Below are 922,746 nucleotides of genomic sequence, written 5' to 3'. Positions count from 1 at the left end.
GGCACGCCAACGGTCGGCGTTGCGCAGCACCGCACCGGTATTGAGTGCAGCACCGTCACTGAATTTCACGTTCTCACGGAGGGTGAAGGTGTAGGTGCGTCGGTCGTCGGAGATGTCCCATGAGGTAGCTAACGCCGGTTCGGGTTCGCCCGTATAATGGTTCGCCGCCACGAGCGGTTCCAGGACTTGGGAGGTGATACGGGTGGTGCTGGTAACCGGCGCCAAGGCCGGGTCGAGGGACACGGCCGGGGCGCCTTGGGCGAAACGGAAAACACGGTGTTCACCGTCCTGACCCCCGCTTCCTTTGCGCGAGTCGCAGGCTGCGAGCGTAAACCCACATGTGAGTAGGGCACCCAAGCGCAGTGCATCGCGGCGGCTGACCCGGGTTGGGGGTAGCGGTGCTGTGGGCATCGGGTGCGTCCTTTCGGGTATATGGGTTGGGGCGCCCGGTGCGGGCACTGCGGTACCGATAGATGTCTGCGGTGAGAAATTCTTTAGTCGGAACTTTCAGCATACCGCTTACAGGTTCGCCGTATAGAAGATTAACCGTGTGCTGCGTTGAATCCTCAGACAATCTTCAGGTTCGAAAGTGGCGGCAGATACATCCGTGGGCTGGTACTGCCAGAGGGAACCTCTCGGGGTGGGCAGTTCTTTAAAATATGTGGTTTGTGTTACCGGGCTGAAAATTATTGTCGCTATGTTCCTATTGTTTGATAGCACTATGCGCTGCGTTCAAGGAGCTCACGTAAAGAGCCTCCGACCATTGCGGACGGAGGCTCTGAATAAAGAATATGGTGCGCGAGGGGGGACTTGAACCCCCACGCCGTAAGGCACAGGAACCTAAATCCTGCGTGTCTGCCAATTTCACCACTCGCGCGTGATGCCAGTGCTAAACCAACGTATGCAAGTCTACACTAGCGGCAAAAGGGTTCACAAATAGCGTGAGCGGTGGCGCAGCGGGGCGCTTCCCCCCCCCCACAATAGGGGATGCTGGTGCTATTTGGGGTCAATGCCCATATCGCGCCGTAGTTTTGCTACGTGCCCGGTGGCTCGCACATTGTACTGGGCAATCTTAATGGTGCCCTGCTCATCAATGACGAAGGTTGAGCGAATAAGCCCTTCGTACACTTTCCCGTAGTTCTTCTTCTCGCCCCACGCGCCGTATGCTTCGGCCACGGCGTGGTCGGCGTCGGACAGCAGCGGGAAGGTGAGCTCTTCGTTCTGGGTAAATTTCTTGAGGGCGGGCAGCTTATCGGGTGAGACACCCAGCACCGTGTACCCGAGTGAGGAGAACGACGCCAGGTTATCCCGAAAGTCACATGCTTCTTTAGTGCACCCGGGGGTGGACGCCTTGGGGTAGAAGTAGAGGATGACGTTCTGCCCCCGATAGTCGCTGAGGGAGCGGGTGGTTCCATCCTGGTCTTGTAGTGTGAAGTCGGGTGCGGCGGTGCCGGGTTCCAAACGAGTGCTCACGGTGTGCCTTTCGGGTTATCGGGGCCAGAAGTGTCTTTACCACAAACCATCATGGCACGGCCTCAGGTGCGCCTCAAGATGAACGGGTCGAAGCTGTTTTCACTACTGCCCCCACACACCCCAGCTTTAGGGTGGCGAGTATCACCCCAACTGGATTTGCGAGGGTGAAGCAAGTGCCGTATAGTTTTTATCTGTCGCCAGCGGTGCTGGTGGATAAGTAAATAAGCGCCTCTAGCTCAATTGGCAGAGCAATTGACTCTTAATCAATGGGTTCTGGGTTCGAGTCCCAGGGGGCGCACACTATAGCGAGAACCCCGCCAATATCGGCGGGGTTCTCGCCTATTTTTACTCTGCACCCGCGCCCACGCAGCCAAGCGCGGTACCGGGTACATGCGGGTAACCTGCTAAAAAGGCGCACCCCCTAAGCCGTGGGGTGCGCCATGAACCGGTAGCCGCACAGGCCTAAAGCACAGGCCAGATAGTGGTCACGAACGTCCGGAAATCTTGCACATCCAGCGTCTGATCAATAGTGCCCGTACCAGCGTGCGTGGTAATCTCGGGCTTATCTAATAGCGTGAGCCTGAACCGGCTCCCATTAATAGACTCAAGCATAATAGTCAGATTGTCATTCGTCAGATGCGCATGCAGAGCGTTTGTGTTGTCGATGGTTGTTGCCGCACCTGCCGGGGTCACCTCAGGCATATGAATAGGTGCAATAATCACCTCATCCGGTGAATCCTGATAACCTACCAGAAAGCACTCTTGGTGATCCTCCTGAAGAGCCGCAATATCGGGGTTGCGGTAGGTCGCGGAACCGGTCGCATACACCAGGTTGTAGGCGCCGTAATTAATGATCTGATTATCAAAAGCAGGGTGCAGTACTCGGATTACTTGCTCTCCGGTTAGTCGTTGTGTGCCCTGCTGTTGATTGGCCTGCGCTACATCGGTGTCGGCCGTATTTTTCACATCGGTCATACCCCCAATTCTACCGGCAGGCGCGTTCTACGTCACCGTTTTATGTCACATAAATGCACTAATTTACTGGTGAAATACTCCGGTAGTGGCCGGCAGATAACACTTGCATCCCGTTCACAAGCCAACTTCTCAAAAAATACTGCAAAAAATTCGTTAAAACGGCACGGGAGATTTGACTCACGCACGCCAGCGCGCGAACATAGAAGGGTGCAAAAGCAACAGATGCAGCTGATTCTTAGCCTCGTAGTCGTCGCCTAGGGCGCCGCAGGACGAGGCTTTGATGCTGTCTACGTAAGCGCCCTTCGCTACCACCACCAGCGGAGGGTATTTTTTGTAGCTACGGAACCACCGGGGCGCACGCGCGAAAGGCACACCAGCTTATCGCACCTCACCTCAGATTACAGAGAACTGAAGAACCGATAAGAGGCATTAATATGACCACGGGATACTCGGCTAAGACCGCCCCTGAAACTTCGGCGGCGGGCGAAACACACACCACCGAGCGCATGACCGGCTCCCAGGCGATCATCCGCTCCCTTGAAATGCTTGGCGTCACCGACGTTTTTGGTTTGCCCGGCGGGGCAATCCTGCCCACCTATGACCCGCTCATGGATTCCTCCAAGATTAACCACATCCTGGTGCGCCACGAGCAAGGTGCAGGGCACGCCGCTCAAGGGTATGCGACCTCCACCGGCAAAGTAGGTGTGTGTATTGCAACCAGCGGGCCCGGTGCCACCAACCTGCTCACCCCCATCGCGGACGCAAACATGGACTCGGTGCCCATCGTCGCTATCACCGGGCAGGTGTCCACGAAGCTGCTCGGCACCGACGCCTTCCAAGAAGCAGACATTGTGGGCATGACCATGCCGATCACCAAGCACTCCTTCATGATCTCCGACCCGCAGGAAATCCCGCGGTGCATCGCCACCGCCTTCCATCTCGCCGCAACCGGACGCCCCGGCCCCGTGCTGGTAGACATCACCAAGGACGCGCAGGTGGGCATGATGGACTTCAGCTGGCCCCCGAAGATTGAGGTGCGCGGCTACACCCCCGTCACCCGCGGGCACTCCAAGCAGATCCGTGAAGCGGCTAAGCTCATTACCGAGTCCAAACGTCCCGTACTGTACGTGGGCGGCGGCGTGGTGCGTGCGGGCGCCTCCGAAGAGCTGGCTAAACTCGCAGAACTCACTGGCGCACCCGTAGTTACCACCCTCAACGCCCGCGGCGCCCTGCCCGACTCGAACCCCCAGAACTTGGGGATGCCTGGCATGCACGGCACCGTTCCCGCCGTGGCAGCCATGCAGAAGTCAGACTTGCTGATTACTCTCGGAGCCCGCTTCGACGACCGTGTGACCGGTAAAGTCGACTCGTTCGCCCCCGATGCGAAGGTCATCCACATTGACGTTGACCCGGCGGAGATCTCAAAAATCCGTTTCGCAAACGTGCCGATCGTGGGCGATTTGCGATATGTGCTGCCCGAACTGAACGAGCTGCTCGCCACCGAGTTCGCCCCGCACATGCCCTCACTGGCCGAATGGTGGGTTGAGCTGGACAAGATTAAGGCGGACTACCCGCTGGGGTACGTTAAAACAGATGACGGGCTGGGCTCACCCCAGTACGTGCTGGAACGCATCAGCGCCCTCACCGGCCCAGACGCATTCTACGTGGCTGGCGTGGGCCAGCACCAGATGTGGGGTGCGCACTTTGTGGGGCACGAGAACCCGCGTCACTTCCTCAGCTCCTCCGGTCTGGGCACTATGGGCTACTCCGTGCCCGCCGCAATGGGTGCACAGGTGGCAAACCCCAACTCCGTGGTGTGGGCGATTGACGGCGACGGCTGTTTCCAGATGACTAACCAGGAGCTGGCCACCTGCGCGCAGAACAATATCCCCATTAAGGTTGCGATCATTAATAACTCGTCCCTGGGTATGGTGCGCCAGTGGCAGACCCTCTTCTACGACGGCCGCTACTCCAACACGCACCTGCGTACCGGGCACGGCACCGACCGCATCCCCGATTTCGTGAAGCTCGGCGACGCGTACGGCTGTGCCACGTTCAGGTGCGAGCGTGACGAGGACGTGGACGAAACCATTAAGCAGGCGCTCGCGATTAACGACCGCCCCGTGGTGATTGATTTCACCGTTAGCCCGGATGCGATGGTGTGGCCGATGGTGCCCGCTGGCGTGTCGAATGATTTGATTCAGATTGCGAAGAACACCTCGCCCGATTTCGGTCGAGAAGAGGGGGAGAACTAATGAGCCTGCATACCCTTTCAGTACTGGTAGAAGACAAGCCCGGCGTGCTCTCACGCGTTTCTGGGCTGTTCTCCCGCCGCATGTTTAATATTGCCTCCCTCGCGGTGGGCCCCACGGAGGTTCCCAAGGTTTCACGCATCACGATTGTTGCGGATGGCGATTCTGAAACTCTGGAGCAGCTCACTAAACAGCTGAATAAGCTGATCCATGTTCTTAAAGTGGTGGAGCTGCCGCCGGAAACCTCAACACAGCGCGACCACATTATGGTGAAGGTTAAGGCGGACCCGGCGGTGCGTCTGCAGGTGGTTCAGGCCGCCGATCTTTTCCGTGCTTCGGTAATTGACGTCTCTACGGAGTCGGTAGTGATTGAGGCGACCGGTTCGGCTGAGAAGCTTAACGCCCTGCTGGATGTGCTCGAGCCCTACGGCATCCGTGAGATTGTGCGTGCTGGCACTATTGCGCTTTCTCGCGGGCCGCGGTCGATGAGCGAACGCATTTAGCGCCCTCTTTCGGCGGAAGAAGCCGCTGGCAACCGTGGGTGGAGCCACTATCGTTGGGTGCGGGTATGCGGTGCCGTGTGGTGCTGGTGCCCGCATCCTGAGAAGAGGCGTTTAAACCTTCTGCACGGTACCGCATCTAGTAAACTTATTCACTGAGCCCTTAGCGGGTAAACACCAAAATATTAGGAGAAGAAATGGCAGCAACCATTTTCTACAACGACGATGCAGATCTTTCCCTGGTCCAGGGCCGTACCGTCGCGATTATCGGTTACGGTTCGCAGGGTCACGCCCACGCATTGAACCTGCGTGATTCTGGCATGAAGGTTATTGTTGGTCTGGCTGAGGGCTCCAAGTCCCGCGCCAAGGCTGAGGCTGAAGGGCTGCGTGTGGCGACCGTTGCCGAGGCCGCCGCTGAGGCAGATGTCATTATGATTCTGACCCCGGATCAGGTGCAGGCTAAGGTCTACGCTGAGAGCATCGAACCTAACTTGAAGCCCGGCAATGCGCTGTTCTTTGCGCACGGTTTCAATATCCGCTTTGGCTACATTACCGCACCCGAGGGTGTGGATGTCGCTATGGTCGCCCCGAAGGGTCCGGGGCACACGGTTCGCCGCGAGTACGAGGCAGGCCGTGGTGTTCCCGCTCTTGTTGCCGTTGAGAAGGACGCCTCAGGTGAGGCTCTGGCATTGGCCCTGTCGTATGCTAAGGCGCTGGGTGCTACCCGTGCGGGCGTTATTAAGACCACTTTCACTGAAGAGACCGAGTCTGACCTGTTCGGTGAGCAGGCTGTGCTGTGCGGGTCTACCTCGCAGCTGGTGCAGTACGGTTTTGAGGTGCTGACTGAGGCAGGGTACCAGCCTGAGATCGCGTACTTTGAGGTGCTGCACGAGCTGAAGCTGATCGTGGATCTGATGATTGAAGGCGGTATTGCTAAGCAGCGCTGGTCGATTTCTGACACCGCCGAGTATGGTGACTATGTTTCTGGCCCGCGCGTGATTTCTCCCGAGGTGAAGGAGAACATGAAGGCTGTGCTGGCTGATATTCAGAGCGGCGCGTTCGCTAAGCGTTTCATGGACGACCAGGCTGCTGGTGCACCCGAGTTCAAGGCTCTGCGTGCTCAGGGCGAGTCGCACCCGATTGAGGCTACCGGCCGTAAGCTGCGTGAGCTGTTCTCGTGGAACACCGTGGATGATGACTACACCGAAGGTTCGGTGGCTCGCTAAGCGCTGAGCTAATAACGTTACAGGGGTGCCTGCCATTCATGGTGGGCACCCCTTTGTATGCGTTTGGTCTTTGAAGCGTTTATTGCAGCTCATGTAGTACCCTAAAGTTTTCTGCCAGCAGCTTGGCGGTTCGGAACTAGATAATGCTGTGCCTATCCTGATGAGGGGTATATCAGGTGAGGAAAAACGGGCAATGACGAAACCAATTGTGTGCTGGTTCAGGAAGGTGCTCTAATTAATGCGGAGAACACAGGCGGTGACGCCTGTAACCCCTAACTACCGTAGCTCAGAGCCATCGAAGGAGTTCCCATGAGCAGCACTGCCGAGAAAGCTATCGCCCTTATTAAACAGCTCAATGCTGAAAACCCGTTACCCGTTATTGAGGTTAAGGCATCTAAGGCTGCTGAGCCGCTGCCGGTGACCGTCTCAAAGTTCGGGGGAGTGCCGTATCTTCCTGTCGATGTGGAGGCACCCACCGACTCAGATGGGAACCCAATGGCCATGATCGCGCAGATTAACTGTGCTGAACTGCCTGAGAACCCCATTTACCCGCCTACCGGTATGGTGCAGTTCTGGATAGGGGGCGGTGACGATTGGGGATTAGGCGGCGAAAATGACCGCCGCGTTATCTATTACCCTCAGCTGGGTGAGGCGAACCCGGAAGCGACAGCAACTATGAATGACGATGAACATGATATTTGGCTGCCGGTGGAGCACGAATGCGCACTCGAATTTGTGGTGTTGGAGCATGAAATATTCTCCCCGTACAAGGATTCAGTGAACCACCCGCTGATTGAGAAGTGGAACCAGGCATACCCGGAACAGACCATTAAGTCTCTTTTTGACCTTGACAATTTTGAGGACGGCGATGTTCTAGAGGAAATTGAGAAGTTCACCGGTTCACGGGATTACTCGAAGATTGGCGGTTTACCAGACTTTGTGCAGGGCGACCCGCGTTACTACCATGAGAATGCTGAGGAGCGTGAGTGCACTGTGAACCTGCTGACGATGGACTCAGTCTGGGATGGCGAAGAATATTTGGTGATCTGGGGTGATGGCGGTACGGCGAACTGGCTGATTGCTCCCGACCGGTTGGCAGCCCGTGACTTCTCACAGGTCTTCTATGAGTGGTCATGCTGTTAGCGGCCTCTGTAAAAACACGGGCTAACCTCCTGGCACATTCTGGTGCCGAGCGCTGCCCCTAACCGGGGCTTGTCAGATGAGAAAAAGCGGGTAATGACGAAATCGGTTGTGTGTTGGCTCGGGAGAGTGCTCTCATTAAACCAGGGCGCAGGTGGAAACACCTGCACAACCCAGCAATGACCATAGATAGAACCGTTGAAGGAGAGCTTCCTGTGAGCGATATTGTTGAGAAAGCTGCTGCCCTTATTGAAGAGCTCTATGCCGAAAACTCATTACCTGCTATTGGGATTAAGCCCTCTGAGGCCGCTGAGCCGCTGCCGGTGACCGTCTCGAAGTTCGGGGGAGTGCCGTATCTGCCCGCTGGGGTGGAAGCACCCACCGACTCGGACGGGGTGCCGATGGGCATGATCGCGCAGATTAATTGTGCTGAGCTGCCCGAGAATCCCATTTATCCGCCCACCGGCATGGTGCAGTTCTGGGTGAGCACAAACTCAGGTTGGGGGATAGATAAGGAAGAGGACCACCGTGTGATCTACTATCCTCAGCTGGGTGAAGCGAATCCGGATGCGGTAGCGACCTGTGAGGACCGTGAGCGAGACTTCTGGTGGCCTATCAAACATGAATGTGCACTCGAATTTACGACACTTGGGCGGGAAATATTTGCCCCGAACGATTCGATAAATCACCCGCTGCTTGAGAAATGGAACCAGGCATACCCGGAACAGGCTATTACGAGTCTTTTTGACCTTGATGCATATGATGTGGAAGAAATTGAGGAATTTACTGGTTCAGGGGACTACTCAAGGCTTGGTGGGTTACCGCACTTCATGCAGGGCGATCCACGCCGCGAAGAGCCTGAACACTCTGATATCCGCAGGTGTACCGTGAACCTGTTAACGATGGATTCGTATGGGAACACGGTGCTCTGGGGCGATGTTGGTACAGCGAACTGGCTGATTGCCCCGGACCGGTTGGCAGCCCGTGACTTCTCGCAGGTCTTCTATGAGTGGTCATGCGGCTAGCGAGCCCAGCCTACAGTGCACTGCTGTAAACGCAGGCGGCCCCTTCGCACATGCTACGTGCTGAGCACCGTCACGGTGTACAGCGTGCAACATGTGCGAGGGGGTCTGCTGCTGCAGCTGGGGTTGTGTGTGGGTACATGACGGCGTGCTTGTCGCATTACTGTTTCGCCGCATCCAGCGCCAGAAACTGGGGTAAGATTAATAATTATGACTGCTACCCCGTACTACATCACTACAGCGATTTCATACCCCAACGGCAACCCCCACATTGGGCACGCCTATGAGACTATTGCCGCAGACGTTATGGCGCGTTTTAAACGGCTCGATGGGTTCGATGTGCGGTTTATGACCGGCACCGATGAGCACGGGCAGAAGATGCAGACCACCGCCGAGAAGCAGGGCGTAACCGCCAAGGAACTCGCCGACGAGAATTCCGCTCGTTTCAAGGCGATGAATGATGCCCTCGGTATTAGCTACGATCGCTTTATCCGCACCACAGACCCCGACCATTATGAGGCGTCGCAGGCGATCTGGAAGCGTATGGAAGAGAACGGAGATATTTACCTCGATAAATACGCCGGATGGTACTCCGTACGCGATGAAGCCTACTATGCTGAGGACGAGACAGAAGAACGTGACGGGCAGCGTTACGCTATTGCCACCGGAACGGAAGTCGAATGGACTGAGGAAGAGTCGTATTTCTTCCGCCTCTCAAAGTATGCCGATAAGCTGCTGGAGCTTTACGCAACCCAGGGCTACATTTACCCCGAGTCGCGCCGCAATGAGCTGACCTCGTTCGTCAAGGGCGGACTGAATGACCTCTCAATTTCGCGCACCACCTTCGACTGGGGCGTGCCCGTACCCGGTAATGATAAGCACGTTATGTACGTGTGGGTGGATGCGCTGACTAACTACCTGACTGGCCTGGGCTACCCGAACACTGAGGGGGAGCTTTTCACCAAATACTGGCCGGCAGACCTGCACCTGATTGGTAAGGACATTACCCGTTTCCACTCTATCTACTGGCCTGCGTTCCTCTGGTCTGCCGGTCTTGAGCTGCCCAAACGCGTATTTGGGCACGGGTTCCTGCTGGTTAATGGCGAGAAAATGTCGAAATCGGTGGGTAATGTGGTGGATCCTGCCGACCTAGTGGCGGCCTTCGGGCTGGACCAGGTTCGGTTCTTCCTAATGCGTGAGGTCTCATTCGGGCAGGACGGCTCGTATTCCGCCGAGGCGATTAAGAACCGTATTAATTCGGATTTGGCGAATAACCTGGGAAATTTGGCGCAGCGTTCGCTGTCGATGGTGGCGAAGAACTGTGACGGTAGGGTGCCTACCCCCGGCGAGTTTACCGAGGCTGATCGTAAGATTTTGGCTGATGCTGCCGCCCTGTATGAGCCGGTTCGCGCGGACTATGATGAGCAGGCATTCCACCGTGCCCTAGAGCGTATCTGGACGGTGCTTGCCGATACGAACGCCTATTTCGCGGAGCAGCAGCCGTGGGCTTTGCGTAAGAACGGTGAGCTGGAGCGCATGGGCACAGTGCTGTATGTGACCCTTGAGGTGGTGCGCCAGGTTGCTATCCTCATGCAGCCGGTGATGCCCGCCTCCATGGCGAAGCTGCTGGGTCTGCTGGGTGTTGCTGAAGGTGATGCGCGCCAGTTTACCGCGCTGGGTGATGCTCTGGTCGCCGGTGCTGAGCTTCCGGCCCCGTCGCCGGTGTTCCCCCGGTATGAGGAGCCGAAAGAGGCGTAACCGGTGCGTATCTTCATACGCTAAAAGTCCCGGAAGCAACGAATACCGTTGCCTCCGGGACTTTCTGTTGCTCGTAATGTTGGCGGGCTACTGCTGTGAGGGCAGGAAGAAGCCCCCGGCTCCAACCGACAAAAGCACCGGGGGCTTTTCCCCTTCCGGGGATCCTTATGAGGTTAGCGGGACCTTAATCCCTCCACTGGGGATTGCCGTGCCGACCGGAAGGCCGGGATGGCTGACGCCGCGAATGCGGCGAATAGGCCCACTACCAACACGAGTACCATGCCGGTAATTGGCAGGGCCGGTACCATTTCCATGGATTCACGCATGGACCGCACCAGTACTCGTGAAAGAACTAAACCAATGAGTACGCCTGAGACGATGCCCATCGCCAGCGCTCCGAGGGTAATCATGACGGCTTCGGTTGAGACCATGCGGCGCAGCTGCTTGCGGGACAGGCCCAGCGAGCGGAGCATCGCATTCTCACGGCGGCGCTCGTTCACCGACAGGGTCATAGTGTTTGCCACACCGATCACCGCAATAACGACTGCCAGTGCCAGCAGGATCAGGGACGCATTGAGCATAATACTCAGAGTCTGATCGTTACTCTTACGAATACTCAGTCCGCCCTGGAACTCGGTTCCGTCATTTGCCTTAGCAAGCTCGCTCTGCAGCTGGCTATTATCGGAGCTGGTGAGCGGGGTTTTTGCCCGCATGAGCACCATAGTTGCGGTACCGCGTGCCGCAAAGCTGCGTGCCAGGGCCGGGTTTTCCTTGGCAGCCTTCATGAGCGCTTCCTGTGCGGCGGGGTCTTCCGGCATAGCCTGTTCACTAGTGGCTGGCTGCGGGTTGGAGGCATCCTGCACCTTAGCACCAGTTGCCGGGTTCACCACGAAGAACGGCTCTTTGGTCTCTGCCTTAATGGGTTTGGCCTCGACCGTTCCCAGCGGCCCGGTGAGCTTCAGACGGGTGTTGTTATCGAACTTGCCCAAGTCCCAAATATCCTGGGGCACGAGCACCTCGTCGTCCTTCAGGTTAATGTTGGACTCGCCGGTGGATACCTTGTGCAGGTCATCATTGCTCAGGGACATCACATTGTCTTTGAGGTTAATGGAGTCTGCATTATCGGGCTTTGCGGTGTATTCGATCACGCCCGCAGCCGAGCCAACACTAACGGCTTCAACGTTTTTAAGGCCCTTAATCTTATCGGCCACATTCTTTGCCTTGGTCACGCTCGCACTGCTATTGGTCACGGAGGACTCACCGAACGGTGCGTACGCTGTTACCGGGTATAGCCTATCCAGCTCTTTGGCGATGGATGTGCTCAAAACCGAGTGGCCAGTTAGCACGATGCCAATCACCAGGGTTCCCACCAGCACGGCGCGCCCGGTTGAAACGGTGCGTTTAGGCGAGCGCAGGGAGTTCGCCAGTGCGAGTTTACCGGTCTGCCCGCGCAGTACCGATCCAATAATCCGAACGAGCGGCAGCAGGATCCACGGGGTGAGCAGGAATACCGCCAACGCGTAGAGGAGGCACGCCCACATGATGGTGGTAATGGCAGTGCCGCCGTTATTATCCTTCAGCGCGGCGGTGGTGAGAATACCGCCCACAATGGCGAGGACGACGCCGATAATTCCCCCAATGATGCTGGGCTTCTTCACGGCCTGCTCAGTATTTGCGCTCATGGCGCTAATGGGGGAGATGCGCAGGGCAGTACGGGCCGGGACGAGCGAGGCAAGCACGGTCACAACAGTGCACATGAGTACGCCCACAATAAACGCCATAGGGGAGAAATTCACGACGAATGTGCTATACATTGCGTTCAAAATCCCGCCGACTGCATACACCGCCGCCGAACCAATAATGGAGAAGAACAGACCAATCACCAGCGACTCCATAAGCAGCATTCGCACCAGTGAACCACCGCGGGCACCGAGGGTGCGCAGCAGGGCGAGCTCACGAGTCCGCTGGCCCACCAGCACCGCGAAGGTGTTCGAAATAACGAATGAGGAAACCAACAGAGCCAGGATTGCGAAGGCAACGAGGATAGTACCCAGAACGTCGAAGAGCGATGAGAACGTCTTCTTGAGGTGGTCCATCATCTGCGTATTAGAGAACACCTTGGGGGTGGTGTTCTTATCGCCGGTGTTCAGCTCTTTCTGCAGGGCATCGCGTGATTCCTGGGTATCGTTCTTGAGCTTAATGAAGGCCTGAGGCGCCATAGGTTTGGAGGGGTCTGAGACGATCCCGCCCTCTTCATCGGCAAGCTGACGTGCGATATCCGCAAGGCTGGTGCCTCCAATGTAAAGGTCATTGCTCATCTGCGATTCTGAGATACCGGTGCTGAAGGTAGCCGTGAGGGTATACTCGGTGTCTTTCGCGTTGTCCTTATCGGTAGCCGAGGTGACAACATTGGGCATGGTCACCTTATCACCGATTTTCAGATTGTGTTTCTCGGCGAAAGTCTTAGAAACCAGGAGCTCGGTGTCCTTAGAGGGGAGATTCCCCTCAATATTAAAGGGCGAAAGGTCTTTTGACGGTGGCGCAGAACCGTATGATACCTTCTCTTTATCGGCCCCGTAGGTACCAGAAAAAGTATACAGAATCCAGGATGAGCTAACCTCCGGGGATTCCTGAATCTTCTTAACCGTGTCATTGGACATCGGGAACTTAGCGGTGGGGTTCGCGCCTTGGCTCTCCACGCCCGCGGAAATCACCACGTTTTGGGAGTTAGCGTAGACATCGCCAATGGTCGCATCCAGCGTCGCCTGAAGCGAAGAAGTAAGCATCAGTACCGCCGAAATGAAGAACGACGAAATGGCAATACCAATACCCGTGAGAATATATTTCTTCTTGGAGGCGCGCAGGTTCGCCCGCGCCACCGTACTTAGTGTAGTAGTAGCCATTTTTACTTACCTTCCAACTGTCCCATGGCCTGCAGGACGGCGTCGTGGGTGGGGTTGAGCATCTCGCCAGCGATCATGCCGTCTTTGAGGAAGACCACGCGGTCTGCATACGAGGCGGCATGCGCATCGTGCGTGACCATGAGGATGGTCTGCTGGTGCTCAGTCGCAGCATCACGCAGCAGCCGCAAAACCTCAGACCCCGAGTTGGAGTCGAGGTTACCGGTCGGCTCGTCAGCAAATACGACCTCCGGGCGAGCCAGCAGAGCGCGCACAATGGCAACGCGCTGCTGCTGGCCGCCGGAGAGCTGTTCGGGGCGGTGATCCAGGCGGTTCTGCAGCCCCAAAGTCTGAACAAGATAGTCACGCCATACCGGGTCGGGTTTTTTGCCGGCTAGTCCCAGTGGCAGGTCGATGTTTTGCCCGGCGGTGAGGGTGGGTACGAGGTTAAAGGCCTGGAAGATGAAGCCTACGTGTTCGCGGCGGAATTCGGTGAGCTGGTTGTCTTTCTGACCGTATAGTTCGGTACCGCCGATACGGATAATAGTCTGGGGGTTACGGTCGGGCGCATCAAGGGTAGCGAGCGTCTGCATCAGCGTGGACTTGCCAGAGCCGGAAGGCCCCATAATGGCGGTGAACTTACCGTGCTCGAAGTCAACGCTCACATTGTTCAGCGCGTGAACGGTTGCTTCGCCCTTGCCGTAGGTTTTGAACAGGTTTCGTGTGGCTACCGCAGGAGTGCCTGCGGGGATGGTTGAAGTAGTCATGATTTAATTGTTTCAGGAATTGAAAGCGATATCCCCTGACATTTGTCATCCTTTGGGGTGAAGTTTTTGAAGGCCCCAAAAACGGTTCTCATACTTTCGGATGATATGCGGCCCTGACCAGGGTTTAAGGTGGCACGGTGGGGAACGGTGTGGTAAAAGTGGTAGATGTGCTGCATTTAAGCTGCATTCAAAGAGTATGAGGTAATGTATACCCTAAGTGGTGTATGTGATATATAGCACTGTGCCTAATAAAAGGAAAATAAAGATTTAATAACATGCCGCCGTGTAAGGATTATAGGCAGAATAGTACACCCTCAACACGTTTCGGCAGACAAACTGTATTAACTTTAGCGGGCACAATAAAAACACAGGGCGGGTTCCCCACACCGGGGAACCCGCCCTGTGACGGTTCAGAACCGACAGCGAATCAGCGGTTAGCTGCGCATCCCCTCTACGGGAGACATACGCGCTGAACGTATCGCCGGCAGCGCCGAGGCGACCAGTGCTGACAGCAAACCAACCAGCACCACAAAGGCCAGCCCCAAGAACGGCAGCTCAACCACAATCTCAGCGGAACTATTGGATGCCGTGAAAATAACCTTCGCCGCGAGCAGCCCAATCCCAATACCGCCTAAGATGCCCAGCAGCACCGCGCCTAGGGTAATGAGAATTGCCTCGGCCGAAATCATGCGGCGCAGCTGCTTGCGGGACAGGCCCAGCGAGCGGAGCATCGCGTTCTCACGGCGGCGCTCGTTCACCGACAGGGTCATAGTGTTCGCCACGCCAATCACAGCGATCACAATTGCCAGAGCCAACAGTGCCAGGGTGCAGCCCAGCAGAATAGTCAGTATCTGGTCAATCTGTTTCCGTGACTGCAAACCGCCCACAAAATCAACGCCGTCATTAGCTTTAGTCAGCTCATCCTGCAAAGCGGCGTTATCGGAGGACGACAGCGGAGAAGCCGCACGCACCAGAACCATCGTCTGGTTACCGCGCGCTACGGTTCCCAGCTCCTGCTGCCCGGCACCGTCCTGGCCCGGCTGCTGGGCACTCCCAGCGGATGCACCCGCAGCAGAGCCTTGAGCGCCTCCACCGGCAGGGGCGCTGGCACCCTCAGAACCGGCACCGGTAGCGCCGGGAGATGCGTCGCCCTCAGCCCCAGCGGTGGGTGCACCCTGTGCTCCATCGGCAGGAGCCTGGTGCTCACTACCCTGGGCGGGCTGCCCCTGTGCACCCTGCTGTTCCGGTGCGTTTGCAACAGCAATCGGTTTCGGGTCAGAGGCATCCTGCAGCTTGGCCCCGGTTGCCGTATTCACGATGAAGAGGGTCTGCTGGGTCTGCGACTTAATCGGTTTCAGCTCCACAGTCCCGCGCGGGCCGGTTGCCTTGAGCCGGGTTGAATCGTTATACGAGCTGGCCTCATAAATCTTGGTGGGAACCAGCACCGTATTATCGGCAAGCTGCTGCGAAGCCTCACCCGGAATGACCTTCCCCAGCTCGTCTTGGCTCAGCGCCACCAGGTTACTGGCGTGATCCACCGACTTGTCGGTATCCTTCACAGGGATCGTGTACTCCACGGCACCCGCAGCAGAGGCCACAGTTGCTGCTTCCACATTCTTCAAACCCCGCGCCTTATCGGCAACGCTGCGGGCTTTCTCCACGCCCTTGGCACCGGCCGATGAGCCATCACCGTATACGGCCATCGCTGAGATCGGGAAGGTCTTATCCATTGCCTTTGCCAGCGAGGCGTTCATGACGCTGTAACCGGTCAGCACGGTAGCGACCACCAGTGCACCCACCAGCACTGCACGGCCCGTTGAGACCGTACGTTTGGGGGAGCGCAGGGCGTTAGCGACCGCCAATTTACCGGTCTGGGTGCGGAACATTGTGCCCAGCCCCCGCACCAGCGGCAGCAGAATCCAGGGAGTGAGCAGGAAGATCGCCACACCGAGCAGCAGGGCAGCCAGCATCACCAGCAGCACAGCCTGTTCGGAGTCCTTCTTGTCGTTGGTCATCCCGATGGCAATACTGACCAGTACGGCACCGCCAATACCCACCAGCACGCCCGCGATCATCCCAATAATGCTGGGCTTTTTCACAGCCTGGGCGGTGGTCTCACCCATTGCACTAATGGGGGAGATGCGCAGGGCGGTGCGGGCCGGGGCCAGCGAAGCCAACACTGTGACGATGGTGCACAGCGCCACACCAGCGACGAACGCCATGGGGTCGTACGTGATCAGAATATTGTTAAACAACAGTGACAGCAGGCCCGCGACAGCATACACCGCCAACGCCCCGATCGCTGAGAATACAATACCCACCACAAGAGCCTCAACGATGAGCATGAGCACCAGTGATGAGCCGCGCGCACCCAGGGTACGCAGCAGGGCCAGTTCACGCACTCGCTGCCCAATCAGCACCGCGAACGTATTAGAAATGACGAAGGACGAGACCAGCAAGGCCAGTGCCGCGAAAGCGCCCAGGATCGTGCCAATAAGCGCGAACCCAGCCGAGATTTGGTCCTGTATCTTCTTCAGGTACTCTTTCCCGGTTGTTACCTTCGGCTCGGTATTTTTGTCCCCGGTGTTGAGCTTATTCTGCAGCTCAGTACGGGCAGCGGCCTGGTCATCACCCTTGAATTTCACGAACGCAATGGTAGCGCCTGGATACACGTACTCGGGTGCCCCGGCAGGCCTGTTCTTAAGGGCCTTGGTGGCGGCTTCCCCGTAGGTGGTGCCGCCAATAAAGACCGCATCATTTGAGCTGGCGCCCGAGAATCCGCCGTCGAACAGGCCGCTGACCGTGTACTCCTTAGTGTCGGTGGTGCTCGGATCGGAGGCGGAAGCCACAATATCCTGCGAGGTGACCTTATCACCGGTTTTCAGGTTGTGTTTTTGCGCGAAGATTTTAGAGAGCATAATCTCTGAATCATTCGCGGGCAACTTACCGTCAATGCTGAAGGGGAATGCGTCGGTGCTGGTGGGGGCCTGGTTGTAGTAGGCCGTGGTCTTATCAGCACCGAACTTACCCGAACCCTGGTAATCAATCCAGGCTGAGGCAACCGACGGGTCTTCCTGAATTTTCTTAATGGTCTCCTCATCCAGGTAAATGTTCGCGCTATTGTTAGACTGGTCGTTTGCCCCGGCAGAGATCACAATATTATCGGCCTTGGTCAGCACATCGCCGATTGAGGCGCTAACGGTGCCTTGCAGCGAGCTGATCAGCACAATCACGGCCGCAATGAAGAACGACGAAATGGCAATACCAAGACCCGTGAGAATATATTTGCCTTTGGACGCACGCAGGTTCGCGCGCGCCACTGTATTTAGATTACTAGACACTACTTACCCTCCAACTGCCCCATGGCCTGTAGGACGGCGTCGTGGGTGGGGTTGAGCATTTCGCCAGCGATCATGCCGTCTTTGAGGAAGACCACGCGGTCTGCGTACGAGGCGGCGTGCGCATCGTGCGTGACCATCAGAATTGTTTGTTTCTGTTCGGTGGCTGCATCCCGCAGAAGTTTAAGCACCTCAGTACCCGAGTTAGAGTCGAGGTTACCGGTCGGCTCATCCGCAAAAACCACCTCGGGCCGGGACAGTAGCGCACGCACAATCGCCACACGCTGCTGCTGACCACCCGAAAGCTGCTCGGGCCTGTGGTTCAGACGTTCGGCAAGACCCAGGGTTTTCACCAGGTAATCGCGCCATACCGGGTCGGGTTTTTTGCCGGCTAGTCCCAGTGGCAGGTCGATGTTTTGCCCGGCGGTGAGGGTGGGTACGAGGTTAAAGGCCTGGAAGATGAAGCCTACGTGTTCGCGGCGGAATTCGGTGAGCTGGTTGTCTTTCTGCCCGTACAGCTCGGTGCCGCCAATCTGGATGCTTGTTTCAGGGTTTCGATCCGGGGTGTCGAGGGTCGCTAAGGTTTGCATGAGCGTGGATTTACCTGAGCCGGAAGGCCCCATAATGGCGGTAAATTTACCGCGCTCAAAGTCAATGGTCACATTATTCAGGGCATGAACGGTTGCTTCGCCCCTACCGTAGGTTTTGAACAGGTTTCGTGTGGCTACCGCAGGTGCAGCTGCGGCAATAGTCGTAGTACTCATGCCCTCAATTGTTGCAGATGATACCCTCAAATACCTGTTATATCCCTCATCCTTTAGGATGATTTTTAGGGAAACACCGCAGTGGGGAGTCATGACGGGCTAAAAAGTAGCCTTACATGCGTTAGTGCTTTACATAGCAACTAATTTATTTACAAGGTAATAAATAATCCGTCATGTGTGCACCCGCCCAAGACATTATTTAGTCGGTCCGCAGCCCCTTAGTCGGTCCGCAGCCCCTCCACCGGGGAACGCCGCGAAACGCGCACCGCCGGGATAAACGAGCAGAGGATAGCCGCCACGAGAGAGGCGAGAAGCGTGAAACCGTACCCCACCCACGGTATGGTGTACACCAGCTCGTACTGCTCCGGAACCATTGCCCGGGCGCCTACGAAACCGATGATGGTACCGCCAGCAAGCCCAATGGTGACGGTCGCGAATGTAATCAGCACCGCTTCCATGATCACTACCGAACGCAGCTGTGTGCGCGAGAGCCCCAGCACCCGTAAGAGCGCGTTTTCATGTGCCCGCTCGTACCCTGAAAGCGCGATAGTGTTCGCTACCCCCAGCATTGAAATCAGCAGCGTGAGCGACAGCAGCGCCATATAAACATACACGGCATAATCCATGCTTTGGGTGAGAGCAGCGCGCGTGTCAACGGTGCCAAGCACGTAATACCCCTGATGCTTCGAGGCAATATGCTGCAGGTTTTCGCGTAGTTCTTTAGCTTTATTGCCGGTAAGCGGTTTGGTCTGCATGATCAGCTGGGAGCCGCCCCCAGTGCTTCCTTCAACCGTGCGGGGGTGCTCAAGGTCTTGTACTTTTGCGGCCGTTGCACGGGAGACATACGGGGAGTGGTTGTCAAGGTTTGACGGTACAGGTTTAAGCTTGATCTCCCCGGTGGGGCCAACAAACCGGAATTCGCCGGTTTCGCCAGCCCGGTAGGATTCCCAGTCCTGCCGGGAGAGCGCCACGGTGTCCCCATCCAGCAGATGAGAGTCAGCTCCGGGAAGTATCGTAGTAATATCTGCGGTATCAACCGCATACGTATTCGCCAGGGATGCGGCAGATTCTTCGGCGCGCAGACGCTGGTATTCCTGCTCGCTCATGCGGTTTTGAACGAACCTGTGGTACGGCTCAGTCTCCAGATAGTCGAACCCGCCAGCATACTCCACCAGAGAAACCGAGGATACATCCGTTAGGCTGCGCACCTGTTGGGCTGCTTCACGTGCCTGAAGCAGCGATGTCTCAGCGGCAGAAGGATTTGAGCCATTATGCTGCTGCTGCGGCTGTTGCTCGGCAGTATGTTGCGCATCGGATGGTGTAGTGTGTGTGGGCAGCGCAGAGGGCGCACCAAAATACAGGGACGCTGCCGCAGCCTTCTGCTGGTCAACGGTGTGCATCGCCATTGACTCCAGCGTGGCCCGACCAGAGAGCACAACACCCACCAGAACCGCCCCCACCAGCAGGGCACGCCCGGTCGCCACTGTACGTTTGGGGGAGCGCAACGCGTTCGCTCGGGCAATCTCACCCGTTAATGTGCGGGCAATAAGCGCCGCCCACCCGCGTACCAGCAGCGGTATAAACCGATAAGCAAGGAACACCAGCGCCACCAGCAGGCACGCTATCCCAAGTGCCGAGAATATGAACCGTTTCTGCCATCCTGTATCAGTAATGTCATCTACACCTAATGAATGGAACAACCCCCAGGCTACTAAGCCCGTAGCAAGCAGGAAAAACACGGTTCCTAGGATGGTCTGCACCCGACCACCGGCATGTACCGTGATCTTTGTGCCTTGCCGCAGACCCTGTACCGGAGAAATACGCATCGCCGTCACCGCTGGCAGAAGTGCCGCAATGAGCGTGGTGGTACAACATACGGCTAGGGTTATTGCCGCTGGCATGAGTGATGAGCTGAATACGAGCTTGGTAATAGCCTGCACAGTTGAGATGGTTATTGAGAAATGGGAGGAACGATCCAGCAGTAGGGTGCCCACCGCGAACAAGATATAGGCTAAGACAATACCAGCCAGTGAAGATACCACACCCATAATTGCCGCTTCCCCCAGCACCAGGGCAAGGAGCGAGCGTTTATTCATCCCCACTGTTCGCAGCAGTGACAGTTCGCGGGTGCGTTGAGCCATAAGCACATTCAGGGTATTAGAGATAACGAATGCGGAAACCAACACCGCCAGTATGGCGAAGCTGAGCATTGAGTCGGTCAACACCGCTAGAACTATATACTGGATTCCGCGCATAGCATCAGCATATTGGTGGGGAGTTATTACTGCGAGTGCGTGCCCACCGGGATTAGCCCAGCCGAACCCGTTCAGTCCCGTTGACTCGATCAAGTCCCGGAGACTAGACCCGGGTTTAAGCTTAATGGCTAAACCCTCAATGGTGTTTGAGGACGCTCCCGGCCGGGTTAGCGACAAACCGCCAGCGTATACAGAGATCATTTCGTCAGACTGCTGCATCGCTGGCTTAAACGTACCCACAATACGGTATTCACCCAGCGTATGGCGGGTTGTACTGTTGCCCCTGAGCGTATCACCAATATTTAGATGTAAATCAGCGGCTACATGCTCAGAGACCACCACTTCCCGTTCGTTAACTGGCATGCGGCCATTCACCGCGTAGGGGAACATATCGGTGCGAGTAGGAACCTCCCGGAGTACAAAATACTTATCAGTTGTTCCGGTGGCGATGTAGGATTCTTCCACCAGTTCCCAGGCGGCCTCAACATGGGGGTCATTCCTGACGCGCTGCACCTGCTCAGTGGTCAGAGTGTCTGAGCCGTTGTTGGGACTTGGCGACATTAACAATGTTTTCGGCACCACAACGGCATCACTGCGTGAGACCCTATCCTCATAGTGGGCATCAAAAGCGGCGTTGAATGACAGGCTCAGCAGAATTACCATGGCTAAGAAAAACGCCGAGATCCCCACAGCTACCCCCGTGAGCGCGTATTTACGCCATGAGGCGCGCGCATTTGCGCGAACCAGCGTCACTAACGGTGCCCTCATCGTTGCCTTTTTCGCCAATTTTCCCACTACTTTTATCGTCCAGCTTTACCGTTTCAGTCGTACACGCCCGCACCCACAACCGTGGGTCTCCCGCCTTTTAGCTCACGATCCCCGCCTCGTACGCCATGATGACCGCCTGCACACGATCCCGTGCGTCCAACTTATTCAACACATGCGACACATGCGTTTTAATAGTCGCCTCAGAAAGCACCAGCTCCCGACCGATCTCAGAGTTCGACAGGCCCTCAGCCACCAGTTTCAGCACCTCATACTCGCGCGGGGTCAGCTGCTCAATAAGCTCCTGATGCTGCAGCACCGGCTGCTCCTGCGGCGGCGCTTCGGCTGCAGCATTTTCCCTGGAGGTATCCAGTACCGGGATCATGTGCTTGAGCAGGCGGCGCGTGGCCGAAGGCGCGATCACCGCATCCCCCCGGTACACTGTGCGCACCGCCCCCAGCAGCTCCTCCGGCGGGGCGTCTTTGAGCAGAAACCCGCTCGCACCGGCCCGAACCGCCGAGTACACGTACTCATCCAAATCGAAGGTGGTCAGCATAATCACATGCGATTGGGGGGCGTGCATTTCAAGGATGCGCGTGGCCGCCTGCAGCCCGTCCAGTACCGGCATGCGCACATCCATCAGCACAATGTTCGGCGCGTGCCCCTGCTCCGCCAGGCGCGCATAACTATCCACAGCGGCGGCGCCGTCATCGGCTTCCATCACCACCTGCAAATCGGGTTGAGAATCTACAAGCATCTTCAGCCCGCCACGCACCAGCTGCTGATCATCAACCAGCATTACCGTAATCTTTTCATCCACTATTACGCTCCTTCACGAATAATTAACCAAAACCTACACTGACTAAATTTCCCGGTATGGCAGGTGCGCCCGCACCGTGTAACCGCCCTGAACGTCCGGGCCGTAGCTCAGCTCACCCTCATACATGTTCACGCGCTCCGCCATACCGCGCAGCCCGTTACCTGACCCCGGCACCGGAGAGAACTTACCCTGCGGGGCGCTATTGTGTGCACTAATGCCCAGCCCCGCCCTGTCCCAGGCCACCACCAGCTGCACCTGCTGCGCGTCACGGGCGTGCTTAAGGATGTTCGTCAGCGCCTCCTGCACCACCCGGTACGCTGCCAGCTCAGCCCCCTGCGGCAGGGTGCCTCGCGGCACCCCGCTAATACCCGAGAACTCGATTGGAACCCCCGAATCGCGTGTCTGCTCCACCAGCATCGGCACCTCACCCAGGCTGGGGGCGGGGGTGTACATGGTCACCTCGTCGGTGCGCAGTATTCCAAGCAGTGAACGCATCTGTGCAAGAGAACCACGCGCCGTTGTGGCGATCGTATCGAGTGTTTGCTCCGCAATTTTTTGAGATGTTTCCGGCTGTGAGCCATCTGCGTCGGTGGCTTCTTCGCTAGCCTGCCGTGCCGCCGCTGAGGCATACCGCGCCCCATCGGCCTGCGTAATAATACTGGAGAGTGAATGCGCCACAATATCGTGCATTTCCCGGGCAATACGGGTGCGTTCGTCCTGAGCCGCCAGCCGCCGCTCCTGCTGCTGCTCAAATTCCAGGCGCATGGCGCGCTCACGGATTTCGTCTTGCAGCAGCACACGCATACGCCGTGAAGCACCAAAAAACCAGAAGAACGAGAACGTGAGCCCGCAAAAGAAGAGGGCGAAGAGCGCTATGAAAGCTGCACCGGCGGCATTGAGCACCGGTTCATTCGGGCTGAGGCTATGAAGCAGTGCTATAAAACTACGGACTCCCACCAGGAATGAGATAACCCACCCGCCAATAAATGCGCGTGCTCGTCCCTTTTGGTTCCAATGTCGGCCGGTATGGTACGCGGCCAATAACACCGGCAGGTAGGAGTAAATAACGACGGTGGGGGCGAAAAGCGAAAGGAGCAGCGCCACCGTAAAAACATAGATGCTGCCGTAGGGGTTGCGGTACCGGTAGTACAGGCTGGTGGTAGTCACACCCGCAGTAATAAAGGCAACGCCCGCATCACGGTCAGCGGTTCCTAAACAGATCAGCAGGGTGAGCATCTGAATGCTCAGAACAGCCGCGGCATTACCCCACCGGTGGTGTTTGTCGAGGAAGTTATTAACGCGGCTAGTAAAGTCCATGGGTTAAGTTTATCGGTGGGTAGCTACTACTCAGGTATGAGAAGGCCATGTGCGCCAGCTGCATCATGATAAGTACTGGGGTTCTCAGGCTGCCCACACTGTGAGATTCGCGGGGTTGTGTGTGGGCGTGGTTCCGCACCAGCAGTAGGGTAGTAGCATGACTGAACAGCACCTCACCAACAGTATTGACCTCGCCGTAATCGCTGGCGACGGTATCGGCCCCGAAATTATTGCTCAGGCCCGGCGCGTACTTGACCGCGTATGCGAGCTCGATAGCATCGCCGTGACCTCAACCGACTACTCACTTGGGGCTGAGCACTGGCTAAAAACCGGTGAGACCCTGCCCGAGAGCACCATGGATGCGCTGAAAAAGCACGACGCTATTCTTTTTGGCGCTATTGGCGCCGACCCGCGCAGCGGTGATATCCCCTCGGGCCTAATTGAGCGTGAGATGCTTCTGAAACTACGGTTCGCGTTTGACCACTACATTAACCTGCGCCCCGCGCGGCTGTACCCGGGGGCGGTGTCGCCGCTGAGCAGCCCCGGCGAGATCGACTTCGTGGTGGTACGTGAAGGCACCGAAGGCCCCTATGCGGGTAACGGCGGTACCCTGCGTGAGGGCACGCAGGAACAGATAGCAACTGAAGTGTCGCTCAACACCGCCCACGGGGTCAGCCGCCTAATCCGGTACGCCTTCGAGCTGGCACAAGCCCGCCGCAAGAAGCTGACCCTCATCCACAAAACGAATGTGCTGGTGCATGCTGGCCGCCTGTACACCCGCCTTTTTGAGGAGATCGGGCGTGAATTCCCCGATGTGCAGACCGACTACCTGCACATTGATGCGGCAACAATTTTCATGACCACCGACCCCTCACGGTTCGACGTGATCGTAACCGATAACCTATTCGGTGACATCCTGACCGACCAAGCCGGTGCAGTAACCGGCGGTATCGGGTACGCCGCCTCCGGCAATATTAACGCGGTGGGGAAGTTCCCCTCAATGTTCGAGCCCGTGCACGGTTCAGCCCCCGATATTGCGGGGCAGAATAAGGCAAACCCGACCGCCACAATCCTCGCAGCGGCCCTGCTGCTGCGGCACCTGGGCTATGAGTCGACCGCCGTGCGCATTGAGGAAGCAGTCGAGGCCGACATGCGCGCCAATGGTGCCCGCACCCGCACCACCGTCGAGGTTGGTGACGACGTGCTGGGCTTTATCGGCTAACCACCACCAGTGAGCACCCGCACCCCAGCACGGGTGCGCGGTGCCCGGCAGCCCCGGCAGCAATATGCGTGGTGCCCCCATATCGGGTACCCTAAAACAGGGTGCGGCGAGCACACACGGTTTGCCCACCGCTGGCGTGGTCACGAACCACAGCATCCCCACGCGCCACCCGCGCAGTTTAACGATGCGCACCGCTCACCTTCATTCGCGGGCGGCACACTAAGTAATGAACTCTCACGGAAGAAGAACCTCGATGGCCATCGAATTCAGCCACGAAACGAACCAAAACCCCGCCAGCGACGCCCGCCGCGCCGAGATCCTAGCCGACCCCGGGTTTGGCGATTACTTCACCGACCACATGGTCAGCATCGACTGGAACGGTGACTATAAAACCGGCGGTGAATGGTCGAACGCGCGGGTGCACGCCTACGGTCCGCTCAGCTTAGATCCCGCCGCTGCGGTTTTTCACTATGGCCAGGAAATCTTCGAGGGTATTAAGGGTTACCGCCACGCGGACGGTTCGGTGTGGACATTCCGGCCCGAGAAGAACGCGGCGCGCCTGAACCGATCAGCGCATCGTATGGCGCTGCCTCAGCTGCCCGAAGAGACCTTCATCGAATCCCTAAAACAGCTGGTGCAGGCAGACGAAAAATGGGTTCCCAGCGGTGAGGGAGAAGCGTTCTATTTCCGTCCGTTTATGATTGCGACCGAGGCGTACCTGGGGGTTCGCCCTGCTCGTCACGTGGAGTATCACGTGATTGGGTCACCAGCCGGTAACTACTTCGGCACCCCCGAGCCAGTAGACATTTGGCTGTCCACAAAATACGCCCGCGCTGGTGAAGGCGGCACCGGCACCGCAAAATGCGGCGGTAACTATGCTGCCGCCATGATCGCCCAGCTTGAAGGTGAAGAAAACGGCTGCAAACAGGTGATCTTCAAAGACCCGCACCGCAACGATGCGCTCGAAGAGCTGGGCGGCATGAACGTATTCTTCATCTACGGCAAAGAGAACAAGCTGGTCACCCCCGAACTGACCGGAACAATCCTAGAAGGCGTTACTCGCTCCTCAATTCTGCAGCTGGCCAAAGACCGCGGAATGACCGTTGAGGAACGCCCCATCACCCTGAACGAGTGGCGTGACGGCGTGGCCTCCGGCGATATTACAGAGGTGTGCGCCTGCGGCACCGCAGCAGTTATCGCCCCCATCGGAAAGCTCAAAGCCGCTGATTTTGAGATTCCCGCAGCCTCCGAAGGGTTCGGTGAGATCTCCAAGAGCCTGCGTGAGGAACTCGTGGGTATTCAGACCGGCACGGTAGAAGACCGCCACGGCTGGATGACCCGCCTCGTCTAAAAAGCTCACCCCCGCACGTGGCTTTTCGACCGAAACGCACCTTATAGAGGCAGCCCCGGCCGGAAAGCCACGTTTCGCGCTTAAAATCCGTGCCGATTCCCTACCCGCCACCACCGCGCCGGGGTACACTTGAGACAAGCAGAAGGGAGGTTCTGAACCGGGTCACACCCGTGCAGGGCCTCCTTTTGCGCACTCAAAACCACACGGTGCGGGTGCGCGCCACCGATATATCAGGTTCAACCGAGGGAGACCCCATGCACAAGCTGGCCATTATTACCGCCGTAGCCCCCGACCGCGCCGACCACCTGCACGAAACCGCCCAATCCGTGGCCCAAACCCGCAACCACCTCAACATCCAGTGGATCGTGGTGTGGGACGGCGTGAGCACCCAACCCGTCGAACACGCAGACGCACAACTAACCACCGGCAAACTCTGCAGCGGCGCCTCCGTGGCCCGCAACACCGCACTCCCTACGGTCGAGGCCGAATACCTGCTCAAACTCGACGCCGACGACGTGCTCAACCCCGAAGGCGTGGCCGCCACCATCCACCAGCTTGAGAAAAACCCAGACGCCGGGTGGGCCGCCGCAAACATGCTCATCCACGGCACCGGCGAACGCACCGAACACTGGGCCAACACCCCAGAAACCTACCCCGAAGGCGCCCTCGCCGGGCTCTGGACCGTGCCCTTCCCGCTACACCCCGGCGCCGTCATCTACCACACCGACCGCGTACTCCAAGCCGCAGGCTGGCCCGCCCTCAACAGCGCCGAAAACCTGGGGCTGCTCCTGCACGTCGCAGAAGACACACAAGGGCTGCGGGTACCCGACGTACTCGTCTACCACCGCCAATGGGACGCCCAAGAAAGCCAACAAGAATACGCCCCCCAACGCGAAGAGCAAGCCCTCAAAACCATCCGCGCCACCATTAACGCCCGCCGCGGACGCACCGGCCGCGAACCCGTATACTTCCGTACCCGCTAAACCCCGCCGCAGACGCAGACAACCCGGCGGCTGACACCACCGCCGGGCTGGTACCCTAGAGGGTATGCGTATTGCACGATTTACCGTAGATGACGAACTACACTTCGGCCTCGTCGAAGGCGAAGAAGGCGCCGAAACCCTGCGCGTTCTCGCCGGTGACCCGTTCTACAACGGCATAGAACCAACCGGTGCAACCCACCGGCTAGATGATGTGCGCCTGCTCGCGCCCATCATCCCACGCTCAAAAGTAATCGGCGCTATCGCCAACTGGGCGGGCACACCGGCACCGGCCGCGCCACAGTTCTTCACCAAACCCAACACCACCGTGGTAGGCCCCGGCGACCCCGTCACCCTCCCTGACTACTCCGAAGCGGTCAGCCCCGAAGGTGAACTCGCCGTTGTCATCGGGCGCATCGCAAAATCCGTGCCGCTAGAACGCGTACCCGAAGTCGTGTTCGGCTACACCGTAGCCAACGACCTCACCGCCCGCGACGTCATGGACACCGACGCCCAATGGACACGCGCTAAAAGCTTCGACGGCTCAACCCCGCTCGGGCCCTGGATCGAAACCCAGCTCGACACCGACTCGCTGAACATCACCACCTGGGTAGACGGTGACACCCTCCAAGAAGGCAACACCTCCGAGATGCACTACAGCGTGGCTGAACTGGTCGCCGCCGCATCAGAAGTCTTCACCCTCTTACCGGGCGACATTATCCTCACCGGAACCCCCGCAGGAACCACCGTGCTGCACGAAGGCAACGAGGTCGAGGTGGAAGTTGAAGGCATCGGCGCGCTCGTCACCCGAATCCGCAGCTAACCCCCACCCGGCACCAGGTAAGCGGGTACCGAACAGCACCCCGCCCCGCCACCGAAACCTCTGACACATATATAGGAGAACAATAATGACCGAATACCGCGGCCCCGCGCTCGCAGACGCGAGCCAGACCCGCGTCCGTTTCTGCCCCTCACCGACCGGAACCCCGCATGTGGGCATGGTACGCACCGCCCTGTTCAACTGGGCGTACGCGCACCACACCGGCGGCAAACTGGTGTTCCGTATCGAAGACACCGACGCGGCCCGCGATTCGGAAGAGTCGTTCAACCAGGTGCTTGAGGGCCTGCACTGGCTGGGCATTGACTGGGACGAAGGGGTGGGCGTGGGCGGCCCCCACGAGCCGTACCGGCAGTCGCAGCGCATGGACCTGTACGCCGAGGTCATTCAAAAGCTCAAAGACGGCGGCTACATTTACGAAGATTTCTCAACCCCCGATGAGGTGCGTGAACGCCGTAAAGCTAAAGGTGAAGACCCGCAGTTAGGCTACGACAACTATGACCGCACCCTAACTGAGCAGCAGAAAGAGGCGTTCCGCGCCGAAGGCCGCCAGCCCGTGTGGCGCCTGCGCATGCCTGAGGAAGACATTACGTTTAACGACCTGGTGCGTGGTGAAATCACGTTCCGGGCCGGTTCGGTACCGGACTATGTGGTGGTGCGTGCAAACGGCAAGCCGCTGTACACTCTCGTGAACCCGGTGGATGATGCGCTCATGGGCATCACCCACGTGCTGCGCGGTGAAGACCTGCTCTCGTCAACCCCGCGCCAGATCGCCCTGTACCGTGCCCTCATTGATGTGGGTGTTACCGAGTTCATCCCCGAATTTGGGCACCTGCCCTATGTGATGGGGCAGGGTAATAAGAAGCTTTCAAAGCGTGACCCCGAATCGAACCTGTTTTTGCTGCGTGAGGCCGGGTTCATTAAAGAGGGCCTGCTGAATTACCTCTCGCTGCTGGGCTGGTCGCTCTCAGCAGACCAAGACGTGTTCACGGTGGACGAGCTGGTGCAGCACTTTGATGTGCACGATGTGGTGGGTAACCCGGCACGTTTCGACGTGAAAAAAGCCGAAGCCATTAACGGCGACCATATTCGCCGCCTGGATGCCGCCGATTTCCGGGACCGCCTGGTACCGTACCTGCAGGCGGCGGGTGTGCTGGGGGAGCAGCTGAGCGAACAGCAGGAGCAGGTGCTCACGCAGGCCGCCCCGCTGGTGCAGGAGCGCATGCAGCTTCTGGGCGAGGCACCTAAACTTCTGGCGTTCCTCTTCACCGCTGATGAAGATATTACGGTGGCTGATGATGCGCGTAAGCAGCTGAAAGAATCCGCCCCGCAGGTTCTTGCCGCCGCCACTGAGGCGCTCGAACCCATCACCGAGTGGGATTCTTCTCACATTGAGGCGGCGCTGCGTTCGGCGATCGTTGAGGGCCTGGACATCAAGCCACGCCTGGCATTCGGGCCTGTACGCATCGCAGTTTCAGGTGAGCGTATCTCCCCGCCGCTGTTCGAATCTATGCAGATTCTGGGGAAGGAATCATCGCTGAAGAGGCTGCGTAAACTAGCAGCCGATTTGGGGGAGTAGAATATTACTTAGCCCCTTTCTGAAAGTGCCGCCCGACCCGCCGCCTGCCACGCGCAGGGCGGGCCGGGCGGTTCTCTTATACCCCCGTGCACAACCGGTAAGTGGTGTGCGCACTATGGGCGCAGGGTGCGCACAGCTTATGCTTATAGCAGTGCAGGAACCGCTGAGAGGCTACGATGCTGGAGATTTTTAGCAGTAAAAAACGCGTGTGGCGTGCCGTCCGTAAAGGCACGGTGATGGCGTTCGCAAACGCATCGATCATTATGCTCATCGCAACCGTTGCCGACGTGCTGCGGTCTGTGTGGACTATTGTGGCGATTATGGTGGCAAGCCTGCTGGCGTATTTCGCCGCCTACCAAGAGGCACGTTTTGACGACGAACAAGACGCCTGGGAGGCGCGGCAGAAAGCCCATGCTGAAGCTACTGACACCAGCAGCACTGAGCTGGAGAAAGGACAATAAGGATGACCCGCAAAGATGTGGCGCTGGCACTGACGATTTCCGTTGCCGCCCTGCTGCTGTATGTGGGGGTAAAACAAGTGCTGGGCGGGCACTGGGACTGGGTGACGTTCGTGATCTGGGTGCTGGGTGCGCTGCTGTTCGGGTTCGGCATGGTGTACGCAAAATCGTTCCTAATGCGCCTGGTAGATGAGATGAACGAGGACGGCGTAGCCCCCGAAACGCAGCGTAAACGCCAGCCCTCCACCGGCGGTGAGGGCAGCACGAACAGCGACAGCAAACCAGAAACCGGGAAGACCACAAACGAACACCCAAACACGGACAGGAACGGTGCTTAAAGCAGCAGACAAAGGCACGGTATTCGTCGTGACCTGGAGTAACCGTTGGGCCTTGCGCACCCGCCCAGAACCGTAACCATCGCTGAGGCACAGCAGCACCCCGATGAGAAAAACCTCAGAAAAATATTGGCCATGCTCACCAGTGTTTATGCTTGTCAGAGCGTTCTATGGGATAGTTTTCCGGGTCCAGAGACGGAATTTCACGCCCGCCAGGCCCGTGAAGACTTGCAGGGTGCCCAACAGTTCGGTATAGTATTCTTCGTTGCGCGGTTGTAGCTCAGTTGGTAGAGCACCACCTTGCCAAGGTGGATGTCGCGAGTTCAAGTCTCGTCAACCGCTCCACCAAGCCCCCAAAGGTAAAACCTTCGGGGGCGCTTTTGTATTGTCGCTCGGTATTGCTGTGAGGTCTCGTGAGCACCTGGTGCTTACCGTAAATCTCGGGTTTCGCTCGCGGGGGTGTATGTGCAGGTCAGGGCCGTTTTTGTGGTCATATTTGTGGATATTGTAGACTGAAGATCAGTGGTTTAACCCTCGCGCTCGCGTAGCCTCTTGAGATGCCAGTATATTACTGGGGTTTGTGAGGGGCAGTCTCACCTGTGAGAACAGGTGACTTTCATTGAGGGGAGAACATTGTCAAACCTGTTTTTGATGGTGTAGTGGTCTCACCTGTGAGAACAGGTGACTTTCATTGAGGGTTCGAGCACCGCACAATCTGGCAAACCCTGGAATACCGGTCTCACCTGTGAGAACAGGTGACTTTCATTGAGGGGATCTTGGGACAGGCATCTGGCGAGAGTATTTCGACGGTCTCACCTGTGAGAACAGGTGACTTTCATTGAGGGGCAGGTGGAAGACCTGCTAGACCTGTCCGGCGGGAAGTCTCACCTGTGAGAACAGGTGACTTTCATTGAGGGAAAATGGCGCAGTACATCGGGGCAACCACAGAATGGCGTCTCACCTGTGAGAACAGGTGACTTTCATTGAGGGTGGTCTAGTGTCACAATTTGGGCAAGCACTGTGCGGGCGTCTCACCTGTGAGAACAGGTGACTTTCATTGAGGGATCGGCGTGATAGACGACGACCTCACCTCCGCCGTTTCTCCACCCATGAGAATGGGTGACTTTCATTGAGGGTCCCACGGCATCTCCATAGACACGCTCCAGTTCCTCGGGTCTCACCTGTGAGAACAGGTGACTTTCATTGAGGGTAATATTCCACCCGATTTCTGGGTTGCGCTCATGGAGTCTCACCCATGAGAATGGGTGACTTTCATTGAGGGACCTACGCCCAGACATACCCGGGGCTGCTTAACGAGCTCGTCTCACCTGTGAGAACAGGTGACTTTCATTGAGGGACTCCCCCGCCGGAGACAGGTGGCACTGGTGCTGAGTCTCACCTGTGAGAACAGGTGACTTTCATTGAGGGTCGGTGTAGCAGACGCCAGTCTCGGGGTCTGCCAGGGTCTCACCCATGAGAATGGGTGACTTTCATTGAGAGCAGCTAAAAGTTTTCGAGGCAACCAACTTTATGAGATTGAAGACACGTGACAGTCTGGGACTTATAGGCGAAAAGTACTGTTACTATGAAAAGCGGACGTTGAACGTTGGTTTGTATTAGGGCTTCAGCTCAGCCCCAACCATTGTTGTAAACGTTTGCTCCCAACATAGGATACGTTGGGAAAATTACCTTCTACCTCTGATATAGGTAGATGCCACAGAAATATCTAGAACAATAAAGTTCTATCGTCCGAAGGGGATAATGATGTCTGCACCTGAGAAAGTTGATATTAAATTTGAGGATCTGAAGAGGGCATGTGCTCCTGGTGGCGCCTCAACTCTAGTCTCGGTGACAGAGCTTAAACCTGCTGCCGGAGAGCACGCATCAGTTGCTCCAGCTAAGTTTGTTGAGGACTCTAAAAACTCTACTAAGCCGGTTTTCGCTTTTGAAACCCGATATATTGATGGTAAAGCTGCCCGGGTGGTACTCATTGATAGTAAGCAATCACAGCTGAACCGTGCTGAAGCTGCTATTATGCAAGATATCCGTGCAAACGCCCAACCATTAGCAAATATTCCGCGCATTGAGGTTAGTTATGATGCAGGGAACGTGTATGGGGGAGATGAAGAAGGCACACTTTCTTTCACAGACTTAGAACTTCCTCACCGTTTTGCTGACGGGCACATACGCTTTGGAACTATTGAAGGCGTTTTAGCGACAGAACACGAATCCTACCGTGCTCTTCGTAATGCTACTCCTGCTGACCTAAGCGCGATACTTAGTACTACACCTGCCTCAGCTCTTTTTGGTGCTTGGGATGCTCACCGTAAGGTTCGTCAGCTACGTCTTCGGAGTGCGCTCGTGGGTGAGATTATTGGCGTTCTCGCAGATCAAGAGCATGATGGTAAAGAACAAATATCTCATCGTGGTGGTGCCCGTATAGATCCCATAGCTATGGGAATTAAAGTGGGCAAAGTTGAAAGGAAACCATCCACAGATGGTCTTGGAGGGCTCCCGCCTAAGCTTGATAATGATAACTTGGGCGGGGTTTCTTGTAGCAAAGTAATTCGCTCATGGGTATTAAGCTTTGCTACTCTACGTCAGCTTCGTTTTGGCAACGATAATGAGAAAAATATCGTTGGACGGGCACTTCTTGCTGCACTTGGCCTCGTATCCATATCGCGAGCTGAGAATGAACTATACCTTCGTGCTAACTGTGATCTCGTGGAAGCAAATTATCCACTTGTTACATTAGATGCACGGTATGGGCATAAGCGTGATCTCAACCCTATTACGACTGGTGTGGCTGACGACATACTTACGGAAGCAATAACCGAGGCAAAAAAGCTGGGATTAGTTGATTGGAACGGTCAAATTCTTAAGGTATCTGGCAATGATGACCTTAAAGCTGCTGCATACGAAGAAGTAAAGAAGAAATAGAATGCAGGAACTTGGAATTATTGCTCGATTTCCTCTTGGAGTATATACAGGACATAAACAAGATGGTAGCGCAGATACTTTTCCTGAACCGGTCCGTCTACATGCTGCTTTAGTAAGTTCAGCAGCACAGGGCAGCCTTGCTGTTGCTAATGAAAAAGGAGAACTAGAACCTAGTAACGCTTCTCTTAAAGCCCTTAAATGGTTAGAGAAGAACCCGCCAGATGGAATTGAGATACCAGAGAGCCATCCAGTTCATAAAGGTTCTATTCGTTTTACGTATAGAAATATAACTAATACAACTAACATAACTGTAATTTCTCGTCCTAAGGAAGGGCAAATTTCTGATGGTACTGCACTAGGAGGAAATATAGGTTGGTATTGGAAACAAGTACCTGATGATATTGCCAATACGTTAGAGCAATTATGCGATGACGTACCCTACTTAGGTGAATCCACAAGTGTTACAGTTCTTGGATCAGGTGACGTTAGCCCAAACCTGATTCTTGATCTCCAAGGTAATCCTTTAGAAGCAGTTGGGACGATGCTGCGTATTCCTGCACCAGGGCGAACTGATGCCTTGATAGAGACCTATCGCGAGAATAAACTTGTAACGTACGAGTGCTTGACTCAAGTTATGTATTCAACTCCCGAGCCTGAATACCCTGAGGTTCCTTGGAGCCGAGTTGTCCTCCTTGAAATAGAAGGTGAAGAACTTTCCCCAGAAGAACATGTTGCTCTTTGTGTTGCTCTTCATCGCGCGATTATTGCCGGTATAGGGTATGGGGCCTCTAGCTTCTTCACCGGAAAATATCCTAGGGGAGCGGAGGTACCCGCTAACAGGCTTGCTTTCCACTATATTCCTGCGCACTATATTCAGCATTTAGGTATTAAAAATTCTGTGATAGCTATTATGATTCCGGAAAATACCTCACCGGAAGACCTAATACAGCTTGGTCGTAGTTTAAATGCTGTTCCGTATTTGTGGGGCCGTACTTTTGGTAAGCGTAAAGTATATTTTGGCGGACAAATAATTAATGCGCATGAATTCTGGCCTGCTGTTCAGCCTGGTTATAGGCGTCTTTGGAAGCCTCTCACCGCAATTGTGCCAGAAACCCGTCCCGTTAAAAAGAAAGATGGCGGCGCCCGTTGGACTTTGGCAGATTCTGGTTTGCTATCAATCGCATATGTTTGGCGGGATAAATTTAACACAACTGCCAGGGGCGAACAGCGCTACATTGAACTCCGTAACCAGGTGAAGAAGCAAAGCGACGCACAGGTTTATCATGCTCGAACTATACATACACGCCCTACAGCATATGTGCATAAAGTACCGCAGAACGTTATGCCTCAGCCTTGGCGCGGCGTGTTGTCTCTAGGGAATTTGGCTAATGAACGCACCATTATTGCGCTTGGACAATCGAGGCATCTTGGTGCAGGGCTTTTAGTTCCCTATGACGTGCCGGAAGAAGAATTTATCTATTTACAACAAGCATATAAGGAACGCAAAAATGACCAGTAATTTAGGGATTCAGTGCAGCGATTTTTCTGAATTCTTTGCGGCCCTTAATGGAGGCTATGCGCCCTTCACCTGGCAACAAGAGCTTGTAGCCCATATTGTTGAAACCGGTTCATGGCCTGATAGGATTGTGGCCCCCACAGGTGCAGGTAAATCATCTGTTGTAGACGTTCATCTTTTCGTGAATGCTTTATTTGCTTGTGGTACAGGTCCTCGTGTGCCTCGACGCTTAAACGTGGTGGTGGGTCGTCGCGCGTTGGTAGATAGCCAAGCTGACCGGGCACGGGAGATACTGCGTCAGATGACGATGATCCTTGACAAAGAGGAGCCTCTAACGTCTCGTGAGGAAATTATTTATCGTGTTGCTCAAGCCTTGTTATCGTTCCAAGTTCATGACGATGTACGTCCTTTTGAAATCGGGCATATTCGTGGTGAGCTGAGTAACCGTTCGCTTCCCGTTAATGAGATATCGGCGTGCGCTATTATCGCGGCTACTCCGGATATGTGGGGTTCTCGTTTATTATTCCGTGGGTACGGTAGTAGTAAGGGCGCACGTCCACGAGAAACCGCTATTGTATCTATGGATTCAGTTATGGTTCTTGATGAGGCTCATCTGAACCAGCAGCTTCTAGTAACGGCACGTCGAATTGCGCAGCTACAAAAATACGGGGCTGATGTAGGAGTACCCACGCTTCAAGTTGTTGAAACAACCGCAACACCGTCTGAACTTGAAGAAAACCAAAACCAAATCGGCGTTGACGTTTCACAACTGGATTCTCCTCATGATGCTGAACTTCTACAACGGGTAAACTCAGCCAAACGGTTGACTCGCATACCCCTTGATAAATGGAATGGTAAAGCTGAAAATGACGCTGTCATTAATAGTGCTGTTGATGAGGTACTAGGTCTTTGTAAGAAGCTGGAGCCTAATAACGCAGGACAAAGCGAAACTGTAGGGTGCATTGTTAACCATGTTGGGACTGCTGTTAAGGTTGCGGATAAGCTGAAGAAAGAGAATCTCAGCGTCAAACTTATTGTGGGGCGCATGCGACCGTTTGATATGAAAAAACTGCGGGATGACCATCCTAATCTGTTTACGTGCAAAGGGGATTCTTCTATTGACGTTGTTGTGGCTACTCAGACTCTTGAAGTCGGTATTGATCTAGACTTCTCCTCGCTTGTCACGGAACTTGCTCCTGCATCCTCCTTGGCACAACGTTTCGGGCGCGTTAACCGACTGGGTAAACGAAGTGACTCCCAGATAATTGTTTTAGAGCCTGAAAACCCTGACAAGATTAAAGATCCTGTTGTGTTACCTTATAAGGCCGAAGATTTGCGTAATGCTTATGACTGGCTGAATGATTTATCGGCTTTTAAGAGCGTAAACCCTGGAACCATGCTGACGTGCACTCCACCGGCAACGGCACCCCAGAGAATGCTGTACCAGCGCCCGGAACTAGCAGATACTCTTGAGTTTGCCCGCAGTTCTGAAACACCATATGCTGAACCCGATTTCGACCTGTGGCTGCACGACTCCTTAGAAGAGCAAGCCGAGCTGGGTGGTGTAGTTGTCCGTGAACATTTACCATTGAATGATTCCGAAGCGCTGGAGCTTCTTAAAGCTTTTCCACCGATGAATGAGGAAGTCTTTCCTGCCAATATCAAGATTCTTTCAGATATATATAAGGAACTTGTCGTAGGGAATGAAGAACGGATACAACAAGAGAAGGAAAACCCAGATATTTGGCGGAGAGCTTTTGTGTACCGAGCGGGTGAACTCGAAATTTGTTCTCCTGGTATGCGTCTTCGACCGGGCGATGTGCTCGTGATAGACAAAGGCATTGTCTTCACCACCCAGGATGTAGCCATGGAGTTAGGCAAAGCTCAAGATTCTGAAGCGCCATCTGCTGTTGTGTCAGAAGGAATTAAATTCTTTATTTTTGATAATGACATAGAGCATGATGAACATGGATTCTTCAAAAAGTTCTGCGGTTTAACTCCAGACGAAGCTACAGAACTTTGGCAGTCTGAAACAGGACAAACGGGAGAAGTTGTACTGTCTAGCTCTATACGCACTGACCCTCATGCGGGTGATGTAGTTGCATGGTATGCCGTGGTGCAAACAGATACTACGGATGATGACTCTGACGTTCGACAGGAATGGACTCCCTCACAAGGAGCTGTCTATCTGGAAGATCATCAGCATGATGTTGCTGAACGAACGAAAAAGCTCGCCGAATCTGTGGGACTTCGAGAAGAATTCACCCAGGATATTATCTTTGCAGCTGAGCACCATGATGATGGCAAAGCAGATTCCAGGTTCCAAACTATGCTGGGTGGAACACACTCTGATAAGCCACTTGCAAAAAGTGCGGTCCGAACCCGCCAAGAGATCTGGGTATCCCGCCAACGCAGCGGTATGCCTGCTGGATGGCGGCACGAACAGATGTCTGTTGCTCTGGTAGCGACCAGCCGAGCTTCGGGGGAACTGGAATGTTCAGATCTTGCATTGAGGATTATCGGGTGCAGCCACGGGCACGGTAGAAACTCGTTCCAACACACCGACCAAACACTCTTAGGGAAGAATACGAATCATCCCCAGCAAGAAATACTCTACCAGCAGGCGCATGAGCTTTTTCTAACTGGGCATTGGGACGAAATCATGGAAAACACTGATAGGGAATATGGCCCCTATGCTACCGCTTATCTAGAGGCGCTAGAACGTGCTGCGGATGCTCAAATTTCACGGGAAGGACACTGATGTCTACGATTACACTCGCGGGTGACTACACGTCAGCGCTCACCCATTTTGCCCAGTACGGTTTAGCCTCGTTGGCTGAACAGCACCATCCTCAAGGGGTAACTCTTGGATGGACTCGCGAAGCGGTGCCTAAAGCACAGATAACAGTTAAAGGCGCAGACGCACATACGCTCGCTGGCTATCTTCACGGGTTAGCAAATCAACTGAGTAAAATGGAGAGCTGGGTTCAGATATGCAATACGTATGGAGCAAAGAGTGTATCTCCATTTTCTCCACGGGTTAGTAAAATGTCATCTCCTTCAGATTGGAAGAGGCATCAAAAAATCCGGCAAGATATGATTGATAAACTCACTCAGGAAAAGGATTATCTTTCTCTTTGTTGGATTTCATCATTAGGAGAAGCTTCTTACTGGTTCTCTGAAAAAACAAGAAAAGACAAGAAGAACTATCAGGATTCAGGTGCTTCTCGCTGGGAGATGGCGGATCGCGGAAGTGGTAGGGAGTTCGTGCATTATCGACTTCGTCGCATGTGCGAAGAAGTAGCTACATGGCCCATTGAAATGATCACTAATGGGATTATTGGGATAGAGGTAAACGATACTATAGGAAAAAATGCACCCGATTCATGGACAGCAACCGGATTTACTACTCCTCGGCCGACTGATGTTAGTCTGGTTCTCTCTGCAATGATCGGAATGTCTTGGTTTCCAGTAGTACACAATGTAAATGGTTTAAGCGTTACTCCTGGAGCGTGGCCTTCTAATGATGTTGCTCCAGAGAATCTTGTGCTTCCCTTAAGTATCGAAAATATAAAACCAGCTAGACTACGGACTGTTCTTCGTAGTCGCGTATTCGCAGCTATTATAAATCACGTATGTTATGAAGAATCTGAAACAGGCATATCTGGTGATAAGGAAACCTTTAAAGCGTATGGGTCTAGGGAGCAGTTTAAAGCTCATGGCATGGAGGCAGTTGTAAGGTTCCCAGTTAAAACTGTGAGAACTAAATCAAATGCTTATAGATTTATTCAAGAAGGAGAGCCTGTACTACTATGATCTCCACAGACGAGAGCTATTTACCTATCTCCCTAGTAGCTCAAACAGTGTACTGTCCTCGCCGGGCATGGTTAGAAGCAAATGGCGAGACTACCGATACATCTCAAATGCAGCATGGGTATAGCGATTATTAAAGCGTTTGAACGTAGAATCAACACCGAGTTCAGGCACCCAATATTCGGTTACTCTGTTTCGTGGCGTCGCACTATTGAAATTCAGGCGCGGATGATTCTGGGCGTTCTTAATGGTAGCCATTCTGCATACACCGGAGTGAAAGTACGATGAGGCGTGATGACACGCGGCGTACTCTTATTGCGACATTCCGGATGATAAACGTCGTGGACGGATTGCGAAGCTGCTCTTAACCTATGGTGACCGGATACAATACAGTGTATTTATCGTTGATATTATTCCTTCAAAGCTTCTTCGGCTAAAGGACGAAATCGGGCAGCAGGTAGAGACCAGCGAAGATTCAGTACTGTTTTGTGATCTTGGTAGGCTCTCAGAACTTGGCGAAAAGCGTTTTAGCTATGTGGGGCAGTCGCGGGACACCACAGATAATGACGTGCTTATCCTCTAATATATGTATTATGGGCGCGAGCACCTGGTGCTTACCGTAAATCCCGGGTTTCGCTCGCGTGAGTGAAACACCTTGTCAGAGTCGTTTTGTGTCTGAATGATTGCCTCCGATAGACTGAATAACATGAGCGGTTGTCCCTACGCTCGCGAAAGTACCTGAGAGACCAGGAATTTACTGGAATTTTTTAGGTGCCGTCTCACCCATGAAAATGGGTGACTTTCATTGAGGGATCACCCGCAGCGAAGAAAGCGTGAGCCACCACGGCGTCTCACCCATGAAAAATGGGTGACTTTCATTGAGGGTTGTGGTCGTTCGGCGCTGTTAAGCCGTTATACCCTTCGTCTCACCCATGAGAATGGGTGACTTTCATTGAGGGATTCACGGGCATAAAGACTTTTTCAATACCGCCTGCGTCTCACCCATGAGAATGGGTGACTTTCATTGAGGGTGTTTTGCGCCCGTAGTATGGTTTGGTGGGCGCGGGGAGTCTCACCCATGAGAATGGGTGACTTTCATTGAGGGCAGACGATCAAGAAGTATGGTTACCAGGCTGGGTTGTCTCACCCATGAGAATGGGTGACTTTCATTGAGGGGACGGCGACAAGCGAGTAGACGCGCTAGGCGTCTCTGTCTCACCCATGAGAATGGGTGACTTTCAATGAGGGGAGTACCAGGATACGGTTTTGGCTGAGAAATTGGCGTCTCACCCATGAGAATGGGTGACTTTCAATGAGGGTCCGTTGTAGCGTCCCACTCCTTGCCACTGGTTTTATTAAAATATTTTGCGGATTCCGCCCTCAGCATGTGCTGTGCACCTGCGGGGAGGGGGGTCTATACTCTACAGTTAATAGAGAAGGCTCCTGATCGTTCCCTGCACCCGTAGGGTCTGCTAGAAAACGGCTTGCCTGCCCGAAATTTTTTTGGGTGGGTTGGCCGCTTTCTTTTATTTAATTTTCTTTTGCTGTGTTTTCTAACCGTCAGCTTCGCGTCTACCGTTTTTTCATGGGCTGCGGTGATAAAAGTAATTTTTTGTATATTTTCGGTATTCGGTTTGTAAAACCCTGGGAGTTCGCTAAAAATTATGGGTAGAGCATTATTGAGGATGCTTTTGGATGCGTGCCCTGTTTCTTCCGGTTAAGAGTGGTCTTCCCGGTGGTGCGCGGCGCGTTTTTTGTTTCGAAAGGAAACCAATGAACCTGACTCTCGCTTCCGGCAAGGTTACAAAGTCTTTCGTGGCTGGGGCCTTGGCCCTGAGTGTTTCTGGGGTTGCTGTTCCCGCATCGTTCGCTGCCCCTAGCACACCAGAATCGCAGAACGCACCTGCTGCCACGTCTCGCACCTTAGATGCGGCGGCAACTAAAGCTAAGATCACGCAGGGCCTACCGGGCCAGTTCCAGGTCTCGTATTCTAAGAAGAACCATAAGCTGTGGGTGGCGGGAACCGCTGACGGGGACATGCATGTCTCTACTCTCGCCCGCCTTGATGCTGACTCGTTGAAGGTTGAGGCCGTGGCCGAGCTGCCCATCATTAAGGGTGAGAGAGGCTACAATTTTGCGGCCGCTTACGGGGTGGAAGTTGATGATGTTGAGGGAACCGTGTGGGTTACGAACACCCGCGATAACTCCATTTCGGTGTACGACCAGGCCACGATGAAGCTTGTGTGGACTAACCACGGGCTTGATAAGAACGACGCGAACTGGATTGAGCACCCGCGTGAGGTGCGCATTGACCACGCCTCAGGGAAGGCGTTCGTGTCGGGCCGGTTCTATGTGTCGGCTATTGACCTGAAAACTAAGCAGGTTCAGAAGCTGCAGCTTGCGGGTGCCCCTGACGGCGGGGTGCGGTATGTGGGCATGAACATGCACGTCGATTCTCAGGATCACCTGTTGTATGTGCCGGAGCGCACCAGCGGCAAACTGTTTGTGGTAGACACGAACACCCTCAAAACTGTGCGCACCATTGATGTTCACGCAGATACTGAGGGCACTGAGGTTCGCCCTTCTGATGTTGTCATCGATAAGTCTTTGAACGAAATCTATGTTTCTTCCCAGGGCGTGAACGGTGTTAATTCGGGGGTGACCGTGTATGACTTCACCACCGGCGAGTACAAGAAAACGATTGTTTTCGGCACCCAGGCCCTGGCCATGGAGCATGATGAAGAGCGCGACCTGGTGTATGTGAGTGATTTCGGCACCGGCAAGGTTGGTGTGATTGACGGCGCCACCAGCAAAGTCATTGGTGAGGTCGCCATGAACGGTGCGAAAGCTAATGATTTGACCATGCTCAATAACGGCTCGATCGTGGCTGTAGACAAGCAGGATCTGCCAGGCACAGCCCGTGTGCCGTACGTGCTGAACGGTGCCACCGGTGAGGTGAAAACCTCGGATAAGACCACATCGAAAGCGAAGAAAGATAAGGACGGCAGCGAGATCCCCGCCGCCGAGTCAGAGATTCATCCGAACTCCATTATGAAGTTCAAGGCTGAGGTGAAAGCAGGGGATGAGGCGGTCGTGCAGATCACCCCGCAGCAGCGCGAATTTCAGGGGTACCCCACCGAGGCCACCCGCACCGTGAGCTACGCCAACCCGGTGATTGAGTTCCCCGACGGGAAGATCGACATCACCGCAGACTATAAGCTCCACATTAAAGGCAGCGGCTACGTGGGGGAGGGGGCAGCGAAGGGCGTGTACGTGTTCCTCGTCCCTGAGGGGACCTGGAAACCCGGGCAGAGCATTGATCGTGAGCAGGCCATGAACCTGTCAAAGAACGCCGTGTGGGTGCGCCCCGAGCAGCTGAAGGACGGCTCGTTTGAGATTGACCTGCCCATCCCCGCGAACACCCTAGAATACGGCAAGAAGTACACGGTCGGCACCATTGCTGCGCACGACTTGTCGGTGACTAACCGCAGCCTGGACTACTCCGCAATGTTTGAGATCACCAAGGACGGGCAGACCAGCTCTAGCGTGTCCGGCCCGAAGACTGAGCAGAACCAGGGCGGCGGGAGCACCCCGGCGCAGCCCGCCGAAGCTGCGGCTGTGACCGCGCCTTCACCCACCCCCGCCCCCACCGAGCCGGCATCTGCGCAACCCTCAGCAACGGGAGGCACCACCGGTGAGGCGAAGCCCGAGGCCACTCAGGAAAGCGTATCCGTGACCGTTGCTAACGGTAACCACCCCGGCGGTGACTCCGCACCCCAGGCGACCCGCGGCTCCACATCCCGCAGCCTGGCGAATACCGGCGCGACCGGCGTGATTATGCTGGCGGGTATGGGTGCTTTGGCTATTGTGGCCGGTGCGGTGGTGCTGGTTGCTCGCCGCCGCAGTAAATCCTAGCCGCCCCTGGTGCGCTAACCGGCAGGCTGCGTGAAAAACCGCAGGGGCACCCCGCACAACAGGGGGTGCCCCTTCCCGGTGGGTGATGCGTAAAAACCGCCGCAGTACGGTGCCTGAACGGGGAGAAAACCCCGGCGGGAGCCACCCCAAACACCACCCTGTGGAAGTGTCGCAAAACACTGATAGCTGATTTGGTGGTGGGGTACCCGAACTGTATAGTTATATCTGTTGCCGAAACACCCACGGCACATAACGAGAAGAAATTCTCACGGCCCCATCGTATAGCGGCCTAGTACTCCGCCCTCTCACGGCGGCAACACCGGTTCAAATCCGGTTGGGGTCACGCTAAAACTAAAGAATCCCCGGCTCTCAAAGGCCGGGGATTTTCTATTGCCACAGTACTAGGGCTACTTCAGAAGATGGGCGTACTTACGGCGGGCCGCCGCAACCTTCGGGCTGATCACCACAGAGCAGTACCCCTGGAACGGGTTCAGCTCGTAGTAGTCTTGGTGGTAGTCTTCCGCCTCCCAGAACGTCTCAAGAGGTTTTATTTCCGTCACTACCTGAGCATCGAAAAGAGCCTGCGCCCGCACCTTCGCCGCCTCAAAAACCTTCCGCTGCTGCTCGTCGGCATACAGCAGCACCGAACGGTACTGCGACCCGGTATCTGCCCCCTGACGATCCCAGCTTGTGGGGTCGTGGGAGGCGAAGAAAATATCCAGCACCGCGTCCTCACCGATCACGTTCTCCTCAAAATCAACGCGCACCACCTCGTGATGCCCCGTCGCCCCCGAACACACTGACCGGTAATCCGGGTTCGGCACGGTGCCGCCAGCGTAGCCGCACACGCTCGCGCTCACACCCTTAAACTGGCGGAACACCGCATCAATACACCAAAAACAGCCGCCGCCAACCACAAAACTACGCATCGTCCCGCTCCTTCACGAAAACCACTGTCTCACCTGACACCCCATTAAACGCCCCGCACCTTCCGAATATTCCCCGCCGGGTGCTCATGCCACAATAGAGACATGACTGAAACCACCACACCAAACCTAGCGCAGGTTGTTGCCGCCTTCCACGACCTCTACCCGCCGCAGCTGGCCGCCGGGTGGGACGCATCCGGGCTGGTCTGCGGGCGCACCGCCGCCCCCGTGAGGCACGTGCACTTCGCCGTTGATGCCCTCGCCGCCACCGCTGACGAAGCCGTAGAACACGGCGCGGGGCTGCTCATCACCCACCACCCGCTGCTGCTGCGCGGTGCGCAGTTCATCCCCGATACGGATTATAAAGGGCACGTGCTGCACACCCTCATCGAAGGACAATGCGGCCTGCTCGGGGCGCACACTAACGCCGATGCCGCCATTGCGGGCGTGAACGAGGCACTCTGCGACGCCCTGCACCTCACCGACCGCACTGCACTGGCCGAACCTCAAACTCAAGAACTTGGGGGAGAGGAACACCCCGTCGGAACCGGGCGCGTGGGCACACTGCCTGAACCGCTCACCCTGCGTGCCCTCTCCGAACGCTTAGCGGATGCGCTACCGGCAACCGCGGGCGGGCTGCGTATCGCCGGGCGCCCAGAGCAGCGTATTAGCCGTGTGGCACTGTGCGGCGGGGCGGGTGATTCCCTGTTCGAGGCGGTACGTTCCGTTGGGGCAGACGTGTACATTACCGCCGACTTGCGGCACCACCCCGCCAGCGAATTCCGTGAACAAGAGCTCGTGCGCGGCACCGGGTGCGCGCTGATTGACTGCTCCCACGCGGCCAGCGAATCGCTCTGGCTGCAGCGCGCCGGTGAGAGGCTGCAGGCGCTACTGGCCGAACGTGGCCACAGCATTACCTTCACCGTCTCATCACTGAACACCGACCCGTGGGACTTCACCGTATCCACCGGCAGCGCGGCGGGTTCAGCATCCACCCGGTAATTCGCCGTAAAACCCAAACACCTCAACCCACACAAACCCACATTGCGGTGGTCTATGGGGTATAAGGTGTGCGGCGTCTAGAAACGGGAAGGCCCCGGGAAACCCACCACGGGTCCCGGGGTCTTCCACCTTTAGCTGACTACCTCTGCAGGGAGAGAACAGCCGGTGCTATCGCGTCCTCGTAGCATTCGCGTACTGGTACAGGAACTGAGCAGCCTCAGCACGGCTCACTTGAGCGCGCGGGTTGAACTCCTTAGACTGCGCATCAAGCACCACGCCCTTTTGCTGCGCCCACACCATGTCGCGGTAGTAAATGTTGCTGCCAGCGCGCACATCGGTGAACGGTGAATACTTCGGGAGCGTCACGTTCGGCTTACCGGCGGCGCGATACATGAACGAGACAAGGGTCTGCCGGTTCACGCTATCATCCGCATGGAATGAGCCGTCCCCATAATCATTACCAATATTCTGCTGACGAGCCCACACAATCGCCTTATACCGCGGGTTGCTGGTGGAAATATCGCGGTAGGGTGACTGGGCTGGGAGCTGTATATCAGGGGAGCCAGCCATACGGTACAGCGCCTCCACCAGCTGTCCGCGCGTTACACGCTCTGACGGGGAGAAACGGCCATCACGGGCTTCCAGCACATTCTGATCCACCGCCCACGTGGCGCTCTGGTAGTAGCGTTGCGAGGACTCCATATCAACAAACCGGGACTTCTGCTTCCGAACCTCCTGCTGTGAGGTAACCGCAGGAACATCAATGGTGCGGCTAATCGCGCGGGACGGATCCTGCGACTTCACCGACACGGTAACTTCGTACTGTTTAGATGCACTTACCTGCGACCCGTTGACTCCCATTGCCACAATAGCGCCTGAACCATCACCGAACATTGCAGTCTGCAAATCCTGCTCCACCCGCTTCACCACGGTGCCGGTACCCTTTTCACGAAGCACCAGCTCGAAGGAATCGCCCTCATCTAACCGGAAATTTGTGGCCCACACCGATACTCGGTTGTATGACTTGGTGGTATTGATCGTCTCGCCGTTGTACTTGACCCTTGGCTGGGCATCCTTCACCGGCAGATTTGCCCGCGCAATCTCATTCACCTGGCCGTTATGTCGGTTGTACACAATGTAGGCGTAACGCTTCGAAGCATCAACCTTGAACCCCGAGTACTCCAGGGTGGACGTAAAACTGCTGGTGTTTTTACCGTCCTGCGCGGCAAAGGTAATGTCTTTGGAAGCGAGAGGCTCACCCTGAGGCTTCCCGTTCGCGTCCACCTCAACGATCTGCGCGTACGAGGTTGAACCTGCGGGAATATTTGAGAAGTTCAGCCCCTCAACTGTCAGGCTGGCCTGTTTATCCACAGGATTCAGCTGGTTATTGCGAATGGACAGGCGCTGCACCTCACCCGTGACAGTATTGAGCGGAACGCTCACACCCGTCATGGTGCCGTAAAAATACTCGGAGTACACATCCAGCTTAAAGGTGCCAATGCTGTACGGGCCTTTCGCCGGGTCTATAGCATTGCCGGGGACGTTGAGCTGAATTTCGAAGGAACCGTCAGCGTTAATCTTGTCTTTCGGAATTACAGTAGTGTAAAGGTTCGGAACGCGCCGCATCTTCTGCCGCGACCCTTCAACAAACATGGACCGCGGGCCGAATGCAATGGCGAGCGAACCGTCCTGTTCACGGTGCTGCTCGGTGAACCCGGTGCCGCGCACCGTAATGGTTCCGCCCTCAATCAGGTCAAGGTTTGGGGTATCAACGGTCAGCTTGGGGCCGCTGGCTGCGGGCTGCCCAGCGGCTTGTGCGGCGGCCGGAGTTTCGGCTGCTAATGCTGCCGGCGCTAGGGCGGCACCGAGCGGCAAGGCGAGAGCCCCGGCGAGAGTCAGAGCGCATGCGCGCTTGGGCAGGTTGTGCGGTGAGAATGAATTACCCATCAGATTACTCCACTCGTAAAGTAATTTATTGATACCTTCACGGTAGCAAAACGCCTAGTGGGAGTCGAGGAAAACCGCAAAATTACCCCGAAAAGCATTAACTGTAAAGTAAAGGTGTAGAAAAACTATTCATAGATTAATATTCATTAAATGGCTTATTCGCACTTTAGTGTCATTAAAAACAGATATGTATGTTTATATGCTTTAATTCTCTGTATATATATGTTTCATGCGTAAAGTATCTGGGGTGGTCTTAGTATTGTGCAGCACAGTCAAAGATCTATGACCCCCTACACATGCCCCATGGGCCACATTATTGGTGTGCAAACAGGGGAGTGGGACACAGAGGAGAAAATGTTGAATCCGCAGACGCCCCAGAAAACACGGCGCACAATCACAGTGCATTAATACAATGCAGAAAAGAACCCCCGCGCCGCACAATCAGAGGAGATGATGATTGCGCGGCGCGGGGGAGACTCAAGAGCCTGAACCGTTGATTACTTCTTACCGTAAATACGGTGGTAACGGTACAGGAAGGCCGCCATTGCGTCACGGGTAATGGCCTGGCCCGGGCGGTAAGTACGGTCGTCCCAGCCGCGGCTAATACCGCGATCGGCCAGCCAGCTGATCTCGGTGTAGAACAGGTTATCCCCGTTCACATCAACAAATGACGTGTGCCGCGGAGCGTAGAACCGGTAGTCCCTCGCCTGACGGTAGAAGAACGCCGCCATGGCCTCACGGCTGACCGAATCATTCGGGCGGAACGTACCGTCCGGGTAACCGGTAGTAATACCCTGCTGGTACATCCACACGATTTCCTTGTAGAACGGGTACGAGGCGTCCACATCCTTAAACGGAGACCGGTATGGCATCATCACACGGGGGCTGCCCGCCATGCGGTAGAAGAACGCCGCCATTGCACCGCGCTCAATATTATTCTGCGGGCGATAGGTATTATCAGGCCAACCGGTGGTGATCCCCGTGGAAGCAAGCCACTCAATCTCAGTGTAGAACTGATCCGTGGGGTACACATCCTTAAACCGCTGAGCTGGTTTGGGCGGCTCAGGCGCCGGAGGCTGCGGTTTTGGCTTCTCCGGTGTGGGCTTAGGGCTCGGCTTGGGCTGTTCCGGGGTAGGTGTCGGATCCGGTTTGGGCTTTTCGGGCGTAGGCGTTGGACTCGGCTTAGGCTGCTCCGGGGTAGGTGTCGGGTCCGGTTTGGGCTTTTCGGGCGTAGGTGTCGGGCTTGGCTTAGGATTCTCCGGGGTAGGTGTCGGACTCGGTGAAGGCTCGGGGGCCTTGGGAGAGGGTTCCGGGGTAGGAGCCGGCGTAGGTTTTGGACTCGGCTTAGGCTGCTCCGGAGTAGGAGTAGGCTGCGGAGTCGGCTTTTCCGGTGAGGGTGTCGGACTCGGCGAAGGCTCAGGGGCCTTGGGAGACGGTTCCGGGGTAGGAGCCGGCGTCGGGCTTGGGCTCGGCTTAGGCTGCTCCGGAGTAGGGGTTGGGCTGGGCTCAGGCGTTGGACTTGGTTTAGGCGACTCGGGCACCTTGAGCGTAATCTCGGTTGTAGTGTCCAATGAACGGTCGCTCTTGTTGAGCTCCGGCGACGCGAAAGAAACAATCAGGTACTTCTTCGAAGCATCCAATGTACCTGCGGCAATGTTGAGGGTCGCACGGAACTGCCCATCATGCACATCCTCAGCTGCAATACGAGTCATCGCAGCAACAGAATGCGTATCCGGGGTGTTGCCTTCCTGCCATTTCTCAGCCTCCACCACGGCAACATACACGCCGTTCTGGGCGGCAGCACCCACATAGCCGGAACCCGAAACGGTCACAGCACTATCCTGAGTGGGGTCAAGCTCACTCTTGTCAATGCTCAGCTTCGGATCAGCCACCGGCTGCGCGGGCTTGACAGCCACCGGGGAAAGCGCCACCAGTTTCACACCCTCATTCTCAGCTTTTGCGGCCACCACATACTTTTTCGACGCATCCAACAGCGAGCCGGGCACGGTGACAGAGGCGGCAAAGCCTCCATCGTGCAGATCGTTCGCATGCACCAGGGCCTCATTACCAACCGGACTACCGGTAGGCTGGCCCTGCTCATCAGCCTCGTACACGCCAACGCTCACGCCCTTAGCCGCACCTTGGCCGTGGAACCCGGTGCCGTTCACCAGCACTTCATTCGACTCTGCGTCCACCTTAAGCTCGGTGGCAGAGAGAGTGATCTTCGGGTCTGCCTGCTTCTGCGGCTCGGTTACCTTCACGGGGGCTGATGCCTGTAAAAGCCCCGCTTTCAGGGCGGTGCCCTCATCCTGTGCCGCACCCGTCGCACCGGTTGCTACCACGTACTCTGCGGCGGGGTCGAGTGTGTTCCCGGGGACATTAAGAACAGCGGTAAACGCACCATCCTGAATATCTGCACCCTTCACGAAGGCGGCTGCAGCCACAGCGGGGTCACGCTCATCAGCACTGTGAGCGGGGAATGCATCCTTACGCACCAGGTATACGTACACACCGTGCTGCGCCTGCTCACCGTAGAAGCCGGTACCCGAAACGGTCACCGAGGCGCCCTCATCCGATTTAATCTCATCGGTGCTTAAAGTGATCTGAGGGTTCGCCTGTTTTTCAGGTTCGGGGGCGGGCTGCTGTTCCGGCTGAGCGCTCACCAGGCGGTTCATCTGTACCACGGTGGTGAACTCTTGCGGATCCTCAGCAGTGCTCGGGAAAACAATATCCCCATTGGGCAGTGCCACAGCATTAAGTGAGCCGCGGTTTGTGTTTTTAGCGCTCACACCGGTCAGACTGATGCTTCGCTCAACGTTCATATCCTTATCGAGGATAACGATGCGGTTATTCACGGAATCCAGAACGCCAAGCTTATCGCCCACCGTAAATAGCTCACCAATGCTCTCCAGGCCCTTCGCGTGAATCGAGGTTTTGCCATTGAGCACAGTAAACTGCCCGTCGGCGTATGAGAGAACCTGGTATGAGGAATTATGCAGGTAGCTCCAACGGTATACGCGACCGTCGTCGGTGGTGGTTACGCGGCCGTATGAGACGCGCTCAGCAATAGCTGTGCCATCGTCAAAAACCTTCACCGCATCTTTGCTGAAATGGAGCAGATAACCGCGCTGTACCTCCCCCTGCTCATTTGAGATAGTCGTTCCCGAGTCATACACAAATGACCCGTCGGGTAGCGGGGCAAGCATGTTCGCCGTATGCGTGTATTGGGTGCCGTAATACTCCGAGGTATCGGCATCGGGCGCGTTGGCCAAAGCCGGATCTAGGGTTTTCGGGTCGGGCAGCGGCATGCTGCTGAGCAGCCCTGAGGAATCAACCGTAATGTAGTTTTTAGAGGTAAGCACACCCCAGGAGTGGGTGAACTTGTTGTACCCCATCGCCAGGGTTTCCTCTGCGGGGTCAAAGTTGAAACCAGAAACCGGTTGGGCGGGGCTCAGCTGCCCGTCCTCAGTAACGGTGTACCGTTCCAGCTGGTTGGTGTCTGTGGCAGCGATTAGGATTTCACCCGTCTCGGAATTAGCAGCAAAATGCGCGCCGCCCCCAGCCTGCAGCTGCCCGGTTGATACCGTCTGCATGGTTTCGGGGTTAATAATGGTGTAGGTTGAAGCCTCTTTGCCCAAAGCAGATGCGGCAGCGAGGTGAATAATATATTTACCAACTCGCGCACTCTGTGCAGGTGAGCTATCAATGGTCTTAGTAATAACGTTCTTATTAAAAAGATTGTAATCTGCGGCGGTCTTAGTGTTTTGATCAGTGGGTGCTAACCGGGCAGCTGGCTGAACGGGGGTTGCAAGGACGGGTGTGAGAGGCATAGCGACAGAGCTTACAAGAGCGATTGCGCAGATACCCTTCTTCAACCCCTTGCGGGAGTAAAAGGTAGACATGTGTGTATCCAATGCTAACGGTACATTGTTGCTAGAACATATTTAAGGTACCAAAATGCGGGGATGTTAAAAGACAAAAATAGCTAATATTTATGAATATTATGCACATCACTTATAGTGCGCTTGAAATAAAATTCAACTATTACTCTAGTGAAGTTAGGAATATATTCCTGGATATTGCAGATTCAATTTAATATTTATGTTTTCTGCATGTAATAGTTACCCGCTGCAGGATGGCGTGGGTGCAAAAGTCAGGTTGTTGACATACCCGGTATTTACACACCAGCCACCCCGTGAGGCAGCCCCATCCTTACGCCGCTGCGGGCAGTAATGGCACGGGGCCACCTCGGTTATCACTCGTTGGACGCTACAGCCTGTCGGCGGTATTACCCCTGATGCCTGTATCGGTAAATAAACGCGGCCATTGCATCACGGTGAATAGGCTCACCCGGGCGGTAAGTGCCATCAGACCAGCCTTTCGTAATACCCTTCGCTGCCAGCCAGGTAATCTCCCGGTAGAACATCGTGCCGGGGCGCACATCGTTAAACGGTGAGTTCACCGGAGCCGTATACGCCGGAGCACCAGCATAACGGTAGAAGAACGCCGCCATCGCATCACGATTCACCGGATCATGCGGACGGAACGTACCATCCCAATAACCGGTAGTAATACCCCTCTGATGCATCCACACAATCTCCTTATAGAACGGGAACGACGGATCCACATCCTTAAACGGAGACTCCTTCGGCACAGTAACCTCGGGAGAACCAGCCATACGGTAGAAATACGCAGCCATCGCAGCACGCTCAACATTCTGACCAGGACGGAACGTACCATCCGGGTAACCGGTAGTGATGTTCTGAGAACCCAACCACTGCACTTCGGAGTAGAACTGGTCGGTCGCAGGTACATCACTAAAGCGCTGCGGTTGAGGCTGAGGCTCCTGCGGTTTCTGAGGATCCTCAGATCGGGGCTGATTGGGGGTGCTCTTCACCAGGCGGTTAAGCCACAGGTTTGTGGATAACCCGTCATTTTTCTCAAGCATCGTGGGGTAAATAATATCCCCGTTCGGCAGCTCCAGGGCATTGGCGGAACCGGTCTTATCGGTCTTCTTCAGGCCCGTGAGCGGAAGTTCTTTTTCAACGGACAGATCTTTAGACAGCCACACGAGGCGGCCATTTGCCGCATCAACGGCCACAATTTTATCGCCTGCTGACAGGAGTGAGGCAAGCTCACCTATACCCTGCGGGGCCTTCGCGGTAGCACGCACTGTTCTGAACGACGAACCATCATATGCAAGCACCTGAACGGCACTCACCGCAGGAGCATAGTTATTCCACCGGTACACGTACCCGTCAGGGGTAGTCATTAGCCCGTTCATATACGCCTTAGCGGTGGCATCGTCCGTTGAACCTGCCGCCACCGAGAAGCCCTTGGTGCTCAGGTGCACCAGCTGTCCGCCCTGAACCTGCTTGTCCGCCGCATCGCGTATCACCTTATTGGGGGCGTACACGAACGAACCATCCGGTAAAGCAGCTAGGGTGCGGGTGTCACCGGTGAAAGTATCCCCGTAGTACTCGCTCACATCGTTCACTGCGGATATGGCGGTATCGTAGTCCTTGGGCGAGTCTGCCTTCTGGACAGTGACCGCACCGTTGGAATCGACACTTATAAAACGAGCCTGGGCGGAGCCGGTGACAGCAAGAACACCCCACGTTTTGGATGCCCCGTTATAGCCCAGTGCCATCACATTCTCACCCTTGGCGAGGCTCAGACCCGCAACGGCACCGCGAGATACAAGCTCACCCTGCTCATTCACGGCATACCGTTCTACCGTCCCTGCGCTCTCATGAGCGAAGATAATCTCACCGCTATCCGGGTTTGCGGCGAATCGGGCACTTTTACCCATCGGCAGGGTACCTGAGCTGACCTCACGAAGAGTATCGGCCTCCAGTACCGAGTAGCGGGCCTGCTCATCAGAACCGAAGCGGGCACCCGAAGCGTGGAACAGATACGAACCTACCCGCACAGTGTTCTGCGGGTCGGCAATATCGGCCCCAGAATCCCAGCTTTTCCCCAGGCGGTAGCCGCTTCCTGTAAACCCTTGGGCGCTTTTACCTGCATAGGAGAAAGTGAGCGCGTCAAGGCCCTCACCGTCACTATAGAAATTCGAGAAAGCATGGTTTCCTTCGGGGGTGAGGTTAGCTGCCACATTTGTCCAGGTGACCACGCCGTTATTTTCCTGCTGCTGCGCCGTCAACAGTGAGAGAGCGGCCACCGGGATCTCATGCGGGCCTTCCCACTGCCCGGAGGCGTAGTTTTTGGTGCGCACCGTCATGTACAGGGTGCCGCTGCCTTTAACCGCATCAAACTCAATGCGCGGGTTCGAGAGGGTAAGGTTCAGGGCGCACCCAGTTTCGGGGTTATTGCGGTCGGTACAGTGCGAAATGTAGTGGACTTTACCGAAGCCCTGCAGCGATACCTGATTACCATCATTGGAAACGACTGCATGATGTGCTGGGAACGAGAAAAGGTCTTTGGCGTTGTACGATGCGCCTTCACCCACCGCATAAGGTTCACCAATATAACTGCGGAATGATGCTTTGATCCCCCAGTTAATGGTGCCAGAAACGACGGCTGGGGTGTCATTTTGCGCGGGTGCCTGCCCGGCGGCGGGTAATGCGGCGGCCTGCGTATTGGGGGAGGGTGCAGAGAATGCAGGGGCTGAAGTAAACGTGAGTGAGCCAACTAGCGCCACCGCGCATACGCTCTTCTTCACACCTTTGCTAGAAGAAAAAGTAGACATGGGGTCCGTCCGATGTTAGTAGTGTGTTAGGACGTGCTTAGCTTACCAAAAAGCAACCCTATTCATGAAGGGAAGTATGTAATAGTTATGAGTATTACGGTGGGCTCTACAGGTATAGTGAGTGAATTTTTTTAGAGGAGTATTTTGGGGTAAAGTGCCTTATCGAACCGCATTTTATTGTTTTTATACTGCTATACAAGGGGAGCAGGTAATAAGAGGTGTGAGCGGGGCTTATTGGGTGGAACTGCGCCAAAAAAGTATTTAACGACACACTGTCTGCATATACTGCCTTGAGTGGGAGTAATTATGAATAAACACGTGAGGCCATGAGCGCACACGCCAAAAGCGAAGCACTGTCGAGAAACAGCGCAGCGTTACTGCCGTATCAGTACGGTGAGCGTGCCAGCCTTCCGCTCGGTTCCGGCCACCCACTCAACATCCCAATTTGCCTCCAAAGCCTCCACCAGCGCAGCGGCCCCATCGGCATCGGCCGTAAAATCACGCTCGGCCAGACCACTGCGCACCAGGTACCGGGCCAGCTCACCCCGGTAATGCTTCGCCATATGCGACACCACCTTACGGGTGCCATCGGCGCTCACCCTCTCAACGCGCACCGCTAAAGTCTGCGCGCCAGGGGTCACCCACGACTTCGCGTAAGCCGCCGAACGGCAGTCCAGCACCAGCTCACCTGCCACCACAGGCGCCAAAGCCGAGCTAAGCGCACCACGCCAAAAATTAGCCAGCTGCCCCAACTCACCCAGCTTCACACCCATGGAAAGGCGGTACGCAGGAATCGCATCCTCAGGACGCACCACACCCCATAGCGCAGACGAAATCAGAATAGTACGCTGCGCTAACTGCCGCTCGGCGGGGGAGAAACTGCCGTAGTCCAGCGCCTCAAACAGCACACCCGTGTATGTTTGAATTGCCGCGTGCGCAGGTTCATGAAGCAGACGCGTATTGCGCCGCACCTCAGCCTCTAAGGACGCCCCCACCTTCAGCTGCTCCAACGCCGTTTCCTGCGCCGAAACAGCAGCCAGCTGCTCCAGTACGGTCTCCCGCTCGCCCGTGAGTTCGGGAAACGACAGATCCGCAAACTGCACGGGAGCGTTCGTGGCCTCAGCGGCGGTTTTACCTTCAGACGGTGGCAGAAGAATCAGCATAATACCCAGTGTAAACCGTGCCGCCGCCGGTTTCGGTAGAATACTCTATGAGGCAGGATGCCCAGGCAATCGCGCGGCACGCACCGTTAGCTGGTGTGCGCTTCGAGGAAAGTCCGGGCTCCGCAGCACAGGATGGTGGATAACGTCCACTCGGGGTAACCCGCAGGCCAGTGCCACAGAAAGCAGACCGCCGTCCCAGCTTGGGGCGGTAAGGGTGAAACGGTGGTGTAAGAGACCACCAGTGGGTGCGGTGACGTGCCCAGCTTGGTAAACCCCATCCGGAGCAAGGTCAAACAGAACACGCCATGATAGGGTAGTGCGCCCGAACCACTGCGCCAGCTGCGCGCGGGGGTGCGTGTTCGGGTAGACTGCTTGAGGCTCACGGCAACGCGAGTCCTAGATAGATGATTGCCCCGGGCACCCGGTAGAACCAGGCGCCTATGACAGAACCCGGCTCATAGGGCATCCTGCCTCACCTCTAAACCCCGTGACAGCACCACACCCTAGTGACCGAAAGGATCGGGGTCCACGCCCGGCATCCAGCTATTGCCCTCCACGGTCCACCCCTCCTTTTTCACCACTTTTTTCATGCGGGAGGTCCACTTCTTATTCAGACGGTTCACGTACAGTTTGCCGTCCAAGTGGTCGGTCTCATGCTGCATGCACCGGGCAAACCAGCCGGTCGCTTCAAAGCGCAGCGGATTACCCTCGCCGTCGAACCCGGTGACCGTCACCCACTCGGCGCGTTTGAGCGGGAACCCGTACCCGGGGAATGAGAGGCACCCTTCTTCTTCAGTATCCGGGTCAGGATCTGCCCCAGAGATTTTCCCGAGAGTTAACACCGGGTTCACGACCACCCCGCGCGGCGGCACCCCATCCTCATTCTCCATCTGGTAGGTGAATAAACGCAGACCCACACCAATCTGCGGTGCGGCGAGCCCTACCCCGTGGGAGGCGTCCATTGTCTCGTACATGTCGGCGATGAGCTCTTTGAGCTGCTCATCGAACGCGGTGACAGGGGCAGCCGGGCGGTGAAGTACAGGGTTGCCGTGAATAACGATGGGGCGAACAGTCATACGGTGATACCTTTCGTAGTGTGGTGGTTGGGCGGGTTAATCCAGCAGATCGAAACCAATAGTATCGCGCAGCACCTCGTTCGTACCCCCAAAAATTGGGAGCAGACGTGCGGCAAGAAAAGCCTGCGCCACGGGATGCTCATTAATATAGGCGTAGCCGCCAAAAAGCTGCAGGCACGTATCGGTGATACGGCAGGCGTTCTCTGAGGCGAAAACTTTCACCTTTGCGGCTTCGGTAGCGCTTAAAGCGCCCGCATTAAACGCGTCAATGGCACGGCTCACGTACAGCTCGGTGGTCTCGGTGGCCATGAGCGCATCCACCAGTTTGAACCGGGTGTTCTGAAAATCAGCCACACGGGAGCCAAAAACCTGCCGTTCCTTCACATAAGAAACGGTTGCCTCAACGGTAGTTCGGGCAATCACGGCGGATGCGGCGGCAATTGCCAGGCGAGCCTGCGGCAGCTGCTCCTTCACGTACCGCAGCCCTTCCCCGAGCTCACCCACAAGGTTCTGGGCGGGGACCCGAACATTATCAAAAAATAATTCGGCAGTATCGGAGGCACGCAGCCCCAGCTTATCGAGCTGGTTGCCTGCCGTGTACCCCGAAGATTTCTCCACCATAAACAGCGAGAACGAGCCCGACCCGCCGCGGGTGCTGCCGGTTTCGGTACGGGCCAGCACAAGCGCCGCATCTGCCGAGATACCCGAACCAATAAATGTCTTCTGCCCATTAAGAATGAACTCGTCGCCCTCACGCACGGCTGTGGTGCGGCAGGCGCGCAGATCCGACCCGGCACCCGGCTCCGTAAAAGCACACGAGGTGACCAGCTCACCGGTGACCATCGCCGGAAGCCACTGCTGCTTCTGCTCCTTGGTACCGTATGCCAGAAGGTAAGGCAGTACCAAGTCCTGCTGCAGGTGCACGGCAAGAGCGAACCCGTGGCACCCTTTGGCCGCAAGTTCTTGGGTAAGCACCAGCTGGTAGTGGTAATCAGGCATACCCGCCCCGCCGTACTCTTCGGGCACTGCAAGGCCCAGCAGCCCGGCCTCCCCGGCGGCAGTCCAGACAGTACGCGGCATCATGTGCTCACGCTCCCACTGCGGGTAGTGGGCGGCCACTTCGCGAGTAATAAACTCGCGTGCCGCCTCACGGAAAAGCTCGTGGTCTTCGGTGAATTCGATCGTGGGTCGCATGGGGTCCTCGGGTGCTAGATGTAGGCTCGGGAGGGGATAGGATATAGCGAAGGGCCGTTACGGCTACTGCCATAACGACCCTTTCATTCGGGGTGATCGACGGGGGTTGAACCCGCGACCTCCTGGACCACAACCAGGCGCTCTGCCAACTGAGCTACGACCACCATGCTTGCTCGCAAGGGATACCTCGCGTTTGCAGCGAGTTCCACTTTACAGGAGTTTGAAACTCTTGTCCAAATTTATTCTCAGTGATACGCAGCACAGGTTTTGAGGCTAATTTGATGCGTTCAGCTCAGCCCTTTCCCTCTCAATATCACTCGCAATACGGGCCGCTGCTGTCGCATCCGGGCCATCCTGCACAAAAATTGTGCGGCGATAGTATTTCAACTCGTCAATAGAGTCCACAATATCGCCCAACGCCCGGTGGTTACCGGTCTTCGTTGGGGCACTGTAACGGGCAGCCGGGAACCACCGTGCGGCCAACTCCTTAATAGTGGAAACATCAATTACGCGGTAGTGCAGGTGCGCCATAAGCTCGGGCATATAACGTTCTAAAAAGCGCTTATCCATACCTACTGAGTTGCCGCCCAGCTGAGCCTTACCCGCCACCGGCACATACTTTTTCACGTATTTCAGTACCGCCTCCTGCGCGTGATCCATGCTCACCCCGTGCTCAATATCAGCTAACAGGCCCGAAGACTCGTGCATGGTGCGCACATAACTATTCATGTTTTCCAGAGCGCCCGCTGGTGCCTCAGGGCCGGGTTTAATAACCAGCTCAACCCCTTGCCCCAGAACATTCAGATCAGAATCTGTGACCAACACCCCCACCTCAATGAGCGCGTCATTGGCCACATCAAGGCCGGTCATTTCGCAGTCAATCCACACAATACGTTCACTTGAAATACTCACCCCTTAACTCTACCCCTTGCACTCCAGAACAGGGCGTATGCCCCGAGGCAGAACCCTAAATACCAGGTGGGAACAGTGCGCTGTACAGGGGAGTGCACGCCCGAAGAAGTATGCCTCATTTGGGTATCATGGAAACAGGTATGCCCACAACAGGAACGCGGAGGTGATTCATGTCGCGCACTAAGCGCACGCAGCGGGGTCGTCGCACCGAGTTAAGCGAGCACCAAACGCTCGAAACCCGGTTAGAGCACTACCGGCGCGAAGGCAAAGAACACCGGATGCGCACCCTCATTTGGGGTACCGTCGGGTCCATTATGATCATGCTCGGCTCCTATGGGTCCGGGTGGCTCGCCGATAGTTCAGACTTCTGGCGAAGCTCCATTATTAGGACCATCCGCTATGACCCTTCGTGGATTATTGCATGCGTGGTACTGGTGGCGGCAGGCGGCATGATTATGTGTCGCGAATGGCTGCGCATCTATCAGAAAGTTGGGACCGACGCCTCATCAAGACGATGGATCTACGCCGTCATCGCCTGCTGGAGCACCCCGCAGCTTTTTGCCTTCACGCTTTTTAGCCGTGATATGTTCTCCTACTACGGTCAGGGACAGGTGATCGCCAATGGCCTCGACCCGTATAAGCACGGCGTATCTGAGATCACCAACTTCTTCCAAAACGGAGCCGACCCCCTGTGGGCGCAGTCGCCCCCGCCGTATGGGCCCGTCTTCATTAAGATCGAACAGTTTATTGTTTGGGTGGCCGACGGTAATATTGACGCCGCCCTGTTTATGTTCCGTTTAGTCAGTGCACTGAGCTTTTTGGGCATTATGTACTATGCTGTGGGTCTTGCCGGCGAACATGGTTACAGCCGCACCCGCACGCTGTGGCAGGTGGGCGCGAACCCCCTGTTTATTGCTTCGTTCGTCTCAAGTGGACACAACGACTCAATGATGACTCTTTTCATGGTCGCCAGCCTGTACATTGCTAAACGGCACCGAACTTTTTGGGGCGGTATGGCCGCTGTGACCGTGTTGGCGTTAGGGGTTGCCGTGAAACCCCTCGCTCTTGTGGTGCTTCCTTTCGTTGGTTTGCTATGGGCTGGGGAATATGCCAGCTGGCCGCGCCGGTTTGTGTACTGGGCGTTATCGCTGATGGTGCTATTTACCGAGATGTGGCTCATGGGTGCGGTAACCGGGCTAGGCTTTGGGTGGGTGAGTGCGCTGTCAACCACCGCCGGGCAGTTTATCTGGTTTACCCCGCTGGGGCTCGTTATTGGGGCCGTCGTAACCGCGCCCGGTGTTTCGCCCGAGACCGCCGATCATTACAAGCATATTATTGAGTACATCGGTAAAGGGCTCGGTATGGCAGGGGCGATACTTTTTGCCTTCTTCGGGCGTGACCGCGAGATTGTGCGCCGTGCCGGCCTGGCTATTATTGTGATGCTGGTGCTGAGTCCCATGATCCAGCCCTGGTACCTGCTGTGGGCCCTGCCAATGATTGCCGCCACCGGTATTCGCACAAATTTTCAGCTCATGTGGTACTTCGCAACCACGGTGTTCTTTATGGCATTATCGGTGAGCGATCAGCTGGCAATATCCCCGTACCTGCTCGACTTCGATAAACACATGGCACAACTGATTGCCGGGCTGGTATGCCTCGGGTACGTGCTGTACCTGCTGCTGCTTGATCCCGGCACCCACGCCCTCACCCGTAACACCCTCATGCCTAAGATGCTTCTGGCTCATATTCCGCGATGGAGCATGCGCACCCGCATGAACCTCAAACGGGCAAAAGCCGAATACGCAGCGGCCAAACTATTACGGTCTGAACAGAAAAAGCAGCGTGTCGCCAAGACCCCCTCAGCATCGAAGCAGGCGCACAAAGCTGACGCTTCCAGAAGGCAGCAGGAAGGCCAAGCTGATACCTCCGTGCACAATAACAATTCGGGGGAGTAGCCCTCCGTAGGGTACTGCAGCTCAAAAGCCCGCAGCGCATTCCTTGAAGAATACGTGCCAGGCTTTTGCCGTAGTGAGCAGAATGCCGGTGTGACCGAGTGCGGCGTCACATAGTTCCCATTTCGGTGCTGTAACTGCTGATGCGTGTCTTAAAAATGTAGGGTTGCTCACGACAGGCGCCGTTTGGGGTGTAGTGTTCCTAACGTTTTCGTGTTTTATGCTGTGTTCTGAAAATTTAGGTGTAATCTATAAATATCACTTGGCACGATCGCCGTGTACGAGTGAACTAGGCTAAGTATCACTTGCCATGCGCCTCAGTAGCTCAGAGGATAGAGCAGGAGCCTTCTAATCTCTTGGTCGGGGGTTCGATTCCCTCCTGGGGTACACAACAGCGCCCGCTTGGTTCCACATATTTGTGCGGAACCAAGCGGGCTTTATTATTGCACAGGCACCAGTGTGCGGGTCACAAGCTGGGGCAGATCAGGGATGTGACCTGCCCCCGTCGGTTGGCAGGAGCATCACCCGATCACTTAACTGCGGCTTTTTGCTTGCCGGGGTTAGTGCTCTTGCACGAGTTGAGCACGTTCTCCATTGCCCTTTTCTCATCGGGGGTTACCCATAGCTTGTATTTAGCTTTCACGTGCACCTGCCGCGCAACATAGGTGCACCGATACGCTGTGTTGCCCGGCAGCCATTCTGAGGCGTCAGAATCAGACTTCTGCATATTTGCGGGGCCATCTGAGGCTACCAGGTTCTCGGGGTCATTAGCGAGCTCGCGGCGTTTTTGCTCATCAATGTCCTGCGCCCCGGTCTGCCACGCATCAGACAGCGCCACCACATGGTCAATTTGTACGGCGCTGGAGGTTTTCTTGCCGCGCTTAAAATCAATAGTTTTACCGGTGTACGGGTCAGCCAGTTTTCCGGTGATCACGGTGCAGGCGTGTGTTCCAGCCTTAAAACGAACATCCGTCAGGTCTCGGCGTAAAATATCGTCGCGCGTGTTGCACCCGTTTTTGTCCACGTCTTCCCAAGCGGCACCAAACTGCTCCCGGGAATACCCGTTCTTTGAGGCCCGTTCTTTAACGGGCAGGGAGGAGAGTTCCTTCTTAACGGTCGCTAAATCGGGGGCGAGCGCAGTGGTGGGATCGACCGCGTCGTAGGGGTTCTTGACCTCTTGCAGGGTTTCTGTTTTGACGTCTGGCTCGTCCTCTTCACCGGTGTTCGGTGATGAGGAAGCACTGGGGTTCGCCTCAAACAACCCGCCCGTACCGTGCCTGCCCACATAGATGACCGCAATAATCAGAAGAATAACCACGGCGATAGCGATCAGCGTATACAGCAGACGCCGCTTTTTGGGGTCCATGGTGGAGGGATGTAGTCCTTTGGGAAGGGTGGGTAGGCTCAACGGGGTTCTCCAGGGTGGGTGGTGGCGGGATCAATTGTGGGCGATGCTATAGCGCTCACGGCGTCGTCGGGTGCGTGCTTTTAACACGTGCACACGACGTTGCCGTATATAGCATAGGGGCTGGAGCACCGTAGCGGAAGCCGGGCGGTTGTCTGGTGAGTGCTTGGGGTTTATAGGGGATATGTCATAAAACTAAATATTATGCACGTAATGCGAATATTTTTTAAATATTATGGATAGTATTTCAAGAGATTGTCCACATATTCTAATTTTTCTGCAATCCTTCAGGAAAAAGATAGGAATATCCACACTGTTTGCGGTGCGCATTAGTTTTAGCGGTTTTTCTTTGCAACTCTAAGGGGACTTCTTACCCCACTATATTTAGGAGTTGCACTATGAGTGACATTGTGACAATCTGCGGGTTTGCGGCCACTCGCCCCGAGCTGCGGGCTCTACCCAGCGGGGTTCCGGTGGCAAGTTTCCGGGTGGCAAGTACGCCCCGCTGGTTCGACGCGGCTTCTGGGACATGGCAGCAGGGGCGTACAAACTGGTACACGGTGACAGCATTCCGCAGGCTGGCGAAGAATATCGCGGCCTCAATCGATAAAGGGCACCCGGTGCTGCTAACCGGCCGGTTGCAGATCAAACAGTTCACCCATAAAGACGGCAGCAGCGGTTCCTCCGCTGAAATCGACGCGCAGTCGATTGGGGTGGACCTGGGGTATGGCACATGCATATTCGAACGCGGTGTGGAACGGCGGGATCTTGCACCACAGAATCAGAATGAGCAGCATCCCGAACACGCCGAGCCCATTGCGAGGAACAGTATTGTGCGGATGCACCCTGAAACCGCGCCTGAAACCGAGGGTGACGGCCCCGCCCGCAATAATGCGGCATGCGATAACAACGACGGGTTGCACTGTGACAATGATGGGACCTTCGAACATGCAGATACGCGGACCCGTCCTGCTGCAGCCGGTACCGATTCTAAGGCGCAGGCTGCCGCGTAGAGGCCGGAACTGCTGAGACTATCGAGCGTGCCTCTTGTGCTGTAGGTGCCTTATCTTGCGTGTTGCTGGGGAATCTGCGATAATTCACAACTGTGTTCACGCTGGGCACGCCCCTGCCGCAGGGGGAAGAGCGACCGTAACAGCGTGAACCGTGGGGCACCAATCCTGCCCCACGCAGTGAGTACCCCTCCATGAATCTTATGGGTGGGCAACCGAGCCTATTTGACCTGCGGCAGGTGGCTCAGGAGATCTAATCAATGCAGACTCTCGACTTTATCGACAAGAAGTCCCTTCGTGACGACATTCCCGAGTTCGCCCCCGGCGACACTCTTAACGTTCACGTGAACATTGTTGAAGGTAAGAACCGCCGTGTGCAGGTTTTCAAGGGCTTCGTTGTTGGCCGCCAGGGCGCGGGTGTGCGCGAGACCTTCACCGTTCGCAAGATTTCGTTCGGTATTGGTGTTGAGCGTACCTTCCCGGTTCACTCTCCGGTGATCGAGAAGATTGAGGTTGTCAGCCGGGGCGATGTGCGCCGTGCAAAGCTGTACTACATGCGCAACCGTCACGGTAAAGCTGCTCGCATTCGCGAGAAGCGCGAGTTCTAATTCTTCTCTAGGGTTTAGAACCTGTGGATTCGGCCGAGAACTCGGCGGTTCCCAGCACCAGGCGTCACCTCAAACGGGGGTGGCGCCTGGTTGCTGTAGCCCTGGGCATAGCGGTGGTGACGTTATTGTGCGTTCGCACGTTTTTAGTGGACGTGTACTACATCCCGTCGGAATCAATGGAGCCCACATACACCCCAGGCGACCGGGTGCTTGTCTCCAAGCTGGAGGGAGCAGGTACGGTGCAACGCGGCGATGTGGTGGTTTTCGACGGTACGGGCTCGTTCGCACCGTATGAATCGGGCAGTAGCTTCTGGAAAGACCCGGCTAAAAGTATTGGGCAGTGGCTGGGGTTTGTCCCCACGGATACGGTGTACATTAAGCGCGTCATTGCGGTAGCAGGGGATCGTCTTTCATGCTGCTCCGATAACGGTAAACTAGTGTTGAACGGACAGGAACTGGATGAGCCATACCTGTACCCGCAGGATAGCCCTTCCGAGACGCGGTTTGATGTTGTTATACCGCACTCCAGGGTTTGGGTGATGGGGGATCATCGTTCGGCATCGGTCGATTCTCGCTCCCTGCTGGGAGCACCTGGTGGTGGCATGATTCACACCAATAAAATTATTGGTCGAACCGCCTGGCGTATTCATTTTTAGGTTTTATATATACACTATGGTTTCTTTGTAAACCATTTATTTTGTCTACCCGGTGTTTAACACCCTTTACAATGGCATGTGAACCATATGTCCTCTCAGAAAGGTCTTTGGCATGGCTGAACAGAATGAGCCTCAGGGAACGGACGCGGAGTACCAGCCGCGCACGCGCCGTGAGCGTCGTGAACTTGAGAAGCGGTCCCGTAAAGCCGTTCGCGCCCAGAACAGCGAGAACGCTGCTGACGCTACGGGTGCGCCCTCCGGCAGGCGTTTCGGCCGCCACGCCAAGTACTCCAGCGACGCTTCGGGAACTGAGTCTCAGCCAGCCAACGTAACGGGGGCATCAGGCAGCGCGCGTACCCAAGAGACGGAAACATCACAAGCGGCACAGTCAGGCTCGTCGCGGCGGTTCAGGTTCGGTCGCCATGCTGCCCCTGAACAGCCCGTTGAAGCGGACACCCCGCAGCCCCAGTCGGATCCAGAACCTCAGCAGCAGACCCCTGAAACTCAGGAAAAACCGCAACAACCCGTAGCGAACTTTTGGGATAACGTCAGCGCGCCCACTAAATCAAATGTTTTTACTGAGCGCAGCACCCACGCCTCAGACAGTGATGACGACTCCGCTAACACCGCTGAGCAGTCCGATGGTTCAACCCATGTAGCCACCTCCAAATGGCTCAATAGCCTCAAAAAGGCACAGGGCGCAGACTCTGCGCCGCAGACCGGCATTATTGAGACACAGCCCCTTAAACTCAAAAAAAGCTTCCTCAAAAACGGCTACCTGGGGTACAGCACTATGGGCGAAAACACGCCCCAGCAGAGCTCAGAAGCTCTCGACGCAGGCTACAGTGCCCCCAACGAGCCGCAGCAGGGTAACAACAGCAACGGGTCCGTCACCGAGCCCGCAGCAGATACAGACCCGGACCGCACCGTCAGCATTAACCCCGTGAAACGCAGCAGGCCCTCACGGAAACCTGTCTCCCGCGATACACGTTCTATTTCGCGCACCACGCGCCCCGCATCCCGCAATACGGCCCCGCAACAGACTCTTTACGAAAACCCCGTGCGGCCTAAGCACCTGGGGACGGGGGCATACTCCTCAGACGATTACGACTATGAGTATGAGGACGAGCGCAGCACCAAGAAGTCCAAGAAGAAAGACAAAAAGCCCGAACTAACCCTCAAACAGGCTCGCGAAGAAGGCCGGATGGGTGAGTGGGCATGGACCACATTCCGTGAATCGGCCATGGTGGTGGTGTACGCGTTGGTGATTGCGTTCATCATTAAAACGTTCCTGGTGCGCGGCTACTACATTCCCTCCGGGTCGATGGAGAACACCCTGCAGGTGAACGACCGGGTCTTTATCAACGCCGCCGGGTCATATTTCGGTAGCCCGAACCGTGGCGACGTGGTGGTGTTCAAAGACTCCCAAGGGTGGATCGACTCAGCCCAGAAGAAGAGCAACCCCATTAATGACGCCCTCACATTCGTGGGCATATTACCGGACACCTCCTCAAATTACCTCGTTAAACGCGTCATCGGTAAGCCCGGTGACCGTGTTGAAGGTGATGGGAAAGGCAAAATCAAGGTGAACGGTGTAGAAATCAGCGAGCCTTACCTGCACCCGGGCTCCAACCCGTCCGATGTGCCGTTCTCGGTCACTGTTCCCAACGACTCATACTTCGTGCTGGGTGATCACCGTGACCACTCCGCTGACTCGCGCTACCACATTGGGGATGGGCACGCATTCGTCAAACGCGGCGATATTCAGGGCAACGTGTTCGTTATCGCCTGGCCGATCAACCGCGTTGGCCTAATGACGAACCAGTCCGATGTTTTCAAATCAGTGCCCGAACCCTCCAAGTAGGGCAGCGGCATGACTGGCTCACAGGCACCGGCCGCCACTTTAGAGCACGAACATGACCTGTTCGCGGCCGGCTACCAGCTTGTGGCTGGGGTGGACGAAGTAGGCCGCGGCTCTCTTGCCGGTGTTCTCAGTGTTGGGGTGGCCGTTATTGGGGCCCAGGCGCAGCTGCAGGTGGCGGGGCTGATTGACTCCAAAGCCCTCTCACCTGCGCGCCGAGAAAAAATGGTGCCCGAGATCCGACGATGGTGCCTCAACGCCGTGGGGCACGTGAGTCCCGCAGAGATTGACGAACTGGGCATGACCCTTTCCCTGCGTTTAGCGGCACAGCGGGCACTCGCGCGCTTAGGGCGTGAGGGGACAACACCTGAAGTGGTGCTCCTGGACGGTAAACACGACTGGCTCAGTGTCCCCGCCCCCGACCTTTTCGGGCATCAGGATCCCGCGCACCAGCGGTACGAAGAGCTTCTGCAGCAGGCGTGGGGGCACAGAAATACGCCCTGGCAGGGGCCGGTTCACACCATTATTAAGGGAGATTACCGGTGCGCCTCCATTGCGGCCGCATCTGTATTAGCTAAAGTGGAACGAGACGGGTTGATGCGCGACCTTGCCGCCCGCTACCCGGAATACGGGTGGGAGAATAATAAAGGCTACGGGTCTGCGGCACACCGCGCCGCTATTAGTGAGCACGGGCCCAGCCCGCTGCACAGGCTCACGTGGGCGCTACCGGCAGACGAACAACAGGTACGGATGGCTTATCAACGGCGTCACGCCGAGAACGGGGTAAACGAGAATGAGCGCTGAAGAACTTGAAAACTACGAGACCGATGCGCAGCTGGCGCTATACCGGGAGTACCGCGACGTCATGTCGCTTTTCACCCACGCGGTTGATACTGACCGCCGTTTCTACCTGGCAAATCATGTTGAGGTCATTCCCCGGGTGAGCGATGGAACCGTCTACTTTGAGGTGCTCATGAGCGACGTGTGGGTGTGGGATGTGTTCCGCACCAACCGGTTTGTGAAGACCGTACGGGTTCTCTCAACGCACGACGTGAACGTGGAAGAACGCCTGCCGAACCAGGAATTTTCAATCCCCGATATGGGGGTGCGCACACTCTTTGACGCGGCAGAAAACACCGGTATGGTGAGCGAGGCTGAGAGCCAGCCAGAAAGTAACGCGCAGCCGCAGGACGCCTCCGATGCCCGGCGGCGCGGCCCCGAAACTGACGGGTAATATCACGACTCCAACGGGTACTAGGGGCACTCGAAAGCCCGCAGCATCTGCTGGCTTAAAAACATACTTTGAAAGTTTCGGGCAGACCGGGTGTCTGCCCGAAACTTTTATGCTCGCGTGAGGTGCCTGCAACGGGCCGCTCATAAAAACGTCACATTTCTTCACAATAAGAGTCTTAAACCACATTTTGAAGCACGAAATAGTATAAAACGCCTGTGGATACGACATCTGGCCCCGCACCGGGTGAGTTATCCACAGGCCCCGCTGTCTCTCTAGCGAATATCCGCGTACTTCAGGCACAGTACACGTACCCGCACGGTGCACAACACCGGGCGGGCCTGCCCCGGTACGCCAACGAAAAGAGAGACCATGACATCCCCAAAGAAACCCACCCGCGCCGCTGCCTGCACGCGCAGCCAGCCCAAGGCACACGCCGTAGGCCGCTGGGGCGAAGACCTTGCCGCGCGCATCCTCGAAACCAACGGGTACCGGCTGCTCGACCGGAATTGGCGTCTTCCCGCGGGCTACGAAGGGGAACGCGCCCACGGCGAGATCGACGCCATCGCTATCGACCCCGACGATGAACTGGTCTTCATAGAAATCAAAACCCGCACCGACAGCGGCTTCGGGCACCCCCTGGAAGCCATCGGTAAAGACAAGGCACGCCGCACCCGTGAGCTTGCCATCCTCTGGTGCCGCCAGCGCGAGACCCTGGACTTCGGGCACTTCCGCATTGACGCAGTCAGCATACTAGGAACCCCCGAACAGTTCACTTTTGAACACCTCAAGGGGGTGGCATGATGGGGTTCGCCCGTACCTACTCCGTGGCGCTTGTGGGGCTGCGGGGGCACATCGTCGAAGTAGAGGCGGACGTCTCCTCAGCCCTGCCGTCTTTCGTACTCCTTGGGCTGCCGGATACCGCGCTGAACGAATCAAAAGAGCGGGTGCGCTCAGCCGCCAAAAACTCCGGGATTGGGCTCACCCAACACCGACTCACCATTAACCTCACCCCCGCAACCCTGCCTAAGAAAGGCTCCGGGTTTGATGTGGCGATGGTGGTAGCGGCCCTGCAAGCCGAGAAAAAACTCAAACCCAGCGGTGACTGCGTTTTCCTTGGCGAAGTCGGGCTAGACGGGTCGATTCGGCCCATACCCGGCATACTGCCCGCTGTTAAAGCCGCAGCTGATGCCGGGCACTCTCGGGTAGTGGTACCCGCCCAGAATATGCACGAGGCAGCACTCATCCCCGGGATACAGGTCAGTGGGTTCAGGTGCCTCGCCGAAATATTTGTGGCCCTGGGCGCCTCAGCTGAGAACCTCAAATACCCGCCCGAGAGCGTGCGGGAGCAGCCCACCGCCGAAATCCCCGAACACGGTATCCCCTCAGATATGTCGGACGTTGCCGGGCAAGCCCAAGGGAGATTCGCCCTCGAAATCGCCGCCGCTGGAGGGCACCACCTGCTCTTTACGGGGCCACCCGGGTCTGGAAAGACCATGCTCGCAGAACGGCTGCCGAGCATCCTGCCGCCACTTGATGATGACGCAGCCATGGAAGTAACCGCCATCCGTTCTCTCACCGCAGGCGGCACACCGCTGCGCGAACTGGTACGCACCCCACCGTTTGAGGCACCACACCACAGCGCCTCCGCCCCGGCGATCCTTGGGGGAGGCAGCGGCATTCCCCGCCCCGGATGCGTCTCAAAAGCCCACCGCGGCGTGCTGTTCCTGGATGAGGCGCCGGAATTTAAACGCACCGTACTCGACTCGCTACGCCAGCCGCTAGAGAACGGTGAGATCGTGCTCGACCGTTCAGCGGCCTCAGCCACCTACCCGGCACGGTTTCAGCTGATACTTGCCGCGAACCCCTGCCCATGCGGTATGAACGTAGGAACCGGAACCGAGTGCACCTGCACCCCGCGTGAACGGCGAGGCTACTTCGGGAAACTCTCAGGCCCGCTGCTGGACCGCATTGACCTGAACCTGTCAGTACCCAAAGTCTCTTCAGCGGAACTGGCCAGCGGCGAGCGCGGTGAGGCGTCGGCCCTCATCAGGGAGCGAGTGATGACCGCCCGAGCCGCTCAACGCGAACGCCTGGGCCGTTTCGGGATGCGGGTGAACGCTGAAGCGAACGGGAAGATTCTGCGCGGTCCTCTGCGACTGGATGCCCCACTCACCCGAGAGCTTAACCGGGCAGTCGATCGGGGCGTGCTCACCGCCAGGGGCTACGACCGGGTGCTGCGTACCGCGTGGACACTGAGCGACCTTGACGGGACCGTCAGCCCCCAGCGTGAGCATATGGAGCTTGCACTGTTCCTGCGGCAGCAGGGCAGCGGGGCGATCTAGGGGCCCGGCAGGGCATAACGCAGGTCAGCAGTCAGATAGTTATTCTTCGGAAAGGACGAAAAATGCATAAAAATAACCGTGTGGTTCAGCAGGAAAACCGTGGCCACAGTACTAAGACGCAGCCCTCCACCGGTGTACCAGCACCGCAGGAACCAGCCCTGAACATTTTCGGTCTTGATACCACCGCCCTCACGCGCCTCTGCGCGCACCGGCGGAGGCTGCTCCAAGAACTGGGCGGGCGGCGCATCCCCGACGGGGCACAGGAGCCCCCCTGGCGCTGGGCGCTTCACCCGCAGGCTGAGGCCGAACCCCCGCAGCTCTTCGACCCGCACCTTCCCGCCGAAGCCCTTGAAACGCAGGGGATTGAGTACCTGCGCCTGTGCAGGGCGCTCATGATGCGTCTAGCGGAACCAGCCGATAACATTGTGGCGCAGGCGCTTACCGCCTTCGGCCCAGCCTTTACCGCCCATGTGCTCGCCAGCGGAGGCCGCATTCCGCATAGTGTGTGGGAAAACGGTGAACCCGACCCGGTACTGCATGCCATTCTGATGCAGCGTTCACCCGGGTACCGCCCGGGAGAACACGAAACAACCCGCGAAGAGCTTGAGAAAGCGCTCGCGGCCCGCAGCAAACGTTGGGCTCGGCGTGCTTTGAGCCCGCTGCGTGAATACGAACTGGCGCTTGCGTGCGGTGCGTGGCTGGCGATCCCTGAAGACGATGACTACCCTCGTTCTCTTGACGATTTGGGGCCTGCGGCCCCTTATGGCCTGTGGGGCAAGGGGGAGCGCAGTAAGCTGCGGGTGCTGGCGGATCATCATCACAGCAGTGTCGCCCTGGTGGGCTCACGGGACGCTACCCAGTATGGGCAGGCGGTTACCGCGCATCTGAGCTCTGAACTTGCCGAGCACGGGTGCACTATTATTTCGGGAGGCGCATACGGCGTTGATATTGCCGCGCACCGTGCAGCTTTGGGGGCTGGCACAGGGGAGCTGCCCACTGTTGCTCTCATGGCTGGTGGACTTGATCATTTTTATCCGGCGCAGAACACAGCCACCCTACAGGTGATTGCCCGCGACGCCCTGGTACTTAGCGAGGTTTCGATTGGCAACACCCCCACGCGGTGGCGGTTTTTGGAACGTAACCGGCTGATCGCGGCGTTAGCGGCGCACACTGTGGTTGCTGAGGCCCGGTGGCGTTCGGGCGCGCTCAACACGGCGCATCACGCCCTGGAAATAGGGCGGCAGGTGTGGGCTGTGCCGGGGCAGATTGACGCCCCGAACTCGGTGGGGTGTAACCGGCTCATAAGAGATGCCCACGCGCAGATCCTCACCGAAGCGCAAGACCTGCTTGAGGCCGGGGCCGGGTTCGACGCTGAACATGAAGACGCTGCCCAAGACGCTGGCGTGCAGTATCCGACAGATTCCCTCACTGAGGCACAGAACAGGCTGTGGGATTCGCTGGCGGTCACTGCCTACCGTACTGTGGACGATATTGCGGTGCGGGTTGGGTTGGATGCCCGCACGGTCATGCTGCAGTTGGGGGCACTCGACCGTTTGGGTCTTGCCCAGAGTAACGGGCAGGGGTGGCGGAAGGTACGCCTTAAAACCGCCGCATAACCTCCCTCTGGTGCGCGGCGGCTACAATGGGGAAAGCAGTGGGGCCAGCCGTTTTAGCCCCCTTCATAACGCACCATTGGGGGCGTTGTGTGGGTGAGAAGAAGTAAGGCCCCGCACCTAGTCGGCTAAACCATGAGGGGAGCATATGGACGGTAACCAGGGTTCACCAACCGGTCCCGACGCGCTTCGGGACAGCACCACCTTGCTTCTGGCCACCAGGCGCCTTCCTCACCTGCTCCAAACCCCCGGTGTTGCGCCCGGTTCGCCGGTGCCGGGTGCATCCGCCCCCACCCTTGAGGTGTACCGTCCCCATCTGCAACAGTTTGAACGCTACCTGCGCTATGAGAAGCACCGCTCTGAGCAGACCGTGCGCTCCTACATTTCCGATCTTGAAGGGTTTTTAGGGTTCGCTGCGCGGCGGGGCGTGAGCACGCTCGAAGCTATTGACATTACGCTGATCCGCGAATGGCTGGGAGCGATGCACCTGAGGCAGAACTCCAAAGCCACGGTGGCCCGGCGCGGCTCAACCCTGCGCACCTTCTTCACCTGGGCGCAGGATGAAGAACTGATTATTGATAACCCCACCCGCGGGATGAGCACCCCAAAACGTGACCGTCACCTGCCGTCCGTGCTGTCTCAGGCACAAATGAACCAGCTGCTGGACGAGCTGCAGCAGCGGCACCGCCAAAACCCCACTGATGCCCGCCTGCTGCGCCTGTGGGCTGTGGTTGAGGTGCTGTACGCCTCTGGGATGCGTATCTCGGAGCTGACGGGTCTTGACCTGCACAGTGTGGATCGAGCCAATAGGACGGTGCGGGTGCTTGGCAAAGGCAATAAGGAACGCATCGTGCCGCTGGGTGTTCCGGCAATGAAAGCACTCAATAGGTGGGTGGCGCACGGGCGGCCCCAGTGGATTCCTGAAGGGTCCCGTAATGTAACCGCCCTCTTCATTGGCCCGCGCGGGCGGCGCGCCAACCCCCGGCAGGTGCGTGAAGACCTCAGCCGGTTACTGCGCACCCTTGAGAATTCTGAAGCTTCCGGTGCGCACGTGCTGCGTCATTCCGCAGCAACGCACCTGGTTGATGGCGGCGCCGATATTCGCACCGTGCAGGAACTCTTGGGGCATTCCTCACTTGCCACCACACAGATCTACACTCACGTCTCCATGAAACGGCTGGCCGAAACCTACGCCCGGGCGCACCCCCGCGCCTGAGCTGCCTCGCATCACAAACCAGTCCCGCCCTTTAGACCCGGAGTCTAAAAATATGTGCTGCGGGTAAAATATTCTGCCGGAAAACCCCGTAAAACCATCCCGGAAGTTTATGCGCAGGCTGAACGCGCGGTAGCATAGTATGCGAACACTTACCCAGGCGCAGCATTACAAGGCGCCGCAGACTGATATGACACAAAGACAGAGAGGCGAGCGATGCGTGCACTCGTATGCCCCGGTCAGGGCTCCCAGAAGAAGAGCTTTTTGAGCCCCTGGCTCGAAATAGACGGGGTGCGTGAGCATCTGCAGCGGCTCTCTGACGCGGCGGGTATTGACCTGATCCACTACGGCACTGAAGCCGAAGAAGAAACCATTAAAGACACCGCCATTGCGCAGCCGCTCATTGTTGCTGCAGGTATTGTTACTGGGCGCAAAGTTCTGCAGAAGCTGGGGGAGTCCAAGCTCATTCTCGCCGGGCATTCCGTAGGTGAAATTACCGCCGCCGCGCTGGCGGGCGTGCTCACCGAAGAAGACGCCATGCGTTTTGTGCGGGTGCGAGCCACCGGCATGGCGCAGGCCGCCGCCGCATCACCCACCGGCATGGCCGCGGTGCTTGGTGGTGTTGAGCAGGATGTGCGGCAAGCTATTGATGAGGCTGCGCTGGTAGCCGCCAATTCTAACGGGGCGGGGCAGATCGTCGCTGCAGGCCCCCTTGAAGCTATTGAGGCATTCGCCGCCAACCCGCCCGCCCGAGCCCGTGTGATCCCGCTGAAAGTAGCAGGCGCATTCCACACCCAGGCGATGGCCCCCGCCGTGGAGCCGCTGGCCGCTTTCGCCGCAGAGCTGACCGTGAACGATCCCGCCTACGAGTTGCTGAGCAACCGTGACGGCGAGCGCATTAGCACGGGCCGGGAATTTGTAGATAGCCTTGTTTCGCAGGTCACCAGCCCCGTGCGCTGGGACCGGTGTATGAGCACGCTCATGGCCGCCGAGGTAGACAGTATTATTGAGGTGGCTCCCGCTGGCACCCTGGTGGGTCTTGCTAAACGGGCCATGCGCGGGGTACCGTCGGCAGCGGTGAACACCCCTGAAGATCTTGAAGCTGTTACCGTTTAGATTCCGGTTGCTACCACATAGGACGTGAAGGAAGACCTCTTTTGACTACTCTCAAACAGAACGAGATGAACCGTTACTCCCGCATCCTCGGCTACGGTGCCGCCCGCGGCGAGGTACTGGTGCACAATAACGACATTGTTGAGGCCATTAACTCTTCGGATGAGTGGATTACCCAGCGCACCGGTATCTCAACCCGTCACCGTGCGAGCGAGAACCAGTCTGTGGCGGATTTGGCGTTTGGCTCCGCACATGATGCGCTCGCCGCTGCGGGGGTTGAGGGCGCGGATATTGGTGCGGTGATTGTTTCAACCATCTCGCACCCCTACGCGACTCCTTCTTTGGCGACGTTGGTTGCGGAGGAGATCGGGTCAAAATGCCCCGCCTACGATATTTCGGCGGCGTGCGCCGGTTTCTGTTACGGGATCGCGCAGGCGGACGCGTTGGTGCGTTCGGGCGCGGCGCAGTATGTGCTGGTGATTGGTGTGGAGAAGCTGTCCGATTTTATTGATAATACCGAGCGCTCCATTTCGTTCCTGCTGGGTGACGGTGCGGGCGCGGCGGTTGTGGGTGTTTCGGATGAGCCGGGGATCGCCCCGACCGTGTGGGGCTCTGACGGGTCCCGGTGGGGAACCGTGGGGATGACTCACTCTTTGTTGGATATCCGTAACCGTGATTTTACGCAGAACCCCGTGGGTGAGGGCGAGAAGATTTGGCCCACGCTGCGCCAGGATGGGCCGTCGGTGTTCCGCTGGGCGGTGTGGGAGATGGCGAAGGTTGCCCAGCAGGCCCTTGAGGCTGCGGGTATTACCGCCGACGAGCTGGGGGCGCTTATCCCGCATCAGGCGAATGCGCGTATTATCGACCAGATGGCGAAGACCCTGAAGCTTCCCGAGAGCGTGGCTATCGCTCGAGATATTGCGGATGCAGGGAATACCTCTGCGGCGTCTGTGCCGTTGGCGGCGCACCGTCTGCTGCGGGAAAACCCTGAGCTGTCGGGTAAATTTGCTTTGCAGATCGGCTTTGGTGCCGGTTTGGCGTTTGCTGCTCAGGTGGTTGTCTTACCGTAGACTGTGCCGCTGTGAGGCTGGGCCGGAAACGGTGCGGTGAGGGCGGTGAACCTAAAACTTTCCGTGTTCTGGACGCCCCGTGTGCGGCGGCCAGGATTTTCGGGAAAACACCGGGTTTATCGTGTGCATTGAGCGCACAGACACGATAAACTCATGTAGTATGTGTGCGCCTGTTGGGCGTGCCAGGGAAAAGCGGTCTTGCAACCGTGTTGAACAATAAAGGAGCCCCTCAATGGCTAACAAAGAAGAGATCCTTGCTGGTCTGGCAGAAATCGTGAACGAAGAGACCGGCGTTGAGGTTGAGGACGTTCAGCTGGATAAGTCCTTTACCGAGGACTTGGACATCGACTCCATCTCAATGATGACTATCGTTGTGAACGCCGAGGAGAAGTTCGAGGTGACCATTCCGGACGAAGAGGTGAAGAACCTTAAGACCGTTGGTGACGCTGTCGAGTTTATCGAGAACGCCTCCTAAAACAGAAACTGCAGGCGATGGGCGCGGGCCGCACACGCACCGCGCCCATACGTTTATTTCTCTCACCCACCGATATACATGAAGAAAGTGTGAAGATGTCTCGAAAAGTGCTGGTGACCGGCCTCGGCGCGACCACCCCCATTGGCGGCGACGTCCCCACCACTTGGGCGAACGCCCTTAAAGGTGTTTCGGGTATTACGACGATCGACGAGCCCTGGGTTGAAGAATATGATCTTCCGGTCTACATTGCAGGCCGTGTGGCTGTTCCCGCGCAGGAGTCCGAGAGGCTGAGTAAGGTTGAGGCGAAACGCCTTGACCCTTCGGGGCAGCTCGCCCTCATTGCTGCACGTGAGGCGTGGGAAGACGCCGGGTTCTCCGGCCCTGACGCCGAATCTGCTAAGGAAACAGATCCTGTGCGCACCGGTGTTGCTTTCGGCACGGGTATCGGTGGCGTGTGGACTCTGCTGGATGCATGGGATACCCTGCGGGAGAAAGGGCCGCGTCGTGTGCTGCCGATGACCGTGCCGATGCTCATGCCTAACGGGAATGCTGCAGCGGTTTCCATGAGTTTGAAGGCTCGCGCGGCGGCGCAGACCGTGGTGTCGGCGTGTGCGTCGTCGACGGAGGCCATGGAGCTGGGCGTTGAGATGATCCGCACCGGCAAGGCCGACGTTGTGGTGGTGGGCGGCTCTGAGGCCGCTATTCACCCGCTGCCGATGGCAGCATTCGCTAAAATGCAGGCGCTTTCTTCCCGCAATGATGAGCCGCAGAAGGCATCCCGTCCTTACGATACAGACCGTGACGGGTTCGTCATGGGTGAGGGCGCGGCGGCAATGGTGCTGGAGTCACAGGAGCACGCTCAGGCGCGTGGCGCTCGGGTATATGCGGAATTGGCAGGTACCGGCGTCTCAGCTGACTCGTACCATATTACCGCCCCGGACCCGGATGCTTTGGGGGCTACGCGTGCCCTGCGGGAGGCTCTTGAGGATGGGCAGATCGACCCGCAGTCTGTGGTGCATATTAATGCGCACGCGACCTCAACACCGGCCGGTGACCTTCCCGAAGCCACGGCAATGCACGCGGCGTTTGGGGAGCATACGAAGAACATTGCGGTCTCGGCCACGAAGTCAATGACCGGGCATCTGCTGGGCGGAGCGGGCGCGCTGGAGGCAGTGCTGACTGTGCTGGCCCTGCACCACCGCAAGGCGCCCTGCACGATTAACCTGGAGAATAAGGATCCGCAGATCGACCTGGATGTGGTGACCGACGCCAGGGATCTTCCCTCGGGCGAGATCGTGGGCTTGTCGAATTCTTTCGGGTTTGGCGGACATAACGCTGTGGTGGCGTTCCGTTCGGTCGAAAACTAACCGGGGATAGTCCTGATGCGGACAGGTGGGCGCGGGCAGCCGTGTGCACCCGCCGAGAAGTTCTAACATCAGTGTGCCTCTGGTACGCGGAGATATTCTTACACTACGAATGTAATGGTGCGCGGTTTCCCTGCCGTTTGGCGGGGCAGCCGCGCACCTTGTTCTGTTGTTTGCGGTCTGTTGCCGCATTATATGGTAATAATCTTCGGGGAATGTCTGGTGCCGGGCGGGTGCGTGCTGGTAGGGTGAAGAACTACCATTGCACTGAAAAATTATCACCGCACTGAGAAATCACCATTGCGCTGAGAACGTCACAGCGCTGAGGAACCCCGACTGTAGTCGAGGGTACCCACCGGGTTCACCAGGTGATAGTGCCCGAACATGCTGAGGATAAACACCATGCCGCTGCCCACTGCCTCCTCCGAAGCATCCGCCCCCGCTGAATATTCGGGCGGGTTTGAGACTCCCGATGAGCACTCCACTGCCGCAGCATGCTCGTACCGTTCGGTGCGGGTGCACGCCCAGCAGGCCCAAGGGCTGCCCGGGCAGTATTTGGCCGCATACTCGGCAAAGACTCATAAGCTGTATGTGAGCAGCATCTTTAATTTCACCCCCGCCCACGGTTCGACCGTGGCCACTATCGCCCGCGTAAACCCGCAGACACTGCAGATTGAGGCGACCGCTAAAATGCCGGTCACCGAAGAGATCCGCACCGAACTTGCGGGGCAGTACCAGTTCCGGGGTGCCTTCGGTATTGATATTGATGATGAGCACGGCACCATCTGGGTGAGCGACGCCAGTTCCTATGCCGTGACCGTGTACCGCCAGGACGCCTTAGAGCAGGGCACCCTGCAACCAGTATGGACCAGCTACGACCCCGCGAAGGGGCTGTTTGAGCAGGATATTAAACACCCCCGTGAGGTGTATGTGGATGCGGCTAACGGCAAAGCGTTCGTGACTGGGATGGGCGGTTTCTGGGTGATTGACACCGCCACCTTTGAGGTTCAGAAAGTGGACCCGGCCCCGGGTGTACTCTCGCACCCGATGACAATCGATCGGGATACTCACAGCGGGAATCTCTACATGGGGGACTACTACCTGGATCAGGTGTATGAGGTAGACCCCACCAGCCATACGGTGGTGCGCACCCTACCCGTACCGGCGGGGGACGTTATGCATTTTGGGCGGGTAAAAGTGCACGGTGTGGTGACAGACCACGCCCTGAACGAAATATATGTGTCAACGCAGGGGTATGAGGGGAAGAACACCGGGGTGCACGTGCTGGATAAGACCACCGGCGAGCTGAAGCATTTTATCCGGTACGGGGTGACCCCCACCGATATGGTGATTGATGAGAAACGGCACCTGATCTACCTGGGGGATTTCGGGGCGGCCCACACCGCAGAACCCAGTGGTGGGACGGTTGCGGTGATTGATGCGTGCGCCGGTATCGTGGTCGGGCAGGTGCGGGTGGCCTCGGCAAAAATTAACCACCTGACCCTGCTGCCGGATGGCTCTGTGGTGGTGCTCGATAAGGCGGGTGATCATAGGGGCGTCACGGTCGATTTCCATATTGATGCGCTCACCGGCGAGTTCACCCCCTCATCCGTTGATACCCATTCGGGGGAACAGACCCGTATTGACGCTGATAGCCTCACAAAAATCTCGGTGCAGGATACCGGGACGAAACCCGGGACGGTGCGCTCTCACCGCGTGATACCCCTGGCGACGGGAACCAGCGGCGACGGCTCCACGGTGGGGATGCCCGCAGTGGTGGTACCCGGGCAGACCGTGGAAATTTCGGGGCTCGGCTGGGCTGCTGGCGAGAAACGCCACCCGGATCTGCCGCCCACCTACCCGGCCCTTAAAATCCCCGCCCAGCTGAGGGTGAAGGCTGACGGTGACATAGTGCGCGAGTTCCAAGCAAAACAGCTGGCCCTTGATACGTACTTCATCACCGATTTTCGGGTTCCTAAGACCTGGAAGCCCGGTCAGGAACACACCATCACCATCGAATCCGCCACCGAGCCGGTGCAGTCCGCCTCTGTCACAGTGCGCGTAGCCGAATATCCTCAGGAGCAGACGGTTCGCGAATGCGTTGCCTGCGAGCAGCCGGATACGCACCCCACCGTGACCCCGTTCGCAGGGTACCCGGCTGCGGGCGGGCACCGTGAGAATCCTCGCGTTCAGGTGTGCGATAATTGAGGCGTTCAATCGTGCTCCGGGGTCGGTGAAATTCCGAACCGGCGGTGATAGTCCGCGAACCGCACCTGCCGTGAGAAGGCATGGCGCGGCCGAACCGGTGAAATTCCGGTGCCGACAGTACAGTCTGGATGGTAGGCAGCACGAGCAAAAATAGTGGAGGACGCGCCCACACTCGCCGCCCGGCTCGGCGGCAGTGCCGTGCGTATCCGGTACCGTCGAGCAGTAAAGGCTCGGTTGGGGCATGTTTTTGTTCTCCCCGGGGCCGCCGCGATCTGCAGCTCGAAAGGGAGAAAATGGAATTTCTGCGGTGGCTCTTCGACGCACAGTTCCATGTGGGGAACCAGTCCCTGCTGGTGCGCGAAGTTCTCGGTAACGCGTTTGGCCTGGCATCGGCGCTGGGCGGGATGCGGCGTAAGGTGTGGGCGTGGCCGGTGGGTATTATCGGTAACCTGCTGCTATTCACCGTTTTTATGGGGGCGTTTTTTGGCAGCCCCAACCCCGTGAACATGCTGGGTCAGGCGGGACGGCAGCTCATGTTCATCACCGTATCGGTGTGGGGCTGGTACCGGTGGCGGCAAACCCGCGTAACAGAAGGTGCACACGCTCAAGGTACGGCGGTCATACCGCAGTGGGCCTCCGGGTGGGAACGGGCGGGACTAATCGCCGTAATGGCCGCAGGGACTGTGGGTCTCACCCCGGTATTTCGGGCAATGGGCTCGTATGAGCCGGTGTGGTCTGACGCCTGGATTTTTACCGGTTCGCTGCTGGCAACCTACGGTATGGCACGCGGCTGGGTTGAATTCTGGCTCATCTGGGTGGCTGTAGACCTGGTGGGTGTGCCGCTGTTGTGGGGCGCCGGGTATTACGCCACCTCGCTCATGTACGTGTTTTATGGGTGTTTCACCCTTGTCGGGTTTTTTGTGTGGTGGCGTACCCGCAACCGGGAAACACAGCGTACCCGTGTGCAAACGCAGTTCCCGGATATTACGGTCAAGGTGGAGGCGAGTAAATAATGGTTTCGGTAACGCACACTCCAGTGAATGATCTTGACTATTCCGCCGCGGAGTACGGGCATGTGGACGGCGTACCCTCCCCGTACACGTTCAGCATCCCGGATGGGCCCCTCACCGATGAGCAGGCGATGCGTTTGGCGTTAGACGCTGCACGGTGCGGTATTCGCGGGGCGAACCCGCTGGTGGGTGCGGTTATTACGGGCACGGACGGGCGGGTGCTGCACGTGGGCTGGCACCGCGGGGCAGGCACCCCTCACGCTGAAGCGGATGCACTGGCGCAGGCACGGGCGGCAGGTACCGATCTGAGGGGTGCAAGTATGTATGTGAGCCTTGAGCCGTGCAACCACACCGGGCGCACCGGGCCCTGTTCACACGCGATTGTGGCCGCAGGGGTGCGGCGTGTGCGCTACGCTTACCCCGATACTACCTCCGCCGCCGGGGGAGCGGCGCATCTGCGCAGTAACGGTGTGGATGCGCAGCTGATGGAAGGGTTTTCAGCTGACTCGTACCTGCTGAATGAGCGCTGGTTTATTGCCGCCGCCGAGCGCCGCCCGTTTATTACGGCTAAATCGGCTTCCACCCTGGATGGGTTTATTGCTGCCGCTGATGGCACCAGCAAGTGGATTACCGGCCCCGCCGCCCGCATTGATGGGCACCTGGTACGCCACCGTGCCGATGCGGTCATGATCGGGACCCGCACCGCCCTTACGGACGACCCTTCCTTGGATGCCCGCCGCAGCGACGGGAGCCGTTTTACGAAGCAGCCTCTGCGGGTGGTGATGGGCCGACGCGAAATCCCTGAATCCTACCGTATTCGCGGGCTTGCAGCAGAAGGCCCGTACGACCCGGACCCTGACCGGTTTTTGCAGGTGTTCACCCACGACCCGTTTGAACTGCTGAGCACCCTGTACGATCGCGGGGTGCGGCACCTTATGATTGAGGGCGGCCCCGGCATGGTGGGGTTATTCGCGGGTGAAGATCTGGTTGATGAGATGATCTGGTACCGCGCGCCCCTGCTGCTGGGGCACGGCAAGAGCGCCGTGTACCGTCTTAGTACCGGCACCCTGGCCAATGCCCCACGGCTGCACCTGGACGATCTGGGGATGTTCCCGGCTGTGCGGGTGCTGGGGGCAGATACCGCAACTCACCTGGTTCCGGTTCCGCGCGGCGACTACCAGAACCCCGGGGCCAGGCGGGTACTGGAACGGTGCACAGAGTGCTACGCCCCCGAGCCCCGCGAGGACGGGTGAGGGCTGCATCATAAGAGGGCGCATCCGCAGAGTGAAAAGTTAGCCGGAACGGGAATAAACCGGCGCGTGTGCGCCGTTAGAATGGATTGGGTGCCACTAGCTGGCGTGACGAGGAGAGAAATGTTTACAGGAATTATTGGTGCTTTAGGCACTGTAGAGTCGGTGACGCCGGTTCTGGACGCTCAGGGTAGAGATACTGGTGCCGCGCACATCACCATTAACGCTGGTGATATTGTTGCCGATCTGGGGCACGGCGGTTCGCTGGCCGTTAACGGTGTGTGCCTGACCGCCATTGACCTTCCCCACCTGAGCGAAGGGCAGTTTAGGGCCTACGCCATGGGTGAGACTCTGGCCCGCACCAACCTGGGGGCTCTCGTACCCGGTTCGCACGTGAACCTTGAACGGTGCATGCCCGCAGGCGGCCGTTTTGACGGGCACGTGGTACAGGGGCACGTTGATGGAACCGCAACCGTCGTCTCGGTGACGGATCATGATGCGTGGCGTACTGTCCGCTTCGCCGTGCCCGCCGAGTTCGCCCCATATTTGGTGCAGAAGGGGTCAATTACGGTCTCGGGTGTTTCGCTGACCGTCACCGCCGTCTCCGGCCCCGCCCAGAAGCAGCACTGGTTCGAAGTTGGGCTGATCCCCGAAACCCTCGCCGCCACTAACCTGGGGGAGCTCACCGTGGGGGACACCGTGAACCTGGAAACTGATGCACTAGCCAAGTATGTGGGACGCCTGCTGGCATTCGACACCCCGCAGGCGCGGGAGCACACCGCCGCGAACGGGCCCGGCCGGACACTCGATACGGTTCAGAGCGCAGTCGATGCGATTGCCGCCGGGGGCGCAGTAGTCGTGGTAGATGATGAGAGCCGCGAGAATGAGGGCGATATTATTTTTGCGGCCGAACACGCCACCGAGCAGCTGATGGGTTTCACCGTGCGGCACACCTCCGGGGTGATTTGCGCCCCGATGAGCGCCTCCCGCGCCGATAAGCTGAACCTGCCCCCGATGCTCGCCCATAATGAGGACCCGAAAGGTACCGCCTACACTGTCTCATGTGACGCGCGTATGGGGGTCAGCACCGGTATTAGCGCCGCCGACCGTGCCCGTACCGTCCGGGTACTGGCCGACCCGTCTGCAACCCCAACCGATATTACCCGTCCAGGACATATTTTCCCGCTCCGCGCGGTAGCAGGCGGTGTGGCCCAGCGCCCCGGGCATACCGAAGCAGCCGTGGAACTGTGCCGTGCCGCGGGGCTTTCGGGGGTGGGCGTTATCGCCGAGCTGGTGCACGATGACGGCTCAATGATGCGTTTCGACGCGCTGCGGGCTTTCGCTACCGAACACAGCCTGCCGATGGTCTCTATCGAAGATCTCATCGCCTACCTGAAGGAGGGCGCATGAGCCCAGAACCGAAACCTGCCGCTTCCACGGGGCAGGGCTGGGAGGGCCTGAACCTTCCCCCGGAGCAGGAGCAGACCGTTGCGGACGCCGCCGCATCCTACATCGCCTCACCCCTGGATACGGTACCGATGCCCAGCCCGCAGCTGATCGAAACCACCTATGAGGTGCCGGTTCCCACCCCGCACGGTGTATTTGGTGTACGCGCCTGGCTTTTCGCCGACGGCGCCGAACATATTACCGCCCGCGCCCTCAACGATGACGGAACCCCCACCCCGTTCACCGGCACAGGCACGGAGCCGCCAGCACCCGCAGTGCGCATCCACTCGGAGTGCGCCACCGGCGACATTTTTGGTTCGTACCGGTGCGATTGCGGTCCGCAGCTTGAAAACGGCCTGCGCATTATCGCCCAGCAGGGCGGCTGGCTCGTGTACACCCGCAACCATGAGGGGCGCGGCATTGGGCTGATCAATAAACTGCGGGCCTACCGGCTGCAGGACGCTGGCCTTGATACGGTAGACGCGAACCTGGCGCTTGGCCTGGACGCCGACATGCGCGACTATACGCAGGCATCAGTGATTTTGCAGGAGTTGGGCGCCGAACGTATCCGGCTGGTGTCAAATAACCCGGCTAAGGTTCAGGCGCTCGCCGAGCTGGGGGTTGAGGTTCTTGAGATGATACCCGATGAGGTGCCCGCCCGCGCCGAGAACACCCGGTATTTAGCGACTAAACGCGACCGGATGCGGCACCAACTGGTGGGCCCCAGGAATACACACCCCAACCACCCCCACAACCACTAATACCCTGAAAACACCAGAACTACACGTAGGTTCTGAAACAACCCGAAGGAGAACACCATGAGCGGCGCAGGCGCGGCAGATACCACCCTCACCCCCGAAGACTACCGAGGTTTTAAACTCGCTATTGTGGCAGCCAGCTGGCACACCCAGGTTATGGACGGGCTGCTGGACGGTGCCCGGCGGGCCGCAGCGGATGCCGGTGTAGAACCCACTATTGTGCGTGTTCCGGGCACATTCGAACTACCTGTGGCGGCCACCCGCCTGGCTGAGAAGTACGACGCGATTGTGGCGTTGGGGGTTGTGATCCGCGGCGGCACCCCGCACTTTGACTACGTGTGCCAGGGCGCTACCAGCGGCCTGACCGATGTGTCTGTGCTCACTGGCCGCCCTGTGGGGTTTGGTGTTCTCACCTGCGATAATGAGCAGCAGGCACTGGACCGCGCGGGCCTGCCCGGCTCCTCCGAGGACAAAGGGTATGAGGCCACAGCGGCGGCGCTGCAGACCGCCGCCACCCTGAAAAACCTCCCGTAAAGCTGCCCGCCCCGCCCCGGCGGAGCAGCTTTGGGGCGGGACTACACTGGATGTGTACACCACCGAATCAAAGAACTGAAGGAACACCCCATGCAGGATTTGGGTATTATTTCCCCCTCGCTTGACGAATTCCGTGCGTTAGCGGCGCAGCGGCGCGTCATCCCGGTGCGTCTTAAAGTGCTGGCGGATGCGCTCACCCCCATCGGCATTTACCGCTCACTTGCCCTTCAGGACGATGGCACAGCAGCCCCGGGCACGTTCCTGCTGGAATCGGCGAAGGTCACCGCCGAAGGGGAGTCCGCCGCCTGGGACAGGTACTCGTTTATTGGTGCCTCATCCCGCTCGACCCTCACCACCGTGGACGGGAAAGTGCACTGGCAGGGCGAAACCCCGGCCGGGGCGCCCACCGAGGGAGACCCGGTGGAGGCCATCGCCAAAACCCTGCATATGCTGCACACCGAGCCGCTGCCGGGGCTTCCTCCGCTGACATCGGGGCTGGTGGGGTACCTGGGGTGGGACGTGGTGCGCCGCTGGGAGCACCTGCCGTTCCCTCCCGCCGATGATGTGCACCTGCCGGAGTTCGCGCTGAACATGGTCTCTGATATGGCGATCCACGATAACACCGACGGAACGGTTCTGCTGGTAGCTAACGCCATTAATTTCAACGGCACTGACGATAACGTAGATGCCGCCTACGCCGATGCCCGCGCCCGGCTAAACCGCATGGTAGAGCGTCTTGCCCGCGGCGCATCCGATATGGTCTCAGTGCTTTCGGACGTTTCGCGGGTGGATGAGCGTGTCCGTCATGAGGTCAACGAAACCTGGTCTGAACAGGGGTACATGGACGCCATCGACAAGGCGAAGAAAAACATTGTTGACGGTGATGTCTTCCAGATCGTACCCTCACGCCGGTTCGAGGTCGCCACCAAAGCTAACCCCTTGGACGTGTACCGGATGCTGCGCCAGTCAAACCCGTCCCCGTACATGTACCTGTTTAATTTTGTGGACCCGGCAGGCACTCCGTTCCATATTGTAGGGTCCTCACCGGAGGCACTGGTGACCCTCAAGGACGGGAAAGCAACCACCCACCCGATCGCTGGTTCCCGACCGCGCGGGGCCACCCGGGAGCAGGATATTGCGCTCGCTCAGGAGCTGCTGGCGGATCAGAAGGAGCTTTCGGAGCACTTGATGCTGGTGGATTTGGCCCGTAATGACCTTTCCCGCATTGCTAAGCCTGGTACTGTGTCGGTGGATGAGTTTATGATCATTGAACGGTTCAGCCACATTATGCATATTTCTTCGACGGTGAGCGCCGACCTTGACCCGCAGTTCGGTGCCTATGATGTGCTGCGGGCGGCTTTCCCGGCGGGCACTTTATCGGGGGCGCCCAAGCCGCGTGCGTTGCAGCTGATTGATGAGTATGAGCCTACCCGGCGTGGCGTGTACGGTGGTGTGTGCGGGTATTTTGATTTTGCCGGGGATATGGATATGGCGATTGCGATCCGCACCGCTGTTCTTAAGGACGGTAAAGCCTATGTGCAGGCTGGCGCCGGTATTGTCATGGATTCTGTGCCCACTTCCGAAACGCAGGAGACCGTAAATAAGGCGGCGGCCCCGTTACGGGCTGTGCTGAGCGCCTCTGGTTTGGCGCCTTTGAACTCGCAGAACGCAACCTCTTAGGAGGCCCCAATGAGTGATGAACCCGACAGCGGGCGGGCAGACGGGCAAAACCCCCTCGAAAACACCGGTGCCCAAGAGTCGAGCATGGAACGTGAACCTGCCACACCGGATGCCATCGCCTCCGAACAGCAGGCTAAGGAGCGCAGCACCCGCCCGGGACTGGTGATGCTCTCCGGGCTGCTGGTGGCGGCCGCAGCGTTCGGTACCACTCTTCTCACGTGGGTGGATGCGCGAATCACCGGTGCTTTCGGTGAGCAGTCTTTAGCGGTTTCCGGCTCAAAAGCCGCTCCGGCGGTGAGCGCGCTTGCGTTGGTGGCGTCGGCGGCCCCGCTTGCTGGGCGTATCGCCCCGCGCCTGCTGCGGTATGTGGTGTACGGTGTTGCCGCAGCTGCGGGGGTTGGTATCGTCTTGAGTGTTATTGCGGTGACAAGTAACCCTGCCGCGGCTGTGGTGACAGAGACTAGCCGCCTAACAGGCACAATTTCTCCGGCAGGCGAGTATGCACTGAGCCTGTGGCCGTGGGTGTCGGCGGCGTGCGGTGCGCTGATTATCGTGGTCGCGCTGTGGGCTGCGTTCACCTCCCGCACCTGGGATGCTGGGCGCAGGTATGAGCGTTCAGCCGCGCGTAGTGTCCACACGGAGGACGGGCACATGGATGAGATGGACGCTTGGGATTCGCTCAGCAGGGGAGAGGACCCCACCACCCGGTGACCCGGTGTGCCCCCTGTTTTTCGTGTTTGGTGTCTTAAATTCAGCCTTAGCCCGCGATATGTCATAGAATCGTGTTAACAAGTGGCGGATTGTTCGGTGAGCATCCGCTGGCACACACTGAGGAGTTTTCGTGGCTGAAGAGAAAATTGTTATTGTTCCTGAACGCCCGTACGCTAACCACGGCAACACGGTTGCCGCGTGGGTTATGGTCGCCATTATGACAGTTGGTGTTCTGGTGGGTTCCATTGCTTACGACTTGGGCAGTCAACCGGTGGTTTTCGTCGGCGCGGGCATTATTGTGATTGGCCTGTTGGTTGGGTTTTTCCTGAAGCAGGCTGGCTATGGCCAGGGCGGGGCGAAGACGAAGAACACCGCGCGCCACTAGGGCTTGCTGGTAGAGGCGTTCCGCGAATGTGCGGGGCGCCTTTTCTCTACCTGCCACGAAGGGCACCTTTGCGGGCGAGTGAACTGAAGGAGTGAACCATGAGTACCAGTACCGTACTGGATGAGATTATTGTTGGCGTGCGTGAGGATTTAACGCAGCGTATGGAGCAGGTTCCGTTGGAGCGCGTGAAGGAGCTGGCTCTTGCAGCTGAGCCTGCCCGGGACGCGCTTGCGGCGTTACACGGTGATGGTGCGAAGGTGCGTATTATTTCTGAGGTGAAGCGTTCTTCCCCGTCGAAGGGTGCCCTGGGGGACATCCCGGATCCGGCGGTACTTGCGGCTAAATACCAGGCTGGTGGTGCGGCGGCTGTTTCTGTGTTGACTGAACAGCGTCGTTTTGGCGGCTCGTTGGCTGATTTGGATGCTGTGCGTGCTGCCGTGGATATCCCGGTGCTTCGTAAAGATTTTACAGTTGATGAGTACCAGATTTGGGAGGCCCGGGCGCATGGGGCGGATATGGTGCTACTTATTGTGGCGGCTTTACCGGAGAAGACTTTGCGGTATTTTTTGGAGTTAACGGAGCTGCTGGGGATGAACGCTCTTGTTGAGACACACACACCGGATGAGATTGAGACAGCCCAGCGGGTTGGTGCGAAGATTATGGGTATTAATGTGCGTAATCTAAAGACTCTTGAGGTGAATAATGAGCATTATGCGTCCTTGGCGGCTAATCTGCCGCAGAGCGTCATTAAGGTGGCGGAGTCTGGGGTGTCCGGTATTGAGGATGTGACAGGCTACGCTAATGCCGGGGCAGATGCGGTGCTCATCGGCGAGGCTTTGGTAAAGTCAGGCGACCCTGAGGCGGCGGTACGTGCGTTTTCGGCGGTGCCTCGTTCGCAGTAGCTTTATTGTGCGTTGAGTATGCTCAGCGGGTGGCGCCGGTTGTGTGGGCCGCCCCGTAGAATATTAAGGATGCGGGTGTTTTGTCTGCCCGCACCCCAGTAGAATCACCCCCAGGAAGGACAACAATGAGCGAAAACCTGGCAGAGACATTCCTTAAGGGCCGCACTCTTAAGGACGCACCCGGCCCTTATTTCGGACAATATGGTGGCCGGTGGATGCCTGAGTCTCTCATTGCTGCCATGGATGAGCTGGAACAGACTTTTAACGAGGCGAAAAATGACCCCGAGTTTATTGCGCAGTTTCAGCGTCTTTCTCGCGAGTATTCAAACCGGCCTTCACTGCTGACTGAGGTGCCGCGGTTTTCGGAGCACGCGGGGGCCCGAGTCTTCCTCAAGCGTGAGGATCTTAACCATACCGGGAGCCACAAGATCAATAATGTGATCGGGCAGGCGTTACTGGCTCAGCGGATGGGCAAAACCCGTTTGATCGCTGAGACCGGTGCGGGCCAGCACGGTGTAGCTACCGCAACTGCCGCTGCCTTGTTCGGCATGGAGTGCGTTGTGTACATGGGGGAGGAGGACACCGAGCGGCAGGCTTTGAACGTGGCTCGTATGCAGCTGCTGGGGGCGAAAGTTATTGCCGTACAGAACGGTTCTCGAACTCTTAAAGACGCTATTAATGAGGCGTTGCGTGACTGGGTCGCTAATGTTGAGAACACCCACTACCTGTTGGGTACGGCTGCGGGTGCGCACCCGTTCCCGGCGATGGTTCGGTTTTTCCATGACGCTATTGGCTCAGAGACGCGGGAGCAGGTTCAGGCTCTTACGGGACGCCTGCCCGATGGGGTGGCTGCCTGTGTGGGTGGCGGGTCGAACGCTATTGGTATTTTCCATGCCTTCCTTGACGATAGGGACGTTGAAATATACGGGTTTGAAGCTGGTGGTGATGGCGTCGAGACTGGGCGCCATGCGGCGACTATTACCTTGGGCCGCCCCGGTATGCTTCACGGCGCGGTAACGTATCTGATGCAGGACGAGGACGGGCAGACTATCGAATCTCATTCCATTTCGGCGGGGCTGGACTATCCGGGGGTCGGCCCGGAACATTCGTACCTTTCGGATATTGGCCGCGTGAGCTACCAGCCGGTGACCGATACTGAGGCCATGGAGGCGTTCCGCCTCTTGTGCCGCACTGAAGGAATTATCCCCGCTATCGAGTCTGCTCACGCGCTTGCTGGTGCGCTGCGTGTTTGCCAGCAGTGGGCGGCACAGGACCCTGCGGCCGCTCGGGAGAAGATTATGGTGGTGTGCCTGTCTGGCCGTGGTGATAAGGACATGGAGACTGCCCTGAAATGGTTCGACCTGGGGAAGGCCATCCCGTCTTCTACGTTAATGACTGGTAATAAAGAGGCCACCGCGCAGGGGGCTGCTGAGAACCTCAAGCAGGCAGAAAGCGAGAAAAACTAACTTATGAGCTACCAGGATGCACAGCCGCATGCCGCCACGTACTCCGTGCTTGACGGCGCTTTCCCGCCCGCTAACCCGGGGTCGGCATTAGCTGCCCGCCTGCGTGAATGCCAGCAGGCCGGTCGCGCCGCCCTAATCGGTTATTTACCAGCCGGGTTCCCCACTGTGGATGAGTCGGTTGCTGCCGCCATTGAGCTGGGTAATAATGGGGCGGATATTATTGAGCTTGGTGTGCCGTACTCTGACCCTGTCATGGACGGCCCGGTGATTCAGCAGGCTACAGGCACTGCTTTGGATAACGGGTTTAAGCTCACTCAGTTGTTTGATGCGGTGCGCCGTATTACTGAGGCAACTAACGCCGTTGTGGTGGTGATGACGTACTGGAACCCGGTGCTCGCGTATGGGGTGGATCGGTTTGCCAGTGATCTTGCTGCTGCCGGGGGTGCGGGGATTATTACCCCCGATCTGGTGCCGGATGAGGCTTCTGAGTGGTTTGAAGCGTCTGAGAAACACGGGCTGGATCGTATTTTCTTGGCGGCGCTGTCGTCGTCTCAAGAGCGTCTTAAGACTATTGCGAAGGCGTCTAGTGGTTTTGTGTATGCGGTGTCGGTGATGGGTGTCACGGGTGCCCGTGCCTCGGTCTCTGAGGCGGCTCGGTCGCTGGTGGATGATATTCGTGCCGCCGGTGCCAAGCATGCGTGTGTTGGGTTGGGGGTGTCTACCCGCGCCCATGTGGAGGAGATTGGTGCCTACGCGGATGGGGTGATTGTTGGTACCGCACTGGTGAAGGCGCTGCAGCAGGGCGGGCCTGAGGCTGTGGGGACTTTGACCCGTGAATTGGCAGGTCGTGCATAATGTTGAGTTTGGTGTCTTCAGCTGCCGTGTCGGCTGTTTCTAGTGTCCCATTGGCGTCTATCCCTTCTCCTGATGTTTCGTATATTCAGGTTGGGCCGTTGCGGATCCATTTTTATGCGCTGTGTATCCTCGCCGGGATTGCGGTGTGCCTGTGGCTTAGCGGCAGGCGGTGGGCGCAGATGGGGGGTACCCGTGAGCGTGTGTATGATGTGGCGATGTGGGCTATCCCTGCCGGTATTGTGGGTGCCCGAGCCTATCATGTGCTCATTACCGACCCGGGCAGCTATTTTGGCCCGAAGGCAAGTGGCGATCCGCTGGCCTTTTTAAAGATCTGGGAGGGCGGTATCGGTATTATGGGCGCGGTTTCTGTGGGCGCTCTGGGCGCCTGGTATGCGTGCCGCCGTTACCGTATGAATTTCGCGGCGTTTGCGGATGCTGTGGCGCCGGGTATTATTTTGGCGCAGGCGTTTGGTCGTTGGGGTAACTGGTTTAATCAGGAGCTTTTCGGTAAGCCTACGACTCTTCCGTGGGGTCTGCAGATTGATGCGAATAGCCCAAATTTCCCGAGCCAGTACCCGGCGGGTACGCTGTTCCACCCCACCTTCTTGTATGAGTCGCTATGGAATCTGCTGGGCGCGTTCTTGCTGATTTACCTGGGTAAGAAGGGCGTTTTGAAGCTGGGGCAGACCCTGTGGCTGTATGTTTTGTATTACGGTGTGGGCCGCTTGTTCATTGAGGCTTTCTTGCGTATTGATACTTCCGAGATGCTGCTGGGGCTGCGTATTCACGTGTGGACCGCCGGGTTGCTGGTGGTGCTGGGGGTGACCGGCTTTATTGTTGCGGGTGTGCGCGCCTCGGCGAAGGCTGCTGCTGGTGTGACGGATGGCCCTGTTGAGGAACGCGGGACAGCTGAGAACCCATCGGATGTACTCGAGACGGGTTCAAAGGATGCTGCGGAGGACAATGCGGCCTCGACAGGGGAGAAAGCTGACGATAAAAAGAAGGCTACGAAGAAAACCGAGAACACCAGTAATGTTTCTTCGGCGAAGGATATGTCGAAGGCTAAAGCTGCAAATAATTCTGCGGCTGAGACATCTGGCGAAGCTCAGGACCGCCCCTCCCAACCGAAAGAAGAGATAACAAACGATTCTGACGGATCGTAGCCTCACCACCAGCATGGAAAGGTGGGTACCCTGTGTGCTGCCGATAGTTTGAGATCTTCCCGAGGGACTGCGCTGTGCTTGCAGTAGGTGGCAGCACATAGTCTTCGGGGTTGTATGTTTCAGCTGTGGCGATGCAGGAGTGGCGGTGAAGTGTGGGTGAAGAGCTCAAAAGGGTAGTAGCTTATAAGCTTTTATCTGCTGACCGGGATACGGTGATTGATGGGCTTATGGAAATGGTCTTTGCCGTGGGTGATGTTACCTGGGTGTCTGAGCAGCTTTGCGAACAGGCTGACAGCGCCGATACCGGGGTGAGCTCACTAGCTATTACCTGCTTTGGGCATTTGGCGCAACTACATCAACAGGTGGGGGATACGTCCCGTATTTTCCAGCTGTTGAGAGATAAACATCGTTCCCCTGTACCAGATATCCGTGGGGCCGCCGAGGATGCAATGGAGGATATTAGCGTCTTTATGGGTATTGATCTTAGGAAGAAATAGTCCATAGGCTACTCCGGGTCATCAAAAGAGCCTATAAATGTGAGGTCATTGTAGAGAATCCCGGGGTTTTCTTCGGTAAATTTTGCGTTCACATAATAGTAGAGGGCGTTGCCGTGGGTTATCCCTTTGTTCTTTGCCGCTGCCACAATGCTGTTCAGCGTTTCCAGGGAATTTGTATCGACCTCATCTGCTAGCTCTTCCACGGGCAGAACTTCACCGTTGGTGGTTCTGTAGGCGACGAAAAAGTCAGTATCGATAAATGAGACCCCAAAATCTTTGAAAGCTGGGCATCCAGAACGTGAGTTTTCCAGGCCGTGGGTGTATGCACTAAATTCTTCTATCGTTTGATGGGATATCCCCAGCCACACAGATATTATTCCCTGAACGGTTGTATCAATCATTCTTGTGTCCTCCCTGTTAATGAGTAGCCATCAGAGCTTTCTAAAAAAGATATAAAGTACCGGATGAATAATCGAAAGATTTCACATGTGTTTTTAAATTTTCTTTCGAAGAATTATCGAGATGCACCACTAAATTATTGGGGTGATTTTTCCATATGGGTGAGTATTTCCAGCCGCAGGGTAAATAACCAAGATTTAACAGAGATATGAGATTTCTATTAAAATTAATAAGCATATTTTTGTGGAGTTTTGATACATAGAATTCTTGAAAACCTCTTACTAAAGCGGGCATTAAAATATAATCAGCAACATTTTCATTTATTTTGTAGGATATTAACCTATGGGTTAGATAAGTTTTATTTTCGTCAAATATATTCTTACCTTCTGCCGCTAGATCATTGATGATACTTCCATCCATAGAATGCATTTCAAGAAATTCAAGAATGTCATTAAAAACATCAATATCAATATTCGTCCAAGCATCAGCTTTCATGCGCCTGTATACCCGGTCTTTCTCTGTAATGAACTGGATATTAAAAGGTGATGATATGCTGCCACCATAATTTTGATGGTTTCCAATATTGTTTAACCAGTTATTAATCTGGAGTGTTTGTCTGAACTCTTGAGACACGATTTGTATGTCTAAATTCATGATTTTCCTATGGTTATTAGTGTATCCTGTTTGACAGCACCTTCTGGTTTATCTCATCCGGGAGTGTACTCTCAGAAGAAAATTATACTCTATCGGATCGCCTGGATTCGGGCAGGGCGCCAACCTATACTCGCTTGCTAATGTAGTTGATCGTCTGTATGAGGAGCTTTCAGGCGATCAATATCGAGGAGTAAAATATTTTATGTAAGTAAAAGCTCATTCTAAAAAGATTAATTTACTTAAGTTATTAATTTCTAACAAATTGAAGAGAATCCCTCAAATATTTTTGGCCAAGGCTTTGTGTTAAAACATTTTTGCAAGATTTCGGTAGTGTTGGTTAGATTATAAAAAACTTCGAAGAGGTCTTTTCCTAGAAGATATATATCTCCCACAAAATCAGTTGCATATATATCAAATTCATCAGCTAGATTTTCGCTATATATATCCCAAAATAAATAATATCCTGATTCGCTTCTAGCAAATGGCTCCATACGTTCCATTAAACTTAATAAATCATTTGGATAATAGCCGATGTATTCATCAATATTATTTATATACGTCGACCTAATGTTTTCACGTGCTTGTTGCCAGGAGTCATGAAACTTAGGGTTTGAAGGGATATAGATTAAGTAATTGTTCAATGCTCTACCCCAACCGAACTGGTCCACAAAAATTTGGTAAGAATAAGGAAAAGGTTTTCCATTTGCAAATCTAAATTCTTTCAAGTATTTTGAATCAGCAAATACTTGAGAATAATTGATTATTTCTAGATTATAACTCATAATTCTATTTTCCTATTTTATTGATTAAACTGAATATATTTTAGCATTGGTATTTAATATTTTGATGCATTCTATTTTCTATATCATATATTAATATAATACCTGTTTTATCCTAAGCGAGCATTTTACCTTGGAAGGCACTAAACTGTTGCCTTCATAAAAGGCTACTACTATTATATAAACCAGTACTCCTTCGTGATAACATGCTGACCCGAGAAGGGTATGAAGCTTTGGCACAGGTTTAAAGCCACATTAACGCTGAAGTCGAAAGTTAACAACAGATCTGATATGCCATGTGACAAAATCAGTATCCAGGGGGCGTTGCGCATAGTCTGTACATTATATGGTGGGGCACGAATAAAATAAAAGGAGCAGCATCAGTTGCGATACAGGTAAGAAAAGGAAAGCTGATATCAGCATGTAAATCGTGTGGTAAATTATTTAGATAAGCTAGGCATCATTGATGGTGTAGCATCCCAGGATTATTAAAAATATTTTAAATATTGAGGTGAAAATGAAACAACCATATGAAATAAATTCTGATTTTTTTAAAAAGATGATTTCTTCCGGTTGGTATCCGGAAAGGGACATTGTACTTGAAAAGCTGCCATCTCATATAGAGGACTTACCCAGCATGGTCAAGAAATTTTTACGAGAAATATGGTATATTTCATTAACTAAAGATTTTTACATGCAAGATAATTATAAAAGATATATATTTAGTAATGATATTTATACTTTTGGGGAAACAACCCAAAAATTAATAGATTATTCATCAGAAGAAGAAAGTTCATATTTTTGTACATATTTGACAAATAAGAAAATAAGAAATTTTGGTTTTAAGAGCGGTCGAGAAATTTTGATTGATGAATTAGGAGGAATTTATGAAATCCCTGACTCGGGGGATATCTATTATGTTGGAGGGAAATTTTATGAAGGACTCTATAATTTAATATTTACAAGAGGAACCTCTTATCTTATAAACGATACTGGCTCATTGTTTATAGAGAGTAAGGAAGGACTAATTTCAGCAAATATTAATATTGAAGATATTATATAAGGTTTAAAAGAAATAAATAATTATGAGCTATAAGAAAGTGTCTAAATCAAAAATTATTAATGCATATGATAAAATTAGAGAATTAAAATTAATTGAATCAATTCCGTACACAGAGTTAATTAAATTTTTGATTCTATTTACTGAGATAGAAATAGCTCCTCTTAGCAACGGAAATGACCCCAAAATAGATTTAGACTATGCTAAGAGATTTTTATCTGGAAAAATCACTGCCAAAAAATTACATACTCGTGAAAAGTATGCTTGGGCTAATTATGAAATATTGGAAGGTAAAGAAAAAAGTATTCAACGTATAACGGTAAGCTTTTTGTATCCAATGGTAGCAGAGAAAAGTCGTTTATTAGGAGATATATATGAGGAATTGTTTCTTTACCTTGAGCTGCTATATGAAATTGAGGATGTTTTGTGTGATAGGTTCATTGCCGCACTGGAAAACTTTATATCAAGTTCTTAATTAGACAAAATATTGGATGAAGGTAAAATAATTGAGTGGATTATCTCCTCGTGATAGGTGTGAAATCGGCATGGAAAATTTTGCTGAAAAAATGAAGTGACCATAGAATTTTCATGGGCAGATAGAAATTCTGGTAATCTCATGAAAAGAACAGAGGGACCAGGCGGTGAAATATTATAGTGAGGAAAAGTGTTAGATAAAATTAAAGTAAAAATCAAAAAAATTCAGAGTGGTAATTATGTCATTACTAAAAGATTTGAAAAGCTAATTTTCAATCCAATTATAAATAAAGAAGATATTCAACATTTTGAAGATATTAATGATATTGTCCTCCCTGAGGATTATAAAGAATTTATGCAAATCATTGGAAATGGAGGAGTTGGCCCTGGTTTAGGAATATTACCATTGGATAATGATAAAAGTATTATAGATCCAAGAATCTTGTCAGAAGAAGGAGAAGACAAAATTTTATTGTCTGAAAATTTTCCTTACTGTAAATCTTGGAACGATGATTCCTTTTATGATGCGTTAGAAATTAATGCTAATAATTTAGATGTCCTAAGTAGAAATTATTTTTCAACGAAACATATTAGTGGTTCAATTTGTTTCTGTGACTTAGGATGTGGTGAACTATTTTTGCTCGTCTTGACAGGACCAGAAGCTGGTAATGTTTGGTATGATGGGCGAGGTAATTATGGTGGAATTTTTCCATATTCATATAAAGAAAAGGAAAGAGTTAGTTTTTTAGAGTGGTATGATATTTGGCTTACTGAAATTCTAGATGAAGTTCCTATTGTAGAAAGAGATTTTTGATAACGAATATGAACCTGTGCTGTGTAGTAACTGCATCTTTCGTTAAAAATTTTTGATACCACAAAAAGCAAATAAAATACAGCTTAAAGTTTTTGGCGAATATTTTTACACAACATGCGTTCAGAATGACCAGCAAGCTGTGGAGATATAAAATATATTTATTTAACGTGTGGTGTAGTGTCATGTATGCTAACTGCACGCGCGCTTCTGTCTAATTACCCGCAAAAAAATAATAGACAACTACATGGAAGTGCAGACCAGATTATTATTGAAGTTAATTTAAGTCAAATTCAGGGAGATATTTATTGATTTAACTAGTAGTTGTTCCCGGTTAAAAGGTAATACAGTTAAAAATAGGGCATCTAAATCACAAGAAATATTAGTAACAGGTAGTATCCCCACAAGTGCAATTAAGAAAAGTAGATTAAGGGCATAATATGGAAGAAGATAAAATTCAAATATTTACTAAAAATTTTTTGAATGTTTCACATCAAGCAGAAACGCGAAAAGGTATAACAAACTATGATTGTGAGAATTTAATTGACTCACTACTTGAATTAAAAAAAGAATATTCTGGCGCGGATGCTTTACCTATTAGTTTAGTAAATATATTTATTGATATGACTTCTGTTCTTTTAACATGTGGAAATAGGCAACATGAAGTATACACTAATGAAGAACAAGCAAATAAAATTTTTCATTTAATGGATGCGCTACATGAAATTGCAATGGAAATGACTAGCTAAAACCTGCCTGGCCGGTGTTGCATTCTTCCACGGTTAAAATCCGCAAGCGCCACATCATACGCGCTGGCGATGTGTTCTATCTGAACAACATGCCCAAAGGAAAACTACCGCCCAAACCCCTGTATTTTCTGTAAGGTCGCTGCTGCTGCCGGTCGTCCGGTCAATCCGATATACGGGCTGAAGTTTTTGGAGAGTGAAACCGACTTTGCTTTTGAAGGCATCCTGCCGCCCTGACGGGTAGTAGCGGACGGTTCGGATGAAGACTGCATCATCTTCCTGCTGGTGGCGGTGGAAGACACCAACGGCAACCTGACCCACAGTACCGACCAGCGGACGGGAACGACCCACTTCGAGTACGACAAACTGGGCAGGGCCACCAAAGCGGGCAGCGAACTGTTCGCCTTTGACCTGCGCACAATATCTTTTCAGAGGAACCTCGAGGATAAAACCGGATTCGTTCGGGACGGCAGCCACCTACTGCAGGAAAATCACTCGGACGGCAGATATACCTACCTGAACAGCTATGAACCGCTTGCGCAAGTCCGCGATGGGCAACCGACGAAGGAGAAAGCTGATACCAAATCCACTACTTCCACTGTGAGCATATCGACATCCCGCGTGAGATGACCGATAAGGATGGCAATCTCTTGTGGTTTGGGGATTATTACGGTTGGGGCAAACTAAAGAGCGAAACCAAAGTAACGGATACCGTTTACTAGCCATTCCGGTTACAGAACAGTATGCCGACCGCGAGGCAGGACTGCATTACAACTTCTTCAGGTATTATGAACCTGATGCGGGTCGGTTTGTGAGTCAGGATCCGATTGGGTTGATAGGTGGAGGTAACTTATATCTATTTGCACTAAATGTTCATGGGTGGATTGATTCTTTGGGATGGAAAACTTGGGGTCAAGTATAAAGAAAAATCTGAAATGTTTTGATCAAGTCGTATATCATACAAATAGCAAGGAATTTGTGATAATTACTCAAAAGTTTTGCCCAAGAAAGTCTAACAAATATTATTTTATAATTACGAAAGCATGGGAATTATTAAATGAAAAAAACTAACCATAAAATTAATGTAATAAAGCGAATAAAGGATGCTGTAAATATCGTTGGTAATCAGCCCAACCAAAATCCTGATAGGGTATTTTTATATATTAAGCATGATATGCATAGTTTTGAAAATTCATTTGATGAAATTTTCAGTATTTCTGAATTGGAATCGGAGGATTTTTGTTTGATTTCGTCCAATTGTGAGATCACTTTACCCAACAGGGAAAAATTTTGTGGGATATCTTTCAAAAGTAACTCAAATAAGACATTAATTCTGCAAAAGATTAAAAATCATTTTGAGAAAAAAGGATATCAATATGGGGTTATTAGAAACAATAATTTAATCTTAAGCACAAATAATGTAATTAATTTAGATGACTGCTCTGCTATCCTTTATGACTATGATTAATATTCAAGGGATCTAACAACTGTAACAAAAGTTATATCGGTTGATGATGGAAAATCCACCTTTTTGTGAATCTTATTCTGTTGTCTTGAATTTCTTAGGAACGAAAATCTAATTTAACAGTTTTAGGAGCATGATAACGGCGAAACCTACCGCCTCGATTACGGTCCGACCGACAACCTGATTCAAGAAACCGGTTGGGACGGCAACCTGCTGTGGTTCGACAACTATACCGGTTAAAGGAACGTTAGATGGATTTAATCCAGCTGATGCTGGTAAACTTGCACCTAGTGGATGTTCTATTGTTGGTGAATATTGCACATATGAAGATCAGTCAACAGCCTCTGGCAAGAGAACTACAAAGAGCAAAGACACATTCAATAGTGACAATTTTTCTAGCCCAGATATTGAGGAGATTACTGCTGATGCTAAAGGAAAATTAGGATACTCAGGAACTCCTTCAGGGGCTTTTTAAAATACAGGCCCTTTGCTGGAATTTAATTATTGAAATAAGGGGTTCATTCAAAATAAATATGAGAATATGCAAAATCATGACACTGTTTATATTTTCCCAGGAGAAAATATAATGGCCAATTCTATTGATATTTATAAATATTCAGATCGAGAACTATTTATAGAGAAGGAATATTCAAAATCTTTATTCATTTCAATGAAAGAAATGGAGAATAAAGGATTTGATGTAGCAGAATACAACATATCTTGCAAGGTCGCTATTGATAACACAGAAAATAAATATTTTGTTTTTATCTATTATCCTAAAATATTATCTTCTAATCAAAGAGGAGGAAAAGGAATTATTCAAATCTATGTAAACTCTAAAACCAATGCTACAAAACTATTTTTCGCAAGATAGTAACCGTAAATTGGGTCGGGATCCAACAACTCCGCAAGGTTGTCTGAAACAAATTTCAGATGATTTCCCCTTTCAGACGCCCTCGTCCCGATAGGAGTTCCCATGTCGTCAATAAAATCGCCTGTAAAAGCAGCGACTTCAATGTTGTCTGTACCCTTCCCGATTTCTGCAGGGCGCCTCCTCCTGCTCCTTCCACAGTGCAAGCCCATACCCTTCTTCCTCCCGTTCTTTGCCAATCTGGGCGGTACAAAACCGTTGCTAAAGATGTACGTCTCAACCGCATGCCCGCCTTCATCTTCAAAGCCAGCAAGACCAACCGTATCACTGGTGACGAACCCGCCCTGCCTGGCCGCATGGGCGTATTTTCCCACACCGCCACCAAACTGGCTTGGCTGAGGGGCATTCTTCTTCAGATAAAGTCCGCAAGCGCCACATCGTGTGTATCGGCGACATGTTCCACATGAGCAACAAGCTCAAAGAAACAGAAAGTATACATCAGAAGCATACTCGCAAACTTCATTCGTTTATTTCAGAATCATTTAGGCGAGACCATGAACTAAATAAATTTTATAACAGGTTCAGAAAAGCTCATTGGAAACAAAAAGCAATAGAATATCTACAATCACAAGGAAGGCGCAAAAAATCCAAGGAAATTTTAAAATATCGCAAAGATTGTAAGGACAGGTAAATAAATTCTGATTATTTGATTGATTATACCAACTAAATTAAAAATTCAAAGTGATATCAATTTTATACATGGATTGATTTTTTATTTCTTAAAAGGATTGATAATATGGATGTATTAAATTTAGATCTGCCAGATTCATATAAACAATTTATGAATTCAAGAGATGAAATAGTTGATTTATATTATGAATTTAGCAGGAAAAAACCTAAAACTTTAAAAAAAGAATATGGTATTTGGTGTTCATTCATGCTAGAACAATATTCTTTCTCAGATAAAGTACCTAATTATAAAATTCTTTCCGATAACGAGCGTTATTTTAAAGATATTGAAGGATTTACAACAGGAATAAATATTGAGCTGGTCAAAAAATCATTTGCATTTGGATTAGCATCAAGTGAAGGTGGTATATTATTTTTTCATCCTGAGAATTTTAGTATTTGGGAAATCTATCCTGATTTATATATAAATTTTTTAGCAGACACATTTGATGAATTCATAACAAATGCTAAATTTTGCCGGAAATGGGATCATAAAAAATTGTAGTCTACACAGTGTAGAATACTTACTGCAGTTTTAGAATACCCACCTGTGAAAGGCTTGCAAGAAGCATGTATTTTCTTCATGCCATTGACTTAAGCCGTCTGAAAGATCTTTTCAGACAGCTTAAAAGTCTAGAGCCTATACAATCCGACTCTTCTAGTAGCAATCATCTAACCTGTTTCCGCTACTAGGGATGAATAAAGATGATGAGGAGCCTGTATTGTTCGAGAGTGAACAGATTTGGTTCAGCAAAGAGCCCGGCGGGTGCTTCTCTGATTAGTCGATAGTTCTGCGTTTTGCGCCTTTGGTGGTCGCAGAAGACGGAGAAAGCCGCCAACAAACCCACTACTTCCACTGCGACCAAATCGGCATCCCGCGCGAGATGACCGATAAGGACGGCAAGCTCTTGTGGTTCGGCAACTACACCGGCTGGGGTCGTCTGAAAGAGGAAACCAAGGTAACGGATAGTGCTTACCAACCGTTCCGCCTGCAAAACCAGTACGCCGACCGTGAAACGGGGCTGCATTACAATTTCTTCAGGTATTACGAGCCGGATGCGGGTCGGTTTGTGAATCAGGATCCGATTGGGTTAGAAGGTGGAAAAAATTTCTATTCTTATTCTAGTAATACTACTAAATGGATTGATATACTAGGATTATGTGTTAAAGAGGCTGAAAAAAATTAAATGAAACTATGGCTCCTCATAAAGGAAAGCGTAATGCCCCTTCTATTATGGTGGCTGCCTATACAGCGACAGGCCTCATTGAAGTCGCATCTAACGGAGATATACCAGGTAAAATTGCGCCAGAATTACAAGAGCTTGCAGATAGACATGGTGGGGTAGGAGCAAAAACTGAGTGTGGTAATACTATAGGTAGATGTGCAGAATTTAGAGCTGCTAATAAGCTACTTTTAGATAATCCTGATTTAAAATTAAAAGACATTAAATTTACTAAAGCTAAGCGCCCTAGAACTGGCCAAGCAAGACCATATTGTGATAACTGCGTCAATATATTTGGTGTAACAAATTAAACACTATTAACTATTAATTAGTATGATCAAAAAGGATTAAATCAATGATTATGTCAGAATTATTTATCGAGTCTCACGATTTAGATTGGTTCGCAATTAATGATAAAAATTTTATTGCTCATTTTGCAACTGGAGGCACTGATAAATTACCAAGCAAATTAAAGACATCTAAGTCATTATGGGAACAGCAATTTAACTTTTTTAATAATCTACCTGATATTGCGGAACCTGTATTTTGTGAGAATAATTTACCAATATTTGATAGCTTAAAAGAGAAAGAAGAATATTTAGAATCCTTTGCAGGTTACGCAAAAAAAGGGATTTTTAGTTATGATATAGATTTTGATAGTTTAGTGTATAAACTAATAGCATTTCCTAAAAACCCCACCAAGCTAAATGAATTGCCCATAGCGCATTATGGCAGAAATGATTTAACATTAATTAATCATAATTATGATTGTTCTTCAATAATTACTATCTAAAACAGCAAGTATAGATTGGTGCGAGCCCCAACCAAACCAAAAGGCCGTCTGAAACACAAATCCTTTCAGACGGCCTACTATGCTCTTTAACAATCTAATTTCTACCGACCGCTGCCGGCCGTCCGGTCAATCCGATACACGGGCTGAAGTTTTTGGAGGGTGAAACCGACTTTGCTTTTGAAGGCATTCTGCCGCTGGTCTGGAGCCGCAGCTATTATTCCGACCAAGACGGTACCGGCTGGCTCGGCGAGGGCTGGAGCGTGCCGGGTTGCCAGCGCATTATCCGCGATGCAGCGGGATTGGCCTATATCGACGATCAGGGCCGTCTGTTCCCGCTGCCGGAAGTCGATGAAGATGATGAGGAACCGGTATTGTTCGAGAGCGAACAGATTTGGTTCAGCAAAAATCCGGACGGGCATTATGTCATTGCTTCGCTGGACGGTTCGATAGCGCTGCGTTTTGCGCCTTTGGTGGTCGCAGAAGACGGTTCGGACGAAGACAGTACCCTCTTCCCACTGGTGGCGGTGGAAGACGCCAACGGCAACCATCAGCGTTTCGTTTATCACGTTGGCCGGTCTGCCGCAATACGTCATCGACGGCAACGGTCGGGTGTTCTCGCTGAACTTCGGCAATGTGGCGGACGAGCAATATCATTACGACGACAACAAACGAGTTGACCAAACGGGTGTTTGCTGACGACAACACCAATCTGATGGAACGCGACGGTTTGGGCCGTCTGCTCAGCCACACCGATGCGCTGGGGCAGCACACCGATACCACTACGAGGCCAAATAGAGTTAAAGTATATGATGCTGGAAAAATTATTGGTGCATCAGACGGTGTAGATACACCATACATACGAGCTGAATGTTCTCAGGGGGGGGGTAATACATAGATATCCAATTACAAAAAGAAGAACACTTGATGAGAATAGGGGCAAATTGAAATGGAACATGACATTGATTTTAAAGATGGCATTATTACTTATGAAAATTTATTTTGGCTATTTAATAACACTAATGAATTAATCTACAAACTTGAATTTGAGGAAAATTTATTACAAGTACAGTTCTTTAATGAAAAATATATTTTAGATGTTGGATGGTATTCCACTACCGGTAAAAATGGAAAATTCAAAGTTTACGTAATTAAAAATTATGATTGGGAAAATCCATTATTTACTAAATCTAATAAAAAAATTAGTGGTTTAATTGCCACTATAAAACAAGGAATCAAATGCATATATTCTCATGAGCATCTTCTCATTAACCGTAGCAAGCCGTAGCCCGCATGAAACCTCCAATCCCGACGTAGCGTGGGTGCGGTAATCATGCTGTTTCTGCTTCTCAGACGATCTCAATGCCGTCACCGACAACCGCCTGAAAACCTACAACGGCACGACCTATTACTACGACGGCCTCGGCAACCTGATCCACCGCGAACTGGCCGACGGCGAGGTGCAGAACTATTTCTACGATCTGCATGACCAACTGGTTAAGGCCGAAATCTTCAAAAAAGACGGCAGCCACCTCTTGCAGGAAATCCACTCAGACGGCAGGTATACCTATATCTACACCGAGCCCGACGGCTACGAGCCGTTGGCACAGGTACATAACTGGACCAACGAAGAAGGCGAAACCTATCAGGAAACCTGATATTTCCACTGCGACCACATCGGCATTCCGCGTGAGATGACCGATAAGGACGGCAATTTGCTGTGGTTCGGCAACTATACCGGCTGGGGTCGTCTGAAAGAGGAAACCAAGGTAAAGGATAGCGCATACCAACCCTTCCGCCTGCAAAACCAATATGCCGACCGTGAGACGGGGCTGCATTACAACTTCTTCAGGTACTACGACCCTGATGCGGGTCGGTTTGTGAATCAGGATCCGATTGGGTTGTGGGGTGGGGAGAATTTTTATCAGTTTGCAGAAAATGTTACCGGTTGGATTGATCCTTATGGCTTGGCACGTCAAAGAAAGGCACGTCAAATACAGAGGTGTTTATGTAAAGAAGAAATGGAAGCTATAAAAAAGGAAAAGGGGCTAGTACCTATAATAGACAAAAATGGAAAACGTTCAAGAAGACCTATTTAGGTAACAGATCTTTCTATTAAACCTGTTCCGTGGAATCCTAGCTCAGAAAATTACTTCGTTAAAATTACTCTTGATGATGAAGGAGCAAGGATATTAGATTCAGTTACCAATATTGAAGATGTTGACGGTAAAGAAACAGCTTGTCCTGGCGGAGTTTTAGTCAAATCCAACGAACAAGGGGCAAAGGGAATTGGGCGTAATTTAATAGATAAATTAAATGCGCACATTGTTAAAATAGAAACAGGAATGAGAAGGAGATAACGTGAAAATATCCAATATAATTTATATGTTTTTTTATATATATCAAAATCCTAGGTTAAATTTTGACAGGTATAGAAATAATCAAAACATAGAAGAGTATGGATATGTTCAAGATAATGGAGGAGCCTATCATTTATGTTTTCACATAAATGATTCAGGAGAGAAGCACTTTGTTCGAGATATTATCAAATTTATATCAACAAAAACAAAATTTTCTTCAGAATGCTTTAAACTTAATGATAACAATGAGGAGCACTTGTACAACATACTATCTTCATTAATAATGATTTTTTATATTGATACTCATAGCTTCCACAATAAAACAGTATTTGACAACAAAGCGCTCGCCTTGTACCAACTATCCGATACATGTAATTCCAACTTAAATAATAGAATTAGGCAAAGTTACATATTTTATTTGTTATATAACTCTCATTTGTACTATGAGTCAATTAGTAGTATAAAACTTCAAAACGGGGTTTTATGCTTTAAGCTTGGTAGAAACAATCTTATTCCGTTTGTAAAAATAATTTCATCGATGGAGCTTAAAAGAAAAGATGATAAAAAAATGAAGTTGTTATCAAGCATTAAATCTTTTTATATAGATTTAATAGATTTTTTAGAAGACGGATTAAAATTAGAAAATGTATTTTTTAATAGTTTGATAGATGATAGATATTTAAAATTTTGCCATTATAAAAACTTTATCTACCATAGTGAAAGTGATGTATACAAAAGAGTGAGGGTTGATAAAATATTTAATTTGTTACCCCTTGTGTTACAAGAGGGCAAGTTAACTGAAAATAAATTTGTTTCGTATATGATTTTATTTAATTACATGAACTTGATTTTTGAAAAGACGAGTGGAAAATTGCAAAAATATTTGAATGAAAATGAATGTAGTCATTTATTTATGCAGGAATTAGTTAATTATTTTGATTACTCTTTTGGATTTTATTCAAAAAGGAAAAGAATAAATATTAAAAAATATATTAAAACATTTACTATTGATCAATAAAGCAAGCCGTAGCCCGCATGAAACCTCCAATCCCGACGTAGGGTGCGTGCAGTACGCACGCACGCGGTTTCTGTTCAAACAGCCTCAGTCCCGACGCAGGGTGGGTATGTGCTGCCCACGCACCCCCTTCAGGCTACCTGAAAAAGTGCAGGCTGCTTTTCAATGCCACAAAACAGTTCAAAAGCAGCCTGCACATTCAAAGGCGGCAGACAAAGCAAGCCGTAGCCTGCACAAACCTTCAGCCTTCCGCACACAAGGTAAGCTCGCCAGCCGCTATGAACTCGATCCCCTGGGTCGTCTGAAAAGGCAAATCGCCACCCTCAACGACCTGGCCGAAGGCGGCAAAGGCAAAACCAAAGTCGCAGCGGGCTATGGCCAAACCGCCGTCAAACGCAGCTACGGCTACGACCGTACCGGCAACCTGACCCACAGTACCGACCAGCGGACGGGAACGACGCATTTCGAGCACGACAAACTGGGCAGGATTACCCAAGCAGGCAACGAACTGTTCGCCTTCGACCCTGCGCACAATATCCTTTCAGACGGTCGCTCCGCCGTCCCCGACAACCGCCTGAAAACTTACAACGGCACGACCTATTACTACGACGACCTCGGTAACCTGATCCACCGCGAACTGGCTGACGGCGAAGTGCAGAACTATTTCTACGATCTGCATGACCAACTGGTTAAGGCCGAAATCTTCAAAAAAGACGGCAGCAAAGAAACTTGGGCGTACACCTACGACGCCTTGGGCAGAAGGATAGGAAAAGGTCGTCTGAAAGACGGAGAAGTTTTAGGTAGCCTCGAAAACCAAACCCGCTTCGTTTGGGACGGCAGCCATCTGCTGCAAGAAGTCCAATTGGACGGCAGGTATACTTATATCTATACCGACCCGGATTCCTACGAACCATTGGCGCAAGTCCGCGAATGGACAACCGAAGACGGTGAAAAACGCCAACAAACCCACTACTTCCACTGCGACCAAATCGGTATCCCAAGAGAGATGACCGATAAAGACGGTAACCTCTTATGGTTCGGCAACTATACCGGCTGGGGTCGTCTAAAAGAGGAAACCAAGGTAACGGATAGCGCTTACCAACCCTTCCGCCTGCAAAACCAATATGCCGACCGTGAAACAGGGCTGCATTACAACTTCTTTAGGTATTATGAGCCGGAATGTGGAAGATTTATCAACCAAGATCCGATTGGGTTGGCTGGTGGTAGTAACCTCTATTGGGCTTTACAAAACAGTCAAATGTGGGCTGACCCATTAGGGGTAAGTTCTAAAAAATCGCCTGGAACATGTAATGATCCATGTGCAGGACAAGATCCTACCGGTGAAGCGGCTGGCTGGCAAGGAAGTGAGGACTATCCAGGTGTGGAGAATTGGAAAAATGTTGTCCTAGAAAAAGGGACAATATTGTTTACATTGTATCCACATGGGCCGGCAGGTATGGCTTCTGCCCCTGGGAATTATTTTGTTCGAGGATACGCTGTACGTTCTGCAAGAGGAAATGCCAGAGCATTTAACGATTCTGTACAGGTGAAACATAGTGGAAATGCTACTGCCGCACGTGACATGAGAAAACAATTACATATATTTGTAGTAGAAGAAGATATTTGCGTAGGAAAATCAAAAGCAAAAGCAAATAAAAAATATGGCGATGGGGGAGCAGCTCAATATTATATTCGAGATATGGATAAACCGAAATTAACAAGTACTGGCAAACTTCGATTTTTCAGGAGGTAAAATTACATATGAATCAAATTAAATTATTTATACAACAAAAAACATTGTCATCAATAATCTCTCCTTAAATTTTAATGATATTAAAGACATTAAAGAAAAAACTAAATTAATAAATTTTAAAAATATACAAGAAGGTATTTATTTATTTCAAGAAAATATTTATTACCTTGAAGAAGAAGGAAAAATATTTATTGACATATACAAAAAGGAAATTGATATCTTATTTAATGACTATTTTTATTTAACTAAAAACATCTTAGAATCAAAAATTATTCAAAATTTTCTTAATTTATATCCTCCTTTAAAATCATATTGTGTACTAAAAAGTGCTCCAGTACTCGAATTTAAAGGACCTGAATTAGCATGGAATTCCCTTTTGTTCATCTATGACTCCAAACAGGCGTCAATAAGGCTGAATATTTCATTCTAAAATACTACAGTAAAATAACAAGAAGTATTTATGAAACAACCATACGAAATACACTCAGATTTTTTAAGAAAATGATTGCTTCAGGCTGGTATGAGAATAGAGAAATTATTTTAGATTCTCTACCCCACCATTTAGATGAGTTACCTGATAATGTAAAAAAATTTCTAAAAGAAATATGGTATTTAACAATTAGCTATGACGCTTATTATCGTAGTAATGGACGCATCTTTCTATCTACGGTACTGCATAACTTTGGGGAAAATATAAATACCTTAGTTGACTATTCGATAGATGATAAGGATTATATTTTTTATCAAAAATCTATTGGCAAAAAATTAAGAAATTTCGGCTTTGCAGATAACCGAGAAATCCTTATTGATGAACTGGGAAGAATTTATTTTATTCCTAATTCTGGAGATTTATATTATTTGGGAGGTAAATTTTATGAGGGATTATATAATTTGATATTTAGAACTGGAAATTCATTTATCGTAGAGGAGGATGGGGAACTTTTTGTAGAATCAGAAGAAGGTATTTCACCAGGGAATATGAACATTAGAGATACTGAGTAAACATAGGCTTTCCCAAGCTCTAACGCCCCCGTAAGGTCGTCTGAAAAATTTTCAAACGACCCCACCCCCCCCCAACAGGAGCAAGCCGCCATGGCATTTAATAAAATCGCCTGTAAAAGCAGTGATTTCTATGTAATCTGTACCCTCCCCGATTTCTGCTGGGTGCCTCCTCCTGCTCCGCCTGTCACACCGCCCATTCCCTTCCCGCTCTTCGCCGATCTGGGCGGTGCCAAGACCGTTGCCAAAGACGTACGTCTCAACCGTAAGCCTGCCATTGTCTTTAAGGTCAGTAAAACCAACCGCACCACCGGTGACGAACTCTCCCTGCCCGGTCGCAAGGGCATACTTTCCCGTACCGCCATCAAACCTGCCTGGCCGATGATGCATTCTTCTTCGGTTAAAATCCGCAAGCGCCACATCATTCGTACCGGTGATATGTTCTATATGAACAACAAGCCCAAAGGAAAGCTGCTGCCCAACCCTGTATTTCCTGTAAGGCCGCTGCCGGTCGTCCGGTCAATCGATACACGGGCTGAAGTTTTTGGAGAGTGAAGCCGACTTTGCTTTTGAAGACATCCTGCCGCTGGTCTGGAGCCGCAGCTATTATTCCGACCAAGACGGTATTGGCTGGCTTGGCGAGGGTTGGAGTGTGTCGGGTTGCCAGCGCATTTATTCGTGATGCGGCGGGATTGGTCTATATTGACGATCAGGGCCGTTTGTTCCCGCTGCCGGAAGTCGGAAGATGATGAGGAACCGGTATTGTTCGAAAGCGAACAGATCTGGTTCAGCAAAAATCCGGACGAGCAGTCTGCCAAAATGCGGCTGCTGTCGGTGTCGCTGTTGGAGGGTTTGCCGGTCTTCGGCGAAACGGTCCGGGTCGGCAGTCCGCTGGTCCGCTACGAATGCAATAGCAGCGGCGACTTGGTCCGCGTCATCGGCCGCGACGGCACGGTCAAACGCAGCTTCGGTTATAAAAACAATCTGATGGTGTCGCACACGGAGGCGGCCGGATTGGTAGCGGAATACGAATACGACCATTACACTCCGACCGGCAAGGTGTTTCGCAACTGGACTTCGTTGGGCGAGGAATGGCGTTTTACCTATCACGACGGTTATACCGAGGTAACCGACGTGTTGGGCCGTACCGAGCAATATTATTACGATTACAACAACGAGTTGACCAAACGGGTGTTTGCCGACGGCAGCACCAATCTGATGGAATGCGACAAGCTACGCCGTGGTATCTATAAGACTCAGAGTAAATTTGTCATCCGTTACGAATTCGGCCTCTTTGTCGTCTGAAAAGCCGAGTAGGTTTATTGGAATTTGCACAGCTGTTCAGATTTTCAGATTATAGAACTAGTATTTTGATGAAGGGAACGGCTGCATTACGAACTGATGTGGTACTATGAGCTTTAAAATAGGTTGTTTGTAAATCAGGGCCCAATTGGGGTGCTGGGTGGGGAGAATCTTTATCAGTTTGATCCGAACTCTTTGAAATGGACTGATATGTGGGGTTATAATTCCTTTCCGAAGTTCAGCAAAAGTAAATTCTATATAATTTTACAAGGAGAAAAGGTGAGATTTGGAATTTTCAAAACTCGCAAATTAGAAGATTTAGCAAGAAAAGACGATGGTCAAAAACAATTAGGTAAGTATTTTTAGAGAGCGCAAGTTATGGAATACTATAAAATACTTAGTATTGTTCTAACAGATGATATTAGTTTCGAGGATATCACAAATAAAATTGCAATTGCATTTAATATCAAATTACAAACAGTGAATGATGATGGTAGATTGTTATCTGTAGGAGAAACTGAAAAATATAAAGTTATTGTTATAGATAGATATGATGATTTATCTGATTTATTGTGTGACGAGAACTACGTTTTAGATATAGATCTGCATCAAGAGATTTTTCAAGAGAAAGAAATCCTGGAAGAGGAAATAATTAGTATCCTAAAATGCAATAAAATTTCATGGGAGAGAGGAATATGGGCTCCATGGGCTCCAGGAGATATCACTAACGGTTATAGGGAAATTTTCCCAGAAAACTAAATCCAGTGAGCAATTAGGTTGGGCCAAGACCCAACCAAACTGTAAGGTCGTTTGAAAAACTTTCAGGTAGCCTTTGCTGTGCGTCAGTCAGCTACTTAACAACACTTGCCTAACGGATTAAAATTTAAACTCTTAATTACATAAACAATTGGAGAACTAATGGACCATATTGAACTGATCAACTTAATTAAAAACAACTGTAAAACAGCAGCGCAAGAAAAGTATATCGGCAGACTGGAAAAGAAATTTTCTATTAGATTAAAAAGAACACTTGGAACACTGGAAGATTTGTATTCTAGCCTATTGGTAAACAAACAACACCAACTCTTGATAGACACATTACCTTATTTCCGGACAATAAAATTTGAAGGAAATTACAATCACTGGTATTGCATAGAACATATTTTAGAAGATATTTATTTTGCCATCTTGGCAATGGGCGGAAATGAAGTATTGGAAAACCAGATATTCTGCCATTATAAAACGGTGTATGATTTTATAAATGAAGACGGAAGCAGTAATAGATACGCCATTGATCTTGAATGGAATAATTCTCACCAAGCTATTAATAAATTTAACGATGAAATCCGTTCTTGCGAAGAATATAAAGGTGTTCTATATGAAACTTCTATTAGGTCAAGTTTAGTCAGGAGAGTTGTTTCCATAATTCTTTTGTGCAAAATCAAATCTTTAGAGTTTGATGATTCGCTACTGGAATTAGCTAATGAGCAATTAGAAATATTGAACAATGCTAAATATAAAAGGTATATTTAATATATGTGCTTGTTTGTTTAGCGAGTAAGCTGGGTTGCCAAACCCAATAGTTCTTCAGGTAGCCTTACTTCCACCGTTCAGATTACCTGAAAGCATGGCACAGGTCTTGCGGGTGGGGAAGAGTCTTTATGGATATGCGCCGAAAGCGATGAGGTAAGCTGATATGTTTAGGGGTTGGTATATAGTGCTCCAAAAAATGGGTTCAGATCCAGCTGTAGCAGACAAAATAGAAGGCTATAGTAAACGTATTAAGTCCATGTAAAGGTATCAAGACGATGTTAGCTTTGGCTAGAGGGTAATTATGGAGAAATGAAGAAGAGAAGCAGAGCGAAAATCGCTCTACAGTAGTGCCATAACCCATGCGTCAGAAAAGTCAAAATGTGCATGTAAAATGAAATTTTTATACATACAAAATTTTTAATGCAAAAGTTATTTTATTAAATTACAAATAAAGAATTTAAAATGGAACCAATAATATTAAATAATATATCCGATGAAGTCTTTCTTGATGATATTAAAGAATTAACGCAAGAATTTCCTATCGAGTTTCCAAATTTATTTAAACAAATAAAAGACTATTTAAATGTAGATACACAAAATATTTATATTACAGATTTTGTTGAAGATGAAAATAATAGTGACTATTTCTATGGCTATTTCTTCGATATTTTAAGTAGGAAGATGTACAAATATTCATTTGAGAAAGATAAATCAAAAATTGAAGAAGTTAATATAAGCTCTTTAACATTAAAAGATACATTCAGCATTAAGGTATTACATTTATTGTAGCGGCTATTGGAAATTAGCAAATAGTAGCCTGCTCAGGTAGGGTATGTTCTCTACGCTCAGAAGGTTTCGGCTTTCATCCGTTTCAGGCTATCGGAAATATGCACTGTTTTTCGTTAAAGACTCCAAAAAGCCACCTGAAGAATATTCACACCACAAATCAGTATCCCTCCATGAAGTGGCCGATTGGAGCGGCAAATGAACAAATGCGATAATGGTGGTGGAACGCGATATTATAATCCCAGCAAGGCGTAAATTGACTTAATGCCAAGTAATATAATTAATATATAGAGAGATTTTATGAAGAATTATAATATATTTAAATTATGTGAAGAGCTGCAATCTATTCTAGATAAAGAAATAACAGCAGGGAATGTTATAACTGAGCTTTCACGCTGTACGAACTGGCCTCAGGAAGGAAGTATTTTTGTTTCATTAAAAAATAGACTAACTGCAGGTAAGAAAGTTTTAACAGATGATGTTTATTATTCTATTAATAATGATATTCATTATGGTTGGATTGATGAATGTGTATGCAAAATTCACCATAATTTATTGGTTGCAGGTAACTTAATTAAAAGTAAATATGAATGATTTATTTTAACCTTTATAAGGGAACTATTTTCCCGACTCATAGGTCAGCGTAATACATTAGAACTTTTCAATCGGGTGAACGATGTTCTTTAATCCCCAGTGCTAGGAAGAATAACAGTAGTTCTTCTCCAGTTTGTGGTGGGCAGTGACTTCCTTCGCAAGGTATGATAGATGGAAAATGGTTTATTGAGTCTTTTAGACTATGTTCGATTATGCTAAAAAGTTTCGTATATGGACAGTTTGATAAAATTTTATTATTAATTGAGTTTAGAAGAATCCAGGGTTTTATTTTCTGTAGGTATGGTTGATAAGAACCAGTTCCTCAAAATCAGTTGGCACAAACACGTTAACCGAAAATAGTGTAGAATCTTAAAATGTCGATATTAGAGCTCTGGGAGATGTAGTAATGAATGCTGATAATACTGTTAACGTTCAAATTTATTGGAGATCTCGAGAAGAAGGCGGTAGGAAGACGATTCCCCCTATTGGTCTTTTTTATCCTGTAAGTGAATTTGAAGATGGAGTTTTTCAAGAGAATTTTCCTAGGAGTATAGTCTTAGATATTTACGAGCACTTACCAAGTAAAAATATGAGTTATGCAAGAGCTCGGTTTCTTATAAGAAAAAATGACAAAATACCGCTGGGTACGAAATTTAAAATTTTTGATGGAGCGAGATGTATTGCGGATGTTATGTCAACTTTTTAAATAAACATGGGCTGGGGCTTGGAATAACAACACAATAAGGCCGTCAGCAATATAAACCCTTTTAGAGGTAAGGGCATGCACCCATAATGAATAACGGTTATCTTGCCAAAGTTTTGTTACTGAGGGGCGGGAGAAGGAATAGTGGATGCAGTAGGTTACACTGAAAAGGATGGGGACTGCACGATCCGATTCAGCAATGATGAGCTGCTGGTTATCTTTGACTGGATCGCCCAGTCTAACCAGCACGAAAATAATGAGTTGGATTCTGCCACGCAGCTAATATTTGAAGAATTTGAATGTTTACTGGAATCTATATTGGCAGAACCTTTTGATAATGACTATAGGCTACTCGTGCGAGCGGCGAAGTCAAGAATTATCCGGGAAGCACAGCGGGGATTTTAAATAGGCTCTACTCCATCGTGTAGGGCTTGAGGTTATTATCATTTCTGTATTTTTCCTCCCAGTCATAGTAGTCTTGTGGCTGATCCACTGTGTGGCCCTTGTGCCAGTACCCTTCGCCGTAGGCTAGTATCATAGCCCAGTGGTATTCTTCGTCGTGGCAGAGCATGCCCACAGAATGGTAGTTAATACCTGCGTCAGAGCATAGTGGGGCATTCTTTATCATGTCATATGCCAGTTCAGGGGTAAAGCCAAGGTAACGGGTTAGTATTCCGTGTATCGTGCACAGCCAAGTTTTTCTATGAAAAATAAGTTGATCTCCGGTTTCTGGATCGGTGAATACCATATTGTCATGAGCATCTTCAAACATGTGTTTTTCGTTTCAGTTTAAGTTTCTAATACTTTGCACAAGAGTACCCTAAACACATATAAAAATGGTAAATATTGTCATGTGGTTAGTGGAATAGTTCACTGTATTATAGAAAATTTGTTATGTGCGTTTTATGGTTAAAACTACATCTTATAGTGAGCTAAAACACTGGAGGTTCTCATGAAGGCAGTTGTTGTTCCTGAACACATTGATGGCTCAGTAGTCGTTACTGATGTTCCCGTACCCGAGGTGGGGTACGGCCAGGCACTCGTAAAGCTAGAGTATTCCGGCGTCTGTCACACCGACTTGCACGTTGCAGCTGGCGATTTTGGTAAGGTTCCGGGACGCATCTTGGGGCATGAAGGTATTGGTATTGTCACCGAAGTTGGTGAAGGCGTTGAATCTCTCAAGCCCGGCGATCGAGTCTCTATTGCCTGGTTCTTCCAAGGATGCGGGCACTGCGAATACTGCACCTCCGGCCGGGAGACGCTGTGCCGTACCGTCAAGAATGCGGGCTACACCGTGGACGGCGCCATGAGTGAGTATGCCCTCGTTACGGCGGACTATGCCGTGAAGGTCCCCGAAGGTTTGGATGCTGCACAGGCAAGCTCGATTACTTGCGCGGGCGTAACCACCTATAAGGCGACGAAGGAATCTCAGGTGCGGCCGGGACAGTGGTTGGTCGCCTACGGTGCTGGCGGGCTGGGCAACCTGGCGGTGCAGTACGCCAAGAAGGTTTTCGGCGCCAAGGTTATTGCCGTCGATATTAATGATGACAAGCTGAAGTTTGCCGCTGAAACCGGTGCCGACGTCACGATTAACGGTCGTGAGGTTGAGGATGTGCCAGCGAAGATTCGTGAGGTGACTGGCGGGGGAGCACAAGCCGCCGTAGTGACTGCGGTATCGAAGGTCGCTTTTAACCAGGCGGTTGAAAGCGTGCGTGCCGGGGGCAGCGTAGTAGCTGTGGGGCTTCCGCCCGAGAAGATGGAACTGTCTATCGCGAAGATTGTTCTTGATGGGATTCGCGTGCTCGGTTCGCTGGTTGGTACTCGCCAGGATCTTGCTGAGGCGTTCCAGTTCGGCGCCGATGGGCTCGTTGTTCCGCTGGTTCAGCTGCGTAAGGTTGAAGAGGCTCCGCAGGTATTCGAGGAGATGGGCGCAGGTAAGATTACCGGGCGTATGGTGCTCGATTTCGCAAGTATCTGGTAAATCCTCCTTACTAGAGAAAAGGGTGTTCCCCCTACCCACATGGGTAGGGGGAACACCCTTTCAGTTATGCATACCTAGCAGGTGGTTAGCGCATGCGGTACAAGAATGCTGCCATAGCTCCGCGGCTAACAGAATCGTACGGGCGGAAAGTGCCATCACCGTAACCTGCGGTGATCTTCCGGGACTCAAGCCAGATGATTTCGCGGTAGAAGGAGTTATTGGCGCGAACATCCTTAAACCCGGAACCGTGAACTGCCGGGATGGCGGGGCTGCCGCTGTAACGGTACAAGAATGCTGCAGTTGCTTCACGGCTGACGGCATCGTTCGGGCGGAAAGTACCATCACCGTAACCGGTGGTGATACCGCGCTGGTGCATCCACACGATTTCCTTATAGAAGGGATGGTTGGTGGGCACATCCGAGAAGGGGGACGTTTTCGGCAGGTTTACAGCGGGAGAGCCAGCCATCCGGTAGAAGTATGCTGCCATTGCGCCGCGTTCTACGCTTTGATCCGGGCGGAAAGTACCATCACCGTAACCGGTGGTGATATTCCGTGAAGCAAGCCACTCAATTTCAGTGTAGAAAGCCGCGTGAGTAGGAACATCGCTGAAACGGGTCTTTACTGCGGGCTTAGGAGCCGGTGCGGGCGTAGCCGGGTGCCATGAGCGGTTGGTTGCCTGCGGGTTGGAGGCTAAAGCCTTCAGATCATTGAAGGAACCAGGGAAGAAATTGGAGTCACCAACAAACGGGCCGTCGGCTGAGAACTGCCAAATATCGTAGGACTTCCACCCGTTGGGAGTGGGACCGGGAACATAGTTATAGTTCGCCAGGTGAAGCAGAGTCTTACCGAACTCGCCGGTTCCTACACACTGGCTCCACCAAGAGTTAGCGGTATAGACCATAGGGTAGCGTCCGGTGAGTGAGCGGTAGGTTTCGTTAAAATCACGAATCCAGTTAGTCAGCTGGGCAGGGCTCAGGTTGTAGCAGGTATTGCCATACTGGGAGTAGGGGTTGAACTCAATGTCGAGTAGACCAGGAAGGGTGCGGCCGTCATTGCTCCAGCCCCCACCATGGTTCACAAAGTAGCGAGCCTGGTCGGCACCTGAGGAGGTGCGGGGGTTGGCAAAGTGGTAGGCTCCGCGGATCATACCAACATCGGCTGATCCAACATACTGCTGTGCGAAGTAAGGGTTGGTGTAGTAGGTGCCCTCAGTTGCTTTGGTGTACGCAAAGCGTGCACCGCCGTTGTATGCTTCCTGCCAACGCACATTGCCTTGGTGAGAGGAGACATCCATACCGAGGGTGCCGCCGCTGGGCGTCCAGGTTGCTGCAGGGCCAACTCCTTTGGCACGCCCGTGCCCGCCCGGTGCCTCGGTAGCGCCTTCAGCTGGTAGGCCAAGACGTTTACGCTCACCAGCACCCATGGCGGTGTTCATGTCTTCGGTGGGCGGGGGAACATCCTCATAAGATATCGTGGCGGAGGGGTCAGTGACGGGTTCTTCAGCCGCGGCAGCTGGGGCGAAAGAACCTGCCAGCATGGAGAGAGCACCTAGCGAGACCAGGCATTTAGATAGTTTCTGATTCCGAGAGAAGAGGCTCATAGTATAAGTAACCTGCAATCTTCAAATAGACTTGTGTTTGAGTGTGAATAAACGTGAAGTTGAGTGACATCTACGCATTAGTGCTTTCGGGGTCTTTTAATGCCCCTGGATTATTTTGCATCTTTACTGAGAGCTCACAATAAAGATGCACCCTTGCACGCATCTCATTGTAGGGAAAGATTTTGTTAATTTTCAAGATAGATACTCAGTTAACGGGCCCCTTCAGGTAGGGGTAGAATTTGTTGGACTAAAGCCTTAAGGAACGAATACATAAAGGTAAGAGTATTCTAGTATCTGATTGAACATAACATAAAGTGTGTGCGATGGTTGAGGTGGTTAGTTGAAGCTAAAGGTTCATAGAGCGTTGTATAAAGATTGAATTTTTATGCTAATCCGTGCACGCATATTCTTCAACTGGAAAGTAATTTTTCTTCTAATTGGAGATGATTTGTGCCACAATCCCTTGCATCTTGAGTTGCCTTCTTCGATTTCTGTGGTGCTGACGCTTAGGTAAGGCCTTGACCGTCTCTTTAAGGAGGATGTGGATGTTCTGCAGGGAGTGAAGGCTGGGGGAGTGATTGGTTACTGGTACGGCTGACGCTCGTATAGGTCAGGCAAAAATACTCGCATACCTATGCAGGTTGTTATTACAGTATGTTCCTTAGGTGATCGAGGTGGGAAGAATAAAGATGTGGTGTATATCGAAAGGTAGTGTATAGGTATGCCCTTGTCTTCTTAGGGTTATTATTACGTATAAGGTGCAACCATTATCTGCTTTTTGCCACCCATAAAAATACCCATGAGATATGTCACGTTCAATGATTGATGGTGTTCTGTGGGATCGTGGGAGCGGTCCACGGCTTACAGAGACTACCTGCTAATCTATGCACATCTGTGAAGGTGCAGACCTGCTGCCCTTGCCCCTCTTAGTTACCTTCTTTGGTAAGGGGGCGTGTGCCTGTGTGCGGTATGGGTCTGAAGTCGCCACCTTATCCAGCGGGCTTGAGTGACACACTATGAGTGCAAGGTCTGTCTCGGTCTTTTTTCTGGCGGGGTGATCTGTAGTTTTGCTGCGAGGAATGTGGTTCTGGGGCCAGGTGGGAAATGCGTATGTGTAGGTGAGAATAATGTGTGTGTATTTTGAGAATAAAAAAGGAGGTGGGCCGCACACACAAGACCCACCTCCAGCTCTCCAAATACAGTTAACGCGGCCTCGCATCCGCTGTACTCGGAAACCTACGGTCGGAGGAGGAGAGAAAAACCTCCGACCGTGTATCTATTGCCCTCGTTGGTATGGGGCAAGTTTGTAGGGAAGTGCTCTTTGAATTAGATAAGCTTTGCTACTTCCTGTGCAAATGGCTCAAGGGATGCGCGGTTGGTGTAGTCTGCTCCCTCGGTACCATAGCAATCAAGCATCTGTTGGATGCCCTCATTTGGGTTGGGCTTAGCGGCAAGCCAGGCACGAACAGGGCCTTTGAGGGCTGCCTTATGGGTTAAGGATAGCTCTGACCATTTAATGCCGCCGCGTAAGTGAGCAACAGGCTGTCCTTCGGTGAGCTCAGCAGTGTAACTCTTGGCGACAGCTTTATTTAAGAGGTCCTTGGAATACTCACCAGTAAATGAAACGGTGAAAAAGGCGGTGCGTTTGCGCTTGGGCAGTAAGAGGGGAACAATCTTTTTGCGTAATGAGGGTGCTCCGGTCAGGAATCCACCGTAGTCACTCCCACCAATTACTACAACGTCAGCAGCTTCTGCCTGTTCGGGGGTTACCTTAGCGGCGGGAACCGTTTCGACCTCGGGTGCCTGAGGCAAAGCTCGTAGATCTTCAGCGAGCCATGTGGCGTACTGCTCTGTGTAGCCATAGACTGAGCCGTAGATAATAAGTGCGCGTGTGGTGGACACCGGCAACCTCCAGGGCAAATTTGCATAAAAGATACTAATTATTGATTCAAGTCTAGGGCAGGTGCCCCTAAATGTGAAATCACCTCAAGGGTGACTCTATTCACAATAGAAGACTTGTGGGTATTAACCCTCCAAAAATGGTTGACAACTATGAGACTATCACCCCTTTTCTCTCCCAATCTGCGGGCAAAAGTCCTATACTTGAAGGCAGGATATTCATAATACAGCACGTTGTGAACGTGCGGTTTTCTGTGGATACATGTGGGAGTTTCCCCGTGTGCTCCCGCACAAACAATGGGTCTTAGCCCTAAGGCCCGCGCCACAACTCACGAAGGTTAGGTACATGAGGCGAGCAAAAATCGTTGCAACAATCGGTCCCTCCATCTCCGCACCCGACAAAATCGCCGCGGCAATCAATGCGGGCATGAATGTGTCCCGTTTGAACATGAGCCACGGTGACCATGATGTTCACACCAACTCTTACAACACTATTCGCGAACAGTCCGCAAAGCTCGGTAAGGAAGTTGCAATTCTTGCCGATTTGCAGGGGCCGAAGATCCGCTTGGAGCGTTTTAAGAACGAGAAAGAAATCCTTGAGCCCGGTGCCGACTTCACCATTACCTCTGAAGAGGTAGAAGGTACTCAGGAAATCTGCGGTACCACTTATAAGGGGCTGCCCGGCGACGTGAAGCCTGGCGATAAACTATTGCTGGACGACGGCAAGATTCAGCTTGAAGCTGTTGAAGTTACCCCAACCCGTGTTCGTACCCGTGTTATCGTGGGTGGCCCGATCTCAAACAACAAGGGCATTAACTTGCCTGGTGCGGCTGTTTCGCTACCCGCGTTGACCGAGAAGGACGAAAATGACCTGCGTTTTGCACTGCGCTTAGGCGTAGACATTATTGCGCTTTCCTTCGTCCGGTCCGGCAAAGATGTTGAGCGTGTGCACGAGATCATGGAGGAAGAAGGGCTGCGCATCCCCGTGATCGCCAAGATCGAAAAGCCGCAGGCGGTGGAGAACCTGCAGGACATTATTGATAAGTTCGACGGCATTATGGTTGCACGCGGCGATCTGGGTGTTGAGCTGCCGTTCTCTGAAGTTCCGTTGGTGCAGAAGCAAGCTATTCAAATGGCTCGCCGCTGGGCTAAGCCTGTGATTGTAGCTACCCAGGTGCTTGAGTCGATGATTAGCAACCCAACCCCCACTCGCGCGGAGGTCTCTGACTGCGCCAACGCAATTCTTGACGGTGCTGATGCGGTCATGCTGTCCGGTGAGACCTCAGTGGGTAAGTACCCGATTATTACGATCTCAGCGATGGCCTCCATTATTAGTGATACCGAGAAGAAGGGCCTGTACCGTGTGCCCGAACTCGACCGTAAGCCGCGTACCCGCGGCGGCGCTATTACCCGGGCAGCAGTAAATATTGCTGAGCAGCTGGATGTTGATTACATCAGCACTTTCACCCAGTCGGGTGACTCCGCCCGCCGTTTGGCTCGTTTGCGTCCCAAGAAGCCTGTGCTTGCGTTTACCCCGAACCCGAAGGTCCGTGCCTTTATCTCGCTGCTGTGGGGTGTTGAAGCAGCCCACGCGCAGCTCACTGCTGATACTGATGGTATGACCAAGATTGTGGACGACTACCTAATGGAGCATAACTTGGCAGAGAAGGGCGACCTGATCGTCATGACTGCCGGTTCGCCTCCCGGTGTTGCTGGCTCGACCAATACGGTCAGGGTGCACCGCATCGGTGACCGTGACGAGACCGGGGCTAAGCTGCCAGAGGAACGTGAAGCAGTGCGTCCTTACGCCGACGAAGATCACGACTAATACTCGGGTAGGCCCAGATTCTCTAGGTTTTCGAGTTTATGAAAAGGTTGAGCCCCAAGGAAATTTCCTTGGGGCTCAACCTTTTCATGAAGGTAGCGGGTGATAATGTGCCCGCCAATAAAATCGGTGATTGTGATTCAGAGCTGATGAATCCCAGATGTGTGGGGTGCCCGAGGTGGGACTCGAACCCACACTCCGTAGAACCTGATTTTGAGTCAGGCGCGTCTGCCAATTCCGCCACTCGGGCGCACACGCAATGTGTACGGCATTGATTCTACATCATACGGCGCCGCAAAATCGAATTTAGGGGAAAACAACGCCCAACCGTGCTCTACCCTAAATTTCTGAATGAAACAAGTGTGTACTGTAGATGAAGAAATATGAACTGCTGTAGACTTGAGACGAGAAGAAATTGCAAAAGGAGAGAGTTTTGTCAGAGCAGACCACTCATGACCACGAGGGAGACGCAGACGCTCCGGCACGCACCGTTGTTGTTGCCGAAGACGAAGCGCTGATCCGTCTCGACATCGTGGAAATCCTACGGGAACGCGGTTACGAAGTTGTTGCTGAGACCGATAACGGGAAAACCGCCATTGAGCTCGCCCAAAAGCACCGGCCTAATCTGGTGCTCATGGACGTGAAGATGCCCATTATGGACGGCATTACCGCCGCCGAAGAGATCGGTAAGGAACAAATTGCCCCCGTAGTACTTTTAACCGCATTCAGCCAGAAGGAGCTGGTGGACCGCGCGGTTGAGGCTGGGGCCATGGCATATGTGGTAAAACCGTTCACTCCCAATGACCTGTTCCCTGCCATTGAAGTGGCTATTGCCAGGTACGAGCAAATTCGTGCCCTTGAAAAAGAAGTGGGCACTATCCGCGACCAGTTCGAAACCCGTAAACTAGTGGACCGCGCAAAGTCATTGCTCATTACCAAAATGAGCCTGACCGAACCTGAAGCATTCCGCTGGATTCAAAAAACTTCGATGGATCGTCGTCTTTCAATGCGCGAAGTTTCAGACACCATCATTAAGCAGTTGTCATAGGAACTATAGAGAGCTGTAGCAGAAGGTGTGTGCCCCCATAACGTAACGTTATGGGGGCACACACCTTAATCTTTTAACGTTTAGAGAAGGTTGCCTCATCATCATGTTTTAGCGGGGGAGCGGTTGGCGAGCTGGCCCATAGGGCCCCGACCGTCACAACTAACAGTGCTGGCCACCATAGGCCGCCCAGGTTGTATGCAGCAATAAAACAGACAATAACAGCCCCAATAAGAATAGGCATCGCAATGCGTTTGGCCCGTTTAATCTTGGGATACCGCTGATAATAAGGGGCGCGTGGCATGAGGCTCCTTTCCATGGATGGTACTTTAGCGGGCGGTGCGGGGGATGAGCATATTAGTGATGCGCGCCGAACATACGCCTCTGCCAGCCTCATCGGTAATTTCTATGGTGTGAACGCAGACGGTGCGTCCCAGCTTAACGGCGGTGCACACAGCGGTTACATATCCTGCAGTTGCTGGGCGCAGATGGGTTGCGTTAACATCCACCCCCACAGCCATGCGTTCTATACCCCCGTGCACTCCGGAGGCTAGGGAGCCAAGGGTTTCAGCAAGAACTACGGACGCCCCACCGTGCAGGAGCCCCGCAGGCTGAGTGTTTGGTGCGACGGGCATCGTGGCTACCGCACGTTCGGCGGATAACTCGCTCAGGCGAATACCCATAGCGGGGATAAGCCCGCCAAGACCATGCGGGAAAAGAGGATGTAATTTCTCAGGAACACCGTGCGCGGTCAGTTCCGCGATAACGGTGGGGGAAAGCTCAAGGCTGGAATCAGTCATGCCTATAAGTGTACCCCTGCCCCACCGCCCCTTGAGAAACCCGAATAAGAATACTACCGTTGGGTAAGAGACGCCTTCGACTAAAACTAATATGCCGGTTTCTAGTGCTACAGGGCCGGTATTGACCGGGAGACATGATGAACACCGTAGAACAGATTTTTGAGCTGTGGCACAGCTACGCTCAAGAACGGAACACAGAAGGGCTGCTGAGTCTCTACGCTGAAGATGCTGTGTTTGAAAGTCCGCTGGTTCCGGCAATCCTTGATGATGCCCGCAGCGGGGTGCTACACGGCAAAAAAGAGATTGAGCGGTTCCTGAGTGAAGGCACTCAACGCCGCCCCAACGAGCTGGTGAAATGGTACCGGACCGGTGAATACCTGACGGACGGCAGGATGCTCGTATGGGAATACCCGCGCGAAACCCCAGACGGTGAGCAGATCGATATTTTAGAGCTCATGATCATTGAGCAGGGCCTGATTGCCCAGCACCGTATCTATTGGGGCTGGAAAGGATGCCAGCACATTAGCGGGGCCCTTGCCAGCAGTGTGGCACGCGTCCGTCCATAATATAGGGGATGCGCCCACCGCCGTGTAGCAGGCGGTGGGCGCATCCTCTATAAGAATGAGTAGCCGGGCTGCGGCCGGTAGGCGCTAAGCCGATATAGACTCGGCTTTCTCAATATCTTCATCACGGATTTCGGAGTCGGGGTTAATGCCCATGAGCTTAGAAAACCGCTCGGTAAATGTTGCGATGGTCGCGTCCCCAGTCACGTTGGTAGCGGTGCCGAAGGAATCCTGCGCCAGGTACAGGGCGATCATGAGCGCAATCATTGACTCGTTAAAGCCCAGCATTGATTCCAGCAAGCCGATAGCGGTCATAACGCCACCGCCGGGTACGCCAGGGGCTGCCACCATCATAATGCCCAGCATCAGCACGACTGGGGTGACAGAGGCAAAACTTGGGTTCTGCCCCGTCATATATAGCACCGCCACAGCGCATGAGGTGATGGTAATCATCGACCCCGACAGGTGGATTGTGGCGCACAACGGGATAGCAAAATCAACCACTCGGGACGCAATACCAGCTTTTTTAGCGGAACGCACCGTAACAGGGATAGTAGCCGCCGAGGACTGGGTGCCGATTGCAGTGAAATACGCCGGGAGCATGGTTTTAAGCATCTTCGCCGGGTTGCGTTTAGAGACCGCACCGGCCGCCGTGTACTGAATACACAGGGTGAGCCAGTGCAGAATAATAACCATAAGGAACACCATGCCGAAAACTGACAGGATCTTCACCACCTGGCCTGCGAGGGTCATATTCGCAAACACCCCCACAATATGCACCGGCAGCAGGGGAATAATCACGTAGCCGAGCATTTTCTCGACGATCACCTGAAAATCTTCGAAAAGGTTCAGCATCGACCTGCTTTTGAGCGCTGTAATACCCAGACCGAGGATGAATGAAAGTATGAGGGCGCTCATCACACTCATAATGGGCTCAAGTTTAAACGTGACATATCCGCTGGAAAGCGCGTTCTCGGGGTTATCGAACGATTCAAGCTGCTGACCCTTGAGGAGAATCGGGTACAGGAAAAGGGCTGCGGTAAGCGCTAAGAACCCCGCGACAATACTTGACAGGTATGACAGGCCTACCGTCACCCCCAGCATCTTCCCTGCGCCCTGGGCCAAGGAACCAATACCCGGGACGATGAAACCGATAATGATGAGCGGGATAGCGAAACTCAAAAACGCACTAAAAATAGTGGAGAACGACACAAAAATTTGCACCACAACGTCGGTGGGAATGGAAATTTTCGCAGCGGAGTTAATGCCGCTAATAAGCCCTGGTGTGAGCGAACCGATGAGCACGCCGCCAAGGATGGCGATAACAATCCACGCCAGAAGCGGGATTTTCTGAAGCACTTTCATGATGTCCTCAAAGTTGTGAATCCGTGTGTTTATTTCTGGTTCCACGGCTATCGTGTAACTATAAGGCTTTATCGTAACCTGAGTACCGCCGCTTATTCCAGCAGCGCAACCACAAAACCGCGGCAATACACCATGCACAGGCTGCGGTGTGGGCGTTACGGGCGTGGAAGCTGCAAACAGTATGGGTGCAGCCTTGGAGCAGCTGCACAATAAACGTTTACCTCCATAATTTATGTGGCACGAAGCAACATTTAAAGCGCACGGAAACCCTTTTTGATAGGGTGAGAAAACTACCGCGAGAAAACCCGTCGCGCCCCAGCCAGTGCAGATGAAACGGAGAGAAACATGTCTAAAAACCCGCCCCCTAACGCTCCCCGTACCCTTGAGATAATCGCTGAACAGAACCAGGGATTGCCAGGGCAGTTCCTCGCCGCCTATTCACCGAAAACCCAGAAAATATATATCGCAGGAACCTTCAACGCCGCCTCACACCGCGGTTCCTGCGTGGCCACTATCGCCCGCGTTGACCCGCAGACCTTGGCCATTGAAGCAACCGCGCAGCTACCCGTCATTGATGAGGCACACCCTAACCTGATCGGTGAATACCAGTTGTGCGGCGCATTCGGCTTGAGCGTTGATGATACGCGTGGCACTATCTGGGTGACTGACCCGACCACCTCCTCCGTGGCCGTATACGACCGTGATACGTTCGCCCCTATTTGGAGCAGCTACCAGCCCGACGTATCGCTAGAACAACAGCCTGTGAATCACCCGCGTGAAGTGCTGGTGCTAGAGGACATCGGTAAAGCCGTAGTGACCGGCCCCGGCGGGTACTGGTTTATTGATACCGGAACCTACGCAATCACCGCCCACAACCCAGTACCTGGCTCCCTGCCGCACACCCTCACTGTTACCCGTGATACCCTTGGCGGGAATATCTACCTCAGCGACTACAACCTAGACAAAGTGTATGAGGTAAGCCCCGCTATTGGGGAGGCAGTACGCACCATTAATGTTCCTGCCGGAGAGACCTCCGACTTCTCACGCGTCAATACCCACGGGGTGGCAATCAATAACTCGCTCAACGAAATATATGTCTCAACTCAGGGTGAGAACGGCAAGAACTCCGGGGTTCAGGTGCTTGATAAAATCAGCGGCTCGTTTAAACAGTTCATCCCTTATGGGATAACTCCCACAGACATTATCGCGGACGAAACCCGGGACTTGGTGTACCTCACCGACTTCGGTCCCACCTCGGTGCACCCGGCAGATAGTGGCGGGGGAACGGTCGCTGTTATTGATGCGCGCACCAAAAGTGTGGTGGCTGAGGTGCACATTGCCTCGGGGAAAGCGAATCATCTCACCCTGCTGCCGGACGGCACGGTTATTGCACTTGATAAGGCCGGAACCCACAAAAACGTTGAGGTGGGGTTCCATATTGATCCGGTCACCGGTAAACACGTGAACTCCGCGATAGATGTGCACGCCAGCGGCACCACCCCCATTAATGCCGATTCCATCACCAAAATTACGGTGGCGCTAAACAACGCTGGCTAATACCGCAACTGTAGTCCGTGGGTGCGCCGAAACCGCGCGGGGTGTATTCCCTATACGTTAAGGCGCGCTCACCGTGGCGGCTCCTGAGTCGTATGACGTTGCAGAACACTTGCGATCACCACCGCCTCAACATCCATAGACCTCAACGGTAAACTAGAGTAGATGAGTACTTCTGATAAGACCCTCCTTCTGATTGATGGCCATTCCCTAGCCCTGCGCTCCTTCTTCGGTATCTACACGATGGCCGAGAAAACCGGGCAGCACGTCTTTGTGCGTAGCGATGGGCAGCATACTGAAGCTGTGCACGCCTTCCTCTCAACCTTGCTCAACATCATTAAGGACTACCGCCCCAGCCACATTGCGGTTGCCTTTGACCTGCCTGGTGGCACGTTCCGTACCGCAGAATACAGCGACTACAAGGGTGGTCGAACCGAGATCCCGCAGGCATTTGACGGGCAGATCGACCTGATTAAGAAGATGCTCACCGCCTTGCGTATCCCCGCGCTCACGCAGGAGAACTACGAGGCCGACGACATTGTCGCCACCCTTACCCGCCGCGGAACCGAAGAGAACTACCGAGTATTTATCCTCTCGGGCGACCGCGATATTTTTCAGCTGGTTACCGACAAAGTGACCCTGTTGTACCCCGTCACCACAGGCCCCTCCAAGGGTATCCAGCTGATGGATCCTGCTGCCGTAGAGAAAAAAACTAAAGTACCCCCACGCCTATACCCCGACCTTGCTGCGCTCACTGGTGAACAGGCCGATAACCTGCCCGGCGTTCCCGGCGTGGGGCCCGGGTTCGCTGCAAAATGGTTAACCGAATACGGCGACCTTGACGGGGTGATCGCCAACCAAGACAACATTAAAGGCAAAAAAGGGGAGGCCCTTCGCGAAAATATTGAGAACGTGCGCCGTAACCGTCGCCTCAACCAGTTGGTGGATGACCTCAACATACCGCTGGACCTGGGGGAAGACACCAGGTTCCTTCCCGACCTTGACGCGCTGGATTCCTTCTTCGATGAGGTTCAATTCCGCACCATCCGCAAACGCGCCCATGACACGTTAGGCCCGGTAGTGCGTGCTGCTGGGGCTGCCACGCGCACTGCAGCAGCAACCGCTGGGGGTGAGGTTGATGAATTCGGGCAGGGGACGCTCTTTGCCGTGCCGGGGCAGCAACCCGCCGCCCCGAAAACGTTACCTTCTGGGCCTGTCTTTGAGCCTATCGCAACGGATAAACCGGTCACCGCGCAAACCGCCGCGCAGCTTCGCCATTGGTGCACCCAGGCTGCTACCGAAGGCTACGGTGAAGGCCTTGATGTGCCTGAACGTCTTAAAGGCGCCGTAACCCTCCTGCCGGTTATTGATGTGCCTGTGGCCCGTGAAGGCGTGAAAACCACAAAAACTAAAATCCGCTCGGCCGAAGAGAATCCCGTGCTTCGGGGGTTAATCCTCACCGGCAAAAGCTCTTCCCTGTGGGTGGATACCGTCACTATCGGAGAAGAGCTCAATAGCGCACTCGCGGCGTGGCTCTCCGATAGGAACGCGCACAAAATCGTGATGGACTTAAAGATTCAGCGGAAGCTTCTGCACGAAAACGGGTACGAGTTAGAAGGTGCCGTGGAGGATCCCGCTCTTTCGTCGTACATGTGCGGGCATATCCCCGCTACTACACGCCGTCTTTTCGCGGAACGTATTGAAGACTTGGCGGAGAAATACCTGTGGATTCCCACGGAGGACTATGGTGAGCTCGTATTCTTGCCGGAGGACATTATGGGACCCGAAAACCTGCGTTATTTCACTCAGGTATCCCGGGTTATTCGTGAACTGGCGCGGCAGCTCCACTTTGAGATGGCGGAACAGGGGCAGTTGAAAATCTATGAGGATATTGAACTGCCGCTACTGTATGTGCTCGCCGATATGGAGCGTGCTGGCATTGCCGTCTCTGATGCCCTGCTTGAGGAGCTCAACGGAACATTCGCCTCGCGTGCGAGCGCCGCTGAAGAACAGGCGAAGGCCGTGGTGGGGTCACATATCGACGGCGAAGAGCTGAACTTGGCTTCGGTGAAACAGCTGCAGACTGTACTATTCGAGAAGCTGGGGTTGCCAAAGACCCGCAAAATAAAAACCGGGTACTCGACTGATTCAGAGTCAATGACTGACCTGCTGGGTAAGATCTCTCCCGAATCTGACGGGGCTCAGTTTTTAGTATCTTTGCAGGGGTACCGCGATAATGTGAAACTCAAACAGACCGTTGAGGGGCTACAGAAAGCGGCACGTATTGACGGCCGTGTGCACACCACCTTCCAGCAGGGGGCAGCATCCACGGGGCGTCTTTCTTCAACCGCGCCAAATCTGCAGAACATTCCGGTGCGTTCTGAGGCGGGGCGGCGCATCCGTGATGCGTTTATTGTGGCGCCTCATCCTATTGACGGTGTGGAGTATGAGGGGCTGCTAACCGCCGACTACTCGCAGATTGAGATGCGTATTATGGTGCATCTTGCAAAGGACGAGAAGCTTATTGCCGCTTACCAAGAAGGCGAAGACCTGCACCGTTTCGTGGGGTCTGAAGTGTTCGGTGTGGCTCCTGAGGACGTGACCTCGCAGATGCGCTCGAAGGTGAAGGCGATGTCGTACGGGCTGGCGTATGGGTTGTCTCGTTTCGGGCTGGCGAAGCAGCTGAACATTAGCTCTGATGAGGCGGGCCAGTTGCGCACGAACTACTTTAAACGGTTCGGGCGCGTGGGACGTTTCTTGCGCGGCGTGCTGAAACAGGCCCACGCTGACGGCTACACGCAGACTATTTTTGGCCGCCGCCGCCAGCTCCCTGATTTAGACTCGCCCAACCGCACCCGGCGTGAGGCGGCTGAACGGGCCGCGCTAAACGCCCCAATTCAGGGTACTGCAGCAGACATTATTAAAATCGCGATGATTAATATTCACCGACGCCTGCGCGACGAAAACCTGAAAACCCGTATGCTCTTGCAGGTGCACGACGAGATCATCCTTGAGGTTGCACGAGGGGAACGGGAAACTGCACAGCGTATCCTGGTGGAAGAGATGAGCGGTGCAGCGCAGCTGTCGGTTCCGTTGGATGTGCAGGTTGGCTGGGGTAAATCCTGGCAGGAAGCCGGGCATTAAGGAAGTCCTGGCTGCTGTCACGGCAGTACATTAGCTGGGGTAAAGTACGATGTGTGGCGGCTACACGCCGTTGCATTCGCCTTAGATGCGTGTTGTTCATTGACGACACGCCCGAGATTCGCATACACTAGTAATTGCGTGTATTGGCACTTCTGTGCGCCCTCACCACTGGTGGGGGCTTTACTAGACGGTTCACCGAATAGTCTGGTTATTACGGTATGCGCGGTAAGTATCCGTCAGACTCGACGCATCCTTCCGGGGCGAGCGCTTCACAGCGCATTACCGGAGGCCGAGGCATACCTGCCATGGTGGATGCGCCGACCTATAAGTAATCCAATTGGAGCCCTAACTATATGAGCACCAACATCCCTCAGGTCGCAATCAACGACATTGGCAACGAGGAAGAATTCCTCAAGGCAGTTGACGAGACCATCAAGTACTTCAACGATGGCGATCTCGTCTCCGGTCAGGTTGTTAAGGTTGATCACGATGAGGTTCTGCTCGACATCGGTTACAAGACCGAAGGCGTCATTCCCTCCCGCGAGCTCTCCATCAAGCATGACGTTGACCCCGGCGAAGTCGTAACCGTCGGCGACGAAATTGAGGCTCTCGTCCTCACCAAGGAGGACAAGGAAGGCCGCCTAATTCTCTCCAAGAAGCGTGCACAGTACGAGCGCGCATGGGGCGACATCGAAAAGATCAAGGAAAACGACGGTGTTGTCACCGGTACCGTCATTGAGGTTGTCAAGGGCGGCCTTATCCTCGACATTGGGCTGCGTGGCTTCCTGCCCGCGTCACTGGTTGAGATGCGACGCGTCCGTGACCTCGCACCCTACATTGGTCAGCAGCTTGAAGCGAAGATCATTGAGCTTGATAAGAACCGCAACAACGTGGTGCTCTCCCGCCGTGCATGGCTTGAGCAGACCCAGTCTGAGGTTCGCTCCACCTTCCTCAACCAGCTCGAAAAGGGCCAGGTGCGCGATGGTGTGGTTTCCTCTATCGTCAACTTCGGTGCTTTCGTGGATCTGGGCGGTGTGGACGGCCTGGTGCACGTCTCCGAGCTGTCCTGGAAGCACATCGACCACCCCTCCGAGGTTGTCGAGGTTGGCCAGAAGGTCACCGTCGAGGTGCTAGAGGTAGACCTGGATCGCGAGCGTGTCTCGCTGTCTCTGAAGGCCACCCAGGAAGACCCGTGGCAGGCATTCGCCCGTACCCATGCCCTGGGCCAGATCGTTCCCGGCAAGGTCACCAAGCTTGTTCCCTTCGGCGCGTTCGTCCGCGTGGAAGACGGCATCGAGGGTCTGGTTCACATCTCCGAGCTGGCTGTGCGCCACGTGGATTTGGCAGACCAGGTTGTCTCGGTTGGCGAAGAACTGTTCGTGAAGATCATCGACATCGACATGGACCGCCGCCGCATCTCGCTGTCCCTCAAGCAGGCTAATGAGGGTATTGACCCCAACGCCACCGAGTTCGACCCCGCACTGTACGGCATGGCCGCAGAGTACGACGAGAACGGCGAGTACAAGTACCCCGAGGGCTTCGACCCCGAGAAGGGCGAATGGCTCGAAGGTTACGAGGCGCAGCGCGAGGCATGGGAAGCTCAGTACGCCGAGGCCCAGGCTCGTTTCGAGGCACACAAGGTACAGGTCGCCAAGGCCCTGGAGGCTGACGCGGAAGCCGCTGCATCCGCACCGGTTGCTGCGGAGCCCGCACCGACTTCCTACTCCTCCGACGATAAGTCTTCGGCAGGCACCCTAGCTTCTGATGAGGCGCTGGCTGAGCTCCGTAAGAAGCTGACCGGCAACTAAGCCTAGTTTCACGCTCCTGTAACTGATTGAGCGCATAGGGGAGGGGCTTTCACCACACAGGTTGGTGGGAGCCCCTCCTTTGCTGCGTCTATGACGGACTGGATCGTTAATGGTTGGTCATGAGTGCCCAGATGCGTTCCACTTGGGTTTGTGTGTTTTCTGCGGAGCCGTCGTTGTCGATAATCCAAGTGGCAATGGCGGCGCGTTGGGTATCTGTGGCTTGGGCTGCGATACGGGCCCGCGCGTCTTCTTCAGCCATGCCCCGTGTCTCCATGAGGCGGGTGAGTCGCTTCTCCAGGCTGGTACGTACCACAATGACGCCGTCGAACTCTGCGGCACGGTTCGTCTCGGCTAGAAGCGGAATGTCGTCAATAATAATGCCTGAGAACCCGGGGGCACGCCGAGCCTGCTCCACCAAAGCATCCGCACGGGCGCGTACGGCCGGGTGCACAATATTGTTCAGGCGGGTGCGGGCGTCCTCATCGGAGAACACCAAAGCCGCTAAGGCTGAACGGTTGAGCGTGCCGTCCGGGTGCAGGATATCGGGGCCGAATTCTGCAACAACGGCATTGAGCGTATTTTCTGTAGGGCGCATGAGGTCTCGTGAGATAGCATCCGCATCAATGATGACCGCCCCCAGGCGGGCGAACATTGCGGCTACTGTGCTTTTGCCGCTGCCGATACCGCCGGTGATTGCGTACCGTCGAAGTGTTTTTTCTGTCATGCGACCGCCTAATAAAATAAAATAGGTAGGGTGAATAGTCCCCAGGATATTGCCGTTCAGACCCGTGCTAACCGGTATACCGTTCCGCACGGTACCGAAGAGTACGAGCATCTGCTTGAGATTAAGCGTAGCGAGTTTATTGGGCATATCAAACGGGTGAGTTCTCAAGATGAAGCCCGGGATTATATTGAGTCGCTGCGCAAAACCTACCATGATGCACGGCATGTGTGTTCGGCATTTGTGGTGGGTGCTGATAGGGATGTGCAGCGTTCTTCTGATGATGGTGAACCAGCTGGTACGGCGGGTATTCCAATGCTTCAGGCTCTTTTAGCGCGGCAGAGCCGACCGGATGGAACCACTGATCTTTCGGATACGGTGGCGGTGGTGGTGCGCTATTTCGGCGGTATTAAATTGGGCGCCTCAGGGCTGGTGCGTGCCTATACAGATGCGGTGGCACAGACTCTAGATGCGGCTAGCTTCGATTCGCGGGAGCGTGTGCGGGTGGGGGTTGTCGCGGCGTCTCATGCGGATGCGGGCCGTTTGGAGAATGAGATGAGGGCGTGTGGGCTGAACATTTTGGGTACTGACTATTTAGCGGATGGGGCTCAGATTTCTATGGGAGTATTTGACCGCACCGAGGATTTGGAGCGCGCCAACGAGCAGGTTGTGACGATAACTGCCGGGGCTGGGACGGTGCTCTGGGGAGATACCTGCTGGGTTGATATACCGTTTAATTAGTTCAAGCAACCTAGTATAAAAGTTATACCTAAATATTAAATCAGGGTGAGCATAGTATCTGGTGTGTGTTTGTGGTACGTTGAATACGGCGCGGCGTTACCTGCCGCGTTAAGTCAACCGAGAGCCGAGAGTTTTCTAGTGCGCTTTCCCAATTATGAACACAGCACACAAACCAATACCCCGCCAGAGGCTGACACCGCAACCGTTGAGCAGATTCTTGAGGCCTACAACAAAGGCAACCTGGATACACTGTTAAACGTTTTGGCGAGGCGCCCGCGTGAACTCGCTCAACAGCTGAACCGTATTTGCCGGGCTTTCCCCGCAGAGGTTGAGCGTGTCGCAGCGGTTCTTCAGCAGGTCGGGGATCAGCTGCCGGTAGAAACCTTGGTTCGTTTGCACAATCAGTATGCGAACGCCGCCCGTGGGGTGGGTGAGCGTTTATCCATGGACAACCTCCGAATGGTGCACCTGATTCAGACGCCCGTAATAACCCGCAGCCACGCTGCGCGCCTGCTGTTGGCTATTGAAATGTGCCTGGTGGGCAGGATGGACGGCTTCAGCGTTGAGATGCCTCCCCAAGACTATTGCCGCCCTATGGAGGCTGAGCCTGCACCCACCTCATGCAACCCCGCGCTGAACGGGGCGATTAACCCGTTTACACCAGCGTTGTGGGAGCCATTCCGGCTTGGCGGCAGCGATGAGGCAGTGGCGTTGAGCGCTACAGGCGTGCGGGAGGTTCCTGACGGTTATGAGCTTTCGGTGTTCCTGCTGGATGACGACTATGCCCGGGTGAAAACCATTGAACGGGGTGTTGAGGATACCTGTTTTTCCTGCTTCTGGGATGAGGAAGGCGTGGACTCGGAGAACGATATACGATGCGGTCTTACGCTTGGGTACCGTGTCGAAGAATACGCCGAGGTTAATGTGCACCGCGCTATGACCTTGGGCGTGCGGTACGTAGTGGTAACCGCGCGGGTGGGGGAGCGCTTCCCACAGCTTGGTAGTGCAGACAACCCAGGGAAAGCCCCGCAGGGCTCGCCCGTGCACCCTGACACACCACGCTTTACCTCACAGGTGGCTCCCGATATAAGGTCTTTGATGATAACCCCGGAGGCGACCATTCGCCCGGTGGATCATCGGGGTAATTTTCATGTGCTTGATGCGCCTGGCCGCACCGTGTGCGCTGTCCTGGATTTGTATAAGCAGCGCATTAGCACCCCTGCTGTAGGTATCCCTGAAGGGGCAGATGAGGATACCACCCTCACTGCTATTATGGGCGTGCTTAACGGGTACCTGCCCATGACCGTTCGGGAATTCATGCGGTTATCGGGTGCTGCTGTGCGCAAACCCGACTAGTTAGCCCAGAATATAAGGCGGGTGGGCCGCAAGGTACAGTAACCTTTTGGCGGCCCACCCTTTCGGATTCCGCTGTCCCTAAGATGCACACTGGAACGTCGCTGATAACGGCTAACGCTGTAGGGCAACCAACGTGTGGGTGAGTGGAGCAGTGAGAACGTGACGGAGACTATCTTCTGTCGTCAAATTTATATAATTTATGTCACTCTGCGAGAAATGGTATGGAGTGTGCGCCCGTGACGAACCAGTGCGTACTAAGGTGTGGGCGGTTATTAGAATGAATATATGAGTCTTGCGCAGGAAATTAACCGAGTCGTCGCCCCGTTTGAGGTTGTTAGCCAGTACAAACCTGCCGGGGATCAGCCTAAAGCCATTGCGGAGCTGACTGAGCGGGTGGAGAATGGCGAAAAAGATATTGTGCTCATGGGTGCCACCGGTACTGGTAAGTCTGCCACGGCGGCGTGGCTCATTGAGTCGGTGCAGCGTCCCACCCTGGTGATGGTTCAGAATAAGACTCTTGCCGCACAGTTGGCGAATGAGCTGCGTGAGCTGCTGCCGCATAATGCGGTCGAATATTTCGTTTCGTACTACGACTACTACCAGCCTGAGGCTTATGTGCCGCAGACAGATACGTTCATTGAAAAGGACTCCTCTATTAATGAGGAGGTGGAGCGTCTGCGTCACTCCGCTACGAACTCCCTGCTGACCCGCCGCGATGTTGTTGTGGTCTCAACCGTTTCGTGTATCTACGGTTTGGGTACTCCCGAGGAGTATGTGGAGCAGATGGTAACCCTCAAACGAGGGGATGAGATTGACCGGGATGACCTGCTGCGTCAGTTTGTGGCTATGCAGTACGCCCGTAATGATATGGACTTTCACCGCGGAACGTTCCGCGTTCGGGGAGACACCGTCGAGATTATTCCCATGTATGAGGAGCACGCTATTCGCATTGAGTTCTTCGGGGATGAGATTGAGGCAATCTACACTCTGCACCCACTCACAGGTGAGGTTATTCGAGAAGAAACCGAGATGTATGTTTTCCCGGCAAGCCATTATGTTGCCGGTGCCGAGCGTATGGCCCGGGCTATCGCTTCCATTGAAGATGAGCTTCAGGAGCGTTTGCAGGCCCTGGAATCTCAGGGGAAACTTTTGGAGGCTCAACGGCTACGCATGCGCACCACCTATGACCTTGAGATGATGGAGCAGATGGGGTTCTGCAACGGTATCGAGAACTATTCACGCCACATTGATGGACGCGCGGCCGGTAGCGCACCGCACTGTCTGCTGGATTATTTTCCGGATGATTTTTTGCTCATTATTGATGAGTCTCACGTGACGGTTCCTCAGATTGGGTCCATGTATGAGGGCGATATGTCGCGTAAACGCACCCTAGTGGAGCACGGTTTCAGGCTGCCGTCTGCGATGGATAACCGCCCGCTGAAGTGGGATGAGTTTTTGGAGCGCATTGGGCAGACCGTGTACCTGTCGGCAACCCCGGGTAAGTATGAGCTTTCGCAGGCTGACGGGTATGTGGAGCAGATTATTCGACCGACTGGCCTGGTGGATCCCGAGGTGGTGGTGAAACCCACGAAGGGTCAGATTGATGATTTGTTGGAGCAGATCCGTGAACGTACCGAACGCGATGAGCGCGTGCTGGTAACCACGTTAACGAAGCGTATGGCGGAGGACTTGACTGAGTACCTGGTGCAGCACGGGGTGAAGGTACAGTATTTGCATTCCGACGTGGATACGCTCAAACGCGTGGAGCTTCTGCGTGAGCTACGGCTGGGGACGTTCGATGTGCTGGTGGGTATTAACCTGCTCCGTGAGGGGCTGGACCTGCCGGAGGTGTCGCTGGTGGCGATCCTTGACGCAGATAAAGAGGGGTTCCTTCGCTCGACGACATCGTTGATTCAGACGATTGGGCGCGCGGCGCGTAACGTCTCGGGGCAGGTACATATGTACGCAGATAAGATGACGGATTCGATGCGCACTGCCATTGATGAAACGAATCGTCGCCGTGAGATTCAGCAGGCGTATAACCGTGAGCATGGTCTGGACCCGCAGCCTTTGCGGAAGAAGATTGCCGATATTACGGATGTGCTCGCCCGTGAAGAAGAAGATACTCGCGAACTGCTGCAGCTGCGTAAGGCGGGTAAGAGTGGTGCCCGCAGTGTTGAGAGCGGTAAGAAAGCCACGAAGGGTGGTGCGGGTGCCAAGATTGCAACGAGCACCCCGGAGTCAGATGCCCTCTTGGCAAAAGCTCAGGAGCGTGTACGTGCGGACGGCCTGGCGGCTGAGCCTGCAGAGGACCTGCTGGATCTGATTGAGCAGATGAATGAGCAGATGCGCCTTGCTGCCGAGAACTTGCAGTTTGAGCTGGCGGCACGTCTGCGTGATGAGCTGTCTGAGCTGAAGAAGGAGCTTCGTCAGATGCAGCAGGCGGGGCATGCCTAAGAAGGGCTTGCTTTACCAGTAAACCTATGCGGTAAAAATACCTCTGCTGATAGTTGAGAGTTTTATTTGGGGTTGGACTACGTGTAAACTTATCGAAGCGGTTGTATTTTTGCGCATATGCGTTGCCGCTTGTGGAGGGTTCAGCATTAGCCCTCTACATACTCAGCTCTCAGACACGCATTCACTCACAGACCTACGGAGGACTTATATGTCACATATCCCCGCGCGCACTTTTAACAGGCGTACTTTCGCTAAAGGTGTTGGCTGGGCGGCGCCTGCCGTCGTGGCTTCGGCAGCGGTACCAGCCTACGCCAGTTCGGTGTGCGAGACGAAACCTCCGCTGAAGTTCGATGAAAAGAATCGGTGGGTGTTTCAAAATACCGGTTCTGCGAATCTGTACTCTCGTGACGGGTTTAGGGCCATCACGTACCAGCAACAAGAGTTTTTCACATCTTTATCAACTGTGGATTACGATAAGTCCCGTACGGATAAACCTCAGATAGCTGTAGTGCGTGGCAGCTATGAGGCCTCCAGTACGGGGGACGCAGCCTTTAATCCGCGGTGCGGTAAGTACAGATTTAAAGTTGATCTGATATCGATGCGGGGTGCTGCCCCCACAGAGAACACCAGGTTATACCCTACTCTGGAGATTCGGCTCATTGGCCCTGACGGTCTTACTGTTCCCGGTACCGAACAGAAATTTACTACCGACCCGAAGTCCACAGAAGCGGGCGTGAAGATTCTGCCCGCCACAGGTACAACACAGCCGAGACCTCGGTACGTGACTGCTGCAACTCCAGTCACGTTTACCCCTAAAGCTGGCATGTACTATTTTGAAGCTAAGCTTACTGCGCCCGTTAACTATAGCCATGGAGCTGGTGTGCGTGATAGGAATATGCAGGCTGACGGGATTGGCGTCACTGCCCCAACCTTTGAATTTATTGGGCAGTAACCTTAGCGATTAATCACATAAACCAGGGCCAAAATAAGCGCATAAACATACGTAACTAGTGAGCAGACAGAACCCAGTTGAGCATACAGAAGCATTCGAGAATAAACCGCCGCACCCTCACGAAAGGCGTAGCGTGGGCGGTACCTGCTGTGCTAGCATCTGCCGCCGTACCTGCTTTCGCAGCGTCTCGGTGTCAAACAGCTGAAGGGCACGGGTTCGCCCGATCCAGCCGATGGGCTATCGCTAACCCCGCAACGGGGGCTTTAGCATCACCTGTATCTAATGGGCCAGCAGTCATTAACGGTAAAGAATACTGGATATCTCAGACAACGGCCCTGGGCGATGAGAAAGCGGTCATTACCCTCACGACAAGCTACCTTGCCAGTGATGACGGTGAAGGGGAGCTGAAACCGGGGTGTAAATACACTTTTAGGTACTTTGTAGTAGCCTCAGATACGAACCACGGTGGCCGTAAAGGGGACGTGAAGCTGGACATTCAGCTGCGTAACCCCAACGGGGTTCTGGTGCGTAATACCGGTCACTCGTACACAACAAAATCAGGTCAGAATACTAATAAAACAACGTCCGTGCCGTTTAATACCGAGGTTGCGGCCCGCGGGGTGAACTTCACCGCACGGGAGGGGCTGTACCATCTGGAGATTACGATAACGGTTGCAGCAGAGGGGAACCGGCGAGAGAAGGTTGCAGCTCGCGGTATCGGCATCACCTCACCTTATTTTGAGTTTTCTGGTTAACCTGCATCAAGCGTTGGGTCAGCTCGTTAGAGGGCGTTTTTCTGGTCGTATTTTTCTCGGGCGGCGAGTACTTCAGTCATATGGTCTTGGGCCCAGCGGCGTAGCGCATTCATGGGTGCGGTAAGGGTGGTGCCCAGGGGTGTGAGCGCGTAATCAACACGTGGCGGCATGGCGGCCGTTACTTTTCGCGTCACCAGACCATCCCGCTCCATAGAGCGCAAGGTCTGGGTGAGCACCTTGGGAGAGACACCTTGAATACGGTCTTTAAGCTCACTAAACCGCGCGGTGGGTTCTTCTGAAAGGGCCGCAACAATCATTGGGGTCCAGCGGTCGGTGAGATGCCGCATCACGGTTCGTGAAGGGCACGCGCTGGCGAGGATATTAGCGGGGGAGTCAGTGTGGGGCGTCTCTGTGTTGGTGCTCATCGTTCTATGCTCTCCTTATGTGTAGAGGGTGAAGTTTTGCCCGCGGTAGGCTGCGGAAGACACTTTAAAAACTCCCCAATAGTTACCTTGAGGTACTTAGTATCTAAAGAATACTATATATTGTGTTGGCGCAACACATGAACCGCCCACAGAAAGAACACCCTCGAACCTATAGGTATTCCGGGGAACACGAAAGGACATATGAATGAATATTGCAGTCATTGGTGCAACTGGGATGGTTGGTGAACGTACCGTAACCGAAGCCATCGCACGGGGCCACCAGGTGGAGGGCTACAGCCGTTCTGGTCAGGCCGTTGCGGGAGCAGAAGGGAAGGCTGTAGATCTGAGCAATACTGGAGAACTCGTTACTATCATCAATAGCCATGATGTAACCATTATTGCTGTCTCGGCAGGGCGCAGCGTATCAGCCGAGCCGGTCATCCAAGCACACAAGGCACTTATTGCAGCAAAACCCTCTGGCCGTTTGCTCATTGTAGGTGGTGCGGGTTCTCTCAAAGACGCCAAGGGACAGCGGTTCGTCAATAGCGCCGGATTCCCCGAAGAGTACAAGGCCGAGGCACTGGCCTTCTGCCAAATCCTTGACGAATACCGTGCATCTTCAGGACTAACGTGGACCATGCTCTCACCCGCATTCAATATTGCCCCCGGCAAGCGCACCGGCGCATACAATACTGCCCTTGACAACCCCGCAGGCGAAGCGATCAGCGCAGAAGACTTTGCGGTGGCCCTCATTGACGAAGCTGAAACCCCCAAGCACATTGGACGCCGTTTTACCGTCGCCAACTAGGAGCAAATCAGCCGGTAAACCTATACCAAGGAGCAAATGAAGAAGAAGCGGCGAACCTGTCGAGGTACTCACGCCGCCACGCAGAAACCCCTCGTTACCACCCGGAGGGTAACGAGGGGTTTCTGCGCCCAATATGGTTCTTACTGGTTGTGAACCTCAGCTAACATATTCTTCAAATGCCCCAGAATAGTCAGCGGGTCAGAGCCAAAACCATCATGGTGATGAGTCTTCGACGTCCACACATGGGTGTTACCCACCCACCGGGCGGTCTCCATGGAATTCTCATAATCCACATAAATATCCGGAGTATAAGCCGCCGCGACCACAGGAACCTCATTCCGGTGAAGCTGCTCATGATCGTAGAGACGACCCCAATCTTTCTTCTCCGCGAGCAGCTGCGCCACTTCAGCAAGCGGCCGCAGCGCCGGATCCTCCTCGTAGTACCAGGGGAAAATATGCTCGCCCGTGAAGAAAAGCGTCTCAGCATCAGGGGCAAATTCGGGGCGCTTAGCTGCAACGCGCGCCGCAGCCCAGTTCGTAGGCGCCGGAGAAGGTGAAACAGTGAAACCAGGTATACCCGGCAGATTACCGTCAGCCGGACCATCCGCGTAAATCGTTTCGTGCATAAGAGCGTACAGCGGGTTCGCCAAGAACGACACCTCACCGCTCATGCTCGATAGGAATTGGTCTGAAAGATGGTCATCCCCTTCAGCAAACGCAGTTTCCAGGAAATAGTGCAGTCCGCGTTCACGCCAGCGTCCACCCAGGTAATGCCCCGCCATCTGGAACCGGTGATCGGTGAGGCGCTCGCCGGTGGGCAGGAACTCCTCATGGGTACGCAAATGCTCGGCGATGCGGGTAGCCAACGCAGCATCTTCCGGGAACCAGCTGTAGTATTCCTTATTGCGTTCAGCCATGCGGTCGAAGGTGTGCTCATACACGTTATCGACAGTGGTGCGGATCGGGGCCAGGCCTGCGGTAATCCGCGAATCACGTAGGGACTGTGGCGCGAACGAAAGGTAGGAAAGAGTGAGGAACCCGCCGAAGGACTGTCCAACTGTAGACCAGCGCTTATCGGTTCGGTCAGCTAGAAGAACCTCACGCACGGCCTCGGCATCTGCAATGATGGAGTCCGCACGGAACAGCTCCACATACTCTGCCTGTAGCTGCGCGTCACCAACGGCGGTGATATTACGGGCAGATAGCGGGGAAGACATACCGGTACCGCGCTGATCCAGCAGGATGACACGGTGCGTTTTGGCTAGTTCAGCAATCCACCCGCCGATCGAACCGGTCTTTGGAGAACCGAACCCGGGCCCGCCCTGCAGGTACACAATATAGGGGCGTTTCTCAACGGGAAGAGTCAGCGTATCTGAGGTATTAATAACCTCACGTGCAAAAATCTTAATGCTCTGATCCGCAAACCGTGAAGAGAGAGCAGCATCTTTGCCACGAGAAAAAATAAGACCGTGGGTTAACGGTACCTCAAACCAGTGATCAATAATCTCGTGCTGATCGACCTTGGTGGTTGCGCCCTTACGGTACTGAACCTGGGGAAGCTTAGCGACGGCCAACGTTGAACCTTCTTTCTGTAGTGAATACACTGCTTTTAGTCTACCTCTCATTATCCCCAAAAACCGTACAGTGCAGGTGAAAAATAGGGACAATCTAAAGCGCGAGGAACACGCCTTAACCTCCTATGTTGGTAGCGTATTCCTCGCGCTCATAGGCTGCCTAGTCTTGTATCTCGCAGACGGTGGCGAACGATGTGCCATTCACCCGGCTACCGGCAACACCCGGTGAGGTTCCGGTAGCTATATATCCGCTATACACCCGTTGGTTGTCAAGATACGACCCTCCCGCACCGCCAGCCCCGGAGAACGCAGCTGAGCCCACGGGGGACCAGTAGTCTCCTGCCTGGTATTCGCCATTAACGTACGTGTATTCCCCAGCCCACCGCTGGTCGGTGGCGTAGCCAGCAGCGGTCGTTACCGAGCCTGAACCGCCGCCACCGTACCCTCCGCCGCCGCCGGTAATCGTGAAGGTTAGCGATTGGGTTTTATCGGTTGCTGTGAAGGTGTGCGTGAGTGAGCTGCCGTCGGTGGAAGTATTGGTAGGAATAGGGACAACGATACCGGGTTGGCAGTGCGATGCTGCAAGAGCAGGCACAGCAGTACTCGCGAGAACTACAGGTACAGCCCATGCTGTACCTTTGACCAGTCCTCGTCTAGAGATATTTCCCTTCATGAATGTTCTTTCTCCCTGTGGTTTAAATAATCTTCAAATGTGTTCGATATAAGCCGCTGTGCGGTATTCAGTAGTGTGCTGACGACACGCTGAAGTCTCAGCTAGTAAGTGAATAAATTTTCTGCAAGTAGAATAATACAACACTCTGTGTGAAAGGTAGGGGTGCTCAGAAGGTCTTGTTTTACTAAACGTGTAGTCTAGATATAGATGAATCTATATCTTGAGGGAGTGTATATACTTTCACTCAGGGGTGGGGTGGAAACTGTTGGTATGCAGTTGGCTTTAGGTGTTAAAAGAACAACCCCGCCGCGGGGTGACGACGGGGTTGGTGGCATTCAGGAAAGCTCGGATAAAATATCCGGTGTTCGCGTGCTTTCCTTGTGCTGATACCTAGTGTGCATCACAAAAAGATAATTTCCAACTCTCGTAAATCCCCTGAAAGATCTGTCAATTATGAATGTTTATCTTGAAGTATTCACGGGATTTTCTGGAAAAACAGGCATATTTTGTTTAACTGTTGAGTAAATATAAAGATATTTATATGACCTGCATAACACAGAAGGGTCTAATACTCGAAGAATATAGCACTATTTATGTGTTGCATATCACTAAAATTGAGGTGGTGAATGACTGTACAACGGTCATAAAACCGTTGGGAAAGCCCCGGCTATTCAACAAAAACCCAAGCATATGCCGAGTATATCCTCCGGCTACAGTTCAACCTGCACCAGGTTCATTACCGGAAAAACAGGGAAAGGGAGCATAAGAACCAAACCACCACCCAATGAGTCATGAGAAACACAAAAGAGCACGTCAGGAAGATGCGAGAGCGGATACATCCTTCCCTTTCATCACATGTTTAAAATTTTATTTACCTATAGTAAGACATGCAACAAATGCCTATTTAGGTACATTATTGCTAAATCTAGAATTCACCCACGCTCAAAATCTTCAAAACTGGGTAACCAGCATCATCGGAAGCAGCAAGATCCACCTCCGCCCGAATACCCCAGTCGAAGTTGTCCTCAGGATCAGCAAAGGTCTGCTGTACTTTCCATACACCAGGATGCTCCCGCACATTATCGTCAATCTGAACGAGCTTAGGGGAGCGGGCCTCAGCATCCGTATAAATATCGTCGTAAGCGTCAAAATAGTCGTCCATTGCATCCGCCCATGCGTCAGCATCCCATCCTGAAACCTCATCTAGCTCCCCAAGTATGCGATCTCGCTCATCAGCGAAAAGCTCCACACGGCGGAAGAGAGCATTGCGCACCATCACCCGGAACGCGCGTACATTCTTCGTGACGGCTGGGGGAGTATCATCTTCAAGCTCGGCGGCGGCACGATCAGCTGCCAAGGATGCAGCATCTTCGCCAGCGGCAAGTTTCTCCCACTCGTCCACCAGCGATGAGTCGGTTTGGCGCACTAGTTCGCCCAGCCACTCAATAATCTCTGCAAGATCATCGTTGACGGCTGACTCGGGTACCGTTTGCCGCAGCGCCTTATATGCATCCGAAAGGTAACGCAGCAACACACCCTCGCCACGTTCTAACGCATAGTACTGTACAAAGTCGTTGAAACCCATAGCGCGCTCGTACATATCACGCACCACAGATTTCGGGTGAGGTTCAAAGCGCGCCACCCAGGGGGCCGACTGCTGATACGTACTGTACGCCTGCTCGATCAACTCTGCGAGAGGCTGAGGGTAGGTTACCTGATCGAGCTCATACATACGCTCGTTATACTCCACACCGTCTGCCTTCAGCTGCGCTGAAAGCTCGTTCTTAGCCTTACGCTCCTGCGCGTATAACACCAGGTGCGGTGGCTCCAAAGTTGCCTCAATCAGTGAAAGAACATCCAACGCATAGCTGGAGGAATCGGGATCCAAAAGTTCAATAGCTGCCACTGCGAATGCCGAAAGCGGCTGATTCAACGCAAAGTTATCCTGCAAATCCTCGGTCAGCCGCAGGTATGAACCATGCTCATCCGGGGTATCTGTACGCTCAATAACCCCGCCAGTCAGCAGCTCCTTATAAATACCAACGGCTTTACGCAAAAGCTCCCGACGACGCTGCGGCGGCTCATGATTCTCCTGAAGAATGCGGTAGGCTGCGACCACCGGATTCTGCGGGCGCTGCATCAGGTTCAAAAGCATTGAGTGGGTGATATCGAACGAAGAGGTCAGCGGCTCAGGCTCTGCTGCGACCAGCTGATCGAAGGTCTTCTCCGACCACCCCACAAAACCTTCCGGCGCTTTCTTGCGCTTAGACGACAGTGACTGAATAATCTTCTTCGTATCGTCACCGAACTTCGCCTGCGCTTTGGCCAACAGGCGCGCATTTTCTATATCGTGTTCGGGCGCCTGCACCACCACGGTACCGGCGGTATCAAAACCAGCTCGACCGGCACGCCCCGCGATCTGGTGAAACTCACGTGCGCGCAGACGGCGGTTCTTCGACCCATCAAACTTCGACAAGGCCGTAATAAGTACAGTGCGAATAGGCACGTTAATGCCCACGCCCAAAGTATCGGTACCGCAAATCACCTTTAACAATCCAGCCTGCGCAAGCTGCTCCACAAGGCGACGATATTTAGGGAGCATTCCCGCATGGTGAATACCAATACCAGCCCGCACCAGTTTATTCAGCGCCTTGCCGAAACCCGGGCCGAACCTGAACTTCGCAATAAGCTGCGCGATCCGCTCTTTCTCCTCCTTCGAAGCAATAGCTACCGGCAGCAGCGCGTTTGCCTGCTCCAAGGCGGCCTTCTGGGAGAAATGAACAATGTAGACGGGGGTTTGCTTAGTCTGCACAAGCTCCTGAACCGCCTCCTGAATGGGGTCGGTCGAGTAGTAGAAATGAAGCGGAATTGGGCGCTCGCTACTGGCAACCAGCACACTTTCACGACCGGTGAGCGCCGTCATCTCTTCCTGGAAGCGTGTGGTGTCGCCCAGGGTTGCGCTCATGAGCAAGAATTGAGCTTGCGGAAGCTCCAAAAGCGGCAGCTGCCATGCCCAGCCGCGTTGCGGGTCAGAGTAGAAATGGAACTCGTCCATAATGACTTGGCAGACATCTGCGGCCTTGCCCTCGCGCAGAGTAATATTCGCCAGGATCTCGGCGGTACAGCAGATAATGGGGGCATCCGCATTAATAGCCGAATCCCCGGTAATCATGCCGACATTTTCGGCACCAAAAATCTCGATAAGATCAAAGAACTTCTCGGAAACAAGCGCTTTAATGGGTGCGGTGTAGTAGGAACGCTGACCAGTTGCCAAACCGGTAAAATGCGCCGCCACCGCCACTGTAGATTTACCCGACCCGGTGGGGGTTGCCAGCACCACGTTATGTCCCGCCGCAATTTCCAAGACTGCTTCATCTTGGGCTGGGTAAAGCGTCATGCCTCGGCTGGAGATCCACTCGGTGAACGCCTCATAGATTTCATCCGGGGTGAGCGGATTGCCGGTGTAGTCGCGCCGGTTGTAATCTCCGGGATTCTCCGCGAGTTTGGGGGAAAGGTATTCAAGAATGCTCATGGTGCTTCAATTTTACCGAGTTTAGGGGCAGAGAATTGGCAGAATCCGTCAAAATCAGCGATGCGCACAATATTGGTAGCTGTCGCAGCATACAAAGTAGATAGGCCACAGAAAACTTGGGCGTATGGTCAATCTACGCTAGCCGAAATCCGCCGACTGTTAGACTTGCGTATAGCGACGTGTGGTTATTTTCTTTTCCGACAAGGAGCACACAATATAGTGATGGACATATCCCTGAAGGATACAAAAATAACGGGATACTGGGCGACCGCAAGGGAAGATACTCTTGATGATTGCGTGTCAGAACTTCACCACTTTATGACCTCGTTTGAGTCATTGTACCCGGGTGGACATTGGCGTATTATGCGTGAAGCTCCTCAGCGGCTAGGGGCCAATGTTGAAAATTCTACTCCCGGACTGACTGATCTGCTATTGGGCCAGCTAGAGGGCGCAAAAACTCCAGATGCAGACGCCTCATTTGGGTACTACTTTAACCTTGAATATCTGGGGCCGCTCCCAATAATTGTCCAAGGATGCGTAGGAATACAAACCGACAATAAGAATTTTAAAAACTTTGTCCTGATCAAATTTTGGCGAGACCCCAAAGTACCAGAATCTTCACAGGGAGAACTCACTCTTGAATCCGGTCAACAGCTGCTTGAAACAATTATTCGTTGCTGGTCACCGCACTTAGCGACATGGACAACAACTGCCTGGTTACGTGCTGTACCGAAGAGAGAGGCGTACACACCCTCTCTAGGGTGGAAGACGTATTTCAGTGAACCGGCGGTATGCGAACTAATCAGCGACTTAGGCAACCCCCTGCATCAGGGAATACTCCTTGAAACCGCAACGGATATTCACGACGTAACCCCGGAAAAAATTGCGGCGTTAGCGCAAGAACTCGCTGACCGGGGAGTAGAGGATACGCTGTACCGTGGTGCATAGTAGGATACTGGCCCCGGCAGAAGATGCTAGCGGAACGGCTTGACCGTAGAAGTAGAGGGCACACGGATGAGTGTTTCGACTGCGCCATTATTGCTTAGCATAACTGCCGTGAGAAACCCTCCGCGATGCTCCACACCGGACTCCAGGGGACGGATTGCCTCAAAATCTAGGGGTGACATACCCTCCATGCGTTTCTCATGCCGGTGACCGAACCACTGCACAATATCGCGGCGAGCGCAGGCCGTATCCAGTTCGTCTGCGAACATCCGGTAATTCGTTTTGCCGTACAGCGCCCGCTCCGTATTATTCGTACCACGGCACAACACCTCGTCGGCGAGCAGCCCCGTCACATACCGGCCAGGTGCCGCCGTCACCGCATCCAGCACAGCGGGAATAACACCACCGTGGCTCACCCAATGCTCCCGGGCGCCCACGGTAAATGCGAAGAACGGCACCGAACGGTTAATAAGCTCTTCACGCACTGCTCGTTTGGTAATGCCAGCTTCTTCAAGCTGCCGCAGAGTCTCGATCGTGTCATCTGGTTTATCGTAATTAAAAGTACCTAATGAGGCACGCCGCACCGCGATCTCATGGTTACCCTGTACAATCACCACATTCTTGCGTTCAGGCAGCAGAGTGTTATACACCGTCACCGGGGTGGTGCCCCGGTCGAACAGATCACCCACAAATATCCAGAAATTGTGGGGGCTATCTAGCCCTCCCGGAACTTTGGCAATAAGCTCTTGAAGCTCATCACCTGCACCTTGAATATCGCCTACAAGGACAATGCGTTCATACTCTGAAAGGTCGTGCGGCGTTACGGTGAGTATCTGGACAATGTCGTGCATATTCACCCAGTCACGCATAATCTTACGGTCTGGTTTTTGTTCCCATACACAATCAAAGGCACTATTAGTATCCGTGGGGTTTGGGGAATTTTTATGGTGCGCATCTACTAGATGAACGGTGTAGTCGTAGGCCCTAGCCAGTCTGATGACACCTTTAACGTCTTTAGTGGTGAGTGTATCGGGGGAGTCGATAGTTGAGAGCCCCGTCAAATCTCCGCGCAGAAAAATTGTTTCACCCATCGTCATTTTTGATTCAATAGCACCGTAAATAGCCGTCATGGCGAGTTTGCGGGCACGATCGGTCAGCGTGGTTAGCCTGCCCTCGAAAGAAAAACCAACACTTCCATAGAGGGAACGGAAATCTCCCATGTCAATGATGTAAGAGCGCCAATCTAGTGTGGGGCTGGGAAAAATACTGTCTATAGCCTGGTGGCCGAAGATAACAAAAAGTCTGCGCATGTTCTAATCCTTTCATGCTGTTGGTAAGTGCAGTATCTGCTGTAAAGCGTAGAAACCCCGCACACTGTAGTGTAATATACAACACATATAGAATAAATATGTTACCATCTGTATTTACTGAATGTATACGGAGGGGACGGCAGATAGCGAATACGATAATGACAGAAACAGCGGAATCAGCAGAACAAAACACCACAGAAAAAACAGCACACACCCACACAGACGCAGAAAACACACCCCAGCATCCCGTAAAAGCCCCCGCCGCAGACGAGCTGAAAAACAGGGTGTCATTACGGGTAACCCCGCCAGGGTACCGCTACCCCTGGCACCGCTGGGTGATTCCCATGGTAGGCGAAACCACGGCGGGTGTGGGCGCCGTCCTTATACCCGTTATTGTGGGCGTTTTCATTAACCAGCAGATCGTTGGCAACACCGCAGTTGCATGGCCGCTTTTCTGGGTGGTTGTAGCATCTATCATGGTGATTGCAGCCAATGAGTACTTCGGGTGGGGCGCTTCCCTCAGATTTGGATCGGAACTCGACCGGGACTGGCGCACCTATGTGAATGGTCTGCTGGGGCGTTCCCTCGCGAAAGCAGACCCCGGTGAGATGGTCACCGTTATGACGAAAGACATCCGGCGCGTCACTAACCTCTTTTTCTCCGTGCCGCTCTTCGCCAACGCTATTATTGTTGCCGCAATGGGTGCGGTAATGCTGTGGCTCATTAGTCCGCTCACTGCCATTATTACCTTCGTCGGAACTTTCATCGTGGTTGGTGCGCTCATCCAGTACTCTAAATTCCTGGAGAACAGGGTGGGTGTATACCGCACTAAAGATGGAGAGAACTCATCCCGTGCCTCAGACATCGCCACCGGGTTACGCACTATCACCGGGTTAGGGGCCGAACAACAAATGCGGGCACGCTACCGTGAAGGTGCTAACGCAGTGTTCGACTCCCTCATGGCTTATGAACGTATCCGCCGCTGGATGTTTTTCGTACGCGTACTCCTCACCGGCATAGTCACCCTGCTTGGTGTGGGGTTCGCACTTACCGGCCATGTTGAAGAAGGACGCTGGGTGCCTGACGTGCACGCCGCATCCCTGGTGACTGTTGCCTCCATTATCTCCATGATGGGCGGCCCCATCTGGATCTCCCAAAACTTCATCACAGAATGGCGGTACGCAAAAATTGGTCTGGCAAAAATAGCTCGGCTTGAAGGGTATGCGGGTGTTCGAAAAGGTGTGCTGAAAAAACCGCGCACAGACACCGAAATGGAGGAACTACAGGCAGAGGCCAACGCCCACGAAAGCACCACCCGTGTGCGGGTGCGAGAAGTATCAGCGCAAGCAGCCAACCAGCACATCATCTACATTAACCCGCGTGCGCACAATATGACCGCCCAAGACTATGCGCAGGCGCTCACCGCAGCACTACGAACCGGCAATAGCGTAGAGACACCCACCCCGCACAACACTCAAACGGAAGAGCGTGTGCTTCTGAGTGAATCAAACCCCATGATCTTCGCCGGAACCCTGCAAGAGCACCTACGCCTAGGGACCGTGCCGCCCGCCACCGCAGAAGCCGCCCGTGCAAAAGACGAATTTTTGCTCAAGATCACCGATTCCCGGGAAATTGCGCACCGGTTAGGCGGGCTCGACCCCGACGACTACTATGCTGCCCGCATCACCAGTGAAGGGGCTAACCTCTCGGGCGGGCAGCGCCAACGTTTAGCACTAGCCCGTGCTCTCGCCCAAGACGCCCAGATTCTCGTACTCACCGAACCCCTCAACTCAGTTGATGAGCCCAGCCAACGCTACATCTACGACCATTTAGAGCAGCACGTGGGCCAACCGGGGCTGCTCGAAAAAATAGCAAAAATATACATCGTCTCAACCACCGCCGAAGTGGTGCGCCGTATTGAACGCGACGGGTACGTGGTTGTAGAAGACGATGGCACCATCAAACCTTCAAGCACCACCGACAAACCCAAGAAACAGGAGGTGAACCGTGGCTAAACTACCCACCGAACCGCCCGAAGCAGTAGCCCGCATGATGGGCGCATATATTATCCACCACAAGGGCAGGGCAGCTTTCACCTTCTGCATATACCTATTCGCCAGTGTGATGGGCGCGGTCGTGCCCCTGCAGATCGGGGCTGTAGTCGATGAGGTGGTCGCTGGGAAATACACGGAATACCCGTGGAAGCCGCTAATGATTATTTTCGCGGCAACCTTTGCGGAGGCAATACTAATCTGCATCGCCATGTACAGTGCATCCCGGCTAGGTGCGCTCGTCACCCGAGAAGCCAGCATCGACACTATTGACGCCGCCCTTGACCTTGACGCGCGCACCGTCGAAGAATCCGGCAGTGGCGATCTGCTCACCCGCGTAACCGACGATCTCTCCTCGGCCTCCAACGCGGTCAGCTTCGATCTACTCGAAATCCTGTTCGTGGTGCTCTACTTTGTTGTTTCAATGGCCTCACTCGCAACACTGAGCATACCCATGAGCCTTATTTTCCTTCCCATGATTGTGGGGCTCGCGGTGCTCATGCGCCACTACCTGCCGCGTATGGCGCAGAAAAACCAGGTCGTGCAAGAAAACACGAGTGAACTCAATAGTGTGCTCACCGAAAACGTGCGCGGTGCCGCCACCATCCGTGAACTCGGGGTGCACTCAAGCCGTGAGAAAGTCTTCGATGACGGGAACAGGCACCGGTTCGAGGCGACCCTCCAAATGCAGCGCCTACGCCAAAGGTTCTACGTACTTGATGCCCTCAACGCCTGGTTTCCCACCATTGTGTGCCTGCTGTGGGGCAGCTTCTGCGTCATGCAAGGCTGGGCCAGTTGGGGTGCGGTGGCCACCGCCTCCATTATGGTGTTTAGCCTGCGCGTTATGGCAGATATTCTGGGGCATCACACTAACAATATTCGTCTGATGCTGGTGAACATGGGGCGCGTCTTCGGCGTGGTCAACCTGGCGAAAGCACAACGCGAAAAACGCACCGCAGAACGCAACGCAGCCCGCGAGAAGCTGCGCTCCAACCCGAATGAGGCGCCCGTCGATACGCACCTTATTGAACGAGCCGAAGCCGCCGGGCACTTCTCGCACGCCATCGAATGCCGTGGGGTGTCGTACGGGTACTCCTCCCAGGCGTTTGTGCTGGAAAACATTAACGTCACCATCTCACGCGGGGAGTGCCTGGCGTTGGTGGGCCGCTCCGGGTCAGGAAAAACCACCCTGGCACGGCTGATCGGCGGCTCGCTCACCGCACGAGAGGGCACCATCAGGGTGCTCGGCAAGCCCGTAGGGAACGGTGATTTCCCCACTGATGCGCATGTGGATGGCCGTCCCCGTCTGCTTGTATGCACCCAAGAGGCCCACATCTTTTTCGGTACGGTCGCCGATAATTTCACCGCCGTAGCCCCAGAAGCCACCGAGCAGCAGATCGGCCACACCCTAGATGCGGTGGGTGCCCGCTGGTGGCGCACCCTCCCTAAGGGGTTGAACACGCAGATCAGCGGCGGCGATTTTGAGCTGACCCGTGACCAGGTGCAGCAGCTGGCGCTGGCACGCATCGTACTGGCAAACCCGCACGCGGTGATCCTTGATGAATCGACCACGCAGCTTGAGCTGGTGGATGCGACCGAATCTTTACGCGCGGTCTTAGCTGACCGTGCCGTACTGATTATTTCCCATGATGCGCGTATCGCCTCCCTCGCTGACCGTGCTGTGCTGCTGGAGGATGGGAAAATCACTGCCGAAGGCACCCCAACCGAGATTTTTGAGCTGACCTAGCGGCGCGACCAAACAATAAGGCCCACATATACCCTGCGCCCATATATTACGGTGCACCTGCGGCACCCCAGTAGTGGGTGTGTTAGAGTGAAGAAGCGATATGGGGTGCCCCGAACCCACCGGTATACACGATATGATGCCGTGGCGCGGGCTGAGAAATACCCATTGAACCTGCTCTAGTTAGAACTAGCGAAGGGATATCGAACCATGGCAGAGCAGCCTTAAATCTTATTTCTCAAACACCGAACAACCATTCTTTTATACTGTGGTGCGCCAGCAGCGATGCCGTGCCGCCCCAAGGAGACTATAGCTATGACGCTACTAGACACATCGATACCTCGTGTGCTTTCCATTGCCGGAACCGACCCCACAGGCGGTGCTGGAATCCAGGCTGACCTCAAATCTATTGCCGCAAGCGGCGGTTACGGTATGTGCGCCACAACCGCGCTTGTCGCACAGAACACACAGGGGGTTCGCAGCATTTTTGCTCCACCTACCAAATTTTTAGAGGAACAGCTCGCGACAGTTTTCGACGATGTGACTGTGGATGCCGTTAAAATCGGTATGCTCGGCGATGTCGAAACCATCACCACCGTCAAGACCTGGCTTGCAGAACATCCGGTACCAGTGGTGGTACTTGACCCGGTGATGGTTGCCTCCAGCGGTGACCGCCTGATTAGTCAAGACGCCGAGCAGGCACTGCGTGAATTGGTGGCGCAGGCAGATGTTATCACCCCGAATATCGCCGAACTCGCGGTGCTCTGTGAGAGCAACCCTGCCCAGACTTTGGAGGAGGCTCACAACCAGGCAGCCCAGCTTGCCGGGAGCACCGGCACGATCGTGATTGTTAAGGGCGGCCATTTGACGGGGGAGGACGCCGGAAACTCGGCTGTTTTCCCTGATGGAACTCATACACATGTGGCTGTTGCCCGCATTCAAACGAAGAACACCCACGGCACAGGGTGCTCGCTCTCATCAAGTCTTGCTACCCGCCTTGGACTTGCCCTTGTGAACGGCAATAATGAACTGAACGCGCGAGTACTCACGAATGCGCTGGCATGGAGCACCCGGTGGCTCAACGAAGCTATTATCGCGGGTGAGGCACTGCACGTGGGCAACGGGCAGGGCCACGGGCCGGTTGATCATCAGACACGCGCTCGCCGTTTGGAGCGTGCAGCCGATACGAAACCGTGGGAACACTTGTATGCTGCTGAAGAGCTTACAGGTGAGAACCCCAAAAACTTGGTGAAACCCGCGCAGCAGAAACCCCCAGAGCCGAAGGTAACTCCGGCGGGCCCGTGGACCGCCGCCCTGTGGGAAGCCACCGGTGATATTTGGCGAGACATTCTCGATTTGCCGTTTATTCGCGGGCTGGGCGACGGCACGCTTGACGAGGATTTATTCGGCTTCTACCTTGACCAGGATGCGCAGTATCTTGCCCAGTATTCTCGCGCCTTAGCTACTCTTTCGGCACGTGCCAGCTCATCGCAGGGACAGGTGCATTGGGCGGCGGGCGCTCAGGCGGCGATTGTTGAGGAATCGCTTCTGCACGATGAATGGTTGGCGGCGCATCCTGCTATTCCCGCGGAGCAGGGCGGTATTCGGCGCGGTGCACCTTCGGCAGTGACAATGGGGTACACGAACTTTTTACGTGCTACTGCCGCTGGCGAGGATTATGTGGTGGGCGCAGCTGCGGCGCTTCCATGCTACTGGCTGTACCTTGAGATCGGTTACCGGCTCTTGGGGAAAACCCACGAGGAACACCCGTATAATGCCTGGATTTCGGTGTATGGCGGCGAAGAGTTCGCTGCAGATGTGCGCCGCTGCGTGGCGGTTGTTGAGGAAGCATTCGAGCAGGCTTCCCCCAGTCAGCGTGTTGCTGCTGCCCAAGCGTATATGAGCGCATGTCTGTACGAGCGTGACTTCTTCGACCAAGCACACCGGGCGTTACGGTAATAGCTGAACCCCTGCAATACACCCGAAGAACATAAACATGTTGCCCACCCGGATTCTGCAGACCGGGTGGGCAACATGTTTATGTGAATAAAACCATGTATTTAAGCGGATTACATGTATTTTTATGTATTTTGAGGTATGCCCTGGTTGAGAGCTTGCACAGTTGCTGCAACATCTCCTAGCCACGTGTAATCTAGCTGGCGGGTATCCACATAGGGTTCCCCAAAGATTGAGGCAGGCTCAACGGTACCATGCTTAACAAGTGCATCTGTCAGCATGGTGACGAGGCGTATTTGTTCTTCCGTTGCATCTTCTTGGATAAAAACTTTGAGGTGTTCTTGAACTGCTTCAAGGCTCATTCCCATTATTGACCGCAGGAATAGCCCAAGGTTCGGGTGGGATTCATGCATCGTAAGAATGTCAGTAACTGTGAACTCACCGGATGCCACGAACGCGGCGTCTAGTTCTTGTTCGTCTTCTTCGGTGAGGGCATATCCGTCCCGAGCTTTTTGCACCACAGCCATGCCCATAAGTGTCCGCATACGGTGAGCTATTTTTGCTTCGAATTCTGTGGGATCCACAGTGCCGGTGGTATTAGTCTGAATCTGGGCTTCTACACTTTCGAATGTGGTGTCAGCAAAATCTGTGTAGAACACTTTTCGCTCGTGCTTAGGCAGCAGGTGAATAATGCCGCGTACGTCTTCACGGATAGCTTCAAGGCGCGCGAGGGACACTTGCTCGTTCCATGCCTCTGAGAGCACATAGTCAAGGTGCGCTTTCTGCTTTTCAATGGCGGGAACCCTGTCAATCAATTCGGTGAGCGCCACCGCAATATCGCGGATACGCTCTAGACGTTTAGCGGCCGCAGCACTATTTCCTTCGACCAGATCTAACTGTAGAGTACGTACCGTGAGGTCGAAAGTGCGTGCTTCAGGGCTACCATCACCAATGTTGCCGCCGAGCTCTGCAAGGGAGAGCACATGTGCCTGACTCTGCGCATCCAGCTTAGTTGACCACACGTTTTCACTACTGAGGGCCTGAACAGCGGTAAGGTGTTTACGAACGAACGGACTTTCAGTATTTAACGAGCAGACAAACCCGCGCAACTGCTGTACCACTGCGGACCGTAGCACCTGGTAGTCGGCTTCTGCCACCTGACTATTCCCGGGGGAGTCGAGAGCGGTTAATAACGCCAGCGTGGTTTCGAGGGTGCGGGCCGCCTGCGATTTTTGGATGGTTCCTTCGGTGGTGGCAAGCTCATTGTTGAAGAACTCAATGTTTCGGCAGCAGTCGAATACCAGGAAGTCTTGCTTATGTGCGCCGGGCCCGAATATATCGGGGCATAGGCGAGTTCCACGCCCGATCATCTGCCAGTATTTGGCGTACGAACGCACTGCTTTGAAGAACACTAGGTTCAATACCTCGGGCACATCGACACCGGTGTCTAGCATGTCTACGCTAATGGCTACCTGTGGCATTTTCTGCGGGTCTGAGAAATCATCAATTAGTGCCTGTGCACGTTCAGTGCTGTGCGTGATTACGCGCGCGAATGATCCTCCGTAGTGTGGGTAGAGTGCATCAAACCGGGCTTTTAGGTATTGGGCGTGGTTCTGGTTGTGAGCAAAAATAATCGTTTTGCCCAGTTTATTACCGTTTTCAACCCGGTGTCCGCGTGTCATGAGCTCGTTAATCACATGGTCTACGGTTTGCTGATTGAACAGGTAGGTGTTAAGTAGCTGGGGCTCAATGTGGGTGGGTTTTTCGTCTGTTTCTTCGTCCCAGTCGATGAGATCCCATTTTTCTTTTTCCTCATCGGTGAGGGAGTCGTAGCGGATCCCTTCGGTGAGGAACTCGGTACCTAGGTTAATACCTCGTGGCGGCACCAGGTACCCTTCAGCCACGGCGGTTTCGAGCGGGTAATGGTCGGTTGGTTCGCCTTTATTCAGCTCGAATAGGGCGTAAGTATCCCTGTCTACTTCATCTTTGGGGGTGGCGGTGAGTCCAACCACGAGTGAGTCGAAGTATTCGAAGATTTGCCGGTATTTGGCGTAGACAGAGCGGTGTGCCTCGTCCACAATAATTAGGTCAAAGAACCCGGGCGAAAATTTACGCTGGTCAATGAGGGACATGATAGTTGGGTAGGTGCACCCATACACGCGCCCACTGGCGTTTTTATCAGTGAGCAGGTTGACCACGCTCAGCTCGGTTTTGAATTGTCCACGGAATGCGTTCACTGCCTGGGTGACTAGGTAAATACGGTCAGCTAAAAATAGCGTGTTTTTAACCCACCCGGCATCTGAGAGCATTTTGACGATTGCCATGGAAGTGCGGGTTTTACCAGTTCCGGTTGCCATGACCAGCAGAGCACGACGGCGGTTTTCTTCATCAAAGGCGTTACCGACAGCTCTAACAGCACGAATCTGGTAGGGGCGGTCAACAAGGGCTTCGCTGATGGGAGCGTTTTTGAGGGACTTGGCGTTGCGGCGCGCGTGCATGCGCTCCAGGTCGTCGCGGGTGGGGAACGCCAGGATAGCACGCGGTGGGTAGCCGGGTTTGCCATTGGGGTTGTGCTCCCATTTGTCCCAGAGGGTGTGGTCTGCGCCGTTGGTGGTGATAATGACGGGGTACACCCCGTACTGAGCGTACAGGCCACGCGCATAGAGTTCGGCCTGGTATTGCCCTTCGCTCGGGTCTCGTTTAGTGCGTTTTGCTTCGATGACCGCCAACGGTTTACCGTCAACGCCCCAGAGCACATAGTCTGCGCTTCCTGTCCCGAGCGTGCCGTCTTTGCGGATGGGGATGTTGGGTACGGGCACTTCTCGCAGGTTTTTAGCGGCGATATCCCACCCTGCGACTTCAAGCTCATAGTCGATGAGTGCGGCGCGGGTTTGTGCCTCGTCGTAGTCACGGATGTCTGTGGAGGCGGTGCCCGTGAAGGTGTGTTTGAGCCGTTCTTCGAGCTGGGCTAGGCGTTCTTGTAGGGCCTTGTTCTCTGTGTCTTTTTGGGCGAGTTGAGCCTGATGGGTTTTGCGGGTTTCTTCAAGTTCTTCAGCGAGCTGGATGAGCTCTTTTGACGTTTTAGGTTTAGGCGCGGTGCCTTGTATGTGCGGCACCTTGGCGAGGTCGAATACGGTGCGGGGGTCAATGTTTATTTCGTGGGGGCAGTGGTAGCGCACCGCCCAGATGAGTAGATGGTGCAGATCTAGTACGGCTTGGGCGGCGGCCTGTGGGGTGATGCGTTTGCCGTGTGCGGCGTCGTTGCCGATTCGGCGGATTAGGTGCATCTTAGTGGTGAGAGCCGGTACGGTGATGAGACGCAAGAACTCGGGGTTGCGTAATCTGTCGTTGAGGGTTGCATCGACCTTACCGTAGGGTAGTGGGATACTACGTACCCGGTACAGATAGTCGATGAGCTGTTCTAGGGTGATGCGCGAGTAGATTGCGGCCATAGGCGCATCAATGCGCAGGGCGCTTTCTGCTTTGAGAGCGTTCTGGTGCACCTCTGGGATGCTGATAGTGAGGAAATCAAAGTTGCTCATCGGTGTGCATACCTCGCGTGCGGTGAGTTGATGATACGCTTCAAGTGTACAACCCTCAGGATGCTGATAAGTTTATTCTTGTCACCGACATTGAAGCTGGTATTACCTGATCAAGGGTTGTTACCTAGAGACTAGAGAGTCCTACCTTGGAGCAAACTAGATGGAAGTACCTTCTGATCTCAAAAAATGAGAACTTGCTGGAAACCGTAGTGGATTATGCTGTAGTGTGTAGAGTACAGAGGCCAACTCGTGATGGACAAAAGCTGGGTTCCCGAATGGGAGTAAGGCTGGTGCTGAGAATTTCCTTTGCTCCTGGGGTTGGTCTCTGTAAAATATTTAGGGAGAGTTGTATTTCGGGCATCTTGCCCCTCGCATGTGTGACGAAAAAACAGCTATCTACTCTGTAAGAACATATAGTGGTGAAAGAAAGAACCAAACACCAATCACACACAAAAACCATTAGTTTCTCACCATAGATCTGGGCTCACCATCATCCAAGTTATGTTTATTTAGCGGGAAATACCGCTGGCTTGGGTCTAACTCACTAAATTATTTGTGTCTTTGAACGGGACACCATTAACACTCACCGATCGTCGGTGTCACAACCCGGATAGGTTCCTGGATCTGAAGGATATGTTGGCGGATAAAGGCGATAATGGGCCAGTTCTAGTCAGCCCGGTATGAACCTCGCCGACTCTGCGAGGGAGGCCTCTAATAATGGATAACTCTCATAACCTTCAAGGATTACTAAATTTTTTCCTTAAGTTTTTCAATAAGGATATCTAAGTTTGGTTCATTTGTAACTATCTCTACGGCGCAGTCAACAGCTTTTTGTGAGTAATAGTACCTTGAATTTTCTAAAGGTCTTGATTCATCATAAGAAAACTCTTGATTATTTTTCATATCATGAAATTGGATAATTAATTGCCAGTGGTAACTGTTAAATCTACTGCCATGTCGATCCTTATAGACTAAAGATACACCATCTTTTGCAAGTTTATTATTTATGGCATCTATTGCCCTATTGTGCGTGTAAGGAAATTTATTGCGTGGGTGTACAACTTGATTTATTTTTTGGATTTTGCTATTTGAAGATCCGTCGATGGATACAGATATATCCGCCTGAGATTTTTTCTTCGTTATATAAAAATTTGTATTTAGTGATTGAGAATATTTTGCATTTCCTTCTGTGTTTTTCTCATAAAATGAGTTTATAGAATTATTTCTATTGATTATTTTCTCAACTGTTTCAGGGGGATATTTAACTCTGATTTCCTCCTCATTAAAATCCTGGCGTGGGGCAGATATAAGTAAAAAGTTGTCAGGAAGAAAATCTGATGTCCGCTCCTGGTGTAGTGTAAATAGCAAATTTGAATAATTATTCACGCATGCCTGAATTAATGATCCGTATATAAGTTCATACTCTTCAACGATAAAATGTGTGTTTGTATTTCTAAGGTCGATAATTTGATTTAGATTTTGAACGATTGGATCTTTTAAGTTTGAGAAAGAAAATCTAACGCATTGTTCGAGTGAAATAGTTCTATTTGGGTTATCTGTATAGAATATTTTCTTTCCATCATGTTTCTTTATTAAGTGGGATTTGAGCATAAGTTCCCATGCGTTGCAGAGAAAAATGGAACATGCTTCTGAGCGGTATTTAATTGTTGGTTTATTCATAAGCTCAATGGAAAGAAGAAATGCTTCTTTGGATTTTTCTAATAACCTTTTTGCGAGTTCTTTATCGTTTTCAGAATGAATTGCATATTTATTTTCTGGCATATTCGACTCCTTAATGGGTGAAGAGATTGGATTGCAGGAAGGAAAAAATATCTTGAGAGACTTTTAGATGTGCTCGGACTAAAGCTTTTTCAGATTCAACAGAATCAATTTTCTTAATGAGTTCATACTGTATCTTCAGGTCAGGTACAGGAATCATAAGATCACTTCCATATTGTTTGGCGTTGATATTGGGTTGAGCAACTGCTTTCTGTGCCCTTTTTACCCATGAATCATACTCAGAAGTTTGTGTATATCTATACACAAACTCCGGTATAGCTATTGAAGGATCTGGGTGATATTTAATGAGATAACCTGCATATACATAGTTGTTAGAATTATCTCTGTGAATGTAGGTCTTCCCAACCGTTGCACCTGAACGCGCGAATAGAAGGTCACCAGAGTTTACAAAGTATTTCTCCCAATCTGAAAAGGTACCTGAAGGCGATTTTGGTTTTTTAGAAAGCGAACCGTCGCTTAAGATATCTGTTATCCGGATGTAACGGGGTAAATCTACCTTGTAATCCTGACTTGGTACATTGGCACCATATCGACCTTTTGCTCCACAGATTTGGTCCAGAGTCATGTAAGTAAAATCTGTACTAGAAATAGTTTCTTGAAAAATAGCTATTGCGAGCTCGTCGAGGGCGGCGAGCTGGCGTTCACGTGCCTCTTGGATCGATTTTGCCTTATCTAGAATAGAAACAATACGCTTTTGCTCTTCTAACGGAGGAAGTGAAATTGAGATTTCTAGAAATTTATTTTCTCGCACACGGTTCTGCCCCGAAGAGCCAGAACTTGCTCGTTCTAAGGTCGGACCAAAATTGTTTGAAGTTAGTAGTTGAATAAGATACTTAGGTATAACCTGGGTTTCATCTACGTCAAAAAGTGGAAATTCGTTAGTTACAACTACGCCTTCAAGATCATGAGGAATTAACGCTATAGCTCCTTTGCGTGCCCAGATACGAGACAATACAAGTTGCCCCGTATGTCCGATGTACCCTGTAAAAGCTTTGGGGACCTTGCCATCTCCAATTTCACGTTGCAGAGCTCCTTTCCCATAAAGCCTAACTGAAATGAGTTTAGCTTGTAGAGGATCTTCCACAAAAATTTTTTCTTTACGCTGGGTAAGTACATCCCCCAGCTTCACCATACGTACGTTGTTCACTAGCTCAATAGCTCCTTTAGCTCTGCCATAGAAACACGAATCTGTTCATCCAGCTCCTCTAGCTCGGTAATAATTTCGGCGGGGGAGCGATACTCCACCTCTTCGTACTGTATCTCCTTGTACCGATTCAGCGACAGGTCATAACCTTGCTCCGCAATCTCGCTTTTCGGCACGCAGAATGACTGCTCGGTGCGGGCACGCTCACGCTCAGCCTTAGCCGTCTGCTTATTGTCCCCATGTAGTGCAGTCCACCGCTCCAAAACATCAGGAAGGTCATTTGCTTTTACTGGTGCACGCTTATCATCCAGGCTAAACCCGTCAGCCTGCACATCATAAAACCACACATCATCCGTGCCGCCCGAATTCGTTTTTGTGAAAAACAAAATCGCCGTAGAGACACCCGCATACGGCTTAAACACGCCCGACGGCAGGCTCACCACCGCATCCAGCTTCTGATCCTCAACCAGCATCTTCCGCAGCTTCTTATGCGCCGTCGACGAGCCAAACAGCACACCATCCGGCACAATCACCGCCGCCCGGCCACCCGGCTTAAGCAACCGCAAAAACAGCGCCAAAAACAACAACTCCGTCTTCTTCGTCTTCACCGTAGACTGCAAATCACGGGCCGTCTGCTCATAATCCAGAGACCCTGTAAACGGAGGATTAGCCAAAATCAACGAATACTTCTCAGACTCACCCGCCGCCCCTTCGGACAGCGAATCCCGGTACTCCACCAGCGGGTTCTTCACCCCGTGCATCAGCAGATTCATACTCGCAATACGCAGCATCGTCGAATCGAAATCAAAACCATGGAACATGTCACGGTGGTAGTGGTGTAACACCGCCGCATCCGTCAACTCCTGAGCAGAATGCTTACGCACATACTCATTTGCTGCCACCAAGAACCCAGCCGTACCACATGCCGGGTCACAAATCGTATCAGCCGCTGCAGGGGCCACCATATCAACCATCAGGTGAATAATATGGCGGGGCGTACGAAACTGCCCATTCGTCCCAGAGGCAGCAATCTTCGAAAGCATATACTCATAAATATCGCCATTCGTATCCCGATCATCCATCGGAATAGCAGAAAGCGGATCAACCACCTTCGCCAACAGCGCCGGGGTAGGAATCGTAAAACGAGCCTCGCGCATATGCTGGGTGTAGCTCGAAGACTCACCACCAAGGCGGGCCCCCAACCCCTTAATAAACGGGAACACCTCGTTTGCCACCGTCTCATACATAGTCATCGGAGACTCATTCTTAAAATTATGCCAACGCAGATGCTCCTCACTCGGCCGGAACACAGGGTCCTTGAGAGCATAATCAGGGTTAACTCTTCTCATAGCAGACACCTGCTCCTCCTGGCGTAACTGCTCATCATCGAGAAAACGCACGAATAGAAGGTAGGTGATCTGCTCCATCACCTCAAGCGGATTAGAAATACCACCCGACCAGAACGAATCCCAGATCCGGTCAATCTTGCTCTTAATATCTCCGGTAATCACAGAAACTAATTGTACCGCCACCCAAACCGAAACACCCCCGCCGTTGTTGCCACCGTGCTCAAACAATACCCCAGCCACATACTTGCCGTACCAGGCTTATTGTTTTGAGCCAACAAAAGAAGCCCCTTCGCCCGAATCAAACAGCGGAACATGTGTACACCGTTTGGATTCGGGGGAAGAGGCTTCTTTCCCCTCAATACCACAGGGGAGAGGCTGCTGCTAACCCTGCTGCAGGGTCTCCAGCACAGCTATCAGCTTCTTACCGTGCTCAACACCAATAGCATGAACAGCCTCAGTGTTACCCGGGTCGCTCGTGGTGCCGTAGCTAAACAGCGGCTCAAGCAGCTGCATACCAGTGAACGCCGCAGTGTTCGCGTAGTCGGCAAAGGCCGGGGGCAGCTCGCTCGGCAGCATGTTCTGGTAAATATCTTCAGCGGCGCCAGCGGTTGCCGAGAGCAGGAACTTCTTACCCTGCAAAGCGGTACCATCAGTGCCGTATGCAAAACCGTACTCGAACACGTCATCAATCCACTGCTTCAACAGTGAAGGCACCGAATACCAGAACACCGGGAACTGCAGCACCAGAACATCATGCTCCACTAGAGCCTTCTGCTCAGCTGCAATATCAAACTTGCCGTTCACACGAGTTTTATCCAACTCACGCACAGTCACAGCATCACCAAAACGCGCTTTAACTGCTTCAAGGGCTGTTTTGTTCGCGGTGGACTCTGGCAGGTTAGGGTGGCCCGAGACGATGAGGATCTTAGACATGTTCATTCCAATCTAGAGAGAAGTAAACAGAAGTAAAAAACTTCTGACGTTAAGCATAACCCGCAATAGTTACTTTTATATTGCTGCATCTACGCTCACAGTGGAACCACGCAAAAAGCCCGAGGCGGTTCGATCCACCCTATCAAGAAACAGGGCAGAAAACCACTTCGGGCTTCAACGGAATAACTGCAGAAAAGCTACTTCTTATCCGTAGAATTCTCGCCTGTGGCACCCTTTAAAGCGCCCATAAGCGGCCCCACAATATCCAGCGGAAGCGGGAATACCACCGTCGAGTTCTGGTCGGCGCCCAGCTCCAGCAGGGTCTGCAAATACCGCAGCTGCAAGGAGGCAGGCGAGGCGCTCAGAATATCGGATGCCTCCTTCAGCTGTGAGGATGCCTCAAGCTCACCGCGAGCCGAAATGATCTTTGCGCGGCGCTCACGCTCAGCCTCAGCCTCACGAGCCATTGCGCGCTGCATGGCCTCAGGAATCTCAATATCCTTGATCTCAACCAGCTCGACTTTAATGCCCCACGGGCGGGTGCGTGAATCAATAATGCTCTGCAAATCCGCGTTCAAATCATCGCGGTGCGCCAGCAGCGTATCAAGGTCTACGCGGCCCAGCAGCGAACGCAGCGTAGTCTGAGCAATCTGCGAGGTAGCAATCGGGTAATTCTCCACCTTCAGCACAGCATCTTTCGCGTCGACCACACGGAACAGCACCACAGCATTCACACGGGCCGGAACGTTATCTTTAGTGATAACCTCCTGCGGGGGAATAGTAAGAGTAATCACACGCATATCTACACGCTGCAACGAGTCAATCAGCGGGATCACCATATTAATACCGGGCTTCAGCTCAGAACGCAGATGGCCGAAACGGAACGAAATGCCGCGCTGATATTCAGGAATTACCCGAAGCGTGCGAATAATCAAAAACGCAAGAATCAGGATAATCGGGATAACGATCGAAAGAATAGTGAGAGAATCCATGGTGTCCTCTAAAAATTGTGTCTAACAAGGCCGCAGGAATGGCCCGCATAGGTGCTTTAGACAATGTGTTGAGTTGTTAATAATCGCAGGGTACAACCACCGGTGGGTGCACCCCAAACCTGTTTTAACCATACCGGCCACAATCACAGAACGTAAGGGCGCCCACTCCCATATGTTCAAGCTTTAGCCCGGAAATAAGAGGATGCGCTTCCCAGCCTGCGCGTCGCATGCAACAGCACGCACAGGCCGGGGTGCACATCCAGCCAACCTAACTATTTGCTTCTTCGAGGTTTTGCTCCTGAATAACCTCAGCCGTGGTCTTATGCAGACGCGGGGTAGAAGTTCCCTCGCCGCTCCAAGCTGGCCGATCAGGATCAATAGTTGATGACGGACGCACCGGCAGCTGGGCCGAAGCGATCATCTGCTTACGGGCGTCATCGGTGCGGCGTTTACGCTCATTGCCCACGCCGCCCCACTTCGCAGCGAACCGGTCAATCTTTGTAGCAACCGATTCGTCCGCGCTTGAACCCGGAATATGTTTCGGGTCGGCTGCGAAGTTCTCGGGTGAGCGGATGAGCTTAATCGCCAGCGGGTACGTCAACGACAGGCAGACTACCACCGCAGACAGCTCAATGAGCAGCTCAATGGGGGAGTGCCATCCGAAAGCAGCCGCAACCATAATGACCGGGCCGAATAATGCCACCGCAACCGCCAGACCACGGTGGAATTTCCCCGACTCCGAATACGGCCACTCATCAACCTCACGGGTGAGTTCACGCCCGTTCGATGAGACAGTGCAGGTGTCCTTAATGGGGCAGGTGTTGCATACGCTGGGCTTAGCCCGGTAGCGCATCACACGGTTATCCGTGTCAAACGCTACCGGCCACAGCCACTGGTCTTCCGGGCACAGCCAGGCGTCATTACTTTCGTGGTAGGTGAACCCGAACGTTCGGGACGCCACAAAACGCTGACTGGTGCGTTTCGCGAGGATATCGAAACCCCAGCCGACGGCGACCAGACCCAGCGCGTACACGCAGGCCAGCCACACCATCATCGAAACCCCGGCAAACTGTTCAGGCATCATCAGCCTCGGCGATCACTGCGGTAGGGGCTGGTCTGCTCGGGCAGCTCGTCGGCAGCTTTAGCGCCAGCGAACTCGGCGATACGAGCGTCATCAACCATCTCGTACAGCGGCGGCTCAGGCAGCTCAAGCACAGTCTCCTTATTCTTCGGTGCGAAGTAGGAGGTGATGCCCAGCCACGCCAGCTTAATCAGCGGCAGAATACCGGCCAGGAAAATCACATCGCCCGGCAAGCGCAGCCAGTCCATGATCAGGTTGGCATCGGACTGAATGTACGCCAGCGAACGAGCCTCATAGTAGCCCTGACCAACCGAGTGGTACAGCTGAGCCACGCCCAGCGGCAGCAGCGAAATGAACACCATCCAGATCAGGCCGATATTCAATGCCCAGAATGAGAACTTCACGCCCTTCTCAGGCCACTTGTTCTCGGGGATCAGGTACCGCAGCGCAAACACTGCGAAGGCCAGCGCCAGCATGCCGTACACGCCCATCATGGAGCCGTGTGCGTGGTTTGCGGTCAGCGCCGTACCGATCTCGAAGTACGAAACGATCGGCAGGTTGATCAGGAAGCCAAACACACCAGCACCCAGGAAGTTCCAGAAGCCCACGGCGATCAGGAACATCACAGCCCAACGGTGCGGGAACGGCTTGGTGCGGTTGGAGTACTGGCGAGCACCCAGCTGCATGAAGCCCCACGCCTCAACGGTCAGGAAGGTCAGCGGAATAACCTCTGCTGCTGAGAAGAACGCACCGAATGCCATCTGCTCAGACGGGGTACCCGCAAAGTAGGTGTGGTGCATGGTGCCGACCACACCACCAGCGGAGTAAAGCACGGCGTCCATCATGATGATGGAGATTGCGATACGCTCACGCACCACGCCCAACAGCACGAAGATGTAGGCGACCATCACAGTGGTGAAGAGTTCGAGGAAGTCCTCAACCCACAGGTGCACCACCCAGAAACGCCAGAACTCGGCGACCGAGAAATGGGTGCGCTGACCAGCGAGCATACCCACAGCGTAGAACATGGGGATTGCCAGGCCTGAGAAGAGGAACAGCCACGGCATGGAGGTCTTCTTCCCGGTCTTCAAACGCGAGCTGAGGGTACGCCACACGATCACAATCCAGATGAACATGCCTGCGGTGAGCAGAATCTGGAAGAAGCGCGGCAAATCAAGGTATTCCCACTGCTGCGAGAAGATCGAATTCTCAGGCACCCAACCCTTTTGCGAAAGCCACTCGTTCAGCAGCGAGCCGAGCACCACGAACACCACTGCCACGAACAGGATAACGGTCAGCAGCCCCTGTTTCTTCGGCTCTTTGCGGGTAATGAGCGGGGCGATGAAGATACCGCCTGCCAAGAACGCCGCAGCAGTCCAGAAGAGGGAGAGCTGCACGTGCCATGTTCGGGAGACGGTGTAGGGGATAAGCTGCCCCATATCAATCCCGAAGAAGCCTGTGAGCTCCACACGGTAGTGCTCGGTAAGAGCACCCACAAGAGCCTGCAGCAGGAACAGCACCAAAATAGTGATGAAGAACAGCCCGGCCGCCTTCTGTGAGGGGGTCAGGCGCACCTCGTCGGGCTGGCGGAAGTCCAGCACGGGTGCCTCCTCGCCATGCCAGCCGATGGTGCGGGACCAGCGGCCATAGATGGCGAACATTAGACCGGTACCGCCCACCAGTGCAATCAGCGACAGCGCCGACCAGACCATCAGGTCTGCGGTGGGTTTGTTATCTACATTGGCTTCTGCGGGCCAGTTATTGGTGTAAGTGTAATCCTGGTTGGGACGCTCAGCGGCTGAAGCCCACGCAGTCCAGCCAAAGAACGCTACAAGGTCGTGCAGTTCTTCTTCGCTCTTAATGGCGTTGGGGAACAAGCCCTGAGAAGTATTATCCTTGGTGAGCGTATCCCTATAGTGGTTGACCATCTGGTCAAACCCCTTGGTCTGCCCCGCCGTCCAGTTCAGAGTCTTGCTGGACTCGTCGTACTTATTTTCCTTGCGCCACTCGTTCTTAACGAGTTCACGGGGCTCTTGCTTACCCTCTTCCCTGTATTGTTTGACGGCAGCGTCCGTAGTCAGGCGCAGGTATTCCGCCGTGAAGTCCGGGCCGATGTATGCACCGTGGCCGAGAACCGATCCGTACTGCTGCAGGCCGCGGCTCTGGTAGAGCTCCTGACCGTGCTGAATCTGTTCCGCGGTGGCGATTACCTTGCCGTCGTTGCCGATGATTTTATCGGGCAGCGGCATGGAGAGCGCATAGGTGCGCATCGCCAGGATTGCCATAATGGTAAAGCCCAGGAGCATCACAAATGCAACGGCCTGTACCCAGCCTTTACCGGCGTAGGCACCGACCGCGTCCGTGCGGCGGGTGACCTTGGCGATCTCCTCGCGCGTTACGGGTTTCTTAGCCATATTGTATGTCTCCAGTGTGCGTATATTTTTGTGATTCGAGTGGGCTCGTTTGGAGAGGCTCGACAGGCGAGCACAACTAGTCCACCCGTTTTTATTCTTGCATTACAAATACTTATTTAGAAAATTTTAGTGACACTATGTCGAGAATGTGAAGTTAATTGCATAATAACCTTTAGAGATGCTGTGGGCTAAATTATTACGCTCATTAGGCAGTGTTGGACGCCCCTTGAAGTACACAGCCTGTAGGGCCCAGCCAACAGCTGACAAAGTTCTGTAGGGAGTCCCCAATATAGCCCCATTTTTCAATATAAACGTATCCGGCACAGGGTCCCCGTCGAAAACATGTCACTAAATGTCATAATAACCTCATGAACGTACTGAAAAGCTGCGGCACTGTGGAATAATGAGAAGGCAGGTAGGAGGCATCCCCTAGGAGTCACACATTTATGGTTTTCTACAAACTCAGCCAAAAAACCGTTACCGGGCTATTACGCTCGGTTTTTCGTGCACGAGTCACAGGCCTTGACCACTTCCCCAAAACCGGCCCCGTGATTGTTGCCTCCAACCACCTATCGTTCCTAGACTCCATCATTATTTCCGCAATGATGCCCCGCCGCGTGGCTTTCCTCGCCAAAGCCGAGTACGTTAATACCCCCGGTATCCGTGGTAAAGCCATGAAAGCATTCTTTGAGACCGTCGATATTATCCCGGTGAACCGGTCAGATCGTTCAAAATCCCTCAAAGCACTTGATATTGCGCTAGAGAAACTGAATGAAGGCAAAGTTTTCGGCATCTACCCCGAAGGCACACGCTCCCGTGACGGCTACCTCTACAGAGGAAAAATTGGTGTGGCCTGGCTGGCCCATATGACGGGTGCGCCCGTAGTCCCGGTAGGGCTGATCGGCACCGACCGGCTTCAGAAACCTGGGTCGAACATGGTGTACCCGCACCGGTTCACGATCCGCGTGGGTGAACCCATGTGGTTCGAAAAAACAGGGGAGCAGATGACCGGTAAACAACGCCGCCAAACCACCAACCAGATTATGGACGAAATCGCCCAACTTTCGGGGCAAGCACGAAAGGACGAATACAATGTTTCGCCCTCTGCTGAGCGTGACGGCGGGTAAGGTACCCTGCGCCAAAGGCGAGTAAACTTAACCGCGCATCCGCAAAACCCGGCGGATGCGCGGCTTAACGTTTAAGCAACAGGAGGCTATGTGGCAGACCCGCGTTCGTACCGCCCCGCATCGGGTGATATCCCCACCGAGCCGGGAGTGTACCGTTTTCGGGACGAACACGGCCGTGTAGTGTACGTGGGGAAAGCAAAAAATCTGCGTAACCGCCTCAATAGTTATTTCGCTGCCCCTGAACGCTTAGCCCCTAAAACCTACGCCATGGTGCACACCGCCACCAGCGTAGAGTGGACGGTAGTCGGCAGCGAACTGGAATCGCTGCAGCTTGAATACACCTGGATTAAGGAATATAAGCCACGTTTTAATATCGCCTTCCGTGACGATAAATCCTACCCCTACCTTGCGGTCACCATGCGCGATAAGTTCCCGCGTGCACAAGTAATGCGTGGCGACCGTAAAAAAGGCGTGCGGTACTTCGGACCCTACTCACAGGTGTGGGCAATCCGTGAGACGCTGGATGCGCTACTGCGGGTGTTCCCGGTGCGTACCTGCTCACCGGGAGTATTTAAACGTGCCGAAGCATCAGGGCGCCCCTGCCTGCTGGGATATATCGATAAATGCTCCGCACCCTGCGTAGGGCGCATTAGCCCTGAAGAGCACCGCAACCTAGCGGACGGGTTGTGCCGTTTCATGGCTGGTGGAGCCGAAAAATTTATTGCGGAGCTCACCACGGACATGAAAGATGCTGCAGCCAATATGGACTTTGAACGTGCAGCCGTACTGCGTGATGACATCGTGGCACTTACCAAAGCTTTTGAACGTAACGCGGTGGTTCTGAGCGACTCAACAGACGCGGACCTGTTCGCCTTCGTACAAGACGAACTGGAAGCGGCAGTGCAGGTGTTCTTCGTGCGTGGCGGGCGTATCCGCGGTCAACGCGGCTGGATCGTTGAAAAAGTAAACGACGGCAGCGAAGGTGAACTCATTGAACAGCTTCTCGTCCGGTTATATGGTGAAGCCGCCGCACATGTGGCGAGCGCATCCAGCACCCTGGCTGAAGAGACAGACGCGAACCGCCACGAGATTCCCCGCCAAATCCTGGTGCCGGTACTGCCGGATAATGCCGAGCAGCTGCGTGAGTGGCTTTCTGGTGTGCGCGGGGCGAAGGTAAGTATTGCGGTGCCGCAACGCGGCGATAAAGCCGAGCTGATGAAAACTGTTGCCGAGAACGCCCGCCACTCATTGGCTCTGCATAAGAGCCGCCGGGCTGGGGATATTACCACCCGTTCCGCTTCGCTCGTTGAGCTGCAGGAGGCTCTGGAACTTCCCGAACCGCTGATGCGCATTGAGTGCTACGACATTTCGCACGTGCAAGGAACGAACGTGGTGGCCTCTATGGTGGTGTTTGAGGATGGCCTGCCCGCTAAAAGTGCTTACCGTAAATTCTCGGTTAGTGGGGATGCCGCACGGGATGATACCGCCAGCATGTATGACGTAATAACTCGCCGTTTTAAGAGGTATCTCACCGAGCAGCAGCAGCGTGCGCAAGCAGGCCCGCAGCGTTCGGGAGAGGTAGCTTCAGATGCGCATGCGCAGGAGCCAGCGAAGTTCGCGTACCCCCCGAACCTGGTGTTGGTTGATGGCGGCCCGCCGCAGGTGGCGGCCGCCCAGGCTGCGCTGAGCGACTTAGGCGTGGTGGATGTGCACGTTGCCGGTATCGCTAAACGCTTGGAGGAACTGTGGCTGCCGGATGATGATTTTCCGGTGATTCTGCCGCGTAATTCTCAGGCGCTGTTTTTGGTGCAGCGTATCCGGGATGAGGCGCATCGGTTTGCGATTACGTTCCATCGTTCCAAACGCGGTAAGGCGATGGTTGCCTCCGCGTTGGATGCTGTGCCGGGGCTGGGCCCTGCTAAACGTGAAGCGCTTATTAAACACTTCGGGTCGTTAAAGAAGCTGAAGGCGGCCAGCGCCGATGAGCTGACGCAGGTGCAGGGGGTTGGGCCGTCGCTGGCTTCGAAGATTAGGGAGCATTTTGACGCGGAGGCTGCCGCCTCAGGATGATGCGGTGACCGTCTGATGCCTGTCTAGTATTATTGGATTACCAACTTACTCGCATCAAAGGGGAACGTAATATGAGCGTTGAGTTACAAGAGCAGAAACCGCAGATTTTGGTGATTACAGGTATATCTGGGGCGGGGCGCAGCACCGTAGCTAACGTACTTGAGGACGAGGGCTGGTATGTGATTGATAATATTCCGCCGCAGATGCTTGAATCGCTGGCGGAGCTAGTAACTCGTGACGGTGCTCGTGTGCCGAGGGTGGCTTTGGGTATTGATGTTCGCGCCCGCGCCCTGTTTGATGATCTCCCGGCTGCTATCGACACCCTTCGAAAATCCGATGTAGATTTTTCGATGCTTTTTTTGGATGCTAAAGACGAGACGATTGTGGCCCGGTATGAGGCGCAGCGTCGCCCGCACCCGTTGCAGGGGGAGGGGCGCGTCCTTGATGGTATTCGCGCGGAGCGCACCCTGTTCGAGGTGTTGCGAACAGCTTCCGATCATACGATTGACACAACCGGGATGAACGTTCACGAGCTGGCTCGTACAGTACGTGAAATGTTTGCTGAAGGCGCTGACAAAAAGCTGAATCTGAGCGTGATGAGTTTCGGATTCAAATACGGTGCACCCGCAGATGCGAACTATATGGCGGATATGCGGTTCATCCCGAACCCGCACTGGATTCCTGAGCTTCGCCCGCTCACCGGCCTAGACGCACCGGTACGCGACTATGTGCTGCAGAACACCGGTACGGAGGAGTTCATTAGCAGCTATCTTGCGGCTTTGCGCCCGGTGTTGGAGGGGTACCGCCGTGAAGGGAAATACTATGCGACTCTTGCGATTGGGTGCACAGGAGGTAAGCATCGGTCGGTTGCCGTGACTGAAGAGATAGCTCGAAGGCTCGGGGAACTGCCCGACGTAAACGTTAACGTACAGCATCGTGATAAGGGCCGCGAATAATGTCTGAAGGAACGAATACGCCCAGCCACTCTTCGGGTAGCAGCAAGAACGTTCCGAAACTACCGCCGCTTCCCACCCAGGCGTTGCGTCTGCTGAAGACTACCCGCCGGGTGCCTAAAGTGACGGCGCTTGGTGGCGGGCACGGATTGTACGGGTCGCTTTCTGCACTGCGGCACGTTACAACGGATGTGACAGCTATTGTGACGGTCGCCGATGACGGCGGGTCGTCAGGTCGGCTGCGGAATGAGATGGGTGTACTCCCGCCTGGGGATTTGCGTATGGCTCTTTCGGCACTGTGCGATGACACCGATTGGGGGCGTACATGGAGCGATGTGCTTCAGCACCGGTTCAGCGCCCCGGAGGGGCACACCGGTGAGTTCCCGTTAGACTATCACGCCCTCGGTAACCTGCTGATTGTTACGCTCTGGGAGTTGCTGGGCGACCCTGTGGCTGGCCTGGACTGGGTGGGCGCGCTTCTGAACGCGCGCGGCAGGGTGCTTCCGATGGCTTTGGAGCCGCTGGTGATTCAAGGTATTGTGCTTCGTGAGCACGGCGGAGCTTTTGAGCGGGTGCAGGTGCGCGGGCAGGTGAACCTGGCCCATGAGCCGCAGGTGCATAATATCGAGCTGGTTCCTGCCCAGGCGCGTGCCTGCCCTGAGGCGTTGGCCTCAATTGAGGAGGCAGACTGGGTGGTTCTTGGCCCCGGCTCGTGGCGTACTTCCGTGTTACCGCACCTGCTGCTGCGCGAACAGCGTGAGGCGTTAAGCACAACAAACGCTAAACGGTGCGTGGTCATGAACCTGGCGTTGGACGATAAAGAATCCAACGGTCTGGACGCATCCGCTCACCTGAAGCTACTGCAGCAGTACGCCCCCAATCTGCGCCTTGACGTGGTGATCGCTGACCCGAGCAATATGGGTGTGCAAAGCGAATTTGAGGACGCGGCCAGAGAGCTGGGCGCGAAGGTGCTGTGGGCGTCCGTGCGTTCAACCACAAACCCGAATGTGCACGACCCACTCAAGCTGGCTTCAGCGTACAATGATATGTTTGCTATGCGTTTATAAAACTTTAAGGACGCAGCTAAGACACACACGAAACACACATGCACACGAACGCGGCTATTTGCCGTGTCCCCCGCTTCGAGCGGGTTAGGGCATCGCCCTAATTCTGTTTTGTAAGGAGAGAACAATGGCTCTGACCGCCCTGGTGAAAGAAGAACTTGCCCAATACGAGGCGAGCAAGGCGTCGGTGCGTAAGGCCGAGGTTTCCACTATTTTGCGGTTCACCGGTGCCCTGCATATTGTGGCAGGCCGCATCGTTATTGAATCTGAGGTGGATACCGAGCAGACCGCGCAGCGTATGCAGCAGACTATTGCCGAGATTTACGGACATGAGTCGGAGCTGACGAGTGTTACCGGTGGGGGATTGCGCCGTGGCGGACGCTATATTGTTCGTGTTGACTCCGGGGGAGAGGCACTGGCCCGGCAGACCGGGCTGCTGGATTTGCGGGGCAGGCCGGTGCGTGGTTTACCCCCCGCTGTGGTGAACGGTTCACTGCAGGATGCTGAGGCCGTTATGCGCGGCGCATTCTTGGCGCACGGGTCGTTAACGGAGCCTGGCCGTTCATCCGCGATTGAGTTTACCTGCCCCGGCCCTGAGGCGGCGCTCGCGTTGGTGGGCGCGGCCCGGCGTCTTGATGTGATGGCGAAGGCCCGCGAGGTGCGTGGCGTGGACCGGGTGGTGGTGCGTGACGGCGAGACTATCGCCCATCTGCTGGAACGGATGGGTGCCTCGGAGTCGCTGCGTACGTGGCGTGAACAGCGCACCCGCAAGGAGGTGCGAGCCACGGCGAACCGGCTGGCAAATTTTGATGATGCAAACCTGCGCCGTTCCGCGCAGGCTGCTGTGGCTGCGGGCGCACGGGTGGAACGGGCTCTGCATATTTTGGGTGATGATGTTCCTGAACATCTGAGGTACGCCGGGCAGCTTCGGGTGGCTAATAAGCAGGCGTCGTTGGATGAGCTGGGCCGGTTAGCGGATCCGCCGTTGACGAAAGATGCTATTGCCGGGCGTATTCGCCGTTTGCTGGTGATGGCTGATAAACGTGCACAGGAACTGGGTATCCCCGGTACGGAGCTAAAAGAAGACATTCAGGGAGCAGAGGCCGCTAGGGGCGTCTCTTCTGCCGCCCCCACCGGAGCATAAAACACATGTTCGCACGCCGTGGTGCGCGTTTGCTTCCTGTTGCAATGGTGTTTTACGTGTGGTGTTTTACCCGTGGGATTGTGCCCTGATAACCCTAACGGTGATGAGGCTATGCAGACCTCTCGCACCCTCATTGTGTTTGTGTTGGAATGCAATTATCCCAACGTGGAGGGTAGGTATAATCCATATAAAACAACAGAAAACAATGGAAAAACAGTCTAAAAGTGACTTGATTCACTAAAAAATCCTACATGAACACACCCAAACACACACGAACTAAGGTATGATTATTACCAACATCAGGCGGTACGCAACCGCGCACCACAGAGCACGGTATGCTTTTGCCATAACCGACCACAAGTCCCGGTGAATGCTGCGGCCGCCGCCCAACGCACTGACAAGGAGAACTTCAGTGACTGTACGTGTAGCAATCAACGGCTTTGGTCGCATCGGCCGCACCTTCTTCCGCGCAGCACGCGAGGAAGGCGTAGGGTTCGAAATCGTCGCCATTAACGACCTTACCAACGTTGATACCCTAGCTCACCTGCTCAAATACGATTCGATCATGGGTCGTCTGGACGCAGAGGTGGAGGTCAAGGAAAATGCGCTGATAGTAGATGGCAAGGAAATCAAAATCCTGGCTGAGCGCAACCCTGCTGACCTTCCCTGGAAGGATCTCGGCGTTGATGTAGTGCTCGAATCCACCGGTTTCTTCACCGAGGGCTCCAAAGCGCAGGCGCATATTGACGCTGGCGCAAAGAAAGTTATTATTTCCGCCCCCGGTAAGAACATTGACGGCACCTTCGTGATGGGCGTGAACGACGACCAGTACGACCCCGCCACCCAGCATATTGTTTCGAACGCATCCTGCACCACCAACTGCTTGGCTCCGCTGGCGAAAGTCCTCAACGACTCCTTCGGCATCGAGCGTGGCCTGATGACCACCATCCACGCATACACCGCCGACCAGCGCCTGCAGGATGCTCCTCACTCCGACCTGCGCCGCGCCCGCGCAGCAGCCGTGAACATGGTTCCCACCTCCACCGGTGCGGCAGCCGCTGTTGGCATTGTGCTGCCTGAGCTCAAGGGTAAGCTGGACGGTTTCGCGGTGCGTGTTCCCACCATTACCGGTTCCATCACCGACCTGACCTTCACCACTAACCGCGAGGTCACCAAGGAAGAGGTTAATGCGGCTCTGAAGGCAGCAGCCGAGGGTCCGATGAAGGGCATCATTAAGTACAGCGAAGATCCGATCGTCTCGAAGGATATTGAGGGCGAAGGCATCTCCACCATTTTTGATGCACCGCTGACCAAGGTTATCGGCAACCAGGTGAAGGTTATCGCTTGGTACGACAACGAGTACGGCTACGTAGCACGCCTGGTGATGTTCACCAATAAGGTTGTGGCATCACTCTAATGCGTCCGCGTGTAAACGTATAGAGAGAACCCCGGATTCACCGCGTGATTGAGGCGGAGAACCGGGGTTTTCCCATAACAGCCGCTATTATTAAAAGTATCTAAAACCCATTATTAGGAGGATTATCCTATGGCTAAGGCACTGGCAGAACTGCTCGAAGAAGGCGTCGCAGGCCGCCACGTTCTCGTTCGCTCCGACTTGAACGTTCCCCTTAAAGATGGCGTGGTGACCGACGACGGTCGCGTGCGTGCTTCCCTGCCCGTTATCGAAAAGCTTGCTAAGGCCGGCGCTCGCGTGATCGTAACCGCGCACCTTGGACGCCCCAAGGGCCAGGTGGACCCGCAGTATTCCATCGCTCCTGCCGCTGCACGTTTAGCCGAGCTGGCTTCCGTACCCGTGCAGGTGGCTACCGATCTGGTGGGTGAAGATGCAAAGGCTAAATCAGCAGCCCTGAAAGACGGCGAAGTGCTGGTACTGGAAAATGTGCGTTATGATGCCCGCGAAACCTCGAAGGATGATGCAGAACGCGGCGCATTTGCCGATGAGCTAGTGGCACTGACTGGGCAGAACGGCGCATATGTTGATGATGCGTTCGGGGCGGTACACCGCAAGCACGCCTCCGTGTACGACGTAGCCAAGCGTCTGCCTGCCTACTTGGGCGATCTGGTGAAGAAAGAAGTGGACGTTCTGGCGAAAACTTTGAACAACCCCGAGCGTCCCTTCGTGGTCGTCATGGGTGGTGCGAAGGTTTCCGATAAGCTTGCTGTTATCGACAACCTTATCGGCAAGGCCGACGCTATTCTCATTGGCGGCGGCATGGGCTACACCTTCGCTTACGCGCAGGGATATAAGGTCGGTAAGTCGCTGCTGGAGAAAGACCAGGTAGAGACCGTGCGGCGCTACCTTGAGACCGCCCCTGCGCAGGGTACTGAGATCATAACTGCCGTAGACGTGGTGTGGGCCGATGATTTCTCAGCAGACGCTAAGACCGAGATCCGCCCCATTGAAGACCTGGAAGGTGGCGAGCTGGGCGCCGAGGGTGAGGGCCTGGATATTGGCCCGAAGAGCCGTGAACTGTTCGCGGAGAAGATTAAGGCAGCTAAAACCGTCTTCTGGAACGGCCCGGTGGGTGTATTCGAGATTGCCCCCTTCGCGGGTGGTACTGAGGCTGTTGCGAAGGCTCTTGCTGAATCGGATGCTTTCTCCATTATTGGTGGCGGGGACTCGGCATCGGCGATCCGCAACCTAGGGTTCGCTGACGAGCAGTTCGGGCACATTTCCACCGGCGGTGGAGCATCCCTCGAATACATTGAGGGTAAGACCCTGCCCGGTCTGGATGCACTGGGTGCCTAACCTTCTGCCCCTTGTCTAATATGCCCCGGCTTATTCGCGTAATAGCGAATGGGCCGGGGTTATCTATAGGGCTTAAACCTTCAACGGTTCACGGCGTGCATCTGGTAATAGGACAGTCCAGTAATGACCGCTAAGTGGTGGGTGGGAAGAAATACCGCAGTGGTATATTCGGCGGTGAAAATTCGCGATAAACCGTGTATTTACGCGCCAGAAGCACTAAAATAGAGAGTGAACTTTTCCGTAGCTATGCCCTCTTTGGGGATTGGAGCGAATATATGTCGCGTAAGCCGCTTATTGCTGGTAACTGGAAGATGAATCTGAACCATATTGAGGCCGTGACCCTAGTTCAGAAACTAGCCTGGACCCTTGACGACGCGAACTTTGACTTTGATAAGACTGAGGTGGCGGTTTTCCCGCCGTTCACCGACATTCGCTCCGTACAGTCTCTCATTGAGGGCGACAAGTTTAGGATCGAGTATGGTGGGCAGGATATTTCGGCTCACGACTCGGGCGCATACACCGGTGAAATCTCCGGGTCGTTCCTCGCCAAGCTCAACGCCGCATACGTGCTAGTGGGCCACTCTGAGCGCCGCACCTACCACGGTGAAACCGACGAGGTATGCGCTGCCAAAGTGCAGGCTGCGTACCGGCATGAAATCACCCCCGTACTGTGCGTGGGAGAGGGACTTGATATCCGCGAAGCCGGTAACCATGTGACCTACACCCTGGAACAGCTGCGTGGCTCGATTTCTGGTCTGACCGCCGAGCAGGCGAAGAGCCTTGTTATTGCCTATGAGCCGGTGTGGGCTATCGGTACCGGTAAGGTTGCCACCGCAGAAGACGCACAGGAAATGGCTGCCGCTATCCGCGCGGAGCTGACCAAGCTCTACTCGGCCGATGTTGCCAACCAGGTACGTGTGCTTTACGGTGGGTCGGTCAAGTCTTCCTCAGCTCCTTCGATTATGGAGCAGGCTGACGTTGATGGTGTGCTTGTTGGTGGGGCGTCGCTACAGGCCGATGAGTTTGCGGCTATTGCGCGGTTCGACGCTTAACACCTAAGACAATATCGCCGGTTATCCTCTGCATTCTGCGCGGCGGGGTAACCGGCGATTTTTTATGCCGCGCCGGGCAGTGTGGTATAGAAAACACGGGGAAGACCCCGATGATGTCGCAGAAACCTTAAAACGTGGGGTAGAATTCAAATATAAAGATTTCATAAAGAAAAGACTCATACATTCCTTCTTCTCGAAAAAATTTAATATCTAAAATCCCTTTAAAATATTATTTCGTATATTTTGAGGTATTTTCGTGTGCTTTGATTATCTACAATAATTTGGTTTTACAGATGATTTAGCATTTGTTATACTTTTTCTGGAATGTTTTGAGAAGGTGAGATATGAAGTCGCGCAAATATACGTCTGTTTTTATTGGTTCGTTAATTGTTTCATTAATATTGGTGGCTCTGGGTTTTGTCCCAGGTTACGGAGAAGTTTCTAAAAACTGGAGGGCACTGATCGGAACTGACTTCGGTTGGTTTTACCTCCTGCTTGTAACTCTTATCGTATTGGTCTGCGGGTTTTTTGTTTTAAGCCCCATGGGACAAATTAAACTTGGAGAGCCTGACTCAAAACCCGAGTATTCCACCGGTTCATGGATTGCCATGCTTTTCTCGGCTGGTATGGGCATTGGTCTAGTTTTCTATGGTGCTGCCGAGCCGCTTTCACACTTTGCTAACAAAACTCCCCATGCTGCGCCGGGGTCACAGCAAGCAATGGCGGATTCCTTTCAGTTTACGTTCTTCCACTGGGGTATTCACGCCTGGGCTGTGTACGGTATTGTTGCTATGGCTCTGGCATATTTCGGCTTCCGTAAAGAAGAGAAATATCTTCTTTCTGTCACCCTTAAGCCGCTTTTCGGTAAAAAAACCGATGGCTGGCTGGGATATATTATAGATATTGTTACTGTGGTGGCAACTGTTATTGGTGTGGCAACCACGCTTGGTTTCGGCGCTATTCAGATTAATGGTGGATTGAGCTACCTTACTGATAATGCCATTCCTAATAACATGGAAGTACGCACTGTTATTATCGTAGTAACCACTGCTCTCTTTGTGCTCTCAGCTCTTTCGGGACTGGGTAAAGGTATTAAAATCCTTTCAAATCTTAATATGATTCTGGCTATCGCACTTCTGGCGATTGCTATTGCGGTTGGGCCCACTGTCAAAATTTTTGACAATATGACGGAATCCGTCGGCCTGTACATGCAGAACTTTTTCGAGATGAGTTTCCGAACCGCCGCATTTAACGGTGACGAACGCGCCTGGATTGATACCTGGACCGTGTTCTACTGGGCATGGTGGATTTCCTGGTCACCCTTCGTGGGCCTCTTCATCGCCCGCATCTCCAAAGGCCGTTCAATACGTGAGTTTATTACTGTAGTACTTCTGATACCTACCGTCTTAAGCTTCATCTGGTTCTCCGTTTTCGGTACGATGGCTAATACGGTACAGCAGAACGGTCTGGAGAATCTGACGAAACTAGAGGATGAGCAGCTACTGTTCGGCACATTCAAACACTACCCGCTGGGCATGTTAATGTCGATCATCGCAATCATCCTGATCTTCACCTTCTTCATTACCTCGGCAGACTCAGCAACCTATGTGCTCTCAATGCTTTCCGAAGATGGGCGTCTTATCCCCACTAACGGAAAGAAAGTCGTGTGGGGCGTTATCGTCGCGGGTATTGCAACCGTGCTGCTGTACGCTGGCGGGCTAGACGCTCTGCGGAATACGCTGATTATTATTGCGTTACCGTTCGCCGTTGTGATTGCGTTAATCGTGGTGGCGCTAATAGTTGAGGTGTACCACGAGAAGGTACAGATGGGCTTGTCGATCTCGCCTGACCGCTACCCCGAAAAGGGACAGCCGTTCAAGTCGTACGAATCGTACGAAAGCGAAGACGAAGCTGAGAAGTCTATTGAGGATGAGGCGGATACATCTGCTCAGCAGGTAAAACAGGGGAAGAAAACCTCTGAACCTGCGAAGCAGGAATAACCTGCCTTTCGGCTGAGACGTAAAAACATAAAGAGCCCCTGCTCGCTCTGTATTTGACGGGATGTCGTGAAGCGTCCCAATGGTACAGATAGCGGGCAGGGGCTCTTAGCGCAGTAGGTGGGTTCTTGAAATGATCCGGTAATCATAATTATCTCCGCAAGGACAGCTCCACGGTCAAACCAGATACCATAAGCCTAGATAAGGTAGTGCTGCTTCCCCTGCACCCGCTGTTGCGCATCCATCCTATGAGGGAAAGCTGCTCGCGGGTAGCCAAAAAACGGGCGCTGTCCTAAATAACGAGCCGAACACTGGGTAGACTTAAGATCATGGATTCCCTTCTCGCGCCCATTATGATCACCCTCCTGTGCGTCATAGTGTTCATGATTATTCGCAACCGCAAAGTCCCCGCTCCCACTATGCCCGGAGAACCCGGTGCGAGCTACGACCCAACCACACACTATTACGACAGTAAACGTGACGATTTCCTTAACTGGCTTCACGCCCGCACCAGCTCCCCAGAAATCCCGGTGCAGGTGAAACTGCGGGACTGGGTAGACCAGGGATTCTACGCCGAAGACAGCGGCAACTACTGGGGCATCGCCCAGCAGTTCACCTATTACCTGCTAGAAGGCGGGTATGTGCGCGCCTACGACACCGAAGGGAAAGAACTGACCGCCCAGCGTGTGCTGATCGACCGGCCGGATACGCTGCAGCTGACCCCCAGCGAATATCAGCGCCGCACCGCCCGTTAAACTTTTCACCCCCGTACTGTTCAGCTATGCGCAGCATTAGGGGTGACCAATCCGCTAAGGTGGCGTATAGTTAATACGGTATGCCAAACGGCAGATACGAAAATTATTAGTAACCGCCAATCCCAACAGGAAGGTCCACTGTGGAGACCCTCATGACTGTACTCATGGTAATCATCGCGATTACCAGCGTTATTGCCGTGCTTTTGGTGCTCTTAAACCGCGGCCAGGGCGGCGGCCTCTCAGATATGTTCGGCGGCGGCATGACCAGCTCCCTCAACTCCTCAGGTATGGCATCGAAGAACCTGATCCGTCTGACCGTCACCGTCTCTATCATCTGGGTAGTAGCGATTGTGCTCTACGGATTGGCACTACGCTTTAACGGTCAAATCGTGTTCTAACGTCCTAAAGGTTTTTATCCTTAAGCCCCGGCAGGTGAACCAACCCCGCCGGGGCTTCTCCTATGCCCAACCGCGCTGCCCGTGCCTACAAACGGACAACCGCCGATTATAGTAAGAATGACGAAACCCTGCTTAAAATGTCAGGGCGTTCAGGCATAGTAGTATCGTAAAGCTTCTGCACCACCCCTCGGAGGAACCCTCATGGCATACGAACTGGACTACAACTATCTAGGAGCCTCAGCGCTGCTGGAACGTGACGGACACCCCGAACTGGCCCTAGCAACCAGCGGCGGCAGCACACCAGAAGGCGCAGCGGCACACCCTTACTTCTTCTCAGGATTCATGGAACGCCCCGACGTGATCGCAGCATCGTTGCTGGTGGTCGCGCGTGTGGCCCGCACCCGCTACTACACCCCGCCCGGCATGGTCGCCGCTATTTTGCGGGCCGCAGACCCGGTAGTGACCAGCACCCGTGAAGGTCTACGGTTTGAATCCTTTAGCGCCTGCTGCGGTGTCTATGCCCGACTTGACGTAGACTCCTCCGCCCTAGACGCCAGCCACAGCGCCGTGGGCGTGACGAATGTGGACGTGAATCCGCCGCTTCGCACCGCCTTAGCTTCCCTCCGGGCTGGCGAACCCCTCCACATGGATGTTGGTGATGAGGGGTTGCTGACCACCACCTTAGACGGTGAAGTAATGGAAGATAAAGTGCCCCTGCCGGTGCGCTGGCTCAAAGGGTTCGCCGAAACACAGATGCTCTCATCCCTGATGAAACCCACCCATTCTCTGGACGCGGCAGCAGCCCGCACCTTCATCCAGGGGCTGCCGCGCCAATCCGCCACGAAAAGCGTCATGTGGGCCACCCGGGCGGTGCGTTCACTGAGGCTGGCCACCCGAGCCACCGCCGGGTCGGTGTGCGTGGCAGGGCCGGAGCGGCTGCGGGTGCTTGAACCGCTCATCCGCTTCATGACCCGCCTGGAAGCATACAGCGAACCGGTCACCTCAGGTAACGCCCCGGTGGCGAGCGTGTGGGTGGCCCACTTGCCGGGTGCGCGCCTGAGCATCGGGTTAAGCCCCGAAAAATCACGCGGATTCTCGGGGGAAGGCTCTGTGCTGCAGGCGCTCTCAGACCCGTCAGTTGCTGAAAACGCGGATATGCTCAGCGTGCTTCTCTCCTTTGAGCCGCGTATTGAAGTGCCCGTCATGTCTGCACGCAGCGGGCTGAACGAGACGCAAGTACGCGACGCCCTCGCGTTACTGGCATCCTCCGGGCAGGTCGGTTTTGATGTGCAGGCGGGGGAGTACTTCCACCGGCCGCTGCCCGTGCAGGCGGATGCCCTGCAGGCTATGCATCCGCGGCTGGTGGGTGCGCAGAAACTGGTGGACTCCGGCGCGGTGCGGGATGACGAAGGCGGAACGTACCGTGTGCAGTCGCGGGACACGTTCTACACGGTAACCCCCGCCGAGAAAATCGAAGAATACCGGTGCACCTGCCCGTGGTGGGTGAAATACCGGGGCACCCGAGGCCCCTGCAAACATGTACTGGCGGTAAGCATTAAACGTCGTGGCGGGCTGAATTAGCCCGACACCGAACCGTATCCGCAAAAGTCGTGTTTTCCTTGCACACCTGAATACACAAATAGGTAATGATGGATGAGAAGAACTATCCGCAGCACATGAGCCTTGAAGAACGACGCGCCCGCCTGCGTGAACTCATGAAACGTGACGATGCCACCGTTGAGGAGTATCACGCTATCATAGGCGGGGCTACCGAAGAAGAGCGTGTGTCTCTGGCGAAAACTCTTAAACCCGCGCAGGTGGTGGACGTCAAAAACTATACCCCGCTCGCTGCTTATGTAGCGGGTGCTCTCATCCGCAAACCTGACGGGTTTACAGGGGCAGAACGACCTACCCAAAACGCCTCCGCTGCATTCCACCAACTCCTGTGGAATAACCGTAAGGGTGGACAACATCAGGATATTGGGAAATATTTTGTGCTGGGAGCATCCAAACGAAGCGAGGAGTGGATTCTAGCATTTGTGGAATCTATCGCCGAAAGCTGGGCGTACGGGGAGGAAAGCTGGCCTGTATCTCACCAACTGCTGCGGGAACGAAACATCATCTGCGAATCTCCGCAGTATCTTGGGCAGTTCATCAGGAATATTCCACCGGTACGTGAGGATTCAACCTACAATCGTGCGGCCGCTCTTAACTTCTTCAAAGACGACCCGCTGCTGCTGGAGCAAGAATTCTGGGCGCTTTTTCGTGTTGAAGGAACAATGCGCGACCACTACTGGACGCTGCTCGGGCCTACCGGCAGCATGCTCGCCCTCATGCGTCACATGCAGGACTTCTATGAGGGGTTCCGGGAAAGGGTGCTGGACGAATCGTTACAGTCGCTGACCCGTGATTTCTCGGCCGCAAACAGTAGGGTTTTTCACCAGATCTACCGGGGTATGGAACCCACCGAAGCAGAGAACCTGGAACGAGCCCACGCTCTTATGGCACTGTTGGGGTCTGCGCCCTCAACTACTGTGGGCTTGGCGCAAGAAATACTGACGCCTCTGGTGGTTTTGCTGAGCGGTGAACAGGCAGCCCAGCTGGTGGAGGCATCACAACCGGTGCTGTTCCGGACCGAGAAGAAAGTACTTCGCGCCCACCTGAAGCTGTTGAAGCTACTGGTCACACACCATCCCGAACTGGCCGGGAAGGTGAGCTTAACGGTGGGTGAGGCGGTCGAAACCATGCCTGTCGATGTGCAGGATACCGCCCGCAAACTTATACTCGCACACCATAGAAACAATAGTGAGGAGGTGAAGCACAAGCCGGGTCGAAGCATTAGTATTCCAGACATTACCCCGCACGATGGTGAACCAAGCGAATACTTTGCCACTTGCAAACCCCTCACAAGTGATACGGAATTCTTGGAAATCCTTATTGAGCATCTGGAAGGCAATACAGACGGGTTTGACTACCCGCCTCTGCTGTCTTACCTGCAGAAGAACCACACTATTGAGCTGGATAAGGCACAACGGCAGTACGTATACACCAAATACAAGACCCTCCTTGCTAACTCTGCGCTACGGTGCCTAACATATCTTGTTCTCAAGCCGTATCAGCAGGAAGACGGTTTAGACCTGCAGCACACGTACTTTCGGGGATACTACACATCTTCCTTTTACCAGAGGACTGTAACGGGGGAACTGGTTCGAACAGTTCGCACGGCACATAATTACCGTGGGCCGAAGGCTCTCCTTGCAGAGCAAATCGCCAGCCTAGACCCCGATGAAGAAAACCGCACACCATTGGTTGTGGTTCCTCTTCCCGCCCGGAAGGACATATCGTGGGCGCGATCCGAACAGAGGGTCTGCTGGGAGGAAAAAGACGCAACTCCTAAAACCCTCGAAACCCCGTTCGAGCAGGCGGCGCTTAACACCCACGGAACCGTCGAAGAGTATCTGGAACGCAGCGGAGACGGGGAATCCTGGAACATCTGGAATGACGAGGTGGTGCGGTGGTACGCGTGGCTGACCCAGAACAACCCGGATGTGTTGGCGGTACAGTTTCTCCCGCTTGCCTTCGGCGCCGTCTATCAGTCACAGCAGATAGGGCTGCCGAGTCTGCTGCAGGCTCTGGGGCATTCCCACCAAGTACTAAGGGCACCCTCGTACACGGTGATCGGGCAGGCTATGGGGGCTCAGCGTCGCGAGTACCGCACTATTGCTGCCGAAGCCATAGCGCTTCTAGCCGAACGGGGCATGCTGGATACTGCCGCGTTCTCGGCAGAACTGTCGTGGCTTCTTACGCAGAAGCACCTGATGACGAATCGTGCAGTTGAAACGCTCACAGATGCGGCATCCATTAGCCCGTTAACGGGGTGGCGCGTCCTGCAAATCCTTGCGGAGATACTGCCTGTGGCAGGTGAGGTTAATCGCGGTGGCTCCCTCGTGCAGCTAGCGGGTCAGCTAGCGGAGGAATACGGTGTGACCATTGAGATACCCGAGGTACTGCGGCCCAAAATGAAAGGCTCGACCGTGCTGGCGAAAAGTCTGCGTGTGCTTGATACATTGCAGCCGCATCCAACGGAGCTTGCGGAGCAGGCCCGAAACCAAGCGCGAGAGATTGTGACGAAGAACGGTGCGGGGCACGTCGAAAAACTTTAGACTGGGAAGAAAACCAGTAATCTATATCACCGATAGGGGTTTTAATGACCGCACAGCATCACACACAACCAGCTTTACCGGCACAGCCAACCTTACAGGAGCGTCGTGCCCACCTTCGGGAACTCATGAAACGTGACGACGCAACCGTTGAGGATTATCACACGGTGATTAGCGGGGCGACAGAGGAAGAACGCGCATCGTTGGCCAGGACGTTATCGCCCACGAAACTTGCGAAAGCCCGAGGGGAGAAAGCAGCTTTGGCCGCATATGCAGTAGGAGCTTTAACCTCGTCGGTTCCGCGTGCGGTGAGGCTTATAAGTGAACTTTTTTGTCCTCTTCGAGATGAGGATTTTAATATTATTCCCGAGCCGCCTATGCCTGCTACTGGGCAGCTCTGGGAATTTTTAACTCAAGGGGCGGTAGAACGATCCGATGAGTGGGTCCTGCACTTTGTTGAAGAATGTTCAGACGATTGGTACATAGATTCCTGGACACGCCTCAATAAACTTATGCGCGAACATTCGCTGACGAGCTTATCGCCAGGGTATCTTTGCATGATGATGAATGCCGTCCCACACGTGAGGGAAAAGTCTGCCAGACAGTATCGGAATATAGAACAGTTCTTCCGCAACGATCCTGTGCTGCTGGAACGAGAGTTTTGGGATGCTTTCACAGTTGAAAGGGTACTAGCACAGTCTAAGTGGGATCCCGCCTTACAGCCTGAATATCGAAGCCCATCGTTTTCGGCCCTCGCTCAGGTGATGTGCGAAACTTTTCCGGAGATTCGCCCCAGGTTCCTGGATGAAACGCTCAAAGGTCTTCTGCGAGACTACTCAGCCCACCACGTGCGGCATTTCTATAGGGCCCATGCTGCTCTGCAGCCAACGCCTCAAGAAATTAAGGAGCGTTTTGCGCTCTACCTTTCGGTGCTGGGAACGGCGTATAGCCCTGCTATCGCCATGGCGCAAGACCTGCTGGAGCAGGCAGTCTACGAGCTTTCCGACGCACAAGCACGTGAGGTTATTGAAGTTTCGGCAACAGTGCTGACGCGCACCGAAAAGAAAGTTTTGCGCGCCCAGATACGGCTTCTTTCTTCACTGCTTGAAGTCCACCCCGAATGCACTGAACAAGTAAGCCAGACAGTACAGGATGCCTTCAAGTCTATGCCCCTGGACCTTCAAGACGAGGCCCAGAAGCTCATCAATGATCCGGTGCGAGAAACACCCACGCACCAGGACGCAGCGGGGAGCATCACGGTACCGGATATCACCCCGAAGGATTGTGAACCGCAGGGGTGTTTGGCGCCTCGACCGCCTATCACTACGGACCGGGAACTCATGGAATGCTTGGCAGCAACCTTCCAGGGAGGCGATGGCACCGATATTCCGCGTATCCTGGAGTACTTGGAACATGCCGAGAGTCTGGACATAAACGATGCAGAGCGGCAGCTTCTCTGGGAAGCTCGTAACCTTCTCATAGAAAGCCCATCCAGTATTTATACCCTCTCCAGTCCCAATATCCCGTACCTTGCCATTGCGGCACTCATCAAAAGCGGGCAGATACAACACGCTGATATTGCTAAAATACCGATCATCCCCACCTGGTATACAGAACGTCTCTACCTAAATGATGAGCACGGAAACCCGGTGACAGTAGATGAACAGACGATTAAGGAGCATCAGTCTCGTCCCATTAATGTAAAAGCTACTGGGACAGAACTTCATCTCAATGAGCGCGGACCTCATATGCTGCTGATGGAGCAGCTGTTCTCCCTGATTTTTGCGGATCAAGACGCAGAAATCAACATAGTGACCGCGCCTTTTGCACCCCAGCGTGTAGCCCTTGAACGTACTACGGGTACAGTCCTCACCCAGTATTGGAAATCGCTATATATTGTTCGGATGCACAGCTTCCCTTTGCAATTCCCGCTGTGGGTTGGAACAGATACACCCGATGCTGCCGCACTCTCCGTTGAATCTGCCGCGTTTAACACCAACAGCACGCAAATCGAGTACATGCACCGTATGCTGGAATCAAAATACTATCCTTCGTACCGCACGGTCATGGGGTGGTACGGCTGGCTCATGCAGAACAACCCAGATATTTTCAGCGCACAGACCATGCCTATTCTTGTGGCAGCTATCCATGCCCATAATGCTTATGGTGCCGATGTCATCATGTGCATCCTGGGTGATACGCACCGAGCACTGGGCGCCGCCTCCTACAGTGCACTCGGGCTTGGGGCCAGCGCTAAAACTACCGAAGTGCGCGCCAACGCTGCGGAGGCGCTCGCCTCCCTGGCGGATCGGGGTATGGCCGATACCGCTTTATTCGCCGAAGAACTGTGTTGGCTGTTGAGCCAGCACCACGTGAAGGCTCAACGAATTGAGCAGACATTTAGGGACGCTGCATTGATTAGCCCTCTATCTGGGTGGCGAATTATGCAGGTACTAGAAGGCATATTGCCTGTCGTGGGCGAGGTATATCGTGGTGGCGCGCTGGTACAGCTCTTGGTACAGCTGGCGGGGGAGTACGGCGTGAGCGTCGAGGTTCCCGAGGTTTTACGGCCAAAAATGAAAGGCTCAACTGTGCTGGCCAAAAGTCTGTGTGCGCTTGAAAAGCTGCAGCCGCATCCAACCGAGCTTGCGGAGCAAGCCCGAGACCAAGCCCAAGAACTGCTGGACCAACACCGCTGCGTACAACCATAAGCGCAGAAACTGAGAGACTGCTATGACCCCGAAAATACCGCAACCTAGTCTTACGGAACGTCGCGCCCGCCTGCGGGAGCTACTGAAACGTGACGATGCCACCTTCCGGCAGTACCATGAAGTTCTCACCGGTGCCACCGAGGATGAGCGCAAGGGCCTTGCACGTACACTCTCCATTAAAAAGCTCATAGACCGCTACAGCCGTGAAGGAACGACCGAGCAGCGGCTTGTGTGCATCTACACGGCGGCTGCACTGGGCGGAACCTTCAAACACGTGGGTGTTGAGCTCTTAAACCTTATCGACAGGGGATTACCCGGCGAAGCGAACTGGAAGTTTTCAACCGCTGAATCGGTAAAATACCTTAGCCAACGCACAGAAGCCATGATGCTTGGACTCAGCGAGCGTGATAACACCTGGATAACCAGGTTCGTTAACGAGCGCGGCTATGGCAGGTTTGGTTACGACTCGCCCACACTCTGGGCGCAGATACATCAGCTTCTTCACAAACGCGGACTCACCAATACCACGCGCTCCTACCTCTGGGGGTTCGTGACGGCCGTTCCTGACATGCACATTGGATCATCCGAGAACCGGGAAGAGGTTATCTCCTTCTTCAAAAACAACCCCCAGACGCTAGAACACGAAATGTGGGCATGTTTCACAGATGAAGGGCTTCTTCGGAAAGACTGGTCAGGGCGTGAAAACGCAGACACGCTCGCTCTCTTCCACACGCTGCAGGAGAATTTTGACGGATTCCGTGACCGCCTGCTTACTGAATGTCTGAAGGCGATGCTCCGCGACTTTTCCGCCAAGAACACCAGTATCTTCCACCACATCTATCGGGGGATGAACCCCACCCCAGACGAGAACCTAGATAACATCACCCTGCTCACCTCAGTGCTCACCACCGTTCCCTCAACCTCCGTGGGATTGGCTCAAGAAATGTTGATGTCATGCGTCGACAAGCTGACCGAACCCCAGATTCATGACTTACTTAATGCCTCTCACACCGTGTTGCTTCGCACCGAGAAGAAAATACTCCGGGCGCAGATCGCACTCCTTAGCGCTATTGCTAAAACGCACCCAGAGCATACTCAACATGTGAGCGGTTTGATGAGGGAAACCGCAGAATCTCTCCCGCCTGATCTGCAGCCTGCAGCGCAAACACTCCTGTCTCCTGCTGAAGCCTCGACGGATAAAACTAGCGCACCGTCTCACTCAGAGCAAATAATGGGCAGCGTCATGATTCCCGAGAATCTGCCGCAACTTTTAGAGCAGCACGTTTCAACCCCACAGGTGCATATTTATACGAGTGATGCTGAGTTTATGGATGATCTTATTCCCTGTCTCCAAGGCACAGGTGACGGTTCGCAGCTCCCGCGGCTCATTGATTATTTAGCGCATAATCCTCGCATTACTCTTGATGCAGCCCAGCAGGACTTTCTGGCTGAACGATGCGTGAATTCCGGTATTCGCTCGGGTACTCATGCGTTAGGCAACTATCTGATGTACCGGGTGATTGCCCCGCACCGAAAACTTTTTAAAAAACTGCCGCAAGGGTTTACCGGGTACCGGCATGAATTCCATACCGATCCCCAGACTGGCGAAACCATCCAGCCCTACCAGGTTGAAAACACTGGGTCTCTGGGGCGTCAAAAACCTCGTATAGAGAAAACGACCACAAATTATCGTGGACCGGCGGGGCTCTGCCAAGAGCAGATTGACTGTTTAGAACATCCAGAAAACCTTGTATTTGAGCCTATACCTCACGCAGAAGAGAGCACTTGGACACGCCGCGTTGAGCCTCTCACATACCGCCCGCGGCCTCACAATATGTATGACCAAGCCTACGCGGAAGCCCCCAATGACAGCCTAATGATGTGGCTTATTGAAGATCACGAACTGCCGACCGCACAGATGCCTTTCGCGCAGGCGGCTCTGAACACGGCAGGTATTCCCGAAGAGTTTATGCACCGTGCTGTTCAGGCAATCGACGATTTTCACCGTACCCTCATGCAATGGTATGCGTGGCTTCTGCAGAATAACCCCAATACATTGGCGGCGCAGAGCATGCCGTTCGTCACTACAACAGGGTTCCAAAAACATGTGAAAGGGCTTGAGACCATACTGGATACCATCACCCACACACATCAGGTTCTGCAAGAACCCGCCTATTCCGTGTTGGGCTGGCTAACTGGTGCAGCAGCAGCTGAGCACAGGGCTCTCACCGCCGAATCTATTGCTGCTCTTGCGGGTCGCGGAATGCTCGATGCTTCTTTACTTGCGGATGAACTGACCTACCTGCTCCGAGGGGGATGGGTTAAACCGGCCCGGGCAGCCAGCTGTTTACAGGACGCTGCATCCATTAGCCCGTTGGCAGGGTGGCGTATTGTGCAGGTGCTAGAGAACATGTTGCCAGCTGTAAGCGATATTAATCGTGGTGGTTCCTTCGTGCAGCTCTTGGTGCAATTAGCGGGGGAGTATGGCGTGAGCGTCGAGATTCCTGAGGTTTTGCGGCCCAAAATGAAAGGCTCAACCGTGCTCGCGAAGAATCTGTGTGCGCTCGAAAAGCTACAGCCGCATCCGACCGAGCTTGCGGAAAAGGCGCGGCAGCATGCTCAGAATCTTCTAGATAAGCGTCTAGGCAGGGATATTACCGTGAAAAAGGAGGAGAGGAATGCAAACTAACCCCGTTATGACGCTTAATAAGCGGCGAGAAGCACTTAAAAAGCTGGCTAAAAATCCGGAAGCACCTCTCAAAGAATTTCATGCTCTTTTAGAGGACGCTACAGAGGATGAACGTGCCGTGCTGGCTAAAACTCTGCCTCCAGCCAAGGTTTTAGGGCGGGGGAACCGGGCTGTTTTGAGTCCTGTAGGCGGCTATCTTTTAGCAGCTTTGGGGACAAACCCTCGCAGGACACATAAGCGTTTCGTGGATTTATATACAGACAGTTCATGGGCGGCGCGCCGAAGCGACACTGACTCTTTCAATAACCCTCATGACGCTATCATGCGCGGTTTATACTTGGGGCTCTCCGGACGCAGCGATACGTGGATTCTGGATTATATAGCGGCAACCCCCGCTATGGAGGATAACGACGCCTACGGAATATGGCGCATACTACACACGCTCGTACGGGAACGGGACCTCCACTGTGAAACCCCTTCTTATTTATGGAGGGCCTTACGTACCATATTCCCAGAAGAAAACAGGGCTGAAGAACACCCGGAGATACCCGCCACCTACCAAGAGGCACTTGAGCATATCCGCCAGGATCCTCTCCTGATTGAACGGGAACTGTGGACCTGCTTCCGCGTTGGAACAGCACTAGGTGCGGCAGCAGATTTCAAGTTTTTAGATTATCTAGATTGTCACCTTGACGGGTTTCGCGACCGTTTTCTCACCGAATGTTTGCGCTCAATGCTCAGAGATTTTACGCCCAGGAAAACACGAGTCTTCCATATGCTTTACCGCGGCATGAAACCAACTACCGCGGAGAACCTGGCATGCATTCCGCTACTGACCGCTATTTTACAGACGCAGCTATCCACGTCGGTAGGCCTAGCACAAGAGATGCTTATCCCCATTGTGGAGCAACTTTCTACGGAACAGCTCGATGCCCTGTTAGACGCATCAGCAGCAGTACTCCTCCGTACTGAGAAGAAGCTGGTGAAGGCCCAGCTAAACATCCTACAACAGCTGATTAAACATCACCCTGAATACACGCACCGGGTGCACAGCATGATTGCTGGGGTCGAGCGAACTCTACCCTTGGAACTTCAAGAGCTAGCGCAAAACGTAGGATCTAAAGATAGTACGAAGCCTACCCGATGCGGTGTAAAGAAAATACTGGAGCCCCAGGAAGTACAGTCGGTAGAAGCACTACAGGCGCAGGAACCTATTCTGATACCAGATGTCAACCCACGCCCACGGGCTCCGGGGGAACTCTTCATGGCGGATGCCCCTATTTCCAGCGACACGGAACTTTTTGATGCGCTGGTTGCCATGGCGACCGGTACAGCCCCCGAGACGGAACTGGTGCGTGCTCTCGCATATCTTAACCAGACAGAAAGTATCCGCTTTAACGAGGCACAGATAAAATACCTTGAGTCCGTCAACCTGAATTGGGGACGGCATATCCACGAGTTTGAGACCGCAGGAGAGGATATAGCTTTTCTGATCCTAGCGATATACGTACGATGTGCAGGTACGCAGCCAATAGAATTGCCGCCAATTACGAAGGGTTACCGCGACTTTCTGTGGCTCTATAGGAACGGCCAGCCCATTATCACAAACAGTATGGAGTACCGCCCCTTAGGGGCGAAAACCAAGCAGGATCTTGTGGTCAACACTCGCGGGTTGACGGGCCTTTTACAAGAGCAACTTCTCTCACTGATTCCCTCCAGCGGATATGCTGAAAAAATTTATACAGAACCTTTTGAAACACGAAATCATGCCATGCGACGCACCACATGGTCGACGGGATTAACACAGTACGCAAAACAAAGAATTATCAACAGCGATAGCGAGATACCCTATAACAGGAAACTCCTTCTGTGGGAAGACCCAAACGATACTTCTGCCCCCAGTGACCTAGTCTTTGAAGATGCCGCTTTTAATACTGGCAGTGTGCGAGAAGATTACGGTCACCGCATCCATACGTCAAAACGTTATACCTATACCTCGCAGAAATACGCAGTCGGTTGGTATGCCTGGCTCATGCAGAATAATCTGGATTATGCGGCAGCGCAGATGATGCCTGCCCTGGTGACAGCCCTCTACACGCGCACCGTTTTCGGGCTGAACGCGCTCCTCTATGCTCTTGGCAGTACCCCGTGCCCTCTGGGTGCGCCTTCGTATAGCGCCTTGGGAATTGCGGCATCTGCGCTGGCACAAGACACCCGGGTTTTAACAGCTGAGTCTCTCGCCCACCTGGCAGAGCGCGGAATGCTAGATCCTGCACAATTTGCTGAAGAAGTAACGTGGCTTCTGCTACACCAGGATGTTCTGACTAACCGTGTACTCGGGACTCTTCAAGACGCCGCATCTATCAGCCCATTGGCGGGGTGGCGTATCGTGCAGGTGCTAGAGAACATGTTGCCAGCGGTGAGCGATATTAATCGTGGTGGTTCCTTCGTGCAGCTCTTGGTGCAATTAGCGGGGGAGTACGGTGCGAGTATTGAGGTTCCCGAGGCGCTGCGACCCAAAATGAGGGGGCAGACTGTGCTGGCGAAGAACCTGCGTGCGCTCGAAAAGCTACAGCCGCATCCGACCGAGCTTGCGGAAAAGGCGCGGCAGCACGCTATGGAGCTACTATAAGTACACCCAACTTTTTTTGGACAGCAATCACTAAAAAGGAATAGCCACCTATGACAGCCGCCGCTTCCACACTTGCGCAACGCCGCGCCACCCTCAAAAAGCTCATGGCAGACACCGACGCCACTTTCGACCAGTACCGGGGGATTATTAACGGGGCCACCGAGAAAGAACGGGCATCCCTGGCACGAACCCTGAACGCTGAAAAAGCCGCCGCATCAGATCTTCCAAAGAGCATAAAAGCCTACCTGGCGGCCGCTCTCACCGCAAAACCAGCACGTGCCGCACAACAACTGCATCAACTTACACGCCTCACCGAGGCGGGACGCATCGGTCAGCGGCGTGAAATACGTGACCACTTCATGTGGGGAACTGAAGAAAGAAGAGACGACTGGGTACTCGAATTTGCTGATCAATATGCATCTACCGGGGCGTCACTCCACGGGCAGTGGGAACTTAGCAACACAATCCTAAGAAACCGCGGCCTCAGCTGCTCCACTCCGCGGTACCTGGCAATGTTCCTCGCTAATATCCCACCGGTATATGACGACTCACCTAAGAACCACGCTGAAACCACCCAATTTTTCCGTACCAACCCACACTGCCTTGAACAGCAGTTCTGGGACGTTTTCACCGTCGAAGGGGTCCTGAGACAGTACCCATCCACATGGGCGCCCCGCACCCGCCGCGGTGAGCCTTCCTTCGGTGCCCTCACCCGTCTACTGAGCAAAGAATTCGAGGGTGTTCGCCCCCGGTGCCTTACCGAAACCCTCCAGGCTCTACTGCGAGACTTCGGCCCCGCCGACTCACGGTATTTTTATACAGCACACGAGGGGCTAACCCCCACAGACACCGAAATTATAGAACGACTACCCCTGTACACCGCCGTGCTTGCCAGCCCATACTCACCCGCAGTTGGGATGGCACAAACTATGCTGCGGCAGGTAGTGACAGCTCTCACCAGTGAGCAAGCAACCCAACTGGTGGATGCTTCTTCACCGGTACTTTTCCGTACCGAGAAAAAAGTGCTCCGCGCCCACCTGAGACTGCTGGCTCAGACCCTCACAACACACCCCGAGCTTGCGGAACGGGTAAGCCAAAAAGTGGCCGAGGTGGTACAGAACATGCCCGCAGACATTCAGGCGCAGGCACAGCAGCTAGTAGTCCTTCCCAGTCCACGCATGGTTCCACCGGCAGAACCCGCCGAACCGGCCCAGCTTGTGCGTATCCCCACCATAGTGCCGCAAAACTGCGCACCACAAGGGAACCTCACGCCCGGTTCCGTGCGCGATGACGAAGACTTCACGCAACGACTCATCCCTCTACTGGGCGGTGAAGGCCACGGCGCCAACATACCGCCCCTGCTGGAATACCTGGGTAAACACCCGCGAGTGCAGCTGAACGAAACACACCTGAAAATAGTGCGGGAACACAACTCCCAGTGGGTCATACCTCCCTGGGTGCAAAACATCTACCTCACCCACCTGATTCTGCGCGCCCACGACTCAGAAAGCTTCTCCAAACGCTTTGACGGGTACGTGAACTATTTGCTCCACAACCCCGAAACGGGGCAGCCCATGCTTCCCCACCGCGACTACGCGCCCTCCTGGGCAGAAACCTACGAACTGTACTGGGAGCTTACCCGCCACGACGAGCACCACGACAACTGCGGCGGCACCGCCACCCTCATAAACTACCGTGGCCCCGCCGCGCTTTTCCAAGAACAGCTTAACCGTGTGGGCGAACCCCACGAAACGCACTGGGCGCCCCTAGCAACCGAACCAATACCCGCTAAAACCTTCGACTGGTACCGGCACGTGGAAGCCCTTGAGGCACGCGCTCGCCCCAGCAACGAATCAGGGATCTATAAACATGCACCGCAGGACTCACTCATGATGTGGCTTGCCGCCGGGCAAGAGCTCAACCCGGAGGGAGAGACATTCGAAAACGCCGCAGTAAACGTTATGGGCCTGCTGGAAGAATTCACGCACCGCACCGACGATGCAGAAAACTACCCATTTACCGGTGCAATAATGCAGTGGTATACATGGTTAATGCAGCACAACCCGGATGTTCTGGCAGCCCAAGCGATGCCGCTGGCGCTGGCCGCATCCTACCAGAAAACCGTGTACGGGCTACCGGAAACACTCATATCTTTAGCGGATACACACCGGGTACTGGGAGCCCCATCCTACTCGGTACTGGGGTGGGCGCTCGGGGCGAAAACCCGCGAATACCGGGTGCAGGCAGCCGAAACCGTCGCCCAGCTTGCCGAGCGCGGCATGCTGGACACTCAACTTCTAGGTGAGGAACTGGCATACCTCCTCAAAAACCAGTGGGTGCCAACAAACCGTGTGGTGCAGGCATTGAAAGATACCGCCTCCATTAGCCCGCTGGCGGGGTGGCGTACCCTGCAGGTACTCGTAGAGGTTCTGCCGGTGGTAGGAAGAGTGAACCGCGGTGGTGTGCTCGTGCAGCTGCTGGCGGAGCTGGCGGGGGAGTACGGGGTAAGCGTCTCACTGCCCGAAAGTTTACGGCCAGCGCTGAAAGGTACAACCCTGCTGGCGAAAAACCTGCGGGCGCTTAGCGCACTTGATACACACCCCAGCGGGCTCGCTGAGCAGGCTAACCAGCAGGCGCTCGCCCTTATGACCGAAGGCGGAGCATAAAACAGCAGCCGCACCCTACACTAGTACTACTGCCATCGGCGGCTGCCGTTGAGGTGCCGCCGCCTCACCGATGAAAGAACCCCATGCAAGATTCGCAACAGAATACGTTCACCTCCGCTCAGTGCCTCACCCAGCTGGCGGTGCTGGTGGACTGTGACGCCCCAATGGAAGAACTGCAGAAGACCGTGGGCGGGGCTGATGAAGAAGAACGGGCTGTATTGGCGAAAGTTCTGGAACGTACTGAACTTCTGGATACCCACGGCGCACCCCGGCCCGGTGCGTTCTATATCTTGGGCGCGCTGGGTACTGCGGAGCAGGCCGCTTATATACTGCGCTGCACACTGTGGCATCTTGAGCATGAAAAGTTCTCAACAGCCCTTAGTTCCTTCACCACCGGTGCGCGGGAACGCCCCGATGAGTGGGTGCTGGGGTTTAGCAATAATCCGCTGACTATAAACTATTGGGACGCCATACGCCCTATCTTGCGGGAGCGTGGGCTCAAAAATACTTCCGTCTCTGCCCTGCTGGGTTTCCGAGAATCCATCCCCGTAGTCACTGGCGAATCCTCGCGGGGGCAGAAAGATGTTTTAGAGTTTTTCGCCCGGAACCCCGAGCTGCTAGAGCATGATTTCTGGGAGCTTTTCTGGGTGGACGGGCTGCTCTATGAGACATACGGGCACGGCCGAGGCGACACTGTGGCCCTGGTACGCCTGCTGACGAGCCACTATGCGGGGTTCCGTGACCGTGTTCTTGACGAGTGCCTGGCCGCTATGCGCCGTGATTTTCGCGAAACCCGTATTTTTTGGGTGCTCTACCGTGGGCTGGAGCCCACCACTGCCGAGAACCTGCGGCGCCTGCCACAGTTATTGGCCGTATTGGAGGCACCGCAGTCGGCTCTTATCAGTTTTGCTTTGGATACGTTGGCGGGAACAGTGCCAGCAATGAATACCGAGCAAGCCGCCTCATTGGTGGATGCGTCCCATGCGGTGCTGTACCGTACCGAGAAGAAGGTTCTTCGCGCCCAATTGCGTGTTTTGCGGAAAGTTGTAAAAACACACCCGGAATTTACGCAACAGGTGAGTGGGATAATGGCCGAGACCGTAGAAGCCCTGCCCCTGGATCTGCAGGATACGGCGCGTAAACTTATGACCCCCGATGATACGGTGCCCCCTGAACCCACTGGCCGTACCGTGAGTATCCCAGATATTATTCCGCAGGATCGTGCCCCCGGTGAAAACCTCACACCACTGCCCCCAATAGATAATGAGGCTGAGTTTCTAGATGTTCTCTTCGGCCAGCTGGAGGGGGAAGAACACGGCAAGAACCTGCAGCGGCTGCTCGTTTACCTCCATGAGCACCCGCGTGTTGAGCTGGATACGGCAACCCGTAAACGTATCCACACGCACAACAGGACACGGACCTCTGATACCCCTTCGGCCCAGGCGCTGTATCTGAGTTACCTGGTTCTGAAGCATCACCTCAACCAAAACGTACTGCAGCCCGGCACCTTCCCCGGTTATCGGGAGAATACTTATGCAAGTCCCTACGGGGTACTCCACCGGCAGTTGGTAGCCCTTGACACCGGCGCTGAGGCGCCTCTGCCGCCGGTTCCACTTCCCTCCGTTGAACGCATCTGGGAGAGGAACGTGGGCAAAAGCTACGGAACACCACAAGGCTGGTATGAGCTTTGCTATGAGGGCCTCGGCAGAGAGTTCATTACCTGGAACGCGGTTGGAGAAACCGAAGAAGACGCTGATTTGCCGCTTGAGCAGGCGGCTCGTCTGACACCCGCTAATATACGTCTTGCGGTTTCAGACCGTGCCCAGGATGCGTTGAGTAACCCGCAGCACCGTGCGGTAGTGCAATGGTACGCGTGGCTTATGCAGAATAACCCCGATATTTTAGCAGCCCACTACATGCCTTTAGCTATTGCCGCCTCACCGTATAAGAAGTCGTATGGGTTAGATACTGTGCTCGGTGCCCTTGCAGAAAGCTGGCGGGTGCTGACAGAACCATCCCACTCGCTGCTGGCCATTGCCTGTAATGCGGCCGGTCCCGATAACCGTGCGGCAGCAGCCGAGACCCTAGCGTGCCTTGCCGACCGGGGAATGCTGGACACCAATGCGTACGCAGCCGAGCTGCGCAGGTTACTGGAACGGAACAACCTCAAAGCGCCTCGCATAGCCCAAACCCTAGCAGATGCCGCCTCCATTAGCCCGCTGGCGGGGTGGCGTACCCTGCAGATACTCGTAGAGGTTCTGCCGGTGGTAGGAAGAGTGAACCGCGGTGGTGTGCTCGTGCAGCTATTGGTGCAGCTAGCCAAAGAATACGGGGTGAGCGTTACTATTCCGGATGAGCTGCTTCCCAAGATGAAAGGCTCAACGGTGCTGGCAAAAAACCTGCGAGTGTTGCATAAACTTACCGAGCACCCGAGTGATTTAGCAGCCCAAGCCGCCGAACAGGCCCAACAAGTAGCGGCCGGTAACGCCTGCTAATACCTAGGAGGCATAGCAGAATGCCGTTAGCGGCCTATACAGCACGAACACCCCGCCATATATGAGAAAGAAATACTATGACCACCTCAGAACATAAGACTCTCACACTCACCGAGCGCCGCACCCGCCTGAAGCAGCTGATCGCTGAGCACAAGCCGGTTGAGGAATACCAGAAAGTGCTTTCTGGGGCTACCGAGGAGGAACGCGCCTCACTAGTGCGTACCCTCTCGCCCACTAAATTGAAAGAACCCAAAAACCGGTTTACCCCGTTGGGGACGTACGCGGTTACTGCCCTCACTAAAAAACCTGCCCGAGCCGCGCAGCTTATTCTGCAACTGTGCTGGGATAACTATAAACACCGGGACGCCATCGCCCGGTACGCGGCCGCAGGCGCCTCCGAACGCCCTAACGACTGGGTGCTGGAATACGTGGCGGAAACCTGTTTCATGGATGAACTATGGCCTCTCAGTCAGACATTACTGCGGGAACGCGGGCTCATTTGTGAAGACGAAGAGTACCTGAAAGGATTCCAGGCCCGTATTCCCGCAGTGAACACTGCCTCGACCCACAACCACCAGGAAGCCCTGGAATTTTTTGCAGAAGATCCTGCCCGCTTTGAAGAGTTCTGGGCACTTTTCCGGGTGGAGGGCGCCATGCTAGAGGAATACACCTACGGATTTTTCCACCCCAACGGCAGTATGCTAGCCCTCACTAAACTGCTGAGCGACAACTACAGCGGGTTCCGTGACCGGGTTCTTACCGAATGCCTGCAGGCGATGCTCCGTGATTTCTCCCCGGCTAACACGCGGATATTCCACGCGCTTTACCGCGGGATGCACCCCACCGAAGCTGAGAACCTCAGCCGCTTCGGTACCCTTGTGTCCGTACTGGGCGCGTCCCCTTCAACCTCCGTGGGCCTAGCCCAAGACATGCTCACCCCACTTATCCCGCAGCTGGACCAGGAGCAGGCGGCGGAGCTCATGGACGCCTCTGCCACTGTGCTTTTGCGCACCGAGAAGAAAGTGCTTCGTGCCCAACTGCGGTTACTGACGAAACTGGTGAAAACCCGCCCCGAATGTGCAGCCCAAGTCAGTGCCCTCGTGGCGGCTGCCGCCAACACCCTGCCGTTAGATGTGCAAAGTACCGCCCGTAAACTCATAATTGATGAGCCTGTCACTGCCCCGAACACCCCCGACGCTGAGGGAGAGACGGGAAGCATTATTATTCCCGAGGCGGCCCCGCGTGACCGTGAACCGGGGCGGGAGGCGGAACCGCTTACCCCTATCGCGGATGACGCTGAATGCGTAGAGGTTCTTCTCAAAGTTTTGGAAGAAGAGACGCAAGAGACACAGCTGCCGCGCCTGCTCGCTTATATGGTGCAGAGCCGGAAAGCCAACCGAAGCATTGAGATGGATAAGGCCACTCAAGAACGCATATATAGCCACAATAAGAATTTGCGTTACTGGGATGCGGTGAAGGACGAGCTGCGGGCCAGCCTCAGCTACCTGGCTCTCAAATCCTACCGGTTAAAGCTCACCCACTGTGATTTTATGCAGAAGTATCGGGAAAACTATCTGTTCTCGCGCGCGAAGTCACGCGGGCCGCAGGTACTGTTGCAGGAGCAGTTCGCGTATGCCGATAAACCCTATAAAAAGGAACTGGAGCCTGTGGTCACAACCCCGCTTCCGGCCGCGCAGTGCGTGTGGGAACGCGTTGCGGTGGACTGGTCAAAGCGGCGGAACGTGTATGTTGCGGGCAGGATCGTAGAGGGCTTCCCCGGGTATGTTGGGTGGCGCAAACTGGGTGTTACCCGGCAGCCAAAAGACGCCTCGTTTGCTGAGGCAGCACTCACGGCCGTTGTGATTTCTGCCGACTACAGCGAGAATATGGACAAAGCTAGTACCTGCCGCTGGTACCGGCTGGTGGTGCAGTGGTGCGCATGGCTTCTATACAATAACCCGGATATTTTTGCGGCCCATATGATGCCTCTGATGACGGCGGCCTTATATGAGAAGAAAGTGTACGGGCTAGAAATTGTGCTCACCGCCCTTGCACAGAGCTGGCGTTCTCTTGGCGCACCCGCATACTGTGCACTGGGGTTCGCTACTGCCGCTAAAGACACCGGCTACCGCGCCCTCGCGGCGGAAACACTCGCCACTCTCGCAGACCGCGACATGTTTGATACCTACGCGTTTTCTGCTGAATTAATGCAGCTTTTAAAAGATAAATATGTGCCAGCAAACCGTGTTGTTGAGACTCTGCAGGATGCTGCTTCTATTAGCCCGTTGGTGGGGTGGCGTGTCTGTCAGGTGCTGCAGGGGCTGCTGCCGGTGGTGGGGGAGATTAATCGGGGTGGTGCGCTCGTGCAGTTACTTGCTCATTTGGCGGGGGAGTATGGTGTGAGTGTTGAAATTCCTGAGGTTTTGCGTCCGAAGATGAAGGGTTCGACTGTGTTGGCGAAGAATCTGCGGGCGTTGAGCGCGCTGGGTCCGTGTTCGACGGAGCTTGCCCGCCAAGCACAAGAACAGGCTAACAACACCAACCCTGCGTAACCGCAAGCGCCAGCACCGACACCATACCCCAGGAGATACCCCATGCCCCAGCCAATCACGCTCACTGAGCGCCGTGCCCGCCTCAAAACCATGCTTAAAAGCACCGGCCCCATTAATATGGAGGCCTACCGGGAGGCTATCCGCGGAGCCACCGAAGAGGAACGCGCCTCGTTGGCACGCACCGTACAACCCGCAAAAATACTTGGAAGTGAACGGGAAGCAGCCCAAGCCCCCGAAGCCCTTACCAGTTTAGGGTTCTACCTGCTGGGTGCTCTGACGAGCAGCCCCGCCACCGCAATCCGTACCTGGTGTACGGTGGGGTACATTTCGCGTACACGGTGCAGCGCCGATACCCACAGGGAACACCTGGGATGGTTCATAGCGGGCCTGACCGAGCGGAGCGACGAATGGGTTCTGCAGCTTGCCGCAGTGGAGCACGACCCGTGGACGGAAGCCCAAGACGCATGGGAACCGGTTCATACGGTGCTTCGGAACCGCCACCTCGTGAGTGAATCCCCAGCCTACCTGGAGCTTTTGACCCACATGATTCCGCCGATGCGCGCCAATGAGGAAGCATTCAAACGGTACAACCCCCACAAGCTAACAATTGAAAAGTTCTTCCGGTCAGACCCGCTTCTGCTGGAGCACGACTTTTGGGCACTTTTTAGAAGTGAAGGGCTGCTGCGCGGCCGGCTTGGTCAACGTGATGCCGCCATAGCTTTCATGCGGTATATGTGTGAGCGTTTTGAGGGCGTGCGTGAGCGTGCGCTGGAGGAAACTCTGCGGGCGCTACTGCGTGATTTTTCGGCTGCGAACAGCGCTATTTTCGGTCACCTTCACCGTGCTCTGCAGCCAAGCAGAGAAGAAATTTTGGGGCTTTTCCAGCTGTACGTATCGGTGCTGGGGGCAGCCCCCTCACCCAGTGTTTCACTGGCGCAAGATATGTTGAATACCGCAGTTGATAAGGCTTCCGGTGAACAGGCGCTAGCTGTGGTAGATGCATCGGCAGCCGTGCTATTTCGCACCGAGAAGAAGGTGCTGCGCGCCCAGCTGCGGTTACTGACGAAACTGGTGAAGGCCCACCCTGAGTGTGCTGCCCAGGTCAGCACCCTAGTGGCGGATGCCGTGGAGTCTATGCCGCTGGATGTGCAGCCGGGTGCCCGCAAGCTTATCGCCCCCGCAGCAGTATCTACAAGCACTGTTGAGGGGACAGACAAGGGTATAACGGATGCGGGTAAAACCGCCGCGAGTATACACATTCCCGATATAACACCACAGAAACAAGAACCCGTCGGGTTCTTCGCCCCGCGTGCGCCCATTACAAATGATCACGAGTTTCGGCACCTATTCTGTGACGGGTACGATGGTGCGGACATTCCCCGGATGCTCGCCTACCTCATGCAGCACCCGATGGTCGAACTAGGCCCTGAAGCCCTCGCGCCGCATCAACTCATGCAGGGGTTTAACACCGGACCACGTGATGCCGACCCGGGCGCATACATGAGGTACCTCACCATGCGGCCTCATCTTAAAGATGCGGACAACTATAAGGCTCCAGTGCTTAAGTTTCAGAAGTACGAGAAAACTAAACATCATCCTCTCTCATCTCGTCCAGCTGATGTGCTGGTGCAGCAGTTCAAATGGGTGCACGCACACCAGACGGAGCAGCAGCCGGTTGTTGAAGGCTCTCAAGAGCTGTGGCCATACCGTACGGAGCTTATTGCGCTTATTACCGAGCCGCTACCGGCTGAAAACTATGAATGGGCACGCAGCTGGGCGGTATTCCAACATATATCAGCCTGGATCTGGCTGGACGCGAAGAAAGTCCCCGGCGGCCGCCTACCGCAGTGGCGGCAAGTCTTCTACCCGCACGCTGCACCTGAAAAGTCCCCGTTTGCGTGGCGGGTGCTGAACGTGCACCGGGTGGCTGGCGAGTACCAGCGTCGCATAGAGGAGGCCCAGTACGGTACCGGCATGGAACTGGTTGTTCAATGGTATGCGTGGCTGACCCAGAACACCCCGGATGTGCTGGCTGCCCAGTTCGCGCCCGCATGTTTCGCGGTGGTGTATGAGACGCAATCGGCAGGTGCCGAGGTGCAGGTGCTGCGGGCTCTTGCGGATACGCACAGTGTGCTGGGCGCCCCATCGTACTGTGCAATAGCGGCGTGTGCCAGCGCGCGGCAGGAACAGGTTCGTGCCCATGCGGCCGAGTGCATCGCTGCCCTAGCGGGGCGCGGCATGCTGGATCCTGATGCGTTCTCAGCGGAGCTTTCGTGGCTGCTGAGTCACCAATATGTGCAGGCGCAGAGGTTAGTTCGCACCCTCACAGATGCCGCTTCCATTAGCCCGTTGGCGGGGTGGCGTGTCTGTCAGGTTTTGCAGGGGCTGCTGCCGGTGGTGGGGGAACTGAACCGGGGCGGTGCGCTCGTGCAGTTACTTGCTCAGTTGGCCCAGCAGTACGGAGCGGTCATTAATATCCCGGAGTGTTTGCAGCCAAAGATGAAAGGCTCCACTGTGCTGGCGAAGAATCTGCGGGCGTTGAGCGCGCTGAGTCCGCACCCGACGGAGCTTGCCCATCAAGCACAAGAACAAGCGCTCACAATACTAAAGAACAACCCGTCATAAAAACGCACGGAGAAACTATGCCCAGCAACAATATGCCGTCTTCTTTCGCTCAACGGCGCGCGCTCGTGAAAAAACTATTGGATAATAATGCACCCGTGGCAGAGTTCCGCCGCGCTTTAGCGGGAGCCGGAGAAGAGGAACGTGCAGCCCTGTACCGTGTTCTTTCGCCCACCCGGCTTATGGGCAAGGACTACACCTACCACCCGGTTGCGCTCTACGCTATTGGGGCGCTCACCGAAAAGCCCAGCCGGGCTGCCTCGCTGCTGCGGCAATTTAACCGGCATACCGGGTGGCAAGACAATATTGCGCAGCAGGCGGGGCGTTATTTTGAAATGGGGCTCAATGAGCGCCCTGATGCATGGGGGCTGGAATTTATTGACCAGTATGTGCAGCTTGCAGAAGGTAAAATATATTTCGAGATTGCGCACCGTTTTCTGCGTAGCCGCCAGCTGCGCTGCGTCAGTGTCGGGTACCTGTATGCGTATAAGAATTACGTTATACGAGATAACTCTGTATCATCCCGAGGATTTGCCCCGCTTCTTGACATATTTAATAATGATCCGCTGCTTTTAACACAGGAGTTTTGGGATCTTTTCAGCAACGGAGTGGGAGATGAATTTTATGTTGCCCCGGGGCGCCACCTAAAAACCATTGAGTTGCTGCTTTTTCTGCAGGAGCATTATGAGGGGTTTCGGGAGCGCGTGTTTGCGGAGTCTCTTAAAGGGCTGCTGGCCGCAGATACTAACCCCGACGCCACAACATACCGCTCCTTCTACTTGGGTATGCAGCCAAACGGGCAAGAAATCACAGAGCATGCCACCGAACTTATCGCGCTGCTGTGCTCTCAACCATCAACCGTAGTGGGGCTTGCCCAAAAGCAGCTGCTACCTATACTGGGGGAGCTGACCGATCACCAAGTGCATACACTGGTGGATGCCTCGCAGGCTGTTCTAATGCGTACCGAAAAGAAAATCCTGAAGAGCCAGCTGCGCATACTCGCTGAACTAGTGAAAGCCCGCCCGCACCTGTGCGAACAGATCACCCGCATCGTTGGGCAAGCAGCCAGTACCCTCCCTGTAGAGTTGAGGGACCAAGCCGGTCATATCACCGGGAAGCTCCTCAGCCATGCTGCGGATAACACGGATACGAACGCTCCCACAGCTCAACCCGGCAGTATTCCCGATGCGGTACCCCAGCACCGGGAACCAGATGATTTCTTTACCTCCCGGCCACCGATCGATAGCGCTGCGCAGGCGCAAGAAATACTTTTCGAGCTCCTCAACAATACCGGTGACGGGGCTGATATTCCGCGGTTATTAGCCTATATTGCAGAGTACCGCAATATTGACTTAGATAAAGCGCAGCAGGAATATCTGAAAAAATATCTCGAAAATAGTGACGGAAATACCTACAATAACCTCGAATACCTTGTAGGAATAATTCTTAAATTATGTGCCAAAGAGGGGGATAGTGTTGCCCCGCAAAAATTCCCAGGATACGAATATGACCGTCGCATCAGTAGTATTACTGGGGAATATTTAGAGGACGGACAATACTATTCCGACGAAGAATACTGGGATGCTGAGTGCACGGTAGAGATAAGGAATAGCCGCGGCCCGGTTGCCCTGCTGAGCGAACAAATATCGCGCATACTCACCCCCGACACCTGCGGCAGCGGCATCGTGTGTGAACCGCTGCCAGCGGTACAACGCACATGGCGGCGTATTACCGTGCCCCAGAAACCACTCAACGCCGACTTTGAACGGATCTACGGAAACTACTATGTGGCCTGGGCCGTTCACGAAGAACAGCCTGTTACCACCGAAACCCCGTTTGAGCAGGCCGCCCTGCTGGTCGATAGCGTCAGGGCAGAGTATGAGAGCCGGGACACTGAGCAGCGCGAACTGCCAGCGATGCGCGCCGTCATCCAGTGGTACGCGTGGCTAACTCAGAACAACCCAGATATATTCGCAGCCCATATGATGCCCGCCGTTAAAGGCGCCAAATTTGCGAAAGTCATACACGGTATGGAGCCTGCACTTGAAGCTTTCGAACACGCCCACCAGGTGCTGGGCGAGCCTTCATACTCGTTCCTAGCCTACGCCGCCTCCGCAGCTGAACGGCAGTACCGTTCCGCCACGGCACAGGCGCTTGCAGCCCTCGCGGACCGCGATATGCTTGACACCGGCATGTTTGCCGCAGAGCTGGGGTGGATGCTGCAGGGGGAGTACGTGATAGTTGGGAGGGTTATCGAGACCTTGCAGGATGCTGCTTCTATTAGCCCTCTGGCGGGGTGGCGTGTCTGTCAGGTTTTGCAGGGGCTGCTGCCGGTGGTGGGGGAGCTGAACCGGGGTGGTGCGCTCGTGCAGTTACTTGCTCAGTTGGCGGGGGAGTATGGTGTGAGTGTTGAGATTCCTGAGGTTTTGCGTCCGAAGATGAAGGGTTCGACTGTGTTGGCGAAGAATCTGCGGGCGTTGAGCGCGCTGAGTCCGTGCTCGACGGAGCTTGCCCGTCAAGCACAAGAACAAGCACTAGCTATATCTGACGAAGAATAGCCATTGAAAATTGACAATACTACATGTCGCGCATATATTGGAACCTGAAAATCACAGAGTGGACGATTCGTCTTCATCAACAGTGGCTGCTATGACAGCACCGCTGTACGGGATGTAGCGGGTTCGAATCCCGTAGAAGGCTCAATCGCGGATCATGCATTCTCTTACTTTCTCTTGCCTGGTTACGCAATTTCAGAGAATGCGCTTACCGCGAGCACTTTATTGATGACGGGTGGATATAATCCACCCGTCATTTTGTACCCCAACCACACACCGTCGGCAGGATCTCGGCTAGCCTCTAACGGGAATTATTAGAAAAGAGAAAAACGTGGCAACGCTGCACCAAGTCATTCTCCGCCGCACCGGGGTCTATATCCTGCCCGGTGAACCCGCCAACCGCTGGATCATAGAAACACCCACCATCACTGAAGGGCTGCGCCACCGTGTGCGGAGAATTCTGGGTCCGCGCATTGAAGAACTGACGGAGCTCGGGGTGGCTATTGCCCAAGATTCCCGTGCCGTACTGGCCACCATGAGCTACACAGAATTTGATGAGTTCACCGCCGACTGGAAACACCTGCGCGGCGCCCGGGGAGGGCGGGCCTTCCGCCGAGACTTTGATATGCGCCAACTTCACCTAAGCGACAGGCAACGCTACACGGAACAGATTCTGCACTATATCACCCGTTCCATCGCCACAGGTGACCTGTTGGATGCATTCGCCCCGCGTGAGGACCGAGAGTTCTACACCCCCATCTACGGGCATCTCAAGCACCCGCTACTTCCATACGACACTCAAGACCCCCGCCCCCGCACCACCTATAGACGCGGAGAACGCGACCAGAACCAGGTGATACTGCTGCGCGGGAACACGCCATGCGCAGCCTTAGCGCAGGAACTTTTTACCGCTATCGCCGCGCAGAACCAGGTGTACAGTGAGACCGACCGCGCCGATCTGCTCACCCTCGCCGATTACCTGCGTGCGTACCATAAGCTGCCCGCACTAGAACACGCGAGTGCGTACCGCGAGAACCTGGCGTTTCTCACAGTGCACATTGATCGTTGTTATGTTCAGCAGATGAGAACCCTCAACGAGGTGCTGCGTCTAGCTGTTGCCTTCAGCGGAGCAAACGGGAACGAGGCCGACCTCAGCCTGAGCACGCCCACCCGGCTACGCTTGCGCCGCAGCGAACGCACCCTCATTGCGCGCCTCATCAATAGACTGTGCGAACGTGACTATGCGGCCGCCCGCTACGACACCGCCAGTCGCTCCGAACAGTTCAAACGGCTGGCACGCACCATACACCCCGGTGACTACCCCTCACTTAAGCATTTACAGCGGTGGGCCGATGACCTGTACCGGGGGCGGATGCGCAGCTTCGAATCGGAGGTGGACGCCGCCTACCGCAGCAAAAACGCAGAACAGGTGGTGCGTCTGCTGAGCAGCAGGCCCGGGGTTTTTGCCCGGCAGCTCAGCCGGGCCTTCCGGGCGTTCCCGGATGAGGAACAGGTCATAGCGGACGGGTTCGCCCGTATAGCACCCCGTGTTGCGCTGCCTGTGCTGGTACAGCTGTACAACCTGTACACCAATCTGAGGCGGGGCAGCACACAGCACCGCCTAGTGATTGATAAGGCTGGCATGGGGACGGTAACCGACGCGAGCAGGCATACACGCACACAGGTGCAGCTCGGGTTGCAGGCTATTGAAAATGGTTTCGCAGCACGCCTTGAAAACACTAAAATATACACCCCCGACGGTATGGATATTTATACCCCCACCGGGGCGGGAAAACTCATCATGCCGCTAGGGAACCGGAACAGCAGCCAGTCCCTTGACGGGTTGTGCCGGTTCAGCCGTGTTCCGCTTCATGAGGGGGCACACAAGATTATTAGGCTATTCGTATACTGGGATTCGCCAGCGGATATAGACCTCTCACTGATGCTGTACGACGCGAAAGGTGAGCCGCTTGGTGGCGTCTGGTACGGGGACCAGCAGGTGGACGACTACGCCTACCACAGTGGAGACGTCACCGATGGAACCGGCGGCGCCTGGGAGTTCATCGACCTTAATATTGCTGAAGCTCTCGCTCAGAAGGTACGCTACGCTATCCCCACCGTGCACCTCTACGCCGGGTACGGAGGCACCCATGTACACGGGCCGCAAGAGTGTCCCTGCCAAAAACTATACCGGCAGGAGCGCACACTGGCGGATGTCAACGACCTATTCGTGGGGTTTACGATGGTGCCGCGAGCAGGAGCTGGCAAGGACGTGCACGAGGTCAGCCAGGTACGCACTAAATTTATGCTCACCAGTGCAGGCCGCGGGTCGCTGCCGCTCATCTTTGACCTGCGCGAACGCGTTGTAACCGTCACCGATGCAGGGCTGCGCGGCTACATTAATATTGTGGAGTCAGCCCGGACTGTGCAGGCGATGCTCGAAACATTCAGGCACCACAGACCCATGACCGTTGCCGACTACTTGGCGCTCACCTGGGCCAACGTAGTGGAAGCCCCCGATGAGGCAGATATCTGTCTAGAGCCGACAGTTGCTTCACTGAGCCAGCTGTACCTGCAGAACACCAGCCCGCAGTGACCTCACACGTTTTTCGCCCCGGTGGCAGCAGACAGAAAAGCCCCTCCGCCAAGCATCTGTGCAGCGCAACTGCCGACTGCACAATATGCTGGAGCGGAGGGGAACTCCACTTTTTGAGACACCGGCAAAGCCGCAGCTAAGCCAGCGACTCCTCAGTAGCAAAAATCAGGGTTTGTTTCTGCCCGCGGGCACCCACAGCGGGAGTTGCCAGTAACAGGTCGGCGGTTAGCTGCTCCGCAGGAATCTGCGCCCCCTGCAAAAGGCGAGTCGTCGCCTCCTGTTTATCGCCGCCGGTGATGAGGAAGAAAATATGGCGTGAACTATTAATCACCGGAAGGGTCACCGAAACCCGCTCGCTGGGGGGCTTGGGGGAGTCCTTCACCATCACCGTCACTGCTTTCGCACCATCCACCGGGTCTTCGGGCAGCCCCGTACCCAGCAGAACCTGCTGACGCCCCGGAAAGAGGGAAGCAATATGCCCATCCGGGCCCATCCCCAGCAGGGTCACATCAAACACCGGCACCGGCCAACTATCCGACCCAGACCCGCCGCCGCAACCGCAGCCCCCGCAGCCGCAGCCTCCGCCGGAAGGCTCAGAATCGGCAGCCCCACCGTGGCCGCCCACTAGCGGAAGCTCGGAGGCGCCCTCGGGCATTTCAACCCGCACCGGATCGGCTGAACCAGCGAATTTACGCATCTCGTAGGCGTAATGTTCGGCGGCAGCCTCCACATCAATCATCACGTCTGAAGGGCCTATCCGGTGTGCGTTCTCCACCGGGAAGCCGTAATCAGTGAGGTCAGCGAGCAGCGCCTCAATCGCCTGCCCATCGTTACGCTCGGCATCCCGCTCAGGCACAAACCGCTCATCCGAGAACCAGAAATGCACACGCGACCAGTCGATATCTTTCACGCGAGCAGAGGCCGCCCACGCCCGGAGCGTCGCAATACCCATGGTGCCGCCAGTGAGCGAAACATGCGCCACCGTACGTTCCGTGAGCACATGCTCCAGAATGTCAAAAATACGTCCCACGGCGTCAGCCGCCAACGCCTCACGGGTAGGATGAGCTACCAGAGTCGGGGTGCTCTCACCAATATTGTTAATCTTAGGCATCAAAAACCTCCGGGTATTCCCGCTCGTCAAGAAGCGGCTCAGAGTCACAGCGGGTGGGGTGCATCTCGATCGTGGGGAACGCCGACTTCAGCACTTCCCCGTATGTGTCATCAGGGTCAAGGCGACGCAGTTCCTCAGAAATGCACTCCGCCAGGGTGCGCACCGGCAGCGCAATCTGCTGCTGCGGGGCGTGCGGGGTTTCCAAGATCGCAATGCTCTTGCCCGGGCGGAACATCACAGTCTGCCCGTCCTCACGCTCAATGGCCACACGGTACAGGCCGCGCTCCGCCGCGCCAATAGTGGCCAAACTAACCTCGGCCTGCAGCTTCCAGCCCAGCCAGGCACCCAGCAGAACCACCGACGGGGACTTCTCAGAACCCCACACCACCACCCGTTTGACCGGGGAGTACGGCATCTGTTCCATGAGCGCCGCCAGCTGGGTGCGCCACAGCGTCAGGCGGGTCCACGCCAGGTCAGTATCCCCGGCCTGGTATACCTGCGACAGGTGGGTTAACACAGCCATCGGGTCATATGCGCGCGCGGAATCGGTAATGCGGCGCTGCGCAATCTTCCCAAGTGAATCCTCGGCCGGGTTATCGGGCACATAATGGGGCCACCACACCACAATCGGCGCGTCCGGCAGAAGCAGCCCGGAGATCAGCGCCTCCGTCGGTTTGGAGGCACTGCCCCAGCCGCGCAGAATAATGAGTTCTGAGGCGCCAGCCTCACCACCCACATGGATCTCGGCATCCAGCTGGTCGGGGTCGGTCTCACTGTGCGCGATGTGCACAATAATGCGGCTGGGGTGCTCATGGGAGGCACGAATCGCGGCATTCAGTGCCTCACGGGAATGTCCCTTCTCAGCCAGTACCACCAGAGTCAGCACACGGCCGCTGCTGAGGCTGCCGTTAGCCGCCAGCTGTTGGGAAAGTTCCTTGGAAATAGCAGAAACATTCGTGTGGTGCAGATGCGAAATCACGGGCGCCTCCAGGCACGGTTATCGCGTTCAAGCATCTGATGCGCCGAACGCGGGCCCCACGAACCGGACTCGTAAGGCTCAGGTTTAATCTTGTGCTCTTCCCAGTACTCCTCAAACGGGTCAAGGATCTTCCACGAAAGCTCAACCTCCTCATGGCGGGGGAACAGCGGCGGCTCACCCAAGAGCACATCCAGAATCAGGCGCTCATACGCCTCCGGCGACTCCTCAGTGAAAGAATGCCCGTACCCAAAGTCCATGTTCACGTCACGGATCTCCATCTGAGTGCCGGGAACCTTCGCCGCAAAACGTATGGTCATGCCCTCATTGGGCTGCACCCGGATCACGATTGCATTCTGGCCCGCAGGAACTTCCGTTTCCTTACCGAATAAGCGATCCGCTGACTTCTTAAACAGCACCGCAATCTCAGTCACGCGGCGCCCCAAGCGCTTACCGGCGCGCAGGTAGAACGGGGTGCCCGCCCAGCGGCGGTTATCAATACTGACCTTCAACGCCGCGAACGTCTCGGTACGGGAATCAGCCGGGATGTCCTTCTCATCAAAGAACCCGTTCACATGCTCGCCGCCCTGATACCCGGGAGCGTACTGGCCCAGCGCGTACGAATTCTCAAGGTCATCAACACGCACCGCCTCAAGCACCTTCGCCTTCTCAGCCCGCAGGTGCTTAGAGTCCAGACTCAGGGGCTCCTCCATGGCGGTCAGCGCAAGCAGCTGCAGCAGGTGATTCTGAATCACGTCGCGGGCTGCACCTACCCCGTCATAGTATCCCGCGCGGGAGCCGATACCAATATCTTCAGCCATCGTGATCTGCACATGATCCACGTAGTTAGCATTCCATACCGGCTCAAACATCTGGTTCGAAAACCGCATCGCCAAAATATTCTGCACCGTCTCTTTACCCAAATAATGGTCGATGCGGAACACTGAATCCGGCGGGAACACCCGCTCAACGATAGCGTTCAACTCACGGGCCGACTCAAGGTCATGCCCGAACGGCTTCTCCACCACCACACGCCGCCACCCAGTGCCAGCATGCGTTGTGCGCGCATCTTCCTCACGGCTGGCCAGCCCATGCTCGGCAAGCTTCGACAGCACCTGCTCGAAAGCCTTCGGGGGGATCGACAGGTAGAACGCGTGATTACCCTGGGCACCGCGCTCATCCAGCTCCGCCAGAGTGCCTTTGAGACGCTCATAAGCGGCATCATCATCGAACGCACCCTGCACAAAACGCATACCCTTCTGGAACTGGTTCCACACGTCTTCACGGAACGAAGTGCGCGCATGCGCCTGCACCGACTCCCGCACATAGGCACGGAAATCGTCGTCGCTCCACTCACGGCGGCCATACCCAACCAGCCCAAAACTGGGCGGAAGCAGGCCCCTGTTCATCAGATCGTAGACAGCAGGAAGCAGCTTCTTACGGGCGAGATCACCCGTGACGCCGAAGAAAACCAGGGCAGAAGGGCCCGCAATACGCGCCAAACGCCGGTCGCGTGAATCCCGCAGCGGGTTCGACTCGTGGCCGATAGTCACAATAAAAATCCTTTGGTTGCCTCTATGCTGGCGCAATACACCCCGCCTCAGAAATCACGGCGGGGTGCACGCACCATCAAGGTTTATGCCTTGCCAATTGTACCGTTCGGGAAAGCCCGCTGGCACCCCACACTGCCGCTATTTCGCGTTCTGAAGAGCACCGCGGACAGTGTCTAGTAGTTCCTCCCAAGAGGCATCAAACTTTGAAAGTCCCTCGGCCTCAAGCTTCTCAACCACCTCACGGTACGAAACACCGGCGCGCTCAATAGCATCCAGCACCTCGTTAGACTCCGCATACGAGGCACGTACCGTATCCCCAACAACCTCACCGTGATCCGCCACAGCGTTCAAGGTCGCCTCGGGCATAGTGTTCACAGTGTGCGGGGCCACCAGCCCAGTCACATACAGGGTGTCAGGCAGCGCAGGGTCCTTCACACCGGTCGAAGCCCACAGCGGACGCTGCACATTCGCACCCTTCCGCTCCAGACGCTTCCACCGTTCGGAGGAGAACATCTCCTCAAACACCTCATACGCCAGGCGAGCATTCGCCACCCCAGCCTTACCCTTGAGCGCCAGCGCCTCATCGGTGCCAATCGCGCTTAGCTGAGCATCCACCTCGGTATCAACCCGGGAGACAAAGAACGAAGCCACCGAGTGGATCTTCGACAGGTCCTTGCCGTTCTCCAAGGCTTCCTCAAGGCCGAGCATATAGGCGTTAATAACCTCACGGTACCGGGTCAGCGAGAAAATCAGGGTCACGTTCACGCTAATACCCGCCGCCAAGGTTTTCGCAATCGGCTCTAGGCCCTCAACGGTTGCGGGGATCTTAATCATGACGTTTTCACGGCTCACCCGCTCGTACAGCTCCCGAGCCATTTTCTTCGTACCCTCGGCATCGCGCGCCAAACGGGGGTCCACCTCAATCGATACACGGCCGTCAAAGCCCTGTGAGGCCTCAAAAATCGGTTTGAATACATCGCATGCGGCGCGCACATCATCGGTCGTGGCTGCGAACACGGCTTCTTCAACATCCGCACCGGATGCCGCCAAGTCGCTCATCTGCCCGGCGTACGCGGCCCCTTTCGAGAGCGCACCAGCGAAAATAGTGGGGTTAGTGGTCACACCCACCACGTTTTTGCTCTTTATCAGCTCAACAAGGTTGCCGCTGGTCAGGCGCTCGCGGGAGAGATCATCAAGCCAGATCGAAACGCCTGCGTCTGAGAGTTTCTGGGTGGATTCGCTCATTACAAATAACCTTCTATCTACAGTCTAAAAATCAGATAAGAAAATATGGGGTGCGGTTGTGGAGACACTACAACACGCACGCTGCTGAGGCGGCGGGGTATCTAGCCATTGGACGCCCCACCGCCGCAGCTCTAGGCATGGGGTTACTGGGCCGCCTTGATCGACTCCTGTGCCGCAGCCACGACGGCCTGGGGGGTAATACCAAACTCGCGGTACAGGGTCTTCGCATCAGCTGAAGCCCCAAAATGCTCGATTGATACAGCGCGCCCGGCCGACCCCAGAAGGTCGTGCCAGCTCATTGCAACACCGGCCTCAACCGATACGCGTGCCGCCACCGAAGAGGGCAGCACCGATTCGCGGTACTGTTCGCTCTGCTCATCAAACCATTCACGGCACGGCATCGACACCACCCGGGCGAAGACGCCCTGCTGGGCCAGCTGCTGGCGGGCCTCAATAGCAACCTCAACTTCTGAGCCGGTGGCAATAATAATAACGTCTGGGGTGCCCTCCGTATCTGCCATTACGTACCCGCCGCGTGCTGCACCTTCAGCGGAGGCGTACTTCTCTCCCTCACCGGGTACATCCTCACGCGTCCACACGGGCAGGTTCTGGCGGGAAAGCACCAGGCCGGCCGGGCGCTCTTGGCGCTCTAAGACAGTGCGCCATGCAACAGCGGTCTCGTTCGCGTCCGCCGGGCGAACAACATCAAACCCGGGGATGGCGCGAAGTGAGCTCAGGTGCTCAATGGGCTGGTGGGTGGGTCCGTCCTCGCCCACACCAATCGAGTCGTGGGTCCATACATACAGCGCCGGGATGCCCATCAGGGCGGACAGGCGAACCGCCGGGCGCTGGTAGTCGGAGAAAACGAAGAACGTGCCTGAGAACGCACGGGTGGGGGAGGAAAGCACAATACCGTTCACGATCGCTGCCGCTGCCTGCTCGCGAATACCGAAATGCAGCACACGCCCGTACGGGTTACCCGTCCAGTCGTCGGTGGTACGCGCTACCGGGTTAAAGGAATCTGCGCCGGTAATAGTAGTCAGGTTCGACCCCGCCAGATCCGCCGACCCGCCCCACAGCTCGGGGAAGGTCCCTGCAATGGCGTTAATGACTTTGCCGGATGCGGCACGGGTCGCGAGCGATGATCCTGCCTCGAAAACGGGGAAAGCTTCCCGGTAGTCTGCAGGAAGCTGGCCAGCGATCAGACGGTCGTACAGTTTCGCGGCCTCGGGGTTAGCCGCACGCCACGCGGCCATCTTCTGATCCCACGCCTCGTGCGCTTTAGCGCCACGCTCACGCAGGGCGCGGGTGTGATCCAGCACCTGCTGGTCAATGAAGAAGCTCTTGGCGGGGTCGAACCCTAAAAGCTCCTTCGTGGCGGCAACCTCTTCAGCCCCCAGCTTGGCGCCGTGAACCGCGCCGGTGTTCTGCTTATTCGGGGCCGGGTAACCAATAATAGTGCGCAGCTCAATGAACGAGGGCTTATCGGTCACGGCTTTTGCGCGCTCAATAGCGGCGTACAGTTCTGCGACGTCTTCAACATAGTTGCCGGTGCGCGTCCAATCTACGCTCTGAACATCCCAGCCGTATGAGGCGAACCGGGCGGGAACGTCTTCGGTGAAGGCGACATCAGTGTCTTCTTCGATGGAGATGTGGTTGCGATCCCACACCACAATTAGGCTGCCCAGCTGCTGATGCCCGGCGAGCGCACACGCTTCGGCGGTGACGCCTTCCTGCACATCCCCTTCGGAGGCAATGCAGAACACGTGATGGTCAAAGGGTGACTGCCCGGCTGGGGTCTTGGGGTCAAAAAGCCCACGCATGTAACGCTGAGCGTAGGCGAAACCAACGGCGGATGCCAGCCCCTGGCCGAGCGGACCGGTGGTGATCTCCACGCCCTTAGTGTGCTTGTATTCGGGGTGCCCGGGGGTTAGCGCACCCCAGGTACGCAGCGATTCGAGGTCGCCCATCTCAAGGCCGTACCCGCCGAGGAAGAGCTGGGTATAGAGGGTGAGGGAGGTGTGCCCGGGGGAGAGGATGAAACGGTCACGTCCCTGCCAGCGGTCGTCGCCTGGGTCTTGGTTCATGACTTTCTGGAAAAGTAGGTAGGCGACCGGTGCTAGGCTCATGGCGGTACCGGGATGCCCTGAGCCTACCTTTTCAACAGCGTCGGCGGCGAGTATGCGGGCGGTATCGACCGCACGCTGATCAACGTCGGTCCACTCCAGCTTCTCGTTTAGGTTTGGCACGTGATTTTCCCTTCATTATCTGTACGATGCGCGCCCGCGCAGTGTGCCGTGCGCGCCTCTGAACGGTATAACCCAATGACGCATGCGTTATTCCCGACCCCCATTGGTTGGGCTGCTGCCTGTGGTGGGCGGACCGGGAACGGGTGATGACGCGAGGCTACCAGCTTCATCTATAAGGATAGTCCACGATGAAGTCTCTCCAAGGTTATTGAAGCGGTGAATGGGAGAGAAACCGGGGCTGGAACGCTATCCGCTTAAAGTCATCCACGTTGTAAGCGGCTGAACACGGGCCTACAATATAGGTAGCCATGCCTGTAACTCCACCGTGTATGGGCGCCTCGGTCGGCGGTTTGTCCGCTGCTGGTTGCGCCTTGGGAAAGTCCCTAGCCACGCGGAATACGGGTGCACACACGCACACACCAAGGAGCCCACAGTGAAGGGTCATACTATTCAACAGGTGCGCGCCTGCGCGCCTGCTGCCCCTGCCGGGGATACAGTTGAGGGGCCCGTTGGCCTCAGGCGCAAAATAAAGGCGTATATTCACCTGACGAAACCTCAGGTGATTGAGCTGCTATTGGTCACCACGGCGCCAACGATGATGTTTGCTGCGCACGGTATGCCCAGTTTCTGGCTCATGATGAACACCCTGATTGGTGGTGCTATGGCGGCAGGGGCGTCGGGGGCATTTAACTGTTATATTGACCGCGATATTGACCGTAAGATGAAGCGCACCGAGAAGCGGCCTCTGGTGACTGGGGAGCTGAGCGACCGGGAAGCTATCGTGTTTGCCTGGGTGTTAGCAGTGGTTTCGGTGGCCTACCTGTGGTTTATGGTGAACCCGCTCTCGGGCGTGCTGGGTGTGGTCGCTATCCTGCTGTACGTGGTTTTCTACTCACTGTATTTGAAGAAGCGCACTACCCAGAATATTGTGTGGGGCGGTATCGCCGGGTGCATGCCGGTGTTTATTGCGTGGGCGGCCGTGAGGGAAACCATTGAGTGGCCAGCCCTGGTGCTGTTCACGGTAATTTTCTTGTGGACGCCGCCGCACTATTGGCCGTTATCCATGAAATATGCCGAGGACTATAAGGCGGCAGGGGTGCCGATGCTTGGGGCGATTGCCCCAGCGCATTCGGTCTCAGTCCAGGTGGTGCTGTACGGGTGGGCTATGGTGATCTGCTCGCTGCTGCTGGTTCCTGTAGGAGGCGCGGGCTGGGTGTATGGTCTTAGCGCCGCGGCGGTGGGTGCCTGGTTCCTGTACCAGTGCCATAAACTGCACCTGCTGGCTTTGGCCCAGAAGGCTACGAGCCGAACCGCGATGGTGGTGTTTCACGGCTCAATCACATATCTGACAATCCTGTTTATTGCGTTGGCAATCGACCCATTTGTGGGCGGCCCTATTATGGAGTCGTTTATTTTCTAGGTGCCCACATGCGCGTCTTATAGAGTTCGGGGCGTCCCTCACCGGGGTAATAGGTGAGGGACGCCCCTGACGTTTTACTGTGGTGAGGTGCGCTGCACCCTGCGGCTTAGCGCCAGTTCACGCGCTGTGCGTGAGGTGAGCGTCAGCTGCCGTTCAATGAGGGATATGGCGGCCCACGTAAACAGCCCAGAGCCGAGCATGTGGGCTTCCACTAAGAGGGCAGGCAGGCCGGTGTTGTACTGGATGTACCCGATGGTTCCCTGGCAGGCAATAACACCTGTCAGCACCGCAAGGGAGAACTTATACGCCTTAGGCAGAGCATATGCGCGTACTATCAGGTACAGGGTCATGAGGGATACCAGGTATACCCACACCGCCCAGGCGTGCAAACGGGCTATAACTATTGGATTGAAATCGTGGCGGTGGGTGCGTGGGTCTCCCGCATGCGGCCCTGTCCCGGTTACTACCGTACCCATAAACACAAGAAACACAACCAGCACCAAACCAAGCCACCCGAGCACCTGGACAGAAACACGGCCTTTTTCGCTGAACGCGCTGTCAAGGTTTTCGGCTGCAGCAGTGGCGGGCTTAAAGTAGCGGCGCACCCTATTAATCAGTACGGCGGCCAGGCCAATCATGACGGCGGAGGCCATGTAGTGGGCGGTCACCATCCACGGGTTTAGCCGCTGCCACACGGTAATACCGCCGATAACCGCCTGCAGGGGGATGCCCCAGAGCAGCAATAGCGTCAGGTTAAACAGGTCACTGTACCGCGAATTTTGGGTGCGCAGACCGGTAAAAAGTTTGGGAAGTACGGAGCGTACTGTAGCCTGCGGCAGGGCTAACCGTAGTACTGCAAAGAACGCGAGCACCGTAATGACCATGAGCACAAATGTGAGCATCCGGTTACCAAATTCGACGAAGCCGTGGATCCCCTGAGCCGGGGTGGTGGTCCATTGTTCGTCGGTACAGCGCGGCCACGTGTCGCACCCCAACCCCGAACCAGTAAGGCGTACCACGGCACCGGTGACGATCAGTAACAGGTTAGCCAGTGCGGTGCCCACCGCCGTGTACAGCACCCAGGGGGTGTATTCGGTGGGGGAGAGCTTATCTTTAAGCGTGGTAATCATGATGACCTTTTCCGACGGTGTGTGAGCGTCTGCATGCTGCAAGGGCACGGCCTGCTGAGAGCGGCAGGATACCTGTGGCGGGGTTGCGTAGTCCAGAATATCAGTGGCTAATCGGACCACTTAAATTTGCGGGAGGCAATGAACCCCACAATGAGTGCCCACCCCAGCAGCACTAGATGCGGCAGCGGCAGGAACACATCTTTCAGGTAGTCGCCACGCATGGCTTCACCAAGCGCCCCCGAAGGCAGCAGTGAAACAATAACGCGGTACACTTCGGGGAAACTGTCAATGGGGATCAGTACACCTCCGGCACCGGCAAGGATAACCCACGCAATGTTAACAATGGCGAGGGTCGCCTCCGCCCGCACGGTGCCAGCAATAAGCAGACCCAGGGCGGTGAACGCCGCAGCACCAAGCAGCAGCGTGCTCAACGAGCGGTACATCTGAAAAATATCGGGCCGCCAGCCGAGCCCGAAACCCACGATGCTCACAAGCACAAACTGGACGGCAAGCACCGTCAGAACCGCAATCACTTTGCCAATAATCAGGCCGTTGCGCCCCAGGGGGGTGGTGGAAAGAAATCTCAGCACACCGTACCGCCGGTCGAAACCGGTGGCGATACCCTGCCCCGAGAGCGCAGTCGAAATCACGCACAGCGCGAGCACCCCGGGAACAGCCACGTTCATGCGGGTCGTGCCCATACCCTCGGCGTAAGAATCAAGGAAGCTCGTGTAACGCAACGCAAAGAGCGCCATGACGGGGAAAGCAATATTAAGCATGAGCTGCTCGCCGTTTTTAAGCATGGCCAGCGTCTCATAACCGCCCTGAGCAAGCACACGCTGCACCCCGGATGCCGCGCGCGGTTCGGTGAACGTATCAGCCTCGGCGGGCGACTCGGAGGCGGGGCCGGTTGGTGCGGTCTGAGTCATCGAATATCACGTCCCGAAATGTCGAGGAATACGTCTTCTAGGGTTTTAGGTTCCATCTTCAAACTGATGGGCATTATATAGTGCGCAGTGAGCGCAGCTGTGAACGCCGAAAGGTGCTCCGGGGTGAGCGGCCCGCGTAACTCGTACTCACCCGGTGTCCCCGGCGTGTAGGGGGTGTGCTCAATAAGTTCCACGCCGCCGCGCAAACCTACCGGCAGCAGCTCTTCCCGGGCAGGAGTGTGCGCGTTGAGGGTGTAATGTAACCGTGCGGTGCCGTCCCCGGCGACCAGTTCGGGGACGGTACCCTCAAGAACGGTTTTGCCTTTTTCAATAATGTACACATAATCGGCAAGTTTCTGCGCGTCATCAATCAGGTGGGTGGTGAGAATAATTGCCACTCCGGCCTTTCGCTGCTCCCGGATAATATCAAACACTACGTTGCGGGACTGCGGGTCAAGCCCGGCCGAGGGCTCGTCCAGGAACAGTACGCTGGGACGCCCAATAAGTGCGGCAGCTAATGAGACCCGCTGCTTCTGCCCGCCGGAGAGACGGCGAATAGTGGTGCCGTTAAAAGATGCAATGCCGAGCCTTTCTACCAGCTCATCAACGGAGGCAGGATGAGTGTACATTTTCGCCACATGGTGCAGCAGCGGGATGGGCCGCATAGCGTTGGGAAGCCCACCATCTTGCAGCATAATACCAACGGCGGCACGTAACTCCGGTGAGGCGTGAAGAGGGTTCTCGCCAAGAAGTTTCACAGTTCCGCAGTCGGGGGCCAGAAGCCCTTGGGCACAGGCTAGGGTGGTGGTTTTCCCTGCCCCATTTGCCCCTAAGAGCACCGTCACCTCTTCGGGGTACACCTGCAGGCTCACCCCGTCTACGGCGCGGTGCATGCCACGCTCAGTGAGACGCTCGGGGTTTTTCTCACGGAAAGAACGCGAAGGTTTGAACTCTTTAACGAGGTCGGCGATTTCCAGCGCTGCCCCATCGCCATTACCGCGTGCAGTCTTGCCGGATACATCTTCTTTAGCCACCCCTCTATCTTAAGCCCTGAGAGAGACTATCTTAAGTCGAGCGCGTGCGTGTCGGTTCTGCGGCGAGGGCACTCCGTCTCAGCGGCGTGCGAATCCCTGACGCGGGCGCATTCTGGGGGTATATGAGCGTTGTCCAAGGCTGCATAGCGGTGGGCTAAGGGTGCAGGTGGGCGGGCGGGATTCTTTCCCCAAAAACACTGGTGTGTGTCATATATGCTTACCTTTCTACCCATTTAATGCACTAATTTATGCGAGAAGGAGCACCTTACTAGCCAGCCGGGAAGTAATTAGGACATACTTTAGTTGTGTATTCCGTGAACAAGACATCTGCGAAGGGGACAAGCTCCCCACATTCGAAGAAGTCGAGCTCCGGCGCACGCAAGGCAGAGGCTGAAGAACGTACCCGCGACCGAGTCCTCCGCGGGGTTCTCAACCACGGTCCCGTTTCTGCGGCTAATCTGGGTGAGCTTCTGAGTCTCACCCCAGCCGCTGTGCGTCGCCATCTCGACGCACTTGAGCAGGCCAACATGATCGAAGTTGCCCCGCTCAAACAGTATGGTGCGGGCGCAGGGCGCCCCGCCCGGCGCTACGTCATCGCCCCTCAAGGGCACGAGCGCCTAGGAAACGACTATCTACTCATTGCGCGAAACGCCCTCGAAATGCTGCGCGACACCGTCGGTGAAAGCGCACTTGAAGCATTCGCATCCGCCCGAGCCGCCGAAATGGAAGCCCGCTACCGCCCCGTGGTGGAAGCAGCTGGTGATGATGTTGCAGCCCGGGCTAAAGCGCTCGCCGAGGCTATGAGCCGTGACGGTTTCGTGGCGACCGCGCAGTTCACCGAACCGCCCGCCGGGCGGAAGGTGCCAGAACACTTCCTCGCCAGCATACAGCTGTGCCAGGGGCACTGCCCCGTACGTGATCTCGCCGAAGACTTTCAGGTCTTTTGCGAGCAAGAGACCTGGATTATTTCCGATCTTTTGGGTGTTGACGTACGGAGGCTTTCGACCATGGCAGGGGGAGCACACGTGTGCACCACACACGTTCCGCTTAACCGGGTTCCCGAGACGGCTGAGCCGGAGACATCCGCCGCGCCGCATCCCGAGGCCACGGAAAGCACACCCGATGCAGCGACCGCCGCATCCGACCCCGTGAAACGCTCCCGCTAAGGAGTCCAGTATCGGGGTGTGAGGATGCGCCTAGCGCGCTGAGCGAGAACCTCACACGAACACCGCGCCCACATGAATCACGGGTGGCGGGACAGAAATTTTATTCACCCATCGAAGAAAGGCCGTAATGACCGAGAAAGTTGAGCGCGAAGCCAACGACACCGTCATTTCAGAGATCCTGGAGATGAACCCCGAACTCGAAGGTATTGGTAACTACGAGTACGGCTGGGCAGACTCTGACGTGGCGGGTCAGGCGGCAAAGCGCGGCCTCGACGAGGCCGTTGTGCGCGATATTTCCATGAAAAAGAACGAACCCGAGTGGATGCTGAACATGCGTTTGAAGGCGCTGAAGTTCTTCGAACGCAAGCCCATGCCCACTTGGGGTGCTGACCTCTCAGAGATTGACTTCGACAATATTAAGTACTTTGTGCGCTCAACTGAAGGGCAGGCGGAGTCGTGGGAGGAGCTTCCCGAGGATATCCGCATCACCTATGAGCGTCTGGGCATTCCCGAGGCGGAACGTAACTCGCTGGTCGCTGGTGTGGCCGCACAGTACGAGTCTGAGGTTGTGTACCACCAGATCCGTGAAGATCTGGAAGCGCAGGGCGTGATCTTCGTCGATACCGACACCGGTTTGCGGGACTACCCGGAGCTTTTCAAAGAGTACTTCGGCTCGATCATCCCCATCGGCGATAATAAGTTCTCTGCTTTGAACACCGCCGTGTGGTCCGGCGGGTCGTTTGTGTACGTCCCCCCGGGGGTGCACGTGGAAATCCCGCTGCAGGCGTATTTCCGTATTAACACTGAGAACATGGGCCAGTTTGAGCGCACCCTCATTATCGCGGATGAGGGGTCCTATGTGCATTACATTGAGGGCTGTACCGCCCCCATCTACAAGTCTGACTCGCTGCACTCGGCGGTCGTTGAGATTGTGGTGAAGAAGAATGCACGCGTTCGCTACACCACCATCCAGAACTGGTCGAATAACGTGTACAACCTGGTGACTAAGCGCGCTGTCGCCCACGAGGGCGCCACCATGGAATGGGTGGATGGGAACATCGGCTCGAAGGTTACCCAGAAGTACCCCGCAGTGTATATGGTGGGGGAGCACGCTAAGGGCGAGACCCTGTCGATTGCCTTCGCGGGTGAAGGACAGCACCAGGACACCGGCTCTAAGATGGTGCATATTGCCCCGAATACCTCTTCAACGATTGTGTCGAAGTCGGTGGCACGTAACGGTGGGCGCAGCGCATACCGCGGCCTGGTGCAGGTACGTGAAGGCGCTAAACACTCCAAATCCTCGGTGGTCTGTGATGCCTTGCTGGTGGACACCGTCTCCCGTTCGGACACCTACCCTTATGTGGATGTGCGTGAGGACGATGTGACGATGGGCCACGAGGCGACCGTCTCCCGCGTCTCTGAGGAGCAGATGTTCTACCTCATGCAGCGCGGCCTAGCTGAGGACGAGGCAATGGCGATGATCGTGCGCGGCTTCGTTGAGCCGATCGCCCGTGAGCTGCCGATGGAGTACGCGCTCGAACTTAACCGCCTCATCGAACTTCAGATGGAAGGATCTGTGGGCTAATGCCGAACACCGAAGAAACCCTGGGCTATCACGCCCCGATCATCCCCGGCATGGACCAGGAAGGTGAGAAGCTCGCCAGCGAGCTTGTGCATGATGACACCATCCTGCGCGCCACCGAGGAGCACCACCAGGGGTCGAACCCCAATAACGTGCAGAAAACCCTTGATGCTTCCCGTGCTGAGCGCATGACCTCGTACAAGGTGGAGGACTTCAGCCCCCTCACCGGCCGTGAAGAGGACTGGCGTTTCACCCCGCTTAAGCGTTTAGGCGGGCTGCACACCGATTCCCTGGAACACTCCGCACCCGCGCCGAAAATTACCGCTCCCTCTGCGGTAGTGGTTGAGGAGGTGCAGCGTGAGGATGAGCGTATCGGTCTGGCAGGTGTACCTGAGGACCGTGTTGCTGCAAACGCCTGGAGCCACTTCAAAACCGCAACCGTAGTGACTATCCCTGCAGAGGCTGAGCTGAACGAGCAGGTTGAGATCGCTATTGTCGGCACCCACCGGGATCCTGCCGCGCAGCACCTGGTGATTGAGGCTAAACCGTTCTCAAAATCGGTTGTGGTGATTCGTCACACCGGTTCAGCGACCCTGGCTCAGAATATTGAGTTCTTGGTGGGCGACTCCGCGCAGCTGAGCGTCATCTGCGTGCAGCAGTGGGACGATGACGCTGTGCACGCTTCCGCACAGTACGCGAAGCTGGGCCGCGATTCACGGTTCAAACATGTGTGCATTTCCCTCGGCGGCGACCTGGTGCGCGTCACCCCCTCCACCAAGTTCACGCAGCCCGGGGCGGAAACCGAAATGTACGGCCTCTACTTTGTGGACGCTGGTCAGCATATCGAATCCCGCCTGTTCGTGGATCACTCCGTACCGAACTGTAAATCGCGTGTGACCTATAAGGGCGCGTTGCAAGGTAAGGGCGCACACTCCGTATGGGTGGGTGATGTCCTGATCGGTAAGGATGCGGAAGGCACCGACACTTACGAGCTGAACCGTAACCTGCTTCTTGAGGTCGGCCCCCGCGCAGACTCGGTGCCGAACCTTGAGATCGAGACCGGACGTATTGAGGGCGCGGGCCACGCGTCGACTACCGGTCAGTTGGATGATGAGCACCTGTGGTACCTGCAGGCGCGCGGTATTCCTGAGGCTGAGGCGCGCCGTCTGGTGGTGCGCGGCTTCCTCAACGAAGTGATCCAGCAGATCCGTGTGCCCGAACTTGAAGAGCAGCTCACCGATGCGCTCGAAGAAGAGCTCGCCCTCAGCAACAACTAAGCATCCCCCCACTAGGAGAAATAATGTCTACCCTTGAAATCAAGGACCTGCACGTCTCGGTCATCCTGGACGACGAAAACACTAAGCCCATCCTCAAGGGCGTGAACCTGACCATTAAATCCGGTGAGATTCACGCCATTATGGGTCCCAACGGCTCGGGCAAATCTACACTGGCTTCCACCATCGCGGGGCACCCGAAGTATCAGATTGACTCCGGCCAGATTCTGCTTGATGGTGAAGACATCACCGAGATGAGCGTGGATGAGCGTGCCCGCGCCGGCCTGTTCCTGGCGATGCAGTACCCGGTGGAAATTCCCGGTGTCACCATGTCCAACTTCCTGCGTTCGGCCAAGACTGCGGTGGACGGGAAAGCCCCGAACCTGCGCACCTGGACTAAGGACGTGAAAGCGGCCATGGAGCAGCTGAAGATTGACCCGACGTTCGTGTCCCGCAACGTGAACGAGGGCTTCTCCGGCGGTGAGAAGAAACGCCACGAAATTCTGCAGCTTGAACTGCTCAAGCCCAAGTTCGGCATCCTGGATGAGACCGACTCCGGCTTGGACGTGGACGCGTTGAAAGTTGTTTCTGAGGGCGTGAACCGTGCCCACGAGTCGAACGACATGGGCGTTATGCTCATCACCCACTACACCCGTATCCTGCGGTACATTAAGCCGCAGTTCGTGCATGTTTTTGTGGATGGGAAGATGGTCGACCAGGGCGGCCCCGAGCTGGCTGACCGTCTGGAAGAAGAAGGCTACGTAGCCTACACTGGCAAGAAGTAGTTTTTACCACTACCTCTCTTTCGAAAGAAGGTGCATCATGACTGAAACGGTGCAGGCACGCCCCTCCCAGGAGGACATCGAAGAGGCGCTCAAAGAAGTTATTGACCCGGAGCTCGGCGTGAACATCGTCGACCTTGGGCTGCTGTACGGTATGCGCTGGGACGATAACGGCACCCTCATCCTTGATTTGACGCTCACCACGGCTGCATGTCCGCTGCAGGACGTCATTGAGGAGCAGGTGCAGGCAAACCTCGATAACGTGGTCGCCGAGTGGCGCGTGAACTGGGTGTGGATGCCCCCGTGGGGTCCCGAACGGATTACTGAAGACGGGCGCGATATGATGCGCGCGCTCGGGTTCAATATCTAAAAGCCCACGTACAATCTGTGCACCAGATAACGTGAGCTTCTCCTTAAAACTAACGGCATCGCCCGATACTCTCACAGTAGAAGGCGATGCCGTTAGCTTATTAAACTATGGGATAGTTTGAGAGTGCTGCCTCATTATTCTCCGAGGCTGAGCAGGGTGAGGCTTTTCGCGTATTTTTTCGCTAGGCGCTCCCGGGTTTCCTCATCTAAGAGGGCGGTACGTTCCGGGTCAGTGTTATCGGCAATATCGGCGTGCTTCACCAACCGGGCAAGCTCATTTGCCCGTACCCGCGCTATGGACTGTTCTAAGGTCTCGCCCTTGCGTTTGGTGAGGGCATCCACCGCATCCACAATACTGACTGAGAAGTAGCGTGCTAAATAATCGAGTGTCACACCTGTGTCTTCAACTGTGTCGTGCAGAAGTGCCACAATCTGCGCCTCAACCCGCATATTCTCGGGGGCCAGCTTACGTACCGCAAACGCCACACGGCGCGGGTGGGTAATATAAGGACGCCCAATCTTATCGGTCTGCCCTGAGTGTGCCTGATCCGCGATGCTGTCGGCCAGGCGAATCATTTCCTTGAAGTAGTTATTCGTCATCATTGAACTCCTTCAATAGCGTTTTTTCTACTCTACGCCGCTTTGGGCAAATGCGCATCTTAAAATGCTCATCCCGCAGCGCAGCGCGACCCCGTAATACGTCGTAAACTGAGGTACAGCACACCCAAAACTATGGGCGAGTATACTGGGGCGGCGGCCTGCAATAATAAAGCAACGCTGCGACTGTTACGAGTAAAACTTCGGTAGGGTAGTGTCATGCCCGCACAACTGACGAAAGGCTCACTATGGCGGCAGGCATATACAAGAAGTTCGTTGAGCTTTTACCCTACCCGCTGCATCTCATAGAGAACCCTACCCGATCGCAGGATGTAATGGGCCCCTACCGCGAACTTCTCAGTGAAGGAGTCCGTGAAGGGTTCACACCCGTGATCCTAACTCTCACCGAGGCACTGCTAGAAGCAATGCGGATGAACCTTGCAGACTGGGCGGGCTGCTCCCAAGAACAGACAGACGCCTGCGCCCTTACCGCCTACACACAGCAGCTGGTTGAGAAGTACCGTTCGGCGCTGCGGGGCACCACCACGATGGATATAGCGCAGCAAGCTTTCACCGGTACTCACCCCGCCGCGGCTGCCGCGCTTTTTCAGGGGGCCGGTGGGGGACTAGCTGATTTCTACGATCACCCCGATTTCACGCTCCATAATGATGCCTCAGATAGTGAACCGGTTTTCCTCGCAGCCCACCAGGTTGAAGACGGCATGGCGCAGCCAGGTTCCTTAATCGTCATAGCAAAAATACCCGCCCAGCATCCCGCCGATATACCCGCCTACCTGCCTACCGGCGGCTGGAATAACTGCCCCAGCACCGATACCCAATTGGCTATCGCCCACTACTGGTACGAGAAATACGGGGCGTACATAGCAACGGTAGGAGGCGATAAAGAGCTGGAATTCAACGTCACCCGACCCAGTACCAACCCCGAAGCCACAAAACGGTTAGCGGCAGAACAGTATATTTTCTGCCCCGAACTAGTTGGGCCTATCTGCAGCAGTTTTGAGGAACTGGCACAGGGGATATACCGCAACCGTCAATGGTACTTTTGGTGGGAATAACCAGACGTGTAGCACAGGGCTGCAACATTCTGTAGGGTTTTAGTAGCAATAATCGTTATTGGAAGGAAAGAACAGTGCCTGAACAAACTCCCACTGAGGTATACGAACAATATACCCGCATCTTCCCCTACCCGCACGAGCGTATCACCGAAGGTACTTCGGCCGAGCAGATCATGGGCCGCTACTACACGCTGCTGGCTCAAGGGAAAGAACAGGGGTATGTGCCCGTATTTGTTCGCGTCACCGACACCTTGCTTGAAGACATTCTTTTCAAGCTTGCAGATGAGCATAACCTGCCGGACGAGCTGGACCTCATAACCCCAGATCACGCCCGAGCATACACCCACAATATGCTTGAGAAATACCGTGCCTCCCTCAAGGATTTATCTGTTGAAGAGCGTGGGAAGAAGGAAATTGCGGAAAACCTTGACCTGTTTCTTGAGGACGAAGAGGCCTTTTTCCGAAACATGGTGGAAACTTTCAAAGAACCCTCGTTCCTGCCTGACGGTATAGAGCACACTGAACAGCCGGTATTCGTTACCATCAACTCGTTTGAAGGCGGCGATAACATAACTGAAGGTGAGCTTCTGCTGGTTCAGGTTCCAACCGATAACCCTGCGGATATTCCCGCTTACCTGCCCTTTGGCGGGTGGAATGACTGCCCCGACACCGAAAGCCAGCTGGCATTCACTCATTACTGGTACCAAAAATACGGTGCGATACCCGGATTGCTGGACGGGCACGACACGCTGGAATTCTATGTTGAACGCCCCGTGACCGACCCTAATGAGGCAAAACAGCTGGCGGTTGAACAATTTGCGTTCTGCAGCGACGCCCCGACGCAGGTTTTTGACAGTTTTGAGACGCTAGCGACCGCTATCCACCACAGCAAACAGTGGTACTTCTGGTGGGACTAAGACCCCACCCAACGGTAGCTGCCATGAAAGCAGTTTCGGCGGGGCGGCCAGTACGAAAATATCGTATTTCGTGCCGATAGCCGCCCCGCACGGGGGCTTTGACGGCTGCGTGGAAGAGGACGACTAGAAAGCGCATTCACCCACCCACACGTAGGAACCTACAATAGTGCGCCCCACCCCTAACGCGTTACGGAGTGAGGGCGCATTGTGCGGGTGGATCGTCCCCCAAAGTGCGCTGCCTTGGTTTATGGCAGTGCTGTGACTGATGCTGTTCATGCCGTGCCACAGTACCGCATTCGCCAGTTTCTGCCCCAGGAACGGCGCATCCAGGCAGATCTCCTCAACACTGTACCCGTGCACGCCCTGTTCGCCGCGTGCCGCGAACGCCAGCACACCCGCCTGCGTCTCATCCACCAGCACCTGCCGTAAGAGGCCATCGGAGGCCGCATCGGCTAAAGACTGGGCGTCCTGTGGGGTGGCCCATTCCGGTAAACCTGGTTTAACCTCGGCAATATCCGCGTAAATACGCGTGCATAAGGCGGCGGCTTCCCCTGAGCTGATTGGGGCCAACTGTACCCGCGCCACATTTTTCGGTGCGGGGCGCTCAAGCAGCGTCTTCAGCTCACCAGAGACAAGGTGCACATCAAAAGCTGAGCCTTGCGCACCGGTCGTTTTCCGCAATTCAGACAGCAGATGATCCGTGCTGCCCGGAACGAAAAACCGCGCACATACAGGCCTGAATTGTGCATATTCGCTCAGCACTAGGCGTGTAAGGCGGGTGATACTGTGCGCATCGCACGGGATATTGGTGGCCACCACATCCACGAAAGGCCGTTCCAGATTTTGCCCCCGGTACCGGATACCCGTTAAGGCCTGGTACTCGTTTACCCCGGTATCGGTGGGGAGCTCAATGACTCGGTTAGCCCACGCCTGCGGGTCCTTAGGGGCCTCATATTCTAGGTTCGGGGCGACTGCGTCCCGGTACTGCTCACCGAACGTTAGGGAGGTACGCTCGTGAACCTCGGCGGCAAAATGCTCAGACCGCCTTGAACGTAGAAGGTCTGGTTCGGAGGTGGCGATGCTCCAAGCGCCCGGGATTAGCTCATCTATGGTAGTTTCTGACACCTTCCCAGCATACCCGTAGGCACACCGCAGAACAGAACCGGGCGAATAACCAGTTACTTAGCCAGCAGCGTACTAGAATTATGCGCCAAATAACTCCCAAAAATTAGGTTATTTAGAGAGGTTTGGGGTGGGACAAGGAGCGTATAAAGCCGCCCAAAAATACCCCAAATAGGCAGGACCTTGAAAACGGTGCCGAAACCCTAAAAACCGGGGTAGACTAGGGAGAACCAATCATCGGAGAAACCATGCCTGAGCCCTACGATCGTTTCATAGCTTTATATCCTTACCCCCACGAACGTATCCGACGCGGCGAACCGCACGAAGAGCTCAACCGGCGTTATCTTAACCGTTGCGAGAAAGGCCGTGAGGAGGGGTTCACCCCCGTTGTGGTGGCCCTCGACCAGACCCTACTTGGCACCATGCTCAACAACATTTCCGTGCGTACCGGAGTCCCCTCAGAATCTGTAACCGCCGAGCAGGTGCGGCAGCACGCGCACACCATTATTGAGGAGTACCACAGTGCGCTAGCTGGTGCTTCGGTTGAATCTCTCGCCCACGCAGCTTTTGAACGGCTCAGCCCCGACACGTTTAAGGGCAGCTACCATGAGCTGATTGAGGGGGAAGCGCTTATTATACCCGGCGAGTACGGTACGGAGGCTACCGCCGTGCAGCCCAAACCGCTGACCCTTATGAGCGCCTACATTAATGAGGAAGCAGACACCCAAAATAGTGACGCGGCGGGGGAACTCATACTTCTTGATATGCCGGTCACTGAACCAGCTGAGGCCTTAGCATACCTGCCCTTCGGGGGGTGGGTTGGGTGCCCTGATGCTGCTGACTTTATGGCGATCGCCCACTACTGGCAGGAGCGGGACGAAGCGGTACCGGCTGTAGTTGCCGCCCAATACACAGAGTTCTACACACCTGAACCCGTTAACACCACACTAGACGCCGCTATTTTGGCAGCAGAACAGTGCATGCTCAGCCCCGCCATGCTCACCGACGTATACCGTGGGTTCAGTAAGCTCTCTGAAAGCCTGTACGGCAGCCACAACTGGTACATTTGGTGGCGCTAAACACCTGGGACGTGCACGCCTCCTAGCAGGAGAGTTACTCATCTAACCCGCGTGCGGCAAGAGCATCACCGGTTTTTTGCGCATAATCAACGGTCTGCACGACGAGGGGAGTAATCAGCCGCCACGTGGATTTAGCCGGTAACCCGCGTGCGGCAGCGGCTTTTAGCAACGTTCCCCAACGGTCCATAATCGCCGGAATTGACCGTATCATAAGCCCAATTGCTAGACCCAGTCGTTCGGGCCGCACCCCCACAAACCGCAGGGGTGCGCAGAACGTTACAACCCCATCAATAAGTACTGGCAGCGGGGTACTGGTGAGGATAATCCGTGAAGCGAGCGTGGCCGCTAGGAGCGTGGCAAGCACATCCGCGCCAAGGTCCCACCCGCCCCACAGGGCATAGTAGAACGCCAGGAGTATGAGAAGCCACCGCATGGCGTACAGCATCCGCAGCAGCTCCATTGTTTTTATACCCGCACTGTAGGCCAGTATGAGGCACACCGCACATACCCCGAAGGCTACCTGCCACCCGGTGAGCGCAAGCAGGAACATAAAAGCTGCGAAAAGGCACGCCTTGAGCCACAGCGGTACCCGGTGCACCGGTGTTGCTAAAGGACGGTATGAACCGATGAGCGCGGCACCCGGGGAGAATTTAGCCTGAAAACTACCGCCGCGTTTGGGGCGTGTGCGTTTACTCATCGTCGCTTCCTAATGTATCAGCAGCACCTCCGCGGGTGTGTTCATGGGGGAAGCCGTGGGAGCACCAGTTACGGTATGTGCGCACGGTGTCTGCGGCGGCACCGTGCGCCATGAGCCGTCCTTCGTGAAGGATAATCGCCTCATCGCAGGCGGCAGCCAAGTCAAGGTCGTGGGTGCTAATCACCAGCATCTGGTTCAGCGTATTAAAGTGGCGCATGAGGTTCAGTCGATTCCGCAGGTCTAAAAGTGTTGTCGGCTCGTCAAGGAGCAGCACCCGCGGATCGGTGGCCAATACGCTGGTGAGCGCTACCAGCTGTTTTTCCCCGCCGGAGAGCGAGAACACGCTCTGGTCCTGCTTGTCCTCTATTCCGCGCTGTGTCAAAAGCTCGTGGGCTTTATGCAGTCGCTGCTTGCGGGTCAGGGTGGGGTTCCGGCGCAGGCTCAGCTCAATATCTTCACGCACGGTGGGCATAATAAGTTGCGCGGCGGGGTCCGAGAAGATCATACCCACCTGTTGCCGTGCTTTGTGCGGGTGGGCGAGCGCATCCACCCCATTGACCTCTACCGTTCCTTCTGAGGGGTGCACCAGCCCATTAAAGAGACCCAGAAATGTTGATTTTCCGCTCCCGTTAAGCCCTAACACCGCGGTGCGGGGTGCCTCAAGGCGCACTGTCACCGAGTCGAGGATGCGCTGGTTCCCACCGTCGGGGAGGTCAACGGTAACGGTTACCTGGTGTGTGCGAAGATAGCAGGGGGTATCTGTGGCTTCCTGCGGAGTCTCTGCTACGCGTCGTCGTGAGAAGAACACCGGTGTTACCTAGCTGTTTTGGCGGATGCGCGCCCAGCCAGTGCGGGGAACGCTCGGTGAACCGCCGCCGCCGCGAGAGCCGCTACGATCGCTTTGGCGGAATCAGGCAGCGCGAAAGATATGACGATACCAGCTGCTTTTTCGAAGGGCATGCGCCCGTTGAATATGAGACCGATGAGGCCACCGGTTGAAAGCGTCACGAACCCGATCATCGCTGCTGCCGCAAGTAGTATCACGGTAAGCGCCGGGTTGAGGCGGCGGCGCACTACCAGGTAGGCCACCACCCCGGCAGCGAGTGCCCCAAAAGGGTAGCCGATGAGGTATCCGCCGGTGGGGCCAGCTAGTGAGCCGAAGCCTGAGCCGCCCTGCGCAAAAATAGGCAGGCCCAGGCACCCCATAAGAACGTAGAGGCTGGTCGCTGCGAAGGCGCGGATCCCGCCTAGAACGAGGGCGGTCACGTAGATCGCTAGCGGGCCTAACGATAGTGGTACGGGTACGCCTGCGATCGGTATGGAAAGCGGCCCAAGTACCGCTATGAAAGCTGTGAAAACGGCTACTAGGGCAAGGTTACGGGCTGAGGATGGGCGGTACGGGGTGGCTGCAGACATGCGTTGGGGTCCTTAACACTTGGTGGATAGAAATTTATTTGAACACTGTTCAAATTATAGGGGTAGTACTAGAGCCTTCGTATATAGGCCTGTAAAAACATGTCATATAACGGTGCCTTATAGAGCCTAGTTCGTACTGAGCACCGTCGTACCGCCATGCGAGTCTGAAATAGCCCGCATGGTGCGCCATCGCGTAAACTTGAGAGGTTGCCGCCATGGTTGGCATCTGTCGCATACCCCACCCGAAAGATCCTGCATCGTGATTTCCGTACAGAACCTTGAACTTCGTGCTGGTGCCCGCCTGCTCATGGAAGAGGTCACTTTCCGTATTGATAAAGGCGATAAGATTGGGCTTGTAGGCCGCAACGGAGCCGGTAAAACCACTATGACTAAGGTGTTGGCCGGGCTTAATCTACCGGCGGATGGCACCATTACCCGTTCTGGTTCAATCGGCTACCTGCCGCAGGACCCCAAAGTGGATGATATGAGCCAGCTCGCCAAGGATCGTATTCTTTCGGCCCGGGCATTGGATGGTGTAGCGCGGAAGATGCGCCAGGCTCAAGATGATATGGCCAGCGAAGACCCGACGGTGCGCGCTAAAGGTATGCGCCGCTACGATAGGTTAGAAGCCGAGTTTATTGCTGGCGGCGGTTACGCGGCGGAGTCTGAGGCTGCGGTCATTACATCCAACCTTGACCTTCCCGAACGGGTACTTTCCCAACCCTTGTCGACCCTCTCGGGCGGGCAGCGCCGCCGCGTGGAGTTGGCTCGCATCCTCTTCTCAAACGCAGACACGATGTTACTTGATGAGCCCACCAACCACCTGGATGCTGATTCTATCCTGTGGCTGCGAGATTTTTTGAAAAATTTTTCGGGTGCTCTGCTGGTGATTAGCCACGACGTGGAGCTCATGGAACTGGTGGTAAACCGGGTGTTTTATCTTGACGCAAACCGGTGCGTGATTGACCAGTACAACATGGGGTGGAAAAACTATCTGATGCAGCGTGAGCAGGATGAACACCGCCGTAAACGCGAGCGCGCCAACGCCCAGAAGAAGGCGAACGCGCTTTTAGAACAGGCCAATAAGATGCGTGCGAAGGCCACAAAAGCGGTGGCTGCTCAGCAGATGATTAAGCGCGCGGAGCGTCTTATGCGTGGGGTTCAGGAAGAGCGTCAGGTCGATAAGGTTGCGGCAATTCGTTTCCCTGACCCCGCTCCCTGTGGTAAAACCCCGCTTTCTGCCCGGGGGCTGTCGAAATCCTATGGTTCGCTTGAGATTTTTACAGACGTTGATTTGGCCATTGACCGGGGTTCACGGGTGGTGGTGCTGGGACTCAACGGTGCGGGTAAGACTACCCTGTTGCGTATGCTGGCGGGTGCGACTCAGCCGGATACAGGTGAGGTGGTGTATGGTCACGGGGCGAAGCTGGGGTATTTCGCGCAGGAACATGAAATTCTTGAGGGTGAGCGCACTGTTTTTGAGAATATGAAATCTGCTGCGCCGGATCTGGATGATACGCGGGTGCGCACTATCCTTGGTTCGTTTCTTTTCTCAGGTGATGATGTTGATAAACCGGCCGGGGTGCTTTCGGGTGGGGAGAAGACCCGTCTGTCACTGGCTACACTGGTAGCTTCTAGCGCGAATGTGCTGCTGCTTGATGAGCCGACGAATAACCTTGACCCGGCTTCTCGGGAGGAGATCCTGAATGCTTTGAAAGCGTACACTGGTGCCATTGTGATGGTCTCGCATGATGAGGGGGCCGTTGAGGCGCTGAACCCCGAGCGGGTTTTGCTGCTGCCGGACGCGGTGGAAGATCTCTGGTCGAAGGACTATCAGGATTTAATTTCGTTGGCGTAGCACGCCGAAAACGGAACCACATTATACCCGCCCGCCCTGGTTTTCCACTGGGGTGGGCGGCATCTGTATATCGTGTGTGTCTCTGAAATACGGGGTGCACCACGGGGCGGGTATTGGTGCAGTTGAGCTGCGAAGAGGGGTTGCGTTTCTACGATTTAGTGTTGCTTTGGGCCCGTATCACCGTATTTTTGAGAGTTTTGCTATGGGGTTTGCCGGAGAGAGTATTGGTTTTGAGATATTGGCTGCGGTAGTGATGGAAAAAACCGCTTGCGATTGTGGGTTTTCCGTATAAAAATCCGTTGTATTGTCGTTATATTGCGGACAGTAATGTGGGTTTCTAGAAATATCGGTGTGTGCCTGCCTACATTTTGGGTTTTTGGCTGGAAAACCAATACTGCACGGGTCTACACTGGATGTGTTCCCGCTGATGCGAGGACGCAAAAGCAAAAGAAGGGGCTTGTCCTTGTAGGTCAAGCAAGCATATTGGGACAGGAGTCCTTGTGCTGACAAAAGGAGAACATATGCACAACACTGAGTACGAGAAGTACCCCACCTCCGGTGAAGAGAACGTCGAGGTCGACGTCCACTGGCCCATCCAGGACGCATAAGCCGGAGAAGCTATAAAGGATTCGACGCCCCGCCCATCGTTTTGATGAGGCGGGGCGCTCCTGTGTCTTCTTGTGTCTGTGCAACGTTCCCAAAGGTTATTGATGTATGCCCAGCCCGGCTGTCTGTAGGGGGTAGGGGATGAGGCCACCAAGTGCGGCCGCATACCAGCCGATATAGAGGGTCAGTAACAGCACCAATCCTTTTTCGCGGGCGCTGCCAGCATCACCCAGAAGCGGTAAGGCCATGTAGCCACTTTTCTTCCAAAGTGCCGAAGCAACCGGAGGTTTAAGGATGATGGGGTATAACGGCAGAATTCCTCTGGTGGTCAGGGCATCTCCTATGAGGTGTATGGTTGCCCCTACTGAAATAGCCCAGGGGAGTAGGCTGAGCGAGCCAGTGGTGTAAGCGGCGTACCCCAGGATAATGGCCCCAATCCAGCCGCCTGGTGCACCGAGAACACGCAGAGCTAACCCACCAGAGAACCCCGCAAGTATGAGCGAAACCCAGGGGACACCCTGGTAGGTGAGCTGAATACTGAAGTATGCGATAGCCCAGAAAGCGATGAGTCCTATCAGTGAATGGGTGCCTTTTCGATGCCCACCGCTTATAGCGCCCACCACGCGTGCAAGCCAGCGTGAAAGTGGCGGTATGGAGTTGGCGATACTGCCGTTGTGGTGATCAATATCGGGTAGCATACCCGCGCCAGCGCAGGCAAGAGTGGTAACGATCAGGGTGGGTGTATCGGGCACCTGCACCACACCGGTTTCAGCAAGTATGAGCCACCCGGCGGCCGCGCTCACGGTGTGCGAGTAACCCATCATAGGCGAAACCTCTTCGAAAATACTTTGCAAAAATCTTTTCTAAACAGGACTAACTATAGCAGGTTTTCGAAGTAAAATTCGATACAAATATATGCATGACTATCCGCGGCAGGAACGGTTAGAAAATACGTTTTACTAGGACAGTCAGCGCCGGGAATAAACGGAAAGAACATATAGCAGGGGAATGCTGCAGAGTGGCTGAGTATCTTCAGGCGGCATTGACGCAGACACCTCATACCCTACCTTGTTCGTCAATGAAAGAAATGGTGTTTACACCTTCCTGCGGGCCCTCGCAACACGCCGCCGGGTGTTGACCGGTTGGGCTTGCAGTTCTTACGAGAGCCCATTCAAAAACGCGTCTTCCTCTTCTTCATCGGTGGGCCGGGAACGTTTCCTTGCGGGCCTGGGGCGTACGATCGACTTCATATGCGAGGGCATATCATCAATCATCTCCATTTTGCGAAGCACCACAGCCTCGTCTTCCTCACCCACGTAGGTGCCGTCCTCGTTGTAGAACTGCCCGTAGTAACGTTCCAGCTCCGCCGCCACCTGCGCATCCAGCTCATCGTTGCGCACTTTTTGCCGTGCACTCCAGAAATACACCACATAGATCAGTACCGCGAAAGCGTACCACTGTAACGAGTAGGAAAGGTTTGGCCCATTATCTAACTCGGGCTGCGCTTTCTGCTGCGGGCGGCTGGCAGCGGCTGGGTTCTCAGCGTCAAGCAGCCCGTAGGCGCCAGCGCTAACTGGCTGTGAGGTGCGTTCGGCGATTTCCTTCAAATCAATAGAGGCCACCTGCCCCTGTGGTGCTTCTTTCCCTGTGGCAGATTCCCCATTATGCACGCGCGCAACAATACTCACCTGCCCCTGCGGCGGGGCGGGCACTTCCTCGCGCGGGGCCGCGGCATCCGATGAGCTGGCGGGTAACCAGCCGCGGTTTATCACAATCACCTGCCCGTCATCGGTGCGGAAAGGAACCAGCACCTCAAAACCGTTTTGCCCCTCATAGGGCCGGTTGCGGGCCAATAGGGTCTTCTCGGGAAGATACTGTCCACGCATCTGAACCGGATGCCATTGAGTATTAGGGTCGTAGTCTGTAAAGATCCGGGGCTTATCCTCCAGCCGGTAGGGGTCAGCATGGTAGTTCTGCACGATCAGAGAATTACGCCAGTCAAGAGCCTCCTTACGGCTCATCTGCCACCCCGCCAGGTACACGCACAGCACAGAAAACAGCACACACAGGATGAGAGCTAATATCCATTTGCTGGTGAGCAGAAAACGGTATGTGCGCATGAATCCTTCCGGGCGGTGATAGAACAGAAACAGAGTTAACAGTACAGTGCCGCTGAGCGGGTGTCAGCTACTGTGGAAACGGCAGGGTCTGCTTCCAGAACTGGCGTTCTTTAAGATAATTCTCTAACCATGCCGTATGCTCGTCGCAGGCAAGCCAGATTTTACGCCGCTGTGGGGTATGGATTTTTGGATTATTCCACAGGATCTGGTGGGTAGCCTCGGTAGTGCACCCTTTACGGGAACAGATATCCCCAGTGGGTGCTGCATCGCCTGAGAGCGAACCTAATAAGTCCACTGCTAGCCCCTCCTCACACTTTACTCTGCGACTAGGCCCGGTCAGGTCCAGCCGGGTGTGCCTGTAAATCAATGACCTCGGAGGTATTGTACGACGGCTTCCCAGAATCTTGTTCCTGCATGCTGGCGGTTAATGCCGGCTGGGGGACATTATGCTTGTAGGGAACGAAACCACTATTGCGGTTTTTAGCTTCCCCATTGGCGATTACAACAGCCGCCCACGGCAGCACCGCTGAACCGGCTACAAACGCCCACCGCATCCACCCGTCCACCAGTACCGCGCAGACAATACACACCACTCGCAGCGACATTTTAAAAATGTACTCGCGGGAGCGTTTATTAACCCGCTGCGAAAGCGGCTCATCCGCACCGGTGATACAGTATGCGTCATCTTGCTCCGCCTGATCTTCAGGGGTCTGTTCTAGTCGGTACCCGTGGTCGGCAAGGTCTTCAGCCGTCCAGTATTTTTCGGACACAGAATCCCTCCCCTTTAGCGCGTCGTGTGTGCTGTATCCATCTGTTGGTTGGGTGCGCCACACCCCGCTGCAACAGTTCGGTGCGGCCCTCAAAAGCCGCCATGTCTTCCAGTGTAGACCCCGTGGAACACTTTCAGCGTAGACCTGCAGAATATGAAGCGTTAAGAGTCCCGCCCGGCAAGCTGGGTATAAACGGCGTAAAATATTAGAAGACCAATAAGCCTACCTGTAGGGAAAATAATGAGCGAAACCACCCCCAAAACTGTTCTCGTGACCGGCGGTAACCGTGGCATCGGCTACGAAATCGCTAAAGAATTCAAAGCGGCGGGGCACAACGTATGCGTAACCTACCGTAGCGGGGACGCCCCCGAAGAGTTTTTTGCCGTCAAAGCCGACGTGCGTGACAGTTCAAGCATCACCGAGGCGTTTAAAACCATTGAGGAGCAGTTCGGCCCGGTGGAGGTTCTTATCGCCAACGCGGGTATCACCCGTGACACCCTGTTACTGCGCATGAAGGAAGAAGACTTTACCGACGTCATCGACACGAACCTCACCGGCTCCTTCCGGGTAGTTCAGCGCGCCATCAAGGGGATGCTTAAAATTAAGCGGGGGCGTATCATCCTGGTGTCTTCCGTGGTGGGCCTGTACGGTTCACCGGGGCAGGTGAACTACTCCTCCTCGAAGGCCGCACTGGTAGGAATGGCACGTTCCATCACCCGCGAGTTGGGCGGGCGTAATATCACTGCGAACGTGGTCGCCCCCGGATTTATTAATACCGCAATGACCGAGGTGCTGCCAGAAGAGACCAAACAGAACTACCTCGATACCATCCCCGCCAAGCGCTTCGCCGAACCGGAAGAAGTTGCGCGCGTGATTCGCTGGCTCGCATCCGATGAGGCAAACTACATCTCTGGTGCGGTTATCCCCGTGGATGGCGGCCTGGGAATGGGCCACTAGCACACCACACATCATTAACCACCGTTTTCGTTCAGCAAAGGACTCATAAGCTATGGCACAACTGACCGGCAAAACCGTTATCGTCACCGGCTCCTCCCGCGGGGTGGGTGCAGACACCGCACAGATTCTCGCAGCCGAAGGGGCGAACGTGGTGGTGAATTACCGCTCCAAAGCACCACGCGCCGCGAAGATCGTCACCTCCATTGAGGAAGCTGGCGGTAAAGCAATCGCCGTGCAGGCTGACGTCACCAATACCGCCGACTTGCAGAACCTGGTGCAGACGGCGGTAGACACCTACGGTTCCCTTGACTACCTGGTGCTTAACGCATCCGGCGGCATGGAGAGCGGCATGGGCGAAGACTACGCGATGCGCCTCAACCGTGACGCGCAGCTTGAACTGGCGCGCCTAGCAGCCCAGAAAATGCCTGCGGGCGGGCGTATCGTGTTTGTTACCAGCCACCAGGCACACTTCATCCGGGAAGTTCAGACCATGGCAGAATACCAGCCGGTCGCCGAGTCAAAACGGGCGGGGGAGGACGCCCTCGTCGCAGAAATCCCGGCACTTGCGCAGAAAGGCATCTCCCTCGTTATTGTCTCTGCCGACATGATTGAGGGCACCGTTACAGCGACCTTACTCAACCGTCTGCACCCCGGCGCCATTGAGGCCCGCCGCGAAACCGCTGGGAAGCTCTACACGGTTAACGAGTTCGCCCACGAGGTCGCCAAAATGGTCACCGCAGAGGTTGAGAGCGGCCATGTGGAACTTGTCGGCGGCGCACGCGGGTTCATCGACTAGCCGCACCACGCACCCGCCCAGTACCGTGTACGGGTGGAAGATACACCGGCCGGTTCGTGGCGGGGCCACCTGAGAGCATCCACACTATCTAGAAATTCACAGCAGAGAAGAAAACATGAGCACCGTACTTAATCTTCACAACGTTAACGTAGTACGCGGCGGGCGCAACATTCTTCGGGATGTTAGCTGGTCCGTGAACGAAGGCGAACGCTGGGTTGTCTTAGGCCCTAACGGGGCTGGTAAGTCTACCCTCTTATCGATTGCTGCAGCCCGGCTGCATCCCAGCGGCGGGGAGGTTGAGATCCTGGAGGAGACCCTCGGGGCGGTAGACGTCTTCGAATTACGCCCCCGTATTGGTATCTCCTCAGCGGCATCCGCCACGCAGATCCCCGGACACGAGAAAGTGTCCGACGTGGTGGTGACCGCCGCCTATGCTGTTTCGGGCCGGTGGAAAGAAGAATACGAGGCGATGGATGATGCCCGCGCTACCGAGCTGCTGGCTGATTGGGGTGTTGAAACGCTCGCTGAGCGCACTTTTGGTTCTCTCTCCGATGGTGAACGTAAACGTACCCTCATCGCCCGTGCCCTCATGACCGACCCGGAGCTGCTGCTGCTGGATGAGCCCGGGGCGGGTATGGACATTTCCGGCCGTGAGGACCTCGTGGAACGTCTGAGTGCGCTAGCTGCCGATCCTTACGCCCCGGCAACTGTGCTGATTACACACCACCTCGAAGAAATCCCCGCAGGGTTCACCCACGCTTTGCTGCTGCGTGAGGGGCAGCTGGTGGCTGCCGGGCCGATCGCGCAGACTATTACTGAGGAGAACCTGGCGCGCACCTACGGCATGGACCTGGCCTTAACCACTACCGCCACTGGGCGTTACAGCGCCTTTAAACACTAAATAGCAGCCCTGTCGCTGGGTGTTCCCGTCGTACGACGGGAACACCCAGCGACAGGTGCAGCATATGAAAAGCATGAGAAAGAAACAACTATCTGCAGCCGATATTGCAGCCCGAACAGAGCGGGTGCACGCTATTTCTTCCGTGGTTCCGTTGGAGCAGGCCCCCGAACAGGCTCTGCAGTACTACACCCACCTGACCGATGTGAGATTACGTTCGGTGCTGGAACCCCAGTGGGGTATTTATATTGCTGAGTCTTCCAAGGTAGTGCGTCGGGCGCTCGACGCAGGGCACCAGCCGCTCTCATTTCTAATGAGCGAAAAGTGGGCCGATGATCTTGCGGATGTGTTGCGGGCGCACCCCGAGGTTCCCGCCTATGTGGGCCCGGAGCAGGCGTTAGAGGGTGTCACTGGGTTTCATCTGCACCGCGGGGCGCTGGCGGTGATGGCCCGCCCCGCCCCGGTTCCTTTAGAGCAGCTGGTGGCTGAGGCCTTTCGGGTGGCTATCCTTGAGGACATTGTGGATCACACCAATGTCGGGGCTATTTTCCGTTCTGCTGCCGCCCTTAACGTGGATGCGGTACTCGTGAGCCCCCGCTGCGCTGACCCGCTGTACCGTCGTTCCATTCGTGTTTCAATGGGGACCGTTTTTCAGGTTCCCTGGGGGCGCTTAACCAGCTGGCCGGATGACCTTGAACTGTTGCACAGCATGGGGTATGAGACCGCCGCCCTAGCATTACACCATGATTCTCTCACCCTTGAGGAACTATCGAGCAGGCGCTACCCGAAACTGGCGCTTATTATGGGCACTGAAGGGCATGGGCTGTCGGCGCGGACTCTTGCTGCCGCGAAACACACGGTCATGATCCCCATGTCTCACGGGGTAGATTCGCTCAATGTGGCTGCCGCCTCGGCTGTAGCGTTCTGGGAGACCCGCCCGCGCTAGTGAGTGAAGCGATAAAAACCTGGGTGTGCGCACCCGTCTGAAAAGTGATACTCTTGATGCTGGTTGTGTGCGCATCAGCGCCCGAGAACAACCGTTTGATGCGCTCAAGCACATCATACCTACCCCATCCATATAAGGGCTGCTGGCAAAATCCAGTGGCAGAAGAAGGTAAAAATGAAGGCAGATATTCACCCGGAATACGGCCCGGTGTTGTTCCGAGACCTCGCATCCGGCAAGGTTTTCCTCACCCGTTCCACCATGACCTCCGCTAAGACTGAGAAGTGGGAAGACGGCAATGAGTACCCCATTGTAGAGGTCGAGATTTCCTCCGAATCTCACCCGTTCTACACCGGTAAGCAGCGCATCATGGACTCCGCAGGCCGCGTCGAGCGCTTCAACGCACGCTTCGCGAACTTCGGCAAGAAGTCCTCCTAAATTTTTCGTTGCACTAAATAATTTCTCATGCACCCCGTAGCCGCAGACGTCGCGGGTACGGGGTGTCTTTTCACACACACATCCCCACACTATGGGGCAGGCACATCAGCTATGCGCCCGAGCCGATGGAGGCACCTGCAGGCGCCATAAAATTTCAGCACATAAAGGAATATCATGAGCGGAACACTCACTCAGGCTCTTCGCACCACACCCAGGAAAAAATGGGTTAAACGCTCCCTTATAGCTTTGCTTATTATTATTCTGGCCCTACTCTTGGGGGTCGGGTTTTATGTCTGGAGCATCGGGCACACTTGGGATAGCCAGACTCAGAAGTTTGACTCGATCACTGACTCTCAGGACGGTCTTGATAACCTCAAGAAATCCCTTGGTGACCCCCCAGCAGCCCCCACCTTCACCGGGCCCGAAGGTAAGGACCCCAAATCTCTCGCCAGTGAGAAAGATCAGAATGGTGACGGCATCCTTGACACTGTTGAAGGCGGCAAAACCCGGGATATCGTTGATAGCCCCGGCACAGATATCCTGCTTCTAGGGAGCGATTCTCGTGCTGGCTCAGCCGATGCCGCGAAAGTCAGCGGACAGCGTGCCGATACTATTATGCTCATGCATATCCCCAAAGACGGTTCGGGGGTGTACCTGATCTCCATTATGCGTGATAGCTGGGTGAATATCCCCGGGTACGGCAGCGCAAAGGTGAACGCCGCCCTGAACTACGGTGGTATTGGGCTGCAGGTAGCTACCATTGAGCAGCTGCTGGGGATCAAAATCGACCATGTGGCTGAGATCGACTTCACCGGGTTCAAAGACCTGACCAACGCCGTCGGCGGGGTAGACGTTCAAGTACCCGTCGCCTTTAAAACCGGGGTGTGGTCGTACACCCCCGGCACCATGCACATGGACGGCAGTACGGCGCTGGCGTTCGTGCGTGAACGCTACTCTTTCGCTGCCGGTGACTACCAGCGTGTACGCAACCAGCGCGCCTACCTGCGGGGCCTGTACAACACCCTTAAAACTCAGGGGGCGCTGAGCAGTATCGGGAAGTTTAAGACGGTTGTAGATTCCCTCAGCGGCTACCTGACTGTTGATAAGGGCCTGGACTCCTCACAGGTCGCTAACCTGGCGGCCCCGGTGATTACGAACGGATCCACTGCAATGCACATGATGAGCCTACCCAACGCAGGGCCCGGGTGGTCTATGGATGGGCAGTCTATTGTTCTGGTGGATCAGAAAGCGAACGCCGATCTTACCCGTGCGCTGCAGAACGATATGATCACCGATTTCACCTCCGTATACGGTGAAGACTAGTCGCGCAGCGGAAGGCTAACGCTCGGCTGGTGCCTCAGTTACGGTATACGTGAAGGCCCCCATCCCCGGTAATATAACCTGGGGTGGGGGCCTTCATTCGCGTAGAACCGCGACGGGCTTTAGTGGCGCGCCGTATTAAGCGGTTTCTCCGGTTTCTCCTGCTGTTGTTGGGCCTCTTTCTGAGCCTCATAATCGGCGTATCGGATGACTGATGGGCTTACCGCCATCTGCCGCCCAACATACAGGGTGGCTAAGACCAGTACCGCCCCCAGCGCCATAATAATGAAGCCTACCACCAGGTATGAGAATGCCACGATCAAGCCGATTAACAGCGCAGCCAAACCGGTGACGCTCATAAGAGTCAGCAGGCGGCGGCGCTCGCCCCGTACGACGGCTTCGGTGCTGTCCTCCTGCAGCCCCTCAGCCCTGAGAGTTTCAGGAGCGGCGGTCTCAGCGGGGGCACCTCCACCGGTGAGCGCGCTCATGAATCCGCGTCGCTTCTTCGTTGTTGATTCCTCAATAGCGGAGCGGTTATTCTCACCCTCAGTGGCAACATATGCGTCAGGAACCTCATAGGCCACCCCTTCGGGGAGCAGCTCAGGAACATTATTTGGCAGGGTGCGGTACCATTCCGCCGGGATCTCGCTGGCTCGCAGTGCTTGAACCGTCAGTGAAAGCTCCAAGCTATTGCCACGGATAGTACCCCAGGCGCTTGTGAGGCGGTTACGGTCATAGGCGTACTTCACCACGGGAGCTAGCTGCGCGGACATTTGTGTGCTTAGCCGGCCCACCAACTTACGGTCGTGGAGTACCTCAACTGTGTCGATAAGACGCCCATCTGAGAGCTTCATCTGGTTCGCCTCAAGGGTCAGAATCACACGCCCTTCACCATTGGGGGGCAGGATACTGTGCAGGTACTCTGAATGGTCTTTCTCATCAAGAACTTTCATTGACTGCCCCTGCGGAAGCAGGGCCGCTCGTGCGGGGGCCTGGTTAATGGGGAAGAGCGAACCTGGTGCTGAAAGCGACAACACACCGTAGCTTTCGATGCGGGTGCCCTCACCGACACGGCGCGCAATAGCTGAGAGCTGCAGGTGAACTACCGGAACGTAACCTGAAGCAACTACTCGCGTTATTGGCTCCCAGTATGCGGCTGAATCCTTAACACTCATTCGGCCAACTTTGAGCTCGTCAATGTACACGGCGATACTCTTAGGCTCATAAGGATTATCTGGTTCTGGTACGAGGTGGGCCTCTCCGAACCAGATGCGCTCGCGGTCAATGTGGAGTTCTTCAAAGACTTGAAGGGTTTCGGCCTCGTAGTAGCCATCGGTAACAATCTCGACGCTTCCGCGGTCACCGAGGATGTAGTCGACCAAAGTAAACTCCTTATATTTATGTGGATACATTTATCGGGTGACAGATAATGCTTCTATTCTCTCATGTTTTTGAGACTGAGCCGAACAGAGGTACAGCAAAAACTGGCGATTCTCTGACCCAAAACTTTTTGCGGTTTTAACACCTGTGACGAGTCGTGGGCGCGGTACCTGGTATGCCGCGTAAACACCGGCAGTACGCAGGTGCCCGGCCCTTGTCCCGGTGGGGTGCGCTGGGCGCCTGCGTCTATGAGGTGAGCGAATACACAGGTGTTTAGTGTGTCGCGTTGAACTTCTGCGCGTTCAGGTTACGCCGGGTGAGGTCTTGGGCCTCAAGGATGAGGCGACGTAACGCTGAGGGTGCTTCGGGGTGCTCCTGCAGCCAGCGTTCGGCGAGGGCTACCGGGGCGGTGTTATCCACGTCTAATCCTGCGGCTGACCCGTGGCCGTAGGAGATGCGCGGGTAGAGCCCACGTACGATACGGGTGGCCATCCCAATGGACCGGGACTCCCAAATATCGCTCAGCGCCGCGAAGTAGCTCTCGAAGTATGGTTCACGCAACTCATCGGGGCCGAGCCGGAATCCGTTGGCGGTTGAGGAGAGGGCGTCGTTTGAGAGGGTGCTGTCTTCCATAACTGTACGGTATGCTTCTGCCTTGTGCTCGGCCTGCGGTAATGCCGCGAGCGCGTAAGCGTAACCATTGGCTGAGATGGAGGAGGGGTTGTAACCGGCAGCCTGCTCCAGCTCAGCGACGCTCACAAGGTTCCGTTCGGCGAGGGCACCAAGGGCAGCCCAGCCAAGGTTCTGGTCGTAGGGTATGCCTGTGGCCACTGCAATGTCTCCGGTGGTGTCTTCAAAGGCCCCGCGGGCGATGTCGCGGCATGTTTCTTCGCCTTGGGTGGCGACGCCGCTAACCGTGATGAGGGCGCGGAGCAGGATGAGCTGCGCATCCGAGCCGGGGGAGGCGGCTGCAAGGGCGGTGCTGAAGGCATCATGGAGTGCGTTGTAGAGGTTTTCCCGTTCTGTTTGGGAGGCATAGTTCGCTACCGCTGCTTGGGCGTGGGAGACCATGCTGCCAAGCAGGGAGGCGCTGGGCTCGAGGGACACGTTGCGCACTACTGCATCTACGAAGGTGCTGACTGGCAGGCGGGCATCACGCACATTCTCCCAGAGTGCGCCCCAGATCAGCCCGCGAGATAGCGTGGATTCGAGGGTGGATACACCAGCGATTGCAGCCTGCAGCCCATCGTCGTTAGTGAGCGCCACTTTTGCGTAGGTGTGGTCCTGGGCGTTGAGCATGAGCAGGTCGGCTTCACCCACCTGCTTTTTGTGCTCATCGGTGAGCTCAACCCGGTGTTCTGTGATGGGCTCATTGGGGTATTCCAGGGAGAGTACCCCTGTTGAGACCAGTCGGTTCTCATGCTGGCGGAAGGTCTCTAGTTTGACCACATGCGGGCGCCCCACCCCTGCGGGTATGCCTTCGGGGAGCTGCTGGGTGAGGTACAGGTCGGTGAGTTGTCCGTCGGGTCCGTAGACGCGGCGGGTTCCCAAAGTTGAGAGACCTGAGGTTTGCAGCCAGGCCCGTGACCACGCCTGCATATCCCTGCCGGATACTTCGTTGAGTACGGACAGGAAATCGTTGAGGGTGGTGTTCGCCCATTCGTGGCGTTTGAAGTACACGCGGGCTGCTTCGATGAAGGTTTCGAAGCCCACGTAGGCGACCAGCTGTTTGAGGGTGGAGGCCCCTTTGGCGTAGGTGATGCCGTCAAAGTTTTGGCTTGCCGCCTCAAGGTGCGCAATGTCGGCCACGATCGGGTGGGTGGTGGGCAGCTGGTCCTGCTGGTATGCCCATGCTTTGCGCTGGTTGGCGAAGGTGACCCAGGCGTCTTTGAACCCGTTGGCTTCGATAGCGCCGAGAGTGCCCATGAAATCGGCGAAGGATTCTTTGAGCCAGAGATCGTCCCACCATTTCATGGTGACTAGATCGCCGAACCACATGTGCGCCATCTCGTGGCAGATGGTGTTGGTGCGCCCCTCCAAGTCATCCTCGGTGGCACCAGAAACAAAAATGTAGTCTTCGGTGAAGGTCACCATACCCGGGTTTTCCATGGCGCCAATATTGTATTCGGGCACGAATGCCTGCTCATACTTGGGGTATGGGTAGGGGTAGTCGAAGAGGTCTTGGAAGAAGTCCAGCCCGTTTTTGGTGACCCGGAAAATATTGTCGTAGTCGAAATGCGGTTTGAGGGAGTATCGGCAGTAAGCAACCAACGGCACGTCTCCACTATTGACGGTGCTCTTGGGGCGGTAGGTGTCGGTTGCGGTGAAGTATTCTCCGGCAAGAATCGCGGTGATGTAGGTGGAGATACGTTCAGTGGGGGCAAAAACACGTTTGGTGATACCCGAATCGGTGGGGTCGGGTACTTCCGTTTCAAGCACCCCGTTAGAGCTGACCACCCATTCTTTGGGGGCGGTGACCCGGAAATTGAAGACAGCTTTCAGGTCGGGCTGCTCAAAGTTCGGGAAGACTCGGCGGCAGTCGGCGGGCTCGTACTGGGTATAGAGGTATACGCGCTGATCGGAGGGGTCGATGTAGCGGTGTAGGCCCTCCCCGGAGCGCGAGTAGTAGGAGCGCCCATGAATGGTGAGTTCGTTGTGTTTGGCCAGGTTCGGCAGTTTAATACGGGATCCGTCAATGACTTCGGCGAGGTTCAGGTGGGTGCCGTTGAGCCTGACTGAGTCAATGGAGTGGTGAATGTAATCGATGAATGTTTCGGCTCCAGCTTTGGCGTCAAACCGTACGGTGGTGACGGTGGGGTAGGATTCTCGGGTCTCGTCCTTGGCATGGGTGAGATCCAAATGCACGTGGTATGACTCTACGGTGAGTAGCTCTGAGCGGTGCGCGGCTTCTTCGCGGGTAAGGTTCTCATTCTTCATAGTCTCTATTCTAAGCTTCTGTGCGGCGAGGAAATGAGCGTGTCGAGACGGCGCGGTGCGGTACGGGTTAGAGTACGCCATAAACGGTGCGGGAAATTCGGGGCGGTCATGAAACCGCCCCACAACACCCCGCAAACAGTGGTGTATAACACGTCTATTTGATTTGCGCGGGTGCGGTAAAGCCCGTAAAGTATTACATGTTGCTGTGGGCGGCCACTCTGTGAAGGCCCACAAGTCACCTGCGCGGGTGGCGGAATAGGCAGACGCGCTAGCTTGAGGTGCTAGTCCTCGTATTAGAGGGTGGGGGTTCAAGTCCCCCCTCGCGCACCAAGACCTTGAATAGTTAAGGCAGAAAAGGGCCCCAGTAGTTACACTGGGGCCCTTTCTTATAGACCATGTTTTCATACCTGCTCACCTTATGCGCCTCACCCCCAATACATAACCCTAAGGCTAAACTGCATAGTTTGCGGCGGGAATCGTTGTCATGGATGCTTAAAAGTAGTTCTGACGAGAATCCAAAATTTCAGGCATATATCAGTTGCTAACCTGACAAAGAGAAACCACTAAAGATAGGGGTATTCCCGGTGAAAGCTTACGATATTACGTTTGATATTACGCCCCAGGACCCCACACGCACCTGGTCCTACGACCCCCAGAACAAAACACTAGTTGCCGATCAGGCGGCAGTGACCGAAGCAGGCTGGTTAGGCTCTCGCGGCCCAGGCATTAGTGACGAGCAGTGGCCGCGAAGCCCCCACACAGGGCTCCCCATGCAACACATCTTCACCCTGCACCTACCGGAACCATACCGCAGGCGCGGCCCCGAATACGTGGCGGTATCTTTCTTCGCGGGAGACTCGTGGGAAATCATCCAAGAAACACCCCCACTATTGCTGAAAGAACACAGCGACACCCCGCTCACAACGCAGCTGCGACAGTACCAGCCGCACCCAATGTTCCAAGAACTACACGACTCCTTAGGCGGTGTTTTTGGGCTCCTTTACCTAACCCGCGAAGAGTTCTCGGCCCGCAGCAACGGCCCCACCAACCCGTACCGGGAAGGTGAACAATTCATTATTCTTCCACCGCACCAGCGCACCCGGCTCTTCACCCAGTGGGGCGCCACCCACCCCATCCAAGCGCTCGGACTGGTATACCGCCCCGACCCGAATGCGGGAGTCCCGCCCGCCGATGACGGAATTAACGGATACGAAGACCCCTGGGACGAAGAAACCGGTGATTTTCGAAACTGGGCCGACCCGCTCTTCTCCAAATGCCACCTAGGCGGCACCGCCTTACCCGGACAGTCCCTACCGCCAAGGCTCAGCGCCTACTACCTGGAGATCACCGAGATGGGTGTTCTTGAATTCGGAGACTGCGGCAGTGCCCAAATCGATCTCGATAACAATGTTTTTGGCTGGGCCTGCGGCTAGAAGAACACCCCAAAAGCCTCCAATCTTCTGAAATCACACATCCCCGCACCTCCAGCCGCCCAACCTGCCGGAGGAAGCATCCGGTAGCGTAGAACTATGAACAGCAACCCACACCCTAACCTGAGCACACAATCCGCCGCACAAAAAACACCCGAAAAAACAGCACACCCCGGAAGTGAATTCCTCACTGCACTCACCGCCGAAACGGAACACCGTAAGGCAACAGCGCATCACAGCATCACCTCACGCCCCATTGACGAAGACTGCGGGTATGCGCACCTCAAACACGACATCGCCAAAGCTATTGCCGGGCGCAAAGAACAGCTCATACAACTGCTGCACGCCATCCACCAGAACCCCGAAACCGCCTACCAAGAACGGTACGCCTGCGCAGAGCTCACCCGAGCAGTACACGATGCTGGAATCGATGTGGAAACCCCCGTCTGCGGGCTGGACACCGCATTTGCCGCCACACTCCAATCCGCCAACTATGACCCCCGCAAACACCGCACCATCGCCATCCTCTCCGAATACGACGCCTTACCCGGTATCGGCCACGGCTGCGGACACAACGTGATCGCAGCTGCGGGCCTTGGCGCCTTTCTTGCGCTCGCCGACACCCTACAGAAAACCCCGGATGCGTTTAGCGGACGCATTATCTACCTGGGAACCCCCGCCGAGGAATCCGACGCCGGCAAAGAAAACATGGCACGTGCCGGAGCATTCGACACGGCGGATGCAGCCATTATGGTGCACCCGTATTTCATTGATGTAGCGGATCAGGCATGGCTAGGGCGACGTGAATGCCGCGTCACCTACTGCGGAATCAGCGCCCACGCCTCCTCCCACCCTTTTATGGGCCGCAACGCCCTAGACGCCGCAGCACTGGCCTACCAGGGGCTGGGGCTGTTACGCCAACAGCTGCCGGTCAGCGACCGCATCCACGCCATTATCGACAACGGGGGGCAGACCCCCAACCTCATCCCACAGACAGCAAGCCTGCACATTAATATCCGCTCCCGATACGCCCCCACCCTACGGGCACTCTCACACCGAATAGAAGACGTACTTCACGGTGCAGCACTCATGGCGGGCGTACAGGCCGATATCCACTGGGATTCCTCACCCATGACCATGCCAGTACGCTCCAACCAAACACTAGGGCAACGATGGGTACTGGCTCAACGCGAGATAGGGCGCAACCCATACCCGGCTGGAACCATCAGCGACACCCTAGCAGCATCCACCGACTTCGGGAACATTAGCCTGCGTCTACCAGGAATCCACCCGCTCATCCAGATAGCACCCGAAGGGACCGGCCTACACACCGCAGAATTCGCCGCCGCCGCACAATCACCCCGCGCCGAAGAAGCAGCACTTGACGGCGCCTACGGCCTAGCGGTGGTAGCACTTGATTTCCTCACAGATGATGCGCTCGCCGCTGACGTGCAGGCAGAATTTGAAAAGGCCGGGGGAGCGGTGCAGGTGCAAACATACTTCGACAGTTAAGAACCGTCACAAAACTGCCCTCACCTAACTCCACCCCACACAGGCGATCACCACAACACGCCAGCAGATTATCGCTTCTGTGACCTGCATGAAAAAGTCAATCCGCCCTTATATGGTTTTATGAGAGAAAAATCGGTTGTAGCACCATAAAGCCGCTACAAATCTCTAAAAAATCAAAAATAAAACCACACAAACCCTCAAAAATAGGGCATAATAGAACACAGGGAAACCCCCGCACTAACCCCTCACATCAACCGAGAGGAAAACCCATGAACGGCGAAACTCGACCCACCAAACTCGGCATCATCGGCGCAGGCGGCGTCGGTAGCGCAACCGCATACGCAGCCACCCTCCGCGGCTCAGCCAGCGAAATCGTGCTCTACGACATCGACGGCAAACGCGCCCACGCAGAAGCCCTCGACATCGCCCACGGCTCCATGTTCGCCCACGAAGCAAACATCATCGGCGGAAGCGAACTCGAAACCCTCAAAGACGCCGACATGATCATCATCACCGCCGGCGCACGCCAAGAACCCAACCAGCCCCGCATGGAACTCGCCGGAGCCAACGTCCGCATCCTCGAAAAACTCCTACCAGACCTCATGAGCGTCGCCCCCGGCGCCATCTACATGCTCGTCACCAACCCCTGCGACGTCCTCACCGTCGTCACCCAAAAAATCACCGGCCTACCCGCCAACCGAGTACTCTCCTCCGGCACCGTCCTCGACTCCTCCCGCCTACGCTGGCTCATCGCCGCCAAAGCAGGAGTATCCATTAAAAGCGTCCACGCCAACATCGTCGGCGAACACGGCGACTCCGAATTCCCCGTCTGGTCCGCCGCAAACATCGGCATGGTCCCCCTCACCGAATGGGAACACAACGGCCAGAAACTCTTCACCCAAGACGTACGCGACTCCCTCGCCCACGACGCAATGCGCGCCGCCTACAACGTCATCGCAGGCAAAGGCTCCACCAACTACGCCATCGGCGTCTCGGCCTCCCGCATCGCCGAAGCCTTCCTCCAAGGCCAAAACGCAGTACTACCCGTCTCCACCACCATGGCAGGAAAAATGTACGGCTTCAACAACGTCGCACTCTCCCTACCCTCCATCGTCAGCCGCGACGGCGTACAACGCGTCCTAGAAGTCCCCATGGACGACAACGAACACGCAAAACTACGCGCCTCCGCAGAAGCAATCCGAGCATCCCTCGACACCCTCGGACACTAACCACCCCATAACACCCCACTAGGCGCGCACCCACACCACAACGGGTGCGCGCCTGAACACACCACCCACACCACAACCCAAGACCAGTGGGATACAATAACACCATGAATAACAACCCCCACACCGAACTTGACCGCCTCATCACCGCACTCAAAAACCACCTTACCGCCGTCACCAACCGCAACGGCGAACACGACCCCGCCATCGACGAAGCCTACGTAGAAATCGCCAACGCCTTCGAAACCTACGAAAACGCCCTCTTCGAAGAACACAACGAAGTCACCCCCCTCGCCGTCTACGGAGATGACGACGACGAAGACCTCGAAGAACTCCTCACCAACGATGACAACACCTTCACCCCCGAAGACGACATCGACTACGAATAAACCCACAGTGAGCACCCCCAAAACCTACACCGACCACGCACTCATCCTCCGCACCCAAAACCTCGGCGAAGCAGACCGCATCATCATCATGCTCACCCGCAACAACGGCATCACCCACGCCGTTGCAAAATCAATCCGCAAACCCAACTCAAAATTCGGCGCCCGCCTCGAACCCTACATGCACGTAGCCCTCTCCCTCACCCAAGGGCGCAGCACACTCCGCACCATCACCCAAACCACCACACTCCACGCCTACACCGCCCCCATCATGGGCGACTACACCGCCTACACCACCGCAGCAGTCATCGCCGAAACCTGCGAAACCCTCACCACCAACACGCCCCCCGAAGAAACCCCACCCCACTACACCCTCACCCACGGTGCGCTCGCAGCCCTCGCCCACAAAAAACACCACCCGCACCACATCCTCGCACGCTACCTCACCCAAGCCATGCAACTAGCCGGATGGCCCCTCACCACCAACACCTGCATCCACTGCGGAACCCCAACCCCTACCAGCTACCACACCCCCCACGGCACACTCTGCCCCACCTGCGCCCACACCACCACAACACCCCTAACCCCACTCAACACCCAAGAAACCACCTACCTCAACGCCCTCACCACCGGCCACTGGGACACCATCGACAAAACCCCCACCCACACCACCCAAAAAATCCTCAACCTCATCCTCAACACCACCCAATACCACCTCGAAACCCCCCTCAAAACCCTCACCCACCTCGAAACCAAAACACCATAACCCCACACGGTACAATAACCCCAAGAAACCACACCCAACCTGAAAGACCCCAATGCCCATCAAACCCCCACCACACCCCACCGGAACAACCCCACCACCCATCCCCAAAAAATTCACCCCCCAACACGTCGCCATCGTCATGGACGGCAACGGACGCTGGGCCAACGAACGCGGACTCCCACGCAACGAAGGACACCGCGCAGGCGAAACCGCCCTACTCGACGTCGTCGCCGGAGCCATAGAAATGGGCATCCCCTACATCAGCGCCTACGCCTTCTCCACCGAAAACTGGAAACGCTCACCCAGCGAAGTCGCCTTCATCATGCGATTCTCCACCGAAGTCCTCAACCGCCAACTCGAAACCCTCAAATCCTGGGGAGTACGCATCCGCTGGGCAGGCCGCCGCCCCAAACTCTGGAAAAACGTCATCGAACAACTCGAACAATGCGAACGCGAAACCCGTAACAACACCATCTGCACCCTCACCATGTGCGTCAACTACGGCGGACGTGCCGAAATCGCAGACGCCGCCGCAGCCATCGCCCGCGACGTACAAGCAGGCACCCTCAAACCCAACGCCATCACCGAAAAAACCTTCCAAAAATACCTCGACGAACCAGACCTACCCGATGTAGACCTCTTCCTCCGCTCCTCCGGAGAACAACGCATCTCCAACTTCCTCCTCTGGCAAAGCGCCTACGCCGAAATGGTCTTCATGAACGTACTCTGGCCAGACGTAGACCGCCGCACCCTCTACAAAGCCGTCGAAGAATACGCCCACCGCGACCGCCGATACGGAGGCGCCACCGACAAAATACCCGCACAAACCACCAACTAACCACCCCAAGGAGCACACCATGCGACTCTACCCAACCTTCTTCAAACTCTTCTTCGCAAGCATGGACCCAGAAAAAGCCCACCACATCGGCCTCTGGGGCATCCAAACCCTCAAAAACACCGGCATCACCCGAGCCCTCAAACACTACCTCCAACCCCACCCCGACCTACAAACCACCGCCATGGGGCTCACCTTCCCCTCACCCTTCGGTATCGCCGCAGGCTTCGACAAAGGCGGCAAAGCTATCCCTGCGCTCGCTGCCCTCGGATTCGGTCATATTGAAATCGGAACCGTCACTGCACAAGCCCAACCTGGGAACCCTCAGCCCCGCCTCTTCCGCCTCATCGAAGATAAAGCCGTCATTAACCGCATGGGATTTAACAACGATGGCGCCGCAGCAGTAGGGCCCCGCGTCGCAGCTGCCCGTGCCGACCTCGAAACCGAATACCCCGCCCAAACCCGGCCCCTCATCGGTGTCAATATCGGCAAAACCAAAACCGTAGAACTCGATAACGCTATCGACGACTACCTCATCTCTACCCGTACCCTCGCGCCCCAAGCCGACTACCTTGCCGTCAACGTCAGTTCACCCAACACCCCAGGACTGCGTTCCCTCCAATCTATTGAGGCACTCCGTCCGCTCCTACAATCCGTACGGGAAGAAGCTGACCGTGTCTCACCCCACCGCCACATACCGCTCACCGTCAAAATCGCGCCCGACCTGGCAGACGAAGACATTATCGCAGTCGCCCAACTTGCTGAAGAACTACAACTTGACGGCATTATCGCCACCAACACCACCATCGCCCGCGATGGACTTGGCCTACGCAGCCCCAAAACCAAAATCACCACTATTGGCGCGGGCGGACTTTCCGGTGAACCGCTTAAAACCCGTTCCCTCGAAGTACTACGCCTGCTCAAACAGGAGCTTGGCGACACCATCACCATTATCTCTGTTGGCGGAGTCACCACCGCCCGCGACGTCCAAGACCGCCTTAATGCTGGCGCGGACCTCGTCCAAGGCTACACTGCTTTCCTCTACGAAGGCCCCCTCTGGGCAGCCCACATTAATCGCGGACTTCTCAAACTCCGCCGCAAAAACTCCTAAACTAATACACAAAAGGCTCCCGCCATCACCGGCGGGAGCCTCACATATCATCCAATAAAAACTCTAAAACTTCGGGTATTCACCATACTTGACCCGAGGCGCGGGCTGACGCAGACGACGGATCATGCTAACCCGCCCAAAAATATACGACACACTACCGCGCTGGGCCTCACCAAACTTACCTACCAAAATACCTTTCAGCTTGCGCCACAAAAACCACAGGTCCAACGCAAAAAGAAAAAGATAGCCATACATGATATACACTGTGGCCGTGTACACCTGCGGTGCGAAACTCAACTGTGTCCCCGCAAAAATAAGCCCAATCAGCAGGCACCCGCCCAGCACATATAACATATAGTCACCAACATTACGCCGAGCATCTACATAATCCCGTACAAACCGCCGCTGCCTGCCCTGATGCTGCGCCGGTAAATATTTCTCATACTTCTCATCACCAGTACGCAACGCATGAGCGTGCAACTTACGATCCTGTGCCCTCTGCTCTCGCTGAGCCTCCTTAGCGGCCTGACGATCACCACCAACAATAGGCTTACGGCGAGCAGCCTCACGCTCCTTACGCGACGGTGTAGGACGCCCCTTCGGAGCGGTGTAACCAGAATTCTTTGAAACCTGAGGTTCTGCCTCTTCAACCGGTTCAACAGCCTCAATAGGAGACTTCTCAACTTTACTTTTACGACCAAACACCCTACCAGAATATCGAAAATTCGGGCCCCTGCCGAATACTCCATAACCCGGCCTCCAAAAAATCAACAACACAAGCCCCACAGGCGTATGGTTAGAAACATGAACACTACAACCCATACCTTCCCTCACCGGGCAGCCCTCGAAACCGCGATCACCACACGATTCAACGAAACCCTCAACGAGCTCGCCAGCCTCGTTGCCATACCCTCCATCGCCTGGGAAGCATACGATTTATCCCAAGTACACCGCAGCGCCGAAGCCGTGCGTGAACTGGCGCTTGCCGCTGGGTTCGACGAAGCGCACGTTCTGAGCGCCACATATGACGATGAGACCGGTACACAACGTGAGGGGATGCCCGCAGTCATCGCTTCGAAACCAGCAGCGCCCGGATACCCAACGATTCTGTTATACGCTCACCATGATGTACAACCCACTGGGGAGCGTAAGCTGTGGCAGACAGACCCTTTCGCGGCAACCCGTAAAGGGGAGAGGCTATACGGACGCGGGGCTGCTGACGACAAAGCTGGGGTGCTGTTGCACCTAGCTGCATTCCGCGCCGTTCGTGAAGTTTTAGGAGAGCATTTTAAAGCAGGGGTGAAACTCTTCATTGAAGGGGAGGAAGAAGCAGGGTCCCCTTCTTTCACGTCTTTTATCAGCACCTATCGTGAGCAGCTCGCTGCAGACTATATTATCGTTGCCGATTCCGCGAACTGGCGTGCTGGAATCCCGGCGCTGACCACATCACTGCGGGGTGTCGCCAGCGGCGATATTGAAGTGCGCACGGGGAGCCATGCAGTACACTCCGGTATCTTCGGTGGCCCCTACCTTGACGCTCACACCGTTATGGCCCGTCTTATCGCTACGCTGCACACCGATGACGGTTCGGTAGCGGTGAATGGGCTAGTGCGCCTTAACGACTCTGCTTTAGAATACGCTGAAGAAGACTTCCGGGCCGATTCTGGGATTCTGGACAGTGTTTCTCTGGCTGGGCACGGGCCGATAACGTCGCGGCTGTGGCATCAGCCCGCGATCTCTGTAATTGGTATGGACATACCGTCTATCGCCGAATCCTCAAACACTCTCGCAGCACTCTCCCGGGCCCGGATCAGCACACGCCTTGCACCAGGGGATACTCCCGAGCATGCGCATCAGATGCTGGCGGAGCATCTGGCGGCGCACGCCCCCTTTGGTGCTGAAGTGAGCTACACTCCGGTGGATTCCGGATTACCATTTGCTGCAGACACCCAACAGGAAGGGGCAAAACTGGCTTTGGCGGCTATGCGCAGCGCTTGGGAAGAGGAGCCTGTACAGACTGGTATGGGCGGCTCTATCCCGTTTATCTCAGACCTAAAATCGGTATTCCCAGAGTCTCAGATTCTTATCACAGGAGTTGAAGACCCCGATACACGGGCACATAGCGCTAATGAATCGCTGTATATACCTGATTTCAAGCGCGGTATCCTTGCGGAAGCACTCATGATAAGCGAGTTATGCTCCGCTAAATAAGCCCGCAGATCGCTGTGAGCCTGGGGAGCGGGGAGCATTCTGTTGTTTTCCTCACCCTCCTCGGCGTTGGTGTTGACAATATTGGTATCCTGAGAGCGTATGCAATCTCACGCCCCCGGCGAACTTGGGATGCCCTATGTTGTCGGACGAAGGCAGCGGGCGTAACGTTATCCCTAAATATGCCTTATCTGGGCAGAGGAAAGGACAGGAAATGACTGAAGCTGTAGCAACTGAGCTTCCCACCCACGGCGTGAACCTCACCGAAGTCGCACAGAACAAGGTGCGTACGCTCCTAGAGCAGGAAGGCCGCACTGACTTGCGTCTGCGCATAGCTGTTCAGCCTGGTGGCTGCTCAGGCCTTATCTACCAGCTGTACTTTGACGAGCGTGTGCTCGACGGCGATGCCGTACGCGACTATGAGGGCGTGCAGGTTATCGTTGATAAAATGAGTGCTCCATACTTGGATGGCTCAACTATTGATTTTGAAGATACGATTGAGAAGCAGGGTTTTTCCATCGACAACCCGAACGCGGCTGGCTCATGTGCCTGTGGCGATTCGTTCCACTAGAACTCTGCTCGTATCGTGCTTAATTTTATAAAGTCATAATAGGTTCCCGTACCGAGTGTACGGGGGCCTATTGACGTTAAAATTCTGTAATTTTTCAGGAAACTCACAAATTCACTGACAGAGTGTCAGCGTATCGGGGAAAATCGCGGTAAGCTCTAAGAGACAAGTTTTTATGAAAACTGCCGAAATCCATCACCTGGTGGGCTTCGGCTTAGCACACACCGTAAGAACAGGAAGGGCCGTCTGTGAGTTCGCAGCATCGAACCGGCAGTCACACACCAAAGAGCCTCAGCCTTTTCGGGCTTGGGACTTCAATGGTGCTGCTTGTGACTGGTTGTTCAATGGATAGGGCATCTGTCGGTTGGCTGCCGGTAAAACCTGGCCAGCCGGCAACCGATAATGCCGAGAACCTTATGCATCTTTGGGTTGGGACCTGGGCAGCTGCTCTTGTCGTTGGCCTTATAACTTGGGGCCTGATGCTATGGTGTATCATCGCCTACCGCCGCCGGAAGAATGAAACCGGCTACCCGCGTCAGCTTAGTTATCATCTGCCGTTGGAGGTTTTCTACACCTTCGTCCCGGTTGTTTTGATCGTGAGTATGTTTACTTTCTCAGACCGGGTGGAGCGTCAGGTGACCGCACCCAAATCCGGTTCGGATCGCCAGGTAAGTGTTGAAGTCTACGGTAAACAGTGGGCGTGGGATTTCAACTATACCGATGCGAATGTGCATGTTACCGGTGTACAGGCACACCTGGACGGTAGTGAAGGCAAAGAGGCCGCTTTGCCCACCCTGTATTTGCCTGCTAATTCCAACGTTGATATCACTCTTAAATCCCGTGATGTTATTCACTCATTCTGGGTGCCTGCATTCCTTGAGAAGCGAGACACTATTCCTGGGATGACGAACCACATCTATATCACCACTAAGGAGCCTGGCGACTACAAGGGTAAGTGCGCTGAGCTTTGTGGTGAGTACCACTCTGAGATGCTTTTTAATGTGAAGGTTGTTTCCCGAGAGGACTACGATAAGTACATTGAGTCCTTGAAACAAAACCCGGAAAACCAGGGTGTTGTTGGTGACGAATACAACCGTAACCCCAACCAGAACGCGACTCCGCGTCCCGCAGACAAGTAAATGAGGTGAACCGTGACTACCCTCGAGTATTCAACTGAGAGTGCGACTACCGTTGCGCCGCGTGTGGTTCCGAAGTCCAAGGGGCGCATCTTCGTCAATTGGATTACCTCCACCGACCACAAGACCATCGGGTACATGTACCTGATTGCCGCCTTTATTTTCTTCTGCATGGGCGGCACCATGGCGTTGCTAATGCGCATTGAGCTTTTCGAACCTGGTATGCAGATTCTGCAGACCAAGGAACAGTTCAACCAGCTTTTCACAATGCACGGCACGCTGATGCTGCTCATGTTCGGCACCCCACTTTTTACTGGGTTGGCTAATGTGCTTATCCCACTGCAAATTGGCGCTCCGGATGTTGCGTTTCCGCGGCTGAATGCCTTGGCCTTCTGGTTCTTCCTGTTTGGCTCATTGGTTGCTATCGCGGGCTTTATTACCCCACAGGGTGCAGCGTCCTTCGGCTGGTTCGCGTATGTTCCGTTGAACAGCACCACTTACAGCCCATCTGTAGGCGGTGACCTATGGGTCTTTGGCCTGGCACTGCAAGGCTTTGGCACCATTATGGGTGCGGTGAACTTCATTACCACTATTGTGGCAATGCGCGCACCCGGCATGACCATGTGGCGCATGTCTGTGTTTACGTGGACAACGCTGATTACCTCCATCTTGATTATTATGATCTTCCCGCCGCTGGCCTCAGCGCTGTTCGCGCTTGGTATGGATCGCCGTTTTGGTGGCCATATCTTCGATCCCGAGAACGGGGGAGCGGTCCTCTGGCAGCACCTCTTCTGGTTCTTCGGGCACCCAGAAGTGTATGTGCTTGCCCTGCCGTTCTTTGGCGTGACCTCAGAGATTATTCCGGTGTTCTCCCGTAAGCCAATCTTTGGGTACAAGGGTCTGGTTACAGCAACGATCGCCATTGCGGGCCTGTCTGTGACTGTGTGGGCCCACCACATGTATGTGACCGGTGCGATTATGCTCCCGTTCTTCTCATTCATGACCATGATGATTGGTGTTCCAACCGGTGTGAAGTTTTTCAACTGGATTGGGACTATGTGGCAGGGGTCTATTACTTTCGAAACTCCGCTGCTGTGGATTTTCGGATTCTTGGTTACCTTCCTGTATGGCGGTCTCACCGGCATTATCCTTGCCACCCCGCCGTTGGATTTCCACATCTCCGACACTTACTTCGTGGTTGCACACTTCCACTACGTGATTTTTGGAACCATTGTTTTTGGTATGTTTGGTGCATTCTACTTCTGGTGGCCAAAATTCACTGGCAAGATGCTCAACGAACGGATCGGTAAGATTCACTTCTGGCTGGTATTCTTCGGGTTCCACGCGACCTTCTTGATTCAGCACTGGGTTGGCGTTGATGGTATGCCTCGTCGATACGCTGACTATCTGCCCGAAGACGGTTTCACCTGGATGAACCAGTTCTCAACTGTTGGATCCATGATTCTTGCCGTTTCAATGATTCCCTGGTTCTGGAATGTTTACATTACTGCTCGGTATGCTCCGAAAGTCGAGGTAGACGATCCCTGGGGATTCGGCGGATCTCTCGAATGGGCGACTTCTTGTCCTCCGCCCCGCCACAACTTTACTGCATTGCCTCGTATCCGTTCCGAACGCCCGGCTCTAGACCTACATCATCCCGAGCTTTCAACGAATCATGATGTTGCCGCTGCAGCTCTTGCAGCACAGAAGGGAGAGTAAACCGTGAAAGTTCTCGGGAAGGTCTTCCTGTACCTTGGTATATTCTTTATTCCTGTTGGAATTATTTATGGGTTTATGACCAATTTTGATGAGTGGGCCGGGTTTCCCGCGCTCCTCGTGACGGGGCTCATGTGCTTCTTCTTGGCTTTCTTCCTCATGTTTACTGAAAAGAAGCTAGGAAGCCAACCCATGGATAACTACACGGGTGAAATCGCTGAGAGTGCTGGTGAGTATGGGTTCTACTCACCGTGGTCGTGGTGGCCCTTCGCCATTGGTGTTGCCTGTATGTTTGTTGTGCTGGGTGCCGCCATTGCCTGGTGGGTTGTACTCATTGCCATCCCGTTTGCTGCAGCAGCAGTAATCGGCTGGGTCTACGAGTATAGCCGTGGTGACCACGCACACTAAATAATAACCGCGCGCCTTTTATACTGAAGGACTGCCGCAGCTTAGAACCCCCGGGTAGGCTCAGAGCTTTCTGAGCCTACCCGGGGGTTTTGTTTACCTGTTAACAGTGATGGATGCGCCTATTCTTTAAGAACCAATGCGGGCACGCTAAAGGATGTGGAGCTACGGGATCATGTAGAACCTCTGCAGAAGCCCGCAGCAGGTCATATAACGAAGCAGTAAGAAACGGCAAGGAGATTCCTTCCATCTCCTGAGAATGGCTTCAGAGAGTACCATCCTGGGTGTGTATTAGAAACTGGTTTCTAGGTCTTTTACGGAGACAATACGGCCCGCTGAGATATTCATTCTTGTATAAGGCTTTACAATAAACCCGCTGAGCCTTAATCCCACCCCTGCTATAAAAGGGGAGAGGATAAGCAAACATAGGGGTATACAAACGTGGGGTTCCTGCCCTTACAGCAGGAACCCCACGTTCGGTATGTGAACCGTACTTATTGGTTCAGTTCAGACTTAGGCGAGCTACCCTCCACCTCGCGTTCATTATGCTCATGGTGAGCACTTTCTAGCTCTTGCGGGGTAACCGGCAGAACTCGGTCGGTGAAGAAGAACTTAGAAAGACCACCACGTAGTTTCTCAACAGGGGTAACCTTACCCTTGGCATTCGGCTGAGCCGGTAGAACAGCGGGGGACTCGAAGCTCACCAGCTTGTACCGGCGGTACTCGTCCAGAGGCTTATGAACCTCAATAAACTCACCGTGAGGAAGCTGAACTACCTGGCCCGTCTCAATACCGTGCAGAACAAGTTCACGGTCCTTACGCTGCAACGAGAGGCAGATACGGCGAGTAATCTCAAATCCAAGCACCGGTCCCACAAAGAATAGGGCACGCAGAACGTACGCCACGTCATTGAGAGAAACATGGAAGTGAGTTGCGATCAGATCCGAGGAAGCCGCGATCATAAGCACCGAATAATAGATGATACCCGCAACACCAGCTGCGGTGCGGAATGGCGCGTTACGTGGGCGATCCAGGATATTGTGGACGCGGTCATCCTTCGTCACCCAACGCTCAATCCAAGGCCAAGTGAACAGGAAACCCATCAGCAGGCCCGCCAACGCAAACGGTAGAAGCACGTTCAGTACCCAGGTTCCTCCTGCCTGGATTTCCCACGGGAACGGCCACACACCGGGCCATAAACGTAATGCACCATCACCGAAACCAACATACCAGTCAGGCTGAGTACCCGCCTGCACCGGTGAGGGGTCATACGGTCCGTAGTTCCAGATAGCGTTAATGGTGAATGTTGAGGCCAAGAACGCAATAATGCCAAACACAATAAAGAAGAAACCACCGGCTTTAGCAGCGTAAACTGGGCCAACCGGGAAGCCAACAACATTATCATTAGTGCGGCCCGGACCCGGGTACTGGGTGTGCTTGTGGAGCACAACCATGAACATATGAATGCCCACGCACAACAGAAGGGTGGCGGGGATAATCATAATGTGCAGGGTGTAGAGGCGCCCAATAATATGCTCACCGGGGAACTCGCCACCGAAGAAGAAGAGCGATGCATAGGTGCCAATAAGCGGAATTGACTTCATAATGCCGTCAATAATGCGCAAACCGTTGCCAGAGAGCACATCATCCGGCAGGGAATAGCCGGTGAAGCCAGCCAAGATACCCACCACAAAAAGCACGCATCCCACAACCCAGTTCAGCTCGCGGGGGCGACGGAAAGCACCTGTGAAGAAAACACGGAGCATATGGATGCAGATGGCCAGCATGAACATGAGCGCTGCCCAGTGGTGGATCTGCCGTAGCAGTAGTCCGCCTCGCACATCAAAGGAAATGTCGAGGGTGGAGGCAAACGCCACCGACATTTCTGTACCCTTCATCGGAACATAGGAGCCATCATAGGTGACAGCAGCCGTGGAAGGATTAAACCAGAAAGTAAGAAAAGTGCCGGAGATAAGCAGAATGACGAGGCTGTATAGGGCAACCTCACCAAACATAAATGACCAGTGGTCGGGGAAGATTTTTCGACCAAATTCTTTCACAACGCCTGAGAGACCAACACGGGTATCTACGAAGTTAGCGATGCGCCCGGTACCGGTTTTAGCTTTATATTCGTAGCCGGTCTGAGTAGCAGACATTACTTCTGTCCCTCCTTCTCACGTTCGGTGCGCATCTGCTCAATTTGTGCGCCACGTTCCCAGTACGCGGGACCAACCGGCTCGTGGAAGTCGCTTTGGGCGACAAGGTAGCCGTTGCTGTCAACAGTAATGGGAAGCTGAGGAAGCGCATGCCCTGCAGGGCCGAAAACGACCTTGCATTCATCCGCAGCATCAAAAGTTGACTGGTGGCACGGGCACAACAGGTGGTGAGTGCGCTGCTCGTACAGGGCGATAGGGCAACCCACATGGGTGCACACCTTGGAGTAGGCGACGATACCATCCACATGCCAGTTTTTACGTTCCTCAGAGATTTTCATCTCCTGCGGGTCAAGACGCATGAGCAGAACCACTGCTTTTGCTTTCTCCTCCAGGTAGCCGTTTTCGTGGCTAAGCGAGGACAAAGTCTCGGGGAGCACATGGTACGCGGAACCGATGGTCACATCCGCTGCCTTAATGGGGGTTCCGGATGGGTCTCGAACCAACCGCACGCCCTTATCCCACATGGTGCGTTTGAGTACCGAAGGATCCGCAGGCCCTAGGTCACGGAAGAACGTCACGAAAGTTAACGGTGCCAGAATAACCGAACCAATGAGTGTGTTACGCAGAAGCGGGCGGCGTTTAATGCCAGATTCGTCTACGATCGTTTCAACAATTTCGGTGGCCTCAGCCCGATCCTCTTCAGGGCGCAGATCGTGACGTTCTTCGACAAGCTCATGGTCAGGCATGAGGGTACGGGCCCAATGGACCACACCAATACCAATACCAAACATTGCAAAGGCAATACCAAGACCTAGCAGCAGGTTCTGCAACTGCAATTTGCTGGTGGGCTCGGTGTTGTTAACATCGTAAAAATTACCTTCAGCTGATATGCCGAAGTATGCGACCCAAAAGAGCAAAGAGCCAAGCATCGATAGTACGAAGAGAAGGATGACTTGACGTTCTGCGCCTTTAGCACGCTTAGGGTCTACGTCTGTTAGACGTGGACGGTGAGGAGGCAGCCCCGGGTTGCGAAACTGCTCCTCTGATTCCTCTGAAGAGGTAACTACGGCTGAGCCTTGGGCTTTTGTGCCGTCACTATGGTTTCCCATTGTGTTGCCTCAAATCTTTTTCTGTACGAGTAGTGTGTGCGTACCTACGCTGAACGGGAAGTCAGCCAGATGACGAAGACGATTACAATACCTAAACCGACGGTCCAAATGAGCAGACCCTCAGAAACAGGGCCCAACGACCCAAGTTTCATGCCGCCGGGGGAGACGTTCTTCTCCTGGGCTTTTAGGTAGGTAATAACGTCTCGTTTTTCTTCCGGGGTAAGGTTTGCATCGTTGAAGACGGGCATGTTTTGCGGGCCGGTCTCCATGGCTTCATAGATGTGCTGCTCCTTCACGCCCATCAGGGTGGGGGCGAACTTACCGCGGGTTAGTGCCCCACCAGCGCCTGCTGCGTTGTGGCACATTGCGCAGTTGGCAAGAAAGACACGTGCCCCATTGGCAGCATCACCTTGGGTGGTATCAAGGTACGCTGTCTCGGGGATAGTTGGCCCAGCCCCAAGTGAAGCAACATATGCAGAGAGCTGCCTGGTCTGCTCCTCGTTGAACTGGCCTGGTTTAATCTGTGCCTGCGTGCCCTGCATCTGCATGGGCATACGACCGGTACCGACCTGGAAGTCAACAGCGGCCGCACCGACACCAATCAGCGAAGGACCATCGGCGGTACCTTCGGCGTTTGTGCCGTGGCAGGTTGCGCAGTTTGCCTGAAACAGTTTCTGTCCTGCTTCTACATCCTGTTGGGTGTATGCATGGTTTGACTCAGCCTTAGCCTGATTGGTGGCAGTGGCAACTGTATATAGACCACCAGTGAGGATGAGGGCTAAAGCCAGCAACACGACGGCTGCAAGCGGGTGACGCCGCTTTTGGGAAAGTGCCTTCACGTCGTTTTCCTTGTGTGTGCTAGATGGGGTAAGGACGGGGCGCTTGTCGCTACTTCACGAAGTAGACAACAAAGAAAAGAGCGATCCACACAACATCGACAAAGTGCCAGTAGTACGAGACCACAATGGCACTGGTCGCTTCGTAATGGCCGAAGCGTTTAGCGACGTAGGCGCGACCAATAATCAGGAGGAAAGCCACCAGACCGGCGGTCACGTGGAGAGCGTGGAAACCTGTGGTGATGTAGAAGGCAGAACCATATGCGCTGGATGCAATAGTGACGCCTTCGGATACCAAGGTTGCATATTCGTAAGCCTGCCCGGCCACGAAGATAGCGCCCATAATGAAGGTCAACACGAACCACTCGGCCATGCCCCATGCCTTGACATTTAACAAGGAACCAGTGCGGCGGGGCTTGAGCTGCTCTGCAGCAAAAACGCCCATTTGGCAGGCGACGGAGCTAAGCACAAGAATGATGGTGTTGATCAGTGCGAAAGTCACGTTCAGCTTGTGCACGTTATCTTCCCAAATATCTGGGCGTGACGCGCGGAGCGTGAAGTACATGGCAAAAAGACCAGCGAAGAACATCAGCTCAGAGGCGAGCCACACCACGGTGCCAATAGCCACCGTGTTGGGCCTGTTCAGAGCCGGATGTGCTGGTTTCTTGGGGTTAACGGTTACAGTTGTCACATAGACATTATGTCGCTAAAACCGGCTTGAAACCAAAGACATATGCCTTAAAACCCTAAATACGTTAAAAATTACCTAGAAAAACCCCATGAATTCGGGGATTTTGGCTTCCGCGACGACTCTGCAATTTTTGTAATGTTCCGGTTAGTTGTCAGGCGCCGGTGAATCTTTGGGTCGTGTAGGGCGGTAGGGACATGCACGAAACCTGTCGTTTTGTATGTAGGGCTTAGAATCGAGAGTATGAACGCTACTGTATCTGAGCCTTTGAGCTGGAAGCAGATCCTCAACCAGCTGATAAAAAACATTGACCTCACCGTGGACCAGATTGACTGGGCCATGAATCAGATAATGACCGGAGTAACCCCCGAACCGGTGTTAGCCTCTTTTCTGACGGCGCTGCATATGAAAGGGGAGACCCCCGCCGAATTAGGGGCTTTGGCGCGCGGTATGCTTGCCAAAGCCGAAAAGGTGAACATTGGCCCGGACGCTGTCGATATTGTTGGCACCGGGGGAGACCAGCAGAATACCGTAAACATCTCAACAATGGCAGCTCTCGTTATTGCTGGCACTGGAGCCACCGTGGTTAAGCATGGAAACCGTGCATCCACTTCTAAATCCGGTTCTGCTGATGTTTTGGAGGCCTTGGGAATCCGCCTTGATATGCCCATCGAGTCTGTTGCGGAATGCGCTCAGAAGACGGGTATTACGTTCCTTTTCGCTATGACTTTTCATCCGGCAATGCGTTTTGTGGGGCCAACCCGTCGTGCGCTGGGTATTCCTACTGCGTTTAACTACCTGGGACCAATGACAAATCCGGCTCGGGTGCGGTCCTCGGCTATTGGGGTTGCGCACCAGGAGATGGCCCCTAAGATAACCCAGGTTTTTGCTGACCGGGGGGATCACGCCATAATTTTCCGTGGTAATGATGGGTTGGATGAGTTAAGCATCGCCACATCCTCACAATTGTGGGAAGCCTCTGCAGGCGAACTTAAAGAATATACGTTCACCCCAAGCGACTATGGAGTGCGCCATGCCCCACTGGAGGCTTTACGGGGCGGGGACGCCCAATATAACGCCACAATTTTTCGGGCCATTCTTGCTGGAGAAGGTGGAAACGGGGGAGAGCTGGGTCCTATCCGTGATGCGGTACTGATTAATGCGGCGGCTGGTTTAACAGCCTACCGGGACTCCGATGAAGGCGCTTTCGACGAGCGCTATGCTCAGGCGCTTGCAGACGTACGGGAGTCCATTGACTCTGGTGCAGCTGACAGTGTCTTGAATCGATGGATCGATTTTAGTCGTGCAGCAGCGGAATAGAATAAGTAGCATATTCGTCAGCTAACTATCGTGAAGGTGCGAAAGACTTGCCGGTTTTTCACACCTTCACGTTAAGGTTGAATGTTTATGTTCAGGGGGAGTAGGGTTATTTCTTTTTTCGGGTATTTAGTTTAAGCACCAGAGCTGCGACCGCCCGCCAGGTGAAAAATAACACGCCCAAGGCGCAGATAGAGACAATGATAAAGCTAATCTGCGCAATCTCACCGGTAGCCACTGCCCGTAGGATATGGCCGACGGCAAGAGTTCCACACCAAGCACACAAGCCCTGAACCCACAGGTTTTTAGGACGCTTACCGGTCTTGAAAACAGACATAAAAATAAAGACAAACCATACACAGGCCACACCAATCAGAAAGGGTCGAGCGGCTTCAAAAACATGATCAAGGGAGTACCCATGATTCTTCACACCGATGAAGGCAAAGAGAATCACCACGACAAAATCTATGAGTGCAGAGACCGCAATAGGAACGCCCCGAGACGCCGTGGCATTCTTGAGAGTATCGCGGCTTAACTGAGGATCACGGGAGCGCATAAGGAACATCTTTCTAGGGAAGAAACTGGAAAATCCTGATGCATCGATTGTATCGGTTATGTTCTCGTGCAGGTGCTGAATTCGCAGTCATGTAAAGGCCAACATCTATAGAAGCGGAACCAGGATTTAATGGCGTTGGGTGAGTACGGTGTGTTCCACAGGCGCTAGGCAGGACGCACCGAGAAGGTCAAGAAGGCGTAGATATCAGCTTGATGGGGTAGTGAATTTTAGCTTTACTTTACATAATGTATATTATCGGTTTTATAGGAACCTTGGTATCAGCTGTAAATCATTGATTGGTGATATTGCTCATGGGATAATGCTTCCAGTGGGCTCCTAACCCAAAGCCCATCATTGAACCTGCAATGAGGAGGAAATCAATGCTTGACTGGTTCATAGCTACACCATGGGCTTTGTGGCTTGTGATAGCCATTTTGCTGGCGCTGATTGAAGTTCTCTCACTGGACTTAGTGTTCCTGATGTTCTCTGTTGCGGCATTGGTCACAAGTGCATCAACTCCCATTAACCAGACATTCATCGGCCAATGCATAGTTTTCTGCGTTGTTGGTGTGCTCTTGGTTTTTATACTCCGACCCCGTTTGCTGGCGCGGTTGAATAAAAATACTCCTGAAAACACTACTAATGTTGCTGCACTGTTAGGTCAGGAAGTTGAAGTTGTACAGGCTGTCACCGCTGATGGCGGATTGGTGCGCCTTGAAGGTGATATATGGAGTGCCCGTTCAACTCTAGGGACTATACCCGCCGGAGGCAAAGCGCGTGTTGTAGAGATTGACGGTGCTACCGCCATCGTTGGAACTATTCAGGAGCAGCCTCTACTCCCCTAGCTAACCCTATTTAATCACCGCCCCAAAATTCGATAATATATTCGAAAATTTGGATTTTGCTCTAAGGAGGAATATCTAGAGTGTTTAACATTCTAACCATTATTGGTATAGCACTGGTGATCTTTGTGGTCATCGCTTTAATACGAACTATCAGGGTGATCCCTCAGGCTCGTGCTGGTATCGTTGAGCGCTTGGGTAGGTACCACACTACTTTCCATCCTGGTTTACATATTGTGATCCCTTTCTTGGATCGGCTGCTGCCGCTAATCGATTTGCGTGAACAGGTTGTTTCATTCCCCGCACAGTCTGTGATTACCGAAGACAACCTCGTGGTTGGCATCGACACCGTGGTCTACTTCCAGGTGACCGATCCTAAAGCCGCGACCTACGAGATCACTAACTACATTCGTGCGGTAGATGAACTAACGAGCGCAACCCTGCGTAACGTGGTGGGTGGGCTAAACCTCGAACAGGCTCTCACCTCCCGCGATCAGATTAACACCGAGCTGCGTGGCGTTCTTGATTCAACCACTGGTCGCTGGGGCCTGCGTATCTCCCGCGTCGATATTAAAGAGATCCAGCCGCCGCACTCCATCCAAGACTCGATGGAGAAGCAGATGCGTGCAGAACGTGACCGTCGTGCCGCTATTCTTACTGCAGAAGGTAAGAAGCAGTCCGATATCCTCACGGCAGAGGGTGAATCTCGTGCCGCAATTCTGCGTGCAGAAGGTGAAAAACAAGCGCAGATTCTTCGTGCAGAAGGTGACGCACAGTCGACTGTGCTCAGGGCAGATGGTGAAGCTGACGCCGTGCGCAAGGTGTTCGAGGCTATTCACCAGTCGAACCCCAGCCAGCAGCTGCTGACATACCAGTACCTGCAGACGCTGCCTAAGCTGGCTGACGGGCAGGCCAATAAGCTCTGGTTTATTCCGACCGAGCTTGGTGATGCACTGCGCGGATTGGGTAATGCTTTCGGGACCCTGCCGGTATCTGATCTTAAGGACGCACCCGTAAATATCACCAAACCTAAGCATGCCGGTGATGATCTCAATGGTGGTTCCGGTTTCTAAAAAATAGCCGTTTAAAACGCCTATAGTGAACTGCAGGCGGGTGGAGACAAGATTTCCGATATAATGGATGTTTCAAACGTTCGAGGGAAACTCTCTCCCCCGCCTGACGTTACACACGGATGCCTATAAGCATCAAACCACACCGGCTATTGGAGGAATAAGTGAGCGATCGTAGCCTGCGCGGTATGCGCCTTGGCTCCCAGTCCATGGAAACCGAATCGAACGTACAGCCTGCACCTCGTCAGCGCGTTGAATACCGTACCGCCGACGGCGACCGGGTATTTGTGACCTTCGCGGCCGAAGCTGAAATCCCTCAGACTTGGACTGCTAAATCTGGTAAAGAAGCGTTCCTTGTAAATGGCGACAGTGGTTCCTCTGCCGAGGACGAGAAGCCGGTTCGTACTCATTGGGATATGCTCATGGAACGCCGTAGCATTGAAGAGCTGGAGAAAACCCTAGAAGACCGGCTGCAGTACTATCGGTCTCACTTCGCAATCTCGTAATAGTTTTTATAGGAATAGCTAAGGCGGTAACCCGCGTGTATGCGGGTTAGCGCCTTAGCTATTTAAGCTTGAAAGGACAGTTTCAAACTGCCTGTAATCCTATTCGATCATGTGCTCAACTTCCATAGGGATCTTTCCTTTAAAGAACGCTGGGCGAACACACCGCTGATATGTCATAACACACAGCCCCAGAATAAGTATTGCTACGCTCAAGCAGAAAACAAGCCCGACTCCCCCAATCTCGGAACCTGACCCGTATCCGGGATCCATCGAATCGTAGCTGGTTCGTGCGAAGAACACTAGAAGCATAATGCCGCCCAGCATCGGGAAAAGGAACTTATTCAAGAATTCCTTAATCCCTGAAGAAAACGAAACTTTACGGAAATACCATACGCATGCGAACGCCGTAATCCCGTAGTACAGGCATACCATGAGGCTCAGCGCAGAGATTGTATCCCACAGGACAGATGTAGAGATAAAACGCATAAGAACGTAAAACAGTGTAGCGATTAAACAGGAAGCAAGCGTTGCGTAGCTTGGGGACTGGAATTTAGGGCTAATATTCGCGAACTTGGGCCCCAGAGCCTTGTAATAGCCCATTGCCAGCAGCGTGCGGGCTGGCGACACAGCGGTTGATTGCAAAGAGGCAAGGGCAGAAATCAGCACTGCAAACGACATCATAATGCCAAGAGCCCCCAAGACAGGGCCGGAGAGAGCAGCAAAAATATTCTCCTGGTTGTCAGGGTTGCCCAGTCCCAGCCCCTCCGATGAGGTGCCTGCGAAAGCTAGGGTGCCGACTGAGATAAGCAAATAGAGAAGAACTACAGTCAAAATGGTTCCCACCGCGGCCTGCCCGCTGGTAGTGTGCTCCCCTTCTGTCTCCTCATTCATGGTGAGCACCGCGTCCCAGCCCCAGTAAATAAAGAACACAAGAGAAATACCGGATGAAAAAGCTGAGAAAGATTCAACTCCAAACGGGTTAAACCATTCGAAGGTTGGGGATAAATTAGCGAAACCTTCTCCAGTGATGGCCTTATAGAGGGCAACGATAGCAAAGATAGCGAGAACTACAAGCTGGAAAATAATAAATACGGTTTGGATTTTCTGGGTGGCATCTAGGCCGCGGTAGGTGATATAGCACCCGAAAGCCATAAATGCTAAGAAAGTTCCAATATTAATGAGGTTATTGCTGGATAGAGTAGCCAGATCAGGGTTTGAGAAAACCTGTGAAAGGGCTAGGTAGAAGAAATCAACAGCGATCCCTGCTAAATTCGAGAGAACCAAGATAGTAGCAGCAAGAAGCGCCCAGCCCCCAATCCATCCGACCCACGGGCCAAATGCTTTGGTGGTCCATGTGAAGGTGGTTCCTGCATCGGGCATAGCAGCATTGAGCTCTCGGTACCCGATGGCCACTAAAAGCATGGGGATGAAACCGATCAGGAAGATAGCAGGCATATGCTCACCTGCAACAGCCCCTACAGGCCCTAGTGCCCCGGACAAAGAATATGCTGGGGCAACCACAGAAATACCAATAATAATAGACCCAAAGAGAGAAACGGATCCGGAAGAAAGCCCCTTCTTATTGGCGGCGCTGGTATCTATAGCGCCATGAGGGTGCGCTGGTGCAGCGTCCTGAATATGGACCTGCCCGTGAGGATTAGACTGTTTATGAGACTGACTATTCTGAGTCAAGGTGCCTCTCCTTTCGGAGCTATCTCATCGCTAGATGGGTGTGTGCTCATAGCGACCTGCTCAATATGTGATTCATCTTATGGAGTTAAGATTATACTAGAAATTTTAAACTGTAAGTGACATCACTAGTGATTGTTTTATTTTATACATAAAATATGTGAGGCAAGATATCGCGGTAAATGATATGTAATCTGCAAACTAAATATTGGTATATGTGATGCAAAATAAATTAGGTATGGTAAAGCCCCGGCCGCGAGAAATACCGGGGCTTTACCAATAAACGTACTAGGCTACATCACGAATTCCTGCCACAAGGATATCCATAGCCTGTTCTAATAGCTCATCAGGCATCGCCAAAGGCGGTAGGAGTCGCACCACATTACCGTACGTGCCGCAGGTAAGAATCAGTACGCCATGATCCCGGCAATAAGCTGCCACGTCCTTAGCCGCCGTAGGGTGTGGGGCTTTAGAAATGGAATCAGCCACAAACTCTAAGGCCAGCATGGCACCACGGCCGCGGAAATCACCTACGATATCTAACTCCTCAACCAAAGGAGTCAGCTTTGCCGTCACAATTTCCTCAATACGTAGCGCGCGGGCATTCAAATCCCACTCCTGCATAGTTTCAATAGCGGCAAGAGCCGCAGCACATGACACCGGGTTTCCGCCGTAGGTGCCGCCCAAACCGCCCGGCTGAACCTTTTCAAAAAGCTCCGCACGGCCAGTTACTGCTGAAAGCGGCATACCACCAGCAATCCCTTTGGCGGTTGTTACCAGATCAGGTTCAACCCCCTCATACTCGCTGGCAAACCATTTGCCAGTACGACAGAAACCGGACTGAACCTCATCCGCGATGAACACGATGCCCTTCTCACGAGCCCACGAAACCAAGGCAGGCATGAACCCCTCCGCAGGTACGATGAAACCGCCTTCACCCTGAATCGGCTCTAACACAATAGCGGCAACATACTCTGAACCAATCTGCTTTTCGATCACATCAATCGTGCGCTGTGCCGCTTCTTTACCGTCCATTGTCGGCTCGTCACGGTACGGGTAGCTCATTGGGACACGGTAGATCTCCGGAGCGAACGGGCCAAACCCCTTCTTATAGGGGGCAGCTTTAGCTGTCAGCGCCATTGTCAGGTTGGTGCGCCCGTGGTATGCGTGGTCAAAAACCACCACAGCGTTACGGCCGGTGGCCGCACGGGCAATCTTGACAGCGTTCTCCACGGCCTCGGCGCCGGAATTAAAAAGTACAGAGCGCTTCTCAAAATTGCCAGGAGTTAACTCATTCAGCTTCTCGGCAACAGCCACATACCCCTCATACGGGGTCACCATAAAACAGGTGTGCGTGAAATGGGCAACCGCCTCCTGAACAGCCTGAACAACCTTCGGGGCTGAAGCGCCGACGCTTGTAACGGCAATACCGGAGCCCAGATCAGCCCAAGAATTACCATCTGCGTCAACGATAACGCCGCCATCTGCATCCACCGCATACACCGGCATACCCGAAGCCACCGAGGCCGGAACCGCCGCAGAACGGCGCTGTCCCAAGGCACGTGAAACAGGCCCGGGAAATTCACCTGTAAGTTTAATATCTTGCGGAAGACGATACATCTCTACCATGAGAACACCTTTCATAGGTGGCGCGCAGGAACATATTGCGCGCACTAATATTTATGGATGCAGCCAACCCTGCGGCGCAGGCGCTAATACGCCCGCACCGCTTCGGATTAACACGCTGAAGGGATAGAAGGCACCAGCACCCCGCCCGAAGGCGCAAGAGGCTGGTAAAAGGGTGGGTTTATGCGCTCAAATCGCTCATGACATGCTTCACACGGGTGTACTCCTCCACCGAATACAGCGAAAGATCCTTGCCATAGCCGGAGAACTTAAACCCACCATGAGGCATTTCAGCGGTCAGCAACACGTGCGTGTTAATCCATACGGCTCCGAAATCCAGGTCCCGGGACACACGCATTGCCGTACCATGGTTCGAAGTCCACACCGAAGAAGCCAGCGCATAATCCACATCATTCGCCAGATTAATAGCCTCCTGCTCAGTCGTAAACGGCTGAAGAGTGAGCACCGGGCCAAAAGTTTCCTCCTGCACGATGGCATCGTCCTGGTGTACACCGCTCAATACAGTGGGCTCAATAAAGAACCCGCGGGTGCCGCACTGCTTACCGCCCGTCTCGACCGTCACATGCTCAGGCAGGCCCTTGAGCTTACCCATCACAGTATTGAAATGGTTCACGTTATTTAACGGCCCATAGAAATTCTTCGAATCGTCCTCGTTGCCAGTGACCGTATCCCGAGCGGCAGCGACCAGAAGATCGCGGAACTGCTCATAAACGCTATCCTGAACCAGTACACGAGTGACAGCAGTACAATCCTGGCCAGCGTTAAAATACCCGAAATCAGCCAGCATACGGGCGGTGCGCGGCAAATCTGCATCCGCAAAAACAACCGCCGGGGCCTTACCACCCAGCTCAAGATGCGAACGCTTCAACCCAGCAGCCGCACCGGTAGCCACCGCCCGGCCTGCCCGCACCGACCCGGTGATAGACACCATCGCGGGGGCTGGATGATTAACCATCGCAGCGCCCGTAGCGCCAGTACCGAGCACAACATTAAAAACCCCAGCTGGGAAAATATCGGCGATAAGCTTCGCCAGCTCTAACGTAGACTCTGGGGTGGTATCCGAAGGCTTCAGCACCACCGTATTACCAGCGGCTAAGGCGGGGCCGATTTTCCACAGTGCCATCATCAACGGATAGTTCCAAGGGGTGACTTGGGCTACAACACCCACGGGTTCCCTCCGCACATACGACGTATGCCCCTCCATATACTCGGCAGCAGCCTTACCCTCTAAGGTGCGGGCTGCGCCAGCGAAGAAACGAACCTGGTTTGCCCCGGCCAGCACCTCCTCGTCCCGAATCATCTCACGCGGCTGGCCGGTATTACGATGCTGTGCTTCAACCAGGGCATCCGCGTTCTTTTCTAACGCGTCTGCAAGCTTCAGAAGCATTAGCTGACGATCGGCTGGAGTGGTATGTTTCCATGTCTTAAACGCCTCCTGCGCCGCCCGCATGGCTGCATCCACTTCATCCGCAGTAGAAACCGGGGCAAGAGCCACCGTCTCACCGGTGACCGGATAAACAACCTCCAGCTCCTCAGCCGAGGCCGAATCAACGAACTCGCCATTTATAAAATTCTTCAAGCGCTTCATAACGTCTCTCCTTCGGGTTGTTAGAGCAACCGCGCCTTAACGCGATAGCTTTTTGTGTGTGCCCGCCACACCAACCAGAGTGCGGCGAACCCTAAAAGAAATATGAGGTACTTGTGCCGATACGAAACTATCCCACGTACGGGTCCCTCACCCCAATGTACTGGGTATAGGTGTACTCAGCGATACCTTCGGCGGCACCTTCACGACCCAAACCGGAATGCTTCACCCCACCGAACGGGGCCGCAGCATTCGACATCACCCCCACGTTCAGCCCCATCATGCCGAACTCTAGACAGTCAGCCATCCGCAGGGCACGGGACGTATCACTTGTGAACACATAGGAAGCCAAACCATACTCGGTGCTATTCGCCAACTGCACCGCCTCCCGTTCGGTCGTAAACGTCAGCACAGGAGCTACCGGGCCAAAAATTTCCTCACGGATCACACGGGCATCCCGGGGAACATCCACCAGTACTGTAGGTGCATAGAAGTATCCCGAACCGTTTATAGTGTGTCCCCCCACCATCGCACGTGCGCCGCGTGCCAGCGCATCCTGCACAAGTTCAGATACAGAATCCACCGCTTTCTGCTCAATGAGCGGCCCGCACGTGGTATCTGAATCAAGACCGTTTCCTACCTTAAGAGCCCCAATTTTAGCGGCTAACCGGGCGGAGAATTCCTCAGCTACCGACTCATGCACCAAGAACCGGTTGGCGGCAGTGCACGCCTCCCCCATATTGCGCATCTTGGCACCCATAGCACCCTCAACGGCTTCAGCAATATTAGCGTCCTCAAAGACAATAAACGGTGCATTACCACCCAGCTCCATCGAAGTACGCAAAACATTCTGAGCTGCCGCAGCCAAAAGCGCCTTACCAACAGGGGTGGACCCGGTAAACGAGAGCTTACGCAGCCGCTGATCAGCCAACAAAGGCTCCGAAATAGCCGAAGCTGAGGCTGAAGGCACCACATTAAGCACCCCCGCGGGTAAACCGGCATCCAGCATAGTCTGTGCGAAATACTGGGACGTTAGCGGAGTAAGACGTGCAGGCTTAAGAACTATGGTGCACCCGGCAGCAATCGCTGCACCCGCCTTACGAGTAGCCATTGCCAACGGAAAATTCCACGGAGTGATCAGCAGGCACGGACCAACAGGTTTGCGGGCTACCAGGACGCGGTTCTTACCCTCTGGAGTGGGGTGGTATCGGCCATAATCACGTACAGCTTCCTCCGAGAACCAGCGCAAAAACTCGGCACCGTAGACAACCTCCCCGTGAGATTCCGCCAGAGGCTTACCCATCTCAAGGGTCATTAAGGTAGCGAAATCGTCGGCGCGTGCAATGACTAGCTCATATGCGCGGCGCAGAATCTCGGCGCGTTCACGTGGCGATGTAGCAGCCCACTGCTGCTGTACCGCACACGCGGCATCCAGAGCAGCAACCGCATCCTCACTCGTGGCCGAAGATACCGCGGCAAGTTTCTCTTCCGTTGCCGGGTTAATAACATCGAATACTTCATCCGATGAGCTGGGCCGCCACGAGCTGCCAATCAGCAAACCTGTAGGCACCTTCGCCACCAGTGCCTCAACATTTACGCTCATATATTCTCTCCTTTTAGCAATAAATGCGCTACCGAAATATAACAATGCCCTGCGGCTACTCAATGACCGGTATGGAACCCGTCCACGGCTGCTGCTGCGACCCTTTACGCCCTGGATGGTAATCGCGTGGGACAACCACCAGCGGGATAGGCAGCTTAGTCATAATCTTCGCGGTTGTAGAACTCAGGAACAACTCGCCGCGCTGAGCCAGTTTGGAAGAGCCCGCCATTAAAATAGCGTTCTCATCCCAGTGCACAGAATCCACTGCCTCCACGATCGTGGTCCCAGCGCCCACTGCGATACTTAGCTGCTGCGGGTTTTGCGGTGTAACGTTTGACTGTTCCACCAAATCTTCAATACTGGCCCGGTACAACTCGTCATCCGCTGTCCCGTTTTGCTCATACAACGAAACTAAACGCACCGGTAAACCCGTTCGATTCTGGGTGGCGATAGCCTCTTCCACGAGGTTAATCGAATCAATATCAGGAGAAATTGCACAATCAATCTGATTAATGACGTGATCCGCGCTGTAATCACGCGGCGCTAAGGCAACAGGCACACGGGAACGGTGTAAAAGCGCGTTCCCCACTGCCCCCAAAGAGTGCCATAACCAATTGCCGCTATTGCCGCCGCCCACAATAATCAGCCCTGCGTCAATAGCTCCGGCTAACTCCATAAGACCCGCAACCGCAGAATCAGCGCGACGCAAATGAAAACGCGCTTTCACATCGGTGGGCACCAAATATTGCGCCTCTTCCAGCCAACCCACCGCCTGCTCCTGAAGTAGGTCACCAAAGTTTGATTTGGGAGCTGCAAGGCGAGGGTTCTGCGGCTTAATAACGTACACAACGTTTAACTCGGCCCCCAAAGAGCGGGCTAAGACCGTGCCTAAATTCAACGCGGCACGACCACGCGCATCAGGAGAATACCCTACAACGTACTTCATATTTCCCATCCGTAAATTCAGTAGCTCTACTGGGCGCACCCTAGTATTCAGATGCACCCAGTAAAGCTACCCGTGTGTGCTCTTACGAGGTGACTATTTGAGCTTCGCATCCAGCGTGGCTGCGGTCTTCTCCCCCATCCGTACCGCACCATCTACATGCTGGTAGCCATCAGAAGCAATATCAGAGCATGACCAGTAAATCGGCCCAACCGGGGTGAGCTGATCAGCACCATACCGGTGCAAACCACCCAAATCGTAGCTAGCAGCATATGCCCCGCGGGTCCACTCCTCGGCGCCCCAGTCAGATTCGTAGTACACGATGGGGTTTTTCGTTTCCTCCCCCAGCATCTGAGCCATAGAATCAAGAATCCGAGCCTTACGCTCCTCAGCACTGATAGTGAACATTTTGTCGGCTGCCTCATCTGAGACGAAACCTACCAGCGTGCCGCGTGACTCTTCCTGGTCGGTCTGCGGGTCATAGTTGGTGTTATCGTAAATCTCCTGCACCAGGTTATTAGCGGCGAAACAGGTACCTGAAAGACCCTTATCACGCCAGAAAGGAGTGGGGTACACGGCGTGCACCTTAATAACAAGCCCCAGCGACTGGTGCTGATGCATCTGATGCTGACGGCGATCCAACGCAGGTACGAAATGAACACGGGAATACAGGTTCGGCGGAACCGCCACCACCACATATTTAGCACGCACGATAACGTTATCGGCAGGGGAAGCCACGCCGTCTTCCGAGAATGCCTCAGCCTCAACACGCACCGGGTACTCCCCCGGCTCCTGCCACCGCAGAACACGTGCCGGATGACCCAAGATAATATTCTCAGCTCCTACCTTCTGCGCAAGAGCCAAAGAGACGGATTGCATACCGCCCACCACACGCTTATCCAGAATAAAATCTTCATCAACAAGATTAGAGAACGACCCAGCCGAAGCTGCCATCAGCACCGCCTGCAGAGCCGAGAACGCGTGAGCCGGTTTGGTAAGCATGCCTCCGGCAATAAAAAGCCCAATATTATTGCAGGCTTCTTCGTCATCCGACTGCGTGCGGAGCCAATGGTGAAAACTGATGGTGTCAAGCTCACGGGCCTTGGGGTGGGCCCACGGCTGCTGCGCCCCAATCTCAGCGGCGAGCGCATCTAGTTTTTCAATGAGGCGCACCATTTCCTGTTGGGTTTTTTCGTTGGCGGGGAACATGTCTCCCGTGTAGCGGTGCATGGTGCCGTTGGGGTCGCGGTAGAGGTTTTCGCCATCACGGTAGCGGGAGAAGGTTTTGAGGCCTAGTTCGCTAATGAGGGAGATTAGGGCGGTCTGGTCGGGTGAGACCCATTGGCCGCCGATTTCCAGGAATGCGCCGTCGATGTGGTTGCTCCAGGTGCGGCCGCCTACACGTTCGCGTGCTTCAATGACGGCTACGGTGTGGCCTGCCTGTTGCAGGCGGTATGCGGCGGTTAGTCCGGAGGGGCCCGCGCCGATGATTGCGACGTCGCGGGTTAGTTCGGTCGTGGTTGCATCTTTGGGTATCACGGTTCTTACACCTTTCGCTTGGCGAATTCTAAAAACGAATTCTGTTCGTTTTAGTGTATCCCAGAACACAAATAAATTGAAGTTGGTGATTTCTTGGGGCGTAAAATCTGCGGGTTTTACCTGTGTGTTTCGGTTATTGGGAGGGTTTTTGAGATTAAAATTTATAGCGAAAGATATGTGGGGTGTAGTGTGAGTTTTTCTTCTTCGCGGCGTGTGGGGCGTCCGTCTTCTACGGTGTTGAGTGCTTCAAAGATCGCTCGTCAAGCTCGTCGGCTTCTTGCGCGGGATGGGAATTTTACGATGGGTGCGTTGGCTCGGGAGTTGAGAGTGGCGCCGTCGTCTCTTTATAACCATTTCCAGTCTCGTGATGAGGTTTTGGGGGCTGTTAGTGATGCGGTGGTTAGTGAAATTCGGGTGGATTCTTTGCGGGAGGCTATTGTGGTTCTTGCTGAGCGGGAGCTTACGGTGCAGGCGAAGACTGAGTTGTGGGTTTCTGCTTTTGGTGCCTGGGGTGTTTCTTATCGGGATGCTTTTAGTGAGAGCGCGGAGTTGGTGGCGGCTTTGGCGTTGACTCCGGTGGGGTGGGCTCCGCAGACTTTGCGGATGTATGAGCTGGTGTTGGAGGCGCTGGCGGCGTTTGGGTGTCCGCAGGAGCGGGCGCTGAGTGTGGTTGAGGCGTTGGAGGCGTTTCTTTTGGGGGCCGCTTTGGATGCGAATGCGCCTGATCACGTTTTTGATCCTGCTGTTGCTGGGGGCGATTATCCGCGTTTGCAGGAGGCGTATCGGATGTTGCGGGGTGGGGCTGTTGCCCCGGCGGAGGATGCTTTTGTGGTGGGTTTGGAGGCGATGTTGTATGGGTTGGCTCGGCGGGTGATTTCGTGAGGGTGTGGTGGTTCTTCTCCCCTGCTGGATGGTGTGTGGGGTGGGGAAACACGTAGGGTGCCCGGCCTGTGTGGTTTCGGGCACCCTGTTGAGGTGTGGGGCTTTATTTGCCGAATTTTTTCTTGAGTGTGTTTACTCGGTTTGTGAGGCCCCAGCTGGTGACTTTGCGCATTGAGTCGAAGATGATGTTGCCGGTCATTTTTGAGGCCCCGATTTCGCGTTCGACGAAGGTGATGGGTACTTCGACGATTTTGAGTCCGGCTTGTTCTGAACGCCAGGCGAGGTCAACTTGGAAGACGTAGCCTTTGGAGTCGATGCCGTCGAGGTTGAGCCGCTGGAGTGCTTCGCGGCGGTAGGCGCGGAAGCCTGCGGTGATGTCTTTGACTTTGGTGCCGAGGATCGTGCGGGTGTAGAGGTTTGCGCCGCGGGAGAGGATCTGGCGGTGGATGGGCCAGTTTTTGGTTTTGCCGCCGGGCACGTACCGGGATCCGATGGCTAGGTCTGCCCCGGCTTCTACGGCGCGCACGAGTGAGGGAAGCTGCTCAGGCTGGTGGGAGCAGTCGGCATCCATTTCGATGAGTATTTCGTAGCCTTCGGCGAGGCCCCAGTCGAATCCTGCGAGGTATGCGCCGCCGAGGCCGTCTTTGACGGTGCGGTGCAGTACGTGGATTTGGGGGTCTTTGGCTGCCATGTCGTCGGCGATTTGTCCGGTGCCGTCGGGACTGTTGTCGTCGACAACGAGGATATCGACTTCGGGGGCTGCCTTGCGCAGGCGCTCCACTACGACCGGAAGGTTTTCTTTTTCATTGTATGTGGGAATAACGGTGAGTACGCGCATAAATCTCCCTGAGTCCTTAAATGCGAGTGGGATTGTAAAAACTTTCTCCTAGAGGTCAAGTATACCGGTTGTGGTGTGGGGTGCTGTTATTGGGTGTTTGATGCGGGGGTTATTTTAGGTAAATTTTCAGTTTGCTCACATGTATTTCGGGGTGTTGGTGGGGCTGGGGCGGGTTTTATTGTTCCTGGGTGTAGAGGCGCTCTAGTGTGGGTAACGGTACGTCGAGGGCTGGCAGCAGCGGGATGCGGGCGCGGGGGTCGGTGCTCCATGAGGCTACGCGTGAGTCGGGGGCTTGTACCATGAGCTCGGTGACATTCCAGATGGCGAGGTTGGCGGGGGTGTCGGGGACGAGCTGACCGGCGAAGGGGTTAGCGTCGGCGAGCGCACGGTGGGGGCTGCGGGTGAGTGCGGCGAAGGCGGAGCGTGCGGAGATTCCGCGGGGGGCGGTGGCGAATATTTTGACTGCTTGCCAGCCTAGTGGCGCGTCGAGTGTGGGGTCTGAGCCGATGCTGATGGGGGTCCCGATGGTGTTTGCGTGGCGGGCGAGGTCTGCGTTCTCTGCGGTGGTTTGCAGGCCGAGGCTGATACGTGAGTTAGCGAGCGCCTGAAGTTCTTGGTCGTTGAGGGTTTCTTCGGGTGTGGTTTTTATGGTGTCGAGGCGTAGGGTGAGGTGCGGGTGGGTGCGGCGGATGGTTTGTGCGGTGGCTGCTGCTTGGGTGAGGTGGGAGTGTGCGTTGATGCAGAGCGTTAGCTGTGTTTGGGCTGCGGTGTCAGCGAGGTGTTGGGCTTCTGTTGGGGTGTTGGCGTGTAGGCCGGCGAGGGTTAGTGGGGTGCCGTTGAGGGTTTCGCGGGTGTGGGTGATGGTTTCTGTGAGGGCGTGTGGTGGGGTGTTGGTGAGGAGGATCCGCAGGTCGGCGGTGGTGTGGGTGCTGGTGAATTGTTGGGCTGCTTCGATGAGCGGCTGTAGGGTGTTGGGGTCGGTGGTGAGGGTGTGGGTGTGGTATCCGGCGTGGTGTGCGGTGGTGAGGTAGGTGAGGATTTCGGCGGTGGTTTTTCCTGTGACGGGTGCGAGGGCGCGGGTGAAGGTGGGGGTGACGAGTTGGCCGTTGAGGTCGATGGTTTCCATGGTGTTGTCGGTGATGGAGCGTGCCCCGGCGTCGGAGCCTGCCCAGCGGACGGTTCCGTGTTCGGTGAGTATGGCGGTGGCGTAGGGGTCTGCTGGGGTGTAGATGCTGCCGTTGAGGAGTACACGTATGGTCATGGTGTTTGTCCTTAGGGTTCGCTGGTGGGGTGGTTTAGGTTAGATGTCGAGGGCGATGACGCCGCGGCGGATGAGGATGATGGCTTTTTCGCAGCGAGCGCGTAAATCGGCGTTGATGCCGTTGATGTGGGTGATCTGGTCGAGGGAGTCGATGACTTGTTTTGCCCAGCGGACGAAGTCGCCTGCGGTGAGGTCAGTGTTTTCGAGGGCTTTGGAGAGGTGTGCGCCGCGTGCCCAGGCGTAGATGGGTTCTACGAGCCCGAAGTCACAGGCGGGTGTTTGGGTGAGTTTGTGTTCTTCTTCTGAGGCGTTTAGCCGTGCAAGTTCACGGTTTATGGTGGTGATGCTTTCGCGTAGGGAGGGGTGGGGGTAGCGGGGCAGGTGTTCGATGGTGTCGCGTTTTCCTTGGTAGGTGAGGGCGGCGATGGTTGCGGCGATGGCGGCGGGGTCGAGGGTGTTGAGGAATCCTGCTTCGAGGCAGAGGCAGGTGAGGAGGTCTTTGTCGCCGTAGATGCGCCGTAGGCTTTGGCCGGTGCTGGTGAGGGTGAGTTCACCGTCGGTGGCGCGGTTAACGTACCCGTAGCTGGTCAGTAGTTGTGCGATGCGGTTGAAGACGTGGGCGATGGTGTTGGTGCGGCGGGCTATTTGGCGGCGGAGCCCGTCGGTATCAGAGTTGAGTTTGTACCAGCGTTCGGCCCAGCGTGCGTGGGTTTCCCTCTCGGAGCACCCGTGGCAGGGGTGGTTGCGCATTTTGGTGCGTAGGGTTTCTAGCTGTTCTTGTAGCCCGTTGGGGCGTTCGGTGATGGTGCGGTGTTTGGTCTCGCGTGGGGGTTTGTGGTCGATGAGGGCTTGGCGCATGCGCGAGGCGGTGTCGCGGCGTTCTTTGGGGGTTTTGAGGGTGAGCCGTTTGGGGAGCTTGATGCGTGAGACGGGGTCTATAATACCTTCGAAGTCGCGGGGGGTTGCGGTGCGGGTGTGGGCGTCTTCGGTGAGTATTCCGATGCGGGGGTCGGTGTTGGATTCGGCGCGGGTGGTGACCACGGCGTATCCGCGCAGGCGCCCGGTGGGGATGTGGATGATGTCTCCGGGCAGTAGTTCTTGGATGCTCTGGTGCGCTTGGGTGCGGGCGTGGCGCTGGTTTGTTTTTTCTGCTTTCTTTTCGAGGGCGCTGATGTCTCGGCGTAATGCGAAGTATTCGGCGAAGTCGCCGAGGTGGCAGTGCATGGATTCGTGGTATCCGGCGAGGGCGTTTTCGTTTTTGCGTACGCGGGCTGCGACGCCGACGACGGATTTGTCGGCCTGGAATTGGGCGAAGGAGGATTCGAGGATTTTCCGGGTGCGTTCTGCCCCGTAGGCTGCGATGAGGTTTGCCGCCATGTTGTAGGTGGGCCGGAATGAGGAGTTCAGCGGGTAGGTGCGGGTGGAGGCGAGGGATGCGACGTGCGCTGCGGTGGTGTTGGGGCGCCAGGCGATGACGGCGTGGCCTTCAATGTCGATGCCGCGCCGGCCTGCGCGTCCGGTGAGCTGGGTGTATTCGCCGGGGGTGATATCTACGTGGGTTTCACCATTGTATTTGGTGAGTTTTTCGAGGATGACGGTGCGGGCGGGCATGTTAATGCCAAGGGCGAGGGTTTCGGTGGCGAAGACAAGTTTAATGAGGCCGGTGGTAAAAAGCGTTTCGACGGTTTCTTTGAAGAGCGGCAGCATCCCGGCGTGGTGTGCGGCGATGCCGCGAAGGAGCCCTTCTCGCCATTCATAGTAGCCGAGAGTGTTGAGGTCTCGGGTGTCAAGGTGCGCGGTGGCTTCGGCGATGTATGCGCGGATGGTTCGCTGCTGCTCGTCGGTGGTGAGCATCAGGTCGGCGTCGATGCACTGGGTGACGGCACCGTCGCACCCGGCGCGGGAGAAGATGAAGCAGATGGCCGGAAGGAGCCCTGCTTTATCGAGGGTGCGTACCATCTCCGGACGGGAAATACGGTGCGGGCGCAGGGGGTTGTCCTGTGCGGCGTGGGGTGTGCGGCTGCTGTTCTCGAACGTTTGGGCGGTGCTGTGGTGTTTGCGGGTGCGGCGGAACCGTTCACGTTTGCCGCCACGGCCTCGGTAACCCCGGTCAGCCCCGTAACCGGGCCGGAGCTGTTTGAGCTGCGGGTTCAGGCGCATCCCGGCGGGTGCGGTGTGTTCGTCGGCGTCTTTTCGGGGGCGTTTCGTGGCGCGGCGGGCACCCGATGCGCTCTTCTCCTCCGGGTCGGGGGTGAAAAGATCCACGATTTGGTTGCCGACCAGCATGTGCTGCCATAGAGGTACAGGCCGGTGCTCCGAGACGATGACGTCGGTGCCGCCGCGCACCGTATCGAGCCAAGCCCCGAACTCTTCGACGTTAGAGACGGTCGCGGAGAGGGAGATAACAGTGACGTGTTCGGGAAGGTGGATGATCGCCTCTTCCCAGACGGCGCCGCGGAACCGGTCGGCAAGGTAGTGCACCTCGTCCAGGATGACGTACCCGAGCCCCTCAAGGGTGGGCGAATCGGCGTAGAGCATATTGCGCAGCACCTCGGTGGTCATCACAAGGACGGGGGCCTCGGCGTTAATGCTCGTATCCCCGGTAAGTAACCCCACGGTCTCTTCACCGTACTCTCGCACAAAATCGTGGTACTTCTGGTTGCTGAGCGCCTTGATGGGGGTGGTGTAGAAAGCTTTGAGACGTTTGCGTAGCGCCAGGTAGATACCGAACTCCCCCACCACGGTTTTACCGGCACCGGTGGGGGCAGCCACCAGCACCGCCCGACCGGACTCTACACTGCGGCATGCGCTTTGCTGAAAATCATCCAGCGGGAACCCCAGGTTTTTCTCGAAGGCCGCCAGGGCGGTTTTTGCGTGGGCGGCGCGTTGTTGAGCCGCCTGGTACTGTGCGGCGTAGCTGGTGTTCTCGTTATTCGGCATGGTTCTATTCTACCGATACACCAACCCCTAAAAACCGGGTATCCGCTGGGGCGTATGTAAAGCCGGGGGTGGTAAAACCGGTGCAGTAAAGCCCCGGAAAACGTGCAGGTTATCCGGGGCTTTGTGCGCAATGGAGCGGGCTAGTTCTTCGCCTCATCCTTTTCGAAATGGCCCATCGCGGCGAGGTCTTCGGCACTGGTTGCGGTCTTGATTGATTCTTCGGTCATACCCTTGGCAAGTTTCGCCTCACGACGGTCGCGGCGCTTGTCATTAATGAGGCAGATGCCGATGGCGATGAAGAAGAACGCCAGCAGCGGTGCCATGAGGTAGAACATCATCATAATGTCGGTGCCTGGGGCGGTCATAGCGGCGATAACAGCCACGAGCACCACCACCCACCGCCAGGACTTCAGCACGGTTTTACCGCGGATCAGCCCAAGCATATTAATACCCACCAGGATCACGGGGATCACGAACGCTAAGGAGAAGAAGAACATGAACTTAACCACGAACGCGATGTAGTCGTTGGCGGCAATAATGTTTTCGGCCCGGCTGGGGGTGAACATGGTCAGCGCTCGCACAACCCCCGGCAGCGTCCACCAGGAGATCGCCACACCGCAGGCGAAAGCGAACAGCGAACCGGAAAGGAACCCGAACAGGTACTTTTTCTCTTTCGCGTGCAGCGCCGGCAGTAGGTACCGCAGCCCCTGGTACAGCCACACCGGGGAAGCCAGCACCAAACCAATGTACATGCCCACGCGCATGAGCTGATCGAACGGGGACGCGATGGTTGAGTAGTTCAGGGTGGCGTGGCGGCCTTGCTGCTCGTTGATTTCGATCAGCGGCTGGGAGATGGCGTTAATGAACGGCTGGTAAAGGAAAATAACCGATAATATTGCCGCGATAAGGGTGGCGATAGCTGCTTTAATGAGACGGTCCCGGAACTCACGCAGATGCTCCTTAAGTTCCATGCGCGCCTCGGGATTGCTTTTGCGGCTGCGCACATCCTGATCAGGCTTTGCCATCGTGTCCTCGCTACTTCAGATTTTCTGGCCTCTGTACGGGCACTACCGGTGCCCTGCACGTACAGCGTTGAGCATGTTCTACCTCATGTGGGGTGGCCGGTAACCCGGTGCGCCCCGAAACTACTTTAGATTACCACTAACCCGCACCCGTTAAACAGGGGTTTAACAAGTGCGGGCCGAACGGTTCTAAAGTTTTCAGCTACTTGGCGTCGGACTTACCGTTGTCCACAACCTCGGCGGTGACGGTTTCATCTTTCTTGCCTTCACCATCTTTTTTGGCTTCTTTACCGTCACTCTTCATACCCTCAACTTCAGACTTGAAGATACGCATCGACTGGCCTAGGCTACGCGCCATACCGGGCAGTTTCGGGGCGCCAAAAAGCAGGACAATGAGGAGGATAACAACGATAATGGTCGCCGGATGGCTAAAAATCTGACCCATAAGGTGTGAACCTTTCTGTGTTAGAGCAGGTCTCCGATATTTTGAGGTTGGCCGAGTCGATCTCGTCGGGAGACCCGTCGCTTGATCCGCTCAGACCTGCGTGTCTGTTTACCTTGTTCATAGTTATTGTATGCCGCAGATACCGGGGTGAAAATCCCCAAGGTTTGCTCGGCGGGTATTTTGCGGCGCACATTCGCCTCGGCGTCGTCAAAACTTTGTTCAATTGATTCGGCCCACGTGGTCACATCATCAAGGAGAGTAAACCCCCTCACGAGCGCCCTATACCCAAGAAACGCCAAAAACAGCAGGGCGGTAATACTCAGCGCACCCCACAGCAGAACCCAGAACCACCACGGCATGCTTAATATTATACAAGCTCGCGTGCAGAAAGAACGGCCTACGACTCAGCGTCCGGCGAACCTTCTTCAACCATCAGCACATCAATGCGGTCCAATAATTCGGCCCGTAACTGCTGGGGGCCCAGCAGCTCCAGGGCCCCGCCGCCGTCAATGACCGTATCAAGAATACGCCTCATACCCTGCTGCCGCTCCCCCGGAAAATAATGCACCCGATGAAATACTTTAGGGCTGTTCGGTTTAGCCGCATCAAGCGCAACAGCGTGCGAACTGACCCTCAGCAGACGGCGGCAGGCCTCCTTCACCGCAGAAGAACCGGGGCTGCCCAGCGCCTCCACCCGCACCCGCAAAAGAGCGAACGGGTTATCTTCATCGAACTGCTGGGCCCGACTCCACTGCTCCGGGGTGTGCGCGTGAGCAGGCGGGGTTCGCGGGTGCGCTGGGCCAGCATCCTCAAGATGCGTGATACTGCTGAGCCTAAAATTACGCCACGCATCCCGCTGCCCCACACGCCCGGCAGAAGTTCGGCAGAACGCATACAGGTAGAACTGGTTATACATGAACACCAGCCCATACGGGTCGATCACCCGCTCAAAATCCTGATCTCCGTACCGGATGCGTAACGCCCGGGACGATGCGAGCGCCTCCAGGATCTCGGTACGCCACGGTGCGTCCGGGCGGAAACTTAAAGCGCGGGAAAGCTCACCGGCGCGGTCACCATAACTGTTGGCGATAGTATCCCGTAACCTGCTCAGCTGTTCGCTGCGGCCCAGAATATGCTGTGCCGCATCCAGGCTGAACACTAACAAAGCAAGTTCCACGTCCGAGAAAGCAACCCCCGCGTACAGCTGGTGCCCCGCCTCCAACGGCAGGTACTCCACCAGGTGCGCGCCCTTGTGATTGGTCTGCGGGTCGTCAAAACCCCGCTCAAACGGTAAAGAATCCTCCGGTACGTGACGGTCGTAGTGCGCCTCAACCGCCCGGAACGCATCAAGAAGTTTCTTCGGTTTGCCGGTATCTACCGCCAGGGCGGCACCAATAGTTTTCAGGCTCTGCTCACCGGTGGCCTGCACACAGTGCAACGCCAAAAGCGCGTCAATCAGCTTATCTACCGCATCAGGCCTATCGCGGGTTGTGTTTTTCTTCCACCCGCTTGGGGTCTTAGCAGGGTGCTCATGCGCCTGCTGCAGCTCACGCAGGATACGCTGCTGCACCTGCCGAACCGTGCGCTGGTGCTCATTATCCTCCGCATGCGGTATACGCCAGCCGTTGCTGATGGCGTCGGTTGCGGTCTCAACTGTCCCGTAAGAAGGCACCGTAAACTGCTGCCCGGTGCGGGCGTCCTCAACGGTGAGGGTGCTGTTCTGCCACCGACCCAGCCGGTCAAGAGAATCAGCCATGCTGAACTGCGCAGGCGCCGCCGTGAACGCCTTCGGCCCGGTCTTAAGAACCGTTAAAGACCCCATGCGGGAGAGCCGGTATGTGAAACCCTGCTGCTGGGCTAGCGGCTGTGCCTTCGAGGAGTCAAAACCCACGAAATACCAGTTGCCGTAACGGTGCCCCACACCCCACACCGAGAGGGTGCTCTGACGCCGGGCACCACTGTAATTCTGGTAGGAGACTGAGACGTTTTTATGTTCGGCCAGTGCCGAAAAAATCTCTTCCAGGTACGGGTCATCCTGAAAACGGATGCGGGTCAGTGGCTCAGTGTGGGAGTGCAGCTTTTTAGCATGCTGCAGGTTCGGCACGCTCGCGGCCGCCTTCCGCAGGATGCGGCGGGCGCTGTCTTCCAGGTCCGTACCGTACCAGCCTTTGCATAGAGTATCGAGCACCCGGTAATCCTCAACGGTCATATCCCACCCGGTGAGCGGGTTCGGCCCCACCTGTAACCGGTACCCGCCGGTTTCTGTATTCACCAGCGGAATACCCGCATCACGCAGCGCCTTCTTCGCGCGCTCAAACTCCTGCTCCTGCGATGGGCTGAGCGCATCATCACGCCCCACCCTAATACCGAGCGCACCCAAAAATTCGGTGCGTGAAATACCGTAACGGGGGCTGCACGCCAGCAGATGGTACACCCTGAAGAGTTCTTCCATACCCACCATTCTACGGTTTCCGCCCGAATGGGCAGGGGCGAGCGCCTATAAAACGGCTACGTCCCGCCGAAGCCGGTTGGCTCAGGCAGGACGCAGCAGCGAAAACACCTTTACTTTTAGACGGACTGTGGTTAACGAACCTCTAATAGGTCAACCACGAAAATCAGGGACTCTCCCGGAGCGATAGCACTGCCGGCACCGCGATCACCATAGGCCATATCAGCCGGGATTTCGAGGCGCCGGCGGCCACCGGCCTTCATCCCGATCAGGCCCTCATCCCAGCCGCGGATCACCTGGCCCACACCCACCTGGAACGGCAGCGGCTCATTCCGGTTCCACGAGGCGTCAAACTCCTCACCGGTTGAGAACGCCACCCCCACATAGTGGGCGAGTACGCGGGAGCCGGGCACAACCTGCGCGCCGTGCCCCTCAATTAAATCCTTCACCACAAGCTCGGTGGGGGCCCCATTTTCGGGGAACTCGATTTCGGGCTTCTGCCGGTCGAGGTTACGCTGACCAAATGACATGTGTCTCCTTAGAATACTAATTTCAGTGATGTGAATGAGTGCGCGGGCCGCACACCCGCGACAGCGCGCCCTCAAAGCGCGGGTACCGCACAAAACTGCGGGCTACCTACTTGGTGGATGCGCTCTCACTAGGTTTCTGCTCGGTCGCAGCCGGGCTGGCAGAAGCGGAAGCTGAACCATCACCGGAGGGCGCCGGGGTCTGCGAAGGAGCCGCACCACCAGAAGGATTAGCGGAGGCGGAAGCCGCCTTCTCAGCTGCTTGCTTCTTCAAAGCGTCCGTCTGTTCCTTAGCTTTGACCGCCGAATGGTTAGTCTTAGCATCGATAATATCGATCACGAACACCAAGGCGCCCTTCGTATTTTCTGGTGCTTGCTCACCGTATGCAAGGTTGGCAGGGATGATAAGCTCCACACGGGAACCGACAGTCTTACCTACCAGTCCCTTCTGCCACCCCTGGATCACCTGCTGCAGAGGGAACCCGACCACCGGCTGTGTGGAATCAGCATTGTAGTGGTTTTCAAATTCCTTACCGTCCGACCAGCGCACACCCATGTACCTGGCGTATACGTTATCGGTCTCCTTAACCTTTTCGCCCGAGCCGACAATCAGATCCTTAGAGACTAGCTCCTTCGGCTCCTCACCCTTATCTTCCGGCAGCTTAATTTCAGCCTTACCGCTCTTCTCGTCCAGAGTAAACTTGGGAAGCTTCGGGTCTTCCGCCTCAGCCTTACCCGAGACAAGGTTGTTAATCTTCTGCTTCACGGTAATGACCTGAACATTGGTGGGAGTGCCCGGTGAGACAGTCTTAGCCGGAGCCCCCGGTGAAGGCTGAACGCGAGGATCCCGGTTAGAACTCATCATGAATGAGCCGCCGACCTTCAGCTTCTTAACTGTCTCATATGCCTCGGGGTCTTCTTCTTTCAACTGCTCATTAACCGTGATGTTGAAAGGGGCGGATGCGTAGGTGGTCTGTTCCCTGCCCTGTGCATCCTTTGAACTTCCATCAGTCCCATTGAACTGAGTGATTTCGACGAGAATATTATCGCCATCCTGGATAGCTTCACCGCTGCCTTCTTCGATGACACGTGACACGTTACGATCCACCGAAAAAGGCGTTGAAAAAGAGGCTGAAGGGGCTGCCGTGGCCCCATTCATATCGACCTGTACCTTATCAAGGGGATTATCGGCGTTATTAGTATTATTGCCACAGGCGCTCAGCAGTAAGCTCAGACACAACACAGACGCGGCCGCTGCTTTTTTATGATGCTTCAGCACGAAGGCTTCCTTTCGGTTGGTTGGTGATTTGAATCGACACTCAAAAACCCATGCTACCGCCACAAGGGGCGGAAGGTCACACGCAGTACGCTGTGAGTGATGAAACCACCATCTAAGGGGGCTGCACCCGGGCTCAAGAGCAAAAACTAGATTAACGGCGGTGCGGGCGGTTCGGGGTGTTTATGCCCCAGCATAGCGACCACCTCATCCACCTGTTCACTGTGTGTTTGGAACGGATCTTTACACACCACAGTATGCTGCGGGTAGGCGTTTAACCGCATGTGCACCCAGTCCACCGTGAACTGCTCCCCTGCTGCCTTTGCCGCCTTAACGAACTGCGAACGCAACCGGGCGCGAGTCGCTGGAGGCTCATCAATTGCATGTTCGGCGGCTCCGGCAGGTAACACAGTTTTTACCGCCTGACGGCGCACCAACGCATGGTACACCCCACGATCCGGGTCAATATCATGGTACGCCAAATCCAGCTGGCGTATGCGTGCGCTCGCGTAACTGGTCTCTTGCCCCGCAGCCTGCACCCGGGAAATATAGGCGTCTAACAGTTTCTTCTTAATAGCCCAGTCAATCTCGGTATCAATACTGCTGTAGTCGCCGCTGTGCACCGCATCCAGGGTACGCTGCCACAAATCGAGGGCGTAACCCACGTGCTGATGATGCTCCCCATGCCAGTCCACGTACTTGCGGGCGGCATCCAGGTAGTGGCGCTGCACACTCAAGGCCGTATACCGCTGCCCGTCAGCAGTCTCAAATGCGGCGGACCCGCTCATATCGTGGCTAACAGCACGCAACGCCTGAGGCACTGAAACAATATTCAGGCTGGTCAGCGGGAAACGATCTTCCAGCATGCGCAGCACCAGATCCGTACTCACAATCTTGAGCAGCACGGTCGGCTCAGCCATATTTGAGTCCCCATTAATCACGTGCATCCGCCGGTATTTTGAGGCATCCGCGTGCGGCTCATCACGAGTATTAATCAGTGGACGCACCCGCGAGGTGGAGGTGCTGGCCGCCTCCCAAATATGGTCCGCCCGCTGAGAGAACGAAAACGAGGGCACACCGGTCGCTGAAGCCGGGTCAGTCGAACCAGACACCGGCCCGCCTTTCGGATGGGTTTTACCGGCGCCCACCAGAATCTGACGCGTAACTAAAAACGGCACCAGCTGCTCAATAAGCGTGGGGAACGCCAGTTTACGGCTAATCAGGTAGTTCTCGTGACTGCCGTAGGAATTACCCGCAGAGTCCACATTATTTTTCAACAGGTAGAACGACCCTTCAAGCGGCGTCCCGTGTGCCCCTTCGGTGCGCAGACGCTGCTGGGCCTGCCGCGCTAAACGCGCCAACAGCAGCTCACCGGCCCGCTCCTGCGCTAACAGCTCCTCAATACTGGCGCACTCGGCGCTGGCGTACTCGGGGTGCGAGCCCACATCCAGGTACAGGCGACCACCATTTGGCAGGAATACGTTTGTGGAGCGCCACTCATCCAGCACCGGCTTAAACAAAGCCGCTGCCGCCTCCTCATTACTAAGCCTGCCAAGGCCCTTGGGCACGTAGCTAAGACCAAACTCGGTTTCAATACCAACGATGCGTTGCTGCACTACTCTTCTTCCTCACCGGCACTACTACGGTGCGGGGCGCTTCAGCTATTACCGCGCCCCCGCGTCCTACTGGCCGCCCTTTTGCACAAAACCGGTCACAAAATCTTCGGCGTTTTCAGCCAGCAGCCCATCAATCTCGTCCAGCAGGTCATCGACCTCGCTCACATCCTGCACCGCCGAATGGGAAGCCAGCGTCAGCTCCTGCTCCTGGGCCTGCTCCTGCCCCAGCGGCTCCGAGGCACTCATACGTTCACGTGACATAATCAACTCTCTCCTTCACCTAAAAGCGGCGGCCTTGCTGAACCGCCGCCAACGAACGGGTTTATGAGGCGGCAGTACCGCGCGCCAATAACTGTAACAGCTCATCCGAATGCCGCGCCCGCTCCAGCAGCGGCTCAACCTCCGAACGGTTATAGCGGGTCGGCTCAGGCATCACCAGCCGGGTCAGCTCCCGCGAGTACTTACCCCGGCACGCAACCGTATCCCAGTTCATACTGATCACCTCATCCGGCCAGCGGCTCATGAGAGTGCCGCGTAAATAGGCGCGGGTCTGCTCCGGTGGGGTACGCCCCGCCCGCGCAATACGCTCCGGAGTGAACAGGGTGCGCATACGCCCGCGCGCAACCAGCCGATGGTACAGCCCGCGCTGAGGGTCAATATCAGCGTACTGCAAATCGAGCGCCTTCAGCTTGGGGTCGCTGTAGGCAACACCTTTAGCCACATAGCCGCGCACCAGCGCATACTTCGCCACCCAATCCAGGCGGTCGGCAAGCTCCATCGGGTCCCGTCCCAGCGCATCCAGCACCTGCCCCCACAGGGTAAGGATCTGCCGGGTCGGCTCATCCACACCGTCGGGGTTGCTCTCTTCATGAGCCAGCGCAGCCTTCAGGTAAGTGCGCTGCACCTCCAAGGCTGTGGCGGTTGCAGCACCACCGGGATACTGCGCCACAGGAAGCTGCGCGCTGAGGGTCATATCGTGACTGACCGTGTGCATCGCCGCCACCGGGTCGGTGAGCTGGATGCACGGTACCCGCCCCGACTCGATCAGGTTTAACACCAGCGCCGCAGTACCGAACTTCAGCAGGTTCGAGTAGTGAGAAAGGTTAGCATCAGCCGGGATAACATGCAGACGCCGGTACCTCTCAGAATCGGCGTGCGGCTCGTCACGGGTATTAATAATAGGCCGCCGGATAGTGGTCTCAAGCCCCACGGTGCGTTCAAAAAAGTCGGCGCGGGAACTAATCTGAAAACCCGGTTTCTCACCATTGACGCCAATACCCACACGCCCGGCACCCGTGAAAATTATGCGGGTTGCAAAAAACGGCAGAAGCCCCTGAGCCACCTCATCAAAAGGCACCGTACGATCCACCAGGTAATTCTCGTGGGCACCGTACGACTGGCCCTTAGAATCAGTGTTATTTTTATACAGCTTCACGGCGGGCAGACGATCCTCGGCGTGGCGGGCGATCTCAGCAAGAGCCTCATACGCGATAGCATCACCTGCCGCGTCGTAGAGCACCGCCTGGGCGGGTGTGAGCGTCTCCGGGGACGAATACTCGGGGTGCGCATGATCCACATAAAGACGTGCCCCATTGGGCAGGATCGTGTTCATCGTAACCCGGTCCCAGTCCAGCCGCTCCGGGTAGCCGCCACGGCCGTGAATCATCTGCTGATCCCCATCAATACCGGCCTCACGCAGCGCCTCTAAAGCAATATCTTCGCTGGTGAGCTCACGGCGGGTATGGGTCAGCTGCGACACATGTGCCTGCGCCTCGCTCATCGTTCCCCCCAGCGCATCGGTGAGCGGGGACTCAGACTCCGCAGACCATAGGGCCCGCTGCGCTTGGGCCGCACGGGACTCAACCTCTCCCCGCAGCGCAGCCTCCCGGGCAGCCACCAGCTTAGAGTAGGTGTTTACCACCATTGCCGACAGGATGGTGGGGTTCGTCCCGGGCGCGGCGGGGGCAATCACCCCATATTCGGTTTCCGCACCCATCACGCGGGACACCCCATACCGTGGTGTACGCATCTGACTGCTACTCCTTCAACTCGTCAGGGACAGCACGGGCAGCGGTGTGGGCCGGCTCCACCGAAACAATCCGCCCGCGCGCCCCGGCCATGGCGAGCGCATCCTCAATATCCGGCAGCGGAGGCAACTCCACCTGATCTTCGAACTCGGCGCGTACCGCCTCCAGCAGGTGACGGGTGCCGATACCTCCAGTGATTTCTCCCACTGCGGGGGGCACACCGGGGGCTGTGATGAGGGTGTCCAGCTGCTCTTTAATGGCTTGTTTTTTGGCGCGGTCCACAATATTGCGGATGACCGCGCCCGACGCGAAATCCCCGCGGTACAGCGTGTGCCCCGTCACTGCTGCCCCCGATTTGGCGTGTGCTGAGTCTACGCGGGCTATGGCGTAGGCGTTGGCGGGGGTACGCGAGTACAGCTGCTGCACGGCTGCCGAAATCATCGCCTGAACCGCGGCGTCCACCGATCCGTGGCGGTCCACTTCGGCGGTATCAAACGGCAGGTCGTCGGTGAGGTACAGCGCAAAAATTTCGGCTGCCCCAGCGGCGTCCGGGCGGTTAATACGGATTTTTAGGTCTAGGCGGCCCGGGCGCATCACGGCCGCATCAATGAGGTCTTCACGGTTGGTTGCACCAATAACAATTACGTTTTTGAGTGATTCCACACCATCAATTTCGGCAAGCAGCTGCGGCACGATTGTGGTCTCAATATCGGAGGAGCGGCCGGTGCCGCGCGTACGGAAGAGGGACTCCATCTCGTCGAAGAACACCACCACGGGGTGCCCTGCCTGCGCTTTTTCGCGGGCCGCAGTAAAAATATCCCGGATCTGCCGTTCGGTTTCGCCCACGAACTTATCGAGAAGTTCAGGGCCTTTAATATTGAGGAAGTACCCGCGCGTATTAGCCTCGGGGTTTAGCGCGGCGGCGCGTTCGGCCAGCGCGTGCGCTACTGCCTTAGCGATCATGGTTTTACCGTTGCCGGGCGGGCCGTACAGCAGGATACCTTTGGGCGGCGCCAGATGGTAGCGTTCAAAAATTTCGGGGTGCAAATAGGGCAGCTCAACCGCATCACGGATCTGCTCCAGCTGGGTGGTGAGGCCACCAATCTGTGCGTACGAGATGTCCGGAATTTCTTCAAGTACCAGCTCTTGGGAGCGTGATGCCGGTACTTTCGCGGTGATCATGCGGGTGCGGGTATCGAGTGTCACAGCATCCCCGGTTCGCAGCGTTTCAGAGGCTAGGGCGCCGCCGATGCGCGCCACCTGCTGTGCCCCGGAAGCGGTATCAATGAGCACCTTAGCGTCGGTGAGCACCTCACGCACCGTCACCACATCACCGTAGCCCTCATAGCCGAGTGAGAGTACCGCCTCGGACTGCTCGTTCAGCAGCACGGTCATGCCCGGGGCCAGGTCGCTGCGTTCAAGCAGCGGTGATATGGGGACACGCACCAGCCGACCCCCAGCCTGCACATCCAGGTAGTCTTCGGTCTCTGCCGGGGTTTTACCGTCCGCCAGCTGCGTGTAGGTGGTGCGGCCGGTACCTACCGCAAGAATAAGCGCCGAATTCAGCGGCGGCATCACCTGCTGGGCAAGGGAAACCCGCAGCCGCTCAATTTCGGCTTTGGCGCGGGTGAGCGCCTCCACCAGTTTGCGGTTTTTCTCCCCGGCGCTGCGGATGTTCCTCTCCATATTGGTGCGGGTGCTTTCGGCGGCGCTGAGCCGCCTGAGCAGCGCATCATACTCTTGGGGGCTGACAGCCCGCGCTGAGGGCATGGGCCCGGGTGCAGCACCGGGGGTTTGAGCATAGGACGCGGAATAGTGCGGCGCCGGGCTGGGCTGCTGGCCTTGCGTTTCCGTGTGCTGTGCAGGTTCTGAACCGCTCATCAATCCTCGCTCCCCGTAAGAAAACCAGTAAAAACCACTACACCACACGTGCTGCGTGGTGGGGTACCCGCCGTGCAGGGCGTGTGCTGACCGTTTATTCGTCCCCGCCTTGGCGGCTTTCCTCAACCGCGATCTGGTGCGCGGCGGCCGCATTCTGCGCCAGGTTTTTTGCGTCCCGCACGGCGCGGCGAACCTTCTTATCGGTCACCTCACGCTCCCCCACGTTCATGGGAATCCACGCGTCCATGTCCGCATCCGAAAAATCGCTCTTTGAGGCACGGCGTTTCGGTGCCAGCCGGGCCGACCCATCCGCTAGGCGGCGGGCAACCACCAAAAACGCGGTGTGCGCCACCATCCGGTGATCCGGGCGGACCGCCAGCCCTTCCACATGCCAGCCGCGCACCATCGTCTCATCGCATTCCGGCTCGGTAAACCGCCCATCTAGGCGCAGCCCCTCCACCAGGCGGGACATCTGGGTAACAGTAGCCACGTAGCAGACCAGCACCCCGCCGGGGGCAAGCGCCTGAGCAACCGCATCCAGGCATTCCCAGGGGGCGAGCATATCAAGCACCACCCGGTCCACACTACCGGGCTGCTCAGCTTCAGGCAGCGTATCCTGCAGATCCCCGATGCTTAGCGCCCAGGCCGGGTGCGGCCCGCCGAACATGGTCTCAATATTCGCCTGGGCAACCTCAGCAAATTCTGCGCGGCGCTCAAAAGAGTGCACGCGGCCGTAATCTCCTACAGCCCGCAACAGCGCAATGGACAGCGCCCCCGAACCTACCCCGGCCTCGACCACGCGGGCGCCCGGGAAAATATCGCCCTTGACAATAATCTGTGCCGCGTCCTTCGGGTACACCACGGCGGCACCGCGCGGCATGGACAGCACAAAATCCTTGTACAGCGGCCGCAGCGCCTGGTACTGCACCCCGTGCGTGTTGGTGACGACCGTGCCTTCGGGGGCGCCAATCAAATCGTCATGTTTCAAAAAGCCACGGTGCGAATGGTACTCGCCGCCCTCGGCGAGGGTGATGGTGGTGATGCGGCCGCGCTCATCAGTGATTTGAACGCGCTCGCCGGGGCGGAACGGGCCACGTCGGTTAACGGCGCCGGTGGGGGTGCTCATGGGGTGTGTGTCTCCTGGTGACGATGTAAATACCAGCACCTATTCTACCGGGAGCTACTGTGAGTGACCATCAGCGCCGCCGGAGGTGTCTTCGGTGAGGGTGCCCAGGAACTCCTCAATATCGTTGGCCAGCTCTTCCCCAGAGACCGACTGTAGGGATTCGTCCACGCGCTGTTCGTATTCGCGCACAATCTCAACTTTCTCGAAGTCATCAGCCATCTCATCTGCAAGTTCCTGCTCCCACGAGTCTGCTTTGGCTTGCAGCTCGGTGTACTCTTCCGAATCGACGGTAATGCCCAGAATCTTCTCCAGGGCCTTAATCATATCGACGACAGCGCGCGGGTTCTGCGCCTCGGCTGAGAGGTACCCGGGGATACCCACCCGCAGGGTGAGGGAACGCCCCAGCCCCGCCTGCTGGGCCTGGTTAGCCAGTATAGTCGTTGGGGATACCGGGCCGGTGTGCATCTCAACACCGATGCCGGGCACCGCGGTTAGCTGCTCGTCGTAGCTGGTGAGGGTCAGCGGGTAGCGGCGGGTATGCGGAACCTGCGCCTCGTTGGTCTCAACGAAAACGGCGTGCTGAATGCCTTGCTTGAGCACGTACCGGAAGAACTTGTCCGTAAATTTTTTCAGGTGCAGCGTGGGTGAGGGGCCGGTGACAATCAGCAGGCGTAGTTTCTGCTCGGGTACTTCGATGCTGTTAAAAAATAGTTTTGGGAATACCAGCTGACTGGCAGATTCCCCATCCGAGTATAGGTGCGCGGGCGCAAGGGTATAGTCGAAGAACGGGTCCATATCGATACCTGGCAGTTCCTCGCACGGGTCGAAGGCGCGGTGGATAATGTCAAGGGCGTCTTCGCCGTTACCTGCCGGGTCGATTCGTGAACGCATGCCCACCAGCATGATGGTGGTGTAGTCGCCACTGGTGGAGGCAGCATTAAAGAAACTGCGAATACCTCGCGGGCGCTCAGTATTTTCTTTTGTGAATGTCTCAAAGACTCGGGCGGGCGGGAAGTTGTGCTGACCCATAGATTGCTCTTTTCGGTATCGGTGAATACGGTAGTACCGCTCATTGTATACCGGCCATCCACCGTGGCATGGACCCGGCGGTCATCCGAGCTAAATTATGAAGATGAGCCGGTGCCAGCCCTGACGAAACAAGACGCTTGCGGGGAGCCTAGATAGTCCGATGCGGGTGCTGAACCTGCACCGGGTAGCATTCGGCTGGTAGGGTGCAGAAAATCCCCCGCCGGTAAGGAACCGACGGGGGATTAACTCACTTCACAAAAGACACGCCCAATACGGGCGGTTTTGCTTAGAAAGCCTTGTTTACCAGCTTGGCAAGACCGGACTTCTTGTTAGCAGCGTTCTTCTTGTGCAGAACGCCCTTCGAAGCAGCCTTATCCAGCTTACGGCTCACAAAGCGCAGGGCCTCTTCAGCGGCTTCTTTGTTCTGTGCCTCAACCGCTTCCTTAACCTTGCGGGTTGCGGTCTTCAGCTCAGACTTAATGGCGTTATTACGCAGGCGAGCCTTCTCGTTGGTGAGGATACGCTTCTTCTGGGACTTAATATTAGCCACGGTTAAACTTTCTGTTTGTCTTATTGGTCGGTGAGGGCGACGCTGACCGATCATTGACTGAGCGGCGTGGGGATGCCTATGGCAACCGGCCAGCAGTGCCCGATGACCATCGGACACTCAACCACATATCATAGCAGATAAACTGCGCTTCCGGCGGCGCGGGTTGGGCACCCGCACCCCTCTGCGCCGGAGCCTAACCGTTACGGCGGGTATACGCATCCTGAATCTGCTTGAACGTACCCTGAGGCATAATCGCACCCTCACGGCGCATCTGCTCCGGGCGCACCCGAATCACCCGGTTCAGCTTCACCTCGGAGGGGCGGCCCTGCGCATCCCAGGGGCCCGTACCAATATCAAGATAGTCACGGTCGGCGTGCTCACGGTTATTGTGGTCCTTGCTGGTCATCATAAGCGCCAGCAGGTACTGCCCGTCACGGCCCACCAAAACCACCGGGCGGTCTTTACCCTGGGAGTGGTCCTCTTCGAAAGGAACCCAGGTCCACACAATTTCTCCGGGGTCGGCGTCCCCATCCAGTGAGGGCGTGTACTCAAAATCGATGGCGCCACGGTAATCACCGGGGTAATCCGACCCAGAAGAAGCGGAACCCCCAGCTGGTTCGGGGCGTGCGGGTGAGTCCTGCTTCTGCGCCGTATCTTTGGCGGGGCGTTTCTTCGCAACGGTGGCCGGGCTTGGCGCCTGCGAACGCCCGGCGTCGTCACTGGTGGTGTGATTGGAGGCGGGCTGATCGGCAGCGGACTGCTGCTTATTCCCGGAAGCATTCTCAAAGGCATCGGTTGCGGCCTTCCGCAAAAACGGTAGGGCGGCATAAAACATTTTCTTCAAAGTTTCGCGCATCCAACCATTATGCCGCACCCGCCCGGGTGCCTTCACCCGGCCCTACCTGCCGCCGGGCATGGCGATGCTCAGAACGGCACGCTCTATCGCGTACACCGGGTCCTGCCCTTCACCTTTGAGCTGCGCATCTGCTTCAGCGAGCATCCGCACAATATGCGCCAGCTGGGCGGGGCTGAACCGCCGGGCGTCACGGATCGCCTGCTCAGCCTGCCAGGGGGCCATTCCCAGCTGCTGCGCCAGCTCAGTGGAGCTTGCCCGCGCCCCGTGTGCGCGCGAAATATTACGCACCCGCATCGCTAAGGCGCCCAGCATGGGGATAGGTTCGGTACCGGTAGAGAGCGAATGACGCAGCAGGCGCATCGCCTCGGGAGCGTTACCCGCGATCGCCGCATCCGCCACCCTGAACGCGGTCACCTCGGTGCGCCCACTATAGTAGCGGTTCACCGCGTCTTCGGTAATATCCCCGGGGATATCAGCAATCAGCTGGGCGCATGCGGAGGCCAGTTCGGCGGTATCGGCTGCGGCAGCAGCGAGCAGGGTAACCGCCGCCGGTGCGATGCGCCGCTTTGCCGAGGAAAACTCGCTGTGAATGAACTCTGTTTTCTCCCGGTCGGTTTTTAGCGGTTTGCAGTTCACCAGCGTGAAATGAGTGCGCACCGTATCGATCAGCTTCTTACCGCGGTTCCCTCCCGAGTGGTGCATAACCAGCATAATCCCGGGTTCGGGGGCGCTAAGGTAAGCGAGTGCGTCGGTGAGAAAATCGTCGTTCATGGCCCCTAATGCCTCAACCTCAATGAGCTTGGTGGAGCCAAACAGTGAGGGGCTTGCCTGAATCGTCAGGTCCCCGCGCGTGTAGGAGGAGGCGTTCATCCGCACTATTTCAAGATCGGGGTGGGCGCTGCCGTACAAACCCCGCAGGCGCTGCCTGGCGCGGGACGCAAAGTATTCTTCGGCCCCGTACAGGAGCACAGCGGGTGCCGGTTCAACGGTGCGCCACGCGTTATCGAGTGCGCCGCCTCGGCCGCGCCGCCCATTTGCCCGCTGTGCCATAGTGTCCTTTCCGTGGTGCGCGGTGGGCGCACGGTAGTGTCTGAATCTGGCGGTTATCCCACACGGTGCGGCGGGATAAAACCGTGCTTTACCCATCATACCGGGGCGGGGTTCGGCGGGCGATGCGGGTGGGGCTTTTCAGCCCCGGTGGAAGGGGCCGAGGAGGCGCGGGTTGGGCAGAAGCCTCCAGGTGAGCGTGTGCCCGTATCAGCCGGGTGCTGTTTTGCGGGGTGCGCACTCCATCCTGTACCGAGCGTTCGTTCGGTATTCTAGTATTTTCTCTCGCCCACTGCCCGTGGTGGCTCCGGCGGTACTGCCACGCATCACCCGCCCAGAACAACACACTCACCCCAAGAACCGCCGCAGACGCCACCGCTACGGCTGCAGCGGAGGCCTCAACCTGCCACGGGTTCCCCGGGGCTTTGGCAAAGAACGTACTGACCCGTTCAATCAGCCCCGCTGGTAGGGCCGCCACCGTCAGGGACGCATCCGCAAGCGGGGTGAACCCCGCCGCCCACGCCCCAAACGCCGCCAAACCGGCGAACATGGTCAGCGGCACCAACGGAGCAGCTAATAGGTTCGCAGCCACCCCGTACAGGGGCACATTGCCGCTCATCCCCACAATAAGCGGGGCGCACCACAGGGAGGCGCTGGTAGCCGCAGCCATCAGCTCCGCCAAAGTATGCGGCAGCACAGCCGATAGCAGCCGCGTGAGGGAAGGGGCCACAAGAACCAGGGATGCGGTGGCCACCGCCGACAGCGCAAACCCCATATCAAGCGCAAGCGAAGGCGAGAACACCAGACACAGAAGCAGCGCCGTCGTCAAGGCACTCAGCGTATTACGCCCCGTGCCGCGAATGAGCGCCAGCGCACCAAGCGCACCCATCGTCAGTGACCGCACCACCGACCCCTCAAACCCCAGCAGCATAGTGTACGCCGCGACCGCCCCGGCGCCCGCAAACACAAGGGAACGACGCGGCAACCTCAGCAGCAGCCCCACGCGGTAACCGAGCAGAAACATAATGGCAATATTCGCCCCCGACACCGCCGTAAGATGGCTAAGCCCGCTAAGTTTATAGTTCTCCCGCGTGGTTTTAGGCATTGCCGAATCATCGCCGTAGGCCATCCCCAAGGTGAGTGCGGCGGGCTCAGCACCAATACGGGCCACAGCGTGCTCCCGCAATGTGGTGCGCAGAATCGCGGTGTTTGAGGGGTTCACCACCTCCCCCGGAGCATACACATACGCCTCTTTAAGGTAGGCGGCAGCTCCCCTGTTTTCGACCGTTCCAATTACCGTTACTCGTGTCCCCGGGGTGGGGGTGATCTTCCCAGATCCGGCGGCAGAACGGGTATTTTTCCGTGCCGCAGCCTGATACAGGCGCACCGTCTCCCCTAAGGGCACCACCTCGTGACCCAGCTGCGCGGTCTCTGCCTTGAGCAGGATGAGGGAAGTACGGGCATCAGCCGCCCGCACCTCAGAAACCATGCCGGTAATACGTACAGAAGCCCCCTGAACTTGACGCAACGTAGAACGGTCCGTATCAATCCCGCGTGCTGTCAGCAGAACCGACTGCGCCACCAGCATCAACGCGATAAGGCACAGATGCGCTACCGCCTGCGGAGCTGCACCCCGCACCCACACACCCATAAACACAACGTAAGGCCGGGCCGAACGCCACACCCGCCGCACCCCCGTCGGCTGCACCCTAGAATAACCCGGGCGTTCTGCCACACTAATGCCGATACCTTCGGGAAGATAAAGCGCCCCAACCGCAACCGCCAAAGCCACAATGCACAGCACCGCGGCCACCTTAACCGCCTCAAAAGTGCCGCCCAATAAAGCAAAAGCCGTAAACACCCACAGGGCGGCCACCGCCGGGATAAGACGCGCATCCAACCGAATCAGCGCACTCACCGACCGGTCGTGGCGCCGACGGTGCCCGGTACGGTAGCTCTCCCACCCCCGGCGGACTCTCCCCCTCAGCGGCCCCGCCGCAGAAGACCCAACGGTATTCCTCACGCCCCGGCGTGCCATTACACCGTCACCAGCGGACGAAGCGAAGTCATCATCGCCGGACCAATACCGGGCACAGCGTCCAGCTCGTCCACGCTCTTGAACCCGCCGTGCTCATCACGCCACGCAATAATCCGGGCAGCCAAAGCCGGGCCAATACGCGGAAGAGTCTGCAACTGCTCGGCGGTGGCCGTATTCAGGTTCACCTGCCCGCCCGAGGCCGCACTTGCCGAACCCTTAGCCCCAGCGGAGGCACTCGCAGACGCCCCACCAGCAGCCGGTTTAGACGCGCCCTGACTAGCCCCAGCCGTACCAGAACCACCGGCACCCCCGTTTGCGGGCGCCTGCGGAATTTCCTCGCCCTCCTTCGGAATATACAGCTGCACCCCGTCGGAGAGGGAACCCGCCAGGTTCACCCGGTTTAAATCTGCCTCACCGGTGGCCCCACCGGCGGCGGTGAGCGCATCAACAGCCCGCGCATCCGCAGGGAGCGTATGCACCCCCGGAGCCTTCACCGCACCGGCCACATGCACCCGGATCGTACCTTTACTCGGCTCAGGGTTCGGTGCCGCACTCCCCTGCGCCGTATGGGAGGGTTCAGTCGAAGCGGATGCACTGCGCTGCGGGGCGGGCTGGGACTGCTCCACCCCACCGTGCGGAGCCGTCGGCTCAGAGGCCTCCGACGCCCTCGGCGCGGCCCCCATCTGAAAAATAGCCCACACCGTGATCACGCACGCCACCACCCCCAACGCAATAAGAGCTTTGGGGCTAACATAGCTGCGGATCGACCGGTTACCCCTTGGGGCGTACTCTTCCCACTCGTCCGGGAAATAGTCACGGCGCGTAATCAGCCCGGAGGGGTCTTGACCCCTATAGGGCTCTTCCGGTTCTCCTCGTACAGAAACCCGGCGGGGACGTGAGTACTCCTCCAAATAATCCGGGTACTCATCAAGGCTCCGGGCGTAGGTGGTGCGGTAGCCGCCGGGTTCTTCACGAGCTAACTCCTCACCTTCATCCTCAGGCGGCGTTGTGGCGTGGGGATCGGGGGCGTCGTGCAGCGCCTTGTAGCGTGCTGTTTCAGCCGGTGGGGTGCTGCGCTCGCGGATGCGGTCAAGGTAGTGGGCGGCCGCGTCCCGCTGCTTGTCTTCTGGCTCAGGCTCCGGGGACAGCTCTTGCGGCTCTTCCACTTCGGGGCCCGCAGCGCGTGGGATGAGCTGTTCCCGGTTGAGGGCGAGGGTTGGATCGTCGTCCTGTTCCGTTGGGGTGCCATCACCGGGTGCAGCCGCATTGGGGCGGGGTGTTTTCTGCTCACGGTACGCTGTGCCCGGGGCGGTTTCGGGCGGGATGTTCGTCTCACCGTCAGGGTGTGCTGTGGTGTGGTTAGGCTCGTTCATGTGCCCAGGTTACTGCTTTATAAGGCATTAAAATTAGGCAAATAGTAAATATGTGGATAAAAACCTGATTTTAGTTATCAAAAATAGTTATTCACATCTGAAAGCTGCACTTATACACAGCCAAGAACCGCGCACACCCTGAATATGACGGTTTATGACCCTACGAACCGGTAATGGGCTTAGTACACGATTGCCGCTAGAGCACCCGGGCCTGAATGCGCGGCCAACACGGGCGGCAGGGGGCTAAGAGCGGCATCCAAAGCGTACGCACCCAAGGATTCTTGCAGGGTTTTAGCTTCTGTAAGGTTGCCCATATGGTGCAGTGCCACCACGTGACCGGTTGGCCGCACGCCGTGTTTCGCCGCCGCATCCGCAGGCGGTTTTTTCACTGAGCGGTGTTTTGCGCAGGCTTCACGAATAATCTGCGTGAGACGTTCTTTCGCACGTGTTGCGGTGCGGGGCCGCTCAACATAGGTCAGTTTTCCATCTGCAACCGTACCAATGGGCTTAATCTGGAACATCTGCCCGACCATCGCTAAGGCGGGCGAGACACGGCCCCCGCGGCGGAGCGCATCAAGGGTGGGAATGTAGAAATAAATATCGGTTGCGGCGCATATGCTGGTGACTATTTCGGCGAGCTCCTCAGGGGTGTCGCAGGTATCGGCCACTTTGTGGGCGTGCAGTGCCGCGTGCCCGTAGGCCCCAGCAATAGTGCGGGAGTCGAGCACGGTCACTCGCGCTTTAGAAAGCTGCGCACCTACCCGAGCGGCTTCAACGGTTCCAGAGAGCTCTCCTGAAAGGTGTATCGACAGAATATGCTCGTACCCTTCGTCAACGAGGGCGTCGTAGGTATCGGCAAAAACACCGGGTGCGGGGCCGGAGGTATTGACCGTGTTCCCCAGAACATGCGCCATGAGGATGGCTTCGTCCATCTCTTCGGGGCCCAGGCCAGTCACATCGCGGGTGTTTGTCTCGGTTCGGGGCCCCCGGATTCCTGCGCGCACGGTTGCTTCTTGGATGGCTACCGGCATGGGTACCACGGCAAAGCCGCCGCGTTTTTGCCGCTCCTTAAGATTTTCAGGGGTAATGGCGGCGGCTGAGTCTGTCACAATGGCGATGCGTCCCATAGAGCACCCTCCTGAATCTTGAAAATGCGGTGTTTTCTGCGCTGACCGACTTTCTCATCATAGCTAAAAAGACACGGCTAAAAAGAACGGTGCCGCCGGAAGAAAACACTTTTCGGGTTTTCTTCCGGCGGCACCGCATTAACGTTCTGAAAACGCTAGATGACGATATTCACCAGCTTAGGGGCTCGCACAATCACCTTACGGATTTCGGAGCCTTCCACCAGCTTCGCGATGGTCTCATCCTCCAAGGCTTGTTTTTCAAGCTCAGCCTCAGAAATATCCTTGGATACCTCAAGGCGTGCCTTCACTTTACCCTTGATCTGCACGATTGCGGTGACGGTATCATCCACCAGCAGGGACTCGTCCACCTGCGGGAAACCTGCGGTCAGTACCGGGTTATCGTGCCCCAGGGCGTGCCACATGTCCTCGGCGGTGTACGGCGCGAAGAGCGACAGCAAAATCGCAATAGTCTCGGCGGCTTCGCGCACGGTGGGGTCTGCTCCCCCGGGGCCCGAATCGATAGCCTTACGGGTAGCGTTCACCAGCTCCATAGTCTTGGCGACCACTACGTTGAACTTGCCCGCATCAAGAAGCTGCTTCACATCGTGTACGGTACGCGCCACCAGCTTGTGCAGGTTCGCATCGCCGGATGCCGCATCCACACCAGGTTCGGAGGTAACGTCTTGAGCAACACGCCATGCGCGCGCCAAGAACTTCTGCGAACCGGCGGGCGAAACATCCGCCCAGTCCACATCATCTTCGGGCGGGGATGCGAAGATCATGGTGGTGCGCACCGCATCCACACCGAACTGATCAAGCTGCTCACCCAGGTTTACACCGTTGCCGAGCGATTTCGACATGGCCTTACCGCCGTTGAGAACCTGCCCCTGATTCATAAGGGCTTTGAACGGCTCGCCGTGCTCAATCAGCCCCAGATCGCGAATAACCTTGGTAAAGAAACGCGCATACAGAAGGTGCAGAATCGCGTGTTCCACACCGCCCACGTACATATCAACCGCGCCCCACTCCCTGATCGCCTGCGGGTCGAAGGGGCCGTCAGCGTAGCGGGGTGAAACATAGCGCAGGAAGTACCAGGAGGAATCCACGAAGGTATCCATGGTGTCGGAATCGCGGCGGGCGCTCTTACCGCACTTCGGGCAGGGAACCATAGCCCAGTCATCGGCGGCAGCAAGGGGTGACTGTCCCTTGGGTGCCAGCTGTTCACCGCGCAGATTATCCGGCAGCAGAACCGGCAGCTGTTCCTCAGGAACCAGTACTTCGCCGCAGTCTTCACAGTGAATCACGGGAATAGGCGTGCCCCAGAAACGCTGGCGCGAGAGCAACCAGTCTCGCAGGCGGTAAATAACTTTACCTTCGCCGGTTCCGGCGGCCTCAACCAGCTCGGTGGCCTTCGCAATAGCTTCTGCCTTGGGAAGGCCGGTCAGCTCACCAGAATTAATGAGCACCCCATCGCCCGCAGTGGCGATACCCGACTCGGCAGGGTCTTCCGCGCCCTCAACATCGAGCACCGTCACGATCGGCAGGTCAAATTTCTTGGCAAAGTCAAGGTCGCGCTGATCGTGCGCGGGCACCGCCATAATAGCACCGGTACCGTAATCGGCAAGTACGTAATCGGAGGCCCACACCGGCAGTTTCGCACCGTTTAGCGGGTTAATTGCGTAACGCCCGGTGAACATGCCGGTCTTCTCACGCTCAGATGACTGGCGGTCAATATCGCTGAGCGCCTTAATCTGCTCGCGGTAGTCTTCTAGCGCCTGTGCCTGTTCGGGGGCCACAATCTGCTCGGCGAAGGCAGAGTCGGCGGCAACAACAATAAAGGTTGAACCGTAGAGGGTATCCGGTCGGGTGGTGAAGACCGTGAAGGATTCGGTGGGCTGCGCCTCGGTAGCCTCAATTTCGAAACGAACCTCGGCACCTTCGGAACGCCCAATCCAGTTGCGCTGCATCAGCAGCACACGCTCGGGCCATTTGCCCTCAAGCTGCTCCATATCGTCAAGAAGCTGCTGGGCGTAGTCGGTGATCTTGAAGTACCACTGGTTCAGCGATTTTTTGGTGACCGTGGTGCCGCATCGTTCGCAGGCACCGTTAACCACCTGCTCGTTTGCGAGCACGGTCTGGTCTTTGGGGCACCAGTTCACCATCGAGTCTTTGCGGTACGCCAGGCCTTTCTTATAGAACTGCTCGAAAAGCCATTGGGTCCACTTGTAGTATTCGGGGTCTGAGGTGTGCAGGCGGCGGTTCCAGTCCACGGCGATAGCGTAGCGTTTGAAGGATTCTGCCTGCGTGTCAATATTCTTGTAGGTCCACTCTTTCGGGTGGGTGCCGTTCTTAATGGCAGCGTTTTCTGCGGGCAGGCCGAAGGAGTCCCAGCCGATGGGGTGCAGAACGTCGTAGCCGCATTGCTTGTAGTAGCGGGCGTTCATGTCTCCAATGGCGAATGCCTCTGCGTGGCCCATGTGCAGGTCGCCTGAGGGGTACGGGAACATGTCTAGCACGTAGCGGCGGCCTTTGGGGGCGTTGCCGGTGGGCTTGTACACGCCTGTTTTCTCCCAGTAGGGGCGCCATTTTGCTTCCTGCGCCCGGAAGTCGTACGCGTTTTCGGTGCGTTCGGTCTCTACCTCAGCAGACACTGCGATTCCTTCGTGTGTTGGTTCCGTACTGTGCTGGCGCTCTGCACTCGGCGGGTTCGCGGGGGATCGTCCGGGCTGGCACCAACCTAACCCGTCTATTTTAGCGTGAACCGAGAAACGTTTCTTTATATGTGCCGCTCCGTCTCGGTTTTCAGAAGATGGGCGCGGGCGGTGGCGGGGTTTTCGTGTTATTCAGCACATACACAGCTACATCCCGTAGGATGAAGGGTATTCCTGTTTTCTTTCGGCCGGAAGGTTTTTCTGTGACTACTCCCGCGACTGTGCTTGAAGGTGTGCCTGGCCCCCTGATTCCCGGCACCTGCCATGAGGCTGTTTTGGCGGGGGTCCGCACCCGCTACTGGCAGTACGGGCTGGGTATGAATACGGGTGTTTTTTATTCGAAGGATTTTCCGAAGGTTCTGATGGTGCACGGGTTCCGGGGGGATCATCATGGGCTTGAGATTATTGCGAACCGATTGTTGGCGCTCATGCCTGGGGCGGATGTTATTAGCCCGGATTTGCCGGGTTTTGGCCGCTCTGATGAGCTGAGCGGGCAGGTGAGTATTGAGAGCTATGTGCAGTGGCTTCACGCTTTGATTGAGCGGGTTGCCTCTAGGCAGAAGGTTCTTCTGGTGGGCCATTCGTTCGGGTCGATTGTGGCTGCCGCCTATGCGGCTGCGCACCCTGAGACGCTGGACAGGCTGTGCCTGATTAACCCTATTAGTGAACCAGCCCTTGAGGGGAAGCATCAGGCTGGCCCCGCGTTGGCGTCGTTCTACTACTGGGTGGGTGCGTCTTTGCCGGAGCGGATGGGCTATGCACTGCTGCGGTCGCAACTGATTACGCGCGCTACCAGTGAGGTGATGATGCGTTCGAAAGACCCGCTGATGCGCCGGTTCATTAATGGGCAGCATGCGGCGTATTTTGGGTCTTTTGCGTCCCGGAGAGGTGTGCTTGAGGCGTACCGGGTGTCGATTTCGAAGACTGCGGCGCAGTATGCCCCGCAGATTAGGGTGCCGGTGCAGATGCTGGTGGCTGAGGATGATGACCTTGGCACAGTGGAGACGGCGGACGCCATGTTTGAGGCTCTTGAGGGCCGCTCGCAGTCCCCAGGCCAGCGTTTTGATTTGATCCCTGAGGTTGGGCACCTAATTCATTATGAGACTCCCACCCTGGCGGCACGGCTGATCGCCGATTTTGTGCGTGAAGAGTTTTAGCCGCTAACTGCACCGCCCCGTTATTGACTGCCTGAAGGAGGCTCCTTCTGTGAAGCTTATGGTTGACGCCCGGTATACGCGCATTGGTTTTCATGATGGTATTAGCCGGTACACTGCCTCGCTGCTGGGGGCGTTAAAGGAGCTGATGGATTCCAGTACCCCTGAGGTTGCCGATGTGCAGCTGGTAATGGTGATTAGTGACGAACGCCAACTGCAGATGCTGCCTGATCTGCCGCATGTAAAGATTTGTTCACCGACCGGCCCCCTGGAACCAACTGCGGCGCTTCAGCTGAATAAGTATAAGCCGGATGTGGTATTTTCGCCCATGCAGACGATCGGGTCTGTGGGGCGTAAGTTCAAGCTGGTGCTGACCCTGCATGACCTGATTTATTACGACCACCCGACCCCTCCGGGGTTTTTGCCTGCGCCGGTGCGGGCGGGGTGGCGGCTGTTCCATAAGAGCTACACACCGCAGCGTATGCTGCTGAACCGGGCCGATGCCGTGGTGACGGTTTCGGAGTCTACGGCACGGCTGATTCGTGAGCACCGACTGACGGAGAAGCCGCTGCACGTGGTGCCGAACGCCCCGCAGCCGGGGTCGGTGGTGAGCGAGGACGAGGCTCTGCGCCGTGCAAAGTCACGGGCTGAGGGCGCGAGCAGGCACCTGGTGTATATGGGATCGTTCATGCCGTATAAGAATGTGGAGACTCTGCTGTACGCCATGCGTGAGCTGCCGGGGTACACGCTGCATCTGCTGTCGAAGATGCCGGATGCGCGCCGCGCCGAGCTTGAAGAGCAGGGGCTGCTCTCTCCCCTGGCGGCAGGCTCGAACGTGGTGGTGCACAACGGGGTCTCTGATGAGGAGTATGCGGAACTGTTAGAGTCTGCGCACGCACTGGTGACAGCTTCACGAGCCGAGGGGTACGGCCTGCCCGTGGTGGAGGCGCAGGCGGCGGGCTGCCCCGCCGTGATTAGCGATATCGATATTTTCCGCGAGATCGCCCCACACGCCGTTTTCGCTCCTGTCACCGAAGACCCGCAAGCAGATGCCCGCGTCTGGGCTGAGGCAATCCGCTCCCTCGAAGACAACGCAGTACGTGACCGCGTGATCCTCGAAGGACTACAAGATGCTTCACATTATTCCTGGCGCGACTCGGCATTGAAGCTGGTGAGAATTGTGAGGGGACTATAAACTAAAAATTAATTTGTAGATTACCTTAGAGGGTTATTCATTTGGGGTGGTTTTATAGCCAGAAAAACAATCCCCGGACCACGGAAAATACTCTCTGATACGAGGTGAGAGGTCTGTGGAACACAGCAAGGAGTAACCGCCAGCATATGAAGTGCACCATACGCTCGATGATGAGGCGGTGGTGGTTGATCTGACGGCTCAGGTGCCTGTCGTCTTTACAACGTCGGACGGAGCTGGCTGCTGCCCTCAACGGTCGGCTTTGTTTTAGGACGCGTCCTGAAAGCCGCACTCAAGAAAAAACATAAGGCTTAAATCACAAAACGAAGGTCGTCTGAAAGATTTCAGACGACCTTTTTATATTCAATTCAGGAAACATCAATGAAGTCGCAGACGGTAATCGGTTTACGCGAAAATCGTTTGCTGTGAGTTTAGATAGGGCAGGGCATGATAAATGGTCCTTCTGCTTTTTGTATTTTTAATCAGAAACCACAAAATCCACTGTATTCGCTTCGCTGTAATCGGGGATTTCCAGTTTGTTGATCATACGGTGTATCACATCATTCGGCACGGAATGTTCGCGGTTACGGTTTTGCGACAGCAATTGCGTGTAAGGCACTTCCAAATAAATCAGGTGTACCCGCGCGCCGTAGTCGGCGAACATAGGCAGCCACTTGCTGCGCAGGTCGCGGTTGAGGTTGGTGGCGTTGAAGACAAATGACGTGCGGGCGCGCAGGTATTCTTTTGCCTGCTCTTTACCCAAGCGCACGGCTTCTGCGCTGTGTTTCGGGTTGGCGGGGTCGAGTTTGTGCTCGCGGCGGATGTCGTCCAGCGACAGCATGGGCAGATGGGCAAGGTGTTGCCTGATGTAACTGTCTTTGCCGCTGCCTGCTATGGCGCACATGACGTATACGTCAAAGGTTCGGTCGTCAAACGGCTGGTAATCGGGCATGTCTCTGCGGCCGTTGAGATAGAGATAGCGGCCGTAATCGCTGGCGAAATTACGCGCTTTGCCCCAGCAGCTGTTTTCTTCGCACAGCTCGCGGAACAAGTCGATGCGCAGCAGGATATCCTGTTGGTCGCGGCAGATGCGACCTAGAACGTCGGCTTTGGCAAGCATAGCGAGGTGAGCGGTATTGACCTGCAAAGAAGCGGCGATGACGGCGCGTTCCGGACTCGGTTTGTCGATTGCCCACAGAGGCAGTCCATGCAGACGCACGAGTTTGGCTATCGCTTCGCGCACGGCAAACGGCGTGGCAAGTTCGGTGTAAAGCAGGGCGCGGGCAGTGTATTCACCTTTTTTGGCATGGTTAGGCGACACAATCCGCTCTTTGCCGTCTTGGATCTCGCGTTTGGTGGTGCTGCGTTTTTCTACATCATGCAGCATGGCGGCGGTAAACAAGATATGTTGCTCCTGCTCGCTGAGCGCTTGGAATTCGGGCAGTTGCAGCAGGGCTTCGCATACCATTTTAGTATGGACGAATACATCGCCTTCTGCGTGCCATTCAGGATCCTGCGGCACGTTTTTCATATCGGCAAACCAACTGAAGCGATGCTCCAAGGCTTGCCAGTCGGGAAGTTTGCCGGGTGTGTAATGGGGGAATGTCCACATGGTAGTCTTTCTTATTATTGGATGACTTGACTTCAGGTCGTCTGAAAACAATGCTTGGGCAATGATGTCTGGTATCAAATTACTCAAATACGAACTGTTCGAAATCTGGATACATGCAAACTGTGATTTGTTCACGACCATGTTTTTGCGCAAGTGCTTGCATTTCCTTTTGTATGGCTGCTTTTTCATGACCGATACCCAAATTTTCGATGTGCTGGTTTTCGATAATCGGGATATAGATATCCAAATTCGGCTGCGTAGCATTTTGCACAGCAAACTCTCGAATAGAGTGGCTGTACGCTACTTCGCTAAAATCAGTTAGGTTTTTACACGAAGCAATCTTCACTCTGCGTAAATGTTTTAAGCCAGCCACTTTGGGAAAACGGGTAATGCCGTTAAGGGTTTCCACGAACAAAAACTGTAACCCCTGCATCTGGGATACAAAGTCCAAGTTTTCCAGTTTGGGTAGCCTCCACAATTGTAGATATTTCAATTTGAGCAGTTGCGCGGCAGCATCTATGTTTTCAAAGCTACATAGTTGCAGAGTGAGAAATTGGAGATTTTTCAACCCGTTTATGAAGTCAATGTGCTGTGGCTTGGAAATGCTGCGTAGCGTAAGTTTTTCCAGCGCGCTCAGGCTAGAAACAGCTTTGTCTAGATTTTTTTCCAAGTTGAGTAGTGAAAGCGTTTCCAAATGCTGAAAGCTGGTTAAAACGCTTAAATCTGATTTGGCGGATTTTGTTTTGGAACACAAATACAGTTCTTGCAGTTTTGGATTCACGCCGTTTAGGAAATTCAGGTTGCCGAAGCCGTTGTCGGCACTCAGTACCAAACTTTTCAGGCTTTGAAATTCTGCCAGTTTTTCCAAATTGCGGATGATGCTGTTGTTACCGCCGACTTCAATTGAAAGGTTTTCTAAGTCAGTAAAACTGGCAATCCAATCTACATCGAAATTTGAATACGCATAAAAGCGTAGATGGATGGACGGATGGTGTTGTAGCACTTCTTCCCATAGAACAGGGAAAATCGTCTGTAAATTTGCACCTTCGCTAAATTGAATACGATCCAGTTCATGGACTTTGTTTTTGTACTGGTGCAAATCTTGGAGAAATTCGGCAAAGTTGCTGTTGATTTCCCAAAACTTCGGGAGACCATAGATATATCCGCCCATGCTTTCCTTTCTTTTTATTTAAGTTATCGAATTATAATATTTTTCATTTAAATACGGGTTTCAGGCCGTCTGAAACTGCCAGCTTTGCCAATGGTATTTATCATAATCGATAAGACGGGCGGGCTTCCAAGTTTTTGTCCAATGCACATCGGTTTTAACGTGTTTGGCGCGAACAAGTTTAAAGAGATTGTCAAACTCGTTGGACTGTACGGGCAGGTTACCGTTGTTGGTGGCAAAATCAGCGGCGTTGCGGATGACGAAGCCTTCGCTGCATGCTTCGCCTGTTTTCGGGTCGTAGCCGCCGAGTTTGCCTGCGGTTTGCACGCTGTCTGTCCATGTTGCACCTAAATTGGCGAGCAGCCATTGCTCCAAAGCGGTGTCTTCGTCGGTGTATTTTTGGGTGAAGTCGGCAAGCGGATGCACGATGGGAAGTTCGGGGACTGTGGGGAAGTCGAACAGCTGGGCATAGAATTTGACTTCTTCCCACGACAGCCAATGTCCGCCGCGGCGGACGGCAAACAGGTAAAAATAGCTTTCCAACTGCGAATAGGCGATGGAGTGGATGCCGTACATGTTTTCGCCGAAAAGTTCGAGGTCACCCAAGTCGTCTTTGATGTGCTGCCAGCGTTGCAGCAGCGGTTTGTCCCACGGATGTTGGGTGGGGGCGGCATGGCTGCGGGCATAAAGACCGTGGGCGGCGAAGCAGTTGTTTTGCCCGTCCAGCTTTTCGGTCAATACCAATTGCGGCAGAGTAGCGAAATGCGTGAGGTAGCCGCGAGGCATAAAGCGGTCGTCTGAAGTTGTGCCCAAGCTGATGGGTGCGTGCAGGCTGCGGGCGTATTTTTGTGGTTCGGTATTCGCTATCATGATTTGTCCTTGAAATTTATTTTTTTAAGTTTTTCGGATGGTTTCTGCGGCTGATTATATTTTTCTACTGTATCGCTTTGTTTAGACACCAAAAGTTGATCAATCTAAAGCCGACGATGGTTTCGTAGTTTTCCGAATTGGGAAACTCTTCGAGGTCCAGCGCGCGTTACGTCGGCGAGCGGTGTGGCGCCGTCCACCAGCTACGTATCTTCGGTATGGCACCTTCTTCGAGAAAAACTCATATATGTATGAAATATTTCTATAACTTTTAGAGTAAAGTAAATGGCAGCTAGAATGAAGCTTAGTGATTAGACAACATCCAAACCATCACAGCGGACCTGAACCGCCCCGACACGCTTGAGTGCCGAGAGCGCCGCACGCACGGAACGCAGTTCATGGGTAACCTGCGGCGCCTGTGCATAGGTGAAGAAGAGAATAGCGCGCCAGTCCCCAGGTACTGCATCCTCGGCCCCTGACGGTGAAGACTCAGATATATCGCCCTCTCCCCCGCTCTCAACACCGGCATGCACAGACTGGTACGCGAAGAAATCTTCATCCAGCGGCACAGGCCCGGTCACGCGTACACCTTCTGGCAGGTTCAGCTCCGTCAGGAACGCCTGCACATCATCCTCAGCGCCCGTAATAGCCGCCGTGCGCACCGCCGGGGGCAGCCCAATTTGTGACCGCTCATCCAGCTCAAACCGGGCGAACCCAGCAGGGTCCCACCGCACCAGCGCCTGCTCCACCGGCGAGGGTGACGCCGTTGTCACCACAACCCCGCCCTGCGCCGCAGAACGCACCAGCGCCGCCGCATTAAACCAGCGCCGCAACGCGGCCTCTGGGGCGCGCAAAGAATCAAAACGCAGCATCGCATCCGCATCCAGCAGCAGCGCCGCAGCGTAACCGCCCTTAGCAACCGGCTCAGCCCCGGGGGTGGCCACCACCAGCGCAGGCTCAGCCCCCACAAAGGCACGCACATGATCCCCCGCCGAAGAAACCACCGGAACGTTCGGGAACGCCCGCCCCAGCTCCTCCGCTGTGCGCAGCGCACCCACAGCACCAGAACGCCACCGTTCACAACCGCACTCCGTGCACCGCCACTGCTGCGCCAGGTGCCCGCACCAGGTGCATCCCGGCACCGCCGAACCATGCGAAAGCGCCAGCGGGCCACGGCACACCGTGCACCTGGCAGGCATACGGCACCACTGGCACGAAAACGACGGCACATACCCAGCGCGTGCAACCTGCACCAGCACCGGGCCACGCTGCAACGCCTTACGAGCCTCAATAAACGCCAACTGCGGAATACGCGCCACCGCCGCCAACGGGTCACGCGCCAGCTGGTACTCATCCCCCGTCGAATGCACCCGCGGCGAAAACTCACGCACCACTTGCCGCGGCGCCACCAGGTGAGACGCCCAGCGGGTACGCACCAGCCGCGCCGCCTCGCTACTGACGGCATACCCCGCGAACAGGGCCGCCGCCCCCGCAGCCTGCGCCCGCAGCAGCAGCACATCACGCGCATGGCAGTACGGGGCGCGGCGCTCCACCAGTGAGGAATCCCCATCATCCCAACACACCACCAGCCCCAGGTGAGCCACCGGCGCATACGCAGCCGCGCGTGTACCAATCACAATAGGAACCAGCCCCAGCCGTGCCTTCACATAGGCGTGATACCTGCTGTGCGGCCCCTCCCCAGAGCTTAGCCGTGTAAACAAACTCGCCGGGGCGCGCTCACTCAGCGCCGCCTCAAGACGGTCAAGGCTTTTCTGATCGGGCACCACCGCAATAGCGCCACGGCCACCCGCCGCGCACGCCACCAGTGCAACCGCCAACAAATCAGCCCAATCATTCTCAGGATGCGCCGGCAGCACACTCAACACCGCGCGTGCTGGCTCCCCATCCGCCAGATCGGCCATAAACTCCGGGCCGTTCTCGTAGTCGTCAAAAGCCGACGTATCACACAGCCCGGGCGGATCCGCAGTAAACGGGGCGAACCCGCCCAGCAGAAACGCACGTACCGCCTCAATCTGGGCAGCATCGGCGCTACCCGTCGTCTCGGGTGTGTTGGGAGCTTCTTCAGCACCATCTGCATAATTATTCGTATCCGGGGCGTTCTCCGCCGCAGGGTCACCATTGCCCAAACCGGCCAGCTCAGAGAACCCCGGCAGGTGCCCCTCATAACGTTTATCCAGTGCGGCAATACGCGGCGCCACCGCCAACCGAAGCACATTCGCCACCGTTGAAGCGTACCGGTCAGCCAGCGCCTCAGCCAGCTCAAAAACCTCGGGCGCAACCACCGGAACCCGCGAAAGTACCGCTAGTAGGGGCAACAGGCGCTGTGGATAATCTGTAGATTCGGCACGTTCCGTAATAAAGCCGCTCACCCGCTGCCCATTAAAATGCACACGCACCCGCGCACCCGGCACCGCATCCTCACTCATCTTCTCAGGCACCCGGTAATCAAACACCCTATCAAGATGCGGCAACGTACTATCAACCCGCACCCGCGCCACCGGGAACGGCACACCACTAGCCGCAAGAGCCTCATGAGGGTCCTGCGGCGGCTGGGGGGCAGAAGCATACAGGGCATCAGCAATGGCAGGAAATCCCTGCAACAGATCAGGCTGCTGCAGGGATTGCTGCTCACGCGCACCAGAAGTGGCGTTTAACCGCTCGTCAGCGGGGTACGGCATTACGAGGCTGACACCGCCGAACGTAGAGCCTCAACACGGTCAAGACGCTCCCACGTGAACTCCGGTTCGGTGCGCCCAAAATGGCCGTGCGCGGCGGTCTTCTTATAGATGGGGCGGCGCAGATCAAGGTCATTAATAATAGCCAGCGGCCGCAAATCAAAGACCTCACGAATAGCTTTCTCAATCTTCGCCGGATCAACCTTCTCAGTGCCGAACGTCTCAACGTACAGGCCCACCGGGGATGCCTGGCCAATAGCGTACGCCACCTGAACCTCAGCCCGATCCGCCAGCCCGGCCGCAACCACGTTCTTCGCCACCCAGCGCATGGCGTACGCCGCCGAGCGGTCCACCTTCGACGGGTCCTTCCCTGAGAAAGCGCCGCCGCCGTGCCGCGCCGAACCGCCGTAGGTATCAACAATAATCTTACGGCCGGTCAAACCTGCATCCCCCACGGGGCCGCCCTGCACAAAACGGCCCGCCGGGTTAATAATGAACTTCGTGTTCGAGGTATCAAGTTCCAGCCCGGAGAGCACCGGCAAAATCACCTGGTTCTTCACATCAGCCGCCAAATCGGCAAGATCATAGTCAGCTGTGTGCTGTGTAGAGACCACAATCGTATCCACCGAAACCGGGGTGTTATTGCTGTCATACCCCAGTGTTACCTGGGTTTTGCCGTCGGGTCGCAGATTCACCAGGGTGCCGTTCTTACGCACCTTTGTCAGCTTCTCAGAGAGCCGATGCGCCAGCCACACCGGGGCGGGCATGAACACGTTCGTCTCGTTCGATGCATACCCAAACATGATGCCCTGATCTCCCGCACCCTGCCGGTCATAGTCATCAACGGCCACACCGGTACGGGCCTCAAGCGACTCATACACGCCCGCATTAATATCGGGTGACTGCTCGCCGATCGACACCGAGACGCCGCAGAACTCACCATCAAAACCACGGGTTGAAGAGTCATAACCAATACCCAAGATTGTTTCACGCACAATCGCTGGAATCTCAACGTAACTAGAAGTGGTTACCTCACCGGCAACATGAACCTGACCGGTTGTCACCATTGTCTCAACGGCAACGTTCGCCACCGGGTCCTGGGCAATAATGCCGTCAAGAATAGCATCTGAAATCTGGTCACAAATCTTATCTGGGTGGCCCTCAGTCACCGACTCACTGGTGAACAGGCGCAAATGGGAATTAGTGCTCATGGTCTTTACTCTACTCTGTTTCTCAGGCACGAGGAGTGCACGGGGCCGTTATGAAGTCTTGTCACAAATATTACGGACTGTGACGCTCAACCGCGCACAGAAGCTCATAAATATGTTGCAAGGGTGGTGAGGATACCCCGTGATACTTCCTCCTTAGACCCCGAAAAAACGGGGGCTTCATCAGTGAGGGAAGAAATCAGCGTCACAGTGTTCTCATCAGTTCCGAACCCCTGACTGATACCCACCGTGTTCACCGCCAAAAAATCGCAGCCTTTACGGGTAAGCTTCTCACGCCCCAGCTCAAGCGGGGTTTTATCTGGTGAACCGGTTTCGGCGGCAAACCCAACAATCAGGCGCGGCCCGTTCCCCAGCTGCTGGCGGCGCTGAACCACCTCACGCAGAATATCCGGGTTACGCACCAGGCGAATCACCGGGTTATCGTCGGGGTCAGCAGTTTTCTTAATCTTGTACTCAGCGTAATCCGCCGGGCGAAAATCGGCCACCGCCGCGGACATCACCAGCGCATCCGCGCCGGAGATTGACTCCAGCACCGCCCACTGCAGGTCGGCGGCACTCACCACACGGGTCAGCTCAACACCGTCGGGGGCGGGCACCTCAAGGTTCGCACCAATCAGGTGCACCGAAGCGCCCATATCGCGGGCAGCCTGCGCCAACGCTACGCCCTGTTTACCGGTTGAACGGTTCCCCAAAAAACGTACCGGGTCCAGTGCCTCACGGGTGCCCCCGGCGGTAATAACGATGCGTTTACCCGCCAGAAGCCCAGGCTCAGGTTCTATGCTTGGCGCAGATAAACTGTCAGAGTCTTCCGTTGAACCAGCGTGCACCGGGTGCGTTGGTGCGTACCCCGGAGTTTGCGAAGGATGCTCCTTCCCTTTTGGGAACTCTGCAATCACACGCTGTGCCGCCTCAAAGATATCTTCAGGCTCCGGTAGGCGCCCCACACCAGAATCTGGCCCCGTTAAACGGCCCACGGCAGGCTCAATCAGGTGATACCCGTACCCACGCAGAATACGCACATTCTCCCGGGTGGCCGGATGCTCCCACATCTGCGTGTGCATTGCCGGGGCAAGAATCACCGGGGCATGCGTGGTCAGCACCGTAGCAGACAGCAAATCATCAGCCCGCCCAGAAGCTAACCGCGCCAATAAATCGGCGGTTGCCGGGGCAATAACCACCGCATCCGCAAGCTCAGCCTGGCGCACATGATTCACCTGCGGAACCTGCTCAAAGACGCTCGTATGCACAGGGTTGCCGCTGAGCGCCTCAAGGGTTGGTTTACCCACAAACTCAAGGGCGGTATTGGTGGGCATAGCAATTACTTCGTGCCCGGCTTTACCGAAAAGACGAAGGAGCATCGCCGCCTTATACGCGGCGATGCCCCCTCCAATACCAACGATAATGCGCATGGTATTAAATAAAATCCTTACTCAGCGGAGTCGTCGAGAACAACCTCTTCAATCGCAATGACTTCTTCGGTGCCCGCAGGAATGTACTCTTCCTCAACGGCGGCGCTCATGAAGTCAGCCTCATCAATACCGAGCATAGCTGCCGAGAAGTCCTCGTGTACCAGCTGGCCGTTCTCATCAAAACGACCGTCGGGGATGTGCTCAGCAACAATCTGATCGCTCATAATCTCACGCATGGCAACCGACAGGGCCTTATCATTCGGTTCGGAATCAACCAGCGGGCCAACATGCTCACCGGTGTTCTCCTGCAGGTTTGCGTAGTATGCATTAATCTGGCGGGCACGGCGGGCACCGAAAATCACCAGGCCGTACTTAGACTCCGCCTTCTCAATCAGCGCATCGGCGCTGGGGTTCACAATACCCTCAGGCGCGGTGCCATCGACGAAGTTGTAGTCCTCTTTGGTTTCGTTTGCCACAGAAACTCCAATATATGTTGTGTTCTTCTTCAGTGCCGACACCCATGTGATGCGGGTTCAGCCAAAACTAAAGAACTATTCTACCCTGTCACAACCCAAAAATCACGTACAGGCTGTACCTGGCACGGTTAGCTTGAGCACGCCACGGCAGCAGGTACACCCACTCTATCAGAGCAGCAGATGGGCTACTGTGCGGGCTCGGCCCCAATGAGCTGGGCAATTTCATGTGCCGCCCGCTCAACCGTATCGTTTACCACGGTCACATCAAACTCGCTCTCGGCGGCAAGCTCAACTTTTGCGGTCTCAAGACGGCGCTGCTGCTCCTGCTCTGACTCGGTGCCGCGCCCCGTCAAGCGGGACACCAGCTCCTCCCAGCTTGGCGGCGCTAGGAAAACCAGCTGCGCCTGCGGCATAGACTTACGAATCTGACGTGCACCCTGCAGGTCAATCTCAAGAATCACCGGGCGGCCAGCATCCAACGCCTGCTGCACTTTAGCGCGGGGGGTGCCGTATTTATTTTTACCGTGCACCACCGCGTACTCCAGCATTTGCCCCTCATCAATCATGCGGTCAAACTCATCCATAGAGACGAAGTAGTAGTGCACGCCCTCCTCTTCGCCCGGCCGCGGTTCCCGTGTGGTTGCCGATACAGAGAACCACACCTGCGGGTAGTGTTCACGAATGTACTGGCATACGGTGCCTTTACCCACAGCGGTGGGTCCGGCCAAGACGGTAAGAGTAGGCTTAGCGGTCATTAGTTATCCTTTTTGACCCGTCGAGCGCGGTCAAAGTAGCGTGTGTGACGATTAAAATACTCAACCATTTTACGCCGCTGGTGCACGCCTAAACCACCTAGGCGGCGTGTTGGTGCAATCTCTAGTTCAGAAATAATCTTTGTAGCCCGCACGGCCCCAATACCGGGTAGCGCACGAAGCATCTGCCCCACCGGCATTTTAGCCAGGGCAGGGTCAGTGTCGATCATGTCAAGAACCTGACGTACGGTAAGTTCACGATTAGTAAGTGCTTGCTTAATTTCTTGACGGTGTGTACGAGCTAAGAGTGCTTTCTCACGCGCGTCTGCGCGCGCCTGCTCGGTTAACGGAGATAGCGGCACGAAGGGCTCCCATCTGCGGAAGAAGTAATATCTATGCCTATAAGTTAGCACGCCGGAACGACTCATTTTTACCAAAACGTTATTTTAGGGATTACGGTTTATAAAGATTTGGTGTAGTTTTGGCGGAAATACGCGGAAAAATCAGTGCAGAAAAAATATTTATAAATCTTTGAAATAGTTGGTCACAGAAACTCCACGCCAGAAAAACGGCCTGTTTGGGCCTTTCGAGTGTGCCATAGTTCACATACTTTAGTAGGTGGAGGGCCTCACACTGCACAACTACTCACTCCATCCACTAATCACACTAACAAACGCCTGCGAGCGCGGGGCAGCGCCACGCCGCACCAGCGACAGGTTCGGGTACCTCAACCTCCACAAAAACCCGACGAGAGTACCGTTCCGCGATGTTCCAAAGATTAAAACCCTGGTACGGATAGAACCAATCAAGAAGCTTCAAGTTAACCGCGCAGATAGCGCGAGTATAAATAAAAACATACTGTGGAATCGAAGCTGCCGAAGGCCGCTTCACGATAGCTTAAAGACTATAAAAGTGGCGGTTTCCACTATCTCTATACCGGAAGGCTTCATCGATTGAAACTATAGAGAATGTATTACTTTTGTTGAATATGCCAAAGGTTCTTATTTTACGGGTGAATAAACAGAGTGAAATATTGAATATTTATGAGGTTTTGAGCTGAGGATTAAGATTGTTTCCCCATATCAGAGTGTTATAGTTTCTTGAACACTATCTGAATAATTTTTCAAAATAAAAGCGCCCCGATACAGTTGGTGCCCGGTGTTCTAAAACCACCGGGCACCAACCGTATATGAGGGCAGCTGTCTATCCGCGCGCTGCCACAAGATCCGCACGAGCCATTTGCGCTGCCTGTGCCAGATCGGCAACCTGTGGGCCTGCTGAGAGCACCCCACGGCTGGAATTCACCAATACCTGGGATTCAACACCCGCAAACACCCGGTACAGGTCTTTAGCACTCGCGCCCTGGGCACCGTACCCCGGCGAAAGAATAGGGCCGTTAAAGGCGCTCAAATCTATCGCCAAATCGTGGAGGGCCTCCCCCACGGTAGCGCCCACCACCAGGCCGCACGAGCCCATACGTTCCCATGTCTGCGCGGTATTTTCAGCGGTGGCTGCGGCAATAATCTGCTTCGCTACAGCACCGGTATCTTCCGTCTTACCCACATGCTGCACGCTCTTACCCTCAGGGTTCGAGGTCAGCGCCAGCACAAAAGTTCCGCGCTGGTTCGCGGCTGCTGCATCCAGTGCGGGGCGAAGCGACTCAAACCCCAAATAAGGGCTTAAAGTGACCGAATCCGTACCCAACGGTGAGCAGGTGCTAAGCCAGGCATCCGCGTAGGCTTTCATGGTCGAGCCGATATCGCCGCGTTTTGCATCCGCCACGATCAGAACCCGGTCTTCGGCGGCGCGAGCAAAAAGCTCTTCCAACACAGCCAAGCCCGCAGAGCCGTGACGCTCAAACAAGGCAACCTGGGGTTTAAGCGCTGCGGCGTAGGGGGCGCATCCCTCATAGACAGCCGTGGTGAAGGTACGCAGAGACTCTGCAGAATCTTCCAAACCCCACGCCTGCAGCAGGTCCGGGTGCGGGTCAATGCCCACACACAGCGGGCCGCGCTCATCCATCGCAGCGGCAAGACGATCGCCGAATGGGATCATGAGAGCTCCCCCTCACGCACCTGATTGCTGTCTTCCTGCTCGCCAGAGCTAGCGGTGTGCAGGTACTCGTTATGCTCCTGCAAGCTAATAATCCCCCAACTGTGCTCACGCAGCGCGGTAATAGCCTGAACAGCAGCCGCGAACTCCGAAATCGTGGTCATCACGGGGCATCCTACACTGACCGCTGCCGCACGGATCTCGTAGCCGTCACTGCGAGCCGCACCACCGGCGGGCGTATTCAAAATCAGATCGATTTCACCATTGCGCACCATATCAACAATTGAATGCTGACCGTTTGCCTCCGCAAATTTGGAAGCAACCGTAGAGTTCACGCCATTGCGGCGAAGCACATCTGCGGTGCCACCGGTCGAGACAATCTCAAAGCCCAGCTGTTCCAGCATCTTGGCGTAAATAATCACATTGCGCTTATCGTGGTTAGCCACCGACACGAAAACTTTACCCTCGGTCGGCAGTGGCGAACCCGCACCCGCCTGGGCCTTCGCGAAGGCGGTATCGTAATGGGTATCAAGACCCATAACCTCGCCGGTCGAGCGCATTTCTGGGCTGAGCAGAGAATCAACCACCACACCCTCAGGGGTGCGGAAGCGGCTAAACGGCAGAACCGCAGCCTTAACCGCGATTGCGGTGTTCTGTGGCAAAGACGCACCATCCATGCTATTCGGCAGATGTCCCTCCGCTTTCAGCTCGGCAATGCTCTTCCCTAAACCGATCATCACGGCCGCCTTCGCCAACTGCACGCCGGTCGCCTTCGAAACAAATGGAACGGTGCGGGAAGCACGCGGGTTCGCCTCAATCACGAACAGATTCTCAGAGACGTAGGCAAACTGAATATTAATCAGGCCCCGCACACCGGTGCCGCGCGCAATAGCCTCAGTTGCTTCCTTAACCTTGGCGATCACATCGGGACCCAAAGTAATTGGCGGCAAAGTGCAGGAAGAATCGCCGGAGTGAATGCCAGCCTCCTCAATATGCTCCATGACACCGCCCAAGTAGAGCTCGGTGCCGTCAAAGAGCGCATCCACATCAATCTCGATAGCGTCTTCCAGGAACTTATCGATGAGTGCGGGCTGAGAGGGAGAAACCTCGGTCGCGTTTTCAAGGTAGCGTGCAAGGTTCGCTTCATCATAGACGATCTCCATGCCGCGCCCGCCCAGCACATAGGAGGGACGAACCAGCACCGGGTACCCAATCTCGTCGGCAACACGTTTGGCGCCCTCGAAGGTGTATGCGGTGCCGTTCTTTGGCGAAATCAGGCCGCCTTCCTCCAGCACGCGCGCGAACTCACCGCGGTCCTCAGCCAGGTCAATAGCCTCGGGAGTAGTGCCCAAAATCGGGACCCCGGCATCTTTGAGGGCCTTCGCAAGCTTCAGCGGGGTCTGGCCGCCCAGCTGCACAAAAACACCCAACAAACCGCCCGTGCGGCGCTCTGATTCAACAATTTCGAGCACATCCTCCAACGTCAGCGGCTCAAAATACAAGCGAGTCGAAACATCGTAGTCAGTCGAAACGGTCTCCGGGTTACAGTTCACCATCACCGTCTCGTACCCCAGCGAACGCAGCACCAGTGAAGCGTGCACGCAGGAATAATCGAACTCAATACCCTGGCCGATACGGTTCGGCCCCGACCCCAGAATCATAATAGAGGGGGTCTCGTGGTCTGCGACCTCATCCTCAGCATCATAGCTGGAGTAATGGTACGGGGTAAATGCCTCAAACTCGGCGGCACAAGTATCAACGGTTTTGAACACAGGGCGAATACCCAAAGCGTGGCGCACACCGCGCACAACGTCCTCAGAAGAACCGATAATCTCTGCGATTTGCGGGTCGGAAAAGCCGTGGCGCTTTGCCAACTGCAGGATTTCAGGGTCAAGGTGGTCACGGTGCTCGCGCACCAACTGAGCCACCTCATTCAGCAGAACCAGCTGATCCAAGAACCACGGGTCAATCTTCGTTGCCTCAAACAGCTGCTCAACCGTGGCACCGGCCAAAAGCGCCTGCTGCACCTGGTAGATGCGCTCGGTGGTGGGTACCTTAGTCTTCTCGATCAGCTCGGCAAGCTCCTCTTCGGTCCTCTCCACCGCAGTGAACGAGAAAGAGGACCCCTTCTGCTCCAGCGAGCGCATGGCTTTCTGAAGTGCTTCGGTGAAGTTACGGCCCAGCGCCATTGCCTCACCCACAGATTTCATGGTGGTGGTGAGGGTTGGATCAGCGGCGGGGAACTTCTCGAACGCGAAACGCGGCACCTTAACGACCACATAGTCGAGGGTCGGCTCGAAGGACGCAGGTGTCTTCTGGGTAATATCGTTCGGAATCTCATCCAGGGTGTAGCCCAGCGAGAGTTTAGTTGCGATCTTAGCGATCGGGAACCCGGTTGCTTTGGAAGCAAGCGCTGAGGAGCGTGAAACACGCGGGTTCATTTCGATCACGATAATGCGCCCGGTCTTGGGGTCTACGGCGAACTGGATATTGCAGCCGCCGGTATCAACCCCGACTTCGCGGATCACGTTAATGGCGATGTCACGCAGTTTCTGGTATTCGCGGTCGGTGAGGGTGAGGGCGGGTGCTACGGTGATGGAGTCGCCGGTGTGCACGCCGACCGGGTCGAAGTTTTCGATGGAACACACGACCACGACGTTGTCATTCTTGTCGCGCATCATTTCAAGTTCGTATTCTTTCCACCCGAGAATGGATTCTTCGAGCAGCACCTCGGAGGTAGGCGAATACTGGATGCCCGCGCCAGCGATGCGGTGCAGGTCTTCTTCGTTGTAGGCCATACCGGAGCCGAGCCCGCCCATGGTGAAGGAGGGGCGCACAACCATGGGGTAGCCCAGCTCTTGAGCTGCTTCTAGCGCTTCTTCCATGGAGTGCACAATAATGGAGCGGGCCGATTCGCCGCCTGCGCGTTCAACGACGCCTTTGAACGCTTCGCGGTCTTCGCCAAGGTTAATGGCGGCAATATTCGCGCCGATAAGTTCTACCCCGTATTTTTTGAGGATGCCCCGCTCATCCAGTGAGATGGCTGCGTTGAGTGCGGTCTGTCCGCCCAGGGTGGGCAGGATCGCGTCGGGGCGTTCTTTATCGATAATTTTTTCGATGACCTCGGGGGTGATCGGCTCAATGTAGGTGGCGTCGGCAAACTCGGGGTCGGTCATGATGGTGGCGGGGTTGGAGTTCACGAGGATGACGCGCACCCCTTCTTCCTGAAGCACCCGCAGAGCTTGGGTGCCGGAGTAGTCGAACTCTGCCGCCTGGCCGATGACGATCGGGCCGGAGCCGATGACGAGAACGCTGTTAAGGTCGGTACGACGTGGCATTTAGGCTTCCTTTGCGGTCTGGTGTTCGGTGGCGGTCATGAGCTCAATGAAGCGGTCGAAAAGGTAGGCGGCATCGTGCGGGCCTGCTGCCGCTTCCGGGTGGTATTGGACGGAGAACGCGGGGATGTCGAGGCAGCGGATGCCTTCTACTACGTTGTCGTTGAGGCCAACATGGGACACTTCTACGCGCCCAAATTCTTCAACGGGGGCTTGGACCGGCCCGTCAAGGGGCGCATCGACGGCGAACCCGTGGTTTTGTGCGGTGATTTCAACTTTCCCGGTGGTTTTGTCCATGACGGGCTGGTTAATGCCGCGGTGCCCGAAGGGCAGCTTGTAGGTGCCGAACCCGAGGGCGCGTCCCAGAAGCTGGTTGCCGAAGCAGATGCCAAAGAATGGGGTGCCTTTACGCAGAACCTCCCTGAGCAGTTCTACTTGTTCGTCGGCGGTTGCGGGGTCGCCGGGGCCGTTGGAGAAGAACACACCTTGGGGGTTGTGGGCGTAAATGTCGTTCAGGGTGGCATTGGCGGGCAGCACGTGCACACGCACACCGCGTTCTGCGAAACGCTGGGGTGTCATGGCTTTAATGCCTAAGTCGAGGGCGACAATTGAGGCGATGGGCGGGGCGAACCATCCGTGCTCGTGCGGTTCGATTGTGTAGGCTTTGTCGATGGTGACCGAGTCGGCTAGTTTACGGCCAGCCATGGGTTCGGATGCGCGTACTTCGCTGAGGAGTTCTTCGTCGGGTCGGTTGGCTTGGCGTCCTGAGAAGACTCCGGCGCGCATTGACCCGTGTGAGCGGAGGCGGCGGGTGAGGGCGCGGGTGTCGATCCCCTGGATGCCAACGATACCCTGTTCGATGAGTTCTTCTTCGAGGGTGCGTTCGGAGCGCCAGTTGGAGGCAACACGTGCGGCGTCGCGCACCACGTACCCGGCGACCCAGATTTTGCGGGATTCGGCGTCGGTGGTGTTCACTCCGGTGTTGCCGATGTGCGGGGCGGTTTGTGCCACGATTTGGCCCGCGTAGGAGGGGTCGGTGAGGGTTTCTTGGTAGCCGGTCATGCCGGTGGAGAATACTGCCTCGCCGAGAGATGCGCCGGTTGCCCCGTACCCGTACCCTCGGTAGATGGTGCCGTCTTCCAGGACGAGCAGGGCGCGGCCTGTGCGTAACGCGCCGGAGCGTGTCGATACTGTCATGCTCTTCTTCCTCTTATTCTCGTGGACTCCCCCGCTGGTTCTGCACTGGCGCCACAGGGGAATATTTATTCTTTTGACTGTATATGTGTGTGGTGGGTGAACGCGGACCCTTACAAAACACTATCCTTAGCGGCTGACCAGCCCGCCAACGTATCAACGGCTTCCGGGGCGATCCCGCGCAGCCGTGCAAGTGCCTCTGCCTTCTGGCTGGCGTAGCGGGTGCGGAACCCGGTTTGCACGCGGTGCCCATCAAGCGTCCACCCAATCAGCAGCAGCCCGTCACGCTCAACCACTTTGCCCGCAATACCCTGGCCAGTAGTAATCACCGCAAGTTTCTTCGCGGGAATCCACAGGTCTTTAGCACCATTGCGGGTGAAAATAATGCCGTCCGAGTAGATCAGGAGCGTGGATTTTGTTTTGAACCCCAGCTGGTCAAATCCCACACGGTTCAGTGCGTCACCGAACATCGTAGTGCTCACATACTCCCCCTCGAACGCCGCATCGGCTTCAAGCCCGTCGTAGCGTTCGGGGACGTCTTTGAGCGAACCGAACATTGTGGACTGCCGCTTGAGCCGGGATTTCCAGCCGCGCCAAATACCGAAGAAACACAGCGCCACCACGGCAACGCAGATAAGGGTGGGAATCAGTTTTTCCACGGTTCTTCTTTCTTCTCGGTGTACTGTGGTGGTTTTGCCCCGAATATAGTGGAACGTTCAAACCTACCGGCGCGGGCTTGCAAGCTCGCCGTTCAAAACGGTCGGATGCCCCGCATAGAAGGTTGCGCGCACGGCACCGGGAACCTCCATCCCGCGATACGGGTTGTTCTTGCCCTTCGTAGCCTGCTCCTCAGGCTTAATCACACGGGTAGCCTTCGGATCAACCAACACGATATTTGCTGGTTCACCTTCGGCAAGCGGACGGCCCTGCTCAGCATCCAGGCTGCCAATTTTCGCCGGAGTTTCACTCATAATCCGTGCCACATCGGCCCAGGTAATATGCCCCGGCTCCACAAGGGTCATCTGAATAATCGAGAGAGCCTGCTCAAGACCGGTCATACCATTTGCAGCACACGCCCACTCGCATTCTTTGCTTTCTGCCGGATGCGGTGCGTGGTCGGTACCAATAACATCAATAATGCCGTCGGCAACAGCCTGACGCAGAGCAAGCACATCCTCTTCGGTGCGTAATGGCGGGTTCACCTTAAAAATCGGGTCGTAGGTGCGCGCCTTTTCATCGGTCAGAATCAGGTGGTGCGGGGTAACCTCGGCGGTTACCTGCACGCCGCGAGACTTAGCCCAGCGCACAACCTCGACCGAGCCTTTAGTTGAGAGGTGGCAAATATGCAGACGCGAGTTCAAATGCTCAGCCAGCAGAACATCGCGGGCGATAATAGCTTCTTCCGCCACAGCGGGCCAGCCGGTAAGCCCCAGATCGGCGGAAACCTTGCCCTCGTTCATCTGAGCGCCCTCAGTGAGGCGGGGCTCCTGCGCGTGCTGGGCGATCACACCGTCAAAAGTCTTTACATATTCAAGGGCGCGGCGCATAATCGCCGGATCGTAAACGCACATGCCGTCATCCGAGAACACACGAACCTTCGCCTCAGAGGTCGCCATAGAACCAATGTCTGAGAGGAATTCGCCTTTCAGCCCAACGGTCACTGAGCCGATGGGCTGCACACGGCACCAACCGGACTCTTTACCCAGACGGTCAACCTGCTCAACTACGGCTGCGGTATCTGCAACGGGAAGCGAGTTCGCCATCGCAAAAACAGCCGTGTAGCCGCCTAAAGCCGCCGCGCGAGTACCGGTCTCAACGGTTTCAGAAGCCTCATATCCGGGCTGGCGCAGGTGAGTATGAATATCGACCAGACCCGGAAGTGCAATCTGACCGGAGGCATCAACGACCTGAGCGTCTGCGGCCTCTAAATCCTGGCCGATACGTGCAATTTTGCCGTCCTCAATCAGGATATCGGCAACGCGCTCACCCAGTAGGGAGGCGCCTTTAATAAGGTACGTGCTCATGTATATTCCTTCTTTCGGATAGCGTTAAGATTCGTCGCCGGAGTATAGTTTCTCGCTTGACCCGTCGGTCAAGAGCAGGTACAGCACCGCCATGCGAACCGCCACGCCGTTACTGACCTGGCGCAGCACCCAAGCGTTCTGAGAATCAGCGGCTTCGGCGCACAGCTCCAGCCCGCGGTTCATGGGGCCGGGATGCAGAATTGCGACTTCCTGAGGCTGCGCCAGCAGATTCTCGAAACGTTCTTTGGTGAGTCCCCACAGGGCGGTATATTCCTCTGCTGAGGGAAAATAGGCGGCGTTCATACGCTCTTTTTGGATGCGCAGCATCATCACCGCGTCAGGTTTTGTAGCGATTGCGTCATCGAAATCGTGGAAAACCTCAAGTCCCCAATCCTGCTTCCACCGCTCGGTATGCACCGGCAGCAGCGTGGGTGGAGCCACGAAAGCGACATCGGCCCCCAGGTTTTTCAGCAGCCACAGGTTCGACCGCGCCACCCGAGAGTGCAGAATATCCCCCACAATCAGCACGCGCATACCGCTTAAATCGGTTCCTCGCGGCGAGTCCAGACCATCACGCTGGGCCTTGAACTGGCGCAGCGAAACCGCATCCAAAAGAGCCTGCGTTGGATGCGCATGCGTACCGTCCCCCGCGTTCAGCACGGGAATATCGGTCCACCCGGCCTCGGCAAGACGCTGCGGAGCACCCGAGGCTGAATGACGAATCACGAAGGCATCCGCACTAATCGCTTTGAGAGTCTGAGCAGTGTCTTTGAGAGATTCTCCCTTAGAAACCGATGAACCACGCGCCGCAAAATTGGTAATATCGGCGCCCAGACGTTTCTCGGCGGATTCGAAGGACAGCCTGGTACGTGTTGAGTCTTCAAAGAAAAGATTGACTACAGTCTTACCGGCGAGCACATTGAGCTTCCGGTTTTCTGCCTTAACCTGTGCCATATAGTCAGCAACATCGAGAATTTCGATGGCCTGAGTTCGTGTGAGATCGCGGGTGTCAAGCAGGTGTTTCATGAAAGCTGTCCTTCCAGCTGAATAATATCGACGCGGTCTGTGGCGTGATCCGTTTCTTCAAGCACCACGCGAACCTTCTCTGCGGCACTGGTTGGAAGGTTCTTCCCCACGTGGTCGGCGCGAATTGGGAGCTGCCGATGTCCGCGATCCACCAACACGGCAAGACGCACCAGGGCCGGACGCCCGTATTCGTTAAGAGCATCCAAAGCGGCCCGGACGGTGCGACCGGAGTACAAAACATCATCAACAAGAACCACATGTTTGCCGTCAAGACCACCCGCCGGGATCAGGGACTCCCCCGCGCTGCGGTTTTCGTATTCCTCATCGGTGAGGTCATCACGGTACGGGGTAATATCAAGGGCGCCCAAGCCATCTTCGAGATCAAAATTTGAGTCATTGGCCTGGATACGCTGCGCCAGGCGCTGTGCCAAGGGGTAGCCGCGAGAGCGAATACCTATAAGCACCAGGTGATCGGTGCCTTTATTGGACTCAAGAATTTCAAAAGCAATACGTGTCAGAGCGCGACGGATCTCATCGTCGTTAAGGATAGTACGCCCAACATTGGACGCATTATGCGCGCTACTGCCAGCGGGTACACCTGTCCCGTTCATAGCCGACTCCTTCCCCGCCTCACGGGACGGATTTAAAGGTTTCTTGCCTCAGTACAGCCTACCACACTCCCACCGCCCGATTAGGTTCTTCTGCCGGGCACACCGCAGCTAACCGATACCGGCTCTGCATAGACAACCTCAGGGTATTTAGTAAGCTGTAAATGCATTCCTTGACGAAAGGCACCCCGTGGATAGTCTCCTAGAACCGCTGTTTGCTGCCATCTTTAAAGCTCTCGCGGTGGTGGCACGCATGATTATCAGCGTGATCCTTGAAGTATTCGTCGAATTCCTTCTAGAGCTTCTTATTAAGGCACCCATTAGATGGGTAGCCAGCCGCTTCCACAAACGACGTAACCGGCGCAGAACCCGCGCTCTCACCGCACTGTACACCCCCTCCGCGACGGAAAGCATTCAACAAACAATTACCAAAGTGCAGCGTGACTCATACCTTTCGGTACTAGCGGCAATCCTGCTGGGCGTCCTCACCATCCTGTGCATCCTACTGTGGATCGCATCAGATTACACGATTTTCCTCATGGTTTTCTGGGGCGTCCTGGTGCTGCTAACGGCGTGGGCCATCTGGTACTACCGCCGGTCCTACGTGAGCTTTGACCTGTATGAATTTACCTATTCCGAGCTTGGTGACGGCATAAAAACCACCCTCTACGCAGCAATAGACTCATACGTTTTCACCTACGACGGTTTTGCGAGCACCCTAAAAATTACCACCATTAATGATGAAACATTCTGCCTCAATCCCGCGGTGCAAGACTGCCGGTATCTGTGCTCCATGCTGGCGGTGCGCGTCCAGACCGGTCGCTGGGTGAACCCCACCGCAGAACGTGACGCGGCGACGGTGCTGCACATGATGCGTTCCAATGACTGGCTAGAATTCATGCTCCGGGTGGAGCAGGCGAAAAACCTGGCACGCACCAACCTGGAGGTCATGCACCGCACCCAGAACATGAGCCGTGAAGAAGCAGCTGCCGAAGCTGAAACAGCAAAGGCGACCCTTGGGTTCACGGGTAAATAAATGAGGTTCTGATGGCTGAAAACTCTAAGTTTTCAGCCATCAGAACCTCAGCGAGTCAAGAGTTACGCCAGTAAGGTTGGTTTGACCCTGCGCAGCTTATCAAGCAGGCCGTTCACAAACTTCGGCGAATCATTTGTTGAGAGCACACGCGCCAAACCGGTCGCCTCAGAAATAGCCACCGCATCGGGAATATCATCATTAAACAGCAGCTCCCAGGCGCCAATCAGAAGCACCACCCGGTCAGTTGCGGGCATACGCTCCAGCGACCAGTCCCGAGCATACGTGTTCAGATACTCGTTCAGCTCTTCACGCCTATCACGCACCCCGCGCACAATCTGCTCAGAGTACGACGAAATCTGCGCTGCGGTGTGCAGGCGGCGGCGTTGCAGAACCTCCACCGGGTCCTCCCCACGCTGATCCGCCTCAAACAGAGATTCGACGGCGCGCAGCCGGGCTTTCGTACGGGAATTCATTAGTCGTTCACACGGCCAAGATAGTCGCCGGTGCGCGTATCAACCTTGATCTTGGTGCCGGTCTCAAGGAACAGAGGAACCTGGATTTCGTAGCCGGTCTCAACCGTGGCAGGCTTCGTGCCACCGGTGGAACGGTCACCCTGCAAACCCGGCTCCGTGTAGGTAATCTCAAGCACCACCGAAGCGGGAAGCTCAATGTACAGCGGGTTTCCCTCGTTCATGGCGATAGTAGCGGTCTGGGACTCCAACATGTAGTTCGCGGCATCCCCCACCACTGTGGCGGGCACATTAATCTGGTCGTACGTCTTCATGTCCATGAACACGTAGTCCTCACCATCCTGGTACAGGTACTGGTAGTCGGAACGGTCCACGGTAGCGGTCTCAATCTTAGCGCCAGCGTTAAAGGTGCGGTCAACGACCTTGCCGGAGGTAATATTACGGAGCTTAGTGCGAACGAACGCACCGCCCTTACCGGGCTTCACATGCTGGAACTCAACAACGGACCACAGGTTACCGTCGATCTTTAGGACTGCGCCGTTCTTAATGTCAGTGGTAGTAGCCAAAAGGGGCTCTCCTTCATGTCGTCGACACCCACACGGGAGTTCCCGCCCGGGCGCTAAATTATCAATGAGCAAAATATACCGCCATCCAGTCTACACCAGATATGCCCACTGCGGCGTTATTCGGCGATCTCCTGGTACGTCATGTACAGAATCGACTCGTCAGGAACCTCATACACTCGCGGCCTTGCCAGTCCCTCCAACACAATAAACCGCAGGATCGCCCCACGCGACTTCTTATCACGCCGCATCGTATCCAACAGATCCTTCCACCGGTCCCCACGGTACGAAACCGGCAAATCCAGTGACGTGAGAATACTGCGGGTACGGTCCACGAGGGCCTCATCCGCGTACCCGGCCGCAAGCGACAGCTCCGCCGCGAATACCATACCCACCGCAACCGCTGCGCCGTGACGCCACTGGTACCGTTCTGCATGCTCAACCGCGTGTCCCAGCGTATGCCCATAGTTGAGTATTTCTCGCCGACCAGATTCACGTAGATCCTCAGAAACAACCTCGGCTTTCACCCGGATTGCGCGCTCTATCAGTTCCCGCACTACCGCAGACTGTGAATCACGGATCTTCTCAGGGTTACCCTCAATAATGTCGAGAATCTGCGGGTCAGCGATAAAACCGCATTTCACCACCTCAGCCATGCCTGTGAGCAGCTCATGCTCAGGTAGGGTCCGTAACGTCCCAATCTCACACAGCACAGCGGCCGGCGGCCAAAAAGCGCCCACCAGGTTCTTACCTTCGGCAGTGTTAATGCCTGTTTTCCCGCCCACGGCCGCATCCACCATGCCCAGCAGCGTGGTCGGAATATGAATCACCCGCACACCCCGTAGCCAGGTTGCCGCCACGAACCCGGCAACATCGGTAATAGCCCCGCCGCCCACCGAAATAATCGCATCGGTACGCGTAAAATCGTTCTGCCCTAAAACTTGCCAGCAGAACGCCGCCACCTGGTGGTGTTTTGCCTCCTCAGCATCCGGAATTTCGGCGCTAAACGACTGGTACCCGACCTTCCGCAGATCCTCCATCACAAGCTCCCCGGTGGAACGCAGCGCCCGGGGGTGAATCACCAGGATTTTCTTCGCCTGATTTCCCAGAATCTCCGGGATTTTGCTCAGCAGATTGTGCCCCACCAGCACGTCATAGTTCTCGCGGGGTGCGTTGCCGGTCACCGAAATGTAGGTGATATCTTGCCCGCCTGAAGCTCCGAAAGCAGCAGTTTTAGCCTCGGTCATGTTTAAGGTTTTCCTTTCGAGATGCAAGAACAAAACTCTGGATTTCTGCCGCCATCACCCCAATAGGCCGAGCGCCGCGCGCATCAAGCGTGTACGTCGCCAACGACTCATAGCGTTCCCGGCGGTGCTCAAAAATCTCGCTCCACCGCTGCACGGGGTTAGGCTGTAGCAGCGGGCGGGTTTTTGAACCGGTAATGCGCGGCTCAACGGTTGGGGCGTCTACCAGAATATACACCACGTTCTGCCCGCGCAGCAGCTGCGCCACGGCATCGGTCATGGGTGCCCCACCGCCTAAAGAAAATACGGTATTACGGTATGCCGGGGAGGTGAGAACCTCCTCAATAACCTTCACCTCTAGCTCACGGAAATGTGCCTCACCGAAAATCTCGAAAATCTCAGAGACCTCCCCGTAACGCTCCACAATCAGCTGGTCGGCATCTAAAAATTCGTATCCGTAAAACCGCGCCAGGTGCGTGCCAATATAGGTTTTCCCGGCAGCCATAGGCCCAATGAGCACAATCGGCCTGGTCATTTCAGCGAAACTTTCCTGCATTTCGCGCACCTGCTGAGGGTGGATCATCCCGTCGGTGTCTTTATGCTCCGCACCGGGATTTTCGTGTACCTGTTCCTCGGAAAGAGCCGGTTGTGCGCTGTTCACGGCTGGTTCCGGTTTCTGCCGAGAAGCCGCAGCAACACGCGCCGCAATAGCCGCGAACGAAGGAGCGGTCTTGGGTGTCTGCGCAACAGTGGGGGGTGTCTTAGCGGATGCCACCCCAGTTTCCTGGGCGGGAGCGTTCTCAGCTGAGGTTTTTTCCTCACCGCCAGCGGGTGAAGAGTCTGCCGGGTTCTCTGCGGCCCGAGAGAAGCCACGGTCTAGCCAGGAACCCGGCCGGGGCACGGCGGATGGGGCTTCTTCCTGCACCTGCTGAACCTGGTGGTGCGGCTCAGGAGGCTGCGGCTGCTTCTGTGTTGCCGCCGCAATACGCGCTAACGGGCTGGAAGGAATAACCCGCGCCGTGGCAGAAGATGCGGCAGAGCCCCCCGCGAAGCCACTCTTCGCGGGGGTGTTCTGCTCGCGCCCAGACACGGCTATGCGTCCCATCCGGCCACATTAGACTCCCACGCCAATGACTCGGGAATGGCAGCCAAATAAGCGTCCATATTGCGGCGGGTTTCGCCCATGGAGTCGCCGCCGAACTTCTCAAGTGCCGCCTGTGCCAGCACAAGTGCAACCATTGCCTCAGCAACCACCCCCGCAGCGGGCACGGCACACACATCTGAACGCTGATGATGCGCTGTCGCAGGCTCGCCTGTGGAGGTGTCGATAGTCTTGAGGGCCTTCGGTACGGTTGCGATCGGTTTCATAGCCGCACGAACCCGCAGCAGATCGCCAATGCTCATACCGCCCTCAATGCCGCCGGCCCGGTTCGTATCCCGCTTCACCCCGTGCTCCCCCACCGAGATCTCATCGTGGGCAGCAGTACCGGGGCGGTCGGCGGTTGCAAAACCATCGCCCACCTCAACACCTTTAATCGCCTGAATACCCATGAGAGCAGCAGCAAGACGCGCATCCAAACGACGATCCCAGTGCACATACGACCCTAACCCGGGAGGCATACCGTACGCGAGTACCTCAACCACACCGCCGAGAGTCTCACCATCCTTATGCGCCTCATCAACACGCGCCACCATGGCCTGCGATGTTGTGGCATCAAAACAACGAAGCGGGTCAGCATCAAGACTCTGCACATTGTTTGGGGTGGGAACAGGCGCCCCGTTGGGGGCGTGCACGCCGCCAACAGCGACAGTATGCGAGACCAGCTCAACCCCCAACGCTTTAAGCACCTGCGCCGCCACAACCCCCAACGCCACGCGGGCTGCGGTCTCCCGTGCCGAGGCGCGCTCAAGCACCGGGCGGGCCTCAGCAAAGCTGTATTTCTGCATGCCCGTAAAATCTGCGTGCCCAGGACGGGGGCGGGTGAGCGCCGCATTACGTGCCCGCCCCTCAATGAGGGCCGGATCCACCGGGTCTGAGCTCATCACATCAACCCACTTAGGCCACTCGGTATTGGCGATTTCAAGGGCGATCGGGCCGCCCTGAGTCACCCCGTGGCGCACCCCACCGAGGATACGCACCTTATCTTCCTCAAATTTCATGCGGGCACCACGCCCGTAACCAAGGCGGCGGCGAGCTAACGCGTCACGCACCATCTCGCTCGTCAGTTCAACACCGGCAGGAACGCCCTCAATAATGCCGACGAGCGCCTCACCATGAGATTCTCCGGCGGTGAGCCAGCGCAGAGCCATAAGGTTTACCTCTTTTCAATCACCCGCACCGGTGTGTTGAGGTGCGCGGCATAACTATTAGTGCTTTAAGTGTATAAAGTCGAACGGGTATTAGACGAATGTCTGCGGCAGATGTTCACGCGGGGCAAGCCCCACGGCGGCGCACATGGCGTTCAGCATCCCAAGTTTCTCCGTATCGTCTGGGGTGCGCCGTGTGAAAATAAGAACCTGCTCCACAGCCTGGTAGAGAAGCATCTCCAAACCGGAAACCACCGTGCCACCGCGTTTTTCCCACTCGCTGGCAAGCAGTGAAGGCCACGGGTCGTAGGCAACATCAAGCAGGAGGGAACCCGCAGCAAGCTTTCCCATATTCTGCGCCCACGCATCTGCCGCGCGTGCGGGTAAAGTCGAGATGACGGGGTTATAAGCCGACACCGCAGCCGGGAGCTGCGCCAAAGGCTGAGGGGTCACCTGAACCCCCAGGCGGTCGGCTACCGCGTGTACATCGGCGAGTTTATGCAAAGAACGCGCATACAGATCCACACCACCGTACCCCAGCCGGTGCAGAGCTGTTAGCGCCGAAATGGCCGTCGCTCCCCCACCCACAACAGCGGGCCGCTCACGTTGTGGCGCGGGGTCAAGCCCAGCCTGAAGCAGAGCATTCACAATACCAGCCACATCAGTGTTATGCCCAATGACTTTCAACCCGTTGATGTACACCGTATTCACCGCCCCGGTGATACGCGCCAGCTCCGTCAGCTCGTCACAGTACTCAATCACGGCAGTTTTGAGCGGCATTGTCACCGACAGCCCAGCAATGTAAGGAGCCTCGGGCGTGCCAGCGGGGTGATTGACCTCAGCAAAAATCCCGGGAAGGTCCTCACGGACGGTGTCCTGGCGCTGATACTCAAGGTCATCATCACCCACATAGCGGTAAGCCGCACGGTGCAGGGCGGGTGAGAGAGAATGCCCAATAGGGTGCCCCAACACGTAGGCTCGACGCGCGTAAGGGGCTTCCCGGTACGGTTCTTGCTTCACGTAAACTGCGCCTCTCCACGTTCTCCCGCCTGAACACCCCTGATGGACTGCGCGGGGTGCACCTCCATTTTAGTGGAAGACAAGCCCGTTTCTATAGCTGGGACACAACAACCACAGGGCAGCAAAAAGCGGGTGCCGCCTCCACCGCAGTGGAAACAGCACCCGCCGCAGGCCCAAAAGCGGGGCCTTCAGAACCTAGCTACAGCGGCCCTTATGGTTCGAGCACCACTGGTCGTACTCTTCAACGTACCGCTGGTGTTCCTCATAGGTCTTCGAGTACTTCGTCTCACCCGAGTCAAGGTCCACCGTCACCCAGTAGTAGTACGGGTTCTTCTCGGGGCTTGCGGTTGCCCGAATAGACGCCAAAGTCGGCGAATCAATCGGACCGGCAGGAAGACCCTGATGCGCGTACGTGTTGTACTTATTGCCCTTATCGGCCTTCTGCTCCTCCGTCAGGTGGTATGAGCGGATACCCAGCCCGTAGGTGACCGTCGCATCCGACTGGATCAGCCCACTCGTCTCCCCATCCGTGTGGCTCAGACGGTTCTCGATAATACCAGCAACCGCGTTGTAGTCCTTCGGCTGAGCCTCCAGCTCCACGATGGAAGCCTTCGTCAGAACCTCAAAGGCACGCTTATCGGTGGTGACACCCACAGATTTCAAGTCTTCCTTAGTCTTATCGACCATGGCCTGAATCATCTTCTTAGTGTCCGTTCCCTTCGGGAAGCGGTACTCACCCGGGTGCAGCCAGCCTTCAATCGAGGGGAAATTACTGGGCACGCCGTACTGCTCGTAGTTCTTTACAGCTTCTTCAAGCTCACTACGATTTAGCTCACCCTGCTTAGCAATGATGTCCAGGGTCTCCCCCACACGTTTACCCTGCGGCACAGCAAAGTAGATAACATTGCTGGTGGCACCAATCAGCGTGGATACAACAGCCGAGCTGCTCATCTCTTTCTGCAGGTCGTACCGGCCCGGCACCAGGAACTTACCCTTGCTTTCAGACTGGTACACTTCCACAAACTTATCAGCGTCAGCGATAATGCCCTGCTGCTGAAGAGACTCGGCAATCTGCTGCGGGGTTTCGCCCTGTTCAATAACGAACGTGACAGCGGTGCCGTTTCCGTCACCAGCGAAGTCACGTTTTTTAAACGGATCCAAACGGGCGATAAGCAGCGACGACAGAACAATTACCGTCACCAAGAAAATGATCGTTGCGACCCCCATGATGGCGGTGCGGCGGCGCTTACGAGCCTTCAGCTCCTCAACGCTCACCACTTCCTGCTCCAGGGTGATGCCCCGAATACCGGCGCGTGCCTCCTCGTAGCTTGGGGACAGCAGATCTCTTAAGCCCGTTTTGCGGGGCTGTTTATTCTTAGGTGTGCGGTTTACCCGCTTTTTCGAATCTTCGGTCACTGAAGGGTCTCCGTTTCGTTGACGGGCTTACCGTCTAAGGGGCATTCCTCAGAGTGGGCTTCTTCGTAGGCTGGACTGCTCAGTTTATACCCGGCTATAGCATACCCTGACTTCAGAGTGTCTAAGCAATACTGCAAAATGTTGACCGCAGCAGCCTGATCCACTATAGCCTTGAAATCACGGGACGAAACGCCTGCCTCATGCAACGAGCGCTGCGCGCTCACCGTGGTTAGCCTCTCATCAACCAGCCATATATTTATATGTTCCTTGCCCTCTGCATCAAGTTCAGACCGCAAATTTTCTGCATATTCTTTCGCCATAACAGTTGATGCGGACTCGCCACCGCGCATGGTTTTGGGCAGTCCAACAAAAATCTCAACTACATCATTAACCTCCGCGAGTTTACGCAATACGCGACGATCAGAATTCTTTTTATGATCTCGGCGGAGCGTCTTGAGTGGGGTGGCAAGAATACCATCCGGGTCGCTCAGGGCGGTGCCGACACGGGCATTGCCCACATCGACACCCATCCGCACTCCTGGCTGAAAACCGCTCATCTGAATCTATGCCTGCGCAATCGTGGTGCGGATCGTATCCAACGCCTCGTTTACCTTCGTAGCATCCTGACCACCGCCCTGGGCAATATCGTCTTTACCGCCGCCGCCGCCGCCAAGAACACCGGCGGCAACACGTACCAGCGCACCAGCTTTCACCCCGGCCTCACGGGCGCCCTCATTGGTAGCAACAATAACCACCGGGCGGTTATTCGCAACACCGCTCACCGCAACCACAGCGGGCTCAGAACCGAAGCGGGAACGCAGATCCAGCGCCAGTGAACGTACTCCGTTAGCATCCAGCTCCCCGGCGTGATGTGCAAGCACACGCACCTGACCGATAGTCTGAGCGGTCTCAATAAGCTTCGCAGCCTCAGCCTGAAGCTTTTCGCGCCGCAGCTTCTCAAGCTCCTTTTCGGCGGACTTCAGCTTGGTGAGGGTCTGATTAATTTTTTCGGGCAGCTCAGCGGAGGACTGCACCTTAAGCAGGCTGGTCAGCTGGTTCACGAGGGTGCGTTCAGCAGCCAAATGGTTAAAGGAGTCCAACCCGACAAGCGCCTCAACACGACGGTTCCCCGAACCGACGGACTGCTCGGTGAGCAGGGACAGCGAACCAACCTCTGCGGAAGAGCCCACATGGGTGCCGCCGCAGAGCTCGCGGGAGAACTCGCCGCCGATCTCGACCACACGCACAGTATCGCCGTATTTTTCGCCGAAGAGGCTCATCGCCCCCATAGCTTTGGCCTCAGCCAGGGGCATTTCACGGGTGATCACCTCAAAGTTATCGCGGATCGCACGGTTTGATACTTCCTCAACCTCACGCTTGGCAGATTCGCTCAGCCCCTCACCCCAGGCGAAGTCAAAACGCAGGTAGCCCTCCTTATTGAACGACCCACGCTGGGTGGCTTCTTTACCCAGCACCTGGTGCAGTGCGGCGTGAATAATGTGGGTACCGGAGTGCGCTTTCTCGCCGTCCTTACGGCGCTGCACATCCACCTGAGCCACTACCGGGACACCAGGGTGGGCCTCACCCTCACGAATTACCGCCCGGTGCACGCTCAGCCCCTTCACCGGCTGCTGCACGTCCTGAACATCAATGACGAAACCATCACCGGTAATGGTGCCGGTGTCGGCGGCCTGCCCGCCGGCTTCAGCGTAGAACGGGGTCTCGTCAAGAACAACCTCAACTTTATCCCCGGCCTTGGCTACGGGCACGGAAACGCCGTCCACCAGGATTGCACGCAGCTGCGTCTCGGTGCGCAGCTCAGTATAACCAGTGAAGATGGAGCCACGCTCATCCAGCAGCCTGCGCAGTTCAGACAGGTCAGCGAATGCGCCTTTCTTGGCCTTAGCGTCGGCCTGGGCACGCTCCCGCTGCTGGGCCATGAGCTCACGGAACGCCTTCTCGTCCACCTTCACCCCGGCCTCAGCAGCCATTTCAAGGGTGAGGTCGATGGGGAAGCCGTAGGTATCGTGGAGCGTGAACGCCTCAGCCCCGGAGACGGAGTTAGAGCCGTTCTTCTTGGCGCTGGCCACTGCTTCTTCCAGCCGCTCAGTCCCTGTTTCGATGGTGTGCAGGAACGCTTTCTCTTCGGCGTAGGCGATGCGCGAAATACGCTCAAAATCGTCTGCGACGTACGGGAATGCACCAGCCATCGCATCGCGGGAGGCAGGGAACAGAACCGGCAGGCACGGTTCAGATACACCCAGTAGGCGCATCGCACGGATTGCACGGCGCATGAGTCGACGCAGAATATAGCCACGTCCTTCGTTTGAAGGAGTCACCCCGTCAGCGATGAGCATGAGTGAAGAGCGGATATGGTCAGCGACCACACGCATCCGCACATCGTCAACATACCCTTCATCCTGGGGGGATTCAGACCCATGATATTTTTTACCGGATAGTTTCGATGCCGCGTCAAGTACCGGGCGTACCTGGTCGGTCTCATAGAAGTTCTCGACCCCCTGCAGCAGCATCGCAAGACGCTCAACGCCCAGGCCGGTATCAATATTTTTCTGAGGGAGTTCACCCAGAATCTCGAAGTCGTCCTTGCCGGTGCCTTCGCCACGTTGGTACTGCATGAACACCAGGTTCCAGATCTCAATGTAGCGGTCGTCGTCAACAGCCGGGCCGCCTTCCTTACCGTAGGCCGGGCCGCGGTCATAGAAAATCTCGGAGTCCGGACCTGCGGGCCCGGGCTGGCCGGTTGACCAGTAGTTCTCTTTCATCCCCATGCGCTGGATACGCTCTTCGGGGAAGCCAACGATCTTGGTCCACACGTCAAACGCCTGATCGTCGCCTTCGTAAATGGTCACCCACAGCCGCTCAGGATCCAGGCCGTAGCCGCCTTCGTCCTGGCTGGTGGTGAGTAGTTCATAGGCGAACGGTATTGCCTGCTCTTTGAAGTAGTCGCCGAATGAGAAGTTTCCGGCCATCTGGAAGAATGTGCCGTGTCGGGCGGTTTTGCCTACCTCATCAATATCAAGGGTTCGGATGCACTTCTGGACGCTGGTTGCGCGGCTAAACGGCGGTGTTTCACGTCCCAAAAAATACGGGATAAACGGAACCATGCCCGCAATTGTGAACATAGCGCCGGGTTCATTTGAGATAAGCGATGTTGAGGGGACCACGGTGTGCCCGCGTTTAGCAAAAAAATCAACCCAGCGCTTTGAAATTTCCTGTGAGAGCATTTTTTCCTCTGAAGTGAATACGTGTGTTTAGTAGGTCTTGTATACAATAAATCTTTGGTTAGCGCGTTAACTACATCATACGACATGAAATAGTATTACGCTTTTAGTTGAAGAAATCTTCACCAAGTTCCCGGTCACGGCGCAGGCGAGCTTGACGCGCTTCCTCAAGGTGGGCTATTTCGCTTTCAACCTCAATGAGCTCACGCTCGGCAACGGCTCGACGCAGCTCGGACGCCTCATTCGGGCTCATATCCCGGTCCCACAGATCGAGAGAGCCGGGGCGGGCGTCCTGTTTTTGCCGCTCAACTTTGGCGTGCAGTTCGGCTTCTTTCTCCTGCATGCCTTGGCGTACCCGTGCGGCGAACTCAACCGCCCGCAGGGCGTAAGGCTGCAGCGGCTTACCCAGGGACGAATCAAAAAACTTTCCCATCTGAGACTCCGGGTTTAACTCCAGCGCACCGGACTGGTATTTAATGAGGGAGGCGCTGGACGGGTTTGCTTTGACGTAGGCGGCACGCCTGGAGGCGAGGTAGCCGACAGCGGCGCCGGCACCTAGAAGTAGAGCTGAGCGTAAAATACCCACTAGTTTTCACCACCCTGTTGAGGTTTCTCGGGGCCGGGGGTTTTCGGGTTCTGGGCGTTGGTTGAGCCGCCGCGGAATGCTTGACGCACACCGTACGAGAACGAGGCAACTTTAATGAGCGGCTGACCCACAGTTGAGGTCACCAGAGAAGACAGCGCCGAAACGTTCGCTGAAGCGTCTGAAACGTTTGAGGTGATGTCGTCCATCTTTTCCAGCTGCTCGTTGGTGCTTACCACCGTTTTGGTGACTTCTTCAATGAGCGGATTGGTGCTCTGGTTGAGGGAGCGGATGGTAACAATGAGCTCATCGAAAACCTTGGTGAGACGAAGAATTGGTACGGCTAACAGGGCCACCAGGATTGCAAAAACCCCTGCGGCGATGAGACCCGCGATGTCTCCACCGGTCATAGATACCTCGTTTCTTCTTGGTTGGGTGCTCCCTTAGCGGTCAAGGCGGCCGCAGGTACGCGGTAAAGGAACCGAACGTGCGGCCACTTCCCTATTCTAAATGAAATTAGGCGCCTCGTCCGCCTGCGCCCTGTTCGCATGTAGATTTTTCGGGCTGCCCAAGGCGGCCTTAACGCGCTCTATCTGGATCGATACCTATAAGTCGCGCCCTAAAATTTATTGCTCGGTTCGCTTAAAACGGGACGACCCGCCCGTGGTATAAACCACGGCGCGGGCCGACTCTCGAAAAATATCGAGATTATGCCAGGCGTGAGTAGTACTCAACGACCAGCTGCTCGTCGCAGACCACGGGAATCTCCTCGCGCTTGGGGGCGCGTTCAAGCTTCGCGTGCAGCTTCTCAATTTCGACGTTCAGGTATCCCGGAACCTCAGGCAGAACAGCCTGGTTCTCGCCCGCAGCAGCCACCTGGAAGGGGGTGGTCTTCTCGGACTTGGGGTGAACGTGGATCAGCTGGCCGGGCTTAACGCGGAACGACGGGCGATCCACGCGAACACCATCAACCATAATGTGGCGGTGTACAACCATCTGACGAGCCTGCGCAATGGTGCGAGCAAAGCCCGAACGCAGAACCAGGGCATCAAGACGGGTTTCGAGGTGCTCAACCAGGTTCTTACCGGTCTGACCCTCAACACGTTTTGCCTCAAGGTATGCGCGGCGCATCTGTGCCTCGCGGATGTTGTACTGAGCGCGCAGACGCTGCTTTTCCTTCAGCTGGGTTGCGTAGTTGGAGTCAGCCTTCTTGCGGGCGCGGCCGTGCTGGCCGGGGCCGTAAGGACGGCGCTCAAGGTACTTTTCTGCCTTCGGGGTCAGCGCGATGCCCAAAGCACGAGACTGACGCACGGTACGGCGGGTGCGGTTGTGTTTAGCCACAATCTACCTTTCATAGTGCGGGGCGCAACTGTTTCACGAGCTGGCCCCTTTAATCGTTTGGTTCTGGCCTCCTCGGTTTACCCGCACCAGGTGGTGGGGCGGAGAGCTCGGGGCAGAGTACCCCGGCGCTACATCTCTGGCGCACGCCTGCACCTGATATAGCTGCAGGTGGATGCGGTCACAGAAATTGCCAGACCCATCAAGTGTACCGGTATTACCATGTTTAATCTAGCGTGCGGTTCCGGCCTCAACGGCAAAAGCTACACCATAAATGTGCAGCCGTTTAATGCGGCGGCCGTACCTGGGCTCGGGTGAAGAAGTTCAGTGGTTACCTCTTCTGAGGTTAGCGGGGCAGAACCATCATCCTGACCAATATCGAACACGAATAGTGCTATTTCATCTAAGGGAACGCCGAACATCTCTATAACGGTCGGCAAGCTGCGGAAAACCCCAACCATATTATCTGTCACATCCACATGGAGTATCCTGTGGGCGAGTAGCTCCTGATCGACCATCTCACCCCAGACAGTCCACCCGTCGGGGACCGTGGGGTGAAGTAATGAATACGGGGTAAAAACATGAGTGTGCGGGCCAAAAACCACCTTTAATGCGGATACCTGACCGGTGGCCGTATACCTTAGCGGGCTGCTAATAATATGCCACCCAACATATTCCTGGTGCATAAGATACACGGTCGCCTCATATGTTCCATCGCTTACCGTTATGAGAAAACTAGCTTCCGGCAGTATCTCTGGTTCGGCCATAAAGTAGAGTGCTGGCCGGTGGGCAAGGCAGTAGGCTTTTCGCCCGGCATAAGTATTTTGATATTCACCCCATGTGCTGGCCCCACCAGAGTTATTAATGAGCTCGTAGGCGGTAACAGGAGGTAGCGGCAGTGACAGTTTCATGCATTTATTGTAGGCGTATCTTATGCGCCTGCACCGTTCGCCCGGTCAAGGATTTCACGGATACGTTCGCGCCGTTCAGTCAGGGTTCGTTCAAACCCGTGCGGCGTGGGCTCGTAGTAGGTCTTACCCTGCAAGGTATCCGGCAGATACTGCTGAGCCGCCACATGCCCCGGCTCATCGTGCGCATAAATATATCCGTCACCGTGTCCCAAGTCGGCTGCGGCCGCATAGTGGGCGTCCCTCAGATGAACCGGAACCTGCCCCGAAAGCCCGGCGCGCACATCCGCTATTGCCTTATTAATAGCCACATATGCCGCATTCGATTTGGGTGCTAAAGCACAGTAGATCACCGCCTGCGACAGAATAATGCGCGCCTCCGGCATACCAACCAGCGCCACCGACTGGGCGGCAGCGGTTGCCACTTGAAGCGCCTGCGGATCGGCAAGACCAATATCTTCACTCGCCGCAATCATAATGCGCCGCGCCACAAAACGCGGGTCTTCGCCTCCTTCGAGCATGCGCGCCAGGTAGTGGACGGCGGCATCGGCGTCGGAACCGCGTATAGATTTAATAAAGGCGCTAATCACGTCGTAGTGCTGATCGCCGTCTTTGTCGTAGCGAACGGCAGCACGGTCAACGGCTTCCTGGGCATGTGCCAGAGTAATGCGCACGGGTTCGTTAGGGTTTACCTCTCCCCCAGCTTCCGCGTTTTCGTCCGGGGATTCGGCCTGCTCATTCTCGCTGAAGGCTATGGCGGCCGCAGCCTCTAAAGACGTCAGCGAGCGGCGTGCATCACCACCGGATACCGCGGCAAGGTGGGCACGGGCATCTTCATCAATTACTGCGGCACCGTTGAACCCGCGGGGGTCTTCGAGCGCTCGGGTAATTAAAGACTCAATGTCGGCTGGCTCCAAAGAATGCACTCGAAGCAAAAGCGAACGTGACAGAAGAGGCGAAATCACGCTAAACGAGGGGTTTTCCGTCGTCGCCGCCACAAGAATAACCCAGCGGTTTTCAACTCCGGGCAGCAGTGCATCTTGCTGGGCCTTCGTAAACCGGTGAATCTCGTCAAGAAAAAGCACCGTTGTGGTTCCGTACATGTCACGGTCTAACAGCGCCTGGTCCATAACAGCGCGAACGTCTTTAACTCCGGCGGTGATAGCGGAAAGTTCGACGAATTTACGCCCCGGCGCACGTGCAATCACATGCGCCAGCGTGGTTTTCCCGGTGCCGGGAGGGCCGTACAGAATAACGGATGCGGGCCCGGCTGGCCCGGCATGATCTGCTCCGGCGAGTACCCGCAGCGGCGACCCCGGGTTCAGCAGATGCGCCTGCCCGAGCACCTCATCCACGTTCTGCGGACGCATCCGCACCGCCAGCGGGGCACTGGAACGCGCGCTGGCGGGGGTGGGTGCTATAAACTTGACGCGGTCCTCGTCATCGGGAAGGCCAAGATCAAAAAGCGAATCTGCCATATTTCAACTCTACTGGTTATCCGATGTGCCTGCCTCAGCACCAAAGTTTGCCCCATTTCTATGAATAAATAGAAGACCTGTGCCCCACATCGGTAAGTACAATCACCAACTGATTTCGTTCAAAGTACATAATCAACCGATAATCCCCTACCCGACGTCGCCAGTACCCAGCGAGAGGTCCGGAAAGTGCCTTGCATGCCTTCCATGGTTCCTCCACTGTTCGTAATTGGTTAATATCTTTACGAATACGGCGAAGAACTTGTGGGTCTAGTTTTTTCATCGTCTTCGCGGCGGTAGGTAGAACTTGTACGTCCCAGTTCTGATTAGTCGTCAAGTAGCTGCCCCATTAGGTCGTCAAACGATACGGCCGCTACCTTGCCCGCGCGGTAATCTTCGACCTCTTGTTTCATCAGGTATATGTGCTCGTACTCTGCAATTTTTTCTTCCATCGCAAGCCGCATGTAGTACGAAGCTGGACGATCAGTATGGCGCGCCAACGCCTCATAACGGTCTTTGAGCTCGGGGCTGAGTCGCATTACTGCTGTTTTTGTTTTAGATTGTATCTGTGTAGACATGTAATACATTGTATTACATTATGTCAAGTATCTTAGAGGGTTTCGCTATCGAGAATGAGGGTTACCGGCCCGTCATTAACGAGTTCAACCTGCATATCGGCGCCGAAAACTCCTGTTTCAACACGGAGCCCGATAGCGCGGAGCTTCTGGGCAAAAGCCTCAAAAAGCGGCTCGCTGACAGCGCCCGGAGCCGCTTTCGACCACGACGGGCGCCTGCCTTTTTTCGCATCTCCGTAGAGCGTGAACTGACTAACGGCAAGAATGGGCGCATTAATCTCAAGCGCGGATTTTTCGCCCTCAAAAAGGCGCAGGTTAGCGGTCTTATCCGCCACTTTAGCCAGCTGGGCCTCGCCGTCCTCATGAGTAAGACCGACGAGTGCAAGATACCCGGTTTCTTCAATCGCCCCAACGATCTTATTCTCTACACGCACGGATGCGCGGCTTACACGCTGCAAAATAACTCGCATGAGTATGCTCTGCCTTTCGGTGTTTCTAAAATGTTCAGATACTTCCGCGAAGCCGTACCGCCTGCAGGAATTTCTCTGCCTCACGAGGTGCCCGGAATTCTATATATCGTTTGTCAGGGTGATTCCTGCGTGCTTCAGCTATAAGAGGCTCATATTTAGGGTAACTAATCCAGCTATAGCGAATCATATTTTCAGGGTTGGTAAAAACGCTCCACAGGGGCGGCTCAGTATTTCCCGCCCAGAGCTTTTTACGGGTCACTGCCCGGTGCAGGGTTCTTCGAATAACTCGCTGCTCAACAAACCATCTCGGATAATGCAGGTAAATGACGGTATCAGCACGCTCCATCAGACGCTCACGTACCTGAGAGTACTGCCATTCTGTAATCCACGAATCCTGCGCCGCGAGTTCATCCACATCTGCTTCAAAACTGGGGCGGGGCGTCCAGTTCGCACCCCAGTGCAAAGAATCCATTTCGGTATGCGGTATGCCTAAAATCGCGCCGAGTCTTTGGGCAAATGTGGTTTTACCGCTGCCGCTTGTGCCAGCGATGAGGATGCGCATAGCTCCTGCCTTTCGTGCGGGGACTTTTCCCAGAATAACTAACCCATACACGAATACGCACCGAAACGACGAAAGCGGGCTGCATATACACCGTGGCGTATCTACAGCCCGCTTTCCTCTCAGCGCTCACGCGCGGGGATTTTCAGACAAGAATTACTTCTCGTCTTCATCCTTCTTCTTCGGCTTGAAATCAACGCCTGCTTCCTTGCGCTGCTGCGGCGTGATCGGCGCAGGTGCGGCAGTCAGCGGGTCGTATCCATTACCGGTCTTCGGGAAGGCAATAACCTCGCGAATCGAATCTACCCCCGCAAGAAGCGAGATAATGCGATCCCAGCCGAATGCGATACCGCCCATCGGAGGTGCGCCGTACTTGAAGGCGTCCAGCAGGAAGCCGAACTTCTCCTGTGCTTCTTCCTCGCCAATTCCCATGACCGCAAAAACACGTTCCTGCACGTCACGGCGGTGGATACGGATAGAACCGCCACCGATCTCGTTACCATTGCAGACAATATCGTAGGCGTATGCCAGCGCCGAACCGGGGTCCTTGTCGAAGGTATCCAAGAACTCGGGTTTTGGCGCCGTGAAGGCGTGGTGAACGGCAGTCCATGCGGAGTGCCCCAGCGCGACATCTCCTGACTCGGTGGCCTCTGCGGCAGACTCGAAGAGAGGCGCATCCACAACCCACAGGAACGACCACTCGCCGTCCTTGATAAGGCCGGTACGGTGGCCGATCTCAACACGGGCAGCGCCCAGCAGAGCACGCGCCTGTTTAGCTTCACCGGCGGCGAAGAAGATGCAGTCCCCGGGGTTGGCGCCGGTTGCTGCAGCAAGACCTGCACGTTCCTCATCAGTGATGTTCTTCGCAACAGGACCAGTCAGTTCGCCGTCTTCCTGCACGAGTACATAGGCCAGACCCTTCGCACCGCGCTGCTTTGCCCATTCCTGCCATGCGTCCAGGGTGCGGCGCGGCTGAGAAGCACCGCCGGGCATCACCACGGCACCCACGTAGGGAGCCTTAAACACACGGAACGTGGTGTTGGCAAAGTAATCGGTAAGTTCGGTCAGCTCAAGGCCAAAACGCAGATCTGGCTTGTCGGTACCGTATTTCTCCATCGCTTCGGTATAGGTCATACGGCGAATAGGACGGGGAACCTGCACATCAATCAGGTTCCAGACGGCCTCGACAATGCGTTCGCCCAGGTCAATAATGTCGTCCTGGTCTACGAAGGATGCCTCAATATCGAGCTGAGTGAACTCAGGCTGACGGTCCGCACGGAAGTCCTCATCGCGGTAGCATCGAGCAATCTGGTAGTACTTCTCAATGCCGCCCACCTGCAGGAGCTGTTTAAACAGCTGGGGTGACTGCGGCAACGCATACCAAGAACCAGGTGCCAAACGTGCAGGAACCAGGAAGTCACGGGCACCTTCGGGTGTCGAACGGGTAAGAGTGGGGGTTTCAACCTCAAGGTAGCCGTCATCAGCAAGCAGGTTGCGTGCCGCGCGGTTAGCATCGGAACGCAGGCGCATGATGCGAGCGGGTTCGGGGCGGCGAAGATCGAGGTAACGGTAACGCAGACGTGCCTCTTCACCAACCTCAACATGCTCGTCAATCTGGAATGGAAGCGGTGCCGCAGTATTGAGAACCTCAACCGCAGAAACTTCAACCTCAATTTCGCCGGTTGCAAGATTCGGGTTTTCATTTCCCTCAGGGCGCTTGGTCACCTGACCGGTTACACGCAGAACGTACTCATTGCGCAGGTGCTCAAAATCGTCTTCATTATGGAACACGCACTGGGTAACGCCCGCGCGATCACGCAAATCGACGAAAGCTACGCCGCCGTGGTCACGACGACGAGCTACCCAGCCGGTGAGGGTTACGGTTTCTCCGATGTTGGCGGCGGTGAGCTCGCCATTGGTATGGGTGCGAAGCACTGCATTCCTTTCATTGCAGGCACCTCACGACTATAGACAGTAGCCGGGTGCATGCGCTTGATTTTCTAAGATACGCACACTGCGTGCGCATTGTCCCATTGTAATGCCGCCACGCACTATAGTGTGGCGACACCCTCAATATTTTATGAGCTGATGCTCTCGGCAGGCACTACACGCACGTTCAGGTCTTCTCCTGGCGGCATCCAGCTCGCGGGGTCCGCAGCGACTTGTTCCCCCGAACGGATATCCTTCACCTCGTGCGTCAGCTCGCCGTTATCCCCCGTCGAAATAAACCATACGAAGGGAATACCGCGTTTTTCAGCGTATTTGATCTGCTTACCGAATTTGGCTGCGTTCGCCGAAACTTCACAGGCGATACCGCGCGCCCGAAGCGCATCGGCAACATCGTTAGCGGCAGACCAGCCTTCATCATTAGTGAGGGCGATAAACACCGCTGAGGGAACCTTACGGGTAGCCTGCGCAAACCCCTGCGAGAGGATGCGTGCCACCAGACGGGTCACCCCAATCGAGAGCCCAACTCCGGGATAGGTCTTCTTCCCGTTCGAGGCTAGTGACTCGTACCGACCGCCCGAGCAAATCGACCCCAACGATTCATGCCCCACGAGCACAGTCTCGTAGACAGTACCGGTGTAATAATCCAGCCCGCGCGCAATAGAGAGATCGGCAAGAACTTTTCCGGGGGCGCGGCGGGCAGCCTCATCAATAACTTCGGCAAGCTCGGTAACACCCTGATCAAGAAGCTCATGCTCAGCCTCGTAGCGTTCAGCGAGTTCACGAACCTGAGCCACAAAAGATGAATCCTCGGTACGAATCTGCGCAAGCTCTAGGGCTGCCTGAGCCTGCTCTTCAGAGGCACCAGCTTCACGCTGAAGTTCCTGCGCCACCGCATCCGCGCCAATTTTTTCAAGTTTGTCAATGGAACGCAGCACCGCGGCTGTATCGGTGAGCCCCAGCCCAAGATAAAAACCCTCCGCAAGTTTGCGGTTGTTCACCCGAAGTTTGAAATCGGGAATAGGGAGTTTTGAGAGCGCATCTACAACAACGAGGGCGAGGGTCACGTCATAACGGAAAGGCAGTTCGCCATCACCCACAACATCAATATCAGCCTGGGTAAACTCGCGTGCACGCCCCTCCTGCGGGCGTTCGCCGCGCCACACTTTCTGAATCTGGTAGCGAGAGAACGGGAAATTCAGGTACCCGGCGTTCTCAACCACGTATCGCGCGAAAGGCACGGTCAAATCGAAATGCAGAGCAAGCTTTTCTTTAGCTTTGGCGCCGTTATCATCCTGCAGGCGAGAGATCGCATACACTTCCTTATCGATCTCGCCCTTGCGAAGCAGCTGCTCAATAGTCTCAACCGAGCGGGTCTCAATTGAAGAAAAACCATGAAGCTCGAAGGTCTTACGCAGAGTATCAAGAACGTGGTTCTCAACAAGTCGTTCAGCCGGTAAATACTCCGGAAAACCAGACAGCGATGCCTTGCGAGCCATAGTGTTTCTTCTCCTTGAGGTTGCAATAATCGGTTGTGCTATATGAGCAAAGTGTTTGCGGGGCACAATCTTCTTAATAGTAACAAGGATGCGCTCCTAGCGAACCCGACGCCGCCTTCTGCAGACCTGAACCACCAGCTCGCCACGTGTGCTTCGCGGCGTCACGCATCTCACCCTGTGACCCGCGTCCGGGTTGGCGTGTAACGGTGTGTTTAAACACCCGGCACCCGTTATGCTGTATAGATGCGCGCGCATCCTGATGACACGGTGCGCACCCTCAAAGCCGCCCCGTACGCGCGCACCATGAACCTCGGCGTAGCACCCTAACACGGTACGACGCCCCTAGTGAAAGAGTTATAGCGGTGACCATTAAATCCGACGACATTGCTGTGAACCTCGAAAAGGCCCGCAAGTTTGGGCGCGTCTCTGAAGACGGCCACGTATTCGTCATTGTTGAAGGCGAAGAGTACGCGGTAGGCCAGCTGCCTGACGCCTCAGAAGAGGAGGCGCTAGCCTACTTTGCCCGCAAGTTCGAGAACGTTGAGGCGCAGGTGACCCTGCTGGAGTCTCGCATCGAAAACAACGCTCCCGCCGCCGATGTTCAGAAGGGTATCGAATCAATCGGTGCCCAGATTGCCGAGCGGAACATGGTGGGCGACTACGCCGGTTTGCAGCAGCGGCTAACAGCCCTGACCGAACGCATCGGTGAGCTGGCTGAGCAGCAGAAGCAGAACCGTGCCGCCAACCGTGAGCGCGCCTTGGCTGCCCGCGAAGAGATCGTGGCTGAAGCCGAGTCGATTGTGGAGCAGGATCCCGAGAAGATTCACTGGAAGAACTCGCACGCGCGCATGAACGAGCTGTTTGATGCGTGGAAGCAGGCCCAGCGGGAAATCCACCTGCCCAAGTCGGTGGAGGACGAGCTGTGGAAGCGTTTCCGTACCGCCCGCACCACCTTTGACCGTAACCGCCGCGCGCACTTCTCCCAGCTGGATGAGCGCAACGCCCGCATTAAGCGCGCCAAGGAAGAGCTGATTTCCCGTGCGGAAGAGCTCTCAAGCTCCACCAACTGGTCTGAGACCTCCCGCGCCTACGGCGATCTTATGCGCGAGTGGAAGAAAGTTCCGCGCGGATCCCGCCGGGAGGACGATAAACTGTGGGCCCGTTTCCGTGCTGCACAGGATGTCTTCTTTGATGCCCGTAACGCTGCCGAAGCTGAGCAGGATGCGGCCTATGCCGACAACCTGAAGGTGAAAGAAGCGCTACTGGTTGAAGCCCGCGGGCTTCTTCCGGTAACCGATATTGCCGCCGCTAAAGCCGCGTTCGATAAGATCCTTGACCGCTGGGATGCAGCAGGCCGCGTGCCGCGTGCCGATATGCGCCGCATCGACTCTGAGCTGCGTAAGATCCAGGACGAGATTCACGGCGCCGAGGCTGCGAAGTGGAAGAAGAACGACCCCGCGAAAACCGCACGGGCGAACTCGCTGCTTGCGCAGATTCAGGATTCCCTCACCAAGCTGGAAACCGAGCTGGCTCAGGCCCAGGCATCGGGTGATGAGAAAAAGATCGCTAAGGCGCAGGAGGCACTGGATGCCCGCCGCGCCTGGGCAGCCACCCTGGAAGGGTTTGAAGGCTAACGTCTAAGAGCGCCAACCGTATCGGGCGGCTCACCACACTACCGCAGGAGTGTGTGAGCCGCCCCGTTCGTGTATAAAAAGGCACCCTCTTATGCGTGCGCCGGTTTAGAGCCCGTCAGACGGTATGCCTTATACACGCCGTCAACGTTCAGTACTACGTTCACCACATGCTCCAGCATGTACCTGTCCCCCAGTTCAACCGTGAACCTGTCCACCGCTATGTGGTCTTCGGACGTGTGCACGCGCGCATCCACAATACTCACACCCGAATCTGAGATCGCACGGATGAGGTCATTGAGCAGGCCCTTACGGTCAAGTCCCTCCACCTGAATCTGCACCCGGTAGGTGCTGCTGGGGGTGGGTGCCCACTGAACCTCCGTTAAACGCGGCTGCTGCTCCTCATCCAGGTTCAGTATATTCGGGCAGTCACGCCGGTGCACCGAAATACCGTTGAGCCGGGTGACCATGCCAATAATGTCGTCGGGCGGGACCGGGCTACAGCAGCGGGCGATCTTCGTGAGTACACCCTCAGCCCCCGGCACCAGCACACCGTTGTCGCTCACCGCGCTACGGGTCTGCTTCAGCAGGGTTTCGTCAAAGTCGCTCACCTCAACAGTCGGCTCGTCCTGCTGCTCCCCGTTATACAGGTCAATGAGGGTGTCAATAACCTGCTTTGTGGTCAGCTCGTTCTCGCCGATAGCCCGGTACATGGTTGCCACATCGTTCTTATGCAGAGTTTGGGCCACCTGGGTCATCAGCTCGGGGCTCATCATCTTCTGCAGCGGCAGCTCATTATTGCGCATGCTCTTCGTGAGCGCCTCACGCCCACGGTCCAGCGCCTCAAGACGACGTTCTTTCGCAAAGTGCTGGCGGATCTTTGTGCGGGCCCGTGAGGAACGCACGAACTTCAGCCAGTCTTCGCTGGGTCCTGCCTCCTCATCTTTCGTGGTCATAATTTCCACGGTCACCCCGGTTGGCAGCATCGTGTGGAGCGGTACCAGACGGCCGTTTACTTTCGCCCCGACGGTGCGGTCCCCCACCTCAGAGTGGATAGCGTACGCGAAATCAACCGGGGTTGAGCCGGAGGGAAGCGCAATAGCCTCACCGTTGGGTGTGAGCACCACAATCTCGTCGGTGTCCAGGGTGTCTGCGAGGGATTCGTAGAACTTATCAGACTCGGGGTTAGAGTTAGAAATTTCGGCGATAGCCTGCAAAATACCGACGTTCATTGCTGCGGTCTGGGTGCCGGGTTCGTGCTTAGCGTTGCTCACCTGCTCACCGCGTGAAGCCGCCTTATACCGCCAGTGCGCAGCCACCCCGTATTCGGCTTCTTCATGCATCTTATAGGTGCGGATCTGCACCTCTAATGGCAGGTTCCCCGGCCCGTACACCGTTAAATGCAGCGACTGGTAGTTATTGTTTTTTGGGTTTTTAATATAGTCCTTAAACCGGCCTGTCATTGACGGCCATAGCGAGAGGATATGCCCCAGCACGGTGTAGCATTCGCTCTCCTCTTCCACCATAATGCGCACCGCAAGAATGTCATTAATCTCGTCAAAACTACGGCCCTTTGTTTTCATCTTCTGATGAATCGAGTAGTAGTGTTTAGGCCGGCCAGTCACCATGGCTTCAAGACCCATCTGGGTTAGCCGCTCGGAGATTTTAGCGCGGGCGTCCTCCAGAAACGCCTCAAGTTTTGGGGTGCGTTCCCCCACCATGCGCACCATCTCAGCGTAAATATCGGGGCTCATCGCCGCAAATGACAGGTCTTCAAGCTCCCATTTAATCGTGTTCAAACCCAGCCGGTGTGCTAAGGGGGCATAGATTTTTAGTGTCTCTTCGGCTTTACGGGCCGCCGAGGCCGCCGCCACAAAACGCCAAGTGCGTGCATTATGCAGACGGTCCGCAAGTTTAATGAGGAGCACACGAATATCTTTACTCATCGACAGCACCAGTTTGCGGATGGTCTCAATGGAGGCACGCTCACCGTAGGTCATCCTGTCGAGCTTAGTCACCCCATCCACCAGATAGGCGACTTCCTCCCCAAATTCTGCGGTGAGCTCTTCCATCGTGTAGTCGGTGTCTTCTACCGTGTCATGAAGCAGCCCGGCCGCCAGCACGGGGCCGGTGGCGCCCATCTCCGCGAGGATCGCGGTCACGGCAACCGGGTGGGTAATGTACGGGTCGCCACTTTTACGTTTCTGCCCGCGGTGGTGCCTATTGGCCACCTCAAAGGCACGTTGAAGAACCTGAATGTCCTCCTCAGGATGGTATTTGCGCAGGGCACGCACCACCGGAGCGATCATTGGCGAGAAATGTGTCTGTGATGTACCAGGGTCAAGATTTTTAGCGATGCGCCTACCAAAAACCAGCCGGTTAGGCACACGCCCGGATGCGGTCATAACGCGGTGCGAACCGCGCACCGGTTTCTTTTTCGGCGCGGTTTGAGGAACCACACTGCTGTCTTCGGGGGTATTGTGGGATTCTACGACCATTTTTACCTTTTCCCTCCTGCGAGTTTTCTGGCCTGGTAGCGGTGGGGTGCTTCGTCGGCCCCTTACGCGGCGCCTTGTTGTGCATGGCGGCGCGCATCCACACGAGAAAACCCGTTGTGTGTTTGTTATGCTACCCAACCTTGACGATACGTCGCAAACTGTGCCCGGTTATATGGTGCGCAACCCGTACGCTTTTTGGCTCCTCAGCAGCTGGGCAACCCCGGTGCACTAAAGGGCACGCATAAGGGGCTAGCATCATCCAAGATGCTAGCCCCTTACCCTCAAAGCCGGTGAGTGAAACTAGTCGAAATTCACGACATTCACTTCAATCTTCGGCTTTGAACGTTTCACGGGTTTCTGCTGTGACTCGTTGTCGGAGCCGGTCTCTTCTTCCCCGCCGTGGGCGCGGAAGTACTCCACCTTCTGCTGCTGCCCGACGATCTTTTTCTCGCCCAGCCGCAGCATACCGTACAGCGGTGCCGAGACGAACAGAGTGCCGAACATGCCCACCAGAATACCCACAAAGAGCGAGAGGGAAAGATCCTGCAAGGTACCTGCACCAAGCATAAACGCACCAATAAACAGGATGGACCCGACGGGGAGCACACCCACAATCGCGGTGTTAATGGAACGCACCAGGGTCTGGTTAACCGCCAGGTTCGTTTCCTCCGCAAAGGTCGCATCCTTACGGTCCATAATGTCCTCGGTGTTCTCGCGGATCTTATCGAAAACCACCACAGAGTCGTACAGCGAGTAGCTCAGGATCGTCAGGAAACCGATAATCGCGCTCGGGGTGATTTCGAAGCCCAACGCTGCGTAAATACCCACGGTGACCACCACGGTAAAGAACAAGCCCGCAATGGAGGCGACAGACATCTTCCAGGTGCGGAAGTAGAACGCCATACCAATCAGCGCGAAAATCACGAACGCCACCAGACCCCACAGCGCCTGCCGGGTCACATCAGCACCCCAGGTGGGACCCACATAGGATGAGGTCACGTCGTTTTCACTGACGCCGTACGCATCCTGCAGGGCTTTCTTCACTTTGAGGGTCTCTTCGTCACTGAGTTTACTCATCTGCGCCCGAACAGTGCCAGGGGCAATATGGGTAACATGCACGTCGGAGGCGTCCGGGACGTTCTCCTTGACGATTTTCTCCCCGGTGGAGGATTCCGTATGAGAAGCCTTCGACACCACAAATTCCGAACCGCCACGGAAATCGATACCCAGGTTGAACCCGTTACCGACCAACGGAAGGATCACTGAGACCGCCATGAGCGCGGCGGCTATCATCAGCCACAGTTTACGTTTGCCAATGAACGGGTAGGAGCGTTTGCCCGAGTGCAGGTCATTACCGAACCGCGCGAAGACGTTAGGTTTTACCTCGGTCATGGTTACGCCTCCTTCTTTTCTTCAGGGGCGCCCGTCACGTCTTTATCCTCGGCGGCACGGGCGGCGCGGCGGCGCTCTGCGATACTCACATAGTCTTCATCCGGTTTGCGGAAACGACCGGCGCCACGGTACAGCGGGGTTGCGCCCAACGACTCGGGCGAGAGGCCCGAATGACGGTACCCCTTACCGAAGTAGCGGGTATTCGCCAGCAGGGTCAGGGTGGGGTGAGTGAACAAGTACACAACGATCAGGTCGGCGATAGCAGTCAAGCCCAGGGTAAAGGCGAAGCCCTTCACAGAACCCACCGACACCACGTACAGCACCACTGCCGCCAGCAGGTTCACAGCCTTCGAAGCGAGGATGGTGCGGGAGGCCCGCTTCCAGCCGTGGTTCACAGCGGAAGGGATGGTGCGTCCGGCGCGTATCTCATCACGAATACGTTCGAAGTACACAATGAACGAGTCGGCTGTGGCACCAATAGCAACAATTAGGCCCGCAACACCTGCCAGGGAGAGGCGGTAGTTCAACGCCCAGCCCAGAAGCACAATCGCCTCGTACGAGATAATGCCCGCCACGATCAGCGATGCCATGGTCACAAACCCGAGCAGGCGGTACTGGAACAGCGAATAAATGAACACCAGCAGCAAGCCGATGAGACCGGTTAGCAGGCCCACCTTCAACTGCTCAGAGCCGAGGGTTGCCGAGATCTGCTGCTCAGATTGGATGCTGAAACTAATCGGCAGCGCACCGTATTTGAGCTGGTCGGCCAGGGCTTTAGCCTGGTCCTCAGTAAAGTTACCGGTGATCTGTGACTTACCATCTGAAATAACAGCTTGGGACGTTGGGGAGGACAGCACCTTACCGTCAAGCATAATAGCGAACCGGCTGCGCGGGTCGGCGGGGTTCTGCCCACGGATCGAGTTCAGGCGGGAGGTCACATCTTTGAAAGTGGTAACCCCCTGGTCTTTAAACTCAATGTTCACGCCCCAGCGGCCGGTGGTCACGCCCTGGCCGCTGCTTTCCTGGGAGTGCGAGGCTGTTGCAATATCGTTACCGCTGAGCTCAACACGACCCAGGATGTACTTTTCGGTACCGTCGGTGGAGCAGGCCACAATCGGTTTTCCAGGATCCTGGTTTTCAGCATCCTCATTATGCCCGGCGGTGCAGTCTTTCGCCTCGTATTCTTTCTGCAACTCGGCGGTAATCCAGTTCTTATCCGAGTTATCTTTAGGTTCCGCGTCCGGTTTGGGGAGCTTATCGTCCGGGGTGCGGCTCTCTTGCGGGGTTGCCGCGCCTGAACCCGAGGCCAGCACAGGACGGAACGACATGTTCGCAGAAGCCTGAATGAGCGCACGGGTTTCGGCGCTAATAGTGCCCGGAACGGAAACCACCACGTTATTGCCCGAACCGAAGGAGGTGGTAACCTCCGCCTCGGAGACGCCCGCGCCATCAACGCGCTGACGGATAATTTCAACTGCCTGGTTCAGCTGCTCTTGGCTGACAGATTCATTCTGCGACCCGTTAACTTTGGGTGAAAGAATCATCTGCGTGCCGCCAGAGAGGTCAAGCGCAAGTTTCGGGCCCCACGACCCGCCCGCCTGGGTGGTGCCGAAAATACCTGCGGCCATCACAATCATGAGCAAAACCATTGAGACGAGGGCGCCTCGTGCAGCTGTAAGCGGGGAACGCTTAGCCATGTATGCCCCTTACTAGATTTTTATCTTCTCAATCAGCAAGAATAGCACCCGTTCTAGGGTGCTATTCCCGATTATTGTCTTTATTAATTGAGGTCGTAGCCCTTGGCAGGCTTCTCGGGTGACTCGTCTTCCGCCGTGTCTTTGGACTCGGTGCTTTCCACGACTTCTTCCTTAGCCTCCACCGGTTCTTCTTCCGCAACATCCACCACGGTGGCAACAGCGTCCAGGCTAATGGTGATGATCGTTCCCTCGGCGATCTCCACAAGTGCTTTACGGTTTTCATGGTCGGTTGAGACGATGGTGCCGTACAGCCCGGCGCGGGTCATAATTTCATCACCAGCACGCAGGTTTTCCTGCATAGTCTGGGTGGCTTGCATCTGTGCTTTCTGCCGTTTAGTGCCGCTGTAAATGCTCCAGATCATGAAGAGCACAAAAACGGCGAGAAGTATCATCGTAATATCCATGGTGTCCTCTCTGTAGGGACGTGTCCCCGGCGTCGCCCTACCCGGGGTGCATAGGATGGTGACGCGCCTGTGTTCATAGTTTCTCTACTGTACCCATCCTACGCGAGAGCACAGTCTTTCCCTATCGGTTATGCGCTCAGCCGCAGTTTTTCTTGAGAAACTACCCTGCCACGGTGATGTTTTCCCCACTGAAAACAGCATGACCGTTCCGTGCTAGGGGATATTTCGATGCTACAGGTTAATGTCGGGGGCTTCTAGCCCCAGATGCTCCCACGCGGCAGGCAGCGCCACACGCCCGCGAGGGGTGCGGCCAATCAACCCTTCACGCACCAGGTAGGGTTCAGCTACTGTCTCCACGGTCTCGGTTTCTTCACCAACGGCGATAGCCAGGGTGGAAAGGCCCACCGGTCCCCCACCGAACTTGTGGATGAGCGATTCAAGAACAGCGCGGTCCAGGCGGTCCAGCCCGCGCTCATCCACTTCATACATGTCAAGGGCGGTTGCCGCATTGTGGGCGTTAATATTGGGCACATCATTCACAAGGGCCCAGTCGCGTACACGGCGGAGCAGCCGGTTAGCGATACGCGGCGTGCCGCGTGAACGGCCCGCGATCTCTGCGAACCCCTCACTGGTGATACTCATATCCATCAGACCGGCACTGCGGCGTAGCACCAGCTCAAGCTCCGGCACAGAGTAGAACTCCAGGTGCCCGGTGAACCCGAAACGGTCACGCAGCGGCCCGGGGAGCAGCCCGGCACGGGTTGTGGCACCCACCAGGGTAAACTGCGGTAGTTCAAGGGGGATGGAGGTTGCTCCCGCTCCCTTACCAACCACAATATCCACGCGAAAATCTTCCATCGCCATGTACAGCATTTCTTCGGCGGGGCGGCTCATACGATGTATTTCATCCAGGAAAAGCACCTCGCCGGGGGTTAGCGACGAGAGGATGGCCGCTAAATCGCCGGAGTGCTGAATAGCTGGGCCGGAGGTGATGCGCAAAGGGGCATCCATCTCAGCGGCAATAATCATGGCGAGCGTGGTTTTGCCAAGCCCGGGAGGGCCGGAAAGAAGCACATGATCAGCGCTGCGGCCCCGCATTTTCGAGGCTTCCAGCACTAGGGAAAGCTGCTGCCGCACCCTTTTTTGCCCCACGAAGTCACCAAGCGATTTGGGGCGCAGGGCCGCCTCAATCATTTTTTCTTCGGGTTCTTCTTCCATGGCAACTAGCCGCTGCTGCCCGGGCACCTGACCGGGTGCGTAACCGCCCGACGGCGTAGGCTCATAGGGGTTATCTGTCACGTGTTCTTATCCTCTGTAGATGCTGTAGCTCTCGTGCCTGAGCGTGCTGCGGCGGCTCTATCCGATACTACCGTACGCACCACCGGGTGCGGTGTGCTCCCCGTGGTAGGGTGTGTTCCGCCGTGCGTTAGCGTCGCCCAACAGTATTTTGCGCCCCTAAGGAGGCAAGCACCCCGCGAAGTGCCGCGCCTACCGCCTCATTCTCGGCGCCCGGGTTGTGGGTCACATAGGCGTCAATCGCAGCATTAGCGTCTTTTTCAGTCCAACCCAAGGAGGTGAGAGCATCGAGAACCTGCGGTTTCCACACCAGCCCGCTCTGGGGGGCGGCTGCTTCTTCTCCTTGGCTTTCGCTAAGAATTAGTTTGCCCGCCAGCTCAAGCACAATACGCCGCGCACCCTTAGGGCCAATACCGGGAACCTTGGTGAATGCTTTATCATCCCCTGTGGCCACAGCGCGCTCCACCTCACTGGCGGTGTGCACGCTCAGCACAGCCAACGCAATACGCGGACCAATTCCCGAGACGGAGAGCATCATATCAAACACTTCACGTTCGGCGGGTTCAGCGAAACCGTAGAGCGTCATAGATTCTTCGCGCACAATCATGCTGGTGAGCACCGTGGCGGTCTCCCCCAGGTGCAGGCTGGCGAGCGTACGGGCGGTGGCGTGCACAAGCATCCCAAACCCGTTGACGTCGAGGATGACGCTGTCGAGACCTACATGGCTTACTCTGCCGGTGAGTGACGCAATCATAGTTTCCTCTCATAGGGCGCACTAGGTACCGTTGCTGTGAGCAGGGCGCGCACCTCCAGTATATTAGAATATATCTTCTGAAATCAACCACATGATGACCCGCCCGCGAAAAATCCTTGAGAATAACAGGAAAAACGCGCACATCATATTCGAAAATAATATCGAAAAATGTGTTGGGTCGTCTACCTGCGGGCCTTCGCCTCCGCCTCTTTCCACGCCCGCTGCGCAGGAGTGAGCGCAGCACCCCGGGCAGCCTGCACAGGCCGGGACCCCTGGTGAGTCTGGGTGTGCGCCGCCATATTAATGCCCGAACCGATGCCGCCGCCGCGCCACCCGTGACAGATGGCAATAGCGAGCGCATCGGCAGCATCCGCCGGTTTCGGCATTTTTTCAAGGCCCAGGATGCGGGTTACCATCCGCCCTACGGAGCCTTTATCGGCCCGCCCGGAGCCGGTGACCGCCGCCTTCACCTCGGAGGGGGTGTGAAAATGCACGGGCACACCAAGCATTGCGGCCGCCGAAATCACCGCCCCGGAGGCGTGCGCGGTACCGATCACAGTATTGACCTGTTCTTGGGCGAAGATTCGCTCAATAGCGAGCGCATCTGGCTTATACACTTTAATCCACTGTTGGGCGGCGTTGAATATGCGCAGAATACGCTGATCCAGTGCCTCAGCCGCCTGGGTTCCGGCGATACCGACGTTCACGAAGTAGGCTTTGCGGTCGGCGGTCATATCGAGCATGGAGATGCCGCAGCGGGTTAGGCCCGGGTCGATGCCCATAATGCGTGTGGCACCGGGTACGCGCGGCTCGGGGGCGAGCGGGTGGTTTTCGCTCATCCGGTTTCTCCTTATGCTGTCGTTGGCTGTCCCCTCCGACTCCGGTGGGGGTGCGCCCAGATAGAGTACGGTGCCCGGCTCACTGCCCGCGTGTGCGGGGCGTGTCCGGGCACTCGTGCGTTTTGTGCTTATTCGGCTTCTAGCTGGGCGATAACCTCTGCGGAAACGTTTGCGTTGGAGTAGACGTTCTGGACGTCGTCGAGTTCTTCGACCGCATCCGCGAGTTTGAGGAACTTTTTGGCGCCGTCAAGGTCGAGGTCTACCTGCATGGTGGGGCGGAATACGGGGTCGTCGTTGTTGTACTCCAGTTCCGCTTCATCCAGTGCTTTGCGGATTTCGGGCAGGTCGGTTGCGGCGGATACGACGGTGAACACGTCGCCTTCGTCCAGTACTTCTTCAGCACCTGCATCAAGCACGGCCATGAGCACGTCATCTTCGGTGAGCCCGTCGGTTTTCGCTACTTCGGCCACGCCTTTACGCTCGAAGAGGAACGCCACGGAGCCCTGGTCTGCCATGGTGCCGCCGTTGCGGGTCACGGCCAGGCGCACGTCTGATGCGGCACGGTTGCGGTTATCGGTCAGGCACTCGATGTACAGTGCGGTGCCTTGCGGGCCGCGTGCCTCGTACATGATTTCGGTGTAGTCGATGGTTTCGCCGGTCAGCCCAGCACCGCGTTTAATGGCGCGGTCAATATTGTCGTTGGGCACCGAGTTCTTTTTTGCTTTCGACACGGCAAGGTCGAGTGCGGGGTTGCCCGCAATGTCTGCCCCGCCCATGCGGGCGGCTACTTCGATTGCCTTAATGAATTTGGCGAATGCCTTCGCGCGCTTGGCGTCAATCGCGGCTTTCTTGTGTTTGGTGGTGGCCCATTTGGAGTGACCCGACATTCGTTTCTCCCTTACGTTAATGTTCTGTGCGGGCGCACGTGGGTGGCCGCGCGTCAATACTTTTCAACTATACCGGCTGATGTGCGCTGGCAGTAGTTTTAGCGGGGGCGTTTCATCGCTGATGCGCGTGCCTTGTTCACGAGTGTGTCGTCGATTGTGGCGGGGGTGAATTCGCCGTATTTACGTTTGGCGGCCTGCTCGATCAGGTAGTCAGAGATTTTGGGGTTTTTGGGCAGTAGTGAGCCGTGCAGGTAGGTGCCGATCACGTTGTGCACGCGCGCGCCTTCATGGGTTTCTGCCTTGTTGTTCCCTTCGCCTTTGGTGACGGTGGCGGCAAGCGGGGTGCACCCGGAGCCCAGGTAGGTGAGCCCGGAGTGGTTTTCAAACCCGATGATGGTTCCGAAGTCTTTGGACTCTTCAACAATGTTGCCGATCAGTCGTTCGTCACCGCCTACAGTGTGGGCGTCGAAAATCCCGATGCCTTTGAGCACTTCCCCTTCGCGGGTGCGGAATTCTTTGCCGAACAGCTGGTATAGGCCGCAGATGACGAGCATGGGGGTGCCGTCTTCGGCGAGCTGTTTCAGGTGTTCGGAGTTGGCGTGCAGGTCTTCTTGGATGACGGTCTGCCCGGAGTCCTGGCCGCCGCCGCCAATAATAATATCGATGTCTTGGGGGAATTCGTCGCCGGGGTTGTAGTCGATAATGTCGACGTCGAACCCGTGGGCGTGTGCGCGGCGTGCGAGTGAGAGCGTGTTGCCCCAGTCGCCGTAAATGTTCATGTCTTTGGGGTACAGCTGCAGGATACGCAGAGTTTTGCCGTTGTTCGGCCCGGCGGCGGGGGTTCCGGCGATGGTGTGGGTCATGGCTTAGGAAACCCTTTCGACGTTGGTGATTTTTCCGAGTTCTTCGCGCAGGGCGAGCATTGAGGTGTAGGTGCAGAAGATACGCATGGGTGCCTGCCCGCTGTTGGCGATGAACGAGCGGAGGGCGTCGTCTAGGTCTTCTTGCACGTCTTCTACGGGTACGCCGTCGTGTTCTAGGCGCAGCACCATATCCCAGGCGCGCACCCCGGAGACCATTTTCACGCCGGTGGCGGCTAGGTCGTGGAAGTCTACGTCCCACAGCCAGGAGACGTCGCGCCCGTCGGCGTACTGGTCGTTAATGGTGATCATGGTGGCGTAGTCGTGGGAGTTTGCGCTGGCCAGTGAGAGGCGGAACCCGCTGGGGTTTTTCACCAGCAGCAGCTGCAGCGGACGCCCGTTCACGTTGAGGGTTTCGCCGCGGCCGAATGCGGGGGTGATTTTTGCCAGCTCGTTCACGAGGGCGTCTTGGTTGAGTTTTTCGCCCATGACGGCGCGGGTGAGGGCCATTGCGGCGGCGGCGTTGAAAATGTTGTAGATGCCGTAGAGGTTAATCTGCCCTTTGATGCTTTGACCCGCCATGTTGAAGGTTGCGCTGCTGCCGGAGAAGGCGGTGAGGGTCACGTCTGAGTCGGGCAGGTCGGCGGAGCGTGCGCCCACGCCGCTGCGCAGCTCGTCGTCTGAGGGGAAGTATGAGCGCAGCTCGTCGTTCAGCCCGAAGTAGCTGATGTTCGTGCCGGGCTGCACGGCTTGAGCGAGCGAGCGGATGCGCGGGTCTTCACGGTTGAGCACCACGGTTTTAGTGGTTGCGGCGGCTACGGTGGAGAGCATCCTGCGGGTGGTGTCGATTTCGCCGAAGCGGTCAAGCTGATCGCGCAGCACGTTCAGCAGCAGCGCATAGTCGGGTTTGACGGCTTTGACGAAGTGCACGGCGTGCGCCTCGTCTAGTTCGAGCACGGCAATGTCTGCATCGAGTTTTCCGGTGAGGCTCATTGCGCCCAGGAGGGCCGCCGCCACGCCGCGCACGAAGTTGGAGCCGGTGCGGTTGGTGAAGACTTTAAGCCCCTGCGATTCGAGCAGCTGCACCGTCATTTTGGTGGTGGTGGTTTTGCCGTTGGTGCCCGAGACAACGACCACGCCGTAGGGCAGTTTGGCGAGTTCTTCGGCCACGAATTCGGGGTGCAGTTTTTCCATGACGAGGCCGGGGAATGCGGAACCGCCGCCGCGTAGTTTACTTGCGTAGCGTACGCCCTGGCCGAGCAAACGAATGAGGGGTTTTGACATGCACACTATTTTATACCCTCCCGCACTGTGTAATTGCACGGTATGGCGTTGCTTACTTTGCGGGTGTTGGCGGCGGCCTTTTATGTGTTGTGCCATGCACACAACGGCGCGTGCCGCTATTTCCCGGTGTGTTTTCGCGGGAGTAGTAATAATTTTTCTGGGTGATTTTAGAAGAGAGCCGTTTGAATATTTACGGTGCTTATGTCGTGGTTCACGGTGAAGGCTAGGTTGTCGATTTCGGCCGTGTTTACCAGCAGGGCGGCGGCTGGGTCGCCGGTGTGGGCGGTCATGAATTTCCCGGCCGCGCCGGTGCAGTAAAACCCTGCGGCGCCGGTGGAAAGTACGCTGGGGAACTGCCCGAGCGGTTCGGGGCTGCCAGCTCGCAGGGCTGCGTAGGGGCGGGCCATGGCGGGTGAGGGTTCCCACGGCTCATACAGCGGGGTAAGAGGGGCGCGCAGTTGAGCGTGGGTGAGCGCTTCCCGGGCGGTTTTCATGGTTTCTTGGTGGGCGCTGCGTATTGTGCTGTTTGGCAGCGGGTTAAGCCAGGCACGGTATTTGCTGGGTGTCTGTTTCACCTGCGGCACCCCGCCGATGCGGGTAACAGCGTCTTCGGCTTCACGCACGCTCAGCCCGTCGGGTGCTTGGGCTATGTAGGTTGCGACAGCGGGCGCCTGCTCGTCGAGGCGGCGCGGGGTTGAGGCTTGGGAACTGGTGCCTACTTTGCTGGTTCCGTCGGGGAATGTGGCAATGTAGAGCCGGTGCGGTGTCGCCGCGTAGGCTCGCATCCCCGGGGTTAATGTGCCGGGGTGCAGGTGCGCGGTGTGAAGGGCCGTGAACTCGTCGCGGGCGGCGCATCGTTCGCATTGTTTACCGCTGCGGATGCGTGCTCCTTCTGGGCAGGGCACCCGGTGGGGCGCACCCGTGTTTGGGGTGTTTGTGTTCTCACCGGGTGGCCCGCTTGCAAAGTACCCGGCACAGTAGCGCAGGTGTTCACCGGCGGTATCAGCCAGTAGCCGCAGCCCAAGAAAAGCGCCGGGGGTAAGCGGTATGCGGATGCGCTCACCGCTGGGGTGCTGCTCCCCCGCCGCTGCGGTGAGGGGTTCCGCTTCAAGAACGGGCTGGCGCTCAACCCACCGCAGCTCACGCCAGATGAGCGCCCGGTCGCTGCCGCCGCTAGGGGCCACACTATCGAGCAGGTTCAGGGGCGTCATCCTCCCAGCATACCTATTCCCAACAGGCTCTAATACCCCCATGAGCCGGGTGCGCGGCTACTTCAGCCACTTGGAGCGGAGCGAGTCTACCTTCTTCACTTTCCACCCCTGGTCTTCCACGTACACAAGGGTCATATTGAAGTCCTCTTGAATACCCCACGAGTAGTACCGGTTATCGGCTTGACCGCTATCTTTGTTGTACCAGGTGTAGGTGTTGCGTTTGTGCCGTACCGCAATGGTGACTTCTTTTTTATCGTCGCTCCATTTTTCCGAATCGGCCACACGTTTCATGGTGTATTTATATTCACCAACCCAGTACCCTGCCTCACGCAGTTCATTATCGTTTTTGCTTTGGCCGTCGGGGGATTTGTCGGTACGTTCGTCTTTTTCACTGGATTTATCGTACTGATAGTCGGGGGCGTACACGTTTTTGGTGTAGTTCTCAATTTCCGTATTAGTGTACGCAGTGTACCGGTAGGTTTCACCCATGTATTTAATGAGTGCATCTACCCCGTCAAGTTCACGGGATTTTACGGTGTCTGAAAGTACCGGCGCACCCATATTGTAGACGGGGTGCTTATCGGTGGGCGGTATGAATTTACCAGCGTAGTAGTTATCAAGCTCCGTGCTGCTCAGCGGGGCGGGTGAGCCATCGGGCAGCGTGGGTGCGGGGCGTTCTTTGGTGAGCGGCACACTGGATTTGGCTGATGCGCTCGCTGAGGGGGTGGCTGATGCGGAGGTGCTGATCGTACCTGATGCGTCGGTTTCTTCGTCGACGTATTCGGCGCATCCGGCGGTTGCGAGCAGGCAGGCTACGATCGTGAAACTGGTGATTGTTCGGGTAATTTGGGGTCGTTTACCTGTGGGGATGCGGGGGCTCATCGGCGGCTTTCGTGGTTGGTTTGCGGTCAGCTGGGTGGGAAGGTCCGGAAGGAACCTTGGGGTCGGCGGTACGGGTGGTTTCGCCGTTATATATCATGCCATACTTTACGGTTCAAAAAATAATCTGACACCGTGGTTTTAGCATGATGCGTTTCACTCGTGGCTGCGGGCGCTTTCTGCCCGTGAAAAATAATGCTTAGGGGTGGGTATTTAGGCTGGGGTGCGGCAGATTTTGGGCGCTGGCAGCCTTTTTCTGTGTCTGGTTTTTTGCGGGGTTTTAAACAGCACAGTTTACCCTTCTGTAGAGGTTCAACTTACCGATTTATTGTACGCCTGCTTTTCTGTCTTAACAAGGAAACGCGGGGGTTGAATTACCCACAGTCTTCCTTATTCTGTGCCCGCACAATTACTGGGTTTGAGCGAATCCGTCGGCGATTATCTGGCGCATGTCGTCAAGGGTGCGAGACATGGTTTTTGTGTGCGCAATAATGGGCAGAAAATTGGTGTCGCCGCTCCAGCGGGGCAGAATATGCTGGTGCAGGTGGTCGGCTATGCCCGCTCCCCCGACTTTGCCCTGATTCATACCAATGTTGAACCCGTCGTTATGGGACACTTTGCGCAGAACCCGCATGGTGCGCTGAGTCAGGTGCGCCATTTCAAGGGTTTCTTCTTCGGTTGCCTGGTCGTACAGCGGAATGTGGCGGTACGGGCAGATGAGCAGGTGCCCCGGATTATAGGGGTACAGGTTAAGCAGCGCGAAGGTGTGCTCCCCACGGTATACAATGAGCGATTCCTCATCACTGCGTGAGGGTGCCGTGCAGAAGGGGCAGGTTTTCTCGGTGTGGTCCTGCTGCCCGCCACTCACGTAGGCGGTGCGGTGCGGTGTCCAGAGCCGCTGGAACGCATCGGGCACGCCGGGCAGCTCGAAGTTGTCGGCGGTGTTCGTGGTGTGGGCATTCTGGTTCTCGCTCATGTCTCTATTAAACCGCACGGCGCACCTGTGAGGGCGCTATCGCCCGGTGCTTGTAGAAATAACTGGTGTTCCCGCAGGCGGCCCCATAACCCGGTGGAGCATAGATCGCACTGGTCAGCCTAAAATTCTCCCCAGCCACCGTATAGGTGCGGGGTTTAAGAATCACGCCGCAGGCGCACCGCGATCTTCTGTCGGATCACGGTAAGCGTCTGTTTGGTCTCTTCGATAAGTTCCATGGGCTGTTCAGGCTCGCGGGTGTCGTCCTCTGCGGTATCGGGGGCGCCCCGCCGGGAGGCAAGAAATTCCTGGGTGAGTTCTTCGGGCGGGCGGTGTACCGTGCCGTCTCCCATACGGATGGCGAGCATCGCCTTAAGCTCGGCGATTTCGGCGTGAAGCGCTTCAATATCGGCCTTCGTTGCGGCGTGGTCTTCTTCGGTGACTCCGCTAATTTTTTCGATCACCCAGGTGGCAAGCGCACCGGTGATCACACCGAACAGGCCGACCCCGTAAATCATAACGACCACGGCAATAACCCTGCCGGAGACGGTCACCGGGTACACGTCGCCGTAGCCCACGGTTGCCAGGGTCGCCAGAGTCCACCAGTACGCTGTCCAGATGTCTTTGATGAGGGCACCGGAGGCGTCTTGCTCAATGGAGAAAACGGCCAGGGCCGCCATAATCACAAAGATCAGCGTGTACCCGAAGAGTTTAACGGCCAGCTCTGAGAGCAGCTTGTACTGGCGGTTGGCGGTCATGTGAAGCATCGCCAAGAAACTCACAATACGCCAGGCTGGCAGAAGCACAATAGCGAGATTCATGAGGTTGTGCGTGAGGAAGTAGATGCGCCGGGGCGCCAGGTAAAGCCGCACACAATAATCAACCGCGAAAAGCGCCCACAGTACCATCTGAAGAATATTAAGAACACCGTCAATCGGCGCGCTAATGCGCGTGCTCACAATGGGCGCGGCGTAGGCAATAAGGTACAGGAGCGAGGCAATAAAAAGCGGTTTATCGGTGCGACGCTCCCATTCGGTGAGTCCTTCTTCGCCGCGGGTAATCTTGGGCCGGCGGGCCTGTTCCGGTTCGGAAAGCCGAGTTGGGGAGGGGTCTAAAGAAGTGTTTTCAGACTCGGGTGCGGTGCGAGTGTGTGGTGTTTCTGCGCCGTTTGCCTCTGCCATGCTGCCCAGTCCTTACGCGCTCTTCGTTGAAGCAGGTCTGCTGTGAACCGCAGGTTCGTGCGTGAACCTCCTGTAGCCATCATATCGGTTTTTCCACACATATCTGCGGATGCTGCAGAACTAGCGTGAGAGGCACCCACTATCCGGGAGCGTTGGTTTTTGCATCGGGGATTTGGCCCAGACCAGTACAGAAAGAAGCCGCATCTGAGAGACTAGAACTATGAGTTATTCAATCTCACAGACAGTCCGTGAGCTGGCCGAACCAAAACTGGCGGAGTTCACAGCGAAGCTGCTTCCCACGGTTGATCCGGCACGGATTTTGGGTGTTCGCACACCCGCATTGCGCAAGCTTTCTAAGAAACTGCTGCTCTCCCCTGGTTCGCGCTCGCCAATAGTTCCGGCGACACCGATTCGCCCGGTTTACCTGCGGTGACGCTTCGCATGACGATTACAAAAGCTATCGAATCACGGCGTATTTCGGACGGGCTGAAGGCAGAGTTAAGGCAGATTCGTTCCACGCTCCCCCGCCGTTCCTAGTCCCTGCTCAGAGCGAGAGTTTAGTTCTGGGAGTGTAGTCCCCCGTTGCCGCTGTAAAAGGTTGCACTATTTGTTTGAGCTGTATTCTTCGTAGAGCCACAAGTATTCGTCAATGATTTGAAGCCGTACTTCAATATCGCTGTGGGGTGTCGCCGGGTCGAAAGTAGGCTGGTCTGGTTCTGGGGCGTTGGGGTGGTACTCCCAGGGGTCGCCCACGTATGCGGGCACCTGCACGGTGCGGGTTTTGAGCAGCTCGGTGAGCTGCGTTCGGCGGGCGATAATGCCCGGGATCGTGACGCGGAAGTGGCGCAGCGCGTCGCTCAGTTCGTCTTGTTCTTCTAGGTAGCCGGAAATGTTGGGGTGCCGCAGCTCATCCGCCAGGTGTTTGGCGTAGAGGCACCGCACCAGGTACTGCGCATCGTTGTAGTCTGTATCGAGCCGCGCCAGCAGCAGAATAAAGTTGGGGTAACTGAGGCGGATGTGTTTCTCCCCAATGTCCGCGATATCGTCAAGGTAGCTGCTGGGGGTGTTGTCGTAGATTTCGTGGTCGTGCACTGCCGGGTTCCTTGTCCAAAGTTGAGTGTTCCTTGTCTTATGGTTACATGTTTTCCTTTCAGGCGCGCGCCGCTTCGTCACTCCTAGACGGGGGGGGTAACAGCACCTCTAGCCTCTATTTAAATGGTGTGTATAGTGGTACCTGATATGAACGCCTATATTTGGAGTTGCCATGACCAATGAACAGACCACAGTTGAGTTACCGAAACAGCATGCGTTTATGTCACCTATTCTTAGATACTTGTCTGACGGTAAAACACATACGAATAGAGAAATCTATGCAGGTGTTGCAGAGATGGTTGGTCTGACGCCTGAGCAGATGAATGTTCGGCACCCTACCAGTTCTATTTTTATTTATTCTGACCGGATTTACTGGGCTTTATTCACGCTAAAAACGGTTAAGGCTACGACTTCCCCTAAAGAGGGTCAACACGTTATTGATGATTATGGGCGTCAGTTACTCCGCGAGTTTCCAGATGGTTTACCTGATGATATTATTCAGTCGATTGCGCGTAAAGCACGTGGGTTAACTCCACGGTATAGGGACTCCACTAACCCTGTTAACAAAATTGGCTCCCAGCCTACTGCCGTTGAAGATAGTACGCCAGACGAATTAATTTCTTCTAGTATGGTGCAGCTCGAAATTGCGCTTGCTCAGGATGTTTTGGAACGTATACGCGACCTCTCCCCCGGCGGGTTTGAGCGCTTGGTGGTAGATGTTCTGCTGGCGATGGGCTACGGCGGATCTGAGGGGCGTGGCATGGTTACCCAGGCTTCTAATGATGGCGGTATTGACGGTGTGATCGACCAGGATGCGCTGGGGCTGTCAAAGATTTATGTGCAGGCTAAGCGCTATGGTGAGAAGAATTCGGTGGGCCGCCCCGAGGTCCAGTCATTTGTGGGCGCAATGCACGGGCAAGCAACGCAGGGCGTATTTATTACTTCTGGCTCGTTTACATCTGGTGCGCGGGAATATGCGAAGAACCTTGGCGGCGGGCTATCCCTAGTACTGATTGACGGTGAGCGCCTGGCACGTCTCATGATTAAGTACCATGTGGGTGTGCAAGTAGCACGCACCTACACGGTTATGAAACTCGACGAAGATTTCTTTGAAGAATCCTAAAAGCTCTTAGGGTTGTGGGGGCAAAAACCATATGATGTTTCGCCTCACAATTTTAGTCAGATCTCCGACTACAGAAAGTTACGCATTTGAGGTCGGTACATCGGATGAACAGCCCAGGCATTACTGCGAATGCCTTCGCCAGTACAAGGATAATAAGCCCATAGACCCCGAACAGATTAAGAAACACATCTTAGAGACTATAAATATGAGCTTTTTAATCCCTTAGGCGATCACAAAAGCTGTTGAGCCATCCCTATTTCGGACACCCTAAAATCGAATCTGAAACAGTCTAATTGGGGCGGCTCAATAGATAACTGGCATGTAGATAACGTAGCCCAGTTTTATGCAGGTATAGTGATAATAAACTACTCGTCTTTTACTATCGATGGAAACACCCACATAACCGCTCACCCGCTGCTATCCAAACCTGCACAGGTTGAATTTCCTAAATTCTACGAGTTCATCCCAAATATTCTGATACATCTTGCCGACTACCGAAAATGCCAAAAATAATTACAGTATTTAAATTCTATTTAATTTCTAATTAATTTGCGCGTTTAAGGTAATTCTTAACATGTTTTTAAAATAATCCTGACAACTTTTACCGTAACCACCAGAAACATGTGCAAGTAATATACTACCCGGACGAAATACAGGGTAGTTTTCTTCTGCTGTATATTCGGCAGGGTTATAGTTTTCATCAAGTCTTGAAACCTCTTTGTCCATATACTCATAAAAACCACCTGCTATACTACGATCAAATAGCAAACAATCACTCTCACCTTTATCTGCTACTCGTTTACCCTTCCTATCCATCCCATAATAAGTACCTAGACAAAAATTAGAGGATCCTAATAGTACACCGTATATTTTCTGATCCTCCACAAAACTATCTATATGGTCTAATACTCTTTCTTGATTTGAAATATGTTTTATACCATTCATCTGAATATCACATATACAATTACTCATAACGAAAATCATTTTTCGATGATCCGGGTTAGTTACCAAACCATAATATTGCGGTGTAAAGTACATAACAGAGTTAGTATTATTCTGACTCAAAAACTCATCAAAAAATTCATAACGAATATTTTTATTATTTAAACCGTTTCCCCCATTCATACCGTCGAGAATACCTAAATTATATGAAATGCCTTTATCAAAAAAGTATGAGATAAACTTTTTTATACTACATTCTTTTGTTGATAAATACCCTGGAGACACAATTAATGATACACCGCATACTTGACAATTTGCAGATTCTATAAGTTTTTTAACAACTTTTACTATTTCAAAACCACTATTATTTATCGTTTTTTCGTTTTTATTTTTATTAACAAAAACTATATCCATAGAATCCTCCTAGAAACAGTTATAAACGAATAAATTAATTCTGTAAACTTATCAACATTATTATCTCAATATTTTATCTCTTCATCCCCTACTTTGAGCTTTACTCTATTCTATGTATAGCCAACAACTAGATATTCCATTTACATATCTCTAAATCTTTAACTAAATTATTAATAAATTAGAACTCATATAGTACAGTATTCAGTTGATTAAAATAATGTGCTTAAATCATCTGGAAGGTTTTGAAGATTGGGTATAATTTTTTCATAGAAATTATATATATCAACGACAACGATTTCTTGACTATCATCAAAATATTTTGGGTAAATATTTATATGTATACCTTCAACAACAATAATCGCTTTTTTTACTACACCTACATTATCCTCTACCCATTTCTTATGCTTCTGTGCTTCTTCATACCATTCTCCTTTAGGGGCAGAGCAGTATTTAAGAGTATTGCCTAATTTCTGAGCAGATTTACATTCTATCACTAGAAAACTTCCATCACGAAGAGCAGTAAAACAGTCTATTTCAGAGAAATCTTCTTTACCCTCTACCTTTTTCATAATGCTCTTGTAGCTATTTTCCTTGAGATATGCTCGAGGAACATCCCACCCTTTAACATACCCAGTATTAGAGCCACTTAATATAGACTTCTCACACTTATGTGACATAGATCCCGATAAGGGAGCATTTTGGCGAACAGCACTAACTATGCTTTTCTCCATATTTTTTGCAACGTTCTTTTTCCATACAGGATCTATAAAATATCTCAACCAAGGCAACATAGAATCAACTATTATTTCAGATGATGTAATTATATTTCCTTGGCTAAGGATGCAAGGCATCCTAGTGGTTTCAAGAACAGATGTAAAATTGTTTAGATCTGATCCGGACTCATTAGGTATAACGCATAAATCTAAATCATCCTTTTGATAAGAATAAAAATTTTCAGATATATCAGAATCTACAAATATCTGACGTTCATCAGATATACCCTCTGAAAGTAACAATGAGTTCACACGACCCATGTATTCATGTAAGCGTGCAATCGGTATACTAATAATAGTATTATCAATATAAAGATTATTTTCATTAGCCAAAAATGTTAAAGCTAATAATAATAATCGTCGAAGGTATATACCTTTAAAGAGATTATGGGATTTATCTTTATTTGCCTTCTTATTTGAAAATTTCGATAATAGGCTATCCTTGTGGAAAATACTCTTCGGCGGTATAGTTCCAGTGCTCAATTTATTGAGCTTAATTAGCTCAGTATCAAAAATTTCTTTTTTATTTAACTTTGTAGATTCCTGCATATATTCGCCCGACATGTATGTTGCGGAATAGTGGGGATCTATGATATCTTCTTGTGTAATATTCATACTTGTTATGTCATCTTCTAGGATACACTCAATAAGATAACTTTCGAGAGAGTATTCACTATTACCCATTCGATGCTTTAAGAGTCTATTCGTATCATTATATAAATAGAATAGAGCACGCTTTGTGGCAATCTGTAAACTTTTACAAAGTTGACCTAAATTTAAGTTATCCTCATATTTATCTTTCATTACTTCATATGAAATTAAAGCCGCTTGACGTATTTTCATCAACTCAATTAAAAGTTGATCTTTCGAATATACGACATTCCCTGAACCTTTAGAAGAAGTATTCTTGACATGAGCTAATAAGTATAAATTTTTGGAAAATTCTATAAATTCATTAGAATTCATTGTCTCAAAAACTCGAATTTTATTTTCAAACATTTTCTAAGATATCCTTTTTCTTGATTAACATATTCTTATGTATAGCAGGTTAGGTACAATACTTTCACATATACTTACCTCTCTTGTTTTATTCCTCCCCACTCGGTTTCGGGTCTTCATTTACCCTGTTCCGAATATGGTCGACAATACGTGCCACAGCCTCGTCAACGGGAACACCATTCTCTTGCTTGTTGCCGCGGAAGCGGAATGAGACTGCGCCAGCTTCCGCATCCTCGCCACCAGCAATCAGAATAAAGGGCACCTTCTCGGTAGAGGCGGTGCGAATCTTCTTCGTAAACCGGTCCGAACCGTAATCAACCTCAACGCGCACACCCTGCTCACGCAACTTATCCGCAATCTCGGTCATGTAGTCGTTGAAAGCCTCCGCCACAGGCACACAAATCACCTGCACCGGCGAGAGCCACGCCGGGAACGCGCCCGCATAGTGCTCAGTCAGCACACCCAGGAAACGCTCAATCGAACCGAACTTGGCCGAGTGAATCATCACCGGCTCCTGAATCGAACCGTCCGCAGCCTGGTACTCCAAACCGAACCGGCTGGGCTGGTTGAAGTCATACTGCACGGTAGACATCTGCCAGGTGCGGCCAATCGCGTCCTTCGCCTGCACCGAAATCTTCGGGCCATAGAACGCGGCCCCACCCGGGTCAGGCACCAGCTCAAGACCGGTCTCCTTCGCCACCTGCTCCAGCACGGCGGTGGCCTGCTCCCACTGCTCATCGGTGCCGATAAACTTATCCTTCTTATCGCCCTCAGTGTCGCGGGTTGAAAGCTCCAGGTAGAAGTCCGTCATACCGAAATCTTCCAGCAGGCTCAGCATGAAATTCAGCAGGTGCCGCACCTCATCGGGTGCCTGCTCCTTCGTCACATACGAGTGGGAATCGTCCTGCGTAATCATGCGCACGCGGGTCAAGCCCTGCAGCACGCCCGACTTCTCGTCACGGTACACGGTGCCGAACTCGAAGAAACGCAGCGGCAGCTCACGGTACGAACGCCCACGCGAACGGTAAATCTCGTTATGCATGGGGCAGTTCATGGCCTTCAAACGGTAGTTGCCGTTATCGAGCTCCATCGCCGGGAACATGCCATCCGCGTAGTACGGCAGGTGCCCGGACGTGTAGAACAGGTCTTCCTTCGAGATATGCGGGGTGCTCACGTACTGGAAGCCCTCAGCAATATGGCGGGCGCGCACATAATCTTCCATCTCGCGCTTAATCACGCCGCCCTTAGGGTGAATCACCGGCAGGCCGGGGCCAATGTTCTTCGGGAACGAGAACAGGTCAAGCTCCTTGCCCAGGCGGCGGTGGTCGCGGCGCTCAGCCTCAGCAATACGGTGCTTATACTCCACCAGCTCATCCTTCGTGGGCCAGGCGGTACCGTAAATACGCTGAAGCATGGGGTTCTTCTCAGATCCGCGCCAATACGCGCCACCGGCGCGCATGAGCGCGTAACCGTTAGCAATCAGCTTGGTGTTCGGCAGGTGCGGGCCGCGGCACAGGTCATTCCACAGCACCTCACCGGTTTTCGGGTGCACATTGTCGTAAATCGTGATCTCGCCCGCGCCAACCTCAACCGAGGCACCCTCGGCGGCGTCAGCGCCCGAACCGGGGCCTTGGCTGAGTGAAAGCAGTTCGAGCTTATACGGCTCGTTCTTCATCTCTTCAACCGCTTCATCGTGGGTGACCACGCGGCGGCGGAACAGCTGGCCCGACTTGATGATCTTAATCATCGACTTCTCAATCTTCTTCAGATCCTCGGGGGTGAAGGGCTCAGCCACATCAAAATCAAAATAGAAGCCATCCGTAATATAGGGGCCAATGCCCAGCTTCGCGTCCTTGCGGTATTCCTGCACCGCCTGCGCCATCACGTGCGCCGCAGAATGGCGCAGCACATTCAAGCCATCCGGTTCGTCAATGAAAACGGGCTCAACGGTATCGCCCTCAGAGAGCTTGTGTGAAAGGTCAACCAGCGTGCCATTCACGCGGGCAACCACAATCTTCGCATTATCCGCAAAGAGTTCAGCGGCGGTGGCGGCAGTAACCTCGCGCTCCTCACCGGATACGCTGATCATGATGGGTGCTGACATTTCAGCGGCAGACATGTGTCTCCTTTAGGTTAGGCACGGGGCCTACTCCCCCAGCGTACGGGGCCAGGGTAGGCGCAGCCGCGCGGGCTAATCCGCACTGTACAGGTGCACGGACATCACCATTCTACGGCGTTCACAGCAGATTTTCAGGTAGCGGTGCGGTGAGCGTGTCTCAGCAGCCCCGCCATCTCACTAGTTAAGCATGTTTTCCGGGGCATAAGCCTAGCCAAAGCTAAGCAGACATAACGTGTGCAAAAGCACATACTGGAAGGATAGGAAATCACTGTGCCTTCATCGGTAAGGAGATAAGACCCATGACAGTTGTATCGAACACGTCCGAAGCTCTAAACTCCCCCTACACTAATGCCCTTGAGCATATGCTCGCCGAAACCCGCGCGCACGCCCTCGATTCCAGTGTTAAAGAAATTGACAGGCTCGCTATCGCGCACGACGCCTCGCACTACCTGCTGGTGCCCGCCGGAATCGTACGTCCCGATTCTGCGGAGGCGGTCGCCGATATTTTCCGTGCCGCCAGCGCCTTCAACCTGCCGCTCACCTTCAGGTCGGGCGGCACCTCTCTATCAGGGCAGGCAAGCGGCGACGGGCTGATGGTCGATACCCGCCGTAACTTCAAGAAAATTGAGGTGCTTGACGGCGGCAAGAGGGTGCGCGTTCAGCCCGGTGCTACGGTGATGGCGGTCAATAATATGCTGGCACCCTACGGGTACAAGCTCGGGCCTGACCCGGCCTCATGGTCGGCATGCACTATCGGCGGGGTGGTCGCCAATAACTCCTCGGGCATGTCTTCCGGCACCGAGTTCAACACGTACAACACGCTGGAATCTATGGTGTTCGTACTCCCCAGCGGAACCGTTATCGATACTTCTGCACCCGATGCCGATGCGCGCCTACGCGCCCTCGAACCCGAAATTCACGAAGGGCTGCTGCGCCTGCGCAAGCGCGTGGTCGAAAACCCGGAATCGGTTGCGCGCATCCGCCAACAGTACTCCATGAAGAACACCATGGGCTACGGCGTGAACTCCCTGCTGGATTACAGCACCCCGGTTGATATTCTGCAGCACCTTCTGATCGGTTCTGAAGGAACGCTCGGGTTCGTGGCGTCCGCAACCTACCGCACTCTGCCCATTCTTAAATTCGTCTCGACCGGTCTGCTCGTGTTCGACAACCTGCTGGACGCCACCCGTTCCGTGCCGGAGCTTGTGGCCAACCACCTGGCAACGGTTGAGCTTTTGGACGCCACCAGTATTCGTGTGGCGCAGCGTACCGGGCAGGCGGCGGAGGCTCTTGCCGCCATTGATGTGCGAGAGCATGCTGCTCTTCTTGTGGAATTTCAGGGTAATTCTGAGCAGGAGCTCACCGACCTCGCCCTATCTGCCGCACCCATGTTTGATGCTCTCCCGGTGGTGTCGCCAGTCACCATGACCAGCAAACTTTCCGAACGTAACGCGCTCTGGGCTGCACGGCGCGGACTGTACACCACAGTCGCAGGCAACCGCCCCACCGGTACGAATGCGTTGCTTGAGGACGTGGTGGTCCCGGTGGACGTGCTCGGCACCACCTGCCGCGATCTGACCGCTCTCTTTGACGCCCATGGCTACCAGGACTCGGTGATTTTCGGGCACGCAAAAGACGGCAATATTCACTTCATGCTCAACGAGCAGTTCCGCGACGCCAAACAGCTTGTGCGGTACCGCGAGTTCACCGAAGAAATGGTGCAGCTCATTCTGGATGCTGACGGCTCGCTCAAGGCAGAGCACGGAACCGGGCGTATTATGGCTCCGTTTGTGCGCCGTCAATTCGGCGATGAACTCTTTGAGGTCATGCGCGAGATCAAGCGCCTGATCGACCCGAAGGGCTTTTTGAACCCGGGTGTGGTTCTCGCCGAAGAAGACACCGATTACGCCACCGACCTGAAAGTTGCCGAAACCGTTGAAGAGGAAGTCGACCGGTGTGTGGAATGCGGGTACTGCGAACCGGTGTGCCCCTCCAAGGATTTGACGCTGACCCCGCGCCAGCGCATTGTGCTGCGCCGCGAAATCGCTGCGGCAGAAGCTAACGGTGACACTAAACTTGCCGAGCGTCTGCGCCAAGAATACGAATACTACGGTGTGGATACCTGCGCGGTAGACGGCATGTGCGTTACGCGCTGCCCGGTGCTGATTAACACGGGTGATTTGGTGCGCCGCCTGCGTGCCGAGAACCAGGATGCCCTCGGTGCCGCCGGGTGGAAATTCGCCTCAAAACACTGGGGCACAATCGATAAAGTGGCGGGTAAAGCGCTCACGGCCGCAAAAATGCTGCCGTTCCCGGTGGTGCGCGGAGCCACCGATATTGGCCGTAAACTCTTCGGCGAAGACCTGGTGCCCGCCTATAAGAAGGGGCTGTCTGCCGGTGGCGCACCGCGCGTTCCTCATGCGGAAGCGAACCCCGATATTGTGTTCTTCCCTGCCTGCGTGAACGCCATGTTCGGCGGTGTTGATGGTGAAGGTAAGCACGACCCGGTGAACGCGACCCAGGCGTTTATTCGCCTCTGCGAGCGGGCGGGTGTGAAATACCGGGTTCCCGAAGGTATCGACCAAATGTGCTGTGGCACGCCGTGGAAGTCCAAGGGGTACACAGACGGCTACTCGATTATGAGCGACCGCGTGCTCAAAGCGCTGTGGCAGGCGACCGACGGCGGGCGCATCCCGATCGTGTGTGATGCTTCATCATGCACCGAAGGCCTTGAGGTGATGCGTGCGAAAGTTGCCGCCGCCCTAGAGCATAAAATCACGCACGGCTTGGGAGCGGGCGAAGCAGATTACGCTCAGCTGAAGCTGATTGACTCGGTGCAGTTCGCCGCCGATACGCTGCTGCCGATACTCACGGTGTCAGCTCCCCTGCCGTCGCTGGCGCTGCACCCCACCTGCTCAATGACTCATCTGGGTGTGCAGCCAGCATTTGAGAAGATCGCAAACGCCATGAGCGAGCAGGTGTACGTTCCCAAGAATTGGGGGTGCTGCGGTTACGCGGGTGACCGCGGCATGCTGCACCCCGAGCTCACGCAGAGCGCTACCCGCGCCGAGACCGCTGAGCTGAACGAGCACGAGTTCGCCGCATACATATCCTCAAACCGGACCTGTGAGCAGGGTATGACCGAAGCAACCGGCCACACCTTCCAGAACGTGCTGCAGCTTCTAGAGCGGGCCACACGGTAAACCCCTGTTGCGCACGTGATGCGCGTACACAAAAAGACGGTGCCCTCACATCGGTAGGATGCGGGGGCACCGTCTATAAGTGTGTGAAACTTACGCTGCGTGCTGGCAGGTTGAGCAGGTGCAGTCCTCGCATGCGCAGTTAGCGCAGGAGTCGCTGCAGTGAGCGCACTCGCACACGGCGTGGTTGCAGGTGGGGCAAGCGCAATCGGCGCAGGTGCAGTTAGCGCACAGGTCGTTGCAGTTGCCGCAGGAACAGGTGTTGCACTCGTCGTAGTGGCCATCGTGCTCACGGTGTGCGTGGCCATCGTGCAGGTAGTCCACGTGATCCAGGTGAATCACTGCCTGGTGCCCGCAGTTGGGGCCGTGGGTGTGAGCATGTGCCTCGGAGTGACGGTGCGGTGCTACGGTGGTCATGATTGCTCCTTAGTGTGGGCATGCACATCAGTAACGATGTGACTAATATGATGATCCTTCAAGCTGTATATGGTGGCCCTGCCCTGCTGCTGCCCCTCAACAACATGCGCTTCACGCAGAATACGCAGGTGGTGCGAGGCAAGCGGCTGGGAGATACCCAAGCACGAATGCAGTTCGCTAACGCTGTGTGGGCGCTCCACAAGATGATGGGCAATAGCTAGGCGTAACGGGTGGGCCAATGCTGAAAAAATAGCCACCGATGCGCCAAACTCATGTTCCCAATCTTTATGGGCTGAACCATTTTCCATAAAGACAACTTTATATAAAAGCAGGTTTATATGTCAACCGTTGTCTGCTCCGCACAAAAATATTAACAACCCACCAGCGAAAAATACCCCGCAGGTCAGCCCGCGGGGTGTTTTCGATATAAAGCTCTGCACGGAACCTACAGGGTCACGCCCAAACGAGCCGCTAAAATATCGCGGATTAGTTCAGCCCCGCCCACTGGTGCCGCCGCACCGGTGCTCGCTGTTTGGGCACGTGTGAGGGCGTCAATAGCCCACGCATCCAGCGCTTTGAGCGCCTCGGGGGCGTTCAGATCATCCGCCAGATACTCGCGCACCTTATCTAGAGTCTTTACGGCGCCCTCAGTATCGTCCCCGGTGGCTGCCGCAATGGCATGGCGGTACGTCTCAAGGCGCGCATCCGCCTTATGCAGCAAATCATCGGTCCAGAACCAGTCAGAACGGTAATGGTTATCAAGAATCGCCAGGCGGATCGCGTTCGGGTCAACACCGGCTGCATGCAGCTTGGAAACCAGCACCAAATTTCCGCGCGACTTACTCATCTTATGCCCGTCAAGACCCACCATGCCTGTATGCGCATAGTGGCGGGCGTGCGGCCGGTGATCCACCGCCCACGAATGCCCCGCCCCCAAATCATGGTGCGGGAACGTCAAATCTGAGCCGCCCGCCTGCACCGTCAGCGGCCCATTCACAAAACGGCGGGCAATCATAGTGCACTCAATATGCCAGCCGGGCCGGCCTGCGCCCAGCGCACCGGCCTCCCACGACGGCTCACCCTCACGGGCGGCACGCCACAGCAGCGGGTCCAAGGCATCACGTTTGCCCGGGCGGTCGGGGTCACCGCCGCGCTCCGCGAAAATACTCAGCATCTCCTCACGGCTCATATGGCTCACCTGCCCCGGCGCCCACGAGTACCCTTCCTCATCCGCCGGTAGTGCCTGGGTCGCTTTCACATCCAGGTAAATATCCCCGTCAGGATGCTGCACACCCTTCTCGTCCGTAAACCCCGGCACGCGGTACGCCAAGCCGCACTCCAGCAGGCCCTCGACCACAGGGAACAGCCAAGCAATCGACTCGACCACCCCCACATAATGATCCGGCGGCAGCACATTCAAAGCCGTCATATCGGTGCGGAACAGCTCCGTCTGGTCTTCTGCAAGCTCTTGCCAGTCTACGTTCGTGGCGGTTGCGCGCTCCAACAGCGGGTCGTCCACATCCGTAACGTTCTGCACGTAGGTCACCTCAACCCCGGCGTCCCGCCAGGCGCGGTTAAGCAGGTCAAAAGCCACATAGGTGGATGCGTGCCCCATATGCGTGGCATCGTACGGGGTGATACCGCACACGTACAGTCCCGCTTTCTTTGCTTCTTCAAGCTGAACCACAGTGTTTGCGGCGGTATCAAAGATACGCGGTAGCGGCGCCGAACCGGGCAGAGAAACAGGGGCGGGCGCATCCCAAGCACGCATGAGCATCCTTTCAAAGGCATAAAAATATCACCTACAAGAATACCCGCTTGCGGCAAACCGCAAACGGGTATTTCTGTGCGCCAAGCGGCAAGCGAAATTCTAGGAGGAAATAACCCCGAATCCCAGGCCCAAGAAAATAAGCGCCGCAAGCAGAATACGGTACCACACGAACAAGCCGTACGAGTTCGACGAAACATACTTCAGGAACCAAGCAATCATTAGGTACCCCACACCGAAAGCAATCACAGTTGCCAGCAGGGTGGAAGGAATACCGTAGTAGCCGCCCGGCTCGTGCCCGGTAAACACTTTAAACGCCTTATACAGGCCCGAAGTGAACACCGCAGGCAGCGCCAGCAGGAACGAGTAACGTGCCGCCGCCTCACGGGTGTAGCCCATGAACAAGCCCGCCATGATCGTACCGCCAGAGCGGGAAACACCCGGGATCAGGGCGAGCGCCTGCGCGCACCCATACACCAGGCCGTGGCCCAAGGTAAGATCTTTAATCTTCCGCTGCTCCTTGCCGAACCGGTCAGCTAGCCCCAGGAACACTGCGAACACGATCAGCATGGTGCCAACAATCCACAGGGACCGGAAGGTGGAGTCAATGTAGTCTTCTAGAACCAGACCGAGAATGCCAATGGGGATGGAACCGATAATGATGAGCCAGCCCATCCGCGCATCCGGGTTGCTGCGCTTAACCCGGCCGGTGAGTGAGCCGAACCAGGCCGAAATAATGCGCACAATATCACGCCAGAAGTAGAGGAGCACAGCGGTTTCGGTGCCCAGCTGGGTGATCGCGGTGAATGCAGCGCCCGGGTCAGCTTTCTCGGGCAGCAGCTGCCCCACAATACGCAGGTGCGCCGAGGACGAAATTGGCAGAAACTCGGTGAGGCCTTGCACTAGGCCCAGAATAATAGCTTGAATCCATTCCACGCCTTCCAGCATACCCCACAGTGCCTATGAACTTTGAGAGCAGAAAATAGGGGTGTAAAGATTCTATGGTCTTTAGTGGTTGGGAAAATCGCTGAGGGCCGCCCGCCCATGCGCTTTCCTGGTGAGGGGTATCCCACACGCTAAACGGTGGCCCCGGATGATCAGCAGAGGGGTGCTTCTCAACCGTAGGCCACCGCTTAGTTGCAGGTGGTTTCTGCCTTTCCAGGCTACGCGCTCAGCTATACGTCACGCAGGGCGCGGTTTACCGCCGAGATCATGGCTTTCAATGCGGCGCGGGTGGTGGAGCTGTCGATGCCAATACCCCACAGCACACGCGTATCGACGGCTGCCTCAATGTAGCAGGCGGCGTTCGCTGCTGAGCTGGAGGAGAGGGTGTGCTCCGAGTAGTCCATGACCCGAATGTCTACGCCCTCAGCGCTGAGCACGTTCTGCAGCGCATCCACGGGGCCGGTACCGGTGCCGGTGCGGTTGTAGGTGCGGCCTTCAACGTTCAGGCTCACGCGTAGAGTGGTTGCCCCCGTATCCGCCGAGTCAATGTTAATCGACTCGATACGGTACTTACCCCAACGTTCCTGATCCTCAGGGGCGGGCAGGTACTCGTCCGTGAAAATGTTCCACAGCTTCTGCGGGGTCATCTCCCCGCCCTCAGTGTCGGTGCGTTCCTGCACGATCTGGGAGAACTCAACCTGGGCGCGGCGCGGCAAATCCAGCCCGTACTCGCTCTTCAGCAGGTACGCCACCCCGCCCTTGCCGGACTGCGAGTTCACCCGGATCACGGCCTCATAGCTGCGGCCCACATCGCGCGGGTCAATCGGCAGGTAGGGGACCTCCCACGTCACCTCGTCAATCGTTTTGTCCTGCTGCGCGGCTGATGCCTCAAGAGCCTCAAATCCCTTTTTAATAGCGTCCTGGTGCGACCCCGAGAAGGCCGTGAACACCAGGTCACCGCCGTAGGGGGAACGCTCGTGCACGGGCAGCTGGTTGCAGAACTCAACGGTTTTACGGACAGAATCAATATCGGAGAAATCGATCTGCGGGTCAATGCCCTGCGTGTACAGGTTCAGCCCCAGCGTCACCAGGTCTACGTTGCCGGTGCGCTCACCGTTACCGAACAGGCACCCCTCAATGCGGTCGGCCCCCGCCAGGTACCCCAGTTCGGCTGCCGCCACGCCCGTGCCGCGGTCATTGTGCGGGTGCAGGGACAGCACAATGTGTTCACGGTTCTTCAGGTTGCGGTGCATCCACTCGACGGCGTCCGCGTAAACGTTCGGGGTGGCCATCTCAACGGTGGCGGGCAGGTTCACGATCAGCTCTTTACCGTCTACGCCCACACCTAATTCGTCAGCGACAGCGTTGCATACGCGCGCTGCGAATTCCAGTTCAGTGCCGGTGAATGACTCTGGCGAGTACTCGTAGAGCACATTCGTGTTAGAGATCATCTGCTCTTCAAACTTCTTGCACAGGCGCGCGCCCTGTAACGCAATATCCAGAACGCCGTCCTCATCACGCTGGAACACCACGCGGCGCTGCAACACGGAAGTTGAGTTGTAGAAGTGCACAATGGCGTTTGGGGCGCCCTCAATGGCCTCAAACGTGCGGGCAATCAGGTGTTCACGGCATTGCACCAGCACCTGGATCGTCACATCATTGGGGATGTGCCCGTCTTCGATGAGGGTCCGTACGAAGTCGAAATCGGTTTGTGAGGCTGAGGGGAAGCCCACCTCAATTTCTTTGTACCCCATGCGCACCAGCAAATCGAACATGGCGAGCTTACGCTCAGTGTTCATGGGGTCAACCAGGGCTTGGTTGCCGTCACGTAAATCAACGGCGCACCAGCGTGGGGCCTGTGTAGCGACCTTATTCGGCCACGTACGATCGGGCAAATCAACGGCGATCTGCTCGTGGAACGGACGGTACTTGTGCACCGGCATGGGTGAGGGAGTCTGACGGTTCTGCATATTCATTCCTGTGAGGTCTTGTGCCTAAGGCACGTGGTGGGCGCCGCAATATATCGCTGGAACGGGTGCGGCTCTTAGGTTAAGCGAACCCCGCCCCAGCAACTAAGGGTTAGAATCCTCACGCCGGTATCGTTCATACCTTTTACGCTACCACGCCGAAGAGCCGCCCACCCGCCACATACACTCCGCTTTCACTATGCGATACAAAAAAGCTGGGTGACGCACTCAATATGCGTCACCCAGCTTTTCTACACGCTCGGGGTTATTGGCCCCAGCCCGCTAGTTGAAGGCGAAGGCGTGCTGGCAGGTTTCCTGATCAGCGGTCTGCCCGTTTGCGTTGCCCGCGATCTGCGCCTCCTGCTTCTCCATGGTCTCGCCCTTGGGGAAGTCGGTGCCAACGGTCACAGTCACACCGGTTGCCTCCGCGCTTTCAGAGACTCGGCCAATGTTGAGCTTAGCGGCAATCTCACGTGCCTCAGCCTCATGCCCGGCCGCGTAGGTGACGGCGGAGAACTGTGCCGCCTCAGCGGCGGAGGTGGGGGCCACGTTCGTGTACCCCAGCCCGCTCACCACCTGGCTAATAGCCGCGCCGCGTCCCTCCAGGTTGGTTGCGTTCACCACGGTAACATTCGTGGAATGGTCAGCCGGTGCGCTCTGCGCCTTGGGCTGCTCCTGCGCTGCGGGGGCGGCCTTCTCCACCTTTAGCGACTGGTCATCCTGCAGGCGTTTGAAGACGGAGTCTGCTTCGGAGGTGACTTGCAGACGGTTATTGTCTTGGCTCCACGGCTCGGTGGGCACGGTAGCGAACACCACCTGCGAGAGATCCACGCCGCCTAGGGTGCCGCCAATACCGACCAGCTCGTTAATATTGCCCAGGCCCTTATCCACGGTCACGTTCTGGGTGATAGCCTCGGCAATGTTCACCATCCGCGAGGGGTTAGACAGGGTGCCTTCGGCTTTCACCTTACGCAGCAGGGCCGCCATGAACCCCTGCTGGGCTTGAATACGACCAATATCGGAGCCGTCACCGAACCCGTGGCGTGAACGCAGGAATGCGAGCGCTTGCTCGTCCTCAACAGTTGACCGGCCGGCGGGAAGTTTCAGGTTGGTGTACTCGTCATCAATCGGCTTATCGACGCACACCTCAACGCCGCCTACAACCTTCGACAGCTCTTTCACGGCATTGAAGTCGACCAGCATGAAGTGGTCAATTTGCACACCGGTGAGTTTACTGATGGTCGCCACAGTGCAGCCTGGGCCGCCCCGCCCCAAAGACTCGTTAATCTGTACGCCGTCCTCAGCGGGGTACACTTTGCCGTCAGGGTCGGTGCATTTAGGAATGGACACCATCAAGTCACGCGGGAATGAGAGCACGTTTACGTTCTTACGGTCTTTGCTGATGTGCAGGAGCATCATCACGTCAGCGCGAGCGGCTTTGCCGTCGTCTTCACCATATGAACCGTCGGTACCGGCACGCGTGTCTGAGCCAATCACCAGGATGTCGAGTGCGCCGTTCTCCAGCGCCCCCTGGTAGTCACCAATGTTTAGTTCATTGGTGTGCAGGTTAGCGCGTAGGCGTAACGCGATGGCGCCGCCGAAGCCTAACACGACAAGTAGCATACAGGCGCTGAACAGGGCGATCCACTTATTGCGTGCAGACTTCATGATGCTGCTGCGCATATGGCGGCCGCTGCTGATCATAGGAGGTTTTTCTGTCATACCTTCTTGCTTTCTGCGGTGGGTTCAGGCGAGTACTAGAAACCGAGGCGGTTTAGTGCCCGCGGGTCAGACTGCCATTCTTTGGCGACTTTCACGTGGATGCCCAGATACACGCGGGTGCCGAGCATCGTTTCGATTTGTTCGCGTGCTTTCGCACCAATTTTACGCAGGTTTGACCCGCCTTTGCCGATAATGATGGCTTTTTGCGAGTCGCGCTCGACGTAAAGATTAACGTGAACATCAAGGAGAGGGTTGTGTTCAGGGCGCCCCTGGCGAAATTCCATTTCTTCAACAGTAACAGCTATCGAATGGGGCAGTTCTTCGCGGGCGCCTTCAAGAGCTGCCTCACGCACAAGCTCTGCAATGAGCGTGGCTTCTGGCTCGTCGGTGAGCTCCCCTGCGGGGTAAAGAGGCGGGGATGTGGGGGTGTAACTTGCCAGCAGGTTAGCGACCGCATCCACCTGAAAATCTTGTACCGCTGAGACCGGGATAATATCTGCCCAGCCGCCTTTACCGTCTACGGGCAGAGGTTCTTCCTGTACGGTTCCTGCCGCGCGGCGTGCTGCCGGGCCGCTGCCTTTGGCGAAGGGAACGGCGTCGTTTTTACGCGCCTTTTTGGGGTTGCTCCCCTGCTTGGTGCGGTGTGTTGCTCGTTGAGCGCGGCTGGCGCGCTCTGCGCTCATGACTTCTTCGCCTAGCGCCTGAACCGCTAGAAGCTGTTCGGTGAGCTGCTCATTTCCCACCGTGTCGGCTTTGGTAACGATCGCCACCACAGGCTTATTGCTGGCGGCCACAAGCTGCGAGGCGATGTACCGGTCGCCGGGGCCGATTTTCTCGTTTGCGGGGATGCAGAACCCGAGCACATCCACCTGTGAGAGGGTTCCAGCCACCAGGTCGTTCAGCCGCTCCCCCAATAGCGTGCGGGGCCGGTGAATACCGGGGGTGTCAATAAGGATCAGCTGGTAGTCGTCCTTGTGCACAATACCGCGGATGGTATGGCGTGTGGTTTGCGGACGGTTGGAGGTAATCGCCACTTTCTGCCCCACCAGGGCGTTGGTGAGAGTGGACTTCCCCGCGTTGGGGCGTCCCACCAGTGACGCAAACCCGGATCGAAAACCCTCCGGGTAGCTAGGTAAGGGCGCTGTAAGGTCGATGTCCATTAATTCCTCCATGGTGTAAGTGAAAATTCTATAGAGTGAGTCTGAAAATTATCTGTGAACCAGCTGCGCGGATGTTTGTTTACCTCAGGTTTATTGCGCACCTGTTCCGCATTATGCGCGGGGTGCGGGGCTATTCGTCGGTCTCTTCATGTGAGTGGTTCTGTTCGGGCTCAAGTGGGGACTGTGCCCACACGAGCAGCGTGTCGATCTGGTGGCGGCGCCCGCCAGCGCTTATCGCCCGAATGTGGATACCGTTAACTGTCACTTCAGCACCGACAATGGGTACTTTCCCCAGGTTTTTGGCGAGCAGACCGCCGACGGTGTCTACTTCTTCGTCCTCTAGGTTAATACCGAAAATCTCCCCTAACTGTTCAACCCCCAGCCGGGCGGACACTTTGAAACTGCCGTCTTCTTGCAGGGCGTAGTCGGGCTTCTCGTTATCGTACTCGTCGGAGATGTCCCCCACCAGCTCTTCAATAATGTCTTCTAAGGTGATCATTCCGGCGGTGCCGCCGTACTCATCCACCACAATGGCAACGTGGGTAGATTCACGTTGCATACGGCGCAATAGGTCTAGTGCTGGCTTCGACTCGGGTTCAAAATGTGCCGGGCGCATGAGTGAGATGATGGTGGGCTCCTCGCCGCCGTGGGCGCTATCGGCGGTCGCCAGGCGGGCACGCACCGCATCTTTAAGGTACAGAATACCCAGAATGTCGTCGGTTGATTCACCGATCACAGGCATCCGGGAGTAGCCGGAGCGAAGAAACAGCGTGGTGGCATTTTTGAGGGTTTCGCCTGCCTCAATGGTGAGCATGTCGGTGCGGGGCACCATGATGGAGCGGATACGCGTATCGTCCATCTCAAAGACAGACTGCACGATCTGCGCCTCATCGCCCTCAATGGTTTCGGCCTCTGAGGCGCGGTCCAGAAACTCACGCAGCTCCTCCTGAGCGAAAACTCCTTCGGGTGCGGCCGGGGTGCGCCGGGGCGAGAATACACGCACCAGCACATCTAAGGCACGGGTGATAGGCCCCAGCAGCAGCGCCGTGTAATAGGTGGGTGCTGCGAGCATTTTCAGCACGGCCACAGACCGGTTACGCCCCGTAGCACGCGCCCCCACACTCAGCAGCGGGTACCCCACCAGGGACACCACCCCGAGAGTGAGCACTGCCGCAACACTGTGCTGGTCAATCAGCTCAAGGATCGCAAGCATCGTCGTCAAACTAGCGATGGCGGTGCTGAGGATACGCGCTAACCGTAGCGGGTGCGTGTACCTCTCAGATTCTCCCCCGGTGGCGTGCTCAAGCACCCGCGCCAGCCGCGTGTGCGGGCGTTTGAGCGCCAGCTCTTGGGCTTCCTGGTGCGGTAAATAGGTGAAAGCGGTCTCGGCTGCGGTAATGGTGTACGCGCAGGTGGCCGCAAGTACCGCTGCGGAAAGCAGAAGTAAGAAAGTCACGGAAGGGTCCTCAGTGGCGGGTCTCGACGGGGGCGGGACGGCCTAGGAACTCTTCAAGGATGCTGCGCTGAATACCGAACATTTCGGCCTCTTCCGCGGCGGTACCGTGGTCATACCCTAAACAGTGCAGGATCCCGTGCACAGTAAGCAGGCACAGTTCATCAAGGGTTGAGTGCCCGGCCTCGGCGCCTTGGCGTGCGGCCACCGGGGGGCAAAGCACAATATCGCCCAGCATCCCCGTAGCTGGTTCGGTGTCCGTGCCGGGGGTCAGCTCATCCATGGGGAAGCTCATGACGTCGGTAGGCCCGGGAAGGTCCATCCATTCAAGGTGTATCCGTTCCATCTCACGCTCATTCACAATAGCAATGGAGAGGTACGTACTCTGGCTGACCCGCATCCGGTTAAAGGTGTGCTCAACCAGCTGGGTCAGTACCGCAGTGTCAACAGCTGCGAAAGACTCCCGAACCAGCGCATCGGCTTCTGGCCCGGTACCGGTGTCTGGCTCCTCAATCTCAAATTCTAGCTCCGCCACCGGTTAAGCCTCCTTACCGGTTCCGGGAGTCTCGCGCCCGGCCCCAGCTGGGGCATCCCCGTTAATACCGGCACGATCCAGCAGCCTCTCAGCCGCCGCCTCAATCGTGGCGCGCTTGACCTTCCGGTTACGTTTGCGTTCCATCGCCTTCTGGTCTTCACCCCACCGGTCGTAAGCTGAGACAATATTCGACACTAAAGCGTGACGCACCACATCTGAGGATTCAAGGACACAGAATTGAATGTCCTCAACGCCCTCAAGAATATTACGCACCTGCTTTAAGCCGGAGGCCTGCCCGCCCGGCAAATCAACCTGGGTCACATCCCCGGTAATGACCATCTTCGACCCAAACCCCAGGCGCGTGAGGAACATTTTCATCTGCTCCGCGGTGGTGTTCTGGGCTTCGTCCAGAATAATGAACGCATCATTGAGGGTACGCCCGCGCATATACGCCAGCGGGGCCACCTCAATTGTGCCCGCCTCCATGAGCTTAGGGATTGTCTCAGGCTCCAGCATATCGTGCAGCGCATCGTACAGGGGCCGTAAGTACGGGTCGATCTTATCGTTCAGGGTGCCCGGCAGAAACCCCAGGCGCTCCCCCGCCTCCACAGCGGGGCGGGTCAGAATAATACGGTTCACCTCGCGGGACTGCAGCGCCTGCACCGCCTTAGCCATCGCTAAATATGTTTTACCCGTACCGGCTGGGCCAATACCAAAAATGACGGTGTTCGCATCGATCGCATCCACATACTTCTTCTGGTTTATGGTTTTGGGGCGGATCGTGGTTCCCCGCGTTGACAGGATGCTCGCCGATAGAGAACGGGCAGGATCTTTTAGCTCATCGGTGAGCATACCCATGAGGCGGTGAATGACCTGCACCGTAATTTGCGTATCGTGGCTGGCTAATACCCGCAGCTCATTGAGCAGTTTAGCGGCGGTGTTCACCGACTCAGACGGGCCGGTAATCAGCAGGTCAAGCCCTTTAGGGTGCACGCTGATGCTCTCAAAATAGTCCTCAATCAGCGACAGGTAGGCATCCTGCGGCCCGAGCACCGCCACCATCTCTGCGGCGCTCTTAAAAGAGACTGTGCGGGCCGTTGAAAGAGGTCGGGAGGTAGTTGTCATATCAGCTCCTTGGCTAGTGTATAAACCTTAAGTATAGCCGTGCCTACCACCTGCCCAGGGCAATATTAACGGCGCATAACCCTGCGGATCCTGCGGTTGAGGAACGCAGCACCTCGGTACCCAAAAGGGCTAGGGATGCGCCCGCCTGCGTGAACATCTCAACTTCACGTTCGCTGATGCCCCCTTCGGGCCCGACCACCAGGTAAATCTCACCCAACCGTTCCCCGGCGCTTTGCCCCAATAGAGTGGTGAGGCGTTCACTCGCCTGCTCATGCAGTATAAAAACCGCCGCCCCCTGTGCGGTCACCTCGGCAATAAGCTCCGCAAGTTCGGGGGTCGAGTGCAAATCGTATACGGTGGGGATACGGGAACGGCGGGACTGTTTCGCCGCAGCCGCAACGGTATTCCGCCATTTCGTGTGAGCCTTAGCGGCCCGTTCCCCTTTCCACCGCACAATTGAGCGGTCTGCACCCCACGGCACAACCCCTGTGACGCCCAGCTCGGTGGCTGTCTCAATGGCCTGCACATCGCGCCCATCTTTAGCGAGCGCCTGCACCACATACACCTCCAGGGGGTTCTTATCATGTTGAATCTCAATGATATGCACCCTGATACCGCTGGTGGTTGTTGCTTCAACGGTGCCTAACGCCCGCCGCCCCTGCCCGTCAGCGAGGTCGATGCGTTCACCGTTCTCAACACGTTTCACCTTCGCGTGGTGCCCTTCGGGGCCGGTAAGTTCGAAGTCCGTTCCCGGGGTGAGCGGGTCAAACTCCTGCGGTGCTATATAGAAAACGGGTGCGCTCATCGTGCCTTCCTGGGTTAAACAGGCGGGTGGCCGCCTTCGGCAGGGGCCACCCACATCTGTGCATTATTTGAATTGCTCTTTGAGCTTGGAGAACAGCCCGTGTTTCTGTTTCACGTGGCTGCCTTCCTGCAGGTTCTCCCCCCGCAGTTCGGCGAATTGCCGCAGCATGGTGCGCTGCTCCTCATTCAGGTTGGTGGGGGTGGTGACCTGGATACGTACCCGCAGGTCACCGCGGCGGTCCTCATGCAGGCGGGCTGCACCCAGCCCGGGTAGGGTGACGGTGTCTCCGCTTTGGGACCCGGCGGGGATGTTGACCTGCTGCTGTCCGTCGAAAGTTTCCAGCGGGATGACGGTGCCAAGGGCGGCTGCCACCATGGGTACGTTCACGGTGGTGAGCAGGTCATCACCTTCACGGTTAAAGTACTTATCGGATTTGATCCTCAAATCAATGTAAAGGTCGCCGTTCGGTCCGCCGTTGAGGCCAGCCTCACCCTTGCCGCGCAGGCGGATGCGGGCGCCGTCGTTCACCCCGGCAGGCACGGTGAAGGTGACCGGTTCGTTGGCCCTGACCCGGCCTTTACCGCTGCATTCGGCGCAGGGGTGCTTAATGACGGTGCCGTACCCGTGGCAGGTGGGACATTCAACCTGCTGCATGACGGTTCCAAGGATGGACTGCACCCGGCGCTGCATGTATCCCGCACCGTGGCAGGTGTCGCATGTTTCAGGGTGCGTGTCGGGGGCGGTGCCTTCACCCTGGCACGACTGACAGGTGACAGCGGTTTTAAGGTCAATAGTTTTTTCTACACCGAATACGGCATCGCGCAGGCTGATGGAGACGTTAATAAGAGAATCTTGGCCCTGGCGCACGCGGGAGGCAGGCCCGCTCTGCTGACCGCCGGTGAACATATCAAAGAGGTCTTGGAAACCGAACCCGGCACCACCAAACCCGCCGAATCCGGCGCCCCCGAACCCTCCAGCGCGTCCTTGCTCGTCGCCAGTTGCATCGTAGATACGGCGTTTCTCGGTGTCTGAGAGCACCTCATAGGCGAGGGTTACTCGTTTAAATTCTTCGGCGGCATCAGCCGAGGGGTTCACATCGGGGTGTAGCTGGCGTGCCTTCTTACGGTACGCCTTTTTAATCTCTTCGGGGCTGGCGTCTTTGGAAACGCCCAGGGTTGCGTAGTGATCGCTCACGTGCTTGTTTATCCTTGTTATCTTTCAGAGGCCGGTTACGCGGCGGTTGGTGTGTTGCACAGTGCCCGCGGTTGAACATTGTAGCGGATACATCCCATGCGCACTCAATGCGGAGGTTATGCGCAGCATGAGTCACTTACATCGGTGGTTCCCCTTAGCTGTGGGGCGCACCGGGTTGCCGGTCATAGCGTGGGGCGCCGTAGGGCAGGCACTCATACCGTAGTTTATGCTACCAGCTACCGCCCAGTGCGCAGACAGCCTTTCGCCCACGGCGAGTTATCGGTTCCCTTAGAATGGGAGGGTTCACCACACGAGCATGGGAGGCACTATGAGCGAGCGTTACGGCTGGGGCGCGCAAGATATTACCAGTGATGCGATGAACCGTCGCCCACCGGCCCCGCGTCAGATACCGCTGCAGCGCGGCCTGCTTCTTGAGGACACCCAGAGCGGTTGGGTGGGTGAGGTGGTACGTGCCGAACGTATCGGGAGTGAGCTGGTGTTCGGCCTTGAAGACGCGCACGGGCGTGTACGTAATTTCCCCCTCGGGCACGGTTACCTGCTGGAGGGCGAGCCTATTGAGGTCATCGCCCCGACTGCCCGCAAAGCGCCCGCGAAGAAAATTTCGCGGTCCGGTTCTGTCGCAGTGCAGAACGCCCCCGCTCGGGTTGCCCGCGCCTCCCGCATCTGGGTTGAAGGAACGCATGACGCGGAGCTGGTTGAGAAAGTGTGGGGCCACGATTTGCGGGTGGAAGGCATTGTGGTGGAGCCGCTGCACGGCGTGGACGACTTAGCTGCCGCCATCCGGAGCTTTAGTCCCGCACCGGGGCGCCGTCTGGGCATTCTGGTGGACCACCTGGTTGAGGGCACCAAGGAGCAGCGGATTGTTGCTGAGGCGTTGGCTGTTCCAGGTGCGGCTGGGAACGTCAAAATTGTGGGGCACCCTTTTATTGATATTTGGCAGGCTGTGAAACCCGCAAAACTCGGGTTAAAAACGTGGCCCGCAGTGCCGCACGGGGAAGACTGGAAGAAAGGTACGCTCCGTCGGTTAGGTCAGCCGCACGCCACGCAAGAAGACGTGGCGAACGCCTGGAAGCGCATCCTATCTCGGGTGGATTCATACACGGATCTCGATCCGGCCCTGCTGGGTCCAGTGGAATCACTCATTGATTTTCTAACCGAGCCGGGGTCCTAGAAAGCAGCTTCAAGTTGCCGCAAATAGCCTCCCACAAGGGAAGAAAATCAAAAAATTTTCTCAAAAACCCGCTGTCAATGTCTCGCAACGGTTATTTAGGGCTCCCAAACCCGGTACAATAAAGCTTGCTACCACCCACGATTCTGCGCGATGGTAGCCACTATACAAAACGCTCAAACAATACACAGGATACTCGTGACTCACAATACTCAGTCGGCAAGTTCTGAGCTTTCCGAAGCTAAAGAACGTACCATTGCTTCTTTTGCGCACTTCGGCGGCATCCTCGGGTTTCTTCCCTCCGCCGCGATCTATCTCAAGTACCGCGGGCGTGGCACAGGGTTCGCTGAGCAAGAGGCGCGTGAAGCGATGGACTTTACTCTCGTTCCCAGTATCGTCATTCTTGTTTTTATGGTGGCCAGTCTGATCCCGAACATCGGGAATGTTGCTTTACCCGCTGCCGCGCTCGCCTGGATTTTCATGGCGATTGGGGCAATGCTTGGTGGGTCGAAAGCGTCTAAAGGGTACGCGTACACGTACCGTTTCACCCCGCGCCTGCTGGAGAAATCGTACTTCGATAAGAACTAGAATCCCGATACTTTTACTATTGATGCCTTGCTACCCGGGCGGCTCTGCTCGGGGTACGGTTATGCCATTGTGTGGCAGCATGTCAAAAGCATAGGTACAACATGCCAACAGGCACCGCATATTGGGTGTAGATGCAGCTGTGGGCCTCCGACACCGGAGACCCACAGCCGTATTCACTCAACTTCAGCAAGGAAGTTATGTTTTTGAAATCTTAAACATAACTCACCCCGCCGGGTACAGTTTATCTAACATTCAATCTGATGTCTAACAGATTCGATGAACTTCCATAAGGTTAAACCTTAAATATAATCATTAGGTGCTGTGATCAATCTCTGGGAGTAGTTCACGGGTCACAGCGTCTCCCAGAAGCCTGCCGCGTAGCGTAAGACGCACCCGTGCGTGAGGATCCGGTTCTGCGTTTGCGGTCAGAGCCTCTGGCTCAATCAGCCCCTGAGCTATCAGCCATCGCAGCGAAGCCCCGAGTTCTTGAGGGTCGTGCGCCGCCAGCAGCTCACGTACCGGCAGCCCCTCCCGCACCCGAATCATGAGCATAATCGTCTCAAACGCCCGGGTGGGGGTATCCAGAATCTCACGTGCAGCTGCCGGGGACTGCCCGGTCCGTACACGGTGCGCATAAGGAACAGGGTGTTTAAGGTTCCACCACCGGGTACCGTTAAGGTGCGAATGGGCCCCCGGGCCAATTCCCCACCAGTCCTGGTTACGCCAGTACGCCAAATTATGGTCGCTGCGGGTCTGCGGCGATGAGGAATAATTCGACACCTCATACCAGCTGTACCCGGCGTCGGTGAGATACTCCTCCGCGAGCAGGTACATATCGGCCATCAGGTCGTTATCTGGCATGGTGTAGTCGCCGCGCCGGATCTGTGCGGCAAGTTTGGTACCATCCTCGACAATGAGCGAGTACGCCGAGATGTGGTCGGGCCGGTACGAAATTGCGGCTTTCACGCTGCGCCGCCACTGTTCCAGTGTCTCACCGGGTGAACCATAGATCAGATCAACCGAGACCTGCAGGCCAGCTTCTTGTGCCCACGCAATAACTTTGGGAACATTCGCGGGGGTGTGGGTACGGTCAAGCACCTGCAGCACCTCAGGAACTACGGACTGCATGCCGAAGGAAACACGCGTGAATCCCCCTTCCTTGAGGGCGAACAGATCGTCACGGGTCACCGAATCCGGGTTAGCTTCGGTGGTGATTTCAGCGCCCGTTCTGATTCCAAAAACATCCGCTGCGGCTTGCAGAATACGCACCAGATCTCGCGCGGGAAGTTTCGTGGGCGTGCCGCCGCCGAAGAACACCGTGTGCAGCGGGCGCCTTGCCACCCCGGATGCTTCAAGTGTTCGGGCGGCAAAGAGAATCTCGGCAATGGCATCATCGGCGTAAGTGCCCAGCCCTATCCCGTCACCGAAATCTTCGGTGGCGTACGTGTTGAAGTCGCAGTACCCGCACCGCACCGAACAGAACGGAATATGCACATAGAGGCTGAAATCACGGCTCTCACAGCCCCGGACGGAGGATGCGGGTATATGCCCATCATGAGGCGCGGGCGCGCCAGAGGGCTGTGCGGGTGCCAAGAGGGGTGCCTCCTCACCAAGTATCGTATGAGTCTTTTTGCGGGATAGGTGCGTTTAAGTCATACGGGTAGAGCTTTACCGCGCGGGAATTCTCACGCAGCAACAGCTCTACCCGTTTTCCACACTGTATCGGCTACTTTTTCTTGTCTTTCTTCTCTTTCTCTTCACCCGAAGACAGAGCGGCAATAAACGCCTCTTGCGGCACTTCAACACGGCCGACCATCTTCATGCGTTTCTTGCCTTCCTTCTGCTTTTCCAGCAGCTTGCGTTTACGCGAAATATCGCCGCCGTAGCACTTTGAAAGCACGTCTTTGCGCATCGCACGGATATTCTCACGGGCAATAATGCGGGAGCCAATGGCAGCCTGGATAGGCACCTCAAACTGCTGGCGGGGTATGAGTTCACGCAGCTTACCGGTCATCATCACACCGTACGAGTACGCCTTATCGCGGTGGGTGATGGCCGAGAACGCGTCCACTTTCTCGCCCTGAAGAAGGATATCGACCTTCACCAGGTCAGCTTCTTCCTCGCCGTCAAACTTCCAATCCAGCGATGCGTACCCGCGAGTACGGGACTTGAGCTGATCGAAGAAGTCAAAAACGATCTCGGCCAGCGGCAGGCGGTACCGCATCTCAACACGGTCTTCAGACAGGTAGTCCATGCCACCCATCTGCCCGCGGCGTGACTGGCACAGCTCCATAATTGCACCAATGTAATCGCTGGGGGCAATAATCGTACACGCCACCATCGGTTCACGAATGGTAGCGACCTTACCCTCAGGGAATTCGCTCGGGTTCGTCACACGCTTTGCATTACCCGCTTCGTCTACCACATCGTAAATAACGTTAGGGGCGGTCGAAATCAGGTCGAGATTGAACTCGCGTTCCAGGCGCTCCCGCACGATCTCAAGGTGCAGCAGCCCCAAGAACCCGCAGCGGAACCCGAATCCCAGTGCCGCGGAGGTTTCCGGCTCATAGATGAGCGCAGCATCGTTAAGTTTGAGCTTATCGAGAGCATCACGCAGCGCCGGGTAGTCTGAACCGTCGATGGGGAACAGGCCCGAGAACACCATCGGTTTAGGATCCTCATAGCCGCCCAGCGACTCCTCCGCCGGTTTATGGGCACTTGTGACGGTATCACCCACGCGGGACTGGCGCACGTCCTTCACACCCGTGATAAGGTACCCCACCTCCCCCACGCTCAGGCCCTTCGAGGGGATGGGCTCAGGGGAAATGACGCCGATCTCCAATAGGTCATGTTCAGCACCAGTAGACATCATCTTGATTTTCTGGCGCGGCTCCAGTCTGCCGTCTACCACACGCACATAGGTGACCACACCGCGGTATGAATCGTACACGGAGTCAAAAATCATGGCGCGGGCGGGCGCGTCCGCCGTACCCTCGGGAGCGGGAATACCCTCAACGATACGGTCCAGCAGGGCCTCCACACCCTCACCGGTCTTACCGGAGACCCGCAAAACTTCATCGGGCTCACAACCAATAAGGTGCGCCAGTTCTTCGGCATACTTATCGGGCATCGCGGCGGGCAGATCAATTTTATTCAGGACAGGGATGATGGTGAGATCATTTTCCATCGCCAGGTACAGGTTAGCGAGGGTCTGCGCCTCAATACCCTGCGCCGCATCCACCAGAAGCAGCGCACCCTCGCACGCAGCAAGCGAGCGAGAGACCTCATAGGTGAAGTCCACATGGCCGGGCGTGTCAATCATATTCAGCGCATAGGAGGTGCCCTCCACCTCCCACGGCATGCGCACCGCCTGAGATTTAATGGTGATGCCGCGCTCGCGCTCAATGTCCATGCGGTCAAGGTACTGCGCCTTCATATCGCGCGGGGCAACCACACCGGTTGCCTGGAGCATACGGTCAGCGAGAGTGGACTTGCCGTGATCAATATGCGCAATAATGCAGAAGTTGCGAATAATCGCGGGGTCGGTGGCCGCCGGGACGGGCGGGTTCTTCGACAGAGGAGCCACTCGCTTCAATCCTTTCAAGGGTGTTCGCCACAGATAATAGGCATAGCCATCTAACATTTTCCCATGTTTAGAGCGGATGCGCGAACCAACGCCGGGTGGGAGGCGTCCCACCACCCACGCAGCAGTTCCGCGCAGCTGCCCGCACCGGCCGGTGGCTGTGTTACTGCGGCTGCGAGCAGGTATTAACCAGCTTCCCAATCCCCTCAATACGGGTTACCAAAGTTTGCCCCGGCTTCAGCCACCGACGCGGGTGATACGACAGCCCCACACCCGCCGGAGTTCCGGTGAGAATCACATCGCCCGGCTCAAGGGTCATAAACGTTGACAGGTAAGAGAGCAGCTGAGCCGGGGTGAACACCATATCGGCGGTGGTGCCACTCTGGCGGATTTCCCCATCCACCTCACAGCTCATGGCCAGACCAGCCGCAGGATCCACCTCATCCGGGGTGACGATGACCGGGCCGAAAGGGGTCATCCTATCCCAGTTCTTCCCCTGAAACCACTGGCTGGTGCGGCCCTGCCAGTCCCGTACCGAGACGTCATTCGTGACCGTATACCCCAGAAGCCCCTCCAGCGCTTGCTCTTCACTCACACCGCTCATACTCTGACCCACCACCAGCCCAAGCTCAACCTCCCAGTCGATTTTAGTGCTCTGGGCGGGCATACGAATCTCATCACGCGGGCCGATTAAAGCGTTAGCGTATTTAGCGAAAATCGCGGGATACTCCGGGAGCTCAAACCCCATCTCAGCGGCGTGGTCCCGGTAGTTCAGCCCCGCGCAGATCACTTTACCGGGGCGGTCAATCGGTTGCACAAAATTCAGCGATTCCCACAGCTGCATCCCGTGCCCGAGCGTAGTCGCCCCATTTTCACGCATAATAGCGAGCGCATTCTTGGGGTCCCCGAAATTCAGCCGGTAGCGCCCATAAAACTGCAGCAGCGGTCCGAGCTTGGCGGGGAACTCATACACGGTCTGCTCGTGCAGGCAGACGGCGCGGGTGCCTTTCTGGTCTTTAATCTGTGCCCAGCGCATGGGTTCCTTCCGGGTTGGTGGTATGTTCAGCGTATGTATCGGAGTCTAGCAGGGTGAGCAGGTTCGTATCAGGTTCCAGTACGCTCTTATCGTTATTTTTAATGTTCCCGATACGGCTGCTAACCTGCCGTACACGCCATTGGGCTGCCTGAGGGTAGGCGGCGTGCTGAAGCTGTTCCAGAGCAGTACGAGCATCGTGCAGGTCGCTCACGCCCATTGTAGGCATGCGACTATCTTCTGGGGTGCCGGCTACACGCCCCGACCCCAACCATACGTCAAGGGTGCTCGGTTGTCCGTTGACGGCAGCAGGGTTGAGCGGCAGCGGCATTCGCTCGTGAATGTGCCCAAGTTCCCGTAAAAGCGGTGAGCCATCTTGCCTGGTGTAAGAGCGCGGTGAAGCCATCGTGAGGATTGTGAACGTCAAAAGCCACTGGCCGGTTTGCGGCTCATACCCTCCACCGGTTAGCGCTTTTGCTGATACCGGGTTTATCTTATGCCAGGCGTACAGCCCCGCCAGGTACAGGTACTGACCGGGCGGACCGATACGCTGCGGTATTTTATGTTCTTTAACAGTGCCTCGGGCCGTGACGGTGCTGCCTTGTACACCCCATTCGTAGTAGCCGCTGGTGGGTATTGCACAGTGCCCGGTGACGGCAGGACGGGCATAGCTTGCTTTCTCAAAAAGGGTTTCACTGCGGGCGTTGAAGGTAAGGGAGGGAGGTTTAGGGTCTTCGTCCCAGGGGTGCCAGTCGGGAATCAGGCCCCACCGGGCACGGTATATTTCCCGGTAGGTTCCGCCTGTGTCTAGGGTGGATGCCCCCAGCCGGTGCACGCCGGGGCGGCGCGGAGCATCTGGCAGCTGCCCCTGAGCGGTACGGGGTACGCGGCGGTTCAGCAGGATTGGGACCTGCTGGGTGGGCGCAATATTCCACGAGGTAAAAGGCTCCGTGAGCGGCACCCCACCCAGGGAGGTGCCGTAGTGCGCCTCAAGCCCGTACCGGCCGCACATTAGCGGAACCCGTTCTGCGCGTATACGTCAAGGATGGCGTCTTCCAAATCCTCCATGAGCAGTGCTGGATTGGCTTCTTGTGCGGCGCCGATGGTTGCCGGATCAAGCGGTAGCCCCAGTGCTGCATAGACACGCTCGGTGACAGACCGCAGTGGAGCCGAGTCGGCGACCACGATGCCTGTGCTAAACCACCAGGCGCCAGAGACAACGCGCTGGGCGGTACCGACCAGTTTTATGCGTTCTCCGGCACGTTCGCCTCCTAACCGGGCGTGCACCGAAAATTCGCCGGGGCAGTATTCTCCGGGTATCTCCCCCACGGCTGCGTCCACACCAACATCTTGTAACGCCCGGGCGAAAAGCTCGCCGAAAAGTTTGTAGCGTAGGTTGCTGCCGGTTTTCGCATCGTCAGCTGGCTGAAAATGGTCGATAACCAGGCACCCCGGGTGGTAGGCTGCCGCATGCCCACCAACTTTGCGGACAAGCACGTTAAAACCCATGTTTTTGCAGGCGGTAACGGCTTGGGCAAAGCCGGGTTTGAGTTCGTCACGGCGTCCAAAGGCAACGGTGGCTTCGGGCTGGTAGATGCGCAAAGTGGCGTTTCGGCGCCGGTGCGCAACCTCGCGCAGAATTGTGAGTGTCTCGTCGTAACGGGCAATGATTCCACCGGCTGTTTCACCGGTTTCGCGTAGGATATCCACGGGTTCAAGTGTACCCGTATTCGCTACAGGTAACGGTTCTGTTCAAAGAACCAGTGGGTTTATTGTGTCTCTTTATGGTCAGCTATAAGGCTCGTGGCGGGTGAACCTTGCCCGCCGGGTAACTCCGTGTGGGTTTTAGTGACATAATGTCAGACACACTAGTGGTTTAGCTACCCCTTTCTCCCTTGACCTGCCAGGGGTATGCTTATAGAGAACAGGAAAAACAGTATCGTAAATTCCCACATAAAACCACCTAAACACATGCATCGAACCGCGTAAACTATAGACCACACTGGTCCGAAGGAGAACGCAATGAGCCAGAAACCGGAGGATTCGCCCAAAGAATCCACAGCTGCACCAGATACAGCAACGGGAGCCTCCGCACCCCCGCCGCCTCACACGACGGGTGCGCCACAAGAACGCACCATTCTTGCACTAAAAGTTGCGGCCATCGTCATCGTCACCTTAGCTATTTGGCTTATTCCCGCCCCGCCCGGGGTAGACCCGCGCGGTATGCACATGGCAGCTATTTTTGTTGGCACCATCCTGGGGCTCATCCTCCAACCGCTGCCTACCCCATCCATAGCGCTCACTGGTTTAGCCATAGCCATGATTACCGGCACGATGACAGCTAAAAAAGAGGCGCTCGCCGGGTTTGGCAACTCCGCCATATGGATTATTGTTGCGGCATTTTTTATCGCCGACGGCTTCCTTATCACCGGTTTAGGCAAACGCATCGCTCTTCTTTTTGTGTCTCTTCTGGGTAAGTCTTCTTTGGGGCTCTCCTACGGTATGGCTATTACCGATCTGGTGCTTGCCCCAGCCACCCCATCCAATACGGCCCGCGCAGGCGGGGTCATCTACCCCATCATTAAATCCCTTGCTGAGGTGAATGGCTCCACCAATGAGAGCACGGAATCGCGCCGGAAACTTGGTTCTTTCCTGCTCATGACAGAGGCCCAGGTTAACACGATCACTTCAGCAATGTTTCTTACCGCCATGGCTGGCAACCCGCTCGCCGTGAAATTCGCGCAAGATAAAGGTGTGCACCTGGACTGGGGAACATGGGCGTTGGCTGCTATCGTCCCCGGTCTAGCCGCCCTCATCGTGCTGCCGTGGGTGATGTCGAAGATATACCCTCCCACCATTAAGAAAACCCCCGATGCCCCCGCTCACGCCAGGGAAGAGCTTAAAAGCATTGGGCCGATGACCCGACCCGAGTGGATTATGCTTGGCACCTTTATAGTGCTGCTTATCCTGTGGATCGGAGGCTCCAACCTGGGGGTGGATGCTACGGCGGCCGCATTTTTGGGTATCGCTATTCTGCTCGTTACCAAGGTACTTACCTGGAAAGATATGGCGGCTAACTCAAGCGCCTGGTCCACGCTTATCTTCTTCGCCGTGCTGGTAGGCATGGCCGATCATCTCAAAACCCTTAAAGTGGTTGAATGGATCGGCGCCTCCGTCGCCAGCAGTGTGGGTGGAATGGCGTGGCCTTTAGCGTTTGGTGTCCTGGCGCTCGTATACTTCTACATCCACTATTTCTTCGCGTCTAATACCGCGCAGATTGTGGCTCTTTATGCGGTCTTCCTCGGTGCAGCTATCGCAGCAGGTACCCCGCCCATGTTTGCGGCACTATTCTTAGGTTTCGCCGGTAACCTGATTGGCGGCATCACCCACTACGCTTCCGGGCCTGCCGGGGTGTACTTCGGATCCGGGTACATTAAGACCGGCGAATGGTTCAAGCTGGGCTTTATTGCATCGGTCGTGAATATTATTATCTGGGGTCTCATCGGTACTGTCTGGATGTTCTCCCTCGGGTACGGACGGTAAGAGCCTACTCTCCCATCGCGCAACTGTGGCGGGCACCTTCAAAGGTACCCGCCACAGCAGTCTTTGAAGCCCAGACCCTACTTACCAGCAGCCGCTTTCTGAGCTTCTTCAGCCTCAGCGTAGTTCTCAAAAACATAGTCAATATACGCCGTGTCAACGGGCTTAGCACCCAGAGCGTCAAGCCCCTGCGTCAAAGCCTGTTCGTATTCCCGCTCATAGCGTGTCTCGCACCGTTCAATCGCCTGTTCTTTCTCAATGGTTAGCCGTACCGCATTAATGCTATACCCGTTACGGCTCAGATAGTCTACAAGCTGCTGCGCCACAAAGCCCGGGGTGAACGTTGCCTCCAGGATCAGGTTCATCCCCTCATCCGCGAACGTGCTCAGAAGAATACTCCCCAGTTTCGCTGAATCTTCACGGGCGATCGTCGCAATATCCATGGGGAACAGCTTATTCCCCTGCTTCTCAAATTCACGTGCAGGCTCAGGTTTTAGAGCCTCATACCAGCCTTCGGCAAGGTACTGCCGCAAGAACGCTCGGTCAAGAAGCTCGGGGTCAATCACTATATAGTCTTCGTTCCACCCCTCAATAGTGTTCGCAATATACTCGCTTTTACCCGACCCCGGGGCGCCCACCACCACATGCGCTTGCCGCTGCGCACCGGCGGTGGAGAACATCTTGCGGTAAATCGCCGTGACGTGCCCGAAAAGCTCTCGTTCCTGCTCCCACTCTTCAATCAAATCAGCAGGCAGCGGTAGACCTCGCGCGGCGAGCGCCTGCAGATCGGTGGGGTCAATGAGGTTCTTATAGAACGCCATCACCAGCTCGTCGTAGCTGCCGGGCATAAAGAACCGGAACTCGTGGTAGGGGTTCCACTGGGCGTGCACATTGTACTCCCAGCGGGTCAGCTCGTCGGCCAGCTGCTCGTTGGTCAGGGCGCCAATAGCGTAACGGGTGCAGATCTCCTCGGGGCCAGCACCCGAAAAACCGGGTTTCACAGGTCGCACACCCGGCAGCGCCTGCATATTGGTGTTCAGTTCTTCTTCGCTAAACCCGGCGCTCTCATTCGCCTCCTGCGGAGACATACCCGACTCTATCTTGTTTTTGAGGACGCGGCGGGAGTCCAGCTGTTGCAGATTTTGCCGGTACATGGCAATTTTTTGGGGGTCGAGAGCCACCGTCGGCGCTCCTTTCAGGGTCAAAAAATATCGGCGAAGGTGCGTTTGCCGTGGCCGGTGCCGCACCCGTTGTTAAAGCATAACCGAGGCTCCGAAGTATTACCTACACGCCCGGTGTAGGTGGTCACGAATTCACACCTGGGGTAGGCTTTAAATCAAGGCTATTGTCACACGCATCCGCGGGTTCTGCCGCGCTACGATGGTGTTCTTATCGGGTGCGTCTACCGCTGCAGAAGGGCTCCTCTCATGCATCAAGAGCAGAACATTACTCACACCCTTAATACGCAACCTATCCCCATGGTAAAACCTCATGCTGAGTTCCCGCTGGGATTTCTGTGGGGTGGGGCGACCGCCGCTAACCAGTGTGAAGGCGCCTGGGATAAAGACGGGAAAGGCCCCAGCATTCAGGATGTGCTTCCCCGCGGCGGGTTCAACCCACGTACAGCAACTCCCACACCCGACAATCTAAAGCTTGAGGGTATTGACTTTTACCACCGCTATCCGGAAGACATTGCACTTCTTGCCGAGATGGGGTTTAAAGTATTCAGGTTCTCCATCGCCTGGTCACGGATTTTTCCGCACGGTGATGAAACGGAACCGAATGAGGCTGGTCTAGCGTTCTACGACCGTCTGCTCGATGAGCTCGAAAAATACGGTATTGAGCCTTTAGTGACCATTAGCCACTACGAGACCCCTCTGCACCTTGCCGAGAAATATAACGGGTGGGTGAGCCGTAAGCTGATTAGCTTCTACGAGCGGTACTGCCGGGTGCTGTTTGAACGGTACGGGCACCGGGTAAAGTATTGGCTGACTTTCAACGAGATTAACTCAGTCCTTCATGTGCCGTTTATGTCAGGGGGTATTAACACCCCTAAGGAGCAGCAGCTATACCAGGCGATTCACCATGAGCTAGTCGCTTCAGCACGGGCAACCCGGTTAGCACGCGAACTTGCCCCGGATGCGCGTATTGGGTGCATGATTCTGGCGATGCCTACCTATCCGCTCACCCCGAGCCCCGATGATGCGCTCGCAGCCTTACACGCTGAGCAAGCCAACTATATGTTTGGTGATGTGCATGTGCGCGGCGCCTACCCCGGCTATTTTATGCGTCAACTGGCAGATAAGGGTGTGCAGCTTGAGATCACGGAGCAGGACCGGCAGGATCTGAAGAACACAGTTGATTTCGTATCGTTCAGCTACTACATGTCTACCTGCGCCAGCGGCAACCCGGCACGCGGGGAGCGTGAGGCAGGCAATATGCTCGGCGGGGTCAGTAACCCGCACCTGTCGGCTTCGGAGTGGGGCTGGCAGATTGACCCGGTGGGGTTGCGCATCGTGCTGAACCAGTACTGGGACCGCTGGCAGAAACCGCTCTTTATCGTAGAGAACGGTCTAGGGGCCCGCGATGAGCTGGTGGAGGCCAACGGCGAGCTGACGGTGCTGGACGACTACCGTATTGAGTATTTGCGTGCACATCTGCTGCAGGTTCGGGAGGCTATTGCAGACGGTGTGCAGCTGCTCGGTTACACGACGTGGGGCTGTATCGACATGATTTCAGCCTCGACGGCACAGATGTCAAAACGCTATGGTTTTGTGTATGTGGACCGCAGCGACGACGGCTCAGGCACCTTGGCCCGGTACCGTAAGAAGTCCTTCGACTGGTACCGTCGTGTGATCGCCTCCAACGGGGCCGAGCTGTAGGGTATCCAACAATACACAAACAATCCCGCATATTTACTCATTAGTCAGGTCTCTTATATTGCCTTCACATTGATTAAGTATGCGGGATTGTGCGCTTATGGGGCGGTTATGCCTCGACGGAGGCAACGATAATGAACGCACCGGCAATCACGGCACCGGGATGCAGGTTTTGCGCCGTCTCCGCAGGAAGAGCAATAGCCATCGGCACTACTGATTCTCCCAGAACATACCAGAATTCCCTCCCGGTCAGCTCATTGGTGCGCAGCTGCGCACTTTGAACAACCGCCGCGAACATTGCTACCGAGCTTGCCTCATCCCCCGTGGCATCCCCGCTGTGCAGCGCCAGAAGCCACGGTGATTTCAGATGTTTCGCGTCTAGGGTAAGGCCATCATGCTCGGACTGGGCCTGCTGATACTCATCCTCCGAAGCATAGACCACAACCTCAGCGCCAAGAGCGGCGGGTCGTACCGTCACCTTATTCGGCTCGGTCAGGGTAAGGGCCGTGGGGTTATCCACATACGCGAGGAAGCGGCCTTCACGGTCTCCGCCCTCCAGAAGGTCAAAGTGCGCCAGGTTATGCGAGACACGGTACCCCTGCGCCGGGTAAGCATGTGGGCTCTCTAGGTTCGCATCAGTGTATTCCGTGCCGTCTTCCGCCCTGCCAAAAGCCACCTTCGCGCCGGACGGGTCGGTGTACACGCCCCAGGATGCACCAGCGGGGTCATCAATCACAGGAACATTTCGTCCCGCTAGGCGTTCACGGGTCTCAGCGACGCTCTCATCAATACCGATCGCGTGCAAATCTGGTTCTGTGCTCATCTGTTTTCCCCTTCTAGTAGCGGGTTTTCGTGAAAAGTTCCTTGGGCAGCCTCAGCCCATCCGCACCATATAACGCGTGCGCCTAATAAGTATTTCCGTCTCGTTTAGTCTACCGGCATATCGTGCAGGCTGGTTGAGACAAATTCCCACCAGGTGGGGGTTAGACCAGCCGCCGCTGCGGTGCGTTGTGACAGTATGTGCGATGGGCTTGTCCCGTAAAACGGCAGGTACCCTTCTGCGAGTACAATACGAGCCACCTCACGGATCATCCGTGAAGCCAACCCGTAGTGCCGAAATTCTGGAAGCACATCCACACCTATTTGACGCATGAGCGGTGAGTCATCACTTGCACCTACCAGAGCAATCGGATCGGTTGCCTCCGTCTCCACCCCGTATGCGGCTAGTACTGTTACGTCGGGGCGGCGGCAGCTGAATCCCAGGGCGTTTGCGTACCGGGTATCCCCGCGAAAACGCTCGCACTGTTGCGGGGTTAAAAACTCAAACCGCACCGGCAGCTTGGTGCCCGCAGTATCTTCCGGGCTGGTTTCGATAGCTGCCGCTGAAGCATTGGGGGCGGTTACAATAGTGTGCTCCCCCGCGACCTGATCGTATAGTGCATGGCAAAGAGATGCGCTATCAACACGGCGCATCATGCCGATCCCCGGAACAGCACATTTCACTTCCTGCGCGGGAAGATTTTCAGGTACTACTGACTCCAGCAGCGCACGCGTGGGCGTGTAGTAGATGCTGGTTCCGCTCACCTGCTGGCTGTAGGGGGTCAGAAGCTCGTTAAGCTGGCGTAGCTGGGCGTAATCACCCAGCCAGTTTGGGTTATCTCCCGCCATATACTCGCGGGCTTTTTCAAGCACCCGCGGGTGCTTTGCGCACAATAGCCCCACCCCGGCATAGTTAGCGACTCGTAGTTCCCAAATATCGTCGTTGCGGCGGCGGGATGAGCCCATCTTATCCGCTGGCAGCTGCAGCTGCGCGAGTAGCCCTGTCCCCTGTCCGTGAGCCTTAGCGACTGAACCGTGCGGCAAACAAAAATCGGCTTCTAACTGGGCGGCGATCATATGCCGGGCACGGTCGCGTGTGGTGACGGCACCACGTGCATGTGCGGCGTTCACAAAACCTCCTGGATAAAACGGCCGGTGTGTGAGGAAGCGACCCCAGCCACAGACTCGGGGGTTCCTTCGGCAATTACGGTACCCCCGCCATCGCCGCCTTCCGGCCCCATATCAATAATCCAGTCAGCGCATTTAATCACATCAAGGTTATGTTCAATAGTGATAACAGTGTTGCCCTTATTGACAAGCGACTGCAGAACCGCCAGCAGCTTCCGGATATCCTCAAAATGCAGCCCGGTAGTCGGCTCATCCAACACATAGATAGAACGACCATTAGAACGTTTCTGCAGCTCGGCCGCCAGTTTCACACGCTGCGCTTCACCGCCCGACAACGTAGTGGCAGGCTGCCCCAACCGGATATACCCTAGACCAACATCCACCAGGGTATTTAAATGCCGGGCGATAGGGGTAAAAGCCGCAAAAAACTCGGCGGCTTCCTCTACCGGCATTTCAAGCACATCGGCGATAGTTTTACCCTTGTAGTGCACCTCAAGGGTCTCACGGTTGTAACGTTTGCCGTGGCAGGTCTCGCACGGTACGTACACATCCGGCAGGAAGTTCATCTCAATCTTGAGCGTGCCGTCGCCTGAACAAGTCTCGCACCTGCCGCCCTTGACATTAAACGAAAAACGCCCAGGGGTATACCCCCGTATTTTTGCCTCGTTTGTTTCGGCAAAAAGCTTACGAATATTATCAAATACGCCCGTGTAGGTTGCGGGGTTTGACCGCGGGGTGCGCCCAATCGGGGACTGATCCACATGAATCACTTTATCGAGGTGTTCAAGCCCCTCAATTTTCCTGTGGCGCCCCGGCACTTGTTTCGCGCCGTTGAGTTTATTGGCCAGTGAGGTGTACAGGATGTCGTTCACCAGAGTGGATTTCCCCGACCCAGACACTCCAGTGACGGCGGTAAAAACACCCAACGGGAAAACCACATCCACATTCTTGAGGTTATTTTCGCGCGCACCGAACACTTTCACACGTCGTTTCTTATCCACCGGCCGACGTGTTGCAGGTACCTCAATCTCACGGCGGCCCGCCATATAGTCACCCGTGATCGAGCGCTTATTCTTGAGGAGCTCATCGTATGTGCCTGAGTGCACCACCTGTCCCCCGTGCTCACCTGCGCCGGGGCCAACGTCCACTATCCAGTCTGCCTCACGCATGGTATCTTCATCGTGCTCCACCACAATCAGGGTATTGCCCATATCCCGAAGCTTCGTCAGGGTGTCAATCAGGCGCCGGTTATCCCGCTGGTGCAAACCGATGGAAGGCTCGTCCAATACGTAGAGCACACCAACCAGTCCGGAACCGATCTGGGTGGCTAAACGGATGCGTTGCGCTTCGCCGCCGGAGAGCGTGCCAGCGGCGCGTGAAAGGGTCAGGTAATCAAGGCCCACGTCCAGCAGGAATTGCAGACGCGCGTCGATCTCTTTAAGCACCTGCTCAGCGATTTTCATTTCACGTTCGCTAAGGGTCAGTCCGCGCATGAACTCTAGGGCTGTGCGCAGGGGCAGTTCGGTTACTTCCGCAATGGATTTCTGCCCAACTTTTACCCCTAGGATAGTGGGATTCAGACGCGCCCCGCGGCAGCTGGGGCACGCCACCTGACGCATGTACTGTTCGTAGCGGTCACGCGCGAAGTCTGACTCAGTCTCTGCATGTTTGCGTTTAATGTAGGCTTTGACCCCTTCAAATCCGCTGGTGTAGCGGCGTTCGCGCCCGAATCGGTTACGGTATGAGACTTCGACTTTAAAATCTTTTCCGCTCAGGATCGCTTTCTGCACTTTGGCGGATAGCTTATTCCATGGGGTGTTAAGGTCAAACCCAAGTTCTTCGCCCAGACCGGCGAGCAGACGTAACCAGTATTCGGTGGTTGCTTTGCCCTGTGACCAGGGCGCAATAGCGCCTTCGCCGAGGCTCAGCTCGGGGTTGGGGATCAGCAGCTCTTCGTCCACTTCGAGACGGGAGCCGATACCGTCGCACGCTTGGCAGGCACCAAACGGGGAGTTAAACGAGAAGGCGCGCGGCTCAATTGTGTCGATTTGCAGGGGGTGGTTATTGGGGCAAGCTAGGTTTTCGCTGAAACTGCGGGTACGCTCGGGGCTGTCTTCCGCATCATCTACAAAATCGATAAGTAAACGCCCGTCGGCAAGCCGTAGTGCGGTTTCCACCGAGTCAGTCAGGCGCTGGTTAATGCCGTCTTTAATGACGATGCGGTCAACGACCACCTCGATCGTGTGTTTGTACTGTTTAGCCAGTTTCGGGGGGTCGGAAAGCTGCACTGTTTGCCCGTCTACTCGGGCGCGTGAGTACCCTTGGGTTAGCAGGTCTTTGAAAAGATCGACGAACTCCCCTTTGCGTGCAGATACGACGGGGGCAAGCACCTGCACGCGGGTACGCTCAGGGTACCCCATGAGGGTATCAACGATCTGCTGCGGGGTTTGTTTAGTTATTTCTTCACCGCATTCTGGGCAGTGGGCATGCCCTACACGCGCCCACAGCAGACGCATATAGTCGTAGATTTCGGTGATGGTTCCTACAGTAGAACGCGGGTTTTTTGAGGTAGATTTCTGGTCGATAGACACAGCGGGTGAGAGCCCTTCGATGAAGTCTACATCCGGTTTGTCCACCTGCCCTAGGAACATGCGGGCATATGAAGAGAGCGATTCGACGTATCGGCGTTGTCCCTCTGCGAAGATCGTGTCGAAGGCCAGCGAGGATTTTCCGGACCCTGATAGCCCGGTAAAGACGACCATCGCATCGCGTGGAATGGTAAGGTCTACATTTTTAAGGTTGTTCTCGCGTGCTCCCTGCACACGAATACTGCTTAGATCGTTAGCGCGCGGTGCAGCAGGCACGCTGGTGCCGGGGCGAGGGGACATCGGCTATCCTTCCGTTACTATCGAAATAATATTCTATCAGCCTTTGTCCTGGTCACGGGGTATTTCGATACGGGCGGAAGAGCCCGTGAGAAACTCATACGTTCGTAGGTATATACAGTGATGCGTGGTTCTGCCCCAAGCTCAAGAGCCCTCAGTACCTTATACACACCTCCCCTACACTTAAAAGTATGAGTACTTATCCCGAATCCACACTGCTGTTTGAGAATCCTGAATTCACGGTCCGCGCATTGAGCGTTTCTGAAATGGACAATAGCGTCTACCTGCTGACGATGCGCCGCTCCGGTGAACAACTGCTCATAGACCCCGCAGATGACGCCGAAGCTCTCTATGCGTTTACCCTAGACGCGCTGCTACATGACTGCCCTCATCTCGAGCTGACTGATGCACAGGATCATCGCGTGCGCGTCATAGAGTCTGAGGCCGATTTTGAGGCGGTGCGGCAACGTGCGATTGGCGTAACGAGCATTGTAGTAACCCACGGGCATTGGGACCATATTCGAGCGATTAACGGTCTTGAGAAGTTCACTGGAGCCATCACCTCAGCTGGCGCGGAGGACATTGAAGCGATTCACGAGCTGGAAGGCTTTAAGGTGGAAGAGTCGCTAATGGGTGGTGAGACATTCGATTTTTATGGCAGCGATACTGTGGTTCGGACTATCTCAGTTCCTGGGCACACCCCTGGGTCGATCGTGTATGTTCTTGAAAGCGTGTGGGAAGATGGTTCGCCCGCCACGCTCTTATTTACCGGGGACGCACTTTTTCCAGGTGGTGTTGGCAAGACGGATTCTCGGCAGCAGTTTGGCGAGCTTTTCGCAAACGTCCTGGAGAAACTTTTCGGCGCTTTTGATGACGACACGATTGTGCTTCCTGGTCATGGACGTTCCACAACTCTTGGCGAGGAACGCCCCCATCTGGAGGAATGGGGCGAACGGGGCTGGTAGGAAGTCGGCAGATAATCTGTTACGCAGTGCGCGATTAGAGTCTAATGCCTAAGTTCTTCTCTATTGTGCATCATTGCGCTCCTACCGAACACAAAAAGAAACGACCACGCTACCTTAGCGTGGTCGTTTCTCGATGCGTAGAACACATCTATCACTCAGCTCAAACACAAGCAATCCAAAGATCTATTCAAAACCTACGATTACCTGATGACATAAGTGTATATGAATTTTGGGCGCTTTTTTTGGGGTGTTTTGCCCCGATTGGCAGGCCCATGACCCATAGACAGAGTTTGTAACCGTTTCGTTATATTCACCCTGTCCATAACAAGGTTTTTTAAGTACCAATTTGATTATTGGCAATTTTTTAGTGACCTAAATCATGTAAATTTTTTTGGCGTGTATTCGCCTTGTTCGACAGCCTATTGTGATTCCTTCAAGATTTGGAACCACCTCTTTCCACGTCACCATCCCCCGGAAACGCCCAGTATATCGCGGTTTTTGAACCAGCAGTATAAATTGTCAGTATTTTTATCAAGCTAAACACAACCTTTAAAAATTCCGATCCGACAACCTGAAAATCAGCAAATTTAAGGTGCCGCACGGTTACAATTGGTCTGTTTTTAGGGGTCTGCCAGAGCATCTGAATCTGCGCCCCAAATCCCCTAGTCAATACATGCCTCAGCCAATCAATACACATTCTCTATTGACACCTATTTATTCCTCCGAAAACAGCTATTTTTCCCGTGGGGAACATTTCAAAAAACCTCATCTGAAAACTACACGTATGTAGTTTTATAGACTGAGCCCCGCATCTGGGGTCATATTCTGACCCAGATGCGGGGCTCACCAGCACGTACGCTGCTGCTACTGCCTCTTAGGAGAGACCAACCATCGTACCGTTTTCATCGAATCCAATGCGCTCAGCTGCGGGGCTCTTGCTCAACCCGGGCATGGTGCGCATCGTACCGCAAATTGCGTACACGTAACCGGCACCAGCTGCCAAACGAACCTCACGCACCGGCAAAGTCCAGCCGGTGGGTGCGCCCTTCAGAGAAGCATCTGAAGAGATAGACAGGTGGGTCTTGGCAATCACCACGGGCAGGTTACCGTAGCCCAAATCAGCGAAACGCTTAAGCTGCTTAGCGGCGGCGGGAGCAATCGAAATACCGTCAGCACCGTACACCTTGGTAGCGACCTTCTCCAGCTTCGTTTCCAGCGAGTCCTCAAGGTCATAGGTGAACTTCAGCTCCGAAACATCATCACATGCCTCAGCAACCACATTCGCCAAATCGACAGTGCCCTTACCGCCTTCGGCAACGCCACGGTGAATAGCCACACGGGCACCTGCTTCTTCAGCGATACGGCGAATAGCCTCATGCTCGGAGTCGAAGTCGGTGGGGAACGCGTTAATAGCGACCACAGGCTGCACACCAAAGTTACGCACAATCTCAATGTGCTTCTTCAGGTTCGCAGCCCCTGCCTCAACATCTGAGGGGCTTTCCTGCAGCATACCGTCGGGAAGAGGCTTACCGGGAACAATCTTGTACAGCCCGGAGTGCGACTTCAAGGCACGCACCGTTACAACCAGAACCGCTGCATCAGGCTTCAGCCCGGAGATACGGCATTTAACGTTAAAGAGACGCTCCGCGCCCATATCAGCGCCGAAGCCTGCCTCAGTAATCACGTAATCCGAATATTCGAGACCAACATAGTCCGCCACGATTGACGAGTTACCGGTAGCGATATTACCGAAGGGGCCCGCATGGATAAGCGCCGGAGTGTGCTCAAGAGTCTGCAGCAGGTTCGGGTTAATGGCATCAGCCAGAATGACTGCCAGGGCGCCGTCAGCCTTCAAATCGGCGGCGGTAACAGCCTCACCGTCATAGTTCAGGCCCACAACGATCTTCGCCAGGCGCTCACGCAGATCCTTGAATGAGGTTGCCAGGGAGAGAATCACCATGATTTCGGAGGCGCTGGTAATATCGAACCCGGTCTGGCGGGGTACGCCGTCAATACGTTCGCCCAACCCGACTACAACGTTCCGCAGGGAGCGGTCATTAATGTCAATGACCCGGCGCCATTCGATAGCGCGCGGGTCAATGCGTAGGTCGTTCCCCTGGTGCAGGTGGTTGTCGATCATTGCGGCAAGCAAGTTGTGGGCTGCGGTAACAGCGTGGAAGTCGCCGGTCAGGTGCAGGTTCAGCTTCTCCATGGGCACGATCTGAGAGTAGCCACCGCCAGCTGCACCACCCTTAATACCGAAGGTGGGGCCCATGGCGGGCTGACGCAGGGTGAGCATCGCCTTACGTCCGGTCTGTGCGAAGCCCTGAGCCAGTGATACGGAAGTAGCGGTTTTACCTTCACCGAGCGGGGTGGGGGTCACAGCGGTTACAACAATGTATTTGGAGCCGCGCTTACGTGCGGTCTCCGCGTTAGTGGTTTCGTCCAGAAGAACCTTCGCAACATACTTGCCGTAGGGTTCCAGACGATCCGCACTAATCCCGTTTTCGGCGGCGATTTCGGTGATCGGCTCAAGGGTAGCTGCCTGAGCAATTTCAAGGTCGGAAGGGAAAGGCTTGGTCATCATCGTCCTTTGCAGTTGTAGCCAACAGTTCCTTTCCCATTTTATGCTTTAGCTCACGGATTGTCACCCATCTTTGTCTATGTTCGCAGATTCTCATTGTCTTACTTCCAGGCCCAAGAGAGGGCACTTGCGAGCACGTTAGTGCTGTTAGTGTTCACCTGCCTATCTGTCCTAGGAAAGGACGGAACCGCTCGTACAGACCTCGAGTTGCTTTTTCGACACGTTTCTTTGTGCGCGCCCGAAGCACTGAGCAGTGCGTGCTGGTCAGGCATCGGTGATCGCCTCCGCCTGTTTCAGCAGCTGCCCATACTTGTACGGGTCAGTCTCGGAGAGCTTGTTTGCGCTAGCCGCCTGGATCAGCTCACGAACCTGCGCGGTGTGGCCTGCCTGCGACAAGCGCGCCAGCACCATGCGGACCTGCTCCAACGTCACCGGCACAACCTCCGGGGCCGGAGCCGGTACCGGGGCGGGCGTCTGGTGGGCCGCTTCGTACTCTTCCGCTGCAGCTTCCAGTGCTGGTTGGGCGAGCACCCGACATACCTAGGTGATCCTCGAACGATTCTCATGCGGCTTCTTCGATCGCCGAGGCCAGCATCGTGGCACCCTCCGCGATCCGGTTCAGCGCCTAGATGTAGCGGTTAGCTTCGGTGACGTTCACGTGGCATCACCACCGCTCCGGGTGACACCGACCGCATCGGTCAATGCCATGAGGTCATCGTCGGTTTCTGTGATGTCAATCTGCCGGACGCTAGCGCCAGGAACCACGAGAGTGACCTGGCGGCGGTTGCCCAGCAGAAACCGGATGAGGCGTTCCCGGATAGGCACCGTCTTCGTAGCCACGATGCCCGGATCTGCCGGAATGTCCTTGGAGATATGGAGCTTGAGCCTGTGCTGGATCATTTCCGTCACCTGCTTTCCTTAGGTTGGGGACCTGCCCCTGCGGCTGGTCCTTTCACTCCACTGCCGAGCCGGGCTCGACTGTTAAGCCGTGATTCCTCGACCGCATCGATTACTACCGTCTTCACCTCGCGGAATAGCTGCGAGCCCCGTGCCCGCGTTACGCCCAGATGCCGAGCCACGTCGGCTTGACTCAGGCCTTGCTGGATCATGAGATCGGTGACAAGCCGATGACGCTCACTTAGCTGGGCGATGGCTGCACGCATGCACGCATGGCCGCCAGATCAGCCGCATGACTGCGGGCCTCCTCTGCGGCAATCAGCGCATCTTCCGGTGTGAGCCCCGACGTGGTGGGGTCACGGTCGATCTCGAGCATCTGATCCAACGACCAAGGGTGGGTCGATGGCAGTCGGCACCCGCGACGCTCCCCGCAGCCAGCGCCACAAGTACACTCCTTCCTGCCCTTGCCTCGATCACCGCGATGGAACTGGTGGTTCATCGCTTCTTCAGCGCGCCATAGTTCATCGAGGATCTGTTGCGGATTGCGAGGTTTGATATCCTCGACTGGTTTTTGCGCCTGCTGGGCTTGTTCGTGGCGATCGGTCTCGATCATGAGCGCTAACTCGCCGGAATCGATATCGAATGTCTTGCTGGTTGATTCGTTACGGGCGTTGAGTGCCTCGTATCGCACAGTCACCTTCACGGTGCTGGTCTCCGTTCTTCGGCATAAAGCCGAGGTCTGGAGATCTGTCGGTGGGTGGGAATCTGTGGCGGTTAGGCGAAAACAAAACGAGCCACCTGACCGGCCCAGCTAAGGGGCGGTCAGGTGACCCGTCGAGCGTTTACCGAACAAGTCCCACTAGCGAAAAGTAGATGTGCCTACAACCAGGAATGTACAAGTCCTGGAGGGTGTCCCACGCGTGAGGTGGGTTCTCTTGAGGTGATTCGGCTGCGTTGGCCACCGCAGTACGTCCGAACTCATCCGTCTTGGTTGACGTCCAAGGTTTTCGAAGGTCAAAAGCAAGAACGGTGCGTTAGGGGCGGCGCACGACCCATTGGTGTACTACTCATGCAACTGAGGATGCTTGATTTTGAACGGCATATCCTGACTTGAAAAGTCGGGATTAAAACCCCTGGCCAGGAGGTTTTGTGTAGCATTTGGGTATGAAAAAAGCCCCTTGCGAGGCTTGATCCTGAATTGCGGAGTTTTCGAGTTTTAACTGGAGCGGGATTTGCTTCCGAGTAGTTCAAGACCATGGGCATCTAGGATGCCGTTGGCCTCATGAATTGATATGCCCGGGAACCGTTCAAGCATGAATAGATAGACGTTGTCGAGAGAGGTGTCTCGGCTCAGGTGGATTCCAGATTTTTCCATGAGTTTGATTGTTGCGTACGCATTGAGGCCCAAGCCGACAGCGATCGCCATCAGTGTCTCTCGCTTCATTGTGGTCAGTTTGTCGTGCTGAATCTTGTTGAACAGCGCGTCGTAGAGGCCGGTACGTTCGGTGAAGGTCTGCGGGTAGCGGATACCGCGATACTCAAGAAGGTCTGCAATGACCTGGCAGAGAGACGCGCGGCGATTGTTAATGATGTCGTCAAGCTTGCCAGCTTCTTCAAAAGCGGCACTCATCGTCTTGGCGGCAGCCGCGTAGACTTTCTCATTCTCGTGATCGTCTGGCGTGGCCTGGTGGGCAGGGTCGATGTAAATGATGCGCTTGTCAACGCCGCACCGGTGTTCTAAGTGGAACAGGGAGTCGAGGTCTCTATTGAGACCTATATAGTCTTTGGTGATTACCGATCGGATGCGCAAGAAGGCTTTCTTGGGGCTCTTCTTCGCAGCTGGCTTGAGCCGGTAAGCGCCGTGGGCATCGACGCGCACATATCTGGTGGTGTTTCTGACGAAGTAGCCTTCAACAAATATGTAGTCGCCTGCTTGCACCCATTGGCGTAAGCGGGGATTTTGACTGAGCAGGACGGCAGCGTCAGTGTGAGTGATTGCTATGAAGTCCTCCGTACCTTCGCCCATGAATCCGTAAACCAAGTCATACTCGGGAAGCTTCGAGATACGGTTCTTTAGCCCCACTTCGAGGAGTCGGTACTTCACAGCAGAACGGGAGACCTGGTAGAGGCTAGCGAGTTGATCCAACAAGGCTCCACAACTCACCTCAGGTGAGGAGTCCATAGCCTCGGTGGCTGCCTTGGTGAACGTGGACTTGGGCATGAGTACCCGCGGCGCAAGACGGTGGGCCTGCCACTCGAGCCATTGCAGCTCAGTTTCCCTTCGCCTTGATTTTTCCGAAGGCTCGAAGAACGTAGTGGACACCCGAGATTTCATCGGTTCTATGGCTTCACCTGCGCTAGCGAGACGCGCATGATGGATTTCGAAGAATATGCGGTCCTTCTCCCAATGCAGGATCTCGTGCATGATAGCGTTACGTCGTGCTCCTTCACCCATCGACCACTCTGACTGAGGATCAACCACAATGGTGCCTGCAGGGTAAAACGTCTGAGTGTACTGACCAGTAGTGGGTTCATAGGTGGTGACCTCACCGTCAACAAGTACACAGCAGGCAAACACATCTGAGCTCGCAGATAGGTAAGCCTTCTTTATCCGAAGGCCACTTTCTTTGATAAGTTCATCCACGGGGATAGCCGTGGGCGCTTCGAGGGCTTGTGGATAATGCTCGGTGAGGTACTTTTCGGCATAGTCATCTAACCGGTTCTTTCCCAGGATTAGAGCACCGGTTCGTGGGTTGAGGTCAAATACATCAGAGTGACTACGCGTCGCTGTTGGCAACCGATGTTTCTCCTTCGTTGATGTAGTCCAACGGCATCTCTTTTAACGCCTTTTCAGCTTCTCGCCAAGTAGGGCAGTACTTTTCCACCCACTCATGAAATCGGTGGGTGTGGTTTGCTTCAACCAAGTGGACCAGTTCGTGGATGAGCACGTAATCGAGACATTCAGGTGGTTTCTTCACCAATTGGAGGTTCACCCAGATGCGGCGTTGGGGAATATTACAGGTTCCCCAACGTGTTTTCATGTTCTTAATCCGAAAATCGTCAGCCTCTATACCGGTAGTCTGCATGCAACGCCGAGTAGCAGATTGAAGCACTCGACGAAGCTCACCTCGGTACCATTCCGTCATGACGCGCTCACGTTGTTCGACCGTGTAACCCTGCGGAACTGTCATAACTAGCTTGCTAGCCCGTTTCGTAACCGATGCACGTGTTCCTGCGTAGACCACTTGCAGTCGGTACGGCTTGCCCCAGAGGTAGTGGGCTTCGCCTGAGACGTAGGTTCGTTCTGTTTGTCGCGGTTGTGATCGCATCCGTTCTTGACGCATATAAATGTCGGGGAGCTTTGATAAGAGGAAATTGGAAAGCTCTGCGTTCGTCACGTATGACGGCGCACTCACGGTAACCTGGCCATCTGGAGGCAGAATTCGCAGATACACGTTCTTCAGATTTTGTTTGCGAAGCACCGTCACGGGAACATTCCCGATTTGAAGCTCCTCTTTAGTCATCGAAGTACTCTTCCTGCCTAGTTGCCATTTCGTAGACCTGGTCGACAAGACCGTCGATCTGATCCGCTGGGCACCTATATTCCCTCAAAGTGACGGCGATGGCATGTTTAATGCGCTGTTGTTTTTGCCTGTTTGCCAACCAGCCATCCTCGAGAGATTCGATGATCCCGTAATGAAGGTCAAATGCAAGGTCGCCTAAGTTAGCTCCGCGAAGTGCGTCTTGTTCACAGACGAAGTCATACATTGCTCGACCTGCTTGAGTATCCTGAATTTGTTCTGGGTAGTTCTCGGTTTCCTCCGGGTTATGAACGCGTCGAGCGAGTTCAGTAACTTGACGCAGATATTCGGCATACGACAGTGCGCCAAGACGGCGCTCGTCAATGATCTTCTTCAACAGCTCAGACATTCTGCCGTAATAAGCCTTGTTGATTGGCATTTTACGAATGATTTCGCTGGTCAAGTTCGCATCAATGATCTCTGCTTTGGCATTGCCGTCCCCCGTGACAGCATTCATGATCGAATCGACTGGAGTGGTAGAGGTGTTGTTGAGCAGCAGCTCTACTAACGGGGTGTCGTCCAGCTTGGAGATGAGAGTGCTGTCTTGCGCGGTGACGTATGTGTCCAAGATGAAGCGCATGTCCTCTTGGTAACTACGCAGATCGATCCAGTCTTGGGCGGCCAACATGACAGCATCTTTCAACTGGTTGTAGTTGTGCACATCTGCACGAATCTGCGCGACGTCTCGTGCCGTGTAAGCGAAGTCTTCAACGAGGCGGTCTGAACAATCCGCGAACGAACGTGTCAGTGCTGAGACCAAGCCGTAGAAGGTATTGCGCTTACGGGAGTCAGCGTCGGCTTCATCCTCGGCAGCAGGAGGTTCGCAGAAAAACTGAATATGTGCAGCATCGTCACGCGGATCAGGGACTTCAGAGAGGAGCTGTCGTAGCGAGTCTCGTGCACCTTCCATCTTGGCTTTCGCCTCAAGGGCCCGCTGTTTGATCAGCCCTTCCACGTCTTCGGGAGCAAAGCCATCAAAAGCTTCGCTCGTGTAGTCTACAAACGCAGACTGCATGGAACGGAACAAGTCCTTGTAGTCCACGATGTACCCATAGTCCTTGGATGGGTCATCAGGACGGTTCACGCGACAGATTGCTTGGAACAGGTCGTGATCGCGCATGGACTTGTCGATGTACAAGTAGGTAGCACTAGGTGCATCAAAACCAGTGAGCAGCTTGTCGACAACGATCAACAGCTTCATACGTGCAGGTTCGTCCTTGAACAGGCGCTTTGCCTCGTCCTCGAAGTCCTTAACTGATTTGCCATCGAGCATGCGCTCATAGATGCGCTTTTTATACTCGTCCTCGCTTTCCTGATCGGGATCAGTCGCAGCAGTTCGAACAGACGCGTCGGTCGGCTCGTATGAGGTAACGACAGCGCAGCGCTTGAAGCCGCTCATCTGGAACAATTCCCAGTAACGGCACGCTTGGTAGATACTGCCTGCGACAAGCATGGCAGTGCCGCGATCTTGTTTGAGGCGCGGCTTGGTCTGCATGTCGAAGATGACGTCGGAAACTATCTTCTGCAGGCGCTCCTTTGACGAATAGAGTTTGTTCAGTGTTGACCACGACGCTTTCAGCTTGTCTTTTGCCGTCTCGGTCAGTCCAGCAGTGCGACTGTCGAACCACTGGTCAACCTTTGCTTCATTGGACAGCTCTTGATCAACGTCACGTGCCTCATAGCGTAGGTCGAGAACAACTCCGTCAGCAACACCTTCGTTGAACTTGTAGGTATGAATATAAGGACCGAAGATCTCCAAAGTGGTCTTTTTGTCTCGCTTCAACAGTGGCGTGCCCGTAAAACCGATAAGTGTCGCACCGGGCATGAGCTGCCGAACTGCCTCGTGTAGCTTCCCTGAATTGGTGCGGTGTGCCTCATCGATGAACGCGACGATGTGGCCCTTCGCCTGGTAGTCCGACGGTAGACTATCCAGCAGCTCTCGCCGATATGCCTCAATGTCCGAGTCCTTGCCAGCACTGTGGCCATACTTGTGGATCAGAGAGCACACGACCCTATCCTCTGACTTATTCAGGATCTCTCGCAGATCAGCGCCGCTGGTAGCGCGGCGAATCTTCTCTCCAATATCAAAGAACAAGTCCCGGATCTGCTTGTCCAGCTCATCGCGGTCAGTGATGATTACCACGCGAGAATCGTCGATGCGTTCGATGATCCACTTGGCCAGCCAGGCCATGATCAGCGATTTTCCCGAGCCCTGTGTGTTCCAAATGATGCCGCCTTCACCGCGCCCGATGAAGGGACGAGCTGCCAGGTTGGCAAAGAACTGATTGGGCCGGGGAACCTTCTTGAATCCAGCATCGAAAATGACGAAGTCGTGGATGATCTGAAGCAGGCGGCGCTTCTCGCACAACGAGATAACGCCATGTTGCAGGGGATTCTTGGTCTGGTCGTGTAGACGGCGTACCTCAATGGATGCTTCGTCAGAAGCCTTGGGGTCCTCACGCCACTGGAGATAGAACTTCTCGGGTGTTTCGATAGTTCCGTAGAAGAGACCTTGAGCCTCATTACCGGCAAACAAAAGCTGCTGAGCGGTGAAGAACCCAGAAATATACTCAGGTTTTTGGTTCGTGATCAGCTGGCGAATGCCTTGGGAAGCCTCTACGCAAGACTTCTTCAACTCGAACATGCCAAGAGCAATCCCGTTCACATACAACACGATGTCAGGTCGTTTAGACTTCTTACCAGTCGTGTAACGAACCGTGACCTCTTCAGCGACCGCGAAGTGATTGAGCTCGGGCTGTTCCCAGTCAATGTAGTGAAGCCGTTTATCCTTTTCGCCGGGCTCACGATAGGTGATGCCGTAGCGCAGAAGCGAATAAATCTTCTTGTTCAGCTCGTAGAGCGAAGACACCCGATCCTCAGTCAGGTCCTTCAGCTCCTTGATGGCCTTAACCACGGCAAGCCTCGGATATCCACGGCTGTAGAGATACAGCTCTAGGTGTTCGTCATTGACTGGCTTATTGGACTGATCATGCAAGTTCCCAAGGTACTTGTAGCCCAGATCATGAATTAGGCAATCCTTGATCAACCGCTTCTGCGCGTGAAACTCACTACTCACTACAACGCTCATGCCGCTCTCTCCTCAATCGGTAGGCGCACGTGCCCCGTCAACAAATCATCCATCGCGCCCAACTTCAAGAGCTCAACCTTCGCCCGCTCATCAGAGAGAGCTTCGATTTCATTGTCTAGGGCGGACAGGCTAGCGGCAATCGCATTTTGTTCCCGTATTGATGGGATGCGGAAAACCCGATCCTTCATATGCTGCCAATCAGCTCGGGGCATCTTGGTTCCCATGGTGAGGTTGGCGGCTGAAATGAATTGGTTCGAACGTACTAGATGAAAGAGGAAGAGCGGAACGATTACGTCTCCTGGGACCAGGGCCCAGATCTCACCACTCCTGACACCACTACGGTCTGCTAGCCAGTACTTTCGAAGATACGGGCGCAATCTACCGAATAAAACATCGCCTGAATAGAAAGCCAATGATGCTGCCGTTCGATAGGAGATGTCTCCAGTGAGCCTTCCTTCTCTTGGAAGAAGGTTCTCCAGCTCAATGTCCACGTCTGGAATAGAGGCTTCCAGAACCTCTCTGCGGACGGTTGCAATCTCTCCTAATGAGTAGGATGCCCAATCCTCTGTGAAGCCCTCCAATCGCCGGTTACCCGAGATAAGTTCCTCGATAGAGCCGTCACGGATCGCCTTCTTCTTCGCGATCAGCTCATCCAGGTTCGCCAGATGCTCATCAAACCCAGACAACACCTCAGCAATCGCCCGCTGTTCAGTAAGTAGGGGAGTTGGAATCGTCAACTCCAAAAGACGCTGCTTCGGGATATTCTTCATTGACCCCGAAGTTCCTGTTGCGAGTTCACGTATTTGCGATGAAAGTGCAGTGGAAGAGAGCATGTAACCCAACCACTGAAGATTGACACGTTTTCCTTGCACTCTCCAAATACGATCAGGAAGAAAAACACTCTCTGGAGCATGGGAAACGTAACCAACCATCCCGACAAGCGCAGGAGTGTTCATCCTGCTTATGAGAAGTGAGTCAGGCCTCACTTCGGTTCGGGCTCGTGACAGATCCTCTGCAACGATCGACTTTCTTTGTGTGCAGTCGAATCGGCCATTACCGAGTGCAGATGTCTTGAGAACAGCCGGAAGAGCGGTTGATGAATCATAGGATCGCACACTGACACCAGCTTCTATTGTGTCAATAACTGCTCCAAACTGGCACTCCGACCAGGAACTTGGGTACGTCACCATGTGTAGCCCATCCTTTCCAAGCTGCTCATCACGCTGGCGCGGGAGCGCTCCACGGCGTCCTCGATCTCGGGCAGAGTCCGCTCGTAGCGTCGGGCGAGGTCAGCGATTCGTGTAGCGTGGGAAGTGACCTGCTGATCGAAGATGTTGGAGATCTCCGATTGCAGGTCAGGCATCCATTTACGGTCAAACAACAAGTGCTTGATCTCGTCCTCAGTGAGCTTACCGTACCGGGCGAGCACCTTCTGGCCGAGCTCGTCACGGGCCGCCTTGGCCTGCTTCCTCAAAGCCTTGACTTGATCCAACCTGTCTCGATAACCAGCGAGAACGTCATACTCGTCTTGGTAGGCTTCCGGCACCGGGGCGGATCTCGCCAGTTCCTGACGTGCCTTCGTGAGCTTCGTCTTAATCGGCTTGCCGGTCTTGCCGTACAGATCCAGTGCGGCAATATCCGGGTGTTGCTCGAGCAGCCAGTCGACGCGAATCATATTCTTCTGCGTGAACGTGTCAGTCAGCTCGTCCAGGACGTCAAGTTGCGGCGACTGCTTCATGTCGTCGAGAGCCTTGAGCCTGGCGTTGAGTTCCTTCTCCACGACCTTGCCAGTGGAGCTGAGGACTTCGGCGAACGCGTTATCTTCTTCGGGCTGCTCCTCCAAGAGGCTCTCCAAGTCAGCCTCAATGCCGAGCAGTGTACGGTCAAGCTCGGCGAGCTGTGCCTGTTCCTGCGGGAAGTATTCAGCCTCGATGATGGTAGCGGGGATCAGCAGCCCCTCGAACCCTTTGACCTGCCCGGTATCAGTTGTCTGCCCGTCTTCGGTCTTCTTCTGCTTGTAGTCGTACTCCACTTCACGGCCAGCTAAGAAACCGGAAGCCTTGATGATGTACACATCATCTTGGAGGCGTACATTCCAGTAGTTCATGACAACGTCGAACACGTCGTACGGATCAAGAACCTTCGCATCGACGTAATGGTCTAGGAGTTCTTCACCAACCTCGCGGATCATCAGACGAGGATGGGTATCACGGTTCACCCCGAGCAGGGCAGGCTTGGCACACGCTTCAGCCCAGGAAGCCAGCATATCGCTGACCTCGACGGTCTCTTGCGCGATGAGCATTTCGTCCGCCATGATTCGTGTTGCCAGTTCGTCCGGAGTGAGCAGCAACGTGAACCGGCCTGAATCTTGTTGAGCGAACACGCGCTGTTTCAGGTTTGGTGCCACCTGCCAGAGAGCGGCCAGCGAGTCGAGGTCTCCAGCTGGGATGCCTCCTTGCAGATGCGCGGCAATGTCCTGTGGTAGCTCGGTGCTCGGGCGTTGAATATAGCGCGGAACGTTGAGATTGCCACCGTTGTCTTCGAGCATCTCCTCGTAGCTGACCATGCGAGAGTAACCGTCGATCTCACGGCGCAGATTATAGGTCTGGACGATCCGTTCGATATCTTGCTCGCGCAGGCGATTCTTGTTGCCGTCCTTCTTGAAGCCTTGGCTGGCATCGATCATGAAGATGCCCTCATGATCGTCAGCGTTCTCCTTGTCGACTACGACGATGCACGCGGGAATGCCGGTACCGTAAAACAGGTTCGCTGGCAGACTAACAATTCCGGTGATGTACTTACGTGCCAGGACTTGCTTGCGGATCGTCTCTTCAGCGTTGCCTCGGAACAAGATGCCATGCGGCATGATAATCGCCGCCTTACCATCCTCAGTTAGCGATTTGAGCACGTGCAGGAACCAGGCCCAGTCACCGTTCTTTTCGGGCGGTATCCCATACCCATCGAACCGGTGGAAAACATCGTTCTCAGGCGTAATCCCGTCAGACCAAGACTTATCGGAGAACGGTGGATTCATCACGATAAAGTCGAACTTGCGCAACTGACCGTATTCGTCAAGGTATTGGGGAGATGTCAGCGTCGAGTGCGTTTTAATCTCACCGGTGCCCTTTTGATGAAGCACCAAGTTCATCTTTGCTAAACCCGCCGTCGCATTGTCTTTCTCTTGACCGTAAATCGACACCATTGCATTGCCTTGGCGGTTCACTGGGGCCTCGTCCGCTGCCCGGATCAACAGGGAGCCACTGCCAGCTGCTGGATCGTACAGCGTCCACGGGCGGCCCTGCCGTGGCTCGATGCGGGAAATGCCCACAAGCCTTGCCATGATCCGTGACACCTCGGAAGGCGTGTAGAACTGGCCTTTACTCTTGCCCGATTCCTGGGCAAACTTCATCATGAAGTACTCGTAGGCGTCGCCGATGATGTCATCGCCACTCGCGCGGTTGGTTTTGAAATCAATCGCCGGGTTTTCAAAGACCGCGATCAGGCCAGTGACCTTATCCACGAGCTCCTTGCCTCGCCCAAGTTCGTCCTCGTTGTTGAACGAAACCTCTGGCAGGGATCCTTGGAGCTGGTTCTCTTCCATGAAAGCGGACAGGATCTTGTCGACGCGCTCACCGATATCCTTCTTGCCCTTCGCGGCAATCAGGTCATCAAACGATGCGCCTTCTTCCACGATGAAATCGCCGTAGCGTTGGCCCTTGTAGCGGTCGGACACGTACTTGAAGAATAGCAGGGTCAGCACGTAGTCCTTGTAGCGGGCAGGCTCAACACCTCCACGAAGCTTGTTAGCCGCCTCCCATAACAGGGAGTAAAGTTCTGTCTTTTTCACTGCCATCAAAGATCCCTCGGTAGAAAATTTCTAGTACTCGGTGATGTCGATCCCGGTCTCCATCAGCCGTTCGTACCTGTCGATAGAGATGAGCACCGCCATCGGTCTGCCGTTCTTGAGAACGAAAGCCACCTCATCTTCCTCGGATAGCTTCGTGATGATCTTCGACGACTGACCACGCAGGAAATCCGACATGTTATAGAAGTCCATCGTTGTCTTCTCCGCCTTGTCGCCCATATCGACCCCTCTCAGCGCAGTTCCACAGTCAGAAGCTAATGCACAATGCAACCCATAAAGTAATTACTAAAGATGGTACCACCGAAGCCGCCCCCTCCACCCGAACTCGCCAACGAGAGAGACGAACCACACCCTCTCCTTGGCTGGAGGCGCGACTCTACAGCGTGGAACAGCCCTATGGGGGCATCCAGATACTGCTGACCAGGAGCTGCAACTCGCCCCAGAAACAACAAACCCCTGGTAAACAGGGGTTAAGCAGCGAGGGCAGGTCTTATCAAATCCGAGGTCTTTGGCTCATAGACACGCCCCACCGACTTTTTACCATCGGTTGCTATACGAGCCAGAAGTTCTGACACTTCCTGCGGAGTGTAGTACTCCCCGCCGCTTTTGCCCGCATTTGCGGCGTATATACCCATAAGGTACTCATAGGCATCACCGAAAGTATCGTTAGTGCTCTGCTGGTAGCTTGTTTCCAGCTTCATCTCAGCAACAGCACTCATGAGTTTATAGAGTGTTTTATTCCGGTCTTGAACACTCGACCCTAGCTTCTTACTGTTCACATCAAAATCGTCAAACAGTCCCGCAAAATTTCTTTCACTCTGCGTATTTTTAGTAGAGGTTTCAACCGCCTGGAAAACCTTCTCAAAAGTCTCATTCAGGTTCTCATCGGTACGAGCCTGCGCGTACACATTTTCAAAAAGCTGGCTAGGAAACAGGAAGAATCCGCGTTCTTCAATGATGTCATGTACTAAATCTTGGTCAATGTCTGAATTATGCAACTTCGCATAATCGAAATCTAGATCGCCAGCGTCATGCTCATACTTGTTGTTATATTCACTCAGGTTCTCAGAGATAAACCGGTAGAACATCATGCCCAACTGTTTAAAATCCCAGCCATCCACCGAACCACGTAGGTCATTAGCAATACGCCATATAATACGATGCAGCTCTGCATGTTCGTTTGCCGATACTGCTGCGGCACCACTGTGGACTATCTTAGTGGCAGAACCAGTTTTTTCAGTCCCTCCCCCAGACAATTTTTCCGCGTCTGAGGAAACGTCCTTCATCTGCTCAGTCATAGCAGAAGGGTCCTTTTTCTATTGTTTGGGAAAAATTCTATATGTGGTTAAGGATTTGCGTCATCATTCCTACACCAACTCTTCAAGTATACGGGTGTCCTCTCCGTAAATCACCTACCACCGTCACATAATATCAAGGGTGCCACCAGCGCATGGTCACACGACACTGATGACACCCTTACAGATATATTCCAAAGAAGTATATCTTTAGAAACTTTGCCGTTTAGAAGGTCAGCAGCACCTTGGTCGCGGTACGCTGATCCATTGCCTCATAGCCCTTGGGAGCTTCGTCGATGGGCAATACTAGGTCGAAGACCTTACCGGGTTCAATCTCACCCTTGTAAATCAGGTCAATCAGGGTCGGCAGGTATTTACGAACCGGCGCGGGGCCTCCTTCAAGATGAACCTGTTTGCCGAAGAGCACATCGGTACCGATCGAGCTGTCGTGGGGCACGCCTACGAAACCGATGTAGCCGCCGTGGCGTACGCATCCGAGGGCTTGGTCAAAGGCCTGCTGAGTACCAACAGCCTCCACCACGCCGTGCGCTCCTACTCCGTCAGTAAGCTCTAGAACCTTGGCGATGCCTTCTTCACCGCGTTCTTCCACCACGTGGGTTGCGCCGAACTGCTTAGCCAACGCCTGACGTTCGGGGTTGCGAGACATTATGATAATCTTCTCAGCGCCCAGCTGCTTAGCCCCAATAACTGCGCCCAGACCAACGGCACCATCGCCAACTACAACAATAGCCTTACCCGGGCCGGCCTTGGCGGCGTCAGCTGCATACCAGCCAGTCCCCAGCACATCGGATGCCGCCATCAGATGAGGAATCTGCTCTGCGGTAGGGTATGCGGGAGTCTTAACCAAAGTGCCGTCTGCGAAAGGAATACGGGCGTATTCCGCCTGGGTACCGTTCGAGCGCATACCAATGAAACCATCGCCTGCAGCAATGGCTTTCAGGCACCGTGACGGGTAACCATCCTGACAGGTTGCACACTCACCGCATGAGATGCAGAAAGAACCAACGACAAAATCGCCAGGATTGACGGTCTTAACATCGTCGCCAACTTCAATAACCTCACCGATATATTCATGCCCCATCTGCTGGTGGTCTACAGGCTGCGCACCACGGTAGGGCCACAGGTCAGACCCGCAGATGCAGGATGCGGCAAGCTTAATAATGGCATCCGTGGACTCTAGGAGGGTGGGCATGGGGCGGTCTTCTACGACGACTTTACCGGGTTCTTCCATAATGACTGAACGCATTAGTGTACTACTCACTCTCGGCTAGTTTTAGCGGTTTATTATTGATTGCTGTACAAGACTACGTCCTTCGAGCTGCTCTAGGGCAAGCTTAAACCTTCAAACCCGATATAAAACACATTCTAAATGCGAACCATACCTGTATCATGCAAAGGCACGGGATGCTGCAGGCCCTTATATTCAGCAGGTCCGTGAAATAATGAAGGAATGAGCTACACGGTCAAAGAGGTTTCTGAACGAGTAAATCTAAGCCCCCACACGGTACGCTATTACACCGACCAGGGCCTCATTCCCACCGTGCAGAGGGATGAGAAAGGAAACCGTGTTTTTACCGATGAATGCATTGGCTGGTTCGAAACTATCCATTGCCTACGTAAATGCGGTATGAGCATTGCAGATGTGAAGACGTATGTAGATTTAGGGCGTCAAGGAAGTAAGACAGCTCCCGAACGGTTGCGCATTGTGGAGCAGTATGCGCGTATTGCCCAGCAGCAGCTTATTGAAGCACAGCAACGGGTTGATTTTGTGCACCGGAAAATTATGTTCTATCAGGAGCTGATCGAAAGTAACAATGAGTCCCGCATCTGTCCCCAATAGCCTGTGCAGCATTAGCTTCCGCAAAAGATATCGGGGTTCACCATTGAAGGAGAGCCCCGATATTTCTCTACTGTGCATCAATCAGCCACGCTATACGGAGCATATGGGTAAAGTGTTCGCCCCTAACTATTCACCGTACGTACTGGGCACAGGTATATCGATAAACTAGTGGGGTGTATTACCACCTTCCCCACCGTTGTTTACAGCCAAGACGTGAAGAGGCTGAGCCCGCAGTGTGTTGGCGTTTGCCGTGGTCTTAACTTTCACATGCTCCTGACGCATAACTGCGGTACATGCAGTGTGCCTGGTGGGGTTACTGCCAATGAGGGCAACTTTTAGCACACCATTTTCTTCAATAGTTTTAGCGTGCAGGCTCGTGCAAGAGCTAACTTGAGCGTCGAAAGTAATTTCGTGTTCACCGGTTATATGGTAGCCAGTCCATTTAACGATATGCCCGTTATACAATCGCGTGGAGTCGTCGTCGCTATCGCCTGTATGCGACCAAGGGACAACGGGAATAGGGGTAAAGGACTGTGCCGCCGGTGAAGAAGTGGCGGTGGAAGCATCGGTACTTGCAGAAGCACTAGGCTGCGTCGTTACCGTTGCTGTGTCCCCTGAAGTTGCGGAAGCGGCGGGAGCGGTCAATGCAGCGGACCCTAATGCTAAAGTCAGGGCACCGATCCCGATTCGACTAGCGTAGCGGATGGAGGAAGTACGAGATTGTGGCATGGGCATCAGCTCCTTCAGGATGGAAAATTTTCAGTTTTAGATTATTATTTCCCTAACCTTAAAGTGAAGAGTTAAATACTGGGAATGTGCCGCATGTTCCCTGAGAAAGTTTAACGCTCGCAAGAACCCGCCATATTGCCGCTTCCGAAGCATTATATTATTTTTCGTTTTATCCGAAGGCGTCAAGAAGACCGTGGCACCCCGCCTCTCAACGATGGGATACCACGGCCTGCGCATAAAAGGCAGAGAGGAGCCAGCCCTACGACTTACTCCCCCTACCTTAATGAGCTTTGCAGCTCAGGCCCTTACGCAGGAGTAATCTTCTTATTAAGATGTACTTGCGACTTGGGCAGCTGCTGCACCTTGAGCGTAGATGCCTTAGCCTTAGTCTTGACCTTTACATCCTTGTAGAGCGCTTCCTCAGTACACCCATCAGGAGCACCAAGGATAGTCCCTTCCACCAGTGCGACCTTCAACGTACCGTTCTTTTCTACGACCTCCGCGCGGACGTCGTAGCAGCTAGGGGTTCCGGTAATAACAGTGAACGTAATTTCATGTTCACCAGTCACCCGATACTCGATCCAGTTAGCAATACGCTCATCCTGCATAAACTTAAAATTCTCGTCATGCTTAGCTTCGCCACTCACAACCGGTGAGTTATTTGAAGTTGACGAGGTCCCATCCTGCGAAGGCACCTGGGACGACGGACTGGACGAAGGAGTCGCTGCCGATGCCCCGGGAACTGCAAGAGCAGACGAACCCAGCGCAAGCACTACCGCACTCACACCAAGAAGAGCAGTGCGGCGGGCAGATGAGGGACGGGTCTTCAACATGAGTATCAGCTCCTTCAGGGTATAAAACTCTTCCTCTAAGACTAATATTTTCTCAACCTTAAAGTGAAGGGATAAAGATTAGAAATGTTCAGTAAGGTGCTGAGCCTCCCGTCCCCTACCCTGCTGCTGCGATATTATTTTCATCCACAGCTATTAAAGGAGACCGTGGTGTCCCATCAGTCAAAGATGGAATCACCACGGTCTACTGTTTAGAGACAGCAAGAAAACCGACTCTACAGTTGAGGGCAGTTTCCTCATAATCCCCTAAGCACCTTGGATAGCTCCTTTATTGAGGCGCACCATGGATTCAGGCAGCTGCTGCACCTTAAGCGTGGAAGCCTTAGCCTTCGTCTTTACCTTAACCTTCGCAATGCGCGCCTCTGCGGTGCAGGCATCGGGTGCGCCAGGAATGGTGCCCTCTACTAGAGCAACGTTCATCACGCCATCCTTCTCAACAACCTCCGCACGGACGTCGTAGCACCTAGGGGTACCCGTGAGGGTGGTAAAAGTGATTTCGTGTTCGCCGGTCACCTTGTAATCAGTCCAGTCGATGATGTTCTCGTACTCCAAGAACTTAAAATTCTCGTCATGCTTAGCTTCGGCGCCCTCATTCGGAGAGCCATTATCTTTCGAAGGTACCGAAGACGAAGCAGATGAAGAGGCATCCGCTGAAGCAGAAGCACTTGCCGAGGACGATGAACTTGCCGAAGAGTCTACTGCCGATGCTCCAGGAACTGCAAGAGCAGATGAACCCAGCGCAAGTACTACCGTACTCACACCAAGAAGGGCAGCACGGCGGGCAGATGAGGGACGGGTCCTTAACATGAGCATCAACTCCTTCGCTCGAAATAACTTGCACTTTAACAGTACATATTCCTAAACCTTAATTTGAAGGTTTAAATCCTGTGAGTATGGTAAAAGCGAGCAGGGAAATGCCCCGCTCGCTTTTACACGTGCATAGTTATTTAAATAACGCTGCGGCTTTAGAAGTCCCAGTCTTCGTCTTCGGTATTCACAGCTTTGCCGATCACGTAGGATGAACCGGAGCCTGAGAAGAAGTCATGATTCTCATCGGCATTGGGCGACAACGCCGAAAGGATAGCAGGGGAAACATTCGTTACCGAGGCCGGGAACATGGCCTCATACCCCAGGTTCATCAGAGCCTTATTGGCGTTGTAGTGCAGGAACTTCTTCACATCCTCGCTCCAGCCTACCCCGTCATAGAGCGAGTGGGTATAAGCCACCTCGTTCTCATACAGCTCGTACAGCAGGTTGAAGGTGTATTCCTTCAGCTCTGCCTGACGCTCCGGGGTTTCCTTTGCCAGTCCACGCTGGAACTTGTACCCAATGTAGTAACCATGAACAGCCTCATCACGAATAATCAGACGGATCAGGTCAGCGGTGTTAGTCAGCTTGGCATGCGCCGACCAGTACATGGGAAGGTAGAACCCAGAGTAGAACAGGAAAGACTCCAAAAGTGTGGAAGCGACCTTCTTCTTAAGCGGGTCATCGCCGATATAGTAGGCGAGGATAATCTTTGCCTTCTTCTGTAGGTATTCGTTCTCAGAGGCCCAGCGGAATGCCTCATCAATTTCCTTAGTGGAGCACAGGGTCGAGAAAATGGAGGAGTACGACTTTGCGTGCACTGACTCCATGAAAGCAATATTGGTGTATACGGCCTCTTCGTGCGCAGTAACGGCATCGGGAAGCAGAGAGACAGCACCCACAGTACCCTGAATGGTGTCCAGCAACGTCAGACCGGTAAAGACCCGCATGGTCAGCTCTTTCTCTTCCGCGGTCAGAGTCTTCCACGTGGGTACGTCGTTGCTCAACGGCACCTTCTCAGGTAACCAGAAATTACCGGTGAGGCGGTCCCAGACCTCAAGGTCTTTCTCGTCCTCTAAACGGTTCCAGTTAATAGCCTCAATTGGGTGGTCAACGAGGTGTACCTTTTCGCTCATATTTGTTTCTCCTATAGCGGATCAATGCCTTAGGGGCGTCTCATGTTTTTCTATTCTGACACAGTTCCTGCGCTCACTAGTTTCTCGCTCCCAGCTACTACCGTTATGAGCGCGCCAACTGGTTCCGTAAAGCTTAAGATAGCTACTGACTGAGGTAGTAGATCTGTGTGGCTGGGTCCCGTCGCAGCATCCCAAAATCTACCCCGTAGCGACGCACCAAAGCCGGATCTTCGGTGTACCGTCGTATGCGGTCATTCAGTTCAGACTCTGCAAGCCGCTCGGATTCTGCAATACTTTCGGTGATAATCCACCGCAGAAGGGCATCCTTATCCTCCGCACGGGATGGCCACCTCTGCACCCGTCCTTTAACAAGGAACCGCTGCACCCCCACAGTTTCTTGGCCCCGTTCGTGTTTACCCGCCAGTAAGTATTCGGTGAATACATCCGTCAGGATAAGGGAGCCCGCAGGGTCTTCCGTGACAAGCCCAACCGTTTTTAGACGGTCGATCAGTTTACGCTCACGCCGATTCGGCGACTCGGGTGCTTGCCCCAGAACAATCTGGGCATACATGCGCTGACAGTCAGAGTTAGCGAGTGCGGCGATTATTGGAGTGAGGTTCTGTTGCACCCTGGGTTGTTATCCTTACGTGTCTGGTGGGCTTCGGGGTGTAAGAAGATTCTGTCTTCTCACACCCCGAAACACGATGCGGGTGAGTTTCGCTGCATTACAGCATGCAGGATACGCAGCCCTCAACTTCGGTACCTTCAAGAGCCATCTGCCGCAGGCGGATATAGTAGATGGTCTTGATTCCCTTGCGCCAAGCATAAATCTGAGCGCGGTTAATGTCGCGGGTTGTTGCGGTGTCACGGAAGAACAAGGTTAGCGACAGACCCTGATCCACATGCTGAGTGGCCACAGCGTAGGTGTCGATAATCTTCTCGAACCCGATCTCGTACGCGTCCTTATAGTAGTCAAGATTCTCGTTCGTCATGAAGGGTGCCGGGTAGTAGACACGCCCCAGCTTACCTTCCTTACGAATCTCAATCTTGGAGGCGATCGGATGGATTGAGGAGGTCGAACCGTTAATGTACGAGATAGACCCGGTGGGCGGAACAGCCTGCAGGTTCTGGTTGTACATACCGTACTGAGCTACATCGGCTGCCAGCTGAATCCAGTCCTCGCGGGTGGGAATGTGGTGCTTGGCAAACAGTTCACGAACACGTTCCGTTTGCGGCTCCCATTCTTTCTCAATGTACTTGGCGAAGAACTCACCGCTGGCATACTTTGAGTTCTCGAACCCTTCAAATGTCACGCCACGTTCTTTAGCAATTTCCATGGAGGCGCGGATTGCATGATAGGCCACCGTGTAAAAGTAGATATTGGTGAAATCCAGTGCCTCTTCGGAACCGTAATGCACATGTTCACGCGCCAAGTAGCCGTGCAGGTTCATCTGCCCCAGCCCGACCGCGTGGCTCATGTCGTTACCGCGTTCAATGGAGGGGACGGAACGGATATCCGACTGATCTGAGACGGAGGTGAGCGAACGGATTGCCGTTTCAACAGTTTTTCCGAGGTTATCGCCGTCCATAGTCATAGCAATATTGAGCGAACCGAGGTTGCATGAGATATCCTTCCCCGTTTCCGCATACCCAAGGTCATCGTGGTATTTCGAGGGCTTTGACACCTGAAGAATCTCGGAGCAGAGGTTACTCATAATAACCTTGCCGTCAATCGGGTTAGCCCGGTTCACGGTGTCCTCAAACATAATGTATGGGTAGCCGGATTCGAACTGCACCTCAGCGATGGTCTGGAAGAACTCGCGCGCATTAATCTTGGTTTTACGGATCCGCGAGTCATCCACCATTTCCTGGTATTTTTCGCTCACATTAATATCCGAGAAAGGAACCCCGTAGATGCGTTCCACATCGTACGGTGAGAACAGGTACATATCTTTGTTCTCTTTGGCGAGTTTGAAGGTGATATCGGGGATCACCACACCCAGTGAGAGGGTTTTAATGCGGATCTTCTCATCAGCATTTTCGCGTTTGGTGTCAAGGAACGAGTAAATGTCGGGGTGGTGTGCGTGCAAGTACACGGCCCCCGCCCCCTGCCGCGCGCCCAGCTGGTTCGCGTAGGAGAAAGCATCCTCAAGAAGCTTCATAACGGGGATGACACCGGAGGACTGGTTCTCAATTTTCTTAATGGGTGCACCGGATTCACGTAGGTTCGTCAGAGCGAACGCCACCCCGCCACCGCGTTTTGAGAGCTGCAACGCCGAGTTAATGGAACGTCCGATAGATTCCATATTGTCTTCGATGCGAAGCAGGAAGCAGGAGACCAGCTCACCGCGCTGTTTCTTTCCAGCGTTGAGGAACGTGGGCGTGGCAGGCTGGAAACGCCCCGAGATAATCTCGTCCACGATTTCCTCCGCCAGTGTCTCGTTGCCTTCCGCCAGCAGCAGCGCAACCATGCATACGCGGTCCTCAAAACGCTCTAGGTAGCGCTGCCCATCGAAGGTTTTCAGAGCGTAGGAAGTGTAGAACTTGAAGGCTCCCAAGAAAGTGGGGAACCGGAACTTCACGGCGTAGGCACGTTTGAACAGATTCTTGACGAAGTCGAAGCTGTACTTCTCGAAGAGCTCCGGCTCGTAGTACTGGTTCTCGATCAGGTACTCGATCTTCTCTTCAAGGTCGTGGAAGAATACGGTGTTGTTGTTGACGTGCTGCAGGAAGTACTGGCGTGCCGCCTGACGGTCTGCGTCAAACTGGATCTTGCCGTTTTCGTCGTACAGGTTCAGCAGAGCGTTCAGCTCGTGGTAGCTCATCCCCTGAAATTTTTCGGGGGTGGTCTTACCAGCGTGAGAAGCGCCGAGAGTTTCTAGCGCTGAGGGAAGTTTTGCTTCCAAAATTCTTCCAATCCTTCGTTCACTTTGTCTACGTCTGAGGGGGTTCCCATGAGCTCAAATTTGAAGAGCACCGGCACATCGCACTTTGCGGATACGATATCTGCTGCGATGCCAAAGAGAGGCCCGAAGTTGGTATTGCCTGCTCCGATAACACCCACCATATTGCGGCGGTTTTCTTCAACGTTCAGGAATTTCACCACCTGCGGAGGCACGTTCCCCGCACCTTCCGGTTTACCGTAGGTGGGTACGCACAGCACATACGGTTCCTGGACGACGAGCGTGTCTTCACCGGTCCGTAACGGCAGGCGCTGGGTACGGGCATGAAGTTTTTCAACAAACTTGTGGGTGTTTCCAGAGATGGAAGAGAAGTAAACCACCAGTGGGGCCTCATCCCCTACCGGTGTGGTCGCTCGACCCTCGACGGCATCGCGGGCACCCAAGATGTACTCTCGGATCTCTGCGTTCTCGTCGGTGGGTTTCTGAGCGAGAGGGGTTGTCACTTTCTTCTCCTTGGATTGTGCCGCCGCAGGGGTGGCTGCTTATTACGCGGAAACCGCGATATCGGCTAGAGCGTTGATCCTATCGGGCTGAAAGCCAGACCAGTGGTCTTCACCGGCAATCACAACGGGAGCCTGCATGTACCCGAGGGACTTAACTTTTGCTAATGCTCGGTCGTCTTCGGTGATATCTACCTTGTGGTAGTTGATGCCTTTGGCGTCGAGGGCCCGGTAGGTCATGTTGCACTGAACGCACTGGGGCTTGGTGTACACGGTCACTACCATTGAAATTCTCCTTGTCGGCCCCGCAAGCGGCGGGAGCATTATTGCTGAATGAGTTGTGTGGTTACTTGTGCCCCGAAAGGCGGGGTGGGCGCCCCGTATCGCTCTCGTATTGAGGGAGCGTTGACGCCGATTCAGATTATCACCCGAACCGAGTATTAATACTACATGTAGTGTTAGAAATTTTTTTAACCCCAAGATGATGTGGTGCATCAATTTTTTCATGTTCGAAAAACCCACAGGAGCGCACGTTCTTCGCAGTGCCCCCACAGCTTATCCACACCCCGGCCAATAAGCCTTCCCGCGCCGTTGCACGGATACTTTCAGGTTATCCACATGGTGGGGTTTACTATCAGTCTGGGAATCCCCATACCGTTTTCGCCTCTAATCTGCCGTGCGTCGTGATTTTACCGGGGTATGTGAGATTTACATCAGTTGTAATGCTTGATTTTTCTAGCACTCCCGCACTTCCGCGATTTTACGGGGAATAACGGGCGATATTCTCCGAGTTGAATGCTCGTTTTGAGGTCCGTACCAGTGGTTTAACTACACATATAAAGATTTCATAAAATTTTTACTGTCCTCCGGTGCTGACATAGCACCCCGTACAGTTGGTTAAGCAACTTAAAAACAACTTAAACCCAAATATGCCATTTTTCGCGCCGAAAAAACATGTAGTTCCATAACTTTTGAGACCTTTAGAGGCTCATTATTGGTACTGTTTCCTGCCGTTACAAGAGGTCTCTACAAGAGTGATTTCCCGCCAGGGTGGGTACCAGGCCGCCCCTATACGCCGTACGCTTTAGAGCAGGCCGCGTTGGCGCAGTTTGCGGCTGAGCGTATCACCGTCATTTGCTTCCATCCACAGCGGCGACTGGGTCATCTGTTGCGCCCGCTTATCACCCCATACTCGCCCTGAGGCCAGCACCGTCTCCCCCACCGTTAGGTTACGAATCATAATAGCCGCAACATTCTGGGGGTACCGCACTGCAAACCCGTTGTATATATCCGGGTCGCGCTGGCCGTCATCACCGATGAGGATCCACTGCATCTCGGGGAACTCGTGCGCCAACCTTCGTAAGGACTGTACCTTATGTTGGGTGCCGGAACGGAACCAGCGATCTGGCGTAGGCCCCCAGTCAGTGAGCAAGAACGTGCCGCGCGGATACCCGTTACGGGTCAGAAAACGACGCAGCGTTGGGGTGATATTCCAGGCACCAGTAGACAGATACATAAAAGGGGCCTGAGGGTGCGCAGCCCGAATCCGGTCCATAAGCACAGCCATGCCGGGGGTAGGAATACGTGCGTGTTCATCAATCACGAACGAGTTCCATGCCGCTACAAGCGGACGCGGAAGCATAGTAACCATGACTGTATCATCAACGTCAGCAATTACGCCGATCTTCTGCTCAGCAGGCACAATGTAGACACTGGTGACAGCAGCACGGGAACCAGGAACATACATAATAACTTCATGAAGCCCCGCTGGCAGGTCAATATCAAGCTTAACGTCAAGTACACCGCCTCTATCGGTGCGAACCTCATAAGTTCTTCCCGCGATAATAATGGTTACGGGAGCATCAGACATGGCAATGGATGTGAAGGCACGCCACCCGCGCATGGGGTTGTCCGTATCTTGAGTACCCTCAACCACATAGAGCAGTTTCTCAAACGCCTCAGTTTTATACAGGGCACGTGCCAGTATACGCACCCACCCGTTCTTGGCGCCGGTGGCTACCCGCCCGTACCCCTCTGACGGGACAATAATGGGTTCTTGGCCTTGGGCGATAGCGCGGCGTTCACGCCACCGATGCAGGGTGTCGCCCACCCGGTAACCAATGTTGACTGCCTCATCGGCGGCCTCGGTTACCATGGTGCGTAATTCGTGGGTACCCAGATTTTCCATACGTATTAGTGTTCCATATAGACACCCCATTTTTCTTATTTGGGGAAGATTATATGGTCGCGTCACTATAATATTGGGCGCTCGGATGTCTCCAAATGGGCAGAACACAGCTGCCGCTCGTATCCTGCACAAGCGGTTGCGCAGGATACGAGCGGCAGCTGTTCAGTATCTATAGTGTGTGCGGTTTTTGTGTATGCGCAGGCTTTAAAGAATCGGTGGTGTACACACAACGCTGTGGGCTACGCTTTAGTTACCCGAGGAGCCCTAATGCGAGTGTTTTGACTCGCCCGAGGCACCAGCAGGTAGCTGATAGGGGCCTGAGCTGAGCTTCACCTGGCAGTAGGCCGAGCCTTTCCCCTCGGCCTGTTCCGAGTGGTGCACCGGGTGGTCTTCGCCTGTTACCTTAATAGCGCATTTAACAGTGTCTTGAGGATCATCGGCGTAGACGGCCACCGAGATAGTTTTACCGGCTAGATCGTGGCTATTAGAGGCGCCTACGCGGTAGTACCCGGTTTTCTCGGTGAGTTTCTGCTCAGCAGAGTTCACCTCAATACCATCCTGGAAAAAGCGAACCTTACCCGCTTTGGCGTGGAAACCATTATGTTCGTTACCGCTAAGCACCTCAGCTGAGACAGTAATGTCCCCACGGTTTCCGTAATCTTGGGCGGGGGTGAAGGTAAGGCCGGGAGCAACTTCTGCGGAACACCCGGCTAATAACACGGCCGTAGCCGCGAGCAATACGATTTTCTTAGCCATGCCCCCATAGTATCAGCCAAATCACTATCAACCGGTTGGTGACACACAAGCACAAAACCGCGTGGATGAGGGCACACACGGGGGAGCTTTCTCACCCCATTGAGAATCTTAGCTGAGGGAGTATACGGGCTATGCTTAGAAGTATGACCATTCACAACTCGTTATTCTCACGCCGCACGTTTGTAGTGGGCTCTATTATCCCGCTCATAGCGGGATGCTCCTCCAAGAATACCGTAGAGAATGCCGCCGAAACGAGGTTTATCGCAGCCCCCACAGGCACGCCCCATAGCGACGACGCTTCACCAACTGCTGCCGTGGACTCCCCCGAACCTGCAGAGCCGCCGGTGTCAAAAAACCCAATCGCTAAACCCCACCCGTGGAAAGATATCCAGTACCGTCTAGCTGGTGAAGGGCACTATGTGGCGTGGACAGTGGATGACGGCGCTAACCCCGAAACTGTGCGGGCTTACGCCGAGTTCGCAGCGAAAACAGGCACCCGCCTCACCTTTTTCATTAATGCCTCCTACACTTCTTTTGAGCAGAACCTTGATGTCCTTTTGCCGCTGGTGAAATCGGGGCAGATTCAGATTGCAAACCATACCTATAACCACCCTAATCTGCTGAATCTTGATGATAAACAGGTGAAAGAAGAGTTCGTGCGCAATGAGGAAGAAATTATGCGGCTTTTTGGGGTGTCCTCGAAACCGTATTTTCGTCCACCCTACGGGTACTATGACGACCGGGTGCTGAAAATAGCCGCAAAAGCGGGGTTTTCACGGCCGGTACTGTGGGAAGGTACCACAGGTGATGAGGGGCAAACCACCCAACGCGTGGTGCTCAAACGTACTAAGAAGTATATGAAGCCGCAACGAATTATGTTGGGGCATCTTAACTACACCACTATTATTTCCTTGCTGGAACGTATTAAAGAGCTTCTTGACGAGCGTGGACTGGTAACAGTTACCTTACGCGACTACTACGGCGAGGCCTCGGAAGAAGAACTAAAAATTGTCCGCGACGCTGAAGCCGAAGAAAAGAAGAAAGAAGAAGAGAAAAAGAAGCAGAAGGAGAAAGAGAAAAAATAAGAACGGTGAGCCTCAGCAAAGCTGCGGCGGCCAAACCGGCTGCTGCTGCCGCGAGCGATTTAAAACCATAGGGCGCTGACGACTCGCAGCAGCGGCAGTGCGGGGAAGGTTCTCCCGCCCCGCACTGCATGGGCTCAAGGGTTCATCATGGCATCATTGTACGGATGTCTTCTCCTCCTGAATCCCACAAAGTACCCAAGTGTTGGTTTATCCTCTGGTGTTTATCCCCCGTAATAGTCGCGGAGAGTAACAGTGACTAACCCGCGTTCATCCAATAACGCTTTAATTTTGTCGAGTACCGCAATAACACCCGTATAGTTCAGATGCCCAATAAGAATAGTTTGCGGGTTCGCATATGTACTGGCATATTTATAGATCTCTTCAGATGTAATAGGGGAAGAGTCAGCCAATGAACCGTACCATAGGGTGGGCCGGTCAAACCCGGCACGCGCAGCGGCATCCAATACCCGCCGATCGTAGTACCCGTAGGGTGGGCGGAAGTAGGGCTTTGAAGACATTCCAAAGAGGCGTTCAATCTCCCGGTCGTTCTTCTCAAGCTCCTCAATGATTCCCGCATCGTCAAGATCGGTGAGAGCCGCATGTGACCATGTGTGGTTCCCGATTTGGATCTGCCCCGATGTCACTAGGGGCGCCAACACGTCAAGGTTCTGCTCGAACGAATCATAAGAGCCGTTAATGAAAAAGGTGAGGCGGGTGCCTGTTTTCGCCGCAAAATCTGCATAGGCGCGCACCACTTCGGGGCTTTTACCATCATCAACGGTCCAAGCGATGTATTTACCGTCACCGGGCAGCCCAACTTGCGGACCGTCCCAGGGGTACGGGGTGGGAACAGGGTTCGCAGAGACAGAGGCAGTAGGGCTGCCGGAGGAGGTTTTCCCATTCACGGGCACAGGTGGAGTTTGTCCCTGGGAATTAGCGGCATTATCTACAGTGTTCTGCGCGCCGAAACTGCACCCTGCCAAAAGTGGTACAAGAGTGCCGAGCACGAATGCTCGGCGGGGCACACCGGGCTGTGTAGGTTCGGCAACGACACGGGGTGAGAAGGTATTGCACATAGGGAGTTTAGTCTTTCGAGGCATCGCCATGCACCGAAGGCCTGCGCACCAGCGCAACAGAGAAGGGTGATGGCGGGGTGTTTAAGCTGAATGAGTTGAGTGAGAGGCAGAAGGCAGGAAGAAAACTATTTCCTCTTATTACCTTTTCCTTTGTAGGGTTCGCAGGCCACGCCGTCTCCATCACGGTCCAGGTGAGCAGCGTATCCAGGCTGGCCTTTATGGATAGGTGCCGCGCCAGCTGCACGGACTTCGTCACAGTTCTTGTAGTACACTCCGGTATTTGCGGGAGTCTCAACCACAACAGGTTTCTGTTGCACAGGTTCCTGCTGTACCGAAGTTTGCCGAGCAGGTGCTGGAGCTTCTGTTGCTGGCTGAGTTTCTTCGGCAGGCACCGGTTTCTGCTCTGGCTCAGGTGCCGGGACTTCGGGGGTGGGTTCAGCCACAGGTGTTACCGTTACCGCCTCCGGAGTCTTAGTAGGCTCGGGTGTGGGCGAGGCGGTGGGGCTAGGAGCTTCCGAAGGTGAAAGGCTTGGCGACTCTGTAGGTGAGGGGCTGGCAGATGTACTGCGTGCCGATGACGAAGCAGATACTGAAGATGGCGTTTGTTCTTTGCGAATATTGCCTGCGTTGCTGGAACACCCAGCAAGAAATACGGTACCGAGAAGCGCTACCGCAATAACTTGATTTTTCATATGGAATTATCCTCATTGACTGAGCGAGTGAGTAAGTGCTGAGCTGTCATTGCTCACCCCTAAGTCTATACGAAACCACCAGGTGCGGGAGAACCTCTCTGCCCCTAGCTCTAGTGCATATTTATTCTTTACTGGGAGCAAGATTTTAAGGTTTCTGAATGCTTTAGAATAGATGCAGAGCCATCGACGGTTCATGCATTTATCACTCAAAGTCTCAAATAACTTAAGGATTCCTATGTCCAATAAAACTGTGCCTCTCACCGAGGCGTATTCTGCCTACACACAGCCTTTAGAACCGCAGATTCTTGAAGAAATTCCGAAGAAAAAGTGGGCTGCTATTACCGCCTTAGTGCTCTCACTAATCGCTTTCTTCACGGGCATTCTGGTGATTGGTTTTGTACCCGCAATTTTCGCGATCGTATTTGCCGGTATCGCCCTTGGACAGGTGAAAAAGGGTGAAGCTGAGGGTGCTGGCATGGCGATCGGCGCCATTATCTTTGCGTCCCTAGCGATTATCGCCAGTGTTGGAATAGTGATCTTAGCGCTTATTTCCAACTACTACACCGAGCAGCAGGTGATAGATGGATGCACCTCCGGCAAGGGCACCTACACCGTGGAGAACGGGCAGAAAGTCTGCCATTATATGGGCTATGCTATGGACATGTAGTTCTCATATTTATGCATAAAGGCTCGGTAAAAACTGTCATACCGAGCCTTTATTGTATTTAATATCTCATTTGCGTTTCGTGTTATGGGAGCGCCGAGATACACGTTGTTTATTCGCTGCCCTGTAAGGTGATAAGCCAATCATCAACCTTACACAAGCCCTATCTCATCAACGCTCTCCAACACCGCAACCTGCATTTTGCGAAGTGCTTCAACATCTGGAAGCGTGTCGTCCTGGTCAATCAGATAGACGGTGTACCCGTCAATTGTGAGTCTACGCATAATTTCCAGAAGCATATGCTGGGCAACCTCGTCCACGGAATAGACTCGCGTAACATCCAAAGCTATTTTCGTCCCCGTGTATTCGGTGTCTACAATTTCGCGGATAACACGCTCAGCACCGGCGAACCGGATCCTGCCTTGAAGCTGAATAACCTGAACCGTCTCGGCGCCAACTCCTACGCGGTAGTTAGCACGTATCGCCGAACGGGCAACGGTGGGAATGTTCATCACATGCATACCCATGTCTGAAGAAAACCGCTCAAATAGCGACACGCCACGGACACTATTGCCATGTATATCAAGGCGCGGTGAGAATGTTGCCACCCCCAGCTGCCCCGGCACAGCACCAATGATTCCTCCGCCCACACCGCTTTTGGCGGGAATACCCACCTGCGTTGCCCAGTCGCCAGCGGCATTGTACATGCCGCAGGTGAACATTACGCTCAACACCTGACGCACTACCGTTTTAGGTACCACCTGCTCACCGGTGAGAGGCTGCTCCCCATAATTCGCCAGAGTAGCTGCCATCATCGCCAGGTCTTTTACAGTTACTTCAAGTGAACACTGACGCGTGTACCCTTCCACCACCTTGGCGGGGTTCTCGGTGAGGATATCGTGACTACGGAGCATATGTGCAATAGCGAGGTTACGGTGCGCATGTTCTATCTCTGAGGAATACACCGCCTCATCAATCTGAAGGGGGCGCCCGGCAAATGCTGAGAGCCCTTCAACTACCCGTTCCATCCGCTTCTCCGGACTTATATTTTCGGCTCCCACCAGCGAGTGGGTGGTGATAGCCCCAGCATTAATCATGGGGTTCAGCGGACGTCCCGACTCGTCCTCAAGAGATATCTCGTTAAAAGGCTCTCCCGAAGGTTCAACACCCACTTTCGCCAGTACCTTATCAAATCCACGATCAGCTAGAGCGAGAGCATACACGAAAGGCTTAGAAATAGACTGGATAGTAAACACTTCATTGACGTCTCCGGCGCCGTAAAGTTCCCCGTCAACCATTGCGATAGATGCCCCTAGTCGATCAGGGTTTACTCCCGCCAGCTCAGGAATATAGTTTGCGAGTTCCCCCGTTTTATCTGAGGCCACGCTGGCGAGCACATCGTCGAGGTAGCTTGGTATAGGGGAACGCATAACAGTTTCTCCTGATAGGGGCGGGTCGTTACTTTTGTACGCGGTTGGTTCGGGAGCCAGACTGCAGAGTACACGCGTCCTTGTCATGACAAAATATCTGCCCGAACGTTGAGCTTCTTGAAGTGTAGCTTTTCCGCTTTCAATACTCCAAATATGTGCTTGTATACAGCCGTGAGGCAGCAGCATGAATCCATGCATAGACGGTTTTGCGTCTTTGCCGGGTGAGAATACACCATGTTTTTTCTGTCCCTGGTGTGCGGGCCAAGAAATTCTTCCACCCAACCCTTGACATACCGAATAGTCGGTTTTATATTGTCATTATGGCAGCAGATAAAACAGCAAATTCCAAGTCTAAGGGCCAGCTCACCCGGGAACATATCCTAGAAGTTGCCGCCCAAGTTTTTGCACAACGCGGCTATTCTGAAACCCGGTTAGACGACATTATTCAGGCCACCGGACTCACCAAAGGCGCCCTCTATTTCCATTTCCGTTCCAAAAGCGATTTGGCGTACGCCGTCATTGAAGACCACAAACGGCACTGGCTTGAACAGGGGATCCAGGAAATAGCTCAACACGATAACCCGCTAGAGCAACTAGAGGCGCTCAGTAACCTCCTGATTACTCTGGTGTCGCAGGGAAAAACCGACTGGAACATTGTTCGTCTCGCCGACCAAGTGCGCTCTAAGGAACCGCCTGAAGACCTCATTAGCCCCCTTCAAAGCTGGGTTGATGTGGTGGCCGATATTATCGAACGCGGCAAGGCGCAGCAGATATTCCACACAGAATTATCAAGCCAGGATGCCGCTGCAATCCTCGTTGGTTCCTTCGACGGCCTCAAAACTTCTAACGATGCTTTAGCCCAAGGAGACACCGAGAAGTTCAGACGCCAAGCTCACGCCTTAAACGCAATGCTTATAGAGGGGCTGCAGAGGCGTTAATCTATCCTTCTCCCCTGCCTTCCGAAACCTTTCGTCTGTTCAGACGAACTTTTGTCCTAGTCCAAAAAACTGATGATATGGAGTACTGTATGGCGACCCTCATTACTGGCGCTTCTTCAGGTATCGGCGAAGAATTCGCGCACCATTACGCCGCAGAAAAACACGACCTTGTGCTTGTTGCTCGCAGCGAAGACAAGCTGAATACTCTCGCTGATACGCTTCGTGGCCAGCACGGCGTTCAAGTCACCGTCATTGCACTTGATCTGTCTGAACCGGATGCAGCTCAGCGGCTCTGGGAAGAAACGAACCGCGCAAGGTTAGAGATTGATGTGCTTGTTAATAATGCAGGGTTCGGAACCCACGGTGATGTTGCTGATGATAATCCCGACCGTTTGGAGCAAGAAGTACGCCTCAACTGCCTCACGCTAACAGGGCTGACGGCACGCTACCTGCCCGCCATGCGTGAACGCAAAACCGGAACCATCATAAACATTGCTTCGACTGCGGCTTTTCAGCCGCTGCCCCATATGGCAGTGTACGGCGCGACCAAAGCATTTGTGCTGTCCTTCACCGAAGCGCTCTGGGCAGAAACCCGAAAAGACGGCATCCGAGTGCTCGCGGTCTGCCCCGGCCCCACCGACACCTCATTCTTTGAAATCGCCGGTGAATCCGCAGCGGTCGGGAAAATGCGCTCCACCCGCCAGCTGTTAGAAAGCACCCTGCAGGCACTGAAAACCACAAAACCCAGTTTTGTAGATGGGCTAGGAAACGCCGTCGTGGCACGGTTTGTCACCCGTGTGGTACCAAAGCGTGCCGTCATGGCCATAGTCGATCAGGCGTTCCAGCGCCAACGCAGCCAACATACGCGGTAATACAGGGCCGCTCCTAGCCGGTGCCTTTAGCTAAAGCGCTAAAGGTACCGGCTAGAACTCCAGAAGCATCGTTCCAGTGCTACCGCCAGCATCAACGAATCCCAGCTTTTCGTAGAGCTTACGCGCGGGATTCCCTGCTTCAACACTGAGACTAACACCCCGGTCCCCCCGCACACGAGCAACTTCTACAACATCACAGATAAGTTCCGTCCCCAACCCAACACCGCGCGCCTCAGGCTGCACGGACACGCCCAGCTCACCGATACCAGGAGCCACAAAACCATATCCAGGATTCTGCTGAGGTAAATAGAGAACCCTTGCAGTACCAACCCACTGCCCCTGTGAGGTGCAGGCAACCACACCATAATCTCCCCGCCGCGCATCCATAACGATGTACCGCACAAATTCGACTGTGTCGAGAAGATCCTGCATGGTGAACCTCTCCCCCGGCCAGTTCAAATTCATCAGAGTTGATTCACGCAGAATATCAATATCGCTCGATCGTAGTTTTTTCTTGTGTAAGCCCAGGCGTGTACTTGCCCGCTCAACTGCATCAGCCATTTACCTCACCACCCCTATGCCTAGTATTTGTGCTCTATCACTCTACAGACAGATACCCTGCATCGTCTAGCGTCCCGCCGACACCCATTAGCACTCAGATCTCTCCTAAAGCCGCACAATAGTTGTTAGCAGCGTATGTTCTTTCCAGCTCGCCTCTCACTCACTCTCAAGGGATGAAAAACTGTCTTCTTCCGTCTCAGGGCGGAAGTGTCACAATGCTTCACGCTTCTGAGTATTTGCCGGACTGTACAACAGGCACAAAAAATCACCTGGTCACATAAAACCAGGTGATGATTTGTGGAGATAAGGGGACTCGAACCCCTGACCCCCTGCATGCCATGCAGGTGCGCTACCAGCTGCGCCATATCCCCCTATTTAGTTCTGCCACCCTTTTGGGCAACAAGAAAATAATACACATGCCTGAGGTACGAATGCAAATCAGCACAGGCAGTATTCGCAAGACCACCCGCGAATACTGCCCACCCCAGAGTGAGAAGAACGAAGCTTAGCTATCAGCTGGGATAATACGCGCGGCGTCTTCCTCAGTCTCACCAGCAATATCGAAAGGTGTCTCCGTTTTAACACCCAACTCAATGCGTGGAGCTTGAGACCATAAACGATCCAGCGCATAAAACTCGCGATCTTCCTCATGCTGCACGTGAATCACAATGTCGCCGAAATCAAGAAGGATCCAGCGCCCACTCGCCCGGCCCTCACGGCGTACCGGCTTCATCCCAGCCTGCTCCCGAAGAGCATCCTCAATCCCATCAGCTACAGCGTTTACTAGGCGCTCATTATGAGCTGAAACCACTAAGAACCCGTCGATCAGACCCATAGCGTCCGAGGCATCAACAGCAAACAGATCTGTGCCCTGTTTTTCTTCCGCCGCCCGGGCGGCGATACGCAGTGCCTCAATCGAGGCGGGTGCTGCGGTCATAGTTTCCTTTCCTATTCGCCGTCTCCGGCGGAGACCCCCAGAAAGGGGCACATGTTACTTCTGGCTGAGCACTATAAACAGGCCGATGAGGATCACCGCGATACACAAGACCAGCAGGATCAGGCTCAAAGGACTCCGCTTACGGGGAACGTCCAGATCATCCTCATACTCATCTTCATAGTCCACGGCATCCTGGGCCATGGTATTCACAGCAGAGTAACCCGACTTGGCAAAGCTATTGAACGTAGGCTCCGGCTGCTCTACAGGATCTTGGTTGTGCTCCACAATGCGGCGCACCAACTCCCCTACCTTATCAGGGTCAAGAGCTACCGTCGGGTCGTCGGCGGTGCTATCTGCATACGGCAAAGATGCGCTGGCTGACTCGGGCGTCTGGTTCCCTGCTGTCTGCTGCGTGTACGATGCATCCGGGGCGGTCGGTTTCTCGGCGGCCGCACCCTTCTTCTTGTCTAGCACCGACAGGTCCAGCCCTTGTGCATCAACAGCAGAGACAGGTGCTGGCAGCTTCGTGGGCTTTGCCTGCTGCACATCTGCTGTCGCTGATGCGGCAGGGGCGGAAGGCTCGGACTTGGTGATATTAATATCGGGCTGTTTAGCCTGCACGAAGGAACTCTGCCCAACGGTCATGCTCGGCTTATCAGCCGCCGATACTGCCTCAGCAGTATTGGAGGCGCTGCTCTTGCGACCATCACCAACAACATCTGCCGCGGTAAGACCGGTGCCGCCCGCCTCTGAAGTAGCGGCGGGAGCAGCTTCCGTATCAGCAGCTACCGATGCAGCGCTTGAGACGGTAGAAGAACTGGTCTTCCGTGTCCCCGAGGCAGCGGCACTCTTCGCGGATTTTGAGGCAGAAGAGATCGACGTCAAGCTAATACCGCGCTCCTCCAGATCGGGAACCAAAATTGCGGTACCCGCACCAGGGTTAGAGGATTTGACGGTGTCCCAGGGGTTATTAGGGTTCAGGGGTGCCTGCCGCTTTGAAGCCCCAACAGCCGAACCGATCTTAGCTTTTTCCTTCTGCGCAGCACCAGAGGCTGTTCCAGCGTCCGCATCAGATTCCACCTTCGGCTCATCACGCACCAAATAATCATGCATCGGTAACGAGCTTGTTTCAGGTGCGGGAGCAGTAAAGGAAGAGGTCAGCGGAATGTTCAAGGCACTCAGATCTGAGGGGTCCTTGCTTGTACTCTTCTGCTGTTGCTGGTTCGGCTTAATAGCGTTCAGGCTGCTGGTCAGCGGCTCAGGCTCGTTCAGCTTATCCTCGTCGTTGGCGCTCATATCAATAGCACCCTGCGCGGCAAGAGCAGCGAAACGACGCTGAATTGAGAGCACACGGGGGTCGACCACCAGATTATTCACCACGGGGCCCATATGATCCACAGGCTCCGGAAGCTTACCGCGGCCCATAGCACGAATATACTCTGCTGCCTCTTCACGGTAACGAGCCAGACGACGTGGACCCATCATCTTCGTGGGTGGAGGAACCTCGATCCCGTCTTCAGTAACATAGGTCTCATAGAGGTAGGCTTCCTCTTCTGCGTAAGGCTTATTAGTGCCTTCCTGAGATTCAGTCATTCTAACCCTCTTCTTCCGTTACATAAACATTGTCTAACGCGCCCTGGGCGCTCGATCCCTCTACGGCTTCCCCACGCGGCAAACCCGCATCATAGGTTGACGTCGAATCGTCAGCGGAGTACAGCCCATACTTATTGATGTACTGTACCACCCCATCCGGCACCAAATACCAGATAGGTGCTCCGTCAGACGCACGGCGGCGAATATCTGTCGATGAAATCGCCATCGCAGGAATCTCAAGTGTAGTGATCTGTCTACCCTCCCCGACCGGCGGGTCAAGCTCATGGCCGGGGCGTGTGACCCCCACAAAGCTTGCTAAGTCCCACAGCTTATGCGCGTTGTGCCATGTCATCATCTGGCTAATCGCGTCCGCGCCAGTGATGAAGAATAAATCAGCATCGGGTCGTAACTGGCGTAATTCATTAAGGGTATCAAAAGTGTAGGTTGCACCGCCACGATCTATATCTATACGGCTGACCGTGAACCGTGGGTTTGAAGCGGTGGCAATCACAGTCATGAGGTACCTGTGCTCAGGATCGCTGACCCGCCGCTGCCCTGTTTTCTGCCAAGGCTGCCCTGTGGGTACGAACACCACTTCGTCAAGGTCGAACACAGCGGCAACTTCACTAGCCGCCACTAAGTGGCCATGGTGGATGGGGTCAAACGTACCACCCATAACCCCCAGCCGGGTACGGCCAGAAGTTCGCGGCGGAATCGATTCGATATTAATTCGAGAAGGCTGAGGTGTCACAGTCTATATAATCTTCCGGTTACTGACCGTGCCTCGAATTGTATTCCTTGAGCAGCTTAGCCTCTTCATCATCAAAAGCTTCAGGTGTGTGGTCAGGACGAACAATGCCACGGCCGCTGTATGACAGGGTTATCAACAGAAGAACAGCAAAGACCACGGCGGCGATCACACCATACATGTAGGTGGGCAGGCCCAGCAACATACCGTCTGCATGCTCAGCACCAGCGCCGTGTGCAAGAATAGCGGTACTCACGTATGTGATGTCCTTTCAACTTAGGTAAAAATCCTCATATGTTTCTATGCTACCGTGTTGCGGCGAAAATCGGGTAAATCACGGGTATTGACTGCACAGTATTGGATGTGCATTAACCACGTTTTTGTATACCCATCTCCGTTATTAGCCCTTGATGTGAGCGCCGTAGCCTATTCGAGGGGCGCTAGCAGGCTTTTTCTGATATGAACCTCACATAGATATGTGTCAAGAGGTAGCATGTATGCCCCTAGCGAACACAGCTATTGTGTGGCAGCTAATACACCAGGAGCTTACATTGGGTTACTCAGCATCGGGCATGTCGATTCCCTCAGTGGGGCGCTTCTCCTTCAACTTTTTACGGTATTCCACAGACTCGGTCCACACGCCCGCGACACGTTCCTGCTCAAGCTCTGCACGGGCCTCAGCTTTCGCATCCATGCGTTCTTTATATTCCTCACGTTTCTGCGCACGGGTGGGACGAATAATCTCTTCGAGGCGAGTATCGGTACCGCGCGGAGAAGACAGAAGCTCAGCACCGCCGACCATTGTGGGCTCCCAGTCGAAGACCACAGAGTTATCGTCCTCACCAATAACTACAGCATCCCCGGCACGAGCACCAGATTTGAAAAGCTCATCCTCAACACCCAGCTTTGCCAGACGATCCGCCAGATACCCAACAGCCTCGTCATTATTGAAGTCAGTCTGCTGAATCCAACGCTCCGGTTTCTCACCAATAACCCTAAAGAGCGGCTCAAGATTGCGCTCCTCACGACGAATAATAAACTCTTGTTTCTTCCTAGAACGGAACCCTTTGGGCCGCACAACGGGGGCATCAGCCACAGGTTTATCATTTTCACTGGCACGTTTCTGGCGGTCTTCTTCAACAAGGTTAGCCATCGCGAAAATAAGCGGTTTAAGCCCTTCATGGGAAGCCGTTGAGATCTCAAACACCCGATACCCCATCTTCTCAAAATCGGGTCGCACGAAATCAGCAAGTTCACGCGCCTCGGGTACATCAATTTTATTGAGAACGATCATCTGGGGGCGCTCGTTGAGCGGCACAGTCACCCCAGCAGTGGGGTCCACCTCATAGTTTTCAAGCTCGCCGCGAATAACCTCAAAATCGCTCATGGGGTCTCGGCCAGGCTCCAGGGTGGCACAATCAATTACGTGCACCAACGCAGAGGAGCGCTCAACATGGCGTAAGAAACGGTGACCCAACCCCTTACCTTCGGAGGCGCCTTCAATCAGACCAGGAACATCCGCAACCGTGTACCGAACATCACCTGCCTGCACAACACCCAAGTTTGGGATAAGAGTGGTAAAAGGATAGTCAGCGATTTTGGGCCGAGCCGCAGAGATAGCAGCGATCAGCGACGATTTACCAGCTGAGGGATATCCAACAAGCGCAATATCAGCAATAGACTTAAGCTCTAGAACAATGTCAGTTTCCTCCCCGGGAATACCAAGGAGTGCGAAACCGGGAGCTTTACGTTTGGTCGATGCCAACGCGGCGTTTCCAAGGCCGCCCTGACCGCCCCGTGCGGCAATATATTCATCGCCTACATGCAGCAGGTCGGCAAGCACATTACCATCACGGTCTTTAACAACGGTTCCCTGAGGTACTGTAAGCACCAAGTTCTCACCGTTGTATCCGTGGTGCATATCGCCGCGGCCAATATCTCCATTAGGGGCGTGCTGGTGGGGGCTGTGGTGGTATTCCAATAGCGTGGTGGTCTGGTTATCGACACGCAAAATCACGTCCCCACCATTGCCGCCGTTACCACCGTTGGGGCCGCCAAGCGGCTTAAATTTTTCACGGCGTACGGAAACACAACCGTTGCCGCCGCGACCGCCGGATACATGCAGGACCACGCGGTCCACGAATTCTGCCACGGGTGTTCTCCTTCTACATTTTCACGTGTGATGTGTTAGTGCGCCACTATGAGCGCGCAGGCACCGCCGTTACTGTTGGCGGTGGGCTACCGGTGTTTAAGCATACGGTAAGAGGGGGTAAGCCGTGAAGCCTACCCCCTCTTGCCTGACTGGCGCGAGTCTTACTCGGCGGCTGCCAGGATGTTAACGACCTTGCGGCCCTTGCGAGTACCGAACTCGACGGTGCCTGCTGCCAGAGCGAACAGGGTGTCGTCGCCACCGCGGCCAACGTTCAGGCCGGGGTGGAAGTGGGTGCCGCGCTGACGAACAAGGATCTCGCCTGCGTTGACGGTCTGACCGCCGAAGCGCTTAACACCGAGGTACTGGGGGTTCGAGTCACGACCGTTGCGGGTGGAGCTTGCGCCCTTCTTATGTGCCATTCTGTTTTCCTACCTTAAGGTTTATATCCGGTGGTTAAGATTACGCGTTGATTGCGGTGATCTTAACGGTGGTCAGCTCAGCGCGGAAACCCTGACGCTTTTTGTAACCGGTCTTGTTCTTGTACTTCTGAATAACGATCTTCGGACCGCGCAGGTCTTCAATCTTTTCAGCAGTTACCTTGGCGGAAGCCAGGGACTTTGCGTCAGCGGTGATCTTGTCACCGTCAACGAGCAGCAGTACGGGCAGCTCGATGGTGCTACCGGGTTCACCTGCAACACGGTCAAGGGTAATTTTGTCTCCGACGGAGACCTTCTCCTGGCGGCCGCCAGCGCGTACAATCGCGTATGCCACTTTGGGACTCACTTTTCTCGACATCTTGCTTCTTCGTATCTCACACGTGCAGACAGCCTGCGCTTTCATTGCTGTGCGTTCCACAGGTATCTCATATGATCCTGGTGTGGATGCGGCCCGTGTCCCTCGTGGGATTGCCCAGTTGGATACACGCTCGGCCTGCCGGTGGTGTCTTCCAGAAACGCTGTAATAAGGGCTTCCAGAAGTGGTATCTCCCGCTGACCCTGCGTCGATAGGGCTTCACTGAGATAAATACCAATCGTTAAGGATACTGCATGCGCGGGTTTAGGCGCAATCCACCCCTTTGGGCAGTAAATAACAACGCCAGCACCGCAGTCACCTTCGGACTTGTGGTACCGGCGTTATTGTTATTTCTGTGATACGAGCAGGTCTAGGCCCTATTCTTTGCCAGCTCGTTTAATATCGGCAGCGGAAACACCGATACCGAAAAGGGTCGGGGTTTCGGATTCGACGGGGGCTTTCGCGTCCGCCACAGAGGCCGAAGCCACCACCGAACCATGAGCCGACTCGGCGGCATCCACCGTCACAACCTTCGACTGTGCACCCGCCGAAGACGCCGCACGACGAGAACGACGCTTACGCGGCGCGGCCGCCGGTTCAGCAGCAGCCGTAGACGCCTGCTTCACCGGCTCAGCCTCAGTGACCTGAGCCCCGGCAGAACCACCCACGCGGATGACACCCGAAACACGCGGCGCACCCGCATCAGTTACGGGAGCATGACCCACCACACCCGAAACGGTGGTTTGGCCACCCTGGGCAGCCGCCCCATCAGTTGAGGCGACGCGACGCGAACGGCGGCTCTTCTTGGGGGACTCATGAACGTCCTCCACCCGCACGTCATCGCGGGTTTTCTGGGCCTGCTCATCCTCAACCCGTTTCGACCGGAAACCGCCGCCCTCCGTGCGCGCGATACGGCCTGCCTTCTGCGACGCACGAGCCTTCGCCTCGCCCGCCCTAATAGCCTCATACCGGGCAGAGCTACGCGTAAACCGGGAATCCAGCTCAGGACTGTACGAGTCCGCGAAATCCTGCGCCGTAAACGCGCCCTGCTCGCCGCTCCAATGGGAATCGTCGTCAATCTTAGCGATCTTCGCCTCAGCCTGAGCCACATACTCATGAGCCTGTTCACTCGCAGCCTCGGGGGCTGTCCCCTGAGTGTTCTGAGTATTCTGCTCCTCAGCACCCTCAGTGCGGCGTGAGCGTTTACGACGCTTACGCTTCTTACGTCCCTGCTCCTCAACCTCATCAGGCTGTTGGGATGCTGCAGCGATTGAGGCCATAGCACTGCGGCGCTCCGCCTTCTTCTCTTCCTTCTCGGCATCCACCGAATCAACACGGCTAGCCGCAGCACGGGAACGTTTGCGGTCGGTGCGCTCTTGGCGGTGAATAAAATCTGAGGCGCCGCCCGAGCGGCCGCTAAGCGGCTGGTCGTGCACCAGCAGTCCGCGACCACCGCACGACTCGCACTGCTGTGAGAACACCTCAAGCAGGCCCGTACCCAGGCGTTTACGGGTCATCTGCACCAGGCCCAGGGAGGTCACTTCAGCAACCTGGTGCTTAGTGCGGTCGCGCCCCAAGCACTCGATCAGGCGGCGCAGCACAAGGTCACGGTTCGATTCAAGCACCATATCGATAAAGTCGATCACAATAATGCCGCCGATATCACGCAGGCGAAGCTGACGCACGATCTCCTCAGCCGCCTCCAAGTTATTCTTGGTGACGGTCTCCTCAAGGTTGCCGCCGCTACCAGTGAACTTACCGGTGTTCACATCCACTACGGTCATAGCTTCGGTGCGGTCGATCACCAGCGAACCGCCCGAGGGCAGATACACCTTGCGGTCCAGGGCCTTCGATAGCTGCTCATTCACGCGGTAGTGGTCGAAAAGGTCATCCTCCCCTTCCCACTTCTGCAGTCGGCCCATCAAATCCGGGGCCACATAGGTCACGTACGCTTCAATCGAATCCCAAGCGTCAGCACCCTGCACCTGCATGGCGGTGAAATCCTCATTGAACACATCACGCACCGTTTTAATCATCAGGTCAGGCTCCTGATACAGCATCTCTGGGGCGAGCACCTTACGGGAGTTAGCCTGCTGCTGGATCTCCTCCCACTGCGCACGCAGACGGTTAATGTCGTGAGTCAGTTCCTCCTCAGAAGCACCCTCAGCGGCGGTACGCACAATCACGCCCGCCCCATCAGGCAGCTTATCCTTCAAAATCTTCTTCAAGCGCGCACGCTCAGTATCGGGAAGCTTACGTGAAATACCGGTCATTGAGCCGCCCGGCACGTACACCAAAAAACGCCCTGGCAAAGACACCTGGCTCGTCAGGCGGGCGCCTTTCTGCCCAATTGGGTCTTTAGTGACCTGCACCAGCACCGAATCACCAGGTTTTAAGGCGTTCTCAATCTTGCGGGGAGTACCCTCAAGACCGCTCACATCCCAGTTCACCTCACCGGCATACAACACAGCATTCCGGCCACGCCCAATATCGACGAACGCCGCCTCCATTGACGGCAGTACGTTCTGAACCTTCCCCAGGTACACGTTACCGATCAGCGAATCCTGCTGCGTCTTCGACACAAAATGCTCTGCGAGCACCCCATCCTCAAGCACAGCGATCTGGATACGGTCATCCTTCTGCCGCACCAGCATCTGCCGGTCCACAGACTCGCGGCGCGCCAAAAACTCCGCCTCAGTCACAATGTGACGGCGGCGTCCCATCGACCGGGACTCGCGGCGGCGGGCACGTTTAGCTTCAAGGCGGGTTGAACCGCGCACACCAGTAACAGTGTTTGAAGTGTGAGAATCCGGCAGACGCGGTGCACGCACCTTCGTGACGGTCTCCACCTCATCGTCATCACTGCCCTCAATCTCAATGTCCTCGGTACCGCGACGGCGACGGCGACGGCGGTGGCTTGTGACCTCAGCCTCAGCAGCAACTTCCTCAAGGCGACGAGCCATCCGTGCCGCACGCTCGGCCTCAATACGTGCCGCACGCTGCTGCTCATACTCAAGAGTTGCTGCCGCTGAAAGCTCAGCAACATTTGGAGAATAAAACAGTGGCATAGCCCGTGGCGTTAACGAGGCGCGCATCTGTGCAAGCTTCTGCTGCTGCACATCACGCAGAGTTTTCGATTCCCCTTCAGAGCCGGACTTTTCCTCAGATTCATCCTTTGGGGTATCTACCTCCGGCAGGGCTACAATGCCTGTCTCCGGTTCAGAAACCTGCGGTTCTTCGGCGGTACCAGCGATAGCAACCGATGTATCTGCCTGAGCAGCCGGGGTCTGAACCGCTGTGACGGGTGAGTCTTCTGAGCTGGGTTTCTCAGTCACAGATTCAGGAGTTTCAGGTTCTGCGGCGGAGGTATCTTTATTAGTTCCCTGCTCTGTATTCGGCAAAACGGCGGTCTGCTGCTCAGCTGCTGCCTCATCCTGAGAGGATTCGGAGCTATTGGCGGCATCATCAGCGCCTTCAAAAATTCTATCGATAGTGCTCGCGACCTCATCCTCCGAAGCTGGTTCGGCAGATTTTTTCGGGGCAGGAGCATGCTTCGCCTTTAAATTCCGTAGATCACTCAGGCTCTCAGCAACTGCACGTTCAGGGCTCAGCTCCTCCGAATCCTTAGACCCAGATTCAGCCTTGGAACGGCGAGAAACCGTATTCTTTTTTGAGGAACCGCGCCCCCGTTTTTTCTCGGCCTGATCGGCCTTATCCGCTCCCGGCACTTTCTCATTCAGGGAACGCACCGTCTCATCAGAGACATTCTTCTCACTCGCAAGTGATGCGATGTCGGCCAAAACACCCATATTCAGGCCGGATTCATTGGCGTTCATCTCTTCAGCCATATTTCCTTCTCTTGGTGCTCCCAAGCCGCATCTTGACGCACTAGCATTCGTTGCGCGCACGCGCGTAAGCCTATCTACCCTATTCGTAGCTCAAGCCCCCGGGTGCGCACACTATGCGCAACTACCGCGGAGGCGAGCGGCGGAGCGTCCTTTCGCATTCATAGAAACACCCCGCACTAAATGGGCCGATTTTTTCGGTCGAGCCAGCGGACTTCCATCAACGCCGGACTTCGGGGGTATCTCGCCGCGCAAACGTTCTGCGGCCTAAGGCATTCCCCTCGACGAAAATACCGGATGCGCCCTTTACATGCGGGTCAAAAGGCGCACTTCTGCTATTCTCTCACATTCACGCCCTCACCCGCCATATTTGGGGATAAACACCCACCGATGCTCACACGTCAACACAGAAAAAGCGGCGTGATGCACAAATCAACACGCCGCTCCTCCACACTACGGTGGTGGTATTTTAGCTATTTGGGCTGCTACTACCCCAGGCCCAGTTCGGCATCACGTTTTTCACGTTCTTGCTGTGCCAGTCTCGGGTCAGTCGGCAAATATTCCGGACCAGACCCGGTAGCGAACGGGATACCCACCATAAAAACAAACGGGGCAATGATCAGAAGTATCACCCACAGGAGAGAGAAATGACCAGCCGTCAGCAAAAACAGTGCCGTCAAAAATACAACGGCCGATGCAAGCATCATAGTGGTGCCGAGGGCTTTCACAGATATCTCCTAGAGGTTAACGGGTCTCTCCAGTTACCCCATTATACGCACCGCCGCACAGCAACAGCCAGCCGCAGCGCAAAGCGCATCATTGAACCGGCCACAGCTGCATACCCTATGATGGTGAACACCAACTCACCAACCTGTGAAGGAGCAAATCATGAGCGAGCGTACCCTCATCCTGGTGAAGCCCGATGGTGTTGAACGTGGGCTGATCGGCCAAATTTTGAGCCGCTTTGAATCAAAGGGGTACACGATTGAGAAGCTGAAAATGCTTCAGCCCACCAAAGAACTTCTGGCCCAGCACTACGCAGAGCATGAAGGCAAGCCTTTCTACCAGTCCCTCGTGGATTTTATGGTTTCTGGCCCCGTGGTTGCTGCTGTTCTTTCGGGAGAGCGCGTCATTGAGGGGGTGCGCTCCATGCTCGGTACCTCAGACCCGACCCTAGCAGCGCCGGGCACCATTCGCGGAGACTTAGGGCGTGACTGGGGCGATTCCGTGCAGAAGAACCTGGTGCACGCCTCCGATTCCCCCGCCTCAGCCGAACGTGAAATTGCTCTTTGGCTGGCGTAAAACACCATCATAAAAGCTTGGGGTCTGCAGAAATATTGTTGTTTCTGCAGACCCCAAGCCCCATAGTGGGTGCTTCGAAACACCCAGTAGTTTCGGCTACATCATGCCCATGAACACGTTGAAGAACCGGATAATAATAATCCCGAATATCAGCAGGACCAGAAGCAAAATACTAAACCAGGTCCACCCCGTTGCGCTCTGCCGCACTTGTTCTGAAGCGGGGATAACTCCCTCGACGATATTTCGAATCGTCACCTTCACGAACATGATGATCGTCATCACCCATACGATCATGCAGAACAGACAGAGAGCATTTATCACGAACGTTGTTTCAAACCAGAGCCACAGCACAAAGACCACTGCAGCCCCCAGGCCTGCATTGGTTGCCAACCAGAACCATTTTTTATACCGCGCCCCAGCTAAAGTCCCCATCGCAATAGTCATGAGGATGGGGAAAGCAACCAGCCCAATGAACGGGTTGGGGAAGCCGAAAAGTTCCGCCTGCGGGGTGCGCATCACGGTACCGCAGTTAAGGAGAGCGTTAATATCGCACAGCGAGCTGTGACCTGCATCAATAAAAATCTGTAGGCGCTCATGCACCAACATAGCTGATGAGGCGAGCGCAACTGTGGCCGTCACCATCAACCACACGGCAAGTGAGCGTTCAGAGGATTGCGACTCTAGACTATCTGCCGATCCTGATGCGGACGGTGTGTCCTCGTTGTGCTCCTGGGTGCTCTGTTCAACGCTCATATGCTTCTCCTGGTTGATATGAATACAGTCGGATTCGACGGTCGCAGTGTCAAAGCCTATTTAGCTATCTTAACCTGTTATTTTCTTCCCGTTAAGCTCCAGACCTTGTGCGGATATAGCAGGGATGCACCACCATCCCTTTTCATGTGCACACCCCGGAGTGGGTGCAGCTATGCATCCTGATAGGTCAGTGCTGTGGATGCTGGCGTTCCCATTCTGCTTGTTCGGCCTCACGTGCCTTATTTTCGGCATCCAACCGTGTGCCCGCCCGCAGGCCATACCACCAGCACCCTACGAACCCGACCACTACGATAAGGGTAAGCGGCAGAGTCAATGCCGACAGCGCAAGCAGAGCCACTTGGAGTACCCACCCTGCGGTGTATCCCCAGGAGGATTTCAGCTGGGCGGGCAGCAGCATGAGCACCGCTGCGACCGCCAGCCCCACAGCCCAGATGAGGATTTTTATCTCAACGGGGTCGCTGAAATGATGCCCGAATACCGCTAGGGTGCCGAAGAAGGCCACAAAAGCCTCCAGTACTAGAATTGTTGAGGCAAACATGACTTTCACTGAACGGGATTTTTTCTTCATCCCCGGCTTCCAGTCACGCTGGGCGCGAGTCAGGAACTGTTTTTTCTCGGGATTGTTCTGTGCCACAGCTCTCCTGTTCAAACTTTCGGGGTCGGTGAGGGTGTCGCTACTGTGTTTCGTCACTTTCAGGTTCATCGTGGGCCAGCTCCGCCAAAATGTCATCCAACAGCCCACCGTCCGGTGCGGCGCTGGGGATAAGCCCTATATCACTATCAAGTCCTTCAGGGGCGGGCCGGGAAGCTGTGGGGCTCTCCTCGGGCTGTGCCAGCAGGGTACGCGCCTCACCAATGACTGTGACCGATCCTGTGACCAGCACACCAGCGGATTCCTGCTCAAAGAGGGCGTTTTCCATAGCGGTGGCAAGCGCCTCATCCAGGTGGTCACATACCGTAATAATGTCTTCGTCGAACCCGGCGTCGAGGGCGATCTCTTGAAGTTCTTCCGGGGCAATGGCTCGGGAAGATTCTGAGGCAGAAAGATACAACCGGAATGTGGCATCGGTTGAGTCTACGTATTCTTTACGAAGCACTTCAAAAATACCGAGAGCGTCTTTTTCGCCTAGAATACCGACGACTGCATGCACATGGGACAGTTCAAATGCCTCTTTAAAAGCCGTAGATGCGGCGCGCACCCCATGCGGGTTATGAGCGGCGTCAAGCACCACCAAAGGCTCGCTGCGAATCATCTCAAGTCGCCCTGGCGAACGTACCTGAGCAAATCCGGCGAGTACTACGTCTCGTGTAAGGGCACGATCCCCACCGAAAAATGCCTCGACTGCGGCAAGAGCTAAGGATGCGTTCTGCCCCTGGTGCTCACCGTGTAGGGGGAGCTCAATCTCGGGGTATTCTCCTGCTAAACCTCGGAGAGTTAAAAGCTGCCCGCCGACCGCGCGGTCACGCTCAACCACACCAAATTCAACACCTTCGAAGGCGTACTTGGCGTTCTGCTTACGAGCAGTATCAAGAAGTATGGTCGCTACTTCAGGGTCTTGCGCCGCAGAAATAAGGTATCCGTCGGGTTTAATAATCCCGGCTTTTTCCGTTGCAATCTCAGCCAGAGTATCCCCCAGCATATCGGTATGATCAAGGCCAACGGGCGCCACGACGGAGACAATACCGTCGGCTACATTCGTAGAATCCCACGAACCGCCGATCCCGACTTCTAGAATCACCACGTCCACGGGCTCGTCGGCAAAAATAGCGAAAGCAAGCACGGTGATGGACTCAAAGAACGTAAGTTTTGGTTCTCCGCGTGCAGCAAATTCTTCGTCCACAAGAGTGAGGTATGGCAAAATTTCATCCCAAACGCGCACGAACGTGGCATCAGGCACCGGTTCACCGTTAATGCTGATGCGCTCGGTAACGCTTTCGAGATGCGGGCTCGTAAAACGCCCGGTGCGCAGATCATGAGCCAACAAAAGCGATTCAATCATGCGGGCGGTACTGGTTTTGCCGTTAGTTCCGGTGATGTGGATGACCGGGGCGGCGCGGTGCACATCCCCGAGGATTTCAACGGCTCGGAGAACCGCATCCAGCCGGGGAGCCATCTTATTTTCGGGGGCGCGTGCCAGCAATTCACCGTAGACGCGTTCAACCCCTTCTGGGTTCGGGATTGCCGGGTAGCTCATCTCGCTCATAGTGTTCTTTCCTTGGCCGGTATCAAGCTGTGCGGCACAGCATCTCTACCGGGGTGCTGCCTCATGCGGCATATGTTTTGGGTGTATAGCCGCCCCAGCACGGTACATACCGCGGTGTGTTATATGTGCCGGGGCGGCTTAGAGGCTCTATATTGCCCCTATTCTATGCGGCTTTTGCGACCGTAATGGTCAGGCTCTCGCCCTCCGTGAGGTCCAGGGAAACCGCTAGGGTCTCGCCAGTGACTAGTTCCTCGTGGGCACGCAGAGCCTCCAGGGTGTCCTGTGGTGCACTTACCGTTAGGTTAATGCGGTCAGAGACGTTCAGTCCGGCATCTTTACGGGCCTGCTGAATAGCGCGAATAGTATCGCGGGCAATACCTTCCGCCACAAGTTCATCGGTTAATTCGATGTTCAGCACTAGGAAACCGCCGGGCAGCACGGCTGCCGCTTCACGCTCGGTACCGTCATCCGAGGATGCTACCACGGTTACCAGCTCATATTCGCCGTCAACTAATGCAAGCCCACCGTCAATGGTGTCGAAAGCAACGGTCACGGTACCGTCTTCGGCGATTGTCCAATCGCCAGATTTCGATGCCTTAATGGCTGCCTGAACCTGTTTGCCAAGGCGGGGACCTGCGGCACGGGCATTCACCTTCAGCTGTTGCGAGATACCGTAGTCGGCGGGGTTAGCGTCTTGTGCATTCACGAGGATAACCTCACGCAGGTTCAGCTCGTCCTTCACAATCTTGGCGAAATAGTCGGCGCCCTTAGTACCGAATGCGGTTTCCAGCTGTGCGAACTGCTCGTTGGCAATGGCCGCCGTGAGCGATTGCAGAGGCTGACGCACACGGATCTTCTTCTCTTTACGCAGAGAAGACCCTGTAGAGCATACCGCCCGTACGGTTTCCATGAGCGAAAGCAGCTCAGATTCATCAGCAAAGTCTTCAGCGGCAGGCCAGTCGGCAAGATGTACCGAACGCTCACCGGTCAGACCACGGTAGATTTCTTCGGTCGTGAGCGGCAGAAGTGACGCCGCTACCTTTGATACCGTCACCAAAGCGGTGTACAGGGTATCGAAGGCATCGGGGTCTTCGTCAAAGAAACGTTCACGTGAGCGGCGCACATACCAGTTGGTAAGAGCATCAGCATAAAGACGCAGATGCTCGCAGGCACTCCAGATATCGTAAGAGTCCATGTCCGCGGTAACCTGCTGTACCAGCTCCCGGGTTTTACCCAAGATAAAGCGGTCCATCACATGCTGCGAATCGTACTTCACCTGTGCCGTATATCCCGCGCCTTTGTTGGCAGCATTCGCATAGAGAGCGAAGAAGTGATAGACGTTCCACAGCGGAAGCATCACCTGTCGTACCCCTTCACGAATCCCCTGCTCGGTCACAATCAGGTTGCCGCCGCGCAGAATCGGCGATGACATGAGGAACCAGCGCATAGCGTCCGAGCCGTCGCGGTCAAGAACTTCAGAGACATCCGGGTAGTTGCGCAGCGACTTTGACATTTTCTGCCCGTCAGAACCAAGCACGATGCCGTGGCTGACAACATTCTTGAAGGCAGGACGGTCAAATAGTGCGGTCGCTAAAATATGCAAAGTGTAGAACCAACCGCGGGTCTGACCAATATACTCAACGATGAAATCCGCCGGATAGTGGTTCTCGAACCAGTCCTTATTCTCGAAGGGATAGTGAACCTGCGCATACGGCATCGATCCGGAGTCAAACCATACGTCCAGCACGTCTTCGACGCGACGCATCGTAGACTTACCCGTTGGATCATCAGGGTTTGGACGCGTCAGCTCATCAATATAGGGACGGTGCAGATCTGGCTGCCCCTCCTTGTTCAGCGGCAGGCGACCGAAGTCAGCTTTGAGTTCTTCGAGCGATCCGTAAACATCAACACGGGGATAATTTGGATCGTCCGAAACCCAAACGGGAATAGGAGAACCCCAGAAACGGTTACGCGAAATTGACCAGTCGCGAGCGTTCTCAACCCACTTACCGAACTGCCCGTACTTGACATTTTCGGGAATCCAGTTGATCTGCTCGTTCAGCTCAGACATGCGGTCTTTGAACTCGGTCACCTTCACATACCAAGAGGTAATGGCGCGGTAGATCAGAGGATTACGGCAGCGCCAGCAGTGCGGGTAGGAGTGCACATAGGATTTCTCCACGATGAGCGCACCATCTGCCTTGAGAGCATTAATAATGGTGCGGTTTGCCTCGAAAACCTGAACTCCGGCGATACCCGCAAGCGCGGTAGACCCCGAGGGGCTAGGCTGTCCGAATAGGGGAAGGAACTTGGCGCCTTCATCTACCGAAAGCACCACGGGAATATCGTAGGATTCACAAACTTTCTGGTCGTCTTCACCATAGGCGGGTGCCTGATGAACGATACCGGTACCATCGGTGGTACTCACGTAATCGGCAACGAGAATCTGCCAGGAGGTTCCTGTGCCCCATTTCTCGGCATCGGCGAAATAGTCCCACAGCGGGGTGTAGCGCACACCTTCGAGCTGGGAGCCGGTGTAGCGCGCTGTGACGGCAGCTGCCGCATCCTCGGCGGGGTTCTCCCCCGCATACCCAAGGTCTTTCGCATAGGTTCCCAGCAGGTCAGCGGCGATCAGGAAGCGCCGCCCGCCATGCTCCCCGGCACCGGGAATTACGACGTATTCAATGTCGGGTCCGACGGCGAGCGCCTGGTTGGTGGGTAAGGTCCAGGGGGTGGTGGTCCAGGCAAGTGCCTCAACGCCAGCCAGTTCAGCGACAACGTTTTTATTGGCGGCGAGCGAGTCGTCAGCGGTGAGGGTAAAAGCTACTGTGACGGTCTGATCCTGGCGATCCTGGTAGACGTCGTCATCCATGCGCAGCTCATGGTTCGATAACGGGGTTTCGTCTTTCCAGCAGTACGGCAGAACACGGAACCCTTGGTACGTGAGTCCTTTATCGTAGAGACGTTTGAACGCCCAGATCACGGATTCCATGTACTCGACGTTGAGGGTCTTATAGTCGTTCTCGAAGTCCACCCAACGCGCCTGCCTGGTCACGTACTGTTCCCATTCGTTGGTGTATTTGAGCACGGAGGCGCGCGCGGCATCGTTGAAATTATCGATGCCCATCTCTAGGATTTCTTGTTTATCGGTCATGCCGAGCTGTTTCATGGCTTCAAGCTCGGCAGGCAGACCGTGGGTGTCCCAGCCGAAGCGGCGTTCTACTTTATGCCCGCGCTGAGTTTGGTAACGTGCTACAAGGTCTTTTGCGTAACCGGTGAGCAGATGCCCGTAGTGCGGCAGACCGTTTGCGAATGGAGGGCCATCGTAGAAGACGAATTCGTTATCGCCGTGAGGACCGGCTTCGCGGTTATCGATAGATGCTTGGAAGGTTTCGTCTTTCTTCCAATAGTCGAGTACGGCTTCTTCGAGTTTAGGAAATTGCGGTGATGCGCTCACGCCGTTGCCTGCGGCTTCGAACGTGCTCACCTTGGGGTAGATGTTCTCTGACATGTAAGTGCGCCCTATTTCTGTTCAGGTACCCTCCATCGGGTACTTCTGGTGCACCCAATGCCGGGAATGGACAAACGGGTGCAAGGACGCCTTCACGCCACCCTGTGAGGCAGGCGAACACTGGCGCGGTACCACCTTGCTTACTAACACAGCGAAACGCACCGACCCCTCCCGGGGCTGGTAGGCTTTTCGGCTCTTTTGCCCCCGGAGAGCGGCGCGTTCCGCGAGTATCAGTCGCTTATTAACAGCTGTATCGGGCTTAACCGTCCGGTTCTACTGGGACTGCATCTGTTCCGCTAAGATCCCCTCGCCGCAGCGATTAAAGTGGGAATCCGCAGGTGCGGTCTGTTCTTCCGAATTGCTCGCCGGTGATGGCCGGGTCGTTGCAAACATTTACAGTTTAGGGTGTTTCTGAGGGCCGGTGCAAGCCGGTTCGCCCCCAGTTCTTCGGGAATTATGTGCATCCCGGGCGTGTCGCCCTCGGATAGTTTTATGCCCCTTCCCCAGCACCCCATCCGCCACACCATATATTGTGGCCACAGCGTTTATTGCTCACAACATATGTTTGTTTCTGTGGGTTTTAAATGCATAATCACGCATCTATGGGGAGGAAGGAAATACCCAAAGATGTGAGCAAAATTCCCTCCCCTCCTGAACCCCGCTTGTCTGCCTGATTGTTGAGGTACCCCCCCCGTTCAAAACTGCTTAAGTAAAACCGTGTAGAAGGTGTGAAACATAGCCCAGGAATCAACCATATAACTTTCAGAGTGTTTCCAGCCTGTGGAAGTGAAAAGTCAGAGTCTTTTCAGGCGGCGATGCCACGATAAAAATACATGCAGTACATAGTGAAAAGAGGAACCACCATGATGACGCCCCGTCCCACCGTAGTTTCTGCACCATCGCGCCGCACAGTGCTGTTTGGCTTCAGTGCGCTTGGAGCTGCCGCGCTCACCGGGTGTGTGCCGCTTTCAAGTTCGAAGAAGGCCGAAGAATCACCGAGTGATACCGCAACCACGACGTCTGCGAGCTCCTCTTCCTCCCCCTCACATTCGACGTACTCCCCCAGCACGTCCGCTTCCAGTAGTTCCAGCGGTTCATCCTCGCCGGTGGATCCTGCACAATTTATTGCTGACTGGCAGAAGTATGTGGGGGATGCCAAGCTGCCGACCAAAGGCGACAGCGGATACGTTCCAGCAACCGGAAGTTCCCCAGCGCAGAACGTTCCCGAACCGGATATTAATGAGGAGGCATCACGTAAGAACACTTTGGAAGGTTCGTACCAGACGCTGCTCGCCTTCCAGTCGGCCTTCAACTATTTATCGCTCACTGGCAAGGATGAACCCATTAAGAAACTTATCTTCCCGCAAGATTTTTCGATGAAACTTGAGGTCGAAAAGCACCATAACCTGTACAGTTCAAAGGGGTGGATCGAAGGTTACAACCGTTCCGTTAAAATCAGTGACCACAGGCCTGCAGTGGCCTTTTCCGATACAGTTATCGGTGTCTCCTGGTACTTCTCTGAGAGCTATGAAAAGTTCATAGTTCACCAAGCGGGTGGGACAAATGAGGAAGTCCCCGCCCGCACGAGCGAGGGCATCATGACTACTATCTACGAAAATGGCGTGTGGAAAGTTATAAGTAACGACTACCTCAAACAGCACTACTCGTATCTCACGAGTCAAGGCCGGGAAAAGGGCGGCCACTAGCCGCCACCCGTTTCTAGCCCGGGAGGCTATGCGCAGGACCGCCCATGTATGATGTAGGTAGCGCATCACATTGGCGTTATACTGCCCACCACCGAAAGAATCAGATATGAGCTACCAACCAACCCAGCGCATAGCCTCCCGTCGCAATGTACTAGCCGGTCTCGGAATTCTTGGGGTGAGCGCGCTTGCCGGATGCTCATCCGTAACAGTTGCAGCGACTTCTCCCTCCCCCAGAGATGAAAACAGCTCCGATTCCTCCGAGGCTTCCCCCTCCCCCAGCAGCTCCTCTTCGTCATCGTCTGAGACGTCTGCTTCGCCGTCTCCCACCAGCGAAAGCACAGAAGACTTCGCCAAGTATATAAAGACGATGGAGCCCAAGTTTGAGGACTCCCCCAACTACAAGCCAGCCACAAAAGATACCCCGCCGCAGAACCCGCCCAAGCCCGTGCTTGACCCTAAATATAAAGAGAAAACCCTTGAAGGGGCTTACCAGGCGGCGCTGTTTGCAGTAGCCACAATAGATTACATGTCTGATGGTGGCGATGAGAGCATCTATGATCAGGTGATCGTATCTGAAGATAAAAAAATGCAGGAGACTAAAGCGAGCAACACCATGCGGCGCGACCCTACGAGGTGGGCTGTTGGGTATAAAAACACCTACGATGTGCGCAAGATGGTAGTGCTGCTAGAAGATACCCCACCCGCTGTCCTGTTCCATTGCATTTCAAAAACCCCAGATTTCACTGTCATTTCCAAAAAGGATGGGGAGACTAAGGAGCAAAAAGTAGCAGCAAAGGAGCGCTCAGTTCGTCTCGTTATGGTGTATCTGGATGGGAACTGGCGGCTTATTTCCAACAGCTACTGCCAAGAGAAATACCCGAAAATCTATGCCCAAGGTGCTTCTGGGGAGAAGAATTCACCCGAATCTGCATCGACCTCATCAAGCGGTCCTGTCTAGCACGATAACCGTACACGGCAACTTCCGCGGCCTTTAAAAGTGCCCTGTCAGTTTTAGCTGACAGGGCACCTTTTCGGGGCCATAGGAAGAACGTGCTAAAGGTATAGCAGCAGGGGGGCAATACTGAGCAGCCCCAGCCAGGGATTCAAAATAAACGCGTACACCATTAGCGAGAGCGGAGTGACGACCGCTGCTACCATCTCGACCGGTTGATGTGCCACGAGGGTGTGCAGGGTTTGTGTATCGCCCTGCAGCGCTTTACGCACCCTACCCGAAGCATGGTTTGAGAACCAGCTCAACGGCGCCCGCCCCAGGTGGTTGAGGATACGCTGCTGCAGGTGCCCGCGGAACTTCACATCGGCGAAGTGAATAATTGCTAAAGCCAGGACGTATAGGAAAAGCTGTATGGCAAAAGCCACCATTAGCTCATTGACTTGTGCCAGCACAGCGGATTTATCAATAGCTTCCCCATGTGCAGCAGGTAGCACCCCCAGGCGGGTCAGCACAATATAGGGCCAGATCGCGGCCACTCCCGACAGTGCCGCAATATTTATATTTCCCTCTAGCAGGAAGAGGTGACGACTTCTAAACTGGAGGGCATGAAGAAAACCCGCACGCAACCTCCCGGCACACCACTATTTATTGGGGCAGCCATTGCAGGTCTATTGCACGCCGCACCCAGCTTTTACTGGATGTGCGGCGGGATGTGGCTGTTAGATACCGTGGGACCGATGGCTGTCAAACTACAGCAAGAGGGCAACGTGCCGGTGCGGTTTTTACTGGCGGCCGTGTTTATCGCCAAAGTTACGGGCGCACTTGTGCCGCTTATATACCATCTACGACCACCTGCGCACGCGTGGGTTCGCATTGTTTCTTGGGTGGGCTCTATAGTGCTTATAGGCTGGGGCGGCCGTGGAACTTTTGCGGGGTGGCAGCGTGTAGTAACTGGCAAAGCTTCCCTGGATAATCCAATCATCGCGGGGCACACCTACTTATGGAGTCCCCTTTTCCTCATATGGGGACTGCTGCTGTGCGGGGCGTTATTCGTCTCACGCGCTCGCCGCCAGAAAGTATCGGCAGCCTAAGTCAGGGGATACTGAGCGTATCTGCCGCCGCAAGGGTCTGCGCACCGGCATTGAGAAGATGCACGGCTTCTGCCAGTGCGGGTTGGTACAGTGGTTCAAGCTCCTGTTCTATGTCCCGGTCAAAAGCTGTGCAGAGCGTCTCATACCCCCAAAAAGCCCCGTACAGGCACCCACCAATTGCCGCAATCGTGTCAGAATCTCCGGGGGTATTCACCAGCGCCAGTATGCCGTCTTTCGGGCTTCTGAAAGCGCTAAAAACTCCCAGAACGTTAAAGAGGGCTTCTTCAGCCACCCAGCCTTCACCGAAAAAGGCGTTAGGGTTTCTTCCGCCCTGCAGCGCACAGATGAGGTCTGCCCACGACAGCTCAATATTATTCACCGCCTGCTGTACGAGCATTATGCCCGGCTGCAGGTACGCAAAAGGTGTCCCTTCAACAAGGTTCTGCAGTTCACCGCAAATAATGGTGGCGGCCGTAAAAATCTGTTCCCGCCGCACCAGCTGCCCGCTCAGGATACGATGTGTAAGGTTGGTGAAAAACGCGGCCGAGACTGCGGCGAGTATATGCTCGTGTGTAGTTTCGGATTGGAGTATGCTCAGCACTGTTGCCGTTTCCCGGTCGAACGGTAGCGCCCCCAGCCAGCCGGAGCGCATGATTGTTCCGTTGCCTTTGCTGTCGTTCCCGTAGGCGGGTTCTTTGCCGGTAAATGCAATAGCCGGATTCTTGCGGTAGTTATTAATGGAGCTCATGCAGGCGTTGCCGGGTGCCCGATTATTATGTTCGCTAGTCCCGAAGAGCACATATTCGTCAAGGAAGGCACGGCGGGCAGCATTGTGAAATCCTGTATCGAGCCGCGGTGAACGCAGCTTATGGCCGTATGCCCGCACTATCTGTTGGAGGGCCGCCACATTATGCAGACTCATTTGGGTATCGTCACTAATGATGAGTGTTCCACTGATCCCCGTGACGGCTGGGGCATTCTCAAATTCTACGGGGTACCCTAGGGCATCTCCCAGAGCCAATCCGTAGACCATACCGCGAATACGGCTTTCGCGTTCCCCGGTGTTTACGCTCTGCTCTGTCACGGGCACCCCCTACTTAAACGGTGTTATTACCTACCACTTTATCGTCACTCGCTCAAAAACGCGCAAGGTAAAGCGGGGCAAAAAGATATGCACAGTGCGGCTAGCAGCACCTATCACTCACCAAACCACATGCACGCCGTAACGCACATCCGTTCGGGCAGGTGGGTGAACAGCAGGGATTTAGGCCCTGCGGCTTCTACGTCGTTGTATTTCGCCTCGTCTACTAGCCACACGTGCACGGTTTTACCTCGGCAGTGAAGGTATATGCATTATTGAGTTTCCGGTAGGTGCCGCGAATGTTTTAGTGAATGAGAAAAACCTCGCCGTCACGTACTTCTAGGGGGTACACGCCAATCGTGTAATCAGCACCCGAGACGCATTCACCGGTGGTGAGGTCATACACCTCTTTATACAGAGGGGAGGTGATGGTTGGGTGCCCGTTCTTCTCCCCCACAATGCCGCGAGCAATAACGAGAGCACCGCTATTAGGGTCGAGGTGGTCGCAGGCGTAGTAGCCGTGCTTGGTTTTAAAGATTGCGTACTGATGACCTTCCACAAGAGCAACTTCGCCCCAGTTCTCTTCGAGGTCAGTTTCAGCGCAGATGCGGGTAGAGAGGGATTCGGGAGCCTGTGTGCCCATGAGGTTTCCTTCCTATCAGCTTGCCCTGCGCAGCTTATATAGAGTACACCGCTACCAGTACATTTCAGCGGGATTCTTAGCAAGCCAGCAGGACAGCATAAGATATGTGCGACATTTGGATTTTACACCAAAAACACAACATAAAAAAATATGACTCCCGTTAGCTTGCAAAAGTACCCATCACTCTATTTTCCAGCTAGTTTAGCCTTACCTAAACCTCTTTCTTCTTAGGGTCAGAAACACCCAATATTTCCGCACAAAATCAAGGATTTTTTATAGAAATTTTGTTTCAAAACAGCACTAAGGACACCTTTCTCACCTGCGTTATGTGTAATATAAAGTTGTGACCTCTATGGAGACGCAGACACCCCCAAGAAAACCACACATTCCCACACTCGCTGTGGTTTACTCCATGCCGAACATTGGTACTCCCACATACTAGGACGGCAACCCCAGTGGGCGCGCCTGCCGCAGTCACACGCACCATAAAACCAGGAAGGAAAAACATGTCGCAGCACACCACTGCAACATCAGGCCGTAATATACTCGTTGTTGGCGCAGGCCCCGCCGCGTGGCGTTTCGTACGTGCCTATCATGAAGGCGCTCAGGATGCCGGACGCGCCTCTGACACCATTACCGTTCTCAACGATGAACCATACATCCCCTACGATCGCGTTGCGATCGAGCAGCTCTTTAAAGACACCAACAAAGACCTTACCCTGGGCGACCCGGCACTCTGGGACGAGTCCACGATCAATCTGGTCAGCAACACCCGCGGCGAATCACTCAACCGTGAATCACGCATCGTTAAAGGTTCAGACGGCGTAGACTACCCCTACGATGTGCTCGTGTTCGCCACCGGTTCAAGCGCGGTGCGCATCCCGATTCCCAACGCAGATTCCGCCCATGTATTCCGTACCGCAGACGATGTTAAAAACATGGTCTCCGAAGTTGAGCGGCTGCAGACTAAACTCGGGCGTGCCCCGCGCGGCATTGTCGTCGGCGGAGGCCTTCTCGGGCTGGAAGCCGCGGAAGGACTCAAAGATCTCGGCGCTGAACCCACCATTCTTGATGTTGCCCCCTGGCTTCTCTCCGTGGAGGTCGATCAGGGCGGCGGTTACGCGGTCAACGCCCAGATCAAGGCAACCGGGATCGACATTGAAACTGGCGCGTTTATCTCTGCTATTAATAAAGATGCCTCAGGCGAGGTTATCTCGGTTTCCGTAGCAGATTCCACCTCGGACGAAGCTGTTATTCACCAGATTGATGCAGACCTCGTGGTCTTCGCAGCAGGTATTCGCCCCAACGATGAGCTGGCACGCACCGCTGGACTAGAGACTGGCGAACGCGGCGGTATTCTCGTCAATAATGCGTGTCATACAAGCGATGAGCATATCTGGGCTATCGGCGAAGTAGCCTGCGTACTTGGACGAACCTGGGGTCTGGTTGCCCCCGCCAACGCAATGGCAGATGCGGTCGCCAAGAATCTGCTCGAAGGCAACGAAGATGCTCAGGTCGAAGAGTTCGATATCGCCACGAAACTCAAGTTCTCGGGCGTACAGGTCGCAGGCTTCGGTGACCGCCGCGGCACCACGGAAGGCTGCCTCGAAATTCTCTTCGCAGACCCCGCGCGCGGCATGTACCAGAAGATCGTGACCAGCGGCGACGCCAAGACTCTCCTCGGCGGTGTTTTCGTGGGAGATACCGCTCCGTTCGATTCCCTCAAGCCGCTGCTGGGTCGAGAACTTCCGGCAGAGCCCAATGTGTACCTCACCGCAGCGGGAGGCGGCGACGGTATTCCCGATACCGAGCTGCCCGACGACGCCATTCTCTGCTCGTGCAACAACATTAGCTTCGGTGAAGTTCGTCAGGCAGTAGTTGACGGTAACCACGACGTACCAGCACTGAAGGCATGCACCACGGCTGGCACCCAGTGCGGCTCCTGCGTGCCCATGCTGCAGAAAACCCTCGAACAGCAGATGAAGAAGATGGGTATGACCGTCTCTAAGGCGCTGTGCGAGCACTTCGATTTCTCCCGTGCAGAGCTTGCGGAAGCGGTACGCCTGACCAACCTCGACGACTTCGATTCGGTCATTGCACGCTTCGGGCACGGCGGCGACGGCTGCGCTATCTGCAAGCCGACGGTCGCCTCAATCCTTTCATCTTTCCGCAACTCCTACGTGCTCGATGCCGGTCGCGGTGGAATACAGGAAACCAACGACCGTGCCCTGGCAAACATGCAGAAGAACGGTACCTACTCGGTTGTGCCACGCATCCCCGCAGGCGAAATTCCTGCTAAGAAGCTAGCCGTCATTGCCGCCGTTGCGGACGAGTTCAACCTCTACGTCAAGATCACCGGTGCCCAGCGTATCGGTATGTTCGGTGCCCGGCTGGAGCAGCTGCCCTACATTTGGGAACGTCTTGTCGATGCCGGATTCGAGTCCGGTCAGGCATACGGTAAGTCGCTACGTAACGTTAAATCCTGCCTCGGCTCAACTTGGTGCCGCTACGGCGTTCAAGACTCGGTGGGTATGGCCGTCGAGTTGGAGAATCGCTACCGCGGCCTGCGTTCACCCCACAAGTTCAAGTTCGGTGTCTCCGGCTGTAACCGTGAATGCGCCGAAGCACAGGGCAAAGACGTGGGCCTGATCGCTACCACCAACGGCTGGAACCTGTACCTTGGCGGTAACGGCGGCGCGAACCCCGCGCACGGGCGCCTGTTTGTTAAGGATGCTTCCAGCGAAGAAGTTGTTCGTTACATCGACCGTTACCTCATGTACTACATCCGCACGGCGGATAAGCTGCAGCGCACCGCCCGCTGGCTCGAAGACCTTGACGAAGAGCACGGCGACGGTTTAGCGCACCTGCAATCAGTACTCATTGATGACTCGTTGGGCGTCTGTGAGGATCTGGAACGTGATATGCAGCGCCACGTAGATTCTTACCAGGACGAATGGGCTGCCACCCTCAAGGACGAGCGCCGTCTGCGCCGTTTCCGCGCCTTCATTAACGAGCCCGATGGCAGCGATGAGGCCGCACACCTGTTTGTACTAGAGCGTGAACAGATCCGCCCCGCAACGCCCGAGGAAATCGCTGCAGCTGAGAAGGGCGAAGGCAACACGGTCCTGGTGACCGGTGCGAAAATCCCGGTCGGCCCGCCCAGCGCGCATAACCCCGTTCCGGCACAAGCCTAAGGACCGCCCATGTCACCTAAAATTCCGCCGTTTCCGCCGCGCGAATTTGCAACGATTGACGAGGTCCTGGCTGGCAGCTCTATCGGCTCCGCCGACCGTGAGGTTCCTTCCCCTGGCCCCCGTGCGGAAACACCCGGTAAGGTGTATATCGCTGGGGGCGGGCCGGGTGCCCTTGATTTACTGACCCTGCGTGCTGCACGGGCCCTCGGTGAAGCCGATGTGGTGCTGCTGGACCATTTAGCCCCGCAAGAATTTGCCAAGTACTCCCCAAACGCTCTTATCGTTGATGTGGGTAAGGTGCCTGGCAAACACGCGGTGCCGCAGTCACGTATCCAGCAGCTCATGATTGATTATGCGCTCGCGGGTAAAACCGTGGTACGGCTCAAGGGTGGTGACCCATACGTCTATGGGCGTGGGGCAGAAGAGCTAGATGCGTGTATCGCGGCTGGGGTTGATGCTGAGGTTATCCCCGGTATTACCAGCGCAGTAGCGGTTCCGGCACGTGCGGCTATTCCCGTGACCTTGCGGAAGGTATCGTCCATTTTTACGGTGGTCTCTGGGCACTCTGGTTTGAACGAGGCCGAAGTGAATACCCTTGTGGCAACCCTGCGGGCTAATGGCACCGTGGTGCTTCTCATGGGTGTGCGCACCCTCCCTGATACCGTTGCTGCACTGACTGCGCACGGGATAAGCGCCGATACCCCTATGGCAACCATAGAGAACGGCTATTCCGACGCTGAACGAGTTACAATCACCACTCTCGAAAACTCCGGGCGAGACTGTGCGGAAGTAAAAGCTCCGGCTATTACCGTTATCGGAGAGGTGGTGTACTACGCCCGCGATGACCAGCAACAATTCGTGAGTGAAGTGCACGAAAAGCTCAGGGCGCAAAGCACCTCATAACCCGTTTAGGTGCTCGTATCTGCCTTCGGCGCATCCGTTTTAGGGTGTGGCCGTTGTGGAAGAAGCCCCCGCCTACTGGATGTCCTGGTTTCCAGTGGCGGGGGCTTCTGCATGCCTCTTTGTGCCTCTGCGGCTAATTTCTGAGCGCTTCCATCACACGGTTCAGTGCACACGTGGCAATAATACGGGCTGAGGCCGTATCATGCGAGTTCACCAGCGGAGCTGCGACGGTTGTGCCGGGGCTGACGCGTTCAATATCACGGCGCATCTTTCCCGCGAAAAAACCCTCTGCCAGAAGATAGGGGGATGCGAAACTTGGCTGTTCTGTCTCGGCCAGATCCGCCAGTTTCGGGTCTATGGCGGCTACGAAGCCGTTACGCACCGGTTCCCCCAGTTCAGCTTCAAGCAGCGCTGCGGCCTGACTCATATCCTCCCTGCCGTCTTGCCGGGAAGATCCCGCCGACCCCTGCACCACCATCCCGGCCCCCGGCGACCAGCCTGCCTGCTCTAGGCGTGCCCTCTGTAACGCGGCCAGGGAAGCATCTGGCCCTAGAGGTTCAGCGATACGCACCTGTGCAATACCACTATTTTTGGCAGCGCGCCGCAGATCAACCTGCGTGTGGAACCCTGTTGAGAGCAGAATCGGGACGATAACGCACAGCTCTTCTTTGGGTAACGCAAGCGCTGCCTCATCCACGTTTGGGGATTGCACATCGACATACGCCTCGTGTACCTGATACTGCGTATGCTGAGAGCCGCCGTGAGCTCTCAGCATATCGTCCAGTTCGACGCGAACTAGGTTGATGGCAGCGCGACCTTCAGCAGAGTCGGTGCCGTGCGCAGTGGCCAAAATATGTATGGTTTTCATATCTCGATTCTACTGAGAAGACAACTGGCAGGCACCCGTAAAGGTAGACTGGTCCTTTACCGTGTATCCCTCAGGTTTCGGCGTGAAAAGGGGCGCAGGACTGTTATCGAACCATACGGTAGATGAATGCAGCCATTGCGTCACGTTGCACAGGCTGCAGCGGACGGAAGGTACGATCAGGCCAGCCGTGCGCAATATTCTGGCTGTGCATCCAAGCAATTTCTTTATAGAACCCGTCATGTGGAGCCATGTCGGCAAAGGGTGAGACTGTCGGTGGCGTATAGTCTGGCTCCTGCGCGGCACGGTAGAAGAATGCCGCCAGCGCATCACGGTTTATAGGCGCATTGGGGCGGAACGTACCATCGGGGTAACCGGTGGTGATGCCGCGGCGGTGCAACCACACGATTTCTTTATAAAAGGGGTGATCGGTGGGCACATCAATGAATGGGGATTCTTGGGGCAGCGTCACAGCGGGCGAGCCAGCTAGGCGATAGAAATAGGCTGCGACAGCGGCCCGTTCCACGCTCTCATGGGGGTGGTAGGTTCCGTTGGGGTAGCCGGTGGTGATACCACTCGCCGCTAACCATTCAATTTCTGGTTGCAGATGTGACCCGGCCGGAACATCGGAGAATGTGGGGTGTGTCAGTGGGGCGTTAAGGGTGATCGGGTCTAGCTCCCGGTTTTGTGGCAGCAGTTGGGTGCCGTCAAAGATGCGAGCGCCGTCGTCGGTCATGGTCAGTGGGGCTTTGTCGAGGCTTATGCGCCCATCAGCCACTTTGAGGTTCTCGGTATTAATGGTGGCGAAATCCACGTTTGTGTAGGTTTTACGCTGCCCATCTAGTGTGGAAATGGTTGCGTCGAGGGTGATTTTGCCGGAGGCTCCACCGTCACTGATGGTTATTCGTACACGGCTAAAACGCATATTGAGTTGGCTGTGGTTGCTGCGCAGGCTGAGTACACCTGGAATCATGATTGTTCCTGACCCGTTGGTGTAGCTGCCTGTACCGTTCTTCCAGATGAATTCGCCTTTGTCATTATGGGTGACATCGGTGAGGTCCAATACTGCTGAAACGTAAGGGTTGGAGGCGTACTCGCGGAGGGCGGGCATCACTCCCCAGTTGATCGTGCCGTTAGTAATAGCGTGGTCGTTGTTTGTTGTGGCAGCCTGGGCCGCTGGGGCCGGTACCTGCTGGGTGGGGGATGCCAGTAGTGGTGTGGGTGTGAGGATGCTGGTGCTTGCGGTAAGGAGTACAGCTGCGGTCGCTATACAGATACGGTGACCCCGTCTGTGTAATACTCCGGTATGGTTGTGCTGGATGTTGGCATGTGTAGTGTAGCGCATGGTGCGTAACCTCTTTGTGTTAGTGTATGCTCCGCGCGCTGCAGTTCAGTTTTTAGGTATGCTGTAGTGCCTGTGTGCGGGGCATACGGTCGTACCGGTGACATTTCAAGAATAATGCGCGTGGTGGTTTTCCGTGCACCGGATGTGAGGATTCCAGCATTTTTGTTACAATAATCTCAATTTTTGATATCTTTTAGTAGTTTTATGCATAAAACGGGCCTGTGGCAGCGCCATGAATTCGCCGCCGCAGGCCCGTGACTGGGCCGTGGGTACGGCCTATTTATTACGGATAACCTTGAACTGGCTGGCCTGCGCAACGGGGCGCAGGGTAATACAATCAAGGTTCACATGGTGCGGGACGTTCAGGGCGAACACGACGGTTTGGGCAACGTCTTCGGCCACCAGGGGTTTCTCAACTCCTTCATACACTTTTGCAGCCATCTCAGCTGAGCCGAGCCTATTGAGGGAGAACTCTTCGGTGTGCACCATGCCGGGGCGAATCTCAATCACCCGCAGGTTATTGTCGGCTTCTTCAAGGCGCAGGGCCTCAGTCAAACCGCGCGCACCGAATTTGGCGGCATTGTACCCCGCCCCTCCTTCGTAGCCACCTTCTGCTGCGGTTGAGGTGAGGTTAAGGATGCTCCCTTCACCGCTGGCACGTAATGTCGGAATGAACGCCCGCACAGTATTGAGGATACCGAGCACGTTAACCCGGTACATGGCCAGGTAGTCTTCCGGGCTGCCGTCAGCCACGCGGTCAAGGCCAATCGCTCCCCCGGCAATATTGACGAGAGCGTTCACACGACCACCGGTTTCAGCGAGGATGTTCTTGGCCGCGGCCCTTACGGCGGTTTCATCAGTGACGTCGCAGGTAACAGGGTGCGCACCGGTTTCGGCTTCAAGAATCGCGAGACGTTCTGCGCGGCGTGCTAGAGCATACACGTTCCAGCCGGTGGCGGTGAGCTGTTGGACGGTGGCGCGGCCTATGCCGCTGGAAGCACCGGTAACAACAGCAACTTTACCGGCTTGTGAGTTGGGGGCGAAAGGGTTTGCGGGCATAGGTGTAGGTTCCATCATGTTTTTAAGGGTACAGCTGGCGGTTGTGTGGCGCAGAATATTACACGCCTAATAGTGATTTTTATACTCACCGTATAAAGCGTGCGCCACTAAACACTGAGGTGGGAAAATGTGTGGGGATTTTTGCAGATGTGAGTGAGATTATGAATTAGAGTGTTTCAAGATTTGGGCGTCTTCAGTCAACAGTATAGGGCGAAATATGTGCGCCTTTTGCACTTTTATAGGCGTACATCCTAAAACTGAAATAGACATTTCAGATGGTATGGGCTGTATTTTTTATACTCCCATTTCCACCAAGATTCAGTGTTGGTTATAAACTCATTTAAATGTATCTGCTAAAACCTCTTTGATGTCCCAAAAAAAATTTAAATAGCTAAACCGGCTATCTATACCATTAGAACTTTTGAGAGAACCTCCGTCTCCGCAACAGTGCGCAAAGTATACCTAGCGACTAACGGTCTGGGTTACTTTTTACGGCGCGGCAGACCCCATTTGGAGCGTTCCCCGTCACGAAACCCCAAGCGATGCTCAAAATGCCGTGAGCTGCTTCCGGTTTTAGTAGAATCTGGAGGTACAGTACCGGCCCGAGCAGCCAATAGGTAGAGAAGCCCAGTGCCCGGCACAAACAGAATAAGCGGTAGTACGAAATTTAGGCGAGCTTCGCTATAGCGGGTGCGTGTGGTCAAATGCCACAGGCAGAAACCAACAATTGCTGCATGTACGATAAGTAGCGTAATTTCGAAACTATACATAGGGAACCCCCTTACGTTGTCCCGGCAGATACCTTAATCCTACGCCTCTTTCTGTGACTGGCGGAAGAGATGCAACCACCATCACCCAGATTTTCTGCACAGCTCCCCTACTATCAGGCGTTCTCCTCTTATTCTTGTGATGCTGCGGCTTCTTCAGAGGGCGGCGGCCCACCCAAAAGTGAAACGCCGCCCCAATACGTGCAGATTCTTTGTGCGTTCTCTATTTGCTAGCGGTTCAGGTGCTTGTATCGGTAGATGAAAGCAGCCATTGCGTCACGATTAATGGCGTTGCCCGGGCGATAGGTTTTATCGGGCCAGCCGGTGCTAATCTTCCGGTCGGCAAGCCAAGCAATTTCTTTATAGAACTGGTTGTTGGTAGAAACATCTGCAAACGGGGACTGGGCGGGCGCTAAGTACGCGGGTGAGCCAGCGGCGCGGTAGAAGAACGCCGCCATTGCGTCACGGTTTACAGGCGCATTGGGACGGAACGTACCATCAGGGTAGCCGGTGGTGATGCCTTGATCACGCATCCACGAGATTTCCTTGTAGAAGGGGTGGGTGGTGGGAACATCACTAAATTTTGAGGTGGCCGGTGCGGTGTATTCGGGTGAGCCCGCCATGCGGTAGAAGAAAGCAGCCATCGCGCCACGTTCAACATTTCCCTGCGGGCGGAACGTGCCGTCTGGATACCCGGTGGTGATCTTCTGCTGGGCGAACCACTGGATTTCCGTGTAGAAGGCGGCCCCCTCAGGAACATCTGAGAACACTGCATGAGTTCCCCGCAGCCCGGCGTTTACAGTAAGCGGGTCAAACCTGTATTCCTCGGCTTTGTTATAGAACCCGGAGAATGCTTGAGCACCCGCCGGAGTGAGGGTTACAGCGGCATTATTGAGGGTGAGTGTGGATCCGTTCACGCGAACCGAGCTGGTGTCGACGGTAGCGAACTCGGTGTCTTTAAACACGTGATTATTGCCCTGCATATCTAGTGAGGAACCGTCAAGGATAAGCTTGCCTTCGCGCCCGTTCAACTGCAAACGGACGTTTGTGAAAGTCATATCAAGTTTCCCGTGGTGGCCGGTGATATGCAGAGTGCCGGGGAAATTGATAGTGCCAGACCCGTTCTGGTAGGTGCCGGTGCCCGCAGACCATTTAAAGGTGCCGTCAGCATTACGCGCCAGACCGTTGGTAGTCTCGATACGTGAGCCAACCGCAGGCTTGGCCAGGTAATCACGGAAGGACTTTTTCAGTCCCCAGTTCATGGTGGCGTTCTGAATCACCTGGGAATTCGCGGCGGGGTTAACTGCATCGGTCACAACCGCCGCAGGGGCCTGCTCAACGGCGGTTGCCGCGGGTACGGTGGCGAGTGTACCTACGCTCAAGGCTGCTGCTACCAGCAGTGCAGCAGGACGTTGCGCTCTAATAATCACAGAAAAATCTCCTTCGACATGATGGTGCGCTGTCACGGTCGCTGATTTAGCGCATCACAGCTAGATACTAAGGTTATCCTATTTTCTAAATAAAGCGGTACTGCTTATTTTCTTGCACTGCTGCTTGAAGGTGCGGTTCACAGGCCCCACAGCCGAAGCCTGCAGCAGGGTGCGTGGTTTTGCCTGCTGCCACCTACTAAATGTGAGAAAATAGCCCCTATGGCTGAAAATACTCAGGGCTCAGACTCGCCCGCACAGATTAACGTTCCTGATCGTCCCGCGCTCGAAGGCCTCGAAGAGAAACTCTCCGAGCGCTGGGCACAGCAGAAAACCTATGCCTTCGACGAGAACACGACGCGCGAACAGGTCTATTCGATTGATACCCCACCGCCGACCGCATCCGGCTCGCTCCATGTGGGGCACATGTTCTCCTACACTCAAACCGACGTCATCGCCCGCTACCAGCGTATGAGCGGTAAGAATGTCTTCTATCCTTTGGGCTGGGATGATAACGGCCTGCCCACCGAACGTCGCGTACAGAACTACTACGGTGTGCTGTGCGACCCTTCCGTTCCCGATAACCCAGATTTTCGCCAGCTGATTCCGCTCAAGGCCGATGGCTCGCCCAAACCCGACCGCAGCCAGGCAAAATGGCCGCGTATTTCACGCAATAACTTCATCGAGCTGTGTGAAGAACTCGCTGTTGAAGACGAGAAAGTTTTCGAGCATCTTTTCACAACCCTGGGGCTTTCCGTCGACTGGTCCCACACCTACCGCACCATAGATGCACATTCACGCAAAGTCTCGCAGCTTGCATTCCTCAAAGACCTTGAGGCAGGCAACGCCTACATGGCGGAGGCACCGACCATGTGGGACGTTACCTTCCGAACCGCCGTAGCGCAGGCCGAGCTTGAAGATAAGGAACGCGACGGCGCCTACCACCGTATTAGTTTCCACCGCGAAAACGGCGAAAAAGTCTGGATTGAAACCACCCGCCCCGAGCTGCTGCCTTCCTGTGTGGCGCTGGTGGCGCATCCCGATGATGAACGGTATCAGCCGCTCTTCGGCACGAAGGTGACTTCTCCCCTATTCGGTGTTGAGGTTGAGGTGAAAGCACATCCGCTGGCCCAGCCCGATAAGGGGGCAGGTATCGCCATGATCTGTACCTTCGGCGATACCACCGACGTTACCTGGTGGCGCGAATTGCAGCTTCCGACCCGTGCCCTCATCGGGCGTGACGGCCGTTTCTCCCGCGAAACTCCCGAATGGATTACCTCTGCCGAAGGCCGCGAACGCTACGAACGTATGGCGGGCACCACCGTCTTTACCGGTCAGAAGACCGTAGTTGAGATGCTTGTCGAAGCTGGCGAGATGGAGGGTGAGCCGAAAAAAATTAAGCACCCCGTCAAGTTCTATGAGAAAGGCGATAAGCCCCTTGAGATCGTGGCTTCACGCCAGTGGTATATTCGCAACGGTGGTCGCGACGCCGAGCGCCGCGAAAAGCTCATTGAGCGCGGACGCGAAATCAACTGGGTTCCTTCCTTTATGCGCAGCCGCTACGAAAACTGGGTGGAAGGTCTTAACGGCGACTGGCTGATCTCCCGTCAGCGTTTCTTCGGCGTTCCGTTCCCGCTGTGGTACCCGCTTGATGCTGAGGGTGAGCCGGATTATGAGAACCCGATTCTGCCGACTGAGGATATGCTTCCGGTGGACCCGGCCTCGCAGGCTGCCCCCGGATATTCGGAAGACCAGCGTGGTGTGCCCGGCGGATTTATTGCCGACCCGGATGTTCTCGATACATGGGCTACTTCTTCACTCACCCCGCAAATCGCGACCGGCTGGGCCACAGATCCTGAGCTGCACGCAAAGACCTTCCCGATGGATCTTCGCCCGCAGGGACACGATATTATTCGTACCTGGCTCTTCTCCACCGCTGTGCGCGCCGAGACCCTGGCGTCCTCTGTGCCTTGGTACAATACCGCGCTGTCGGGGTGGATTCTTGACCCCGACCGCAAGAAAATGTCGAAGTCTAAGGGCAATGTTGTTGTCCCGCACGATGTGCTCGATAAGTACGGTTCGGATGCGGTACGTTATTGGGCGGCTTCGGCTCGTTTGGGTGCTGATACCGCCTATGACGAAGGTCAGATGAAGATCGGCCGCCGCCTAGCGATTAAACTTCTCAACGCCTCAAAGTTCGTGCTGAATTTGGGTGCTACCGAGAAATCGGTGATTACCTCACAGGCGCAGGGGCGGGTTCTCACGAATGCACTGGACCGTTCCCTGCTTGTGCGCCTAGCCTACTTGGTTGAGGAAGCAACGGCAGCTTTTGAGAAATACGAGTACGCTCGTGCCCTCCAGATTGCGGAGAGCTTCTTCTGGTCTTTCACCGACGATTTCGTGGAGCTTATTAAGGACCGTGCCTACGGTGCTCGCGGTGAGACCGAGCAGGCTTCCGTGTTGGCGGCTCTCGCCACCACCCTGGATGCGCTGCTGCGGCTCTTCGCGCCCTTCCTGCCGTTTGTGACCGAAGAGATTTGGTCGTGGTGGCGCGCGGGCAGTGTGCACCGCGCACCTTGGCCGCAGGCTCTGCCGGTTCTTGAGGGTGCTCTGCTGGCGGATTACAGCGCGAATAACCCGACCGCCGGTATTTCGGCGCAGTGGGTACTCGCTGATGTAAACCCCGATCAGATTGAAAACCTCAAGCAGATTCTTCCCGATGTTGCCGAGGCCCTGGGGCGTCTGCGTAAGGAGAAGAGCGACCGCAAGGTGAAGCAACGTGCCGAGGTGAAGACCGCCCAGGTGAATGCCCCCGCCCAGAAGCTGGGGCGTATTACGCTGGGGCTGGATGACCTGAAAGCGGCAGCGAACGCCCACGAACTGGTGTTCGTTGAGTCTGAGGGTGAGCTTACGGTCAGCGGTTTTGAGCTGGTGCCTGAGGACACCGAACAGTAGCACACCCGCAAGTGATACATGATAAAGTGCCGAAGTATCGGGGTTTTACGTCCCGGTGCTTCGGCGCTTTTATGCCCCATACTGTAACCCCGACAGCCTAAGAGACAGGAGCCGCTCATGACTACCGCCCAAGGCGATTCTGACGGTGCCGTGCCCGAACCTGCACCTGCCGGACCGCCAGTGTACCGTGGTGATCTTGAGCACCGTGGCGAGTATCAGGATATTGTGCCCAAGAGCTTCTGGACAGGGTTTACGGATACGGCGTTTTTCATTTTTGCGGGCGTCGCCTCACTGGTGCTGACCATTATGCTGCTAACCTCAAGTTTTACTCACTCGTGGTGGGGCCTGCTGTTGGCGCTCGTGTTCTGGGGGTTCACCGCCTATCTGACACTACCGCGTTTCCACGCGATTATGAGCCGCATCTATGTGCCGGATTATTTTATTGGCCGCACCCGAACCTCCGACGGTCTGCTGGGTGACCCCGTGAACCTGGGGCTGATTGGTACTGAAGAGCAGATTCACCAGGCCATGTTGGACGCAGGCTGGTCCCGCGCCGACGAAGTGACCTTGGCGTCATCATGGAAAATTGTGGTGTCGACACTTACCCGCCGCTCGTATGCGGAGGCCCCGGTTTCTCCGCTGAAAATTTTTGGGCGTGTACAGTCCTTTGCCTACCAGCAAGAGGTTGATGGAAACCCTAAGAAACGCCACCATGTGCGGTTCTGGAAAACCCCCGATGGGTGGCTTCTGCCCGGTGGCCACCGGGTGGACTGGCTGGCCGCTGGCACCTACGATTCGGGGGTGGGTTTTAGTTTCTTCACTTTGCAGGTGACGCACCGTATTGACGCGCAGACTGATTTTGAGCGTGACTATATTGTGGAGTCTATTCAGTACGCCTACCCGCAGACTGAGGTTGAGGTGATTAAGGATTTCTCGACCGGCTATCACGCGCGTAACGGCGGGGGCGACACCATTGTGACGGATGGTGCTTTACCGATTGTGACCCTGCGGAACGAGGGGCTTGAGCGGCAGGATGCGGAAGCCCTAGATGTGCGTCTTACCAGTGCGCACGATATTGCTGAGAAGCTGCCGATTGTACTGTTAACGGCGTCGCTGATGCTGGTGATTTCGAGTGTGGCCGAGCTAGTCACTTCGATATTGACGGTGGCGAACCGCCACGAACTGGTGTCGAATTTGACGGGTCAGGGCTCGGATACGGCAATGGTTCAGGTGCTGGACGGGCCGGAAGGTGATACGTTCATGATTTTTACGTTGGTTGCGGCCATAGCAGTGGTGGTTATTTTTGAGTCTATACACATGTTTATGCTGTGGGCTACTCTGCGGGGTTCATCGAAGGCACGGCGGATGGTGCTGCTTCTGCTGGTGGTCGGCTTCGCAGCCCAAGCTGCCTCAGTATTTGCGGCTGGTGAGGCGTTGACAATCAGCTCCCTGTTCTTCCAGTTGGGCGTGGCGGTGTTTGCGATGCTCGGGTTCACCTCGGACGCTGCCGTGGATTACACTGCCTCCCGCAATTTTAGGCTGCGTAACTTGGAGAAGATCCGCGAAAAAGTACGTCGCAAGGCAATCCATCAGTAGCCACGTCCCCTTGCCGGCGCATATTTATAAGAGCATAGGGGCGGGGTGCCCACCATAACCGGTGGGCACCCCGCCCCTATTCGTAAAGCACCGTGGTGTGACTACTGGGCGTCACCGTCTTCGCCGTGGAAGATAGGCCCGACCGTGCGGGTACGTTTGAGCTCAAAGAACCCCGGGTATGAGGCCAGCGCCACGGCACCATCGAACACTTTACCGGCCTCTTCCCCACGGGGTGAGGGTGAGAGCACAGGGCCGAAGAACGCTACACCGTCAATGGCAATGAGCGGAACACCCACATCGTCACCAACCTTCTCAAGGGCCTGCGCTACTGATGCACGCAGCGGCTTATCGTATTCGTCAGTGGTCGCATAGTTCACCAGTTCTGCGGGAAGTTTTGCCTCCGCCAGGGCAGCCTCAATAGCGGGCAGGTATTTATCGCCTTGTGCGGTGTTCTTCTGGTGGTGGATCTGCTCGCCCAGCGCGTCATAGAGAGGCTTCAGTGCATCATTGCCGTGCAGCTGGGCGGCAGCGGCCACCACTCGGGCTGGGCCCCAGGCGTTATCCATCATGGCACGGTAACCGGGGTCAAGGTCACGTCCTTCATTCAGCACTGACAGGGAGAATGGGTGCCAACGCACCTGAATATCACGGACTTTCTGCACCTCCCCAATCCAGCGGGAAGTAATCCAGCACCACGGGCAGGTGGGATCAAACCAAAAATCGACGGTAGTTGTCACAGGATTTTCCTTTCTTCTGTATCAGCTTCGTTGGCGCCCCATCGTTGGGACACTTATGCAGACCTCTCCCTTTAGGCGGCCTTTTTCTTTGCGGCGGTGCTGCTCTTGCGAGTGCGCGGTTTCGCGGGCTTCTCAATGGCCTCCAGCACATACGCAGGTTCGCTTTCTCCCCTGGCTGCTGCCTCCGTAATCACCACAGCGGTAATATCGTCACGATCGGGAATGTCGAACATGATGGGCAGCAGGATGCTTTCCATCATGGCCCGCAGCCCGCGTGCGCCGCTGTTTCGTTCGGCGGCGCGGTGGGCGACTATCCGTATTGCTTCTTCCTCAAACATGAGGTCTACGCCGTCTAGGGCGAACAGGTGTTTGTATTGTTTCATGAGCGCGTTCTTCGGCTCGGTGAGTACCTGGTACAGCTCCTCCTCAGTGAGTTGCTGCAGTGTGGTTACTACGGGCAGGCGGCCAATCAGCTCTGGGATCAGCCCGTAGTGTGCCAAATCGTCGGGGGTTAGATCGTTCAGGTATGAGCCAGTATTTTTTCCGGTCTCCAGTTCCGCGCCGAACCCGATCCCTGCGGGGGCTGTGCGTGAGGCCACGCGTTCCTGAAGCCCGTCGAAAGCGCCCGCGACGATGAACAAAATATGTGACGTGTCAATCTCTAAGGTGGTCTGTGTGGGGTGTTTACGCCCTCCCTCGGGCGGCACCCCCGCAACGGTTCCTTCAATAATTTTCAAAAGCGCCTGCTGCACGCCCTCACCCGAGACGTCACGGGTGATTGACATGTTCTCGCCTTTACGCGCGATCTTGTCGATTTCGTCAATGTAAATAATGCCGCGTTCGGCCTTTTTTACATCCCCGTCAGCGGCGTTAATCAGGCGCAGCAGAATGTTTTCAACATCATCCCCCACATACCCCGCTTCGGTGAGAGTGGTTGCGTCCACGAGGGCACAAGGTACGTCTAGCTTTTTAGCAAGCGACTGGGCCAGGTAGGTTTTACCGCACCCGGTGGGCCCAATCATGAGGATATTCGATTTACCCAGGTCAATCTGCTCCCCCAGGCTCGCAGCAAGGGTGCGCGAAGACAATAGCGGGTTATCCGACTCTTGGATGCGTTTGTAATGGTTGTAGACGGCCACCGCCAGGGTGCGTTTGGCGTCCTCTTGGCCCACCACATAGTCCTGTAGGTGATCAAAAATCTCGCGGGGCGTAGCGAGAGTCCGCTGCGACCGAACCTTGGGGGCTGTCTCGCGTTTCGTCTCTTCTTCGAGAATATCGTTGCACAGCCCCACACACTCGTTGCAAATATTTACATTGGGACCGATCACGACTTTACGCGCGGGTGTGCGCGGCTTATCGCAAAACGAACACCGTACCCCTGGTGAAGTGTCGAATGTATCCACGGGCATCCCTTTCCGTCGTAGGCCCATTACAGCACGCGAACCTAGTACGCAGCGGGCCTTTTACAAGGCTACCGCAGATTATTCAGGAACGCAGACGCCGAGGTGTCATTGAACCTCTTACGGTAGATTATCGGCGAGTATGACGAAGATTGCGAAATGTGACGAGTTTAAACTTCTGCGAGCGAAAACATGGCATGTGCAGTTGAAGCATAGTCCCCGTTTGTATCCAGTGATGTTACACGGGCCTTACCTCAAAGACCGGCGTGATTCTTATGCGGACAGTACGCATAAGGACGGCGGCCTACCCAGCTCTACTAGGTAGACCGCCGCCCTCACGTTTAACACGGTCAGCAGTTCCCCGCATAAAAACCGGGGGTTAGCTTCTAGGTGTAAGACTCAGGGGTGTTAATCGCAGGTTTGTTGAGCTTACGCGAGTCTAGTACCTTATCGATCAGGCCGTACTCCAACGCGGCAGAGGCAGTCAGGATGTTATCGCGTTCAATGGAGCGGTCGACATCCTCATAGGTCTTCCCGGCATGCAACGCCAAAGTCTTAGCGGTCCACTCACGCATACGCATCACTTCATTAGCATGGATTTCCAGGTCAGATGCCTGTCCACCCTGCTGCCCGCTCAGTGCCGGTTGGTGGATAAGCACGCGGGCGTTCGGCAACGCAAGACGCTTACCCGGAGTACCAGCGGCCAAAAGTACAGCCGCAGCCGAGGCCGCCTGCCCCAGGCACACGGTCTGAATCTCGGGGCGAATATACTGCATAGTGTCATAGATAGCGGTCATCGCGGTGAACGAGCCACCAGGCGAGTTAATGTACAGGGTAATATCCCGATCCGGGTCCTGCGCTTCCAGCACCAGCAGCTGCGCCATAATATCATCAGCTGAGGCATCATCCACCTGAATGCCCAGGAAAATAATGCGATCCTCAAATAGCTTTGCATACGGGTCCTGGCGTTTGTACCCGTAGGGGGTACGCTCCTCAAAGCTGGGAAGCACATACCGGTTCGACGGCATCTGCGGCGCAATATCATTCGGCAGGTAATTCATATCTTCTACTACTCCCCTACTTGCTTTCCTGAGCGAACTGTCCACCGGCAGTAGTCGCAATATGGTCGAAGAACCCGTAATCTAGCCCCTCCTGAGCGGTAAACCAGTTATCGCGGTCATTATCCTTCAGGATGGTTTCAAGGGTTTTACCAGTACGCTCAGCAGTGATCTCAGCTAACCGCTTCTTCATATCAAGAATCAGCTCAGCCTGAGTACGAATATCAGAAGCCGTACCACCAATACCGCCCAGAGGCTGGTGCATAAGAATACGCGCATTGGGGGTAGCGTAACGCTTACCAATAGTGCCAGCGGTTAGCAAAAACTGCCCCATGGAAGCAGCCATACCAGTCACCACTGTCACCACATCGTTCGGGATAAGCTGCATGGTGTCGTAAATAGCCATACCTGCGGTCACCGAACCGCCCGGCGAGTTAATGTACAGGTAGATGTCAGCCTTCGGGTCCTCAGCCGAAAGTAACAGCATCTGCGAGCAGATCAGGTTAGCATTCGAATCACGCACCTCAGAGCCGAGCCAAATAATACGCTCTTTGAGCAGGTGATTATAGACATAGTCTTCCTGGCTGCCAACAGCTGTGGATGCCATGCGTGCGGCGGCACTACCGGATCCAGTGGGCAGGGGCATGTAGCCTGACATATTCCCTCTTTTTCTTAACTAGGAGGCTCGCGCTGTCCCCTCTACGGGATACGCGACATTTGCTTGAGTACTACAATACCTTCTCTTCCCCTGCTGGTGCGCGGGTTCTTGCCGTAGTTCGCCAGAGGGCGAATGGTTACGCCCGCCGAATCCACAGACCCCGCACCAGCGCCACCCGCTAAGTATTGTTCTTCACCAGCAGTTTTAAAATACTGTGGGCGCACCCAAACCTAACGGTTGGATGCGCCCACAATATAAGGTTAGGCCTGTTCAGCCAGCGGGAGTAACGAGGCTGCTACTTAGCCTCTTCTTCCTTGTTGTCCTCAAGGTATGAGGACAGGTCCACAACGTTACCCTTGGAGTCCTTCACCACGGCCTTCTTCAGCACCTCAGCCAAAGCCTTGGAGCGGCGAACCTCGCCCACCAGCATACCCGCCTGGCCGGAGCCATCCAGCATCTGAGCAAACTGGTTCGGGTCCATGCCGTACTGGGAGCTCATCGTGATGATGTACTCGATCATCTCGTTCTGGTTAACCTCAACCTCTTCGGCGTCGGCGACAGCATCAAGCACCATCTCGTTCTTAAACGCGGTCTTGGTGTTCTCACGAACCTCAGCGCGGTGCTCCTCAGTGTCGTGGTCAGCCTCAGCGTTCGGGTTGTTGAAGTGCTGCTCCAGCTGGTCCTCAATAACCTTCTCAGGAACCGGAATCTCAACCATCTCAACGAGCTTAGCCAGCACCTTATCGCGTGCCTGCGAACCCTGATCGGCGACCTTAGCCTCGGAGACCTGCTTCTTAATGTCTTCCTTCAGCTCATCAATGGTGTCGAACTCAGAGGCCAGCTGGGCGAACTCGTCGTCAGCTTCGGGAAGTTCACGCTCCTTCACGGCGGAAAGCTTCACCTTAATAACAGCCTGCTCACCGGCGTGATCCCCACCAGAAAGCTTGGTCTCGAACGTTGCGTCCTCACCAGCCGACAAGCCCAGCAGGGCCTCATCAATGCCCTCAAGCATGGTGCCCGAACCGATCTGGTATGACAGGTCGTTGGCAGCGTCCACCTGCTCGCCGTCAATTTCGGCCGCAATGTCAATGGTTACAAAGTCGTTATCTGCTGCGGGACGCTCAACAGTCTTCAAAGACCCGAAACGCTCACGCAGCCCGTCAAGGGCTTCCTTCTCGTCGTCGGCGGTTACCTCAACGTCATCAACCTCAACTTCAATCCCCTCATACTTGGGAAGTTCGATCTCGGGTCGCACAGTCACCTCAATGGTGAGCTTAACGTCAGCTTCGCGCTCCTGCACGCTGGGCTGAGACTGCACGTTCAGTTCCGGCTGAGCCAGCGGCGACAGTTCATTCTCACCAAGAGCCTGGGCGTAAAAATCGTTCAGAGCCTCATTCAGAGAAGCCTCAACAATGTAGTCGAAACCCGCACGCTGCTCAATCAGCTGCTTAGGCAGCTTGCCCTTGCGGAAACCGGGGACGCTAATCTGCTCGGCAAGGTTCTTGTAGGTGCGGTCCAGGTAAGGCTTGAACTCAGCGAAAGGAACCTCGACCTCAATTTTTGCCAGGGTCGGGTTGAGCTTCTCGACGGCGGTCTTCACGTCCGTTGATCTCCTCGTAAGTAGTTCGGTGGCGGAACGTTCTCTGAACCGCTCATGGTGTCTGAAAAAGGCGCTGGGTGAGCCTATTTCCGTCGGGGCGACAGGATTCGAACCTGCGATCTCCTGCTCCCAAAGCAGGCGCGTTAGCCAAGCTACGCCACGCCCCGTAAGGTACTTTTCGCATACCCAACACACAAGTTTAGCGGGTATTTGGGTAAATGCCTAACAGGGGCCGCATATTTATGTTCCTGAGCGGCCACAGCGGCCCCAACAGGCCGCTGACAACGGTTTTTATATTAAACCTCACGTTAAGACCTTGTGTTTTGAGGCTCTCAGCCCTAGCATATATAAAGACACGGAGGTAAGCATGAACCTGAAAACATATGACGCTATTGCCCACCGGGAAGGAACCGGGTGGGTTGTTGACGTGCCTGAGCTAGAAACAGCCGGACAGCCAACTAACTTTAGCGGTATTCTTTTAGCAGCCACAGAAGCTATCTCCCGTGCCACCGGGCTGGAACCCGGAAATTTTGGGGTACGGCTAGTGATCTAGCCCGCCCGCTTCTTTGACGTTAACGGCATTAGCCCTTGTCACAGGTTATTTCAGCAAGTTAGCAAAAATCAGCGACTTCGTCCCTGCCCCAAGCCAGGGGCAGGTAATTTTTAACCTAACTTCTCAAAGCACAAAGAGACCCAAAGGTAAAAACCTTTGGGTCTCTTTGAGTGAGGGGATGACGGGAATCGAACCCGCGTCATCAGTTTGGAAGACTGAGGCTTTACCATTAAGCTACATCCCCAAAGAACTCACTTAGATTAGCGGCATATGTTTGAAGCTGTCAAGTTCTACCCAAAACCACCCCGAACATACGAGTTATTTCTGGCACCCAGGGCACCAGTAAAGTTTACGCCCGGCGATTTCTTCCATGCGGATGGTGGCACTGCATCGCGGGCACTTCTGCCCGTGGCGCATATACACATAGTTTGCGTGATCAGGCCACGCCTCAGTTTCAGGGATACCGGGACGATCCTGCTGCTCGGTGGTAATGATTCTACCCACACGCACACCAATGGTGAGCAGATGCTTATTATCGTCCCACAGGCGGCGCAGCTCATCATCACTGAGTGTCTTCCCGGGGCGTAACGGGTCAATTTTCTGGCGGTACAGCGATTCGGCACGAAAAATATTACCCACCCCGGAAATAGCTGCCTGATCCATGAGAATCACCCCGATCGGGCGGCTGCTTTTAGCGGCGGCACGGTAGAACTGCCCCGGGTCAGCATCAGCGTTCAGCGGATCTGGCCCCAGCTTCCCACGCACCACAGCAACCTCGTCCGGGGTGAGAGTACGGCAAACAGTGGGGCCCACAAGGTCAGCCCAACCATGCTCCGAGACGATACGGCAACGAGTAGTTGCTTTTGGCTGAGGAGGGCCAGAATACTCGGCGTGCTCCCCACCGCTGTATTCTTTCTCACCAATCTTGCGAGGCGCCCCAATACTTGAGGCGCCTGTGAACGATTCGTCCCCGCCAAAACTCCAGTTGCCATAAATCCCCAGGTGCACGTTCAACGTCAATTCGTTGTCGAACCCAACAAAAAGATGCTTACCGTGCGCAAACGCCTGGGCAATACGTGCCCCATCAACCAGCGCAGCCCCTTCAGCGTAGCGGCCCTGCGGGCTAGTAACACGCACCCACTCCCCGGTAAACACATCGTTGAATTGGCGGGCTATACGGTGAATAGAGTGGCCTTCAGGCACGCGCTTCTCCTTAGCGGTAGGGGCAAAAGTGGGGCGGGACTTATTTATTCGTCAATATGTTTGCCAGCGATCTTCCCGGTCCGCTCATACTCGCCAAGCTGCCCAATACGACGGGCGTGGCGTTCCTCTCCGCTCCAGGGGGTGCTGAGGAAAACTTTAATGATTTCCAACGCCTCATCCGTTGAATGCTGGCGCCCACCCACAGCAACCACTTGCGCATTATTATGATCGCGTGCGAGCGCCGCCGTACTGTGGTTCCAGGCTAGGGCTGCGCGGATACCTTCAACCTTATTAGCAGCCATCTGCTCCCCGTTACCGGAGCCGCCAAGCACAATGCCAAGAGAATCAAGCCCGGCGTCACGGTCACGTTTCACCGCGAGAGCCGCGTTAATGCAGAAGCTGGGGTAATCATCCAGCGGGTCATATTCGGTGGGGCCGTGGTCGATCATCTCGTATCCTGCGGCGGTGAGTTTCTCAATCAGGTAGTGGCTCAGCTGCAGACCGGCGTGGTCGGTGGCGATGTGTACGCGCAAGGGAGGTTCTCCTATGATTGTGTGCCCGGCGGGGCTGCTGGTGATATGCTCACCCCAGGCCGCTGGTGCTGGCAGGTGCGGGGTGTGCCCTCATTAACTGTAGCGAATACAGCGGTATTCCTGTAACTGACAACATGCCGCAGACGGGCTTTTATGGGCGGGCCTGTGGGCAACAGTTTTTCGGGTGTTATCGCGCCGGGCATACGGTAAGATTGTGGTTTGAGGCACTGTTGCGTGGCTCTGTACCCCCACGCCCCAGATAACCAGCTGACACCCGCGACATTGCGGGGCTAACAGCTGTGATGACGGTACCAAAACCATATACATTTTTAGAAAGGGAGCCTATGCCCGGCCTGAACCTAACCCGCGATGAAGCGATTGAGCGTGCCACAGTCATTAAGCGCGTGCACACCTACCGTATTGAGCTTGACCTGCCCAGCGACAAAGATGTTTTTACGTGTAAAACCGAGATCCGTTTTGACGCGGTACCCGGCGCATCCACGTTCATTGACGCTATCACCAGCACGGTGCGTTCGATTGAACTGAACGGTGAACAGTTGGATACCGGCCTAGCCGACGGGGAGCGCATTACCTTGCCGAACCTTGCCGCGCAGAACGTACTGGTGATTGACGCCGATATGTTCTACACCAACACCGGTGAGGGCCTGCACCGGTTTGTGGATCCGGTGGACGGGGAGGTGTACTTGTACTCGCAGTTTGAGGTACCGGACTCGCGCCGTGTGTTCCCCGTATTTGAGCAGCCGGATTTGAAAGCGGAGTTCGAGTTTATCGTGCACGTACCCGCACCGTGGGTGGTGGTTTCTAACCAGCCTGAGGTGAAGATCGTGCCGAAAGACTGCGGGTGCGGCCGGGCACAAACCTGGTATTTCAAGCCGACCCCGCGTATCTCCTCCTACATTACGGCGATCGTGGCTGGCCCGTACGAGAAAGTCACCAGCGAACTCACGAACTCTGAGGGACGCGTCATCCCCCTGGGCGTGTACGCCCGTAAGTCACTCATGCCATTCGTAGACGCCGACGACGTGTTCGAGCTGACCCGCCAAGGGTTCGAGTTCTACGAAGAGCAGTTCAAAACCCCGTACCCGTTTGAGAAGTACGATCAGCTGTTCGTCCCCGAGTTCAACGCTGGCGCAATGGAAAACGCCGGGTGCGTGACCTACCTTGAGGCGTACGTCTTCCGGTCCAAGGTGGCCGAGGCGCTGCGTGAGCGCCGCGCCATTACGGTGCTGCACGAGCTGGCGCACATGTGGTTCGGTGATTTGGTGACCATGCAGTGGTGGAACGACCTGTGGCTGAACGAGTCGTTTGCCGAGTTCATGTCTACACTGGCGGCAGCCGAAAACACCCGGTACGCGAAAGAAGCCTGGGCCACGTTCGCGGCCTCAGAGAAAACCTGGGCGTACCGGCAGGACCAGCTCTCCTCAACCCACCCGATCGTGGCCGAAATCCGTGACCTGCAGGATGTGCAGGTGAACTTTGACGGTATCACCTACGCGAAGGGCGCCTCGGTGCTGCGGCAGATGGTGGCGTGGGTTGGCCAGGAGAATTTCATGGCGGCCCTCAAAGAGTATTTCACCAAGCACGCCTGGGGCAACACGGTACTGGACGACCTGCTGGTTGAGCTTGAGAAAACTTCGGGGCGGGACGTGCGCGCATGGAGCGCCAAGTGGCTGGAAACCGCCGGGGTGAACACCCTCACTGTTGAGGTTGCTGACGATGCGGAAGGGAACATTACGTCCCTGGGCGTGCGCCAGTCATACGCTGAAGGGTTTGAGACCCTGCGCCCGCACCGTGCAGTCATTGGTTTCTACAACCTGACAGACGGCAAGCTGACCCGCACCGACCGCATTGAGCTTGATATTGATGGGGAACTAACCGAGGTTACTGAAGCTGTGGGGAAGAAACGCCCCGATCTGCTGCTGCTGAATGACGAAGATTTGGCGTACGCGAAGGTGCGCCTGGATGAGCGTTCCATCGAAACCGCCGTGAAGCACCTGGGCGACATTGATTCGTCAGTGGCGCGCGGCGTGGTGTGGGGCTCCCTGTGGGATACTGTGCGCGATGCGCAGATGCCCGCCCGCCAGTACGTTGAGCTGGTGCTGAACAATATTGGGCAGGAGACGAACTCCACGGCGATGCGCACCCAGCTGCAGGGCCTCTCAACGGCGCTACGCACGTTCGTGAACCCCCAGTTTAGGGACGAGACCCGCGAATACGCAGCCGACAGGCTGTGGCAGCTGGTGCAGGCGGCAGAACCGGATTCGGATGCGCAGCTGCAACTGGTGCAGGCGTTCGTTAACCAGACCCGCACCGCTGAACAGTACGAGAACGTGCAGCGCCTCTTCGATGGGTCGATCACCCTCGACGGCCTGGAAATTGATACGGACCTGCGGTGGAACCTGCTGTGCCGCCTGGCAACCGGCGGGCGGGCCACCAGCGAGCAGATTGCGGCCGAGCTGGAGCGCGATAACACCGCAAACGGCCAGCAGTACGCGGCGCAGGCGTACGCATCGTTCCCCACCGCCGAGGCTAAGGCAGAGTACTGGGAGAAGATCATGGTGACCGGTGAACTGTCGAACATGATCCAGCGGTATGCCATTGCCGGTTTTAAGGCTGGCGAGAAGGAACTGACCGAGCAGTATATTGAGCCGTACTTTGAGCTGGTTGAGGGCGTGTGGCGTTCCCGTTCGCACGAGATTTCTTTGCAGATTATTAGCGGCATGTACCCCTCAGAGCCAACCGCCGAACTGCTGGAACGCACCGAAACCTATTTGGCGTCATTGCCTGAGGACGCGGCGGCGCTGCGCCGGCAGATTGCGGAAGCACGCGACGGCGTGGCTCGTGCCTTGAAGGTTCAAGCGGCTGATATTTAGTCCTGACACACCCGGCATTCTCGCAGAGAAATTTTGGGGCTGAAAACGCCTAAATATTCTTCCCCAAAAGGTGCCATAGAAATAACGGGTTACCAACGCAAACCCCTCACTCCCCCACTCTTCCATGAAGAAAAACCTGGGAGTGAGGGGTTTAACATGCGCGCTATTCTATTAACGGTTCCCGCCGATAGCCTCCTAGACATCTGCCATAATAAAAGAGTTTTATCCCCTTTTAGAGGAGCATAATGTCTGCGCCGACATACTATGATCGTTCACATGTGCAGGGAGAGTTAAACCGTTTCGCCCACCAGTGGCGGCAGAAACTCAACCAACATAAGAGCGCTTCTAGAAAGAATTTTGAAATAAGCGAGACCCAGACTTTTTGGAACTCGCTACTGGTCTGTTTCGGTATTAAACCTGGCACTGTCGCCGAGTTTGAGCGACCCGCACGCCGCGCAAGCACCGGTAACCCCGGTCGTATTGATGTGTTTTGGCCTTCGGTACTTTTGGTGGAGCAAAAAACTGAAGGGAAAAACCTTGAGGAAGCACTCGATCAGGCTCGCGACTATATAGATGGCGGAAGCATCCCTGAGGAGAACCTGCCGCGTTACCTTGCGGTGAGCGATTTTGAGCGTTTCATTTTTGTAAACCGCCGCACCGGCGAGCGGGAGGAATTCACGCTTGAGCAGCTGCCGGATCGTTATGATTCTTTGAAGTTTCTGGTGGGCGAAGAAGCCATTAGCGCTGAGGAGCAGCAGGAACTCACCATTGCGGCCTCAAAGATTATGGCAAATCTTTACCAAGCGATGCTCGGCGACGCTGATGCCCCTGTTGGTGAGGATGCCGCGCAGAATGCCGAAGATGAGGACCTTCGCGTGCAGGAAACTTCAATGTTCCTCACCCGTATTCTTTTCCTTCTGTTTGGCGATGACGCCGGTATTTGGGAGCTGCATCTTTTCACCCGTTTTCTGCGTAAACATACCCGCGAAGACGGTTCAGACTTGGGAACGCAGATTAACGCCTTGTTTGAGTACCTGGACACTCCCGAAGCTAAGCGTTCGCGGATGCGACACGTACCTGAGCTAATGGCCCGGTTCCCGTACGTGAACGGTTCGCTGTTTGCTGAGCGCACCCCGACCGAGTATTTTACGCGTGAACTGCGCGAACAGCTGTTGATTGCGTGCGGTTTTGACTGGTCGCAGATTTCAACCGCTATTTTCGGCTCGATGTTCCAGCTGGTGAAGTCGCGTGAGGCGCGCCGCGCGGCAGGTGAGCATTACACATCGGAAGAGAATATTCTTAAAACCATTAACCCGCTTTTTCTGGATGATTTGCGCGCCCGCGCAGAAAGTCTGATTGCTTCCACCAAGGGTTCTAAGGCTAAGCGGGCCGGGCTTGCGGCGTTCCTTGATGAGCTTGGGAGCATACATTTTATGGATCCGGCGTGCGGTTCTGGGAACTTCCTGCAGGTTGCGTATATGCAGCTGCGTGAGCTTGAGACCCGGGTGCTCACTGAGATTCACCGTCTTGAGGAGTCGGGTGGCTTTACGCTGGATGCGTCTTTGAGCACGCGCCTTTCCATCTCGCAGTTCCACGGGATTGAGATTAACTGGTGGCCTTCAAGGATTGCGGAAGTCGCCATGTTCTTATCGGAGTTTCAGGCTGACCGTGCCTTGGCGCGCGCTTTGGGCCAGGTTCCCACGCGTTTGCCGATTACCTCAGTAGCTCATATTGTGCATGCAGATGCTCTCACCACCAATTGGCGTGAGATGATTCCGGCAGAAGCCACCAAGGTTTTTATATTTGGGAACCCGCCGTTTTTGGGACAGTGGACGATGTCTAAAGCGCAGACTTCCGCTATGAAAACGGTGTGGGGCAAAGATTATGACGGCTACCTGGATTTTGTGACCGCTTGGTTCTGGAAAGCGGTACAGTTCTTTGACAAGGAATTTGAGGGCGAATTTGCTTTCGTATCGACTAACTCTATTGCGCAAGGACAACCGGTTCCGGCACTTTTTGGCCCGATTTTTCGGGAAGGATGGCGCATTAAATTCGCGTATCATACGTTCCCGTGGGATTCTCAAGCACCCGGTCAGGCTGCGGTACACTGCGTAATTACCGGGTTCACCCGGTCTGAGGACTATAAACCACGCCTATTTGAATATGACTGGAACGCGAAGCAGACTCGTGAAGCGGCAGACGTCAAAAGTATTAATGCCTATCTTCTGGATGCCCCCAATATTTTAGTGAAGAAACGGTCGAGGCCATTGTCACAGCAAATTCCTCCTGTACTTCGGGGTAGTCAGCCTACTGATGGAGGGAATCTTGTTATAGAAGAAAAAGATTACGCCGAAGTTTCAAGCGATCCTATAGCGGCTAAATATTTACGGCCTTTCCGCATGGGAAAAGAACTCGTGCGCGGGCTTGATCGATGGTGCCTCTGGCTTGAAAATGTTATCCCCTCTGATATTGCGAAAAGCTCGGTACTTAAAACTCGACTTGAGGCTGTTCGAATCATGCGTGATAAAAGTACTAAACAAGCAACACGAGATTTTGCTTCTACACCCCATCTTTTTACAGAGATAAGACAACCAGATACGAGCTATGTCGGCATTCCCCGTGTAGTTTCGGAAACGCGCCCTTTTTATACGGTGGCGCATCTTCCCGCTGAAGTTATCGCCGGAGATAAAGTATATACCGCTATTGATCCTGACGGATTTCTCTTTGCCATTATTAGTTCTTCTATGTTCATTACCTGGCAGAAAGCAGTCGGTGGTCGCCTGAAATCTGATTTGAGTTTCTCGAATACTGTTGTTTGGAATAATCTTCCTCTTCCTGAAGTAGCTGAGGATTTGCGTTCTAAAATTATTGCGGCGGGGCAGAAAATTCTGGAAGTTCGCGAGGCACTCGCGGAAAAGCACGGTGGCCGTGTTTCGCTTGCAGATATGTATAATCCGCTGGCGATGAACTCTGAGCTATTGAAGGCGCATAAGGAACTGGATCGCCACGTTGATAAGGCATTCGGTGCCGCCAAGCTGTGCGCATCCAACAATAAACGCCTCGAAATCCTCTTCGCCCGCTACGCAGAACTCACAGCAGAATAACTGATAAGTGCCTTAAGCCCGGTGCGGGGTTTACCTCCCCGCACCGGGCTTTCTCATACCCGCGCCCTGCCAGGCTGCAGACTAGCCTACTTGCTCAAATCCTTGAAATACCGAGCAACGGGCCAGCGAACAAATCCTTCGGACTCATAGAGCGCTCGGGCCGGTGCGTGTCCCGAATCGCCGCCGGTTTCGACCATCACCATGCGCATCCCGGCGTCTTTACTCAGCGCATAGGCGTGCTCCATGAGCTGCTGCCCCACGCCGCGCCGCTGGTACTCGGGATCGACAGCAATCACATAAATCTCACCCATCTGATCCTCAGGGTGAATACGTGTGCAAACCCAAGCGACCGGGTGCTCACCCTCAATCGCAACAGACACATTCTGAGGTTCCTGATCGAATACTTCCTTCAAATCGCTAAGCTGTCGCTGCTGCCATCCCTGAGGATAGAAAGCATCATAAACGAACTCGGGGACGTCGTTGTGCATCCGCGGAAAAACGGATCCCCAGGCGCGAAGTGAAATATCCAGAAGAGCTTCCGGGTACGCAGGGCTGTAAGAGACAATACGCATTGTTACACCCTATAAAAGCGACGTCTGAAATGCAATGCTGTCTTGAACTATGCCCGGTTCTGTATGGCACGTGCCGCACGCTCGAAATAGTCCCACATGGTCGCATCAATCATCATGGGAAGATCGAGGGTATCCATTGCCTGCCGCATATATTTCAGCCAGGTATCGCGTTCCTTCGCACCGATCGGGTACGGGTTATGCCGGATGCGCAAACGCGGGTGACCTCGCTGTTCCTGGTAGGTGCTGGGCCCGCCAAAGTACTGAATCAGGAACATTTTCAGCCGTCGCGCCGATGCATCGAAATGGTCAGTATCGTTTGCTTCAATCTCGGCGGTCTGTTCCTCTGTGAGGTGCTCTGGCGGAAACGGGTCAAAATCCGGGTACATGGCGGAAAACTCGGGGTCGGCCTTCACGAGCGCATAGAACCTGCGGGTGAGCTTATCGAAGGTTTCCTCGCCACCCACCTGGTCGTAAATGCTGACCTGCTCACCCGGCTGATTCGCAGAATAACTCATGCGAGCGCTCCCGAGCCCGAACGCACCAGCACATGCCCGCCGGGGGCAGCGATGCGCACCCAGCCGTCGGAACCAGTAGGGGCGGCATATATAGCGAGCTCACCGGTGAAGGTTTCGGGAAGGAATCCGAAGACTTGCAGGGCGAAAGCTGCGCCTGTAGGTATAGGGGTTCGGTCAAACTCCGGTAGGTGCTTAAGCACCATGGGAGATGACCAGATGCGGGTTCGCACGGTGGTGAGCACTGCGGCACCGGGGTTTTCGGGGAGTGCTTTTTCGACGGCGGCAAGTCCTTCACGGCTGGCGCGGCGGAACTCGTCGGCGTCAATAGTTCCTAGTTTTTCCCATCCTTGCAGGGGTGCGGCTTTCCCAGCCCATTCAGTGTGTACGGTGACGGGCGGCAGATACAGCACCATCTCGGATTCTTCAATGCGCGCCAGGCGTTCGAGCAGGGCGGCTGAATCTACCACAATATCAAGGGTTGATGGCTTTGCGAGGTTGAGGGCTCGCATCCCCAGAATGGTGGGGGTGTTATCCAGCATGGTTTCGGGGGCGAGAGAGCATGCGAAAACGGCGAGCACGCTCCCGCGGGCGGTAAGTCGTATTGCCGCTTGGGTATCGAGGGAACGTGCGCGTGAAATATAGGTGCTGAGGTCGGCAGCGGCGGCTATACCTTGCTGGTTGTTGGGGAAGATAAGATAGGGTTCGTCGATGCCTTCGTGCGGATTGTATTTGAGGTCTATACGCCGGGTGTTGGTTGTGGCTGAGCGTGGAGGTTCTTGCGGTTCCGGTTCTGGCAGAGATGCCGCGTCGGGTGTGTGCAGGTCATCGGTCATGTTTTGCCTCTCGCTCGCATATTTTCTTCGATAAATCATCCTCAACTTTACCCCTTCGTGTCAGAATTAAAGAATGACGAAGCCCACCCCCACCCAGAACTTGATGACCATGCTGAACCTTACCCCCGCTGAGTCGGTGGGCGGTGACGACGCTTTTACCGCTGTGACGCTAACACGCGAGACCCCGCGCACTTATGGCGGGCAGGTGCTCGCTCAGGCCATTATGGCGGCTGATAATACTGTTAGCGATAAGGTGCTGCATTCGATTCATGCATATTTTTTGCATCCCGGTGACATTACGAAAGAGCTTATTTTTACCTCACAACGGCTCAATAATGGGCGTTCTTTTGCGACTCGCCGGGTTCAGGCGCTTCAGGACGATATTCCCATTTTCTCTGCGATTGCATCATTCCAGAAGCCCGGTCGCGGCCCCGAGCATACGGCTGTTGAGATGCCGCAGGTTCCCGATCCTGAGGGGCTCCCGAGCGTGAGCGACTACATTGGCGAGGTGGCGCATCCGGTAGCGCAGGCTGTTGCATGGGAACGCCCAATTGATATTCGGTATGTGAGCCCGCACCTGTATACGGCCCCGGATTCAAGCTCGCAGAAACCGGTTGCCACGGTGTGGTTTAAGACTTTCGATCCGCTGATTGATGCTTCCGGCGCCCCGGTTTCGGATGCGATGCATCGGGCGGCAATTGCGTATGCTTCGGATTATCTTCCCCTAGAACCAGCGCTGCGCAGGCACGGCAAGTTTTGGCTGGAGCCGGGGCTGAAGAGCGCTTCGCTGGATCACGCGATGTGGTTCCACCGTTCGGCGCGTGCCGATGAGTGGCTGCTGTACGTGCTGGATTCCCCCAGCGCGCAGGGTGGCAGGATGCTCTCGCAGGGTTCGATTTTCAATCGTTCCGGTGAGCTGGTGGCGACCGTGGCGCAGGAAATGATGTTCCGCCTGCCCGAATATCGCTAAAGCTCGGGCGCCGTTAGGGCTCCGGTACAGCGACAGCTCGGAGCGTCAAAGCATACAGAAAGACCGTGTGAGGTGGTTGTCTCACACGGTCTCTCCTATGTTCTAGTGTACGGTCTAGAAGCCGTTAGGAAGCTCTTATCTAGCTTCGACGTCAATCGCACCGTCCGGGGAAATATGCACGGTGCTCTTGGTGCGGCGGGAAACGAAGAAGTCACCCACGAACACCAGACCGGTCACCAGAAGCCCCAGGGCTGCCATCCATACTGCCGCCACGCCGAAGATCATCGGGAACAGCAGCACGAGGAAGCCCAGAATCAGGGAACCAATCGCAGAGAACTGCAGGTGGCTCCCAGCGGCATAGTTTAGGTGTTTCATTTCCTGGGCGGTCATCAGACGAATCAGCGCCCATGCAACCATCCATATGCCCACAACGATCGGGATGTAGGTTGCCTGTGCACCCACCGAGGCAGTCAGCAGAATCAGACCAGCCACCACGGTCAAGATGCCGTCAACCAGGTCCCAGCCGGTACGTGCCTGCTTTGGCGTGCCGAAGTAACGCACCACTTCAAACACGCCACCGAGCAGCACCGCAAAGGAGAACACATAACCCAGAACTACCAGCGGAGTAGCGGGATCGGCGAACATGTAGATTGCCGCTGCAATCAGCAACAGACCGGTGACCAAGGACGTCCAGTTATATTTTGAGAGCATGATGCACTCTCCTTCTTATGAAATACATCAACAGTACGCACCCATTATAAACCACGAATGTGAACTCCGCCATGATGTACCGGTCACCACTGGGCGAACTATTTCTACCGACGAACAGCCAACACGTAGCGGAGCAACACGTGAGATAGCGGGATCATGCCCCCCCCCCATCAGGCACAGCAAAGCCCCGCCTCCTGAGTCATAACAGCATCAGGAGGCGGGGCTACAGCTATCAGCTACCCCTAGCGAGTAAGCTTGCGGTGCACCACGCGGTGCGGCTTCGCAGCTTCCGGTCCCAGACGTTCGATCTTGTTCTTCTCGTAAGACTCGAAGTTACCCTCGAACCAGTACCACTGATCCGGATTTTCTTCGGTGCCTTCCCATGCGAGGATATGGGTCGCCACACGGTCGAGGAACCAACGGTCGTGGGAGACGACGACGGCGCATCCAGGGAATTCCAGCAGAGCATTCTCAAGCGACGCCAGGGTTTCCACATCAAGGTCGTTGGTGGGCTCGTCCAGCAGCAGCAGGTTTCCGCCCTGTTTGAGGGTCAGCGCCAAATTCAGGCGGTTACGCTCACCACCGGAGAGCACACCCGCTTTCTTCTGCTGATCCGGCCCCTTGAACCCGAACGCCGAAACATAGGCACGCGAAGGCATCTCAACATTGCCGACCTGGATATAATCCAGACCGTCCGAGACAACCTCCCACAGGCTCTTTTCGGGGTCAATGTTGGCGCGGTTCTGATCGACATAGGAGATCTTCACGGTTTCGCCGACCTTGAGCGAGCCGCCGTCAAGCTCTTCCAAACCGACGATGGTCTTGAACAGGGTCGATTTACCCACACCGTTCGGGCCAATCACACCCACAATGCCGTTCCGCGGCAGCGAGAACGACAGACCGTTAATGAGCGAGCGCCCGTCAAAACCCTTCTGCAGGTTCTCGGCCTCAATCACCAGGTTGCCCAGGCGCGGCCCCGGCGGAATCTGAATCTCTTCAAAATCGAGTTTGCGGGTCTTCTCAGCCTCGGCCGCCATCTCTTCGTAACGTGCCAAACGTGCTTTCGACTTCGCCTGCCGGCCCTTCGAGTTTGAGCGCACCCACTCCAGCTCTTCGTTCAGGCGTTTAGCGAGTTTCGCGTCCTTCTTGCCCTGAACTTCAAGGCGGGCACGCTTCTTCTCAAGGTAGGTGGAGTAGTTGCCTTCGTAAGGGTAGAGGTTGCCGCGGTCAACCTCGGCGATCCATTCGGCAACGTGGTCTAGGAAGTAGCGGTCGTGAGTAATCGCAATGACCGCACCTTCGTAGGACTGCAGATGCTGCTCAAGCCACAGCACCGATTCTGCGTCTAGGTGGTTGGTGGGCTCATCCAGCAGCAGCAGGTCTGGTTTCTGCAGCAGGAGCTTGCACAGTGCCACGCGGCGGCGCTCACCGCCGGAAAGGTGGGTGACGGGGGCATCGGCGGGCGGGCAGCGCAGCGCCTCCATCGCTTGTTCCAGCTGGGAGTCTAGGTCCCAGGCGTTTGCGGCGTCGATAGCTTCCTGCAGCTTGCCCATTTCTTCCATGAGGGCATCAAAATCGGCGTCAGGTTCAGCCATGAGCGCGGAAATTTCGTTGAAGCGGTCCAGCTTCGCTTTGATCTCGCCCACGCCTTCTTCGACGTTGCCGAGCACGGTTTTCTCTTCGTTCAGCGGCGGTTCCTGAAGCAGAATACCTACGCTGTATTCGGGTGAGAGGCGTGCCTCGCCGTTCGAGGGCTGATCCAAGCCAGCCATGATTTTCAGGATGGTCGACTTACCGGCGCCGTTGGGACCAACCATACCAATCTTGGCGCCCGGGAAGAACGACATGGAAACGTCGTTAAGAATGACCTTATCACCCACAGTTTTGCGGGCTTTGGTCATCGTGTAAATAAATTCAGCCATAGTGTTCTATTCTACCGCTATTTTTGGGATGCGCACGCGGTTTTTACCGCAGATTTTACGGGTGTGCTCCTTACAGATTTCGAAGGTTCTTCTGGATGCGGGCTGGTTTGAAGGTGCGGTTTTCTCCGCCAATGGTTCGGAACGCTTTTACTACGTTGCAGCAGCCATTAGACTCGAAGGTATGGGTACACCGAATTCTCGCGAGATAACCGCCGAAAACCTCCATGAGGTTGTCAATCAGATTGCGCTTACCATGCCGTTGGCAACCTCCGATCAGCCCTTCGGCCCACGTAATACGGTGTACCGCATTAGCGGCAAAATCTTTGCGATGTACACGGACGGTATCGGCTACCCGATCGTGAACCTGAAGACCGACCCCGAAGAATCCGAGGTGCTGCAGCGCATGTACCCGAGCATTATTCCGGGGTGGCATATGAATAAACGGCACTGGATTTCGGTCGGCGCAGGCAAGGGCGTTACACGCCAGCTTCTTGAAGAGCTCATTGAAGACGCTTACCTGCGTATTATGTACGCCCTACCCAAGGCAAAACGCCCTATCGAATTCCGCGAGCGCCTGGTTCCCGCAAAACATTAACTTGGCAAGCTCACATGTGTATTCCTGCCAGCGATCCCGTTCTTTTCCTGAAGCTTTCTGCTGATTACAACTATGCGCATGTGGCGCATGGGCGCACAGGCGGGGTGGTGTGGGCGAAAGAAAACATGTTCCAGCGGGCGCACGCGCTGAGCATCCCAGCTGTCCCCTGGGGTTTCACCTGCCCGGATCACACCGTGGCCCACATTCAGGAAGCGGTGCGCCAGGTCCGCGAGCGCGGCAGGCGGCTGCGTATGCTGATGATCTACCGTGCCCCCGACCTTCCCATCACCCCGGCACCCGCCACATATGAGGGGAACCCACCGAATGACCTGCCCGCACTGGAGCCTTCACCGCTACGAGATGCCTGGTGCGAGGCGGGTTTTACAGCTCAACGGCACGGTAGTCTTCATGACAGGATGCTCGCGCTCGCCAATGTACGAGAACTAGATGAGCCCGAACCGATAGACCTCGCCCGATACGAAAATACCAGCACTTTCAGGCCGCTCTCACACTCAATGCGCGGTTCGCTATCCCGCGCGTTGGGGAAGAAGTACACCCCGACGCAGGACCCTGGTGCACCCAGTAAAATCTACTGGGTACAGGGCCACGCCGAGGTGCAGGACATCCTCAGTTTTAGGCGTTTCACCCCGTAACACAGCAGGCCATATGAGCAGCTGCTACTTGGGGTCTTGTGTGTTCGGTTTCGGGAAGTGAACACCGCGCTCAGCCAGAAAACGGCGGTCTTTCTTATCCCACTGCTGGGTGGGGTACGCTGCGAATAAATCCGGGCGGCGCGCCATCGTACGCTCAATCTGTCTCTCCCGCCGCCACCGCGCCACCGCACCGTGGTTGCCGGAAAGAAGCACCGGCGGCACCTGGAACCCACGCCACGAGGCAGGTTTTGTGAACACCGGGTACTCCAGCAGCCCGCCCGTATGCGATTCTTCGGTCAGCGACTCGGGGTTGCCGATCACTCCTGGGATCAGGCGTGCGGTCGCTTCAATCATCGCCATGACCGCAACCTCACCACCGTTGAGCACATAGTCGCCAATAGAGACGGGCATCATACGAAAACGCTCACTCGCCCACAGCAGCACCCGCTCGTCAATCCCCTCATACCGCCCGCACGCAAAAACAATGTGCTGTTCGGCGGCGAATTCGTAGGCCATCTCCTGGTTAAACACGGCACCTGCCGGTGAAGGCACCACCAGCAGCGGACGCCCATCGGGTTCGGGAACGTGCTGCGGCGCGGGCAGCAGCGGAACCTCATCACTGCCGGAAGCGTCTTCCGTACCGGGTGCACCCTCAGCAACCGCACCAGCAGTGTCCGCTGGGGCGGGTTCGTTGCCCTGATGCGGGGAGGAAGCAAGGACGGCATCCAAGGCCAAACCCCACGGTTCGGGTTTCATAACCATGCCCGCACCCCCACCATAGGGGGTGTCGTCCACGGTGCGGTGCCGATCAAACGTGTAATCGCGCAGGTTCACCGTGTTCAGACTCAGCAGCCCGTCTTCACGCGCTTTACCGATAAGAGAAAGTTCAAGAGGAGCCAGGTACTCCGGGAAAATACTAAGAACGTCGAACCGCACTACTTCCCTTTCAACGGGGTGCTCAGCTCAATCAGACCCTCCGGGGGGCTCAGCAGCACAAAACCCGGCTCGTCCCCTTCAGCTGGCACCACCTCGGGCACAATCTCATCAACAAACGGGACCATAATCTCCTGACCGCCATAAGCCGGGGACAGCTTAACCAGTAACAGATCCTGCACCGGCATCGTCTGCAAACCAATCACCGTGCCCAGCGGCTCCCCCACAGCAGGGTTATTGTTGGGGATTTCCCCATCAGGAACATCCTCCAGTAAGAACACGGGCAGCTCTAGCAGCTGATGCTCATAGAACCCTTCTTCTTCGCTGTTCACGTCTTCGGGAACCTCAAACATCAGAAGGGTGTTCCGCAGATCCTCAGCATGGTTACGGGTGGTGATCTCCTCAAAACGCACCACCAGAATTTTCTTATTCCAGCGGGCTGAGGCGACTGTCAAAGCCCCTGCTGGGGCTACGGTTGCGGCGACAGTACCGTGGGTGAACCCGTCAATGTGGAGCACCTCGCCGCGAGAGAATCGTTCTTCAGGGGCATCAGTAAACAGCTCAACCGTGACCTCACCACGAATACCGTGCGGTTTGCCGATACGCGCAACCAAAACCTGCATGAAACTCCTCAAACTTCTACACACCGCGCTGGTACTAGACACTTATTTTACATTGCTTACCTTACGAAAAGTGTCCCTCACCCAAAAGTTTAGGGCCGCACGTAAGAATCCCGCCACCGTAAAAGGTGACGGGATTCTCAGCAGAGGTTTTACTTGCGTTTTTTATCAGTGTCGACGATATCGATACGAACCTGAGAACCATCAGAGATCGCATCCATAACGGTGCGGATGCTCTTAGCGGTACGGCCCGAACGGCCGATCACCCGCCCCAAATCCTCGGGGTGGACTCGCACCTGCAGGGTCTCCCGGTACCGCTGCTGGCGCACACGCACCTTCACATCATCCGGGTGTTCAACAATCCCACGAACCAGGTGTTCGAGCGCGTCAGCCAACACGATTACTCAGCCGCTTCCTCGGTAGCCTCAGCTTCAGCGGTCTCGCCAGCTGCTTCAGAGGTTTCTTCCTCAGCCTTCTCAGCCTTGGGGGTAATAGCCTCAGGCAGAATGACGGAGCCCTTCTGCGGAACAACGAACTCGGGCTTAGGCTCAACCGGCTTCACCTTGTTCTCAGCCTTCTCACCCTTGAACGCTGCCCAGTCACCTGAGAGCTTCAGCAGAGCCAGCACCTGCTCGGTCGGCTGCGCGCCAACGGAAAGCCAGTACTGTGCACGCTCAGAGTTAATCTCGATACGCGAAGGCTGCTCAGTCGGGTGGTAAATACCGATCTCTTCAATGGTCTTACCGTCACGCTTCACACGCGAATCCGCGATCACAACACGGTAGCGAGGATCGCGGATCTTACCCATACGCTTGAGACGAATTTTAACAGCCACTTTTGTGGTTACTCCTGTTTCAATACTTGGTGCGGAACCGCGCTTCTCGCTCCCGTGGGGCGGGCCGTCCACGTGGCTCCTAATGGACACAACGACACGCGGAGAGAGGGGCCGCGCACGCCGGGTACTCAGATAGGGTAACAAACCCGCAGCATTTAAGCCAGTAGAGGCGCCCCATCAGTGTCTCAGCCAGTGCCCGCCTCATGTGCTGCAGCACGCTATGGGGAACATTAGTGACAACACACCGGGACAGGTTTAAGGCCGCTCATCTGAGCTCATCTCAACCACCTCACCGGTTCTCAGCGCCCTCAGACAATCATGCAGCCGCTCCGCGAAACCCAGATTCACATACTCCCGCAGCTGTTCCGGCGCTACCCACTCGTAGGTGATCAGCTCCTCCGTTTGCAAGGTTACCGGGGTGTTCTTAGCGATCACACCAGCATCGTACATGTAGTAGGTAGAGTCTCCCCACACGCCTCTCGCCAAACCGTGAAAAACCAGCAGAAGACGCCCCGGGGCAAGACGCAGACCCAGCTCTTCCTCCACCTCACGGAAACACCCCGGTTTAGGGGCCTCCCCGGCCTCAATGGTGCCACCGGGCAAAATCCACCCGTCCTTATAGTTGGGCTGCACCAGCAGAAGCTCACCGTGCTCGTTGCGGATGACCGCGCCCGCCGCTAAACGCCGTGTGGGTAAGGTCGCAATGAACTTGATCAGCTCCTCACGGCTTAAATACGAATCCTTCACGGGCGCTCCTTACCACTCTACAGGCCGAAAAAACGTTGGCTCGCACGGCGCAGGCGGGCCCCCAACCGGGAACGCTGCCCCGCCGCTGAGCTGTAGCTGCCCCGCACCGCCGGGATGCGGTTACTCTCCACCAGGTCATCAATTAAAGTACGTTTGGCCGGAGCCTGCGGCTCGCGTTCACCCGCCGCGCCCTGTCCGAGGGAAGCGGCAGAGCCGTCACTCTCTGGTGAGGAGGCGCGTACTACCTCCCCCTGCACGGGCTGTTTCCCGGCGGGTGTTTTAGAACCCACCGGGGTCTGCCTCAGCAAGCGTGCCAGCCGGGGAGCTAACAGGACCTCAGCGGTACCGCCCATCGCAAAAAGCGACGCCAAAGCCGTCGGCACAATCGCGCCCCGCCCCGCGGCACGGCGGCGACGGGCTAAGGCAATGAAGAACGCTGAGAGCCCCAGCTGCACTGTGCCATCAGCACGAAAAATACGGGTACGCAGCACATCCGCCGGGTCAGCGGCAGGTGCCCCGCCCCCGGTAACACCCGAACCCTGCTGCCCCGGAACACTGCTGGGCTCCTGCTCCTGCGTGCTCCGGCCGCTGCGCGCCGTGGTCTCTGCCGGTGGAGCATCCGGAGCGGCCTGTGCGCCCCGCCGGGCCACCACCGACGCCGAAACACCATTCACCGGCTCCTCAGCAGCTGACCCGAATGAGAACGCTCCACGAAGCCCGCCACGCATCCACCGGTTTAATGCGCTTTCCTTAGGCGGCAGATGGGTGAAGTCGAACGGGATCCTGCCGGTAGCCATCACATCAAGCCACTGCTCAAGATTCACCTGACGGTCAGTTGCCACCAAGCGATACGAACGATCCAGCGGACTCGCCAGCGTGGACTCATCCTCACCAAAAATACGGGCCGTACTAATGGACGAAACCTCAATGCGCCGCCCCGGAACATCAGCCAGCTCAACCGGCAGCCCCAACAGCTGAAGCACCGACTCCAAGGCAAGAGTGTTCTTCACATCATGAACATAAGAAGCCAACCGGCGCTTCTGCTGCCCCGTCACCCCAAACAGGTCAGCCAGCACCTCCACCGAACGTTCCCTCGCATCACGCGTCTCAGCCGACTCCAGCGGCATACCGGGAAGATCCAACAGCACATCCGCGAGCTCAGCCCCGCACGCCTGCCTCTGCTCATCAGATATGGGACGAGTCAGCTGCTTCGGCACGCCCTGCCACCGCAGTTCAAGAAGCATAACCTCAGGGTCCGTAGGAACCCCAAGCACACTCTGCACCCAATCATTCAACGATGCGGCATCCGTAGGATCCTCATCCAAGGAATCCGGCTCCTCAGGAGGCACAATAACCACCAGATGCTGCTGGTTCTCGTTACCCTCCGCGACAAGGGCTGTGCACTGCACATCATCAATGAGCGCCAACAGGTCATCGGGCATACCCGCAACCAGGGTCCAAGCCCCGGCAGGGGCCACCGCGAACTGCCGTTCACCGCGCGTTAACAGCAAGGCGGTCAGCACATCAATATCAACATCCAGCAGGGCCGCCGCATCAGCATCCGTCAAAAACTCCAGCTCATCGGCACCCCCAAATAGGGGCACCCAGATAGTTGGCGAGTCCTCAAGTGCAGCACCTGTAACAGGAAGCTGATCAACCAGCCAGGCCACATAGTCCTCAAGGGGCTCACCCACGGCAAAAACGCTGCCGGTGCGGGCCTGCTGCTCGGGGCGCAGCTGAAAAACGTTTAAATACCCGTCGCTGTCAACACCGCACAGCACATACACCTGCACCTCGGTCTCGCCCAGTTCGTAGGCCACAAGCTCAGGCCGCTCACCGGTGAGCGCAATAAGCTTCTGCACAATATCATCATGGGAGGCACCGCGTGCAAGCACCCGGCGCCGGTGCAGCTCCTCTTCCTGGGCAGGGTCAATAATATTTTCAAGACCCAAACGCACCTCAGAAGTACCGGCTTTACGCTGGTTTTTCCCCGGCACAGTGCTATCTGATGAAGGCATCGGGCGAACCTCTACGGTAAACTCCCCCGTATCCTGCAACGGTTGAGTCCGTTCCTCCGCGCCGCCGGGCGAAGCAGCACCATCTGCTGCACCGTTATGAGCGTCAGAGACGGCATCAGAATCCGCCCACATTTCGCTGAGCTTCTCAAAAGTCAGCTCACTATTTTCCAGTGACTTCGCCAGCTCATCCAGCCGCTCAGTATCCTCCACCTGATTCGGGGTGGCGTACATCTGCTGCGCTTTACGGATCAGCTCAACAATGCTGTCAGCCACAGCAGCATCACTGTCAGCTAACTGGCCCGAAACAGTTGAATACACCACCTGGGCCTCGCCCATCGACGGAGTGTTCTCACCGTATTCCAGAGAAAGCCGCACCCATACCGGCTCCAAGCCTTTCGCGCTGCCATGCTCGGATGTATCACCATCCCGCTGCGGTACGGTGAAGTCACTCGGGGTATCCGGGGCACCAAAATTATGCTTGTCTTCACTCGACACGGGGACTCCTTACATTCCTTGCAGCATTGCTTTCCACCGGCCTGTTGGACTTCACCCCTTAAATCGTTAGACCGAACGGGGTGCGCACCGTGCCCGCGCTTAGGGCACGGGCCTCAGCAACCCGTCTAATGTCAATATTCTCTCACCAGCACCACGGCCAGACACCCTATTCGGCTGAGCGCCAAATCTGGGCTAACACAGTACGTTGAGCTCTACTTCAAGAACTTCTCAAAGCCCTTAGGCAAGTTCATATCCGCAAGGTCAAGCTCCTGCTGCTGCGTCTGCTGCCCAAAGGCAGCGCCCTGACGGGCTTTCTCCGCCTGCTGCGCCTGCGCCTCCTGCTGTGCGCGCTTCATAGGGTTGCCCGAACGCGACCCCTTCTTCTTATTATTCTTCTTGTTCTTCTTACGGTTACCGCCGCCAGCAGCCGCCATACCGGGCATCTGCATACCGCCGGGAACACCGGACATCTTACCGGCGGCAAGCTTCTTCATCATCTTCTGAGCCTGAGCGAAACGCTCCATGAGCTGATTCACCTCAGAGACGGTAACACCCGCACCCTTCGCAATACGCGCACGGCGGGAACCATTAATAATCTTCGGGGCCACGCGCTCATGCGGAGTCATTGAACGCACAATAGCCTCAACCCGGTCAATTTCACGCTCATCAAAAGCCTCCAACTGCTGACGGATCTGTGCCGCGCCGGGCATCATCATCAGAAGCTTCTTCATAGAACCAAGCTTGCGAATCTGCTGCATCTGCGCCAAGAAATCCTCAAACGTGAAGTCTTCCTGGTCAATGAACTTCTTCGCCATACGGTCGGCTTCAGCCTTGTCCCAGTTAGCCTCAGCCTGCTCGATCAGGGTCAGAATATCGCCCATATCAAGGATGCGGCTGGCCATGCGGTCGGGGTGGAACTGCTCAAAGTCACCCACGTTCTCACCCGTGGAGGCAAACATAATCGGTTTGCCGGTCACCGAAGCAACCGAAAGCGCCGCACCGCCGCGGGCGTCACCATCAAGCTTGGAAAGCACCACACCGGTGAAGTCCACACCCTCGTTGAAGGCGTTCGCGGTGTTCACCGCATCCTGGCCGATCATCGCATCAATCACGAACAGCACTTCTTGCGGCTCAATAGCATCACGAATATTACGTGCCTGCTGCATGAGCTCAGCATCCACACCCAAGCGGCCAGCAGTATCAACAATCACCACGTCATGCAGCTTCGCACGCGCCTCAGCCACACCGTCTCGGGCCACCTGCACCGGGTCACCGGTGGGGGTGTCGAACTCACTAGTCACACCCGGGTGAGGCGCAAAAACAGGTACACCCGCGCGTTCACCCACAATCTTCAGCTGGGTCACCGCATTTGGGCGCTGCAAATCAGATGCTACCAGGATGGGGGTGTGCCCCTGACCCTTCAGCCACTTCGCCAGCTTACCCGCCAGCGTGGTTTTACCGGCACCCTGCAAACCAGCGAGCATAATAATGGTGGGGCCGCTCTTCGCCATATTAATACGGCGAGTCTGCCCACCCAGAATACCCACCAGCTCCTCATTGACGATCTTCACGATCTGCTGCGAGGGGTTCAGAGCCTCCGACACTTCCGCACCGAGCGCACGCTCCTTCACATGCGCAACGAACTCACGCACCACCGGAACGGCGACGTCCGCATCCAGCAGCGCACGCCGGATCTCCCGCACGGTCGCATCAATATCAGCCTCTGAGAGGCGTCCCTTGCCGCGCAGGTTTTTAAAGGTTGCCGTCAACCGGTCTGAGAGCGAATTGAACACGAGCCGTGGTCACTTTCTATACGTCGGTGAGCGGGACACACGGCAATATTATGGCCGCACCAGCCCGCATCTTTAACATGGGTAATCAATCTACAAGGATACAGGATATGCCCTAATATGCTGACAATAGCACCCTTTAATGAGCGTTTGGCGAAACCACACAACAGCACACAGCCACATAATAGAGGTATGGACTTTCGGACGACAGCTGCAGGACACCAATACGGGGTGCGAGCCTCGGCGCTGATCATGCACGCGGGAAAACTTCTCACCTACAGTCACCACAACAAATACTTTGTACCCGGCGGCGCAGTGCACGTCGGTGAGCACAGCACGGATGCGGTACGCCGCGAAATACGCGAAGAACTAGGTATCGACTGCACGGTTCGGCAGCTTGCGTTCGTGGGAGAGCACCTTTTCGAGGTGCACGGTATGCCGAACCACCGCATCGAATTCCACTACCTCGTAGATGTTGATTCTGAAGCGGTCCCAATAACCACCCGCGACGAAGGGCACCACTACCCCTGCGTGTGGCTGCCGCTTCAATCCCTAGCGGATTATCCGCTCAAACCAGAGTTTCTTACACATGAGCTACCGCAGTGGGATGGGGAACTCACCCATATCGCTACCGTCGAATAAAGCTTATATAAAAGCTCAAAATCTCCGTCTTGAATCCGCCACAGTTGATGCCAGCATCTTTGCCAAAATAAAGGAAAGTTAGATACGATTAGCACTATGGAGGATCGTCGGTATCTCAAAACTCACCCCTGGATTACTTTCCAGTACGGGCCACATCTTAACCAGTTATGGGCAAAGCTGGGAGAAGCATACTCAAAATGCCAGCACCTAGCAGGGATTCCTATTAAACCGGCTATCGCCCAAGATTTGGCGTCATTTGTACTCACCAAGGGTTCCCTGGCGACTGTCGCCATTGAGGGGAACACGCTCACCGAACGTGAAGCCCAGCAAATCCTGCATGAAGGAAAACAGCTACCACCCTCACAGGATTATTTGGAACAGGAAATCCGCAACGTGGCGCGTGCGTTAGACACTATCGATACTGAGGGGCGTGGCTCACCCGGATTCGAGCTATCAGCCGTCTGGCTTAAAGAACAAAATATCAAGGTTTTAGATGGACTGGAGGTAGCCAACGGTGTAGTTCCCGGTGAGTACACCACACAGTCACTAGTTGTTGGCAGCTACCGTGCGGCGCCTCCAGAAGACGTCCCCTATTTAGTGGATCGCCTATGCGACTGGCTCAATGAGAGTTTTATTAAGCCATCCCAAGACCCTGACCTCTCCGAAGATGTGCGCTTTTACCACGCATTTTTTGGAGCCGTTATAGGGCACCTGTACTCAGTATGGATCCACCCTTTTGGTGACGGCAATGGACGCACCGCACGCCTTCTTGAAGTGGCGATCCTAGCACACAGTGGTGTGGTACCTTGGGTGGCTTCAAACCTTCTATCCGATCACTACAACCGAACCCGCACCCGGTATTACCAGAAGCTTGCTGCAGCCTCGCAAAAGAACGATATTGACGGGCTGGTACAGTATGCCGCTGAGGGTTTGGTAGACATGTTACGGGAACAAATTGATAGGGTCAGGTCGCACCAAGTCCTCATTGCCTGGGAAAGCTACGTGCATGAGCGGTTCCACGGTGAACCAGCTGGCAAAGCGAAAGAACGTCGACTAAAGATGGTGCTCACTATGGAGACGGGGAAACGGTACACCCAAGCCGATATACGCCATCTGAACATTGAACTTGCAGAGTTATATGCAGGCCATGAAACACGCATTATTACCCGTGACCTCAGGGCGCTTGAAGCACTGGGGCTAGTGCGCATGCATGAAAATAAAACCTGGTCCTCCAATGCGGAAATTATGAGCGCATTTATGCCCATCCCGCAAAAGTTATAAGACTGCTACCACCCTGATTCTAAAACACGCAGCGCCCCCGGCCGGAAATTTTTACCCCTCCACCTGGAGGTTATTTCCTATCGGGGGCGCCGCATGCGGTTATTTATAGGCAGCTAGTCGAGGAGCGCATCCACGAAGCCTTCGGGGTCGAAAGGTGCCAGGTCGTCCGGGCCTTCGCCGAGTCCCACAAGCTTGACGGGAACACCCAATTCTTCCTGGATGGCCACCACGATGCCGCCCTTCGCGGTGCCGTCGAGCTTGGTGAGCACAATACCGGTCACGTCCACGATTTCGCCGAAGACCTTCGCCTGCACCATACCGTTCTGCCCGGTGGTTGCGTCAATCACCAGAAGCACCTCGGTCACGGGGGCTTCCTTCTCAATCACGCGTTTGATCTTGCCGAGCTGATCCATCAGACCGGCCTTATTCTGCAGACGACCCGCAGTATCAACCAGAACCGTGCCGATGCCCTCAGCTTTAGCGGTCTTCACCGCGTCGAAGGCAACAGAGGCGGGATCAGCGCCTTCCTTCTCGCTGCGCACAGTTTTCACGCCCACGCGGTCGCCCCAGGTCGTCAGCTGTTCGGAAGCCGCAGCACGGAAAGTATCAGCCGCACCCAGCAGAAGCGAATCCCCGTCTGCGACCATCACGCGGGCGATCTTACCGACCGTCGTGGTCTTCCCCACGCCGTTCACGCCGACCACAAGCACCACGCCGGGGTTGCCGTCGGTGCCTTCGGTCTTTAGCTCACGATCCATCGTGGGGCCAATAATCTCAAGAAGCTCCTCATGAAGCATCTTCTTCACGGCGGCAGGGTTATCGGTACCCTCCACACGCACCCGCTTCTGAAGCGCCTCCACCAGGCGGGTGGTCGGCTCAGCCCCCAGATCCGCCATGAGCAGAGTCTCTTCGACCTCGTCCCAGACATCCTGATCAATGCGATCTCGTGAGAGCAGAGCCAAAAGCCCCTTGCCCAGCATGTTGTTCGACCGTGCCAAACGGGCACGCAGCCGCACCAGACGCCCCGCAACCGGCGCGGGAGTCTCAACCCCCGGCTCCTGCGGTTCTTCACCCTCAGGCTCTTTGGCACCGCCGGTATCATCGGCGTCGCGGGTGCTCGGGTACCCGCCGCGAGGCGCCTTCGGGGAACGCAAAAACGCAAAGAGCACACCGATAAGAACCAGCACGCCCAGCACAATTGCAAGGATTATCCACATAGTTTCATTCACACTACTAGCTTACCGGTTCACACTCTCCCAACACAGTGTTTCTAGGAGATGAATCGTGCAGATAAACCCCGGGCAGGAGTAGACTAGCGATTGTAGAAAACGCCAGCACACCAGCACCAGCTCACGCCTGCCCATTAGCGCATCGGGCACACAGATACATCAGCGAAGAAGGATAATGCCAGAACCCACAACACCCGAACGTAACAATCACTGCGACCACCCCAGCACCACCACCGGTTCGCTGCCCATTATCACCCCCGGCGCGGACGCTCTGGGCACCGCCACCATCGAAGAAGAAACCGGGCGGCGCATCCGTTTTACTCGCACGCGGGAAACTGTTCAGGGCGGCAAAATTCCCACCGGCCTTAAAGTTCTCATCGCCGCGTCGTTCATGATCGCCCTCGGGTACGGGCTTGTGGCACCGGTACTTCCCAGTTTTGCGCGTAGCTTTAATGTGGGTGTTACGGCAACAACGATTGTGGTCTCGGCATTAGCAGCCATGCGGTTAGCCTTCGCGCCGAGTGCGGGCAAGCTTATCTCCCGGTTTGGCGAGCGCCCAATCTACACCTGCGGCATGATTATTGTGGCGGTTTCGTCCTTCGTAAATGCCGCCGCCTGGGATTACTGGGTGCTGCTGGCTTCGCGTGCGTTCGCAGGTATCGGTTCGGTCATGTTCACGGTTTCTGCGATGGGTCTTTTGGTGCGTTTAGCGCCGTCGCATATGCGCGGGCGGGTTTCGGGATACTACGCTACCGCATTCCTGCTTGGGAACATTATGGGGCCGGTCGTTGGCGGCGCACTCAGCGGCTTGGGGATGCGCCTGCCGTTCGCTCTCTACGGCTGCTCTCTGCTGGTGGCTGGGGCTATCGTGTGGTTTATGCTGCCTCCGGCAGATCAGATCGATGCTGAACGTGAGGCGTACAGTCTTCCCGCCCAGCATGATGTTGCCCCCAGCGCTTCACCTGATGCCGACAAGCCCGGTACGACCGGTGTTCCTGCAGCCGATGCACCAGCCTCAGGCCGGAATTCCGCATCGGGGCAGGAGCCGTCTCAGCAGAAAACCCCCACACCAGCCGTTATGACCGTTCGGCAGGCACTCAAATTTACGAACTACCGCTCAGCGCTTTTCACGAACTTCACAATTGGCTGGGCGGTTTTAGGCATACAGTCCTCCCTGATTCCGCTGCTCGCGGCATATTTAGCGACGGGCGGCGATGCGTCTAAGGCATCGGAGGGAACCGTCCTTGCCTCTACGGTGATGGCGGTTGGTTCGTTAGCCAATGCTCTCACCCAAACCGTTTCGGGGCGTCTATCTGACAGCCTGGGGCGGCGCATCATGATTTTTATCGGTTTGCTGATCGCCGGAACCGCCATTTCAACCATTGGTATTTCTTCGGCGCCCTGGATGCTCATAGCCCTGATCGTGGGCATGGGGGCCGGTGCTGCACTGATCACGCCCTCGCTGCAGGCTTCTGTTGCCGATGTGATCGGCGGTAAACGCGACGGTGCGCCCGTGCTTGCGACCTTCCAAATGCACAGTGACTTCGGCATGATTCTGGGTCCGCTTCTCGCCGGTGCCGTCGCCGATACGTGGGGGTTTACGCCCGCGTTCATGCTCTGCGGAGGTTTGCTCCTGGCGGCTTCGCTCACCTGGCTGCCGTTCCGCACCCCGCGCTGGCCCAGCGAACTGGCGGATGAGAACTATACCGGGAAGTAAAGGAACATTCACAAAACATGTGGGCTTAAAGAATACTCGGAAGTATTCTTAAGCCCACATGTTTTGTGCGCAGAAAACGTTAGAGAAGCTCACGCAGCTCCTCCACGCTCTGCGAAATAACGGTTGAAACCCCCTCACGCATCGACACCCCGTACAGGGTTTGTGCCACCTGCATTGTGCGTTTCTGGTGCGTGATCAGAATCAGCTGCGAGCGCTGCCCCAGCTGCTCAATCACCTCAAGCAGACGCCCCAGGTTGCGGTCGTCAAGGGCTGCTTCCACCTCGTCAAGGGCGTAGAAGGGGCTGGGGCGAGCCATGAAAATAGCAATGAGCAGAGCCAGGGACGCTAACGACCGTTCACCGCCTGAGAGGAGCGAGAGACGTTTAACTTTTTTGCCGGCGGGCCGCGCAAAAATCTCGATACCCGAGTTGAGGGTGTCTTCGGGGTCTGTGAGTTCTAGCCGCCCCTGACCGCCCGGGAAAAGCGTGGCGAAAATATGCTCATAATGCTCGTTAATGTCGGCGAGCGCGGCGGTGAACACTTCGGTGATGCGGCTGGTGACTTCGTCCATAACAGTGTTCAGATCGGCACGGGACTTTTTGAGGTCTGCGATCTGTTCACGGAGGTAGCTGTGCCGCTCGGTGAGCGCCTCATATTCTTCGAGTGCTAGCGGGTTGACGCTGCCTAGCCGGCGGAGCTCGGCTTCGGTGGCGGTGAGGCGCTCTTTGAGGGTTTCTTCGCTGACTTCTTCGTCCCCTGTCGCAGCCTGCGGGTGGGCGGCGGTGATCTCATCAAGGGTGAGGCTGGTGAGCAGCTGGGCTCGTTCGGCCAGGTTCTCACGGCGGGTTTCGATGCGCGCAATGTCGGTTTCGCTTCGAGCGGCGAGGGTGAGGGCTGCGGCGCGGGCGGTTTCAAGCTCTTGCTGTTCGGCACGGTTTTTGGTGCGCTGGGCCGTTATTTTTTCGATTTCGCCGGTGGTGTCGGCAATATGTTGGCGCAGCTTTGCTATTTCGTGTTCAAGAGCGTGGGCGAGGGCGAGGGCACGGGCGTGTGTACCCTGGGCGCGCTGTGCCACGCGCTGGGTGTGAGCAACCGCAGCGTGGGCGTTCTGCCGGGTGCTGATGGCGCGCTGGTGCAGGTCTTGAGCGCGGGTGAGGGCTGTTTGTGCTGCTGCGTATTCCGCTTCGATGCGCACCATAACAGAGTGGGCTTCTTGGCGGGTTTTTTCTGCCTGCGTGTGGGCATCACGCGCAGCAGCCAGCTCGGCTTCTAGGGCCTGTTGCGTGGTGGGCGGGTGCGTTTGCGCCGCCTCTGCGGGGTGCTGCTGCGCGGTTTCGTGGGCGTCAAGTTCGGCTCGGGCATGAGCGTAGGTTTCGTTCGCTAGACGTGCTGCTGTGCGGGCGGTTTCGAGTCGTTCTTGGGCGCGGCGCAGTTCCGCATCCATGCTTTCACCACGAACAGTAATGCGTTCTTGCGCGGTTTGGGCGGCGCTCAGTGCGGCACGCGCCTGCCCCAGGGTTTTGGCGGTATCTCGTTCAGTGGTGAGTGTTTCGGCGAGCTTTTTCTCTGCGGCTGCGAGCTTCTGGGCGGCGTGCTGGGCTAGACGGGCGGTAGCCTCGGCGTGCTCTTGCGCTGTGCGGGCGGCGGCGGCCAGTTCGAGGGCGCTGGCCCCCGCATCGGGGTGCAGCTCAGCGTGGCGCGAGTACACGATACCGTGCGTATCTATTGCTAGGCGGGCCCCCGCTTTAAGTGCTGCGCGGGCGTGGTGCGCGGTGGGAGCACAGTAGACTCCCGCAAGCTGTTCGTCGAGTGCCGCTTTCAGGGCCTGGGTTTCTGCTTTCCGCAGCGGTTTGGGGCCGGTACCGGCGGGGTCTTCGGCGCGTATGGTGATGATGTTGTGTGCAGCATAGGCTTTTACGGTTGGCGGCATCATGGGTTCGGGGTGCTTTTCAGGAGCACTGTTTGGTGAGCCCGCGGGGAGGATGCGTGAGATGCTGGCTGTTCTGGGCGCGTTCAGTGCGGCGGTTGCCAGCTGCGCCAGGGCGGAGGCGGCGGCTTTTTCCCAGCCTGGTTCGATGGTGATAACGTCCAGAACACGCAGCAGGTTCTCGGCTGCGGGGTTTGACGCCCCCTGTGGTTCCTCCTGGTTCAGGTGGGTGCCGAGAGCTTCACGCAGGGTAGCGGCGCGCTCGCGGGCACCTGCTGCTTCTTGGGCGATGCGGGCGGCTTCTTCCCGAGCGGCGTCACGTTTTTCCTCTGCGCTCATGCGCTCTTGACGGATCTTCGTAAGACGATGCTCGTGGGCGTCATGTTCGGCCTCGGCTGCGGTGCGGGCGGCCTCAGCTTCGGCGCGTTGACCAGCGATTCCGGCTGCTTCTGCGGTGAGCTGTTCCACCTCTGCCCTGCGGTTCGTTTCCTCATCGTTGGCCCGCTCGTACCCGGCGCGTGCCACGGCGGCGGCTTCGGTGAGTTCGGCACGGCGCTGGCGCTCCTGCTGGGCTGCGGCGGCGTGGGCGGTGAGCTTCTGCTCGATACTCTGCACCTGGGCGCGCGCCGATTCGGCGACCTCGGCAGCCTGTTGAAGTGCTTCGCGGGCCTGCTCAAGGGCTGCGGTGCTTTGGGTCAGCGCCTGCTCGTCGGCCTCCATGCGCTCTGCTGCCCTGTTGACTTCGGCGTCGTAACCGGTCATATCTGCGTTTTGCTGCCCGGTTTTTGCGCGTTCGGCAGCCACGGAGGCGGTGGCATGCGTGCGGGTGAGCAGCTGGTTCAGGTGCGAAAGCTGCTCGGCGTGAGCCGCCTGGGTGGCGCGTAAAGATTCAAGGTGCGTATCGTGTTCCAGGCCGTCGGCGTGGGCTTGTGACCACTGCTGCTGCAGCTGCTCGGCGTGTTCGGCGGCTGCGGCGCCCCGCTCACGCTCAGCGTCTAATAAGCCATCAAGGGCGTGGGCTTGGCGGGCAATCAGCAGCGCGTTGAGCTCACGGATACGCGCCTGCAGTTCACGTGCTGCCGCAGCAGATTCGGCCTGCTCCCCCAGCGGTTTAAGCTGGCTCTGCAGCTCGGCTGCTAGGTCGTTGAGCCGGGTGAGGTTCGCGCTCATCGCCTCAAGTTTACGTGCTGTTTTATCTTGACGACGGCGGTATTTGAGGATTCCGGCGGCCTCTTCGATCACCTCGCGGCGTTCAGCGGCGGAGGCGTGCAGAATCTTATCCAGCTGCCCTTGGCCGATCAGCACGTGCATCTCAGGCCCCAGGCCCGCCTCAGACAGCAGGTCTTGCACATCGGACAGCCGGGCCGGGGAACCATTAATCTCGTATTCACTGCCGCCGGCGCGGAACATGGTGCGGGAAATTTCGACCTCTGCTGAGGGGATCGTCAGCGCCCCGTCTGAGTTGTCGATGCGCAGGCTCACCTTTGCCCGCCCCAGTGCTGATTTACCGCCCTGTTCGGCTCCGGCCCCGGCGAAGATAACATCCTGCATGGACCCGCCGCGCAGGCTTTTAGCGCCTTGTTCTCCCATGACCCAGGCGAGCGCATCCACAATATTTGATTTGCCTGAACCGTTCGGACCCACCACCGCGTTAATGCCGGGGGTGAACTCGAACGTGGTGGCGGAGGCGAAGGATTTGAAACCGCGCAGGGTGAGCGAATGCAGGTGCACGGGGAGTATCCTTCCGGTAGTGGTTTTCGGCCCAGCCGTGATTTTCAGCTACCTATAAGGTTAACGTATCAGGATTTGGCGGGCCCGGCGGCTATACTTGGGGCGTAGGGTTACTGGCCTACGCCCGCAGTGAACGGGTGGTGCTTATTACTCTTTCTGACGGGTTTTATATGCCCGCCCTAATAACTGATACGGGCCTTGGTAGGGTAAATTTTAAGTAACCAACACTGAGGCGGGGAGCGCACAAGCTCCCCTTCTTTCGTGAACGAAATAGTACTGTCCAAAACATACGAAGGCATTATGTCTGCACAAAACGCTGCTTCGCCCGGATCAGGGGCGAACTCCGATATCCGCCACCGCAATGCGGCGCTACTTTCGATTGAGAACGAGCTACCGCCCTTGGTGGTTTCGAGCGACTACTTTGATGAGCAGCTGGCAGACACCTACAAGCGGTTGCGCATGCCCAAGGGCCTGTTGGAGCGGCTGGCTGGCATTAGTGAACGGCGTGGCTGGGCGCAGGGGCAGACCTTTGAGGACGGCGCGGTTGCCGCCGCTGAGAAGGCGATCTCCTCCGCCGGTATTGACAGGAACCGTATCGGTTTAATGATTAACGCCTCGGTGACGCGCGATAATTTTGAACCCGCCGTCTCGGTGGGTGTTCACGACCGCCTTAACCTGCCGCGGCACGCTTTGAACTTCGATATTACAAACGCCTGCCTGGGGTTTGTGAACGCCATGACGGTGGCAGCGACCATGATCGACTCGGGCGCTATCGAGTACGCCCTGGTTGTGGCCGGTGAGGACCCTTCCCCCTGGCACCGTACCGCCTTGCGCATCCTAAACCAGCCCAATACTTCCCGCGATGATGTGCTCGCGCAGTTCGCCACCCTCACCCTCGGCTCGGGTGCGGCAGCAGCCGTAATAGGCCGGGCGGATGAGCACCCCAACGGGCACCGTATTGTGGGCTCTGTGTCGCGGGCAGGTACGGAGCACCGTGATTTGTGCATCGGCGGCGAAGCTGACCAGGGAATGAACACCGATGCTGCCGGGCTGCTGGAGCACGGCTTGGAGCTGGTGGCGCAGGCGTGGGAGCAGGCGCATCAGGACGGCTGGGACTGGGGCAGCATGACCTCCTATGTGACCCACCAGATTTCGAACGCCCACACGAACGCCATTATTGAGGCGGTCGGTATTGAGCGGGAACGTATTCCGTTGACTTTCCCCCGCTGGGGTAATGTGGCGGCGGCGGCGCTGCCGATGACCCTGGCCGAGTACGCACCCACCTACGCTAAAGGTGATCGGATTTTGTGTATGGGTGTGGGTTCGGGGCTTAACACAGCGCTCATGGAAATCACCTGGTAACCATATGATGTACCGCGGGGAGCCTCGGCAGTGAGGCTCCCCGACACACACCACCGCAACCCACCCACATAGCAAAATCACCGGTTATACAGCGTAAAGAGAGCAAGGACACGGTTCTATGCGCCACCTGAACTTCCCCAAAACCCAGCCAACGTACAACCCTCAAGAGTGGACGGGTGTTGATCCCCGCTACTCGCACAGGCTTGAGGTGCCCACCACCGCCCCCATTGAGGCCCGCGCCAATCAGGCGCAGGCACGCCGCTGGCACTACCTGGACAACCTGCCGGTGCTTCAGCAGCAGGGGCTTGAACCGATCGGTACGGTGCTGTGCGTGCACGGGAACCCCACCTGGTCGTACCTGTGGCGCACCGTGCTTGACGCCGGGGTGAACACCGAAAACCCGTGGCGCGTGGTGGCGGTGGATCAGATTGATATGGGCTACTCCGAACGCACCCACCTCGATTTGGAGGGTGAGAGGCGTTCCCTTGAAGACCGTATCGCGGATTTGGGTGATTTTACGCGCGAAACCGGGCTGGATGAGACCAAACAGCCGCTAGTAATCCTGGCGCATGACTGGGGCGGGCTGGTGTCTTTAGGCTGGGCTCTTGAGCACAAGAGCATCCTCTCAGGGGTGATGCTCACAAACACCGCTGTTTACCACGACGGTATTGAACGTATACCGGCGCCGCTGCGGCTCGCCCTGAGCGTTCATGAGCTGGGCACAAAAGACTCCACCGCGTTCCTTGACGTGACCCTGGGGCTGGCACAAAACCGGGGGCGCCTGCCGGATCCAGGCACCCCGGGCGCTGCTGAAGCCGCGTTGGCTGGCCCCACCGTGCACCAGCCGCGTGCCCTGTATCCGTATAAGCTTGACGAAGGTATCCGGCGCACCTACCGCGCCCCCTACGCGCATCCGGCATGGCGTGAGGGTATCCGCAACTTCGTGGGTGATATCCCCACAGGTGCCGACATTCCATCCTACAAACATATGGTGCGTATCGCCGAAGGTATTCGTGAGCTAAAGGTCCCCGCGTTCTTCCAGTGGGGCACTAAAGACCCCGTATTTCAGCGTCGCTACCTTTTTGACCTGATGCGCCGCATGCCGCAGGCAAAAGTACACCGCTACGAGAAAGCCTCACATCTTCTGGCGGAAGATTACGATATTGCTGCCCCCATCTTCAGCTGGCTGGGGCAGAACTTCGGGGTACTCGCCGAGGGCGCCCTCCAGGAGCCGGTTAACGCTGAGGCGGCGCACCGCAAAGCCCGGCAAGAACTTGACCATCTCCACCGTGGCGATACCCCCCATAACACCGGGTTCCGGCCCATACTAGCGGCACTCACCGAACGCGCTCACGACACTTCTCTGGCTGTGGTCGATATGGATACCAAAGGCGACGGCACCCAGGTGGCGGTTCAGCTCACCTGGGAGCAGCTGGCTGATAGGGTAGATGCTGCAGCTGCTCAGCTTCACGAGCTGGGGGTGCGCCCCGGTGATCGCGTGAACCTCATGGTTCCGCCCGGGTCCCGCCTCACCACCCTTATCTACGCCTGTTTGAAACTGGGTGCGGTCATTGTGGTGGCTGACACCGGGCTGGGTTTGAAGGGCCTCACCCGTGCGCTCAAGGGCGCTAACCCGCAGTTCATTGTGGGTATTCCTGCTGCGCTCGCTGCTGCCCGCTCGCTGCTGTGGCCGGGTCAGCGTATCTCAGTTGAGCCGTTAAACGCTTTCCAGGAACGGCTGCTTGGTGTGAGCGGCTCTGTATTCGCAGTGGCGCAGAAGAATCAGACCGGCACCGTAGAGTTCCCTGCCCCCGCCCCGGATGCGGATGCGGCGGTGCTCTACACCTCCGGTTCGACTGGTCCGGCCAAGGGCGTGGTGTACACGCAGCGGCAGCTGGCAGGGATGCGCGATGCGATCGCTCATACGTACGGTTTCGAGGAAGGGTCAGCCCTGGTGGCGGGTTTCGCCCCGTTCGCCCTTCTTGGCCCGGCCCTGGGGGCCACCAGCGTGACCCCCAAAATGGATGTGACCAAGCCGAAAACCTTGACGGCGACCGCGTTGGCCTCAGCAGCTGAAGCCATTGACGCCTCCACGGTGTTCGCCTCACCGGCGGCACTGGTGAACGTGGTGGCTACCGCGAAGGAGCTGACCGAGCCGCAGCGTTCCGCCCTGGCGAAGGTCACCACTGTGCTCTCGGCAGGGGCGCCGATTCCCGTTCCTCTGTTGCAGGCGCTCTCCCAGCTGGTGCCTAACGCCTCCCTGCACACCCCGTATGGGATGACTGAGGGACTGCCCGTAACCGATGTTTCGTTTGAGATGATTCAGCAGGCGATTTCTGAGGGTGCCCCGAACTCTCAGGGTGATGTCCTTGACCCGTTCGCCAAAGACGGGGTATGTGTGGGCTACCCCGTGTACGGTGCGGCAGTAGCAATCGCCGCGTTGCAGGACGACGGGATTCCTGCGGCTGAGACCACCCGCAAGCCCGGTGTCACCGGCGAAATTCTTGTCTCGGCGCCGCATGTGAAAGACCGCTACGACACCCTGTGGGTTACTGAAGAAGAGTCAATCTCTACTCCCGGCTGGCACCACACCGGTGATGTTGGGCATCTGGACGCTTCCGGCCGTTTGTGGGTTGAGGGGCGGCTGGCGCATGTGCTTCTCACCGCTCAGGGTGTGCTCACCCCGGTGGCTGCTGAGCAGTCCGCAGAAACTCTAGCTGAGGTGCGCCGCGCCGCGCTGGTGGCGGTGGGCCCGGACGGTGCCGCCGCCGCGGTACTGGTGATTGAGGCCACCGACCGTGCGCTCAAGCAGGGGCAGGCGCCCCTTGCCCTGAGCCGTGCAGTGCGGGAACGGGTGAAGGAAGATACGGGTATTGAGCTGGCGGCTGTGCTGGTAGTACGTGAGCACCCCACGGACATTCGGCATAACTCTAAAATTGACCGAACCGCCTTGAGCGCGTGGGCTCAGAAGGTACTTGCCGGAGCATAATATAGCGCATTTTATGCGCTACACCCTGGTGTCTGCATACCCCCTTCAAACTTTCTCCTATCCGGTGCCTGTGCCCTGCGTACACACCACAAATACACTACATAGTGATACATAATCTTTCGGAGGCGATGATGACTAACCCCGCTCCCCTGGCGGCACGCTACACTGACCCATCTCCCCGTTCGTTACGGCCCGTTGAAGAATCAGATTTTGCCCCGAGCAACGCAGAGCGTGTGCTGCTGACCGGTGCCAGCGGCATGCTGGGCCGCGAGTCTGCGCTGGCCCTATTGCGTGCCGGGTACACTGTGCGGGTGTTTCAACGCTCAGATTCGGGGATAGCCGCCCTGCTGCCGGATACTATTCGTCCCAGGTTCGAGCAGGTGCGGGGTTCCCTCACCAACCGGCAAGCCATTGAGCAGGCGCTGACAGGTGTGAACGGTATTGTGCACGCAGCCGCGAAAGTATCGGTCTCCGGTGACTGGCGCGACTATGAACGGGTGAATATTGAGGGCACCAAGAGCCTGCTGGATGCTGCGGTTGAGCATGCAATCCCCAAATTTCTGTATATTTCCTCCCCGTCGGTAGCGCACGCCGGAGCGGCACTTGTTGGTGCAGGGAACGGGGATGCCTCCCCCGAACACGCGCGCGGCAACTATGCCAGGTCAAAGGCGGTGGCGGAGAAAGCGGTGCTGCAGATGAACGGTACGGCGCTATCTACCGGGAAGTATCTGTGCACCGGCGCCCTGCGCCCACACCTGATCTGGGGCCCGGGAGACACGCAGCTGGTGGAACGCATCCTGGAGAGGGCCCGTGCGGGGCGGCTGCCGCTTCTATCCGGTGGGACCGGGCTGATTGACACCCTGTACATTGATAACGCCGCCGACGCGGTGGTGCACGGTTACGAACGGTTGGAGGCGCTTGCCGGGCGGGCTGTAGTGGTCACCAATGGGCAGCCGCGCACAGTTGCCGAGCTCATGAGCGGCTTCTGCACTGCTGTGGGCGTTCCCGCACCGCGTTTTTCGGTACCGGCACCGGTGGCTGTGGTGGCCGGGCGCCTGATTGAGAAGGTGTGGGCTTTACTGCCTCATTCGGTGACCGCCGGTGATGAGCCTCCCATGACGGGGTTCCTAGCGGAGCAGCTGTCAACGGCGCACTGGTTTGACCAGCGAAACACCCGTGAACTGCTGGGGTGGGAACCGGCCGTATCAATTGAAGAAGGATATGAGCGGCTACGCCTGTTTTACGGGGATAAGTACTCCCGGCCGTAAAGGTTCATTACCTCCGGTCAAGCCCGCGCGGGGTACGTTGGCAGTGGGGGCACCGGTATGAGGAGCGGTTCATAAACGGTTCACGCACGATAATGCTGGTGCGTCCCTCATCCAGGCAGCGGCGGCACGGCTCACCGGCGCGCCCGTAGGCGTTCAGCGACCGATCAAAATAGCCGGACTGCCCGTTGACGTTCACGTACAGGGCATCGAAGCTGGTGCCGCCGGCGCGGAGCGCTTCAGTAAGTACCTGCTGCACGGCGGCAAATAGTTCCCGGGTCTGTGCAGCGCTAAGCGTGCGGGATGATTTGGCGTAGTGAATCCTGGCCCGCCACAGCGCCTCATCCGCATAAATATTCCCGATACCGGATACCACGGACTGATCTAGCAGCAGGCGTTTAATGCCGCTGGCGGTGCGGAGCATCTTCGCCCGTATCAGCGATAGATCAAAATACGGGTCTACAGGGTCACGCCCAATATGCTGTACGGCCTGCGGCACCAAAAACTCTTCCGGTATTTCTTCCGCCCCAGCGAGCGAAGCACCCGCAGGAATGTCAGACACTAAATCCGAGAGGAACATGCCGCCAAAGATACGCTGATCAACAAACCGTAATTCGGTAGTTTCACCGGTACTCTCGCCATCGGCAGGTTCGAGTTCAAGGACGATTTTGAGGTGCTTCTCGGGTGCAAAATCTGGGGTTTTTACCAGCAGCTGCCCGCTCATTCCCAGGTGTATGACCAGCGCATACGGCAGCAGCTCACCGGAGGCGCATCCGCCCCTGCCGGTGGCTGCGAGCGTGAGCCACATGTATTTGCCGCGCCGATACACCCCGTGAATGCGGGTTCCTTCCAGGCGGGCGGCAAAATCTGCTGTGCCCGGTACATGGCGGCGAGTAGAACGTGCATCCAGAATACGCACACGCTCAATGACCAGGCTCGCGGCGTGGGTCTGAACACCCTCACGGACGGTCTCAACCTCGGGAAGTTCAGGCACTGTGCCCTCCTTACTGCCTCATATGAACCGCAAACAGGCACCGTCAGCCCAGGGTCACAGCAGCACCCGGTAGGCTGCCTCGGCCGCCAGGCGTTCCGCTTCTTTCTTGCTGGTGCCCTCACCGGTTCCGGCGACTTGCCCGGCAACCACGGCTTTGGCCGTGTAGTGGCGTGCGTGGTCTGGCCCTTCGCCGCTCACCTCATACCGAACTTCTCCCCAGGCCCTGGAAGCCACCAGCTCCTGCAGATCGGTCTTCCAGTCACGCCCGGAATTCAGCACGGCCTCATCATCCAATAGCGGTGCAATTAAGCGCAGCACAAGCTCCCGGGCGGCTTCCCTGCCAAGGGTCATGTAGGTTGCACCGAAAATAGCTTCCATCGTATCGGCAAGGATTGAGTCTTTATCGGCACCGCCGGTCAGCCGCTCCCCCTTGCCCAAACGGATATGCGGCCCCAGCCTCAGCTCACGGGCAACTTTTGCCAGTGCCACGGTGGACACCACCACGTGATGCCGTTTCACCAGCTCCCCTTCCGGCATATCCGGGTAGCGGCGAAACACCTCCTCCGCGATAGCGAGCGAAAGCACCGAATCTCCCAGAAATTCCAGGCGCTCATTATGGGCGACTCCGGGATTCTCAAAAGCATAGGAACGGTGTGTTAGGGAGCGCAGAAACGTCTCGGCGTCAATAGTGACGCCGAGACGTTTCTGCAACTCCCTAGCGTCAGATGCACTAGGAACGTTATTCATTGGCAGCCAACTGTAATTTATGCGTCGGCGACCTTGCGGCCCTTGTACTCCAGGAACAGGGCGTTACCCGCAGCATCGGTGACAACCTTAGCCCGGTGCGGCAGGCTGTAGGTCACACGACCATTCTCGATGGTCTTCACCAGCGGGGGCACAGAGGCCTTCCACTGGGAACGGCGTGCGCGGGTGTTAGCGCGGGACATTTTGCGCTTGGGAACAGCCACAGCTATCTCACAATCTCTAGTAATAACAATTTAGTTTTCGGTACCCGTGCCAAGCAGCCCCTGCAGGGCCGACCAGCGCGGGTCTAACGCCTCGTGATGATGCCCTGGGTTCTCCTCCAGGCGCGCTCCGCACTCGGAGCACAGACCCTGGCATGTTTCCCTGCATACGGGCTGGAACGGCAGCTGAAGGATCACTGCGTCCCGCAGTGCCGGTTCGAGGTCAAGCGTTTCTCCCTCAACGGCGTACTGCTCATCCACTTCGTCTTCGGGGCCGCCCTCAGGGGCCTTCTCGAACACGAAAAGCTCTTGAATGTCGGCCGACATTTCATAATCAATCGGATCCAGACACAGGCTACACTCGCCGTGTACATCCACAACGGCGTCGCCGGTAACTAGAATACCATCTACCACAGACTCTAACCGAACGTTCATATCAATATCGGTACCCTCAGGAACGCCAATAAGCGCATTTCCTAAATCAGCTGGTGCGGGAACAACCTCGGCAAATGTTTCCGAAGTGCCCGGGCGATGCATCAGGTTAGTCACCGAGAGCACCAGCTCAGACGAGTCTTTACGTGAAATGACGTATCTCCTTATGAAATGTATAAACCAAAATCTCAGTCTATAGCGTGCGCAAGCACAATGCAAGATAACACACTGTTTATGAGACCTTAACCATACGATCTCGGGCGTGTCTAGGCGTTTAGACCATCCCGCAAGCGCACCTCAACAGAATGAACCCACCCCGGATCGCTGTCATTATGCCTCTTGCGGGTCCATTACCACAGGTATATTAATGCCGCTGCACAAGAGCGTGGGCTACTACCTGCGGAACAAACGGGCGCACATCCCCTCCTAACGAGGCAACCTCACGAATAATCGTGGATGATACCCCACCGTAGCGGTCTTCTCCCGCCAAGAAAACGGTCTCTACCTTCGATAAACGCCGGTTCATACTCGCCATCGGGGCCTCATACCCATAATCCGTGCCCGAGCGCAGACCCTTCACTAAGGCGCTGGCGCCACGTTGAGCCGCGTACTCCGCCAAGAGCACCCCGGTTGGGATAATCTCAACGCCCACCCCTTCAATACCAAGTTCCGCTAAAGAATCCGTGACCAGCCGCACGCGTTCCTGAAGGCTAAAAAGGTACTTCTTCGAATGGTTATGGGCAACACCCACCACTACCTCATCGAAAAGCGAAGCGGCACGCGCAATAATCTCAAGGTGCCCATTATGAACAGGATCAAATGACCCGGGGCAAATCACCAGCATCTAGTTCTCCTTCTCAGCTATACCCAGCACAGGCTCTGCACTCAGCTCTGCGGCATCTGGTTCAAGATAATACACTGCCGTCTCCCCGTGATTCTTGGCTGCAAACCGGCGCACGCTCTTGGGCCATACCGGCTCACTATCACGTGCGGAACGCTCCACCACCACAATGGCGCCCTCGGCGAGGTGAGGGGCGATCTGCTGCAGATCCTCCACCACCTGCTCATTCGGCAGCGCATACGGAGGATCCACGAACACAATATCCCACACGTCTAAAGTCCCCGACAGGTAGGTGCGCGCGCTTGAATGCCGCACCTTCACCTGCGGGTTCAGCCCACTCACAGAACACGCCCGCACCACCGCATCCACGTTGCGCTGTATGGTTCGCACCGCCTTCGGGTACTTATCGACAATCTCAACAGAGGCGGCACCCCGCGACGCGGCTTCACAGCCTAGCGCCCCCGATCCGCCATACACGTCAAGCACACGCGCACCCTCAAGCACCCCGTAGCTTTCCAGCTTAGAAAATAGTGATTCTTTCACCCTGTCGGTCGTTGGGCGAGTATTATCACCCGGCACAGAGGCAAGGCGTAAGCCGCCCGCAGCCCCCGCAATAATGCGGCTCATCTTCTCTTCGGTTCCTTCCCTCACCGGTGCGGCAGATGCATCTATCCCCTGCCTAAAAACGCCTCACGGTCAGCATCCAAGGCGTGGTCAATAGTACGCGCCAGATTCGGGTGCTTTGCCAGCGTCGGATCATCTGCCACAATACCCCGCGCATCTTCACGGGCGCGCTCAATAATTTTCGCATCTGTAAGCGCACGCAGGAATTTTAATGTGCTTTTACGTCCCGACTGCGCAGCCCCCAGAATATCGCCTTCACGCCGCTGCTGCAGGTCGATGCGGGACAGTTCAAAACCGTCCGTAGTGCCCGCCACCGCGTCAAGGCGTTCACGAGAAATACCGTCTGCTTCCTGACGGGTCACCAGCAGGCAGGTGCCTGCCGCCCCGCCGCGCCCCACACGGCCGCGCAGCTGATGCAGCCCCGAAATACCAAAGCGGTCGGCATCCATAATAATCATGAGCGTAGCATTTGGCACGTTCACGCCCACCTCAATGACGGTGGTGCTAATCAGAAGGTCAATCTCTGCCCGCTCAAATGCAGTCATCACGCGGGTTTTCTCGGCAGCGTCCATCCGCCCGTGCAGGGTACCGATGCGCACTCCCGAAAGCGCCGGGACATCTTGCAGGTAGGCGTTCATAGCTGTGACCGATGTCAGCCTGATCTTTCCATCCGAGCTTTTAGCTCCTTCACGCCCGCCATCGCCGAATAGCTGCACCCCTTCTTCGGTGTCATCACCGTCATCACCGATTTTGGGCACCACCACATACACCTGGTGTCCAGCGTCAATCTCCTCCCGAGCTCGGCTCCACAGGCGGGAAGCCCACCCCGGTTTTTCGGCGAGGGGAACCACATGCGTAGAAATCTTCTGCCGCCCGGCAGGCAGCTGGTCCAATACCGACACGTCCAAATCACCGAAAACGGTCATCGCCACGGTACGCGGTATGGGGGTGGCTGTCATCACCAGCCGATGCGGCAATTCCCCGTGGGGACCGCGCAGGCCATCACGCTGTTCCACACCGAAACGGTGCTGCTCATCCACCACCACTAAACCTAGATCGTTGAACTCGACTCCTTCAGAAAGCAGCGCATGCGTGCCAATCACAATCTGGGCGGTACCGTCTGCAAGTTCGGCCAGTACCTCTTTTTTACGTTTAGCAGACATGGAGGCCGTTAAAAGCCGTACCCGAACCTGCGGCCCGTCACCGGTGTGATCCGTGACCGTATCGGGGGTATCAATGCCGGGGATTGTTCCGGTATCAGCCATAGCCCCTAAAACATCAAGTACAGACCGCAGATGCTGTTCAGCCAGCACCTCGGTAGGGGCCAGCATGGCAGATTGTCCACCGGTATCGGCTACCTGAAGCATGGCACGCAGGGCCACCACGGTTTTACCGGAACCAACATCACCCTGTAATAGGCGGTTCATTGGCGAAGAACCGCCAAGATCGGCGGCGATCTGCTCCCCCACAGCCTGCTGTCCGGCGGTGAGCTGATAGGGAAGAACCTCCAGCAGGCGATCCGCCAGCCCGCCCGGTACAGCAGCACGGGCAACAGTGCTGTGAGCGGCACGGGCAGCCTGCAGCCTGGCCAACGCAACCTGAAGTACGAACCCCTCGCGGTAACGCATCTGCTGCTGCGCTGCGTACTGGGTGGCTTCACTATCCGGTGTGTGCAAAGCACGGTAGGTCCACTCCAGCGAAGGAATTTTACGGGCACGCCGTAGTTTGAACGGCACGGGATCTTCCAGTTCTTTCAACGGCACAGCTTCTAAGAGCTGGGTAATGTAGGAAGCAATCCGGTCGGTAGGCAGCTTCGCCGGGGCACGGTACACGGGAATAGGGGCGCCCGCTTTCTCTTGGGCTGCATCCACCGCCTCATCACTCTCGGAAAGCACCGCATAGTGCGGGTTTGTGAGGGTGTATTCACCACGATAGGTACCGACTTTACCCGAGAACATCACGTGGTCGCCTTCGTGGATATCACGTGCGGCGGTCCATGCATTAAAGAATGAGAGTTTCATCGTTGATCCTACGGGTGAGGAACCCGCAGGAACACCAAAAAGACTTTGAGACTGCCCGTAAGAATCCGTGTACCCCGAGTATGAGGCACCATTGGCGGCAAGCCCCGCCACACGCGGGTTGGTGCCCCCATACGACAGGCGGCTGGGCTGATGCACCCGTCCGTTTACGGCGGCATAACGCCCTGTGGCTCCGCCCGGCTCGCCGTCAGCGAGAGTATCGGTAATGGTGACCTCAGTAATACGCCCTCGGCGTGCCGCCATGGTACGAGTACTCACATTCAGCACCCGAGCAATAATTGTGACTTCCTGCCCCTCGACCAGCTCGGCAAACGAGCTGAGTTCACCGCGCGGTAAGTATTTACGGGGGAAATACTCCAGCAGTTCCCCCACTGTCCCCAGCCCCAAATGGGTTTTTACGGCCCGCACGGCCGAGTCAGGAAGGTACTTTTTTAAGGGTGAGTTCTCAATGCGGTCTTCGGTGTTATAGCGGTTGAGGGCACGTTTTTTCGCCTGCCCGTTTTCTGTATTTTTATTCCCCTTAATAGTTTTCTGCGCCTCTGCGGTCGGGGTACCAACGGGCGTATTCCCGGATGTCTTCCCCTTCGCTTCACCGGCGGCGGGCTTACGTTTTGCGGTGGCGGCGGTATCGGGGGCACCTGAACTGCCGGATTGGCGGGCGGCTACGGGCTTCTTCCCGTTCTTCTGCTTATTATTCTTTTGCCTCGCCCGTGTCTTTACTGCCTTCGCTGCTGGTGCGGGGGCCTCCGGGTTCCTCTCAGCGTGTTGCGGGCGAGCCTCTAAAGCAATATCCACCAGTTCGTACAGTTCCGCCGGATCCATTGCCCCAGCGGCTTCTCCCAAAGATTTTGTGAGTGAGGCAAGAGCCGCTTGATACTGTGGCGAGCGGCGGCGTTCTACCGTTTCTTGGAGCGCCGCTAAAGTGGTTTCATGGCGCGCGTACGCGGCTAAATCCTGCACGGTCAACAGCGGGTTATGAGCTACTTCGACATCTGCGAGCACACCCTCAGGTACATCCCCCGCAGCCCGCTGGTTAGCATCCGGCTCTGTGACTTGTTGGGGACGAGTGGTTTTGTTCCCCCTACGGGTGCCCTTTGTATGGTGCGCGGCTTCCTGTTGCGTCTCGGTCTCCCGCTGAACAGACGACTTCCCTCGACTCGTATTTTTATTCGACTTGTCCCCGCGTGTTGAGGCCGCTGTGCCGTCAGCATGGGTATCTTTACGCTGAGCGGCAGCATTGCGTGGGCGCGAAGGTTTACGGGCGAACTCCCCCCAGAGCGCCCCCGAATCAAGCCCGTCAAACAGGCTGGGCGCAGACGTCGAGGGTTCCGGGGAGGCACCTTCGCCGGTGCCGTGCCCTGCGTTCATCGCCTGCCCTCCCCTCAGCTTGCACACACTCTCTCATACAGTCGCAGGCCAGAGCCTTCCCCACCCCACGTTTACCTGACACGCACCGCATCATACCGGCATCGTGCGCATTATTAGATTAATTGTACGGTAAATAACACCATATTAGTACATATATTCAGGTGCGGCGTGCCTCTGAACCGCGAACACACGCATTCTCACACCGCTCAATCCGCGGCACACGCACCATCAGCAGGCCCCTCACACAAAGACGACACCCGCTCCTCACGCAGCATACCGTGCTGGGCAATTGCTGCGCGAGCATCATCAAGCGAAAACACATGCACATGCAGGCTCCACATCCCCGCAGAAACATCCAACGGGGTTAACAATAGCGAATCGCCCAGCTGCTCAAGTTCCGATCGTATCTGCGCCACCGCCACAGGGTCAGCATCCACCGTACCCATCAGCTCCCACTCGGGAACTCGCGCACTCGCAGCAGTGCTATCTCCGCGTCGTTCCTGAAAGTGACGTGAAGGCATAGCGGGCGGCACCAGCATACGCTCAATCTGGGCATCGTCCAACCTGCTGGTACGCCACCGCGAGTTCGTGTGCACCACCGTCAGATAAAGCCCAAGGGCGCCCGCATCCACCGTCCCCTTCAGCTCCGGGGCGGGCGGATACTCTGCGGTTCCTTCCAACGCCCGCAGCACGCTAGTGCGCCGATACTCTGAGCGATTCAGCATATCCTGCAGTTCACTACCGGGCCGGTAGTGGAACCGATAGTCCGCCACTGCGAGCATTACTGCCCCCATAGTGCTGCGCATGAGCGAGGCATCGGGCACGCTCTGACGCACCCGTTGCGCCGCAGCGCTGAGAGCAAACGCCTCACGATAAGAGCTCTCACGTATCTCTGCGGCGGGTGCTTCCTCATACTGTTGGTGTAACGCCGAGAACACGGGAATCTGCACTACCTCTGACTCGTCCATATCCTCGGTGAGGTGTCCCGGTAAACCCCAGTAGCTCCGTACCGCTTCCAAAGCCCAGGTACACAGCAGGGTGCCCGAGTTGCCCCTAGCTGACCGGTAAGCCTGCATAATAGCCCGCTCATATAACTGGCCTATCCGCAGGTTAAGTGCCGCCGCATCCGCTGGTTTGGGTTCTTTCTGCAGCACCTCATATTCTGCGTCGAATGCTTCTTTGAGGGCGGTGAGCGTTACGGTCAGATTTGACCCGGTGTCCTTATCCGGTACGGGGAACGCATTCAGGCTATTCAACCCGTCACGGTACTTCCGGGCTTGTGCGCACGCTGCGTCTACCCAACCGATACCGAACGTAAACTCGGTTTTAGGCGCGTTATCACCTAACACAAACACTCCTTACACGCTGAGGCACCTCACTCCATTCTAAGCCCCGGCCCCGCAGCCATGCTTAGGCCTTCCCTCGGCACGTTTAGATGCGCTCGCGCTAGAAGGGCTGATAGTGTTCCCAACCGCGTGCTTGTGCCTGTCGCTGGCCCAGCAGCACCCGCGGCTGCTGCCCTTCGGGAACCAGGCACGACCCCAGAGCCACAAACCCCTCCGGTAATAGTGCCCCGGAAGGGAAACATGCCAGCAGTCCGTGGTCTTCTCCCCCACCTAGTACGCACTCCTGTGCCAAGCTCACGTAACTGTCTGCGTCCTCATTGCGCGGCTGCCCGTGCAGGATTGCCTGTGCCAGCGGTACCAGGGGCTTGGACAGGGCCTCAATAGCCTCTGCTGATAAGGAAATATCCACCGCAGAAGCACATGCTATACGCTCTGCATCTTTAAGAAGTCCATCAGAAACATCAAGCATGGCAGTAGCCCCCGCCCGTGCGGCGAGCACACCGGCGGGTACGGGCGAGGTGGGCCGCAGCTGGGCTGTTAGGGCGCGCTGTACCACCTTGTCATTGCAGCGCGGGTGCTTACCCGTTGTTTGTTTGGCCATAATGTCCGCAAGGTACGGGTTGTGGGATTGGAGCAGAAGCCGTAAACCGGCATCAGCCCACCCCACCTGTCCGGCAAAAGCAACGGTGTCTCCTGCTTGAGCGCCCGAACGCAGCACCGGTTTGGGAGTATCCGGGTGCATCCTCCCCATCGCGGTGATACTCACCGTAATATCGTTGGAGGTTCCCAGATCGCCACCGCTGACAGTACATGAATGTGCCCCACAGGCTACGATACTGTCGGTGATCCCCCGGGCGAAGTCCTCCACCCACCCGTAGGTGGTGTGGGCAGGCATGCTCAATGAGACAACAAGGGTTACCGGTTCTGCTCCCATAGCCGCAATATCTGCAAGGTTCTGGGTGGCCGCCTTATACCCCACCTCGTACCCTCCGCTAGATATCCCGGCGGGCCACGGGTCCAGAAAATCTTTGCCCTCCACCAGGGTATCGGTGGTGAGCACCGTGGGGGTGGGGCTACCGGCGAAAACCGCGCAATCATCACCGGGACCCACCAGCAAAGGATCCTCAGCGCCCTGTTGGTGCTGATGGTCTTTTACAGCAGCATTATGGTTCTCAATAATGGGCAAAAAAGCACGCAAAATACGGGATTCTCCCAGGGCGGCAGCGGTAGCATCCCGCAAAGGATGTTCCTGCCGTTGGGAAGAATCCCGTATTGTGCGCGCGTTTTTTTGAAGGCTCACGCGAGTATAATGCCCGTCTACCGTACGCGGTAGAAGTGGCGGATAGCGAAACCAATAATGGCGATAGCTAACAGGCTAAAGACGACCAGCGGGATCGCACCATAGGGGCCTGAGTTATTGCTGTTATCAACAGCCGCCTGGTTATTGGAGCTTGACGAGTTCGACTTTGAGGGCTGCTGACTTGACGGCTCAGCCGAAGTGCTGCCGCTGCTGGATGAACGCGAAGTGTTCGAAGGAGTCGAACCAGTGGGCCGGGAATCAGCCGTTCCCGTCACGCTCGGAGTCAACCGCAGGCCACCGTTCTCTCCCTGAGACAGGTACCCGGCCACCCAGTCAGCCGCACCGGGGATAGCCTCCTGGGAACCACTATTAGCCCCGATGCGCCCCAAGGTGGTAACGCCGTTCGGCAGCAGCTCACCGCGAGGGTCCTCGGTCGGAGTGTTAGGCACAGGCGCGGGGCTGGGGCTGGGCGCTGGCGCAGGAGTCGGCTCCGGCGCAGGCGCGGGTGCAGGAACAGGGACCGGCTCAGCGGTTGGTGCCGGGACAGGAACCGGTGTCGGCTCCACGACAGGAGGCGTCGGCACGGGAGTAACCGTCGGGTCCGGAACCGGAGTAGGATCCACCGGCGGAGTCGGCACAGGATCCGTCGGTGCCGGCTCTGGAGTGGGTGTCGGGTCCGGCGTAGGCGTCGGGTCAGGTGTTGGGGTGGGATCCGGAGTCGGAGTCGGCACCTCAGGGGTCGGGGTGGGTTCCGGCGTGGGCTCCTCAGGCGTAGGGGTAGGATCCTGAGTCGGCTCTGGCGCGGGAGTCTCCGGGCTAGGCGTGGGAACCTCGGGTGTGGGTGTCGGCTCCGGCGTAGGCGTCGGGTCAGGTGTTGGGGTGGGATCCGGGGTTGGAGTGGGCTCAGGCGTTGGCGTAGGAGCCGGGGTCTGATTCTGCTCGGGACTCGGAGTTGGAGTCGGCGCCTCAGGGGTCGGCGTAGGGTCCGGTGTAGGAGTAGGTGTCGCATCCGGAGTCGGAGTGGGCTCAGGCGTTGGCGTAGGAGCCGGAGTCTGATTCTGCTCAGGGCTCGGAGTCGGCACCTCAGGGGTAGGGATGGGGTCCGGCGTAGGGGTAGGCGTCGGCTGCTGAGGGGCAGGCGTTGGCGTAGGAGCCGGAGTCTGATTCTGCTGGGCGGGCACAGGAGTCTGATCCTGTACCGGAGCAGGGGTTACCTGCTGGTTATTACCACCCTGATTATTACCGCCCTGAGCGGGGGCAGGGGTCGGGGTAACGTTCTGGGCAGGCTGCTGCGGTGCAGGGGTTGCCTGCTGATCCGGTGTAGGAGTCGGAGTATTATTAACCGCTGCACCAGTAGCGTTAGCCGCCGCACCCGTAGCAGCAGGCTGCGGGGTTGGAGTTACCTGCGGGGTGGGAGTAGGCGTTGCCTGCTGAGCTGCTTCAGGCGTGGGGGTAGCATTATTAGCCGCGGGGGTGTTCTTCGCGGGGGTTGCATGCGCGTTCGGCGTGACATCTGCAACGGGCTGCTCACCGGTCTGTGCAGCCGCAGGTTGGGCAGGGGCAAAGGATGGCGGGGCCTGAACCTCCTCCATACCGGCATTCACATTATTAGGAGTTCCGGTGGCATTATCAGTTGGTGCTTGAGTGAGAGCGACTGCGGGGTGCACAGGCTGCGGGGTGTGCACTAGTGCAGCCCCGGGCAGAGACACAGCGGCAGGGAGTCCCCCGACCGTCAGTAAGGCGGTCGCTACACCAGCTGATACCACCTTGTGGTTTTTATTTCCCAAAAGGTCATCCTTATATGTTTTTGAGTGAACATGAATGTGCCCCAAAAGTAAGGGTGCTTCTAAATATTAGCGAATATTCCCAGGAATTTCTTCCCGTAACAAGCTTTATAACAAAATCATAACAGGTAAGTTTAACCACTCAAACATTAAGGCACAGCTTCAGGTTCATGTTCTCATAAAATATTTCCTGCAGCTTCCCTGCCCTTCAACCTTCTCCACACAGCCTAGTTAATACCCGGTAATACGGTAGAATGAAGGGTGTGAAACAGCTATCTCAGCCCGCACGCACACACCACCTCCTTCGCACCCTCAGCAGGTCTTTTACTGCATGTGGGTGCATATTTTTTCTGAGTGGCTGTGGCGCCGGGACAGTCAGTCTAGAGCCCGCACCGGATGCCGCGAACCCGGTGTGCGCATACGCACTAGTGGCAATGCCAGAGACCCTCACCGGATTCCCCCAGCGGGAAACCACGGCACAAGCCACCACGGCTTGGGGAGATCCCGCAACAATTGTTCTCAAGTGCGGCGTGTCGGTCTCCGAACCTGTCTCGGATCCATGTGTTGAGGTAAACGGTATTGACTGGATTCTGCGCCCCCAAGAGGCTGAATCTGATCCCGCAAAAGCTGCCAGTGCCACCGCTAGCTCGCATAATACGGCGCCTGCAAACAGCGCCTCCTCCACAGCTTCTCAAAAGGCTGGCACGAGCACCCCAGCCCCGGTGAGGACCTCCAATGTTCAGCGGTCGGGTGGAGTGTGGACAGCTACCACCTACGGCCGTACCCCGGCTATTGAGGTGACGTTCGATGCCGACAAGGTACCTTCATCTACTTTACTGACCAGCCTGAGTTCAGCTGTGAAACAGGTTCCCGCTCAGAAGAAATGCACTAACCTCAACGAAGTCCCCGGCGGCCATTAGTGCATATAAATCCGTTTTTTGTCTAATAGTATGCACGATCCACCGGTATACTCGGCAGCTTTAACTTTCCTTAAATCTACCGGCTATCGAATTATAGCTCCCCCGCGCTATTACGCCTTTATAGCGGAATTTATAGCACTATTTAAGCAGTCGTGATGGGGCTTATACACCTGGCTTGAGGTTCGCCATCATATTTTATTTCTCCATCGCATATAACTGAATACTTATTTATATATAGGGTATAAAAACACCCAATCTGCTGGTTTTATTCAACAGATTGGGTGTTTTTTAGAGGCGGCCTCTTCGCTAGCTATTGGCGTTACTTCTTTACGATAGCGCTATAGCGGTGAATGAACGCGGCCATTGCGTCACGGTGAATAGGCTCACCCGGGCGGTACGTGCCGTCAGACCAGCCTTTCGTAATACCCTGCTGCTTCAGCCAAGTAATCTCCTGATAGAAAGCATCACCATTCTGCACATCGTTAAACGGTGAGTTCACCGGAGCCGTGTACGCCGGAGCACCAGCATAACGGTAGAAGAACGCCGCCATCGCATCACGATTCACCGGATCATGCGGACGGAACGTACCATCCCAATAACCAGTAGTAATACCCCTCTGATGCATCCACACAATCTCCTTATAGAACGGGAACGACGGATCCACATCCCTAAACGGAGACTCCTTCGGTAAAGTTACCTCGGGTGAGCCAGCCATACGGTAGAAGTATGCAGCCATCGCAGCACGCTCAACATTCTGACCAGGACGGAACGTACCATCCGGGTAACCGGTAGTGATGTTCTGAGAACCCAACCACTGAATCTCAGCGTAGAATGCCGTATCCTGGTTCACGTCCTTGTAGAGAGGAGTATTAGGAATCGGCTTAACGTCGGGCTTCTGATCCGCAGGCTTGACGGTCAGCGGGGTTTCCGCATGCATCCCGGCCTCAGCCGAGACGGTGGCAGCTACAGCCACGTATTTCTTGGAGGCGTCCAGTTTGCTACCGGGAATGTTCAGCGTCACTGAGAAACGACCATCGTTAATGTCAGAAGCGTTGATAAGCTTCTCATCCACAATTGACTCACCCGTGGGTTTGCCCGAAGCGTCAGCCTCGTACACCCCTACACGCACACCCTTTGAGGTGATGTGACCGTAGAAGCCGCTGCCGTTTACCTGCAGCTCGTTATTGTCAGCTGCCGCATCAAGCTCGGTCTTGGACACCTGAATCTTGGGGTCCGCCTGCTTCGTGGGGGTGGTGGGGGTGCCCTTGGGGTAGGTGACCTCGTTCGTGGACTTGGTGGGGGTTACCTGAGCGGTCTCTGCGGGGGCGCAGGTGTCCTTATCGTGGTTGCCGCCAGCAGCCTCAACGTTCACATCCAGAGTGAGCGAGCGGATAGGATCCTTACGGTTGCCTGAACCAGTCAGCAGGGTAATGCTGTGCGTGGAGCCAGCGGTCCACTGCTCCGGTACTGAAATGGTGGTCGAGAAGTTGCCCTCAGCGTCAGCATCCACAAAGATGTGTCCCTTACCCTCAACGGGGGTAGCACCGCCATCGAACTTCACGGCAATCTTGGAAGGTCCGCCTTCCTTATCTTTGAATGCCTTACCGGTGATGGTCAGTTTGCCTTTCTCCTGCACAACCTTCTGCACAGAAGCGGTAGCACCGTCATCAGCGGCGGCGGTAACCTGTTCACCCTGGTCCGGTTTAGCGGCGGGTTTCTCGGTCACGGTGGTGTTAATCTTCACCAGTGAATTCGCGTTAATTGGGGTCTCTGCACCGTCCTGGCCCTTGGGCTCGGTTGTGGATTCGCGGTACTGCCCGGTCTTCGGGTCAATGGTGTAGTCCGTCTTAATACCCTCAGCATAGGCATCACGCGTAACAGCATAAGCGGTGCCCTCGGGGGTGACCAGCACATCGTTAGCGCCGTTCTTACCGGCGTTCACCTCAGCAGATACGGTACCGGTGCGGGCGTCAATGACACCCACCTTGCCGGTGGCGAAATCGGTGGCATACACCAGGTCGTTTTTCTCATCGGCGGTAATGGACAGGGTCTGCTTACCGAACTGGATGCTCTTCTTGTACTCACCAGTGTTCAAGTCATAGACGGTTACCCCGGCGTTGCCTTTAGATACACCGCTCTGGCGATCCATCTCGCCCTGGGAGGAGACATAAATCTCCTGCAGGGACTTATCAATGGTCACATCCGAGGGGCGCAGAGCTGCACTATCCACGTCCTTGTGCAGGGTGATAGTCTTCTCGTTCTCCAATGTGCCGGTGTTAATCACATTCAACGTGCCAGCGCCCATAGCCGGGACATAAAGCTTACCGCCGGATGCATCAAGTTCCATGTTCATGGCGATGTCCTCTTCACCGTTATTGGTGAACGCAATCTTCTTGATAACCTCGTGGGTCTTCAGGTCGAAGACGGTCACGCCGCCGGAGCCCGAAACGAAGGCCCGGCCTGAGGCGGCATCAACCTTAACTTCGCGCGGATGCTTCACAGCACTCTCAGAAGGGTTAGCCTCGTTATAGCTGCTCCACACCAGCTGCTTGGTGTTAATGTCATACACAGAAACTGCATTAATACGGGTCTGAGTCACCCAGATGGTGCCGTTAGCCTCGTCCACTGCAATACCGTAAGGAGCCGCCACCTGTTTACCGGTGGGGGCGTTAGCGCCGCGCGGGGTGAAATCCACGGTGGAGGGCTGAAGCACCTGGGTCAGGCTGGGGCCTGCAGCGCTTTCATTCCACACACCAATACCGCCGGTCAAAATCGGGGGGCGGCCATTAGCGAATGTGGTGTACAGGTTACCGTTCGAATACGCCAGCTGATATTCACCGGGAAGGCCCTGGTAGCTGGTTGCGGTAGCGGCAACGTGGCGGCAAGGACCGTTGTTCTCAGCAGCTGCTGCAGGAGGATTCTCAGCCGCGAACGATGCGGGAACAGCCGCGAAAGAAGCAGCGACGATAGAGACGGCGCCTGCAGATGCCAGAAGTTTATGCATAGGGCTCTTGTGAGAATAAGTCATTATTCATCCTCAATGATATGTAATGTGAGTAATTCCCCTTTTCCAACCACGGAGAAGGGTTCAGAACCGGCTATTAGACACACACATAGTGTTTAGCCTAGACTTATCAGCCGGTGTCTCCATGCTACCACTCAGGCAAGGCTAACCCAATGAAAATGAGGTATTTGACACTGTGGCTCATCCCATATCTGTCATTATATGCGTTAGTGGGGCGCTGTCTTCGCCACTACGGAAACCAGCGCCCCACAACAAAAGCAATGCAGCTGCCCCCTATTGCTTCGGTATACAACACCTTAAAGCGGGGCGTGTGCAATAAACGCTGTAGCGCATCATGTGAAGTTTTTCGCTCACTACCGCAGGCCTACTGGGCGTTCCAGCGCCAACATCAGCAACTCATCAATAAGATCCTTGTACTCGATCCCGGTGTTCTCCCACATGGTCTTATACATCGAGATCGGCGTGAACCCAGGCATGGTGTTCACCTCGTTAACGATCAGGCGAGCATCGGGGGTGTAAAAGAAATCAGCTCGGGAGATACCTTCGCCATCCAGCGCCAAGAATGCCTTGACCGCCAGCTGACGCATACGCTCCAGATCCTCGGGGGGTAGGTTAGCGGGGCAGCGGGTCACAGCGGTAGTCTTCGACACGTATTTGGCCTCAAAATCGTAGAAGCCTCCCTGCTCCCCCTGCATCTCAATCTCGCCGGGATATGATGCGCGGGGCATATCGCCATTATGACCATCCAAAATACCGCACTCAATCTCGCGGCCCACAATACCGGCCTCAATCACCACTTTCGGATCATACACGCGCGCCTGCTCAATTGCAGGCACCAGCTGCTCAGCTGTGTCTACCTTCGTGATACCGAACGACGAACCTGCACGAGCAGGCTTCACAAACATTGGGTAACCCAGCCGGGCCACACGCTCCAGCGCCCCGTCACGGTCATGGCGCCACTGGCGGTCTGTGACCACCTCATACGGGCCAACTTCCAGCCCGGCATCAGCAAACGCAACCTTCATAAAATGTTTATCCATACCCACGGCGGAGGCGGTCACCCCGCACCCCACATAGGGCAGGTTCGCCATTTCAAGCAGGCCCTGAACTGTGCCGTCTTCACCAAAAGGCCCGTGCAGGAGCGGGAACACAACATTAATGGCGGGGCCAAACTCAAGGTGCCCCGCCGAGTCTACAAGATGCAGCCGAGAATCCCCCGCGCCCAACGGCAAAAACACCTGCTGTGCGCCGCCGGTGAACTCTGCCATGTCCGATCCTGCGGTGAGCTTCTCCAGTTCTTGAGCGTCCGTCAGGTACCAGCGGCCGTCCTTGGTAATGCCCACAGGTACCACCTCGTATTTGGCGGTATCTATCGCGCCAAGCACCCCCACGGCGGTAATCAGCGAAATAGAGTGCTCCGAAGAACGCCCACCACACAATAGAGCCACGGTAATTTTATCGGTCATTGTTTCTCCCGGTTCGTTTCAGGGCGTACCCGCCCCACTTACAGCCCATTGTATCGTCTCTTACGGGCCTTTCTGACACTAGTACCCAAGCCGCGGTAACCGCAGATACCGGGGTCATGGCGCACGGTGAATACGCAGCACAGGCCCATCAAATAGGGCGGTAATCAGCTGATGCATGTGCGCATCGTCGGTGGTCAGAGTGGCGATGCGGGGGCGCCTGGGGTAAGTTTTTACCGACTCCATCACACCTGTATCCGCCAGATGATGAGCGGTAATAGTTAGCACCGCCACACGTTCACGCCGCGTTGGAAACTCAGTGTGCAGTATCTGCCGCAGATGCTCAGACACGTTCATGGTATCCTCGGCAGAACCTGCGGCTGCGAGCACTATAGCGGTTTGAGGCAGCAGGTATGCCCATCGACGGAACGCCATAAACCCCGTCATCTCCTCGGGGCACGAATCAGCCTGTTCGTCCCAGGGAACCACCACAATATCGGCGCTCTCAAGAGCCTCGTATATATCGGTGGTGTAAGTCACCGGAAACTGGTGCGCGGTTTCTCCCGTATCGGCGGGCTCCCACAGGTATATCGGGCGATCGCACTCGGTCGTGTGAGCTACCGACCCTGTAGCCGCAGCACACAGGGCCCCATACCCCGTGGAACCTAACACGGCGATGGTTACCGAGCTCAGGTTCATTGCGTGCTCTTAATGCCCTTCATGTTTAAGGGAACGCCCCAGCAGCAGCGGCGCCAGCTGCTCCACGCTAATACGCCCAGTCAGCACCGCAACCACGGCCTCAACAATGGGCATCTCCACACCGTGGCGGCGCGCCAACTGCGCCAGCACCGGGGCCGATTTAATGGACTCAGCGGTCTGGCTCATATGCTCCCCCAGCCGGTCCGGGGTAACCCCCTCAGCCAGCAGACGGCCCGCCGTGTGGTTCCGTGATAGCGGTGAGGAGCAGGTGGCGATCAGATCGCCCATACCAGCCAGGCCGCTCATTGTGGCAGGCTCACCGCCAAGGGCCACCGCCAAACGGGTGGTTTCAGCAAGGCCGCGTGTCATCACAGATGCTTTTGAGTTATCGCCATAGTTGCGGCCTTCGCACATACCAACGCACAGGGCAATCACATTCTTAACCAGCCCCCCAATTTCGGTGCCCACAACATCCGTATTGGTGTAGGGCCTGAAATAGCTGCACGCACAAGACTTAGCGACAATCTCAGCGACCGGTAAAGTTCGGGCCGCAATCACCGAAGCGGTAGGTTCCTCCCCCATAATTTCGGTGGCTAAATTGGGGCCAGATAGCACGCACACGCGGTGCGGAATATGCCCGATCGCCCGGATATCAACGCCACGCATTGCCAGCGCCTCTTCCAGTTCCTCGGTAATCACCTGCGACATGCGCATCCCAGTGCCGGTCTCCAGGCCCTTTGCCAGGGATACCAAAAACGCGTGGGGCTCAATAAAACGCGCGAAAAGTTGCAGCTGCGACCTGAGAACCTGGGCAGGGAGGGCAAGCACCACAATATCCGCCCCGGTGAGGCCCTCACGCGCATCCGCAGTGAACAGCAGGTTATCGGGCAGTTTCATGCCCGGGAAGTAGCGTGTGTTCTCACGGGTCTGAATGCACCGCTCCATCGTGCTGGCCTCTCGCCCAATGAGCACCACCTGCGCCCCGGTATTGTTCTCCCGCGCCGAATCAGCCGCGATCTTTGCGAAAGCAGTGCCCCAGCTACCGGCACCCAATATCGCGATCTTACGCACCTGCCGCTGTTCACTCTTCTGCACGCTCTACCACCTTCTAGTTTTCGTCAGGTTCCCCAAGAGTACCGGTCACGCCCGTGGTCTCCCCCGGAAGTTCACGGCGTTTCGTCTTGGGATTCCACCGTCCCTTGGGGGCCTGTTCCCCGCGGATGTGCGCCAGCAAAGCAGTGATTTCATCCATCATCGCCTCGGTGACAATATTAAGCTCGGTGCGGGTACGTTTGGCCTGCGGCGACGGGTCATCTACCAGGGCCGCTATATTCATTGGCTGCCCAATTTTAACGTGCACCGTTTTACGCGGCCACAGAGAAACTTTGCGTTTCTCCTTCTTCTTGCCGTCGGGGCCGTCTACATACTCGTAGCTGAGAATCTGCTCGTCTCCCCAGTGCGCCACCGGTATAACGGGTGCGCCGGTGGCTAAAGCCAACCGAGCCGCGCCAGTACGCGCCTGCATCGGCCAGGTATCAGGGTCATGCGTGGTGGTGCCTTCCGGGAAAATCACCACGGCACCCCCTGCTTCCACCACAGACCTGGCGGTAATGAGTGACTTTCGGGCATCAACAGACCCGCGAATCACCGGAATATGCGCCATTTTACACATGAGCCATCCGAGCACCGGGGCCCGAAACAAAGAATCTTTCGCCAGAAAACGCGGTAGAGTGCCGCTAATAAACGGCGCGTAGGCCACGGTAATGGGGTCCACCTCTGTGGTGTGGTTAGCCACCACAATGTACCCGCCCTTCTGCGGCAGGTTCTCACGCCCCTCAATCTTTATGCTGGCGATGGCGTGGTAGGTGGGGCGGACCATGGTGCCCAGCACCCTAAACAGCCGATCGCCGCTGGTGCTGGGGGCGATCGTCGGCAGCGCTTTCTTTCCCTGCTGACCGCTCATTTAGTCCTGAACCTCAACGGTCTCAGGGGTGGGCACATCAATTTTGGCATCGGGCTTGGGAGCCTCGCTGGCCTTGCGTTCAAGCACCTCAAAGGTGGCGCCTAGATCCTTGAGTTTCTGCTCGAAGTTCTCATAGCCGCGTGCAATCACCTCAACACCACTCACTTCGGAGGTTCCTTGAGCCGCCAGCGCCGCAATGACATGGGAGAAACCACCGCGCAAATCGGGCACCTGGAAGTTGTCGGCCATCAGAGCGGTGGGACCGTTAATAATGGCGGAATGGCCGAAGCTCTTGCCGTAGAACCGGCACGAGACGTTACCGATGCAATCACGCAGCACCACAATATCGGCACCCATCTGCTTGAGCGGGTTAATGAAACCAAAACGGTTCTCGTACACGGTCTCGTGCACAATGGAGGTACCCTTCGCCTGGGTGAGCGCCACCACGAGCGGCTGCTGCCAGTCGGTCATGAACCCGGGGTGCACGTCCGTTTCAAACACCACCGGCTTCAGCTCACCACCGGGGTGAGTGAAGCGGATCCCCTTATCTTTCCCGTGATCAATGACTTCGTAACGTCCCCCAGCCTTACGGAAAACATTAAGAAACGCCGTCATATCCTGCTGGTCAGCACCGCGCACAAAAATATCGCCACCGGTAGCGAGCGCCGCTGACGCCCAGGACGCTGCCTCATTGCGGTCCGGGAGTGCAGTGTGGTCGTAGCCGGTGAGCTCATCCACGCCTTCAATGACGATGGTGCGGTTATCGTTAACGAAAATAATGGCGCCCATCTTCTGCAGTACGGCGATGAGATCAATGATTTCGGGCTCAATCGCGGCGTTCTTCAGTACGGTTTTGCCCTGTGCGCGCACTGCGGTGAGGAGCACCTGCTCGGTGGCGCCCACTGAGGGGTAAGTCAGCTCAATGTCAGTGCCTTTGAGCCCGTCTTCGGGCACCTCCAGGGTGATGCCGCTCGCATCGTCTTTGGCAACATTGGCGCCGAACTTACGGAGTGCGTTGAGGTGATAGTCGATGGGTCGGTCACCGATTTTGCAGCCGCCCAGGTTGGGGATGCGCGCGGTTTTAATGGTGTGCAGCAGCGGGCCAACCATGAGGATGGGGATACGTGAGTTACCACCGAAGAGCTGGATATCTTTCGCGTTGCGTTCGGCGGTCTGGGAGTTGTGGTCGGGGGTGAGAGTGAGCACGCCGGTTTCGCGGTCGTAATCAACTTTCGCGCCGTGCAGCTCAGCGAGGATAGTTACGACTTCTACATCGCTAAGGTCTGGGACGTTACGCAGCACTGAGGGGGTGCTGCCGAGCAGGGCAGCAACCATTGCTTTGGGCACCAGGTTTTTGGCGCCGCGAACCGTCACCTGGCCCTTGAGCGGGGTTCCGCCGTCAATGCGAAGCTTGCTGATATTAAGGGTCATGGTGATTGTCCTTATGGTAATCGGCCGCCGGTGTCAGCGGTATAACTGGGCACGTGCGTACTCGGTAAATGCACGCAACAAGACATCATTATTCTACGGCCTGTACCGGGTAGCTCCAAACATGTTCACCCTGTGCAGCGGCGGTGAGAGGCTGCGCACGGTGAGGGCCATTCTGAGGCGGTACTGCATCGCGGGGAGCATCTAAGGGTGGGAGATTAAATACCCGAAATACGAAGTTGTGATTGAAGTTTTTTAAACTGTTGCATACAGCTTAAAAATTATCTGCATCTCGCAATTAGGGTTCCTCGCAGCAGCTACTTCACGTCCTTCACCGCTAAATATAAGGAGGCAAGGCAACGGGTGTTGTTACTGTGTCCGGGGCATCCAGGCGGGCCTGCGTGCCTCGTACGCTTTGATTGCCTCAATATTTTGCAGGGTCAGGCCAATATCGTCGAGACCTTCCATGAGGCGCCAACACACATAGTCGTCTAGCTGGAACGGAACCGTCAGCGCCCCCACTGCAACGTTTTTTTCTTTGAGGTTTACGGTGATTTCAGTTCCTGGCTCATCCTCAATAGCTTTCCAGATGAGTTCAATATCGTCTTGGGCAACTTGGGCGGTAACCAGCCCCTGTTTACCCGCGTTACCCCGGAAAATATCGCCGAATCGTGCCGAGATAACCACCCTAAACCCGTAGTCTTTGAGGGCCCACACGGCGTGCTCACGGGACGAGCCGGTCCCAAAATCAGGCCCGGCCACCAGCACGGAGCCGTGACGGTAAGGCTCTGTGTTGAGGATGAATTCGGGGTCTTTACGCCAGTTGGCGAAGAGGGCATCGTCGAACCCGGTTTTGGTGACGCGTTTGAGGTACACGGCTGGGAGGATCTGGTCGGTGTCCACGTTCGAGGTGCGCAGGGGAACACCAATTCCGGTGTGCTCAATAATCGGTTCCACGGTGTTCTCCTTAGGCCGCCGCAGGCTGGTAGTCAGACAAATCAGATGGGGAGGAAAGGGTCCCGCGCACCGCCGTGGCGGCGGCGACTAGGGGTGAGACAAGGTGGGTGCGTCCGCCTTTGCCTTGCCGCCCTTCAAAGTTGCGGTTTGAGGTGGAGGCGCACCGTTCCCCCGGGGCCAGCTGGTCGGGGTTCATGCCCAGGCACATGGAGCATCCGGCAAACCGCCAGTCTGCGCCAAAATCTTTAAAAACCTTATCGAGGCCTTCTTCTTCGGCCTGTGCACGAACTTTCTGTGAGCCGGGAACGACCATCATCCGCACCCCCGGTGCCATGGTACGGCCGCGAATAATATTGGCGGCAGCCCGAAGATCTTCAATACGTGAATTGGTGCAGGAGCCTAAGAAAACCACGTCTACCGGGATGTCCTTCATTGGAGTTCCGGCGGTGAGGTTCATGTACTCTAAGGCACGGGCGGCGGCGGCTTTTTCGTTCTCGTCCTCAAAGTCATCGGGGGACGGCACGTCCTGGCTCAGGGGAATACCCTGGCCCGGGTTAGTGCCCCAGGTGACGAAAGGCTCCAGCTCATCCGCATTAATGTAGATTTCTTGATCGAAGACGGCCCCCTCATCGGTGGGCAGGGTCTTCCAGTAGGCCACCGCCTCATCCCAGTCCTGCCCCGTGGGTGCATGCGGTCGTCCTTTGACGTACTCAAAGGTGGTTTCGTCGGGCGCAACCATGCCGGCACGGGCACCTGCCTCAATCGACATATTGCAGATGGTCATGCGCCCTTCCATCGACAGAGAACGGATGGCCGAGCCACGGTATTCAAGTACGTAGCCTTGACCGCCCCCGGTTCCAATCTGGGCAATCACGGCCAGAATAATGTCCTTAGCAGTCACCCCCGGTTTGAGAGTGCCTTCAACGTTAATGGCCATGGTTTTAAAACGCGCCAGCGGCAGGGTTTGGGTGGCCATCACGTGCTCAACCTCAGAGGTGCCAATCCCAAAGGCCAGCGCTCCGAAAGCACCGTGGGTTGAGGTGTGCGAATCGCCGCACACCACGGTCAGCCCGGGCATGGTCAGCCCCAGCTGCGGGCCAACCACATGCACAATTCCCTGTTCTTTATCTCCAAGGGGGTGGATTCGCATCCCAAATTCAGCGGCGTTACGGCGCAGAGTCTCAATCTGAGTACGTGAGGTGATGTCCGCAATAGTTGAAAAGATATTCTCGGTGGGGGTGTTGTGGTCCTCGGTGGCGATTGTCAGATCCAGCCTGCGCAGGGGCCTGTTCTCAATGCGCAGCCCTTCAAACGCCTGGGGTGAGGTGACTTCGTGGACGAGATGCAGGTCGATGTACAGCAAATCGGGTTTGCCGTTTTCGCTGGGTACCACCACGTGGCTGTCCCACACTTTTTCCGCGAGAGTTCGCGGACCGGGGTGAGCCGCCATTTTTCCTCCTATTGGTGCTTGGGGTGTACTCATCATGATTTTGTTTTGATGGGGAGTCTACACAGTACAACGTATCTTCCACATTCTGAGATACACTGAAAGTATGACCGTATCCGCACACAATCACACATCACCTTCATCTCGTAAACCTACCGGGTCTCATCATGCCACCAGGAGTGTTCCTCCGGTCACGGCGCCGCTTAAGGCGCCGCAGACGCTCAGGGACGATCAGCGGGTGGTTGAGGTTGAGCCGGTCAGCTCCTCCGGCGTGGGTGTGCTTGACAAAGCCACCCTCATTCTAGACTGCCTTGAGGCGGGGCCGGTAACTCTTGGACAGTTGGTGAACGCCACGGGCCTTGCCCGGCCCACCGCACACCGTCTCGCTGTTGCACTCACCCACCATCGTCTTGTGGCACGGGATGTGCAGGGGCGTTTTATGCTGGGGCCGCGTCTGTCGGAGCTTGCTTCCGCCACCGCCGAAGACCAGCTGCTGGCTGCCGCCGCACCGGTACTTGATAAGCTACGGCACGCCACCAACGAGTCGGCACAGATTTACCGCCGTCAGGGTGACTGGCGTGTCTGCGTGGCCTCTGCGGAACGCCCCGTGGGTATGCGCGAAACCATTCCCGTGGGTACCCAACTTTCAATGAAAGCCGGTTCAGCAGCGCAGGTTCTTTTGGCTTGGGAAGACCAAGGCCGCATTATTGAGGGGCTGCGCAATGCGCATTTTAGCGCCGCAATGCTCGCCTCGGTGCGGCGTATTGGTTGGGCGCAGTCTGTGGGTGAGCGCGAGCGCGGTACCGCATCGGTATCGGCCCCGGTGTACTCCCCCACTGGGAAGGTTATCGCCGCAGTTTCGATCGCTGGCTCTATTGACCGTATGAGCCGCCAGCCCGGGCGCATGTACGCCGAGGCCGTTCTTGAGGCCGCCGCCGCGCTCACCGCAGCGTTACGAGCCAGCTAGCACGCGGCGACGCAGACCACCAACCCGGCACGCCTTGGTTCGGAGTATTCTCCGTACCGCGTGATGCTACCGCAGGTGGTTACGGTAAGTTTCCAGGCGCATTATTTCGTTCTCGACGGGGTGCACAACCTGCTCGTTGAGAGCGGCTTCAAGGCCCCGGGTAAGGGCGCGCTGTATCCTTTGACGGTATATTCGCGCGCCCATGGCGGTAAGCGCCCGCCCTGCCCCTGCAGCCACAATCCCTAATAGCACCCCTAAGAGCAGCAGCAGAGTAGGCACCGGCACGGGTGAGCCGTCCGGTGTGGGCGGTGGCGGAAGCGGCACCTGAAAGTATGCTGCTGCCGCCATACCGGTGAGCCACAGCACCCCCGCTAGAGCGCTCAGCAACGCCACCCACTGCACACTATTCAGGAGCGCCCACCACCACTGACGCCGGTCCGTGCGGTAGTCAACACCCGCTATAGCGCGTTCAAATGCGGCAGGCAGCTGCTGTTCGTGTTCTAGGGCGGCGTTACGAATACTGCTGTTCCAGGGCTCTTCAATACCGTGTGCGGTTTCGGCACCAAATGCACGTACCGAGTTCGCCACGGATGCCCGCTGCGCTGGGCTCAGCGGGGGTAATGACGAGGCCACCAGGTGCGCGGGAGCCGCTGAAGGCTGCCCCGGTTCCGCATCAAACAGCTCATCAACAGCGGTGTCCTGTCGCGTATCAGAGCCGTCCGCGTACCCCAAGTGCAGGCGCTTCAGCGGGTCGGGCCGGAATTTAGCAACCCAGCGGGTCGCTATCCACCCGGTGCGCGCCCCGGCACGGCGCTTGTAGGAGCTAACCGCTGCATCCAGCACGGTACCCGCGCCGCTGGCTGTGAAACATGAGGCGGTGAGTGTATCCACCGACTCTTCGCTAATAGAGGCCTCCACCGGGCCGCCGTCACGGTCTGAAAGCTCGCCGTGGATAGCGTCCAGGTCGGCAGTAACCCGCTGCAAAGCGGCACTTTTCGCGGCAGCCACCTGCCCCAGTAACGATTTGAGGGAGTCCAGCCCGGCACCTGTGCGGGCTGAAACCGCGATCGGCTCAGCCAGCAAGTGGTGGCTAATACCGTCCTGAACCAGCAGCTGCCGCAGGGAGTCCAGTACCTGGGGAAGGTCGTGTGCATCCAGCAGATCTGACTGGTTAAGTACGCACAGCATCGTGCCGCCGTGTGCAGCTAGGGGCTCGATAAACTCGTGGTGCAGCACCGCATCCGCGTATTTCTGTGGATCTACCACCCATACGAGCACATCCACATACCCCACCATGCGTTCTACCAGTTCACGGTTATCGCGGCGTACCGAGTCGAAATCGGGTAGGTCCAGCAGGATTAGCCCGCCGGAGCGGGTGTGGGTCTGCCCTTTACCAACCATGGTGCGGATGCGGTTCCACAGCCCGGGGGCGGGCACCCTGGTCTCATTCAGGGCGGCGCTGGGTGTCTCAGGTACCAACGTTTCAGGTGTTATAGGTGCTTCGGCGGGGTCTTCCAGCGGGTACACCCGTTCAGAGACTCCAAGCCAGTCAAGGACCTCTTCGCTGCCTTCCCTGCCCCATACGGCGGCCTGCGCGGTGACCGTGGTGGGGCGGGTATGGGCGGCGCGGGCAAGTTTTTGGCCCGCCACAGCGTTAAAAAGGGAAGATTTACCGCTGCCAGTCGCCCCGAAAAACCCCACGATAGTGTGCTCGGCTGAGAGGCTAAGGCGCTCACGGGCACGGCTGATGGTCGTGGCGCTACGCTCTATAAGGGTTGTTTCGATACGCCCACGGCCTGCTTCAAGCGCGGCGTTGAGCGAGTCTGCACGCTCTGTGAGTGTGCCGCCTCGCTGGCGGGCCATGGTGGTGCTCGAAGGAACGAGTTCGTCGCTCATGCTACCCCCTTATTTCTTTGCCGGCGGGGCTGCCGTCCACGGCCAGTTCATGACCAATACGGTGTGTCTGCTGTGCGGCCTCAAGAACCTGGGCTGGCTCAGGCCCCGCATTAACGGTATTGAGGGAATCGGTGAACCGCTGCCGGTGTACATCCAGCAGGTTTTGCATCCGCTCGATGAGGTCGGTACGGGCACGCTGGGCCATTCGGCGGGCAGCGTCCTCACCGAATACCGACTCCAGAAGCTTAGATCCCACCACGCCGGAGCCGCCTGCGATGCCGATTTCCAGCCCGGTCAGCCCACCGGTTGCGGAAAACACAGCGACCATCAGTAGCACGGCGGCAGCATTAACACCCAGCGAGAGCACGCGTGCACGCTGGCGTTTACCGGCGCCTTCGGCGCGGATTGTCTCAAGGATTCCCTGCTGCCAGGCACGGATCTGCTCCGCAACCTGCGTCTCGAATGTGCTCTGCTCGGTCTGCACCTGTTCGGCGGTGACGCCCGCATCGTGTTCCTCAAGAAGAAGCGCACCCGGGCGTTCTGATCCCCACGAGCGCCGTACCTGTTCGGCGGCACGGGCGGCAGCGTCCACGGCCACTGCGTGCAGCCCGTGCTCTAACGCCTGTTCCACTTTTGCGGCTTGGGCGGGGGTGCCCCGCATGATCCCGATTAGCCGGTCCCGCAGGCGCCCGATTCCAGATTCTAGTGAGCGGAAGAACTCTCCGGTGCCCACAAAATCTTGCCAGCGCATCAGCACCTCACCGCGCAGTAGCGTACCGTCGGAGGCTGCCTCACGGATGTTCTCCAATGCGGTGTCGTAGGCGTCATCCACTGCGGCGCTGAGCCGGGTGAGCGTCTCGTGCTGGGATTTTTGTTCTGCGGCAATAACCTGCAGATCTTCGCTCAGCCCGTTAATAGCGCCGCTGAGGGTGCGGCGGGCGATTGCCGCGCGTGCCGGTGCGTCTGCCCCCAGCTGCTCTAGCCAGTTCCGCACTTGGTCTATGGCAGCAGGCGGCAACAGGCCGCGGTTATCGCGTTTCTGTTCGGGGATACACACCAGCAGTGCCGGGGTGATCCCAGCTTCGCTGAGCATATGTTGCAGGTCTTCTTCTATTTCGTGTTCGGCGCCTTCTGGTACTCGGTTGAGCACCACCGCCACCGTAATATTGCGTTCAGCCGCCCGGTGCAGTAATTCCCACGGCACGGCGTCCGCATACCGGTTGGCGGTGGTCACAAAAAGCCACAGGTCGGCGGCAGAGAGCAAATCTTTAGCTAACCGCCGGTTCTGTTCAGAGACGGAATCAATATCTGGGGCATCAATAAGAGCGATGCCGGGCGGTACCGTCTGGGTCTGTAGCGTCACCAGCACATCGGCTTCAGTGTGTGCGTCAGCTCCTGGCACTGTTTCTCCCGCGGCAACGCTATGACGCCTCATGCTCGGCAGGTAGTGCTCGGATCCCAGGTAGGGTGCATCTTCGGCGCGGTGCAGCAGAACAGGCTGGCGGGTGGTGGGGCGGATGGCCCCGGCACGGGTGAGGGGCTCGCCAAGGAGCGAATTCACCAGCGTGGATTTACCGGCACCAGTGGAGCCGCCCACAACCACGGTGAGTGGAGCATCCAGGCTGCCAGCACGCGGCAGAATATAGTCATCAAGTTGTTTATTGGCCGCACGAATACGTTCACGGGCTAAGTCCGCGTTGAGGGTTTCTAGGGGAACATCACAGTGGGCGAGTAGTTCGCGCACACGCATAAGGTGCGTATAATCGGTGTGTTGCACGCAAACAGTTTATCCTGATTTGTGTGTGCAATGATACTCCGACTGGTTCAGGCACCTTCCCAATATGCGTGTGCGGGGTGCCTTCTGCTACGGTAGTAAGTGCTAGCCGCGAGTGTTTATGGCCCGATTAGCTGGCCGCATCACCGATAAGGATGGGACCCCATAAATGCACCATAGTTTTGCTCGTCGCGCGCTCCTGACGCAGACTGCCATCGTAGGAGCTGGCTCCCTTTTGAGTGCGTGCGCGGGTTCTTCTATTTCTACCGCGAATAAACGTCCTGCTGCCGCTTCTTCGGCGGCGCCTTCACCAGTTGCAGCTTCTCCCCAGGTGGACTCTGCCTCAGGTTCGCAGGTGCGCGGTCCGGTGGTTCTGCCAGCCCAGTACTATGAGACAGCAAATGGGCCGTTTGAGGCTGGCACATTGGAGCACGGCCCCCGGAATGTGGCTAAGCCTAAAGAACCTGAAAATATGCGTGAGCTTTCTGAACAGGGCATTCTAAGCTTCCTGCAGTACTGGTGCGCGGCGCAGAACTACATGTACCTTACCGGTGATATTTCTCTCTTTGAGGCTCTGCCAGGCAACGATAAGTACAGCACAAATATCGGTATTTATTCGAAGCTTTACTCTCGTGATGAGGGGTGGGTTGTGTGTGATACTGAACGCCCCACCGGCATTACTCTCAATACTGACAGGCCCGTACGGATCGGCTCTTCAGAGGTATTCCGCTGGGAGTCCATGTACACGGTCGATAATAAAGCTCACCTGTACCTGCTCAAGGCACAACGTAACGTATCTTTTACCGATATGTACGGTACAACCCGCCGGGCGGATGTATTCGTCAAATACGGTGACAACGGTTGGCAGATGATGGATGATGCGGAGGTTTCGGCGGCGAAGGAGTCGCTGGCCCCCTCAGCATCCGCTGCGTCCCCGTCTTCCCGGTAGCAGCCGCATAATGAGCACCGCCGCTGACACCGCCCCTTCCCGGGGCAGCTGGATGTGAGTAACAGCTCTAGAACTGGCGACGTATTCGTTTGTGGTTTTACCCTGCACCGCATAGGCTTTGTATACAAGTTGCGGTGTTCTTAGAAGGGATAGTCCACCATGATTCGATCTGCTGTTGCCTCACGCCGTATTTTTTTGGTTGGAGCAGCCTCTTCGCTGGGTGCTGCGGCGCTCTCCGCCTGCGGCTCTAGTTCTTCTTCCCGCACCGCAGGCAATGCAGGTGTACCGGCAGACGGTTCCAGTGTTCAAGCCACCACCGCGGATACCCGGGAGAACCTCTCCGGGGAGCTGCTGTGGCAGCATTACAGATCCGCTGGCCCTCAGCCTTCAGCCGGGTCAACGGCGGCACCTACCGGCAACCCTGCATCGCTGCAGTCAAAAGCTACAGATGTTCCCGTACCCGCCGAGTACGACTATATGCGTGATGAGGACACCTCGGGACTAAGATTCACGTTCGCTTACTATATTGCGGCACTCAATTATGCGCGAGCCACAGGCGATATGAAACCAGCATTGAAGGTGGTGCATCCGCAGAACCAGCCCGCTATTGCACAGTTGCAGGGGTATGAGCAGTTGTACATGAGTGCAACGCAGTGGATTGTGGGTGGTTCGTGGACAGTCTCCCTCACCGAGAAACAACCGGATGAGAAGGGCTATAAGTACGCTTGGGCCTGTTCAGTGAAGCAAGAGAGCGGTGTGCTGGTTAATGCTGCCGCTAACACGAATACTGCCCTGCCCACGGAGGAAGCCCGCGCAATGCGTAAACTGTACGGCATGTGGGAGGGTGAACAGTGGTGGATTATTTCAGCTGAACAGTACGACCCGTCAGCCAGTCCCCGACGCACAGCCCTGCCCCAGGTGACTCCCACGGTTCCTGCGAAAGTTGTGACCGTTCCTGCCTCTCGCTAGACCCACAATAGTGTGCGTCTGCTCTAGGGCCGGTAGCGTATGACCCATAATGTGCCTCAGGTACGGTGGACTATAAACTATGTGATGTTCCAGATATATTTTTTTGAACGTATCCCCCGGGTTTTACAATCCCGGGAACACCTTGTGTGCATCAGTGCAGGTTGGGGTAAAACAGCGTGAGACAAGCGCCTGCGCAGTCACCGGTTTGTGGCCTCAAGATGACAGGGGTGGGCACGCTAGAGTAGGTATAGAATAATGAGGATTATTCCCGTTGAAAGGAGCCGTCGCTATGTCCCGCGCTGCACTCACCCGTAGAACTGCAATAGCTGCTGCGGGGCTGACGTCGGTGGGAGTGGGGGGCGCTTTCCTGCTGGATACGATTAACTCCACCTCAGCTAACGAGCAGCGGCCGCAGGCAGGCTCGCAGTCCCTCACCCCCGCGCCCACAAAGTCACCGGGGTACCGGGGAGACGTGAAATTCACCTCGTACTCTGGGGATGTGGAGGCTGTGGTTCTCGGGAATGACAATGCGAAAGCCAAGAATGTGCCCGTCCCGCAGGAGCCTCACGGTATGACCGAACCAAATGTTGAGGGACTGTATAACTTCATTGGGTTCTGGGTTGCCGCGCATAATTACCTGCTATTAACCGGTGATGCTTCAGCGCTCAATAAGGTCACTGACGCCCAGTCCCAGGAGGATGCGAAGGAGCTGGGGGAACTGTACGCGAAGGGTGCATGGCTGCGTAGCTCCACGGCGCACCCGTTTACCCTGTCGTTGGATACTGAGCAGCCAACAAAAGGCGAGAGCGAGAACACCTACATCTGGAAGTGCACACCGGGGTTTGACCCGCAGGCCCGGATGGTGGGGGCCGCAAACACTATCTATGAAGATTTTAAATCTAATTTCGCGGTCGATACCGACCCGCTGTTTGTAGTGTATGACCAGGGTTCGTGGCGTATGACGTACGACTTGCTGCCCGAGACACGCGGTAAGGTTCCGGAGGCTGCCGCTGGCACCACTGCCCCGGCATAACCTTCACACGAACCGCCTGATACTGGTTCCCAGGATTTTCGCCGTAAGCTATAAGGTGGCGCACCCCCACAGGCAGATGTGCGGGCGGTATAGTTGATGTATCTCAACCTCGCCGAGTGAAAGATTGGGTATATGACTTCCGACGTGACGCGCCGCACAGCTTTAGGTTTTTTCACCGTAGCCGGTATAGCTGCTGTCTCAGGGTGTTCCAATTCTATTTTTTCTTCTACTTCCGTTAAGACGCACACCCCTTCCTCGAGTGATTCTTCCGAGCCTGCGACAACAAGTTCCGAGGCCTCCCCCAGCTCCTCTTCGGCCTCGTCTACCTCGGCTTCTCCCTCATCATCATCTTCATCTTCGTCGAGTAGTTCTGACTATTCTTCCGAAGCCAAGATTGATAAATATGACACATCAGCGGGCAACTTTGAGGCAGCCACCAAGGAACACCCGGCAAGAAACGTACCTAAACCGGTTAAGCCCGAGAAGATGAGCGAGAACTCAACCGAGGGCCTAAAAGCGGCGTTAGGGTACCTTTCGGCAGCTTTGAAATACTACTATTTGACCGGGGAAACCGAGTTTTTGCGTGAGGTACGTCTGTCGGAAGACACATTGCCGGAGTATGAAAGCAAAGGTGCGCCCATCCGGGAGAAACGAAGCTGGTACGGTTCTCCCGATGTGAAGATTTACCTCAATAGCCCCGAGCCGACAAAGAGTGGCGATAAGTATATGTGGCCGTTTACCGCTAAGACGGATCAGGGGCCTTTCATTGTGAAAGATGGTGAGTACAGGTCACTATCTTCATACAGCCGGTATGGTGAATCACGCCAAATGGCTGTGTGCACATACGAGGGTGGGCACTGGACGATCATCTGGCATTCGCGTAGTTCCAGCAGCTCTTCGCCAACCCGCAGCCCGTCGTCGAGCAGCAGCTCCTCGTCTTCCTCTAGCAGCCCATCACCGTCCGAAAGTTCTTCCTCTTCCTCATCATCAGGTGGCGGCAACTTCATCTAATTGTTTCTAGGTGTCCACACACCTTCCGCCCCTCACGGTCGGTTCAGGCCGGAAAGGATGACTGCGTTGGCCTCTTCCATTACTCGCCGCACGGTTTTGGGCATGTTTTCGGTCGCTAGTGTTCTTTTTACCAGCGGGTGCTCCGGCGCTATAGTGTCGGCGCCCGCCAAGCCAGCCCTAGCGGAGAACCCCTCGGCGGCCGAGAGCACCACACCTGAGAGTGATGAGACGGCGGCGCCAAGCGCCTCCCCCACGTCTGCTGCTAAGGACTACAGCGGGGAGGCGAAACTTGAAAAATATGATACGTCGGCGGGCCCCTACGAGCCAGCAACTAAAGAGCATCCCGCCAAGAACGTACCAAAGCCGGTGGTTCCGGAGCACATGTATGAAGATTCGGTGGCGGGGATGTACGCCACAATTGCCTACTACGCCGCGTGCCTAACCTACCTCAATATCACCGGAGACCCCTCACCCATACGCGCCCTCAAATGGCCGAATGAGAGCTATAAAAGTTTCGAGAAAATGGGAGCAGAAACTAAAAACGGTACGCTCTGGTACGCAAACCCAAGTTTCAAGATTGTGCTCATTACCCCGCAGCCCACTCGGGAAGGCTCACAGTACCGCTGGCCGTTGCGCATCGTTAACGATCTGGGCTCTTTCGCGGTAAAAGACGGAAAATATACGGAGCTTTCGCCTCAAGACCAGCATTACGATAAAGAGGTTATTGGCCTTGTCAATTACCAGCAGGGGCGCTGGGAATTCCGGTGGGAAGGCGATGAAGATGACGACCCTTCACCGTCGGCAAGCCCTCGCGCGTCCCAATAATACATAACCATTACGGTGGGCTTTGTCGCCCTCATATTTTGTGCGTAAACTATCATTGCATTTGTTTTAGGGTTCTATAAATCTGTGAAAGGACAACGATGTTTCCTGCCGTAACACGCCGCTTTGCGGTGGGATTAGCTGGCGTAGGCGGCGTGGTTGCTGCGCTCACCTCGTGCGGGGTGGGGGCAGATTACAAAGGCGAAGCGAAACTTGATAGATACGACACCTCCGCTGGCCCCTATGAGCCAGCAACTCAGGAGCATCCCTCGAAGAACGTGCCAGTTCCTATCAAACCCGATAATATGGGCGAGAATTCCGTGGCAGGGCTTCATGCAACAATCTGCTACTTCGCGGCTTCTTTGCAGTACATGATGAACACGGGTGATTCCCAGCATCTGAAAGACATCAGGTTTGACCGGGAAGATCTGAAAAGCTACACCGATGTCGCGGAGCTTTTTGACGATAAAACCTGGTTGAGTGAGGTCACAGTAACTATTGAACTCACCACTTCCGCCCCAATCAGGAACACTGATGGCTACCAGTGGCCCGCCAAGCTCACCATGAAACAGGGTGATTTTGCGCTGATCCGCGGCAAAGTCTCGCAGGTTCCACAGAACCGTAAACTGGTGCAATCCGAGGGTGATATTACGGGCCGCTATGTTGAGGGGTCCTGGAATCTGAGCACACCAAAGAAACGCTAGGATCGGAGTTCAGCCCAAGCGTGGCGCCCTGCGTCAATCATGCTTCAGGGTATGCTATTCTCTATCACGACACGATAGCAATCACCGAAATATTCACTCGCAAACCAAAATTTTGAAAGGTATAGCTCTCATGTCATCCCCCTTGACCCGGCGCACTGCACTTAGTGTCATTGGTCTCAGCAGCGCAGCTTTTTTGGCTGCGTGCAGTTCTGAGTCGCAGCAGACCACTACCACCGCCTCTGCACCGTCTCCTTCTGAGCCTTCCTCAAGTACATTTGAGGTTCAGAGCGCATCTCCCCGCGCATCCCGTACCGCAACTGCCAGTGCCTCTGCGACGCCTTCAGCGTCTCCCTCCGAGTCTGCCACCGCCACCCCCTCAGCTTCTCCCACCGTTGAGGAGAAAAAGGACTTTAGTGGTGAAGCGAAGATTGATAAATACGACAAGCCCGGCGAATATATGGCTGCCACCGAGGAACACCCGGCGCAGAATGTCCCGATCCCAGTTCAGCCTGAGTCCATGAAAAAAGATAATGCAGCCGGGTTCGCGGGCGCATTGGCCTGGTTTGGGGCAGCGGTGGATTATCTGCTGCAGACTGGCGATATGCAGTACGTTAATACGGTAACCCTCAATGCTGAGGCAAAGAACGTACTGCAAGGCTATGCGGAGAGTACGAAGAAAAGCGAGGCCGATAAGATCTGGTATGCGAAGCCGTCCGCCTCGTTAATTATTACCGCCCCGCAGCCGGTGTATGCTGGCGGTTCGTGGAACTGGCAGGTGAAGCTGAATATTGACGTGGGCGAGAAGATTTACCGTAAGGGTACGCTGCAGGATACCCCCGCCGATAAACGCCATATCTACATGTCTGGTGAGGCTGTAGGCACCTATATGAACGGTATTTGGGATCTGAATATGGATATTAACTAGGTTCGTCCATTCTCTTCCCAGCGGGGTGCCCTGATGCGCGTACCCCGCCGGGAAGGGCCCGCCTAATCCGCTGGGATACTGAATGCTTTAGTAGATGAAAGTGGCTTGCATATCCCCAACTTTTGAGTGGGTAAAAGCTATAATCATGCTAGCTACTTCAACTGAAAGGCGTCCCGATGGCTGCTTCCGTGTCTCGTCGTTTTTTATTTACTGGCGCAGCTGGGGGTGCCTCCATCCTGTTTTTAAGCGCTTGCAGCTCCGGGGCGTCTGTGGTGGCCGCAGAGCGCACAGATTACAGTGGTGAGGTAACGTTCGGCAGTTTCCGCCGCGAAGGTGAATATACGGCACCTACCCGCACTGAGCCCGGTAAGAATGCTCCCGTACCAACGCTTCCACACAACGTTAATGAGCACACAGTGGCGGGCCTATATTCCACCATTGGTTTTATAGCTGCGAGTGTTACATATGCCTACCAAACCGGTGATACGGGCCGGAATCTGCTTGATGGCGAGTACTATAAACGCCTTGATACTGACTCACAGCCTTCTAGTGATTACAAGATATGGTTTGAGGCTCCCGATGTTAGGTTTACATTGAAAGATCCTATGCCAACACGTGAGGGCGATACGTACTCGTGGCCAGCCATAATGACGGCGAAACTGGGGAGTTTCCTGGTATCTGCCGGGCGTGCACGGGAGATCCCAGCTGAAAAGCGGGAACAAAAATACGAAGGCACTATAAAAGCGAGGTACAGTGATGGCGTGTGGCGTCTCAAGCTCGAGGAGTTACTCAGCGACGATACAAACAGCAGGTCTTCGGGCGGGTCAAAAACTATCTAAGGTCTACGGTGCTGCAGGGTTGGTTATTGGGGCCTAGCCCCCGTCTTTTGGGGTTTTGGGGCGGCCTCTTATAATGTTTGAGGTATCTCAACTTCGTGTGTTCAAAGGATCCCTGATCACCGTGCCTACTTCCATGAATCGACGGTCTTTGTTTGCCCTAGCCGGTTGCGGCGGCGCTCTGCTCCTTGCAGGGTGCAGCACCAGCAATATGTGGCTTGATCGGCAATATGATTACAGCGGAGAACTGAAGTTCGACAGCTACCGTCAGAATGGTGACTACCGGGAAGCGACTCGCTCTGAACCCGCCCAGAACGTGCCGGTTCCGGTGCTTCCTGCCCATGCGGATGAGCGCTCAGTGGCTGGGCTGTACAGCACTATTGGCTATATTTTTGCTTTCACAGAGTACATTATTGAAAGCAGAAACACAGGCGAAGCGCAACCCTATATGGAACGGTACCAGGGTCTTACCCAAGAGGAACTGGATCGGATGATCGGCAGCGGCAATAGCTGGTTTTCAAAGGTTCGGTACCACTGCACCATACACACCCCGCACCCCCAAAAGAAGGAAGAGGATGTGTATGAGTGGCCAATGGAGTATTTCATTAAATTCGGTGATTTTGAGGTTATCTCCGGGAAAGTACGCGAGACCCCAGCCAGCGCTACTAATAGTGTTACCAGGTCAGGCCCATTAAAGGCACGGTATGAGGATCATAAATGGGTGATTGATTTTTCGGAGTTTACCGCCAACACCAACGCATCTTCGGGTGTGTAATTAACGTATTTTCAGTATGTGTCGCACGTTTGCGCAAGAAGCTGCGGGGTATATAGTTATATCATCAGCGTCGTAAGTAGAGAGGTTCCCTCATGCCTTCTTCCGTGACTCGTCGCACTGCCTTCGGTGTATTTGGTATAGCTGGCATTAGTTTACTGAGCGCGTGTTCCGCTCGAAGCTCCTATAAAGGGAAAATTAACTTTAACTCCTACAAGGGCATAACCGCCGCCCTGTACAAACCCGGTACAGAGCAGGATCCTCCCGCTAATATTCCGGAGCCGGTGTATCCCGGCGGGACTGACGAACGTACAGCCGAAGGGTTGTACAAATTTATCGGCCATCGCGGAGCCTACTATAACTACCTCTTGTTTAAAGGCTTTACGTCTCCTTGGATTGAGCGCGGGTTTACGGATTCCTCCTCCTTCCTCAGGTACAGTACGTATCGTGATACTAGTGATAGGTGGCTCATTAGCGACACTTACGCTCCGCTGACGATATCCATCATGGACGACATGCCGTTTGAAGGCCCCAAAGACAATACCTATGTGTGGACTATAAAGCTTGAAGCGGACTCTGCCGCCCGCCTGTACGACAAAACAAGCCACCAATCCGTAAACCTTAACAGTCTCGAAGGTATCGGCACAGAATATAAAGGGTATTTCGAATACTCCTACGGCGAGTGGTGGATACTTGACAGGCGCTTCCTGCCATCCAGCTGGTCTCCCGGGAAAACAGCTTCTTTCTAATCTGCGTATCTGAAGACCCACTATATCTGTACCCCTGTGCCTCTGTTACGAACTGTGACAGCCAGCATTACACCGGCACCTTATGGGGGTAGAGTTACTGACGAAGAAATAAAATCAAACAAAGGAATTAGATTCATGGCGCAAATCGTTAACAGCATTGTTGATGCTATCGGCCAGACTCCGCTTGTCCGTTTGAACCGACTCTCTGAGGGTCTGCCCGGCAATATTGCGGTCAAACTTGAATTCTATAACCCCGCTGGTTCTGTGAAGGATCGCATCGGTCGCGCCATTATTGACGCTGCTGAGGAAGCTGGTGCACTGAAGCCCGGCGGCACCATTGTTGAGGGCACCTCCGGTAACACTGGTATTGCCCTAGCGATGGTGGGGGCAGCACGCGGCTACAACGTTATTCTGACCATGCCCGAGACCATGTCAGCCGAACGTCGTGTCCTGCTGCGTGCGTACGGTGCGAAAATTGTGCTCACCCCCGGCACCGATGGTATGAAGGGTGCCGTGGAGAAGGCTAAAGAGATTGTTGAGGGCACCGATAACGCGGTTCTCGCGTCCCAGTTCTCAAACGAGGCTAACCCCGCAATCCATTACAAGACCACCGGCCCCGAAATTTGGGACGCTACCGACGGCAAGATTGATATTTTTGTCTCTGGTATTGGTACCGGCGGCACCATCTCCGGTGCAGGTAAGTATCTGAAGGAGAAAAACCCGAACCTGAAGATCGTGGCCGTTGAGCCTCAGGATTCTCCGCTGCTTTCCGAGGGTCGCGTTGGCCCGCACAAGATTCAGGGGCTGGGGGCGAATTTCGTGCCTGATACTCTCAACCGTGATATTTATGATGCAGTTATCGCTGTTAGCGGCGAAGAAGCCATCCGCACCTCTCGCGCATTGGCTACCGAAGAAGGTATCCTGGGCGGTATCTCCTCGGGTGCAGCGGTGTATGCGGCTGTTGAGGAAGCCAAGAAGTCTGAGAATAAAGACAAGCTGATTGTCGCTGTTGTCCCCGATTTCGGTGAGCGTTACATTTCCACCGTCCTGTACGAGGATATTCGCGGCTAAACGTCCGCTGCAAACGCCCCACTACCCCGGTGCGCGGGGTGCGGTGGGGCGTTCTTGCGTGTTTAAGGTGCACGGGAATTTCCGGGCAGCTCACGATGTTTTATCACTGTGGTTCCCGCATAAGTGTTTGCTGTTCTCTCCCGCTCAGGTTTCCCTAGCGTGAAAACAGTCCCTGATGTTGGTACCTTTGGATGAACGCACAGTAAAAGAAGGATGACCATGGGATTCATCGCCCGTTTGCGTGAAGACATTGCAAACGTTCGCCAACACGACCCGGCCGCGCGCGGCACGGTCGAAATTATACTCAACTATTCGGGGATGCACGCCATCTGGTCGCACCGGCTGAGCCACAGACTGTGGCAGCGGGATACAACGAAGGCCCTGGCGCGTTCAATATCACAGTTCACTCGTTTTCTGACGGGCGTTGAAATTCACCCCGGAGCTACAATCGGGCGCCGGTTTTTTATTGACCATGGCATGGGCATTGTGATTGGTGAAACCACCGAAATAGGTGACGACGTGATGCTCTATCACGGGGTGACTTTAGGCGGCCGCTCCTTAGAGAAAGTGAAACGCCACCCTACGATCGGTGACCGCGTGACGATTGGGGCGGGCGCTAAAGTACTCGGTCCGGTACAGATCGGTGCTGACAGCGCTATTGGCGCGAATGCGGTGGTGGTAAACGATCACCCGCACGATTCGATTATTACAGGTATCCCGGCAAAATCGCGCCCGCGCACCCCAGAGAAGAAGAAACCGCTGGTGGATGCTGTGGAGTATATAGACCCGGCCATGTGGATCTAGCAGTATCTGTTTCCTTCACCAGCCACACGGCGCATTGAAAATACTGCCGCCTCGTTTTAAAACCAGGCGGCAGTAATTCCTAGGCGCACTGACCTTTGCCTGTTCACCACCATCTACCAGCCGGAGCTAAACGTAGAAGATCCATAATTCCGGAGAGCCTGGGGCACCGCATACAGCATTTGTTCAAAGATTCGCGGTAGCATGGGAAGGTCAGTGTTCCTCGCGTGAACCACCATCCTATGAGGAGAATCAATGTCTCAGTTCCCACCTACAGAAGGCCCTGATGGAGCGAACAATAATAGTGGCGCAGATCAGGCCGGAACACAGGGGTACCCGGATACGTCAGGGGCTACCAATCACGGGCCCCAATCGGCTCCCCTGAACGGACCGGATGGTAACCAACAGTATGGGGACGAAACGCTCCCTATGGATCCTTCAGCCGTGCGGCAGGCAGCCCAGTATAACGGCTACAACTCCGGGAACCTGAACGGGCAGGGATACAACACCGGCAATTTGAATGGCCAAGGGTATAACACTGGGAACCTTGGCGGCTACGGATACAACACCGGGAATCTGAACGGTCAAGGGTATAACACTGGGAATCTTGGCTACGGCCAAGGCCCCTATCAACAGGGGTACCCAAGCGGCCCTATTCCGCCCTATAACGGTGCTGTACCTGGCGGCCCATACGGCAGGAATTACGGTGACCTCTATGAGGAGGAAGATCGCCCCCGTCCCGTGTGGCCGTGGATGGTGGGGTTCTTGTGCGGTGCTGGCGTAATCGCCCTCGTAGTGGTACTCGTAGTGACTATCACAACACGTAATAATGAACCGAATAATATTGCTGGTGGAGCGACTTCTTCCTCCGCCTCGCCGTCGTCGTCTTCAGCGTCTTCTTCTTCGAGTTCCCCCTCGCCGTCAACGTCATCGTCTTCACCGCATTCCTACACCTCCACCCCATCCGCATCACGCTCTGCTTCTGCTACGCCTTCTATTGACCGGGCTACAACAAAGGTGAAGGTTGATGTTGAGGTCAAGGCTAACGGTAAAGCCCGCGTCTCTTACGGCCCGTACAGTTCCACCAGTACCGAGAACATTTCGAGCGACTGGCGTAAGGAAGGCATCGAGACTACTCTCAAGGACAGTTATACCCTTAATGCTTCCGGCTCGTACGGTGACGGTGGGGCCACTAAGGTTAGCTGCAAAATCACTGTTAACGGGGAAACCGTCTCAGAGAACCAAGCCAGCGGTACCTACTCCACGGTTTCGTGTCACATCCCTTACAGCTACGTGCCCAAGCAATAATTAACGCAGCAGCCGACACACAAACACTCACGCTACAGGCCCCGGTATCTTTAGATGATACCGGGGCCTTGTGTGCTCTCAGTAACCCGCAGGTTCACCCTGCACAGTTTCTGATGCTTACAGAAGGGCCTTTCGCAATATTAAAACATCAAAATGTACGTCGAATAATCAAAATAACCCTGAATAAGGTTACTATAGACTTATGTACTATATTCTTCCGGGAACACCTTTGAGCACATAAATATGCTTTTTAGCATTAAGACACTACAGTTAGTAGTTTTTAAGAGCGAACTATGAACTTACCTGTAATATCAGAATAAACTACCAAAGACTAGCAGAAAGGTAGAAACATGCCTTTATCCGTAACCCGCAGAGGCGCGGTTGCCCTCCTGGGCTTAGGCTCCGCATCCCTACTGGCAGCCTGCAGCCAGAGCAGTACGTCCACATCCGGCAGCTCATCATCAGCTTCAGAGACATCATCCTCGCAAACCAGTCCAGCTTCCACTAATGCATCGACAGAAGCCACCGGGCAGAAATACGATGCGGGTTCCAAAAACTACAAAGGGGTAGTTCCTCTAGTTGACCATTATGAGAATAAAACCTACGAGCCAGGTAATGAAGAGCATCCGCCCCGGAACGCGCCTAAGCCTCTCAAACCTGAGAATATGAATGAGGACTCGCTTGAAGGAGCGTACGCAACGCTCCGATATCAGGCATCGGTTTTTGATTACATCACTAAAACAGGTGACCTTGAACCACTTAAAGAGATGGAAGCCGCCAAGCCTGATATTGAATACATGCAGAGCTTTGAGACTTTCTACCAGAATATGGAATCATCAAAAACGTGGTTCTTTGATCGCAAGTTTGAGATGGACATTCTTGCCGACCCCATCGTATCCTCCTCTAAGATTACGTGGCGGTGCACCGAGACTTTCCTTAACGGCACCAAAGCAATTATTCGGGGTGAGTACCACGACGATCTCCCCGAAAAATACCAGTGGACGCGGCTGACCGGGTACGTTACCACCGAATACGTTAACGGACGCTGGGCTGTAACGCCTTATGTATCCGGCGGAGGTACCGGCGGGCACTAAATACAACGTGCCCTCAGCCTCAGGGCGCACCTTCTGCACACACTGATGCGGTGCGGGTATCTTCACCGTCTGGCCTAAAACCAGATACACGAAGACGCCCGCACCGCATAGTTATACAACCAGGGCAGCCCCGGGTGCAGTATTAGTGCACGTGAATGTCGGCGGCGTTCACCTCAGAACGGTCTCCACTCCACATAGTGTGGAAGGCCCCTTCTTCGTCCACACGCCCGTAAGTGTGCGCACCAAAGAAATCACGCTGCCCCTGAATTACGGCCGCAGGCAGGCGGTCACGGCGCAGGCCGTCATAATACGACAGGGCCGAAGAGAACACCGGTACCGGAACCCCAAGAGCGGTGGCTTTACCCACCACCCGGCGCCACGACGGAACCAGCTCATCCATCAAAGACTTGAACTGGGGTGCCAAAAGCATATTTGCCGGACGCTCACCGGAGTAGGCAGCCATAATATCGCCCAGCAGCTCGGCGCGGATGATGCACCCGGCACGCCACAGCGAAGCAATCACATCAAGCTTCAAATCCCAACCGTACTCGTCCCCCGCGCGGGCAATCATATCCATGCCCTGCGCGTAAGCAACCAGTTTCGAGGCCAACAGGGCACGGCGCACATCCTCAACAAATTCAGGATCCCCAGCACCGACACCGGTGGTCGCGATCAGGCCCGCAGGAAGCTGCTGCTGAGCCTGCTCACGGGCAACCGGATCAGATGATGAAAGCGCGCGGGCAAACACCGACTCTGCAATGGCAGAGACCGGGGCTCCCAAATCAAGGCCAGCCTGCACCGTCCAGCGGCCGGTTCCTTTCTGACCAGCCTGATCCAGGATCACGTCCACCAGAGGCTTACCGGTTTTAGCATCCACCTGGGCCAGCACCTCAGAGGTAATCTCAATCAGGTACGAATTGAGTTCGGTTTTGTTCCACGTCTTAAAAATCTGTGCCTGCTCCGCTGGTTCCAGCCCGGCAATAGAACGCAGAATATCGTACGCTTCCCCGATCACCTGCATATCGGCGTACTCAATACCGTTGTGAACCATTTTCACGAAGTGCCCCGCGCCATCAGTGGAAATCCACGCGCAGCATGGTGAACCGTCCTGGGGTGCCTTTGCCGAAATCTTCTCCAGCATAGGGCCCACATGCTGATACGACTGGGCAGATCCGCCCGGCATAATAGAGGGACCCCACAGTGCGCCCTCCTCACCACCGGAGACACCCACGCCCACAAAGTGCAGGCCCTTCTGCGCCAGCTCACGCTCGCGGCGGATCGTGTCTGGGAAATGCGAGTTACCGCCGTCAATAACAATATCGCCCTCATCCAGCAGGGGTGTTAGCTGCTCAATCACGGCATCAACCGGAGCACCAGCTTTCACCATCACCAAGATACGCCGCGGCGACTCCAATGAGTCAACCAGCTGCTGTAGTGATTCGGTACGAATAAAATCACCATCTTGCCCGTGCTCGGCAAGAAGCGCGTCGGTTTTCTCGACGGAACGGTTATGCAGCGCCACAGTGTAGCCGTTGCGGGCCAAGTTACGGGCCAGGTTCGCGCCCATCACCGCCAGGCCGGTTACACCAATTTGCGCCTTTTTACTCTCGATATTTTCAGTCATGTATATAAGGGTACGCTGATTTATACACAGATGCGGTGCACGGATCGCCAATTATGCGCACGGGTGAGCGGCCCGCTGCTATCTCGGTAGACCACCACAGCGAATGTACCCATGTCCCCAGGGACAATAACGAGAAGGCCCCGTCCTTAGACGGGGCCGCATCGATAAATTGTGGGTCCTACCGGGATCGAACCGATGACATCCACGGTGTAAACGTGGCGCTCTACCAGCTGAGCTAAAGACCCATTGTGCTCACCAAACCGGCGAACAAGGTAATACTATACGGGGTCTTTGCAGGGAGCGCAAACCCGTTGAGGGTGTTATACATCTCAGTGCTTTGGGGCGGCGCGGGTGAAGAAAATTACACGGCACAGTACAGCCCGCCGCCCTTCACCTCAAAAACCCAAAGTAATACCGCAAAACCCAACACAGAACCACCATGCAGCGTAAAATCTGCACGGTACAGGCAAAAATATCTTTGGCTTTTCTCCTGCAAATCCGCAGGCACCCAACCCACCCGCTGACAGCAGTCCCCAAAAAATCCTTCACAACAGCAAAACCAGGGTCAAATAAGGACTAAAATAGTAGAGAAAGAAGTGCGCCGACCACCACGTTCGGCCCACTTGCCTGCTAGGGGTGTCACCCGCGGAGAATCGCCGTCGTAACACCTTCACAACTGAACACAAGAGAGGTTGGATTAGTTTGGGTAACGCAAAACCGAACGAACACGCCCTGAGCACTCTTCTCGACGGACTGAAAGACGTCGATACTGAAGAAACCCAGGAGTGGGCCGAGTCCCTTGAGGACCTTATTAAAACTCACGGCACCGAACGTGCCGAATACATCCTGCGCTCGCTTCTGCAGGAAGCTGGCAAGAAGGGTGTAGAGGTACCCACCATTGTCAATACCGACTACATTAACACTATCCCCGCCGACCAGCAGCCTGCTTACCCCGGCGATGAGGAACTTGAGCGTCAATACCGCGCCTGGATCCGCTGGAACGCAGCCATTATGGTGCAGCGTGCACAGAAGAAAGACATCGGCGTTGGCGGGCACATCTCCACCTACGCGGGTATCGCCGACCTGTACGAGATGGGCCTGAACCATTTCTTCCGCGGCCGCAACCACCCCGGCGGCGGCGACCAAGTCTTCTTCCAGGGCCACTCCTCCCCCGGCGTGTACTCCCGCGCATTTGTTGAGGGTAAGCTCACTGCCGAGCAGATGGATGGTTTCCGTCAGGAAAAAACAAAAGGCGCGAATGGAATCCCCTCATATCCGCACCCGCGTTGCATGCCTGATTTCTGGCAGTTCCCGACCGTTTCGATGGGTCTGGGCCCGCTGAATGCCATCCACCAGGCATCCTTTAACCGCTACCTGCACAACCACAAGATTAAGGACACCTCCCAGCAGCACGTGTGGGCGTTCCTTGGCGACGGCGAAATGGACGAACCCGAATCGCGTGGTGCGCTGCAGCTGGCAGCCAACGAAAAGCTCGACAACCTGACCTTCGTCGTGAACTGCAACCTGCAGCGCCTCGACGGCCCCGTTCGCGGTAACGGCAAAATTGTTCAGGAGCTTGAGGCATTCTTCCGCGGTGCAGGCTGGCACGTCATTAAGGTGCTGTGGGGCTCCGACTATGATGCCCTGCTTCAGAAGGATAAGAGCGGCAAGCTCATCCAGCTGATGAATGAGACTCTCGACGGCGACTACCAGACCTTCCGCGGCGAAGACGGCGGGTACATTCGCGAGCACTTCTTCGGCAAGTACCCCGAAACCAAGGAACTGGTTGCAGACCTGAGCGACGAGCAGATCTTCAACCTGCGACTTGGCGGGCACGACGACAAGAAGCTCTACGCCGCCTACAAGGAGGCACTGGAAACCAAGGGCCGCCCCACCGTCATCCTGGCTCAGTCCATTAAGGGTGCTGAGCTGGGCCCCTTCTTCGAGGCACGCAACTCAACCCACCAGATTAAGAAGTTCACCATGGAAGCCCTCAAAGGCTTCCGTGACCACCTGAACATCCCCATCTCGGATGAGGAGCTGGAGAAGGACCTCTACAACCCGCCGTACTATGTGCCTTCAGCAGACCACCCGGCCCTGCAGTACATGCACAAGCGCCGTGAGGAGCTGGGCGGGTACATTCCGCACCGCCCGAACACTCAGCCCGAAATCACCCTGCCGGATGATAAAGCATACGCCGGTGCTAAGAAGGGCTCCGGTAAGCAGGAAGCCGCCACCACCATGGCGTTCGTGCGCCTGATGAAGGACCTGATGCGTGTGAAAGGCTTCGGCCACCGCATCGTACCCATCACCCCGGATGAGGCACGCACCTTCGGTATGGACGCGTTCTTCCCCTCCGCTAAGCTGTACAACCCCAACGGCCAGAACTATGTGCCGGTGGATCACCAGCTCATGCTCTCCTACACAGAGTCGCCTGAGGGTCAGATCCTTCACGTGGGTATTAACGAGGCGGGCGCAACCGCAGCGTTCACCGCTGTTGGTTCGTCCTTCGACACCCACGGTGAGCCCATGATCCCGATCTACATCTTCTACTCGATGTTCGGGTTCCAGCGCACCGGCGACGCCTTCTGGGCTGCTGCTGACCAGATGGTACGCGGCTTCGTGATCGGCGCAACCGCAGGGCGTACCACGCTCTCCGGTGAGGGTCTGCAGCATATGGATGGCCACTCGCCCATCCTGGCAAGCACCAACCCTGCGTTCAAGATCTACGACCCGGCGTACGGCTACGAGATTGCGCACATTGTGAAGCGCGGTATTGAGCAGATGTACGGCAACCTCGACGAAGATCACGACGTCATGTACTACCTGACCGTGTACAACGAGCCGATCCACCAGCCCGCAGAACCCGAAAATGTGGACGTGGAAGGCATCGTCAAGGGCATCTACAAGGTGCAGGACTCCCCGCTGGCATCCGGGCCGAAGGCCCAGCTGCTGGCATCCGGTGTTGCTGTGCCGTGGGCTATCGAAGCGCAGAAGCTCCTGGCCGAAGACTGGGGCGTATCCGCCGACGTCTGGTCCGTAACCTCCTGGACCGAGCTGCGCCGCGATGGTGTGGCTGCCGAAGAAGAAGCCCTGCTGAACCCCGGCCAGCCCGCTCGCGTGCCCTACGTGACGCAGAAGCTCGCCGGTGCGAACGGCCCGATCATCGCATCGACCGACTACACCTCGGATGTGCCCGATCAGATCCGCCAGTTCGTGCCGAACGACTTTGCAACCCTCGGTGCCGACGGCTTCGGCTTCGCCGACACCCGCCCGGGTGCGCGCAGGTTCTTCCACATCGACGCACAGTCGATGGTGGTGCGCACCCTGCAGATGCTCGCCAAGAACGGTGAAGTACCTGCCGACGCCGCAGCCCAGGCATTCGCAAAGTACGACCTGACGAACGTCAACGCCGTTCAGAGCACAAACAACGACGACTAGTCTAATGCGCCACATGGGCACCACCCGGTGACCGTTTCGGGGGCTTCGCTTCCTCACCCATGGTGAGGGCGCGAAGCCCCCGAATCTATGGCCGCGCACGGCATATTATGCGCCATTACCACCCACAAGAAACCGCCTATAGGGTTCATCCTCAGGGTTAGCCGTTCCCCGTGATACCCCCACAAAATGGTAAAAATGGGTGGGCATATTTGCGATAATAAGAAAGGCAGAAAAATAACTAGGAGAGCCATGTCCGACACCACCTACACTTCACAGGCGACCACAGCGCCGTCATCCGGTGCGGGGATGTCTCACGCCTACAACCTGTCAAAAGCGGTGCACCAGCTGCAAACCCAGCTTCAAGGCAAATGGCCCACAGGACACTCAGTTTTCCACCCCAGGTTCACCCCGCTCAGAGAGCTCAGGGACAAACTGCACATCACCGACCCGAACGGTGTACCCACCTACTGCGACCCCGAGAATATTAGCCTCAAATCCCTCGAAGACGGCATTATGATGCACTGCATCATCCTCGATAAAACCAAAGGGCTGCTCGCGATCACCGAAGACAACGGCGACCCCAAACCCTACCGGGGAAAATACGTCACGAACTACATTAACTATGTGTTCAGGTACCTCTCCATCGACACGAAAGTGAATATTAGCGAGATGGACGGGTACCCCAACATTAACACCAAAAACGCGAAAAACCGGTCGCTGCTGGATATCCTAGACTTCCTGTACGAATACCAAGACAGCATAGTGCACGCCCTCGGCTTTAACCCGCTGGACGATTTACAAATATGCTTCTTCCCCATCCTGCACCCCGGGTTCAATTTCCCCCGGGACACTCCCCAGCAAATCCTGGACTGGTACACCACATCCTCATACAAGATAGGGCTTTTCAGCTCGCCCCTCGAAAACAAAAACATGGGAATCATCAAAAAACTCAACGACTACTCAAACGTCATTGCCGAAGGCGTTGCCGGCTGCGGCAAGTCCCACATGCTTGAAAGTCTGAAAGACACCACCATCAACGGCGGTTACGGACCCGAAAACGTGACCACCGTGGTGTTCCACCCCTCCACCTCGTACGAAGAGTTCGTGAGCGGGTTACGGCCCAACTTCGCTTACGGCACCGAGACCCCGGACTTCATCTCCCATGAGGGGATCTTCCTGCAAGCCTGCGCCAAGGCGGTGCGACTAGCCCGCAGCTACGCCGCCCACCGTGCCCGCACCGGGGCAGACACCTCCCTGGGGCAGGACCCCGCCCACCGGGAAGCCCCAGCTCACCTGCTCTTTATCGACGAGATCAACCGCGCCAACACCTCCCGTGTCTTCGGCGACCTCATGCTCGTTCTTGAAAAGTCCAAACGCCACAACTACGCCACCGACACCGACGGCGACTGGCAAAACCATATGCACGGGGCGCTCGTGGCAAACTACGACCGGGAAGATTCCTCCAGCAGTGCCCAGCCCGTCACCATCCCCCCGCATGTAACCTACGCAACCCTGCAAACCCCCGTGTTTGTGCCGCGCATTCGCGACGACGGCACCCAAGACTGGTCACGCGGGCGCAGCTACAGCCGCCTCGTAGTGCCCGACAACCTGCACATCCTCGGCACCATGAACTCCACCGACCGGTCCGTAGGAACCATCGACCTAGCGCTGCGGCGCCGCTTCCACTGGCACGAGATGGAGCCCATGCGCAAAGACGATCTGAAAGAAGCCCTCACCGCCGCAGGCCGGGACCTTGAGGCAGACCCCGAGCTATCGCTGCTGGTCGACGCCTACGACAGGCTCAACACCTCCCTCAAAAACGAGGTGGGGCCCGACGCCCGGCTAGGCCACGCCTACTTCTTTGAGCCCAAAGCCAGCGCACCAGAAATTGCTGATGCGCTACTCACCCAGCTTGCAGAAGTCGCCGCGACCTTCAACATTAAAGAAACCCCGCACACCAACCCGGACTTCCCCCGTAAACTTGCCGGGATAAGCGACCTGTGCGGCCGGTACGTGGAATACGTGGGCCACGGGCTGGGCAGGCGCCCCCACATTGGCGGCACCTGGAACCCGATCATGGCGCGACTATACGAGGCCGCATAAGTGGGCGAATACTGCTATTTCCAGGCGGGAGTCGCCGGACAACGCGCCGGGGTAACCGTCGTAACACTCGGCGATAACGAACATATCCGCACCCCCGAGACAGTGCGCACCCTCGCCATTCACGTACTCCCCAAAATCTGGTCACCCAACGGGCGGCGCAACATTATTGAGCCGCTGCCCGCCGACCGGCCGCACCCCACGCACCTGCTCGATGAAACCGGCTGCCTGCACGTATACCTGTACGAGCGGGAAATCCTGAAGCTGCCCGCCAACTGGCAGCAGCCCTTCAGCGCCGTCGTAGGCTCAGACAACGAACCCGCCGAAAGCAACCGCCGGGAAGACACCCCCTACGTTGACCTGTGGAACGCCCCCGCGTGGGAGCCGCACACCCGCGACGCAGATTTCACCATCGGACGGGTCATCCGCCCCGGCAGCGACGAAGAATTCACCCCCGTACGGCAGTTTTGGCGCATCCTCGAACACTACCACCAGGCACCGGTTGAGGACGCCACCTCCCGCACCGTACCGCCGCAGGGCCTAGGCATTTTCTCGCGCATCGACTGGCTACAAGAGCCGACATACCGCAAATTCCTGAACCTATGCAAAAACGCGCTGGAACACCGCCGCCCACGGTTCGAATCAGAAACCGACGAACTGGGGTTCGTGCGGGGCCGCATGGTGCTCGATAAACTCATCGACCGGCAAGCCACCCACCGCACCGGGGTGGTGTGCGAATTCGACTCACTCACCACAGACATTCACCTGTGGCAGGTGATCCGCGCCGGGCTGCAGCGGGTAGCGATGCAGGCGAAAGACGCCCAGCTGCGCCAGCAAGCCCTCGGCTACGAAGCGACCCTGCGCGATGTGAGCGTACACAACGCCCAAACCCTGCTGAATGAGCGGCTCTCCCCCACGTTCATGGCACGCATCCCCGATGAACAGGCGCTCGCCTACCGGTATGCGCGGGCAATTATTGCCCAGCAGTTCGGGTTCGGGTTCGATACCGACCCGTATGAGGCCGGGGTAATCGCCAACATTAAATACGACACCTCCATTCTGTGGGAGACAATGCTGGAAAAAGCCCTCCTGCAGGCGCTCCCCGCAGGCATGTACACGCTCAATACCCTGCCGAAGTTCAGCTACATTCGCAGGCCCGCCACCAACAGCGCCGTGCTGAAACGCCCCGCCGAGATCCGCCCCGGGTTCGTGGTACGCACCGCCGACACCGGTGCGCCGGTATGTGTGCTTGAGGCGAACTACGACCCGATACCGCGCAGCTTTGAGCACGTGCGGGAACGCGATTTTAACCGGATTCTGCAATACGCGTACCGGGTGGGGTGCCACGCCCACCTGCTGTTCCCCGACACGAGGGTGCACAACGGTCCGGTTGATATTGTGTACACTGGCTCCCCCACCGGTGAGGATTTTCACCTGGGGATTTTTGGGGTGCAGTTCCCCGACCCTATTGACTCCTCCATCACCCTGGATGTGAGCCATATTGTGCATGGGATTCTGCAGAATAGCTGATTAACTATTTTTCATTTGTCGGCGCCTTATTCACGGTAATTTAGCGATAAAGGCGGCGGCATCATTAATAGCCGAGACGAGCTGCCCCAGACTATTGGCGGCTAAAGAGCGCAGCGGGCACTGCCAGTCACAGTTCCCAATCACATACACCATGAACCCGCCCTACCCGGCACCAGCGGAATACCAGCCCACATCCAGCAGGTACTTCCCGTCACCGTACGAAACCTGCAATAAGTCCTCAACAAGGTCCATCTCCTCGGCGGGTATTTGCGGGTCTTCCAGCGCCCACAAAGGGTTATCGTAGGTGATAACACCGCCCCTGAAATCTACCGGCATGACTGCGCCACCCACTTAGTCTACTCTGCTGGCCCCGAATCGAACGCCTCGGCAACGATCTGCGGGATATACGCCGGGTTCACCAAATCCGGGTGGGTGCCGTCAACCCGCACCACACGCAAAGAACCCGCGTGGCTTTCCCACCCGTGAGCATCCAGGTACGGCTGATCCTCATGGGGCACCGCGAACATCGTCACCGCACCCGAAAAGTCCAGTTGCCGTGCCCCGCGCATGAGTGCAGCCGAGGCGCGCATCGACTCCAAGCACACGCCCAGCTTATCCTCAGGCAGGTGCCCCATCGCCGAACCGGCCTGCCGCAGCCGCTTCAAAGTACCGGGAAGATCCAGTACCTCACCGGGGGCAGCCTCCGGCAGGCCACCCATCCGCAGCAAGGCACGGAAGCTTTCCTGCTCATCCGGGGCGGGAACGCCCTGCCACTGCTCGGCGGGGTACGCATCCAGCAGCACTGTACGTTCCACGGCGATGCCGGCGTCCTCCGCCAATGCGGCAACCTCTACAGCGGCCGTACCGCCCACCGACCAGCCCATGAGCTCAATACGCGCGGGTAGGTTAGCGTCCCGCAAGGTCTGGCGGATACGCCCCAAATACTCCTGAGCAAGCTCACGTAACGTGCTGGGGAACCCTGCGTGCGGGTCAGAAAAGGCGGACGCCTGCACGGCGTACACCGGCTGATTCGCGGGCAGATGCGCCAGGTACCCGGCGTAGCACCAGCCCAGCCCGCCCGCCGGGGGCAGCACAAACAGCGGCGCGGGGGTATCGGGGGTCAGTTCCGTGTCGACGGCACGCAGCGGCAGCACAGGGGCAAATTCCAGCCCCGCATCCTGCTCCAATGCCCGGGTGAGGCCCTCAACCGTGGGATTCGCAAACAGGGCACCGATGCTCACAGACAATCCCAGCTGCTCGCCAATAGCGGCAATAACCTCAAGCGCTGCCAGCGAATGGCCCCCGGCTGCGAAAAAATCTTCGGTGGTGCCGAACCGTTCCCGCCCCAGCACACGCGCGAAAATAGTGCACAGTTGCTGCTCCAGCAGCCCGTGCGGGCCGCGCGCATCGGCAGCGGCCGTAGCGAACCTGAACTGAGCCAGCTGTTTACGGTCCGCCTTACCGGAGGCGCTCACCGGCAGCGTCTCCATCGTGTGCCAGAGGGAAGGAACCATGTAGTCGGGCAGGTTCCGCTCGCAGGCCCGGCGCGCGTCAGCAATAATCTCTTCACGCTGTTCCGTGCTGAGGGTGCCTACCTCAAGGAACGCGGCGAGCGCGGGCTCCCGCAGCCCCGTGTACAGCAGCGCCACCGCGCCGGTGACTGAGTGAAGCGAAGTGAGTACCGTCTCAATATCGCCAAGTTCGAGGCGCTGCCCGCGCAGTTTCACCTGGTTATCGGAGCGCCCGCGGTACACGATCACTCCGCGCGGCGGCTTATCGTCTGTGGCCCCCGGCAGTATCTCCCAGGCGGCAAGGTCACCGGTGCGGTACACCCTCATGCCGCTGGGGGCGTCCTGCCCAAATGCGGAGGCGGTGGCTTGCGGGTTATTCACATACCCCTGGGCCAGCTGCACACCTGAGAGGTACAGTTCGCCGGTAATGCCCGGCGGTACGGGCCGCCCCGCCCTATCCAGGATATGCGTTCCTGTGTTCCACACGGGCTCCCCGATGGGGATGATTTCCCGTTCTGGGTCTTCGGCGGTATCCCAGAACGTGACGTCAACCGCGGCTTCGGTGGGGCCGTACAGGTTCAGCGGGTACGCCCCAAGCACCCGGTGCGCGCCGAGCACCTGGTCTTTCTGCAGGGCCTCACCGGAGCAGACGAGGTAGCGTAAACGCCGGTCGGTTTCTTGGGGTCCGAACTCGGCGCTTTTAAGAACACGCCGGGCGGTCGGTGACGTAATAAACGCGGCGAGCATGGTCGGCACGAAGTGCACGCACGTGATGTCCTGCTCGGCGGTCACGCGTGCTAAATATTCGGGGTCGCGGTGCCCTTCGGGGGCGGCGATAACGACCGCTGCGCCTTCTTGAAGCGGCCAGTACAGTTCCCACACGTGCACATCAAACGAGATGGGGGTTTTGTGGAGTACCCGGTCACCGGGGGCGACCGGGATTTTTGACTGCTGCCAGCGCAGCCGGTTGTCGATGGCGCGGTGGCTGACGGCCACGCCTTTGGGCCTGCCCGTTGAGCCTGAGGTGAAAAGAATATAGGCGGTGTCGTCAAGCTCCGTCTCGTGTCCGGGCAGAATAGCGGATGCTGGTGCGGCATCCGCGGGGAGCGGGTGCTGCGCGGTCGGGGTGAGGGCGGTGAAGGGCAGCTGCGGCAGGTTCGTGAACCGTTCTGGGTTTTCCGGGGACAGTTCGGCCGGGGCGAGCAGGCCCAGCCCGGGGCCGTTGAGCAGGGCGGAGCATCCGGCGTCGGTGAGCATGTGGCCGACCCGTTCTGCGGGCAGTTCGGGTAGGATCGGCACGTAGATAGCACCCGCATAGAGCGCCGCGTAGACCGCAATATACTGCTCGATACCCCGGTTGAATCGTAGGCCGACGGCGGTTCCGGGGCGTACCCCGGCGGCCACGAGGGAGGCAGCGAGCGCGCGGGCGCGGGCATCAAGCTGCGCGTAGGTGAGGGTGTGGTTGAATTCGTGTGCGTGCGGGGATTCAGGGGTGAGGGTGTACCGTTCCCCCGGTGCGGCCGCGATGAGGGCGGGTTCGTTGGGGTGTGCGGCTACAGCGTCGGTGAACCGCTGCAGCAGGGTTTTATATTCGATGTGGTGCCCGGTGCTGTTGAAAACGTTAATGGTCTCCAGTTCTGCGGGCAGGGCTGTGGTGATCGCCTCAAGCGGCAGCTCGTTGGTGGCTGCGGTGGCCCAGTTCTGCAGCCAGGCACCCATATGCCGTGCGTGTGCCTGCACCTGTTCCATGGTGTACAGGTTAGGGTTGGCGTCTAGCTCCAGGTAGATGGGGTTTCCGCGCCCTGGCATGCCGCGCAGGGTGACGGTCATGTCGGCGACCGGGCCTGCGCTCACATTGTGGATGCGCGCCACGGGCGCGGGGGCACCGGGCAGTTCGTCGGTGCCAGGTGTTGGTACACCGAGGGTGAGCACCGCATCGAACGGGACAATATTAATCTGCGCCCCAAAGAGGCGGGAGTCGTTGCGTGCTGCGGCCCGTTCCAAGTCTTCTTGACGTGCCAGGGGGTGCTGGGTGTTGCGGGCGAATTGGTCTTTGACGGAGCTCAGGGCCGCCGCGATGGACCCGAGGGAAGGTACCTGCACGGGCAGCACGTTCACGGCGGTGGTTCCGGTGTTTGCACTGGTTTTGCCGAGGGCTCGGGTTGGTTCGGGCAGGGTGGGGCCGAACATGCGGTTCATTTGGGGGATGCCGAACGCGGCCGTATCGTACCCGCCAATACGTCCCAGGTACGCGCCGATGGCTGCGGTTGCGGCGACCGGCCAGGACGCCCCATATTTTTTGGCTGCCGCCAGCATGTTCTGCTGTACCGTGTTCGGGATGGGCAGTGAGGCCCGTAACGCGCGGGGGGCGGGTGCGGCGGTGTGCGCGGCTAGGGAGGTGTCGGGCTGTTCGAGCGCGGTGGCCCCTTCCCCGGCGGTCCAGTACTCGTAGTCGCTAGCGCGGGCGGGTTCAGCGGCATTATCGGCGGCGATAAGTTCGGCCAGCGAGGCGCGGCTGACGGGTGGAACCGGGTGCCCGCTGCTGAGTGCACGGTAGATACTGGCGATGCGGGAAAGCCCGTTGAATGCCGCGAACCCGTCGGCCACTACGTGGTGGAAGCTGTGGTACACCCATAGCCTGTCGGCGTAGAAGGCGACACGGGAACGAACGGTAATACCGGCGTCCGGGTTGAGGGGTTCGGCGATGAGGGATGACGCCCAGGCGCGCACCATGGCCGGTACCGGCTCACTGTCTGGTTCTTCCTCATGAGGGTTCTCGGGTACGGGCAGCAGCTCAATGTTTTCCAGAAACTCAGTGTTTTCCAGAAATTCGTCGAGACCCAGCATCTGCTGTTCGGCGCGGCCCGCGTGCAGGCGGGTGCGTACCCGGAACCCCTCGTTTTCCTCGTAGAGACGCCGCAGGGCTTGCCGCAGCGTGTCAAGGTTGGTGCCGACGGGGCATTCGAGCAGCTCTGCCGTGTTATAACAGGGGTTGGTAGGGTCAATTGCGGCGGCAAGGTAGATGCCGCGCGCGTTCGCACTCAACGGTAGCCAGGGCGTCGTATCCGGGGTGCTGGCGGGTGCAGGCTCGGTGGTGCTCATGGCGGGCTGGCCTTTCGTGCAGCAGAACTACATGTGGTTTTATATTGCTTTTGGTGTATTAGGCGATGCAGCTGGTAAGGAATTCAACAGTGGGGTTTTCCACCAGTTCGGTAAATTCCACGGTACTCCCCTCAGCGGCGAGATCATCGAGCAGGGCGAAGGCCCCCATGGAATCAAACCCGAGCGAGAACAGGTCGGTGGTGGGCTCGGCGAACGCGGTGTTCAGCGAGTCTTCTTCACGAATGTACTTGGCCAGTAGCGGGCGCAGGGTTGCTTCAGCGCTCATGGCGTAACTCCTTAAATAGTGTTTATCTGATGCGTTTCTATACGGTTTTAGGTGCGGCGTCAAGGGTACAAGCCTGCCGCCACCTGGCGGAGGGGAGGCACAGAGGGCGCGTAATGACCCGCCCCCTATGGCAGCCGCTCCTGTGCTCACGGCGGTGCCCCCGTCTGGGAACACCGACACGCACCTATTCTGTGAGCATGTCTACCAGGCGGGCACGCAACTCACGGCGGGAAATTTTACCCACATTCGTGGTGGGCAGCTCCTTGAGCACTTCCACCCGCTCCGGGATTTTAAAGGCGGCCAGCTTCTTCTGCGTAAAATACTCGTGCATCGTGCGGCGTGGGTTCTGCCCCAGCGATGCGCCTTCCTGGGGTACAAGCACCAGGCAGACACGCTCCCCCACCGTCTCATCCGGTAACCCTAAAGCCACGGCGTCCAGCACATCGGGGTGGGCTAAGGCGAGCTCCTCAATCTCATCCACCGCGATTTTTTCGCCGTTACGGTTAATCTGGTCTTTTGCGCGGCCCACTACCTCAAGGTACTTCCCGTCTACCAGGCGCACCAGGTCGCCGGTGCGGTAGTAGCCTTCATCAGTAAAACTGTAGGTGTTGGCGTTTTCTTCCTTGTAGTAGCCGCGGATCGTGTACGGCCCGCGGGTCAGCAGGTGCCCAACCTCACCGGGTGCCACGGGCTGGTCGTTATCATCAACAATCAGAATTTCGTCATCGTCGCTAATGGGCCGCCCCTGCGTATGTAACCGGATGCGCGGACTATCCCCGGCACGGGTATAGTTCACCAGCCCCTCAGCCATGCCGAAAACCTGCTGCACCTGCACACCAAGCACAGATTCGATCTTGCCCGCTACCGTGGCAGCAAGCTTAGCGCCGCCCACCTGAAGAACACTCAGCGACGGCAGCTGCACACCACGTTTCTCGGCCGATGCCACCCACGCCTGCGCGAGCGGAGGCACCAAAGCGGTGAACGTAACCCCCTCATTCTCAATGAGCGCGAACGCGGTCTGCGGGCTGGGGTCCGCGGCAAACACCATTTTCGCCTGAACACACATCGCTCCCAGAATACCGGGTGAACTCATGGTGAAGTTATGCGCCGCCGGCAGCGCCACCAGCATGGTGGTGTTGCAGGTGAGGTTGCAAATATCCGCCGAACCGCGCACCGAATACAGGTAGGCGGCGTGAGTACGCGGAATCAGCTTCGACACCCCGGTGGTGCCGCCGGAAAGCTGTAAAAACGCCACCTGCTCGCTTGCACGCGGACTATCAGTATTTTGGATAACCGCCGGGACGAACGGCTCGGCGAGCTGCTCGTCGCTAAGCGGCACCAACGGCTCAGCCGCATCAATACCCACGGGCGGGTTCAGCCCTTTAGTCTGCAGCTGTTCGGACACGTCCTGGTACAGCGCAGTAAAATCTGTGCCCGGGGTGCGGGACGAATACACGTGCGCGGCCGCATCCACACGGGCCGCGAAATGCGTCAGCTCACTGGTGCGGTGCTGCGGCAAACAAAATACCGGCAGCGCCCCAGCCCAGAAAATACCCATCAGGTAGATGAGATACTCGGCAGTATTGCCCAGCTGCAGCAGCACACGGTCGCCCGGCTGCACCCCGGCGGCGGCGATACGGGCCGCAGCGGCGCGGCCAGCAGCCTCCAGCTCAGCATACGAGTAACGAACCTGCTGCGGTTTACCGTCCTGCAGGTGCGCGTGAGAAAGCGCCACCAGGGCCGGGAAATGCGGTTTAGCCCGGCACGCATCCAGCAGAAACTCGGGGATGGTCTGATCAATCCAGTACCCAGCCTGGCGGTATCGGGCGGCGAACTCCTCAGGGATCAGCGGGGTTACCCCCAGATCGCTACGTTCTAGAGTCTGCTCGGTCATCTGTGATACGTTCTCCTTGGTCGAGGCTACTTCGCCGTTAAAATACGCTCCAAAGCGGGCACAATCGCCCCGCGCCAGCAGGCATAATCATGCCCGCCGTTGAACATCGTGTAGTTCAGGTGCATGTCCACACCTTTTAGCTCCTGCACCAGCCGCTGATGCGGGGGCACCAGCACCCATTCCTGCTCCCCCACCTCAACCTCAAGATGCAAATGGCGCAGACGGTGCAGCTCATCTGCTGAACGCAGCTGCTCTAGCCGGTCGAAAACCTGCGGCTGCCACAGCGACGCGGACTGTGCGATTGCCGCCCCGAACGCCTCCGGCCTGGAAATAACCGCCAGCAGGGAGGACAACCCGCCCAATGACTGCCCATTAATAATAATGTTCTCGGCAGGGGTGCGAATATTGTGGAATTTGGCCAGGTGCGGCAGTGCCTCATCCACAATATAGTCGGCGATCGGGTGCTCGCCGTTTAGCTCCTGCCAGCGGCGCTCACGGCCGCCGGAATGCAGGAAAAACACGTGGAACGACGGGATACGACCGGCACGGTACGCGCGGTTAAGAGTGTGTTCCATACCGTGGTTAAACCACACTTCACCGTCGAACAGGATGAACAGGGGGTCCTCCGGGGCCGGGTTGCCGACTTTACCCACCACATACATGTGCCCGTCGGGGGTTTTGAGCCAGCGCGGGGCTGGCAGCGTATCAAGCTCCTGCTGGCTCAGCAGAAACTCGTGTACCGGGGCGTCTTTCAGCTCCACCACGCCCATGCACCGGCCAATGCGGTTACACACGGTTTTAGGGTTGAACGGGTCACCCTCGCCAGCGTCAAGAGCGGCCCGCAGCATGACCTGGTCGCTCTCGCTCAGCCACACCGGGCGTTCCCCCGGTAGTGCAGGCACGAAACTATATGAGGCGCGCCAGTTAGTGGCCATCTGAAAGCTCAGCTGCCACCAATCTGTGCCTTCGATACGTTCCATGAGCGAAAGCGGCAGGTTTTTCTCATCAGTCAGACGGTTCACGAAAATAAGCACCTGCTGCGCCTCAGCGTGCCGGTACAGGAACGTGACGATGCGCTCGCCCTCATTCACGGTACCGTCCGGGTTATGCACCTGCTCAATGAGGGGGGTTCCTTCCCCAACGACCTCCAGGATGCGCGCATTGAGCTCGTCCGCGTTGATGGCCTGGTCAATGAGTGTGCTGATGAGAGGGCTGCTGACTCGGGGGGCGGGTGTGGGGCGCGGAGTTTTCGGCGGCACCGGTCGATCCATGATCGACGGTTTCATGGTCTGAACTGTGTCACACGGCGGGTTGTCTAGGTTACCCATGAGGGAGCCTCCTCAGTTACCTTCGCGGGCGGCGGCAATGGCGTCTGCCGCAATCGAGATGTTCTGCTGCTCAGTGGGGATCACGAGAGGGGTGCCCGTGCAAGGGTCATCAATGATAACGGCCTCCAAATCAAAAACCTCCCGGATCAGCCCAGATGTGACAATTTTCTTAGGATTACCTTGCGCAATGATTTGCCCACGCTTCATTAATACCACATGTGTGGCATAACGGAAGGCAAGGTTAAGATCATGAAGCACCACCGCCACTGTGCGGCCTTGCCTGTGCAGCTTTTTCGTGAGGTTAAGCACCTCAATCTGGTGGGTAATATCAAGGTAGGTGGTCGGCTCATCCAGCAGGATCAGCGGGGTCTGCTGCGCCAACGTCATGGCGATCCACACGCGCTGCCGCTGCCCACCCGAGAGGGCTTCGATGGGTCGTTCAGACAGCTCCAGCACATTCGCCGCCTCCATCGCCTCAATACAGGCTGCCTCATCCTGAGCAGACCAGGAGCGTAAAAGCGACTGGTGCGGGTAGCGTCCGCGCGCCACCACATCCGCCACGGTAACCCCCGACGGGGCTTCCGGGGTCTGCGGCAGCATTGAGAGGATCCGCGCAATAGCACGTGATTTCAGCCCTGAGAGAGGCTGCCCGTCAAGATGCACCTGCCCACCTTTAAACGGGATAACACGTGAGAGGGTTTTGAGCAGGGTGGATTTGCCGCAGGCATTTGGGCCGAGGATAACAGTCAGTTCCCCCTCAAGCACACTGAAATCAACGCCGTCGAGCACTTTATGCTCGCCGTAGCCCACCACTAAGCCGGATCCCTGCAAACGGGCGGTGCTGTTCATAGTCTGTGCGCTCACTAGCTCTTTTTCCTCTCAAGATAAATCAAGTACATCAGGTACAGCCCACCGATAGCGCCGGTGACCACACCCACCTGCATACCGCCTGGGATGGCGTACCGCCCAATCAGGTCCGAACCGAACACTAGCAGCGCCCCCATGAGCGCAGAACTGGTGAACCCCACCCCGGTTGTTTTGGTGAGGGTCTTGGCAATATGCGGGGCGGCCAGCGCCACGAACGCGACCGGGCCGGTGGTGGCGGTCGCCAAAGAAACCAGCAGCACACCAATAAACAGGGCTGCCACACGGTAACGGTTCACGCTCACCCCAAGACCGGCAGCCACATTATCCCCAAACCGGATGGCACCCAGCGGGCGCGTCACAAGCAGCAAAGCTGGCACCACAAGCGCCATTGCGATCATGAGAGCAAAGCTGCGTTCCCACACAATATCGTTAAGAGAACCGGCCAGCCACGAGGCGGCGGTCTGCGCTTGGGTGAGGGAGGCACGCACCACCAGCAAAGAATTGAGGGCAGCCAGGGTGGAGCCCACCCCAATACCCACCAGCACCAGCCGGAAACCGCGCAGCCCCGTATGCCGGGTCATGAGCCACACCAGCAGGGAGGTCGCTAAACCACCGATGACGGCTCCGGCGGCAACCTCAACAGGGCCGGAGTTAAAAACAATAATTTGAAGAAGCGCACCCGTGGCGGCACCATTGGTGAAACCGATAATATCGGGCGAGCCGAGAGTATTACCGGAAATCACCTGAAAAATAGCGCCCGATAGACCCAGTGCGGCACCCACCAGCAGCGCCGCAACAATACGCGCAGCCCGCAGGGGGACGAAAATGCGGGACGACCGGGTTCCGCCCCCTAAGAGCGTGTCAATCACCTGGAAGGCGCTGTATTCACGATCACCCTGCATGAGTGCCCAAATACTCAGGCAGAAAATCACAGCAACAAGCACAGAGTTCAGAATCACCACACGCCACGGGATTTGCGCAGCAATAGGCCCACGCAGGGTTACCACAGCTTTCCCGCCGAGGCTGCGGCTGCGGTTGCGGCGTTTTGTTGGGGCCTGCTGCGAATCAGCGGATTTCACAATATTGATAGTGGGCGGGGTGGCCATTAGAGCGCCTCCACCTTCCGCCGGGTCATGAGGAACAGGAACACCGGTGCACCCGCGAGGGTAGCCACAATCCCCACCTGGGTTTCGTGTTCATGCTGAAGAACGCGGGCAAGCACATCAGTGCCCAAAAGCCACACCGGCCCCAGAAGTGCTGAACCTATATTCACCCAGCGCACGTCGTTTCCGAGCAGGGCGCGCACCACGAACGGCACCGCCAAGCCCACGAACGAGATGGGCCCGATGGCGGCCGTTGCGGCACCGGCGAGAACCGTCACCGCCAGCAGGGTCAGGTTCTGGGTGGTCTGTACACTCACCCCCAGAGAAATGGCAGCGTCCTCCCCCATGCTCAGGGCGTTAATAGCCGGGGCTACGAAAAACGCCAGCAGCACACCGGCGGCGATCACCGGGCCGATTGCTGCAGCGATTGCCACCCCACGCCCTTCCAGGGAGCCGGCCACCCACAGGCGGAACTCGTTGTAGGCGTCCTGGTTAATGAGAATAAGGCCCTGGGTGAAAGAGCCCAAAGCTGCAGAGATTGCCACACCGGCGAGGGCGAGTTTGACGATGGAGCCGTCTTTACCGCGCCCTAAAACATACACTGCTGCTGCCGCAATAGCAGCACCGATAACAGCGACTACCATATACTGCCAGATGCCCATCACGCCACCGATGAACACCGAAAGAACCACCGCCACCGCAGCGCCCGCATTGACACCCATGAGGCCGGGTTCGGCCAGCGGGTTACGGGTGAGAGACTGCATGAGCGAGCCTGCCACCGCTAGCGCCGCGCCGCAGGTGATCCCCACAATAGTGCGGGGAATACGCTGCTCAAAAACGATAATACTGGTCTGGGGTGATGCCGTGCCGTTGAAGGCGTCAAGAACCGCTTGAAGGGAGATAGAGTTGTTGGAACCGAAAAGGAGCGAGGCGATAATGCTCGCCCCCAGCAGAGCCGCGAAGACGATGAGCCAGGTGATCCGTTGAGCGGTTTTAGCACCGTGGCCGCTGAGCGCGGTTGTTGGGACTTCGGCTCGCTGAGTGGTAGTGCTCAACGAGACTCCTTGGGAATAGTATTGGTGTGGCTTGTGATGAGTAAAACCTGCAGCACCCGAAAATGGTTCTCACACCGCCCTTTGAGTGGCGTATGCAGTGTACGTTTCGGGCGTTGTTCGCAGGTCTTGTGAGATGAGCGCACGCGCCGCAGGGCTGGTATACCGGGGTGCCGTGCGGCGCGTGCGTGTCTTGAGGGGTTACGCCTTACGGCGTACGATCACGATAATGGCTGCCGCAATAGCTGCTGCGGCCAGTACGATCGTACCAATCCACGGGAACTCAGAACCGTAGGTGACGGTCGTGTTCGTGGTTTCGTTCTTGGCCTGCGCCTTATCGGAGGAGTTCGACTGCTTGTTCACCCCGGAAGCATTCGCCTTGGCGGTAGCCTTCTTCTGGGTGGTACCGTTCGAAGACTTCTGCTTCTTCTCACCGTTGGTGGTGGTACCGTCCTCAGTGTTTGAGGTATCGGCGTCACCTTCGGTTTCGGAGTCGCCGCCATTTTCGGAGTTCAGGCGGTCGTACTCTTCCTTGGTGATTTTGTTGCCGTCGGCATCCACGTACTCGGTTTCTCCGCTGTCAGCAGTCCCGCCGCCGTTAGCGGAGGTGCCGCCGCCGGAGGTACCCCCGCCGCTGTTATTGGATGAGCCGCCATCACCGGAAGCCCCACCACCGTTATTGGATGAGCCGCCGCCGCCATTATTATTGGAGGCACCACCGCCACCAGATTTATTGCCGCCGCTGCGGGACCCGCCGTTTGAGCGTGATCCACCGCCGTTGTTATTGGAGGAACCAGAGTCTGAGGATGAGCCGCCGGAGTTGCCTCCACCGCTCTTGTTTCCGCCGTCGCTACCGCCGGTGACAGTGAAGACCGGACTCTTATTACTAAACGGCTGGGTGCCTAGAGAATCACCTTTAGAGTTCTTCTTCGAACCAGCAGCCAAGAAACGCAGGGTGTGCTGGCCATTTTCCAGGTCGCTGGGCAGCACGAACGAGCCCGATACGTTGCCGTTACCATCGCTCTTCTGCTGGTGCACCACGCAGGCGCCCTGGGGCGCATCGGCGGGGCAGGCATCACCGTCATCAATCTTGACAGACACCATAGTGTTCTGGGGGAACCCGCTGAGGTTAAACGAGATCACACCGCCGGACTTTACCGTGGGGCTCACGGTGGAACTGGTTCCGGGGGTGTTGCCGCTGGCGCCGCCGGGGGGCAGTGCATATGCGGTACCTACGCTCAGCCCCAGGCTGAGGGTGGCAGCAGCGCATACGGTAGCGGCCTTACTAAAAGGTGTAGAGAAACGCACGGTAGTCCTCTCGTAACAATACTAAATCTTGGGGGCGCCCCTGTGGCCCTGTGGCAGCGGGGCGGGGCACCAGAAACGGTGTGTTATAGACCCCCTATGAATGGTCAGGAAATCTAGTCGCTGTTCTTTTTCTTGAAAGTCAGCGCCAAGGCAAGCAGCACAATACCGGCCAGGGACATCAACAGGTTATTGGCGTTATTGGCAAACCACTTGGCGAAACCGGTCAGTTCGGTGCCGTTCACCCGGTGCTCGACCTTAGCCTGGGGGCTGCCGCCCTGCGATGCGGTATCGTTGCCGTTGTTGTCGTTGGCGGCCTTTGCCTGCACCGTCTTCTTGGCGGCGTTCTTCACCGGGCCCGTTGACTTTGACTTCCCATTAGCTGAAGTTGCTTTGCGGGCAGAGGCTGCCTTTGACTTAGCGTTAGCAACCACCACGCTCCGGGTGCCCGAAGTAAACGGTGCAATGGAGGCGGGACTGGTGCCAATGTTGCTGGAGACATACCCAACCCCCGCGTTTTGGTAAGGTGCCGGAGCGGTGGATACGGATACCGCATTGCCGCTGCTATCCCATGCCTGCCCGTCTTCATCAATCGTTACGTCAGGCTCAGCCGAATCGTAGGAAGACTGGTCAGCAGGCGATACGCTGCCACGCCCTGATGTACCACCACCACTGGGGGTGCTCTCGGTTGCTTCGGCAACGTGCAGCGGGGCCCAGCCAAGAACCTTACCGTTCTCCCCCTGGTTACCGCTCTGCACCACTATGCGGTAGTCTGCGGCGGGCAGCTCCCCACTCATGGTGTAGCTGACGGTGCGGTTCTGATCCAGCTGCACCCACTTAGAAGCCCGAGCCAGCTGCGCTGAATCACCCAGGTAGGGGGTAACCTTCACCCAGGTGCCCGGTTCAGCTTCGGGAACCTTCACGGTCAGCTGCTTGCCGTTGTGTTCAACGCTCACGCCGTGGCGGTCGCCTTCACCCAACTGGCTGGCGGGTACCGATGCAGGGTCGGCCCCGGGCTTGTAGTCGCCAATCACGAACTTGGTATTCACACCACCATCGCCTTCGGGGCCGCCGTAGGTGCCGTGACGGTCGCCCTTACGGAGGCTGCCGGTAAGCAGGCGCAGAGTGTGTTCACCACTGGTGACCTTCGCGAGCTCTTCCCCGCTCAGGCCGGTATTTTCAGCGGTGGGCAGGTCAATGTAGGTGTCGATATTACCGGTCTTCGCATCGGGCTCTACGATCGCCCAGATGGTGCGGTTCGAGTTCACCTTAGTGGCATCATTGTGTGAGACGGAGCCGTCATCAATCTTCAAGCCGATCTTTGAGACGCGCTTATCGTCAGGGTTGCACCAGCCGCTACCGGTAATGTGCAGCTTACCGCCGGGCTCCACGGTCGGGTTCTCGATCTTCAGCTTGGGGCTGAAGTCCCCGCCTTCAGGGGAGCACACATCTGTGTTCTCGGGTTCCTTGTATTCTGCGGCAGCCTGACCGTTCACGGGAATGGTCTTGGAGGTTGCCGCGCGCTGAGTGTCGTTCGGGGCGTTACGGCCGCTCTGTGCGGTAATGCTCAGGTAGTCGCCTGTCTTACCGGTTTGCAGCTGCTCGGGAACGTCGATCTCAATATCGAAGGTGCCGTCAGGGTTCAGCGCGTAAAGCCCCTGGGCGGGGTTTGCTTTGCCGGCATCGGGAATCAGCAGAGCCCACGTGGTGGAGTCAGCGCTCTTACCATTATCCCGCAGGTACTGATCAATGGCACCATGACCACCGGCGCGCGAGTACTGGGCGGGCTTGCCATCCTTCAGGTAGTTCAGCTTCAGCGCCACGGTGGAGCCGCCCTTGCCCTCGGCGTTCGTCCAGCCGCTGCCTTTAATACGTAGCTTCGAGCCCTTACCGGTGGTGTAGGGCTTAACGTACATTACGCCCGCACTACCCTGCCCGGTTGCGGGGGCATCAAGCTTGACCCAGTTGGACGTATCATTCTCATCCGCGGGCTGCTGAGGCTGCACCTGGGCCTGGTCATTGTCCTTGGAAGGCTGCCGCGTCTGGTTATCGCTCTGCGGGGTCTGTGGCCTTGCCTTAGGCTGCTGGGGCTGTTGCTGTTCCGTCGCTGCGGGCTGCTGCGGTGCGGGGGTCTGCTGGGGCTCTGCTTTGGTGTCGCCTACTGTCACCTCCAACTCAGCAGAACGCACCACATCAACCTTCTTACCCCCACCATCAACCTTCAAAGACCCCGACAAAAACGTCACAGTATGCTTCGAACCAACACCCCAATCCGAACCCTTCACATTCGAATTATCAGCCGAGGGAAACGGAATCCGAGCCACAAAATTACCCGCATCATCCGCCTCAACAACAGCAACAACACCACGCGAACCATACTCCTTACCACCATACGAAACCTGACCACGAGGCACCACAGCACCCCCATCAAGCTTCACAGCAGCAACAGACCCACCCCCATTCTTATCCTTCCACCCAGAACCAGACACCACAATCTCCTGCCCCACCTGAACAACCTTCACACCAGATAGCGACGCACCATCATCAGTCGTTACAGTCTGCTGGTCGGTATCGGTGTTATTGGCCTGCTGGGTGGCGGCCTGGGGGCGCTGCTGAGCAGCGGGGGTTACTTCCCCACCGGTGGCATCCGGTGCAGCAAAAGCTGCGGAGGGCGCCACCAAAGCGCTGGCGAGAGCAACAACTGCGCCGTAAGTAACAGCGTAACGAGTGTGCCGAGTCATGCGATTGTTCCGTTTCTTCATGTGGATTAGTGGTTGGTGGCGGCTGGGAACCGCCTCATATAGTTATGGTGTGCGATGCTGTTTGTGTCCGAAAGAATACCCGAAGTTGGGTGCTTCAACGGGATCTTTTCTCTCGGGAAGTCTAGCCCAGCAGGTCCTTCTTGACGTCTTCAATAATTCCCTGCATGAGAAGCGGACCACCGGTTGAGGTCCACTTGGAGCCGTCCACGAGTTTTACGTGATTCTCCTTATATGCTTTCAGCTCGGTAAAGCCGGAAGTTTCTTTCGCCTTCTTAAGCGCTTCTTCAGCGCCTTCAAGGCCCGCGTTGCCCTGAGCTTCGGGGTTTTCTTGGCTTGCGCCGCCCAATGTGCCTAAGAACATGTAGTCGGCATCAATATTTGCCAGGTTCTCCAGAGACACCGGGTCGGAGTGTCCCTGCCCCTTACGGTCCTGTGCGGGCGGGCGTTTTAGGCCCAAATCTTCAAGAACCTGCCCAGCAGGCAGCTCCTTGAGGATCAGGGCGGGCCCGTTACCAGCCCAGCGCACGATGGAGAAGGTCTTATCCCCGTACTTGGGGGCGAGTTCCTCCTTGGTTTTTGCGGCTAAAGCCTCATAGTTTTTAATGAGATCCTCGCCCTGATCTTTGAGGTTCAAAGCGTTGGCAACATTGCGGAAGTTAATGCGCCAGTCACCGCCAGCGTATCCGCAGTACACCACCGGGGCGATTTTTGTCAGAGTGCTGTAGGCATCAGAACGCTTATCCACACCGGTGGAATCGACAAGGATCAGATCCGGTTCCAGCGCATCAATTTTCTCGTAATTCACCTGTGCCACGGTACCAATCAGCGGAACATCTTTCGCTTTCTCTTTGAGGTAGTTCGGCACAGTTGACTGCCCACGCCCCGACACAGTACCTACGGGGTTGATTCCCAGGGCTAGGGCCGCATCCAAAGTAGGTTCAGAGAGAGTAACCACACGCTGAGGTTTTACAGGGACATTGACCTCTTCCTCGTCAATATCCTCTATCTTGCGGGTTTCCCCACTTCCACCGGAGGTGCTTGAGGAGGTGGATTCACCGCTGCATGCAGCGAGTGTGAAGGCCGCACCAGATGCCAGTGCCAAGCCCATGAAGTTCCGGCGATTAATGATCGACTCGCTAGAAACTTCGTTTTTCTCGAAAGACATAGCTCTCCCTAATTACTACTAAACTCCACCTAACCTTACCGCTATCTTAGCTTTACTTCAAGGAAACGAAAATTACGACTCACCGCAAGAAAGATGGCTGTACTTCCCTGTAAAAACAGGGAAGTACAGCCATCTTCACATATTTTTTACGGTTATGATGACACTATGTCCCTAAAAAATATGTGTGATGTTCATATAGTCCGCAAATATTTTTAGGTAAAACATTTATTAAGCATCACAATGCCCACAATGGTTACTACCCGCACCCACAGGCACCCCATGTTTTAGCGTATGCGCGGGTTGCCCTCTCACGAAGCGACGCGATCGCCTGCTGCGGGTCCTGCGCCCCGTACACCGAGCTGCCCGCCACAAAACATGTAGCCCCTGCCTCTGCCGCCCGCACAATGCTCTCCTGCGTCACTCCCCCGTCAACCTGCACAACCACCGGAGTCTCAGAACCGGCAACGGCCTCGGCGGCACGGCGGATCTTTGGCAGCGTCACGTCCAGAAACGCCTGCCCGCCAAACCCGGGTTCTACCGTCATCACCAGCAGCATATCCAGCTCAGAGAGCATATCCAGGTAGGGCTCCACGGGGGTAGCAGGGCGCAACGCCATACCTGCTGCAGCGCCCAGCTCCCGCAACGTGCGGGCCAGTTTAATGGGGGCCGTTGCGGCTTCGGCGTGAAAAGTCACCGATTCGCACCCCACCTGCGCATACTGCGGGGCCCACCGGTCAGGGTCCTCAATCATCAAATGCACATCGAACGGCACCGGGGAAACCTCACGCAGACGCTTCACCACCGGAAGCCCCCATGTAAGGTTGGGAACAAAATGGTTATCCATCACATCAATATGCGCCGCGTCCGCGGTTGAAATGTTCTCCAGCTCAGCCTGCAAATTTGCGAAATCGGCCGATAAGATTGAGGGGTTAATATGAATCCCCACTGCGTGAACCTCCTCGTGTGGTGCCCGTCCCTTTGTTATTTTTTACGGAACAACGCCAAAAACATGGCGTCGGTGCCGTGCACATGCGGCCACAGTTGTGCCGTACTTGATGCAGCATCAGTCACGGCTGGCGCACCCCGCTTCATGTGTACCTCAGGCTGGGTTCCGGGGTCTTTCTCCCCCGCCAGCACGCTCCTAGGCGAGCCGTCATCCCCCGATTCTTGCAGGGCCACCGCCTGCAGGGCGGCACGCGCATCCAGCAGGTGAACTTTCCCGCTTTCCAGAGCTTCAGCCACAATATTCTGGGTTTCGGCGGCGTGCGGTGAACACGTCACATACGCAATCACACCGCCGGGGCGGGTCACCTCAATCGCCGCATCCAGCAGCTGCCCCTGCAACGGCAGAAGATCCGCAATATCGCGCGGAGTCTTACGCCAGCGGGCCTCCGGGCGGCGCCGTAACGCGCCCAAACCTGAGCAGGGCGCATCCACCATAACACGGTCAAACAGGGCGTCCGGCCCCATGCTACCCGGTAATTTAGCGGCTTCACGGGCGAGGGTTGCGGTGATACTCCTGCCATCCCCAGTGAGTACCGTATACGTTTCTTCGGGGAGCGGGCGCATGGACTGCTCAACCAGCTTCGCGCGGTGCGGCGCTGATTCATTCGCCACCAGGTGAGCCCCCCGCTGGGCACCAAGAGCACCCAGAAGGGCCGCCTTACCGCCGGGACCTGCGCACATGTCAAGCCAGGCGCGGTCACTGCCCTCAATAGGTACGGCGGCCAAGGCACGGGCCACCAGTTGGGACCCCACATCTTGAGCCCGCACGGTGCCTTCTCTCACGCTTTCTAGACGCGCCAAGTCGCCAGCAGAGTATAGGGCTGAGCCCTCAACGAGTTCCCCGGGGACCGCACCGTTTTCCTCTGCCTCACGCAAGTCTCCCACCCCCGGCAGTGCCACCAGGTTCACCACGGGTGAGACGTTATTAGCCTCCAGCAGTGCACGGATCTCTTGAGGGTCACGCCCGTGCGCGGCAAGCGCCTGACGCATGGCACGCACAATCCACGCCGGGTGCGAGGTTGCAAAGCCCATCCGCTCCGTCTTGTCCTTCGACTCGGCTTCAATGAGCTCAAACCACTCATCGGCGGTGCGCTCACTCACTCGGCGAAGCACGGCGTTAATGAACCCGGATGGGCCCGAGCCGATTCGCTCACGCGCCAGCGAAACACTCTGATTCAGGGCCGCGTGGGCGGGCACCCGCATCTTAAGCAGCTGGTGTGCGCCCATCCGCAGAATAATGAGGGTGGTGGTGCCGATCTTATGGAGGGGCCGGTCGGCGCAGCGCGCTAAAACAGCGTCATAGGTGCCCTGGTTGCGTAAGGTACCGTAGGTAAGTTCAGTAGCGAGCCCGGCGTCGCGGTGGTCAAGCCGGTGCGCGCGAATAGTTTTGGGAAGCACCAGGTTCGCGTAAGCGTCAGATTCGGCAACGGCACGTAACACCTCGAAGGCTACCAGCCGAGCGGGGTCTGCGGTACGGCTACGCTGTGATGGGGCGCTGGCGGAGAAGCTGCGCTGTGACAGGCTGCGACGGTTACGCTCATGCCCTTTCCGGTTGCGTTCAGTGGCGCCGCCTCCGCCACGTTTCTGCCCACCACCGGTGGGTTTGGTGCGGGAGGTGCGGCGCTGTTCACTGGTGCGGCCATCAAATCGCCCGCCGCGAGCCGTTCCTTTTGCGGCGGGGCGGCGGGGCGGATGCTGGCCGTCGTTATTGTGCTGTTCGCTCATGCCAAAACCACTTTCCCTTCGGCGAGGTCGCTGCCTACCCCGCGCGCCCAGGCGGGCGCATCCATAACCTTTTTCCCGGCGGGCTGCACACGCACCAGCTGCAGCTCCCCCGCCCCGGTGCCAACATACACCTTTTTGCCCCGTAACTGTATCTGCCCGGGGGCAAGCTCAGTTTCGTGCGAGCCGCGCTGCAAGGCAGCGATTTTGAAGCGGTTGCCCGCAAGTTCGCACCAGGCACCAGGTTCTGGGGTGACGCCCCGGAACGTCGCAAGCACCCGTTCGGCGGGTTCGTTAAAGTCTAGGTGCCCGTCAGCGATACTCATCTTATGGGCGTAGCTTGCCTCACCGGTTTGGGGGGTTCCGGTCTGTCCCTCAGCAATGCGTGCGAATGTGCGCAGCAGCAGCTCCCCTCCGGTTTCTGCCAGACGGTTCAGGATGCTCCCTGCCGTGTCTTCATCGCCGACCGGGGTCGAGCCACATTCAAAAACTGGCCCGGTGTCCAGCCCCTCTTCAATGAGGAAAGTGTTCGAATAGATAGTGGTTTCCCCCGCCATCAGGGCACGCTGCACGGGGGCTGCGCCGCGGTATGCGGGCAGCGCCGAGAAATGCAGGTTCACCCACCCGTGGGGCAGCAGCTTAAGTGCTTCTTGAGGCAGTAACGCCCCGTAGGCAACAACGGCGGCGGCATCCGCACCTAGAGACGCAATAGCGTGGGCGGTCTGTGAAGACCACTGGGAGGCTTTAATCACTGGAATTCCCAGCTGTTCGGCTCGTTGGGCTACGGCAGATGCGCTCAGGATCCGTTTACGCCCCACGGGTGCGTCTTCTCGGGTGAGTACCCCCACCACCTCTACTTCTTGGGAGGCAACTAGAGCGTTGAGGGGGGCCACTGCTATTTCTGGGGTGCCGGCATACAAGATTTTCATGGCTCTCCTACTTCCCGAGGCTTCCGGCGGCACCGAAACTGCCGAATGCACCGCTCACCCTGGTGGCGCGTTCGGCCGTAGTTTTACCGGCGACAGCGGCGTATTTCCCGGCGCGGATAGTGCGCATCACCCGTTTACGGTCATCTCCGGTGAGTTTGTCGATGAATAGGGTGCCGTGGAGGTGGTCTGTTTCATGCTGAAGCATACGCGCGAACAGTCCTTCCCCCTCAAGTTCTAGGGGGTTACCGTGCCGGTCTACTCCGCGTACACGCGCCCAATTTTTGCGGGGTGTCTCGGATTTAATGCCTGGTACGGAGAGGCACCCTTCGCCGCCTTCTTGGGTTTCCTCACCGGTTTCTAGCACCGGGTTAATAATGTACCCTTCACGGTCATCAATGCCGCCGTAGGTGAAGATTTGCTTGTCTATGCCAACCTGCGGCCCGGCTAAGCCCACTCCTTCGACGTCGTACATGGTCTCTAGCATATTGTCGATAAGTGCTGCTAATTCTTTGTCGAATACTGTGATGGGCTGGCATTCGCTCCGTAGCACAGGGTCGCCTACGGTGCGGATACTCAGGATTGTCATGGGTGCCTCCTTTAGGCGGTGTGCCCGCGCACGATTTGTCGCTGTCTGTGGGTGTTAGAACCGGCGGGTTATTATGCGGCGTTGTGATGCGGTTGTGCTTTGGGTGCGGGCGGAGGAATAACGGGCATGAGGGCGGCGTCGTCGAATTCGTTGACGTCGCGGTTGTATTCCCATACTCGGCGAAGCGCACAGAATTTCCGCCAGTTTTTTTCGAGGATGCGCGGGTTTGCCTGGTGCGGCACCACCTGGGTTTCGCCAAGGGCCACGCCCATGAGGATGGGGGCGTCTCCGTACTGCCAGGGTTCCCATTCTCCGGTGTCTGGGTCTATGAGGGCTTCTTCGGCTTTGAGTCCGGCAACAAGCTGCATCACGACTTTTGCGTCTAGGGGTTTTACCCTGCCTTTGCGGTCGGTGCCTTTGGTTTTGTAGTCGATAATGCAGGTGCGTCCGGCGATTTCGGCGACGAGGTCGAGGGTCCCCGCGTACCCCACGGTATCGTTCCAGATGGTTATTTCTGCGGCGAGGGGCTTAGGGCGGAAGGCGTCCCACCATTCGTCGAACCGGTCTGCGTAGGCTTGTTCTCCGTTGCGGATGAGGTGTTCGCGGCAGGTTTCAACGTCGTGGGGTTTGCCCATGGCGCGTAAGGCAATGTTTTCGGCGTAGTTGTGTACCCTGTCGCCGCGTTCTGCTGCGGCATCCCGGTAGCGTTCAGAGGCGGCTGAGGCGTCTTTAATAATGGCGAATTTGAGGCCTTGGGAGCCTGAGGCCCGGTAGGTACGGTGATCTTCAAGGGCGGCTTTGGCGGCCATGTAACTGTGCCAGCCACTGAGGTCTGTGGCGTGCTGCCCAATAACGGTGGTAATGGAGGGGACGAGCAGTTCACCTCCGCGGATGCGGGAGTACATGCGGCCGTGGTCGGTCGCAGTTGCCAGTTGTGGCGCTGTCACTGATGGTACCTACTATCCCCCGCCGGTGCGGGCCGAAAGATTTTCTTCGGTTTCAAGTCTACTAGATTGGGCTCAGGCACCCTAGCAGGTGGGGTGCCGTGCGAGTTCTCGGGGGCTGGGTTATGCGTCCTTTTGCGGTCATATTGCTGGTTATGTCCAGAGATTTAGCCAGAAAACAGCGGCTTCAGGTTCTCCGGTGACAATACAAAAAATCCCCGGATCTAACATCCGAGGATTCCATACTTGTGCGCGATACTGGGTTCGAACCAGCGAGGGGAAGAATTTTCCGAGCGCGCGAGGCACCAATAAATCTTTCCCTCGCCGAGGGCATCAGCCCGAGGAGGTCACTGGTTCGCCCCCGGATACACAAAAAATCCCCGGATCTAACATCCGAGGATTCTATACTTGTGCGCGATACTGGGTTCGAACCAGTGACCTCTTCGGTGTGAACGAAGCGCGCTACCACTGCGCCAATCGCGCTCACAGGTAAATACTCTACCGCCGCCGAGGGTCTTCGTCAAATTTGTTGGGCGGGTTTTGGGGTTAGTTTCCTTTCCCGGCAGGTGGGGTTGAGCATTTATCTTTCAGCGGGGGCTGCCGGAGGAGAATGCAGGGTTTGCATCAGCATTGTGGTGGCTTGCGGATATGCCGCGGCAATAGAAAATCCCCGGTTCTTTGGAACCGAGGATTCTTTGTTTCTAGCGTGACCCCAACCGGATTTGAACCGGTGTTGCCGCCGTGAGAGGGCGGAGTACTAGGCCGCTATACGATGGGGCCGAAACACCCAAAATAGTGGGTGTTTGCTGGGGTACCAGGACTCGAACCTAGAATGACGGTACCAGAAACCGTAGTGTTGCCAATTACACCATACCCCATTACTCTATTGAGTTATTGTTGCTTGTTTGTAATGCTGTATCACCGCAACGGATAATAACTATACCGAGTTATTTTCGGGCGTGCAACTTCGCATTAGTAGACGTGCATCACAGCCGCTCACGGTACCTTACCCCTGCCGCTTCAAGGCCAAGCTCTCCTCTTCTGCACGCCGGTTCCACGCAACGGCGGGGTGGGCGCTCCCATTAATTCCGGGTTTGCGTCCACCCCGCCCGTGAGAGGGTAGAACGGTGTGAAGTTACCGTTTCACCTGTTTACGCCTCTTAATGTGCGGGCACAGTCTGCACGTGATCGAACTTCTTCATATAGCGTGCAATGAATGCGGCCATAGCATCACGGTCGATAGCCTGTCCGGGACGGAAGGTGCCGTCGGGCCAGCCGGTGGTGATGCCCTGTTCCTCAAGCCACGCAATTTCCTTAGCAAAGGGGTTATCCTGCACGTCGCTGAACTTGGCCGGGTTGGCGTTCGTGTACTCGGGCGATCCAGCAGCGCGGTAGAAGAAGGCAGCCATGGCGTCACGGTTCACGGTCTCGTTGGGGCGGAAAGTGCCGTCGCTCCAGCCGGTGGTAATGCCGGTGGACTGCAACCAAGCGATCTCCTTGTAGAAGGGATCGGTGGTCTTTACGTCCTTGAAGGGAGACTCTGCCGGTGCTTCGTAGCGGGGCGAGCCTGCCAGACGGTAGAGGTAAGCAGCCATTGCACCGCGCTCAATCTTATCGCCGGGACGGTAGGTGCCGTCGGACCAGCCGGTGGTGATCCCCTTCTCGGCAATGAAGTTAATCTCTGCCTTGAATGGGTTGGAGTCGATGTCTTTGAAGTTTACCTTAGCCAGGGACTTGTCCGGGTCGGTGGGGGTGACCGGCGGGTAGCCTTCGAACTTTGCCTGGCGGGGGGTGATCTTTGCGACCTCAGCCTTGGCGTCTGCTGCGTTATCGGCCTTCGGGGCATCTGCTGCGGGGGCGGCAGCCGCTTCGCCTACTGTCACCTCCAACTCAGCAGAACGCACCACATCAACCTTCTTACCCCCACCATCAACCTTCAAAGACCCCGACAAAAACGTCACAGTATGCTTCGAACCAACACCCCAATCCGAACCCTTCACATTCGAATTATCAGCCGAGGGAAACGGAATCCGAGCCACAAAATTACCCGCATCATCCGCCTCAACAACAGCAACAACACCACGCGAACCATACTCCTTACCACCATACGAAACCTGACCACGAGGCACCACAGCACCCCCATCAAGCTTCACAGCAGCAACAGACCCACCCCCATTCTTATCCTTCCACCCAGAACCAGACACCACAATCTCCTGCCCCACCCGAGCAACCTTCACACCAGATAGCGACGCACCATCATCAGCCGTCACAGTCTGAGTCTCAGGAGCAGGGGTAGGTTTGGGGTCGGGCTTGGGTGCTTCGCCTTCGGTGGTGCTAACCTTCACCTTGGTGATGGAGTCAACGGACTGGGTGGAGTTAGTGTAGTCGCCGGTTGCACGGTCTACGGCGTAGGGTACGGTTGCCTCAGCTACGTAGCCGTCCTTGTTAGCGACGTAAACTTCGCCCTCGGCACCGATGGTGATGTCGTTAGCACCCTTGGCACCGGCCTGAACCTCACCAATAACTTGGGAGGAGCGGGTGTCGATCACACCAACCTTGCCGGTCTTAAAGTCGGTAACGTATACGAGGTCGCGCTCGTCATCGTTGACCATGGCCAGGGCCTGCTCACCGAAGGGGATGCTCTTCTTGTATTCGCCAGTGTTCAGGTCGTACACGGTCACACCGGAGTTGGCGCCATCCAGCCCCTGGGACGAGACGTACAGTTCGTTAGTGCTGTGGTCTACCACAGAGTCGGAGGGGCGCACTTCTTTGCCTGCAACATCGGCGTGCACCTTGTATTCTTTCTCGACACTGAAGCTCTTGAGGTCAATGATCTTCACGGTGTCAGAGGAGCGAACCGGCACGTACATCTTGTCGCCATCAATGTTCATGTTCATCGGCGAGACACGACCGGAAGCATCGGGGTCGATGCGCAGCTTTTTGACCTCGTGGGTTTTCAGATCGATGGATGAGATGTAGTAGCGGCCGGTCACATATGCCTTACCGGTCGCGTGGTCAATCTTCACATCGCGGGGGTGCTCGATTTCAGCTTCGGTGCCCTCATAACCGGGGGTGTAGTTGGTCCACAGCAGTTTGAGGGTGTTCTGGTCGTACACTGAGACGGAGTCGTTGCGGGTATTGGTTACCCACACGGTATTGTTTACGTCATCTACGGTGATACCGAATGCTGCAAGAGAGCTGTAACCTGCCTCGTAACCGGTGCCGCTACGGGTAACGGGCAGCCCTGCTACTGCCTCAACTTTCATGCTGGTTGCGTCAAGACGGGCCAGGGTTGAGGCACCCATGGTACGGTCTGAGCCTGCTACGAAGACTTTGTTGTTGTTCTTGGAGTGAGCGATCTGGTACTGACCTGCGATACCCTGAATCTGCTTTGCCAGAGTCTTTTCAGTATCGACTTTCTGCGCCGAGTTCTCGGCTGCGAATGAGGCGGGCATCGTAAAGGATGCGCCGATCATAGAGAGCGACAGTGCGCCAATGGTGATTCCCTTGAGAGTCTTTCCCTGCGTTAGGTTAAAGAGAGGAGCCATGTATATTCCTTTGTATGTGCGACGGGGTGAAAGCCCGCCGGTTCTGACTTAGGATAGATAACCCTAAGATGATACAGAGTCAATAATTACCTTTTCAGGGGCAAAAAGCAAGAGATCAGGGTGGCTCAGAACGATATTTTACAGACATCCTGTCTGCATATTGTTATATTTTTTCACTCCCCTGTTTTTATTCTCATTCAGTGTTCCCGGACTCCTAAGATTTTCCTGGGTTCTAGCAACCTGCTGGGCGGGGATCCTCGACAGATATCTATTTTTATAATTCTGTAGCATTTTAAAAACTTTAATGACATACTGTCACTATGCTCTGGCCTCGTACCCCTATGGCGGTACGTTGCTGCCGTGGGCAATAATGGTGAATACGTGGTCCGTATGATATGAGCTTCTGTCCACATCGCCACAGGTTATTGTAGGGTGTAGTGAGCGGGCTTTGTGAGCGCACCATGTGCACCCTTTCTTTCTCGCAGCGAGGGCGTCAGCCCGAGGAGGTCACTGGTTCGCCCCCCCGGGTACACAAAAAATCCCCGGACTTACCATCCGAGGATTCCTAAACATTTGTGCGCGATACTGGGTTCGAACCAGTGACCTCTTCCGTGTCAGGGAAGCGCGCTACCGCTGCGCCAATCGCGCTCAACATTATGATGTTGTGCGAGGTGAGGACGGGATTCGAACCCGCGTACACGGCTTTGCAGGCCGCTGCCTAACCACTCGACCACCTCACCGTATATCTCTCTGTGAGAGATGGGGTTCCGAACTCTAGGAGTCCTACGAGCGGTTGACGAGACTTGAACTCGCGACATCCACCTTGGCAAGGTGGTGCTCTACCAACTGAGCTACAACCGCGTATCAGCTACCTTTTGAGGTTTTCGCACGAGGTTTGACCCCCGGTCGTTCTGACAGATAAAAACTATACGCGGTTTTTGGGTTCTTGCCAAATCATTGGCTGTTATCCGCGCGTTCCTTGATTTTGCGGGCTAGAACTAGTTTTTCGGGCGGATGTAACACCGAATACATCAAGAATTTTGGGAGTGTACCCGCTCACATTTCACCGGTTTATGTGCTGGAAACACCCGAAAATACCCCTCAGGTACCCGCCCTATTGCGGGCGGACGCTGAGGGGCGTATCAGGGAGGGCGGGCACGGGCTTATTGTTCGGTTTCGCCAAGCAGACCTTCACGGGCGAGCGCCGTCAGACGGGAGACGGCGCGGAAGTATTTCTTCTGGTACCCGCCAGCGAGCATTTCGGGGGTGAACACCTGGTCGAAGGGCACACCGGATGAGACGATCGGCAGGTCTTTGTCGTAGAGGCGGTCGGCGAGCACCACGAAACGTAAGGCCACCGCTTGTTCAGTAATGGGCTGCACGTTGCGCCAGGCTATGCCCTCTAAACCATCAATGAGCTGGCGGTAGCGGGAGGGGTGCACTTTCGCCAGGTGCGCTACGAGGTCGGTGAAGTTATCAACGGCAACGGGTTTGCTGCCGAAGACTTCCTCCGTTTTCGCGTCAAGTTCCGCATCGATGACGGGCTCGGGGGCGGCGGGGAGACCACGGTGGCGGAAGTCTTCACCGTCCACACGGTGTACCTCAAACTGCTGTGAGAGCACCTGGATTTCGCGTTTGAAGTCTTCGGCGGCGAAGCGCCCTTCACCGAGGGCACCGGGGAGGGTGTTGGAGGTTGCGACGAGTTTAACGCCCGCATCGGCGAGTTCGCGCATCAGGCGGGACATGAGCACGGTGTCACCGGGGTCGTCAAGCTCAAATTCGTCAATGCACACCAGCTTGTAGCTGCTGAGTGCCTCCACGGTTTTGCGGAAGGTGAGGGCACCAACCAGGTTGGTGTATTCGACGAAGGTGCCGAAGGCTTTGGGGCCGTCAACGTAGTGCCACAGGGAAGCTAGAAGGTGGGTTTTACCAACACCGAACCCGCCGTCGAGATAGAGTCCGGCTTTGGTGGTATCTTTTTTCTTACCTCCGAAGAGTTTGCCGAAGAACCCGCCGGTTCCTCCCCCTTTATTGATTTTGTCGCCGAAGGTTTTGAGTTTTTGTACTGCTTCGGCTTGGGAGGGCTGGTTGGGGTCAGGAATGTAGCTGTCGAATGACACTTCACCGAACCGTTCGGAGGGGCGGAAACCCGCGAGTAGCTCGTCGGCAGAGACGTGGGGGGTACGGTCGGTAAGGTGTTCGTAGGTGACGGGCACGATATAACTTTCTGAGTGACATCTATGTTACTTGTCTTAAGTTTAGTACGGATGCGCGGGGCCTACTGCCGCCTGGTGCTCAGAGCTCTTTCCCCTCTGGGTGCAGCGGCGGGAAAACCGCGGTAAAACCCGGGACTATGCGTTGTACGTGGTTTTAGTCATGTGCGATCTAAAACCTTGAAAACACAGTCCCGGGTTTAGTTTTAGGGGTGAGCCTGCCTAAGGTTTCGGGGTGTAGATTTATGAGAAGGTGAGCGAGTACAGTTGCACTCCGGGCGAGACTTTGAGTTCAATAATCCCGCTGCTTTGCTCATCGCCGCGCACAATGTGGTGGGCGTTGGGAGCGCCGTCAACGTGGATCTTTTCCGTTGTGCCGTTGCGCCGCACTTCAATGGTGCCGCTGCCACCGGCAACAACCTGTACTCCGTGGGCACGATAGTTAATCCGCAAAGTGCCGTCGTTTCCTTGAGGCTCAATACGTTCGGGGGTTATGGCCCACGTACCGTTGAGGTCGAAGTGATCAATGTCTAGACGGTCTGTCGGTTTGAAGGTTTGGGTTCCGCTGGAGTAGTTTCCATGTCCTGCGAAGTACATTGCACGTTTAGCCCCCAGGTATGTTTCTGGGGTTCGGGCATCGTGCGTGTTCTGTGTTTGTTCTTGTGCATCGTCCTTGTGAATGGGGTCTGGAAGCTGCGCTTGTGGGTTTGCGGCTTTGAGAAGTTCGCGCACCTGCGCCTCAGTCACTTTGTGCCCGCCTTCACCATAGTGAACAGCACGAAGTTTGCCTTCGCTATCGATGAGGTAGTGCGCGGGCCAGTAGCGGTTGCTGTAAGCACGCCAAATGGCATAGTCGTTGTCTTGAACTACCGGGTATTTAATACCTAGGTTCTCAATGCCCGCCTGGACGTTCTTACCTTCGTGCTCGAACGCATATTCCGGTGTGTGTACTCCCACTATTTCCAGGCCATAATCGCGGTATTTGGCGTAGAGTTCGTTCAGGTGCGGTGCTGTCCTCTGGCAGTTAATGCACGAGTAGGCCCAGAAATCAACGAGTGTGACTTTTCCGCGCAGATTGGCGAGAGTTGGCTGGTTCTTGGTGTTAAAGTTACCCGTGCCGCCCGCTATTTCCGGGGCAGAGCCACAGTCCTGCAATTTTTCTTCGTCGGGTCGGCATGTGCTGATCGCCCCACCGGCGGAGGAGGAAATAATATTGTTCTGCGTACCTTGACTAATGGCCTGCTCGATCCCTTCCGTATAGTTCGGGATTGCGCGCTGCAGCTGAGCGGGAACGTTAAATATCAGCCCGATCGACAGGGCGATTAAAAGTATGCCCGAGGCGGTGCGTACTCCGCGCTGGTGGGTGCGGAACGTCTTAACCCGTTCGGCGATACTCCGCCCCGCAAGAGCAAAGATCAGCAGCGGGATGGCTGTTCCAAGAGCAAAAGATAGGGTGAGTGCTACGGTTTCGACGCCAATATTTCCGGTTGCGCCGGCAAGGGTAATAGCTGCAAGAACCGGGCCCGCGCAGGGCACATAGACGAGGCCGAGAGCAAGCCCCATGAGGAAACCGCCGCGTGTGGTGCTGCGTTTCGCTCCGAGTTGTGAGAATTTCGCGAAGGGTTTTTCGAGCAGGCGCTCCAGCGGGGGTATAAACATACTCAACCCAACAATAATGAGGAAGGTTATTCCTAGAATCCTCAGCGTGTCCTGCGGCAGGTGCAGGGCAGCAAGAATAACCGAACCGAGCAGGGTAAAGAGGCTGAAGCTCAGAACAAGCCCGCCCACAACCTGGTAGGGGCGCCAGCGTGATGCGGTGCGCTGTGTGGGTGCTGAAGTTGTGTTTGTCAGGGCCGCGCTTCTGCGTGAGAACAGGGCTTGCACATTGTTCGCGGAGTCTTTTACCGTGTCTGTTTGCCCATTGTCAACGGATGCGGTGCGCGCCGAATCGGCACCGCCGGTGACAAGAATGACGGGCAGGATAGGCAGGATGCAGGGTGAGATTCCGGTAATAAGACCACCGAGTATGCCAAGGATGATGAGTGATAACAGCATAGTTATTTTCCTCTTGGATTGCTCATACGGGGCGATGCTGCCCCGCGTGTTGTCATGGTTATATTCGGAACAGACTGCGGTTTCGGTTTGGTTGGAATTATTTTTATGGCGGCCCCTGCACACTTGGCGGCGTTTTCATGTGCTCTCTTACTGCGCAATACTACAGCCCATGAAATTTCTCTGAGGTTGTTCACGAATGGCCGCAAACGCATCGTTTAAAAAATTTTTGAGGTTTTGCAATCCGAACGGGCTGCATGCTCCGAATACTTTGTGAGTCCGGTTCAGGATTCTGAATATTTCGCAATGGCATGGGTGCGCCTGTGGGCTGCCCGTGCCGGTATAAGATTTGGAGTTATGTATGTCCGTTATTCTTCGCACTGTGTCTTTCGCTGCTGCTTCTGTGGCTCTAGTTGCTGGTGTTTCTGCATGTTCTTCTAACGCCTCCAATCAGAACTCATCGCCGAGCGCATCGTCGAGTTCTTCTGCGTCGTCCGCTCCCTCTTCTTCTGCCATGATGAGTTCAGACGCTATGATGTCTCCCTCAGCTATGCCGAGCCAGTCCGCCATGTCTGGGGACAAGATGGATGGCGACCACGGCAAGATGGGCGGCGATAAAATGCAGGGAGATCATGACGAGAAGAAACATGATGATCATAAGATGGATGGCGATAAAGGAGGCAAGATGGAGAGCAAAGACGCCATGATGTCTCCTTCGGCCTCGGCCATGTCGAAATAGTATTTTGCCGGTATGCTGCTTTACACCCTGGAATATTTTCTGGGGTGTAAAACATACCTAAGCTTTATTTTCTATAGATAGAATAATCAAATGTCACTATTGAGGGTGATATGATATGGTTATGACTTTTTTGGATCGTCGGGTGACTTCGGCGTATCAAGAAGCTCAGAAAACCGCCCAAATCCCTCAGGAATATCAGCGCTTAGCTGCATTGATGGAGTGCGCTGCCGCAGGGAACGAGCATTGTTTTGAAGCTCTATACGATGCACTTGTGCCGCGTCTGTACGCGCTTATTAACCGCATTCTTCATAACCGAACACATGCGGAAGAAGTCACCCAAGAAGTTTTTCTCGAAATATGGCAAAAAGCGCCTTTATACCGTGCAGAACGCGGTGCTGTATTGTCGTGGGCTGCAACTATTGCTCACCGCCGTGCGGTTGACCGGGTACGCTCCGTTGCGGCCTCCGCAGAACGTGATTTCACACGCGGCCTTGAGGAGTATCGGGAATCGTATCATCACGTTGATGACGCACTAGCTGCTTTTATGGATACCGAGGAGGTTCATCATGCCCTATCGGGTATTCCACGTGAACAAGCTCAGCTGCTCACCATGGCATATTTCGGCGGTAAATCGCAGCGTGAGATCTCCGATGAAACGGGTATTCCTCTAGGAACTGTCAAAACCCGTATGCGCGCCGGCATGCAGAAACTACGTGAACGATTGGAGGGCACCCGTGAACGCTAAAGACTATCCCGAAGATTTTCCCGATAAACTCGACTATGCTCTCCACACGCTTTCGCCAACGCAACACGCAGCATTTGAATCGTGGGCTTCCAAACAGGAACGCGAAGACGCTGAGGCTGATGCTGCGGCTCTCTCCGAGGTTTTCGGCACTTCGCTCACCCCGCTTGAGCCGTCCGTTGAGCTTAAAGCCCGTGTGATGGCGCAGGTTGCGCATACCGAGCAAATCCAGCCAGCCCACGAGCTAGGCACAGATGATGAGCTTACCGAGCATACGAACGATTCTGCCGAAAACCAAAGTTCCTCTGCCTCAGATCCTGCGGACGACACTGAAACTACCGCAGGCTCAGAGGATTCCGCCTATGCGCGGGCTAAACGGCGGTGGTTCGGGGCTCAAGGGGCACTCTCACCGTCTCGCCTGACAGCTGCGGCGAGTATTATTATTGCCGCTAGCCTGGGTGCGTGGGGCTTCGCACAGCATCAGCAATTGGAGCGTACCTCTCAGGAGCTTCAAGCCGCGAGGGCGTCTTCTTCGGCAGCTGCGCACCCCGGTGACCAGTCGATCGTCGAGCAAATCAGTACGGCGCCTGACCTTTCAATGGCTCAGGGGAAAGTCAACGGCATGCCGGTATCGGTCATGTACTCCCCATCCCACAATATGGCGGGTGTTTCAACAACAAATCTGCCTGCACTGCCTGAAGGGAAGGTCTATAAACTCTGGCTCTACGATGCTCAAGGCACTATTGTGGGGTCGGGAACCCTCAATTCCGCTGGCCGTGGTGCCGGGGTCACAACCATGACAGAGCATGACCTGAGTAGGGTCACCGACTTTGGTATATCGATTGAAGATGAATCGGCTCATTCCCCTAGTCAGAAACCCGCCATGCTGGAAAATGTTGTGTAGGAGAACGCGTGCAGACACCCCAGCCCTATACAGGTGGAGGTAATACGTGCCTTAGAGGTCGGCCCTCTCGTTTTCGTAGAATAGTCCCTATGGCTAAGAAGAATAAAGGCGGCAAGAAAGGCGCATCCACCGCTGCGGTCGCGCTCTTGAAGGAAACTGAAACTCCTTTTGAGATCCGCGAGTACGAGCATGCGGAGGGAGAAACTTCCTTTGGGTTGGAGGCCGCCCAGAAACTTGGTGCTGACCCCGAGCAGGTGTTTAAAACGCTTCTGATTGTGCACGACAAAGATTTCGCGGTAGCAGTGGTTCCGGTGAGCGGGCAGCTGAATCTGAAAGCGGCGGCGCACGCCCTTGGCTGGAAGAGCGCCTCCATGTGCGACCCGAAGATTGCCGAGCGCCGCACCGGGTATGTGGTGGGCGGTATTTCGCCGTTAGGGCAGAAAACTCCTTCCCCCACACTCCTGGATGCCAGCGCCGAACAGTATCGGACCATTATGGTCTCTGGCGGTAAACGCGGGCTTGATATTGAGCTCTCCCCCGCCGACCTGCTCAAACTCACCGGCGGCAACTATGCGCCTCTTCGCGCCTGAGCCGCCGTGTCTTGAGCTGCGGGTCCCCACGGCGGAGGACGCCACCGAATGGTATGCGCTGTTCAGGGATACGCGCGTCATGGAGTATATGGGGCGGCCCGCAGATTCACTCGCCCACTATGAGGATATGGTGGTACGGGCTCGCGCCGACTATGAGCGGGAAGGGTTCTGCCTCTACACGGTGCTGGCTGATGGTGAGGTGGCTGGTTTCACCGGGGCGCACCGGTGGGTGAACGATTGGGGCCCGACCGGGCAGATTGAGCTGGCCTGGCGGCTTGGGTGCGCCTTCTGGGGTGAGGGCATCGCCACCCGCGCCGCCCAACAGGTGATGGGCGAGCTTGCCGATGCTGGGCATCAGCAAGTATATGCCGTTATTCACACCCGCAACCGGGCATCAGCGGCAGTGGCCCAACGTTTAGGGATGCACCAGCGCAGCAGCTATGAGGCACAGGTGAACGGTCTGGCCCTGCCCGTCACCGAATGGGTCACGAACCTGTACCGCCCGGGAACAAAACCTGAGCTGGAACTGTTATAACGACGACAGCTCATACGAGAAGATTTGAAGGAGCAGCAGTGGGAAACTCACTACCGGGCACCGGGAAGATTGAGAAAAACTGGCGTGAAATCCTCACCCCCGAGGAGTATGCGGTGCTGCGTGAAGGCGGCACCGAACGAGCCTTCACCGGCGAATACTGGGACACGAAAACCGAGGGTGTCTATTCGTGCCGAGCCTGCGGCACCGAGCTTTTCCGCTCTGCTGAGAAGTTTGAGTCGCACTGCGGCTGGCCCTCTTTCTTCGCCCCGCTTGCAGAAGAACGTGTGCGGTATCTGGAAGATACTACGTTCGGGATGCGCCGGGTAGAGGTGCGTTGTGCCGCCTGCGATTCACATCTGGGCCACGTGTTTGAAGGTGAAGGGTACGGCACCCCCACCGACCTGCGGTACTGCATTAACTCGGTGTGCCTGAGCCTTGAACCCGCCGCCGGCACCACCCCATAGGTTATGCAGTACAACACACTCACCGCTGCCGTCAGGGGCAGCACCCGGTGGGTAGAATAAAGTGAACGCCCGTTTCGGTGCGGCCGCCACCCCTTGTGGGCATACCGCACACCCCAGCAAAGGATGCCGCATCACATGAGCCCCAGTTCTACAGAGCCGTCTCACTCCCCCGTCTCAGACGATACGCTCGGGGAGCTACGGGGGTTCGTGGTGCCTGAGGTGGTTCCCCTTGACTCTCCTTCCGTGCCTATTCCGCCCATTATTGACACCGAAAGGGCATTACACCGAGCAGCTGATGAGTTGGCGGGCGCATCGGGGCCAGTCGCAGTTGATACGGAACGTGCACAAGGCATCCGCTATGGCAGACGCGCATTTTTGGTGCAGCTCAAACGCGACAATAAGATCTACCTCATTGACCCGGAGGCATTCAAGGATTTACGCATCATTAACGATGCGCTCACCGATGCGGAATGGGTGATTCACGCCGCGATCCAGGATTTCCCCAGCCTAGATATGCTGGGGATGCGCCCTAAACACCTGTTCGATACTGAGCTGGGTGCGCGCCTTGCGGGTATGGAGCGCGTGAACCTAGGTGCCGTAGTCGAGGAGCTGCTGGGGTACCGGCTGGCGAAAAAACATTCAAAGGAAGACTGGTCTACCCGGCCCCTACCGAAAAACTGGCTGAACTACGCCAGCCTGGATGTGGATGTGCTCATTGATCTGCGGGACGCCGTGGAGGAACTCTTAGATTCGCAGGGTAAGCTCGGTATTGCCCGGGAAGAGTTTGCGCACCTGTGCCTCATGCCCGCGTTTGATGAGCAGCAGTACCGTGCCGAGAGGTGGCGCAAGACGAAGGGCCGCAACGAGCTGCGTTCGGTGCGGCAGCTCACGGCGCTGCGGAACCTGTGGTTCGAGCGGGATAAGCTGGCGCAGAAAAAAGACATTGATTCCAAACGGCTGCTGAGTGATGCGGCGCTAGTGGCGGCAGCAAAAACCATGCCGCACACGGTGCCGGGCATCCTGGAAATCCCGGGGTTTCAGACGCGCCTGCTGAAACGAGAAGCCCCGCGGTGGGTGCGTGCCATCACCGATGCTGCCCGCGATCACGACCCGGTGCCCTACTCCACCCCCTCAAGCGCCCCTCCCCCATTAAAAGCGTGGGAGACGAAACGCCCCGAATCTTTAGCAATATTCACTGAGGTGCGTGAGGTCATTAACGCACTGTCGGAGCGGCTGGATATCCCGGCGCAGAACATTATTAACACAGAGTACGCGCGGCGCCTATGTTGGGAACCCCCTGAGCCGTACTCTCAGGATGCGCTGGCTGCTGCGCTCTACGAGTGCGGCGCACGCCAATGGCAGGTGCAGCTCTTAGCACCCCAAATGCACCAGATTTTCGTGGCACACCTGGAGAAGTAACCGCTGTGGAACCCAAATTATGGGGCGCACCCGTTTTGGGGATATGGTGGTGCTAAGGGCGATTAACCTATTGACCCGCGCCCGCGCATACACACTCGAAGGAAATAACGTGACCATGAGCGACACCACAGAATCGTGCGGCTGCTCGCGCACCACCCAGCAGACCGCCGGAACCGCCCTGAACGAAGGCACCATCTCCCGCCGGAACGCACTTATTGCGGGGGTAGCCGGAGGCACCGGTGCAGTGGCACTAAGCGCATGCGGCGAAGGAGGCTCCTCCCGGGGCTCAGGAAACAACAATAGCAGTGCGGGCGGACAAGGCCCGAGCGAGCCCACAGATATGGGGGCCGCCGCCGATGTGCCCGCCGGTAAAGCAGCGAAACTAACCGCCGGTAAAGTCACAGCTATTGTGTCCCAGCCGCAAGAAGGCACATTTAAAGCATTCAGCTCAACGTGCACACACCAAGGCTGCCAGGTGAACGTGCAGGGCGGGGCGAAAATCGTGTGCCCCTGCCACAATTCACAGTTTTCCCTCTCCGACGGGGCAGCCCAAGGCGGCCCCGCCGAAAAACCGCTGGAATCATACAAGGTAGAGGTAAAAAACGGGCGTATCTGGGTGGGATGAGCCCAGCTGGGTACAGTTTCAAGACCTATGCTGCGCCGTCATTCCGCTGTAACTATGCTCTGGATGACTCCGCAGCAACCAAGCACAGCCCTGAAAGACGCAGCGTGCTTACACCCTGTTTCAACTGCTTCTGCCGTTAGTGGGTGTGCCGCGGCTTCTGGCCTTCTTCACGAGCGAACGGCACCTTATCACCAGCCAGTTGGGCGAGCACATCGGCTGCGATGGTTTCGGCGCTCAGGCCGGTCTCCTCAAGGATTTCTTCGCGGGAGGCGTGCGGGATGAACTCTGCCGGCAGCCCCAGCTCGCTCAGGGCCGTATCCACCCCAGCGGCGCGCATTTCTTGGCGGATGCGGGCACCTACCCCGCCGGAACGTACCCCGTCCTCAATGGTGACCACGATGCGGTGGTCTCGGGTCAGCTCCACCACGGAGGCCGGTACGGGCATCACCCAGCGCGGATCCACCACGGTAGAATGCACCCGGTGCGTCTCAAGAATCTGGGATACTTCAAGGGCCACGCGCACCATGGCGCCCACTGCCACGAACAGCACGTCACGCTGACCGGTCTGTGGGTGTGCCGTACCGGTGCGCACCAGCACGTCCACGCCGTCTTCGCGGCGTTCCAGGGCGGGGATGTCCTCCCCCACGGAGCCTTTGGGGTAGCGGATTACGGTGGGGGCGTCGTCAATAGCGACCGCCTCACGCAGGGCCTCGCGCAGGGTCGCGGCGTCACGCGGTGCCGCCATGTACAGCCCGGGGATGAACTGCAGGAGCGCCAGGTCCCACATGCCGTGGTGGCTTGCCCCGTCCGGGCCGGTAATACCCGAGCGGTCAAGCACCAGAGTCACCCCGGCCTTGTGCAGGGCAACGTCCATGAGCAGCTGGTCGAAGCCACGGTTCAGGAACGTCGCGTAAAGCGCCACCACCGGGTGCATCCCCCCGTAGGCGAGCCCGGCGCTCATGGCCACCGCGTGCTGCTCGGCAATACCCACATCGACCACGCGCTCGGGGTGCGCCTGGGCGAACTCACGCAACCCCACGGGGATGAGCATCGCCCCGGTAATACCCACAATGTCTTCACGCTCATCGGCGATCTGTTTAATTTCGCGCCCGAAGACACTAGTCCACGACTCTTTGGTGCTCTTTGAGACTTCTTTGCCGGTGAGCGGGTCAATGGGGCCCACGGCATGGAACTGGTCGTCTTCGTTTGCGCGCGCCGGGGCGTAGCCGTGCCCTTTCTCGGTGATGGCGTGCACGATCACGGGCCCACCGTAGTTCTTGGCAGCGCTCAGGGCGGTCTCAACCGCTTCCTGGTCGTGCCCGTCGATAGGGCCCACATATTTCATGCCCAGATCTTCGAAGATGCCGCCGGGGACCACCACATCTTTAATACCGGCCTTCATGCCGTGCAGGCCCCGGTAAATCATCTGCCCGAATGAGCCGCCGCGCTGCAGCTTCTCACGCATAGCGTTCAGCGCCCTGTCGTACCGGCGGTCCAGGCGCATCTTATCCACCTGCTGCTGCACGTTATATTTCAGTGCTGAAAGCTGGTTGGCGAACCCGCCAATAGTTGGGGCGTAGGAGCGGCCATTATCGTTCACCACAATCACAACTTTGCGGGTGCGGTCGGCGGCGATATTATTCACAGCCTCCCAGGCCATGCCGCCGGTGAGTGCGCCGTCACCAATAAGCACCACCGTGTACCGGTCATTCTGCCCGTTCAGCTTATGCGCACGCGAAATACCGTCAGCCCACGAGATGGATGAAGAGGCGTGCGACGACTCGATAATGTCATGCACCGACTCGCTGCGGTCGGGGTACCCTGAAAGCCCGCCTTTCTGCCGCAGGCTCTCAAAGTTATGCCGCCCGGTCACCAGCTTATGCACATACGACTGGTGCCCGGTGTCGAACAGGATATTATCGTGCGGCGAATCAAACACGCGGTGAATGCCTAAGGTCAGCTCAACCACGCCCAGGTTCGGCCCCAAGTGGCCGCCGGTGACCGCCACATGGTTCACCAGGAATTCCCGGATCTCCCCCGCCAGCTCACGTAGCTGCTCATAGGTGAGGGGTCGCAGATCTTTGGGGTCGTGAATGCCGTGTAGCATCTCGGGCTTGGCGTTCTCACCCGGTACAGTCTTTTCGGGCATACACACTCCTTTTGACTACTGCGACTGTTGCAGTTCTCTCCATCCGGTACGTTTCCGGCTTCCTTAGGCGAAAAACTCGGGTACCGGTCTCTTCGATTCTACCCGGTGCGGACCTCAAACCTCGACTCTACGCGCCCGGTGCACCCCACCGGTTACCGAATCCCGCATTAGCGGATGCGGCGCGGTTTAATACGTGCCGGGGCCCGATAGAACAGGGCTGCCGCCTCCACGTGGTGGGTGTTGGGGTACATGTCGTAGCCGCGTACCTGCACCAAATCCCAGCCGAGTTCACGCAGGATCGCGGTGTCCCGCCCCAGCGCCGCAGGGTCGCACGCCACGTAGAGGATACGCCCCGGCGACAGCTTATTCAGCCGCTCCAAAGTTTTCTTGCCCGCACCTTCACGGGAAGGGTCAAGTACCACGGCGTCAATATGGGGCAGCTCGTCCAGTTCAAGGGCCGTTTTCAGATCCAGGAGGGTGCGCGCCACATCCCCGTGGATCACCTCGATACGGGTGTCTTTGGCCGATTCGCTGCGGGCCGCGCCGTCGGGGGCGAAATTGGCGCGCGCATCCCGGTGCGTCACCGGTGAGCCCTCAACACTGACCACGGTGCCGCGCTCACCCACCGCATCGGCAAGAGCGGCAGTAAACAGGCCCGCGCCAGCGTACAAATCAAGGGTGCATTCGCCTTCAGCCGGCCGCAGCATAGTCAGCATGGTTCCCACCAGGGCTGACGGGGCGCAGCGGTGCACCTGCCAGAACCCGCCAGCAGAGACCTGGTAGCTGAACCTACGGGCACCGAAAGTAACGTCCTCGGTCACGGATTTCAGGCCGCCGCCCAGAAGCACATCCCCCTGGCGTACCCTGCGGTAGGGGCTGCGCAGGCTGGGGCGCACCCCGTACTCCGGTTTAGCGTTTGACCGGTTTTCGGGGGTGAAAAATAACGAAATTTTGCGTTTTGCCAAGTCCCCCCACAGCTTCTCAGCCTGCCGGTAAATGGGCTGGGACACCTCGCTGGCCGTAAAACGCGGGTCTACGGTGAGCTGAATGAGGATACGGCCCCGCGAAGAAAGCGCCGCATCCACCTGCCGGATACCGTGTAAATCTAGTTCGTGCAGGTTCAGCTGCCGCAGCTCGCGCGCCGCTAACGGGAAGTCGATCACGGGTACGGCCCGTGAACTCTGGTGCGGGTACATGCCGATACGCCAGCCGGAGGGGGTTTTCACCACGGTGTACCGCACCCGCGAGCGCCACGACAGGTCCCCTTCGGTGAGGTCTTTGGTAGGCATTGGTTCGACGGTCAGACTGGTAATGAGAGGCGAGTCGGGCGATATGCCGCCCAGGCGGATCAGCTGGGTGCGTAGCGTATCTGTTTTGTATGCGCGCTGTGTGGCGGGGTCAATATGGCCGTATTCCATGCCGCCCAGCAGCTCTTTCACACCGGTTGCGGCGGCCCGTTCTTCATCGGTGAGCAGGGAGTTGCCCTGCACCCAGGGGTGTTCTCGTCGCGCTGGTGATGGGGTGTCTATTGCCACGGCGTCCGCGAAATAGTAGCGGTTTTTAGGGCCGATGTCGGTGATGCGGGCCTGCACGGTCTCTCCCGTGAGGGCGTGCCGCACGAACACTACGCCTTTTTCGCTGCGGGCCACAAAGGCGCCGCCGTGTGCGGGTGATTCACAGGTGAGGCGCACCAAGTCTCCGATGGCATAACCGCTTACCGGCTCGGTGCCGCGGCTAGGTGCGGTGTTTGTGGGCACACGCGTCGAGGTGCTGTCGAGCTGACGCACGCATCGTCTCCTAACATACTGTAGTAATTGTGAAGTATTTTACACCCGGCGCGGGGCACTAACCGTTCAACCCTCCCACAGACGGGGTAAAAATTCAATATTTTTATCGCCAATCCCACGCCTAGGTAGCGCCTGTTTTTCCCCGGTACAGGGCGGGCCGGTGCACCCGGTGGGTGGGTGGTTCTTCGCTGCTGGGAGGCTGTGTGGGTGCGACCGTTTCCCCTGGCTGGGTCTCGGCGGCGTGGAGAGCCCACGGTACGGTGGCGGTTGCCACTCCCGGTTCGTGCAGCAGCGCTTTTTTGAGCCTGCGCACGGTGCGGCGGTGCAGTATCTCTTGCCACCAGTGCGCCACCACGAACTCGGGCAGGTACACCACCACCACGTCGCGCGGGGATTTTTTGCGTTTCCGCCGCACATAGTCCAGCACCGAGGACACCGTGTCCCGGTACGGTGAGTCGATCACCGATAGCTGCACCGGGATGTGCAGCATATCCCAGCGTTCTTTCACGGTAGCCAGCAGCTGACGGTCGTTATTGACGGTCAGCGCCTCTATGGTGGAGGGGCGCGCGGCCCGAGCGTAGGCTAACGCCCTGAGCGCGGGCTGGCGTACCCGCTCAATGTAGACCACGGCGTGCACGCGTGAGGGTAGGGCTGCGGCGTCGGCGGCCGCCTCCTGATCCAGCGGTATTTCGGTTAGTTTATCCACGCGGGCGTAGTGCCTGCGGGTCATGAGCATCACCTCGGACAGAAGCAGAATGAATGTGAGCGACAGCCAGGCCCCCGCCAAGAATTTGGTGCCCACCACGGTTACCAGCACCAGGGCGGTGACCACCACCCCGACTGCGCTGACAGTGATGTCGCGGGCGAGTTTGCGCCGCGCCGACGGTTTTAGGGTAATGCGTAGTTTACGCAGACGGAACCGCACCACCGCCACCTGGGTGAGCAGCATTGAGGTGCACATGCCCACCACGTACAGCTGGATGAGGGCGAACACGTCAGCTGCGAACAGCACCGTGAAAAGTACCGAGATCACCCCGAGCAGGATCACGCCGTTACTGTACAGCCCGGTGGAGTCCACGCTCCGAAGCCGGTGCGGCAGATAGTGCCGGTCGGCGATTGCTGAGGCCCCAATGGGGAACCCGATAAACGCAGTCAGTGAGGCGATCACCAGCACGGACACTGTTGCTAAGGCCAGCAGTGTGGGGATGAGGTCGTTCCCGTATACGGCGAACGCCACCTGGTACAGGGCCGGTTTCTGGTGTATTGGCTGGTTGGGGCTGCTCGGGTCTGTGCTCAAGTACCGGTTGGGGTTTTGCACCAGCTGCACTCCGCTCTGCCGCGCCAAATAGAGGATACTCACCAGCAGAACCCCGGTGATGACGATCATCAGCATGAGTGTCAGTGCCGCGTTGCGTTGCTTGGGTGCTTTGAAGAACCGCACCGAGTTGGAGATAGTTGAAACCCCCGAAAGTGCCACCGCCCCGGCTGAGAAGGACCGGGAGAGCAGCAGCACCAGGAACACCCCGTCAAGGCTCGCGTGCGGGGTTTCGGGGGTGAGCGTGTACCCGGCGGATTCGGCGCGCGCTAAGGTTCCGGTGAATGCCTGCAGCAGCCCGTACACCAGGGTGATCCCTAAAAGGGCCAGAAAAATGTAGAGCGGCCAGTGGGCTAACCGGCCCATCAGCTGCACCCCGCGCAGGCACACCACGCTCAGAACCACAATCAGGGTGACCGCAATACCAGCCCGGAAGCCCTGCAGCTGCGGGAAAAGCGCGGTAATAAACGTTGCCGCCGAAGACATTGACACCGCTACCGTGAGCACGTAGTCCAGCAGCACGGAGGCGCCCAGCACCACGGCCGGGCGGCGGCCCAGTTTGCGGCGTACCAGGGCGAAATCGCCCTCAGCTGCGACCTGCCGGATGTTGTACCGGTAGGTTCCCACGATCACGAGCCCCACCACGGCGATGGCGAACCCCACCCACGGCGAGTAGGTGAGCGCACCGGCCCCGGCCACGGCAAGGATAAGAATCACCTCATCGGCGGCGTAGGCCACCGACGAAATCCCGTCAGAACCCAGCAAGGGCAGGGCGTAGCGCTTCGGTAGCGACGTGGCCGCCAACTGCCGAGAATCCACCGGCTCACCGGTGAGCGCGCGACGCATCCTACCCCAACGATTGTTCACGGTTTAAGGCTATCCCGCCCGCCTCTAAAGCTCAATTTATGCGGTGCCCCTTGTTTTCCCGGCCGTGGCCCTGTCACGGGGCGGGGGTCAGGCGCCGCCCCCACGGGGAGCTGTACACTCTTAACTATGAGCGAGCCTGACGGTTTGAGGGGGTCATATCATTCCCCGCCGCGCACAGTAACCGGCTCAACCCTAGGAGAACTATGCCGCACTTTGTGATTATGGGCGCCGGGCGAGTTGGCGTCATGCTCGCCCGAACCCTCGAAGCGTCCGGGCACACCGTGGCCGTGATTGACCAGGATATCCGCGCATTCCAGCCGCTGCGGAAGAACTTTGGCGGTAAGCTCGTCACCGGCGTGGGTTTTGATAAAGAGACTCTGGAGCGCGCCGGGATAGAGGGCGCCTACGCCTTTGCCGCCGTATCCTCGGGGGATAATTCCAATGTGATTGCCGCCCGTGTGGCGCGTGAGACGTTCAAGGTGAAGAACGTGGTTGCCCGCGTGTACGACCCGAACCGGGCGGAGTTCTTTCAGCGCATGGGCATCCCCACTGTTGCGGCGGTGCGCTGGTCAACCGACCAGGTGCTGCGCCGTATCCTGCCCGAGCAGGCGATCCGGGGCGACTACCGGGAGGCATCTGGGCGTCTGATTCTCACCGAATTACCGCTTCATGAGGAGTGGGCCGGGCACGCACTGGTCGATATTGAGGCTGCTACGGGTGCGCGCATCGCCTACATCACCCGGTTCGGTGAGGGGATGCTCCCCCGGCCCGATACGAGCTACCAGCAGGGTGATACTGTGCACGCCATGGTGCGCACCGATGAGGCGACCGAGATCGCCCGTATCCTCTCCCAGGCGCCTAAGGATACTGAGGGTGAACACCACGACCCGCGGGACGCATGGGCTGGGGCTTTCGCCGCCGAGCCAGCCGCCGTGAAAAGCGATAACCCGCACACCAACTAGCCGGATAAGGGACACCACGTGAAAGTACTAATTGTTGGGGCAGGCTCGGTGGGCGCCTCTATCGCCCGGGAGCTGCACGCCAGCGGCCACGAAATCACCATTATCGATTCAAAGCCTGAGACGAAAAAACGCGCCAACTTGCCGCAGGTGCAGTGGTTTATTGGGGATGCCTGTGAGCTGTCGGTGCTGAAGCTGGCCGTACCCGAAGAGAGCGAAGTGGTGGTGGCCGCCACCGGTGACGACAAGGCAAACCTGATGGTTTCACTCCTGTGCCGCAGCGAGTACGGGGTGCCGCGCACCGTGGCGCGCGTGAATAACCCCCGCAACGAGTGGCTTTTTGACGAGTCGTGGGGTGTGGATGTGGCGGTCTCCACCCCGCGTCTGATGACTGCCCTCGTGGAGGAGGCTGTTGAAGTGGGCGATGTGGTGCGCCTGCTGACCCTACAGGCTGGCGGGGCCACCCTGGTGGAGTACACGGTGCCGGAGGATCACCCGGTGATCGGGTACCGGGTGGATCATGTGCAGTGGCCTACGGATACGGTACTCACCGCTATCTTGCGGGATGGTGCGCCGATCGCCCCGTCGGCTGATGTTGTTCTTGAGGGCTCAGACGAGCTGTTTTTCATTACCACTATCGCTGGTGAAGACCAGATCCGCGCGCTTTTCGCCTAGTGGATAACCGGGTCGGGTACCGTGCCGACTGCCCCCCCCGGTGAGACAAGAAACGGCGGGATGCGCCCCATCCTTCTGGGGAGCACCCCGCCGTTAGCGTGGCAAGAGGTACGGCCCGCGACTCCGGTGCCGATACTGCGGCACGGAAATACTCGACTGGGGCGTTTAGTCTCCCCCGCCGCCGCCTCCACCGTCTGAACCGCCGAAATCTCCCCCGCCGCTGCTGTCGCATCCTGAGAAGTCGGAGCCACCCATATCGCAGTTCTCCCAGCCGCCGAAGTCTCCGCTAACGTCCCAGTCGACATCTGCCCCGTGGGCGTCACCCGCGCGGGTGTTATGCGGCCAGTACCAGCAGACGGCGGGAAGCTCGCTCGACTCTGCACGGTCGGCACGCATATTTTCCAGCAGCTGTTCCCGTACCGCGTGCACCCCGTCGAATGCGTAGGCCGACCCGGCGAGGGCGGCCGCGTAGAAGGCGCTCATTGAGGGCTCCGCCGTGGCACGGTTGCCTTCGGCAAGCTCGGGGAACTGCTTCAGGCAGGCTGACCGTATTTTCTCGCTGAGCGCTTTCGCTTCGGCGAGCACCCGCGGAGGCACCTCGGTTGGTTCGTCCGCGTCTGCAGGCTCGTCATTGACCACACTGAAAAGGTGCGCAAGCCGGGCGGTGTCAATGTTCTGCAGCTCGGTGAGGCCGCCGGCGGCGTACACTACCGATTCTGCCAGCGCACGGCGGGTGCGGGTGGCAGCGATCTGCGCACTCAACCGGCGGATATTGTTCTCCGTGCGGCGGCTGAGGTTATCCGGGGCGGTGATTCCTGTCGTGTTCACCCACTCGTGCAGGTTCGCCAAAAACAGTGCATCGTGCCCGGTTTCGGAGCGTGCCTCAAGTACAGAGTTCAGTGCCTCTTCGCGGTGACGCGCGTATTTGGCGTAAAACCGGTTGCCGGTTGTCTCAACGTAGTCGTGCAGGTGCGGCACAATAGCCAGTGCCGCTTTCACATAAGCCACCACCTCAAGGGAAGCCTCGTACTCGCGGTGGAATTTGCTCAGCACCCGGGTCAGGTTTGTGGCCGCTACCAGCCGTTCCAACGCCTGCGGGTACAGCTCATACATTTGTTTCAGCGCGGGCTGCGCAATAACCGGGCGGGTGTTTGGGCACAGCGACAGCATATGCCCCGTATTATTGAGCCCGTCTGTCAGCAGCGCCTCCAGGGTGCGGGTAAAACCGGCAAGCGCACCCACCAGCTGCTTATTGCCTTCCCGGCGGGCGTGCAGAAGCACCGGGTTTAACGCCCGCACGGTTTCACGCGCCTGCGCCTGCGCCTGCTCAAGACTGTTGTGTAACGCCTGCACGTGCGGGTGCAGTACCGTCCCGCGTGCCGCATCCACGAGCGGGTTGTGCCACTGCCCCATCCCCCATGCGGGAGAACCTACGCTGGTGAGCACAACATATGAGTTTGCCATTGCTTGGGCGCGCTCTTGCAGGTACGCCTGTGACCCGGGCTCGTGCCTGTCCATGCTGTCGCACCGCTGGTAGGCGCGCTCCACCAGCTGCTGCAGACGCTCCACCCGTTCGGTGGTCTCTTCCGTGATGGGTTCCCGTACCGCTTCGACTGTGAGCCGGTTCTGCACGGTACGCATCGCCCGGTCTGCGCACCACACATACGAGTACGCCCTCTCACGCCCCTGCTCAGCGTTGAGTTTGTGCAGCGGGGCATCCAGGTACGCGACCGCGGTGCGGGGGCTCACCCCGAAGAAGTCACGGGAATGCGGTGCAACGGTGGGGGTTCGCAGCTGCCCCAGCACCCAGTACCGCACCGGGTAGTACGGCAGGAACGTAACAATGGGAGCGATGAGGAATACATACACGAGCGGGGCGCCCAGCCGCACGGCGGTGGTAGCGAACCCATCCGGCGCTTCCCAGGGGCGGAATAGTTCTAACACCAATAGCCCGTAGACTGCTACCAGCACTGTACGCGCCGCTCTGTTAAGCGGGTGCCAGTATACGCGCCGCACAGCTTTAAACGCCCACAGGCGGTTTACGACAGGCGCCAGCAGCCCAAGAATAACCGTCAGCCACGCACCCTGGTGAAAAACGGACGAGCCAGGCAGTAAAAAGCACATGCCCAGAAGGGCTAAAGCCACAACAGCATATACATAGTAACGAATATTTTTTCTCATGGTTGGGTTTCTCGCCGCATACGACCCATCCCCTACCGGACGGTACCGCACCACTGGTATCGTCCGGCACGAGCCGGGCCGCACACGATTCTCTATTATCGGTTTTTATAAGGTTATGAGTCTTGAACGGCGCGGTTTTCCTCAGGGGCAGACACACGCCACGCCACCCACAAAGTCAGCGCGTACAGCGGAACACCCATCACCAGACGAGTAACCCCCAGCGCCTCGGTCGCACCCGCAAAGTATAGCGGCAATTGCACCACTAAGCGTAACCCCAGCAGCGCAACAAAAATCCACGTTGCAAGAATATACGACTTCAAGCGTGCTGGCTTCTCACGCCAGCGCACACCCTCATCCCGGATAAACCCGAACAGCAGCCCAAACAACGGCCACCGCAGCCCAATTGAAATGAGCGAAGCAAGCAGATACCCGCCACTTACGAAGAACCCGGGAACATAAAAAGCATTAGCGTCCCCAGTGGAATGGGCCGACCAGGCACAAACAGCCACACCCACCACGCCCGAAAGCGCCGGAACCAGCTTAGAACGCTGCACCAAACGGGCCACTGTAAACACCCCGGAGGTCACCAGGGAGGCGATGAGGGCATAGGTGAGCTGTTTCGTCACCACAAAAACAACCAGAAACAGAGTCGCCGGAAGTAACGACTCCACCACCCCGCGCCAGCCTCCCAGCGCGTGCAGCACATCCACATCACCGTTGGCGGTACGGCGCAGTTTACCGCCTATGCTCGCACTGAACGAGCTCCCCACAGATTCCCCCGTAGAACCAGTCCTCTCACGCCCGGCGGAGGTGTTGTGCGGGCCCGGTTCACGTTCCGTAGCGGGCATTTTTTGTCCTTTCCGTCAGCAGTAGTTGCGGCACGATCTCATAGCGCGGGTTATAGATACGCGGGTCCCCCGGGTACTGGCTGAGCATCCCAGAGCAGCGCAATAGTGAACCGGCCAGCACCCCCGGCACCAAGCGCTGCCCGTGCCAGATGAGGCTCACCCGGCTGCCCGGCTCAAACGGCGGGGTGCGCGCAAACGCCGCCAACTCCGGTGTCTCGGTGGGCGCCTTGGCACCCAGTGGGCCGCTGACCGCCTTTGGGGCGGGCGTGTTTGAGGAGTCGTCAATGTCCTCACCGGGTGGTTCAACAACCAGCGGAATCCCCAGGACAGCTAGGGGGCTCACCCGCTGCAGCAGCCGTGATTTAGCGACCACCAGCTCAGCCCGGTACACGGGTTTGGCATCCAGCGGCGGAATCCACACCTGGTCGATCCTGCCCGCTAAACGCACGCGAAAACGCTCGGGGTACCCAACCGGAGGCTGAGACCCCGAGCGGTCAGAAAGCACCCGAACCATTAGCCGATTTCAGTGATCTCAGGGCCACGGCGTGGAAGCGGACGCAGCTTGCTCTTATCGTCCTGCTCTTCTGGTTCGTCCTCGTCATCGGCGGTGGCAATATCCTGCGCGGGCACCACCAGCGGCAGCAGCTCACGCGGCGGGCGGGGCTCATCGCCGCGATCAACGATCACGGAGCGGAACACCTCATCAATAGCCTCGGCGGCTTCCTCGTTATCGAGCACAGCCTCACCGGAGATCACACCGCGCAAGAACCAGCGGGGGCCGTCCACGCCCACGAACCTGGCCACGCGCTCACCACGTTTGCCGTCTTCGGTTACGGCGGGCAGGCGGGTGAGCATCTCCACACCAAACACGCCCTCATACATCTCGACGGTACCGCCCTGCGAGGCCACGGATTCGGCCAGCTCTTCACGAATATCGTCCCAGATACCGCTCGACCGGGGCGCCGCAAACGCCTGAATCTGAATGGTGGCGCCCTTACGGATACAGGTCGCGGCAATCACAACACCGCTTGCCTCTTCCACCTCTAGGCGCAGGCGCATCCCATCAAGCAGCTTAATGTACACGGAGCCAAGGTTAGCGTAGTCTTCGGTGTCTTCCACCTCGTCCATATCGAGCGGGCCCTCGGTACGGTCATAGACGATGACTTTCAGGGATTCGTCCTCAACGTATGCGGGAACGGGATCGGCCTTATCTTCCTCTTCCGTATCGTACTCGTCTTCGTCGATACCTTCGGTGTCCTCAGCCTCGTCATAATCATCGTAGTCATCGTACTCGTCATACTCGTCGTAGTCATCGTACTCGTCATACTCTTCGACGTCGTATTCTTCTTCGGCACGTTTTTTCTTGCTGAAACCAAACACTTAGTTATCCCTCACTGTATACGTACTACTCAATATCTTACGCGTAGAGTGCCTATTACGGCGTTCAAGCGCGCCGCACGCGCGTGCCGTGCGCTACTTCAGTCCGCTGGATCCAAACCCGCTGACGCCGCGTTCGGTCTCATCCAGTTCTGCAACAACCACGAAGTTCGCCTGCTCGTAGCGCTGAATAACCAGCTGGGCGATACGGTCGCCGCGTTTAATCTGGAAAGGCTTAGTGGGGTCGGTATTGAGCAGGGTCACCATAATCTCGCCGCGGTACCCGGAATCCACCGTACCGGGGGCGTTCACAATGGTGATGCCGTGTTTAACGGCCAGCCCGGAGCGCGGATGCACCAAACCCACGTACCCTTCAGGCAGGGCGAGGGCGAGGCCGGTGGGCACGAGGGCTCTCTCACCGGGGTTCAGGGTGAAGTCTACGCGCGAGCGCAGATCGGCGCCCGCATCGCCCGGTTTGGTGTAGGCGGGGGCGGGCAACTCGGGGTCGAGCATTTTGATCTGAACGGTAATGGGGTTAATCATGCTCTTCACTCTACCCAAGCGGAGGCAAAAAATCATGTGGCAACCCGGCTGCTGCCCGCCTCTAAAGCGGCGGTTGAAGGCCGCCGGGTCAGGGCCACGATGGGGTTCGTTACAATGAGTGTGGTAACTCGTTCGCCTATTGTGACTGGTTGCGGCACGCACACACTGTTCCCCTTCGCGCCCAACCGGCTTCTTGAAGGGATGTTCTGTGACTTCTTCACCTTCACCCACCGCATCGTCCAAACCGCTGTACCGTGAGCGTCTAGCTCCGGGGGTGGGCACGTGGCTTCTGGTGCTCGTGGCCGGGGGCGCATCCTACCTGGTGGGGGCGCCGATCAGTATCCCTGTGGGTGTGATTGCGGGGGCTGTGGTGTCTGCTGTGTTGGGTTGGCTGCTGTATGCCTCATCGCCGGTGATTGAGGTTTCCGCCGAGTGGGTGCGGGTTGGCCGTGCCCGCATTGAGCGGGAGTATATTGGCCGGGTGCAGGCGTTTCGGGGTGATGATGCACGCCGCGCCGCTGGGCCGGAGCTGGACGGGCGCGCCTACATGTGTTTCCGCCCGTGGGTTACCCCTAAGGTTCGGCTGCAGATTACTGACCCGGCGGATCCTACACCGTACTGGCTGGCTTCTTCACGGCACCCGGAGAAGCTGGTGCAGCTGCTTGATACAGCTGCTGAGGATTAGGGCTGTCGCCCGCCGGTACGGGGCGGTCGGTATTGGGTATGGATAAGGGCAGGTTCCCGTGTGGAGTCCTGCCCTTGTCGCGTAGTGTGGTTGGTGTTTTAGCCTTCGCACTCCACGCAGTACACCAGCCCGTCCTCTTCTCGTGCAATCTGAGAGCGGTGGCGCACCAGAAAGCAGGATGCGCAGGTGAACTCGTCGTCCTGTGCGGGTAGGACAACAACGTTCAGTTCCTCATTAGAGAGGTCCGCACCGGGCAGCTCGAAGCTTTCGGCAGCGGTGTTTTCGTCCTCATCGACCGCACCGGATTGCATCTCCGAGCGGCGGGCGTTCAGCTCCTCATAGGACTCCTCGTTTTGCTCGTCGTCCTGCTTGCGAGGTGCATCGTAATCAGTTGCCAAACTTTCACGCTCCGTCTTGATTGGTGGGGCAGGGTGTGTGCGCCCACGTGTGGTCTTTGAGTGTCTTAACTTCGTTGTGGGTTGTTTATTCCACAACATGCCAGGTATTTTTCACCATGTACCCCCGGTTTGTCTAATTGAGGCCCCGGAAATTACTCTCTGCGCGTCATTTTTTGTGTGCAAAGGCTGTATTTCGGGGGTATTTGGGCCTATTTTTTTGTGGGTTTCGGTGGGATATACTACATGTTTTAGGGTTGGCAAGGTAATCTGGTAGATAGTTTGCGTTCTTACGGCGCGGGTGCGGGGTGCATCTGAGCCGCATACAGGAGGTTTCCATGCTTGAATTGCGCCTAGTGGGTGTCCACGATGATGGCGAGAACCTGGTGCTTGAATCTGCCGACGGCACCCGGTTTGCGCTGCCCATCGATATGAACCTGCGCACAAGCATCACGAAGGCTCGCCGTATTCAGCCGGCGCGGGGCCTGGGGACGAAGGGCAGTTTTGGGCCTCGTGATATTCAGACGAGGTTCCGTCAGGGCGCCAGTGTTGAAGAGATCGCGGAGGAGTCCGGCTGGGAGCCGGAGCGGGTGCGCCGCTACGAGTGGCCGATTGTGGCCGAGCGGGCGCATATTATCCGTGCGGCGCAGGGCGTGAAGGTTGGGCGCCGCAGCTCAGCTTCAGGTTTGGCGCAGATTCCCGTGACTCTTGCCTCACGTATCGCGGATGTGACGGCCGCGCACGGCTTCGCGGAGGCCGCGCAGGACTGGTCTACCCGGCAGAAGGATAACGGGCAGTGGAGCATTGAAGTTGATTTTGCGTTAACACCCCGGGACCGTGAAGAGCTTCCCGCGCGGGTTATGTTCCCGGCACGGTGGGTGTACAATCCGGCTAATCAGAGCCTGTACGCCTCAAATGAGGCCGCCTATTTCTTAATGGGCAATGCCGAGGACGAGGTGTATGACACGAAGAAACAAGAGGAAGAACCTCAGCCGAGTTCGCAGCCTAAAGCACCTTCCAGCACCGGTTCGGGGGCCTCTTCTGTGGCGGATGTGCCGGTTGCGGTAGCTACCGGTGTCGCCCCGGTTGATGCCTCCCGCGTGAGCTCCTCCACGATCAAGGGCACCAGCCCGGATGAGCGTAAACTCAACGAACTTCTGGAGCGCGCCCGCAGCGTGTCACGCCCCGGCCCAACCACCCAGCAGCTGCGGGTGGTGGCCCAGCCTTCTACTGTGACCGTGAATGAGGGTTCCGACTCCACCAATAACGCCACCGACTCTTCGCGGCACCGTGAACAGGTGCGCGCACAGGGCGCAGCCTCGCAGGGTGCCGCACATCGGGGGGTTTCTTCACCCCAGGATTCTGCGGATGAAAGCCCGCAGGAGCCGGTTGATGATCGGGATGTGGCTAGTTTCTCGGCAGGTGACGGATCGTTCTATGGCCGCCACGCCGGGCGGGAGACCTCCTCCCCCGAGCGGGGCACCGCAGGGACCACCCCCGAGCCGCGCGAAGAACGCAGGTTCGGCGGCCAGGAGAACCGCAGGCCCAGCATCGGAGGCACCTTCGGCGCACCCCGCCGTGAAAGCGCAGGCAGCACCGAGAACGCAGGTGCCACGGAGGGTACGGGCGTGCGTGAGCGTGCCGAGCACGGGCTGGCCCGGTCATCCCGGCCCGCAGCACCGGCCGGGGCTGAGAGGGAGTCCTTCTCAACCCAGGCGCAGCAGCGTCACTCGCAGGCCGAAACCACCCGGGCGGATACCGCCACGGTTCCCACCGAGGGCACCTCCGCCGAGTCCAAGCCCGAACCCGCCGAGACGAAACGGCACGAGAAGCCGAAATCCTCAGGCCGTAATAAGCAGCGGATGAGCGTACCCGCCTGGGACGAAATTATTTTTGGCGGGCGCAAGTAGCCCACCATACTGCCCGCCCCGGCCATCCCCAGCCCACGGGGCGAAGGATTTGGGGAGGCGGAACAAGCCATTACAGGGCCGCATAGCGGTTAAGAAAATAGAGCACCAACGGGGAGAAACCCCGGGTGCTCATTTTCTTTAGTGAACCACACTCTACACGCCAGCGCACCCATTATGTGTGCGACTGTGCGCGTGGGTTATGCGGTGGGCAGGTACAGCAGCGGGATGTGCCGCTCAGCATCAGTAAGCGAACCGTGCTGCCCCACCATTTTCAGTGACTGTTCCTTATAGTGCCGCATATCGTAGAGGGCTATATTGTCGCGGGCGCAGACTAGGATATCGCCGATGCGCTCGCGGGCGGCTTCGCTCACAATGGGGCCCATGTAGCCGCGCGTGTAGAGGTCGCGTGAGTCCAGCACCCACGCCCGCTCACCCCAGGCTGCCGCCCAGCGGCGCGCGGTTTCGGCGCGGGCGGCCTCGCTCGTATCGTGCAGGTACAGCTGTACCGCGCGCGGCTCCCCGGCGGTGAGTGCCACATTGTCGAGGAGTTCGGCGTCGTGGGAGTAGTCGATGCGTTCCTGCTCGGGGATGTTCACCATGCCGTGGTCTGCGGTGAGGAATATGCCCGCCCAGGCGGGTGCCCGCTGAGCCAGCCGACGCAGCGCCAAATTGAGCTCTTCAAGCTGCTCAAGCCACGTGTCGCTGCCAGCCCCGTGGCGGTGCCCGGCCTGGTCAAGCTCACCCCAGTACAGGTAGACGAGGGTGGGGGTGCGGGAAGCCAGCAGTTCGGTGGCGTAGGTGATGCGCGCATCGTACCCGGTGGCGCCCACAAAATCGCCGCCGCGCAGCCCGGCCTCAGTGAGCCCGCTGCCCCGGTATTTATCGAGTGAGATGGTAACAACCCGTGTTTGGGTGCTGTAGCGTTCAAAGACTGTGGGCAGCGGCTGCCAGGTGTGCGGGTCCACGGTTTTATCCCACCCGGAGAGGTGGTTCATGATGGTGCCAGTGGCGGGGTTACGCACCTCGTACCCGGCGATCCCGTGGGCACCCGGCGCGCTGGCGGTGCCGAAGCTGGTGAGGGATGCGGCGGTGGTGGTGGGGAAAGCAGCGTCCAGCGGCCCCAGAGACACGGTTTTCTTCAAGTACGGAGCGTAGGATCCGTAGGTTTGCAGCAGCTGCTCGCCGAGCCCGTCAACCATGACCACGCAAATATTGCGGAAACCGTTCGGGTCTGCACCGGCTTCGCTCAGCCTGTTGGCCAGTGCCAGCGGGTCGCGGTTGGTGTTCCCTAGCGGGTGCGCCGGATGCTCTAGGGAGGACTGCCCCAGCAGTGAGGCGGCTGACTCAAATACGTCGGCTACGCTATTGCTCCCGTAGGCTGGCGGCGGCGGTACGGGTGTGCCAGCCGCGTCGTTGTATGCTGTACCGCTTACGCTCATAGGTTCTCCTGCTTTGGGGGCTCTGTGGCGAGTTGGGGTGGGCTATTTGGTGTCTGAATGCATGTGTGCCCTGTGCAGGGCGCGGGCGAAGTACCGGGCCTGTTTCACGGCGTCGGGGCCGTCTGCGGTGGCTGAGACGCGCACCGCAATATCCTCTAGAGAGGCGGATCCGGTGTACCCGTGGTCGGCGGTGCAGGTGGGGTCGGGGCAGGTGGCGGGTGCGGCGTCAATGCGCAGCGAACCGGTCCATGCCACCTGGAATGAGACTTCTGTGGGGCTCATCCCGGGCCGGTAGATTTGCGGCTGGTCGTACCCGTAGCTGATGGTTACGGCCCGCAGGGCGCTGAGTTTCACGGCTTCCACGCTCACGTGGGCGACGGTTCCTTGGGCGTCTTCTTCAAGGTGGGAGTCGTCGAGGTGGGCCAGCACCAGCTGGGAGCCGCACAGCACCATGACGGTAATATGTCGGTGCAGGTCGTTGCGGCTGAAATGGGTTTCGTGCTGCACAAAGTGCGCATCTGGTTCCAGCCCCGCGAGGGCATCATCGACCACTTCAAGCACCAGCTCCGGGTAGAACCCGGCGTGTTTAATGTCTGCTGCCAGTTTTTCGCGTGGACTTTCGTCCATATACGCCATTCGTGCACCTCATTAGTATGGGTTGAGTGTTGCCGGGTGCCCCTACGGTACCGGGCAGCCGGGCCGGGTCTGCCGGTCGCGAGTGAGAACACCGCTACGTAATAGCGTAGTGGGTTGGGGCGGGCATTGCTACTTAACGCGGCCGGGGCACCGGTTTTTGTGGGGCACAGTACCCTGTGGGTGTGCCGGTGAATCGCCGGTGACCGGCTGCCGTGCCCGCGCGGGGTGTGCACGGTAGAATAGAGTTCCGAATGAGTGTTGCGTCTGCTGCGCACCATCTTTTGCCCGCCTTCTACGAGCTTTACGAGGATACACATGGCACGCCGTAGCAAGTCAGCTGTTGAGGACTACCCGGTAGATATTGTTGAGAACATCGTCGATATTGATGTTTCTGCCGAGATGGAGTCCAGCTTCTTGGAGTACTCGTACTCGGTGATCTATTCGCGTGCCCTGCCGGATGCGCGGGACGGTTTGAAACCGGTGCAGCGGCGCATCCTGTACATGATGCAGCAGATGGGGCTGCGCCCGGATAAGGGGCACGTGAAGAGCGCCCGCGTGACCGGTGAGGTGATGGGTAAGCTGCACCCGCACGGTGACGCCGCGATTTACGACGCGATGGTGCGTTTGGCGCAGCCTTTTGCGATGCGCCTGCCACTGGTGGATGGGCACGGTAACTTCGGTTCGCTCGATGACGGCCCGGCGGCGGCCCGTTACACCGAGGTGCGCATGGACCCGTCGGCGACGGCACTGACCGCTGACCTGGATGAGGACGTGGTCGATTTTGTGCCGAACTACGATAACCAGTTTATGCAGCCGAGCGTGCTGCCGGCGGCTTTCCCGAACCTGCTGGTGAACGGTACGACGGGTATTGCGGTGGGTATGGCCACGAACATGGCGCCGCATAACCTGCGTGAGGTGATTGCGGGCACCCGGCACCTGATTGCTAACCCGGATGCCACGCTGAAAGACATTATGAAGTTCATCCCGGGGCCGGATCTGCCCAGCGGCGGCACGATCGTTGGTTTGGGCGGTATCCGTGACGCCTATGAGGGTGGGCGCGGCACGTTCAAGACTCGTGCGAAGGTCTCGATTGAGCAGGTGAGCGCCCGCAAGCAGGGCATTGTGGTGACGGAGCTGCCGTATATGGTGGGCCCGGAGAAGGTTATTGAGAAGATTAAGGACGGCGTTAATTCTAAGAAGCTGACCGGTATCTCTGATGTGGTTGATTTGACGGACCGGCAGCAGGGTATGCGCCTGGTGATTGAGGTGAAGAACGGGTTTAACCCGCAGGCGGTGCTGGCGGCCCTGTATAAGCACACGCCGTTGGAGGATTCGTTCGGTATTAATAATGTGGCGCTGGTGGATGGCCAGCCGCAGACCCTTGGGCTGCTTGGTTTGCTGCATGTGTACATTAATCACCGGTTGTCGGTGGTGCGCCGCCGCACCGAGTTCCGGCTGGGCAAGCGCCGTGACCGGCTGCACCTGGTGGAGGGCCTGCTGATCGCCATCGTCGATATTGACGAGGTGATTCAGATTATCCGCTCTTCGGATGAGACCGCGCAGGCGCGCGAGCGGCTCATGAAAGTTTTTGACCTGACGCAGGTTCAGGCGAACCATATTCTTGAGCTGCGCCTGCGCCAGCTGACGAAGTATTCCCGTATTGAGCTTGAGGCTGAGCGGGATAAGCTGGCTGAGGAGATCGCTGAGCTGGAGCGGATTTTAGGGTCGGATACGGCGCTGCGTGAGCTGGTCTCTGATGAGCTTGCTGAGGTGGCCGAGAAGTACGGTACTGACCGCCGCACGGTGCTGAAGTCGAAGGATGATATGCAGTCGGCGATTGAGGCTGTTTCAGCGGGGGCGTCGAAGGCGAAGAAGAGCCTGGGGCTGGCGCTTGAGATTGCGGATGAGCCGTGCTGGGTGGTGCTTTCAGCTTCGGGCATGGTGGGCCGCACCCCCGGTAAACCGATGCGTGAGGCACTGGCCGACCCGGGTAAACGCCTGAAACATGACGTGTTCACCTCTGTTGTTCCGGCGACGGCGCGCGGTGAGATTGGCGCGGTGACCTCGACGGGGCGGATGCTGCGCCTGTCGGTGATGGATGTGGTGGTGCTTGAGGAGTCTGCGGGCGCACCGGTGCTGAACTCGGGGGTGAAGGTCTCTGAGGTGGTGTCCCTGGCGAAGGGCGAGAAGCTGGTGGGCCTGGTGCCGCTGAATGAGGTGCTGGCATTGGCGACGGCGAACGGCGTGATTAAGCGTGTGAACCCGGAGTACCCGCTGAACCAGGCGGAGTGGGACGTTATTAAGCTGAAACCGAAGGACACGGTGGTTGCTGCGGCTGCGTGCGCCTCGGACGATAACGCCCTGACGCTGGTGACGCAGGATGCGAAGCTGCTGACCTTCGACGCGGCGAAGGTGCGCCCGCAGGGCCGCGGCGGCGGCGGTATCGCCGGCATTAAGCTGGGTGCGCAGGATGCGGTGATTGCTTTGGGCGTGACGGCGCCGGGAACCACCGCCGAGGTGGTGACGGTGACCGACGGTAAGGATGGTTTGGCCTCGGTGAAGGTCACTCCCCTGGCGGAGTACCCGCAGAAGGGCCGGGCGACCGGCGGGGTGCGGGCGCACCGGTTCCTCACGGGTGAGTCGAAGCTGGCGCTGGCGTGGGTTGGTGTTGGCCCGGCGAAGGCTGGCACACAGGGCGGTGTGGCGCGTTCCTTGCCGACGGAGTACGGTTCACGTGACGGCTCGGGGGTGACTCTCACCCAGACGATTGGCACGGTCGGCCCTAACTACGCGGCACTAACCGCGCAGTCTGAGGTCTCCCCCGACGGGGAGAAGCTGTTCTAGCCCCCTCTGGTTGGGTTGCTGCTATTTTTCTTTCGGTGCGGCAGGTAGCAGTGTTGCCTCTGTGCAAGTTGAGGCAACACTGCTACCTTTAATGTGAAGTTTTAGGTGAGACCTAGGATTTTTCCAACCATCGCATCAAGGAGAAACAGGCATGACCGAACCGAATAAGCCCCTGGACCAGATGACCGCGCAAGAGCGGCTTGACCTTGGTGTAGAGTGCCTTGACGCGGGCAGGCTGAATGACGCCGTTCATATCCTTGCTACGGTTTCAGCAGGTGAAAATCCTGGGGCGTACTCTTGGGCGCAGTACTTTCTAGGTGACGTTTACGAGGATGCGGGGAATCTTCGTGAAGCGATGACCGCCTACAGCAATGTCCATCGCCACGATAACCCTGTGGCCTACGCTTCGGCGCAGAACAGTATAGGTATTCTCTATAAGAACATGGGGCGGCTTGATGATGCTGTTGCCGCGTTTAGCCGTGTTGTTCGTGAAGACAACCCGGAATCTTACGCGTGGGCGCAGAATAACCTTGGCACCGTCTATCAAACGATGAGGCGGCTTGATGATGCCGCTGCCGCGTTCGGGAATGTGCAGCTTAACGACAGCCCCGAAGCGTACACTAACGCACAGTTCAACCTTGGCAACACCTATAAGCTTATGGGCAAGACAGATGATGCCCTTCAAAGCTGGGGAGGCGTGCTTCGCGAGGTAGACGCAGAAACCTACGCCCAGGCGCAGTTCAACATTGGTTCTACGTGCAAGAATCAAGGGCGGATAGATGAGGCGATCGCGGCGTGGGGAAGGGTGCGCCATGATGACAACCCCTCAGTTTACGCTCGGGCACAGCTGAGTCTGGGCCTGGCCTATGCCCCGCTAGGGCAGCTTGATGAGGCAATCGCCGTGTGGCGTAACGTGCGTCGGGAGGACAACCCCGAAGCGTACGCCGCCGCACAAAACAACCTGGGCAGCGCGTACGAAGACAAAGAGCTATTTGAAGATTCTTTTGCCGCCCGGAGCAGGGTTCTGCGCAGCGACAGCCCTTACATATATGCTGTGGCACAGCTCAACATGGGCATCGCCTACTATAACAACGGGTCTCTTGATGAGGCCGTGACCGCGTGGAACAATGTTCTTGAAGAAGACGACCCGCAGTCCTACGCCGAAGCTCAACGTAACCTTGCTCTGGTGAATAAACACTAGCTGCCCACAGTGTTGCTCCTGCGCAGACGAGGGGCAGTACTGCTACCTTTTAATGTGAAGTTTTAGGTGGGACCTAAGGCTTTGGACTTTTCTAACCACTGCGTCAAGGAGAGACAGGCGTGACCGAACCAAATAAGCCCCTAGAACAGATGACCGCGCAAGAGCGGCTTGACCTCGGAATGAGTCACTACGAAGAGGGCAGATTTGATGAGGCTATCGCTGTTCTAAAAACGATTTCAACCAGTGAAGACCCCACTATTTATGCGCTATCACAACGCCTCCTAGGTGATATTTACGGGTGTATGGGTAAGTTGAATGAAGCCACCGCCGCATGGTCAAAGGTTCGGTGTGAGGACAACCCTGAAACCTATGCATGGGCGCAGTTCAGCCTTGGCAACACCTATAAAATCATAGGTAAACTGGGCGAGGATATTGCGGCATGGTCCAATGTCCGCCGTGAGCACAGCTGCGAAGCGTATGCGGTAGCGCAGTATAGTCTCGGCAATACCCATAAGACTATGGATCAGTTGGATGACGCTATCGCTGCTTGGTCGAGCATCCGCCGCGACGACGACCCCGAAGCCTACGCATGGGCGCAGTTAAGTCTCGGCGACGCCTATAGAACTATGGATCGGTCGGATAATGCTATCGCTGCTTGGTCGAGCATCCGCCGCGATGATGATCCTAACGCCTATGCGTGGGCGCAGTCTAGACTCGGGTTCGCTTACCAAACCCAAAACAAGTTGGATGAAGCTATCACTGCCTGGTCAAATATCCGCCGCGAAGATGAGCCTGAACTTTACGCCGAAGCACAACGTAACCTTGCTCTGGTGAATAAACACTAGCTGCCCACAGTGTTGCTCCTGCGCAGCTGGGGCAGCACTGCTACCTTTAATATGAAGTTTTAGGCGGGACCTAAGGCTTTGAACTTTTCTAACCACTGCGTCAAGGAGAAACAGGCGTGACCGAATCAAATAAGCCCCTAAACCAGATGACCGCAATAGAGCGGTTTGGCCACGGAATTTCCTACTTCGAAGAGGGCAGATTTGATGAGGCTATCGCTGTTCTAAAAACGATTTCGTCCAGTGAAGACCCCGAAATCTACGCACGGGCGCTGCTCGGCATTGGAGCCGCCTACCAGACTATGGGCAAACTGAAGAAAGCTATCAAAGCCTGGTCAAAGGTTCGCAGCGACAAAAACTCCGAAGCCTACGCCAAAGCACAGTTTGGCATCGGAGTCGCCTACCACGCTCTGGGCAAACTGAAGAAAGCTATCAAAGCCTGGTCAAAGGTTCGCCACGACGACAACCCCAAAGCCTACGCAGGGGCACAATTCAACCTCGGAATAACCTATAAAAACCAGGACAGGTTGGGCGAAGCTATTGCTGCATTGTCAAGTATTAATCACGAGGATGACCGCAAAACCTACGCAAAAGCACAGCGCAACCTCGGAGTTGTCTACCACACTCTGGGCAAACTGGACGAAGCCATCGACGCCTGGTCAAAGGTTCGCAATGACGATCCCGAAGCCTACGCATGGGCACAGTACAACCTCGGCGTCGCCTATAAAGACCAGGGCAAACTGAAACAAGCCATCGACGCCTGGTCAAACGTCCCCCAGGATGACCGCAAAGCCTACGCATGGGCACGATTTGGCATCGGAGCCGCCTATGCCAAATCAGGCAAGCTGGATCAGGCCATCAAAACCTGGTCAAACATCTCCCGCGAAGAAGTCGACCCCGAAACCTACACACGGGCACAGCTCAACCTCGGAGTCGCCTATGCCAAATCAGGCGAGTGGAAACAGGCCATTAAAATATTGTCAAATATCCGCCGCGAAGAAGTCGACCTCGAGATCTACGCAGAGGCACAGCTCGGTCTCGGGGAGGTTTACTCACTAGATAAAGAAAAAGAGGAACAATCACACGAAGCGTACGATAATGTGCGTGAATTCTTCTACTATAAGTCTGAACGCGGATTCAAGATTCTTAAATGCCCTGTGGAAGTAAGGAAAGAGCTTCATAGCCTAGCTAAAAATACCGACGAAGTCCTAAAATCTCTTCAGATAATCCTAGGTTTTGAGTCAAAAGTTGCGCACTATACTCGGCCACAAATAGCTTTTGATCTATTTGGAGACAAGGAAAACGATAAAGAACCGTCAAATTTCCGGCTCAGCACTATCCGTGGAGTCAATGACCCGACGGAAGGGCTAGTTCTAAATGGTTATTGGGATCAGCAAGGGATCCCGGAAACTATACATACAAACGATACTGCAACATTTATTAGTTGTTTCACTTTTAACCACGACAATCTTAACCAGTTTCGTCTCTACGGAAAGGAGAACGGCCGGGAAGCAACAGGCGTTAGCTTGGTATTCAACAAAGAGTTTTTTAGCGATCAGACAGATACCTTAGAGTTTATAGCTGGCCCTTCGACAGACCTATCTAGTAAATCGGAACAGATTAAGCCTAATGAAACAGGGAAAATGGAGAGCGACAATAAAAAACTATTAATAGGTAAATCCACGCTCTACCGCTGTATTTATCTCGATCCTGAGACCGGGTATTGGACTCTGGCTCAACGTGATAAATCCACTTTCTATCGCGAAGATAAGGAAAAAGAGACGGCAGAAAATAATTGGATAGAATATTCTAAAAAAATTTCAAAAATAGAAGAGTCTTTTAAGGATTATTTATTTGATAACAATGATTCTATCTTAGAGAAACTTAAAACCATCTTCAAAGATCCTAATGAATACGGCGTAGAAGAAAAACAGAAAATTCTTGAAGCCGTCCGGTTTATTCTTCTCCCCCTGCAATACCTCGTCAAACATATTGCCTTCCAGGAGGAGCAGGAATGCCGCATCATGTACATTACTCAGTTCCGTGACGAGAAGATTCACAGCGACCGTGAAAAACAGTGGATGTACGTCGAGTATAAGGAGAAAGTACTGCCGCATATCGATAAAATTTGGCTCTCCCCCGGTGCGGCAAAATACCAAGATTTCTTCCGCATCCTATTAGATAAAGGAGAAAATGACGACAAGGTCCGCATCTCCCAGAACCCGTTCAGGAATAAAGAATAAATCGTTCACCCTCCATCCAGGCCACAGGCAGCGCCCGCTTGCTTTTCCTGCCGCCTGAGTGGGAACGTAGAATCATCTCACCGCCACCACGTTGAAAGGGACACTATGAGCACCGTTATCCGCCCAGCGCAACATGAGGAAAGCACTAGCCTGCGGGTGCTCATGCGTGAACCCGTGGAGCTGACTGATCTACGAACGGAGCATCACCAGTGAGCGTTAGCCTCAAAGAGCTCACCGTCGCCGATGCTGCTGTGCTGCGTGACATCAGTATCGCAACGTTCACCGAAACCTTCGCAGACTCAAACAGCGCGGCCGATATGGCGCTCTATATCGCGCAGCGTTTCTCCGAGGACCAGCTCACCCAAGAGCTCACCAACCCCGAGTCGTTCTTCTACACCGCCGAGGTGCAGGGGCAGACGGTGGGCTACCTCAAACTCAACACGGGCGGCGCCCAAACCGAACCGCAGCAGGAGAACGCCCTAGAGATTGAGCGCATCTACGTGCTGGGCACCCACCACGGCCACGGTGTGGGGCAGGCCCTCTACCAGCACGCCCTCACCATCGCGAACCAGCGGGCGGTAAGCTACATTTGGCTGGGGGTGTGGGAGCACAACCAGCGGGCGTTACGGTTCTACCAGAAGAACGGGTTCACCGCCTTCGGGCAGCACATTTTCCGTCTCGGTGATGACGAGCAAACAGACATTCTCATGAAACACGACCTCAACCGCTAGAAACACGCAGGAAAACAACAACGAAGGGACGCCGTGAACAACAGTGTCGCCATCTGGGTCGGCAGGTTCGACTCCGACCAGGAACTACAAGACTACCTCGACATTGATTACGCCGCTGAGCAAGACAACAGCGAATACATGGCCTCAGAATTCGCGGAAGCCTTCAAAATATTCCACCACGACGAAGACTTCCGGGAAGCCTACCGCGCAGAGACCGAACCGGTAAGCTGGGCTGGGCTGGCCGAACCGCTCTCATACGCCGAAGGGTTCGCCCACACCGTCCCCAATATTACCGACCGCAACAACTCCATTATCGCCCTCTACAACTACACCTACCCGGGCACCGTACACGGCACAGAAAACGTGGTGTTCGTGGGTAACTACACCTACTAGCGCCCCGCCCGCTCCCCCGCTATTAAGGCACTACGTACCGGGCGAACGGTTTCGACTATAGTGTTATGCTGCCGTCTTTACACAACCGCCAGAACCGTGCGATAAGCCCAGGGTGCAGGGGGTTCTTCGCGGCAGGGCGTGTTCACGTATAGTTAAGGAAATTAGTTCTTGCCCTGGGCGCACAGTACCGGCAAGACAGGTACCAACAGACTACTGGCTCAGGAAGGGAACTCATGGCCGAACAGCCCGATGCGGGTACGCAACGCTACGCCCAAGAACAGGTGAACCTCGGGGCGGAACACTACAGGCAAGGCCGCTTCGCAGAAGCCGCCGCCGCATGGGGCGCCGTACCTGAGAGCGTACCCGACCAGTACGCGGTGGCGCAGGTGGACTTAGGCATCATGTACGGCAGCACCGGCGACGCCGCAAAAGCCATTGCGGCATGGCAGAAAGTGCCCCAGAGCGAAATCCAGGCGTACGCGGTGGCGCAGTACAACATCGGCTCCGTGTACGAGGGGCAAGAGAAAGACGAGGCGGCGCTAGCGGCCTACGGCAATATCCCCGAAGCCGACACGATGCACTACGCCATGGGGCAGTTCAACAGTGCGGTGCTGCTGCACATGCACGGCAACTTCCGTGCCGCCCTGGGGGTCTACCAGAACGTGCCCGAGAGCGTGCCCGACCAGTACGCCCGCGCGCAGCTAAACCTGGGTGTGCTGTACCAGCAGATGGGCCTGGACGATAAAGCCCGCGAATCATGGAACCGGGTACCAGCGGACTACCCCGACCTGTACGAGGTGGCCCAGTCATACCTAAACGACGAAGACGAAGACTCCTAAAACCCGTGGGTGCTACGGTGAGGCGCAGGCCCGCCGTGGCACACGCTATTTGAGGCGGGTGTTTTGCCTAGCCGCCCAGAACCGCCACGATTTCTTGAACGATCTGCCAGTTTCCACCGCGTTTCTTCCAGGTGATGGTGAACAGAAAATCCTGCTCCTGCGCGCCCTGGCTCATCCTGCGTTTGAGCACAATAGTGCCGGTTTCACCGTCAGAATCGGCAAAAAGGATAGTGTGCGCAGTGTTCAGGGGCGCCGCGCCGCTGTCTTTGAGGGCCTGGAAGAACCCAAGATTGTCCTGTTTTGAGAGAATCTGCACCGTATTATCCGGCAGAATCCGCACAAATTTCAGGTCATCGGCATACACCCGCTTCAGAAAATCAATATCGTAGCTGGTACCGCGCGAAATCAATTCTTCGGTAAGTGTTTTCATCGTTTCGTCAATCATGATGCCCTCGCTCTCTGACGTGGAAATACGTACAAGCTCAGCCTAGCATCTGAAAGTTCCATTCTGTCATATTCATCAGGTATGCTCGTTTTATGACTGTTTAGTTATTGTCTTATGACGATCCGTTCCATGTATCCGTGTCACACCCTGAACACGGCTATTTTTAGCACCCATAAAACATAATTCTTAAGGAAACAGTCATGACTATCCCCTGGCCCCCTGCAGCTCAAACCGCTCACAACCCTCAAGCGGTGGCACGTATCCTCAAGACCCTGCCCGAATGGTTTGGACGTGAAGAGTCCAATGCCGAATACATACATGCTGCTGAACGACTGGAAACGTGGACGGTAGCTCACCCGGAAACCCACGAAGTTGTGGGTATCATGCTGATCGCCCAGCACTACCCGGTTGAGGCAGAAATTCATTTGCTGGCAGTAGATGCCGCCTTTCACGGATACGGAATTGGCACTTCCCTAATAAATGCATTTGAAAAGGAGGCACGTAACCGCGGTATCAGGCTGATACAGGTCAAGACGCTTGGAGAATCTTTTCTCAATGAGCCGTACCAGCGCACCCGCAATTTCTATAAATCTGTAGGGTTTTTGCCCCTTGAAGAGACGAACCTGTGGGGCGAAGATACTCCCTGTCTGATAATGGTAAAAGCAATCTGACTGGCTTGACCGTATATAGAGCGCAGCCTTCATTCTGCCCAAAGCCTACGGCTTCTCAAGACATCTAAAACGGGTTCAAATATTTTCCTGAGCCCTCTCACAACGTCATGTATAGACCTATTCCAAGGTAACAACCGTATCGCAGCGGGCAATGTCTTCGGGGCGGTGCGAGACCAAAACAGTTGCCGTACCGCCGGTGCGGGTTGCCGCGTCCAGATCAGCCATGAGAGCTGCGGCTGATTCAGAGTCCAGATGCGCGGTCGGCTCATCCAGCAGAAGCACCGGGGAATCTACAAGCAGAGCACGAGCAACCGCAAGACGCTGCCGCTGCCCGCCCGACAGGAACCCGCCGCCAGCGCCCACCCGGGTGCGTAACCCCTCAGGCAGCGTATCGTACCACTGCCCCAGCCCCACCCGGCGCAGCACAGCCACCATCTGCTGCTGGGTGGGACGCTGCGAACGGTCACGAGCCAGCAGCAGGTTACCCTCAAGGGTGGACTCAAAAATATGCGCCGCCTGCGGGCACCACGCCGCGTAACCGCGCACCCGCTCAGCATCCAGCACCTGACCGTGCGCGCGAACCTGCCCGGCCTCCAGCGGCAAAAACCCCAGCAGACTCGCTAAAACAGTGCTCTTACCCGAACCCGACGGCCCGGTAACGCCAGTCCACTCCCCCGCACGCGCGCTCACGGTAAGGCCCTCAAAGACAGGGGTCTCCATGCCGGGCCAGCGTGCGGCGGCGTTCGCAAGCTCCAAGGCGGGCCCCCGCCCAGACGCAGGAGCGAGCACCGGGGAGTGGGCACGGTTAGCGGCTTCCTCGTCGTCTGTGAGGTCAGGGATATCCGCCTCAGCCGCCACATCGGGGGCGATCCGGGCCACCAGACGCGCAAAAGCGGGCCACGAACGCACCGCCTCAAGATGCCCCACGGTGCTCTCAATCATGCCGGTACACATGAGCACCACAATCGCCGACTCCGGCGCCCCCACCGTGCCCGACACCGCCAGCGGGTACGCAATGACCGCGCACCACAGCGCCGCACCAAACCAGGCCACAACAGCTAGGGCACGCCCCACCCCCTGCGCGTACGCCCCCCGGGTCAGTGCCCGCAGATTCCGCGCGTCCACCCGCGCGGCGGCGGCAACCGCCGTCTGCGACACCCCGTTAGCCCGCGCATCCTCTGCGGCACCAAGCAGACTGGTGCTCAACCGCATCAGCTGCGCGGTCGATGCGCGCGAAACCCCCTCAGCGCGGGCATCCGCACGCAGCACCACCCACGGGGCCAGCACAGTTGTGATAAACGCCGCGAGCGCCACCGGCCCCAGCGCCTGCGGCAGAATCACCCAGGTGCTCACCAGTGCCACGGCCATCACCAGCAGGTGCGCGGCGGGCGGCAGAATCACGCGCGGTATGCCGTCGCGCAGCTCATCAATGCCGCCGATGAGCCGCTCCAGCAGGGCGTCGCCGCGCAGCAGGGCGCGCACACTGCCGATATTACGGTACGCCCCCGCCCATGCGCGCAGGCGCAGGGTGTTAGCGGCGGCAAGTACCCGCGAGTGGGTGAGCAGACGCTCAGCGTAGCGTGCGGTGGCGCGCCCCAGCCCGAAGAACCGCACACCCACGATGGCGACCATCAGGTACATCATGGCGGGGCCTTCGGCGGCGCGCACAATCAGCCACCCGGAGAGGGCGGTGAGGGCAACGGCCGCGAGTGAGGTTGCTGCCGCCATCATGACGGGCCCGGAGGCTTTGAGCACACCTATTTTCGTGAGCCCGCGCAGGGTTTTGAGGGTTGCAAGAACACCGGGGGCCGTGCCGGGCTCTGCGGGGCTGCTGGGCAGGGTTTTGTCTGTTGCTGTCTCCGGTGTGTGCGTCTGCGCTGGTGGTGCGGACGCGGGGATTGGGGCAGGTGCCGGGTTTGTTTTAAGCGCCCAACGGTAGCCGCCGCCGTGGTACGCGTCTGCCCGCAGCCAGAGGGCGCAGTGCTCGGCCAGTTCCCCCTCGTGGGTGACGATGAGCACGTTCGCACCGCGTGCCGCCAGCGCCCCTAAGGCGCGGGTCACCAGATGTGCGGCGTGTGCGTCCAGGTGGGCGGTGGGTTCATCCACGAGCACACTCAGGCGGGGCCGCTGGCGGGCGGAGGCTTCATCACGGTGGTGCTCATCGGCGGCTGCGGCCCGGTATAGGGCGTCGGCGCGGGCGAGGGTGCGGGCGATCGCTAACCGGCGGGCCTGGCCCGCGCTGAGCGATTCGGGGGCTTGTTCGGCGAGGTTTTCAAGGCCCAGCTCAGCCAGATAGCCGGTAAGGAGCACCGTGTCGGAGGGGGCAAATTCGGTGTCTGCCGCGAGTAGCTGCGCGGCGTACTCCTGCTCGCTCTTAGAGGCGCTGAAGGCGTAGAGGGCCATCTCCAGCAGTACTGTGGGCGCGGCGAACTGCGGTGACTGCGCGATCATAAGGGTGTGCCCCACCCCGCTGACGGCACCGCCCACATGCACGGGCTCTGATGCGCCGGTGGGTACCAGGCCCTCACGTACCGCCCCGGACAGCACGCCGAGCAGGGTTGATTTGCCGCATCCTGAGGGTCCTGTAATCCCCAGGATGGTGCCCGCTCCCCCGCGTTCTTGGCTACTGGGCAGGGTGAAGCTGAGGTTGCTGAGTACTGTGCCGCGGCCGGGGTAGGCGACGGTCAGTTTCTCAACCGTCAGGCCTTTACCGTTCTGCTCGTTACTGTGCGGTGCCTCGTGGGTGGTGTCCGCTGGCTGGGGTGCATCAATAATGTTCTGGGCGGCCCGCAGCGCGGCTACCCCGTCTTCTGACTGGTGGTAGGCGGCGCCAACATCCCGCAGCGGCTGGTAGCATTCGGGGGCGAGCAGCAGCACCAGGATGGCGGTGTCTAGCCCCATCTGCCCGTTTACCAGGCGCACACCAATGAGCACAGCCACCAGGGCCACCGAGATGGTGGTGATGAGTTCCAGCGCGAGGGATGACATGAAGGCACTGCGCAGGGTGTGCATGGTGCGGGCACGGTATTTCTCGCCGATTGCCGCTAATGCACGGGTCTGGGCGCGTTCCCGCCCTAACCCGATGAGCACCGGCAGCCCGCGCACCAGTTCAAGAATGTGGTCTGAGAGGCGGTGCAGTTCGGATTGTGCGGCGGCGGTGTCTTCACGCGTGGTTTTGCCGATGAGCACCATGAAGAGCGGGATGAGCGGCAGGGTGCAGGCCACGGTGATGGCGCTTATAGGGTCTAAAAGCAGCAGAACAACCCACAGGGTGGCGGGCACTGCGGCGGAGCTGACGAATGCGGTGAGGGTTTTGGTGTAGTAGTTATCGAGTGCGTCCAGCCCGCGTGAGATGAGCACGGCGGTGGCGGCGGTGCCTTCGGGGGTGTCGGCCCCGCCGGTTGCGAGCACCCGCTGCAGCAGCTGCCGCCGAATACTTGATTTCGCCCCGGATGCGGCTTTCTGGGCGCTGAGGGTGAGCAGGTACTCGAATCCGGCGCGGGCCAGGAGCGCCAGCACCCCGCAGATAATAAGCGTAATGGTGATGCCGTCCCCGTCGCCGAGAAGCCACCCGAGCGTGCCGTCAAGTTTGGCTTGGGAGTCCCCGGCGAATTCGATGAGCGCCCGGTACTCTTCGGGGGTTGAGGTGTGTTTGCGGCGTTCGTGTTCGGCGGCGAGCGCAGCGAACCCGGCGTGTGCGGCCCGTGCTATGGCGGATGCGAGGGCTGCGCTGAAGATGACGGTGGCGAGGGTGTGCGCCATGGTGAGCACGGCGAATACGCCCAGGTTTTTGCGGGCGTTAGGCCCTAGTGGCGGGCGTTTGTTGCCGCGCTTAGTGGCTGCCCCGTTCGAGGGTGGTGCGGTGCGTGTGGCGCCCGCACGTGTGGTGTTTTTAGTTGAGTGTGTGCTCACCGTTGGGCTCTCTTCTTGTTCCCCGGGTTGTTGGCCCTTGCGGGCTGTCTCATACACCCCATATTTTAGGGAACATTCCGGGAGGTTTCACCCGTTGGGGTGCGTAGGTATTTATGACCCGCCGCTCACCACCTGGCCGTCTTATGCACGGGGTGTAGCTGGGTGGTGTCGGTGGTGCTGCCAGGCTGTTGCAGCAGGTGATCGGGCTGTTATTGGTTCTCTTATGGCCACGCCCCCGCATCGTGGCTTTGGGCCTATGATGCGGGGGCGTGTTTGTCAGCTGCTAAGGGGCCGGTTTCGCTGGTTTCTATTCCGCCGCTACCTTATTGGGCAGTTTTGCCAGGTCGGTGGCGTCGTGTGCGGCCGGGATGTGTTCAACGCGCAGGCGTTTGCGGAACACCCAGTACGTCCAGCCCTGGTACACCAGAATAACGGGCAGGCCCATGAGCCCAACCACGCTCATCACACCCAGGGTGTATTCGGAGCTGGAGGCGTTCGCAATGGTGAGCGAGTGGGAGGCGTCCAGGGTGGAGGGCAGCACGTTCGGGTACAGTGCGGTGAAGATAGCCAGCGCACCGAACGCTATGAATAGGCTCAGCCCCGCGAATGCACGGCCTTCGCGTCCTGCTTTAGCGCTCAGCCAGCCTAGGGCCACGGCCACAACCGCCAGTATCGTGCACAGCCATGACACCCCGTTGCCGGTGGTGAATTGCATGTACAGCACCCACCCGGTAATTGGCAGCAGGGCGATCGGCAGCAGGCGCACTAGGGCTGCGCGGGCACGATGCCGGATTTCCCCGTCGGTTTTGAGTGCCACGAATGCGAGCCCCTGCATGAGGGAAAACCCTACCAGTGACAGCCCGCCCAGGAGTACGGGCCAGCTTGCCCAGGCGAAGGCACCGCCCACGCGGTCGCCGTTGCTGTTAATGGGCAGCCCGATTGAGGTGAGCGCCAGCAGCGCCCCCACCAGCAGGGCGATGAAGAACGAGGATACTGAGATGGCGGTGTTCCACCCGTTAATCCAGCGTTCGTCGTTTTTCTTGCCGCGGTATTCGATGGCGACCGCACGGAAAATCAGTGCCAGCAGCGCCAGTGTCAGCGGAACGTACAGTGCCGAGAACAGGGACGCGTACCATAGCGGGAATGCGGCGAATGTTGCCGCGCCGCCGGTGACCACCCACACTTCGTTGCCGTCCCAGACGGGGCCGATAGTGTTCAGCAGCAGGCGGCGTTCCTGCTCGTTCTTGGCGAAGAAACGGCTCATGAGCATCCCCACGCCCAAATCGAAGCTGTCAAGGATGAGGTAGCCGATCCAGAACACGCCAACCACCACGAACCAGATGGTTGGTAGTGTCGGCTGGCCCGCGAAAATATTAAAGTCGAAGTTCATGATGTTGAGTCCTTCAATCCTTGGCGCCTAGTAGGCGAACTCCAGCACGTCCCGTTGCGCGGCGCTGTCTTTGTCGGCGTCGTCATGGTGGGATTGCACGAGTTCGGGCATTGCGGCCACCACACCGGATTTCACATATTTAACCAGTAGGTAGATTTCGACTACCATCAGGATGCCGTATACCGCCCCGAGGGAGATCAGGGAGAACAGGATCTCTTCGCCTGAAACACCGGGTGAGACGGCGGCGGCGGTGAACATCATGACGGCGGGGTCGCCTTCAGGGTTGGGTGCCACCACGAACGGCTGGCGGCCCATTTCGGTGAAGATCCACCCCAGGGCGTTGCCGAAGAACGGGGCGAGAATACCCAGGATTGCGAGGTTCTTCAACCATTTAGCTTCTGGGACGGTGCCGGTTCCTTTCTTGCGGGTCACCCACAGTACGTATACGTATGAGAGGGCGCCGATACCGCCGAAGGTGATCATGCCGCGGAACCCGTAGTAGGTGACTTCCATGAGCGGCAGGTACTGGATTTCTTGGCCTGCGCGTTCACCGTAGAGGGGGTTGTTGGCCAGGTGCGTGCCGTACTTTTCTTTGTATTCGGGCAGCAGGGTGTTCACGCCTTTCACCTCGGTGGTGAAGTTATCGTGCGCTAGGAAAGAGAGGGCGCCGGGTACCTCAAGGACGGCGTGTACTTTGTCGCAGTCCTGCGCGCCAGGGGATGATATGGACAGGACCGAGAAGCCGGTGCCGTCGTGGCAGGCTGCCTCGGCGGCCGCCATTTTCAGGGGCTGCTGGTGGATCATCAGCTGCGCTTGCATGTGCCCGCTAAGCCCCACGCCCATAAAGCCGATGAGGCCTACCACGGCGCCTACTCGCAGGGAGCGGAACCACACCAGGTAGTCTTTCTTGTCGCGGCCTCCGACTTCGGCGTCGCCGACCACAACTTTGCCGTCCTCTACGGTGTCGATGCCGTCTTTGCGGCGGCGCCACAGCTTGTACCAGGCGATTCCGACCATGAACCCGCCAGCAACCTGGATAGCACCGAAGATCACGTGGGGGAAGGTCAGCAGCGCAGTGTTATTGGTGAGCACAGCCCAGATATCGACGAGGCGGGGGCGGCCATCGATCATTTCAACGCCGACGGGGTGCTGCATCCACGAGTTCGCGGCGAGGATGAAGTACGCCGAGATCCATGAGCCTGCTACGGCGGCGAAAAGGCAGAAGGCGTGTACCTTGGGCTTGAGTTTGTCCCAGCCAAAGATCCACAGGCCTAAGAAGGTTGATTCGACGAAGAACGCGAACAGCCCTTCCATCGCTAGGGGGGCGCCGAAGACGTCGCCCACGAATCGGGAGTACTCGCTCCAGGCCATGCCGAACTGGAATTCCTGCACCAGGCCGGTGGCCACACCCATAATGAAGTTAATGAGGTACAGTTTGCCCCAGAACTTTGTCATGCGCTTGTATTCGTCTTTTTTGGTGAAGACGTAACGCAGGTACAGGTAGGTGACGACCATACCCAACCCGAGAGTTAGCGGCACCATGAAGAAGTGGTACACGGTGGTGATGCCAAACTGCCACCGCCCAACATCAAGGGGATCCATAGCGGTCCTTTTCTTAGTGTGTAGTGCTTATGTGGTTGTCGCCGGATCTGCCATAGATCCGGCGATTATATAAGTGCAATGCCTCTTACACTACAACCTTTTATTTTCGGCATAAATCATGCGAATTTTGAGGGGTCGGGGTGAGGCTTGACTAGGGTCTAAAGGTGGATTAAACGCTATCATCTTTTTGAAAGTATTTACCCGTAAATCATTATTTATAGGCACATTCCGTCGCGGCATGAACGGCAACAAACCATGCCCCGCAGACCCCATCCCCTGGCAGGCGGGCCGGGAAACGAACAAAAGTGGCCCGAATAGTGCTTTTGCAAGCACTAAACAGCCACTTTGTTACAGTCACAAACTATCTATGAGAAAACACACAGTGAGTATTGTCACCATTTTGTGTTCAGGGTGTGCTAGATGTCGATATTTTCCTGATCCAGCTGGTGTGCACCAGCAATAATGAACTCCTTACGCGGGGCCACCTCCGACCCCATGAGCAGGGCAAAAGCGCGCTCTGCCGCCTCCGCATCCTCCACCCGGATGCGCCGCAGCATACGGTGGCGCGGGTCCATAGTAGTCTCAGCCAGCTGGTCGGCGTCCATCTCGCCCAAGCCCTTATACCGCTGAATCGGCTCCTTATACCCCTTACCTTCAGCAGTAAGCCTATCAAGCAGCTCATGCAGTTCCCGCTCCGAGTAGGTATACACCATCTCATTAGGCTTGCCCCGGTTAATAACCTCCACCCGGTGCAGCGGCGGCACGGCGGCATACACACGCCCGTCCTCAATGAGCGGGCGCATATACCGGTAAAACAGGGTCAGCAGCAGGGTGCGGATGTGCGCCCCGTCCACGTCAGCATCGGTCATCATAATCACTTTGCCGTAGCGGGCTGCCTGAAGGTCGAAGGTTCGCCCGGAACCTGCACCAATCACCTGGATCAGCGCTGCGCATTCGGCGTTGGCGAGCATATCAGAGACCGAGGCGCGCTGGGTGTTCAGGATTTTACCGCGAATCGGCAGCAGCGCCTGGTATGAGGAAGACCGCGCCAGGCGGGCTGTGCCCAGTGCGGAGTCACCCTCCACAATAAACAGTTCAGAATGTTCCACGTTCCCCGAGCGGCAGTCCACCAGCTTGGTCGGCATTGACGAGGATTCCAGGGCGGTTTTACGGCGTTGCGCCTCTTTATGCACCCGCGCCGAGATGCGGGTTTTCATCTCCGAGACAACCTTCTCGCACAGGGCATTTGCCTGCGCCTTATCGGCCCGGCCGGTCGCCTGCAGGCGCGCCTTAAGCTGGTCAGATACCACTTTCAGCACAATCTGCCGCACCGCCGGGGTTCCCAGAATCTCTTTGGTCTGCCCCTCAAATTGCGGCTCGGCCAGGCGCACCGTCAGCACCGCCGTTAACCCGGCCAGCGCATCGTCTTTCTCGATCTTGTCGTTACCGACTTTGAACCTGCGGGCATTATCGGCCAGATGTTTGCGGAAGGTGCGCAGCAGCCCCTGCTCAAACCCGGTGGTGTGGGTGCCGCCTTTGGGGGTGGCAATAATATTGACGAAACTACGGATAGTGGTCTCGTACCCTATCCCCCAGCGCAGGGCAATATCAACTTCGCATTCACGTTCCACGTCGGTGAGCTGGGAGCGCCCGTCCTCCCCCAGCACGGGCACGGTTTCGGTGAATGAGCCACGCCCGGTAAACCGCCAGATATCGGTTACCGCGCTGTCATGCGCTAAGAACTCTACGAACTCACTAATGCCGCCATCATGTTGAAAAACTTCTTCGTGGGGGCCGAACTCGCCGGGGGTTCCGGGCACTCGGCGTTCGTCCCTAATGGCGATGCGCAGCCCGGGAATCAGGAACGAGGTCTGCCGGGCGCGTGAAACCAGATCTTCGTAGCTGAACCGTGCATCAGGGGTAAAGATCTGCGGGTCAGCCCAGTAGCGCACGCGGGTTCCGGTGACACCCCGTTTTGCTCTGCCCACAATCTGCAGCGCCTCGGCGCCTTCTGCGGCCGGGGTGAACGTGTCCTCCGGTTTGGGGGTACGGCTCGAGTCGAACCGCCCAGGCATGCCGTGGCGGAACGACATCTGATAGGTTTTACTGCCGCGATCCACCTGCACATCCAGGCGGGATGACAGCGCGTTTACCACGGAGGCACCCACCCCGTGCAGACCGCCGGAGGCCGTGTACGAGCCGCCGCCGAATTTGCCGCCCGCGTGCAGCTTGGTAAAGACCACCTCCAGGCCCGACAGTCCGGTGCGCGGCTCAATATCGGTGGGGATGCCCCGGCCGTCGTCCTGCACCTCTACCGAACCGTCACGGTGCAGAATAATCTGGATTGACTGACCGTACCCCGCCAATGCCTCATCAACAGAGTTGTCGATAATCTCCCACAGGCAGTGCATGAGCCCGCGCGAGTCGGTCGAGCCAATATACATGCCGGGGCGCTTGCGCACCGCTTCTAAACCTTCAAGTACCGAGAGGTGGCGGGCGGTGTAGTTCGACGCGGCCAAGTCTTTCCCTTTCACAACGGTTTTCTTCGTAGGTCTATTCTATCGTGGCTTGTGCCCAGAAGCGGCTTAGCAGGTCATTGTCGGGCGCGCCCACGCCGAACCAGCACCTGGTAAAAGGGGTTGCTCTCCCCTCTCCCCTGGTAAAGGCAATGTGGTGCTATTTGTAGTCCGGGTGCAGTTCGGACGCTCAGAGCGAAAGGTGACTAAGAGGGTGGGCTCAGCAGGTGGGTTTATGGTTGCATAGAGTTAGCACTCGTTTCTCTACATTTTTGAAGGGTGAACAATGACCGTGAACTCCACTCTCGACCCCGCTAAGGTACGTCAGCTGACCTCCCGTGACCGCTGCGATGTGTGCGGCGCGCAGGCTTATGTTCGGGCTGTACTTCCTTCGGGTCATGACCTGCTGTTCTGCGGCCACCACGCTCGCGCAAACGAGGCCGGGGTGAAGGCTATTGCGGGCACTACCTGGGATGATCAGACCTCCCACCTGTAAGTTTCTTGTTGTTGCGGCGCGCACCCTGAACTTTTCAGGGTGCGCGCCGTTTATTGTTGTTTACCGCCCCGGTTTATCGCTCGTTCCGCAGCGGGTGGGGAGTTTTTAGCTCCACCGAAGTTTAGCGGGGTGTTCATCCCATTCATAGTAAATATCGGAGAAATCGCGTGAGGCTAACTTCTCTGGGGCGATCAGCCAGTTCGCGGCCCCAAAATACCCCCACTTCACATCAGGGTCTAGTTCGTACTCTGTTCCCATGGTGAGTAAGTTGAACGTGTAACCCTTAGCAAGGGCCGGATGCTGCCTTGGGTCATCGTTAAATGTTTCGGGGTACCCGCCCAGCTGGGTGATAATGTCGTCTGCGTCGGGCTCTTCCACAATGTTTACCCCGCCCCCGCCTGTGGCGCGGCCCAGACTAATGGCGTCCTCATACCCATCAATGGGTTGTGCAGGGTACCTCTCGTTCCAGTACTGTGTGAAAAGCTCATCAAACGGTTCACGCAGATACTGAAGCGGGTTATGAAGCGCAGACGCGAACTTTAACGCCAGTTCCGGGGTGCCCCGTCGTATGGGCCACACGTATTCAGGAAACTTGTCGGCCTCCCAGTCGATATGTGCCGATTGGGCGTGCGGATTGGGGTCTGTGAGTTCGGGGTAATATATCACCCGGTTGTTGAGGGGGCTGCTCGGTGCGGTAGGGTCGGCACCCCAGCCGGGGCGCGGGGCAATCCAAAACTGAAGCATCCCGGACTCGGGGTACAGAGTGTTCTCCGGCAGCTCGGCACAATTAATCTGCGCAATCATCCCTAAGGGCTGCCCGTCGGAGCCAAGGGGCGCATCCACCCCAGCGGGCAGGTACGGCACACCCCCAAACTTCGAGGCAGTCACCGGCAACGGGGCATCCGGCACATTAGTAGTAATGCGCAGCGCGGGTTTCTGCGCGCCCGCGTTCACCAGTTGGGTCACTGCGCGTATCTGTTCAAGGATACGAACCGGTGTGTTCATAGCTTCTCCTTGTGGACGGCTCTTTCTCTTAGTTGTTTTTAGTCTCTCGGCTCAGCAATATTGCTGTCTTGCCCAATACCCTGCCTGCTGGCAAGGTGCCTCTCAGGCGTTCTTTGGCACGCCCCAAGAGGCTAGCTGTCTAATGTGCAGCTCTAGGTGTTTTAGCTCTGCCACCACCAGAAAAGAACCTTCGAGAAATCACGGGCTGCTAACTGTTCGGGGGTGATCAGCCAGTTTGCGTACCCGGCGTCTCCCCACAAGAGCTCGGTGCTTCCCAGACGGTACGACTCCGAGCCCATAGTTAGCAGGTTCACCGTATATTCTTCTAGCTCGGGGTTATTACGGCGCGGGTCGTCATCAAAGAAAACAGGGTACCCGCCCAGCTGGTGGTAGCCCGCCTCATCGGCTATTGCGCTTAGAATATCCTCGTCCTCTTCGGCCTCTTCCACGAGGTCTTCCAGCTCTTCAATTTCTTCAATTGCCTGGTCGGGGTAGAGTTCGTTCCAGATCTCAATAAACCGCTCATGGTCTCCCCAGGTGAGCATGGGGTCTGGCGTCTCCGGCGGGCCAAAAATAAGCGATATTTCGCGTGTGGGCGGGTCAATCGGCCAGTGGTGTTCTTCCCAGTTTGCCTCAACGGCGCAGGCGTGCGGGTTAGCTGCGCCCAGTTCTTTCCAGTAGATGACGCGCGCATCTGCCCCGGGCAGCCCATCGTTGATGCTCATCCCCCATTGGGGGTGCCGTGGGTTGAGCCAGAACTGAAGCATCCCAGACTCGGGGTACAGAGTGTTCTCCGGCAGCTCGGCACAGTTAATCTGCGCAATCATCCCTAAGGGCTGCCCATCGGAGCCAAGGGGCGCATCCACCCCGGCGGGCAGGTACGGCACACCCCCATACTTCGAGGCAGTCACCGGCAGCGGCGCATCTGCTGCACGTACGGTAATGGGAACTTTATCCCTTTGGTAGTTCACCATTTGCGCTACCACAGACCGAGCTCTGTCTGTTATCGTCATCGTTCTTGTTCCTTATAGGGTGTATGGCGCGCGCGCCTCATATACGGAAGCGCACGCCATTATCCTTTGAAAAACCGGTGCGGCTAACAGCAGGACCATTCGAAAATAACTTGCGAAAAGTCCCGGTTTTTCAGCTGTTCGGGGGTGATCAGCCAGTTTGCGGTACCCACATCGCCCCACATGATTGTAGGGGTGTTGGGGTCAGCCCAGTTACCGTCAGATACTGAGATCATGGTCAGCAGGTTCACCGTGTAGTCCCGCAAATCATCAGCGAAATCGCGGGGGTCGTTTTGCGTGAAAATAGGCTCGCCACCGATCTTGTGGGTCAGCTGATCCTCGGTTTCCCGGTCAATTGTGTCTGTAACACGGTCTTCGCCCAGCTCGTCGATCTCATCAAAGAAATCCTCGATTGGTGTTTCGGGGTACAGCTCGTTCCATGTATCAACAAACAAAGCTTCGGCGGTCTCGTTCATCAGCGACCATTTATCGCCCAATGCCGCCTCAAAGCTGAGCGCATATTCGACAGTTTCGGGAGAAATCGGCCACCCGTAATCGTCCCAATTCGCCTTGGCTACGCGCGCATCCGGGTTAGATTCGCCCAACTCAGGGTAGTAGATCACCCGGTAGCCGTTTTGGGTACGGTCGGCAATGGCGTCGTCCATCCCCCAGAGCGCTTCTTCATCACCCGGGTCAATCCAGAACTGGAGCATCCCAGACTCAGGGTAAATAGTGTTCTGAGGCAGCTCGGCACAGTTAATCTGCGCGATCATCCCCAAGGGCTGCCCCTCTTTATTAGCGGGGGCGTCCACCCCAGCGGGCAGGTACGGCACTCCCCCAAATTTGGAGGATGTCACCGGTAGCGGCTCAGCAGCCGCCGTGGCTGTGATGCGCACCGTGGGTGATTGGTCATTTTCTTCTATTCGTTTAATAACCTCACGCGCCTGGTCGAGAATTTTTCCCATATCTGCTCCTGTGCTTCTAGTGGTACTGGTGCGAAATCTGTGAACACTATTAGAGCACGTTTTTTCTCGCGGTGCGTGCACGTACGTCATGCATCCGAAGGCACAATGCAGAAAATAAAATATTCCCCGCCGTCAACGCATAGTTTTGTGTTTGCGGCGGTGCATTAGCTTTTATCTGCACCTCTGCTAAGTTTTTACCCGCAGTCCCATTCAAAAAGGACTTGTGAGAAGTCACGGTCCGCTAATTGTTGCGGAGTAATCAGCCAGTTTGCGGTACCCATATCACCCCACATAATGTCACCGTCACCATCATTTTTTGCTTCCTCGGAGGCGATGGTGAGCAGGTTAACCGTATATTCTTGCAGTTCTGGGTTGTTCTCGCGCGGGTCGCTCTGCACAAAGCTGGGGTACCCGCCAAGCTTATGGTACTCAGTGCTGTCGGTCAGGTCGTAGGCAATATTCTCCCCATCGTGCAGGCGGTCTATCTCGTAGACCTCGTTAATAGTCTGCGCTGGGTGTTTCTCGTTCCACCGGTGTACGAACCGGGCCTCAAATTCACGGCTTGTGTCGCTCAGGCTCTCATGTTTTTTCTTAAAAGTGAGCGCAAGCTCAGCCTCTGGCGGGTAGATAGGCCAGTCTTCGCTCCGTGCTGCGGTGACTGCGGGGTGCCCCGCAGGGGTGGCTTCACCCACCTGGGGGTAGTAAATAACCCGAATATTCGCCTGGTTGGCTATATCATTGGCATTGAAACCCCAGTATTCATCGCCTTCTTCTTCGCCGGAATCAATCCAGAACTGAAGTATCCCGGTCTTGGGATAAAGCTCATTTTTAGGTAATTCAGTACAGTTAATCTGCGCGATCATCCCTAAGGGTTTCCCGCTTTCATTGGTGGGTGCCTGAGCCCCGACAGGCAGGTACGGGGCACCGCCAAACTTCGAGGTAGTCACTGGCAGCGGTGCCTTGGCACCGGCTGTTTTAATACGGATTACTGGCTGCCGTGTGGCGGCAGTGATTTCTGCCGCGATTTTCCGTGCCTCTTTAGCTACTGTACGGCCCATAATATTTTCCTCCCAATACCTGACTTTCGTTTTCACCAGTCTTATTGATAGTTGCAGCTAACCGCAGGACCATTCAAAAAGGACTTTCGAGAAGTCTCGGTTCTTCAGCTGTTCCGGGGTTATTAGCCAGTTTGCAGTGCCCTGATCTCCCCAAACAGTAACAAATTTTTCGGCGTCCTCAGAGAACATGGTGAGCAGGTTGATTGTGTAGTTATCGAACCCATCATGCTCTTGACGCGGGTCCTGCTGGGTAAACTCCGGGTGCCCGCCAAGTTTGTGGTACCTTCCCTGATCTATGTCGCGGTAGAACATTACGCTCGGGCGTTCCTCATCTGCGGGCGCGTATGCATCAATACCCGCGAAATCGCCGATAGGCTGCTGGGGGTATAGTTCATTCCACAACCCTACAAACCGGTTTTGGTAGGCCCACCAATTCTGTGGGGTTATTCCTTCTGAAGTTTCTTCGAAGCTGAGTCCGATTTCCCATCCCTGATCCACGTGTACCGGCCAGGCCATAAATTCCATCTCGGTTTGTTTCTCTTGATCTGGCATAACAAGAGTGTGGGCGCACGGGTTTGTGTCCCTATGATGGGGATAATAGATCACGCGAGTATTGACCTGCGACACCGGGTTCTTCAGGTCGATGCCCAGTCCCAGCTCATCATACGGATCCAGCCAGAACTGAAGTATCCCGGTCTTGGGATAAAGCTCATTTTTGGGTAAATCAGCACAGTTAATCTGCGCGACCATACCCAGCGGCTTACCATCCTGGTTAGTGGGGGCCTGAACCCCGGCGGGCAGGTACGGCACTCCTCCACATTTAGAGGCGGTCACCGGCACAGTTCCCTGAACTGCGCGAGGAATGATGCGCACAGTGGGTTTGCAATCCTGCTGGCTCAGCAGATGATTAAGGTGCTTGACCCGCTCAAAAATAGTGCTCATAGTGTATTTTCTTTAGCAGCTATCCCACGAATAAAAGACCTTCGAGAAATCTAAATTCTCCAGCTGCTCTGGGGTAATCAGCCAGTTTGCCACTCCAGCATCGCCCCACATGATGGTTATGGTGTCATCATCCGCAGAGACAAGAGTGAGCAGATTAATCGTGTAGTCTTTCCATTCTTCATTGTCATCTCGGGGGTCCCAGTCGATATACTCGGGAACACCGCCCAACTGGTGGTGATCAAGATCTTCATAAAAGGTACTCGCAAGGTCATCGCCTTCAAGCCCTGCAAGTTCATCAAGATCCCAAGGACTTTCAATCTGCTCCTGCGGATAACGTTCATTCCACAACCGCGTAAATAACTGCCCAGTACTGTATTGTTTGAGTTTTAGCCCGGGCTCTAGATTTTCAGGCTCAAAACTCAGGGCGTATTCTCCGCCCAAAAGAGGCCATATAAAGCCATTATCCTCGGTAATGACTAGTTTATGAGCCTTCCTGTTCGCTTTTCCCAGCTTGGGATAGTAGATCACGCGATCATATCGTGATGAGGTGTAATCTTCCGTATCGGTCTCGGTCGGGCTAATCCAGAACTGCAGCAGCCCCTCCGCCGGGTAAATACTATTCGGTGGCAAATCGGCGCAGTTAATCTGCGCAATCATGTGCAAAGGTTCACCGTTAACGTCTACGGGTCCGTCCTGGCCCTTGGGTAGGTACGGCACTCCCCCGATTTTGGAGGCGGTGACCGGCAGCGTCTTGTACTTAGCGAATTGTGTATTGATACGCATCGTGGGAACTTGGTGTCCCACATTCATCTCAGCTAGTAAAGCGCGAGCCCGTTCTAGTATCTCTGCCTGTTTATTCGTCATATATTCCTCAATGCCCCAAACACGATCCTGAAATATTTCGGCGCCGTACGCCCACACCCCATTAGAGCATGTTTGTGTGCTGCATGTAACGGTTTGTGAGTTCCTCGTATATATCTCCCCGCAATTCCCACCATGCGAGATAAAACACACAAACTGTAGAAAAATTCATTGTGTCGTATATATAATATATTGAAAGATGCCTCAAGGAGTGAGCACCATGAAGAATAACACCGGCACTTTCGGCCCCTATTTCCTTTTCCTCTGCGCCTTTTTCATGATGGTTTTCAGCGTTCTCAGCGCATTAGGGTGGCTCGCTATTGGGGGCTCCCTCGCCCTGCTTATTCTCACCGCGTTTCTCAACCCGGATTTCCGTAAGCCAGAAGACCCCAATAACCCGGTGAGCACGTGGCTTATTCTTGCATTCTGCATTTTTGGAGCGTCCTGGGTTTATACCCTCACGCTGCAGAACGGGAACACTCACCCTGGTATCAATGCTGCCCTAGCACTGGTGCCGACCGCCGCGATGGGGTGGGTATTTATTAAGCATTCTGCCCATGCCCATAATTCTTAAGCCCTCCCCGGGAAGAAACTAACCACTAAACGAATATTTATGCAAAAATGATGCGGTGTCTGAGCTATTCAAGCTCAGGCACCGCATCATTGGTTTGTGGCACGCAGCCTTATGCTAGGTCGAAGACCCTAGTCCAGGTAGTCACGCAACACCTGCGAACGCGAGGGGTGACGCAGTTTCGACATGGTCTTCGATTCGATCTGACGGATGCGCTCACGTGTCACGCCGTAGACCTTACCGATTTCGTCTAAAGTCTTCGGCTGCCCGTCGGTCATGCCGAATCGCATAGCAACCACGCCCGCTTCACGTTCGGAGAGCGTATCAAGCACCGAGTGCAGCTGCTCTTGAAGAAGAGTGAATGACACCGCATCGGCCGGGACAACAGCCTCCGAGTCCTCAATCAGGTCGCCGAACTCGGAATCGCCGTCCTCACCCAGCGGCGTGTGCAGAGAAATAGGTTCGCGCCCGTACTTCTGCACCTCAATAACCTTTTCGGGAGCCATATCCAGCTCTTTACCAAGCTCTTCGGGGGTGGGTTCACGCCCCAAATCCTGAAGCATCTGGCGCTGCACACGGGCGAGCTTATTAATAACCTCAACCATGTGCACAGGAATACGAATAGTACGCGCCTGATCCGCCATTGCGCGGGTAATCGCCTGACGAATCCACCAGGTGGCGTAGGTGGAGAATTTAAAGCCCTTCGAGTAGTCGAACTTCTCGACCGCGCGAATCAGGCCCAGGTTACCTTCCTGAATAAGGTCAAGGAATAGCATTCCGCGGCCCGTATAGCGTTTAGCGAGTGAGACCACGAGGCGCAGGTTCGCTTCCAGCAGGTGGTTCTTCGCACGCTTACCATCGTGAATTACCCAGCGCAGCTCTTTCTTGAGCTTCGGGTCCATGTCGGGGTTGTCGGCGAGTTTGTGCTCCGCATACAGGCCAGCCTCAATGCGCATCGCAAGATCAACTTCCTGCTGCGCGTTCAGGAGTGAGACTTTACCGATCTGTTTCAGGTAGTCTTTCACGGGGTCGGCCGTTGCGCCGGGAGTAACGACGCGCTGGGCGGGAGCATCGTCATCATCGCTGGCGGTCAGCACGAAGCCAGAGCCTTTAGCCGCCACTTCTTCGGCGGCTTTTTTCTCTTCCTTTTTGGCGACGGCTTCTTCATCCTCTTCGGCTTCTTCATCGGCCTCAGATTCTAGGGGTTCACCGTCAATGGCGTCCGGGTCAAGGTCAAGGTCGAACTCGTCATCGCTTTTCTTCTTGCGTCCGCGTTTGGGCGCGGCCTTAGCCTTAGTAGCGGTAGCAGTTTTACGGGTGCGTTTAGGCTTTGTCTCAGTCTCGGCGGCGTCAGAGGCTCCGTCTTCCGCGCTGCTGGAAGCCTTAGCGGCAGCAGCTTTGGTCGTGGATTTCGTCGCACGTTTCTTAGTTGTTGTCGCCTTAGCAGCGGTCTTAGTGGTTTTCGCTCCGGCACCTTCACTGTTTGTGGTCGTAGATTTGGCGCTGGCGGTTTTTTTGGTTCGCGTGGTTTTCTTCTGAGGGGTGTCGGCTACAGCCTCATCAGTAGCTTCACTGGTTGCGGCTTTCTTGCTGGTGGCAGTTGACACGAAAACCCTTTCTAGCTCAGTTACGGGGTGCTTTGTCTGCAAAACACCTAAGACCCTGTCAAGTCCTAGGCTTCTTTCAGAGACGAAATGTGACGGTTTAATGCTCACACACCGCAGAATATTCCGGGCGTACTCGTCCCCTGCTGAAGATACACCATGGGTGCATTGACTTTACGGGGTCAGTACCAAGTATTACAGAATCTTAGGTTTTTTCAACTAAGGCGCGCCTGCCAGAGCTGGTTTTAGCATTTTCTTATTCCCTGCCCTTCCCTACAGCAGGGCCGCTGGTACCTACGTGGCGACGGGGTATACGTTGAGGACGCTAAAACGTGCAGGCCCGCGCCAGCACCGGGCGGAGTCGCCTAACCACAGGGGCAGCAGCCCAAGTTGAAGGGCATCATCCAACGGAGTGTGCTCCTGCACGTGGCGGTGCGCTTCCTCGTTCAGCAGGTTCGCATATGAACTGGTTCCGCGCATCCAATTAATCCAGGCTTGAACAATGCGCAGCCGCCCCAGCGGCTCACCGCAGGCTGCGGGAATGAGCAAAGAACAGAGTACTTCAAGAGCGTTAAGACGTTCCCAGCGGGGAGTGGCTGTTTGGTCTGTCCCGCACAGCAGACGAGCCATTGCTTCCGCGTAGTCTGTCTGCGTTTGGCTGACATCGGTGGCGCTGCGCTGCACTGTCAGATGTGTGCGGCGCACCCAGTCGTGCCAACCGGTGCGGACGCCCGATGGGGAGCCCACCCGGTGTTGTTTACCGTGCAGTGTCTGCAGGAATGAAGAGGGCAGTGTGTTACGGCGGCGCGGAGGAGCCCCGTAACTACCCGGCTCAATGGCGGTGCCCTCCCCCGTGGTGGTGAGTGCCGGATCCGTGAACCGTCCGCCGTATCCTTCAAGCACCCGCAGCGAATCTGTGAGGGTGGCTGCCGCACAGTACGTCACTAAGTTAATCGTGCCGTACGTGTTGAGGCTAGCAGCCAGATATCCGGCTACCTCTGCGGGTAGAAGCTGACGCATCCTATCCCCCACAGTGGTTCTTTGATCTGCTGCTAAGGTGCGCATCACCCAGCGTATTGCTTCTAGTGCGGTTTCCCAGTAGCAGAGTTCAGCCCCTTTCTGCTGACAGTAGGAGTGCGCCTGCAAGAGGTGAGGGTCTTCCCCTTCAGCGTATCGTAGCTGATATTCCTGGGTGTATGTGCGGTACCAGAGCTCTGCTGCAGCTTCCCAGTCTTCTCGGGCGCCAGTATCTGCGGTGGCTGCGGTATCCCACGGGTTGGTGGTGCGCGCCTCGGATGCGGTTGCGGCGATACTTTCACCCCGTACAGTCTGGGCTAGATGGTAGGGGCTCATCAGAATATCTTCTACGAAACCGGCGAAGATAAGCCCGTTCTGCTCATGTGATAGCTCCCAGATAGTGGTGTCTCCCAGAACGATGCAGTCGAAGCATTCCAGCCCACCGGTGACGGTGGGGTTGGTCAGCAGCGGAAGCCACCGTTCAACGCGATGCGCTATTGCGGCATCACGCTTACGTTCTGAGGTGCTGGGCAGTGTTCGGGTTCCGCTGGCGGTTTGGCGTGCACGTAGGTTATCGCGGTCTGCTGTGCAGTAGAAAGCGATGAACCGGTCGATGGGTTGCGCTCCGTCAATAGTTGCCGGCAGCAGACTGAAAATACGGTGCAGATATGCGGCGGTGTTATCTTCTGGGCCGGGCAGGTCAATGCGCACACAAGGGCCAATATTGTGCCCAGCTAGAGCGACCACCACGAAGGATTCCTGCGGCCAGTAACCCAGCTGGTGCAGCATAATCGCTGCCATGTCTTTACAGGTGCGAATACACGTTTTTACGGTGTTGAAGTTCTGAGAAGTCATGGCTACATAATGACTCAAAGCAATCTTTAATACATCAAATGCTATAAAAATGTGGATGATAACTCTAAGCAGTGCAGAAAATAGCCCCTGTGGATAGCGCTACCGGCGATATCCACAGGGGTACCTCTCATTATGAAGTTTTGTGAACGCTACCCCCGCAGCCTACTCCCGCTCATGCAGGAACTGCTCAAAGAGCGCCCCAATCTCATCACGCCCCAGCACCTTATCGGCATCCCGCTGCGAGAGCGGAATCAGCATATTGGACGACCGATAGTTCGCATCGTAGTTCTCTTCATAGCTGGAAACCATTGACTGCACTTCGGGATGCTGAGCCATCTGCTCATTGATCTGCCCGTGTACGGTGCGTGCAGCCTCCCGCAGCTGATCGGTCGGTAAAGACAGCCTCGTAGCCATCGTTACATACTCCAATGCGGCGAGAGTGCCCTGAGGCAGGTCGGCATCCGAAATATACTGCGGTACATTGACCCCGAATCCGACCGTGTCGAATCCGTGCTCCGTGAAAAGAACCTCAAGCAGGTTCGTCATATTCGCATGCAGTTCCGCTTTAGGGCGCCATGCAGAAATACCGTCAATAAGGTCTTTGCGGGAGCCGTGGGCGGTCACCGGCACAGGCCGCGTATGAGGCACCGGCATAGGAAACGCCGATATAAACACCACCAGGGAGGGCTGCAGCCGCTGAGCAATGCCGAGCATAGCCTGCTGAAAACGCTGCCACTGAAAGTCTGGCTCCGAGCCTGTCAGCAGCAGAAACGGTTTATCAAGGCTGTCCTCCACCACATATAATTTCAGCTTCGGAAAAACTGGGTCTTCAAAGTGGTCACGGTTAAAAACGATGTGCGGCCTACGTGCCCGGTAATCGTGCAGCTGATCGCTGTCAAACTCCGCAATAGCCACATGTTTCAGGTTGTCTAATAGGAAGGTGCCGAACTGACCAGCTGTAGCCCCGGCATCCTGAGGACTGGAAAAGGCCACAACAAGCGGTAAATCGCGCAGACGTTCATCGCTGAGAATACTATTTTTTGCCAGGTAAAGGTCGTCAGGGTTTAACATCTACTACTCCTTCCTGGAACTCGCCGCGCGCGGCCCTCGTCTACAATTGACATTCACCGCACCATACCCCAGCGCATTAGATAATTCATCTCAGTTTAAAACATACATGAGAGGAATACCGGGGTTTACACCCCCAATTTGCGCACGGTGAACAGATTTACTAATGATATTCATCACTTTACTTACGCAAAACACTCTCACTCATAAGCGGGCTTTCCCGCATCTGTATGCTGCCTGCGGTGTACAGTAGAGGATGATACGCACCATCTTATAGATGCTGCCTCACGTGCACGCACAGTGTGTGCACACCCTAGTCAACTAGGCGCCCACCTCTGCCCGGGCCCCACCCAGCACGAAGGAGTACCCTATGTCCCTATCCCTCTCCGTGGCCCCCACCAACCTTGAATCCCTCGAATCAGATGTCCTTGTTGTAGGGGTTTACGCGGGTGAAGAAAGCCCTCGCTTAGCCCCCTGCGCCCTCTCACAGGAAACCGTCGAAGGTATCAATGAGCTCCTCGAGGCTCTTGGCGCCACCGGGGCCGCCGATCAGCTGCTTCGACTCCCCGGCGCAGAAGACGCAGGGGCCGACACCATCGCACTCATCGGTTTGGGGCAGGAAACAACCAATGCCGCCGAACGCCTCGCAGCTTTCCGCTACGCTGCTGGTTCTGCCACCCGCCAGCTCATTGGCGCAGAAGAGATCGCCATTGATTTTGGCACAAACGCCCCCGCAGAAATTGAGGCCGTAGCGTACGGCGCAACTCTTGGCTCCTTCAGCGAAAAAGGAATGCGCGGCAAATCAGCCAGTTCCATCAAAGATGAGGCTGAAACCATCCTCATTGTCTCCGAGGTACAGCCTGCCGAAGCTGAAGAGGCGCTCACCCGCGCACTGGTGCTCGGCGAAGCCACCAAACAGGCGCGCCATCTGGTAAATCAGCCACCCTCGCACCTGTACCCCGAGTCTTTCGCCCAGCAGGCCCAGCAGCTCGTCTCCGAGTATGAGGATGTGAGCATTGAAGTATACAACTATGAGCGTCTACTCGCCGAAGGGTTCGGGGGTATCGCGGGCGTAGGCCAGGGCTCTCCCCGCAAACCTGTACTCGCAGTTGTAAAATACAGCCCGGCCGATGCCAAGGCGTCCATCGGGCTGGTCGGCAAAGGCATTACCTTTGATACCGGCGGCAACTCCCTCAAACCGGCAGCGTCCATGATGACCATGAAATGCGATATGGCCGGCGCTGCCTCCGTCCTTCAGGCCACTCTTGCTGCTGCGGAGCTGAACATTCCGGTTCAGGTCACTGGCTACCTCTGCCTGGCGGAAAATATGCCCGGGGGCGAATCGTTACGCCCCGAAGACGTTATTACCATCCGTGACGGGCGCACCGTAGAGGTTCTGAATACTGACGCTGAAGGGCGCCTAGTCATGGCAGATGGTATCGCGCTCGCCTCAGAAAACAAGCACGACGTCATTGTCGATATCGCCACCCTCACCGGTGCTGCTATGGCGGCGCTAGGGTTGCGCACCGCCGCTCTGATGGGCGATGAGCAGGTGCGTGAGCGGGTTCTGCGTGCTGGCGAAGCAGCGGGTGAAGCATACTGGCCAATGCCGCTGGAGTCGCACCTGCGCGCCTCAATGAACTCGCCTGTGGCAGATATTAAAAACATGGGCAGCCGCTACGGCTCCATGATGATCGCCGGGTTATTCCTGCAAGAGTTCGTGGGTGAAGTGGAAGGCCAACGCATTCCCTGGGCTCACCTTGACATTGCGGGCCCTGCGTTTAATGAAGAGTCACCTTTTGGGTATACCCCGAAGGAAGGTACCGGTTTTGGCACCGCCACGCTGGTGAACTTCATTGAGTCATACGCGCAGTAGTCACAACCTAGCCGCCGCGGGGCGCACAGCCTGGTCAAGAACACCGTAAGGGTGAACGAGTTGGGTGGGAGGTGAATAGGGTTAGCAGAGCCCACCTCCCACCCACTTTTGTGTACAATTTCACACCTTGACTGTATCCGTAAGGTGGAACAGAAAAATTTTGAATGGATTGTGCGATTAATAGCGCAAAATTGCCGTTAGTGAACTTAAACCGACGGCGACAGGGGTATTGTTGTAGATAGGTGTTTTTATACACTGCACTTGGCGTGCGCCCTCCGATACGTGCGCTGGTCGCGGGTAGAAAAGCACAGAGATAAAGAACTCATTTGCACGGGGGTTGAGCCCCCACAACCTATGCAAGGGAGCAACATCGTGGCTCAAGAATTTGACATCCTCATCCTCGGCGGTGGCTCCGCTGGTTATGCAACCGCTTTGCGTGCGCGCCAGCTGGATTTCTCCGTTGGCCTGATCGAGAAGGATAAGGTGGGCGGCACCTGCTTGCACACCGGTTGTATCCCCACTAAGGCTTACCTTCACGCCGCTGAGTTGGCTGAGGATGCTCGTGAAGCCTCCAAGGTCGGTGTAAACACCGAGCTACAGTCCATTGAGATGGGTAAGGTTCGCAACTACAAGGACGGCATCGTTGGGGGCAAGTTCAAGGGTCTCTCCGGCTTGCTGAAGATGAAGGGTGTTGAGGTTATTAACGGTGAGGGTAAGCTCACCAGCAAAGATACCATTACCGTGAACGGCACGGAGTACAAGGGTAAGAATATTGTGCTCGCTTCTGGCTCTGTTTCTAAGACCTTTGGTCTGCCCATTGAGGGGCGCGTGCTGACTTCCACTGAGGCACTGGAGATGGATTACCTGCCGAACAGCGCTATTGTGCTTGGCGGCGGCGTGATCGGTTGCGAGTTCGCGTCCATGTGGAAGGCAATGGGCGTGGATGTAACCATTATTGAGGGCCTGCCCAACCTTGTTCCTAACGAAGACCCCTCCATCATTAAGGTGCTTGAGCGTTCCTTCAAGAAGCGCGGTATTAAGTTCAACACCGGCACCCTGTTCGAAAAGGTTGAGCAGGATGCTAACGGTGCTAAGGTCACCTTGGCTGACGGCAAGGTATTTGAGGCTGATATCGTTCTGGTCGCTGTTGGCCGTGGCCCCAACACCGCAGGTATGGGCTATGAAGAGCAGGGTATCCCCATGGATCGCGGTTTCGTGCTGGCTAACGAGCGTCTGCACACCGGTGTGGGCAATATCTACGCCGTTGGTGATATTGTTCCTGGTGTCCAGCTGGCTCACCGCGGGTACCAGCAGGGTATTTTCGTGGCAGAAGAAATTGCTGGCCTGAACCCCTCTGTGGTTGAAGACATTAACATCCCCAAGGTCACCTTCTGCGATCCCGAGATCGCCTCGGTCGGTTACTCCGAGCCGAAGGCTAAGGAGAAGTTCGGCGCCGATAACGTTGAGGTTGCGGAGTACAACCTGGCTGGCAACGGCAAGTCCTCCATCTTGGGCACCGGCGGTATTGTTAAAGTTGTGCGCGAGAAGAACGGCCCCATTGTTGGTGTTCACGCCATTGGCAAGCGTATGGGTGAGCAGATCGGTGAGGCTCAGCTGTGGGTTGCTTGGGAAGCATTCCCTGAGGATGTCGCTAAGTTCATCCACGCGCACCCGACCCAGAATGAGTCCCTGGGTGAGGCCGCTATGGCTCTGAACGGCACCCCGCTGCACGGCTAAGCGCCCCTACCACCTAAAAGATGGTTTCGCACCCGCGAAACCGCAGGTTTGCGGATGCTCCACGCGGCATTCTCAAAGAATGGCCGCGTGGGTGTATCCCTGCCACACAGTTTCCTAATTCAAGCATTCACAAGGAGAACGGGAAGAAAATATGTCCCACACCGTAGAACTGCCCGCATTGGGCGAGTCCGTGACCGAGGGTACCGTTACCCGCTGGCTTGTTGCCGTTGGTGACACCATTGCCGTTGATGAGCCGCTGGTTGAGGTGTCCACTGATAAGGTCGATACCGAGGTTCCCTCCCCCGTCGCTGGCGTTGTTGAGCAAATCCTAGTGGAAGAGGATGAGGACGTTGAGGTTGGCGCCCCCCTCGTAGTTATTGGTGATGGTTCTGGCGCAGCACCGGCTGCTCCTGCGGCTCCTGTTGCAGAGGCCCCTGCCGCCGCTGCAGCTCCTGCTGCCCCCGCAGCACCAGCGGCACCGGCCGCAGCTGCTCCCGCTGGCGCAGCGTCCGGTCAGGAAGTTACCTTGCCCGCGCTGGGTGAGTCCGTGACCGAGGGTACCGTTACCCGCTGGCTGAAGGAAGTCGGCGAACAGGTTGAGGTTGATGAGCCGCTGGTTGAGGTGTCCACCGATAAGGTCGATACCGAGGTTCCCTCCCCCGTGGCGGGCACCCTGCTCGAGATCCGCATTCAGGAGGACGAAGACGCCGAAGTTGGCCAGGTTCTAGCTATTATTGGCGATGCTTCTGCCGCCGCACCGGCACCGGCTGCTCCTGCTGCTCCGGCCCCTGTTGCTGAGGCTCCGGCAGCTGCTGCTCCTGCTGCACCCGCTGCGCCCGCAGCGGAGACCCCGGCACCCGCCGCTGGCGTACCGGCAACTGCCGATGGCGAAGCATACGTCACCCCGCTGGTTCGTAAGCTCGCTAAAGATAACAATATTGACCTGTCGACCGTGAAGGGTACCGGCGTAGGCGGCCGCATCCGCAAGCAGGACGTACAGGCAGCTATTGCCGCTAAGGGCTCAGCTGCGCCCGCTGCCGCATCGGCAGCACCGGCTGCTGCAGCTGGTGCGTCCAAGACTCCTCACACCTTCGAGGTTTCACCCAAGCGCGGCACCGTTGAGAAGACTGCACGCATCCGCCAGGTTATTGCAAAGCGTATGCGCGAGTCTCTAGACACCTCCACTCAGCTGACTCAGGTCACCGAAGTGGATATGACCCGTGTGGCACAGCTGCGTGCCAAGGCTAAGGATGGCTTCCTCGCTCGTGAGGGCGCAAAGCTGACCTTCCTGCCGTTCTTCGCACAGGCTGTGGCCGAGGCCCTGCAGCAGCACCCTGCCCTGAATGCTTCCATGACCGAGGATCTGAAGCAGATTACCTACCCCGATTCCGAGAACATCGCAATCGCTGTAGATACCCCCAAGGGTTTGCTTGTTCCCGTTATCAGGAACGCATCAGACCTGGGTATTGCTGGCTTGGCAAAGGCTATTGCCGATTTGGGTGGACGCGCACGCACCGGCGATATTGCTCCTGAAGAGCTGGCTGGTTCAACTTTCACCATCACCAATATCGGCTCCTTCGGCGCACTGTTCGACACCCCGATTATTAACCAGCCGAACGTGGCTATTCTGGGCACCGGCAGCATCGTGAAGCGCCCCATGGTTGTTAAGGATGTGGACGGTAACGACTCGATCGCTATCCGTTCCATGTGCTACCTGTCGCTGACCTACGATCACCGTGTGGTTGATGGTGCAGATGCAGGACGCTTCCTGTACACCCTCAAGACCCGCCTGGAAGAGGCTAACTTTGAGGCTGAGGTCGGCCTGTAAGGCTCGCTAGGTAGCGTATATACAGCCACGATGTGGAAGGCGGCGTCGGTTCATGTAACCGGCGCCGCCTTCCGTTGAGCATTTTTGTATGCCTGGTTGTATGCGGTGGGTAGCTGAGAGGCTTTATGGCGCTTTACCTCTTGGGATGTTTCATCTGCGACATTGGTACGTCACGAATAGACATTTTAGTGACAGGGTGTCACAATATTTTCCATGCATATTCTTACCGGCATTCTTGTGTTTTTACACATTATTGGCGCATCACTCATTATCGGTATGTGGGTCGCTCATTTCCGCACCCCAAAAGTTCTTCCGGGGCAGTTTCACGCTTCGCTTCTCATGCTTGTAACGGGGCTGATTCTGGTGGGTATCGCAGAAATGAGCGGCGGTGTTAACCACATTAAAATTGCAGTCAAAATTCTTTTGGCACTCGGTGTTGCCATTGCCGCGTTTATTGGCCAGCGCAAACATAAAGCTGGTGAGCCAATCTCTACCGGTTTAGCACATGCTGTAGGTGGGCTCGCTGTTATTAATGTGGCGGTCGCAACCATCTGGCACTAGATAATTTCTGAAGGATACTCCCCGAGGCACCTAGCCCCGGGGAGTATCTTTATACGCGCCACTATATCGCTTATTTAACGAGCGTAAGCGTACTGCACTACATTCACTCGCTCACCGGGACTGCGCTTGCGATACGCCAGCGACCGTTGTCCTGATGGAGTTCAAAGGTGACTTTTTGAACCGCCATACCATCTTGCATACGTACCCCTTTATCACGTAACTCAGCTTCAGTAGGTGTGTACCCTGGGGCCTGCACTTCTGCTGTTAGTGCCAGCGTATCCCCTTTGTGTTCTACCTTAGTGAGGGAACGAACCTGCAGTGTGGGAGCACCTTTTTCTGTAAGTTCACGGTTACGTTCCTCAATAAGAGTTTCAATTATTTTGCGTTCGTCATCGTGCTCGTTTGCGGCAGTCGTCGCAGAGGCTGTCTGCACGGGGGCACTGTCGTGCGAGCCCAGCTGGTAGCTCACAACCCCAACACCCACTGCAAGAGTGAGAGCGAGTGCACCAAGCAGCATACGGTTCTTGGAGGTTTGGAGGATTTTTTTCTGTGGTTTATTGGATGCTTCCTGCCGAGCTTTAGATTCTTTCGGGCGAGCCTTAGCAGCCGGTGCGTTCTGCACAGGTTTACTCTTACTGCCTTGCTGTTGGTTACTTGCAGCAGGCATACGTTCCCGCACATCTTCGGGTGCACTCAGGTAGGCGTTGAGCGGCACTGCCTGTACTTTACTGAAGACCTCAACGATAGTCTCTAGCGAAGGCAGGTCTGTATCCAACACATTTTCCAGCGTGTATCCCATATTTTCGGTAATGTCCTCTGCCGCTAAGGGCAGCGGAATGCGCTCGTGGGCGGCAGCGGGAGGTTTACCGGTGAGGGCGTGCCATAGCAGCCGCGCGAGGGCACGGGTGTCTTCGGCTTGCGCTAGGGATAGTGCACTGGTACTGAGGTTGCCGGGAGCATGGCGTGTGTCAATGAGTTTGGGAGTGCCATGGGTTGAGATCAGTACGTTTTCAGTGGAGATAGCTCCGTGAATAAACCCCTGGTGGTGTAGATGAGCTAGACCTTCGCACAGACTGCGGGCCAGGGAGGCCACCTCCGCAACGGGAATATGCTCACGGGCAGCCAGGAGGGCTGATAAAGTCCCCGCTTCCAGGGGCTCATACCACTGCAGGGTTCCGGCGCTCTCTGTTTTCTGCGCAGCTTCTGCGGTGCCGGTAAGATGCTGAACAGCGAGTAGGGTGGCTAGACCAGGGTTGGGGTCTAGGGAGCAGAGCGCTTCGGCAAGGGCGGAGTCATCGGCTGCATTAAGCCGCATAAGTGTGTATATTCCCGGTTTGAGGCCCAGCGGGTGCTCACCTGTTTGAGCAGCGGACGGCGCATTGTCAGAAGGCTTAGGGCAATATTCCACTCGCCAAATAGTTCGGCGCGCATCCTCGGTGAGAAGGTTTAGGTACTCAATATTCTCCATATATCTTTTATACCTAAAATACTCAAAATGCATCAAATATTATCCACATGTTGTAAGTGTTGGATGATTTTTCATAGTTTCCGAGGGGCGCTTCAGCCTGACCTGTGTAATATTCTGTAATATTTTGCGGGTATATCACTCGCACCCTGCCTATTGTTCGCCCATTACCCGAATCAGGGGTACCTAATTTTTTATCCCTCGCCTGCGGTACTAAGGTAGTAGGCATGTCCGTGATTATTGAGCGCGTGGGTTTTGCCCCGAACTATGTGAACTACACTGAAAGTTTGGATGAGCAACGCCGTATTCACGCAGAAGTTGCTGAAAGAACCCGCAATAACACTATTCTGCTGCTTGAACATGAGGCTGTTATCACTGCGGGTAAACGCACTGAAGATCACGAGTACCCAACCGATAAGACTACTCCTGTGGTGAAGATTGACCGTGGCGGTAAGCTCACGTGGCATGGCCCCGGCCAGCTCACCGGCTACCCGATTGTTCGTTTGCCTGAACCGATTGATGTGGTGGCCTATGTGCGCCTCCTTGAAGAGATCATTATGAATGTGCTGGCCGAGTTTGGCATTAAGGGGGAACGTGTTGAGGGGCGTTCTGGCGTGTGGGTTTTAGGAGATGAGCATACCCCGGATCAGAAAATCGCCGCCATCGGTATTCGTGTTTCAAAAAACACAGCAATGCACGGTTTCGCCATTAACTGCTGTAATGAGACTGCCCCTTTTATGCAATTTATTCCGTGCGGCATCACTGATGCAGGTGTGACCACCATGAGCGAGCAGCTGGGGCGTACGGTGACCCCTGCTGAGATTCTTGAGCCGCTGGAACGGGAGCTCACCCGGTATGCCGACCGGTTAGCTGAGTCATTTGAACCAAGCCCATCCGAACAGGCGGCAGTATAAATACCCAGGTGGGATTAGCCTGCTTGGCTGGTGTATCCCACGTAACACCGGTTTTCGCTTGCCACCAGCGGGCGTAAAATAAGTTTTAGCCCATACTACGCCGAGGGCACATCCACTATAAGGAGCAACATACATGAGCATTAAGCCTGAGGGTCGCAAGCTGCTGCGCGTTGAGGCTCGCAATGCTGAGGTTCCCATTGAAAAGAAGCCGCACTGGATTAAGACTAAGGCTGTTGTGGGACCCGAATATAACGAGATGAGGGAGCTGGCGCGCGGTCAGGGTTTGCACACCGTGTGTGAGGAGGCGGGCTGCCCCAATATTTACGAGTGTTGGGAAGACCGTGAGGCAACCTATCTGATTGGTGGCTCTGAGTGCACTCGCCGCTGCGATTTTTGTAATATTGCGACCGGTAAGCCCGTCTCAGTGGATTATGCTGAGCCGTTTAAGGTTGCGAAGAACGTGAAGGTGATGGGCCTGCGGTATGCCACCGTGACGGGCGTGGCACGTGACGATCTTGAGGACGGCGGTGCTTGGCTCTATGCCGAGACCACGCGTCAGATTCATAAGATGTGCCCGAACACCGGTGTTGAGATGCTGATCCCCGACTTTAAGGGTAAGCCTGAGCACGTGCAGAAGGTGATTGATGCTCGCCCCGAGGTTTTCGCACATAACCTGGAGACTGTGCCGCGCATCTTTAGGCAGATTCGTCCGGCGTTCCGTTATGAGCGTTCACTTGATGTGATTACTCAGGGTAAAGAAGCCGGTATGGTCACCAAGTCCAACCTGATTTTGGGTATGGGCGAGACAAATGAAGAGATTTATGAGGCCCTGTGCGATTTGCACGACGCCGGGTGCGATATTATCACCCTAACCCAGTACCTGCGCCCCGGTCCGCTTTTCCACCCCATTGAGCGTTGGGTAAAGCCCGCCGAATTTTTGGAGCTTTCGGCGATGGCTGAGTCGATTGGTTTCGCTGGTGTCATGGCTGGGCCGATGGTGCGTTCCTCATACCGTGCTGGTCGCCTGTGGGCACGCGCAATGAAGAAGAACGGCTACACGATCCCAGATAACCTGGCTCATATTGAGGATGGCGGCGTAGCGCTTCAGGAAGCCGCTTCTCTCGTGGCTGCTGGCATGTAGTTTTGCTCCGGACGCTCTTTGTAGGCAGGCCTCGCCATCACTCCCTCTTCTTCGGGAGCGGCGGGGCTTGTCGTACCCTGTGGGCCTCAGGTTTGTAAGCTAAAATTATTGTTTGCAGTGTTTCAACTGTCTTATACCCCAGCTGTCTAAAAGGAAAGCACCGTGGCAGATAAAGAAGAGAAGAAGCAGAAGCCTAAACGTCAGGGAACGTTCTCCCAGATGAAGCAGGTCTACCAGATGACAAAGAAGTCCGACCCAAACATTGGGTGGATTCTGTTGTTCTGGTCTGCACTGACCCTGCTCGTGTTTGTGGCGGTGGGCGTGCTGTTGAATAACTGGATTACGCTCCTTATTCTTGGTGTTGCGGCCGCGGCTATTGTGGCGATGCTGATTTTGAGCAGGCGCGCGCAGAATGCAGCTTTCACCCAGATTGAGGGGCAGCCGGGCCGTTCCGGTGCGGCAATGAACTCTGTGCGTCGAGGCTGGATTGTTGAGGAGCAGCCGGTGGCGGCTAACCGTCACCAGGACCTCGTGTTCCGTGGCCTCGGTAAGCCGGGGATTGTGCTGGTGACTGAGGGGCCGTCTTCTCGCGTGCAGAACCTTGTGAGGACCGAGAAGAAACACCTTAACCGGGTAGTTCCTGGTGTTCCGGTACACGTGATTGAGACCGGTCATGACGAAAACCAGGTGGAGCTTAAAGACGTTGTCAAAACGATGAATAAGCTGCCGAAGACCCTAACCCAGAAAGAGATGCAGGATGTTTCTGGGCGTTTGAGCACCCTGAATAACATACGCAACCCTATGAATGGTATCCCCAAGGGTGTTGACCCGAACCGGGTGCGTCCGGATCGTCGCGCGATGCGTGGCCGCTAGTTTTTGCGCGTGCACTGCTGCCCCCAACGCTGTATGACGTTGGGGGCAGCAGTTGTTTAAAACAGTGTCCTGTTTAGCGGATCCGTACCAGTACGGTTTTACAGATTCGGTCGTGGATACCACGTGCGTCGGAATCCATGATGACCGCCGGAAGTATCAGCATGGTGAGGGTGCCGCGGATTAGCCCTTTGAGCCAACCAGCCGGGTGCCCGTTGAGAGTTTGTACCTGCACTCCTACCGCCAAGTGTCCTAGTGTGTGGCCCATGAACCCGGTCAAAAGCACCGTGTACCCCCAGAATACGAGCAGAGTCAGCAACGGGTCATTATCCGCGAACAGTAGGATCGGCAGGTAGCACACGTACCAGTCGATGAGGAACCCGACCAGCCTAATACCCGGCCGAGCTATCGCCCCGGGACCCTTCTGCGGGCGCCCTAAATGCTCACCAGGGTACTTCTGGTTACTTGGGGCGCCGTTAAGCCACGAGCCTAAGTCCTCACGTTCAATCATGCTCTTCATTATCCCGTATCTTCTGTGCTGGTTGTTATTTTGAAGGTGTTGACGCTGCTCAGACCGCTGTGGCGTGGGCGTGTCGCGGCAGGAAATGTAACGTTCTTGAAACATAAAAGACACGCAAGGGTAAAAAATACCGCCTATGCTAGATAGTGGCGTGTGGCTCACAACTGCCGCCGCCCAAACCAAAACCTAAGGAGCATTCCGAATGTTTACCAGTCCCCAGGAAGTTCTCGACTTTATTAAGGACGAAGAAATCGTCTTTGTCGATATCCGATTTACCGACATGCCCGGCGTGCAGCAGCACTTTAACCTTCCGGCTAAGGCGGTGGATGAGGACTTCTTCATTCATGGTCAGCTGTTCGATGGCTCCTCTATCCGTGGTTTCCAGGGGATCGCAGAATCTGATATGCAGCTCATCCCGGACATTGACTCGGCCTATATTGATCCGTTCCGCATGGAGAAGACCCTGGTGATCGTGTGTTCTATTGTGAATCCCCGCACCGGCGAGCCGTATCATCGTGACCCGCGCGGGGTGGCCGAGCGTGCCGAAGAATACCTGAAATCTACCGGTATTGCAGATACGGCGTTTTTTGCTTCCGAAGCTGAGTTCTTCGTCTTTGAGGACGTCCGTTACCAGGTAGAGCCCAATTCTGTGTTCTATACGATTGATTCCGATGAGGCATACTGGAACACCAGCCGCAAGGAAGAAGGCGGCAACCTTGGTAATAAGACCCCTGTCAAGGGTGGTTATTTCCCGGTCTCCCCTGTCGATAAGCAAGCCGATCTGCGTGATGCCATGTGCGTGGCGATGGACCAGGTGGGGCTCAAAGTTGAGCGCAGCCACCATGAGGTGGGCTCCCCCGGACAGGCTGAGATTAACTACAAGTTCTCCACTCTCACCAATGCCGCTGACGACCTGCTGAAGTTCAAATATGTTATTAAGAACACCGCCGATGAGTGGGGCAAGTCGGTCACGTTCATGCCTAAGCCGGTGTTTGGGGATAATGGCTCGGGTATGCACTGCCACCAGTCGCTGTGGATGGGCGGTGAGCCGCTGTTCTATGATGAGCGTGGTTACGCGAACCTCTCTGATATTGCCCGCTGGTATATTGGCGGCCTGATTGAACATTCCTCCGCCGTGTTGGCGTTTACCAACCCGACCGTGAACTCCTATAAGCGTCTGGTGCCTGGCTATGAGGCCCCCGTGAACATGGTGTACTCGCAGGGTAACCGCTCAGCCGGTATTCGCATCCCGATCACCGGCGCCAACCCGAAGGCTAAGCGCCTGGAGTTCCGTGCGCCTGACCCCTCGTGCAACCCTTATTTCGCGTTCTCGGCACAGCTGATGGCCGGTCTTGACGGTATCCGCAACCGTATCGAGCCGCCAGCGCCGATCGATAAGGACCTGTACGAGCTTCCCGCCGAAGAGGCCAAGGACATTAAGAAGGCTCCCGCTAACCTTGAGGAGGCGCTGGCTGCACTTGAGGCAGACCACGACTTCCTGCTCGAAGGCGGCGTGTTCACTGAGGACCTGATTCAGGCATGGATTGATTACAAGCGCACGAACGAGCTTGAACCGCTCTCGCTAATTCCTCACCCGCTGGAGTACCAGCTGTACTACGGCGTCTAATCGGTAAGAACCCAAACTTAGTGTGCCCCGTTCCTCCAAACACCAGGTAAAGGAGCGGGGCATCTTTTGTTTTAAAATCTCAAACAGCACGGGTATCTGCTGGACCCGAAGTTTATAAAACAGGATAAGCTAGAGTGAGCTTATAGTCGCTATAGACGTTTCAAAAAATGGTAGTTTAACGTTCCTTCCAAGGAACAGCTGTATATTCTGTGTTCTCTCATAGTGCCTAAGGAAATATTTCCATGAATATCCTTATCGGTCTTATACCCGCGCTATTCTGGGGCATTCTGCCGCTGTGCGTCTCTAAGATTGGCGGCAAGCCGACTCAGCAAATTATGGGCACCACGATGGGTGTGCTTCTCACGGGTATTGTGGCTTCTCTGCTTTTCTTCCCGATGCGCCTTGACGCTTGGGCGTTCTTCTTATGTTTCCTCTCCGGGGCAAGCTGGGCGTTCGGGCAAATAAACCAGTACCGTGCGTTCACCCAGATCGGTGTTTCTCAAACCATGCCTTTATCAACTGGCATGCAGCTGGTAGGCACCTCGTTAATGGGTGTGGTGGCATTCGGCGACTGGGGTACCGTGCAGGCTAAAGTGATCGGTGCCGTGGCTCTGACGCTTATTATTATCGGTATTTGGATGACCACGAAACAGGAACATCCCGAGCCGCACTCGGGCGGAAATATGCGGGCCGGTGTTATCACACTCTTAATTTCTACCATCGGATATGTCGGATATTCATTCTTCCCCAATTATGTGAGTGTAGACGGGTGGTATAAATTCATGCCGCAGTCAGTAGGTATGGTGGTAGCGGCTATCACGATGTCTATGCTGACCCGCGATGGCACCCGCCCTTGGGATAAGAAGTCTTTGCAGAACATTATCTGCGGCGTGATTTTCTCGGGTGCTGCGTTAGCCTACCTAGTGTCTATTGAACCGCATCGCAATGGCGTTGCCAGTGGGTTTACGCTCTCACAGATGAACGTTATTATCTCGACTTTGGGCAGTATCCTGCTATTGGGCGAGAAGAAAACAAGGCTGGAACTGCTGTACGTCTTAGGCGGACTTGCTCTTGTAGTTATTGGCGGCGTTCTCATTGGTACGCTTTAGCCGTACACTCCGCCACGTTCTTACCGCGTGTTCTCTATATTTCGTGCGATACGCACACATCACGTTAGAATAGTGGGAACTGTCTTTTTCACCGATATACCTAAGACCAGGAGAGCCCGTGTCCGAATTCATCGCCAAGCATTTTGACGAGCTGACCGCTCACGAGTTGCAACAAATCCACATTATCCGTTCACTGGTGTTTACGGTGGGTCAGCAATCGACTGATCAAGAGCCTGACGATGCTGATTTCGAGTGCATCCATATGGTGAATGAAGACGAATCAGGAAAGGTTCTAGCGTATCTGCGTCTATTCGATCTTGAGAAGGTTCAGGATGCACGCCACCGCTATATTCCGGGCGCATGGACGTTCGGCCGCGTGGCGGTTCACCCAGATGCTCGCGGCACCGGCCTGGGACGTAAACTTTTGCACGCCGCCCTGGAGTGGATTCGGGACAACACAGACGCGAAGGAAATTGTGATCGCCGCACAGGCATACCTAAAAGACACCTACTACAGCCCCGAAGGGTTTGTGGAGCGCGGTGAGCATTATATGGAGTCCGGGATTGAGCATGTTGAGATGGTGCTCAAACTCTGATCAAAGGAAGAAGCTCCCTCACCCGGTACGGTGAGGGAGTCACCTTCTTAGTGTTTAGCCACCGTACAGCAGCACCATGTCGCTGATAATACGGTCAAGCCTTCTAATATCGGCGCCGCGCGAGAGCTTAATTTTGATACGACCCACCTTCGTCCACAGCTCGAGCTCAGAGTTTATGTCGATGGTGCCAGCGTTTTCGGAAGACCACATGAGGATATGCTTGTACGGTAGCGAGTAAATCTCGACCTTTTTACCGGTAATGCCCTGGGCGTCCCTGACGATGAGGCGTTTATTAGTGAAGATAGCGCTGTCACGGAAGGTTTTGTAGGCAAGGAACGGCTGTTCCCCTTGCACCATAAGGTCGGCAGCGTCCGGTGGGATGGGGCATTCGCTGACGAAGGTCCATGATAGTGCGGCGATTCCGTTCACGTTATTGTCTCCTTTGTTACTGCCGTCGTTTGCCATGTTGCCTGCTTTGGCGAGCATACCTAAAACGTCGAGATCCATTTTTCTCCTCAGTGAGAGCACAGTCGCTTCTTTAGAGTAGCTGTGGTTTCTGCCAGTTACCCCTAAGTACCCTGGGAGGTTGCTGGGGACGGGCGTAGAATGGTGGTGGAGTCAAAACATAGGCGATGGAAGGTGAAAAGGATGGCATACCAGCCGACTCGGCTTAACGGTGAAACTGTGTTCCGTAACGAGGTGTTCCAGACCGGTCTGATGTCGCAGCTGCTGGATGGCGTGTACGACGGCGAGATGACCATTGGTGAACTTCTCAGTCACGGTAATTTTGGGGTGGGCACGTTCAACGGGCTAGATGGTGAGATGGTGGTGCTGGACGGGGCGTGTTACCAGGTGCGTCACGATGGTTCGGTGTCAGTCCCAGATTTGACCGATCAGACCCCGTACGCTGTGGTTACGAATTTTGTCCCCATGATTAAACGGGAGCTACCGCAGAATATGCTCCGTAAGTCCACGGCTCAGGTGCTTGATAATTTCACGGTGTCAAAGAACTACATGTACGCCATTAAAATTTATGGCGAGTTCGAGTGGGTGCGCACCCGCACCGTGGTGAAGCAGGAGAAACCCTACCCTAAGATGGTGGCGGCTACAGAGAACGAGGACATTGTTCAATTCGATAACCTCTCAGGCACGATTGTTGGGTTCCGCACCCCCATCTACGAGCAGGGTATTTCAGTTCCCGGTTGCCACGCCCACTTCATTGACGACGACCGCACGCACGGCGGGCATGTGGTGGACTTTAAGCTGAAGTCGGCACAGGTAGAAATCTGCCCCGGCACCGGTTTACAGCTGCATTTGCCCCTTACGGCGGAGTTCTCGTCGGCGAACCTCTCCCCCGAGGATTTGGCGGACCAGATCTCGAAGGCAGAGAAACATTAGCGTCTCTTATGGCGCAACAGCTATTGTCGGCCCCCGCACAGTACCTCAGTTAGGTGCCGTACGGGGGCCGAACCAGTATGCGCTGATGGTTTTAGGCTTCGGGCACGAACTCGTCATGCCCCAGAGAACGCAGGGCAGCACGTACCGTTGCGGCGTCCGCATCAAGCTCTTCGGCACTCAGATTCTTTAACGCGTTCGCCGGGTCATACTCAGCCATGCTATCGGCTGGGAACAGGTGAATGTGCGTGTGCGGTACATCAAACCCTGCGATCATTAACGCCACACGGTCCTTATCGAAGGCCTGATCCAGAGCCTGAGAAATCTTATGCGACACAGCAAACAGGTGGGCTGCCAGCTCCGGCGGTAGGTCTGGCCACCGGTCAATCTCCTCGCGAGGCACCACCAGCAGGTGCCCGTGCGAGGCAGGCATAATGTCCATAAACGCCACGCACTTCTCATCTTTCCACACAAACCGCCCGGGAATCTCCCCTGCAATGATCTTGCTAAAAATGCTGCTCATCATATGCTCCTGTTACCTTCAGAAAATCTCAAATACCCACAACCGGTGAGGGGCTACAGCTCGACCGTATCACCGGGGCTCATGTGCGTGAACTCGGTGCCGTATTTACCGCCAAGGGTAGTAATCAGCCCCTCAATAATCCCCGTGCCGTTCTCATTAATCATGCCATTATGGATTGGGTAGGCCCGCCGGGCCCCCACCGCAATCACAAAATCGATAACCTCCTGGACCTTTCCCCACGGGGCATGCACCGGCACCAGTACATTGGGAGCTTTAACCCCGTGCGGCACCACCAGAGAATCACCAGGATGGTACACAGTACCGTTCACCAAATACCCAATATTGGCGATGACCGGGATTAACGGGTGGATCAGTGCGTGCTGCCCGCCAAAAGTCTGTACCTGAAAACCGGGAACCGTAAACTCGCTGTCAGCGGTTACGGCATTCACTTTCGCGTCCGGCACTGTTTCAAGAATCGTCTCCGTGACGGCCTGCGGCGCCCAGATACGTAGTTCGGGGTGCTCAGAAAGTAGCGGCAGCAGACGGGCAGTATCGAAATGGTCAGGGTGGGCGTGTGTTATCACCAGATAATCGGCGCCGTCCAGCAGCCGGGCGTGCTCTCCCTCAGGTGCAAAATTACCGGGGTCAAAAACCAGTGTGTGCCCCTCATTCTCAAGGCGCACGCTCGAATGAGTGTACTTCGTCAGCTTCATACCATCCAGTCTACTGTCTTCAGCCCTAGCAGGCGACGCCTATCACACATTTTCTAAGCTATCCACTGCAGCACACACCATTTCAAAGAGCTCACAACAATCTCCTAGGATTTACTTTCTTTCATCGCCACCAGCTGAGAAAACCATAAAATACGCACCAGCAGGGCAAGAATTAGTGTAAAGTCGTTGAGAAAGGAATCCACTCTCAAATTATCCGAGGTGCTCCATCACACCGGAAGGCAATACATTGGATACCCACATCCCCGTTCGTAAAATCGTCAAACACGCCGAAGCCCGCAACACCCGGCAACGCCGCGTTATCAAAGCAACCATGGCTGAGTTGGGAGATTTTATCTCAGCTCAAGATCTTCACCTCATCCTCGCTAACCGCAAGGAACAAGTTTCTTTAGCTACCACCTACAGGGTGCTGCAGTCTCTCGCCAACACAGGCGAGCTCGACGTCATTAAAGGAGTCGAAGGCGAATCCCTATACCGGCATTGTCAAGCAGACACCCACCACCATCACCTGCTGTGCCGCAGGTGTGGGAAAGCCGTTGAGCTAGAAGCACCAGCCATTGAAGAATGGGCGCTTTCTATGGGTAAAAAATACGGGTTCTCAGAGCTTGAGCACGTGGTTGAGGTAACCGGCTACTGCCCCGACTGCACGATTGAACGCCGTAAAAATGAGTCCCTGGTAACCGTCGAAATACAGTAACCGAAAAGAAAAGCTTTTAAAAATGTGGGCCTCACCCCAGTACGGGGTGAGGCCCACATCTTTTCTTTCTTTTTATAGGTGCGCGGGATGGTGGTGCGCATCCGTGTCTTCGGCAACCGACCGGCCTGATGCGCTGTGCCTGCGCATAATAGCGCCAATCACACGGCACACAATATAGATGAAGAACGAAACACTGGTAACGTACGGGCTAATCGGCAAAGAACCAGCCAGCGCCAGCAGAATACCGCCCACGATCGCGGCCTCAGCAAACAGCACTGACAGAAGCAGCGTGCGCAGCGGAGAAGCCGTCACCTGCATTGCCGCCGCTGCCGGAGTAATCAGAAGCGCCAGCACCAAAAGAGAACCGACCACCTGCACCGACAGCGCCACTGCAATCCCCAGCACCACCATAAACACCAGCGACAGGGCACGCATCGGCACCCCTTTCGCGTGGGCGACCTCTGGGTCTAAAGAAGCGAAGCTCAACGGCCGCCATACCAGCACCAGAATAGTAATAATAACGATGGCGCCGCCAATCATGTTACCCAGCTGGTCAGCGTCTACCGAAACGATCTGCCCCGTCAAAAGCGAGAATTTATTTGCGCTGCGCCCCTGGTAAAGAGACAGAAACAGAATGCCCAGCCCCAAACCGAACGGCATAAGCGCACCAATCACCGAGTTTGAGTCATGCTTTTTCACGCCCAATATGCCAATAAGAAGCGCCGAAACAATGGAGCCCACCATTGAGCCAGTCACCACATCATAACCGAGCAGTAACGCTAAAGCAGCCCCGGCAAATGACATCTCAGAGATACCGTGCACCGCAAAAGCGTGGTCGCGCATCATCACAAATACGCCCACAAATCCGCCAATGATGCCCAGAACAGCACCAGCCAGAATAGAATTCTGCAATAGCTGAACCAGCTCGCCGTAGCGTTCAAACACAAAAATGCGGGAGAGCAAATCCCCCTGCTGGGTGGAGGATGCGGCCGCCAGTACGTGCATCATGCCTGACCTCCCGGATGGATACTCTTGGTGTTTATTGTTTGGTTGCTGCTATGGACTGGGTTGGTGGGAGCGTTGGTAGTCTCCCCCTCATACGTGTCCCGTGCAGTTAGGCCCACGGTTTCTTCCTCGACAAGGTGGGTTCCGCCGCTATGTCCCTGCCCCACTATGACGTACCGTCCATTAGATTTAAGGACGTTTACCGGGGTCCCGTACAGCTCGCTGAGGGTCTGTGTCTGCATTACCTCGTCAACGGCTCCCACCGTAAACCTGCCATTTGCCAGGTACAGCACTCGATCCACATGCTCAATAATCGGGTTAATCTCATGAGTGACAAACACTACCGAGAGTCCGTGGTCCCGGTTGAAACGGTGAATCAGTTCCGCAACGGCATATTGGTGGTTCAGGTCAAGGGACAGTAACGCCTCATCAGCCAACAGGATTTTAGGGTCATTCGCCAGAGCCTGCGCGACCCGCAGCCGCTGCTGCTCACCACCGGAGAGTAACCCCACAGGAACATTAGCGTACTCGGTGGCGCCCACAGCTTCCAGCAGCTCATCAACCTTCGCACGGTATTTACGGCCTGATAACCGAATACCCCAACGATGCCCGTCCACGCCCAAGCCCACAAGGTCACGGGCACGCATGGGGGTGGAAGTAGCGATCGCTTTCTGCTGCGGAATATACCCTACACCGGGGTTACCCGCGCGGGCGGGACGGCCCAGGACCGAGACCTCACCAGCCGACATACGCATGAGGCCCAGTACCACTTTTAGGAAAGTGGATTTACCCGAACCGTTCGGGCCGAGTACCGCGAAGTATTCACCCCGGCCAATATCAAGGGTGAGATTGTCCCAGAGGGAACGGGTGCCAAACGATAGGCTACCCCCGCGAATTGAAATCGCGGGGGTGCCGGAGGTAGGTGAATTATTCACTTAGGAGAGTGCCTTTTCAAGGTTGCTGACGTTGCTCTTCATCCAGTCCACATATTTCGTGTTTTCAGGCAGAGTCTCAGTAAACGATACGTTAGCCACGCCCGAATCCTTTGCAGACTGGAGTACCTCCTTAGTCTGCGAGGTTTCGGTCTGCGAGTTATAGGCAACCAGGTTTACCTTCTTTTCGGTCACCAGGTCTTTGGTCTCCTGCAGAGTAATCGCGGGGACGTCCTTCCCCTCTTCAACGGCTTCAGCGAACTCTGCGGGGGTGGAGTTCTCAGCACCGGTTGAAGAAATCAGATAATCGGGCACAGGCTCAGTGGCGATGTATTTCTTGCCCTTGCCGCTAATCTTCTTAGCAGATTCTTCAAGGGAGTCAATTTCGCCGGTGAGTTTCTTCGCGTTCTCACGGTACTGGTCGGCGTGGGAACTGTCGATCTCGGCAAGATCATCAGCGATCTTATTGGTCACCTTCTTCACCGTGTCGAAGTCGTACCACAGGTGCTCATTAAACTCGTGGGCGTGCTCGTGACCGCCGCCCTCCTCAGCCTCACTGCCGTGGTTATGGCCATGGCCTTCTCCCCCGCTGTGATGCTCAATCAGGTGATCATAGTCGGCGTCGGAGAGCTTACCGCTGGTCTTTACGGCGTTCACAACCTTCTGGTTGTTCTGCCCCGCGTCTTTTTCCAGGAAGTAGTCGTAGCCGCCGCCGTTTACAACTGCCAGCTTAGCGTCCTTAATCTGGAGCTTATCGGAGGCGGATGCCTCGTAGGAGTGGGGGTCGGTAGCGGTAGAGCTCACGAACGCATGGACATCCACGTTATCGCCACCTACCTGCTTAACAAGGTCAGCATAGACGTCAGTGGAAGTGACAACCTTAACCTTCGCGGTGTTACTGCCGCCACCTGAATCACCCGACGAGTTATTGGAGGTAGCGCACCCGGTCAGTAGCGCGGAGGTCATCAAAAGCGCGGATGCCGCACCAAGGATCTTCTTCATATTTAGACTCTTTCATGTATGTGGCTGGTTCGGGTATACACCAGGCTACAGTTAGTGATAACTGTTTTCAATTATGGCGCGCCGAGAAAGGATTTTTAACAACACTAAAGCACGCCATTACCCGTATAAACAACTCTTTATTTGTCGTTTGATGCGCGGCTTGCTGCCTGCAGCCTCCGCACCCTATCCTGCGTGGTGTCCTTGATTTCACCCACCAGTTCCTCAAGCACATCCTCCATAAAGACCACGCCAAGCGACCGGCCATTGCTCCCCACCACATGCGCCAAATGCGAATTATTACCCTGCATTATAGCGAGCGCATCATCAATATCGGTTTCGGGAGCAACCACCGACATAGAACGCACCTGCCGCCACCCGAACGGAATATGTTCACGCGCAGGCGGCACCGCAAGAGCATCCTTCAGATGCAGGTACCCCATATATGAGCCCTCGGGGTCGGTCACAATAAACCGGGAGTACCCGGTGCGGGCCACGGCGTGCTCCAGCTCAGCCGGGGTGCACCCGAGGGTGAGGGTCTGCACCTGCTCCCGCGGGACCATAATCTCGGACACGCTCTTCTCGGTAAATTCCAGGGCCCCGCCGATCACACCCGCATCGTCTTCAACGGTTCCTTCAGCCGTGGATTGAGCCACAATAGACTGCAGCTCACCCAAGGTAAAGGTTGAGGCAACTTCGTCTTTGGGTTCTACACGCACCCATGCAAGCACCCGGTTTGACATGCCGTTCAGCAGAGCCACCACGGGTGCAAAAATGCGGGCTACTCGCATAAGAGAGGGCACAATCCACAGGGCAATACCACGTGCCGCCAAGGTGACAGCAGCGTTTTTGGGAACCATTTCCCCAAAGATAACGTGCAGGTAGGTGACCAGTATGAGGGTGAGAGAGAAAGCCGCCACATCCACAGCCACAGGTGGGATGCCTGTGGCAGCTAGGGGGTGCTCCAACAGGTGGTGCAGAGCTGGTTCTGAGACGTTCAAAATGAGCAAGGAGCAGATAGTGATACCCAGCTGGCAGGTAGCCAGCATGAGGGAAACGTTCTCAAGGGCGTACAGTACCTTTTTGGCTCGCAGGCTACCATTCTCGGCAAGGGGTTCGATCTGGGCCCGGCGGGTAGACATAATGGCGAATTCCGCGGCCACGAAAAAAGCGTTTCCAGCAAGAAGGAAAACGAGCAGGCCAATAGCTATCCAGTCGTTCATGCGCGCTTCTCCCCTGCTGCTGTACGGTCCCTGCGGGCGGGTACTGCTCGCAGGTACATTGTTTGGGCGGTGTCGGGAATAAAACGGATGCGGTCAACTCGGCGCCCGTCAATAGCGTCTACCCGTAACGTACCGCCAGGTACCGGCACGGTGTCTCCTTCATCGGGGATACGTCCTAGGCGCTCCATCATGAACCCTCCCACCGTCTCATACTCGGGGTTCTCTTCAACCGTTAGTTCGGGTATATAGTTGTTGATTTCGCCGGGTCTGCGCAGCCCGGAGAAAACCCAGTCACCGTTCCCGTATTGCAGAGGCCGGTCGGTGCTGTCACCTACGTCATGCTCGTCAGATACTTCTCCAACAATCTCTTCAACAAGGTCTTCGAGGGTGGTAATCCCGGCGGTGCCCCCGTATTCGTCGAGTACCACCGCAAGCTGAAGGGCGCCTTCTCGCAGCTGCGTCAGGAGGGCATCCACATGCAGGGTCTCAGGCACCTGAAGCACGTCTTCAGCGAGGGTTCCGGCTTCAAGGGTTTCTCGCACCTCAGCGGGCACACCCACAGCTTTTTTGACATGTACCACGCCCACAATATTGTCCCGGTCTTCCCGATACAGAGGAAAGCGGGAATGCCCGGTGGAACGTGCCAGCTCAATAACCTCAGCCACGGGGGCGGTATCTTCTAACATGGTGACTTTCCCGCGCGGGGTCATGACTTCCGAGGCAGTCAGCTCCGAAAAGCTCAGTGTGCGATCCACAAACCGGGCGGCGGATGAATCAAGAGTGCCGCGTTCGGCGGAACGGCGCACCATAGCGGAGAGTTCTTCGGGGCTGCGGGCGGCAGACAACTCCTCCTGGGCTTCCATCCCAAAGAGGTTCAGAATTTTATTAGCTGAACCGTTCATAAAAAGCACCACGGGTTTCATGAGGCTGGTAAATGCCAGCTGCACCGGTGCTATGCGGCGTGCTACCTGGTATGGCTGGGCAATGGCGAGCCCTTTAGGCACGAGCTCCCCCAAAAGCATTGATAACAGGGTGGCGATACCCATCGCAAGAATAAGGGTGAACGCATGCGCCACGACCTCGGGCAGCCCCAAGGAGGTAATGGCCCCGGAGGCGAGGGAGTTAATAGAAGCATCCAGCGTGTAACCGGTGAGTAGGGTGGTGATGGTAATCCCCACCTGGCAGCTTGAGAGCTGGGTTGAGAGGGTTTTTAGGCATTTAAGAACCGCATCTGCCTTACGGTCACCGGCGGCACGGGCCGCCTGTACTGCGGAGCTTTCCAACGCCACCAGAGAAAACTCGACAGCAACAAAAAAACCGGTCCCGAGTATGAGCACTAGACCGATAATAAGTAGCACGATGTTCACGCGCGCACCACCCGCACGAGAGCACCGCTGGCTGAGGTAATGATTATCACAGGGTAACTAGAAGGGTCATCCATAGGCTATATTCTAGCGAAGTTTTCTCCCTCATCCGAGGGTAAGGGAGGATTTAGCTCTCAGTGTTCGGCCGGGCTGCTGGGGCTTTTACAGATTTCTGATGGAGATTCTTGACGGCACCTTCTCATGAGATGACGTCCTGCCTATGCACCCGGTGCATATTTCTCAAATTTCTTTACAGAGTTAGTCGCGTCCAGGTGGAAAGTTAGGCACCCTTCTCTCTACACTATTAAGCAGAAACACCGGCGTGCCGCCGGTGGCAAAGATGCCGTGACAACGGCACCCTTAGTCTCAGCGGCGCGCGGGCTGTAGCGTGATGATTCGCCCCTCAATGATGCGGGTCTTCAGTGCCGGGGACTCCCCCGGACGCGACGGATAAATTCACAGTAAGGAAGAGGCGTCAAAGTGCCAAATCTGCCAGATCACCTGGTACCTGAGGAATTTGCCGGTAACGAATGGTTCGTAGAAGAGCAGTATGAGCGTTACCAGCAGAATAAAAATCAAGTGGCTCCCTCCTGGTGGCCTATTTTTGAGTCTATTGATAAGGCTATTTCGGGTGCCCCGGCGGGCGCGAATACTACTGAGGCTGTAGCGAGCGCATCCACCACCGCAACCGTTGAGAAGGATACTCCCAACACGGCACCAGCCGCGGCAGAAGCCCCGAAGAAGAGCGCCGCTGCACCGGCTAAAGACGCACCCCTGACCGCCCCCAAGGCAGACACCCCCTCACCAAAGGCGAAAAACGTGGAAGAAATAGAAGATAAGATCGTTCCCCTCCGTGGTCCTGCAAAAGCTGTGGCTACCAATATGGAGGATTCCCTTACCGTCCCCACCGCGACCACTGTGCGCGCAGTCCCGGCAAAGTTGCTGATTGAGAACCGTGCTGCGATCAATAAGTATTTAGCGCGTACCCGTGGCGGCAAGATTTCCTTCACGCATATTATTGGTTACGCTGTAATTCGTGCGCTGGCTGCTATGCCGTCTATGAACGTCACGTACGGGCATGATGAAAAGGGCAAGCCGATTGCTATTCACAACGGGCATGTGAACTTTGGTTTGGCGATTGATCTGCCCCGCCCTGACGGTACCCGCAGCCTGGTGGTGCCGAACATTAAGGGTGCCGAGACTTTGAGTTTCTTGGAGTTCTGGGAGGCGTACGACGATATTGTGAAGCGCGGGCGTGCCGGGCAGCTGGGTCTTGAAGATTTTACGGGCACCACCGTTTCGCTCACCAACCCCGGTGGTATTGGTACGGTCCATTCGGTACCGCGCCTCTCTAAAGGGCAGGCCGCGATTATTGGTGTGGGTGCTTTGGAGTACCCGGCAGAGTTCCGCGGAGTCTCTGACAAGATCATCTCTCAAAACGCTATTTCGAAAGTAATTACCCTCACCAGCACCTATGATCACCGTGTGATTCAGGGTGCCGGTTCGGGCGAGTTCCTGAAGATCGTAGAAAGCTACCTGCTGGGTGCTGAAGGCTTCTACGACGAGATTTTTGAGGCTATCCGTATTCCCTTTAAACCGCTGCATTGGTCGCGCGATAACCAGGTTGACCCCGACATTGAGGTGTCAAAGGTTGCCCGTATCCAGCAGCTCATCCACGCTTACCGGGTGCACGGGCACCTTGTGGCGCAGACCAACCCGCTCGGCTACCAGGTGCTTTCCCACCCCGATCTGGAGCTTGAGAAGTACGGGTTGAGCCTGTGGGATTTGGACCGCGTGTGGCCCACCGGCGGGTTCGGGGACAAAGACGCGCTGCCGCTACGCACCATTTTGGAACGCCTGAACGAGGCGTACGCGGGCACCCTAGCCGTGGAATACATGTACAACGAAAGCCCCGAGATGCGCCAGTGGTTCCAGGACCAGCTGGAGCACGGTTATACCAAGCCCTGCCGTGAAGAGCTGCTGCGTGTGCTGAATAAGCTGGTTGAGGCTGAGGCGTTTGAGAACTTCCTGCAGACCAAGTACCTGGGCCAGAAACGTTTCTCCCTTGAGGGCGGTGAGTCTCTCATCCCGCTGCTTGATGCGATTATTGACAAGGCCGCCAGTAAAGACATGAACGGTGTGGCTATTGGTATGGCGCACCGTGGCCGCCTTAACGTGCTGACTAATATCGCTGGGAAGTCGTACGCACAGATTTTCCGCGAATTCAGCGGCACCGCAGAGCCTGCGCATGGGAACAGCTCCGGTGATGTCAAGTACCATCTGGGCACAGAAGGTACGTACACCTCTGACTCTGGCAAACAGACCCAAGTGTACTTGGCGGCTAACCCCTCCCACCTTGAGGCGGTCAACACTGTGCTTGAGGGTATCGTGCGGGCCAAGCAGGACGTGCTCAATGAGCAGGGTGTTGAAGGCCGCCCGATTCTGCCGATCCTTATCCACGGTGATGCAGCATTCGCCGGGCAGGGCATCGTTATGGAGACCTTGCAGATGGCGAACCTGCGTGGCTACACTACCGGCGGCACCGTGCACATTGTGGTCAACAACCAGATCGGTTTCACCACCACCCCCGAGGACGGACGCACCGCAACCCACGCCACCGACATTGCGCGTATGACCAAGGCTCCGGTGTTCCACGTGAACGCCGACGACCCCGAGGCTGTGGTGCGCGCCGGGCGTATGGCATTCGAGTACCGTGAGCGCTTTGGCCAGGACGTGGTCATTAACCTGTTGTGCTACCGCCGTCGCGGCCATAACGAGGCGGATGACCCGTCAATGACTCAGCCGAAGATGTACCAGATCATTAATGAGATGCCCTCAACCCGCACCCTGTACGCTAGGGCCCTTGTTGGCCGTGGCGATGTCACCCAGGAAGAAGCGGATGAGGCTCTGAACGCCTACCATTCGAAGCTGGATGCTATTTTCGCGGAGACTCAGACGGCTGTTCCGCTGGTTCACAGTGCGAATGTTGAAGGTATTGAGCTGCCCTCGTCGCAGCAGGGTACCGAGGTGGTTCACGGCGGTGTCACCGCGATTTCGCGTGATACTTTCGAGCTTATCGCCAACTCATTTGGTAACGTACCCGAAGGCTTTACTGTGCACAAGAAGCTGCAGAAGCTTCTGCAGCAGCGTGTCGAAATGGGTAAGAGCGGTAAGGTGAACTGGGGTATGGGTGAGCTGCTTGCGCTTGGTTCTGTCCTGCTGGAAGGCACCAATGTGCGCATGAGCGGGCAGGATGTGCAGCGCGGCACCTTCGTGCAGCGTCACGCGGTTCTGCATGATCACCTCACTGATCAGGAGTGGTCGCCGCTGCAGAACCTCGCAGCCGAACAGGGCACGCTGCGTATCTATAACTCACTGCTGTCGGAGTACGGTGTGATGGGCTTTGAGTACGGGTACTCTGTTGAACGCCCGGATTCGCTCGTGGTGTGGGAGGCACAGTTCGGCGACTTCGCGAACGGTGCACAGACCATTATTGACGAATTTGTTTCCTCTTCGGAGCAGAAGTGGGGGCAGCGTTCCTCGCTTGTGCTGCTGCTGCCGCACGGCTATGAGGGGCAGGGCCCGGATCACTCTTCGGCCCGTATTGAGCGGTACCTGCAGTTGTGCGCGGAGAACAATATGACCGTCGCGGTTCCCTCTACCCCGGCCTCGTATTTCCACCTGCTGCGCCGCCACAGCCAGCACCGTCCGTACAAGCCGCTGGTGGTTATTAGCCCCAAGCAGCTGCTGCGGCTCAAGAGCGCAACCTCATCAATTGAGGACTTCACCGAGGGCTCGTTCCAGCCGGTAATTGGTGACCGTTCGGGTGTGAACCCGGCCGAGGTTGAGCGCCTGGTGCTCGTCTCAGGCCGCCTGTACTACGATCTTGAGGCTGAGCGTGCTAAGCGCGGCGACACTAAGACCGCGATTGTCACGGTTGAGCAGCTGTATCCGCTGCCCGAGGCCGAAATTAAGGCGCAGCTGGCCCTGTACTCAAACGCCCAGGATGTGGTGTGGGCCCAAGACGAACCCGCGAACCAGGGCCAGTGGCCTTTCATGGCCATGAATCTGCTGCCGGTTATAGACCGCCCGGTACGTCTGGCTGCCCGCCCCGCCTCGGCCTCTCCCGCTGCGGGCACCGGCAAACGCCACACCGCCGAACATGAGGTTCTGCTGCAGCAGATTTTTGAAGGCTAAACCGGTTCAATAGGTAGTGAGTCTCATGTGAGGGCCCTGTCTTCTTCATTTGTCAAGAAGGCGGGGCCTTTGCCCTTACATTGGACGCGTCTGAGGATACGTGCTGTGCCCTGCACTGGCGCGGATGCGCGCCCCGGTTATCTAAAACATGCCACAAAGTTAGATAAACAGCCCGTGTACCGCTTATGCTTGTAGTTAGAGAATTTTGCACATAAGGGTGAAGCGCCGGGCGCTACCACCGATAAAAGAAGAAAGATTCCCGTGGAGCAACGCAATATTCGACTCGTAGCCGTCGGCGACGACCTGCTCGCGGGTGTGGGTGACCCCCGCACCTTAGGCTGGTTCGGTCGTGTCATGGCCCGCACCCCCCACAATAATGCATCTATCACGGCCTATAACCTGGCCGCCCCCAACGAAGGCAGTGATCTGCTCAATGAACGCTGGTTTGAAGAGGCACGCCGCCGCTTCGCACCCGGTGCCGATAACCGTCTCGTGATAGCCCCCTCCACGTTCGACATTGATCTAGGGCTCACGAGCGCCCGTTCACGTCTTAACCTGGCGAACATGGTGGATATGGCCTCGCAGAATAACATCAGGGTGCTGGTGGTAGGCCCGCCTCCCACGCTCGACGCTGAGCGGAACAGGCGCATTGCCGACTTGTCGGCTGCCTACGCAGATGTGGTAACCCGCCGTAACCAGGTGTATGTTGATACCTTTAACCCGCTGCTGCACCATGAGCAGTGGCGTAACGATTTGGCGACCAATAACGGGCTGCCTGGGCAGTCCGGGTATGGCCTGATCGCTTGGCTGGTGCTGCACCGCGGCTGGTACTCTTGGCTGAGTATCCCGGAGCAGCCCTAGACCTTTTCTGCGACGCGGATTCTGCGTGTTTTTTCGCTCACTGGCGGCGGATAAGATGCATTCGCGTCATTTTTATGAAAAAATAAACGGCGTTGCCCTAGTGCTCAGCCCCGTGTCCTGTACCCGGAGCGTGTACCTGAACAGGGCGGTCAGCGGGGTGTGCCTCTTCAGTAGTGGCGCACCCACCCAAGAATGAAGGAGGCTCGCATGAGCAAGCGCGGTCGCAAGCGTAAGGATCGTCGTAAGAGCGGCGCAAACCACGGTAAGCGCCCCAACTCTTAAGGTCGCTTTGCATACGTTATGAACCCCGGTGTTTCTCAGCGCCGGGGTTTTGCTTTACCAGCAAGCTCACGGGGAATAAAACCCACCGCAGTTTTGTTGGAGCCAGCAGGAACACCCGGTGCAGGTATGCTGGAGGAAGACCCTGAACGCAGATGTGCCGTCCTGGTGGCGGCAGGAAAGAGAGCAGATGAGCGAGATTAACGCCGCTGAGGCGACGAAGACTCTCGACAGCCGTGAGCTCCGCACCCGTTTCACCACAGATGCGATGCAGTACGTGGATCAGCTGTACGCTGCTGCACTGCGGATGAGCCGCAACCCCGCCGACGCTGAAGACCTCGTGCAGGAAACCTACACGAAGGCGTTCGCCTCATTCCACCAATTCAAGCAGGGCACGAACCTGAAGGCCTGGCTGTACCGCATCCTCACGAACACTTACATTAACCTGTACCGCAAACGCCAGCGTGAACCGCAGACCGCTAACGCTGAGGCCGTCAATGATTGGCAGCTGGCCCGGGCTGGTGAACATGACGCTGTGGGGTTACGTTCAGCTGAGGCCGATGCGCTTGCCGCTTTACCGGATACTGAGGTGCGTGAGGCGTTCTCGGCCTTAGCGGAGGATTTTCGGATGGTTGTTTACTATTCCGATGTTGAGGGGTTCAGCTATAAGGAGATCGCCGAGATTATGGATATCCCGCTGGGGACGGTCATGTCTCGGCTGCACCGCGGCAGGCGTATTCTGCGTGAAAAACTGGTTGATTATGCCCGTGAGAACGGTGTGCGCCCCTCAACGATTGAGAAGGCACTGAGCAAAAAGTAGTTTTTATTCCAACTGTTAGTGATAAGGAGATCCCGTGGAAAAAACAGAGGATTGCGGGGGAAACCCCTGCTCTGAACAGCTCAAAAGCATCTACGAGTATTTGGATGGTGCCTTAAGCGCCGAGGAGATAGCTCAGTTACAGGAACATCTTGATAATTGTGCGCACTGTGCGGAGGCCAAGAATCTTGAGGAGCTGGTGCGCGCCAAGATTAAAAGCTCGTGTGCACAGCAGGCTCCGGAGGCGTTGAAGACTAAACTGATGGGGTATATTGACGAGTTTTGTGCTACTGCGTAGTACCGTGTCGTACTGTTTCGCGGTGGGACCTACAGGCGGGTGCCCGGTAGAATAGTAGGCGGGGTGGCTGCTGCCCACCCGTTATGGCTGATGCCGCGCCGCCTATTAATAAGATTGTGGGGATACATATGAGTGATACGGCACCCGTTCACCCCGGGGTAACACCGGGTGACTGGCCGGCCCCCCTATTCACTGGTGAACCTGGCGCACGGGCGACGGTACGTATCCCCGGGTCTAAATCACTCACTAACAGGTATCTTCTGCTGGCGGCCATGGCGGACTCCCCATCGGTTGTGCACGCCCCGTTACATTCGCGTGACTCTCTGCTGATGATAAAGGCGTTGGAGGCCCTTGGGGCACGTTTTGAGTCTTTAGAGACAGACTCACCTTTTGGCCCTGACCTGCGGGTCACTCCCATTGACTTCTCTTCCGCCACCCCGCGTTACAGCACCATTGATTGCGGGCTGGCGGGAACCGTTATGCGTTTTGTGCCTGCTCTGGCGGCGTTATTACCTGGCGAGTTCGGCTTCGATGGGGACGCACACGCTCGCAAACGCCCTATGGCTCCCCTGCTCGATGGCTTGCGCCAACTGGGGGTGGATGTACCCTGTGAGGGCGATCAGGCCGATGCGTTACCTTTTACGGTGCAGTCTCCGGGCTTGGCGCAGCGCCCTGTTGAGGGCTCCGCAATCCCCGAAGTGTGTATTGATGCCAGTGCATCTTCCCAATTCGTTTCGGCTTTTCTGTTGGTGGCCCCGCGTCTGCCGCAGGGGCTGGTGATTCGGCACGTTGGGGATGCGGTACCCTCAGTACCGCATATTGAGATGACTGTTGAGACTCTGCGTGAGTTGGGCGTTCGGGTGGAGAGCTCCCCTGAGCAGTACACATGGGTGGTGCATCCCGGAGCTATCCGCGGGTTTGAGAAGACGATCGAGCCGGACCTATCAAACGCTGGCCCGTTTCTTGCGGCGGCAACGGTGACAGGTACCTCTGTGACGATTCCCGACTGGCCCGCCCCGGCGGGTGACGGTCAGCCTGGCACCACCCAGGGAGGCGATATGTGGCGCGAGCTGCTGCCGACGGTCGGTGCGACAGTCTCTTACAGTGAAAAGGGGCTGACGGTCACGGGCTCCCCCGCAGTGGGGGGCGAGAGAGAGTACGTTTTTGACTTGGCACGATGCGGGGAGCTGGCACCCACGCTAGCCGCCATTTGCGCTTTACTTCCGGCACGTACCGAGCTGCGTGGTATTGCGCATCTGCGTGGGCATGAGACAGACAGGCTGAAGGCCCTAAGGGTCGAGATTAACCGGTTGGGCGGCTCTGCCGATGAACTTGATGACGGGCTTGTTATTGATGCCCCTGTTCAGCGGGCAGCCACCAATGCGGCGGTGACGGTTCGCACCTACGAGGACCACCGTATGGCCACATTCGCGGCGGTACTGGGGCTGCGTGTGCCCGGTGTGGTGGTTGAGAATATTGCTACCACCGCCAAAACCCTCCCCGATTTTGTTGGCCTGTGGAATAACATGTTGGGCCAGCTGGAAGGGAGCCGCTAGTGGGTTCGTCGCGGCTGAATTCCCGTGATGTGCTGGACTGGGACGAGTCAGATGTGCGGGTACGCCCCAATAAGCGCGGGTCACGGCCGCGTACGAAAGACCGCCCCGCTCACAAGAGCGCGATTCGTGGCCGTGTCATTACGGTGGATCGGGGACGCTGGTCCGTTGTTGTTGCCGAAGGCACCGTTAATGAGCGCACCCTAGTCGCGACCCGGGCCCGTGAACTACGCCGTACCGCAATTGTCACCGGCGATTTCGTGGATGTGGTGGGTGATACCTCCGGCAAGAAAGATACTCTCGCCCGCATCGTGAGGCTAGGTGAGCGCTCCTGCGTGCTGCGGCGTAGCGCGGATGATACTGACCCGACCGAGCGTGTGGTGGTGGCGAACGCAAACCAGCTGGTGATTGTGGTGGCTGCAGCAAACCCTCAGCCCCGCACCGGTTTTATTGACCGTGCCGTTGTAGCTGCGTACGATGCGGGAATTGAGCCTATCCTGTGCGTCACCAAAACCGATATACGCCACCCTCAGGATCTGCTGGACTACTATCAGCGCTCGGGATTACGGATTGTGCTCTCCGCGGCATCTGATGGGCGTGCCCCGAGCGAGGAGGGCGCTGAGGGCCTCACTACCGGCCCTGTGCGTGAGCTGCTGGGCGATCTGCTGGGGAACGTGTCGGTTCTGTTGGGCCATTCGGGAGTGGGAAAATCCACTCTTGTTAATGCCCTCACGGGTGCTGATCGCGCTACCGGGCACGTGAATTCAGTGACTGGGCGGGGGCGGCACACGTCTTCGTCAGCGTTAGCGCTTCAGCCCGCCTCGGATGCAGGTGTTGAGGTTCCGCCAGGCACCTGGATTATTGACACCCCGGGCATCCGCTCTTTCGGGTTAGCCCACGTTTCGATGCAGAAGGTTGTGGAGGCATTTCCTGACCTTGCCCCCGGTGCGGTAGAGTGCCCTAGGGGGTGCACCCACACTGGTGACTCCTCCGGGTGCGGTATAACCGCATATGTTGCTCGCGGTGAGGCTGGGCCCAGTGGCGCCGACCGGTTGGCGTCTATGCGTAAACTGCTGGCGGCCCCAGACCAAGCGGGCGACGATGAGAAGGAGTTAGGCTCACTCACCTAAAGTTTCCTTCATTATGGGCGCTAAGGGCGTACCATAAATACTATGACCACCGATACGAGAACCGAATAAGGACTATGAACACGACCCCTTACACCGATGACGTGCGCCTAGCGCACACCTTAGCTGATAGCGTTGATCGAGTTGCGATGGCGCGTTTTACCGACCACAGCATGAGCGTTCACATGAAGGATGACGGCACCCCCGTCACCGATGCGGACCGTGAGATTGAGCAGCTGATCCGCGCCCAGCTGCAGAGGGCTCGTATCCGTGATGGTGTTGCTGGTGAGGAGTCGGGAACCATGGGTACCACCTCACGGCAGTGGGTTATCGACCCGATTGATGGCACCAGCAACTTTGTGCGTGGTGTGCCGGTGTGGGCTACCCTCATTGCTCTTCTGGATGAGGGCGAGCCGGTGGTTGGTCTGGTGTCTGCACCCGCGTTACAGCGCCGCTGGTGGGCCGCCAAAGGCTCAGGGTCCTATGCTGGTAAATCTTTGGCTCGCGCCACCCGCTTAGAGGTATCAAAAGTCGCTAATATTGCGAATTCTTCACTATCGTACTCAGATTTTGCGGGGTGGGCTGAGAACGGTATGGAACAGCGGTTCTTCTCCTTAGCACAGTCTGTGAAACGTACCCGCGCTTACGGCGATTTCTGGTCGTACTGCTTGGTGGCAGAAGGCGCCGTCGATATCGCGGCTGACCCGCAGCTGAACATGCACAATGTGGCTGCTCTGGTGCCGATTGTGAGGGAAGCTGGCGGTAAAATCACCACATTTAACGGGAATAATGCGACATCAACCACGTACAGCCAGCGCACGAGCGTGCTGGCCACAAATGGTGCACTGCACTCAAAAGCGCAGGGGCTGCTGAGCGATATCGGGATTAGTGAGGACTAGCTCTCTCGCTCTTCTCTTACATATGTATGCAGGGAGGGGACGCACAGAACGTGCGTCCCCTCCCTGCATCTTATGTTTCTGTTGTATTAGAAGAAAGCAAGCACATAGAGCACCGCAGATCCTATCAGTCCCAGAATGCTCAGGCCTCCCAGAACTATAGCTAGTGAGCTGAAAGTGGTTGTACGGGAGGATGCGGAGGTTTTAGTTTTAGTCTTTCCGCTGACCTTAAACGCGTAGATCCCTAGGATGAATGCCATAAGTGCCGGAAGCAACCCACCCATGAGTACGTTAGTGACTTGCACGATCTCGTAGGGCCGGTACATTGACGCAGCGCGCGAGAGAGTAGTGAGACTCTGAACCCCAGAGTATACAAGCGAGAAAAGGGCTAGAGCAAAACCACCCACTGCGTAGAAATAACCGGGTCCGCGGATATCGCCGGGCGCTCGCCCGTAGGGGCGCCGGTACTCGTCGGGCACCTCGTACTCGGCAGGCATACGGTTGTAGTTGAAATCGTAGTCTAGAGCGCTTATACCAGCTACCGTGGGCGCGGCTTGGGGGTGCACTGTTTGGGGGCTCAGCTGGGCAAGCGGCGGCACAGGCTGCATGGGTGAGGAAGGCTGGGCGTAGGGGTGCTGTGTATTAGGTGTGGGCTCCATATGCCGTCTCCTGCAAAAAATCTTTACTGGTATCACCCCGCATATGTTCGCCTTCCTGCCGGTGAGGCGGTTTTTAGCGGGCGTGCTCTCTTTACGATACTACGGCATCCTGGGGAACGATGCACGGCATAAGCGGTCTATTAAAATAGTAAGCCGCCTGGCATCTCCACTGGTGTGGAGGCGCTAGGCGGTACTGTAACGGGTTCGTCCCGTGGAGCGGAACCCTGGGGATTTCCGTGGAGATGCGGGGAATCGAACCCCGGTCCGTTGTGGCTTCGACGGGGCTTCTCCGTGCGCAGTTTGTGAAAACGCTACTTTTCGGCTCCGGTGCTTGCACAAACACTTACACCGACGAACCTATTCGTATAAAAAGTTCCGCTAGCCCCTACGACAAGGGCCAACAGCAGTGGCCTTTTAAAACGATGCCGGTTCCTGAGCCAAAGGCATGCTCAGGCCGACAGACTGCAACTCGCGCTTAGGCAGCGAGTGCGAAGTCAGTGCGCTTAGATTCTGCACTTATTTGTTTGCAGAGGGCGTTAACGAGATAACCCTGCATCCTCGGCACGCTTCACCCATCTCGACTCACATCGTCGAAACCGATCATCCCCCTATGCTTTTATCAAAAAGCGCCGTCCTGAACGTTTTCCGTATCCATACCTAGACGGCACGGCACCGCTCAGTAACGGTTAGAGAATCAGTATAGCCGCAGCGCTCATGTATTGCAAACCTTGTGTGGGGTTACCGTGACGCTTCTGCTGGGAGAGACAGTAAAAAGGGTGATGTCTTCTACTCAGAAGCATCCCCTTTGAAGGACGGTACCTATTTGGCGGGAACAGTCATGGAGCTTCCATCGTCAAGTTCACATGTGACGTGCCCGTTGCCGTCAGGAGTGCCAGCTTCACGACAGTCATTCTCCAGCTGTATATGCAAGAAAACAGTGATCGTAATGGTAACTGCTGCTAGCAGAAGAGCCAGTCCCCCTGTGACCATACCACCTATAGCGAACCCTTTACCGGTGGCAGTTTTCTTACCGATCTTATTAAGCGCAACAATCCCTACAACTATGGCAAAGATACCTAACGGTATTCCCACATAGTAGAAGATCCCCAGAAACAAACTCAATAGGCCAACAATGAGCGAGGTAATCGCAAGAACCGCATTGGGGACGGTATCCTGCCCAGGGTAGGCACCATAGTTGTCGTAAAGGTCATAGTAGTCGTAGTCATATCCTGGTGCGTTTATACCCTCATACCCAGGATGTTGTTGATACTGCCCTGGGTGGGTACCGTAGCCGGGTGCCTGCTGCCCAGCATAGTACCCCTGCTGCTGCGGGTAACCCGGTGCCGGGGCTGGGTAGGAGGCCGGGCAGTCCCCCTGTCCTTGCGGCGGAGTACCAGGGTAACCGGGGTATTGCTGGTACGGATTATGTGACATCTATACCCTTCCTTGGGGCTCGGCGATTACCGCACGATTTTAAAACATGCGTGAGTCCATTTTACGCGAATCAGATGTAAACGCACGGTACCCTGCGGTTAGCCGCGTCTAACCGCGTACAAGAAGGCTAAAACGCGCCATCAGCAGAGATGTGCGCCCTCCCCGGTGGGCCGCCCCAAGCTTACGGAATCTCGTGAACTACTATTCCACCCCTAGTGTTTACAGAGAAGTTCTGCCCGTCAATATGACAGATCACCGTACCGTTGGAGTCCTTCTCACTGGTATCAACGCAGTGCTGTATTTTGCCGTACCAGGTAATCAGGGTAATCAGGACAATACTAGCTTGTTTTGCCTCAGAGCCTGCTTTGCTCCCGCGCTGTGTCTCCGATATAAATACCACTAACTAGGGTGTCCCAACCACAGCGGCTGAGACACCCTAGTTTCCCATATTCTATGTACATATAATTCGTTAATACATATTTTTAAAAAATGGTGGTATTAATAATCCTGTACTTATTGTGACTGGTGGAGTGTACAAGTTTTACGGGCCGCCCATATCATCTACATATTAGCGACGATACGTGGTGGTAGTTTTTGAGTACCCAGTGAATTTCATCCCCATAACTTCACAGGTATATTCACCATTAGAATTGTGTTGGGCTTTCTTTGCGCACTCCTGCATCTGCACAAAAACCATAATGTTGAAAATCAGCACACCAACAGCCAGGATGATAGACAGGGTACCCAGAATGGTACTGGTAATAGCCATCCCTTTACCACTTGCGTTACCCTTCTTAATTTTTGCAAGAGCAACTATAGCGGGGATCAGGCCGACCAGGCCCAGCAGGCCACCGACCATGAAAATAGCGGTTAGCAGGCCGAGGATGGTCAATACAAGGGCAGTAATCGCCAGTGCAGAGCTTGGCTTCGGTTGGTAGCCCTGCATGGGCGGTGGTACCGGCACACCTTGCGGAGGCAAAGCCGAAGCAGCTTTTGGCGTCTCACCGGACCCATTCCCAGGGTCAAAGTTGTCAGATCCTTTGTCGGTTGATAGCCTCACAAAGTTACGAGGCTACACACCATTATACGGAAACACCTATCTATTCCTCAGGCTTTCTGCGGTGACGTCCCATATCAGATTAGGTTTTTGAATAATTCGCTAGCCGTTTCTCGCGCTGACAAATGGAATATTGGTTAAACAAAGTGTGGGACATGCCGTCTCCGGGAACGTCCCACACTCTACACTTTAAAAGTAGCTACTTTTAGTGAGCACCTGCTGCATAGGCAATAAGGCCAAAAATGAACCATCCGCATGCGGCAACAAACCCTATAGAGCCCAGCACGATACCAGTAATTGCCATACCTTTACCGCTAGCCAGTTGCTTTTTAATCTTCGACAAGCCAATCGCACCGCAAACAACGGCACCGATACCAAGCAACCACCCAAGGATTGGGATAAAGCTAATCAGGAACGCAAGAATACCGAGAACCAAAGCTGTAATAGCCAGAGCAGCGCTAGGATTCGGCTGGTAGCCCTGCATGGGCGGCGGTACTGGCGCACCCTGCGGAGGCGGAGCCGGGGTAAACTTCGGCGCATCAGCAGACCCATTGTTAGGGCTAAAATTTTCAGACATACAGTCAGTCTCCTTTGGTTGATTGCTCTCTCCACTTATGGGGTGAAGATACCCTCTATTATACGGTAGAACACACCTTTCGCACTGGTGTCTTCTGAGCTAAATCCTGGTCTCTCAGGACATGAGTATACTTCCGCTCTGCTTTTACAGCACTAGCCGCCAAGGTTGCGGTAGCGCATGGCGCGTGCCGCTTCCAACGTATCTTGCCTCTCCCGAAGGGCCTGGCGTTTATCATACTCGCGTTTACCGGTGGCAAGGGCAATCTCAACTTTTGCCCGGCCATTACTGAAATACAGTTTAAGCGGAACCACAGTATAGCCGGTCTCCTTCAGCTTCTGTCCCAACCGGTTAATCTCAGTACGATGCAGCAGCAGTTTACGGCGGCGGCGAGCAGCATGATTCGTCCATGTACCATACCCGTATTCAGCAATGTGAATACCTTCAAGCCACATTTCATTACCGTTCACTTGGCAGAAGCCATCAGTAATGGAGGCGCCACCGTCACGCAACGACTTCACCTCAGTGCCCATTAGCACAAGGCCTGCCTCATATGTCTCAACAATATTGTAGTTATGCCGTGCTTTTTTATTCTGGGCAATAATTGAATTATTTGGGTCTTTAACGCCCTTCTTTTTCTTCTGAGCCATCATATCCTCTAGCTGTATATTCCTCATGCGACGCGCCTGAGCGCCGCTACTAATCCTTACCCGCAGAACGGGATGATGCACGCCACCGGATACCCGCATCAATAAACGCGTTCAGCCCACCATCGAGCACGTTCGCGGTATTTCCCTCTTCATAACCGGTACGCAAGTCCTTAACCATCTGGTACGGATGCAGTACATAAGAACGCATCTGATCCCCCCAACTCGCTTTAATATCCCCAGCGAGTTCCTTCTTTTTCGCGTCCTCTTCTTCCTTACGCAATAGAAGCAGTCGTGACTGCAGCACACGTAGAGCGGCAGCGCGGTTCTGCAGCTGCGATTTCTCGTTCTGCATCGACACCACGATACCCGTAGGGAGGTGAGTCATGCGAACCGCAGAATCGGTGGTATTCACCGACTGCCCGCCGGGGCCAGACGAGCGGAACACATCCACCTTAATCTCTGCCTCAGGAATCTCAATAGCGTCAGTCTGCTCAATGAGTGGCACCACCTCCACCGCCGCGAAGGAAGTCTGGCGTCGCCCTTGATTATCGAACGGGGAGATACGAACCAGCCGGTGCGTCCCAGCTTCAACCGACAAGCGTCCAAAAGCGAACGGGGCGTTCACCTCAAACGTCGCCGACTTCAGCCCAGCTTCCTCAGCGTAAGAGGTGTCAAGCAATTTCGTCGGGTAACCGTTCTTTTCGGCCCAGCGCAGGTACATACGCAGAAGCATCTCAGCAAAATCAGCAGCATCTACCCCGCCAGCCCCCGAGCGGATCGTTACCACAGCCTCACGCTGATCGTATTCGCCTGATAGCAGCACGAGTACCTCTAGCTCTTCAAGCTTGCGGCGGATGCTCACACATTCAGTACGTGCCTCGCTCAGAAGCTCCTGTGCACTTTGAGGGTCTTCCGCTTCGGCGAGCTCAACCATGACTTCAACATCGTCAATACGCGATCCCAACGATGTTAGGCGGTTCAGCTCAGCTTGCTTATGCGACAGGGCGCTTGTTACCTGTTGCGCAACCTGCGGATCGTCCCATAGCTGCGGGTCGGCGGCACGCTCCGATAATTCCGCAATGGCACGTTCAATACCCTCAAGGTCGCTCACAGCGGCGATTGAGGCGTAAACAGCGCGCAGTTCCCTAACTTCAGCAGAAAAATCGAAAGATGCCATAGCCCTTAACAGTAGCGCGAAAATCCCTGAAAGTCTCACCAGAACAGTATTATCACTGCGAAACACACAAAGCGTATTGCTAGGCAAAACAATGAAATAACGCTCCCCCAGCCTCACTCTGAATAATTCGTGGGCCTTATCATCAAAAACTAAGGACTCATATGTACAATCTAGATTTTTGGGTGTGTTACATCTACTGAGCTTTGATTTGTTGAGTCTCAGCCCGTAGTCTAAGGGTACGTATTCACATTGAACCAATAAGATTGAGGCGCTTCCGGGCCAGATGATGTGGGTGTATTTTCTGCCGCCTGTTGTGCACGGGGCCTTCTGATGTTGATGAAGGAGAGAACTCTCGTGATGGTAGAGCCGAACGCTGACCGTGTTGTTCCGCGTCGTCGTGCGCTGTTGCTCGCTGGTGTGGGGTTAGGAACTTTTGCTCTTGCCGCCTGTAGTGGTGGGAATAAGGCAGCTGAGCAGGAATCTGGCAGTTCTGCCGTTGATACGCCTCAGGATAGTGGTAGTGTTAGTCCTTCTGCCTCTGGGGAGGCATCTAATACCCCTGACCCTAGTTTTTCGAAGGGGTATTCTGGCGGGTCGAAGGCCCCTGAGGGTGAGTACCGGATGGCTGATTATCAAGGCCCAGCTCAGAATGTTCCTAAGCCTCCGATGCCTACCGCTGCTGATGGGCATACCGAGGCGTCGTTTACTGGGTTGCGTAAGTCGATGCTGGCGTGGCAACGCTGGACTAATTACGGTATTCAGACGGGTGATTATAGTGTGGCGCTTCAGTTTATTGGGGAGAACTGTGAGGACGAGCGAAAAACAATCACTTATGTGACTGAGCTTTATGAGAAGGGTGGATGGGTGATTGATGGTATTCAGGATATTGAGTATTCCTACCAGCCGTATATTTATGGTGAGAATTATCTGTGGAAGATAGAAACTAAATGGCTGGGGATTGTGTATATACAGCCTGACGGGCAGCAGATTCCGCAGGAAAATGTGCGTACGGATGATGATACGTTTTGGTTGGAGTGTCGTCACGCCGACCGGGGCTGGTATATCAATAGTTTATTAACCCCGGACGAGTATTCTCAGAAGTATAAAAATCAGGAAAAGAAATAATTGTGAAAAAATCCAATACCAAAGCAGCGGTCATATAAAGCGTTTACGTCAGTATAAGAAAGGCGAATATTCATGATATACATGCCTATACCTGATCCGAGTATGTTCACTCGCCGTCGTGCACTGTTGCTCGCTAGTACGGGGCTAGGAGCTGTGGCTTTTACCGCCTGTGGTGGTGCTGGTAATACTGAAGGACAGCCAGCTTCTCCGTCTGAGGCTGGTTCGTCGACACCGCAGAATTCGTCGCCTGAGGCTTCTGCCTCTGGCAGCAGTGATGCCTTGGCAACCCCTACCCCTGTAGGGGAGACTTTTAGTAAGGGGTTCTCGGGTGGGTCGCAGGCACCGGAGGGTGAGTATCGTCCTGCTGATGATAAGGGTCCGGCGCAGAATGTTCCCAAGCCTCAAGAGCCTGAGGGTATGAACCTTGAAACCCCTGAGGCGTTTTTTAAGTTTATTGAGTATTGGAATGAGCAGCGTAATTATGCTCTTCAAACAGGGGACGTGAAGGGGTACGCGCATATTACCTCGGGTGCTTATACCAAGGAACTTCAAGCTATTTCTTATATGAAATCTGTGTATGAGAAAGGAGGGTGGATAATCGGAGGTATTCGAAAAATCTTTTATGAGAAGGATAGTTTTGAAAAAGTTTCGGGGAAAGATTATGAATATTCTCTCCTGGGCCGCACCGCTATTCCTCCTACACTAATATTTGATAATGAGAGGCGCACTATTCGCACGGAGGATTTCACTGAACAAATAAATATAGTGTGGAGTTTAGGATTGTCTACACTGGAACCGAATGGTTGATGCGCGAGGTGCAAAATACTGTCAAATTCGATAAATAAAAGTGTTAAATTTGAGGGTTACTCATTAGGGATTCTCCCGTATTCAGAAACCTCAAATGAATGAATAGCCTTCTCACTATACTGGCACAACCAAATTTCGTTCCCTCAGATTGAGTATATCCAATCTAGAGTCACACCTACTGCGCGCCTCAAATGCCCTGCCTCAGCTGCTGCTGGCCGATATAAAAACGTTATATCGGCTCTAGCCCCAGCAGAGGCACTACGCTTTTAGCTCCCCCAGCTCATCGAATACGAACTCACCGGAACCACCCCATTACCGATAGGAACCAAGGGAAGCCGCGCGTTAACGGATACATCAACCCGAATCGTATCGTTCGACCCACACGAAGAGCTGCATGATAACGCCACCGAAATATCCGACGCAGCCACCCCATAATCCTGAGCCACAAGTGTTGCCAGCTCATTCGCCTGGGCCTGCGAGAGGCTCTGCCCCTTAGGCAGCTCCCGAACGTACTGCGCCACCTGGGCGCTTGCCGAATGGGCAGCCATTACCGAGGCCTGCAGGCTAAAAACCGTCAAAACCCCATACATAATGGGGATGAGCAAGGTAATACCCAACCCCAGAAACTCCACGATTGCGCTTCCCTCATCGGGGCTTTGAGAAGAAGTCACCTTCTTGCGGCGTCCCCAGCGGGTACGCGCGCATACTGTCTGAAGGGAGAGGATCTTCACGGCACCACGCACCCGCGCACTACTCTTCTGTTTGGACTGGGTATACCGCATGAGCCTTCACCGATAATGAATTAGGTAACCCGAAAGGGCCGAGCACCGGAAGCGGAGCTGAAACGTTCACCTCAAGCACTCGAGCCCCCGCAGAGTTAAAACTTTCGCTGTACGAAACATTCTGTGCATAGTTACCAGGAAGCGAACCGCGAATAATCTCAGAGGTACGGTCAACGCTCTCAGAGGGGTTACGGTCGTGCAGAGTGCCGTACCGTGCCCCAGCACTGGCCGCATCCAGGAGCAGGTTACGCACATAAAAAGCATACGAAACCTGCAAAATAGCCACAGTAATCAGTGCTAACAGGGCCGAGACCATCACAAAATCGGTGCTCGCATCCCCACGGTCTGCATCTGCTCCGGTGCCCTCTTTGCCCCTTCTACGGGTCACACACTTGCCACAGGCACGCATGACCAGTTAGCGACCGACCTTTGCGATAGCGTCATTAAACATAGTGGTCAGAGCAGGCTGAGCGACTGCCAAGATAGCAGCAACCAGAACGGCGCTCATCATGGTGATCATCACCCAGCCGGGGACGTCGCCCCGCTCAGGATCATCAGAGCCTGAACGGGAACCGAAAACACGACCCGCCACCAGGGCGGTCATCGCTAGTGCAGTCAGCAAAGCCAACGAAGTACGAATACGGCGGAACATTGTCCTCTCCTTTACTGCTAGGGAACCCCGTGCGGGGCCAAATGGTACAGGTTATTGCCTCTAAATAGTTAGATGCAACAGCGATAGTCCGGGGAATATCGCAAAAACTACGGTCAACGGAAGGATGAAAAACACCACGGGTGCGAGCATCGCGATCTCTTTCTTACCGGCGGTTTCCATCAGTTCACGTTTAGCGTTATCGCGGGCATCCTGGGCCTGTGCGCGAAGCACATCAGCCAGCGGGGTACCGCGTTCAATAGCCACTGCCACGCCGTCCACAAAACGGTTCAGTGCAGGCACCTGGGTGCGCCTCGCAAAATCGTAGAGGGCAGGCAGTAACCCCGACCCGGTGCGGGTCTGCGCCAGAATATCTGAGAATTCACGGGACAGCTCTCCGTTAGAGGTGCGGCAGATACGTTCCAAAGCGCCCAAAGCCGACTCACCAGCTGTCACCGACAAAGCCATAAGCTCAGCCAGCGCGGGGAACTCGGTAATCAGCATCTTCTCGCGCTTTTTAATCCTCTCCCCCAGCCACCAGTCACGGGCCATAAACCCACTCACACCGCACACTGCGATGAGAACAATACCGGCGGGTACAGAAATACGCTCTTGAATGACGCCGATAACAGTCAACGCACTCATCATTCCCACGCCAGCAAGAGCCCACAGAAGCTGCTCCGCCCTGAATTTACTCACGTTCTCGTCCTCACCCGCACGGCGCAAACGCTCCCGCAATGACTCATCGGTCATCGACGAATTCCGCATCCGCGAGCTAATGCGGTCAAGCATCGGGCCAAAGAAAACCAGCAGAACCGCTCCCAAAGAGGTGGGGGTTTCCTCGGTCTCCCGCGAGAGGCTTTCGCGCACAGTCACTGACCGCATCTGCGGGGCAATACGCTCAGCAAACCCTGAGCGCCGTGACCGCACGAACGTGCTAATCACAAGCCACAGGCCCGACCCGAGAAGTAACCCCAGGAGGATGTACAGGCTTCTCATACAAACACCCTCTTTTCACTCGGCAAAGTACCGATACGAAGCATCAGGCGATAAGCAATCCACGAAAGCACAACGCCGGAAAGCATAAGAATAAAGCCAGCCCACGAATTATAGACGGTACGCACAGCAGGCTGAGTAGCCATCAGCATGAGCACCACCCACGGTGCAACACACGCCAGCTTCGCGCCGTTCACTGTCCACGACTGCCGCGCCTGAAGCTCCGCCCGGGTACGGGAGCTCTCACGCAAAAAATCACTAAGAGTGCCCAGCAGACGTCCCAAATCGCTACCGCCCACTTCACGAGCAATCTTCAACGACTCAATAATGGTGTCTGCAACAGGATCCGCTAAGTACTCTTTCAAACGGTTCAGCGACGGGATAAACTCGCCACTTGCCCGATAGTCTGAGCCAAACCGAGCAAATGCATCACGCAGCTCCTCAGGGCCACGGTACGACAGCTGCACCAGCGCTTCAGGAAGAGACAGGCCCGCACGGATTGCCGAACGCAAGTGATCCACCGCATCAGGCCACTGCTCCCACACCTTGGCTTCACGCGCCTGCGCGCGGCGAGACACAACAATGCGAGGAAGATAGAAACCAGCCACCGAACTTAATAACGCCAAATTCGGCAGGGAGGTGACCGCAAAAATCACGAGTGCCGTAATAGCTGCAGAACCAACACTAAGCCACATAAACGTCCGAAGACTCAGTGAATGCATACCAGCTTTACGCAGCATGATTACCATCTTTGGTTCACGATTCGGGCGTTCCTCACCAGCAGGAACAGGCCAACACGACCACCACAGCAGAAACGCGCCAGCCCCCAGCAGCAACCCTAAAAGGATGTTCACAACTACCCCGCCTTCGCCATAGCCAGTATCCGTTCCGGAGCGTGCCCGGCACGAGCCCACCGTTCAGGGTGAGGCAGTTCAAGGGCGGTGCACACCATACGGCCTTCCTGGCGCACAAACAGCGGTGACATCTCAATCACACCGTTCTCAACGCGACCGCCAAGCATGTAAATCTCCTCAACCCGGCGGTACCCGCGTGCATCACGTTCACAGTGCACAATCAAGTCAAAGCAGCTGGCAACCGTGGGAACCACGAATGCCGAGGAAATATTCTCCCCCGCCAGCAAAGGCAGGGTACAGATCTTCGTCACGGCGTCCCGTGCCGAGTTCGCGTGGATAGTGCACATCCCCGGAAGACCAGCGTTAAGAGCGATGAGCATATCTAAAGACTCCGCCTCACGAACCTCACCAATGATGATGCGGTCTGGGCGCATACGAAGTGCTTCCTTCACCAGCCGACGCAGCGAAATAGAGCCGGTTCCTTCAAGGTTGGCTTGACGGCACTGCATACCCACAACATCGCGCAGGGGAACCTGCAATTCAAAAATTTCTTCACAGGTAATAACCCGCTCACGCGGCGGGATCGATGCGGACAGGCAGTTCAACATGGTAGTTTTACCAGCCTGAGTAGCGCCAGAGACTAAAATATTCATGCCGCTTTCAACAGCCGCATGTAACAAACCCGCAGCACCAGCACTCATAGATCCAAGCTTCACGAGGTCGGGCAGCCTGCGGGCACGCACAATAAATTTACGGATGTTAATACTGGGGTGGCTACGGGTCACGTCAGGAATAACAGCATGCAAACGCGACCCATCAGGTAAGGATGCATCCACGAACGGAGACGAAAGGTCTAAGCGTCGACCGGAAGGTTTCAGCATGCGCTCCAGCAGATGGTTAATATTGTCAATATCTAGACGTAGACCCGTCAGCTCACTCTCCCCCGACCGAGCCACAAAAATCTCATCGGGGGCGTTAATCCAGATTTCCTCAATACTGTCATCATCCAGGAAACGCTGCAGCGGGCCAAAACCACAAATATCATCCGTTAAATAGCGGATAGCATCTGCAGCATCATGAAGTACCGGTAAGGATGCGCGCAGCATCCGGCGATCATAGTCTGCAACTGACGCCTCAATAATCGACACAACTTCATCGCGCGACGTGTACGGGTCTAGTTCACGTGCGCGAATCTGCTCGCGCACATGCTGCGCGATCAGTAAGTAGCTCTCGTATGATGTGCCGGAAGCTGAGCGGTTATCATACGGAAGAGTAGCTCTGGAGCTCTCCATGGTTGGTCTCCCGCTTACGATGAGGTTGATGTACGGTGATGTGATTACTGTACATAGACTACCCCTAACGGCAAAGATTTATCAAACCAAAACCATTCATTAGCTCACAAATTCAGGGAACTGAAACATCTGAGGACATATGTAGAGGCCCGCTCCCCCATAGGAAGCAGGCCTCTACATATGGCATGAGACACGGCGTAGAGCTATCCGCGGATGATCTTCACAGCCTTATCAATAGCTCCATCGAAACGCAGGTTACCCTGATCCAGCACCACACCGCGTTCGCAGATTTTCGATACCAGGTCCAAGTCGTGGCTCACCACAACGAGGGTCTTACCGTCAAGGCACAGTTCTTTGATCTTCTGGATGCATTTCTTCTGGAACGGTTCATCACCAACTGCAAGAATCTCATCCACCAGGAAAATATCCGGGTTCGTGTGAATAGCGACTGAGAAAGCCAGACGCAGATACATACCTGACGAATAGAACTTCACCTCGGTGTCGATAAACTCGCCGATCTCGGAGAATGCGACAATATCATCGAATGCCGCATCAATCTTGGATTTCGACATGCCCAGAATGGCACCGTTGAGGTACACATTATCGCGCCCCGTGAGGTCTGGGTGAAAACCGGCGCCGACCTCAATCAACCCAGCGATATCACCACGGGTCACTACCTTACCTTTGTCGGGCTGCATCACACCCGAAATGAGCTTTAGCAGAGTGGACTTGCCCGAACCGTTAAGCCCCAGCAAGGCTACACGTTCGCCCTGCTGGATATCGATAGTCACGCCGTTGAGCGCGTTGAATTTCTCTGACAGGTCGCCTTTACGGCCTTTCATTAGCCACACGAAGGCTTCCTTCATGGACCGAGTGTGCCTGAGCACGAAGCTTTTGACGAGGTTATCCACCCTAATGACCACTGGTGCGTTAGGGTCAATAGGGGGCAGCTGCATCTTCTTAATCTTCATGCGCTTATCAGAGCTCCTGGGCGAAGTTACCCTCAAACTTACGGAAGAGGAAATCGCCAATCAGAACGGTCAGAAGAGACACACCAATAGCTACCGGAGTCCAGAAGCTAAACAGGTGCGGAACAACCTGTGAGGTGGGGGCAAGCTTGTCGTGATCCGTGAGGGTAGGGTGCCAGAACGCATAGTGGAAAAGTTCCACCGCCACGGTGAGCGGGTTCATCATAAACAGATTAAAGACCCACGGATACAGGGTGTCGCGCACCAGCGCCCAGGAATACAGCACCGGAGACAGCCAGGTGGCCACCATCAGGAACATATCCACCAGGTTTTCCGAATCACGGAAAAACACGTTAGCGACGCCAAAGATAAGCCCCAGCCCGTAAGAAAGCAGCATGACGATGAGCATCCCGGCGACAACGGACGCAATGTTCAGCACACCGGGTTTCCAGCCGCTGAATATACAGGCGATGAGCATCACCACGATTTGAGGCAAGAAATGAATGAGAGCAACCCACACCGTCGAGAGCGAGAAAAGCTCACGCGGCAGGTAGATCTTACGAATCAGTGCGCTATTGACCACCATGGCCCGCGCGCCGTTACCAAACCCTTCCGAGAAGAAGTTAATAACGATCATGCCCGCGAACAGATAAATAGCGTAGTTGTGCATACCCCGCTCAAGGCCCAGGAAAAGGCCCATCGCAATATAGAACACTCCGAATTGGATACCCGGCTTAATGTAAGACCATAGGATACCCAGCACGGAACCGCGGTAACGCACCTGGATTTCCTTATCAACCAGCAGCCTTAACAGGTACCGGTTTCGGATAGCGTCCAGAATACCCCTACCGCGCCCGGGGGCTTTAAAGGGTTTGGTGCTCAGATCATTCATCATCGCTTCAGTTCAGACTCCGTATGTTTAGCGAACGTCTCAGCCCACGCCTCATAGGAGGCTACGCTGGCCGATGCGTTCCGGTAGCGTTCACGTAGCGTTGGCCACTCCTTCAAGAGCCTAGCATGTAGCTTAGTTGCATCAATCAGTTTAGAGCGCACCTGCTTAGGGTCGCGGCGGTACCAGAAAAGCCCGGTTCCCTCCGCGTTAGTGGCCAAAGCCGAATCAAACCTCGACAAGGTCCACCAGTTACTCTCACCATAATTGAGCTGAATCTGTGGATGCGATTTCAACTCGCCCGTCATAGGTTTAGTCAGCTGACGGCGCAACGTGTTCATGGTCCACGGAACCAGCTTCTTATACCCGGGCGATTTGAAGTTACGACGGCCCCGGAACGGCGGTTTCTTGTTCTTAATGGTGGGGAAACTATCAACGTCAGTCTTCACCTGTGATTCGGGGTACTCAGCCGCCATCGCACGAATCTGCGGCAGGCGGGCAGAGAGCGACTCGTGCAGGTGATCCGGCCCGGACAGCAGATCCTCAAGAGCCATCAAGCGGCCGGCCTCAGTATAGTACTGCATTGACAGGGTGTGCTTCACATCCAAAAAGAGGGAATCCAGCATCACACGGCCGCCTTTATCGAACGGAGAATGCAGAAGTGCCGTAATCAGGCGGTTACGTTCATGATAGTAGGCCTGCCAGCCGACGGAATCGTCCTTATCAGTCCAGGACACATGCCACACACCAGCACCGGGGAATGAGACTGTGGGGAACCCGGCCTCTTTCGCACGCAAACCATACTCTGCATCATCCCACTTCAAGAACAGCGGAAGCGACAGACCGATCTCATGAATCACTGCGGTTGGGATAAGGCACATCCACCAGCCGTTATAGTCAACATCAACGCGGCGGTGCAGCCAGTGCGTGCTACGCAGGTTGCTGCGGCCCAGATCGTGACCCATGACCATATCATCGTAAGGCTTGTCGTAGAAGTTACGCCACGGATTGACAACCTCGCCGTAGGCGTGCAGCACCGAGCGGTCGAACATATCAAACATATGTGCGCCCACGATGGTGGGGGTTTTGCAGTAGTTTGCAAACGTCACCATGCGCAGGATGGACTCAGGCTCAACAATCACGTCATCGTCCAGCAGCAGCACATAGTCGCTGCCGTTATTCACGGCCTCAAACATGCCACGGGAGAAACCGCCCGAACCGCCCAAGTTACCCTGATTAATAATGCGGAATTTACCGGCGAGCGGCTTAACAACTTCCTCAAAATCGGGGTGGTCCTGCACCTTTTTATTTCCTTGATCAACGATCAGGAACTCGTGCACAGAATCAAAAATCTCGGGGCTTTCACCCAGTGTGCGAATATTGTTAATGCAGTACTCAACCTTGTTCATGGTGGTGATCTGCACGGTTGCCTGGCCAGCGTTTACATCAGCGCGCGGCTCAATATCACCCAGCCAGTTAGCTTCAATCAGCTCAAGGTCGGTGGTGCCCGAAAGATCAAACCAGTACCATCCGCCGTCGCCAAATGGGGCTAACGGAAGCTGGAAAGTCGTTTCTGCTGATCCGGACAGCAGCTTAGCGTCCACACGCTGAATAACGCCGCGGCCGTTAGATTTATACACCACGACCATACCTTCACCACTGGTATGTACGCTCAAAACCACCTGTTTCAGGTCGGTCCACCGGCGCCAGTATGAGGCAGGAAAAGCGTTAAAATACGTCCCGAAGGAGAGGTGTTTACCGTCGCCCACCGTAATAGAGCGGCGCCCCGTCAGGTTACGGGCGGCGTTAGCAGATGCAGCGGGCGCGGGTGCGTTAAGGGTCTGTGCGTCAGTAGCCTCTTTAAGGCTTGTGGCGGCATCACTATCGAAACGGGTAGGAAGCTGCACACCGGTGGCGGCGCCAGCATCCACATACAGGGGTACCACATCAGTTTCCACCGCGCTGGGGAAGATCACGCGCTGTAAGGTTTTTAAAGTTTTTTCCTCAGTCGTCATTATGCGTCCACACCGCCGGATTCGATCGTGGCGCCCTCAGCAAAATGGGGGCGGATCTTATTGTCGAACATCGACAGCGCGGATCCGATAGCCATGTGCATATCGAGGTACTTGTAGGTGCCCAGGCGTCCGCCGAACAGCACGTCCTTCTCCCCCTTAGCAAGATCGCGGTACTTCAGCAGCTTCTCACGGTCCACGGAGGTGTTCACCGGGTAATAGGGCTCGTCTCCCTTATTGGCGAAGCGTGAGTACTCGCGCATAATCACGGTCGCGTCCTTGGTGTAGTCGCGCTCAGGATGGAAGTGGCGGAACTCATGGATACGAGTGAAGGGAACGTCAGCATCCGGGTAGTTCATGACTGAGCACCCTTGGAAGTCCTCAATAGGCAAGACTTCTTCTTCCAAATCAATGGTGCGCCATGACAAGTCACCTTCGGTGTAGTCAAAGTAACGGTCCACGGGACCGGTGTAAACCACAGGAACCTGGCCCAGCACCTTCTCACGCGAGTATTCATGATCTCCCGAGAAGAAATCGGTATTCAGCCGCACCTCAATATTCGGGTGCGCTGCCATACGCTCCAGCCAAGCAGTGTAACCGCCCACCGGTAGCCCTTCATACTTGTCGTTAAAGTAGCGGTTGTCATAGGTGTAACGCACCGGCAGTCGGGAAATAATGGAGGCTGGCAGCTCCTCCGGCGGGGTCTGCCACTGCTTAGCGGTGTAGTGCTTAATGAATGCCTCATACAGGGGGCGCCCAATTAGCGAAATGCCCTTATCGTTGAGGTTCTGCGGATCAGTACCGGCCAGCTCCCCGGCTTGTTCAGCAATAAGTGCTTTCGCTTCAGCCGGTGAATATGCAGCGTTAAAGAACTGGTTAATAGTACCCAGGTTAATGGGCATCGGGTACACCACACCATCGTGGCGGGTGTATACGCGGTGCACGTAATTCGTAAAATCGGTAAAACGGTTCACATACTCCCAGACACGTTCGTTGGAGGTGTGAAACAGGTGCGCCCCATAGCGGTGCACCTCAATGCCGGTCTGCTCTTCGTTCTCGCTGTATGCGTTACCACCGATATGAGAGCGGCGGTCCAACAGTGCCACCTTTAAACCAAGCTCAGTTGCGGCCTGTTCGGCAATGGTCAGGCCAAAAAGGCCCGAGCCGACAACTACGAGATCAGCAGTCAATTTCTTCTCCTGTAAGTCATGGGAAACCCGCACGCAAACTACGAATTTACCAGTTTAACGGCGCCTAGAGCCAGGCGTAACCACAGCCTTCAGCGGCGCAGCAGCACCTTCTAAAGACGGATTTAATCATATCTAAAGTTACCTGATATCCGCACCCATTGCATATTTGCATCGTATTTTTTCGGCCTCCGAAAAAGAATCCAGGACGGGCATAGTCTGCACCGCCTCCGCATTCACAGCTTGTAATATTTACGGCATTTAGACGGCATCGAACTACAAAATATGTGGATAACTATGCTTAATGGTCACAATAGGTATTTTTATCCACAATATACGATTAAATCTCTTGATTTATACTTTGACATGTTTTGAGATTATTACATGAAGTATTCGTTGTTTCTTGCCGATGCACCCCGCACCCTGGGAAAACCCGATTACCCTTCCTACCCGCAGCTGCTCTCCGTTGAGTGCGCTGCGGGTTCTCAGGCACGCCAGCTTGCCCAAGCGCTGCCTCATTCGGCCCTGACCGTGGCCGGTCGTCCGCTCGAAACCCTCACTGTTGGAGCGACTCCGCTGACTCCCGGAGCATGCCTCGAGCCCGGCCGCACACAACTGACCCAACCAGCGGCAGTCAGCACGCTCTATGTGCTCCGAGGCCCTGATGCGGGGCATGCCTACCCCATACCGCGCGGGCACACACACATCGGACGCTCACAGAAAAACAACCAGGCGGTTGCCCTCAACGACCCCTATCTAGCACCCAATCACGGAACCCTGGTGGTGGATGGCTCAGGGGCACGTCTCATCCTTTCTCACCCACCCCGCAGTAAAAACTTGGCTGCCTTACCCCTGCCCCACGGGGTACTGCCCGGCGCGAGCAACAATAAAGAACAAGAAATACGGTGGAATGAGCCTTTCATAGTGGGTTCATCTACCTGTCTTCTCACCGCTCCCGGGCAGAGCCCGGCTTTACCCCAGAATACCGGCTCCCCCTTTGAACCAGTCACTTCTCACACCCAAGCCGCGCGTAAACTCGGCACGCTCATTATCATGGTGTGCCTACCGCTAATTATTGGTGTGGCAGTGGCAACGCTCACCGGGATGTGGATGTTCCTGCTCATGTCATTAGCCTCATCAGCCTTAATGCTGTTACATATGCTCAGCGGTCGAGGCGAAAACAAACGCGCCCAGCGAGAGGTTCACAACTCCGGCGAGCGCGAGAAATTACGTGCCGAAGGGCTCACCCCGGCTGGAGCCCGCCCATTTATTCCTGCCGCCGACCAGTCTGCTGCTGCGGCGATCGTGCTCGGGGCAGGCCCGCGCCTGCCATTTGTGAGCGGACGTAATCTGAATGTCTCTTCCCTTCAACCTCATAAGCGGGCCCCTCATTACGTTCCGGTTCCCACGGCCGCGTTACCGCACGAGTTGCATCTAAAGCCTGAGCATCTGCACGCCTATCTGGTGCAGCTGGTGGCGGTCTACCCTGGGGAGATTATCGTATTAGCCCCCGCATCCGCAGCAACAGTTGTGCGTGATGCGTTGGTATGCCTTGGAGTTCACGAACGGGTGCGCCTGTGCGTTAGTCCTGAGCAGATCGCTGAAGCACTGGCAGTAACAGTTCCTGAGCCTCAGGAATCTTTCTTGCCAAGCTCACAGCCTGCAGCCATTCCCCCGCTGTTTATTTCAGCGGGCGTGCCGCGCGGTGGTACAGGTGTTTTCCCCACAAGGGCTGCCTTGTGTATTGTGCATCCTCACGATACAGCTCATGTTCCGGTGCTAAATGGTGCGGCACTGTCTTTGCAGACCGTTGGAGAGTACCAGCAAAGTATCTCGTATGTGCGCTCGGGGCCTGCCCCGGCCGAGCTGACCCCTGCCGAGAGCGTGGGGCAAGTACATCCGTTAGAGCTGAATGATTCTTGCGCTACAGCGGATGGGTTAAGTATTGCCCAATATGTTCGTGCGTTGGCTGCATTAGCGGGTAGCGGGGAGTCTGATACTGTCGCTGAGGCCACGGATGCAGCTTCGGTTCATAGCAGGTCGTTGCGGCTTTCTGAGCTGGATTCTCTCAATGGGGAAAATGCTCACGCAAACGGTATTGACCCGATGGGGCTACTCTGTGAGGAAGCAGCAGCCCGCTGGGCTATGAACCGCTACTCCCCTGACCTGTACTGTCTGCTGGGTTCGGCACCGGGCGGGTACCTTGATATGGGGCTGTCTGAGCATGGTCCCCACTGGATTGTGGGCGGCACCACCGGTGCGGGTAAGTCGCAGTTGCTGCGTTCTTTGATTCTGACCGTGGCGCTGCGTTACGGCCCGGAGAGGCTGGGGCTGATCTTGGTCGATTTTAAGGGATCTGCTGGCTTGGGTCCGCTCGCACAGCTGCCGCAGACTTTGAGTATGCTGAGCAACTTTGATGTGTCTGCAGTGCACCGTGCTCTTGAGTTTTTGCGGGCCGATGTGCGCCGCCGCGAACGTGATTTGCTGAGCTTGGGGGTGAACTCGTACCGTGATTATTTGCGTTTGTGCGCGGCCTCAGGTGAGATTCCTGCGTACCCGGAATTGGTGATTGTGGTTGATGAGTTCCGCATGTTGGTTGAGTCGATGCCGGATGCTATGAACGAGCTGATGAAAATTGCGACGATTGGCCGTTCATTGGGTCTGCACCTGATTCTGGCAACTCAGCGGCCGCAAGGCAGTATTTCACAGGATATTCGAGCAAATATTGCCAGTAATATTTGTTTGCGTGTCTCTTCGGGGCAGGATTCATTTAATCTGGTGGGTCATGAGGGCGCGGCGAGTATCCCTGCCTCTTGCCCGGGCGCAGGGTACGTGCGTCTGCCGGATGGCCAGAACCTGCCATTTAGGGCTCCGCTGGTTGATGCTCTCCCCAGCAATACGGTTCAGGCCCCGTTCGCGGCGCAGCTGTTACAGGATGGCGCATGGGTTCCGCTCATTAGCCCGGTAGCACAGCAGGACGCATCCGACGATTCTCAAGGTGAGGATGCTCAATTAAACCGTGCCGTGCAGCTCATTCGTGAGGCATTTGAGTCCTACGCTGTCTCTGCGGGGGATTATCAGCCGATCCCACAAGAGCTGGCAGCCCATACGGAGCTGACCGTTTCTTCCCGTGAGTTTGAGTACACACTGGGCGAGCTGGAGATCGCGCGTTATGGTGTGCGCCAGCCGCGTACGTGGGGGATCTCCTGTGGTGCATCTGCAGCTAGTGGGGCTGAGCAGGAGGAGGCTGCGGGTGCGCTGGCTGTGTTAGGGGCGGTAGGTGAGCGTTCAAACCTTTTGAACGCGATGCTGGCCCAAGCTGCTCAACGCGGGGAGCGCATCATAGTGTTGACTGCCGATTCTGGGTTGCACCGGCGTTTGGCGTGCGCTTACGCGGAGGGAGGTGAGGTGTTTGATGCCCTGGTTGGCCCTCATGAACTGTCGCATTTACAGTACTGTTTGCAGCAGCTGCGTAGCGGCTACACGGTGCCGGGCCGTGAGGGGCAGCAGGATGGTGCGCTGGTGGTTGTTGACGGACTGGATTCGTGGCTTGAGCTTCTCATGCGCCTGCCGCAGATTGAGGGCCAGCTGTATGATCTGCTGGCGCAGGGGCATCGTTACGGGTACCGTGTGGTGTTTACCAGTGCACTTTCACTTCGTGGACGTTTCGCGTCGGTGGCGCATTCGACGTTGTTGTCTCGACGGTTTGTTGAGAATGACCTGATGCGCAAGACAGTGAAGAACTACCCAGTTCCGGCGCAGGGCCATTTTGCGGTGGAGGGAACGTTAAATACCGATTTAATTGGGGATGAGCCGCTGGAGGCTTCGGTATTGAGTCCGGTAACGTTGAGTTCCTCGGAGCTTACCAAGTTATTGCAGGATACAAGCGGCAGGTCTCATCGGGTACGTCCTCTGGTGCAGTTCCCTGAGGGAATCTCACTTCCTGCTCAGGATGCGGTGCTGGACGTTCACCGGAAAAGTCCTGGAGCTCTATTGTGCGGGTATCAGCGTGATGGGTCAGCGGCTCTGATTCATGCGCCGCAGGGAACGTTTGTTCCGGTGCCTGGTGCGCGTTCTTCTGGTAAGAGTACGTTTTTGCAGAACCTTGGTTCACTGAACCCGCAGTATGGTGTGCTTCATATTGCGGGGGCTAATAATCCGGATGCGCAGCAGCTTCGTGAGACCTTTGAGAATGTTCCTCACCCGGAGCGGGTGATCCTGGCAGTTGATGATGTGCCGTATATTTCTGCGGCTACCCAGCAGGTGTTACTAGAGTTTGGGCGTAAGTTCCGGGCCGGGTTTATTGCTTACACCCCGTACACACGGTGGCTTTCGTCGCCGGTGTTGGCGTCTTTGTCAGGGTGTTCACGAGCGGTTGTTATTAATCCGCGGACTGCTGCCGATGGGGAGATTTGTACGCTTTCAGAGCTTCCGCTTGATCTGTACACGGAGGGTACTCTACCACCGGGTCGGGCGGTTGCGGTAGATGCTGGGCGGGCTACCGCCTGCCAGTTACCGAGTGCCGTTTAAGGTCTGCTTCGTCTGCTTCGGTTGTTTCGTGCAGGTACTGGCTGGTTGCCGGGAGGAATACGGCAACCAGTGCAGTACCGGAGAGGAGTAATAGCACTGTGGGAATGATGATAAAGGAGAAAGGTGCATGGTCTGCCCCAACCACACTGCGGTAGGAGAAGTAGCTGTATATATTTGAGGCATTAATGAAGCTGGCACAGGCGTGAATCAGGGCCATGGGGGTGCGGGCTGTTCGTTTTCCCCGATAGAACCTGAGGGCAAAGAATAAGATTATGAGGCCAAAGAAAGCCTGGATAATACCGCCGACGAGGCGTTCTTGAACGGCTCGGGCCGCATCACCAAAGAGCGGGTCTGCGACCCCCCGGAAAAGCAGATACACAGCTTCTACGGTTGAAAGCCCCGCCACGAACAGAACGCTCAGGGGCGCTTTGGGGTTCACAGTCGTCTTCGGGGTGGCCATAGTCATCCTTTGGTCGGTGCGTTGAGCGGGGTAAGGGTGCATAGATCTGCAGCCCGCGTCCCTCTATTTTAGCGACCCCTGCAGCTCTTCGGCGCAGTGCTGGGAAACACTCTGTGAGTTTATGTCATGAATACCCGTTACTTCCTTTTGAGCGAGGTTACCCTATGTGATACATACCTCTAATATTTCAAAAAGTTTTTTTGGAAAACCTCTTGTCAGCATGCCCGGACCGTGGGAAAGTTGATACGTCAAGTTCCCCCTCCGTTCGGGGGATGCTTTATGTCACACACCAAAAGTCAAACGCACGAAGCGCCCCGGTGCCAGTGCACTACTAAAAGATTGAAGGAGGTCCAGCTGTGGATTGGCGTAGCCGTGCTGCTTGCTTGGATAAGGATCCCGAACTGTTTTTCCCCGTTGGAAACACCGGACCTGCCCTTTTGCAGATTGAAGAAGCAAAAACAGTGTGCCGTTCCTGTGAGGTAGTTGATGTCTGCCTGAAGTGGGCTATCGATACCGGTCAGGATTCCGGTGTTTGGGGTGGCACCAGTGAGGATGAGCGCCGCGCTATGAAGCGTCGTGCTGCTCGCGCCCGCCGCGCGTCCTAATCATACGCGCTACTACACACATACAGCTAAACGCGGCTCCCGAAGGGAAGCCGCGTTTTGTTACCCCAGCATAACTACGATAAAACTACTCTAGCCATATGGCTTGTAGTCTTAGGTGTTCTTAATTAAGTCGGGCACTAATAATCACCCGGGTGCCAGCAGGCTCATGCGGCTCCCACCGGATAGAACCGTTGAGCTCACTAGCCACAAGGGTGCGCACAATCTGCATCCCCAGCCCCTCATTACCTGTGCTGGGCCGGTATGCTTCAGCCCCGGACTCCTCAATGGGCTCTCCCCCCATCCCTTGACCATCGTCAGTGATAATGACGGTGAGAGTGTCCTCACCCCCCTCATTCATGGAACGAATTCCTTCTAGGGTGACCGTTCCAGCACCCCCATTAAGGCCGTGCTCCACGGCGTTGGCCACAACCTCATTAATAACAAGCGCCAAAGGGGTGGCAAACTGGCTCGGCAGATAACCGAACGATCCAAGAAGCCGGGTGTTAATCTCTTGTCCCGGGGAGGCGAGCTCTGCCGCTAAGTGAAACTGCCTCTCAACGAGTTCATCAAAGTTTACGTTCTGCGCGAGACCCTGCGAGAGTGCCTCATGAACGGTGGCGATCGTCGAAACGCGGCGCATCGCCTGCTCCAGTCCCTGTTTCGCCTCTCGGGTACTCATGCGACGGGCTTGTAGTCGCAGCAGTGCGGAGACCGTTTGCAGATTGTTTTTGACGCGGTGGTGAATTTCTCTAATAGTCGCGTCTTTTGTCATCAGCTCCAGTTCGCGGCGACGCAGCTCCGTCACATCCCGGCACAGCAGCAGCGCCCCGTGCCTTTCCACCCCCAATGGGGTGATTCGCTCCAGCGGGATGGCACGTAAAGTGATGCGAACTTTCCCAATGTGCAGTTCAGCTCGGGCATCTTCACGGCCAGCCAGCACAAGCTGCAGAGTTTCATCAGCTTCCTCCCCCGCCGGGAGCATATCACGGGTAACGTTCGCTAAGTTCAGATCTTCTAGGTACCCTTCTAAGCCCATGCGGGCATACATTGAATTTGCATTGGGTGAGGCGAAGGTGACGTCTCCTGCGTCATTAATCAGAATGATACCGTCAGTAACTCGCGGGTTACCGCGTGTATTGTTCTCATGCGCCAACGAATCAGGCCAAATGCCTGCATGCACCATTTCGAGCATATTATTTGCGACTTTATAATAAATATTCTCAGTGCGAGCTGGCTTACGACTCACCAAAGGAACAGTATGAACACTTAACAGGGCGATTGTGCGGCTATTACGCACTATAGGAACAACTTTAATCATCACCTCGGCTAGGCCTTCACTCGGCTCATCGTCCGCGAACGAGATAATGTTCTGTTCAGTCCAGGAGTGCAACGCTGCTAGACGCATCGTCTCTCCCATCGTCGTGCCAATCGGGTCGTGATGGAAAAGCGTATGCACGTTTGAAGGCCTCACGTGCGCGATAGCAGAGAAATTACTGGTGATCGACGGGCCCGACACACTATCGGGTACGCTACCGTCAGCCACCACATAGTCTGTAGGGAACCATAGCACCAAATCACTATGAGCCACATCGGCAATAATCTGCCACTCACCGATGATCAGGTGTATCCATTCGGTGTCTCCAGGGCCGAAATCGCCAGCGTTAAGAATGCTCTCTGTGAAAGACATAGCTATGCTCCTTAGGCTTAGGCGGGTTCTCCTATTCTACGGCGTCCAGCGTGTACAAACGTACAAGGCAGCACCGTACAGAGCCTAGTTTTTCTTCTTGCGGCCCCCGAAAAGACGGCTCAGAGTTCCCCCACTTTTCTCCGGCTGAAGAGGCTGGCTAGCAGCATCCTGCTCAGGCTGTGCCGGTGCCCCATGATATGCAGGCATAGGATTCTGCTGCTGATTTGTGTCAACAACCGGCGGGCGAATAGGAGCAGGGGCAGGCTCATGTGCAGACGGTGAAGCAGGCACAGCTACTTGAGGTTGTTTGTATCCAGAAGCGATATCTAGCTTACGATACAAGTCATTGATCCCTCGCGTCAGTGGGCTTTTAGGCGCACACTCCTGTAGGGTTTGGCCGCGCATCCACGCCTTATCGAGTGATTTACGGTCATACGGCAAGAAGCCGGTTAGCCCCACGCTCGGGCCGAACCTCTCCCAGGCGCGGCGCAGCTCACCAACTGTCCCGTGTCCGCTCGCGTCGGAACGCACCTTGCACAGCCACAGATCGATACGGGTCAGCGGGGAAATATCATACGGCCCGTCTCGCAGCTGCTCATACGCCTGTATCAGTCGGGGCACACCAATGACATCAGCATTACCAAGCATCACAATACGATCGGCCTTCTCAAGAGCGGTGATAGCCGCCCCGTTTCGCAGGGGAACCGGGCCGTCATAACTGAGCTCTTCGTCAGCCTCAATACACGATGCGACGTCAATTATGAGCACATCGTACCGTGTGGCGAGCCAGTCAATGCTTGCTGCTAATGACTTAGCCCGTAACTCGGGCCAGCGGTTAGCCCGGGTAATGCCGCTCAAAAAGTCAATGCTGTACTTCCCTAACGCCACCGAGCACAGTGCCTCACGGGCATTCTGCTCGGTCAGAGAAGCCCGATCCGCAAAATGGCACATTTGCGATATGCCGGAGTATTCGTCCAAAAGCCCCAGCAGAGGACTCAACGAAGGATTGTAAGTATCGGCATCAATAAGGCAAACTTTCAGCCCATCAGCAGCGGCTGTGGATGCCAGATTCAGGGCCAATGTACTACGCCCAGGAGCCCCAGCTGTGCCCCAAACAGTAAGAACAGTCCCACGGCGGGGCTGTATGGTGTTGGCAGAGGAGATCCCCGGCTGCTGCGCATTCTGCTGGTTATACATACTGTTCTGGCTGTAGCTGGGCGGCTGATAGCCTTGGCCTTCATTCCCAAGGGCGGGCATCTGCTCAGCAGGAACCGTATGCCATTCGACAGAAGGCTGAGGCGGCATCGCATAGCCGGTTGCATCAACGGGAGCCGTATACCCAAAGCTATCCTGGGGCGCCTGTCCCGAGTATGGAGCAAACCCCTGGGAGGTTTCCTGCCCAAATTGGCCGGTATCTGAGGCAGACTCATACCCCCACGGTTCAGGCTGATCCTGATACTCCTGCGGCTCGTAGGGAGATGATACACCTGGCTGTTCCTGTTCCTCCCATTGACCAAGGTAACCCGTTTGTTCGTCGATATTCGCCTCGTATGGAGGCTTAGGGTATTGCTGCTGTTGCTCGGCAGATTCTGCTTTTTCCGGCTGGGTGGTATCCGCCTTTTGGCGGGCAGAGTCTGTTTCGGTGCAGCTTGTATCAGGCTGGGTGGGGTCAAAACCGTTCAGAATGGCGGCTGCCTCATTAAGTACTGCCTCTTCAGGGTTGAGTTCCGCCGCCTGCTGCTGTTGTGGTGTGAGCGCGTGTTTTTCCTCAGTATTAGCGGCTTCTGCACCACTGTTATCAGCATCGTTTGCTAATAGTTCAGACGAGTCATCCGATGCAATCACTTCCGTGACCTCACGGGCTGCTTTTTCGGCGTGAGGGTCGTATCGGTAGGCGCGGTAGGTTACATACGTCTGAGGGTTCTGTGGAGCGCTCTCAGGCTCCGTGTTCCCTATAACCGTGGTGGGCTCTTCAATGGGCTCGACTGTGTAATTGTGGGGCTGAGGCGCCTCCGGGGCTTCTAAAGGAGCCTGTTGTGTTTGCGGAATACTGTACCCATAGGCAGCGTCATACCCGTATCCATCAGGTGAGGCCGCAAGCTGTGGGCGTGGCTGTTCCCCCACAGCAAGTATGGTGCCTAGAGAGGCTTGTTCTAGGGTATTGAGAACGTCAGCCAATTCAGCATTAGAATCCGCCCAGTAAGCCCCAAACGGCAGTTTATCTCGCGGGTCAGCGATTATAACAACCCGTACTTCGGCCTCAGCTAGGGCCGCGACCATAGAGGCAGTAAGGTCCGTGACAGGCACCGCGCATAGTAATACCCGTGCGATTCCAGTCTGTGCGAACCCCAGAGCCTCTGCTAGGTCATCAGTGGTGCGCGCAACGCTCACGGCGCCACGCTGTGATTCTATACCGTGCAGCAGAGTTCCATCGTCCCCATAGAGAATGACGGGTATGTTCATTTAATTTCCCCTTCCGAGGGCAACGGGGACAAGAGTGATCTTTGCTTCACTACCGTTCGCTTCAACAATACTGGATACGGCGTTAGGATTCACCCACAGCTGCACTGTCGCTTTGCCGTTCGCCCCAAGGACGCTTTCTTCCTTTGAGATACTGGATATTTCGGCACCGCTAACAATGGGAGAAGAGCCGTCGCTCCCCTGGCTTTCAGAGGAAGGACTTGCCGAGGTAGAGGGGTTATCCCGCGAATCGATACTCGCTGAAGCAGATGGCTGAGGAGACGGTTGCGGCGCGGTGGCAACAACGGTGTCACGCTGCACAGCCCATACGTCTACCTGCTCTCCCGCTTTAAGCGCGGAGGCCGAGCCACGGTCAATGGTCACGGTAACTAGTCGGCGATTTTCTCGCACGTTAGTACCTGTAGAATCTTTCCCTATAATCTCACCGCTGGCAATATACCGGGTTGCCATCAAATCGCCTTTATTGACCTCTTCAGAAGTAATGTATCGCTCTGAGGATGAGCCTAAATTGGCATCGACCGGAGTCAGCATGTCGGAAGTAATCTTATCGCCTACATGGATATCACTTTTAGCAGCATAATACTGTGTGGTGTGGTTATTGAGCTGTATAACTGCGATAACACCGACTATGGAAACCAGAATAAGCAGGATACCCATCAGGAGCTTTGGATCTTTAATACCGGGACGCTGCAGACGAGCTGAGGGCTCGCGCTGTTCGGAAGTGTTACTAACCGGAAGATCTCTGTGCATTGGTAAGTTTATGCCTTTCAGGGGATTCCCAGGCGTGACTCTGGGAATATAAAGGTGGTTTTTTGCAGTTGGTGAGTCTGCGTAGACTTCTATCTCAGCATAAAGTGGTATCATAAAGCAAGTAATGGCCTATAAGGAGTGTAATATATATTCATTCACCTCTCAGACCTCGGAGGTGATGAAGGATTGCCTGCATACATAAAGCCTCTAAGAACAGGATTTTGGTGTAATACCCCGTAAAATGCTGGTGTTAGAGAATCCTTTAGCCTATACTTGAAATTGAACAGCAGAATTTTCTCTTGAAAATAATGCCCACCCCTAGAGAAGTAGGACTTACCACAGAAAGGATGCCTACGATGACTGCCCCTCGTTTTCTCACTTTGAGCGATGTTGCAGATGAATTACAGGTTTCTCTTAGCCAGGTGCGCGCGCTCGTTCGTAGTGGAGAACTACCCGCCATTCAGATTGGTGGCCGTAATCAGTGGCGCATTGAACGCACTCGTTTTGAAGAATATATTGACGAGCGCCACTCACAGACTGTGGAAGCTATCGCTTCCGGCAAGATGTCCGCAACCCGCGTTAAGGTTGATTAGTCTTCTAGCTGCGGGCAACCACAGCACCTATAAGGGGCGTAGGGATAATCCTTACGCCCTTTTGTGCACCCCGCCAAGAGTCTGAACGCGGGTATTCCCCACCGGTCAGCACCTTCAACTCCACAAAATCGGCACCAACACGTTCAATAACACCCTCACACACAACTCCACCATGCGCCATGTAGATCTTTACGAGTTCACGCGAAGTCGCCAAAGCACGTAAAGCCAAGGGCAGAGTCAAACGGTACACCTTCTGGCGCACATCCGCACGCAATGCAAGCTCAGAGCCTTCCCACCACAGCACGCCCTGCAGCGGCAATATAACGCTCTCCCCCATAGCATTGACCTGCACCCAACCATCCCCCACAGACTCCAAAAGTCCTTCCCGAACTCTAGTGTCGGCACCACAAATGCGTATAGACCCGCCCAAATGAGCCGAAAGTCGTTCAACCATGGTGACGGATGAGTAGGCGCTTCGCGCAGTTTGGCGGGCATCCAGCTCCAAATCACGGACCCGCTCCGCTGCCAAACGTACCTCAAGATCCCGGAAGACTTTTTCAAATCGCATAGTACTGAGCCTAGGACACAGGGGGTCAAAGCGCAATCTAGCAACAACGGAAACCCTTCAAGGGCATTCCGAAGGTAGCAAACAAAAATAAACTATAAAAAATTACCTATTAGCTTTACAAACACCCTCTTTATAGTGGATAGTATTTATAGAATCAAAAAGCATCAAACAACATGATTGGAGGATAATCGTGATACAAAGGCACACAAAGGTTGATGCAGAGGTTATTCTTAGCGTGTCCATCCCTGTACTTGCCGTATGCACCGGAGCGTCCTCTCTCTTCACCAGCACACTTTTTACCACCCAAAATATTGCCAGTGCTGCCCTGTACTGCACATTTATTGCGGCACTTGCCGTACTTGGATGGTGGCTCCTCAGCTGCGCATTCGCTATACGCTACCTGTATCGCATTCGTTCGGGCCTTACCCAGATAGTTAATCGTGATGAACGCGGAACACTACTACTCCCCCGTTTTATGCGCAATGCAGTGCTTACCCTGGGCGGTATTTCCCTTGGGCTAGGAGCCGTACTTTCCCCAGCCCAGGCCGCCCAACAAACGGAGACGGCAAGCCTATCTCCCCAATCTGCACCAGTCAGCGTATCCGCCCCAGCCCTTGTCGGAACGCCAGCCACCACCACAGCCACAGTAAACACTGCGGCGGTGGAGAGAACGGAGCCCACCCCCTTCTACCCGCCCACCAAGCAGCAAACCGGCCCAGCACTCAGCCCATTCTTTGGTGGCGGAACAGGAACACCACATGTACAGCCAGCATCAGCTCAGCAAGGCAGTGAATACGTGGTGGTTCGCGGGGATTGCTTGTGGAATATTGCGCAACGCATTCTAGGCCCTAATGCATCAAACGCAACCATACTAGAGTACACAGTACGTATACACCAAAATAATCGCAGCACCATCGGGGATAACCCAGACTTAGTTCTTCCAGGACAGCGAATTCTATTGCCCTCATAAAACTGACAACAGACCGCATGTTTTGCACCGATAAGGAGACAACCAATGAGCACTCTCTACGCTAACTTCCACCACGACCGTCATCGGCAGACCGCTGGGCAACCCATCCAGCCCGAGAAAAAACCACGTGCGGTACAGATGCACGCTGCCAAAAAGATCGATGCAGAACACAACCCGCTCATCCCAGCAGACCACCATGCAACGGCCAGCACGCACACAAACCTGCGTTATGCTCCCAGTGGCTTTACCCTGTTGCCTATCACCGACTATGCCCAAGAAATTATGGGTACCCCAGATGCCAACCGGCCAGCACGGGTTAAAATCCGCAAACCCCGGCGAACTGGGCGCCCACTCAAACGTTCAGATTCCGCAGCCCGCTCGGTGGAGATACTCTGTTCGGGCCTGTGCCTGGGGATTGTTGAAATGCTCGCAGGGCACCGCACCCTTGAACAATTCCGTAAATGGTTTTCCCCCAGCTGCTGCGCAGAGCTGCAGGCCCTCGGGCAGACAATACGCTCTCAGAGGTCACAGACTCGACGAACCGCAACCCCCCGTGTGCTGCGCTCCCGCGCACAGAAAGTTGATAATGCCAAAGGCGGCTACGAAGTCACCCTTGTAGTGCACGACGGGGTGAAAGTGCGTGCCATGGCAATGCGCGTTATCGAACGCTATTCAACCTGGCATATCACCACTGTCGAATACCGCTAGAAAACCTTCAAAGGGCTCCCGGAAAGATATATCTTTCCGGGAGCCCTTTGGAGGTTGCGGTGCACTCAGCTTACGACTTTTTATTCACCACGCGAACGCTCGTGCCGCCATCCTCGCTAGGTGCTGAATACTGCAAGAACTTCGGGCGGCTTGGAGTCTGCAGCTGCACGGCAGAAGCCTGAGTGCGCTGCTTGGACAAGTCTAGATTGAACAGATAAGTGACGGTCTCCTCACGGATGGCCCCCAGCATATCCTCATACATACCGTACCCTTCACGCTGGTATTCAACCAGCGGGTCACGCTGGGCCATTGCGCGCAGCCCGATACCTTCCTTCAGGTAATCCATCTCGTACAGATGCTCGGGCCAACGTTCGCCGATCACCGAAAGCAGCACGCGGCGCTCAATTTCACGCATCGCTTCTGCCCCAACGCTCTCCTCACGCTCCGAATAGGTCACGTGAGCATCGGATAGGATTTCTTCCACCAGCAGGTCACGGGTGATCTGGGTGCGGTCCCCCGCTTCCTCAGCGATATCATCCACAGTCAGGCTAATGGGGTAAATGGTCTTCAGTGCATCCCACAGATCCTCAAAGTCCCAGTCTTCCGCGTGCCCCTCGGCAACACGGGCATCAATGGCACTGGTAATTACCTCATCAATGAACCCGGAAATCTGATCCTTCAAATCATCCCCGTGCAGAATCTGCGCGCGGTCTTTATAAATAGCCTCACGCTGGCGGTTAAGCACATCATCATACTTGAGCACGTTCTTACGCTGCTCAGCGTTACGGCCCTCAACATTCGCCTGCGCATTAGCAATAGCGCGAGAAACCATCTTTGAATCGATTGACGAATCGTCGGGTGCCATAGACATAAGGCGCGTAGCCGCAGTCGTATTAAACAGACGCATCAGATCATCCGCCAAAGACAGGTAGAAACGGGACTCGCCCGGATCTCCCTGACGGCCCGAACGGCCGCGTAGCTGGTTGTCGATACGACGGGATTCATGCCGTTCAGTACCCAGCACATACAAGCCGCCGAGCTTCTTCACCTCATCATGTTCTTTCTTAGCCGCCCGCTCGCACTCTTCAAGCACCTGCGGCCAGCGGGCCTCATAAGCCTCAGAGTTTGTGTTCGGATCCAGCCCAAGCTGACTCATCTTCTCAACGGCCTCGAACTCGGGGTTGCCGCCAAGCATAATATCGGTACCACGCCCGGCCATATTAGTTGCCACAGTCACCGCGCCCTTACGGCCCGCCTGTGCCACGATATGCGCCTCGCGCTCATTATTTTTCGCGTTCAGCACCTCATGACGCACGCCTTCTTTCGACAGCTGGCGTGAGAGGTACTCCGACTTCTCAACACTGGTGGTACCCACCAGTACTGGCTGGCCCTTCTTATGACGCTCTTTAATGTCCCGCACCACAGCGTTGAACTTGGCGACCTCATCCTTGTACACCTTATCCGGGTTATCGATACGGTGCACACCCTTATTAGTGGGGATAGCAACCACGCCCAGTTCGTAGGTGCTCATGAACTCGGCGGCCTCAGTCTCTGCGGTACCGGTCATGCCTGCGAGCTTATCGTACATGCGGAAGTAGTTCTGCAGGGTCACCGTGGCCATTGTCTGGTTCTCGGGCTTAATCTCGACGCCCTCTTTGGCCTCAATCGCCTGGTGGATACCGTCGTTATAACGGCGGCCCGGCAGGATACGGCCGGTGTGCTCATCCACGATCAGCACCTCACCGTCCACCACCACATAGTCCTTATCGTTGGTGAACAGCTCTTTTGCCTTAATTGAGTTATTCAAGAAACCAATCAGCGGGGTATTCTTCGACTCGTACAGGTTCTTCACGCCTAGGTGATCCTCAACCTTATCAATACCCGATTCAAGGATGCCGACGGTGCGTTTCTTCTCGTCCACCTCATAGTCTTCACCCTTCTTCAGGGTAGTCTTAGCGATGCGGGCAAACTCGGCGTACCAGCGGTTCGCTTCCCCCGCAGCCGGACCGGAGATAATAAGTGGGGTACGCGCCTCATCAATCAGGATCGAATCGACCTCATCAACAATCGCGAAGTTATGCCCACGCTGCACCTGCTCCTCAGCCGTCCAGGCCATATTATCGCGCAGATAGTCGAACCCGAACTCGTTGTTCGTGCCGTAGGTGATATCAGCCTCGTACTGTTTACGACGCTCCTCAGAATCCATTGAAGAAAGAATAACCCCGGACTCCATGCCCAAGAAGCGGTATACGCGGCCCATCAGGTTTGCCTGGTACTCCGCAAGATAGTCGTTCACCGTCACCACGTGCACGCCCTTACCCGAAAGAGCGTTCAGATATGCGGGAAGAGTCGCCACAAGAGTCTTCCCCTCACCGGTCTTCATCTCGGCAATATTCCCCAGGTGCAGGGCGGCGCCACCCATAATCTGAACATCGTAGTGGCGTTTACCAAGGGTACGTTTGGATGCTTCACGCACCACAGCGAAAGCCTCCGGCAGCAGAATGTCGAGAGACTCACCGTCTTCCAGGCGCTCTCGGAAATTATCGGTTTCGGCGCGTAGCTCGGCATCAGTAAGTGAAGCGAAGCTATCTTCAAGCGAGTTCACCGCCTTGGTGTACTCCTCCAATTGCTTCAGAATCTTCTTGTCGCCGGTGCGGAGGATTTTCTCCAGGAAAGATGCCACTGCCCATTGCTCCTTGTAATCATCACGTACTCCCCAACGGGCACGCCAAAGCGAACCCCGGTTGAGGCTTTCCTAACTATTGTAGGGCAGAGCCACCTAAATGACGGATTCTACGTCAATATTATTCGTAGAGCGCACGAAATCCCACACCGGATGTTACCCGCACCATAGAAAAAGGCTCGGGGTGGGAAAACCCGCCCCGAGCACAACGAACTCTAAAACCCCTGCTTACTCATCGGTCAGGGTAATAATGCCGTAGCTCCAACCCTTACGGCGGTATGCCGCTGCCGGGGCTCCGGTCTCCTTGTCAATGTAAAGGTAGAAGTCGTGACCCACCAATTCCATATGATCCACAGCCTCCGCCGGGCTCAGACGCTCGCCCGGGAAGCTCTTATGACGGATCTCAAGGGGTGAAGCTGCCTCATCACTGAGCGTCACCTCGGTTGTGTCGAAAGCCGCCTCTTCAACAGGAACATCCGGAAGCAGGATCTCGGTAATAGCGGTCTTACCCACCACCGGTATCGAGCCAGTAGCATCCGCAACGGATACAGGATGCTTGCCGCCGTGCTTACGAAGCTTACGACGATCCCGTGCACGACGCAGACGCTCCAAAAGCTTGCCGTAGGTTTCATCGAAGACCGCGAACTTATCGGGACCTTGAGACTCAGCGCGAAGCACCGGACCGCGCCCAATCACAGTAATTTCAACACGAATAACATTGCCGCCGAGATGGCCATCCTTGGTGAACTTTACGTCAATATCGCTGACATTATCACCGAGCTTTTCGAACTTTTGCACCTTGTCTTCGACATAATCGTGCAGACGTTCTGAAACTTTGATGTTGCGTCCGTAGATGTTGACTTCCACGATACTTTCCCTCCGGTTTGGGGGCTTTGTACCGCACCCGGTTGGGTTCGGCACCGGGAACCCGTCTTTGAGGTTCCTTGCCCCCATTTTAGTACAGATTTATGGTGCATGTCACCGGACACCACCGAATATTTTAGAGAAAGAAAAAACTCACACGTACCGCTCAGGTTAGGCTATGCGACTAGCTCATCACCCTGTGTTTTCAAGGGTACAGAGGCAAGCGTAGCCACCCCCAACGGGAGTATACCCGCCTGGCGTAACGCGCGTACCGCCTCGACAGCAGTGGCCCCAGTAGTCAACACATCATCACACACCAAACACAGCATTCCTGCAGGGACCGTACCCGAGACACGCATCATTCCCCGCATTCGACGAGCACGCTCTGAAGCGTTCAGTCCCTTCTGCCCACCCGAAGAACCAGCACCAGCGTAAGAAGCCCATGAAGCGCGCACCCGCAGCACCGGGGCAACCGACACCCGAACCCCCAAACGACGCGCCAGAGGCCGATCCCGGACCCGGCGAGCCGCCTCATCCGATAACTCCCGCGCCGGAGAATAACCGCGGCGACGCACGCTCGCAGGCGACGACGGGGCGGGAACCAAGTGCAGTGTATCCCCCGGAGCTATCAGCCCGGTACGATAAGCAGCCCAAAGGTGCGCCTCCACTACTGCCGCCAACGGTTCGCCCAACTCCGGAAGAGTATCAAGCCGACCAGCGTTCTTAAACGCCAAGACAGTGCGCGTCACCTCAGCCTCATAACTACCTGCCGTCAGGACAGGTGGGAGCCGATACTGCACCAACGGCTGATACGGCTGCGCAAGCCGCTCCTGCACACGAGACGAACAGTCAGTACACAGCCCGCTGCGCTGCGGCACAACCCCCGCTTTCTGCGGCTGCTTCAAAGCATCACCTCTCCGCAGAAGAGCTGTGCCCCCAACACCGCAACAGGCGCAGGTCGCGGGAAAAAACAGCTCCCACAGGGCATAGGCACTGTTCAACGCTCCCGTTGCCGCATTCGCCCTTTTACGTTGGGGCGTCCCGCTGCCGCCCACACTCTGGCTCACGGTTTACCCCGCGAATGACATCTCACGCGTAGACGTATTCAGACGGTTCCAGCCGCGCTCCTCCAGCACATAGCATGACCCGTCAGAGCGATGCGCCAGCATATTGCTGGTATTCCCAGCAGCCGAGACCGATTTCACCCCGTCGAGGCGATCAAATTTTGTCTCCTCACCGCTGAGAGTCGTCACCTCAGACTCCCCAGTTTTATCGTTGACCACCACAAGATTCTGCTCACCGGCCCACACGGCTGTACGCGGAGTAATTGATGAGGTCACCCGCACCGGCTCCGTAAAGCCTTTCGGGGTTCCCGAACTGTCACGGACAACACCCGACATCACCACAGCCGCCGTGCCATCACGAGTACCAACCACCACCACGCGGGCACCATCGTGCGAGATCCGCAGGCTGCTAAAGGTCATTCCGCTCCGCCATGATACCGGAATCTCAATGCCCTTAGACCGCTCCTTCTCATTCGTTGACGCCGTGTTATAAGCCCGTACAGCCCCGTCACTTTCAGCCACCCACAACCAGCCAAACGAATCGAAGCTGGGGGCAGTCATCTTCTTATTTTTCACCAGGTACTGCCCCTTACCGCCCGAGAAGAAATACAGGCTGCGGCCTGTATCCCCCAGGCAAGCGAGCGCCGTACCATCATAGTTAATCGCAGGGTCCGAGGCATCAGTCACCGACTCAGTACCAGTTGTCTCTGGCTGCTGGCTCAGATAATCCTCACGGATTACCAGCTTCCCGTCTTCAAGACCCACAACACGCTTACTGATCTCAGGGCTCATGGGGGCCTCCTGAAAACCAGTTGGGGCGTCCTCGCTCACCACCGATCCGTTATAGGTCAGTTCGAACTTATTAACAGACGAGAAATTGCTCAGCACATACCCCACCTGCTGACGCAGCCGGGCACGGGTAACAGCATTGAGCACCGGGCCGTTAATGTGTATTTTTGCGTCCCGGTCAGAAACTTCAGCACGCTCCAAACTCATGCCCTCCACGAGGGTGGAAGCCGTTACCTCCTTCAAATACGATGCGGGCCCGCCCATTACCGTCTGCAGCAGAATCCCCAACTGCCCATCACGGTGCGCGAACCAGCGGATATCGGGCACCGCATGAGTGTACATTGAATTATAAAAATACAGGCGGTAGGGGCTGAACACCCGGTCAAACTCAACGCTATCAAGCCATAACCCGTCGGGGCAGGCTTCAATACGCCACTGCCCCTCAGTCTGACGGAGCTTAAAATCAAAAGTTTCTAGTGTCTCGGCAAAGCTACTGGTCAGGCCCTGTTCACTCACCAAAGTAGTCTGCTGAAAACGTGCTCGATACACCCCTGAAGACGACTCATCGGCGCTCACCTGGGCGGTATTACGGTACACTCTGGTCGTTGTAGTCGGGTTCCACTTGCCTTTAAAGTCTGAGGTCAGAAACTGCCGCGCAACCGCATAGTTATCGGCACTATCCACCCCGGCGTGAATAAACCCTTCAATAATGGCCTCCGGGGGTGCGTCTTCCTGCGGTCCGACCGCATGAATCGCTTGGTTCTTATTTTCCCGCACCTCCAGCTTATCGCTGTACCGGTGCACATTTTTAGAGGTTGGGATACCCGCGCAGGCGCCCAGAAGCACGGTAGCCGCCGCCGCAGCCCCCACCCCCAGGAAACGACGACGGCTAGTTGAGCTGGAGACAATGCCGGTAACGGCAGAAATGTTCTGTTGATTCATTCAGGGCACTCCATCACTCACTGAACAGGCGGGTTAAAAGGCTGCTCGGATTCCTCCGCAGCAGGGCGAGAAGCAGCAGGTAACGTATTCCCTGCCATCGCGCCCCTAACAGGCATGTACTCGGGCTCACCTGTCAGAAGCACCGGGGAGGGCCCCATCTGCTGCCCGTGCACCAGCGGCAGGGTCAGTCGGAAACTCGCACCGCGGCCCTTAATACCCCACGCCTCAATGGTGCCACTGTGCAGGCGCACATCTTCGGCAGTGATCGACAGGCCCAAGCCCGTACCGCCCAGGGTACGTTTCCGGGAAGTATCAGCACGCCAGAAACGGTTAAATACCTGCGTCGCCTCTTCATCGCTCAAACCAATACCATGGTCACGGACGGTGACGCCCAACGCTGTCTCGCTGGTGGCAATATATACGTCAATGGGCTTCGACTCGCCGTGCTCAATAGCGTTAAACAGCAGGTTGCGGAGCACACGTTCAATACGCACCCGGTCCACATCCACCATAATCTGCTGCTGACTAGTGTGAATATTAAGTTTAGTGCCCGTGCGTTCAAGGTGCGGCAGGGCCTCCTCAAGCACATCCACCAGAATACGCATAAAGTCATGCGTATCGATATTCGGCAGGGCGCTACCGGCATCAAACCGGGAAATTTCGAGCAGGTCAGCCAACAAATCCTGGAACCGTCCCACCTGATTATGCAGCAGCTCCACACTTCGGCTCTGCACGGGCGTGAAATTCTCCCGCCCATCATACAGCAGCTCGGTACTTAGCTTCACGGTAGACAGTGGGGTGCGCAGCTCATGAGAAACGTCTGACACAAACCGCTGCTGCAAAGTCGATAGCCGCTCAAGCTGCACAATCTGCTGCTGCAAACTATCGGCCATCTTATTAAACGAAATACCTAATCGAGCCGCCTGGTGTTTACCATCAACACTCACCCGCTGGTCAAGATCCCCAGCGGCAAGTTTCTCCGAGGTAATCGCGGTCTGGGTAATGGGGCGCACCACCATGCGGGTCACAACCCACACAATGCTAAGCACCACCAGCAACAACGCAATAAAGCCGATGCTCAATACGAAATTAATGTGGGTAATCGTGTTCGCCGAATCCCGCAGATCATACACGGCAAACAACCCATAATTAGGGTTCTGCGGAATGGTAATACTGGTTCCCACAATCAGTGCCGGGTAGGTCTGGTCCCCCACCGTCACATTCTCAGTCTGCCAGTAAATACCCTGATTATCCCGCACCGTGTCCCGCAGCGAGGCCGGAATTGCCGATGAAGTCAACGCGCTATCGCTACTTTGTTCCGGCACAAAACCACGTTTTGTCTGGCCGTTGAGCGGCAGCAGAATCCACTGACGTTTATCGTCGCCGCCAGCGTCCATCAGGGGCAGGTAGCGGCGGACATCGCGGTTAATCTCGCTATCGCTGCGGGCCTCTGAAGAATCCAGCACACTCTGCACATTCACAAAACCCTTATTGGACTCCTCAAGAGCCTGGGTTTTCTTATTTTCAAAAAGAGAAGTTGCGATCTGGTTCGACAGGGAGGAACCCACCAGAATAAACGCCATAATCATGAGGATGCCCGCACTGCTGAGGCTGCGAAACTGCAAGGACCGTTCCCACAGGTTACGCATGGCCCGTATCGGTGAGACTCGCCGCCGTTTCTTTTTCTTCTTCTCACCGGTATGCTGCTGCCCGTAAGGTAACGACGCAGCCTCGCCGGTGTTCCCCTGCGGTTGATGCGGGGGCGCTTCGGCGTTCGTGGTGTAGACGCTCATCTCTACTGGTTACTTCCAGCCTGGGGCGACCCCGCCGCCGGTACAGTCGGCAAAGATGAGGTGGTTGAGACCGACCCGACGCTATCGAGAGGAACCTTATACCCCACCCCGCGCACGGTCTGAATCACCTGCTGCGCTCCCAGTTCAGAGAACTTAGCGCGCAGACGCTGCACATGCACGTTCACCAAAGAGTCGCTCACATCGCTGTAGCCCCACACAATCTCCAGCAGCTCCTGGCGGGACAGCGCCTGACCGGGGCGGCGCACCAGCGCAGCCAACAGATCGAACTCAAGCGGCGTCATGGGGATCTCGGTGCCATTGTAGGTGACGGTACGCCCGTCCATGTCCATCACCGTGTCTCCGATACGAACCACCAGCTGGCGGCTCTCACGCGGACGCAAACGGGTACGGATACGTGCCAGCAGCTCAATATGTTTGAAGGGCTTGGCGATATAGTCGTCGGCGCCAGCTTCAAGTCCCTTCACCACGTCCTCAGTATCGCTCTTGGCGGTGAGCATAATAATCGGCACATTAGATGAGGCACGAATCTGTTCACACACCTCAATACCGTTCTTACCAGGGAGCATCAAATCAAGAAGCACCAAGTCGGGGCTGTACCGCATAAACACTTCGAAGGCGCGGGCCCCGTTTTCGCAGAACTGGGCGTTATACCCTTCCTGGGCTAGTACGATGCCGATCATCTCGGCAAGCGCATCATCATCATCAACAACCAGGATGGTGGGTGTTGAAACAGTCACGGCTTCCTCCTGCGAATGTGCTTGGTGTACCAATCTATCGTAGCTTGATTGGGGGGCCTCTTCGCAATATAGGCGATTTTTACCCCCTCGCACAACTATTTTCAGCCAGAAAGCTCGGCAAGAGCCTGAGCGGCTTCGGCGGTGCGGGCCATGGCGGCGGTTGCCTCTGCCACGTCCCGTGAAAGGTTGCCCGCTGTTTCAGCCCGTTCGGTGAGAACCACATGCGCAAGCTGGGATCCGCCTAAGCCCAGCTCGCCCCAGACACGCCAGAATGCACGCACCTGATGCGGCACCGGGGTGTCGCCAATAGCAGGCAGCCACACGCGGGCGCCAGCATCAATGAGGGCAGCGACTATTTCAAAACGGCGCGGGTCGCTCAGCGGCGGCACCAGCATGGTGGTGTCAGAGACAGCATCCGGATCAATCATAAGCGCGGCAGGGGTATCTTCACCGCCGATAGTTTGCGCCAGCTCCAGCAGGTTGAGGCCCTTCTGCCCTGCCGCGGCCGGGATATGCGAACCATTAAGGGTGTTCCCCAGCAGATTAAGCACCGGTGATGCCCCACAGTCCGTGATCGCCTCGGCGCAAGCCCGCAGCCCCTCCATAACCGTCGGGGCGGGTATGGAGCGGATACGCCGGAAACCGCTCACGGTGGGGATAGACCCGGCAATAATGCGGTGCAGGTCAGGCTCGTTAAGCTGCACCGCGATACGTCCATCCGGGGTATCGAGTGCCTGCCGCAGAGTTTCCAGCCGGTCGCGCAAACCGGCGAACAGGCTTTCGCGTATGTCCCGGGTGGCTCCGGGGTCGCTAATGGCGCGTTCACCGCTGGGGAGATAAATGCTTGCGGCAAGGGTATAAACGCCGGTGAGCTGAATCTTAAATGTGGGTTCCCCGCCGCTGGCGTTACCGTTTGAGCGCCCGCCACGGCTGTTTTCTTGGCCCACCACATCGGCGAGCGCATTAATATCCGACTCGTAGGTGGCGTAAGCGAGCGCAGATTCACGACTTGCTGCGCCGGTGTGCGTCAGTCTCCACCCGTAGGATGCCCCTTCCGCGTGGAGCCCGTCGAATGTTGCGATAGTTCGTGCCAGAGTGGTGGCGCGCCAGCCGCGATGCGGCAACTCGGGCAGGAACGGCAGGTGGGGATCTCCCAGTTCACCACGTACCCGGTGCAGGGCATCCACCATATCCGCTGTTGGGAAAGGCCCCAGGCCGCTGGCCTGTACGAAGGTGTGTTGGCCGCTGTTGGCAACGTCCCAGGCGTTTTCTTGTGTGGGTTCGGGGGCGCGGTACTCCCCTGGCAGCAGTAACCGTGCGGGTGGTTCAGCTCGTTGCGGGATACGGCGGGTGGGGCCCGGTGTCGACACTACTCTCCGCCTCCGTTGGGCAGGTCTTTGTCGTTGTGTTCGATGGCGATGCGCTCATGGTGGCGGATCACCTCGGAGATGATAAAGTTCAAGAATTTTTCGGCAAATTCGGGGTCAAGGCTGGATTCCTTGGCCATGGCACGCAGACGCCCGATCTGGGCTTCTTCACGCCCGGCGTCTCCGGCGGGCAGGTTATGTTTAGCCTTGAGGACGCCCACCCGCTGGGTGGCGCGGAACCGTTCAGCGAGAATATGCACAAGGGCAGCATCGAAGTTGTCGATGGAGCGGCGCATGGCAAATAGTTCTTCGTATACCTCTGGCGCCACTTCCTCCCCCATGGAGGTGGCGTTCGGGTCGAATTCTGCGGTGCTCATGGTCGCTCCTAACGGTGCAGCCGCGTTTTATGCGGCAGTCTGGCGGATATCTTCACGGGCTAGGGAGTAGGCGCGGGCGATGGTGGACTGCCCAAGCACGCGGGTGCCTTGGTAGAGCACCATCGTCTGCCCGGGGGCCACCCCGTTCAGCCCATCTTTAAGGCGCACCACAGTTTCTAGGCGTAGCTGCCCTTCGGCGTTCTCATCGGTATTTTCCACCCACTGCAGGTGGGCGGTACCCCGCACAGGGTCGGCGTGGGCGCGTACCTGTGCGGTCACCTCAAATGTGGCGCTGCAGGCCCCAAGCTTGGGGTCTTGCCCCATAAACTCGGCTGCTTCTGCTACGGGTACGCCCGCCCAGGTGGCTCGGATACCGCGAATCTCATCCACCGCCAGAAGCTCCCGGGAGCCGACGATTACCTCGTTCGTTTTGGGGCGGATTTCGAGGACGAAACGGGGTTTGCCGTCGGGGGCGGGTTTGCCGAGGGCGAGACCTTTGCGCTGCCCTACCGTGTATGCCTGCGCACCGGGGTGTTCCCCCAGCACAGTGCCGGAGGTGTCTTTAATGAGGCCGGGGCGCATCTGGATGTGCTCACCCAGCCAGGCGCGGGTGTCACCTTCGGGGATGAAGCAGATGTCATAGGAATCAGGTTTCTTGGCGACGGAGAAACCGCGGCGAGCCGCTTCTTCACGCACCTCGGCCTTAGAGGGGGTGGTAGCGAGGGGGAACCAGGCGTGCTTGAGCTGCTCGTGGGTCAGCACCCCCAAAACGTAGGACTGGTCTTTTGCCCAGTCGGCGGCGCGGTGCAGTTCACGGTTGCCGTCGTCGTTGGTGATAACTCGGGCGTAGTGCCCGGTAACGACGGCGTCGAACCCTAGCGAAACCGCTTTTTCAAGGAGGGCGGCAAATTTTATTTTTTCGTTGCACCGCATGCACGGGTTGGGGGTGCGTCCAGCCTCATATTCAGCGATGAAGTCATCAACCACGTCTTCTTTGAAGCGTTCTGAGAAGTCCCACACGAAGAAGGGGATGCCCAGCTGCGCGCATACGCGACGGGCATCCATGGAATCTTCAAGGGTGCAGCACCCACGGGAGCCGGTGCGGAGCGTTCCGGGCATGCGGGAAAGCGCCAGGTGAACGCCGACCACCTCGTGGCCTGCATCGACGGCGCGCGCAGCGGCTACGGCTGAGTCTACGCCGCCGCTCATAGCTGCCAAAATCTTCATGTTCAATCCTTTACGCGTTTCTGCTGATGGTATTCGGGGTAACCGGGCTGTGGTTTGGGTGTCTTAGGTGTTATGGGGTGTACCGTGCTACGGTTGCGGCTGGCGCGTAAACTCTGATTCTACACTGGGTACCGCCCTTGGGCTCTACCAAGGGGCGCCTACCCGTACCATCGGGAGGCATCAGGCAGCTGGGAGGAGAGCCCCGCTTTAGCCGCCTGCGTGTAAGCATCGGGTAGGGCCGCCAGTAGTTGGGCGAGGTCTTTGCCAGTACTGGTGTGCCCCAGGGTGAAACGTTGTGCACCCCGGGCGGTGTCTTCGTCCATGCCCATAGCTAATAGTACGTGGGAGGGGCGGGTGACTCCCGCATTGCAGGCAGACCCGGTGGAGGCAGCAATACCCTGCATATCGAGAAGAAATAGTATGGTATCCCCTTCGGCGCCTTCGAAGGTGAAATGTGCGTTTCCGGGGAGTCGTTTCTGCCCGGGGGATGTTTCTGTCAGCGGGTCTATCCCGCTCAAATGTGCTTGCGGGATGAGCGCTTGGACGCTCTGTACCAGTTCGTTGCGTAGGGTTGCGATACGTTGGGTCTCTTCCGCCAGGTTCTCTGTGACGTGCGCGGCTGCCTCGGCAAAACCTGCAATGGCGGGGGCGTCGATGGTGCCTGAACGCACCGAACGTTCCTGACCTCCGCCGTGCAGGACGGGCGTCATATCTGCGGAGCGGGTGGCGATGAGGGCTCCCACCCCCATAGGCCCACCAATTTTATGCCCCGAAATGGCTAAGGTTGTCACCTGTGACTCTCGGAAGTTCACGGGTACCGCACCGAATGCCTGCACCGCATCAGAGTGCATGGGAATGCCGTATTCGGCGGCAAGCTGGGCAATCTCAGCAATAGGCTGGATGGTACCCACCTCATTGTTCGCCCACATGACGGTCACGAGTGCAACATCCGCGGGGTTTTTGGCGATGAGTTCACGTACAGTGTCGGGGTGCACGAGCCCTTGCGCATCAACGGGTATCCACTCAATAACCGCGCCCTGGTGTGTCTCTAACCATTCGCAGGTTTCTTCAACGGCGTGGTGCTCAATACTGGAGACGAGGATACGACGGCGCGCGGGATCGGCGCTGTGACGTTTCCAGTACATGCCTTTGACAGCGAGGTTATCGGCTTCGGTGCCGCCGGAGGTGAATATCACTTCAGCCGCGTCGCAGCCGATGGCTTGGGCGATGCGTTCACGCGCGTATTCGACAGCGGCCCGAGCCTCACGCCCGATGGCATGCAGGGATGAGGGGTTGCCGCCGGTGCGCATCTGCTGCACCATCGCATCAATGGCGGCGGGCAGTATATCGGTGGTGGCAGCGTGGTCGAGGTACACGCGGTTAGCGGTCATGGTGCTCCTGTGGGTTGTGTATTTCCCTATTCTAGCCGCCGTTGCATTATTGGGCGTGGGGTACGGGGCTGGTTTGCCGTGGGCTGAGCAGCCAGGGTGCACGCGTTACACTAGGGGCGTGTTTAAGATTCTGTTTTATACGCCGGAAATCCCGGGTAATACGGGCAATGCTATACGTTTAGCTGCTATTACGGGTGCTCAGCTGCACTTGGTGGAGCCGCTGGGTTTCACGTTTGAGGATGCGCATCTGCGCCGTGCGGGACTGGATTATCACGATTTGGCGGTGGTAACGGTTCATAAAACCCTTGAGGATGCGTGGGATGCACTGGCACCGGCGAGGGTTTTCGCGTTTACGACCACGGCGGCTACCTCATATGCGGATATTACGTACCGCCCTGGTGACGTGTTCATGTTCGGTCCCGAGTCGGTGGGTTTGCCCGAGAAAGTACAGCAGGATGAGCACATTACGGAACGTGTAAAAATCCCCATGGTTCCGGGGCGCCGCTCCCTTAACTTGGCGAATTCCGCCTCCATTGCGGTGTTTGAGGCATGGCGCCAGCACGGTTTTGCAGGCGGAAAAATTTAGCCCGTTCCGTTGTTAGCGGGCGGGGCTGACGCACACCAGCTCCACCCGCTTACGCCGGGCTCACGCGCGTTATTTCTGTTTCCGTTTGTGGATTTCCTGCACCGCCTGCGGGATGACAGTGAAAAGATCCCCGACGACACCGAAGTCGGCAATCTCGAATATGGGCGCGTCCGCGTCCTTGTTGATGGCGACAATGGTCTTTGACGTATCCATGCCGACCTTCTGCTGAAGAGCCCCCGAAATACCCACGGAAACGTATAGTTCGGGAGAAACGCTCTTGCCGGTTTGCCCAATCTGAGTAGAGTGATCCAGCCAGCCTGCGTCTGTGACGGCGCGGGTCGAGCCGATCGCGGCGCCGAGCGCATCCGCCAGATCCTCAATGGGGGCTAACTTGCCGCCGATACCGCGGCCAGCCGCCACAACGGTAGCTGCTTCTTCAAGGTTGGGGCGAGCAGATGTAGGCTTCTCGGTTATTTCGGTGATGCGCATCGTATCGTATCCGGACAGAGTATAGGTGGTGAGTACGCCCTCCCCCACTGCAGTGGGTGCCGCCGCCGTATCTACCGAGTTGGGGCGTAGGGTTACCAACGGCAGACCTTCAACCCGCACGGTGCTGTCGTACTCGCCCGCCAAAACATTCTTACGAATATTGAGCGCATCATCCACGTCATGAGCGCCCGTCACAACGCCTACGGGACGAGATCCCGCCTCGGAATTCCCGAGGCGCACGGCCACGCGCCCCAGAAGCTCAATCGAGTCAATATCATGCGGGGCAAGAACCACATCAGGACCAAACTCAGTAATAGCCTGTACGACGAGTTCCACGCGGGCAGCAGGCAACGCATCTGTCATGGATTGCGCTGGGGCAAAGACACGTGCCGCGCCCTGTTTAGCGTAAAACTGGGCAATATCGGCGGAGCCTTGGGCGAATGTCAATACTCCCAACTGTGTTCCGCCCTGTCCAATACCGGCGCGCAGTCGTGCCAACGCTAAAAGTTCTCGGTCCACACCGCTGGGTTCGGTCGCAAAATTCGTTGTGCCGCTTATAACCAGCACACGGTATGCAGTCGTCATCGTTATCTCCTGTACTGGTTAAATGAGGTTTCGGGATGCCAAGAATTCGACCAGCTGTATGCCGCCGTCGCCTTCATCCACGATGGTTTCACCTGCGGTGCGTTCTTCCCGCGCCAGCGCTTCGGTCACGGTAACGGTCGATGCGCTGCCGCCGAACTTAGCAAGCTCATCCGCAATATCCGCTGCGTTCACGGTTGTAATAGGCTTCTTTTTTGCTGCCATCAGCGCCTTAAAGTTGGGGTATCGCGGAGTGTTCACCTGGTCGGTCACCGAAATTAAAGCTGGCAATTCAGTTTCACAATGCTGCGAGCGAGTATCCAGATCCCGGCGTGCCCTAACAGTTCGGCCCGCAATACTCAGCGACGCTACCTGAGAGATTCCGGTGCGCCCCAAAAGTTCGCTCACCTGAACGGGCACCAACGAAGTCTCGCCTTCGGTTGATGCCATACCCGTCAGAATCAGGTCGAAGGTGCCGTGTTCCTGCTCGTAGGTGGAGAGTGCAGCGGCTATGATGCGTGAGGTCGCCAGAGCATCAGCCCCTGCGAAAGCATCGTCGAGAATGTGTACGCCTTCGTGTGCACCCAGCTGCAGCGCACGGCGCAGCCCCTTAGAGGCATCTGCTGCGCCTAACGTAAAGGCGATAACTGCAGAATTCGCTGCATCGGTATTTTCCGCTTCGACGATCTGCATGGCGGCTTCTACAGCGTATTCGTCAAGCTCACTCATCACCGACTCGCTGCGGTCTACCCGCAAAGTATCGTCAAGTTTTTGTTCAAATTGGGTGTCTGGCACGTACTTGGTCAGTACGGCGATGCGATATGCGTTTTCGCTCACGCTCATCCTCCTGCGCCTTATGTGTGTGCGGCGCGTTTGTGGGGTTTAGTTAGGTTTGGCTATATTCTACCGTTTAGCGGGAACGATGGCACCTCTTCCGTGCGGTAACCCGACACAACCAGTGGCGCATGTTCTTGGCGGGAGCGTACCGGAACGGGGTGGGATATCCGCGACAATTGCGGATATCCCACCCCGTTCCGGTACGTTAGTTAGGGCTTGATGCTATTTTGAGTCTGAGTCACCCAGGGTCACCTGAATTTCTTTGACTTCTGAGCCTCGTTGCACCTTAAAGGTGGCTTTTGTATTCGGGGCCATGGAACGCACAGTACCGTTGAGCTCTTCGTCAGCTTCAATACGGTGCCCGTCTACTTCAACCACCACATCCCCCTTCTTCAGCCCGGCCTTATCAGCGGGGCTTCCGCTAGAGATATCGGTGAGTTCCACACCGCCTTCGAACAGCTTTGACTTGCCGTTATCGGTGGTGGCGCCGGTGGTTTTCACACTCGCCCCTAGGTACCCGTGGGACGCTTTTCCTTTGGCAATAATCTCGTCAGAGATACGTTTTGCATAGTTCGAGGTGACGGAGAACGACATACCGGCTGCCGCACCACCATCGGTGCTGCGGTACCCCTGTGTGTTAATACCGACCAGCTCCCCGCGGGTGTTCACAAGGGGGCCACCCGAGTTGCCGTGGTTAATCTCGGCGTCGCTTTGGATCATGGGGATATACGCGGTTTTCTTATTATCTGCGGGCGACACGCGGGAGGCACTGGCGACCACCCCAACCGTCACACTGTCACGGTGGTCATAGGGGGAACCGAGCGCGACCACCTGGTCACCGGGAACAAGTTTGGATGAGTCGCCGAAGGTAATGGGGGTTAACTCAAGCCCCTTGGGGTCAATCTTAACGACCGCAAGGTCAGATGCGGGGTCGGTTCCCACAATCTTCGCCGCGCGAACTGTACCGTCGTGCAGCCGCACCTCCACCTGATCAGCTTTTGTGGAGTCATCAGTAACCACGTGATTGTTAGTGAGGATATGCCCGTTAGTATCTAGAATTTCGCCGCTACCGGTGCCTGAGCCACTGCCGACTTTTACGCCCACAGTCACAGTTGAGGGAAGCACCTTTTTGGCGGTTTCAGTGATTACCGTCGGGTCTGTGGAGTTCAGGTTACTGCTGCTTGTAGTGCCGGAACTTTTGGACGCGCTGGAGCTGACGGCGCCAGATCCGCCACTGTTTGAGGCAGCAATACCGCCCCCAACCCCCGCGCCTACGCCAGCGCCTACAAGAGATGCCAATAGAGCCGCGGTAAGGACCACACCAGTACTGTGTTTTTTGGGTTCACTCGGCTCAGAACCGGGGCGCTCATTCTTGGGGTACTCGTTCGTGTTATTACCCGAACCCGGTTGGTTTTGCGCGTAAGCATACTGCTGCTGGTTTTGAGAATAGCCACGGCTCTGCCCGTACTGTTGGTTGCTGTATTGAGGCGGGTACTGCGCACCGTTATAGCCACTTTGCTGGCCGCCATAGCTCTGGTTCCAACCGGGCTGGGTCATGGGTGTTTCCTCTTTCGTCACGTAAGGTTTCTATCATTTATGTTTCGAGCGTGAAGCCGTTGCGGGGGTTGCCTCGCGGTAGCGTCGTTGTTCGCGAGCGCTTGTCCTTCTCAAGAGTAATGGGCCGTTCTGCACGAAAACGGAAGAATTACTATAAAGCCGCCCGGAGTTTGCTGGGAACTACCTGTGAACCATAGGGTGTTTACCTTTCATTTCTTACACCCTTGATGCACAGGTGTCATTAAGGGCATATGCCGGAAGCGCCTACCACGCTATATTTTACGTTTTTTCGCCGCGTGCCGCAGCAGATTTTCCAGCGTTCCCACATATCATATAAATACCGATAGATACTAAATAATCTTATATTGGAGCATCGTATGAGAAATCTTGTCCACAAAACTCTAGCCGCCGTAGTAGTGGCAATAACACTATGTACCGGGCTTTTCGTGTCTGGTTTTGGCGTTTCTACGGCGCAGGCACAACCGGTGTTCAACGCATCTCTTGATCCGAAACGTCCCGTAATAGATAAAAGCGGGGCGCTTGATAACCTTGCGTCAGGGCTTAAAAACGAACTCACACAACAACTGGCCAGGGCTAATAACCTACACGCAAAAGGTGCCTCCAGCGGTAAGGAATACAGCATCTTTATGGTGGTTGTTAACGGCACTGATTCTCTTACTCCGCAGCAGTGGGGCAAAGAATTCCTCTCGCATAACCATGCCCCAACGCCCTCTGTTGTGCTTGTGATTGATTCTTCTAAGCAACGCGGTGGTATTGCCAGTAATGACCAAGCATTCCTCACAGACAAAGGCGCAGACTTACTATATGTGCAAAACAACACCGATATCCGTAACAGCCCTAACCCTGAACTCGCTATACGGTTCCATGTAGGCGAAGGCTACTACGGTAGCGCAGGACGTCAATTCGCAAGTTTGCTATGGAACTTTCAGGGGCTGCAAGGCGATAGCGAAATCCCTGATTCGGTAACTGCAGAAGCCAATGATTTTACCAACGGCAACAATACCGTTCAGGTACTTATTATCGTACTTATAGTGATTGCGGCTGTAGTTATGATCTCCGTTGTTATTACGGTTATCTTCCTTCTCAGGCGACAGAAAAAACACGACCTTCTCCTATCACAAACCCATGCTGAGAAGATGCCCCACGGCATTCCACCGGCTTCAGCTTCCGACCCGCATCAAAACAGTGAAACATAGAAGTCACCCGGTACGAACCGTTCATATCCTCACTACCCACATACAGGCGGTTAAGGATCTTGTGAGGATATCTAACCCCTTTCCTATATGTTGGGGCACACCGCTACGGATAAACGGTTAAACCGTAGCTGGGAGTTCCCTCAGAGCCGTCTTGGTGAACACCCGCAGGCAGTGACTATTTGTATTAGGCCGGTAAGATGGGAAGAAGGCGCGCACAGTGCGTGCCGTTGTTCTCGCGCTATGTTTAAACGGGAGCGTAAGGTACCAGGAAGGGGTCCTCCTTTGACGATACTGTCTGAGCAGAATACGAGTACTCGACCGGCTGCTTTCTCACCCCGTGTGTGCCTCCGCCGCGTCCTATGTGTAGGCGCCTTAGCCTTTGGTGCAACCATGCTGCCGGTGGCTGCCCCTCTTGGCGGGTCCTCGTTCGTTCTCCCATCTGCTTGGGCGCAGGAGCCTATGAGCATCACCGGTACAACGGTGCTTGATAACACTTCGGTGCTGGGTGATACTGCCGATTTGAAGAAGAAAATCTCTGACCTTTCAAAAAACCATAAGGTCGATCTGCACGTTGTCACTATTAATAAGTTTGAGAACCCTTCATCTTCTAGTGAATGGGCAAAGGCGCTCGCGAAGAAGAATAATTGGGGATCGGCTGATGCGGTGCTGGTAATAGCTACAGAATCGCGGCAGGCGTACTTTATTGCCGGCAGTGAGAAGACTCTTTCTTCTGAGCAGCAGTCGAAGGTGTATCAGGACTATGTGAAACCCAAGCTGCAAAGTGGTGATTACAAGGGTGCAGCCGCAGCGGCTGTTGAGGGTATTGATGCACAGAAGTCCGGTGGCTCTGGTGTGGTGGTTGGCGCCGTTGCAGTCGGTACGGCAAGTGTTGCGGCTGTTGGCGGAACATACCTGTACCGCCGCCGCAAAAAGTCGGCTGAGGCTAAGAAAAGCGGGGTTAATAAATACGGGTACCCCACGGTACCGCAAGCCACGATTGAGGAGCTGCAAACCCGAGCGGGTGCTTCCCTTGTGCAGGCCGATAATACGCTGGTGCGTTCACGCCAGGAGGTTGAGTTCGCACGCGCCCAGTACGGGGATGCGCAGGTCGCCGAGTTTGAGAAGGAAATTGTACGCGCCGATGAACTCATGAAAGCGTCATTCCACCGGCAGAAGCTTCTGGAGGATGATGTTCCTGATACCCCGGCGGAGCAGCGGGCATGGCTGGGAGAGATCATTGAGAATTCCCGCCAGGTCACTGAGATGATGCAAGCTCAGGAAGAGAAACTGTCTTCGCTTCGCAACCTTGAGCATGATGCCCCCGCTGCTATTGAAAAGCTTCAGCTGGGCCTTCCTGAACTGGATCAGCGAATTGAGGCGGTACAGCGCACCTACTCGCAGCTGCAGGAGCGTTACCTGCCGAGTGCTCTCGAACCGGTGAAGGAAAACGTGGCGCTCATAGAAGCCAACCGTACCCTGCTGCAGCAGGAGCTTGACCAGGCTAATACACTGTTGGGTACTTCCCGTTCTGAGGCTGTGGTGCATTTACGTTCCGGTGAGGAGGCTGCCCAGCAGGTGGCTAAGCTTGCGGAGGCCGTGCAGAACCGCGCTGGCGAGTTGGAGACAGCCCAGAATAATCTGTCTACTGACCTGCTGAGCGTGCAGCGTGATATTGCGGAGGCCAAGAGCCTGGCCGCTTCGCAGAATAAGGATGATCTTCAGGCGGTTGCTGCGGGGATGGAAGCGGTACTGGGAGAGGTACGTCAACAGTCAGAGGCACGCCCGAATGACCCGCTGGCCCTTAACGAGCAGCTGCGGCAGCTCACGAGTGAGCTGGATAAATCAATGACCTCTCTCAGGGCTGATCGGGAGCGTCAGCACGCAGCAGAGCAGAGTTTAGAGCGTGCTCTGCGTTCGGCGCGGGTGCAGGTTGATAGTGCCCGTGATTTTATTGGAAACCGTCGCGGTGGGGTGGGGTCGCAGGCCCGCACCTACCTCTCAGAAGCGGAATCGCATTTGTCTGAGGCGCACCGGTTACGCACCACGAACCCGGCTTCCGCCCTTGATAGCGCAAACCGCGCTATTGCGCTTGCTACAGACGCACAGAACGCCGCGAACCGAGATATGAACAGCTACTATGATGATCGTGGCGGTCGCGGAGGGTTCAATATAGGCGATAGCTCCCTAGCGAAAGGGATGCTTCTGGGCACCATTTTGGGGTCACTGAGTTCTGGCTCCGCACACGGGCACTCTGGTGGTGACTCCGGTGGGTTCTTTGGCGGCGGTGGCTTTGACTTCGGTGGTGGCGGCTTCGATTTCGGCGGCGGCGACTGGGGCGGTGGCGGAGGAGACGGCGGATCGTTCTAGACCTCTAGTGTTTTAGGGTTTGCTCGCTCCCGCAGTGCTTCTTATATGGAGCGCTCACGCAGGTGTTTCCCAGCGATTTTTCAGATAGGTACTCGATAATAATGTGTGTGCGCGCACGGTAAGTGAGGAGGGAAGCCCTCCCCCGGTGTGGCCGCAGGATAAGGAATACAAATGGTAAAGCAGTCCATTTTCGGTCGTATTGCTCAGCTGGCAAAAGCTAACATTAATGCGCTTCTAGATGCGGCCGAAGACCCGCAGAAGATGCTCGATCAGATGGTGCGAGACTACACGAACAACATTGCTGAAGCTGAAGCAGCTGTGGCACAGACCATCGGTAACCTGCGTATGCTTGAGCAGGATCATGCTGAGGATGTGCGTGACGCCGCTGAGTGGGGTTCAAAGGCTCTAGCGGCTTCCAATAAGGCCGATGAGTTCCGTGCCGCTGGAGATGCCGCCAACGCTGACAAGTTCGATAACTTGGCGAAGATCGCTTTGGGCAAGCAGATGCAGGCCGAGAAGGAAGCTAAGACCGCCGAACCTCAGATTGCGGCTCAGACTGAGGTGGTTGAGAAGCTCAAGGACGGCCTGACGAAGATGCGCGCCAAGCTGGATGAGCTGAAGGCAAAGCGTGATGAGCTGAATGCACGTCAGAAGACCGCCGCCGCTCAGACCCAGGTGAACGATGCTCTGAAGGCATTTGACGTCATGGATCCGACCAGCGAAGTATCCCGTTTTGAGGAGAAGGTGCGCCGTGAAGAGGCGCGTGTGATCGGCCAGCAGGAGCTTGCAGCTTCCTCGCTGGATGCCCAGTTCAACGACCTTGAAGAGCTCGGCCGTCAGACTGAACTTGAAGCCCGCCTTGCGGCGCTCAAGAACAAGGGTAACGGCGGCGCTATCGACGCGTAAGTTACCTTTTTGACCCGATGGTAACGGGTGGGGTGGGGTTCCACGTAACTGTTCGTGGGCCCCACCCCTTATATGTGCCCGCATGATGCAGGCGCCTGAGCTCCCAGCCGTAGTAGAACCGGCTTGGGTTACCTAAACCCATTGAATCGTACTAGCTCAGGTTTGCGTAGCGGTATAGGAACGCCGCCATCGCGTTACGTTCGGTCGGTGCACCGGGACGGAATGTGCGGTCGGGCCATCCGGTGGTGATCCCCTTAGCCGCCAGCCACTGGATTTCCTTGTAGAACGGGTTGGAGGTATTCACATCAGCAAATCGCTGCGAGCCGGGGTTGAACGCGGGTGAGCCGTTAAACCGGTAGAAAAACGCGGCCATTGCCTCCCTGCTGACTGTTTCGTGGGGACGGAATGTGCCGTCGGCCCAGCCGGTGGTAATACCCTGCTGGTACATCCACACGATTTCCTTATACGCGGGGTGCTGCACCGGTACATCACGGAACGGTGAAATGGCGGGCAGGTTCACTTGCGGGGATCCAGCCAGACGGTACAGGTAGGCGGCCATGGAGGCGCGGTTCACCTTCGCGTGCGGGCGGAAAGTACGGTCAGCGTACCCAACCATTAGACGCTTATCGGAGTTCCAGCTGATTTCAGTGTAGAAAGCGGCCCCCTCAGAAATGTCATTGTATCCGGCACTCATGCGGTACCCGCCCATATCAAGGGACTGCGCCAGGATATGCGGCAGGTCGTAGTCGTGGTGCGAAAGGTTGGGAATGTACCGCAGCCGGGTGTTAAACCCTTCCTGGGTGTAACGGTTATAACCGGTTTCCACGGCGGTACGGGCGCTCCAGGTGGGCGGGTTTGTAGAACCAGAGGTGTCTTTCTCACCCACCCACCAGTACATGGGCTGAGATTTAATGTGCTGCGGGGCTTGGGTCTGCATGCCCGTGTTTGAGCCCCCCGCGACCATAATGGACCCGCCACCGGTTCGCCAGCTCCCCTGCCGGTCTGCATTCAGCTCGTATGTGATGAACTCGGCCCCGCCGGAGTAGCCCATCGTCCACACCCGAGAAGGGTCAATACCGGAATCTGCAATGAACTTCTGTGCGAAGCTGCGGAAGTAATCGCCATTAGCGTCTTGGTTTTCCCACCAGGTGATCCCATCGCCCGAGGCGTTCTTATCCGGTGAGATAACGGGCACAAACACCATATTACGGGCGTTAGCGATACGTCCCATTGCGGTAAGCATACCGTTATTAGGGCTGTGCACCTTGGAGTCTTTCGCTTCCCAGTAGTCGCCATCGACGTAGAAGACCACACCTACCGGCTGCGACCAGTCAATACCGTTAGCGTAGACATGATACTGGGAGCTCAGCCCGTTCGGGGCGGTGTAGCTGCGGTAGGTGCCCGAGGCGACAGCCGCCTGCGCGGGAACAGTCAGGGTGCTACCGATAATAGCGGGAATGGTAATGGCAGCAAGAGCCCCAGCCCGCACCTTGTTTTTAAGGTTCACGTTATTCCTTGGGTTCGTAGATATTAAGTTGTGATATGAACTTGTGTATGAGCTAACTAAAAAGTGAAATGTTCAGGTTCCGATTCCGCCTCAAAAAGCGTCAGGCCCGGACTGCAAAGATAGGACCCAAAAGGGAAACCGCACATTTCTAGTAGATAAAAGTACCAGTAGAACGCGAGTCTGCAAACAACGCTGAAAGCAGCCTCATCGAAGCAGATCTGCGTCTTCGCTAGATAGTTACCTGCATGTATTCTTATCCATAAAATACAGCTTGAGGGTTTGGTAAACCTTCTGCTGTTTTAAAGTTTTGATACCTCTATAGATTTTCTTTAAACCTCAACTGCAGAAAGATTAAGGCCTGGTAAGGAGCCGTTGGAAGAGGAACGCAGCATGTGTGAGAAACAACACCGCGCACTGCATATTTATTACCGATGGAAGAGAAGCTTCCAAAGGCATAAAACAGCAGGTCAGGGCCGCTACTGCTGTTCCAGTGACCGCCGTAGAAGGCCCGGTAAATCATAATCAAGATGCCCCTGCCCAGGCAGGCAATCACCATCTTTCCGGGCATCAAATCCTGCGTCAGTGTACTGCTTATACCCCTGGTTGGCAGCGTCAGCAGCACTCCACCTGCGCAGGTTAACGCTATCAAGAGAAATCGCTTCTGTGAACAGCCACCTGGGTTATTACATTCCAGCTAACAGGCGCTGACCCAAAACCCGCGCACCAAAAAGCTCCCGAAGTCATATGACTTCGGGAGCTTACACGTTGCGGGGGCAGGATTTGAACCTGCGACCTCCGGGTTATGAGCCCGGCGAGCTACCGAACTGCTCCACCCCGCGGCGACTTATAAGACTATACACGGCACGCCGCGTATCCTCAAATCGAAACAGCCACATGAGAGAAAGAGCACACAATCAGCCGGGCACAGGCCCGTGCTAAGGCGTACAGAAAGGCCCCGGCCAGTAAGCCAGCCGGGACCATACCCATTGCGAGCCTCTCAGGGACGCCCGCCGCTACTGCCGTGAAGCCGAAGCACTGGCACTTGCCGAAGGGCGAGCCACCGAAGCAGAAGCCGCTGGGGTAGCAGAAGGTGACGATGAAGCACCAGAACCACCCTGTGAAGACTGCTTCCCTTCAATCTCCACAGCCTTCTGCAGAGCATCGTTCAGGCGCTTCTGGGCCTCCCCATAGGCCGCCCAGTCACCCTTCTTCATCGCCGCATCCGAATCCTGCATAGCCTTCGCCGCATCCGATAGGGCCTGCTTCAACGAACCGCTAGTGGCATCAGCACCCTTAGACTCCCCCGCCCCGGATGAAGAATCCGCAGGCTGAGAGGCATTCGAACCGGTCGGCTTATCAATCTTCGCCCCCGACGAGCCACCAAACACCTGGTTCAATGCCTCCTCAAGCGAAGGCGCGAAACCCACCTTATCGCCGAAGCTCACCAGCACACGCTGCAGACGCGGATACTTCGCATCCCCGCTAGACTGCACGTACACCGGCTGCACATACAAAATACCGCCAGCAACCGGCAAGGTCAGCATATTGCCGTTAATCACCTCGGACGAGCCGCGCCGCAGCAGGTTCAGCTGGTTCGACACCTCAGCATCAGAGTTGAAAATATTCTGTGCCTGCCCGGGGCCGGGAACCACCGAAGAACGTGGCAGCTCCAGCAGCCGCAGCTTACCGTAGTCCGGGCTGCGCTCCCCATCCTTACCGGTGCCCGCGTCGCCATTAGCAGCCAAGAACCCGTACATGACGTTCCGTGAGTTCGAATCGCTCTGCTGCGGAATAAACGAAGAGGTCAACGAGAAATGAGCCTGCTTATCACCGGGCATCTGAAGCGACAGGTAGTACGGCGGGATCGGCCTGCCGCTATCGTTTGTAGGATCATTTGGAATCGACCATACGTCATCGCCCGCGTACAGGCTGTGGGCGCTCGTCACGTGGTACTTATTCAACATGCTGCGCTGAACACTGAACATGTCATTCGGGTACCGCACATGGCTTATCAGCTCAGCACTCATGTCCTTATAGCTTTTCACCGTGCCGGGGAACACGCCACGCCACGCCTTCAGAATCGGGTCATCCTCATCCCAGGCGTACAGGTTGACCGACCCGTCATAGGCATCAACGGTAGCCTTCACCGAGTTACGGATATAGTTCATCGAATTCCCCCGGCCCTGCGAACCCGAAGAATCCTGCGTATTACCCTGCGAATAGGGGAACTGGTTAGTGGTCGTATAACCATCCACAATCCACACCACACGATTATTCACAATCGCCGGGTATGCCTTCGAATCAACCTGCAAATACGGGGCGGCCTTACGCACACGATCCATTGGATTACGCTCATACAGGATCTGCGAGCCATCACGCACCGCATCCGACAGCAGAATATCGGACGACTGGAATTTAATAGCGTACGAGAGACGGTTCAGCCACGAATCCACGCGCGGCCCGCCGCTACCCGTAAACGTGTACTTCGCGTCTGCGCTGTTTGCCTCATCAGCAGACTGTGGGCGGTCAAGCTCAAGCTGATCCCCGTTGCCGCCCACAATCGAATACTGCGGTGAGCTCATCCCGAAATAAATACGCGGTTCATAGTTCTCAGAAATCACGCCGGTTGCTTTAATCCCAGACTGCATAAACTTAGGATTGCCGTTAGCCGGATCCACCTGGTTACCGTACGCGGCAATCACGCCATACCCGTGCGTATACACCACATGGCGGTTATACCAGGACTCCCCCGAAGTCTGCGACGGGTTCAGCTCACGGGCGGCAATCACCGTATCCTGGGTTTTCTTATCAATCGAATACCGGTCCACCGCAAGATTCGTATCAAACCGGTAATACGGGCGGAACTGCTGCATCTGAGCAAACGCCGAAGACACTACATTCGGGTCCAATAGGCGGATATTCTCAATTGTTGGGCTCGACCCGGAAAGACCACCCGCGGCAGTATTAATCGTGGCATCATACGGGGTGGTTTCAACCTTATCCAGCCCATACGCGTAGCGGGTCGCATCAATATTTCGTTGAATAAACTCAGACTGCGCCGCCTGCTCATTCGGAACCACCTGGAACCGCTGCACAATCCACGGGTACACCCCGCCAGCCACCAGCGCCACAATCACCAGCATGGCCGTACCAATCAGCGGCAAACGCCACCGGTGCGTCGAAGCAGCCATGAGGAAAAACACCGCCACCAGCACCGCCGAAATAGCCAGAATGGCCTTCACTGGAATAATCGAGTTCGTATCGGTGTACATCGCTCCAGCCCAACGCCCAGACTGCTGCTGCACTGTAGTGTACCGGTCAAGCCAGAACCCCCCAGCGCGCACCAGCAAGAACAGGAACAACAGCACCGCAATATGGCGGCGAAAAGCAGATGAAGTGCCCATACCGCCGGGCTGCACACGAATACCACCGTAAAAATAGTGCATCATGATGCCGCCCAAACCAGCGAGCACCAGCACCACCGAGAACAGCTTCACCAAAAGCTGCAGAAACGGCAAGGTAAAAACAAAAAAACCAATGTCCAGGCCAAACTCGGGGTCCTTCACCCCGAACTCTTGGTAGTTAAAGAAAAGCGCAACAGTATCCCACTGGGTGATGAACGTGGTCGCCACCAGCACCCCCAGCACAGCAGGCAACACCAGCAGCAGGGCCTTACGGATACGCTCCACGCTCCGGCGGTACTTGACCATGCTGTCCTCAAACGAGTGCTGCCCGAACATGTCCCGCAGCAGCTCCTCAGCCTCCGCCTGCAGCTCCCCCCGAGCAGACTGGGGTTTCTCAGAGGCTTTATCCTCAGACTCCGAACCCTGCCCCTCCTGCTGCTTGGCTTTTTGCGGGCTCTCAGCCGCGGGGGCAGGCTCCTCAGCATGTTTCACCGCATACGACATAGAAGCCCACAAAGGCACCGCCACCAAAAGGGCAGTCACCACGAACACCCCAGCCTTCAGAAGCGTCTCGGTCATAAAAACGCCGCCGAACCCCAGCTGGCTAAACCACAACCAGTCGGTATACACCTGAGTGGCAAACACAAAAGCAGCAATGAGCGCCGCCACAATCACCAAGGTCCAGCCCAGCGGACCGAACCGGCGTTTGCGCCCGGCGCGATTCGGGTGCGCAGAAGCAGAAGCCGTCACAATACCCTCACAATACGGTTTAAAGATTCATTGAGGCTATTATCTCAAATCACCGGTGAGGTCGCACCGTTGCCGCTACGGCGCACAACGCCCTTACCCGCAGGTGGGCAGACCGTCCGTGTGGATGCCCTTATCCCGAATACGCTCCAGCGACTGCACCGCCTGATCCAGGTTCTCAACAGCCACAATCTGCATCTGCTGCCTCTGGCCGTTAGAGTCCCTATATTTCAGCAGCTCCGGGTTGCTCTTGCGCATCTCGTTCACATCAGAGCAGTTCTCCTTGGGCACCAAGAAAACCGCCACGCCCTTATCCCCGGCGGCAATAATCTTATACTTCGCACCACCAATAGGCCCCACCTTGCCCTCAGCGTTAATAGTGCCTGTACCCGCAACATAATTCGACTCACTCAACGGGCCGGACGCCAGCAGGCTTTTCTCCCCCACCTTCTCAATAGTCCCCAAAGCAAGCATTAACCCGGCGCTGGGGCCGCCCACCCCCTCGGTGTGGTATTTAATCTTTGCGGGTATCTCATAGTCCTGCTTCAAAGCCACACCCACACGCCACCGGCCGGACTCCTCATCCTTAACCGGAGTTAACGTGTGCTCCTGCTGCGCGCCATCACGCTCAACCGTCAGCTTAATAGGTTTACCCTCCGAAGCCTGGGTGGCATCAACCATGCTCTTATACCCCTTCAGCGGCTCGTCATTCACCTTCAGAATACGATCCCCGCCCTTAAGCACACCCTCAGCCGGGCTCTTCTCAACAGTCTGCAGCACCGTAACAGTCTCCGTCACCGGAATCTTCAGATAGTGAGCCGCCGCCACCTGCGCTTGAGTCTGTGAATCAGCCATCTGGGACGTACTCGCGGAATTCGCCTGATCATTTGAAACCCGCGGGTACAGAATCTCGGTAGGCACCACCAAATACTGTTTACCGTCCAGCGACGCCCACCCATTAATCGCCTCAATACCGCTCAGCGGCGTGTACGGTCCACCCGAAACAGACACCGTCGTCATGTTCAGCTGCCCTTTAGTTGCGCGCTCGCTGCCGCCTTCAATCGAGATAATGTCCTGCCCCTCATGCTGCCCCAACACATTAAACATGGGGCCTGGGCCTTCCATAACATAGCGGCTAGGCATCACAAACGCCCCAAGAATCAGGCAGAACGTTGCCGCGCCGCTGAGGGTGCGCACAGACCCTCCTCGCCTACGAAACGGCTTCTTAGCCCCATCTTTGGCACCTTTGCCACTTGTTTTGCTCGTAGATTTATTAGATGCTTTCGAAAAAAATGTGCGCTTACTCATGAAACTATAGGGTACCCGATTCTACAGCAGCCTGTCGCGGAAACATATCACATCGGCACATTGGCTCGACCTCAAAGAACTCATCAACCGGCCCTTTAACGCTCGTACAGGCACAAGCCGACAGCAGGTGTGCTGTGGGCTTATTTCTGCTGCCTACTGAGGAAATTCACAGCTTCAAACGGTACCCTTGTGTGCGTGGGGTTTCTCTATGCCCGCGCACTGTACGATGGTACGAAGGGATACACAATGACTAATTCTCCAAACAATAACAACCCCGGCAACGGTGACTCGGGTGACGGCCGCGACCCCCTCGAAGACTTCCTCAAAAAAATGCAGGAATCAGGTTTCGACCCCAGCGATAACAACAACCCGCTGGGGGCATCGTCATTGAACCCTGAAGACCTGAAAAACATGGGTCTGCCCTTTGACCCTTCCATGATGCAAGGCATCCTGGAACAGATGAACACCATGTTCTCGATTAACGCCACCCCCGGCAGCACCCCGGAACAGGGCGTGAACTGGACAGGGGTCAAAGACCAAGCCCGCCGCATGATCGCCGCCGACTCAGACCCCTCAATCGCCGAAAACCTGAAACAGGCCGCCGCCGACGCCGCACACCTAGCCGACTTGTGGCTCGACTCAGTAACAGTTTTTGAACGGCACAATATTCCGGTGGAGGCGTGGTCAAAAGCCGAATGGCTGGATGCTTCCTTCAACTCGTGGCGTGAAATGGTTGAGCCAGTCGCCGCAGAGGTCACCCAGGCCATGGTGCTGCCCGGGACCGATAACGTACCCGAAGAGCTCTCCCAGCTGCTGGGCAACAGCGGCTTTTTGAACAACCTCGGTTCAACATTCTTCGGTATTCAGATGGCCCAGGCCCTCGCCTCCCTCGCCAAAGAGGTGTACTCCTCAACCGATATTGGGTTCCCGTTGGCCCCCGGGCGTACCGCCCTGCTGCCGAACGGGTTTAAAACCCTCGGCGACGAGATTGAGGTTCCCGCACAGGAAGTTCTGCTGTACCTGGCCGTGCGCGAATCCGCGCTGATTCGCCTGCACCGCACCAACCCGTGGCTGCGTGAAGACATTATGGCGCTGGTGAGCCGCTACGCCCGCGGCATCCGCGTGGACATGAACCGGATCCAGGATGCCGCCTCCCAGGTGAACATGCACGACCCCGAAGCCGTACAGGAGGCCTTTGAAGGCGGCATGTTCAACCCGCAGCGCACCGAAGACCAGGAGCTTGCGGTTGAACGTCTGGAAGCTTTGTTGGCCCTCATTGAAGGGTGGGTCTCATTCGTTGCAGATCAGGCCACCCAGAACCTGCCCAAGGCGCCGCAAATCGCCGAGACTTTCGCGCGCCGCCGCGTTGAGGGCGGCCCCAGCGAGCAAGTATTTGAAACCCTCGTGGGGCTTGAGATTCGCCCCCGCATGGTGCGGGAAGCCACCGCATTCTGGCGTGACTACGACGAGAAGCACGGGTATGAGGCGCGCGACAACCTGTGGCTGGCGCCCGAAACCCTCCCCACCGCCAAAGAACTGGAAAACTTCAAAAAATACGAAGACCGTGTCTCTGAACAGCTCTCGTTCGACGACGTCGATTTCGACTCGGAGCTCAAGAAACTGCTCGACGGCGGGTACGACGACAATAAATAAAAAACCTTTTCATCATCCGCACGAGGCGGCGTTCCACACGGGAGAATCATATATTCCGACACGGACGCCGCCTCGTGCAGATCCTTAACCCAATATTGCGCGCCAATACAGAGCAACGTTGAGACACCCCGGGTCGGATATACCCGCATCGCCCCAACTGTTCAGCACCCTATGACTGGTCTTCGGGTCGGCGCTCATGAGCCTCCTGCGTGCGGGCAAACTCAATACCAGCCAAAAACGCCTGTGCCTGCGTGAGGCGTGGGAGACGATCCTGCAGCCTGTGAAACTGCGCATTATGGTGCAGCACCACAAAATGGCACAGCTCGTGGTACAGCACAGCATCAACCACATACTCCGGGGCGCCGGTGAGCGCATCAGAAATACGGATGCGCCCCGCACCCGGGGTGGCAGAACCCCAGCGGGTACGCTGGTTCGACACCCACCGGATCGACTCAGGCACCTTACCGGAAAGCTCCGGCAGATACTGCTCCACCAAATACTGGGCCCGCGAAAGAAGATACTCATCCGAAGCGAAATGACGGCGTTTACCCTGCGTGCGCCGGCGGGTACGCTGCACCCGCGGCAGCAGATCCGCCAGATAGCCCCGAATCTGCTCATCCGTGCTGATATCAGGCACCAGCAGCCGAATACTGCCGTCATCGGCAGGTTGAGCCGTCACCGTGCGCCGCCGCCGAGCAGAACGCACCACCTCAACACGCGGGTGCTCCTCCGTAGCCGGAATAACCTCAGAAACAGGATGACGGGGCGTCATGGCTCCTCCCACACAACTCAGCCGCAGCAAGCGGTCAACTAAGGCAAATACGGCGCCCGACGAGGACGACGTTTAGGGTCAATATCATCCAGGAAGCGGGACCGTTTACGGTTTCCCCGCCCACCCGCGGTACGCGAAAGAGACCAGCTCAAACACAGGTGCTTACGCGCACGGGTAATACCCACATACAGCAGGCGGCGCTCCTCATCCACCTCATCGCTAGTCTGCGCATACGAAATCGGCATAAGCCCCTCATTCAGCCCGCACAGGAACACCGCATCCCATTCCAGGCCCTTAGCAGAATGCAAAGACGCAAGAGTCACCCCATCCATAACGGGAGCATCCTGCGTGGCGATACGGTGCGCGAGCGCCTCCACCACCTCACGCATACTCAACGGAGACAGCCCCTGCTCAGCGGGTGCCTGTGCAGCAATCTGCTCTTGGCGCTCGGCGTGTAAAGCATCAACCATAGACACCAGCGCCGCCAACGACTCCCACTTCTGCCGCACCGCACCCCCGGAGGTCGGGGCCTTCTCGGAATACCCCAGGGAAGAGAGCACATCCCGCACCAGGGACGGCGCATGCTCGCTGCCGTCCGTGCCCTTAGCGGAGCCGCGCAACGCCAATACGGCCTGCTTCACCTCGGGGCGTTCAAAAAACTGTTCCGCACCGCGCAGCTGATACGGGACACCCGCCGCGCTCAGGGCCGACTCGATCACCGCCGACTGTGCGTTCGTGCGGAACAGCACCGCAATCTCGCTGGCGGGCACACCGTCCTTGTTCATTAAATCCAGGATGTCCTCGGTGATCCCCTGCGCCTGAGCCTCATCGTCGGCGTACTCAAACCACTCGCATTCCACCCCAGCCCCACGCTGAGACACCAGCCGCAGCGGCGGTGCCCACGAAAACTCCGTAGAGTCCCTACCCGGGCGGCGGGCCTCCAGAAGCCGGTTCGCCAGCTCCACCACCTGCGTATGCGAACGGTAATCCCGTACCAGGTTCACCGTCTGCGCCCCCCGGTAGCGGCGCGGGAATTCCAGCAGGTGGCGGCTCGTGGCGCCCGTGAACGAATAAATGGTCTGGGAGGCATCCCCCACCACGCAAATATCGGTGCGTTCGCCCAGCCACGCATCCAGCAGGCGCTGCTGAAGCGGTGAAACGTCCTGATACTCATCCACCACAAAGTGGCGGTACTGTTGGCGGATAGTCGCCGCCAGCGCCTCATCCTCCTCAATGATGCCCACGGTCAGCAGCAAAATATCCTCAAAGTCGATCACGTTCCGTTCGTCTTTGAGCTCTTCGTAGGCGCGAAATAGCCGCACCATATTCTGTGCCGTGAGTTCAGCTGGCAGGGCCCGCTCCCCCAGTCGCGCCACAAGCGTATCGGGGGTGAGCATCGAAACTTTCGCCCACTCAATTTCGGCGGCAATATCGCGCAGCAGCGCCCGGTCAGTGGTGATACGCAGCCGGTTTGCCGCCTCAGTCAGCAGCGGGGCCTTATGACCCACAATCTGCGGGAAGGTTCCCCCCACCGCCTGCGGCCAGAAATACCGTAGCTGCCGCAAAGCCGCCGAATGGAAAGTGCGGGTCTGCACACCCGCCGCCCCCAAAGACCGCAAACGCAGGCGCATCTCTTCAGCGGCGCGCGTGGTAAACGTCAGAGCCATCACCCGCTGTGGCACGTACCGGCCAATAGCGATACCGTAGGCGATGCGGTGCGTGATGGCGCGGGTCTTGCCCGTACCGGCACCCGCCAGCACGCGCATCGGGCCGTCAAGCTCCGTCACCACACGCCGCTGATCCGCGTCCAAACCGGTGAGAATATCCTCGGCTGAGAGCATAGCGGGAGCTGAGGGGGACCCCTGCTCGGCCGAGGTGGGGCGGGGCGCCTCACCCGCTGCAGCGCCAGCACCCCGAACGGGGCCGGGCACCCCAGCGGTACGGCGAGAGGGTGACGGCACATCAAACATGGAGGGGGTTTGCGCACCACCTGATGACGAGCCGCGTGAGCCCCCTCTGCTTTTTCCCCCGCCCATACAGGTGCCCCTTCTCCTCTATCGCCCACACCGGGTGCGCCAGCACGAAAGTAGTTACGGTGCGTGCCCCACAGCCGCAATACCCGCCGCGCGGACACGAAACATCCACGGTTCCCCATTGTATCCCGCGCACGGTACGACCGGTTAGAAACCCGCTGCCGACTCGCTCGCGGCGAAGCGCAAACCCCAAGAACACGGGGCGCGCCCCACGCAGATACCGTATTCGTCCCGATATTAGGTAACCTTAAAGAGTGACTTTATCTCCTCTTCAGTTAGCGGCCATCGTTTCGGCGGGCGTGCCGGGTATTTACCCTGTCGCCACCGCGGCTGCCCCCGAAGAATCCGCAGAATACGACACGGCGATCATCACAGACTCCGCCGACCGCAACTGGCGTGTGCGTGCACCCCGCAACCACGACGCCAGTATGCGCCTAGAAGCAGAGCATCAGGTGCTCCGTTCCTTCACCCACGGGCTGCGCGCCCGCCTGCCGTTTACCGTACCCACCATCGCCGGAACCGTACCGTACAACGGTATGAGCGTATTCGTGTACACCTACGTTCCCGGCACCCACCGCGACCTTGATGAACTGGCTCGTATTAACCGTGCCAACAACAGCACCCTCGCCACCGACCTGGGCAGGCTCATCGCCACACTGCACGTGATGCCTGAAGACATCATGATCGAATCAGACCTGCCCGTCTACTCCTCCCAGAACCTGCGCAGGCGTAAACTCTCCGAACTGGACAGGGCAGCCTCCACCCGCAAAGTACCGGCCGAACTGGTGGCGCACTGGCGTGCTTTCCTAGAACCCGGGCCTATTTGGGACTTCCGTACCCGCGTGGTGCACGGTAAGCTCGGCACCGAAACCATCAGCATCCACAACGGTACGGTGGCCGAAGTGAGCGGCTGGTCAGAAGTGCATGTGGGCGACCCCGCCCAAGACCTCTCCTGGCTTTTTGCTTGCTCCGACACCGCCTTCACAGATGAAGTGGTGCGGGTCTACTCCTCACAGATGCCGCAGATGCCCGACCAGCACCTGGTAGAACGCGCCGAATTCTACGCCGAGTTCGCTCTGGCCCAATGGCTCACCCACGCGGTGGAATACGGGGACGCGCAAATGATCGCCCACGGCGAGCAGATGCTGCAGGCGGTCTGCGAGAACCTGCGTGACTCCGGGGACATGCTCGGGCAGAACCAGCCGCTGCCGGAGCGGGCCGAAGGGCTGGAATAGCCCCGGCGTCTCGCGCGGGCGCTGGCGGGTTAAGGCTCCCAATCCCAGCGGGTAATGATGCGCTCCAGCTGCGCCTCAGACTGCAGCCCGCCCGCAATATCGGAATCCCACACCGTCTGGTCAGACCCAACATAGTAGAACGCCGCCCGCACATCCGCAGGGTCAACGCCCTGAATCTTGGCAAACGCCAGCCGGTACAGCGCCAGCTGGATGCGCTTATACCGCATCTGCTTGGCGGTGGGTTTACGGCCGGTCTTCCAATCCACCAGCTCCCAGCGTTCCCGCTGCCCCTGCTCGGTGCGCTCAACCGTGCGGAACACCGCATCAATACGTCCGCGCACACTCACCCCGGCCACATGCGTTTCAACCGGGTATTCGGCCCGCCAGATGGTGCGGTTCGCCCACTCACTTGCCAGGAACGTCTTACGCAGCGCATCAAGGCTGAGGGTGGTGTCAGTCTCGTCGTCGGTGTAGAGTTCGTCGTCAAGGTCCAGCATGGGGTCGGCTCCGAAATGGTTCTCAACCCACTCGTGGAAGAACGTTCCGGCGCGCGCCGCCGCTGAAGGCTGAACCGGCACCGGGCGCACCATCCGCGCCCGCGCCTGCTGTGGGTTCTCGGCCAGTGACATCAGCTCGGAGGCCGACAGGTGCTCCGGTTTCGACGGGGCGGCGGGAGTGACCGCGCGCCGTGCCAACGCCAGCAGCAGCTCAACCTCCTGCTCCCAATCCTGAATTTCCTGCCGGGTGTGAGCATCGGCCTGTGGGGCGTTAGCACCCGGGGCAAGCTCAATACCGCCGCGGGCCACGTTCAGGGCGGCACGCTGCACCCGAGCACGGCGGTCACCGGGGACGCTCACCTGCTGGGGGCGGTTCACGGCAGGGCCTTGCTGCTGTTCCGAAAGTTCCGCAGGGTGCGCATCGTCCGGCTGCGCCCCGTAGCGCAGCTGTGCGCGCATCCCCTCGGTGAGAGCCTCATCAGATTCCCAGCGCCACACGGCGGGCCCATCCAGAGGGTCGAAAGGCCACATGGCCGTCAGTACGCTCCCCTGCTGGGGGTTCTGTTCCGCCCAAGCGGCCGGGGTGAGCAGGCGCTGCACGATCTGCGGGCGCACCCCCGAACGCGCCGGACGCTGATGCGCAGAAATTTTCATCAGTTCCTCATGGGCGAACACGAACTCGGCATCGGCGGTTTTACTCTTTGACTGTGCCGGTGCCCCGCCCTCACCGCCGCCGGGGGTATCACGGTCAAGCGCCGCGAACTCGGCGGTGACATCAGCATCGGGGTGCGCCGCACGGTACACCCGGTGCACCGGCGGCAGCCGCAGAATACGCGCATTCTCAATGGGATCCGCCCCATCCGCTGAGAGGGCGCGGGCAACGTTCGCGCAGGTGCTGGCCGTGGCCGCATCCCGCGCGGGGCCATCCTGCGGGTCAGCAACGGGGGCGACGGAAGGCACCGGGGTGCCGTTGAGCAGCACCGCCCCCTGCGGAACCGTGTACCCCCAATCCCTGATTTCACGCCCGAACACCGCATCAATACTGGGGTCTGTCTCGCGGGCAGCCGACGGGACATAGTACCCCGTCCCCAAGTACCCGGGGTACAGCCACGGCGCATGCTGAATCCCCTCATAGGGGGGCTGCGCGTCCCCCTGGGAGAACTGCACCAGCTCATTCCAGTAAGTGCTTGTTTTCACCGGCTTAACATGGGCCCCCGTCCACCGGCAGGTGGTAATGTACAGCAGGGACCGGGCGCGAGTCATGGCAACATAAATCAGGCGGCGCGCCTCAGCACCCGCATAATCATGCACCATGTCTTCGCCCTCTTCGACCGCCAGGTTCAGCTCACTAAAGGTTTCCAAGGCCGTGATTTCTTCGGGGCGCTCCAACGCTGGCGGCAGATAATCCTTATCGCCACGCAGCGGCCACGGCAAAACACCCGGTTCAAGACGCTGCCACATGCGGTGACGCTCGGCGCGGGCATCGCTCAGGCGCGGCAGGTACACCTGATCCCACTCCAGCCCCTTTGAGGCGTGCATCGTAAGAATCTGAACCGCATCCTGCCGCGGCTCTTCCACGGCCGGGGCCAGGCCGTTCTCGTGCTCAGCCGCCTCCTCAAGCCACGCCAAGAACCCCGTAAGATAGCTGATGCCGCTGGCAGACAGCACAAACCGGCGGGCGGTGGGGGCGTCCTCCTCGGCGGCGGTACCGTCCGCCCCGGCATAGATCATGGCGTTAATACGCGGGGAAGTCGCCGCGTAGTTGGCGGCCACATCGTGAAAAGCATCAAGATGCACCCGGGATGTATAACTATCCGAGCCTTCGTGGGATGCCAGCTCAATGTCGAGCATCATGACCCGCTCAATCTCGTACAGCAGAGTCCCCAAATCCTCTGTGGTGAACTGCCGCAAATACTCCAGCTCAGCCGCAAACGCCCGCAGACGCGCCAGCCCCTCAACACTCAGACGGCGGCGGTGCGGTGAATAATCCGGCGGGTAGATCGGGTGCCCCTGCTCGTTAGCCTCCGGCAGGTGCTCTATCGCCTCAATCAACGACCCGTACTCGCTGAGGTCTTCCACAGCGAACTTACGGGCCTGCTCGAAGCTCTGCTGCGCCCGGCGCAGCTGCTCATCAGAAGTGCCGGAGACCTCCTGCCCCGGCTGCTGGGCATCGGCCCCGCTCACGTACCCGCGCTCCCGGACACGGGTGAGCTCATTCGACCACTCCCCCAACGCCAACAAGTCTGCGGTACCCAGCCGCCACCGTGCCCCGGCCAGCAGACGCACCAGCGCATCCGACCGGTTAGGGTCAGCCAGCACACGGAGCATCGCCACCATATCAATCACCTCGGGGCGTTCCAGAAGCCCGCCCAAGCCAACCACCTGTGCGGGCACCCCCAGTGCCTCACACGCCTGCCGGATCGGTTCCATCTGGCTGCGGGTGCGGGTCAGCACCGCCATGGTGGGCATGCCTGTGGGGTTATCCCGGAACCGGGCACGTTCAGCGGCTATTTTCTCGGCAATACCGCGCGCCTCATCAGCGTCGGTGGCGTACCGGGCCAGCTGCACCGAACCGCGCATCGCCGCCTCACCAGACTCATCGGGGCGGGTAATGACCGAACGCGGCCGCAAATCCGGTACCTTAGGCGGCTGAGACGCCCGCACCCACCCCGGCATAGTTTTAAGGGGCTCAGCAATGAGGTTCGCGGCATCCAGAATCGCCGTATCGTTACGCCACGCAACGGTCAAATACAGGGGCGTCTCATCGGCGGTGGGGAAATACCGGTAAAAACTGAACAACTGACCGTCAGATGCGCCGCGGAACCCATAAATTGACTGTTTAGGGTCGCCCACCGCCATCACCGGATGCTCCCCGTACCCTGGGTGCTCCCCCTCAGCAGCACGTGTGCCGAATAAATCTGAGAAAAGCTGCAGCTGGGCGTGGGAGGTATCCTGAAACTCGTCCAGAAGCACCACCTTATACCGTTCCCTCTCCAGCTGCACCGCCTGAGGAACGTCCCGGGCGATACGGGCCGCTAAAGCAATCAGATCCCCGTAGTCAAGCACCTGCATGCGTGCCTTCACCCGCGCGTACCGCTGCACCATGCGCGCCACAATAATCTTCGTCTGCAGCTGGCGCAGGGTATCGTTCGCGGCTTTTCGCTGCCCGGGGGTGCTCAACGACTCGTATGCGGCAATCTGGGCGGTGCAGAACTCGATCACTGTCTGCGGGGCCACCAGATGCTCGGCGCACTCGCCAGCTAATTTCAGCACCTGCTTCACCAGATAAGTCTTTGACGCCGCCTCGCCTTTACCCCCCTGCGGAAGCTTGCCGTCCCAATACTGCACTATCTGCGCCACCAGCTGCCACGCCTGTGCGTCCCCCAGCATCTGCGCATCCTGCTCAATACCCAGGCGCAGCCCGTAGTCTTTCACCAGCGTATTCGCGTACGAATGGTAGGTGGATACCGTGGGTTCTGATGCCCCCTCCAGCAGCTCCTGCTCGGTGAGGTCTATGAGCTTTCGCTCACGCAGAATATTCAGGCGAGTCCGCATACGCTCACGCAGCTCACCTGCGGCCTTGCGGGTGAAGGTCACCCCCAGCACTTCATCGGCGCGCACAAACCCGTTGGCCACCAGCCACACCACCCGGTCCACCATGGTGGCGGTCTTACCGGATCCCGCACCGGCAATCACCAGACGCGCCTGCAGTGGGGATTCAATAATGCGAATCTGCTCATCGGTGGGCGGGTTTAGTCCCAGTTCCCGCGCGATCTCAAGGGCGCTGAGGATGCGCCTGCCCCCGTGGGAAGGCTCCCCGGCGGTACCCTGCCCGATCCCCGGCAGGTGCTCATCACTCTGCAGCGTATCTGTGGGCGTGTGGGTTTCGGTGTGGTTATTGTTCATGTTCTGTTCTCTCACTTGGTACGCGCCCTACCTATCCCTGTGTAACCTGCCTGCCCTGCGGGCACAGCGGGCAGATTTCGGGTAGCCTGCATTTCTCGCCCGGGCGGTGCCGCGCCTGTATGAGGGCCCCGGCAATCAGCTCGGCGGCGCACCGGATCAGCTCAACAGCCCACTCGTCGGAGTCAGGCTCAAGTGGGGGCTGTTCTTGCGGGCGGTTCTTGGCGGTTGGGGCGGTGCCGTCGCCCAGCTGTACGAGCGCCGCCCCAGCCGAACGGTTCCCCATGGCACGGTACACGTTATCGTCGCTGCCACCGGGTGTACCGCCGGGGTGTGCGGCTGGTTCCGTTCCCAGTTCGCGGCTCATTGTGTCCCCTGCCCCGGCCTCAACCGCAACCTGGTAGGCGGCCAGCTGGGCATGCTGGGAAATATCGGCTTTTGCGGGTTTGGTGCGCCCGGTTTTCAGGTCAACGATCATGTACCGCCCGTCCTCGGTGACCTCCAGCCGGTCTACCCGCCCCGAAATTTGGGCGTCGAGCTTCTCCCCGGGAACACGCACTTTAAAAGCGCCCTCAACCCCCACCAGGGTGCGCCCGTCTCCGGGCATAATTTCCTTAAAATACACGGCCAGTTTCTGAATCATTTTCTCGGCGCGGCGACGGGTTTCCTCCCCCTCCCACGTCTCGGGCAGCGCCAGGGTGGTCAGACGCTCCTGAAGGACGGCACTGAGTGTCGCATAGTCAGCGGCGGGGTACTCCTCAGCGATAGCGTGGATGAGCGTGCCCAGCGACCGTGATGTGTCTGTTTGCGCCTCGGCCCGGGCGGCCGCCACAAACCAGTCAAGCGGAGACTTGTGGATCGTCTCAAGACGTGACGGTGAGATGGGGACCGTCAGCTTCTCGGGTTCTTGCCCTTGCCGCCGTCGCGGCGTGAACGCTGGCTCCTGAGTCGAGAGCGGCAGCAGCCCCCACCACTGGCGCGGGTGGGCGCCGGGCACCTGCGCGTCGGCGAGGCGGTGCAGCTGGGCGGCGGCCGCGTGCGCAAGCGCCGGGTTATGCTCTTCAACGGTGGCGTTGCGGCGCAGCTGGGCCACGAGCGCGCGCAGGGTCATGGGGCGCCGCACCCGGGTCACCTCCCCGGCACGCACTTCGGGTACCAGGATGTCGAAGAATTCGCTGGGCGCCTCATCGGTGGATGAGACGGCGGTCAGCACGAGGCGCTTGCGGGCGCGGCTAATGGCCGTGGCGAACATGCGCAGCTCGTCGTGGCGCACAGCCCGGATGCGATCCGCCATCCGCACTTTCTGCGCCGCCTCAACCCCCATTTCGCAGATGTCGCTTAGTTCGCCGGTGTTCAGGAGCGAGCCGCGCACTTTCGTATTAGGCCAGGTTCCTTCTTGGATACCGCACACGTACACGGTGTCCCACTGCCGCCCGGCGGCGAGGGCCGGGGTGAGGATTTCCACGGCGTCGTAGCGTTTCCCGCGGGCAGCGAGGGTGTCCATGGGGAGGTCTTGGGCGTCAATGTAGTCAAGGAACTGTTCTGCGGATGAGCCGGGCATCTGGTCCACGAACCGGGTGGCGGCCTCGAAAAGCCCGATCATGGCGTCAAGGTTGCGGTGCGCCCGCTCGGCTTCGGGCCCGGTTGCGGCGCTGCTGTTCACCCAGGTTTTTTCTAGCCCGCTGGCCTGCCACAGGGCCCACAGCACGGTCTCGGCGTTAGCGCCCGGGGCGTTGAGCGCCTGCTGGCCCGCCGCGAGCACCCGGGAGACGCGGCGAATAGCGGTGCCCACCCCGTAGTCCGGCAGAGCTTCGGGGTTCAGCAGCGCCCCTAAGAGCAGGTCGTCGCTGGAGCGGCGCCCGCCGGCACGCAGTTCGGCGGCGCGCAGCTGCTGGCGCAGGCGGCGCACATCCATGCTGGAGGCGCCCCCCAGCCGGGAGGTGAGCAGGGTGATAGCGTTGTGCGCACCGGAGGCGGGGTTCGTGCGGTTTTCTTCGGCCAGCACATCTTCAAGGCTTCGCCGGGCGAGTTTGGCTTCGTCCTCTTCTGCTGTGGTGTGGGAGGCGTTGGCAATTGTTTCTGCGGTGAGCGGCTCGTCCCCGTCCGGCATGGTTTCCGCCTCGGAAGGTGACGCATAATTATCCGGCAAATGTAGTTGTTCGGCGCCGCGTTCGCGGGCGTACATGAGCAGGGAAAGCGCATCCAGAAACGGCCGTACCGCCGGTTCGTCACGCACCGGTGTGAGCGCCGCACCGGTGACGGTGGGGATACCCGAGGCCGCTAGTACCCGGCGGATATTGGCCACCCGGGAGCCATCACGCACCACAATCGCTGACCGCGCGTAGGCGGCACCCCGGTACAGGTAGTCCTCAAGCAGCAGCTGCGCCACCTGGTTCACCTCATCCTGCGGGGAGAGGAGCATGTACCCGAAGACCCCTTCGGGTGGTGTGCTGTAGCGGCGCGGGTCGAGCAGGTCACCTTCGTCGCTGAGCTGCAATAGCGCCTGTTCTTGCGCTTCGGCGGCGGGGGCACGCAGCTCACGCACGGTTTTGGCCCCGGTGATGACGGGCAGGCGGCGGGCCAGTTCACCCCACGCGGCGGCAATACCGGGACCCATCCGGTACGAGGTGTATAGGTATTCCGTCTCTAACGCGGGGAATGACTCTCCAAGTGTCCTGGCTAAATCTGGCCGTGCCCCGCGGAAACCCTGCACCACGGTCTCGGTGCAGCAGGTCATCAGTATGCGCCGCGTGAGGTTCTGCCCGGTTCCTGCGGTGAGCGCAGCAGCCACTTCCTCACGCGCCTGCCCCCGGTACGAGTTCAGGGCCGCCTGCGGGTTCTGGGCGCACAGAATATTCAGCAGCCGGTAGGTGGCGGGGCTGAGCTCCTGCACATCATCAATAAGGATCAGGTCGAACCGTTCCCGTTCGGCGCTTAGCCAGTCGGGGTTTGCGAATAGAAAGTTGCAGGCTTCGTGGATGAGCGCCGCCGGGTCGTAGGCGTGCGGGGCGCGCAGACGGCGGATCTGCCGGTATTCGGTGTGCAGGGCTGCAACCGACTGCCAGGCGGGCCTGTTCAGCTGTTCGGCGAGCTCCTGAACCCTCTCAACGCTCACATCGTACTCGGCCATGCGGTCAAAAAAGTCGCGTATTTCGTGCCTGAACCCGCGTGTACCTAGGGCCTCTTGCAGGTCTGCGGGCCAGCGCACCCCCGCACCCGCGCCTTCACGGTGACCGCCCAGGATCTCGCCAATCATCACATCCTGCTCGGGCCCCGACAGTAGTTTGGGGCTGTACTGCACCCCGGGCAGACTTCCCAGGGTGTGGGCACGGCGGAGCAGGTCGAAGGCGTAGGCCGCCCACGCACGGGTGGGTGCGGTAGACATGCTCGTGGTGATACGGCGCGCCAACCCGTCACGGATGCGGGTTGCCCCGGTACGGGTGGGGGCAAGCACCAGTAGCCGCGCCGGGTCTCCCCCATTGGCAATGAATTCGGCGGCGGCTGCGATAATACGCTCGGTCTTGCCGGTTCCGGGTGCCCCGGTGATGAGTTTTGCGGTCATGGTTCAAGTCTATCTGCCAGCTGAGGCGGCTGTTGCGTTATATGTCAGAGGGTGACGGTCCGGGCCGCAGCGGTGCAAAAACTCACGTATAGTCGAATTCATGAGCTGGATACACGGCCCCCGAGCCACTTTCGACCTTGAAACCACGGGCGTGGATGTTGAGACCGCGCGCATTGTGACCGCATCGTTACTGTTATTGAACCCTGACGGCTCGGTGCGCCGTGCCGGGGAGTGGCTGGCTGACCCGGGGGTTGAAATCCCTGAGGCTGCTGCGGCGGTGCACGGGGTCACTACGGAGCATGCGCGGGCGCACGGGCAGCCAGCGCAGCAGGTGGTGTGGGAGCTGGCGGGGGCTATCGGCTCGTTATTCCTTGACGGGGTTCCGGTGATCGCATTTAATGCCGCCTACGATTTCTCGGTTCTGCACCATGAGATGAAACGGTACAGTATTGCCAACGGGGAGCTGCCCGGCGGGTGCATCCTTGACCCGTACATTATTCATAAGCACGTTATTCCGCGTAAGCGCGGCAACCGTAAGCTGGAGACGCTGGCCGTGGAGCACAAGGTGCAGCTGGATAATGCGCACACTTCCAAGGACGATGCCTTAGCCGCCGAACGGCTGCTGGTGAAACTCACCGAAAGGTTCCCTGCGGTGCTTGACGTGGATGCCGCTACCCTGCACGAGCAGCAGGTGCAGTGGGCGGCGCAGCAGGCCGCCGATTTTCAGGCGTGGCTGCGCACAAAACCGGGTAAGGAGAACGAGGTGATTGACGGCCGGTGGCCGGTGCGCCGGTAGCCTTGGCCGCAGCGGGGGGGCTACCCGGTAAGTCAACGTAAAGTGTATTACGTGCTGCTGCGGGGTGTATCACTACCTGCCGCAGCCTCTTTGACCTATGCTAAAGAGGCCGGGTTTTATGCCCGTACCCCACCCCGCAGATTCACTGGTTGAAGGCTTCAGATGGAACAGCACAACGATAAGGCGTATACCGATACCAACACGTACAGCATCTATTTAGGGTCGTCCAGGGAACAGCATAAGTTCATTGTGGCGCAGTCGCAGGTGGTGCTGCGGCTGGGTCGTATCCTCATGAAGTCAGGGGCGAGTGCCTACCGTATTAAGGCGTCAATGGCGCGCTTGGCGAAGGCTGTGGGCCTGGATGAGCACCACGCCCAGGTGACGTTCACTGAGATCGCCACCACCGCCTACGGGAACGGGAATTTTCGCACCGAGGTGGCCGAGCAGCGCACGATGGGCATTAACTCGCACAAGATTGATTTGCTGGGCAATTTCATTTCTGAACTGCCGGAGCGGATCACCCCACAGGAAGCGAATGCCGAACTGGAACGCATTGATTCGATGCCACACCTGTATAAACGGTGGATGCTTGCCCTGGCTTCGGCGGTGGCGTGCGCGGGGTTCGCGTTTTTGAACCGTGGCGGGCTGATTGAGTGTTCGGCGGTTTTTATTGCCGCCGGGTTGGGGCAGTTTTTGCGTTCCACCCTCATGAAGCGCGGGGTGAGCCATATGGCGATCTGGATGGCGTGCGGGTTCCTGTCGGCGGGCGCCTATATTGGGCTGATTAATCTGCTGACGGGGCTGCAGCTGATTGGTTCTGAACACATGGTGGGGTTCATTTCGTCGATCCTGTTCCTGGTGCCGGGGTTCCCGATGGTCACGGGTATGCTGGATATTTCGCGTATGGACCTTCTGGCGGGTATGTCTCGGCTCATGTATGTGACGGTGCTTCTGGTGAGCGCATCGTTTGCCGTGTGGGTGCTGGCTTCCCTGTTTCATCTGCCGTTGGCGCAGAACGCCCGGCCAGACATCCCGGCTGGTTTGTACCTGCTGTTGCAGGTGGTTTCTTCGGGGGTTGCTGCGGCGGGGTTCGCGATGCTGTTCGCGGCGTCCCCGGTGGCGTGCGTGTGGGGCGGGGTGATCGCAGCAGTGGCGAACCCTGCGCGTATTTGGCTGGTTGAGGCGGGCTGGACCTCCCATATGGCGGCCACCTTGGCGGTGTTCGCGGTGGGTATTATGGCGGAGCTTGTGGCGCCGCTGCACGGGCGGCAGTACTCTCGGATTTCGCTGTCGGTGCCTGCGGTGGTGACGATGGTTCCGGGTGTGCCGTTCTACCTGGCAATGTCGCATATGTCTTCCGGTGACTTGTATGCGGCGATGGGTGGTTTTGCCCAGTCGTTTCTGACGTTTTTGGCTTTGGGGCTGGGGCTGGCGTTTGTGCGGCTGCTGTTTGATAAGAACTGGCTGATTGACCACGACACGCAGGTGCTGAAGAAGCTAAATATGAACCAGCACATGCGGTAGGAGGCAAAACATACCCTAGTTCTCATAGGCGCAGGGTCGGTGACACCCGTGAGAGGCAGATTTTAAAATGCTAATTTTAGCTACAGTAAGTGGAGTGCAGGCAACTCAAGAATATCTTTTGTAGTCAACTTACTAATATCTCTTTTAGCAAGGGATAATTTCCGGTTTTTCAATGACTTACTATCTTGGAAATAATACTCATATATTGCTGCAGTTGTTTTATCATAAATGTACCCATAATATTCATATTCTCCATTTTCGTCTTCGACAAAATTCATAAAGAATATTTTGTCACTGTGAGGCAAAGATTCTTTTACAGATTTGAATAAATTAGGAACTTCATGTGACACAAAATGAGTACAGTCCAAAATACTTTCCAGCAGAACTTCATTAGTTAATTCTTGAGGATCCATATCTAGCTCCAATTTAACATAGAAATTATTCTTCTACTAAAACCATGCGTTTAAAGCAGTCATACAAATTTTCCCCGATTAAATACATGTTTTGCATTTTTACTTCTTCGGGCATGGTTTCCCCAAAATCATCACAGTAATCTTCTTCATCCCACTCGTTTCCATGGTACCAGTAATAAATTTTCCCCATTCTTTCCCCTTCTACGCACAGGCATATCCTATCTCCGTAGTTATTTTCAGCAATAGGTAGAAAATTTTCAGGAATCCTATTTTCCATTATTTTTATAGCATTGCTCAATGAATAACCAGTTTGATATGAAGATCCTTCTCCGTAAAAACAACCAAATTCTCCATTTTTTATTACAACATTTTCTACTAGTGATTCACTGGGATAACAATAAATTGGCAGCCCATCGTTATACATAGTTAACTTGTAGAATACTTCATTCAGATATGTTTCTCCTCCGAAACATGTCAAATAGTCTACATAATCAGAAAACTCTTTCTTATCTACATCTAGATATTTTGATATTATTTCTCGTGATAAAGGAGCGAAAGGTTTTGCTTCAACCCTTACGACTCCTCCCATGTTTTCTATTAAATTTTGCATTCTAGTACTCATAGTGTTTGCTCCAGTCAAACGGGCTCTTTATAGAGGGGGCGCACTTCACCCTGCACACGCACTATAAAGCAAAAGCCCCTTACTCTGCAAGCGAGTAGGATCGCGTGTCTACTAGTGAGGGCGTAGGGTGTTCTGAGTGTTTCGGGTCAAAATACTGTTGAGCGATATTAGTAAGGCGGTGAATTGTGTGGTGATGGGCCTGGTGGTACAGTGGTAAAGATATTTCAGGCCGTAATGGCATGTTGGGTTACAATGGTGTAATGATGTGTCTTGTTTTTTGGGATAAAAAAATTATTGACGGCGTGTATAGAAAACTTTCTTCAAGAAATATTTTATATACACAGCTCTATTTACCAGACCAAATCTGGTCTATAGTGTTGAAGTTCAGTACTCCACCAATAGAGCAAGGATACGAGTGTATCGCTGATGAAGTTTATTTTTTAGCTGATACTGCACCGCATTATTTACTGGCAGATGGTTTTAAATTTGACTTTTTGGATGGCCCAAGAAAAATAGGGGAATGTATTGTTGCTACGTAGCGGGGTGCACCAGTGCCCACCCAGATGTCTCCCCCCACTATTCGAGATATTCCAGAGGGCACCATGGAGGCTTTTGAGAATATTTTAGAGTGCTACACCCATGACGGCACTCTGGTGCTCAAGGGTTTCAGTGCAGAGTCTTCCGCATGGTTGGAGTATTTTTTCTGGGAACCACGGGTCCGTGTTCTTACCGGGTAGTGTAGCTGCCCTGCCTGCTGCTGAGAGCTCGTTCCGTCTCTATTATGCGTTCCACATATGTTTCCAGCGGGAAATGAGAAAGAACCTGCGCCGGATGATTGTAAGGCTCGCACAGGGCTGTGAATGTGGTGCCGTCACGGAAGACGAGCAGAGTATCGCCGTCGAATATGTTGGTTCCTCTTGGCAGCAGGTCGTGAACTGTGCCGGTGTACTCCTCCAGGGGGTGTTTCTTCGCTTGCTCCCAGCGCAGTGTGGCGTGGGGGTCGCGGATGAGGCCGCGAATATTATGGATGACCGTCTGCAACCCCGCTGTTACCGTACCGCATAGGTCTTCAGCGTTCTTATCGCCAAGAGTCATTCCCGCCAGATGAACGGTGAGGCTCGCAAAAACGTAACCTGCGCGCTGCTCTGTCGTGCTTTTAACCGCAATATTCATGGCCTGCCGTTTCGTTTACTTTTTATGACTATTCTCCCCTCTTCTCTCCCCCCTGCGGATGTTTTCATTCGGGGCGGCCGTACCTTTAGGCAGGGTGCTTTCAGGGTTCTCCCAGTGAATCCTTCAGGTTCAGGAATACACTAAACCCATGAATTTATATTTTATTCGCGCTTTCTTACACCCCATACTGGTTCGGCATGCCGCGCAGGCACCCACTACCCCAGACGGTACGGTGCGGGTGCGCATGTACTGGATACATTCGCTGCTGGGGTTCGCCGGTATTTTTCTGGGGCTGCTGCTTATGGCGTTCGCTGTCCCTACTTATCTTTCGTCCATCGGTCAACTGATTATAGCCGCCCTGTTCGCGCTGTTGTTCTTTATTATGGGCGGCATTATCCTGCTGGCCTGGAAAAACGTGTACATTCAAACCGGTGTCGACTATGTTGAGCAGCGCCTGTGGGTGGGGGTACCCGTGCGCATCCACTTTAATGAGATCGATTCCTTCTCATACAATCCCGGGAACACCCAGCTGACAATGAGCAGGGGGAAGCTTGGTGGGTGGCTCTCCCTCAAAACCACCGATAATAGGCGTATCGCGTTCCAGCCGAACTACTACCGGGGTGAGCGCACCATCGCAGCGATAGCGTTCCGGCTATATTATGGGCGCTGGCCCAGCCCCACTAACCCGCACGACCAGCAGATTCTCGTGAATACGATAGCTGACGGATCCAGCAAACAGTACCTGATCGAGAACTCTAAAGGAAGTGAGCTGACCCTCTAAAGCCACCGTTCAGACAGAACCTACACATATGTGCCGCGCCCCCTCAGGTGGGGGCGCGGCACATATATTTTATGGTTTGGCTGTGTGGGGGCTACAGGTCGGTGCGCCACCGGTGGGCGTGCAGATACCCGGCGACCCTATCCTTCGTGTAATCACTCAGCAGCCGCTCATCGTCATCGGCACCCGGCTGCGGCCACCGGCCCTGCACCCCCTGAAACATAATGCACTGCCCGGCATAGTGCGGCAGCGGTGTCCCCGCCACCCGGGTTGCAAACGCCACGTTGCCTTCCTTATCCATAACCTGCAGCTTATCCCGGTGTACAACACTGTAGCTGTGCCACCGCCTCATGTGCAGATTCCTTCGGTCTTCCTCTACGCTTACCACATCACGGTACATGGGGTCGTAAATATAGCCGCCGATCTGTTCAAAAGTGATGATACGGGTACCGCCAAAGAAACCGCGAGCCGCCAAAGCATCAGGGAACATCTCAACGTATGTGACCGTGATACCCCAAACCCCCAAAGCGTACGCCAGAAGAACCAGGCAGGTGCCGCCGCCCCACAGAATCAGCATCATTATCTGGCGTGAGCCCGCAGAAGACGATATAAGCACCGCCCCGGTAACAGCCACAGCGCAGCAGATAACCCCGCCGACCACGTCGAAGGCCACGAAAACCCACATCGGATACCGGCCCCGCCGTGGTGTCTGCGTCTTCTCTTGGGCGGCCCGCCGACGCACATAGCTCAGGTGCAGCGCCACAAAAATGGGTATTACACCCACTACCGCATAACTCAATAGAACACTCATGCTCCCTCTCCCCTTCTCGTTTAACGCATGTGCACCGTCGGATTAGAATGCACCGCTTCTGTGCGTGCCGCCTTAAAAATCGCCACGGTAGCTGTTTTCCAGCAGGTATTCGAGGGTTCCTCGGCGCGTCATATGCTTCATCAGCTGCCGGTCCATGGGGTTCTTCACGTCAAGCCAGCGCCCTTCCTCAGCACGCACCATCATCAGGGGACCCAAGTAATTCTTGGTTGGGGAACGGTAGATGCGTACCCTCATAAACCTCTTACCTTCTTTGGTCTGTATCTCAAGGTAATCCTCAAGGCGATAGCGGGTGGTGCCATTATCTGAGTGGCTGCTACGCAGAGTACGGGTGTATAGGTACCCGCCGATCTCGGAAAGTTCAAGTGATCGTTTGAACCCAAAGAAATTACGCACCACCACCGCGTTAGAGGTTATTTCGTGGTAGGGGATGGTCAGTGCCCATAGCACAATCAGTGTAACTAAAGCCACAAAGCCTATGGGGATAAAACCTATCATGGTTACCCCGGTGCCGATCCTCTTAGTGGGGTCCATTATCATCAGGCCCACCCCCACAATGAAGCTGCCGAAGACCAAAAGTACCACTTCGATAATGGCGCACAGCCACAAGGGTGTGCGTGCCCGCCACGGTGCTGTAGTCTTCTCACGCTGGTTACGGATTAGAAGGTACACAAAGTGCAGCACGATAATGGCTGTAAGAATACCTGTACCCAAATAGTTATAGTGTCCTAATGCTTCCAGCAAAGTTCTTCCCGCCCTCTCTGAAGAAAGTTGTATAACTGTCTGCTGCCTTCACATGGTCATAGCTTCGGGGCTATGCACCCTTAAGTGTTAGAAAATCGTCACGCACCATGTGCTGCATCAGATATTTAACTGTTTCTCGGTGCGTCAGTTGAGCGAGAATCTGCTGATCACGCGGGTCATCCTCACGGGCCCAGCGCCCATGCTGAGCACGAAACACGATGCGGGCGCCCAGAACGTTAGGAGCGTTTTGACGCAAAACGGAAATCTTATAGAATACACTGCCCTTAGCATCATATATTTCCAGGTAGTCGCTGCCGCCGCCGTCTCTATTAGCGCGGTACGGGTAATACTGGTATCCGCTAATCTGTGACAGCTCAAGTGAGCGAACACCCGATCCTGTGGTGCGCACAATAAGAGCGGAAGGGGTGAACTCATAGTAAGGGACGGTCATACGCCATATAGACACGGCAAAAGCGCTAAAAAACATCACAAGAAACACGTACGGCAGAACCGTCCAGAGAGGATCTGACTTCTTTAAGGAGCTTGAGATCGCTATGAAACCACTAGATACACCAGCTACAACAACGCCAATGAGTACCTCGAACAGCGCAACCGTACCCCAAGAGTAAAACCGTACTCTCAACGGAGCGTTTTTCTTTTCGTTCGCCCCGCGTACCAGCAGGTACGTCAAGTGCGTTACGACGATACCGCCTGCGCCACCGGCAATCACAAGTATCCACAAGAATACGTCGAGCATAAGACTCGAACCTCCCGTCTTCAAGCTACACTTCAACGTTAGCACCATTATGAGGGTATACACCGGATTTCTACTCTGTAGCTTTAGCACCAAATACCGCAGACCATATTCCGCATGTTGGCAGGGCGCAGGATACGGAGTGTCTACTTTATTCCCTCAATGCAGGCGGTGAGCAAATCCCAGAGCTCTTGACGCTGCGTATCACTAAGCCCTCCCACCATCTGCTGCTCAATCTCGCGGATGCGCCCGGTTGCTTGAACGAGCATCTGCTCCCCCTGCGGGGTGAGCATGGTAGGTAAGGCTCGGCCTTTAGTGGCGTGAGTAGCGCGTTCAATCAAACCGCGTTCTTGAAGTCCTCGCAAAAGCGTATTCATCGTTTGGCGAGTGACGAAAGCCTGCCGCGCCAGCTCGGCATTAGAAGCACCCGGGGTAGATTTTAGAATTTCCAGGCACACGTATTGCGCAACGGTAATCCCAAGCGGGCGCAAGGTCTCTTCCATGCGCGAGCGCAGCAGTGATTGCGCTTCTTTGAGTCGGTATCCAATAAGTTGGTTAAATTCCTCTTGCCTCATGTCAATATTCTGACATATGCTGTTAATGTCAGTATCCTGACATACAAAATATGGTCTATTCGAGGAGGACTATCATGACGGTGACCGGCCCCAGCTTCATCGCATTGCAGGTGCGCGATCTTGAGCGTTCCGCGCAGTTCTACGAAACCTATCTCGGCTTGCGCCGCACCCCGCAAGCGCCGCCGAATGCTGTGGTCTTTGCAACCGACCCCATCCCCTTCGCCGTGCGCGAGCCGCTGCCTGGGGTAAACCTTGACGAGATTTCGCGCCCCGGTTTGGGTGTGGCCCTGTGGATGCACAGCAGTGATGTGCGGAGCCTTCTTACGAAGCTCAAGGAAGCTGACGTGCGCATTCTGCAAGAGCCAACGCCCGGGCCTTTTGGTGAGAGCATTATTTTTGCTGACCCGGACGGGTACGCGGTGACGGTACACGATCGGGTCTGAAGATCCGCATCAGGACGTAACCTTGGGTCCGGGGTTTATCAATACCGTGAGAGCCCCGGACTCTTGGTACTCTTCACAGTTTTAGGAGGTTCTTATGCGCTACTGGGTTGGAGTAGCCTCACGCGATCATGTTTTACTCGGTGTTGCGGGCGGATTCTGCCAGGTTTGCCACGGCAAACAGGCACCGCTGGCACGCATGAAACGGGGAGATTGGATTCTGTATTACAGCCCTAAAACCGGCATGAATTCTGGTGAGAAAGTTCAGGCTTTTACCGCTGTGGGGCAGATTGTGGACGACCGCGTCTACCAGTTCCGCATGGCCGAAAATTTTGAGCCGTTCAGGCGTGATGTTGTGTTTCAGGATGCGCCGCATCCGTGCCCGATTGAGGTGGCACGCGAGCACCCCGAATGGCGGAGTTATGCGAAGCAGCTGCGGTACGGGCATTTTGAGGTCTCACACGATTTCTTTGAGCATATTTACCGCTATATGATGAGGTAAAACCGCCCGCAGCGAAGCAGCACAGTGCGGGCATGCACCAGAGGATACGGCGTGGACATAGAATCACATATACAGCAGGTGGAAGACCTCCTTAAACCCCTAGATTGTGACGCGCGGCGCCGGTTCGCATCCTGGTGCTGCTACGCCCTGGTGGCAGAACCCGCGATCCAGAAGCACCTGACCCTGCTCACCGGCTCGGCCGAAAACTACCGGGTGTGCGAGAAGATCGTTGCGCAATGCTGGTACGGCTCACCGCCCATTAACGCAAAAACCGCCCAAGAAACCCTGCACCGGATCGACTGGGATGATGAAGACACCCCGCTCAATGACGAACCGGCGACGCAGGGCTGTCTTGAGATGCTCACGGCAATCAGCAGCATGTTGGGTGGGCTGCGCGCTGGCGGGAAAGATGCCGCCTACTTCGCCAACTGCGCTGAGAACGTTATTAACTGGAAAGACACCCTGGCGTGTTTCCCCACCAGCGCCGACGGCACACCCGAGCAGCAAGACCTGCTGCAGGAGTACGAACGCCAACACCTCTTTCTCCGTGAGCTCGGCGAGGGCCGCATTGGCGCTGAAGACATCCACAAGTTCAGGTAGCCCAACTCTTCGATCCCCTACTATAAGCGCGCAGCAGCTGGTGCCTGGTGACCGATAACCGCCTATTATGGGATAAGAGACTTTCAGGCGCCCACACACGAAAGGTTACCCATGAGCGTATCAGCCGAACATCACCTGGCACACCAGCACAGCGAAGAGCTTTTTGAACGCTCCCGTTCCGTCATTCCCGGCGGGGTAAACTCCCCCGTACGTGCTTTCAACTCCGTGGGCGGCACGCCTGCTTTTGTGACCCGCGCATCCGGCCCCTATATTTATGATGCTGACGGCAACGAATACGTAGACCTCGTCTGCTCGTGGGGTCCGGCGATTCTTGGGCACGCGCATCCGCAGGTTGTTGCGGCGGTTCAAGAGGCTGCCTCACGCGGACTGTCGTTCGGCGCTGCATCCGCGCCCGAGGCAGAGCTCGCAGAGCTTGTGGTCGATCGCATCAACGCCGCGATCCCTGGCGCAATCGAGCAGGTACGTATGGTATCTACCGGCACCGAAGCCACCATGACCGCTATTCGCCTGGCACGCGGCATCACCGGGCGCGATAAAATCATCAAATTCTCGGGCTGCTATCACGGGCATGTGGATGCGCTGCTCTCTGAAGCAGGCTCCGGCGTGGCGACTCTCGCCCTACCCGGCTCGGCGGGCGTGACCGCAGCAACCGCATCCGAAACTATCGTGCTCCCCTACAACGATCTTGACGCCGTGCGCGAGGCTTTCGCCGCGCATCCGGGAGAAATTGCCGCCGTCATTACCGAAGCCGCCCCCTGCAATATGGGCGTGGTGACTCCCGAACCGGGCTTCAACCGCGGCCTGCGCGAAATGACGCAGAGCAATAATGCCCTGCTGATTTTTGATGAGGTGCTGACCGGTTTCCGTGTCTCGTCCGCCGGGTACTGGGGTAAATTCGCCCCCGAAGATAACGGCTGGGTTCCCGATATTTTCACTTTCGGTAAAGTGATCGGCGGCGGTATGCCGATCGCCGCACTCGCCGGTAAACGTGAGGTGATGGAGCATCTGGCACCGACCGGCCCCGTCTACCAGGCGGGCACGCTCTCGGGTAATCCACTCTCGGTGGCATCCGGCATTACGACCCTCAAACTCGCCGATGATGCCCTCTACCGCACGCTCGATACACGTTCGGAACAGTTGCAGGCTGCGCTGACGCAGGCGCTTACCGATGCCGGGGTGGATCATTCAATTCAGACGGCGGGCAACCTGTTCTCGGTTGCCTTTGGTACCGGCGAGCACGGCGTGCACAACTACGCCGATATTAAGAGCTCTGCTACCGCCAAATACACGGCTTTTTTCCACGCCATGCTTGATGCCGGCGTGTATCTTCCCCCGAGTGCTTTTGAGGCATGGTTCCTCTCCGGGGCGCACGACGATACCGCGATGGAACGCATCATTGAAGCGCTGCCGGGCGCGGCACGTGCAGCGGCTAAAGCCTAACGCGCCCTCACCACCGAGGAAGGGAAATCTGTAGCCCACCCCCATAATTCCTTAATGTACACCCTTGGCTGAGCAGGAAAATCCCATAAAATGGGTATATGGATGTGAGAGATATTTGGCTGATCGCTGCGATAGTTTACCTGGGGTTGTGTCTGCTCAACGAGGTGACCTATCCCATGTACATCAGCAAAAAGAAAGCAGTAAAGCCAGCGTACGGCGGGTTCTGGAGCGGAACTATTCACATGCTCTGGTATGTGATCGCTTGGTTTGCTCTCGCCCAAACATTCCACCTGTTCTGGGACATCTACTACTACAGTTACGGTCTTGGCGGCGGCGCATTCATACTCCCCTTCGCACTGATCTACTTAGGGGCTTACTTCGGGCGGCGGCGCTACCGTATAGCACGCGGGCTAAATATTTGGGACCGCGACTACGGTATGCCGCCCATCTACCGGGCAACTCTGGGTAAGCTCGGCAACCTCTTCCGCGGCTCCGAGCAGATGCAGTCAGCCGGTATTATCTACGGCGTATCAGTCTTCGCCTGGGTCACCTGGGGGCTTTACCTGCTGGCGGCTTTCGGTTTCCTCGCATCGCTCTTTGATGCGGGCCCCCTCTACGTGGGCGACATGGCGGTGCTGCTCACCCTGGCCACAGTACTCGGCGCTATTGGGGTGTTCTGGCATTACCGCCACTACACCGTGTTCCTGCCGGATCAGATCCTCATCAGCAGGGTCTTCGGTTCGGCGAAAATTCTCTACTACCAGCAGCTTGAGTTCTTCCGAATCATCCCCACCGACCCCGACGCCATTCACCCCGATATGCAAGATCCTTCCAAATGGCGTATTGAGGTCAAAATACCCGGCAAAAACGCCCCTTTCTCCACGTCACTGTCTGACCCGGGAGTCCGCTACCTTATCCGGCAGATCGCGTTCCGTATTGAGCAGGAACGCTGGGCTGATATGAACTCCCCAGCCGACCGCGAGCAGCTGCTGCAATACCACAACGATGGCCGTATTATCTGCACCACCAAAGGCCATAAACCCGCAGGTGAATTCGCGCAGGAGGCAGCATACCGCGCATCCTTCAAGCAGACACATTAGGATTTCTTCGCTCTGCCGCGCAGGCGCAAAGATGGGTTCTCTATTGTCGTGACGCCATCGCAGAAATGCTGGTTTCACTTTTTATGGAGAACCCATCTTTGAATATTCTTCTGCGGGTGTGATCGGTGGTTGATGGTATCTTTAACACCGCAGGAACCGTTATTTTCCATGAGTGGGCTGTATTCCCTAATGAATAACCCTCACTGTAGGTTGATGAGATAAAGAGGAATTTGTTGGATATATCCAGATTGTCGCGCCAGGGCAGCTTAGCAGACGGTATTACCTGGAGTTCTGAGCTACTTATAGAAAGATTCCATAGATACCGCTATAGAATTGATAACACTCACGGAACCGGTGAACCCGCTATTTTCATTGGGTTAAACCCAAGTTTAGCCGGAAGCTTTAGAACCTCCGATCCTACGGTAAAAGCTCTAACTCAGGCTATGCTGGGAACCTGTCGTTTTCTCGATCCCGCGCATTCTGCACCATTACTGCACCCCCGTACAGTGCTACTTATTAATCTATTTACCTTCATAGAGCCGAATTCGCGCAATATAGATTATTCCCTAGACCGGCACGCGGTTGCCGAATTAGAGACGGTACTTACCGAGTTCCCGCACGCGCCGATTGTCTGTGGCTGGGGCAAAGAGAATAATTCACCTGAGAGCCGGGAAGTGTGGCATCAGCAGATAAGCGAGTTTATCCGGCGGCTCGCAGATCGTTCCTGCTACCGTCTGGAGCTACCATATTCCCATGTTCCTGATGGCTCATTGGATGCGCGTTCCTGGTCACCGCGAGGTATCAACAGTGCCCTCAGGAACTTGCCGTCTGGTACCCGCATGGTCCTTGCCCGGTTTACTCCCCAATAAAGTATCCCTAGGGTTAGTCTTCACGCAGCCAGCGGGCGGCTTCGGCTGCGTAGTAGGTAAGAATCATGTCTGCACCCGCGCGGTGAATCGACCGCAGAGCCTCCAACGCCACGGCACGGCGGTCAATCCAGCCGTTTGCTGCAGCGGCCTCAATCATGGCGTACTCCCCCGACACCTGGTACGCCGCCACCGGCACAGGTGAAAACTCGGCGACCTCACGCACAATATCGAGATAGCTTCCGGCAGGCTTGACCATCACCATATCGGCGCCCTCGTCAATATCGGTCTGCACCTCTAGGAGAGATTCGCGGCGATTCGCCGGATCCTGCTGATACGTTTTGCGGTTCCCGGTAAAGCTAGACTCCACCGCATCGCGGAACGGACCAAAGAACGCGGAGGCATACTTCGCCGAATACGCCATGATAGAGACGTTCTGGAACCCGGCCTCGTCCAGCGCGGCGCGCATTGCGGCAATCTGCCCGTCCATCATGCCTGAAGGAGAGACCGTGTGTGCCCCGGCGCGTGCCTGAGACACTGCCATCTTGCAGTACAGTTCCACGGTTGCATCGTTATCGACAATCATGGTGCCGTAACCATCATCGACAAGCACGCCGCAGTGCCCGTGAGAGGTGAACTCGTCCAGGCAGGTATCGGCCATAATAACGATCTCGTCGCCAAACTCTGCACGGCAGGCGGCAATAGAGCGATTCAAAATACCGTTCTCATCCCAGGCCGCCGAGCCTATCTCGTCCTTATCATCATCCAGCGGAACCCCGAAGAGATCGATGCATTTAATGCCCGCCTCCGCAGCCTGGCGCACGGCAGGAATTAGTGACTCTAGCGTGTGCTGGTACTGCCCGGGCATGGACGAAATCGGCTGTGGTTCGCTAATGCCATCGCGCACGAAAAACACCTGAATCAGCTGCTCGGGACGCAGCGCGGTCTCGGCGGTGAGGGCGCGCATCGCGGCGGTGGTGCGCAGTCGGCGGGGTCGTCGGGTCAGGTTCATGAGGTGTGTCCTTTCAGTAACTGATTCGGTGGCGGGTACGGCTGGGCTTACTCGGGTGGGGCGAACGGATAATCCTCAAACAGGCCATCCCGTATAGCATTCACGGAGCGTACAAAATCTTGCCTCTGCACATCGGTGAGCGCCCCGCGCCGATCCAGGTAATCTTCAAGCTCTCTGTACTGAAAATGCAGTTCCACAAACTCCGTAAAGCTAATGCGCATATCCTCCACATGCTGCGCATCGTACTGGCCCGCATCATGGTCGTAGTACAGGATGGTGTTACTGCCACGGGCGAAAAACCACTCATCGCCATTACCGGCGCTCCCCACAGGCCACACCGTGCGGCTGAACTTGGGGTGCTCCCGCTCCAGGTAACGGTGATGCTCCAGGGCCTGCTCATACCCGTAAAGACAGCAGTCGGCGGTTATCTCCCCGCCGCGGTACTGCTCTAAAAACCGCAGGTACGCACCGTCCAGCCCGGCAGGTAGTTTGCCGGTCAGCGTTATTTTATCCGCGCGGCGCTGACAACACTGCGCCAGCTGCTCATCCCGCCCGTTAAGCACCCGCGCTCACCACCGAAAACGCGGCGGACGCCAAATCCTGCGCAGACGGGGAATCCGCCACCACATACGGCACCCCCAAAGAACGCGCAGCAGATGCGGTGCTCTGCCCAATAGCCACCACCGGCGGGAACCTGTCGGCTGGCACCCCCTCGGCGAGCGCCTGAAGCAGCGACGGGGCGGTAGCGACCACGGCATCCGTTATCGGCTGGCCAGCAGATGCCTCACGGCTGAGGGCTTCCCGAGCTGCGTCACGCCCAAGCTCACCGGGGGCGAGGTCAGCCTCGGCCGCAGGCTCCATACGGTACACCACGGTGCGCATCACCCGAAAGCCCAACGCCCCCAGCCCCTCACGCAGGGTAGGCCGGGCGTTCTGGCCCTCAACCACCCACACGGTGTCAGGCTCGTCCTGCTGACGATCGCCGGTGGGGAAACCGGCAAGCATCCCCATGGCGCTCTGGGTGTGCGGTATATAGTCCGGCTCTATCCCGCACCGTTCCAGTTCCGCTGCGGTCGCCTTACCCACGCAGGCCAGGCGCGCATCGGCGGCATTAAGCACATGCGCGAAATGCTCCCCCCACAGCTCGGTGCAGGCACGCACCGCATTGGCGCTTGTGAACGTCACCCACGCCACCTGATCGGCGGCGGTCGCTTGAAGGGCCGCGCTCAGCTCGGGGGTGTACGCCACGGTGCGCGGCACATGCACCGGCGCATACAGCACGTTCGGGGCGGGCTCACCCCGCTGCCGGGCAAGCTCACTCAGCGCCCGCGCGAACCCGGCGCCTTTAGCTGCTGTGCGGGTGAGCAGAACGCGCGCGGCACCCACTAGGACACCTCAAGCCCGGCAAGTGCGGCTGCACCCATCTGCAGCATATCTTCAGCCACGTGCACCCCCAGCCTTTCGGCACCGGGTATGTCCAGCTCCACGGTCGCAGCAGAGTGGCGGATGCACTTGGTGCCCCTGGGGTCTGCGACTATGGCGGTGAGTACCAAATCGCCCTCTATTACGTGCGCATAGGCGCCGATGGGGGCGGCGCATCCGGCTTCTAGGCGGCGCAGCAGAGCACGCTCCGCGGTGACCGCCAGCCGGGTCTCAAAATGGTCGGCGGCAATCAGTGCGGCCCCCAAAGAACGCACCGGCCGGGAAATTTCGGTCTCCGTCAGGGAGGCAATATCCGGGTTGGCGAATTCGCTCTCACGCACCTCAAGGGCGAGCGCGCCCTGCCCTGGGGCTGGGAGCATGCGGGTAGGGTCAAGGTACTCGGTAATTACGTCCTCTTTGTTCAGGCGTTTGAGGCCCGACACAGCCAGCACCACGGCGTCACAGTCACCGGCGGTTTCGGCCCCCACCCCGGTGTGCGCCTGCCGGTCGGTTTCAGCCGAACCCTGCACCATCACCTGCCGGGCACCGTGCTCTTCGAGCCCTTTCACACGGGCGATGCGGGTGCCCACATTACCGCGGATATCAACGATTTCAAGGTCGGGGCGCAGCAGCCGCAGCTGCGCTGCACGGCGCGGCGACCCGGTGCCGACGCGGGCACCGGTGGGGAGGGTGTCAAGAGTCAACTGGTCACGTGCAACGAGCGCATCGCGCGGGTCTTCACGTTTAAGGGTTGCCGCGACCACCAGCCCGGGGCATGGGGCAGAGGGCAGGTCTTTCAGGGAGTGCACCGCCATATCGACGCCTTCCCCGTTATTGCCCGCCAGCAGGCGCTGACGCAGGGCCGCAGCGAACACGCCGGTGCCGCCCAGGGTTGCGAGCGGGCCGGCGAGCGTATCCCCCTCAGTTTTGACGGTGACCAGCTCAAATTCCACACCGGTGGTGCCCTCATGAGCGTGGGAGGCGGCGGTGACGTGTTCGGCGGCGAGGGTGCTCTGGGTGAGGGCTAGCGCCGACCCGCGTGTGCCCAGCAGGTAGGTCTCGCTCATGGTTCTCCTTGAGGGTATTAGTGGTGGGGTCACGGCGTGGGGTTTCGGGGTATGTCGGCGGTGCCGGTTCTATGGTTCCTATCTCCTGGGCGGCACCCGCCTGAAGCATCAGCTACGGGTTCGTGCCGCCGGAGTATTCGGCGATGACCGGTTTCGCGGCGCCGCGTGCGGGTTTGCAGCAGTCGGGGTCGCATTCGTCGAACCAGCCGCGTTCGCCGGTCACTGATTCCTCGCACACGCTCTCCCGGGTGCGGGCCGCCTCATTATCCAGCCCGGTGTGTGGGTTGGCGGCGACGCGTTCGGCAATCAGGCGGCGTAACGATTCAACGTACGCCGGGTGCGTGCCGGGGGTGGGGGTGCGCACCGCCGCGATCCCGTGCTCGGCGCAGGTATCCAGTGCCTCAGTGTCAAGGTCCCATTTGACTTCCATATGGTCAGAGACAAAACCCAGCGGCACCAGAACAATACCGTCTATATCACCGGCGGCTTTCTCAATCGCGTCGTTTACGTCGGGTTCAAGCCACGGCATGGACGGCGGGCCGGACCGTGACTGGTACACCAGCTCCCAGTCGGTATTATCCAGCAGGCTCTCATGATGCTCCTGCACCTGCGCCAGGACGGCACGGGCCACCTGAAGGTGCTTCTCAACATACGCGGATCCGCCCTCATAGTCGATACCGCGCGGGCCTGCCTCATTCGCGGCGGAGGTCGGCACCGAGTGGGTGCAGAACATAATGCGGATGCGCCCATTTCCCGCAGCGGCGGTATCGTCAGCATGCCGTGCAGCCACCTGCTCCTGCACCTGTTTCAGCCCGTCCTGCAGGCCGTCGGCGAAGGCCTGCACAAACCCGGGGGTGTCGAAGAATTGACGGATCTTATCGACGCGCATCTGACCGTGAAGCCCCAGTTTTTGAAGCGCCACCCCGTAGTCTTCACGGTATTGGCGGCAGCTGGAGTAGCCGGGGTAGGCGCTGGTGGCGAGCACCAGAATATTGCGGTGCCCTTCCTCATACGCCTGCTGCAGCACGTCACTGACGTAGGGGTCCCAGTTACGGTTCGCCCACACGATGGGGATGCGCGGGCCGCGTTCGGCCAGGGCCTGTTTCAGGGCGGCCAGCAAAGCACGGTTCTGCTCGTTAATGGGAGAGACACCGCCGTTAGCACGGTAGTGGGTGGCGACCTCTTCAAGACGCTCATCGGGAATCCCGCGGCCCGCCGTGACATTACGCAGGAAGGGAATCACATCGTCCTGCCCCTCGGGGCCGCCGAACGATGAGAGAATCACCAGATCATACGGGGCGGGGGCGGCCGCGCGGGAACGGGTGATTCCGCACTCGCCGCGGTAGCTGCCGATCGTGTCCTCGTTCAGTACCGCGGGGCCGTTGGAGGCGGTATTGTGCGGGTCGGTCACGTTCGGGCGGATATTATTGGGCACCGAGCCGCAGCAGCCGCTGCACACACTGCTGCCGCCAGCGCCCGGGCGGGCTGCATGGTTCGTTACCGGTTGATTCACGCGAGCACCTCAGCAACGTCGACAGCTGGGATACGGCGCCCGGTGTAGAAGGGAATTTCCTCACGCACATACAGACGCGCCTCGGTGTTGCGGAAGTGGCGCATCATATCGACCAGGTCCACCAGTTCGGGGGCTTCAAGGGCGAGCACCCACTCGTAGTCGTTCAAGCCGAAGGTGGCCACAGTGTTGGCGAGCACCTGCGGGAAATCGACGGCTTTCATCCCGTGGTTTTTGAGCATTTCGGCGCGGCGCTGCGGGTTCATGTAGTACCAGTCGTACGAGCGCACGAACGGGTACACGCACACCCACGCCTCGGGTGCTTTACCCCGCGAGTAGGCGGGGGCGTGGTTGCGGGTGAACTCGGCGTCGCGGTGCACACCCATGGTGGACCACACGATGGTGGTGGCCCCGAACAGGGCGGTGCGGCGGATCTTACGCACAGCTTCCTGCAGTTTTTCGGGGGCTGAGCCGTGGGTCCAGACCATCACATCGGCGTTGTTGCGCATGGCGGACACGTCGTAGAGGCCGCGCACGGTCACCCCGTCGTTGGCGAGTTCCTGGGTGAGTTCCTCGAACTCTGCGATGGCGGCGGGGCTGGAGGCCCCTTCCGGGCGCACCCCGTCACGGGCGAACACAGTGTAGAGCGTGTAGAAGAGCTTCTCGCCGTTCTCGCGGCCGCGTTTATTTTCTTCTGCGGGCGAGTGCTGCTGGCTGCCGTACCCGTGTGCAGGCCGGTCACCGTACGCCCCGTGAGGCCCGTGCCCGCCGTGGGTGTGGGAGCCGCCAGCGGGTGCGCCGTGCGAATGTGCGTCGTGGTGGGATTCCTGTGACATTGTTTGTTCTTCCTTTCGTGCGGCGGTTTCCCGCCCTATTATGCGTTCTTGATCGTGCGGCGTTCCCCATCCTCGCCAGGTCGCCTATGTTTTATATCTGGTGGGCGTGGCACGGGGTATTTGAGGGTGCTACCCAGCTGCTTCTTCGCTGCGTTTAGCGCCGTCGACCTGCGGGGTGTTTCGTTTGAGGAACTGTTCCACCTGCTCGCGGGTGTCACGCACCGTTGAGACCAGCCCGGACCCGGCAGCCCAGGTTCCCACCACGCACACCGTCTCCAGCTGAGCTGTGAGCTCCCGGAACGTTTTCACCTTATCCCGGTGGCCTGGGGCGGTGCGCGGTAACACGTTGCTCCAGCGCACCACGTCCGCATCCAGCAGCTCATGGGCGGTGATGGGAACGTCCAGCAGTTTCGCGGCGTCGTGAAGCGCCAGGGTGATGAGCTGCTCGTCGGCAAGCGCCACATCGCTAATGCTCGCGTTCTCTCCGCCGCGACCGTACGAAAGACGCACCACGTGCTTGTCTTTCCCGACAGCCTCGGCGACCCACGGCCATTTCGCGCTCACATGGGTAAGTGCCTTAGCGCGCACATTTGTGACCTCCTCAGAGACCAGCATGCCGGTGCCGCGCGGGTGCGCGTTCAAGGCGGGCTGCTCCACCACAAGGGTCACGAGCGCAACCTCGGGCCCGGGTTTCAGGGTGGGCAGCGAGGTTTTAATATGTGACCCCAGCAGGCGCGCAGTGGTGGGGCCGTCGGTGGCGAGCACCAAATAGTCGGCGCGCAGAGTAGCCTGAATCTCCCCGTCGACGGTGTGCCGCTGAATCACGAACCACTCCCCCGTGACGCTGTCACGGTCAATGGCGATCACGTCGAATCCCGCAATAATACGCGCACATTTGGTGTACAGGTCTTCCACCAGCTTCTCAGAGAGCTGGTTCAGGCCCCCGGATAGGCTAGCCACCTGGGAACCGGCCGGGGCCTGCGCCCTCAGCGCTGCGGAGGCGGCGGCAAGGGACTTATGTTTTTTCAGCCCTTCGCGTAGCCCGGGGATGGTGGCGTCCGCGTCCAGCTGGTCGGGGTGCGCCGAATACACACCCGAAACCACCGGGGCCACCAGGTTCTTCAGCACCTTATTGCCCATACGGGCGCGCACCAGCTCACCAAGAGTTTTTGCTTTAGCACCCACAGAGGCCGGTAGGGCCTTATCAAGTTTGGCGCGGCGCAGCCCCGCCCGGCCGAGCACCCCGAGCAGGGTTTTATCGTCCAGGTTGCCCGGAATACCCATAATCCCGGTGTTCGGGGTTTTACGCGCCCCGAAAGGCAGGTACAGCCACGAGCCGTGCGGGTTGGGGGTGACAATATGCTCCCCAAGGCCCAGCTCTTTAACAAGCTCCGAAACGATGGGTGATCGGGTGGCGTAGGACTCTGCACCGGAATCCAGCAGCAGCCCCCCAACTTCGTGCGCACCGACGGCACCACCCAGATGGTCTTTTTGTTCGAGGAGGGTCACGCGCACCCCGGCTGCGGCGAGCTCCCGGGCAGCTAACAGCCCGGAGACACCGCCGCCCACCACGATCGCGGTGGGTGCGTTCTTTCCTATGTGCGGGTGTGCTGCCCTGTGTAGACCCATATCGTACTGTTCCTCGTTATTATTGCGGTGCTTTCCTAGTGTGTAGTTTCTAGTGTAGTGAGTTGGCGGGGTGTTCGTGAATATATGCCACCAGATCGGTGAGCACCTGCGGGTCCGTTGTGGGCGGCACCCCGTGGCCCAGGTTCACGATATGGGCGGGGGCGCTCGCCCCGGCGGCGAGTACCTCATCCGTGTGAGCGTACAGGGCCTCACGCCCAGCGGACAGAAGCGCGGGATCGATATTCCCCTGAAGCGGCACCGCACCGTTGAGCCTGCGGTTTGCCTCATCAAGGGGCAGGCGGTAGTCCACCCCGATCACATCGGCACCGGCCTCATGCATGGCGGGCAGCAGCTCGGCGGTTCCGGTACCAAAGTGGATGCGCGGCACCCCAAATTCTTCGACCATGCTCAAGGCGGCGGCAGAGTGTTCCTGCACAGACCGGCGGTAGTCAGCTTCACCCAACGAGCCAGCCCAGGAGTCGAAGAGCTGCACGGCGGATGCACCCGCCTCGATCTGAGCCCGCAAAAACTGCCCCGAGGTGCGCGCGGCCCACTGCGCCAACTCGCGCCAGGCAACGGGGTCAGCGTGCATCATAGTGCGGGGGCGCAGGTGATCGCGGGAAGGGCCGCCCTCAACCATATAGGCGGCAACAGTGAAAGGTGCACCCGCAAAACCAATAAGAGGGGTGGAACCGAGCATCTCGACGGTCGCCGCGACTGCCTCACGAATAGGGTCAAGTGCCGTATCGGTCAGCTCCGGCAGGGCGCGCACTTCATCAAGCGTGCGCACAGGATTCTCAAGTACAGGGCCGCGGCCGGGCACAATATCGACATTCACGCCCGCAAGCTTCATGGGGATAACGATATCCGAGAAGAAAATACCGGCATCGACTTTGTGACGGCGCACCGGCTGCACAGTAATCTCGGCGGCAAGTTCGGGTGTCAAACAGGCGTCCAGCATGGGAATTCCCTCACGCGCCTTGCGGTACTCGGGCAGCGAACGCCCCGCCTGGCGCATAAACCAGACCGGACGATGCTCAGATGCGCGCCCGGTAAGCGCCTGCAGCATCGGCGAATCAGCGGTTTGAGCGGCACGCAGCGGGTGGGATGCGCTCAGGCGCGACAGCTGCGCCTCGGTCAGCAAATCACGCTGGCGCTCCGCCGGATGCGGCGGGCAGGGTACAGGGCTGGTTTTGGTCATATATCCCAGTGTGCCAGGTTTTGGACGTGTGTTTTTACGACACATTGTCACATTCCGACATATTTTGCACCCCGTACTAGACACATAGGTTTACCTTAGTATCCACAAGGGAGAAGCTACCTCAGCGAAGAGCAGACTTCGTGTTTTCCGCACCCCAATACACGCCGCCGAAACCCACACCAGGCGGTAAAAACCCACCCATTCTCACATTTGGTGACGGGCACCTCACGAGTTTTACACACTCGCCCACAAAGTGTTTATGATTAGTTCCTAGTGACTATTTACGCCTTCGTGGCCTCCCACCGGATAATCGACCTGACCACCGTCGCATTACTGAGCAACGGTGCTTCCAGTGTGCCCGAAACACTCACAAGCGACACCGCCGGTCAGCTGGGGGTTGAAGGGTCCGTGGTGCTGGCAACCTGCAACCGCCTCGAAGTGTACATAAAACTGGCAGTCCCCGAGCACCTGGCCCCCGTGAGCGAGCTGATATTCGCTCATATCGCCACCCAAGCCGGACTCGCCCAAGAGATCGTCAGCAGCAGCTTTGAGGTGTACAGCGACCTCGAATCCGCCGAGCACCTTTTCACCGTGGCCTCGGGCCTGGAATCGGCGGTAGTTGGTGAACGAGAAATTGCCGGGCAGGTGCGACGGGCGCTCGCCACCGCCCAGCAGGCTGGCCCCGTGCCGGGTGAGCTGGTGCAGCTCTTTGAACACGCCGCACACACCGCCCGTCAGGTAGGCCAGCACACCACCATCGGGTCGCAGGGGCGTTCTATTGTGGCGGTTGCCCTTGATTTGGCCGATACTGTGGCTGAAAAAGACTGGGCTAACCGGCGGGCACTTATCTTCGGCACGGGTGCCTATGCGGGTGCCACCATTGCAGCCCTGCGGGAACGCGGATGCGAAGATATTTGGGTGAATTCCCGTTCGGGCCGTGCCCAGCAGTTTGCCGCCAAACGCGATGTGCACGCGGTGCCGCAAGGGCACTCATGGCAGGCAATGGCCGAGGCGGATGTGATTATCGGCTGTTCCGGCGGGGCCGCCCCGCTGCCGCCCTCCGACATTCCCCCCGGCCGGCACACCATCCTTGATTTGGCGCTCTCCCGCGATTTCGACCCCGCAGTGGCGGATCTGCCCGAGGTGGAGCTCATCACCCTAGAGTCGGTGCGCATGGCCGCCCCCGAAGAAACTGAAGAGGCCGTCGCAACCGCCCAGCGCATTGTCGAATCGGAGATGCAGGCGTTTGCCGCCCGCCAGAAAACCCGCAATATTGATGCGGCTATTGTTGCTTTACGCGGGCACACCATGAGTGTGCTCGACACCGAGCTTGAAAAGGTACGCAACCAATTTGGGTGCGGTGCCGCCGCCGAGCAGCTGGAACTGGCAATGCGCCGCATGGTCAAATCCCTGCTGCACACCCCCACCATCCGGGCCAAGCAGATGGCCGCCCAGGGGCGCACCGATGAGTACGTAGCCGGGCTGGAGGCACTCTACGGTATTGAGGTCGAAGAAGACTAAACCGGCACGCCCCCAATGTCGCCGGGCACCAACCGTTAACGCCAGGTTTGCATGGGGCCAAATGCCCGCTTGAACGTGAGGGTAAAACCCGCTAAGCCCCCGGCGAATCGGTGATACCGCCCGCCCGAAGAGCGCCCCCGGCGGGTTACACTAATCATCAAGACAAAACGCCCCGCCGAGTGTTTTACAAGGAGCATCATGGAAATCAAAATCGGTATCCGCCACATTTCTCGCGAGATCAGCATCGACACTAATGAGACCGCTGAGAAGGTGCGCTCAAAGGTGACCGACGCTATTCATAACGGCACCACGCTTGAGATTACCGATGAGAAAGGCACCACAACCTTCGTACCCGGTGCGCAGATCAGCTATGTTGAGCTAGGCACCGAGGAGAAGCGTCACATCGGTTTCGGCTTCAGCGCCTAAACTCTGCCGCAGCACGCCCGCAACCGCCGGTTTCTGTTCCGTGCGGATGCGGGCTTTTGCACTTTTACAATGAATATTTTTCCGCGCTATCACAGCGATTAAAGATGCGATTCGTCCTCAGACGGGTTAATATTTAAGGGTTAAGTGAATGACCGGTCGTTAGACTACACAATTTCTTGTTCCTCCCCAGGACGGGGTTACGAATTTCCCGCGATCGGCTTCTACATCATGAGCGCCACGCACCGGCACACGCGAACGTGTGAGCCGTATACGCCTCAACCGCGCACCGAAAAACGCGAGGGCCTGGCGCCGCCGAACACCCCCACGGGTAGGAGAACCACTCAATGGCTGATAACGCAGCACAACAGAAAACCGAGACATTCGCCGACTACGGCGTACGCCAGGACATTAGCGACGCACTGGCGGCGGTGGGCATCACCACCCCCTTCCCCATTCAGACAATGGCGCTGCCGGTGGCGCTGGCCGGGCACGATATTATCGCCCAGGCAAAAACCGGCACCGGCAAAACCCTGGGCTTTGGCCTGCCCACGATTCAGAGCGTCACCGGGCGAGACGACGAAGGCTGGGAGGATTTGGAGTTCCCCGGCGCCCCGCAGGCGCTCATTCTGGTACCCACCCGCGAACTGGCCATCCAGGTGGGTGAGGACCTTGCCATCGCCTCGAAACTGCGTAACGCCCGCGTGGCAACCCTGTACGGCGGTGTGCCGTACGAGCCGCAGGTGAAGCTGCTCAAGAAAGGGCTGGAGGTTGTGGTCGGCACCCCGGGGCGCCTCATTGACCTGTACAACCAGGGTGCGCTGAACCTGAAACAGGTGAAGATTGTGGTGCTGGATGAGGCCGACGAGATGCTGGATTTGGGGTTCCTGCCCTCGGTCGAGAAAATCCTCAGCTACCTGCCCTCTCAACGGCAAAGTATGCTGTTCTCGGCGACCATGCCCGGCCCGGTGATCTCAATGGCGCGGCGCTACATGAATAAGCCGATGCGCATGAGCGCCGCCGACCCGGAAGACCAAGCAAAAACGAAGGCGTCAATCCGGCAGGTGGTGTACCGGGTGCACCATATGGATAAAGACGAGATGCTGGGCCGTATTCTGCGTGCGCAGGGGCGTGGGCGCACCGTCATTTTCACTAAGACCAAGCGGGATGCGGCGCGGGTTGCCGATGAGCTGATTGCGCGCGGGTTCGCCGCCGCTCCCCTGCACGGCGACCTCAATCAGGGTGCACGTGAGCAGGCGCTGCGTGCCTTCCGCAACGGCAAGGTCGATATTCTGGTGGCGACCGATGTTGCCGCCCGCGGTATTGATGTGGAAGACGTGACCCATGTGATTAACCACCGTGTGCCTGAGGATGAGAAAACCTACCTGCACCGCACCGGACGCACCGGGCGCGCTGGCAATGAGGGCACCGCTGTGACCTTCGTGGACTGGGAGGATGTTTCCCGGTGGAAACTTATTAATGACGCCTTGGAGCTGGGGGTTCCTGACCCTGTAGAAACCTATTCGTCCTCGGAGCACCTGTTCTATGATTTGAACATCCCTGCCGGAACCAAGGGCCGTCTGCCGCGGTCCGAGCAGACGCTGGAGGGTCTGGACGCCGAGCGTCTGGAAGACTACGGGGACTCCCCGCGCGGGGCTCGCTCATCATCGCGCGGCTCGGGCCGGGGTTCCCGGGGCCGGGGTGGTTCCGGCTCACGCGGGACCGGGTCGCGTTCACGTGCTGCACGGGATGAGAAGCCCGGGCAGGATTCCGGTAAGAAACGTCAGCGCCGCCGCACCCGCCGTGTTGAGGGTGAAAGCGCACAGGGCCGTGAGGGTAAACGCGCCGAACGGGAAAAGTCAGTGGAGTCTACCGGCAGCGGTAAACGCCGCCGCCGCAGGCGCCGCCAAGGCTCTAACGGGGCGGGCTCCGGTGCTCTTGCCGCAGGTGGGGAGTAAGCAGCGAGTGAGCGAAACAGTACCCACCGCAGCTACGGCTCAATCTGCGGGCGCTGCTGCACCTGCTTTCGACCCGAACGGTTCGTCGCTGGTGGTTCAGGCCGATAATCTGGCGTATCTGAGCGAGCTGCCGGATGCCTCATTCACCGTCATCTACATTGACCCGCCGTTTAACACCGGTAAAACGCAGACACGGCGCACCCTCAAAACCGCCCCCGCGCAGGAGGGCGGTGCCCGGGGTGACCGCACCGGGTTCCAAGGCAAAAGCTACACAAGCGCCCTGCAAACCCTCGCAAGCTACCATGATGCGTTCGAGGACTACTGGGCGTTTTTGGAGCCGCGCATTAGGCAGGCCCACCGTCTGCTCACCCAGGACGGCACCCTCTACCTGCACCTGGACTGGCGTGAGGTTCACTACGCCAAGGTCATGTGCGACATGATTTTTGGGCGCGACTGTTTTATGAACGAGCTGATCTGGGCCTACGATTACGGCGCAAAATCCACCAAACGCTGGCCCACCAAGCACGACAATATTCTGATGTACGTCAAAGATCCGCAAAAGTACTATTTCAACGCGGACACGGTGGACCGTGAACCCTATATGGCGCCGGGATTGGTGACCGAGGAGAAAGCGGCGCGCGGTAAACTCCCCACCGACGTGTGGTGGCATACGATCGTCTCCCCCACCGGCAAGGAAAAAACCGGCTACCCCACGCAGAAACCCGTGGGGCTGCTGAAGCGGATGATCGCAGCCTCCTCACGCCCGGGCGACTGGGTGCTGGATTTCTTTGCCGGCTCCGGCACAACCGGGGCCGCAGCCGTTGAGCTGGAACGTAAGTTCGTGTGCGTGGATCAGAACCCGCCCGCGATTGAGGTCATGGCGAAACGCCTGAACGTGGAGGAGCACTCATTTGCCGCGTACCGGGGTGTGCCGCGCGGGGCGGCGGTGCTGTTCACACCGCAGCGCAGTGTGGGTGTGCGCGGGGGAACCTCGCGGGACGCGCTCACGGCGGCCTCACGGCGCGCGCTGGCGGCGCAGAGCCGTAAAGTACAGGAAAGTGTTGAGCCTGTGCCGGGCGCATCAAGCGTGTTTGTGCGGCATCATTCCACGGACGCGGTGGATAAAGACTTGCGAATCCGCGGCCGGGACGTGCTACGCCGTGAAAGACGCCGCCAGCAGCTCGCTAAAGAACGGGCGCAGACGGCGAAAAAGTAGCCTCCCGCAGTTCCGTAACACGCAGAAAACAGCATAATTAGCCTATTCAGAAGGGTTTTGTGCCTTCAGAAGTTAGAAAGTCTTCTGAAAGCACAAAACCCTTCTATACAGCGCATTATTAGCCCCGTCCACAGGAGCCGCGGACACTAGCGGCTAATCTGGGCGCGGATCGCCTCCACGGTTTCGCGGGAGGTGGTGTACTCCCCCAGTTGGTTTGGTTTGCCCGCACCGTGGTAGTCGCTGGAGCCGGTCACCAGCAGCTCACGTTCACGCGCAAATTCCAGCAGGCGCGCACGGTTCGGCTCGGAGTTTTCGCGGTGGTACACCTCCACCCCGGCCAGGCCTGCCTCGACCATCTGCCCCAGGTATTCCAGCGGCAGCGCTGGCCCGCGTTCCTCGCTCATGGGGTGGGCCACCACCGGCACGCCACCGGCGGCGCGCACCAGCCGGATAGCCTCCAGCGGGTCCATTGACTGCTGGTGCACATGGTACGGGCCGTTCACATGCAGGATATTGTCGAACGCGTCGGCGCGGTTCTCGGCGGCACCCACGGCAACCAGCGCATCGGCAAGATGCGGGCGCCCAAACACGGTGTTCTCACCGTCACTCGACTGGGCGAGCACATCGTCCCAGGTCAGCGGGTAGTCGGCGGCGAGCCGGTCCGCCATCCGGCGGGCGCGGCTGAGCCTATCATCCAGCAGGCGTTTCATCTCATCCCGCAGCTGCGGGTAGTCGGGGTCGTACCCGTACCCCAGCAGGTGCACGCTCTTAGTGCGCTCATGTCCCTGCTCGTCCCGGTAGCTGTAGCGGCACGAGAACTCGCCGCCGGGCAGAAAATCCAGCCCGTACTCCCCCGCCAGCTCGGCGGCCTGCGGCCACCCGCGTGCGGTGTCATGGTCGGTCAAGGCGAATCCGGCAAGCCCAGCCTCTCTAATCAGAGGAACCAGTTCGGTCAGCGGCTGGGTACCATCAGAAATATCGGAGTGAATATGCAGGTCGTAACGTTCAGTCATACCCTAACTGTACCGCACCACAGCGCCCCACCAGTATCAGTGGCACACGGCCTTTTCGGGTTTCGCCCCACCCTAAAATACGCCCCACGCGTGGGATAGAATACAACTATGAGTGAAAATACGAAGAAGAGCGCAGAAGCTCCAGAAACAGATCACCGCGATACCCCCAAAGCATCAGCTTTTCAGGAGTTCATCGCATCTAATTGGGAGCCAGCAGCCGATGACGGTTATACCCGCGAGCGCGTTGCCGATTTTGCGGCGCAGCGCCGTAAGAAGATTTCCCAGAAGTTCCCGGGTGAGCGTCTGGTTCTGCCCGCGGGGCCGCTGAAGGTTCGCTCGAACGATTGTGATTACCGTTTCCGCCCGCATTCGGCGTTTGCGCACCAGACCGGGTTGGGTGTTGATCATGAGGCTGACGCCGTGCTGGTTTTTGAACCCGTGGAGGAGGGCACCGGCGATAACGGCTCGAACCATGAGGTGACCCTGTATTTCCGCCCGCTGGCTGGCCGTGACACCACGCAGTTTTATGCGGATGCGCGCTACGGCGAGTTCTGGGTTGGCCCGCGCCCCACGCTTAAGGAGTTTTCGGAGCGTTACGGTGTGCGGACGAAGGACCTTTCGGAGCTTGAGGTTGCGATTACGAAGAACGCTGGGGCCCAAGATTTGGGTGGGGTGCGTATCCGGCTGGTGCGTGAGGTTGATCCTTCTATTGATGCGCTGGTTGATACTTCCCGGTACAACACGGGCGTTGCGTTGGAAGAGTCCGATAAGCTCGATTCCGAGCTGACGGTGGCGCTCTCTGAGGCCCGTCTGATTAAGGACGAGATCGAGGTTGAGAACCTGCAGCGTTCGGTTGATATGACGGTGAAGGGCTTCGAGGAGGTCGTGCGTGAGCTTCCGAAGGCGGTGGCGCATCATCGTGGTGAGCGCGTGGTGGAGACCGCGTTTTTCTCGGTGGCACGTACCGACGGCAACGACCTGGGCTATGACACGATTGCAGCCTGCGGGAATAATGCGACGATTCTGCACTGGATTCGCAATAACGGCACCGTGGATGAGGGCAAGCTGCTGCTGCTGGATGCCGGTGTTGAGGACGATACCCTGTACACCGCCGATGTGACCCGCACGTTCCCGGTGAACGGCAAGTTTACCGAGGTTCAGGCGAAGGTCTATAACGCGGTGCTGGATGCTGCGGATGCGGCGTTTAAGGTCGCTGTGCCGGGTCGTAAGTTCCATGAGATTCACGATGCCGCGATGGAGGTGCTGGCGCATCGTCTGGAGGAGTGGGGGCTGCTGCCTGTTTCGGCTGAGGTTTCTTTGACGGTTGAGGGTGGTCAGCATCGTCGGTGGATGCCGCACGGCACCAGCCACCATTTGGGTTTGGATGTGCACGACTGTGCGCAGGCGAAGGCGGAGCTGTACACCGGCGCAACCCTGGAGCCGGGTATGGTCTTCACGATTGAGCCCGCGCTGTACTTCAAGGATGAGGATTTGTCTGTTCCCAAGGAGTACCGCGGTATCGGTATTCGTTTGGAAGATGACGTGCTGTGCACCGAGGACGGCAATGTAAACCTCTCGGCGGCACTGCCCCGCACGGTTGAAGAGATTGAAGCGTGGATGGCGAAGCTCGCCCGGTAGTCTCTTAGTTTCGCAGACGAAACTCCCCGCAGCCGGTACTGTCCTGGCTACGGGGACTTTTTGTTGTGTCAGATACCTCTTTGACGTTGAACGCTAGTCTTCCTTGACGCCTTTAGGCTTAGGGGTTTCGCGGGCTGGGGCCTGCCGAATAGTTTTGGCGTATTCCTCCGGGTCGTCAATGCGCAGACCGAACCGCTGTGCCGCCGGCTGGGCGGGGGCCCGTTCACCGCCTTGGGGTTCGGTACCGCTCTCTGCCGCAGGGGCGGTGCTGTCGGTGGCGTCCGTTGCGGCTACCCGCCCCGCATCCGGTGAGGCGCCCCGCCCGTAGCCGCTGAGGGCGCCAGTGGTGTTTTTAGCAGACTCAGACTCGGTGCCCGCTGCGGTGCCTGCCGTACCGGCCGGGGCGGAGGGGGTACTGCCGGTACGCGGTGCGGCTGTGCCTGTTGTGCCCGGCTGCTGCGTTGCGTTCCCGCCGCCGTATGCCGCCCCGTGTACTGAGCGCATCGCTTGGGCAAAACCGGGGGTGTCGCGCAGGATCATGCGTGCCTGCCCGGCGTACTCGCTCAGCGCATACATGGTGGTGCGTTCGGGGATTGCTTCCCCGCGCATCGGGTAGCGGCTATTGCCGCCGCGGCGGATACTCACCAGGGTCCACACCATAAAAATGGCGACGCTCAGCGGCACCGTTGAGGCGGCGCGCCCCAAAAAATCAGACCCGTCACCAATGGTCAAAGCCGCACACCCCAGCCCGGCGATAATCCCCCACATGAGGGAGGAGAGCAGCATCCGCCCGTAGCTGCGCTGCAGCGGGTACTCCACCTGTTTCACGCCCTCATTCACCAGGTACAGGGCGGTCACCGGGAACCCGGCGGCGCTGAGCACGTCAAAAGCGGCGAGCGCGTCGTCACGTCGGGTGAACGCTGCGAGCGCCTCGCCGTTGGGAAGCGGCTGGCCGCTGGCTTGTGCGAGGCGGGAGGCAAGGTATGAGGAGGGCGGGGTCTGAGTCATACCCCTATCTTACCGGGGCGGGTGGGCCCGCCGCAGGGTGGGTGCGCCATCGGCTGAACCGGTTTTTGAGGTCGCATGGGCGGGCCGGTGTGCTAACGCACCGGGTTACGCCCACAGCCAGCGGACCCTTATATAAAGTGCGCATTCTCTTTTTCGGGCGTACCCTAGAGAGGTGAGCAATACTAAGTCCAGCGCCCCCAGCAAAATCTATATTGCGCGCCTGCTCGGCCTTGACGTGTTCGACCCGTTCGGTGACCGCCTGGGCAGGTTGCGTGATGTTGTGGTGCTCAAACGCGGTTTTGGTGCCGCCATGGCGGCAGGTTCACGCCCCACGAAAGGCAACGAGCCGGTGGTGGTGGGCATCATCATTGAGGTGCTGGGCAAAAAACGTGTGTTCATGCCGATGACCCGGGTGCGCAGCATTGAGGCGTCTCAGATTATTTCGACGGGCCTGGTGAACCTGCGCCGTTTTGAGCAGCGTAATTCTGAGGTGCTGGTGGTTGGGGAGCTTTTTGACCGCCGGGTGCGGCTGCTTGACGGCAGCGGGGACGCCGTGATTGAGGATGTGGCCATTGAGCAGCGCCGTAACGGCGACTGGGGCATTACGGAGCTGTTTGTCTCGCGCACTGTAAAATCCAGCAGCGGCTGGCGGCGCCGGTCTAAGGAGACGCTGGTGGTGGACTGGGACGAGACGATCCTTTCCACCGACCTTGAGCCGCAGGAGGCGACCACGTTCGTCGCCAACCACGAGAATGCCCGCGCCGCCGACCTTGCGGATGCCATCCACGAGATGAGCGATAAGCGCATGCTTGAGATTGCGCACGAGCTGCAGGATGAGCGGCTGGCGGATGTGCTGCAGGAGCTGCCGGAAGAGGATCAGGTGCAGATTCTTTCGCATCTTGACGACGAGCGTGCCGCGCAGGTGCTTGAAGAGATGGAACCGGATGACGCCGCCGACCTGCTGATTGAGCTGCCGGATGCCCAGCGTGAGAAGCTGCTGGAGCTCATGGAGCCCGACGAGGCGGAAGATGTGCGCCGACTGCTTGAGTACGATGAGGGTACCGCCGGTTCGCTCATGAACCCGGTGCCGATTATTCTCTCCCCCGAGTCGACGGTGGCGGAGGCGCTGGCGCATATTCGGGCTGAGGAGATCCCCCCGGCGATGGCCGCGGCGGTGCTGGTGGCGCGTCCCCCGTTGGAAACCCCCACGGGCAGGTACCTGGGGATGGTGCACATGCAGCAGCTGCTACGGGTACCGCCGAGCGAGTCGATTGGGCGCATCCTAGACACGGACACTGAGCCGGTCTCTGACCAGGCCAGCCTTGAGGAATTGGCGCGCGTGCTGGCAACCTACGATTTGACCATTATCCCCATTGTGAACGAATCACACCGGCTGGTGGGGGCGGTGACGATCGACGACGTACTCGATGCGCTGCTGCCTGAGGACTGGCGAACCTTCGACGATGGGACTCCTGTACGAAAGGTAGGACGCCGATTTGTCTGAGCAGAACCACCTGCGTACCGAAGAAAACCCGCGCATTGATAAGGCGCGTATCCTGAAGGATCGGCTGGAGAAAAAATACTCCGAAAGGTATGCCGAGGGCGGCCAAAGCGGGCGGGAAAAGACCCGTTCGCGTGCCGAGTCGCAGCTGAGCACACCTGCTGAGCGTAAGGTGCGGAGGTTCACCTACAGCCCGAACCCGGATGCGTTCGGGCGTATGACCGAGGGGTTTGCCCGGTACATGGGCACACCCCAGTTTCTGCTGTGGATGACTGTTTTCTGTGGCGTGTGGCTGGGGTGGAACACGCTCGCCCCCGAAGAGCTGCAGTTTGACCCGCGAAGCCTCAACTTTACCCTGCTGACCCTAATGCTCTCCCTGCAGGCATCGTACGCCGCTCCCCTGCTGCTGTTGGCGCAGAACCGGCAGGATGACCGTGACCGTGTGGTCGCCTCCGAGGACCGTAAACGTGACCAGCAGAACCTTGAGGAGACACAGTATCTGACGCGTGAGATCGCCTCGCTGCGTATTGCCCTGCGTGAGGTTGCCACCCGTGACTTTGTGCGCAGTGAGCTGCGGGATATTTTGGAAGAGCTGAAATCTATTCAGGAAGAGCAGGAACGCCAGGCTGAGCAGCTGCACGATATTGGTGAGGAATACGAGGACGAGGACACCCACGAGGACGGCGCGCAGCAGGGCTCCGAGAGCAGCGATAGCGCCGCGGCGGGCGATGCGGCAGCCAGTGCGGCGGATAAGAAAGAGCGCCGGGACGTTAGCTAGCTCCTAGCCCGGTGCCTGCTGCCGGGCGCATGATGAGAAAGGCAGGGGTCGTTCCGGCGGGGCTGTGTTTCTTCTAGGGTGCGTATGGTGGTGGGCTGTGAGTGCTGGTCAGCGCCCGCGTTACCGCCGCAGCTTAGGCCCCGAGTAAACTATCCCCGTATCCCGCAATCCCGCATAACCCCAAGAGCCGCCCCCGTAAACCCATGACTCTATGAACGTGTATATCGCACCGTATGCTTTGTTGCGGAAAGGATGAACGAATGAGCGAGCACAACCCCAGGGGGACCAACTCGAACACTCCAGCCTCCAATAGTCCGCTGGCGGATGCGCTCTGGGCGGCCCTGGGCACCGTTGAAGACCCCGAGCTGCGCCGCCCCATCACGGAGCTGGGGATGGTTGAACGCGCCCAGGCCGTTAGCGAGGACGACGGCGGGTATGTGGCGGATGTGAAAATTCTGCTCACCATTGAGGGGTGCCCCCTGAAAACCACGATCGAGCAGGATGTGCGCAAGGCCGCCAGCACCGTTGAAGGCATCACCCGGGTTCAGGTTGAGGTGGGTGCCATGAACGCCGATCAGCGCAGCGCGCTCAAATCGCAGCTCAAACCTGAGCGCACCAACCCGTTCACTGCCCCCGGGTCGCTCACCCGCGTGTTTGCTGTGGTATCCGGCAAGGGCGGGGTGGGTAAGTCGTCAATGACCGCTAACCTGGCGGCGGCGTTCGCCTCCCGTGGGCTGGCCGTGGGCATTATTGACGCGGATGTGCACGGTTTTTCCATCCCCGGGCTACTGGGCGTTCAGGAGGCACCCACCCGCCTGGATGACCTGATTATCCCGCCCGCAGTGGATGCGCCCCGGGAGCACGGGCAGGTGCGCGGCGGCTCGCCGGGCGGGTTCGTCAAGGTGATTTCCATTGGCATGTTCCTCAAAGGTAACCAGCCGGTGGCGTGGCGCGGGCCAATGCTGCACCGGGCGTTGGAGCAGTTCATCCTTGACGTGCATTTTGGGGCGCTCGATATTCTGCTGCTTGATTTGCCTCCGGGTACGGGAGATATTGCGATCTCAATGTCGCAGCTGCTGCCCAATGCCGAGCTGGTGCTGGTTTCCACCCCGCAGCACGCGGCGGTTGATGTTGCCGAGCGCGCTGGCACCCTGAGCCTGCAGACCCGCCAGAAAGTCAGCGGTGTCATTGAGAATATGGCGGCAATGACCTTACCGGATGGCACGGTGCTTGAAATGTTCGGCTCCGGCGGGGGCACCCAGCTGGCCCAGCGCCTAAGCAGTGTGCTCAACTACCCGGTGCCGCTGCTGGGTTCGGTGCCGCTGGATGTGTCTCTGCGCACCGGCGGGGATGAGGGCACCCCCATTGTGTGGGGCGACCCCAACTCCCCCACATCCGCCGAGATTCAGGCCATTGCTGGTAAGCTGCTGCACCGCGACGAGTCGCTGGCGGGCAAGCCGCTGCGGCTGAACGTCTAGGAGGGTGCACCGGGGCCGCACGCGCGGGCGGGGCGGGGAATACACTGTACTTCCCCGCCCCGCCCGGGATAGTTTTAGGGCAGCTGCATATCTCCCGGGCCGTGGCTGTGCCACAGCCACCCGACCCACACCAGCTGCATCAAAACACCGCTAAGCACCAGCAGCCAACGGTACGTTTTTGAGTCTTTCCCGTAGCTCATAAGCACCAGAGCGAATGGGAAGAGCGGCAGCAGCAGCCGGAACGTGGAAGACTGCGGCAGCCAGAAAATCCCCAGGTACACTGCGTAACATACGCACCAGATAAGCATGACGGGGTGCAGCAGGGTACGGGTGCTGCGGGAGAAGAGCCACAGGAAATAGGCGGCGAACCCGGCCACGATCAGCGTAATGATGGCCCCGGTGCTCCAGCGGTTCAGGTAGAGGCTCAGCTCATTCACCCACTGCACCACATAGTGCTGCCCATCCTCAACGGTGCGGCCGCTCCAGCCGAGCTCGGTGGCCAGGTAGGCGTCTAACCGCCCGGTTTTATACGCCGCGTGCAGAGCGTGCGTGAAGGCGAAAAAGCACACGGTAAGGGCGCTGAGCAGGTGCACGGCACGCGCCGCGAAAGCCGCCAGAAACACCCTGCCTGAACTGGCACGGGGCTGCCCGGCGGAGCGGACACGGTATTCTGCGACTAGGCAGTACAGCCACCACACACCCGCGAGCGCACCCAGCGGCACACCCACCGGGCGGGATTGTGCGGCGAGGAACGCCACCGGCAGGGCCCACAGGTACCGGTCTTGGGCCAACAGCAGCACAAACAGGGCAATCGCGAAGATAGTTAGCGCTTCCGCGTAGCCGGTCACGAATACGGCAGCCGGACCGCAGAACCCGTAGGCGGCAACAGCCCACACGGCCGTGGAACGGTGCGGGGAGTTCAGGCTCGCACGGGTTTCAAATACCCCGTGTTCGCGCCAGTTCAGGCACCCCACGAAAAGCAGATACAGCACCCAGGCGAGAGCGAAACTGACTGCCACGCTGAGCAGCACCGTACTGATAGCAAAGGGTATTCCGGTGGTGTCGGCAATAATGCCTGCAATCTTGGGCTGCGCCGGAAGAAACGCCCATGTGTTGTGTGCGACCACGCCTTTGCCGTCAACCGGCAGCTGACTGGGGTACCCGTCCGTGTAGATCCGCTCATACCATTCGGCGTCCCACCACCCCATATATTCCAGCAGTCCCGGTCTGTGCCCGTCCCCTACACGCTGCTGGGCGGCTACCTGCTGCATACTCACAATCCAGAACACTATAAAGCCCCAGAGGCGGCTTAACGCCCACACGCTTGCTACCTGCGTCCACGCGGGAAGTGCGGCGAAGCGGCTGTGCGCACGGTGTAACGCCGCAGCGGCAGAGGCGGTTATCGCATCAAACGGTGAAAGCCCACCCTGCACAGCTGCGGCACGGTGGGTGGGGTCAAAGCGTTTTAAACCGCGTGAGGGAGGCTGTCGCGGTGAATCCGCATCATCATCTATAACAGGGCGGGTTCTCTCGCTCATTCTTGTACGCTTCTCCATGATATTGGTGCATTCGCGGGGTTTTTCTATAATACCAAGCGCCAGCACCACCCCAGGCACAATAAATCCCCCGGCCCGTGGGGCGGGGGATTCCAGCAGCTGCCTGCATCTGCAGCTAGGTTGCTTCAGTGTCGAACGGTGCGTAGGCTCCGCGCGGCAGCCGGGTAATATTCGATGCGACGGGTTTGTTCTTCTCTTCCCGTTCCTTCGCTTCACGGGCACGTTCGGCGTCGTCCTCAGCGAATGCTTCACGCACAATAACACGCGGGTCGTACTGGCGTGGGTCGTACTGACGCCAGTTAATGTCGTCAAGGCCGGTGTCGCCCAGCGCATCTTTGAAGTCGTCTTTAGCGTCAAAGGCCATGCGCCGTACGGTTTTAATGAATTCTTTGGCTTGGCGGGCGTACTCGGGCATACGTTCGGGGCCGATCACGAAGAACGTGAGAACGACCAGAACGATAAATTCGAGACCACTAATACCAAACACAACAGTTAGACTATCAGGATTTACGGTGGGGCGTAACATCCTACGCCCACAGGTTACTTATTCACTGCAAATATTTTTACCTGCCAGGCGGGGCGATAGCGCAGGCAGATGTCGCACCGTCAGACCCCCCCACGCACCCGCGGCCCTCACCGGTTTAGGGCGGGTAGTCGCCGCCACCGGGGTTCTGCTTCCAATGCCACAGCCACCCCACCCACACCAGCTGCAGGGTAGCGCCTGAGAGCACCAGCAGCCACCGGTACGCGCGGGAGGCAGAGACCGCCACCATTGGCAGAACCAGGGGGAAGAGCGGCAGCAGCAGCCGGAACGTGGAAGACTGCGGGTTCAAGAAGATCAGCAGGTACGCCGCGTAGCACGCGCACCAGAGAATCAGCGGCCCTGACAGCACCCCTCGCACCGCGGGGGAAAGCAAGACGAGGGCAAAAACCACTACCAGAAGCACCAGCAGGGGAATGGAAAACACCCCGAAGTAAATGGAACCCTGCTTCAGCCACGGCTCAAACAGGGCCAGGTGGGAGCTGCGCCAAGCGGTTTCGGTAGCCGTGTAGGCATCGACGCGCCCGGTCACAGCCCATGCGATGGCGGGCCAAATAAGAGCGCACGCGCACACCATAAGGGCGCTGCACAGCTGCACCGCGCGGGAGGCGAAAATACGCCAGAAACCGCGCGGGGTTTCCCCGTCGGCGCGGCGGCGCGCATCGGCGCGCATATCGGTGATGAGGCAGATAAACCACCACAGCCCGGCGGCAGCACCCAGGGGCACACCCACGGGCCGGGACAAGCAGGCGAGGGCGGCCACGGGCAGCAGCAGCAGGTATCGTGCGCGCACCATCAGGTACAGTGCCCAGGCGAGGAAGATCAGGTTTACGGATTCGGCGTAAGGTGCCTGCAGTACGGGGGCTACGGGCAGGAACGCAAAGACCGCCACGGCCCAGCACCCCAGGGAGGTGTTCTCTGCTGCGTCGGTGCGGCCTAAAGCCTGCAGGCTGGCGATGCATAATCTGTAAACAATCCAGGCCGCGATGAACCCGGCCAGCAGTGCCACAGTCGAGGCGACCGCATAATATTCCAGGCCCGTTGTGCGGGAAATGTAGCCGCTTGTGAGCGGGAAAAGCGGGTAGAACGCCCACTGGTTCTGCATGACCGTCCCGCTCATATCCTGAGGTAGTTCAACGGGGTAGCCTCTGTCGGCGATCTGCCAGTACCACCCGGAGTCCCAGGTGCTAATAAATTCGAGGTACCCCAGGCGTTCCCCCCACGGCCCCCACAGCTGCTGCCTGCCGACCATGCTGAAGACGGCCACACCCCACAGTCTGCTGAGCCCGTAGATGAGCAGCACCCGCAGGATGACCGGCAGTTCAACGAATAGGGTGCACAGGTAGTGGCCCCAGCCGTGAAGGCGCGTGTAGAGTCTGTCGAGAATGGTGCTGTCGGTACTCATTCGGTCAGGAGTCCGCCTTATCGGTGGTGTGCGCCGATTCTTTATCCGCGATTTCCTTATTAATGGCGACAATAGCCCCGCTGGTGCTGTTCTTGTGCTGCGCGGAGTCATCCTCATGCGGCTTAGCCGCTGCGGGGGTTTCAACGGTGGTTTTCGCGGAGGACGCTACCACGGCGTTGGCCGCAGTGTTGGCGGCGTGGGCGGCGCGTCCCGCTTCGGACCAGGGAAGTACCTGCTGGGAGGTGGCGGGGTGCGCCCCATCAGGTGCCGTGCCGGTGTCTGCGGCGTCTTTGGCGGAGTCTTCGGAGGTGAGGGGCTCATCCGCTGGGTGCCCCTGGGGAGCCTCAGTCTCTTTGTGGTCCCGCACATCGTTATCCGGCACCTGCGCCGTGCGGCCGGTGTCCGTATGAGCTGCCGCAGCTTTTTCGGGGGTTTCTTCTTCGGCGGCGGAGGTGCCAGCTGCTGCCGCTGCGGGGGCCTCATGCGCCGCATCCGCTTCGCCTGTCTCAGGCTCCTGCGGGACGGCCTCGGCTGCTGCGTTATCTGCCGCTGCGGGGTTGTCTGGCAAGGGTTCAAGAACCACAACCTGTTGCCCCGCCAGCTCTGGGGCGGGCTGCGTGCGGGCACCGAAAACGTTCAGCCCGTCCCCCGCAATATGTTCGAAGAAGGCTCGCCCGGGGAACGCGCGGTCGCTGCTGATGACTACAGCGCTGTAGATAACAATCAGCAGGGTTGCGAGGGCAAGTAACGTTATCAATATGTTCACGGGTACCTCCGGACAAAAAGGGCGGGGTTCCAGTTTAACCTAATGAACCGGACTTGGGCGCGTATTCGGCGGCACGTTCCATCCGGTGGGTCATTGCGGTATTGGTGCTGGCAGGCAGCGTGGGCCGCTAGTCACTCATGAGCCAGCTTCGCAGTTCGCTGTAGCACCGGTTGAGTTCGCTAAAACGCACATGCTCATTGTCGGTGTGCGCCAGTAAGGCATCACCGGGGCCGAAGTTCACCGCAGGGATGCCGATTTCGCTCAGCCGCGCCACATCCGTCCACCCGTACTTGGGTTTGGGCTCCTGCCCCACAGCGGCAATGAGGGAAGCAGCCAGCGGCGTGTCAAGGCCGGGGCGGGCCGCCGGTGAGAGGTCAACGAAGTCCAGCTCATACTCCTGGAAGAGTTCCTGTACGTGGGCCACGGCCTCGTCCAGGGTCTTATTGGGGGCGAACCGGTAGTTCACGTGAAGCGCGGCCGCATCGGGGATGACATTGCCCGCCACTCCCCCGCTCACCTGCACGGCGTTAAGCCCTTCCCGGTAATCCAGGCCCTGCACCCGGTAGGTTTGCGGCGTGAAGTGCGCCAGTGTGGTGAGCGCATCAGCCAGGTGGTGGATTGCGTTCTCCCCTTTCCAGGCCCGCCCGGAATGCGCGGCCAGCCCGGTGGTCCGAAGGTAAAAACGCATTGTGCCGTTGCAGCCGCCTTCGATGGTGCCGTCGGTGGGTTCTAGAAGCACCCCGAAATCGGCGTCGGTAATCAGCTCGCCGTGGTTGCGGATCAGCCGCGCCAAACCGGATTTTTCGCTGGCCACTTCCTCATTGTCGTAGAAGATGTAGGTGAGGTCGTAGTCCGTTTCGTGAGCAGTTAATTCGGCGGCTAGCTTAAGTTGTACCGCCACACCGCCTTTCATGTCGGTGGCCCCGCGCCCGTACAGTACCCAGTCGCCGTCCTCTTCAACCACGCGGGAAGGCACCGTACCAAGCGACCCCGCCACGGTAGGCAGCGGCACGGTGTCCAGATGCCCGGCGAGCAGGATGCGGGTGCGTTGCTGCCCGTTCTGCGGCCCGAAGTCGGTGCGGGCAATAATGGCGTCCCCGTCACGCACCAGGTGCAGGTGCGGGTGGGTTTCCAGGGCCCGGTAGATGGCGTCGGCGAGGGTTTTCTCTTCCCCCGAGACAGAGTAAATATCAAGCAGAACCCGGGTCAGTTCGGGCATGGAGACGTTCGTGTCGATGGCTGCGGTGGGGTGGCTCATGGGTCCCTTAGCTGTAGTGTCAGTCGCATTAGCGGCGCGGTTCTTTACCCTAATATTCAACCTTATCTGCGCCCCGGAAGCCACCTTCAGCCGCCCCCGGACGCTGGGTGCGGGGGCGGGGTCTTAACCATTGCCCCTTATCAGGAACCGTTTGCGCGGCGGCACCTGGTTATCGGGGCCGTCATTGACGACGTTGGCGGCCTTTGCACCCTGAGGTTTACCCGCAATTAACTCTCAAGAACCCCGCCCTGCGGGCGCCTACACCCAATCCCGGCGCATCCCTATAATTAAAGGCATGTCTGAAAACGCTTCAACCGAAACTCGTTACGCTTCCGGCGTGGCCCTCGTTAATGTCGTCGCCTCCGGCCCCGATGCGGGCACGGTACTGGATGCGTGGTTCCCCGCGCCTGCGCTCACCCAAACCCCCGATCTTTCCCTCGCGGATGAGCTTGAAGAGCTCACCGGCGAGCACCCCGAACGCAATGCCCGCACTGAGGTGCGCACCGCCTCCATTGATTTGGATGAGGCCCCTGAGGACGCAGTCGATGGGTACCTGCGTCTGCACCTGCTCTCGCACACCCTGGTGCGCCCGAATGACCTGAATCTTGAGGGGCTTTTCGGGCACCTGGCGAACGTGGCGTGGACGAACCACGGTCCGGTACTTGCCACCGAGCTGAACAAGCTCGCGCTGGGCCTGCGGAAGCTGGGGCATTTGAGCGTAAGCCATGTCGATAAGTTCCCGCGTCTTATTGACTATGTGGTTCCCGCTGGGGTGCGTGTGGGTGATGGTGACCGTCTGCGCCTGGGCGCGCACCTGGCTGATGGCACCACCGTCATGCACGAGGGCTTTGTGAACTTTAACGCTGGCACTCTGGGCACTTCTATGGTTGAAGGCCGCATCTCCCAGGGTGTGGTGGTTGGCGATGGCTCCGATGTGGGCGGCGGCGCCTCCACCATGGGCACCCTCTCCGGTGGCGGTACTCAGCGTGTGTCAATCGGTGAGCGTTCCCTGCTGGGTGCTGAGTCTGGTATTGGTATCGCCCTGGGCGATGACTGTGTGGTTGAGGCGGGCCTGTACGTGACCGCCGGTTCCCGCGTGATTGTGCTTATCCCGGGTGAGGATGTGCGTGTGGTGAAGGCCGCCGAACTGTCGGGTGTGTCGAACCTGCTGTTCCGCCGCAACTCGGTCACCGGCGCGGTTGAGGTGCTTCCGCGCGCTAAGAATAGTGTGGAGTTGAACGAGGCGCTGCACACGAACTAGCTCCTTTGTGCCTTTCTGATGCCCCAAGGGGCGTGAGAGGCCAGTGAGTTTGGCAACCCGCCGGGTGCCCCCGCACGTCAATGCACGGCTGGGGAGCATCCGGCGGGCTACTATTTAAAGTGCTACCCCTGAACTTACCGTATCCGGTGCGCACCGGCGTGCCCGAAAGGATAAATATGAAGATTCTGGTCACCGGCGGCGCCGGCTATATCGGCTCCCACACTGTGCTTGAGCTGCTGAACGCGGGCCACGAGGTGGTGGTCATGGATAACCTCTCGAATTCCTCCGAAACTTCGCTGCAGCGCGTCGCCGAGCTTGCCGGGCGCGCCCCCGAGTTTCACAACGTCGATCTGCTGGATCTGGCGGGCATGAAGGAGCTGTTCACCAGCACCCAACCGGACGCAGTCATCCACTTTGCGGGGCTGAAGGCTGTGGGCGAATCCGCCGAGAAGCCGCTATGGTACTACCAGACGAACGTCGCCGGCACCCTGAACCTGCTCTACGCCATGGAGGAGGCGAACTGCCGCTCCATCGTGTTCTCCTCGTCAGCGACCGTGTACGGTGAGCCTGAGTCCATGCCGTTGGTGGAGAAGCTGAACATGGACGCACAGTCCTGTTACGGGCGCACCAAGGAACATATTGAGGATATGCTCGTGGACCTGGCGGCCTCCGATGACCGCTGGAATATTGCGCTGCTGCGTTATTTCAACCCCGTGGGCGCGCACGAGTCCGGGCGTATCGGTGAAGACCCGTCAGGAATCCCGAATAACCTGGTGCCGTTTATTGCCCAGGTGGCGGTGGGCCGCCGCGAGCACCTGAACGTATTCGGCAACGACTACCCCACTGTGGACGGCACCGGTGTACGCGATTACATTCACGTGGTTGACCTTGCCGATGGCCACCTCAAGGCGGTGGATTACATTACCGAGCACGGCGGGCTGCACACTTGGAACCTGGGCACCGGCAACGGCTATTCGGTGCTTGAGGTGCTGCACGCCTTCGAGAAAGCCTGCGGTAAGGAGCTGCCCTATAAGATTGTGGCGCGCCGCCCCGGCGATGTTGCTGTCTCTTACGCCGACCCGTCCTCGGCACTGGCTGATTTGGGGTGGAGCGCATCCCGGGATATTGACACGATGGTGCGCGATCACTGGAACTGGCAGAAGAACAACCCGAACGGGTATGAAGAACAATAGCCAATAGGGGCTTACAGTGCCCCGCTATGCGCGCCCCAGCAGGCACCCGCCTGCTGGGGCGCGTTTCTGCGTTTACGGGGTGAAAAGCCCTGCCCACACCTCTCGTGACTATGCGTTGCTTTGGGTGGGTTTATGTGCGATTTACCGGCAGGGTTTTTACACAAACAGGGCCGCCGCACCCGCGCTCCCCCACTGCCCCACCCCGCCGCATTCACCAAATCCCCTGAAAATACGGGATTCACCGAGCATCTGACCCCCGAACACCCCGCACAACCCGCTTCTGTGATATATTCAACTCAATTTTGGTTTCCTTGAGTTTTCGCGGGAATACGCCCCACCCAATACCTTAAAAACCGGAATATTTACACCGATTACCGAATCTTTAACATTCCTGTTACATCCCCGGCGTAAGCTAGGTTACTACCGTGATGCGCGTGATTCTTCCGGCTCACAGCCCACGCGCCGCGTCGTATCTGTTGGGCATAGCCCCACCGTGTGTAAAGGAGAACCCTATGAGCGAAGCCCCACTCGTGCGTATTCACGACGTCAATAAGTACTACGGGCAAAACCATGTGCTCAAAAACATTAACCTCTCCGTCAATAAGGGCGAAGTCATTATCCTGCTCGGCCCTTCCGGCTCCGGCAAATCAACCCTGTGCCGAACCATTAACCGCCTCGAAACAACCTCCAGCGGAACCATCACTATCGACGGTAAAGACCTCCCCCAAGAAGGCCGCGACCTCGCTAAACTCCGCGCCGAAGTGGGCATGGTCTTCCAATCCTTCAACCTTTTCGCCCACAAAACCATCCTCGACAACGTCACCCTTGGCCCCCGCAAAATCCGCAAACTCCCCAAGGCTGAAGCCGAGGCGGAAGCCATGAAACTGCTGGCGAAAGTGGGCGTGGAATCCCAGGCCGAAAAAATGCCGGCCCAGCTCTCAGGCGGCCAGCAGCAGCGTGTGGCCATTGCCCGCGCGCTCGCCATGAAACCCAAAGTCATGCTGTTTGATGAGCCCACCAGTGCGCTCGACCCCGAAATGGTGAATGAAGTACTCGACACCATGGTCTCCCTCGCCCGCGACGGCATGACCATGATCGTCGTAACCCACGAGATGGGATTCGCCCGCAAGGCGGCCGACCGCATCGTCTTCCTCGCGGACGGCGAGATTGTTGAAGAGGCCACCCCGGATGACTTCTTCACCAAGCCCAAGAGCGAACGCGCCCGCGACTTCCTCTCCAAGATCATCGACCATTAGGAGCGCGCCATGAAAAAATCGTTCATTAACCGCGCCGCAGCTAAGTTCTTTGCTGCCGGAACCGCCGCCGCGCTCGCCCTCGGGTTCGCCCTCACCGGCTGTTCCAGCGCCGCAGATGCTAAGCCGAAGATCCGGATTGGCATTAAATACGACCAGCCGGGCTTAGGCTACCAGGACGGCAGGGAATTCACCGGCTTCGACGTGGATATTGCGAAGTATATTGCGGGTAAGCTCGGCTACTCGGAAGAGCAGATCGAATTCGTAGAGTCCCCCAGCGCCAACCGTGAGAATATGCTCTCCAACGGCCAGGTGGACATGATTGTGGCCACCTATTCCATTAGTGATAGCCGTAAGAAGAGCATTGACTTCGCGGGCCCCTACTACGTGGCGGGGCAGGATCTGCTGGTACGCTCCGATGAGACGAATATTACCGGCCCCGACAGTCTCAACGGTAAGAACCTGTGCTCGGTGACCGGTTCAACCAGCGCCAAAAAAATCCAGGACAAGTTCGCTAAAAACGTGAACCTGGTCAATCAGAACAGCTACTCGGACTGTGTGGTCGCACTCAACGGCGGCGTGGTGGATGCGGTGACCACCGATGACATTATTCTTGCCGGGCTTGCCGCCACTAAGGCGAATAAGGGCAAGCTCAAGCTGGTGGGTCAAACGTTCACCACCGAAAAGTACGGTGTGGGCCTTCCCAAGGGTACCGATAAGTGTGAGGCCGTCAATAAGGCCATTAATGAGATGGTCGCGGACGGCACCTGGCAGCGGCTGGTGGAGAAAAATACTGAAGGCACCGGCTACACCTATAACTCCAACAATAACCCACCGCATCCTGGCGCCAGCTGCGCCTAATGCCTGACCGAGAGGTAAACGATGTCATTCTTTGACCAACTCGGCGCCCTCCTCGCCAAATACGATGTGGTGGGCGCGTTCTGGGTCAATGTGCAACTGACCTTCTGGGCCGCTATCGGGTCTTTCGTGCTCGGCTCCGTGCTGGCGCTCATGCGCATTAGTCCCGTACCGTCCCTACGTTTTGTGGGCGCCGCCTACGTAAATGCGGTGCGTAATACGCCGCTGACTATTCTGATGACCCTCGCCCTGCTTGGTGTGTGGACGCAGTTTCAGCTCTCGTTTTCAACGAGTTTTGAGACGAACTTCTTTGTCTACGCGGTGATTGTGCTCTCGATCTACCACGCTTCTTTTGTGTGTGAGGCTATCCGTTCGGGTGTGAATACGGTTCCCACGGGGCAGGCGGAGGCGGCGCGTGCTATTGGCTTGGGGTTTTTCCCCACCGCCCGGCACGTGATTTTCCCGCAGGCGCTGCGCGGTTCTATTACTCCGCTGGGTAATACGCTGATCGCCCTGGCGAAAAATACGACGGTTGCTTCGGTCGCCTCGGTCGCAGAGTCCTCCGGGTTAATGAAAACCATGATTGAGTTCGACCCGAATATGGTGCTGGCCATCTTCCTCATGTTCGCTTTGGGGTTCGTGGTGATTGTTGTGCCCCTGGGCGTACTAACCACCTGGTCCTCACGTAAACTGGCGGTGAAGCGATGAAACTTCTGAATTCTAAACTCGATACCAGCACCAGCGTGCTGTTTGACACCCCCGGCCCCCGTGCGAAGGCGATGACCCGCTGGTTCAATATTGGCGCGATCGTGCTTCTGGCTGCGTTTATGGCGTATGTGCTTTCGGTGATGGGCGCTAAAGGCCAGCTGGAGGCTGAGAAGTGGACTGATCTGTTCACCGCAAAAGCGTGGGGCTCGTACTATCTGCCGGGGCTTCTGGCGACTTTGCAGGCGGCGGGTATTTCGGTAGTGACTTCCGTCGTATTTGGTGTGCTGTTCGGCATGGCGCGCCTGGCGCAGAACCGGCCAATGCGCTGGTTCGGTACCGTGGTGGTAGAGTTTTTCCGCGCCGTTCCGGTGCTGATGATGATGATTTTCTTCTGGCTGTTCCTGAGCCGGTTCAGCTGGATTAACCCCGCGCAGCTGCCGTTCTTTGCCGTGGTTATCGGCTTGACCCTCTATAACGGTTCGGTGATTGCCGAACTGCTGCGTTCGGGCGTTAAGCAGCTGCCGCGCGGTCAGGGTGAGGCAGGCCTGGCAATCGGTTTGACCCCGGGCCAGACTCTGCGCACCATCCTCATGCCGCAGGCGTTTAACGCCATGATGCCCTCCATGCTCAGCCAGTTCGTGGTGATTCTCAAGGACACTGCGCTCGGGTACATTATTTCGTACCCCGAACTGCTGGCATCTGCTCGGCGCATCGGCTCGGGTGACGGCAATATTCTGCAGACCCTGCTGCTGGCGGCAGTACTGTTTATTGCGGTGAATTTCTCGCTGACTACGTTCGCCACGTGGCTGGGCGGGTTCCTCTCGTCACGTACCTCTGTGACGCCGAAGAAAATGCACCACCTGCCCGGCGAGGTGGATACCCCGAACCCGCCCACGCAGCAGATGTTCGTGCTGCCTGGCAAACGCAAGTAGCGTACAGCACGGTTTAGGGTACGCGACTAGAAACGCCCGGTTCCTCCCGCATTGGAGGTTCCGGGCGTTTGCTTATTTGTGCGTCCTTGGCGCCAGCGGCGGAGGCTGCTCTCCTCACGCTGCTATGGGACTGGTATTACCCCGCAGGGAAGGGCACGGGCTATGCGACGCTGCCTTTGAGGCGTTCTGCGGCAGCAGCGACTGCCGCATCCGAGGCGGTGAGGGCGATGCGCACATAGCCGTCGCAGCCCTCTCCGTAGAACACTCCGGGGCCGGCCACAATACCCAGTTTCGCCAGCCGCTCGATCGATTCCCAGGTGCTCTCACCGAACGTGGTCCACAGGTACAGGCCCGCTTCGGAGCCTTCGATTGTCCCGCCTGCGGCGGTAATTGCCTCCACGAGGATTTCACGGCGGGCACGGTATATGTCTTTCTGCGCGGCCACATGCGCATCATCGGTGAGGGCCGCGATCATGGCGGACTGCACCGGTGCGGGTACGATCATTCCCGCGTGTTTACGGGTGTTAATAATGTTCGGCATGATCTGCGCATCCCCGGCGATAAACGCGGCACGGTATCCCGCCAGGTTCGACTGTTTCGAGAGCGAGTAAGCGGCGAATAGCCCGGTGAAGTCCCCAGCGCAGACGCGTTCATCAAGGATGGAAGGCACGGGTTTACCGCCGCGCGCCGTGTCCCATTCTCCCCAGCCAAGTTCCGCATAGCATTCGTCGCTGGCTACTACGGCACCAATGTCGCGGGCTTGACGAACGAGTTCACGCAGCTGCTCAATACCGCGCACCACACCGTTAGGGTTAGCGGGCGAGTTCACCCACACCAGCCGTACCCGCCGTTTCACGTCTTCGGGCAGTTCAGTAAGGCTGTCGGCGGCATAATGGTCGGCCCCGGCCAGGCGCGCCCCAATCTCGTAGGTGGGGTAGGCTGCACGGGGGTACACTACCACGTCACGCTCCCCCGTTTCGGGGTGTGGGCCCAGTCCCAGCAGGAACGGCAGCCACGCCACGAGTTCTTTTGAGCCGACGGTGGGCATCACTTGGTCGGTGCTGAGCCCGTGCACGTTGCGGCGGCGGGCGAACCAGTCCACGATCGCCTGCCGCAGTTCGAGGGTGCCGTGCGTGGTCGGGTAGCCGTGGGCGTTTGCGCCTGCGGCGAGCGCATCTTGAATGAGCTGGGGGGTGCTATCAACCGGGGTGCCGATGGAGAGGTCTACGGTTCCGCCGGGGTGTTCAGCCGCGATAGCGCGGTAGGGGGCGAGCGCCTCCCAGGGGTATTCGGGTAGGTCTATGCCGTATGTGCGCATGGTTCTCCTTCACCGGCGGGGTGGCCTGTAACTCTGTGGTGGGGGCGTAGCTATTGTATCGCGTGGGCGGGCCTTGGGGTACGGGTGAAGCCCCCGTTCCCACCGTATAAGATGCGGGTGCGGGGGCTTCGGTGTTTTGTAGGCCACCATTGAGAAAGTTGTAGTTCAGAAAGTGCGGGCCGGTTGTTTCCCGGTGTGCGGGTGTGTCCGCTGTGTGGAGGCTATTCTCCTTGCGGCGGTAGTGCCGCAATGAAGGGAACGTCTTTGCCGGTGGGGCCCATTTTGGCGGCACCGCCGGGTGAGCCGAGGTCGTCGAAGAATTCGGCGTTGGCGGTAATGTATTCGGACCATTCTTCGGGTACGTCGTCTTCGTAGTAGATGGCTTCGACGGGGCATACGGGTTCGCAGGCGCCGCAGTCCACGCATTCGTCGGGGTGGATGTACAGGGTGCGGTCGCCTTCGTAGATGCAATCTACGGGGCATTCCTCTACGCAGGCGCGGTCCTTCACGTCTACGCAGGGCAGTGCAATTACGTAAGTCATGGGTGCCTTTCTTGAACCGGTTTCAGCGCCCACTGCCCCAATGTTGGTGGGGTGTGGGGTGTGTTGGCGCTGGGGCATGGGGTATCCGCCCGAAAGCCTGTGTATAAGTCTATCTCGCTACGGCGTTTTTACAATATTTTCGTGGCGCAGTGAACAGGTGTTTGAGAGGTAAAATACCCTATTTTTTAGGCTAGGCTGTCCTGCAAAATTCTAGCGTTCTCCCTAGTCAGAGCCTTAAATTTAGCAGAATAAGAAAATAAAGTTAAGTTCGCCACATAGTTTTTGGGCGTGTTTTTATGTCGCAGCGTCACTCACGCGGTCCATATATAGCTCACTCGGTGTTAGCGTTTGTGAGGCTGCGAAAAACTGGGTGCGCTTTTATGCTCGCGTAGCTGCTGCTTTTCATTGCGCAGGGAGCGTACCGCAACGGGGGCGGCGAGCATGGCAATAATGGGTGCGCCCATCAGCCAGCAGGTGCCCACTATGCCGATTGCGGCACCGGCGGTGGGGTTCACGAGCACAAACGGCGCTTCCGGCCGGGCGTAGGCAAACGCGAAGATGGTAATAAACACGGCTGCTGCCAGGATGGGTGCGGCCACTGGGCGGCGCATCATGGTGGCGCCCCACAGGGAGGCGAAGAATACCGTCAGGTACCCTAGGCCCAGGCCCACCGGGATGGGGGTGTCACCCGCATACTGTATCCAGGCATGGTAGATGGAACCGCCCAGGGCTGCCATAATGCCCAGCAGGATACTCGTGAAGGAGGTGCTTATTATTCCGGCGGGTTCGTGGCCGCTGGGGACTTCAATATTCGCGTCCCCCGCCAATAGTCGGTATGTTTCTACCCCCGATATTTTCTGTTCCACACCGTTTGAGTATTCAAAGGTGTCATCACCGGTCACCACAATTTGGGTACCGTATTCGCGCATTGCTTTACGTTTAGCGGTGGTGGAGCCGTAGATCGCCGCCTGGGTGCGTTTATCTGTTTCGTCAAATTCCCCTTCTATGCCCCACACCAGCACCGGTTTCTGGCTGCTTTTGAGAAGTGAGAGTGCCTGCATGACTGCTCGGTGGGTGCGCACATGGTCGGGGTGCCCGTACCCGCCGTCGGCATCGTAGGTAATGAGGGCGTCGGGTTTAATGGAGCGGATTGCGTTCGCTATGGCCTGTGCCTGTGGCTCTATGGGTTCTGCGGTGAGCGAGTCGCTGCTGGCCTTGGGGTTGGGGGCTGGTTTGCCGTCTTCGCCCCACACCATGCCGGAGTCGCGGTAAATTTTTCGTGTGCCTGTGGCGGTGGCGGGTGCTTGGCCCAGGTAGAAACGGCTGGCAACGCCCAGGGTGCGGGATGCGGCGACGAGTTCGCCGGTGCGGTATTCTCCCAGTGCTTCCCCGTTATCGGCGCATTCGGGGTCACCAACCTGCAGGTGTTTCAGGTCTTCGGGGATGACCTCACCCATTTCTCCGCGGGTAAGAGTGAGCAGGTGTACTTTGGCGCCTTCACGGGCGTAGGCAGCCATTGTTGCGCCCGTTGAGGAGGTCTCATCATCCGGGTGGGCGTGTACGAACAGTAGCACACCGTCTTTAATGAGGCGCCCGTTCGGTAGCAGATTACGTTTAGATGCAGACACCACTCTGGTGCCCTGCTGGGGGTAACTTGGGGTAGCCTCAGACATAACCGTGCTCGCCGCCTCCTTCAACTTAGCGTTCACTATATTCTATCCCCACCTGTCTTCATATGGGCGGTATTTTTAAAAAGTCGGGTGGGGGCGCATCCACACCTGCAGTAGTGTGGGTGCACCCCCACCCGGTGCGCGAGCCTTACGGTGCGCGGGGTGTGTGATGCTCGTGTGCCCTAGTTGGCGCGGGCACGGCGGCGGAATTCACGCACTCGCTCGTTCGCATCCAGAATAACCTTGCGGATGCGAATAGCTTCGGGAGTGACCTCCACGCATTCGTCTTCGCGGGCGAATTCGAGGCATTCTTCCAGCGTGAGCTTCTTGGGCGGGGTCAGGTTCTCGAAGCTGTCTGCGGTGGAGGAACGCATATTGGTCAGCTTCTTTTCTTTGGTGATATTCACTTCCATATCGTCCGCACGGGAGTTCATGCCCACGACCATGCCCTCGTATACTTCGGAGGTCGGTTCCACGAAGAAGGTGCCGCGTTCCTGCAGGTTAATCATGGCGTAAGGGGTAACCACACCGGCACGGTCGGCGATCATTGAGCCGTTGGTGCGGTACTCAATATCGCCAGCCCAGGGTTCGGGGTCGATCGAGTACGACGACGAGATACCGGCGCCGCGGGTTTCGGTGAGGAACTGGGTGCGGAAGCCGATCAGGCCGCGCGCGGGTACCGCGAATTCCATGCGCACCCAGCCGGTGCCGTGGTTCGACATGTTCTCCATGCGCCCCTTACGCGCCGCCATCAGCTGGGTTACGGCACCCAGGTGCTCTTCGGGCACATCAATAATCATGTGTTCCATCGGTTCGTACAGTTTGCCGTCGATGGTTTTGGTGACTACCTGCGGTTTACCCACGGTCAGTTCAAAGCCTTCGCGGCGCATCTGCTCCACCAAAATAGCGAGGGCGAGCTCGCCGCGGCCCTGAACTTCCCAAGCATCCGGGCGCTGGGTGGGCAGAACCTTAATGGAGACGTTACCGATAAGTTCACGGTCAAGACGGTCCTTGACCTGGCGTGCGGTCACCTTCGCACCCTTGACGCGGCCCGCCATCGGAGAGGTGTTAATACCGATGGTCATGGAGATCGCCGGGTCGTCCACCTTAATAAGCGGCAGCGGCTTGGGGTTTTCGGCGTCGGTCAGGGTTTCGCCAATGGTAATGTCTTCGATACCGGCGACCGCCACGATTTCGCCGGGGCCTGCTTCTTCGGCGGGAACACGTTCGAGCGCCTTGGTGGCCAGCAGCTCGGAGATACGCACGTTTTTAATATTGCCGTCTTGGCGTGCCCAGGCGACGGTCTGCCCCTTCTTGAGGGTGCCGTTGAAGATACGCACGAGCGCCAGACGGCCCAGGAACGGCGAAGAGTCAAGGTTGGTCACATGCGCCTGCAGCACCTCATCAGGGTTGTAGGTGGGGGCGGGCACATGCTCGATAATGGTCTTAAACAGAGGTTCCAAATCGTCATTATCGGGCAGGGCGCCGTCGGCGGGCTGGTTCAGCGATGCGGCGCCAGCCTTGCCGGAGGCGTAGACAACCGGCACATCCAGCACGCTGTCGAGGTCAAGGTCGGGCACCTCCTCGGACAGATCCGATGCCAAGCCGAGCAGCAGATCCATGGTTTCGCTGACGACCTCGTCGATGCGCGCATCCGGGCGGTCCACCTTGTTCACCACCAAAATGACGGGCAGCTTCGCGGCGAGTGCCTTGCGCAGCACGAAGCGGGTCTGCGGCAGCGGACCTTCGGAGGCGTCCACGAGCAGCACCACGCCATCGACCATAGACAGGCCGCGTTCGACTTCGCCGCCGAAGTCGGCGTGCCCGGGGGTATCGATCACGTTGATGGTGATGGTTTCACCGTTCGCGGAGGGTCCATCGTAGAACACGGTGGTGTTCTTCGCGAGGATGGTAATGCCTTTTTCCTTTTCAAGGTCGCCGGAGTCCATCACGCGGTCTTCGACGTCTGCGTGCGCCGAGAACGCGTGGGTCTGCTTGAGCATCGCATCCACGATGGTGGTTTTGCCGTGGTCAACGTGTGCCACGATCGCCACGTTGCGCAAATCAGGGCGCGAAGCGGTGTTTTCAGACATGCGTAATTTTTCTCGCTTAAATCTAGGGGTACGGTACTGCCCGCCACGCCGTGTGAGTGCATCACCACGGATGCGCGGTACAGGGCCACTGTGTGGGCACGGCAAACGCGCCCTAGTGGTGGGCTTGCCTGTCCAGTGTACCACCTGCCGCAGCGAGTGGCCCGCATACCGCAAGCAGCAGGTATTGGTTCAAATATGAGGAGAAAGTATCCTCTGCCTGCGGACTATAAAGACATTTAGTGCGCAGCTTTTCAATTAGTGCACAGTTTTTCAAGGGTCAAATTTTTATCTATCAACTGTTTATCCCACAAATCCTCAAAGAAAGCGTGGAGTTTCCTGAGTCCTGTTGTTCAGCCAAGTTTTTATGCTTTATATTTTTTATATCGAATCGGTAAAGATTCACCGAGAAGTAAGCACCTTAGACATTCTCTAAAACATGAAGGATCTTAAGATGAGCGCCCTGAAAACTATTCGCCGTGCAACAGTCGCTGTGGGAATCTCAGCAGTCCTCCTCGCCCCTCTTGCCCCAGCTCAAGCAGCATCTCGCCCCGCCCCAGAACCGCGCCCCAGCTCCAGCCCATCTTACTCCCCTCAGGATGCGGGAAAAACGCTTGGGAAGATCATTGCAAATATCCTCAAACAGCTTCACATTTAAAGCTAATACTCACCGTGGTGACAATACCTTCACTCTTTACATGTTTTATATGTTGAGGTAAAGATCATAACACCCGGATCCCGCATATTACACGGCATAAAAAATACCCACACTATATTTATTCCACGGAATAGTCAACCACCTATTCCGTCATGTTCCAGGGCCGAAGAAGAATGCCCCCAACATTCTTCTTCGGCCCGCTCTACCCCCTCTCACAAGCATTCTTCTGCCTCAGTAAAAATCCGCTGTTATGTGGGGTAGATGAAGATGAACATTCACCCATAATTGGTACGCTGACATACCTGCTGCACCCTGTAAGGCGTTTACAAGCCTTTCTCTTGCAGCCACTCATCCAACATGCGGCGGGCCACCGCATTCGTTCCGGGCAGCTCAAGTTTCGGCTCACCGGTGCGCTGCTCCGCAATAGCCTGCGCCAGCTCGGGTGCGGTAAACCAGCGGGCGGAGTGAATCTCACCGTCTAAGTGCGTCACCGGCTGGGAAGCATCAACCGTCACCCGGTAGCAGACCATGAGTGAACGGGGAAAAGGCCAAATATCGCTCATCCGGTAATCCAGGCGCAGAGCGTCCAGCCCCGTCTCTTCATACACTTCACGGGTCACCGCCTGCTCCAGGTTCTCCCCCGGATCCACAAACCCGGCAATCAGCGCGAACCGGTTGCGCGGCCACAGCCTGTTATTGGCTAATAGAACGCGGCTATTATCCTCGCTCATAATAAGTGCCATCACCGCCGGCTCAATACGCGGGAACACCATCTCCCCGGAACCGGTCAGGCGTATCCCTTTGTGGGGGTCCACCGGGGCTGACTCTCCCGTGTAGGCGGAGTATGCCATCTCAATCAGGTAGTCACGTTTCGCCAGCGCCGCACCGTACCGGGCCCGCCCCGCCGGGTCGGCGTGCACAGGGTAGAACCAGAAACCCGCCGTGGACACCCTACACCCTTCAGGCAGCGCGCCCAGCTCCTGGGTGAGCGCCGCCAAATCTGCATCTTCAACATAAACAGCGCGGTACTCAATAGCGTGCCGTGCTTCAGGTTTCATGAGTTTAGGTTCCAGACTGACGTCCGTAAGACTGTCTTCAGGCGGGCTATCGAGGTAGTGCAGGGTTCCGTCGGCGCCGACCAAGGTGTCACCCGACCGGGAGACAACCAAGTAACGGGTACGGCGTGAGGCGGTTTCATCAGTTACGGTGGTATGCGCTGGTTGCTGCGGCTCATGCGCTGTCAGCTTCTTGTTCTGAGTGCTCATGCCCTCAACTCTACGCCCGCACCGGGGCACCCCACCAAACTGAGCCGCCTACCTGTTCCAAGACGCGCCCCCTGTCTGCGATGGGCAGGGAACACGTACGGTCTTTGCAGACCGCCAGAAAACAATAATGCTGCCAACCCTCAGCTTCCCGCACAGAACCGGTATCTAGGGTGACATTACCGAGCCGAAGAGGGAAAATAGAAACCATGACTATTACGAACCCGACGACCACCAGCGCGTGGTCAGCACTAACCCAGCACAAAGCATCGCTCACTCCGAATTTGCGAGCCTGGTTCGAGCAGGATCCTTCCCGCGCCCAGAAATTTAGTTTTGATGCCGCAGACCTGCACGTAGACCTCTCGAAGAACCTCATCACCGAAGAGACCGTGCAGCTTTTGCTCAAACTCGCCGAAGAGGTGAACCTCGCCGAACGCCGCGATGCTATGTTCACTGGCGAACACATTAACGTGACCGAGGACCGCGCGGTTCTGCACACCGCGCTGCGCCGCCCCAAAGGCTACTCCCCCGCCCTCGTTGTTGATGGGCAGGATGTCGATAGCGATGTTCACGCCGTTCTGAACAAGATGTACGCTTTTGCCGATCGTGTGCGTTCGGGCGAGTGGACCGGCGTGAGCGGCAAGCGCATCGAGACCGTGGTAAATATTGGTATTGGCGGTTCTGACCTTGGTCCCGTGATGGTGTACGAGGCGCTTAAGCCTTACGCCGACGCCGGGATTTCCGCACGGTTCATCTCAAATATCGACCCGACCGATGTTGCCGAAAAAGTTTCTGATCTTGACCCCGAAACTACCCTGTTCATCGTTGCTTCGAAGACCTTCGGCACCCTAGAAACCCTGACCAACGCTCGTGTGGCACGCGACTGGCTGCTCACCGCGCTTGGCGAGGCGAACGCCCTGCAAGGAAAAACCGCAGAAGAAGCCGTGGCTAAGCACTTTATCGCCGTTTCAACCGCGCTCGATAAGGTTGCTGCCTTCGGCATTGACCCCGAAAATGCCTTCGGCTTCTGGGACTGGGTAGGCGGTCGCTACTCCGTAGACTCGGCGATCGGTACCTCGCTGGCCATCGTCTTCGGCCCGAAGGTATTCGAAGAATTCCTCGCGGGCTTCCACGCCATGGACGAGCACTTCCGCACTGCGCCCTTTGAAAAGAACGTGCCCGTACTCATGGGCTTGCTTAACGTATGGTACGTGAACTTCTTGGGTGCCGAAACCCACGCGGTTCTACCCTACGACCAGTACCTGCACCGTTTTCCCGCCTATCTGCAGCAGCTCACCATGGAGTCCAACGGTAAATCCGTGCGGGCTGACGGTTCCTTCGTGGACTACTCCACGGGCGAGGTTTTCTGGGGCGAGCCCGGCACCAACGGTCAGCACGCTTTCTACCAGCTTATCCACCAGGGCACCCGCCTTATCCCTGCGGACTTCCTGGCCTTCGCCAACCCGGCGCACCCCACCAAGGATGGCGATCAGGATGTGCACGAACTCTTCCTCGCAAACTTCTTTGCACAGACTCAGGCGCTCGCTTTCGGCAAGACCGAGGATGAGGTACGCGCCGAAGGTACCGCCGAGCATGTGGTAAACGCCCGTATCTTCAGCGGCAACCGCCCTTCGACCTCTATTATGGCTTCTCGCCTGACCCCGCGCGTGCTGGGCGAGCTGATTGCCCTCTATGAGCACATCACCTTTGTGCAGGGTATCGTGTGGGGTATCGATTCCTTCGACCAGTGGGGCGTCGAACTCGGCAAGAAGCTGGCGCTCGATCTGGTACCCGCTATCAAAGGCGACCGCGAGGTTCTGGCACGCCAGGATTCTTCGACCGCATCCCTGATCGACTACTACCTTAAGCACCGCAAGTAGCAGTGCCCTAGGCTAATATGCGCGGTGCCCCCGATGAATCTCTCATCGGGGGCACCGCGTTTTAATAACCGCCGCTTTCACTCGTCTCCCCGGTTCAACGGTATGAATGAGACTACATCACCTTGAGGGTATCGCGCACCAGCTCCGCCACGATGCGCGCAACCACTGCCTCAGGCAGAGTCGGCACCGATTCGCTCTCTACTCCCCCGGTATCGGCATGCGCAGTGAGCGTTGTCTGTGCGTCAGAGGGCTCATGATCGACTCGCGTGGCGGGAATATGCACAAACCCCGCAGGAATCCGCCGCCCCTGGCGTTCCAGAATACGGTGTGCCTCATAAAATACGTGGTTGCACACATAGGTTCCGGCGGTGTACGAAATCTCAACCGGTAGCTCCACACCGCGCAGACGCTCATAGCTTGCCCGCACTGGCAGGGTCGAAAAATACGCGTCGCGTCCCTCCGGGGTAATCGCCTCATCCACACGCACCACACCGTCATTATCCTCAATATCGGCGGAGTCCAGGTTGATGGCAACCCTCTCAAAGCTCACCTTATCCCGCCCGACTGCCACGCCCAAGCTGAGCACCGCATCCGGGCGAATATCGGTCAGCATCTCCTCTAAAGCCTCTGAAGACCCCGCATAGCTCACCGGAATCTCACGGGTTACAACCTGTACCGCAGATTCGTCGGCGAGTACATCAGCTACCTGCTGCGCTGTCACCCCGCTCGGGTTCACGCTCACGCCGGGAAACGGGCCGAAATAGGTAATGAGAAGGGTCTTTGTCATCGTTGTCCTTTACACGTCGTCGGGTACCCTAGAGGTATGGCACGCACACACCGTCACAAAGAAGAACCCGTTTTTCTTCTCCAGGATACCCCCGATGCCCTGCGCGAAATCGGCGTTGATGATGAGCAGGAGGCGCTAGCCGCTGTTCGTGAACCCGCACAGGCGTTAGAAGGTGCCTCGTTCCTTCAGGCGGTGGGGCGGTTTTACCGCTTCTATACGCTCGGTCGCGGGCGCGCCAGCCGCTCCGAAGTGCTGTGGGCATTGCTCTATCTGACGATCACCACCGGCGCGGTACTGGGGTTGACGATCTATCTGGGCATGCTCTCAGAAGACCCTCACATGGAGTCCCTGATTCGGGTTCTCTATATGCTCATGGTGACGCTCACGCCCGTATGGATTATTGTGCATATTCTGCCGCTTTCTTCGCTTCTGAGCAGGGCGCGCGGTAAACACTAGCTCACGCAAATACCCATGCAAAAACGCCCGCGGCACTCAGACTACGGGCGTGCACACTATAGGGGGTTTAATGCCGCCTACTTACCCAGCACTTTCATGAGCTCTTCAGGGGTTTCAACCACAATAAGCCGCTGCAAGTATTCGGGCTTTAGCAGCTCAGTGGTTGACATATACTCCATAGCCTCAATAAGTTTCGTCCAGTACCCGTTCACGTTCATCAGCGCCACAGGCTTGTCGTGAATCTTCAAAAACTGCCAGCTGAACACCTCAAAGAATTCTTCCAAGGTTCCGGGGCCGCCGGGCATCGCAACAAACGCATCGGCCTTATTAATCATGGCGATCTTACGCTGATGCATGGTATCGACAATGTCGAGAGTTGTCTGCCCGGGGTACACGCCCTCCCACTCCACGAGCTGGTGGGTGACCACGCCGTAGACTTTGCCGCCTGCATCCAGGGCTGCACCCGCGACGGTTCCCATCAGACCTGTACTGCCGCCGCCGTAGACCACACCAATACCTCGTTCGGCGCAGGCACGACCCATCTGCTGCGCGCGTTCCACGAATAGTGGATCGTTGCCGAAACCGGCACCACAGTAAACAGCAATATTGTATTTTTCAGGCTGACTAGTTTGTTCCGTCATTGTTCTTCTTTCTGCGCGCTCCAGTGCGCCGTCCACTCGCAGGATATAGTGCAAACACCTATTGCACGCTACAGCCATTGGGGAGGCACACGCAAGTGGGACAGGTGGGGTGTGCCATATTCACGGCGTGTTACCAGGTGAGGTTCCCTGCTGCTGAACCGCCCCGCCCGTTTAGCGCGGGTGGGCAGAAAGTACCGGAAAGATGCATTCAATATTGAGCGGGGCTTGGGTGGCATCCCGGTTCTGTGCGGGGTCTACCCAGCGCAGTTCGGCGATTTCGGCTTGCGGGGTGAGAGCGGCGAGCACTTCATATTCGCTGGGGTGCGGCAGGTACTCGTAGGTTTCGGCGCGAACCGTGTACCCGTTTTCATTAAGTGCGGGTGCCTGAAATGTCCCCAGGTGCACCATGCGGGCAGGGTCAGGGGCGAACCCGAGTTCTTCGGTGACTTCACGTACCGCAGCACCAAGCGGGGTTTCGCCGGGGTCGGGTTTGCCGCCGGGCATCATGTACCCGCTTGCGCCTGTTTTACGCACGGTCAGTACCAGCCCCCGTTCGTTACGGATTGCAACCGCTGAAACGTACACGATTTTCCGTTCGGTGTCTATGGCCGCATGAGTGTGGGCGGCTTGAGGGCGTAGGTTTTCGGGCATGGTTCTACCCTACCGCATCCAGGTTTATAGGCTCCGGTTTTCTCTCTACCAGGTACGGCCCTACTGTGCCTGTGACAAGATCAGCCACCTGCAAAATATACAGCATATATCGGGGTTTTTAACATCCTAGCAGTATAAAAGTAAGAAAAAACAGAAGAAACACCTTCTTTAGACAGCAAATGAGGTGTTTACCGATACAATAGAAAATGCTGACCTTCACCGATTCGAGAGGAAACCGCCAGCATGACTTCCGCTATGACCCGCCGCACCGCACTCACCACGCTGGGCACAGGCTCCATCGCCGCGCTAACGGCATGTTCGGCGTCCCTCACAACCGCCAATACTGCGGGCACTCATGACTCTAATGGCGCATCTTCAGCAAATAATAATTCGAAAGCCAAAGCCTCCGAACGCAGTGACTATTCGGGCGCAGTGGAATTCAATAGTTATGACACTTCTGCGGGCGAGTATAAGCCAGCCACGCGAACCTCTCCCCCGCAGAATGTACCCAAGCCCATCAAACCCGAAAATATGGATGAGCACAGCGTGGCTGGGTTATACTCCGCGATAGGTTTCTTCACTACAGCGCTAACCTACGCTTTTGTTACCGGCGATCTTGGCCCGCTTGATCATCTCCCCTTCAATGAGGCAGACACTAACACCTTTAAACAGGAAATCCAAGAAGCCAGACGAAAGATGAACGGCGCATGGTATGAAGAGTTTAAGATAGCACTCGCTCTTACCGCCGCTCAGCCAACTCAGGACGGGGACAACTACAATTGGCCTGCTAAGTACATCTTTTCTCTGGGTAGTTTCGTAGTGCGCCGGGGAGTTCCGGTAGACCTTCCCAGCAATAAGCAATCGTCCACAGAGGAAGCTTTGATTACCGCACAGTATAAAGACGGACGGTGGGTTTTCCCAAACACCAAAGATAGCGGCGGTGGAGGCAGCTTCGGGTCCTCTGGCGGCAACTTCAAAGTCTGAGCCTTTAGCTTTTCCAGACCTGAGGGGGCCACCCACGTACCTCCGAGCCGCCCAAGGCAGCCCAACGACACTGCCGCCGGTGGGTAGGCGGTGTGCACCTGCTTGGGCGCGTCGGGCCGTGGCCCCAAAAACCTCTATAGGTGAGGTTCTCTGGGCGGGCGACTAAGGGACAAGCCTCGTCAAATCTGGCAGGTGCTCCGCCATGTAACTGTATAAAATCATGGCGTGGTTACAGTGCTCATCTTTAGCTGCGTACAGTAGGGTAATGCGCATATCACCGGTTTCTTTGGCGTTGGCAACAACGCTGCGCATGAGGCTCTGCGCTTCAGGGTTCACATCAAGTTCCGCACGATAGCGGTGCTTGAATGCCTCAAAATGTTCCGGATTATGCCCGAACTCAATACGCGCCTGGGTAGAAGGAGCCAGATCCTTCGCCCATTCGTTCAGGTGAGCCCGATCCTTAGCAACCCCGCGCGGCCATAGCCTGTCTACAAGCACACGGTAACCATCATCGGGTGATACTTCTTCATATATACGTTTAATCGTAATATCCATATTTCCAGCTTATGCAGGATACGCTTCACTGTGTACCCCCGCCACTTTTACCGACCGCCTTGGCACGTGAATACAGGAAAGCGGTGCGTGCCTTATTACTGAAGGTAACGGCACGCACCGCCTGGTAGTCAGCCTTGAACGGGCCTGCGCCGCCACAGCTGAACGGCGCAGGTGCACTGAGTATGATCTGGGCAACCCCAGCAGGGGCTGCCACTTTCAAAAGGACGTTAGGGCTGCTCCGTGGGGTGCACCTCAGCGTGCTCACTCGGTGTATCGGCAGCGGCAGCCTCGGGGTTATAGCTCGGGAGCGGGTCACGCGTGGGGGCATCACTTGGCACGGCCCACGTATATGATGCAGACGGTGTAGCGCTCGGCGACTCAGCAGCCCCAGGATCATAGCTTGGAAGTGGGTCACGCGTAGGAGCATCACTCGGCACGGCCCACGTGTAGTTGGGTAAGGGTTGTTCGTCCGGAGTGGAGGCGGCCAATGCCCCCGTCGCAAAGACTGCCCCCGTTAGGCTCAAAACGGCAACGGCGCCAGCTCCGATAACAAAGGGGGAGGTGTTCTTCTTCATGATGGTACTTTCCTGGGGTGTATGTAGTTGTATGCGGTGAACGCACACCAGCCCGATAGCTGGTTATGCGCCTCTTCACAGTACCATGAAGATATACTTTAGATTTAGATTTTGTGGCTAAGATCGTTACTTTTCTACTGAAATCGGCACACAGCACTCCCGCTGAAGGGTGAGCGCCCTAATTGTGCTTCCGCAGCGTCATAAAACACACATCTGCCGGGGTGAAATTTTCGCCGATGAGCACACCATACGATGTGTACACAGCGAAAACCTCACCCCGGCAGGTTTTCTCGTGACGCGGTTATTGCTGCGCTTTAATGGTGGCAGAATCTATACCGCCCACGTCCACTTTCTCCAGCGGGATCAGGCGGTCGCGGGTTACTAGAGCGTGAATGACCCACACCGCTATGAACACCGGCAGACCAATATATGAGCTCATTACGCCCGCCCAGTTCCCTTCAAGAATCGCCTCATAGTTCTGCCCGCCGATCACCAGCAGGCACATGATGAACGCGATAATCGGACCCACCGGGAAGAAGGGGGCCACGTAGGGAAGGTCGTTAAGGCTATGCCCCTGCCGCACGTAGGCGCGGCGGAACCTGTAGTGCGCCACCGCAATGCCAACCCACGTGATGAACCCGGCAAGACCCGAGACGTTAACGAGCCACAGGTATGCCGCTTCCTGCGAAATAATGGAGGCAATGAACCCGATGGCTCCTACGGCGGAAGTTGCCATGAGGGCGGGCATGGGCACACCCCCCTTATTCACCTTGGTGAAAATCTTGGGAGCTTTGCCTTCCTGCGCAAGAGAGAACAGCATACGGGCCGAAACGTACAGCCCCGAGTTACCGGCGGAAAGCACGGCGGTAAGGATCACTGCGTTCATCGCTGCGGCAGCGAAGGCAATACCGGCTCGTTCGAAAATGAGGGTGAAGGGAGAAATGTTAATATCCCCTTCGGCTGCGGTGAGCAGGTTCGGGTCGGCGTAAGGGATGAGGAACCCGATAATCACCATGGCGCCAATGTAAAACAGCATGATGCGCCAGAACACGCTGGTGAGCGCGCGCGGCACATCGCGGCGGGGGTTCTTGGACTCCCCGGCGGCAACACCAATCATCTCGGTGCCTTGGAACGAGAACCCGGCAACCATGAAGATGGAGAAAATAGCGACGGGGCCGCCCACAAAAGGAGCGTCACCAGTGGTCCAGTTTGAGACACCCGGCGATGTCCCTCCAAGAATCCCGAAGATCATGGCGATACCCGCGATTAAGAACACGATAACGGTGACCACTTTAATAGTGGCGAGCCAGAATTCGCCTTCACCATAGGCTTTGGCGGACAGGGCGTTCAGCCCCGTCAAGAGAACTAAGAAGGTACCTGCCCACACCCATGAGGGAGTCTCCGGCAGCCAATACTTCATCACTTCACCGACCGCCACGAGCTCGGTCGCGACGGTAATCGCCCAGTTAAACCAGTAATTCCACCCCATGGTGAACCCAAAGGATGATGAAACGTAACGGGTTGCATAGGTTTGAAACGAACCCGGGACGGGCAGATGCGCTGCCATCTCACCCAGAGACTGCATGAGGAACAGCACCATAATGCCGATCAGCCCGTAGGCGACGATAGCTCCGCCAGGTCCTGCGGTAGAGATCGTTTTGCCGGAGGCCACGAACAAGCCGGTGCCGATGGCTCCGCCGATGGCGATCATCTGTAGGTGACGCGCCGAAAGACCGCGTTTTAGCTCCGTTTCTTCGGGGCTGTTCGCCGCTTTTTCTTCGGATGTGGGGGACATATTTTTCTTCCTTGTTGGTCCCGCGCATGGCAAACACCCCGATCGGTGGCGGGGTGCGGCGACGCGGCGAAAAATCATCTTTAGAAAAACTAATGCGACATAAGTTTTTCTTATTTAGTCCCCTATTCTACTCCCCTGCTGGCACCCGCCGCCACCGGAATTTTTCGCAAACACCCCGAAGGCAGCAAAGCTCCAACTCACACTGGGCATACTCTTGCGCTAGGATATTCGAAGACTTATTTTCACTCTTGCTGAGAGGCACCATGAAAGATACCGCGAAGGAAACAAGCGACGCAGAACATTACGCCGCGATCGGTCATAACCCCACCGAGAGCGGCTTCAAACAGGCTTTACGGGCATCCAGCGTGGTGCTTGCAAGTTTCGTGGTGTTGGGGTTAGGTTTGGGCGTTATTATTAGTGCTCACCATTTACCGTGGTGGCTTGCGCCCGCAATATCCCTCATCGTTTACGCCGGTTCCGTCGAGTTCCTGGTGGTAGAAATGATCGCAACCGGGGCCAGTGTAGGTGCTATCGGCTTCACAACTCTGCTCGTGAACTCCCGCCACCTGGTGTACGGTATTTCCTTCCCGCTGCAGAATGTGAAGGGTTTCTGGGCGAAGCTCTACGCCATATACACACTCTGCGATGAATCCTACGCGCTCAACACCGGCCCCGACCGGAATACGCTCTCTCACGCACGTATTCTATGGGTGAGTACATTCCTGCACATCAGCTGGGTGGTAGGAACAACCGCCGGATTCTTTATTGGTGCATCGTTTCTGAGCCACCTTGAGGGTATGGATTTCGCCATGACGGCGCTGTTTACGATCCTCGCGATTGATGCTTACCGCGCTCAACGGGATAATGTCACGGCCCTTCTCACGCTGATCTCCGGCACGGTAGGCATTATCCTGGCACCCGGTTCCATGCTTCTGGTGTCGATGGGAACCTACACTGCCCTGCTGATAGTACGGTTCTTCATCGCAAAATCACGGGGAACACTACCAGAACACCAGATACCCGCCCCAGAGAATAACACAGCAGTGACGGCTGCCGAAGGCGGCACATCAGATCAGGTGAAAACCCCAAGCCCCACATTCACTCACCACAACGACCCGCAGGAGAACCCCCATGATTAACGGCCACATCGATAGCGGCTATATTATCAGCGCTGTTCTGGTGGCGGCGGCTGTAACCTTTGTTCTGCGGGTGCTCCCCTTTGGTCTCAAAAAAGCCCTTGCAGGTTCTGAGGTGCTGGATGCGCTCAGCCACTGGATTCCACTCGGGGCCGTAGCGCTTCTGGCGATCTACGCGGTAAGCCGTATTGACTTTTCATCCACACACACCGCGGTTCCCTACCTTGCCGGGTTTGTGGTGACGGTGCTCGTGCACCTGTGGAAGAAGAATATGGTATACAGCATGATCGCCGGTACCGCCACCTGCGTTATTCTCATTAACTGGGTTTTCTAGGGGTATAGCATGTCTGAAAGATCTTCACACCCCAGCCGCCGCCTTGGAGACGCGCCGCAGCAAACCAGCAACGAACAGGTTCTCGATATTATCGCCTCTGCGGGTCTGGTAACCAGCAGCATTCCGGTGGTGCAGGAACGCGAGCAGGCTTTACGTACAAGCAGCGTCCACAGTGTCGAGCTCCGCCGCGCTGGCGAGAGCGGATTTCGTGAGGCAATGCGCGTTGCATCCCTTGTGATGCTGGGCCTGTTTTTCGTGGGAATTGGGCTCGGTGTTGTGATACACAGTCTGGGGTTTCCCTGGTGGCTTGCACCCCTGCTTCCAGGAGTTTTATTCGCCGGGTCGGTAGAGTTTGTATTGCTGACGATGATGACGGCGGGTGCCTCGCTGGTATCCGTTGCGGTCATGACGCTGCTCATTAATTCACGGCACCTCATGTATGGGCTGTCCTACCCTATCGAGCGTGTGCACGGCTCTCTCGCCAAGTTTTACACTGTCTACACACTCATTGACGAGGCTTTTGCTCTCAATAGCGGGCCGGAACGGCATACTCTGAGAGGGTCGCGCATCCTGTGGGTTCATGCGGGAATGCATGTGAGCGTTATCCTCAGTTCCACACTCGGGTTCTTCTTGGGGTCGAGTTTTCTGGCGCATCTTGAGGGATTCGATTTCGTAATGACCGCGCTCTTTACGGTGCTGGCCCTTGATGCTTACCGCGCTAACCCCGATAGGCTCACGGTGCTTTTCTCGGTGATCGCGGCGGTGCTGGCGTTGATTATTGCCCCGGGGTCTATGCTCCTGGTGGCGATGGCAGTGTATATGGCGCTTCTGATGGGGCGTTATGTGGCGGCGAAGAAACGCGGTTCCCTGCCTCAGCATATGCTGGTTGCCGACGATCCGACGCGCAGCTGCGCGGAGCGTGAGCATGCAGAAGAGAGCCCACGCGAACCAGCGCAATAGTTTCAGACGGCATAACAAAGCAGGCACCACGGCACGGAAAACCGAGCATGGTGCCTGCCTGATAGGCTCAGCTGCGTTTACTTAACAGCTGCGAGCGCAGCCTCGTAATTGGGTTCGTTGGTGATTTCGGGAACGAGCTCGGTGTACACTACCTCACCGGCGGGGTTTACGACTACCACGGCACGCGCCAGCAGGGCCTCAAGCGGCCCGTCGGTCATGGTTACGCCGAAGTCCCGCCCGAAAGATGAGCGGAATGCGGAGGTGGTAATAACGTTCTCGATCCCCTCAGCAGCGCAGAAGCGGCCAATGGCGAACGGAAGGTCGTTCGAGACGCACAGCACCACAGTATTGTCTAGTGCGGCAGCGTCCTTATTGAAGGTGCGTACGGAGGTTGCGCACACGCCGGTATCGACGGAGGGGAAGATATTCAGAATAATGTTCTTGCCCGCAAAATCGGTGCCGGTGATCGTGTTCAGCTCGGCCCCAAGTACCTCGAACGCGGGAGCTTTGGTGCCCACTGCGGGCAGCTCGCCGATGGTGTTGACGGGGGTTTCTTCATGAAAAGTAATTTTAGCCATGCATCAATTGTCACCCTGTGCCGGGGCCAGCGCAAGAATGCAGGTGGGACCCGTGACGGATGTGCCCGTCCGATGCGGTTAAGACCCGGGCTTTCTTGCTGTGCCGCGACTGCACCTGCTGCACGTGGCACCATTCACAGTCGCCCTTAGATCGGCGCCGCTGCGCTGAAAGCACCCGAGGTTCCTGTCACCGTCCGGTTCTCTCACGTGAGTGTTCAGGTATCCTATGTGTATCCCGCAGGCGGCGAACCGAACGTGCAAGCGCACGCTCACGCGGCTACGGTGCGCACGTTTGGCAGGGGCACGAAGGTGCGCCGTACCGGCCCCAGCCCCCTGTGCCCGGGCTAGCCGAAAATTTAATAGTCTTGACCCCACGCCGAGAACAGAGAAACACCTCATGAAGCCAACCGCATATCAGACTTTTATCCTCTGTGCCCTAGCCGCAGCAGCCCTCGCAGGATGCAGTAGCGGAGCGTCCGTGAACCCGCGGGCGGGTACCAGCGCATCGGCTTCCGCAACAGCAACAGCGCCCGATACGGATAATGCCTCCCCCAGCAGCAGTACCAAGCCAAAACCCGCGAGTATTACGCCCAGCACCTTGCCTCCTCCTACTGTGGTGACCATCCCGGCCGCCGATGGTGGCGGCAGCTCCTCTAACGGTAACCGTGTGGTGCAGAACGTTCCCGCTCAGGCGCATGCGAAGGCCGGTACGACAGGTGTTCCTACGGGGGTGCAAAGCTGGGCTACCGATAAGCACGGTGCTGTTTCGTTCCTCACCCCTACCGGCAATATTGGGTGCGATGTGATCTCTGGTGATTCGATGGTGGTGTGTATGCTCAAGGAATCCCAGTGGACGGAGAAGGTAGACAGCCCCGGTATCGACCCGAAGACCGGTAAACCTGTGCAGCGCCGCGCGTTCCAGCTGCAGCTTAAAGCCGACGGGTCGTCACAGGTCACGGCCCCCGGCGGTGTGAATGGGGCCATGGGCAACCGTTCATCCACAAAAACCCTGCAATACGGGCAGATGCTGCACGTGGGTACGTTTGTTTGTGCCTCTGAACAAAACGGGGTGACCTGCTGGAATCACACTACCGGGCACGGGGTGTTCCTTAACCGCACCGAACACATCACCTTTTAGCTTTGGGTGCGCCCCGTCCGCTGGCCCCGGCGGCGGCTGGGGCGCGCCGCACAAGAGCACACCGATTTATTACCCCTGATTGGAGTTGAACCTTGCGACCAACCGTCACAAAAATCACTATCCCTGCCGCCGTGGCGGCGCTTACTCTCACAGCCTGCGGCAACCCGTTTGGTGCCTCCACCGAGTCGAAAAGCACTAAAAGCAGCGGCTCTTCCTCCAGCAGCTCGGCTCAGGTGTCGCATTCCTCGTCGTCATCAGCAGCGTCAGCGGCCACCAGCAGCAGCGCGTCACCTTCGTCTTCCCCGTCGGTGGTGACGGTCACCGCAACTCCTGAACCGACCCCCAGCACGGTGACTGTGTATGCGAGCCCAGATAAGAGCAGTTCTTCGCCGTCATCTTCGTCCTCAAACAGCGGTAAGGCAAAAGCTGGAGCACCCACCAGCGGGCAGGAGGCGCTGGAGCAGAATAAGTCGAAGCTGCGCGGCAGCTACACGTGGGCTGCGTCCTCCTCTGATACCTCAAATTATGATGCGAACGTTGAGCTGTCGTGGATTATGGTGGGTGCCCAGGGCGGCACCGACGGCCCGTACCATATTATGCTGTTCCACTACGGCGAGTACTTGGGAACCGGCACTTACGACCCCCTGTATGGGAAACCCAATATTTCGCGCACCGCCGCCAACCAGATTTTGGCCACACACAACACCAATAAGGCTTCGTTCACCTGGGACAATTCTCAGGGGAAGATCGTCATGAGCGGCCACCTGCCCACCGTTAACGGGTAGCCCAAAAACGGGGCGCACACATCAAAAGGCCGGGCCCGCGTCCTTCCCCAACGGTGGGGTGGATGCGGGCCCGGCTTGGCATGTTCACAGCGTAATTAGTTGGCGCCGATGAAGCCCTTCTTCTTAAGGATCACGAATGCAACTGCGCCAATGAGTGCAATAACGATAAGCTTCTTCATGGTTTTCCTTTCGTCGGCACCGGGTAGCGGCCTAATCCGCAACGGTTACGGTGCCCCCTTGCACATTTTAGCGTAGAACGGCGAGTTTTACGGCGTATTTTGTGCGCCTATATAGCTGTGAATAGGCTGGATATGGGAGAATGCCGTATGAGTATTTTCAAGAAAACTTCTGATGATTCCACACCCGTCTCCCGAGCACCGGTGGTGACATCCTGTTTTCTGGGGATCATGGGTGTTCTGCATTTTGTAAAACCTGAGCATTTTGATCGGATTGTGCCGCGCGCCCTGCCGAGCTCGGCACGGTTCTACACCTATGCTTCGGGGGTTGCTGAGCTTGGTGTTGCAGGGCTGCTGACCGTCCCAATAACCCGCCGGGCGGGTGCCCTCGCGGCCATTGCCCTGTATACGGCGGTGTTCCCGGCGAATGTGCAAATGGCGTGGGATTGGCGGCATGAGTCAGCATTTAAACGTGTTGTGGCTTTCGGCCGTCTACCGTTGCAGATTCCACTGATTCATAGCGCCTGGCGCATCTATAAAACCTCCTCTCGGCGCTAAAACTCTACCCTGGCGGTGGCACAAGCTGCGGCCGTGCTATGATAAAAAATCTTCACGCCTGGATTATTATAAAGGAGCACTATGTCTAGTACCCGCCAGAACCCGGCCGAGCAGGCGAAGGCCCTTGCTTCCCAGCTTAAGTGCCCCATGGGTGACACCGGTCAAGAGCTAGCACACTCTTTAAACCTGGGGAATCTTCACATGATTGTGAGCGCCCTGAACGCATTAGGCATTGAGGAAGATGACCGCATCCTGGAGGTGGGCCCGGGCAATGGTGGGCTCCTCAATTATGTTCTCTCCCTCGCAGAGAACCTGCACTATGATGGGGTGGAAATTTCGCCGCTCATGTATGAGCAGGCCCGCGCCGCCAATAACGTGTTTATCGCAGAAGGGCTGGCTGAGTACGCGCTGTATGACGGCGTGAATCTGCCGTATGAAGACGGTATTTTCACGAAGGTGTTGAGCGTGAATACGGTGTATTTCTGGGAGGAACCGGCTTGGCTGCTCGCAGAAATGTGCCGGGTGCTTACCGCCGGCGGGCGGGTGTGTTTAAGCTTCTGTGAAAAAGATTTTATGAAGACCCTGCCATTCACCAAGTACGGCTTCGCCCTGTACGATGCCGCCGATATAGTTGCGCTCACACAAGAACTGCCGCTACATACGGTAGCTGTACAGCATCTGCACGATATGGCGGTGGCGGGCGGCTCTGCCCGGCTGGTACGACGCGACTACGTAAACCTCGTGCTTGAAAAAGAACACTAAAAACACCCGGACAGTACCTACATATTTTTGACACCATCACTGGCGGTTTCTATCGAGAAGAGTTTTTGCCTTCAGAAGCTTTTTACTCGTCATTAATGCAAAAACTCTTCTGAATAGAGTGCGTTCAATAGGCCGTTTCTCGTATTCAAACATAAAAAATATTGACGCGTATATTCCAAAACAGGTATAAGTGTTTTATAAGGAGTAATATTTCTCTCTCACGACGCTCAGAAATGTGCTCGCCATACTAATCTAAGGCGGAGAAGCAATGGCAAACACTAACCTCACGAACAAGCTCAAGCCCGAATTCCGCACTAACCCGCCCGTTGAAGAGAACGGCATCCTGATGTGCCTGGATGATGCGCAGGTTCAGGGCGATAACGCCAAATACATGAAATTCTACAACCGCATGGCCACCGTCTACGACCTAGGCGAACGGTGGCTGGGGCGGCTGTCCTACGGCGATAAGATCGCGCAGATGCGCCGTCAGTTCATGAAAGAACTAGAGTGGTTTCCCGGCTGCTCGGCGCTGTACGTCTCAATCGGCACCGGCACCGACTTGCGCTACCTGCCCGACGATATTGAGGTGAGCGCAATCGACTGGACGGGTGCCGATATTTCGCTCGGGATGCTCAAGAAATGCCAGAAAATCTGGGGTGGGCGCGCGAACCTGAACCTGGTGAACTGTGCCGCCGAGGATCTGCCCTTTGCCGATCAGAGCTTTGATGTGGTGCTGCACGTGGGCGGCATTAACTTCTTTAGTGATAAAAAACGCGCGATCGAAGAAATGATTCGGGTGGCAAAGTCCGGCACGAAAATTATGATCGCGGATGAAACTTCCGACTACATCGATTCGCAGTACAAGAAGAGCATCTTCACTCGCAAAGAGTACAAGGATGCCACCTTCGACCTCTCAGAGATTGAGGCGCTGATTCCCAGCACCGTTGAGGATGCACGCACCGAGCTCATCTGGGACGACCAGTTCTACTACATTACGTTCCGCACCCCGCGCCACTAGGAGGAACGTCATGGTAGTACCATTTGCCATTGCTGGGGTGCTCATGGCGTTGGCGGTGGGCGCGCACGTTTTTGTGGGAACCCGTGAGACGCTGGCGTTGCGTCCCGCCGAGGACCGTCCCACCGCTGACGCTGCGGCCAGCACCCCTAGCACTCGTGGGGAGCTAATCCGGCATTGGGCGCAGGCCATGTGCGTGTTCCAGCTGGTGAGTGTTGATCTGCTGCTGGTCACTGTCGCTGCCCTGCTTTTAGCGTTCACCGATGTGCTGCCCGCTAAACGGGATATTGGGCTGTTTATCGCGGCGTATTTAGGCGCATGGGGCGTGGTGTGGCTGGTGCAGCTGGCGGCGGTGAAGGTTGAGCGCCGCACCTACTATATGTTGGGGCATTGGATGCTGTTCTTCCTCTGCGCTGCCCTGATGGTGTGGGGCGCGTTTTCGTTCTAACAACATACACGCGGCGCCCCGAAAAGAAATCTTTAGGCTGAAATAGCCTATTCTCTTCGGGGCGCCGCGTGCACTATAACACTTACGTGCTGGGTATTAATGCACCTTTAATATAAGGGCGTTTTACCCTTGGCTGGTGCCACATTATTCTTTGGTGGGCACCAGGGTCTTGAGGGTAATGTCGCTTGAGACTCGGCCGTCCGCGTCTTCAAGGTATGCGCGTACCACATACTTCTTACCCGCCTGCAGCTTATTACCGGGAATAGTCAGTTCACTCTCAAAGTCACCGTTCGGCTTCGGGGTAACCGTCGTATTCACGATCTCATCATCCCTGATGATGTCATTCTCAACGTCGTATTCGGCGAAAATCAGCCGAACCTTGGACCCGTTCTGAGCCGCTGTTGCAGGGTCAAAGCCGCCGCCAGCAACCTTCAGGTGGTTCTCGGCGGCGCTGCGGCTAAGGGGCGCGCCGTCCACAATGCCAACAGCCTCAGATTCCGTATCTCCGCGAAAGTCCTCAACTTCAGCGCGCGACCAGTCATTGGCGCCAGTTTCAACAACCACCTGGTAACGCTTACCGCTTTCGATCTTCGAGCCGGGCACCTGCACCTTAGTGGTGAAGTTACCGCCATTCAGGTCTGCTGAGGCGTCCTTCGTCACCAACGTCTCAGTGACCTTACCGTTCTCGTCCAGGGCTTCAACCCGTATTATGAGGCGGGTGGCACCTTCCTGGCGGGTTCCGCGCACCGTAAGGGTGTTGGTGTTCAGGTGACGGTAAAAAGTGTTATTCCACGCGAAGTCTGGGGTCACTGTTACCGAAGGGTGAACGTTCTTCTCATCAACCTGCTGCACGGGAAGGTCCTGCCGGGCCTCCACAGTGTGATAGCCATGACCGGAGTAAATAACAGCAAACACAGCGTAACGCTTCTGGGGGTCGAAGTTGCCTTTCACTTTCGCGGTGCCGCTGAAATGCCCATCTTCAGTCACGGTAAGCTTCGCATCATCTTGAGCTAAGTTCTTGCCCGTGCGGTCGCCGTCAGCATCAAGCTCATAGACTTCTGCCTGCAGGCTCTCGAAGGATTGGTTCGGATCAATCCCTTCACCGGTGATTGTTAGGGTATTCTCCCCGGTGATGGGGTTCAGCGGGCCGCCCTCAACAGAGGTAATTTTTGTCTGCTGAACATTATCAGAGTTGTCATTGGCGTTGTCGTTATTGTTATTGTTGCCCGGAAGAGAGCTTGAACCGCCCTGGACAGTATTTGAGGTCGCCGGAGGTGCAGCATTCACGGGCGAAAGAGTAGCCGCCGTGCCGCCAATCAGTGCGAGAGTGCAGGCTCCTGCGAGCACGGAACGGGTGGGGAAAGAACGCATGGTCTGCTCCATTCGTCGGTTAGTGATTACATTTCTAAGATAGCCGTACTCTTAGGTAAAGGTCTAGGTTTTTTACAATTATTTCCATAATGTTTAAGGCAGCCGGGTAGTTGTATAACTATTAGGGGTGGCTGTGTCACCTCCGCGCACTATAGGACGCAGTTTCCGGGTGTTGATTAAACCGTGCCGTCACCACGGCCACCCGAAAACTGCGTCCTCAAAAAACCTACCCGACTAGGCCCAATACGCGTGTAAAGAGGCGCTAGGGGTTCACCGTAATATACTCCGTGACTTCGGACTGCTCCTGGTCGTCAATACTCGCCTCAATCACATACTTTTTCCCGGCCTGAAGCTTATCCGCAGGAACCGCAAAGTCAGTCTCGAAGCTGCCGTTGGGCGGGTTGACGGTAACCTGCTTTTCAGCCAGCGCATCCCCGGCAGGTTTCTGCGCATCAATGTTGTACTCGCGCAGCCGCAGGTGCATGGCGGTGCCCTGCTGTACGTTCTTAAACCCGCCACCGGCCACCTTCACCTGGTTATGCTGGCTGCTGCGGCTTACCGTTCCGTCGGTAATCACGGCAAAGGAACCGCCGTGACCATAGAGTTCTTTAATGGCTCCCTGTTCCTTGGTGCCGCCGTCCATTGCCACCGCGAGCGTGTAGTAGGTTTTGTCCTTAATTTTCTCTCCGGGCACGTGCAGCTTGTAGGTGAATGTGCCGTCCTTCAGTTCGCTGGCGGCAACGGTACCGGTGGCTACCTCATCGCCTGGGCCGCCGTCCTCATGCTTTTCCCGAAGGGAAATGGCGACGCTCGCATCCGAGTTAGGCGGGTAGTAGTATTTGCCGCGGATGGTGACCTCATTATCCTGCCGGTGTGTGTAGAGGGTTTCGGGTGAAGTCTCGAAGCATGGACGTAGTTTTGTCGGGTCGGTGGGTTTTATATTCACAGGGGCCGTGGCGTGCACCCCCATATATCCCCCACGGCCCGTATGGTCAACAATGAACACGGCGTAGTGTTTCTGCGGGTCTACGCGGGAGCCGCGTACGGTGAGCGTGGCATCAAATTGTCCCCGCTGCCCCAAGGTCAGCTGATCGGATGCTTCAGCAATGTTCTCGCCTACCGGTTGACCCTGCGCGTCGATTTCCCACATTTCGGCGTAATACCCGTCGGTGAGGGTCTTATCCAACCCGGTACCTTGCACCTTAATCGTATTTTTCTCTGCGAGGGGGTCGAGTGTGCCCTCGGTTTTCTGGATACTTGGTTTCTGCTCCAGTTCGGAAGGGGTGGATTGCTGACTGGATGGGGTGCTGCCAGCCTGTTGAGGTTCAGCGAATGCCTGCGACAGTGGCACGGCGGTGGCCCCCACTAAGGCAAGGGCGCTGGCTCCAGCAAGGGCACCTCGGGTACGAAAGTAACGCATCATTGCTCCAATCTTCGGTGACTTTCGGATGCCTTTTAAACCTAGCACCAACTTTTAAGTTCAAATACAGTTTTTCATGAACCTTTGAGGAAGGTTTAAGGTTGTCTCTAATGCTGCCCCAGCACCGCACAGCAGTGATTAGCGCGCTCCCACAGGTGAAATACGTCTATACACATCCCCTTCTCGGGCGGCTACTATAAAACATGAGGCTCCCACCAGCTGCGGCAATATATGCTCCTTCAGAAAGTGACACTGCCATGCACCCCGAACTGACCGATATCCCCGAAACGATGCTGTGGACCCTGCACAATCGTGCCCGCGAAGCCGCCCGAGCCGACGGGTGCATTACCGACCCCAAATGCCTAGAAATCTACCGGGCTATTGACTACGACTACCAGGCTCATTTCGGCAAAGCAGACGGCTCACACGGGGTGCGTTCCATGCTATTCGATAGGCAGATTAGCCGCTTCATGAAGGAGCACCCGGATGCGGTGATCGTGAACCTGGGTGAGGGCTTGGAAACCCAACGGTACCGCATCGACTCCCCCGGCACCCTGTGGGTGAGCGTGGATTTACCCGCAGGCATTGACATTAGGGAACGGTTCATAGCCCCCGATGAGCGGCACCTGCACGTGGCGAGAAACGCGCTAGATACCACCTGGTTCGACGCTGTCCCCGAAGGGCGCCCGGTCTTCATTGCGGCACAAGGGCTTTTCATGTACTTCACCACAGCAGAAGTCGCTTCCCTCATGCGCTCTATGGCCCGCAGGTTCCCCGGCGCAACCGTCATGTTCGACTACATTGGGCGTTTCCTCTCAAAACGCACCCTGAGCGAGAAGGGGTGGATGAAAACAGACACGTACCGCACCCCACCCATGCCCTGGGGCGTGTACCGTAACGAGCTGCAGCCGCTACTGTCGGCCTGGCTGGGACAGCAGGTGTCTGTACATAACGTTACATTTGAACTCCCCCGTGGGCCGGGGAAATGGTCCGTACTGTTCATTGAAAAGTATTTGCCGCAGCTGGCGAATAAGCTGCCGGGAGTGTGCTGGCTGCAGCTGCCTGAAGCAGATCCAGCATCATGAGTGGGGGCGAAAAACCCGCCGTGCATATTTACTGTCTGCTGTTTGACGGGTACGAAACACTTGATCTTATGGGACCGGTCGAGTTCCTGCACGGTGTACCCGGCGCGCGGCTGCACTATGTCTCGCATTTGGGCGGGGCGGTGCGCAGCACCCAGGGTTTCTCGGTGGCAACAGAGCCGCTGGGTGAGCTGCACCCAGGCGGTGTTCTGCTCATTCCCGGCGGTGCGGGCACTCGAACCCTGGTGCATGATACTGATTTTGTGGAGGCACTCACCCGGTGGGTTCAGCAGAGCGAATACTGTTTGAGTGTGTGCACCGGTTCAGCGCTTCTGGCCGCCACCGGCCTGCTGAATGAACTAGAGGCCACCACGAATAAACGCGCCTTTGACTGGGTGAGAGGCACAAACCCGCACGTGCTGTGGCAGGGCACGGCGCGGTGGACGCATTCGGGGAAGTTCTATACTTCCTCGGGTGTCTCAGCAGGTATGGACATGACGTTGGGGTTTATCGCTGATATTGCAGGCATTGACGAGGCACAGGCGCAAGCCCACCGGTGTGAATACCTGTGGAACCAAGACCCCAGCCACGACCCGTTCTCTGCTTCTTCTGGGCCCTCACCTCAGCCTTAGCCGATGCCACTCAGCAGGGTACGCAGAATCAGGGTGGCCAGGCGGTCAAGCTCAGCTTCGTTTGCTCTAGCGTCCGCCACCCCCTGCGGGCTGGCTGCGGATTCAAGGTCTTTAACAGCCTCATCAACCATGGCACGGTACATGCGTTGTGCCCAGTCAAGGTTTACGTCGGGCGCGATCAGGCCATCGTGCTGTGCGCGTTGAAACAGCACTTCAAGGCGAGCCAGCACAGTACGCCGCTTGGTGATGACGGCGGGGTCGTCCTCACTGAGAATCCCCAGCGCGTACCCCCAGTTAGATTTGGTGCGCATCACGTTCACCGTGAGCCGGTGCAGGGCCACCGGCGGCGGCGCGGTCTCCGGGCTGGCGGCCTCAAAAGCATCATAAAAGTGTTCAATCGCGCTCGCCTGCAGCGCGGCAATAAGTACCTGCCGGCTGGCGAACCGGCGGTGCACCGTGGTGCGGGTTACCCCGGCGGCGGCGGCGATTTGTTCCAGTGAGGCGGTGGGGTCGTGCCGCAGCACCCGTTCGGCCGCCTGCAAAATTGCGGCAGCTGTGCGCTGCGCATCCGACCGCAACGGCTTAACTGTGTCTATCATGCACACATCCCTTCAATATCTGTTACAGCTATGTTACAGTTAATCGGGCGAGGTGCGCACCCGCACCGGAAGTACACTACTCGCGAGGAGGCACATATGAGCACCGAGAAGACCATCCGCGACTACTTCGCCGCCATCCACCGGGGCGGTTGGCAAGATTTCCTGGCCGAAGACATGACCTACGGTTTTAATAGCGCCCTCCAAGACCTCGGTAAGGAAGACTACCTCAATGGGGCCGGTAATTTTCTGGCGATGACCATTGACGTGGACGTGAAGCACCTGGTGATAGACGGCGATCAGGCGGCGGTCATCTCCGACTACTTCGTGAAAACCCCGGCAGGAGCCACCGCAATATTCGAGGTTCCCGAGTTTTTGACCATACACAACGGCAAGCTGACGGGCATCTCCATCTTCTTCGATAGTGCGGCGTTTACGGCACTCATGAAAGGCGAAAAAGTATAGGGTTTCTCCCCATCCCATACCCGAAAGTCACCTTTTCGGCGGACCTCACCGCGTGAAGGTGACTTTTTTGGTACCAAGAGACGACGGTAGGGGCGGTGGCTACCGGCAGATAGAGCCTATCGCAGGCAACAGGGGAATTACGGCGGTGCCGTGCGGGCCGTATCAAATACACCGGGTGGGCATGCAGGCCCCGGTTTTTCGGGCACAGCGCACCGGTAAATTCTGTTGTGAGAGGGTCCCGCGTCATTCAGGTCTGGCGGGGTGCGCATCCTTTAGAATGGAGCCATCACCAAAATAGAGAATAAATGGAGCAACCATGACCCTGCCAACCACCATGCGCGCTGTACAATACACCGAATACGGTGCGTCTAACGTGCTCACCATCAATCAGGTTCCCGTGCCCGCCCCCGGCCCGGGCGAAGTGCTGGTGCGTGTTCAGGCGTTCAGCGTGAACCGCATCGACGCGATCGTACGCTCCGGGCAGATGCGCCTTTTTACCGGCAAGCGATTCCCCAAAGGCACCGGTGTGGATGTGCTCGGTGAAGTGGTGGGCATGGGCCACGGCGTCATGGATTTCAAAATTGGGGACACCGTGTGGGGGTTCTCAGGGTCAATTGCACCTGCACCCACCGGCACCGCCGCCGAATACGTGAGGCTTAAGGCCGGACGCATCTGCCACGCACCGCGTATCCCCAACGTTATTGATGCCGCAGCCCTGCCGCTGGTGAGCCTGGCGGCCCTGCAAGTACTGCGGAAAAACCTGAAGCTTCAGCGCGGGCAGCGCCTACTGGTGGTGGGCGCTACCGGCGGTGTGGGGCACGCGGCACTGCAGATCGGGCAGATTTTGGGGGTTGAGGTAAGCACCGTATCCGCCTCAGACAATATGGCCCTATGCCGCGACCTGGGGGCTGTTGAGGTGTACGACCACGAAGACCTGCCCGATGCCGCGAATGTGACCCCGTTCGATGCGATTATTGACTGCGGCGGCGTGGTCACCGGATACTACCGCAACTACCTCAAACCGCACGGGCGCATGATGACGCTCTCCCCCGATGGGCTTCCCGCAGTACTGACGTCCCTTTTCACGAACCGCCGTGTGGGGTTCCTGCTGGCAACCAAGGCAACCGCTGAGGCAATGAAGTGGATTACCGCCGCCGTTGAACGCGGCAACCTTCGCCCCGTCATTGAGAAACGGTACACGCTGGAGGAGCTGGCCGAAGCGCAAGACTACGTGGATACCAAACACACGCGCGGCAAATTGCTGGTCGTAATGTAAGACCCACCCAGCCACCGCGCACAAGCCCCGCCAAACCCCATGAAGCTAGGGTTCTGGCGGGGCCTTTATGGTGCGAACCTGCGCCCAAGTGTTAAACACGTACACGTCAGTTACAGCGCAAGACACCACAGCACGGGTTCTTGCCTGGTGCGGCTCTAGCTGGCGGGTGTCTCCGGCTGTGTACCAGCTGATGGCTTTCGGGCCTGCTGGAGGGCGTTGCGCCACCCGCCAAACCAGCTGTGAAGCGCGGTTCCTTTCGGGTATTCCTCCCCCGCCTGCTGCGCCCACGCAATGTAGCGGTCATATGTTGGGGTACCCGCCTCATGCTCCAGGTACTCCCGGATACCTGCGAGCGCACGCTCATTACGGGCCTGCACCTCGTCCGGGCTCAGATCACGCGGGGCGCGGGTACCGCACGTACCACCCGCGCGCTGCACAAGCTCCGCCCACTTGAGCCCGCTCTTCTTGGTGAGCGTAACCCCCAAAGGCAGCCCCTGCCCATGCGCCCACTCATCGTAGCGGGCGTTCACAACCCGGCTGCCATGATGCGCTATGTACTGCTTAAGGGCGTCAACGGCCACCTGCACGGAGTCCTGCTCGCTGTCTTTGCTGCGGGCGTATTCCTGCTCCCAATTACGTTCCCGCCGGATGTTCTCAACCCCGGCAGCAATAACCTCAGGCGGTAAGCTCTCATAGTTGCCGCGCATGATTGTTTTGGCGATTTCTACCTGCGTATTCCAGTTTTTATTGAGGTATTTACGCACCAGCACCGCTGAAGGCATACCGGGGACACTGCGCGCATACTCCTCAAATTCAAGGTAGGTGTATTTCTGCCGGGGAGTAGACACGAACTGAACCAGCGCCGCCCACAGGTCAGCTTCACCGTACTTGCCGCGGCGCCTGCGGGGCCTGCTCCGCTCGTCGCCCAGCCCCGCCGCAGCTAAGGCATGTGACCATTTGCCGAAACGGATAATGGGTGTTTGACGGGTGGGGCCGCCGCGAGCCACCGACCAGTCGTTAAACGACATGGACCGGTGGTCTGTGCACTCGTGCCACCACTGCCGCAGCAAATCGATAAGCTGCTGATCCTGCCATTCTTTCTGTTCGTCTCCCTGCGCCCGTGGCTCTACCGGGTAGTGCAGTGCCGCACGGCCTTTGAGGATACGTTTAACCTGCTGACGGGTGAGCCCAAATTCTTCTTCGCACTCCTGCCCGGCCCTATCCGGGTTATGCACCGACCACTCGTACACCATGTGCCGCAGGTCTTCCTGCTCCTGCTCTTTCACGGTGCGGCGCGCAACTTTAAGCTGCGGAACGGAAATATGCGTGTGTGCGGCGTTAATAATCTGCCGGACGCGCTCCCTGGTCACACCGATATCTGTGGCAATAGCGTCAAGAGTCTCACCCGCACTGTAACGGTACACGCATTCCCAGTTGCGGTTTGGCTCGGCTTGGGCGTCATATACGGCGGTGACTGAGGATAAATATAGGGCGGCGTTTTTAGGCTGTTTCAGCTGTTCTTCGGTGAGGCGCAGGTTTTTCTCAATATGGTCTGCATCGGCTTCTGCGGTGAAAACGATGCGTTCGTTAGGGGCGGTTTCACGGGGGTCAGGCATCTTATATCCCAATCAGCATTGAACGGTATTGTTCTCACATCATACGACGCGCGGCAGGTCAGCGCATCCGGGGTGGGCAGCGAAAGAGCAAGTGGCTATTTTTACGACAACAGACGTAGGCTATACCCATGAGAATTGGTATGCGTAAACCCAGTGTGAAACGAATGATTAAGGCCCGCACCACCGGTCGGGCAAAACGCGCCGTGAAGAAAGCTGTGATTCCTGGTTATGGCAGGCGCGGTATGGGGTTTGTGAAGAACCCGAAGCGCTCCGTGAAAGGGGCCATCTACCGCCGCACGACTTTCAGTGTGTGGGATTTGTTCAGGTAAATTACCTGCTTAGAACATAGAAGTTGCCGCGCGGCTTCCCTACCCTATACCCCAGCCTGTTTCTGTTCACACAGCACGCACCCAAAAAGTTATACTTGTATAGTCCTATATATGCATGAGAGTATATAATTATGGAACTTAAACATGCGATTCTTGGACTACTGTCAATCCAGCCGATGAGCGGCTACGACCTCAACCGTGCGTTTAGTAACACTGTGGCGCATTTCTGGTATGCCGACCAGTCGCAAATCTACCGCACGCTCGATAAGCTCACCGCCAACAAGGCGATCACAACGAAAGTAATACATCAAGAGGGAAAACCCAACCGCAAGGTTCACTCACTCACCGCAACCGGGCGGGCTGAGCTGGAAGACTGGCTCACCTCACCCCTTGAGCAAGAGCGGTTTAAAGAGCCTTTTATGGCGCGGCTATTTTTCGCCGCAAACCTTACCCACACCGAAGTGGTACAGCTACTGGCTGAGCGTGAAAAACAGATTGAACGTAAGCTGCAGTCCCTCAAAACTATTGACGCCCCGGCGGAAGACTTAGCATCCGCCCTGCGCGCCGCCACCCTTCGCAAAGGAATTGTTGAGACAGAGGCGGAGCTTGCCTGGATTCAGCAAACCCGCGAAAGTATCACCAGGTTCAGCCCACCTAGTAAGGAGAAATGACCATGACTGCCAAGATGCGAAACAGCAAAGATTACCCTGTGGAGCACGGCCCCCGGCAGGGTGAGACGATTATTTTCCTGCATGGCGGGAACATGGCGGGCTGGACGTGGGACCTTCAGGTTGAGGCCATGCCCGATCGCCACCTGCTCACCCCCGACCTGCCCGGGTACGGCAGGAATACACACGAAGTATGGCCCGGTATTGCCGAGGCCGCTGACAGGATGGCTGCACTCATTCGTTCCCACAGTATCGGCGGGCGAGCGCACATTGTGGGCCTCTCACTCGGCGGTTTCGTGGCGATTGAGCTGATTCGCCGCCACCCCACCCTAGCGTACACATGCACAATTAGCGGATCGCCGCTCTTGGGGTACACCCGATGGGAGCGGATGGTTATTGGCGCCCAGGTTCCGCTCTGGCACCGGCGTTGGTACTGGATTGCGCAGTCCCGCCCGTTTAACATTCCGGCGGAAGATCGGGAACTTTTTGTGCAAACCGCCAGCAGCCCGCAACCGCTCACGAACACTTTACTGTTCCGGGAACTTGGGGTTCGGGCGCTGCCTGCCGAGCCGTTCTCATTCACCGGGCCGGTGCTTGCGGTTGCCGCCGAGCACGATACGCCCTCGGTGCGCCGATCCTTCGACCCGCTGCGTAAGTGCCTGCCGCAGCTGCGCACCTGGGTTGCGCCGGGAATGCATCACGCGTGGAGTGCCGAGAACCCGGAACTATTCGCACGTATGGTTGCCACCCACGCCGATACGGGGCGGTGGCCTCAAGACTAAAGCATAAGCGTGAGCATGGCGTGTTTTAGTCTCTGCCTCCCACGCTGCGCGCGAAAATCTTCGCCTCCCGCACAGTGCCCCGCCGGGGCAAGACGCCATACCCTCAGTGCCCGTATACTCGATAACAACGTTCATTAACACCAGGTTTGCGGCGCATCTTCCGGTTCGCGCCGCCTGACCCCGTGAGGAGGCACCGTGGGTACCATTATCGGATCGATTATTACCGGCGCTATTATTGGCGCATTAGCGCGGGTGTTTATGCCCGGCAGGCAGAATATCTCTATTATCTGGACCATTATTTTGGGGGCCGTCGGGGCTTTTGTGGGCACGTGGGTGGCCGGGTTCTTCGGAGTTGCCCGTACTGCGGGTATTGACTGGATCCGTTGGGCCCTCTCGGTGCTTGCTGCGATGCTCGCCATCTCGGTCTATTTAGGCGTGACCGGCAGGAAGTAGTTTCTTCTATGTTCTGCAAAAGCGGATCCTCGAACACTCTGTTTTGGGGATCCGCTTTTATTGTGTGTTACGGGTGCTTTTTCAAGAGCCCTCCCTTACAGGCACTTATTTATCTTGGTGCCGCGGAGCTGCCTGGGATTGGGGTTCGGAACCCCCTAATGTAGCAAGCAGGCGCCCATTTTCGACGCGTACCAAAGTTTCCAAGGCAGCACGCACCAGAGCAGAATGTTCTTCAATACCGGTGAGTGTAGCCGCTTTAGCAACTAGTTCTTCGTCCAAAGTCACGGTTGTACGCATATCAGCCTCCGCATTAATGGTGGCACATTTATGATGCAGATACCGATACTGCCTATTGGGCATTACGTCGCTGAGCTAGAGAACGGTAATAATCATGGTCCGCCCCATCGGGGTTGTCTTCATCGTAGAAATCAACCATACGAGGGTCATAATCTTTTGCGTTCACGGTTTTATTTCGACTTGGCGCAGCATGTAAGGTACTAGAGCCTTGTGAAAAGGCCAGATACATGTCAGGTACACCTTCCCTACAGCCGATTGAGGCTGGGCGTGTGTTTCAATCCCACCACGCGCAGACGTGCTGCCCTCCTCAGCAGCAGTAACCACGAATTTTGAGGAGAACTCTATATGCCTATCCTTATGGCCACCAATGACATGCTCATCAGTGACCTCAGTAAAAGTAAAGGGGCCCGCTGATGAACCAACCGCGACCTCCAATTGCTTGGATTTCGATGCGGGTTGTACTGTAAACCCTATTTTCTGTACAACACGGTTACGCACCTGCATTATCGTGCGAACCCACGGAGGGGTTGCAGATAAAAAACGGTAGGTAAATTCCTGTGCATCCCAACTAGTGGGTATCTGCACATAGTGACCATCAGAAAAATTCATATTGTTAAATCGCATGTTCAAGACTTCCAGTGTGCTCAGCTGGCCCGAATAATGCAGGTAAAGGCGTATCGCCTACCCCTAGAGGGCGCGTCATACGCCTTAAGCTGCGTTTTTCAGGATACGGACTATTTGCGTGAGGCCTTATGTTCCATGCCCATGTAGATGCCGCCCTGCGCTAGCTCGGTGAGCATTTGTTCGAGGCGTTTGATACGCGTTTCTGATGTCTTGGCGCGGTTGATCCAACCGATATAGTCGTTGCGCTGGTACGCCGGGCGGGCGTTATAGTCGGCGCGTAAACCAGAGCTTTTCAGGGCCGCCGCAATATCGTTCGGCATATGGTGACGTTCGCGCATAAAGCCTCCTGAGGTGGGTGTTGTACCTGTATCCACGCTACCTGTAGTACGGTGGCGGGTTCAAGATCTCAGGGCAAACGCAAACTGTCACATTCCCGCCCCGGCGGGGGCAGCAAGGCTGCTAGCTCGCAAGCCAACACCTATAACGGCCGGGGAGTCAGTGCGCTCAGCCGGGCGTGCTCTTGAGCCACCTGACCGCTTCTAGAGGCTACCGTGAGTGGGCAAAGAGGGGCGCGCACCTTCACGGTGGAGGGTGCGCGCCCGTTTCGGAGAATCACCTTGCGGAAATAGTGTTTCTCAAGCGGTTACATGCCCGGCTTGGTCGGCTTAACCGGGGTTACTGCCGGCACAGCCTTCGGGTCGGGGAGGCTCCCGGGGGACACTGGGACGGCGTTAATAGGTATCTCAGGGGAAAGCTTACCGTCGTAGGTGACCCGGTAGGTTCCGTCAGCCTCTACCCGGGCTACCGTGTGTCCGTCAATATAGTTCTTAGTCCAAGAACCATCCGCCGCGACCACACTGGTGCCGTCTTCCCCGGTGCTCTTCCAGCTGCCGTCACCGTCAACATGGTACGTTGAACCGGTGGTATTCACGTAGTCCCAGGAGCCTTCACGGTGGATGATGTACTGCCCAGGGGTCAGATTATAGTGGCGTGCGCCGCTGTCAGCCTGACCATTAGCGCCAGCCTGTGCGTTGCCAGCACCGTTCTGCTGCGCGCCGCTTTGCTGCTGTGCGGCGGCACCGTTATCGGCGGCGTTAGCGCCAGCGCCCTGGTCTGCCTGGGCACCGCCGCCGTTGCCGTTCGCGGCTGCACCAGCGTTGGGGTTGTTAGGGTTGTTGGGGTTAGCGGCGGCATTATCCCCCTGTGAGCCAGTGGCTGGGGCCTGTTCCGTTGCAGCACCACCGCCAGCGGTGGAGTTCACAGTGCCGCCACCATTGGCGCCTGCACCGGAGCCACCGGAGGTACCGCCGCCGCTGGTACCGCCGTCATTCACGGTGCCAGAGCCACCGGAGGCGGTAGCCGAAGAATGTGTTGATGCGGAAGAAGAGGCGGACGATGAGGGCGCGTTCGACGTGCCACCGGAGTTGTTCGAGCCGCAAGCGCTCAAGGCCACCATTCCAGCAACAGCTAGGGACACGCATGCGGAAACCTTCGTGGTAGTCATGGGTCGCATCCTTTCTGCTGAATAATTATCGGTTGGTTTTTTAACCATCTCACATGACGAGGATACTTTTCAGGATTTATAAGGTTCTGACCAGTAGTTTCACAAAAATACGCAAAATTTAACTGAAAGTTTATACAGAAAAGTAATAAAAGATTGAGATGGCTGCCTCAGCCGCCCTTCAACACGCTGCAACTACGGTGACCCAAGAGCCGCAGCATGTTCACATTCCTAATAATTGGGTACCCTCATGCGCATAAAAAGATAGGGTGTGTAGTATGTAGGAGACATTTTTTATTAGGAAAGGAACCGAGCATGAAGCTTTCTGCCCGTAACCAGCTCGCTGGCACCATTGTTGAGATTACCGAAGGCGCTACCAACGGCATCGTGAAGATTGAGATCGCCCCCGGTCTGATTGTTTCTTCCTCGATCACCAACGCCGCTATTGAGGAGCTGGGTCTGCAGGTTGGCAAGCCCGCTACCGCCATTATCAAGGCATCCAACGTCATGGTTGGTGTTGAGGACTAATCCTCTCCCCTGTGTGCCCGGACGCATCTCATACCGGGCGCAATACTTAAATAATGAGGCTCGGCCCCGGAATGGTTCGTAATAACTATACCGGGGCCGAACTTTTAACCTTTAAAGAAAGCTTTATCTTCTATAATGCACAGCCGTATATTAACACCAGTAAACTGAGCCTAGAATTTACCCCAGTTCACCAGCTCTGAACGGGGCGGCACAATTTCTTTGTTATCCCAGTGCTCCACGATTTTGCCTTCTTTGAGACGGAAAATATCGAAGAACGCATACTTTTCTCCGGCAATATCGGCTTGGGAATACGCCACCACATAATCACCTTGTGAAAGTACGTTGAACACAAAATCGTAGTGGACGTTATTGTCACGCAGATAGTTCAGGTATGCGCCGCTCCCCTGCCCGATGCTCTGGTTATGCTGGATTAGCCCTTCACTGACGTAGCTGTTCAGGCGGTCGTAGTCGCCATTTTGCATAACCTCGGTGAGGAACAAGCGCACCGTTTTCTTGTTGTCTTCGGCGGGCGCGGTGAGGTCTAGCTCAAAGTCGCCGAAGATAGGGTCAGGCTGAGCGCCGTCCGTTGGGTAGGCGTCAATCACATCCCAGTGTTCGATAATGCGCCCCTGCTCGTCGGCACGGAAAATATCGGCGGTCACCCACTGCGCCTGCCCATCATTGAGGTTCTGATGCACGTGCAGGAACACGAACTCGCCGTCCTCTAGGGCGCGTACAATCTGGATGTCACGCTTGGGGTTGCGTTTGAAGAAGTCCTCGAAGAATTGTTGGAAGCCTTTTTTGCCGTCGCGCACGCCGGTCGAATGCTGCGTGTAGCTCTCGCCCATATAGTTGGCGTGCACTTCTGCGATCTCGCCATCACAGATACCCCGCAGGTACAGGTTGCGTGCGTTCTCAAGCTGGGCTGACATGGTTTTCTCCTGGGGTGCCTGTGCTGTGTTTACCGATGCGCGGTTAGGAGCCCGCATAAGGTGAAGACCGGCCCTGAACCTAACTATCACAGTAGCAGGCGGAACCGGTCATGGTATCGGATATTCTATCGGGATTGCTTGCCGATGAGCAATGTTCATGTGGTACCGGTGTGCAAGAGCCTGCTTTTATGACCGCCGAACCGGCACCCACCAAGAAACATATAGACAAAAAGGCCCCTCCCAAGTGAGCTTCGCTGAGAGGCTTGGGAGGGGGACGATCGTTTTAGGGATCAGGTAGCAATACTTGCTGGATTGAATCCGTCGCGTCTTCACTCTTTAGAAAGCCGAGCGAGTTCATCACACACAGAGAACGCGACAAGATCACCTGATGAGGAATTGTTATGCCCCGTAACCAGTCCGTTAGTCGCTGCCGCTGAGCCCTTGTAAGGCCTCTTCGCTGGAACTCGTCCAAGCATAACAGTGCCCCCCAACCTTACGGATACGATGGAGCCCAACAGAAATTATTCTCAGTGGTGCGCAGCCTGCTCTTCTAACTACAAAAATAAACCTTCACTGAATAAAATGCCGAGAATATACTAGAACAAAGTTTCTGTATGCCCTTTGTAGCTGCGAAGTCGGTCTTCTGCTAATATGCAGTATTCCGAGAAAAGCTCTACTCCTATGAAACGGCGACCTAGTTTAAGAGCTACAACCCCTGTAGTACCTGATCCTGCAAATGGATCACATACAATATCATCTATATCAGACCCCGCTTTAATGCATATCTCAACTAGGCTCTCTGGGAACACAGCAAAATGCGCACCTCGAAATTTACCTAATGGAATATTCCAAACCGTCCTTTTATTCCTTCCCATAGGATGAAATGCTTGATCCCAACGCGCGTCATGAAGATTCGAATTTCCCTGATTTTTACCTTTCTCTGGGGTCCCCCCGCGTTTACCAAAGTGCCCGCGGCCGCCACGCATTTTAGAATTCTCACTAAAGGTTACATGGGGTTCTCGAATAGAATCTTGGTTATATTTATAATGTTTACTCTTCGCAAACATAAAAATATATTCATGGTCCGGTGTAGGCCGGTTTTTAACCGATGAGGGCATAGCATTCGGTTTATGCCAAATAATATCTGAACGTAGGATCCATCCTACATCTTGCAATGCTATTGCAACTCGCCACGGAACACCAGCTAATTGCCCCTCGACGTAGCTATCACCAAGATTAAGGAATAAAACTCCTTCAGATGCTGTCTTTTTTAAAAGAATTTTAAATACATTACATAATCGATCCACATATTCACCAACCGATTCCTCCCACCCAATTTCATTATCACCCCCAGAATAGCTACGAAGATGATAATAAGGTGGGCTAGTCACAGTTAGCTGAATAGAATTATCATCGACTTGAGATAATCCTGCCAAAGCATCATCATTAATAATTTTCCAAGAATTCATGAAAGTATTGATTCCACCAACCTATTCAAACGAATTTGTTCATGATCTGTAAAACCAAAAAATTTATTTGGATTTACAGAGAAATGAAATAACTCATCGTACCCTGCAGCTTCAAGATTTTTTTCGTTCTCAGACCAGTTCTCTGCTATTACAACTGGAGCAATAATAACATCCGGATATATTTTACGAATATCTAGATTTGCCTGTTCAATATCACGTGTGAAAAGGTGAGCATGCCCACCCCCCTGAGTCTCACGAGTTTTGACCGGAAGTACTAAGTACCGACTAGTTTCATCATGCCGTTTAAGTTCAGCAACCACGTCATACGTACGGTTTTTTATCTTCAACGGCTTATCGTGAACAATTATGTCAGTAAAATTACCATAGTTACCATGCGTTTTATAGAAGTAACTAATACTCTGAGCCAGTGCTGTCTTTACAGATAACTCAATTTGACTTCCCCGGGCTGCCCTTCTTGATCCTTCAAGTCGGGAAATTAGTACCTCCCGAATAACTGGCCAGGAGAAATATTTTAACTCTGACCTGTACCTTACCAGAAGATGTGCAAATACCTCCGATTCTAGATCTATTCGTTTTGCTTCTGGGTGCGCTACAGTAAATTCCTTAAATGCTGAGCTAACCAACGGATATAAACGCTGTGTTGCAGCATCTCGCACAAGCCAAGCAAAGAAAAGATAGCACGCTTTGGCATGAGCATACGGGACTCCAACACCATTGAATAGCTTTGGTACATCAGACTTTCCCTCAGCAGCAAAACAACGACGCACTCCTTGTTCAAGAGTGAATCGATCCTCAATATCAATAATAACTTCAAGGGAATCTGCACGGCCTGAAACTTGCCGAAAGATTTTTTCCACCCAGTCGTAGAAAGGCTCGGCTTGATCTGCAATTTTCATGAGCTCTGTTAGCCTAAGATGACTAAAATCTACACCGTATATATTTAAATTACTGTAATGGAGTTCCATTATTCCTACCTACACATTAAACCTAAACTCAACCACATCACCGTCGGCCATGATGTAGTCTTTGCCTTCCATGCGGACTTTGCCGCGGGCTTTAGCCTCGTTCATGGAGCCTGCCGCGTCCAGGTCATCGAAGGAAACAACCTCGGCCTTGATGAAGCCGCGCTCAAAATCGGAATGGATCACGCCCGCCGCCTGTGGTGCGGTGTCGCCCTTATAGATCGTCCAGGCGCGCGATTCCTTCGGGCCAGCCGTCAGGTAGGTCTGCAAACCCAGGGTTGAGAAGCCCACGCGAGCCAGCTTATCCAGCCCCGATTCGTCCTGACCGCTCATTTCCAGCATCTCGCGAGCCTCCTCCTCGGAAAGCTCCACCATGTCAGCCTCAAGTTTCGCGTCCAAGAAAACAGCCTCCGCCGGTGCCACCAGCTCACGCAGCTCGGCCTGCTTCTCCTCAGAAGCGAGCACACCCTCATCCGCATTAAACACGTAGATGAAAGGCTTAGCGGTCAGCAGGTTCAGCTCCTTCAAATGCGCCATCTCAAGCTTCTCAGCAGCCGCACGCGAGAAAATCGTGTTCCCGTCCTCAAGAATCTTTTGCGCCTGCTTGTAGGTTGCCAGCTGGGCGGCGTCGCCCTTCTTAATCTTCACGGCCTTCTCAAGGCGCGGAATCGCATTCTCCAAAGTCTGCAAATCCGCCAGAATCAGCTCAGTATTAATGGTCTCCATGTCAGAGGCAGGGTCAACCTTACCGTCCACGTGAATCACGTCCGGGTCATCAAACGCGCGCACCACCTGCGCGATCGCGTGCGCCTCACGAATATTAGCCAGGAACTTATTCCCCAGCCCCTCACCCTCAGAGGCGCCCTTCACAATACCCGCAATATCAACGAACGAGACGGTTGCGGGCAGAATACGCTCAGACCCGAAAATCTCGGCGAGCCGGTTCAGGCGAGCATCCGGCAGGTTCACCACACCAATATTCGGCTCAATCGTAGCGAACGGGTAGTTAGCCGCCAGCACCGTGTTGCGGGTGAGCGCGTTGAACAGGGTGGACTTGCCCACGTTAGGAAGACCGACAATGCCGATAGTCAGAGCCACAGAAAATCCTTCAAAAAATCAGTACCTATAGTCACCCGCACCGCGGAAACAGCTAAAGTGCAGGCACAACTCCCCACCATTCTACAGTGCAGACGGAGAGTATACAGCGCACCGCGAAACACGCCGCACCCACATAGTGAGACACCCCATGTTTCTTCCTCTCCCGGTGCGGTTCTATTTAGAAGAGTTTTTTGCATTCAGAAGCGATATAACCTTCTGAATGCAAAAAACTCTTCTGAATAGGCTTTTCTCTGCCGCGCCGCCCCTTGGGGAACGGCGCCACACCGGCGCGGGAGCAGCCTTCCATGACACTTGTCATAGGCAGATAATGACAGTGCACATTCACATTTTTCTGCCCGCGGTGCTGTACTTAAATCATGAACACGTCACATGTTATTGAGGCCCAAGGCCTCACACAGATTTTTCGTACGCGCAGCGGTAACGTCACCGCCGTCGATAATCTTGACCTGACCATCGACAAAGGCGAAATCGTTGCCCTGCTAGGTCCCAACGGGGCGGGTAAAACCACCCTCATCGACATGCTCTTGGGGCTGAGCACCCCCACCCGCGGTGTCCTCACCATTGACGGTGCCTCCCCCAAAGCCGCAATACAATCCGGAAACATTGGGGCGGTGCTGCAAACCGGCGGGCTGCTCAAAGACCTCACCGTGCAGCAAACCCTCGATATGCTCGCCTCGCTGTACCCCACCCGCCTCGACATGAACCAGGTGCTCGCCGATGCAGACCTGACCGAGTTGGCACACCGCAAAGTCGGCAAATGCTCCGGCGGGCAGCAGCAGCGCATCCGGTTCGCTATCGCCACCATGCACGACCCTAATATCCTCATCCTGGATGAGCCCACCACCGGCATGGACGTTACCGCCCGCCGCACCTTCTGGGAACGCATGGACAAACTCGCCGAAACCGGCAAAACCATTATTTTCGCCACCCACTACCTGGAAGAGGCGCAGAACTTCGCGCAGCGCATCGTGCTCATGGACAACGGAAAGATCATTGCCGACGGCACCTCCGAAGAGATCCGTGACCTCACCGGCGGACGCCACGTGAGCTTCCTCGCCGATAAGCCCATTACCTTCAGCGAATACCCGATGCTGAGCGTCGAAACCAGCGAAGAAAACGGGGCGTACCGGCACCGCACCACCGTGGCCAACGCCGATGAATTCGCGCGAGTGCTGCTCACCAAGTACACCGTGCGCGACCTTGAAATTGTCAAACCCTCACTGGACGAATCGTTCGTTCAGCTCACTGATCGCGCCGCACAGGAGGCCTAAAATGCTACGCTACACACTCTACGAAATCCGCCGATCGGTGCTCTCTTTCTCATCCCTGTTCTACACGATCATTATGCCTGTGGGGCTCTACCTGCTCTTCGGCGCCCTGCAAGACTACGCGAAGATCAAAGTCGCAGATGGTAACGCCGCCGCTTACGTGATGATCGGCATCGCGCTCTATGGCGCTATTAGCTGCACCGTGTCAATCAGCGGCCTGACCGTGGTCGAAAACGTGGCCGGGTGGGGCAGGCAGCTGGGGCTTACCCCCATGAACACCGGCAAATATCTGCTCTCCAAATGCTGCGTGGCGTTCATTATGGCGGCAGTACCAATTACTGCGGTGAACATTGTTGCGCGCATGACCAAAATCGATATGCCGCTGAAGCAGCAGATCGCCTGCGCCGCGCTGTCCATACTATGCGCTATGGTCTTCGGGTTCTTCGGGCTGGCCATTGGGTTTCTGGTACCCAGCGAAAGCGCAGTGGGAATCGCCAACGGCATTCTGGTGGTGTTCTCGTTCTTCGGCACGCTCTTCGCACCGCTCACCAAAGACCTCATGCCCTACGCACGGTTCACCCCGCTGTACGGTGCCGCCGAAATCGCCCGCTACCCCTTCAGCAAAGGGCTCACCATTATTAGCGGCAGCGGCGCCGAATGGAATATGACCGAACCGCTCTGGTACGGGATCGTAAACTTCAGCGTGTGGACGGTTATTTTCGTCGTCGCCACCGCGCTGCTCATGGGCCGCCGCACCAAGCGCTAAAACCCTCATATGACGCGTGCCCACCACATCTTGGGCGCATCCGGCACCACCTTACCGGATGCGCCCACGACTCTATCCGAACGCGTGCTTATACTAGAGCCCAGGAGGAGCATATGACCCCATCACCCACCGCAGACCAGCCGCGCACCCACGACGAACACAAAATCGACTGGATTAGCCTGGGGTTCTCCGCACCCTGGCTCATATTTCTGGGGTATATCTATGACGGTGTTCTAGAGCCTAACGCTCCGGTGTGGAAGCACGTGTACGTCATTATCTGCCTGGTCATTTTCTCAATCACAGATGTTGCCGCGTATACGGTCCCCTGGGCTCTTCCAGTGTCATCATATTTCAGGCGGCTGCTTCTCTGGACGGCCCTTCTCTTCGTGCCCGTATGCGGCGTGATGCTGATAGCCGCCATTCCACCGGCAGATGTACTCATCGGGTTCACCATCTACTTTGTGGCACTGTGGACCTTCACCGAGGACATTCCCTACAGCACGCGGATTCGCGGTGCCTTCACCATCGCGGCAGTTTTCTGGATAATTTACATGTTCTCTGACGGAATCCCTATCAATTTCGCGGAGAAATCCCGCCTCACCTTATCACTGGGTGCCCCCATGATCGGGATTATGGCGTTCTCCTACCTGATCCAGATGAGTAAAAACGCCGACAAAACCCAAGCCAAACTTGAAATGGTCAGCGAGCGCGAGCGCATCGCCCACGATGTGCATGATGTGCTCGGGCACTCCCTGACCGTGATCACGCTTAAAGCCGATTTGGCACGTAAACTTCTGCACGCCGACCCTGACCGTGCCGATGCGGAGCTTGAAGCGATCGCCCAGCTGTCTCGGTCTTCACTGGCGGAGGTTCGTTCGACGGTGACGCGGCTGCGCATCCCGGACTTTTCGGGCGAAATTCAGGCGTCGGAGCGCGCCCTGCAGACGGCCTCAATCGCCGCGAAACTGCCCGATGCGGAACGTGCCCTCTCAGCAGTTGGGGTGAATTCTTCGCTTTTCTCGTGGGTGCTGCGTGAGGCTGTGACAAATATTGTGCGGCACTCACAGGCCGGTTTCTGTGAGGTGCGGGTGAGCAATACCGGGCTTGAAATTCTTGATAATGGGGTGGGTATTCCCGCCGAGTACGCCGCCGGAAGCGGTATTAAGGGCATGAAGAGCCGTGTGGAGTCTGCGGGCGGAACTCTTGTTGTTGAGGATGCTCCGGCGCGCTGGCTGCGGGCGCATCCTGCCGCTTCCGGGACGGCGGACGTTCGGGGCACACGGCTTCGGGTTAGTATGGACGGTAATACCGCCGAAATTGAGCCTTCGGGAGAGACAGATGATTAAGATTATGCTCGCCGATGACCAGCAGCTGGTGCGTGAGGCGCTGGCCGCGCTGCTGGGGCTTGAACACGATATTGAGGTGGTCGCACAGGTTGGCGGCGGTGACGAGGTTCTTCCAGCGATCCACCGGTACCACCCGGATGTGGTGCTTCTCGATATTGAAATGCCCGGTTCTGAGCTCTCCAGCGGTATTGATGTGGCAGCCGCGATCCGGGACGCGAAACTAGTAGCGCTCACCGGCGAGCCGGTGCGTTCGCTTATTCTGACAACCTTCGGCAGACCGGGGTACCTGCGGCGTGCTCTAGATGCCGGGGCGAGCGGGTTTATGGTGAAGGATACGAGCGCGTCCCAGCTGGCGGAGGGCATTCGGCGCGTCAATATGGGGCTGACCGTGGTAGACCCGTCGCTGGCGGCGGATTCGCTGCTGCACGGCGAGTCGCCGCTGACCGAGAGGGAAACCGAGATTCTGCGGGCAACCCGTGATGGGGCAACAGCCCGCCAGATCGGCGCGACGCTGTTCCTCTCCCCCGGCACGGTGCGCAACCACTTATCTTCCGCGATGGCGAAACTCAACGCCTCGAACCGGCAAGAAGCACTCAATATTGCCGCCGACAACGGCTGGTTATAGCCACCCGTTGTCGCGGGCGATGCGCACCGCCTCGTGCCGGTTAATGGCGTCGATCTTCGCCATGGCCGCCGAGAGGTGGTTGCGTACCGTTCCCGAAGACAGCCCGAGCATCCCCGCAATTTCTTTGACGCTCCCGGCGGTCTCGGCGGTGCGAAGCACCTCGGTCTCACGCCCGGTCAGCGGTGAAGAGCCCTGCCATTTTGCTTCCTCAGCCAGCACTGAATCGACCACGCGCAGCCCCGCCGCGGTACGGCGGACCGCCTGCGCCAGCTGCGATGCCGTACCGTCTTTCACCACAAACCCGCTCGCTCCGGCCTCCAGGGCGCGGCGTAAATACCCGGGGCGGCGGAAAGTTGTCAGAATCAGCGAGCGAACCGGCGCGCCCGCCTGCGATGTCAAGCCCGAACGGGCAAGTTCGGCGGCCGCCTCAATCCCGGTGGCGCCGGGCATTTCAATATCGAGAAGCGCCACATCCGGGCGGGTTTCACGCACGGCAGGCAGCACCTCATCACCGCGGCCCACCTGTGCGACCACCTCAAGATCAACTTCAAGATCGAGAATCATGGCGAGCGCTTCACGAATCATCTGCTGATCGTCGGCAAGAAGTATTCTCAGCGGCACGGCTACCCCATAATCTCGTCGGTTTTCTCGTCCATGCTGATGCGGATACGGCACCCATCCCCCACACCCGCTGCGGGCGCCTGCTGCAGCCAGTGTTCGGGTGCGTTCCCGAGCGTGAGGGTGCCGCCTGCGTCTTCGATGCGGGTGCGCAGACCGGTGAGTCCGCTCTTGCACGGGGCATCACCAATTCCTATGCCGTTGTCGATAACCTCTAACCCGGTGGAGTTCAGTCGCACGGTGGCGTAGGTGGCGCGGGAGTGCCTCACAATATTGGTGACGGTCTCCCGCAGCGCCCAACTGAACAGGGCAGAGTTCATGCCCGCAATGTTCGCGGCGGTTGTCGCATCGGGCAGGTCCGCCTGTATTCCGGCGGTTTCCAGGGCGCGTGAGGATGCCAGAATCTCACCTTCAAGGTCGGGAACACGCAAACGGGTGACGGTGGAATGCACCTCCGCGAGGGCTTGGCGGGAGAGCTGGGCGACCTGCCGCATCTGCTCCTGCGCGGCGGGGGCGTTGGTTTCCACGAGGTTTGCGGCCAGCTCGGCTTTGAGGTTCACGATCGTGAGGGAATGCCCCAGAACATCGTGCACGTCGCGGGCGATGCGTTCGCGTTCGGTGAGGATATCGAGTTCTTTCTCAATAGCCTTGTGTTCCCGGCTCTTGTGCATGCTGCGCCCCACGAAGTAGGCGATAATGTGGAACGTGGTAACAATATCGAAAATGAAGAACCCGTTGAGGGTTTTATCGCCGGAAACGACTGGGAACGGGGCAGTGAGTGAGTTATCGAAATACCCCTGCCCCACCACGCCAACAAAGTAGTTAATGGTGAAGACTACGGCGATTGCAACGGCTGTTTTTACCCCCAGTTTGAAGGGTACGTGCACATTCATCAGCCACAGCGCCACCCACAGGGGAGATATGGTGTAGAGCATCCCGGCGATACCCTGCGGGTATAGAAAGGTGGCGACGAAGCCAATAGGCGCCGTCACTAGCACGCACCACAGCGCAGTACGTAGTATCGTGTTTTTCACGGGTATCAGCTGCGGCATTGTGTTGGCGGCAAAGAACAGCGCTGCACATGTCTGATACAACAGTGTGCACAGGCCCATGTTGTTTTTGACGAGTTCAGCTTCAGCTGATCCGCTAAGACCAATAATAATAAAACTGCTGGAGGAAATGTTGAGACAGTTTCCCCAAACGAGGGTCCGCACAATACCCGTTTTATCGAAGAAAGAGGCTTTGCCGCGGGTGGTGGGTGCGGTGCGGTGCGGGTTGGATGCGGCCGGTTTGCTGTCATGGTCCGGTGTACGCGTGATTGTCATACTCGCTCCGTGTGCTTGCCGTGCATCATCGCCTGAAGGTGTATCACCATTATAGACGGGGTGTTTTTAGGCTACACCGGATGCGTGAGGACACCCGTGTTAAATGTCATAGGTGGGGTGCGCACCGTGTGGTACTCCCCCGGTTATCCGCCCCTCCCCTGTAGCCTGTGGTTTCCAGGCCCGAAGGGATAAACAGCGACGGCCCCCGCCCTCACAAGCATTGTTGCGGGCCAAGACGCGCCATGAGGGAAGGGCACCGGGTGCGCGGGTGGGCAAGTATGCTCTAACGGGTCGGTTTTGCCCCGCGGCCGCCGAGCTGACGCCCAGTGTTCTCATCATTTTTCAGGGCGGCACGCAGCTCTTTGGGCAGGGAGAAGAGAATATCTTCCTTAGCGGTTTCTACCTCTTCGATGCTCTCGTACCCGTAGTCAGCCAGCAGCGCCAGCACCTCCTGCACCAGCACCTCAGGTACCGACGCGCCGGAGGTCAGCCCCACAGTCGCCACACCCTCAAACCAGGATTCATCCACCTGGTGCGCGAAATCCACCCGTTCGGCGCGCTTGGCACCGTATTCAAGCGCCACCTCTTTAAGCCGCACAGAGTTTGAAGAGTTCGCGGACCCCACCACAATCATCAGATCAGACTGCGGGGCGATCTCTTTGATAGCGCCCTGACGGTTTGAGGTGGCGTAGCAGATATCGTCTGAGGGCGGGTCTTGCAGGGATGGGAACCGTTCACGCAGCCGCGCCACGGTTTCTAGGGTCTCATCCACCGACAGGGTGGTCTGGGAGATCCACACAACCTTCTCGGGGTCGCGCACGGTCACGGCGCCCACTTCGTCCGGGGAGTTCACAATCTGAATATGGTCGGGCGCCTCACCGGCAGTACCTTCCACCTCTTCATGCCCGGTGTGGCCAATGAGCAGAATATCGTAGTCCTGTTTTGCGAAGCGCACAGCCTCACGGTGCACCTTATTCACCAGCGGGCAGGTCGCATCAATCGTGTTCAGCTGGCGCTGCCCCGCAGCAGACACCACGGCCGGGGACACCCCGTGCGCCGAGAACACGGTCACGGACCCCTCGGGCACCTCATCCACCTCATCCACGAAAATAGCGCCCTGCTTCTCAAGGGTTTCAACCACGTGGCGGTTGTGCACAATCTGTTTACGCACATACACGGGCGCGCCATAGTGTTCAAGGGCCTTCTCAACCGCGATCACGGCCCGGTCCACGCCAGCACAGTAGCCGCGCGGAGTGGCCAGCAGCACACGTTTTTGGCCGGTGACGGGTGCGGCGGCTTCTACGTCTTCGCGGGTGCGGCGTACCTTGGGGACGGGGGGCAGGCCAAGGGAGATGGTTTCAACGGACATGGTTACTATCCTACGTGGTTTGTTCTTCTAGTGTGTGGGCACTGTGGTGGTGCTCGCAGTGAGCCTGGTGAGTTTCACCAAAATACCCAGCAGCAGAGTAATGAGCGTTGCGATCAGGCTGTAGCTGGCGGTGGCACGGGCACTTGCGACCGCGTCGGGGCGTGCCCCATTAAACAGGCCGTCAAGGAATACTTTGCCGAGTTCGCTGCCCGGGTTCATGCCGAGGCTGGCCGGGGTTACCCCCTCCAGGTAGAAGGATGCACCCCAGGCGGCGAGGGTCGCGGCAATGAGCACGCACGCCAGGAACAGCGGCCTCCCGCGCGGCCACAGCAGCAGCGCAATGAGCATGCTCATGAGGGAGACCGTCAGGAACGTATCCGCCGAGTCGGCGAACGATTTCAACTGCATGATTTTACCGTGAACGGCTGTGCTGCTGCCATCCTCTAAGGTAATGTACCGGTTACCCCAGGAGGGGATGTCCGGGTCATAAATACCGAAGGTTCCCACGGCGGTGTCAAGTTCACGGTAAAACGCGCTGATGTCGAGCGCGGCGGGGGTGTTTTCGTCACTGATCAGGTGCGCGTGCGTGTCGGTGGTGACCTGCCGCCACAGTTTCTTGTACTCGCCGGTGGTGGAGATTTTTTCGGCGGCTTCGGTGAGGGTTTTTTGTACACTGTCGCGGTTGTGCACCAGCAGCCGGTTCACCCAGCTGCTGCCGTTAGGGTCTAAATATTTTTTGAGCCCCTCAGAGTTCATCAGGTCGGTGACAGCGGCCTGCGCGACACGTTTTTGCAGGTCTTGGTCGTCGGCCAGCCGGGAGCTGAGGTCGTTAAAGCCGCGGGTACTAATCAGGTGGGTCCCGGCCCATTTGCCGCCCGCCCCGAGGACGGCGGTGATAAGCGCGAGCGCAGCCAGCAGAATAGCGAGGGCGCGGCGCAGCCCGGCCGCGAACGGCTGGGCGGGCGGGGCCAGCAGCACCGAGGGCGCGCGCATCGGATGCTCTGCGGGGATGCCCATGCCGTCGAGGTCGTCTTCGCTCACGTACCGCCCAGCCACGGCGTGGCCGAGTGTTTTGGTGTGGCTAAAAGCGGCCTCTTCGTCAAGGGCTATGGTGGGTTCTTCCTCGTCGGGGGTGTCGAGGGCTGCGGTGGTGTCGGACGAGTCAGGTTCCGGTGCTGCCGTATCCGGCAGGGGCCGGGTTGTTTCTGCCATAGCCTGGTCTGTGTCCGGTTGCAGCTGCGCTGACTGCGGCTCTTCTGAGGGTGAGTCTGCGGGCTGCGGGTCTGTGAGCTGTGGGTCTGCGGATTTCAGCGTATTATCGCGGGTTTCGGTGCCGTCGGTGTCTGGGGAGGTGCCGGTTTCCGGCGTGTTCCCATCGGGTTCGGTGGCGGAGGTGTCCGTGCCGGATGGCACCACCTCGCCCGCACCGGGTAAAGGTTTGGTGCGTTCGGGTTGTTCGGGGTTCTCTAGCGTTTCGGGGGTCTTAGGGTTCTTGGCGGTTCCGCCGGTTGAGGGTGCGCCCATACTGATTAGAGTACCCTGTGCCGCCTGCGGGGTTTAGCGAGTGTGCCCTCAGCTAAACACATTGGTGGGTTTCCGGCGCGTCCGGCGGCGTATCGGTGGTAGAAATAGATGTATGAGTAATTTTGATGCCCGCCCGCAGGTGCTCACGGTGCCGCCCGCGCATGAGCGGCAGATTCCCGCCACCTCCAGCGAGACGAGCGCCGTGAACCCCTGGCCGCTGGCGCTTTTGGCGCGCAACCTCAAGGCGCATATTGAGAAGGTGCCGCAGCTGTGGGTTGAGGCGCAGGTGGTTTCGCTCAATAACCGGCGCGGCAGCGTGTTCATTGACCTGAAAGACCTTGAGGCTGACGCCACGTTCTCTCTGGCGCTTTTTGGCCGCGCCGCCTACAGCATCGGCAAAGACGTGGTGCCGGGCGCGCGTGTGGTGGTGCTGGCGAAACCAAGTTTCTGGGTTCCTAGCGGGCGCCTGTCGCTGGTGGGTGAGCGCATCCACGCGGTGGGCACCGGCAACCTGCACGAGCGGCTGCAGCAGCTGCGTGAGGCGCTGGCCGCTGAGGGGCTGTTCGCGGATTCCCGCAAGAAGCCGCTGCCGCTGCTGCCGCAGAAGGTGGGGCTGGTGACCGGGCGTGATTCCGACGCCATGAAAGACGTGATCCGCAACGCCTCGCTCCGGTGGCCGGGAGTTGTTTTTGAGGTACGGCAGGTGGCGGTGCAGGGCGCGAACGCGGTGCGTGAAGTGTGTGCGGCGCTCTCGGAGCTGGATGCCGACCCGCTGGTGGATGTGATTGTGCTGGCCCGCGGCGGCGGCTCATTTGAGGACCTGCTGCCGTTCTCGGACGAGTCGCTGGTGCGTGCGGTCGCGGCGGCCCACACCCCGGTGGTGTCGGCGATCGGGCATGAGGCCGACTCTCCCATCGTTGATGCGGTGGCTGATGTGCGCGCCTCCACCCCCACGGATGCCGGCAAGCGCATCGTGCCGGATGTGGCGGAGGAGTTCGCCCGGATTAGTGAGGCGCGCGGGCGTATTGACAGGGCCATCGCCGGGTATTTGAGTAACCAGTGGCAGTATGTGCAGCAGTTACGGCAGCGCCCGGTGTTTACCAGCCCCGAGAATGACCTGGGCTGGCGCGCCGATGATGTGCACCGCTTACGGGAGCGGGCGCTGGTGTCGGTGCAGCACCGGCTGGCGCGCGAGCAGGATGCGGTGGCGCACACCCTGGCACGGGTGCGGTCCCTCTCCCCTGAGCTGACGCTGCGGCGCGGGTACGCGATTGTGCAGCGGGCTGACGGGGCGCTGGTGCGGGATGCCTCCGCGCTGACCGTGGGTGAGACACTGACGGTACGCGCCGGGGTTGGCAGCGCGGATGCGTCCGTCACCGGGGTGCACGCATCGAATGTGGACGCCTGAGCCCGGTCCCGTCAGCGCCCCTGTGTGACGCACCAAGCCGGTGCCGCACCGGCTGCAGGGGCGGCACTAGAAGTTTTTAGACCCTGCCAGATTTTATGAGAACCCCACCAGAAAGGGACAGAACATGGCCGAAAACATTAGTTTTAATACCGAGTCGCTGGGTGCGCCGGTTGATACACTCAGCTACGAGCAGGCGCGCGCCGAACTTGAGAACGTGGTGCGGCAGCTAGAATCGGGTGCATCCGATTTGGAGACTTCCATCGCCCTGTGGGAACGCGGCGAGTCCCTGGCGAAACGGTGCGAGGCGTGGCTTGAGGGCGCCCGCGAAAAACTTAATGAGGCGCGCGCCGAGCAGCGTGAAAACGCCGAAGACGGGGAGGAAACACACGGCTAGCCCCTCCAGCTAACTCACGCGGCACGCTAAACGTCCGGGCACCTGCGGTCATTTCGCGGGCGCCCGGACGTTCGCTTCTTGTTCTCACACCTGCCGGTTAAGCACGCTGCTTGTAGTCGGAGAGGAACTCCCCCAGCCGGTTCAGCGCATCGGTGAGGGTCTGCACATCCGGCAAAAACACCAGGCGGAAGTGGTCGGGCTTATGCCAGTTAAACGCGCCGCCGTGGCTGAACAGGATCTTCTGCTCCTTCAGAAGGTCAAGCATGAACTTCTCATCGTCCACAATGTTGAACTTCTCAGTATCGACCTTGGGGAACAGGTACAGCGCCCCGTCCGACTGGTTGCAGCTAATACCGTCAATCTCGTTCAGCATACGGTACGCCACGTCACGCTGCTCATGCAGCCGCCCGCCGGGCGCCACCAGCGCATCAATGGACTGGTACCCACCCAAAGCGGTCTGGATAGCGTGCTGGGCGGGCACGTTCGAACATAGGCGCATGGAGGCGAGTAGGGTGATGCCCTCAATGTAGTTGGCGGCCTCATGTTTGGGGCCGGTAATCGCAACCCAGCCGGCACGGTAACCGCACACCCGGTACGCCTTCGACAGGCCCGAGAAGGTCAGGCACAGCACGTCGTCACCGGTGAGGGTGGCCAGGTTAATGGCTTCGGCGCCGTCGTAAATAATTTTCTCGTAGATTTCGTCGGTGAACACCACCAGCTCATGTTCGCGGGCCACATCCACTATCTGCTGCAGAATGTGGTGCGGGTACACGGAACCTGTGGGGTTATTCGGGTTAATAACCACAATCCCTTTGGTGCGTGAGGTGATCTTCGATTTAATGTCTTCAAGGTCCGGGTACCAGTTGTTTTCCTCATCGCACAGGTAATGCACGGGCTTACCGCCCGATAGCGCCACCGAGGCAGTCCACAGCGGGTAGTCGGGCATGGGCACGAGGATCTCGTCGTCAGTTTCGCACAGCGCCTGCAAGGTCATGGGAATCAGCTCGGACACCCCGTTGCCCAGGTACACATCGTTAGGTTCCAGGTCGAGGATGCCCCGGTTCTGGTAGTGCTGCACAATGGCGGTTCGCGCCGAGTACAGCCCGCGCGAATCGGAGTACCCCTGCGTGACGGGCAGGTGGCGGATAATATCCATCATGATCGCGTCCGGCGCTTCGAACCCGAAAGGCGCGGTATTACCAATATTGAGTTTGAGGATGCGGTGCCCCATCGCCTCCATACGGTTCGCTTCTTCGAGAATAGGTCCGCGGATATCGTAGAGGACGTTATTGAGCTTCGACGACTGACGGTACTTAGTCATATTCACTTCCTTGGGTGGTCGAGCCAGAATTTTGCTGCTTCGTCTTCGGCGACGGGGTTTGTTCCACTCGTGAGGCGAAGTAGAAAGGTCAGATTACCGGTATCTAATGTAGATGATACGCGGTTAATGGCCTCCTGTGCACTAGATGGCAGGCTTTGCCGCACAAGAGGCACCAGCTGTTGGTTCAGCTGGGTGGACTGGGGGTCTTCGAGCATGGTGAACCGGTTATCCTCAATGCTCGGGTCGATACTGTGCAGAAGCGCCACCTGCACCGCGTCTTTAGCCAGCAGCTGTTCCCGTTCGGTGCTCTCATTAGCCACCTTCGTGGCGGGAACCTGGTACTTGTACACGTTCTTGAGCAGGGCAATCCCGTAGTTTCCGGTGTTATACGCCTCGGGCACGGCAAAGGTGAGGGGCGCTTTCACTTCGGGCAGCTGGTTCAGGCTATTGAACTTATACCGGGCCCCGGTGGCGTTGGTGGTCACCAGAACGTTGCGGTTTTGGGCGCTGACGGTATCCATCAGTTTCAGGTGCCCCGGGATGATTTTACCGATGGCTGAGAGCGTGTCACTGAGCGATAAGGCCCGCGGTTTAATGGGGTCGCCGGTGGGGGTCGGGCTGGGGCTGGGGCTAATATCGGCGGGGATGCTGGGGGTGGCTGAGGGGGTGAGGGTCACCCCGGCGCTGGCGGCGGAGGCACTGGCGGAGGCCGTCTGATGCTCCGCCTGCAGCTGGGCGGGGCTGAGTGTACCGTTCTTCGTCAGGTGCAGCAGCAAGTCGCCAGTGAAGTCAACGGCAACATCAAGGCGCGTGTTTTCGGTGGCGCCCAGGGCCGCTAGGTACTCGTCGCGGTTATTATTGTGCCCGATAACCTCCACCGTGTACCCCACGTTCCGCAGCGCCTGGGCGTACACGTGGGCAACAATGGTTTTAGCCCCCAGCACCCCGGTGGTGACGTAGAGGGTACCGTAGGCTGAGGCGGAGGGATCCATCGTAGGTTTATTGTCCCCAGCGGAGCAGGCAGCCAGGATGGGGGCGAGCACGGCGGCGGTAAGCGCTGAGCGGCGGCTCATCAGCGGGCGGGGGCGGAGTGTGTTCATGATAGTTTCCTGGCGTTCTCGTCGGCGAGGAATTCGCGGTATTCCAGGGCCCAGGCGGCGGCGTTGGTGTATCCCATCATGGAGGCCACTTCATCAATAATGGTGCCGTAGCGCAGCGTATCGATTTCGCTAATGGGAACCCAGCGGGCAATGTCTGAGGAGCCGTTTTCTTCGGCCCGCAGCTGGCCGGTGACGATGTGTGCCCGGTAGATAATGCGTAAGGCGCAGAACGGTAGGGAGTTGCCGTACATGCCGTTGCGTGCGGGGAAATGCCCGGCGTGCACGCCCAGGACGTCTTCAATGGCAACGCTGTACCCGGTTTCTTCGAGGGTTTCCCGCAGGGCTGTTTCGTCGGCCTGCTCCCCCGGTTCCATGCCGCCGCCGGGTAACGTCCACAGGGGCTCGTGCGAGCGGTCTTCGGGCGCCCAGCGGGTCATGAGCAGTTTGCCCTGCTCAATAACAACCGCGTAGGCGGCGGGTCGGGTCTCCATTGCTAATGCCATAGATTTGATTCTACCGCGTCTTCTTGGGCGTTCGGCCTGTTTACTGGTGGCGCTATTCACCCGTGATGGCGGGTGGGGGCGGGCTACCGGCGTTTACCGGTTCGCTTGCCTTTTCGTCCCGGTTTGCTGCTTGCTGCGGCTTTGCGCCGGGAGGTGCCGCCGGTGCGGGAGGCGGCTGTTTTCTGGTGGCATGCTTCTTGGCGGGCATTAGCCGCACGGGATTTCGCTGTGGCCTTGGCGCGTTCACCGGCTATGCGGGTGCGGCGGGCCTGGGCGGTTTCGCTGCCTCGGTTACTGGATGCGGTGCGCCCGCGCACGATGCCGATAAAGTCCTGGATGAGCACCTCAAACTCGTCGTCTTTCTCGCCCTGGACCGTATCGGGGGTGGGGGCTGCTGGGGTACGGGGCCACACCAGGTGCACGGGGTACGGCTCGGCATCGGGTACTGGACGGTAGGTGAGGTCTTTGCGGTGGTGCAGGCGGGCCACCGACATGGGGGTGATGTACAGGCCCACCCCGGCAGCTACCAGTTCGATAGCGTCCGCGTGGGTGGGAATCTGCGGCAAAAACCGGGGGTTCTGTTGGCGCCACTGCTGTGAGGCTTCACCCCAGGCGGGGAACTCCTCGGGCTCATGCAGCAGGAACTCCTCAGCCATCTCACCTAGGGGAACCTCGTCGAGCACGGTGAGCACATGGTCTTTGGACAGCACCACAACGGGTACTTCCTCGTACAGGCGGATGCTGTGGTACCGGTCTTTGTCGGGGGTTTCCTGTGCGGTGGCGCGCATTATGGCCATGTGCGCTAACGGCTCGAAACGGGCTTCGCCGCTGGTGCTGTTCGGGGTGCTGAGCGCGGTAGTGAGTGCCTCAAGACCGGCCCCTTCGCGAAGCGGTATTTCGGCCAGCGGGGCGGTTCTGCCGTAGCGTTCGTGCCAGCGGGTGAACCATTTTCCGGGCATTACCCCCGGCTCGTAGCCGATGCGTAAGCTGGCATGGCTCAGCACCGGTGCGGGGGCTGCCTCCGCCGAGTAGATGAGCCCGGCGGCGGGGGCGGCAAGCTCAATGCTGTGCTCCTGCTGGGTGCTTGGCGGTACCGGTTCTGCGGGTGTAACAGCTTCGGGGGTTTCGTTCATGCCTTTACGCTAGCACAGTGGACGGCGGCGGCCCGGTTACGGGCGGGGTTTGCGGTCGGTGATGAGTTCACGCACTTTAGAGATTCCCAGGCTGAGGAGCACGATTACCGCTAGGGCAACCGGCAGCATCCACGGCTGCAGCCCCAGAGCGGCGAGCACAGCGAACCCCACGGTGGTGTAGATGACGGCCCAGATGAAAGTGCCCACGAGCATGGCCGGGACCCAGCGGCGTAACGGCATTTTCGTGAACCCGGTGGTGATAATGACGGCGGTTTGGAAGCCTACGGTGAGGAAGCACAGCGGCACGGCTAATACGCCCCAGCGGTTCACGAACGCTGTGGCCCGCTGGTATATGGGGGTGTCCATTGCTTCCCGGATGCGGCTCAAGCGTGCCCCTCCTGCGGCAGCCAGGTAGCCGAGCAGAAACACAATGGACGTGCGGATAATGCCGATCGCCCACAGGCAGGCAACGGCCGCCTCTACAGGTAGGGAATCGAACCATTCTTTCACTCTGCCATTCTCTCACGTTTTACCCACCCATACCGCCGCATGTTACCGGCCTTACCCACAGCTGAGGGTGCGCAAAGAAGGGCGGGGAAAAGTTTAAATATTTTTTGTGCCCTAGCCGTGCCCGGTTTTTGCCCGCAAATACACGGAACTAACTTAGGTACACCTTGCTTTGCAGACAGGTTGTCACTATTTCTTGGGATATTCAGGTTGGCACACCCCCATTAATTAGGTTATATTTTTATTACCAAATAGCGAGAGTCCTTGTGGGAAGGATTCTTCCGCGAAACGGTTTCGAAGACTTTTCTTCCTGTGTGTGATGCGAGGAGGGGGTTCCAGCTGGAACCCCCTCCTTACCTTAACTGCGACGGAAGCTGCTGCACCCAGTACACTCGCCACACAGAAGCCTACATTTAAAGTAATAGTTAAATGTACGTGCTTATGGGCCGCGTGTTCTCTAGGATAGAGATAGCTGGTACATCACGCACTTGAGAGGAAACCGGTTACCATGACTTCCGAGATAACCCGCCGCGCGGCCCTGGGCTTTGCGGGCGCAACATCCCTAACGCTTCTCGCCGCCTGCGGGTCTGGCACAGCTATTAATGGCTCCTCCAGCGAGTCTTCATCGGCCGCTAAAAAGGACTACAAAGGCGAGGTGAAACTGGAGGAATACGATACTTCCGCCGGTACTTTTGAGCCCGCTACTCAGGAGACCCCGCCCAAAAATGCTCCCAAACCCATTAAACCCAAAAATGCTGACGAGGACTCCGTAGCCGGACTATATTCCAGTATCGCGTTTCTCGGGGCGGCTATTACTTATGCCTTACTCACCGGGGAGGTCGGGCCGGCCAACGAGTCCGCCCTCAACGAGGAAGACCGGAAAAATTTTACCTCTGGGTTTACTCTGGATAAGATCCGTGAGGGTAAATACTGGGAGGCCGAGTCCAAAGTTGTCTTTTTCTTAGAGACCTCAGAACCCACAAAAGAAGGGGATGAGTACACCTGGCCATATAAAGAAGAATCACGCCACGGGGCGTACCGAGTGAATGTGAAAGAGACTTCTACCGAACGCTCCGTGAAGGTGAGCACCATCCCCACGAAACAGCAGGTGCATAAGGGAGGTGGGAAGATTAAAGCAAAACACACCAATGGCCGCTGGGTGATTACCTTTGACATACCCTCATCAAGCTCCAGCGCCTCACCGTCTTCCTAAAAAACTGTTCCCATCCCGAACATCCGGGTGACAGCAAGGGAGGAGTCCTAAGAGGGACTCCTCCCTTATATATACACCCAGATAGCCCTAGATATTGCACTCCGACTACGGAAAATACACGGGTACAGGGAACGGGCAGGAGCCTTCTCTCCCCTTCCCTGCTACTCAAAAAAGCACCCCCATCATTATTGGTGCTGGGCCATGATTCGTCCCCGTTTACAGAAAGCACACTATAAGAAACGCGCCTTATATGCTTGATGAGCGGGAGGAGGAAGCACTGGGGCTGGCACTCTCATCGGTCTCAAAACTAATGACCCAGTGACCGCCAGTGTGTTTTGCTTTGATCCGCCCCGGTGTTATAGTCTCCTGGCTGCTCTCAGAAATAAAGTTCACGCTGGTCTTTGGGCCGTTAACCTCCACATAGTACGCCCCGTGGCGGGAAATTCCCCGGTACGGCCAGGTGTACTCGTCCCCTTCTTTTGTGGGTTCTGAGGTTTCCAGAGAATAAACGAGCTTAATGTCAGCTTCCCAGTGTTTACCCTCAGCCGTTTTTCGTACGACCCTATTGTTTATTATCTCTTTCTTTGTTTCCTCGTTGAACGCCGAGTCCTGCACATATGTGGTATCCCCCGTAGTAAAGGCATAGGTAATAGCCGCCCCAAGAAATGCAATGCTGGAATACAGCCCGGCTATGGAATCTTCGTCAGCGTTTTTGGGCTTAATAGGTTTGGGAACGTTTTTGGGCGGAGTGTCATGGGTTGCGGGCTCAAAGGTACCAGCAGAAGTATCGTATTCCTCCAGTTTCGCCTCGCCTTTATAGTCTTTGGGAGAGGCTGACGGTGAAGAGGCATCCTCTTGAGTACCCACAAATACATTGGTTGCCGCGCAGGCAGATAAAAACACCGTTGTTCCTGCACCCACAAGACTTAAAGCCGCGCGGCGGGTTATTTCGGAAGTCATCGTAACCGGTATCCTTTCGGATTGTATTTATTCGATAAACCCATCATAGGTTCTGTGTGCCCACTCACACGGTATATCCAAGTATTACTTTAATCATAGAGTTACTGTGCGCTATATCTATCCGCACACTAACACCGTGCGGGCCTGTCTCACAGTGAGGCAGGCCCGCACGGGCGCTTATAGACTACGGCAAAAGCCACTCTGCATTTGTATATCTCGGCTTCTGCCCTTGGTACCTATTCTCCGGTTTTACCTTTACCCTTAGCATCCTTATCTTTCTTCTGATGCAAGGTGTGCAGCGGCTTCGGCAACTCCACCGGCTCCCAGGTGTTTGAGGTGGCCTTGAACATGGGCATCGCCCCGGGGCCCAGCCGAATGCCCTGAGTAGACGTATCCTCAAACCCGCTGCCGAGCGTACCCAGCTGCTGCTGCGGCTCGAACACCGGTGAGACATCATCATCCAAAGAGTCCAGGTCGCTCTCATCAATAGTTGACGGCACCGGAGTATGCGGAACGGGCGGCTGTACCGGCGGCGCATCAGGGGTTGCACCCTGCCCCAGCGGCACCGTGGTGTGCTCCGCCGTATCACTGGAGGGCTGCTGCACCGGATCCTGCTGCGGGTACGGGTTCTGCAGATTCAGCTGCCGCGCCCTGCGGCGGGCACGCTCAGCAGCCTCACGCTGCACCTGCTGCGCCGCCTCAGCTGCGCGGGTAGCCTGCGCGCGGGCCGCAGCGGCACGCTGAGCCAGGTTCGCCGTGGATATCCCATCCGTGATCGGGGCGGTAGCGTCAGCATCAAAGGAGCCACTCCGTTCGAAGGAGGATGCCCCGGAAAGGTTCTGCTGCGGCACCCTGCCAGTTTTAGCAGCAGCCTCCGGTCGGGCCGGGGCGGCAGGTGGCTGAGTTGGAACAGGCGCAGTAGGCTGCGCCGCCTCAGCAGAATCGCTTTGGGAAGGGGCGCTCTGGGTGGGGGCAGCAGTGACCGGCGCAGAAGATACAGCCGAGTCTGCAGGCTGAGTGGCCTGGGCAGAGGCTGAAGGCGCCTGAGGGGTCTCGGTCTGGATATCAAAAAGCATGGGCTCATCACGGTGCGCCAGGGGCCTCAGCTGCGGGGGCAGGTGCGAGCCCCGCCCACCCCGGCGAATCGCCGGAAGCTGAGAAGTACGGGCCCGAACCGGCTCCCGTTCCACTGCACTACGGCGTGCGGCACCCTGAACATCAGGTTCCCGCTGAACCCCGGGCGATGCGGCGACGCGGGCTCCCTGAGCTGACGCACTGCGACGCGCAGGTGTGTGGCGGCGCAGTGGTGCAGGCTCACGGCGGGGACGAGACGACTCCTCCTGAACGCCCTCACCAGCGGGACGCTCACGCCCTGCCACGCGTTCGCTGCGGTGCTCGGCAGCGGGGGCGCGATGCCCCTGCGTCCTGCTGCCGCCCTGCCGTGCAGCCGAACCCGCAGCTGCTATACGGGCGGGAGCGGGGCGTGTCCCCTTGGTGCGACGGGTATTAGCCGCCGGGTCAGCACCGGCTGTTTCAGACTCACGGCTGCCGTGCTCAGCGGAGGCTATCACCTCGGCCTGTTCGGATACCGGGGCACTGGAAGACTCGCGGCGGCTCGCTGCGGGCTTTTTAGCACCCGAAATCGCCAGGTACCGCAGCAGCCCGCCGGTCGCCACAGCAACCAGCAGCGCCGCCACCGGCCACACCCACGACAGCATGCCGGAAAAAGCCATAAGGGCAAACCCCAGGGCCGCAACAAACGCCAGCAAGGCCACACCCAAAAGTACGGCGCGGCCGGTATGAACCGTCATCCCCGGAGGTACCGGACCCCCCAGCATTGACTCCTGAACCTCCGGAACTTCTTCGGTAGAGGAAAGCTCATGCAGGGCAGGGCCGCGAACCGCAGCCGCCGAAGGCGCCTCCCCCCGAGACTCCTCCGCACGCCCGGTGCCCTGATGGTGTGTGCCGCTACGAGGCTGAGAATCGGTGTCCGCAGCGGAGGGATCCTGCCCCGCCGTCTCAGCGTCTATATTAACCTCAGGGATACTACGACCTATCCGGGAGCCTGAAGGTTGGGAATTTGCTGTAACCTCCCAATGTGCGGGTGCATCAGCCTCGCCGTCGGCAAGCTCCGCACCGGGCGCAGAATCCAGGTCAGGCTCCGGGGCGTAGAGGTCCTCATCGTACGGTTCGTCGTAAAGCTCAGTATCGTGTGCGCCCTGCTGCTGGGCGTTCGCGTCCTCACGCATCGTGGCCTCCTCCCACAGGTCGGCGTCTTCGGCACTCTCGGCTGCATCCGTGGTGTACAGCAGCTGCGTCTTATCGTCCGCAAACTCTTCCTGTCGCTGCTGCACGTTCACCGCAGCCGAAGCGGCGCTCTCAGCAAACTCCACCCCGCCCAGGGGCTCCAGCGAACCGGTGGAGGTTGAAGCGTACACCTCAGCCTTGCCGGAAGCCGAAGGCACGGCCGCACCCGTGCCGCGTGCAGTCTCCTCATTAAACAGTACTTTTGCGGACAAGAAAATATCCTCAGCGGTGCGGCCCACACTCGCCAGCTGCCGCCGGGATCCGTTGGCGGGCGCACGCCGAGAAGCCCTAGGCACAACCCACAAGAGCATAATGACAGCAAGGGCAACCACAATGCCCGAAGTGCTCAGCCAGATCATGCTTCTATACCGCCCCCATAAAAACGCCGGACCCCAAAAACCTATATCTATAAATACTACCGAAATTAGCGGATATCGGTGTGCCAGAATACGCCCCAGGCACAAAACATCACCAAGTTTTTGTGCCCACCCACACAGCACCGGGTTGAAAACACCCAACCGCACAATAATGCGGTGGCCCCCGGCACGGGAAGCCACCGCATCATAACACCCTAAAACGCGTGTTTTTAGCAGTTTTCAGCAGTAAATTCCTTCAACCACTGGCACAGCTCGGGACCGAAATCGCCGCGCTCAGCAGCCAAAATAATATTCGCCTTCAAATACGAGAGCTTATCGCCGGTATCAAAACGACGGCCCTTAAACACCACACCGTACACGCCTTCCCCATCGCCCTCGCCCACGGCAAGAGTCTGCAAGGCGTCAGTGAGCTGAATTTCCCCGCCACGGCCGGGGGCGGTATTCTCAAGCACCTCAAACACCTTCGGGCTCAGCACGTAACGGCCAATCACAGCATAATTTGAGGGGGCCTGCTCCGGCTCCGGCTTCTCAACCAGCCCGGTCACCTTCACAAAGTCCTCACCCGCAACGGTCTCAATCGCGGCGGCACCATACGCAGAAATCGCCTCACGCGGCACCTCCATGAGGGCCACCACAGAACCGCCGGTACGCTGCTGCACCTCAACCATGCGAGAGAGCAGATCTTCCTTCTCATCAATCAGGTCATCGCCCAGCAGCACCGCGAACGGCTCATTGCCCACATGCACCTTACCGCGCAGCACCGCATGCCCCAGGCCCTTCGGGTCGCCCTGGCGCACATAGTGGATCTCTCCCAAATAGTTGGACTCCTCCACAGCCTTCAGCAGGGCCTCTTTACCCTGCTCAGCCAGCTGCCGCTCCAACACCGGCACACGGTCAAAATGATCCTCCAAGGCGCGCTTATTGCGGCCGGTGATCATCAGCACATCTTGCAGCCCCGCGCGGATCGCTTCCTCCACCACATACTGGATGGCGGGACGGTCCACCACCGGGAGCATCTCTTTAGGGGTCGCCTTTGTTGCGGGCAAAAATCGGGTGCCCAGACCCGCCGCAGGAATAACAGCCTTAGTAATAGACCCAGATACATTAGTCATGCAAACAGCATACATGAGAAGAGAATGTCCGCAGAACAAGCACGTCTCAAGTACCGCATATTTCACAATACTTTGATTAGACATTCCCCTCAGGATTAGGCCTTCTGCAATTCTATAATTGAAATAACACACGCCACGCTGTGTTTCAGTACTGCAGCCAACGTCGTCCCAGGAGAACCATGCAGCAGCCCGCCTCGGGGGCATCCCCCGAAGACATCGCGCTCGATAAACAAGTATTACGCGCCCAAATCCGCCCGCGCCGCCTCATTAACCGCAGCAACCGCGCAGAGGCAGGGCAAGCAGACTATGCGCGCCGCTACCGGGAGGGCATCTACTCCCTCATACCCCGCACCGGGAAAAAACTAACCATTGCAGCGTACCTGCCGACCGCTGCGGAGCCCCCCATCACCGACGCACTGCAGCAGCTGCACCATGACGGGCACCGCATCCTGGTGCCGGTGGTGCGCCCCGGGCGGCAACTCGCCTGGGTACAGTGGGACCCGCATGTGCAGCACCCCCTCAACGGTATGGGTATTGCCGAACCCGAAGGCGACGCTGAAGGCCCCCACGCCTTCACAGCAGCCGACCTGCGCCTAGTACCCGCCCTGGCCTACGGACGCAACGGGCGACGGCTTGGCCAAGGCGGCGGGTATTACGACCGGCTGCTGCCGCGCCTGAGCGAGCAGGCCCTGCGCGAAACAACAGTGGGCGTGGTATTCGCCGACGAAGTGCTTGACAGCATCCCCTACGACACGTGGGACGGGGTGCTTTACCGGGTGCTCACCGAGAACGGGGTGCACCCGCTCGGCGAACATGCCACCCACTAACACACCGTACAGCCAGCACGTAGGCAGGCACCGCACACAGGCGGTACACTTTTTAGCTGGAAGTAATCACACAGGCTCAGCGAGGAATACCATGCCGATCTACGTCTACCAGTGCAAAAACTGCGGCCACGCCTTCGAAAAACGCCAATCATTTAGCGATAATGCGCTGCGTACCTGCCCAAGCTGCGGACAGGAAACACTGCGTAAACGCTACAACGAGGTGGGCGTCGTCTTTAAAGGCTCCGGGTTTTACACAAACGACAAAAACAGCAGCACAAATAGTTCAAGCAGCTCCAGCGGCAGCTCAGCAGGCACCGCCTAACCGCCACGCGCCCAGCCCCTCATCTGGTCAGGGTGCAGGTCAAACGTGAACAACATGGCCCAGCGTGCAGTGCTGGGCTTTTACCCGCTAGGATGCACGGGGCTACGGTAAGCAACCACGAATGGGGTACGCGGCATCCTGGGGGCACCGTGCGGGCTAATAGTGCGGAGGTTTCTGCTCCTTCATCTCCTGCACCCACTGCAGCCTGGCCAGCTCATCCGCGCTCAGCGCCTGCTGGGAACGCCCACCCGGCACGCCACGGGTAGCCCCAGTCCCCTGTTGTCCGCTGGCGGCCCTCTGCCCACCCGACGGCTTCACACGCTGCACCCGCCCCGGTTCGGGGGCATTCACCCCAGCGATACGCGGTTCAGCTTCAGCTGGCGCGCCCACCCCACTCACCCGGCGATGACCGCGCCGTGGTTTCGGCACGGGCGAGTAGCCGCTCACGAGTTGTCCTCCCGCATCCCAACGTACCGCATAATGCGCTCCACCACAGCATCCGGGTCGGCGAATACCTCCACCGTGTTCAGGGTCAGGTAGTTCCACCCGGTAAGGCCCAGCCGCTCAGGCAACAGGCGGGTGCGCTCGCGCACGCTGGTGCCCGCAAAACGCGGTGAGGCGTCCGAGCAGGCAACCAGCGGCATGGCGGGCTCCTCACTGTCGCCACCGCCTGCGGGGGCGTAGGCGATAAACGCCACCAGCCCGCCGCCTGGCTCAATACGCACCCCGCGCTGGCGCAGCCGAACCAGCAGGTCGTTCAGCAGCCAATCGCCGGTATCGGGCAGAGGGCCGTAATCCTCACCCGCTAAGAACTCGTTATCGGGCATTTTTTCGGGGATGCGTGCCGCCTGCTGCTGCTCGTCCACACGTTTCTGGTGTGCCTCATGGGCACGCATCAGACGGTAAAAGTCGAGGGCGCCGTGCTCTAGTTTCTGCGGCTCCAACGCATCCGGGCTCACACACGAAACAATGTGGGTGGCGCGGCGGGCACGGGTCAGCGCGGTCACGAGCCCCTCCCGGCCGTGCTCCTCCGACAGCTGCCCCATCGTGTAGGGGGTGCGCTGGTCGGGGCGGGGGCGGCCCACTCCCAAGGAGAAGATCATGGTGTCTCGCTCCATGCCCTCAGCGCGCGTAAAATCAACCACCCTAAACGGTTCTTTTCCGGGTTTAAAGAACGGCGCCAGCTGCGGATATTTATTCAGGGCGTTGCGCACCGCACCGGCCACCCGCTGCGCGTGTTTAGGGCTCGCGGTTACCACCGCCAGGGAACGCTCCGGGCGGCGGTAAGCGTGCTCCAGCACCAGTAAGGTCACCCGCTCCACCTCAAAACTTGGCGATTCCTGGTTGGCGTTATCGCTCACCTTCCCGCGCGTATCAATGTATTCGACGCTAAGGGTCGGCTTCGGCTCGGAGGCGGCATCACTCACCGAGCGCTGCCGCAGCTGCCCCCCGTAAAATTCACGGTTCAAATAGTCAAAGGTCACCGGGTCCATGGCCCGCCCCAGCTGCGCCAGGTGCAGCGAGGGCACCACCTTCGAAAGCGCGTCAAAGGTGCTCTCAAGTCGTTTCGTTGCTGGCGCCGGTGCCCCCGTCGCCGGTGCCGAAACAATAAACGGGGCCGGGTACCCGGAGTGCGGGTCGCCGAGGGCGATCACCGCCTCAGCGCGGGTAATGGCGGGCAGGTTTGCCGCCAGCGGCGTCGATTCGGAATCTAATAAGATCGCAGCGTCAAAACGCATAGTGGGCGGAACGTGGCGTGCCAACGCGAAGGGGCTGGCCGTCCAAATCGGCAGCAGGGTGCTCGCCATCGTTGGGGCGTGCTCCAATAACTGCTGAAGCACAAACTCATGTCCGCGCAGCTGGCTTTTAAGGTACGCCGCCTGCTCATGGTGGGTGTCGATCCGGTCGTTCCACAGCTGCCGGGTGCACTCCAGCAGGCGTGAGGCAGCACCCAGCATGTGGGCGTAGTCGGCGCGGCGGAACCGGGACTCAACGCCGCGAAGCGCCTGCCCGCCCAGGATTCGCCCTTCGTGGTCGTGCAGCAGCTCCTCAAGGGCGGACTGCCACCAGGCCAGCTCCAGCTCAGCGGCCACCAGCCGTGCCGGCACCTGCCGGGCGTACAAATCTTCCATAAGCTCATCCAGGCCCAGGCACAGCAGGCGCGCGGTGAGGGTATCCCGCTCGGGCAGGCTCATCAGCAGCACCCGGTCGGCCAGTAACGCATCCAAACGCTGTTCGAGCGCATCCAGGGTGGTGCGGGTAAAGTCGGTGCCTTCCGGGGAGTCATCCAGCACGATTCGCAGCCCGTCGAACTCTTTCATGAGGGAATTGCAGGCGGTGACAAGCGCATCAAGGTTCTCGGGGATCTGCGGGGTGCGTGGGGCGGCGGTGTGCCGGATCCACTCTGCGCGTTCAGCCTGCACAATCCGCAGCTGCTCGTGCAGGTCGCCAATATTCACCCCCGGCAGGATGTACTCCTTAGCGGCGCGGCGCAGGCGGGAGCGCTGCATACTGCTCATTTCGATGCCGTTTTCGCGGCGCCACGCCCCGGTCGCGGTGGCCGCGATCAGGTCGGTGACGGGCCGGTCATACACGGTGGGGCGGAACTGTTTCAGGGTTTCCCGGATGCGCTGCAGAATACGCAGCTGCCCCTGCCAGTCGGCGATAGTGCGGCCCAGCCGTAACCCGGTGGTGCGGCTGAGCCGGCTCATAGCCTCCCGCAGAGACAGCAGGGAGGATTTGAGGGTGAGAACCAGTGCGTAAGCGTCAGCGGTCTCCTCGTCGTTGGCCAGGCGGGCACGGTACCAGGGGGAGGTGCGGGCTGCCGGGGTGAACGCCCCCAACTCCGCGAGGCGGGTGAGGTCGTGAGCAAGGTTCTCGCGTTCGAGCAGCCGATCAAGCATGCGGCGGCTAAACCGTACACCGGTTGCGGGCGCCTCGTTCCGTGAGGTGAGTTCGGCGAGGGTCTGCAGCGCCTGGTAGGTGGTGATATTCCAGTACGGCTCGTGCGAGAGCAAAGCCTCGGTGTGCCTGTGCAGGCGACGGCGGGTTTCAAGCAGCTCGGCGGTGGTCTCCTCTTCCTCGGGTATGGCAGCGGTTTCGTTGCGCACAATGGCTTGGATGAATTCGGCGCGCTGGCCTTCGGCGTCTCGGTCGGTGAGCACATCAAAACGGAGGGAATCAATACCGTTGCGTTCAAGCAGTGCGGTGAAATCAGCCAGGGTGGAGCGTTTCTCCCCCACCACAAGCACAGATTTGCCCTGCCCCGTGAGGGTCGCAGCAATATTTACGGCGGTACGTAGCGGCTCGGTGCCGGGGGCGGCGGTGACGGTGAACGAGTTGCCGCTGGCGGCCGCATCAATAATGGTCTGTGCGGCCGGGTCGGCGTCAAGCAGCTGCGTCTCCCGCTGCGGGTCACGGTCGTCATGAGGGGGCTGGTTCTGCACCAGCGGGCGGATGTTCGGCTGCACCCCGGGGACTTTGAGCGCGGCAATATCACGCACCAGCGGCGTGTGGGCGGTGTGCGGCAGCTCGCCCATGCTTTCTTTGAGGTCGGCGAATGTTGAGATGAAGAACCGTGATTCGATGGCCATCCCGGGGATGTTCCCGGTGGTGGCGCGCATCCGCTCAATTACGGGCTCGGGGTCAAGGCGGGACATGGAATTGGCCAGCTGCGCCACGTCCATGGTGCCCAAGTCAATATCGTATTCCTGTTTGATTTGGCGCACCATGGCGGGGTTAAGCCGCGCGGCACCGGCAAGGCGCAGCTCGTAGTCGTCGCTGCTGGGGTGCGGGGTGATGCTCAGCGGCGCCATGAGGATAGGGGCAATAAACCGTTTCTCGTAGGAGACGGTGTGCTCGCGGGTGGAGCGTGAGAGCCAGGAGGCGGTGCCGGCCACAAAGTACCCGGAGTCTAGCCCGTGGTCGGTGGACAGCTCATAGATTTTGGTGCGCAGGGTGCGGGCGGCACGCATCCCCTCCTCCAGCAAGCTTTTTTCGCGCAGAATGGTGGACAGGCGGGTTTTCCGCCCGGCCAGCAGCTGGGCGAGTCCGGAGGGGTTTGCGGCGGTGAGGTCGATGTGCACATAGTCAACCCGGTTAAAGTTGAGCATCGCGTCCGGGCCGGTGTAGATGTCCATCTGTTCCGCCCAGCGTTCCAGCCCCGCCGCTGGGTCGAAGCTGTGGCTGGCGGGGTCAAGGTGCGGCGGCAGTGCCTCAGGGGGCCCGTCGGGGTTGGGTGCCGGTGCGGGTTCTGAGGTTGGCGAGTTTCCCGTCCTGGGCGCGCCCTGGGGGGTCTCGGGGGTTCCGTTCACGTCGTGTGCGTCCTTGGGTGTGTTGTATTCTGCACGTTCTTACATCATACGGCCGGGTGGGTGCGCCTCGTGTCTGTGCCGGGCGGATGGGTTCAGCGTTTCGCGGGTAGCCCACCGTAGCGCGCTATAGTGCCGTAGTTTCTGCGGTTCGTCCTTCCTATGCGGCCTTGTAGCAGCTAAGGTGTGTGTTTAGCTTGTCCAGAGGCGGATGTTCGCCGCGAGAACCAGCAGACTCACCATCCCCAAAAATACCATGGCGGCGATGAGTACCCAACGGTAGGTGGGCGCAAATTTTTCGGTCTCGTCCCAGTCGCGGGTGGCGCGCAGCAGCAGGTAGCAGGCGAGCGCGCCGGGCAGGTTCCCCACCACTATCTGCACCGCGAGGGCGTAGAGGGTGAAGACGCGTTCGGTGCGTTCGTTTTCGCTTCCAGCGAGTTTGAAGAGTCCCGCGAGCAGGATCGTCAGGCACCCGTTGAGGAACGCGACAGCGAAGAAGGGAATGTTAAGCGCCTGCTGGAAGGTCATATTGGAGTTCGCGGCGCCAAGCAGAATCCAGGCGAAGAGCGCGAAGGGCACCAGGAGCCAGTACCAGAAGAGGAAACGGCGGAGTTTACGGTCGTCGTCAAGCGCGGTGAAGATGTTCATGTCTTGTGTGCTTTCTGGGGGTTAGTCGGCGGTGGGTTCTGCCGGGCCGATGCCCGGGTCTGTTTCGTTCCCGCCGGGCTGCCGCTGGGGGTTTCGGGTCTCAATGTGGTCGATGTACCGGCGCACCAGGTAGTCCAGCAGCACTGAGAGCGCCACGAATGAGTTGTAGGGGCCGCGCTGGCCGGTGATCTGCGTGGGGGTGCTCTGGTAGTGCAGTGAGTATTCGGCGTGGGAGGACATGTAGTTCACTCCGAGGGCGGTGACCGCGACCATGGGGATTTTGCGCAGGGCAAGCATTTTTACGTGTTCGCGCATGTTCTCTGTCTGCCCGGAGAACGATACGAGGATCACCAAATCGTTGGTGGTCATGGAGGTCATGGTGCTCTCAAACTCGTTGCGGGCTGGGATGACGTGACAGAATTTGCCGCACACCTGCATGGATTTGGCGAACTCTTGCACGGCGTTGCGTTGGGCGTACCCGGTGCCGAAGCAGTAGATGGTGCGGGCGTCGTGCATTTTTTCGAGGAGCTTCGATAGCTCCATGTGTTCGAGGTAGTCGTAGGTTCGCAGGATGTCTTCTTTACCGCTCTCAATAAACCTGGGGTTGTAGGGTTCGGAGCGGGTGAGGGAGGATTTGATGAAGTATTTCAGCTCCGCAAAGCCTGAGAAGTTCAGTTTCTTGGTGAGGCGAATAATGGAGCTGGTTGAGGTGTAGGTTTTGTGCGCGAGGGAGCTGATGGTGGCTTCGGCAACGAACTTTTCGTTGTCGAGCATAAACGCCAGAATCTCGCGCTCTGTACCGCTGAAGCGGTGCTGGTTTGCATTCACCACATCTTGTAAATCCACTCAAGGCTCCTGAATCGCTGACAAGCAATATTAAAAATATTACAACGTCTGCGGCTCAGGAGCCTTGTGGTGTTATCGCGTGAAGCGGGTTTTAGCCTAGCTCACGTTTTAGGCTTTGGTGTTCACCATGGTTTCAAAACGCTCGCGAACCTGCGGAACGTCCATGCCCACGATCACCTGGAATGCCTTACCCTTGCGTACGATACCAAGAGCACCGGCGTCCTTGAACGCGGCATCCGAGGTGTCGACCAGGGATTCATCGGCCACCGACACGCGCAGGCGGGTGGCGCAGTTGTTCACGGTGGTGATGTTGTCGGCGCCGCCGAGCAGTTCAAGGAAACCAGCCGCACGCGGTGCGTACAGGTCAGTGTCGCCGTCTTCTGCGGATGCGCCGCCCTTCTTCTCGGCAGCCTTGGCGGCCTTGTACTCGGCTTTCGAGTACAGCTTCGTTTCGCCGCCCTCAGCCTCACGGCCGGGGGTCTTGAAGTCGAACTTCAGGATCAGGAAGCGGAAGAGCAGGAAGTAGATGACGGTGAAGCACAGGCCCACGCCGATCTGCATGAGGTAGGTCGGCCAGTGGTTCTGCCACAGCGGAACCCAGTTGAGGAAGATGAAGTTATCCAGCAAACCGCCGCCCATGTTGCCTGAAAGCCCGAACATGTACATGATCGACGCCATGGTTGCAGCCAGCACAGCGTGCACTGCGAACAGCGGGGGTGCCACGAACAGGAAGGTGAATTCCAGCGGCTCGGTAATGCCGATGAGCATCGCGGTGAGGCTCACGGGCAGCACCAGGGCGAGAACCTCTTTACGCTTCTCGGGCCGTGCGGTGGTGTAGAAGGCCGCCGCAATACCTGCCGGTGCGAACACCTTAGAGTTGCCGTGCAGTGCGAAGCCGCCGCCGGGGAAGAGCTCACGCAGGGGCTTGTCGCTCTGCGCGAATTCGCTCAGGTGGGTCGGCCAGTCCTTCGCAATGCCGTTGGGGGTTACGGCGTTGCCGAACATGAACGGCGAGTAGATGAAGTGGTGCAGACCGGTCGGGATGAGGAAGCGCTCCAAGAAGGTGTAGATCCACACACCGAGCGCGCCGGAGGCGATGAAGAACCCCTGCATGCTTTCAATACCGTGCTGGGCGTAGGGCCACAGCAGGGTGAAGAGGAACGCGACGGGGAACATGAGGAAGAAGCACACGGCGTACACGTACTGGGTGCCCTGGAAAATACCCAGGAAGTCGGGCAGCTTCTTATCGAACCAGCGGTTATGTACCCACACCACGATGGCGGAGATAATAATCGCACCAAAGATACCGGTGTCAATGGTCTTAATACCGGCGATCATTTTCAGGCCGGTACCGGCGGCGGACTCGGAAATATCCACTCCGTAGTTGAGCTGGAAGATACCACCGCTGTCTTGGCCCCAGTACTTGAGCATTGTTCCGCTCAGGTAGTTGAAGGTCAGGTAGACCATGCCAGCTTCGAGCACGGCGCGGGCGTTTGCGGTCTTAGCGAGCGCAATCGGCAGGCCGAGCACGAAGAGCAGCTCCATCTGAGTGAAGACGGTCCAGGCACCAGAGAGCCAGACATCCCAGATTTTAAACCACATCGTGCCTTCATTAGCTAGAGGACCAACGATGTTCTCTAGGGTGGCAACTTTGCCAATACCAACCGCCAAACCGGCGAAGGCAAAAAGAAGCACGGGGGCCAGCATGGCCGAACCGAACCTCTGAACTTTTTCCATCATGAGGCTTACGCCTTTCGGGTTACGAGAAAATACGCAGGCACACGCGCCCGCGCGAATGTCATCAGTATTTGAATGGCACCATCATCCCACCTTTTGGCGGGGCTACACGTCTGTTGCGGGAGATTAGACATGTTTTTTCATAACGTGAAACATCTCCCGGTACCGGGTAAAAATACTAACCTACTGTCACGGTTTTTTAGTGCTTTGAAACGGTGTTTCTCTGTAGCATGTAACCGTAGCCCGCCCCACCGTGGCAGGTGGCGTGGTGTTATTGAACGCACGACCTCTCGAAAACTACATACCTATGCTTTTTCTTACCTTGAATACCCACAGCTGGTGCGAGCCTCACCAGATCGTTAAGATTCATGAGCTTGCCCGTTTTATTGCCGACCGTCAGGTTGATGTTATTGCGTTGCAGGAGGTCAACCAGTACCTGCACTCCCCTATTGTGGATACGCCACTGGGGTACCAGGGCGGGGCTGGTATTCCTATCCGTGAGGATAATTATGCACTGCTGCTGGTTCGGTTCCTGGCTGATTTAGGGCTTCAGTACGAATGGGCGCTGACCGAAACCCATATTGGGTGGGATCAGTATGACGAGTGTGTGGCGGTGCTTTCTCGCGTGCCTATTGAACGCATCGAGCCTATTGTGATGAGCCCGCAGTACAGCTACGACCGGGTTGAACGCAGGTCTTCTCTCGCGGTTCGGGTTGGTACTGATGCGGGTTCAGTGTGGTGTGCAAGCGCCCATATGTCGTGGTGGGATTTTCAGGGCGAACCGCTTTTCGCACAGGAGTTTGCGCGGCTTTCGCAGGCTCTCACCGAGTGCGGTCAGGATGCGCCCGTTCTGCTGGGCGGCGATTTCAACACGGCGGCGCAGGTGCGCGGCGAAGGGTACGATCTTGTGCTTTCTTCCGGCCTGGTGGATACCCGTGAGATTGCCGACCGTACCGATGGTGAGTTCACCGTACATCGTGGTATTGCCGGGTGGGAAGGGCAGGAGGATGCCAAGCGCATCGACTTCGTGTTTGCCGACCGAGCAGTGAAGGTACTTTCGCATGCGGTGGTATTCCGAGATAATTCTCCTGAGGCGATTTCCGATCACAGCGGCGTGCTAGTGGAGTTTGACGAGTCGAGTTTCGAGCCCACCGCCAGGATGCACCCCGTGCAGCTGCCGTCGCAGGTACAGCCCGGATAGTGCGGCGGCCCTAGGGGTGCCGCAGCTTAGCGCGTTTCCGCCTTCAGATTTTAAATTGATATGTATTCCGTGGAAGGACAGCTCATGAAAACCGAAATTCAATGGTGGCAACAGCCCGTTGTGTACCAGATTTACCCGCGTTCCTTCAACGACTCCAATGGCGATGGCATCGGCGATCTACCCGGCATCACCGAAAAAATCCCGTACCTGGCGAAGCTGGGTATAGATGTTATCTGGCTTTCCCCGATCTATGCTTCGCCGAATGACGATAATGGCTACGACATTTCGGATTATCGGGCGATTATGACCGAGTTCGGCACAATGGCTGACTTCGACGAGCTGCTGGCGACCGCACATGAGCACGGCATCAAGCTTATGATGGATTTGGTGGTGAACCACACCTCGGATGAGCACGAATGGTTCCGTCAGGCACGTTCTGCGAAGGATAACCCGTACCGCGACTACTATGTGTGGCGTGACCCTGCCGGGTTTTCTGAAGACGGCACCCCGATTCCGCCGAATAACTGGATTTCCTGTTTCTCGCCGTCGGTCTGGGAATGGGACGAGGGCACTCAGCAGTTCTATCTGCACTATTTTTCGGTGAAGCAGCCCGACCTCAACTGGGAAAACCCGAAGGTACGTGAAGAAGTCTACGACATTATGCGGTTCTGGCTTGATAAGGGCGTCGACGGTTTCCGCATGGATGTTATCAACCTGATCTCTAAGGATCTTTCCTTCCCAGATGACCCCGCCGTCACCGCAGGAGGTTTAGATAATTCTCTGGCGGTGGCCGCGAACGGTCCGCGCGTGCATGAGTTCCTGCGCGAGATGAACCGCGAGGTACTCAGCAAATACCCGGTGATGACCGTGGGTGAGACTCCCTGCGTGAGCGTGGAAGATGCCGCCCTGTACACCGGCTTTGACCGCCACGAACTGCAGATGGTGTTCCAGTTCAAGCATATGGATGTGGATGCCAGCGCAGGCGGCGCCACCGGCAAGTGGTCGGACACTCGTTTTAACCTGGTGGACTTGAAGAAGGTTCTTACCCACTGGCAGACGGGACTGCACGGTCGCGGATGGAATTCGCTGTACTGGAATAACCACGACCAGCCGCGCACGGTTTCACGTTTCGGCAATGACTCCCCCGAGTTCCGTGAGGTCAGCGGTAAGATGCTCGGCACGGTTCTGCATATGATGCAGGGAACCCCCTACATCTATCAGGGTGAAGAGCTGGGTATGACCAATGTTTTCTTCGACTTGGTAGATGACTATAACGACCTTGAAATCCATGATTCCTGGCGTAAATACGTGGTGGAGTCCCAGCGGGTTAGCCCCGAGGATATGCTGCGGTACATCAGTGCTTCGGGTCGGGATAATGCGCGAACCCCCATGCAGTGGGATGCGAGCGAAAATGCGGGCTTTACGACCGGCACCCCGTGGCTGAAGGTGAACCCGCAGTATACCGACATTAACGCCGCCGAAGAATTGGCGAACGATGATTCTATTTTCTATCACTACAGCGATCTCATTCATCTGCGCAAAGAGCACCCCATCGTGCTCACCGGCGAATACCGTGTGCTCAACCTCGAGGATGAGCAGGTGTACGCCTACCTGCGTGTGAACTCTGCCGAAGATGCTGCCGCCGCATCCGGCGAGCGCGCCCTGCTGGTGGTTGCTAATTTCACCCAAGAAACACTGTCTTTACCCTATGCAGACGGTCAGCTCGCTTCTTTGGCGCTCAAGAACCCGGGCGTGCTGAAACTTGAGGAGCTTGCGGCTATGGCAGAAGCACCCGAACTGATCAGCTCAAACTACCGGAATGAGCACGGCGAGTTCACGGATGAAGGTACCACTCTGCGCCCCTATGAGGCAAAAGTGTATCTGTACCGGTAGGGCGTTCTGTACCGGTAGGGCGTAGAGTGCGCGGCGAGTGGCGCGCTGGCACACCCTGATTGAAAATTTTGCAGACATACCTGCGGCGATGCGGCTTACGGGTCTTCCCGCTGAGCCGAACGACGCAATCCTTAAAGAAAGGCTTCTGATGATGAGTAGTGAAACCACGACTGAAGAGCGTGCGGTTCCTTCCTACGCCGGGCGGCAGTGGTGGAAGGAGGCGGTAGTCTACCAGGTGTACCCGCGTTCCTTCAACGACTCCAATGGCGACGGTATCGGTGACCTGCCCGGCATCACCGAAAAAATCCCGTACCTGGCGAAGCTGGGCATTAACGTTATCTGGCTCTCCCCCGTGTTTGATTCGCCGAATGTGGATAACGGCTACGATATTTCTGATTACTTCGACATTATGAGCGATTTCGGAACAATGGAAGATTTCGATGAGTTGCTGGCGACCGCACATGAGCACGGCATTAAAATTCTGATGGATTTGGTGGCGAACCATACTTCGGATCAGCATCCGTGGTTTGTGCAGTCTCGTTCCTCAAAGGATAACCCGTACCGCGACTACTACATTTGGAAAGACCCCAACGGGTTTGACGAGAACGGCTCCCCGATTCCTCCGAATAACTGGGCTTCCGAATTTGGCGGCTCCGCCTGGGAGTGGGACGAGGGCACGCAGCAGTTCTACCTGCACATTTTCTTCAAGGAACAGCCCGATCTGAACTGGGCGAACCCGAAGGTGCGCGAAGACCTGTATGCGATGGTGCGCTGGTGGCTCGATAAGGGCGTGGATGGTTTCCGTTTGGACGCCATCAACATTATTTCTAAGCCTGAGGGCTTCCCGGACGACCCGTCCACCGATTTTGAGAAGCATACGTCGTCGATCCCGTTTGTGATTGCGAACGGCACGATGGTGCATCCGTGGATGAAAGAGCTCAACCGTGAGGCGTTCTCGAAGTACGATGTGATGACTGTGGGCGAAACGAGCGCGACCAGCCCTGAGGATGCGAAGCTGTGGGCGGGCTATGATGCTGGCGAGCTGCAGATGCTCTTCCACTTCGACCACATGGGTGTCGATAACGACCCCGAAGGTTCGCTGGGCGGCAAGTGGTCGTATGCGCCGTACAAGCTGACCGAGCTTAAGCGCATTCTGAACGAGTGGCAGACGAAACTTGAGGGTAAGGCGTGGGGTTCGCTGTACTGGAATAACCACGATCAGCCGCGCGTGGTATCGCGGTTCGGCAACGATTCCCCCGAATTTCGGGTGCTTTCAGCGAAGCAGTTGGCAACCACCCTACATTTTATGCAGGGAACCCCCTATATTTATCAGGGTGAGGAACTTGGGATGACCAATGTGCGGTTCGAGTCGATCGACGACTACCGCGACGGCGATTCGATTCGTTTCTACGAGGATATGCACGTGGATCATCAGCGACTCAGCCACGAGGATGCGATGCGCGCTATCTACATTAAGGGTCGCGATAACGCCCGCACCCCCATGCAGTGGGATGACTCGGCGAACGGTGGTTTCACGAACGCGGGAGTCGAGCCGTGGCTGAAGGTGAACCCGAACTACCCGCAGATTAATGCGCAGGCTGCCCTGGACGATCAGGATTCAGTGTTCTACCACTATCAGGAATTGGCGAAGCTGCGCCGCGGTGAGCTCAAAGATTTGATGGTGTACGGGTCGTTCGCACCCGTAGATTCGGTTGAGGCTCCTCACGCCGAGGATGAGCAGGTGTACGCCTACACCCGTACCGGCGGCCCGGACGGCACCGACGCGAACCAGTCCCTGCTTGTGGTTTCTAACTTCACGTCTGATTCGGTGGAGCGCACCTTCTCGCTGCTGGATGATGCGCGTGCCGCCGGGGCGTCCGTCGAACTGGTGCACTCCAACTACCGGGATGACACCGGCGCGCCGACCGATGCGGGCACCACCCTACGCCCCTACGAAGCGAAGGTCTACCGCATCGTGAAGTAGGTTCTTCTCTATTCCCAATCCGAATAACGCATCTTTGGGCGTATTACCCACCCTCTAGGGTCTTGTAATACGCCCAAAGCTGCGTTATTGAAAACTACAGTTTAGAGTATCCCGAAACTGCGCAATGCACTTTCCAAAACCCACGGGCTGCCCCGACCCCTCACATGCTCCCAACGTAGCCTCAAAAGCCGCCATCCCGCACGCATCAGAGCATTCTCACGTTCTTTCTCTCGGTCAACTACCCAACCATCAGGGTTCATCGTCTTGTCTGTTTGTTTAACCCGTCCGTCGAATTCGATGAGGACGCCCAGCTGTTCAAAAGCAAAATCACTCACAAAATTGCCAAGATCTGTCTTCACAAAGTATTGCTCAATAGGAAATAACCCATATTCTTGAAGTCGCAGCCTTGTGAGAGTTTCACCCGGAGAATCGGATTTATCGCTCATTAATCGCGCTACTTCCCGGGCCCTTGCAGACCCTTTACGAGGTGAATTCATCAGAGCATGATGAAGCTCCCAATAATTTATTCGCGTTTCCGTTTGTTGACGACTCAAAGCGCCATCGGCAACGACTACCGCCTCATCAACCTGGAGTACACGGGCGCACCCCACGACAGTCTCTATGGGGCTGGTGGCTGTAATCCCTGCCAGAAAACGAGTTATAGAGGCATCACGGGCATAGGAATCGTTATGTCTTGTTAGTGCCTCGTTCGAGCTCCCCGACTGTGAATACACGTGAACAGAAACAGGCACCTCTAACACAGGGAAACCGTGCAGTATGGCTGCACTCTGATGTGTAAATACAGGTTCATCCAGCACCCGTGAATACGCGATGATACGGGCAAGATGCTTTTCTGTGATGTTAAGGTTCTGCCAATTGTGTGCACTTATATATTGTCCTCGTGCCAGTTTTACCGCCCGATTATCACGGATAATAGTCCGAAGCCGGTCCTTGGTGATACCTTCAGCCCGGAGTTTTGCATTATCTTTTACCAGCGGATAGACACGCCGCAGGATGGTGTCAGACAGTTTATAAGTACTCATATCTTTATATGAACAGAACCTATAAAGATCAACGCCCAAAATTTCAGAAACTGTGGACAACTATAGGCAACAGTCTTCTTCTCAAACAGATGTGGAAAAACCCGCCCACGAATAATGCAGCTTTGGGCGTATTACCCACCCTCTAGGGTCTTGTAATACACCCAAAGCTGCATTATTCAGATCCGTAGATCTGATCGGGGACGCAGTACATAAAACCCTACGCTGAGGCTGCTCTCTTCCATTTTCGGATGTGCATACAGAAGTTGGTGAACGGGGCGACCGTGTTAAGTAGCTTTTTATCGCTCACCTCTCTCCTCCTCAGCCCTAAGCCGCCCGCGTATACTTGCACACCGGTTTAGCGGCAAAACGCTACTGCATGATCAGTCCACCGTCCACCGTCTATGAGCTTCCCGTCACGTAGCTGGCCTCGTCAGAGAGCCAGAATAGCGCCGCTGCGGCAGTAACATACACGTGGTTTTGGTACAACCTGTAAAAGTACCTGAGCGTCTTCCCTAATCAGAGATGTTTTTTGCCTGCCCGGCCGATACTGTTGTTCCTACCGAGCACCAGAAAATCTTGTTCTCAATGTGCTTCCCGGGGTTCATTTTATGCTGTTCGTTCAGTATGACAAGAGTTACGATTCGATGAAGTCGCGCACTATATCCACAAACCGTTCGGGACTCTCTTTCTGAACCCAATGCTTATGATGCTCAAAAATTTCGACCCGTGTATTCAACATGGAAGCGGCTGCCTGCTTCACATCACCGACTTTGACGCCGGGGTCCTTATCCCCTTGAATAAATAGGGTTGGCACCTTGATCTGTGGCAGAAGCGGTATTAGGTGCCCGACCGGATGTTCTCCCCACAGCTCACTGATCTGAAATGATTGAAAAACTCGTGCCGCGTCTTTCGAATGGGCAGCAGTTTGCACCTCATCCAGAATTTCGGGGGTAATTTTCTCGCGATTCCCAATCAGTGACCCGGCAATAATGTTCTTTGCCAGCCACCTATTCTGCAAGGTTTTATATGCCACCTGATTGAGTGGCAAACGCACCCGCAACCGTCCCATAAGTGAATACGGTGCTGAAGCGGACACACCCCAAGGTGCCACCAGCACCAGCTTGCCAATATAGTTCGGATACCGCAGCGCATATTGCAAAGCAATGGCGCCGCCCATTGAAAGGCCACACAAGGTAACATTTTGAGCGTTCAAAGTATCCAGGAAGGCATTGAGGAAGCCTGTGTAGAAACTCAGCGAGTACTCTAATTCGGGTTTATCGCTGTTTCCGTACCCCGGCAGATCCAGGGCAACTAAAGGCTGAGACCCGGTCCAGGTCTGCATGATCGTTTTCCAGGAGAGCATGGCATGATCCACCCCGCCACCATGAAGGAGCACGATAGGCGTGCCTTCACCCTCCGTACTGTAGTACGCGGTTTTAATGCCCTCAAGATCGAGAAAATGGGTCGAGATACGATTCATGCATATCACCGTCTTTCATGAGAGCCCGCCGCTATTAAGTCTATTCTGTAAAAGGCACACATACAATAGTGACTCCCTGAACCATTCAGGGTTTCGGTTGGCAGGGTGTATGTCCGCACGGCCAGCCATACACAATTTTTAGCAGGTGATGGGCTTATACCCAGCGCCGCACCCGCTGGCGGTACTGCCGGTATTCTGTACCGAACTTCTGGGTGAGAATCCGCTCTTCGGGAATAATCTGAAAACGCGTTATCCAGGCAACGAAAAGCACCACCCCGAGCACAGCCTGCACCTGCCACAGCCACACCACCCACCCGGTAAGGATGCAGGCCATACCCAAGTACATGGGGTTGCGGCTTAAACGGTATATTCCGGAGGAGACAATGTTTACGGTGCGTTCGGGGGCGAACGGGTTCACTGTGGTGCGGGCACGTCTGAATGACAGCACCCCCACCGCGTCTACCGTTAGGCCGAGTACAACCAGTGCAAGGGCAGGGACCAGCAGCAGCGGTGGTCTGCCTGTCAGCGACGGCATCCCGCAGATGAGCCACATCAGTAAGGCGCACAGTGCCCCAATAAGTGGCGGCGGAACTTTATATTCAAGGGCTGCAGCTAGTCTTTTCATGGGGAACAGTTATTTATTTCGGTCAAGAAGCGGGGTTTATGCGGGAAGCGGCGGCGCTAACACTGCCTCTACCGCCGCGAGCGCGTGAATGGTAGTGCTGTCAAAGACCGACAGCGGGGTCTTGTCCTCATCCACCGCCAGGCAGAGTTCGGTGCACCCCAGAATCACGCCTTGGGCGCCCTGCTTCTTCAGCCCTGTAATGACCTGCTGAAGATACTGCACGGCTTCAGGCTCCACACGGCCCAGGCACAGCTGCTCAAAGATGATGCGGCTAGTCTCTGCCTGTTCCGGTTCGGCCGGCACGATCGTCTGGATTCCGTGCGCCTCCATGCGCTCAGTGTAGAACCCGTCGCTCATGGTGAAGGTTGTGCCCAGCAGCCCCACGCTCTGCAGCCCCTGCCTTTGGATGGCGGTGGCGGTGGCGTCAACTACGTGCAGTAGCGGTACGGTGGTGGCACGCTCTATCGCGGGGGCAACCTTGTGCATGGTGTTCGTGGCCACCAGCAGCAGCTGCGCACCCGCACCTTCAAGTTTTGTGGCGCTTGCCGCCAGTAGAGCCCCGGCGGCTTCCCAGTCACCGCTTTTTTGCAGACGCACGACTTCCTCAAAATCTACACTGTGCATCACAATGTCGGCGCTGCGGTTGCCTCCGAGGCGGCGGTTGACTTCACGGTTAATGATCCGGTAGTACAGGGCGGTGCTCTCAGGGCTCATGCCGCCGATAATGCCTAGGGTTTTCACGGTGCACGCTCCTTTTATTTATTGTCTTCTGGCGGGTACTTCCCCTCATTGTAGGGTGAGCTCCGTAACCCCGTCTACAGAGAAGGTTTTTGTATTCAGAAGCCATATTAATTCTCTGAGTATAAAAACTTTTCTGAATAGAAAAACCATCTGCTGGGGGTACGCCCGAAGACCTCTGGGGTGGGGTGTGCTTTAGACCCCCAGTGCGGCCCCGTCTGCCATGAGCCACGCGATCATCGACCCCACCGCCAGGGTAAACGGCAGCCCCAGCAGCAGGGTTTTGATGCGGGTTGCGACGGCGGTTTCACGCATAAAGTACAGCGAGTATGGGCCCAGCCCAAAGTTCAGCACGAGTGCCAGCGACACCAGCAGGAACGGTACGCCCAGCAGTACCCATAGTGAGAGCTGATTCGATGTTCCCAACTGCTCCGTGATGGTCTCCCCCGTGGAGACCAGCTGCGCGGTGGCGGGGGCGGCGGGGGCGAATAGTACCGTGAACGACCACAGGAGTGTGCACGGCAGGATCACCCACCCGAGGATGCCTGCGCATCCGACGGAAAGAACATTAATGACTTTATCGACTGCTTCTTCGCGTTCGGCGCGGCGGGCACGCCGGTACGCCAGGTGCTCAGCTGAGCCCCTGTGGAACCCGCCAGTCCACGCATATTTTTTTGCGGACCGTGACGGGGTTATATTTTCGTAGTTGAGTGACATTGGTAGCTCCATCGCTGAGTGAATAGTGGAGTATGTGTTTATGGTACTCCCCATCGCAGACTACCCGACTAAAGTAAGGCTAAGAAATACCCGCGAAAAGGTGTTGCAGGTTTCTTTTAGTGTTTAGTTGAGGTGGTCTTTTTATGGCCCGGAAGTTTCTTTATTCTCAATTCTATACGCACATTCTTTACATTTTCCACTCACACATCCTGCAATCTTTAGATGAGTTTTAGGTGTAGCGGCAGGGGAAGGTTGAAGGAAATAGTGTGTCCATTATCGCGCCGACTAGGGGTTATGTTCTGCCGTACCGGTCGTGATTGTTACGGCGCACTCCCCCGGTGCTGTGGTACCAACAGCATTTTTATACGCTGCTGAGGGGCTAAACCGTGTAGTACTCCCGGTGCTCTTGTCTCATTCACAGGAGCTTGAACGCGCATGCCCACAGTGCGAGAGCTGTTTTTGCGTGCTTTTATAGTTCCCAGGTTTATGCTGCATTTAGTTATGACCGGATGCCTATGGCCGGGTGAGGAAAGCGTTGAGGGTTCGGCCTGAGTTAATATCGCGTGCAGTCATATTTTCTATATTTTCGGCATTGTCGTCATCTGTTATGGTTATGAAAAAGCAGATGGTGTCGGTATCGCACCCAGTGCGCGCAACATCTTGTTGCAGGTGTTTGAGGGCTTGAACAAACACGGGCAGAACGGTGTCTTGCAGTGAATCTCCTGAACGATCCAGCAGCCGCCACAGTTCCTTACTCACCCCCGGCAGTTTACTGTTATTGAGCTGGTCGCTAGTGTACTCCCAGCTGTATATATCCCAGTCGTAGCTTGTGGGATCGCCCGCTTCACGTACGGTGTTCATGCTCATAAAGACCGAGCCGAAGTCGCTGTCTGTCACCAAGGCGCAGCCGTAGATGGTTTTCTCCCCTGCCAGTTTTTGCAGACCGTAAAAATCGTGAACGACAGCTTCGGTCACCATCTTTTGCAGCATATTTCTCCTTTATACTCTCGCACCAACTGTACAACAGTCTAAACGCAGCCGCAGAAAGAGAGCACTTTTCTACCCCGGCCGAGCTGTATAGGAGCAGAAATTATACGCACAGTTCCTAAAGTTCGGCGACCCCAGCGGATGGCCTCTATACGCCCGGTACTGCACAGGCAACAACTGCATGAATCACCGCGCTAAGTGAAGGGAAAAGTACCATGCCCCATTCTTTGCGGGTCCAGCCAATCAATGCGTCACCCACCTGCATGACCGCAAAAGTCACAAGAAGCAGAGCGACGGCACCGCCCCGAAAATAGAAGGGCGCAATAAGAACGGCTATTCCGGCCGGTATGGCGCGCACAGCATACATGTACACATAGAAACGAGCATTAGCATCAACAGAAGAAGCGTGAACCATAAGCCCTGGACGATATATCGCCAAAAATGCGCTGGCGATAGTTACGAGTGCAGAAATAGTGTTTACGGTTAATAGAACGGGATTCATATCTAAACCTCCGCCGGTATCTTTTCGTATGTGTTTTATTCCTTAAGCTGCTGAGATAAAACGTCTAGGGTTTTAAGAGCGGCACTCACAGATTCATGCTGATGCCCCCCGCTCCACTGTTCAACCTGCTGGCGCCAGCGTTTGCGGATTTCCGCTAGTTTCCGCTCGCCGTGGTCGGTCAAGGAATACCGTGGGGAACGTTTATGCGCGGGGTTTTCGATGGGCATAACCAGCCCCTCGTCCCTCAGGAGGTTGAGCTGCTTTTGCACACCCTGCCGGGTTATTCCCATGCGTTCGGCGATTTGAGGTGATGTACTCGGTTCTTTTGCCATTGAGATTGCGCCTAATACCTGCCAGCGCGCTGTTGTGAGGCCGCTTTCGGCGGCGAACCGGTCTCCCCATGTGGTGAGTGCCCCGTTCATACGGAAGATCTGCACCACGAGTTCGCTCAGTAATGAAGCATCCATTTTTCCTCCAGCAGCAATTGTGACAACCAGTTTACAAATATGACAACTGGTTGTCAATACTCAGGACAGGTGCTGGCGGGAAACGGGATAGAGGGAAAATAAAAACGGGAGCAGACATTTGCGGTGAGAACGCAGCCTACACTCCGAAGAAAATCTGCGATCCCGATTTACTGTTATCTAGGGAGTACCCCACTAATAGATACCCTATAAAGCGTTAGAAACCCTGCTTTATTCACATAAATAACCTGTTTGATTTTAGGAAAATTGAAAACATTATTTTTGAGAATATTCAGGGAGCTTCCACTGAATACCCAGGCTATAAGCTTAGGGTAAAGCCATGACTACTGATGAGAACCTTCCAAAACCTGAGCATGGAATAATCCAGTCTCAAGATGTTCATGAGATAGAGAAAGAACCTGAAACGGATTCGGTTGAGAAGCAAAATTTGTTTCCTCCTAGCCTTATAACTGTGCAGATTATAAGGACTGTTCTTGAGCTCATATTGGTAGTGCTATTACTGCCATTGCTCTCTAATCCTTTAGTCTTAATCCTTTTCTTGCCTTTTGGTTTGTATTTTATTTTGCAGGCTGTGGCATGGTCACGGGCAGAGAAAGAAACTCGGCTCGTTTGGGTTAGGGGAACTAATGTTTATAGCTTGCTAATTGTTGCGCCTCTTGGCGCTTTTTATACATGGTTCGTGATTGAGACGTCGGTTCCAAATGCTGATGTTCGACCGTTGTGGTGGATGCTAGGTGCCTGCGTGCTTGAAGCGATCATGAGCATTTTTATGATCGTTACGATAACCGTGATCAAAAGGAAATATCCTCATGCTTTTCAGGATAAGAGAGTCACTGTCGCTAAACCTCGAATATATGACGATGCTCTAAACGGTTCTCCGGGAAAGGCGTACGAGTTGGGTGATGAATCAGAATCCTTGAAGAAGCATCATGAGGATCTGATAGTAGAAATTCCTTGGCAACACGTTAATGTCAGGTCGCAGAAGAAAGATTAGGGTAAGCGCCATGAGCACCGATAAGAATTTTTCAACCGTTGATAATAATGATCCGCAGCCTCCCGTGGAAAAGCAAAGTGCATCGAATAATCCGGAGAATTCCCAACAAGAGCCAAAATATACACAGCTGTATGGCTTAGAAGGTGCCGACGGTAAGATGTCCTTGGATCCCCAGGCATCCCGGGGGTCTCAGGGCGCTGAGGGAAAGGAAGAGCCTCATAAACGCATATCACAACAGTTTGATATAGACCCCAACACCCGCGAGCCTCTTCTCATCGCACAGGCTATCAAGAATATTCTAATTATTATTCCTGCGCTTATCATACTGGTTTTTCTTGTCGGTGGATTTATTTTCGGTTTGATTCATGAGATTGATAATATTTCCCTGACTATCATAACTATTTTAATCATTATTGCACTGCCCCATATAGTTCACGTTATCTTGCAGGTTGTCGCGTTTATGCGGTTTAGGAAATCAGTCAAGTTTCGGTGGATACGAGGCGCCAATATTTACGGCCTTATTGTTGCCCCGATCTCCGAGGTTACCTATGTGCCGTTTATGCTAGAGCGGATTCTTGATCCATCTTCATCTGCCGAGAGCTCTTTTACAATAGTGGGGGTTATAGTAGCCCTTTACGAGGTTATTTTGGGCATCTTAACGATTATCATCATGACGAATAGTATTAAGAAGACCACCCAACTTTCAGAAAAAACTGAGGGTTAATCATTAGAGGCACCCCTAGAGGACAGTAAAAACAACGATTCCTGCCCCTAATAGTGCGTGACTCTTATCTATAACACCATCCCCATTTCTCATGATGGGAAAGCCGATATTATCAGTTATTGGTACTGCTTTTCTCATTATGCTGGTAACACTTATTGTAAGGTTTATTCACTTTGCAGGTTTGAGCCCCGGCAAAACCACAAGCAGAACAATATCGAGAACACCAGCAGGATTTTCTCGCAACCAAGCCTACACCTGTTACCAAGTACGCTTCAGACTTTTACATTCCCATCAATAGATATCCGAAACTGTGCTCTGTTGCAGAAGAAATTGAAGAAGTCTTCCAAAGTCATGCCACAAGCCTTCACGAGAAATACAAAGCCGCCCAGCGCATCCTGACAGCTCAGAACACACCGGGCGGCTTACCTATCCAAAACTGGGTGAAACTCTAGGCGGCTACTCCCCTAGTGTGTTACTCCCACTCAATGGTTCCTGGGGGTTTGGAGGTTACATCCAGCACCACACGGTTTACGTCTTTGACTTCGTTCGTAATCCGGTTCGAGATTTTTGCCAGCAGATCATAGGGCAGGCGCGACCAGTCAGCAGTCATCGCATCCTCTGAAGAAACCGGGCGCAGCACAATCGGATGCCCGTAGGTGCGGCCATCGCCCTGCACGCCCACAGAACGCACGCCGGAAAGAAGAACCACGGGGCACTGCCAAATATGCTCGTCCTGGCCGGCGGCGGTCAGCTCTTCACGCACAATCGCATCCGCCGCGCGCAGGGTCTCAAGGTTCTCGCGGGTCACCTCACCCACAATACGGATACCCAGACCGGGGCCGGGGAACGGCTGGCGTGCCACGATCTTCTCGGGAACACCCAGCTGACGACCAATCGCGCGAACCTCATCCTTAAACAGGGTACGCAGCGGCTCGACCAGCTCAAACGCCAAGTCCTCAGGCAGACCGCCCACATTGTGGTGCGATTTAATATTCGCTGCGCCCTCGCCACCGCCGGATTCGACCACATCCGGGTACAGGGTGCCCTGCACCAGGAACTTGATCTGCGCGCCCTCTTCGCCCGCTTCCTCAATGAGCTTGCGCTCGGCCTGTTCGAAGGAGCGGATGAACTCGCGGCCAATAATCTTACGCTTCTGCTCGGGTTCGCTCACACCAGCCAGTGCGGTGAGGAAACGCTCTGACTCGTCAATGGTAATCACGCGGATACCCATTGACGCGGCGTAATCCTGCTCAACCTGTTCACGCTCGCCCGCGCGCAGCAGCCCGTGGTCGATGAAGAAGCAGGTCAGCTGATCGCCCACGGCCTTATGCACGAGAGCCGCAGCAACAGAAGAATCCACGCCGCCAGAAAGCGCACAAATCACACGGTCTTCGCCAACCTGCTCACGAATCTTCGCAACCTGTTCCTCAATAATATTGGCGGTTGACCAGGTGGGTTTAAGCCCAGCAATGTTGTACAGGAAGTTCTCAAGCGCAACCTGTCCGTAGTCGGAGTGCTTCACCTCGGGGTGCCACTGCACGCCGCCCAGCTTGCGGTGCTCATCCACGAACGCCGCCACGGACGCACCCGGGGTCTGTGCCAGAACCTCAAACCCGGCGGGGGCTTCGGTCACGGAATCGCCGTGCGACATCCACACGTTCTGCGTCTGCGGGGTGCCGGTGAGGAACGAAGAATCAACTGCACACAAAGTTGCGTCGGTTGCGCCGTATTCGCGGGAACCGGTCTGCGCCACGGTACCGCCCAAGGTTTGCGCCATCACCTGAAAACCGTAGCAGATACCGAAGACCGGCACGCCAGCCTCAAATAGTGCCCTATCGCCGCGGGGGGCGCCATCGGCATACACCGATGAAGGCCCGCCCGAAAGCACAATCGCGGCGGGGTTTTTAGCGAGCATCTTTTCGGTGCTCATGGAGTGGGGAACGATTTCAGAGTAGATACCCGCCTCACGCACGCGACGAGCAATAAGCTGCGCATACTGGGCACCGTAATCTACCACCAGAACCGGACGCTCTTCAAGCTGATCCGGGTGTACAGAGTCGGTCACGGATTTTCCTCACGTGTCAGGTTTGAAATTCCGCGCGAGCGCGCGAAGTCTTGTATTTCTATTCTACGGGAGAGACAAAAGTTTTATGTGGCACCCATTCAGGGGTACTGCCGTTGGGCTTTCGCCGATGCTGGGGCTAGTATCGTTTGGTTGCCTGCGGGTTTGCCTCAAGCTGCGCCAAGGTTTCTGCGTGGATGCGCTTCTCAACGATGAATGAGAGGAACGGCACCACGCCGCCAAGCGCCATGACGATGAGCTGGGCGATACCCCAGCGCATGAGCAGCCAAATACGAATGCAGGAGAACAGATAAATAATGTAGAACCAGCCGTGAATAATGAGCACCCACGTGGAGATGTTTACTCCGCCGGTGAGGTTGCCGGTTTCGCGGTTAAGGACGCCGAACGATACATCGGAACCGGTTGCGGCGTCTTTTGCACCCGCCACCAGGTCATAACCCATCCCGTGATGAGTGATCATCTCAACCACCAGCAGCAACAGGAAGGTACCGGATATCCAGGCGCACCATTTATAGAAGGTGAGTGCGGAACGAATCTGCGTTTCGGTACCGCCAAATTTTTTGCGCACCGTAAATCCGCCCTGGGGCGCGTGTTCTGCCCCGTCTGCTGATGCTTTTGAGGCATTCTGCGATAGGGTGACTTTGCGCCCGTCGGTACGTTCTACCGGGGTAATTTTTGTGTTCTTCTCGGAATTCTCTGACATACTGTGCCTCTCGTGTGTGCTGATGAGTTTAGCTTGCGTTAGTCTTTGTCTGCGGGCTTTTGGGGATTACCACTCGTCGGCGCGTTACGCGGTGTATCTTCCACCCGCGCTGATGCTTCTTCGGGGACTTCATCGAAGAAATAGTATTGTTCGTCGGCGGGGTCCCAATAGTAGGGGCGTCCGGTGGCTTCGTCCACAAAGTATTCGCCCTCGTACTCGAAATACTGGGTGTATTCGGCGGGTTCGGCGGCACGATGCGCCGCATCCTTAAGCATGCGTCCCCATAGGTAGAGGGCGAACGCCGCAAAAATCAGCCATTCGAGCGAATAGAAGATGTTGAGCCAGTTGATGTTGGCATCATTGGTCGCCTGGGCTGCGCGAATAGGGCGCAGATTCTCGGACTGTCCAATAATAGTGGCATTTTCTGCGATTGTGTGCTGTTCGGTGAGGGGTATTTTTTGGTTCTCGGGTACTTCGGCAGAAAGCGTGAGCACGCCGTCATAGAGGGGCGCATCCCACAGGTTTGTCAGCTGTGCCGGGGATGCGCTTTCTAGCACCTTCTCGGTCGTGCGCGTGTACGGGGCGGCGCCCTGGGCATTTACTACACGACCGGCAACCTCAACTGTCCCTGTCGGTTCGGCGGGTATGCTCGGCGCATGATCATCCTCTCCCGCTATCCAGGCTCGTGCCACCGTGATGGCGCGGGGCTTGGTGCTTCCCAAAGCGGCGGCTTTATCGGTTCCTTCGGGAATGAATTCACTCAGAACCCAGTATCCGTGCTGCCCCTCATTCAGGCGGCCTGCTACCAGCATGGAGGATCCTGGAACGTACTCCCCCTTCGCCTGCACTACGGTATCAACCGTCAAGTTCGTCACGGGCTGATGCGCCTGCAGAATCTCGGTGTAGGGTCGCACTCGATCTTTCGCAGGATCAGAATGTACTTGCTGTGAGGTGGAGGCGTTAAACTGCCAGCTGGAGAGCGCAACAAACCCCGTTACGAAGACGAGAGCCAGCAAAAGCCCGCCCAACCAGCGGGGAGTAAACGCCAATTTCCACACGTATCTAGGGTAACGCGTCCGCGTTGTACACCCCTAACGATAAGAAAAATATAACAGGAAGAACTCGTTGGTAGGCAGACAACACTTTCGACGAGATTTCACCACATGCCGTTTAAGAACAGATGATATATCGCATTCATCGTGGACATGTCCCCAGCAGACCGTGGTCTGTATCTCCCCGATGATCACTGGGTGGAGAATTCGAAACCCATGTCGATCAAGGTACGTAGCCATTGGCTCTTCGCCGTCTGCAGTGACTTGACCTCAACGTGATGGTTCCATCGATTAGGGCTGACCTGAGTGACCCTGTGGATATTCTTGTTCTCCTCTTGGCGATCTAGGGTCACGTTGAAGTACAACGTACCATCCTTGGTTTTCTCGTATGCCCACATCCAGAGAAACTTCCGGTTAACGGAGTAGCTGACCTGCGCGCGAAACTCCCTCTTGACTTTACCCAGGCTCATGACGTACTCATCGATCGCCTGATAAAAGGAATCAGTCTTCGGCTTGTCCGAGAAATCACTGATCATCTTGTTGCTCGGCATAGTCGTTCCTTTCTGGGGTAACCATCTGAGAGTTGACACGCAGGTTCACGCGAATCGGAATCCCCTAGCCATATCAATCATCTTGTCATTTATTAATTGAGTGGGAACCTCGACTGTTCTAACAGCGACAGCACATCATTTCCCTTGTTTCTAACACAGCAGCATGGCTCTCTTAGCGCTCTCCTCTGGCTATCTGGAAGCCTTCATCGGGCTGTCTCCGGAGGGTTGGTCTAGGGTGAGCTGGAATGGAGCGAGCCGCTCATGCCATTAGCTACAGGTCGTCGCGGCGGGCTTCCTCAAGGACGGGCAGGCTGTCAAGGCGGCCGATGACCGCGTGGGGAACGCCGTCGGGCTTGGGGCCGAAGTCCTTTCTGAGATCGGCGGTTTCTAGCTTGTTGTACTCCATCATAGACAGGTAATAGTCCAGAAGATCGTCGTAGCGTCCTAGTACTTCACCGCGCACCCACGAGGCAGTCCCCTCTGCTGGGGTACCGGGCCGCCCCATCAGAACGATGTCAATCGACCCCTGTGCGGCGGCAACCATGAAATGGTCAGCAGCGATAACACCGTCTGAAGCCATAGCCTCAATGCACTCCTCCAGCTCCAGCTGAACCCCGCCCAGCCTACGCAGTTCGCCGCCAAGAAGGTCACTGGTGGAGAAGATCGTCATGTCCTGGTAGAAGCAGGGCCAGCCGTCGGCTACCTTGAGAAAGTCACGGTAGGACTTTGGCAAACGAAAACCCAGCTGAGCCTCAGTACGTGCCAGTGTTTCTTCAGAGGCTCCTGCATTGGGCGGTGCGTAGTCCCACAGGCCCTTCCAGTCGGCCTCCATCCGCTCCTGGTTAATCTCCTGTCCCCAGCTCAGGTAGTCCTGCCACGTCCATTCCGACATAGCCCGATTTGTCCCGCTGGGTACACCAACAGCTTTATCTGTCATGTGCCTTAGCCTCTTCCTATCTCCTATCCGGTTCTAAGAACCAGCTCTGCTGCCGCAGCAACCAATCACTACTAGCTTGCCGGTATCGCCATACTCCCAAGGTTTACCGCGCCCATATCAGCCTCGCCCCCCCTTTTCACTAGGACTACATCATTCACGAGAAGTACTGAGGGTACTCCACATAAGGGTCGTGTTCACGGTGATCTACCCATTGTTCAAGCACCTGCTGGGGTGTAATTCCTGGAGTCAAGACTGTGTGACCATCGAACGCACTGGATGTAAACCATAGCACCACGTCAGGGTCTGGGTTCAAAGACCGCACCCATGCGGCGATCTCTACGGCCTCCTCAAAATCTGCCCCATCAACAGATATGAGCCGACCATCAGTGAAATGACTAATAATCGTCGATGCCCCATCAGGGATAGTAATAAGGCGAGCATCCGTCAAACGGTCTTCCTCAGCGGTCCACTGCGCCGTCTTACACCCGGGCCATTTTCGCTGACCCTCACGTAAGAAAGCTTCGACATCAATGAGGGTATCCTCTGAACTGAGAACGGGATATAGGTAATTAACGCCCACAATTTTTCCTCTCGCCTTACCTGCGAAATACCGTAAACCACTGCATGCTATCTGCCCGCCCTATTCATGCTACGAGATTCTGCTTGCTTGTGCCCTGTGTATGGTCATGTACCCAGCTTCCACGCCTGACTCGGAATAGCACACTGCGCCCCCACCGGATATTTTCACCGGTGAGGGCGCAATACGTTTTAGCAAAGAGAATGTTCGCTCGGTTCCTGCGCGCTCAATGGAACGCGAGACTGACCGCAATTATCCCCGATATTCAGGCACAAGCGTCATCTCTGCCTTCTGGAACTTCTTCAAGTCCAGATAACCGCAGGTTGCCATAGCACGCTTGAGCGCACCCACAATATTGCTCGTGCCATCCACATGGTGCGAAGGCCCATACAGCACTTCTTCGAGGGTTCCAACGACACCCAGCGGGGTACGCACGCCGCGCGGGAAATCCACCGAATGCGCCTCATTACCCCAGTACCAGCCCTGCCCCGGTGCCTCGGATGCGCGCGCCAGGGGCGCGCCGATCATCACCGCATCCGCGCCCAGAGCCAGCGCCTTCACCAGGTCACCGGAACGGCTGAGCCCGCCGTCGGCAATCACATGAACATACCGTCCACCGGATTCGTCCAGATAGTCCGAACGGGCCGCAGCAACATCGGCAATAGCGGTTGCCATCGGCGCAGAAATGCCCAGCCCCTTACGGGTGGTCATCGCGGAACCGCCGCCGAACCCCACCAGAACACCGGCGGCACCGGTGCGCATCAAGTGCTTCGCCTGGGTGTACCCTGCCACGCCGCCGACCATAACAGGCACATCCAGCTCGTAAATGAATTTCTTGAGGTTCAGCGGTTCATGCGAGGTCGAAATATGCTCCGCAGAGACCGAAGCACCGCGAATCACGAAAAGATCGGCACCGGCCTGCACCACCGTTTCGTAATGTTCTTGGGTGTTCTGCGGGGTAAGCGAGCCCGCCACAATAACACCCGAATCACGAATTTCTTCCAGGCGCGCGGTAATCAGCTCGGGCTTAATCGGCTCAGCGTAAATCTGCTGCATGCGCGTGGTAGCAGAGGCAGGATCAGCTTCGGGAAGCTCAGTAATTTCGTCAAGAAGCGGCTGCGGATCCTCATAGCGAGTCCACAAGCCTTCTAGGTTGAGCACGCCTAAACCACCGAGCTTTCCAAGCGCAATCGCGGTCGCTGGAGACATCACAGAGTCCATCGGTGCGCCCACAATTGGGGTGTCAAATTTGAAGGCGTCAATCTGCCATGACGTATCGACATCGCGACGGTCACGGGTGCGGCGCGTCGGTGCCAGCGCCACATCGTCAAGCGCATAGGTGCGGCGGGCGCTCTTAGAGAGCCCAATCTGAATATCGGACATGTATGTTTCCCTTCGGAAGGTCTCTGACCGGTGTTTCTTGGCGCACGGCTGCCCCGCAAGACTACGCGCCTGCTGCAGTATCTACTCTACTCGGCGTATAGCCCGTTCAGCCGCAGATTATTCAGAAATATCACAAATGTACGACGGAATAGATTCTCTAATGTTCGAGCCATACACACCATTGAGCCGGTCAGCAATGGTTAACGGCGGTAGTTAGGTGCCTCGACAGTCATCGTAATATCATGCGGGTGAGATTCTTTCAGACCCGCCGGGGTGATGCGCACAAACTTGCCCTTGGTCTTAAGCTCCTCAATGGTGCGTGAACCCACGTAGAACATGGTCTGGCGCAGACCGCCCTCAAGCTGATGCAGCACGGCAGAAAGCGGTCCGCGGAACGGAACCTGCCCCTCAATTCCCTCGGGAATCAGCTTCTCTTCGCTGGAAACATCTGCCTGGAAATAACGGTCTTTCGAGTATGACTTGTGGCGACCGCGGGTCTGCATAGCGCCCAGCGAGCCCATGCCGCGGTAGGCTTTGAACTGCTTACCGTTCATGAAAATCAGATCGCCGGGGGCCTCGGCGGTTCCCGCCAGAAGCGAGCCAAGCATCACGGAATCGGCGCCAGCAACCAGGGCCTTGCCGATCTCACCGGAGTGCTGCATGCCGCCGTCGGCGATGAGCGGAACACCGGCGGGAATAGCTGCCTTCGCGGATTCGTTAATCGCGGTTACCTGAGGTACGCCCACACCCGCGATAATACGAGTGGTGCAAATTGATCCGGGACCCACGCCGACTTTCACGGCATCTGCGCCCGCATCAATAATGGCCTGAGCACCTTCACGGGTTGCCGCCTGACCACCAATCACATCGACATGTGCGGCTGCGGGATCTTTCTTCAGGCGGGAAATCATATCGAGCACGCCTTGGGAATGTCCGTTGGCGGTATCGACGAAGAGCGCATCCACCCCGGCTTCGACCAGGGCCATAGCGCGTTCGTAGCCGTCGCCGAAGAAACCGATAGCAGCGCCAACACGCAGGCGACCATCGTCATCCTTGGTGGCACGCGGGTACTGTTCGGTCTTCACAAAGTCTTTAAGGGTAATCAGCCCGGCAAGTTTACCGGCCTCGTCAATGAGGGGCAAACGCTCGATTTTGTTCTTCGAGAGCAGGGCGAAGGCTTCATCCTTCGTGAGGTTCGGCGAACCGGTAATGAGCGGCATCGGGGTCATAACATCGCGCACGAGGGTGTTTTCATAGTCCGAGCGCGAGAGGTAGCGAATATCGCGGTTGGTAATAATACCTTCAAGTTTGCCATCTTCGGTGACCACCGGCAGACCCGAAACCTTGTAATAGCCGCACAGATTATCGTATTCGCCGATAGTTGCGTCAGCACCGATGGTGACGGGATTAATGATCATGCCCGATTCGGAGCGTTTCACGCGATCAACATGCGCTGCCTGATCCTCGATCGAAAGGTTGCGGTGGATCACGCCCATGCCGCCTAGGCGCGCCATCGAAATCGCCATCTGGGAATCAGTCACGGTATCCATCGCAGCGGAGATAATGGGGGTGCCCAGGGTAATACGCTTGGAGAGTCGAGTGCTGGTATCGGCATCGGAGGGAATAACATCGGTGTTGCCGGGTAGAAGCAACACGTCATCATAGGTCAGACCAGTGAAACCGAAGGGATCGTCGGTCAGGGCGGTGGGGACAGTCATGTTTAGCCTTTCAAATGCTGTACCGGATGTATAGATGTTGTGTAGCGAGTGGTGCCACCGGGTGTAAAACGTCGTATCTCTATGGTAAACGCTTACGTCTGCTTCGGGGTACACGGAGCGGTTCGGATGTGTGCCTTTCCTGCAAGGCCGCAGTATCCGGTTCAAGGCTGCGCTTGCGTTTATTTCAGGCCAGTCTGCATCAAGCCCCTACAGATAGTTGTTGCCCGGTTCAACGAGATTTTCTCTCCTCGAACCGGGCAACCCATCAATTATTCGTCTTCGTCCTCTTCTTCGGGCTTGGTAACCACCAGAGTCTCGGTCGTAAGTACCAAAGCCGCGATAGATGATGCATTCTGCAGCGCAGAGCGGGTGACCTTCACGGGGTCAATTACGCCCGCTTCGAACAGATCAACATACTCACCGGTTTTGGCGTTGTAACCTTGACCAACGGGCTGTTCGGCGACCTTTGCCGCCACCACATAGCCGTCGTCGCCAGCGTTTTCGGCAATCCAGCGCAGCGGCTGTACCAGGGCGCGGCGTACAATCTGCACACCTACGTTTGCGTCGTGGCTATCGAGTTCAAAACCGTCGAGCGCCTTGCTGGCGTGGATCAGTGCCGAACCGCCACCGGATACGATGCCTTCTTCAAGAGCCGCGCGGGTAGAAGACACAGCGTCTTCGATGCGGTGCTTACGTTCCTTAGCCTCAACCTCGGTTGCCGCACCCACCTTGATCACGCCCACGCCACCGGCGAGCTTCGCCAGGCGTTCCTTGAGCTTTTCGCGATCCCACTCGGAATCGACGGCCTCGATCTCTCGGCGCAACTGCTGCACACGGTCTTCAACCGCTTCCTTGCTGCCACCGCCGTCCACAATCGTGGTGGTGTTCTTGGTGACGGTTACGCGGCGCGCCGAACCGGTTTCTTCGAGAGTTGCCTGAGCCAGGTCGATACCCAGTTCGGGGGTAATCACGATGCTGCCGGTCAGAATGGCGAGATCCTGCATAATAGCCTTGCGGCGATCGCCGAACCCGGGAGCCTTAAGCGCCACAACGTCGAGAGTTCCGCGGAGCTTATTCACCACGAGGGTGGACAGTGCTTCACCATCAACGTCTTCGGCGATAATGGTCAGCGGTTTTTTCGCCTGTACGACCTTCTCCAGCAGAGGCATAATCTCGGCAACAGTGGAGATCTTACCCTGGTAGAGCAGAATGAGGCTATCTTCAAGAACCGCTTCGCCACGCTCGGCATCGGTCACGAACGAAGGCGAAAGGTAGCCCTTGTCGAACTGCATACCCTCGGTAATGTCAAGCTCAATCTCAGTGGAGGAGCCGTCCTCGATAGTAATGACGCCGTCCTGACCGACCTTCTCAAAAGCAGATGCCAAAAGCTCGCCGATCTGGTCGGACTGAGCCGAAATAGCGGCAACATGCGCAACTTCCGGACCCTGTACCTCGCGGGCATCCTGAAGCAGACGCTCGGAGACCTTCTCAACGGCGGCCTCAATGCCACGCTTCACCTCCGCAGGTGCCGCACCGCTTGTTACGTTGCGCAGCCCCTCATTCACGAGTGCCTGCGCCAGCACGGTTGCGGTAGTCGTACCGTCACCGGCAACGTCGTTAGTCTTGGTGGCTACCTCTTTAGCGAGCTGCGCACCCAGGTTCTCGTAGGGGTCTTCCAGTTCGACTTCACGGGCGATGGAGACGCCATCGTTCGTAATAACCGGTGCGCCCCACTGCTTATCAAGCACCACGTTACGCCCGCGCGGGCCGAGGGTAACCTTCACCGTGTCGGCAAGCTTATCAACACCGGCCTGCAGGGATTTGCGGGCGGCATCATTGAATTCAAGCTGTTTAGCCATGAATTTCGTTACTCCTTATATGGCTGTTCTTCTGGTACGCCCACCGGTAAGTACCGTGCGGGCCCAGCTACGCGGATGCGCCGCCAGGGTGTGGCGGCGCATCCGGTTACTTCACGAAATTAGTCGACGATCGCCAGAACGTCACGGGCGGAAAGGATCAGGTACTCTTCACCCTGGTACTTCACCTCGGTACCGCCGTAGCGGGAGAACACCACAACGTCGCCTTCAGCAATATCAACGGGAACACGGTTGCCCTTATCGTCGATGCGGCCGGGGCCTACAGCCACCACGCGAGCCTCCTGAGGCTTTTCCTTGGCGGTTTCGGGAATAACCAGACCGGATGCGGTGGTCTGCTCAGCCTGCTCTAGTTTGACAACAACTCGGTCTTCGAGGGGCTTAATTGCCATGAGAGGTTTTCTCCTTATGCATTACATTCTTAAGGTGTTTTCGCTGGCGTGATAGCGCGTTTTTTCTGCGCCCGCCAGAGCACTAGTTCAACTTTAGAATCCCGCCGCGCACCGGTCAAGAAAGACCCGCCGCGTTCGGCGGCATTTCGCGCAAGGGGGAATGCGCACAGACCGATACGGCCACCACCCCACGTTCTGCATCACACCGGGTATGCCCCTGCGGCGTACAGGCACACTACACTTGAAGATATGGCAAATTTCACCGCATCCGGCGCGCCGCTGGGTTTCACGAACCCACCCGCGCCTCCTTTCACCCCGCAGTCGCTACAGGCAGCTGATGAGCTGTACCCCTATGATCCTTCCCGTTCCCTCACTGATGCCGCTGCCTTACGTGCACAAGGTTTTACGCCTGAGGAGTCGGCAGCCATCCTGACCCTGGTGAAAACCCGCACCCGTGCCGAGGCCAAATTCGGCGAGCGCGCCCGCCGTCTGCTGCTGACGGAGGAGGGCTTTGAGCAGTCCACCCGCTCCCCTGTTGCCCGGTACCATGCGCAGCGTTTTCTGAAAGCACAGGTGGGTTCGGTGGCCGATCTGGGGTGCGGTATTGGCGCGGATTCGGTGGCGTTCGCGTCCGCCGGTTTGGCGACTGTCTCGGTTGAGCGTGACCCCGTCACCGCCTCATTTGCGGCCCATAACCTGGCCTCATACGGGCAGTCGCGTGTGCTGGTGGGTGATGTGACGGACTATGAACACGGAGCACTGTGTACAGCCGCTGGGGAGCCGGTGCAGGGTATCTGGTGCGACCCGGCACGCCGCGAGTTGGAGGGTGCGAAAAAGACCCGCACCGAACGTATTTTTGATCCTGAGGCGTTCTCTCCACCGTTTTCGTTTGTGCTGTCGCTGGCGCGGCTGGGCGTACCGATGGGGGTTAAACTTGGGCCAGGTACCGCGCATGAGGCGATCCCCTCCCTGGAGGATATTGCTGGTGCGGCGAACCCGCAGCCGCGTGTTGAGGCGCAGTGGGTGCAGCACGCCGGGTCTGTGGTTGAGCTGGTGCTCTGGTTTAATGCGGCGGCGCGTGAGTCGGTGGCGCGGGCGGCAACAATTGTGGGGGATGCGGGCGAGGTGCTGGGCGAGATGACCTCCGCTGAGCCTCTTGGTGCGGCCGCACCGTTGGCGGCACCTGATGATGGTGCTGGGCTGCCGGTGGCGGGCGGGTACCTGTATGAGCCTTCCGGGGCTGTGATTCGGGCGCAGCTGGTGCATGATCTTGCGTGTGCGGTGGGTGCGCATCGTATTGACCCGCGTATCGCTTATCTTTCTGCCGAGCACCCGCTGCCAGCCTCATACGCGGAGTTCGCCGCCTGCTATGAGGTGCTTGAGCGGGTTCCGGTAGGTCAGAAGCAGCTAAAACGCTGGGTGCGTGAGCACGGTATTAACGCCGTGACCATCAAAAAACGCGGGGTGGATATTGTGCCTGAGAAGCTGCGGGCGGCCCTGCTGGCGGGGGTGAAAAAGAAGAAGGGCGAGTATAAGCCTGCGACCCTGGTTTTTACCCGGGTTGGCGGCTCTGGTGAGGATGCTGCGCGGACGGAGCATGTGGGCTGGTGGGTGCGGCCGCAGGGTGCGGCGGAGTGAACCAGGTGGTCTCACCGGAGCGGGCTGGTTTGCTGGCCCGTATAAGGTGCAGGTGGTGCGTGCAGTAGGCTGAGCCGGTGCCGGTTTCACCCTGTATAGGGTCCTGTGCGGGGCTGCCGCTTGGGTGCATCCGTCATCTGAGACGCGGGTCTTGCGGTACCGAAAGAGCACCCGCGCCCGTGTTACGCACTGTGACGCTGTGCCCAGCGGTGCTGTTGTTTTTAGTCATACATTACCCAAATGGCGGTGAAAGTGAGCTGCACCGCGTAAAATAATTGCAGTTGTCACCGTCAGGAGAGAAATGGTAGCTTTTGCCCACTCGCCCCAGTCCACAATCGGCGTGGAGTGGGAGCTCGCGCTGACCAATAAAACAGATGGCGAGCTCGCCCCGCGTGCCGAGCAGGTGCTGGCACGCCTGGGTGAGCGGCACCCGCATCTGCTGGTTCCTTCGACCGAGTCGGTGCATGTGACCGGCGAATTTTTGAATAATACCCTGGAGGTTATTACCGGGGTGTGCACCACCGTCGCCGAGTCATGCCGTCAGCTTGCTGAGGCCGTCGATGCGCTGCGGCCTATCTGTGATGAGCTGGGCCTGGACTTTTTCTGCGCGGGAACTCACCCGTATTCCCGGTGGGCGCAGCAGACGGTGGTTAATAAGGACCGCTACCAGCGGGTGGTGAACCGTGCCCAGTACTGGGGCCGGCACATGATCATTTTTGGGGTGCATGTGCATGTGGGTGTTGATTCGCCGCAGAAGGCCCTGTCGGTGGTGGATGCGCTCACTAACTACTGCCCGCACCTGCTGGCGCCTTCGGTGTCGTCGCCGTTCTGGGAGGGTATTGACACCGGGTACGCTTCGCACCGCACCATGCTGTACCAGCAGCTGCCCTCGAACGGGCTGCCGTTTTCTTTTCAGACGTGGGAGCAGTACTCGGCGTATCTTGATTCGCAGGTGGCGACCGGCGCTATTGAGGATGTGAGCGAGGACCGGTGGGATGTGCGGCCTGTACCGCACTACGGCACAGTCGAGATGCGCTACTGCGACGGTTTGGCGTCTTTGCCGGATGTGGCCGGTATTGTGGCGCTCACCCAGTGTTTGGTGGAGCATTTTTCACGCCGGTTTGATGCGGGTGAGCGGGTGCAGGTGTTGGACCCGTGGCATGCCCAGGAGAATAAGTGGCGTGCAGCCCGGTACGGGCTGGATGCGCAGGTGGTGGTTTCTAACGAGCCGCGAATTCGCCCGCTGCGGGATGAGCTGAAGGATCTTTTGGATATGCTGCGGCCGGTCGCTGAGGATTTGGAGTGCCTGCCCGAGCTGGAGCAGATGCGGCGTATCCTCACTGAGGGTACCGGTGCCGACAGGCAGCGGCGCGTCTTGGCGCAGACCGGGTCGTTCCGTGAGGTGATGCGTGATCTTGCGGAGCAGGCAAAGCAGCCGCCGCTACGGTAGCCCGTTTCCCTTACACTGCGCGCGGTGCACCCCGGTTCAGGCATTACCCGAGAGAATACACAGAGTACTCCGCAGGGTACGCCAGCGGGAAGCCGCCGCGCGCAGAGAGAGCCGAAAAGAGGCTGCGGCTAGGCTGCCGCCTCGGCGGAAACAGACCCACCAGGTACGGAGGAGCCGCCAGGAGCAGACCCGCCGGGAGTGCTGCCGCCCTGAGCCTTAAACGTGAAGGTTTTCACCTCACCCGCTATGCCCTGCGCCGAGACGGGAGCCACCCCGATCTGTACATCGCGGGAGGCATCCAGCCCCGTCACAACAGCCTCAGCGGTATTGGAAGTGTACACCCCAACGGGGAACCCGTTTACGGTGATCTGCCAGCCAAGTTCGGGTGCTTTCGCAGCACTCCAGCGCAGGGTCGCCTCGGTGCCGTTGCGTTCCCCGCTCACTGTGTCCGCAGCCTCCGGCAATGTCGGGATGCCGGTGGTGGTGCCCGCGTGCACCGTCACTTGCCGTTCGGTCACCGCACCCTTGCTGTCGGTGGCGCGCACCTTCACGGTGTAGTCACCCTGCGCCGAGTAGGAGTGCTCCATTACGGCCGCGCCGTCGTGTGTCTCGTACACGCCATCGCCGTCAATATCCCAGTCCCAGCGCACAATTTTTGAGCCCGCCGAGTAGGATGCTCCCGCGTCAAGGCGTACCGTGTGCCCCACGGGGGCGTAGTACTCATCCGCTGGCAGATTCACAACCGGTCCGCTACCGGCGGGGGTCAGCCGAGCGGCGGCATCTTCCACACCCCGCCGCTGGCCCACACGTGAGAAGGCTTCCCGCAGGGCCTCATCAATCGGCCCGTTTGCCTGTGCGTACAGCATGTGCCCGTTTTCACGGCTGAACCCCATGAGCACCTTCGTAGAGCCGCACACGTAGTCGTTGGCCAAGCACCACGAGCCGGTGTTCTGCTCCCCTGCGGGCAGGTAGGGGGTGCGCGCCCCTAAGGATCCTTGCGCGGTTGCGGGTGCGGGGCTCTGCCTCCGCCACGGCGAAATTCCCCGCCCGTCAAAGACGGGGTGTTCTCCCGCCACAGACCGCCCTTCGGGAAGGTTCATTTTGGGGTCACCAAAGAACGCATTAAAAGCTACCTTGCTGCGTTGTTCATCTGTGAGCTGCCCATACACATCCCCCATCACCTGCGCACCCTGGGAGTAGCCGCCCAGAACGTACTGGCTGTTGGGGCACTGGCTCATACGCTGCTGCAGGTACCCCACCCCTTCACGCACGCCCTCGTTCACGCTCTGCTCGTAAGAGAAGTACCGGCTACCCTCGGCCTTATCCCCCGCGTTCAGCAGGGAGGTGAATCCTTGAATCGGGTGGGCCGGGTAGCTGGCACCATTAATATGGCGTGTGCCCAGTTCGTAGAAGTTTTGGGTCAGACCCAGTGTCTGCGCATTGGATGCGGCAAGTTCTTTGACACGTTTCACCTCTTTGACATGTTTCGCCTTGTCCGTTTTCTGTTCACCGACCGCCTCGGACTCCACATCCGCTAGGAGAGGCTGCCCGGAGCCGCGCGCAAAAACAACCTCAACATCTTGGCAGGGGGCCTGCTGGTTTTCATCATCCGCCACGGCGGGAGCTGTGGTGATACACGAGGCCGCCACGATACTCACTGCTGAGAGGGCGGTGCCTAGCTTCCTCATCATTTTCATGTGGTTACACTCCTTAAACACGCCAAACGCGCAGGAAAATACAATATAAACCTTAGATTTATCATTAATGAGCGTTTAAGAAGAATTGTAACCTTAAAGGCACTGACATGGGCTTTTATAACCGTTGTGGGTTAAGATGAATATTTCACTTGAAGGTTTTTTCAACTAGCGGCATGTGGTACCCACACCACCCGCACACGTGCCCGTGCTGGCAACAGGCAGCAGAACACGGGTTTACAGGCAGACTGTCGTCACCGGAAGCGATGAATCCGCAGTGAACCCGACCCCCGAAGGCTCACGCCCGGCTGCCACCAGCTGCGCCCCAAGGGCCGCGACCATCGCCCCGTTATCTGTGCACAGGGTGAACTTGGGGATAATCAGGCGCACCCCCGCAGAAGCGCACCGTGCCGCCAGCAGCTGCCGCAGCCGCGAATTCGCCGCCACGCCCCCGCCCAGCAGCAGAGTATCCATCCCCTGCTCGGTGCAGGCAAGCGTCGCTTTTTTCGTAATAACATCCACCACAGCCTCTTGGAAAGACGCCGCAATATCAGCCACCGGAACCGTCTCGCCGCGCGCGGCAAGCCCCTCAACTACGCGCGCAACCGCCGTTTTCAGGCCCGAAAACGAAAAATCGTAGCGGTGCTGACCCGGCTCTTCGGCACTTCCCATGAATTTACGCGCCGAGAGCCCCCGCGGGAAAGTGAACGCCGTGCGGTCACCATCCTTCGCAGCACGATCAATAGCGGGGCCGCCCGGGTAGTCAAGCCCCAGCAGGCGCGCAACCTTATCGTATGCCTCCCCCGCAGCATCATCCAGGGTAGCCCCCAGCAGGCGCGCATCCGATGTAATGTCACGCACCTGCAAAATCTCGGTGTGCCCGCCCGAGACCAGCAACGCCCCCAGCCCGCCAGCTTCCGCGTTCTGCAGCAGGTGTGCCCCGTCACTGGTGCCGTTATCGTCCAGAAGCCCCACCCCAACATGCGCCACCAGGTGGTTAATCCCATACAACGGTTTGCCGGTGGCCACCGCGAGCGCTTTCGCCGCCGACACACCCACCATGAGCGCCCCAGCCAGCCCCGGGCCAGCGGTCACGGCGATCGCATCAATATCACCAAGGCTCACCCCCGCCTCAGTCAGGGCCTTCTCCAAGGCCGGGAGCATGGCCTCCAGATGCGCACGGGAGGCGATTTCTGGGATAACACCACCGAACCGCACGTGCTCTTCCATGGAGGAGGAGATGGTGTTGGTCAGAAGTTTCGAGCCGCGAACAATACCGATGCCGGTCTCGTCGCAGGAGGATTCGATGCCCAGAACGAGTGGTTCAGTAGCTGTCATGGGGTGCTGTCCTTTGCAGTGTGCGGTGCTGTGGGGTGTTCACCGGTGGCGGGTGGGTGTACGGTCGCCACCGGCGCGGTGGGTGCTGTGAGTTCTTTGAGCATAATGAGCGCGTCAGTGCCGTCGTCGTAGTAGCGGGGCCGCACGTGAATACGCGTGTACCCGTTACGCCGGTAGAGGCGTTGGGCGCGCGGGTTGTCGGCGCGCACCTCCAGCAGGATGCGTTCGGCCCCCTGCTGGCGGGAGCGGGTGTGCATGGTCTCTAACATGGCGCGGCCGTACCCGTTCCCTTCATGCTCGGGCAGCACGGCGATGGTCTGCACATCGGCGGTATCGCCCACGACCATCACCCCACAGTAGCCGATAATGCTGGGGCCAGAGCCGGTGTCGTGCTCGAGCACATAGTAGCTGCGGGTGGGGTGCCCTACTTCGGCCAGGAACATGTCAAGAGTCCAGGCATCTGCCGGGAAAAGCCGGGTTTCAAGGGTGTGCAGGTCGGGCACGTCCTGCAGCTGTGCGGCCCGCAGGGTGGTGTCTTCCCCCAGGCGGATGGGCAGCTGCGGTTCCGGGTGGTCTGAGGTCGGCGGCATTACTACTCCCGGGCGGGTGACGCTGGGGCGGGCTGCTGCCCGCGTGTTTTCTGTGGCTCGCCTGTATTCTGCTGCCCATGCGGGGGCTGGGCGCTGGCGGTGCGGGCAAGCATGGCAGCCGGTACTTTCGCATCCGATTCACGCAGGTACAGCGCCTGCGTATCGCGGCTGAGGTTTTTCATTCCGCACCGCGCCGCAGCCTTCACCAAGTCCGCTGCGGTGGGGTGCAGCTGGGCGTAGTCTTTGAGCACATCCCAGCCAGAGGCGGTCAGTGCCTCGGTGTACAGCCCAGCCCCGTACCCCAGGGCGGGTGCGGCGGGGTCTGACGGATCGTATGCGGGTACATGGGTCTGGTGGGCGGGCCCAACCGACAGGCCTGCGGCAAGCGAATAGCCATTCTCGGTGACGGCAAAAAGCGCACAGTAGATTTCACGGCGGCGGGCATCCGAGGCAACTAGCGTCTCAACCACCGCCCGGTTCATACCGCTATTAGCCGCCGTCAGGGAGTCACGGAAAGCACCGTCAGCGAACGCTCGTTCTACTATGGCAGTCAGGCTCATAAGCCCATACACGGGTTTATCCCAAGCAAACCCGAGAGTGCGGGCGGTCATAATACCGGCGCGCAACCCGGTGAACGGGCCCGGGCCGGTGCCGGTGAGCACCGCATCCACAGCAGCGCCGTCCAGCCCCGTATCGGCTAAAACCTGTGCAGCGTAGGGGGCCATCACCTCGGCGTGGGAGCGGGTGTCTTCGCTCTCGTAGCTGGCGAGAATCTCTGCGCTCGCACCCGGTGCGTCACTGTCGATGCGGGCAAGCGCTACGGATGCGGTAGCTGATGAATCAAGGGCAAGTACTAGCACCCATCAATTCTAACGCGCCCGCCGCCCCAGTCAGCAGAGCGTGCACTGCCGTTCTTTGTGCACCCGATCCCCTGGCTGTGGTGTGAACGTTACGCCTGCTGCAGGGCGCGGTACAGTTCATGTGCAGCGTGCCCCTCCCAGCGAGGCCCGATGGCGCGCACCCGCAGCAGGCGGGCCTCCGGGGTGTCTGTGTCTGCGTCATCTTGCGCGTCCCAGTCGAATTCGCCCTGCTCCCCGGCGGCGTATTCCAGGGCCGTGTGGGCGCCGTGCAGCCGGGTGAAGTCCAGTTCCAGGCGTGAATCGCTCAGGTGCTCGGCCTTGCCGCGCCCCCATTCGATAACGGTCACCGAGGTGTCTAGGGAAAACTCCAGGTCGAGGTCGTCAAGTTCTTCGGCGCTTGAGAGCCGGTAGGCGTCCACATGCACCAGGTCAGGCCCGCCAGCTCTGGGACCGTCCGGCAGGTTAGGGTGCACGCGTGAGAGTACAAATGTGGGCGAAATAACCCCTTCACGCACGCCAAGTCCCTCCCCTAATGAGCGGGTAAATGTGGTTTTCCCAGCCCCCAGCTCGCCTGAGAGCAGCAGCACGTCCCCGGCGTGTAGCATCCGGGCGAGGGCGTGGGCGAGTCGGCGCGTGTGCGCCGGGTCTGTCACCTCAAGGTCTATAGCCTCTGCGGCGTGCATTACTGTGCGCCTTCGGGGACACTGGTGTCTATGTCTTTGAGCGCTTCGTCCAAGGAGTGCAGCACATCAATTTCGCGTTCGATCCAGGTGCCGCCGCTATAGATACGGATCACGCGTGAAGAGATGCGGGTAACAACCTCATAGTTAATGGTCTCGGAGGCCTCAGCCCACTCCTCTACGGGCGGGTTGGGGCCGGCACCGAACAGGACCGCCCGCGCACCCAGGTAGCCAAGTTCCGGGTTGGAAAGCCCCGGCTCGCCAAGGTCTACCACCAGCTGGTCCATGGCGATGCGGCCAACCACACGGTAGGTTTTCGCTTCGGCGTCCCGCGGGTAAATACGCACCGGGGCGTTCGCGGCAATGCGCGGCACACCGTCGGCGTAGCCGAGCGGGATGAGCGCGAGGGTGGTGGGCTTGTCGGTGGTGTACCGCAGCCCGTACGAGACGCCCTGCCCGGCGGGTACCTCCTTGACGGCGCTCACATACCCGGTGAGGGTCATGACGGGGCGCAGCCCCAGCTGCTGAGCGCTCACCCCCGCCAACGGTGAAAGCCCGTAGATAGCCAGCCCGCAGCGGACAGCATTACCGAGCACAGCCTCGGGGGTGTTGTACTCTTCGGATGCTCCGGTGAGGGTGGCGGGGCTGTTCGCCAAGTGGATGAGGTCGGGGGTGAGCCCGGCGGCGCGGGCGGCGGCTACGAATTTATTAAACTTCTCGGTTTGCTGCGCGGTCTCGGCGCGTTCGGGTTCATCGGCCACGGCGAAGTGCGTAAAAATGCCCTCCACTCGGATCAGCCCGGCGGCTTCAAGCTCGGCGGCGCGGGAGATAAGGGCGGGCCATTCGGTGTCGGTGGAGCCGTTACGGCCCAGCCCGGTATCGGCCTTTAGGTGTACTATGGCACGCATGCGCAGTTTGGCTGCGGCAATGGCGATTGCTTCCAAGTCCCAGCCGGATACACCCAGGCGAACGTCTGCTTCGATGGCTTCCTCAAAGTCGGTGCGGGGTGTGTGGAGCCACGCAATAATGGGTGCCTCTATACCTTCGGAACGCAGTTCAAGAGCTTCGGAGACGTGCACCACCGCGAGCATGTCGGCGCCCGCTTCAAGAACGGAACGGGCAACCGGGTAGGCGCCGTGCCCGTAGGCGTCGGCTTTGACGACGGCGATGAGCTGCCGCTCACCAATACGGTGTTTGAGGGTGCGCACGTTATGTTCAACAGCACTCAGATCGATAATGGCGGCTCGTTCGGCTTCGCCGGGTTGCAGCTGGACGTTGGCGATGGGGGTTCCGGGAATGGCGCTTTCGGGGGTGTTCATTCTCTGTACCTCGGTTTAGTTGTGCCTTTAGGTGACCTGCTGGGCGGTGTACGCCGGTGTCTTTACATTTTATCGTGGACTCCCCCAACGGTCATACGCCCTAGTCACCGCGTTTTTCAGGGTTTTTCTACCGTGCGGGATTTCTTCCATCATGCACAATGCGGCTGGGCGGAGTGTAAGTGCTGGCTGTGCGCTGGCTATGTGCCGGTATGCCGTCTTGGGTGCGGGTGTTTTTTTGGGGTGGGTGCGGTGCGGCGCGGTAGACTGTGCGAGTGAGTATTTCAACCCCACCCTCCTGCGTTTCCTCTGAGACCGCCGCCCGCGTGGTGCATCTTTTTTCAATGCACACCGACCCGTTTGCTCAGCCTGGCAGCGGCGATGCCGGGGGCATGAATGTGTACATTGCGCGTTCGGTGGAGGCGATGCTCGCCGCTGACCCCGCCCTGCGTATTGAGGTTTTTACCCTGGATTTTGGGGATGGGGCGGCAGAACGCTCGGCGGCCCCTGAGCATCCGCGGTGTCGCGTGCACTATGTGCCGGTTTCGGGAACGCGCGGGGCCGCGAAGAATGATTTACCGAAGTTCACCGGCGGTTTTGCGCAGGCGGCGGTGGAGGCGGCGCAGTGGGTACCGCAGCTGATCCACGCGCACTATTGGCTTTCGGGTGTTGCCGCGCTAAACGCTGCGGCACACTATGCAACAGCCACCGCAGGCAGCAGAACGAACGTTCCGGTTCTTTTTACCCCGCATACTACGGCGGCGGCGAAGGATGCGCACCGTGGTGCCAACGAGCCTGCGGAGCCGGGGTACCGGCGAGCTGAAGAGGGCCGTATTATTGCCGAGGCAAACCTTATTATCGCGAACACCCCGGTTGAGGCCGACCAGCTGCAGGGGTACTACGGGGCTGACCCTTCACGGCTGCGGGTGATTACTCCGGGGGTTGATACGAGTATTTTCTGCCCCGTTGCGGGCGTACACGCCGAGAATGAGGGGTCGGATACTCGCTCCCGTATCGTTTTTGCGGGCAGGTCCCAGCCGCTTAAAGGCCCGCACCTGCTGGTTGAGGCACTGGGGCTGCTCCCTGATGACCTGCTGGTTGAGCTCGATATTATTGGCCGTTCCGACTCCGACTATGAGCAGCTGCTCCTTCAGCGCGCCGCGCAGCTGCAGGTGGCGGACCGGGTGCATTTACGGCCCCCTGTTCCGGCGAGTGAGCTGGCGCAGATCTTCCGGCGGGCCGATATTGTGGCTTCCCCGTCCTCATCCGAGTCGTTCGGGCTGGTGGCTTTAGAGGCTCAGGCCGCTGGTGCGGCGGTGCTGGCCTCCGACGTTGATGGGCTGAGGTATGCGGTCGAGAACCATGTCTCCGGTTTGCTGGTAGCCCCGCGTACCCCGCAGCATTGGGCGGTGGCCATTGAGCGTGTGGTTCGTGCCCCGCGGCTTCGGCTCACCCTGGGGGCGCAGGCGGCGGCGCGGGCGCGCTCCTTCAGCTGGGAGGCTACGGCACAGAAAACTCTGGCGGCGTATGCGGATGCGCTCTCCGCGGTGAGCTAACCGGACGCGCTCGTCTCACCGGGGAGCCACATCTCCATTAGCTACACTGTACCCATGACATTCCCTATGACCCGGCACGAGTTCGCCGCTTACCTTGATTCCGCCCGTATCACGGGTGATGTTGCCACCCCACGCGAGAATAACCTTTCGCATATTCAAGGTTTCCTTGATCATAATGAGCACCTCGAATTCGGGGTGATCTGGTCAAAGGATTGGACCTACGACGAAGTTTTTGAAGTTATGGTACGCCGTGCTGGCCTGAACCCTGACCGCTCGCATGTTCAGGGGCAAGATACGATTGGTGCCGCCCAGAGCATTGATGCTCTTGAAGAGTATGCCCGTATTTTTGGTGATGCGGTGCGTGCCCGCCAAAAGCTCCTGTTCGCCACCGGTCATCCCGCCGGGCTTTTCCCCATTTATGCTGAGCTGGCGCGCGTCGCCGAACGCGCCGGGGCCACGGTGCTGCGTGTTGAGCAGGGTGAGCGGTTCTTAGACGGCGATATCCGCCAGATCATGGGTGTGGTGATGTTTGAGCAGTACGGGAATCTACAGCATACGCATTTCCCGGGGCCGATGCGCATCGCCCTCGCCCAGCTTCGTGAGCGCGGTGAGCTGCCCGATCTTGTGGTTTCCGATCACGGGATGGCGGGGTATGCGGCATCGCAGCAGAAGCTGCCGACGCTCGGTATTGCCGACTGTAACGACCCGGGGCTGTTTATTGCCGCGGAGCAGGGTGATTTACCGGTGTGTGTTCCGATGGATGATAATGTTCCGCCGAATCGTTACGAACCGCTGATTGATTTTGTGCTCGACCGGGCTGAACTGACCGGTTTTCGTTCCTGACTCATGACTTATAAGCATGAGCGGATAGACTAAGAAGATGTACCAGCGCACCTCACGCACTGCTGCTTTTAGGCCCCTGCGGGCGCTGCCTGCCGCAGCGAGTACCCGCACCTGCCTTCCGCGCCAGCAGGCGTTATGCGGCTCTGTCTCCCCACCACACGCACGTTCTGTGACCGACTTCACTCAACTTAACGGGTTTTGTGTGAATATGCGCGGGCCTTGTAGCCCTAAAATAATGAATGGATACGTTTTCGCTGACAGCCGATTGTTCTCTCGTTACCTGATCCTGCCCCGGCAGTGTTCGGCTTCTGAAACGCGTTTCCACTCACTCACACAAACACAGCACTGGCAAAAACAATAGGTTCACGCCGGGCGGATCTGCCGCCACGGCGCGGAACCAGTCTATCGGCTCCACGGTCCGGGGAAGGTTATTGAATTTTGGGGATTCAAGACAACCTTAAGAAAATATGGGATAGCGCCTATGTCATGAAGAAAACCTGGCACACGAAAGTCGTGCACGCCCTGTACCTGGTTGATCTTATAGCGATCGCATTCTCCGTGGTGAGCGCGCACATTTTCCGGTTTGGCTTCGAGCAGGTGGATCTTCCCCCCATTAACCTCTGGCCGTTTAGCGTCATGGGCCGTGAATACATCCCGTTTGACTACATCACCCTAGATATCATCATGATCATCATGTGGTGGCTTTTCCTGCAATTTAACGGCTCCCGCAGTGTGCGGGTTCTGGGGTTCGGTACAGAGGAGTACCGGCTTGTCACGCGGGGCACCACCTACTGTTTCTGCATGATCATCATTGTCGCCTTCTTCTTGAAAGTGGAATTCACCCGCCTGTACATGCTGATTTCCTACCCGCTGGGCATTATCTCGCTGGCGTTTATGCGGTGGCTGCTGCGGCAGGGACTAGTGCGGTGGCGTAAAAGAGGCCGCGCGCTCACCCGCGTCCTGATTATCTCCGACGTCATCACCGGGCGTCACCTGCACCAGGCGCTGGGGAGCGTGATCGCCTCCGGGCTGTGCCCCACCGCGTTCTACCTGCCGGGCCTTCCCGAGGGCACGGTTGTTGCTGGCGATAACCTGCCGGTGCTGGGGTACAGCACCGACCCCGCCAAGATTATGCAGGCGGTGCAGGAGAACAATATTCACATGGTGGCGGTCTCGAACGGCCACCACCTGACCCCCAACCAGATGCGGCAGCTGGGGTGGAAACTGGCTGATGCCCGCATCTCACTGATTATGGCCCCAGCCACCACCGACGTGGCGGGCCCGCGCATGCACATTCAGCCGCTGAACGGCCTGCCGCTGGTGCACGTCTCAACCCCGCGTATTACGGGCGCTTCAGCCTTCGCAAAACGCAGTATTGATGTGGTCTGCTCGGGTCTGGGGCTGCTACTGCTTTCCCCGCTGTTCGCTATTGTGGCGCTTGTGGTGAAGAGCGATAGAGGCCCCGTGTTCTTCTTCCAAGAGCGTGTGGGCATTAAAGGCCAGCCGTTTAAGATGGTGAAGTTCCGGTCGATGCGCACCGACGCTGAAGAAATCAAAAAACAGTTGGCGGCGCAAAATGAGGGGCACGGACTGCTCTTTAAGATGGCGAACGACCCGCGAGTCACCCCGGTGGGGCGGTTTATCCGCAAATACTCGATTGATGAGCTGCCACAGCTGTGGAACGTGTTCAAGGGTGACATGTCACTGGTGGGCCCGCGTCCGCCGCTGCCTGAAGAGGTCGAAAAGTACGAGGAGATGGTGTACCGCCGTCTGCTGGTCAAACCCGGTATTACGGGGCTGTGGCAGGTTTCTGGCCGCAGCGATCTTTCTTGGGAAGAGTCGGTACGCCTCGACTTGTACTATGTGGAGAACTGGTCACTCACCACCGATTTCGTGATTTTAGCGCGCACAGTACGCGCCGTATTCGCCAAGGACGGGGCGTACTAGACACCACAAACAAACGGCGTCTCTTACCGCCGCCTCAGACTAGGATACTGTGCCCGCCAGCTGATATCAGCTGGCAGGCACAGCATTATTTTTCTGTCTCACTGCTAGTACTCCAGCAGTTCTGCAATCGCCTGCGGCAGGCTCTGAGCCACCCGTGTGGGCGGTACCGGGCCCCTGCGCCCACCCAATGAGGCGAGGGCCGCCCGGCCATGCAGGTACACAGCCAAAGCGGCAACACGCGCGTAGACGTCATCCTCTAGCGGTGTGCCGCACTGTGCAGCGGCGGCAACTTTCTGCGCCAATAGTGCCCCTAAAATACCGGTGAGAGTGTCTCCGCTGCCAGCAGTGGCCAACCAGGCGGTAGCCCCGCGCACACTGTAAACGGTGTCTGCGGGCGAGGCGATCAGGCTATACCCGCCTTTGAGCATAACGGTTGCCCCGGTAAGCGCGGCAGCGGTTTTCACCCACCGCAGCGGCTGGCGGGTAATATCGTCCCTGCTGGGGGCGGGGGTGTTCTGCATCAGATCGGCCCACCGCCCCGCCAGCCCGTTAGCGAGCGCCGCCAGCAGCCGCTGCAGCTCACCGGCGTGGGGGGTGAGTATTTTATGGGCGGTGAGGCGTTTACCGGTGAGCAGGTACTCCGCCACGGTATCCACAGCTCCGGCGTCAAGTACCGCCGGTTCAGGGGCCTCAATGAGGTACCGGTTGGTGGGTTCGCTCGATGTGGTGCCGCTGCCCCCGGCCCAGGCGTGCACCTGCTGCTGGCGTGCAGGCCCGCTGAAACACACGGTTTCGGGGTTGTGGGCGAGCATCAGGGCGTGTAATTTCTCGTCATTCACACCGAAACGCACCATACCCACCCCGGTGTTAATGGCCGCATGAACGCTCATGAGTGCCGCGCCCGGATACTCGGGTGTTCCGGTGAGCATCCCTACCACTCCCCGCGTATATTTGTGTGATTCTACGGTGGGGGTCTCAAGCTCACGACGGTAATCTTTGGTCTCTAGCACCCGCAGCGCCGGTTCGGTGTTATCAAGGGCGTGCGGCACCCCCAGGGTGTGCAGCCGAATGCTGCCGCAGTGTTCGGCGGTGCCGGTGCCAGTCGGCAGTTTATGCCCAATGAAGGTGACGGTACGCACCGCCGCAAGGGACGGCTCATTCAGGGTGCCGTCGTTGCTGTCTACCCCACTGGGGATGTCACAGGCGATAACGGGCGGTAGTGTGCCCAGCTGCTGCAGGGACCGCAAATACCCCAGGTACTCCCCCGCTTCCCCGCGCACAGGCCCGCGCGCACCGGTGCCGAGGATCCCATCAATGATTAATGAGTAGTCGGAGATATTACGCAGGCTCTGCTCTGTGTGCAACACTCGGGTGCCTTCCCCAGCCTCACGGGCGATAAGCTCAAGGTTACGCCCCGTGGGGTCAAACAGCACCGCGTCAATACTGTACCCAAGCCGGTGCAGCCGCACCCCCGCATACACGGTGTCGGCACCGTTATTGCCGGGCCCTACCAGCAGCAGCACACGCCCGCTGTGCGGCGGCGCCCCGTGGCTAACGAGGGTATCGTATGCTTCTTCGGCGAGCGCATCGGCGGCGCGCTGCATCAGGTAGCCGTTATAGTCGGGTGCCTGCACGTATGGCTTTTCGGCTTCGCGGATGCTTTCGCCGGTGTAGATGAGTTTCATGGCCTCTCCTTAGGCTGGTGCCCTCACACGTTTCTACGGTGTTTCGCCTGGGGGCTCTGGGGCGAGCACGGTAATGCGATAGCTTTCGGGGTTGAACCGGCGCAGGTGCTCCAGTTCGCTGGTGTTGAGGTATTCTGCGGTGGCGATAGCCACGGCCACAGGTTCGTCGTGAGTGAGGCTCAGGTGCAGGCGGTTAATGCCGAGCGAGCGGGCGCGGGCAGCGATGGTTCCGCTGACCACCAGGTAGGGCTGGCCGGATTCGGTGCTGGCTACTTCGCAGTCTTGCCAGTTGAGCCCGGCGGGTGCGCCGAGAACTTTGGCGAGGGCTTCTTTCGCGGCGAACCGTACGGCTTGGGAGCGTAGGTTGCGGGTGCGCTCGCTGGCGGTGAAGACGCGTCGCACGAAGGCGGGGGTTTCGGTCACTATCCGCTCGAATCGTTCGATATTGACGGTATCTACGCCGATGCCGATAATCATCTCTCACCTTCTTCCCGATGCGGTGTTTTATGTTAAGTCTAGCTAGGTTGTGTGAGTTTCAACAGGTTTCGCTTTGCTCTCAGCACCGCTGCAGACTATTTTTCCGGGTGTGGGGTGCCTATGAGGGCATGTAGCTGCAGCAGAGTGGGGTTTCGGGCTGGTATAAGAAAGCGCCCGGCAGCACCTGGGGTGCACGCCGGACGCTTGTGGCAGTTCCTGACAGAGCGGGTTGCGCTACTCCACGGTCACCGACTTGGCGAGGTTACGGGGCTGGTCAACGTCCAGTCCTTTCGCCTCAGCAAGTGCGCACGCAAAAATCTGCAGCGGCACGGTGGCCAGCAGAGGCTGCAGCAGAGAAGGCGCAGCGGGAACAGTGATCAGACGATCCGCGTAGTCCTTGACGGCTTCGTCTCCTTCTTCGGCGATCACGATGGTGAAGGCCCCGCGGGCGCGCACTTCCTGAATATTGGAGACGACCTTGCCGTGCAGGGATTCACGCCCGTGTGCGGAAGGCACAATGATGATGACGGGCTGGCCCTCTTCAATCAGGGCGATAGGACCGTGCTTCAGCTCGCCGGCGGCGAAGCCTTCGGCGTGGATGTAGCTGATCTCTTTGAGTTTAAGCGCGCCTTCAAGAGCAACGGGGAACCCAACGTGGCGGCCCAGGAAGATCACCGAAGAGGTGTCTTTCATCTCGGCGCCGAGTTCCTTCACGAGGGTATCGTTGTCGATCACCTTCTGGATCTTGGCGGGCATCTTCTGCAGCTCACCGAGGATCGCGGAGATTTCGTCCTTGTACTTATTGCCGCGAAGCTGCGCCAGGTACAGACCCAGCAGGTATGCTGCGGTAATCTGCGCCAGGAACGCCTTGGTTGATGCAACCGCGATCTCAGGACCGGCGTGGGTGTACAGCGCCGCATCGGATTCACGCGGCAGGGTTGAACCGTGGGTGTTGCAGATGGAGATGACCTTAGCGCCCTGCTCGCGGGCGTGACGCACCGCCATGAGGGTATCCATGGTCTCGCCGGACTGCGAGAGAGCCACAATCAGGGTCTTCTCGTTCACGATGGGGTCGCGGTAGCGGAACTCGTGGGCGAGCTCGACCTCGGTGGGGATACGGCACCAGTGCTCGATAGCGTAGCGCGCAACCTGGCCCGCGTACGCTGCGGTACCGCAGGCCACCACAATGATCTTATCGATCGAGCGCAGCACGGAGTCATCGATATTGAGCTCGTCCAGAACGAGGTTGCCTTTTTCGTCCATGCGTCCCATGAGGGTCTGCTCAACGGCGGTGGGCTGCTCGTGGATTTCCTTCTCCATAAACGAGTTGTAGCCGCCCTTTTCCGCCGCTGCGGCGTCCCATTCGATGTGGAAGGGTTTACCTTCGGCGGGGTTGCCGTCAAAATCAATAATCGAGTAGTCGGTGCTGGTGATGGTGACAATCTGGTCCTGCCCCATCTCCACGGCTTCTTTGGTGTGATCGATAAACGCCGAAACGTCAGAGCCCAGGAAGTTCTCGTTCTCCCCCAGGCCGATCACCAGCGGGGAGTTACGGCGGGTTGCCACCACCTGGTCGGGGTGGTCTGCGTGCACCGCAAGGATCGTGAACGCACCCTCCATACGGTTTGATGCCACGCGCACGGCCTCGGTCAAGTTACCGGTGCCGAGCTTGTTATAGCTGCTTGCGATCAGTGCGGCAGCTACCTCGGTATCGGTCTGGGACTGGAACTCGGCCCCTTCAGCGAGCAGTTCGGCGCGCAGTTCAGCGAAGTTTTCAATAATACCGTTATGCACTACCGCAAGGCGGCCGTGATCGACCACGTGCGGGTGCGCATTAGTGTCGGTGGGCCCGCCGTGGGTGGCCCACCGAGTGTGACCGATACCGATCCGTGATTCGGTGAGAGGAGCTTGCGCAACCTCGTTCTCCAGGTTAATGAGCTTGCCCGCTTTCTTGCGGAATTCGATGCCGTCGGGGCATACGAGCGCAACACCGGCAGAGTCATAGCCGCGGTATTCCTGGCGGCGTAGACCTTCTAGAACCACATCATATGCATTGTGGCTAAATTTATGACCGTCTGGTGCTGAGCCCAGACCTACGTATCCAACGATTCCACACATACTCAAAAGTCTATCTTATTGCTAGCGGTTCTCTGCGCGTTTGGGGGCCGGTTGGGCCTGTGAGCACAATGGGGTTCACCACCCCCGTTTCTTTTCGTTAGGTACGCCACATACCCGGGACGTTGTTCCCTGTCGGGGGCGCTAAGGGTCCGGTTTAGCGCGCCGGTGACAAAAACCCTACACTTGAGGTCATGAGCTCAGCATCTACTTCTGCCGCTTGGTCGCGTTTTACCGAGCTGGAACGCACCCGCTGGTCACGTCTTTCCGCCGAAATAT

770 protein-coding genes, 19 tRNA genes, 2 other RNA genes, 2 pseudogenes, 3 CRISPR repeat arrays and 2 riboswitches (2 of these 798 only partly in view) are annotated in these 922,746 nt (G+C 56.5%); of the genes and pseudogenes, 330 read left to right on the top strand and 463 right to left on the bottom strand.

Going from position 1 to position 922,746, the window contains the following annotated elements; all coding sequences use genetic code 11:
- The 3 genes from D8M41_RS05050 to bcp form a co-directional block, all read right to left on the bottom strand.
- Positions 1-411: the beginning of an ABC transporter substrate-binding protein gene (locus D8M41_RS05050; protein ID WP_006888835.1), read on the bottom strand. 1,647 nt of this gene lie to the left of the window's left edge; the window shows 411 of its 2,058 coding nt (coding positions 1-411); the start codon lies at positions 409-411; the stop codon falls past the left edge of the window.
- Positions 412-792: 381 nt separating this feature from the next.
- Positions 793-877, bottom strand: a tRNA-Leu gene (locus D8M41_RS05045).
- A 119-nt stretch (positions 878-996) separates the two neighbouring features.
- Complete coding sequence (bcp, locus tag D8M41_RS05040; RefSeq protein ID WP_006888944.1) at positions 997-1,473, bottom strand: thioredoxin-dependent thiol peroxidase; 477 nt, start codon at positions 1,471-1,473, stop codon at positions 997-999.
- 225 nt (positions 1,474-1,698) lie between these two features.
- Here bcp and D8M41_RS05035 point away from each other — a divergent pair.
- Positions 1,699-1,771 (top strand) — tRNA-Lys (locus tag D8M41_RS05035).
- A 164-nt stretch (positions 1,772-1,935) separates the two neighbouring features.
- On the opposite strand, the gene D8M41_RS05030 is transcribed toward D8M41_RS05035, so the two are convergent.
- Complete coding sequence (locus tag D8M41_RS05030) at positions 1,936-2,448, bottom strand: hypothetical protein (RefSeq protein ID WP_006888666.1); 513 nt, start codon at positions 2,446-2,448, stop codon at positions 1,936-1,938.
- Positions 2,449-2,882: 434 nt separating this feature from the next.
- On the opposite strand from D8M41_RS05030, the gene D8M41_RS05025 reads away from it, so the two are divergent.
- The 6 genes from D8M41_RS05025 (at position 2,883) to metG (ending at position 10,346) form a co-directional block, all read left to right on the top strand.
- Positions 2,883-4,703 carry an acetolactate synthase large subunit gene (locus tag D8M41_RS05025; RefSeq protein WP_006888665.1) on the top strand — a complete coding sequence of 607 codons (1,821 nt, stop codon included), beginning with the start codon at positions 2,883-2,885 and terminating at the stop codon, positions 4,701-4,703.
- Positions 4,703-5,203 (top strand): acetolactate synthase small subunit, encoded by a 501-nt coding sequence (gene ilvN, locus D8M41_RS05020; protein WP_023134658.1) that lies wholly within the window; start codon positions 4,703-4,705, stop codon positions 5,201-5,203. The genes D8M41_RS05025 and ilvN overlap by 1 nt, the downstream gene beginning before the upstream one ends.
- Positions 5,204-5,397: 194 nt before the next feature.
- Positions 5,398-6,426, top strand: a complete 1,029-nt coding sequence (ilvC, locus tag D8M41_RS05015; RefSeq protein ID WP_126926513.1) for a ketol-acid reductoisomerase — start codon at positions 5,398-5,400, stop codon at positions 6,424-6,426.
- Positions 6,427-6,735: 309 nt separating this feature from the next.
- Positions 6,736-7,569 carry a YwqG family protein gene (locus tag D8M41_RS05010; RefSeq protein WP_023134659.1) on the top strand — a complete coding sequence of 278 codons (834 nt, stop codon included), beginning with the start codon at positions 6,736-6,738 and terminating at the stop codon, positions 7,567-7,569.
- 212 nt (positions 7,570-7,781) lie between these two features.
- Positions 7,782-8,591, top strand: coding sequence for a YwqG family protein (locus D8M41_RS05005; protein ID WP_037235454.1), 810 nt, complete (start codon positions 7,782-7,784; stop codon positions 8,589-8,591).
- A 207-nt stretch (positions 8,592-8,798) separates the two neighbouring features.
- Positions 8,799-10,346 carry a methionine--tRNA ligase gene (gene metG / locus D8M41_RS05000; RefSeq protein ID WP_023134661.1) on the top strand — a complete coding sequence of 516 codons (1,548 nt, stop codon included), beginning with the start codon at positions 8,799-8,801 and terminating at the stop codon, positions 10,344-10,346.
- A gap of 173 nt (positions 10,347-10,519) precedes the next feature.
- Here metG and D8M41_RS04995 read toward each other — a convergent pair whose 3' ends face one another.
- The 7 genes from D8M41_RS04995 to D8M41_RS04965 form a co-directional block, all read right to left on the bottom strand.
- On the bottom strand, positions 10,520-13,249 hold the full coding sequence (locus tag D8M41_RS04995) for an ABC transporter permease (RefSeq protein ID WP_023134662.1): 2,730 nt from the start codon (positions 13,247-13,249) through the stop codon (positions 10,520-10,522).
- 2 nt (positions 13,250-13,251) lie between these two features.
- Positions 13,252-14,013: an ABC transporter ATP-binding protein gene (locus D8M41_RS04990; RefSeq protein ID WP_037235444.1), complete on the bottom strand. Its 762-nt coding sequence runs from the start codon at positions 14,011-14,013 to the stop codon at positions 13,252-13,254.
- A gap of 434 nt (positions 14,014-14,447) precedes the next feature.
- Positions 14,448-17,354 carry an ABC transporter permease gene (locus D8M41_RS04985; protein WP_037287152.1) on the bottom strand — a complete coding sequence of 969 codons (2,907 nt, stop codon included), beginning with the start codon at positions 17,352-17,354 and terminating at the stop codon, positions 14,448-14,450.
- On the bottom strand, positions 17,354-18,115 hold the full coding sequence (locus tag D8M41_RS04980) for an ABC transporter ATP-binding protein (protein WP_006888662.1): 762 nt from the start codon (positions 18,113-18,115) through the stop codon (positions 17,354-17,356). Before D8M41_RS04980 ends, D8M41_RS04985 begins: the two co-directional genes overlap by 1 nt.
- Before the next feature lie 218 nt (positions 18,116-18,333).
- Positions 18,334-21,156 carry an ABC transporter permease gene (locus D8M41_RS04975; protein ID WP_148110200.1) on the bottom strand — a complete coding sequence of 941 codons (2,823 nt, stop codon included), beginning with the start codon at positions 21,154-21,156 and terminating at the stop codon, positions 18,334-18,336.
- A 79-nt stretch (positions 21,157-21,235) separates the two neighbouring features.
- Complete coding sequence (locus D8M41_RS04970) at positions 21,236-21,955, bottom strand: response regulator (protein ID WP_006888659.1); 720 nt, start codon at positions 21,953-21,955, stop codon at positions 21,236-21,238.
- A gap of 42 nt (positions 21,956-21,997) precedes the next feature.
- The gene (locus tag D8M41_RS04965; RefSeq protein WP_006888683.1) at positions 21,998-23,272 is read right to left on the bottom strand and encodes a sensor histidine kinase; all 1,275 of its coding nucleotides are present in this window, start codon (positions 23,270-23,272) and stop codon (positions 21,998-22,000) included.
- A gap of 157 nt (positions 23,273-23,429) precedes the next feature.
- On the opposite strand from D8M41_RS04965, the gene D8M41_RS04960 reads away from it, so the two are divergent.
- The 15 genes from D8M41_RS04960 (at position 23,430) to D8M41_RS04885 (ending at position 42,562) form a co-directional block, all read left to right on the top strand.
- The gene (locus D8M41_RS04960; RefSeq protein WP_126926511.1) at positions 23,430-24,494 is read left to right on the top strand and encodes a 3-isopropylmalate dehydrogenase; all 1,065 of its coding nucleotides are present in this window, start codon (positions 23,430-23,432) and stop codon (positions 24,492-24,494) included.
- Between the two features lie 253 nt (positions 24,495-24,747).
- On the top strand, positions 24,748-25,845 hold the full coding sequence (locus tag D8M41_RS04955) for a branched-chain amino acid aminotransferase (protein WP_094758056.1): 1,098 nt from the start codon (positions 24,748-24,750) through the stop codon (positions 25,843-25,845).
- Positions 25,846-26,099: 254 nt separating this feature from the next.
- Positions 26,100-26,828, top strand: coding sequence for a glycosyltransferase family A protein (locus tag D8M41_RS04950; protein ID WP_126926510.1), 729 nt, complete (start codon positions 26,100-26,102; stop codon positions 26,826-26,828).
- A 64-nt stretch (positions 26,829-26,892) separates the two neighbouring features.
- Complete coding sequence (locus D8M41_RS04945) at positions 26,893-27,648, top strand: fumarylacetoacetate hydrolase family protein (RefSeq protein WP_006888677.1); 756 nt, start codon at positions 26,893-26,895, stop codon at positions 27,646-27,648.
- Between the two features lie 85 nt (positions 27,649-27,733).
- A complete protein-coding gene (gene gltX, locus D8M41_RS04940; RefSeq protein ID WP_126926509.1) occupies positions 27,734-29,242 on the top strand; it encodes a glutamate--tRNA ligase in 1,509 nt (502 codons plus the stop codon).
- A 176-nt stretch (positions 29,243-29,418) separates the two neighbouring features.
- Positions 29,419-29,703 carry a hypothetical protein gene (locus tag D8M41_RS11690; RefSeq protein WP_126926508.1) on the top strand — a complete coding sequence of 95 codons (285 nt, stop codon included), beginning with the start codon at positions 29,419-29,421 and terminating at the stop codon, positions 29,701-29,703.
- A 2-nt stretch (positions 29,704-29,705) separates the two neighbouring features.
- Positions 29,706-30,038 carry a hypothetical protein gene (locus D8M41_RS04930; protein WP_126926507.1) on the top strand — a complete coding sequence of 111 codons (333 nt, stop codon included), beginning with the start codon at positions 29,706-29,708 and terminating at the stop codon, positions 30,036-30,038.
- Between the two features lie 266 nt (positions 30,039-30,304).
- Positions 30,305-30,380, top strand: a tRNA-Gly gene (locus D8M41_RS04925).
- A 245-nt stretch (positions 30,381-30,625) separates the two neighbouring features.
- Positions 30,626-31,099: direct repeats of the CRISPR family, unit length 36 nt; unit sequence GTCTCACCTGTGAGAACAGGTGACTTTCATTGAGGG.
- Between the two features lie 109 nt (positions 31,100-31,208).
- A CRISPR array of direct repeats spans positions 31,209-31,535; the repeat unit is 36 nt; unit sequence GTCTCACCTGTGAGAACAGGTGACTTTCATTGAGGG.
- Between the two features lie 264 nt (positions 31,536-31,799).
- Positions 31,800-32,975 (top strand): type I-G CRISPR-associated RAMP protein Csb1/Cas7g, encoded by a 1,176-nt coding sequence (gene cas7g, locus D8M41_RS04920; protein WP_126926578.1) that lies wholly within the window; start codon positions 31,800-31,802, stop codon positions 32,973-32,975.
- A 1-nt stretch (position 32,976) separates the two neighbouring features.
- Positions 32,977-34,494 (top strand): type I-G CRISPR-associated protein Csb2, encoded by a 1,518-nt coding sequence (csb2, locus tag D8M41_RS04915; protein ID WP_126926506.1) that lies wholly within the window; start codon positions 32,977-32,979, stop codon positions 34,492-34,494.
- Complete coding sequence (gene cas3g, locus D8M41_RS04910) at positions 34,484-37,252, top strand: type I-G CRISPR-associated helicase/endonuclease Cas3g (protein WP_126926505.1); 2,769 nt, start codon at positions 34,484-34,486, stop codon at positions 37,250-37,252. The genes csb2 and cas3g overlap by 11 nt, the downstream gene beginning before the upstream one ends.
- Positions 37,252-38,307 (top strand): aldehyde dehydrogenase, encoded by a 1,056-nt coding sequence (locus tag D8M41_RS04905; protein WP_126926504.1) that lies wholly within the window; start codon positions 37,252-37,254, stop codon positions 38,305-38,307. Before cas3g ends, D8M41_RS04905 begins: the two co-directional genes overlap by 1 nt.
- Before the next feature lie 319 nt (positions 38,308-38,626).
- Entirely contained in the window at positions 38,627-38,887 is a 261-nt protein-coding gene (cas2, locus tag D8M41_RS04895) for a CRISPR-associated endonuclease Cas2 (protein ID WP_342343137.1), read from the top strand.
- A 340-nt stretch (positions 38,888-39,227) separates the two neighbouring features.
- Positions 39,228-39,623: a CRISPR direct-repeat array (repeat unit 36 nt; unit sequence GTCTCACCCATGAGAATGGGTGACTTTCATTGAGGG).
- Between the two features lie 454 nt (positions 39,624-40,077).
- A complete protein-coding gene (locus D8M41_RS04890; protein ID WP_126926503.1) occupies positions 40,078-42,219 on the top strand; it encodes an LPXTG cell wall anchor domain-containing protein in 2,142 nt (713 codons plus the stop codon).
- A 270-nt stretch (positions 42,220-42,489) separates the two neighbouring features.
- A tRNA-Glu gene (locus D8M41_RS04885) sits at positions 42,490-42,562 on the top strand.
- 64 nt (positions 42,563-42,626) lie between these two features.
- Here D8M41_RS04885 and msrA read toward each other — a convergent pair.
- The gene (gene msrA / locus D8M41_RS04880) at positions 42,627-43,148 is read right to left on the bottom strand and encodes a peptide-methionine (S)-S-oxide reductase MsrA (protein WP_126926502.1); all 522 of its coding nucleotides are present in this window, start codon (positions 43,146-43,148) and stop codon (positions 42,627-42,629) included.
- 102 nt (positions 43,149-43,250) lie between these two features.
- On the opposite strand from msrA, the gene D8M41_RS04875 reads away from it, so the two are divergent.
- Positions 43,251-44,147 (top strand): Nif3-like dinuclear metal center hexameric protein, encoded by an 897-nt coding sequence (locus tag D8M41_RS04875; protein WP_006887831.1) that lies wholly within the window; start codon positions 43,251-43,253, stop codon positions 44,145-44,147.
- Between the two features lie 168 nt (positions 44,148-44,315).
- Here the strand turns inward: D8M41_RS04875 and D8M41_RS04870 are convergent, their stop codons facing one another.
- The 4 genes from D8M41_RS04870 to D8M41_RS04855 all read right to left on the bottom strand — a co-directional run bounded on the left by D8M41_RS04870 (position 44,316) and on the right by D8M41_RS04855 (position 53,966).
- Complete coding sequence (locus D8M41_RS04870; RefSeq protein ID WP_006887828.1) at positions 44,316-46,094, bottom strand: S-layer homology domain-containing protein; 1,779 nt, start codon at positions 46,092-46,094, stop codon at positions 44,316-44,318.
- Positions 46,095-46,591: 497 nt separating this feature from the next.
- A complete protein-coding gene (locus D8M41_RS11910; RefSeq protein WP_006887832.1) occupies positions 46,592-49,996 on the bottom strand; it encodes an S-layer homology domain-containing protein in 3,405 nt (1,134 codons plus the stop codon).
- Between the two features lie 386 nt (positions 49,997-50,382).
- Positions 50,383-52,803, bottom strand: coding sequence for an HtaA domain-containing protein (locus tag D8M41_RS04860; RefSeq protein ID WP_126926501.1), 2,421 nt, complete (start codon positions 52,801-52,803; stop codon positions 50,383-50,385).
- Positions 52,804-53,177: 374 nt separating this feature from the next.
- Complete coding sequence (locus D8M41_RS04855; protein ID WP_006887939.1) at positions 53,178-53,966, bottom strand: YaaA family protein; 789 nt, start codon at positions 53,964-53,966, stop codon at positions 53,178-53,180.
- 53 nt (positions 53,967-54,019) lie between these two features.
- Here D8M41_RS04855 and rnpB point away from each other — a divergent pair.
- Positions 54,020-54,440, top strand: an RNA gene (gene rnpB / locus D8M41_RS04850) — RNase P RNA component class A.
- Positions 54,441-54,469: 29 nt separating this feature from the next.
- Here the strand turns inward: rnpB and def (D8M41_RS04845) are convergent.
- The 4 genes from def (D8M41_RS04845) to orn form a co-directional block, all read right to left on the bottom strand.
- Positions 54,470-55,042 (bottom strand): peptide deformylase, encoded by a 573-nt coding sequence (gene def, locus D8M41_RS04845; protein WP_006887902.1) that lies wholly within the window; start codon positions 55,040-55,042, stop codon positions 54,470-54,472.
- Between the two features lie 36 nt (positions 55,043-55,078).
- The gene (locus tag D8M41_RS04840; protein ID WP_126926500.1) at positions 55,079-56,236 is read right to left on the bottom strand and encodes an acyl-CoA dehydrogenase family protein; all 1,158 of its coding nucleotides are present in this window, start codon (positions 56,234-56,236) and stop codon (positions 55,079-55,081) included.
- A 91-nt stretch (positions 56,237-56,327) separates the two neighbouring features.
- Positions 56,328-56,400: transfer RNA gene (locus tag D8M41_RS04835), tRNA-His, on the bottom strand.
- Between the two features lie 109 nt (positions 56,401-56,509).
- Positions 56,510-57,148: an oligoribonuclease gene (gene orn, locus D8M41_RS04830; protein ID WP_006887898.1), complete on the bottom strand. Its 639-nt coding sequence runs from the start codon at positions 57,146-57,148 to the stop codon at positions 56,510-56,512.
- 170 nt (positions 57,149-57,318) lie between these two features.
- Between orn and mptB the strand changes: the two genes are divergently transcribed.
- Together mptB and D8M41_RS04820 are read left to right on the top strand one after the other, a co-directional pair.
- The gene (gene mptB / locus D8M41_RS04825; RefSeq protein WP_126926499.1) at positions 57,319-59,103 is read left to right on the top strand and encodes a polyprenol phosphomannose-dependent alpha 1,6 mannosyltransferase MptB; all 1,785 of its coding nucleotides are present in this window, start codon (positions 57,319-57,321) and stop codon (positions 59,101-59,103) included.
- Positions 59,104-59,414: 311 nt separating this feature from the next.
- Positions 59,415-59,487: transfer RNA gene (locus D8M41_RS04820), tRNA-Arg, on the top strand.
- Between the two features lie 142 nt (positions 59,488-59,629).
- On the opposite strand, the gene D8M41_RS04815 is transcribed toward D8M41_RS04820, so the two are convergent.
- Positions 59,630-60,466, bottom strand: coding sequence for an HNH endonuclease family protein (locus tag D8M41_RS04815; RefSeq protein ID WP_126926577.1), 837 nt, complete (start codon positions 60,464-60,466; stop codon positions 59,630-59,632).
- A gap of 437 nt (positions 60,467-60,903) precedes the next feature.
- On the opposite strand from D8M41_RS04815, the gene D8M41_RS04810 reads away from it, so the two are divergent.
- From D8M41_RS04810 to D8M41_RS04675, 28 genes and pseudogenes are all read left to right on the top strand, one after another.
- Positions 60,904-61,518, top strand: coding sequence for a single-stranded DNA-binding protein (locus D8M41_RS04810; RefSeq protein ID WP_126926498.1), 615 nt, complete (start codon positions 60,904-60,906; stop codon positions 61,516-61,518).
- A gap of 257 nt (positions 61,519-61,775) precedes the next feature.
- Positions 61,776-62,123: a 50S ribosomal protein L19 gene (gene rplS, locus D8M41_RS04805; protein WP_006887925.1), complete on the top strand. Its 348-nt coding sequence runs from the start codon at positions 61,776-61,778 to the stop codon at positions 62,121-62,123.
- A gap of 23 nt (positions 62,124-62,146) precedes the next feature.
- A complete protein-coding gene (gene lepB / locus D8M41_RS04800) occupies positions 62,147-62,779 on the top strand; it encodes a signal peptidase I (RefSeq protein WP_037237422.1) in 633 nt (210 codons plus the stop codon).
- A gap of 112 nt (positions 62,780-62,891) precedes the next feature.
- Positions 62,892-64,643: a signal peptidase I gene (gene lepB, locus D8M41_RS11905; protein ID WP_238693468.1), complete on the top strand. Its 1,752-nt coding sequence runs from the start codon at positions 62,892-62,894 to the stop codon at positions 64,641-64,643.
- Between the two features lie 9 nt (positions 64,644-64,652).
- Entirely contained in the window at positions 64,653-65,444 is a 792-nt protein-coding gene (locus D8M41_RS04790; RefSeq protein ID WP_126926497.1) for a ribonuclease HII, read from the top strand.
- Positions 65,434-65,736: pseudogene (locus tag D8M41_RS04785) on the top strand (DUF2469 domain-containing protein); the annotation flags it as partial. The gene D8M41_RS04790 and the pseudogene D8M41_RS04785, both read left to right, overlap by 11 nt.
- Positions 65,737-66,243: 507 nt before the next feature.
- Positions 66,244-66,675: a YraN family protein gene (locus D8M41_RS04780; RefSeq protein ID WP_126926496.1), complete on the top strand. Its 432-nt coding sequence runs from the start codon at positions 66,244-66,246 to the stop codon at positions 66,673-66,675.
- Positions 66,675-68,216 (top strand): YifB family Mg chelatase-like AAA ATPase, encoded by a 1,542-nt coding sequence (locus D8M41_RS04775; protein ID WP_126926575.1) that lies wholly within the window; start codon positions 66,675-66,677, stop codon positions 68,214-68,216. The genes D8M41_RS04780 and D8M41_RS04775 overlap by 1 nt, the downstream gene beginning before the upstream one ends.
- 62 nt (positions 68,217-68,278) lie before the next feature.
- Positions 68,279-69,832 carry a DNA-processing protein DprA gene (gene dprA / locus D8M41_RS04770; RefSeq protein WP_126926495.1) on the top strand — a complete coding sequence of 518 codons (1,554 nt, stop codon included), beginning with the start codon at positions 68,279-68,281 and terminating at the stop codon, positions 69,830-69,832.
- Between the two features lie 145 nt (positions 69,833-69,977).
- On the top strand, positions 69,978-71,045 hold the full coding sequence (locus D8M41_RS04765; RefSeq protein ID WP_126926494.1) for a tyrosine recombinase XerC: 1,068 nt from the start codon (positions 69,978-69,980) through the stop codon (positions 71,043-71,045).
- A gap of 213 nt (positions 71,046-71,258) precedes the next feature.
- Positions 71,259-72,158: an ACP S-malonyltransferase gene (locus D8M41_RS04760; RefSeq protein WP_037237413.1), complete on the top strand. Its 900-nt coding sequence runs from the start codon at positions 71,259-71,261 to the stop codon at positions 72,156-72,158.
- A gap of 41 nt (positions 72,159-72,199) precedes the next feature.
- Positions 72,200-73,225 carry a beta-ketoacyl-ACP synthase III gene (locus tag D8M41_RS04755; protein ID WP_126926493.1) on the top strand — a complete coding sequence of 342 codons (1,026 nt, stop codon included), beginning with the start codon at positions 72,200-72,202 and terminating at the stop codon, positions 73,223-73,225.
- 232 nt (positions 73,226-73,457) lie between these two features.
- Positions 73,458-73,700 (top strand): acyl carrier protein, encoded by a 243-nt coding sequence (locus D8M41_RS04750; RefSeq protein ID WP_006887911.1) that lies wholly within the window; start codon positions 73,458-73,460, stop codon positions 73,698-73,700.
- Between the two features lie 95 nt (positions 73,701-73,795).
- Positions 73,796-75,067 (top strand): beta-ketoacyl-ACP synthase II, encoded by a 1,272-nt coding sequence (gene fabF, locus D8M41_RS04745; protein WP_037237465.1) that lies wholly within the window; start codon positions 73,796-73,798, stop codon positions 75,065-75,067.
- A 399-nt stretch (positions 75,068-75,466) separates the two neighbouring features.
- Positions 75,467-77,272 (top strand): YncE family protein, encoded by a 1,806-nt coding sequence (locus D8M41_RS04740; RefSeq protein ID WP_126926492.1) that lies wholly within the window; start codon positions 75,467-75,469, stop codon positions 77,270-77,272.
- Between the two features lie 7 nt (positions 77,273-77,279).
- Positions 77,280-77,418: riboswitch (FMN riboswitch) on the top strand.
- A gap of 147 nt (positions 77,419-77,565) precedes the next feature.
- Positions 77,566-78,285 (top strand): nicotinamide riboside transporter PnuC, encoded by a 720-nt coding sequence (gene pnuC, locus D8M41_RS04735; protein ID WP_126926491.1) that lies wholly within the window; start codon positions 77,566-77,568, stop codon positions 78,283-78,285.
- Positions 78,285-79,535, top strand: coding sequence for a bifunctional diaminohydroxyphosphoribosylaminopyrimidine deaminase/5-amino-6-(5-phosphoribosylamino)uracil reductase RibD (ribD, locus tag D8M41_RS04730; protein WP_126926490.1), 1,251 nt, complete (start codon positions 78,285-78,287; stop codon positions 79,533-79,535). The genes pnuC and ribD overlap by 1 nt, the downstream gene beginning before the upstream one ends.
- 120 nt (positions 79,536-79,655) lie before the next feature.
- A complete protein-coding gene (ribB, locus tag D8M41_RS04725; protein ID WP_126926489.1) occupies positions 79,656-80,942 on the top strand; it encodes a 3,4-dihydroxy-2-butanone-4-phosphate synthase in 1,287 nt (428 codons plus the stop codon).
- On the top strand, positions 80,939-81,739 hold the full coding sequence (locus D8M41_RS04720) for a GTP cyclohydrolase II (protein ID WP_094758085.1): 801 nt from the start codon (positions 80,939-80,941) through the stop codon (positions 81,737-81,739). The genes ribB and D8M41_RS04720 overlap by 4 nt, the downstream gene beginning before the upstream one ends.
- Before the next feature lie 57 nt (positions 81,740-81,796).
- On the top strand, positions 81,797-82,270 hold the full coding sequence (ribH, locus tag D8M41_RS04715) for a 6,7-dimethyl-8-ribityllumazine synthase (RefSeq protein WP_037237396.1): 474 nt from the start codon (positions 81,797-81,799) through the stop codon (positions 82,268-82,270).
- A 90-nt stretch (positions 82,271-82,360) separates the two neighbouring features.
- On the top strand, positions 82,361-83,950 hold the full coding sequence (locus D8M41_RS04710) for an anthranilate synthase component I (RefSeq protein ID WP_126926488.1): 1,590 nt from the start codon (positions 82,361-82,363) through the stop codon (positions 83,948-83,950).
- A 9-nt stretch (positions 83,951-83,959) separates the two neighbouring features.
- Positions 83,960-84,661 (top strand): Trp biosynthesis-associated membrane protein, encoded by a 702-nt coding sequence (locus D8M41_RS04705; protein WP_126926487.1) that lies wholly within the window; start codon positions 83,960-83,962, stop codon positions 84,659-84,661.
- A 130-nt stretch (positions 84,662-84,791) separates the two neighbouring features.
- Positions 84,792-85,046, top strand: a complete 255-nt coding sequence (locus D8M41_RS04700; protein WP_037237388.1) for an HGxxPAAW family protein — start codon at positions 84,792-84,794, stop codon at positions 85,044-85,046.
- Positions 85,047-85,144: 98 nt separating this feature from the next.
- The gene (gene trpC, locus D8M41_RS04695) at positions 85,145-85,948 is read left to right on the top strand and encodes an indole-3-glycerol phosphate synthase TrpC (RefSeq protein WP_126926486.1); all 804 of its coding nucleotides are present in this window, start codon (positions 85,145-85,147) and stop codon (positions 85,946-85,948) included.
- 125 nt (positions 85,949-86,073) lie between these two features.
- Positions 86,074-87,414 (top strand): tryptophan synthase subunit beta, encoded by a 1,341-nt coding sequence (gene trpB, locus D8M41_RS04690; RefSeq protein ID WP_023134237.1) that lies wholly within the window; start codon positions 86,074-86,076, stop codon positions 87,412-87,414.
- A gap of 3 nt (positions 87,415-87,417) precedes the next feature.
- Positions 87,418-88,269 (top strand): tryptophan synthase subunit alpha, encoded by an 852-nt coding sequence (gene trpA, locus D8M41_RS04685; RefSeq protein WP_006887891.1) that lies wholly within the window; start codon positions 87,418-87,420, stop codon positions 88,267-88,269.
- An 11-nt stretch (positions 88,270-88,280) separates the two neighbouring features.
- Positions 88,281-89,432, top strand: a complete 1,152-nt coding sequence (gene lgt / locus D8M41_RS04680) for a prolipoprotein diacylglyceryl transferase (RefSeq protein ID WP_232617535.1) — start codon at positions 88,281-88,283, stop codon at positions 89,430-89,432.
- A 152-nt stretch (positions 89,433-89,584) separates the two neighbouring features.
- The gene (locus D8M41_RS04675) at positions 89,585-89,929 is read left to right on the top strand and encodes a hypothetical protein (RefSeq protein WP_006887924.1); all 345 of its coding nucleotides are present in this window, start codon (positions 89,585-89,587) and stop codon (positions 89,927-89,929) included.
- 8 nt (positions 89,930-89,937) lie between these two features.
- Here D8M41_RS04675 and D8M41_RS04670 read toward each other — a convergent pair whose 3' ends face one another.
- The 3 genes from D8M41_RS04670 to D8M41_RS04660 all read right to left on the bottom strand — a co-directional run bounded on the left by D8M41_RS04670 (position 89,938) and on the right by D8M41_RS04660 (position 91,764).
- Positions 89,938-90,330: an immunity 22 family protein gene (locus D8M41_RS04670; RefSeq protein WP_006887929.1), complete on the bottom strand. Its 393-nt coding sequence runs from the start codon at positions 90,328-90,330 to the stop codon at positions 89,938-89,940.
- A gap of 40 nt (positions 90,331-90,370) precedes the next feature.
- Positions 90,371-90,982 carry a hypothetical protein gene (locus D8M41_RS04665; RefSeq protein ID WP_006887941.1) on the bottom strand — a complete coding sequence of 204 codons (612 nt, stop codon included), beginning with the start codon at positions 90,980-90,982 and terminating at the stop codon, positions 90,371-90,373.
- 254 nt (positions 90,983-91,236) lie between these two features.
- Positions 91,237-91,764, bottom strand: coding sequence for a hypothetical protein (locus D8M41_RS04660; RefSeq protein WP_023134238.1), 528 nt, complete (start codon positions 91,762-91,764; stop codon positions 91,237-91,239).
- A 514-nt stretch (positions 91,765-92,278) separates the two neighbouring features.
- Here D8M41_RS04660 and D8M41_RS04655 point away from each other — a divergent pair.
- The 4 genes from D8M41_RS04655 to D8M41_RS04640 all read left to right on the top strand — a co-directional run bounded on the left by D8M41_RS04655 (position 92,279) and on the right by D8M41_RS04640 (position 94,855).
- On the top strand, positions 92,279-92,824 hold the full coding sequence (locus D8M41_RS04655) for a hypothetical protein (protein ID WP_023134240.1): 546 nt from the start codon (positions 92,279-92,281) through the stop codon (positions 92,822-92,824).
- A gap of 22 nt (positions 92,825-92,846) precedes the next feature.
- Positions 92,847-93,296 carry a hypothetical protein gene (locus D8M41_RS04650; protein WP_126926485.1) on the top strand — a complete coding sequence of 150 codons (450 nt, stop codon included), beginning with the start codon at positions 92,847-92,849 and terminating at the stop codon, positions 93,294-93,296.
- Between the two features lie 189 nt (positions 93,297-93,485).
- Entirely contained in the window at positions 93,486-94,109 is a 624-nt protein-coding gene (locus D8M41_RS04645; protein WP_006887895.1) for an SMI1/KNR4 family protein, read from the top strand.
- Positions 94,110-94,546: 437 nt separating this feature from the next.
- Positions 94,547-94,855 carry a hypothetical protein gene (locus D8M41_RS04640; protein ID WP_006887943.1) on the top strand — a complete coding sequence of 103 codons (309 nt, stop codon included), beginning with the start codon at positions 94,547-94,549 and terminating at the stop codon, positions 94,853-94,855.
- 104 nt (positions 94,856-94,959) lie between these two features.
- On the opposite strand, the gene D8M41_RS11900 is transcribed toward D8M41_RS04640, so the two are convergent.
- A complete protein-coding gene (locus D8M41_RS11900) occupies positions 94,960-95,271 on the bottom strand; it encodes a hypothetical protein (RefSeq protein ID WP_232617536.1) in 312 nt (103 codons plus the stop codon).
- Between the two features lie 207 nt (positions 95,272-95,478).
- Between D8M41_RS11900 and D8M41_RS12140 the strand changes: the two genes are divergently transcribed.
- The 4 genes from D8M41_RS12140 to D8M41_RS04615 all read left to right on the top strand — a co-directional run bounded on the left by D8M41_RS12140 (position 95,479) and on the right by D8M41_RS04615 (position 97,191).
- Complete coding sequence (locus D8M41_RS12140) at positions 95,479-95,574, top strand: hypothetical protein (RefSeq protein WP_371873020.1); 96 nt, start codon at positions 95,479-95,481, stop codon at positions 95,572-95,574.
- Between the two features lie 2 nt (positions 95,575-95,576).
- The gene (locus tag D8M41_RS11730) at positions 95,577-95,774 is read left to right on the top strand and encodes an RHS repeat-associated core domain-containing protein (protein WP_193901406.1); all 198 of its coding nucleotides are present in this window, start codon (positions 95,577-95,579) and stop codon (positions 95,772-95,774) included.
- 135 nt (positions 95,775-95,909) lie between these two features.
- Complete coding sequence (locus D8M41_RS04620; protein WP_039955084.1) at positions 95,910-96,320, top strand: hypothetical protein; 411 nt, start codon at positions 95,910-95,912, stop codon at positions 96,318-96,320.
- Positions 96,321-96,903: 583 nt separating this feature from the next.
- A complete protein-coding gene (locus tag D8M41_RS04615; protein WP_006887931.1) occupies positions 96,904-97,191 on the top strand; it encodes a hypothetical protein in 288 nt (95 codons plus the stop codon).
- On the opposite strand, the gene D8M41_RS04610 is transcribed toward D8M41_RS04615, so the two are convergent.
- Positions 97,143-97,562 carry a hypothetical protein gene (locus D8M41_RS04610; protein ID WP_039955086.1) on the bottom strand — a complete coding sequence of 140 codons (420 nt, stop codon included), beginning with the start codon at positions 97,560-97,562 and terminating at the stop codon, positions 97,143-97,145. The genes D8M41_RS04615 and D8M41_RS04610 overlap by 49 nt on opposite strands.
- 422 nt (positions 97,563-97,984) lie before the next feature.
- Here D8M41_RS04610 and D8M41_RS04605 point away from each other — a divergent pair, with 422 nt between their 5' ends.
- The 6 genes and pseudogenes from D8M41_RS04605 to D8M41_RS04580 all read left to right on the top strand — a co-directional run bounded on the left by D8M41_RS04605 (position 97,985) and on the right by D8M41_RS04580 (position 101,218).
- Positions 97,985-98,422 carry a hypothetical protein gene (locus D8M41_RS04605; RefSeq protein WP_006887930.1) on the top strand — a complete coding sequence of 146 codons (438 nt, stop codon included), beginning with the start codon at positions 97,985-97,987 and terminating at the stop codon, positions 98,420-98,422.
- 304 nt (positions 98,423-98,726) lie between these two features.
- Entirely contained in the window at positions 98,727-99,104 is a 378-nt protein-coding gene (locus D8M41_RS04600) for an RHS repeat-associated core domain-containing protein (protein WP_006887940.1), read from the top strand.
- A gap of 8 nt (positions 99,105-99,112) precedes the next feature.
- The gene (locus D8M41_RS04595; RefSeq protein WP_126853757.1) at positions 99,113-99,451 is read left to right on the top strand and encodes a hypothetical protein; all 339 of its coding nucleotides are present in this window, start codon (positions 99,113-99,115) and stop codon (positions 99,449-99,451) included.
- Between the two features lie 44 nt (positions 99,452-99,495).
- Entirely contained in the window at positions 99,496-99,933 is a 438-nt protein-coding gene (locus D8M41_RS04590) for a hypothetical protein (RefSeq protein WP_006887894.1), read from the top strand.
- Between the two features lie 128 nt (positions 99,934-100,061).
- Positions 100,062-100,610 (top strand): annotated as a pseudogene (locus D8M41_RS04585) (DUF6531 domain-containing protein); the annotation flags it as partial.
- A gap of 269 nt (positions 100,611-100,879) precedes the next feature.
- Positions 100,880-101,218 carry a hypothetical protein gene (locus D8M41_RS04580; protein WP_006887903.1) on the top strand — a complete coding sequence of 113 codons (339 nt, stop codon included), beginning with the start codon at positions 100,880-100,882 and terminating at the stop codon, positions 101,216-101,218.
- Between the two features lie 61 nt (positions 101,219-101,279).
- Here D8M41_RS04580 and D8M41_RS11895 read toward each other — a convergent pair whose 3' ends face one another.
- Positions 101,280-101,462, bottom strand: a complete 183-nt coding sequence (locus D8M41_RS11895) for a hypothetical protein (protein WP_238693467.1) — start codon at positions 101,460-101,462, stop codon at positions 101,280-101,282.
- A gap of 162 nt (positions 101,463-101,624) precedes the next feature.
- Between D8M41_RS11895 and D8M41_RS12075 the strand changes: the two genes are divergently transcribed.
- From D8M41_RS12075 to D8M41_RS04520, 13 genes are all read left to right on the top strand, one after another.
- Entirely contained in the window at positions 101,625-102,029 is a 405-nt protein-coding gene (locus D8M41_RS12075; RefSeq protein WP_202975992.1) for an RHS repeat domain-containing protein, read from the top strand.
- Positions 102,030-102,291: 262 nt separating this feature from the next.
- Positions 102,292-103,308 carry a hypothetical protein gene (locus D8M41_RS04565; RefSeq protein WP_006888701.1) on the top strand — a complete coding sequence of 339 codons (1,017 nt, stop codon included), beginning with the start codon at positions 102,292-102,294 and terminating at the stop codon, positions 103,306-103,308.
- A gap of 145 nt (positions 103,309-103,453) precedes the next feature.
- A complete protein-coding gene (locus D8M41_RS12070; protein ID WP_202975991.1) occupies positions 103,454-105,058 on the top strand; it encodes an RHS repeat domain-containing protein in 1,605 nt (534 codons plus the stop codon).
- Between the two features lie 501 nt (positions 105,059-105,559).
- Positions 105,560-106,060, top strand: coding sequence for an SUKH-3 domain-containing protein (locus D8M41_RS04555; RefSeq protein ID WP_126926484.1), 501 nt, complete (start codon positions 105,560-105,562; stop codon positions 106,058-106,060).
- A 90-nt stretch (positions 106,061-106,150) separates the two neighbouring features.
- The gene (locus D8M41_RS11775) at positions 106,151-106,612 is read left to right on the top strand and encodes a PAAR-like domain-containing protein (RefSeq protein WP_006888013.1); all 462 of its coding nucleotides are present in this window, start codon (positions 106,151-106,153) and stop codon (positions 106,610-106,612) included.
- Positions 106,602-106,739 (top strand): DUF6531 domain-containing protein, encoded by a 138-nt coding sequence (locus D8M41_RS12135; protein WP_219098660.1) that lies wholly within the window; start codon positions 106,602-106,604, stop codon positions 106,737-106,739. Before D8M41_RS11775 ends, D8M41_RS12135 begins: the two co-directional genes overlap by 11 nt.
- A gap of 80 nt (positions 106,740-106,819) precedes the next feature.
- Complete coding sequence (locus tag D8M41_RS11770; protein ID WP_006888020.1) at positions 106,820-107,362, top strand: hypothetical protein; 543 nt, start codon at positions 106,820-106,822, stop codon at positions 107,360-107,362.
- Positions 107,363-107,737: 375 nt separating this feature from the next.
- Positions 107,738-108,118, top strand: coding sequence for a hypothetical protein (locus D8M41_RS04545; RefSeq protein ID WP_006888015.1), 381 nt, complete (start codon positions 107,738-107,740; stop codon positions 108,116-108,118).
- A 159-nt stretch (positions 108,119-108,277) separates the two neighbouring features.
- Complete coding sequence (locus D8M41_RS04540) at positions 108,278-108,892, top strand: hypothetical protein (protein WP_126926483.1); 615 nt, start codon at positions 108,278-108,280, stop codon at positions 108,890-108,892.
- Positions 108,893-109,354: 462 nt separating this feature from the next.
- Positions 109,355-109,681 (top strand): hypothetical protein, encoded by a 327-nt coding sequence (locus D8M41_RS04535; RefSeq protein ID WP_126926482.1) that lies wholly within the window; start codon positions 109,355-109,357, stop codon positions 109,679-109,681.
- Positions 109,682-109,978: 297 nt separating this feature from the next.
- Entirely contained in the window at positions 109,979-110,272 is a 294-nt protein-coding gene (locus tag D8M41_RS04530; RefSeq protein ID WP_126926481.1) for a hypothetical protein, read from the top strand.
- A gap of 406 nt (positions 110,273-110,678) precedes the next feature.
- Positions 110,679-110,978: a hypothetical protein gene (locus D8M41_RS04525; protein ID WP_126926480.1), complete on the top strand. Its 300-nt coding sequence runs from the start codon at positions 110,679-110,681 to the stop codon at positions 110,976-110,978.
- 141 nt (positions 110,979-111,119) lie between these two features.
- Entirely contained in the window at positions 111,120-111,380 is a 261-nt protein-coding gene (locus tag D8M41_RS04520) for a hypothetical protein (protein ID WP_126926479.1), read from the top strand.
- Between the two features lie 7 nt (positions 111,381-111,387).
- Here D8M41_RS04520 and D8M41_RS04515 read toward each other — a convergent pair whose 3' ends face one another.
- Complete coding sequence (locus D8M41_RS04515) at positions 111,388-111,747, bottom strand: hypothetical protein (protein WP_126926478.1); 360 nt, start codon at positions 111,745-111,747, stop codon at positions 111,388-111,390.
- 180 nt (positions 111,748-111,927) lie between these two features.
- Between D8M41_RS04515 and adhP the strand changes: the two genes are divergently transcribed.
- Positions 111,928-112,956 (top strand): alcohol dehydrogenase AdhP, encoded by a 1,029-nt coding sequence (gene adhP / locus D8M41_RS04510; protein ID WP_126926477.1) that lies wholly within the window; start codon positions 111,928-111,930, stop codon positions 112,954-112,956.
- Positions 112,957-113,041: 85 nt separating this feature from the next.
- On the opposite strand, the gene D8M41_RS04505 is transcribed toward adhP, so the two are convergent.
- Both D8M41_RS04505 and D8M41_RS04500 read right to left on the bottom strand, forming a co-directional pair.
- Positions 113,042-114,556 carry a GH25 family lysozyme gene (locus tag D8M41_RS04505; protein WP_126926476.1) on the bottom strand — a complete coding sequence of 505 codons (1,515 nt, stop codon included), beginning with the start codon at positions 114,554-114,556 and terminating at the stop codon, positions 113,042-113,044.
- Between the two features lie 1,326 nt (positions 114,557-115,882).
- Positions 115,883-116,458 carry a flavodoxin domain-containing protein gene (locus D8M41_RS04500; protein ID WP_037289029.1) on the bottom strand — a complete coding sequence of 192 codons (576 nt, stop codon included), beginning with the start codon at positions 116,456-116,458 and terminating at the stop codon, positions 115,883-115,885.
- 343 nt (positions 116,459-116,801) lie between these two features.
- On the opposite strand from D8M41_RS04500, the gene pyk reads away from it, so the two are divergent.
- Positions 116,802-118,283, top strand: a complete 1,482-nt coding sequence (pyk, locus tag D8M41_RS04495; RefSeq protein WP_126499968.1) for a pyruvate kinase — start codon at positions 116,802-116,804, stop codon at positions 118,281-118,283.
- A 167-nt stretch (positions 118,284-118,450) separates the two neighbouring features.
- Here the strand turns inward: pyk and D8M41_RS04490 are convergent.
- Positions 118,451-118,530 (bottom strand) — tRNA-Leu (locus tag D8M41_RS04490).
- A 183-nt stretch (positions 118,531-118,713) separates the two neighbouring features.
- Here D8M41_RS04490 and D8M41_RS04485 point away from each other — a divergent pair.
- On the top strand, positions 118,714-119,328 hold the full coding sequence (locus tag D8M41_RS04485; RefSeq protein WP_006888011.1) for an ANTAR domain-containing response regulator: 615 nt from the start codon (positions 118,714-118,716) through the stop codon (positions 119,326-119,328).
- A gap of 73 nt (positions 119,329-119,401) precedes the next feature.
- Here the strand turns inward: D8M41_RS04485 and D8M41_RS04480 are convergent, their stop codons facing one another.
- Both D8M41_RS04480 and D8M41_RS04475 read right to left on the bottom strand, forming a co-directional pair.
- A complete protein-coding gene (locus D8M41_RS04480) occupies positions 119,402-119,629 on the bottom strand; it encodes a hypothetical protein (RefSeq protein ID WP_006888017.1) in 228 nt (75 codons plus the stop codon).
- A gap of 25 nt (positions 119,630-119,654) precedes the next feature.
- Positions 119,655-120,125: a hotdog fold thioesterase gene (locus tag D8M41_RS04475; RefSeq protein WP_023133349.1), complete on the bottom strand. Its 471-nt coding sequence runs from the start codon at positions 120,123-120,125 to the stop codon at positions 119,655-119,657.
- Between the two features lie 134 nt (positions 120,126-120,259).
- Between D8M41_RS04475 and D8M41_RS04470 the strand changes: the two genes are divergently transcribed.
- Positions 120,260-120,691, top strand: coding sequence for a nuclear transport factor 2 family protein (locus D8M41_RS04470; protein ID WP_023133350.1), 432 nt, complete (start codon positions 120,260-120,262; stop codon positions 120,689-120,691).
- Positions 120,692-120,775: 84 nt separating this feature from the next.
- Here the strand turns inward: D8M41_RS04470 and D8M41_RS04465 are convergent, their stop codons facing one another.
- Positions 120,776-122,053, bottom strand: a complete 1,278-nt coding sequence (locus tag D8M41_RS04465; RefSeq protein WP_037287604.1) for a dicarboxylate/amino acid:cation symporter — start codon at positions 122,051-122,053, stop codon at positions 120,776-120,778.
- Between the two features lie 345 nt (positions 122,054-122,398).
- On the opposite strand from D8M41_RS04465, the gene D8M41_RS04460 reads away from it, so the two are divergent.
- The 3 genes from D8M41_RS04460 to rpsA all read left to right on the top strand — a co-directional run bounded on the left by D8M41_RS04460 (position 122,399) and on the right by rpsA (position 128,559).
- Positions 122,399-123,610, top strand: a complete 1,212-nt coding sequence (locus tag D8M41_RS04460) for a YncE family protein (protein WP_023133293.1) — start codon at positions 122,399-122,401, stop codon at positions 123,608-123,610.
- Between the two features lie 162 nt (positions 123,611-123,772).
- Positions 123,773-126,751, top strand: a complete 2,979-nt coding sequence (gene polA, locus D8M41_RS04455) for a DNA polymerase I (RefSeq protein WP_023133295.1) — start codon at positions 123,773-123,775, stop codon at positions 126,749-126,751.
- A 353-nt stretch (positions 126,752-127,104) separates the two neighbouring features.
- The gene (gene rpsA / locus D8M41_RS04450) at positions 127,105-128,559 is read left to right on the top strand and encodes a 30S ribosomal protein S1 (protein WP_006887293.1); all 1,455 of its coding nucleotides are present in this window, start codon (positions 127,105-127,107) and stop codon (positions 128,557-128,559) included.
- Between the two features lie 106 nt (positions 128,560-128,665).
- On the opposite strand, the gene coaE is transcribed toward rpsA, so the two are convergent.
- Positions 128,666-129,283, bottom strand: a complete 618-nt coding sequence (coaE, locus tag D8M41_RS04445; protein WP_006887350.1) for a dephospho-CoA kinase — start codon at positions 129,281-129,283, stop codon at positions 128,666-128,668.
- Positions 129,284-129,331: 48 nt separating this feature from the next.
- Between coaE and D8M41_RS04440 the strand changes: the two genes are divergently transcribed.
- The 5 genes from D8M41_RS04440 to D8M41_RS04420 all read left to right on the top strand — a co-directional run bounded on the left by D8M41_RS04440 (position 129,332) and on the right by D8M41_RS04420 (position 135,541).
- The gene (locus D8M41_RS04440) at positions 129,332-130,021 is read left to right on the top strand and encodes an IMPACT family protein (protein WP_037287645.1); all 690 of its coding nucleotides are present in this window, start codon (positions 129,332-129,334) and stop codon (positions 130,019-130,021) included.
- A gap of 138 nt (positions 130,022-130,159) precedes the next feature.
- Positions 130,160-131,377, top strand: coding sequence for a hypothetical protein (locus D8M41_RS04435; protein WP_006887260.1), 1,218 nt, complete (start codon positions 130,160-130,162; stop codon positions 131,375-131,377).
- 285 nt (positions 131,378-131,662) lie between these two features.
- Positions 131,663-133,834, top strand: coding sequence for an excinuclease ABC subunit UvrB (gene uvrB, locus D8M41_RS04430; RefSeq protein WP_094758117.1), 2,172 nt, complete (start codon positions 131,663-131,665; stop codon positions 133,832-133,834).
- Positions 133,835-134,042: 208 nt separating this feature from the next.
- The gene (locus tag D8M41_RS04425; RefSeq protein WP_126926475.1) at positions 134,043-134,786 is read left to right on the top strand and encodes a hypothetical protein; all 744 of its coding nucleotides are present in this window, start codon (positions 134,043-134,045) and stop codon (positions 134,784-134,786) included.
- Between the two features lie 77 nt (positions 134,787-134,863).
- A complete protein-coding gene (locus D8M41_RS04420) occupies positions 134,864-135,541 on the top strand; it encodes a hypothetical protein (RefSeq protein ID WP_238693466.1) in 678 nt (225 codons plus the stop codon).
- 26 nt (positions 135,542-135,567) lie between these two features.
- Here the strand turns inward: D8M41_RS04420 and D8M41_RS04415 are convergent, their stop codons facing one another.
- Positions 135,568-135,966 (bottom strand): winged helix-turn-helix transcriptional regulator, encoded by a 399-nt coding sequence (locus tag D8M41_RS04415; RefSeq protein WP_126499978.1) that lies wholly within the window; start codon positions 135,964-135,966, stop codon positions 135,568-135,570.
- Positions 135,967-136,171: 205 nt separating this feature from the next.
- Between D8M41_RS04415 and D8M41_RS04410 the strand changes: the two genes are divergently transcribed.
- Positions 136,172-136,774 carry an NAD(P)-dependent oxidoreductase gene (locus tag D8M41_RS04410; RefSeq protein ID WP_126926474.1) on the top strand — a complete coding sequence of 201 codons (603 nt, stop codon included), beginning with the start codon at positions 136,172-136,174 and terminating at the stop codon, positions 136,772-136,774.
- A gap of 140 nt (positions 136,775-136,914) precedes the next feature.
- Here D8M41_RS04410 and D8M41_RS04405 read toward each other — a convergent pair whose 3' ends face one another.
- The 3 genes from D8M41_RS04405 to D8M41_RS04395 form a co-directional block, all read right to left on the bottom strand.
- Positions 136,915-138,348: an alpha/beta fold hydrolase gene (locus D8M41_RS04405; protein ID WP_238693465.1), complete on the bottom strand. Its 1,434-nt coding sequence runs from the start codon at positions 138,346-138,348 to the stop codon at positions 136,915-136,917.
- A 160-nt stretch (positions 138,349-138,508) separates the two neighbouring features.
- Positions 138,509-139,021 carry a hypothetical protein gene (locus D8M41_RS04400; protein ID WP_126926473.1) on the bottom strand — a complete coding sequence of 171 codons (513 nt, stop codon included), beginning with the start codon at positions 139,019-139,021 and terminating at the stop codon, positions 138,509-138,511.
- A gap of 925 nt (positions 139,022-139,946) precedes the next feature.
- Positions 139,947-142,553 (bottom strand): DEAD/DEAH box helicase, encoded by a 2,607-nt coding sequence (locus tag D8M41_RS04395; RefSeq protein ID WP_126926472.1) that lies wholly within the window; start codon positions 142,551-142,553, stop codon positions 139,947-139,949.
- A 222-nt stretch (positions 142,554-142,775) separates the two neighbouring features.
- Here D8M41_RS04395 and D8M41_RS04390 point away from each other — a divergent pair, with 222 nt between their 5' ends.
- Positions 142,776-143,501, top strand: a complete 726-nt coding sequence (locus D8M41_RS04390) for a hypothetical protein (protein ID WP_126926573.1) — start codon at positions 142,776-142,778, stop codon at positions 143,499-143,501.
- A 26-nt stretch (positions 143,502-143,527) separates the two neighbouring features.
- Here D8M41_RS04390 and D8M41_RS04385 read toward each other — a convergent pair whose 3' ends face one another.
- Positions 143,528-144,808 carry a metallophosphoesterase gene (locus D8M41_RS04385; protein ID WP_126926471.1) on the bottom strand — a complete coding sequence of 427 codons (1,281 nt, stop codon included), beginning with the start codon at positions 144,806-144,808 and terminating at the stop codon, positions 143,528-143,530.
- A gap of 158 nt (positions 144,809-144,966) precedes the next feature.
- Between D8M41_RS04385 and D8M41_RS04380 the strand changes: the two genes are divergently transcribed.
- From D8M41_RS04380 to D8M41_RS04370, 3 genes are all read left to right on the top strand, one after another.
- Complete coding sequence (locus tag D8M41_RS04380) at positions 144,967-146,823, top strand: ABC transporter ATP-binding protein (protein ID WP_126926470.1); 1,857 nt, start codon at positions 144,967-144,969, stop codon at positions 146,821-146,823.
- The gene (locus D8M41_RS04375) at positions 146,816-148,606 is read left to right on the top strand and encodes an ABC transporter ATP-binding protein (protein WP_174232408.1); all 1,791 of its coding nucleotides are present in this window, start codon (positions 146,816-146,818) and stop codon (positions 148,604-148,606) included. The genes D8M41_RS04380 and D8M41_RS04375 overlap by 8 nt, the downstream gene beginning before the upstream one ends.
- Positions 148,607-148,697: 91 nt before the next feature.
- A riboswitch (TPP riboswitch) is annotated at positions 148,698-148,821 on the top strand.
- A 97-nt stretch (positions 148,822-148,918) separates the two neighbouring features.
- A complete protein-coding gene (locus tag D8M41_RS04370) occupies positions 148,919-150,562 on the top strand; it encodes a bifunctional hydroxymethylpyrimidine kinase/phosphomethylpyrimidine kinase (protein ID WP_126926469.1) in 1,644 nt (547 codons plus the stop codon).
- A 122-nt stretch (positions 150,563-150,684) separates the two neighbouring features.
- Here the strand turns inward: D8M41_RS04370 and D8M41_RS04365 are convergent, their stop codons facing one another.
- From D8M41_RS04365 to D8M41_RS04330, 8 genes are all read right to left on the bottom strand, one after another.
- Positions 150,685-154,101 carry a DEAD/DEAH box helicase family protein gene (locus tag D8M41_RS04365; protein ID WP_126926468.1) on the bottom strand — a complete coding sequence of 1,139 codons (3,417 nt, stop codon included), beginning with the start codon at positions 154,099-154,101 and terminating at the stop codon, positions 150,685-150,687.
- A 747-nt stretch (positions 154,102-154,848) separates the two neighbouring features.
- A complete protein-coding gene (locus tag D8M41_RS04360; protein WP_126926467.1) occupies positions 154,849-155,883 on the bottom strand; it encodes a DUF3644 domain-containing protein in 1,035 nt (344 codons plus the stop codon).
- Between the two features lie 10 nt (positions 155,884-155,893).
- Positions 155,894-157,048: a restriction endonuclease subunit S gene (locus tag D8M41_RS04355; protein WP_126926466.1), complete on the bottom strand. Its 1,155-nt coding sequence runs from the start codon at positions 157,046-157,048 to the stop codon at positions 155,894-155,896.
- Positions 157,048-158,556, bottom strand: coding sequence for a type I restriction-modification system subunit M (locus D8M41_RS04350; protein WP_126926465.1), 1,509 nt, complete (start codon positions 158,554-158,556; stop codon positions 157,048-157,050). Before D8M41_RS04350 ends, D8M41_RS04355 begins: the two co-directional genes overlap by 1 nt.
- Positions 158,557-158,775: 219 nt before the next feature.
- Complete coding sequence (locus D8M41_RS04345) at positions 158,776-159,327, bottom strand: NAD(P)H-dependent oxidoreductase (protein ID WP_006887312.1); 552 nt, start codon at positions 159,325-159,327, stop codon at positions 158,776-158,778.
- 197 nt (positions 159,328-159,524) lie between these two features.
- A complete protein-coding gene (locus D8M41_RS04340) occupies positions 159,525-160,319 on the bottom strand; it encodes a slipin family protein (protein WP_006887346.1) in 795 nt (264 codons plus the stop codon).
- 268 nt (positions 160,320-160,587) lie between these two features.
- Complete coding sequence (locus D8M41_RS04335; protein WP_126926571.1) at positions 160,588-161,400, bottom strand: transposase; 813 nt, start codon at positions 161,398-161,400, stop codon at positions 160,588-160,590.
- 2 nt (positions 161,401-161,402) lie between these two features.
- Positions 161,403-163,814: a nitric-oxide reductase large subunit gene (locus tag D8M41_RS04330; RefSeq protein ID WP_023133315.1), complete on the bottom strand. Its 2,412-nt coding sequence runs from the start codon at positions 163,812-163,814 to the stop codon at positions 161,403-161,405.
- 446 nt (positions 163,815-164,260) lie between these two features.
- Here D8M41_RS04330 and D8M41_RS04325 point away from each other — a divergent pair, with 446 nt between their 5' ends.
- From D8M41_RS04325 to D8M41_RS04220, 22 genes are all read left to right on the top strand, one after another.
- Positions 164,261-164,941 carry a lysophospholipid acyltransferase family protein gene (locus tag D8M41_RS04325; protein WP_126926464.1) on the top strand — a complete coding sequence of 227 codons (681 nt, stop codon included), beginning with the start codon at positions 164,261-164,263 and terminating at the stop codon, positions 164,939-164,941.
- 90 nt (positions 164,942-165,031) lie between these two features.
- Entirely contained in the window at positions 165,032-167,011 is a 1,980-nt protein-coding gene (uvrC, locus tag D8M41_RS04320; RefSeq protein ID WP_126499986.1) for an excinuclease ABC subunit UvrC, read from the top strand.
- Between the two features lie 71 nt (positions 167,012-167,082).
- Positions 167,083-167,967 (top strand): RNase adapter RapZ, encoded by an 885-nt coding sequence (rapZ, locus tag D8M41_RS04315; RefSeq protein ID WP_006887328.1) that lies wholly within the window; start codon positions 167,083-167,085, stop codon positions 167,965-167,967.
- Positions 167,967-169,031 carry a gluconeogenesis factor YvcK family protein gene (locus D8M41_RS04310; protein ID WP_006887264.1) on the top strand — a complete coding sequence of 355 codons (1,065 nt, stop codon included), beginning with the start codon at positions 167,967-167,969 and terminating at the stop codon, positions 169,029-169,031. Before rapZ ends, D8M41_RS04310 begins: the two co-directional genes overlap by 1 nt.
- Positions 169,032-169,155: 124 nt before the next feature.
- Positions 169,156-170,172: a DNA-binding protein WhiA gene (gene whiA, locus D8M41_RS04305; protein ID WP_006887274.1), complete on the top strand. Its 1,017-nt coding sequence runs from the start codon at positions 169,156-169,158 to the stop codon at positions 170,170-170,172.
- A gap of 412 nt (positions 170,173-170,584) precedes the next feature.
- On the top strand, positions 170,585-171,589 hold the full coding sequence (gap, locus tag D8M41_RS04300) for a type I glyceraldehyde-3-phosphate dehydrogenase (protein WP_126926463.1): 1,005 nt from the start codon (positions 170,585-170,587) through the stop codon (positions 171,587-171,589).
- A 129-nt stretch (positions 171,590-171,718) separates the two neighbouring features.
- Positions 171,719-172,942 carry a phosphoglycerate kinase gene (locus D8M41_RS04295; protein ID WP_006887133.1) on the top strand — a complete coding sequence of 408 codons (1,224 nt, stop codon included), beginning with the start codon at positions 171,719-171,721 and terminating at the stop codon, positions 172,940-172,942.
- A 275-nt stretch (positions 172,943-173,217) separates the two neighbouring features.
- Positions 173,218-173,994, top strand: coding sequence for a triose-phosphate isomerase (tpiA, locus tag D8M41_RS04290; protein WP_006887348.1), 777 nt, complete (start codon positions 173,218-173,220; stop codon positions 173,992-173,994).
- A gap of 344 nt (positions 173,995-174,338) precedes the next feature.
- Positions 174,339-175,994, top strand: a complete 1,656-nt coding sequence (locus tag D8M41_RS04285) for a BCCT family transporter (RefSeq protein ID WP_006887200.1) — start codon at positions 174,339-174,341, stop codon at positions 175,992-175,994.
- Positions 175,995-176,320: 326 nt separating this feature from the next.
- Positions 176,321-176,746: a hypothetical protein gene (locus tag D8M41_RS04280; RefSeq protein ID WP_006887308.1), complete on the top strand. Its 426-nt coding sequence runs from the start codon at positions 176,321-176,323 to the stop codon at positions 176,744-176,746.
- A 152-nt stretch (positions 176,747-176,898) separates the two neighbouring features.
- Positions 176,899-177,144, top strand: a complete 246-nt coding sequence (gene secG, locus D8M41_RS04275; protein ID WP_280926272.1) for a preprotein translocase subunit SecG — start codon at positions 176,899-176,901, stop codon at positions 177,142-177,144.
- A gap of 201 nt (positions 177,145-177,345) precedes the next feature.
- Complete coding sequence (locus D8M41_RS04270; RefSeq protein ID WP_006887222.1) at positions 177,346-178,725, top strand: SWIM zinc finger family protein; 1,380 nt, start codon at positions 177,346-177,348, stop codon at positions 178,723-178,725.
- A 65-nt stretch (positions 178,726-178,790) separates the two neighbouring features.
- Complete coding sequence (locus D8M41_RS04265; protein WP_006887275.1) at positions 178,791-181,307, top strand: DUF6493 family protein; 2,517 nt, start codon at positions 178,791-178,793, stop codon at positions 181,305-181,307.
- 44 nt (positions 181,308-181,351) lie between these two features.
- The gene (locus D8M41_RS04260) at positions 181,352-184,015 is read left to right on the top strand and encodes a DUF6493 family protein (RefSeq protein WP_006887229.1); all 2,664 of its coding nucleotides are present in this window, start codon (positions 181,352-181,354) and stop codon (positions 184,013-184,015) included.
- A gap of 22 nt (positions 184,016-184,037) precedes the next feature.
- Positions 184,038-186,704, top strand: a complete 2,667-nt coding sequence (locus tag D8M41_RS04255; RefSeq protein ID WP_126926462.1) for a DUF6493 family protein — start codon at positions 184,038-184,040, stop codon at positions 186,702-186,704.
- Positions 186,694-189,336, top strand: coding sequence for a DUF6493 family protein (locus D8M41_RS04250; protein WP_006887329.1), 2,643 nt, complete (start codon positions 186,694-186,696; stop codon positions 189,334-189,336). Before D8M41_RS04255 ends, D8M41_RS04250 begins: the two co-directional genes overlap by 11 nt.
- 50 nt (positions 189,337-189,386) lie before the next feature.
- Positions 189,387-192,002 carry a DUF6493 family protein gene (locus D8M41_RS04245; RefSeq protein WP_126926461.1) on the top strand — a complete coding sequence of 872 codons (2,616 nt, stop codon included), beginning with the start codon at positions 189,387-189,389 and terminating at the stop codon, positions 192,000-192,002.
- A gap of 83 nt (positions 192,003-192,085) precedes the next feature.
- Positions 192,086-194,497 (top strand): DUF6493 family protein, encoded by a 2,412-nt coding sequence (locus tag D8M41_RS04240; RefSeq protein ID WP_126926460.1) that lies wholly within the window; start codon positions 192,086-192,088, stop codon positions 194,495-194,497.
- A 77-nt stretch (positions 194,498-194,574) separates the two neighbouring features.
- Positions 194,575-197,049: a DUF6493 family protein gene (locus tag D8M41_RS04235; protein WP_126926459.1), complete on the top strand. Its 2,475-nt coding sequence runs from the start codon at positions 194,575-194,577 to the stop codon at positions 197,047-197,049.
- Positions 197,050-197,091: 42 nt separating this feature from the next.
- On the top strand, positions 197,092-199,674 hold the full coding sequence (locus tag D8M41_RS04230) for a DUF6493 family protein (protein WP_126926458.1): 2,583 nt from the start codon (positions 197,092-197,094) through the stop codon (positions 199,672-199,674).
- Between the two features lie 17 nt (positions 199,675-199,691).
- Positions 199,692-202,229 (top strand): DUF7825 domain-containing protein, encoded by a 2,538-nt coding sequence (locus tag D8M41_RS04225; protein WP_126926457.1) that lies wholly within the window; start codon positions 199,692-199,694, stop codon positions 202,227-202,229.
- Positions 202,230-202,557: 328 nt separating this feature from the next.
- Positions 202,558-204,822, top strand: a complete 2,265-nt coding sequence (locus tag D8M41_RS04220) for a TerD family protein (protein ID WP_126926456.1) — start codon at positions 202,558-202,560, stop codon at positions 204,820-204,822.
- 136 nt (positions 204,823-204,958) lie between these two features.
- On the opposite strand, the gene D8M41_RS04215 is transcribed toward D8M41_RS04220, so the two are convergent.
- The 5 genes from D8M41_RS04215 to tkt form a co-directional block, all read right to left on the bottom strand.
- Positions 204,959-205,933 (bottom strand): 6-phosphogluconolactonase, encoded by a 975-nt coding sequence (locus D8M41_RS04215; protein ID WP_126926455.1) that lies wholly within the window; start codon positions 205,931-205,933, stop codon positions 204,959-204,961.
- Positions 205,926-206,912, bottom strand: a complete 987-nt coding sequence (locus D8M41_RS04210; RefSeq protein WP_126926454.1) for a glucose-6-phosphate dehydrogenase assembly protein OpcA — start codon at positions 206,910-206,912, stop codon at positions 205,926-205,928. The genes D8M41_RS04215 and D8M41_RS04210 overlap by 8 nt, the downstream gene beginning before the upstream one ends.
- Positions 206,909-208,462, bottom strand: coding sequence for a glucose-6-phosphate dehydrogenase (gene zwf, locus D8M41_RS04205; protein ID WP_037234360.1), 1,554 nt, complete (start codon positions 208,460-208,462; stop codon positions 206,909-206,911). Before zwf ends, D8M41_RS04210 begins: the two co-directional genes overlap by 4 nt.
- Positions 208,463-208,600: 138 nt before the next feature.
- The gene (tal, locus tag D8M41_RS04200; protein ID WP_006887116.1) at positions 208,601-209,707 is read right to left on the bottom strand and encodes a transaldolase; all 1,107 of its coding nucleotides are present in this window, start codon (positions 209,705-209,707) and stop codon (positions 208,601-208,603) included.
- Between the two features lie 143 nt (positions 209,708-209,850).
- The gene (gene tkt / locus D8M41_RS04195; protein WP_006887261.1) at positions 209,851-211,956 is read right to left on the bottom strand and encodes a transketolase; all 2,106 of its coding nucleotides are present in this window, start codon (positions 211,954-211,956) and stop codon (positions 209,851-209,853) included.
- Between the two features lie 457 nt (positions 211,957-212,413).
- On the opposite strand from tkt, the gene D8M41_RS04190 reads away from it, so the two are divergent.
- Positions 212,414-213,376: a heme o synthase gene (locus tag D8M41_RS04190; RefSeq protein WP_052029828.1), complete on the top strand. Its 963-nt coding sequence runs from the start codon at positions 212,414-212,416 to the stop codon at positions 213,374-213,376.
- Between the two features lie 74 nt (positions 213,377-213,450).
- On the opposite strand, the gene D8M41_RS04185 is transcribed toward D8M41_RS04190, so the two are convergent.
- The 3 genes from D8M41_RS04185 to D8M41_RS04175 all read right to left on the bottom strand — a co-directional run bounded on the left by D8M41_RS04185 (position 213,451) and on the right by D8M41_RS04175 (position 216,469).
- Complete coding sequence (locus D8M41_RS04185) at positions 213,451-214,506, bottom strand: COX15/CtaA family protein (RefSeq protein ID WP_006887259.1); 1,056 nt, start codon at positions 214,504-214,506, stop codon at positions 213,451-213,453.
- Positions 214,507-214,613: 107 nt separating this feature from the next.
- On the bottom strand, positions 214,614-215,435 hold the full coding sequence (locus D8M41_RS04180; RefSeq protein ID WP_126926453.1) for an ABC transporter permease: 822 nt from the start codon (positions 215,433-215,435) through the stop codon (positions 214,614-214,616).
- Complete coding sequence (locus D8M41_RS04175) at positions 215,432-216,469, bottom strand: ABC transporter ATP-binding protein (RefSeq protein ID WP_126926452.1); 1,038 nt, start codon at positions 216,467-216,469, stop codon at positions 215,432-215,434. The genes D8M41_RS04180 and D8M41_RS04175 overlap by 4 nt, the downstream gene beginning before the upstream one ends.
- A gap of 305 nt (positions 216,470-216,774) precedes the next feature.
- Between D8M41_RS04175 and D8M41_RS04170 the strand changes: the two genes are divergently transcribed.
- The 5 genes from D8M41_RS04170 (at position 216,775) to D8M41_RS04150 (ending at position 221,643) form a co-directional block, all read left to right on the top strand.
- Positions 216,775-217,635 (top strand): helix-turn-helix transcriptional regulator, encoded by an 861-nt coding sequence (locus D8M41_RS04170; RefSeq protein ID WP_006887202.1) that lies wholly within the window; start codon positions 216,775-216,777, stop codon positions 217,633-217,635.
- 127 nt (positions 217,636-217,762) lie between these two features.
- Positions 217,763-219,220, top strand: coding sequence for a Fe-S cluster assembly protein SufB (sufB, locus tag D8M41_RS04165; RefSeq protein WP_006887152.1), 1,458 nt, complete (start codon positions 217,763-217,765; stop codon positions 219,218-219,220).
- Positions 219,220-220,494, top strand: a complete 1,275-nt coding sequence (sufD, locus tag D8M41_RS04160; RefSeq protein ID WP_126926451.1) for a Fe-S cluster assembly protein SufD — start codon at positions 219,220-219,222, stop codon at positions 220,492-220,494. Before sufB ends, sufD begins: the two co-directional genes overlap by 1 nt.
- A 23-nt stretch (positions 220,495-220,517) precedes the next feature.
- Positions 220,518-221,276 (top strand): Fe-S cluster assembly ATPase SufC, encoded by a 759-nt coding sequence (sufC, locus tag D8M41_RS04155; protein WP_126926450.1) that lies wholly within the window; start codon positions 220,518-220,520, stop codon positions 221,274-221,276.
- Between the two features lie 37 nt (positions 221,277-221,313).
- Positions 221,314-221,643, top strand: coding sequence for a metal-sulfur cluster assembly factor (locus D8M41_RS04150; RefSeq protein WP_006887140.1), 330 nt, complete (start codon positions 221,314-221,316; stop codon positions 221,641-221,643).
- Positions 221,644-221,777: 134 nt separating this feature from the next.
- On the opposite strand, the gene D8M41_RS04145 is transcribed toward D8M41_RS04150, so the two are convergent.
- The gene (locus D8M41_RS04145; RefSeq protein WP_081481231.1) at positions 221,778-222,242 is read right to left on the bottom strand and encodes an HD domain-containing protein; all 465 of its coding nucleotides are present in this window, start codon (positions 222,240-222,242) and stop codon (positions 221,778-221,780) included.
- Positions 222,243-222,487: 245 nt separating this feature from the next.
- Here D8M41_RS04145 and D8M41_RS04140 point away from each other — a divergent pair, with 245 nt between their 5' ends.
- On the top strand, positions 222,488-223,315 hold the full coding sequence (locus D8M41_RS04140; protein WP_126926449.1) for a DUF4253 domain-containing protein: 828 nt from the start codon (positions 222,488-222,490) through the stop codon (positions 223,313-223,315).
- A gap of 74 nt (positions 223,316-223,389) precedes the next feature.
- Positions 223,390-224,232, top strand: coding sequence for a DUF4253 domain-containing protein (locus D8M41_RS04135; RefSeq protein WP_126926448.1), 843 nt, complete (start codon positions 223,390-223,392; stop codon positions 224,230-224,232).
- A gap of 123 nt (positions 224,233-224,355) precedes the next feature.
- Here D8M41_RS04135 and D8M41_RS04130 read toward each other — a convergent pair whose 3' ends face one another.
- Positions 224,356-225,357: a GNAT family N-acetyltransferase gene (locus D8M41_RS04130; protein WP_126926447.1), complete on the bottom strand. Its 1,002-nt coding sequence runs from the start codon at positions 225,355-225,357 to the stop codon at positions 224,356-224,358.
- Between the two features lie 245 nt (positions 225,358-225,602).
- Here D8M41_RS04130 and D8M41_RS04125 point away from each other — a divergent pair, with 245 nt between their 5' ends.
- Positions 225,603-226,433: a DUF4253 domain-containing protein gene (locus tag D8M41_RS04125; RefSeq protein ID WP_094757785.1), complete on the top strand. Its 831-nt coding sequence runs from the start codon at positions 225,603-225,605 to the stop codon at positions 226,431-226,433.
- Between the two features lie 34 nt (positions 226,434-226,467).
- Here D8M41_RS04125 and D8M41_RS04120 read toward each other — a convergent pair whose 3' ends face one another.
- The 3 genes from D8M41_RS04120 to D8M41_RS04110 are packed head-to-tail and all read right to left on the bottom strand — an operon-like array spanning position 226,468 to position 228,546.
- On the bottom strand, positions 226,468-227,130 hold the full coding sequence (locus D8M41_RS04120) for an energy-coupling factor transporter transmembrane component T family protein (protein WP_126926446.1): 663 nt from the start codon (positions 227,128-227,130) through the stop codon (positions 226,468-226,470).
- Entirely contained in the window at positions 227,123-227,938 is an 816-nt protein-coding gene (locus tag D8M41_RS04115) for an energy-coupling factor ABC transporter ATP-binding protein (protein ID WP_126926445.1), read from the bottom strand. The genes D8M41_RS04120 and D8M41_RS04115 overlap by 8 nt, the downstream gene beginning before the upstream one ends.
- Positions 227,939-227,943: 5 nt before the next feature.
- Entirely contained in the window at positions 227,944-228,546 is a 603-nt protein-coding gene (locus tag D8M41_RS04110) for a biotin transporter BioY (RefSeq protein ID WP_006887333.1), read from the bottom strand.
- Positions 228,547-228,805: 259 nt separating this feature from the next.
- Between D8M41_RS04110 and D8M41_RS04105 the strand changes: the two genes are divergently transcribed.
- Positions 228,806-230,404: an ABC-F family ATP-binding cassette domain-containing protein gene (locus tag D8M41_RS04105; RefSeq protein WP_006887339.1), complete on the top strand. Its 1,599-nt coding sequence runs from the start codon at positions 228,806-228,808 to the stop codon at positions 230,402-230,404.
- Between the two features lie 704 nt (positions 230,405-231,108).
- Here D8M41_RS04105 and D8M41_RS04100 read toward each other — a convergent pair.
- The 4 genes from D8M41_RS04100 to D8M41_RS04085 all read right to left on the bottom strand — a co-directional run bounded on the left by D8M41_RS04100 (position 231,109) and on the right by D8M41_RS04085 (position 233,900).
- Positions 231,109-231,834, bottom strand: a complete 726-nt coding sequence (locus D8M41_RS04100) for a metal-dependent hydrolase (protein ID WP_006887132.1) — start codon at positions 231,832-231,834, stop codon at positions 231,109-231,111.
- A gap of 333 nt (positions 231,835-232,167) precedes the next feature.
- The gene (locus D8M41_RS04095) at positions 232,168-233,130 is read right to left on the bottom strand and encodes an SURF1 family cytochrome oxidase biogenesis protein (protein WP_006887174.1); all 963 of its coding nucleotides are present in this window, start codon (positions 233,128-233,130) and stop codon (positions 232,168-232,170) included.
- A gap of 67 nt (positions 233,131-233,197) precedes the next feature.
- Positions 233,198-233,425, bottom strand: coding sequence for a hypothetical protein (locus D8M41_RS04090; RefSeq protein ID WP_006887165.1), 228 nt, complete (start codon positions 233,423-233,425; stop codon positions 233,198-233,200).
- Between the two features lie 31 nt (positions 233,426-233,456).
- On the bottom strand, positions 233,457-233,900 hold the full coding sequence (locus tag D8M41_RS04085; RefSeq protein WP_006887209.1) for a DUF3099 domain-containing protein: 444 nt from the start codon (positions 233,898-233,900) through the stop codon (positions 233,457-233,459).
- Between the two features lie 240 nt (positions 233,901-234,140).
- Between D8M41_RS04085 and fabG the strand changes: the two genes are divergently transcribed.
- The 6 genes from fabG (at position 234,141) to D8M41_RS04055 (ending at position 239,255) form a co-directional block, all read left to right on the top strand.
- Positions 234,141-234,857 carry a beta-ketoacyl-ACP reductase gene (gene fabG, locus D8M41_RS04080; protein WP_006887323.1) on the top strand — a complete coding sequence of 239 codons (717 nt, stop codon included), beginning with the start codon at positions 234,141-234,143 and terminating at the stop codon, positions 234,855-234,857.
- Between the two features lie 52 nt (positions 234,858-234,909).
- The gene (locus D8M41_RS04075) at positions 234,910-235,653 is read left to right on the top strand and encodes an SDR family oxidoreductase (protein ID WP_006887106.1); all 744 of its coding nucleotides are present in this window, start codon (positions 234,910-234,912) and stop codon (positions 235,651-235,653) included.
- Between the two features lie 115 nt (positions 235,654-235,768).
- A complete protein-coding gene (locus D8M41_RS04070) occupies positions 235,769-236,554 on the top strand; it encodes an ABC transporter ATP-binding protein (RefSeq protein ID WP_006887141.1) in 786 nt (261 codons plus the stop codon).
- 64 nt (positions 236,555-236,618) lie between these two features.
- The gene (locus D8M41_RS04065) at positions 236,619-237,497 is read left to right on the top strand and encodes a TrmH family RNA methyltransferase (protein WP_006887230.1); all 879 of its coding nucleotides are present in this window, start codon (positions 236,619-236,621) and stop codon (positions 237,495-237,497) included.
- Positions 237,498-237,671: 174 nt separating this feature from the next.
- Positions 237,672-237,932, top strand: coding sequence for a type B 50S ribosomal protein L31 (locus D8M41_RS04060; protein WP_006887159.1), 261 nt, complete (start codon positions 237,672-237,674; stop codon positions 237,930-237,932).
- A gap of 174 nt (positions 237,933-238,106) precedes the next feature.
- Positions 238,107-239,255 (top strand): LCP family protein, encoded by a 1,149-nt coding sequence (locus D8M41_RS04055; protein ID WP_126926444.1) that lies wholly within the window; start codon positions 238,107-238,109, stop codon positions 239,253-239,255.
- Between the two features lie 119 nt (positions 239,256-239,374).
- Here the strand turns inward: D8M41_RS04055 and D8M41_RS04050 are convergent, their stop codons facing one another.
- Both D8M41_RS04050 and pepN (D8M41_RS04045) read right to left on the bottom strand, forming a co-directional pair.
- Positions 239,375-240,634, bottom strand: a complete 1,260-nt coding sequence (locus D8M41_RS04050) for a hypothetical protein (protein ID WP_006887334.1) — start codon at positions 240,632-240,634, stop codon at positions 239,375-239,377.
- A 271-nt stretch (positions 240,635-240,905) separates the two neighbouring features.
- Positions 240,906-243,569: an aminopeptidase N gene (gene pepN, locus D8M41_RS04045; protein WP_006887287.1), complete on the bottom strand. Its 2,664-nt coding sequence runs from the start codon at positions 243,567-243,569 to the stop codon at positions 240,906-240,908.
- Positions 243,570-243,810: 241 nt separating this feature from the next.
- Here pepN (D8M41_RS04045) and D8M41_RS04040 point away from each other — a divergent pair.
- The 8 genes from D8M41_RS04040 (at position 243,811) to D8M41_RS04005 (ending at position 250,835) form a co-directional block, all read left to right on the top strand.
- Positions 243,811-243,899 (top strand) — tRNA-Leu (locus D8M41_RS04040).
- A 254-nt stretch (positions 243,900-244,153) separates the two neighbouring features.
- Complete coding sequence (locus D8M41_RS04035) at positions 244,154-245,002, top strand: hypothetical protein (protein ID WP_006887332.1); 849 nt, start codon at positions 244,154-244,156, stop codon at positions 245,000-245,002.
- A gap of 96 nt (positions 245,003-245,098) precedes the next feature.
- Positions 245,099-246,511, top strand: coding sequence for an amidohydrolase (locus D8M41_RS04030; protein ID WP_006887103.1), 1,413 nt, complete (start codon positions 245,099-245,101; stop codon positions 246,509-246,511).
- Positions 246,512-246,780: 269 nt separating this feature from the next.
- Positions 246,781-247,740, top strand: a complete 960-nt coding sequence (locus tag D8M41_RS04025) for an L-lactate dehydrogenase (protein ID WP_006887285.1) — start codon at positions 246,781-246,783, stop codon at positions 247,738-247,740.
- Between the two features lie 104 nt (positions 247,741-247,844).
- Positions 247,845-248,126: a hypothetical protein gene (locus D8M41_RS04020; protein ID WP_023133090.1), complete on the top strand. Its 282-nt coding sequence runs from the start codon at positions 247,845-247,847 to the stop codon at positions 248,124-248,126.
- Positions 248,127-248,133: 7 nt separating this feature from the next.
- A complete protein-coding gene (gene recO, locus D8M41_RS04015; protein WP_006887252.1) occupies positions 248,134-248,889 on the top strand; it encodes a DNA repair protein RecO in 756 nt (251 codons plus the stop codon).
- A 52-nt stretch (positions 248,890-248,941) separates the two neighbouring features.
- Complete coding sequence (locus D8M41_RS04010) at positions 248,942-249,727, top strand: isoprenyl transferase (protein ID WP_006887315.1); 786 nt, start codon at positions 248,942-248,944, stop codon at positions 249,725-249,727.
- A gap of 19 nt (positions 249,728-249,746) precedes the next feature.
- On the top strand, positions 249,747-250,835 hold the full coding sequence (locus tag D8M41_RS04005) for a quinone-dependent dihydroorotate dehydrogenase (RefSeq protein ID WP_006887115.1): 1,089 nt from the start codon (positions 249,747-249,749) through the stop codon (positions 250,833-250,835).
- 63 nt (positions 250,836-250,898) lie between these two features.
- Here D8M41_RS04005 and D8M41_RS04000 read toward each other — a convergent pair whose 3' ends face one another.
- Positions 250,899-251,540, bottom strand: coding sequence for a DUF3043 domain-containing protein (locus D8M41_RS04000; protein WP_006887204.1), 642 nt, complete (start codon positions 251,538-251,540; stop codon positions 250,899-250,901).
- A gap of 99 nt (positions 251,541-251,639) precedes the next feature.
- Between D8M41_RS04000 and D8M41_RS03995 the strand changes: the two genes are divergently transcribed.
- From D8M41_RS03995 to D8M41_RS03975, 5 genes are all read left to right on the top strand, one after another.
- Positions 251,640-253,046, top strand: coding sequence for a M20/M25/M40 family metallo-hydrolase (locus D8M41_RS03995; protein WP_006887354.1), 1,407 nt, complete (start codon positions 251,640-251,642; stop codon positions 253,044-253,046).
- Positions 253,047-253,257: 211 nt separating this feature from the next.
- A complete protein-coding gene (locus D8M41_RS03990; RefSeq protein ID WP_006887213.1) occupies positions 253,258-253,614 on the top strand; it encodes a HesB/IscA family protein in 357 nt (118 codons plus the stop codon).
- Positions 253,615-253,859: 245 nt separating this feature from the next.
- Positions 253,860-254,750, top strand: a complete 891-nt coding sequence (ctaC, locus tag D8M41_RS03985; RefSeq protein ID WP_037234421.1) for an aa3-type cytochrome oxidase subunit II — start codon at positions 253,860-253,862, stop codon at positions 254,748-254,750.
- A 12-nt stretch (positions 254,751-254,762) separates the two neighbouring features.
- On the top strand, positions 254,763-256,466 hold the full coding sequence (gene ctaD, locus D8M41_RS03980; RefSeq protein WP_006887357.1) for an aa3-type cytochrome oxidase subunit I: 1,704 nt from the start codon (positions 254,763-254,765) through the stop codon (positions 256,464-256,466).
- 3 nt (positions 256,467-256,469) lie between these two features.
- Positions 256,470-256,871: a cytochrome c oxidase subunit 4 gene (locus D8M41_RS03975; protein WP_006887290.1), complete on the top strand. Its 402-nt coding sequence runs from the start codon at positions 256,470-256,472 to the stop codon at positions 256,869-256,871.
- A gap of 491 nt (positions 256,872-257,362) precedes the next feature.
- Here the strand turns inward: D8M41_RS03975 and qcrB are convergent, their stop codons facing one another.
- From qcrB to ctaE, 4 genes are read right to left on the bottom strand one after another with little or no spacing between them, the layout of a single operon-like run.
- The gene (qcrB, locus tag D8M41_RS03970; RefSeq protein ID WP_006887101.1) at positions 257,363-259,024 is read right to left on the bottom strand and encodes a cytochrome bc1 complex cytochrome b subunit; all 1,662 of its coding nucleotides are present in this window, start codon (positions 259,022-259,024) and stop codon (positions 257,363-257,365) included.
- Positions 259,024-260,133: a cytochrome bc1 complex Rieske iron-sulfur subunit gene (qcrA, locus tag D8M41_RS03965; RefSeq protein ID WP_006887145.1), complete on the bottom strand. Its 1,110-nt coding sequence runs from the start codon at positions 260,131-260,133 to the stop codon at positions 259,024-259,026. The genes qcrB and qcrA overlap by 1 nt, the downstream gene beginning before the upstream one ends.
- A 44-nt stretch (positions 260,134-260,177) precedes the next feature.
- Entirely contained in the window at positions 260,178-260,972 is a 795-nt protein-coding gene (gene qcrC, locus D8M41_RS03960) for a cytochrome bc1 complex diheme cytochrome c subunit (protein ID WP_006887239.1), read from the bottom strand.
- 49 nt (positions 260,973-261,021) lie between these two features.
- Positions 261,022-261,660 (bottom strand): aa3-type cytochrome oxidase subunit III, encoded by a 639-nt coding sequence (gene ctaE / locus D8M41_RS03955; protein ID WP_006887270.1) that lies wholly within the window; start codon positions 261,658-261,660, stop codon positions 261,022-261,024.
- Positions 261,661-261,900: 240 nt separating this feature from the next.
- Between ctaE and trpD the strand changes: the two genes are divergently transcribed.
- A complete protein-coding gene (gene trpD / locus D8M41_RS03950; protein WP_006887220.1) occupies positions 261,901-262,977 on the top strand; it encodes an anthranilate phosphoribosyltransferase in 1,077 nt (358 codons plus the stop codon).
- A gap of 106 nt (positions 262,978-263,083) precedes the next feature.
- On the opposite strand, the gene D8M41_RS03945 is transcribed toward trpD, so the two are convergent.
- Entirely contained in the window at positions 263,084-263,530 is a 447-nt protein-coding gene (locus D8M41_RS03945) for a DUF3054 domain-containing protein (protein ID WP_006887343.1), read from the bottom strand.
- A gap of 380 nt (positions 263,531-263,910) precedes the next feature.
- Between D8M41_RS03945 and D8M41_RS03940 the strand changes: the two genes are divergently transcribed.
- The 3 genes from D8M41_RS03940 to D8M41_RS03930 all read left to right on the top strand — a co-directional run bounded on the left by D8M41_RS03940 (position 263,911) and on the right by D8M41_RS03930 (position 265,948).
- Positions 263,911-264,375 (top strand): NfeD family protein, encoded by a 465-nt coding sequence (locus D8M41_RS03940; RefSeq protein ID WP_006887298.1) that lies wholly within the window; start codon positions 263,911-263,913, stop codon positions 264,373-264,375.
- A gap of 89 nt (positions 264,376-264,464) precedes the next feature.
- Positions 264,465-265,445: an SPFH domain-containing protein gene (locus D8M41_RS03935; protein ID WP_051121976.1), complete on the top strand. Its 981-nt coding sequence runs from the start codon at positions 264,465-264,467 to the stop codon at positions 265,443-265,445.
- Positions 265,446-265,606: 161 nt separating this feature from the next.
- Positions 265,607-265,948: an RNA polymerase-binding protein RbpA gene (locus tag D8M41_RS03930; RefSeq protein ID WP_006887345.1), complete on the top strand. Its 342-nt coding sequence runs from the start codon at positions 265,607-265,609 to the stop codon at positions 265,946-265,948.
- A gap of 99 nt (positions 265,949-266,047) precedes the next feature.
- Here D8M41_RS03930 and D8M41_RS03925 read toward each other — a convergent pair whose 3' ends face one another.
- From D8M41_RS03925 to D8M41_RS03900, 6 genes are all read right to left on the bottom strand, one after another.
- Positions 266,048-267,640 carry an APC family permease gene (locus D8M41_RS03925; RefSeq protein WP_006887126.1) on the bottom strand — a complete coding sequence of 531 codons (1,593 nt, stop codon included), beginning with the start codon at positions 267,638-267,640 and terminating at the stop codon, positions 266,048-266,050.
- Between the two features lie 285 nt (positions 267,641-267,925).
- Positions 267,926-269,266, bottom strand: coding sequence for a 4-aminobutyrate--2-oxoglutarate transaminase (gene gabT, locus D8M41_RS03920; protein ID WP_006887199.1), 1,341 nt, complete (start codon positions 269,264-269,266; stop codon positions 267,926-267,928).
- Between the two features lie 178 nt (positions 269,267-269,444).
- Positions 269,445-270,872: a gamma-aminobutyraldehyde dehydrogenase gene (locus D8M41_RS03915; protein ID WP_006887118.1), complete on the bottom strand. Its 1,428-nt coding sequence runs from the start codon at positions 270,870-270,872 to the stop codon at positions 269,445-269,447.
- 127 nt (positions 270,873-270,999) lie between these two features.
- The gene (locus D8M41_RS03910; RefSeq protein WP_006887195.1) at positions 271,000-272,472 is read right to left on the bottom strand and encodes an NAD-dependent succinate-semialdehyde dehydrogenase; all 1,473 of its coding nucleotides are present in this window, start codon (positions 272,470-272,472) and stop codon (positions 271,000-271,002) included.
- Between the two features lie 55 nt (positions 272,473-272,527).
- The gene (locus D8M41_RS03905) at positions 272,528-273,418 is read right to left on the bottom strand and encodes a universal stress protein (protein ID WP_006887247.1); all 891 of its coding nucleotides are present in this window, start codon (positions 273,416-273,418) and stop codon (positions 272,528-272,530) included.
- Positions 273,419-273,511: 93 nt separating this feature from the next.
- On the bottom strand, positions 273,512-274,954 hold the full coding sequence (locus D8M41_RS03900; protein WP_006887318.1) for a flavin monoamine oxidase family protein: 1,443 nt from the start codon (positions 274,952-274,954) through the stop codon (positions 273,512-273,514).
- Positions 274,955-275,143: 189 nt separating this feature from the next.
- On the opposite strand from D8M41_RS03900, the gene D8M41_RS03895 reads away from it, so the two are divergent.
- On the top strand, positions 275,144-275,836 hold the full coding sequence (locus D8M41_RS03895; RefSeq protein ID WP_236588887.1) for a TetR/AcrR family transcriptional regulator: 693 nt from the start codon (positions 275,144-275,146) through the stop codon (positions 275,834-275,836).
- A 103-nt stretch (positions 275,837-275,939) separates the two neighbouring features.
- On the opposite strand, the gene D8M41_RS03890 is transcribed toward D8M41_RS03895, so the two are convergent.
- The 22 genes from D8M41_RS03890 to leuS all read right to left on the bottom strand — a co-directional run bounded on the left by D8M41_RS03890 (position 275,940) and on the right by leuS (position 303,921).
- Complete coding sequence (locus tag D8M41_RS03890; protein ID WP_006887190.1) at positions 275,940-276,674, bottom strand: polyprenol monophosphomannose synthase; 735 nt, start codon at positions 276,672-276,674, stop codon at positions 275,940-275,942.
- A 175-nt stretch (positions 276,675-276,849) separates the two neighbouring features.
- A complete protein-coding gene (locus D8M41_RS12110; RefSeq protein WP_006887244.1) occupies positions 276,850-277,935 on the bottom strand; it encodes a hypothetical protein in 1,086 nt (361 codons plus the stop codon).
- A gap of 39 nt (positions 277,936-277,974) precedes the next feature.
- Positions 277,975-280,875 carry a DEAD/DEAH box helicase gene (locus D8M41_RS03880; protein ID WP_126926442.1) on the bottom strand — a complete coding sequence of 967 codons (2,901 nt, stop codon included), beginning with the start codon at positions 280,873-280,875 and terminating at the stop codon, positions 277,975-277,977.
- Positions 280,876-281,015: 140 nt separating this feature from the next.
- Positions 281,016-281,900, bottom strand: coding sequence for a twin-arginine translocase subunit TatC (gene tatC, locus D8M41_RS03875; protein ID WP_006887189.1), 885 nt, complete (start codon positions 281,898-281,900; stop codon positions 281,016-281,018).
- Positions 281,901-282,099: 199 nt separating this feature from the next.
- Positions 282,100-282,342, bottom strand: a complete 243-nt coding sequence (tatA, locus tag D8M41_RS03870) for a Sec-independent protein translocase subunit TatA (RefSeq protein WP_006887266.1) — start codon at positions 282,340-282,342, stop codon at positions 282,100-282,102.
- 20 nt (positions 282,343-282,362) lie between these two features.
- Positions 282,363-282,701, bottom strand: a complete 339-nt coding sequence (locus tag D8M41_RS03865; RefSeq protein ID WP_006887286.1) for a hypothetical protein — start codon at positions 282,699-282,701, stop codon at positions 282,363-282,365.
- Between the two features lie 38 nt (positions 282,702-282,739).
- Positions 282,740-284,794, bottom strand: a complete 2,055-nt coding sequence (locus D8M41_RS03860) for a helix-turn-helix transcriptional regulator (protein WP_161970770.1) — start codon at positions 284,792-284,794, stop codon at positions 282,740-282,742.
- Between the two features lie 131 nt (positions 284,795-284,925).
- Positions 284,926-285,321 carry an FKBP-type peptidyl-prolyl cis-trans isomerase gene (locus tag D8M41_RS03855; RefSeq protein ID WP_006887121.1) on the bottom strand — a complete coding sequence of 132 codons (396 nt, stop codon included), beginning with the start codon at positions 285,319-285,321 and terminating at the stop codon, positions 284,926-284,928.
- 106 nt (positions 285,322-285,427) lie between these two features.
- Entirely contained in the window at positions 285,428-286,597 is a 1,170-nt protein-coding gene (locus D8M41_RS03850; RefSeq protein WP_006887258.1) for an FKBP-type peptidyl-prolyl cis-trans isomerase, read from the bottom strand.
- Positions 286,598-286,743: 146 nt separating this feature from the next.
- Positions 286,744-288,210, bottom strand: coding sequence for a Pup--protein ligase (pafA, locus tag D8M41_RS03845; protein WP_126926441.1), 1,467 nt, complete (start codon positions 288,208-288,210; stop codon positions 286,744-286,746).
- Between the two features lie 66 nt (positions 288,211-288,276).
- Positions 288,277-288,471, bottom strand: a complete 195-nt coding sequence (locus D8M41_RS03840) for a ubiquitin-like protein Pup (protein ID WP_006887166.1) — start codon at positions 288,469-288,471, stop codon at positions 288,277-288,279.
- A gap of 61 nt (positions 288,472-288,532) precedes the next feature.
- Positions 288,533-290,239, bottom strand: coding sequence for a depupylase/deamidase Dop (dop, locus tag D8M41_RS03835; protein WP_126926440.1), 1,707 nt, complete (start codon positions 290,237-290,239; stop codon positions 288,533-288,535).
- Between the two features lie 7 nt (positions 290,240-290,246).
- Positions 290,247-292,118 carry a proteasome ATPase gene (gene arc, locus D8M41_RS03830; protein WP_126926439.1) on the bottom strand — a complete coding sequence of 624 codons (1,872 nt, stop codon included), beginning with the start codon at positions 292,116-292,118 and terminating at the stop codon, positions 290,247-290,249.
- Positions 292,119-292,212: 94 nt separating this feature from the next.
- A complete protein-coding gene (locus D8M41_RS03825; RefSeq protein ID WP_006887137.1) occupies positions 292,213-293,244 on the bottom strand; it encodes a tRNA (adenine-N1)-methyltransferase in 1,032 nt (343 codons plus the stop codon).
- 54 nt (positions 293,245-293,298) lie between these two features.
- Positions 293,299-294,273 carry a PAC2 family protein gene (locus D8M41_RS03820; protein WP_126926438.1) on the bottom strand — a complete coding sequence of 325 codons (975 nt, stop codon included), beginning with the start codon at positions 294,271-294,273 and terminating at the stop codon, positions 293,299-293,301.
- A 286-nt stretch (positions 294,274-294,559) separates the two neighbouring features.
- Complete coding sequence (gene rpsT, locus D8M41_RS03815) at positions 294,560-294,823, bottom strand: 30S ribosomal protein S20 (protein ID WP_023133056.1); 264 nt, start codon at positions 294,821-294,823, stop codon at positions 294,560-294,562.
- 193 nt (positions 294,824-295,016) lie between these two features.
- Positions 295,017-295,715: a type II toxin-antitoxin system PemK/MazF family toxin gene (locus D8M41_RS03810; protein WP_126926437.1), complete on the bottom strand. Its 699-nt coding sequence runs from the start codon at positions 295,713-295,715 to the stop codon at positions 295,017-295,019.
- A 6-nt stretch (positions 295,716-295,721) separates the two neighbouring features.
- Positions 295,722-296,729, bottom strand: coding sequence for a DNA polymerase III subunit delta (holA, locus tag D8M41_RS03805; protein WP_126853622.1), 1,008 nt, complete (start codon positions 296,727-296,729; stop codon positions 295,722-295,724).
- Between the two features lie 88 nt (positions 296,730-296,817).
- Complete coding sequence (locus tag D8M41_RS03800; RefSeq protein ID WP_161970769.1) at positions 296,818-298,749, bottom strand: ComEC/Rec2 family competence protein; 1,932 nt, start codon at positions 298,747-298,749, stop codon at positions 296,818-296,820.
- A gap of 14 nt (positions 298,750-298,763) precedes the next feature.
- Positions 298,764-300,137, bottom strand: a complete 1,374-nt coding sequence (locus D8M41_RS11865) for a helix-hairpin-helix domain-containing protein (RefSeq protein WP_126926435.1) — start codon at positions 300,135-300,137, stop codon at positions 298,764-298,766.
- A gap of 179 nt (positions 300,138-300,316) precedes the next feature.
- The gene (locus D8M41_RS03790) at positions 300,317-301,264 is read right to left on the bottom strand and encodes a DegV family protein (protein ID WP_126926434.1); all 948 of its coding nucleotides are present in this window, start codon (positions 301,262-301,264) and stop codon (positions 300,317-300,319) included.
- 155 nt (positions 301,265-301,419) lie between these two features.
- Positions 301,420-303,921 carry a leucine--tRNA ligase gene (gene leuS / locus D8M41_RS03785; RefSeq protein ID WP_371873034.1) on the bottom strand — a complete coding sequence of 834 codons (2,502 nt, stop codon included), beginning with the start codon at positions 303,919-303,921 and terminating at the stop codon, positions 301,420-301,422.
- 257 nt (positions 303,922-304,178) lie between these two features.
- Here leuS and D8M41_RS03780 point away from each other — a divergent pair, with 257 nt between their 5' ends.
- The gene (locus D8M41_RS03780; RefSeq protein WP_174232407.1) at positions 304,179-305,132 is read left to right on the top strand and encodes an alpha/beta fold hydrolase; all 954 of its coding nucleotides are present in this window, start codon (positions 304,179-304,181) and stop codon (positions 305,130-305,132) included.
- Between the two features lie 49 nt (positions 305,133-305,181).
- A complete protein-coding gene (locus D8M41_RS03775) occupies positions 305,182-306,324 on the top strand; it encodes a glycosyltransferase family 4 protein (protein WP_126926431.1) in 1,143 nt (380 codons plus the stop codon).
- 475 nt (positions 306,325-306,799) lie between these two features.
- On the opposite strand, the gene D8M41_RS03770 is transcribed toward D8M41_RS03775, so the two are convergent.
- The 16 genes from D8M41_RS03770 to pyrR form a co-directional block, all read right to left on the bottom strand.
- On the bottom strand, positions 306,800-308,086 hold the full coding sequence (locus D8M41_RS03770) for an AAA family ATPase (RefSeq protein WP_238693464.1): 1,287 nt from the start codon (positions 308,084-308,086) through the stop codon (positions 306,800-306,802).
- Positions 308,013-309,104, bottom strand: coding sequence for a hypothetical protein (locus tag D8M41_RS03765; RefSeq protein WP_126926430.1), 1,092 nt, complete (start codon positions 309,102-309,104; stop codon positions 308,013-308,015). The genes D8M41_RS03770 and D8M41_RS03765 overlap by 74 nt, the downstream gene beginning before the upstream one ends.
- 60 nt (positions 309,105-309,164) lie before the next feature.
- Positions 309,165-309,971 carry an RNA ligase family protein gene (locus D8M41_RS03760; RefSeq protein ID WP_126926429.1) on the bottom strand — a complete coding sequence of 269 codons (807 nt, stop codon included), beginning with the start codon at positions 309,969-309,971 and terminating at the stop codon, positions 309,165-309,167.
- A 308-nt stretch (positions 309,972-310,279) separates the two neighbouring features.
- Positions 310,280-312,667, bottom strand: coding sequence for a primosomal protein N' family DNA-binding protein (locus tag D8M41_RS03755; RefSeq protein WP_126926428.1), 2,388 nt, complete (start codon positions 312,665-312,667; stop codon positions 310,280-310,282).
- On the bottom strand, positions 312,667-313,875 hold the full coding sequence (gene metK / locus D8M41_RS03750; protein ID WP_023133043.1) for a methionine adenosyltransferase: 1,209 nt from the start codon (positions 313,873-313,875) through the stop codon (positions 312,667-312,669). The genes D8M41_RS03755 and metK overlap by 1 nt, the downstream gene beginning before the upstream one ends.
- 104 nt (positions 313,876-313,979) lie before the next feature.
- Complete coding sequence (locus D8M41_RS03745; protein ID WP_023133042.1) at positions 313,980-315,302, bottom strand: bifunctional phosphopantothenoylcysteine decarboxylase/phosphopantothenate synthase; 1,323 nt, start codon at positions 315,300-315,302, stop codon at positions 313,980-313,982.
- Positions 315,303-315,319: 17 nt separating this feature from the next.
- The gene (rpoZ, locus tag D8M41_RS03740; protein ID WP_037234483.1) at positions 315,320-315,778 is read right to left on the bottom strand and encodes a DNA-directed RNA polymerase subunit omega; all 459 of its coding nucleotides are present in this window, start codon (positions 315,776-315,778) and stop codon (positions 315,320-315,322) included.
- 185 nt (positions 315,779-315,963) lie between these two features.
- Entirely contained in the window at positions 315,964-316,533 is a 570-nt protein-coding gene (gene gmk / locus D8M41_RS03735) for a guanylate kinase (RefSeq protein ID WP_006887171.1), read from the bottom strand.
- Positions 316,533-316,892, bottom strand: a complete 360-nt coding sequence (gene mihF, locus D8M41_RS03730; protein WP_006887219.1) for an integration host factor, actinobacterial type — start codon at positions 316,890-316,892, stop codon at positions 316,533-316,535. The genes gmk and mihF overlap by 1 nt, the downstream gene beginning before the upstream one ends.
- An 841-nt stretch (positions 316,893-317,733) precedes the next feature.
- A complete protein-coding gene (gene pyrF / locus D8M41_RS03725; protein WP_126926427.1) occupies positions 317,734-318,585 on the bottom strand; it encodes an orotidine-5'-phosphate decarboxylase in 852 nt (283 codons plus the stop codon).
- Entirely contained in the window at positions 318,582-321,920 is a 3,339-nt protein-coding gene (gene carB / locus D8M41_RS03720) for a carbamoyl-phosphate synthase large subunit (protein WP_126926426.1), read from the bottom strand. Before carB ends, pyrF begins: the two co-directional genes overlap by 4 nt.
- The gene (gene carA, locus D8M41_RS03715) at positions 321,921-323,114 is read right to left on the bottom strand and encodes a glutamine-hydrolyzing carbamoyl-phosphate synthase small subunit (RefSeq protein ID WP_126926425.1); all 1,194 of its coding nucleotides are present in this window, start codon (positions 323,112-323,114) and stop codon (positions 321,921-321,923) included.
- Between the two features lie 110 nt (positions 323,115-323,224).
- Positions 323,225-323,770, bottom strand: coding sequence for a PH-like domain-containing protein (locus tag D8M41_RS03710; protein ID WP_126926424.1), 546 nt, complete (start codon positions 323,768-323,770; stop codon positions 323,225-323,227).
- A 63-nt stretch (positions 323,771-323,833) separates the two neighbouring features.
- The gene (locus tag D8M41_RS03705; protein ID WP_037234495.1) at positions 323,834-325,135 is read right to left on the bottom strand and encodes a dihydroorotase; all 1,302 of its coding nucleotides are present in this window, start codon (positions 325,133-325,135) and stop codon (positions 323,834-323,836) included.
- Between the two features lie 24 nt (positions 325,136-325,159).
- The gene (locus tag D8M41_RS03700) at positions 325,160-326,161 is read right to left on the bottom strand and encodes an aspartate carbamoyltransferase catalytic subunit (RefSeq protein ID WP_037234497.1); all 1,002 of its coding nucleotides are present in this window, start codon (positions 326,159-326,161) and stop codon (positions 325,160-325,162) included.
- Positions 326,158-326,772, bottom strand: a complete 615-nt coding sequence (gene pyrR / locus D8M41_RS03695; protein WP_037234499.1) for a bifunctional pyr operon transcriptional regulator/uracil phosphoribosyltransferase PyrR — start codon at positions 326,770-326,772, stop codon at positions 326,158-326,160. The genes D8M41_RS03700 and pyrR overlap by 4 nt, the downstream gene beginning before the upstream one ends.
- 187 nt (positions 326,773-326,959) lie before the next feature.
- Here pyrR and D8M41_RS03690 point away from each other — a divergent pair, with 187 nt between their 5' ends.
- Positions 326,960-327,805 (top strand): hypothetical protein, encoded by an 846-nt coding sequence (locus D8M41_RS03690; protein WP_126926423.1) that lies wholly within the window; start codon positions 326,960-326,962, stop codon positions 327,803-327,805.
- Positions 327,806-327,867: 62 nt separating this feature from the next.
- Here D8M41_RS03690 and nusB read toward each other — a convergent pair whose 3' ends face one another.
- The 20 genes from nusB to hisS form a co-directional block, all read right to left on the bottom strand.
- Positions 327,868-328,278, bottom strand: a complete 411-nt coding sequence (nusB, locus tag D8M41_RS03685) for a transcription antitermination factor NusB (protein WP_006887232.1) — start codon at positions 328,276-328,278, stop codon at positions 327,868-327,870.
- Entirely contained in the window at positions 328,278-328,841 is a 564-nt protein-coding gene (gene efp, locus D8M41_RS03680; RefSeq protein ID WP_006887304.1) for an elongation factor P, read from the bottom strand. Before efp ends, nusB begins: the two co-directional genes overlap by 1 nt.
- Before the next feature lie 116 nt (positions 328,842-328,957).
- Complete coding sequence (gene aroB, locus D8M41_RS03675) at positions 328,958-330,085, bottom strand: 3-dehydroquinate synthase (RefSeq protein WP_006887144.1); 1,128 nt, start codon at positions 330,083-330,085, stop codon at positions 328,958-328,960.
- Positions 330,072-331,187, bottom strand: a complete 1,116-nt coding sequence (locus D8M41_RS03670; protein WP_232617516.1) for a shikimate kinase — start codon at positions 331,185-331,187, stop codon at positions 330,072-330,074. The genes aroB and D8M41_RS03670 overlap by 14 nt, the downstream gene beginning before the upstream one ends.
- Complete coding sequence (gene aroC, locus D8M41_RS03665; protein WP_006887128.1) at positions 331,175-332,392, bottom strand: chorismate synthase; 1,218 nt, start codon at positions 332,390-332,392, stop codon at positions 331,175-331,177. Before aroC ends, D8M41_RS03670 begins: the two co-directional genes overlap by 13 nt.
- Before the next feature lie 90 nt (positions 332,393-332,482).
- Positions 332,483-333,409 (bottom strand): shikimate dehydrogenase, encoded by a 927-nt coding sequence (locus D8M41_RS03660; RefSeq protein WP_006887254.1) that lies wholly within the window; start codon positions 333,407-333,409, stop codon positions 332,483-332,485.
- Between the two features lie 195 nt (positions 333,410-333,604).
- Positions 333,605-334,825 (bottom strand): endolytic transglycosylase MltG, encoded by a 1,221-nt coding sequence (gene mltG / locus D8M41_RS03655; protein WP_006887294.1) that lies wholly within the window; start codon positions 334,823-334,825, stop codon positions 333,605-333,607.
- Positions 334,822-335,355 carry a Holliday junction resolvase RuvX gene (gene ruvX, locus D8M41_RS03650; RefSeq protein WP_006887245.1) on the bottom strand — a complete coding sequence of 178 codons (534 nt, stop codon included), beginning with the start codon at positions 335,353-335,355 and terminating at the stop codon, positions 334,822-334,824. The genes mltG and ruvX overlap by 4 nt, the downstream gene beginning before the upstream one ends.
- Before the next feature lie 33 nt (positions 335,356-335,388).
- Positions 335,389-338,070 carry an alanine--tRNA ligase gene (gene alaS, locus D8M41_RS03645; RefSeq protein ID WP_006887193.1) on the bottom strand — a complete coding sequence of 894 codons (2,682 nt, stop codon included), beginning with the start codon at positions 338,068-338,070 and terminating at the stop codon, positions 335,389-335,391.
- A 103-nt stretch (positions 338,071-338,173) separates the two neighbouring features.
- Positions 338,174-338,653: a hypothetical protein gene (locus tag D8M41_RS03640; protein WP_006887176.1), complete on the bottom strand. Its 480-nt coding sequence runs from the start codon at positions 338,651-338,653 to the stop codon at positions 338,174-338,176.
- Positions 338,653-339,060, bottom strand: coding sequence for a DUF948 domain-containing protein (locus D8M41_RS03635; protein WP_006887336.1), 408 nt, complete (start codon positions 339,058-339,060; stop codon positions 338,653-338,655). The genes D8M41_RS03640 and D8M41_RS03635 overlap by 1 nt, the downstream gene beginning before the upstream one ends.
- Positions 339,061-339,358: 298 nt before the next feature.
- Positions 339,359-339,991, bottom strand: a complete 633-nt coding sequence (gene rpsD / locus D8M41_RS03630; protein ID WP_006887139.1) for a 30S ribosomal protein S4 — start codon at positions 339,989-339,991, stop codon at positions 339,359-339,361.
- Between the two features lie 260 nt (positions 339,992-340,251).
- Positions 340,252-340,899 carry a hypothetical protein gene (locus D8M41_RS03625; protein ID WP_006887136.1) on the bottom strand — a complete coding sequence of 216 codons (648 nt, stop codon included), beginning with the start codon at positions 340,897-340,899 and terminating at the stop codon, positions 340,252-340,254.
- Between the two features lie 20 nt (positions 340,900-340,919).
- Entirely contained in the window at positions 340,920-342,374 is a 1,455-nt protein-coding gene (locus tag D8M41_RS03620; protein WP_006887164.1) for a replication-associated recombination protein A, read from the bottom strand.
- 58 nt (positions 342,375-342,432) lie between these two features.
- Entirely contained in the window at positions 342,433-342,708 is a 276-nt protein-coding gene (locus D8M41_RS12130) for a type II toxin-antitoxin system RelE family toxin (RefSeq protein WP_081481235.1), read from the bottom strand.
- The gene (gene relB, locus D8M41_RS03610; RefSeq protein WP_006887243.1) at positions 342,698-342,910 is read right to left on the bottom strand and encodes a type II toxin-antitoxin system RelB family antitoxin; all 213 of its coding nucleotides are present in this window, start codon (positions 342,908-342,910) and stop codon (positions 342,698-342,700) included. Before relB ends, D8M41_RS12130 begins: the two co-directional genes overlap by 11 nt.
- 71 nt (positions 342,911-342,981) lie before the next feature.
- Positions 342,982-343,416, bottom strand: a complete 435-nt coding sequence (dtd, locus tag D8M41_RS03605; protein WP_006887309.1) for a D-aminoacyl-tRNA deacylase — start codon at positions 343,414-343,416, stop codon at positions 342,982-342,984.
- A 34-nt stretch (positions 343,417-343,450) separates the two neighbouring features.
- Positions 343,451-343,978 (bottom strand): hypothetical protein, encoded by a 528-nt coding sequence (locus D8M41_RS03600; protein ID WP_006887326.1) that lies wholly within the window; start codon positions 343,976-343,978, stop codon positions 343,451-343,453.
- Between the two features lie 153 nt (positions 343,979-344,131).
- Positions 344,132-345,910: an aspartate--tRNA ligase gene (gene aspS / locus D8M41_RS03595; RefSeq protein ID WP_126926422.1), complete on the bottom strand. Its 1,779-nt coding sequence runs from the start codon at positions 345,908-345,910 to the stop codon at positions 344,132-344,134.
- Between the two features lie 143 nt (positions 345,911-346,053).
- On the bottom strand, positions 346,054-347,421 hold the full coding sequence (gene hisS / locus D8M41_RS03590) for a histidine--tRNA ligase (RefSeq protein ID WP_006887138.1): 1,368 nt from the start codon (positions 347,419-347,421) through the stop codon (positions 346,054-346,056).
- A gap of 362 nt (positions 347,422-347,783) precedes the next feature.
- On the opposite strand from hisS, the gene D8M41_RS03585 reads away from it, so the two are divergent.
- The gene (locus D8M41_RS03585) at positions 347,784-349,055 is read left to right on the top strand and encodes a DUF349 domain-containing protein (RefSeq protein WP_126926421.1); all 1,272 of its coding nucleotides are present in this window, start codon (positions 347,784-347,786) and stop codon (positions 349,053-349,055) included.
- An 89-nt stretch (positions 349,056-349,144) separates the two neighbouring features.
- On the opposite strand, the gene D8M41_RS03580 is transcribed toward D8M41_RS03585, so the two are convergent.
- The 14 genes from D8M41_RS03580 to D8M41_RS03515 all read right to left on the bottom strand — a co-directional run bounded on the left by D8M41_RS03580 (position 349,145) and on the right by D8M41_RS03515 (position 365,267).
- Positions 349,145-351,550: a RelA/SpoT family protein gene (locus D8M41_RS03580; protein WP_126926420.1), complete on the bottom strand. Its 2,406-nt coding sequence runs from the start codon at positions 351,548-351,550 to the stop codon at positions 349,145-349,147.
- Between the two features lie 300 nt (positions 351,551-351,850).
- Positions 351,851-352,942, bottom strand: a complete 1,092-nt coding sequence (gene secF / locus D8M41_RS03575; RefSeq protein ID WP_126926419.1) for a protein translocase subunit SecF — start codon at positions 352,940-352,942, stop codon at positions 351,851-351,853.
- A 2-nt stretch (positions 352,943-352,944) separates the two neighbouring features.
- Positions 352,945-354,639 carry a protein translocase subunit SecD gene (gene secD / locus D8M41_RS03570; protein WP_126926418.1) on the bottom strand — a complete coding sequence of 565 codons (1,695 nt, stop codon included), beginning with the start codon at positions 354,637-354,639 and terminating at the stop codon, positions 352,945-352,947.
- An 83-nt stretch (positions 354,640-354,722) separates the two neighbouring features.
- The gene (yajC, locus tag D8M41_RS03565) at positions 354,723-355,103 is read right to left on the bottom strand and encodes a preprotein translocase subunit YajC (RefSeq protein WP_126926417.1); all 381 of its coding nucleotides are present in this window, start codon (positions 355,101-355,103) and stop codon (positions 354,723-354,725) included.
- Positions 355,104-355,334: 231 nt separating this feature from the next.
- Positions 355,335-356,321 (bottom strand): Holliday junction branch migration DNA helicase RuvB, encoded by a 987-nt coding sequence (ruvB, locus tag D8M41_RS03560; protein ID WP_023133001.1) that lies wholly within the window; start codon positions 356,319-356,321, stop codon positions 355,335-355,337.
- A gap of 208 nt (positions 356,322-356,529) precedes the next feature.
- Positions 356,530-357,153: a Holliday junction branch migration protein RuvA gene (gene ruvA / locus D8M41_RS03555; RefSeq protein WP_006887187.1), complete on the bottom strand. Its 624-nt coding sequence runs from the start codon at positions 357,151-357,153 to the stop codon at positions 356,530-356,532.
- A 182-nt stretch (positions 357,154-357,335) separates the two neighbouring features.
- Positions 357,336-357,992: a crossover junction endodeoxyribonuclease RuvC gene (ruvC, locus tag D8M41_RS03550; RefSeq protein ID WP_023132999.1), complete on the bottom strand. Its 657-nt coding sequence runs from the start codon at positions 357,990-357,992 to the stop codon at positions 357,336-357,338.
- A 128-nt stretch (positions 357,993-358,120) separates the two neighbouring features.
- Positions 358,121-358,879: a YebC/PmpR family DNA-binding transcriptional regulator gene (locus D8M41_RS03545; RefSeq protein WP_006887169.1), complete on the bottom strand. Its 759-nt coding sequence runs from the start codon at positions 358,877-358,879 to the stop codon at positions 358,121-358,123.
- Between the two features lie 98 nt (positions 358,880-358,977).
- On the bottom strand, positions 358,978-359,742 hold the full coding sequence (locus tag D8M41_RS03540) for a type 1 glutamine amidotransferase (RefSeq protein ID WP_037233564.1): 765 nt from the start codon (positions 359,740-359,742) through the stop codon (positions 358,978-358,980).
- Positions 359,743-359,745: 3 nt separating this feature from the next.
- Positions 359,746-361,032: a Mur ligase family protein gene (locus tag D8M41_RS03535; RefSeq protein ID WP_037286716.1), complete on the bottom strand. Its 1,287-nt coding sequence runs from the start codon at positions 361,030-361,032 to the stop codon at positions 359,746-359,748.
- Positions 361,033-361,190: 158 nt separating this feature from the next.
- A complete protein-coding gene (locus D8M41_RS03530; protein WP_037286629.1) occupies positions 361,191-362,234 on the bottom strand; it encodes a hypothetical protein in 1,044 nt (347 codons plus the stop codon).
- 57 nt (positions 362,235-362,291) lie between these two features.
- Positions 362,292-363,116 (bottom strand): hypothetical protein, encoded by an 825-nt coding sequence (locus D8M41_RS03525; protein WP_126926416.1) that lies wholly within the window; start codon positions 363,114-363,116, stop codon positions 362,292-362,294.
- Positions 363,117-363,522: 406 nt separating this feature from the next.
- Positions 363,523-364,089, bottom strand: a complete 567-nt coding sequence (locus D8M41_RS03520; protein ID WP_126926415.1) for an HIT family protein — start codon at positions 364,087-364,089, stop codon at positions 363,523-363,525.
- A 155-nt stretch (positions 364,090-364,244) separates the two neighbouring features.
- Positions 364,245-365,267: a potassium channel family protein gene (locus D8M41_RS03515; protein ID WP_126926414.1), complete on the bottom strand. Its 1,023-nt coding sequence runs from the start codon at positions 365,265-365,267 to the stop codon at positions 364,245-364,247.
- A 220-nt stretch (positions 365,268-365,487) separates the two neighbouring features.
- Here D8M41_RS03515 and D8M41_RS03510 point away from each other — a divergent pair, with 220 nt between their 5' ends.
- A complete protein-coding gene (locus tag D8M41_RS03510; RefSeq protein WP_238693463.1) occupies positions 365,488-365,700 on the top strand; it encodes a hypothetical protein in 213 nt (70 codons plus the stop codon).
- A 170-nt stretch (positions 365,701-365,870) separates the two neighbouring features.
- Here D8M41_RS03510 and D8M41_RS03505 read toward each other — a convergent pair whose 3' ends face one another.
- Positions 365,871-366,359, bottom strand: a complete 489-nt coding sequence (locus D8M41_RS03505; RefSeq protein WP_126926413.1) for a hypothetical protein — start codon at positions 366,357-366,359, stop codon at positions 365,871-365,873.
- A gap of 172 nt (positions 366,360-366,531) precedes the next feature.
- Here D8M41_RS03505 and D8M41_RS03500 point away from each other — a divergent pair, with 172 nt between their 5' ends.
- Entirely contained in the window at positions 366,532-367,482 is a 951-nt protein-coding gene (locus tag D8M41_RS03500) for a restriction endonuclease (RefSeq protein WP_126926412.1), read from the top strand.
- A 540-nt stretch (positions 367,483-368,022) separates the two neighbouring features.
- On the opposite strand, the gene D8M41_RS03495 is transcribed toward D8M41_RS03500, so the two are convergent.
- From D8M41_RS03495 to thrS, 3 genes are all read right to left on the bottom strand, one after another.
- Positions 368,023-368,838, bottom strand: coding sequence for a hypothetical protein (locus D8M41_RS03495; protein ID WP_126926411.1), 816 nt, complete (start codon positions 368,836-368,838; stop codon positions 368,023-368,025).
- Positions 368,839-369,047: 209 nt separating this feature from the next.
- A complete protein-coding gene (locus tag D8M41_RS03490) occupies positions 369,048-370,610 on the bottom strand; it encodes a hypothetical protein (protein ID WP_126926410.1) in 1,563 nt (520 codons plus the stop codon).
- Between the two features lie 88 nt (positions 370,611-370,698).
- A complete protein-coding gene (gene thrS, locus D8M41_RS03485; RefSeq protein WP_126926409.1) occupies positions 370,699-372,729 on the bottom strand; it encodes a threonine--tRNA ligase in 2,031 nt (676 codons plus the stop codon).
- Between the two features lie 299 nt (positions 372,730-373,028).
- On the opposite strand from thrS, the gene D8M41_RS03480 reads away from it, so the two are divergent.
- Positions 373,029-375,932, top strand: coding sequence for an FAD-binding and (Fe-S)-binding domain-containing protein (locus tag D8M41_RS03480; RefSeq protein WP_126926408.1), 2,904 nt, complete (start codon positions 373,029-373,031; stop codon positions 375,930-375,932).
- A gap of 90 nt (positions 375,933-376,022) precedes the next feature.
- Here D8M41_RS03480 and D8M41_RS11860 read toward each other — a convergent pair whose 3' ends face one another.
- From D8M41_RS11860 to dnaJ, 12 genes are all read right to left on the bottom strand, one after another.
- On the bottom strand, positions 376,023-376,346 hold the full coding sequence (locus D8M41_RS11860) for a hypothetical protein (protein WP_126500086.1): 324 nt from the start codon (positions 376,344-376,346) through the stop codon (positions 376,023-376,025).
- Entirely contained in the window at positions 376,343-376,654 is a 312-nt protein-coding gene (locus tag D8M41_RS03470) for an ArsR/SmtB family transcription factor (RefSeq protein ID WP_023132971.1), read from the bottom strand. Before D8M41_RS03470 ends, D8M41_RS11860 begins: the two co-directional genes overlap by 4 nt.
- Before the next feature lie 137 nt (positions 376,655-376,791).
- Entirely contained in the window at positions 376,792-378,117 is a 1,326-nt protein-coding gene (gene mshC, locus D8M41_RS03465; protein ID WP_126926407.1) for a cysteine--1-D-myo-inosityl 2-amino-2-deoxy-alpha-D-glucopyranoside ligase, read from the bottom strand.
- A gap of 99 nt (positions 378,118-378,216) precedes the next feature.
- Positions 378,217-379,062, bottom strand: a complete 846-nt coding sequence (locus D8M41_RS03460) for an undecaprenyl-diphosphate phosphatase (protein WP_126926406.1) — start codon at positions 379,060-379,062, stop codon at positions 378,217-378,219.
- A 227-nt stretch (positions 379,063-379,289) separates the two neighbouring features.
- On the bottom strand, positions 379,290-381,029 hold the full coding sequence (gene leuA / locus D8M41_RS03455; protein WP_126926405.1) for a 2-isopropylmalate synthase: 1,740 nt from the start codon (positions 381,027-381,029) through the stop codon (positions 379,290-379,292).
- 279 nt (positions 381,030-381,308) lie between these two features.
- Positions 381,309-382,748 (bottom strand): LCP family protein, encoded by a 1,440-nt coding sequence (locus tag D8M41_RS03450; protein ID WP_037233599.1) that lies wholly within the window; start codon positions 382,746-382,748, stop codon positions 381,309-381,311.
- Positions 382,749-382,783: 35 nt separating this feature from the next.
- Entirely contained in the window at positions 382,784-383,908 is a 1,125-nt protein-coding gene (locus tag D8M41_RS03445; protein WP_006887153.1) for a GTPase Era, read from the bottom strand.
- Between the two features lie 130 nt (positions 383,909-384,038).
- Entirely contained in the window at positions 384,039-385,364 is a 1,326-nt protein-coding gene (locus tag D8M41_RS03440; protein WP_126926404.1) for a hemolysin family protein, read from the bottom strand.
- Between the two features lie 10 nt (positions 385,365-385,374).
- Positions 385,375-385,875: an rRNA maturation RNase YbeY gene (ybeY, locus tag D8M41_RS03435; protein ID WP_371873036.1), complete on the bottom strand. Its 501-nt coding sequence runs from the start codon at positions 385,873-385,875 to the stop codon at positions 385,375-385,377.
- 24 nt (positions 385,876-385,899) lie between these two features.
- Complete coding sequence (locus D8M41_RS03430; RefSeq protein ID WP_094757866.1) at positions 385,900-387,021, bottom strand: PhoH family protein; 1,122 nt, start codon at positions 387,019-387,021, stop codon at positions 385,900-385,902.
- 43 nt (positions 387,022-387,064) lie between these two features.
- On the bottom strand, positions 387,065-387,826 hold the full coding sequence (locus D8M41_RS03425; RefSeq protein ID WP_126926403.1) for a 16S rRNA (uracil(1498)-N(3))-methyltransferase: 762 nt from the start codon (positions 387,824-387,826) through the stop codon (positions 387,065-387,067).
- A 63-nt stretch (positions 387,827-387,889) separates the two neighbouring features.
- A complete protein-coding gene (gene dnaJ / locus D8M41_RS03420; protein WP_006887358.1) occupies positions 387,890-389,020 on the bottom strand; it encodes a molecular chaperone DnaJ in 1,131 nt (376 codons plus the stop codon).
- 328 nt (positions 389,021-389,348) lie between these two features.
- Here dnaJ and D8M41_RS03415 point away from each other — a divergent pair, with 328 nt between their 5' ends.
- Complete coding sequence (locus tag D8M41_RS03415; RefSeq protein WP_126926402.1) at positions 389,349-390,212, top strand: DUF3097 domain-containing protein; 864 nt, start codon at positions 389,349-389,351, stop codon at positions 390,210-390,212.
- A gap of 195 nt (positions 390,213-390,407) precedes the next feature.
- Positions 390,408-390,797 carry a DUF4870 domain-containing protein gene (locus D8M41_RS03410; RefSeq protein ID WP_006887297.1) on the top strand — a complete coding sequence of 130 codons (390 nt, stop codon included), beginning with the start codon at positions 390,408-390,410 and terminating at the stop codon, positions 390,795-390,797.
- 312 nt (positions 390,798-391,109) lie between these two features.
- On the opposite strand, the gene hemW is transcribed toward D8M41_RS03410, so the two are convergent.
- From hemW to D8M41_RS03385, 5 genes are all read right to left on the bottom strand, one after another.
- On the bottom strand, positions 391,110-392,390 hold the full coding sequence (hemW, locus tag D8M41_RS03405; RefSeq protein WP_126926401.1) for a radical SAM family heme chaperone HemW: 1,281 nt from the start codon (positions 392,388-392,390) through the stop codon (positions 391,110-391,112).
- A 133-nt stretch (positions 392,391-392,523) separates the two neighbouring features.
- A complete protein-coding gene (gene lepA, locus D8M41_RS03400; RefSeq protein WP_037286595.1) occupies positions 392,524-394,383 on the bottom strand; it encodes a translation elongation factor 4 in 1,860 nt (619 codons plus the stop codon).
- 160 nt (positions 394,384-394,543) lie between these two features.
- Positions 394,544-395,416: a fumarylacetoacetate hydrolase family protein gene (locus D8M41_RS03395; RefSeq protein WP_006887249.1), complete on the bottom strand. Its 873-nt coding sequence runs from the start codon at positions 395,414-395,416 to the stop codon at positions 394,544-394,546.
- A complete protein-coding gene (locus D8M41_RS03390) occupies positions 395,397-396,425 on the bottom strand; it encodes an SOS response-associated peptidase (RefSeq protein WP_006887288.1) in 1,029 nt (342 codons plus the stop codon). Before D8M41_RS03390 ends, D8M41_RS03395 begins: the two co-directional genes overlap by 20 nt.
- A complete protein-coding gene (locus D8M41_RS03385) occupies positions 396,425-397,123 on the bottom strand; it encodes a lipoate--protein ligase family protein (RefSeq protein ID WP_126926400.1) in 699 nt (232 codons plus the stop codon). The genes D8M41_RS03390 and D8M41_RS03385 overlap by 1 nt, the downstream gene beginning before the upstream one ends.
- Before the next feature lie 312 nt (positions 397,124-397,435).
- On the opposite strand from D8M41_RS03385, the gene D8M41_RS03380 reads away from it, so the two are divergent.
- Entirely contained in the window at positions 397,436-398,956 is a 1,521-nt protein-coding gene (locus D8M41_RS03380) for an anion permease (RefSeq protein WP_126926399.1), read from the top strand.
- 77 nt (positions 398,957-399,033) lie between these two features.
- Here the strand turns inward: D8M41_RS03380 and D8M41_RS03375 are convergent, their stop codons facing one another.
- Complete coding sequence (locus tag D8M41_RS03375; RefSeq protein ID WP_126926398.1) at positions 399,034-400,134, bottom strand: zeta toxin family protein; 1,101 nt, start codon at positions 400,132-400,134, stop codon at positions 399,034-399,036.
- Between the two features lie 246 nt (positions 400,135-400,380).
- On the opposite strand from D8M41_RS03375, the gene D8M41_RS03370 reads away from it, so the two are divergent.
- The gene (locus tag D8M41_RS03370; protein WP_126926397.1) at positions 400,381-401,835 is read left to right on the top strand and encodes a glycoside hydrolase family 1 protein; all 1,455 of its coding nucleotides are present in this window, start codon (positions 400,381-400,383) and stop codon (positions 401,833-401,835) included.
- Positions 401,836-401,941: 106 nt separating this feature from the next.
- Here the strand turns inward: D8M41_RS03370 and D8M41_RS03365 are convergent, their stop codons facing one another.
- The 3 genes from D8M41_RS03365 to uvrA all read right to left on the bottom strand — a co-directional run bounded on the left by D8M41_RS03365 (position 401,942) and on the right by uvrA (position 406,667).
- Positions 401,942-402,655: a hypothetical protein gene (locus D8M41_RS03365; RefSeq protein ID WP_126926396.1), complete on the bottom strand. Its 714-nt coding sequence runs from the start codon at positions 402,653-402,655 to the stop codon at positions 401,942-401,944.
- Positions 402,656-402,759: 104 nt separating this feature from the next.
- Positions 402,760-403,782: a GNAT family N-acetyltransferase gene (locus tag D8M41_RS03360; RefSeq protein WP_126926395.1), complete on the bottom strand. Its 1,023-nt coding sequence runs from the start codon at positions 403,780-403,782 to the stop codon at positions 402,760-402,762.
- Positions 403,779-406,667: an excinuclease ABC subunit UvrA gene (uvrA, locus tag D8M41_RS03355; protein ID WP_126926394.1), complete on the bottom strand. Its 2,889-nt coding sequence runs from the start codon at positions 406,665-406,667 to the stop codon at positions 403,779-403,781. Before uvrA ends, D8M41_RS03360 begins: the two co-directional genes overlap by 4 nt.
- A gap of 188 nt (positions 406,668-406,855) precedes the next feature.
- On the opposite strand from uvrA, the gene D8M41_RS03350 reads away from it, so the two are divergent.
- Positions 406,856-407,629: an MBL fold metallo-hydrolase gene (locus D8M41_RS03350; RefSeq protein WP_126926393.1), complete on the top strand. Its 774-nt coding sequence runs from the start codon at positions 406,856-406,858 to the stop codon at positions 407,627-407,629.
- 874 nt (positions 407,630-408,503) lie between these two features.
- On the opposite strand, the gene D8M41_RS03345 is transcribed toward D8M41_RS03350, so the two are convergent.
- From D8M41_RS03345 to D8M41_RS03290, 12 genes are all read right to left on the bottom strand, one after another.
- Positions 408,504-410,216 carry a formate--tetrahydrofolate ligase gene (locus D8M41_RS03345; protein ID WP_051121962.1) on the bottom strand — a complete coding sequence of 571 codons (1,713 nt, stop codon included), beginning with the start codon at positions 410,214-410,216 and terminating at the stop codon, positions 408,504-408,506.
- Positions 410,217-410,477: 261 nt separating this feature from the next.
- Positions 410,478-410,744, bottom strand: coding sequence for a hypothetical protein (locus D8M41_RS03340; protein ID WP_238693462.1), 267 nt, complete (start codon positions 410,742-410,744; stop codon positions 410,478-410,480).
- A 123-nt stretch (positions 410,745-410,867) separates the two neighbouring features.
- On the bottom strand, positions 410,868-411,122 hold the full coding sequence (locus D8M41_RS03335; protein ID WP_446737494.1) for a hypothetical protein: 255 nt from the start codon (positions 411,120-411,122) through the stop codon (positions 410,868-410,870).
- Between the two features lie 229 nt (positions 411,123-411,351).
- Positions 411,352-411,801: a hypothetical protein gene (locus tag D8M41_RS11750; protein ID WP_202975989.1), complete on the bottom strand. Its 450-nt coding sequence runs from the start codon at positions 411,799-411,801 to the stop codon at positions 411,352-411,354.
- Between the two features lie 525 nt (positions 411,802-412,326).
- Positions 412,327-413,907: an ImmA/IrrE family metallo-endopeptidase gene (locus D8M41_RS03325; protein WP_126926392.1), complete on the bottom strand. Its 1,581-nt coding sequence runs from the start codon at positions 413,905-413,907 to the stop codon at positions 412,327-412,329.
- Positions 413,888-414,634 carry a M48 family metallopeptidase gene (locus D8M41_RS03320; RefSeq protein ID WP_126926391.1) on the bottom strand — a complete coding sequence of 249 codons (747 nt, stop codon included), beginning with the start codon at positions 414,632-414,634 and terminating at the stop codon, positions 413,888-413,890. Before D8M41_RS03320 ends, D8M41_RS03325 begins: the two co-directional genes overlap by 20 nt.
- Entirely contained in the window at positions 414,627-417,779 is a 3,153-nt protein-coding gene (locus D8M41_RS03315; protein ID WP_126926390.1) for a type I restriction endonuclease subunit R, read from the bottom strand. Before D8M41_RS03315 ends, D8M41_RS03320 begins: the two co-directional genes overlap by 8 nt.
- Positions 417,776-418,735, bottom strand: a complete 960-nt coding sequence (locus D8M41_RS03310) for a restriction endonuclease subunit S (protein WP_161970768.1) — start codon at positions 418,733-418,735, stop codon at positions 417,776-417,778. Before D8M41_RS03310 ends, D8M41_RS03315 begins: the two co-directional genes overlap by 4 nt.
- 227 nt (positions 418,736-418,962) lie before the next feature.
- Positions 418,963-421,632, bottom strand: coding sequence for a type I restriction-modification system subunit M (locus tag D8M41_RS03305; RefSeq protein ID WP_126926388.1), 2,670 nt, complete (start codon positions 421,630-421,632; stop codon positions 418,963-418,965).
- A 24-nt stretch (positions 421,633-421,656) separates the two neighbouring features.
- A complete protein-coding gene (locus D8M41_RS03300) occupies positions 421,657-421,863 on the bottom strand; it encodes a type II toxin-antitoxin system Phd/YefM family antitoxin (protein WP_126926387.1) in 207 nt (68 codons plus the stop codon).
- A gap of 251 nt (positions 421,864-422,114) precedes the next feature.
- Positions 422,115-422,942: a type I restriction-modification system subunit M gene (locus D8M41_RS03295; protein WP_238693461.1), complete on the bottom strand. Its 828-nt coding sequence runs from the start codon at positions 422,940-422,942 to the stop codon at positions 422,115-422,117.
- Positions 422,943-423,165: 223 nt separating this feature from the next.
- Complete coding sequence (locus tag D8M41_RS03290; RefSeq protein WP_126926386.1) at positions 423,166-424,206, bottom strand: zinc-binding dehydrogenase; 1,041 nt, start codon at positions 424,204-424,206, stop codon at positions 423,166-423,168.
- Between the two features lie 204 nt (positions 424,207-424,410).
- Between D8M41_RS03290 and D8M41_RS03285 the strand changes: the two genes are divergently transcribed.
- Positions 424,411-424,800 (top strand): MerR family transcriptional regulator, encoded by a 390-nt coding sequence (locus D8M41_RS03285; RefSeq protein ID WP_126926385.1) that lies wholly within the window; start codon positions 424,411-424,413, stop codon positions 424,798-424,800.
- A gap of 165 nt (positions 424,801-424,965) precedes the next feature.
- Here the strand turns inward: D8M41_RS03285 and D8M41_RS03280 are convergent, their stop codons facing one another.
- The 10 genes from D8M41_RS03280 to D8M41_RS03235 form a co-directional block, all read right to left on the bottom strand.
- Positions 424,966-425,529, bottom strand: a complete 564-nt coding sequence (locus D8M41_RS03280; protein WP_126926384.1) for a hypothetical protein — start codon at positions 425,527-425,529, stop codon at positions 424,966-424,968.
- A 305-nt stretch (positions 425,530-425,834) separates the two neighbouring features.
- The gene (locus tag D8M41_RS03275) at positions 425,835-426,362 is read right to left on the bottom strand and encodes a hypothetical protein (RefSeq protein WP_174232405.1); all 528 of its coding nucleotides are present in this window, start codon (positions 426,360-426,362) and stop codon (positions 425,835-425,837) included.
- A gap of 264 nt (positions 426,363-426,626) precedes the next feature.
- Positions 426,627-427,187 carry a hypothetical protein gene (locus D8M41_RS03270; RefSeq protein ID WP_238693460.1) on the bottom strand — a complete coding sequence of 187 codons (561 nt, stop codon included), beginning with the start codon at positions 427,185-427,187 and terminating at the stop codon, positions 426,627-426,629.
- 158 nt (positions 427,188-427,345) lie between these two features.
- A complete protein-coding gene (gene nrdF / locus D8M41_RS03265) occupies positions 427,346-428,323 on the bottom strand; it encodes a class 1b ribonucleoside-diphosphate reductase subunit beta (protein WP_006887238.1) in 978 nt (325 codons plus the stop codon).
- 142 nt (positions 428,324-428,465) lie between these two features.
- Positions 428,466-428,951: a DUF2087 domain-containing protein gene (locus D8M41_RS03260; RefSeq protein ID WP_037233657.1), complete on the bottom strand. Its 486-nt coding sequence runs from the start codon at positions 428,949-428,951 to the stop codon at positions 428,466-428,468.
- Positions 428,952-429,048: 97 nt separating this feature from the next.
- On the bottom strand, positions 429,049-431,229 hold the full coding sequence (gene nrdE, locus D8M41_RS03255; protein WP_037286575.1) for a class 1b ribonucleoside-diphosphate reductase subunit alpha: 2,181 nt from the start codon (positions 431,227-431,229) through the stop codon (positions 429,049-429,051).
- Positions 431,202-431,729: a class Ib ribonucleoside-diphosphate reductase assembly flavoprotein NrdI gene (nrdI, locus tag D8M41_RS03250; RefSeq protein ID WP_094757879.1), complete on the bottom strand. Its 528-nt coding sequence runs from the start codon at positions 431,727-431,729 to the stop codon at positions 431,202-431,204. The genes nrdE and nrdI overlap by 28 nt, the downstream gene beginning before the upstream one ends.
- 42 nt (positions 431,730-431,771) lie before the next feature.
- Positions 431,772-432,011, bottom strand: a complete 240-nt coding sequence (gene nrdH / locus D8M41_RS03245) for a glutaredoxin-like protein NrdH (protein ID WP_006887234.1) — start codon at positions 432,009-432,011, stop codon at positions 431,772-431,774.
- 799 nt (positions 432,012-432,810) lie between these two features.
- On the bottom strand, positions 432,811-433,914 hold the full coding sequence (locus tag D8M41_RS03240) for an App1 family protein (RefSeq protein ID WP_006887173.1): 1,104 nt from the start codon (positions 433,912-433,914) through the stop codon (positions 432,811-432,813).
- Between the two features lie 264 nt (positions 433,915-434,178).
- Complete coding sequence (locus tag D8M41_RS03235; RefSeq protein WP_006887255.1) at positions 434,179-434,670, bottom strand: hypothetical protein; 492 nt, start codon at positions 434,668-434,670, stop codon at positions 434,179-434,181.
- A gap of 143 nt (positions 434,671-434,813) precedes the next feature.
- On the opposite strand from D8M41_RS03235, the gene D8M41_RS03230 reads away from it, so the two are divergent.
- A complete protein-coding gene (locus D8M41_RS03230) occupies positions 434,814-435,755 on the top strand; it encodes a polysaccharide deacetylase family protein (protein ID WP_023132934.1) in 942 nt (313 codons plus the stop codon).
- Positions 435,756-435,976: 221 nt separating this feature from the next.
- Here D8M41_RS03230 and D8M41_RS03225 read toward each other — a convergent pair whose 3' ends face one another.
- Both D8M41_RS03225 and D8M41_RS03220 read right to left on the bottom strand, forming a co-directional pair.
- Positions 435,977-436,831, bottom strand: a complete 855-nt coding sequence (locus D8M41_RS03225; protein WP_006887338.1) for a polysaccharide deacetylase family protein — start codon at positions 436,829-436,831, stop codon at positions 435,977-435,979.
- A gap of 125 nt (positions 436,832-436,956) precedes the next feature.
- Positions 436,957-437,523, bottom strand: coding sequence for an excalibur calcium-binding domain-containing protein (locus D8M41_RS03220; protein WP_006887130.1), 567 nt, complete (start codon positions 437,521-437,523; stop codon positions 436,957-436,959).
- 235 nt (positions 437,524-437,758) lie between these two features.
- Between D8M41_RS03220 and D8M41_RS03215 the strand changes: the two genes are divergently transcribed.
- On the top strand, positions 437,759-438,190 hold the full coding sequence (locus tag D8M41_RS03215; protein WP_006887292.1) for a DUF4190 domain-containing protein: 432 nt from the start codon (positions 437,759-437,761) through the stop codon (positions 438,188-438,190).
- Positions 438,191-438,339: 149 nt separating this feature from the next.
- Here D8M41_RS03215 and D8M41_RS03210 read toward each other — a convergent pair whose 3' ends face one another.
- Positions 438,340-439,617, bottom strand: coding sequence for a glutaminase (locus D8M41_RS03210; RefSeq protein WP_006887100.1), 1,278 nt, complete (start codon positions 439,615-439,617; stop codon positions 438,340-438,342).
- A gap of 320 nt (positions 439,618-439,937) precedes the next feature.
- On the opposite strand from D8M41_RS03210, the gene D8M41_RS03205 reads away from it, so the two are divergent.
- Both D8M41_RS03205 and D8M41_RS03200 read left to right on the top strand, forming a co-directional pair.
- Complete coding sequence (locus D8M41_RS03205; RefSeq protein ID WP_006887182.1) at positions 439,938-440,555, top strand: TetR/AcrR family transcriptional regulator; 618 nt, start codon at positions 439,938-439,940, stop codon at positions 440,553-440,555.
- An 89-nt stretch (positions 440,556-440,644) separates the two neighbouring features.
- Entirely contained in the window at positions 440,645-441,427 is a 783-nt protein-coding gene (locus D8M41_RS03200; RefSeq protein ID WP_006887280.1) for an SDR family NAD(P)-dependent oxidoreductase, read from the top strand.
- A 51-nt stretch (positions 441,428-441,478) separates the two neighbouring features.
- On the opposite strand, the gene D8M41_RS03195 is transcribed toward D8M41_RS03200, so the two are convergent.
- The 11 genes from D8M41_RS03195 to D8M41_RS03145 form a co-directional block, all read right to left on the bottom strand.
- Positions 441,479-441,988 carry a GNAT family N-acetyltransferase gene (locus D8M41_RS03195; RefSeq protein ID WP_006887143.1) on the bottom strand — a complete coding sequence of 170 codons (510 nt, stop codon included), beginning with the start codon at positions 441,986-441,988 and terminating at the stop codon, positions 441,479-441,481.
- Between the two features lie 298 nt (positions 441,989-442,286).
- Positions 442,287-442,359 (bottom strand) — tRNA-Ala (locus D8M41_RS03190).
- A gap of 134 nt (positions 442,360-442,493) precedes the next feature.
- Positions 442,494-442,925, bottom strand: a complete 432-nt coding sequence (rsfS, locus tag D8M41_RS03185) for a ribosome silencing factor (protein WP_006887352.1) — start codon at positions 442,923-442,925, stop codon at positions 442,494-442,496.
- 54 nt (positions 442,926-442,979) lie between these two features.
- Complete coding sequence (locus D8M41_RS03180; protein ID WP_006887162.1) at positions 442,980-444,518, bottom strand: hypothetical protein; 1,539 nt, start codon at positions 444,516-444,518, stop codon at positions 442,980-442,982.
- A 1-nt stretch (position 444,519) separates the two neighbouring features.
- Complete coding sequence (gene nadD / locus D8M41_RS03175; RefSeq protein WP_006887178.1) at positions 444,520-445,269, bottom strand: nicotinate-nucleotide adenylyltransferase; 750 nt, start codon at positions 445,267-445,269, stop codon at positions 444,520-444,522.
- A gap of 19 nt (positions 445,270-445,288) precedes the next feature.
- Complete coding sequence (locus tag D8M41_RS03170) at positions 445,289-445,522, bottom strand: hypothetical protein (RefSeq protein WP_006887157.1); 234 nt, start codon at positions 445,520-445,522, stop codon at positions 445,289-445,291.
- A gap of 300 nt (positions 445,523-445,822) precedes the next feature.
- Positions 445,823-447,418, bottom strand: a complete 1,596-nt coding sequence (gene obgE, locus D8M41_RS03165) for a GTPase ObgE (RefSeq protein WP_126926382.1) — start codon at positions 447,416-447,418, stop codon at positions 445,823-445,825.
- Between the two features lie 161 nt (positions 447,419-447,579).
- Positions 447,580-447,837, bottom strand: a complete 258-nt coding sequence (gene rpmA / locus D8M41_RS03160) for a 50S ribosomal protein L27 (protein ID WP_004004819.1) — start codon at positions 447,835-447,837, stop codon at positions 447,580-447,582.
- Between the two features lie 40 nt (positions 447,838-447,877).
- Positions 447,878-448,189 carry a 50S ribosomal protein L21 gene (rplU, locus tag D8M41_RS03155; protein ID WP_006887214.1) on the bottom strand — a complete coding sequence of 104 codons (312 nt, stop codon included), beginning with the start codon at positions 448,187-448,189 and terminating at the stop codon, positions 447,878-447,880.
- A 398-nt stretch (positions 448,190-448,587) separates the two neighbouring features.
- The gene (locus tag D8M41_RS03150; protein WP_126926381.1) at positions 448,588-452,058 is read right to left on the bottom strand and encodes an Rne/Rng family ribonuclease; all 3,471 of its coding nucleotides are present in this window, start codon (positions 452,056-452,058) and stop codon (positions 448,588-448,590) included.
- A 485-nt stretch (positions 452,059-452,543) separates the two neighbouring features.
- The gene (locus tag D8M41_RS03145; RefSeq protein WP_006888309.1) at positions 452,544-452,783 is read right to left on the bottom strand and encodes a hypothetical protein; all 240 of its coding nucleotides are present in this window, start codon (positions 452,781-452,783) and stop codon (positions 452,544-452,546) included.
- A gap of 160 nt (positions 452,784-452,943) precedes the next feature.
- Here D8M41_RS03145 and ndk point away from each other — a divergent pair, with 160 nt between their 5' ends.
- A complete protein-coding gene (ndk, locus tag D8M41_RS03140) occupies positions 452,944-453,357 on the top strand; it encodes a nucleoside-diphosphate kinase (RefSeq protein ID WP_006888326.1) in 414 nt (137 codons plus the stop codon).
- 96 nt (positions 453,358-453,453) lie between these two features.
- On the opposite strand, the gene D8M41_RS03135 is transcribed toward ndk, so the two are convergent.
- The 4 genes from D8M41_RS03135 to ileS all read right to left on the bottom strand — a co-directional run bounded on the left by D8M41_RS03135 (position 453,454) and on the right by ileS (position 459,846).
- Entirely contained in the window at positions 453,454-454,110 is a 657-nt protein-coding gene (locus D8M41_RS03135) for a vitamin K epoxide reductase family protein (RefSeq protein WP_006888315.1), read from the bottom strand.
- A 187-nt stretch (positions 454,111-454,297) separates the two neighbouring features.
- Positions 454,298-454,834 carry a DUF4233 domain-containing protein gene (locus D8M41_RS03130; RefSeq protein ID WP_371873024.1) on the bottom strand — a complete coding sequence of 179 codons (537 nt, stop codon included), beginning with the start codon at positions 454,832-454,834 and terminating at the stop codon, positions 454,298-454,300.
- On the bottom strand, positions 454,806-456,335 hold the full coding sequence (locus D8M41_RS03125; protein WP_126926380.1) for a bifunctional folylpolyglutamate synthase/dihydrofolate synthase: 1,530 nt from the start codon (positions 456,333-456,335) through the stop codon (positions 454,806-454,808). The genes D8M41_RS03130 and D8M41_RS03125 overlap by 29 nt, the downstream gene beginning before the upstream one ends.
- 163 nt (positions 456,336-456,498) lie before the next feature.
- Positions 456,499-459,846, bottom strand: a complete 3,348-nt coding sequence (gene ileS, locus D8M41_RS03120; RefSeq protein WP_126926379.1) for an isoleucine--tRNA ligase — start codon at positions 459,844-459,846, stop codon at positions 456,499-456,501.
- Between the two features lie 863 nt (positions 459,847-460,709).
- Between ileS and D8M41_RS03115 the strand changes: the two genes are divergently transcribed.
- Both D8M41_RS03115 and D8M41_RS03105 read left to right on the top strand, forming a co-directional pair.
- Positions 460,710-461,552 (top strand): DUF6318 family protein, encoded by an 843-nt coding sequence (locus D8M41_RS03115; RefSeq protein WP_126500121.1) that lies wholly within the window; start codon positions 460,710-460,712, stop codon positions 461,550-461,552.
- Positions 461,553-461,658: 106 nt separating this feature from the next.
- Positions 461,659-462,510 carry a DUF6318 family protein gene (locus tag D8M41_RS03105; protein ID WP_161970767.1) on the top strand — a complete coding sequence of 284 codons (852 nt, stop codon included), beginning with the start codon at positions 461,659-461,661 and terminating at the stop codon, positions 462,508-462,510.
- A gap of 95 nt (positions 462,511-462,605) precedes the next feature.
- On the opposite strand, the gene D8M41_RS03100 is transcribed toward D8M41_RS03105, so the two are convergent.
- Positions 462,606-463,040: an ABC transporter transmembrane domain-containing protein gene (locus D8M41_RS03100; RefSeq protein ID WP_238693459.1), complete on the bottom strand. Its 435-nt coding sequence runs from the start codon at positions 463,038-463,040 to the stop codon at positions 462,606-462,608.
- Between the two features lie 45 nt (positions 463,041-463,085).
- Here D8M41_RS03100 and D8M41_RS03095 point away from each other — a divergent pair, with 45 nt between their 5' ends.
- A complete protein-coding gene (locus D8M41_RS03095; protein ID WP_238693458.1) occupies positions 463,086-463,595 on the top strand; it encodes a DUF3995 domain-containing protein in 510 nt (169 codons plus the stop codon).
- A gap of 1 nt (position 463,596) precedes the next feature.
- Here the strand turns inward: D8M41_RS03095 and D8M41_RS03090 are convergent, their stop codons facing one another.
- Positions 463,597-464,679, bottom strand: a complete 1,083-nt coding sequence (locus D8M41_RS03090) for an ADP-ribosylglycohydrolase family protein (protein ID WP_126926376.1) — start codon at positions 464,677-464,679, stop codon at positions 463,597-463,599.
- 301 nt (positions 464,680-464,980) lie between these two features.
- Entirely contained in the window at positions 464,981-465,319 is a 339-nt protein-coding gene (nirD, locus tag D8M41_RS03085; RefSeq protein WP_006888312.1) for a nitrite reductase small subunit NirD, read from the bottom strand.
- Positions 465,320-465,825: 506 nt separating this feature from the next.
- Here nirD and nirB point away from each other — a divergent pair.
- Both nirB and cobA read left to right on the top strand, forming a co-directional pair.
- Positions 465,826-468,513, top strand: a complete 2,688-nt coding sequence (gene nirB / locus D8M41_RS03080) for a nitrite reductase large subunit NirB (RefSeq protein ID WP_094757896.1) — start codon at positions 465,826-465,828, stop codon at positions 468,511-468,513.
- A gap of 9 nt (positions 468,514-468,522) precedes the next feature.
- Complete coding sequence (gene cobA / locus D8M41_RS03075) at positions 468,523-469,416, top strand: uroporphyrinogen-III C-methyltransferase (protein WP_006888310.1); 894 nt, start codon at positions 468,523-468,525, stop codon at positions 469,414-469,416.
- Between the two features lie 133 nt (positions 469,417-469,549).
- On the opposite strand, the gene D8M41_RS03070 is transcribed toward cobA, so the two are convergent.
- The 4 genes from D8M41_RS03070 to D8M41_RS12065 form a co-directional block, all read right to left on the bottom strand.
- Positions 469,550-470,284, bottom strand: a complete 735-nt coding sequence (locus D8M41_RS03070; protein WP_126926375.1) for a sirohydrochlorin chelatase — start codon at positions 470,282-470,284, stop codon at positions 469,550-469,552.
- A gap of 103 nt (positions 470,285-470,387) precedes the next feature.
- A complete protein-coding gene (locus tag D8M41_RS11855) occupies positions 470,388-471,626 on the bottom strand; it encodes an S-layer homology domain-containing protein (protein ID WP_126926374.1) in 1,239 nt (412 codons plus the stop codon).
- Between the two features lie 276 nt (positions 471,627-471,902).
- Positions 471,903-472,703, bottom strand: coding sequence for an SDR family oxidoreductase (locus D8M41_RS03060; RefSeq protein ID WP_126926373.1), 801 nt, complete (start codon positions 472,701-472,703; stop codon positions 471,903-471,905).
- A 979-nt stretch (positions 472,704-473,682) separates the two neighbouring features.
- Positions 473,683-474,882 (bottom strand): HtaA domain-containing protein, encoded by a 1,200-nt coding sequence (locus D8M41_RS12065; RefSeq protein ID WP_443096466.1) that lies wholly within the window; start codon positions 474,880-474,882, stop codon positions 473,683-473,685.
- A gap of 219 nt (positions 474,883-475,101) precedes the next feature.
- On the opposite strand from D8M41_RS12065, the gene valS reads away from it, so the two are divergent.
- The gene (gene valS / locus D8M41_RS03045) at positions 475,102-477,834 is read left to right on the top strand and encodes a valine--tRNA ligase (RefSeq protein WP_126926372.1); all 2,733 of its coding nucleotides are present in this window, start codon (positions 475,102-475,104) and stop codon (positions 477,832-477,834) included.
- Between the two features lie 117 nt (positions 477,835-477,951).
- Positions 477,952-479,430 carry an LssY C-terminal domain-containing protein gene (locus D8M41_RS03040; protein ID WP_126926371.1) on the top strand — a complete coding sequence of 493 codons (1,479 nt, stop codon included), beginning with the start codon at positions 477,952-477,954 and terminating at the stop codon, positions 479,428-479,430.
- Between the two features lie 101 nt (positions 479,431-479,531).
- Here the strand turns inward: D8M41_RS03040 and D8M41_RS03035 are convergent, their stop codons facing one another.
- The 7 genes from D8M41_RS03035 to D8M41_RS03005 form a co-directional block, all read right to left on the bottom strand.
- Entirely contained in the window at positions 479,532-480,167 is a 636-nt protein-coding gene (locus D8M41_RS03035; protein ID WP_126926370.1) for a DsbA family protein, read from the bottom strand.
- A gap of 71 nt (positions 480,168-480,238) precedes the next feature.
- Positions 480,239-481,576: an ATP-dependent Clp protease ATP-binding subunit ClpX gene (gene clpX / locus D8M41_RS03030; protein ID WP_126926369.1), complete on the bottom strand. Its 1,338-nt coding sequence runs from the start codon at positions 481,574-481,576 to the stop codon at positions 480,239-480,241.
- A 377-nt stretch (positions 481,577-481,953) separates the two neighbouring features.
- The gene (locus tag D8M41_RS03025) at positions 481,954-482,628 is read right to left on the bottom strand and encodes an ATP-dependent Clp protease proteolytic subunit (RefSeq protein WP_126500133.1); all 675 of its coding nucleotides are present in this window, start codon (positions 482,626-482,628) and stop codon (positions 481,954-481,956) included.
- Between the two features lie 16 nt (positions 482,629-482,644).
- On the bottom strand, positions 482,645-483,283 hold the full coding sequence (locus D8M41_RS03020) for an ATP-dependent Clp protease proteolytic subunit (RefSeq protein ID WP_006887997.1): 639 nt from the start codon (positions 483,281-483,283) through the stop codon (positions 482,645-482,647).
- A gap of 41 nt (positions 483,284-483,324) precedes the next feature.
- Complete coding sequence (locus D8M41_RS03015; protein ID WP_126926368.1) at positions 483,325-483,507, bottom strand: hypothetical protein; 183 nt, start codon at positions 483,505-483,507, stop codon at positions 483,325-483,327.
- 71 nt (positions 483,508-483,578) lie between these two features.
- On the bottom strand, positions 483,579-484,883 hold the full coding sequence (gene tig / locus D8M41_RS03010) for a trigger factor (protein WP_126926367.1): 1,305 nt from the start codon (positions 484,881-484,883) through the stop codon (positions 483,579-483,581).
- Between the two features lie 92 nt (positions 484,884-484,975).
- Positions 484,976-485,050, bottom strand: a tRNA-Pro gene (locus D8M41_RS03005).
- 200 nt (positions 485,051-485,250) lie between these two features.
- Between D8M41_RS03005 and D8M41_RS03000 the strand changes: the two genes are divergently transcribed.
- Positions 485,251-485,436 carry a hypothetical protein gene (locus tag D8M41_RS03000; RefSeq protein WP_006887965.1) on the top strand — a complete coding sequence of 62 codons (186 nt, stop codon included), beginning with the start codon at positions 485,251-485,253 and terminating at the stop codon, positions 485,434-485,436.
- A gap of 173 nt (positions 485,437-485,609) precedes the next feature.
- Here D8M41_RS03000 and D8M41_RS02995 read toward each other — a convergent pair.
- The 3 genes from D8M41_RS02995 to D8M41_RS02985 all read right to left on the bottom strand — a co-directional run bounded on the left by D8M41_RS02995 (position 485,610) and on the right by D8M41_RS02985 (position 487,172).
- Positions 485,610-485,680 (bottom strand) — tRNA-Gly (locus tag D8M41_RS02995).
- Positions 485,681-485,754: 74 nt separating this feature from the next.
- Positions 485,755-486,639 (bottom strand): Fpg/Nei family DNA glycosylase, encoded by an 885-nt coding sequence (locus tag D8M41_RS02990; RefSeq protein WP_126926366.1) that lies wholly within the window; start codon positions 486,637-486,639, stop codon positions 485,755-485,757.
- A gap of 44 nt (positions 486,640-486,683) precedes the next feature.
- Positions 486,684-487,172, bottom strand: coding sequence for a ribose-5-phosphate isomerase (locus tag D8M41_RS02985; RefSeq protein ID WP_126926365.1), 489 nt, complete (start codon positions 487,170-487,172; stop codon positions 486,684-486,686).
- A gap of 344 nt (positions 487,173-487,516) precedes the next feature.
- Here D8M41_RS02985 and pepN (D8M41_RS02980) point away from each other — a divergent pair, with 344 nt between their 5' ends.
- Both pepN (D8M41_RS02980) and D8M41_RS02975 read left to right on the top strand, forming a co-directional pair.
- The gene (pepN, locus tag D8M41_RS02980; protein WP_126926364.1) at positions 487,517-490,066 is read left to right on the top strand and encodes an aminopeptidase N; all 2,550 of its coding nucleotides are present in this window, start codon (positions 487,517-487,519) and stop codon (positions 490,064-490,066) included.
- Between the two features lie 245 nt (positions 490,067-490,311).
- Positions 490,312-493,170: a class I SAM-dependent DNA methyltransferase gene (locus D8M41_RS02975; RefSeq protein ID WP_126926363.1), complete on the top strand. Its 2,859-nt coding sequence runs from the start codon at positions 490,312-490,314 to the stop codon at positions 493,168-493,170.
- Positions 493,171-493,256: 86 nt separating this feature from the next.
- On the opposite strand, the gene D8M41_RS02970 is transcribed toward D8M41_RS02975, so the two are convergent.
- From D8M41_RS02970 to D8M41_RS02960, 3 genes are read right to left on the bottom strand one after another with little or no spacing between them, the layout of a single operon-like run.
- Positions 493,257-493,742 (bottom strand): GNAT family N-acetyltransferase, encoded by a 486-nt coding sequence (locus D8M41_RS02970; protein WP_126926362.1) that lies wholly within the window; start codon positions 493,740-493,742, stop codon positions 493,257-493,259.
- Positions 493,743-493,789: 47 nt separating this feature from the next.
- Entirely contained in the window at positions 493,790-494,257 is a 468-nt protein-coding gene (locus tag D8M41_RS02965; protein ID WP_037230995.1) for a globin domain-containing protein, read from the bottom strand.
- Entirely contained in the window at positions 494,254-495,129 is an 876-nt protein-coding gene (locus tag D8M41_RS02960) for a hypothetical protein (protein ID WP_048755268.1), read from the bottom strand. Before D8M41_RS02960 ends, D8M41_RS02965 begins: the two co-directional genes overlap by 4 nt.
- Positions 495,130-495,163: 34 nt before the next feature.
- Here D8M41_RS02960 and D8M41_RS02955 point away from each other — a divergent pair, with 34 nt between their 5' ends.
- Complete coding sequence (locus D8M41_RS02955) at positions 495,164-496,060, top strand: acyl-CoA thioesterase (protein WP_126926361.1); 897 nt, start codon at positions 495,164-495,166, stop codon at positions 496,058-496,060.
- Between the two features lie 135 nt (positions 496,061-496,195).
- Here D8M41_RS02955 and D8M41_RS02950 read toward each other — a convergent pair whose 3' ends face one another.
- The gene (locus tag D8M41_RS02950) at positions 496,196-496,771 is read right to left on the bottom strand and encodes an HdeD family acid-resistance protein (RefSeq protein WP_048751473.1); all 576 of its coding nucleotides are present in this window, start codon (positions 496,769-496,771) and stop codon (positions 496,196-496,198) included.
- Between the two features lie 242 nt (positions 496,772-497,013).
- Positions 497,014-498,693 carry an energy-dependent translational throttle protein EttA gene (gene ettA, locus D8M41_RS02945; RefSeq protein ID WP_048755266.1) on the bottom strand — a complete coding sequence of 560 codons (1,680 nt, stop codon included), beginning with the start codon at positions 498,691-498,693 and terminating at the stop codon, positions 497,014-497,016.
- Between the two features lies 1 nt (position 498,694).
- Here ettA and D8M41_RS02940 point away from each other — a divergent pair, with 1 nt between their 5' ends.
- A complete protein-coding gene (locus D8M41_RS02940) occupies positions 498,695-499,288 on the top strand; it encodes an MmcQ/YjbR family DNA-binding protein (RefSeq protein WP_238693456.1) in 594 nt (197 codons plus the stop codon).
- 14 nt (positions 499,289-499,302) lie between these two features.
- Positions 499,303-499,941 carry a hypothetical protein gene (locus D8M41_RS02935; protein WP_126926360.1) on the top strand — a complete coding sequence of 213 codons (639 nt, stop codon included), beginning with the start codon at positions 499,303-499,305 and terminating at the stop codon, positions 499,939-499,941.
- Positions 499,942-499,965: 24 nt separating this feature from the next.
- Here D8M41_RS02935 and trmD read toward each other — a convergent pair whose 3' ends face one another.
- From trmD to ffh, 7 genes are all read right to left on the bottom strand, one after another.
- The gene (gene trmD / locus D8M41_RS02930) at positions 499,966-500,877 is read right to left on the bottom strand and encodes a tRNA (guanosine(37)-N1)-methyltransferase TrmD (RefSeq protein WP_126926359.1); all 912 of its coding nucleotides are present in this window, start codon (positions 500,875-500,877) and stop codon (positions 499,966-499,968) included.
- Positions 500,877-501,497: a ribosome maturation factor RimM gene (gene rimM, locus D8M41_RS02925; protein WP_126926358.1), complete on the bottom strand. Its 621-nt coding sequence runs from the start codon at positions 501,495-501,497 to the stop codon at positions 500,877-500,879. The genes trmD and rimM overlap by 1 nt, the downstream gene beginning before the upstream one ends.
- A 149-nt stretch (positions 501,498-501,646) precedes the next feature.
- Positions 501,647-501,892, bottom strand: a complete 246-nt coding sequence (locus tag D8M41_RS02920; RefSeq protein ID WP_006887976.1) for an RNA-binding protein — start codon at positions 501,890-501,892, stop codon at positions 501,647-501,649.
- A gap of 2 nt (positions 501,893-501,894) precedes the next feature.
- Entirely contained in the window at positions 501,895-502,329 is a 435-nt protein-coding gene (gene rpsP / locus D8M41_RS02915; protein ID WP_006887964.1) for a 30S ribosomal protein S16, read from the bottom strand.
- 255 nt (positions 502,330-502,584) lie between these two features.
- Positions 502,585-503,076, bottom strand: coding sequence for an NUDIX domain-containing protein (locus tag D8M41_RS02910; RefSeq protein ID WP_126926357.1), 492 nt, complete (start codon positions 503,074-503,076; stop codon positions 502,585-502,587).
- Between the two features lie 17 nt (positions 503,077-503,093).
- The gene (locus D8M41_RS02905; RefSeq protein WP_126926356.1) at positions 503,094-505,589 is read right to left on the bottom strand and encodes a hypothetical protein; all 2,496 of its coding nucleotides are present in this window, start codon (positions 505,587-505,589) and stop codon (positions 503,094-503,096) included.
- A 212-nt stretch (positions 505,590-505,801) separates the two neighbouring features.
- On the bottom strand, positions 505,802-507,382 hold the full coding sequence (ffh, locus tag D8M41_RS02900) for a signal recognition particle protein (protein ID WP_006887981.1): 1,581 nt from the start codon (positions 507,380-507,382) through the stop codon (positions 505,802-505,804).
- Between the two features lie 189 nt (positions 507,383-507,571).
- On the opposite strand from ffh, the gene D8M41_RS02895 reads away from it, so the two are divergent.
- On the top strand, positions 507,572-508,021 hold the full coding sequence (locus tag D8M41_RS02895; protein ID WP_126926355.1) for an NUDIX hydrolase: 450 nt from the start codon (positions 507,572-507,574) through the stop codon (positions 508,019-508,021).
- A 96-nt stretch (positions 508,022-508,117) separates the two neighbouring features.
- The gene (locus tag D8M41_RS02890) at positions 508,118-509,302 is read left to right on the top strand and encodes a Fic family protein (protein WP_006887982.1); all 1,185 of its coding nucleotides are present in this window, start codon (positions 508,118-508,120) and stop codon (positions 509,300-509,302) included.
- A 113-nt stretch (positions 509,303-509,415) separates the two neighbouring features.
- Here the strand turns inward: D8M41_RS02890 and ftsY are convergent, their stop codons facing one another.
- Positions 509,416-510,519, bottom strand: coding sequence for a signal recognition particle-docking protein FtsY (gene ftsY / locus D8M41_RS02885; protein WP_174232415.1), 1,104 nt, complete (start codon positions 510,517-510,519; stop codon positions 509,416-509,418).
- Positions 510,520-510,706: 187 nt separating this feature from the next.
- Here ftsY and D8M41_RS02880 point away from each other — a divergent pair, with 187 nt between their 5' ends.
- Positions 510,707-512,248: an MFS transporter gene (locus tag D8M41_RS02880; protein ID WP_174232404.1), complete on the top strand. Its 1,542-nt coding sequence runs from the start codon at positions 510,707-510,709 to the stop codon at positions 512,246-512,248.
- 79 nt (positions 512,249-512,327) lie between these two features.
- Here D8M41_RS02880 and smc read toward each other — a convergent pair whose 3' ends face one another.
- Positions 512,328-515,906 (bottom strand): chromosome segregation protein SMC, encoded by a 3,579-nt coding sequence (smc, locus tag D8M41_RS02875; protein ID WP_023134715.1) that lies wholly within the window; start codon positions 515,904-515,906, stop codon positions 512,328-512,330.
- A gap of 300 nt (positions 515,907-516,206) precedes the next feature.
- Between smc and D8M41_RS02870 the strand changes: the two genes are divergently transcribed.
- The 3 genes from D8M41_RS02870 to D8M41_RS02860 all read left to right on the top strand — a co-directional run bounded on the left by D8M41_RS02870 (position 516,207) and on the right by D8M41_RS02860 (position 521,525).
- Positions 516,207-517,268, top strand: a complete 1,062-nt coding sequence (locus tag D8M41_RS02870) for a 3-oxoacyl-ACP synthase III (RefSeq protein WP_023134713.1) — start codon at positions 516,207-516,209, stop codon at positions 517,266-517,268.
- Positions 517,269-517,386: 118 nt separating this feature from the next.
- Positions 517,387-520,257 carry an alpha/beta fold hydrolase gene (locus tag D8M41_RS02865; protein ID WP_023134712.1) on the top strand — a complete coding sequence of 957 codons (2,871 nt, stop codon included), beginning with the start codon at positions 517,387-517,389 and terminating at the stop codon, positions 520,255-520,257.
- A gap of 131 nt (positions 520,258-520,388) precedes the next feature.
- The gene (locus tag D8M41_RS02860; protein WP_037287257.1) at positions 520,389-521,525 is read left to right on the top strand and encodes an NAD-dependent epimerase/dehydratase family protein; all 1,137 of its coding nucleotides are present in this window, start codon (positions 520,389-520,391) and stop codon (positions 521,523-521,525) included.
- A gap of 7 nt (positions 521,526-521,532) precedes the next feature.
- Here the strand turns inward: D8M41_RS02860 and mutM are convergent, their stop codons facing one another.
- The 10 genes from mutM to D8M41_RS12060 form a co-directional block, all read right to left on the bottom strand.
- Positions 521,533-522,516, bottom strand: a complete 984-nt coding sequence (gene mutM / locus D8M41_RS02855; protein WP_023134709.1) for a bifunctional DNA-formamidopyrimidine glycosylase/DNA-(apurinic or apyrimidinic site) lyase — start codon at positions 522,514-522,516, stop codon at positions 521,533-521,535.
- 54 nt (positions 522,517-522,570) lie between these two features.
- The gene (gene rnc, locus D8M41_RS02850) at positions 522,571-523,263 is read right to left on the bottom strand and encodes a ribonuclease III (RefSeq protein ID WP_006887990.1); all 693 of its coding nucleotides are present in this window, start codon (positions 523,261-523,263) and stop codon (positions 522,571-522,573) included.
- Between the two features lie 17 nt (positions 523,264-523,280).
- The gene (gene rpmF, locus D8M41_RS02845) at positions 523,281-523,484 is read right to left on the bottom strand and encodes a 50S ribosomal protein L32 (protein WP_006887962.1); all 204 of its coding nucleotides are present in this window, start codon (positions 523,482-523,484) and stop codon (positions 523,281-523,283) included.
- Between the two features lie 30 nt (positions 523,485-523,514).
- Positions 523,515-524,018, bottom strand: coding sequence for a YceD family protein (locus D8M41_RS02840; RefSeq protein ID WP_023134707.1), 504 nt, complete (start codon positions 524,016-524,018; stop codon positions 523,515-523,517).
- 259 nt (positions 524,019-524,277) lie between these two features.
- Entirely contained in the window at positions 524,278-524,757 is a 480-nt protein-coding gene (gene coaD / locus D8M41_RS02835) for a pantetheine-phosphate adenylyltransferase (RefSeq protein WP_023134706.1), read from the bottom strand.
- Positions 524,758-525,381, bottom strand: a complete 624-nt coding sequence (gene rsmD / locus D8M41_RS02830; protein WP_037287255.1) for a 16S rRNA (guanine(966)-N(2))-methyltransferase RsmD — start codon at positions 525,379-525,381, stop codon at positions 524,758-524,760.
- A gap of 41 nt (positions 525,382-525,422) precedes the next feature.
- Positions 525,423-528,785 (bottom strand): ATP-dependent DNA helicase RecG, encoded by a 3,363-nt coding sequence (locus D8M41_RS02825; RefSeq protein WP_023134704.1) that lies wholly within the window; start codon positions 528,783-528,785, stop codon positions 525,423-525,425.
- A 206-nt stretch (positions 528,786-528,991) separates the two neighbouring features.
- A complete protein-coding gene (locus tag D8M41_RS02820; RefSeq protein ID WP_126926354.1) occupies positions 528,992-530,134 on the bottom strand; it encodes a kinase in 1,143 nt (380 codons plus the stop codon).
- Between the two features lie 97 nt (positions 530,135-530,231).
- Positions 530,232-531,431, bottom strand: a complete 1,200-nt coding sequence (locus tag D8M41_RS02815; protein ID WP_126926353.1) for a thiamine-phosphate kinase — start codon at positions 531,429-531,431, stop codon at positions 530,232-530,234.
- Positions 531,432-531,448: 17 nt separating this feature from the next.
- On the bottom strand, positions 531,449-533,218 hold the full coding sequence (locus D8M41_RS12060) for a hypothetical protein (protein WP_193901404.1): 1,770 nt from the start codon (positions 533,216-533,218) through the stop codon (positions 531,449-531,451).
- A 338-nt stretch (positions 533,219-533,556) separates the two neighbouring features.
- On the opposite strand from D8M41_RS12060, the gene D8M41_RS02800 reads away from it, so the two are divergent.
- Complete coding sequence (locus D8M41_RS02800; protein WP_331270877.1) at positions 533,557-534,135, top strand: DUF3515 family protein; 579 nt, start codon at positions 533,557-533,559, stop codon at positions 534,133-534,135.
- Between the two features lie 319 nt (positions 534,136-534,454).
- On the opposite strand, the gene D8M41_RS11835 is transcribed toward D8M41_RS02800, so the two are convergent.
- The 8 genes from D8M41_RS11835 to leuC form a co-directional block, all read right to left on the bottom strand.
- Positions 534,455-537,163, bottom strand: a complete 2,709-nt coding sequence (locus D8M41_RS11835; RefSeq protein ID WP_238693455.1) for an S-layer homology domain-containing protein — start codon at positions 537,161-537,163, stop codon at positions 534,455-534,457.
- Between the two features lie 350 nt (positions 537,164-537,513).
- Positions 537,514-538,626: a D-alanine--D-alanine ligase family protein gene (locus D8M41_RS02790; protein WP_126926351.1), complete on the bottom strand. Its 1,113-nt coding sequence runs from the start codon at positions 538,624-538,626 to the stop codon at positions 537,514-537,516.
- A gap of 114 nt (positions 538,627-538,740) precedes the next feature.
- Positions 538,741-539,322 (bottom strand): hypothetical protein, encoded by a 582-nt coding sequence (locus D8M41_RS02785; RefSeq protein ID WP_126926350.1) that lies wholly within the window; start codon positions 539,320-539,322, stop codon positions 538,741-538,743.
- A gap of 9 nt (positions 539,323-539,331) precedes the next feature.
- The gene (locus tag D8M41_RS02780; RefSeq protein ID WP_023132863.1) at positions 539,332-540,417 is read right to left on the bottom strand and encodes an NAD(P)H-dependent glycerol-3-phosphate dehydrogenase; all 1,086 of its coding nucleotides are present in this window, start codon (positions 540,415-540,417) and stop codon (positions 539,332-539,334) included.
- Between the two features lie 13 nt (positions 540,418-540,430).
- The gene (locus D8M41_RS02775; protein ID WP_023132864.1) at positions 540,431-541,285 is read right to left on the bottom strand and encodes a lysophospholipid acyltransferase family protein; all 855 of its coding nucleotides are present in this window, start codon (positions 541,283-541,285) and stop codon (positions 540,431-540,433) included.
- Positions 541,286-542,716 (bottom strand): UDP-N-acetylglucosamine 1-carboxyvinyltransferase, encoded by a 1,431-nt coding sequence (murA, locus tag D8M41_RS02770; protein ID WP_006887813.1) that lies wholly within the window; start codon positions 542,714-542,716, stop codon positions 541,286-541,288.
- A gap of 366 nt (positions 542,717-543,082) precedes the next feature.
- Complete coding sequence (gene leuD / locus D8M41_RS02765) at positions 543,083-543,670, bottom strand: 3-isopropylmalate dehydratase small subunit (RefSeq protein ID WP_006887825.1); 588 nt, start codon at positions 543,668-543,670, stop codon at positions 543,083-543,085.
- Between the two features lie 10 nt (positions 543,671-543,680).
- On the bottom strand, positions 543,681-545,120 hold the full coding sequence (gene leuC, locus D8M41_RS02760; RefSeq protein ID WP_006887816.1) for a 3-isopropylmalate dehydratase large subunit: 1,440 nt from the start codon (positions 545,118-545,120) through the stop codon (positions 543,681-543,683).
- Between the two features lie 103 nt (positions 545,121-545,223).
- On the opposite strand from leuC, the gene D8M41_RS02755 reads away from it, so the two are divergent.
- Positions 545,224-546,084, top strand: coding sequence for an IclR family transcriptional regulator (locus D8M41_RS02755; RefSeq protein ID WP_081481252.1), 861 nt, complete (start codon positions 545,224-545,226; stop codon positions 546,082-546,084).
- Positions 546,085-546,150: 66 nt separating this feature from the next.
- Here D8M41_RS02755 and D8M41_RS02750 read toward each other — a convergent pair whose 3' ends face one another.
- Positions 546,151-547,980: a GTPase gene (locus D8M41_RS02750; protein ID WP_023132866.1), complete on the bottom strand. Its 1,830-nt coding sequence runs from the start codon at positions 547,978-547,980 to the stop codon at positions 546,151-546,153.
- Position 547,981: 1 nt separating this feature from the next.
- On the bottom strand, positions 547,982-549,757 hold the full coding sequence (locus D8M41_RS02745) for a dynamin family protein (RefSeq protein ID WP_037287548.1): 1,776 nt from the start codon (positions 549,755-549,757) through the stop codon (positions 547,982-547,984).
- Positions 549,758-549,923: 166 nt separating this feature from the next.
- On the opposite strand from D8M41_RS02745, the gene D8M41_RS02740 reads away from it, so the two are divergent.
- The 14 genes from D8M41_RS02740 (at position 549,924) to D8M41_RS02675 (ending at position 562,798) form a co-directional block, all read left to right on the top strand.
- Complete coding sequence (locus D8M41_RS02740) at positions 549,924-550,703, top strand: DUF6318 family protein (protein ID WP_006887801.1); 780 nt, start codon at positions 549,924-549,926, stop codon at positions 550,701-550,703.
- Between the two features lie 159 nt (positions 550,704-550,862).
- Entirely contained in the window at positions 550,863-551,672 is an 810-nt protein-coding gene (locus D8M41_RS02735) for a DUF6318 family protein (RefSeq protein WP_006887799.1), read from the top strand.
- A 289-nt stretch (positions 551,673-551,961) separates the two neighbouring features.
- Entirely contained in the window at positions 551,962-552,705 is a 744-nt protein-coding gene (locus D8M41_RS02730; protein WP_023132872.1) for a DUF6318 family protein, read from the top strand.
- Between the two features lie 132 nt (positions 552,706-552,837).
- On the top strand, positions 552,838-553,716 hold the full coding sequence (locus tag D8M41_RS12125) for a DUF6318 family protein (protein ID WP_006887814.1): 879 nt from the start codon (positions 552,838-552,840) through the stop codon (positions 553,714-553,716).
- 57 nt (positions 553,717-553,773) lie between these two features.
- Positions 553,774-554,541 (top strand): DUF6318 family protein, encoded by a 768-nt coding sequence (locus D8M41_RS02720; RefSeq protein WP_126926349.1) that lies wholly within the window; start codon positions 553,774-553,776, stop codon positions 554,539-554,541.
- Positions 554,542-554,639: 98 nt separating this feature from the next.
- On the top strand, positions 554,640-555,242 hold the full coding sequence (locus tag D8M41_RS02715; protein ID WP_006887804.1) for a DUF6318 family protein: 603 nt from the start codon (positions 554,640-554,642) through the stop codon (positions 555,240-555,242).
- Positions 555,243-555,372: 130 nt separating this feature from the next.
- Positions 555,373-556,167, top strand: coding sequence for a DUF6318 family protein (locus D8M41_RS02710; protein WP_006887823.1), 795 nt, complete (start codon positions 555,373-555,375; stop codon positions 556,165-556,167).
- Between the two features lie 176 nt (positions 556,168-556,343).
- Positions 556,344-557,006 carry a DUF6318 family protein gene (locus tag D8M41_RS02705; protein WP_023132875.1) on the top strand — a complete coding sequence of 221 codons (663 nt, stop codon included), beginning with the start codon at positions 556,344-556,346 and terminating at the stop codon, positions 557,004-557,006.
- A 121-nt stretch (positions 557,007-557,127) separates the two neighbouring features.
- Complete coding sequence (locus tag D8M41_RS02700) at positions 557,128-557,778, top strand: DUF6318 family protein (RefSeq protein ID WP_126926348.1); 651 nt, start codon at positions 557,128-557,130, stop codon at positions 557,776-557,778.
- Positions 557,779-557,870: 92 nt separating this feature from the next.
- Positions 557,871-558,524 (top strand): DUF6318 family protein, encoded by a 654-nt coding sequence (locus tag D8M41_RS02695; RefSeq protein WP_023132877.1) that lies wholly within the window; start codon positions 557,871-557,873, stop codon positions 558,522-558,524.
- A gap of 135 nt (positions 558,525-558,659) precedes the next feature.
- On the top strand, positions 558,660-559,595 hold the full coding sequence (gene cysK / locus D8M41_RS02690; RefSeq protein WP_006887822.1) for a cysteine synthase A: 936 nt from the start codon (positions 558,660-558,662) through the stop codon (positions 559,593-559,595).
- 219 nt (positions 559,596-559,814) lie between these two features.
- A complete protein-coding gene (epsC, locus tag D8M41_RS02685; RefSeq protein WP_006887821.1) occupies positions 559,815-560,399 on the top strand; it encodes a serine O-acetyltransferase EpsC in 585 nt (194 codons plus the stop codon).
- Between the two features lie 252 nt (positions 560,400-560,651).
- A complete protein-coding gene (locus D8M41_RS02680) occupies positions 560,652-561,704 on the top strand; it encodes a hypothetical protein (RefSeq protein WP_051122015.1) in 1,053 nt (350 codons plus the stop codon).
- Between the two features lie 350 nt (positions 561,705-562,054).
- The gene (locus D8M41_RS02675) at positions 562,055-562,798 is read left to right on the top strand and encodes a DUF6318 family protein (protein WP_006887819.1); all 744 of its coding nucleotides are present in this window, start codon (positions 562,055-562,057) and stop codon (positions 562,796-562,798) included.
- A 142-nt stretch (positions 562,799-562,940) separates the two neighbouring features.
- Here D8M41_RS02675 and gndA read toward each other — a convergent pair whose 3' ends face one another.
- Both gndA and D8M41_RS02665 read right to left on the bottom strand, forming a co-directional pair.
- Entirely contained in the window at positions 562,941-564,422 is a 1,482-nt protein-coding gene (gene gndA, locus D8M41_RS02670; RefSeq protein WP_006887805.1) for an NADP-dependent phosphogluconate dehydrogenase, read from the bottom strand.
- 172 nt (positions 564,423-564,594) lie between these two features.
- A tRNA-Val gene (locus D8M41_RS02665) sits at positions 564,595-564,667 on the bottom strand.
- Between the two features lie 457 nt (positions 564,668-565,124).
- On the opposite strand from D8M41_RS02665, the gene aceE reads away from it, so the two are divergent.
- The 3 genes from aceE (at position 565,125) to D8M41_RS02650 (ending at position 571,493) form a co-directional block, all read left to right on the top strand.
- The gene (aceE, locus tag D8M41_RS02660) at positions 565,125-567,863 is read left to right on the top strand and encodes a pyruvate dehydrogenase (acetyl-transferring), homodimeric type (protein WP_126926347.1); all 2,739 of its coding nucleotides are present in this window, start codon (positions 565,125-565,127) and stop codon (positions 567,861-567,863) included.
- 249 nt (positions 567,864-568,112) lie between these two features.
- Entirely contained in the window at positions 568,113-569,966 is a 1,854-nt protein-coding gene (locus D8M41_RS02655) for an AAA family ATPase (RefSeq protein ID WP_161970766.1), read from the top strand.
- Positions 569,967-571,493, top strand: a complete 1,527-nt coding sequence (locus D8M41_RS02650) for a 5-methylcytosine restriction system specificity protein McrC (RefSeq protein WP_126926345.1) — start codon at positions 569,967-569,969, stop codon at positions 571,491-571,493.
- A 30-nt stretch (positions 571,494-571,523) separates the two neighbouring features.
- Here the strand turns inward: D8M41_RS02650 and D8M41_RS12055 are convergent, their stop codons facing one another.
- The 26 genes from D8M41_RS12055 to D8M41_RS02525 all read right to left on the bottom strand — a co-directional run bounded on the left by D8M41_RS12055 (position 571,524) and on the right by D8M41_RS02525 (position 600,870).
- Positions 571,524-571,646, bottom strand: a complete 123-nt coding sequence (locus tag D8M41_RS12055; protein WP_255406307.1) for a hypothetical protein — start codon at positions 571,644-571,646, stop codon at positions 571,524-571,526.
- Positions 571,647-571,655: 9 nt separating this feature from the next.
- Entirely contained in the window at positions 571,656-571,844 is a 189-nt protein-coding gene (locus tag D8M41_RS02645; RefSeq protein WP_126926344.1) for a hypothetical protein, read from the bottom strand.
- A gap of 5 nt (positions 571,845-571,849) precedes the next feature.
- Positions 571,850-576,106, bottom strand: coding sequence for a non-ribosomal peptide synthetase (locus tag D8M41_RS02640; protein WP_126926343.1), 4,257 nt, complete (start codon positions 576,104-576,106; stop codon positions 571,850-571,852).
- Positions 576,107-576,164: 58 nt separating this feature from the next.
- Positions 576,165-576,392 carry a phosphopantetheine-binding protein gene (locus D8M41_RS02635; protein ID WP_006888695.1) on the bottom strand — a complete coding sequence of 76 codons (228 nt, stop codon included), beginning with the start codon at positions 576,390-576,392 and terminating at the stop codon, positions 576,165-576,167.
- Positions 576,393-576,576: 184 nt separating this feature from the next.
- A complete protein-coding gene (locus D8M41_RS02630; protein ID WP_006888699.1) occupies positions 576,577-578,286 on the bottom strand; it encodes a (2,3-dihydroxybenzoyl)adenylate synthase in 1,710 nt (569 codons plus the stop codon).
- Positions 578,287-578,312: 26 nt separating this feature from the next.
- Positions 578,313-579,614 (bottom strand): enterochelin esterase domain-containing protein, encoded by a 1,302-nt coding sequence (locus D8M41_RS02625; protein WP_006888700.1) that lies wholly within the window; start codon positions 579,612-579,614, stop codon positions 578,313-578,315.
- A gap of 12 nt (positions 579,615-579,626) precedes the next feature.
- The gene (locus D8M41_RS02620) at positions 579,627-580,463 is read right to left on the bottom strand and encodes an ABC transporter ATP-binding protein (RefSeq protein WP_037235336.1); all 837 of its coding nucleotides are present in this window, start codon (positions 580,461-580,463) and stop codon (positions 579,627-579,629) included.
- Between the two features lie 14 nt (positions 580,464-580,477).
- Positions 580,478-581,587 (bottom strand): FecCD family ABC transporter permease, encoded by a 1,110-nt coding sequence (locus D8M41_RS02615; RefSeq protein WP_006888694.1) that lies wholly within the window; start codon positions 581,585-581,587, stop codon positions 580,478-580,480.
- Entirely contained in the window at positions 581,587-582,639 is a 1,053-nt protein-coding gene (locus tag D8M41_RS02610; RefSeq protein ID WP_006888690.1) for a FecCD family ABC transporter permease, read from the bottom strand. Before D8M41_RS02610 ends, D8M41_RS02615 begins: the two co-directional genes overlap by 1 nt.
- 198 nt (positions 582,640-582,837) lie before the next feature.
- Positions 582,838-583,944, bottom strand: coding sequence for a hypothetical protein (locus D8M41_RS02605; protein WP_006888691.1), 1,107 nt, complete (start codon positions 583,942-583,944; stop codon positions 582,838-582,840).
- 113 nt (positions 583,945-584,057) lie between these two features.
- Positions 584,058-586,682 carry a Cyclin D1-binding domain-containing protein gene (locus tag D8M41_RS02600; protein ID WP_161970765.1) on the bottom strand — a complete coding sequence of 875 codons (2,625 nt, stop codon included), beginning with the start codon at positions 586,680-586,682 and terminating at the stop codon, positions 584,058-584,060.
- A 142-nt stretch (positions 586,683-586,824) separates the two neighbouring features.
- Positions 586,825-587,868, bottom strand: coding sequence for an ABC transporter substrate-binding protein (locus tag D8M41_RS02595; RefSeq protein WP_006887509.1), 1,044 nt, complete (start codon positions 587,866-587,868; stop codon positions 586,825-586,827).
- Between the two features lie 256 nt (positions 587,869-588,124).
- Complete coding sequence (gene rpe / locus D8M41_RS02590) at positions 588,125-588,814, bottom strand: ribulose-phosphate 3-epimerase (RefSeq protein WP_006887513.1); 690 nt, start codon at positions 588,812-588,814, stop codon at positions 588,125-588,127.
- A gap of 35 nt (positions 588,815-588,849) precedes the next feature.
- A complete protein-coding gene (locus tag D8M41_RS02585; RefSeq protein WP_126926341.1) occupies positions 588,850-590,598 on the bottom strand; it encodes an RsmB/NOP family class I SAM-dependent RNA methyltransferase in 1,749 nt (582 codons plus the stop codon).
- Positions 590,595-591,524 (bottom strand): methionyl-tRNA formyltransferase, encoded by a 930-nt coding sequence (fmt, locus tag D8M41_RS02580; RefSeq protein WP_023133888.1) that lies wholly within the window; start codon positions 591,522-591,524, stop codon positions 590,595-590,597. Before fmt ends, D8M41_RS02585 begins: the two co-directional genes overlap by 4 nt.
- Positions 591,525-591,531: 7 nt before the next feature.
- Complete coding sequence (def, locus tag D8M41_RS02575) at positions 591,532-592,110, bottom strand: peptide deformylase (RefSeq protein ID WP_006887508.1); 579 nt, start codon at positions 592,108-592,110, stop codon at positions 591,532-591,534.
- 71 nt (positions 592,111-592,181) lie between these two features.
- A complete protein-coding gene (locus tag D8M41_RS02570) occupies positions 592,182-593,057 on the bottom strand; it encodes a hypothetical protein (RefSeq protein WP_037235120.1) in 876 nt (291 codons plus the stop codon).
- Between the two features lie 408 nt (positions 593,058-593,465).
- A tRNA-Val gene (locus tag D8M41_RS02565) sits at positions 593,466-593,537 on the bottom strand.
- A 224-nt stretch (positions 593,538-593,761) separates the two neighbouring features.
- Positions 593,762-593,834: transfer RNA gene (locus D8M41_RS02560), tRNA-Glu, on the bottom strand.
- Between the two features lie 26 nt (positions 593,835-593,860).
- A tRNA-Gln gene (locus D8M41_RS02555) sits at positions 593,861-593,932 on the bottom strand.
- A gap of 282 nt (positions 593,933-594,214) precedes the next feature.
- Entirely contained in the window at positions 594,215-596,602 is a 2,388-nt protein-coding gene (locus tag D8M41_RS11830; RefSeq protein ID WP_126926340.1) for an S-layer homology domain-containing protein, read from the bottom strand.
- A 576-nt stretch (positions 596,603-597,178) separates the two neighbouring features.
- Positions 597,179-597,250: transfer RNA gene (locus D8M41_RS02545), tRNA-Val, on the bottom strand.
- Between the two features lie 21 nt (positions 597,251-597,271).
- Positions 597,272-597,342, bottom strand: a tRNA-Cys gene (locus D8M41_RS02540).
- 48 nt (positions 597,343-597,390) lie between these two features.
- A tRNA-Gly gene (locus tag D8M41_RS02535) sits at positions 597,391-597,463 on the bottom strand.
- Positions 597,464-597,765: 302 nt separating this feature from the next.
- Positions 597,766-598,818, bottom strand: coding sequence for a cell division protein ZapE (zapE, locus tag D8M41_RS02530; RefSeq protein ID WP_006887554.1), 1,053 nt, complete (start codon positions 598,816-598,818; stop codon positions 597,766-597,768).
- Between the two features lie 240 nt (positions 598,819-599,058).
- Complete coding sequence (locus D8M41_RS02525; RefSeq protein WP_006887544.1) at positions 599,059-600,870, bottom strand: cytochrome c biogenesis protein DipZ; 1,812 nt, start codon at positions 600,868-600,870, stop codon at positions 599,059-599,061.
- A 358-nt stretch (positions 600,871-601,228) separates the two neighbouring features.
- Between D8M41_RS02525 and D8M41_RS02520 the strand changes: the two genes are divergently transcribed.
- From D8M41_RS02520 to D8M41_RS02485, 8 genes are all read left to right on the top strand, one after another.
- Positions 601,229-601,606, top strand: a complete 378-nt coding sequence (locus tag D8M41_RS02520) for a lipase chaperone (protein WP_039954932.1) — start codon at positions 601,229-601,231, stop codon at positions 601,604-601,606.
- A 115-nt stretch (positions 601,607-601,721) separates the two neighbouring features.
- Positions 601,722-602,351 carry a sigma-70 family RNA polymerase sigma factor gene (locus D8M41_RS02515; protein WP_006887548.1) on the top strand — a complete coding sequence of 210 codons (630 nt, stop codon included), beginning with the start codon at positions 601,722-601,724 and terminating at the stop codon, positions 602,349-602,351.
- Positions 602,320-603,252, top strand: coding sequence for an anti-sigma factor (locus tag D8M41_RS02510; RefSeq protein WP_100209252.1), 933 nt, complete (start codon positions 602,320-602,322; stop codon positions 603,250-603,252). The genes D8M41_RS02515 and D8M41_RS02510 overlap by 32 nt, the downstream gene beginning before the upstream one ends.
- An 89-nt stretch (positions 603,253-603,341) precedes the next feature.
- Positions 603,342-603,842, top strand: a complete 501-nt coding sequence (gene ybaK / locus D8M41_RS02505; RefSeq protein ID WP_006887562.1) for a Cys-tRNA(Pro) deacylase — start codon at positions 603,342-603,344, stop codon at positions 603,840-603,842.
- Positions 603,823-604,377, top strand: a complete 555-nt coding sequence (locus D8M41_RS02500; protein WP_006887543.1) for a GNAT family N-acetyltransferase — start codon at positions 603,823-603,825, stop codon at positions 604,375-604,377. Before ybaK ends, D8M41_RS02500 begins: the two co-directional genes overlap by 20 nt.
- 38 nt (positions 604,378-604,415) lie before the next feature.
- A complete protein-coding gene (msrB, locus tag D8M41_RS02495) occupies positions 604,416-604,841 on the top strand; it encodes a peptide-methionine (R)-S-oxide reductase MsrB (protein ID WP_006887551.1) in 426 nt (141 codons plus the stop codon).
- Positions 604,842-604,976: 135 nt separating this feature from the next.
- On the top strand, positions 604,977-606,260 hold the full coding sequence (locus D8M41_RS02490) for an HRDC domain-containing protein (RefSeq protein ID WP_051121996.1): 1,284 nt from the start codon (positions 604,977-604,979) through the stop codon (positions 606,258-606,260).
- 19 nt (positions 606,261-606,279) lie between these two features.
- Positions 606,280-606,885, top strand: a complete 606-nt coding sequence (locus D8M41_RS02485; protein ID WP_006887542.1) for a Rieske (2Fe-2S) protein — start codon at positions 606,280-606,282, stop codon at positions 606,883-606,885.
- Positions 606,886-607,021: 136 nt separating this feature from the next.
- On the opposite strand, the gene dxs is transcribed toward D8M41_RS02485, so the two are convergent.
- From dxs to D8M41_RS02470, 3 genes are all read right to left on the bottom strand, one after another.
- Positions 607,022-609,034 (bottom strand): 1-deoxy-D-xylulose-5-phosphate synthase, encoded by a 2,013-nt coding sequence (gene dxs, locus D8M41_RS02480; RefSeq protein ID WP_006887567.1) that lies wholly within the window; start codon positions 609,032-609,034, stop codon positions 607,022-607,024.
- A 167-nt stretch (positions 609,035-609,201) separates the two neighbouring features.
- A complete protein-coding gene (locus D8M41_RS02475) occupies positions 609,202-610,821 on the bottom strand; it encodes a class I SAM-dependent RNA methyltransferase (protein ID WP_006887569.1) in 1,620 nt (539 codons plus the stop codon).
- 121 nt (positions 610,822-610,942) lie between these two features.
- Positions 610,943-613,003, bottom strand: coding sequence for an APC family permease (locus D8M41_RS02470; RefSeq protein WP_219098203.1), 2,061 nt, complete (start codon positions 613,001-613,003; stop codon positions 610,943-610,945).
- A 203-nt stretch (positions 613,004-613,206) separates the two neighbouring features.
- Here D8M41_RS02470 and D8M41_RS02465 point away from each other — a divergent pair, with 203 nt between their 5' ends.
- Both D8M41_RS02465 and D8M41_RS02460 read left to right on the top strand, forming a co-directional pair.
- Complete coding sequence (locus D8M41_RS02465) at positions 613,207-613,965, top strand: potassium channel family protein (RefSeq protein WP_006887549.1); 759 nt, start codon at positions 613,207-613,209, stop codon at positions 613,963-613,965.
- 18 nt (positions 613,966-613,983) lie between these two features.
- Positions 613,984-614,637, top strand: a complete 654-nt coding sequence (locus D8M41_RS02460; RefSeq protein WP_006887553.1) for a potassium channel family protein — start codon at positions 613,984-613,986, stop codon at positions 614,635-614,637.
- Positions 614,638-614,802: 165 nt separating this feature from the next.
- Here the strand turns inward: D8M41_RS02460 and D8M41_RS11720 are convergent, their stop codons facing one another.
- From D8M41_RS11720 to dut, 5 genes are all read right to left on the bottom strand, one after another.
- Positions 614,803-616,818 (bottom strand): hypothetical protein, encoded by a 2,016-nt coding sequence (locus D8M41_RS11720; protein WP_193901403.1) that lies wholly within the window; start codon positions 616,816-616,818, stop codon positions 614,803-614,805.
- A gap of 113 nt (positions 616,819-616,931) precedes the next feature.
- Complete coding sequence (locus D8M41_RS02450; RefSeq protein ID WP_126926339.1) at positions 616,932-617,666, bottom strand: DUF3159 domain-containing protein; 735 nt, start codon at positions 617,664-617,666, stop codon at positions 616,932-616,934.
- A complete protein-coding gene (locus D8M41_RS02445; RefSeq protein WP_126926338.1) occupies positions 617,647-618,180 on the bottom strand; it encodes an asparaginase in 534 nt (177 codons plus the stop codon). The genes D8M41_RS02450 and D8M41_RS02445 overlap by 20 nt, the downstream gene beginning before the upstream one ends.
- On the bottom strand, positions 618,180-619,046 hold the full coding sequence (locus tag D8M41_RS02440; protein WP_037235092.1) for a DUF3710 domain-containing protein: 867 nt from the start codon (positions 619,044-619,046) through the stop codon (positions 618,180-618,182). The genes D8M41_RS02445 and D8M41_RS02440 overlap by 1 nt, the downstream gene beginning before the upstream one ends.
- Positions 619,047-619,139: 93 nt before the next feature.
- The gene (gene dut / locus D8M41_RS02435) at positions 619,140-619,586 is read right to left on the bottom strand and encodes a dUTP diphosphatase (RefSeq protein ID WP_174232403.1); all 447 of its coding nucleotides are present in this window, start codon (positions 619,584-619,586) and stop codon (positions 619,140-619,142) included.
- 208 nt (positions 619,587-619,794) lie between these two features.
- On the opposite strand from dut, the gene D8M41_RS02430 reads away from it, so the two are divergent.
- Positions 619,795-620,271, top strand: a complete 477-nt coding sequence (locus D8M41_RS02430) for a DUF3093 domain-containing protein (protein WP_126926336.1) — start codon at positions 619,795-619,797, stop codon at positions 620,269-620,271.
- A 98-nt stretch (positions 620,272-620,369) separates the two neighbouring features.
- Here D8M41_RS02430 and D8M41_RS02425 read toward each other — a convergent pair whose 3' ends face one another.
- Entirely contained in the window at positions 620,370-620,669 is a 300-nt protein-coding gene (locus tag D8M41_RS02425) for a DUF4193 domain-containing protein (RefSeq protein WP_006887546.1), read from the bottom strand.
- Between the two features lie 335 nt (positions 620,670-621,004).
- Here D8M41_RS02425 and sepH point away from each other — a divergent pair, with 335 nt between their 5' ends.
- Positions 621,005-622,576 (top strand): septation protein SepH, encoded by a 1,572-nt coding sequence (gene sepH, locus D8M41_RS02420; protein WP_238693454.1) that lies wholly within the window; start codon positions 621,005-621,007, stop codon positions 622,574-622,576.
- A 197-nt stretch (positions 622,577-622,773) separates the two neighbouring features.
- Here the strand turns inward: sepH and D8M41_RS02415 are convergent, their stop codons facing one another.
- Together D8M41_RS02415 and D8M41_RS02410 are read right to left on the bottom strand one after the other, a co-directional pair.
- Entirely contained in the window at positions 622,774-624,015 is a 1,242-nt protein-coding gene (locus D8M41_RS02415; RefSeq protein WP_006887539.1) for an alkaline phosphatase family protein, read from the bottom strand.
- A gap of 42 nt (positions 624,016-624,057) precedes the next feature.
- On the bottom strand, positions 624,058-624,651 hold the full coding sequence (locus D8M41_RS02410) for a DUF5998 family protein (protein WP_006887552.1): 594 nt from the start codon (positions 624,649-624,651) through the stop codon (positions 624,058-624,060).
- 315 nt (positions 624,652-624,966) lie between these two features.
- On the opposite strand from D8M41_RS02410, the gene D8M41_RS02405 reads away from it, so the two are divergent.
- From D8M41_RS02405 to D8M41_RS02375, 7 genes are all read left to right on the top strand, one after another.
- On the top strand, positions 624,967-627,495 hold the full coding sequence (locus D8M41_RS02405; RefSeq protein WP_126926335.1) for a DNA gyrase/topoisomerase IV subunit A: 2,529 nt from the start codon (positions 624,967-624,969) through the stop codon (positions 627,493-627,495).
- Positions 627,496-627,646: 151 nt separating this feature from the next.
- The gene (locus tag D8M41_RS02400; RefSeq protein ID WP_126926334.1) at positions 627,647-628,696 is read left to right on the top strand and encodes a tetratricopeptide repeat protein; all 1,050 of its coding nucleotides are present in this window, start codon (positions 627,647-627,649) and stop codon (positions 628,694-628,696) included.
- A gap of 119 nt (positions 628,697-628,815) precedes the next feature.
- Positions 628,816-629,541 (top strand): tetratricopeptide repeat protein, encoded by a 726-nt coding sequence (locus D8M41_RS02395; RefSeq protein WP_126926333.1) that lies wholly within the window; start codon positions 628,816-628,818, stop codon positions 629,539-629,541.
- A 116-nt stretch (positions 629,542-629,657) separates the two neighbouring features.
- Entirely contained in the window at positions 629,658-631,781 is a 2,124-nt protein-coding gene (locus D8M41_RS02390; RefSeq protein WP_126926332.1) for a tetratricopeptide repeat protein, read from the top strand.
- Between the two features lie 209 nt (positions 631,782-631,990).
- Positions 631,991-632,512 (top strand): GNAT family N-acetyltransferase, encoded by a 522-nt coding sequence (locus D8M41_RS02385; RefSeq protein WP_126926331.1) that lies wholly within the window; start codon positions 631,991-631,993, stop codon positions 632,510-632,512.
- 33 nt (positions 632,513-632,545) lie between these two features.
- Positions 632,546-632,905 carry an immunity 22 family protein gene (locus tag D8M41_RS02380; protein ID WP_126926330.1) on the top strand — a complete coding sequence of 120 codons (360 nt, stop codon included), beginning with the start codon at positions 632,546-632,548 and terminating at the stop codon, positions 632,903-632,905.
- Between the two features lie 233 nt (positions 632,906-633,138).
- Entirely contained in the window at positions 633,139-633,744 is a 606-nt protein-coding gene (locus tag D8M41_RS02375) for a tetratricopeptide repeat protein (RefSeq protein WP_126853280.1), read from the top strand.
- Positions 633,745-633,811: 67 nt separating this feature from the next.
- Here D8M41_RS02375 and D8M41_RS02370 read toward each other — a convergent pair whose 3' ends face one another.
- On the bottom strand, positions 633,812-634,189 hold the full coding sequence (locus D8M41_RS02370) for a nuclear transport factor 2 family protein (RefSeq protein ID WP_006887386.1): 378 nt from the start codon (positions 634,187-634,189) through the stop codon (positions 633,812-633,814).
- Between the two features lie 200 nt (positions 634,190-634,389).
- Between D8M41_RS02370 and D8M41_RS02365 the strand changes: the two genes are divergently transcribed.
- Positions 634,390-634,860 (top strand): GNAT family N-acetyltransferase, encoded by a 471-nt coding sequence (locus D8M41_RS02365; protein ID WP_126926329.1) that lies wholly within the window; start codon positions 634,390-634,392, stop codon positions 634,858-634,860.
- Positions 634,861-634,977: 117 nt separating this feature from the next.
- On the opposite strand, the gene cydC is transcribed toward D8M41_RS02365, so the two are convergent.
- From cydC to D8M41_RS02345, 4 genes are all read right to left on the bottom strand, one after another.
- Positions 634,978-638,772 carry a thiol reductant ABC exporter subunit CydC gene (gene cydC, locus D8M41_RS02360; RefSeq protein WP_126926328.1) on the bottom strand — a complete coding sequence of 1,265 codons (3,795 nt, stop codon included), beginning with the start codon at positions 638,770-638,772 and terminating at the stop codon, positions 634,978-634,980.
- 307 nt (positions 638,773-639,079) lie between these two features.
- A complete protein-coding gene (gene cydB, locus D8M41_RS02355) occupies positions 639,080-640,162 on the bottom strand; it encodes a cytochrome d ubiquinol oxidase subunit II (protein ID WP_006887380.1) in 1,083 nt (360 codons plus the stop codon).
- A 27-nt stretch (positions 640,163-640,189) separates the two neighbouring features.
- Positions 640,190-641,764, bottom strand: coding sequence for a cytochrome ubiquinol oxidase subunit I (locus D8M41_RS02350; protein WP_094757743.1), 1,575 nt, complete (start codon positions 641,762-641,764; stop codon positions 640,190-640,192).
- A gap of 416 nt (positions 641,765-642,180) precedes the next feature.
- Positions 642,181-644,283 (bottom strand): DNA gyrase/topoisomerase IV subunit B, encoded by a 2,103-nt coding sequence (locus tag D8M41_RS02345; RefSeq protein WP_037235312.1) that lies wholly within the window; start codon positions 644,281-644,283, stop codon positions 642,181-642,183.
- Positions 644,284-644,566: 283 nt separating this feature from the next.
- Here D8M41_RS02345 and D8M41_RS02340 point away from each other — a divergent pair, with 283 nt between their 5' ends.
- Positions 644,567-644,776: a DUF7455 domain-containing protein gene (locus D8M41_RS02340; RefSeq protein WP_037235017.1), complete on the top strand. Its 210-nt coding sequence runs from the start codon at positions 644,567-644,569 to the stop codon at positions 644,774-644,776.
- Positions 644,777-644,881: 105 nt separating this feature from the next.
- On the opposite strand, the gene D8M41_RS02335 is transcribed toward D8M41_RS02340, so the two are convergent.
- The 6 genes from D8M41_RS02335 to D8M41_RS02310 all read right to left on the bottom strand — a co-directional run bounded on the left by D8M41_RS02335 (position 644,882) and on the right by D8M41_RS02310 (position 650,620).
- Entirely contained in the window at positions 644,882-645,781 is a 900-nt protein-coding gene (locus tag D8M41_RS02335) for a YwqG family protein (protein ID WP_126926327.1), read from the bottom strand.
- 161 nt (positions 645,782-645,942) lie between these two features.
- Positions 645,943-646,794 carry a YwqG family protein gene (locus D8M41_RS02330; RefSeq protein WP_126926326.1) on the bottom strand — a complete coding sequence of 284 codons (852 nt, stop codon included), beginning with the start codon at positions 646,792-646,794 and terminating at the stop codon, positions 645,943-645,945.
- Positions 646,795-646,877: 83 nt separating this feature from the next.
- Positions 646,878-647,756, bottom strand: a complete 879-nt coding sequence (locus D8M41_RS02325; RefSeq protein ID WP_126926325.1) for a YwqG family protein — start codon at positions 647,754-647,756, stop codon at positions 646,878-646,880.
- A 194-nt stretch (positions 647,757-647,950) separates the two neighbouring features.
- Positions 647,951-648,814: a YwqG family protein gene (locus D8M41_RS02320; protein WP_174232402.1), complete on the bottom strand. Its 864-nt coding sequence runs from the start codon at positions 648,812-648,814 to the stop codon at positions 647,951-647,953.
- A gap of 57 nt (positions 648,815-648,871) precedes the next feature.
- Positions 648,872-649,756, bottom strand: coding sequence for a YwqG family protein (locus D8M41_RS02315; protein ID WP_126926324.1), 885 nt, complete (start codon positions 649,754-649,756; stop codon positions 648,872-648,874).
- A gap of 12 nt (positions 649,757-649,768) precedes the next feature.
- On the bottom strand, positions 649,769-650,620 hold the full coding sequence (locus tag D8M41_RS02310; protein ID WP_126926323.1) for a YwqG family protein: 852 nt from the start codon (positions 650,618-650,620) through the stop codon (positions 649,769-649,771).
- Between the two features lie 217 nt (positions 650,621-650,837).
- Here D8M41_RS02310 and D8M41_RS02305 point away from each other — a divergent pair, with 217 nt between their 5' ends.
- Positions 650,838-651,191 (top strand): hypothetical protein, encoded by a 354-nt coding sequence (locus D8M41_RS02305; protein ID WP_037235002.1) that lies wholly within the window; start codon positions 650,838-650,840, stop codon positions 651,189-651,191.
- Between the two features lie 128 nt (positions 651,192-651,319).
- On the opposite strand, the gene D8M41_RS02300 is transcribed toward D8M41_RS02305, so the two are convergent.
- The 3 genes from D8M41_RS02300 to D8M41_RS02290 form a co-directional block, all read right to left on the bottom strand.
- The gene (locus D8M41_RS02300) at positions 651,320-652,795 is read right to left on the bottom strand and encodes an RNA polymerase sigma factor (protein ID WP_126500236.1); all 1,476 of its coding nucleotides are present in this window, start codon (positions 652,793-652,795) and stop codon (positions 651,320-651,322) included.
- Between the two features lie 291 nt (positions 652,796-653,086).
- Positions 653,087-654,664, bottom strand: a complete 1,578-nt coding sequence (locus D8M41_RS02295) for a DUF4192 family protein (protein ID WP_126926322.1) — start codon at positions 654,662-654,664, stop codon at positions 653,087-653,089.
- Positions 654,665-654,826: 162 nt separating this feature from the next.
- Entirely contained in the window at positions 654,827-655,735 is a 909-nt protein-coding gene (locus tag D8M41_RS02290) for a proteasome assembly chaperone family protein (RefSeq protein WP_006887388.1), read from the bottom strand.
- Positions 655,736-656,102: 367 nt separating this feature from the next.
- On the opposite strand from D8M41_RS02290, the gene D8M41_RS02285 reads away from it, so the two are divergent.
- The 4 genes from D8M41_RS02285 (at position 656,103) to D8M41_RS02270 (ending at position 661,734) form a co-directional block, all read left to right on the top strand.
- The gene (locus D8M41_RS02285) at positions 656,103-657,608 is read left to right on the top strand and encodes a leucyl aminopeptidase (protein WP_006887395.1); all 1,506 of its coding nucleotides are present in this window, start codon (positions 656,103-656,105) and stop codon (positions 657,606-657,608) included.
- Between the two features lie 354 nt (positions 657,609-657,962).
- Positions 657,963-659,345, top strand: a complete 1,383-nt coding sequence (lpdA, locus tag D8M41_RS02280) for a dihydrolipoyl dehydrogenase (RefSeq protein WP_023134003.1) — start codon at positions 657,963-657,965, stop codon at positions 659,343-659,345.
- 151 nt (positions 659,346-659,496) lie between these two features.
- On the top strand, positions 659,497-661,173 hold the full coding sequence (gene sucB, locus D8M41_RS02275) for a 2-oxoglutarate dehydrogenase, E2 component, dihydrolipoamide succinyltransferase (protein WP_006887385.1): 1,677 nt from the start codon (positions 659,497-659,499) through the stop codon (positions 661,171-661,173).
- 213 nt (positions 661,174-661,386) lie between these two features.
- Positions 661,387-661,734 carry a hypothetical protein gene (locus D8M41_RS02270; RefSeq protein WP_006887378.1) on the top strand — a complete coding sequence of 116 codons (348 nt, stop codon included), beginning with the start codon at positions 661,387-661,389 and terminating at the stop codon, positions 661,732-661,734.
- Positions 661,735-661,837: 103 nt separating this feature from the next.
- On the opposite strand, the gene D8M41_RS02265 is transcribed toward D8M41_RS02270, so the two are convergent.
- Complete coding sequence (locus D8M41_RS02265) at positions 661,838-663,202, bottom strand: protein kinase domain-containing protein (RefSeq protein ID WP_037286190.1); 1,365 nt, start codon at positions 663,200-663,202, stop codon at positions 661,838-661,840.
- 224 nt (positions 663,203-663,426) lie between these two features.
- Here D8M41_RS02265 and lipB point away from each other — a divergent pair, with 224 nt between their 5' ends.
- From lipB to D8M41_RS02250, 3 genes are all read left to right on the top strand, one after another.
- A complete protein-coding gene (lipB, locus tag D8M41_RS02260; RefSeq protein WP_006887398.1) occupies positions 663,427-664,113 on the top strand; it encodes a lipoyl(octanoyl) transferase LipB in 687 nt (228 codons plus the stop codon).
- A 133-nt stretch (positions 664,114-664,246) separates the two neighbouring features.
- Positions 664,247-665,254, top strand: coding sequence for a lipoyl synthase (gene lipA, locus D8M41_RS02255; protein ID WP_006887369.1), 1,008 nt, complete (start codon positions 664,247-664,249; stop codon positions 665,252-665,254).
- Between the two features lie 162 nt (positions 665,255-665,416).
- Positions 665,417-666,127, top strand: a complete 711-nt coding sequence (locus tag D8M41_RS02250; RefSeq protein WP_006887396.1) for a DUF4191 domain-containing protein — start codon at positions 665,417-665,419, stop codon at positions 666,125-666,127.
- Between the two features lie 73 nt (positions 666,128-666,200).
- Here D8M41_RS02250 and D8M41_RS02245 read toward each other — a convergent pair whose 3' ends face one another.
- Positions 666,201-666,644: an RDD family protein gene (locus tag D8M41_RS02245; RefSeq protein WP_006887362.1), complete on the bottom strand. Its 444-nt coding sequence runs from the start codon at positions 666,642-666,644 to the stop codon at positions 666,201-666,203.
- A 202-nt stretch (positions 666,645-666,846) separates the two neighbouring features.
- Between D8M41_RS02245 and glnA the strand changes: the two genes are divergently transcribed.
- From glnA to D8M41_RS02230, 3 genes are all read left to right on the top strand, one after another.
- Positions 666,847-668,271, top strand: a complete 1,425-nt coding sequence (gene glnA / locus D8M41_RS02240; protein ID WP_006887360.1) for a type I glutamate--ammonia ligase — start codon at positions 666,847-666,849, stop codon at positions 668,269-668,271.
- Positions 668,272-668,513: 242 nt separating this feature from the next.
- The gene (locus D8M41_RS02235; RefSeq protein ID WP_006887391.1) at positions 668,514-669,380 is read left to right on the top strand and encodes a GRP family sugar transporter; all 867 of its coding nucleotides are present in this window, start codon (positions 668,514-668,516) and stop codon (positions 669,378-669,380) included.
- A 118-nt stretch (positions 669,381-669,498) separates the two neighbouring features.
- Complete coding sequence (locus D8M41_RS02230; protein ID WP_006887394.1) at positions 669,499-669,975, top strand: GNAT family N-acetyltransferase; 477 nt, start codon at positions 669,499-669,501, stop codon at positions 669,973-669,975.
- Positions 669,976-670,029: 54 nt separating this feature from the next.
- Here the strand turns inward: D8M41_RS02230 and D8M41_RS02225 are convergent, their stop codons facing one another.
- Complete coding sequence (locus D8M41_RS02225; protein WP_006887364.1) at positions 670,030-670,482, bottom strand: PH domain-containing protein; 453 nt, start codon at positions 670,480-670,482, stop codon at positions 670,030-670,032.
- Positions 670,483-670,623: 141 nt separating this feature from the next.
- Here D8M41_RS02225 and budA point away from each other — a divergent pair, with 141 nt between their 5' ends.
- A complete protein-coding gene (gene budA / locus D8M41_RS02220; protein ID WP_006887379.1) occupies positions 670,624-671,373 on the top strand; it encodes an acetolactate decarboxylase in 750 nt (249 codons plus the stop codon).
- A 91-nt stretch (positions 671,374-671,464) separates the two neighbouring features.
- Here the strand turns inward: budA and D8M41_RS02215 are convergent, their stop codons facing one another.
- Positions 671,465-671,893 carry an HIT family protein gene (locus D8M41_RS02215; RefSeq protein WP_126926321.1) on the bottom strand — a complete coding sequence of 143 codons (429 nt, stop codon included), beginning with the start codon at positions 671,891-671,893 and terminating at the stop codon, positions 671,465-671,467.
- Between the two features lie 53 nt (positions 671,894-671,946).
- Positions 671,947-672,606 (bottom strand): MBL fold metallo-hydrolase, encoded by a 660-nt coding sequence (locus D8M41_RS02210; RefSeq protein ID WP_006887383.1) that lies wholly within the window; start codon positions 672,604-672,606, stop codon positions 671,947-671,949.
- A 247-nt stretch (positions 672,607-672,853) separates the two neighbouring features.
- Between D8M41_RS02210 and D8M41_RS02205 the strand changes: the two genes are divergently transcribed.
- Positions 672,854-673,321, top strand: coding sequence for a Fur family transcriptional regulator (locus D8M41_RS02205; RefSeq protein ID WP_006887361.1), 468 nt, complete (start codon positions 672,854-672,856; stop codon positions 673,319-673,321).
- A gap of 72 nt (positions 673,322-673,393) precedes the next feature.
- Here the strand turns inward: D8M41_RS02205 and D8M41_RS02200 are convergent, their stop codons facing one another.
- From D8M41_RS02200 to D8M41_RS02180, 5 genes are all read right to left on the bottom strand, one after another.
- On the bottom strand, positions 673,394-674,329 hold the full coding sequence (locus tag D8M41_RS02200; RefSeq protein WP_094757725.1) for a metal ABC transporter permease: 936 nt from the start codon (positions 674,327-674,329) through the stop codon (positions 673,394-673,396).
- On the bottom strand, positions 674,326-675,261 hold the full coding sequence (locus D8M41_RS02195; RefSeq protein ID WP_094757724.1) for a metal ABC transporter ATP-binding protein: 936 nt from the start codon (positions 675,259-675,261) through the stop codon (positions 674,326-674,328). Before D8M41_RS02195 ends, D8M41_RS02200 begins: the two co-directional genes overlap by 4 nt.
- Positions 675,262-676,260 (bottom strand): metal ABC transporter substrate-binding protein, encoded by a 999-nt coding sequence (locus tag D8M41_RS02190; RefSeq protein ID WP_006887577.1) that lies wholly within the window; start codon positions 676,258-676,260, stop codon positions 675,262-675,264.
- Between the two features lie 137 nt (positions 676,261-676,397).
- Entirely contained in the window at positions 676,398-677,480 is a 1,083-nt protein-coding gene (locus tag D8M41_RS02185) for a hemolysin family protein (protein WP_126926320.1), read from the bottom strand.
- A complete protein-coding gene (locus tag D8M41_RS02180; RefSeq protein ID WP_023134013.1) occupies positions 677,477-678,847 on the bottom strand; it encodes a hemolysin family protein in 1,371 nt (456 codons plus the stop codon). Before D8M41_RS02180 ends, D8M41_RS02185 begins: the two co-directional genes overlap by 4 nt.
- A gap of 477 nt (positions 678,848-679,324) precedes the next feature.
- Between D8M41_RS02180 and D8M41_RS02175 the strand changes: the two genes are divergently transcribed.
- The 8 genes from D8M41_RS02175 to D8M41_RS02145 all read left to right on the top strand — a co-directional run bounded on the left by D8M41_RS02175 (position 679,325) and on the right by D8M41_RS02145 (position 688,875).
- Entirely contained in the window at positions 679,325-683,041 is a 3,717-nt protein-coding gene (locus D8M41_RS02175; RefSeq protein WP_126926319.1) for a multifunctional oxoglutarate decarboxylase/oxoglutarate dehydrogenase thiamine pyrophosphate-binding subunit/dihydrolipoyllysine-residue succinyltransferase subunit, read from the top strand.
- A 261-nt stretch (positions 683,042-683,302) separates the two neighbouring features.
- The gene (locus tag D8M41_RS02170) at positions 683,303-683,902 is read left to right on the top strand and encodes a GDSL-type esterase/lipase family protein (protein ID WP_006887587.1); all 600 of its coding nucleotides are present in this window, start codon (positions 683,303-683,305) and stop codon (positions 683,900-683,902) included.
- Positions 683,903-684,109: 207 nt separating this feature from the next.
- On the top strand, positions 684,110-684,184 hold the full coding sequence (locus tag D8M41_RS12120) for a 50S ribosomal protein bL37 (RefSeq protein ID WP_371518435.1): 75 nt from the start codon (positions 684,110-684,112) through the stop codon (positions 684,182-684,184).
- 187 nt (positions 684,185-684,371) lie between these two features.
- Positions 684,372-685,001: a sigma-70 family RNA polymerase sigma factor gene (locus D8M41_RS02165; protein ID WP_051344421.1), complete on the top strand. Its 630-nt coding sequence runs from the start codon at positions 684,372-684,374 to the stop codon at positions 684,999-685,001.
- Positions 685,002-685,035: 34 nt separating this feature from the next.
- On the top strand, positions 685,036-685,296 hold the full coding sequence (rsrA, locus tag D8M41_RS02160) for a mycothiol system anti-sigma-R factor (RefSeq protein WP_006887573.1): 261 nt from the start codon (positions 685,036-685,038) through the stop codon (positions 685,294-685,296).
- A gap of 128 nt (positions 685,297-685,424) precedes the next feature.
- Positions 685,425-686,852, top strand: a complete 1,428-nt coding sequence (aroA, locus tag D8M41_RS02155; RefSeq protein WP_238693453.1) for a 3-phosphoshikimate 1-carboxyvinyltransferase — start codon at positions 685,425-685,427, stop codon at positions 686,850-686,852.
- Positions 686,852-687,979 (top strand): ribosome small subunit-dependent GTPase A, encoded by a 1,128-nt coding sequence (rsgA, locus tag D8M41_RS02150; RefSeq protein ID WP_126853222.1) that lies wholly within the window; start codon positions 686,852-686,854, stop codon positions 687,977-687,979. Before aroA ends, rsgA begins: the two co-directional genes overlap by 1 nt.
- Before the next feature lie 74 nt (positions 687,980-688,053).
- A complete protein-coding gene (locus D8M41_RS02145) occupies positions 688,054-688,875 on the top strand; it encodes an inositol monophosphatase family protein (protein WP_023134019.1) in 822 nt (273 codons plus the stop codon).
- A gap of 86 nt (positions 688,876-688,961) precedes the next feature.
- Here the strand turns inward: D8M41_RS02145 and D8M41_RS02140 are convergent, their stop codons facing one another.
- The 7 genes from D8M41_RS02140 to prfB all read right to left on the bottom strand — a co-directional run bounded on the left by D8M41_RS02140 (position 688,962) and on the right by prfB (position 694,423).
- Positions 688,962-689,531, bottom strand: a complete 570-nt coding sequence (locus D8M41_RS02140; RefSeq protein ID WP_126926317.1) for a hypothetical protein — start codon at positions 689,529-689,531, stop codon at positions 688,962-688,964.
- Positions 689,532-689,765: 234 nt separating this feature from the next.
- Positions 689,766-690,139, bottom strand: a transfer-messenger RNA (tmRNA) gene (gene ssrA / locus D8M41_RS02135).
- A 211-nt stretch (positions 690,140-690,350) separates the two neighbouring features.
- Positions 690,351-690,965 carry a DUF4190 domain-containing protein gene (locus tag D8M41_RS02130; RefSeq protein ID WP_126926316.1) on the bottom strand — a complete coding sequence of 205 codons (615 nt, stop codon included), beginning with the start codon at positions 690,963-690,965 and terminating at the stop codon, positions 690,351-690,353.
- Positions 690,966-691,533: 568 nt separating this feature from the next.
- Positions 691,534-691,911: a DUF4190 domain-containing protein gene (locus tag D8M41_RS02125; protein ID WP_126926315.1), complete on the bottom strand. Its 378-nt coding sequence runs from the start codon at positions 691,909-691,911 to the stop codon at positions 691,534-691,536.
- Between the two features lie 316 nt (positions 691,912-692,227).
- Entirely contained in the window at positions 692,228-692,599 is a 372-nt protein-coding gene (locus D8M41_RS02120; RefSeq protein WP_126926314.1) for a DUF4190 domain-containing protein, read from the bottom strand.
- 152 nt (positions 692,600-692,751) lie between these two features.
- A complete protein-coding gene (gene smpB / locus D8M41_RS02115; RefSeq protein ID WP_037235281.1) occupies positions 692,752-693,246 on the bottom strand; it encodes an SsrA-binding protein SmpB in 495 nt (164 codons plus the stop codon).
- 49 nt (positions 693,247-693,295) lie between these two features.
- Complete coding sequence (gene prfB / locus D8M41_RS02110) at positions 693,296-694,423, bottom strand: peptide chain release factor 2 (protein ID WP_023134026.1); 1,128 nt, start codon at positions 694,421-694,423, stop codon at positions 693,296-693,298.
- Positions 694,424-694,780: 357 nt separating this feature from the next.
- Here prfB and D8M41_RS02105 point away from each other — a divergent pair, with 357 nt between their 5' ends.
- Entirely contained in the window at positions 694,781-695,548 is a 768-nt protein-coding gene (locus D8M41_RS02105) for a DUF6318 family protein (RefSeq protein ID WP_238693477.1), read from the top strand.
- Positions 695,549-695,701: 153 nt separating this feature from the next.
- Entirely contained in the window at positions 695,702-696,355 is a 654-nt protein-coding gene (locus D8M41_RS02100) for a DUF6318 family protein (RefSeq protein WP_238693452.1), read from the top strand.
- 266 nt (positions 696,356-696,621) lie between these two features.
- Here the strand turns inward: D8M41_RS02100 and D8M41_RS02095 are convergent, their stop codons facing one another.
- The 10 genes from D8M41_RS02095 to glf form a co-directional block, all read right to left on the bottom strand.
- Complete coding sequence (locus tag D8M41_RS02095) at positions 696,622-697,137, bottom strand: hypothetical protein (protein ID WP_023134030.1); 516 nt, start codon at positions 697,135-697,137, stop codon at positions 696,622-696,624.
- A complete protein-coding gene (locus tag D8M41_RS02090; protein WP_006889178.1) occupies positions 697,106-697,525 on the bottom strand; it encodes a TadE/TadG family type IV pilus assembly protein in 420 nt (139 codons plus the stop codon). Before D8M41_RS02090 ends, D8M41_RS02095 begins: the two co-directional genes overlap by 32 nt.
- Positions 697,526-697,552: 27 nt before the next feature.
- On the bottom strand, positions 697,553-697,789 hold the full coding sequence (locus tag D8M41_RS02085) for a hypothetical protein (RefSeq protein ID WP_006889161.1): 237 nt from the start codon (positions 697,787-697,789) through the stop codon (positions 697,553-697,555).
- Positions 697,790-697,849: 60 nt separating this feature from the next.
- A complete protein-coding gene (locus D8M41_RS02080; protein WP_006889195.1) occupies positions 697,850-698,785 on the bottom strand; it encodes a type II secretion system F family protein in 936 nt (311 codons plus the stop codon).
- Positions 698,782-699,636, bottom strand: coding sequence for a type II secretion system F family protein (locus D8M41_RS02075; RefSeq protein ID WP_037234927.1), 855 nt, complete (start codon positions 699,634-699,636; stop codon positions 698,782-698,784). The genes D8M41_RS02080 and D8M41_RS02075 overlap by 4 nt, the downstream gene beginning before the upstream one ends.
- A 2-nt stretch (positions 699,637-699,638) precedes the next feature.
- Positions 699,639-700,928 carry a CpaF family protein gene (locus D8M41_RS02070; RefSeq protein ID WP_006889225.1) on the bottom strand — a complete coding sequence of 430 codons (1,290 nt, stop codon included), beginning with the start codon at positions 700,926-700,928 and terminating at the stop codon, positions 699,639-699,641.
- Positions 700,929-701,131: 203 nt separating this feature from the next.
- Complete coding sequence (locus tag D8M41_RS02065; protein ID WP_023134034.1) at positions 701,132-701,899, bottom strand: ABC transporter ATP-binding protein; 768 nt, start codon at positions 701,897-701,899, stop codon at positions 701,132-701,134.
- Between the two features lie 7 nt (positions 701,900-701,906).
- Entirely contained in the window at positions 701,907-702,788 is an 882-nt protein-coding gene (locus D8M41_RS02060; protein WP_037235268.1) for an ABC transporter permease, read from the bottom strand.
- On the bottom strand, positions 702,788-704,800 hold the full coding sequence (locus D8M41_RS02055) for a glycosyltransferase (RefSeq protein ID WP_126926312.1): 2,013 nt from the start codon (positions 704,798-704,800) through the stop codon (positions 702,788-702,790). The genes D8M41_RS02060 and D8M41_RS02055 overlap by 1 nt, the downstream gene beginning before the upstream one ends.
- Positions 704,800-705,987, bottom strand: coding sequence for a UDP-galactopyranose mutase (gene glf / locus D8M41_RS02050; RefSeq protein ID WP_006889160.1), 1,188 nt, complete (start codon positions 705,985-705,987; stop codon positions 704,800-704,802). Before glf ends, D8M41_RS02055 begins: the two co-directional genes overlap by 1 nt.
- Before the next feature lie 381 nt (positions 705,988-706,368).
- On the opposite strand from glf, the gene D8M41_RS02045 reads away from it, so the two are divergent.
- A complete protein-coding gene (locus D8M41_RS02045; RefSeq protein WP_126926311.1) occupies positions 706,369-710,514 on the top strand; it encodes an FtsK/SpoIIIE domain-containing protein in 4,146 nt (1,381 codons plus the stop codon).
- On the opposite strand, the gene D8M41_RS02040 is transcribed toward D8M41_RS02045, so the two are convergent.
- Positions 710,483-710,974: a hypothetical protein gene (locus D8M41_RS02040; RefSeq protein ID WP_006889163.1), complete on the bottom strand. Its 492-nt coding sequence runs from the start codon at positions 710,972-710,974 to the stop codon at positions 710,483-710,485. The genes D8M41_RS02045 and D8M41_RS02040 overlap by 32 nt on opposite strands.
- 356 nt (positions 710,975-711,330) lie before the next feature.
- Between D8M41_RS02040 and D8M41_RS02035 the strand changes: the two genes are divergently transcribed.
- Positions 711,331-711,579: a WhiB family transcriptional regulator gene (locus tag D8M41_RS02035; RefSeq protein WP_006889167.1), complete on the top strand. Its 249-nt coding sequence runs from the start codon at positions 711,331-711,333 to the stop codon at positions 711,577-711,579.
- Positions 711,580-711,700: 121 nt separating this feature from the next.
- Here D8M41_RS02035 and D8M41_RS02030 read toward each other — a convergent pair whose 3' ends face one another.
- The 3 genes from D8M41_RS02030 to D8M41_RS02020 form a co-directional block, all read right to left on the bottom strand.
- Complete coding sequence (locus D8M41_RS02030; protein ID WP_126926310.1) at positions 711,701-713,266, bottom strand: sensor histidine kinase; 1,566 nt, start codon at positions 713,264-713,266, stop codon at positions 711,701-711,703.
- An 84-nt stretch (positions 713,267-713,350) separates the two neighbouring features.
- On the bottom strand, positions 713,351-715,729 hold the full coding sequence (locus tag D8M41_RS02025) for a hypothetical protein (protein WP_126926309.1): 2,379 nt from the start codon (positions 715,727-715,729) through the stop codon (positions 713,351-713,353).
- Positions 715,730-716,497 (bottom strand): SAF domain-containing protein, encoded by a 768-nt coding sequence (locus tag D8M41_RS02020; protein ID WP_126926308.1) that lies wholly within the window; start codon positions 716,495-716,497, stop codon positions 715,730-715,732.
- Between the two features lie 356 nt (positions 716,498-716,853).
- Between D8M41_RS02020 and D8M41_RS02015 the strand changes: the two genes are divergently transcribed.
- A complete protein-coding gene (locus D8M41_RS02015; protein ID WP_006889133.1) occupies positions 716,854-717,090 on the top strand; it encodes a helix-turn-helix domain-containing protein in 237 nt (78 codons plus the stop codon).
- A gap of 4 nt (positions 717,091-717,094) precedes the next feature.
- Here D8M41_RS02015 and D8M41_RS02010 read toward each other — a convergent pair whose 3' ends face one another.
- Positions 717,095-717,658, bottom strand: a complete 564-nt coding sequence (locus tag D8M41_RS02010; protein WP_006889176.1) for a hypothetical protein — start codon at positions 717,656-717,658, stop codon at positions 717,095-717,097.
- A gap of 1,015 nt (positions 717,659-718,673) precedes the next feature.
- On the opposite strand from D8M41_RS02010, the gene D8M41_RS02005 reads away from it, so the two are divergent.
- Positions 718,674-719,336: an Rv3235 family protein gene (locus D8M41_RS02005; RefSeq protein ID WP_023134044.1), complete on the top strand. Its 663-nt coding sequence runs from the start codon at positions 718,674-718,676 to the stop codon at positions 719,334-719,336.
- Between the two features lie 70 nt (positions 719,337-719,406).
- On the opposite strand, the gene secA is transcribed toward D8M41_RS02005, so the two are convergent.
- The 10 genes from secA to D8M41_RS01955 all read right to left on the bottom strand — a co-directional run bounded on the left by secA (position 719,407) and on the right by D8M41_RS01955 (position 732,591).
- Positions 719,407-722,019 (bottom strand): preprotein translocase subunit SecA, encoded by a 2,613-nt coding sequence (gene secA / locus D8M41_RS02000; RefSeq protein ID WP_126926307.1) that lies wholly within the window; start codon positions 722,017-722,019, stop codon positions 719,407-719,409.
- Positions 722,020-722,247: 228 nt separating this feature from the next.
- On the bottom strand, positions 722,248-722,886 hold the full coding sequence (gene hpf, locus D8M41_RS01995; RefSeq protein ID WP_006889156.1) for a ribosome hibernation-promoting factor, HPF/YfiA family: 639 nt from the start codon (positions 722,884-722,886) through the stop codon (positions 722,248-722,250).
- A 173-nt stretch (positions 722,887-723,059) separates the two neighbouring features.
- A complete protein-coding gene (locus D8M41_RS01990) occupies positions 723,060-723,788 on the bottom strand; it encodes a ComF family protein (protein WP_161970764.1) in 729 nt (242 codons plus the stop codon).
- Positions 723,789-723,953: 165 nt separating this feature from the next.
- Positions 723,954-725,678 (bottom strand): LpqB family beta-propeller domain-containing protein, encoded by a 1,725-nt coding sequence (locus tag D8M41_RS01985; RefSeq protein ID WP_126926305.1) that lies wholly within the window; start codon positions 725,676-725,678, stop codon positions 723,954-723,956.
- 17 nt (positions 725,679-725,695) lie between these two features.
- Positions 725,696-727,471 carry an MtrAB system histidine kinase MtrB gene (mtrB, locus tag D8M41_RS01980; protein ID WP_126926304.1) on the bottom strand — a complete coding sequence of 592 codons (1,776 nt, stop codon included), beginning with the start codon at positions 727,469-727,471 and terminating at the stop codon, positions 725,696-725,698.
- A gap of 2 nt (positions 727,472-727,473) precedes the next feature.
- Positions 727,474-728,229: an MtrAB system response regulator MtrA gene (mtrA, locus tag D8M41_RS01975; protein ID WP_006889219.1), complete on the bottom strand. Its 756-nt coding sequence runs from the start codon at positions 728,227-728,229 to the stop codon at positions 727,474-727,476.
- A gap of 101 nt (positions 728,230-728,330) precedes the next feature.
- On the bottom strand, positions 728,331-729,599 hold the full coding sequence (locus D8M41_RS01970) for a methionine synthase (protein WP_238693451.1): 1,269 nt from the start codon (positions 729,597-729,599) through the stop codon (positions 728,331-728,333).
- Positions 729,599-729,973, bottom strand: coding sequence for a chorismate mutase (locus D8M41_RS01965; RefSeq protein WP_126926303.1), 375 nt, complete (start codon positions 729,971-729,973; stop codon positions 729,599-729,601). Before D8M41_RS01965 ends, D8M41_RS01970 begins: the two co-directional genes overlap by 1 nt.
- A 27-nt stretch (positions 729,974-730,000) precedes the next feature.
- Positions 730,001-731,200, bottom strand: coding sequence for a tRNA 2-thiouridine(34) synthase MnmA (gene mnmA, locus D8M41_RS01960; protein ID WP_126926302.1), 1,200 nt, complete (start codon positions 731,198-731,200; stop codon positions 730,001-730,003).
- 158 nt (positions 731,201-731,358) lie between these two features.
- The gene (locus D8M41_RS01955; protein ID WP_006889150.1) at positions 731,359-732,591 is read right to left on the bottom strand and encodes a cysteine desulfurase family protein; all 1,233 of its coding nucleotides are present in this window, start codon (positions 732,589-732,591) and stop codon (positions 731,359-731,361) included.
- A gap of 118 nt (positions 732,592-732,709) precedes the next feature.
- Between D8M41_RS01955 and D8M41_RS01950 the strand changes: the two genes are divergently transcribed.
- Positions 732,710-733,177 carry a tRNA (cytidine(34)-2'-O)-methyltransferase gene (locus D8M41_RS01950; RefSeq protein WP_037235252.1) on the top strand — a complete coding sequence of 156 codons (468 nt, stop codon included), beginning with the start codon at positions 732,710-732,712 and terminating at the stop codon, positions 733,175-733,177.
- 69 nt (positions 733,178-733,246) lie between these two features.
- Here D8M41_RS01950 and D8M41_RS01945 read toward each other — a convergent pair whose 3' ends face one another.
- The 3 genes from D8M41_RS01945 to D8M41_RS01935 all read right to left on the bottom strand — a co-directional run bounded on the left by D8M41_RS01945 (position 733,247) and on the right by D8M41_RS01935 (position 736,642).
- Positions 733,247-734,251, bottom strand: coding sequence for an electron transfer flavoprotein subunit alpha/FixB family protein (locus tag D8M41_RS01945; RefSeq protein WP_126926301.1), 1,005 nt, complete (start codon positions 734,249-734,251; stop codon positions 733,247-733,249).
- 18 nt (positions 734,252-734,269) lie between these two features.
- The gene (locus D8M41_RS01940) at positions 734,270-735,091 is read right to left on the bottom strand and encodes an electron transfer flavoprotein subunit beta/FixA family protein (RefSeq protein ID WP_039955350.1); all 822 of its coding nucleotides are present in this window, start codon (positions 735,089-735,091) and stop codon (positions 734,270-734,272) included.
- 216 nt (positions 735,092-735,307) lie between these two features.
- Complete coding sequence (locus D8M41_RS01935) at positions 735,308-736,642, bottom strand: S1C family serine protease (RefSeq protein WP_006889215.1); 1,335 nt, start codon at positions 736,640-736,642, stop codon at positions 735,308-735,310.
- 377 nt (positions 736,643-737,019) lie between these two features.
- Between D8M41_RS01935 and D8M41_RS01930 the strand changes: the two genes are divergently transcribed.
- From D8M41_RS01930 to D8M41_RS01920, 3 genes are all read left to right on the top strand, one after another.
- Positions 737,020-737,859, top strand: a complete 840-nt coding sequence (locus D8M41_RS01930; protein WP_126926300.1) for a hypothetical protein — start codon at positions 737,020-737,022, stop codon at positions 737,857-737,859.
- 282 nt (positions 737,860-738,141) lie between these two features.
- The gene (locus tag D8M41_RS01925; RefSeq protein ID WP_238693450.1) at positions 738,142-740,226 is read left to right on the top strand and encodes a TPM domain-containing protein; all 2,085 of its coding nucleotides are present in this window, start codon (positions 738,142-738,144) and stop codon (positions 740,224-740,226) included.
- A 171-nt stretch (positions 740,227-740,397) separates the two neighbouring features.
- The gene (locus tag D8M41_RS01920) at positions 740,398-741,132 is read left to right on the top strand and encodes a PspA/IM30 family protein (RefSeq protein ID WP_023134061.1); all 735 of its coding nucleotides are present in this window, start codon (positions 740,398-740,400) and stop codon (positions 741,130-741,132) included.
- Between the two features lie 151 nt (positions 741,133-741,283).
- On the opposite strand, the gene D8M41_RS01915 is transcribed toward D8M41_RS01920, so the two are convergent.
- Complete coding sequence (locus tag D8M41_RS01915) at positions 741,284-742,639, bottom strand: S-layer homology domain-containing protein (protein WP_094757695.1); 1,356 nt, start codon at positions 742,637-742,639, stop codon at positions 741,284-741,286.
- Between the two features lie 394 nt (positions 742,640-743,033).
- Between D8M41_RS01915 and D8M41_RS11630 the strand changes: the two genes are divergently transcribed.
- Positions 743,034-743,279 carry a hypothetical protein gene (locus D8M41_RS11630; RefSeq protein WP_161970763.1) on the top strand — a complete coding sequence of 82 codons (246 nt, stop codon included), beginning with the start codon at positions 743,034-743,036 and terminating at the stop codon, positions 743,277-743,279.
- Between the two features lie 125 nt (positions 743,280-743,404).
- On the opposite strand, the gene D8M41_RS01905 is transcribed toward D8M41_RS11630, so the two are convergent.
- The 3 genes from D8M41_RS01905 to D8M41_RS01895 form a co-directional block, all read right to left on the bottom strand.
- Positions 743,405-743,478: transfer RNA gene (locus tag D8M41_RS01905), tRNA-Met, on the bottom strand.
- Between the two features lie 174 nt (positions 743,479-743,652).
- The gene (locus D8M41_RS01900; protein WP_126926298.1) at positions 743,653-746,793 is read right to left on the bottom strand and encodes a UPF0182 family membrane protein; all 3,141 of its coding nucleotides are present in this window, start codon (positions 746,791-746,793) and stop codon (positions 743,653-743,655) included.
- Between the two features lie 93 nt (positions 746,794-746,886).
- The gene (locus D8M41_RS01895; RefSeq protein ID WP_174232401.1) at positions 746,887-747,987 is read right to left on the bottom strand and encodes a YlbL family protein; all 1,101 of its coding nucleotides are present in this window, start codon (positions 747,985-747,987) and stop codon (positions 746,887-746,889) included.
- A gap of 357 nt (positions 747,988-748,344) precedes the next feature.
- On the opposite strand from D8M41_RS01895, the gene D8M41_RS01890 reads away from it, so the two are divergent.
- Positions 748,345-749,751, top strand: coding sequence for a zinc-dependent metalloprotease (locus D8M41_RS01890; protein ID WP_037286219.1), 1,407 nt, complete (start codon positions 748,345-748,347; stop codon positions 749,749-749,751).
- Between the two features lie 169 nt (positions 749,752-749,920).
- Here the strand turns inward: D8M41_RS01890 and D8M41_RS01885 are convergent, their stop codons facing one another.
- Positions 749,921-750,523, bottom strand: coding sequence for a M48 metallopeptidase family protein (locus D8M41_RS01885; protein WP_023134067.1), 603 nt, complete (start codon positions 750,521-750,523; stop codon positions 749,921-749,923).
- Between the two features lie 38 nt (positions 750,524-750,561).
- Positions 750,562-752,364, bottom strand: coding sequence for an ATP-dependent helicase (locus D8M41_RS01880; protein ID WP_023134068.1), 1,803 nt, complete (start codon positions 752,362-752,364; stop codon positions 750,562-750,564).
- Between the two features lie 446 nt (positions 752,365-752,810).
- On the opposite strand from D8M41_RS01880, the gene D8M41_RS01875 reads away from it, so the two are divergent.
- Positions 752,811-753,791: a phosphotransferase gene (locus D8M41_RS01875; RefSeq protein WP_023134070.1), complete on the top strand. Its 981-nt coding sequence runs from the start codon at positions 752,811-752,813 to the stop codon at positions 753,789-753,791.
- 29 nt (positions 753,792-753,820) lie between these two features.
- Here D8M41_RS01875 and D8M41_RS01870 read toward each other — a convergent pair whose 3' ends face one another.
- Together D8M41_RS01870 and D8M41_RS01865 are read right to left on the bottom strand one after the other, a co-directional pair.
- The gene (locus tag D8M41_RS01870) at positions 753,821-758,194 is read right to left on the bottom strand and encodes an ATP-dependent helicase (protein ID WP_023134071.1); all 4,374 of its coding nucleotides are present in this window, start codon (positions 758,192-758,194) and stop codon (positions 753,821-753,823) included.
- A 31-nt stretch (positions 758,195-758,225) separates the two neighbouring features.
- Positions 758,226-761,753: a UrvD/REP family ATP-dependent DNA helicase gene (locus tag D8M41_RS01865; RefSeq protein ID WP_006889157.1), complete on the bottom strand. Its 3,528-nt coding sequence runs from the start codon at positions 761,751-761,753 to the stop codon at positions 758,226-758,228.
- Between the two features lie 100 nt (positions 761,754-761,853).
- Between D8M41_RS01865 and D8M41_RS01860 the strand changes: the two genes are divergently transcribed.
- Both D8M41_RS01860 and D8M41_RS01855 read left to right on the top strand, forming a co-directional pair.
- Positions 761,854-762,549, top strand: coding sequence for an exonuclease domain-containing protein (locus D8M41_RS01860; protein ID WP_006889214.1), 696 nt, complete (start codon positions 761,854-761,856; stop codon positions 762,547-762,549).
- A gap of 162 nt (positions 762,550-762,711) precedes the next feature.
- Positions 762,712-764,073, top strand: coding sequence for a threonine/serine ThrE exporter family protein (locus tag D8M41_RS01855; RefSeq protein ID WP_006889171.1), 1,362 nt, complete (start codon positions 762,712-762,714; stop codon positions 764,071-764,073).
- An 80-nt stretch (positions 764,074-764,153) separates the two neighbouring features.
- Here the strand turns inward: D8M41_RS01855 and D8M41_RS01850 are convergent, their stop codons facing one another.
- Both D8M41_RS01850 and D8M41_RS01845 read right to left on the bottom strand, forming a co-directional pair.
- Positions 764,154-764,486 carry a hypothetical protein gene (locus tag D8M41_RS01850; protein ID WP_126926296.1) on the bottom strand — a complete coding sequence of 111 codons (333 nt, stop codon included), beginning with the start codon at positions 764,484-764,486 and terminating at the stop codon, positions 764,154-764,156.
- Between the two features lie 25 nt (positions 764,487-764,511).
- A complete protein-coding gene (locus tag D8M41_RS01845) occupies positions 764,512-765,126 on the bottom strand; it encodes an SMI1/KNR4 family protein (protein WP_232617580.1) in 615 nt (204 codons plus the stop codon).
- 242 nt (positions 765,127-765,368) lie between these two features.
- Here D8M41_RS01845 and D8M41_RS01840 point away from each other — a divergent pair, with 242 nt between their 5' ends.
- Positions 765,369-765,647, top strand: coding sequence for a hypothetical protein (locus D8M41_RS01840; RefSeq protein ID WP_148110196.1), 279 nt, complete (start codon positions 765,369-765,371; stop codon positions 765,645-765,647).
- 187 nt (positions 765,648-765,834) lie between these two features.
- On the opposite strand, the gene D8M41_RS01835 is transcribed toward D8M41_RS01840, so the two are convergent.
- A complete protein-coding gene (locus tag D8M41_RS01835; protein ID WP_126926294.1) occupies positions 765,835-766,281 on the bottom strand; it encodes a hypothetical protein in 447 nt (148 codons plus the stop codon).
- 148 nt (positions 766,282-766,429) lie between these two features.
- Between D8M41_RS01835 and D8M41_RS01830 the strand changes: the two genes are divergently transcribed.
- A complete protein-coding gene (locus D8M41_RS01830) occupies positions 766,430-767,062 on the top strand; it encodes a hypothetical protein (protein WP_006889222.1) in 633 nt (210 codons plus the stop codon).
- 91 nt (positions 767,063-767,153) lie between these two features.
- Here the strand turns inward: D8M41_RS01830 and D8M41_RS01825 are convergent, their stop codons facing one another.
- From D8M41_RS01825 to D8M41_RS01810, 4 genes are all read right to left on the bottom strand, one after another.
- Positions 767,154-767,870, bottom strand: a complete 717-nt coding sequence (locus tag D8M41_RS01825) for a hypothetical protein (RefSeq protein WP_006889147.1) — start codon at positions 767,868-767,870, stop codon at positions 767,154-767,156.
- Positions 767,871-767,942: 72 nt separating this feature from the next.
- Positions 767,943-768,632 carry a hypothetical protein gene (locus D8M41_RS01820; protein WP_006889143.1) on the bottom strand — a complete coding sequence of 230 codons (690 nt, stop codon included), beginning with the start codon at positions 768,630-768,632 and terminating at the stop codon, positions 767,943-767,945.
- Between the two features lie 70 nt (positions 768,633-768,702).
- A complete protein-coding gene (locus tag D8M41_RS01815) occupies positions 768,703-769,389 on the bottom strand; it encodes a hypothetical protein (protein ID WP_006889226.1) in 687 nt (228 codons plus the stop codon).
- A gap of 143 nt (positions 769,390-769,532) precedes the next feature.
- Positions 769,533-769,961: a MarR family winged helix-turn-helix transcriptional regulator gene (locus tag D8M41_RS01810; RefSeq protein WP_006889166.1), complete on the bottom strand. Its 429-nt coding sequence runs from the start codon at positions 769,959-769,961 to the stop codon at positions 769,533-769,535.
- A 74-nt stretch (positions 769,962-770,035) separates the two neighbouring features.
- Here D8M41_RS01810 and D8M41_RS01805 point away from each other — a divergent pair, with 74 nt between their 5' ends.
- The 5 genes from D8M41_RS01805 to D8M41_RS01785 all read left to right on the top strand — a co-directional run bounded on the left by D8M41_RS01805 (position 770,036) and on the right by D8M41_RS01785 (position 774,064).
- Positions 770,036-770,404, top strand: a complete 369-nt coding sequence (locus D8M41_RS01805) for a VOC family protein (RefSeq protein ID WP_006889188.1) — start codon at positions 770,036-770,038, stop codon at positions 770,402-770,404.
- Between the two features lie 94 nt (positions 770,405-770,498).
- On the top strand, positions 770,499-770,903 hold the full coding sequence (locus D8M41_RS01800; protein ID WP_006889192.1) for an EVE domain-containing protein: 405 nt from the start codon (positions 770,499-770,501) through the stop codon (positions 770,901-770,903).
- A gap of 51 nt (positions 770,904-770,954) precedes the next feature.
- Positions 770,955-771,503: a hypothetical protein gene (locus D8M41_RS01795; RefSeq protein ID WP_039955343.1), complete on the top strand. Its 549-nt coding sequence runs from the start codon at positions 770,955-770,957 to the stop codon at positions 771,501-771,503.
- Between the two features lie 111 nt (positions 771,504-771,614).
- On the top strand, positions 771,615-772,964 hold the full coding sequence (gene hemL / locus D8M41_RS01790) for a glutamate-1-semialdehyde 2,1-aminomutase (RefSeq protein WP_006889212.1): 1,350 nt from the start codon (positions 771,615-771,617) through the stop codon (positions 772,962-772,964).
- 98 nt (positions 772,965-773,062) lie between these two features.
- Entirely contained in the window at positions 773,063-774,064 is a 1,002-nt protein-coding gene (locus D8M41_RS01785; protein WP_006889209.1) for a hypothetical protein, read from the top strand.
- Between the two features lie 882 nt (positions 774,065-774,946).
- Here D8M41_RS01785 and hemB read toward each other — a convergent pair.
- The 8 genes from hemB to hemE all read right to left on the bottom strand — a co-directional run bounded on the left by hemB (position 774,947) and on the right by hemE (position 783,607).
- On the bottom strand, positions 774,947-775,942 hold the full coding sequence (gene hemB / locus D8M41_RS01775) for a porphobilinogen synthase (protein WP_126926292.1): 996 nt from the start codon (positions 775,940-775,942) through the stop codon (positions 774,947-774,949).
- Between the two features lie 47 nt (positions 775,943-775,989).
- Positions 775,990-776,505, bottom strand: coding sequence for a hypothetical protein (locus D8M41_RS01770; protein WP_023134083.1), 516 nt, complete (start codon positions 776,503-776,505; stop codon positions 775,990-775,992).
- The gene (locus tag D8M41_RS01765) at positions 776,498-777,328 is read right to left on the bottom strand and encodes a uroporphyrinogen-III synthase (RefSeq protein ID WP_023134084.1); all 831 of its coding nucleotides are present in this window, start codon (positions 777,326-777,328) and stop codon (positions 776,498-776,500) included. Before D8M41_RS01765 ends, D8M41_RS01770 begins: the two co-directional genes overlap by 8 nt.
- The gene (locus tag D8M41_RS01760; RefSeq protein WP_023134085.1) at positions 777,328-778,431 is read right to left on the bottom strand and encodes a hydroxymethylbilane synthase; all 1,104 of its coding nucleotides are present in this window, start codon (positions 778,429-778,431) and stop codon (positions 777,328-777,330) included. Before D8M41_RS01760 ends, D8M41_RS01765 begins: the two co-directional genes overlap by 1 nt.
- 112 nt (positions 778,432-778,543) lie before the next feature.
- Positions 778,544-779,944 carry a ferrochelatase gene (locus tag D8M41_RS01755; protein ID WP_231375417.1) on the bottom strand — a complete coding sequence of 467 codons (1,401 nt, stop codon included), beginning with the start codon at positions 779,942-779,944 and terminating at the stop codon, positions 778,544-778,546.
- Positions 779,941-780,777: a hydrogen peroxide-dependent heme synthase gene (gene hemQ / locus D8M41_RS01750; protein ID WP_023134087.1), complete on the bottom strand. Its 837-nt coding sequence runs from the start codon at positions 780,775-780,777 to the stop codon at positions 779,941-779,943. The genes D8M41_RS01755 and hemQ overlap by 4 nt, the downstream gene beginning before the upstream one ends.
- 129 nt (positions 780,778-780,906) lie before the next feature.
- A complete protein-coding gene (hemG, locus tag D8M41_RS01745) occupies positions 780,907-782,406 on the bottom strand; it encodes a protoporphyrinogen oxidase (RefSeq protein WP_023134088.1) in 1,500 nt (499 codons plus the stop codon).
- 49 nt (positions 782,407-782,455) lie between these two features.
- On the bottom strand, positions 782,456-783,607 hold the full coding sequence (gene hemE / locus D8M41_RS01740; protein WP_023134090.1) for a uroporphyrinogen decarboxylase: 1,152 nt from the start codon (positions 783,605-783,607) through the stop codon (positions 782,456-782,458).
- A gap of 273 nt (positions 783,608-783,880) precedes the next feature.
- Here hemE and D8M41_RS01735 point away from each other — a divergent pair, with 273 nt between their 5' ends.
- The 4 genes from D8M41_RS01735 (at position 783,881) to D8M41_RS01720 (ending at position 788,725) form a co-directional block, all read left to right on the top strand.
- Complete coding sequence (locus D8M41_RS01735) at positions 783,881-785,128, top strand: glutamyl-tRNA reductase (protein WP_126926291.1); 1,248 nt, start codon at positions 783,881-783,883, stop codon at positions 785,126-785,128.
- A gap of 198 nt (positions 785,129-785,326) precedes the next feature.
- A complete protein-coding gene (locus D8M41_RS01730; RefSeq protein WP_023134093.1) occupies positions 785,327-785,554 on the top strand; it encodes a DUF3107 domain-containing protein in 228 nt (75 codons plus the stop codon).
- Positions 785,555-785,898: 344 nt separating this feature from the next.
- On the top strand, positions 785,899-787,509 hold the full coding sequence (locus D8M41_RS01725; protein ID WP_023134094.1) for a DEAD/DEAH box helicase: 1,611 nt from the start codon (positions 785,899-785,901) through the stop codon (positions 787,507-787,509).
- Between the two features lie 7 nt (positions 787,510-787,516).
- A complete protein-coding gene (locus D8M41_RS01720; RefSeq protein ID WP_037232318.1) occupies positions 787,517-788,725 on the top strand; it encodes a DNA-methyltransferase in 1,209 nt (402 codons plus the stop codon).
- A 146-nt stretch (positions 788,726-788,871) separates the two neighbouring features.
- Here the strand turns inward: D8M41_RS01720 and D8M41_RS01715 are convergent, their stop codons facing one another.
- Complete coding sequence (locus D8M41_RS01715; RefSeq protein ID WP_006889165.1) at positions 788,872-789,738, bottom strand: PHP domain-containing protein; 867 nt, start codon at positions 789,736-789,738, stop codon at positions 788,872-788,874.
- A 108-nt stretch (positions 789,739-789,846) separates the two neighbouring features.
- Here D8M41_RS01715 and D8M41_RS01710 point away from each other — a divergent pair, with 108 nt between their 5' ends.
- Complete coding sequence (locus D8M41_RS01710; protein ID WP_006889152.1) at positions 789,847-791,376, top strand: aminopeptidase P family protein; 1,530 nt, start codon at positions 789,847-789,849, stop codon at positions 791,374-791,376.
- 93 nt (positions 791,377-791,469) lie between these two features.
- Here the strand turns inward: D8M41_RS01710 and D8M41_RS01705 are convergent, their stop codons facing one another.
- On the bottom strand, positions 791,470-792,384 hold the full coding sequence (locus D8M41_RS01705; RefSeq protein WP_006889181.1) for a hypothetical protein: 915 nt from the start codon (positions 792,382-792,384) through the stop codon (positions 791,470-791,472).
- Between the two features lie 172 nt (positions 792,385-792,556).
- Here D8M41_RS01705 and D8M41_RS01700 point away from each other — a divergent pair, with 172 nt between their 5' ends.
- From D8M41_RS01700 to D8M41_RS01690, 3 genes are all read left to right on the top strand, one after another.
- Positions 792,557-793,888 (top strand): magnesium transporter MgtE N-terminal domain-containing protein, encoded by a 1,332-nt coding sequence (locus tag D8M41_RS01700; RefSeq protein ID WP_006889208.1) that lies wholly within the window; start codon positions 792,557-792,559, stop codon positions 793,886-793,888.
- Positions 793,881-794,663 (top strand): DUF1003 domain-containing protein, encoded by a 783-nt coding sequence (locus D8M41_RS01695; RefSeq protein WP_006889149.1) that lies wholly within the window; start codon positions 793,881-793,883, stop codon positions 794,661-794,663. Before D8M41_RS01700 ends, D8M41_RS01695 begins: the two co-directional genes overlap by 8 nt.
- 260 nt (positions 794,664-794,923) lie before the next feature.
- A complete protein-coding gene (locus D8M41_RS01690; RefSeq protein ID WP_006889206.1) occupies positions 794,924-796,141 on the top strand; it encodes a P-loop NTPase in 1,218 nt (405 codons plus the stop codon).
- Between the two features lie 74 nt (positions 796,142-796,215).
- Here D8M41_RS01690 and D8M41_RS01685 read toward each other — a convergent pair whose 3' ends face one another.
- The 5 genes from D8M41_RS01685 to dapE all read right to left on the bottom strand — a co-directional run bounded on the left by D8M41_RS01685 (position 796,216) and on the right by dapE (position 801,667).
- On the bottom strand, positions 796,216-797,679 hold the full coding sequence (locus tag D8M41_RS01685) for a hypothetical protein (RefSeq protein WP_037286377.1): 1,464 nt from the start codon (positions 797,677-797,679) through the stop codon (positions 796,216-796,218).
- A gap of 133 nt (positions 797,680-797,812) precedes the next feature.
- Positions 797,813-798,184 (bottom strand): protein translocase TatA, encoded by a 372-nt coding sequence (locus D8M41_RS01680; RefSeq protein ID WP_037234899.1) that lies wholly within the window; start codon positions 798,182-798,184, stop codon positions 797,813-797,815.
- A 154-nt stretch (positions 798,185-798,338) separates the two neighbouring features.
- Positions 798,339-799,643 (bottom strand): hypothetical protein, encoded by a 1,305-nt coding sequence (locus D8M41_RS01675; RefSeq protein ID WP_006889196.1) that lies wholly within the window; start codon positions 799,641-799,643, stop codon positions 798,339-798,341.
- A gap of 4 nt (positions 799,644-799,647) precedes the next feature.
- A complete protein-coding gene (locus D8M41_RS01670; protein WP_006889194.1) occupies positions 799,648-800,409 on the bottom strand; it encodes a hypothetical protein in 762 nt (253 codons plus the stop codon).
- Positions 800,410-800,536: 127 nt separating this feature from the next.
- Positions 800,537-801,667, bottom strand: coding sequence for a succinyl-diaminopimelate desuccinylase (dapE, locus tag D8M41_RS01665; RefSeq protein ID WP_006889151.1), 1,131 nt, complete (start codon positions 801,665-801,667; stop codon positions 800,537-800,539).
- 286 nt (positions 801,668-801,953) lie between these two features.
- Between dapE and dapD the strand changes: the two genes are divergently transcribed.
- The 6 genes from dapD (at position 801,954) to D8M41_RS01635 (ending at position 807,872) form a co-directional block, all read left to right on the top strand.
- Positions 801,954-802,928: a 2,3,4,5-tetrahydropyridine-2,6-dicarboxylate N-succinyltransferase gene (gene dapD / locus D8M41_RS01660; protein WP_037234828.1), complete on the top strand. Its 975-nt coding sequence runs from the start codon at positions 801,954-801,956 to the stop codon at positions 802,926-802,928.
- A gap of 176 nt (positions 802,929-803,104) precedes the next feature.
- Complete coding sequence (gene galE, locus D8M41_RS01655; protein WP_037234826.1) at positions 803,105-804,121, top strand: UDP-glucose 4-epimerase GalE; 1,017 nt, start codon at positions 803,105-803,107, stop codon at positions 804,119-804,121.
- Between the two features lie 512 nt (positions 804,122-804,633).
- Positions 804,634-805,377: an amino acid ABC transporter ATP-binding protein gene (locus tag D8M41_RS01650; protein ID WP_006887474.1), complete on the top strand. Its 744-nt coding sequence runs from the start codon at positions 804,634-804,636 to the stop codon at positions 805,375-805,377.
- A 9-nt stretch (positions 805,378-805,386) separates the two neighbouring features.
- Entirely contained in the window at positions 805,387-806,235 is an 849-nt protein-coding gene (locus tag D8M41_RS01645) for a glutamate ABC transporter substrate-binding protein (protein ID WP_006887469.1), read from the top strand.
- A 21-nt stretch (positions 806,236-806,256) separates the two neighbouring features.
- Positions 806,257-806,940 (top strand): amino acid ABC transporter permease, encoded by a 684-nt coding sequence (locus D8M41_RS01640; RefSeq protein ID WP_006887456.1) that lies wholly within the window; start codon positions 806,257-806,259, stop codon positions 806,938-806,940.
- Positions 806,937-807,872, top strand: a complete 936-nt coding sequence (locus D8M41_RS01635; RefSeq protein WP_094757655.1) for an amino acid ABC transporter permease — start codon at positions 806,937-806,939, stop codon at positions 807,870-807,872. Before D8M41_RS01640 ends, D8M41_RS01635 begins: the two co-directional genes overlap by 4 nt.
- A 160-nt stretch (positions 807,873-808,032) precedes the next feature.
- Here the strand turns inward: D8M41_RS01635 and dapC are convergent, their stop codons facing one another.
- From dapC to typA, 4 genes are all read right to left on the bottom strand, one after another.
- Positions 808,033-809,190 carry a succinyldiaminopimelate transaminase gene (gene dapC, locus D8M41_RS01630; protein WP_126926290.1) on the bottom strand — a complete coding sequence of 386 codons (1,158 nt, stop codon included), beginning with the start codon at positions 809,188-809,190 and terminating at the stop codon, positions 808,033-808,035.
- Between the two features lie 221 nt (positions 809,191-809,411).
- Entirely contained in the window at positions 809,412-809,732 is a 321-nt protein-coding gene (gene fdxA / locus D8M41_RS01625) for a ferredoxin (RefSeq protein WP_004005129.1), read from the bottom strand.
- Between the two features lie 341 nt (positions 809,733-810,073).
- Complete coding sequence (locus D8M41_RS01620) at positions 810,074-811,441, bottom strand: PIG-L family deacetylase (RefSeq protein ID WP_126926289.1); 1,368 nt, start codon at positions 811,439-811,441, stop codon at positions 810,074-810,076.
- Between the two features lie 143 nt (positions 811,442-811,584).
- Entirely contained in the window at positions 811,585-813,495 is a 1,911-nt protein-coding gene (gene typA / locus D8M41_RS01615) for a translational GTPase TypA (protein ID WP_004005132.1), read from the bottom strand.
- 451 nt (positions 813,496-813,946) lie between these two features.
- Here typA and D8M41_RS01610 point away from each other — a divergent pair, with 451 nt between their 5' ends.
- Complete coding sequence (locus tag D8M41_RS01610; RefSeq protein WP_006887466.1) at positions 813,947-814,150, top strand: hypothetical protein; 204 nt, start codon at positions 813,947-813,949, stop codon at positions 814,148-814,150.
- 323 nt (positions 814,151-814,473) lie between these two features.
- Here D8M41_RS01610 and D8M41_RS01605 read toward each other — a convergent pair whose 3' ends face one another.
- Positions 814,474-815,415: an NUDIX domain-containing protein gene (locus tag D8M41_RS01605; RefSeq protein WP_006887482.1), complete on the bottom strand. Its 942-nt coding sequence runs from the start codon at positions 815,413-815,415 to the stop codon at positions 814,474-814,476.
- A 206-nt stretch (positions 815,416-815,621) separates the two neighbouring features.
- Between D8M41_RS01605 and pgi the strand changes: the two genes are divergently transcribed.
- Positions 815,622-817,292, top strand: a complete 1,671-nt coding sequence (pgi, locus tag D8M41_RS01600) for a glucose-6-phosphate isomerase (RefSeq protein ID WP_023134107.1) — start codon at positions 815,622-815,624, stop codon at positions 817,290-817,292.
- Between the two features lie 112 nt (positions 817,293-817,404).
- Here pgi and D8M41_RS01595 read toward each other — a convergent pair whose 3' ends face one another.
- A complete protein-coding gene (locus D8M41_RS01595; RefSeq protein ID WP_023134109.1) occupies positions 817,405-818,079 on the bottom strand; it encodes a pyroglutamyl-peptidase I in 675 nt (224 codons plus the stop codon).
- Between the two features lie 36 nt (positions 818,080-818,115).
- Here D8M41_RS01595 and D8M41_RS01590 point away from each other — a divergent pair, with 36 nt between their 5' ends.
- Positions 818,116-818,535 (top strand): hypothetical protein, encoded by a 420-nt coding sequence (locus tag D8M41_RS01590; protein WP_023134110.1) that lies wholly within the window; start codon positions 818,116-818,118, stop codon positions 818,533-818,535.
- A gap of 77 nt (positions 818,536-818,612) precedes the next feature.
- Here the strand turns inward: D8M41_RS01590 and D8M41_RS01585 are convergent, their stop codons facing one another.
- Together D8M41_RS01585 and D8M41_RS01580 are read right to left on the bottom strand one after the other, a co-directional pair.
- The gene (locus D8M41_RS01585; RefSeq protein ID WP_023134111.1) at positions 818,613-819,176 is read right to left on the bottom strand and encodes an LOG family protein; all 564 of its coding nucleotides are present in this window, start codon (positions 819,174-819,176) and stop codon (positions 818,613-818,615) included.
- 171 nt (positions 819,177-819,347) lie between these two features.
- The gene (locus D8M41_RS01580) at positions 819,348-819,827 is read right to left on the bottom strand and encodes an NUDIX hydrolase (protein ID WP_023134113.1); all 480 of its coding nucleotides are present in this window, start codon (positions 819,825-819,827) and stop codon (positions 819,348-819,350) included.
- Positions 819,828-820,070: 243 nt separating this feature from the next.
- Between D8M41_RS01580 and D8M41_RS01575 the strand changes: the two genes are divergently transcribed.
- Positions 820,071-820,811, top strand: coding sequence for a DUF6318 family protein (locus tag D8M41_RS01575; RefSeq protein ID WP_051344428.1), 741 nt, complete (start codon positions 820,071-820,073; stop codon positions 820,809-820,811).
- A 162-nt stretch (positions 820,812-820,973) separates the two neighbouring features.
- On the opposite strand, the gene D8M41_RS01570 is transcribed toward D8M41_RS01575, so the two are convergent.
- From D8M41_RS01570 to D8M41_RS01560, 3 genes are all read right to left on the bottom strand, one after another.
- Complete coding sequence (locus D8M41_RS01570) at positions 820,974-821,366, bottom strand: DUF488 domain-containing protein (RefSeq protein ID WP_023134115.1); 393 nt, start codon at positions 821,364-821,366, stop codon at positions 820,974-820,976.
- A gap of 227 nt (positions 821,367-821,593) precedes the next feature.
- The gene (locus D8M41_RS01565) at positions 821,594-821,941 is read right to left on the bottom strand and encodes a hypothetical protein (protein ID WP_037286250.1); all 348 of its coding nucleotides are present in this window, start codon (positions 821,939-821,941) and stop codon (positions 821,594-821,596) included.
- Positions 821,942-822,242: 301 nt separating this feature from the next.
- The gene (locus tag D8M41_RS01560) at positions 822,243-823,736 is read right to left on the bottom strand and encodes an amino acid permease (protein WP_126926288.1); all 1,494 of its coding nucleotides are present in this window, start codon (positions 823,734-823,736) and stop codon (positions 822,243-822,245) included.
- Positions 823,737-823,999: 263 nt separating this feature from the next.
- Between D8M41_RS01560 and D8M41_RS01555 the strand changes: the two genes are divergently transcribed.
- The 3 genes from D8M41_RS01555 to D8M41_RS01545 are packed head-to-tail and all read left to right on the top strand — an operon-like array spanning position 824,000 to position 826,166.
- Positions 824,000-824,875: an AzlC family ABC transporter permease gene (locus D8M41_RS01555; protein WP_126926287.1), complete on the top strand. Its 876-nt coding sequence runs from the start codon at positions 824,000-824,002 to the stop codon at positions 824,873-824,875.
- Positions 824,868-825,206, top strand: a complete 339-nt coding sequence (locus D8M41_RS01550; RefSeq protein ID WP_126926286.1) for a branched-chain amino acid transporter permease — start codon at positions 824,868-824,870, stop codon at positions 825,204-825,206. The genes D8M41_RS01555 and D8M41_RS01550 overlap by 8 nt, the downstream gene beginning before the upstream one ends.
- A 9-nt stretch (positions 825,207-825,215) precedes the next feature.
- Complete coding sequence (locus D8M41_RS01545; protein WP_126926285.1) at positions 825,216-826,166, top strand: AzlC family ABC transporter permease; 951 nt, start codon at positions 825,216-825,218, stop codon at positions 826,164-826,166.
- A gap of 77 nt (positions 826,167-826,243) precedes the next feature.
- On the opposite strand, the gene tpx is transcribed toward D8M41_RS01545, so the two are convergent.
- Entirely contained in the window at positions 826,244-826,744 is a 501-nt protein-coding gene (gene tpx / locus D8M41_RS01540; RefSeq protein WP_006887477.1) for a thiol peroxidase, read from the bottom strand.
- A 397-nt stretch (positions 826,745-827,141) separates the two neighbouring features.
- On the opposite strand from tpx, the gene D8M41_RS01535 reads away from it, so the two are divergent.
- The 6 genes from D8M41_RS01535 to D8M41_RS01510 all read left to right on the top strand — a co-directional run bounded on the left by D8M41_RS01535 (position 827,142) and on the right by D8M41_RS01510 (position 831,626).
- Positions 827,142-827,882, top strand: a complete 741-nt coding sequence (locus tag D8M41_RS01535; protein WP_037234784.1) for a hypothetical protein — start codon at positions 827,142-827,144, stop codon at positions 827,880-827,882.
- 92 nt (positions 827,883-827,974) lie between these two features.
- Positions 827,975-828,667 (top strand): LppP/LprE family lipoprotein, encoded by a 693-nt coding sequence (locus tag D8M41_RS01530; RefSeq protein ID WP_037286257.1) that lies wholly within the window; start codon positions 827,975-827,977, stop codon positions 828,665-828,667.
- Positions 828,668-828,993: 326 nt separating this feature from the next.
- Positions 828,994-829,401: a DoxX family protein gene (locus D8M41_RS01525; protein ID WP_006887471.1), complete on the top strand. Its 408-nt coding sequence runs from the start codon at positions 828,994-828,996 to the stop codon at positions 829,399-829,401.
- Positions 829,402-829,482: 81 nt separating this feature from the next.
- Complete coding sequence (locus D8M41_RS01520; RefSeq protein WP_023134128.1) at positions 829,483-830,163, top strand: class I SAM-dependent methyltransferase; 681 nt, start codon at positions 829,483-829,485, stop codon at positions 830,161-830,163.
- A 268-nt stretch (positions 830,164-830,431) separates the two neighbouring features.
- On the top strand, positions 830,432-831,181 hold the full coding sequence (locus D8M41_RS01515) for a class I SAM-dependent methyltransferase (protein ID WP_126926284.1): 750 nt from the start codon (positions 830,432-830,434) through the stop codon (positions 831,179-831,181).
- A gap of 10 nt (positions 831,182-831,191) precedes the next feature.
- Entirely contained in the window at positions 831,192-831,626 is a 435-nt protein-coding gene (locus D8M41_RS01510) for a hypothetical protein (protein WP_126926283.1), read from the top strand.
- 144 nt (positions 831,627-831,770) lie between these two features.
- Here the strand turns inward: D8M41_RS01510 and D8M41_RS01505 are convergent, their stop codons facing one another.
- Together D8M41_RS01505 and D8M41_RS01500 are read right to left on the bottom strand one after the other, a co-directional pair.
- Positions 831,771-832,997 (bottom strand): histidine kinase, encoded by a 1,227-nt coding sequence (locus D8M41_RS01505; RefSeq protein ID WP_174232400.1) that lies wholly within the window; start codon positions 832,995-832,997, stop codon positions 831,771-831,773.
- 262 nt (positions 832,998-833,259) lie between these two features.
- Positions 833,260-834,420 (bottom strand): hypothetical protein, encoded by a 1,161-nt coding sequence (locus D8M41_RS01500; protein ID WP_126926281.1) that lies wholly within the window; start codon positions 834,418-834,420, stop codon positions 833,260-833,262.
- A gap of 254 nt (positions 834,421-834,674) precedes the next feature.
- Here D8M41_RS01500 and D8M41_RS01495 point away from each other — a divergent pair, with 254 nt between their 5' ends.
- Positions 834,675-835,502 (top strand): class I SAM-dependent methyltransferase, encoded by an 828-nt coding sequence (locus D8M41_RS01495; RefSeq protein ID WP_126926280.1) that lies wholly within the window; start codon positions 834,675-834,677, stop codon positions 835,500-835,502.
- A complete protein-coding gene (locus D8M41_RS01490; protein WP_202975988.1) occupies positions 835,499-836,131 on the top strand; it encodes a DJ-1/PfpI family protein in 633 nt (210 codons plus the stop codon). Before D8M41_RS01495 ends, D8M41_RS01490 begins: the two co-directional genes overlap by 4 nt.
- Here D8M41_RS01490 and D8M41_RS01485 read toward each other — a convergent pair.
- On the bottom strand, positions 836,128-836,730 hold the full coding sequence (locus D8M41_RS01485) for a TetR/AcrR family transcriptional regulator (protein WP_126926279.1): 603 nt from the start codon (positions 836,728-836,730) through the stop codon (positions 836,128-836,130). The genes D8M41_RS01490 and D8M41_RS01485 overlap by 4 nt on opposite strands.
- Before the next feature lie 96 nt (positions 836,731-836,826).
- On the opposite strand from D8M41_RS01485, the gene D8M41_RS01480 reads away from it, so the two are divergent.
- Both D8M41_RS01480 and D8M41_RS01475 read left to right on the top strand, forming a co-directional pair.
- Positions 836,827-837,192, top strand: coding sequence for a nuclear transport factor 2 family protein (locus D8M41_RS01480; RefSeq protein ID WP_006887446.1), 366 nt, complete (start codon positions 836,827-836,829; stop codon positions 837,190-837,192).
- 316 nt (positions 837,193-837,508) lie between these two features.
- The gene (locus D8M41_RS01475; protein WP_126926278.1) at positions 837,509-838,468 is read left to right on the top strand and encodes an NAD(P)-dependent alcohol dehydrogenase; all 960 of its coding nucleotides are present in this window, start codon (positions 837,509-837,511) and stop codon (positions 838,466-838,468) included.
- A 155-nt stretch (positions 838,469-838,623) separates the two neighbouring features.
- On the opposite strand, the gene D8M41_RS01470 is transcribed toward D8M41_RS01475, so the two are convergent.
- Positions 838,624-840,084 (bottom strand): hypothetical protein, encoded by a 1,461-nt coding sequence (locus tag D8M41_RS01470; RefSeq protein WP_126926277.1) that lies wholly within the window; start codon positions 840,082-840,084, stop codon positions 838,624-838,626.
- A 140-nt stretch (positions 840,085-840,224) separates the two neighbouring features.
- Here D8M41_RS01470 and D8M41_RS01465 point away from each other — a divergent pair, with 140 nt between their 5' ends.
- The 4 genes from D8M41_RS01465 to D8M41_RS01450 all read left to right on the top strand — a co-directional run bounded on the left by D8M41_RS01465 (position 840,225) and on the right by D8M41_RS01450 (position 842,316).
- Positions 840,225-840,413, top strand: coding sequence for a hypothetical protein (locus D8M41_RS01465; RefSeq protein WP_080727443.1), 189 nt, complete (start codon positions 840,225-840,227; stop codon positions 840,411-840,413).
- Positions 840,414-840,544: 131 nt separating this feature from the next.
- Positions 840,545-841,084, top strand: coding sequence for a PadR family transcriptional regulator (locus D8M41_RS01460; RefSeq protein WP_174232399.1), 540 nt, complete (start codon positions 840,545-840,547; stop codon positions 841,082-841,084).
- Positions 841,085-841,086: 2 nt separating this feature from the next.
- A complete protein-coding gene (locus D8M41_RS01455; protein WP_126926275.1) occupies positions 841,087-841,863 on the top strand; it encodes an alpha/beta fold hydrolase in 777 nt (258 codons plus the stop codon).
- A gap of 195 nt (positions 841,864-842,058) precedes the next feature.
- Entirely contained in the window at positions 842,059-842,316 is a 258-nt protein-coding gene (locus D8M41_RS01450; RefSeq protein ID WP_126926274.1) for a GlsB/YeaQ/YmgE family stress response membrane protein, read from the top strand.
- 105 nt (positions 842,317-842,421) lie between these two features.
- Here D8M41_RS01450 and D8M41_RS01445 read toward each other — a convergent pair whose 3' ends face one another.
- From D8M41_RS01445 to D8M41_RS01425, 4 genes are all read right to left on the bottom strand, one after another.
- Positions 842,422-842,613, bottom strand: coding sequence for a type II toxin-antitoxin system VapB family antitoxin (locus D8M41_RS01445; protein WP_037234741.1), 192 nt, complete (start codon positions 842,611-842,613; stop codon positions 842,422-842,424).
- 162 nt (positions 842,614-842,775) lie between these two features.
- Positions 842,776-843,237 carry a DUF2867 domain-containing protein gene (locus D8M41_RS01435; protein WP_126926273.1) on the bottom strand — a complete coding sequence of 154 codons (462 nt, stop codon included), beginning with the start codon at positions 843,235-843,237 and terminating at the stop codon, positions 842,776-842,778.
- 110 nt (positions 843,238-843,347) lie between these two features.
- Positions 843,348-843,575, bottom strand: coding sequence for a YdeI/OmpD-associated family protein (locus tag D8M41_RS01430; protein ID WP_126500344.1), 228 nt, complete (start codon positions 843,573-843,575; stop codon positions 843,348-843,350).
- A 305-nt stretch (positions 843,576-843,880) separates the two neighbouring features.
- Complete coding sequence (locus D8M41_RS01425) at positions 843,881-844,741, bottom strand: protein RtoA (Ratio-A) (RefSeq protein ID WP_238693449.1); 861 nt, start codon at positions 844,739-844,741, stop codon at positions 843,881-843,883.
- Positions 844,742-845,053: 312 nt separating this feature from the next.
- On the opposite strand from D8M41_RS01425, the gene D8M41_RS01420 reads away from it, so the two are divergent.
- On the top strand, positions 845,054-845,266 hold the full coding sequence (locus D8M41_RS01420; RefSeq protein ID WP_037234731.1) for a TOBE domain-containing protein: 213 nt from the start codon (positions 845,054-845,056) through the stop codon (positions 845,264-845,266).
- Positions 845,267-845,436: 170 nt separating this feature from the next.
- Here the strand turns inward: D8M41_RS01420 and D8M41_RS01415 are convergent, their stop codons facing one another.
- From D8M41_RS01415 to ychF, 4 genes are all read right to left on the bottom strand, one after another.
- The gene (locus D8M41_RS01415) at positions 845,437-846,198 is read right to left on the bottom strand and encodes a nuclear transport factor 2 family protein (protein ID WP_126926272.1); all 762 of its coding nucleotides are present in this window, start codon (positions 846,196-846,198) and stop codon (positions 845,437-845,439) included.
- Positions 846,199-846,794: 596 nt separating this feature from the next.
- Positions 846,795-847,667: a DNA-methyltransferase gene (locus tag D8M41_RS01405; RefSeq protein ID WP_126926271.1), complete on the bottom strand. Its 873-nt coding sequence runs from the start codon at positions 847,665-847,667 to the stop codon at positions 846,795-846,797.
- Complete coding sequence (locus D8M41_RS01400) at positions 847,664-848,584, bottom strand: hypothetical protein (protein WP_126926270.1); 921 nt, start codon at positions 848,582-848,584, stop codon at positions 847,664-847,666. The genes D8M41_RS01405 and D8M41_RS01400 overlap by 4 nt, the downstream gene beginning before the upstream one ends.
- 78 nt (positions 848,585-848,662) lie before the next feature.
- Positions 848,663-849,748 carry a redox-regulated ATPase YchF gene (gene ychF / locus D8M41_RS01395; RefSeq protein ID WP_126926269.1) on the bottom strand — a complete coding sequence of 362 codons (1,086 nt, stop codon included), beginning with the start codon at positions 849,746-849,748 and terminating at the stop codon, positions 848,663-848,665.
- A 377-nt stretch (positions 849,749-850,125) separates the two neighbouring features.
- Between ychF and D8M41_RS01390 the strand changes: the two genes are divergently transcribed.
- The 4 genes from D8M41_RS01390 (at position 850,126) to D8M41_RS01375 (ending at position 853,774) form a co-directional block, all read left to right on the top strand.
- Entirely contained in the window at positions 850,126-851,040 is a 915-nt protein-coding gene (locus D8M41_RS01390; protein ID WP_094757618.1) for an ABC transporter ATP-binding protein, read from the top strand.
- 1 nt (position 851,041) lies between these two features.
- On the top strand, positions 851,042-851,803 hold the full coding sequence (locus tag D8M41_RS01385; protein ID WP_006888712.1) for an ABC transporter permease: 762 nt from the start codon (positions 851,042-851,044) through the stop codon (positions 851,801-851,803).
- Positions 851,804-851,916: 113 nt separating this feature from the next.
- Positions 851,917-853,149 carry a sensor histidine kinase gene (locus tag D8M41_RS01380; RefSeq protein WP_126926268.1) on the top strand — a complete coding sequence of 411 codons (1,233 nt, stop codon included), beginning with the start codon at positions 851,917-851,919 and terminating at the stop codon, positions 853,147-853,149.
- Positions 853,142-853,774 (top strand): response regulator transcription factor, encoded by a 633-nt coding sequence (locus tag D8M41_RS01375; protein WP_023134161.1) that lies wholly within the window; start codon positions 853,142-853,144, stop codon positions 853,772-853,774. Before D8M41_RS01380 ends, D8M41_RS01375 begins: the two co-directional genes overlap by 8 nt.
- On the opposite strand, the gene D8M41_RS01370 is transcribed toward D8M41_RS01375, so the two are convergent.
- The 4 genes from D8M41_RS01370 to D8M41_RS01355 all read right to left on the bottom strand — a co-directional run bounded on the left by D8M41_RS01370 (position 853,769) and on the right by D8M41_RS01355 (position 858,610).
- Positions 853,769-854,395 carry a response regulator transcription factor gene (locus D8M41_RS01370; RefSeq protein WP_126926267.1) on the bottom strand — a complete coding sequence of 209 codons (627 nt, stop codon included), beginning with the start codon at positions 854,393-854,395 and terminating at the stop codon, positions 853,769-853,771. The two genes, D8M41_RS01375 and D8M41_RS01370, sit on opposite strands and share 6 nt — an antisense overlap.
- 2 nt (positions 854,396-854,397) lie before the next feature.
- Positions 854,398-855,717, bottom strand: a complete 1,320-nt coding sequence (locus D8M41_RS01365) for a sensor histidine kinase (protein ID WP_023134164.1) — start codon at positions 855,715-855,717, stop codon at positions 854,398-854,400.
- A 283-nt stretch (positions 855,718-856,000) separates the two neighbouring features.
- A complete protein-coding gene (locus tag D8M41_RS01360) occupies positions 856,001-857,086 on the bottom strand; it encodes a 4-hydroxy-3-methylbut-2-enyl diphosphate reductase (RefSeq protein WP_023134165.1) in 1,086 nt (361 codons plus the stop codon).
- A gap of 27 nt (positions 857,087-857,113) precedes the next feature.
- The gene (locus D8M41_RS01355) at positions 857,114-858,610 is read right to left on the bottom strand and encodes a hypothetical protein (RefSeq protein WP_023134166.1); all 1,497 of its coding nucleotides are present in this window, start codon (positions 858,608-858,610) and stop codon (positions 857,114-857,116) included.
- Between the two features lie 112 nt (positions 858,611-858,722).
- Between D8M41_RS01355 and xseA the strand changes: the two genes are divergently transcribed.
- Together xseA and D8M41_RS01345 are read left to right on the top strand one after the other, a co-directional pair.
- On the top strand, positions 858,723-860,018 hold the full coding sequence (gene xseA, locus D8M41_RS01350) for an exodeoxyribonuclease VII large subunit (protein ID WP_006888707.1): 1,296 nt from the start codon (positions 858,723-858,725) through the stop codon (positions 860,016-860,018).
- 124 nt (positions 860,019-860,142) lie between these two features.
- Entirely contained in the window at positions 860,143-860,412 is a 270-nt protein-coding gene (locus D8M41_RS01345; RefSeq protein ID WP_006888749.1) for an exodeoxyribonuclease VII small subunit, read from the top strand.
- A 97-nt stretch (positions 860,413-860,509) separates the two neighbouring features.
- On the opposite strand, the gene D8M41_RS01340 is transcribed toward D8M41_RS01345, so the two are convergent.
- The 5 genes from D8M41_RS01340 to D8M41_RS01320 form a co-directional block, all read right to left on the bottom strand.
- On the bottom strand, positions 860,510-861,733 hold the full coding sequence (locus D8M41_RS01340) for a pyridoxal phosphate-dependent aminotransferase (RefSeq protein WP_023134168.1): 1,224 nt from the start codon (positions 861,731-861,733) through the stop codon (positions 860,510-860,512).
- 2 nt (positions 861,734-861,735) lie between these two features.
- A complete protein-coding gene (locus D8M41_RS01335; protein ID WP_126926266.1) occupies positions 861,736-862,833 on the bottom strand; it encodes a glycine betaine ABC transporter substrate-binding protein in 1,098 nt (365 codons plus the stop codon).
- Complete coding sequence (locus tag D8M41_RS01330; protein ID WP_023134170.1) at positions 862,830-863,336, bottom strand: NUDIX hydrolase; 507 nt, start codon at positions 863,334-863,336, stop codon at positions 862,830-862,832. The genes D8M41_RS01335 and D8M41_RS01330 overlap by 4 nt, the downstream gene beginning before the upstream one ends.
- Positions 863,337-863,419: 83 nt before the next feature.
- Entirely contained in the window at positions 863,420-864,469 is a 1,050-nt protein-coding gene (locus tag D8M41_RS01325) for a LysR substrate-binding domain-containing protein (protein ID WP_023134171.1), read from the bottom strand.
- 36 nt (positions 864,470-864,505) lie between these two features.
- On the bottom strand, positions 864,506-864,979 hold the full coding sequence (locus D8M41_RS01320; RefSeq protein ID WP_006888771.1) for a DedA family protein: 474 nt from the start codon (positions 864,977-864,979) through the stop codon (positions 864,506-864,508).
- A gap of 505 nt (positions 864,980-865,484) precedes the next feature.
- On the opposite strand from D8M41_RS01320, the gene D8M41_RS01315 reads away from it, so the two are divergent.
- A complete protein-coding gene (locus D8M41_RS01315) occupies positions 865,485-866,189 on the top strand; it encodes a DUF6318 family protein (protein ID WP_126926265.1) in 705 nt (234 codons plus the stop codon).
- 246 nt (positions 866,190-866,435) lie between these two features.
- On the opposite strand, the gene D8M41_RS01310 is transcribed toward D8M41_RS01315, so the two are convergent.
- The 3 genes from D8M41_RS01310 to galU all read right to left on the bottom strand — a co-directional run bounded on the left by D8M41_RS01310 (position 866,436) and on the right by galU (position 870,945).
- Positions 866,436-867,149, bottom strand: coding sequence for a DUF6318 family protein (locus D8M41_RS01310; RefSeq protein WP_023134175.1), 714 nt, complete (start codon positions 867,147-867,149; stop codon positions 866,436-866,438).
- Positions 867,150-867,385: 236 nt separating this feature from the next.
- Positions 867,386-869,815: a phage holin family protein gene (locus tag D8M41_RS01305; protein WP_023134176.1), complete on the bottom strand. Its 2,430-nt coding sequence runs from the start codon at positions 869,813-869,815 to the stop codon at positions 867,386-867,388.
- Positions 869,816-870,042: 227 nt separating this feature from the next.
- Positions 870,043-870,945 carry a UTP--glucose-1-phosphate uridylyltransferase GalU gene (gene galU / locus D8M41_RS01300; protein ID WP_037234679.1) on the bottom strand — a complete coding sequence of 301 codons (903 nt, stop codon included), beginning with the start codon at positions 870,943-870,945 and terminating at the stop codon, positions 870,043-870,045.
- 179 nt (positions 870,946-871,124) lie between these two features.
- Here galU and D8M41_RS01295 point away from each other — a divergent pair, with 179 nt between their 5' ends.
- Both D8M41_RS01295 and D8M41_RS01290 read left to right on the top strand, forming a co-directional pair.
- Positions 871,125-871,772 (top strand): 5-formyltetrahydrofolate cyclo-ligase, encoded by a 648-nt coding sequence (locus tag D8M41_RS01295; RefSeq protein WP_126500361.1) that lies wholly within the window; start codon positions 871,125-871,127, stop codon positions 871,770-871,772.
- A gap of 91 nt (positions 871,773-871,863) precedes the next feature.
- On the top strand, positions 871,864-872,094 hold the full coding sequence (locus D8M41_RS01290) for an FmdB family zinc ribbon protein (RefSeq protein WP_126500362.1): 231 nt from the start codon (positions 871,864-871,866) through the stop codon (positions 872,092-872,094).
- A gap of 156 nt (positions 872,095-872,250) precedes the next feature.
- On the opposite strand, the gene D8M41_RS01285 is transcribed toward D8M41_RS01290, so the two are convergent.
- The 5 genes from D8M41_RS01285 to D8M41_RS01265 form a co-directional block, all read right to left on the bottom strand.
- Complete coding sequence (locus D8M41_RS01285; RefSeq protein ID WP_006888772.1) at positions 872,251-872,541, bottom strand: hypothetical protein; 291 nt, start codon at positions 872,539-872,541, stop codon at positions 872,251-872,253.
- On the bottom strand, positions 872,538-876,407 hold the full coding sequence (locus D8M41_RS01280; protein WP_006888788.1) for a DEAD/DEAH box helicase: 3,870 nt from the start codon (positions 876,405-876,407) through the stop codon (positions 872,538-872,540). Before D8M41_RS01280 ends, D8M41_RS01285 begins: the two co-directional genes overlap by 4 nt.
- A 189-nt stretch (positions 876,408-876,596) precedes the next feature.
- Positions 876,597-877,052 (bottom strand): hypothetical protein, encoded by a 456-nt coding sequence (locus D8M41_RS01275; protein ID WP_006888731.1) that lies wholly within the window; start codon positions 877,050-877,052, stop codon positions 876,597-876,599.
- Between the two features lie 21 nt (positions 877,053-877,073).
- Positions 877,074-877,898: a MurR/RpiR family transcriptional regulator gene (locus D8M41_RS01270; RefSeq protein ID WP_006888766.1), complete on the bottom strand. Its 825-nt coding sequence runs from the start codon at positions 877,896-877,898 to the stop codon at positions 877,074-877,076.
- 108 nt (positions 877,899-878,006) lie between these two features.
- Positions 878,007-879,638 carry an alpha-glucoside-specific PTS transporter subunit IIBC gene (locus D8M41_RS01265; RefSeq protein WP_006888764.1) on the bottom strand — a complete coding sequence of 544 codons (1,632 nt, stop codon included), beginning with the start codon at positions 879,636-879,638 and terminating at the stop codon, positions 878,007-878,009.
- A gap of 304 nt (positions 879,639-879,942) precedes the next feature.
- Here D8M41_RS01265 and D8M41_RS01260 point away from each other — a divergent pair, with 304 nt between their 5' ends.
- The 3 genes from D8M41_RS01260 (at position 879,943) to D8M41_RS01250 (ending at position 884,713) form a co-directional block, all read left to right on the top strand.
- The gene (locus D8M41_RS01260; RefSeq protein ID WP_126926264.1) at positions 879,943-880,836 is read left to right on the top strand and encodes an endonuclease/exonuclease/phosphatase family protein; all 894 of its coding nucleotides are present in this window, start codon (positions 879,943-879,945) and stop codon (positions 880,834-880,836) included.
- A gap of 84 nt (positions 880,837-880,920) precedes the next feature.
- On the top strand, positions 880,921-882,729 hold the full coding sequence (locus D8M41_RS01255; protein WP_126926263.1) for a glycoside hydrolase family 13 protein: 1,809 nt from the start codon (positions 880,921-880,923) through the stop codon (positions 882,727-882,729).
- Between the two features lie 148 nt (positions 882,730-882,877).
- Positions 882,878-884,713 (top strand): glycoside hydrolase family 13 protein, encoded by a 1,836-nt coding sequence (locus D8M41_RS01250; protein WP_126926559.1) that lies wholly within the window; start codon positions 882,878-882,880, stop codon positions 884,711-884,713.
- 101 nt (positions 884,714-884,814) lie between these two features.
- On the opposite strand, the gene D8M41_RS01245 is transcribed toward D8M41_RS01250, so the two are convergent.
- The 8 genes from D8M41_RS01245 to D8M41_RS01210 all read right to left on the bottom strand — a co-directional run bounded on the left by D8M41_RS01245 (position 884,815) and on the right by D8M41_RS01210 (position 891,272).
- Entirely contained in the window at positions 884,815-885,756 is a 942-nt protein-coding gene (locus D8M41_RS01245; RefSeq protein WP_006888705.1) for a hypothetical protein, read from the bottom strand.
- 634 nt (positions 885,757-886,390) lie between these two features.
- Entirely contained in the window at positions 886,391-887,236 is an 846-nt protein-coding gene (locus D8M41_RS01240) for an alpha/beta fold hydrolase (protein WP_023134184.1), read from the bottom strand.
- A 154-nt stretch (positions 887,237-887,390) separates the two neighbouring features.
- Positions 887,391-887,861 carry a methyltransferase family protein gene (locus D8M41_RS01235; RefSeq protein WP_023134185.1) on the bottom strand — a complete coding sequence of 157 codons (471 nt, stop codon included), beginning with the start codon at positions 887,859-887,861 and terminating at the stop codon, positions 887,391-887,393.
- A 36-nt stretch (positions 887,862-887,897) separates the two neighbouring features.
- Positions 887,898-888,602: an aspartate/glutamate racemase family protein gene (locus tag D8M41_RS01230; RefSeq protein WP_006888737.1), complete on the bottom strand. Its 705-nt coding sequence runs from the start codon at positions 888,600-888,602 to the stop codon at positions 887,898-887,900.
- A gap of 192 nt (positions 888,603-888,794) precedes the next feature.
- On the bottom strand, positions 888,795-889,316 hold the full coding sequence (locus tag D8M41_RS01225) for a hypothetical protein (RefSeq protein ID WP_006888770.1): 522 nt from the start codon (positions 889,314-889,316) through the stop codon (positions 888,795-888,797).
- A 513-nt stretch (positions 889,317-889,829) separates the two neighbouring features.
- Positions 889,830-890,306, bottom strand: coding sequence for a DUF4303 domain-containing protein (locus D8M41_RS01220; RefSeq protein WP_126926262.1), 477 nt, complete (start codon positions 890,304-890,306; stop codon positions 889,830-889,832).
- Positions 890,307-890,451: 145 nt separating this feature from the next.
- Complete coding sequence (locus tag D8M41_RS01215) at positions 890,452-890,805, bottom strand: DUF4267 domain-containing protein (protein ID WP_126926261.1); 354 nt, start codon at positions 890,803-890,805, stop codon at positions 890,452-890,454.
- Positions 890,806-890,840: 35 nt separating this feature from the next.
- Complete coding sequence (locus D8M41_RS01210; protein WP_126926260.1) at positions 890,841-891,272, bottom strand: MarR family winged helix-turn-helix transcriptional regulator; 432 nt, start codon at positions 891,270-891,272, stop codon at positions 890,841-890,843.
- Between the two features lie 337 nt (positions 891,273-891,609).
- On the opposite strand from D8M41_RS01210, the gene D8M41_RS01205 reads away from it, so the two are divergent.
- Together D8M41_RS01205 and D8M41_RS01200 are read left to right on the top strand one after the other, a co-directional pair.
- Entirely contained in the window at positions 891,610-892,284 is a 675-nt protein-coding gene (locus D8M41_RS01205) for a hypothetical protein (protein WP_126926259.1), read from the top strand.
- A 10-nt stretch (positions 892,285-892,294) separates the two neighbouring features.
- The gene (locus D8M41_RS01200) at positions 892,295-893,008 is read left to right on the top strand and encodes a uracil phosphoribosyltransferase (protein ID WP_126926258.1); all 714 of its coding nucleotides are present in this window, start codon (positions 892,295-892,297) and stop codon (positions 893,006-893,008) included.
- Between the two features lie 472 nt (positions 893,009-893,480).
- Here D8M41_RS01200 and guaA read toward each other — a convergent pair whose 3' ends face one another.
- From guaA to groES, 10 genes are all read right to left on the bottom strand, one after another.
- Positions 893,481-895,073, bottom strand: a complete 1,593-nt coding sequence (guaA, locus tag D8M41_RS01195; protein WP_037234638.1) for a glutamine-hydrolyzing GMP synthase — start codon at positions 895,071-895,073, stop codon at positions 893,481-893,483.
- Positions 895,074-895,209: 136 nt separating this feature from the next.
- Positions 895,210-895,794: a DUF3817 domain-containing protein gene (locus tag D8M41_RS01190; protein ID WP_004005221.1), complete on the bottom strand. Its 585-nt coding sequence runs from the start codon at positions 895,792-895,794 to the stop codon at positions 895,210-895,212.
- 38 nt (positions 895,795-895,832) lie between these two features.
- Positions 895,833-896,852: an SURF1 family protein gene (locus D8M41_RS01185; protein ID WP_037231114.1), complete on the bottom strand. Its 1,020-nt coding sequence runs from the start codon at positions 896,850-896,852 to the stop codon at positions 895,833-895,835.
- Positions 896,853-897,037: 185 nt separating this feature from the next.
- The gene (locus D8M41_RS01180) at positions 897,038-897,397 is read right to left on the bottom strand and encodes a DUF5655 domain-containing protein (protein WP_037231117.1); all 360 of its coding nucleotides are present in this window, start codon (positions 897,395-897,397) and stop codon (positions 897,038-897,040) included.
- Positions 897,398-897,668: 271 nt separating this feature from the next.
- On the bottom strand, positions 897,669-898,334 hold the full coding sequence (locus tag D8M41_RS01175; protein WP_004005224.1) for an SMI1/KNR4 family protein: 666 nt from the start codon (positions 898,332-898,334) through the stop codon (positions 897,669-897,671).
- Positions 898,335-898,488: 154 nt separating this feature from the next.
- Complete coding sequence (locus tag D8M41_RS01170) at positions 898,489-898,914, bottom strand: hypothetical protein (RefSeq protein ID WP_004005225.1); 426 nt, start codon at positions 898,912-898,914, stop codon at positions 898,489-898,491.
- Positions 898,915-899,163: 249 nt separating this feature from the next.
- The gene (locus tag D8M41_RS01165) at positions 899,164-900,294 is read right to left on the bottom strand and encodes a GuaB3 family IMP dehydrogenase-related protein (protein WP_004005226.1); all 1,131 of its coding nucleotides are present in this window, start codon (positions 900,292-900,294) and stop codon (positions 899,164-899,166) included.
- Positions 900,295-900,494: 200 nt separating this feature from the next.
- On the bottom strand, positions 900,495-902,012 hold the full coding sequence (gene guaB / locus D8M41_RS01160; RefSeq protein WP_004005227.1) for an IMP dehydrogenase: 1,518 nt from the start codon (positions 902,010-902,012) through the stop codon (positions 900,495-900,497).
- Between the two features lie 269 nt (positions 902,013-902,281).
- Positions 902,282-903,871, bottom strand: coding sequence for a chaperonin GroEL (gene groL, locus D8M41_RS01155; RefSeq protein WP_126926257.1), 1,590 nt, complete (start codon positions 903,869-903,871; stop codon positions 902,282-902,284).
- A gap of 119 nt (positions 903,872-903,990) precedes the next feature.
- A complete protein-coding gene (gene groES, locus D8M41_RS01150; protein ID WP_006888719.1) occupies positions 903,991-904,278 on the bottom strand; it encodes a co-chaperone GroES in 288 nt (95 codons plus the stop codon).
- A 249-nt stretch (positions 904,279-904,527) separates the two neighbouring features.
- On the opposite strand from groES, the gene D8M41_RS01145 reads away from it, so the two are divergent.
- Both D8M41_RS01145 and D8M41_RS01140 read left to right on the top strand, forming a co-directional pair.
- Positions 904,528-905,916 carry a class I SAM-dependent methyltransferase gene (locus tag D8M41_RS01145; protein WP_236588855.1) on the top strand — a complete coding sequence of 463 codons (1,389 nt, stop codon included), beginning with the start codon at positions 904,528-904,530 and terminating at the stop codon, positions 905,914-905,916.
- 301 nt (positions 905,917-906,217) lie between these two features.
- A complete protein-coding gene (locus D8M41_RS01140) occupies positions 906,218-907,366 on the top strand; it encodes a glutamate--cysteine ligase (RefSeq protein WP_126926255.1) in 1,149 nt (382 codons plus the stop codon).
- Between the two features lie 128 nt (positions 907,367-907,494).
- Here D8M41_RS01140 and D8M41_RS01135 read toward each other — a convergent pair whose 3' ends face one another.
- From D8M41_RS01135 to alr, 6 genes are all read right to left on the bottom strand, one after another.
- The gene (locus D8M41_RS01135; protein ID WP_126926254.1) at positions 907,495-909,063 is read right to left on the bottom strand and encodes a cutinase family protein; all 1,569 of its coding nucleotides are present in this window, start codon (positions 909,061-909,063) and stop codon (positions 907,495-907,497) included.
- Between the two features lie 234 nt (positions 909,064-909,297).
- Positions 909,298-910,398, bottom strand: a complete 1,101-nt coding sequence (gene tsaD / locus D8M41_RS01130; protein ID WP_126926253.1) for a tRNA (adenosine(37)-N6)-threonylcarbamoyltransferase complex transferase subunit TsaD — start codon at positions 910,396-910,398, stop codon at positions 909,298-909,300.
- On the bottom strand, positions 910,395-910,988 hold the full coding sequence (gene rimI / locus D8M41_RS01125; RefSeq protein ID WP_126926252.1) for a ribosomal protein S18-alanine N-acetyltransferase: 594 nt from the start codon (positions 910,986-910,988) through the stop codon (positions 910,395-910,397). Before rimI ends, tsaD begins: the two co-directional genes overlap by 4 nt.
- Before the next feature lie 2 nt (positions 910,989-910,990).
- Positions 910,991-911,848, bottom strand: a complete 858-nt coding sequence (tsaB, locus tag D8M41_RS01120; RefSeq protein ID WP_126926251.1) for a tRNA (adenosine(37)-N6)-threonylcarbamoyltransferase complex dimerization subunit type 1 TsaB — start codon at positions 911,846-911,848, stop codon at positions 910,991-910,993.
- An 89-nt stretch (positions 911,849-911,937) separates the two neighbouring features.
- A complete protein-coding gene (gene tsaE, locus D8M41_RS01115) occupies positions 911,938-912,531 on the bottom strand; it encodes a tRNA (adenosine(37)-N6)-threonylcarbamoyltransferase complex ATPase subunit type 1 TsaE (protein ID WP_126926250.1) in 594 nt (197 codons plus the stop codon).
- The gene (gene alr, locus D8M41_RS01110; RefSeq protein ID WP_126926249.1) at positions 912,531-913,847 is read right to left on the bottom strand and encodes an alanine racemase; all 1,317 of its coding nucleotides are present in this window, start codon (positions 913,845-913,847) and stop codon (positions 912,531-912,533) included. The genes tsaE and alr overlap by 1 nt, the downstream gene beginning before the upstream one ends.
- Before the next feature lie 272 nt (positions 913,848-914,119).
- On the opposite strand from alr, the gene D8M41_RS01105 reads away from it, so the two are divergent.
- The 3 genes from D8M41_RS01105 (at position 914,120) to D8M41_RS01095 (ending at position 918,190) form a co-directional block, all read left to right on the top strand.
- Positions 914,120-915,400, top strand: a complete 1,281-nt coding sequence (locus D8M41_RS01105; protein ID WP_174232397.1) for a glycosyltransferase — start codon at positions 914,120-914,122, stop codon at positions 915,398-915,400.
- A 54-nt stretch (positions 915,401-915,454) separates the two neighbouring features.
- On the top strand, positions 915,455-916,243 hold the full coding sequence (locus D8M41_RS01100; RefSeq protein WP_126926248.1) for a phosphatase: 789 nt from the start codon (positions 915,455-915,457) through the stop codon (positions 916,241-916,243).
- 486 nt (positions 916,244-916,729) lie between these two features.
- Complete coding sequence (locus tag D8M41_RS01095; protein WP_236588854.1) at positions 916,730-918,190, top strand: sugar transferase; 1,461 nt, start codon at positions 916,730-916,732, stop codon at positions 918,188-918,190.
- A gap of 104 nt (positions 918,191-918,294) precedes the next feature.
- Here D8M41_RS01095 and D8M41_RS01090 read toward each other — a convergent pair whose 3' ends face one another.
- From D8M41_RS01090 to glmS, 3 genes are all read right to left on the bottom strand, one after another.
- On the bottom strand, positions 918,295-919,875 hold the full coding sequence (locus tag D8M41_RS01090; RefSeq protein WP_126926247.1) for a bifunctional ADP-dependent NAD(P)H-hydrate dehydratase/NAD(P)H-hydrate epimerase: 1,581 nt from the start codon (positions 919,873-919,875) through the stop codon (positions 918,295-918,297).
- A gap of 33 nt (positions 919,876-919,908) precedes the next feature.
- On the bottom strand, positions 919,909-920,352 hold the full coding sequence (locus D8M41_RS01085; RefSeq protein WP_006888734.1) for a holo-ACP synthase: 444 nt from the start codon (positions 920,350-920,352) through the stop codon (positions 919,909-919,911).
- Positions 920,353-920,586: 234 nt separating this feature from the next.
- Complete coding sequence (gene glmS, locus D8M41_RS01080) at positions 920,587-922,470, bottom strand: glutamine--fructose-6-phosphate transaminase (isomerizing) (protein WP_126926246.1); 1,884 nt, start codon at positions 922,468-922,470, stop codon at positions 920,587-920,589.
- A 191-nt stretch (positions 922,471-922,661) separates the two neighbouring features.
- On the opposite strand from glmS, the gene coaA reads away from it, so the two are divergent.
- Positions 922,662-922,746: the 5' end (the start) of a type I pantothenate kinase gene (gene coaA / locus D8M41_RS01075; protein WP_006888717.1), read on the top strand. The gene runs 872 nt beyond the window's last position; the window shows 85 of its 957 coding nt (coding positions 1-85); its start codon is at positions 922,662-922,664; its stop codon lies beyond the right edge, outside the window.

Source organism: Rothia sp. HSID18069 (assembly GCF_003989155.1).
Taxonomy (GTDB): Bacteria; Actinomycetota; Actinomycetes; order Actinomycetales; family Micrococcaceae; genus Rothia; species Rothia aeria.
This window is presented reverse-complemented; position numbering and strand designations above follow the sequence as displayed.

What these genes read in the sequence shown, in the direction of transcription:
- D8M41_RS05030 (WP_006888666.1), bottom strand. Translation starts at nt 2,448, where the DNA reads ATGACCGATGTGAAAAATACGGCCGACACCGATGTAGCGCAGGCCAAT.
- D8M41_RS05025 (WP_006888665.1), top strand. Translation starts at nt 2,883, where the DNA reads ATGACCACGGGATACTCGGCTAAGACCGCCCCTGAAACTTCGGCGGCG.
- ilvN (WP_023134658.1), top strand. Translation starts at nt 4,703, where the DNA reads ATGAGCCTGCATACCCTTTCAGTACTGGTAGAAGACAAGCCCGGCGTG.
- ilvC (WP_126926513.1), top strand. Translation starts at nt 5,398, where the DNA reads ATGGCAGCAACCATTTTCTACAACGACGATGCAGATCTTTCCCTGGTC.
- D8M41_RS05010 (WP_023134659.1), top strand. Translation starts at nt 6,736, where the DNA reads ATGAGCAGCACTGCCGAGAAAGCTATCGCCCTTATTAAACAGCTCAAT.
- metG (WP_023134661.1), top strand. Translation starts at nt 8,799, where the DNA reads ATGACTGCTACCCCGTACTACATCACTACAGCGATTTCATACCCCAAC.
- D8M41_RS04995 (WP_023134662.1), bottom strand. Translation starts at nt 13,249, where the DNA reads ATGGCTACTACTACACTAAGTACGGTGGCGCGGGCGAACCTGCGCGCC.
- D8M41_RS04990 (WP_037235444.1), bottom strand. Translation starts at nt 14,013, where the DNA reads ATGACTACTTCAACCATCCCCGCAGGCACTCCTGCGGTAGCCACACGA.
- D8M41_RS04980 (WP_006888662.1), bottom strand. Translation starts at nt 18,115, where the DNA reads ATGAGTACTACGACTATTGCCGCAGCTGCACCTGCGGTAGCCACACGA.
- D8M41_RS04965 (WP_006888683.1), bottom strand. Translation starts at nt 23,272, where the DNA reads ATGGACTTTACTAGCCGCGTTAATAACTTCCTCGACAAACACCACCGG.
- D8M41_RS04960 (WP_126926511.1), top strand. Translation starts at nt 23,430, where the DNA reads ATGACTGAACAGCACCTCACCAACAGTATTGACCTCGCCGTAATCGCT.
- D8M41_RS04955 (WP_094758056.1), top strand. Translation starts at nt 24,748, where the DNA reads ATGGCCATCGAATTCAGCCACGAAACGAACCAAAACCCCGCCAGCGAC.
- D8M41_RS04950 (WP_126926510.1), top strand. Translation starts at nt 26,100, where the DNA reads ATGCACAAGCTGGCCATTATTACCGCCGTAGCCCCCGACCGCGCCGAC.
- D8M41_RS04945 (WP_006888677.1), top strand. Translation starts at nt 26,893, where the DNA reads ATGCGTATTGCACGATTTACCGTAGATGACGAACTACACTTCGGCCTC.
- gltX (WP_126926509.1), top strand. Translation starts at nt 27,734, where the DNA reads ATGACCGAATACCGCGGCCCCGCGCTCGCAGACGCGAGCCAGACCCGC.
- D8M41_RS11690 (WP_126926508.1), top strand. Translation starts at nt 29,419, where the DNA reads ATGCTGGAGATTTTTAGCAGTAAAAAACGCGTGTGGCGTGCCGTCCGT.
- D8M41_RS04930 (WP_126926507.1), top strand. Translation starts at nt 29,706, where the DNA reads ATGACCCGCAAAGATGTGGCGCTGGCACTGACGATTTCCGTTGCCGCC.
- cas7g (WP_126926578.1), top strand. Translation starts at nt 31,800, where the DNA reads ATGTCTGCACCTGAGAAAGTTGATATTAAATTTGAGGATCTGAAGAGG.
- csb2 (WP_126926506.1), top strand. Translation starts at nt 32,977, where the DNA reads ATGCAGGAACTTGGAATTATTGCTCGATTTCCTCTTGGAGTATATACA.
- cas3g (WP_126926505.1), top strand. Translation starts at nt 34,484, where the DNA reads ATGACCAGTAATTTAGGGATTCAGTGCAGCGATTTTTCTGAATTCTTT.
- D8M41_RS04905 (WP_126926504.1), top strand. Translation starts at nt 37,252, where the DNA reads ATGTCTACGATTACACTCGCGGGTGACTACACGTCAGCGCTCACCCAT.
- D8M41_RS04890 (WP_126926503.1), top strand. Translation starts at nt 40,078, where the DNA reads ATGAACCTGACTCTCGCTTCCGGCAAGGTTACAAAGTCTTTCGTGGCT.
- msrA (WP_126926502.1), bottom strand. Translation starts at nt 43,148, where the DNA reads ATGCGTAGTTTTGTGGTTGGCGGCGGCTGTTTTTGGTGTATTGATGCG.
- D8M41_RS04875 (WP_006887831.1), top strand. Translation starts at nt 43,251, where the DNA reads ATGACTGAAACCACCACACCAAACCTAGCGCAGGTTGTTGCCGCCTTC.
- D8M41_RS04870 (WP_006887828.1), bottom strand. Translation starts at nt 46,094, where the DNA reads ATGGGTAATTCATTCTCACCGCACAACCTGCCCAAGCGCGCATGCGCT.
- D8M41_RS11910 (WP_006887832.1), bottom strand. Translation starts at nt 49,996, where the DNA reads ATGTCTACCTTTTACTCCCGCAAGGGGTTGAAGAAGGGTATCTGCGCA.
- D8M41_RS04860 (WP_126926501.1), bottom strand. Translation starts at nt 52,803, where the DNA reads ATGTCTACTTTTTCTTCTAGCAAAGGTGTGAAGAAGAGCGTATGCGCG.
- D8M41_RS04855 (WP_006887939.1), bottom strand. Translation starts at nt 53,966, where the DNA reads ATGCTGATTCTTCTGCCACCGTCTGAAGGTAAAACCGCCGCTGAGGCC.
- def (WP_006887902.1), bottom strand. Translation starts at nt 55,042, where the DNA reads ATGACTGTTCGCCCCATCGTTATTCACGGCAACCCTGTACTTCACCGC.
- D8M41_RS04840 (WP_126926500.1), bottom strand. Translation starts at nt 56,236, where the DNA reads ATGCGACCCACGATCGAATTCACCGAAGACCACGAGCTTTTCCGTGAG.
- mptB (WP_126926499.1), top strand. Translation starts at nt 57,319, where the DNA reads ATGTCGCGCACTAAGCGCACGCAGCGGGGTCGTCGCACCGAGTTAAGC.
- D8M41_RS04815 (WP_126926577.1), bottom strand. Translation starts at nt 60,466, where the DNA reads ATGGACCCCAAAAAGCGGCGTCTGCTGTATACGCTGATCGCTATCGCC.
- D8M41_RS04810 (WP_126926498.1), top strand. Translation starts at nt 60,904, where the DNA reads ATGAGTGACATTGTGACAATCTGCGGGTTTGCGGCCACTCGCCCCGAG.
- rplS (WP_006887925.1), top strand. Translation starts at nt 61,776, where the DNA reads ATGCAGACTCTCGACTTTATCGACAAGAAGTCCCTTCGTGACGACATT.
- lepB (WP_238693468.1), top strand. Translation starts at nt 62,892, where the DNA reads ATGGCTGAACAGAATGAGCCTCAGGGAACGGACGCGGAGTACCAGCCG.
- D8M41_RS04790 (WP_126926497.1), top strand. Translation starts at nt 64,653, where the DNA reads ATGACTGGCTCACAGGCACCGGCCGCCACTTTAGAGCACGAACATGAC.
- D8M41_RS04780 (WP_126926496.1), top strand. Translation starts at nt 66,244, where the DNA reads ATGACATCCCCAAAGAAACCCACCCGCGCCGCTGCCTGCACGCGCAGC.
- D8M41_RS04775 (WP_126926575.1), top strand. Translation starts at nt 66,675, where the DNA reads ATGGGGTTCGCCCGTACCTACTCCGTGGCGCTTGTGGGGCTGCGGGGG.
- dprA (WP_126926495.1), top strand. Translation starts at nt 68,279, where the DNA reads ATGCATAAAAATAACCGTGTGGTTCAGCAGGAAAACCGTGGCCACAGT.
- D8M41_RS04765 (WP_126926494.1), top strand. Translation starts at nt 69,978, where the DNA reads ATGGACGGTAACCAGGGTTCACCAACCGGTCCCGACGCGCTTCGGGAC.
- D8M41_RS04760 (WP_037237413.1), top strand. Translation starts at nt 71,259, where the DNA reads ATGCGTGCACTCGTATGCCCCGGTCAGGGCTCCCAGAAGAAGAGCTTT.
- D8M41_RS04750 (WP_006887911.1), top strand. Translation starts at nt 73,458, where the DNA reads ATGGCTAACAAAGAAGAGATCCTTGCTGGTCTGGCAGAAATCGTGAAC.
- fabF (WP_037237465.1), top strand. Translation starts at nt 73,796, where the DNA reads ATGTCTCGAAAAGTGCTGGTGACCGGCCTCGGCGCGACCACCCCCATT.
- D8M41_RS04740 (WP_126926492.1), top strand. Translation starts at nt 75,467, where the DNA reads ATGCCGCTGCCCACTGCCTCCTCCGAAGCATCCGCCCCCGCTGAATAT.
- pnuC (WP_126926491.1), top strand. Translation starts at nt 77,566, where the DNA reads ATGGAATTTCTGCGGTGGCTCTTCGACGCACAGTTCCATGTGGGGAAC.
- ribD (WP_126926490.1), top strand. Translation starts at nt 78,285, where the DNA reads ATGGTTTCGGTAACGCACACTCCAGTGAATGATCTTGACTATTCCGCC.
- ribB (WP_126926489.1), top strand. Translation starts at nt 79,656, where the DNA reads ATGTTTACAGGAATTATTGGTGCTTTAGGCACTGTAGAGTCGGTGACG.
- D8M41_RS04720 (WP_094758085.1), top strand. Translation starts at nt 80,939, where the DNA reads ATGAGCCCAGAACCGAAACCTGCCGCTTCCACGGGGCAGGGCTGGGAG.
- ribH (WP_037237396.1), top strand. Translation starts at nt 81,797, where the DNA reads ATGAGCGGCGCAGGCGCGGCAGATACCACCCTCACCCCCGAAGACTAC.
- D8M41_RS04710 (WP_126926488.1), top strand. Translation starts at nt 82,361, where the DNA reads ATGCAGGATTTGGGTATTATTTCCCCCTCGCTTGACGAATTCCGTGCG.
- D8M41_RS04705 (WP_126926487.1), top strand. Translation starts at nt 83,960, where the DNA reads ATGAGTGATGAACCCGACAGCGGGCGGGCAGACGGGCAAAACCCCCTC.
- trpC (WP_126926486.1), top strand. Translation starts at nt 85,145, where the DNA reads ATGAGTACCAGTACCGTACTGGATGAGATTATTGTTGGCGTGCGTGAG.
- trpB (WP_023134237.1), top strand. Translation starts at nt 86,074, where the DNA reads ATGAGCGAAAACCTGGCAGAGACATTCCTTAAGGGCCGCACTCTTAAG.
- trpA (WP_006887891.1), top strand. Translation starts at nt 87,418, where the DNA reads ATGAGCTACCAGGATGCACAGCCGCATGCCGCCACGTACTCCGTGCTT.
- D8M41_RS04670 (WP_006887929.1), bottom strand. Translation starts at nt 90,330, where the DNA reads ATGATTGATACAACCGTTCAGGGAATAATATCTGTGTGGCTGGGGATA.
- D8M41_RS04665 (WP_006887941.1), bottom strand. Translation starts at nt 90,982, where the DNA reads ATGAATTTAGACATACAAATCGTGTCTCAAGAGTTCAGACAAACACTC.
- D8M41_RS04660 (WP_023134238.1), bottom strand. Translation starts at nt 91,764, where the DNA reads ATGAGTTATAATCTAGAAATAATCAATTATTCTCAAGTATTTGCTGAT.
- D8M41_RS04655 (WP_023134240.1), top strand. Translation starts at nt 92,279, where the DNA reads ATGAAACAACCATATGAAATAAATTCTGATTTTTTTAAAAAGATGATT.
- D8M41_RS04650 (WP_126926485.1), top strand. Translation starts at nt 92,847, where the DNA reads ATGAGCTATAAGAAAGTGTCTAAATCAAAAATTATTAATGCATATGAT.
- D8M41_RS04640 (WP_006887943.1), top strand. Translation starts at nt 94,547, where the DNA reads ATGGAAGAAGATAAAATTCAAATATTTACTAAAAATTTTTTGAATGTT.
- D8M41_RS12140 (WP_371873020.1), top strand. Translation starts at nt 95,479, where the DNA reads ATGACCGATAAGGATGGCAATCTCTTGTGGTTTGGGGATTATTACGGT.
- D8M41_RS04620 (WP_039955084.1), top strand. Translation starts at nt 95,910, where the DNA reads ATGAAAAAAACTAACCATAAAATTAATGTAATAAAGCGAATAAAGGAT.
- D8M41_RS04615 (WP_006887931.1), top strand. Translation starts at nt 96,904, where the DNA reads ATGGCCAATTCTATTGATATTTATAAATATTCAGATCGAGAACTATTT.
- D8M41_RS04605 (WP_006887930.1), top strand. Translation starts at nt 97,985, where the DNA reads ATGGATGTATTAAATTTAGATCTGCCAGATTCATATAAACAATTTATG.
- D8M41_RS04595 (WP_126853757.1), top strand. Translation starts at nt 99,113, where the DNA reads ATGGCTCCTCATAAAGGAAAGCGTAATGCCCCTTCTATTATGGTGGCT.
- D8M41_RS04590 (WP_006887894.1), top strand. Translation starts at nt 99,496, where the DNA reads ATGATTATGTCAGAATTATTTATCGAGTCTCACGATTTAGATTGGTTC.
- D8M41_RS04580 (WP_006887903.1), top strand. Translation starts at nt 100,880, where the DNA reads ATGGAACATGACATTGATTTTAAAGATGGCATTATTACTTATGAAAAT.
- D8M41_RS12075 (WP_202975992.1), top strand. Translation starts at nt 101,625, where the DNA reads ATGACCGATAAGGACGGCAATTTGCTGTGGTTCGGCAACTATACCGGC.
- D8M41_RS04555 (WP_126926484.1), top strand. Translation starts at nt 105,560, where the DNA reads ATGATTGCTTCAGGCTGGTATGAGAATAGAGAAATTATTTTAGATTCT.
- D8M41_RS11775 (WP_006888013.1), top strand. Translation starts at nt 106,151, where the DNA reads ATGGCATTTAATAAAATCGCCTGTAAAAGCAGTGATTTCTATGTAATC.
- D8M41_RS04545 (WP_006888015.1), top strand. Translation starts at nt 107,738, where the DNA reads ATGGAATACTATAAAATACTTAGTATTGTTCTAACAGATGATATTAGT.
- D8M41_RS04540 (WP_126926483.1), top strand. Translation starts at nt 108,278, where the DNA reads ATGGACCATATTGAACTGATCAACTTAATTAAAAACAACTGTAAAACA.
- D8M41_RS04535 (WP_126926482.1), top strand. Translation starts at nt 109,355, where the DNA reads ATGGAACCAATAATATTAAATAATATATCCGATGAAGTCTTTCTTGAT.
- D8M41_RS04530 (WP_126926481.1), top strand. Translation starts at nt 109,979, where the DNA reads ATGAAGAATTATAATATATTTAAATTATGTGAAGAGCTGCAATCTATT.
- D8M41_RS04525 (WP_126926480.1), top strand. Translation starts at nt 110,679, where the DNA reads ATGAATGCTGATAATACTGTTAACGTTCAAATTTATTGGAGATCTCGA.
- D8M41_RS04515 (WP_126926478.1), bottom strand. Translation starts at nt 111,747, where the DNA reads ATGTTTGAAGATGCTCATGACAATATGGTATTCACCGATCCAGAAACC.
- adhP (WP_126926477.1), top strand. Translation starts at nt 111,928, where the DNA reads ATGAAGGCAGTTGTTGTTCCTGAACACATTGATGGCTCAGTAGTCGTT.
- D8M41_RS04505 (WP_126926476.1), bottom strand. Translation starts at nt 114,556, where the DNA reads ATGAGCCTCTTCTCTCGGAATCAGAAACTATCTAAATGCCTGGTCTCG.
- pyk (WP_126499968.1), top strand. Translation starts at nt 116,802, where the DNA reads ATGAGGCGAGCAAAAATCGTTGCAACAATCGGTCCCTCCATCTCCGCA.
- D8M41_RS04480 (WP_006888017.1), bottom strand. Translation starts at nt 119,629, where the DNA reads ATGCCACGCGCCCCTTATTATCAGCGGTATCCCAAGATTAAACGGGCC.
- D8M41_RS04475 (WP_023133349.1), bottom strand. Translation starts at nt 120,125, where the DNA reads ATGACTGATTCCAGCCTTGAGCTTTCCCCCACCGTTATCGCGGAACTG.
- D8M41_RS04470 (WP_023133350.1), top strand. Translation starts at nt 120,260, where the DNA reads ATGATGAACACCGTAGAACAGATTTTTGAGCTGTGGCACAGCTACGCT.
- D8M41_RS04465 (WP_037287604.1), bottom strand. Translation starts at nt 122,053, where the DNA reads ATGAAAGTGCTTCAGAAAATCCCGCTTCTGGCGTGGATTGTTATCGCC.
- D8M41_RS04460 (WP_023133293.1), top strand. Translation starts at nt 122,399, where the DNA reads ATGTCTAAAAACCCGCCCCCTAACGCTCCCCGTACCCTTGAGATAATC.
- polA (WP_023133295.1), top strand. Translation starts at nt 123,773, where the DNA reads ATGAGTACTTCTGATAAGACCCTCCTTCTGATTGATGGCCATTCCCTA.
- rpsA (WP_006887293.1), top strand. Translation starts at nt 127,105, where the DNA reads ATGAGCACCAACATCCCTCAGGTCGCAATCAACGACATTGGCAACGAG.
- coaE (WP_006887350.1), bottom strand. Translation starts at nt 129,283, where the DNA reads ATGACAGAAAAAACACTTCGACGGTACGCAATCACCGGCGGTATCGGC.
- uvrB (WP_094758117.1), top strand. Translation starts at nt 131,663, where the DNA reads ATGAGTCTTGCGCAGGAAATTAACCGAGTCGTCGCCCCGTTTGAGGTT.
- D8M41_RS04425 (WP_126926475.1), top strand. Translation starts at nt 134,043, where the DNA reads ATGTCACATATCCCCGCGCGCACTTTTAACAGGCGTACTTTCGCTAAA.
- D8M41_RS04415 (WP_126499978.1), bottom strand. Translation starts at nt 135,966, where the DNA reads ATGAGCACCAACACAGAGACGCCCCACACTGACTCCCCCGCTAATATC.
- D8M41_RS04410 (WP_126926474.1), top strand. Translation starts at nt 136,172, where the DNA reads ATGAATATTGCAGTCATTGGTGCAACTGGGATGGTTGGTGAACGTACC.
- D8M41_RS04400 (WP_126926473.1), bottom strand. Translation starts at nt 139,021, where the DNA reads ATGAAGGGAAATATCTCTAGACGAGGACTGGTCAAAGGTACAGCATGG.
- D8M41_RS04395 (WP_126926472.1), bottom strand. Translation starts at nt 142,553, where the DNA reads ATGAGCATTCTTGAATACCTTTCCCCCAAACTCGCGGAGAATCCCGGA.
- D8M41_RS04390 (WP_126926573.1), top strand. Translation starts at nt 142,776, where the DNA reads ATGGACATATCCCTGAAGGATACAAAAATAACGGGATACTGGGCGACC.
- D8M41_RS04385 (WP_126926471.1), bottom strand. Translation starts at nt 144,808, where the DNA reads ATGCGCAGACTTTTTGTTATCTTCGGCCACCAGGCTATAGACAGTATT.
- D8M41_RS04380 (WP_126926470.1), top strand. Translation starts at nt 144,967, where the DNA reads ATGACAGAAACAGCGGAATCAGCAGAACAAAACACCACAGAAAAAACA.
- D8M41_RS04370 (WP_126926469.1), top strand. Translation starts at nt 148,919, where the DNA reads ATGACGCTACTAGACACATCGATACCTCGTGTGCTTTCCATTGCCGGA.
- D8M41_RS04365 (WP_126926468.1), bottom strand. Translation starts at nt 154,101, where the DNA reads ATGAGCAACTTTGATTTCCTCACTATCAGCATCCCAGAGGTGCACCAG.
- D8M41_RS04360 (WP_126926467.1), bottom strand. Translation starts at nt 155,883, where the DNA reads ATGCCAGAAAATAAATATGCAATTCATTCTGAAAACGATAAAGAACTC.
- D8M41_RS04345 (WP_006887312.1), bottom strand. Translation starts at nt 159,327, where the DNA reads ATGTCTAAGATCCTCATCGTCTCGGGCCACCCTAACCTGCCAGAGTCC.
- D8M41_RS04340 (WP_006887346.1), bottom strand. Translation starts at nt 160,319, where the DNA reads ATGGATTCTCTCACTATTCTTTCGATCGTTATCCCGATTATCCTGATT.
- D8M41_RS04335 (WP_126926571.1), bottom strand. Translation starts at nt 161,400, where the DNA reads ATGCCTGAACAGTTTGCCGGGGTTTCGATGATGGTGTGGCTGGCCTGC.
- D8M41_RS04330 (WP_023133315.1), bottom strand. Translation starts at nt 163,814, where the DNA reads ATGGCTAAGAAACCCGTAACGCGCGAGGAGATCGCCAAGGTCACCCGC.
- D8M41_RS04325 (WP_126926464.1), top strand. Translation starts at nt 164,261, where the DNA reads ATGGTTTTCTACAAACTCAGCCAAAAAACCGTTACCGGGCTATTACGC.
- rapZ (WP_006887328.1), top strand. Translation starts at nt 167,083, where the DNA reads ATGAGCGTTGAGTTACAAGAGCAGAAACCGCAGATTTTGGTGATTACA.
- D8M41_RS04310 (WP_006887264.1), top strand. Translation starts at nt 167,967, where the DNA reads ATGTCTGAAGGAACGAATACGCCCAGCCACTCTTCGGGTAGCAGCAAG.
- whiA (WP_006887274.1), top strand. Translation starts at nt 169,156, where the DNA reads ATGGCTCTGACCGCCCTGGTGAAAGAAGAACTTGCCCAATACGAGGCG.
- D8M41_RS04295 (WP_006887133.1), top strand. Translation starts at nt 171,719, where the DNA reads ATGGCTAAGGCACTGGCAGAACTGCTCGAAGAAGGCGTCGCAGGCCGC.
- tpiA (WP_006887348.1), top strand. Translation starts at nt 173,218, where the DNA reads ATGTCGCGTAAGCCGCTTATTGCTGGTAACTGGAAGATGAATCTGAAC.
- D8M41_RS04285 (WP_006887200.1), top strand. Translation starts at nt 174,339, where the DNA reads ATGAAGTCGCGCAAATATACGTCTGTTTTTATTGGTTCGTTAATTGTT.
- D8M41_RS04280 (WP_006887308.1), top strand. Translation starts at nt 176,321, where the DNA reads ATGGATTCCCTTCTCGCGCCCATTATGATCACCCTCCTGTGCGTCATA.
- secG (WP_280926272.1), top strand. Translation starts at nt 176,899, where the DNA reads ATGACTGTACTCATGGTAATCATCGCGATTACCAGCGTTATTGCCGTG.
- D8M41_RS04270 (WP_006887222.1), top strand. Translation starts at nt 177,346, where the DNA reads ATGGCATACGAACTGGACTACAACTATCTAGGAGCCTCAGCGCTGCTG.
- D8M41_RS04265 (WP_006887275.1), top strand. Translation starts at nt 178,791, where the DNA reads ATGATGGATGAGAAGAACTATCCGCAGCACATGAGCCTTGAAGAACGA.
- D8M41_RS04260 (WP_006887229.1), top strand. Translation starts at nt 181,352, where the DNA reads ATGACCGCACAGCATCACACACAACCAGCTTTACCGGCACAGCCAACC.
- D8M41_RS04255 (WP_126926462.1), top strand. Translation starts at nt 184,038, where the DNA reads ATGACCCCGAAAATACCGCAACCTAGTCTTACGGAACGTCGCGCCCGC.
- D8M41_RS04250 (WP_006887329.1), top strand. Translation starts at nt 186,694, where the DNA reads ATGCAAACTAACCCCGTTATGACGCTTAATAAGCGGCGAGAAGCACTT.
- D8M41_RS04245 (WP_126926461.1), top strand. Translation starts at nt 189,387, where the DNA reads ATGACAGCCGCCGCTTCCACACTTGCGCAACGCCGCGCCACCCTCAAA.
- D8M41_RS04240 (WP_126926460.1), top strand. Translation starts at nt 192,086, where the DNA reads ATGCAAGATTCGCAACAGAATACGTTCACCTCCGCTCAGTGCCTCACC.
- D8M41_RS04235 (WP_126926459.1), top strand. Translation starts at nt 194,575, where the DNA reads ATGACCACCTCAGAACATAAGACTCTCACACTCACCGAGCGCCGCACC.
- D8M41_RS04230 (WP_126926458.1), top strand. Translation starts at nt 197,092, where the DNA reads ATGCCCCAGCCAATCACGCTCACTGAGCGCCGTGCCCGCCTCAAAACC.
- D8M41_RS04225 (WP_126926457.1), top strand. Translation starts at nt 199,692, where the DNA reads ATGCCCAGCAACAATATGCCGTCTTCTTTCGCTCAACGGCGCGCGCTC.
- D8M41_RS04215 (WP_126926455.1), bottom strand. Translation starts at nt 205,933, where the DNA reads ATGCCTAAGATTAACAATATTGGTGAGAGCACCCCGACTCTGGTAGCT.
- tal (WP_006887116.1), bottom strand. Translation starts at nt 209,707, where the DNA reads ATGAGCGAATCCACCCAGAAACTCTCAGACGCAGGCGTTTCGATCTGG.
- D8M41_RS04185 (WP_006887259.1), bottom strand. Translation starts at nt 214,506, where the DNA reads ATGATTACCACGCTTAAAGATAAGCTCTCCCCCACCGAATACACCCCC.
- D8M41_RS04180 (WP_126926453.1), bottom strand. Translation starts at nt 215,435, where the DNA reads ATGACTCAGACCGCACCAACCGGCCCCGCCTCCGAGTCGCCCGCCGAG.
- sufB (WP_006887152.1), top strand. Translation starts at nt 217,763, where the DNA reads ATGACCGAGAAAGTTGAGCGCGAAGCCAACGACACCGTCATTTCAGAG.
- sufD (WP_126926451.1), top strand. Translation starts at nt 219,220, where the DNA reads ATGCCGAACACCGAAGAAACCCTGGGCTATCACGCCCCGATCATCCCC.
- sufC (WP_126926450.1), top strand. Translation starts at nt 220,518, where the DNA reads ATGTCTACCCTTGAAATCAAGGACCTGCACGTCTCGGTCATCCTGGAC.
- D8M41_RS04150 (WP_006887140.1), top strand. Translation starts at nt 221,314, where the DNA reads ATGACTGAAACGGTGCAGGCACGCCCCTCCCAGGAGGACATCGAAGAG.
- D8M41_RS04145 (WP_081481231.1), bottom strand. Translation starts at nt 222,242, where the DNA reads ATGACGAATAACTACTTCAAGGAAATGATTCGCCTGGCCGACAGCATC.
- D8M41_RS04140 (WP_126926449.1), top strand. Translation starts at nt 222,488, where the DNA reads ATGGCGGCAGGCATATACAAGAAGTTCGTTGAGCTTTTACCCTACCCG.
- D8M41_RS04125 (WP_094757785.1), top strand. Translation starts at nt 225,603, where the DNA reads ATGCCTGAGCCCTACGATCGTTTCATAGCTTTATATCCTTACCCCCAC.
- D8M41_RS04120 (WP_126926446.1), bottom strand. Translation starts at nt 227,130, where the DNA reads ATGAGTAAACGCACACGCCCCAAACGCGGCGGTAGTTTTCAGGCTAAA.
- D8M41_RS04110 (WP_006887333.1), bottom strand. Translation starts at nt 228,546, where the DNA reads ATGTCTGCAGCCACCCCGTACCGCCCATCCTCAGCCCGTAACCTTGCC.
- D8M41_RS04100 (WP_006887132.1), bottom strand. Translation starts at nt 231,834, where the DNA reads ATGATGGGTTACTCGCACACCGTGAGCGCGGCCGCCGGGTGGCTCATA.
- D8M41_RS04095 (WP_006887174.1), bottom strand. Translation starts at nt 233,130, where the DNA reads ATGCGCACATACCGTTTTCTGCTCACCAGCAAATGGATATTAGCTCTC.
- fabG (WP_006887323.1), top strand. Translation starts at nt 234,141, where the DNA reads ATGAGCGAAACCACCCCCAAAACTGTTCTCGTGACCGGCGGTAACCGT.
- D8M41_RS04075 (WP_006887106.1), top strand. Translation starts at nt 234,910, where the DNA reads ATGGCACAACTGACCGGCAAAACCGTTATCGTCACCGGCTCCTCCCGC.
- D8M41_RS04070 (WP_006887141.1), top strand. Translation starts at nt 235,769, where the DNA reads ATGAGCACCGTACTTAATCTTCACAACGTTAACGTAGTACGCGGCGGG.
- D8M41_RS04065 (WP_006887230.1), top strand. Translation starts at nt 236,619, where the DNA reads ATGAAAAGCATGAGAAAGAAACAACTATCTGCAGCCGATATTGCAGCC.
- D8M41_RS04060 (WP_006887159.1), top strand. Translation starts at nt 237,672, where the DNA reads ATGAAGGCAGATATTCACCCGGAATACGGCCCGGTGTTGTTCCGAGAC.
- D8M41_RS04055 (WP_126926444.1), top strand. Translation starts at nt 238,107, where the DNA reads ATGAGCGGAACACTCACTCAGGCTCTTCGCACCACACCCAGGAAAAAA.
- pepN (WP_006887287.1), bottom strand. Translation starts at nt 243,569, where the DNA reads ATGAAGAATGAGAACCTTACCCGCGAAGAAGCCGCGCACCGCTCAGAG.
- D8M41_RS04030 (WP_006887103.1), top strand. Translation starts at nt 245,099, where the DNA reads ATGAACAGCAACCCACACCCTAACCTGAGCACACAATCCGCCGCACAA.
- D8M41_RS04025 (WP_006887285.1), top strand. Translation starts at nt 246,781, where the DNA reads ATGAACGGCGAAACTCGACCCACCAAACTCGGCATCATCGGCGCAGGC.
- D8M41_RS04020 (WP_023133090.1), top strand. Translation starts at nt 247,845, where the DNA reads ATGAATAACAACCCCCACACCGAACTTGACCGCCTCATCACCGCACTC.
- D8M41_RS04010 (WP_006887315.1), top strand. Translation starts at nt 248,942, where the DNA reads ATGCCCATCAAACCCCCACCACACCCCACCGGAACAACCCCACCACCC.
- D8M41_RS04005 (WP_006887115.1), top strand. Translation starts at nt 249,747, where the DNA reads ATGCGACTCTACCCAACCTTCTTCAAACTCTTCTTCGCAAGCATGGAC.
- D8M41_RS03995 (WP_006887354.1), top strand. Translation starts at nt 251,640, where the DNA reads ATGAACACTACAACCCATACCTTCCCTCACCGGGCAGCCCTCGAAACC.
- D8M41_RS03990 (WP_006887213.1), top strand. Translation starts at nt 253,258, where the DNA reads ATGACTGAAGCTGTAGCAACTGAGCTTCCCACCCACGGCGTGAACCTC.
- qcrB (WP_006887101.1), bottom strand. Translation starts at nt 259,024, where the DNA reads ATGTCTGCTACTCAGACCGGCTACGAATATAAAGCTAAAACCGGTACC.
- qcrA (WP_006887145.1), bottom strand. Translation starts at nt 260,133, where the DNA reads ATGGGAAACCATAGTGACGGCACAAAAGCCCAAGGCTCAGCCGTAGTT.
- trpD (WP_006887220.1), top strand. Translation starts at nt 261,901, where the DNA reads ATGAACGCTACTGTATCTGAGCCTTTGAGCTGGAAGCAGATCCTCAAC.
- D8M41_RS03945 (WP_006887343.1), bottom strand. Translation starts at nt 263,530, where the DNA reads ATGCGCTCCCGTGATCCTCAGTTAAGCCGCGATACTCTCAAGAATGCC.
- D8M41_RS03940 (WP_006887298.1), top strand. Translation starts at nt 263,911, where the DNA reads ATGCTTGACTGGTTCATAGCTACACCATGGGCTTTGTGGCTTGTGATA.
- gabT (WP_006887199.1), bottom strand. Translation starts at nt 269,266, where the DNA reads ATGGTAGAGATGTATCGTCTTCCGCAAGATATTAAACTTACAGGTGAA.
- D8M41_RS03915 (WP_006887118.1), bottom strand. Translation starts at nt 270,872, where the DNA reads ATGAAGCGCTTGAAGAATTTTATAAATGGCGAGTTCGTTGATTCGGCC.
- D8M41_RS03910 (WP_006887195.1), bottom strand. Translation starts at nt 272,472, where the DNA reads ATGAGCGTAAATGTTGAGGCACTGGTGGCGAAGGTGCCTACAGGTTTG.
- D8M41_RS03905 (WP_006887247.1), bottom strand. Translation starts at nt 273,418, where the DNA reads ATGAAGTACGTTGTAGGGTATTCTCCTGATGCGCGTGGTCGTGCCGCG.
- D8M41_RS03890 (WP_006887190.1), bottom strand. Translation starts at nt 276,674, where the DNA reads ATGCGCGTACTCACCGTTATTCCCACATACAATGAAAAAGAAAACCTT.
- D8M41_RS12110 (WP_006887244.1), bottom strand. Translation starts at nt 277,935, where the DNA reads ATGACCATACGTGTACTCCTCAACGGCAGCATCTACACCCCAGCAGAC.
- D8M41_RS03880 (WP_126926442.1), bottom strand. Translation starts at nt 280,875, where the DNA reads ATGCCGAATAACGAGAACACCAGCTACGCCGCACAGTACCAGGCGGCT.
- tatC (WP_006887189.1), bottom strand. Translation starts at nt 281,900, where the DNA reads ATGGCAAAGCCTGATCAGGATGTGCGCAGCCGCAAAAGCAATCCCGAG.
- tatA (WP_006887266.1), bottom strand. Translation starts at nt 282,342, where the DNA reads ATGGGTCAGATTTTTAGCCATCCGGCGACCATTATCGTTGTTATCCTC.
- D8M41_RS03865 (WP_006887286.1), bottom strand. Translation starts at nt 282,701, where the DNA reads ATGCCGTGGTGGTTCTGGGTTCTGCTGTGGGGTGCGCTGAGTATTACC.
- D8M41_RS03860 (WP_161970770.1), bottom strand. Translation starts at nt 284,794, where the DNA reads ATGGAAGAACTCTTCAGGGTGTACCATCTGCTGGCGTGCAGCCCCCGT.
- D8M41_RS03855 (WP_006887121.1), bottom strand. Translation starts at nt 285,321, where the DNA reads ATGTCATTTGGTCAGCGTAACCTCGACCGGCAGAAGCCCGAAATCGAG.
- D8M41_RS03840 (WP_006887166.1), bottom strand. Translation starts at nt 288,471, where the DNA reads ATGTCACGTGAACGTATGAGTGCCTCGGAGCCGCTGGGGCAGGAGCAG.
- dop (WP_126926440.1), bottom strand. Translation starts at nt 290,239, where the DNA reads ATGCGTACACCACGGTATGGGGTGTCCCGCGTGATGGGTGCGGAAACC.
- arc (WP_126926439.1), bottom strand. Translation starts at nt 292,118, where the DNA reads ATGAGCGGTTCAGAACCTGCACAGCACACGGAAACGCAAGGCCAGCAG.
- D8M41_RS03825 (WP_006887137.1), bottom strand. Translation starts at nt 293,244, where the DNA reads ATGAGCACCCCCACCGGCGCCGTTAACCGACGTGGCCCGTTCCGCCCC.
- D8M41_RS03820 (WP_126926438.1), bottom strand. Translation starts at nt 294,273, where the DNA reads ATGGGTCAGCACAACTTCCCGCCCGCCCGAGTCTTTGAGACATTCACA.
- holA (WP_126853622.1), bottom strand. Translation starts at nt 296,729, where the DNA reads ATGGCACAGCGGGCAAATGGGCGGCGCGGCCGAGGCGGCGCACTCGAT.
- D8M41_RS11865 (WP_126926435.1), bottom strand. Translation starts at nt 300,137, where the DNA reads ATGAACGAGCCTAACCACACCACAGCACACCCTGACGGTGAGACGAAC.
- D8M41_RS03790 (WP_126926434.1), bottom strand. Translation starts at nt 301,264, where the DNA reads ATGGGACGCATCGCCATTGTGACAGACTCAGCCGCCGCCATTACCCCT.
- D8M41_RS03765 (WP_126926430.1), bottom strand. Translation starts at nt 309,104, where the DNA reads ATGGGCGGATATATCTATGGTCTCCCGAAGTTTTGGGAAATCAACAGC.
- D8M41_RS03760 (WP_126926429.1), bottom strand. Translation starts at nt 309,971, where the DNA reads ATGATAGCGAATACCGAACCACAAAAATACGCCCGCAGCCTGCACGCA.
- D8M41_RS03755 (WP_126926428.1), bottom strand. Translation starts at nt 312,667, where the DNA reads ATGCCGTACCCCGCTGACGAGCGGTTAAACGCCACTTCTGGTGCGCGT.
- metK (WP_023133043.1), bottom strand. Translation starts at nt 313,875, where the DNA reads ATGAGCACTAATTCCCATTTGCGCCTGTTCACCAGTGAGTCGGTGACT.
- D8M41_RS03745 (WP_023133042.1), bottom strand. Translation starts at nt 315,302, where the DNA reads ATGCGCATTATCGTTGGTATTGGAGGGGGCATCGCCGCGTATAAGGCG.
- gmk (WP_006887171.1), bottom strand. Translation starts at nt 316,533, where the DNA reads ATGACCGCTAAGCCTACTCTTACCGTCTTGGCCGGACCCACCGCTGTG.
- pyrF (WP_126926427.1), bottom strand. Translation starts at nt 318,585, where the DNA reads ATGATCCCATTCGGCGATCGTCTTGCCGCTGCGATGGATGAGCGCGGC.
- carB (WP_126926426.1), bottom strand. Translation starts at nt 321,920, where the DNA reads ATGCCACGTCGTACCGACCTTAACAGCGTTCTCGTCATCGGCTCCGGC.
- carA (WP_126926425.1), bottom strand. Translation starts at nt 323,114, where the DNA reads ATGACAGTATCGACACGCTCCGGCGCGTTACGCACAGGCCGCGCCCTG.
- D8M41_RS03705 (WP_037234495.1), bottom strand. Translation starts at nt 325,135, where the DNA reads ATGAGCACGTACCTTATTAAAGGCGCCTCCCTACTGGGTGAGCGCGTT.
- D8M41_RS03700 (WP_037234497.1), bottom strand. Translation starts at nt 326,161, where the DNA reads ATGAAACACCTGCTTGACACCCGCGATCTCACACGAACTCAGGCCATC.
- pyrR (WP_037234499.1), bottom strand. Translation starts at nt 326,772, where the DNA reads ATGAACGGGACAGGTGTACCCGCTGGCAGTAGCGCGCATAATGCGTCC.
- nusB (WP_006887232.1), bottom strand. Translation starts at nt 328,278, where the DNA reads ATGAATTCCCGTACGAAAGCCCGGCTGCGCGCCGTCGAATCTCTGTTT.
- aroB (WP_006887144.1), bottom strand. Translation starts at nt 330,085, where the DNA reads ATGACCGAGGCTAAAACTGCTGCTTTCGGAGCTTCAGGCGGGCAAGAT.
- D8M41_RS03670 (WP_232617516.1), bottom strand. Translation starts at nt 331,187, where the DNA reads ATGGGACGCATAGCCGTGTCTGGGCGCGAGCAGAACACCCCCGCGAAG.
- aroC (WP_006887128.1), bottom strand. Translation starts at nt 332,392, where the DNA reads ATGGCTCTGCGCTGGCTCACCGCCGGAGAATCTCATGGTGAGGCGCTC.
- ruvX (WP_006887245.1), bottom strand. Translation starts at nt 335,355, where the DNA reads ATGGGTGTCGATGTGGGCAATGCCCGTGTCGGCACCGCCCTGAGCGAC.
- alaS (WP_006887193.1), bottom strand. Translation starts at nt 338,070, where the DNA reads ATGCTCTCACAGGAAATTTCAAAGCGCTGGGTTGATTTTTTTGCTAAA.
- D8M41_RS03635 (WP_006887336.1), bottom strand. Translation starts at nt 339,060, where the DNA reads ATGACCGGTGGAGACATCGCGGGTCTCATCGCCGCAGGGGTTTTTGCA.
- D8M41_RS03625 (WP_006887136.1), bottom strand. Translation starts at nt 340,899, where the DNA reads ATGAAACTGTCACTGCCGCTACCTCCTGTTACCGCCTACGAGCTCATT.
- D8M41_RS03620 (WP_006887164.1), bottom strand. Translation starts at nt 342,374, where the DNA reads ATGGCAGATTCGCTTTTTGATCTTGGCCTTCCCGATGACGAGGACCGC.
- relB (WP_006887243.1), bottom strand. Translation starts at nt 342,910, where the DNA reads ATGCGACTCAGCCCCGAGCTCAAAGACCGTTATGAGGCGTTGGCGCGC.
- dtd (WP_006887309.1), bottom strand. Translation starts at nt 343,416, where the DNA reads ATGCGAGTTATTTTGCAGCGTGTAAGCCGCGCATCCGTGCGTGTAGAG.
- D8M41_RS03600 (WP_006887326.1), bottom strand. Translation starts at nt 343,978, where the DNA reads ATGCGCATCCTCATCGCTGGCACAAGCGGCAGCGGTAAAACCACATTT.
- hisS (WP_006887138.1), bottom strand. Translation starts at nt 347,421, where the DNA reads ATGGCTCGCAAGGCATCGCTGTCTGGTTTTCCGGAGTATTTACCGGCT.
- D8M41_RS03580 (WP_126926420.1), bottom strand. Translation starts at nt 351,550, where the DNA reads ATGGTCGTAGAATCCCACAATACCCCCGAAGACAGCAGTGTGGTTCCT.
- secF (WP_126926419.1), bottom strand. Translation starts at nt 352,942, where the DNA reads ATGACCGAGGTAAAACCTAACGTCTTCGCGCGGTTCGGTAATGACCTG.
- secD (WP_126926418.1), bottom strand. Translation starts at nt 354,639, where the DNA reads ATGGCTAAGCGTTCCCCGCTTACAGCTGCACGAGGCGCCCTCGTCTCA.
- yajC (WP_126926417.1), bottom strand. Translation starts at nt 355,103, where the DNA reads ATGGATATTACGATGATACTTCTCGCCGTTTTTGTGCTCTTCATGATC.
- ruvB (WP_023133001.1), bottom strand. Translation starts at nt 356,321, where the DNA reads ATGGAAGAAGAACCCGAAGAAAAAATGATTGAGGCGGCCCTGCGCCCC.
- ruvA (WP_006887187.1), bottom strand. Translation starts at nt 357,153, where the DNA reads ATGATTGCGTCACTCACCGGCAGAGTAAGCCATGTAGGTCTCGACAGC.
- ruvC (WP_023132999.1), bottom strand. Translation starts at nt 357,992, where the DNA reads ATGAGCGAAAACCACCCGCTCGCCCCCGAGCCGCGCGTACCCGGTGCC.
- D8M41_RS03545 (WP_006887169.1), bottom strand. Translation starts at nt 358,879, where the DNA reads ATGTCGGGTCACTCCAAATGGGCCACCACCAAACACAAGAAAGCCGCG.
- D8M41_RS03540 (WP_037233564.1), bottom strand. Translation starts at nt 359,742, where the DNA reads ATGACCCACACCATCGCCGGAACCCCCGCCGCCGGGCCGAACAACGGC.
- D8M41_RS03530 (WP_037286629.1), bottom strand. Translation starts at nt 362,234, where the DNA reads ATGACGCCCCTGAACCTGCTCGATAGTGTGGCCCCTAGCGGCGGCAGC.
- D8M41_RS03525 (WP_126926416.1), bottom strand. Translation starts at nt 363,116, where the DNA reads ATGAGCCCCCGCATCCCCACAGGTAAACGACCCCAAATTACCCGAACA.
- D8M41_RS03520 (WP_126926415.1), bottom strand. Translation starts at nt 364,089, where the DNA reads ATGAGCGAGAACCAGAATGCCCACACCACGAACACCGCCGACAACTTC.
- D8M41_RS03515 (WP_126926414.1), bottom strand. Translation starts at nt 365,267, where the DNA reads ATGGCAGAGGCAAACGGCGCAGAAACACCACACACTCGCACCGCACCC.
- D8M41_RS03510 (WP_238693463.1), top strand. Translation starts at nt 365,488, where the DNA reads ATGAGTTATTCAATCTCACAGACAGTCCGTGAGCTGGCCGAACCAAAA.
- D8M41_RS03500 (WP_126926412.1), top strand. Translation starts at nt 366,532, where the DNA reads ATGACCAATGAACAGACCACAGTTGAGTTACCGAAACAGCATGCGTTT.
- D8M41_RS03495 (WP_126926411.1), bottom strand. Translation starts at nt 368,838, where the DNA reads ATGGATATAGTTTTTGTTAATAAAAATAAAAACGAAAAAACGATAAAT.
- D8M41_RS03490 (WP_126926410.1), bottom strand. Translation starts at nt 370,610, where the DNA reads ATGTTTGAAAATAAAATTCGAGTTTTTGAGACAATGAATTCTAATGAA.
- thrS (WP_126926409.1), bottom strand. Translation starts at nt 372,729, where the DNA reads ATGTCTGCCGCTGAAATGTCAGCACCCATCATGATCAGCGTATCCGGT.
- D8M41_RS03480 (WP_126926408.1), top strand. Translation starts at nt 373,029, where the DNA reads ATGACAGTTGTATCGAACACGTCCGAAGCTCTAAACTCCCCCTACACT.
- D8M41_RS11860 (WP_126500086.1), bottom strand. Translation starts at nt 376,346, where the DNA reads ATGACCACCGTAGCACCGCACCGTCACTCCGAGGCACATGCTCACACC.
- D8M41_RS03470 (WP_023132971.1), bottom strand. Translation starts at nt 376,654, where the DNA reads ATGGAAAATGGTTCAGCCCATAAAGATTGGGAACATGAGTTTGGCGCA.
- mshC (WP_126926407.1), bottom strand. Translation starts at nt 378,117, where the DNA reads ATGCGTGCTTGGGATGCGCCCGCCCCTGTTTCTCTGCCCGGTTCGGCG.
- D8M41_RS03460 (WP_126926406.1), bottom strand. Translation starts at nt 379,062, where the DNA reads ATGCTGGAAGGCGTGGAATGGATTCAAGCTATTATTCTGGGCCTAGTG.
- leuA (WP_126926405.1), bottom strand. Translation starts at nt 381,029, where the DNA reads ATGCAGAACCGTCAGACTCCCTCACCCATGCCGGTGCACAAGTACCGT.
- D8M41_RS03450 (WP_037233599.1), bottom strand. Translation starts at nt 382,748, where the DNA reads ATGACAGAAAAACCTCCTATGATCAGCAGCGGCCGCCATATGCGCAGC.
- D8M41_RS03445 (WP_006887153.1), bottom strand. Translation starts at nt 383,908, where the DNA reads ATGGACATCGACCTTACAGCGCCCTTACCTAGCTACCCGGAGGGTTTT.
- D8M41_RS03430 (WP_094757866.1), bottom strand. Translation starts at nt 387,021, where the DNA reads ATGACAACTACCTCCCGACCTCTTTCAACGGCCCGCACAGTCTCTTTT.
- D8M41_RS03425 (WP_126926403.1), bottom strand. Translation starts at nt 387,826, where the DNA reads ATGAGCGCACCCGTTTTCTATATAGCACCGCAGGAGTTTGACCCGCTC.
- D8M41_RS03415 (WP_126926402.1), top strand. Translation starts at nt 389,349, where the DNA reads ATGAGCGAGCGTTACGGCTGGGGCGCGCAAGATATTACCAGTGATGCG.
- D8M41_RS03395 (WP_006887249.1), bottom strand. Translation starts at nt 395,416, where the DNA reads ATGCGCTGGGCACAGATTAAAGACCAGAAAGGCACCCGCGCCGTCTGC.
- D8M41_RS03390 (WP_006887288.1), bottom strand. Translation starts at nt 396,425, where the DNA reads ATGTGCGGCCGGTACGGGCTTGAGGCGCACTACGGCACCTCCCTGGGT.
- D8M41_RS03380 (WP_126926399.1), top strand. Translation starts at nt 397,436, where the DNA reads ATGAGCCAGAAACCGGAGGATTCGCCCAAAGAATCCACAGCTGCACCA.
- D8M41_RS03370 (WP_126926397.1), top strand. Translation starts at nt 400,381, where the DNA reads ATGCATCAAGAGCAGAACATTACTCACACCCTTAATACGCAACCTATC.
- D8M41_RS03365 (WP_126926396.1), bottom strand. Translation starts at nt 402,655, where the DNA reads ATGAGCACAGAACCAGATTTGCACGCGATCGGTATTGATGAGAGCGTC.
- uvrA (WP_126926394.1), bottom strand. Translation starts at nt 406,667, where the DNA reads ATGTCCCCTCGCCCCGGCACCAGCGTGCCTGCTGCACCGCGCGCTAAC.
- D8M41_RS03350 (WP_126926393.1), top strand. Translation starts at nt 406,856, where the DNA reads ATGAGTACTTATCCCGAATCCACACTGCTGTTTGAGAATCCTGAATTC.
- D8M41_RS03345 (WP_051121962.1), bottom strand. Translation starts at nt 410,216, where the DNA reads ATGATGACCAAGCCTTTCCCTTCCGACCTTGAAATTGCTCAGGCAGCT.
- D8M41_RS03320 (WP_126926391.1), bottom strand. Translation starts at nt 414,634, where the DNA reads ATGACTAAAGAGGAGCTTCAAATCGGGAATGTTCCCGTGACGGTGCTT.
- D8M41_RS03315 (WP_126926390.1), bottom strand. Translation starts at nt 417,779, where the DNA reads ATGAGCGTTGTAGTGAGTAGTGAGTTTCACGCGCAGAAGCGGTTGATC.
- D8M41_RS03310 (WP_161970768.1), bottom strand. Translation starts at nt 418,735, where the DNA reads ATGAACACTCCTGCGCTTGTCGGGATGGTTGGTTACGTTTCCCATGCT.
- D8M41_RS03305 (WP_126926388.1), bottom strand. Translation starts at nt 421,632, where the DNA reads ATGGCAGTGAAAAAGACAGAACTTTACTCCCTGTTATGGGAGGCGGCT.
- D8M41_RS03300 (WP_126926387.1), bottom strand. Translation starts at nt 421,863, where the DNA reads ATGGGCGACAAGGCGGAGAAGACAACGATGGACTTCTATAACATGTCG.
- D8M41_RS03295 (WP_238693461.1), bottom strand. Translation starts at nt 422,942, where the DNA reads ATGACTGAGCAGATGAAGGACGTTTCCTCAGACGCGGAAAAATTGTCT.
- D8M41_RS03290 (WP_126926386.1), bottom strand. Translation starts at nt 424,206, where the DNA reads ATGCGTTCAGTCATTATGGAAGAACCCGGTAAAGTCGTCGTAGAAGAC.
- D8M41_RS03285 (WP_126926385.1), top strand. Translation starts at nt 424,411, where the DNA reads ATGAGCTACACGGTCAAAGAGGTTTCTGAACGAGTAAATCTAAGCCCC.
- D8M41_RS03280 (WP_126926384.1), bottom strand. Translation starts at nt 425,529, where the DNA reads ATGCCACAATCTCGTACTTCCTCCATCCGCTACGCTAGTCGAATCGGG.
- D8M41_RS03275 (WP_174232405.1), bottom strand. Translation starts at nt 426,362, where the DNA reads ATGTTGAAGACCCGTCCCTCATCTGCCCGCCGCACTGCTCTTCTTGGT.
- D8M41_RS03270 (WP_238693460.1), bottom strand. Translation starts at nt 427,187, where the DNA reads ATGTTAAGGACCCGTCCCTCATCTGCCCGCCGTGCTGCCCTTCTTGGT.
- nrdF (WP_006887238.1), bottom strand. Translation starts at nt 428,323, where the DNA reads ATGAGCGAAAAGGTACACCTCGTTGACCACCCAATTGAGGCTATTAAC.
- nrdH (WP_006887234.1), bottom strand. Translation starts at nt 432,011, where the DNA reads ATGGTAGTGACCGTGTACACCAAGCCCCAGTGCGTTCAGTGCAACATG.
- D8M41_RS03240 (WP_006887173.1), bottom strand. Translation starts at nt 433,914, where the DNA reads ATGGAAAATCTGGGTACCCACGAATTACGCACCATGGTAACCGAGGCC.
- D8M41_RS03235 (WP_006887255.1), bottom strand. Translation starts at nt 434,670, where the DNA reads ATGGCTAAGAAAATCGTATTGCTCGCGGCTACGGCCGTGTTATTAGCC.
- D8M41_RS03230 (WP_023132934.1), top strand. Translation starts at nt 434,814, where the DNA reads ATGACCATTCACAACTCGTTATTCTCACGCCGCACGTTTGTAGTGGGC.
- D8M41_RS03225 (WP_006887338.1), bottom strand. Translation starts at nt 436,831, where the DNA reads ATGTGCAATACCTTCTCACCCCGTGTCGTTGCCGAACCTACACAGCCC.
- D8M41_RS03220 (WP_006887130.1), bottom strand. Translation starts at nt 437,523, where the DNA reads ATGAAAAATCAAGTTATTGCGGTAGCGCTTCTCGGTACCGTATTTCTT.
- D8M41_RS03215 (WP_006887292.1), top strand. Translation starts at nt 437,759, where the DNA reads ATGTCCAATAAAACTGTGCCTCTCACCGAGGCGTATTCTGCCTACACA.
- D8M41_RS03210 (WP_006887100.1), bottom strand. Translation starts at nt 439,617, where the DNA reads ATGCGTTCCCCTATACCAAGCTACCTCGACGATGTGCTCGCCAGCGTG.
- D8M41_RS03205 (WP_006887182.1), top strand. Translation starts at nt 439,938, where the DNA reads ATGGCAGCAGATAAAACAGCAAATTCCAAGTCTAAGGGCCAGCTCACC.
- D8M41_RS03200 (WP_006887280.1), top strand. Translation starts at nt 440,645, where the DNA reads ATGGCGACCCTCATTACTGGCGCTTCTTCAGGTATCGGCGAAGAATTC.
- D8M41_RS03195 (WP_006887143.1), bottom strand. Translation starts at nt 441,988, where the DNA reads ATGGCTGATGCAGTTGAGCGGGCAAGTACACGCCTGGGCTTACACAAG.
- rsfS (WP_006887352.1), bottom strand. Translation starts at nt 442,925, where the DNA reads ATGACCGCAGCACCCGCCTCGATTGAGGCACTGCGTATCGCCGCCCGG.
- D8M41_RS03180 (WP_006887162.1), bottom strand. Translation starts at nt 444,518, where the DNA reads ATGACTGAATCTCAGGAAGGCACTAATAAGCCTTACGCAGAAGAGGAA.
- rpmA (WP_004004819.1), bottom strand. Translation starts at nt 447,837, where the DNA reads ATGGCACATAAGAAGGGCGCAAGCTCCACCCGCAACGGTCGTGACTCG.
- D8M41_RS03150 (WP_126926381.1), bottom strand. Translation starts at nt 452,058, where the DNA reads ATGGCTGAAGAGATGAACGCCAATGAATCCGGCCTGAATATGGGTGTT.
- ndk (WP_006888326.1), top strand. Translation starts at nt 452,944, where the DNA reads ATGAGCGAGCGTACCCTCATCCTGGTGAAGCCCGATGGTGTTGAACGT.
- D8M41_RS03135 (WP_006888315.1), bottom strand. Translation starts at nt 454,110, where the DNA reads ATGAGCGTTGAACAGAGCACCCAGGAGCACAACGAGGACACACCGTCC.
- D8M41_RS03130 (WP_371873024.1), bottom strand. Translation starts at nt 454,834, where the DNA reads ATGAACCTGAAAGTGACGAAACACAGTAGCGACACCCTCACCGACCCC.
- D8M41_RS03125 (WP_126926380.1), bottom strand. Translation starts at nt 456,335, where the DNA reads ATGAGCGAGATGAGCTACCCGGCAATCCCGAACCCAGAAGGGGTTGAA.
- ileS (WP_126926379.1), bottom strand. Translation starts at nt 459,846, where the DNA reads ATGTCAGAGAACATCTACCCCAAGGTGAGCACGTTCGAAGCCGCAGGC.
- D8M41_RS03115 (WP_126500121.1), top strand. Translation starts at nt 460,710, where the DNA reads ATGATGACGCCCCGTCCCACCGTAGTTTCTGCACCATCGCGCCGCACA.
- D8M41_RS03105 (WP_161970767.1), top strand. Translation starts at nt 461,659, where the DNA reads ATGAGCTACCAACCAACCCAGCGCATAGCCTCCCGTCGCAATGTACTA.
- nirD (WP_006888312.1), bottom strand. Translation starts at nt 465,319, where the DNA reads ATGGGCACACAGGCTCCCGAATCCCTCTCTACCCGCATCTGCGCTGAA.
- nirB (WP_094757896.1), top strand. Translation starts at nt 465,826, where the DNA reads ATGTCGCAGCACACCACTGCAACATCAGGCCGTAATATACTCGTTGTT.
- cobA (WP_006888310.1), top strand. Translation starts at nt 468,523, where the DNA reads ATGTCACCTAAAATTCCGCCGTTTCCGCCGCGCGAATTTGCAACGATT.
- D8M41_RS03070 (WP_126926375.1), bottom strand. Translation starts at nt 470,284, where the DNA reads ATGAAAACCATACATATTTTGGCCACTGCGCACGGCACCGACTCTGCT.
- D8M41_RS11855 (WP_126926374.1), bottom strand. Translation starts at nt 471,626, where the DNA reads ATGCGCTACACTACACATGCCAACATCCAGCACAACCATACCGGAGTA.
- D8M41_RS03060 (WP_126926373.1), bottom strand. Translation starts at nt 472,703, where the DNA reads ATGATGGAACCTACACCTATGCCCGCAAACCCTTTCGCCCCCAACTCA.
- valS (WP_126926372.1), top strand. Translation starts at nt 475,102, where the DNA reads ATGGCTGAAAATACTCAGGGCTCAGACTCGCCCGCACAGATTAACGTT.
- D8M41_RS03040 (WP_126926371.1), top strand. Translation starts at nt 477,952, where the DNA reads ATGACTACCGCCCAAGGCGATTCTGACGGTGCCGTGCCCGAACCTGCA.
- clpX (WP_126926369.1), bottom strand. Translation starts at nt 481,576, where the DNA reads ATGCCCGTGGATACATTCGACACTTCACCAGGGGTACGGTGTTCGTTT.
- D8M41_RS03025 (WP_126500133.1), bottom strand. Translation starts at nt 482,628, where the DNA reads ATGAATTACCTGCCGAATGATATTGCGCCGCAGATGCCGTCGAACCGG.
- D8M41_RS03020 (WP_006887997.1), bottom strand. Translation starts at nt 483,283, where the DNA reads ATGTCAGGCTACATGCCCCTGCCCACTGGATCCGGTAGTGCCGCCGCA.
- D8M41_RS03000 (WP_006887965.1), top strand. Translation starts at nt 485,251, where the DNA reads ATGAACCTGAAAACATATGACGCTATTGCCCACCGGGAAGGAACCGGG.
- pepN (WP_126926364.1), top strand. Translation starts at nt 487,517, where the DNA reads ATGCCCGGCCTGAACCTAACCCGCGATGAAGCGATTGAGCGTGCCACA.
- D8M41_RS02975 (WP_126926363.1), top strand. Translation starts at nt 490,312, where the DNA reads ATGTCTGCGCCGACATACTATGATCGTTCACATGTGCAGGGAGAGTTA.
- D8M41_RS02970 (WP_126926362.1), bottom strand. Translation starts at nt 493,742, where the DNA reads ATGCGTATTGTCTCTTACAGCCCTGCGTACCCGGAAGCTCTTCTGGAT.
- D8M41_RS02965 (WP_037230995.1), bottom strand. Translation starts at nt 494,257, where the DNA reads ATGAGTTATTCTGCGAATCAGCCGGGTGAGCAGGTCAGCATTTACGAC.
- D8M41_RS02960 (WP_048755268.1), bottom strand. Translation starts at nt 495,129, where the DNA reads ATGATTTATCGAAGAAAATATGCGAGCGAGAGGCAAAACATGACCGAT.
- D8M41_RS02955 (WP_126926361.1), top strand. Translation starts at nt 495,164, where the DNA reads ATGACGAAGCCCACCCCCACCCAGAACTTGATGACCATGCTGAACCTT.
- D8M41_RS02950 (WP_048751473.1), bottom strand. Translation starts at nt 496,771, where the DNA reads ATGCTCTCAAAATATAACTGGACGTCCTTGGTCACCGGTCTGTTGCTG.
- ettA (WP_048755266.1), bottom strand. Translation starts at nt 498,693, where the DNA reads ATGGCTGAATTTATTTACACGATGACCAAAGCCCGCAAAACTGTGGGT.
- D8M41_RS02935 (WP_126926360.1), top strand. Translation starts at nt 499,303, where the DNA reads ATGTGTATTCCTGCCAGCGATCCCGTTCTTTTCCTGAAGCTTTCTGCT.
- rimM (WP_126926358.1), bottom strand. Translation starts at nt 501,497, where the DNA reads ATGCAGGTTTTGGTTGCGCGTATCGGCAAACCGCACGGTATTCGTGGT.
- D8M41_RS02895 (WP_126926355.1), top strand. Translation starts at nt 507,572, where the DNA reads ATGGACTTTCGGACGACAGCTGCAGGACACCAATACGGGGTGCGAGCC.
- D8M41_RS02890 (WP_006887982.1), top strand. Translation starts at nt 508,118, where the DNA reads ATGGAGGATCGTCGGTATCTCAAAACTCACCCCTGGATTACTTTCCAG.
- ftsY (WP_174232415.1), bottom strand. Translation starts at nt 510,519, where the DNA reads ATGTGGATAATCCTTGCAATTGTGCTGGGCGTGCTGGTTCTTATCGGT.
- D8M41_RS02880 (WP_174232404.1), top strand. Translation starts at nt 510,707, where the DNA reads ATGCCAGAACCCACAACACCCGAACGTAACAATCACTGCGACCACCCC.
- D8M41_RS02870 (WP_023134713.1), top strand. Translation starts at nt 516,207, where the DNA reads ATGTCTGCACAAAACGCTGCTTCGCCCGGATCAGGGGCGAACTCCGAT.
- D8M41_RS02865 (WP_023134712.1), top strand. Translation starts at nt 517,387, where the DNA reads ATGCGCCACCTGAACTTCCCCAAAACCCAGCCAACGTACAACCCTCAA.
- D8M41_RS02860 (WP_037287257.1), top strand. Translation starts at nt 520,389, where the DNA reads ATGACTAACCCCGCTCCCCTGGCGGCACGCTACACTGACCCATCTCCC.
- rnc (WP_006887990.1), bottom strand. Translation starts at nt 523,263, where the DNA reads ATGAATAACGTTCCTAGTGCATCTGACGCTAGGGAGTTGCAGAAACGT.
- D8M41_RS02840 (WP_023134707.1), bottom strand. Translation starts at nt 524,018, where the DNA reads ATGCATCGCCCGGGCACTTCGGAAACATTTGCCGAGGTTGTTCCCGCA.
- coaD (WP_023134706.1), bottom strand. Translation starts at nt 524,757, where the DNA reads ATGCTGGTGATTTGCCCCGGGTCATTTGATCCTGTTCATAATGGGCAC.
- rsmD (WP_037287255.1), bottom strand. Translation starts at nt 525,381, where the DNA reads ATGAGCCGCATTATTGCGGGGGCTGCGGGCGGCTTACGCCTTGCCTCT.
- D8M41_RS02825 (WP_023134704.1), bottom strand. Translation starts at nt 528,785, where the DNA reads ATGAACGCAGGGCACGGCACCGGCGAAGGTGCCTCCCCGGAACCCTCG.
- D8M41_RS11835 (WP_238693455.1), bottom strand. Translation starts at nt 537,163, where the DNA reads ATGACTTATTCTCACAAGAGCCCTATGCATAAACTTCTGGCATCTGCA.
- D8M41_RS02790 (WP_126926351.1), bottom strand. Translation starts at nt 538,626, where the DNA reads ATGACCGATAAAATTACCGTGGCTCTATTGTGTGGTGGGCGTTCTTCG.
- D8M41_RS02785 (WP_126926350.1), bottom strand. Translation starts at nt 539,322, where the DNA reads ATGAACCTGAGCTCGGTAACCATCGCCGTGTTAGGTTCCACGGGGTAT.
- D8M41_RS02775 (WP_023132864.1), bottom strand. Translation starts at nt 541,285, where the DNA reads ATGAGCGGTCAGCAGGGAAAGAAAGCGCTGCCGACGATCGCCCCCAGC.
- murA (WP_006887813.1), bottom strand. Translation starts at nt 542,716, where the DNA reads ATGACCCTTAATATCAGCAAGCTTCGCATTGACGGCGGAACCCCGCTC.
- leuC (WP_006887816.1), bottom strand. Translation starts at nt 545,120, where the DNA reads ATGGCGGCTCACCCCGGTCCGCGAACTCTCGCGGAAAAAGTGTGGGAC.
- D8M41_RS02755 (WP_081481252.1), top strand. Translation starts at nt 545,224, where the DNA reads ATGACCGTATCCGCACACAATCACACATCACCTTCATCTCGTAAACCT.
- D8M41_RS02750 (WP_023132866.1), bottom strand. Translation starts at nt 547,980, where the DNA reads ATGAGCGACGAACTCGTTCCTTCGAGCACCACCATGGCCCGCCAGCGA.
- D8M41_RS02740 (WP_006887801.1), top strand. Translation starts at nt 549,924, where the DNA reads ATGCACCATAGTTTTGCTCGTCGCGCGCTCCTGACGCAGACTGCCATC.
- D8M41_RS02735 (WP_006887799.1), top strand. Translation starts at nt 550,863, where the DNA reads ATGATTCGATCTGCTGTTGCCTCACGCCGTATTTTTTTGGTTGGAGCA.
- D8M41_RS02730 (WP_023132872.1), top strand. Translation starts at nt 551,962, where the DNA reads ATGTCCCGCGCTGCACTCACCCGTAGAACTGCAATAGCTGCTGCGGGG.
- D8M41_RS12125 (WP_006887814.1), top strand. Translation starts at nt 552,838, where the DNA reads ATGACTTCCGACGTGACGCGCCGCACAGCTTTAGGTTTTTTCACCGTA.
- D8M41_RS02720 (WP_126926349.1), top strand. Translation starts at nt 553,774, where the DNA reads ATGACTGCGTTGGCCTCTTCCATTACTCGCCGCACGGTTTTGGGCATG.
- D8M41_RS02715 (WP_006887804.1), top strand. Translation starts at nt 554,640, where the DNA reads ATGTTTCCTGCCGTAACACGCCGCTTTGCGGTGGGATTAGCTGGCGTA.
- D8M41_RS02710 (WP_006887823.1), top strand. Translation starts at nt 555,373, where the DNA reads ATGTCATCCCCCTTGACCCGGCGCACTGCACTTAGTGTCATTGGTCTC.
- D8M41_RS02705 (WP_023132875.1), top strand. Translation starts at nt 556,344, where the DNA reads ATGGCTGCTTCCGTGTCTCGTCGTTTTTTATTTACTGGCGCAGCTGGG.
- D8M41_RS02695 (WP_023132877.1), top strand. Translation starts at nt 557,871, where the DNA reads ATGCCTTCTTCCGTGACTCGTCGCACTGCCTTCGGTGTATTTGGTATA.
- cysK (WP_006887822.1), top strand. Translation starts at nt 558,660, where the DNA reads ATGGCGCAAATCGTTAACAGCATTGTTGATGCTATCGGCCAGACTCCG.
- epsC (WP_006887821.1), top strand. Translation starts at nt 559,815, where the DNA reads ATGGGATTCATCGCCCGTTTGCGTGAAGACATTGCAAACGTTCGCCAA.
- D8M41_RS02680 (WP_051122015.1), top strand. Translation starts at nt 560,652, where the DNA reads ATGTCTCAGTTCCCACCTACAGAAGGCCCTGATGGAGCGAACAATAAT.
- D8M41_RS02675 (WP_006887819.1), top strand. Translation starts at nt 562,055, where the DNA reads ATGCCTTTATCCGTAACCCGCAGAGGCGCGGTTGCCCTCCTGGGCTTA.
- gndA (WP_006887805.1), bottom strand. Translation starts at nt 564,422, where the DNA reads ATGACTGAAAATATCGAGAGTAAAAAGGCGCAAATTGGTGTAACCGGC.
- D8M41_RS02655 (WP_161970766.1), top strand. Translation starts at nt 568,113, where the DNA reads ATGTCCGACACCACCTACACTTCACAGGCGACCACAGCGCCGTCATCC.
- D8M41_RS12055 (WP_255406307.1), bottom strand. Translation starts at nt 571,646, where the DNA reads ATGGTGTATGTGATTGGGAACTGTGACTGGCAGTGCCCGCTGCGCTCT.
- D8M41_RS02640 (WP_126926343.1), bottom strand. Translation starts at nt 576,106, where the DNA reads ATGAGCACCACCGAGCCTGCACCCGCCAGCACCCCGGATACGACGCCC.
- D8M41_RS02635 (WP_006888695.1), bottom strand. Translation starts at nt 576,392, where the DNA reads ATGAGCGCTGAAGCAACCCTGCGCCCGCTACTGGCCAAGTACATTCGT.
- D8M41_RS02630 (WP_006888699.1), bottom strand. Translation starts at nt 578,286, where the DNA reads ATGACCGAGCAGACTCTAGAACGTAGCGATCTGGGGGTAACCCCGCTG.
- D8M41_RS02625 (WP_006888700.1), bottom strand. Translation starts at nt 579,614, where the DNA reads ATGGGTAACCTAGACAACCCGCCGTGTGACACAGTTCAGACCATGAAA.
- D8M41_RS02620 (WP_037235336.1), bottom strand. Translation starts at nt 580,463, where the DNA reads ATGAACAGCACCGCCCGTTTGCAGGGATCCGGCTTAGTGGTGGGCTAC.
- D8M41_RS02615 (WP_006888694.1), bottom strand. Translation starts at nt 581,587, where the DNA reads ATGGCCACCCCGCCCACTATCAATATTGTGAAATCCGCTGATTCGCAG.
- D8M41_RS02600 (WP_161970765.1), bottom strand. Translation starts at nt 586,682, where the DNA reads ATGACTCGGCACACTCGTTACGCTGTTACTTACGGCGCAGTTGTTGCT.
- D8M41_RS02595 (WP_006887509.1), bottom strand. Translation starts at nt 587,868, where the DNA reads ATGTCTTTCGAGAAAAACGAAGTTTCTAGCGAGTCGATCATTAATCGC.
- D8M41_RS02585 (WP_126926341.1), bottom strand. Translation starts at nt 590,598, where the DNA reads ATGAGCGAACAGCACAATAACGACGGCCAGCATCCGCCCCGCCGCCCC.
- fmt (WP_023133888.1), bottom strand. Translation starts at nt 591,524, where the DNA reads ATGAAAATCTTGTATGCCGGCACCCCAGAAATAGCAGTGGCCCCCCTC.
- def (WP_006887508.1), bottom strand. Translation starts at nt 592,110, where the DNA reads ATGACAATCCTGAGTATCCGCACCGTAGGCGACCCTGTGCTACGGAGC.
- D8M41_RS11830 (WP_126926340.1), bottom strand. Translation starts at nt 596,602, where the DNA reads ATGGCTCCTCTCTTTAACCTAACGCAGGGAAAGACTCTCAAGGGAATC.
- D8M41_RS02525 (WP_006887544.1), bottom strand. Translation starts at nt 600,870, where the DNA reads ATGCTGTTATCACTCATCATCCTTGGCATACTCGGTGGTCTTATTACC.
- D8M41_RS02520 (WP_039954932.1), top strand. Translation starts at nt 601,229, where the DNA reads ATGTCCGTTATTCTTCGCACTGTGTCTTTCGCTGCTGCTTCTGTGGCT.
- D8M41_RS02515 (WP_006887548.1), top strand. Translation starts at nt 601,722, where the DNA reads ATGGTTATGACTTTTTTGGATCGTCGGGTGACTTCGGCGTATCAAGAA.
- ybaK (WP_006887562.1), top strand. Translation starts at nt 603,342, where the DNA reads ATGGCTAAGAAGAATAAAGGCGGCAAGAAAGGCGCATCCACCGCTGCG.
- D8M41_RS02500 (WP_006887543.1), top strand. Translation starts at nt 603,823, where the DNA reads ATGCGCCTCTTCGCGCCTGAGCCGCCGTGTCTTGAGCTGCGGGTCCCC.
- D8M41_RS02490 (WP_051121996.1), top strand. Translation starts at nt 604,977, where the DNA reads ATGAGCCCCAGTTCTACAGAGCCGTCTCACTCCCCCGTCTCAGACGAT.
- D8M41_RS02485 (WP_006887542.1), top strand. Translation starts at nt 606,280, where the DNA reads ATGGGGCGCACCCGTTTTGGGGATATGGTGGTGCTAAGGGCGATTAAC.
- dxs (WP_006887567.1), bottom strand. Translation starts at nt 609,034, where the DNA reads ATGCCCGAAAAGACTGTACCGGGTGAGAACGCCAAGCCCGAGATGCTA.
- D8M41_RS02465 (WP_006887549.1), top strand. Translation starts at nt 613,207, where the DNA reads ATGCCGCACTTTGTGATTATGGGCGCCGGGCGAGTTGGCGTCATGCTC.
- D8M41_RS11720 (WP_193901403.1), bottom strand. Translation starts at nt 616,818, where the DNA reads ATGAGAAAAAATATTCGTTACTATGTATATGCTGTTGTGGCTTTAGCC.
- D8M41_RS02450 (WP_126926339.1), bottom strand. Translation starts at nt 617,666, where the DNA reads ATGCCCGCTACGGAACGTGAACCGGGCCCGCACAACACCTCCGCCGGG.
- D8M41_RS02445 (WP_126926338.1), bottom strand. Translation starts at nt 618,180, where the DNA reads ATGGTTCGGGTGCTTTCTGACCGCTCGGGGTCTCAGCCTCCGGTTGGG.
- dut (WP_174232403.1), bottom strand. Translation starts at nt 619,586, where the DNA reads ATGATTAACCCCATTACCGTTCAGATCAAAATGCTCGACCCCGAGTTG.
- sepH (WP_238693454.1), top strand. Translation starts at nt 621,005, where the DNA reads ATGCTTGAATTGCGCCTAGTGGGTGTCCACGATGATGGCGAGAACCTG.
- D8M41_RS02415 (WP_006887539.1), bottom strand. Translation starts at nt 624,015, where the DNA reads ATGAGCGTAAGCGGTACAGCATACAACGACGCGGCTGGCACACCCGTA.
- D8M41_RS02410 (WP_006887552.1), bottom strand. Translation starts at nt 624,651, where the DNA reads ATGGCGTATATGGACGAAAGTCCACGCGAAAAACTGGCAGCAGACATT.
- D8M41_RS02405 (WP_126926335.1), top strand. Translation starts at nt 624,967, where the DNA reads ATGGCACGCCGTAGCAAGTCAGCTGTTGAGGACTACCCGGTAGATATT.
- D8M41_RS02400 (WP_126926334.1), top strand. Translation starts at nt 627,647, where the DNA reads ATGACCGAACCGAATAAGCCCCTGGACCAGATGACCGCGCAAGAGCGG.
- D8M41_RS02375 (WP_126853280.1), top strand. Translation starts at nt 633,139, where the DNA reads ATGGCCGAACAGCCCGATGCGGGTACGCAACGCTACGCCCAAGAACAG.
- D8M41_RS02370 (WP_006887386.1), bottom strand. Translation starts at nt 634,189, where the DNA reads ATGATTGACGAAACGATGAAAACACTTACCGAAGAATTGATTTCGCGC.
- D8M41_RS02365 (WP_126926329.1), top strand. Translation starts at nt 634,390, where the DNA reads ATGACTATCCCCTGGCCCCCTGCAGCTCAAACCGCTCACAACCCTCAA.
- cydB (WP_006887380.1), bottom strand. Translation starts at nt 640,162, where the DNA reads ATGAACTTCGACTTTAATATTTTCGCGGGCCAGCCGACACTACCAACC.
- D8M41_RS02350 (WP_094757743.1), bottom strand. Translation starts at nt 641,764, where the DNA reads ATGGATCCCCTTGATGTTGGGCGGTGGCAGTTTGGCATCACCACCGTG.
- D8M41_RS02340 (WP_037235017.1), top strand. Translation starts at nt 644,567, where the DNA reads ATGACCGTGAACTCCACTCTCGACCCCGCTAAGGTACGTCAGCTGACC.
- D8M41_RS02335 (WP_126926327.1), bottom strand. Translation starts at nt 645,781, where the DNA reads ATGAACACACCGGTTCGTATCCTTGAACAGATACGCGCAGTGACCCAA.
- D8M41_RS02330 (WP_126926326.1), bottom strand. Translation starts at nt 646,794, where the DNA reads ATGACGATAACAGACAGAGCTCGGTCTGTGGTAGCGCAAATGGTGAAC.
- D8M41_RS02325 (WP_126926325.1), bottom strand. Translation starts at nt 647,756, where the DNA reads ATGGGAAAAATTCTCGACCAGGCGCGTGAGGTTATTAAACGAATAGAA.
- D8M41_RS02320 (WP_174232402.1), bottom strand. Translation starts at nt 648,814, where the DNA reads ATGGGCCGTACAGTAGCTAAAGAGGCACGGAAAATCGCGGCAGAAATC.
- D8M41_RS02315 (WP_126926324.1), bottom strand. Translation starts at nt 649,756, where the DNA reads ATGAGCACTATTTTTGAGCGGGTCAAGCACCTTAATCATCTGCTGAGC.
- D8M41_RS02310 (WP_126926323.1), bottom strand. Translation starts at nt 650,620, where the DNA reads ATGACGAATAAACAGGCAGAGATACTAGAACGGGCTCGCGCTTTACTA.
- D8M41_RS02305 (WP_037235002.1), top strand. Translation starts at nt 650,838, where the DNA reads ATGAAGAATAACACCGGCACTTTCGGCCCCTATTTCCTTTTCCTCTGC.
- D8M41_RS02295 (WP_126926322.1), bottom strand. Translation starts at nt 654,664, where the DNA reads ATGACTTCTCAGAACTTCAACACCGTAAAAACGTGTATTCGCACCTGT.
- D8M41_RS02290 (WP_006887388.1), bottom strand. Translation starts at nt 655,735, where the DNA reads ATGTTAAACCCTGACGACCTTTACCTGGCAAAAAATAGTATTCTCAGC.
- D8M41_RS02285 (WP_006887395.1), top strand. Translation starts at nt 656,103, where the DNA reads ATGTCCCTATCCCTCTCCGTGGCCCCCACCAACCTTGAATCCCTCGAA.
- lpdA (WP_023134003.1), top strand. Translation starts at nt 657,963, where the DNA reads ATGCAAGGGAGCAACATCGTGGCTCAAGAATTTGACATCCTCATCCTC.
- sucB (WP_006887385.1), top strand. Translation starts at nt 659,497, where the DNA reads ATGTCCCACACCGTAGAACTGCCCGCATTGGGCGAGTCCGTGACCGAG.
- D8M41_RS02270 (WP_006887378.1), top strand. Translation starts at nt 661,387, where the DNA reads ATGCATATTCTTACCGGCATTCTTGTGTTTTTACACATTATTGGCGCA.
- D8M41_RS02265 (WP_037286190.1), bottom strand. Translation starts at nt 663,202, where the DNA reads ATGGAGAATATTGAGTACCTAAACCTTCTCACCGAGGATGCGCGCCGA.
- lipB (WP_006887398.1), top strand. Translation starts at nt 663,427, where the DNA reads ATGTCCGTGATTATTGAGCGCGTGGGTTTTGCCCCGAACTATGTGAAC.
- lipA (WP_006887369.1), top strand. Translation starts at nt 664,247, where the DNA reads ATGAGCATTAAGCCTGAGGGTCGCAAGCTGCTGCGCGTTGAGGCTCGC.
- D8M41_RS02245 (WP_006887362.1), bottom strand. Translation starts at nt 666,644, where the DNA reads ATGAAGAGCATGATTGAACGTGAGGACTTAGGCTCGTGGCTTAACGGC.
- glnA (WP_006887360.1), top strand. Translation starts at nt 666,847, where the DNA reads ATGTTTACCAGTCCCCAGGAAGTTCTCGACTTTATTAAGGACGAAGAA.
- D8M41_RS02235 (WP_006887391.1), top strand. Translation starts at nt 668,514, where the DNA reads ATGAATATCCTTATCGGTCTTATACCCGCGCTATTCTGGGGCATTCTG.
- D8M41_RS02225 (WP_006887364.1), bottom strand. Translation starts at nt 670,482, where the DNA reads ATGGATCTCGACGTTTTAGGTATGCTCGCCAAAGCAGGCAACATGGCA.
- budA (WP_006887379.1), top strand. Translation starts at nt 670,624, where the DNA reads ATGGCATACCAGCCGACTCGGCTTAACGGTGAAACTGTGTTCCGTAAC.
- D8M41_RS02215 (WP_126926321.1), bottom strand. Translation starts at nt 671,893, where the DNA reads ATGAGCAGCATTTTTAGCAAGATCATTGCAGGGGAGATTCCCGGGCGG.
- D8M41_RS02210 (WP_006887383.1), bottom strand. Translation starts at nt 672,606, where the DNA reads ATGAAGCTGACGAAGTACACTCATTCGAGCGTGCGCCTTGAGAATGAG.
- D8M41_RS02200 (WP_094757725.1), bottom strand. Translation starts at nt 674,329, where the DNA reads ATGATGCACGTACTGGCGGCCGCATCCTCCACCCAGCAGGGGGATTTG.
- D8M41_RS02190 (WP_006887577.1), bottom strand. Translation starts at nt 676,260, where the DNA reads ATGAAGAAGATCCTTGGTGCGGCATCCGCGCTTTTGATGACCTCCGCG.
- D8M41_RS02185 (WP_126926320.1), bottom strand. Translation starts at nt 677,480, where the DNA reads ATGAACGACTGGATAGCTATTGGCCTGCTCGTTTTCCTTCTTGCTGGA.
- D8M41_RS02165 (WP_051344421.1), top strand. Translation starts at nt 684,372, where the DNA reads ATGAGCGAGATTAACGCCGCTGAGGCGACGAAGACTCTCGACAGCCGT.
- aroA (WP_238693453.1), top strand. Translation starts at nt 685,425, where the DNA reads ATGAGTGATACGGCACCCGTTCACCCCGGGGTAACACCGGGTGACTGG.
- D8M41_RS02145 (WP_023134019.1), top strand. Translation starts at nt 688,054, where the DNA reads ATGAACACGACCCCTTACACCGATGACGTGCGCCTAGCGCACACCTTA.
- D8M41_RS02140 (WP_126926317.1), bottom strand. Translation starts at nt 689,531, where the DNA reads ATGGAGCCCACACCTAATACACAGCACCCCTACGCCCAGCCTTCCTCA.
- D8M41_RS02130 (WP_126926316.1), bottom strand. Translation starts at nt 690,965, where the DNA reads ATGTCACATAATCCGTACCAGCAATACCCCGGTTACCCTGGTACTCCG.
- D8M41_RS02125 (WP_126926315.1), bottom strand. Translation starts at nt 691,911, where the DNA reads ATGCAGGGCTACCAACCGAAGCCAAGCTCTGCACTGGCGATTACTGCC.
- D8M41_RS02120 (WP_126926314.1), bottom strand. Translation starts at nt 692,599, where the DNA reads ATGTCTGAAAATTTTAGCCCTAACAATGGGTCTGCTGATGCGCCGAAG.
- smpB (WP_037235281.1), bottom strand. Translation starts at nt 693,246, where the DNA reads ATGGCTCAGAAGAAAAAGAAGGGCGTTAAAGACCCAAATAATTCAATT.
- prfB (WP_023134026.1), bottom strand. Translation starts at nt 694,423, where the DNA reads ATGGCATCTTTCGATTTTTCTGCTGAAGTTAGGGAACTGCGCGCTGTT.
- D8M41_RS02105 (WP_238693477.1), top strand. Translation starts at nt 694,781, where the DNA reads ATGGTAGAGCCGAACGCTGACCGTGTTGTTCCGCGTCGTCGTGCGCTG.
- D8M41_RS02095 (WP_023134030.1), bottom strand. Translation starts at nt 697,137, where the DNA reads ATGCGGTATACCCAGTCCAAACAGAAGAGTAGTGCGCGGGTGCGTGGT.
- D8M41_RS02085 (WP_006889161.1), bottom strand. Translation starts at nt 697,789, where the DNA reads ATGTTCCGCCGTATTCGTACTTCGTTGGCTTTGCTGACTGCACTAGCG.
- D8M41_RS02080 (WP_006889195.1), bottom strand. Translation starts at nt 698,785, where the DNA reads ATGAGAAGCCTGTACATCCTCCTGGGGTTACTTCTCGGGTCGGGCCTG.
- D8M41_RS02070 (WP_006889225.1), bottom strand. Translation starts at nt 700,928, where the DNA reads ATGGAGAGCTCCAGAGCTACTCTTCCGTATGATAACCGCTCAGCTTCC.
- D8M41_RS02065 (WP_023134034.1), bottom strand. Translation starts at nt 701,899, where the DNA reads ATGAAGATTAAGAAGATGCAGCTGCCCCCTATTGACCCTAACGCACCA.
- D8M41_RS02060 (WP_037235268.1), bottom strand. Translation starts at nt 702,788, where the DNA reads ATGAATGATCTGAGCACCAAACCCTTTAAAGCCCCCGGGCGCGGTAGG.
- D8M41_RS02055 (WP_126926312.1), bottom strand. Translation starts at nt 704,800, where the DNA reads ATGACGACTGAGGAAAAAACTTTAAAAACCTTACAGCGCGTGATCTTC.
- D8M41_RS02045 (WP_126926311.1), top strand. Translation starts at nt 706,369, where the DNA reads ATGAAGTATTCGTTGTTTCTTGCCGATGCACCCCGCACCCTGGGAAAA.
- D8M41_RS02040 (WP_006889163.1), bottom strand. Translation starts at nt 710,974, where the DNA reads ATGGCCACCCCGAAGACGACTGTGAACCCCAAAGCGCCCCTGAGCGTT.
- D8M41_RS02030 (WP_126926310.1), bottom strand. Translation starts at nt 713,266, where the DNA reads ATGTCTTTCACAGAGAGCATTCTTAACGCTGGCGATTTCGGCCCTGGA.
- D8M41_RS02025 (WP_126926309.1), bottom strand. Translation starts at nt 715,729, where the DNA reads ATGAACATACCCGTCATTCTCTATGGGGACGATGGAACTCTGCTGCAC.
- D8M41_RS02020 (WP_126926308.1), bottom strand. Translation starts at nt 716,497, where the DNA reads ATGCACAGAGATCTTCCGGTTAGTAACACTTCCGAACAGCGCGAGCCC.
- D8M41_RS02015 (WP_006889133.1), top strand. Translation starts at nt 716,854, where the DNA reads ATGACTGCCCCTCGTTTTCTCACTTTGAGCGATGTTGCAGATGAATTA.
- D8M41_RS02010 (WP_006889176.1), bottom strand. Translation starts at nt 717,658, where the DNA reads ATGCGATTTGAAAAAGTCTTCCGGGATCTTGAGGTACGTTTGGCAGCG.
- D8M41_RS02005 (WP_023134044.1), top strand. Translation starts at nt 718,674, where the DNA reads ATGAGCACTCTCTACGCTAACTTCCACCACGACCGTCATCGGCAGACC.
- D8M41_RS01985 (WP_126926305.1), bottom strand. Translation starts at nt 725,678, where the DNA reads ATGAATCAACAGAACATTTCTGCCGTTACCGGCATTGTCTCCAGCTCA.
- mtrB (WP_126926304.1), bottom strand. Translation starts at nt 727,471, where the DNA reads ATGAGCGTCTACACCACGAACGCCGAAGCGCCCCCGCATCAACCGCAG.
- D8M41_RS01965 (WP_126926303.1), bottom strand. Translation starts at nt 729,973, where the DNA reads ATGAGCACCGCAGAATTCGACCCGAACGCCACCTCCATGGGGGAGGAA.
- mnmA (WP_126926302.1), bottom strand. Translation starts at nt 731,200, where the DNA reads ATGAAGATTTTGGCAGCTATGAGCGGCGGCGTAGACTCAGCCGTAGCC.
- D8M41_RS01955 (WP_006889150.1), bottom strand. Translation starts at nt 732,591, where the DNA reads ATGACCGCTAACCGCGTGTACCTCGACCACGCTGCCACCACCGATATA.
- D8M41_RS01945 (WP_126926301.1), bottom strand. Translation starts at nt 734,251, where the DNA reads ATGACGACTGCATACCGTGTGCTGGTTATAAGCGGCACAACGAATTTT.
- D8M41_RS01940 (WP_039955350.1), bottom strand. Translation starts at nt 735,091, where the DNA reads ATGAGCGTGAGCGAAAACGCATATCGCATCGCCGTACTGACCAAGTAC.
- D8M41_RS01935 (WP_006889215.1), bottom strand. Translation starts at nt 736,642, where the DNA reads ATGACCCAGCCCGGTTGGAACCAGAGCTATGGCGGCCAGCAAAGTGGC.
- D8M41_RS01930 (WP_126926300.1), top strand. Translation starts at nt 737,020, where the DNA reads ATGAGAAATCTTGTCCACAAAACTCTAGCCGCCGTAGTAGTGGCAATA.
- D8M41_RS01920 (WP_023134061.1), top strand. Translation starts at nt 740,398, where the DNA reads ATGGTAAAGCAGTCCATTTTCGGTCGTATTGCTCAGCTGGCAAAAGCT.
- D8M41_RS01890 (WP_037286219.1), top strand. Translation starts at nt 748,345, where the DNA reads ATGACTAATTCTCCAAACAATAACAACCCCGGCAACGGTGACTCGGGT.
- D8M41_RS01885 (WP_023134067.1), bottom strand. Translation starts at nt 750,523, where the DNA reads ATGACGCCCCGTCATCCTGTTTCTGAGGTTATTCCGGCTACGGAGGAG.
- D8M41_RS01880 (WP_023134068.1), bottom strand. Translation starts at nt 752,364, where the DNA reads ATGCTCTCAGCCGAGGATATTCTCACCGGTTTGGACGCGGATCAGCGG.
- D8M41_RS01870 (WP_023134071.1), bottom strand. Translation starts at nt 758,194, where the DNA reads ATGAACAATAACCACACCGAAACCCACACGCCCACAGATACGCTGCAG.
- D8M41_RS01865 (WP_006889157.1), bottom strand. Translation starts at nt 761,753, where the DNA reads ATGACCGCAAAACTCATCACCGGGGCACCCGGAACCGGCAAGACCGAG.
- D8M41_RS01860 (WP_006889214.1), top strand. Translation starts at nt 761,854, where the DNA reads ATGAGCTGGATACACGGCCCCCGAGCCACTTTCGACCTTGAAACCACG.
- D8M41_RS01855 (WP_006889171.1), top strand. Translation starts at nt 762,712, where the DNA reads ATGGAACAGCACAACGATAAGGCGTATACCGATACCAACACGTACAGC.
- D8M41_RS01850 (WP_126926296.1), bottom strand. Translation starts at nt 764,486, where the DNA reads ATGGATCCTCAAGAATTAACTAATGAAGTTCTGCTGGAAAGTATTTTG.
- D8M41_RS01840 (WP_148110196.1), top strand. Translation starts at nt 765,369, where the DNA reads ATGATGTGTCTTGTTTTTTGGGATAAAAAAATTATTGACGGCGTGTAT.
- D8M41_RS01835 (WP_126926294.1), bottom strand. Translation starts at nt 766,281, where the DNA reads ATGAATATTGCGGTTAAAAGCACGACAGAGCAGCGCGCAGGTTACGTT.
- D8M41_RS01830 (WP_006889222.1), top strand. Translation starts at nt 766,430, where the DNA reads ATGAATTTATATTTTATTCGCGCTTTCTTACACCCCATACTGGTTCGG.
- D8M41_RS01825 (WP_006889147.1), bottom strand. Translation starts at nt 767,870, where the DNA reads ATGAGTGTTCTATTGAGTTATGCGGTAGTGGGTGTAATACCCATTTTT.
- D8M41_RS01815 (WP_006889226.1), bottom strand. Translation starts at nt 769,389, where the DNA reads ATGCTCGACGTATTCTTGTGGATACTTGTGATTGCCGGTGGCGCAGGC.
- D8M41_RS01810 (WP_006889166.1), bottom strand. Translation starts at nt 769,961, where the DNA reads ATGAGGCAAGAGGAATTTAACCAACTTATTGGATACCGACTCAAAGAA.
- D8M41_RS01805 (WP_006889188.1), top strand. Translation starts at nt 770,036, where the DNA reads ATGACGGTGACCGGCCCCAGCTTCATCGCATTGCAGGTGCGCGATCTT.
- D8M41_RS01800 (WP_006889192.1), top strand. Translation starts at nt 770,499, where the DNA reads ATGCGCTACTGGGTTGGAGTAGCCTCACGCGATCATGTTTTACTCGGT.
- hemL (WP_006889212.1), top strand. Translation starts at nt 771,615, where the DNA reads ATGAGCGTATCAGCCGAACATCACCTGGCACACCAGCACAGCGAAGAG.
- D8M41_RS01785 (WP_006889209.1), top strand. Translation starts at nt 773,063, where the DNA reads ATGGATGTGAGAGATATTTGGCTGATCGCTGCGATAGTTTACCTGGGG.
- hemB (WP_126926292.1), bottom strand. Translation starts at nt 775,942, where the DNA reads ATGAACCTGACCCGACGACCCCGCCGACTGCGCACCACCGCCGCGATG.
- D8M41_RS01760 (WP_023134085.1), bottom strand. Translation starts at nt 778,431, where the DNA reads ATGAGCGAGACCTACCTGCTGGGCACACGCGGGTCGGCGCTAGCCCTC.
- hemQ (WP_023134087.1), bottom strand. Translation starts at nt 780,777, where the DNA reads ATGTCACAGGAATCCCACCACGACGCACATTCGCACGGCGCACCCGCT.
- hemG (WP_023134088.1), bottom strand. Translation starts at nt 782,406, where the DNA reads ATGGGTCTACACAGGGCAGCACACCCGCACATAGGAAAGAACGCACCC.
- hemE (WP_023134090.1), bottom strand. Translation starts at nt 783,607, where the DNA reads ATGACCAAAACCAGCCCTGTACCCTGCCCGCCGCATCCGGCGGAGCGC.
- D8M41_RS01730 (WP_023134093.1), top strand. Translation starts at nt 785,327, where the DNA reads ATGGAAATCAAAATCGGTATCCGCCACATTTCTCGCGAGATCAGCATC.
- D8M41_RS01725 (WP_023134094.1), top strand. Translation starts at nt 785,899, where the DNA reads ATGGCTGATAACGCAGCACAACAGAAAACCGAGACATTCGCCGACTAC.
- D8M41_RS01715 (WP_006889165.1), bottom strand. Translation starts at nt 789,738, where the DNA reads ATGACTGAACGTTACGACCTGCATATTCACTCCGATATTTCTGATGGT.
- D8M41_RS01710 (WP_006889152.1), top strand. Translation starts at nt 789,847, where the DNA reads ATGAGTGAAAATACGAAGAAGAGCGCAGAAGCTCCAGAAACAGATCAC.
- D8M41_RS01705 (WP_006889181.1), bottom strand. Translation starts at nt 792,384, where the DNA reads ATGACTCAGACCCCGCCCTCCTCATACCTTGCCTCCCGCCTCGCACAA.
- D8M41_RS01690 (WP_006889206.1), top strand. Translation starts at nt 794,924, where the DNA reads ATGAGCGAGCACAACCCCAGGGGGACCAACTCGAACACTCCAGCCTCC.
- D8M41_RS01685 (WP_037286377.1), bottom strand. Translation starts at nt 797,679, where the DNA reads ATGAGCGAGAGAACCCGCCCTGTTATAGATGATGATGCGGATTCACCG.
- D8M41_RS01675 (WP_006889196.1), bottom strand. Translation starts at nt 799,643, where the DNA reads ATGAGTACCGACAGCACCATTCTCGACAGACTCTACACGCGCCTTCAC.
- dapE (WP_006889151.1), bottom strand. Translation starts at nt 801,667, where the DNA reads ATGAGCCACCCCACCGCAGCCATCGACACGAACGTCTCCATGCCCGAA.
- galE (WP_037234826.1), top strand. Translation starts at nt 803,105, where the DNA reads ATGAAGATTCTGGTCACCGGCGGCGCCGGCTATATCGGCTCCCACACT.
- D8M41_RS01650 (WP_006887474.1), top strand. Translation starts at nt 804,634, where the DNA reads ATGAGCGAAGCCCCACTCGTGCGTATTCACGACGTCAATAAGTACTAC.
- D8M41_RS01645 (WP_006887469.1), top strand. Translation starts at nt 805,387, where the DNA reads ATGAAAAAATCGTTCATTAACCGCGCCGCAGCTAAGTTCTTTGCTGCC.
- D8M41_RS01640 (WP_006887456.1), top strand. Translation starts at nt 806,257, where the DNA reads ATGTCATTCTTTGACCAACTCGGCGCCCTCCTCGCCAAATACGATGTG.
- D8M41_RS01635 (WP_094757655.1), top strand. Translation starts at nt 806,937, where the DNA reads ATGAAACTTCTGAATTCTAAACTCGATACCAGCACCAGCGTGCTGTTT.
- dapC (WP_126926290.1), bottom strand. Translation starts at nt 809,190, where the DNA reads ATGCGCACATACGGCATAGACCTACCCGAATACCCCTGGGAGGCGCTC.
- fdxA (WP_004005129.1), bottom strand. Translation starts at nt 809,732, where the DNA reads ATGACTTACGTAATTGCACTGCCCTGCGTAGACGTGAAGGACCGCGCC.
- typA (WP_004005132.1), bottom strand. Translation starts at nt 813,495, where the DNA reads ATGTCTGAAAACACCGCTTCGCGCCCTGATTTGCGCAACGTGGCGATC.
- D8M41_RS01610 (WP_006887466.1), top strand. Translation starts at nt 813,947, where the DNA reads ATGAGCGCCCTGAAAACTATTCGCCGTGCAACAGTCGCTGTGGGAATC.
- D8M41_RS01605 (WP_006887482.1), bottom strand. Translation starts at nt 815,415, where the DNA reads ATGAGCACTCAGAACAAGAAGCTGACAGCGCATGAGCCGCAGCAACCA.
- pgi (WP_023134107.1), top strand. Translation starts at nt 815,622, where the DNA reads ATGACTATTACGAACCCGACGACCACCAGCGCGTGGTCAGCACTAACC.
- D8M41_RS01595 (WP_023134109.1), bottom strand. Translation starts at nt 818,079, where the DNA reads ATGACAAAGACCCTTCTCATTACCTATTTCGGCCCGTTTCCCGGCGTG.
- D8M41_RS01590 (WP_023134110.1), top strand. Translation starts at nt 818,116, where the DNA reads ATGGCACGCACACACCGTCACAAAGAAGAACCCGTTTTTCTTCTCCAG.
- D8M41_RS01585 (WP_023134111.1), bottom strand. Translation starts at nt 819,176, where the DNA reads ATGACGGAACAAACTAGTCAGCCTGAAAAATACAATATTGCTGTTTAC.
- D8M41_RS01580 (WP_023134113.1), bottom strand. Translation starts at nt 819,827, where the DNA reads ATGCCCGAAAACCTACGCCCTCAAGCCGCCCACACTCATGCGGCCATA.
- D8M41_RS01575 (WP_051344428.1), top strand. Translation starts at nt 820,071, where the DNA reads ATGACTTCCGCTATGACCCGCCGCACCGCACTCACCACGCTGGGCACA.
- D8M41_RS01570 (WP_023134115.1), bottom strand. Translation starts at nt 821,366, where the DNA reads ATGGATATTACGATTAAACGTATATATGAAGAAGTATCACCCGATGAT.
- D8M41_RS01565 (WP_037286250.1), bottom strand. Translation starts at nt 821,941, where the DNA reads ATGAAGAAGAACACCTCCCCCTTTGTTATCGGAGCTGGCGCCGTTGCC.
- D8M41_RS01560 (WP_126926288.1), bottom strand. Translation starts at nt 823,736, where the DNA reads ATGTCCCCCACATCCGAAGAAAAAGCGGCGAACAGCCCCGAAGAAACG.
- D8M41_RS01555 (WP_126926287.1), top strand. Translation starts at nt 824,000, where the DNA reads ATGAAAGATACCGCGAAGGAAACAAGCGACGCAGAACATTACGCCGCG.
- D8M41_RS01550 (WP_126926286.1), top strand. Translation starts at nt 824,868, where the DNA reads ATGATTAACGGCCACATCGATAGCGGCTATATTATCAGCGCTGTTCTG.
- D8M41_RS01545 (WP_126926285.1), top strand. Translation starts at nt 825,216, where the DNA reads ATGTCTGAAAGATCTTCACACCCCAGCCGCCGCCTTGGAGACGCGCCG.
- tpx (WP_006887477.1), bottom strand. Translation starts at nt 826,744, where the DNA reads ATGGCTAAAATTACTTTTCATGAAGAAACCCCCGTCAACACCATCGGC.
- D8M41_RS01535 (WP_037234784.1), top strand. Translation starts at nt 827,142, where the DNA reads ATGAAGCCAACCGCATATCAGACTTTTATCCTCTGTGCCCTAGCCGCA.
- D8M41_RS01525 (WP_006887471.1), top strand. Translation starts at nt 828,994, where the DNA reads ATGAGTATTTTCAAGAAAACTTCTGATGATTCCACACCCGTCTCCCGA.
- D8M41_RS01520 (WP_023134128.1), top strand. Translation starts at nt 829,483, where the DNA reads ATGTCTAGTACCCGCCAGAACCCGGCCGAGCAGGCGAAGGCCCTTGCT.
- D8M41_RS01515 (WP_126926284.1), top strand. Translation starts at nt 830,432, where the DNA reads ATGGCAAACACTAACCTCACGAACAAGCTCAAGCCCGAATTCCGCACT.
- D8M41_RS01510 (WP_126926283.1), top strand. Translation starts at nt 831,192, where the DNA reads ATGGTAGTACCATTTGCCATTGCTGGGGTGCTCATGGCGTTGGCGGTG.
- D8M41_RS01505 (WP_174232400.1), bottom strand. Translation starts at nt 832,997, where the DNA reads ATGCGTTCTTTCCCCACCCGTTCCGTGCTCGCAGGAGCCTGCACTCTC.
- D8M41_RS01500 (WP_126926281.1), bottom strand. Translation starts at nt 834,420, where the DNA reads ATGATGCGTTACTTTCGTACCCGAGGTGCCCTTGCTGGAGCCAGCGCC.
- D8M41_RS01495 (WP_126926280.1), top strand. Translation starts at nt 834,675, where the DNA reads ATGCACCCCGAACTGACCGATATCCCCGAAACGATGCTGTGGACCCTG.
- D8M41_RS01490 (WP_202975988.1), top strand. Translation starts at nt 835,499, where the DNA reads ATGAGTGGGGGCGAAAAACCCGCCGTGCATATTTACTGTCTGCTGTTT.
- D8M41_RS01485 (WP_126926279.1), bottom strand. Translation starts at nt 836,730, where the DNA reads ATGATAGACACAGTTAAGCCGTTGCGGTCGGATGCGCAGCGCACAGCT.
- D8M41_RS01480 (WP_006887446.1), top strand. Translation starts at nt 836,827, where the DNA reads ATGAGCACCGAGAAGACCATCCGCGACTACTTCGCCGCCATCCACCGG.
- D8M41_RS01475 (WP_126926278.1), top strand. Translation starts at nt 837,509, where the DNA reads ATGACCCTGCCAACCACCATGCGCGCTGTACAATACACCGAATACGGT.
- D8M41_RS01470 (WP_126926277.1), bottom strand. Translation starts at nt 840,084, where the DNA reads ATGCCTGACCCCCGTGAAACCGCCCCTAACGAACGCATCGTTTTCACC.
- D8M41_RS01465 (WP_080727443.1), top strand. Translation starts at nt 840,225, where the DNA reads ATGCGTAAACCCAGTGTGAAACGAATGATTAAGGCCCGCACCACCGGT.
- D8M41_RS01460 (WP_174232399.1), top strand. Translation starts at nt 840,545, where the DNA reads ATGGAACTTAAACATGCGATTCTTGGACTACTGTCAATCCAGCCGATG.
- D8M41_RS01455 (WP_126926275.1), top strand. Translation starts at nt 841,087, where the DNA reads ATGACTGCCAAGATGCGAAACAGCAAAGATTACCCTGTGGAGCACGGC.
- D8M41_RS01445 (WP_037234741.1), bottom strand. Translation starts at nt 842,613, where the DNA reads ATGCGTACAACCGTGACTTTGGACGAAGAACTAGTTGCTAAAGCGGCT.
- D8M41_RS01435 (WP_126926273.1), bottom strand. Translation starts at nt 843,237, where the DNA reads ATGCGATTTAACAATATGAATTTTTCTGATGGTCACTATGTGCAGATA.
- D8M41_RS01430 (WP_126500344.1), bottom strand. Translation starts at nt 843,575, where the DNA reads ATGCGCGAACGTCACCATATGCCGAACGATATTGCGGCGGCCCTGAAA.
- D8M41_RS01425 (WP_238693449.1), bottom strand. Translation starts at nt 844,741, where the DNA reads ATGACTACCACGAAGGTTTCCGCATGCGTGTCCCTAGCTGTTGCTGGA.
- D8M41_RS01420 (WP_037234731.1), top strand. Translation starts at nt 845,054, where the DNA reads ATGAAGCTTTCTGCCCGTAACCAGCTCGCTGGCACCATTGTTGAGATT.
- D8M41_RS01415 (WP_126926272.1), bottom strand. Translation starts at nt 846,198, where the DNA reads ATGTCAGCCCAGCTTGAGAACGCACGCAACCTGTACCTGCGGGGTATC.
- D8M41_RS01405 (WP_126926271.1), bottom strand. Translation starts at nt 847,667, where the DNA reads ATGAATTCTTGGAAAATTATTAATGATGATGCTTTGGCAGGATTATCT.
- D8M41_RS01400 (WP_126926270.1), bottom strand. Translation starts at nt 848,584, where the DNA reads ATGAAAATTGCAGATCAAGCCGAGCCTTTCTACGACTGGGTGGAAAAA.
- D8M41_RS01390 (WP_094757618.1), top strand. Translation starts at nt 850,126, where the DNA reads ATGAACACGTCACATGTTATTGAGGCCCAAGGCCTCACACAGATTTTT.
- D8M41_RS01385 (WP_006888712.1), top strand. Translation starts at nt 851,042, where the DNA reads ATGCTACGCTACACACTCTACGAAATCCGCCGATCGGTGCTCTCTTTC.
- D8M41_RS01380 (WP_126926268.1), top strand. Translation starts at nt 851,917, where the DNA reads ATGACCCCATCACCCACCGCAGACCAGCCGCGCACCCACGACGAACAC.
- D8M41_RS01375 (WP_023134161.1), top strand. Translation starts at nt 853,142, where the DNA reads ATGATTAAGATTATGCTCGCCGATGACCAGCAGCTGGTGCGTGAGGCG.
- D8M41_RS01365 (WP_023134164.1), bottom strand. Translation starts at nt 855,717, where the DNA reads ATGACAATCACGCGTACACCGGACCATGACAGCAAACCGGCCGCATCC.
- D8M41_RS01360 (WP_023134165.1), bottom strand. Translation starts at nt 857,086, where the DNA reads ATGTCCGTTGAAACCATCTCCCTTGGCCTGCCCCCCGTCCCCAAGGTA.
- D8M41_RS01355 (WP_023134166.1), bottom strand. Translation starts at nt 858,610, where the DNA reads ATGGGCGCACCCTCAACCGGCGGAACCGCCAAGAACCCTAAGACCCCC.
- xseA (WP_006888707.1), top strand. Translation starts at nt 858,723, where the DNA reads ATGAGTAATTTTGATGCCCGCCCGCAGGTGCTCACGGTGCCGCCCGCG.
- D8M41_RS01345 (WP_006888749.1), top strand. Translation starts at nt 860,143, where the DNA reads ATGGCCGAAAACATTAGTTTTAATACCGAGTCGCTGGGTGCGCCGGTT.
- D8M41_RS01340 (WP_023134168.1), bottom strand. Translation starts at nt 861,733, where the DNA reads ATGACTAAGTACCGTCAGTCGTCGAAGCTCAATAACGTCCTCTACGAT.
- D8M41_RS01335 (WP_126926266.1), bottom strand. Translation starts at nt 862,833, where the DNA reads ATGAACACACTCCGCCCCCGCCCGCTGATGAGCCGCCGCTCAGCGCTT.
- D8M41_RS01330 (WP_023134170.1), bottom strand. Translation starts at nt 863,336, where the DNA reads ATGGCATTAGCAATGGAGACCCGACCCGCCGCCTACGCGGTTGTTATT.
- D8M41_RS01325 (WP_023134171.1), bottom strand. Translation starts at nt 864,469, where the DNA reads ATGAACGAAACCCCCGAAGCTGTTACACCCGCAGAACCGGTACCGCCA.
- D8M41_RS01315 (WP_126926265.1), top strand. Translation starts at nt 865,485, where the DNA reads ATGACTTCCGAGATAACCCGCCGCGCGGCCCTGGGCTTTGCGGGCGCA.
- D8M41_RS01310 (WP_023134175.1), bottom strand. Translation starts at nt 867,149, where the DNA reads ATGACTTCCGAAATAACCCGCCGCGCGGCTTTAAGTCTTGTGGGTGCA.
- D8M41_RS01305 (WP_023134176.1), bottom strand. Translation starts at nt 869,815, where the DNA reads ATGATCTGGCTGAGCACTTCGGGCATTGTGGTTGCCCTTGCTGTCATT.
- galU (WP_037234679.1), bottom strand. Translation starts at nt 870,945, where the DNA reads ATGACTAATGTATCTGGGTCTATTACTAAGGCTGTTATTCCTGCGGCG.
- D8M41_RS01295 (WP_126500361.1), top strand. Translation starts at nt 871,125, where the DNA reads ATGCAGCAGCCCGCCTCGGGGGCATCCCCCGAAGACATCGCGCTCGAT.
- D8M41_RS01290 (WP_126500362.1), top strand. Translation starts at nt 871,864, where the DNA reads ATGCCGATCTACGTCTACCAGTGCAAAAACTGCGGCCACGCCTTCGAA.
- D8M41_RS01275 (WP_006888731.1), bottom strand. Translation starts at nt 877,052, where the DNA reads ATGAACATCTTCACCGCGCTTGACGACGACCGTAAACTCCGCCGTTTC.
- D8M41_RS01265 (WP_006888764.1), bottom strand. Translation starts at nt 879,638, where the DNA reads ATGATGGAAAAAGTTCAGAGGTTCGGTTCGGCCATGCTGGCCCCCGTG.
- D8M41_RS01260 (WP_126926264.1), top strand. Translation starts at nt 879,943, where the DNA reads ATGCTTTTTCTTACCTTGAATACCCACAGCTGGTGCGAGCCTCACCAG.
- D8M41_RS01255 (WP_126926263.1), top strand. Translation starts at nt 880,921, where the DNA reads ATGAAAACCGAAATTCAATGGTGGCAACAGCCCGTTGTGTACCAGATT.
- D8M41_RS01250 (WP_126926559.1), top strand. Translation starts at nt 882,878, where the DNA reads ATGATGAGTAGTGAAACCACGACTGAAGAGCGTGCGGTTCCTTCCTAC.
- D8M41_RS01245 (WP_006888705.1), bottom strand. Translation starts at nt 885,756, where the DNA reads ATGAGTACTTATAAACTGTCTGACACCATCCTGCGGCGTGTCTATCCG.
- D8M41_RS01240 (WP_023134184.1), bottom strand. Translation starts at nt 887,236, where the DNA reads ATGAATCGTATCTCGACCCATTTTCTCGATCTTGAGGGCATTAAAACC.
- D8M41_RS01235 (WP_023134185.1), bottom strand. Translation starts at nt 887,861, where the DNA reads ATGAAAAGACTAGCTGCAGCCCTTGAATATAAAGTTCCGCCGCCACTT.
- D8M41_RS01225 (WP_006888770.1), bottom strand. Translation starts at nt 889,316, where the DNA reads ATGTCACTCAACTACGAAAATATAACCCCGTCACGGTCCGCAAAAAAA.
- D8M41_RS01220 (WP_126926262.1), bottom strand. Translation starts at nt 890,306, where the DNA reads ATGCTGCAAAAGATGGTGACCGAAGCTGTCGTTCACGATTTTTACGGT.
- D8M41_RS01215 (WP_126926261.1), bottom strand. Translation starts at nt 890,805, where the DNA reads ATGAATCCCGTTCTATTAACCGTAAACACTATTTCTGCACTCGTAACT.
- D8M41_RS01210 (WP_126926260.1), bottom strand. Translation starts at nt 891,272, where the DNA reads ATGGATGCTTCATTACTGAGCGAACTCGTGGTGCAGATCTTCCGTATG.
- D8M41_RS01205 (WP_126926259.1), top strand. Translation starts at nt 891,610, where the DNA reads ATGACTACTGATGAGAACCTTCCAAAACCTGAGCATGGAATAATCCAG.
- D8M41_RS01200 (WP_126926258.1), top strand. Translation starts at nt 892,295, where the DNA reads ATGAGCACCGATAAGAATTTTTCAACCGTTGATAATAATGATCCGCAG.
- D8M41_RS01190 (WP_004005221.1), bottom strand. Translation starts at nt 895,794, where the DNA reads ATGTCAGAGAATTCCGAGAAGAACACAAAAATTACCCCGGTAGAACGT.
- D8M41_RS01180 (WP_037231117.1), bottom strand. Translation starts at nt 897,397, where the DNA reads ATGCCGAGCAACAAGATGATCAGTGATTTCTCGGACAAGCCGAAGACT.
- D8M41_RS01175 (WP_004005224.1), bottom strand. Translation starts at nt 898,334, where the DNA reads ATGACAGATAAAGCTGTTGGTGTACCCAGCGGGACAAATCGGGCTATG.
- D8M41_RS01165 (WP_004005226.1), bottom strand. Translation starts at nt 900,294, where the DNA reads ATGTCCGATATTCAGATTGGGCTCTCTAAGAGCGCCCGCCGCACCTAT.
- guaB (WP_004005227.1), bottom strand. Translation starts at nt 902,012, where the DNA reads ATGACTGTCCCCACCGCCCTGACCGACGATCCCTTCGGTTTCACTGGT.
- groL (WP_126926257.1), bottom strand. Translation starts at nt 903,871, where the DNA reads ATGGCTAAACAGCTTGAATTCAATGATGCCGCCCGCAAATCCCTGCAG.
- groES (WP_006888719.1), bottom strand. Translation starts at nt 904,278, where the DNA reads ATGGCAATTAAGCCCCTCGAAGACCGAGTTGTTGTCAAACTAGAGCAG.
- D8M41_RS01145 (WP_236588855.1), top strand. Translation starts at nt 904,528, where the DNA reads ATGGCAAATTTCACCGCATCCGGCGCGCCGCTGGGTTTCACGAACCCA.
- D8M41_RS01140 (WP_126926255.1), top strand. Translation starts at nt 906,218, where the DNA reads ATGGTAGCTTTTGCCCACTCGCCCCAGTCCACAATCGGCGTGGAGTGG.
- D8M41_RS01135 (WP_126926254.1), bottom strand. Translation starts at nt 909,063, where the DNA reads ATGAAAATGATGAGGAAGCTAGGCACCGCCCTCTCAGCAGTGAGTATC.
- tsaD (WP_126926253.1), bottom strand. Translation starts at nt 910,398, where the DNA reads ATGACAGCTACTGAACCACTCGTTCTGGGCATCGAATCCTCCTGCGAC.
- rimI (WP_126926252.1), bottom strand. Translation starts at nt 910,988, where the DNA reads ATGCCGCCGACCTCAGACCACCCGGAACCGCAGCTGCCCATCCGCCTG.
- tsaE (WP_126926250.1), bottom strand. Translation starts at nt 912,531, where the DNA reads ATGCACGCCGCAGAGGCTATAGACCTTGAGGTGACAGACCCGGCGCAC.
- alr (WP_126926249.1), bottom strand. Translation starts at nt 913,847, where the DNA reads ATGAACACCCCCGAAAGCGCCATTCCCGGAACCCCCATCGCCAACGTC.
- D8M41_RS01100 (WP_126926248.1), top strand. Translation starts at nt 915,455, where the DNA reads ATGACATTCCCTATGACCCGGCACGAGTTCGCCGCTTACCTTGATTCC.
- D8M41_RS01095 (WP_236588854.1), top strand. Translation starts at nt 916,730, where the DNA reads ATGAAGAAAACCTGGCACACGAAAGTCGTGCACGCCCTGTACCTGGTT.
- D8M41_RS01090 (WP_126926247.1), bottom strand. Translation starts at nt 919,875, where the DNA reads ATGAAACTCATCTACACCGGCGAAAGCATCCGCGAAGCCGAAAAGCCA.
- D8M41_RS01085 (WP_006888734.1), bottom strand. Translation starts at nt 920,352, where the DNA reads ATGATTATCGGCATCGGCGTAGATACCGTCAATATCGAACGATTCGAG.
- glmS (WP_126926246.1), bottom strand. Translation starts at nt 922,470, where the DNA reads ATGTGTGGAATCGTTGGATACGTAGGTCTGGGCTCAGCACCAGACGGT.